Origin of the sequence: Saccharopolyspora dendranthemae, assembly GCF_007829955.1 — a bacterium.
Lineage (GTDB): Bacteria > Actinomycetota > Actinomycetes > Mycobacteriales > Pseudonocardiaceae > Saccharopolyspora > Saccharopolyspora dendranthemae.
Genome location: NZ_VIWX01000001.1, coordinates 797,475 through 1,720,220 on the forward strand (window position 1 = coordinate 797,475; position 922,746 = coordinate 1,720,220).

At 69.9% G+C, this 922,746-nt stretch carries 841 protein-coding genes, 4 tRNA genes, 4 pseudogenes and 5 riboswitches (2 of these 854 running past the window's edge); of the genes and pseudogenes, 302 read left to right on the top strand and 547 right to left on the bottom strand.

Annotated features, from left to right (window positions below; translation table 11 throughout):
- The 5 genes from FHU35_RS03590 to FHU35_RS03610 all read left to right on the top strand — a co-directional run.
- On the top strand, positions 1-40 hold the final stretch of the coding sequence (locus FHU35_RS03590) for a sugar ABC transporter substrate-binding protein (protein WP_145736677.1). The gene continues 962 nt to the left of window position 1, outside the view; 40 of the gene's 1,002 nt are visible here — the last part of the coding sequence; its start codon lies beyond the left edge, outside the window; the stop codon is at positions 38-40.
- Positions 41-42: 2 nt separating this feature from the next.
- Complete coding sequence (locus FHU35_RS03595) at positions 43-1,044, top strand: ABC transporter permease (RefSeq protein ID WP_145736679.1); 1,002 nt, start codon at positions 43-45, stop codon at positions 1,042-1,044.
- 3 nt (positions 1,045-1,047) lie between these two features.
- A complete protein-coding gene (locus FHU35_RS03600; protein ID WP_145736681.1) occupies positions 1,048-1,809 on the top strand; it encodes an ATP-binding cassette domain-containing protein in 762 nt (253 codons plus the stop codon).
- Positions 1,810-1,898: 89 nt separating this feature from the next.
- Positions 1,899-2,699, top strand: a complete 801-nt coding sequence (locus FHU35_RS03605) for an SDR family oxidoreductase (protein WP_246110051.1) — start codon at positions 1,899-1,901, stop codon at positions 2,697-2,699.
- A 236-nt stretch (positions 2,700-2,935) separates the two neighbouring features.
- Positions 2,936-4,426: a flavin-containing monooxygenase gene (locus tag FHU35_RS03610; protein WP_145736682.1), complete on the top strand. Its 1,491-nt coding sequence runs from the start codon at positions 2,936-2,938 to the stop codon at positions 4,424-4,426.
- On the opposite strand, the gene FHU35_RS03615 is transcribed toward FHU35_RS03610, so the two are convergent.
- On the bottom strand, positions 4,378-5,304 hold the full coding sequence (locus FHU35_RS03615; RefSeq protein ID WP_145736683.1) for an excalibur calcium-binding domain-containing protein: 927 nt from the start codon (positions 5,302-5,304) through the stop codon (positions 4,378-4,380). The genes FHU35_RS03610 and FHU35_RS03615 overlap by 49 nt on opposite strands.
- Before the next feature lie 221 nt (positions 5,305-5,525).
- Between FHU35_RS03615 and FHU35_RS03620 the strand changes: the two genes are divergently transcribed.
- Positions 5,526-6,518, top strand: coding sequence for a LacI family DNA-binding transcriptional regulator (locus FHU35_RS03620; protein WP_246110052.1), 993 nt, complete (start codon positions 5,526-5,528; stop codon positions 6,516-6,518).
- Here FHU35_RS03620 and FHU35_RS03625 read toward each other — a convergent pair whose 3' ends face one another.
- The 6 genes from FHU35_RS03625 to FHU35_RS03650 form a co-directional block, all read right to left on the bottom strand.
- Positions 6,519-7,163 (bottom strand): VC0807 family protein, encoded by a 645-nt coding sequence (locus tag FHU35_RS03625; protein WP_222429268.1) that lies wholly within the window; start codon positions 7,161-7,163, stop codon positions 6,519-6,521.
- The gene (locus tag FHU35_RS03630) at positions 7,160-7,765 is read right to left on the bottom strand and encodes a TetR/AcrR family transcriptional regulator (protein WP_145736687.1); all 606 of its coding nucleotides are present in this window, start codon (positions 7,763-7,765) and stop codon (positions 7,160-7,162) included. The genes FHU35_RS03625 and FHU35_RS03630 overlap by 4 nt, the downstream gene beginning before the upstream one ends.
- A 72-nt stretch (positions 7,766-7,837) precedes the next feature.
- Positions 7,838-8,563, bottom strand: a complete 726-nt coding sequence (locus FHU35_RS03635) for an HpcH/HpaI aldolase family protein (protein ID WP_145736689.1) — start codon at positions 8,561-8,563, stop codon at positions 7,838-7,840.
- Complete coding sequence (locus FHU35_RS03640) at positions 8,560-9,318, bottom strand: SDR family NAD(P)-dependent oxidoreductase (protein WP_145736691.1); 759 nt, start codon at positions 9,316-9,318, stop codon at positions 8,560-8,562. Before FHU35_RS03640 ends, FHU35_RS03635 begins: the two co-directional genes overlap by 4 nt.
- The gene (locus FHU35_RS03645) at positions 9,315-9,983 is read right to left on the bottom strand and encodes an alpha/beta fold hydrolase (RefSeq protein WP_246110053.1); all 669 of its coding nucleotides are present in this window, start codon (positions 9,981-9,983) and stop codon (positions 9,315-9,317) included. The genes FHU35_RS03640 and FHU35_RS03645 overlap by 4 nt, the downstream gene beginning before the upstream one ends.
- On the bottom strand, positions 9,980-11,116 hold the full coding sequence (locus FHU35_RS03650) for a cupin domain-containing protein (protein WP_145736694.1): 1,137 nt from the start codon (positions 11,114-11,116) through the stop codon (positions 9,980-9,982). Before FHU35_RS03650 ends, FHU35_RS03645 begins: the two co-directional genes overlap by 4 nt.
- Positions 11,117-11,217: 101 nt before the next feature.
- On the opposite strand from FHU35_RS03650, the gene FHU35_RS03655 reads away from it, so the two are divergent.
- Entirely contained in the window at positions 11,218-12,132 is a 915-nt protein-coding gene (locus tag FHU35_RS03655; protein ID WP_145736696.1) for a LysR family transcriptional regulator, read from the top strand.
- A gap of 135 nt (positions 12,133-12,267) precedes the next feature.
- Here the strand turns inward: FHU35_RS03655 and FHU35_RS03660 are convergent, their stop codons facing one another.
- Positions 12,268-13,545, bottom strand: a complete 1,278-nt coding sequence (locus tag FHU35_RS03660; protein WP_145736697.1) for an MFS transporter — start codon at positions 13,543-13,545, stop codon at positions 12,268-12,270.
- A 324-nt stretch (positions 13,546-13,869) separates the two neighbouring features.
- Here FHU35_RS03660 and hisD (FHU35_RS03665) point away from each other — a divergent pair, with 324 nt between their 5' ends.
- The 6 genes from hisD (FHU35_RS03665) to FHU35_RS03690 all read left to right on the top strand — a co-directional run bounded on the left by hisD (FHU35_RS03665) (position 13,870) and on the right by FHU35_RS03690 (position 19,854).
- Positions 13,870-15,201 carry a histidinol dehydrogenase gene (gene hisD, locus FHU35_RS03665; RefSeq protein ID WP_145736700.1) on the top strand — a complete coding sequence of 444 codons (1,332 nt, stop codon included), beginning with the start codon at positions 13,870-13,872 and terminating at the stop codon, positions 15,199-15,201.
- Positions 15,198-16,358: an ester cyclase gene (locus FHU35_RS03670; protein ID WP_145736702.1), complete on the top strand. Its 1,161-nt coding sequence runs from the start codon at positions 15,198-15,200 to the stop codon at positions 16,356-16,358. The genes hisD (FHU35_RS03665) and FHU35_RS03670 overlap by 4 nt, the downstream gene beginning before the upstream one ends.
- 154 nt (positions 16,359-16,512) lie before the next feature.
- Positions 16,513-16,920 (top strand): hypothetical protein, encoded by a 408-nt coding sequence (locus FHU35_RS03675; protein WP_246110054.1) that lies wholly within the window; start codon positions 16,513-16,515, stop codon positions 16,918-16,920.
- Between the two features lie 52 nt (positions 16,921-16,972).
- Entirely contained in the window at positions 16,973-18,373 is a 1,401-nt protein-coding gene (gene gad / locus FHU35_RS03680; RefSeq protein ID WP_145736705.1) for a glutamate decarboxylase, read from the top strand.
- A gap of 105 nt (positions 18,374-18,478) precedes the next feature.
- Positions 18,479-19,030 carry a sigma-70 family RNA polymerase sigma factor gene (locus tag FHU35_RS03685; RefSeq protein ID WP_145736707.1) on the top strand — a complete coding sequence of 184 codons (552 nt, stop codon included), beginning with the start codon at positions 18,479-18,481 and terminating at the stop codon, positions 19,028-19,030.
- Positions 19,031-19,167: 137 nt separating this feature from the next.
- Positions 19,168-19,854 carry a zf-HC2 domain-containing protein gene (locus FHU35_RS03690; RefSeq protein ID WP_145736709.1) on the top strand — a complete coding sequence of 229 codons (687 nt, stop codon included), beginning with the start codon at positions 19,168-19,170 and terminating at the stop codon, positions 19,852-19,854.
- A gap of 16 nt (positions 19,855-19,870) precedes the next feature.
- Here FHU35_RS03690 and FHU35_RS03695 read toward each other — a convergent pair whose 3' ends face one another.
- The 3 genes from FHU35_RS03695 to FHU35_RS03705 are packed head-to-tail and all read right to left on the bottom strand — an operon-like array spanning position 19,871 to position 21,950.
- Entirely contained in the window at positions 19,871-20,713 is an 843-nt protein-coding gene (locus FHU35_RS03695; RefSeq protein ID WP_145736712.1) for an SAM-dependent methyltransferase, read from the bottom strand.
- Between the two features lie 16 nt (positions 20,714-20,729).
- Positions 20,730-21,644: a helix-turn-helix domain-containing protein gene (locus FHU35_RS03700; protein ID WP_145736715.1), complete on the bottom strand. Its 915-nt coding sequence runs from the start codon at positions 21,642-21,644 to the stop codon at positions 20,730-20,732.
- A gap of 54 nt (positions 21,645-21,698) precedes the next feature.
- Positions 21,699-21,950 (bottom strand): DUF397 domain-containing protein, encoded by a 252-nt coding sequence (locus FHU35_RS03705; protein WP_145736717.1) that lies wholly within the window; start codon positions 21,948-21,950, stop codon positions 21,699-21,701.
- A gap of 263 nt (positions 21,951-22,213) precedes the next feature.
- Between FHU35_RS03705 and FHU35_RS03710 the strand changes: the two genes are divergently transcribed.
- On the top strand, positions 22,214-22,903 hold the full coding sequence (locus tag FHU35_RS03710) for a GGDEF domain-containing protein (protein ID WP_145736719.1): 690 nt from the start codon (positions 22,214-22,216) through the stop codon (positions 22,901-22,903).
- A gap of 33 nt (positions 22,904-22,936) precedes the next feature.
- Here FHU35_RS03710 and FHU35_RS03715 read toward each other — a convergent pair whose 3' ends face one another.
- The gene (locus FHU35_RS03715; protein WP_145736721.1) at positions 22,937-23,167 is read right to left on the bottom strand and encodes an HC3 family zinc finger protein; all 231 of its coding nucleotides are present in this window, start codon (positions 23,165-23,167) and stop codon (positions 22,937-22,939) included.
- A gap of 452 nt (positions 23,168-23,619) precedes the next feature.
- On the opposite strand from FHU35_RS03715, the gene FHU35_RS03720 reads away from it, so the two are divergent.
- Together FHU35_RS03720 and FHU35_RS03725 are read left to right on the top strand one after the other, a co-directional pair.
- Positions 23,620-23,853 carry a DUF397 domain-containing protein gene (locus FHU35_RS03720; RefSeq protein WP_186459242.1) on the top strand — a complete coding sequence of 78 codons (234 nt, stop codon included), beginning with the start codon at positions 23,620-23,622 and terminating at the stop codon, positions 23,851-23,853.
- Between the two features lie 170 nt (positions 23,854-24,023).
- Positions 24,024-24,884 carry a helix-turn-helix domain-containing protein gene (locus tag FHU35_RS03725; RefSeq protein ID WP_145736725.1) on the top strand — a complete coding sequence of 287 codons (861 nt, stop codon included), beginning with the start codon at positions 24,024-24,026 and terminating at the stop codon, positions 24,882-24,884.
- Positions 24,885-24,910: 26 nt separating this feature from the next.
- Here FHU35_RS03725 and cysC read toward each other — a convergent pair whose 3' ends face one another.
- Entirely contained in the window at positions 24,911-26,728 is a 1,818-nt protein-coding gene (gene cysC, locus FHU35_RS03730) for an adenylyl-sulfate kinase (RefSeq protein ID WP_145736727.1), read from the bottom strand.
- 76 nt (positions 26,729-26,804) lie between these two features.
- Positions 26,805-27,713 (bottom strand): sulfate adenylyltransferase subunit CysD, encoded by a 909-nt coding sequence (cysD, locus tag FHU35_RS03735; RefSeq protein WP_145736730.1) that lies wholly within the window; start codon positions 27,711-27,713, stop codon positions 26,805-26,807.
- A gap of 136 nt (positions 27,714-27,849) precedes the next feature.
- Here cysD and FHU35_RS03740 point away from each other — a divergent pair, with 136 nt between their 5' ends.
- The 6 genes from FHU35_RS03740 to FHU35_RS03765 all read left to right on the top strand — a co-directional run bounded on the left by FHU35_RS03740 (position 27,850) and on the right by FHU35_RS03765 (position 34,048).
- Positions 27,850-28,317, top strand: a complete 468-nt coding sequence (locus FHU35_RS03740) for a nuclear transport factor 2 family protein (RefSeq protein WP_145737936.1) — start codon at positions 27,850-27,852, stop codon at positions 28,315-28,317.
- A gap of 294 nt (positions 28,318-28,611) precedes the next feature.
- Positions 28,612-29,775 carry a hypothetical protein gene (locus FHU35_RS03745; protein ID WP_145736732.1) on the top strand — a complete coding sequence of 388 codons (1,164 nt, stop codon included), beginning with the start codon at positions 28,612-28,614 and terminating at the stop codon, positions 29,773-29,775.
- 5 nt (positions 29,776-29,780) lie between these two features.
- On the top strand, positions 29,781-30,566 hold the full coding sequence (locus FHU35_RS03750; protein WP_145736735.1) for an SDR family oxidoreductase: 786 nt from the start codon (positions 29,781-29,783) through the stop codon (positions 30,564-30,566).
- 115 nt (positions 30,567-30,681) lie between these two features.
- Positions 30,682-31,836, top strand: coding sequence for a sulfotransferase family protein (locus FHU35_RS03755; protein ID WP_145736738.1), 1,155 nt, complete (start codon positions 30,682-30,684; stop codon positions 31,834-31,836).
- Between the two features lie 33 nt (positions 31,837-31,869).
- On the top strand, positions 31,870-33,030 hold the full coding sequence (locus tag FHU35_RS03760; RefSeq protein ID WP_145736741.1) for a lactate 2-monooxygenase: 1,161 nt from the start codon (positions 31,870-31,872) through the stop codon (positions 33,028-33,030).
- A 187-nt stretch (positions 33,031-33,217) separates the two neighbouring features.
- The gene (locus FHU35_RS03765; RefSeq protein ID WP_145736745.1) at positions 33,218-34,048 is read left to right on the top strand and encodes an SAM-dependent methyltransferase; all 831 of its coding nucleotides are present in this window, start codon (positions 33,218-33,220) and stop codon (positions 34,046-34,048) included.
- Here FHU35_RS03765 and FHU35_RS03770 read toward each other — a convergent pair.
- Positions 34,036-34,407, bottom strand: a complete 372-nt coding sequence (locus FHU35_RS03770) for a BlaI/MecI/CopY family transcriptional regulator (RefSeq protein WP_145736748.1) — start codon at positions 34,405-34,407, stop codon at positions 34,036-34,038. The genes FHU35_RS03765 and FHU35_RS03770 overlap by 13 nt on opposite strands.
- Positions 34,408-35,104: 697 nt before the next feature.
- Between FHU35_RS03770 and FHU35_RS03775 the strand changes: the two genes are divergently transcribed.
- Complete coding sequence (locus FHU35_RS03775; protein ID WP_145736750.1) at positions 35,105-35,458, top strand: hypothetical protein; 354 nt, start codon at positions 35,105-35,107, stop codon at positions 35,456-35,458.
- Positions 35,459-35,532: 74 nt separating this feature from the next.
- On the opposite strand, the gene FHU35_RS03780 is transcribed toward FHU35_RS03775, so the two are convergent.
- Positions 35,533-38,481, bottom strand: coding sequence for a glycoside hydrolase family 2 TIM barrel-domain containing protein (locus FHU35_RS03780; protein ID WP_222429269.1), 2,949 nt, complete (start codon positions 38,479-38,481; stop codon positions 35,533-35,535).
- 210 nt (positions 38,482-38,691) lie between these two features.
- On the opposite strand from FHU35_RS03780, the gene FHU35_RS03785 reads away from it, so the two are divergent.
- Entirely contained in the window at positions 38,692-39,366 is a 675-nt protein-coding gene (locus FHU35_RS03785) for a class I SAM-dependent DNA methyltransferase (RefSeq protein ID WP_425474111.1), read from the top strand.
- 84 nt (positions 39,367-39,450) lie between these two features.
- Complete coding sequence (locus tag FHU35_RS03790; protein ID WP_145736756.1) at positions 39,451-40,047, top strand: hypothetical protein; 597 nt, start codon at positions 39,451-39,453, stop codon at positions 40,045-40,047.
- Here the strand turns inward: FHU35_RS03790 and FHU35_RS03795 are convergent.
- Positions 40,040-40,393, bottom strand: a complete 354-nt coding sequence (locus tag FHU35_RS03795) for an ArsR/SmtB family transcription factor (protein WP_145736760.1) — start codon at positions 40,391-40,393, stop codon at positions 40,040-40,042. The genes FHU35_RS03790 and FHU35_RS03795 overlap by 8 nt on opposite strands.
- 159 nt (positions 40,394-40,552) lie before the next feature.
- On the opposite strand from FHU35_RS03795, the gene FHU35_RS03800 reads away from it, so the two are divergent.
- Positions 40,553-42,370: a heavy metal translocating P-type ATPase gene (locus FHU35_RS03800; RefSeq protein WP_145737938.1), complete on the top strand. Its 1,818-nt coding sequence runs from the start codon at positions 40,553-40,555 to the stop codon at positions 42,368-42,370.
- A 74-nt stretch (positions 42,371-42,444) separates the two neighbouring features.
- Here FHU35_RS03800 and FHU35_RS03805 read toward each other — a convergent pair whose 3' ends face one another.
- From FHU35_RS03805 to mftA, 16 genes are all read right to left on the bottom strand, one after another.
- The gene (locus FHU35_RS03805; protein WP_145736765.1) at positions 42,445-43,338 is read right to left on the bottom strand and encodes a PDR/VanB family oxidoreductase; all 894 of its coding nucleotides are present in this window, start codon (positions 43,336-43,338) and stop codon (positions 42,445-42,447) included.
- A complete protein-coding gene (locus tag FHU35_RS03810; protein ID WP_145736769.1) occupies positions 43,335-44,288 on the bottom strand; it encodes a heme-dependent oxidative N-demethylase family protein in 954 nt (317 codons plus the stop codon). Before FHU35_RS03810 ends, FHU35_RS03805 begins: the two co-directional genes overlap by 4 nt.
- A complete protein-coding gene (locus FHU35_RS03815; protein WP_145736773.1) occupies positions 44,285-44,776 on the bottom strand; it encodes a dimethylamine monooxygenase subunit DmmA family protein in 492 nt (163 codons plus the stop codon). Before FHU35_RS03815 ends, FHU35_RS03810 begins: the two co-directional genes overlap by 4 nt.
- Positions 44,777-44,862: 86 nt before the next feature.
- Positions 44,863-46,971, bottom strand: coding sequence for a hypothetical protein (locus FHU35_RS03820; RefSeq protein ID WP_145736776.1), 2,109 nt, complete (start codon positions 46,969-46,971; stop codon positions 44,863-44,865).
- A 215-nt stretch (positions 46,972-47,186) separates the two neighbouring features.
- Complete coding sequence (gene mftE, locus FHU35_RS03825; RefSeq protein WP_145736778.1) at positions 47,187-47,846, bottom strand: mycofactocin biosynthesis peptidyl-dipeptidase MftE; 660 nt, start codon at positions 47,844-47,846, stop codon at positions 47,187-47,189.
- Positions 47,843-49,186, bottom strand: coding sequence for a mycofactocin biosynthesis glycosyltransferase MftF (gene mftF, locus FHU35_RS03830; protein ID WP_145736781.1), 1,344 nt, complete (start codon positions 49,184-49,186; stop codon positions 47,843-47,845). Before mftF ends, mftE begins: the two co-directional genes overlap by 4 nt.
- Positions 49,183-49,965, bottom strand: coding sequence for a mycofactocin-coupled SDR family oxidoreductase (locus FHU35_RS03835; protein ID WP_145736785.1), 783 nt, complete (start codon positions 49,963-49,965; stop codon positions 49,183-49,185). The genes mftF and FHU35_RS03835 overlap by 4 nt, the downstream gene beginning before the upstream one ends.
- On the bottom strand, positions 49,962-50,798 hold the full coding sequence (locus tag FHU35_RS03840) for a mycofactocin-associated electron transfer flavoprotein beta subunit (protein ID WP_145736788.1): 837 nt from the start codon (positions 50,796-50,798) through the stop codon (positions 49,962-49,964). Before FHU35_RS03840 ends, FHU35_RS03835 begins: the two co-directional genes overlap by 4 nt.
- Before the next feature lie 4 nt (positions 50,799-50,802).
- Positions 50,803-51,090 carry a ferredoxin family protein gene (locus FHU35_RS03845; RefSeq protein WP_145736791.1) on the bottom strand — a complete coding sequence of 96 codons (288 nt, stop codon included), beginning with the start codon at positions 51,088-51,090 and terminating at the stop codon, positions 50,803-50,805.
- Between the two features lie 13 nt (positions 51,091-51,103).
- Positions 51,104-52,390 carry an FAD-dependent oxidoreductase gene (locus tag FHU35_RS03850; protein ID WP_145736794.1) on the bottom strand — a complete coding sequence of 429 codons (1,287 nt, stop codon included), beginning with the start codon at positions 52,388-52,390 and terminating at the stop codon, positions 51,104-51,106.
- On the bottom strand, positions 52,383-53,309 hold the full coding sequence (locus FHU35_RS03855; RefSeq protein WP_145736796.1) for a mycofactocin-associated electron transfer flavoprotein alpha subunit: 927 nt from the start codon (positions 53,307-53,309) through the stop codon (positions 52,383-52,385). The genes FHU35_RS03850 and FHU35_RS03855 overlap by 8 nt, the downstream gene beginning before the upstream one ends.
- Complete coding sequence (locus FHU35_RS03860; protein ID WP_145736800.1) at positions 53,306-55,249, bottom strand: mycofactocin system FadH/OYE family oxidoreductase 2; 1,944 nt, start codon at positions 55,247-55,249, stop codon at positions 53,306-53,308. Before FHU35_RS03860 ends, FHU35_RS03855 begins: the two co-directional genes overlap by 4 nt.
- Complete coding sequence (locus tag FHU35_RS03865) at positions 55,246-57,123, bottom strand: mycofactocin system FadH/OYE family oxidoreductase 1 (RefSeq protein ID WP_145736805.1); 1,878 nt, start codon at positions 57,121-57,123, stop codon at positions 55,246-55,248. Before FHU35_RS03865 ends, FHU35_RS03860 begins: the two co-directional genes overlap by 4 nt.
- A 2-nt stretch (positions 57,124-57,125) precedes the next feature.
- Positions 57,126-58,307 carry a mycofactocin radical SAM maturase gene (mftC, locus tag FHU35_RS03870; protein WP_145736811.1) on the bottom strand — a complete coding sequence of 394 codons (1,182 nt, stop codon included), beginning with the start codon at positions 58,305-58,307 and terminating at the stop codon, positions 57,126-57,128.
- A 152-nt stretch (positions 58,308-58,459) separates the two neighbouring features.
- On the bottom strand, positions 58,460-58,735 hold the full coding sequence (gene mftB / locus FHU35_RS03875) for a mycofactocin biosynthesis chaperone MftB (RefSeq protein WP_145736817.1): 276 nt from the start codon (positions 58,733-58,735) through the stop codon (positions 58,460-58,462).
- Positions 58,736-58,737: 2 nt separating this feature from the next.
- Positions 58,738-58,842, bottom strand: coding sequence for a mycofactocin precursor MftA (gene mftA, locus FHU35_RS03880; protein WP_145736820.1), 105 nt, complete (start codon positions 58,840-58,842; stop codon positions 58,738-58,740).
- Positions 58,843-58,924: 82 nt separating this feature from the next.
- Between mftA and mftR the strand changes: the two genes are divergently transcribed.
- Positions 58,925-59,530, top strand: a complete 606-nt coding sequence (gene mftR, locus FHU35_RS03885) for a mycofactocin system transcriptional regulator (RefSeq protein ID WP_246110056.1) — start codon at positions 58,925-58,927, stop codon at positions 59,528-59,530.
- On the opposite strand, the gene FHU35_RS03890 is transcribed toward mftR, so the two are convergent.
- From FHU35_RS03890 to FHU35_RS03910, 5 genes are all read right to left on the bottom strand, one after another.
- Positions 59,524-60,648, bottom strand: coding sequence for an NDMA-dependent alcohol dehydrogenase (locus tag FHU35_RS03890; RefSeq protein ID WP_145736825.1), 1,125 nt, complete (start codon positions 60,646-60,648; stop codon positions 59,524-59,526). The genes mftR and FHU35_RS03890 overlap by 7 nt on opposite strands.
- A gap of 65 nt (positions 60,649-60,713) precedes the next feature.
- Positions 60,714-61,553, bottom strand: a complete 840-nt coding sequence (locus FHU35_RS03895) for a universal stress protein (protein ID WP_145736828.1) — start codon at positions 61,551-61,553, stop codon at positions 60,714-60,716.
- A 60-nt stretch (positions 61,554-61,613) separates the two neighbouring features.
- Complete coding sequence (locus FHU35_RS03900) at positions 61,614-63,293, bottom strand: TIGR03767 family metallophosphoesterase (RefSeq protein ID WP_145736831.1); 1,680 nt, start codon at positions 63,291-63,293, stop codon at positions 61,614-61,616.
- A 108-nt stretch (positions 63,294-63,401) separates the two neighbouring features.
- A complete protein-coding gene (locus tag FHU35_RS03905; protein WP_145736834.1) occupies positions 63,402-64,319 on the bottom strand; it encodes an acetamidase/formamidase family protein in 918 nt (305 codons plus the stop codon).
- Positions 64,320-64,392: 73 nt separating this feature from the next.
- Positions 64,393-66,684: a transketolase-like TK C-terminal-containing protein gene (locus FHU35_RS03910; protein ID WP_145736837.1), complete on the bottom strand. Its 2,292-nt coding sequence runs from the start codon at positions 66,682-66,684 to the stop codon at positions 64,393-64,395.
- Between the two features lie 129 nt (positions 66,685-66,813).
- Here FHU35_RS03910 and FHU35_RS03915 point away from each other — a divergent pair, with 129 nt between their 5' ends.
- Positions 66,814-67,296: an Lrp/AsnC family transcriptional regulator gene (locus tag FHU35_RS03915; RefSeq protein ID WP_145736840.1), complete on the top strand. Its 483-nt coding sequence runs from the start codon at positions 66,814-66,816 to the stop codon at positions 67,294-67,296.
- On the opposite strand, the gene FHU35_RS03920 is transcribed toward FHU35_RS03915, so the two are convergent.
- Positions 67,261-68,298: a DNA polymerase IV gene (locus FHU35_RS03920; protein WP_145736845.1), complete on the bottom strand. Its 1,038-nt coding sequence runs from the start codon at positions 68,296-68,298 to the stop codon at positions 67,261-67,263. The two genes, FHU35_RS03915 and FHU35_RS03920, sit on opposite strands and share 36 nt — an antisense overlap.
- Before the next feature lie 54 nt (positions 68,299-68,352).
- Here FHU35_RS03920 and FHU35_RS03925 point away from each other — a divergent pair, with 54 nt between their 5' ends.
- Together FHU35_RS03925 and FHU35_RS03930 are read left to right on the top strand one after the other, a co-directional pair.
- Positions 68,353-68,823 carry an NUDIX hydrolase gene (locus tag FHU35_RS03925; RefSeq protein WP_145736849.1) on the top strand — a complete coding sequence of 157 codons (471 nt, stop codon included), beginning with the start codon at positions 68,353-68,355 and terminating at the stop codon, positions 68,821-68,823.
- A 64-nt stretch (positions 68,824-68,887) separates the two neighbouring features.
- Complete coding sequence (locus tag FHU35_RS03930; protein ID WP_145736852.1) at positions 68,888-69,382, top strand: DinB family protein; 495 nt, start codon at positions 68,888-68,890, stop codon at positions 69,380-69,382.
- Positions 69,383-69,434: 52 nt separating this feature from the next.
- Here FHU35_RS03930 and FHU35_RS03935 read toward each other — a convergent pair whose 3' ends face one another.
- The 3 genes from FHU35_RS03935 to FHU35_RS03945 form a co-directional block, all read right to left on the bottom strand.
- Positions 69,435-70,766 (bottom strand): MFS transporter, encoded by a 1,332-nt coding sequence (locus FHU35_RS03935; protein WP_186459243.1) that lies wholly within the window; start codon positions 70,764-70,766, stop codon positions 69,435-69,437.
- Positions 70,767-70,858: 92 nt separating this feature from the next.
- Positions 70,859-71,677 (bottom strand): alpha/beta fold hydrolase, encoded by an 819-nt coding sequence (locus FHU35_RS03940; RefSeq protein WP_145736856.1) that lies wholly within the window; start codon positions 71,675-71,677, stop codon positions 70,859-70,861.
- Positions 71,678-71,822: 145 nt separating this feature from the next.
- Positions 71,823-74,183, bottom strand: a complete 2,361-nt coding sequence (locus FHU35_RS03945) for a xanthine dehydrogenase family protein molybdopterin-binding subunit (RefSeq protein ID WP_145736860.1) — start codon at positions 74,181-74,183, stop codon at positions 71,823-71,825.
- 218 nt (positions 74,184-74,401) lie between these two features.
- Between FHU35_RS03945 and FHU35_RS03950 the strand changes: the two genes are divergently transcribed.
- The 3 genes from FHU35_RS03950 (at position 74,402) to FHU35_RS03960 (ending at position 78,648) form a co-directional block, all read left to right on the top strand.
- On the top strand, positions 74,402-75,805 hold the full coding sequence (locus FHU35_RS03950; protein WP_145736864.1) for an Nramp family divalent metal transporter: 1,404 nt from the start codon (positions 74,402-74,404) through the stop codon (positions 75,803-75,805).
- Between the two features lie 89 nt (positions 75,806-75,894).
- Positions 75,895-77,553, top strand: a complete 1,659-nt coding sequence (locus FHU35_RS30295; protein WP_145736866.1) for an aminotransferase class I/II-fold pyridoxal phosphate-dependent enzyme — start codon at positions 75,895-75,897, stop codon at positions 77,551-77,553.
- A gap of 234 nt (positions 77,554-77,787) precedes the next feature.
- The gene (locus tag FHU35_RS03960) at positions 77,788-78,648 is read left to right on the top strand and encodes an SGNH/GDSL hydrolase family protein (RefSeq protein ID WP_246110057.1); all 861 of its coding nucleotides are present in this window, start codon (positions 77,788-77,790) and stop codon (positions 78,646-78,648) included.
- On the opposite strand, the gene FHU35_RS03965 is transcribed toward FHU35_RS03960, so the two are convergent.
- From FHU35_RS03965 to FHU35_RS03990, 6 genes are all read right to left on the bottom strand, one after another.
- Complete coding sequence (locus FHU35_RS03965; protein ID WP_145736870.1) at positions 78,614-81,244, bottom strand: family 78 glycoside hydrolase catalytic domain; 2,631 nt, start codon at positions 81,242-81,244, stop codon at positions 78,614-78,616. The two genes, FHU35_RS03960 and FHU35_RS03965, sit on opposite strands and share 35 nt — an antisense overlap.
- Positions 81,245-81,265: 21 nt before the next feature.
- Positions 81,266-82,510, bottom strand: coding sequence for an MFS transporter (locus FHU35_RS03970; protein WP_145736876.1), 1,245 nt, complete (start codon positions 82,508-82,510; stop codon positions 81,266-81,268).
- Between the two features lie 407 nt (positions 82,511-82,917).
- The gene (locus FHU35_RS03975) at positions 82,918-84,435 is read right to left on the bottom strand and encodes an acyl-CoA synthetase (protein WP_342788488.1); all 1,518 of its coding nucleotides are present in this window, start codon (positions 84,433-84,435) and stop codon (positions 82,918-82,920) included.
- A 145-nt stretch (positions 84,436-84,580) separates the two neighbouring features.
- Positions 84,581-86,998 carry an ATP-dependent helicase HrpB gene (gene hrpB, locus FHU35_RS03980; protein ID WP_145736881.1) on the bottom strand — a complete coding sequence of 806 codons (2,418 nt, stop codon included), beginning with the start codon at positions 86,996-86,998 and terminating at the stop codon, positions 84,581-84,583.
- 14 nt (positions 86,999-87,012) lie between these two features.
- Positions 87,013-88,632, bottom strand: coding sequence for an amidohydrolase (locus tag FHU35_RS03985; RefSeq protein ID WP_145736884.1), 1,620 nt, complete (start codon positions 88,630-88,632; stop codon positions 87,013-87,015).
- Positions 88,633-88,855: 223 nt separating this feature from the next.
- The gene (locus FHU35_RS03990) at positions 88,856-89,407 is read right to left on the bottom strand and encodes an FxsA family protein (protein ID WP_145736888.1); all 552 of its coding nucleotides are present in this window, start codon (positions 89,405-89,407) and stop codon (positions 88,856-88,858) included.
- A gap of 302 nt (positions 89,408-89,709) precedes the next feature.
- Between FHU35_RS03990 and FHU35_RS03995 the strand changes: the two genes are divergently transcribed.
- Positions 89,710-90,777: a GDSL-type esterase/lipase family protein gene (locus FHU35_RS03995; protein ID WP_145736893.1), complete on the top strand. Its 1,068-nt coding sequence runs from the start codon at positions 89,710-89,712 to the stop codon at positions 90,775-90,777.
- A gap of 64 nt (positions 90,778-90,841) precedes the next feature.
- Here FHU35_RS03995 and FHU35_RS04000 read toward each other — a convergent pair whose 3' ends face one another.
- Complete coding sequence (locus FHU35_RS04000) at positions 90,842-91,312, bottom strand: Lrp/AsnC family transcriptional regulator (RefSeq protein WP_425474095.1); 471 nt, start codon at positions 91,310-91,312, stop codon at positions 90,842-90,844.
- Complete coding sequence (locus FHU35_RS04005) at positions 91,309-92,442, bottom strand: M24 family metallopeptidase (RefSeq protein WP_145736895.1); 1,134 nt, start codon at positions 92,440-92,442, stop codon at positions 91,309-91,311. Before FHU35_RS04005 ends, FHU35_RS04000 begins: the two co-directional genes overlap by 4 nt.
- A 271-nt stretch (positions 92,443-92,713) precedes the next feature.
- On the opposite strand from FHU35_RS04005, the gene FHU35_RS04010 reads away from it, so the two are divergent.
- A complete protein-coding gene (locus FHU35_RS04010) occupies positions 92,714-93,628 on the top strand; it encodes a 5'-3' exonuclease (RefSeq protein WP_145737943.1) in 915 nt (304 codons plus the stop codon).
- 33 nt (positions 93,629-93,661) lie between these two features.
- On the opposite strand, the gene FHU35_RS04015 is transcribed toward FHU35_RS04010, so the two are convergent.
- The 9 genes from FHU35_RS04015 to FHU35_RS04055 form a co-directional block, all read right to left on the bottom strand.
- Positions 93,662-94,852, bottom strand: a complete 1,191-nt coding sequence (locus tag FHU35_RS04015; protein WP_145736897.1) for a GNAT family N-acetyltransferase — start codon at positions 94,850-94,852, stop codon at positions 93,662-93,664.
- Positions 94,853-94,894: 42 nt separating this feature from the next.
- Complete coding sequence (locus FHU35_RS04020; RefSeq protein WP_145736900.1) at positions 94,895-95,509, bottom strand: DUF4333 domain-containing protein; 615 nt, start codon at positions 95,507-95,509, stop codon at positions 94,895-94,897.
- 61 nt (positions 95,510-95,570) lie between these two features.
- Positions 95,571-98,378 carry a DEAD/DEAH box helicase gene (locus FHU35_RS04025; protein ID WP_145736903.1) on the bottom strand — a complete coding sequence of 936 codons (2,808 nt, stop codon included), beginning with the start codon at positions 98,376-98,378 and terminating at the stop codon, positions 95,571-95,573.
- A gap of 49 nt (positions 98,379-98,427) precedes the next feature.
- Positions 98,428-99,327 (bottom strand): diacylglycerol/lipid kinase family protein, encoded by a 900-nt coding sequence (locus FHU35_RS04030; protein WP_186459244.1) that lies wholly within the window; start codon positions 99,325-99,327, stop codon positions 98,428-98,430.
- A 54-nt stretch (positions 99,328-99,381) separates the two neighbouring features.
- Positions 99,382-100,251, bottom strand: a complete 870-nt coding sequence (tatC, locus tag FHU35_RS04035; RefSeq protein ID WP_145736905.1) for a twin-arginine translocase subunit TatC — start codon at positions 100,249-100,251, stop codon at positions 99,382-99,384.
- A 104-nt stretch (positions 100,252-100,355) separates the two neighbouring features.
- Positions 100,356-100,628 (bottom strand): Sec-independent protein translocase subunit TatA, encoded by a 273-nt coding sequence (gene tatA, locus FHU35_RS04040; RefSeq protein WP_145736909.1) that lies wholly within the window; start codon positions 100,626-100,628, stop codon positions 100,356-100,358.
- An 84-nt stretch (positions 100,629-100,712) separates the two neighbouring features.
- Positions 100,713-100,913, bottom strand: coding sequence for a bacteriophage holin (locus FHU35_RS04045; protein WP_145736913.1), 201 nt, complete (start codon positions 100,911-100,913; stop codon positions 100,713-100,715).
- 19 nt (positions 100,914-100,932) lie between these two features.
- A complete protein-coding gene (locus FHU35_RS04050; protein WP_145736918.1) occupies positions 100,933-101,901 on the bottom strand; it encodes a helix-turn-helix transcriptional regulator in 969 nt (322 codons plus the stop codon).
- Positions 101,898-102,875: a helix-turn-helix transcriptional regulator gene (locus tag FHU35_RS04055; protein ID WP_145736921.1), complete on the bottom strand. Its 978-nt coding sequence runs from the start codon at positions 102,873-102,875 to the stop codon at positions 101,898-101,900. Before FHU35_RS04055 ends, FHU35_RS04050 begins: the two co-directional genes overlap by 4 nt.
- Before the next feature lie 157 nt (positions 102,876-103,032).
- On the opposite strand from FHU35_RS04055, the gene FHU35_RS04060 reads away from it, so the two are divergent.
- Positions 103,033-103,728, top strand: coding sequence for an SDR family oxidoreductase (locus tag FHU35_RS04060; RefSeq protein ID WP_145736925.1), 696 nt, complete (start codon positions 103,033-103,035; stop codon positions 103,726-103,728).
- Between the two features lie 353 nt (positions 103,729-104,081).
- On the opposite strand, the gene pafA is transcribed toward FHU35_RS04060, so the two are convergent.
- The 5 genes from pafA to dop all read right to left on the bottom strand — a co-directional run bounded on the left by pafA (position 104,082) and on the right by dop (position 109,323).
- The gene (gene pafA / locus FHU35_RS04065) at positions 104,082-105,440 is read right to left on the bottom strand and encodes a Pup--protein ligase (RefSeq protein WP_145736928.1); all 1,359 of its coding nucleotides are present in this window, start codon (positions 105,438-105,440) and stop codon (positions 104,082-104,084) included.
- A 238-nt stretch (positions 105,441-105,678) separates the two neighbouring features.
- Positions 105,679-106,419: a proteasome subunit alpha gene (gene prcA / locus FHU35_RS04070; protein WP_145736931.1), complete on the bottom strand. Its 741-nt coding sequence runs from the start codon at positions 106,417-106,419 to the stop codon at positions 105,679-105,681.
- A 58-nt stretch (positions 106,420-106,477) separates the two neighbouring features.
- Positions 106,478-107,323 carry a proteasome subunit beta gene (gene prcB, locus FHU35_RS04075; RefSeq protein WP_145736934.1) on the bottom strand — a complete coding sequence of 282 codons (846 nt, stop codon included), beginning with the start codon at positions 107,321-107,323 and terminating at the stop codon, positions 106,478-106,480.
- Positions 107,324-107,476: 153 nt separating this feature from the next.
- Positions 107,477-107,668: a ubiquitin-like protein Pup gene (locus tag FHU35_RS04080; RefSeq protein WP_145736936.1), complete on the bottom strand. Its 192-nt coding sequence runs from the start codon at positions 107,666-107,668 to the stop codon at positions 107,477-107,479.
- Positions 107,669-107,823: 155 nt separating this feature from the next.
- Complete coding sequence (gene dop, locus FHU35_RS04085) at positions 107,824-109,323, bottom strand: depupylase/deamidase Dop (RefSeq protein WP_145736939.1); 1,500 nt, start codon at positions 109,321-109,323, stop codon at positions 107,824-107,826.
- Positions 109,324-109,428: 105 nt separating this feature from the next.
- Between dop and FHU35_RS04090 the strand changes: the two genes are divergently transcribed.
- Complete coding sequence (locus tag FHU35_RS04090; protein ID WP_246110058.1) at positions 109,429-109,968, top strand: NUDIX hydrolase; 540 nt, start codon at positions 109,429-109,431, stop codon at positions 109,966-109,968.
- Between the two features lie 50 nt (positions 109,969-110,018).
- Here FHU35_RS04090 and FHU35_RS04095 read toward each other — a convergent pair whose 3' ends face one another.
- Complete coding sequence (locus FHU35_RS04095; protein ID WP_145736942.1) at positions 110,019-110,969, bottom strand: aldo/keto reductase; 951 nt, start codon at positions 110,967-110,969, stop codon at positions 110,019-110,021.
- 99 nt (positions 110,970-111,068) lie between these two features.
- A complete protein-coding gene (gene arc, locus FHU35_RS04100) occupies positions 111,069-112,859 on the bottom strand; it encodes a proteasome ATPase (RefSeq protein ID WP_145736945.1) in 1,791 nt (596 codons plus the stop codon).
- A 523-nt stretch (positions 112,860-113,382) separates the two neighbouring features.
- Between arc and FHU35_RS04105 the strand changes: the two genes are divergently transcribed.
- Positions 113,383-114,081 (top strand): Rv0361 family membrane protein, encoded by a 699-nt coding sequence (locus tag FHU35_RS04105; protein ID WP_145736948.1) that lies wholly within the window; start codon positions 113,383-113,385, stop codon positions 114,079-114,081.
- Positions 114,082-114,129: 48 nt separating this feature from the next.
- Complete coding sequence (locus FHU35_RS04110) at positions 114,130-114,873, top strand: Rv0361 family membrane protein (RefSeq protein ID WP_145736955.1); 744 nt, start codon at positions 114,130-114,132, stop codon at positions 114,871-114,873.
- 66 nt (positions 114,874-114,939) lie between these two features.
- On the opposite strand, the gene FHU35_RS04115 is transcribed toward FHU35_RS04110, so the two are convergent.
- Both FHU35_RS04115 and FHU35_RS04120 read right to left on the bottom strand, forming a co-directional pair.
- Positions 114,940-115,773 (bottom strand): tRNA (adenine-N1)-methyltransferase, encoded by an 834-nt coding sequence (locus FHU35_RS04115; RefSeq protein WP_186459245.1) that lies wholly within the window; start codon positions 115,771-115,773, stop codon positions 114,940-114,942.
- Positions 115,774-115,847: 74 nt separating this feature from the next.
- Positions 115,848-116,987 carry a site-2 protease family protein gene (locus FHU35_RS04120; protein WP_145736969.1) on the bottom strand — a complete coding sequence of 380 codons (1,140 nt, stop codon included), beginning with the start codon at positions 116,985-116,987 and terminating at the stop codon, positions 115,848-115,850.
- Between the two features lie 134 nt (positions 116,988-117,121).
- Between FHU35_RS04120 and FHU35_RS04125 the strand changes: the two genes are divergently transcribed.
- Positions 117,122-118,012: a RecB family exonuclease gene (locus FHU35_RS04125; RefSeq protein ID WP_145736977.1), complete on the top strand. Its 891-nt coding sequence runs from the start codon at positions 117,122-117,124 to the stop codon at positions 118,010-118,012.
- Positions 118,013-118,386: 374 nt separating this feature from the next.
- On the opposite strand, the gene FHU35_RS04130 is transcribed toward FHU35_RS04125, so the two are convergent.
- The 6 genes from FHU35_RS04130 to FHU35_RS04155 form a co-directional block, all read right to left on the bottom strand.
- Positions 118,387-119,232, bottom strand: coding sequence for a VOC family protein (locus tag FHU35_RS04130; protein ID WP_145736982.1), 846 nt, complete (start codon positions 119,230-119,232; stop codon positions 118,387-118,389).
- Positions 119,233-119,526: 294 nt separating this feature from the next.
- Positions 119,527-120,375, bottom strand: a complete 849-nt coding sequence (gene hisG, locus FHU35_RS04135) for an ATP phosphoribosyltransferase (RefSeq protein ID WP_145736985.1) — start codon at positions 120,373-120,375, stop codon at positions 119,527-119,529.
- A gap of 162 nt (positions 120,376-120,537) precedes the next feature.
- The gene (locus tag FHU35_RS04140; RefSeq protein ID WP_145736988.1) at positions 120,538-120,801 is read right to left on the bottom strand and encodes a phosphoribosyl-ATP diphosphatase; all 264 of its coding nucleotides are present in this window, start codon (positions 120,799-120,801) and stop codon (positions 120,538-120,540) included.
- Between the two features lie 73 nt (positions 120,802-120,874).
- A complete protein-coding gene (locus tag FHU35_RS04145; RefSeq protein ID WP_145736990.1) occupies positions 120,875-121,819 on the bottom strand; it encodes a homoserine dehydrogenase in 945 nt (314 codons plus the stop codon).
- The gene (locus tag FHU35_RS04150) at positions 121,816-122,487 is read right to left on the bottom strand and encodes an HAD family hydrolase (protein WP_281290209.1); all 672 of its coding nucleotides are present in this window, start codon (positions 122,485-122,487) and stop codon (positions 121,816-121,818) included. The genes FHU35_RS04145 and FHU35_RS04150 overlap by 4 nt, the downstream gene beginning before the upstream one ends.
- Before the next feature lie 90 nt (positions 122,488-122,577).
- Complete coding sequence (locus tag FHU35_RS04155) at positions 122,578-124,839, bottom strand: lysylphosphatidylglycerol synthase transmembrane domain-containing protein (RefSeq protein ID WP_186459246.1); 2,262 nt, start codon at positions 124,837-124,839, stop codon at positions 122,578-122,580.
- Positions 124,840-125,150: 311 nt separating this feature from the next.
- Here FHU35_RS04155 and FHU35_RS04160 point away from each other — a divergent pair, with 311 nt between their 5' ends.
- Positions 125,151-126,050 (top strand): PAC2 family protein, encoded by a 900-nt coding sequence (locus FHU35_RS04160; RefSeq protein ID WP_145736997.1) that lies wholly within the window; start codon positions 125,151-125,153, stop codon positions 126,048-126,050.
- A 58-nt stretch (positions 126,051-126,108) separates the two neighbouring features.
- Here FHU35_RS04160 and FHU35_RS04165 read toward each other — a convergent pair whose 3' ends face one another.
- Together FHU35_RS04165 and mshC are read right to left on the bottom strand one after the other, a co-directional pair.
- Entirely contained in the window at positions 126,109-127,341 is a 1,233-nt protein-coding gene (locus tag FHU35_RS04165) for a styrene monooxygenase/indole monooxygenase family protein (protein ID WP_145737001.1), read from the bottom strand.
- Between the two features lie 252 nt (positions 127,342-127,593).
- Positions 127,594-128,832 carry a cysteine--1-D-myo-inosityl 2-amino-2-deoxy-alpha-D-glucopyranoside ligase gene (mshC, locus tag FHU35_RS04170; RefSeq protein WP_145737003.1) on the bottom strand — a complete coding sequence of 413 codons (1,239 nt, stop codon included), beginning with the start codon at positions 128,830-128,832 and terminating at the stop codon, positions 127,594-127,596.
- Between the two features lie 435 nt (positions 128,833-129,267).
- Here mshC and FHU35_RS04175 point away from each other — a divergent pair, with 435 nt between their 5' ends.
- The 4 genes from FHU35_RS04175 (at position 129,268) to FHU35_RS04190 (ending at position 133,343) form a co-directional block, all read left to right on the top strand.
- Positions 129,268-130,197, top strand: a complete 930-nt coding sequence (locus tag FHU35_RS04175; RefSeq protein WP_186459247.1) for a quaternary amine ABC transporter ATP-binding protein — start codon at positions 129,268-129,270, stop codon at positions 130,195-130,197.
- Positions 130,190-131,077 (top strand): ABC transporter permease, encoded by an 888-nt coding sequence (locus tag FHU35_RS04180; protein WP_145737005.1) that lies wholly within the window; start codon positions 130,190-130,192, stop codon positions 131,075-131,077. The genes FHU35_RS04175 and FHU35_RS04180 overlap by 8 nt, the downstream gene beginning before the upstream one ends.
- A gap of 23 nt (positions 131,078-131,100) precedes the next feature.
- Positions 131,101-132,000 (top strand): glycine betaine ABC transporter substrate-binding protein, encoded by a 900-nt coding sequence (locus tag FHU35_RS04185; RefSeq protein WP_145737007.1) that lies wholly within the window; start codon positions 131,101-131,103, stop codon positions 131,998-132,000.
- An 80-nt stretch (positions 132,001-132,080) separates the two neighbouring features.
- A complete protein-coding gene (locus FHU35_RS04190; protein ID WP_145737010.1) occupies positions 132,081-133,343 on the top strand; it encodes a VanZ family protein in 1,263 nt (420 codons plus the stop codon).
- Between the two features lie 323 nt (positions 133,344-133,666).
- Here FHU35_RS04190 and FHU35_RS04195 read toward each other — a convergent pair whose 3' ends face one another.
- Positions 133,667-135,619, bottom strand: a complete 1,953-nt coding sequence (locus FHU35_RS04195) for a vWA domain-containing protein (protein ID WP_145737012.1) — start codon at positions 135,617-135,619, stop codon at positions 133,667-133,669.
- The gene (locus FHU35_RS04200; RefSeq protein WP_186459248.1) at positions 135,619-137,019 is read right to left on the bottom strand and encodes an ATP-binding protein; all 1,401 of its coding nucleotides are present in this window, start codon (positions 137,017-137,019) and stop codon (positions 135,619-135,621) included. The genes FHU35_RS04195 and FHU35_RS04200 overlap by 1 nt, the downstream gene beginning before the upstream one ends.
- A 120-nt stretch (positions 137,020-137,139) precedes the next feature.
- Here FHU35_RS04200 and FHU35_RS04205 point away from each other — a divergent pair, with 120 nt between their 5' ends.
- A complete protein-coding gene (locus FHU35_RS04205; protein ID WP_145737013.1) occupies positions 137,140-138,381 on the top strand; it encodes a serine hydrolase domain-containing protein in 1,242 nt (413 codons plus the stop codon).
- A gap of 13 nt (positions 138,382-138,394) precedes the next feature.
- Here the strand turns inward: FHU35_RS04205 and FHU35_RS04210 are convergent, their stop codons facing one another.
- Entirely contained in the window at positions 138,395-139,195 is an 801-nt protein-coding gene (locus tag FHU35_RS04210) for an SCO1664 family protein (protein ID WP_145737014.1), read from the bottom strand.
- A 5-nt stretch (positions 139,196-139,200) separates the two neighbouring features.
- Positions 139,201-139,767: a DUF3090 domain-containing protein gene (locus tag FHU35_RS04215; RefSeq protein ID WP_145737015.1), complete on the bottom strand. Its 567-nt coding sequence runs from the start codon at positions 139,765-139,767 to the stop codon at positions 139,201-139,203.
- Between the two features lie 220 nt (positions 139,768-139,987).
- Here FHU35_RS04215 and FHU35_RS04220 point away from each other — a divergent pair, with 220 nt between their 5' ends.
- Together FHU35_RS04220 and FHU35_RS04225 are read left to right on the top strand one after the other, a co-directional pair.
- Complete coding sequence (locus FHU35_RS04220) at positions 139,988-140,920, top strand: S66 peptidase family protein (RefSeq protein WP_145737016.1); 933 nt, start codon at positions 139,988-139,990, stop codon at positions 140,918-140,920.
- A gap of 75 nt (positions 140,921-140,995) precedes the next feature.
- On the top strand, positions 140,996-141,625 hold the full coding sequence (locus FHU35_RS04225) for a nucleoside/nucleotide kinase family protein (RefSeq protein WP_145737017.1): 630 nt from the start codon (positions 140,996-140,998) through the stop codon (positions 141,623-141,625).
- Between the two features lie 22 nt (positions 141,626-141,647).
- Here FHU35_RS04225 and nikE read toward each other — a convergent pair whose 3' ends face one another.
- The 11 genes from nikE to FHU35_RS04280 form a co-directional block, all read right to left on the bottom strand.
- Positions 141,648-143,228: a nickel ABC transporter ATP-binding protein NikE gene (gene nikE / locus FHU35_RS04230; RefSeq protein WP_145737018.1), complete on the bottom strand. Its 1,581-nt coding sequence runs from the start codon at positions 143,226-143,228 to the stop codon at positions 141,648-141,650.
- Positions 143,225-144,124, bottom strand: coding sequence for an ABC transporter permease (locus FHU35_RS04235; protein WP_145737019.1), 900 nt, complete (start codon positions 144,122-144,124; stop codon positions 143,225-143,227). The genes nikE and FHU35_RS04235 overlap by 4 nt, the downstream gene beginning before the upstream one ends.
- The gene (locus FHU35_RS04240) at positions 144,121-145,158 is read right to left on the bottom strand and encodes an ABC transporter permease (protein WP_145737021.1); all 1,038 of its coding nucleotides are present in this window, start codon (positions 145,156-145,158) and stop codon (positions 144,121-144,123) included. Before FHU35_RS04240 ends, FHU35_RS04235 begins: the two co-directional genes overlap by 4 nt.
- 4 nt (positions 145,159-145,162) lie before the next feature.
- A complete protein-coding gene (locus FHU35_RS04245) occupies positions 145,163-146,956 on the bottom strand; it encodes an ABC transporter substrate-binding protein (protein ID WP_145737025.1) in 1,794 nt (597 codons plus the stop codon).
- 135 nt (positions 146,957-147,091) lie between these two features.
- Entirely contained in the window at positions 147,092-147,814 is a 723-nt protein-coding gene (locus tag FHU35_RS04250; protein ID WP_145737030.1) for an Imm1 family immunity protein, read from the bottom strand.
- Between the two features lie 125 nt (positions 147,815-147,939).
- Positions 147,940-148,566 carry a TetR/AcrR family transcriptional regulator gene (locus tag FHU35_RS04255; protein WP_145737032.1) on the bottom strand — a complete coding sequence of 209 codons (627 nt, stop codon included), beginning with the start codon at positions 148,564-148,566 and terminating at the stop codon, positions 147,940-147,942.
- A gap of 115 nt (positions 148,567-148,681) precedes the next feature.
- Positions 148,682-149,494 carry an enoyl-CoA hydratase/isomerase family protein gene (locus tag FHU35_RS04260; RefSeq protein ID WP_145737038.1) on the bottom strand — a complete coding sequence of 271 codons (813 nt, stop codon included), beginning with the start codon at positions 149,492-149,494 and terminating at the stop codon, positions 148,682-148,684.
- 49 nt (positions 149,495-149,543) lie between these two features.
- Positions 149,544-149,753, bottom strand: a complete 210-nt coding sequence (locus tag FHU35_RS04265) for a helix-turn-helix domain-containing protein (protein ID WP_093260265.1) — start codon at positions 149,751-149,753, stop codon at positions 149,544-149,546.
- Positions 149,754-149,941: 188 nt separating this feature from the next.
- On the bottom strand, positions 149,942-151,570 hold the full coding sequence (locus FHU35_RS04270) for an ABC-F family ATP-binding cassette domain-containing protein (RefSeq protein ID WP_145737042.1): 1,629 nt from the start codon (positions 151,568-151,570) through the stop codon (positions 149,942-149,944).
- Positions 151,571-151,754: 184 nt separating this feature from the next.
- Positions 151,755-152,429 carry an acVLRF1 family peptidyl-tRNA hydrolase gene (locus FHU35_RS04275; protein ID WP_145737045.1) on the bottom strand — a complete coding sequence of 225 codons (675 nt, stop codon included), beginning with the start codon at positions 152,427-152,429 and terminating at the stop codon, positions 151,755-151,757.
- Between the two features lie 87 nt (positions 152,430-152,516).
- Positions 152,517-154,028 carry a deoxyguanosinetriphosphate triphosphohydrolase family protein gene (locus tag FHU35_RS04280; protein WP_145737047.1) on the bottom strand — a complete coding sequence of 504 codons (1,512 nt, stop codon included), beginning with the start codon at positions 154,026-154,028 and terminating at the stop codon, positions 152,517-152,519.
- 60 nt (positions 154,029-154,088) lie between these two features.
- Here FHU35_RS04280 and FHU35_RS04285 point away from each other — a divergent pair, with 60 nt between their 5' ends.
- Positions 154,089-155,285 carry a lycopene cyclase family protein gene (locus FHU35_RS04285; RefSeq protein ID WP_145737053.1) on the top strand — a complete coding sequence of 399 codons (1,197 nt, stop codon included), beginning with the start codon at positions 154,089-154,091 and terminating at the stop codon, positions 155,283-155,285.
- A gap of 333 nt (positions 155,286-155,618) precedes the next feature.
- Positions 155,619-157,445 carry a GGDEF domain-containing protein gene (locus tag FHU35_RS04290; protein ID WP_145737057.1) on the top strand — a complete coding sequence of 609 codons (1,827 nt, stop codon included), beginning with the start codon at positions 155,619-155,621 and terminating at the stop codon, positions 157,443-157,445.
- Positions 157,446-157,535: 90 nt separating this feature from the next.
- Here FHU35_RS04290 and FHU35_RS04295 read toward each other — a convergent pair whose 3' ends face one another.
- From FHU35_RS04295 to FHU35_RS04325, 7 genes are all read right to left on the bottom strand, one after another.
- Positions 157,536-157,940 carry a metal-sulfur cluster assembly factor gene (locus tag FHU35_RS04295; protein WP_145737058.1) on the bottom strand — a complete coding sequence of 135 codons (405 nt, stop codon included), beginning with the start codon at positions 157,938-157,940 and terminating at the stop codon, positions 157,536-157,538.
- Positions 157,941-158,084: 144 nt separating this feature from the next.
- Positions 158,085-158,531: a Fe-S cluster assembly sulfur transfer protein SufU gene (gene sufU / locus FHU35_RS04300; RefSeq protein WP_145737059.1), complete on the bottom strand. Its 447-nt coding sequence runs from the start codon at positions 158,529-158,531 to the stop codon at positions 158,085-158,087.
- 54 nt (positions 158,532-158,585) lie between these two features.
- Positions 158,586-159,902, bottom strand: coding sequence for a cysteine desulfurase (locus FHU35_RS04305; protein ID WP_145737060.1), 1,317 nt, complete (start codon positions 159,900-159,902; stop codon positions 158,586-158,588).
- On the bottom strand, positions 159,899-160,672 hold the full coding sequence (sufC, locus tag FHU35_RS04310; RefSeq protein WP_145737061.1) for a Fe-S cluster assembly ATPase SufC: 774 nt from the start codon (positions 160,670-160,672) through the stop codon (positions 159,899-159,901). The genes FHU35_RS04305 and sufC overlap by 4 nt, the downstream gene beginning before the upstream one ends.
- Before the next feature lie 57 nt (positions 160,673-160,729).
- Complete coding sequence (gene sufD / locus FHU35_RS04315) at positions 160,730-161,911, bottom strand: Fe-S cluster assembly protein SufD (protein ID WP_145737062.1); 1,182 nt, start codon at positions 161,909-161,911, stop codon at positions 160,730-160,732.
- 2 nt (positions 161,912-161,913) lie between these two features.
- Entirely contained in the window at positions 161,914-163,371 is a 1,458-nt protein-coding gene (sufB, locus tag FHU35_RS04320) for a Fe-S cluster assembly protein SufB (RefSeq protein WP_145737063.1), read from the bottom strand.
- Positions 163,368-164,186, bottom strand: a complete 819-nt coding sequence (locus FHU35_RS04325; protein WP_145737064.1) for a helix-turn-helix transcriptional regulator — start codon at positions 164,184-164,186, stop codon at positions 163,368-163,370. The genes sufB and FHU35_RS04325 overlap by 4 nt, the downstream gene beginning before the upstream one ends.
- 85 nt (positions 164,187-164,271) lie before the next feature.
- Between FHU35_RS04325 and mptB the strand changes: the two genes are divergently transcribed.
- From mptB to FHU35_RS04350, 5 genes are all read left to right on the top strand, one after another.
- Positions 164,272-165,849 (top strand): polyprenol phosphomannose-dependent alpha 1,6 mannosyltransferase MptB, encoded by a 1,578-nt coding sequence (mptB, locus tag FHU35_RS04330; RefSeq protein ID WP_246110059.1) that lies wholly within the window; start codon positions 164,272-164,274, stop codon positions 165,847-165,849.
- Positions 165,850-165,860: 11 nt separating this feature from the next.
- Positions 165,861-166,793 (top strand): ABC transporter ATP-binding protein, encoded by a 933-nt coding sequence (locus FHU35_RS04335; RefSeq protein ID WP_145737065.1) that lies wholly within the window; start codon positions 165,861-165,863, stop codon positions 166,791-166,793.
- Positions 166,790-167,581, top strand: coding sequence for an ABC transporter permease (locus FHU35_RS04340; protein WP_425474096.1), 792 nt, complete (start codon positions 166,790-166,792; stop codon positions 167,579-167,581). The genes FHU35_RS04335 and FHU35_RS04340 overlap by 4 nt, the downstream gene beginning before the upstream one ends.
- A 56-nt stretch (positions 167,582-167,637) precedes the next feature.
- Complete coding sequence (locus FHU35_RS04345; RefSeq protein ID WP_145737066.1) at positions 167,638-168,483, top strand: SCO6745 family protein; 846 nt, start codon at positions 167,638-167,640, stop codon at positions 168,481-168,483.
- A 62-nt stretch (positions 168,484-168,545) separates the two neighbouring features.
- Positions 168,546-169,496 (top strand): COX15/CtaA family protein, encoded by a 951-nt coding sequence (locus FHU35_RS04350; protein ID WP_186459249.1) that lies wholly within the window; start codon positions 168,546-168,548, stop codon positions 169,494-169,496.
- A 235-nt stretch (positions 169,497-169,731) separates the two neighbouring features.
- On the opposite strand, the gene FHU35_RS04355 is transcribed toward FHU35_RS04350, so the two are convergent.
- Together FHU35_RS04355 and FHU35_RS04360 are read right to left on the bottom strand one after the other, a co-directional pair.
- Positions 169,732-170,235 (bottom strand): GbsR/MarR family transcriptional regulator, encoded by a 504-nt coding sequence (locus FHU35_RS04355; RefSeq protein WP_246110060.1) that lies wholly within the window; start codon positions 170,233-170,235, stop codon positions 169,732-169,734.
- 99 nt (positions 170,236-170,334) lie between these two features.
- Positions 170,335-170,652, bottom strand: a complete 318-nt coding sequence (locus tag FHU35_RS04360; protein ID WP_145737067.1) for a hypothetical protein — start codon at positions 170,650-170,652, stop codon at positions 170,335-170,337.
- Positions 170,653-170,858: 206 nt separating this feature from the next.
- On the opposite strand from FHU35_RS04360, the gene FHU35_RS04365 reads away from it, so the two are divergent.
- A complete protein-coding gene (locus tag FHU35_RS04365; protein WP_145737068.1) occupies positions 170,859-171,827 on the top strand; it encodes a quinone oxidoreductase family protein in 969 nt (322 codons plus the stop codon).
- A gap of 86 nt (positions 171,828-171,913) precedes the next feature.
- Here FHU35_RS04365 and FHU35_RS04370 read toward each other — a convergent pair whose 3' ends face one another.
- Positions 171,914-172,846 (bottom strand): heme o synthase, encoded by a 933-nt coding sequence (locus FHU35_RS04370; protein WP_246110061.1) that lies wholly within the window; start codon positions 172,844-172,846, stop codon positions 171,914-171,916.
- A 457-nt stretch (positions 172,847-173,303) separates the two neighbouring features.
- On the opposite strand from FHU35_RS04370, the gene tkt reads away from it, so the two are divergent.
- The 7 genes from tkt to FHU35_RS04405 all read left to right on the top strand — a co-directional run bounded on the left by tkt (position 173,304) and on the right by FHU35_RS04405 (position 182,821).
- Positions 173,304-175,400, top strand: coding sequence for a transketolase (gene tkt, locus FHU35_RS04375; RefSeq protein WP_222429271.1), 2,097 nt, complete (start codon positions 173,304-173,306; stop codon positions 175,398-175,400).
- A 14-nt stretch (positions 175,401-175,414) separates the two neighbouring features.
- Positions 175,415-176,521 carry a transaldolase gene (gene tal, locus FHU35_RS04380; RefSeq protein WP_145737070.1) on the top strand — a complete coding sequence of 369 codons (1,107 nt, stop codon included), beginning with the start codon at positions 175,415-175,417 and terminating at the stop codon, positions 176,519-176,521.
- 113 nt (positions 176,522-176,634) lie between these two features.
- Positions 176,635-178,266 (top strand): glucose-6-phosphate isomerase, encoded by a 1,632-nt coding sequence (locus FHU35_RS04385; RefSeq protein ID WP_145737071.1) that lies wholly within the window; start codon positions 176,635-176,637, stop codon positions 178,264-178,266.
- Positions 178,263-179,795, top strand: a complete 1,533-nt coding sequence (gene zwf / locus FHU35_RS04390) for a glucose-6-phosphate dehydrogenase (RefSeq protein ID WP_145737072.1) — start codon at positions 178,263-178,265, stop codon at positions 179,793-179,795. The genes FHU35_RS04385 and zwf overlap by 4 nt, the downstream gene beginning before the upstream one ends.
- The gene (opcA, locus tag FHU35_RS04395) at positions 179,792-180,754 is read left to right on the top strand and encodes a glucose-6-phosphate dehydrogenase assembly protein OpcA (protein ID WP_145737073.1); all 963 of its coding nucleotides are present in this window, start codon (positions 179,792-179,794) and stop codon (positions 180,752-180,754) included. Before zwf ends, opcA begins: the two co-directional genes overlap by 4 nt.
- A complete protein-coding gene (pgl, locus tag FHU35_RS04400) occupies positions 180,751-181,500 on the top strand; it encodes a 6-phosphogluconolactonase (protein WP_145737074.1) in 750 nt (249 codons plus the stop codon). Before opcA ends, pgl begins: the two co-directional genes overlap by 4 nt.
- A 136-nt stretch (positions 181,501-181,636) precedes the next feature.
- Complete coding sequence (locus tag FHU35_RS04405) at positions 181,637-182,821, top strand: glycoside hydrolase family 10-like protein (RefSeq protein WP_145737075.1); 1,185 nt, start codon at positions 181,637-181,639, stop codon at positions 182,819-182,821.
- Between the two features lie 167 nt (positions 182,822-182,988).
- Here the strand turns inward: FHU35_RS04405 and FHU35_RS04410 are convergent, their stop codons facing one another.
- The 14 genes from FHU35_RS04410 to uvrC form a co-directional block, all read right to left on the bottom strand.
- Positions 182,989-183,630 (bottom strand): GntR family transcriptional regulator, encoded by a 642-nt coding sequence (locus FHU35_RS04410; RefSeq protein ID WP_222429272.1) that lies wholly within the window; start codon positions 183,628-183,630, stop codon positions 182,989-182,991.
- 30 nt (positions 183,631-183,660) lie between these two features.
- Entirely contained in the window at positions 183,661-185,115 is a 1,455-nt protein-coding gene (tcuA, locus tag FHU35_RS04415) for an FAD-dependent tricarballylate dehydrogenase TcuA (protein ID WP_246110062.1), read from the bottom strand.
- Positions 185,116-185,193: 78 nt separating this feature from the next.
- Entirely contained in the window at positions 185,194-185,859 is a 666-nt protein-coding gene (locus FHU35_RS04420; RefSeq protein WP_246110063.1) for a potassium channel family protein, read from the bottom strand.
- Entirely contained in the window at positions 185,852-187,204 is a 1,353-nt protein-coding gene (locus FHU35_RS04425) for a TrkH family potassium uptake protein (protein WP_281290224.1), read from the bottom strand. The genes FHU35_RS04420 and FHU35_RS04425 overlap by 8 nt, the downstream gene beginning before the upstream one ends.
- A gap of 35 nt (positions 187,205-187,239) precedes the next feature.
- Positions 187,240-187,713, bottom strand: a complete 474-nt coding sequence (rraA, locus tag FHU35_RS04430; RefSeq protein WP_145737077.1) for a ribonuclease E activity regulator RraA — start codon at positions 187,711-187,713, stop codon at positions 187,240-187,242.
- Positions 187,714-188,103: 390 nt separating this feature from the next.
- Complete coding sequence (locus FHU35_RS04435; protein ID WP_145737078.1) at positions 188,104-188,448, bottom strand: RNA polymerase-binding protein RbpA; 345 nt, start codon at positions 188,446-188,448, stop codon at positions 188,104-188,106.
- A 55-nt stretch (positions 188,449-188,503) separates the two neighbouring features.
- A complete protein-coding gene (secG, locus tag FHU35_RS04440) occupies positions 188,504-188,737 on the bottom strand; it encodes a preprotein translocase subunit SecG (RefSeq protein WP_145737079.1) in 234 nt (77 codons plus the stop codon).
- 213 nt (positions 188,738-188,950) lie between these two features.
- Positions 188,951-189,736 (bottom strand): triose-phosphate isomerase, encoded by a 786-nt coding sequence (gene tpiA, locus FHU35_RS04445; protein ID WP_145737080.1) that lies wholly within the window; start codon positions 189,734-189,736, stop codon positions 188,951-188,953.
- Complete coding sequence (locus tag FHU35_RS04450; protein ID WP_186459250.1) at positions 189,736-190,938, bottom strand: phosphoglycerate kinase; 1,203 nt, start codon at positions 190,936-190,938, stop codon at positions 189,736-189,738. The genes tpiA and FHU35_RS04450 overlap by 1 nt, the downstream gene beginning before the upstream one ends.
- 170 nt (positions 190,939-191,108) lie before the next feature.
- Positions 191,109-192,119 (bottom strand): type I glyceraldehyde-3-phosphate dehydrogenase, encoded by a 1,011-nt coding sequence (gap, locus tag FHU35_RS04455; protein ID WP_145737082.1) that lies wholly within the window; start codon positions 192,117-192,119, stop codon positions 191,109-191,111.
- A gap of 292 nt (positions 192,120-192,411) precedes the next feature.
- Complete coding sequence (whiA, locus tag FHU35_RS04460) at positions 192,412-193,398, bottom strand: DNA-binding protein WhiA (RefSeq protein ID WP_145737083.1); 987 nt, start codon at positions 193,396-193,398, stop codon at positions 192,412-192,414.
- Complete coding sequence (locus FHU35_RS04465) at positions 193,389-194,372, bottom strand: gluconeogenesis factor YvcK family protein (RefSeq protein ID WP_246110064.1); 984 nt, start codon at positions 194,370-194,372, stop codon at positions 193,389-193,391. Before FHU35_RS04465 ends, whiA begins: the two co-directional genes overlap by 10 nt.
- Entirely contained in the window at positions 194,369-195,247 is an 879-nt protein-coding gene (gene rapZ, locus FHU35_RS04470; protein WP_132622503.1) for an RNase adapter RapZ, read from the bottom strand. The genes FHU35_RS04465 and rapZ overlap by 4 nt, the downstream gene beginning before the upstream one ends.
- Positions 195,240-197,237 carry an excinuclease ABC subunit UvrC gene (uvrC, locus tag FHU35_RS04475; protein WP_145737085.1) on the bottom strand — a complete coding sequence of 666 codons (1,998 nt, stop codon included), beginning with the start codon at positions 197,235-197,237 and terminating at the stop codon, positions 195,240-195,242. Before uvrC ends, rapZ begins: the two co-directional genes overlap by 8 nt.
- A gap of 118 nt (positions 197,238-197,355) precedes the next feature.
- On the opposite strand from uvrC, the gene FHU35_RS04480 reads away from it, so the two are divergent.
- Entirely contained in the window at positions 197,356-198,321 is a 966-nt protein-coding gene (locus FHU35_RS04480) for an MBL fold metallo-hydrolase (RefSeq protein ID WP_145737086.1), read from the top strand.
- A 169-nt stretch (positions 198,322-198,490) separates the two neighbouring features.
- On the opposite strand, the gene FHU35_RS04485 is transcribed toward FHU35_RS04480, so the two are convergent.
- Both FHU35_RS04485 and FHU35_RS04490 read right to left on the bottom strand, forming a co-directional pair.
- Positions 198,491-199,570 (bottom strand): glycoside hydrolase family 172 protein, encoded by a 1,080-nt coding sequence (locus FHU35_RS04485; protein WP_145737087.1) that lies wholly within the window; start codon positions 199,568-199,570, stop codon positions 198,491-198,493.
- A gap of 105 nt (positions 199,571-199,675) precedes the next feature.
- Entirely contained in the window at positions 199,676-200,698 is a 1,023-nt protein-coding gene (locus FHU35_RS04490) for a beta/alpha barrel domain-containing protein (protein WP_246110065.1), read from the bottom strand.
- A 135-nt stretch (positions 200,699-200,833) separates the two neighbouring features.
- Here FHU35_RS04490 and FHU35_RS04495 point away from each other — a divergent pair, with 135 nt between their 5' ends.
- Positions 200,834-201,994, top strand: coding sequence for an MFS transporter (locus FHU35_RS04495; protein WP_145737088.1), 1,161 nt, complete (start codon positions 200,834-200,836; stop codon positions 201,992-201,994).
- Positions 201,995-202,088: 94 nt separating this feature from the next.
- Positions 202,089-202,463 carry an FKBP-type peptidyl-prolyl cis-trans isomerase gene (locus tag FHU35_RS04500; protein ID WP_145737089.1) on the top strand — a complete coding sequence of 125 codons (375 nt, stop codon included), beginning with the start codon at positions 202,089-202,091 and terminating at the stop codon, positions 202,461-202,463.
- Between the two features lie 72 nt (positions 202,464-202,535).
- On the opposite strand, the gene FHU35_RS04505 is transcribed toward FHU35_RS04500, so the two are convergent.
- From FHU35_RS04505 to FHU35_RS04535, 7 genes are all read right to left on the bottom strand, one after another.
- The gene (locus FHU35_RS04505) at positions 202,536-202,973 is read right to left on the bottom strand and encodes a PH domain-containing protein (protein ID WP_145737090.1); all 438 of its coding nucleotides are present in this window, start codon (positions 202,971-202,973) and stop codon (positions 202,536-202,538) included.
- Positions 202,970-203,470, bottom strand: a complete 501-nt coding sequence (ribH, locus tag FHU35_RS04510) for a 6,7-dimethyl-8-ribityllumazine synthase (RefSeq protein WP_145737091.1) — start codon at positions 203,468-203,470, stop codon at positions 202,970-202,972. Before ribH ends, FHU35_RS04505 begins: the two co-directional genes overlap by 4 nt.
- Positions 203,471-203,595: 125 nt before the next feature.
- Entirely contained in the window at positions 203,596-204,894 is a 1,299-nt protein-coding gene (locus FHU35_RS04515) for a bifunctional 3,4-dihydroxy-2-butanone-4-phosphate synthase/GTP cyclohydrolase II (RefSeq protein ID WP_145737092.1), read from the bottom strand.
- Complete coding sequence (locus FHU35_RS04520) at positions 204,891-205,550, bottom strand: riboflavin synthase (protein ID WP_145737093.1); 660 nt, start codon at positions 205,548-205,550, stop codon at positions 204,891-204,893. Before FHU35_RS04520 ends, FHU35_RS04515 begins: the two co-directional genes overlap by 4 nt.
- A 49-nt stretch (positions 205,551-205,599) precedes the next feature.
- Complete coding sequence (ribD, locus tag FHU35_RS04525) at positions 205,600-206,619, bottom strand: bifunctional diaminohydroxyphosphoribosylaminopyrimidine deaminase/5-amino-6-(5-phosphoribosylamino)uracil reductase RibD (RefSeq protein ID WP_145737094.1); 1,020 nt, start codon at positions 206,617-206,619, stop codon at positions 205,600-205,602.
- Between the two features lie 34 nt (positions 206,620-206,653).
- Entirely contained in the window at positions 206,654-207,334 is a 681-nt protein-coding gene (gene rpe / locus FHU35_RS04530; RefSeq protein WP_145737957.1) for a ribulose-phosphate 3-epimerase, read from the bottom strand.
- An 81-nt stretch (positions 207,335-207,415) separates the two neighbouring features.
- Positions 207,416-208,834 (bottom strand): amino acid permease, encoded by a 1,419-nt coding sequence (locus FHU35_RS04535; protein ID WP_145737095.1) that lies wholly within the window; start codon positions 208,832-208,834, stop codon positions 207,416-207,418.
- A 229-nt stretch (positions 208,835-209,063) separates the two neighbouring features.
- On the opposite strand from FHU35_RS04535, the pseudogene FHU35_RS04540 reads away from it, so the two are divergent.
- Positions 209,064-210,280, top strand: a pseudogene (locus FHU35_RS04540) (IS3 family transposase).
- Between the two features lie 84 nt (positions 210,281-210,364).
- Here the strand turns inward: FHU35_RS04540 and FHU35_RS04545 are convergent.
- The 6 genes from FHU35_RS04545 to ggt form a co-directional block, all read right to left on the bottom strand.
- Positions 210,365-210,772, bottom strand: a complete 408-nt coding sequence (locus tag FHU35_RS04545; protein WP_145737096.1) for an OsmC family protein — start codon at positions 210,770-210,772, stop codon at positions 210,365-210,367.
- Positions 210,773-210,877: 105 nt separating this feature from the next.
- Positions 210,878-211,330 (bottom strand): nucleoside deaminase, encoded by a 453-nt coding sequence (locus FHU35_RS04550; RefSeq protein ID WP_145737097.1) that lies wholly within the window; start codon positions 211,328-211,330, stop codon positions 210,878-210,880.
- 7 nt (positions 211,331-211,337) lie between these two features.
- Entirely contained in the window at positions 211,338-212,747 is a 1,410-nt protein-coding gene (locus FHU35_RS04555; protein WP_145737098.1) for an RsmB/NOP family class I SAM-dependent RNA methyltransferase, read from the bottom strand.
- On the bottom strand, positions 212,744-213,667 hold the full coding sequence (gene fmt / locus FHU35_RS04560) for a methionyl-tRNA formyltransferase (protein ID WP_145737099.1): 924 nt from the start codon (positions 213,665-213,667) through the stop codon (positions 212,744-212,746). Before fmt ends, FHU35_RS04555 begins: the two co-directional genes overlap by 4 nt.
- A 2-nt stretch (positions 213,668-213,669) precedes the next feature.
- Positions 213,670-214,215: a peptide deformylase gene (gene def, locus FHU35_RS04565; protein WP_145737100.1), complete on the bottom strand. Its 546-nt coding sequence runs from the start codon at positions 214,213-214,215 to the stop codon at positions 213,670-213,672.
- Between the two features lie 169 nt (positions 214,216-214,384).
- The gene (ggt, locus tag FHU35_RS04570) at positions 214,385-216,163 is read right to left on the bottom strand and encodes a gamma-glutamyltransferase (RefSeq protein ID WP_145737101.1); all 1,779 of its coding nucleotides are present in this window, start codon (positions 216,161-216,163) and stop codon (positions 214,385-214,387) included.
- 327 nt (positions 216,164-216,490) lie between these two features.
- Between ggt and FHU35_RS04575 the strand changes: the two genes are divergently transcribed.
- On the top strand, positions 216,491-217,717 hold the full coding sequence (locus tag FHU35_RS04575; protein ID WP_145737102.1) for a cytochrome P450 family protein: 1,227 nt from the start codon (positions 216,491-216,493) through the stop codon (positions 217,715-217,717).
- A 48-nt stretch (positions 217,718-217,765) separates the two neighbouring features.
- Here FHU35_RS04575 and FHU35_RS04580 read toward each other — a convergent pair whose 3' ends face one another.
- A complete protein-coding gene (locus FHU35_RS04580; protein WP_246110066.1) occupies positions 217,766-219,211 on the bottom strand; it encodes a putative glycoside hydrolase in 1,446 nt (481 codons plus the stop codon).
- A gap of 315 nt (positions 219,212-219,526) precedes the next feature.
- Between FHU35_RS04580 and FHU35_RS04585 the strand changes: the two genes are divergently transcribed.
- From FHU35_RS04585 to FHU35_RS04610, 6 genes are all read left to right on the top strand, one after another.
- A complete protein-coding gene (locus tag FHU35_RS04585) occupies positions 219,527-220,546 on the top strand; it encodes a polysaccharide deacetylase family protein (RefSeq protein WP_145737104.1) in 1,020 nt (339 codons plus the stop codon).
- A 445-nt stretch (positions 220,547-220,991) separates the two neighbouring features.
- Positions 220,992-223,175, top strand: coding sequence for a sensor histidine kinase (locus tag FHU35_RS04590; RefSeq protein ID WP_145737105.1), 2,184 nt, complete (start codon positions 220,992-220,994; stop codon positions 223,173-223,175).
- Complete coding sequence (locus tag FHU35_RS04595; RefSeq protein WP_186459251.1) at positions 223,172-223,552, top strand: roadblock/LC7 domain-containing protein; 381 nt, start codon at positions 223,172-223,174, stop codon at positions 223,550-223,552. Before FHU35_RS04590 ends, FHU35_RS04595 begins: the two co-directional genes overlap by 4 nt.
- A 4-nt stretch (positions 223,553-223,556) precedes the next feature.
- On the top strand, positions 223,557-223,907 hold the full coding sequence (locus tag FHU35_RS04600; RefSeq protein ID WP_145737107.1) for a DUF742 domain-containing protein: 351 nt from the start codon (positions 223,557-223,559) through the stop codon (positions 223,905-223,907).
- Positions 223,891-224,487, top strand: a complete 597-nt coding sequence (locus FHU35_RS04605) for a GTP-binding protein (protein ID WP_145737108.1) — start codon at positions 223,891-223,893, stop codon at positions 224,485-224,487. Before FHU35_RS04600 ends, FHU35_RS04605 begins: the two co-directional genes overlap by 17 nt.
- A 304-nt stretch (positions 224,488-224,791) precedes the next feature.
- Positions 224,792-225,361 (top strand): hypothetical protein, encoded by a 570-nt coding sequence (locus FHU35_RS04610; RefSeq protein ID WP_145737109.1) that lies wholly within the window; start codon positions 224,792-224,794, stop codon positions 225,359-225,361.
- A 2-nt stretch (positions 225,362-225,363) separates the two neighbouring features.
- Here the strand turns inward: FHU35_RS04610 and FHU35_RS04615 are convergent, their stop codons facing one another.
- Together FHU35_RS04615 and FHU35_RS04620 are read right to left on the bottom strand one after the other, a co-directional pair.
- Positions 225,364-225,930: a GNAT family N-acetyltransferase gene (locus tag FHU35_RS04615; RefSeq protein ID WP_425474097.1), complete on the bottom strand. Its 567-nt coding sequence runs from the start codon at positions 225,928-225,930 to the stop codon at positions 225,364-225,366.
- Positions 225,930-227,954, bottom strand: a complete 2,025-nt coding sequence (locus tag FHU35_RS04620) for a primosomal protein N' (RefSeq protein WP_145737110.1) — start codon at positions 227,952-227,954, stop codon at positions 225,930-225,932. Before FHU35_RS04620 ends, FHU35_RS04615 begins: the two co-directional genes overlap by 1 nt.
- A 92-nt stretch (positions 227,955-228,046) precedes the next feature.
- On the opposite strand from FHU35_RS04620, the gene FHU35_RS04625 reads away from it, so the two are divergent.
- Entirely contained in the window at positions 228,047-228,502 is a 456-nt protein-coding gene (locus tag FHU35_RS04625) for a tRNA (cytidine(34)-2'-O)-methyltransferase (protein WP_145737111.1), read from the top strand.
- On the opposite strand, the gene FHU35_RS04630 is transcribed toward FHU35_RS04625, so the two are convergent.
- The 17 genes from FHU35_RS04630 to FHU35_RS04705 form a co-directional block, all read right to left on the bottom strand.
- On the bottom strand, positions 228,489-229,172 hold the full coding sequence (locus tag FHU35_RS04630; RefSeq protein WP_246110067.1) for a YwaF family protein: 684 nt from the start codon (positions 229,170-229,172) through the stop codon (positions 228,489-228,491). The genes FHU35_RS04625 and FHU35_RS04630 overlap by 14 nt on opposite strands.
- Positions 229,173-229,591: 419 nt before the next feature.
- Entirely contained in the window at positions 229,592-230,788 is a 1,197-nt protein-coding gene (metK, locus tag FHU35_RS04635) for a methionine adenosyltransferase (RefSeq protein ID WP_246110068.1), read from the bottom strand.
- A gap of 39 nt (positions 230,789-230,827) precedes the next feature.
- Entirely contained in the window at positions 230,828-232,078 is a 1,251-nt protein-coding gene (coaBC, locus tag FHU35_RS04640; protein ID WP_145737113.1) for a bifunctional phosphopantothenoylcysteine decarboxylase/phosphopantothenate--cysteine ligase CoaBC, read from the bottom strand.
- Complete coding sequence (gene rpoZ / locus FHU35_RS04645; RefSeq protein ID WP_145737114.1) at positions 232,075-232,368, bottom strand: DNA-directed RNA polymerase subunit omega; 294 nt, start codon at positions 232,366-232,368, stop codon at positions 232,075-232,077. The genes coaBC and rpoZ overlap by 4 nt, the downstream gene beginning before the upstream one ends.
- A gap of 85 nt (positions 232,369-232,453) precedes the next feature.
- The gene (gmk, locus tag FHU35_RS04650) at positions 232,454-233,056 is read right to left on the bottom strand and encodes a guanylate kinase (protein ID WP_145737115.1); all 603 of its coding nucleotides are present in this window, start codon (positions 233,054-233,056) and stop codon (positions 232,454-232,456) included.
- Entirely contained in the window at positions 233,053-233,370 is a 318-nt protein-coding gene (mihF, locus tag FHU35_RS04655) for an integration host factor, actinobacterial type (protein WP_093154362.1), read from the bottom strand. The genes gmk and mihF overlap by 4 nt, the downstream gene beginning before the upstream one ends.
- Positions 233,371-233,830: 460 nt before the next feature.
- Positions 233,831-235,084, bottom strand: coding sequence for a WXG100 family type VII secretion target (locus FHU35_RS04660; RefSeq protein ID WP_484336721.1), 1,254 nt, complete (start codon positions 235,082-235,084; stop codon positions 233,831-233,833).
- 5 nt (positions 235,085-235,089) lie between these two features.
- A complete protein-coding gene (locus tag FHU35_RS04665; RefSeq protein ID WP_145737117.1) occupies positions 235,090-235,395 on the bottom strand; it encodes a type VII secretion target in 306 nt (101 codons plus the stop codon).
- A 14-nt stretch (positions 235,396-235,409) separates the two neighbouring features.
- On the bottom strand, positions 235,410-235,829 hold the full coding sequence (locus tag FHU35_RS29155; protein ID WP_186459253.1) for a YbaB/EbfC family nucleoid-associated protein: 420 nt from the start codon (positions 235,827-235,829) through the stop codon (positions 235,410-235,412).
- Positions 235,830-235,852: 23 nt separating this feature from the next.
- Positions 235,853-236,758, bottom strand: coding sequence for a DUF6346 domain-containing protein (locus FHU35_RS29160; RefSeq protein ID WP_186459254.1), 906 nt, complete (start codon positions 236,756-236,758; stop codon positions 235,853-235,855).
- Positions 236,759-236,809: 51 nt separating this feature from the next.
- A complete protein-coding gene (locus tag FHU35_RS04675) occupies positions 236,810-237,001 on the bottom strand; it encodes a hypothetical protein (RefSeq protein WP_145737119.1) in 192 nt (63 codons plus the stop codon).
- A gap of 127 nt (positions 237,002-237,128) precedes the next feature.
- Positions 237,129-237,902: an ESX secretion-associated protein EspG gene (locus tag FHU35_RS04680; RefSeq protein WP_145737120.1), complete on the bottom strand. Its 774-nt coding sequence runs from the start codon at positions 237,900-237,902 to the stop codon at positions 237,129-237,131.
- Positions 237,903-238,120: 218 nt separating this feature from the next.
- A complete protein-coding gene (locus FHU35_RS04685) occupies positions 238,121-239,221 on the bottom strand; it encodes a hypothetical protein (protein WP_246110069.1) in 1,101 nt (366 codons plus the stop codon).
- A gap of 149 nt (positions 239,222-239,370) precedes the next feature.
- Positions 239,371-239,904: a DUF3558 domain-containing protein gene (locus tag FHU35_RS30375; protein WP_425474112.1), complete on the bottom strand. Its 534-nt coding sequence runs from the start codon at positions 239,902-239,904 to the stop codon at positions 239,371-239,373.
- A gap of 35 nt (positions 239,905-239,939) precedes the next feature.
- Positions 239,940-240,335, bottom strand: coding sequence for a PE domain-containing protein (locus tag FHU35_RS04695; RefSeq protein ID WP_145737123.1), 396 nt, complete (start codon positions 240,333-240,335; stop codon positions 239,940-239,942).
- Between the two features lie 227 nt (positions 240,336-240,562).
- Positions 240,563-240,796 carry a DUF397 domain-containing protein gene (locus FHU35_RS04700; RefSeq protein ID WP_145737124.1) on the bottom strand — a complete coding sequence of 78 codons (234 nt, stop codon included), beginning with the start codon at positions 240,794-240,796 and terminating at the stop codon, positions 240,563-240,565.
- Positions 240,797-240,814: 18 nt separating this feature from the next.
- Positions 240,815-241,666, bottom strand: coding sequence for a helix-turn-helix domain-containing protein (locus tag FHU35_RS04705; RefSeq protein ID WP_145737125.1), 852 nt, complete (start codon positions 241,664-241,666; stop codon positions 240,815-240,817).
- Between the two features lie 192 nt (positions 241,667-241,858).
- Between FHU35_RS04705 and FHU35_RS04710 the strand changes: the two genes are divergently transcribed.
- Entirely contained in the window at positions 241,859-243,232 is a 1,374-nt protein-coding gene (locus FHU35_RS04710) for a hypothetical protein (protein ID WP_145737126.1), read from the top strand.
- A gap of 83 nt (positions 243,233-243,315) precedes the next feature.
- Here the strand turns inward: FHU35_RS04710 and FHU35_RS04715 are convergent, their stop codons facing one another.
- The 5 genes from FHU35_RS04715 to FHU35_RS04735 form a co-directional block, all read right to left on the bottom strand.
- Entirely contained in the window at positions 243,316-243,849 is a 534-nt protein-coding gene (locus FHU35_RS04715; protein WP_145737127.1) for a hypothetical protein, read from the bottom strand.
- Positions 243,833-244,183 (bottom strand): hypothetical protein, encoded by a 351-nt coding sequence (locus FHU35_RS04720; RefSeq protein WP_145737128.1) that lies wholly within the window; start codon positions 244,181-244,183, stop codon positions 243,833-243,835. Before FHU35_RS04720 ends, FHU35_RS04715 begins: the two co-directional genes overlap by 17 nt.
- Before the next feature lie 327 nt (positions 244,184-244,510).
- Positions 244,511-245,170: a hypothetical protein gene (locus FHU35_RS04725; RefSeq protein WP_145737129.1), complete on the bottom strand. Its 660-nt coding sequence runs from the start codon at positions 245,168-245,170 to the stop codon at positions 244,511-244,513.
- An 11-nt stretch (positions 245,171-245,181) separates the two neighbouring features.
- On the bottom strand, positions 245,182-246,417 hold the full coding sequence (locus FHU35_RS04730; RefSeq protein ID WP_145737130.1) for a putative T7SS-secreted protein: 1,236 nt from the start codon (positions 246,415-246,417) through the stop codon (positions 245,182-245,184).
- Positions 246,414-246,752, bottom strand: a complete 339-nt coding sequence (locus tag FHU35_RS04735) for a WXG100 family type VII secretion target (RefSeq protein WP_186459256.1) — start codon at positions 246,750-246,752, stop codon at positions 246,414-246,416. Before FHU35_RS04735 ends, FHU35_RS04730 begins: the two co-directional genes overlap by 4 nt.
- A 266-nt stretch (positions 246,753-247,018) precedes the next feature.
- On the opposite strand from FHU35_RS04735, the gene FHU35_RS29165 reads away from it, so the two are divergent.
- Entirely contained in the window at positions 247,019-247,195 is a 177-nt protein-coding gene (locus FHU35_RS29165; RefSeq protein WP_186459257.1) for a hypothetical protein, read from the top strand.
- A 243-nt stretch (positions 247,196-247,438) separates the two neighbouring features.
- Here the strand turns inward: FHU35_RS29165 and FHU35_RS04740 are convergent, their stop codons facing one another.
- Positions 247,439-247,753 carry a hypothetical protein gene (locus FHU35_RS04740; RefSeq protein ID WP_145737132.1) on the bottom strand — a complete coding sequence of 105 codons (315 nt, stop codon included), beginning with the start codon at positions 247,751-247,753 and terminating at the stop codon, positions 247,439-247,441.
- 349 nt (positions 247,754-248,102) lie between these two features.
- Positions 248,103-248,609 carry a DUF3558 family protein gene (locus FHU35_RS04745; RefSeq protein ID WP_281290211.1) on the bottom strand — a complete coding sequence of 169 codons (507 nt, stop codon included), beginning with the start codon at positions 248,607-248,609 and terminating at the stop codon, positions 248,103-248,105.
- A 300-nt stretch (positions 248,610-248,909) separates the two neighbouring features.
- On the opposite strand from FHU35_RS04745, the gene FHU35_RS04750 reads away from it, so the two are divergent.
- The 4 genes from FHU35_RS04750 (at position 248,910) to FHU35_RS04765 (ending at position 251,879) form a co-directional block, all read left to right on the top strand.
- Entirely contained in the window at positions 248,910-249,275 is a 366-nt protein-coding gene (locus FHU35_RS04750) for a hypothetical protein (RefSeq protein ID WP_145737134.1), read from the top strand.
- A gap of 101 nt (positions 249,276-249,376) precedes the next feature.
- Complete coding sequence (locus FHU35_RS04755) at positions 249,377-250,672, top strand: putative T7SS-secreted protein (RefSeq protein WP_342788499.1); 1,296 nt, start codon at positions 249,377-249,379, stop codon at positions 250,670-250,672.
- 6 nt (positions 250,673-250,678) lie between these two features.
- Positions 250,679-251,305 (top strand): hypothetical protein, encoded by a 627-nt coding sequence (locus FHU35_RS04760; protein WP_145737136.1) that lies wholly within the window; start codon positions 250,679-250,681, stop codon positions 251,303-251,305.
- A 208-nt stretch (positions 251,306-251,513) separates the two neighbouring features.
- Positions 251,514-251,879 carry a hypothetical protein gene (locus FHU35_RS04765; protein ID WP_145737137.1) on the top strand — a complete coding sequence of 122 codons (366 nt, stop codon included), beginning with the start codon at positions 251,514-251,516 and terminating at the stop codon, positions 251,877-251,879.
- Between the two features lie 132 nt (positions 251,880-252,011).
- Here the strand turns inward: FHU35_RS04765 and FHU35_RS04770 are convergent, their stop codons facing one another.
- Positions 252,012-252,653 carry a GNAT family N-acetyltransferase gene (locus FHU35_RS04770; RefSeq protein ID WP_145737138.1) on the bottom strand — a complete coding sequence of 214 codons (642 nt, stop codon included), beginning with the start codon at positions 252,651-252,653 and terminating at the stop codon, positions 252,012-252,014.
- 364 nt (positions 252,654-253,017) lie between these two features.
- Here FHU35_RS04770 and FHU35_RS04775 point away from each other — a divergent pair, with 364 nt between their 5' ends.
- Both FHU35_RS04775 and FHU35_RS04780 read left to right on the top strand, forming a co-directional pair.
- Positions 253,018-253,524 carry a hypothetical protein gene (locus FHU35_RS04775; protein ID WP_145737139.1) on the top strand — a complete coding sequence of 169 codons (507 nt, stop codon included), beginning with the start codon at positions 253,018-253,020 and terminating at the stop codon, positions 253,522-253,524.
- 125 nt (positions 253,525-253,649) lie between these two features.
- Entirely contained in the window at positions 253,650-254,276 is a 627-nt protein-coding gene (locus FHU35_RS04780; RefSeq protein ID WP_145737140.1) for a hypothetical protein, read from the top strand.
- 139 nt (positions 254,277-254,415) lie between these two features.
- Here FHU35_RS04780 and FHU35_RS04785 read toward each other — a convergent pair whose 3' ends face one another.
- A complete protein-coding gene (locus tag FHU35_RS04785) occupies positions 254,416-255,090 on the bottom strand; it encodes a hypothetical protein (protein ID WP_145737141.1) in 675 nt (224 codons plus the stop codon).
- A 136-nt stretch (positions 255,091-255,226) separates the two neighbouring features.
- Here FHU35_RS04785 and FHU35_RS04790 point away from each other — a divergent pair, with 136 nt between their 5' ends.
- A complete protein-coding gene (locus FHU35_RS04790) occupies positions 255,227-255,589 on the top strand; it encodes a hypothetical protein (RefSeq protein WP_246110071.1) in 363 nt (120 codons plus the stop codon).
- 122 nt (positions 255,590-255,711) lie between these two features.
- Positions 255,712-256,500: a phytanoyl-CoA dioxygenase family protein gene (locus tag FHU35_RS04795; protein WP_145737142.1), complete on the top strand. Its 789-nt coding sequence runs from the start codon at positions 255,712-255,714 to the stop codon at positions 256,498-256,500.
- 211 nt (positions 256,501-256,711) lie between these two features.
- Here the strand turns inward: FHU35_RS04795 and FHU35_RS04800 are convergent, their stop codons facing one another.
- Positions 256,712-257,572 (bottom strand): helix-turn-helix domain-containing protein, encoded by an 861-nt coding sequence (locus tag FHU35_RS04800; protein WP_145737143.1) that lies wholly within the window; start codon positions 257,570-257,572, stop codon positions 256,712-256,714.
- Between the two features lie 123 nt (positions 257,573-257,695).
- Between FHU35_RS04800 and FHU35_RS04805 the strand changes: the two genes are divergently transcribed.
- From FHU35_RS04805 to FHU35_RS04820, 4 genes are all read left to right on the top strand, one after another.
- Positions 257,696-258,406 (top strand): alpha/beta hydrolase, encoded by a 711-nt coding sequence (locus FHU35_RS04805; protein WP_145737144.1) that lies wholly within the window; start codon positions 257,696-257,698, stop codon positions 258,404-258,406.
- A gap of 111 nt (positions 258,407-258,517) precedes the next feature.
- On the top strand, positions 258,518-259,099 hold the full coding sequence (locus tag FHU35_RS04810; RefSeq protein WP_145737145.1) for a hypothetical protein: 582 nt from the start codon (positions 258,518-258,520) through the stop codon (positions 259,097-259,099).
- 330 nt (positions 259,100-259,429) lie between these two features.
- Complete coding sequence (locus FHU35_RS04815; protein ID WP_145737146.1) at positions 259,430-261,037, top strand: alpha/beta hydrolase; 1,608 nt, start codon at positions 259,430-259,432, stop codon at positions 261,035-261,037.
- A 138-nt stretch (positions 261,038-261,175) separates the two neighbouring features.
- Positions 261,176-261,829 carry a maleylpyruvate isomerase family mycothiol-dependent enzyme gene (locus FHU35_RS04820; protein WP_145737147.1) on the top strand — a complete coding sequence of 218 codons (654 nt, stop codon included), beginning with the start codon at positions 261,176-261,178 and terminating at the stop codon, positions 261,827-261,829.
- Positions 261,830-261,883: 54 nt separating this feature from the next.
- On the opposite strand, the gene FHU35_RS04825 is transcribed toward FHU35_RS04820, so the two are convergent.
- A complete protein-coding gene (locus tag FHU35_RS04825) occupies positions 261,884-263,392 on the bottom strand; it encodes an ArnT family glycosyltransferase (protein WP_145737148.1) in 1,509 nt (502 codons plus the stop codon).
- Between the two features lie 191 nt (positions 263,393-263,583).
- Between FHU35_RS04825 and FHU35_RS04830 the strand changes: the two genes are divergently transcribed.
- The gene (locus tag FHU35_RS04830; protein ID WP_222429274.1) at positions 263,584-264,366 is read left to right on the top strand and encodes an FkbM family methyltransferase; all 783 of its coding nucleotides are present in this window, start codon (positions 263,584-263,586) and stop codon (positions 264,364-264,366) included.
- Here the strand turns inward: FHU35_RS04830 and FHU35_RS04835 are convergent.
- The 10 genes from FHU35_RS04835 to helR form a co-directional block, all read right to left on the bottom strand.
- Positions 264,347-266,128 (bottom strand): ATP-binding cassette domain-containing protein, encoded by a 1,782-nt coding sequence (locus FHU35_RS04835; protein WP_145737149.1) that lies wholly within the window; start codon positions 266,126-266,128, stop codon positions 264,347-264,349. The genes FHU35_RS04830 and FHU35_RS04835 overlap by 20 nt on opposite strands.
- Positions 266,125-267,903 carry an ABC transporter ATP-binding protein gene (locus FHU35_RS04840; RefSeq protein WP_186459259.1) on the bottom strand — a complete coding sequence of 593 codons (1,779 nt, stop codon included), beginning with the start codon at positions 267,901-267,903 and terminating at the stop codon, positions 266,125-266,127. The genes FHU35_RS04835 and FHU35_RS04840 overlap by 4 nt, the downstream gene beginning before the upstream one ends.
- 146 nt (positions 267,904-268,049) lie before the next feature.
- Entirely contained in the window at positions 268,050-268,166 is a 117-nt protein-coding gene (locus tag FHU35_RS29170; RefSeq protein ID WP_186459260.1) for a lasso RiPP family leader peptide-containing protein, read from the bottom strand.
- A 336-nt stretch (positions 268,167-268,502) separates the two neighbouring features.
- On the bottom strand, positions 268,503-268,931 hold the full coding sequence (locus tag FHU35_RS04850; RefSeq protein ID WP_145737152.1) for a lasso peptide biosynthesis B2 protein: 429 nt from the start codon (positions 268,929-268,931) through the stop codon (positions 268,503-268,505).
- Entirely contained in the window at positions 268,928-269,179 is a 252-nt protein-coding gene (locus FHU35_RS04855) for a lasso peptide biosynthesis PqqD family chaperone (RefSeq protein WP_145737153.1), read from the bottom strand. The genes FHU35_RS04850 and FHU35_RS04855 overlap by 4 nt, the downstream gene beginning before the upstream one ends.
- A gap of 29 nt (positions 269,180-269,208) precedes the next feature.
- Positions 269,209-271,023 (bottom strand): asparagine synthase-related protein, encoded by a 1,815-nt coding sequence (locus FHU35_RS04860; RefSeq protein ID WP_145737154.1) that lies wholly within the window; start codon positions 271,021-271,023, stop codon positions 269,209-269,211.
- Positions 271,024-271,194: 171 nt separating this feature from the next.
- Complete coding sequence (locus FHU35_RS04865) at positions 271,195-271,986, bottom strand: AfsR/SARP family transcriptional regulator (protein ID WP_145737155.1); 792 nt, start codon at positions 271,984-271,986, stop codon at positions 271,195-271,197.
- A 124-nt stretch (positions 271,987-272,110) separates the two neighbouring features.
- On the bottom strand, positions 272,111-272,749 hold the full coding sequence (locus FHU35_RS04870; RefSeq protein ID WP_145737156.1) for a DNA-binding response regulator: 639 nt from the start codon (positions 272,747-272,749) through the stop codon (positions 272,111-272,113).
- Complete coding sequence (locus FHU35_RS04875; RefSeq protein WP_145737157.1) at positions 272,746-275,016, bottom strand: sensor histidine kinase; 2,271 nt, start codon at positions 275,014-275,016, stop codon at positions 272,746-272,748. The genes FHU35_RS04870 and FHU35_RS04875 overlap by 4 nt, the downstream gene beginning before the upstream one ends.
- 120 nt (positions 275,017-275,136) lie before the next feature.
- Complete coding sequence (helR, locus tag FHU35_RS04880; RefSeq protein WP_246110072.1) at positions 275,137-277,293, bottom strand: RNA polymerase recycling motor ATPase HelR; 2,157 nt, start codon at positions 277,291-277,293, stop codon at positions 275,137-275,139.
- Positions 277,294-277,653: 360 nt separating this feature from the next.
- Here helR and FHU35_RS04885 point away from each other — a divergent pair, with 360 nt between their 5' ends.
- Together FHU35_RS04885 and FHU35_RS04890 are read left to right on the top strand one after the other, a co-directional pair.
- Positions 277,654-277,863 (top strand): hypothetical protein, encoded by a 210-nt coding sequence (locus FHU35_RS04885; RefSeq protein ID WP_145737158.1) that lies wholly within the window; start codon positions 277,654-277,656, stop codon positions 277,861-277,863.
- On the top strand, positions 277,854-278,660 hold the full coding sequence (locus FHU35_RS04890) for a hypothetical protein (RefSeq protein ID WP_145737159.1): 807 nt from the start codon (positions 277,854-277,856) through the stop codon (positions 278,658-278,660). Before FHU35_RS04885 ends, FHU35_RS04890 begins: the two co-directional genes overlap by 10 nt.
- Here the strand turns inward: FHU35_RS04890 and FHU35_RS04895 are convergent, their stop codons facing one another.
- The 15 genes from FHU35_RS04895 to pyrR all read right to left on the bottom strand — a co-directional run bounded on the left by FHU35_RS04895 (position 278,661) and on the right by pyrR (position 293,291).
- Entirely contained in the window at positions 278,661-279,026 is a 366-nt protein-coding gene (locus FHU35_RS04895; protein WP_145737160.1) for a hypothetical protein, read from the bottom strand.
- Complete coding sequence (locus tag FHU35_RS04900) at positions 279,023-280,105, bottom strand: serine/threonine-protein kinase (protein ID WP_145737161.1); 1,083 nt, start codon at positions 280,103-280,105, stop codon at positions 279,023-279,025. Before FHU35_RS04900 ends, FHU35_RS04895 begins: the two co-directional genes overlap by 4 nt.
- 274 nt (positions 280,106-280,379) lie before the next feature.
- Complete coding sequence (locus FHU35_RS04905; RefSeq protein ID WP_145737162.1) at positions 280,380-280,649, bottom strand: hypothetical protein; 270 nt, start codon at positions 280,647-280,649, stop codon at positions 280,380-280,382.
- A 157-nt stretch (positions 280,650-280,806) separates the two neighbouring features.
- On the bottom strand, positions 280,807-281,448 hold the full coding sequence (locus FHU35_RS04910; protein ID WP_145737163.1) for a hypothetical protein: 642 nt from the start codon (positions 281,446-281,448) through the stop codon (positions 280,807-280,809).
- Positions 281,449-281,450: 2 nt separating this feature from the next.
- On the bottom strand, positions 281,451-282,158 hold the full coding sequence (locus FHU35_RS04915) for a hypothetical protein (protein WP_145737164.1): 708 nt from the start codon (positions 282,156-282,158) through the stop codon (positions 281,451-281,453).
- The gene (locus FHU35_RS04920; protein ID WP_145737165.1) at positions 282,155-283,318 is read right to left on the bottom strand and encodes a WXG100 family type VII secretion target; all 1,164 of its coding nucleotides are present in this window, start codon (positions 283,316-283,318) and stop codon (positions 282,155-282,157) included. The genes FHU35_RS04915 and FHU35_RS04920 overlap by 4 nt, the downstream gene beginning before the upstream one ends.
- A complete protein-coding gene (locus FHU35_RS04925; RefSeq protein ID WP_246110073.1) occupies positions 283,315-283,629 on the bottom strand; it encodes a hypothetical protein in 315 nt (104 codons plus the stop codon). The genes FHU35_RS04920 and FHU35_RS04925 overlap by 4 nt, the downstream gene beginning before the upstream one ends.
- Positions 283,630-283,642: 13 nt before the next feature.
- Positions 283,643-284,074, bottom strand: coding sequence for a YbaB/EbfC family nucleoid-associated protein (locus FHU35_RS04930; RefSeq protein WP_145737166.1), 432 nt, complete (start codon positions 284,072-284,074; stop codon positions 283,643-283,645).
- Between the two features lie 377 nt (positions 284,075-284,451).
- Entirely contained in the window at positions 284,452-285,303 is an 852-nt protein-coding gene (pyrF, locus tag FHU35_RS04935; protein ID WP_145737167.1) for an orotidine-5'-phosphate decarboxylase, read from the bottom strand.
- Positions 285,304-285,305: 2 nt separating this feature from the next.
- A complete protein-coding gene (carB, locus tag FHU35_RS04940) occupies positions 285,306-288,635 on the bottom strand; it encodes a carbamoyl-phosphate synthase large subunit (protein ID WP_145737168.1) in 3,330 nt (1,109 codons plus the stop codon).
- Positions 288,636-288,768: 133 nt separating this feature from the next.
- Positions 288,769-289,896, bottom strand: a complete 1,128-nt coding sequence (carA, locus tag FHU35_RS04945) for a glutamine-hydrolyzing carbamoyl-phosphate synthase small subunit (RefSeq protein ID WP_145737169.1) — start codon at positions 289,894-289,896, stop codon at positions 288,769-288,771.
- 53 nt (positions 289,897-289,949) lie between these two features.
- The gene (locus FHU35_RS04950; protein WP_145737170.1) at positions 289,950-290,468 is read right to left on the bottom strand and encodes a PH-like domain-containing protein; all 519 of its coding nucleotides are present in this window, start codon (positions 290,466-290,468) and stop codon (positions 289,950-289,952) included.
- Positions 290,468-291,766 carry a dihydroorotase gene (locus FHU35_RS04955; protein WP_145737171.1) on the bottom strand — a complete coding sequence of 433 codons (1,299 nt, stop codon included), beginning with the start codon at positions 291,764-291,766 and terminating at the stop codon, positions 290,468-290,470. Before FHU35_RS04955 ends, FHU35_RS04950 begins: the two co-directional genes overlap by 1 nt.
- Positions 291,763-292,695 (bottom strand): aspartate carbamoyltransferase catalytic subunit, encoded by a 933-nt coding sequence (locus FHU35_RS04960; RefSeq protein ID WP_145737172.1) that lies wholly within the window; start codon positions 292,693-292,695, stop codon positions 291,763-291,765. The genes FHU35_RS04955 and FHU35_RS04960 overlap by 4 nt, the downstream gene beginning before the upstream one ends.
- Complete coding sequence (pyrR, locus tag FHU35_RS04965) at positions 292,695-293,291, bottom strand: bifunctional pyr operon transcriptional regulator/uracil phosphoribosyltransferase PyrR (RefSeq protein ID WP_145737173.1); 597 nt, start codon at positions 293,289-293,291, stop codon at positions 292,695-292,697. The genes FHU35_RS04960 and pyrR overlap by 1 nt, the downstream gene beginning before the upstream one ends.
- 288 nt (positions 293,292-293,579) lie before the next feature.
- Here pyrR and bldD point away from each other — a divergent pair, with 288 nt between their 5' ends.
- Positions 293,580-294,068: a transcriptional regulator BldD gene (bldD, locus tag FHU35_RS04970; protein ID WP_010311046.1), complete on the top strand. Its 489-nt coding sequence runs from the start codon at positions 293,580-293,582 to the stop codon at positions 294,066-294,068.
- Between the two features lie 253 nt (positions 294,069-294,321).
- Here bldD and nusB read toward each other — a convergent pair whose 3' ends face one another.
- The 3 genes from nusB to FHU35_RS04985 form a co-directional block, all read right to left on the bottom strand.
- Positions 294,322-294,774, bottom strand: coding sequence for a transcription antitermination factor NusB (gene nusB, locus FHU35_RS04975; RefSeq protein ID WP_145737174.1), 453 nt, complete (start codon positions 294,772-294,774; stop codon positions 294,322-294,324).
- Positions 294,771-295,337 (bottom strand): elongation factor P, encoded by a 567-nt coding sequence (gene efp, locus FHU35_RS04980; RefSeq protein ID WP_145737175.1) that lies wholly within the window; start codon positions 295,335-295,337, stop codon positions 294,771-294,773. The genes nusB and efp overlap by 4 nt, the downstream gene beginning before the upstream one ends.
- Positions 295,338-295,420: 83 nt before the next feature.
- Positions 295,421-296,530, bottom strand: a complete 1,110-nt coding sequence (locus FHU35_RS04985; protein WP_145737176.1) for a M24 family metallopeptidase — start codon at positions 296,528-296,530, stop codon at positions 295,421-295,423.
- 180 nt (positions 296,531-296,710) lie between these two features.
- Between FHU35_RS04985 and FHU35_RS04990 the strand changes: the two genes are divergently transcribed.
- Positions 296,711-297,229 (top strand): methylated-DNA--[protein]-cysteine S-methyltransferase, encoded by a 519-nt coding sequence (locus FHU35_RS04990; RefSeq protein WP_145737177.1) that lies wholly within the window; start codon positions 296,711-296,713, stop codon positions 297,227-297,229.
- On the opposite strand, the gene FHU35_RS04995 is transcribed toward FHU35_RS04990, so the two are convergent.
- The gene (locus FHU35_RS04995) at positions 297,173-297,868 is read right to left on the bottom strand and encodes a spermidine synthase (protein ID WP_145737178.1); all 696 of its coding nucleotides are present in this window, start codon (positions 297,866-297,868) and stop codon (positions 297,173-297,175) included. The two genes, FHU35_RS04990 and FHU35_RS04995, sit on opposite strands and share 57 nt — an antisense overlap.
- A 208-nt stretch (positions 297,869-298,076) precedes the next feature.
- Positions 298,077-299,375 (bottom strand): MFS transporter, encoded by a 1,299-nt coding sequence (locus tag FHU35_RS05000; RefSeq protein ID WP_186459261.1) that lies wholly within the window; start codon positions 299,373-299,375, stop codon positions 298,077-298,079.
- A 71-nt stretch (positions 299,376-299,446) separates the two neighbouring features.
- Between FHU35_RS05000 and FHU35_RS05005 the strand changes: the two genes are divergently transcribed.
- Positions 299,447-300,394: a GlxA family transcriptional regulator gene (locus tag FHU35_RS05005; RefSeq protein ID WP_145737179.1), complete on the top strand. Its 948-nt coding sequence runs from the start codon at positions 299,447-299,449 to the stop codon at positions 300,392-300,394.
- A gap of 84 nt (positions 300,395-300,478) precedes the next feature.
- Positions 300,479-301,156: a DUF4232 domain-containing protein gene (locus FHU35_RS05010; protein WP_145737180.1), complete on the top strand. Its 678-nt coding sequence runs from the start codon at positions 300,479-300,481 to the stop codon at positions 301,154-301,156.
- Positions 301,157-301,273: 117 nt separating this feature from the next.
- Here the strand turns inward: FHU35_RS05010 and FHU35_RS05015 are convergent, their stop codons facing one another.
- From FHU35_RS05015 to FHU35_RS05055, 9 genes are all read right to left on the bottom strand, one after another.
- A complete protein-coding gene (locus FHU35_RS05015) occupies positions 301,274-302,737 on the bottom strand; it encodes a beta-xylosidase (RefSeq protein ID WP_145737181.1) in 1,464 nt (487 codons plus the stop codon).
- Complete coding sequence (gene aroQ / locus FHU35_RS05020; RefSeq protein WP_145737182.1) at positions 302,737-303,171, bottom strand: type II 3-dehydroquinate dehydratase; 435 nt, start codon at positions 303,169-303,171, stop codon at positions 302,737-302,739. Before aroQ ends, FHU35_RS05015 begins: the two co-directional genes overlap by 1 nt.
- On the bottom strand, positions 303,168-304,277 hold the full coding sequence (gene aroB, locus FHU35_RS05025; protein ID WP_145737183.1) for a 3-dehydroquinate synthase: 1,110 nt from the start codon (positions 304,275-304,277) through the stop codon (positions 303,168-303,170). The genes aroQ and aroB overlap by 4 nt, the downstream gene beginning before the upstream one ends.
- Positions 304,278-304,417: 140 nt before the next feature.
- The gene (locus FHU35_RS05030; RefSeq protein WP_246110074.1) at positions 304,418-304,936 is read right to left on the bottom strand and encodes a shikimate kinase; all 519 of its coding nucleotides are present in this window, start codon (positions 304,934-304,936) and stop codon (positions 304,418-304,420) included.
- Positions 304,936-306,141: a chorismate synthase gene (gene aroC / locus FHU35_RS05035; RefSeq protein ID WP_145737185.1), complete on the bottom strand. Its 1,206-nt coding sequence runs from the start codon at positions 306,139-306,141 to the stop codon at positions 304,936-304,938. Before aroC ends, FHU35_RS05030 begins: the two co-directional genes overlap by 1 nt.
- A 49-nt stretch (positions 306,142-306,190) precedes the next feature.
- Positions 306,191-306,778 (bottom strand): prepilin peptidase, encoded by a 588-nt coding sequence (locus FHU35_RS05040; protein WP_145737186.1) that lies wholly within the window; start codon positions 306,776-306,778, stop codon positions 306,191-306,193.
- Positions 306,779-306,920: 142 nt separating this feature from the next.
- Complete coding sequence (locus tag FHU35_RS05045; RefSeq protein WP_145737187.1) at positions 306,921-307,919, bottom strand: IS481 family transposase; 999 nt, start codon at positions 307,917-307,919, stop codon at positions 306,921-306,923.
- A gap of 168 nt (positions 307,920-308,087) precedes the next feature.
- Complete coding sequence (locus FHU35_RS05050) at positions 308,088-308,543, bottom strand: PTS sugar transporter subunit IIA (protein ID WP_145737188.1); 456 nt, start codon at positions 308,541-308,543, stop codon at positions 308,088-308,090.
- Positions 308,540-308,899: a PTS sugar transporter subunit IIB gene (locus FHU35_RS05055; RefSeq protein WP_145737189.1), complete on the bottom strand. Its 360-nt coding sequence runs from the start codon at positions 308,897-308,899 to the stop codon at positions 308,540-308,542. The genes FHU35_RS05050 and FHU35_RS05055 overlap by 4 nt, the downstream gene beginning before the upstream one ends.
- A 132-nt stretch (positions 308,900-309,031) precedes the next feature.
- Between FHU35_RS05055 and FHU35_RS05060 the strand changes: the two genes are divergently transcribed.
- The 3 genes from FHU35_RS05060 (at position 309,032) to FHU35_RS05070 (ending at position 311,449) form a co-directional block, all read left to right on the top strand.
- Positions 309,032-309,799 (top strand): GntR family transcriptional regulator, encoded by a 768-nt coding sequence (locus FHU35_RS05060; RefSeq protein WP_145737190.1) that lies wholly within the window; start codon positions 309,032-309,034, stop codon positions 309,797-309,799.
- Between the two features lie 88 nt (positions 309,800-309,887).
- Positions 309,888-311,144, top strand: a complete 1,257-nt coding sequence (locus tag FHU35_RS05065) for a PTS transporter subunit EIIC (RefSeq protein ID WP_145737191.1) — start codon at positions 309,888-309,890, stop codon at positions 311,142-311,144.
- A 41-nt stretch (positions 311,145-311,185) separates the two neighbouring features.
- Positions 311,186-311,449, top strand: coding sequence for an HPr family phosphocarrier protein (locus FHU35_RS05070; protein WP_145737192.1), 264 nt, complete (start codon positions 311,186-311,188; stop codon positions 311,447-311,449).
- A gap of 194 nt (positions 311,450-311,643) precedes the next feature.
- Here the strand turns inward: FHU35_RS05070 and FHU35_RS05075 are convergent, their stop codons facing one another.
- The 14 genes from FHU35_RS05075 to aspS all read right to left on the bottom strand — a co-directional run bounded on the left by FHU35_RS05075 (position 311,644) and on the right by aspS (position 327,412).
- Complete coding sequence (locus FHU35_RS05075; RefSeq protein ID WP_145737193.1) at positions 311,644-312,492, bottom strand: shikimate dehydrogenase; 849 nt, start codon at positions 312,490-312,492, stop codon at positions 311,644-311,646.
- A complete protein-coding gene (locus FHU35_RS05080) occupies positions 312,479-313,681 on the bottom strand; it encodes an endolytic transglycosylase MltG (protein WP_186459262.1) in 1,203 nt (400 codons plus the stop codon). Before FHU35_RS05080 ends, FHU35_RS05075 begins: the two co-directional genes overlap by 14 nt.
- Positions 313,678-314,151: a Holliday junction resolvase RuvX gene (ruvX, locus tag FHU35_RS05085; RefSeq protein ID WP_145737194.1), complete on the bottom strand. Its 474-nt coding sequence runs from the start codon at positions 314,149-314,151 to the stop codon at positions 313,678-313,680. Before ruvX ends, FHU35_RS05080 begins: the two co-directional genes overlap by 4 nt.
- Complete coding sequence (gene alaS, locus FHU35_RS05090) at positions 314,148-316,820, bottom strand: alanine--tRNA ligase (protein WP_145737195.1); 2,673 nt, start codon at positions 316,818-316,820, stop codon at positions 314,148-314,150. The genes ruvX and alaS overlap by 4 nt, the downstream gene beginning before the upstream one ends.
- Before the next feature lie 84 nt (positions 316,821-316,904).
- Positions 316,905-317,189 carry a hypothetical protein gene (locus FHU35_RS05095; RefSeq protein WP_145737196.1) on the bottom strand — a complete coding sequence of 95 codons (285 nt, stop codon included), beginning with the start codon at positions 317,187-317,189 and terminating at the stop codon, positions 316,905-316,907.
- Positions 317,186-317,593: a DUF948 domain-containing protein gene (locus FHU35_RS05100; RefSeq protein ID WP_145737197.1), complete on the bottom strand. Its 408-nt coding sequence runs from the start codon at positions 317,591-317,593 to the stop codon at positions 317,186-317,188. The genes FHU35_RS05095 and FHU35_RS05100 overlap by 4 nt, the downstream gene beginning before the upstream one ends.
- Before the next feature lie 194 nt (positions 317,594-317,787).
- A complete protein-coding gene (locus tag FHU35_RS05105) occupies positions 317,788-318,780 on the bottom strand; it encodes a 2-hydroxyacid dehydrogenase (protein ID WP_246110075.1) in 993 nt (330 codons plus the stop codon).
- A 133-nt stretch (positions 318,781-318,913) separates the two neighbouring features.
- Positions 318,914-320,269, bottom strand: a complete 1,356-nt coding sequence (locus tag FHU35_RS05110) for a replication-associated recombination protein A (RefSeq protein ID WP_145737198.1) — start codon at positions 320,267-320,269, stop codon at positions 318,914-318,916.
- Positions 320,270-320,446: 177 nt separating this feature from the next.
- Complete coding sequence (locus FHU35_RS05115; protein ID WP_145737199.1) at positions 320,447-321,985, bottom strand: SulP family inorganic anion transporter; 1,539 nt, start codon at positions 321,983-321,985, stop codon at positions 320,447-320,449.
- A gap of 60 nt (positions 321,986-322,045) precedes the next feature.
- Positions 322,046-322,642, bottom strand: a complete 597-nt coding sequence (locus FHU35_RS05120) for a carbonic anhydrase (protein ID WP_145737200.1) — start codon at positions 322,640-322,642, stop codon at positions 322,046-322,048.
- 50 nt (positions 322,643-322,692) lie between these two features.
- Entirely contained in the window at positions 322,693-323,076 is a 384-nt protein-coding gene (locus FHU35_RS05125; RefSeq protein WP_145737201.1) for a hypothetical protein, read from the bottom strand.
- Between the two features lie 336 nt (positions 323,077-323,412).
- The gene (locus FHU35_RS05130) at positions 323,413-324,135 is read right to left on the bottom strand and encodes a GNAT family N-acetyltransferase (RefSeq protein ID WP_145737202.1); all 723 of its coding nucleotides are present in this window, start codon (positions 324,133-324,135) and stop codon (positions 323,413-323,415) included.
- On the bottom strand, positions 324,132-325,346 hold the full coding sequence (locus FHU35_RS05135) for a phosphotransferase (protein WP_145737203.1): 1,215 nt from the start codon (positions 325,344-325,346) through the stop codon (positions 324,132-324,134). Before FHU35_RS05135 ends, FHU35_RS05130 begins: the two co-directional genes overlap by 4 nt.
- A gap of 248 nt (positions 325,347-325,594) precedes the next feature.
- Positions 325,595-327,412, bottom strand: a complete 1,818-nt coding sequence (gene aspS / locus FHU35_RS05140; protein WP_145737204.1) for an aspartate--tRNA ligase — start codon at positions 327,410-327,412, stop codon at positions 325,595-325,597.
- A 432-nt stretch (positions 327,413-327,844) separates the two neighbouring features.
- Here aspS and FHU35_RS05145 point away from each other — a divergent pair, with 432 nt between their 5' ends.
- Positions 327,845-328,939 carry a hypothetical protein gene (locus tag FHU35_RS05145; RefSeq protein WP_145737205.1) on the top strand — a complete coding sequence of 365 codons (1,095 nt, stop codon included), beginning with the start codon at positions 327,845-327,847 and terminating at the stop codon, positions 328,937-328,939.
- A 359-nt stretch (positions 328,940-329,298) separates the two neighbouring features.
- Complete coding sequence (locus FHU35_RS05150) at positions 329,299-330,408, top strand: zinc-binding dehydrogenase (protein ID WP_145737206.1); 1,110 nt, start codon at positions 329,299-329,301, stop codon at positions 330,406-330,408.
- Here FHU35_RS05150 and FHU35_RS05155 read toward each other — a convergent pair.
- Positions 330,371-331,162: a GntR family transcriptional regulator gene (locus FHU35_RS05155; RefSeq protein ID WP_222429275.1), complete on the bottom strand. Its 792-nt coding sequence runs from the start codon at positions 331,160-331,162 to the stop codon at positions 330,371-330,373. The two genes, FHU35_RS05150 and FHU35_RS05155, sit on opposite strands and share 38 nt — an antisense overlap.
- Before the next feature lie 115 nt (positions 331,163-331,277).
- On the opposite strand from FHU35_RS05155, the gene FHU35_RS05160 reads away from it, so the two are divergent.
- From FHU35_RS05160 to FHU35_RS05185, 6 genes are all read left to right on the top strand, one after another.
- Complete coding sequence (locus FHU35_RS05160) at positions 331,278-332,405, top strand: TIGR03364 family FAD-dependent oxidoreductase (protein ID WP_246110076.1); 1,128 nt, start codon at positions 331,278-331,280, stop codon at positions 332,403-332,405.
- An 18-nt stretch (positions 332,406-332,423) separates the two neighbouring features.
- A complete protein-coding gene (locus tag FHU35_RS05165) occupies positions 332,424-333,341 on the top strand; it encodes a phosphate/phosphite/phosphonate ABC transporter substrate-binding protein (RefSeq protein WP_145737207.1) in 918 nt (305 codons plus the stop codon).
- Positions 333,341-334,051 carry a phosphonate ABC transporter ATP-binding protein gene (locus FHU35_RS05170; RefSeq protein WP_145737208.1) on the top strand — a complete coding sequence of 237 codons (711 nt, stop codon included), beginning with the start codon at positions 333,341-333,343 and terminating at the stop codon, positions 334,049-334,051. The genes FHU35_RS05165 and FHU35_RS05170 overlap by 1 nt, the downstream gene beginning before the upstream one ends.
- Positions 334,048-334,875, top strand: coding sequence for a phosphonate ABC transporter, permease protein PhnE (gene phnE, locus FHU35_RS05175; protein ID WP_145737209.1), 828 nt, complete (start codon positions 334,048-334,050; stop codon positions 334,873-334,875). The genes FHU35_RS05170 and phnE overlap by 4 nt, the downstream gene beginning before the upstream one ends.
- Positions 334,872-335,531 (top strand): phosphonatase-like hydrolase, encoded by a 660-nt coding sequence (locus FHU35_RS05180; protein ID WP_145737210.1) that lies wholly within the window; start codon positions 334,872-334,874, stop codon positions 335,529-335,531. Before phnE ends, FHU35_RS05180 begins: the two co-directional genes overlap by 4 nt.
- A gap of 222 nt (positions 335,532-335,753) precedes the next feature.
- The gene (locus tag FHU35_RS05185) at positions 335,754-336,329 is read left to right on the top strand and encodes a TetR/AcrR family transcriptional regulator (RefSeq protein WP_145737211.1); all 576 of its coding nucleotides are present in this window, start codon (positions 335,754-335,756) and stop codon (positions 336,327-336,329) included.
- A 13-nt stretch (positions 336,330-336,342) separates the two neighbouring features.
- Here FHU35_RS05185 and FHU35_RS05190 read toward each other — a convergent pair whose 3' ends face one another.
- Positions 336,343-337,449, bottom strand: a complete 1,107-nt coding sequence (locus FHU35_RS05190) for an alpha/beta hydrolase (protein WP_145737212.1) — start codon at positions 337,447-337,449, stop codon at positions 336,343-336,345.
- Between the two features lie 538 nt (positions 337,450-337,987).
- Here FHU35_RS05190 and FHU35_RS05195 point away from each other — a divergent pair.
- The 3 genes from FHU35_RS05195 to FHU35_RS05205 are packed head-to-tail and all read left to right on the top strand — an operon-like array spanning position 337,988 to position 341,326.
- Positions 337,988-339,304 carry a uracil-xanthine permease family protein gene (locus FHU35_RS05195; RefSeq protein ID WP_145737213.1) on the top strand — a complete coding sequence of 439 codons (1,317 nt, stop codon included), beginning with the start codon at positions 337,988-337,990 and terminating at the stop codon, positions 339,302-339,304.
- Positions 339,294-340,619, top strand: coding sequence for an amidohydrolase family protein (locus tag FHU35_RS05200; protein WP_246110077.1), 1,326 nt, complete (start codon positions 339,294-339,296; stop codon positions 340,617-340,619). The genes FHU35_RS05195 and FHU35_RS05200 overlap by 11 nt, the downstream gene beginning before the upstream one ends.
- Positions 340,616-341,326, top strand: a complete 711-nt coding sequence (locus FHU35_RS05205; protein WP_145737214.1) for a sulfite exporter TauE/SafE family protein — start codon at positions 340,616-340,618, stop codon at positions 341,324-341,326. Before FHU35_RS05200 ends, FHU35_RS05205 begins: the two co-directional genes overlap by 4 nt.
- Positions 341,327-341,330: 4 nt before the next feature.
- Here FHU35_RS05205 and FHU35_RS05210 read toward each other — a convergent pair whose 3' ends face one another.
- From FHU35_RS05210 to FHU35_RS05220, 3 genes are all read right to left on the bottom strand, one after another.
- Positions 341,331-342,335 carry a LacI family DNA-binding transcriptional regulator gene (locus FHU35_RS05210; protein WP_145737215.1) on the bottom strand — a complete coding sequence of 335 codons (1,005 nt, stop codon included), beginning with the start codon at positions 342,333-342,335 and terminating at the stop codon, positions 341,331-341,333.
- 268 nt (positions 342,336-342,603) lie between these two features.
- Entirely contained in the window at positions 342,604-342,861 is a 258-nt protein-coding gene (locus tag FHU35_RS05215; RefSeq protein WP_145737216.1) for a hypothetical protein, read from the bottom strand.
- 66 nt (positions 342,862-342,927) lie between these two features.
- Positions 342,928-343,977, bottom strand: a complete 1,050-nt coding sequence (locus tag FHU35_RS05220) for an Rv2578c family radical SAM protein (RefSeq protein WP_145737217.1) — start codon at positions 343,975-343,977, stop codon at positions 342,928-342,930.
- A gap of 255 nt (positions 343,978-344,232) precedes the next feature.
- Between FHU35_RS05220 and FHU35_RS05225 the strand changes: the two genes are divergently transcribed.
- Positions 344,233-344,586 carry a nuclear transport factor 2 family protein gene (locus FHU35_RS05225; protein WP_145737218.1) on the top strand — a complete coding sequence of 118 codons (354 nt, stop codon included), beginning with the start codon at positions 344,233-344,235 and terminating at the stop codon, positions 344,584-344,586.
- Positions 344,587-344,627: 41 nt separating this feature from the next.
- On the opposite strand, the gene FHU35_RS05230 is transcribed toward FHU35_RS05225, so the two are convergent.
- From FHU35_RS05230 to FHU35_RS05240, 3 genes are all read right to left on the bottom strand, one after another.
- On the bottom strand, positions 344,628-345,785 hold the full coding sequence (locus FHU35_RS05230; RefSeq protein WP_145737219.1) for a beta-ketoacyl synthase N-terminal-like domain-containing protein: 1,158 nt from the start codon (positions 345,783-345,785) through the stop codon (positions 344,628-344,630).
- 243 nt (positions 345,786-346,028) lie between these two features.
- Positions 346,029-347,261: an oxygenase MpaB family protein gene (locus FHU35_RS05235; RefSeq protein WP_145737220.1), complete on the bottom strand. Its 1,233-nt coding sequence runs from the start codon at positions 347,259-347,261 to the stop codon at positions 346,029-346,031.
- A gap of 42 nt (positions 347,262-347,303) precedes the next feature.
- Positions 347,304-348,527 carry an oxygenase MpaB family protein gene (locus tag FHU35_RS05240; RefSeq protein ID WP_145737221.1) on the bottom strand — a complete coding sequence of 408 codons (1,224 nt, stop codon included), beginning with the start codon at positions 348,525-348,527 and terminating at the stop codon, positions 347,304-347,306.
- 128 nt (positions 348,528-348,655) lie between these two features.
- Between FHU35_RS05240 and FHU35_RS05245 the strand changes: the two genes are divergently transcribed.
- Together FHU35_RS05245 and FHU35_RS05250 are read left to right on the top strand one after the other, a co-directional pair.
- The gene (locus tag FHU35_RS05245) at positions 348,656-349,339 is read left to right on the top strand and encodes a TetR/AcrR family transcriptional regulator (RefSeq protein WP_246110078.1); all 684 of its coding nucleotides are present in this window, start codon (positions 348,656-348,658) and stop codon (positions 349,337-349,339) included.
- A gap of 32 nt (positions 349,340-349,371) precedes the next feature.
- Positions 349,372-349,911, top strand: a complete 540-nt coding sequence (locus FHU35_RS05250; protein ID WP_145737223.1) for a dihydrofolate reductase family protein — start codon at positions 349,372-349,374, stop codon at positions 349,909-349,911.
- 154 nt (positions 349,912-350,065) lie between these two features.
- On the opposite strand, the gene FHU35_RS05255 is transcribed toward FHU35_RS05250, so the two are convergent.
- Positions 350,066-351,457: a carotenoid oxygenase family protein gene (locus FHU35_RS05255; protein WP_145737224.1), complete on the bottom strand. Its 1,392-nt coding sequence runs from the start codon at positions 351,455-351,457 to the stop codon at positions 350,066-350,068.
- 73 nt (positions 351,458-351,530) lie between these two features.
- On the opposite strand from FHU35_RS05255, the gene FHU35_RS05260 reads away from it, so the two are divergent.
- Together FHU35_RS05260 and FHU35_RS05265 are read left to right on the top strand one after the other, a co-directional pair.
- Positions 351,531-352,046: a PadR family transcriptional regulator gene (locus tag FHU35_RS05260; RefSeq protein WP_186459263.1), complete on the top strand. Its 516-nt coding sequence runs from the start codon at positions 351,531-351,533 to the stop codon at positions 352,044-352,046.
- Between the two features lie 133 nt (positions 352,047-352,179).
- On the top strand, positions 352,180-353,004 hold the full coding sequence (locus tag FHU35_RS05265; RefSeq protein ID WP_145737226.1) for an SDR family oxidoreductase: 825 nt from the start codon (positions 352,180-352,182) through the stop codon (positions 353,002-353,004).
- Positions 353,005-353,160: 156 nt separating this feature from the next.
- On the opposite strand, the gene FHU35_RS05270 is transcribed toward FHU35_RS05265, so the two are convergent.
- Positions 353,161-353,865: a MerR family transcriptional regulator gene (locus tag FHU35_RS05270; protein ID WP_222429276.1), complete on the bottom strand. Its 705-nt coding sequence runs from the start codon at positions 353,863-353,865 to the stop codon at positions 353,161-353,163.
- A gap of 32 nt (positions 353,866-353,897) precedes the next feature.
- On the opposite strand from FHU35_RS05270, the gene FHU35_RS30380 reads away from it, so the two are divergent.
- The 4 genes and pseudogenes from FHU35_RS30380 to FHU35_RS05285 all read left to right on the top strand — a co-directional run bounded on the left by FHU35_RS30380 (position 353,898) and on the right by FHU35_RS05285 (position 357,548).
- A complete protein-coding gene (locus tag FHU35_RS30380) occupies positions 353,898-354,080 on the top strand; it encodes a DUF6194 family protein (RefSeq protein ID WP_222429277.1) in 183 nt (60 codons plus the stop codon).
- Positions 354,081-354,234: 154 nt separating this feature from the next.
- A pseudogene (locus tag FHU35_RS05275) lies at positions 354,235-355,451 on the top strand (IS3 family transposase).
- A 108-nt stretch (positions 355,452-355,559) separates the two neighbouring features.
- A complete protein-coding gene (locus FHU35_RS05280) occupies positions 355,560-357,119 on the top strand; it encodes a YibE/F family protein (protein ID WP_186459264.1) in 1,560 nt (519 codons plus the stop codon).
- Between the two features lie 39 nt (positions 357,120-357,158).
- On the top strand, positions 357,159-357,548 hold the full coding sequence (locus FHU35_RS05285) for a hypothetical protein (protein WP_145737227.1): 390 nt from the start codon (positions 357,159-357,161) through the stop codon (positions 357,546-357,548).
- Positions 357,549-357,607: 59 nt separating this feature from the next.
- On the opposite strand, the gene FHU35_RS05290 is transcribed toward FHU35_RS05285, so the two are convergent.
- The 3 genes from FHU35_RS05290 to FHU35_RS05300 are packed head-to-tail and all read right to left on the bottom strand — an operon-like array spanning position 357,608 to position 360,207.
- Entirely contained in the window at positions 357,608-358,240 is a 633-nt protein-coding gene (locus tag FHU35_RS05290; RefSeq protein ID WP_145737228.1) for a hypothetical protein, read from the bottom strand.
- Entirely contained in the window at positions 358,237-359,505 is a 1,269-nt protein-coding gene (hisS, locus tag FHU35_RS05295) for a histidine--tRNA ligase (protein ID WP_145737229.1), read from the bottom strand. The genes FHU35_RS05290 and hisS overlap by 4 nt, the downstream gene beginning before the upstream one ends.
- A gap of 21 nt (positions 359,506-359,526) precedes the next feature.
- Complete coding sequence (locus tag FHU35_RS05300) at positions 359,527-360,207, bottom strand: MBL fold metallo-hydrolase (protein ID WP_145737230.1); 681 nt, start codon at positions 360,205-360,207, stop codon at positions 359,527-359,529.
- Between the two features lie 157 nt (positions 360,208-360,364).
- Here FHU35_RS05300 and FHU35_RS05305 point away from each other — a divergent pair, with 157 nt between their 5' ends.
- Positions 360,365-361,198 carry a peptidylprolyl isomerase gene (locus FHU35_RS05305; RefSeq protein ID WP_145737231.1) on the top strand — a complete coding sequence of 278 codons (834 nt, stop codon included), beginning with the start codon at positions 360,365-360,367 and terminating at the stop codon, positions 361,196-361,198.
- A 70-nt stretch (positions 361,199-361,268) separates the two neighbouring features.
- Here the strand turns inward: FHU35_RS05305 and FHU35_RS05310 are convergent, their stop codons facing one another.
- From FHU35_RS05310 to pdxS, 12 genes are all read right to left on the bottom strand, one after another.
- Positions 361,269-363,584, bottom strand: a complete 2,316-nt coding sequence (locus FHU35_RS05310) for a RelA/SpoT family protein (RefSeq protein ID WP_145737232.1) — start codon at positions 363,582-363,584, stop codon at positions 361,269-361,271.
- 217 nt (positions 363,585-363,801) lie between these two features.
- Positions 363,802-364,359: an adenine phosphoribosyltransferase gene (locus tag FHU35_RS05315; protein ID WP_145737233.1), complete on the bottom strand. Its 558-nt coding sequence runs from the start codon at positions 364,357-364,359 to the stop codon at positions 363,802-363,804.
- Entirely contained in the window at positions 364,359-365,534 is a 1,176-nt protein-coding gene (gene secF / locus FHU35_RS05320) for a protein translocase subunit SecF (protein WP_145737234.1), read from the bottom strand. Before secF ends, FHU35_RS05315 begins: the two co-directional genes overlap by 1 nt.
- Complete coding sequence (gene secD / locus FHU35_RS05325; protein ID WP_145737235.1) at positions 365,531-367,081, bottom strand: protein translocase subunit SecD; 1,551 nt, start codon at positions 367,079-367,081, stop codon at positions 365,531-365,533. The genes secF and secD overlap by 4 nt, the downstream gene beginning before the upstream one ends.
- Before the next feature lie 335 nt (positions 367,082-367,416).
- A complete protein-coding gene (gene yajC / locus FHU35_RS05330) occupies positions 367,417-367,797 on the bottom strand; it encodes a preprotein translocase subunit YajC (RefSeq protein ID WP_145737236.1) in 381 nt (126 codons plus the stop codon).
- A gap of 163 nt (positions 367,798-367,960) precedes the next feature.
- Positions 367,961-369,028, bottom strand: coding sequence for a Holliday junction branch migration DNA helicase RuvB (gene ruvB, locus FHU35_RS05335; protein ID WP_145737237.1), 1,068 nt, complete (start codon positions 369,026-369,028; stop codon positions 367,961-367,963).
- Between the two features lie 8 nt (positions 369,029-369,036).
- Complete coding sequence (gene ruvA / locus FHU35_RS05340; RefSeq protein WP_145737238.1) at positions 369,037-369,636, bottom strand: Holliday junction branch migration protein RuvA; 600 nt, start codon at positions 369,634-369,636, stop codon at positions 369,037-369,039.
- Complete coding sequence (gene ruvC / locus FHU35_RS05345) at positions 369,633-370,241, bottom strand: crossover junction endodeoxyribonuclease RuvC (RefSeq protein WP_145737239.1); 609 nt, start codon at positions 370,239-370,241, stop codon at positions 369,633-369,635. Before ruvC ends, ruvA begins: the two co-directional genes overlap by 4 nt.
- A 167-nt stretch (positions 370,242-370,408) precedes the next feature.
- Positions 370,409-370,876, bottom strand: a complete 468-nt coding sequence (locus tag FHU35_RS05350; RefSeq protein WP_145737972.1) for a DUF4262 domain-containing protein — start codon at positions 370,874-370,876, stop codon at positions 370,409-370,411.
- A gap of 169 nt (positions 370,877-371,045) precedes the next feature.
- The gene (locus tag FHU35_RS05355; protein WP_145737240.1) at positions 371,046-371,798 is read right to left on the bottom strand and encodes a YebC/PmpR family DNA-binding transcriptional regulator; all 753 of its coding nucleotides are present in this window, start codon (positions 371,796-371,798) and stop codon (positions 371,046-371,048) included.
- Between the two features lie 34 nt (positions 371,799-371,832).
- The gene (pdxT, locus tag FHU35_RS05360) at positions 371,833-372,477 is read right to left on the bottom strand and encodes a pyridoxal 5'-phosphate synthase glutaminase subunit PdxT (RefSeq protein ID WP_145737241.1); all 645 of its coding nucleotides are present in this window, start codon (positions 372,475-372,477) and stop codon (positions 371,833-371,835) included.
- Positions 372,478-372,546: 69 nt separating this feature from the next.
- Positions 372,547-373,449, bottom strand: coding sequence for a pyridoxal 5'-phosphate synthase lyase subunit PdxS (gene pdxS / locus FHU35_RS05365; protein WP_145737242.1), 903 nt, complete (start codon positions 373,447-373,449; stop codon positions 372,547-372,549).
- A gap of 201 nt (positions 373,450-373,650) precedes the next feature.
- Here pdxS and FHU35_RS05370 point away from each other — a divergent pair, with 201 nt between their 5' ends.
- On the top strand, positions 373,651-375,759 hold the full coding sequence (locus FHU35_RS05370) for an elongation factor G-like protein EF-G2 (protein ID WP_145737243.1): 2,109 nt from the start codon (positions 373,651-373,653) through the stop codon (positions 375,757-375,759).
- Between the two features lie 184 nt (positions 375,760-375,943).
- Here FHU35_RS05370 and pgsA (FHU35_RS05375) read toward each other — a convergent pair whose 3' ends face one another.
- The gene (pgsA, locus tag FHU35_RS05375) at positions 375,944-376,546 is read right to left on the bottom strand and encodes a phosphatidylinositol phosphate synthase (RefSeq protein ID WP_145737244.1); all 603 of its coding nucleotides are present in this window, start codon (positions 376,544-376,546) and stop codon (positions 375,944-375,946) included.
- A gap of 212 nt (positions 376,547-376,758) precedes the next feature.
- Here pgsA (FHU35_RS05375) and FHU35_RS05380 point away from each other — a divergent pair, with 212 nt between their 5' ends.
- A complete protein-coding gene (locus FHU35_RS05380) occupies positions 376,759-377,283 on the top strand; it encodes a YceI family protein (RefSeq protein WP_145737245.1) in 525 nt (174 codons plus the stop codon).
- A gap of 287 nt (positions 377,284-377,570) precedes the next feature.
- Here the strand turns inward: FHU35_RS05380 and FHU35_RS05385 are convergent, their stop codons facing one another.
- The 5 genes from FHU35_RS05385 to FHU35_RS05405 form a co-directional block, all read right to left on the bottom strand.
- Positions 377,571-378,128 carry an HIT family protein gene (locus tag FHU35_RS05385; protein ID WP_246110079.1) on the bottom strand — a complete coding sequence of 186 codons (558 nt, stop codon included), beginning with the start codon at positions 378,126-378,128 and terminating at the stop codon, positions 377,571-377,573.
- Positions 378,125-380,161: a threonine--tRNA ligase gene (thrS, locus tag FHU35_RS05390; protein ID WP_425474098.1), complete on the bottom strand. Its 2,037-nt coding sequence runs from the start codon at positions 380,159-380,161 to the stop codon at positions 378,125-378,127. Before thrS ends, FHU35_RS05385 begins: the two co-directional genes overlap by 4 nt.
- Before the next feature lie 197 nt (positions 380,162-380,358).
- A complete protein-coding gene (locus FHU35_RS05395) occupies positions 380,359-382,473 on the bottom strand; it encodes a putative bifunctional diguanylate cyclase/phosphodiesterase (RefSeq protein ID WP_145737246.1) in 2,115 nt (704 codons plus the stop codon).
- Positions 382,474-382,587: 114 nt separating this feature from the next.
- The gene (locus tag FHU35_RS05400; RefSeq protein WP_145737247.1) at positions 382,588-383,397 is read right to left on the bottom strand and encodes an SAM-dependent methyltransferase; all 810 of its coding nucleotides are present in this window, start codon (positions 383,395-383,397) and stop codon (positions 382,588-382,590) included.
- Between the two features lie 186 nt (positions 383,398-383,583).
- A complete protein-coding gene (locus tag FHU35_RS05405) occupies positions 383,584-385,635 on the bottom strand; it encodes a putative bifunctional diguanylate cyclase/phosphodiesterase (protein WP_246110080.1) in 2,052 nt (683 codons plus the stop codon).
- Between the two features lie 420 nt (positions 385,636-386,055).
- Between FHU35_RS05405 and FHU35_RS05410 the strand changes: the two genes are divergently transcribed.
- Complete coding sequence (locus FHU35_RS05410) at positions 386,056-387,405, top strand: FAD-dependent oxidoreductase (protein WP_145737249.1); 1,350 nt, start codon at positions 386,056-386,058, stop codon at positions 387,403-387,405.
- Between the two features lie 100 nt (positions 387,406-387,505).
- Here FHU35_RS05410 and FHU35_RS05415 read toward each other — a convergent pair whose 3' ends face one another.
- The 4 genes from FHU35_RS05415 to ureA all read right to left on the bottom strand — a co-directional run bounded on the left by FHU35_RS05415 (position 387,506) and on the right by ureA (position 392,781).
- A complete protein-coding gene (locus tag FHU35_RS05415) occupies positions 387,506-388,795 on the bottom strand; it encodes an MFS transporter (RefSeq protein WP_145737250.1) in 1,290 nt (429 codons plus the stop codon).
- Positions 388,796-388,816: 21 nt separating this feature from the next.
- The gene (locus FHU35_RS05420; RefSeq protein ID WP_145737251.1) at positions 388,817-390,445 is read right to left on the bottom strand and encodes an amidohydrolase; all 1,629 of its coding nucleotides are present in this window, start codon (positions 390,443-390,445) and stop codon (positions 388,817-388,819) included.
- A 90-nt stretch (positions 390,446-390,535) separates the two neighbouring features.
- Positions 390,536-392,209 carry an urease subunit alpha gene (locus FHU35_RS05425; protein ID WP_145737252.1) on the bottom strand — a complete coding sequence of 558 codons (1,674 nt, stop codon included), beginning with the start codon at positions 392,207-392,209 and terminating at the stop codon, positions 390,536-390,538.
- Complete coding sequence (gene ureA, locus FHU35_RS05430) at positions 392,206-392,781, bottom strand: urease subunit gamma (RefSeq protein ID WP_145737253.1); 576 nt, start codon at positions 392,779-392,781, stop codon at positions 392,206-392,208. Before ureA ends, FHU35_RS05425 begins: the two co-directional genes overlap by 4 nt.
- A gap of 74 nt (positions 392,782-392,855) precedes the next feature.
- Here ureA and FHU35_RS05435 point away from each other — a divergent pair, with 74 nt between their 5' ends.
- Both FHU35_RS05435 and FHU35_RS05440 read left to right on the top strand, forming a co-directional pair.
- The gene (locus tag FHU35_RS05435; protein WP_145737254.1) at positions 392,856-394,019 is read left to right on the top strand and encodes an RsbRD N-terminal domain-containing protein; all 1,164 of its coding nucleotides are present in this window, start codon (positions 392,856-392,858) and stop codon (positions 394,017-394,019) included.
- A gap of 330 nt (positions 394,020-394,349) precedes the next feature.
- The gene (locus tag FHU35_RS05440; protein ID WP_186459265.1) at positions 394,350-395,828 is read left to right on the top strand and encodes an aldehyde dehydrogenase (NADP(+)); all 1,479 of its coding nucleotides are present in this window, start codon (positions 394,350-394,352) and stop codon (positions 395,826-395,828) included.
- 97 nt (positions 395,829-395,925) lie between these two features.
- Here FHU35_RS05440 and FHU35_RS05445 read toward each other — a convergent pair whose 3' ends face one another.
- Entirely contained in the window at positions 395,926-396,741 is an 816-nt protein-coding gene (locus FHU35_RS05445; protein WP_145737256.1) for a putative RNA methyltransferase, read from the bottom strand.
- 82 nt (positions 396,742-396,823) lie between these two features.
- On the opposite strand from FHU35_RS05445, the gene FHU35_RS05450 reads away from it, so the two are divergent.
- A complete protein-coding gene (locus FHU35_RS05450; protein WP_145737257.1) occupies positions 396,824-398,224 on the top strand; it encodes a lipase maturation factor family protein in 1,401 nt (466 codons plus the stop codon).
- Between the two features lie 8 nt (positions 398,225-398,232).
- Here FHU35_RS05450 and FHU35_RS05455 read toward each other — a convergent pair whose 3' ends face one another.
- From FHU35_RS05455 to FHU35_RS05475, 5 genes are all read right to left on the bottom strand, one after another.
- A complete protein-coding gene (locus tag FHU35_RS05455; protein WP_145737258.1) occupies positions 398,233-398,715 on the bottom strand; it encodes a VOC family protein in 483 nt (160 codons plus the stop codon).
- A 71-nt stretch (positions 398,716-398,786) separates the two neighbouring features.
- Complete coding sequence (locus tag FHU35_RS05460) at positions 398,787-400,016, bottom strand: SAM-dependent methyltransferase (RefSeq protein ID WP_145737259.1); 1,230 nt, start codon at positions 400,014-400,016, stop codon at positions 398,787-398,789.
- Positions 400,017-400,060: 44 nt separating this feature from the next.
- Complete coding sequence (locus FHU35_RS05465) at positions 400,061-401,440, bottom strand: FAD-binding oxidoreductase (protein WP_145737260.1); 1,380 nt, start codon at positions 401,438-401,440, stop codon at positions 400,061-400,063.
- A 275-nt stretch (positions 401,441-401,715) separates the two neighbouring features.
- On the bottom strand, positions 401,716-402,681 hold the full coding sequence (locus tag FHU35_RS05470) for an adenylate/guanylate cyclase domain-containing protein (protein WP_145737261.1): 966 nt from the start codon (positions 402,679-402,681) through the stop codon (positions 401,716-401,718).
- Positions 402,662-403,114: a universal stress protein gene (locus FHU35_RS05475; RefSeq protein WP_145737262.1), complete on the bottom strand. Its 453-nt coding sequence runs from the start codon at positions 403,112-403,114 to the stop codon at positions 402,662-402,664. The genes FHU35_RS05470 and FHU35_RS05475 overlap by 20 nt, the downstream gene beginning before the upstream one ends.
- Before the next feature lie 246 nt (positions 403,115-403,360).
- Between FHU35_RS05475 and FHU35_RS05480 the strand changes: the two genes are divergently transcribed.
- Together FHU35_RS05480 and coaA are read left to right on the top strand one after the other, a co-directional pair.
- Positions 403,361-404,788, top strand: a complete 1,428-nt coding sequence (locus tag FHU35_RS05480; protein ID WP_186459266.1) for an amino acid permease — start codon at positions 403,361-403,363, stop codon at positions 404,786-404,788.
- A 190-nt stretch (positions 404,789-404,978) separates the two neighbouring features.
- On the top strand, positions 404,979-405,911 hold the full coding sequence (coaA, locus tag FHU35_RS05485; RefSeq protein ID WP_145737264.1) for a type I pantothenate kinase: 933 nt from the start codon (positions 404,979-404,981) through the stop codon (positions 405,909-405,911).
- A 94-nt stretch (positions 405,912-406,005) separates the two neighbouring features.
- On the opposite strand, the gene FHU35_RS05490 is transcribed toward coaA, so the two are convergent.
- A complete protein-coding gene (locus tag FHU35_RS05490) occupies positions 406,006-407,628 on the bottom strand; it encodes a PucR family transcriptional regulator (RefSeq protein ID WP_145737975.1) in 1,623 nt (540 codons plus the stop codon).
- Positions 407,629-407,776: 148 nt separating this feature from the next.
- On the opposite strand from FHU35_RS05490, the gene pruA reads away from it, so the two are divergent.
- Positions 407,777-409,405: an L-glutamate gamma-semialdehyde dehydrogenase gene (gene pruA / locus FHU35_RS05495; RefSeq protein ID WP_145737265.1), complete on the top strand. Its 1,629-nt coding sequence runs from the start codon at positions 407,777-407,779 to the stop codon at positions 409,403-409,405.
- 67 nt (positions 409,406-409,472) lie between these two features.
- Positions 409,473-410,402, top strand: a complete 930-nt coding sequence (locus tag FHU35_RS05500) for a proline dehydrogenase family protein (protein ID WP_145737266.1) — start codon at positions 409,473-409,475, stop codon at positions 410,400-410,402.
- Between the two features lie 74 nt (positions 410,403-410,476).
- On the opposite strand, the gene FHU35_RS05505 is transcribed toward FHU35_RS05500, so the two are convergent.
- The gene (locus tag FHU35_RS05505; RefSeq protein ID WP_145737267.1) at positions 410,477-412,168 is read right to left on the bottom strand and encodes a bifunctional metallophosphatase/5'-nucleotidase; all 1,692 of its coding nucleotides are present in this window, start codon (positions 412,166-412,168) and stop codon (positions 410,477-410,479) included.
- A gap of 269 nt (positions 412,169-412,437) precedes the next feature.
- On the opposite strand from FHU35_RS05505, the gene FHU35_RS05510 reads away from it, so the two are divergent.
- Positions 412,438-413,754 carry an FAD-binding protein gene (locus FHU35_RS05510; protein WP_186459267.1) on the top strand — a complete coding sequence of 439 codons (1,317 nt, stop codon included), beginning with the start codon at positions 412,438-412,440 and terminating at the stop codon, positions 413,752-413,754.
- Here the strand turns inward: FHU35_RS05510 and FHU35_RS05515 are convergent.
- Entirely contained in the window at positions 413,747-414,580 is an 834-nt protein-coding gene (locus tag FHU35_RS05515; protein ID WP_145737269.1) for a helix-turn-helix domain-containing protein, read from the bottom strand. The genes FHU35_RS05510 and FHU35_RS05515 overlap by 8 nt on opposite strands.
- Positions 414,581-414,682: 102 nt before the next feature.
- Between FHU35_RS05515 and FHU35_RS05520 the strand changes: the two genes are divergently transcribed.
- On the top strand, positions 414,683-415,375 hold the full coding sequence (locus FHU35_RS05520; protein WP_145737270.1) for an SDR family NAD(P)-dependent oxidoreductase: 693 nt from the start codon (positions 414,683-414,685) through the stop codon (positions 415,373-415,375).
- A complete protein-coding gene (locus FHU35_RS05525) occupies positions 415,372-415,959 on the top strand; it encodes a DsbA family oxidoreductase (protein ID WP_246110081.1) in 588 nt (195 codons plus the stop codon). Before FHU35_RS05520 ends, FHU35_RS05525 begins: the two co-directional genes overlap by 4 nt.
- Before the next feature lie 9 nt (positions 415,960-415,968).
- Here the strand turns inward: FHU35_RS05525 and FHU35_RS05530 are convergent, their stop codons facing one another.
- Positions 415,969-416,820 (bottom strand): helix-turn-helix domain-containing protein, encoded by an 852-nt coding sequence (locus FHU35_RS05530; protein ID WP_222429279.1) that lies wholly within the window; start codon positions 416,818-416,820, stop codon positions 415,969-415,971.
- Between the two features lie 109 nt (positions 416,821-416,929).
- Between FHU35_RS05530 and FHU35_RS05535 the strand changes: the two genes are divergently transcribed.
- The 3 genes from FHU35_RS05535 to FHU35_RS05545 are packed head-to-tail and all read left to right on the top strand — an operon-like array spanning position 416,930 to position 419,223.
- Positions 416,930-417,514, top strand: a complete 585-nt coding sequence (locus FHU35_RS05535; RefSeq protein WP_145737271.1) for a non-oxidative hydroxyarylic acid decarboxylases subunit B — start codon at positions 416,930-416,932, stop codon at positions 417,512-417,514.
- Positions 417,511-418,959 (top strand): non-oxidative hydroxyarylic acid decarboxylases subunit C, encoded by a 1,449-nt coding sequence (locus FHU35_RS05540; protein ID WP_281290212.1) that lies wholly within the window; start codon positions 417,511-417,513, stop codon positions 418,957-418,959. The genes FHU35_RS05535 and FHU35_RS05540 overlap by 4 nt, the downstream gene beginning before the upstream one ends.
- Positions 418,960-418,986: 27 nt before the next feature.
- Positions 418,987-419,223 (top strand): non-oxidative hydroxyarylic acid decarboxylases subunit D, encoded by a 237-nt coding sequence (locus FHU35_RS05545; protein WP_145737272.1) that lies wholly within the window; start codon positions 418,987-418,989, stop codon positions 419,221-419,223.
- On the opposite strand, the gene FHU35_RS05550 is transcribed toward FHU35_RS05545, so the two are convergent.
- Positions 419,220-419,846: a maleylpyruvate isomerase family mycothiol-dependent enzyme gene (locus FHU35_RS05550; RefSeq protein WP_222429280.1), complete on the bottom strand. Its 627-nt coding sequence runs from the start codon at positions 419,844-419,846 to the stop codon at positions 419,220-419,222. The genes FHU35_RS05545 and FHU35_RS05550 overlap by 4 nt on opposite strands.
- 81 nt (positions 419,847-419,927) lie before the next feature.
- Positions 419,928-421,325 carry an alpha/beta hydrolase gene (locus FHU35_RS05555; RefSeq protein ID WP_145737273.1) on the bottom strand — a complete coding sequence of 466 codons (1,398 nt, stop codon included), beginning with the start codon at positions 421,323-421,325 and terminating at the stop codon, positions 419,928-419,930.
- A gap of 94 nt (positions 421,326-421,419) precedes the next feature.
- Here FHU35_RS05555 and FHU35_RS05560 point away from each other — a divergent pair, with 94 nt between their 5' ends.
- The 11 genes from FHU35_RS05560 (at position 421,420) to FHU35_RS05605 (ending at position 432,988) form a co-directional block, all read left to right on the top strand.
- On the top strand, positions 421,420-422,679 hold the full coding sequence (locus tag FHU35_RS05560) for an ATP-grasp domain-containing protein (protein WP_145737274.1): 1,260 nt from the start codon (positions 421,420-421,422) through the stop codon (positions 422,677-422,679).
- Entirely contained in the window at positions 422,676-423,458 is a 783-nt protein-coding gene (locus FHU35_RS05565) for a Rossmann-like domain-containing protein (protein WP_246110082.1), read from the top strand. Before FHU35_RS05560 ends, FHU35_RS05565 begins: the two co-directional genes overlap by 4 nt.
- Entirely contained in the window at positions 423,455-424,516 is a 1,062-nt protein-coding gene (locus tag FHU35_RS05570; protein ID WP_145737275.1) for a PLP-dependent cysteine synthase family protein, read from the top strand. Before FHU35_RS05565 ends, FHU35_RS05570 begins: the two co-directional genes overlap by 4 nt.
- Complete coding sequence (locus FHU35_RS05575; protein WP_246110083.1) at positions 424,513-425,520, top strand: dipeptide epimerase; 1,008 nt, start codon at positions 424,513-424,515, stop codon at positions 425,518-425,520. Before FHU35_RS05570 ends, FHU35_RS05575 begins: the two co-directional genes overlap by 4 nt.
- Positions 425,517-426,782 carry an MFS transporter gene (locus FHU35_RS05580; RefSeq protein WP_145737276.1) on the top strand — a complete coding sequence of 422 codons (1,266 nt, stop codon included), beginning with the start codon at positions 425,517-425,519 and terminating at the stop codon, positions 426,780-426,782. The genes FHU35_RS05575 and FHU35_RS05580 overlap by 4 nt, the downstream gene beginning before the upstream one ends.
- Positions 426,767-427,555 carry a class I SAM-dependent methyltransferase gene (locus FHU35_RS05585; protein ID WP_145737277.1) on the top strand — a complete coding sequence of 263 codons (789 nt, stop codon included), beginning with the start codon at positions 426,767-426,769 and terminating at the stop codon, positions 427,553-427,555. Before FHU35_RS05580 ends, FHU35_RS05585 begins: the two co-directional genes overlap by 16 nt.
- A 122-nt stretch (positions 427,556-427,677) precedes the next feature.
- Positions 427,678-429,204 carry an ABC transporter substrate-binding protein gene (locus FHU35_RS29815; RefSeq protein WP_246110084.1) on the top strand — a complete coding sequence of 509 codons (1,527 nt, stop codon included), beginning with the start codon at positions 427,678-427,680 and terminating at the stop codon, positions 429,202-429,204.
- Entirely contained in the window at positions 429,201-430,139 is a 939-nt protein-coding gene (locus FHU35_RS29820; protein WP_246110085.1) for an ABC transporter permease, read from the top strand. The genes FHU35_RS29815 and FHU35_RS29820 overlap by 4 nt, the downstream gene beginning before the upstream one ends.
- Positions 430,136-430,933, top strand: coding sequence for an ABC transporter permease (locus tag FHU35_RS05595; RefSeq protein ID WP_222429281.1), 798 nt, complete (start codon positions 430,136-430,138; stop codon positions 430,931-430,933). Before FHU35_RS29820 ends, FHU35_RS05595 begins: the two co-directional genes overlap by 4 nt.
- Positions 430,930-432,375 (top strand): ABC transporter ATP-binding protein, encoded by a 1,446-nt coding sequence (locus tag FHU35_RS05600; RefSeq protein WP_246110086.1) that lies wholly within the window; start codon positions 430,930-430,932, stop codon positions 432,373-432,375. The genes FHU35_RS05595 and FHU35_RS05600 overlap by 4 nt, the downstream gene beginning before the upstream one ends.
- Positions 432,376-432,433: 58 nt before the next feature.
- A complete protein-coding gene (locus tag FHU35_RS05605) occupies positions 432,434-432,988 on the top strand; it encodes a GNAT family N-acetyltransferase (protein WP_246110087.1) in 555 nt (184 codons plus the stop codon).
- A gap of 200 nt (positions 432,989-433,188) precedes the next feature.
- On the opposite strand, the gene FHU35_RS05610 is transcribed toward FHU35_RS05605, so the two are convergent.
- From FHU35_RS05610 to eccD, 13 genes are all read right to left on the bottom strand, one after another.
- On the bottom strand, positions 433,189-434,061 hold the full coding sequence (locus tag FHU35_RS05610) for a macrolide 2'-phosphotransferase (protein WP_186459268.1): 873 nt from the start codon (positions 434,059-434,061) through the stop codon (positions 433,189-433,191).
- A 62-nt stretch (positions 434,062-434,123) separates the two neighbouring features.
- The gene (locus FHU35_RS05615) at positions 434,124-437,522 is read right to left on the bottom strand and encodes a right-handed parallel beta-helix repeat-containing protein (RefSeq protein ID WP_145737280.1); all 3,399 of its coding nucleotides are present in this window, start codon (positions 437,520-437,522) and stop codon (positions 434,124-434,126) included.
- A complete protein-coding gene (locus FHU35_RS05620) occupies positions 437,519-438,484 on the bottom strand; it encodes a hypothetical protein (protein ID WP_145737281.1) in 966 nt (321 codons plus the stop codon). Before FHU35_RS05620 ends, FHU35_RS05615 begins: the two co-directional genes overlap by 4 nt.
- Positions 438,481-442,005: a hypothetical protein gene (locus FHU35_RS29175; protein ID WP_186459269.1), complete on the bottom strand. Its 3,525-nt coding sequence runs from the start codon at positions 442,003-442,005 to the stop codon at positions 438,481-438,483. The genes FHU35_RS05620 and FHU35_RS29175 overlap by 4 nt, the downstream gene beginning before the upstream one ends.
- Before the next feature lie 93 nt (positions 442,006-442,098).
- The gene (locus FHU35_RS05630; RefSeq protein ID WP_145737282.1) at positions 442,099-458,238 is read right to left on the bottom strand and encodes a WXG100-like domain-containing protein; all 16,140 of its coding nucleotides are present in this window, start codon (positions 458,236-458,238) and stop codon (positions 442,099-442,101) included.
- A gap of 59 nt (positions 458,239-458,297) precedes the next feature.
- Positions 458,298-458,630: a hypothetical protein gene (locus FHU35_RS05635; RefSeq protein ID WP_145737283.1), complete on the bottom strand. Its 333-nt coding sequence runs from the start codon at positions 458,628-458,630 to the stop codon at positions 458,298-458,300.
- The gene (locus FHU35_RS05640) at positions 458,620-459,057 is read right to left on the bottom strand and encodes a YbaB/EbfC family nucleoid-associated protein (protein WP_145737284.1); all 438 of its coding nucleotides are present in this window, start codon (positions 459,055-459,057) and stop codon (positions 458,620-458,622) included. The genes FHU35_RS05635 and FHU35_RS05640 overlap by 11 nt, the downstream gene beginning before the upstream one ends.
- Positions 459,058-459,190: 133 nt before the next feature.
- The gene (locus tag FHU35_RS30130; protein ID WP_145737285.1) at positions 459,191-461,938 is read right to left on the bottom strand and encodes a hypothetical protein; all 2,748 of its coding nucleotides are present in this window, start codon (positions 461,936-461,938) and stop codon (positions 459,191-459,193) included.
- 95 nt (positions 461,939-462,033) lie between these two features.
- Complete coding sequence (locus FHU35_RS05650; RefSeq protein WP_145737286.1) at positions 462,034-462,414, bottom strand: hypothetical protein; 381 nt, start codon at positions 462,412-462,414, stop codon at positions 462,034-462,036.
- A 204-nt stretch (positions 462,415-462,618) separates the two neighbouring features.
- Entirely contained in the window at positions 462,619-462,906 is a 288-nt protein-coding gene (locus FHU35_RS05655; protein ID WP_145737287.1) for a WXG100 family type VII secretion target, read from the bottom strand.
- 249 nt (positions 462,907-463,155) lie between these two features.
- Complete coding sequence (locus FHU35_RS05660) at positions 463,156-463,467, bottom strand: hypothetical protein (RefSeq protein ID WP_145737288.1); 312 nt, start codon at positions 463,465-463,467, stop codon at positions 463,156-463,158.
- 66 nt (positions 463,468-463,533) lie between these two features.
- On the bottom strand, positions 463,534-464,958 hold the full coding sequence (eccB, locus tag FHU35_RS05665; RefSeq protein WP_145737289.1) for a type VII secretion protein EccB: 1,425 nt from the start codon (positions 464,956-464,958) through the stop codon (positions 463,534-463,536).
- Between the two features lie 69 nt (positions 464,959-465,027).
- The gene (gene eccD / locus FHU35_RS05670; protein ID WP_145737290.1) at positions 465,028-466,449 is read right to left on the bottom strand and encodes a type VII secretion integral membrane protein EccD; all 1,422 of its coding nucleotides are present in this window, start codon (positions 466,447-466,449) and stop codon (positions 465,028-465,030) included.
- A 319-nt stretch (positions 466,450-466,768) separates the two neighbouring features.
- On the opposite strand from eccD, the gene eccCa reads away from it, so the two are divergent.
- The 4 genes from eccCa (at position 466,769) to FHU35_RS05690 (ending at position 475,832) form a co-directional block, all read left to right on the top strand.
- Positions 466,769-470,692, top strand: coding sequence for a type VII secretion protein EccCa (gene eccCa / locus FHU35_RS05675; protein ID WP_145737291.1), 3,924 nt, complete (start codon positions 466,769-466,771; stop codon positions 470,690-470,692).
- Positions 470,689-471,849, top strand: a complete 1,161-nt coding sequence (locus FHU35_RS05680) for a S8 family serine peptidase (RefSeq protein ID WP_186459270.1) — start codon at positions 470,689-470,691, stop codon at positions 471,847-471,849. The genes eccCa and FHU35_RS05680 overlap by 4 nt, the downstream gene beginning before the upstream one ends.
- 152 nt (positions 471,850-472,001) lie before the next feature.
- Positions 472,002-474,845 carry a LuxR family transcriptional regulator gene (locus FHU35_RS05685; RefSeq protein ID WP_145737293.1) on the top strand — a complete coding sequence of 948 codons (2,844 nt, stop codon included), beginning with the start codon at positions 472,002-472,004 and terminating at the stop codon, positions 474,843-474,845.
- A gap of 435 nt (positions 474,846-475,280) precedes the next feature.
- On the top strand, positions 475,281-475,832 hold the full coding sequence (locus FHU35_RS05690) for a sigma-70 family RNA polymerase sigma factor (protein ID WP_246110088.1): 552 nt from the start codon (positions 475,281-475,283) through the stop codon (positions 475,830-475,832).
- Positions 475,833-475,934: 102 nt separating this feature from the next.
- Here FHU35_RS05690 and FHU35_RS05695 read toward each other — a convergent pair whose 3' ends face one another.
- Positions 475,935-476,930, bottom strand: a complete 996-nt coding sequence (locus FHU35_RS05695) for a LacI family DNA-binding transcriptional regulator (RefSeq protein WP_145737295.1) — start codon at positions 476,928-476,930, stop codon at positions 475,935-475,937.
- Positions 476,931-477,097: 167 nt separating this feature from the next.
- Between FHU35_RS05695 and FHU35_RS05700 the strand changes: the two genes are divergently transcribed.
- The 6 genes from FHU35_RS05700 (at position 477,098) to FHU35_RS05725 (ending at position 485,615) form a co-directional block, all read left to right on the top strand.
- Positions 477,098-478,474, top strand: coding sequence for a sugar porter family MFS transporter (locus FHU35_RS05700; protein WP_145737296.1), 1,377 nt, complete (start codon positions 477,098-477,100; stop codon positions 478,472-478,474).
- A complete protein-coding gene (locus tag FHU35_RS05705; protein WP_186459271.1) occupies positions 478,471-479,100 on the top strand; it encodes a nucleoside/nucleotide kinase family protein in 630 nt (209 codons plus the stop codon). The genes FHU35_RS05700 and FHU35_RS05705 overlap by 4 nt, the downstream gene beginning before the upstream one ends.
- A 145-nt stretch (positions 479,101-479,245) precedes the next feature.
- A complete protein-coding gene (locus FHU35_RS05710; RefSeq protein WP_145737297.1) occupies positions 479,246-479,935 on the top strand; it encodes a type 1 glutamine amidotransferase domain-containing protein in 690 nt (229 codons plus the stop codon).
- Between the two features lie 612 nt (positions 479,936-480,547).
- Positions 480,548-482,071 carry a PucR family transcriptional regulator gene (locus FHU35_RS05715; protein ID WP_145737298.1) on the top strand — a complete coding sequence of 508 codons (1,524 nt, stop codon included), beginning with the start codon at positions 480,548-480,550 and terminating at the stop codon, positions 482,069-482,071.
- A gap of 283 nt (positions 482,072-482,354) precedes the next feature.
- Entirely contained in the window at positions 482,355-484,193 is a 1,839-nt protein-coding gene (locus FHU35_RS05720) for a hypothetical protein (protein WP_145737299.1), read from the top strand.
- 246 nt (positions 484,194-484,439) lie between these two features.
- Positions 484,440-485,615 (top strand): MFS transporter, encoded by a 1,176-nt coding sequence (locus tag FHU35_RS05725; protein WP_186459272.1) that lies wholly within the window; start codon positions 484,440-484,442, stop codon positions 485,613-485,615.
- A gap of 101 nt (positions 485,616-485,716) precedes the next feature.
- Here the strand turns inward: FHU35_RS05725 and FHU35_RS05730 are convergent, their stop codons facing one another.
- A complete protein-coding gene (locus tag FHU35_RS05730) occupies positions 485,717-486,721 on the bottom strand; it encodes a LacI family DNA-binding transcriptional regulator (RefSeq protein ID WP_145737301.1) in 1,005 nt (334 codons plus the stop codon).
- A 271-nt stretch (positions 486,722-486,992) separates the two neighbouring features.
- Between FHU35_RS05730 and FHU35_RS05735 the strand changes: the two genes are divergently transcribed.
- Positions 486,993-487,961 (top strand): glycoside hydrolase family 64 protein, encoded by a 969-nt coding sequence (locus FHU35_RS05735; RefSeq protein WP_145737302.1) that lies wholly within the window; start codon positions 486,993-486,995, stop codon positions 487,959-487,961.
- Positions 487,962-488,169: 208 nt separating this feature from the next.
- Here the strand turns inward: FHU35_RS05735 and FHU35_RS05740 are convergent, their stop codons facing one another.
- From FHU35_RS05740 to FHU35_RS05750, 3 genes are read right to left on the bottom strand one after another with little or no spacing between them, the layout of a single operon-like run.
- A complete protein-coding gene (locus FHU35_RS05740; RefSeq protein ID WP_145737303.1) occupies positions 488,170-489,132 on the bottom strand; it encodes an alpha/beta hydrolase in 963 nt (320 codons plus the stop codon).
- 15 nt (positions 489,133-489,147) lie between these two features.
- On the bottom strand, positions 489,148-490,752 hold the full coding sequence (locus tag FHU35_RS05745) for an MDR family MFS transporter (protein ID WP_145737304.1): 1,605 nt from the start codon (positions 490,750-490,752) through the stop codon (positions 489,148-489,150).
- Positions 490,749-491,384: a TetR/AcrR family transcriptional regulator gene (locus FHU35_RS05750; RefSeq protein WP_246110089.1), complete on the bottom strand. Its 636-nt coding sequence runs from the start codon at positions 491,382-491,384 to the stop codon at positions 490,749-490,751. The genes FHU35_RS05745 and FHU35_RS05750 overlap by 4 nt, the downstream gene beginning before the upstream one ends.
- 157 nt (positions 491,385-491,541) lie before the next feature.
- Here FHU35_RS05750 and FHU35_RS05755 point away from each other — a divergent pair, with 157 nt between their 5' ends.
- Complete coding sequence (locus FHU35_RS05755; protein ID WP_145737306.1) at positions 491,542-491,976, top strand: MarR family winged helix-turn-helix transcriptional regulator; 435 nt, start codon at positions 491,542-491,544, stop codon at positions 491,974-491,976.
- A gap of 41 nt (positions 491,977-492,017) precedes the next feature.
- Positions 492,018-492,812, top strand: a complete 795-nt coding sequence (locus FHU35_RS05760) for an arylamine N-acetyltransferase family protein (protein ID WP_145737307.1) — start codon at positions 492,018-492,020, stop codon at positions 492,810-492,812.
- A 16-nt stretch (positions 492,813-492,828) separates the two neighbouring features.
- Here the strand turns inward: FHU35_RS05760 and FHU35_RS05765 are convergent, their stop codons facing one another.
- Both FHU35_RS05765 and FHU35_RS05770 read right to left on the bottom strand, forming a co-directional pair.
- Positions 492,829-494,010, bottom strand: a complete 1,182-nt coding sequence (locus tag FHU35_RS05765; RefSeq protein WP_145737308.1) for a glycosyltransferase — start codon at positions 494,008-494,010, stop codon at positions 492,829-492,831.
- Between the two features lie 74 nt (positions 494,011-494,084).
- Positions 494,085-494,858 carry an adenylate/guanylate cyclase domain-containing protein gene (locus FHU35_RS05770; RefSeq protein ID WP_145737309.1) on the bottom strand — a complete coding sequence of 258 codons (774 nt, stop codon included), beginning with the start codon at positions 494,856-494,858 and terminating at the stop codon, positions 494,085-494,087.
- A gap of 190 nt (positions 494,859-495,048) precedes the next feature.
- On the opposite strand from FHU35_RS05770, the gene FHU35_RS05775 reads away from it, so the two are divergent.
- Both FHU35_RS05775 and FHU35_RS05780 read left to right on the top strand, forming a co-directional pair.
- Positions 495,049-495,333, top strand: coding sequence for an ArsR/SmtB family transcription factor (locus tag FHU35_RS05775; RefSeq protein ID WP_145737310.1), 285 nt, complete (start codon positions 495,049-495,051; stop codon positions 495,331-495,333).
- A complete protein-coding gene (locus FHU35_RS05780) occupies positions 495,330-495,716 on the top strand; it encodes a VOC family protein (protein WP_145737311.1) in 387 nt (128 codons plus the stop codon). The genes FHU35_RS05775 and FHU35_RS05780 overlap by 4 nt, the downstream gene beginning before the upstream one ends.
- 39 nt (positions 495,717-495,755) lie before the next feature.
- Here the strand turns inward: FHU35_RS05780 and FHU35_RS05785 are convergent, their stop codons facing one another.
- Positions 495,756-496,904, bottom strand: a complete 1,149-nt coding sequence (locus FHU35_RS05785) for a trans-sulfuration enzyme family protein (RefSeq protein WP_222429283.1) — start codon at positions 496,902-496,904, stop codon at positions 495,756-495,758.
- 128 nt (positions 496,905-497,032) lie between these two features.
- Positions 497,033-497,515: an Lrp/AsnC family transcriptional regulator gene (locus FHU35_RS05790; protein WP_145737312.1), complete on the bottom strand. Its 483-nt coding sequence runs from the start codon at positions 497,513-497,515 to the stop codon at positions 497,033-497,035.
- Positions 497,516-497,671: 156 nt separating this feature from the next.
- On the opposite strand from FHU35_RS05790, the gene FHU35_RS05795 reads away from it, so the two are divergent.
- Positions 497,672-500,104 (top strand): PEP/pyruvate-binding domain-containing protein, encoded by a 2,433-nt coding sequence (locus tag FHU35_RS05795; RefSeq protein WP_145737313.1) that lies wholly within the window; start codon positions 497,672-497,674, stop codon positions 500,102-500,104.
- A 49-nt stretch (positions 500,105-500,153) separates the two neighbouring features.
- A pseudogene (locus FHU35_RS05800) lies at positions 500,154-500,630 on the top strand (N-acetyltransferase family protein); the annotation flags it as partial.
- Here the strand turns inward: FHU35_RS05800 and FHU35_RS05805 are convergent.
- Positions 500,631-500,972 (bottom strand): bifunctional 3-phenylpropionate/cinnamic acid dioxygenase ferredoxin subunit, encoded by a 342-nt coding sequence (locus tag FHU35_RS05805; RefSeq protein ID WP_145737315.1) that lies wholly within the window; start codon positions 500,970-500,972, stop codon positions 500,631-500,633. It lies immediately after the preceding pseudogene.
- Between the two features lie 267 nt (positions 500,973-501,239).
- Between FHU35_RS05805 and FHU35_RS05810 the strand changes: the two genes are divergently transcribed.
- Positions 501,240-502,358 (top strand): aromatic ring-hydroxylating oxygenase subunit alpha, encoded by a 1,119-nt coding sequence (locus FHU35_RS05810; protein WP_145737316.1) that lies wholly within the window; start codon positions 501,240-501,242, stop codon positions 502,356-502,358.
- Here the strand turns inward: FHU35_RS05810 and FHU35_RS05815 are convergent, their stop codons facing one another.
- Positions 502,359-502,628, bottom strand: coding sequence for a DUF3040 domain-containing protein (locus FHU35_RS05815; protein WP_145737317.1), 270 nt, complete (start codon positions 502,626-502,628; stop codon positions 502,359-502,361).
- 304 nt (positions 502,629-502,932) lie between these two features.
- Between FHU35_RS05815 and FHU35_RS05820 the strand changes: the two genes are divergently transcribed.
- Together FHU35_RS05820 and FHU35_RS05825 are read left to right on the top strand one after the other, a co-directional pair.
- Positions 502,933-504,411 (top strand): SulP family inorganic anion transporter, encoded by a 1,479-nt coding sequence (locus FHU35_RS05820; protein WP_222429284.1) that lies wholly within the window; start codon positions 502,933-502,935, stop codon positions 504,409-504,411.
- A 75-nt stretch (positions 504,412-504,486) separates the two neighbouring features.
- Entirely contained in the window at positions 504,487-505,311 is an 825-nt protein-coding gene (locus FHU35_RS05825; protein WP_145737318.1) for an SAM-dependent methyltransferase, read from the top strand.
- Positions 505,312-505,477: 166 nt separating this feature from the next.
- Here FHU35_RS05825 and FHU35_RS05830 read toward each other — a convergent pair whose 3' ends face one another.
- Positions 505,478-506,065 (bottom strand): TetR/AcrR family transcriptional regulator, encoded by a 588-nt coding sequence (locus tag FHU35_RS05830; RefSeq protein ID WP_186459273.1) that lies wholly within the window; start codon positions 506,063-506,065, stop codon positions 505,478-505,480.
- A 187-nt stretch (positions 506,066-506,252) separates the two neighbouring features.
- On the opposite strand from FHU35_RS05830, the gene FHU35_RS05835 reads away from it, so the two are divergent.
- Entirely contained in the window at positions 506,253-507,140 is an 888-nt protein-coding gene (locus FHU35_RS05835) for a poly(ethylene terephthalate) hydrolase family protein (protein WP_145737320.1), read from the top strand.
- Positions 507,141-507,209: 69 nt separating this feature from the next.
- Here the strand turns inward: FHU35_RS05835 and FHU35_RS05840 are convergent, their stop codons facing one another.
- A complete protein-coding gene (locus tag FHU35_RS05840) occupies positions 507,210-507,770 on the bottom strand; it encodes an AAA family ATPase (protein WP_246110090.1) in 561 nt (186 codons plus the stop codon).
- Positions 507,771-507,891: 121 nt separating this feature from the next.
- Between FHU35_RS05840 and FHU35_RS05845 the strand changes: the two genes are divergently transcribed.
- Together FHU35_RS05845 and FHU35_RS05850 are read left to right on the top strand one after the other, a co-directional pair.
- A complete protein-coding gene (locus tag FHU35_RS05845; RefSeq protein WP_145737321.1) occupies positions 507,892-508,425 on the top strand; it encodes a thiamine pyrophosphate-binding protein in 534 nt (177 codons plus the stop codon).
- Positions 508,425-509,039 carry a thiamine pyrophosphate-dependent enzyme gene (locus FHU35_RS05850; RefSeq protein ID WP_145737322.1) on the top strand — a complete coding sequence of 205 codons (615 nt, stop codon included), beginning with the start codon at positions 508,425-508,427 and terminating at the stop codon, positions 509,037-509,039. The genes FHU35_RS05845 and FHU35_RS05850 overlap by 1 nt, the downstream gene beginning before the upstream one ends.
- A gap of 72 nt (positions 509,040-509,111) precedes the next feature.
- Here FHU35_RS05850 and FHU35_RS05855 read toward each other — a convergent pair whose 3' ends face one another.
- The 5 genes from FHU35_RS05855 to FHU35_RS05875 all read right to left on the bottom strand — a co-directional run bounded on the left by FHU35_RS05855 (position 509,112) and on the right by FHU35_RS05875 (position 514,385).
- Positions 509,112-510,467 (bottom strand): MFS transporter, encoded by a 1,356-nt coding sequence (locus tag FHU35_RS05855; protein ID WP_145737323.1) that lies wholly within the window; start codon positions 510,465-510,467, stop codon positions 509,112-509,114.
- 43 nt (positions 510,468-510,510) lie between these two features.
- Positions 510,511-511,425 carry an amidohydrolase family protein gene (locus FHU35_RS05860; protein WP_145737324.1) on the bottom strand — a complete coding sequence of 305 codons (915 nt, stop codon included), beginning with the start codon at positions 511,423-511,425 and terminating at the stop codon, positions 510,511-510,513.
- Positions 511,415-512,098 (bottom strand): 4-carboxy-4-hydroxy-2-oxoadipate aldolase/oxaloacetate decarboxylase, encoded by a 684-nt coding sequence (gene ligK / locus FHU35_RS05865; RefSeq protein WP_145737325.1) that lies wholly within the window; start codon positions 512,096-512,098, stop codon positions 511,415-511,417. The genes FHU35_RS05860 and ligK overlap by 11 nt, the downstream gene beginning before the upstream one ends.
- Positions 512,099-512,205: 107 nt before the next feature.
- Positions 512,206-513,228, bottom strand: a complete 1,023-nt coding sequence (locus FHU35_RS05870; protein WP_145737326.1) for an amidohydrolase family protein — start codon at positions 513,226-513,228, stop codon at positions 512,206-512,208.
- The gene (locus tag FHU35_RS05875; protein WP_145737327.1) at positions 513,225-514,385 is read right to left on the bottom strand and encodes a 4-oxalomesaconate tautomerase; all 1,161 of its coding nucleotides are present in this window, start codon (positions 514,383-514,385) and stop codon (positions 513,225-513,227) included. Before FHU35_RS05875 ends, FHU35_RS05870 begins: the two co-directional genes overlap by 4 nt.
- Positions 514,386-514,564: 179 nt before the next feature.
- Between FHU35_RS05875 and FHU35_RS05880 the strand changes: the two genes are divergently transcribed.
- Positions 514,565-515,512: a sensor histidine kinase gene (locus tag FHU35_RS05880; protein WP_145737328.1), complete on the top strand. Its 948-nt coding sequence runs from the start codon at positions 514,565-514,567 to the stop codon at positions 515,510-515,512.
- 249 nt (positions 515,513-515,761) lie between these two features.
- Here FHU35_RS05880 and FHU35_RS05885 read toward each other — a convergent pair whose 3' ends face one another.
- The 3 genes from FHU35_RS05885 to FHU35_RS05895 all read right to left on the bottom strand — a co-directional run bounded on the left by FHU35_RS05885 (position 515,762) and on the right by FHU35_RS05895 (position 518,894).
- Complete coding sequence (locus tag FHU35_RS05885) at positions 515,762-517,570, bottom strand: hypothetical protein (RefSeq protein WP_145737329.1); 1,809 nt, start codon at positions 517,568-517,570, stop codon at positions 515,762-515,764.
- A gap of 116 nt (positions 517,571-517,686) precedes the next feature.
- A complete protein-coding gene (locus FHU35_RS05890; protein WP_145737330.1) occupies positions 517,687-518,352 on the bottom strand; it encodes a response regulator transcription factor in 666 nt (221 codons plus the stop codon).
- Positions 518,343-518,894 carry a hypothetical protein gene (locus FHU35_RS05895; RefSeq protein ID WP_145737331.1) on the bottom strand — a complete coding sequence of 184 codons (552 nt, stop codon included), beginning with the start codon at positions 518,892-518,894 and terminating at the stop codon, positions 518,343-518,345. Before FHU35_RS05895 ends, FHU35_RS05890 begins: the two co-directional genes overlap by 10 nt.
- A 147-nt stretch (positions 518,895-519,041) precedes the next feature.
- Here FHU35_RS05895 and FHU35_RS05900 point away from each other — a divergent pair, with 147 nt between their 5' ends.
- Complete coding sequence (locus FHU35_RS05900; protein WP_246110091.1) at positions 519,042-520,865, top strand: Hsp70 family protein; 1,824 nt, start codon at positions 519,042-519,044, stop codon at positions 520,863-520,865.
- Here the strand turns inward: FHU35_RS05900 and FHU35_RS05905 are convergent, their stop codons facing one another.
- From FHU35_RS05905 to FHU35_RS05915, 3 genes are all read right to left on the bottom strand, one after another.
- Complete coding sequence (locus FHU35_RS05905) at positions 520,866-521,402, bottom strand: sigma-70 family RNA polymerase sigma factor (RefSeq protein WP_145737332.1); 537 nt, start codon at positions 521,400-521,402, stop codon at positions 520,866-520,868.
- A gap of 160 nt (positions 521,403-521,562) precedes the next feature.
- Positions 521,563-522,324, bottom strand: a complete 762-nt coding sequence (locus FHU35_RS05910; RefSeq protein ID WP_145737333.1) for an IclR family transcriptional regulator — start codon at positions 522,322-522,324, stop codon at positions 521,563-521,565.
- 31 nt (positions 522,325-522,355) lie between these two features.
- Complete coding sequence (locus tag FHU35_RS05915; RefSeq protein WP_145737334.1) at positions 522,356-522,832, bottom strand: cupin domain-containing protein; 477 nt, start codon at positions 522,830-522,832, stop codon at positions 522,356-522,358.
- A gap of 112 nt (positions 522,833-522,944) precedes the next feature.
- Here FHU35_RS05915 and FHU35_RS05920 point away from each other — a divergent pair, with 112 nt between their 5' ends.
- The 4 genes from FHU35_RS05920 to FHU35_RS05935 all read left to right on the top strand — a co-directional run bounded on the left by FHU35_RS05920 (position 522,945) and on the right by FHU35_RS05935 (position 526,593).
- Positions 522,945-524,045, top strand: coding sequence for an LLM class flavin-dependent oxidoreductase (locus FHU35_RS05920; protein ID WP_145737335.1), 1,101 nt, complete (start codon positions 522,945-522,947; stop codon positions 524,043-524,045).
- A gap of 15 nt (positions 524,046-524,060) precedes the next feature.
- Positions 524,061-525,029 carry an ABC transporter substrate-binding protein gene (locus FHU35_RS05925; protein WP_222429286.1) on the top strand — a complete coding sequence of 323 codons (969 nt, stop codon included), beginning with the start codon at positions 524,061-524,063 and terminating at the stop codon, positions 525,027-525,029.
- A 59-nt stretch (positions 525,030-525,088) separates the two neighbouring features.
- Positions 525,089-525,517, top strand: a complete 429-nt coding sequence (locus FHU35_RS05930; RefSeq protein ID WP_145737337.1) for an HIT family protein — start codon at positions 525,089-525,091, stop codon at positions 525,515-525,517.
- Positions 525,518-525,612: 95 nt separating this feature from the next.
- Positions 525,613-526,593, top strand: a complete 981-nt coding sequence (locus FHU35_RS05935) for a hypothetical protein (RefSeq protein WP_145737338.1) — start codon at positions 525,613-525,615, stop codon at positions 526,591-526,593.
- Here FHU35_RS05935 and FHU35_RS05940 read toward each other — a convergent pair.
- A complete protein-coding gene (locus FHU35_RS05940; protein ID WP_145737339.1) occupies positions 526,551-527,108 on the bottom strand; it encodes a PadR family transcriptional regulator in 558 nt (185 codons plus the stop codon). The two genes, FHU35_RS05935 and FHU35_RS05940, sit on opposite strands and share 43 nt — an antisense overlap.
- A 228-nt stretch (positions 527,109-527,336) precedes the next feature.
- Between FHU35_RS05940 and FHU35_RS05945 the strand changes: the two genes are divergently transcribed.
- Positions 527,337-527,612 carry a YggT family protein gene (locus FHU35_RS05945; RefSeq protein ID WP_145737340.1) on the top strand — a complete coding sequence of 92 codons (276 nt, stop codon included), beginning with the start codon at positions 527,337-527,339 and terminating at the stop codon, positions 527,610-527,612.
- 29 nt (positions 527,613-527,641) lie between these two features.
- Here the strand turns inward: FHU35_RS05945 and FHU35_RS05950 are convergent, their stop codons facing one another.
- The 3 genes from FHU35_RS05950 to FHU35_RS05960 are packed head-to-tail and all read right to left on the bottom strand — an operon-like array spanning position 527,642 to position 530,137.
- Positions 527,642-528,016, bottom strand: a complete 375-nt coding sequence (locus FHU35_RS05950; RefSeq protein ID WP_145737341.1) for an MmcQ/YjbR family DNA-binding protein — start codon at positions 528,014-528,016, stop codon at positions 527,642-527,644.
- 40 nt (positions 528,017-528,056) lie between these two features.
- Positions 528,057-529,565 carry a glycerol-3-phosphate dehydrogenase/oxidase gene (locus FHU35_RS05955; protein WP_145737342.1) on the bottom strand — a complete coding sequence of 503 codons (1,509 nt, stop codon included), beginning with the start codon at positions 529,563-529,565 and terminating at the stop codon, positions 528,057-528,059.
- 5 nt (positions 529,566-529,570) lie between these two features.
- Complete coding sequence (locus FHU35_RS05960; RefSeq protein ID WP_145737343.1) at positions 529,571-530,137, bottom strand: TetR/AcrR family transcriptional regulator; 567 nt, start codon at positions 530,135-530,137, stop codon at positions 529,571-529,573.
- Between the two features lie 17 nt (positions 530,138-530,154).
- On the opposite strand from FHU35_RS05960, the gene FHU35_RS29525 reads away from it, so the two are divergent.
- From FHU35_RS29525 to FHU35_RS05995, 7 genes are all read left to right on the top strand, one after another.
- Entirely contained in the window at positions 530,155-531,756 is a 1,602-nt protein-coding gene (locus FHU35_RS29525) for an FAD-binding oxidoreductase (protein WP_145737344.1), read from the top strand.
- Positions 531,753-532,631: a diacylglycerol kinase gene (locus FHU35_RS29530; RefSeq protein ID WP_222429287.1), complete on the top strand. Its 879-nt coding sequence runs from the start codon at positions 531,753-531,755 to the stop codon at positions 532,629-532,631. The genes FHU35_RS29525 and FHU35_RS29530 overlap by 4 nt, the downstream gene beginning before the upstream one ends.
- A 247-nt stretch (positions 532,632-532,878) precedes the next feature.
- Positions 532,879-533,358 carry a hypothetical protein gene (locus tag FHU35_RS05975; protein ID WP_145737345.1) on the top strand — a complete coding sequence of 160 codons (480 nt, stop codon included), beginning with the start codon at positions 532,879-532,881 and terminating at the stop codon, positions 533,356-533,358.
- Positions 533,359-533,619: 261 nt separating this feature from the next.
- The gene (gene sbnA, locus FHU35_RS05980) at positions 533,620-534,582 is read left to right on the top strand and encodes a 2,3-diaminopropionate biosynthesis protein SbnA (RefSeq protein WP_281290225.1); all 963 of its coding nucleotides are present in this window, start codon (positions 533,620-533,622) and stop codon (positions 534,580-534,582) included.
- On the top strand, positions 534,579-537,047 hold the full coding sequence (locus FHU35_RS05985; protein WP_145737347.1) for an MFS transporter: 2,469 nt from the start codon (positions 534,579-534,581) through the stop codon (positions 537,045-537,047). Before sbnA ends, FHU35_RS05985 begins: the two co-directional genes overlap by 4 nt.
- A gap of 245 nt (positions 537,048-537,292) precedes the next feature.
- On the top strand, positions 537,293-538,363 hold the full coding sequence (locus tag FHU35_RS05990) for a TIR domain-containing protein (RefSeq protein WP_145737348.1): 1,071 nt from the start codon (positions 537,293-537,295) through the stop codon (positions 538,361-538,363).
- Between the two features lie 258 nt (positions 538,364-538,621).
- Complete coding sequence (locus FHU35_RS05995; RefSeq protein WP_145737349.1) at positions 538,622-539,302, top strand: haloacid dehalogenase type II; 681 nt, start codon at positions 538,622-538,624, stop codon at positions 539,300-539,302.
- A gap of 45 nt (positions 539,303-539,347) precedes the next feature.
- Here FHU35_RS05995 and FHU35_RS06000 read toward each other — a convergent pair whose 3' ends face one another.
- Positions 539,348-540,190 (bottom strand): ABC transporter permease, encoded by an 843-nt coding sequence (locus FHU35_RS06000; protein ID WP_145737350.1) that lies wholly within the window; start codon positions 540,188-540,190, stop codon positions 539,348-539,350.
- A 645-nt stretch (positions 540,191-540,835) separates the two neighbouring features.
- Here FHU35_RS06000 and FHU35_RS06005 point away from each other — a divergent pair.
- From FHU35_RS06005 to FHU35_RS06015, 3 genes are all read left to right on the top strand, one after another.
- Entirely contained in the window at positions 540,836-541,657 is an 822-nt protein-coding gene (locus FHU35_RS06005; RefSeq protein ID WP_145737351.1) for an IniB N-terminal domain-containing protein, read from the top strand.
- Positions 541,658-541,917: 260 nt separating this feature from the next.
- Entirely contained in the window at positions 541,918-542,481 is a 564-nt protein-coding gene (locus FHU35_RS06010) for a sigma-70 family RNA polymerase sigma factor (RefSeq protein ID WP_145737352.1), read from the top strand.
- 147 nt (positions 542,482-542,628) lie between these two features.
- Positions 542,629-543,609 carry a ferritin-like domain-containing protein gene (locus tag FHU35_RS06015; protein ID WP_145737353.1) on the top strand — a complete coding sequence of 327 codons (981 nt, stop codon included), beginning with the start codon at positions 542,629-542,631 and terminating at the stop codon, positions 543,607-543,609.
- A 163-nt stretch (positions 543,610-543,772) separates the two neighbouring features.
- On the opposite strand, the gene FHU35_RS06020 is transcribed toward FHU35_RS06015, so the two are convergent.
- Entirely contained in the window at positions 543,773-545,059 is a 1,287-nt protein-coding gene (locus FHU35_RS06020; protein WP_342788489.1) for a glycoside hydrolase family 5 protein, read from the bottom strand.
- Positions 545,060-545,656: 597 nt separating this feature from the next.
- Here FHU35_RS06020 and FHU35_RS06025 point away from each other — a divergent pair.
- Together FHU35_RS06025 and FHU35_RS06030 are read left to right on the top strand one after the other, a co-directional pair.
- Positions 545,657-546,454 (top strand): transposase family protein, encoded by a 798-nt coding sequence (locus FHU35_RS06025; RefSeq protein WP_145737355.1) that lies wholly within the window; start codon positions 545,657-545,659, stop codon positions 546,452-546,454.
- Positions 546,455-547,877: 1,423 nt separating this feature from the next.
- The gene (locus tag FHU35_RS06030) at positions 547,878-549,089 is read left to right on the top strand and encodes an IS256 family transposase (protein ID WP_246110163.1); all 1,212 of its coding nucleotides are present in this window, start codon (positions 547,878-547,880) and stop codon (positions 549,087-549,089) included.
- Between the two features lie 144 nt (positions 549,090-549,233).
- On the opposite strand, the gene FHU35_RS06035 is transcribed toward FHU35_RS06030, so the two are convergent.
- The 4 genes from FHU35_RS06035 to FHU35_RS06050 all read right to left on the bottom strand — a co-directional run bounded on the left by FHU35_RS06035 (position 549,234) and on the right by FHU35_RS06050 (position 550,065).
- A tRNA-Val gene (locus FHU35_RS06035) sits at positions 549,234-549,308 on the bottom strand.
- Between the two features lies 1 nt (position 549,309).
- Positions 549,310-549,381, bottom strand: a tRNA-Cys gene (locus FHU35_RS06040).
- Positions 549,382-549,427: 46 nt separating this feature from the next.
- Positions 549,428-549,500, bottom strand: a tRNA-Gly gene (locus FHU35_RS06045).
- Positions 549,501-549,639: 139 nt separating this feature from the next.
- Positions 549,640-550,065: an SsgA family sporulation/cell division regulator gene (locus FHU35_RS06050; protein WP_093412952.1), complete on the bottom strand. Its 426-nt coding sequence runs from the start codon at positions 550,063-550,065 to the stop codon at positions 549,640-549,642.
- Between the two features lie 821 nt (positions 550,066-550,886).
- On the opposite strand from FHU35_RS06050, the gene FHU35_RS06055 reads away from it, so the two are divergent.
- From FHU35_RS06055 to FHU35_RS06065, 3 genes are all read left to right on the top strand, one after another.
- The gene (locus FHU35_RS06055; protein ID WP_246110092.1) at positions 550,887-551,411 is read left to right on the top strand and encodes a TIGR02611 family protein; all 525 of its coding nucleotides are present in this window, start codon (positions 550,887-550,889) and stop codon (positions 551,409-551,411) included.
- Between the two features lie 58 nt (positions 551,412-551,469).
- A tRNA-Val gene (locus FHU35_RS06060) sits at positions 551,470-551,541 on the top strand.
- Positions 551,542-551,803: 262 nt separating this feature from the next.
- Positions 551,804-552,343, top strand: a complete 540-nt coding sequence (locus tag FHU35_RS06065; RefSeq protein WP_145737356.1) for a pyridoxamine 5'-phosphate oxidase family protein — start codon at positions 551,804-551,806, stop codon at positions 552,341-552,343.
- Positions 552,344-552,438: 95 nt separating this feature from the next.
- Here the strand turns inward: FHU35_RS06065 and FHU35_RS06070 are convergent, their stop codons facing one another.
- From FHU35_RS06070 to FHU35_RS06080, 3 genes are all read right to left on the bottom strand, one after another.
- On the bottom strand, positions 552,439-552,888 hold the full coding sequence (locus tag FHU35_RS06070) for a hypothetical protein (protein WP_145737357.1): 450 nt from the start codon (positions 552,886-552,888) through the stop codon (positions 552,439-552,441).
- A gap of 157 nt (positions 552,889-553,045) precedes the next feature.
- Positions 553,046-553,792: a MerR family transcriptional regulator gene (locus FHU35_RS06075; protein WP_145737358.1), complete on the bottom strand. Its 747-nt coding sequence runs from the start codon at positions 553,790-553,792 to the stop codon at positions 553,046-553,048.
- Positions 553,793-554,073: 281 nt separating this feature from the next.
- Complete coding sequence (locus FHU35_RS06080; RefSeq protein ID WP_342788490.1) at positions 554,074-554,553, bottom strand: VOC family protein; 480 nt, start codon at positions 554,551-554,553, stop codon at positions 554,074-554,076.
- Between the two features lie 104 nt (positions 554,554-554,657).
- On the opposite strand from FHU35_RS06080, the gene FHU35_RS06085 reads away from it, so the two are divergent.
- Positions 554,658-555,029, top strand: a complete 372-nt coding sequence (locus FHU35_RS06085; protein ID WP_145737359.1) for an iron chaperone — start codon at positions 554,658-554,660, stop codon at positions 555,027-555,029.
- On the opposite strand, the gene pip is transcribed toward FHU35_RS06085, so the two are convergent.
- From pip to FHU35_RS06105, 4 genes are all read right to left on the bottom strand, one after another.
- Positions 555,030-555,986, bottom strand: coding sequence for a prolyl aminopeptidase (gene pip, locus FHU35_RS06090; protein WP_145737360.1), 957 nt, complete (start codon positions 555,984-555,986; stop codon positions 555,030-555,032).
- A 123-nt stretch (positions 555,987-556,109) separates the two neighbouring features.
- Positions 556,110-556,481: a DUF742 domain-containing protein gene (locus FHU35_RS06095; RefSeq protein WP_145737361.1), complete on the bottom strand. Its 372-nt coding sequence runs from the start codon at positions 556,479-556,481 to the stop codon at positions 556,110-556,112.
- A gap of 10 nt (positions 556,482-556,491) precedes the next feature.
- Positions 556,492-556,917: a roadblock/LC7 domain-containing protein gene (locus FHU35_RS06100; RefSeq protein WP_145737362.1), complete on the bottom strand. Its 426-nt coding sequence runs from the start codon at positions 556,915-556,917 to the stop codon at positions 556,492-556,494.
- A gap of 27 nt (positions 556,918-556,944) precedes the next feature.
- A complete protein-coding gene (locus tag FHU35_RS06105; protein ID WP_246110093.1) occupies positions 556,945-559,221 on the bottom strand; it encodes a sensor histidine kinase in 2,277 nt (758 codons plus the stop codon).
- Between the two features lie 334 nt (positions 559,222-559,555).
- Between FHU35_RS06105 and lhgO the strand changes: the two genes are divergently transcribed.
- Positions 559,556-560,749, top strand: a complete 1,194-nt coding sequence (gene lhgO, locus FHU35_RS06110) for an L-2-hydroxyglutarate oxidase (protein WP_145737363.1) — start codon at positions 559,556-559,558, stop codon at positions 560,747-560,749.
- A 26-nt stretch (positions 560,750-560,775) separates the two neighbouring features.
- On the opposite strand, the gene FHU35_RS06115 is transcribed toward lhgO, so the two are convergent.
- Genes FHU35_RS06115 through FHU35_RS06125 form a run of 3 tightly spaced genes read right to left on the bottom strand, consistent with a single transcriptional unit; the run spans position 560,776 to position 562,878 of the window.
- Complete coding sequence (locus FHU35_RS06115; RefSeq protein WP_145737364.1) at positions 560,776-561,477, bottom strand: ESX secretion-associated protein EspG; 702 nt, start codon at positions 561,475-561,477, stop codon at positions 560,776-560,778.
- Positions 561,478-561,481: 4 nt separating this feature from the next.
- Positions 561,482-561,868, bottom strand: coding sequence for a phage holin family protein (locus FHU35_RS06120; protein WP_145737365.1), 387 nt, complete (start codon positions 561,866-561,868; stop codon positions 561,482-561,484).
- Positions 561,869-561,921: 53 nt separating this feature from the next.
- A complete protein-coding gene (locus tag FHU35_RS06125; protein ID WP_145737366.1) occupies positions 561,922-562,878 on the bottom strand; it encodes a Ppx/GppA phosphatase family protein in 957 nt (318 codons plus the stop codon).
- Positions 562,879-563,095: 217 nt separating this feature from the next.
- On the opposite strand from FHU35_RS06125, the gene FHU35_RS06130 reads away from it, so the two are divergent.
- Positions 563,096-564,142, top strand: coding sequence for an LLM class F420-dependent oxidoreductase (locus FHU35_RS06130; RefSeq protein ID WP_145737367.1), 1,047 nt, complete (start codon positions 563,096-563,098; stop codon positions 564,140-564,142).
- Positions 564,143-564,223: 81 nt separating this feature from the next.
- Here FHU35_RS06130 and FHU35_RS06135 read toward each other — a convergent pair whose 3' ends face one another.
- The gene (locus FHU35_RS06135; RefSeq protein WP_145737368.1) at positions 564,224-565,537 is read right to left on the bottom strand and encodes an MFS transporter; all 1,314 of its coding nucleotides are present in this window, start codon (positions 565,535-565,537) and stop codon (positions 564,224-564,226) included.
- Positions 565,538-565,628: 91 nt separating this feature from the next.
- Entirely contained in the window at positions 565,629-566,576 is a 948-nt protein-coding gene (locus tag FHU35_RS06140) for a D-2-hydroxyacid dehydrogenase family protein (RefSeq protein WP_145737369.1), read from the bottom strand.
- A gap of 88 nt (positions 566,577-566,664) precedes the next feature.
- Here FHU35_RS06140 and FHU35_RS06145 point away from each other — a divergent pair, with 88 nt between their 5' ends.
- A complete protein-coding gene (locus FHU35_RS06145) occupies positions 566,665-567,444 on the top strand; it encodes a cupin domain-containing protein (protein WP_145737370.1) in 780 nt (259 codons plus the stop codon).
- Here FHU35_RS06145 and FHU35_RS06150 read toward each other — a convergent pair.
- Positions 567,392-567,763 carry a hypothetical protein gene (locus FHU35_RS06150; protein WP_145737371.1) on the bottom strand — a complete coding sequence of 124 codons (372 nt, stop codon included), beginning with the start codon at positions 567,761-567,763 and terminating at the stop codon, positions 567,392-567,394. The genes FHU35_RS06145 and FHU35_RS06150 overlap by 53 nt on opposite strands.
- Positions 567,764-568,152: 389 nt before the next feature.
- On the opposite strand from FHU35_RS06150, the gene FHU35_RS06155 reads away from it, so the two are divergent.
- Positions 568,153-568,536 carry a hypothetical protein gene (locus tag FHU35_RS06155; RefSeq protein WP_145737372.1) on the top strand — a complete coding sequence of 128 codons (384 nt, stop codon included), beginning with the start codon at positions 568,153-568,155 and terminating at the stop codon, positions 568,534-568,536.
- A gap of 66 nt (positions 568,537-568,602) precedes the next feature.
- On the opposite strand, the gene FHU35_RS06160 is transcribed toward FHU35_RS06155, so the two are convergent.
- On the bottom strand, positions 568,603-568,875 hold the full coding sequence (locus tag FHU35_RS06160; protein ID WP_145737373.1) for a UBP-type zinc finger domain-containing protein: 273 nt from the start codon (positions 568,873-568,875) through the stop codon (positions 568,603-568,605).
- Between the two features lie 53 nt (positions 568,876-568,928).
- Here FHU35_RS06160 and FHU35_RS06165 point away from each other — a divergent pair, with 53 nt between their 5' ends.
- On the top strand, positions 568,929-570,494 hold the full coding sequence (locus FHU35_RS06165; RefSeq protein ID WP_145737374.1) for a Na+/H+ antiporter: 1,566 nt from the start codon (positions 568,929-568,931) through the stop codon (positions 570,492-570,494).
- On the opposite strand, the gene FHU35_RS06170 is transcribed toward FHU35_RS06165, so the two are convergent.
- Positions 570,477-571,235 carry an IclR family transcriptional regulator gene (locus FHU35_RS06170; RefSeq protein ID WP_145737375.1) on the bottom strand — a complete coding sequence of 253 codons (759 nt, stop codon included), beginning with the start codon at positions 571,233-571,235 and terminating at the stop codon, positions 570,477-570,479. The two genes, FHU35_RS06165 and FHU35_RS06170, sit on opposite strands and share 18 nt — an antisense overlap.
- A gap of 113 nt (positions 571,236-571,348) precedes the next feature.
- Positions 571,349-571,885, bottom strand: coding sequence for a sarcosine oxidase subunit gamma (locus FHU35_RS06175; protein WP_186459275.1), 537 nt, complete (start codon positions 571,883-571,885; stop codon positions 571,349-571,351).
- Positions 571,886-572,096: 211 nt separating this feature from the next.
- Between FHU35_RS06175 and FHU35_RS06180 the strand changes: the two genes are divergently transcribed.
- The 6 genes from FHU35_RS06180 to FHU35_RS06205 all read left to right on the top strand — a co-directional run bounded on the left by FHU35_RS06180 (position 572,097) and on the right by FHU35_RS06205 (position 579,526).
- The gene (locus tag FHU35_RS06180) at positions 572,097-574,541 is read left to right on the top strand and encodes a GcvT family protein (RefSeq protein WP_145737377.1); all 2,445 of its coding nucleotides are present in this window, start codon (positions 572,097-572,099) and stop codon (positions 574,539-574,541) included.
- A 135-nt stretch (positions 574,542-574,676) separates the two neighbouring features.
- Positions 574,677-575,870 (top strand): glycine cleavage T C-terminal barrel domain-containing protein, encoded by a 1,194-nt coding sequence (locus tag FHU35_RS06185; protein ID WP_145737378.1) that lies wholly within the window; start codon positions 574,677-574,679, stop codon positions 575,868-575,870.
- A gap of 10 nt (positions 575,871-575,880) precedes the next feature.
- Positions 575,881-576,717, top strand: coding sequence for a methylenetetrahydrofolate reductase (locus FHU35_RS06190; protein ID WP_145737379.1), 837 nt, complete (start codon positions 575,881-575,883; stop codon positions 576,715-576,717).
- Positions 576,718-576,743: 26 nt separating this feature from the next.
- Positions 576,744-578,441: a formate--tetrahydrofolate ligase gene (locus FHU35_RS06195; RefSeq protein WP_145737380.1), complete on the top strand. Its 1,698-nt coding sequence runs from the start codon at positions 576,744-576,746 to the stop codon at positions 578,439-578,441.
- Between the two features lies 1 nt (position 578,442).
- Positions 578,443-579,153, top strand: a complete 711-nt coding sequence (locus FHU35_RS06200) for a copper homeostasis protein CutC (protein WP_145737381.1) — start codon at positions 578,443-578,445, stop codon at positions 579,151-579,153.
- A 37-nt stretch (positions 579,154-579,190) separates the two neighbouring features.
- Complete coding sequence (locus FHU35_RS06205) at positions 579,191-579,526, top strand: YnfA family protein (protein ID WP_145737382.1); 336 nt, start codon at positions 579,191-579,193, stop codon at positions 579,524-579,526.
- A gap of 1 nt (position 579,527) precedes the next feature.
- Here the strand turns inward: FHU35_RS06205 and FHU35_RS06210 are convergent, their stop codons facing one another.
- The 5 genes from FHU35_RS06210 to FHU35_RS06230 all read right to left on the bottom strand — a co-directional run bounded on the left by FHU35_RS06210 (position 579,528) and on the right by FHU35_RS06230 (position 585,205).
- Positions 579,528-580,703, bottom strand: coding sequence for an FAD-dependent monooxygenase (locus tag FHU35_RS06210; RefSeq protein ID WP_145737383.1), 1,176 nt, complete (start codon positions 580,701-580,703; stop codon positions 579,528-579,530).
- A gap of 2 nt (positions 580,704-580,705) precedes the next feature.
- Positions 580,706-581,275 carry a TetR/AcrR family transcriptional regulator gene (locus tag FHU35_RS06215; RefSeq protein ID WP_145737384.1) on the bottom strand — a complete coding sequence of 190 codons (570 nt, stop codon included), beginning with the start codon at positions 581,273-581,275 and terminating at the stop codon, positions 580,706-580,708.
- A gap of 122 nt (positions 581,276-581,397) precedes the next feature.
- On the bottom strand, positions 581,398-581,982 hold the full coding sequence (locus tag FHU35_RS06220; RefSeq protein ID WP_145737385.1) for a DUF1349 domain-containing protein: 585 nt from the start codon (positions 581,980-581,982) through the stop codon (positions 581,398-581,400).
- Positions 581,983-582,121: 139 nt separating this feature from the next.
- A complete protein-coding gene (locus FHU35_RS06225) occupies positions 582,122-582,535 on the bottom strand; it encodes a universal stress protein (protein WP_145737386.1) in 414 nt (137 codons plus the stop codon).
- 159 nt (positions 582,536-582,694) lie between these two features.
- Positions 582,695-585,205, bottom strand: a complete 2,511-nt coding sequence (locus tag FHU35_RS06230) for a DEAD/DEAH box helicase (RefSeq protein ID WP_145737387.1) — start codon at positions 585,203-585,205, stop codon at positions 582,695-582,697.
- Between the two features lie 153 nt (positions 585,206-585,358).
- On the opposite strand from FHU35_RS06230, the gene FHU35_RS06235 reads away from it, so the two are divergent.
- From FHU35_RS06235 to FHU35_RS06255, 5 genes are all read left to right on the top strand, one after another.
- The gene (locus FHU35_RS06235; protein ID WP_145737388.1) at positions 585,359-585,556 is read left to right on the top strand and encodes a hypothetical protein; all 198 of its coding nucleotides are present in this window, start codon (positions 585,359-585,361) and stop codon (positions 585,554-585,556) included.
- A gap of 452 nt (positions 585,557-586,008) precedes the next feature.
- Positions 586,009-587,877, top strand: coding sequence for a methylmalonyl-CoA mutase family protein (locus FHU35_RS06240; RefSeq protein ID WP_145737389.1), 1,869 nt, complete (start codon positions 586,009-586,011; stop codon positions 587,875-587,877).
- On the top strand, positions 587,874-590,078 hold the full coding sequence (gene scpA, locus FHU35_RS06245; protein ID WP_145737390.1) for a methylmalonyl-CoA mutase: 2,205 nt from the start codon (positions 587,874-587,876) through the stop codon (positions 590,076-590,078). The genes FHU35_RS06240 and scpA overlap by 4 nt, the downstream gene beginning before the upstream one ends.
- Positions 590,078-591,067 carry a methylmalonyl Co-A mutase-associated GTPase MeaB gene (gene meaB / locus FHU35_RS06250; protein ID WP_145737391.1) on the top strand — a complete coding sequence of 330 codons (990 nt, stop codon included), beginning with the start codon at positions 590,078-590,080 and terminating at the stop codon, positions 591,065-591,067. The genes scpA and meaB overlap by 1 nt, the downstream gene beginning before the upstream one ends.
- Before the next feature lie 127 nt (positions 591,068-591,194).
- A complete protein-coding gene (locus tag FHU35_RS06255) occupies positions 591,195-591,551 on the top strand; it encodes a GntR family transcriptional regulator (protein ID WP_145737392.1) in 357 nt (118 codons plus the stop codon).
- 25 nt (positions 591,552-591,576) lie between these two features.
- Here FHU35_RS06255 and FHU35_RS06260 read toward each other — a convergent pair whose 3' ends face one another.
- Positions 591,577-592,197, bottom strand: a complete 621-nt coding sequence (locus FHU35_RS06260) for a DUF305 domain-containing protein (protein ID WP_145737393.1) — start codon at positions 592,195-592,197, stop codon at positions 591,577-591,579.
- 216 nt (positions 592,198-592,413) lie between these two features.
- On the opposite strand from FHU35_RS06260, the gene FHU35_RS06270 reads away from it, so the two are divergent.
- Positions 592,414-593,802, top strand: a complete 1,389-nt coding sequence (locus tag FHU35_RS06270; protein ID WP_145737395.1) for an LVIVD repeat-containing protein — start codon at positions 592,414-592,416, stop codon at positions 593,800-593,802.
- 92 nt (positions 593,803-593,894) lie between these two features.
- Here FHU35_RS06270 and FHU35_RS06275 read toward each other — a convergent pair whose 3' ends face one another.
- From FHU35_RS06275 to FHU35_RS06295, 5 genes are all read right to left on the bottom strand, one after another.
- A complete protein-coding gene (locus FHU35_RS06275; protein ID WP_145737396.1) occupies positions 593,895-596,003 on the bottom strand; it encodes a putative bifunctional diguanylate cyclase/phosphodiesterase in 2,109 nt (702 codons plus the stop codon).
- Between the two features lie 142 nt (positions 596,004-596,145).
- On the bottom strand, positions 596,146-597,048 hold the full coding sequence (locus tag FHU35_RS06280) for an oxidoreductase (RefSeq protein ID WP_145737397.1): 903 nt from the start codon (positions 597,046-597,048) through the stop codon (positions 596,146-596,148).
- A gap of 71 nt (positions 597,049-597,119) precedes the next feature.
- Positions 597,120-597,827 (bottom strand): M50 family metallopeptidase, encoded by a 708-nt coding sequence (locus FHU35_RS06285; protein ID WP_145737398.1) that lies wholly within the window; start codon positions 597,825-597,827, stop codon positions 597,120-597,122.
- A gap of 122 nt (positions 597,828-597,949) precedes the next feature.
- Complete coding sequence (locus FHU35_RS06290) at positions 597,950-599,263, bottom strand: M20 family metallopeptidase (protein ID WP_145737399.1); 1,314 nt, start codon at positions 599,261-599,263, stop codon at positions 597,950-597,952.
- A gap of 35 nt (positions 599,264-599,298) precedes the next feature.
- On the bottom strand, positions 599,299-600,057 hold the full coding sequence (locus tag FHU35_RS06295) for an EI24 domain-containing protein (RefSeq protein WP_145737400.1): 759 nt from the start codon (positions 600,055-600,057) through the stop codon (positions 599,299-599,301).
- Positions 600,058-600,219: 162 nt separating this feature from the next.
- On the opposite strand from FHU35_RS06295, the gene FHU35_RS06300 reads away from it, so the two are divergent.
- Entirely contained in the window at positions 600,220-601,224 is a 1,005-nt protein-coding gene (locus FHU35_RS06300; RefSeq protein ID WP_145737401.1) for an iron-siderophore ABC transporter substrate-binding protein, read from the top strand.
- A gap of 50 nt (positions 601,225-601,274) precedes the next feature.
- Here the strand turns inward: FHU35_RS06300 and FHU35_RS29535 are convergent, their stop codons facing one another.
- The 9 genes from FHU35_RS29535 to FHU35_RS06345 form a co-directional block, all read right to left on the bottom strand.
- A complete protein-coding gene (locus FHU35_RS29535; protein WP_222429289.1) occupies positions 601,275-603,482 on the bottom strand; it encodes a DUF8189 domain-containing protein in 2,208 nt (735 codons plus the stop codon).
- Between the two features lie 34 nt (positions 603,483-603,516).
- Positions 603,517-604,197 carry a DUF4232 domain-containing protein gene (locus FHU35_RS06310; protein ID WP_145737402.1) on the bottom strand — a complete coding sequence of 227 codons (681 nt, stop codon included), beginning with the start codon at positions 604,195-604,197 and terminating at the stop codon, positions 603,517-603,519.
- Positions 604,198-604,203: 6 nt separating this feature from the next.
- A complete protein-coding gene (locus FHU35_RS06315; protein ID WP_145737403.1) occupies positions 604,204-604,881 on the bottom strand; it encodes a DUF4232 domain-containing protein in 678 nt (225 codons plus the stop codon).
- Between the two features lie 36 nt (positions 604,882-604,917).
- Positions 604,918-605,586 carry a DUF4232 domain-containing protein gene (locus FHU35_RS06320; RefSeq protein WP_186459276.1) on the bottom strand — a complete coding sequence of 223 codons (669 nt, stop codon included), beginning with the start codon at positions 605,584-605,586 and terminating at the stop codon, positions 604,918-604,920.
- A 420-nt stretch (positions 605,587-606,006) separates the two neighbouring features.
- Positions 606,007-607,278, bottom strand: a complete 1,272-nt coding sequence (locus FHU35_RS06325) for a pyruvate dehydrogenase complex dihydrolipoamide acetyltransferase (RefSeq protein WP_186459277.1) — start codon at positions 607,276-607,278, stop codon at positions 606,007-606,009.
- Between the two features lie 25 nt (positions 607,279-607,303).
- Entirely contained in the window at positions 607,304-608,299 is a 996-nt protein-coding gene (locus FHU35_RS06330; protein WP_145737405.1) for an alpha-ketoacid dehydrogenase subunit beta, read from the bottom strand.
- A 142-nt stretch (positions 608,300-608,441) separates the two neighbouring features.
- Complete coding sequence (gene pdhA / locus FHU35_RS06335) at positions 608,442-609,557, bottom strand: pyruvate dehydrogenase (acetyl-transferring) E1 component subunit alpha (protein WP_145737406.1); 1,116 nt, start codon at positions 609,555-609,557, stop codon at positions 608,442-608,444.
- A gap of 24 nt (positions 609,558-609,581) precedes the next feature.
- Entirely contained in the window at positions 609,582-611,042 is a 1,461-nt protein-coding gene (gene lpdA, locus FHU35_RS06340; RefSeq protein ID WP_145737407.1) for a dihydrolipoyl dehydrogenase, read from the bottom strand.
- 496 nt (positions 611,043-611,538) lie between these two features.
- A complete protein-coding gene (locus FHU35_RS06345) occupies positions 611,539-612,747 on the bottom strand; it encodes a PucR family transcriptional regulator (RefSeq protein WP_145737408.1) in 1,209 nt (402 codons plus the stop codon).
- 299 nt (positions 612,748-613,046) lie between these two features.
- Here FHU35_RS06345 and FHU35_RS29180 point away from each other — a divergent pair, with 299 nt between their 5' ends.
- A complete protein-coding gene (locus tag FHU35_RS29180) occupies positions 613,047-613,199 on the top strand; it encodes a hypothetical protein (RefSeq protein ID WP_186459278.1) in 153 nt (50 codons plus the stop codon).
- Here the strand turns inward: FHU35_RS29180 and ligD are convergent.
- Positions 613,196-614,194 (bottom strand): non-homologous end-joining DNA ligase, encoded by a 999-nt coding sequence (ligD, locus tag FHU35_RS06350; protein ID WP_145737409.1) that lies wholly within the window; start codon positions 614,192-614,194, stop codon positions 613,196-613,198. The two genes, FHU35_RS29180 and ligD, sit on opposite strands and share 4 nt — an antisense overlap.
- A gap of 154 nt (positions 614,195-614,348) precedes the next feature.
- Between ligD and FHU35_RS06355 the strand changes: the two genes are divergently transcribed.
- The 5 genes from FHU35_RS06355 (at position 614,349) to FHU35_RS29185 (ending at position 617,290) form a co-directional block, all read left to right on the top strand.
- Complete coding sequence (locus FHU35_RS06355; protein ID WP_145737410.1) at positions 614,349-615,086, top strand: DsbA family protein; 738 nt, start codon at positions 614,349-614,351, stop codon at positions 615,084-615,086.
- Positions 615,083-615,709: a vitamin K epoxide reductase family protein gene (locus FHU35_RS06360; RefSeq protein ID WP_145737411.1), complete on the top strand. Its 627-nt coding sequence runs from the start codon at positions 615,083-615,085 to the stop codon at positions 615,707-615,709. The genes FHU35_RS06355 and FHU35_RS06360 overlap by 4 nt, the downstream gene beginning before the upstream one ends.
- A gap of 99 nt (positions 615,710-615,808) precedes the next feature.
- Positions 615,809-616,249, top strand: coding sequence for an ATP-binding protein (locus FHU35_RS06365; RefSeq protein WP_145737412.1), 441 nt, complete (start codon positions 615,809-615,811; stop codon positions 616,247-616,249).
- Positions 616,246-617,055 carry a SigB/SigF/SigG family RNA polymerase sigma factor gene (locus FHU35_RS06370; RefSeq protein WP_145737413.1) on the top strand — a complete coding sequence of 270 codons (810 nt, stop codon included), beginning with the start codon at positions 616,246-616,248 and terminating at the stop codon, positions 617,053-617,055. Before FHU35_RS06365 ends, FHU35_RS06370 begins: the two co-directional genes overlap by 4 nt.
- An 85-nt stretch (positions 617,056-617,140) precedes the next feature.
- Positions 617,141-617,290, top strand: a complete 150-nt coding sequence (locus FHU35_RS29185) for a hypothetical protein (RefSeq protein ID WP_186459279.1) — start codon at positions 617,141-617,143, stop codon at positions 617,288-617,290.
- 93 nt (positions 617,291-617,383) lie between these two features.
- On the opposite strand, the gene FHU35_RS06375 is transcribed toward FHU35_RS29185, so the two are convergent.
- A complete protein-coding gene (locus FHU35_RS06375; RefSeq protein WP_145737414.1) occupies positions 617,384-618,166 on the bottom strand; it encodes a M23 family metallopeptidase in 783 nt (260 codons plus the stop codon).
- 742 nt (positions 618,167-618,908) lie between these two features.
- On the opposite strand from FHU35_RS06375, the gene FHU35_RS06380 reads away from it, so the two are divergent.
- A complete protein-coding gene (locus tag FHU35_RS06380) occupies positions 618,909-619,814 on the top strand; it encodes a sulfite exporter TauE/SafE family protein (RefSeq protein ID WP_145737415.1) in 906 nt (301 codons plus the stop codon).
- Positions 619,815-620,077: 263 nt separating this feature from the next.
- On the opposite strand, the gene FHU35_RS06385 is transcribed toward FHU35_RS06380, so the two are convergent.
- The gene (locus tag FHU35_RS06385) at positions 620,078-621,247 is read right to left on the bottom strand and encodes an NAD-dependent epimerase/dehydratase family protein (RefSeq protein WP_145737416.1); all 1,170 of its coding nucleotides are present in this window, start codon (positions 621,245-621,247) and stop codon (positions 620,078-620,080) included.
- 142 nt (positions 621,248-621,389) lie between these two features.
- On the opposite strand from FHU35_RS06385, the gene FHU35_RS06390 reads away from it, so the two are divergent.
- Positions 621,390-621,848, top strand: a complete 459-nt coding sequence (locus FHU35_RS06390; protein ID WP_246110094.1) for a GtrA family protein — start codon at positions 621,390-621,392, stop codon at positions 621,846-621,848.
- On the opposite strand, the gene FHU35_RS06395 is transcribed toward FHU35_RS06390, so the two are convergent.
- From FHU35_RS06395 to FHU35_RS06420, 7 genes are all read right to left on the bottom strand, one after another.
- Positions 621,817-624,096, bottom strand: a complete 2,280-nt coding sequence (locus FHU35_RS06395; RefSeq protein ID WP_145737418.1) for a glycosyltransferase family 2 protein — start codon at positions 624,094-624,096, stop codon at positions 621,817-621,819. The two genes, FHU35_RS06390 and FHU35_RS06395, sit on opposite strands and share 32 nt — an antisense overlap.
- On the bottom strand, positions 624,093-625,043 hold the full coding sequence (locus tag FHU35_RS06400) for an NAD-dependent epimerase/dehydratase family protein (protein WP_246110095.1): 951 nt from the start codon (positions 625,041-625,043) through the stop codon (positions 624,093-624,095). The genes FHU35_RS06395 and FHU35_RS06400 overlap by 4 nt, the downstream gene beginning before the upstream one ends.
- Before the next feature lie 403 nt (positions 625,044-625,446).
- Entirely contained in the window at positions 625,447-625,881 is a 435-nt protein-coding gene (locus FHU35_RS06405) for an SRPBCC family protein (protein WP_145737419.1), read from the bottom strand.
- A 34-nt stretch (positions 625,882-625,915) separates the two neighbouring features.
- Positions 625,916-626,746, bottom strand: coding sequence for a phosphoenolpyruvate hydrolase family protein (locus FHU35_RS06410; protein ID WP_145737420.1), 831 nt, complete (start codon positions 626,744-626,746; stop codon positions 625,916-625,918).
- 30 nt (positions 626,747-626,776) lie between these two features.
- Positions 626,777-627,988, bottom strand: coding sequence for a Tm-1-like ATP-binding domain-containing protein (locus FHU35_RS06415; RefSeq protein WP_145737421.1), 1,212 nt, complete (start codon positions 627,986-627,988; stop codon positions 626,777-626,779).
- A 124-nt stretch (positions 627,989-628,112) separates the two neighbouring features.
- Positions 628,113-628,289 (bottom strand): hypothetical protein, encoded by a 177-nt coding sequence (locus tag FHU35_RS29190; protein ID WP_186459280.1) that lies wholly within the window; start codon positions 628,287-628,289, stop codon positions 628,113-628,115.
- A 154-nt stretch (positions 628,290-628,443) separates the two neighbouring features.
- Positions 628,444-629,622, bottom strand: a complete 1,179-nt coding sequence (locus tag FHU35_RS06420) for an acyl-CoA dehydrogenase family protein (RefSeq protein WP_145737422.1) — start codon at positions 629,620-629,622, stop codon at positions 628,444-628,446.
- Positions 629,623-629,727: 105 nt separating this feature from the next.
- Between FHU35_RS06420 and FHU35_RS06425 the strand changes: the two genes are divergently transcribed.
- The 6 genes from FHU35_RS06425 to FHU35_RS06450 all read left to right on the top strand — a co-directional run bounded on the left by FHU35_RS06425 (position 629,728) and on the right by FHU35_RS06450 (position 635,418).
- Positions 629,728-630,360 (top strand): TetR/AcrR family transcriptional regulator, encoded by a 633-nt coding sequence (locus FHU35_RS06425; RefSeq protein WP_145737423.1) that lies wholly within the window; start codon positions 629,728-629,730, stop codon positions 630,358-630,360.
- 70 nt (positions 630,361-630,430) lie between these two features.
- Positions 630,431-630,664, top strand: a complete 234-nt coding sequence (locus FHU35_RS06430) for a hypothetical protein (protein WP_145737424.1) — start codon at positions 630,431-630,433, stop codon at positions 630,662-630,664.
- A 10-nt stretch (positions 630,665-630,674) separates the two neighbouring features.
- Positions 630,675-630,980, top strand: a complete 306-nt coding sequence (locus FHU35_RS06435) for a type II toxin-antitoxin system PemK/MazF family toxin (RefSeq protein ID WP_246110096.1) — start codon at positions 630,675-630,677, stop codon at positions 630,978-630,980.
- A gap of 119 nt (positions 630,981-631,099) precedes the next feature.
- A riboswitch (glycine riboswitch) is annotated at positions 631,100-631,196 on the top strand.
- A gap of 1 nt (position 631,197) precedes the next feature.
- Positions 631,198-631,297: riboswitch (glycine riboswitch) on the top strand.
- Between the two features lie 119 nt (positions 631,298-631,416).
- Positions 631,417-632,520 carry a glycine cleavage system aminomethyltransferase GcvT gene (gcvT, locus tag FHU35_RS06440; protein WP_145737426.1) on the top strand — a complete coding sequence of 368 codons (1,104 nt, stop codon included), beginning with the start codon at positions 631,417-631,419 and terminating at the stop codon, positions 632,518-632,520.
- A 30-nt stretch (positions 632,521-632,550) separates the two neighbouring features.
- A complete protein-coding gene (gene glyA / locus FHU35_RS06445; RefSeq protein ID WP_145737427.1) occupies positions 632,551-633,831 on the top strand; it encodes a serine hydroxymethyltransferase in 1,281 nt (426 codons plus the stop codon).
- Between the two features lie 219 nt (positions 633,832-634,050).
- A complete protein-coding gene (locus tag FHU35_RS06450; RefSeq protein ID WP_145737428.1) occupies positions 634,051-635,418 on the top strand; it encodes an amino acid permease in 1,368 nt (455 codons plus the stop codon).
- 42 nt (positions 635,419-635,460) lie between these two features.
- Here FHU35_RS06450 and FHU35_RS06455 read toward each other — a convergent pair whose 3' ends face one another.
- From FHU35_RS06455 to FHU35_RS06475, 5 genes are all read right to left on the bottom strand, one after another.
- Entirely contained in the window at positions 635,461-635,871 is a 411-nt protein-coding gene (locus FHU35_RS06455) for a hypothetical protein (RefSeq protein ID WP_145737429.1), read from the bottom strand.
- Between the two features lie 79 nt (positions 635,872-635,950).
- Entirely contained in the window at positions 635,951-636,340 is a 390-nt protein-coding gene (locus FHU35_RS06460) for a helix-turn-helix domain-containing protein (protein ID WP_145737430.1), read from the bottom strand.
- Positions 636,341-636,558: 218 nt separating this feature from the next.
- On the bottom strand, positions 636,559-637,221 hold the full coding sequence (locus FHU35_RS06465) for a DedA family protein (RefSeq protein ID WP_145737431.1): 663 nt from the start codon (positions 637,219-637,221) through the stop codon (positions 636,559-636,561).
- Positions 637,222-637,543: 322 nt separating this feature from the next.
- Positions 637,544-639,115, bottom strand: coding sequence for a D-alanyl-D-alanine carboxypeptidase/D-alanyl-D-alanine endopeptidase (gene dacB, locus FHU35_RS06470; RefSeq protein ID WP_145737432.1), 1,572 nt, complete (start codon positions 639,113-639,115; stop codon positions 637,544-637,546).
- A gap of 91 nt (positions 639,116-639,206) precedes the next feature.
- Positions 639,207-639,815: a LysE family translocator gene (locus FHU35_RS06475; RefSeq protein ID WP_145737433.1), complete on the bottom strand. Its 609-nt coding sequence runs from the start codon at positions 639,813-639,815 to the stop codon at positions 639,207-639,209.
- Between the two features lie 94 nt (positions 639,816-639,909).
- On the opposite strand from FHU35_RS06475, the gene FHU35_RS06480 reads away from it, so the two are divergent.
- Positions 639,910-640,413, top strand: a complete 504-nt coding sequence (locus tag FHU35_RS06480; protein WP_145737434.1) for an Lrp/AsnC family transcriptional regulator — start codon at positions 639,910-639,912, stop codon at positions 640,411-640,413.
- Positions 640,414-640,481: 68 nt separating this feature from the next.
- Here the strand turns inward: FHU35_RS06480 and FHU35_RS06485 are convergent, their stop codons facing one another.
- Entirely contained in the window at positions 640,482-641,423 is a 942-nt protein-coding gene (locus FHU35_RS06485) for an acyl-CoA thioesterase (protein ID WP_145737435.1), read from the bottom strand.
- Between the two features lie 67 nt (positions 641,424-641,490).
- On the bottom strand, positions 641,491-642,912 hold the full coding sequence (gene pyk, locus FHU35_RS06490; RefSeq protein WP_145737436.1) for a pyruvate kinase: 1,422 nt from the start codon (positions 642,910-642,912) through the stop codon (positions 641,491-641,493).
- A gap of 116 nt (positions 642,913-643,028) precedes the next feature.
- On the opposite strand from pyk, the gene FHU35_RS06495 reads away from it, so the two are divergent.
- Positions 643,029-643,346, top strand: a complete 318-nt coding sequence (locus FHU35_RS06495; protein WP_186459281.1) for a VanZ family protein — start codon at positions 643,029-643,031, stop codon at positions 643,344-643,346.
- Between the two features lie 89 nt (positions 643,347-643,435).
- Here the strand turns inward: FHU35_RS06495 and FHU35_RS06500 are convergent, their stop codons facing one another.
- On the bottom strand, positions 643,436-644,101 hold the full coding sequence (locus FHU35_RS06500; protein WP_145737437.1) for a DUF2461 domain-containing protein: 666 nt from the start codon (positions 644,099-644,101) through the stop codon (positions 643,436-643,438).
- Positions 644,102-644,341: 240 nt separating this feature from the next.
- Between FHU35_RS06500 and FHU35_RS06505 the strand changes: the two genes are divergently transcribed.
- On the top strand, positions 644,342-646,708 hold the full coding sequence (locus tag FHU35_RS06505) for a LuxR C-terminal-related transcriptional regulator (protein WP_145737438.1): 2,367 nt from the start codon (positions 644,342-644,344) through the stop codon (positions 646,706-646,708).
- A gap of 129 nt (positions 646,709-646,837) precedes the next feature.
- Positions 646,838-647,659 carry a transglycosylase SLT domain-containing protein gene (locus FHU35_RS06510; protein WP_246110097.1) on the top strand — a complete coding sequence of 274 codons (822 nt, stop codon included), beginning with the start codon at positions 646,838-646,840 and terminating at the stop codon, positions 647,657-647,659.
- Between the two features lie 410 nt (positions 647,660-648,069).
- On the opposite strand, the gene FHU35_RS06515 is transcribed toward FHU35_RS06510, so the two are convergent.
- Complete coding sequence (locus FHU35_RS06515; RefSeq protein WP_145737439.1) at positions 648,070-648,762, bottom strand: FadR/GntR family transcriptional regulator; 693 nt, start codon at positions 648,760-648,762, stop codon at positions 648,070-648,072.
- A gap of 167 nt (positions 648,763-648,929) precedes the next feature.
- Between FHU35_RS06515 and FHU35_RS06520 the strand changes: the two genes are divergently transcribed.
- Positions 648,930-650,318 carry a GntT/GntP/DsdX family permease gene (locus FHU35_RS06520; RefSeq protein WP_145737440.1) on the top strand — a complete coding sequence of 463 codons (1,389 nt, stop codon included), beginning with the start codon at positions 648,930-648,932 and terminating at the stop codon, positions 650,316-650,318.
- 231 nt (positions 650,319-650,549) lie between these two features.
- A complete protein-coding gene (locus tag FHU35_RS06530; RefSeq protein ID WP_145737441.1) occupies positions 650,550-652,844 on the top strand; it encodes a HelD family protein in 2,295 nt (764 codons plus the stop codon).
- 3 nt (positions 652,845-652,847) lie between these two features.
- Here FHU35_RS06530 and FHU35_RS06535 read toward each other — a convergent pair whose 3' ends face one another.
- From FHU35_RS06535 to gltB, 3 genes are all read right to left on the bottom strand, one after another.
- Positions 652,848-653,351, bottom strand: coding sequence for a hypothetical protein (locus tag FHU35_RS06535; protein ID WP_145737442.1), 504 nt, complete (start codon positions 653,349-653,351; stop codon positions 652,848-652,850).
- A gap of 211 nt (positions 653,352-653,562) precedes the next feature.
- Entirely contained in the window at positions 653,563-655,065 is a 1,503-nt protein-coding gene (locus FHU35_RS06540; protein WP_145737443.1) for a glutamate synthase subunit beta, read from the bottom strand.
- Positions 655,058-659,608: a glutamate synthase large subunit gene (gene gltB / locus FHU35_RS06545; RefSeq protein WP_145737444.1), complete on the bottom strand. Its 4,551-nt coding sequence runs from the start codon at positions 659,606-659,608 to the stop codon at positions 655,058-655,060. Before gltB ends, FHU35_RS06540 begins: the two co-directional genes overlap by 8 nt.
- Positions 659,609-660,160: 552 nt before the next feature.
- Between gltB and FHU35_RS06550 the strand changes: the two genes are divergently transcribed.
- From FHU35_RS06550 to FHU35_RS06560, 3 genes are read left to right on the top strand one after another with little or no spacing between them, the layout of a single operon-like run.
- A complete protein-coding gene (locus FHU35_RS06550) occupies positions 660,161-661,102 on the top strand; it encodes an ABC transporter substrate-binding protein (RefSeq protein WP_145737445.1) in 942 nt (313 codons plus the stop codon).
- Complete coding sequence (locus FHU35_RS06555; RefSeq protein ID WP_145737446.1) at positions 661,099-662,112, top strand: FecCD family ABC transporter permease; 1,014 nt, start codon at positions 661,099-661,101, stop codon at positions 662,110-662,112. The genes FHU35_RS06550 and FHU35_RS06555 overlap by 4 nt, the downstream gene beginning before the upstream one ends.
- A complete protein-coding gene (locus tag FHU35_RS06560) occupies positions 662,109-662,900 on the top strand; it encodes an ABC transporter ATP-binding protein (RefSeq protein WP_145737447.1) in 792 nt (263 codons plus the stop codon). The genes FHU35_RS06555 and FHU35_RS06560 overlap by 4 nt, the downstream gene beginning before the upstream one ends.
- Before the next feature lie 297 nt (positions 662,901-663,197).
- Here the strand turns inward: FHU35_RS06560 and lgt are convergent, their stop codons facing one another.
- The 6 genes from lgt to FHU35_RS06590 form a co-directional block, all read right to left on the bottom strand.
- Entirely contained in the window at positions 663,198-664,430 is a 1,233-nt protein-coding gene (gene lgt / locus FHU35_RS06565; protein WP_145737448.1) for a prolipoprotein diacylglyceryl transferase, read from the bottom strand.
- A 104-nt stretch (positions 664,431-664,534) separates the two neighbouring features.
- The gene (trpA, locus tag FHU35_RS06570; protein WP_145737449.1) at positions 664,535-665,323 is read right to left on the bottom strand and encodes a tryptophan synthase subunit alpha; all 789 of its coding nucleotides are present in this window, start codon (positions 665,321-665,323) and stop codon (positions 664,535-664,537) included.
- Positions 665,323-666,585 carry a tryptophan synthase subunit beta gene (trpB, locus tag FHU35_RS06575; RefSeq protein WP_145737450.1) on the bottom strand — a complete coding sequence of 421 codons (1,263 nt, stop codon included), beginning with the start codon at positions 666,583-666,585 and terminating at the stop codon, positions 665,323-665,325. Before trpB ends, trpA begins: the two co-directional genes overlap by 1 nt.
- A gap of 34 nt (positions 666,586-666,619) precedes the next feature.
- On the bottom strand, positions 666,620-667,432 hold the full coding sequence (gene trpC / locus FHU35_RS06580; RefSeq protein ID WP_145737451.1) for an indole-3-glycerol phosphate synthase TrpC: 813 nt from the start codon (positions 667,430-667,432) through the stop codon (positions 666,620-666,622).
- A gap of 266 nt (positions 667,433-667,698) precedes the next feature.
- Complete coding sequence (locus FHU35_RS06585; RefSeq protein WP_145737452.1) at positions 667,699-668,304, bottom strand: Trp biosynthesis-associated membrane protein; 606 nt, start codon at positions 668,302-668,304, stop codon at positions 667,699-667,701.
- On the bottom strand, positions 668,288-669,853 hold the full coding sequence (locus FHU35_RS06590; RefSeq protein ID WP_145737453.1) for an anthranilate synthase component I: 1,566 nt from the start codon (positions 669,851-669,853) through the stop codon (positions 668,288-668,290). The genes FHU35_RS06585 and FHU35_RS06590 overlap by 17 nt, the downstream gene beginning before the upstream one ends.
- Before the next feature lie 86 nt (positions 669,854-669,939).
- Here FHU35_RS06590 and FHU35_RS06595 point away from each other — a divergent pair, with 86 nt between their 5' ends.
- Positions 669,940-670,554 (top strand): TetR/AcrR family transcriptional regulator, encoded by a 615-nt coding sequence (locus tag FHU35_RS06595; RefSeq protein ID WP_145737454.1) that lies wholly within the window; start codon positions 669,940-669,942, stop codon positions 670,552-670,554.
- 204 nt (positions 670,555-670,758) lie between these two features.
- Here FHU35_RS06595 and hisI read toward each other — a convergent pair whose 3' ends face one another.
- From hisI to FHU35_RS06635, 8 genes are all read right to left on the bottom strand, one after another.
- Entirely contained in the window at positions 670,759-671,109 is a 351-nt protein-coding gene (gene hisI, locus FHU35_RS06600; protein WP_145737455.1) for a phosphoribosyl-AMP cyclohydrolase, read from the bottom strand.
- Positions 671,106-671,879 carry an imidazole glycerol phosphate synthase subunit HisF gene (hisF, locus tag FHU35_RS06605; RefSeq protein WP_145737456.1) on the bottom strand — a complete coding sequence of 258 codons (774 nt, stop codon included), beginning with the start codon at positions 671,877-671,879 and terminating at the stop codon, positions 671,106-671,108. The genes hisI and hisF overlap by 4 nt, the downstream gene beginning before the upstream one ends.
- A gap of 53 nt (positions 671,880-671,932) precedes the next feature.
- On the bottom strand, positions 671,933-673,381 hold the full coding sequence (locus FHU35_RS06610) for an alpha/beta hydrolase (protein WP_145737457.1): 1,449 nt from the start codon (positions 673,379-673,381) through the stop codon (positions 671,933-671,935).
- Between the two features lie 107 nt (positions 673,382-673,488).
- Positions 673,489-674,220 (bottom strand): bifunctional 1-(5-phosphoribosyl)-5-((5-phosphoribosylamino)methylideneamino)imidazole-4-carboxamide isomerase/phosphoribosylanthranilate isomerase PriA, encoded by a 732-nt coding sequence (gene priA, locus FHU35_RS06615; RefSeq protein ID WP_145737458.1) that lies wholly within the window; start codon positions 674,218-674,220, stop codon positions 673,489-673,491.
- Positions 674,221-674,378: 158 nt separating this feature from the next.
- Positions 674,379-674,579: a hypothetical protein gene (locus FHU35_RS06620; protein ID WP_145737459.1), complete on the bottom strand. Its 201-nt coding sequence runs from the start codon at positions 674,577-674,579 to the stop codon at positions 674,379-674,381.
- Entirely contained in the window at positions 674,576-675,205 is a 630-nt protein-coding gene (gene hisH / locus FHU35_RS06625) for an imidazole glycerol phosphate synthase subunit HisH (RefSeq protein ID WP_145737460.1), read from the bottom strand. Before hisH ends, FHU35_RS06620 begins: the two co-directional genes overlap by 4 nt.
- Positions 675,206-675,223: 18 nt before the next feature.
- The gene (locus FHU35_RS06630) at positions 675,224-676,135 is read right to left on the bottom strand and encodes a transketolase family protein (protein ID WP_145737461.1); all 912 of its coding nucleotides are present in this window, start codon (positions 676,133-676,135) and stop codon (positions 675,224-675,226) included.
- Entirely contained in the window at positions 676,132-676,833 is a 702-nt protein-coding gene (locus FHU35_RS06635; RefSeq protein WP_145737462.1) for a thiamine pyrophosphate-dependent enzyme, read from the bottom strand. Before FHU35_RS06635 ends, FHU35_RS06630 begins: the two co-directional genes overlap by 4 nt.
- 86 nt (positions 676,834-676,919) lie before the next feature.
- Here FHU35_RS06635 and soxR point away from each other — a divergent pair, with 86 nt between their 5' ends.
- The gene (soxR, locus tag FHU35_RS06640) at positions 676,920-677,393 is read left to right on the top strand and encodes a redox-sensitive transcriptional activator SoxR (RefSeq protein WP_145737463.1); all 474 of its coding nucleotides are present in this window, start codon (positions 676,920-676,922) and stop codon (positions 677,391-677,393) included.
- 135 nt (positions 677,394-677,528) lie between these two features.
- Here the strand turns inward: soxR and FHU35_RS06645 are convergent, their stop codons facing one another.
- Together FHU35_RS06645 and FHU35_RS06650 are read right to left on the bottom strand one after the other, a co-directional pair.
- Positions 677,529-678,209, bottom strand: a complete 681-nt coding sequence (locus FHU35_RS06645) for a response regulator (RefSeq protein ID WP_145737464.1) — start codon at positions 678,207-678,209, stop codon at positions 677,529-677,531.
- On the bottom strand, positions 678,206-679,783 hold the full coding sequence (locus tag FHU35_RS06650) for a sensor histidine kinase (RefSeq protein ID WP_145737465.1): 1,578 nt from the start codon (positions 679,781-679,783) through the stop codon (positions 678,206-678,208). Before FHU35_RS06650 ends, FHU35_RS06645 begins: the two co-directional genes overlap by 4 nt.
- Before the next feature lie 157 nt (positions 679,784-679,940).
- Between FHU35_RS06650 and FHU35_RS06655 the strand changes: the two genes are divergently transcribed.
- Positions 679,941-681,287 (top strand): cation:dicarboxylate symporter family transporter, encoded by a 1,347-nt coding sequence (locus tag FHU35_RS06655; protein ID WP_145737466.1) that lies wholly within the window; start codon positions 679,941-679,943, stop codon positions 681,285-681,287.
- 64 nt (positions 681,288-681,351) lie between these two features.
- Here FHU35_RS06655 and FHU35_RS06660 read toward each other — a convergent pair whose 3' ends face one another.
- The 4 genes from FHU35_RS06660 to hisD (FHU35_RS06675) all read right to left on the bottom strand — a co-directional run bounded on the left by FHU35_RS06660 (position 681,352) and on the right by hisD (FHU35_RS06675) (position 686,376).
- The gene (locus FHU35_RS06660; RefSeq protein ID WP_145737467.1) at positions 681,352-682,482 is read right to left on the bottom strand and encodes a CBS domain-containing anti-phage protein; all 1,131 of its coding nucleotides are present in this window, start codon (positions 682,480-682,482) and stop codon (positions 681,352-681,354) included.
- Positions 682,483-683,239: 757 nt separating this feature from the next.
- Complete coding sequence (gene hisB / locus FHU35_RS06665; protein WP_145737468.1) at positions 683,240-683,857, bottom strand: imidazoleglycerol-phosphate dehydratase HisB; 618 nt, start codon at positions 683,855-683,857, stop codon at positions 683,240-683,242.
- Positions 683,854-684,972 (bottom strand): histidinol-phosphate transaminase, encoded by a 1,119-nt coding sequence (locus tag FHU35_RS06670; protein WP_145737469.1) that lies wholly within the window; start codon positions 684,970-684,972, stop codon positions 683,854-683,856. The genes hisB and FHU35_RS06670 overlap by 4 nt, the downstream gene beginning before the upstream one ends.
- A gap of 93 nt (positions 684,973-685,065) precedes the next feature.
- A complete protein-coding gene (hisD, locus tag FHU35_RS06675; RefSeq protein ID WP_145737470.1) occupies positions 685,066-686,376 on the bottom strand; it encodes a histidinol dehydrogenase in 1,311 nt (436 codons plus the stop codon).
- Positions 686,377-686,934: 558 nt separating this feature from the next.
- Between hisD (FHU35_RS06675) and FHU35_RS06680 the strand changes: the two genes are divergently transcribed.
- Positions 686,935-688,200: a M14 family metallopeptidase gene (locus tag FHU35_RS06680; RefSeq protein ID WP_145737471.1), complete on the top strand. Its 1,266-nt coding sequence runs from the start codon at positions 686,935-686,937 to the stop codon at positions 688,198-688,200.
- A 74-nt stretch (positions 688,201-688,274) separates the two neighbouring features.
- Positions 688,275-688,952 carry a YqeB family protein gene (locus FHU35_RS06685; RefSeq protein WP_145737472.1) on the top strand — a complete coding sequence of 226 codons (678 nt, stop codon included), beginning with the start codon at positions 688,275-688,277 and terminating at the stop codon, positions 688,950-688,952.
- Positions 688,953-689,299: 347 nt separating this feature from the next.
- On the opposite strand, the gene FHU35_RS29195 is transcribed toward FHU35_RS06685, so the two are convergent.
- The 7 genes from FHU35_RS29195 to FHU35_RS06715 form a co-directional block, all read right to left on the bottom strand.
- Positions 689,300-689,458: a hypothetical protein gene (locus FHU35_RS29195; protein ID WP_186459282.1), complete on the bottom strand. Its 159-nt coding sequence runs from the start codon at positions 689,456-689,458 to the stop codon at positions 689,300-689,302.
- Positions 689,459-689,525: 67 nt separating this feature from the next.
- Positions 689,526-690,188, bottom strand: coding sequence for an ABC transporter ATP-binding protein (locus tag FHU35_RS06690; RefSeq protein WP_246110099.1), 663 nt, complete (start codon positions 690,186-690,188; stop codon positions 689,526-689,528).
- The gene (locus FHU35_RS06695) at positions 690,161-691,126 is read right to left on the bottom strand and encodes an ABC transporter ATP-binding protein (RefSeq protein WP_246110100.1); all 966 of its coding nucleotides are present in this window, start codon (positions 691,124-691,126) and stop codon (positions 690,161-690,163) included. The genes FHU35_RS06690 and FHU35_RS06695 overlap by 28 nt, the downstream gene beginning before the upstream one ends.
- On the bottom strand, positions 691,123-691,989 hold the full coding sequence (locus FHU35_RS06700) for an ABC transporter permease (RefSeq protein WP_145737473.1): 867 nt from the start codon (positions 691,987-691,989) through the stop codon (positions 691,123-691,125). The genes FHU35_RS06695 and FHU35_RS06700 overlap by 4 nt, the downstream gene beginning before the upstream one ends.
- Positions 691,982-692,989, bottom strand: a complete 1,008-nt coding sequence (locus FHU35_RS06705) for an ABC transporter permease (protein ID WP_246110101.1) — start codon at positions 692,987-692,989, stop codon at positions 691,982-691,984. Before FHU35_RS06705 ends, FHU35_RS06700 begins: the two co-directional genes overlap by 8 nt.
- On the bottom strand, positions 692,953-694,437 hold the full coding sequence (locus FHU35_RS06710; RefSeq protein WP_246110102.1) for an ABC transporter substrate-binding protein: 1,485 nt from the start codon (positions 694,435-694,437) through the stop codon (positions 692,953-692,955). The genes FHU35_RS06705 and FHU35_RS06710 overlap by 37 nt, the downstream gene beginning before the upstream one ends.
- 434 nt (positions 694,438-694,871) lie before the next feature.
- The gene (locus FHU35_RS06715; RefSeq protein ID WP_145737475.1) at positions 694,872-695,540 is read right to left on the bottom strand and encodes a DUF2848 domain-containing protein; all 669 of its coding nucleotides are present in this window, start codon (positions 695,538-695,540) and stop codon (positions 694,872-694,874) included.
- Between the two features lie 79 nt (positions 695,541-695,619).
- Here FHU35_RS06715 and FHU35_RS06720 point away from each other — a divergent pair, with 79 nt between their 5' ends.
- Positions 695,620-696,921, top strand: a complete 1,302-nt coding sequence (locus FHU35_RS06720) for an MFS transporter (protein ID WP_186459284.1) — start codon at positions 695,620-695,622, stop codon at positions 696,919-696,921.
- Here FHU35_RS06720 and FHU35_RS06725 read toward each other — a convergent pair.
- Positions 696,887-697,510: a GntR family transcriptional regulator gene (locus tag FHU35_RS06725; RefSeq protein ID WP_145737476.1), complete on the bottom strand. Its 624-nt coding sequence runs from the start codon at positions 697,508-697,510 to the stop codon at positions 696,887-696,889. The two genes, FHU35_RS06720 and FHU35_RS06725, sit on opposite strands and share 35 nt — an antisense overlap.
- Before the next feature lie 186 nt (positions 697,511-697,696).
- Here FHU35_RS06725 and FHU35_RS06730 point away from each other — a divergent pair, with 186 nt between their 5' ends.
- Complete coding sequence (locus tag FHU35_RS06730; protein ID WP_145737477.1) at positions 697,697-698,488, top strand: carbon-nitrogen hydrolase family protein; 792 nt, start codon at positions 697,697-697,699, stop codon at positions 698,486-698,488.
- Here the strand turns inward: FHU35_RS06730 and FHU35_RS06735 are convergent.
- The 4 genes from FHU35_RS06735 to nadA all read right to left on the bottom strand — a co-directional run bounded on the left by FHU35_RS06735 (position 698,452) and on the right by nadA (position 702,905).
- On the bottom strand, positions 698,452-699,354 hold the full coding sequence (locus FHU35_RS06735; RefSeq protein WP_246110103.1) for a CPBP family intramembrane glutamic endopeptidase: 903 nt from the start codon (positions 699,352-699,354) through the stop codon (positions 698,452-698,454). The genes FHU35_RS06730 and FHU35_RS06735 overlap by 37 nt on opposite strands.
- Positions 699,355-699,451: 97 nt before the next feature.
- Complete coding sequence (gene nadC, locus FHU35_RS06740) at positions 699,452-700,300, bottom strand: carboxylating nicotinate-nucleotide diphosphorylase (RefSeq protein ID WP_145737479.1); 849 nt, start codon at positions 700,298-700,300, stop codon at positions 699,452-699,454.
- Positions 700,297-701,895: an L-aspartate oxidase gene (locus FHU35_RS06745; RefSeq protein WP_145737480.1), complete on the bottom strand. Its 1,599-nt coding sequence runs from the start codon at positions 701,893-701,895 to the stop codon at positions 700,297-700,299. The genes nadC and FHU35_RS06745 overlap by 4 nt, the downstream gene beginning before the upstream one ends.
- Positions 701,892-702,905 carry a quinolinate synthase NadA gene (gene nadA, locus FHU35_RS06750; protein WP_145737481.1) on the bottom strand — a complete coding sequence of 338 codons (1,014 nt, stop codon included), beginning with the start codon at positions 702,903-702,905 and terminating at the stop codon, positions 701,892-701,894. Before nadA ends, FHU35_RS06745 begins: the two co-directional genes overlap by 4 nt.
- Positions 702,906-703,023: 118 nt before the next feature.
- On the opposite strand from nadA, the gene FHU35_RS06755 reads away from it, so the two are divergent.
- The 3 genes from FHU35_RS06755 (at position 703,024) to FHU35_RS06765 (ending at position 705,349) form a co-directional block, all read left to right on the top strand.
- Entirely contained in the window at positions 703,024-703,707 is a 684-nt protein-coding gene (locus FHU35_RS06755) for an NUDIX hydrolase (protein ID WP_145738002.1), read from the top strand.
- Between the two features lie 132 nt (positions 703,708-703,839).
- Positions 703,840-704,520, top strand: a complete 681-nt coding sequence (locus tag FHU35_RS06760) for an LON peptidase substrate-binding domain-containing protein (protein ID WP_342788493.1) — start codon at positions 703,840-703,842, stop codon at positions 704,518-704,520.
- Between the two features lie 40 nt (positions 704,521-704,560).
- Positions 704,561-705,349, top strand: a complete 789-nt coding sequence (locus FHU35_RS06765; protein ID WP_145737482.1) for a DUF8017 domain-containing protein — start codon at positions 704,561-704,563, stop codon at positions 705,347-705,349.
- A 9-nt stretch (positions 705,350-705,358) separates the two neighbouring features.
- Here the strand turns inward: FHU35_RS06765 and FHU35_RS06770 are convergent, their stop codons facing one another.
- Positions 705,359-705,970: a DUF2567 domain-containing protein gene (locus tag FHU35_RS06770; protein WP_246110104.1), complete on the bottom strand. Its 612-nt coding sequence runs from the start codon at positions 705,968-705,970 to the stop codon at positions 705,359-705,361.
- A 194-nt stretch (positions 705,971-706,164) separates the two neighbouring features.
- Here FHU35_RS06770 and FHU35_RS06775 point away from each other — a divergent pair, with 194 nt between their 5' ends.
- Entirely contained in the window at positions 706,165-708,135 is a 1,971-nt protein-coding gene (locus tag FHU35_RS06775) for an arabinofuranosyltransferase (RefSeq protein WP_222429290.1), read from the top strand.
- Between the two features lie 32 nt (positions 708,136-708,167).
- On the opposite strand, the gene FHU35_RS06780 is transcribed toward FHU35_RS06775, so the two are convergent.
- The 6 genes from FHU35_RS06780 to dnaE all read right to left on the bottom strand — a co-directional run bounded on the left by FHU35_RS06780 (position 708,168) and on the right by dnaE (position 717,402).
- Positions 708,168-709,145: a hypothetical protein gene (locus tag FHU35_RS06780; protein ID WP_145737485.1), complete on the bottom strand. Its 978-nt coding sequence runs from the start codon at positions 709,143-709,145 to the stop codon at positions 708,168-708,170.
- Between the two features lie 105 nt (positions 709,146-709,250).
- Entirely contained in the window at positions 709,251-709,895 is a 645-nt protein-coding gene (locus FHU35_RS06785; protein ID WP_145737486.1) for a response regulator transcription factor, read from the bottom strand.
- Positions 709,892-711,073, bottom strand: coding sequence for a sensor histidine kinase (locus FHU35_RS06790; protein ID WP_145737487.1), 1,182 nt, complete (start codon positions 711,071-711,073; stop codon positions 709,892-709,894). Before FHU35_RS06790 ends, FHU35_RS06785 begins: the two co-directional genes overlap by 4 nt.
- A gap of 41 nt (positions 711,074-711,114) precedes the next feature.
- Complete coding sequence (locus FHU35_RS06795; RefSeq protein ID WP_145737488.1) at positions 711,115-712,347, bottom strand: cytochrome P450 family protein; 1,233 nt, start codon at positions 712,345-712,347, stop codon at positions 711,115-711,117.
- 157 nt (positions 712,348-712,504) lie between these two features.
- Positions 712,505-713,710: a cytochrome P450 family protein gene (locus FHU35_RS06800; RefSeq protein ID WP_145737489.1), complete on the bottom strand. Its 1,206-nt coding sequence runs from the start codon at positions 713,708-713,710 to the stop codon at positions 712,505-712,507.
- Positions 713,711-713,817: 107 nt separating this feature from the next.
- Positions 713,818-717,402, bottom strand: a complete 3,585-nt coding sequence (gene dnaE / locus FHU35_RS06805) for a DNA polymerase III subunit alpha (RefSeq protein ID WP_145737490.1) — start codon at positions 717,400-717,402, stop codon at positions 713,818-713,820.
- A gap of 240 nt (positions 717,403-717,642) precedes the next feature.
- Between dnaE and FHU35_RS06810 the strand changes: the two genes are divergently transcribed.
- A complete protein-coding gene (locus tag FHU35_RS06810) occupies positions 717,643-718,599 on the top strand; it encodes an AsnC family protein (RefSeq protein WP_186459285.1) in 957 nt (318 codons plus the stop codon).
- 15 nt (positions 718,600-718,614) lie between these two features.
- Here the strand turns inward: FHU35_RS06810 and FHU35_RS06815 are convergent, their stop codons facing one another.
- The 12 genes from FHU35_RS06815 to ftsZ all read right to left on the bottom strand — a co-directional run bounded on the left by FHU35_RS06815 (position 718,615) and on the right by ftsZ (position 731,348).
- Positions 718,615-718,902: a hypothetical protein gene (locus FHU35_RS06815; RefSeq protein ID WP_145737491.1), complete on the bottom strand. Its 288-nt coding sequence runs from the start codon at positions 718,900-718,902 to the stop codon at positions 718,615-718,617.
- A 247-nt stretch (positions 718,903-719,149) separates the two neighbouring features.
- Positions 719,150-720,034: an RluA family pseudouridine synthase gene (locus tag FHU35_RS06820; protein ID WP_145738005.1), complete on the bottom strand. Its 885-nt coding sequence runs from the start codon at positions 720,032-720,034 to the stop codon at positions 719,150-719,152.
- 41 nt (positions 720,035-720,075) lie between these two features.
- On the bottom strand, positions 720,076-720,684 hold the full coding sequence (gene lspA, locus FHU35_RS06825) for a signal peptidase II (protein ID WP_186459286.1): 609 nt from the start codon (positions 720,682-720,684) through the stop codon (positions 720,076-720,078).
- 158 nt (positions 720,685-720,842) lie between these two features.
- Entirely contained in the window at positions 720,843-722,165 is a 1,323-nt protein-coding gene (locus tag FHU35_RS06830; protein ID WP_145737493.1) for an aminotransferase class V-fold PLP-dependent enzyme, read from the bottom strand.
- Positions 722,166-722,199: 34 nt separating this feature from the next.
- Positions 722,200-722,315: riboswitch (SAM riboswitch) on the bottom strand.
- 191 nt (positions 722,316-722,506) lie between these two features.
- The gene (gene ileS, locus FHU35_RS06835; protein WP_145737494.1) at positions 722,507-725,659 is read right to left on the bottom strand and encodes an isoleucine--tRNA ligase; all 3,153 of its coding nucleotides are present in this window, start codon (positions 725,657-725,659) and stop codon (positions 722,507-722,509) included.
- A 255-nt stretch (positions 725,660-725,914) separates the two neighbouring features.
- Positions 725,915-726,334, bottom strand: a complete 420-nt coding sequence (locus FHU35_RS06840; RefSeq protein WP_145737495.1) for a hypothetical protein — start codon at positions 726,332-726,334, stop codon at positions 725,915-725,917.
- Between the two features lie 93 nt (positions 726,335-726,427).
- Positions 726,428-727,279: a DivIVA-like cell division protein Wag31 gene (wag31, locus tag FHU35_RS06845; protein ID WP_145737496.1), complete on the bottom strand. Its 852-nt coding sequence runs from the start codon at positions 727,277-727,279 to the stop codon at positions 726,428-726,430.
- A 51-nt stretch (positions 727,280-727,330) separates the two neighbouring features.
- The gene (locus tag FHU35_RS06850; protein ID WP_093413156.1) at positions 727,331-727,618 is read right to left on the bottom strand and encodes a YggT family protein; all 288 of its coding nucleotides are present in this window, start codon (positions 727,616-727,618) and stop codon (positions 727,331-727,333) included.
- A 20-nt stretch (positions 727,619-727,638) separates the two neighbouring features.
- Entirely contained in the window at positions 727,639-728,295 is a 657-nt protein-coding gene (locus FHU35_RS06855; protein WP_145737497.1) for a cell division protein SepF, read from the bottom strand.
- A 71-nt stretch (positions 728,296-728,366) separates the two neighbouring features.
- Positions 728,367-729,101, bottom strand: coding sequence for a YggS family pyridoxal phosphate-dependent enzyme (locus tag FHU35_RS06860; RefSeq protein WP_145737498.1), 735 nt, complete (start codon positions 729,099-729,101; stop codon positions 728,367-728,369).
- Positions 729,098-729,808 carry a peptidoglycan editing factor PgeF gene (pgeF, locus tag FHU35_RS06865; RefSeq protein ID WP_145737499.1) on the bottom strand — a complete coding sequence of 237 codons (711 nt, stop codon included), beginning with the start codon at positions 729,806-729,808 and terminating at the stop codon, positions 729,098-729,100. Before pgeF ends, FHU35_RS06860 begins: the two co-directional genes overlap by 4 nt.
- A gap of 73 nt (positions 729,809-729,881) precedes the next feature.
- Positions 729,882-731,348, bottom strand: a complete 1,467-nt coding sequence (ftsZ, locus tag FHU35_RS06870) for a cell division protein FtsZ (RefSeq protein WP_145737500.1) — start codon at positions 731,346-731,348, stop codon at positions 729,882-729,884.
- A gap of 487 nt (positions 731,349-731,835) precedes the next feature.
- Between ftsZ and FHU35_RS06875 the strand changes: the two genes are divergently transcribed.
- A complete protein-coding gene (locus FHU35_RS06875) occupies positions 731,836-732,753 on the top strand; it encodes an SDR family oxidoreductase (protein ID WP_145737501.1) in 918 nt (305 codons plus the stop codon).
- Here FHU35_RS06875 and FHU35_RS06880 read toward each other — a convergent pair.
- From FHU35_RS06880 to FHU35_RS06940, 13 genes are all read right to left on the bottom strand, one after another.
- A complete protein-coding gene (locus FHU35_RS06880; protein ID WP_145737502.1) occupies positions 732,744-733,706 on the bottom strand; it encodes a helix-turn-helix transcriptional regulator in 963 nt (320 codons plus the stop codon). The genes FHU35_RS06875 and FHU35_RS06880 overlap by 10 nt on opposite strands.
- Before the next feature lie 31 nt (positions 733,707-733,737).
- Positions 733,738-734,532 (bottom strand): carbohydrate ABC transporter permease, encoded by a 795-nt coding sequence (locus FHU35_RS06885; RefSeq protein ID WP_145737503.1) that lies wholly within the window; start codon positions 734,530-734,532, stop codon positions 733,738-733,740.
- Positions 734,525-735,394: a carbohydrate ABC transporter permease gene (locus tag FHU35_RS06890; protein WP_246110106.1), complete on the bottom strand. Its 870-nt coding sequence runs from the start codon at positions 735,392-735,394 to the stop codon at positions 734,525-734,527. Before FHU35_RS06890 ends, FHU35_RS06885 begins: the two co-directional genes overlap by 8 nt.
- A gap of 5 nt (positions 735,395-735,399) precedes the next feature.
- Positions 735,400-736,719: an ABC transporter substrate-binding protein gene (locus FHU35_RS06895; protein ID WP_246110107.1), complete on the bottom strand. Its 1,320-nt coding sequence runs from the start codon at positions 736,717-736,719 to the stop codon at positions 735,400-735,402.
- Positions 736,720-737,004: 285 nt separating this feature from the next.
- Complete coding sequence (locus FHU35_RS06900) at positions 737,005-738,243, bottom strand: nitric oxide synthase oxygenase (RefSeq protein ID WP_145737505.1); 1,239 nt, start codon at positions 738,241-738,243, stop codon at positions 737,005-737,007.
- 58 nt (positions 738,244-738,301) lie between these two features.
- Positions 738,302-739,027: a cell division protein FtsQ/DivIB gene (locus FHU35_RS06905; RefSeq protein WP_246110108.1), complete on the bottom strand. Its 726-nt coding sequence runs from the start codon at positions 739,025-739,027 to the stop codon at positions 738,302-738,304.
- Positions 739,024-740,481, bottom strand: a complete 1,458-nt coding sequence (murC, locus tag FHU35_RS06910; RefSeq protein WP_145737506.1) for a UDP-N-acetylmuramate--L-alanine ligase — start codon at positions 740,479-740,481, stop codon at positions 739,024-739,026. The genes FHU35_RS06905 and murC overlap by 4 nt, the downstream gene beginning before the upstream one ends.
- Positions 740,478-741,569 carry an undecaprenyldiphospho-muramoylpentapeptide beta-N-acetylglucosaminyltransferase gene (gene murG / locus FHU35_RS06915; RefSeq protein WP_145738008.1) on the bottom strand — a complete coding sequence of 364 codons (1,092 nt, stop codon included), beginning with the start codon at positions 741,567-741,569 and terminating at the stop codon, positions 740,478-740,480. Before murG ends, murC begins: the two co-directional genes overlap by 4 nt.
- 53 nt (positions 741,570-741,622) lie before the next feature.
- A complete protein-coding gene (ftsW, locus tag FHU35_RS06920) occupies positions 741,623-743,041 on the bottom strand; it encodes a putative lipid II flippase FtsW (protein WP_145737507.1) in 1,419 nt (472 codons plus the stop codon).
- A 4-nt stretch (positions 743,042-743,045) separates the two neighbouring features.
- Positions 743,046-744,449, bottom strand: a complete 1,404-nt coding sequence (gene murD / locus FHU35_RS06925) for a UDP-N-acetylmuramoyl-L-alanine--D-glutamate ligase (protein WP_145737508.1) — start codon at positions 744,447-744,449, stop codon at positions 743,046-743,048.
- A 159-nt stretch (positions 744,450-744,608) separates the two neighbouring features.
- On the bottom strand, positions 744,609-745,676 hold the full coding sequence (gene mraY, locus FHU35_RS06930) for a phospho-N-acetylmuramoyl-pentapeptide-transferase (protein ID WP_145737509.1): 1,068 nt from the start codon (positions 745,674-745,676) through the stop codon (positions 744,609-744,611).
- Positions 745,673-747,145 carry a UDP-N-acetylmuramoyl-tripeptide--D-alanyl-D-alanine ligase gene (locus FHU35_RS06935; protein WP_145737510.1) on the bottom strand — a complete coding sequence of 491 codons (1,473 nt, stop codon included), beginning with the start codon at positions 747,143-747,145 and terminating at the stop codon, positions 745,673-745,675. Before FHU35_RS06935 ends, mraY begins: the two co-directional genes overlap by 4 nt.
- Before the next feature lie 93 nt (positions 747,146-747,238).
- Positions 747,239-748,885 (bottom strand): UDP-N-acetylmuramoyl-L-alanyl-D-glutamate--2,6-diaminopimelate ligase, encoded by a 1,647-nt coding sequence (locus tag FHU35_RS06940; protein WP_145738009.1) that lies wholly within the window; start codon positions 748,883-748,885, stop codon positions 747,239-747,241.
- Positions 748,886-749,144: 259 nt separating this feature from the next.
- Here FHU35_RS06940 and FHU35_RS06945 point away from each other — a divergent pair, with 259 nt between their 5' ends.
- The gene (locus FHU35_RS06945) at positions 749,145-749,654 is read left to right on the top strand and encodes a CHAP domain-containing protein (RefSeq protein WP_145737511.1); all 510 of its coding nucleotides are present in this window, start codon (positions 749,145-749,147) and stop codon (positions 749,652-749,654) included.
- 107 nt (positions 749,655-749,761) lie between these two features.
- Here FHU35_RS06945 and FHU35_RS06950 read toward each other — a convergent pair whose 3' ends face one another.
- Positions 749,762-751,480: an IlvD/Edd family dehydratase gene (locus tag FHU35_RS06950; RefSeq protein ID WP_145737512.1), complete on the bottom strand. Its 1,719-nt coding sequence runs from the start codon at positions 751,478-751,480 to the stop codon at positions 749,762-749,764.
- Positions 751,481-751,680: 200 nt separating this feature from the next.
- On the opposite strand from FHU35_RS06950, the gene FHU35_RS06955 reads away from it, so the two are divergent.
- Complete coding sequence (locus tag FHU35_RS06955; protein ID WP_246110109.1) at positions 751,681-753,054, top strand: MFS transporter; 1,374 nt, start codon at positions 751,681-751,683, stop codon at positions 753,052-753,054.
- 156 nt (positions 753,055-753,210) lie between these two features.
- Here FHU35_RS06955 and FHU35_RS06960 read toward each other — a convergent pair whose 3' ends face one another.
- From FHU35_RS06960 to mraZ, 4 genes are all read right to left on the bottom strand, one after another.
- Complete coding sequence (locus FHU35_RS06960; RefSeq protein WP_145737513.1) at positions 753,211-755,052, bottom strand: peptidoglycan D,D-transpeptidase FtsI family protein; 1,842 nt, start codon at positions 755,050-755,052, stop codon at positions 753,211-753,213.
- Positions 755,052-755,789 carry a cell division protein FtsL gene (ftsL, locus tag FHU35_RS06965; RefSeq protein WP_145737514.1) on the bottom strand — a complete coding sequence of 246 codons (738 nt, stop codon included), beginning with the start codon at positions 755,787-755,789 and terminating at the stop codon, positions 755,052-755,054. The genes FHU35_RS06960 and ftsL overlap by 1 nt, the downstream gene beginning before the upstream one ends.
- Entirely contained in the window at positions 755,786-756,784 is a 999-nt protein-coding gene (rsmH, locus tag FHU35_RS06970) for a 16S rRNA (cytosine(1402)-N(4))-methyltransferase RsmH (RefSeq protein WP_246110110.1), read from the bottom strand. Before rsmH ends, ftsL begins: the two co-directional genes overlap by 4 nt.
- Positions 756,785-756,993: 209 nt before the next feature.
- Complete coding sequence (gene mraZ, locus FHU35_RS06975; protein WP_145737516.1) at positions 756,994-757,425, bottom strand: division/cell wall cluster transcriptional repressor MraZ; 432 nt, start codon at positions 757,423-757,425, stop codon at positions 756,994-756,996.
- 510 nt (positions 757,426-757,935) lie between these two features.
- On the opposite strand from mraZ, the gene FHU35_RS06980 reads away from it, so the two are divergent.
- Genes FHU35_RS06980 through FHU35_RS06990 form a run of 3 tightly spaced genes read left to right on the top strand, consistent with a single transcriptional unit; the run spans position 757,936 to position 762,465 of the window.
- Positions 757,936-758,967, top strand: coding sequence for an AAA family ATPase (locus FHU35_RS06980; protein ID WP_145737517.1), 1,032 nt, complete (start codon positions 757,936-757,938; stop codon positions 758,965-758,967).
- A gap of 1 nt (position 758,968) precedes the next feature.
- Complete coding sequence (locus FHU35_RS06985; RefSeq protein WP_145737518.1) at positions 758,969-760,216, top strand: DUF58 domain-containing protein; 1,248 nt, start codon at positions 758,969-758,971, stop codon at positions 760,214-760,216.
- Complete coding sequence (locus FHU35_RS06990) at positions 760,213-762,465, top strand: transglutaminase TgpA family protein (protein WP_246110111.1); 2,253 nt, start codon at positions 760,213-760,215, stop codon at positions 762,463-762,465. The genes FHU35_RS06985 and FHU35_RS06990 overlap by 4 nt, the downstream gene beginning before the upstream one ends.
- 111 nt (positions 762,466-762,576) lie before the next feature.
- Here FHU35_RS06990 and FHU35_RS06995 read toward each other — a convergent pair whose 3' ends face one another.
- Positions 762,577-762,990, bottom strand: coding sequence for a DUF3040 domain-containing protein (locus FHU35_RS06995; protein WP_145737519.1), 414 nt, complete (start codon positions 762,988-762,990; stop codon positions 762,577-762,579).
- Between the two features lie 292 nt (positions 762,991-763,282).
- Positions 763,283-764,011, bottom strand: a complete 729-nt coding sequence (locus tag FHU35_RS07000; RefSeq protein WP_145737520.1) for a class I SAM-dependent methyltransferase — start codon at positions 764,009-764,011, stop codon at positions 763,283-763,285.
- A 116-nt stretch (positions 764,012-764,127) separates the two neighbouring features.
- Here FHU35_RS07000 and FHU35_RS07005 point away from each other — a divergent pair, with 116 nt between their 5' ends.
- Together FHU35_RS07005 and FHU35_RS07010 are read left to right on the top strand one after the other, a co-directional pair.
- The gene (locus FHU35_RS07005) at positions 764,128-764,967 is read left to right on the top strand and encodes a ParA family protein (protein ID WP_145737521.1); all 840 of its coding nucleotides are present in this window, start codon (positions 764,128-764,130) and stop codon (positions 764,965-764,967) included.
- A gap of 4 nt (positions 764,968-764,971) precedes the next feature.
- The gene (locus FHU35_RS07010; RefSeq protein ID WP_145737522.1) at positions 764,972-765,751 is read left to right on the top strand and encodes a DNA-formamidopyrimidine glycosylase family protein; all 780 of its coding nucleotides are present in this window, start codon (positions 764,972-764,974) and stop codon (positions 765,749-765,751) included.
- 106 nt (positions 765,752-765,857) lie between these two features.
- On the opposite strand, the gene FHU35_RS07015 is transcribed toward FHU35_RS07010, so the two are convergent.
- From FHU35_RS07015 to rimO, 7 genes are all read right to left on the bottom strand, one after another.
- Entirely contained in the window at positions 765,858-767,135 is a 1,278-nt protein-coding gene (locus FHU35_RS07015; protein WP_145737523.1) for a uracil-xanthine permease family protein, read from the bottom strand.
- Positions 767,136-767,295: 160 nt separating this feature from the next.
- Positions 767,296-768,108: a phage shock envelope stress response protein PspM gene (pspM, locus tag FHU35_RS07020; RefSeq protein ID WP_145737524.1), complete on the bottom strand. Its 813-nt coding sequence runs from the start codon at positions 768,106-768,108 to the stop codon at positions 767,296-767,298.
- 20 nt (positions 768,109-768,128) lie between these two features.
- Positions 768,129-768,956: a PspA/IM30 family protein gene (locus FHU35_RS07025; RefSeq protein WP_145737525.1), complete on the bottom strand. Its 828-nt coding sequence runs from the start codon at positions 768,954-768,956 to the stop codon at positions 768,129-768,131.
- 312 nt (positions 768,957-769,268) lie between these two features.
- Entirely contained in the window at positions 769,269-769,694 is a 426-nt protein-coding gene (locus FHU35_RS07030) for a helix-turn-helix domain-containing protein (RefSeq protein WP_145737526.1), read from the bottom strand.
- A 205-nt stretch (positions 769,695-769,899) separates the two neighbouring features.
- Positions 769,900-770,391, bottom strand: coding sequence for a CinA family protein (locus FHU35_RS07035; protein WP_145737527.1), 492 nt, complete (start codon positions 770,389-770,391; stop codon positions 769,900-769,902).
- Entirely contained in the window at positions 770,388-770,978 is a 591-nt protein-coding gene (gene pgsA, locus FHU35_RS07040) for a CDP-diacylglycerol--glycerol-3-phosphate 3-phosphatidyltransferase (protein WP_145737528.1), read from the bottom strand. Before pgsA (FHU35_RS07040) ends, FHU35_RS07035 begins: the two co-directional genes overlap by 4 nt.
- Entirely contained in the window at positions 770,975-772,393 is a 1,419-nt protein-coding gene (gene rimO / locus FHU35_RS07045) for a 30S ribosomal protein S12 methylthiotransferase RimO (RefSeq protein WP_145737529.1), read from the bottom strand. Before rimO ends, pgsA (FHU35_RS07040) begins: the two co-directional genes overlap by 4 nt.
- Before the next feature lie 132 nt (positions 772,394-772,525).
- Here rimO and FHU35_RS07050 point away from each other — a divergent pair, with 132 nt between their 5' ends.
- The 3 genes from FHU35_RS07050 to FHU35_RS07060 all read left to right on the top strand — a co-directional run bounded on the left by FHU35_RS07050 (position 772,526) and on the right by FHU35_RS07060 (position 774,260).
- On the top strand, positions 772,526-773,026 hold the full coding sequence (locus FHU35_RS07050) for an amino-acid N-acetyltransferase (RefSeq protein WP_145737530.1): 501 nt from the start codon (positions 772,526-772,528) through the stop codon (positions 773,024-773,026).
- 43 nt (positions 773,027-773,069) lie between these two features.
- A complete protein-coding gene (locus FHU35_RS07055; protein ID WP_145737531.1) occupies positions 773,070-773,588 on the top strand; it encodes an amino-acid N-acetyltransferase in 519 nt (172 codons plus the stop codon).
- A 165-nt stretch (positions 773,589-773,753) separates the two neighbouring features.
- On the top strand, positions 773,754-774,260 hold the full coding sequence (locus FHU35_RS07060; RefSeq protein WP_145737532.1) for a phospholipase: 507 nt from the start codon (positions 773,754-773,756) through the stop codon (positions 774,258-774,260).
- A gap of 119 nt (positions 774,261-774,379) precedes the next feature.
- Here the strand turns inward: FHU35_RS07060 and FHU35_RS07065 are convergent, their stop codons facing one another.
- Together FHU35_RS07065 and FHU35_RS07070 are read right to left on the bottom strand one after the other, a co-directional pair.
- Positions 774,380-775,645, bottom strand: a complete 1,266-nt coding sequence (locus FHU35_RS07065) for a sialidase family protein (protein ID WP_246110172.1) — start codon at positions 775,643-775,645, stop codon at positions 774,380-774,382.
- Positions 775,646-775,896: 251 nt separating this feature from the next.
- On the bottom strand, positions 775,897-778,428 hold the full coding sequence (locus FHU35_RS07070; protein ID WP_186459287.1) for an FtsK/SpoIIIE family DNA translocase: 2,532 nt from the start codon (positions 778,426-778,428) through the stop codon (positions 775,897-775,899).
- A gap of 183 nt (positions 778,429-778,611) precedes the next feature.
- Here FHU35_RS07070 and FHU35_RS07075 point away from each other — a divergent pair, with 183 nt between their 5' ends.
- Together FHU35_RS07075 and FHU35_RS07080 are read left to right on the top strand one after the other, a co-directional pair.
- Entirely contained in the window at positions 778,612-779,358 is a 747-nt protein-coding gene (locus tag FHU35_RS07075; protein WP_145738013.1) for a lysophospholipid acyltransferase family protein, read from the top strand.
- A 121-nt stretch (positions 779,359-779,479) separates the two neighbouring features.
- Entirely contained in the window at positions 779,480-781,054 is a 1,575-nt protein-coding gene (locus tag FHU35_RS07080; protein ID WP_186459288.1) for an alpha/beta hydrolase, read from the top strand.
- Between the two features lie 187 nt (positions 781,055-781,241).
- Here FHU35_RS07080 and FHU35_RS30135 read toward each other — a convergent pair.
- Positions 781,242-781,442 (bottom strand): annotated as a pseudogene (locus FHU35_RS30135) (LysR substrate-binding domain-containing protein); the annotation flags it as partial.
- A gap of 179 nt (positions 781,443-781,621) precedes the next feature.
- On the opposite strand from FHU35_RS30135, the gene FHU35_RS07090 reads away from it, so the two are divergent.
- Positions 781,622-782,377, top strand: a complete 756-nt coding sequence (locus tag FHU35_RS07090) for a CAAX protease (RefSeq protein WP_145737534.1) — start codon at positions 781,622-781,624, stop codon at positions 782,375-782,377.
- Between the two features lie 62 nt (positions 782,378-782,439).
- Here the strand turns inward: FHU35_RS07090 and FHU35_RS07095 are convergent, their stop codons facing one another.
- A complete protein-coding gene (locus tag FHU35_RS07095) occupies positions 782,440-783,072 on the bottom strand; it encodes a TetR/AcrR family transcriptional regulator (protein ID WP_145737535.1) in 633 nt (210 codons plus the stop codon).
- A gap of 189 nt (positions 783,073-783,261) precedes the next feature.
- Between FHU35_RS07095 and FHU35_RS07100 the strand changes: the two genes are divergently transcribed.
- The 3 genes from FHU35_RS07100 to FHU35_RS07110 are packed head-to-tail and all read left to right on the top strand — an operon-like array spanning position 783,262 to position 786,817.
- Complete coding sequence (locus FHU35_RS07100; RefSeq protein ID WP_145737536.1) at positions 783,262-784,065, top strand: SDR family NAD(P)-dependent oxidoreductase; 804 nt, start codon at positions 783,262-783,264, stop codon at positions 784,063-784,065.
- Between the two features lie 30 nt (positions 784,066-784,095).
- Positions 784,096-785,223, top strand: coding sequence for a DUF5938 domain-containing protein (locus tag FHU35_RS07105; RefSeq protein ID WP_145737537.1), 1,128 nt, complete (start codon positions 784,096-784,098; stop codon positions 785,221-785,223).
- A 58-nt stretch (positions 785,224-785,281) separates the two neighbouring features.
- Entirely contained in the window at positions 785,282-786,817 is a 1,536-nt protein-coding gene (locus tag FHU35_RS07110; protein ID WP_145737538.1) for an acyl-CoA synthetase, read from the top strand.
- Between the two features lie 106 nt (positions 786,818-786,923).
- Here the strand turns inward: FHU35_RS07110 and FHU35_RS07115 are convergent, their stop codons facing one another.
- The gene (locus FHU35_RS07115; protein ID WP_246110112.1) at positions 786,924-787,154 is read right to left on the bottom strand and encodes a hypothetical protein; all 231 of its coding nucleotides are present in this window, start codon (positions 787,152-787,154) and stop codon (positions 786,924-786,926) included.
- Positions 787,155-787,299: 145 nt separating this feature from the next.
- Here FHU35_RS07115 and FHU35_RS07120 point away from each other — a divergent pair, with 145 nt between their 5' ends.
- The 6 genes from FHU35_RS07120 to FHU35_RS07145 all read left to right on the top strand — a co-directional run bounded on the left by FHU35_RS07120 (position 787,300) and on the right by FHU35_RS07145 (position 791,588).
- Positions 787,300-788,160 (top strand): helix-turn-helix domain-containing protein, encoded by an 861-nt coding sequence (locus tag FHU35_RS07120; RefSeq protein WP_145737539.1) that lies wholly within the window; start codon positions 787,300-787,302, stop codon positions 788,158-788,160.
- Between the two features lie 15 nt (positions 788,161-788,175).
- A complete protein-coding gene (locus tag FHU35_RS07125; protein WP_145737540.1) occupies positions 788,176-788,376 on the top strand; it encodes a DUF397 domain-containing protein in 201 nt (66 codons plus the stop codon).
- A 226-nt stretch (positions 788,377-788,602) separates the two neighbouring features.
- On the top strand, positions 788,603-788,935 hold the full coding sequence (locus FHU35_RS07130; RefSeq protein ID WP_145737541.1) for a hypothetical protein: 333 nt from the start codon (positions 788,603-788,605) through the stop codon (positions 788,933-788,935).
- A gap of 17 nt (positions 788,936-788,952) precedes the next feature.
- Positions 788,953-789,525: a DUF3558 family protein gene (locus FHU35_RS07135; RefSeq protein WP_145737542.1), complete on the top strand. Its 573-nt coding sequence runs from the start codon at positions 788,953-788,955 to the stop codon at positions 789,523-789,525.
- A 68-nt stretch (positions 789,526-789,593) separates the two neighbouring features.
- Positions 789,594-790,760, top strand: a complete 1,167-nt coding sequence (locus tag FHU35_RS07140) for a hypothetical protein (protein WP_145737543.1) — start codon at positions 789,594-789,596, stop codon at positions 790,758-790,760.
- Positions 790,761-790,763: 3 nt separating this feature from the next.
- Entirely contained in the window at positions 790,764-791,588 is an 825-nt protein-coding gene (locus FHU35_RS07145; RefSeq protein WP_145737544.1) for an ESX secretion-associated protein EspG, read from the top strand.
- Between the two features lie 63 nt (positions 791,589-791,651).
- Here the strand turns inward: FHU35_RS07145 and FHU35_RS07150 are convergent, their stop codons facing one another.
- The 5 genes from FHU35_RS07150 to thyX all read right to left on the bottom strand — a co-directional run bounded on the left by FHU35_RS07150 (position 791,652) and on the right by thyX (position 796,540).
- A complete protein-coding gene (locus tag FHU35_RS07150) occupies positions 791,652-791,840 on the bottom strand; it encodes a hypothetical protein (RefSeq protein ID WP_145737545.1) in 189 nt (62 codons plus the stop codon).
- A gap of 381 nt (positions 791,841-792,221) precedes the next feature.
- Entirely contained in the window at positions 792,222-793,910 is a 1,689-nt protein-coding gene (locus FHU35_RS07155; RefSeq protein WP_145738016.1) for a ribonuclease J, read from the bottom strand.
- 43 nt (positions 793,911-793,953) lie between these two features.
- The gene (gene dapA / locus FHU35_RS07160; protein WP_145737546.1) at positions 793,954-794,886 is read right to left on the bottom strand and encodes a 4-hydroxy-tetrahydrodipicolinate synthase; all 933 of its coding nucleotides are present in this window, start codon (positions 794,884-794,886) and stop codon (positions 793,954-793,956) included.
- Positions 794,887-795,022: 136 nt separating this feature from the next.
- Complete coding sequence (locus tag FHU35_RS07165) at positions 795,023-795,649, bottom strand: TIGR03085 family metal-binding protein (RefSeq protein WP_145737547.1); 627 nt, start codon at positions 795,647-795,649, stop codon at positions 795,023-795,025.
- A gap of 138 nt (positions 795,650-795,787) precedes the next feature.
- Positions 795,788-796,540, bottom strand: a complete 753-nt coding sequence (thyX, locus tag FHU35_RS07170) for an FAD-dependent thymidylate synthase (RefSeq protein WP_145737548.1) — start codon at positions 796,538-796,540, stop codon at positions 795,788-795,790.
- A gap of 143 nt (positions 796,541-796,683) precedes the next feature.
- Between thyX and FHU35_RS07175 the strand changes: the two genes are divergently transcribed.
- Positions 796,684-797,304 (top strand): toxin-antitoxin system HicB family antitoxin, encoded by a 621-nt coding sequence (locus tag FHU35_RS07175; protein ID WP_145737549.1) that lies wholly within the window; start codon positions 796,684-796,686, stop codon positions 797,302-797,304.
- Between the two features lie 30 nt (positions 797,305-797,334).
- Positions 797,335-798,309 carry a DUF4097 family beta strand repeat-containing protein gene (locus FHU35_RS07180; protein ID WP_145737550.1) on the top strand — a complete coding sequence of 325 codons (975 nt, stop codon included), beginning with the start codon at positions 797,335-797,337 and terminating at the stop codon, positions 798,307-798,309.
- Between the two features lie 4 nt (positions 798,310-798,313).
- On the opposite strand, the gene FHU35_RS07185 is transcribed toward FHU35_RS07180, so the two are convergent.
- Entirely contained in the window at positions 798,314-799,543 is a 1,230-nt protein-coding gene (locus FHU35_RS07185; RefSeq protein WP_145737551.1) for a winged helix-turn-helix domain-containing protein, read from the bottom strand.
- A 100-nt stretch (positions 799,544-799,643) separates the two neighbouring features.
- On the opposite strand from FHU35_RS07185, the gene FHU35_RS07190 reads away from it, so the two are divergent.
- Together FHU35_RS07190 and FHU35_RS07195 are read left to right on the top strand one after the other, a co-directional pair.
- Entirely contained in the window at positions 799,644-800,207 is a 564-nt protein-coding gene (locus FHU35_RS07190; protein WP_145737552.1) for a GNAT family N-acetyltransferase, read from the top strand.
- 23 nt (positions 800,208-800,230) lie between these two features.
- On the top strand, positions 800,231-800,725 hold the full coding sequence (locus FHU35_RS07195) for a YqaA family protein (RefSeq protein ID WP_246110113.1): 495 nt from the start codon (positions 800,231-800,233) through the stop codon (positions 800,723-800,725).
- 78 nt (positions 800,726-800,803) lie between these two features.
- On the opposite strand, the gene FHU35_RS07200 is transcribed toward FHU35_RS07195, so the two are convergent.
- The 16 genes from FHU35_RS07200 to FHU35_RS07280 all read right to left on the bottom strand — a co-directional run bounded on the left by FHU35_RS07200 (position 800,804) and on the right by FHU35_RS07280 (position 817,785).
- Positions 800,804-801,076: a hypothetical protein gene (locus FHU35_RS07200; RefSeq protein ID WP_145737553.1), complete on the bottom strand. Its 273-nt coding sequence runs from the start codon at positions 801,074-801,076 to the stop codon at positions 800,804-800,806.
- 65 nt (positions 801,077-801,141) lie between these two features.
- Positions 801,142-801,336, bottom strand: a complete 195-nt coding sequence (locus tag FHU35_RS07205; protein WP_145737554.1) for a hypothetical protein — start codon at positions 801,334-801,336, stop codon at positions 801,142-801,144.
- Between the two features lie 47 nt (positions 801,337-801,383).
- A complete protein-coding gene (locus tag FHU35_RS07210) occupies positions 801,384-802,622 on the bottom strand; it encodes a YeeE/YedE family protein (RefSeq protein WP_145737555.1) in 1,239 nt (412 codons plus the stop codon).
- A gap of 9 nt (positions 802,623-802,631) precedes the next feature.
- Entirely contained in the window at positions 802,632-804,272 is a 1,641-nt protein-coding gene (locus FHU35_RS07215; protein ID WP_145737556.1) for a hypothetical protein, read from the bottom strand.
- A gap of 96 nt (positions 804,273-804,368) precedes the next feature.
- On the bottom strand, positions 804,369-806,189 hold the full coding sequence (locus FHU35_RS07220) for a hypothetical protein (RefSeq protein WP_246110114.1): 1,821 nt from the start codon (positions 806,187-806,189) through the stop codon (positions 804,369-804,371).
- A 385-nt stretch (positions 806,190-806,574) separates the two neighbouring features.
- Complete coding sequence (locus tag FHU35_RS07230; RefSeq protein ID WP_186459338.1) at positions 806,575-807,024, bottom strand: hypothetical protein; 450 nt, start codon at positions 807,022-807,024, stop codon at positions 806,575-806,577.
- 16 nt (positions 807,025-807,040) lie between these two features.
- On the bottom strand, positions 807,041-807,784 hold the full coding sequence (gene dapB, locus FHU35_RS07235) for a 4-hydroxy-tetrahydrodipicolinate reductase (protein WP_281290216.1): 744 nt from the start codon (positions 807,782-807,784) through the stop codon (positions 807,041-807,043).
- A gap of 126 nt (positions 807,785-807,910) precedes the next feature.
- Positions 807,911-808,729, bottom strand: a complete 819-nt coding sequence (locus tag FHU35_RS07240) for an IS5 family transposase (RefSeq protein ID WP_145737558.1) — start codon at positions 808,727-808,729, stop codon at positions 807,911-807,913.
- Between the two features lie 147 nt (positions 808,730-808,876).
- The gene (locus FHU35_RS07245; RefSeq protein WP_145737559.1) at positions 808,877-810,217 is read right to left on the bottom strand and encodes a M16 family metallopeptidase; all 1,341 of its coding nucleotides are present in this window, start codon (positions 810,215-810,217) and stop codon (positions 808,877-808,879) included.
- A gap of 98 nt (positions 810,218-810,315) precedes the next feature.
- Positions 810,316-812,562, bottom strand: coding sequence for a polyribonucleotide nucleotidyltransferase (locus tag FHU35_RS07250; RefSeq protein ID WP_145737560.1), 2,247 nt, complete (start codon positions 812,560-812,562; stop codon positions 810,316-810,318).
- Positions 812,563-812,817: 255 nt separating this feature from the next.
- A complete protein-coding gene (gene rpsO / locus FHU35_RS07255) occupies positions 812,818-813,087 on the bottom strand; it encodes a 30S ribosomal protein S15 (protein ID WP_145737561.1) in 270 nt (89 codons plus the stop codon).
- Between the two features lie 151 nt (positions 813,088-813,238).
- On the bottom strand, positions 813,239-813,799 hold the full coding sequence (locus FHU35_RS07260) for a 2'-5' RNA ligase family protein (RefSeq protein ID WP_145737562.1): 561 nt from the start codon (positions 813,797-813,799) through the stop codon (positions 813,239-813,241).
- An 18-nt stretch (positions 813,800-813,817) separates the two neighbouring features.
- Entirely contained in the window at positions 813,818-814,300 is a 483-nt protein-coding gene (locus FHU35_RS07265) for a helix-turn-helix domain-containing protein (RefSeq protein WP_145737563.1), read from the bottom strand.
- Positions 814,301-814,422: 122 nt separating this feature from the next.
- A complete protein-coding gene (locus FHU35_RS07270) occupies positions 814,423-815,409 on the bottom strand; it encodes a bifunctional riboflavin kinase/FAD synthetase (protein WP_145737564.1) in 987 nt (328 codons plus the stop codon).
- An 83-nt stretch (positions 815,410-815,492) separates the two neighbouring features.
- The gene (gene truB, locus FHU35_RS07275) at positions 815,493-816,401 is read right to left on the bottom strand and encodes a tRNA pseudouridine(55) synthase TruB (protein ID WP_145737565.1); all 909 of its coding nucleotides are present in this window, start codon (positions 816,399-816,401) and stop codon (positions 815,493-815,495) included.
- Between the two features lie 55 nt (positions 816,402-816,456).
- The gene (locus tag FHU35_RS07280; RefSeq protein WP_145737566.1) at positions 816,457-817,785 is read right to left on the bottom strand and encodes an MATE family efflux transporter; all 1,329 of its coding nucleotides are present in this window, start codon (positions 817,783-817,785) and stop codon (positions 816,457-816,459) included.
- A gap of 66 nt (positions 817,786-817,851) precedes the next feature.
- Between FHU35_RS07280 and FHU35_RS07285 the strand changes: the two genes are divergently transcribed.
- Positions 817,852-818,391: a CGNR zinc finger domain-containing protein gene (locus tag FHU35_RS07285; protein ID WP_145737567.1), complete on the top strand. Its 540-nt coding sequence runs from the start codon at positions 817,852-817,854 to the stop codon at positions 818,389-818,391.
- A 22-nt stretch (positions 818,392-818,413) separates the two neighbouring features.
- On the opposite strand, the gene FHU35_RS07290 is transcribed toward FHU35_RS07285, so the two are convergent.
- The 7 genes from FHU35_RS07290 to rimP form a co-directional block, all read right to left on the bottom strand.
- Positions 818,414-819,436 carry a DHH family phosphoesterase gene (locus tag FHU35_RS07290; RefSeq protein WP_186459289.1) on the bottom strand — a complete coding sequence of 341 codons (1,023 nt, stop codon included), beginning with the start codon at positions 819,434-819,436 and terminating at the stop codon, positions 818,414-818,416.
- 72 nt (positions 819,437-819,508) lie between these two features.
- On the bottom strand, positions 819,509-820,009 hold the full coding sequence (rbfA, locus tag FHU35_RS07295; RefSeq protein ID WP_145737568.1) for a 30S ribosome-binding factor RbfA: 501 nt from the start codon (positions 820,007-820,009) through the stop codon (positions 819,509-819,511).
- Between the two features lie 126 nt (positions 820,010-820,135).
- A complete protein-coding gene (locus FHU35_RS07300; RefSeq protein ID WP_145737569.1) occupies positions 820,136-820,429 on the bottom strand; it encodes a DUF503 domain-containing protein in 294 nt (97 codons plus the stop codon).
- A gap of 64 nt (positions 820,430-820,493) precedes the next feature.
- Positions 820,494-823,484: a translation initiation factor IF-2 gene (gene infB, locus FHU35_RS07305; RefSeq protein ID WP_145737570.1), complete on the bottom strand. Its 2,991-nt coding sequence runs from the start codon at positions 823,482-823,484 to the stop codon at positions 820,494-820,496.
- A 92-nt stretch (positions 823,485-823,576) separates the two neighbouring features.
- Positions 823,577-823,900 carry a YlxR family protein gene (locus tag FHU35_RS07310; RefSeq protein WP_281290217.1) on the bottom strand — a complete coding sequence of 108 codons (324 nt, stop codon included), beginning with the start codon at positions 823,898-823,900 and terminating at the stop codon, positions 823,577-823,579.
- Positions 823,901-824,005: 105 nt separating this feature from the next.
- Complete coding sequence (nusA, locus tag FHU35_RS07315) at positions 824,006-825,076, bottom strand: transcription termination factor NusA (protein WP_145737571.1); 1,071 nt, start codon at positions 825,074-825,076, stop codon at positions 824,006-824,008.
- The gene (gene rimP, locus FHU35_RS07320; protein WP_145737572.1) at positions 825,073-825,630 is read right to left on the bottom strand and encodes a ribosome maturation factor RimP; all 558 of its coding nucleotides are present in this window, start codon (positions 825,628-825,630) and stop codon (positions 825,073-825,075) included. The genes nusA and rimP overlap by 4 nt, the downstream gene beginning before the upstream one ends.
- Before the next feature lie 336 nt (positions 825,631-825,966).
- Between rimP and FHU35_RS07325 the strand changes: the two genes are divergently transcribed.
- Both FHU35_RS07325 and FHU35_RS07330 read left to right on the top strand, forming a co-directional pair.
- Positions 825,967-826,455: a hypothetical protein gene (locus tag FHU35_RS07325; protein WP_145737573.1), complete on the top strand. Its 489-nt coding sequence runs from the start codon at positions 825,967-825,969 to the stop codon at positions 826,453-826,455.
- Positions 826,452-826,898, top strand: coding sequence for a ferritin-like domain-containing protein (locus FHU35_RS07330; RefSeq protein WP_145737574.1), 447 nt, complete (start codon positions 826,452-826,454; stop codon positions 826,896-826,898). The genes FHU35_RS07325 and FHU35_RS07330 overlap by 4 nt, the downstream gene beginning before the upstream one ends.
- Here the strand turns inward: FHU35_RS07330 and FHU35_RS07335 are convergent, their stop codons facing one another.
- Both FHU35_RS07335 and FHU35_RS07340 read right to left on the bottom strand, forming a co-directional pair.
- A complete protein-coding gene (locus FHU35_RS07335; RefSeq protein ID WP_246110116.1) occupies positions 826,899-827,738 on the bottom strand; it encodes a hypothetical protein in 840 nt (279 codons plus the stop codon).
- A gap of 61 nt (positions 827,739-827,799) precedes the next feature.
- Positions 827,800-828,825 (bottom strand): aminotransferase class V-fold PLP-dependent enzyme, encoded by a 1,026-nt coding sequence (locus FHU35_RS07340; RefSeq protein ID WP_145737575.1) that lies wholly within the window; start codon positions 828,823-828,825, stop codon positions 827,800-827,802.
- A 57-nt stretch (positions 828,826-828,882) separates the two neighbouring features.
- Here FHU35_RS07340 and FHU35_RS07345 point away from each other — a divergent pair, with 57 nt between their 5' ends.
- Entirely contained in the window at positions 828,883-829,293 is a 411-nt protein-coding gene (locus tag FHU35_RS07345; RefSeq protein WP_145737576.1) for a YjbQ family protein, read from the top strand.
- 102 nt (positions 829,294-829,395) lie between these two features.
- Here the strand turns inward: FHU35_RS07345 and FHU35_RS07350 are convergent, their stop codons facing one another.
- The 3 genes from FHU35_RS07350 to FHU35_RS07360 all read right to left on the bottom strand — a co-directional run bounded on the left by FHU35_RS07350 (position 829,396) and on the right by FHU35_RS07360 (position 833,369).
- Entirely contained in the window at positions 829,396-830,223 is an 828-nt protein-coding gene (locus tag FHU35_RS07350) for a phosphatidylinositol-specific phospholipase C/glycerophosphodiester phosphodiesterase family protein (protein ID WP_145737577.1), read from the bottom strand.
- 82 nt (positions 830,224-830,305) lie between these two features.
- Positions 830,306-832,051: a proline--tRNA ligase gene (locus FHU35_RS07355; protein WP_145737578.1), complete on the bottom strand. Its 1,746-nt coding sequence runs from the start codon at positions 832,049-832,051 to the stop codon at positions 830,306-830,308.
- 376 nt (positions 832,052-832,427) lie between these two features.
- Entirely contained in the window at positions 832,428-833,369 is a 942-nt protein-coding gene (locus FHU35_RS07360; RefSeq protein WP_145737579.1) for a hypothetical protein, read from the bottom strand.
- A gap of 173 nt (positions 833,370-833,542) precedes the next feature.
- Between FHU35_RS07360 and yaaA the strand changes: the two genes are divergently transcribed.
- From yaaA to FHU35_RS07375, 3 genes are all read left to right on the top strand, one after another.
- Positions 833,543-834,283: a peroxide stress protein YaaA gene (gene yaaA, locus FHU35_RS07365; RefSeq protein ID WP_145737580.1), complete on the top strand. Its 741-nt coding sequence runs from the start codon at positions 833,543-833,545 to the stop codon at positions 834,281-834,283.
- Between the two features lie 248 nt (positions 834,284-834,531).
- Positions 834,532-835,461 carry a serine protein kinase RIO gene (locus tag FHU35_RS07370; RefSeq protein ID WP_186459340.1) on the top strand — a complete coding sequence of 310 codons (930 nt, stop codon included), beginning with the start codon at positions 834,532-834,534 and terminating at the stop codon, positions 835,459-835,461.
- Positions 835,462-835,679: 218 nt separating this feature from the next.
- Positions 835,680-837,164 (top strand): DEAD/DEAH box helicase, encoded by a 1,485-nt coding sequence (locus FHU35_RS07375; RefSeq protein ID WP_246110117.1) that lies wholly within the window; start codon positions 835,680-835,682, stop codon positions 837,162-837,164.
- Positions 837,165-837,328: 164 nt separating this feature from the next.
- Here the strand turns inward: FHU35_RS07375 and cobA are convergent, their stop codons facing one another.
- Positions 837,329-838,540 carry a uroporphyrinogen-III C-methyltransferase gene (cobA, locus tag FHU35_RS07380; RefSeq protein ID WP_145737582.1) on the bottom strand — a complete coding sequence of 404 codons (1,212 nt, stop codon included), beginning with the start codon at positions 838,538-838,540 and terminating at the stop codon, positions 837,329-837,331.
- Between the two features lie 455 nt (positions 838,541-838,995).
- Positions 838,996-840,051 (bottom strand): HoxN/HupN/NixA family nickel/cobalt transporter, encoded by a 1,056-nt coding sequence (locus FHU35_RS07385; RefSeq protein ID WP_145737583.1) that lies wholly within the window; start codon positions 840,049-840,051, stop codon positions 838,996-838,998.
- 79 nt (positions 840,052-840,130) lie between these two features.
- Positions 840,131-840,254: riboswitch (cobalamin riboswitch) on the bottom strand.
- A 182-nt stretch (positions 840,255-840,436) separates the two neighbouring features.
- Between FHU35_RS07385 and FHU35_RS07390 the strand changes: the two genes are divergently transcribed.
- The gene (locus FHU35_RS07390) at positions 840,437-840,706 is read left to right on the top strand and encodes a DUF1876 domain-containing protein (protein ID WP_145737584.1); all 270 of its coding nucleotides are present in this window, start codon (positions 840,437-840,439) and stop codon (positions 840,704-840,706) included.
- Positions 840,707-840,753: 47 nt separating this feature from the next.
- On the opposite strand, the gene FHU35_RS07395 is transcribed toward FHU35_RS07390, so the two are convergent.
- The 3 genes from FHU35_RS07395 to FHU35_RS07405 all read right to left on the bottom strand — a co-directional run bounded on the left by FHU35_RS07395 (position 840,754) and on the right by FHU35_RS07405 (position 844,299).
- Positions 840,754-841,392 (bottom strand): LuxR C-terminal-related transcriptional regulator, encoded by a 639-nt coding sequence (locus tag FHU35_RS07395; RefSeq protein WP_145737585.1) that lies wholly within the window; start codon positions 841,390-841,392, stop codon positions 840,754-840,756.
- Positions 841,377-843,167 (bottom strand): sensor histidine kinase, encoded by a 1,791-nt coding sequence (locus FHU35_RS07400; protein WP_145737586.1) that lies wholly within the window; start codon positions 843,165-843,167, stop codon positions 841,377-841,379. The genes FHU35_RS07395 and FHU35_RS07400 overlap by 16 nt, the downstream gene beginning before the upstream one ends.
- Before the next feature lie 277 nt (positions 843,168-843,444).
- Entirely contained in the window at positions 843,445-844,299 is an 855-nt protein-coding gene (locus FHU35_RS07405; protein ID WP_145737587.1) for a LysR substrate-binding domain-containing protein, read from the bottom strand.
- A 92-nt stretch (positions 844,300-844,391) separates the two neighbouring features.
- Here FHU35_RS07405 and FHU35_RS07410 point away from each other — a divergent pair, with 92 nt between their 5' ends.
- Positions 844,392-845,288 (top strand): DMT family transporter, encoded by an 897-nt coding sequence (locus FHU35_RS07410; protein WP_145737588.1) that lies wholly within the window; start codon positions 844,392-844,394, stop codon positions 845,286-845,288.
- A gap of 105 nt (positions 845,289-845,393) precedes the next feature.
- Here FHU35_RS07410 and FHU35_RS07415 read toward each other — a convergent pair whose 3' ends face one another.
- The 6 genes from FHU35_RS07415 to cobO all read right to left on the bottom strand — a co-directional run bounded on the left by FHU35_RS07415 (position 845,394) and on the right by cobO (position 853,674).
- The gene (locus FHU35_RS07415) at positions 845,394-846,827 is read right to left on the bottom strand and encodes a pyridoxal-dependent decarboxylase (protein ID WP_145738025.1); all 1,434 of its coding nucleotides are present in this window, start codon (positions 846,825-846,827) and stop codon (positions 845,394-845,396) included.
- Positions 846,828-846,877: 50 nt separating this feature from the next.
- Positions 846,878-848,635: a precorrin-3B C(17)-methyltransferase gene (cobJ, locus tag FHU35_RS07420; RefSeq protein ID WP_145737589.1), complete on the bottom strand. Its 1,758-nt coding sequence runs from the start codon at positions 848,633-848,635 to the stop codon at positions 846,878-846,880.
- Between the two features lie 113 nt (positions 848,636-848,748).
- Positions 848,749-849,948, bottom strand: coding sequence for a precorrin-6y C5,15-methyltransferase (decarboxylating) subunit CbiE (gene cbiE, locus FHU35_RS07425; protein ID WP_145737590.1), 1,200 nt, complete (start codon positions 849,946-849,948; stop codon positions 848,749-848,751).
- 209 nt (positions 849,949-850,157) lie between these two features.
- Entirely contained in the window at positions 850,158-851,444 is a 1,287-nt protein-coding gene (cobM, locus tag FHU35_RS07430) for a precorrin-4 C(11)-methyltransferase (protein WP_222429292.1), read from the bottom strand.
- Between the two features lie 263 nt (positions 851,445-851,707).
- Positions 851,708-853,066 carry a cobyrinic acid a,c-diamide synthase CobB gene (locus FHU35_RS07435; protein WP_145737591.1) on the bottom strand — a complete coding sequence of 453 codons (1,359 nt, stop codon included), beginning with the start codon at positions 853,064-853,066 and terminating at the stop codon, positions 851,708-851,710.
- Positions 853,060-853,674: a cob(I)yrinic acid a,c-diamide adenosyltransferase gene (gene cobO, locus FHU35_RS07440; RefSeq protein ID WP_145737592.1), complete on the bottom strand. Its 615-nt coding sequence runs from the start codon at positions 853,672-853,674 to the stop codon at positions 853,060-853,062. The genes FHU35_RS07435 and cobO overlap by 7 nt, the downstream gene beginning before the upstream one ends.
- 122 nt (positions 853,675-853,796) lie before the next feature.
- On the opposite strand from cobO, the gene FHU35_RS07445 reads away from it, so the two are divergent.
- Positions 853,797-854,957 (top strand): MFS transporter, encoded by a 1,161-nt coding sequence (locus FHU35_RS07445; RefSeq protein ID WP_145737593.1) that lies wholly within the window; start codon positions 853,797-853,799, stop codon positions 854,955-854,957.
- Positions 854,958-855,322: 365 nt separating this feature from the next.
- Here the strand turns inward: FHU35_RS07445 and FHU35_RS07450 are convergent, their stop codons facing one another.
- From FHU35_RS07450 to FHU35_RS07460, 3 genes are all read right to left on the bottom strand, one after another.
- Positions 855,323-857,350 carry a putative cobaltochelatase gene (locus tag FHU35_RS07450; protein WP_145737594.1) on the bottom strand — a complete coding sequence of 676 codons (2,028 nt, stop codon included), beginning with the start codon at positions 857,348-857,350 and terminating at the stop codon, positions 855,323-855,325.
- Positions 857,351-857,385: 35 nt separating this feature from the next.
- Positions 857,386-857,557: riboswitch (cobalamin riboswitch) on the bottom strand.
- Between the two features lie 56 nt (positions 857,558-857,613).
- Positions 857,614-858,096: a GNAT family N-acetyltransferase gene (locus FHU35_RS07455; protein WP_145737595.1), complete on the bottom strand. Its 483-nt coding sequence runs from the start codon at positions 858,094-858,096 to the stop codon at positions 857,614-857,616.
- 80 nt (positions 858,097-858,176) lie between these two features.
- The gene (locus FHU35_RS07460; protein ID WP_186459290.1) at positions 858,177-858,992 is read right to left on the bottom strand and encodes a S1 family peptidase; all 816 of its coding nucleotides are present in this window, start codon (positions 858,990-858,992) and stop codon (positions 858,177-858,179) included.
- Between the two features lie 298 nt (positions 858,993-859,290).
- On the opposite strand from FHU35_RS07460, the gene FHU35_RS07465 reads away from it, so the two are divergent.
- Entirely contained in the window at positions 859,291-859,917 is a 627-nt protein-coding gene (locus FHU35_RS07465; RefSeq protein ID WP_145737597.1) for a LysE family translocator, read from the top strand.
- Here the strand turns inward: FHU35_RS07465 and FHU35_RS07470 are convergent.
- Positions 859,831-861,042, bottom strand: a complete 1,212-nt coding sequence (locus FHU35_RS07470; protein WP_246110118.1) for an MFS transporter — start codon at positions 861,040-861,042, stop codon at positions 859,831-859,833. The two genes, FHU35_RS07465 and FHU35_RS07470, sit on opposite strands and share 87 nt — an antisense overlap.
- 182 nt (positions 861,043-861,224) lie before the next feature.
- Here FHU35_RS07470 and FHU35_RS07475 point away from each other — a divergent pair, with 182 nt between their 5' ends.
- Positions 861,225-862,136, top strand: a complete 912-nt coding sequence (locus FHU35_RS07475; RefSeq protein ID WP_145737598.1) for a LysR family transcriptional regulator — start codon at positions 861,225-861,227, stop codon at positions 862,134-862,136.
- Between the two features lie 14 nt (positions 862,137-862,150).
- On the opposite strand, the gene FHU35_RS07480 is transcribed toward FHU35_RS07475, so the two are convergent.
- From FHU35_RS07480 to FHU35_RS07495, 4 genes are all read right to left on the bottom strand, one after another.
- Positions 862,151-862,951, bottom strand: coding sequence for a S1 family peptidase (locus tag FHU35_RS07480; RefSeq protein WP_145737599.1), 801 nt, complete (start codon positions 862,949-862,951; stop codon positions 862,151-862,153).
- Positions 862,952-863,211: 260 nt separating this feature from the next.
- A complete protein-coding gene (locus FHU35_RS07485) occupies positions 863,212-864,123 on the bottom strand; it encodes a D-isomer specific 2-hydroxyacid dehydrogenase family protein (protein WP_145737600.1) in 912 nt (303 codons plus the stop codon).
- A 37-nt stretch (positions 864,124-864,160) separates the two neighbouring features.
- A complete protein-coding gene (locus tag FHU35_RS07490; protein ID WP_145737601.1) occupies positions 864,161-864,763 on the bottom strand; it encodes a bifunctional 4-hydroxy-2-oxoglutarate aldolase/2-dehydro-3-deoxy-phosphogluconate aldolase in 603 nt (200 codons plus the stop codon).
- The gene (locus FHU35_RS07495) at positions 864,756-865,727 is read right to left on the bottom strand and encodes a sugar kinase (RefSeq protein ID WP_246110119.1); all 972 of its coding nucleotides are present in this window, start codon (positions 865,725-865,727) and stop codon (positions 864,756-864,758) included. The genes FHU35_RS07490 and FHU35_RS07495 overlap by 8 nt, the downstream gene beginning before the upstream one ends.
- A 190-nt stretch (positions 865,728-865,917) precedes the next feature.
- Here FHU35_RS07495 and FHU35_RS07500 point away from each other — a divergent pair, with 190 nt between their 5' ends.
- The 3 genes from FHU35_RS07500 (at position 865,918) to FHU35_RS07510 (ending at position 868,984) form a co-directional block, all read left to right on the top strand.
- Positions 865,918-866,463, top strand: a complete 546-nt coding sequence (locus tag FHU35_RS07500; RefSeq protein ID WP_145737602.1) for a YbhB/YbcL family Raf kinase inhibitor-like protein — start codon at positions 865,918-865,920, stop codon at positions 866,461-866,463.
- Between the two features lie 119 nt (positions 866,464-866,582).
- Positions 866,583-867,572, top strand: a complete 990-nt coding sequence (locus tag FHU35_RS07505; RefSeq protein ID WP_145737603.1) for a VanZ family protein — start codon at positions 866,583-866,585, stop codon at positions 867,570-867,572.
- Positions 867,573-867,586: 14 nt separating this feature from the next.
- Positions 867,587-868,984, top strand: a complete 1,398-nt coding sequence (locus FHU35_RS07510) for a mycothione reductase (RefSeq protein WP_145737604.1) — start codon at positions 867,587-867,589, stop codon at positions 868,982-868,984.
- Here the strand turns inward: FHU35_RS07510 and FHU35_RS07515 are convergent.
- The 3 genes from FHU35_RS07515 to FHU35_RS07525 form a co-directional block, all read right to left on the bottom strand.
- Entirely contained in the window at positions 868,977-869,708 is a 732-nt protein-coding gene (locus FHU35_RS07515; protein WP_145737605.1) for a Type 1 glutamine amidotransferase-like domain-containing protein, read from the bottom strand. The genes FHU35_RS07510 and FHU35_RS07515 overlap by 8 nt on opposite strands.
- Before the next feature lie 45 nt (positions 869,709-869,753).
- The gene (locus tag FHU35_RS07520) at positions 869,754-870,014 is read right to left on the bottom strand and encodes a type II toxin-antitoxin system Phd/YefM family antitoxin (protein ID WP_145737606.1); all 261 of its coding nucleotides are present in this window, start codon (positions 870,012-870,014) and stop codon (positions 869,754-869,756) included.
- 112 nt (positions 870,015-870,126) lie between these two features.
- Positions 870,127-871,647 (bottom strand): cobyric acid synthase, encoded by a 1,521-nt coding sequence (locus FHU35_RS07525; protein ID WP_145737607.1) that lies wholly within the window; start codon positions 871,645-871,647, stop codon positions 870,127-870,129.
- 114 nt (positions 871,648-871,761) lie between these two features.
- On the opposite strand from FHU35_RS07525, the gene FHU35_RS07530 reads away from it, so the two are divergent.
- Genes FHU35_RS07530 through FHU35_RS07545 form a run of 4 tightly spaced genes read left to right on the top strand, consistent with a single transcriptional unit; the run spans position 871,762 to position 874,248 of the window.
- Positions 871,762-872,205, top strand: coding sequence for a YbaB/EbfC family nucleoid-associated protein (locus FHU35_RS07530; protein ID WP_145737608.1), 444 nt, complete (start codon positions 871,762-871,764; stop codon positions 872,203-872,205).
- A complete protein-coding gene (locus tag FHU35_RS07535; RefSeq protein WP_145737609.1) occupies positions 872,202-872,516 on the top strand; it encodes a type VII secretion target in 315 nt (104 codons plus the stop codon). Before FHU35_RS07530 ends, FHU35_RS07535 begins: the two co-directional genes overlap by 4 nt.
- Positions 872,517-872,520: 4 nt before the next feature.
- Entirely contained in the window at positions 872,521-873,591 is a 1,071-nt protein-coding gene (locus FHU35_RS07540) for a WXG100 family type VII secretion target (RefSeq protein WP_246110120.1), read from the top strand.
- A gap of 3 nt (positions 873,592-873,594) precedes the next feature.
- Positions 873,595-874,248, top strand: a complete 654-nt coding sequence (locus FHU35_RS07545) for a DUF6346 domain-containing protein (protein ID WP_145737611.1) — start codon at positions 873,595-873,597, stop codon at positions 874,246-874,248.
- 33 nt (positions 874,249-874,281) lie between these two features.
- Here the strand turns inward: FHU35_RS07545 and FHU35_RS07550 are convergent, their stop codons facing one another.
- Positions 874,282-874,842 (bottom strand): hypothetical protein, encoded by a 561-nt coding sequence (locus FHU35_RS07550; RefSeq protein WP_145737612.1) that lies wholly within the window; start codon positions 874,840-874,842, stop codon positions 874,282-874,284.
- A gap of 84 nt (positions 874,843-874,926) precedes the next feature.
- Positions 874,927-875,844, bottom strand: coding sequence for a GntR family transcriptional regulator (locus tag FHU35_RS07555; RefSeq protein WP_145737613.1), 918 nt, complete (start codon positions 875,842-875,844; stop codon positions 874,927-874,929).
- Between the two features lie 102 nt (positions 875,845-875,946).
- Here FHU35_RS07555 and FHU35_RS07560 point away from each other — a divergent pair, with 102 nt between their 5' ends.
- Positions 875,947-876,600 carry a DUF2306 domain-containing protein gene (locus FHU35_RS07560; RefSeq protein ID WP_145737614.1) on the top strand — a complete coding sequence of 218 codons (654 nt, stop codon included), beginning with the start codon at positions 875,947-875,949 and terminating at the stop codon, positions 876,598-876,600.
- Here the strand turns inward: FHU35_RS07560 and map are convergent.
- From map to dxr, 7 genes are all read right to left on the bottom strand, one after another.
- The gene (map, locus tag FHU35_RS07565) at positions 876,587-877,444 is read right to left on the bottom strand and encodes a type I methionyl aminopeptidase (RefSeq protein WP_145737615.1); all 858 of its coding nucleotides are present in this window, start codon (positions 877,442-877,444) and stop codon (positions 876,587-876,589) included. The two genes, FHU35_RS07560 and map, sit on opposite strands and share 14 nt — an antisense overlap.
- A 103-nt stretch (positions 877,445-877,547) precedes the next feature.
- Positions 877,548-877,937 (bottom strand): type II toxin-antitoxin system VapC family toxin, encoded by a 390-nt coding sequence (locus FHU35_RS07570; RefSeq protein ID WP_145737616.1) that lies wholly within the window; start codon positions 877,935-877,937, stop codon positions 877,548-877,550.
- 330 nt (positions 877,938-878,267) lie between these two features.
- Positions 878,268-880,052, bottom strand: a complete 1,785-nt coding sequence (locus FHU35_RS07575; protein WP_186459291.1) for a penicillin-binding transpeptidase domain-containing protein — start codon at positions 880,050-880,052, stop codon at positions 878,268-878,270.
- 76 nt (positions 880,053-880,128) lie between these two features.
- A complete protein-coding gene (locus tag FHU35_RS07580; RefSeq protein WP_145737617.1) occupies positions 880,129-880,965 on the bottom strand; it encodes a GNAT family N-acetyltransferase in 837 nt (278 codons plus the stop codon).
- Positions 880,966-881,123: 158 nt separating this feature from the next.
- The gene (gene ispG / locus FHU35_RS07585; RefSeq protein WP_145737618.1) at positions 881,124-882,278 is read right to left on the bottom strand and encodes a flavodoxin-dependent (E)-4-hydroxy-3-methylbut-2-enyl-diphosphate synthase; all 1,155 of its coding nucleotides are present in this window, start codon (positions 882,276-882,278) and stop codon (positions 881,124-881,126) included.
- Between the two features lie 501 nt (positions 882,279-882,779).
- Positions 882,780-884,063 (bottom strand): M50 family metallopeptidase, encoded by a 1,284-nt coding sequence (locus FHU35_RS07590; RefSeq protein ID WP_145737619.1) that lies wholly within the window; start codon positions 884,061-884,063, stop codon positions 882,780-882,782.
- The gene (gene dxr / locus FHU35_RS07595) at positions 884,063-885,307 is read right to left on the bottom strand and encodes a 1-deoxy-D-xylulose-5-phosphate reductoisomerase (RefSeq protein WP_145737620.1); all 1,245 of its coding nucleotides are present in this window, start codon (positions 885,305-885,307) and stop codon (positions 884,063-884,065) included. The genes FHU35_RS07590 and dxr overlap by 1 nt, the downstream gene beginning before the upstream one ends.
- A 103-nt stretch (positions 885,308-885,410) precedes the next feature.
- Between dxr and FHU35_RS07600 the strand changes: the two genes are divergently transcribed.
- Positions 885,411-885,692: a GlsB/YeaQ/YmgE family stress response membrane protein gene (locus FHU35_RS07600; protein WP_145737621.1), complete on the top strand. Its 282-nt coding sequence runs from the start codon at positions 885,411-885,413 to the stop codon at positions 885,690-885,692.
- A 204-nt stretch (positions 885,693-885,896) separates the two neighbouring features.
- Entirely contained in the window at positions 885,897-886,175 is a 279-nt protein-coding gene (locus tag FHU35_RS07605; protein ID WP_145737622.1) for a DUF2631 domain-containing protein, read from the top strand.
- A 162-nt stretch (positions 886,176-886,337) separates the two neighbouring features.
- Here FHU35_RS07605 and FHU35_RS07610 read toward each other — a convergent pair whose 3' ends face one another.
- The 3 genes from FHU35_RS07610 to rlmN all read right to left on the bottom strand — a co-directional run bounded on the left by FHU35_RS07610 (position 886,338) and on the right by rlmN (position 889,878).
- Positions 886,338-887,270 (bottom strand): CE1 family esterase, encoded by a 933-nt coding sequence (locus tag FHU35_RS07610; protein WP_222429293.1) that lies wholly within the window; start codon positions 887,268-887,270, stop codon positions 886,338-886,340.
- 88 nt (positions 887,271-887,358) lie between these two features.
- On the bottom strand, positions 887,359-888,612 hold the full coding sequence (locus FHU35_RS07615; protein WP_222429294.1) for an ATP-binding protein: 1,254 nt from the start codon (positions 888,610-888,612) through the stop codon (positions 887,359-887,361).
- A gap of 153 nt (positions 888,613-888,765) precedes the next feature.
- Entirely contained in the window at positions 888,766-889,878 is a 1,113-nt protein-coding gene (gene rlmN / locus FHU35_RS07620; protein WP_145737623.1) for a dual-specificity RNA methyltransferase RlmN, read from the bottom strand.
- Between the two features lie 98 nt (positions 889,879-889,976).
- Here rlmN and FHU35_RS07625 point away from each other — a divergent pair, with 98 nt between their 5' ends.
- From FHU35_RS07625 to FHU35_RS07640, 4 genes are read left to right on the top strand one after another with little or no spacing between them, the layout of a single operon-like run.
- Complete coding sequence (locus FHU35_RS07625) at positions 889,977-890,903, top strand: metal ABC transporter substrate-binding protein (RefSeq protein ID WP_484336720.1); 927 nt, start codon at positions 889,977-889,979, stop codon at positions 890,901-890,903.
- The gene (locus FHU35_RS07630; RefSeq protein WP_145737625.1) at positions 890,900-891,619 is read left to right on the top strand and encodes a metal ABC transporter ATP-binding protein; all 720 of its coding nucleotides are present in this window, start codon (positions 890,900-890,902) and stop codon (positions 891,617-891,619) included. The genes FHU35_RS07625 and FHU35_RS07630 overlap by 4 nt, the downstream gene beginning before the upstream one ends.
- The gene (locus tag FHU35_RS07635; protein ID WP_145737626.1) at positions 891,616-892,503 is read left to right on the top strand and encodes a metal ABC transporter permease; all 888 of its coding nucleotides are present in this window, start codon (positions 891,616-891,618) and stop codon (positions 892,501-892,503) included. Before FHU35_RS07630 ends, FHU35_RS07635 begins: the two co-directional genes overlap by 4 nt.
- 5 nt (positions 892,504-892,508) lie before the next feature.
- The gene (locus tag FHU35_RS07640; RefSeq protein ID WP_145737627.1) at positions 892,509-893,195 is read left to right on the top strand and encodes a metal-dependent transcriptional regulator; all 687 of its coding nucleotides are present in this window, start codon (positions 892,509-892,511) and stop codon (positions 893,193-893,195) included.
- Here FHU35_RS07640 and FHU35_RS07645 read toward each other — a convergent pair.
- Positions 893,179-893,658 (bottom strand): hypothetical protein, encoded by a 480-nt coding sequence (locus FHU35_RS07645; protein WP_145737628.1) that lies wholly within the window; start codon positions 893,656-893,658, stop codon positions 893,179-893,181. The two genes, FHU35_RS07640 and FHU35_RS07645, sit on opposite strands and share 17 nt — an antisense overlap.
- 189 nt (positions 893,659-893,847) lie before the next feature.
- Between FHU35_RS07645 and FHU35_RS07650 the strand changes: the two genes are divergently transcribed.
- Complete coding sequence (locus FHU35_RS07650; protein WP_145737629.1) at positions 893,848-894,615, top strand: VOC family protein; 768 nt, start codon at positions 893,848-893,850, stop codon at positions 894,613-894,615.
- Here FHU35_RS07650 and FHU35_RS07655 read toward each other — a convergent pair whose 3' ends face one another.
- Complete coding sequence (locus tag FHU35_RS07655) at positions 894,616-895,500, bottom strand: sigma-70 family RNA polymerase sigma factor (RefSeq protein ID WP_145737630.1); 885 nt, start codon at positions 895,498-895,500, stop codon at positions 894,616-894,618.
- 75 nt (positions 895,501-895,575) lie between these two features.
- On the opposite strand from FHU35_RS07655, the gene FHU35_RS07660 reads away from it, so the two are divergent.
- Entirely contained in the window at positions 895,576-896,031 is a 456-nt protein-coding gene (locus FHU35_RS07660) for a carboxymuconolactone decarboxylase family protein (protein ID WP_145737631.1), read from the top strand.
- Positions 896,032-896,138: 107 nt separating this feature from the next.
- Here the strand turns inward: FHU35_RS07660 and FHU35_RS07665 are convergent, their stop codons facing one another.
- From FHU35_RS07665 to rpsB, 6 genes are all read right to left on the bottom strand, one after another.
- Positions 896,139-896,861, bottom strand: coding sequence for a class I SAM-dependent methyltransferase (locus FHU35_RS07665; RefSeq protein ID WP_145737632.1), 723 nt, complete (start codon positions 896,859-896,861; stop codon positions 896,139-896,141).
- Entirely contained in the window at positions 896,861-897,706 is an 846-nt protein-coding gene (locus FHU35_RS07670) for a phosphatidate cytidylyltransferase (RefSeq protein WP_145737633.1), read from the bottom strand. The genes FHU35_RS07665 and FHU35_RS07670 overlap by 1 nt, the downstream gene beginning before the upstream one ends.
- Positions 897,707-897,742: 36 nt before the next feature.
- Positions 897,743-898,300, bottom strand: coding sequence for a ribosome recycling factor (gene frr, locus FHU35_RS07675; RefSeq protein WP_145737634.1), 558 nt, complete (start codon positions 898,298-898,300; stop codon positions 897,743-897,745).
- A 101-nt stretch (positions 898,301-898,401) separates the two neighbouring features.
- Entirely contained in the window at positions 898,402-899,151 is a 750-nt protein-coding gene (gene pyrH, locus FHU35_RS07680; protein ID WP_145737635.1) for a UMP kinase, read from the bottom strand.
- A 245-nt stretch (positions 899,152-899,396) separates the two neighbouring features.
- Complete coding sequence (tsf, locus tag FHU35_RS07685) at positions 899,397-900,212, bottom strand: translation elongation factor Ts (protein WP_145737636.1); 816 nt, start codon at positions 900,210-900,212, stop codon at positions 899,397-899,399.
- A gap of 191 nt (positions 900,213-900,403) precedes the next feature.
- Positions 900,404-901,234, bottom strand: a complete 831-nt coding sequence (gene rpsB / locus FHU35_RS07690; protein ID WP_145737637.1) for a 30S ribosomal protein S2 — start codon at positions 901,232-901,234, stop codon at positions 900,404-900,406.
- A 370-nt stretch (positions 901,235-901,604) separates the two neighbouring features.
- Between rpsB and FHU35_RS07695 the strand changes: the two genes are divergently transcribed.
- The gene (locus FHU35_RS07695) at positions 901,605-902,111 is read left to right on the top strand and encodes a M23 family metallopeptidase (protein WP_222429295.1); all 507 of its coding nucleotides are present in this window, start codon (positions 901,605-901,607) and stop codon (positions 902,109-902,111) included.
- Between the two features lie 10 nt (positions 902,112-902,121).
- On the opposite strand, the gene FHU35_RS07700 is transcribed toward FHU35_RS07695, so the two are convergent.
- The 22 genes from FHU35_RS07700 to FHU35_RS07805 all read right to left on the bottom strand — a co-directional run.
- Positions 902,122-903,072: a FliA/WhiG family RNA polymerase sigma factor gene (locus tag FHU35_RS07700; RefSeq protein ID WP_145737638.1), complete on the bottom strand. Its 951-nt coding sequence runs from the start codon at positions 903,070-903,072 to the stop codon at positions 902,122-902,124.
- The gene (locus tag FHU35_RS07705; RefSeq protein WP_145738032.1) at positions 903,047-904,021 is read right to left on the bottom strand and encodes a tyrosine recombinase XerC; all 975 of its coding nucleotides are present in this window, start codon (positions 904,019-904,021) and stop codon (positions 903,047-903,049) included. Before FHU35_RS07705 ends, FHU35_RS07700 begins: the two co-directional genes overlap by 26 nt.
- 211 nt (positions 904,022-904,232) lie before the next feature.
- On the bottom strand, positions 904,233-905,393 hold the full coding sequence (gene dprA / locus FHU35_RS07710) for a DNA-processing protein DprA (protein WP_145737639.1): 1,161 nt from the start codon (positions 905,391-905,393) through the stop codon (positions 904,233-904,235).
- Complete coding sequence (locus FHU35_RS07715) at positions 905,393-906,904, bottom strand: YifB family Mg chelatase-like AAA ATPase (RefSeq protein ID WP_145737640.1); 1,512 nt, start codon at positions 906,902-906,904, stop codon at positions 905,393-905,395. Before FHU35_RS07715 ends, dprA begins: the two co-directional genes overlap by 1 nt.
- Complete coding sequence (locus FHU35_RS07720) at positions 906,905-907,306, bottom strand: YraN family protein (RefSeq protein ID WP_281290219.1); 402 nt, start codon at positions 907,304-907,306, stop codon at positions 906,905-906,907.
- A gap of 302 nt (positions 907,307-907,608) precedes the next feature.
- Positions 907,609-907,932: a DUF2469 domain-containing protein gene (locus FHU35_RS07725; RefSeq protein ID WP_093413373.1), complete on the bottom strand. Its 324-nt coding sequence runs from the start codon at positions 907,930-907,932 to the stop codon at positions 907,609-907,611.
- Between the two features lie 33 nt (positions 907,933-907,965).
- Positions 907,966-908,718 carry a ribonuclease HII gene (locus FHU35_RS07730; protein WP_145737641.1) on the bottom strand — a complete coding sequence of 251 codons (753 nt, stop codon included), beginning with the start codon at positions 908,716-908,718 and terminating at the stop codon, positions 907,966-907,968.
- Between the two features lie 7 nt (positions 908,719-908,725).
- Positions 908,726-909,622 carry a signal peptidase I gene (lepB, locus tag FHU35_RS07735; protein ID WP_186459343.1) on the bottom strand — a complete coding sequence of 299 codons (897 nt, stop codon included), beginning with the start codon at positions 909,620-909,622 and terminating at the stop codon, positions 908,726-908,728.
- A 238-nt stretch (positions 909,623-909,860) separates the two neighbouring features.
- Entirely contained in the window at positions 909,861-910,217 is a 357-nt protein-coding gene (gene rplS, locus FHU35_RS07740; RefSeq protein ID WP_093413378.1) for a 50S ribosomal protein L19, read from the bottom strand.
- A 193-nt stretch (positions 910,218-910,410) separates the two neighbouring features.
- The gene (trmD, locus tag FHU35_RS07745; protein WP_145738034.1) at positions 910,411-911,202 is read right to left on the bottom strand and encodes a tRNA (guanosine(37)-N1)-methyltransferase TrmD; all 792 of its coding nucleotides are present in this window, start codon (positions 911,200-911,202) and stop codon (positions 910,411-910,413) included.
- Between the two features lie 153 nt (positions 911,203-911,355).
- Positions 911,356-911,922, bottom strand: coding sequence for a ribosome maturation factor RimM (gene rimM, locus FHU35_RS07750; protein ID WP_145737643.1), 567 nt, complete (start codon positions 911,920-911,922; stop codon positions 911,356-911,358).
- Positions 911,923-911,927: 5 nt separating this feature from the next.
- Entirely contained in the window at positions 911,928-912,167 is a 240-nt protein-coding gene (locus tag FHU35_RS07755; protein ID WP_145737644.1) for an RNA-binding protein, read from the bottom strand.
- Complete coding sequence (gene rpsP, locus FHU35_RS07760; protein WP_145737645.1) at positions 912,164-912,640, bottom strand: 30S ribosomal protein S16; 477 nt, start codon at positions 912,638-912,640, stop codon at positions 912,164-912,166. The genes FHU35_RS07755 and rpsP overlap by 4 nt, the downstream gene beginning before the upstream one ends.
- A 212-nt stretch (positions 912,641-912,852) precedes the next feature.
- Positions 912,853-913,665, bottom strand: coding sequence for a CPBP family intramembrane glutamic endopeptidase (locus tag FHU35_RS07765; RefSeq protein ID WP_246110121.1), 813 nt, complete (start codon positions 913,663-913,665; stop codon positions 912,853-912,855).
- Between the two features lie 67 nt (positions 913,666-913,732).
- On the bottom strand, positions 913,733-914,491 hold the full coding sequence (locus FHU35_RS07770) for a CPBP family intramembrane glutamic endopeptidase (protein ID WP_145737646.1): 759 nt from the start codon (positions 914,489-914,491) through the stop codon (positions 913,733-913,735).
- A gap of 203 nt (positions 914,492-914,694) precedes the next feature.
- Positions 914,695-915,765, bottom strand: coding sequence for a metal-dependent hydrolase family protein (locus FHU35_RS07775; RefSeq protein WP_145737647.1), 1,071 nt, complete (start codon positions 915,763-915,765; stop codon positions 914,695-914,697).
- The gene (gene ffh, locus FHU35_RS07780) at positions 915,762-917,321 is read right to left on the bottom strand and encodes a signal recognition particle protein (protein ID WP_145737648.1); all 1,560 of its coding nucleotides are present in this window, start codon (positions 917,319-917,321) and stop codon (positions 915,762-915,764) included. The genes FHU35_RS07775 and ffh overlap by 4 nt, the downstream gene beginning before the upstream one ends.
- Positions 917,322-917,596: 275 nt before the next feature.
- Positions 917,597-919,342 (bottom strand): DEAD/DEAH box helicase, encoded by a 1,746-nt coding sequence (locus tag FHU35_RS07785; protein ID WP_145737649.1) that lies wholly within the window; start codon positions 919,340-919,342, stop codon positions 917,597-917,599.
- Positions 919,343-919,640: 298 nt separating this feature from the next.
- On the bottom strand, positions 919,641-920,222 hold the full coding sequence (locus tag FHU35_RS07790) for an AAA family ATPase (protein WP_145737650.1): 582 nt from the start codon (positions 920,220-920,222) through the stop codon (positions 919,641-919,643).
- Between the two features lie 421 nt (positions 920,223-920,643).
- Positions 920,644-920,982 carry a P-II family nitrogen regulator gene (locus FHU35_RS07795; RefSeq protein ID WP_145737651.1) on the bottom strand — a complete coding sequence of 113 codons (339 nt, stop codon included), beginning with the start codon at positions 920,980-920,982 and terminating at the stop codon, positions 920,644-920,646.
- Entirely contained in the window at positions 920,979-922,319 is a 1,341-nt protein-coding gene (locus FHU35_RS07800; RefSeq protein WP_145737652.1) for an ammonium transporter, read from the bottom strand. The genes FHU35_RS07795 and FHU35_RS07800 overlap by 4 nt, the downstream gene beginning before the upstream one ends.
- Before the next feature lie 121 nt (positions 922,320-922,440).
- A protein-coding gene (locus FHU35_RS07805; RefSeq protein ID WP_246110122.1) for a CynX/NimT family MFS transporter crosses the window boundary here: on the bottom strand, positions 922,441-922,746 show its final stretch. 915 nt of this gene lie beyond the right edge of the window; only the last 306 of its 1,221 coding nucleotides appear in the window; its start codon lies off the right edge, out of view; its stop codon occupies positions 922,441-922,443.

Sequence of the window (922,746 nt, forward strand, 5' to 3'; positions counted from 1 at the left end):
GGACGTGGTCGGCGAGTACGCACGACGCGGAACGAGGTAGGCATGACGACTCCGTGGGCTCGGCTGCTCACCCGGCCGGAGCTGGGCGCGGTGATCGGCGCGCTCGGTGTGTTCACGTTCTTCTCGCTGGTCACCGACGAGTTCCTGTCCCCGCTGGGCACCGCGACCTGGCTGGACGATTCGGCGACGCTGGGCATCATGGCCGTCGGCGTGGCGCTGCTGATGATCGGCGGCGAGTTCGACCTCTCCGCAGGCGTGATGACCGCCTCGACCGCGCTGGTCACGGCCATGGTGGCCACCGAGCTGGGGTGGAACGTCTGGGCCGGGCTCGCGCTGTCGCTGGTGTTCGCGCTGGCGGTCGGCGCGTTCAACGGCTTGCTGGTGATGCGCACCGGCTTGCCCAGCTTCATCGTCACGCTCGGGACGTTCTTCGCGTTGCAGGGCCTCAACCTCGGCGTGACGCGGCTGGTCACCGGGACCGTGCAGGTCTCGGGGATCCGGTCGGCGCCGGGGTACGAATCCGCGGGCTTCGTCTTCGCCTCCACTGTGGACGTCGGTGGGACGTCGTTCCAGATCTCCATCGCGTGGTGGATCGGTGCCGCGCTGGTGGCGTCGTTCCTGCTGCTGCGCACGCGGTTCGGAAACTGGATCTTCGCGGTCGGCGGATCGTCCGCGAGCGCCCGCGCCGTCGGCGTCCCGGTGCTGAGCACCAAGGTCGGGCTGTTCATGACCACCGCGCTGTGCGGGTGGCTGGTCGGCTCGATCAACATCCTGCGGTTCACCACCGTGCAGGCGAACCAGGGCGTGGGGCTGGAGTTCCAGTTCATCATCGCCGCGGTGATCGGCGGATGCCTGCTCACCGGTGGTTTCGGCTCGGCGATCGGTGCCGCGGTCGGCGCGCTGATCTTCGGCATGGTCCGGCAGGGAATCGTGTTCGCGCGCTGGGACAACGACTGGTTCTTCCTGTTCCTCGGCGTGCTGCTGCTCGGTGCCGTGCTGGTCAACAACTCCTTCCGCCGCCGCGCGGAACGGCAACGGAGGTAGGCGATGACTCCGCTCCTGCAAGCGCGCGGCATCGGCAAGAACTACGGGAGCGTCTCCGCGCTGGAGGACGTCTCGACCGTGGTCCACCGCGGTGAGGTCACCTGCGTGCTGGGCGACAACGGCGCCGGAAAGTCGACGCTGATCAAGGTCCTGGCGGGCGCGCACCAGCACGACGCGGGTGAGCTGCTGCTGGAGGGCTCGCCGGTGCGGTTCGGTTCCCCGCGCGAGGCGCTGGATCGGGGCATCGCCACGGTGTTCCAGGACCTGGCGGTGGTTCCGCTGATGAGCGTGTGGCGGAACTTCTTCCTCGGCTCCGAGCCCGGCAGATGGGGGTTGATCGACCGCAAGCGGGCGCGCGCGACGACCCGCGAGGCGCTCGCCGAGATGGGCATCGAGCTGCGCGACGTCGAGCAGCCGGTGGGCACGCTCTCGGGTGGTGAGCGGCAGTGCGTGGCGATCGCCCGCGCGATGCACTTCGGGGCGAAGGTCCTCATCCTCGACGAGCCGACCGCCGCGCTGGGCGTCAAGCAGGCCGGGCTCGTGCTCAAGCACGTCGCCCGGGCCCGCGACCGCGGCCTCGGGGTCGTGCTGATCACCCACAACCCGCACCACGCCTACCCGGTGGGCGACCGGTTCCTGCTCCTCAAACGAGGTCGCAGCCTCGGAAGCCACGAGAAGGCGGACATCACCCTCGACCACCTCACGCACCAGATGGCGGGCGGCGCCGAGCTCGAAACCCTCACCCACGAGCTCGAATCCGACTGACCCTGGTCATCTCCGGAGCGACCGGATAGCCTACCAAGCACTTGCTTGTGGCATGAGCTGCGGCTGCTCGACGAGGTGAGGAGACGGGGTTGGCGACGCTGCCGATGTTCCGGCTTGAGGGCCGGGTCGCGATGGTTTCCGGTGCTGGGCGCGGGATCGGGGCCGCGACGGCGCTGGCGCTGGCGGAGGCCGGCGCGGACGTGGCCGTGCTCTCGCGCACGCCCGATCAGATCGAGGCGGTGGCCCAGCAGATCCGCGACCTGGGCCGGCGCGCGGTGGCGATCCCCACCGACGCCGGGGACGCCGAGGCGGTGTCCGCCGCGGTCACCCGGGCCGCCGACGAGCTCGGGCGCATCGACGTCGTGGTGAGCGTGACCGGCGGCTCGATGCCCCGGCCGTTCACCCACACACACGACGAAGCGCTGCGGAAGTCCTTCGAGAACAACGTGGTGCACGGGGTCCGGCTGGTGCGCGAAGCGGTCCCGCACCTGGCGAAGTCGGACGCGGCGAGCGTCGTGATGGTCTCCAGCAGCACCGGGCACCTCGTCGGCCGCGGCTACCTCGCCTACGGTGCCGCCAAGGCCTCGCTCGATCACGCGGTGCGCATGATGGCCGCGGACCTCAACCCGCGCATCCGGGTCAACGCGGTCGCTCCCGGCGCGATCCTCACCGAGGCGCTGGAGGTCGTGGCCGCCGACCCGCAGATGAAGGCGACCCTGGAGGAGCACACCCCGCTGCGGCGCATCGGCACCCCGGAGGACATCGCCGCGGCGATCCTCTACCTCTCCTCCCCCGCGTCCTCCTACGTCACCGGCCAGGTCCTCGCGGTGGACGGCGGCCTGGTCACCCCCAACATGCCCCTCCCCATCCCCGACGTGGACGCGGAGTAACTCCGGTTCGAGAAGTCGGCCGGCTTGCTCGGCGACCTGGGCACTTCCCAGTTTTAGTCATAACTGAGCCGACATTTCGGACATGATCATGGCTCGGTTTGGACTAAAACTGGGAACTGCCTCCCCGAGCAGCACGACGGCGGACGGCGAAGGCCACCCGGCATGCGGTATCCGGTCGAGTGGCGCGGCGGTAGCTTCGGGCTCGGACAGCGTCGTGCCCGCGGGGAGGAGCCGCCGTGCGTGATGACCTGGACGTGCTGATCGTCGGAGCCGGGCTGGCCGGGATCGGGGCCGCGCACCAGCTGCAATCGGCGTTCCCCGGCCTCGACTACGCGATCCTCGAATCACGGGATTCGCTGGGCGGGACCTGGGACCTGTTCCGCTACCCCGGAGTCCGCTCGGACTCGGACATGTTCACGATGGCCTACCGCTTCCGGCCCTGGCCCGGCGCGCAGTCCTTCGCCGGCGGCGAATCGATCCTCGACTACGTGCGCTCCACCGCCACCGACAGCGGCGTCGACCGGCGGATCCGCTACCGGCACCGGGTGGTCAGCGCCTCCTGGTCCAGCGACGACGCCCGCTGGACCGTGCTCGCCGAGCACGACGGGGAGCAGGTCCGGCTGACCGCGAAGTTCCTGCACCTGTGCCCCGGCTATTACCACTACGAGCAGCCCCACTCGCCGGAGTTCGAGGGCGTCGAGCGCTTCACCGGAACCGTCGTGCACCCGCAGCACTGGCCCGAAGACCTCGACCACGCGGGCAAGCGGGTCGTGGTGATCGGCAGCGGAGCCACGGCGATCACGCTGGTCCCCGCGATGGCGGAGACCGCCGCGCACGTCACGATGCTGCAGCGCTCACCCAGCTACGTGGTGGCGACGCCGGGGCAGGACCCGCTGCTCGCCGGACTGGGCGGCAAGCTCGGCAAACGCGCCACCTACGCGCTGGTGCGGTGGAAGAACATCGTGCTCGGTTCGAGCATGTACCGGTTCAGCAGGCTCTTCCCGACGTGGATGCGCAACTCCATCCGCAAGTCCACCGCCGAGCGGCTACCGGCGGGCTACGACGTGGACACTCACTTCAACCCGCGCTACGACCCGTGGGACCAGCGGATGTGCCTGGCCCCGGACGGCGACATCTTCGACGCGCTGAGCAGCGGGAAGGCCTCGGTCGTCACCGACCACGTCGAGGAGTTCACCGAGACCGGGCTGCGCTTGCGCTCCGGAGCGCAGCTGGACGCGGACATCGTCATCACAGCCACGGGATTGCGGCTGCACGCCTTCGGCGGCATCACCTTCACCGTCGACGGCCGGGACGTCGCACCGAGCGAGACGACCGTCTACAAGGGAGCGATGCTGTCCGGGATCCCCAACCTCACGTTCACCTTCGGCTACACCAACCACAGCTGGACGCTCAAGGCCGACCTGGTGGGCGAGTTCGTGATCCGGCTGCTGCGCGCGATGCGCCGCAGCTGTCACGACCTGTGCGTTCCGGTCGCGGCAGGCCGGGGGACCCTGCCGATGATCGAGAACTTCACCTCGGGCTACGTCCAGCGCGGCATCGACGCCTTCCCGCGCTCGGGCTCGAAGGCACCGTGGCAGGTCAAGATGGCCTACTTCCACGACCTGCTGGTGCTGCGCCACCTCCCGATCAACGATCACCACCTGCGCTTCGCCCGCGCTCATTCGCAGGCGAGACCGTCGCCGTCGCTGTCCATCTCGGACGAATAGCCGGTGTCTCCCCTGCGCAGCGGCGCCGCGCCGGCGGCTTCGGCCTGACGGCAATCGGCGTAGTCAGCGGGCCGTGCCTCGGCCCTCGGCGTCTCCGGCGGCGCCCCGGCACCGCACTGCGGCCCCCACAGGCCGAGGCCGGCGGACTTCGCCGTGGCTTCGGCCTGGCCCAGTTCCGACGCGAGCCCCTCCCCGAGGAAGGCCTGCGGGTAGAGCCGGGCCGCGCCGTGCTGCAGGGCCAGCGAGGAGTAGCCCGCCCCGCCGGGCAGCGTCAGCGCGACCTCGGGGTCGGCACTGCGCCCGCTGCTCCAGCCGACGCCGAAGGTGACCTGCACGGTCGTCCCGCCGAGGGCGCGCTCGGCGAACGCGCGCGACTCCGAGCTCCAGCACTCCCCCTCGGCCGGCGCCTGCACGCCGGCGATGCGCACCACCTGCGGATCCGCGCCCGGGATCTGGATCCGCACCCGGTCGTCGTCGAGAATGCCGTGCACCAGTGCCTTCTCGTGCAGCGGGGGCGGTGCGACCACCGGCTCCGGCGTGATCACCGACGGCGGCGGCGAGCTCGGCTGCCGCAGCAGCTGCGGACCGGACGGCTGAGCGCGCTGCGCAGGTTCCGCGAGTCCGCCGACCACCAGCAGCACCACCACGGCACCCAGGGCGCAGCCTCCCGCGACCAGCGGAGCCCTCTTCGAGTCGCCCTTCCGCCGCCAGTACGCGGCGACGGCGAGGCAGAGCGTCACCGGCCACAGCGCGGCCGCGACGAGACCGGCCATCAGCCACGGCCACGCGCGCCCCTGCCTGGCCCGCTGCTGCCAGAGCAACGCGCTCATCACCACCGTCGCCACCGCTCCGATCAGGTGGACGATCCCGATGACCATCGAACTCCTCGCTGCGCTCGCGTTGAGCGCCCGATCATTCCTCACTCGATCGAGTGACTGCCCGCAGGTTGGGCGCAATACCACCCCACTGGAGCAACCGGAGCGCGGAAGCGGATCGGCGCGCGCGCACCGACGAGACGTCGATCTCCCCGCCGATCCCGACCAAGAGCCCAGGGCGTGGGAGTAGCATTCGTATGCAGCACACCGAGGGGAGGACGACCTTGATCACCAGTCGCGATGTGGCACGTCTGGCGGGTGTTTCGCAGCCGACGGTGTCGCGGGCGCTGCGCGGTGATCAGCGCGTGTCGGAGGCCACTCGCGAGCGGGTCCAGCGCGCGGCCGATGCACTCAGCTACGTGCCGAGCGAGACCGGGCGCAGCCTGTCGACGCGGACGACCAAGCGCATCGGCGTCGTGGTCACCGACCTGACCAACCCGTTCTACCCGCACCTGATCGGCCCGCTGCACGACGAGCTGGAGCAGCACGGCTACCGGATGATGCTGTTCACCGAGCGCTCCGAGACCGCCGTGGCCAGCCAACGGCTTCTGGACCGATCCATCGACGGCGTCGTGCTGGCGACGGCGACCATCGGATCCCGGCTGCCCACCGACCTGCAGCAGCGGGAGCTGCCGTTCGTCTTCCTCAACCGGGAGTCCGGCGGGCAACCGGCCGACGCCGCCGTGGTCGACAACGAGCTGGGCGGGCGGCTGGTCGCCCGCGAGCTGACCGAGCTCGGCCACCGCGACATCGCCCACATCGGTGGTCCGCAGGACACCACCACCGGGCGCGATCGCGAAATGGGTTTCCGCGTCGGGCTTTCCGAGGCCGGCATCGGACTCGCCGAGGACGCCGTGCGGCGCGGACCCTTCGACTTCGACACCGGCTACCGAGGACTCACCGAGCTCCTCACCGGACCGACGCGCCCCACGGCGGTGTTCTGCGGCAACGACGTCATCGCCATCGGCGCCTTCAACGCCGCCCGCGCCCAGGGCGTGCGCATTCCCGAAGACCTGACGCTCATCGGGTTCGACGACATCCCGATGGCGGCGTGGGAGGCGTTCGGGCTCACCACCGTCCACTACGACCTGGGCGAGCTCGCCCAGGAAGCCGCACGGCTGTTGGTGCAGCGCATCGATGCCGAGGGCGAGCAGGAACCCCGCCGGACGCTGTTCACCCCGGAACTGGTGCTGCGCAGCACCCACGCAGCACGCTGATCAGGCCAGCCGCGTGATGGTCGCGCCCTGCAGGCGCAGCCCGGCGTTGCGCAGCATCCGGCGGCCGACGACGCGCTGGAACACCAGCAGCGAGATCACCACGACGCCCAGCAGCACGTCGTCGAGCAGCGGGACGACGTCGATCGGCAACGTCAGCGCCATCACGACCCGGCCGGCGGCGTCGAGCAGGAACATCACGCCCCAGAACGCTGTGCAGGTCCACAGAACTCGGCGGAACGCCGGGTAGCGATCCCAGTTCTCGGCCCACTCACTCCTGCGGTCGGTGTCGAAGAGCTGGTTCGCCGCGCTGAACAGCAGCGGCTTGCGCGTGAGCAGCGTTGCCAGCAGCAGCGTTCCGAGCGCCGCCGTGCCCCAGGCCGCCCGCACCAGCAGCAGCCGCGGATCGCCCGTCACCAGCGACATCACGACGCTGAGCCCGACCCCGCCGAGCATGAACAGGGTCAGCCCGCTGACCCGCCCCTCGGTGACCAGGCCGCGCACGGCGCGCACGACGGGGACCGCTGCGGCCAGCAGCAGCGACGCGGTCTGACCCGCACCGGCGATGCGCGCGAGGTAGAAGACCGCGACCGGTCCGAGGAGGTCCGGGCCGAGCCTGCGCAGCAGCGGCGTGAGATCGCGGTTCACGCCTGGTCCGCCTCGCGGACGGCGAGATCGATCGCGGTGACGACCTCGGCGGTGTAGGTGTCGAGGTCGACATCGGAACCGTCTCGGACGCGCTGCGCGGCGGCGTCAACGCTCGCGCGGATCAGCACGGCCATGGAACGCGTGTCGAAGTCGCGGAACTCGCCGGTGCGCTGCCCGTCGGCGAGGATCTCGGCCAGCCCGGAGGCGCTGTGGTCCTGGCTGCCGGTGCTGGTGTACGCCTCTCCGTCGTCGCCGCGCAGGTGCGGGCCGATCTCGGTCAGCGCGGTGATCTCCAGGGGGTGATCGCGCAGGAACCGCAGGTTGGTCTCCAGGTAGGCGCGCAGCTTGCCGGCCATCGTCGGCTCGGCGTCGATGACCGGCGTCATGCGCTCGGTGGCCATTCCGAAGACCTCGATGACGATCTGCCGCAGGAGGTCGTTCTTGTCGGCGAAGTGGTAGGAGATCATGCGCGGGCTGCTCAGCCCCGCGCGCTCGGTGATCCGGGCGAAACTGGCCTTCTCGTAACCGACGTCGGCGATCGTCTCGATCGCCGCACGAACGATCTGACTCCGCCGAGCCGTCGTGGTGAACGTGCGCTCCACAGCCGTTCCCTCCCGTGAGGTTTATCTGCTTGAATAAATCCTACATCAAGCAGATAAACCTTCGAGGGCCGGTCAGGAGGCGAGCGTTCTCAGCAGCTGCATGAGGATGTGGGTGAGGTTGTAGAGCACCATTCCCGGCGGGGCCTGGGCACCCTGCTCGGTCGAGCCCACGATCGTCATCAGCGGTTTCCCGTCCGCCGCCTCGACGACCTGGGCGAGGCGGGCGGCGACGTCCGGGTCCGCCGGGCCGCTGCGCCCCATCGCCACCGAGAGGTCGGCAGGCCCCACCAGCACCGAGTCGACTCCCGGGACGGCGAGGACGTCCGCCGCCGCGTCGCAGGCCTGCGGGGTCTCCAGCATCGGGATGACCATCGTGCTGCGCTCAGCCTGCGCCAGGTGCTCGGCGATGGTGTTGGTGCCGAACCGGCCCGCACGGCTGTAGGTGGCGAACCCGCGCTCGCCCAGCGGCGGGTAGTGCGCGGCGGACACCACTTCCCGCGCCTGCTCCGGGGTGTCGACGTGCGGGACGATGACCCCCTGCGCGCCGAGGTCCAGCACGCGCAGCACCAGGGCCGGTTCGTGCTCCCCCACCCGCACCAGCACCGGGAGGTCGTGAGCAGCGGCGATCTGCAGGTGCTGCTCCAGGCTCAGCAGGTCGGCGGGACCGTGCTCGCAGTCGATGACCGCGTAGTCGAGCCCGGCCACAGCGGCCATCTCCAGCAGGTTCTCCGACGGCAGCCGCAGCAGGCCGCCGTGCAGCCGTTCGCCTGCCAGCACTCGTTGCTTCAGAGTCGTCATCGCGCCACCATTCCCGCCGACAGGTCGATGTCGGCTCCGCACATCCCGCGCATCTGCAGCATCGCCACCAGCGCCTGCCCCACCTCGTGCTCGGTCACCATGCGCTGCAGCAGGGCGCGCGAGACGAACTCCTGCTCGGCGGCGTCCTCGGTGATACCGCTGCGTTCGGCTTCGAGCCGGAAGTTGCGGGCCATGCGCGGGCCTTCGACGGGCCCCGGCGACAGCGAGTTCACCGTCACCCCGTGCGGCCCGACCTCGCCCGCCAGCGTCGTGGTCAGCCCGATCACGGCGGTCTTCGAGGCGCAGTACGGGGTTCGGCGCAGCAGCGGCCGCTTTCCGGACACCGAAGCGACGTTGACGACGTCGCCGCTGCCCCTCTCGATCATCTGCGGCAGGAACGCGCGGCACATCAGGTAGACGCCGCGCACGTTGATGTCGAAGACCTCGTCCCACTCGGCGGGTTCGATCTCCAGCAGCGGTTTGACGGGCCCCGCGACCCCGGCGTTGTTGACCAGGATCGAGATCTCCTCCCCCGCCAGTTCCCCGGCGAGCGCCGCCACCGAGTCGGGGTCGGAGACGTCGCAGGTCGCGGCACGTCCGTCGAGACCGTCGAGGGCCTCCTCCAGGGTGCCGCGCTTGCGGCCCACGGCGACGACCCGGGCCCCGGCGGCCGACAACGCCCGGGACATCGCACGCCCCAGCCCGTTGCCGCCGCCGGTGACCAGGGCCGTTCGCCCGGCGAGCGGTGTGGTCATCGTTCTCCTCGTTCCAGTAGTTTCCCGATCAGCACGCCCACGACGGCGGGTCGTTCCAGCGGCAGCAGATGCCCCGCTCCGGAGAGCACGTGCAGCCGTCCTCGTCGCGCCCGCTTGACGATCTCCTCGTGGAATCCGGTGGGGCACAGAGCATCCCTGTCGCCGCACAGCACGCGCACAGGCCCGTCGTAACCTTCGATGGCGTCGAACGCCTCGGTCCGGGTGGCCTGGGCGGCGAGCTGCGCGTGGAAGGTCTCGGGCCCGATCCGCTCGGCCATGCCCAGGAACCGCTCCCGGAGGGGGCTCCGAGGTTCGGCGAACATCGCGGGCAGGATCTCCTCGACGACCTCGCCGAAGTCCGCCTCGGCCTGCCGCTCCCAGGCCCCGCGCTGGTCCGGCCGAGGTGCTCCGGCGTTGGTCGACAGGGCACCGAACGCGCTCACCCGCTCCGGCGCCCGCCGCAGCACCTCGAACCCGACGATCGCGCCGAGACTCAGTCCCACCAAGGAGAACTCACCGTCCACAGAGGACAGGACCTGTTCGGCCATGCCGCCGATGCTGGGTTCGGTGATCTCCGCGTGGACCACCTCGCCCGGCAGCTCCGGCAGCTCCGACCACAGGTCGGCGTCGCAGAGCATGCCGGGCACCAGGACGATCGGGCTCACTTGCCCACCGGTCGCGGGATGAGGTGGAACGGGGCCAGGTAGCCGTTGTGGTCGACGCCGACACCCGCGTCCGCGGCGGCCTTGACGACCTCGTCGTCCCACTCCAGCCGGACCCGGCCGTCACCGCTGTTGATGACGAGCATGCTGGCGGTCTCCCCGGAGACGTTGCGGACGCTGCGCCACGCGCCGGCAGGCACCGAGACCATGTCCCACGGGCCCAGCCGCACGGAGACCTCCTCGTCCCGGTTCAGCGTCACGTCCCACTCGCCGTCGAAGACCATCAGCACCTGCGTGCCCGGGTGCCGGTGGGTGAGCATGCCCTCGCCCGGGGCCGCGCGCAGCCAGGAAATGTTGTGCCCGTGCGGGTTGTAGATGCGCGGTTCCTGCACCCGGTCCTCGGTCATGCCGAAGCCGATCACCTGCGCCAACTCGGCCACCCCGCCCGGCAGCGCTGACCCGAGGAGTCCCCGTGCCGACCACTCCAGGTCGTCGGCGGTGGCGACCCGCCGGCGCATCTTCTCCACCGGGTAGGAGTGCAGGCCGCTGATGTCCTCCGCGCTCATCGGCCGCTTGAGCTCGACGTCCTCGGGCTTCTCGTCCCCGGCGACCGTGTCGACGAGCCGGTTGTCCTCGGTCAGGAACAGCCCGTGCCCCTCGGCCTCCCGCAGCACGCTCGGGCCCCAGATGATGCCGCCGGTGTCGTCGTGCCCGAGGCAGGTGAACAGCCAGCCGTCGTCGGGACCGATGTTGGTGAAGCCCCGGTAGATCCAGGTCGGGATGGAGGCGATGTCGCCCTCCCGCAGGACGAGCTCGCCCTCCTGCCCATCGGCGCCCCAGCGCAGCAGGAACTCGCCGCGGAAGCAGATGAACACCTCGGCGGTGAAGTGCAGGTGCAGGTTGTTCACGATGCCGTGGGGCATCGCCGCGGCACCGATGTTGTAGCCGTGGGCCTCGCGCAGGTTGACCACCTGGTTCGCGCTCTGGGTCACCCCCGGCCCGATCATCGAGTAGTTCTCCTTGCGGTCGGAGCCCGGCGTCCGGCAGTCGATGAACGCCTGGTTGCACGAGACGAAGTCCGATCGCCGGATCGTCCGCCGCTCCAGTTCCTGCCGGGTCACCTCGACCTGAGACATCAGCACCTCCGTGTGAATACGTATGTATCGATAAGAACCCTTGCAACCAGCCATGTCAAGAGGAGCCCGGAAACCGTCTACCGGTGACGTAGGGTTCGCCCGTGACCCTCAACCAGCTGCGCGCGTTCCTGCTGGCCCACCGACTCGGCACGTTCACCGCGGTGGCCGGGGAGCTCGACATGGCCCAGCCGTCGGTGTCCGAGCTCGTCCGGCGGCTCGAAGAGGAGCTGGGCGCCGCGCTGTTCGTGCGCGGCAGCCGCAAGCTGACGCTGTCGGAGGCCGGGCGCGAACTGCTCCCCTTCGCCGAGCAGGCGCTGACGGCGGTCGACCAGGGCGGCTCGGCGGTGCGGGCGCTGAACTCGCTCAGCGGGGGCACCGCCACGTTCGGACTGCTGCGCAACGCCGACTACTACCTGCTGTCGGACCTGGTGCAGCAGTTCCTCGACCGCTACCCGGACGTGAAAGTCCGCCTGGTGGGGCAGAACTCGGCCGAAACGGCGGCTGCGGTCCGCGACGGCGACCTGGAGGCCGGGCTCGTCGTTCTGCCGATCGACGACGAGGCGCTGTCGGTCACCCCGCTGGCACGCGACGAAGTCCTCTACGTCAGCCCTTCCGCCGAGCGCACCCGGCAGCCGGTCACCGTGGAAGACCTCACCACCGCGCCGCTGATCCTCTACGACGCGCGCTACGGCTGGGCCGATCCGACCCGCCGCCAGCTGGCCGACCGCGCCCAGCTGGCCGGGGTGGCGCTGGACGCCGGGATCGAGGTCGAGCACGTGGAATCCGCGCTGCGGCTGGCAGCCCAGGGCATCGGCGACACCATCGCCTCCCGCGCCGTCGTCAGCAGCCGCCGCTTCCCGGCCGAGCTGCACACCGCGCCCTTCACCGAACCGCTCTACGACACGATCGCCCTCATCCACCGCCGCAACCGCACGCTCTCCCCCGCCACCGGCGAACTCGCGCGCCTCGCCCAGGAAGCCCTCCTCGAAGGAGGAGCCTCCTGGGCGGACGCGTGAACTCGAGAACGCACGCGAGCGGCGCAGCCGCGAGCCGTGAGCCGTGAGCCGTGAGAACCACCCTCGCAACCTGCACCGCCGCGCGTCTCAGGTTCCGCTACCCGCACCGCTGAGCAGAACGAGCGTGGAACCCGGTCATTCCATCGGCTTCCCCGTGGTCAGGTCGAGCCGGTAGCTCTCCTGCATCCACTTGACGACGACGACCAGGGAGATCACCGCGGCGACCGCGAGGTAGCCCCAGACGGCGTAGATCGTGCCGAAGGTGCTCACCAGCAGCGCCGAAACGAACGGTGTGATGCCGGAGAACACGGCGAACGAGCAATTGTACGCGACTCCACCGGCGCTGAACCGGGTCTTGGTCGCGAACAGCTCGGCCACGCACACCGTCACGATGCCGGTCAGGAAGAACTCCGGGATCACGTAGATCAGCTGCGCGATCACGGCTGTGGTGAACGTGCCCATCTGCGCGAACGCGAAGGCCACCGGGATCAGCACGAGCGCCGAGAGGTACCCGGCGATGAGCATCGGCCGTCGACCGATGCGGTCCGAGAGCACACCGGCCAGCGGCAGCAGCGGGATGATCACCGCGACCGAGATGGCGTTGGAGCCCAGCGCTTCCGCCCGCGACAGGCCGACGTTGGACGACAGGAACTCCGGCAGGTACGTGACCCAGGTGTAGGACACGATCGCCAGGGTGATCGACGAGCCGCAGAACACCAGCATCTCGCGCCACTGCGACTTGAACGCCTGGGTGAGCGGCGCCTTGACGACCTCCGCACCGTCGGCGGTGGCCTTGACGAACTCCGGCGTCTCGCCGACGCGCTTGCGCACCCAGAGCCCGACGAGGCTCAGCGGCAGCGCGAGCAGGAACGGGATGCGCCAGCCGTAGCTCTGCAGCGCGGCCTCGTCGAAGATGACGGCGGTGAGCGCGGAAACGCCTGCGCCGCCGAGGATTCCGACGAACACGCTGATCGAGACGAACGAGGTGTAGTAGGCGCGTCGTTTCGGTTCGGCCCATTCCACGACGAACGCGATGGCGCCCACGTACTCGCCGCCGGAGATCAGGGCCTGCACCATCCTCATCGCCAGCAGCAGCAGTGGCGCGAACATGCCGACCTGCGCGTAGGTGGGCAGCACACCGATCAGCGCGGTGCACAGACCCATCAGCGCGATCGTCCACAGCAGAACGCTCCGGCGACCGAAGCGGTCACCCCAGCGTCCGAGGATCATGCCGCCGAGGGGGCGGATGATCGTGCCGATGGCCAGGATCGCGTAGGTGCTCAGCACGGCCACGACGGGATCCTGGGAGGGGAAGAACACCGGCGCCATGACCGGTGCGAGATAGCCGTAGATGCCGAAATCGAATTGCTCGACGAAATTGCCGATGACGCCGGCCGTGACGGCTCTGCGCATCGGCGTCTTGGACTGTGCCTGTTTTTCGGGCACGGGAGTGGAAGTCGACAAACCTAGCTCCGAGATCCGGGGCGGGCCTCTTCGCCCGCGCATGCCTGTTGCTCGCTTGGACGAGTCGGCGGATTCGCAAGAGAGTTGCAGCGCCTGAATCGTGTGTCAAGCCCCACATGCATACGGATGAATTCACGATGCGGGAGGATCAGGCCAGGTCGACACCGGCTGTGCATACGGATTAGCGGATCGTGACCGCATAGGGTTCTCCTATGATTCGCACAAGACACTCCTCCCTTGTCCTGTGGCCCGGCCCCGCTTAGCGTTCGCTCCATGCGATTCAGCTCACGACGGCTCGGCGACCTGGCCGGGCGGTTCGAACACCTCAAAGCGCCCGCCACGGACGCACCCGCGGCGCAGCAGGATCCGGCCGTGGCGCAACGCGTCTCGGAGATGCTCGGCGAGATCGAGCGGGACGGCTTCGACGCGGTGCTGCGCTACGCGCGCGACCTCGACGGCTGGACCAAGCCCGACGTCGAGCTGACCCCGGACGCCGTCCGAGCGGCGGGCGACGCGCTCGCGCCCGAGCACCGCGCCGCGCTGGAGCTCGGCGCCGAGCGGACGCGCCGCTTCGCCGAACTGCAGCGCTCCGGGCTCTCCGACGCCGAGGTCGAACTCGCTCCGGGCCTGACCACCGGATATCGCTACGTACCGGTGCAGAGCGTCGGTGCCTACCTGCCCGCGGGGCGCTTCCCGCTGACGGCGGGCGCGTTCATGACCGTGGGCGTGGCCAAGGCCGCAGGGGTGCCGACCGTGGTGGCGTGCCTGCCACCGGGGAAGAACGGCCAGGCGGACCCGGCGGTGGTGCACGCCGCGCACCTGTCGGGCGTGGATCGGGTGTTCGTGCTGGGCGGCGTGCAAGCGCTGGCGGCGATGTCGTTCGGGCTGCTCGGCGAGGAACCGGTGGACATGATCGTCGGCGCGGGCAACGCGTTCGTCGCCGAGGCCAAGCGACAGCTGTTCGGCCGAGTGGCCATCGACCTGCTGGCAGGCCCGTCGGAGGTCGCCGTGATCGCAGACGAGACCGCCGACCCCGAGCTGGTCGCGGCGGACCTGCTCGGCCAGGCGGAGCACGGCGTCAACTCGCCGGCCGCGCTGGTGACGACGTCCCGGGAGCTGGGCGCGGCGGTCGTCGAGGAGGCGGACAAGCAGCTGTCCACGCTGTCCACCGCTGAGATCGCGGGCCCGGCCTGGCGGGACTTCGGCTCGGTCACCTTCGCTCAGGACCGCGAGACGGCCGTGGCCCTGATGGACGACCTGGCTCCCGAGCACCTGGAGATCCAGACGGCCGACGACGACTTCTACCACGACTCGCTGCGCAACTACGGCTCGATCTTCCTGGGCACGTGGAGCACGGTCGCCTACTCCGACAAGGGAATGGCGGGTACCAACCACGTGCTGCCCACTGCGGGCGGCGCCCGGCACAGCGCGGGTCTGTCGGTGTCGCGGTTCCTGAAACCGCTAACCTACCAACGAGTTTCACGCGGGGCCACTCCGCTGCTGGCGGAGGCGGTGGAGACGATTTCCGAGTACGAGGGCATGGCGGCGCACCAGGCCACAGCAACGCTGCGGCTGGAGCGCCTCCGGGGAGGCGATGACCGATGACCGAGATTTCCGAGCAGCCCGCGGGTTCGCCCGGCGGCACCATGGAGTCCGGCAAGCGCACGATGCCGAGCGACTTCAGCATCGCGGTGCGGCCCGGCGCGGGCGCCACGCTGGGCACGGCGAACTACGGCGGCGAGCGCCGCCAGTCGATGGAGGGGTTCGAGGACGCCTACACCGACATCGTCGACTACATCGTCCGGATCACCCACCGCATCTGGGAAGACCAGGACATCGGCTACATCTACGACACCTACGCCCCGGGCTGCCGGCTCTACGACGACAGCGGCGTGAAGTACGGGGTGGAGCGCCTGATCGACGGCACGACCCAGAGCATCAACGCCTTCCCTGACTGCCGCCACTACGCCGACGACGTGATCTGGGCAGGCAGCGACACCGAGGGCTTCGTGACCTCGCACCGGGCCATCAACCTCGGCAACCACACCGGCCCGTGGCGCTGGGGGCCGCCGACCGGCCGCAGGCTGGAGACCTGGGTGATGGCCAACTGCGTGGTGTGGCAGAACGAGATCTACGAGGAGTGGGTCCTCTACAACACCGCGGCCAAGCTGCAGCAGCTCGGCATCAACGTGGCCGAGGCGGCACGCACCTACGCCCGCGAAGGCGGTCTGACCCCGGTCACGGAGCGCCCTTCCGCGGAGGCGCTGCGGCTGGTCGGCGGCCGCAAGCCGATCGCGCTCCCGGAACCGGGCAACCAGGCCGGTTTCGACGTGGAGGGCTCGGTGCGGGCGTTGTGGCACAACGTCTTCAACCGGCGCGACCTGAGCGCGATCGACCGGTTCTACGCCGAGAACGTCCGCTGGCACGGCACCACCAACCGCTCCGGGTACGGACGTTCCGACGTGCGCGCGATGGCCCGCGGTCTGCTGGCGACCTTCCCGGATCTGGGCGTCCAGATCGACGAGGTCTACTGGATGGGCAACGACACCGACGGCTACAGCATCTCGGCGCGCTGGTCGGGCGTCGGAACGCACCGGGGCTTCGGCCTCTACGGCAAGCCCACCGGCAAGCAGGCGCATCTCTGGGGCATGTCGCAGCTCTACGTGATGAACGGCCGCATCGTGGAAGAGTGGTCGCTGTTCAACGAGTTCGACGTGATCGCTCAGCTGGTCGCGGAGGACGGCGGGCCCGAACTGGGCTGACCTGGCACGGCTCGGGTGTCCGCGGCCGCGGGCACCCGAGCACGGGGCCCACGTCCTGGCGAACTCCGGTGCTGGCAGACTCGACGAGCTAGACATTACCAACAGGTAATGGCACATTCGAGGTTGCACGCACGGCCGCGAGGAGGCAGTGGACGTGAGCGGTTCCGAGGTCGACGCCCTGCTCGACGAGCTCCGCCGGCACGGTTGGGAGACCTACGTGTTCGGCCGGCGCGACAACCCGCACGCGGTGGGCATGGCCTACCGCTGGGAGGCCTGCGCCGACGTCCTGGTGCTGCACGCGGAGGACGACGCCACCGCCTACCGGATGCCGCTGCTGCCCGACGCCGACCTGTTCGCCCCGGCGACCGTGTCCTGGCACTACCACGCCCCGGCCGCGTGGACGATCCGCGCTGTGCTCTCCCTCCCCCGCCCCGGTTCCCCGGGCGCACCGCTGGCGATGCTGACCCCGCCGCCGGATTGCGGCGTCCCCGCGCAGCTGCGGCGCACGATGACCATCCGGCCGAACCCGCGGGACGGCCGGCAGCGCCACGCCACCACCTGATCGGGTCACCTCCGGCACTGCCGCATCCCGCGCCCGGGGGCAACCTGGGCTGGTGCCGCTGACGCATCCGGACAACACGCCGCGCCCGAGCCGCAGCGAGATCGCGGTCAACCCGATCTTCGCGCGCGAGCCCGCGCACGTGCCCGCCTTCGACTTCCCCAGCACCGGAACAGATCCCGAGGTCGCCTACCAGGTCGTGCACGACGAGCTGATGCTCGACGGCAACGCCCGGCTGAACCTCGCGACCTTCGTGTCGACCTGGATGGAACCGCAGGCCGCCCGGCTGATGGCGGAGTGCTTCGACAAGAACATGATCGACAAGGACGAGTACCCGCGCACCGCTGCTCTGGAGGACAGGTGCGTGCGGATGCTCGCCGGGCTCTGGCACGCGCCCGATCCGCACGACGTCATCGGCTGCTCCACCACCGGCTCCTCCGAGGCGTGCATGCTCGCGGGCCTGGCGCTCAAGCGCCGCTGGAGCGGAACGGGCAAGCCCAACATCGTGCTCGGCGCCAACGTGCAGATCTGCTGGGAGAAGTTCGCGAACTTCTTCGAGGTCGAACCGCGCTACGTGCCGATGGAGGGCGACCGCTACACGTTGTCGGCGGACGAAGCGCTCCAGCGGGTCGACGAGAACACCATCGGCGTCGTGACGATCATGGGATCGACCTTCGACGGCTCCTACGAACCCGTGGCCGAGGTGTGCCGCGCGCTCGACGACCTCGCCGCGCGCGGTGGCCCGGACGTGCCGGTGCACGTCGACGGGGCGTCCGGAGCGATGATCGCGCCGTTCCTGGATCCGGAGCGCGTGTGGGACTTCCGGCTGCCCCGGGTGGCCTCGATCAACACCTCCGGGCACAAGTACGGGCTGGTCTACCCGGGAGTCGGCTGGGTCGTGTGGCGCGCCTCCGACGCGCTGCCCGAGGACCTGGTGTTCCGGGTGAACTACCTCGGCGGGGAGATGCCGACCTTCGCGCTGAACTTCTCCCGCCCGGGTGCGCAGGTGGTCGCGCAGTTCTTCACCTTCCTGCGGCTGGGGTTCGAGGGGTTCCGCCGGGTTGCGCAGGAGTGCCGCGACGTGGCGACGCGGCTGGCAGGCGAGATCGCCGCGCTCGGACCGTTCGAGCTGATCAGCGACGGCGGACACATCCCCGCGTTCGCGTTCGCGCTGCGCGAGGACGTGGGCGGGTATTCCGTTTTCGACGTGTCGGAGGCGTTGCGCGCCTGCGGCTGGCAGGTGCCCGCCTACACGTTCCCGGCCAACCGTACAGATCTGGCGGTGCTGCGGATCGTGGTGCGCAACGGGTTCAGCCACGACCTGGCGGACCTGCTGCTCGACGACCTGCGCAGGGCCCTGCCCCGGCTCAGCGCCCAGACCGCGCCGGCCCGCGGCCGCGAATCCGCCGGCTTCGCCCACGGAGCCCGTTCCCGCACCACCGACCGCGACCGGTGAAAATTCCCGGACACCGGGAAAGCGCAGCACCGAGCGGGTGCGAGCGGTCACGCTCAGCCGATCAGCTGATCAGCTGCCTCACCGGGCGGACTAACCTGCCGGGTTATGAGTCGTTCCGAGGACGCCAACGCGCGGCTGACCGAGCTGGCGCTGCACGCGCGTCGCGGTGACCCGCACGCGATGGAGTCCTTCATCCGGGAGAGCCAGCACGACGTCTGGCGCTTCGTCGCGCACCTCTCCGGGCCGCACCTCGCCGATGACCTCACCCAGGAGACGTTCCTCCGCGCTTTCCGCAGCGTCCGCCGTTTCAACGCCCGTTCCTCGGCACGCACCTGGCTGCTGACCATCGCCCGTCGCGTGGTGGTCGACCAGATCCGCTACGAGCGCTCCCGGCCGCGGACGGCGCACGCCACCCCGGCCAACGAGCCGACCTCCAGGGACACGGGGTTCGAGAACGTCGTCGAGCTCAACCTGCTGCTGCAGGACCTCGACCCGGAGCGCAGGGAAGCGCTGATCCTCACCCAGGTCCTCGGACTCCCCTACGCCGAAGCCGCCCACGTCACGGGCTGCCCGGTGGGCACCATCCGCTCCCGGGTGGCCAGGGCCCGAGACCAACTCCTCACCACCCGCTCCCACACGGACGAAGAGACGGGCTGACCCCTCACCTCGGCATTTCCCAGTTTTAGTCCAAACTGAGCCGACATTTCGGACATGATCATGGCTCGGTTTGGACTAAAACTGGGATCGGGTGACCCGGTGGGAACTTCCGGACACCTCGGCGCGACAGTAGTGACGTGGAGTGTTCTGCTTGTCGGGAGTCCTTGTCGGCCCGGCTGGACGGGGAAGAACCGCCGGCGACCGAGGCCGAGGTGCAGCAGCACCTCGCCGGGTGCGGCGCCTGCGCGGACTGGGAGCGTCGCGCCGTCGCCCTGAGCCGCGAGATGCGCGTGCGCGCCGTCCCGGCCACACCCGATCTCAGTGCTGCGGTGATGCGGGCGTTGCCGGCTCCCGCTGTCCGGCGATGGCCGCGAGTGCTGCTCGGCGTGGTCGCCGCCCTGCAGATCGGCTTGGGCGTGCTGCAGCTGCTGGGCACCGGCGGTCACGAGGCGATGGCCGGGCACCTCTTCCACGAGAGCACCGCCTGGAACCTGGCGCTGGGAGCGGGCTTCGGCTGGGCCGCCTGGCGGGTGCGGGCCGGCGCCGGGATGCTGCCGGTGCTGAGCGCGTTCCTCGCCGTGCTGACCGTCATCAGCGTCCACGACCTGATCTCGGGCGTGGTCTCGGCCGGTCGGCTCGCCTCGCACCTGCCGCTGGTGGCGGCGCTGGTGCTGCTGCTGGTCGTGCGGCACGACCACCGCGACAGCGAGCCCGGTCCGGGGCACGGCGTCCGGCCGGACGAGGACGCCGTCATCACCGACGAGCCCGACGAGCCCGCACCGCCGCGCGAACTCGGTCCCACCGCCTACCGCGAGGCGAGCTAGTGGCGCCGGGTCGTTCCTAGCCCTTGCGGCCCATCGCAGCCCAGTAGTAGGCGCTGCGCGGGTCGACCTCGTGCTCCGGGTGGAGCCTGGTGACCTCGGCGGGCTCCGGGTCCGGTCGCCACGCCAGCACCGGCGTCACTCCCGGCTCGACCAGTTCCAGGCCGTCGAAGAGCGCCGCGACCTCGTCCCGGCCGCGCGGCTGGAACGGGATGCCGGACTGCTCGGCCGAGGCGACCACACCGGCCATCGCCTCGGGATCGAAATCGGCGGTGGGATGGGTGATCGTGAGGTAGCTCCCGTCGGGAACGGCCTTCATCAGCTCGTCGAGCACCTGCCGCACCTCGCTGGTCTCCCGGAAGTACATCAGCACGGCCACCAGCATCACCGCGGTCGGCTGCGTCAGGTCCAGGGTTTCGGCCAGCGCCGGGTCGGACAGGATCGAGTGCGGGTCGTGCAGGTCGGCGAAGACGAACCGGGTCGCGCCCTCCTCGGTGCTGGTCATCAGCGCGCGGGCGTGCGCGAGGACGATCGGGTCGTTGTCGACGTAGACCACGCGACTGCCCGGTTCGGCGCGCTGGGCGACCTCGTGCACGTTGCCGCTGGTGGGGATTCCGGTGCCGATGTCCAGGAACTGCCGGATGCCGCACTCCCGCACCAGGTACCGCACGGCGCGGCCGACGAACGCCCGGTTCGCGCGCGCCATGGTCTTGATGGTCGGGATGTGCTCGGCGATGGCGTCGCCCAGCGCCCGGTCGGCCTCGAAGTTGTCCTTGCCGCCCAACCAGTAGTCGTAGACCCGCGCCTCGTGCGCGACGGTGGTGTCGATCTCGACCGGAAGCCGGCCGGCCTGCTCGTTCATCCGCGTCCTCTTCGGCTCAGTACTCCTGCATCAGCGCGCGCAGCAGCTGCGGGGTTTCCTCGGGGGTTGCCGCCTGCACGCTGAGCATGTTCATCACGGCCTGGTACTGGTCCAGGTCGTTGCGCTTGTCCAGGTACAGCGCGCTGGTCAGCTGCTCCAGGTAGACCACATCGGGCAGGTCCGACTCCGGGAAGCGCACGATGGTGAACGGCCCACCGGCGGCGGCGTGCCCGCCGACGCTGTAGGGCAGCAGCTGCACCGTCACGTTGGGCAGTTCGGCGATCCGGATGAGGTGCTCGATCTGCCCGCGCATGATCCGCTCACCGCCGATCGGGCGCCGTAACGCCGCCTCGTCGATGACCGCCCACAACGTCGGTGGTTCCTGGCGGGTGAGGATGTCCTGGCGGCGCGTGCGCAGCGCGACGCGGCGATCGACTTCGCTGCCCGGCTCCTGGCCGTGCCCGAGCAGGATGACCGCGCGCGCGTAGTCGGGCGTCTGCAGCAGGCCGGGCACGAACTGCGCCTCGTAGGTGCGGATGATCTCGGCCGCCTGCTCCAGACCCAAGTAGGTCTCGAACCACGCGGGCAGCAGGTCGCCGTACTGGTGCCACCAGCCGGGCTCGTTGGCCTGCTTGGCCAACGACAGGAACGCCGCGCGCTCCTCGGGGCTGTCCACTCCGTAGAGGGTCAGCAGGTCGTTGAGATCCCGTTCCCGGAAGCTGACCCGCCCCAGCTCGAGCCTGCTGATCTTCGCGTGGGACCCGCGGATGGCGTCACCGGCGGCCTCGCGGCTGATCCCGCGCTCTTCCCGCAGGCGGCGGAGCTGACCGCCGAGCGCGATCCGCAGCACGGTGGGGCCGGCGGTGGACCCGCCCTGCTGCCCACCGCGCTGAGAGCTGGGTCTGCCTTGTCTCTCCGGCTCGATGCTCATCGTGTCGATACCCCCATCGGGAGCAATGCGGCGTCCGATCGCCGCCAAAGCCAGTCAGCAGATTAGATCATCGAAGTCGCCTTCTTTAACCCCTTCGAGAAAAGCGGCAATTTCCTCACGTGTGTAGACCAGCACCGGTCCTTCGATGAAGCGGGAGTTGCGCACGGCGATCCGGCCGCGCTCCAGCTCGGCGACCTCGACGCAGTTCCCGCTCGGATTGCTGTGCGCGCTCTTCCGCCAACGCAGGTCAGACCGCCAGCTCAGGTCAGCCCACCGCGGACCTCCCGGCACCACGGAGTCCGGCATGGATGCCTCCAACATTCGGGCGAAATCGCGTCCGTGCTTGCAAGTGTTCTTGCAAACGTTCTTGCATCTGCAAGGCCCGTCCGGGACAGTAACAGCAGCAGGTCGATCGTCGATCTTGATCCGTCAGCGGGAATCCGGTGTCCGGCAAACGGACTCCGGAACGCGCGGGAGGAGGCCGAGGGCATGATCCGCTCGTCGCGGCGACGCAACGCTCGCCGCGCGCATCCGACTCGCCCGGCTTCGACCCAGGTTCGGGTTGCGCGATGAGCGGGCTGGTCGCGGTCTGCGCGTTATTCGCCTGCGCGGTTCTCGCCGCGGGGCTGCTGGATTCCCGCATCAAGCGCCGAAAGCTGGAGCAGCAGCTCGCCGTCGCCGATCGCGCGGCGCACACCGATCCGCTCACCGGCCTGTCCAACCGCGCGGGATTGAATCGGGCGCTCGACCACCAGCGAGCCACCGCTCGGCCCGGCGATCACGTCGCGATGATCCTGCTCGACCTCGACGGGCTCAAGCAGACCAACGACATGTACGGCCACGAGTTCGGCGACAGCGTTCTGGTCGCGGTGGCGCTGCGGATCCACGAAAAAGCCGGGCGCGCGGCGTGCGCGGCCCGGCTCGGTGGGGATGAGTTCGTGGTTCTGCTCGGCGCCGAGGGCTACAGCACCGGGGACGCCGAGTCGCTGGCCGACGATCTGTGCGCCGACATCGCCTCCGCCGAGGTCATGGCCGAGATGCCGATCCGGTGCACGGCCAGCGCTGGGGTCGCGGTGCTGCCCGCGCACCGGATGCACCAGCTGATCACCGCCGCGGACAAGGCCATGTACCGCGCCAAGTCCTCTCGCGCGGGAACTCTCAGGCACCGGTCCATGGCGGACGTTTCGGACCGGATCCCGCGCAACCGCGCGGCGCTCGTGGCCTTGGAGGGCGGGGCTGCGAAGGAAGCCCAGGGCTGACGGGCTCGCACCTCAGGACGAGCCGGCTCCTTCTCAGACCGGCGTTGCTTGCCGGACGCCGCTGACGCCGCCGACCATGCGGTGCGCTTCGGAGTTGCAGGCCGGGCACGTGGTCCAGAGCCAGGCCATCTCTCCCACCTCGGCGTGCATGTCCTGCTCGCAGAGCGTCGTGATCGTGCTGCCTGCCGGGTAGCCCCCGGACGGCCGGGGATCGGTGCTCGCGTGACGCTCCCCGAGGGCCGGAACCCAGTGGAACGGATGCATCCGCACTCTCCTTCGCTGCCGTTGTCCCGCTAGCGCTGTCTCACGTCTTGCCTGATCAGGGCCCGGATCGCTGGTCCGGGCGCAATCCGGATAATCAGGCGGTCAGATGGATTCCAGTCCCACGATGTTGGCCGTCGCCGCCAGGCACTGACCGCAGGGCGAAGCCCCGTCGGATGGAATATTCCTAATCATCTCATGCCGGAGGACGAGTCCGCACGCGGCACGGGTGGTGTCGGCCTGTCGGCCCTGCCGCGAAACGGCGTGCGCCTGCTGGAGCGTCACCCATGAGGCGGTATGCAAGACCCAGACCTGCTCCAGGTCGGAGTGCTCCACCGTCCCCCTCGGGGTGTGCCCCGCCAAGCTGAGTGGCATGATCCCTCCCGTGATCGTCTACGATTAATCGTAAGCATATTCGAGCGATGGAGTCGAGAGCTCCGGAAGGGATCACAGCGATGCGTCACCCGGAACCGAACGAGAACCCGGTCTTCAGCGCCACCGGCTGGGGTTCGGCGTCCGCCTGCGGGCCCAACGGGGGGAACTGCGTCGAGGTGAACTTAACCGCCCCAGGACGTGTCGCCGTGCGTGACAGCAAGCGGCTCACCGGTGACGTCCTGCTCGATTTCGACACGGCGAGCTGGAGCCGATTTCTGACCGGGATGCGCTCCGGGATCTTCGACGTCGGCTAGATCGCCGCAGCTCACGAGGCCTATGTGGATTAATCGGACCCACGCCGGATCACCGCCCGTGACCCGTTTGCCACGCCACCACGTCCGAGTGCATTACAGTGTTGTTCTTGACAGACGCGTTTGCGCTCGTCAGACGTGGTGACGGCAAGAGCACACGAAGCGGAGATCTGGTGCCGAGCACGGTAACCTCGCGGCGCAGGCAACTCGGGAACGAGATTCGCCGCGCGCGGCAGGCCGCGGGCATGACCCAGCAGGACGTCGCCGAGCTGCTCGGATGCAGCCAGGGCAAGATCAACAAGGTCGAGTCGGGCACGGTCGCGGTCAAGAAGGCCGAGCTGCAGAAGATGCTGGAGTCGTTCAACTCCGGCAAAGCGGAGGCCGAGCTGATGCTCGAGCTGGCGCAGTCCAGCTCCGGGCAGCGCGGCCAGTGGGCCGGCTACCGCTCCGCCGTCCCGCAGTGGTTCCGCACGTTCACCGACCTCGAACCCGCCGCGACGGAGATCCTCAGCTGGCACGGCGAGCGAATCCCGGGGCCGCTGCAGTCCGAGCACTACATGCTCACCCAGTTCTCCGAGGACCGCGCCACCGACGTGACCGCGCTCGTGCGCAACAGGCTGGACCGCAGGCGGGTCTTCGACCTCCCGCGCCCGCCCTACTACCGGTTCGTGCTCAGCGAAGCCGCTTTCCACCGGATGCCGGGCGGACCGAACCCGTCGGTCGCGCTGGACCAGGTGGAGCACCTGCTGGACCTGCAGACCCGGTACCCCAAGGCCTACGTGCACATCCTGCCGTTCGACGTGCGGCTGCCCTACGTGCCCAACGACTTCACCATCATGCGCTTCGCCGACGGCACCAAGGACTTCGTGTTCGTCGAGCACGTCGCGGGCGGGCTGTACCTGGACGACGAGGACGACTTCAACCTGTTCAACGACGCCTGGGACCGGCTGCGCGGAGCCGCTCTGGAGCGTCACGACACCGTGGCCCACCTGCAGGAGCTGGCCAAGAAGTACAAGTCCCAGATCGACTTCTGATTAATCGTGAAAGCACACGATCGGGTTCAATCCAGCATGTCGACGATCATCGAGGCCATCACGCCCGGATCGCCGGTCTCCGGCCGCAGCACCAGGTCCGGGTCCTCCGGGGTCTCGTAGGCGTCGTCCACGCCGGTGAAGCCGGTGATCTCGCCCGCTCGCGCCCGTGCGTAGAGACCCTTGGGGTCTCGTGCCTCGCACACCTCGATCGGGGTGTCGACGAAGATCTCCACGAAGGTGAGCCCGGCTTCCTCGTGCGCCCGCCGCGCTCGTTCGCGGTCGACGCGGTACGGGCTGATCAGCGACACGATCGACACCACTCCGGAGTCGGCGAACAACCGCGCGACCTCGCCCACCCGGCGCACGTTCTCGGTGCGGTCCTGCGCGCTGAAGCCCAGGTCGGCGTTGAGCCCGTGGCGCAGGTTGTCGCCGTCGAGCAGGTATGCGGGCTTGCCCGCGGCGACCAGCCGTCGTTCCAGCTCGACGGCCACGCTCGACTTGCCCGAGCCGGACAGCCCGGTGAGCCAGATCGTGGCGCCGCGGGTGCGGCGCTGCTCGCGGCGAACCGCGGTGGAGACCCAGGTGACGTTCGACTCGGCGACGTCGGGGCCGGTGATCATGCCTGCGGCGACGGTGTTGTTGGTGTTCTCGTCGACGAGGATGAAGCTGCCGGTGGTCCGGTTGCGCCGGTAGGCGTCGAACAGCAGCGGCTGCTGGGCGCGCAACCGGATCCGGCCGATCTCGTTGAGCGACAACGACTTCGCGCCCGTGTCGCGGTGCAGGGTGTTGACGTCGAGCCGGTAGTCCAGCTGCCGCACCCGGGCGCGCGTGCCGCGCGAGGTGTGCTGGAGGGCGTAGCGCCCGCCGAGTTCCAGCGCGGACTGCTCGGTGAGCCAGCAGACGATCGCGTCAACGTCCTGACCGGTGTGCGGTCGGTTCTGCGGACGGCAGATCATGTCGCCGCGCGAGACGTCGAGGTCATCGGTGAGCCGCACGGTCACCGCCTGCGGGGTGAAGGCCTCCTCGACCGGTTCCCCGCCCGGCCCCCAGATCTCCTGGATACCGCTGGTGAAGCCGGAGGGCAGCACCACGACGTCGTCGCCGGGCTTGAGCACGCCGCCCGCGACGGTCCCCGCGTATCCCCGGAAATCGCCGTCCCGGATGACGTACTGCACGGGCAGCCGCACGTCGATGAGGTTGCGGTCCGACGCCACGTGGACCTCTTCGAGGTGGTGCAGCAGCGAAGTCCCCTCGTACCAGGGCATGTTCTCGCTGCGGTGCACGATGTTGTCGCCGCGCAGCGCCGAGACGGGGATGAAGGTCAGGTCGGGCGCGTCGAGCTTCATCGCGAAGGAGGCGAACTCCGCGCGGATCTCCTCGAACCGCTCCTGCGAGTAGTCCACCAAGTCCATCTTGTTGACGCACAGCACCAGGTGCGGAATGCCCAGCAGGCTGGCCAGGAAGGCGTGCCTGCGGGACTGCTCCAGCACGCCCTTGCGCGCGTCGATGAGCACCAGCGCGAGGTCCGCGGTGGAGGCGCCGGTGACCATGTTGCGGGTGTACTGGATGTGCCCGGGGGTGTCGGCGATGATGAACTTCCGCCGGGGCGTGGCGAAGTAGCGGTGCGCGACGTCGATGGTGATCCCCTGCTCGCGCTCGGCCCGCAGGCCGTCGGTGAGCAGAGCCAGGTCCGGCCCGGTCTCACCCCGATCACCGCCGGCCCGCTCCAAGGCCTCCAGCTGATCGCTGAGGATCGTCTTGGAGTCGTAGAGCAGCCGCCCGATCAGCGTGGACTTGCCGTCGTCGACGCTGCCCGCAGTGGCCACCCGCAGAAGCTGCCCCATCGAAGCTCCTTGGAAGAGAAGTGGTTTCAAGAGGAGTACGGCACCAGCCGCCGTTCAGGCACGGGACACCGGAGGATCAGAAGTAGCCTTCCTTCTTCCGGTCCTCCATGCCCGCTTCCGAGACCCGGTCATCAGCTCGGGTGGCACCGCGTTCGGTGACGCGTGCCGCCGCGACCTCGGCGACGACGTCCTCGGCGCAACGCGCCGCGGAGGGCACGCAACCGGTGCACGTGGTGTCCCCGACGGTCCGGAACCGGACGGTCGCCTGGTAGGGCTCCTCGTCCTCCCCCGGCGTCAGGTGGGGGTTGGTGGCCAGCAGCATCCCGTCGCGCTCGAAGACGGTGCGCTGGTGCGCGTAGTAGAGGGAGGGGAGCTCGATGCTCTCGTCGAGGATGTACTGCCAGATGTCGAGCTCGGTCCAGTCCGAGAGCGGGAAGACGCGGATGTGCTCGCCCTTGCGGTGCCTGCCGTTGTAGAGGTGCCACAGCTCGGGCCGCTGGTGGCGCGGGTCCCACTGGCCGAACTCGTCGCGGAAGCTGAACACCCGCTCCTTGGCGCGCGCCTTCTCCTCGTCGCGGCGAGCTCCGCCGAAGACCGCGTCGAAGCGGTGCTCACCGATGCTGCGCAGCAGGGTCGTGGTCTGCAGCCGGTTGCGGCCTGCTCCGGGCTGCTCGACGGACCGGCCCGCGTCGATGTCGTCCTGCACGCTGCCGACCAGCAGTCGCAGGCCCAGCCGCCGCACGGTGCGGTCGCGGAAGTCGATGACCTCGTCGAAGTTGTGCCCGGTGTCGATGTGCAGGACCGGGAACGGCAGCGGGGCCGGCCAGAACGCCTTGACCGCGATGTGCAGCATCACGGCGGAGTCCTTGCCGCCGGAGAACAGCAGCGCCGGCCGTTCGAAGGAGGCGGCGACCTCGCGGAACACGTGCACCGTCTCGGCTTCCAGGCCGCGCAGATGGGTCAGTTCGTAGGTCGCGGTCACCATCGACCCGCCCTTTCATCGAAACCTGACTAGAACTAGTTTCACAGAAAAGTAGAACAAGTTCTTGCGCTTGGTCAAGCTGGGCGGAAAGCTGGGCCTCACTCTCGAAGCCAACCTGCGGAAGACACTAGGAGGCGTCATGGACCTGGTCGCGCTGGAGGAGATCAAACGCCTGAAGTACCGCTACCTGCGCGCAGTGGACCTCAAGCTGTGGCACGTCCTGGCGGAGACGCTCACCGAGGACGCGATCGCCCAGTACGGCACCGAGGCCATGGGCTCCAAGCTGGATCTGACCGGTCGCGAGGAGATCCTGAAGTTCATGCGGGAGAACCTCGGCCCGACCATCATCACCACGCACTCCGCGGGCCAGCCCGAGATCGACATCGACGGCGACACGGCCAAGGGCATCTGGAGCTTCGAGGACACCGTGGTGGCCACGGAGTTCAAGACGGTCATCAAGGGCGCGGCCTTCTACGAGGACGCCTACCGCCGCGAACCCGACGGCCAGTGGCGCATCACCAACACCGGCTACACCCGAACCTACGAGTTCATGCACACCTTCGACGACCTCCCCAACTTCACACTAACGGGAAACCGCTGGGCGTAAGGAAAGCAGAGGCCGAGGGAACGAGAACCCAGCCCACGTCAGGCAAGCGACGCAGGCGCTTTCTCCCTACCCCACCTGAGCAACCGGCACCGCCGCGGGTTCTCAGACGCCTTCTGGGGAGGACAGCCGACGTGTCGTGTATTGGCATACATAAGCCTCGGATCCCGGAGCCAGAAGGCGTCTGAGGTTCCGCATCCGGCACCGGCTCGCAGCAAGACCACAGAGCAGTGGCAGTAAACCCGCACCGCCGAGCAGAAGACCAAATCTGTAGAACGCGTTCTAAAGAGGACGACAATGCTGACTCAGCCATTCGCCGATGCCATCGCCGAGGCGGAGAAGGTCATCACAGGCGCCAAGCACATCCAGGACGAGCAGGACCTGATCGAGGGGTACGACTACCTGGCGGGCAGCATCCAAGCCTCCCTGATGCTGGCCTGGGCCTACGAGCGGGACTTCCCGTACTTCGTCCAGTCCACCGGCCCGTACACGAAGATGGGCTTGGACAACCCGGATGCGCTGTACTTCCACTCCTACATCCGCGATGACGCCGAGTACGTGGTGACGGGCAAGCGCGGCAGCACCACGGACTTGAGCTTCCAGGTGCTCAACGGCGATTACTCGCCGGTGGACGTGCCGGACAGCCTCGCGGCGTTCGACGACCGGCGGATCGACATCGACTCCCACGGCGAGTTCGAGGTGCGGTTCGGTCCTGGCCCGGCGGGTCCGAACTACTTCACGCTGGCGCCGGGTTCGGCGATGCTGGTGGTGCGCGAGGTCTACAGCGACTGGGACTCGGAGCGGCGCGGGCGGATCCGGATCCGGCGGGAGGACACGACCGGCACCGCTCCCCCGCCGCGCACGATGGACACGCTGACCAAGCGCTACGGCGTCGCGGGCAAGATCCTGCTCAGCCGGCTGCGGACGTTCCTGGCGTTCCCGGAGTGGTTCTACTTGAACCAGCCGGTGAACACGATGAACGAGCCCCGGTCGACGCCGGGCGGGCTGGCCACGCAGTTCTCCTCGGCGGGTCACTTCGAGCTGGCGGAGGACCGGGCGATGATCATCACGGTTCCCCGGTCCGAAGCTCCTTATCAGGGGATTCAGCTGGGCAGCGGGTGGTACATCTCCACCGACTACATCAACCACCAGACGAGCCTGACCGCCGAGCAGGCCCGCACGGATCCGGACGGCAAGATCCGGTTCGTGCTCGCCGAGCGGGATCCGGGGCTGGCGAACTGGCTGGAGCTGACCGGCCACGCGCGCGGGTACGTCCAGATTCGCTGGCAGCGGCTCTCCCGCGATCTCGGTCCCGAGGACGGGCCGCAGGTCGAGGTCGTCGGGTTCGACGAGCTGCCGAAACGACTTCCGCACTACGAGCGTTCGCGGGTCACTCAGCAGGAGTGGCGCGAGCGCATCGCCGCGCGGCAGGCCGCCGTGCACGACCGGATGCTGGGGTGACGCTGATGCTGGACGGGATGTTGCGCGACAAGGTGGTCGTGGTCTCCGGAGTGGGGCCGGGTCTGGGCCGGTCGCTGGCCCAGCGCTGCGCGATGGCCGGTGCCGACGTGGTGCTGGCGTCGCGGACCGAGTCGCGGTTGAAGCAGGCCGCCGAGGAGGTCACCGATCTCGGCAGGCGCGCGCTGGTGGTGCCCACCGACATCACCGACGAGGACGCGGCCGGCGAGCTGGTGACGCGGTCGGTGGAGACCTTCGGACGGGTCGACGCGCTGATCAACAACGCGTTCGCGATCCCGCCCCTGTCCGACCTGGCCGACACCGACCTGGACGCGATCCGGCAGGGCTTCGAGACCAACGTGCTGGCCGCGTTGCGCCTGACCAGGTTGTTCTCCCCGGCTCTCGCCGACGCGCGTGGTGCCGTGCTCATGGTGAATTCCGCCGTCCTGCGGCACTCCCGGCGCAACTACGGCGCTTACAAGATGGCCAAGTCGAGCCTGCTGTCGCTGGCTCAGAGCCTGGCGACCGAGCTCGGGCCGAAGGGCGTGCGGGTCAACTCGATCGCGCCCGGCTACATCTGGGCGGATTCGCTGAAGTGGTACCTCGGCTACCTCGCCGAGCAGCGCGGCATCACCCGCGACGAGGTCTACGAGGAGACCGCGGCCACGACGGACTTGCGCAAGCTGCCGGAGCCGGAGGAGATCGCGGACGCGGCGCTCTTCCTGATCTCCGACCTGTCCCGGATCATCACGGGCCAGTGCCTGGACGTCAACGCGGGCGAATTCCACCACTGATCCGCTTGCGCGCGGGCCGTTCCGGGCGGCGGGAACCGAATTCGCCGGTGCCGCTTCCGAGATGACGGCGTCGCGGCCGCGCGCACTGCACGAACGAGGACGGAGGAGTGAGTCCATGAGCATCGGCCGCGAGAACGTGGGCACGGTCGAGGACCTGCACGCATCGGCGACCCGCTTGATCGGCTTGGACGACTTCGGCACCGACGACTACACCGACGGTCTGGGGGTGCTGCTGGAGTCCTACGAGCGGGACGCCGGGCTGACGCCGCTGGGCAACAAGGTCAAGCGGGCGTTCCTGCGGGGTGCGCTGACGGCCCGGCTGTTCAGCGAGGCGGCGTGGCGGAAGCACCCGCAGCACGCCGAGGTCGCCGTCGAACGCCCGATCTTCGTCACCGGGCTGCCGCGCACGGGTACGACCGCGCTGCACCGGCTGCTGACCGCCGACCCCGGGAACCAGGGCCCGGAGGTGTGGCTGACGGAGGTGCCGCAGCCGCGCCCGCCGCGCGAGACCTGGGCGGACGACCCGGTCTTCCAGGGCATCCAGCAGGGCTACACCCAGCACCACGTGGAGCACCCGGAGTTCATGGGCGTGCACTACATGTCGGCCGAGCAGGTCGAGGAGTGCTGGCAGCTGCTGCGCCAGTCGATGCGCTCGATCTCCTACGAGTGCCTGGCGCACCTGCCGACGTACTCGCGCTGGTTGGCCGGTCAGGACTGGACCTCGGCCTACGCGCGGCACAAGCGCAACCTGCAGCTGATCGGGCTGCCCGAGCAGAACCGGCGCTGGGTGCTGAAGAACCCGAGCCACTTGTTCGCGCTGGACGCGCTGTTCGAGGTCTATCCCGACGCGCTGGTGATCCAGACGCACCGGGAGCCGCGCACCGCCATCGCCTCGGTGTGCAGCCTGGCCGCGCACGCGACCGACGAGTGGTCGGAGACCTTCCGCGGCGAGACGATCGGCCGCGACCAGCTGGACCTGTGGTCGCGCGGTCTGGCGGAGTTCAACGCCGCGCGGGCGCGGCACGACCCCGCGCGGTTCTTCGACGTGCGCTACGAGGACTTCGTGTCCGATCCGCTCGGCGTGGTGGAGCGGATCTACGACCACTTCGACCTGCCGCTGAGCGAGGGCGCGGCGCGGTCGATGCGGACCCTGCACTCCGAGAGCACCGCCGGTCACGCGAAGCCGAGCCACCGGTATTCGCTGGCCGACTTCGGGTTGCGGCCGGAGGAGGTGGACGAGCGCTTCGCCGGATGGGCACCCGTCGGTTAGATTCCCGTCGGATCCGACACCGGAGGGATGCGCATGGCTCACGGCGATTACCAGCTCGAGATCTACCTCAACGGCCTCAGCGGGGTGGTGCCCGATCTGCCGATGGAGTTCGAGGAGCTGGCGGAACGCGCGAAAGCGGCGATGTCGCCTTCGGTGTGGTCCTACGTCCACGGCGGCGCGGGCTCGGAGCGCACGCAGCGGGCGAACGTCTCGGCGTTCGACCGCTGGGGGCTCGTCCCGCGCATGTTCGTGGGCGCCGCCGAGCGCGACCTCGAGGTGGACCTGTTCGGCCTGAAGCTGTCCTCGCCGGTGTTCATGGCTCCGATCGGAGTCCTGGGGATCTGCGGTCAGGACGGGCACGGCGACCTGGCCACCGCCCGCGCGGCGGCGCTCAGCGGCGTCCCGATGGTGGCCTCCACGCTGTCCTCGGATCCGCTGGAGGACGTGGCCGGGGAATTCGGCGATACGCCGGGTTTCTTCCAGCTCTACACGCCGAAGGACCGGGAACTGGCGGAAAGTCTGGTCCACCGCGCCGAGAAGGCCGGTTACCAGGGCATCGTCGTCACGCTGGACACCTGGATCCCCGGCTGGCGACCGCGCGACCTGGCCACCTCGAACTTCCCGCAGCTGCGCGGGCACTGCCTGAGCAACTACTTCAGCGATCCGGTCTTCCGCGCCGGCCTGGACAAGAGCCCCGAGGAGGATCCCGGTTCCGCGGTGCTGCGCTGGGTCTCCACCTTCGGCAATCCGCTGACGTGGGACGACCTGGCGTGGCTGCGGTCGCTCACCGACCTCCCGCTGATCGTCAAGGGCATCTGCCACCCCGATGACGCCCGCCGCGCCAAGGACGGCGGTGTGGACGGCATCTACTGCTCCAACCACGGCGGGCGCCAGGCCGACGGCGGTCTTCCGGCGCTGGAGGTGCTGCCCGAGGTCGTCGACGCCGCGGACGGGCTGCCGGTCCTGTTCGACTCCGGCGTACGCAACGGTGCCGACGTCGTCAAGGCCCTCGCGCTGGGCGCCACGGCCGTCGGGATCGGCCGCCCCTACGCCTACGGCCTCGCGCTCGGTGGCACTCCCGGCGTGGTGCACGTCCTGCGCAGCCTGCTGGCCGAGGCGGACCTCCTGATGGCCGTGGACGGCTACCCCGCTCTCGGCGACCTGACGCGGGACGCGTTGCGCCGTCTCGCCTGACGTCCCGAACAGGTCGCGATTTCGCATCGTCGTCGTTGCCGGATAACCGTTTTCGGCACGCCGACCGGCCATGTCCGCGGTGCCCGGCCGAAAACGCCCGGCACCGCGGTGAACCGGCCCCCGCTCCCGGTCGATCCCCGCTACACTGCCCGCCAAAGGTGATCAACCCCACTGGAGCTCTGGACCGATGGGATTCGAAGGCGGGGCCGCTGGAGTCGGGCCGGACACCAGCAAGGCCAGCATCGCCCGCGTCTACGACATGTTCCTGGGCGGCAAGGACAACTTCGCCGTCGACCGCGAGGTCTACGAGGCGATCCAGGCCGTCTCACCGCACGGCGACGACGTCGCGAAGTCGATCCGCCGCTGGCTGATCCGAGTCGTGCGGCACCTCGCGGGCTTCGAGGTCGGGATCGGTCAGTTCCTCGACATCGGTTCCGGCCTGCCGACCGTGGACAACACCCACGAGGTCGCGCAGCGCCACAACCCGGACGCGACCGTCGTCTACGTCGACAACGACGCGACAGTGGCCGCCTACGGCCGCGCGCTGATGGAGGAGAACGACCACACCCACTTCGCCACCTCCGACCTGCGGGACCCGGCGGCCCTGCTGGCGACTCCCCAGGTCGCGAAGCTCGACTTCTCCCAGCCGATGGTGCTGATCCAGTGCGCGACGCTGCACCACGTCGACGACGACGCGGACCCCGCCGCGTTCATGCGGCGCTACGCGGACGCGCTGCCTTCGGGCTCGTACCTGGCGATCTCGCACTGGTGGGATCCTCGCGAGGAACTGCCCGAAGGCCACCGGATGGCCCGGGAACTGGAGCAGCGCTGGCGCGAATCCTCGATGGCCACGGGTCGCTACCGCACCCGCGAGGAGATCACCGAGCTCTTCGGCGGGCTGGAGCTGGTCGAGCCGGGCCTGGTCGAGCTCAACGACTGGTGGCCGGACGGGCCCGGGATGCGCGAGCCCTCGCTGGTGGAGCGACTGATCCTCGGCGGCGTCGCCTACAAGCCCTGATCAGCCCGCAGCCGCTCCACGAGAGCCGCCTGGAGCGCCTCCGCCTGCTCGTCGCTGATCGAGGCGGCGAAGTGCGCGAGGACCGCGTCCGGGCTGCCCGAGCCCGCGAGCACCTGGTGCAAGGTCCGCGCGGCCGCTTCTTCTCGGGTGCGCCGCGCCTCGTACCGGTAGGCGCGGCCGTCCATCTCCCGCTCGACCCAGCCCTTCCGGTGGAGGTTGTCGAGCACCGTCAGCACGGTCGTGTAAGCAAGCGAACGACCGGTGTCGAGCCGTTCCAAGACCTCTCGCACCTTGATCGGCTCAGACGATTCCCACAACACCCGCATCACCGCGGCTTCGAGCTCACCCAGACAACGCATCGGCCATCCTCCCCGGCCACATCGTACGTCTGGAAGCGCACGTCGCGCGCGCTATGTGAACGGCGTTCGGGTTTTCCTGACGATCGCGATCCATTTTGGACCGACCGCGAATCGCAACCCCGTTGACCCACAAGCAGATTCACATCTACTATGATCATTAGTAGCGGCGCCCCCAATCCCCCGACGCCGCTACCACGCGAGGCAACCGGTACTCCCCCTTACCGGACCTCGCCCAATGCTGGGCGGGTCCCATTCCCCCAGGGATCCCGCCCAGCCCCTCCGGAACAACGCGTTCAAACGGAATTCCCAATTCCACTTCGCGCGATTCGGGAATTTCGCGGACAACACCCGATCGACCTTCCCCCACGGACTTTCACTTCCGCAACGCGGAGCTCGCGACTTCGGCCGGCGGAAAGCCGTTCCCGGTGGACCCCGAAACCGCGATCCGTTCGTCCCACCAGCGCAATTGCGACTTCCCCCGAGGAACGAGGTTACCCGCGCGTGATTGGCGCGTTTTCGGATCGTGTTCGACGGTGTGAATTCGATCCTATTTCGCGCCCGCGGGCTCTGCGATGCTAGCTCGCCGTTCCCCGGACGACAGCCGATCCAGTGCACCGCAGAAGAATTCGGATGGCTCCATGACACCCACCACACCGCAATCACGGATCGTCGGCGCCGCGCACCTGCGGGGCGACCGATGACCGCGCAGGGCGACCTCGGCGAAGTGGAGCAGCTGCTGCGCACCTTCGAAGCGGCGCTGGCCGAGACGGACCTGCTCGGCAGGCACGCCGATCCCGACGAGGAGTCCGCGGAGCTGCGCGCACTGCGCCACCGGGTGGTGCAGCAGGTGCAGGCGATGCCCGCGGCCGAGCTGCCGCGCGAGCAGTGCCGCAACTGCGACGGTCAGCGGGAGGTCTCGGCGATGCACGTGCGGCGGGACGAGGAGACCTCCCCGCCGGAGGTCACCACCACGCAGCGGCTGTGCCCCAACTGCTGGGGAACCGGGCTCTCGCTCCGGCACACCGACCAGCCGCCGGACCTGCACGAGTAGGCACTGTTGATGCATTGCTTCGCGTGGCGGTGCGGGCTGAGTCCCACACCTGGATCAGCGGCTTCGCCGCAATCCTAAACGGCTCCTAGGTCGCTCACGCCCAGGAATCCTTCCCCTGAAACGGGTTTCGCGCTGATCAGCGCGATCTTGAGCCGGTCGGTGGTGACGGGTTCGAAGGTGATCCGGGTGACCGGCGCAGGCTCACCGCGCTGCTCGCGGACCGGAGCGAAGCGGGTGCCGTCCCAATAGCTCACCGTTAGCGAGGCGGGCACCGCGTGCGCCGGGTCGACGGTGAAGGTCAGCTCGACCGCCTCGACGCGCCGGGCCTCCGGCCAGCTGATCGACACCCACTCCCGCGCGTGCGCCGCGCTCACGGCGTGCAGCAGTCCGGTGGCCTCCTTGACGTAGTGGTTCGACCAGTGCGTGGCGGGATCGCCGTCGAGCATGTTCGCGGGCCCGGTCCCTGCCGAACCGGAGTAGCTCGCGTCCGCGACCGGTTCGGACGGTCGCGCGGGCTCGGACCTCGTGACGCGCACGTCGGATCCGGCGGGCGCGATGGCCAACGCCCTGCCGCCGAACGCCTTCCGGGTCGCCGAGCGGTAGTTGGCGGCGCTGTCCTGCTCGCCGCTGTCGGTTCCCAGCAGGCTGCCGCCCTCGACGGTGAAGGTCAGCTCGTCGTCGGCCGAGGGGACCACGACGCCCGCCGAATCCACGACCTCAGCGGTGACGAACGACAGCGCACCGATGTCCTCGCGGCTGAGCCGCACCTCGGCCGCCGGCCCCGCCGAGCGCAGCACGTCCCGGGCGACCTCGTTCCCGTCCTGCTTGGCCACGGCGACCAGCTCGCCCGGCTCGAACGGGACTTCCCAGGTCAGGTGCAGCTTCCCCGCGCTGCCGTTCGGGCTCGTGTAGCTGCCGGGGAACGGGCCTCCGGTGACGGTCTTGTCGTCGCCGGTCGGCTCGGTGGTCTCCAGGTACTCGCGGCCGTCGGTGGCGGTCTTGCGGTCGAAGCTGCGCTCCCCCAGCGAACGGCCGTTGAGCAGCAGCTCCACCGTCCGCGCTGTGCTGTGGACCCACACCACCACCGTCTCGCCGGGCTCGTGGTCGGTCCAGTTCATCGGCACCAGGTGCACCGTCGGCTCGCTGGTCCACTGGCTGCGGAACAGGTGGTACTGGTCCTTGGCGAACCCCGCGGTGTCCACCGCGCCGAAGAACGACGCCTTGACCGGGAAGACGTCCGAGTACGGCGTGGGTTCACCGATGTAGTCGATGCCCGACCACAGGAACTGACCCGCGAAGAACACCCGGTCCCGGTCCTTCTTCAGCCCGTACTCGCCGCTGTAGGTCCACGACGAGAGGTTGTTGTCGTAGGAGGACGTCCCGTGCTTGCCGGGCGTGTGGTTCTCGCCGGTGTTGAGCTGGTGCGGGCTGTCGTAGACGCCGCGCGTGGAGGTCTCCGACGACGACTCGGACTCGAAGAGGAACACCTGCGGGTACTTCGCGTGCAGCGCGTCGACCGAGGAGGCGTTGTTGTAGTTGAGCCCGACGCCGTCGAGCATCCGCAGGATCTCGTCCTGCGGCGAGCCGTCGGCCGGGACCTCCCGGTGCTTGTCCGAGCCGATGACCACCGGGCGCGTCGGATCCAGCGCCCGCACCCGATCGACCAGGCGGCGTGCGATGGGGACGCCGGCCGGAAGCGTCGAATCGGGGATCTCGTTGCCGATCGACCACATGATCACGGCCGGCGAGTTCTTGGCCGCCTCGACCATCTCGGTGAGGTCCGCATCGCTGTGCTCGTCGAAGAACCGGTGGTAGTCGTGGTCGGTCTTGCCGGTCCGCCAGCAGTCGAAAGCCTCCACCTGCAGCAGCACGCCCTCCCGCTCGGCCGCGCGCAGCAGCTGCGGCGACGGCGGGTTGTGCGAGGTGCGGACGGCGTTGACGCCCATGCTCCGCATGATCCGCAACTGCCGGACGATCGCGTCGTAGCTGGTGGCGGCACCGAGCGCGCCCAGGTCGTGGTGCAGATTGACGCCCTGCAGCTTCATCGGCTCACCGTTGAGCGAGAACCCGCGCGCGGGGTCGAAGGCGAACCAGCGGATGCCGAAGGGGGTTTCGGCGGTGTCGAGCACCTTCCCGCCTGCGGTCACCGAGACCTCGGCGGTGTGCAGTCGCGGGGAATCCAGCGACCAGGTCCGCGGATCGTCCACGCGGAGGTCGAGTCCGACGGTGCGCGGCTCGGGCGCGAGGTCGACGGGGGCGCTCGCGCGGGCGACCTCCTCCCCGCCAGGGTCGCGCAGGACGACGGTCAGTTCCGCCCGCGTCGCACCGGTTTCGGCGACGGCGGTGGCGGCGACTCGCACGATCGCGTGTCCGGGCAGGGTGTCGGCGAGACCCGGTGTGGTGACGGCGATGCCGTGCCGGACCACGTGCACCGCGTCGGTGATCACCAGGTGCACGTCGCGGTAGATCCCGCTGCCGGAGTACCAGCGGCTGCTGGGGATCTCGTTGCGCGCCTTGACCAGCAGCTCGTTCTCCCCGCCGTCGGTGCGGGCCAGCGGGGTGAGGTCGACCGCGAAGCCCGTGTAGCCGTAGGGATGCGCGGCGACGCGGTGACCGTTGAACAGGACTTCGGAGTCCATGTAGACGCCGTCGAACTCGACGGAGATCTTCTTGCCCGCGGTGTCCGGTGGCAGTGCGAAGGTCTTGCGGTACCAACCGAGCCCGCCGGGCAGGAACCCGGTGCCTCCCGTGGTGCGCTCGTCGTCCACCGGGTCGAGCTCGATGCTCCAGTCGTGCGGCAGGTCCAAGGACCGCCAGGAGGGATCGTCCGGTGCGGGCGCGGGGGCGTCCTCACCCGTGGTGTTGAGCAGGCAGAACCGCCAGCCACCACCGAAGTCGGTGCTGCGCTGCGCACCCGGTACCGCGAACGCGCGCGGTGCGCCGCCGAGCACGGCGGGCGCGGTGGCCGCGGCAGCGGCGAGCGCGATCATCCGCCGCCGGGTGAGCACGAAGTCGCACACCATCGAACACCCCTCATGGTGATTCCACGCCCGGTTCAACACGACCGAACAGGATGTTTCGCGACCGCCGAGATGATGTCAACGCGGCCGATCGGGTGCTCGGGGCCGAAAAATCGGTGGCGCGGCCCGGACTTCGGTGCCATCGTTCGACACGTGGTTGTGGACCATTTCGGCGAGACCGTCGCGGCGGAGTACGACTCCGACGAGGCGGAGATGTTCGCCCCCGCGGTTCTCGGGCCCGCGGTGGAGTTCCTCGCCGGGCTCGCCGGTTCCGGTGCCGCGCTGGAGCTCGGCATCGGAACCGGACGAGTGGCGCTGCCGCTGCGCGAGCGCGGTGTGCCCGTGCACGGCATCGACCTGTCCGAGGCGATGCTGTCTCGGCTGCGCGCGAAGCCGGGCGGCGAGCGGATCAGCGTCACCGCAGGAGATTTCGCCCGCACCGGGGTTCCCGGCGAGTTCGGGCTGGTGTACCTGGTGTTCAACACGATCAACAACCTCACCACGCAGGACGAGCAGGTCGACTGCTTCCGCAACGCCGCCCGGCACTTGGTTCCGGGCGGGCACTTCGCGATCGAGGTCGGCGTGCCGGACCTGCAGAAGCTGCCGTTCGGCGAATCCCACGTGCCGTTCGACTTCCGCGCCGACCACGTCGGCGTCGACGAGTACGACGTGGCGCACCAAGGCCTGATCTCGCACCACTTCTGGAAGCGCGACGGCCGGTGGCACCTCGATTCGACGCCCTTCCGCTACGTCTGGCCCGCCGAGCTCGACCTCATGGCCCGGATCGCGGGCATGCGCCTGGTGGAGCGCTGGGCGGACTGGGACCGCAGCCCGTTCACCAGCACCAGCACCAAGCACATCTCGGTGTGGCGCAAGTCCGCTGGGTGAAAGTTCCCCCTCAAGGGTCGATCCGGTTCGATTGGTCCACAGTGGATGATCGACGTTCCGGGCCGGCTCTGGTAGGAAGCGCGCATGCGCTTCTACGCCGAACGCCCGGTCCGCCTCGCCGGACAGCTGTTGTCCGATCTCGTCGCGATCACCTGGATCGCCGCGTTCTGCTGGCTGGCCGGTGAGGCGAAGTCGGCCGTGCTGCAGCTGCAGGCACCCGGACACCGCATGATCGAGGCAGGTGGCGGACTCCGCAGCACCTTCGCCGACGCCGCCTCCACCGCCTCGGGTGTCCCGTTCGTCGGCGAGGACCTGGCCGGAGCGCTGGGTCGCGGCGGTTCGGCCGGGGACGTGCTCGTCGATGCGGGCGCGCGCCTGCTGGAGGCGATCGGGCTGGCCGCCACGAGCGTCGCGGTGGTCATCGTGGCGGCCTCGCTGATCCCGGTGCTCGCGTTGTGGTTACCGCGCCGGATCCGCTACGCGCGCGCCGCCGGGCAGGCCGTGGCGATGCGCGCGGAGGGCGCGGATCTGCTGGCGCTGCGCGCGCTGACCGAGCTGCCCCACCGACGGCTCCAGCGGATCGGCACCGAGCCGGCCGCGGCCTGGCGCGCGGGCGATCCCGAGGCCATCGAGCGGCTGGCCGGGATGCGGCTGGCCGCGCTGGGGTTGCGCGTCAGCTGATCGCGCCGGAGCGGTCGACGAGCCCCAGGCGCAGGTGTTCGCTGTGGTAGACGGCCTCGTCGAGCAGCTGGGCGACGTGGTTGTCGTAGAGGCTGTAGACGATGCTGCGCCCCGAGCGGGCGCCCACGACCAGACCGAGGTTGCGCAGCAGCCGCAGCTGGTGGGACACGGCGGACTGCTCCATGCCGACCGCCTCGGCGAGCTCCGTGACCGGGCGCGACCCCTGTCGCAGCTCGGCGAGGATGAGCAGCCGGCTCGGGGTGGCCAGCGCCTGCAGCGTGTTCGCCACGTGCGCGGCCGACTCCGCGTCGAGCCTGGTCGCCTCCCGGTCCACTCCGTGTCCCATGAGTCGCAGTCTAAACCGCAGTTTGCATGAAAACCTCTTCATGTGATCCCCTGAGCGAGTCAGCTCGGCTCTGCGGAGGTTCCACCCGTGGTCACGTCCACCGCCACTCCCCCACGTCTCGCTCCACCGGCGCGCACCCGGCTGTTCGGGCTGCCCGAGATGCGCTGGGCCGCCACCGCGCTCGGGCTGTTCCTGGCCGGGCTGTGCCTGCAGCTGGCCGGCGCTCCGGAGTGGTCCTGGTGGGCGCTCTACCTCGCCTGCTACGCGACCGGCGGCTGGGAACCGGCGCTGGCCGGGCTGCAGGCGCTGCGGGAGAAGACCCTCGACGTCGACCTGCTGATGGTGCTGGCCGCGATCGGCGCGGCGTCCATCGGCGAGATCACCGACGGGGCGCTGCTCATCGTCATCTTCGCCACCTCGGGCGCGCTGGAGGCGCTGGCCACCGCGCGGACCGAGGACTCCGTGCGCGGGCTGCTGAACCTGGCCCCGGACACCGCGACCGTCGTGACCGCCGCCGGTGCGGAGCAGGTCCGCCCGGCCTCCGAGCTGGAGGTCGGCGACGAGGTGCTGATCAGGCCCGGTGAGCGCGTTCCGGCCGACGGCGCTGTGCTGTCCGGCGCCAGCGCCGTCGACCAGGCCACGATCACCGGCGAGCCGATCCCCGCGGACGTCTCGGCCGGCTCCGAGGTCTTCGCAGGCACCCTCAACGGCACCGGATCGCTGCGCGTGTGGGTGAGCCGCCGCGCGGAGGACTCCGTGGTCGCGCGGATCGCCGCCCTGGTCGAGCAGGCCGGCCGGACCAAGGCCCGCACCCAGCTGTTCATCGAGAAGGTCGAGCAGCGCTACTCCCTCGGCATGGTCGCGGCGACCGTCGCGCTGTTCGCGATCCCGCTGCTGTTCGGCTCTGAACTGCGGGAATCCCTGCTCCGGGCGATGACCTTCATGATCGTCGCCTCGCCGTGCGCGGTGGTGCTGGCCACGATGCCGCCGCTGCTGGCCGCGATCGCCAACGCGGGCCGCCACGGCGTGCTGGTGAAGTCCGCGGTGGTGATGGAGCAGCTGGGCACGACCACCAAGGTCGCCTTCGACAAGACCGGCACGCTCACCCGGGGAACTCCGGAGGTCGCCGAGGTGCGGGCGCTCGACGCGGGGTGGAGCCGGGACGAGCTGCTGCGGATCGCCGCCGCGGCCGAGAAGCCCAGCGAGCACCCGCTGGCCACCGCCGTCGTGCGCGCCGCCGAACTAGCGGAGCTCTCGCTGCCCCCGGCCGTGGACTTCGCCGCCCTGCCGGGCCGCGGGGTCACCGCCCGGGTCGACGGTCGACTCGTCGAGATCGGTGCTGCCCCAGCGGAGTTCGAGGTCGAGGCGGGCTGCACCGCGGTGCTGGTACGCCGCGACGGCGAGCCGATCGGGCTGCTGTCGATCAGCGACGAACCCCGTCCGGAAGCCCCCGCCGCGGTGGCCGCGACCCGCGAGCTCACCAGCGATCCGGTGCTGCTGACCGGCGACACCGCCGCCGGGGCGAGCCGGCTGGCCGAGCACGTCGGCATCACCGACGTCCGCGCGGGCCTGCTCCCGGACCAGAAGCTCGGCGAGGTGGACCAGCTGCGCTCGGACGGCCACCGAGTGGCGTTCGTCGGCGACGGCATCAACGACGCACCCGCCATGGCCGGCGCCCACGCGGGCATCGCGATGGGCGGTGCGGGCTCCGACCTGACCCTCCAGGCCGCGGACGCGATCATCGTCCGCGACGACCTCACCGCGATCCCCGCCGTCGTCGAGCTCTCCCGCAGGGCGCACCGCGTCGTCACCGCGAACCTCGTGATCGCGGGAACATTCATCGCCGTCCTGGTGACCTGGGACCTCGTGGGCCACCTGCCGCTCCCCCTCGGAGTCGCCGGCCACGAGGGATCCACGATCCTCGTGGCTCTCAACGGACTCCGCCTCCTCCGCCGGACGGCCTGGAAATCCGCCTGACCCGCGCGCCGCTTCACGCGGGGGGCTCGGTGCGCGCAGTCGTCACTCGGTCCTCGGACCCCGGAAGAAGGTCGTCAGAGGTCGAGTTCGAGAGTGCCCCTGGCCCGGGAGACGCACGGCGCGATGCTGGTGCGGCGCTCGTCGTCGGTGAGGTGGAGGTCCTGGTGAACGGGGTCTCCCGAGAGGACGGGCGTGACGCATTCACCGCACACCCCCTTGCGGCACCTGCTGGGGACGTCCGAGCCGGCTGCTTCCAGCGCGTCCAGGAGGGTTTCGTCCTCCCCGACGCGCACGACCGCGCCCGTCCCGCTCAGCCGGACCGAGAACGCGTCGCCGGTCGCGGGAACAGCACCGAAGCGCTCGGTGTGGACGCGGGTGGGTGGCCAGCCCGCCCGGCCCGCCAGGTCGACGACCTCGTCCATGAACGACGCCGGGCCGCAGACGTAGAGGTGGGTGCCCAGCGGCTGATCCGTGAGGTCCAGGCCGTTCCAGAACTCGGCTCGGGAGCCGGTGATGTGCGCACGGTGCTCCCGGAGATCGTCCGCGTGAGCGCCGTTGCGCGATATGTAGTGGATTTCGGCCGACCGCTGCCACCTCCGGGCCGCCCGCGCGTGCGAGAGGATCGGGGTGACACCGATGCCCGCGGCCACCAGGAGGTGGTGACGCGCGATCTGCACGGGCGCGAAACCGCTTCGAGGACCGTCGGATTCGACGACGTCACCGGGTCGCAGCGCGTGCATCCAACGCGAGCCGCCGGTACCGAGGCGCACCGAGATCTCGTGCTCCGACGGCCGGAAGCCGTCACCGGTCAGCGAGTAGGAGTTGCGACGCGGCCGCCCCTGCTCGTCGACGCCGCACAGCACGTCGATGTGGCTGCCGGGCGGGTGGGAGGTGATCTCACCGCCCAGGCGGATCCGCCGGACGCCGTCGGCGATGAGGCTCGTCTCGGTCACGGTGAGGCGTTTCATCGGCGCAACCACTCCAGCAGCGCGGGCCGGATCTCGCCGTAACCCTTGTAGTCGGCCATCTCGTCGGGCAGCTCGGCGAGCACGGTCGCCAACTGCTCGCGCCAGGACCGGACGAGCGCGAGTTCGCGCATCGGCAGCAGGTAGGTGCGGATCAGGAACATGATCGAGCCCGTCATCGGCAGCCGGACCAGGTGCTGGACCTCCACCCGCAGGTGCAAGGACTCCCCGATGTCCACCTCCCGAGCGCGTTCGGCGCCCCACTGGTCGTAGGTCTCCAGCGAGGCGTCCAGCCGGTGCCCGATGGTGGAGCTCCAGTTCTGCCGCCGGTAGCACTCCCCGGGTTGCAATCCGAGCAGGAAGCGCTCGGCCCTCGGGATCGCACCGTCGGCGAAGTCGCGGGGGACCGGACCGTGCAGTTCGGTGAAGGACATGCCGAGCACGAACCGGATCGACCAGTTCGACGCGAAGGTCACCACCCCCGCATCGGCGAACAGCCGCCCTTCCCGCTCGTCGAGCAGCACGACGTCGTCGGGCACCTGAGAGGCGGCGAAACGCAGCGGCGGCTCGCCGAGCGAGTCCTCGTCGCCGAACCGGAACCGCCGCGACATCCCGAGTCTCGCGTTCTCCCAGCGGAATTCGCGATCCCCGCAGCGCGTCAGCGTCATCGCCGGATCGGTGTCAGCGGCTTCGGACAGCAGGTGCAGCAGGGCGTCCCACGACGCGGCGCGCATGTGCCCGAGCTCCACGTGCCTGCCCGGGTCGCGGTCGAGGATCGCCGCGCGCTCGGCGAGCTCGCTCTCGTAGGCCGCGTCGAAGTCCAGGACGGTGCCGCCCCACTCCCCCGCGGCCGTGCGGTGCTCTCGCGGCGCCGGTTCGACGTTGACGCCGTAGCGGTAGCGGTCGCCCTCCAGCGGCCACGGGAACCGCCGGACCCGCTCGGGCAGGCTCACCGGAATGCCTCCACGTCAGCGCGAAAACCCAGGTACGAGCCGCGGAACCGGGACACGTGGGAGTAGATGTGCAGCGGCTGCCCGCATCCGCCGCACCGGGCCTCCGCTCCTGGCGAGGCCGTCGTCTCGGTGTCCGCGGCGCAGTGCGCGCAGTGCACGACCAGCCGCTCCCGCGAGGTGACCTGGCAGCGGATCTCCTCGTCCACGGCACCGGCGGTGATCGCCCGCGAGCGCAGCGCCAGCACGTCGGCCTCCGGCCCGGCCAGCATCAGCCGCCATCCGACCCGAGCCGCGCGCAGCTGCGCGTCCAGCGCCCCGGTCACCTCCTCGGCGCGATCCCCGTGCACCGCCCGGGAAGCGCCCGGCGCCGAGCGGGCCCAGCGCCGGGTGATCTCCCGGGCGCCTGGGCCGATGCCGATGATCGCGAACCGCCGGCCGGTCGGATCGACCCCGACCGGCTCGTGCCACTCGGGCAGGCTGGTGCGCACCGGCCGCCATCCGCTCGTCGCTCATCGCACCCGAGTACACGAAAGGCCGGGGCGGGTGTCAACCGCGCCAGGCCGAGGTCACCGGGTCACTGGACCGCCCAGTAGCCGAAGGACTTGTAGTCCGGGGACGGGCCGAACGAGGTCATCGCGGCCATCCGGACGGTCAGCTCGGTGCCCGTCACGTGCTCCGCCGGGATCCTGATCACGGTCTCCGACCAGCCCTTGGTCTCCGGCTTGAGCCAGTGCTTGCCCAGGTCCGCGCCGTCGGCGAACACCCGCACGTCGCGAGCACCGGTGTACAGGCCGGGTTTCGGTCCGGTCGAGTCGTGCCGCGCGATGAGCCGGACCTCGCGTCCCGGAACGAGACCGTGCAGGGTGAACTCCTCCTCGCCGATGACGTGCCGGGCGCTGTCGACGACCTCGCGCCCGCCGACCTCCAGCGTGCGCGCCTCGGTGAGCGGCTGGAAACCGGCGCGCGCGGTGCTCACCACGTGGTCGTGATCGGCTTCCGAGTCCCGGGAACCGACGTTGACGTGATCGCGGATGACGCCGCTGATCGGCCTGATCGGCACGTCACCGGTGTCGATCAGGCTCCAGTCCGCCTTGTAGACCGTCATCACCGGCAGCGAGAGCACCGGCGCTCCGAGGACACCGGCGTCGGCGAGGTGCTCCAGCTGCACTCCGCTGGGCATCCGGTCGTAGATGGCGATGTAGTCGGGGCGGTCGTCGGGCGACATCGCGCGCAGTTCCTCGTAGAGCGCACCCATCCCGTGCAGAGCGGGCTCGGCCAAGCCGTTGGTCGTCAGACCCACGAGGTCGACCGTGGGATGTCCGCCCAGGTAGGCGGCGGCTCCGACGTCGTGCACGCCCAGCCGCGCCCCCTCCGGCAGGTTCCCCTTGGTCCAGGCGGCCAGGGCCACGACTCGTTCGCGGATTCCCCCGGAGTCCTGAACGGTGTTGTGCACCCAGGTCGGCACCGACAGGGCCGTGAACAACCCGGCCACCGCCAGCAGCACCACCGGGGTCTTCTCGCCCAGGCGCAGCCGCTTGCCGACCTCGACCAGGCCGATGACGGCGGCGAGCACGAACAGCGGCAGGAACGGCTGCAGGTACCGGACCTGCTGCCACAGCGCGGTTCCCATCGTGGAGATCGCGCCGAGGGCCAGCACCGTCCCGATGCCGATGACCCAGCCGACCCAGCTCCGCGTTCCGCCGTCGCGCACCAGCACCGCGACGCCGAGCGCCGCCAGCAGCAGCGCACCGGGGAAGGCGAAGTCCTGCCGGTTGAGCCCCGCCAAGATCTCCATGAACGCCGAGAAGTTGTCGGCGGTCTTGCCCGCCAGTTCGCCCAGGCTCAGGTTCGGCATGCTCAGGTGCGACTTGGCCTGCGAACCGTTCGGCGAGGAGTGCCCCGTCGCGATCAGGTAGAACACCAGCTGTGCGCCGACCACGGCGAAAGGCAGCGCGCACCAGGCGGTCCCCGCGATTCGGGTGCCGAGGTCGCGCCCGCGGCGCGCGCTCACCGACATCATCAGCGCCGGCACCAGCACCAGGAACACCAGCGCTTCCATCCGGCACAGCGCCGCGAGAGCCACCAGCACCGGCGTGAACCTGAAGACCCCGCTCGGTGCTTCGCGGACCAGCAGCACCAGCGTCGCCACCAGGAGCAGCGCGGTCGCGGAGACCTCCATGCCGCTGGTCGCGCCCCACAGCAGCGGGCCGCTGAGGGCGACCAGGCCGCCCGCCCAGGCCCCCGCGACCGGACCGGCCACGCGGCGGCCGAGCAGCACCACTCCACCGGCGGTCAGCGCGTGGCAGACGACGCCGAGGAGCACCGCAGCGGGCAGCAGCGCCGAACCGTGCAGACCGACGAAGTGCAACGCGCCCAGGACCAGGACGTACAGCAGGCTGCTAGCACCGGTGCTGATCGGGTCCCCGTCGTTGTACTGCAGGAACTGGCCCTGCCCGATCTGCTTCGCGTACTGGAGGTGGATGTAGGTGTCGTCCAGCGGCGGGATGTAGAAGCCGCCGTTGTAGTGGACGTTCACCAGCACGAACCCCAGTCCCGCGACCGCGGCCAGCAGCGGCACCGCCCACAGCGCGATCCGGTCCGAGCGGCGCCGGGGCGCGGGAACCTCCCCTCGTCGCGTCGGCTCGGATAACTCGTGTTCGACGAGGTCGTTCGTCACGCTCACCCCTGCGGGTCCTTCCAGGCGAAGGTTCTTAGGTCGCTGCGCACCACCGGGGTGCCGACATGATCGGCTATAGATGGGCGTTTTCGCCGTTTTCCCCGGGACGTCCGGTTCGCGGTCGCAGGTCTCCGATCGCACCCGCTCGGCGACGAGGCGTCTTCAGCCCAGCCGTGGTCCACACGCGACGGAAGCGGGTCGCGTTGCCCGCGATGCGGAGATCAGGCCCAGGTGTCGACGGCGTCCAGGAGGCTTTCCGCCCAGGCCTTCAGGATTCGTCGTCCTTCGGCGCCGCTGGCGCCGCGCGGGTCACCGAGCACCCCGTTGTCGCTGACCGCGGCGGTCCCGCCGGCGCGCAGCCGGTCGAGGAGCGCGGGCAGCGGTTCGGTGTTGCCGGCCTCGGCGCGTTCCAGGCGGACGGCGTGCGGCCGGAGGGCGAGCATGGCGGAGGTCTCGGTCCGCCCGGCGTGGCTGTCGTCGGCGGGACCGCTGGGTGACCAGGCGAGCACCTTGCGGCCTTCGTCCCGCAGGAGGCGCACGGCTCGACGCACGGGTCCGGCGTTGCCGCCGTGGCAGGACACCAGCACGACGCCCGCGAAGGCGTCGGCCGACCTGCCGAGCTCGACGAGCAGGAGCTCGGTGGCGCGTTGGCCGAGGGACAGGGTGCCGGGGAACGCGGCGTGCTCGCCGCTGGAGCCGTAGGCCACGGCGGGCGCCACCACGACGTCCCGCTGCTCGGCCAGCCTCTCGCACAGCGCGATCGCGATGTCGGTGTCCACGGTGCAGGGCAGGTGCGGTCCGTGCTGCTCGGTGGCGCCGACCGGGACCGCGAGCAACCGCGGCTCGCCGAGCTCGGGCCACGCGGTGTCGCCGAGGTTCACGCCGCGCCTCCGCCCACCGGAACGCTGCTGCGCCCGCCCCTGTCGGTGAGCACGGGCCGCAGCGCGGTGGTGCTGCGTTCGCGCAGCGCCCCGCTCAGCACCCCGCACCCGTAGGCGGCGTCGTCGGCGAGGCGGGCGAGGCAGTGGCGCACCGGATCGAGCTCGCCCTCCTCCGCGAGGTGACGGGCGGCGACGAGCACGAGAACCCGACGTCCGCGCTTGCTCAGCAGCAGCGGCGGGATCGCCAGCGGCGCCCAGGATCGGCCGATCGCGTCTGCGAGAAGCCGTGCCGCCCCGAGGTTCCCGTGGAGCGCGAGCTTGACCGACTCCGACGCGGGAACGCCCAGAGCGCCGAGCTTCCGGGTGAGCAGTGCAGCGGCCGCGCCGGTGACGACCAGCGCGAGCCGGGGACGCCCGATCGCGATCAGCACCCAGGTCAGCACGCTCCACAGCGAGATCCGCACGGGGGCCACGTGTTCGCCGTGACGTCGCCCGAGAGGACCGGCGGAGCAGCCGTACCCGTAGCGCTGCCGCAGCAGCGCGGCCCAGCTGCGGCGCGGGGTGTGCTCGACGATCGCGGCCGGTTCGTACCGGGCTCGGTGGCGTGCGCTCAGCCGCCAGACGAGGTCGACGTCCTCGCCGAAGCGCATGGTCTCGTCGAACCCGTCGAGTTCGGCCAGGGCGTCGGTTCGGATCAGCAGGGCGGCCGTGGGCACGTAGCTGATGCGACTGCCCGGCAGCACGGGCCCGGGGCGGGGGCCGAGGTCCAGCGGGGAGCGGGTCCGCTCGTAGCGCTCCAGCGCCGAACGTCCCCGCGTGCTGCGCACTCTCGGCGCCGCGGCGGCGACGTCGGGTGCCTCGAAGTGCCGCAGCAGCGGCTCCAGCCAGCCCGGTTCCGGGAGCGTGTCGGCGTCGAGGAACGCCACCAGCGGTGTCGTGGCCAGGCGCCACCCGGCGTTGCGGGCGGCGGCGGGCCCGCGCGCGGTGTCGTGCCGCACGGCCGCACCGGGGATCGGTGCCGGGGATCCGTCGTCCACGACGATGACCCGCAGGCCCGCCAGCGCGGCCAGCAGCGCGGTCGGGTTCTGGCCGTGGACCGGGACGACGACGGTGACGTCGTCCGGTCCCAGACCGGCGGTGTCGTGCTCCGGGTGCACCATCCCGGTGCCGATGAGCCGCTCGGCGAGCGAACTCCCCGCGGTGACGGGATTTCCGGCGAGCCAGTCGTCGAGGAGCGCGCTGCCGCGCGCGGTCAGCCGCAGGATGCGGTAGGGCGAGCCGCCCGCGACGGTGCGCCCCTCCTCCCAGCGCTGCAGGCTGGGATCGGCCACCAGCCTCACGCCGTGAACCCCCCGTCCGCGTGGACCACCGTCCCGGTGACCGCGGAGGCGCGTTCGTCGCACAACCAGCGCACGGCCGCGGCGACCTCCTCGGGCTCCAGCAGGCGTTCGACGACCTGGTGCCCCGCGAACTCCTCGACGTCGTCGAGGTCGTAGTACGCGGCGGTCGCGGTGAGCATGGCTGTGCGGGTGGATCCCGGCGAGACCGCGGTGGCGTTGATGCCGGTTCCGCGCAGGTCGGTGGCCAAGCCGCGGATCAGCCCGACCACCGCGTGCTTCGCCGCGTTGTACCCGGCCAGGTGGTAGAGCCCCCGGTGCGCTGCCGCCGAGGCCAGCGCGACGAAGCGTCCTGCTCGCGGTTCGGGTCGCCGCAGCATCGCGGGCACGGCGGCGCGCGCCAGGTTGGACACGCCTCGGACACCGATGTCGAAGAGCAGGTCGAGCTCGGTGTCGCTGGTCTCCCACAGGGGTGATCCCCCGGCCATCACGGCCGCGGCGCCGACGGCCGCGTCGAGCCCGCCGAACTCGACCTCCGCCACCCGGACCGCTTCGGCCAGCGCCTCGGAATCCCGGACGTCGGCGACCACGTCGCGCACCGCACCCGGGTGCTCCTCGGCGAGTTGCCGCAGCTCCTCCCGGGTGCCGAGCGGGTAGGGCACGCCGGGCAGGTCGGCGCACAGGTCGAGCGCGACCACGCTCCAGCCGTCCTCGGCGAGCTGCCGCACCACGGCCGCGCCGACTCCCCTGGCTGCTCCGGTGACGATCGCGACCCTGCTCATGACCGCACCTCGAACCCGTGGCGTTGCAGGTACGACAGCAGCTCGTCAGCGGCGTCCCCGGCGCTCAGCGGACCGATGACCGTCGGCGGGGTCCGCTCGACCAGCGCACCGGTCAGCTCCAGCACCCGGTCATGAGCCGTGTCGCCGCTCGGGGCGGGGTGTTCCCGAGCGCGGGGACGGCGGGGGCCGGAGCTCACGACGTCGGTGCGGGACCGGTTCCCGGGTGGGGCTACGACGTCGATCTGCGCGTCCTGCGCCGCCAGCACGGCGGGCAGGGACGCCCGGCGCAGCCGCAGGCCGCCCTCGACCGAGACCACGGCGGGGCTGGGCAGGCGCAGGACCTCGCGGGCTCCGCCGTCCAGGCGGCGGTGGGCCAGCAACCGGTCGCCGTCGAGCTCCAGGTGGACCGCACCGAGCGCTTGGGCCGCGCCCAGGTGCGCGGCGAGGAACGCCGGTGTGGCACCGGTTCCTCCGTCCGCCGACCGGTCGCCGCACAGCACCAGGTCCGGCGTCTCGGGCATCGCGGCCACCAGCGCACCGGCGGTGGACGTGCTGCGCGCCAACGCGTCCGGGGTCAGCGGGGTGTCGACGTCGATGCGGGTGGCGCGGTGCGCTCCGGCGGCCAGCGCTTCCCGCAGCCCCTCCTCGGCTTCCACCGGGCCGGCGGTGAGGGCGTGCACCTGGCCACCGGTCCGCTCGGCGAGCCGCAGCGCGTGCTCCAGAGCGGCGTGCTCGGCCGGGCTCTCGCCGCGATGCCCGCCGCTCATCGCCCCGGTGAGCGGATCGACCTCGACCCGCTGCCAGGACCGGCTCAGTGCCACCGCGATGCGCATCTCCTCAGCCCCTCCGGAACACGACGCCGTGACCGCCGTCGGGGTAGGTCCAGCTGATGGCGCCCTCGTTGTTGCAGATCTGGTAGCAGGTCCCGCATTCGAAGCACTGCTCGTAGTTGAACAGGATGCCGCCGTCCCCGGTCGGCACGAACAACTTCGCCGGGCACGCCGACACGCAGGCCTTGGTGGTGCAGGACCGGCAGACCTCGGTGTCGACGGTGATGTGCGCTCGCTCGCCGACGTCGAAGTCGACCGTGTCCATCCGGTCCTCGAACGAGATGTCTCGGTACATCGGTTGCCTCTCCTCAGCCGAAGGTGCGCAGTCCGGTCCAGGCGTCCGCGGCGAGCTTCCGCAGGCGGACGCCGTGACGAGCGGCGGTGTCGCGGAAGAGCTTGCCCATGCCCGGTTTCGGCGCGGGGTTGCCGACGGTGAACACGCCCTGGGCGAAGTCGCACAGCAGCTTGGGGTACTGCTGCTGCACCCGCTCGGACAGCACCAGACCGGGTGCGCGTTGCAGCCGCTTGTGGTCGGCGAGCACGAAGTTGCCCTCCAGGCGCTCCTTGTAGCCGTCGAGCGAACCGCCGTTCTCGACCGCCTCGGCGGCGGTGCGTCCGGCGGCGAGTCCGGAGCCGAGGGCGAAGTTGACGCCCTCCAGCCAGATCCCGGCGGCCAGGCACATCGCCGCCGCGTCACCGGCGATCAGCATGCCGGGTGTGGACAGCGGCGGCATGCTGCGGTATCCGCCTTCCGGGATGAGGTGCGCCGAGTACTCCTTCAACTCGGAACCTCGCAGGTAGGGCGCGATCGCCGGGTGCGCCTTGAGGTCGGCGAGCACGTCCTCCGGCCGCCTGCCCGACTTGCCCAGACCGGTGAGCGAGAGCACGACTCCGACGCTGACGGTCTCGCGGTTGGTGTAGAGGAATCCGCCGCCGGGGATCTCCCCGGTGCAGCCGAGGATCTCGAAGTCCGCGCCCTGATCACCACCGAGCTGGAAGCGCTCCTCGATCGTGGCGCGCGGGAGTGCCAGCGTTTCCTTGACCCCGAGCGTCTGGTGCTCCGGGTCCTTCTCGGGCAGCAGCCCGGCCTGCTTGGCCAGGAAGGAGTTGACCCCGTCCGCTGCGATGACCACGCGGGCCCGGATGTCGCCGTCGGGCCGGTCGGTGCGCACGCCGACGATCCGGCCGTTCTCCCGCAGCAACCCGGTGGCCACCGTCGAGTTCACCAGCCGCGCTCCGGCCGCGACCGCCTTGTCGGCCAGCCACGAGTCGAAGTCCGCGCGGTAGGTGGTCATCCCGTTGTAGGGCGCGCTCCCCCAGTCCTCGCTGCGGAAGTCGACGGTCAGCGCCTGGTTCTCGGTGAGCATCATGGTGCTGCGCCGGGTCACCCAGCGCTGCACCGGCACCTCGCGCCACCACTCGGGCAGCACCTCGTCGAGCACCCGGCCGTAAACGACTCCGCCGTAGACGTTCTTGGCACCGGGGAACGGTCCCCGTTCGAGCAGGATGACGCTGCGCCCGGCGCGAGCGAGCTCCAGCGCGGCGGCCGATCCCGCAGGACCGGCGCCGACGACGACGGCATCGACTTCAGGCATCTCGTCTCCGGCGGTCGAGTTCGCGCAGGACTTCGGGGGCGTCGGCGATGATGCCGAGGTCCGCCATCGCGGTCATCGGGCACGACGGGTCGGTGTTGATGCTGACCACGTGCTCGGGTCGGCCCAGGCCGCCGGTGTGCTGGGTGGCGCCGGAGATGCCGAAGGCGACGTAGAGCTTCGGGTCGACGACGACTCCGGTGGTGCCGATCTGCCGGTCGTGCCCGGCCCAGCCCGCGTCCGTGACCACCCGGGTCGCGCCCGCTGAGGCTCCCAGCCACGCCGCGACCTCGGTCAACGTCCGCATCGTCGCGGTCCCGTCCTCGCCCGGTCCGACCAGGCCGGCGCCTCCGCCGAAGATGCGGGCGGCTTCGGTCAGCTCGACGGTCTCGGGTTCGGGATCGCGGACCTCGACGACCTCGGCGTCGAGCACCTCCACCGGATCGACGGCCAGCGCGACCGGTTCCGGCGGCGAGAGCGGGTGACCGACGCCGCGCACTCCGGGCGTCAGCGTGACCACGACCGGCCCGGTGAAGCGGACCACGACTTCCAGCGCGTCGTCCGCTCTGGACAGTGCAGCGGTGTCCGCGTCGCAGCGGATCGCGCCCGCGTGCAGCGGTCGCCCGGTCTCGAACGCCAGTCGTGGTGCGAGGTCTCGTCCGTCAGGCGAGGCGGGCAGCAGCACCACCCGCACCCCGCGCAGCGAGGCCGCCAGGGTCGCGGCCAGCGATCCGGGTGCGACCCCGGCCGTGTCGACGGTCCAGGTGCTGCGCGCGGTCCGGAGCTCCTTCGCCGCGCGTCCCGTCCCCGAACCGGCGAGCAGGACGGCGCCTCCGGCCTCGGCGACCGCCTCGTCCGCTCCGCCGGGCAGTGCGCCGTCGCGGACGACGACCACCGCGAGGACTTCCGGGAGCGCGTTCACAGTTCCACCGCCGCTCGATGTCCCTCGACCACGGCCGCGTGCGCGCGGCGCGGTGCGAGGCAATCGCCCACCCGGTGGACCGGGAAGGGGGCGTCGCGCAGCTCCTGCCACAGCTCGTCGACCGGGCTCTGGTGCACGGCGCACACGACCCAGTCGAAGGTGTCCTCGGTCATCTCGCCGGTGGTGTGCTTGAGGATCTGCAGCGACACCCGCTCCCCGTCGTCCGCAGCGCCCATCACGACCTCATCGGTGCGCTGCCCGATTCCCTTGGCGTGGGCGCGGATGGCGAAGGTCTCCATGTCCAGCGTGACGCCGAGGTCCTGGCAGACGACCATCCCCGGGGTGCTGATCCGCACCCGGCAGCCGCGGTCGGCCAGCAGTTCGGCGACCGAGGACGCCTGGTGGAAGCCGAGTTCGTCGACGATCAGCACCTCGCCCTCCGGTGCGGCGTCACCGGCGAGCACGTCGCGGACGTCGACCACCCGCGCCAGATCGCCCGCCCACCAAGGCGATTGCGGGCGAGCTCCGGTGGCCAGCACGACCGCGTCCGGGTGCTCCTCGCGGAGCAGCCGCGCGGTGGCCTCGGTCCCGGTCTTCACGTCCACGCCGTGGCGCTGGCACTCGGCGCGGAGGTTGCGCACCACGTCCAGGAATTCCGCCCGTCCCGGCACGCTCGCCGCCTGCGCGACCTGCCCACCGGTCGCGGACTCCCGCTCGAACAGCGTCACGTGGTGGCCGCGCTCGGCGGCGGTGGCCGCGGCCTGCAAACCGGCCGGGCCGCCCCCGACCACCAGCACCCGGCTGCGCCTGCGCGGCATCGGCAGGGCGATCGATTCCTTGCCGGTGCGCGGGTTCTCGATGCAACCGAGCCACCGGTTGAGGCCCATCCGCCCCACGCACTCCTGGTTGCAGGACAGGCAGGTGCGGATCTCGGTGGCGTGCCCCGACCTGGCCTTGGCCGCGAAGTCGGCGTCGGCGATCTGGCCGCGGACCACACCGACCAGGTCGCAGTGCCCCTCCTCCAGCGCGCGCTCGGCCTGCAGCGGGTCCTTGATGCGGCCGACGCCGACGACCGGCAGATCCACCGCTTTGCGGATCGCGTTGGAGATGAACAGCGCGTAGCCCGGGGGGATCGCCATGGACGCCTCGATCATGTACAGCGTCGAGGTGGCCACGCCGATCGAGGTGTTGATGTAGTCGACCTGACCGGTGGCCTCCACCATCCTGGCGACCTCGACCGCCTCGTCGATGGTGGTGCCGCCCTCGATCAGCTCGTCCCCGCAGATCCGCACGCCCAGCGCCCGATCCGGCCCGATGGACTCGCGGACCGCGGCGACGATCTCCAGCAGGAGCCTGGCCCGGCGGGCCAGCGAACCGCCGTAGGCGTCGGTGCGCCGGTTGGTGGCGGGCGAGAGGAACCCGCGCACGATCGACGAGTGCGAGCACTGCAGCTCCACCCCGTCGAACCCGCCCTCGGCGCAGTGCGCGGCCACGGTCGCGTAACCACCGACGATCTCGGCGATCTCGCTGATGTCCACGGCTTTGGGCACTTCGCGGAACATCGGGTCCGGCACTGCGGACGGTGCCCACACCGGGAGCCGCGAGTACATCGACGACGCCTGCCCGCCGTTGTGGTTGAGCTGGGCGAAGATCGGCGTGCCGTGGGCGTGCACGGCCTCGGTGATCCGGCGGTACCCGGAGATCACCGACGGGTCGAAACCGTGGATGAGCTTCTCGTACGGCCAGTCGGTGGGGTGGGTCGAGTGCTCCTCGGTGATCACCAGCCCGGCACCGCCCTCGGCCCGGGCCGCGTAGTACGCGGCGTGCTGCTCGGTCGGATGGCCGTCGCGGGCGTAGTTGGTCAGGTGCGCGGAGAACACGATGCGGTTGCGCACCGTCACCGGTCCGAGCCGCAGCGGGGAGAACAGGTAGCGCGTCATCGCAGACCTCCCGCGATCCGGCGGCCTTCCAGGACCGCCTCGTGGATCGTGCGGGGCGCGACGCAGTCCCCGATCGGCCGTCCCTCCAGCTGCTGATCGGGCAACCGGTGTCCGCAGTGGACGACGGCCGAGGCGGGGCGCTCCCGGGTTTCGGCGGTGTGGACGTCCTCCAGGACCACGTGGTCGGCGCGCACCTCGCGCAGCAGGGAGCGCTTCTCCAGCGCGACACCGGCTCGTTGCAGCCGGGCGTTGGCGTCGGCGAGGTCGCCGGTCAGCGCGAGCTGCGTGCCCACGACCTGGTCCTGCGTCACGATCGCGGTCTCCACTCCCCGGGCCGCCAGCAGTTCGGCCACGCCGACGCCGACGAAGTCCCCGACGGGATCGTGCACGACGACCGGGCCCTCCGGCGTCTCCCCGCGCAGCGCCTCGACCACGTCCAGCACGACACCTCCGTCGACCTTGAACCCCCACGGCCCGGGCGCGGAACCGGTGGCCACCACGACCTCGCGGCCGGCCAGATCCTCGGGCGCGGCCTCCACCCCGAGACGCACGGCGACACCGAGGCGCCGGACCTCGGACTCCCACCACCCGATCAGGTCGAGCAGGCGCCCGCGGCCCGCCACTTCGGCCGCAGTCGGCACCATCCCGCCGAGGCGCTCGGCGCGCTCGACGACTTCCACGCTCCGTCCCCGCAGCGCCAGCACCCGGGCGGCCTCCAACCCGGCGGGTCCGCCCCCCACCACCACGACCGGTTCCCGGCCGGGGGATCTGATCTCCACCGGCACCGGGTCCGACTCGGTCTCGTGGCCCGCGGTCGGGTTGCCGATGCAGGTGACCAACGGGTTGCGGTTGTCCCGGACGCTGCACTTCTGGTTGCACAGGACGCACGGCCGGACCGGGGTGCCCGCGCGGGTCTTGACGACGAGGTCGGGGTCGGCGATCTGAGCTCGGGTCATCTCGACCAGGTCCGCGACGCCGTCGTCGAGCGCCTGCTGAGCCCGCCCCGGATCCACGACGCTGCCCTGGAGGACCACCGGCGTGCCTCCTGCGGACTCGCGGATCGTCCGGCAGAGCTCCGCGTTGAAGCCCGGCTCGGTGTGCAGGTCCGGGCGGGTCGCGGAGGTGCCCATCGCAGAGCCGCGCACGACCGCGATGTAGTCGGCCTGATCGCGGATCGCTTCGACGATCCCGACCGCCTCGTCCGGCGTGATCCCCGCCCACGGGGCGAGCTCGTCGCACGACAACCGCACGCCGATCACGCCGTCACCGACCACGTCCCGCACCGCGGCCAGGACCTCGCGCAGCAGGCGGGTGCGATCGGTCCCGTAGTCGTCGCCGCGCTGGTTGGTCAGCCCGGACAGGAACTGCCGCAGCAGCGAGAACTGACCGGCGTTGAGCTCCACGCCGTGCAGGCCGCAGCGCAGCACCTCACCGGCGGCGCGCGCGAAACCTCCTACCAGCGCGTCGATCTCGGGTTGTTCGAGCTCCATCGGCATCTCGCGGCTGGCCACGTCGGCCACCCGGGAGGGTGCCCACAGCACTCGCTGCGAGAACGCCGAGGAGCCCTGCGAACCGGAGTGCCCCAGCCCGGCCAGCACCACCGTTCCGTGCGGGCGGCAGGCCTCGGCCACCGCCGCCCAGCCCGGACCGCAGTCCGAGGCCAGCGGGGCGCGTTCGTAGGGCCAGTCCGAGTCGTGCACGCTCGCGGTCTCGGTGACCAGCACGCCGGCACCACCGGCGGCGCGTGCCGCGTAGTAGGCGACGTGCCGGTCCGAGATGCCGCGATCACGGCCGAGGTTCGTCTCGTGCGGCCCGAACAGGACGCGCGACGGAGCGGAGCACCGGCCGAGCCGAACCGGTTGGGCGAGGCTCACGGCTAGCTCACCAGCGGCGAGGAGTCGCACGGCTTCGCGGGCATGGCGGGCATCCCGAGCCCGACCTTGCGCCGCGAAGAGCGCGAGTGGTCCTGGGTGGCCTTGGGCAGCTCGTCCTTGTCCACGATGGACAGAGCGGACTGACCGTACCCCTGCACGCACTCCGGGTCCGGACCGTCGAGCGGGAGCCCGGTGAAGAACTTCGCCGCCATGCAGCCGCCCTGGCAGGCGTCGAAGTGCGCGCACGAGGCGCACGCACCGGCCGACTGCGGCTGGCGGAGGTCGTTGAACAGCTCCGATTCCCGCCACACCTTGGCGAAACCGCCTTCTTCGCGGACGTTTCCGCCCTTGAAGACGTCGTGGATGGCGAACGGGCACGCGTAGACGTCACCGACCGGGTCGATCAGGCACACCACCCGTCCCGCGCCGCACAGGTTCAGCCCGGGCAGCGGGGTCGATCCCAGCGCGTTGAGGTGGAAGAACGAGTCGCCGGTGAGCACCTGGTCGCCGCGGGCGACCAGCCAGTCGTAGATCTGCCGCTGCTGCGCGTCGGTGGGGTGCAGCTCGTCCCACACGTCGGCACCGCGCCCGGAAGGCCGCAGCCGGGTGATGCGCAGCTGCGCCCCGAAGCGGTCGGCGATGACCTTGAAGTCGTCCAGCTGATCGACGTTCTGGCTGGTCATCACCACCGAGATCTTGAAATCACGCATGCCCGCGTCGGAGAGGTTCTGCAGCGCACCCATCGCCATGTCGAACGACCCGGGACCGCGCACCGCGTCGTTGACCTCGCGGGTCGCGCCGTCGAGGGAGATCTGGACGTCGACGTAGTCGGTGGCGGCCAGCCGGCGCGCGCGTTCGGCGTCGATGCGCAGGCCGTTGGTGGAGAACTTCACGCCCACCTGGTGATCGATGGCGTAGTCGAGCAGTTCCCAGAAGTCGGGCCGGACGGTCGGTTCACCGCCGCCGACGTTGACGTAGAAGACCTGCATCCGCTGCAGCTCGTCGATGACCGCCTTCATCTCGTCGGTCGAGAGCTCGTCCGGGTCGCGCCTGCCGGAGGAGGACAGGCAGTGCTCGCAGGCCAGGTTGCAGGCGTAGGTCCATTCCCAGGTCAGGCAGATGGGCGCGTCGAGCCCGCCCTTGAACTGCTCGACGAGCGAGGGAACCGGTGCTGTGGTGGTCATTTCGGCTCACTTCCAACGGGACTTCGTCGTCTGCATTGGATCCGGGCGTGCTCCGCGCGCCCCAGGCGCGGTTCATGGGGGTGGTGGGGGTTCGCGTGCGAGGGGCGGGGGAAGTTCTCATGAAAACTTCCCTCACCCACGACCACCCACCCCTAGTCGCTCTGCGGACGAATCATGTCCGAGGCCGCGAGGGAGGCCAGGGCGTCGCGGAACTGCGGCCGGCGCTGCTCGGGGACGCTCGCCAGCGCATCTTCGACGCTGGCGTGGTCACCGAGGTGGCGCACGAGTTCCACCAGTTCGGGCACTTTCAGGAACGACAGCTTCCGGTTGCCGAAGTGGTACGCCAGCGCCCCGAACGGCTCGGGGCGCAGCGCGACCTGCGGGTTCAACCGGTAGCCGCGGTCGATGTCGAACTCCGCGGCGGCCATGGTCAGTAGACCCCGCACATCCCGTCGATGGAGACTTCCTCGACCAGGAGCTCTTCCTCGACGACGGGCTCGGTTCCGGTGCTCTGTTCGATCTGCTGGTCAGACATGCGATGCTCCTCACAGTGTCGAGCTACCATCGACACGGTATTTGCACCGAGTGCACATTCACAAGACGTGGAGCGGAATTCGTTGCGGCCTGACACATCTGGAGTACAGCGGCCCGGTGGACGGCGAAAGGTCACCACTGCGGCGGAACTTGAGCAGGTCGCCTTCGACCTGTTCGACGAACAGGGCTTCGAACGCACCACGGTCGCCGACATCGCCGCTGCCGCGGGCATCGCGCGGCGCACGTTCTTCCACTACTTCCCGTCGAAGAACGACATCCCGTGGGGCGACTTCGAGGCGGGTCTGGAGCGGATGCGCGCCGAGTTCCGCGCGCTGCCGGAGGACGTCCCGCTGATGGAGGCGGTGCGGCACTGCCTGGTGGAGTTCAACCGGGTGCCGGACTACCAGGTCCCCGCTCATCGCAGGCGGATGCGCCTGATCATGGGAGTGCCCGCGCTGCAAGCGCATTCGACGCTGCGCTTCGAATCCTGGCGCGAGGTGGTGGCCGAATGCGTCGGCCACCGCCTCGCCCAGTCGTCAACCGCGCTGATCCCGCAGACCATCGCCCACGCCGCGCTCGGCGTGGCGCTGGCCGCCTATCAGCACTGGCTGGACCATCCCGGGAGCGAGATCGCGGATCTGCTCGACACGGCGATGCGCGAACTCGCCCGGGCTCACACCGATCAGTAGTCGGCGTCGGTGTAGCGGATCAGACCGCGGAGGTTCTTGCCCGCCATCATGTCGGCGTACCCGGTGTTGATGTCCTCCAGCTTGTACTCCGTGGTGACCAGCTCGTCGAGCTTGAGGGTGCCGTTGCGGTAGTGCTCCAGCAGGCGCGGGATCTGGGTCCGCGGGCTGACGCCGCCGAAGATCGCTCCCTGCAAGCGCTTCTGCAGCAGGGTCAGCTCGAAGAGGCTCACCTGGGCGTCGATCTGGTCCGCCCGGCCCATGCCGGTGACCACGACCTGACCGCCCTTCTTGGTCGTCGACAGGGCGGGCTGCAGGTGCTCGCCGGTGGTCTCGCCGATGCAGATCAGCACGCTGTCGGCCATCTGGCCCCAGGTCAGCTCCCCGACCGCCGCTTGCGCCTCCTCCATCGTGGCGAAGGAGTGCGTGGCCCCGAGCTCCTCGGCCTTGGTCCGCTTGAAGTCCACCGGGTCCACCGCCACGACGTAGCGGGCTCCCGCGGCGGCCGCGCCCTGCACGGCGTTGATGCCGACACCACCGCATCCCACGACGACCACGGTGTCACCGGTGCGCGTCTCGCCGATCTCCGTCGCGGTGCCCCACCCGGTGGACACGCCGCACCCGAGCAGCGCCGCCTTGTCGAGCGGGATGTCCTTCTCGATGGTCAGCACCGAGGCCTGGTTGACCGTCACGTACGGCGCGAAGGTTCCCAGCAGGCACATCGGCGCCGCCGGTTTGCCCTGGTAGGTGATCCGGTGACCACCCGAGATCGCCTCACCCGACAGCAGGCCCGCACCGGCGTCGCAGAGGTTCTGCATCCCCTTGGCGCACGCCCGGCACCTGCCGCAGCCGGGGATGAAGGTCAGCACCACGTGGTCGCCCTCGTTGATGCCGGCGACACCGGCGCCCACCTTCGTGACGACACCGGCTCCTTCATGACCGCCGACAGCGGGGTAGATCGCCATCGGGGTGGCACCGGTTCGCAGGTGCTCGTCGGAGTGGCACAGGCCCGAGGCCGCGAGCCTCACCTGCACTTCGCCCTCGATCGGATCGCCCAGCTCGATCTCGTCGATTTCCCAGTCCTTGCCCGGCTCGTGCAGGATCGCGGCCTTCGTCTTCATGTCCACTCCTCGTCGAGTGCGGAAGAACGTTCGGAAAAGAGAATGAGAAACCGATCAGAGGTAAGTCAAGGCCGCGAACGAACGATCAACAGCGGTGACGGTGTGTGGTGAATCAGCTTGTGGCTCGTGGATCCCAGGTGAGCGCCTGCGACACCACCCCGTCCGCGCGCGCCGACGACCACCAGTTGCGCCTCGGTCGAGTGATTGATCAGCGCCGCCACCGGCGAACCGCGGCCGACGATTCGCTCGACCGCGACGCCGGGGAAGCGCTCCTGCCACCCGGCCATGGCCTCGGCCAGGAACCGCTGCTCGGTCTCCGCGATCTCCTCGGTGGGCAACCTGCTGCGCAACCACTTCAGGTCGATGCCGACGATCTCCCAGGTGTGCACGACGTGCAGCGGTTCACCGAGCGAGTCGGCCACCCGGAACGCCTGCGCGAGCACCGGAGCGGAGGACTCGACGTCGTCCACACCGGCCACCACCGGCCCGGCGGACGGGAAGGTGGGCGGGTCGCCGACGTCCGGCACGACCGCCACCGAGCCGAGCGCGTGCGCGGCGACCTTGACCGCCACGGCACCGGCCAGCAGACCGGTGAAGCCGCCGAAGCCGCGGTCGCCCACCACGAGCAGCTCAGCCGCGGCGGACTCGGCGACGAGCACCCGCTCCGGCGGCCCGGGCAGGGCCGTGCTGGTCACGTGGAGGTCGGGCTGCTCGGCGGAGGCGTGTCCGGCGGCGTCGGACAGCGCGCGGGCGACAGGCTCGCGGAAGTGCTCCTCTCCGGGATGAGCGGTCGGATCCGCGTAGACGATCCGCAGCCCGCACCCGCGACGCACCGCCTCGCGCGCCGCCCACGCGGCCGCGTTGCGCGCGACCGCTGAGCCGTCGACTCCCACCACGACGTTCATCGTGCCCTCCCCGGTCGATCCCTCCAGGGTCCTCGACCGGGGCTCCGTTCGCCTTCCGGATCAGTGCGGCAGGCGGCCCGGGAGGAGCAGCTCGGTGTTGCGGTCGGTGTGGTCGCCGAGCTGCGACAGGTCGGTGTGCGGATCGTTGAACGACAGCTCCCGGTACAGCGCGGCCAGCGCTGCGGGCGAGCGGTCGTCGTAATCCGCCTGGTAGGGGCTGTCGGCCTCGATCAGCGTGGTGAACAGCGAGACCGTGCCGTCGTGGTTGTCGGCGATCTCGATGACCCTGGCCAGCTGCGGGAAGTCGACGTGGGAGGCGGTGTTGATCTCCCAGAAGCCGCGTTCGGGCTCGTCGGCGCCGTGCGGGGTGATGGTGTTGCGGTGGGTGTGCCCGTTGACCCAGGCCAGCACGTTCGGGAACCGCTGGAGCAGCCGCACCACGCCGGCACCGCTCACGCGGGCCTCGCCGGGCGAGCGGAAGTCGGGCCACAGCGCGGTCATCGTGTCCGAGGTGTGGTGGCTGAACAGCACGAACATCTCGTCGGTGACGTGCTGGACCTGCTTGCGCCCCGCCTCGTCGTAGTAGCCGGAGCTGCCGCGGGTCAGCACCTCCTCCAGCCACCGGTACTGGCTGAGCCCGAGCGATCCCTCGGCGAGACCTGCGGTGTTGGTGCTGTCCATGGCGATGCCGGTGACGCCCGGCGCGATCCGGAAGGTGTAGTGCGGCGCGGGGTCGTCGGCGTCGAAGCCGTGTCCGACCGGACCGGGACCGGTGTTGGCCTCGTCGAGGTGGGCTGCGATGAACTGCTCGGTGGTGAACGGGTGGCGCCGCTCGTCGGGAGTCACGGTGCGCACGATCGTGTTGCCGTCGAGCACCATCCGCCCGGAGGCCTCCCGCGTTCCGCGCATCATCTCGGTGATCTCCCGGGCTTCCCGCTCGTCCCGGCCGATGATCTTGCGGTCACCCGTGTACCACTCGTTGACGCGCGGGATGGCCTGGTCGGCGAGCGTTCCCATGACGCTGTTGTCGTGGTTGCCGAACACCGCGTACCAGGGGATGTCCAGCCCCGGGCTCGCGAAAGGCCGCAGCGCATCGGTGAGCAGTCCCGGCAGCACCGGGAAGCCCAGCTCCCGGAAGCGGTCCTCGATCCCGCCCTCGGGGTGCCAGTACAGCGGGTCGCCGGAGTCCTGGACGCCTTCGTAGTGCGCGGCCCCGGTGTTCTGCGCGATCCGCCCGCCGTTGAGGACGGCGAAGTACCAGTCGAGCTCGGCGAATTCGTGGTTGTCGGTGCTGTCGCCGGTGGTGATCATGAAGTCCATGGGTCGGCCGGTGACCGGTCCGGTGCGCAGCTCGTTGACCCGCTGCACCAGGTGGGCGGCCGACAGCGCGCCCAACGTCTCCTGCGGGCGGAACGCCCCGCCGGCCAGCGGGTGCAGGTATTCGAAGCGGGCCGGGCTCTGCGCGTCGGTCACGTGCAGGTCCGTGAACTGGGTGAACGCGGTGACCGGAGTCCGGCGGTCCAGCCGCCCGGGATCGGCGGGGGCGAGTTCGGTGCGCACCACCTGCGGCCAGCCCGGTCCGGCGATCAGGCGCCGGTACCCCTCACCCGCCGCGGGCTGCGCTGCCCCCTCCAGCGTCGTTCGCGCAGGTCGAGCACTCGCCGATGCGGAACCGAAGCCGAGTGCCATGCCCGTGATCCCCGCGGCCAGCATGAAGCCGCGCCTGCTCACATCCGCCATGTCCAGTCCTCTGATCGCCCCGTGGAACTGATCAGAAAATCTTTCATGTTTTTGGTTTTCGACACACCCCGGTTCAGGTGAAAACGGGGGGAACACCGCCCGAACGGCTCAATCGAGCACTCCGGCCGGCAGCACGGCGTGCACACCCCAGGTGCCGTTGGCGATCTGGGTGATGCGCAGGTCCACCGTCGCGCTCGCCAGCGCCAGCGCGGAACCGCGGTCCAGGGCCTGCTCGATCTGCAGCCAGTCGATCATCGCGCTCAGCGCCGTGGCGGTCGCCTCGTTGAGATCGGCGTCGAACCCGAAGGTGACCAGACCACCGGGGGTGTCCGCGTGCACTCCGGGGACCGGACGGTCCACGACCAGTTCGAGGCGCACCCGCGTGGTCATCCCGCACTCGATCGCGGTGCCGCCGACTTCGCCGTCGCCCTGCCTGGCGTGGCCATCGCCCAGCAGCAGCATCGCGCCGGGGACCGTGACCGGCAGGTACAGGGTCGATCCGGCGACCAGCTCGCGGCAGTCGATGTTGCCGCCTCCCTCGGCGCGCGGCGGGATCGTCGAGTGCTCACCCGGCTCGTCCGGCGGCATGCCGACCACGCCGAGGAACGGCGCGACCCGCACGGTATGCCCGTGCTGGTTCGTCGCGGTCTCCCCGCACAGCTCCCACAGCAGCCAAGCCCTCTCGACGTCGGCCACTCGCAGCCTGCGCAGCAGCCACTCGTCCTTGCCCGCGGCCGCCGTCCAGCCCCACTCGGCCGGCGTCAGCTGCTCGAAGTGCACGGCCAGCACCATCCCCGGCTTGGCACCGCGCACGGCGATCGGGCCGGTCAGGCAGTGACCCCGGCGTTCGGTGAACATCCGGGGCCGCTGCTCCCCCGGCACCGCCTGCCGCTCCAGGTGGCCGCTGGAGTCCAGCGACTCCACGGTCACCACGTCACCGGAGTCGACCTCCAGGACGGGCGCGGCATCCCGGCTGAACACGTCGGCGACGCTGCCGGGCTCTGCCCTGACCTCGAACGAACCCACCACGACCTCCGCCCCTCGAACCTCCCACACCCAACCAGGGCGGACGTGCCGAGGCCAAGAGAAGGAGCCCAGGTCAGCTGTGGGTCACGTCGAGGGCGGCGCGGATGACGCTGTCGGTGTCGAGACCGTGGTGCCGGTAGACGTCGTCGAGCGAACCGGACTGGCCGAAGCCGGTGACGCCCAGGTGCGCGCCGCGAACCCCGTTGACACCGGCCAGGAACGCCAGCGCGTGCGGGTGCCCGTCCAGGACGGTGACCATCGGTCGCGCCCGCTCCGCGGGCAGGACCTGGTCCAGCACACCCCGGTCCGCATCTCCCCGGTGAGCCCGGAACAGCAGGTCAGCACTGGTCACGCAGACGACGTCGGCGCCGATCCCCTGATCCGCCAGCCGGCCGGCCGCGTCGAGGGTCTCGGTCATCAGCGCGCCCATGCCCACCAGCGTCACCTGCGGGTCGGGGTCGCGCCGCAGCAGGTAGCCGCCACCGACGACCTGCCTGCGGCGACGCTCGCGGGCCGCAGGATCAGCAGGCACCGAGGCCAGCGACTGGTCCACCGGGCGCGTCGAGAGCCGCAGGTAGGACGAGGACCCGCCGGGTTTGCCCAGCTGCGACATGGCCTCCAGCAGGCACCACTCGGTGTCCACGGCGAAAGCGGGCTCGTAGCTGGTCACCCCGGGTTGCTCCAGCCCGATCGACGGCGTGCCGACCGACTGGTGCGCCCCGCCCTCGGGCGCCAGGCTCACCCCGGAGGGCGTGCCGACCAGGATCGACTGCCCGCCCGCGTACACGCCGAAGGACCACGGTTCCAGCGCGCGCCCCAGGAAGCAGTCGTAGACCACCCCGATCGGCAGCAGCGGCTGGCCCCACCGGCTCCAGGTCGACCCGAGCTCGCCGAGCAGGCCCACCAGGTTGGTCTCGGCGATGCCCAGCTCGATGTGCTGACCTGCGGGCCGTTCCCGCCAGTGCAGGATCGTTTCGGCGTCGTCGGCGAACCAGTCGACGCGTTCCGCCGGCGACCACACCCCGACCTTGTTCAGCCAGCCGCCGAGGTTGGTGGTGGAGCTGACGTCCGGCGCGAGCGTCACGATCCGCTCGGCCGCCTCCGGCGCTTCGCGGGTCAGGTCCAGCAGCGTCCGGCCCAGCGCCGCCTGGGTCGTGGTGGTCCCGCTGGGGGTGCGTCCGATGTCGGCGGGCAGCTGCGGGGGTTTCACGCGGGCGCGTTCGCGGCGACGCAGCCGGGACGCGGTCTCCGCGCAGCGCCGGCCCGCCGGACTGCTCTCCGGGAAGCGGTGCCACGGGTCGTCGAGGTCGGCGCCGACCTGCGTCCCCAGCTGCCGCATCTGGTCCTCGCCGAGCAGCGAACCGTGGTTCTGCGGGTGACCTTCGGTGGCGAGGCCGTACCCCTTGATGGTGTAGGCGAAGATGACCGTGGGCCGGGTGTCGTCGATGGCCTTGAACGCGGAATCGAGAGCGTCGAGGTCGTGGCCGCCGAGGTTGCGGATCGCCGTCGCGAGGGTGTCGTCGTCCACATCGGACAGCAGCGTCCCGATCGCGGTGTCACCGGCCGGAATCCGATCCCGGAGCTGTTCCGGCGTGCAGCGCAGCAGGCGCTGGTACTCGGGGTTGCTCATCCCGTCGATGCGCTCGCGCAGCGCCGCACCTCCCGGGCGGGTGAACAGCTCCTCCAGCACCTGCCCGTACTTGAGGGTGATCACCTGCCAGCCCGCGGCGGTGAACATGCCCTGCAACCGGTGGGCGGCGATGTTGGGCACGACGCGGTCCAGCGACTGCCGGTTGAGGTCGACGATCCAGACCACTTCGCCGAGATCGGCGACGGTCGGGTCGAGGATCGCCTCCCAGCAGGCACCTTCGTCCAGTTCGGCATCGCCGAGCAGCGAGTACTGGCGCCCGGTGCCGGATCCGCCGCCGTGGGTGTCGACGTAGCGGCGGGCGACGGCACCCCAGATCGGCGCGGTGGCACCGATGCCGACCGAACCCGTCGAGTAGTCCGCCGGGTCGGGGTCTTTCGTGCGGCTCGGGTAGCTCTGGATGCCGCCGTACTCGCGCAGGGTTCCCAGGTGCTTCTCGTCGAGCGAGCCGAGCAGGTAGTTGATCGCGTGCAGCACCGGCGAGGCGTGCGGTTTCACCGAGACGCGGTCGGCGGCGGTCAGGTGCTCGAAGTACAGCGCGGTCATGATCGACACCATCGAGGCGCAGGACGCCTGGTGCCCGCCGACCTTGAGCCCGGAGTTGTTGGTCCGCACCCGGTTGGCGTGGTCGATCATCGCGGTCGCCAGCCACAGCACCCGCTGCTCGACCTCGCGCAGGCCCTCCGTCTCGGTGCGGGCCGGTACCACGCTCGTCATGACGCCTCCTCGCGTTGCCACATTGCGCTCAGAAGAACACCAAGATGAGAATCACTGCACAAGCCCTGGCCGGCGAATCGAGCAATCTGCTCACCCCGCCGGGCCGGAACGACCGACGAGGTGAACAGATTGCCCACCGCCGAGCCGCTCGACGACATCGACATCCGGCTGCTGCTGGCCCTGCGCGAGGAACCGCGGGCGACCGTGGTCGCACTCGCCGATCGAGTCGGGCTGTCCCGCAACACCGTTCAGGCGAGGCTGGGGAAGCTGGAACCGAAGCTCGGTTCGTTCGAACGCCGCATCGACCCGGCGACCCTCGGCTACCCGCTGACCGCGTTCATCACCGTCCAGGTCACCCAGCAGCACCTCGACCGGCTGGCCGACGCGCTGGCCGACATCCCGGAGGTGGTGGAGGTTTTCGGCCTCACCGGCGACTCCGACCTGCTGGTGCGCGTGGTCGCCACCGACGCCGACCAGCTCTACCGCATCGCAGGGCGCGTCCTCGACACCCCGGGCGTGGAGCGCACCAGCTTCTCGCTGGCCATGCGCACTCTCGTCGACTTCCGCGTCACGCCGCTACTCGCGGACAAGCTCCGCCCGGACGCCCAGTAGCCGGACCGGGCGGTCCAGCGGGAATCCGTCCAGAGCCTGCTGCGCCGCGACCTCGAGGGGTTCGAAGGCCCTGGTGGGTTCGGCGAGGGTGACGCCGTGGGTGTGGGTGCCGAAGCGGGAGTCGCGGACCTTGACCACCACCCGCCTGGCCAGGGTGGCGTCGCCCGCCAGGTCCTCGGAGACCTGGCGGGCGAGCCGGGTGATCTCGGCGCGCATCGGTTCGACCTCCCGCAGGTCCCGCTGGAAGGTGACCTCGCGGCCGTGCGAGCGGGCGCGGAACGGTTCGTCGCTGACCGGGCTGGAGTCGTAGCCGTGCGCGACCGCCACCAGCCACGGACCGATGTTCGGCCCGAACTCCCCCGCCAGGTCCGCCATCGAGGTGCCGGCCAGGTCGGCGACGGTGGCGATGCCCCTGGCCGCGAGCTTCTTGGCGGTCTTGCCGCCGACGCCCTGCAGCGCGTCGGTGGGCTTGCCCGCCATCACCTCCACCCAGTTGGACATGTCCAGCCGGAACACTCCCGCGGGTTTTCCCATGCCGGAGGCCAGTTTCGCCCGGAGCTTGTTGTCGCCGATGCCGATCGAGCAGTTCAGCGCGGTGCGCTCGCGCACGTAGCTCTGGACGTAGCGGGCGGTGTCGGCGGCGTCTTCGGTGTCGACCAGCATGAACGCCTCGTCCCAGCCGATGACCTCCAGGATCCCGCCCAGCTCGCCGAGCGCGGTCATCACGTCGGCGGAAGCGGCCAGGTAGGTCTCCCGGTCGGCGGGCAGGAACACCGCCTCCGGGCAGCGCGCGGCCGCGGTGCGCAGCGGCGTCCCCGACGTCACGCCCCGGGCGCGGGCCTCGTAGGAGGCTCCGGCGACCACACCGCGTTCGGTCGGATCGCCCGATCCGCCGACGAGCACCGGCTCGCCGACCAGATCAGGATGCCGGAGCAGTTCCACCGCGACGATGAACTGGTCGAGATCGATGTGCAGCACCACCCGTTCCACGACGGTCAGCATCGTCGGAAACGCCCGGTCGCGCCAGGCCCCGCGCCGATGCGCGAGACTGAAGCGGTGAGCAAGCGAAGCGCCGGGATCCTGCTGTACCGACTCGACGGGCCGAGCGTGCTGGTGGTGCACCCGGGCGGACCGTTCTTCAAGAACAAGGACGCCGGGTCCTGGACCCTGCCCAAGGGCGAGCACGAACCGGACGAGGAACCCCGGGCGGCGGCGCTGCGCGAGTTCGCCGAGGAGACCGGCATGTCGTTGCAGGACCGCGAGCTGCTGCCGCTCGGCGAAGTCCGGATGCGCAGCGGCAAGACCATCACCGCCTGGGCCGTCGAAGGCGAGTTCGACGTGGATTCCTTGCGCAGCAACACCTTCGAGATCGAGTGGCCGCCCCGGTCCGGACGCAGGCAGACCTTCCCCGAGGTCGACCGCGCCCTGTGGTGCGACCCGGAGACCGCCCGCGAGAAGCTCAACCCCACCCAGGCCGCCTTCGTCGACCGCCTCCTCGAACAGCTCCAGGCCCCCGGGGAGTCGTGACGCGTCGCGAGGCGATTTCCGGCGATCTCGAAAAACGGGTGCGCGGGTGCCGGATACTGCTGCGATGGACCGTATCGAACCGCCGCTGATCGGCGGCGAACGCGAGACCCTCGTCGGTTTCCTCGACTACCACCGCGCCACCTTCGCCGGGAAGTGCGCGGGACTCACCGATAACCAGCTGCAGAAGCCCTCGGCACCCCCGTCGGACCTGACGTTGCTCGGCTTGGTCAGGCACATGGCCGACGTGGAGCGCGCCTGGTTCCGGCGGTGCGTCAACGGCGAGCACGACCTGCCCCGGGTGTGGGGTGATTTCCAGGACGCCTTCGCGGTGGCCGAGGCGGATTCCGCCGAGGCGTTCAGCGCCTGGGAGACCGAGGTCGAGCGGGCCCGCGAGATCGAGCCTGCGGTGGGATCGCTCGACTCGGCGTTCCCCCGGCCCGGGTGGGACGACGACTTCTCGCTGCGGTTCGTGCTGGTCCACATGATCGAGGAGTACGCCCGCCACAACGGTCACGCCGACCTGCTGCGCGAGGCCATCGACGGCAGCACCGGCGAATGACGCGATCAGGCCCCGCCCGGCGTCGCCGGACGGGGCCTGGCCCGCAAGATCCTCACGCCTCCAGGGAGGTGTCCCGGGTTTCGCGGCTGGCCAGCAGCGCGCCCAGGGTGATCGCGCCGGCGACCGCCAGGTAGACGCCGACCCAGCCCAGTCCGTAGGAACCCGCCAGCCAGGTGGCGATGTAGGGGGCGACCGAGGCGCCCAGCAGGCTCGCCAGGTTGTAGGACACCGAGGCGCCCGTGTAGCGCACCGCGGTCGGGAACAGCTCGGGCAGCAGCGCCCCCATCGGGCCGAAGGTCATGCCCATCAGCCCCAGGCCGACCACCAGGAACAGCACGGTCGCCGTGGTCGAGTGGGCACCGAACCACGGTCCCATGAGCAGGCCGAACACGATGATCGCGCTCGTGGTCACCACCAGCGTGGAACGCCGCCCGTAGCGGTCGGCGAGCAGTCCGGCCACCGGCACGGTCAGCCCGAAGAACACGACGCCGACCAGCAGCATCACCAGGAACGTCGAGCGCTCGTAGCCCAGACCGGACTCGGAGGTGCCGTAGGACAGCGAGAACACCGTCATCAGGTAGAACAGCACGTAGGTGGCGAGCATGATCAGCGTGCCCAGCACCAGCGCCTTGAGGTCGGTGCGGAAGACCTGCACGAACGGCACCTTCGCGCGCTCGTTGTTCTCCAGCACCTTCGCGAACGCCGGGGTCTCGTTCAGGCTCAGCCGCACCCACAGCCCGACGATCACCAGCACCGCCGAGACCAGGAACGGGATCCGCCAGCCCCACGAGGCGAACGCCGCGTCGGACATGATGCCGGAGAGGATCAGGAACAGGCCGTTCGCGAAGAAGAACCCGATCGGCGCTCCCAGCTGCGGGAACGTGCCGAACAGCGCTCGCTTGCGCGGCGGCGCGTTCTCGGTGGCCAGCAGGGCGGCTCCGCCCCACTCGCCACCCAGGCCCAGCCCCTGGCCGAACCGGCACAGCGCCAGCAGCAGCGGCGCCACGATGCCGATCTGGGCGTAACCGGGCAGCAGGCCGATCAGCACCGTCGAGATGCCCATGGTCAGCAGCGACGCCACCAGCGTCGCCTTGCGCCCGATGCGGTCGCCAAAGTGGCCGAACAGCGCCGAGCCGACCGGCCGGGCGACGAAGGCGATGCCGAAGGTCGCCAGCGAGTTCAGCGTCGCCGCCGTCTCATCGCCCGCCGGGAAGAAGAGCTTCGGGAAGATCAGCACCGCGGCGGTGGCGTAGACGTAGAAGTCGTAGAACTCGATCGAGGTGCCCACGAGGCTGGCGAGCACGACCTGTCGGGTCGAGTTGCGTGGGGTCTTCGACCCCGGATCCCCGGAACCTCGCACCGGCGAGGTGTGGCCGACAGCCATGCGCCGAACCTCCTGATTAACACGAACGGACGAACGACACTCTAAACGTTCGGCGACCACGTCCCGAGACGGGGTTCCCGCATGCTGGACGCTCAGGAGGCGAGGAACTCCGTGATCAGCGCGGTCACCCGTGCCGGGTTGTCCTCCTGGACGAGATGTCCGGCCCGTGGGATCCACTCCAACCGGGCCTGCGGTATGCGTCGCGCCAACTCCCGCCCGCGGTCCGCGGGCAACCAGGAGTCCTCCTCTCCCCAGCCGATGAGCACCGGGCAGTCCAGGTCGCCGTAGCGGTCCTCGATCTCCCCCGTGTAGCGCTCGTCGGCCTGGGCGATCTGCCGGTAGAAGGCGGGCTGGCCCTCCTCGCCGAGCCACGGCTCGACCATCCGGTCCAGCACGTCCGGCCGCAGCTCGCGGTGCGCGGCGGTGGCCAGGTAACCGCGCACCAGCGACTCGTGCAGGTGCGGCGGCAGCGCGGCGAACACCGGCGCGTTGACGTTGACCAGGCGGAAGAAGTCCGATCCCCACGGCCGGACGCTCACCGCGTCCAGCAGCGCCAGCCGCCGGTACCGCACTCCGTCCAGCAGCGCGCTGCGCAGCGACACCGCACCGCCGAAGTCGTGCGCGATCACCGAGGGCTCGTTGACGCCGCAGTGCCGCAGCAGTCCGGTGAAGACCTCCTGCTGCGCGGCCAGCGACACGTCCTGCCCCTCGAACTTCTCCGAGGTCCCGTAGCCGGCCATGTCCCACAGGTGCACGCGGTAGCGGGCGCTGAGCGCGTTGGCCACGTCCCGCCACACGAACGAGGAGAACGGCGTGCCGTGCATGAGCACGACGTCCGGCCCCTCCCCGAAGCTGTCCCACCGCACCTTCCCGTGCGGCGACTCGTAGACCTCGGCGAGCTCCCAACCCATCAACGCCTCCGCAGCGATCGAGGAAACACCGTGTCGCGCCCGCCTTCCGCCCCGCAGGCGCCGTTCGCATCTCGCGCGAAGCTGGAGGACCGAAGTCCGGATTCGAATTTCGCGCGAAATTCGAATCCGGAACCCACCGCAGCGGTCACACGACGGCCTCTTCTTCGTCCGGGGTGTCGTCGGAGCGGGCCGGGAGGCTCGCGAAGGCCGCGGGCGGCTCCTGCCAGTACGTCGCCGAGGAACCCTCGCGAATGGCCCGCCACACCCGTTCCGGGGTGGTCGGCATGTCGACGTGGCGCACGCCCAGGTGCTTGAGGGCGTCGACCACGGCGTTCTGCACCGCCGGTGTCGACCCGACCGTCGCCGACTCACCGATCCCCTTGGCGCCCAACGGGTTCAGCGGCGTCAGCGTCTCGGTGTTGGACGCCTCGAAGAAGGGCAGCTCCGCCGCCGAGGGGATCGTGTAGTCGGCCAGGGTCGCCGTCTCCGGATTGCCGTCGGCGTCGAAGGTGACCTGCTCCCACAGCGCCTGCGCGATGCCCTGCGCCGCCCCGCCGTGCTGCTGGCCGCGCACCAGCATCGGGTTGAGCACCCGGCCGCAGTCGTCGACGGCGATGTGCCGCAGCGGCGTGACGTACCCGGTCTCGACGTCGACCTCCACGACCGAGACGTGCCCGCCGAACGGGAAGGTCGCACCGTCCGGGGCGAAGTCGACGTTCGCCGCCAGCCGCTCCCCCTGCCCTGCTGCGGCCTCGACCAGATCCGCCCACGCCACGGTCGCGCTCGGGACTCCGGCAACGCCGAGCTCACCGCCGTCGGTGACCTCGATGTCGTCGACGTTGGCCTCCAAGCGGGACGCCGCGATCTCCTTGGCCCGCTGGAGCACCTTCGCGCCCGCCTCGCGGACCGCGCTGCCGCCGATCTGCAGCGAGCGGGAACCACCGGTGCCACCACCGCGCGGCACCTCGGCGGTGTCGGACTGCACGAACTCGATGGATTCCAGGGGAATCCCGAGCGCGTCGTTGACGATCATCGCGAACGCCGTGGCGTGCCCCTGACCGTGCGCGGAGGTGCCGACCCGGATCCGGGCGCCCTCGGAGTGCACCTCGACCTCGGCGTACTCGCCCGCACCACCGCCGGTGATCTCGACGTAGGCGCTCACGCCGATGCCCAGCAGCCGCTGCTCACCGGCCGCGAGGCGGCGGGCCTGCTCGGCGCGCAGCTCCTCGTAGCCGGCCAGCCGCAGCGCCTCGTCGAAGGGCACCGAGTACTCGCCGCTGTCGTAGGTGGCTCCGGTCAGCGTCCGGTAGGGGAAGCTGTCGGGGACCAGGAAGTTCTTGCGCCGCAACGCGACCGGGTCCATCTCCAACTCGGCGGCGGCCAGGTCCATCATCCGCTCCACCATCGCCGCGGCCTCCGGGCGACCGGCACCGCGGAACGCTCCGACCGGCGTGGTGTTGGTCAGCGAGGCGATCCCGTCGTAGCTGATCTTCGGGATGTCGTAGACGGCTTGCGCCATGGTCCGCGTCGGCCCGAGCGCGAGCGACCCGCCGAAACCGGCGTAGGCACCGCAGTCCCCGACGACGCGGCAGCGCATCCCGACGATCTCGCCGTCGCGGCGCAACCCGAGCTCCGCGTACTGCACCTGACCACGGCCGTGCGGCATCCCCTGCATGTTCTCGGAGCGGCCCTCCACCCAGCGCACCGGCCGGCCCAGCTTCAGCGCCAGCCCGACGGCCACCACGTGCTCGGGGATCGCACCGGCCTTGCCGCCGAAACCACCGCCGACGTGCGGCGAGATCACCCGCACGCGGTCGGCGTCGAACCCGAACGCCTCGGCCAGACCGCCGCGCACGCCGTGCGGCATCTGGGTCGAGACGTGCACGGTGATGTCGTGGTCCTCGTCGGGCCCGCCGGGCTCGACCGCGACGGCGTTGCCCTCCAGCGGGACCACGGCGACGCGCTGGTTCTCGATGCGCGCCCGCACCACCACGTCCGCGCCGTCGAGCACCGAATCCCCGGCGCGGTCGCGGTACCCGGCGGCGATGTTCGAGCCGAGCTCCGGGAACTGGCGCTCGGCGTCGTCGTCCAGCGCGCGCTCCAGGTCGCTGACCACCGGCAGTTCCCGGTAGTCGACGTCGACGAGCTCGAGCGCGTCGGCCACCGCTGCGGCGGACTCGCCCACGATGACCGCCACCGGCTCACCGACGAACCGGACCCGGTCGGTAGCCAGGGGCGGGCGCGCGACCTGGGGGTTCACCTCGACGAACGGCGCGGGGACCGGCAGCCGCAGGTCGGCCGCGGAGTAGGCGCCGACGACGCCCGGTGCGCTCGCGGCGGCGGAGGTGTCGATCCCGGCGATCTCGGCGTGCGCGACGTGGGAGCGCACGAAACCGATGTGCAGCAGCCCTTCCACGCTCAGGTTGCCGATGTAGGTGCCGCGACCTCGCAGCAGATCCGGATCTTCGACGCGCTGAACCTCAGTCCCCAGCAGTGAACCCACCATGCGAAAAACCCTATCCCTCCGGACGAACACCGGCAGCGGCCGAAAAACCGCGTCGCGATGGGTGATCAACCAGGGTTGCGCGGCAAAAATTCCCGTCCCACCGGATCGATTGACCGGTCCTGTTCGCGTGGGTAGCTTTTCACAACCCAACAAAGCTTTCACAACTGTGAAACTTCTGGTCGTCTCTTGCAGAACCTCTAGGCACAAGGGAGTGCCCGATGGGAACCAAGGTCGCGAGCACCAACGACGATCCCTACCTCCTGACCGCCGACGGCATCAAGGAACCCCCCTCTGGCTGGGCAGGCAGCCTGCGCTATCTCGGCCCGGGACTGATCGTCAGCGCCTCGATCGTCGGCTCCGGCGAGCTCATCGCCACCACCGCCCTCGGCGCGAAGGTGGGGTTCGCCCTGCTGTGGATGGTGATCCTCTCGACGGCGGTGAAGGTGGCCGTGCAGGCCGAACTCGCCCGCTGGACCATCCTCACCGGCAAGCCGGCGCTGACCGGTTTCAACGAGGTGCCGCCCAAGATCGGCAAGCTCGGCTGGATCAACGTGCTGTGGATCCTCATGGCGATGTCGAAGTTCCTGCAGATCGGCGGGATCGTCGGCGGCACCGCGTCGGCCCTGAGCTTGCTGATCCCGGTCGGCGGGGAACCGCTCAGCGCCACCTCGCTGGGTGTGTGGACCCTCATCGTGGTGGCAGGCAGCATCGCGCTGCTGTACTCCAACAGCTACAACCTGATCGAGCGCGGCGCGTTCGCGCTGGTCGTGGTGTTCTCGATCGCCACCGTGGTGATCGCGCTGGGACTGCCGTTCACGCCTTTCTCCTACGGCGGCGAGGACGTGCTCGGCGGCCTGACCTTCACCATCCCCGCCGGGGCGATCGGCGCCGCGGTGGCGATGTTCGGCATCACCGGCGTCGGGGCCGACGAGATCACCTTCTACACCTACTGGTGCGTGGAGAAGGGCTACGCGCGCTGGGTCGGCCCGAACGACGGCAGCCAGGAGTGGAAGGACCGCGCGCAGGGCTGGATCCGCGTGATGTACAAGGACGTCTTCGTCTCGTGGATCATCTACACGGTCGGCACGCTGGCCTTCTTCATCATGGGCGCGGCGGTGCTCCACCCGCAGGGCCTGGTGCTCGAGGGCAACGAGATGATCACCACGCTCTCCCAGATGTACACCGACGTGATCGGCGAGTGGGCGGCCATCGGCTTCCTCATCGGTGCGATCGCGGTGCTCGGCTCCACCCTGTGGGCCTCGATCCCCAGCTGGTCGCGGATGTACACCAACGTGCTGGCCACCATGGGCGTGCTCGACTGGAACAACCCCGTGGCCCGGGAGAAGTGGGTCCGCGGCTTCATCGTGGTGCTGCCGATCCTGTGGGGCGCGACGTACCTGTCGATCTCCTCACCGGTGGTGATGGTCCAGATCGGCGGGATCGCCACCGGCATCTTCCTGCCCGCGGTGGTGATCGCGACCTGGTACCTGCGCAACACCCAGGTCGACCCGGAGCTGCACGGCGGGCGCTGGTTCAACGTCGTGCTCCTGATCAGCAGCATCGCCATCACGCTGCTCGGCATCTACACCCTCCTCAACGTCTTCGGCGTCGAGTTCGGCTGAGGAACGTCCGCCACCCGCTGCGCTCGGCGGTGCGGGTGGCGGAACCCCGAGCGGCGAAATCCGGTGGACGCGGTGGTGACAATCGTCGCGTGGACACCCAGTGGAAGGTCGTTCCCACCGCCGTCGACGGGCCGCTCGCGCTCGCCCTGCTGCGCGAGTACACCGACGAGATGGCAAGCCGATACCACGGTCGCCCGGCCACCGAGGCCGAGGTGGACGCGGCGATCGCCGAAGACCCGAACGACGGCCTGCACCCGCCGGAGGGGCTCTTCCTGGTCGCCTTCGACGGACCCGACGCGGTCGGCTGCGCGGGCGTCCGCGAGCTGGTGCCGGGTATCGCCGAGCTGAAGCGGATGTACGTCGTCCCCGGCGCCCGAGGGCGCGGGTGGGGTGGTGCGCTGCTCGACGAGATCGAGCAGCGCACCACCGCTCTCGGATACCGCGCGATCCGGTTGGACACGCGGTCCGATCTGGTCGAAGCCCGTGGTCTGTACGCCACGCGCGGTTACGTCGAAATCCCGGCTTACAACGACGCGCCCTACGCCTCACACTGGTTCGAGAAGACCCTGTGGAGAGGACGTGTGGTGAGCAACGCTTTCGACGCCGTGACCATCGAGGACCTTCGCGCGCGCGGCAGTCTCAAGTGGACGTTGCACGGCGACGACGCGATCGGCGCCTTCGTCGCGGAGATGGACTTCGGCACGGCCCCGCCCGTGCTGGAGGCCCTGCACGCGGGGGTCGACTCGCTGCACCTGGGTTACCAGCCGCCTCGCCTGTTCGCCGAGTTGTCGCGGGCGTGCGCCGACTACCAGCTCGCGCAGCACGACTGGCGGGTGCCCCCGGAGCGCGTCCACGCGATCCCGGACGTGATCCGCGCCCTGTCCCTGACCATCGAGCACTTCAGCGCGCCGGGCAGCAAGGTCATCCTGCCCACGCCGGCCTACATGCCGTTCCTGAAGGTCCCCGGCGGGATGGGCCGGGAGCTGATCACCGTTCCGATGGTCGTCGACCAGGACCGCTACGCGCTCGACCTGGACGCGCTGGACGCGGCGTTCAAGGCGGGCGGGAACCTGCTGGTCCTGTGCAACCCGCACAACCCGCTGGGCCGCGTGTTCACCCCCGACGAGCTCACCGCGGTCTGCGAGGTCGTCGACCGCAACGGCGGCCGGGTGTTCTCCGACGAGATCCACGCTCCGCTGGTCTACCCGGGTCACCGGCACGTGCCCTACGCGTCGTTGTCGGACACCGCCGCCGGTCACACGATCACCGCGACGTCCGCCTCGAAGGCCTGGAACCTCCCGGGCCTCAAGTGCGCGCAGCTGATCATCTCCGACGAAGCCGACGCCGCCACCTTGCGCTCGCTGGGCGAGCACGTCACCGAGGGAGCCTCCAACCTCGGCGTCATCGCCAACACCGCGGCCTACGTCTCGGGGCGGCCGTGGCTGGAGGAGGTGCTGGACTACCTCGACGGGAACCGCCGCGCCGTCCGGTCCTCGCTGGCCGAGCACCTGCCGGAGGTCGGCTACCGGGTTCCCGAGGGCACCTACCTGGCGTGGCTGGACTTCCGGGCGCTCGACCTCGGCGACCACCCGGGCGAGTTCTTCCACGAGCAGGCGGGCGTGGTGCTCACCGACGGTCCGGCGTGCGGCGAGGAGGGCAGGGGCCACGCGCGCCTCAACTTCGCCACCCCGCGCCCCATCCTCGAGCACATCATCTCCACCCTCGCCAAAGCCGTCCGCAACCGCTGATCACCCCAGCGAAGAACGTCACCTGGTCCCAGTTTTAGTCCAAATTGAGCCGACATTTCGGACATGATCATGGCTCGGTTATGACTAAAACTGGGACTTGCCCGGCTCCCGCCACGTGCGGACCCGCTGCTGGAACGAGTCCTCCGGGGAGTGGGGGAGAGTTTTCGCCGAAGGGTCGTTCTCGCTTCACCCTCGCCTTACCCCGCGAGGAACTCCCAACCGCACGATGATCTCGTGCAAGACGCGACGACAGCCGGGCGGCCCGGCTCGCGACGAGTGCGCAGCCTCGCGGTCCTCGGTGACTCCGTCGCCGCGGGCATGGGCGACCCGGTCGCGGGCGGCGGGTGGCGCGGCTTCGCCCCGCTGCTCGCCGAGGCCGTGGAACCCGCGCGCTTCACCAACCTCGCGAGCAGCGGCGCCCGTGTCGCCGACGTCCGGCGCGCCCAGCTGCCCGCTGCGCTGCGCGCGCGACCGGACGCGGCGGTGCTGATGATCGGCATGAACGACACGATGCGCTCGGACTTCGACGCCGCGCTGCTGCGGCAGCAGCTCGACCACGTGGTGTGCTCGCTGGTCGGAGCGGGCGCGGCCGTGGTGACCATCCGCTACCACGATCACGCGAGGGTGTTCCCGGTGCCGGGACCGCTGCGGAGGTTGCTGACCCGGCGCATCGAGGCGCTCAACCGCGTCCTCACCTCCGTCGCCGAGTCCCACGGCACCGCGATCGTGGACCTGGACCGCCTGCCGGGCGCCTACCACCCGGACGCGTGGAGCGTGGACCGGCTGCACCCCTCCGAGCTCGGGCACCGGATGCTCGCCGCGGCCTTCGCTGAAGGACTCGCCGGCCAGGGACTCGCCGTGCCCTCGCAGGTCGCGCTGACCTGCTCGGGCGGGGTTCCGGTGTCGCGGCTCGACCACGTGCGGTGGCTGCTGATCAAGGGCGTGCCGTGGCTGGCGGGCAGGGCCGGGGATCTGACGCGGTACTCGCTGATCTCGTTGCTGCGCGCGCTCTTCCGCAGGCGTCGGCACCCGTCGATCGCTCCAGCCCACGTGTGCCCGGCTAGCGACTCGCCCCAGGTGTGGCCGGCCGGTTGAGGCCGTGCCGCCCACCCGGCAACCGGGTCGGCGGCTGTCCGGGCAAGCGCAGGGTGGCGACGCTGCCCGGCGGGACCTCCACCTCGAACTCCCAGGTGTCGTCGCGCCGTCGCCAGGCCACCCCGGCGTGCCCCTCGGGAGTCGAGTGGCGGACGTCCGCCCAGTTCACGCGCTCGTCCAGCACCGGTGCGACGTCGAAGGTCCGCCAACCGGGGCTGGTGGCCCGCAGTCCGCCGACGCGCTGCTGGATCCACGCGGAGGCGGCGCCGAGAAAGTAGTGGTTGTGGGAGCGGGCGGTCTCGTCCCACGACTCCATCAGGGTTTCCATCCCCAGCCGGTGCCAGACCCCCCACCCCGGCCGGTCCGGTTGGGTCGCCACGGTCACGGCCAGATCGGCGCGCCCCACGTCGGCCAGCACGGCGAGCAGGTGCTTGGCGGCCACCGCCCCGCAGTCGAGATGCCCGTGGGTGCGCTCCTCGATGTCGTCGACGAGGCCGGCGCCCACCGCCCCGGCGACGTAAGCCGGAACGGCGCCGAAGGCCAGCGGCAGCACGTTCATCGACTGCCGGTAACCGGCTTCCGCCGACCGGTAGGTCCCGCTGGGCTCGTGGAAGTACTTCGCGTGGTAAGCGGCGGCGATGGTGCGCGCGGCGTCGCGGTAACTCTCCGCCTCACCCGTCATGCCGAGCGCGTGGCAGATGTCGGCGGTGCGGCTGGTGACGCGGTGGAGCATCATCGTCGCGGTCGGCTCGGGGCCTTCGGGCGCGTGCCAGTGCCCGGGGGAAAGCCAGTCGCCCCAGCTGTCTCCGTGCCACAGGCCGTCATCGGAGAGCTCCAGCAACCGGTCGGTGTAGGTGCGGACCGGGTCCTGGTAGCGCGCCAGCAGGGCCGGGTCGCCGTACTCCCAGTAGAGGTTCCACGGGATGAGCACCATGGAGGCGCTCCACGCAGGATCGGGTTCTCGCCCCCATCCGGGAGTGGGCACGATCATCGGGACCATCCCGGTCGCATCACGCGCGTCGACGTGGTCGTCGAGCCACTTGACCAGGAAGGACCGCAGGTCGAAGTGGTGCAGCACGGCTTCGGTACCGAGGTGCGCGTCGGCGGTCCAGCCGTTCTTCTCGTACACCGGCGTGTCGGTCGGCACCCCGTGGAGGTTGTTCATGAAGGTGCGCGCGGTGGCCGCGTCGATCCAGCTCAGCGTCGAGTCCTCACAGCTGAACGATCCGTTCGCCGACACCTCTGCGCCCAGCCGCACGGCCCGCACCTCGCTCACCGAGGCCTCACCGCGGACCTGCACGCTCAGGTAGCGGAAACCCTTGTAGCTGAACCGCGGTTCCCACCGGACGGGTTCGGAACCCACCACGTACCGGTCGACCTGCGACTCACCAGCGGCGAGCACGTTGTCACAGCGCACGGAGCCGTCCTCGGCGAGCTGCTCCGCGTAGCGCACGACGACCTCGGCTCCCGGAACACCGCTGATCGTGCACCGCACCCGGCCCGCGAGGATCGTGCCGAAGTCGTGGACCACGACGTCGCCGACGCGCGTTTCCCGCTGCGCCGTCCGGACTTCGGTGCGCCGGACGGGTGGTGCGGTCGCCTCCCGAAGCCGTCCGCCCGGAGGCGGTACGACGATCGCGCGCTCCCAGCGGGTTTCGGTGGACGCGTCGACGGTTTCCCCGGTGTAGAGCACGTCCTCGGTGGTCGTCCCGGCCGCGGCTTCCCAGTCCGGCCCCGACGCGACGACGTGCCGGGCGCCCTCGTCGTCGACGTGCTCCAGGTGCGCGAGCAGCACCGGTTCCCGGTGCCACGGCGCCAGGTTCCAGCCCCACGTGTTGGCTCCCCGCGCCGCGTAGAAGCCGCGCCCGAGTTCGGCGGTGAGCGTGTTGCGACCGGGTTCCAGGAATTCCGCGACCTGGTAGGTGCGGTGCAGGATCGTCTTGTCGTAGGCGGTCTGGGCGGGTTCGAGGACGTCCTCGGTCACCTCCCGCCCGTTGATCCGGAACACTCCGTAGCCGAGCCCCACCGCGGTCAGCCGAGCGTCGCGCGCTCCGCCGGGCACCTCGAAGGTGGTGCGGAACACCGGGTTCGGCGCGGGCACCGACTCCACCGCGATCGCACGGAGACCGGTCTCCTCGACCCCGTCGCGCGTCGCGACGCCCTCGATCGGCAGCGGCGAGACGCCGTCGTCGTCACCTGCGGGAGCGGGCGAGGAGCAGGTGCGCCAGCCGACCTCCCCGCTCTCCAGGGTGAGCCGGACCTCGTAGTCCCCGGGGCCAGCGGGTTCGGGCAGCTCGAGGTAGTGCGCGAACCGGTCCCACCGGAACCCGCCGATCTCCACAGCGGCGCTCACGAGCACGGCACCTCCGGAGTCGCGCAGCTCGAGCCGTCCGCGCGGTTCTCCTCCGCAGACCAGGTCGACGCAGACCGCGGTGAACCTCCCCGGTGCGGTGAAGGTCTGCCCCAACCGCTCCCCCGGTCTCGTCCAGGCGATCTCGTCGGAGTCGATCGAGCGCCGGATCCGGTGAGCCGGGTCGGTCCACCTGCCGATCCAGCACGCCGAGTTCTCGATTCCTCCTGAGGACTGCGGTTCCACGAGATCCTTTCGCCGTGCGTTTCAGTGATCGACCACGGCGAGCTGCCGCGCGCCGGGAAGCCGCGGTATCCAGAGCACGCCGATGCCACCGGCCAGGACGGCCAGGACCGCGACCCCGGCGAAGGTCAGCGCGGGACTCGCCGAAGCCAGTGCCGGAGTCCCGAAGCCGACCAGGGCGGCCACGACGCGGCCGAACGCGATCGTGGTTCCCTGCGCCGTTCCGCGCAGCAGGGTCGGGAACGACTCCTGCGACCACACCTTGTAGATGGTCTCGCCGGCGAAGGAGTTGCCCAGTCCGGACAGCAGCAGCGTCACCAGCAGCGAGAACTCGCTGAAGCCCACCAGCAGCGGGAAGATCCACGCCAGCACGATGAGCACCGAGCCGGCGACGAACATGTGCGGGCGCGCAGCGGTGTCGACGAACCGCATGAACACGAATCCGGCCAGCAGGCCCACCCCGAGCCCGATGGTGCTCACCAGCGAGTACGTCGCGACTTCACCACCACCGACGTTGACGTAGAGGAACGAGCCGAACTGACCCATGGTGTTCGCGCCGACGTTCCACATCGCGTAGTACAGCCCCGTCGCCACCACGCCCACCAGCAGTGGTGGCCGGATCAGCTGAGCCAGGTCGCGGAACCGGACCGACTCGCCGCCCTCGACGGCGCGGCGCGCGGCCTGCCACTCGGCGGATTCCCGCATCGTCAGCCGCAATCCCAGGACGATCAGCGCGACCACGACCAGATAGCCGAACAGCACTCGTCCACCGGCAGCGCCGAAGCCCGACAGCACCGCGCTGATCAGCATCGTCACCGCGATGCCGATGTTCCACAGGACCGAGGAGAACACGACGAGAGTGGCCTTCTTCCCCTCCGGCGCCTGTTCGTTGATCATCGCCAGCGACACGGGCAGGTCCGCCCCGATCGCCAGTCCGATGACCACCGCACCGGCGAGCAGCGGCGCCGGTCCACCGGCGACGGCCAGCAGCGCGGCGCCGAGCGCGTAGACCACCATCGACCAGGTGAACACGCGGCGACGCCCGAACCTGTCGCCGAGCCGGCCCCCGAACAGCGCGCCCAACGCGAAGGCCATCGTCTGCGAACCGAGGACGAGCCCGATCTGCGCTTCCGAGAGCCCCATGTCCTCGGCGTAGAGCGTGCCGACGACGATCCCGGCCGACACCAGCGCACTGGAGTCGAGGAACGAGGCCATCCCGGCGAGAAGCGCGGTGCGCCAGGGGCGCACCGGTGTCGGGGTGCTGTCCATCGAGCTCTCCACGGTCGATGTTCCACCGATCTCTCGCAGCGTGAGCGGATCACGAAGCAAGTCCCGCGGGTCTCATGCTAACGATCGACGGCCGCCTCCGGTTCGGAAGATCGGGTGACTGTCGACGTCTGGGAAAAGCGGCATCGGAATCCGTGATCACCTGTGGATTCGTCCATCGTGGTCGCTCAATGGTGTTGTGTTTAGGTCAGTTTCGCAGAGTGACCGAACATCTCACCGGATCGTGCGTCCGTTTTCCGTCGCCATTCCGTTCGACCGTGCGGCACAATGGGAATACCAGTTCGAATGGACTTGCTCTTTGACAACTCAACAGTGGGAAACCAGCATCCCGGACCGCTCCGGGGACGAGCGAGGACGACCGTCCTACCGCTCGTCAAACCCGTTCACGCTCAACGAGAGGAGCGCAGCCGTGCTTTCTGCACCTTCCCCGAACCCGTCTTCGGCAACCCGTCCACGACGTGGAGCTCCCGCGGGATCTTGTACTTCGCCAGCCGCGAGGCCAGGAATTCCCGCAGCGCGTCCAACGTCGGCCGCTCACCCGATCCGCACACCACGTACGCGCACCCGACCTCGCCCCACGTGGGGTCGGGCACTCCGATCACCGCCACCTCGAGCACCGAGGGGTGGGCGAAGATCGCGTTCTCCACCTCTGCGGGGTACACGTTCTCGCCCCCGGAGATGAACATGTCCTTGACCCTGTCCACGACGTAGAGGTGTCCCTCGTCGTCCAGCTTCGCCACGTCCCCGGAGCGGAACCACCCGTCGTCGGTGCGCGACGCCGCCGTGGCCTCGGCGTCCCGCCAGTACCCCGGGCTCACGTTCGGTCCCTTGACCAGCACCTCGCCCGGCTCGCCCGGCGCTGCACCGCCACCATCGCCCCGCACCACGCGGACGCTGGTGAACATGGTCGGCACGCCCGCCGACCCGACCTTGCGCGCGCTCTCGTTCCCCTCGAGAAAGGTTGCTCCCGGCGCTGTTTCGGTCATCCCGTAGCCCTGGCAGAACACGAGCCCGCGGTCCTGGAAGGTGCGGATGAGCGATTCCGGCACGGTGGAACCACCGGTCATCACCGTGCGCACCGACGACAGGTCCGCCGACGCCCACCGGGGAGATCCCGCCAGTCCCGCGAACATCGTGGTGACACCGAACAGCATCGTGATGCGCTCGCGCTCGATCAGGTCGTAGGCCAGGTCCACGTCCCAGCCCGGCAGGATCACCGCGCACCCGCCCTTGAGCAGCGTCGGCAGCAGGCACTGGTTCAGCGCGGCCACGTGGAACAGCGGCGAGCTGATCAGCGTGCGCTCCTGACTGGTGATGTCCACGCCCACCAGCAGGTTGTAGGTGTTCCACACCAGGTTGGCGTGGCTGAGCATCGCGCCCTTGGGCCGCCCGGTCGTACCGGAGGTGTAGAGGATCAGCGCGATGTCCTCGCCGCGCACCGCCGCGTCCGCGGTCACCGGGTCGTTCTCGCCCTCGTGCAACCACGTCTCGTAGTCGAGCTGGCCGTCGTCTGGCTCCTCCACCGCCACCACCGCACCCGGCAGGTCGTCGAGCGCGCGGACCACGTCCCGCGATCCCGGCCCGTAGATCAGCACCTCCGGCTCCGAATCCCCCAGCACGTAGGCGATCTCAGGAGCCGCCAGCCGGAAGTTCAGCGGCACGAAGATCGCGCCGAGCCGGTGTGCGGCGAACATCGCCTCGACGAACGACGGGTGGTTGGTACCGAGATAGGCGACCCTGCTGCCCGGCTTCACACCGGCAGCGCGGAGCCGGTCGGCCAGTCGCGCGACCCGATCGGCCAGCTCCGCGTAGGTCAACGACCGCTCGCCGAAGACCACGGCCGTGCGGCCCGGCGTCATCGCGGCCCGGCGGGGGATCCAGGCGCCCACGCCTTCGTGCTCGGTCACGTCGCCTCCCGCGGTGGTTCCGGCGTCGGCCCGCAACGCGATCAGCGGTCGACGACCGGGAAAACGCCTCAGCGCGAAGAACATAAGACGGCGCACGAGATCGGTCAAAGGGCCGTTCTCATTCCCCGGAAGGAAGCCGGCCCGATCACCGGCGGCGGTTCGTGCCGCGCGTCGGCACCGCGTCGGTCGGGTCCTCGGGCCACGGGTGCTTCGGGTAGCGGCCGCGGAGTTCAGCCCGGACCTGCGGGTACCCGTTCCGCCAGAACGATTCGAGATCCCCGGTGACGGCCGCGGGGCGACCGGCAGGAGACAGCAGATGCAACACCACCGGAACCCGGCCTTCGGCGATGCGCGGCGCCTGCCGCCAGCCGAAGACCTCCTGCAGCTTGACGGGCAGGGCGGGCTGTTCCGCTCCGTAGTCGACCCGGATGTGCGAACCGGTGGGCACCTCGATGCGGTCCGGCGCCAGCTCGTCCAAGCGCCCCGCCTGCGACCACGGGATCAACCTCCGCAACGCCTCCCCCGCGGACAGGCGCAGGTCCGCACGACGTCGCGCTCGCGACAGCTCCGGTTCCAGCCAGTGCTCCGCCGCCGCGAGCAGGGACTCGTCGTCGGTGGCCGGCCAGGGCTCGCCGATCGCCCCGCACAGGAACCCGAGGCGTTGCCGCAACCGGCGGGCGTCATCGTTCCACCGGAGGAGGCCGAGCGATTCCGTCCGCAACCCCTCCAGCAGCGCCTCGCGGACGCGGTGCGGTTCGGGATCGCGCAGCGCCCGCGTGGCCAGCGCGATCGCGCCCAACCGCTCCACCCGGACGGCCCGCACGTCCCCGTCGGCCCAGCCGATCTCGTCCTCGCGGCTCACCAGTGCAGGGGCGGCGCGGAGAGCGAGTGCTTCGTCCGCGGTCGCGGCGAGCCGGACGACCCCGGTGGAACGGCCTGGCGAACGATCCGCGACCGCCACGGCGAGCCATTCCGACCCGCGCAGCGCGGATCCGCCGGGGAGCTCGACCGCCGTGCCCGAGGCCATCAGGTACGTGGCGGAGTCCTCGTCACGCCTGCGCGCCAGTCGCTCCGGCTGCGCCAGCGCCACCACCAGCGCCGCGTCCCCGCCCCGGCCAGGCGCGTCCGGCACCTGCGAGGCGAGCCTGCGGGCCTCGTCCCGCCACCGCTTGGCACCGGGCCCGCCGCGACGCAGCCGGGACAGCGCACTGGACACATCGGTTTCGCTGGTCAGGTTGTCGTTGTCGAGCAGCGCGACGACCTCGGCCGCGAGATCGCTGCCCGCGCTGTCCGCGCCGTCGAGCAGGGCCCGCGCGAGTCGCGGGTGCAGGCCGAGCCCGGCCATCCGCCTCCCCCGCTCGGTGACGGCACCCGATTCGTCGAGCGCGCCGAGACCTCGAAGGACCTCGCGACCCGCGGCCAGCGCTCCGCTCGGCGGGGCGTCCCACCACGACAGCGCCGAACCGTCGGGAGTGCCCCAGCAGGCCAGTTCCAGTGCGAGCCGGGTGAGTTCAGCGGTGCGGATCTCCGGCTCCGGGTAGGCGGGCAGCGTCGAGTGCTCGTGCTCCGGCCAGCATCGGTACACCGACCCCGGCCCCTGCCTGCCGGCACGGCCTGCTCGCTGCTCGGCGACCGCGGCGGACACCCGCACGGTCGCCAGCCCGGACAAACCCCGCCGGGTGTCGACCCGGGACACCCGGGCGAGCCCGGAATCGACCACGGCCCGCACTCCGGGCACGGTCAGGCTGGACTCCGCGATCGCGGTGGCCAGCACGACCCGCCTACGGTCGCCCTCGCGCAACGCGCTGTCCTGCTGCGCGTGCGCCTGACGCCCGTGCAGCGGCACGACGTCCACATCGGACAGATCGGCGAGCTGCTCGGCGACGCGACGGATCTCGCCTGCTCCCGGCAGGAACACGAGCACATCACCGTCCTGTTCGGACAGTGATCGGCAAGTCGCGCGGGAGACCACCGATTCCGTCCGCTCACCGCGCTGCGGCGCCACGTGCGCCACCCGAACCGGGTACGTGCGAGCTTCGGCGTGCAGCACCGGGGCACCTGCGAGCAGTTCGGACACGCGCTCGGCCGCCACCGTCGCCGAGGTCGCCAGCACCTTCAGATCAGGACGCAGCCCCTCCCTCGCGTCCAGCAGCAGCGAGAGCAGCAGATCGGCGTCGAGATGACGTTCGTGGCATTCGTCGAGCACGACCACGTCCACGCCCGCCAGCTCCGGGTCGGCCTGCAGCCGGCGCACCAGCAGACCCGAGGTCACCACCTCGACGACGGTGTCCCGCCCTCGCCTGCGCTCACCTCGCACCGAGTAGCCGACCCGGTGCCCGACCTGCTCCCCCAGCAGCTCGGCCATGCGCCCGGCGGCCGCTCGGGTCGCCAGCCGTCGCGGTTCGGCGACCACGACCCGGAGCCCGGCCTCCGCCAGCGCCAAGGGCACGAGGGTGGTCTTGCCGGTACCCGGCGGAGCGACGAGAACGGCCGTGCCGTGCGCGGTCAACGCCGAGGTGACCTCACCCAGGACCGGGCGGACCGGGAGATCGGGGAACTCCATCGACGGCGCCGGACTCAGACGAGTTCGTCGTCTTCGGGGTCGTGCTTGAAGATCGTCTGACCGCGCAGGACCGTGCGCAAGCAGCGCGGCATGGCTGCCTCCGCCGAGAGATCCGGGAGCGGCGGCACACCGGAACGCGGATCGGTCGACCAGCGCTGCACGCGCGAATCGGTGCCGGCCACCACGAGCTCCCCGGCCTCCCAGATCGCGTAGGTCGCGGGCGCGCCCGGCACCAGCGTGCCGGTCACTCCGTCGTCGACACCCGCAGCACGCCAACCGCCACGGGTGTGCGCGGTGAACGCGGCGCGCGGCGAGATGCCGAAACCGTCGGTGCGGTGGTTGACCGCGGCCTGCACCGAACGCCACGGATCCACCGGCGTCACCGGCGCGTCCGAGCCCAGCGCCAGCAGCACGCCGTTGGCGGCCAGCTGCGAGAACCGGTTCAACTGCGTGCCGCGCGGAAGTCCGAGGCGACGCGCGTACATGTCACCGGTGCCGCCCCACGAGGCGTCGAAACCCGGCTGCACGGAGGCGACCACGCCGAACGTGCCGAGCTCCGCGGCCTGCTTCTCGTCGATCATCTCCAGGTGTTCCAGCCGGTGCCGCATGCTGGCCAGCGCGGGAGCCCCGAGCAGCTCGGCCGCCTTCCGGAACCCCGCGGTCACCTCGGCGACGCCCGCGTCGCCTATGACGTGGAAACCGGCTTGCAGACCGGCCTTCGTGCAGGTCACCAGGTGCTCGGCAACGGCATCCGCATCGAGGTAGAGCACACCTGCGGTGCTCGGGTCGTCGGTGTAGGGCTCGCGCAGGGCGGCCGTGCGGGAACCGACGGCGCCGTCCACGAACAGATCACCCGCCAAACCCCGAGCACCGAGTTCGCGAGCGCGTTCGACGGCACCGAGCTCACCCCAGTACCCGACGACCTCCGGCACACCGCCCTGCTGCGACAGGGCCAGCAGCTCGACCAGGTCGTCGGCACCGGAGATGTCCGGTCCGGCGCACTCGTGGACGCAGGCCACGCCCCGGGCAGCGGCCTGCTGGAGGAACGCCAGCTGCGCCTCCTTGCGCTGCCCGGATCCCAGCGCATCGCGGGCGGCGCGACGCACGTGGTGGTGCGCGACGCGTGTCAGCGGACCGTCGTCGCACCAGCCCTCGGCGCTGCGCGCCAGCGGGGCGAGGTCGACCAGAGCCGAGGACACCAGCGCGGAATGGACGTCGATGCGCGAGAGATAGACAGGAGCTCCGCTGGAAGCGGTGTCGATCTCCTCGCGTGTCGGAGGGCGACGCTCCGGCCACCAGGTCTCGTCCCACCCGTGACCCCACACCAGCGCGCCCGGGTACTCGGCCACGTGGTCGCGCAAGGCGTGCAGGAACTCGGTGAGCGAAGCGCAGCCGGTCAGGTCCAGGCCGCGTAGCAGAAGTCCGGTGGAGGTGGCGTGCACGTGGGCATCGACGAAGGCAGGCGCGACGAACGCACCTTCGAGGTCGACGACCTCGGCATCGGGGTGCAGCGCACGGCCGACCTCGTCGGCGCCGAGCCACGAGATGACGCCATCGGTGACGGCCATCGCGGTGGCGGCGGCGTCGGCGGGCGAGTGGATTCGGCCGCCGAGCAACAACGTGGTCTCGGGCATGTCCTTCGTGCTTTCCGCGTTCCGGGGTTCAACTGCGCAGTTCGCTCTTGTCCGGGCGACTCAAAGGCGCCCGATCCCGTGATCGAACTCAGCCCCCGATCCGCCCCGGCAACGATCGTTCTGACGAGCTTACCCGCACTAAACACCCAAGCTTGAACGTGTCGTGCTTAGCGCGAACGCAAAGCTCAGGCACCCCGCCCGCGATCAAACCGGTCTGAGCACGTCAGCGCTGCGGGGGCTCGTCGAGGCGTTCCGCGCGCACCGACTGCGGAGGGAGGATGATCGGCGTGCCGCGGTGCGCCGCGGACGTCTCGTCGCCCTCGGTCTCGTCCACGACCTCGCCGTCGAGGTAGTCACCCTGCCGACCGCCGGCTCGGTTGAACCGCTGCTGATGCAGCCACACCTGGTCCTGCATCTGCTTGGCCCGCTTCTCCGCGGCGCTCATCATCCGCTTGCGCACCAACGCCCTGGATGGCGGCAGGAGCAGCAGCAGACCCGCGACGTCGCTGAGGAAACCGGGCAGCACGATCAACAGACCACCCGCTGCGATGAGCATGCCGTCGGAGATCTCGCGGTCGGCCGGCCTGCGCATCCGGGCGGCCTCGCGAACCTCGCCGAGGGTGCGGCGCCCCTCGCGGCGCAGCAGCCAGCTGCCCACGACCGCGGACAGCACCAGCAGTCCGATGGTGGGCAGCAACCCGATCGCCTGCCCCAACGCGATCAGCACCGCGAGTTCAGCGACTCCGGCGATGAGCAGCAGCACGAGAATCGGCACCCAGGACCTCCAGTGATAAAGCCTTCTACCGCCTCAACGAACGAGGCACCCGAAATTCTCCCAAACCACATCGCCGCATTTCGGGCGAACCTCTCGACAACGGCAACCCACCAGGTGCCAGCAGCCACAACGCCGCGTAGTCGACGTCCCCACCCCGCCCTCGGCCCTCGTTCAGCGACGCGGCTTCCCCCGTGCGCGGACATGTCGGCGCTCACAGCTCCGCGCAATAGGAGCGTGAATGCGAACCCGCAACACGGCGGTGCTGCCGTGCCTCCGGCGAGAAGTTCGTAGACTGCCTGGTGATGCGGGCGTACAAGTCGAAATCGCTCATCCTCGTGCTCGTGGGCTGCCTGCTCGCGCTCGCGGTGCTGATCAGCGATCGGAACCTCCCTGGTCTGCCGCTGCAGCCCAAACCATTGCCGGCCGCCGTGGTGACGGTCGGTGACTCGACGCTGTCCGGAGAAGGCGGGGGCAACTACGTCGCCGGCACGAACGGGGAGGGCGACAACTGGTGTCACCGCTCCCCCGCCGCGCCGGTGCACCAGCTACCGCTCCCGCCTGACGTGACGCGGATCAACCTGGCCTGTTCCGGGGCCCGCACCGAATCGCTGCGGGCGGGCCCGGAGCACGTAGGTGTGGAGGAGTCTCAGTCGACGCAGCTGGCGGAGCTCGCCCAGCGCTACCGGATCACCGATGTGATCGTGCAGATCGGGGCGAACGACGACCCCGGGTTCTCCGAGGTGGTCAACCAGTGCGTGGAAGCTTGGGCGCGGCGGTCGCCGGTCGGCTGCTCGGCGCAGCTGGAAGGCCCGTGGCAGGAGCGCATCGCCCGGATGCAGCCGAAGGCGCTGGCAGCGGTGCGCGACATCCGCGCGGCGATGGACGGCGCCGGTTACACCCGCGATAGCTACCAGCTGATCATGCAGTCCTACGCCTCGCCGGTGGGTCCGGAGGTGCGGCCGGAGCTGCAGGGCCTGTCCGGTTGCCCGTTCCGGCCCGAGGACCTGGCGTGGATCCGTGACGTCGGCGTGCCGCAGCTCTCAGCGGGACTCCACGAGGTGGCCCGCGAAGCCGATGCCCGGTTCCTGGACCTCTCCCGTGCGGGCGTGGGCCACGAGGCGTGCACCGGCGACCCGAAGACCGCGCAGGGCGAGTGGTTCACCCGGCTCACCGTGGACTGGGAAGCGTTGAAGGACGAGAAGCGCGCGCCGCACGCGATGCAGGAGTCCTTCCACTCCAACGCGACCGGCCACGCCCAGTTCGCCCGCTGCCTCGGCGAGTTCATGGCCACCACCGATCCGGGCGCCTCGTGCGTGCCGGACGAACGCGGCAACCTCACGGCCGTCGCGCTGTCGGACGCGCACCGCTAGCGGCCCGGAACCGGGTGAGAAGCGAACTTCTCACCACGGCCCGCGCCGCTGGGTGGGAGGCGCTCTAGATCGCGGGCGGGCGGTTCTCGAACGGCGTCGAGAGCACGACCGTGGTCCGGGTGGAGACCTTGGCGGCCTCGCGGATCTGGCGCAGCAGCTCCTCCAAGCCGAGCGGGGATGCCACCCGGACCTGGAGGATGTAGGACTCATCACCTGCGACCGAGTAGCAGGACTCGATCTCCGGCAGGTGCTGCAGCCGCTGCGGGTAGTCGTCGGGCGCGGCCGGATCGATCGGCGTCAGCGAGATGAACGCGGTCAAGGGCAGGCCGATCTGCTCACCGTCCACCTTGGCCGTGTAGCCCTGCAGCGCCCCGCGCTGCTCCAGGCGCCGCACGCGCTGGTGCACGGCGGACACGCTCAACCCGACGCGTTCGGCCAGGTCGGTGAAGCTGCACCTGCCGTCCCGGGCGAGCTCGCGCAAGATCGCCCGGTCGGTGTTCTCCAGCGGCCCCGGTCCGCCTGTCCGTTCGCTCACGCCGGCAGCACCACCAGCTCGTGCGGCTGGTTGTTCACGCTCTCGACGCCGTCCTCGGTGACGATCACGATGTCCTCGATCCGCGCACCCCAGTGACCCTGCTGGTAGATGCCCGGTTCGACGCTGAAGGTCATACCGGGTTCGAGCACCAGCTCGTTGCCGCCCACGATGTAGGGCTCCTCGTGCACGTCGAGCCCGATGCCGTGACCGGTGCGGTGCACGAAGTTCTCGCCGAAGCCGGCAGCGGCGATCGGCTCGCGGGCGGCGGCGTCGATCGACTCCGCCGTGGCACCGGGCCGGACGGCGTCCACCGCAGCCCGCTGAGCCGCCTGCAGCACCGCGTAGGTCTCGCGCACGTCCGCCCGGGCCGGCTCGCCGACCGAGTAGGTGCGGGTGCAGTCGGAGTTGTAGCCGTTGGCGATCGGCCCGCCGATGTCGATGACGACCACGTCACCGCGCTCGATGACCCGATCGGACACCGAGTGGTGCGGGCTCGCGCCGTGGGGGCCGGATCCGACGATGATGAAGGCGGCTTCGGTGTGCCCCTCGGCGATGATGGCCTCGCCGATGTCGGCACCGACCTCGGCCTCGGTCCTGCCGGGCTTGAGGAACTCGGCCATCCGGGCGTGCACCCGGTCGATCGCGGCACCGGCGTCGCGCAGCGCCTGCAGCTCGGTGGCGTCCTTGCGCATCCGCAGCTCGCGCAGCACCGGCGAGGCCAGCACCTGCTCGGCGCCCGGCAGCTTGGCGCGCAGCGGGAGGGTGTGCAGGGCGGGCATCGCGTCGGCCAGCGCGACCCGCGAGGGGGCGCCCAGCCGGTCGACCACCAGGCCATGCGAGTCCTGGCCGTCGACCCAGGTCACGACCTCGATTCCGAGCTCGGCCAGCGGGAGGTCGTCGTACCCGGGCGCTTCGAGCTTGGGCACCACCAGCGCGGGTGTGCCCTGCGCTGGCAGCACCAGGCAGGTCAGCCGCTCGTGCGACTCACCTCCGGCGCCCAGCAGGTACTGCAGGTCGGATCCAGGCGTGATCAGCAGCGCGTCCAGGTCGGACGCCGCTGCGGTCTGCGCGGCACGGGTCAGGCGGGCCGCGAGCACTGCGGGATCCTGCTTCAGCGAGACAGTGGCCATGTTGCAAGCCTAATCCCGCAGCGCGCCGACGCGGTTCACGCGGTCCGGACGTGCTGCGGGAGGTTCGGGGGCCCGCTGCGGGCCGAGGAATGCCGGGACGGCACCGGTGCGCTGCGGAGCTTCCCGGAAGTACCGCGGTGGTGCGCGCTCTCGACGCCGAGCCGGACCGGAGCACCGCTACCCGCTCGCGGTCGGCGAGCGCGCGGACCGGCAGGTCGGACGCGTGGACCGGCCCGAGCGTGACAAGCTGGGGCACGTGACCGGACCTCTCATGCTCGTCGATTCGGCCGGGTTGTGGTTTCGCTCGTTCTACGCGCTGCCTGACTCGTTGACCGCTCCTGATGGCACACCGGTGAACTCGGTGCGCGGCTTCTGCGACATGCTGGCGAAGCTGATCACCGATCGCCGCCCGTCCCGGCTGGTGGCGTGCCTCGACAACGACTGGCGTCCGCAATTCCGGGTCGACGCGCTGCCGTCGTACAAGACCCACCGGGTGGCCGAGGAGGACCCCGACGTCGAGGACGTTCCCGACACCCTGTCCCCGCAGGTTCCGGTCATCCTCCAGGTCCTCGACGCGGCAGGTATCGCCACCGCCGAGGCGGAGGGCTTCGAGGCCGACGACGTCATCGGGGCGCTGGCCGACCGGGAGCGCACCGACCCGGTGGAGGTCGTCACCGGTGACCGCGACCTGTTCCAGCTGGTGCGCGCCGAGCCGCAGGTCCGGGTGATCTACATCGGCGCTGGTCTGGCCAAGGCGCAGGACTTCGGCCCCGAGGAGCTCGCCGAGAAGTACGCGCTGTCACCGCAGCGCGCGGGGGCCGACTACGCGGAGATGGCGGTGCTGCGCGGCGACCCCTCCGACGGCCTGCCCGGCGTGCCCGGCATCGGCGAGAAGACCGCGGCGAAGCTGATCACCCAGTTCGGGTCGCTCGACGCGCTGCTGCGAGCAGCCGCCGACGGCGACGCCCGCCTGACGTCGAGGGTCCGCACCAAGCTCGCCGAGTCCGCGGGATACCTGGCAGCGGCCCCGGCCGTGGTCAACGTGGTCAGGGACGCCCCGGTCGTGATGGACCGCGAGTCCGACGCCGTGCCAGCCGCCCCCGACCTCGACCGGCTGCGCGAACTCCAGTCCAGCTGGGGTCTCGGTGCCAGCGTCGACCGCCTCATCGCCGCCCTCGAAGGCTGAGTCACCCGTCGCGGCACCGCACGTGAGACCACCTCAGAAGCCGGTGCCGCACCACGGCGCGCGCCGCGTCTGGAACAGCTCGTCGGCCACCGCGAGCGCCCCCGGCTCGTGAACCTGGACGAGTCCTGCCGCGGCGAGCGCCGACGCCGATTGGTCGCCCAGGTAGAGAGCGGCCAGGGCCGCGGCGTCCAGGGTCAGCTGCGGACTCTCGTCCGCGGTCGAAACGCCGTCCGGGCCGATCAGGTAGCGGCCCGCGTTGGCGGGCAAGAACCCGTCGGTGACCTCCAGGACCAGCGGCGCCCCGTGCGCGTAGCCGCGGGCCCGCAGAGCCGCCGGGACGTCGACGAGACGAACCCACAGGTCGTCATCGACTCCGGTGGTGCGGCACGCTCGGCGGTCGGCCAGCCACCACTCCACGGGTTCGTCGACCGGGCGACCCAGACCGGCCACGGTGTTCACGAGGTCGATTCCCAGCAGGAATCGCCACAGCTCGCTCGCCGCGATCTCGTTGGCCGCCACCAGGTCCCACACGTCCACAGTGGTCGATTCACCGCGCGACTGGTACACGGCGAACCCGTCGTCCACACCGGAATCGTCGGCGTGCACGGCGATCACGTGATTCTTCTTCATCACGCCTGCCCGGCCCGGCCACCAGCCCTCGGGGCGGTACATCCGGCCTGCCCGGTCCGCCGCGCAGTTCCGGTGCAGCTCGGGCAGCAGGTCCCTGGCCCGTTCCTGGGTGACCAGGCGGACCCGCCCGCCACGCGGGACCGAATCGCGCAGTCGCGCTTGCGCGCGGTCGATCTCGACGTTGCGGGTGCGACAGGCCACTCCGTACCCGAACCGCTCGTAGATCCGTCCCTCGCTGGCGTGCAGCATCGCCACGACTTCGCCGCGCCGCGCCGCGTCGTCGAGCTGGTGCCGCATCATCCGGGTGAGCAGGCCCTGCCGGGTGGCGTCGGCTCGGACCGCCACCCCGGTCACCGCAGCGGCCGGCACCGCCGCTCCGCCGGGCACCGCCAGCGAGCTGGTCATCGACAGAGCCGTGCCCGCGAGCTCACCGTCGACGAACGTGCCGAGCACCCGGCCCGGTTCCATCATGGCCCGCGTGTGCGCCGACCACGTCTCCTCGTCGGTCGCAGGCAGGAGCAACGCCTGCCGGAACAGCTCGTTGGCCGTGAAGTACTCGGATTCGGACAGCACGCGCAGTTCGGGTTCGCCCACGTCCACGATCGTCGCCGACCTCGCGCGCCGCGTCCACCGACATTATTTCGGGTGCCCGACCTCGTAGACGCCTTGGTCGTTCTTCACGGTCACGGTGACGGTCTTGTCGGCGCCGTTGATCTGGACCCGGCAGTCGAAGCGGTGCCCGACCTCCACCGGCTCGCCGTCCGGACAGGTCACCGCCCCCACACCCGCGATGGTGTAGGAGCCCTTGAGCGTCTGCGTGACGCCCTTCTCCACGCTGGCCGCGTCGAACACCGAGCGCACGAAGAACCCGGGAGCCACGAATCCCAGGACCAGCACCACGGCGAGGACCACCAGCCCACCGGCTCCACCGATGATCCACGGCAACGCCGACCGCTTCTTCTTGGGCGGAACCGCCGGGAAGCCGAACCCGCCCGGCGACTGGTAGTAGGGCTGCGGCTGCCCGTACCCGTAGGGATGCGCGTACTGGGGCTGCTGGATCGGCTGCTGCTGCACCGGCTGCACCGGCTGCGCGGGCGGCGGGCCCGCATACCCGCCCTGCTGGGGGTAACCCTGCGGCGGGTACTCCTGCTGCGGGTAGCCCTGCGGCACCCCGCCCGGCTGCATCCCAGGCCCCTGGGGCGGCTGCCCCCACTGGGGGTAACCCCCTGGCGGGCCGTAGGGCGACGACATCTGCACCTCCGGACGACTTCAGCTGGCGCGGCCGACTGCCAGTGATCCAACCACAGCCGGGTCACACACCACCGGCGGCCACCACACCGCGGCGGATCGCCGTGACGGCCTTGGCCGCCGAGTCGCCGACCGGTTGCTTGGTGCCGACGACGTCGCGGATCTGGTCCAGCAGGTCGATCACCTGCCGGCACCAGCGCACGAAGTCACCTGCGGAGAGTTCGTGCCCGCTGGACTCGGCCGCGGTGAGCACCTTCTCCAGCGACTCGCCGCGCGCCCACCGGAAGACCGGCCAGGCGAAACCGGCGTCGGGTTCGCGGGTGCGGTCGAGCTTGTGCCGCCGCTCGTCGTCCTCGAGCTCCGCCCACAGCTGCCAGGTCGAGGTCAGCGCGTCGGTGATCGGGCCGGCCGGCACCTGCGGCGAAGGTCCTTCCCGCCGCGACTCGTAGACCAGGGAGGACACCACCGCAGCGAGCTCCGCCGGACCGAGGCCCTTCCAGGTCCCGACCCGCAGGCACTCGGCCGCCAGCAGATCGGACTCGCTGTAGAGGCGGGAGAGCCGCCGACCGTGCTCCGTGACCTGCCCGGCCTGGGTCTCAGGCCCGTCCTCGTCGCCGGGCTTGCCCTCCGGAGCGGGCAGGTAGTCGCGCTCGGTCAGCAGCGCGACGATCCGGTCGAACGAGCGGGCCAGCGAGTGCGTGGTGCTGCTGACCTTGCGACGCAGGTTCTCGTTCTCGCCGCGCAGCCGCTCGTAGCGCTCCGCCCAGCGGGCGTGCGCCTCCCGCTCGTCGCAGCCGTGGCACGGGTGCGCCTTCAACGCGCGCCGCAGGGTCGCCAGCTCCGCGTCGTCCCCCGCGCTCGAACGCTTCCTGCCACGTCCGTCCGAGGAGTTCAAGCCGGTGCTGCGCAGCGATGACGCCAGGTCCCGGCGCGACTTCGGCGAGCGGGTGTCCACGTGCTTGGGCAGCTTGAGCTTGCCCAGCGCCTCCACCGGCGAGGTGAAGTCGGCGACCGACAGACGACCTGACCAGCGGTCTTCGGTGACCACCAGCGGCCGCGGCTCGCTCATCGGCTCCAGCCCCGGGTCGATCACCACGGCCAGCCCGGACCTGCGTCCGGCGGGCACCGCGATGACGTCGCCCTTGCGCAGCTTCTCCAGCGACTTCGCCGCCTCAGCGCGCCGCGACTGCCGGTTCTGCCTGGCCAGGGCCTTCTCGCGCTCCGAGATCCGGCGGCGGAGGTCGAAGTACTCGGCGAAGTCACCCAGGTGGCACTCCATCGCCTCGGTGTAGCCGGTGAGGGCTTCAGCGTTGCGTTCCACCCGGCGCGAGAGCCCCACGACCGACCGGTCGGCCTGGAACTGGGCGAAGGACTGCTCGAGCAGATCGCGCGCCGAGTCCTGCCCGACGCGCTGCACCAGGTTGACCGCCATGTTGTAGCCGGGGCGGAACGACGAGCGCAGCGGATAGGTGCGGGTCGAGGCCAGACCGGCCACCTGCTTGGGGTCGACACCGGGCTGCCAGACCACCACCGCGTGGCCCTCGATGTCGATGCCTCGCCGCCCCGCACGGCCGGTCAGCTGCGTGTACTCACCCGGGGTGAGGTCGACGTGCGACTCGCCGTTGAACTTCACCAGCCGTTCCAGCACGACCGTGCGAGCGGGCATGTTGATGCCCAGGGCCAGCGTCTCGGTGGCGAACACGGCCTTGACCAGGCCGCGGACGAACAGCTCCTCGACCGTCTCCTTGAACGCGGGCAGCAGGCCGGCGTGGTGCGCGGCCACTCCGCGCTCCAGCGCTTCGCGCCACTCCCAGAAGCCCAGCACTCCGAGGTCGGAGTCGGGCAGGTTGACGGTCCGCTCGTCGATGACCTCGCGGATCTCCTCGACCTCGGATTCGCTGGTCAAGCGCAATCCCGCGCGCACGCACTGCGCGACCGCCTGATCGCAGCCGTTGCGGCTGAAGATGAACACGATCGCGGGCAACAGCCCGGCGGAGTCGAGGCTGGTCAGCATCTCCAGCCGGGACGGCGGCGAGAACCGCGGCGGGCGCGGGCCCTTCCGCTTGTGCGGGGGTCCCCCTCGGCGACCGCCCTGGGGCAGGTGAGTGCGGGCGAGCTGCTGGGTCTGCCGCAGCAGCTGCGGGTTCATCTTCAGCTCGTGGTCTTCGGCTTCCCCGCCGAACAGGTCGAACATCCTCGGGCCGACCTGCATGTGCTGCCACAACGGCACCGGCCGGTGCTCGTCCACCACGACGGTGGTCTCACCGCGAACCTCCTGCAGCCACTCGCCGAACTCCTCGGCGTTGCTCACCGTCGCGGACAGGCTCGCGACCTGCACGTAGTCCGGCAGGTGCAGGATCACTTCCTCCCACACCGCGCCCCGGAACCGGTCGGCCAGGTAGTGGACCTCGTCCATCACCACGTAGCCGAGCTGGTCGAGCCCGCGCGATCCGGCGTAGAGCATGTTGCGCAGCACCTCGGTGGTCATCACGACCACCTGCGCATCACCGTTGATCGAGGTGTCGCCGGTCAGCAGCCCGACCGCGTCGTTGCCGTAGCGCTCGCAGAGGTCGGCGAACTTCTGATTGGACAGCGCTTTGATCGGCGTGGTGTAGAAGCAGCGGCGCCCTTCCGACAACGCCAGGTGCACGGCGAACTCGCCCACCACGGTCTTTCCCGCGCCGGTGGGCGCGCACACCAGCACGCCTCTCCCGGCTTCCAGCGCCTGACATCCGGTGAGCTGGAAGGGGTCTAGTTCGAAGGACAGCTCCGCGATGAAGTCGGCCAGTTTCGGATGAGCGCTGCGGCGGGAGTGCGCCGCGAACGCGTCGGCCGGCGAGAGCTTGGTCGGGTTGGAACGGCTGGCAGCCACACCCCAAGGTTTTCACATCACCCCGACCGGTGTCTCAACCGAATCGGCCTCACCCGTGTGTTGGGACACAAGCCACGCTCAGTGCAGCGGGTGTGCAGCGGATGGTCAGCGGCAACCTGGCCTGGGGTTCGCCGTCGGCGTAAGCCAGCCACCCGTTGTCACCGCCCAGGCGCACGGTCTTGGCGCGCAGCGTGGTGACCGCCGGGTGGTCCACGTGGCGTCCGGTGCGCAACCTGGGCAGGATGCGCACGAGCTCGCGGCGGGCCACTTCGCCCACCACCGTCACGTCGAACAGACCGTCGTCCGCGACGGCGTCCGGGCAGATCGGGATGCCCCCGCCGTAGGAACCGGTGTTGCCGACCGCGATCAGCGTGGCTTCGACGTCGCGCACCCCGTGCTCGGTCTCCAACCGGACCGACCTGGCGCGCAGCCCCAGCAGCTCCCGGATCAGCGCGACGTCGTAGCGGCGTTGCCCGCGAGGCCAACGCATCCGGTTGGCGCGCGCGTTGACCTTGGCGTCGAACCCGGCGCACAGCACGGTCGCGAACCAGCCGGTGCCCGCGATCTTGCCGAGGTCGATGTGCTGCCTGGCCCCCGCGGAGATCGCCTTGGCCGCCGCGCGCGCGGCGGCGACCGGTTCGTGCGGGATGCCCAGGCTGCGGGCGAGATCGTTGCCGGTGCCCGCGGGGATGAGCGCCAGCGCGGTCGCCGACTCGGCGCACGCCTGCACGGCCAGGTGCGCGATCCCGTCCCCGCCGACCACGGCCAGCACGTCGGCGTCGTCCTCCACGGCGCGCCGCACCGCGGACTCCGTCCCGGCCTCATCGGTGGCGATGACGGTTCGGACCTCGCACACAGCACGAAGGTGGTCGGTGAGCTCACCGACCACCTTCGCGGAAAGGCCACCACCGGCCGCAGGGTTGATCACCAGGACGCAGCGCATGGGCATGCATCTAATCGCATGCGCGCCCCCGCTGGCCAGGGGTTCGACGGGATGTGACCGTCAGGTGACGTCGTCGTGCTTCGGCGGTGCTGAGGGAGTCGTGTCCAGTGTGGACGCGACCGGATCGATGTCGGACGCCTCGTCGAGGCCGACGCCGGTCAAGCCCTCGGCCGCCAGCTTCTTGGCCTTGCGCCGGTCGTGAGAGCGGCAGATCAACGCCGCGATCAAGAACAGCAGCGACAGGGCCGCCGACAGCGCCAGCATCGAGAACGGGTCCTGACCGGGCGTGGCGATCGCGGCGAACACGAACAACGCGAACACCAGCCCCCGCCACCACCTGCGGAGCTTCTCGTAGGTGACGACGCCAGCGCGGTTGAGCATCACCAGGATCAGCGGCAGCTCGAAGCTGACCCCGAAGATCACCAGCAGCAGCAACATGAAGTTGATGTACTTGCCACCGGTGAGCGCGGTGAAGAACGCTTCGCCGCCGAATCCCGCCATGAAGCTCAGCGCCTCGGGAACGATGTAGTACGCCAGCACCGCGCCCGCGACGAAGAGGATCGTCGCGAAGAACACGAAGGACCGGGCGAACTTGCGTTCCTTGAGGTAAAGACCAGGCGTGATGAACGCCCACAACTGATACAGCCACACCGGGCTGAACAGGATGGCACCGACCGACAGACCCACCTTCATGCGGAGCATGAAGATCTCGAACGGCTCGGTCTGCAGCAGCTGGCAGGTGCCGTTCGGGCTCAGCCGCTGCTCAACGGGCAGCGCGCAGTACGGTCCGAGCAACACGTCACCGAGCGTCGGCCAACCGAACGGCGCGGTGGAAAACCAAATGAACCCGAGAATGGCTCCGATGATCACTGCGGTCATCGCCACCCCGAGCCGGTAACGCAGCTCGAAGAGGTGGTCGATGATCGTCATTGTGCCGTCGGGGTTGTGCCTGCGTCCCCACCGACGGCGATCATTGCGGAACGGGTTCAAGCGACCCAGTGGACTGGCACCCACTTCGCTAGCCCCGTCCTCAGTCAGTTCTTCTGTTCGTTCTGCTGCTTGTCCTCTGTCGGCGACGTCGCCGGCGACGCGCTCGGCTCACCCGCCGTCAGCTCCGGCTTCTGCTCCTTCTCCGACGAGGTCTTCTTCGCAGCTTCCTCGTCGGCCTTCATGCCTCGCGCCTCAGCCTTGAACACCCGAGCGGACTGTCCCAGAGAACGGGCCATCTGCGGGAGCTTGGTGGCGCCGAAAAGCAGCACCAGAACCAAGACGATGAGGACCAGCTCCCAGCCACCTGGCAAACCCATCCGTACACAACCTTTCGTGATGTCCCTGCAGACGCCATGGTACGCGGGGCAGGGGTCGGCAAATAGGGCCGTTTCTGGTTCTCGTCAACTACCGCGGCGCTGCGAGACCGCCACCTTGAGACCGGCGATCCGCGCCTTGACCATGCCGCTCCGGCCAGCGAGGTCGCGGGTCGCCCCGCGCTGCACGCGCTGGAAGCGACGCACTCCAAGAAGCGTCCTGACCAGCAGGAACACCAGCAGGACGAGGCCTACGGCCAGCAGCACGAGAGTCCACACGAACGGCACGCTGTTCACCGTATCGGGCTCAGGTGGACGGTAGGTGACGGGTCCGCTTCAACGCGGCATGAGCTCGTTGACGCACGTCACCCCCGAGTTCAGCCGGGCTGATCACCGTCACCTGGCCTCCCAGGCCCAGGAGCAGCCGGGTCATCCACGCGTGGTCGGCGTAGCGCATCCGGACGCGGGTGCGACCACCGTCGAGCTCGGTGACCCCGTCGACCTGGTAGTACTCGGCGACCCACCGGGCATCCGGTTCCAGCTCGAGTTCGGCGACCCGCTGATCGGGCGCCGGCTGGAACAGACCTGCGGAAACGTCCGTCGGCTCGGCTTCCGACGGCGGTCTCGCCGGCTCGTCCAGCTGCCCGGCCTCGTCGATGCGATCCAGCCGGAACATCCGGACGCCGCGCGCGCTGCGGCACCACGCCTCCAGGTAGCTGCGTCCGTCGACCAGCAGCAACCGCATCGGGTCGACCGTCCGCTCGCTGATCTCGTCGCGCGACGCCGTGTAGTAACGGATCCGCAACGCTTTGCCACCGGTGACGGCGCTGTGGACCGTTCGGCGGACATCGGCGTCCACCGCTTCCTCGGCGCCGAACCCGACCACGACGCCCGAGGGCCGGGCTTGGCCGACCGCGTTCTCGACCTTCGCCAGCGTGCGCTGCACCGCGTCGGAGTCGGGAACGCCCGGGGTGTCGGCGAGCGCTCGCAGGGCGACCAGCAGCGAGGTCGCTTCGGAGGCGGTCAGCCGGAGCGGACGCCGCATCCCGGCGTCGTAGGTGACGGTGATCGAGTCGCTCTCGAAGGACAGGTCGATCAGGTCGCCCGGCCCGTAGCCGGGCAGCCCGCACATCCACAGCAGTTCCAGGTCCTTGCGCAGCTGCTGCGAGGTCACGCCGAAGTCGGCCGCCGCGTCGGCGATGGGAATGCCCGGACGGCTGAGCAGGTAGGGAACGAGAGTCAGCAGCCGGGGCAGTCGCTGCGTCGCGCTGGTCATCTCCGCTCCTCCCCCAGTGCGTCCAGGTGGATCTCGTTGACGGCTTTGCGCAGGGTGTCGGGCTGCAGGACGGCGACATCGGGCCCGTACCCGGCGAGCCAGCTCGCGGCGGACTCCGGGTACTTCACGTCCAGCTCCAGCACCTCACCGGGATCGCCGTCGAGCTCGGCGCGCTCCACGACCTTGCCGATGCGCCGCACGCCGTGCGCGCGTCCCTCGGCGACCCAGACCCGGGACGCGGTCGGTGGTGGCGGGTCGCGCTGCTCGCCGGCGACCATGCGCAGCAGGTCCACCTCCTGCGGTCGGTGCACGACACCGCTGCTCCCGACCGCCTCGACCTGACCCTGGATGCGGGAGAGCCGGAAGCAGCGCGGCGCCTGCCGGTCGCGGTCGTGACCGACGACGTACCAGCGACCGCGCCAGGACACCACGCCCCACGGTTCGACGACCCGGTGCAGAACCTCGGCGCTGCTGGGCCGCCGGTAGTCGAACTCCACGACCCGACCGGCCTGCACGGCCGAGTGCAGCGCGCCGAAGGAGGGTTCGCTGGTGCGCACCTTCGGTTCCACGGCCGCGGAGGCGTGCTCGTCCACGTCGACGCCTGCGGCGCGGAGCTTGAGCAGCGCGCCGTGGGCGGCGGAGGTGAATTCCGGGGAGTCCCACAGCCGGACGGCCAGCGCCACGGCGGCGGCTTCGTCCGGTTCGAGGTCGATGTCGCCGAGTTCGTAGTCGCGCCTGGCGATGCGGTATCCGTCAGCGCTGTCGAACGCCGAGTTGCGCCCGGTCTCCAGCGGGATGCCCAGGTCTCGCAGCTCGGCCTTGTCCCGCTCGAAGGTCCGGAAGAACGCCTCGTCGGAGGGCGCGTCGGCGTACCCCGCGACGATATGACGAATCCGCTCTGCGGTGAGGTACTGGCGGGTCGACAGCAGGCAGAGCACCAAGTTCACCAAGCGTTCAGCACGCGCAGTGGCCACCCGGAAACTCTAGCGCCGCCGTATTCGATCATGCGTTCGGGTGCGGGCGTGTCGCCGCCGGAGAACCCGTTCGACGGACGGTTGATCCCGATCAGCGCTGAAACCATCGTCGACGCGAAAGCCGTTCACGTCGCATTCGGGTTCCTACCCTGGTTCCATGCCCGTTCTGATGATCACCGGTGCCTCGCGGGGCATCGGCGCCGCAACCGCCCGACTCGCCGCCGCCGAGGGCTACCGGATCGCCCTGCTCGCCCGGGATTCCGACGCCCTGTCCGGTCTCGTCGAGGAGCTGGGCTCCGCGAGGACGGTGGCGTTGCCCTGCGACGTCACCGATCACGCGAGCCTGACCGAGGCCGTCGCCGCGACCGAGGAGCGCTTCGGCGGCGTGGACGCGGTGCTGGCCAACGCCGGCATGAGCGTGCCGACCTCGTTCCTGGGCAACGACGGTGCCGAACCCGAGCAGTGGCGCGAGATGGTGCTCACCAACGTCTACGGCGCGGCCATCACGGCTCGAGCGGCGCTGCCCGCGCTGGTCCGCAGCCAGGGGCACCTGGTGCTGACGGGTTCCAACGCCGGTCGGGGCATCCGCCCCGGCAACCTCTACTCCGCCACCAAGTGGGCGGTGACCGGCATGGCCCAGAACATCCGAGCCGAATGCGTGGGCACGGGCGTCCGGGTGACCCTGGTCCAACCAGGCATGGTCGAAACGGACATGACGGCCGACCGCCAAGACGTCCCCAAGCTCGCGGCCGACGACATAGCCCGAGGCATCCTCTACGCCCTGACCCAACCCAAGACGGTCGACGTCAACGAACTCACCATCCGCCCCACAGGCCAAGCCCCGCAGAGCTAGAAGAACCCAACCCACCTGATCAACCACGGTCAGGCAAGCGACGAAGTCGCTTTCTCACCACCCCATGCAAGCAACCGGCACCGCCGCGGGTTCTCAGACGCCTTCTGGGGAGGACAGCCGTAGCGCCGCGTATCCGTTCCATACTCAAGTCTCGGATCCCGGACCCAGAAGGCGTCTGAGGTTCCGCTACCCGCACCGCGAAGCAAAGAGACCACAGAGTAGTTGCAGTGAACCCGCGTCTGAGGTTCCGCTTCCGGCACCGCCCAGCAGAGGAATCACTGAGTGGTTGTCGGTAGACCGGCACCACCCAGCAACAGGAACCGCTGAGCAATATCAGTGAACCCGCCTGCGCCCTACAAGGAGCTGATCAACCGCTCGACCCGCTCATCCACAGCCCTGAACGGATCCTTGCAGAGCACGGTCCGCTGAGCTTGATCGTTGAGCTTGAGATGCACCCAATCCACGGTGAAGTCCCGCCCGGCCGCCTGAGCGGCGGCGATGAAGTCACCGCGCAGCTTGGCCCGGGTGCTCTGCGGCGGCGTGTCCTTGGCCGCCTCGATCTCGCCGTCCTCGGTGGCCCGGTCGACGAGGTCCTTGCGCTGCAGCATGTCGAACAATCCGCGTCCGCGCCGGATGTCGTGGTAGGCGAGGTCGAGCTGTGCGATGCGCGGGCTGGACAGTTCCAGGCCGTGCTTGCTGCGGTAGCGCTCGAGCAGCCGGAGCTTGATCGCCCAGTCGACCTCCCGGTCGATCAGCGAGTAGTCCTCCTGCTCGACGGCGTCGAGGGCACGGCCCCACAGGTCGAGGATGCGTTCGGACATCGGGTCCGATCCGCGTCGCGCGACGTGGTCGACGGCGCGGCTGTGGTACTCGCGCTGGATGTCGAGGGCGGATGCCTCGCGGCCGCCGGCCAGGCGCACGGTGCGGCGGCCGGTGAGGTCGTGGCTGATCTCGCGGATGGCGCGGATGGGGTTGTCGAGGCTGAAGTCCCTGAACTGCACGCCTTGCTCGACCATCTCCAGCACGAGGTTGGCCGCCCCGACCTTCAGCAGGGTGGTCACCTCCGACATGTTGGAGTCGCCCACGATGACGTGGAGTCGCCGGTAGCGCTCGGCGTCGGCGTGCGGTTCGTCGCGGGTGTTGATGATCGGGCGGGAGCGGGTGGTGGCGCTGGAGACGCCCTCCCAGATGTGCTCGGCGCGCTGCGACAGGCAGTAGACGGCGCCGCGCGGGGTTTGCAGGACCTTCCCGGCGCCGCAGATGAGCTGGCGCGTGACCAGGAACGGGAGCAGCACGTCGGCGATGCGGGAGAACTCGCCGGAGCGTCCGACCAGGTAGTTCTCGTGGCAGCCGTAGGAGTTGCCCGCCGAGTCCGTGTTGTTCTTGAACAGGAAGATGTCTCCGCCGATGCCCTCGTCGGAGAGCCGGCGTTCGGCGTCTATGAGCAGGTCTTCGAGGATTCTCTCGCCTGCCTTGTCATGCGTGACCAGCTGCGTGAGGTCGTCGCACTCGGCCGTGGCGTACTCGGGGTGGGAACCCACGTCGAGGTAGAGGCGGGCACCGTTGCGCAGGAAGACGTTCGACGACCTTCCCCACGACACGACCCGCCGGAACAGGTACCTGGCCACCTCGTCCGGGGACAGTCTGCGCTGCCCGTGGAACGTGCAGGTGACCCCGAACTCGGTTTCGATGCCGAAGATCCGCCGCTGCATGTCTCCACACTAGGCGCAAAACCGCCCTCGCGGCGGTCCGCCGTTCGGGCAAGTGTCAGATCGAGTTCGACGGATTTTGGTCGCAGGCCGTCACCCGGCCGTTCCGCACGCCCCCGCACGGAGCAGCCGAAATCGCCGTACATCCGTACGATTTCCCGGGATGTGGGCGCCTCGTGCCCACGACGAAAGCGCTCCCGCACCCTCGGCGGGTGCGGGAGCGGTCAGCTCGAGCGCCGGCTCACTTGCCGGAGGGGGTTTCCTCGTCCTCGGACTTGCCGGAGTCCTCAGTCGACTCGGGCAGCAGGGCGGTGAGGGCGGCGCCTTGGATCCGGCGGAACGTCCGGTTCGGACGGGCCCGGTCGAGCACCGCGACCTCCAGCGCCTTGGTGCCCAGTTCCCTGCCGGAGTCGCCGCTGGACGAAAGTCCCTTGACAGCAACCCGGATGGCGTCCTCCAGCTCCATGCCGTCGCTGAACGAGTCCTTGAGGGAGCTGGTGATCGTGTCGGCCTGGCCACCCATCACCACGTACTGCGGTTCGTCCACGATGGAACCGTCGTAGGTGAGCCGGTAGAGCTGGTCGGCTTCGGCGGTCGCCCCGACCTCGGCCACGCAGATCTCCACCTCGAACGGCTTGATCTGCTCGGTGAAGATCGCACCGAGGTGCTGAGCGTAGGTGTTGGCCAGCGACCGCCCGGTCACGTCGCGGCGGTCGTAGGAGTAACCGCGCACGTCGGCGATGCGCACTCCGGCGACCCGCAGCGCCTCGAACTCGCTGTAGCGGCCCACCGCGGCGAAACCGATGCGGTCGTAGATCTCGGACACCTTGTGCAAGGTCGGAGACGGGTTCTCGGCGACGAACAGCACCCCACCGGCGTACTTGAGCACCACCACGCTGCGGCCCCGGGCGATGCCCTTGCGGGCGAGCTCGGAACGCTCCCGCATCAACTGCTCGGGGGAGGTGTAGAACGGCATCGTCACGGCTTCTGCACTCCTGAATCTGCTCGCTGTGGCAGGCGGGATCGTGGGACGGCGCTGGTCAGCCGCCCGGGTTCTCCATGCGTCCGCTGACCACGGCTGTGGCGATCTCCGACGTCTGCTCCTCGGTCAGCCGCACCGCGCCGTCGGCGGCGGTGATGGTGATGACCGACGGGTAGATCCGCCTGCTCACGTCCGGGCCACCGGTGGCGCTGTCGTCGTCGGCCGCGTCGTAGAGCGCTTCCACCGCGGCGCGCGCGGCGGTGTCCCGGTCCGCGTCCGGGTCGAAGCGCTTCTTGAGCGCGGACTTGGCGAACTGCGAGCCGGAACCGACCGCGTGGTAGCCGCCTGCTTCGTTGTAGCGGCCGCCGACCACGTCGTAGGACACGATCCGCCCCGCGCGATCGGGGTCGTCGGCGTCGGTGTCGTAGCCGGCGAACAGCGGTACGACCGCCAGGCCCTGCATCGCGGCGGAGAGGTTCCCCCGCAGCATGGTGGCCAGCTTGTTCGACTTGCCGTCCAGGGACAGCGAGATTCCTTCGAGCTTCTCGTAGTGCTCCAGCTCAACCGCGTAGAGCTTGACGAGTTCCTGCGCGACACCGGCCGTTCCGGCGATGCCCACCGCCGAGTAGGCGTCGGTGACGAACAGCTTCTCCATGTCGCGCTGCGCGATGACGTTGCCCATCGTCGCCCGGCGGTCGCCGGCCAGCAGCACGCCGCCGCGGAAGGTGACCGCGACGATGGTGGTGCCGTGCGGCGCCTGCACGGTGCCTTCGGGTGCCTTGCGCCCGCCTGGCAGCAGTTCTGGCGTGGTTTCTCGGAGGAAGTCGGTGAATGACGAGGATCCGGGGGTCAAGTAGGCGGCGGGAAGCGCCTGCCCGGGGAACTGGGCCGAGCTCTGGTCCATCAGCGACATCGTCTCCGTTCTCACAGGACTCCTGCGACAGCACGCACTCTAGTCATGATCGAGTGCGCAACGAGAGTCACCGGGCCGGTGTTTCTCCGGCCCGGTGACCGGTTCTCGTAGGATCGCCGCCCGGTCGCACCGGCGGCAGGGGGCCTACTGGCCGCCCTTCTGCACGTAGGCGCGCACGAAGTCCTCGGCGTTCTCCTCCAGGACGTCGTCGATCTCGTCCAGGATGGCGTCGACGTCTTCGCCGAGCTTTTCGCGGCGTTCCTGACCGGCGGCCTCTGGACCGTCCTCTTCCTCGCCGTCGCCGCCGCCCTGCCGCTGAGCCTTCTCCTGAGACATCTCGCCTCCCGGTGTTGAAGTCCCGAACACCCCCGGAATCGGGGACGTCCTGCCTTGAACACTACCTAGCCGACCACTCGTTCGCCCACGCCCAGCTGGGCGTCTTTGACGATCTTTCCGACTACCTGACGTGCGCGAAGCGCAGTCCTAGCGGGTCATCCCTTCGTCAGCGAGTCGACCAGTTCCTCGGCGCTGTTGCTGGCCTCCAGCAACGCTCCGACGTGGGCCTTCGTGCCACGCAGGGGTTCCAACGTCGGGATCCGCACCAGCGATTCCCTGCCGAGGTCGAAGATGACCGAATCCCAGGACGCGGCGGCCACCTCCGACGGGTAGCGCTCCAGGCAGCGACCGCGGAAGTAGGCCCGGGTGTCCTCCGGAGGAGTGCCGACCGCTTCCTGCACCTCTTCCTCGCTGACCAGGCGTTTCATCGATCCCCTGGTCACCAGGCGGTTGTAGAGGCCCTTGTCCAGCCGCACGTCGGAGAACTGCAGGTCGATCATGTGCAGGCGGGGTGAGGCCCAGCCGAGGCTGTCGCGGCTGCGATAGCTCTCCATCAGCCGCAGCTTGGCCGGCCAGTCCAGCCTGTCGGAGCAGGACATGGGGTCGGTGCTGAGCATGTCGAGCACCTCGCCCCAGGTGTTGAGCACGTCGCGGGAGGCGCGTTCGGCGCCGTTGGCGTCGAGGAACTCCGAGGCCCGATCGTGGTAGGCGCGCTGGAGGTCCAGACCGGTGAACCGGCGGCCGTCAGCGAGCTCCACGGACTGCTTCAGGGTCGGGTCGTGGCTGATCAGGTGCACCGCCTGCACAGGGTCGGCCAGCTTGAGGTCGTCGAACCGCACCCCGTTCTCGATCATGTCCAGCACGAGGGCGGTGGTCCCCACCTTGAGGTACGTCGAGGTCTCGGCGAGGTTGGCATCGCCGATGATGACGTGCAGCCGCCGGTACTTGTCGGCGTCGGCGTGCGGTTCGTCGCGGGTGTTGATGATGCCGCGCTTGAGCGTGGTCTCCAGACCGACCTCGACCTCGATGTAGTCCGAGCGCTGGGACAGCTGGAAGCCCGGCTTCTCGCCTGCCTGACCGATGCCGACCCGGCCGGACCCGCACATCACCTGCCGGGAGGCGAAGAACGGCGTCAGGCCACCGATCACCGAGGTGAACGGGGTGTTGCGGGCCATCAGGTAGTTCTCGTGGGTGCCGTAGCTGGCGCCCTTGCCGTCGACGTTGTTCTTGTACAGCTGTATGGGCGCGGTGCCGGGCACGCTGGCCGCGCGCATCGCGGCCTCCTCCATCACGCGCTCACCGGCCTTGTCCCAGATGACCGCGTCGCGCGGATTGGTCACCTCGGGCGCGGAGTACTCCGGGTGCGCGTGGTCGACGTAGAGCCGCGCTCCGTTGGTGAGGATGACGTTGGCCGCGCCGAGGTCGTCGCCATCCGAACCGTTGGACTGCTGAGCCGCCGAGCTCAGGTCGAATCCGCGCGCATCGCGCAACGGCGACTCGACCTCGTAGTCCCACCGGGCCCGTCTCGCCCGGGGGATCTCGGCCGCCGCCGCGTACGCCAGCACGATGTGGGTGGAGGTCAGCACCGGATTGGCGCTGGAATCGCCCGGTACGACGATGCCGTACTCCACCTCGGTTCCCATGATCCGCCGCATACCTCGCAGAGTACGGGGTATCGGCGACCGAGCAGAGTGCTTGAAGCAACAGGTTCGCCGATCGTGCCGCGAGACGTTGCACCGACCGGGTGGCACGATCGTGGTGTGAGCGTGGATGAGGAGCAGGTCGCGCTGTACGACGCGGCCGGGCGTGTCGTGGGCCGGACTTCGAGGCGCGAGATGCGCGAGAAGGGCCTGTGGCACGCGGCCACGGCAGTCCTGCTGATCTCCGGCGACGGCGAGCGGATCTACGTGCACCGCCGCACCGACACCAAGGACGTCTACCCCGGCATGCACGACTGCGCCGCCGGCGGCGTGGTCGGCGCCGGCGAGGACCCGTTCGACGCCGCTCGCCGCGAACTGGCGGAGGAGCTCGGCGTCCGCACCGAGCCCGAGTTCCTGTTCCGCGAGGACTTCGTGCAGGGCACCGTCCGCTACCACGGTTTCCTGTTCCAGGCGCGCTGGGACGGCCCCGTGGTGCACCAGCCCGAGGAGGTCGCCGAGGGGTGGTGGATGCCGATCACCGAACTGCGGCGACGCCTCGACGACCCGGACTGGCCCTTCGTTCCCGACGGCCGCCAGTTCGCCCTCCGCTGGCTCGGGTCCCGCGAGGTTCCCGCTGACACCACCGGGTCAAGTCGATGACCTGCGCCCCGGCCGGAAAGCCGGCCTGGTCCCGCTAGCGGCAGCAGCTCCTAGTGCCACGGGAGCTCCGCCCGGTCACCCCAGTAGGTGGCCGCGTCCGAGGCCTGGGACTTCAGCACGGCCAGGTCCTGGTCGCCGAGCTCCACGCTCAGGGCGTCGAGGTTGGTCTCGAGCTGTTCGACGCTGGCGGGGCCGAGCAGCACCATGTCGGCCCACGGCTGGGCCAGCGCGTGGGCGACGGCGACGGCGTCCGTCCCGACGCCGTGGCGCGCGGCGATGCTGGCGACCTCGTCCGGCGGTTTCATCGCGAGCCGACCGTTGGCCAGGGTTTCCTTCAGCAGGACCTGCCACCCGCCGGTGTGCACCTCGTTGAGGACGCGCCCGACCGACGGTTCGAGGGTGTTCCAGGTGGACTGCACGGCGCTGAACAGCTGCCTGCCGCCGACTTCCAGCTCCCAGGCCCGCTCGATGCTCTCGCCCTGCGCGGCGCCGCTGGTGGAGAAACCGAGGCGCACTCCGGCGTCGCGGATGCGGGCCAGCTCGTGCTGGAGCTCCATGTCCTCGAACAGCGGGCTGGAGTTGGTCAGCGAGTGCACCTGGTAGAGGTCGATGCGATCGCCCAGCAGCGCGCGGGTCTCGGCCCACTGGCCGCGCAGCCGCTCCAGCGAGTGCTCCTTGATCTCGTGCACCTCGGTCTCGATGCGCCACTGCGCGACGTAGGCGTAGCCCCACTTGCTCGAGACGGTGACGTCCTCGTGGCCCCGCTCCCCCAGCCAGTCGGCCAGGAACTGCTCGGCACTGCCGTAGGAGCGGGCGGTGTCGACCCAGCGGAGGCCGCGCGCGTAGGCGGCGTCCAGGACGGCGCGAGTTCGTTCGCGCATGGCCTCGGCCGTGCGCTGCTCGGGGAGCACGTCGGCGCGCCCCACGTTGATGTAGGCGGGTCTGCCCAGCGCGGCCAGCCCGAGTCCCAGTCGCTGCACGGGCTTCTGCGCGGAGATCATGCCTAGCAACGTAGCCCGTCGCGAGGTGGCCCGCACGAGCTCGGGGCCGCCACCCCGAAGAGGGGTGACGGCCCCGACGCACGGACAGCCGCGCAGGTCCTACAGGTATTGACCCGTGTTGGTGGCGGTGTCGATCGCTCGGCCGGATTCCTGGTTCTTCCCGCTGACGAGGGTGCGGATGTAGACGATCCGCTCGCCCTTCTTGCCGGAGATGCGGGCCCAGTCGTCCGGGTTGGTGGTGTTGGGCAGGTCCTCGTTCTCGGCGAACTCGTCGATGATGGCGTCCTGCAGGTGCTGCACCCGCAGACCGGGCTGGTTGGTCTCCAGCACCGACTTGATCGCCGCCTTCTTGGCCCGGTCCACGATGTTCTGGATCATCGCGCCGGAGTTGAAGTCCTTGAAGTAGAGGACTTCCTTGTCACCGTTGGCGTAGGTGACCTCCAGGAACCGGTTCTCGTCGGTTTCGGCGTACATGCGCTCGACCGTGGCCTGGATCATCGCGTCCAAGCACGCCGAGTTGTCCCCGCCGAACTCCTTGAGGTCTTCCTCGTGGATCGGCAGTTCCGTGGTCAGGTACTTCGAGAAGATGTCCTTGGCCGATTCGGCGTCCGGACGCTCGATCTTGATCTTCACGTCGAGGCGGCCGGGCCGCAGGATCGCCGGGTCGATCATGTCTTCGCGGTTGGAGGCACCGATGACGATGACGTTCTCCAGCCCCTCCACACCGTCGATCTCGCTCAGCAGCTGCGGGACGATGGTGGTCTCCACGTCGGAGGACACACCGCTGCCGCGGGTCCGGAAGATCGAGTCCATCTCGTCGAAGAACACGATCACCGGTGTGCCCTCGGAGGCCTTCTCCCGAGCGCGCTGGAAGATCATCCGGATGTGGCGTTCGGTCTCACCGACGAACTTGTTCAGCAGCTCCGGGCCCTTGATGTTCAGGAAGTAGGACTTGGCCTGACCATCGTCGTCGCCTCGTGCCGCGGCCACCTTCTTGGCCAGCGAGTTGGCCACCGCCTTGGCGATGAGCGTCTTCCCGCAGCCCGGTGGCCCGTAGAGCAGGACGCCCTTGGGCGGGCGCAACTGGTACTGCACGTAGAGGTCGGAGTGCAGGAACGGCAGCTCCACGGCATCGCGGATCTGCTCGATCTGCCCGCCCAGGCCACCGATGTCGCGGTAGCCGACGTCCGGCACCTCCTCGAGCGTGAGGTCCTCGACCTCGGCCTTGGGCACGACGTCGTAGGCGTAGCCGGCCTTGCTGTCGACCAGCAGCGAATCGCCGGACTTGAGCCCGGAGTCGGCCAGGGGTTCGGTCAGCCACACGACGCGTTCCTCGTCGGTGTGCCCGGTCACGAGCGCGCGGGGGGCCTCGCCCTCGGCGTAGGACAGGATCTCCCGGAAGGAACACACCTCACCGGTCTGCTCGAACGCGCCCGCCTCGACCACCGTCAGGGCTTCGTTGAGGCGAACCGACTGCCCCAGCTTCAAGCCCTCGATCTCGACGTTAGGCGACACCGCCACCCGCATCTTGCGACCGGAAGTGAATACGTCGACCGTGCTGTCCTCGTAGCCGTGCAGGAACACGCCGTACCCGCTCGGGGGTTGGGCGAGGCGGTCGACCTCCTCGCGCAGGGCCGTCAGCTGGCCACGCGCTTCTTTCAGGGTCTCGGTGAGTTTGGCGTTCCGTTCGGTGAGCTGGCTCACTCTCTCGGATGCCTCGGCCAGCCGCTTTTCCAGCAGGCGCGCCTGTTGAGGAGACTCGTTGAGCCTGCGGCGAAGCAGTGCGACCTCGTCTTCGAGAAGACGGATCTGGCTGCGGAGCTCCGCGGAGCCCGCACCCTGCTCGCCGTCGCCCTCCTCAGGCCGGCTGCCGGGACGGTCGTGCTGCATATCGGCACCCTCCTCCCGTGCTCGTACCACCACGGTACCGGCGATCACCGACGACGGCGGCGTCGTGAGGTGTCCGCCGGATCGCCCAGCGTGCCACAGAAATCCCCGAATACCCATGACTTAAACAAGGTTGTTCCTCCCGCGTCACATCGTGGCTGGTCGGGGCGGATACGGTGGGTTGTCGATCATGGTCCGTTCGATACTCCCGGAGGGGCTGCCGACACCCCCTCGGAATCCCCGCGACCACGGGTTTTTCCGTTGCGCCACAGCGCTCGTGTGCGCTCTGCGATCAACCGGGTTAACCACTCCGGCATCCGGGTGGCATTTCGTCGGGAGCCGCGCGACTTCTCCCATCATTTGGAACAACTTGCGGCGTCCAGACATTCCGGACTCCCGATGAGGAGGTCGACTTAGGTTGTAATCCGGTTACTCCGCAACCGCGGGCCGAAAGCCTCTGGTCTACTTACCGCCGCTAGCGCACAACCCGGCGTCGAATGCCGCAAGAACACTCCTGGGAGGAGTCATGACCTATCCGCCGCAGCAGCCTGGACAGGGCGGGTGGGGGCAGCAACCCACGGGGAACGGATTCCCCCCTCAGCCTCCCGGGAACCCTCAGCAGCAGCCCCACTGGTACGGCAACCAGCACACCGGATGGGGACAGCAGGGCCCGGAGCAGGGACAACCCGGTCAGATGCACCCGGGACAGCCGCAACCAGCGCAGCCGCAGCAACCCGGCCAGCCGATGCCGCCGCAGTGGGGCAGCGAATTCGGGCCGGGCTCGTGGCTGAACGAGCCCGGTGGCTTCGGCGACGTCGAACCGCCGGAGCCGCAGAAGTCGAAGCTGCCCGTGGTCCTCGGGATCGTCGCCGCCGTGCTGGTGCTCGCCGGCGCGGGCGTCGGCCTCTTCTTCTGGCTCGGCAGCGGACCCGGCGAACCGCGCCCGGTCGCCCAGGAGGTCGTGTCCAAGGTGAACGCGGGCGACTTCGGCACCATCGGCGCGCTGTTCTGCGACTCCAACGAGAGCCAGCTGACCACCGCGGTCGGCCAGCTCAAGCAGTGGAAGTTCGACGTGCGCCTGGGCGAGGTCACCCGCAACGGTGACAAGGCCTCGGCTCGGCTCACCGGAACCTACGAAGCCGACGGAGCGTCCCAGCCGGTGGACCAGACCATGGGCTTGGTCGTCGAGAGCGGCGAGTGGAAGGTCTGCGACCTCGGCGGATAGCCGGGGCGCTTCAAGGGGCACAACAGAAGAGAATCAGGGGGATTCCACGTGACGTACCCACCGCAGCAGCCGCCCGGACAGGGCGGGTGGGGGCAGCAGCCCGGTGGCCAGTACCCGCAGCAACCCGGCGGGCAGTTCCCGCCCAGCGGCGGCCAGCAGCCGCAGCCGGGCGGCGCCTACCCGCCGAGCGGCGGTCAGCCGTACCCGCAGCAGCCCGGCGGCGCCTACCCGCCCGGCGGCCAGCAGTTCCAACAGGGCGGCTACCCGCAGCAACCGAACCAGTTCGGCGGCTACGGGCAGCCCCCGAAGAAGAAGTCCCCGCTGCCGTGGATCTTCGGCGGCCTCGGCGGCCTGGTCGTCATCGGCGTCATCATCGCCCTGGTCCTCGTCTTCACCGGCGGCCCCGGCGACCCCAAGGCCGTGGCGCAGGACGCCGTGGAGAGCATCAACGCGAAGGACTTCGCGGCGCTGCAGTCGGTCAGCTGCAAGAAGGAGCGAGCGGGGCTGCAGGAGGTCATCGACTCGATGGAGGGCAAGGGCGGTGACGTCGCCCAGCTCAAGGAGCTGGGGCTGACCGACGCCGACGTCAAGAAGTTCGTCGACGGCTTGTCCTTCCGCGCCACCCTCGGCGAGGTCGTCGACAACGGTGACGACACCGCCACGGCGAAGGTCACCGGCGAGATGCAGGCGACCGGCACGATCATGGGCAGGGACCTGAGCCAGATGCCCCCGTTCCCGCTGGACGAGGACTTCAAGATGGTCGTCGAAGGCGGCGAGTGGAAGATCTGCTGACGTCCGGCCCCGGATGTCGGAACGGCCCGCACCGAGCGTTCGGTGCGGGCCGTTCCGACGTCTGGGTCAGCCCTTGCTGGGGCGGCGCTGGACGCGCGGTGGGGTGACTCCGTCGGCGAGGCGGCGGGTGGTGAGCAGGAACGCCGTGTGGGCGACCATCCGGTGCTCGGGCCGGACGGCCATGCCGACGACGTGCCAGGGCCGCAGCAGCGTTTCCCACGCCTGCGGCTCGGTCCAGTTCTGCTGCTCGCGGATCGCTTCGGTGACCCGGGACAGCTGGGTCGTGGTCGCCACGTAGACGATCAGCACGCCGCCCGGGCGCAGCTTCTCCTTGACCAGCTCCAGCACGTCCCAGGGAGCCAGCATGTCGAGCACGATGCGGTCGACGGGCTCACCGTCGTACTCCAGCAAGTCGCCGAGCCGCAGGTCCCAGTTCTCCGGGATCTCACCGAAGAAGCGCTTCACGTTGCGCTCGGCGTGCTCGTGGTGGTCCTCGCGCACCTCGTAGGAGGTGACGCTGCCCTCCGCGCCGACCGCGCGCAGCAGCGAGCAGCTCAGCGCGCCGGAACCGGCACCGGCCTCCAGCACCTTCGCGCCCGGCCGGATGTCGCCCCACATCAGGATCTGGGCGGCGTCCTTGGGGTAGATGACCTGTGCCCCGCGCGGCATGGACAGCACGTAGTCGGCCAGCAGCGGGCGCAGCGCCAGGAACGAGGTGCCGCCGGCGGAGACCACCACCGAGCCCTCCGGCTGCCCGATGAGGTCGTCGTGCGCGAGCGCGCCGCGGTGGGTGTGGTACTCCCCTCCCTTTTCCAGCAGGACCGTGTACTTGCGCCCCTTGGGGTCGGTCAACTGGACCCGGTCGCCGGGCTGGAACTCACCGCTGACGGTGCTGCTCAACTGCTGCCTACCTTCTCCACGCTCGCCTCGCGTGCTCGATGCACGGCGGACCATCGTCGCAGACCGACCGGTCTTCACCCCCGCCGGGAGCGCAGCGCAGAGCGCAGGTCCTCGCGGCGGAGCACCCCGCTCGGGCGGCCTTCGGAGTCGATGACGAGGAACTGCCATGCCAGCACCGACTGAACCCTCTCCAGCACGGCGTCCGGGGACTCGCTGTCCAGCAGGATCGTGTCCGCCTCGACAGGTTCGGCGGCGCGTTCGGCGGGCTCGCTCGGGGCGTGCGTGGCCAACCGCTCGGCCGCGGTCTGGTCGAGCAGACCGACTGCGATGCCGTCGGCCCTGACCAGCACCACACCGCGCCCGGCGGCGGCCACCAGCGCGTCGGAGACCGGGCTCTCCGCGGGAAGCTGCAGCACCGGGCGCACGAGATCGGACAGCTCGAGCCCGCTGGGCCAGCGACGGCGCTGCTCGGCCTGGTGCTCAGCGCTCGCACCGGCCACGACGAACCAGGCCATCAGCACGCACACGCCGAGGCGGAGCCACTGGTCCTCGCTTCCGCTGAACAGTCCCACCAGCGCGTAGACCAGCAGTGCGATGGCGACCGCACCGGCGCCCACGACGCCGGCCGTGGTGCCGGCGACGCGGCGTCCGGTGACCTGCCACAGCAGCGCCCGCAGCATCCGCCCACCGTCGAGCGGGAGCCCGGGCAGCAGGTTGAACACGCCGACCGCGAGGTTGGCCACGCAGGTCTGGGCGACCAGCAGCCAGATCGCGCCGCCCGGTGTCATGGCGTACCAGGCGATGCCGGTCGCACCGGCCAGCACCAGCGACACCGCCGGACCCGCAGCGGCGATCAGGCCTTCCTGCGCCGGTTTGGGCGGCGTGCGGGAGATCTCGGAGAGACCGCCGAGCAGGAACAGCCGCACCCGTCGCACGGGCAGCCCCATCCGCAGCGCGACGATGCAGTGCCCGAGCTCGTGCAGCAGCACCGACGCCGCCAGCAGCACCGTGAACACGGCCGCCAGCACCGCGCTCGCCCACACACCGGCCCCGGGCAGGATGCGACCGACCATGGGCGTGTAGAGCAGCACGATGAGCGCGGCGCCGAGCCACCAGGAGGTGGACAGCAGCACCGGTACTCCGGCCACTCGGCACAGCAGCAGCCCGCCGTCGTCGAGCTTGGGCCGGACGGGCGAGGACGCGGTCGGCGGCATTGCCGAAGGGTAGTCCGTCGGAGGTGAGGAGACTGTGACGCCCGGTTGCCCCCGGCGCGAGTTCGCGAAGATTTCGATCGGGCGCCCCTCCCGCGCCGATGTCGTGTCAGGAGGTTTCGTTAGGGTCCGTGGTCATGGCCGAGACCGTGCAGCAGGAAACCGCCAAGCCCGCGGACGCGACCCGGCGGCGACCGGCGCTCTCGCCCTCGCGGGCCGGGGATTTCAAGCAGTGCCCGCTGCTCTACCGCTTCCGCGCGGTGGACCGGCTGCCGGAGAAGCCGACGCGCGCGCAGGCGCGCGGCACGGTCGTGCACTCGGTGCTGGAACGGCTCTACGGCCTGCCCACGGAGCAGCGCGACCGGCAGCAGGCGGGAGATCTGCTGGCACCGGCCTGGGAGGAGATCCGCGCCGAGCAGCCGGAGCTGGAGCACCTGTTCGAGGGCCCGGACGACCCGGAGCTGGCCCAGTGGTTGACGTCCGCGAGCGGCCTGCTCGACGCGTACTTCGAGATGGAGGACCCGCAGCGGCTGCAGCCCGAGGCCTGCGAGCTGCGGGTGGAGACGGAGCTTCCGTCGGGCCTGCTGCTGCGCGGTTTCATCGATCGGGTGGATGTCGCTCCCACCGGTGAGATCCGCCTGGTCGACTACAAGACCGGCAAGGCTCCGCGCGAGATCGGCGAAGCCAAGGCGATGTTCCAGATGAAGTTCTACGCCTTGGTCCTGTGGCGGTTGCGCGGTGAGATCCCCCGCCAGCTGCTGCTGATGTACCTGGCGAACAAGCAGAAACTCGCCTACTCCCCCGACGAGGACGAGTTGCGCCGCTTCGAGCGCACGCTCGAAGCGATCTGGCAGGCGATCCTGCGCGCGGGCAAAACCGGGGATTTCCGGCCGAATCCGAGCAAGCTCTGCGACTACTGCGATCACAAGGCCCTCTGCCCCGCCTTCGGCGGCACCCCGCCGCCCTACCCCGGCTGGCCGGAAGACCCCGCCACCAACGAAGAGTCCATCCTGGACCGAACGGACTGAACCACCGAAGGCGCTTCAACGACACCGGCCCACCTGACCAACCCACGTCAGGCAACCGGCGAAGCCGGTTTCTCAGTGCCCCACCCCAGCAACTTGCACCGCCGCGGGTTCTCAGACGCCTTCTGGGGAGGACAGCCGACGTGCCGTGTATTGGCATACATAAGCCTCGGATCCCGGAGCCAGAAGGCGTCTGAGGTTCCGCATCTTGCACCGCGAAGCAGAGGGACCACTGAGTAGTTGTCAGTAGACCCGCACCGCGAACCAACGGAACCACTGAGCGTCAGTGAACCCGCACCACCCAACAAGCAGAAGCATCCGAGCGGTCACACCCGAAAGCGCGCCCCACGGAACAGTTCCGGCACCGACGAGAACGATCAATCCTCGTACGGGTCGTAGTTCGCCGCAGTGCCGTACTCGCCGGCCTGCGTCTGGTCGATGACCGCGAACCGCGCCCCCGTCGGGTCCCGCAGCACGGCCATCCGGCCGATGCTCGAGTCGTAGGGATCCACCCGGACGCGGCCACCGTTGGCGATGGCCGTGCGCACCAGCTCGTCCGTGCCGATGTCCGGATCGGCTCCCAGGTACAGCAGCCAGTGCGGCTGGGTGGTTTCGGTGATGAAGTCGCGGATCATGCTGACCCGGGCCAGCACGGATTCCTCGCCGAGGTACCAGACCGAGTAGTCCGAGCGGTGCACGGTGCCGAACTGCTCCGCGCTGTAGCCGAACAACTCCTGGAAGAAGTTGTCGGCGGTCTGCGCCTTGATGGTGACCAGCTCGGCCCACATCAGGGTGCCTGGCAGTCCGACGTCGAACTGCCAGGACTCCTCCGGTTCCAGCAAACCGAATTCCGCGTCGGAGGGGCCCATCAGCACGGCCTTGCGGCCCACCCTGGGCACCGAGTTCAGCGGCACGGTCTGCACCGCGCCGTGCTCCTCCGCCTCGGCGACCTTCTCCGCGCAGTCGGCGGCGGCCAGGTAGAGCCGCCACATCGACTGGTCACCGGAGGCCGCGCGCAGGCTGGCGACCGGGAACCCGTCGCGCAGCGCGATGACGTGTTCCCCGGACACCGGGTCGGAGTAGGACTCGTACTCCCAGTCGAACAGGTTCGCGTAGAACTCACGGGCCTTCTCGAGATTCGTGGTGATCAGCTCGATCCAGCAGGGCATGCCTGCGTAGAGCTGCCACTGCGGCGGCGTCTTCCCCGGGACCACTACTGCCATGCCAACCCCCATCGGCGTCGTCCAAGATCGTCACGCTCGAAAATACGCCTCAGGTGTGACAACCGCGGACCCGCCGGACTAACTCGCACTCACCCGCCCAGCCTCCCTCGACGAGGCCCAGGTGAACACGATTGAGACACCTGTTCGCCCGAATGGCGCAACCTTGCCCAGTTTTAGTCCGAACTGAGCCGACAAAACGGACATGATCATGGCTCGGTTTGGACTAAAACTGGGCAAGGACACGGCGGTGTCGGCGCGTCGGGCGCACCGACACCGGAAACGCCGGGAGCGACCTCAGAGGCGGCAGGCGCGGATGTCGGAGGACAGGATCGCCTTGGCCCCCACTTCCACGAGCCGGTCCATGATCGCCGGGGCGTCCTTGCGGGAGACCATGGCGCGGACCGCGACCCAGCCCTCGTCGGCCAGCGGCGACATCGTCGGCGAGCCCAGACCCGGGGTCATCTTCGTGGCGTCGTCGATCAGTTCCTTCGGGCAGTTGTACTCCAGCATCACGTACTGCTGGGCGAACACCACGCCCTGAAGCCTCGCGATCAGCTGGTTCTTCACCTGCTCCTGGTCGGAGCCACGGCGTTCGAGGACCACCGCCTCGGACTTGCAGATCGGGTCGCCGAAGGCCACGAGCCCGTGCTGGCGCAGGGTGCGGCCCGAGCCGACCACGTCGGCGATCGCGTCGGCGACCCCGAGCTGGATGGAGATCTCGACCGCTCCGTCCAGCCGGATCACCTCGGCCGTCACCCCGTAGCGGGCCAGGTCGTCGGCCACCAGCCGCGGGTAGGAGGTCGCGATGCGCTTGCCCTGCAGATCGGCCACCGTCCACTCACCGGCCTCGGCGGGCGCCGCGTAGCGGAAGGTCGATCCGCCGAAGCCCAGCGCCAGGCGCTCGTCGACCGGTGCTCCGGAATCCAGCGCCAGGTCGCGTCCGGTCAGACCGAGGTCGAGCTCACCGGAGCCGACGTAGATCGCGATGTCCTTGGGCCGCAGGAAGAAGAACTCGACCTCGTTGGCGTTGTCGATCACCGTCAGGTCCCGCTGCTCATGGCGCTGCCGGTACCCGGCTTCCGCGAGCATCTCGGACGCGGGACCGGCAAGCGTGCCCTTGTTGGGCACTGCGACGCGCAGCATGGGGAACTCCTCCTGGGACAACACTCGGCTTGACGAGCGGTGCGGTTGGCGGGGATCCCGGGACGGGGAGCGCGGACGCCCACCGGCTCGAGATCTCCTGCTCACGTGCGCCACGGAGAGCGGCTCCGACGCGCGCGTGGCGACCTGAGCTGTGTTTGCGTACTACAGGTAGCGGTAGACGTCCTCCAAGGACAGTCCGCGACCCAGCATGATGACCTGCAGCCGGTAGAGCAGCTGCGAGATCTCCTCGGCGAGTTCCTCGTCGGACTCGTGCTCGGCGGCCAGCCAGACCTCTCCGGCCTCCTCCAGGACCTTCTTGCCCTGGGCGTGCACACCGGATTCGAGCGCGGCCACCGTCGAGGAACCCTTTGGGCGGGTCCGGGCACGTTCCTGCAGCTCGGCGAACAACTCGTCGAAGGTCTTCACGTTCTCGATCCTTGCATCCGTCCTGGGCGGGTTCACATCGGACCCGTCCGTTTGCGGGCTCGATCACGGCCGATCAGCGGAAGCCCGTGGTGGCTTCCAGGACCGCGCCGAGCGTGTCCTTGATCATCGCGAGCGCGGCTCCGCGCGGGCTGGAGCGCCCGCCGGAGACGGTGATCTCCCCGGCGTCGCCGCAGTCGTAGCGCACCGCCTTCTCCGGCCCGCGCAGCGCCCCCAGCGGGGAGGCCTCCGGCTCCGGTGACAGCACCACCCGCACCGAGCCGGGCTCGTCGCGCACCGCGCGCGCCACCTGCCGCAGGCGATGACCTGCTGGAACAGCGGGAAGCGGAGTCGCGATCGACTCGGCCTCCACGCGGGTCGTCGCGGGGTCCCAGCCCCACAGCAACGCGCTGATCAGCCGGAACTTGGTCGCGGCGTCGGCACCGGAGAGGTCGTTGCCCGGGTCGGCCTCGGCGATGCCGGCGCGCTGCGCATCGGCCACGGCCTCCTCCAGCGCAGCACCGTCGGCGAGGCGGTCGAGGACGAACGTGGCGGTCCCGTTGACGCAGCCGGACACCTCGGGCACGTCGAAGCCGCGCAGCACCGACCGGGCGAGGTCGCCCGCGGGCATCGCAGCACCGGTGGCACCTGAGATCCGCACGGACCGCCCGGCCGCGTCAGCCGCTGCGGCCAGCTCGCTCCAGTGCGTGAGCAGGTGCGACTTGGTCGCGGTGACCACGTGCGCGCCCGCGCGCAGGGCCTGCAGCGCTTCGCGCGCCGCACGCTCGCCGCCATCGGAGGGCACGGCCTGCGCGAACACCCGCGCGCCGGTGCGCTCCAGCAGCGCGGGCAGGTCGGTGAGCGGCTCCCACTCCCCCGATTCCCGCTGGCGATCCCGGCCGCGCACGGCGACCACCCGCAGGTCCAGGCCGTGCTGCCGACCGCGTTCGGTGACGAGGTCGGCGTAGGCCCGGCCGACCGGCCCGCACCCGGCGAGCACGATCGGCAGCGGGTCGGTCACGCCGCCGGGGCGAGCAGATCGCCCAGCGCGGCGAAGTCGACGTCGGTGAGCGAATGGCGCAGCGTCCGCCGGGGTCCGTCCTCCAACGGCACCTCGCACGGGATCGCCAGCACCGCGCAGCCGGCGGCTTCGGCGGAGGCGACGCCGGTGGGCGAGTCCTCGACGGCGACGCAGTCGGCCGGGTCCACGCCGAGCAGGCGCGCGGCCTTGAGGTACGGCTCGGGATCAGGCTTGTTCTTGCCGTCGACCTCGTCGCCGCAGACCGTGACGTCGAAGGAGTCGTGGCCGAGGGTGTCCAGCGCCATGTCGGTGAGCGGCCGGATCGTGGAGGTCACCAGCGCGGTCGGCAGTCCGAGCTCCTTGGTGCGCCGCAACGCCTCCTCGGCGCCCGGTCGCCAGGGCAGGCCCTCACCGAACAGGCGGGTCATGCGGCGCGCGACCCAGCTGGCGGCACCCGCGATCTCCGACGGTCCCTCGGGCAGTCCGAGGTCGACCAGCAGGAGGCGCATGCTGCGGGTCATGTTGGAACCGACCATGTCCTCGCGCACCTGCGGCGAGAGGCTGCCGCCCCGATGCGCCGCGTAGTCGTCGAGTGCGATGGTCCACAACTTCTCGGAATCGACGAGCGTGCCGTCCATGTCGAACAGCACGGCGGCGGGCTGGCCCACGCGCAACACTCCGTTCACAGCGGTAGAGGGGTCGCTACCAGTACACACGACTCTCTGTACCGATTCCTACCCAACGTGTCCCAAGACTCCTCAGATGACGCGGCGGTGTTGCAGGTAGCGGAACATGAGGATGCCCGGCAGGACCGGGATCCAGTAGGTGAGCAGCCGCGACAGCAGCACGGCCGCCACGGCTTCGGTCGGCGGCACGCCCATCGCGCCGAGCCCGGCGAGCAGGACGGCTTCGACGGCGCCGAGCCCGCCCGGCGAGGGCACCAGGTGGCCGAGGGTGTTGCCGACGACGAACACGATGGTCACCGCGGTCCAGGAGAAGTGCGGGTGCAACGCGGCCAGCGAGGTCGCCAGCCCCAGCCCGGAGACCACCAGATATCCCAGCGCTCCCCCGAACAGCTGCAGCGCCCGCACCGGGTGCCGCAGCGTGTCCACGAGTTCCCGGCTGACCTCCCGCACGGACGGCATCAACCGGCGACGGCCCGGCGGCGAGAGCAGCACCAGAACCGCGACCACCACCAGCGCCGCCACGGCGACGATCAGCTGCCAACCGGGTAGCGACAGGTTGCTGAAGGTGCCGGAGAGGCCGACGGCGAAGACTCCGACCACCGACACCACGAACGCCACGGCCCCGGTTCCCGCCTGGTTGAGCAGCGTCACCCCCACCGCGAGCGGCCTGCGCAGACCGAGCCGCTCCAGGTAGACGACGTTGATGCCGAAGAACCCGGCGCCGCCCGGCGTGGTGCGCCCGGTGAACCCGGCGGCGATCTGCACCTGCAGGGTCCGCCAGAACGGCAGCGGGATCCGGCTGGAGCCCTGCACCGAGATCGACGACAGCAGGATCGCGACGAACCCGGTCACGACCGCCACCGCCAGCCATCCCCAGTGGGCGTGCCGCAGCGCCCCGAGCACGTCGCGCGTGTCGGACAGCTCGGGGATCAGGAGGTACACGGCGGCGCCGACGAGCAGCAGGCTGATCACGGTGGTCGGCCGCACGGGCGAGCGGAATCCCGGGATCGGCAGGCCGAGCCGGTCGGCGAGGGTTTCGCGCAGCTCCGCCAGGAAGTACCGGCCGCGCTGGGCCTGCGCCCGGATCCGGCGTGGCAGCGAAAGCGGCACCAGGCTGCCCAGCGCGGCGGACAGCGACTCGACCGGCAACGCCGAGATCGCGCTGTTCACGGCTCGCTCCACGCCGACGAGCGCGGCAACCGACACCAGCGCTTCGGCCAGGTCCTGCGCGCATCGGGCGTCGTCGGCACCGGGGTGGCTGAAGGTGAACGACAGCAGCCAGGGCTGCCCCTGCTCGTCCACCAGCACGTTCTTGGCCCGCAGGTCGTGGTGGGCGATGCGCGCGCTCGCCAGCAGCGCGACCTGCTCCCAGACGCCCGCCAGCAGCTCCTCGTCGATCTCCTCCGGCGGCACTTCGGTCAGCCGCCGCCCGCTGACCTCCCGCACCACCAGCAGAGCGGGCGCGTAGGCGACATCGCAGGCCAGGACGACCTCGGGGGTCCGCACTCCGGCACGGGAGGCGAGCAGGGTCGCGTAGGCCTCGTGCTCGACCTCGTGGTGCGGGGTCGACAGGCTCGGCTCGTCCTGCACGTCGAGCAGCATCAGCAGGCGTTTGAACTTGTACCACCCACCGGCGCGGCGGCTGAGCCTGCGCACGACCTTCACCCGCAGCGGCGGCCCGTCCACCGTGTCCACCGCGAACTCGCGCGGTTGCAGCAGCCGGTGCCGGAGCGCGGTGATCGCCACCGGGGCGAGCCCCGCCTGTTCCAGCTCGTCGAAGATGAGCAGCTGCGAGACCTTCCGCCCGGGTGCGCCCCACGCGACGTGGCACAGCAGCCCGACGCCCCACCCCAGCAGCGCTCCTCCGACCGCGCCCAGCGGCAGGTGCAGGTCCAGGTGCACCACCGCGAAGCCGGTCAGCAGGACCACGCCCCACCCGAGGTAGCGGGCGACCCGGCCGACGTAGGGGGTGGCGACGACGGCCAGCACGGTCACCACCGCGACCTCCTCCGACGGGAAGGACCGGCCCAGCAGCTGGTGCATGAGCATCGCGATGCACCAGGTCAGCGCCCCGGATCCGCCGCACAGCAGCGCCACCCTGATCCAACCCAGGTAGGAGGTCACGACCACGACACCGACGATCCCGGCCCACGAACCGACCCAGGTCAACACCACCCAGAAGGGATCGGCGACGCGGGAGATCGCGATCAGCTGTTGGTGAACAGCGATCTCCACCGGGTTCGCCGGGATCAGCGCCAGCAACGCCCCCAGCACCAGCAGCCCCGCGACCAGGCCTAGTTTGCCCAGGTCACCGGGGTGCCGTCCGATCGACAACCGCAACCGCGAACGTGGGGAAACACCCGTTCCCCCACTCGGCGCTGAAGGACTCCGCTCCACAGGCACCTGCTCCGCACAGACTGTCATCCCAGCCTCGGACTCCGGGACAACGCCGTCAAACCGACCAGGCCGTCAGTCGGTCACCGAGGAGAAACCGCACCGCAACGGCGGTTCGAGGACCGCCGCGCGCGCTGCGCGGGACCGTGTGTGCGCGGGCCGCTGACGTGCCCGCGAGGGGCTCCGCCACGTGATCATGAATTACCCGAGGGAGTAGCGCTGGGGGATGGCTTAGGTCGTAGGCTTGCGCGGTGACCGATCGCGAACAGACACCCGAACCGAACGCCGACCTGCCGCGGTTGACGGACCCGATCGTGGTCTGCGCGTTCGAAGGATGGAATGACGCCGGGGACGCAGCCAGCTCCGCGATCGAGCACCTGCAGCTCATCTGGGACGCCGAGTCCCTCAGCGAGATCGACCCCGACCCGTACTACGACTTCCAGGTCACCCGTCCGACGGTCAAGCTCGTCGATGGCGTCACCCGGCAGGTCACTTGGCCGACCACCCGCTTGACCGTCTGCCGCCCGCCCGGTGCGGAGCACGACGTGGTCCTGGTGCACGGCATCGAGCCGAACATGCGCTGGCAGGCCTTCTCCAGCGAGCTGGTCGAGCGGATCGAGAAGCTCGGGGCGCGCACCGTGGTGACCTTGGGGGCCTTGCTGGCGGACGCTCCGCACACGCGCCCCGTTCCGGTCAGCGGGACGGCCTACGACGCCGATTCGGCGGAGACGTTCGGCCTGGAGCGCACCCGCTACGAGGGACCGACCGGGATAGTCGGGATCTTCCAGGACGCGTGCGTGCAGGCGGGCATCCCGGCGATCTCGTTCTGGGCAGCGGTTCCGCATTACGTCTCGCAGCCGCCCTCGCCGAAGGCGACGCTGGCGCTGCTGCACCGCGTCGAGGAGGCCTTGGACGTGGAGGTGCCGCTGGGCAACCTCCCCGACCAGGCCGAGGAGTGGGAGGAGACGGTCAGCGAGATGGCCGAGGAGGACGAGGACGTGCGCAACTACGTCCGCGCCCTCGAGGAGCGCGGCGACGCGGAGGTCCGGCTGACCGAGGCCAGCGGTGACGCGATCGCCGCCGAGTTCGAGCGCTACCTGCGCCGCCGCGGGCCGGGCGGCAAGGGCCCGCTGGGGCCCGGTCCCGGCTGAACACCTGGTTCCCGAGCGGCCGACCGCGATCCGCCTGATCGCGGTCGGCCGTTGCGTCTCAGGCTGCGCACTCCGCGATGAAGGCCCCTGCGGCGTCGGGGTCGAGGAACCACGACGTCATGTCGTCGGGGTTGGCGAAGCCGTCGGCGAACCGCTCGCCGACCGCGGGCAGCTTCCCTGCGGCGCCGAAGATCTCCAGCACGTGCGGGGGCGGCGGTTGCAGGGCCGCGTTCGCCCACCTCGTGATGTGCTGGGCGAAGTCCCAGTAGCGGTCGAAGGTGCGCTGCATCCAGTCCCAATCGAACGGACCGTCGGCGTGCTCGAGGACGCTCTCGAGGTAGATCTGGGCGCCCTGGCACGCGGCGTTGGAGCCCTGCCCGGTGATCGGGTCGTTGAGCACCACGCTGTCGCCCATGCCGAGCACCAGGCGTCCGGAGGGCATCTGCCCGATCGGCTTCTTCACGGTCGGGGTCACCGCGCCGGTCAGGGTCGCGCCCTCGTCGGTGAGCTCGGCCTCGGCGAACCGGTCGAACTCCCACGGGCAGTGCTCGCGCAGCAGGCCGAGCGTCCGCTCCCACTGCTGCTGCGGTGCGGGGCGGTCGTCGAAGGCGTCCAGCGGGCCGCCGGGAACACCTTCCAGCAGCAGGATCTCGCACTGGCCGTCGAGCGTCTGCGCGGGGAAGCTGATGACCTCTCCGATGCCGGCGAGCGCGTTGAAGCGAGCCGCGGACGGTTCGTCCGAGTCGGTTCCGCCCCGGGTGCCGCGAACGTAGGCGACCGCGAGCGCGCGCTGCGGTTCGGCGTAGGGCGAGCGCTGCGGGTCGCGCTCGAACAGCGCTCCGAGTTCTCCCCCGCCCGCGGCGACCACCACGAGGTCGAAGTCGCCGGCCATCTCGTCCAGTTCGGACACCGTCAGCGCGCGGTGGTCGATCTTGCCGCCTCGTTCGGCGAACAGCTCCAGCCAGGCGGCGAACTTCACGCGCTGGTCGACCGACAGCGCGTATCCCTTCAGCGGCGCCAGCCAGTCGACGGCCCGTTCCCCGTCGGGACCCGCGACCGACATGCGAAGCCCGGTGAGCCGCGGGGCCGTGTCGTCCCAGAGCTCGAGGCCGTGCCGCCGCTCGATCTCCAGCGCCCGGTAGTACATGGTCTGCGTCGACATGACGCGCCCACCGCGAATCTCCTCCGGCGTCCGCGCCGAGACCAACGTGACGTCGTAATCCTGCGCCTGCAACGTGAGAGCCAGCTGCAGGCCTGACTGCCCGGCCCCGACGATCAGGACACTCCGCATTTCCCCGTCCCCTCTCGACCATCCGCCGATTCGCAAAGCGGGGCGCGCGGCGGTCTTTCGGACGTGCGCCGTCGCTCCCCGTGACTACGCGATGATCAAACCAAACCCGTTCGGACGTGTCGATGGACGGCGGATCTCGTTTCAGCGGAGTCGAGATCAACCCGCAGTTGCCGTTTTTGCCAGAACCACTGGGAAAGAAGAGTGACCGGTGAGTCCACAGCGGACTCACCGGTCACCCTCGCAGTACCTCGTTCAGAGCTCGACGCCGAGCAGCGCGTCCGCCGCCGCGCGGACCTGAGCCGGCGCACCGCTGTCGTCTCCGCCGGAGACCAGCGCCGATTCGACCCAGGCGTCGACCGCGCGCAGCGCGCCCGAAGCGTCCAGGTCGTTGGACAGCGCCTCGCGGAGCCCGGCGATGGCCTCCGCGGCCGACGGGCCGGAGTTCAGCGCGACGGCCTCCCGCCACCGTGCCAACCGGGCGCTGCCCGCGGTGAGCGCATCGGCGGTCCAGGAGCGGTCCTGGCGGTAGTGCCCGTCCAGCAGCGCCAGCCGGATCGCCATCGGGTCCACCCGGTCGCCGCGCAACCGCGAGACGAACACGAGGTTCCCGCGCGACTTGGACATCTTCTCGCCGTCCAGCCCGATCATGCCGGAGTGCACGTAGTGCTTGGCGAACGGGAAATCACCCGAGAGCGCTTCGGCGTGCGCGGCGCTGAACTCGTGGTGCGGGAAGATCAGGTCCGAACCGCCACCCTGCACGTCGAACCCGAGTCCGAGCTTGTTCAGCGCGATCACCGAGCACTCCAGGTGCCATCCGGGGCGACCGGCGCCCAGCTCGGACTCCCAGGACGGCTCGCCGGGCCGGGCCATGCGCCACAGCAGGGCGTCCAGCGGGTGCTCCTTGCCCTGCCGGTCCGGGTCTCCCCCGCGCTCGGCGAAGAAGGTGTTCATGGTGGCTTCGTCGTAGTTGGACTCGGAGCCGAAGCGGCCGGTGGCCTGGTGCCGGAAGTAGACGTCGGGATACTCGCTGTCGTCGGCCCGGTAGGCGGCGCCGGAGGCCAGCAGCTTCTCCACCGCTTCGACGATCTCCGGGATGGACTCGACCGCGCCGATGAAGTCGCCGGGCGGCAGCACCCGCAGCGCCTCCATGTCCTCCCGGAACAACGCGGTCTCGCGCATCGCGAGGACCACCCAGTCCTCGTTGTCCCGCTCGGCCCGCTCCAGCAGCGGATCGTCGATGTCGGTGACGTTCTGCACGTAGTGGACCTGGTGACCGTTGTCCAACCACACCCGGTGGATCAGGTCGAAAGCGAGGTACGTCGCGGCGTGACCGAGGTGGGTGGCGTCGTACGGGGTGATGCCGCAGACGTACATCCGCGCCTCGGGCCCGGGTTCGGTGGGCCTGACCTCACCGGCGGCGGTGTCGAACAGCTGGAGTGGACGTGGGGTGCCTTCCACCTTGGGGACGGAAACCGATGACCAGGGTTGCATGCTTCCGACCTTAAACGTCCGGGCCGAGGTGCCGCCGCCATCGGGACCATCACCCGTGTCACATGCTGGGACGCCCGAGCGAGCAGATCTTTTCCGGAAATACCCCCATTTGGTTTCCTACTTTCCGGTTACGGAAATTCACGACGAACTGTAACGATTCTTCGGTTCCTTTTCGGACACGTTCCGCACGCCACGCAAGAATTGGGTCTATCTTTTCTTGAGGACGCCGTATTTCCAGGTCAACCGGGTAACACGAGCCACAGAAGGCACTTCGGAGAACAAACGCGACAAAGCGGGATCGACGATTTTCGCCGAGCTGCAACGGTGGAGGCGATCGGTGAGTTCGGTACGCGTGGAACGGTTGTACAAGATCTTCGGGCCACAACCGGCGGAGAAGGTTCGACTCCTCAAGGAGGGGCCGATCCGGCGGATCTCGTGGCAGGAGGGGCCACCGCCGCCGTCGTGGACGCCACCTTCACCGTCTCGGAGGGCGAGACGTTCGTGGTGATGGGGCTTTCCGGGTCCGGGAAGTCGACCCTCATCCGCATGCTCAACGGGTTGCTGACCCCCACCGACGGCCAGGTCTTCGTCGACGACGCCGACGTCACCGCGATGAGCGCCCGCGACCTCCGCACGATGCGGCAGCAGAAGATGAGCATGGTCTTCCAGCACTTCGCGCTGTTCCCGCACCGCACGGTGCTCGACAACGCCGGTTACGGGTTGCACGTCCGCGGCACCGGCGAAGGCGAGATCACCGAACGCGCGAGCGAGGCCCTGCGGCTGGTCGGCCTCGAAGGCTGGGAGCAGCGCTACCCGCAGCAGCTCTCCGGGGGGATGCGGCAGCGCGTCGGCCTTGCCCGCGCGCTGGCCGCGGGCACCGACGTCCTGCTGATGGACGAGGCGTTCAGCGCTCTGGACCCGCTGATCAAGCGCGAGATGCAGGACCAGCTGCTGGAGCTCAACGCGCAGCTGGGCAAGACCATCATCTTCATCACTCACGACCTCAACGAGGCGATGCGGCTCGGTGACCGGATCGCGGTCATGCGCGCGGGCAGGATCGTGCAGATCGGCACCGCCGAGGAGATCCTCCGGGACCCTGCGGACGACTACGTGGCCGAGTTCGTCCAGGACGTCGACCGCAGCCGGGTGCTCACCGCGGCGGCCATCGCCGACCCGCACGCCGAACCTGCCGACGGGGTCGCACCGGTGCCCGGCTCGACCCCGTTGAAGGACCTGTTCGCGCTGATGAGCGACCGCGCCGAACCGCGACCGGTGGTCGACGAGCAGAAGCGGGTGCTGGGAGTGATCACCCCCGCCGCGTTGTTCGCGGCGCTGAGCCACCGGGAGGAGACCTCCGATGCTTGATCCGGTTCTGCTCACCCAGCTGCCCCGGGTGCCGATCGGTGACGTGTTCCAGGCCGTCGTGGAGTGGCTGAACAACAGCATCGGCCCGGTGTTCGACTTCATCGAGCTCGTGGTCAGCGGCGCGGTCGCCGGTTTGACCGCCGCGCTGACCTGGCTCCCGGACCTGGTCATGGTGCTGGTGTTCACCGCGTTGGCCTGGTGGTTGCGCAGCTGGCGCTTCGCCCTGTTCAGCCTCATCGGCTTCGGGCTGATCGCCAGCATCGAGGAGTTCGGGCCGGCGATGGAGACCCTGGGGCTGGTGCTGGTCTCCAGCGTGCTCGCGGTGCTGATCGGCATCCCCCTGGGGGTGCTGGCCGCGCGCAACCAGCACGTGAGCCGCGTCGTGCGGCCGGTGCTGGACCTGATGCAGACCTTGCCGGCGTTCGTGTACCTGGTGCCGGTCATCGTCTTCTTCAACATCGGCGTCGTGCCGGGAGTGGTGGCGACGGTGATCTTCTCGCTGCCTCCGGGCGTGCGGCTCACCGAGCTCGGGATCCGCCAGGTCGACGGCGAGGTCGTCGAGGCCGGCGAGGCGTTCGGCGCGCGAACCGGGCAGATCCTCACCGGGATCCAGCTGCCGCTGGCGATGCCGTCGATCATGGCCGGCATCAACCAGGTGATCATGCTCTCGCTGTCGATGGTGGTCATCGCGGGCATGGTCGGCGCCCCGGGACTGGGCACCAACATCTACGAGGCGGTCACCCGGGTCCAGCTGGGCCAGGGGTTCGAGGCCGGCCTGTCAGTGGTGATCCTCGCCGTCTACCTGGACCGGATCACCGCAGTGCTGTCGGACCGCTCGCCGGTCGCGCGGGCGGAGCGCAAGGCGGCCAAGACCGGTTGACCCGGCCTTGACCAGGAGGGCAGATGAAGATGTCGCACAGCAGATCCACACGTCTCCTGGCGCTGTTGGCCGCTCTGGCGGCGACGCTGTCGATGGCTGCCGGCTGCGGCGGGAGAGAAGCTCAGACGGGTCAAGAAGCCAAGCAGATCAACATCGGGTACATCGCGTGGGACGAGGACATCGCGGTCACCTACCTGTACAAGGAACTCCTCGAGCGCCGGGGCTACGAGGTGAACGCGACCGAGCTCGAAGCGGGACCGATCTACGCCGGCCTGGCGCAGGGCAACCCCGATCTGTTCCTGGACGCCTGGCTGCCGGAGACCCACGCCGACTACTGGCAGCAGTACGGCCCGAAGCTGGAGGACCTGGGCGTCTGGTACGACCAGGCCACCCTGAACATCGCCGTGCCCCAGTACATGACCGACGTCAACACCATCGCCGATCTCAAGGGGCGCGGCGCCGAGCTCGGTGGGGTCATCACCGGTATCGACCCGGGCGCGGGCTTGAGCCGGACCACCAAGGACAAGGCGATCCCGGCGTACGGGTTGCAGAACGAGTTCCAGCTGCAGACCTCGTCGACCACCGCGATGCTCGCCGCGCTGCAGAAGGCCACCAGCGAGCAGAAGCCGATCGTGGTCACCCTGTGGCACCCGCACTGGGCCTACGCCCGGTTCCCCATCAAGGACCTGCAGGACCCGATGGGTGCGATGGGAGCGGCGGAGCAGGTCCACGCCGTCGGACGCCAGAACTTCAGCAAGGACTTCTCCGAGGTCACCGAGATGGTGAAGAAGTTCCGGCTGAACGACCAGCAGCTGGCCAGCTTGGAGAACGAGATCAACAACGCGCCCAAGGGCCAGGAGCAAGCGGCGGCCAAGAAGTGGGCCGACGCCAACCCGGAGGTCATCAAGTCCTTCGCCGGATGACCCGAAAGGGCGTGGTCGGTGGGAATTTCCCACCGACCACGCTCGGGTCCCGGCCGGTGGCGGCTCCGTAATCTGGACGCGTGCCCAGCACCTACCTGCTACCGGTCAAGTCGGCCGCGCTCGTGTTCCCGCTGCTCGCCCTGCTGCTCTACCTGCCCGCCGCGGTGATCACCTACCGCAGGCACGGGATCATGTCGAGCTGGCGAACGCTGTCCTTCTACAGCTTCCTGTTCTACGCGCTCACCGCGTTCTGCATGACCTTGGTGCCGCTGCCCGGACCGTCGGTGGACGTGTGCGCGGCGTACCCGAGCATGGCCGAACCGCAGCTGACGCTGGGGAACACCGTCGCCGACATCCGCAAGGAGGCCGGTGGCACAACGGGGTTCGGCGCGCTGGTGCTGCACAACTCCGCCGTGCGGGACGCGCTGCTGAACCTCCTGCTGCTGGTGCCGCTCGGCGTGTACCTCAGGTACCACTTCCGCCGCGGCCTCGCGTTCACCGCCGCGACTGGGCTGGCCGCATCGCTGTTCTTCGAGATCACGCAGGCGACCGGCGTTTTCGGGCTCTACGAGTGCCCGTACCGGCTGTTCGACGTGGACGACCTGGTCATCAACGCCTCGGGCGCGGTGGTCGGCTGGTTGCTCGCGGGCGGTATCACCCGGCGGCTGCCCGCGCTGGAGGCGCTCGACGACGCGGCGCTGGCGCGCCAGGGGGTTCCGCTGGGCAGGCGGCTCACCGCGCTGCTGGTGGACCTGCTGGTCCTCCCGTGGGTGGTGCTCGCGGTGATGCTCGGCTGCGTGGTGCTGCTCGGGCTGGGGCGAGAGGGCTGGTGGCTCGGGCCGCTCGGTGGAGCACTGGTCCAGTTCGTCGTGTTCCCGCTGCTCTTCCGCGCCACACCGGGGAAACGACTGCTCCTGCTGGAGCTGACCGGCCCTGGCGGCGAGCGCCCGTCGGCCGGTCGGCTGCTGGCGCGGGCGGTGCTGCTGATCGCGCCCGTCCTGCCGCTGGCGCTGATCGCGCTGTTCGCGGTGATGCTGGCCGTCGACTCCCCCTCGACCACCGCGTACCGGACGATCGCGATCCTGGAGTGGCTGCCGGAGGCGGCGAACCGCCCGGCCCGGCTGGTCGGAGCGCTGCGGGATTACCTCGCCCCGGCGCTGGTGGGCACCGTCCTCGTCGTCCTCGGGCTGAGCGCGACCGGCGCGTTCCTGTTCACCCTGTTGAGGCATCCGGAGCGCCTCGGTATGCACGAAAGGTCAACGGGCGTCCGCAACCGGACCCTGCCCCACCTGCGCGCCCGGGCCGAGCGGACCGATCGGGAGACCGCCGAAACCACCTCCTAGCTGGGTGTTCGACCGCCATCTCGCATGAAACACGGCTGTTCCGCCACTCTTTCACAGCGACCACTCGATCGTGCGATGGCTTTTCGCTCGCATTTTCGAATCGTTGGGTGCACCATTGACACATGAGTTCGAAAGCGATGACCAAGCCCCGGACCACCCGCACCACGATCCGGCGCCTCGCGCCCAGGCGAGGATGCCGCGAGCCCGCGCCATCCCGACCAGGACCAGTCCGCGCAGCCGATGACCTGGTGATCGGTCGACCCTTCATGCCCTTGTGGCGCTTGCTCTTTGACAACTCCAGAGTGGGAATACCAGCGGGCCGCTCAACGACGGCGCTTGGTGCGGAGGTAGTCACCGACCACCGCCGCACCGAGCCCGTCGGAATCCGGGGCGAGGACCCGGCCTCCGCCGCGCCTGGCGACGACGTCGACGAACGCGGCGAGGCTGGGGTCCTCCCCGAGCATGAACACGCTCAGCGTGGTACCCAACCGGCGCAGCGCGTCCACTTCGGACAGCGTGACGCTCAGCGCGTGCGAGCTCGGCGGGTACTGGAAGACGGCCTCCCCGTCTGGTTCCAGGTGAGCGGTGGGTTCGCCGTCGGTGATCACCAGCACGACCGGCTGCGCATCGGGATGACGGCGCAGGTGCCGCCCTGCCAGCAGCAGCGCGTGGTGCAGGTTCGTCCCCTGCTCCCACACGCCCTCCAGCGCGGCGAGCTCGCCGACGTCCACGGTGGAGGCGTACCGCCCGAAGGTGACCAGCTGCAGGGCGTCCGAGCGGAACCGCGTCGCGACCAGGTGGTGCAGCGCCAGCGCCGTGCGCTTCATCGGCACCCAACGCCCGTCCTGCACCATCGACCACGAGGTGTCCACGCACAGCACCACCGCTGAGCGCGAACGCTGCTCGGTCTCGGAGACCTCCAGGTCGGAGATGTCGAGCAGCGGCGAGTTCCCGCCCTCCGCAGCACGACGCAGCACCGAGTTCCGAACGGTGCGGACCGCGTCCCAGGGCTCGGCGTCCCCGTAGGTCCACGGCCTGCTCGTTCCGGTCAGCTCTCCTGCGGCTCCCGCGCGGTCGGCGTCACGCTCGCCCCTACGGGTCTTGAGCTGCGAGATGACCGACTGCAGCGCGTTCTCCCCCAGCCTGCGCATCGCCCGGGGGCTCAACCGGAGGCTGCCGTCCGGGGCGCGTTGCAGCAGTCCCTGATCGCGCAGCTGGCGTTCGATCTCGGACAGGCGCTGGGCGTCGACCACGGCCCGCGGACCGAGCTGGCGCTGCAACGCCTCCAGGTCGATGTCCTCCAGGCTCGCACCCGGGTAGGACTGGCCGAGCTGCTCGGCCAACCGGTCCATCTCGCCCAGCTCGGCCATCGCCGCGGTCGCCTCAGCCATGCCCATGGGCTGGTCGCCGCGGAAGCGAGCTCTGCCGTTCCAGTCCTCGCCGGGGCGCAGCCCCTGCAGCTGGCTGTCGATCTGCTGCAGGGCCTGAGCAAGGCGGGGGTCGCCGAACGCCTGCTGCGACAACGACATCAACTCGTGGCGCTGCTGCTCGCTCATCGAGTTGAGCATCCGTTGCGCGGCCGCCGACCGGGCGGCCAGAGCATCGACCAGTTCGTCCACGTCACGCGGGTTCTCCGGGAAGAACTCGCCGTGCCGGTCCATGAACTCGTCGAACCGCGACTGGACGTCGTCATCGCCTCTGGCGTGCGCGGCCAGCAGGTTCGAGAGGTCGTCGAGCATCTCCCGGACGCGGTCGACATCCTCCGACGAGACCTGCTGCATCGCTTCCTTGATGCCCTGGAAGCGCTGTTCGAGCACCTCGGTGCCCAGCATCTGCCGGATCTCCTCGAAGGTCTCGCGCGCATCAGCGGAGCGCCAGTCGTACTCGGAGAGCTCGTTGACCTGACCGGAGACGTCCGGCGGCAGGGCGCTCAACTGCAGTTCGCGGAACCGGGCGTCCTCGCCGCTGTCGGCCGACAGCGCCAGCCGCTCCTGCTCGAGGGCGCGATCCAGCAACCTGCGGACCTCGGAGAGGGTGCCGTCCAGTCGGTGCCTGCGCTGCATCTCGCTGCGTCGCTGCCACATCCGGCGGGTCAGCTCGTCCAGGCCCGCCGAATCACGGGTACCGGTGCGCAGCAGTTCCTCCAGCGCTGAGCGCGGTGAGGCGCCCTCCATCACGTCCCGGCCGATCTGGTCCAGCGCCTCGCGCAGGTCGACCGGTGGCTGCAGCGGGTCGGGCCCGCCGTGCCACGCGGAGTACCGGTACCGGGGACTCATCAGCTGTACACCGAGCGGTCGTCGTCGGAGTCCTTGCCCAGCCGCTTGGCGAGGTACAGGGATTCCAGCGCGAGCTCCACGGCGCTCGCGATGCGCCCCGGTGAGTCCTCCGCGCGCACTCCGGCGCGCTCGGCGACCTGGTGCAGCACGGGCAGTTCCGGCAGCGCGGTGAGCACGCTCTTGCCGGTGATCTGCTCACCGGTGGCCACCGGGTGCCCGTCCACGACGGCGTCGGCCAGCGACTGCAGGTCCAGCCCGGCGAACAGCCCCCGCGAGGTGTCGGCCACGGATCTGCGCAGCAGGTAGCCGAGCAGTTCGTCTTCGCGGCCCTCCTCGCCGGCCTCGAACTCGATCTTGCCGCGGAGCACGGCGGGAACGGCCGCGAGATCGACCGGACGCGCCACCGGCGGCTCCTCCCCGGTCAACGCGGACCGGTGCAGCGCTGCTGCCGCGACGGTTTCGGCTGCGGCGATGGCGAACCGGGCCGAGACACCCGAGCGCTGGTCCACGGCACTGGACTCGCGCAGGTGGTCCACGAAACGGGCCAGCACCTCCAGCAGGTGGTCACCGACCTCGGCGGGCAGGTCGGCCTCCTGCCGCATCAGGGAGACCTCGTCGTCGATCTCCTCCGGGTAGTGCGTGCGGATCTCGGCGCCGAAGCGGTCCTTGAGCGGGGTGATGATGCGCCCGCGGTTGGTGTAGTCCTCGGGGTTGGCGGTCGCGACCAGCAGCACGTCCAGCGGCAGCCGCAGGCTGTACCCGCGGATCTGGATGTCTCGCTCCTCCATGACGTTGAGCAGGGCGACCTGGATCCGCTCCGCGAGGTCGGGGAGCTCGTTGATCGTCACGATGCCTCGATGGGCGCGCGGGACGAGTCCATAGTGGATGGTCTCGGGGTCGCCCAGCGAACGCCCTTCGGCCACCTTGACCGGATCGACGTCGCCGACCAGATCACCGACCGACGTGTCCGGTGTGGCCAGCTTCTCGACGTAGCGCTCGCTGCGGTGCCGCCAGGCGACGGGCAGCTCATCGCCCAGTTCGGCGGCGCGGCGCAGCGACACCGGCGTGATCGGGTGCATGGGGTGCTCGCCGAGCTCGGAGCCCTCGATGACCGGGGTCCACTCGTCCAGCAACGAGTGCAGAGCGCGCAGCAAGCGGGTCTTTCCCTGACCGCGCTCGCCGAGCAGCACCACGTCGTGCCCCGCGATCAGGGCGCGTTCCAGCTGCGGCAGCACCGTCCGGTCGAAACCGACGATGCCGGGCCAGCGCGCCTGCCCGGAGCGCAGAGAGGTCAGGAGGTTCTCGCGCATCTCGACCTTGATGCTGCGCAGTTCGTGGCCGCTGCTCCGCAGCTCCCCCGCCGTGCGGGGCAGCCCAGGAGGTGGAGTCGGAATCGTCACGCGTACGACGCTACTCCCGCGCAAACGTGAACGCCGCCACTGCGTCGAGGATTTCGGATGCTGGATCGGAGGAGTAGAAAAAGCCTGGAAACATCCAGTCGCACGACGCAGTAGGAGGCCCTGGTGGCTCTGGAAATCGAGGTGGATCCCGGCGAGGTCGGCTTCGACCCGGCCCGGTTGCAGCGGATCGATCGACACTTCGAGGACTACGTCGCAACGGGCAAACTGCCCGGCTGGCTCGTTCTCGTCGCGCGCCAGGGCAAGATCGCGCACCTGTCCACGCACGGCATGCGAGACGTCGAAAGCGGCACTCCGGTGGAGACGGACACGCTGTTCCGGATCTACTCGATGACCAAGCCGATCACCTCGGTCGCGGCCATGATGCTCTACGAGGAAGGCGCGTTCGAGCTCACCGACCCGGTCAGCGACTTCATCCCGTCGTTCGGGGACCTGCGCGTCTACACCGGCGGTCCCGCGCGCAACGTCCAGTCCCGACCGGCAACGGAGCCGATGCGGATCTGGCACCTGCTCACCCACACCTCCGGACTCACCTACGCCTTCAACTACCTGCACCCGCTCGACGAGCTGCACCGCCGCGCGGGATTCGAGTTCGGCATGGCACCCGACCTCGACCTGGCGGCCTGCTGCGACGCCTGGGCCGAGATCCCGCTGCTGTTCGACCCCGGCACGCGCTGGAACTACTCGGTGGCCACCGATGTGCTGGGCCGCGTCGTCGAGGTCGCCTCCGGTCAGTCACTCGACGAGTTCTTCCGCACCCGGATCCTGGACCCGCTGGGCATGACCGACACCGGGTTCCAGGTCGCTGCCTCCGACGCCGACCGGCTGGCCTCGCTGTACTCGGCCGATGCGCAGGGCAGGGCCCGGCTGCACCCCAAGCACGAGCAGATGTACGAGACCGCGTTCGAGCCCCCGAAGGCACCGTCCGGCGGTGGCGGCCTGTTCTCCTCCGCCCACGACTACCACCGGTTCTCCCAGATGCTGCTGCGGCGCGGTGAGCTGGACGGGGTTCGCCTGCTCGGTGGGCGCACGGTCGACTTCATGACGCGCAACCACCTGCCCGGAGGCGCGGACCTGGAAACGCTGGCCATGGGGTCGTTCTCCGAGGTCGCCAACGCGGGCAAGGGCTTCGGCCTGGGCTTCTCGGTGGTCGACGACCCGCTCGCGGCCAAGGTGCTCAGCTCGACGGGCGAGTTCGCCTGGGGTGGTCTGGCCAGCACCGCGTTCTGGGTCGACCCCGCGGAAGACCTCACCGTCCTGTTCCTGACCCAGCTGATGCCCTCCAGCACCCACCCGATCAGGCCTTACCTGCACCAGCTCGTCTACCAGGCCCTGGTGGACTGAGCGGGAACGGCGATCAGAAGGCGGGCCAGGGAATCGCCGGCCAGTCGCCTGACGGCTCCGGGAACACCCCGGCTTCGAGAAGCCGGTCGATTCGGGCGCTGACCGCCTGGACCTCCTTGATGGTGAGGTGCTCGGACAGCTGTTCGGCGAGGTCCCCCTCCATGAGCGCGCGGACCTCGCCGAGGCTCGCCATCTCGGACTCCGGGACGGGCTGACCGACCCAGCCCCACAGCACCGTGCGCAGCTTGTCTTCGGTGTTGAGGCTGACGCCGTGGTCGATGCCGAAAACCCGGCCGTCGGGCGCTCGCAGGATGTGCCCGCCCTTGCGGTCAGCGTTGTTGATCACGATGTCCAGCACGGCGAGCCGCCGCAGCTGCTCGTGATCGGCGTGGGCCAGCACCACCGGGTCACCGTCGGGGTCCTGCGCGCGCAGCACCTGCCGCCAGCCGTCCCGCACCTCGCTGGGGTGCGTGATGTCGACCAGCTGCACGTCCTCCTCGACGACCTCGTCGATCCACAGCTGGACCATGCCCGGCCCGAAGGGCCCGTTGCGCAGCAAGGTCGGCGGGACCAAGCCCCAGCCGGCAGCTTCCGACAGCAGGTACGCCGAAACCTCCCGACCGGCGAGGGTGCCGTCGGGGAAGTCCCACAGAGGCCGCTCTCCCCGCACCGGCTTGTACACGCACTCACCGGTGACGCCGTCCAGTTCGACCGAGCAGAACAGCGTCGCGTTGGACGCCTCCACCAGCCGCCCCTGGATCTCCAAGCTCCCGTGCCGCAGCAGCTCGCAGGTCGCGGGCTCCTCGACGGACACGTTCCTCAGACCTCTTCCGAGCGGCGGTAACCGTTCTGGCGGGGGCAGATGTGCCCGGCCGGGTCCAGAGGTTCGTTGCACAGCGGGCAGGGCTTGCGACCGGCGCTGATCACCCGCTCAGCTCGCTCCGCGAAGGCGCGCGCGTGCACCGGGCTGAGGAACACCCGCAGGGCGTCAGGTCCCTCCTCGGTGTCGTCGAGCACCACCGATTCGTCGATCTCCTCCTCGGTGACCGCGAGCAGTTCGACGACGACGGCCTCGGACTCGGCGTCCCAGCCCAACCCCATGGTGCCGACGCGGAACTCCTCGTCGACCGGAACCGTGAGCGGTTCGGTGTCGACGAGGTCCTCGGGGGTGTGACCGGGCATGTCGGCGTCGAAACGCCGCTGCACCTCGTCCAGGAGCGCGCCGATTCGCTCAGCGAGAACCGAGACCTGTTGCTTTTCCAATTGCACGCTCACCGTGCGGACGTCCTCGGACGCCTGCAGGTAGAAGGTGCGCTCACCGGGTTCCCCGACCGTTCCAGCGACGAATCGGTCGGGTTGACGGAAGACGTGGATGACACGAGCCATGGCCCCTCCGACATTAGGCCACCGAGTGCACGTCCTGCGCGGCTGGCCCCCGTTTTGTACATCACCTTCTCCCGCAACGCGGTGACCTGCGGTGAACAGTCCCGGTGACACCACTTCCCGACCGTGTTCGCTGTGGGCGAACTGCGGCGCGCCGCGCTGACTGCCGATACCCTCGCGGCAAGATCAGGGCTGTTCGAACCGATCCGGATGGAGCACGCCGATGAGCACGCGCGAACTGACCCGCCCTCCGCGGCTGCGCCCGGGCGACACCGTGGCGCTGGTCGCCCCGGCCGGCCCGGTGCCCGAGGAGCTCCTGGAGGCCGGGATCGCCCAGCTGCGCGCTTGGGAGCTCGACGTGCGCGTCGGCAAGCACGTCCTGGACCGCCACCCCCGGCTGGACTACCTGGCGGGCACCGATGCGGACCGGGCCGCCGACCTCCAGGAGGCCTGGTGCGACCCGCAGGTCTCGGCGGTGCTGTGCGTCCGGGGCGGCTACGGCAGCCTCCGGATGATCGACCACCTGGACTTCGCCGAGCTGGCCAAGGCGGGCCCGAAGCTGCTGGTCGGCTCCAGCGACATCACCGCCCTGCACGAGGTGGTCGCCGCTGAGCTGGGACTGGTCACGATCTTCGCGCCCATGGTGGCGACCAAGGCGTTCGTCCACGACGAGAAGGCCCGCGACCACCTGCGCCGCACCCTGTTCGAGCCGCAGGGCGTGACCATCCTGACCGGCCGCAGCGCGCGGACGATGGTGCCCGGACGGGCCATGGGCATCACCTACGGCGGCAACCTGAGCCTGCTCGCGGGCTCGTTGGGCGCGGGGCTGGCCGCTCGCCCGCCGGAGCGCGGCATCGCGCTGCTGGAGGACGTCACCGAAGAGCCCTATCGGCTGGACCGCTTCCTGATCCAGCTGATCCGCGCGGGCTTCTTCAAGGGGGCCACCGGGATCGCCCTCGGCTCGTGGACCGACTGCGGCGAGGTGGACGCGGTCTACGCCATGCTGGAGAACCTGCTCGGCGACCTCGGGGTGCCGATCCTGTGGGAACTGGGCTTCGGCCACTGCGAGGCCCAGCGCACGGTCCCGCTTGGCGTCGCAGCGGAACTCGACGCGGACGCCCAGCGGCTGTCCATCCTCCAACCGGCGCTGCGCTAGGGACCGGTCCGAGAACCAGCCGCTCCCCGAACCGCTCCTGGCCCTGTTCGTAACCGCGGTTGGTAGTTTCGTGGTGTGCGTGCGCGGCCGATCTCCCCGGAATCCCTGGTGGCCGAGGTGGTGGAGCGCGTGGACGCCGTGCAGGGGCGCTGGGTGCGAGTCGCCGTCGACGGCGCACCGGCGGCAGGCACCGGTGATCTCGCCGAGCGCCTGGTCTCGCCGCTGCGGGAACGGGGCCGCGAGGCGGTGCGGGTGCGCGCGGAGGACTACCTCCGCCCCGCCTCGATCCGCCTGGAGCACGGCCACCACGACCCGGACTCCTACTACCTGTCCTGGTTCGACACCGCCGGCCTCGCTCGCGAAGTCCTGCAGCCGCTGGGGCCGAACGGCACCGGGCAGGTCCTGCCCGCGCTCTGGGACCCGGCTGCCGACCGCTCGCCTCGCATGAACCGCATCGCACTGCCGGACCGCGGCGTGGCCATCGTGGACGGTCCGCTGCTGCAGGGCGCCGGGCTGGACTTCGACCTCGTGGTCCACCTGTGGCTCTCAGAGGCGGCGCTGCACCGCAGCACACCGGAGGACCAGCGCTGGACCTTGCCCGCCTTCGAGCGCTACGCCGACGAGGTCGATCCCGCTTCGCTGGCGGACCTCGTCGTCCGCACCGACCACCCCGACCGCCCAGCCGTGATCGACAGCTTCCACTAGGCGCCGCGCGAAACCCCAGCGCCTAGGCCACGCGGCGCGTGGTGGTGGGCACCGCGGCGAGCAAGGTCTTGGTGTAGTCGTGCTGCGGATCGAGCAGGACCTGCTCGACCGTTCCGAGCTCGACGATCTCACCCCGGTACATGACCGCCACCCGGTCGGCGATGTTCCACGCCAGCCCGAGGTCGTGCGTGATGACCAGCGTGGACAGGCCCCGTTCCACGCGCAGCCGTAGCAGCAGCGAGAGGATCTCGCCGCGGACCGTGGCGTCCAGCGAGGCGACGGGTTCGTCGGCGATGAGGACCTCCGGTTCCAGCACCAGAGCACCCGCGATGACGACTCGCTGGCGCTGGCCGCCGGAGAGCTCCTGCGGGAAGCGGGAGAAGTGCTTCTCCGCCGGGCGCAGCTCCGCCGCTTCGAGAGCCGCGGCCACCCGCTCGGGCTCGCCATCGGTGACGCCGTGGATCCGCAGACCCTCGGCGACCGCTTCGTACACGGTGTGGCGGGGGTTGAGGGCGCCGGTCGGGTCCTGCAGGACGAGCTGCACCTTGCGGCGGTAGTCGCGCAGCCCCGCCGCCCCGGTGGGCAACCCGGCGCCGCCGAAGCGGACCGCGCCCTCGGTGGGGCGTTGCAACCCGAGAAGCGTGCGGGCCAGCGTGGTCTTGCCGGAACCGGACTGGCCGACCAGCGCCACGATCTCGTTGTGCCCGACGGTCAGGTCCACCCCGCGCACCGCGCGCACCGAGTGCCCGGCCCGGCTGCGGAAGGTCACCGCGACCCCCTCCGCGGACAGCAGCGGCTCACCACCGGAATCACCGCCGGTGAGGCGGAACCGCGGGTCGCCCACCGTCGGGAAGGCGTCGGCCAGCGCCCGGCTGTGCTCGTGCTTCGGATCGCCCATCACCTGCTCGGTCGGGCCGTGCTCGACGACCTCGCCGCGGTACATCACCGCGAGCCGCGAGCAGGTCGCCGACAGCACCGAGAGGTCGTGGCTGATCATCACCAGCGCGATGCCGCGTTCGGCCACCAGCCGCTTGAGCAGTTCCAGCACCTGCGACTGCACGACGACGTCCAGCGCGGTGGTGGGTTCGTCGGCGATGACCAGGCTGGGCTCGCAGGCCAGCGCCATCGCGATCATCACGCGCTGCTTCTGCCCACCGGAGAGCTCGTGCGGGTAGGCACCGGCCCGCTCGGCCGGGAGCTCGACCTGGCTCAGCAGTTCGGCGACGCGTTCGCTCAGATCGCCCTTGCCGCCGTGCAACCGGATCGGTTCGGCGATCTGCTCGCCGATGGTGCGCACCGGGTTCAGCGCGTGCATCGCTCCCTGGAACACCACGGACGCACCGGCCCAGCGAACCGCGCGCAACCGCCCGAAGCTCATGCCTCGGACGTCCTCCCCGTCGAGCAGCACCTCGCCGTCGACGCGGGCGGTGCGCGGCAGCAGCCGGAGCACCGACATCGCCAGGGTCGTCTTGCCGCAGCCCGATTCCCCCGCCAGACCGATGGTTTCGCCCGGTTCGAGACTCAGGTTCACACCGGAGACGGCCGGCTCGTCGGAGCCGCCGTAGGTGATCGACACGTCGTTCAGTTGCAGAATCGGACTCACCGTCGCCCCCGCAGCCTCGGGTTGAACACCGCTTCCAGCGCCCGGCCGCACAGCGTGAAACCGAGCACCACCAACACGATTCCCAATCCCGGTGGCAGCAGGTACCACCACGCTCCGCCGGTGACCGCGCCGGTGTCCATCGCCGACTTCAGCATGGTGCCCCAGGAGACCCGGCTCGGGTCGCCGAGACCGAGGAACGACAGGGTGGATTCGGAGATGATGGAGCTGGCCACCGACAACGTGGTGTTGGCGAACACCAGCGGCAGAACGGCGGGCAGCACGTGCTTGAAGATCACGTGCCCGTGACCGGCTCCGAGCGCGAGGGAGCGCTCGATGTAGGGGCGGGCCTCGATGGTGAGCGTCTGGGCGCGCACCACGCGGGCGGTGTGCGGCCACGAGGTGACGCCGATGGCCAGCACGATCGTCCACAGCCCGCGGTCGAGCACCGTGGACAGGGCGATCGCCAGCACGAGCGAGGGCAGCACCAGGAAGAAGTCGGTGAACCGCAGCAGGATTCGCGAGGTCCAGCCACCGAAGTGCGCTGCTGCCACCCCGACCAGCGCACCGATCAGCACCGACAGGATCGCCGCCGACAGCCCGACGACCAGTGAGACGCGAGCGCCCCACCAGGTCAGCAGGAGCACCGACCGCCCGGATTCATCCGTCCCCAGCGGGTTCTCGGCGCTGGGCGCCTGCAGTGCCGCCCCGGTAGCGCGGGTGACGTCCAGCCCACCGGAGTCGGTGAGCAGCGGAGCGAGCAGTGCGAGCCCCACGATCGCCGCCAGCAGGACCAATCCCACCAGCCCCGCGCGGTCGGCCCGGAAGATCCGCCAGCCCTCGGCGAAACGCGCCTTCCGCCGGGCGCGCACGACCTGAGCCGCGGTGGGCGCGGTCATGATTCACGCACCCGGGGGTCGATGACCCGGTAGAGCAGGTCGGCCAGCACGTTCATCACCACCACGCTCCCCGCCAGCACGATGAAGATGCCCTGCAGCAGCGGCAGGTCGGGCACCCGCAGGGCTTCGAAGGTCAGCAGTCCCAGACCGGGCCAGGAGAACACGGTTTCCACGGTGATCGCTCCCGCGACGACCAAGCCCAGCCGGAGGAAGATCAGCGTCACCGCGGGCAGCAGAGCGTTGGGCACCGCGTGCCTGCTGCGGACCAGGTCCTCCCGCAGCCCCTTGGCGCGGGCCGTTGTCAGGTAATCCTCGCCCATCTCCTCCAGCAGGGAGGACCGCATGACCATCAGGTACTCGGCGTAGATCACCGCGAGCATGGTCAGCACCGGCAGCACCATGTGGTGCGCGACGTCGAGGATCTGCGGCAGGAATTCCGGTGGCGTGTCCGGGTCGGAGATGCCGCCGACCGGGAACAGCCCGGGGATCGGGCCGACCCCGACGCCGAACGCCATCAGCACGATCAGTCCCAGCCAGAAGGTGGGCACCGACCACAGCGCGAGGGCCACCGAACTGGTGGTCTTGTCGAAGGCGCCGCCGTGCTTCCACGCCGCGCGCGAGCCCATCCACAACCCCAGCACGATCGCCAGAGCCGTTGCGGTGCCGACCAGCAGCACGGTGGGGCCGATGCGCTGCACGATCAGCTCTCCGACCGGACGGCTGTAGGTGTAGGAGGTGCCGAGGTCACCGCGCAGCAGGTTGCCCAGGAAGTCCAGGAACTGCTTCCACAGCGGTTGGTCGAGGCCGAGCCGTTCGCGGAGGTCGGCGATCTGCTGCGAGGTCATCGGGGCACCGCGGGTCATGGTGCGCACCGGATCGCCCGGCATCACCCGGAACAGGAAGAAGCCGAGCACGGCCACCAGCAGCAGGCTCACCAGCCCACCGCCGATCTTGCCGCCGACGAAGCGCAGGAGCCGACCCCCGTTCCCGGAGGCCGGTTCCCGTTCGTCCGCAGTGGTCAGCAGATCCGACACGCGCTCACTCCCGGTCGTCCGCGGTTGCCCGACGCCGCACGACGACCACCACGCCCACGAGCACGATCACCACCACAAGACCGCCCAGCACCCAGGCGATGGTCGCGTAGTTGGTGTTGTCAGAGCCGTTGATCGCCTGCTCGGTGGGCTCGGCGCCGTAGTAGCCCCAGTAGCCCTGTTGCCCGGTGATCACGCCTTCGGACGCCGGCTGCGTGGTGAAGCCGTGGTACCGGTCGGTGCGGTGAGCCTCCAGCGAGTTCGCGTAGAACAGCACCAGCCCGGTCGCCTGGTCGTAGAACCGCGCCTGAAGTTGCTTGACCAGGTCGATCCGCTTGGCCGGGTCGAACTCCGCGAGCTGCTTGTTGTACAGGTCGTCGTACACCGGATCGCACTGCAGCGTGTCCGGGGTGCCGTTGCCGTCGGGAGTCGGTCGCGCGCCGCAGGTCTGCAGCCGCAGCACGTAGTCCGGGTCGGGGTTGGCCGACCAGCCGCTGATGACCATGTCGAAGTCACCGGCGGTGGTGCGGTCGTTGAGCTGGTTGTCCGACACCGGCTGCAGCTCGACGTTGATGCCCAGGTCGGCGAGCCAGCGCTTGACGAACTCACCGACCTGCGAGTCCATCGACTCGTCGCCGTGCAGCACGAAGTCGAAGTTCAGCGGCTCGCCCTGCGGCGTGCGGCGGATGCCGTCGGGTCCCCGGGTGTAGCCGGCCTCGTCCAGCATCCGGTTGCCCTCGGCGGGGTCGAAGGTGCGCGGCTGCGGTGGGGTCCAGTGGTAGTCGCCGAAGATCGGGGGCAGATATCCCCCGCCGACCTGCCCGTACCCGCCGAGGACGCGGTCGACGAGCGCCTTCCGGTCGATGCCGTGCTCGATGGCCTGCCGGACCCGGGCGTCCTTGAGAGCCGGGTGACCGCTGCCGATCGGCTGGTTCTCGCTGTTGGTGGCGCCGGGGTTGAGGATCATCTCGTAGAACCGCCGGCCCTGGCCCTTGACCTGCTTGATGTCGGCCTCGCCCGCCAGCGCGTCGAACTGCGCGGGGGTGACCTTCTGGACCACGTCGACGTCGCCCTTGCGCAGCGCCTGCACCGCGGCGTCGCTGTTCTTGTACTGGACGAACTGCAGCTCCGACACCTTCGGCGCGCCCCGCCAGAACGTCGGGTTCGCGGTGAGCGTGACGTCCTGCTCCTGCCGGTAGCCGGTGAGCGAGTAGGGGCCGCTGCCGACGATCGGCATCTGGTCGTTGGCGAAGTTCGCGATGTCGGAGACCTTCGACCAGACGTGCTCGGGCACGATCGGCGCGTCGATCGCCAGCATCGTGGCCTGCGGCGTCTTGGTGCGGATCACCAGGGTCGAGTCGTCCGGCGCGGAGACGTTCTCGAAGTTCTCCACGAAGTTGCCGTTCGCGGTGGCCGCGGCCGGATCGGTCATCATCCGGTTGTAGGTGTAGGCGGCGTCGCGCGCGGTCACCGGTTGCCCGTCGGACCACGTGACCCCGGGCCGGATGTGGAAGGTCCAGGTGAGCTTGTCCGGAGTGGATTCCCACCGCTCCGCCAACTCCGGCTCGACCCCGAAGTCCTGGGCGCTGTAGGTGGTCAGCGTCGGGTAGATCGCCCGGAAGATGTCCGTTGCGGCCAGCGAGTAGCCCAGGAACGGGTTGAGCGAGTCGATCTGCTGCTGCAGCCCGATGCGCAGCGTGGCGCCCTCGGGACGATCCCCGTTCTCCTGTGCCGACGCCGGTGCGGGCAGCAGGAAGCCGACCAGCAACGCGGCCCCCAGCGCGACGAGTCGTCTACGCACGTGTGGCCCCCTTCGTCCTCGCGCGAATGGAAAGAAGGAACCACCTTTTCCTGCTGTTAGTCAATGCTTCACCACGGGTTGTCGCGAACCCGCGTCACTCTCGGACGCGAAACCGTTACCCAGGGGTCTGCTGACCTACACGTCGCCCCAGCGGGCCGGCTGCCACTGCACGCATTCCGGCCGAGCTCCGGTCCGGGTGAACTCGTCCAGGGCACCCCGGAGTTCGCGGAACGACAGCACGGCATCGCGCGGGAACTTGAGCGTGCTGCCCGCGTCGAAGGGCAACGCGGGGGCGTCCGCCGAGGGCTGACGGTTGCAGGTGTGCCAGGAGATCATCTCGCCCTCGGCGTCCTCTTCGGTGAAGTTGAGGACCCCGATCTCGTTCTCGGCGTCGGTGACGATCCTGATCTGCTCGTACGGCCCGGGAGCTTCGGGATCGGTGTGCGGCCGGTCCCAGACGTAGAGGTGACCGGCGCCGTCTCCCGTGGAGCGCAGCAGCTTGTCGACGAGCTCGGCCTTGTCGTCGCCGTTCTGGGCGTAGTGCCGTTCGCCCTCGATGACGGCGGTGGTGACGGTGACGCCGAGTTCGGTGTTGCGGGCGCCGACCGCTTCGGCCCGCAGGCCTTCCAGGCACTCCTTGGCCTCGGTCAGCGCCTTCATCGCCGAACCCTGGTGGTAGACGAGATCGCCCCAGTACGGGTGGCCGAGGACCTTGTTCAGGTCGTCGTAGACGGCGCGGGTGTCCTCGATCAGCTTGTCCATGGCGTCGACCGGAACATCGGTCAGCCGCGCGAAAACCACCGCGGGCGGTTCCAGCGGCGCGTGCGGGTCGGGCTCATCCTGTGCTGGATTCGACATGCCTTCCCTGCATCCACTCCGATCACGGGCACCAGCGCGGGCACCCCAGGCGCAGCTCGTTCACAGTGAGGCTACCGCGAGTCATCTCACGGTCCCGCAGCGCATCCGGTTGATCTTCGAGCCGATCAACCCGCCCAGTCGCGCAGCACTTCCAGGGCCGGTTCGTCGCAGGTCGCGCCGAGGGTCAGCAGCGCGCGGGTGATCCCGTCCGCGTCGTCGAACCCGAGTTCGTCGACCAGTTCGCCGGGCAGGCTGAGCGAGGAGAGCGCGACGCCGAGCATGCCCGCGTCGAGCAGTCCCGCACCACGCCTGCTGATCCCGCGCCCGACCGCGGCGTGCAGCTGGACGGCGGTGTCGACGCTGGCCCGGCTGATCGCGCCGAGCATCGCGCGCACCTCGGCGTTGCGGACGGCTTCCAGGTGCAGCTCGAACAGCGCGAGGAACTGGGAGCGGGCGTTGCCCGACATGCGGCGCAGCATCGCCGCGTACAGCGCGGTGACGTCGTCCGGGCAGACGTCGTCGGGGATGTGGGCGCAGAGCGCTTCGAGCGCGGCGACGTGCCGTTCGGCGAGGTGGTGCGCGATCGCCTCGAACAGGGCGTTGCGCGTCGGGTAGTAGTTCTTGGTCGTGCCTTCCGGAACCCGCGCCTCGCGGTCGATCGCACGATGCGTCAGCCCGCGGCCGCCGTCACGTGCGAGCACCTCCGTGGCGGCGTCGGCGAGCAGTTCCCGACGGTTTCCTCGCTGCGTCATGCATCCCCTAGATCTCGCTCACGTCGAGCAAGATCGTATCCCCGCCACCACAGAAGTGGTGCGAGGGCGCACGGGGTGTTGCGCAGCGCGGGACGCTATTACGAGCCGATGATCATCATCTGGCAGCGCCGAGCTGCTCGGCCAGCTCGGTGATGCGGCGGAGTTGCGCTGCGCGCTCGGCCGCGAGCTGCTGCTCCGGGTCGACCGCCTCGTCGGCGAGGGCGAGCAGCGACAACGTCTCGCGCACCGCGCCCTCCGGTGGCCCCGACACCGACTCGACCAGGGCGTCGACCGCCGCGTCGAGCGCGTCCGGTGCGACGACCTGGTTGGCCAGACCGATCCGCCACGCCTCGTCCGCGTCGACCTCACGTCCGGTCACGCAGATCTCCACGGCACGCGAATAGCCGACCGCGCGCACCAGCGGCAGCGTTCCACCGAGGTCCGGCACCAGCCCGAGCCCGGTCTCGGCCATCCGCAACCGCGCGTCGGTGGCCAGCACCCGCAGGTCGCAGGCGAGCGCCAGCTGGAACCCCGCCCCGATCGCATGACCTTGCACGGCGGCGATCGTGACCCGCTCCGGTTCGCGCAGCCAGCTGAACGCCTGCTGGTAACCGGCGATCTCGGCGTCGGACTGCTCGGTGGGGCGCTCGGCCAACGCCGCCAGACCCGGAGCACCGTCCACCCCGTCAGGGCTGAACATCCTCCGGTCCAGTCCGGCCGAGAACGCCCGGCCGGATCCGCGCAGCACGACGACCCGGATCTCCGCGCTCAGCGATCGGCCGATCTCCCGCAACGCCTGCCAGGTGTGCGGAGTTTGCGCGTTGAGCTTGTCCGGGCGGTCCAACGAGATGGTGGCACGCCGCCCGTGGATCGTGAGCCCCACACCGCCACGATCCAACAGGCCGGCGTCCACTACCGACTCCGCCAAGCGGACCTCCAGGCTTGACGGCGCGGCCGGGAGCGGCCGGCCGTCGGTATCACTTCTTCTTGGACCGCGTCGCGCCGCCACGACCACGCAGCTGCACGCCTGATTCGCTCAGGACCCGGTGCACGAAGCCGTAGGACCGCCCGGTCGACTCCGCCAGTGCGCGGATGCTCGCCCCCTTCTCGTACTTCTTTCTCAGATCACTGGCCAGCTTGTCGCGCGCGCTTCCCGTAATGCGCGCGCCCTTCTTCAGCTCAGCCACGGTGTCCCCGCCTTCCCTCTGAGCAGGTCGGGCCTCGCGACCCCTGTCAGCGCAATGATCGAACAGGAAAGGCCCGAACGCCAGGCGATCATGGAAAAAAGATCGGCCATCGGTCGAGATGTGCACGCGGCGATCACCGGAATGCACTAATCCATCCGTAGTAGCCCGGCGGCGGCGTATACGGAGCGCTACGCCAACTGGACCAGATCCAGGTATTCCGCCGACCAGTGGTCCTCTGTGCCATCCGGCAACAGGATGACCCTTTCGGGCTCGAGTGCTTCCACGGCACCGGGGTCGTGCGTGACCAGCACGACGGCGCCGGCGAAGTTGCGCAGCGCGTCCAGCACCTGCTCGCGGCTGGCGGGGTCGAGGTTGTTCGTCGGTTCGTCGAGCAGCAGCACGTTGGCCTGGCTGGAGACCAGTCCGGCCAGTGCGAGCCGGGTCTTCTCACCGCCGGAGAGGGTTCCGGCCGGTTGCTTCAGCTGCTCGCCCTGGAACAGGAACGTGCCCAGCAGGTTGCGCAGCTGCTGCTCGGGGGAGTCGGGCGCGGCGGCGCGCACGTTCTCCCAGACCGTGGCGTCGTGGTCGAGGGTTTCGTGCTCCTGCGCGAAGTAGCCGACCCGCAGGCCGTGACCTGGGACGACCCCACCGGAATCGGCGTCCTCCTGCCCGCCCAGGAGCCGGAGCAAGGTGGTCTTGCCCGCGCCGTTGAGGCCGAGCACCACGACCTTGGACCCGCGGTCCACGGCCAGGTCGACACCGCTGAAGATCTCCAGCGAGCCGTAGGACTTGGACAGGCCGTCGGCGGTCAGCGGGGTCTTGCCGCACGCCGCGGGCTCCGGGAAGCGGATCTTGGCGACCTTGTCCTTGGCCTGCTCCTGCTCGGCCGAGGCCAGCAACTTCTCAGCGCGCTTGGCCATGTTCTGCGCTGCGACCGCCTTGGTGGCCTTCGCGCGCATCTTGTCGGCCTGCGTCATCAGCGCGGAGGCCTTCTTCTCCGCGTTGGCGCGCTCGCGGCGGCGTCGCTTCTCGTCGGCGGCGCGCGCGTCCTGGTAGCGCGTCCAGTCCATGTTGTAGACGTCGGCCTCGCCCCGGACCGCGTCGAGGAACCAGACCTTGTTGACCACGGCCGAGAGCAGGTCGATGTCGTGGCTGATGACGACCAGACCACCGTCGTGGTTCTTCAGGAAGTCGCGCAGCCAGCTGATCGAGTCGGCGTCGAGGTGGTTGGTGGGCTCGTCGAGCAGCAGCGTGGTCGCCGAGCGACCCCCGGGACCGGCTTCGGAAGCGGCGAACAGGATGCGCGCCAGTTCGACGCGACGGCGCTGACCACCGGAGAGCGTGCTCAGCGGCTGGGTGAGCACCCGGCCCGGCAGACCCAGGTTGCTGCAGATGCGCCCGGCCTCGCTCTCGGCCGCGTACCCGCCTCGGGCGCCGAAGCGCTCCTCCAGCTTGCCGTAGCGGTTGATGGCCTTGTCCCGCTCCTTCTCGTCGACGAGCTCGGCCATCGCGGTCTGCGCCTTCTCCATGTCGCGCAGCATCTTGTCGAGGCCTCGTGCCGAGAGAACCCGGTCCTGGGCGGTCACCGACAGGTCGCCTTCGCGCGGATCCTGCGGCAGGTAACCGAGCTCGCCGCGCCGGGTGACATCACCGGCGTGCGGCTGGCCCTCCCCGGCCAGCACCTTCAGCGTCGTGGTCTTGCCCGCGCCGTTGCGGCCGACCAGGCCGACCCGGTCGCCGGGCTGGACGCGCAGCGTGGCGTCGGAGAGCAGGATGCGGGAACCGGCGCGCAGTTCCAGGCCAGTGGCTGAAATCAAGGAGAACTCCGGGTAATAGGTGGTCTGCGTGGCATGAGGGCGCCCACCGGCGAGAAGCGGGTGGGCGTGCGGGCGCGGAGCTAATCGACGCGCGGCGTGGCGCGGGAACGCACCAAGAATCGCTTGCTGACCACGTCGCCCAGTCTACCGGTCGGCATCCAGCCGTTTTTCCCTGCGGTGAACCTCACCGCGGGTCGCGCACCTCGATCTCCACCGCGACGGCACGCTTGGCGGCCTCGTCGAGCACGACCCGGCGCGGCTCCGGCACGTCGAGCACGCGCGCCTCCGCGCGGTCGAACAAGCTGGTCAGCCGGGTGTCCTCGTGCAGCGCTTGCAAGGCCTGCCGGTCGCCGCCGAGCACGACGGCGTCCAGTTCGCCGGCGACCGGCAGCAGCGCTCTGGCGACGGCGTCGGCCGCAGACGCCAGCGACCGCGCGGACTGCCCTTCGCGGCGCCGGGCGAAGCGCTGCTGCGACCAGCCGCCCGCCTTGTTCCGGCCGTGCACCAGGTGTCGATCGGTGGTCGAGGACTGCACGACGCCGTCCACCGCGACGCCGATGCTGTGCGCCCCGAGCCGCACCAGCACCAGTCCGATCCGGCGGGACCGCGCTACGTGCTCGACCAGCGACGACACGGCCAAACCGGGTTGCTGCCCGTGCGGCGGCGGGAGCGGTTCGAAGGGGACCGCCACGGTCGCGGTGGCGCCGTCCTCGGCGGTGACCAGCACCTTTCGCGGTTCCAGGGTCGTGCCGGCAGCACCACCGTGGGAGGCGGCGAAGCGCTCGAACCAGCCCGCCACCCGCTCCGGTGCCACCTCGACGGCTCGGCCACCGCCGGCCAGCTGACGAACCTTGCTCACATCCCGCTCCGCTCCGAACTCGATCCTGACCTGGTCGCGAGCGGCCGCACCCGGGGTCGGTCACCCGCAGAACGGCCGCGAACTCCCCTACAGGACGAAGGTGTCGTTCCACAGCTGCGTGGTGCGCCCCGACAGGGCCTCCAGCAGCGCGGCGGCCTGGTCGTCGGTGAGCGAGGCGATGAAGTCGATCACCGCGCGGCCCCGCGCCAGAGTCGTCAGATCGGCGTCGGCGGGCAGCACGTCCCGGGGCAGTTCGTCGAACTCCTCGCGAGCCAGGTCGAACAGGTCGCGCAACCGGTGCGGTGCGACCTCGAGATCATCGACCAGCCACTCGTCGAGGGCCTCCACGAGGTTGCTGATCAACCGGTCCTGGCCGCGCTGGTGCAGGGCGAGGTCCGGGCGCTGCAGCACGAAGTGCCGGTGCACGAACTTGAGCACCTGCACCTCGTGCCACTGCGCGGGGGCCAACGCCACGTGACCGGAGCGGGGCTGGACGGCCCGGTCGACGCGAATGCCCTCGACCAGCCGCCGCGTCCAGTCCCCGGAGAACCGCGCCACGGCCTGCTCCGCCTGCTGCGATCGGTCGAAGGGCACTTCGAGCAGGTCGATCGCGAGCTCGGTGCGCACCTTCTTCACCGCGTCGGTGAACGCCTCGTCGTCAGCGATCCAGGCGTCCTTGGCGTGGATGCGGCGGCGGAGCAGCTCCAGGGAGGCGCCGGGCCGCGAGTCGCCCGCGGCGACGTGCTCCTCGGCGGCGAACTCCACGCTGTGGCCGAGCCACTCCTGCAGCTCGTGGTGGACCGACGTGAACTGGAGGATGCCGACGCGGTGGAAGTCCTCCAGGTCGTGGATCGCGTAGGCGATGTCGTCGGCGGTGTCCATGATCGACGCCTCGACCGTCTGCTGCCACTCCGGCACCGCCTTCTCGAACGGGATCCGCGCGTCGAGCAGGTCGTCGAGCTCGGTGCTGTAGGCGGAGAACTTCGCCGCCCCGGTACCCGGCGCACCGGCGGGCTCCGACGCGCCGCGCGGCAGTTCGGCGGCCTGCCCGGGAACGGGCGACTGCCTGGTCCACGGGTACTTCAGCAGCGCCGCACGCACCGCTGCGGTCAGGTCGAGGCCCTTGCCCTCGACGCCGCGCACGTCGATGCGGGTGACCACGCGGTAGGTCTGGGCGTTGCCCTCGAAGCCGTCGGGCAGCGCGAAGCGCTCGCGCGCCAGCCGGTCCAGCACGCTCTCCCCCAGGTGCCCGAACGGTGGGTGCCCGAGGTCGTGGCCGAGCCCGGCGGCTTCGACGACGTCCAGGTCGCAGCCGCCGAGCTCGTCGAGCTTGGCGCTGGTGACCGGGTCGGCGAGCAGGCGTTCGGCGATCGCGCGGGCCACCTGGGCAACCTTGAGGCTGTGCGTGAGCCGGTTGTGCAGCAGCAGGCCGGAGCCGGAGGGGCTCACGACCTGGGTGACGCCGCCGAGCCGGGCGAAGAAGGCCGAGGCGGAGATCCGGTCGCGGTCGGCCCGGAACGGGCTCGCGGCCAGGTCACCGGGCATGGTGTGCCCGGTCCGGTCACTGCGGCGGGCGGCGCGTGCGTGCACTTCCTCCATGCGGTCAAGGTATCGGCGACCACCACGCGCGCCCCACGGCGGTCGTGATCTGATGATCGGGTGGCGGATGTCGTGGTGGTCGGGGGCGGACCCGCAGGTCGGGCCGCTGCTTCGGCCTGCAGCGATGCCGGTCTGGCGGTGGAGCTGGTCGATCCGGCGCCGCGCAGCGGCTGGGCGAGCACGTTCGGGTCCTGGGTCGACGAGCTGCCACCGGACGTCGCCGCGCTGTCGACGGTGATGGACCGCGTTCGCCTGCACGGCACGAGCGCGCACGTGTGGCAACGGCCCTACGCGGTGCTGGACAACACCGCGTTGTGGAAGCACCTGTGGCGGGCCGACGTCACCGAGGTGACCGGCCGCGCGGTGGCCGCCGAGCACGGGCCGACCGGTTCCACGGTGATCCTCAAGGACGGCAGGAGGTTGGCGGCCGGCGTGGTCGTCGACGCCACCGGACCTGCCAGGGTGCTGTCCGGCGGCCGCCCACCTCATCCTCCCGCGCAGCAGACCGCGATCGGCTGGGTCGTCGATTCCGCCACCGCCGGTGCCTTCTGCGGTCCCGGTGAGGGCGTGTTCATGGACTGGCGGTCGGCGCCGCGCACCCGCGGCGGCTGGCCGACGTTCCTCTACGCGGTCCGGCTGGGACCGGACCGGGTGCTGCTGGAGGAGACGTCGCTGGCCCGCCGTCCGGCGCTGCCCCTCGCCCTGCTGCGGCGCAGGCTCGCCGGACGCTTGTCCGACGCCGGGATCGACCCGCAGGCGCAGCTCGGCGAGGAGCGGGTGCGGTTCCCGGTCGATGATCCGCTGCCCCGCCCCGGCAGGGTCGTGCCGTTCGGCGCGGCGGCCGGGTTCGTGCACCCGGCCAGCGGGTTCAGCGTCGCGCGGGCGCTGCTCCGGGCGCCGTGGCTGGCAGCGGCGCTCAGCGGGGGCCTGACCACCGGACCTGCCACCGCCGCCAGGGCGGGTTGGCAGGTGCTGTGGCCTCCGGACGCCATCGCCGCCCACGTCCTCCGGCAGCGGTCGCTGCGCGCCCTGCTCTCCCTGCCGCCCGAGGCGGTGCCGGACTTCTTCGAGGCGTTCTTCTCGATGCCCGAACCCCACCGGATCGAGTTCCTCGCCGGTGAGGGCACCTCCGCGGGCACGGCCCGCGCCATGTCGGCGCTGTTCGCCCGGGTGCCGTGGAGCGTCCGCCGTAGCATCGTCTGGGGCGGGATGTCGCTCGGACGTCCACCGGCCAAGCACGGTCTCGGCGGAAGTTGATCTGAGTCAGATCTCGGGTGAATTTCCGGCGAAATGGCGTCCGCTTATTCTTCCGACGCAAGACGCACACATCACAAAACCATTTTCGAGCCGACCTATTCACGGAACGTTCACGGAGCGTGCAGGGCTTTACCCGATAGGCTTTGGGCATTGTCTACGCAGGGTGAGCAGGCAGACTCGGTATGACGTGCCCAGTGCCACACACCGTTCGTCCGGCTGATGCTAGGCGCTGGTCAAGCACGCTAAGTTGGTCGGCGGGAATGGCGGCGCTCCGCCGAAGTGGAGGAGCTGAGATGTCGGTGAACAGATCGTGAACACGGTCGCTGGAGAAACATGAGTCGAGGCAATATCGACTCCGTGCTCACGCTGGTGGACGAAGTGCGCTTCGCGTTCCAGCCATTGATCAACATCAAGACCGGTGCCATCGTCGCGATCGAGGCGTTGGCTCGGCCTGCGGGTGCGCACGTCCAAGACCTCTTCCAGGAGGCGGCGCGCGTCCGGCGGCTCACCGAGCTCGATGTGAACCTGGCGGTGAACGCGGTGCAGGCGGCTGCGGAGCACGAGTCGCTGCTCCCGCTGCACCTGAACCTCTTCGGCGGCACCGTGGTGCACGACCGCGACCGGATCCAGCTGCTGCGCGACAAGCTGCGCGAGGTCGGCAGGCGCGAGCAGGAGATCACCCTGGAGATCGGCCCGCCGTTCGCGCGGATCGACCCCGACCAGCTGCTGGAGGGGGTCGAGAAGCTGCGGTCCGACGGCTTCCAGATCGCCCTCGACGGCGTCGGTAAGGGCGACATCCCGCTGACCCTGATCGGCGACATCGGCCCGGCCACGATCAAGCTCGACCGAGGTGTGGTGCAGGGGCTCCCGGACGACCCGGCCCGCGTCGCCGTCGTCGAGTCGGTCCGCCACCTGTGCGAGGCCACCGAGAGCCAGCTGGTCGCCGAAGGGGTGGAGAGCGACCGCCAGCTCAACGCGCTGCGCCGCAACGGCGTACGCCTGGTGCAGGGCAACCTGCTCGCCCCGGCCGGCCGCAGGCCACCGACCACGAGCACGGTCCCGGGCGTGGCCGCCGAGGTCACCGACCCGCAGGCCCCTTCGGTCAACACCCTGGCCAGCGGGCCGCGCGTCACCGAGTTCCTGTCCCCCGCGACGGCCCTGTCCATCGACGTCACCGCCGACAAGGTGCGCGAGGTGCTGGCCGACCACACCGAGATCAGCGGTGTCGTGCTCGTGGACGAGCAGAACCGGCCGCGGTACACGATCGACCGGAACCGCTTCCTGCTGGCGGTCACCGGCCCGTACGGGCACGCGCTGCACGCCAAGCGCCCGGCCTCGCGCCTGGCGGACGAGCCGCGCGTGGTCACCACCGCCACCACGGCGATGGAAGCTCTGAGCATGGTCACCCGCTCCGACCAGTACCGGATGTACGACGACGCGATCGTGGTCGACGAGGCGGGGCGGTGCCTGGGCGCCGTCCGGGCAGGCGACCTGATCCGCGGCATGGCCGAGATGAAGGTCGAGGAGGCCGCTGCGCTCAACCCGCTGACCCGCCTGCCGGGCAGCGAGTCGATCGCCCGCGACGTGGCCCGCCGGATCGCCGCCGGGGAGATCTTCGCGGTGAGCTGGCTGGACATCGACGAGTTCAAGTCGGTCAACGACACCTCCGGCTTCTCCGCGGGCGACGACGTGATCCGCTCGATCGGCCGCACTCTCACCGACGCGGCGGCGGCGTTGACCTCGGTGCAGGTCGGCCACGTGGGAGGCGACGACTTCCTGCTGGTCGCAGACCTGGACGACCTGGTGACGCTGGCCGACTCGGTGCTCGGCCCGGCGCGCGCCGCGGGCGACGTGGAGATCACCGTGTCGCTGGCGACGCTGGTGTGCACGACGCAGACGGTCTCCGACTACGACCAGGCCTCCCGCAAGCTCGCCCCGCTCAAGCACTACGCCAAGCAGCTCACCGGCTCCAGCTGGGTCATGTCCCGGCCGGGCACGGACCGGATCGAGGTCCTCCGGGGCCAGACTCCCGGGACGCCCCCGGCGGAGACCCCGTTCAGCAGGACCCCGCCACCGGCGCCCCCTGCTCAGGGACCGCCGCCATCACCGCCCCTGGGATTCCCCACCCAGGACCCGGAGCAGATGCACCACGGGCGCTGAACGCGAAGCAGCCCCCGGCACGCGTGCCGGGGGCTGCTCACATCCGAGGTTCCCCCGCCCGCGGGCAGGGGCACACCGCCTCGGAGACGGTCAGACGGTGAAACCGAGGGCTCGGAGCTGCTCGCGCCCTTCCTCGGTGATCTTCTCGGGACCCCACGGGGGCATCCAGACCCAGTTGATCCGGAAGTCCGAGACGAGCCCGCCACCCGGGCCGCCGCACAGGGCTGCGCGGGCCTGGTCCTCGATGACGTCGGTCAGCGGGCAGGCCGCCGAGGTCAGCGTCATGTCCACCGTGGCGGAGTTGTCCTGCTCGACGCGCACGTCGTAGACCAGCCCGAGGTCGACGACGTTGATGCCCAGCTCGGGGTCGACCACGTCGCGGAGCGCCTCTTCGACGTCCTCCAGCTTGGCGACCTCCGCGGCCGGGGCGGCCTGCTCGGGCAGGGCGTCGGCATTGCGCGCCACGTCGTCCTGCACTTGGGTTTCGTCGCTCACGTTGCCTCCTGAAAGTCTCTGCTCACTCTGGCCCGGAGCCGTGCTGTCGAGCAAGCGGCGAAGCCGCTCCCCCGTCACCTCGCCTCAGCACCCGGCGCCGTCGCGGGTCCTGAGCGGCTTCGTGGTGAGGACGGCGAACCACGTTCATCCCTGGGATCGGGAGACGGCGTCCTTGAAGGCCATCCACCCGAGCAGGGCGCACTTGACCCGCATCGGGTACTTGGCCACACCGGCGAAGGCGATGCCGTCTTCCAGCACGTCCTCGTCCGGTTCGACCTTGCCGCGGCCGTGCATCAGCTCGCTGAAGGCTGCCTCGGTCTCCAGCGCGTCCTTCAACGGCCTGCCGACGACCAGATCGGTCAGAACGGACACCGCCGCCTGGCTGATCGAACAGCCCTGCCCCGCGTAGGAGACGTCTTCGACGACGGCGTTCTCGTTCTCGCCGGTCAACCGCACCCGCAGCGTCACCTCGTCCCCGCAGGTCGGGTTGACCTGGAAGGACTCGGCGTCGAACGGTTCCCGCAGCCCGTGCCGGTGCGGGTTGCGGTAGTGGTCCAGGATGATCTCCTGGTACATCTGCTCAAGCTGCATGTCGCGATCCTCGGCGGTATCGGACCGGCTAGCGGTCACGCCAGGTCTTCGGGATCAGACGACGCGGAAGAAGCGCTGCGCCTCGCGCACCGCGTCCACCAGCGCCTTGACCTCGTCCAGTTCGTTGTACAGGTAGAACGACGCGCGCACGGTCGCGGGAATTCCCATCCGCCGGTGCAGCGGCCACGCGCAGTGGTGGCCCACCCGGACCTCCACGCCCTGGTCGTCGAGCACCTGACCGGCGTCGTGCGGGTGCACCCCGTCGATCACGAAGGACACCGCACCACCGCGGTTCTCGGTGTCCTCGGGGCCGATGATCCGGACCCCGTCGATCGCTCCGAGCTCGCGCAGCGCCGCCTCGGTGAGCGCGTGCTCGTGCGCGGCGACCCGGTCCATGCCGACACCGGTGAGGTAGTCGACGGCCGCACCGAGCCCGACGACCTGCGAGGTCATCGGCACGCCCGCCTCGAACCGCTGCGGCGGCGGGGCGAACGTGGAGCGCTCCATGTGCACCAGCTCGATCATCGACCCACCGCTGATGAACGGCGGCATCCCGTCGAGCAGTTCGCGCCGTCCGTAGAGCACGCCGACCCCGGAGGGACCGAGCATCTTGTGCCCGGAGAACACCGCGAAGTCCACGCCCATGGCCTTGAAGTCCACGGGCGCGTGCGGCACCGACTGGCACGCGTCGAGCACGACCAGCGCGCCGACCTCGTGGGCGCGGCGGATGATCTCCTCGCCGGTGTTGACGGTGCCCAGCACGTTGGACTGGTGGGTGAAGGCCACGACCTTGGTCCGCTCGGAGATCACCCCCGAGACGTCGGAGGTGTCGAGCCGGCCCTCGTCGGTGACGCCGAACCAGCGCAGCGTGGCACCGGTGCGCTCGCACAGCTGCTGCCACGGCACGAGGTTGGCGTGGTGCTCCATCTCGGTCACCACGACCTCGTCCCCGGGGCCGAGGCGGAAGCGCTCGGCTTCCGCCCCGGCCGTCGCGGCGTTGCTCATGGCGTACGCGACGAGGTTCACGCCCTCGGTGGCGTTCTTGGTGAACACCACCTCGTCATCCCCGACGCCGATGAAGTGCGCGATGCGTTCCCGCGCGCCTTCATAGGCGTCCGTGGCCTCCTCGGCCAGCTGGTGCGCGCCGCGGTGCACGGCCGCGTTGGAGGTCTCCAGGAAGGAGCGCTCCGCGTCGAGCACCTGGCGCGGCCGCTGCGAGGTCGCCCCGGAGTCGAGGTAGACCATGCGTTTGCCGTCGCGGATGGTGCGCCCGAGGATCGGGAAGTCCGCGCGGATCTCCCGGACGTCCAGGGGCACAGCCGCGTCCGCTGCGGTACTCCCACCAGTGGTGCGAAGAGGCTGCTGGGTCATGACTGGCCGGCCGCCTCCTTCTTGCCGGTGAACCGCACGTAGCCGTTGGCCTCGAGCTCGTCGGCGAGCTCGGCACCACCGGACTCGACGACCTTGCCGTCGGAGAACACGTGCACGCGGTCCGGGGTGATGTGCTGGAGGATCCGGGTGTAGTGGGTGATCAGCAGAACACCCTTGTCGCCCTTGCCCTTGAAGCGGTTGACGCCGTCGGAGACGACGCGCAGCGCGTCGACGTCGAGGCCGGAGTCGGTCTCGTCGAGGATCGCGAACTTCGGGTTGAGCAGGTCGAGCTGCAGGATCTCGTGGCGCTTCTTCTCGCCGCCGGAGAAGCCCTCGTTGACGCTGCGCTCGGAGAACGACGTGTCGATGTCCAGGTCGGACATCGACTGCTTGACCTCCTTGACCCAGTGCCGGATCTGCGGGGCCTCACCGCGCACGGCGGTGGCGGCGGTGCGCAGGAAGTTCGACATCGACACGCCCGGAACCTCGACCGGGTACTGCATCGCGAGGAACAGGCCCGCGCGGGCGCGCTCGTCGATCGACATCTCGAGGACGTCCTCGCCGTCGAGCAGCACGGTGCCCGAGTCGATCTGGTACTTGGGGTGACCCGCCAGCGCGTAGGCGAGGGTCGACTTGCCGGAGCCGTTGGGGCCCATGATGGCGTGGATCTGACCGGAGTCGATGGTCAGGTTGACGCCCTTGAGGATCGGCTTCGCGCCTTCCTCGGTGAGGACCGAACCGTGCAGGTCCTTGATCTCCAGGGTGGCCATTTCTTCTCGTTCTCCTGGTGTGGTGGTACCGAAGGTCTGGAATCGATCGTGGTGCGCTCAGGCGCCGACGACTGCGAGCTCTTCCTCGATCTCGGCTTCGAGGCGCTCGCGCACCTCGGGAACGTTGATCTTCTGCAGCAGCTCGCCGAAGAAGCCGCGCACGACCAGGCGCCGGGCCTGATCCTGCGGGATGCCCCGGGCCTGCAGGTAGAACAGCTGCTCGTCGTCGAACCGGCCGGTGGCGCTGGCGTGGCCGGCGCCCTCGATCTCGCCGGTCTCGATCTCCAGGTTCGGCACCGAGTCGGCCCGCGCACCCTCGGTCAGCACCAGGTTGCGGTTGAGCTCGTAGGTGTCGGTGGCCTCAGCAGCGGCCTGGATGAGCACGTCGCCGATCCACACCGAGTGCGCCGAGTCGCCCTGCAGCGCGCCCTTGTAGAGCACGTTGCTGCGGCAGTTGGGCACGCTGTGGTCGACCAGCATGCGGTGCTCCAGGTGCTGGCCCGCGTCCGCGAAGTAGATGCCCAGCAGCTCGGCGTCGCCGCCCTTGTCGGCGTAGTTGACGGTGGTGTTGACCCGCACCAGGTCGCCGCCGAGGGTGACGGCGAAGTGGCGGAACACCGCGTCGCGGCCGAGCGTGGCGTGCTCGGAGCTGACCTGCGTGGCATCGGCGGCGAAGTCGTGGATGGACACGACCCGCAGCTGCGCGCCGTCGGCGACGACGAACTCGACGTTGTCGCCGATGGTGCCGGAGCCGCGGTAGTCGATGACGACCACGGCTTCGGCGAACTGCTCGGCGCGGATCTGCAGGTGGCCGAAGGCGACCTGGTCCGCACCGGGGCCGTCGACCGTGACGGTGATCGGCCCGGAGGCCTTGGTCTCCTTGGGCACGGTGACGACGGTGGCCTCGGTGAACGAGCTCCAGGCCTGCGCGGCGACGCGGTCGGCGGGCACTCCGCCGTTGCCGATGCGCGCGTCGTCGCGGCCCACGGTCTCGGCCGTGGCCTCACCGGTGACCTCGATCTTGAGGTTGCCGGTGGCGGTCGCGGATCCGTCGTGCAGGCCCTTGAGCCGCTTCAGCGGGGTGAACCGCCAGTTCTCCTCACGACCGCCGGGGACCTCGAAGGCCTCGACGTCGTAGGAGCGGAAGCGCTCGCCCCGGGAGGCCTGCGGGATCACAGGCCCCCCGTGGGAGTGCTCGGTCAAGCCGTGCTGAGCGGCGTCGGTCTCAGTGGTGCTCATCTTTAGCCGACGGCCCCTTCCATCTGCAGCTCGATCAGTCGGTTGAGTTCCAGCGCGTACTCCATCGGCAGCTCGCGCGCGATGGGCTCGACGAAGCCCCGGACGATCATGGCCATCGCCTCGTCCTCGGTCAGACCGCGCTGCATCAGGTAGAACAGCTGGTCATCGCTGACCTTGGAGACCGTCGCCTCGTGACCCATGGTCACGTCGTCCACGCGGACGTCGACGTACGGGTAGGTGTCCGAGCGGCTGATGGTGTCGACCAGCAGCGCGTCGCACTTCACGTTCGACGAGGAGTGGTGGGCGCGCTTGGCGACCTTGACCAGACCCCGGTACGAGGTGCGGCCACCACCACGGGCGATCGACTTGGAGACGATCGTCGAGGAGGTGTGCGGCGCCAGGTGCTCCATCTTCGCGCCGGCGTCCTGGTGCTGGCCCTCGCCGGCGAACGCGACGGACAGGACCTCGCCCTTGGCGTGCTCGCCCATCAGGAACACCGAGGGGTACTTCATGGTGACCTTGGAGCCGAGGTTGCCGTCGACCCACTCCATGGTCGCGCCCTCTTCAGCCTTGGCGCGCTTGGTCACCAGGTTGTAGACGTTGTTCGACCAGTTCTGGATCGTCGTGTAGCGGCAGCGGCCGCCCTTCTTGACGACGATCTCCACGACAGCCGAGTGCAGCGAGTCGCTGGAGTAGATCGGAGCGGTGCAGCCCTCGACGTAGTGCACGTAGGCACCCTCGTCGACGATGATCAGCGTCCGCTCGAACTGGCCCATGTTCTCGGTGTTGATCCGGAAGTAGGCCTGCAGCGGGATGTCGACGTGCACGCCCGGCGGCACGTAGATGAAGGAGCCACCCGACCACACGGCCGTGTTGAGCGCGGAGAACTTGTTGTCACCGGCCGGGATGACCGAGCCGAAGTACTCCTTGAAGATCTCCGGGTGCTCGCGCAGCGCCGTGTCGGTGTCCAGGAACAGGACGCCCTGCTCCTCCAGGTCCTCGCGGATCTGGTGGTAGACGACCTCGGACTCGTACTGCGCGGCGACACCCGCGACCAGCCGCTGCTTCTCCGCTTCCGGGATGCCCAGCTTGTCGTAGGTGTTCTTGATGTCCTCGGGCAGGTCTTCCCAAGTCTGGGCCTGCTGCTCGGTGGACCGCACGAAGTACTTGATGTTGTCGAAGTCGATGCCCGACAGGTCCGCGCCCCAGTTCGGCATGGGCTTGCGGTCGAACAGCTTCAGGGCCTTCATGCGCGTCTCGAGCATCCACTCGGGCTCGCTCTTCTTGTCCGAGATGTCGGTGACGACGTCCTCGGACAGACCTCGCTTGGCGGAAGCGCCCGCGACGTCCTCATCGGCCCAGCCGTATTCGTAGTTGCCCAGCGTCGCCAGGGTTTCTTCCTGGGTGAGCTGACCAGAACCGTCGGTGGTGGGATTGCGCTGCTCCGCAGCGGCAGTCATACGGACTCCCCTCCAGCAGGAATCGGGGCGGTCTTCTGCCGGTCCTTCGGGACCGAACCGGCAGAGGTCTGTTCGGCGTCCGGGCTCTGGCCCGGATCCGTCAACCGCGCGGTTGGTACGTGCGTGGTGCAGGCCGCATCACCGTTCGCGATCGTGGCCAGCCGCTGCACGTGGGTGCCGAGCACTTCGGCGAACGCCGCCGTCTCGGCTTCGCACAGCTGCGGGAAGTCCGCAGCTACGTGCGCCACCGGGCAGTGGTGTTGGCAGAGCTGCTCGCCGCTTCCGACGCTGCGCGCCGAGGCAGCGTAGCCCTCCCGGGTGAGCGCGTCGGCGAGTACCTCCGCGCGCTCGGCCGGGGTCCGGGCGTTGACGAGCGCGTCGCGGTGATGGGCCACGAGGGCTGCCATCCTCCGCTCGGCGAACTCGCGCACCGCCTGTTCCCCTTCGTTCTCGGCGATGAACCGCAGCGCGGCCACCGCCAGGTCGTCGTAGGCGTGCCCGAACCTGGCCCTGCCTGACTCGGTGAGCAGGTAGAGCTTCGCCGGCCGGCCACGGCCTCGACGACCGCGCGGAGAGGACTCCCGGGTGTAGGCCTCACCTTCGGCGACCAGCACGTCCAAGTGCCGGCGCACCGCGGTGGGGCTGACCCCGAGTTCTTCGGCCACCGCCGCAGCGGTGATCGGCCCCCGTTCCAGCAGCAACCGCGCAACCGTGTGACGGGTCCTGCCGTCGCCTTGCGCAGCCGCGCCGGGGTGGCCCGCAGGCCCCGTCTCGGTGGCGGCTGCGGTCGGCGTCGACGTCCCGACCTTTTTCACAACACGAATGTTACCTATTTCGATCGCACACACCAGGGCGCGGGGCGGGCACGTGATCTGACTCACGCGATTAGGCTGCGTCCTCGTGGCTGCAGGCGAAATGACGGACCAGGCGGAATTGCTCCCCGGATCGGACTCATCCGAACGGACGAGCACGTCGCCGATCGACCACGCCGAACGGAGGCAGCTCGACCACATCCGCCGCTTCGGCACCACCGGTTCTCTGATCCTGGCCGCCGGTGCGTTCGGCGCCGGTGCGAACCCGGTGATCAACCCGCTCTACGGCGCCCGCCTGCTCGGCCTGCTCACCCGGATGCCGACGGTCGCGATGGCGATCTGCTGGCTCGGGATGCTCATGATCGTCGCGGCCTGGCTGTGGCTGGGCCGGCTGTGCCTGCCCGGTCGCGAGCGGATCGTCGGCGTCGGGCAGCTCGCGCGCACCGCCGGGATGTGGGGCCTGCCGCTGGCGCTGTGCCCACCGCTGTTCAGCACCGACATGTACAGCTACCTCGCCCAGAGCGAGGTGGCCGCGCGCGGGCTCAACCCGTACCTGGTCAGCCCGCTCATCGGCCTGGGCGTGGACCACCCGTTCACCAGCAACGTGCCCAACATCTGGCGCGACACGCCCTCCCCCTACGGCCCGCTGTTCCTGATGTTCGGCGAGCAGATCTCGCGGATCATCGGCGACAACGTGATCTTCGGCGTGCTGATCTGGCGGGTCGTGATGCTGTGCGGTCTGGCGATGGCGGTGTGGGCGATCCCCCGCCTGGCCCGCCGCTGCGGGGTGCACCCGACCGCCGCGCTGTGGTTGAGCGTGGCCAACCCGATCGTGCTGTTCCACGTGATCAGCGGCATGCACAACGAGGCGCTGATGGTCGGCATCATGCTCACGGCCATCGAGCTGGGCCTGCGGTTCCAGTCGATCGCGGGCACCGCCGGCGCCGGCGCGCTGCTGACGATCGCGGGGGCGATCAAACCGCCGGGCTGGATCGCGCTCGGGTTCTTCGGCATCTGCCTGGTGCTGCTGCAGGGCGGTCGATGGCGCGACCTGTTCCGCGTCGGCGGTCTGCTGGGCGCGGTGTTCCTGGCCACCATGACGGTGATCACCGTGAGCAGCGGCTGGGGCCTGGGCTGGATCGACACCTTCGACGTGCCCAACCGGGTCAAGACCATCATGGCGCCGCTGACCGCGTTCGGCATGAGCGGCGGCGGGGCGTCCATGCTGCTGGGCCTCGGCAACCACACCGACGCGATGCTGGCCATCACCAAGATCATCGGCTACCTGATCGTGGCGGCCGTGTGCCTGTGGATGCTGTGGCTGTCCTTCCGCGGGCGCATCCAGCCGCTGGTGGCCATGGGCGCGACGTTCCTCACCCTGGCGCTGGCGGTGCCGGTGTTGTGGCCCTGGTACCTGCTGTGGTCGGTGGTGCCGCTGGCGCTGTCGACCAACAGCTCCCGGTTCCGGGTCACCGCGACGGTGATCTGCGCGGCCGTGTCCCTGGTGGTCCCGCCGACCGGCGCCGGATTCCTGCTGCGCGCCTACCAGGTTCCGCTCGCCGTGATCGCCGCGCTCGTCGCTTTCACGATCATCGTGCTGCTGGTGAGGAAGCGCATGCCCGTTCTCTGGCCCACCCTCGGCCGTCCCGGCTCCACCACGCAATAGGCTGTCAATCCGTGAGCAACGAGAGTCCGGCCGTCCGTCTGCGCGGGCTGGAGAAGCGCTTCGGGGACACCACCGCGGTCGCCGGGCTCGACCTGTGCCTGCCGCGCGGCAGCGTGCTCGCGCTGCTGGGCCCCAACGGCGCGGGCAAGACCACGACCGTCGAGATCTGCGAGGGCTTCCAGCGCCCGGACGGCGGAGAGGTCCGCGTCCTGGGCCTCGACCCGCGCACCGAGGGCGAGCAGCTGCGCCCGCGCATCGGCGTGATGCCGCAGGGCGGCGGCGCTTACCCGGGCGTGCGCGCTGAGGAGATGCTGCACCTCGTCGCCGCGTGCACCGCCACCCCGCTCGACCCGGCCTGGCTGCTGGAGGTGCTGGGCCTGGAGTCGGTGCGCCGGACCTCCTACAAGCGGCTCTCCGGGGGCCAGCAGCAGCGCTTGTCGCTGGCCTGCGCCCTGGTCGGCCGCCCGGAGCTGGTGTTCCTCGACGAACCGACCGCGGGTCTGGACCCGCAGGCTCGCCGCCTGGTGTGGGACCTGATCGCGGCGCTGCGCCGCGATGGCGTGAGCGTGCTGCTGACCACGCACCTGATGGACGAGGCCGAGGCTCTGGCCGATCGGGTCGTGATCGTCGATCACGGCCGCGCGGTCGCCGACGGCACCGCCGAGGAGCTCACCGCACCGGCCGACGGCAAGCAGGAGCTCCGGTTCCGCTCGCAGACCGGGCTGGACCTGGATCTGCTGCTCGCGGCGTTGCCCGAGGGGTACAAGGCCGAGGAGCTGCGGCCCGGCGACTACGTCGTGCGCGGCGAGATCAACCCGCAGGTGGTGTCCACCGTGACCGCGTGGTGCGCCCAGCACAGCGTGCTGGCGCACGAGCTGCGGGTCACCCGCCGCAGCCTGGAGGACGTCTTCCTGGACCTGACCGGACGGGAGCTTCGATCGTGACCGCCGAGCTCGGCGACCGGTTCCCCGGAGGAACCTTCAAGCCCGCCCCCGGCCGGGGCCGCCCGCTGCGGATGCTGGCCGCGCAGACCCGCATCGAGACGCTGCTGATCATCCGGCACGGCGAGCAGGCCCTGCTCACGCTGATCATCCCGATCGCGCTGCTCATCGGCATGAGCGTCATCCACATCGGCGACCTGCCCGAGCCACGGGTGAACTCGGTGATGCCGCGCATCCTGGCGCTGGCGGTGATGTCCACGGCGTTCACCGGCCAGGCCATCGCCCTGGGCTTCGACCGCCGCTACGGCGTGCTCAAGCGGCTCTCGGCGACCGCCCTGCCGCGCTGGACGCTCATCTCCGGCCGGGTGCTGGCGACCCTCCTCGTCGTGGCGTTGCAGGCCGTGGTGCTGGGCGTGACGGCACTGCTGCTGGGCTGGTCACCGGACCTGTCCGGGTTGCTGCCCGGCGTCGGCCTGCTGGTGCTGGGAACGCTGGCCTTCGGTGCCGCGGGAGTGCTGGTCGGCGGCTCGCTGCGCCCGGAGATCGTGCTGGCCCTGGCCAACGCGATCTGGTTCGTCCTGCTGCTGGCCGGAGGCCTGGCCCTGCCCGCCGACGACCTGCCCGGACCGCTCGCCGCGATCGCCGGGTTCCTGCCCTCGGGGGCGCTGGCCGAAGCCCTCGACGCCGTCCTGGTCCACGGCGCGCTGCCCGGCGTGCAGCCGATCGTCGTTCTCCTCGCCTGGGGAGTCGCCTGCGGGGCCACCGCGCTGCGCACCACCAAGCTGACCTGACGGCGTAACCGACCGCGGGAACACCACCTGGCGACGGGGGTCCCTACAGTGGCGGCATGACGAAGATCGCTCGCCATGCCAAGGCATCTCTCGAATTAATCCACGCGATGATCTACTTCGCACCGGAGGCCGAGGACCGGTTCACCGCCCTCGGTCTCAAGCCCGGCCGGATGGGCTACTACGCGGGCCGCTCGGCTGCGATGGGCCCGGTCGGCGCTGGTGTGGTCGCCGCGACCTTCTACAACTTCAACCCGGTGTCGGTCGCCAAGTCGATCCCGGCCGCCTGGGACATCGCCTCCCCCGCCGAGGTGCTGGACGCGCGGCTGGACGCCGTGGACGCCGCGCTTCACCGGCTGCTCGGTGACGAGGTGCTGGCCTCCGACGACGTCGTCGAGGCCGCGGAGCTGGCGCGGATCGCCTCCGGCGACTGCAGCCCGGAGGGCAAGCCCCTCTACGCCGGGCACGCCGACCTCGCCTGGCCGGAAACCCCGCACCTAAAGCTGTGGCACGCGATCACGCTGCTGCGCGAGTTCCGCGGCGACGGCCACATCGCGGCGCTGCAGCAGGCCGGCATCTCCGGCATCCAGTCGCTTGTGCTGCACAGCAGCGTGCCCGGCGGTTTCACCCCCGAGGCCGCGCGCACGCTGCGCGAGTGGTCCGAGCAGGAGTGGGCCGAGGCCACCGAGCAGCTGCGCGAGCGCGGCCTGGTCGACGCCGAGGCCGTGCTCACGGAGCAGGGCGAGCAGTTCCGCGAGGAGATCGAGGTCCGCACCGACGAGATGGCGCTGGCCCCGTGGAAGGCGCTCGGCGAGGAGCGCACCGCCACTCTCGTCGAGAAGGGCGGCAAGCTCAGCAAGGCCCTGGCCGGGGCGGGGGCGCTGCCGTCCGGCCTGTTCAAGTGACCGGGACTGCACTGGCGTGACCTGCGGGCGGGGAGATCCGAGCGGCGGAATACCATTCAGTTGTGGCGCTACCTACTTGGATCTCCCGCCCGTCACCGCGCACCGTGCGGATCCTCGCGATCGCCGTGCTGGTGACGCAGGCACTGATCTCGGTGACCGGTGTGACCGTCCGCGTGACGGGCTCGGGCCTGGGATGCCCGACCTGGCCGCAGTGCTTCCCGGGCAGCATGGTCCCGATGCCGCACGCGGAGGTCGCCGCCCTGCACCAGGCGATCGAGTTCGGCAACCGGCTGCTGACCGGGGTCGTCGGCTTCATCGCGCTTGCCTGCTTCCTGGCGGCGTGGCGCTGCCCGCCCCGCCGCACGCGCCTGGTCCGGCTGGCGCTGCTCATGCCGCTCGGCGTGGTCGCGCAGGCGATCCTCGGCGGGATGACCGTGCTGGTGGACCTGGCCTGGTGGAGCGTCTCCGTGCACTTCATGGCCTCGGCGATCCTGATCTGGCTGGCCGCGTTGCTGGTCAAGGCCACCACCGAGGGCGATCGCGAACCGCTGGGGATCGTGCCCAAGCCGATGCGACGCCTGCTGACCGCCCTGGTCGTGGTCACCGCGGCCGTTCTGGTGGCGGGCACGCTGGTGACCGCTGCCGGTCCGCACGCGGGCGACCCGGACACACCTCGCCTGGGCCTCGCGGTCACCACCGCGGTCCAGCTGCACGGCCTGCTGGTGATGGCCTACGTGCTCATGCTGGCGGTCTTCGGCGCCTGGCTGCGCTCGGCCCGCCCCACCAAGGCTCTGATCAAGGCCTACATCACCGCCTGCGCGATGGTCCTGGTGCAGGGCGCGATCGGTTCGGTCCAGTACTACCTGGGCGTCCCGGAGGCCATGGTCGTGCTGCACGTCGCCGCCGCCACGGGCGTGATCATCACGACGGCGGCCCTGTGGACGGAGTCCCGCAACCGGGGTCCGCTCCCCCACCCCGAGGTCGCCGAGGAGCAGGAGTCCGTGGCGGTCTGACCGCGACGAACCGCAGCCCTGGGGCTGTTATGCATGCGGCGGAGCCGCATCCTCTTCACCACCTGAGCAGCCGGCACCGCCGCGGGTTCTGACACGTCGTCTGGCGAGTACGCCGCGACGCCGATGTCCACCCCCTGGGTAAGCGGCATACATCAGGAGTGGCGCACGGAGTCCAGGCGGCGTGTCAGGTTCCGCCACCCGCACCGCCACGCAAACCGACCACTGAAACAACGCCTCAGAACCGGAGCTTGGGCTTGCCCTCTCGCTCCCAGCGCCGCCAGAGCTCCGGCATCTCACCGGAGAGCCACTTGTAGAACTCGTTGACCGTCCGCAACCGGCGGGCGCGTTCGCCCTGCCCGCTGAACATGCGCAGTCCCGTGGCCGTGAGCGCTTCGAGGTCGGTGACGCGTTCCATGCGCTGGCGCACCAGCGCGGGCCAGCGGTCCTCCTCCACCTGGTAGAGGGCGGCTTCGCGGCCTTGGCGGGTGGTCTTGGAGATGACCCCGAGGCGCATCAGGAGCCGGACGTTGGTGCTGATCGACCCGGTGCTGGCGGCCAGCGCGTGCGAGAGCTCGCTGGCGGTGCGCTCCGGCGGGTCGCAGATCAGCAGGAACGCGAGGATGCGGCCGGCGATCAGCGGCATCCCCTCGGTCGCTTCGAAGTGCGCGGCCATCTGCTCGATCCACTCGGACATGGCCGGTCGGTCGGTGCGCTGCAGGTAGTCGTCGGCCTCGGACACGCCGCCTCCCCTAGATCGAGTTCAGTATCCGCTGAAAACATAAACCACAACGAACGACTCGACCAGCCCGCAGCGGCGGCATGTCCGGGAAGCGCCAGGTCAGCGGGCTCGCGGACCGGCCATCTTGCGACGGTGCGCGGCGCCGATCTTCAGCGCGGCGGTGGTGTCGGCGTCCCACTCGCTGGAGGTCAGGCCGTCAACGGCCTCGACCAGCGCCTCGCCGACCGCGGGGCTGGTGACCATGACGTCGCCGAGGCGGCCGTCCTCACCGACCAGCACCACGCGGGCGCCGGCGCGGCCGATGTTCTCCACCACCGCGCGGGCCGATCCGCCGTGGTCGGCGACGAACGCCTTGGCCACGGCCAGGGCCTTGGGGGTCGGCGCGGTGCTCTGCTCGGTGTCCTTCTCGGCTGTCATGCCGGGATCCTAAACAGCTCCCGCGCCCGGGAAGAACCGGTCGTTGCGCACGACACTCGATCTCGGGCGTTTCCCGGGGCGCGAACCGCGCGCGACGAGCAGGAGCCGCCGAAGATGGGAGCGGGTGGTCGCGGGCGGGATGATCCACGGTGGCCGCCGCGTTGCTCCTGACGGAACAGAAGCGAGCCCTGCGAAGGAGAAGACACATGCGCGCGATCCGGGTGGCGACCAACGGTGGTCCGGAGGTCCTCGAACTCGGTGAGGTCGAGGTGCCCGAGCCGGGCCCGGGGCAGCTGCTCGTCGACGTCGCCGCGGCCGGGGTGAACTTCATCGATACCTACCAGCGCAGCGGCGTCTACTCGATGCAGCTGCCCTTCACCCCGGGTTCCGAGGGCGCGGGCGAGATCGTCGCCGTGGGGCCGGACGTCGACGGGTTCTCCGTCGGCGAGCGGGTGGCGTGGGCGATGGCGCCCGGCAGCTACGCCGAGAAGGCGCTGGTCCCGGCGAGCATCGCGGTCAAGGTTCCCGAGGGCGTCTCCGCCGACACCGCCGCCGCCGCGATGCTGCAGGGCATGACGGCGCACTACCTGGTGACCTCGACGCACCGGGTCGCCACCGGCGAGACGGCGCTGGTGCACGCGGCGGCCGGCGGCATGGGTCTGCTGCTGACCCAGCTGATCAAGGCCCGGGGCGCGAACGTCATCGGCACCGTGTCCACCGACGAGAAGGAGCGGCTGGCGCGCGAGGCCGGAGCGGACGAGATCATCCGCTACACCGACGCCGACGTGGCCGCCGAGGTCAGCGACCTCACCGACGGGCGCGGCGTGGACGTGGTCTACGACGGCGTCGGGAAGTCGACCTTCGAGGCGAGCCTGGCGAGCCTGCGGCCGCGCGGCACGCTGGCGCTCTTCGGGGCCTCCAGCGGCCCGGTCCCGCCCGTCGACCCGCAGCGGCTGAACTCCAGCGGCTCGCTGTTCCTGACCCGGCCGTCGCTGGCGCACCACATCCTCACCCGCGACGAGCTCGACTGGCGCGCCGGTGAGGTCTTCGACTGGATCGCCGAGGGCACGATCACCATCCGGGTCGGCGACACCTACCCGCTGGCCGACGCCCGCAAGGCTCATGAAGACCTCGAAGGCCGCCGGACCACCGGCAAGCTCCTCATCCGCCCCTGACGTTCGTGGGGTGGGGAAGTTTTCATGAAAACTTCCCCACCCCACGAACGGAACGGTCAGACCCGAGGAGCGGAACGGTCAGCGGCCTACCAGGGCCAACCGAGGACCGGGAGGCTCAGGGCCGAGTCCACCGCGAGCGCCACGAACACGATCATCAGGTACGTGTTGGACATGTGGAACAGGCGCATCGGCTTGGTCGGGACGCCGCGCTTGGTCGCCGCGTGCAGCCGGTGGGCGAGCACGATGAACCAGGCACCGGAGACCGCGGCGAAGGCCGCGTAGAGCCAGCCGGTGGCCGGGACCAGCAGCAGCGTCCACGCCACCATCAGCCAGGTGAACAGCACGATCTGCCGGGACACCGCCGTCGGCTGCGCCACCACCGGCAGCATCGGGACACCGGCGCGCTCGTAGTCGTCCTTGTACTTCATCGCCAACGACCAGGTGTGCGGCGGCGTCCAGAAGAACACCACGCCGAACATCACCAGCGCGGGCCAGTCGATGCGGCCGGTCACCCCGGCCCACCCGATCACCACGGGCATGCAGCCCGCCGCGCCGCCCCAGACGATGTTCTGCACGGTCCTGCGCTTGAGGACCATCGTGTAGATGAAGACGTAGAACAAGATCGTGACCACGGCCAGCACGCCCGCCAGCAGGTTCGTGGCGGCCCACAGGACCAGGAATGATCCGGCGCCCAGCGCGATGCCGAAGATCAGCGCGTGCCGATTGGAGACCGTGTGGCGCACCAGGGGCCGGGCCCGCGTGCGCTTCATCACCTGGTCGATGTCGGCGTCGACGACGCAGTTGAGCGCGTTGGCGCTGCCGGCGGCCATGGTTCCGCCGACGAGCGTGGCCAGCACCAGGAAGGGCGAGGGGATGCCGCGCACGGCCAGCAGCATGGCGGGGATCGTGGTGACCAGCAGCAGCTCGATGACCCGCGGCTTGACCAGGCCCAAATAGGCTTTGAGCAGGTCAGCGACCTTGCGGGCGGGCTGACGGGAGAGGTGCGCGGCGGTGGTCACGACGCTGCGCTCACCGCTGACATGGCACTCCCCGCACTTGCTGATCGCACTCCCGCTGGTCCCGGAGAAGAACGGAACCGAACCGTTAAGCAATAGTAGTCGCGCTACAGAACCCCGTCCCGCGCGGGTGCGAGTGTGCCTGTTCACACGGTAGTGGGGCTAAACTGGAACCGTTCGGCGATAGCCGCGTTTACGGCGGTTCACCAGCGCGAAGACCGGTTCTGGTGCACGCTGGTCGACGAATCGCCGGCTCCCCCACCGTGCGAAGGAACGGTTCTCGCAGGTCGAGGCTGGTTCAGCAGGGGGACGACACCGTTTCTCAAACGGGCCGCCGGGCGCCTGATCGGGAGCGACTAGGCTGCCCGACGGACGAGGGATAACTGCGGTTCGAATCGGTCCAGTGGACCGTTCGCCGCGTTGAGGGAAATACCGCCGAAGGAAAACTGGAGCTGCGTCCGTGTCCGTCACCGACGACCTTGCCCGCTTGACGACCAAGCGACTGCCCAACGACTGGACCGAGTTGGATCAGCGCGCTGTGGACACCGCACGCGTGCTCGCCGCCGACGCGGTGGAGAACTGCGGCAGCGGCCACCCGGGCACCGCGATGAGCCTCGCGCCCGCCGCCTACGCCCTGTTCCAGCGCGTCATGCGCCACGACCCCACCGACCCCGAATGGATCGGCCGCGACCGCTTCGTGCTCTCGGCCGGGCACTCCAGCCTGACCCTGTACGTGCAGCTGTTCCTGTCCGGCTACGGCCTGGAACTCAACGACCTCAAGCAGCTGCGCAAGTGGGGCTCGCTGACCCCCGGCCACCCCGAGTACGGCCACACCAAGGGCGTGGAGACCACCACCGGCCCGCTCGGACAGGGACTGTCGACCGCCGTCGGCATGGCCATGGCCGCCCGCCGCGAACGCGGCCTGTTCGACCCCGAGGCCGCCCCGGGTGAGAGCCCGTTCGACCACCACATCTACGTGATCGCCTCCGACGGCGACATCGAAGAGGGCGTCACCTCCGAGGCCTCCTCGCTGGCCGGCGTGCAGCAGCTGGGCAACCTCACCGTCCTCTACGACGCCAACGAGATCTCCATCGAGGACAACACCGGCATCGCCCTGACCGAGGACACCGCCAAGCGCTACGAGTCCTACGGCTGGCAGGTCCTCACCGTCCACGGCGGCGAAGACGTCCAGGGCCTCCTGGAGGCCATCGAGTCGGCCAAGGCCGAGACCACGCGCCCGACCCTGATCGTGCTGCGCACCGTCATCGGCTACCCCGCGCCCACCAAGATGAACAGCGGCAAGGCCCACGGCGCCGCCCTCGGCGGCGACGAGGTCGCCGAGGTCAAAAAGGCACTCGGCTTCGACCCCGAGCAGTCCTTCGAGGTCAGCGACGAGGTCCTCACCCACGCCCGCGACATCATCACCCGCGGCAAGCAGGCCCACGCCGAGTGGCAGGTCGCCTTCGACAAGTGGGCTTCGGCCAACCCGGAGCGCAAGGCGCTGCTCGACCGGCTGGCCACCCGCGAACTGCCGACCGGCTGGCAGGAGAAGCTGCCGAGCTGGGAGGCCGACGGCAAGGGCGTCGCCACCCGCAAGGCCTCCGGTGAGGTCCTCAACGCGCTGGCCGACGTGCTGCCCGAGCTCTGGGGCGGTTCCGCCGACCTCGCCGAGAGCAACAACACCAGCATGAAGGGCCAGCCCTCGTTCGGCCCGGAGACGATCTCCACCGACGCGTGGTCGGCCAACCCCTACGGCCGGACGCTGCACTTCGGCATCCGCGAGCACGCCATGGGCGCGATCGTCAACGGCATCGCGCTGCACGGCGGCACCCGCCCCTACGGCGGCACCTTCCTGGTGTTCAGCGACTACATGCGCCCGGCGGTCCGCCTGGCGGCACTGATGAAGGTCCCGTCGATCTTCGTGTGGACGCACGACTCCATCGGCCTGGGCGAGGACGGCCCCACGCACCAGCCGATCGAGCACGTCGCGTCGCTGCGCGCGATCCCCGGCTTCTCGGTGGTCCGCCCGGCGGACGCCAACGAGACCGCCGCCGCGTGGAAGACGGTCCTGGAGAACCCGACCGGACCGGCCGGCCTGGCGCTGACCCGCCAGGGCGTCCCGACGCTGGAGGGCGTGTCCGCCGAGGGTGTCGCCAAGGGCGGTTACGTCCTGGCCGACGCCGCCAACGGCAACCCGGAGCTGATCCTGATGGCCACCGGTTCCGAGGTCCAGCTGGCCGTCGAGGCCCGCACGGCCCTCGAGTCCGAGGGCGTGGCGACCCGCGTCGTCTCGTTCCCGTGCGTCGAGTGGTTCGACGCCCAGGACGAGGCCTACCGCGAGTCGGTGCTGCCGAGCTCGGTGAAGGCCCGCGTCTCCGTCGAGGCCGGCATCGCCATGCCGTGGTACCGGTTCGTCAAGGACGCCGGTGAGTCGGTCTCGCTGGAGCACTTCGGCGCTTCGGCCGACTACAAGACCCTTTACGAGCAGTTCGGCATCACCACCGAAGCCGTTGTCGCAGCTGCTCGACGCAGCCTGAGCAACGCCAAGAAGGCGTGAGCGGAGGAATCACTGTGACGACCAACGCGAACCTCAAGGCCCTCACCGAGGCCGGGGTATCGATCTGGCTGGACGACCTGTCCCGCCAGCGCATCAGCTCGGGCAACCTCGCCCAGCTGATCACCGAGCAGGCCGTCGTCGGGGTCACGAGCAACCCGACGATCTTCGCCAACGCGCTGTCCAACGCCGCCGACTACTCGGAGAAGGTCGCGGAGCTGGCGGCACGCGGCGCGAGCGTCGACGACACGATCCGCGAGATCACCACCAGCGACGTTCGGGACGCCGCGGACGTGTTCCGCAACGTCTACGAGCAGACCGGTGGTGTGGACGGCCGGGTGTCGTTGGAGGTCGACCCGCGCCTGGCCCACGACACCGACAAGACGGTGGCCGAGGCCATCGATCTGTGGAAGGCCGTGGACCGCCCGAACCTGATGGTCAAGATCCCGGCCACGCTGGCCGGTCTGCCGGCGATCACCAAGGTGATCGGCGAGGGCATCAGCGTGAACGTGACGCTGATCTTCTCGGTGGAGCGCTACGAGCAGGTCATGGACGCGTTCCTGGCGGGCTTGGAGCTGGCCAAGGCCAACGGCCACGACCTGGCGAGCATCGAGTCGGTGGCGTCGTTCTTCGTCTCCCGCGTGGACACCGAGATCGACAAGCGGCTGGACGCGATGCAGGAGGGCCACCCGCTGCGCGGCAAGGCCGCGATCGCCAACGCACGGCTGGCCTACGCCGCCTACGAGCGCGTGTTCGCCACCGACCGCTGGAACGCGCTGAAGGCCGAGGGCGCTCGGGCGCAGCGCCCGCTGTGGGCCTCGACCGGGGTGAAGGACAAGTCCTACTCCGACACCCGCTACGTCGACGAGCTCGCCGCGCCGAACACGGTCAACACCATGCCGGAATCGACGCTGCAGGCCACCGCCGACCACGCCGACGTGCGCGGCGACCTGGTCTCGGGCAAGGCCGCCGAGTCGCAGCAGGTCTTCGACGACCTCGCCGCGGCCGGCATCGACCTCGACGACGTCTTCAAGCACCTGGAGACCGACGGCGTCGACAAGTTCGAGAAGTCCTGGACCGAACTGCTCGACACCGTCGCCGAGCAGCTCGAGCAGGCCAAGTAAGCAACGCCACGCGCGTGCGTTGATCCGGGCCGGTGCGGCAGCATGTCGCACCGGCCCGGATCGGCGAGAATCACCTACGAACTCAACATTCTTTCGAGCCCTGAAGGATCTTCATGGCAACCGATGTTTCTGTCGAAATTGCCGACACGGCGCTGGCGGCCGAGGCTCGCCCCCTGGTCGAGCGGCTGACCGCCGACGCGGTTGCCGGCAAGCTCGCCGCCCAGGACGCCACGCTGTGGGGCACCGACGCCGAGCCCGAGGCCTCCATCCGCCTCTCCTGGACGACGCTCGCCGAGAGCTCCCGGCCGCTGCTCGCCGAGATCGACGCGCTGCGGGCCGAGCTGCACGCCGACGGGCTGGACCGCGTCGTGCTGGCGGGCATGGGCGGCTCCTCGCTCGCGCCCGAGGTGATCACCGGTACCGCCGGTGTCCCGCTGACCGTGCTCGACACCACCGACCCCAGCCAGGTCGCCGACGCGCTGGCCGGTGATCTGGACCGGACCGTGCTGGTCGTCTCCTCCAAGTCGGGCACCACCGTGGAGACCGACTCGCACCGCCGGATCTTCGAGAAGGCCTTCTCGCAAAACGGAATCGATCCTGTGACCCGCATCATCGTGGTCACCGACCCCGGTTCCCCGATGGAGACCTCGGCCCGCGAGGCCGGGTACCGCAAGGTCTTCACCGCTGACCCGAACGTGGGCGGCCGCTACTCGGCGCTGACCGCCTTCGGCCTCGTCCCGGCAGGCCTGGCGGGCGCGGACATCGCCGGGCTGCTCGACGACGCCTCGACCGCGTTCCAGGCGCTCGGCCAGGACTCCTCCTCGAACCCCGCGCTGCAGCTCGCCGCCGCGATCGGCGCGGCGCACGACGGCGGGGCCGAGAAGCTCGTCTTCGCCGACACCGGCTCCGGCATCGCCGGCTTCGGTGACTGGGTGGAGCAGCTGATCGCCGAGTCCACCGGCAAGAACAGCACCGGCGTGCTGCCGGTGGTCGTGGAGAGCCCCGACGCCCCGGGGTTCACCGACGCGGGCGCCGACGCCACCACCGTGGCCATCGGGCCCGGCATCGACACCGCCAAGATCAGCACCAGCGGCCCGCTGGGCGGGCAGATGCTGCTGTGGGAGTTCGCCACCGCGATCGCCGGGCGGGTGCTGGGCATCAACCCGTTCGACCAGCCCGACGTGGAGGCGGCGAAGAAGGCGACCCGCGCGCTGCTGGACGGCCCCGCAGGCGGCCCCGCGGTTACTCCGGCGGTCGTCGACGGCTCCGTCGAGGTGCACCCGTCAGGGGATTGGGCCTCCGCGGGCGTCGGCAACGTGACCGAGGCGCTGCGCGCGTTCCTGGCCACCGCTCCGGCCTCCGGGTACCTGGCGATCCAGGCCTACCTGGACCGCCTCGACGACGCCTCCGCGGCCGTGCTGCGCACCGAGCTGGCCCGGCGCACCGGGCTGCAGACCACCTTCGGCTGGGGTCCGCGGTTCCTGCACTCCACCGGCCAGTACCACAAGGGCGGCCACCAGAACGGCGTGTTCCTGCAGATCACCGGCGACTCCGAAGGTGACCTGGAGGTGCCGGAGCGGCCGTACACGCTGGCCGGTCTGCAGCGCGCCCAGGCGCTGGGCGACGGGCAGGTGCTGGCCGACCACGGTCGTCCGGTGCTCCGCCTGCACCTCACCGATCGCGCGGCCGGGCTCGTCGAGCTCGTCAAGGCCGTGCAGAACCTCCAACCGGGAGGACAAGCGTGAACAGCAGCGAATGGACCAACCCGCTGCGGGATCCCCGGGACAAGCGGCTCCCGCGGATCGCCGGGCCCTGCGGTCTGACGATCTTCGGCGTCACGGGTGACCTCTCCCGCAAGAAGCTGATGCCGGCGATCTACGACCTGGCCAACCGCGGTCTGCTGCCGCCGGGCTTCGCGCTGACCGGGTTCGCCCGCCGCGACTGGGCCGACCAGGACTTCATGCAGGTCGTCTACGAGGCGGTCAAGGAGAACGCGCGCACCCCGTTCCACCAGGTGGTCTGGGACCGGCTGGCGGAGGGCATCCGGTTCGTGCCGGGTTCCTTCGACGACGACGAGGCGTTCGACAAGCTCGCCGAGACCGTCAAGGAGCTCGACGCCGACCGGGGAACCGGCGGGAACCACGCGTTCTACCTCTCGGTGCCGCCGTCGGCGTTCCCCACGGTGCTCAAGCAGCTCTCGCGGTCCGGGTTGACCGACCCGACCGACGGCAGCTGGCGCCGGGTGGTCATCGAGAAGCCGTTCGGGCACGACTCGGAGAGCGCCAAGGAGCTCAACCGGATCGTCAACGACGTCTTCCCCGAGGAGTCGGTGTTCCGCATCGACCACTACCTCGGCAAGGAGACGGTGCAGAACATCCTGGCGCTGCGCTTCGCCAACCAGCTGTTCGAGCCGATCTGGAACGCGCACTACGTCGACCACGTGCAGATCACCATGGCCGAGGACATCGGCTTGGGCGGTCGTGCCGGGTACTACGACGGCATCGGCGCGGCCAGGGACGTCATCCAGAACCACCTGCTGCAGCTGATGGCGCTCACCGCGATGGAGGAGCCGGTCTCCTTCTCGCCGGACGACCTGCGCGCGGAGAAGATCAAGGTGCTCTCGGCGACCAAGCCGGTCGGGCCCTTCGACGAGACCACCGCGCGCGGTCAGTACACCGGCGGCTGGCAGGGCGGTTCGCTGGTGCCCGGTCTGCACGAGGAGGGCGGCTTCGCTTCCGACTCGATCACCGAGACCTACGCGGCGATCACCCTCGAGGTGGAGAGCCGCCGCTGGGCGGGCGTGCCGTTCTACCTGCGCTCGGGCAAGCGGCTGGGCCGCCGGGTCACCGAGATCGCGGTGGTCTTCAAGCGCGCCCCGCACCTGCCGTTCGACTCGACCATGACGGAGGAGCTGGGGCAGAACGCCCTGGTGATCCGGGTTCAGCCGGATGAAGGCGTGACGATGCGCTTCGGCGCGAAGGTACCGGGCACCTCGATGGAGGTCCGGGACGTCACGATGGACTTCGGCTACGGCCACGCCTTCACCGAGTCCTCCCCCGAGGCCTACGAGCGGCTGATCCTGGACGTGCTGCTGGGCGAGCCCTCGCTGTTCCCGGTGAACGAAGAGGTCGAGCTGTCCTGGAACATCCTCGACCCGGTGCTGGACCACTGGGAGTCGCACGGCAAGCCCGAGCAGTACAAGGCCGGGACCTGGGGTCCGTCCTCCGCGGACGAGATGCTGGCCCGCACCGGACGCGTCTGGAGGCGACCGTGATCATCGACCTTCCGTCGACAACCACCTCGCAGGTCAACAAGAAGCTGGTGGAGCTGCGCGAGTCCGGTGGCGCGGTGGCGCTCGGCCGGGTGCTCACGCTGGTGATCGCCACCGGCGACGGCACGGAGGTGGAGAAGGCGATCCAGGCCGCCAACGACGCGAGCCGGGAGCACCCGTGCCGCGTGATCGTGGTGGCCAGCGGTGCCCGCCAGGCGGCTCCGCGGCTGGACGCGCAGATCCGCGTCGGCGGCGACGCCGGTGCTTCCGAGGTCATCGTGCTGCGCCTCTACGGCCCGCTGGCCGACGAGGGCGCGGGTTCGGTCGTGCCGCTGCTGCTGCCGGACGCCCCGGTGGTGACGTGGTGGCCGACCGATGCGCCGGAGTTCCCCGCCAAGGACCCGCTGGGCGCGCTGTCGCACCGCCGCATCACCGACGCGGCGGCCGAGGCGGACCCGATCGAGGCGCTGCAGAAGCGGCTCAAGTCCTACGTGGAGGGTGACACCGACCTGGCCTGGACGCGTCTGACGTCCTGGCGGGCGATGCTGTCCGCGGCGATGGACCTGCCGCCGCACGAGCAGGTCACCTCCGCCACCGTCACCGGCGCCTCCGACTCGCCGTCGACCGACCTGCTCGCGGGCTGGCTGTCGGCGTACCTGGAGATCCCGGTGCGCCGGCTGGAGAGCTCGCGGGCCGGTTCCGGCATCTACTCCGCGCTGCTGGAACGCCCTTCCGGCAACGTCGAGATCGTCCGCCCGGACGGCAAGGTCGGCACGCTGACCCAGCCCGGGCAGCCCGACCGGCGGCTCTCGCTGCAGCGCCGCGAGGTTCAGGACTGCCTCAGCGAAGAGCTGCGCCGCCTCGACCCCGACGAGATCTACGAGATCACCCTGGGCGGTCTCAAGGGCATCGTGCGCGGCGAGGACGAGGAGTCCTCCGACGAGGCGGAGGCGGACGAGTGAGCCGTCCCGAGGCGCTGGTGCACTCCGGCGGCGACGTGCTCGCCGCCGCGGTGGCCGCCCGGTTGATCACCGCGATCACCGACGCCCAGGCCACTCGCGGTTCGGCGTCGGTGGTGCTCACCGGCGGCCGCACCGGCATCGGCGTGCTGGAGCAGGTTCGCCGCTCCCCCGCGCTGGACGCGGTGAACTGGTCCGCGGTCGACATCTTCTGGGGCGACGAGCGGTTCCTGCCCGACGACGACGGCGAGCGCAACGAGACGCAGGCCCGGCAGGCGCTGCTGGACCACGTCGACGTCGACCCGTCGCGGGTGCACCCGATGGCAGCCTCGAACGGCAGCTTCGGCGCCGACGCGGACGCGGCCGCGGTGCATTACGCGGAGCGGCTCGAATCCCTCGCCCCTGCGGGCTCGGTGGTTCCGGCCTTCGACGTGCTGATGCTGGGCGTCGGCGAGGAGGGGCACACCGCGTCGCTGTTCCCGGACACGCCGTACGTGCGGGAGGAGGCCCGGACCGTCGTGGGAGTGCACGACTGCCCGAAGCCGCCGCCCACGCGAATCTCGTTGACGCTGCCCGCGATCCGGGCTGCGTCCCAGGTCTGGCTGATGACGACCGGTGGGGCCAAGGCCGAGCCGGTCGCAGCGGCCCTCGGCGGTGCCGATCCGGTCGACATCCCCGCTGCGGGAGCCGTCGGCCGCGAACGCACGCTCTGGTTGCTCGACACCGGAGCAGCAGCGAATCTGAGCTGAACTTCCGCGAAACGCGCCCCTTCCTCACCTCGGAGGGGGCGCGTTCTCGTTCGCCCTGATCGGTGATGACCTGTGCACCGCGCGGAGTTGCCCCATACGCTGTGGCGCGATCGGTGATCGCGACGGAGGGGATCCGATGCGCAAGCTCGGCGTGCTCGGAACGGCAATGGGTGTGGCGGCGGTCCTGCTGGGACTGATGGGCACGACCGGGGTCGCCGCCCCGTCGAGCACCGAGATGCGCGGCGTGTGGATCGCCAGCGTTGCCAACACGGACTGGCCGAGTCGCCAGGGGTTGTCCGCGGAGCAGCAGCGCTCCGAGTACCGGGCGATGCTGGACCAGGCCGTGGCGAACCGGATGAACGCGGTGTTCGTGCAGGTCCGGCCCACGGCGGACGCGTTCTGGCCGTCGGCGATGGAACCGTGGTCGCACTGGCTGACCGGGCAGCAGGGCCGCGATCCCGGCTACGACCCGATGCGGTTCCTGATCGACGAAGCCCACCAGCGCGGCCTGGAGTTCCACGCCTGGTTCAACCCGTACCGGGTCAGCATGACCGACGACCCGAACTCGCTGGTGCCCTCGCACCCGGCCCGGGTCCACCCGGAGTGGACCTTCGCCTACGACGGCAAGCTGTACTACGACCCGGGCGTGCCGCAGGCCCGCGAGTTCTCCACCGCCGCGATCATGGACGCGGTGTCGCGCTACGACGTCGACGGCGTGCACCTCGACGACTACTTCTACCCCTACCCCGCCGACGGGCAGCCGATCCCGGACGAGCGGACTTTCGCCGCGCACGGCAAGGGGTTCGACAACATCGACGACTGGCGCCGCGACAACGTCAACGACTTGATCTCGGGGTTGCACGAGAAGGTGCACGCTGCCCGGCCCGACGCAGACTTCGGAGTCAGCCCGTTCGGCATCTGGCGGAACTCCAGCAGCGACCCGGCGGGTTCGGACACCAAGGGCATGGAGTCCTACTCGTCGATCTTCGCCGACACCCGCCGCTGGGTCCGCGAGGGCTGGGTCGACTACATCGCGCCGCAGGTCTACTGGCAGTTCGGCCACCCGGCGGCCGACTACGCGGCGGTGGTCCCGTGGTGGTCGCAGACCGTCGCGGGCACCGGTGTGAAGCTCTACATCGGACAGGCCGCCTACAAGGTCGGCCAGCCGAACTGGACCGACCCCGCCGAGCTCACCCGCCACCTCGCGTTCAACGCGGGCCAGCCGGGCGTGGCGGGCGACCTCTACTTCAGCGCTAAGTCCCTCACCACGGTCGCCAAGGACGCCATGGCCAGAGTCGTCCAGGACCACTACACGCCCTGACGGGACAACACCTCACAACAGCCACCCGCCCCCGCCACGATCTTCACCTTCCGCCGCCGACCCTCCCGGGCAGTTCCCAGTTTTAGTCCAAACCGAGCCATGATCATGTCCGAAATGTCGGCTCAGTTATGACTAAAACTGGGACCTGGTGCGGTGTGACTTCCGGGTCACTCGTCGCGGTAGATCTGGAGGCGCAGGTCTCGGGCCTTGGTCATGTGGGCGCGGGCGAGCTCGCCCGCGTGAGTGGAGTCCCGGGATTCGATGGCCTCGATCAGGGCGTGGTGCTCGGAGAGCGCTTCCTGCCAGCGGCCCGCCGATTCGAGCGTGGTGGCCGGGTAGCGGGTCAGGTGGTTGTTGAGCCTGCTCAGCAGGTCGACGACGGTGCCGTTGTGGCCGGCCGCCCAGATCGCTTCGTGGACCGCGCGGTTGGCCGCCATCATCGTCGTCGGGTCCTCGGGTGACACCGCGTCCATGGTGGACTGGGCCTTGCGGACGCGGATGAGGTCGAGGTCGGTGTGGCGGATCGCGGCGGCCGACGCCGCGGTGGCCTCCAGGGCGATGCGGACCTCGTAGATCTCCAGGATCTCCTCGGGACTGCGGGTGCGGACGCGCATCCCCCGGTCGCCGCGCTCGACGAGCCCGTCCTGCTCCAGCCTGCGCAGGGCTTCTCGGATGGGCGTGCGACTGGTGCCGTAGCGCTCGGCGAGCGCGAGCTCCACCAGGTTGGCGCCGGCGTCGAAGGTGCCCTCCACGATCTCGCCGCGCAGTCGCTCGTACACCTCGGACAGCTCCGCCATCTCCTTCTGCACTCGATCCACCTGGGTCGACGCCCACGATACTTAGGCGCCTGCGGCACCCGCTCCGGCGAGCCTGCCGAACACCGCGCCGGAGGTCAGCCCGGTGCCACCCGGGTAGTTCCCGGAGAACAGGCCGCCGACCATCTCGCCGCAGGCGTGCAGTCCCGGGATCGGCGAGCCCGCGGTGTCGAGGACGCGCGCAGCGGCGTCGACGTGCACTCCGCCGAAGGTGAACGTGATGCCGCAGCCGACGGCGAACCCGTAGTAGGGCGGGGTGTCCAGCGCGACGGCCCAGTGGGACTTGGGCGGATCGACCCGCGCGGCACGTCCGTCCTTGACCGCCGGGTCGAACTCGGCGTCCACGATGGACTCGTTGAACTCCCGCGCGGTGCGGGCCAATTGCTCGGGGTCGATCCCCAGCGCCTCGGCGAGCTCCGGGAGCGTGCCGGCCTGGGCGGCGGCGATCGGGTGCGAGTCGTACTCCTCCTTCCGCAGCAGCGGGCGGGTTTTCGCGTCGAAGAGCTGGAACGCGCGGCCGCCCGGCTGGCGCAGGATCTCCCGGCCGTACTTCGCGTAGGTGTAGTTGCGGAAGTCGGCGCCCTCGTCGACGAACCGCTCCCCGGCGGTGTTGACCACGATCCCGATCGGGTAGCTCTGCCGGGTGAGCTGATTGGTCAGCTCCCGGTCGCCGCCGTCGGGATCGGAGTCGGCGTCCCACGCGGTGCTGTGGCAGGTGCTCCAGTCGCCGTGCGGTGCCGCGCCGGCGGCCAGCGCGAGGTCGAGCACGTCGCCGGTGTTGGTCGGCGTGCCGCGCACATGGGCTCGGGCCCACTCGGGGCCGAGGTGGCGCGCGCGGCGCTGCGGCGAGGCTTCGAACCCGCCCGCTGCCAGCACGATCGCCCCGGCCGAAACCCGGTGCTCGGCTCCCCCGGCCCGGTAGGTGACGCCGCGGTCGTCGAGGTGCAGCTCGGTGACCTCCGCGCCGTAGCGGATCTCGACGCCCTCCTGCTGCGCGGCTGCGGTGTGCTGGGCGATCAGGCCCTTGCCGCCGTCGACGGTGCCCGCGCAGAGCCCTCCGGAGAACACCCACTTGCCGCCGGAGAGGTACGCCTGACGCTCGTACATCAGCCGCCAGGTCACGCCCTTGCCCGCCAGCCACCGCACGGTGTCGGCGGACCGCGAGACCAGCACCTCGGTGAGCACCGGGTCGCAGCGCCCGCCGGTCACCCGGTCCATGTCGGCGTGGAACGCGCTCGCCGGGTAGGCGGGCACGACCGCGTCGGCGTGCCGGTCATCGGGTTCGAGCAGGTCGGCGAGCTCGTCGAGGTCGTCGAAGGTGAACCGGAACGCTCCGGCCGTGTAGAAGGAGTTGCCTCCCGCCTCGGGTTCCGGGGCCTTCTCCAGCAGCAACACCCGGGCACCCCGCTCGGCGGCGGAGTGCGCCGCCGAGAACCCCGCGTTGCCCCCACCGACCACCACGACGTCGAAGTCCACCACGCACCTCCTGCACACGACTGTATACAGAAGCATACTGACTGGAGGGCCGTTGCGGAACGACCCGGGAGCGCTGGACGCTCAGGTGCGCTCGGCGAAGGCTTCGACCTGGGTGGCGGTCCCCGCGACGATCAGGATGTCCTGCTGCCCGACGGCGGTGTCGGCCGTGGCGTAGGTGAAGTCCTCCCCCGGCCGCTTGATGCCGACGACCGTGACGCCGTACTTGGACCGCAGCTTCAGCTCGCCCAGCGTGGTGCCGACGGCCTCGGCGGGCGCGTGGGTCTTGATCAGCGCGTAGTGCTCGGCGAGCTCGATGTAGTCGAGCATCCGGCCGTTGACCAGGTGCGCGACCCGCTCCCCCATCTCGTGCTCGGGCAACACCACGTGGTGCGCGCCGACGCGCTCCAGGATGCGGCCGTGCTGGCGGCTGGTGGCCTTGGCCCAGATGTGCGGGATGCCGAAGTCCGCCAGCAGCGACGTGGTGAGGATGCTGGCCTCCAGCTCGGTGCCGATGGCGACCACGGCCCGCTTGAACTGGTGCACGCCGAGCTGGCGCAGGCTCTCGGGGTCGGTGCTGTCGGCGACGGCGGTGTGGGTGAGCTCGTCGGCGTAGCGCTGCACCACGTTCGGCCGCGAGTCCAGCGCCAGCACCTCCGAGCCGCGCAGCACGAGCTCGGCGGCCAGCGAGCTGCCGAAACGGCCGAGACCGACGACCACGACCTGGTTGTTGTCGTCGTTCTTAGCCAACGATGGGCCTCTCCTCCGGTAGTTCGTAGCGGCGGACGCGTTCGCGGAGCGCGAGCGCGGACGCCAGGGTGATCGGGCCGAGCCTGCCGACGAACATCAGCAGCACCAGCAGCACCTGCCCGAAGGGCGGCAGCTGCGCGGTGATCCCGGCCGACAGGCCGACCGTCGCGAACGCCGACACGGCTTCGAAGAGGACCTGGTCCAGTCCGAACGGGGTGATCACCAGCAGGGTCAGCACGGTCAGCATCACGAACGCTACGCCGAGCAGCACGATCGTCAGCGCCTGGCGCTGCACCGCTGCCGGCAGCTGCCTGCCCATCACGTGCACGGTGGGCTCACCGCGGATCTCGGCGAGGATCACGTACGCGAGCAGCGCGAACGTGGTGACCTTGATGCCGCCGGCGGTGCCCGCGCTGCCGCCGCCGATGAACATCAGGATGTCCTGCAGCAGCAGCGTCCCGGGGTGCGCGGCCGAGATGTCGAGGACGTTGAACCCGGCGGTGCGGGGGAAGACGCCGCTGGCGAAGCCGGCGAGCAGCTTGCCGGGCCAGGACATCGGCCCGAGGGTGCCGGGGTTGGCCCACTCCGCGGCGGTGATCCCGACCGAGCCCACGACCAGCAACAACGCGGTCGCCAGCAGGGTGACCTTGGCGTGCATGGTCCAGCGGCGGGACACCCGCAGGTGCCGGAAGATCTCCACCCACACCGGGAAGCCGAGACCGCCGGCGATCACGGCGGTGCAGATCGGCAGGAGGAAGTACGGGTCGGTGGCGAAGGACATCAGGTTGTCGCTGCGCAGCGCGAACCCGGCGTTGTTGAACGCCGAGACGGAGTGGAAGACGCCCTCGTAGATCGCCCGCCCCAGCGGCACCTCGTAACCGACGATCAGCCGGGCGGTCAGCAACGCCGCCACGACCAGCTCGAACAGCAGGCTGAGGCCGATCACCCGGAAGACCGTGCGGCGCACGTCGCCGAGCCCGAGCGCCTTGGTCTCGGCCTGCGCGGTCAGCCGCATCCGCAGTCCGAACCGGCGGAACATCACCAGGCTGAGCAGCGAGGCCACGGTCATGATGCCCAGGCCGCCGAGCTGGATCAGCACGAGGATGATCATTTCTCCGGCGGTGGAGAAGTAGACGGGCGTGTCCACCACGATCAGCCCGGTCACGCAGACGGCGGAGGTGGCGGTGAACAGCGCGGCCAGCACGCCGGTGGACTCACCGCTCTCGCTCGCGAACGGCATCATCAGCAGGGCGGTGCCGACCGCGATCAGGGCTGCGAAGCCCAGCACGATCGGCACCGTCGGACGCCGCACGACCGCGGCGACCCCGCGTTCGACGGCAGGGATGGCGCTCACGGCAGCACCCTACGTCGAGGAGACGATCAGGGTTCGGTGACGACCACCACGCCGTCGCTGTCGGCGTAGACGTACTCGCCGGGCACGAACGTCACGCCGCCGAGCTCGACGACCTCGTCGAGGACGCCCTCACCGGTCTTGGTGGACTTGCGCGGGTTGGTGCCCAGCGCCTTGACGCCGAACTGCATGCCGCCGATGACCGCGGAGTCGCGGATCGCGCCGTTGACGATGATCCCGCTCCAGCCGTGGGAACGGCCGAGCTCGGCGATGAGGTCGCCGACCAGAGCGGTGTGGACCGAGCCCGACCCGTCGATGACCAGCACGGCTCCGTCACCGGGCTCGGAGAGCGTCTTCTTCAGCAGGGCGTTGTCCTGGAAGCAGGTGACCGTGCGGATGCGGCCCTCGAAGGCCAGGACCCCGCCGTAGTTGCGGAACTGGACGTCGCAGCTGCGCACCTCCGGGCCCTCCCGGTCCGCCAGATCAGCCGTCGCCAAACCCATGAATGCCTCCCAAGAAGAGCTCAAAGACCACAAGAACCCTACCCGCCAGTAACAACACGAGCCAAAACAACCCCAACCCAACCCAACCCCGAACAACCCAACCCAACCAACCAACGTCAGGCAAGCGACGAAGTCGCTTTCTCACCACCCCCACCAAGCAACCCGCACCGCCGCGGGTTCTCAGACGCCTTCTGGGGAGGACAGCCGACGTGTCGTGTATTGGCATACATAAGCCTCGGATACCGGACCCAGAAGGCGTCTGAGGTTCCGCTTCTGGCACCGCCAAGCAGAGGAACCACTGAGTAGTTGATTTTGCGAGAGCACCCGCACAAAACGAGGGCCGGGCTCGGGAACACAATCCCGAGCCCGGCCTTCAAATTCAACCTTGGACTACCGCCCCTTGCGCTCCCGGAGCTTCGCGAGCGCCTCGTCCAGGATCCGCATCCCGTCCTCGTCGCTGCGACGCTCCTTCACGTACGCGAGGTGGCTCTTGTACGGCTCGTTGCGCTTCGCCGCCGGAGGGTTCTGCTCGTCCCGGCCTGCGGGCAGGCCGCAGCGCGGGCAGTCCCACTGCTCCGGGACTTCGGCGTCGAGCGCGAACGACGGCCTGCTGTGGTGCGCGTTGGCGCACCAGTAGTCGATCCGCTTGCGCGGAGCGGCTTCCCCCCGCTCAGACTCGCCTACCGTGGGGCCCGAGCCCACACGAGTGCCCCGAATGGCATTACCGCCAGTCATGAATCCTCACCCACCAAGCGGCCCGGGGTTTCTCGACCGTCCGTCGGCCGGCCGATCAACCGATCTTGATCAACAGGCCGACGCCGATGATGGAGATGACCCACAGCGCCATGACGAACAACGTCATGCGGTCGAGGTTCTTCTCCGCCACGCTGGAGCCGGCCAGGTTTGACTGCATACCGCCGCCGAACAGCGAGGAGAGTCCGCCCCCCTTGGCCCGGTGCAGCAGGATGAGCAGCACCAGCAGGACACTCGTCACGATCAACATGATCTGCAGGAAAAGAGTCATATCGTCCTCGTTCGCACAGCGGTTCGCAACCTAGAGTACCGGCCCGCCAACCCCCAGTTGACCAGTCCACCCACTTCCGCACCGAGGATCCCACACGGCGACCTCGGATTCTTCGGCGGGCGACAACCGGACACCGGAAATCCTGAAGCGGAATTCACCCGAAACGATGAGAGGACGCCACCGGCGGAGACCGGCGACGCCCTCTCGCGCAGATCACGGGAGCGGGCCACCCGCGGCCATGGCTGAGAGCTTGGCGAACTCGTCGCCGTTGAGGCTGGCGCCGCCGACCAGCGCACCGTCGACGTCGGACTGACCGACCAGCTCGCCGATGTTGCTGGACTTCACCGAGCCCCCGTAGAGCACGCGGATCTCGTCGGAGATCTCCTTGCCGTACTTGTCGTTGAGCGCCTCGCGCAGCGCACCGCACACCTCCTGGGCGTCGGCGGCGGTGGCGACCTTGCCGGTGCCGATGGCCCACACCGGCTCGTAGGCCACCACGACCTGGCGGACCTGGTCGGCCTTGAGGCCCTTGAGCGCGTTGATCAGCTGCGCGGTGCAGTGCCCCACGTGGTCACCGGCCTCGCGCACGTCGAGGGCCTCGCCGACGCACAGGATCGGCGTCATCTCGTTCTTGAGGACCTGGCGGACCTTCTTGTTGATCAGCTCGTCGCTCTCGGCGTGGTACTCGCGGCGCTCGGAGTGGCCGACCACCACGTAGCTGCAGCCCAGCTTGGCGAGCATCGGAGCGGAGACGTCACCGGTGTAGGCACCGGACTCGTGCTCGGAGACGTCCTGCGCGCCGTGCTTGATGAGCAGCTTGTCGCCGTCGATCAGCGTCTGGACGCTGCGGATGTCGGTGAACGGCGGGATGACCGCCACCTCGACCTTGGCGAAGTACTTCTCCGGCAGCGCGAAGGCGAGCTTCTGCACCAGGGCGATGGCCTCGAGGTGGTTGAGGTTCATCTTCCAGTTGCCGGCGATGAGGGGCTGACGAGCCATCAGGCGTCACCTTCCAGGACCTGAACACCTGGGAGCTGCTTGCCCTCCAGGTACTCCAGCGACGCACCGCCGCCGGTGGAGATGTGCGAGAAGCCGTCCTCCGGGAGACCCAGGGTGCGCACTGCCGCGGCGGAGTCACCGCCGCCGACGACGCTGAAGGACTCGGAGTCGACGATGGACTGGGCGATGCCCCGGGTTCCCTCGGCGAAGGCCGGGAACTCGAACACGCCGGCCGGGCCGTTCCAGAACACGGTTCCCGCTCCGCGGAGCACCTCGGCGAACAGCTCGGTGCTGCGCGGGCCGATGTCCAGGCCCATCCAGCCGTCCTCGATGGCGTCGGCGTTGACGGTCTTGCTCTCGGCGTCGGCCGCGAAGCGGTCGGCGACCACGACGTCGACCGGCAGCACGATCTTGTCGGCGTTGTCGGCCAGCAGCGCCTTCGTGTTGGCGATCTGGTCTTCCTGCAGCAGCGAGGAGCCCACGCCGTGGCCCTGAGCGGCCAGGAACGTGTAGGCCATGCCGCCGCCGATGAGCAGCTTGTCGACCTTGGGCAGCAGCGCCTTGATCACGCCGAGCTTGTCGGAGACCTTGGAGCCGCCGAGCACCACGGCGTAGGGGCGCTTGGCGTCGCCGGTGAGGGTCCGCAGGACCTCCACCTCGGCGAGCACGAGACCGCCTGCGTAGGCGGGCAGCTTCTTGGCGACGTCGTAGACCGACGCCTGCTTGCGGTGCACGACGCCGAAGCCGTCGGAGACGAAGGCGGCGCCTTCACCGACGAGCGCGGCCAGGTCTGCGGCCAGCGACTCGCGCTCGGCGTCGTCCTTGCTGGTCTCGCGGCTGTCGAAGCGCACGTTCTCCAGCAGCGCCACGCCGCCGTCGATGAGCCCGTTGACCGTGGCCTTGGCGGACTCGCCGACCAGGTCGCCGGCCAGCGCGACCTCGGATCCCAGCAGTTCACCGAGGCGACGCGCGACGGGAGCCAGTGAGAACTGCGGGTCGGGCTCGCCCTTCGGACGGCCGAGGTGCGCGGTCAGCACGACCTGCGCACCGGCGGCGGTGAGCTTGGCGACGGTCGGCAGCGAGGCGCGCACCCGCCCGTCGTCGGTGATCGTGTCGCCGTCCAGCGGCACGTTGAGGTCGGCGCGCACCAGCACGCGACGACCGCGCACGCCCTCAGAAAGCAGATCGTCGAGGTTCTTCACGCTCAAACTCCTACGTGAGACGGGAAGACCCGCACGAGCCGAGCGAAAACGCTGCGGCTCATGCGGGTCTCTTCCTTCGGTCTTGGCTCTTCCCACCCTCGCAGCCGGCACCGCCGCGGGTCTGAGGTTCCGCTACCCGCGCCGCTGAGCAGGACGAGTGGGAATCAAGATCAAGAGAGCTTCGAGCCGACCAGGGCGGTGAGGTCGGCGAGGCGGTTGGAGTAGCCCCACTCGTTGTCGTACCAGCCGACGATCTTGACCTGGTTGCCGATGACCTTGGTCAGCGGCGCGTCGAAGATCGTCGAGTGCGGGTCGGTGACGATGTCGCTGGAGACGATCGGGTCCTCGTTGTACTTGAGGATGCCCTTGAAGCGGCCCTCGGCAGCGGCGGCCTTGAAGGCCTCGTTGACCGACTCGACGGTGGCGTCCTTCTGCACGGTGGCGGTCAGGTCGGTGACCGAACCGGTCGGCACCGGCACGCGCATCGCGTAGCCGTCGAGCTTGCCGTTGAGCTCCGGGATGACCAGGCCGATGGCCTTGGCCGCACCGGTGCCGGTCGGCACCACGTTGACGCCGGCGGCGCGGGCGCGGCGCAGGTCCGAGTGCGGGCCGTCCTGCAGGTTCTGGTCCGCGGTGTAGGCGTGCACCGTGGTCATCAGGCCCTGCTCGATGCCGAAGGTGTCGTTGAGGACCTTCACCATCGGCGCGAGGCAGTTGGTGGTGCAGGAGGCGTTGGAGATGACGGTCTGCGTGCCGTCGTACTTCTCGTCGTTGGCGCCCAGCACCACGGTCAGGTCCTCGCCCTTGGCCGGCGCGGAGACGATGACCTTCTTGGCGCCACCCTCGTCGACGTGCTTGCGCGCGTCCTCGGCCTTGGTGAAGAAGCCGGTGGACTCGACGACGACGTCCACGCCCAGGTCGCCCCACGGCAGCTTGCCCGGGTCGCGCTCGGCGAGGATCTTGATGAGCTTGCCGCCCACCTCGATGCCCTCACCGGTGACCTTCACCTCCTGGTCGAGACGACCGAGGATGGTGTCGTACTTGAGCAGGTGCGCCATGGTCGCGACGTCGCCCAGGTCGTTGGCGGCCACGATCTCGATGTCGTGATCGCTGGCGGCCGCCGCACGCCAGAAGTTCCGCCCGATCCGACCGAAGCCGTTGATGCCTACGCGAACGGTCACGCCGATCTCTCCTCGTGACTGACCCTGCCGATGACCTCGGCGGGTGAGTTGATGGTCTCGGGCTCACCCTATCTGCCTCGGGAGCCCCCGCACGTGGGCGGGCGCGAGCTCCCACCGCCTGTTCGGGTGAGCCACCCCGAGGATACCCGCCGAACGCCTAGTGGAGGGCATCTTTGCAGTTCAGAAGCCCCGAGGGAGCGCTGACGGAAAAGCGCCACCGGTGATCGGAATCTCTGCACCGGTTCGGCGGGAGCGGCAGGCCCGTTTCCCCGCAGCACGTCGGGGACGAGGATCAAGCCTCGGCTTCGAGCATTTCCGCTGTTACTGCTGATTCCGTGTCCGGCACGCCCAGATCGCGGGCGCGCTTGTCGGCCATGGCCAGCAACCGCCTTATACGACCGGCGACCGCGTCCTTGGTCATCGGCGGGTCGGCGAGCTGTCCGAGCTCTTCCAGCGACGCCTGGCGGTGGGCCAAGCGCAGCCTGCCCGCGACCGTGAGGTGGTCGGGGGCGTTCGGGCCGAGCAGGTCCAGCGCGCGTTCGACGCGCGCGGCCGAGGCGACGGCGGCGCGGGCCGACCGGCGCAGGTTCGCGTCGTCGAAGTTGGCCAGCCGGTTGGCGGTGGCGCGCACCTCGCGCCGCATCCGCCGCTCCTCCCAGGACAGCACGCTGGAGTGCGCGCCGAGCCGGGTCAGCAGGGCGCCGATGGCGTCGCCGTCGCGGACCACGACGCGGTCGGCGCCGCGCACCTCGCGCGACTTGGCCGACACGCCGATCCGCCGGGCGGAGCCGACGAGCGCGAGCGCTGCTTCCGGTCCGGGGCAGGTGACCTCCAGGGAGGAGGACCGGCCCGGTTCGGTCAGCGAGCCGTGCGCGAGGAAGGCACCGCGCCAGGCCGCTTCGGAGTCGCAGGAGCCGCCGGAGACCACGTGGGCGGGAAGGCCGCGCACGGGTCGGCCGCGCGGGTCGAGCAGCCCGGTCTGCCGGGCGAGCCCTTCACCGTCCTTGACCACGCGCACCACGTAGCGGGTGCCCTTGCGCAGTCCGCCGGAGGTGATCACGTGCACGTCGGAGTGGTGCCCGAACAGCTCGTGGATCTCCTTGCGGAGCCTGCGCGCGGTGGATCCGCTGTCGAGTTCGGCCTCGACCACCACCCGTCCGGCGACGATGTGCAGTCCGCCGGCGAAACGCAGCAACGACGAGACCTCCGCCCGTCGGCAGCACGTCTTGCTCACCGACAACCGGCTCAACTCGTCCTTGACCGCCGCGGTCATCGCCACTGGTCCGTCCTCCTCTCCAGTGCGGCCCGCAGGCTCGCCGCGAGCGCCTGCGGGTCGTGCCGTCCCGGCACGGCGGGCGCGGCGATCTTGTCCAGCAAGGTCCAGGCGCCCAGGTCCGAGGCCGCCGAGCGCAACCGGTCCGGGGTGGGCACGGAATCCGCATCGGCGAGCACGGCGTCGACCTTCAGCCGGGGCGCGTGTTGCGAGAGTACGTCGAGGTGTTGTTCGGGCGAGAAGCCCGCCGTCTCACCCGGCTGAGGGATGAGGTTGAGCACCACGAACCGGCGCGCCGAAGTGGTCACCAGAGCCTCGTGCAGCTCCGGGACCAGCAGATGTGGCAGAACGCTGGTGAACCAGGAGCCGGGTCCGAGCAGCACCAGATCGGCACCCGCGACCGCCTCAACGGCTTGCGGGCACGCCGTCGGCGAGTCGTCCCCGTTCGCGTGCAATCGCACTTGTTTCACCCGACCGGGTGTACTCGCTAGTGCTACCTGCCCTCGAATGGTGCGCACGGCCTCCGGATCGGAGTCGAGTCCGACGACGTCACCGATCATGTCCAGCGGTCGCGTCGACATCGGCAGCACCCGTCCGCGGATCCCGAGCAGCTCGCACGCGTGGTCGAGGACCTCGACCGGGTCCTCCAGGACTTCCAGCAGCCCGGCCAGCAGCAGGTTGCCGACCGCGTGCCCGGCCAGCGCGCCCGAACCGCCGAAGCGGTGCTGGAACACCTGCGCCCACAGCTGCTCCTGCTCGCCGTCGTCGGCCAGCGCCGCGAGCGCCTTGCGGAGGTCGCCGGGCGGCAGCAGGCCGAGTTCGCGGCGCAGCCGCCCCGAGGACCCGCCGTCGTCGGCGACCGTCACCACGGCCGTCACGTCGGAGGTGATCCGGCGCAGCGCCGCCAGCGATGCCTGCAGCCCGTGCCCACCGCCCAGGGCGACCGCGCGGAGCTGCCGGTCCTCCCGCTCGCCCGTCACTCGCGCCCCAGGTCCCGGTGGACCGTCTTGACCATCATCCCGTCGTCCTCGGCGAGCCTGCGCGCCAGTTCCTCGACCAGCGCGACGCTGCGGTGCTTGCCGCCCGTGCATCCCAGCGCCAGCGTCAGGTAGCGCTTGCCCTCGCGGTGGTAGCCGGCGCCGACCAGCCGCAGCAGCTGCTGGTAGCTGTCCATGAACTCCTCGGCGCCTTCCTGGCCGAGCACGTAGTTGCGGACCTCGTCGTCGAGGCCGTTGAACTCGCGCAGCTCGGGGATCCAGAAGGGGTTGGGCAGGAAACGGCAGTCCATCACCAGGTCGGCGTCCATCGGCAGCCCGTACTTGTAGCCGAAGGACAGCACGGTCACCCGCGTGCGGGTGCTGGCCTCGGTGCCGAAGGCGTCCTCGATCTTGCTGCGCAGCTGGTGCACGGACAGGCCGGTGGTGTCGAGCACCAGGTCGGCTTCCGAGCGCAGCCGGGACAGCAGCGAGCGCTCGGCGGCGATGCCGTCGGCCAGCCGTCCGTCCGCCTGCATCGGGTGGCCGCGCCGGACCTGCTCGAAGCGCCGGATCAGCACCTCGTCGGTGGCCTCCAGGAACAGCACCTTCGGCTTGTAGCCGCGGGCGTCGAGGTCCTTGATCACCGAGCCGAGGTCCTCGGTGAAGGCGCGGCTGCGCACGTCCATCACCACCGCGACGCGGGTGATCTGGCCGCTCGAGCGGGCCCCCAGCTCGACCATGGTGGCGATCAGCTCCGGCGGCAGGTTGTCCACCACGAACCAGCCGAGGTCCTCCAGGCACTTGGCCGCGGTGCTGCGGCCCGCTCCGGACAGGCCGCTGACGACCGCGACCTCGATGCCCGAATGCTCGTCACTCACTTTGCTCCCCTTGCTTTCCAGCTGTCCCGTCGGCCAACGCCGCGTGCACGGTCTCCGCGGTGCTGCGACCGATCCCAGGTACCGCCACGATGTCGTCGACGGTGGCCTGGCGAAGTTTCTTCACCGAGCCGAAGTGCTTGAGCAGCGCTGCGCGACGAGTCTCACCCAGACCCGGGATCGAGTCCAATGTGGATCCGGTCATCCGCTTGCTCCGCTTGGCCCGGTGGTAGCTGATGGCGAAGCGGTGCGCCTCGTCCCGCACCCGCTGCAGCAGGTAGAGCGCCTCGCTGGTGCGCGCCAAGATCACCGGATCGGGGTCGGCGGGCAGCCACACCTCTTCGAGGCGCTTGGCCAGGCCGATCACCGCGACGTCGGTGATGCCCATCTCGGTCAGCGCGTCGGCCGCGGCGTTGGCCTGCGGCCCGCCACCGTCGATGACCAGCAGGTTCGGCGGGTAGGCGAACCTCTTGGGACGCCCGGTGTCCGGGTCGATCGCGGGATCGGCTCCGGTGGCCTCGCCGTCCGGGGTCTCCTGCGGGACTTCCTTCGCGGTCTCGCTGAGGTAGCGGGCGAACCGGCGGCGCACGACCTCGTCGATCGAGCCGACGTCGCCTCCCTCGGCACCTTCCCGGACCTCGAAGCGGCGGTACTCGGACTTGCGCGGCACGCCGTCCTCGAAGACCACCAGCGAGGCCACCACGTCGCTGCCCTGCACGTGGCTGACGTCGATGCACTCGATGCGCAGCGGAGCGGTGTCCAGCGCGAGCGCTTCCTGCAGCTCCTGCAGCGCCGCCGAGCGCGCGGTGAGATCGCCGGCGCGGCGCAGCTTGTACTGCTGGAACGCCTCCTTGGCGTTCCGCTCCACGGTCTCCATCAGCGAACGCTTATCACCGCGCTGCGGAACGCGCAGGCTGACGCGGGTGCCGCGCAGCTCGCCGAGCCAGCCGGCGATGGTCTCGGAGTCCTCGGGCAGTTCGGGCACCAGCACCTCGCGGGGTACCGGGCTGCCGCCCGAGTCGGCCTGGTCGGCCAGGGCGGCCTGCTCCCCGTAGAACTGCGTGAGGAACTGGGAGGTCAGCTCCGAGGTGTCCTTGGTCTCGTCGCCCGAGGTCTCGACCTTGTCGATCACCCAGCCGCGCTGGCCGCGGACCCGGCCGCCGCGGATGTGGAAGACCTGCACGGCCGCGGCGAGTTCGTCCTGGGCGAAGGCCACGACGTCGGCATCCGTGCCGTCGCCGAGCACCACCGCCTGCTTCTCCATCGCGCGGCGCAGCGCTTCGAGGTCGTCGCGCAGCCGGGCGGCGCGTTCGAACTCCAGCTCCGCGGAGGCGGCCTGCATCTGCTTGTCGAGCCTGCGCATCAGCTGGTCGGTCTGACCTGCCAGGAAGTCGCAGAAGTCCTCGACGATGCCGCGGTGCTCGTCGGCGCTGACCCGGCCCACGCAGGGCGCCGAGCACTTGCCGATGTAGCCGAGCAGGCAGGGGCGGCCGATCTGCGAGTGCCGCTTGAACACCCCGGCCGAGCAGGTGCGCGCCGGGAACACCCGCAGCAGCATGTCCAGCGTCTCGCGGATGGCCCACGCGTGGGCGTAGGGACCGAAGTAGCGCACGCCGCGCTTGCGCGGACCGCGGTAGACGTGCAGCCGCGGGTACTCCTCGTGCAGCGTCACCGCCAGCACCGGGTAGGACTTGTCGTCGCGGTAGCGGACGTTGAACTTGGGGTCGTACTCCTTGATCCAGGAGTACTCCAGCTGCAGGGCTTCGACCTCGGTGCCCACCACGGTCCACTGCACGCCGGTGGCGGTGGTGACCATCTGCCGGGTGCGCGGATGCAGCCCGGCGAGGTCGGCGAAGTACGAGGAAAGCCTGCTGCGCAAGCTCTTCGCCTTGCCGACGTAGATCACGCGCCCGGTGGCGTCGTGGAAGCGGTACACGCCCGGGGCGTCCGGGATCGTGCCTGGTGCTGGTCGGTAGGTGGACGGGTCGGCCACGCCACCAGCCTACGTGCGATCCCCGACGGGACTCGTCGGCGGCCGGTCACCACACCGGGTTCGGATCAGGGCACACTGGGTGGTCCACGATCTTCGCACGCGCCGCCGGGAGGTCACCTTGAGCTACGCCAACACCAGTCCCGACCGAGCCCCCGACCGATCCGCCCCCGAGCGCGCCTCGCTCTGCGAGGTCGGACCAGGTGTGCACGCCTGGGTGCAGCCGGACGGTTCGTGGTGGATCAACAACGCGGGCGCGGTCTTCTCCGACGACGGGATCGTGCTGGTCGACACCTGCGCGACCGCGGTGCGCACCCGCCGCTTCCTGGACGCGGTGCGCGCGCAGGGCGGGGACGCGCCGATCCGCTTCGCGGTCAACACCCACCTGCACGGCGACCACACCTACGGCAACGCGCTGCTGCCGGATTCCACCGCGGTCGTGGGGCATTCCGCGACCCGCGACGGCATCCTCGCCGACACGATCCTGCACGAGACCCCGCCGGTCTGGGAACCCTCGCCGCAGTGGGAGATCACCGAGCACCGAGCACCGTCGGTGGTGCTGCGGGACTCGCTGACGCTGCACGTGGGCGACCGGGCCGTCGAGCTGCACCACCCGGGCTTCGCCGCCCACACACCGGGTGACGTGGTCGCGTGGGTGCCCGATTCGTCGGTGCTGTTCAGCGGGGATCTGCTGTTCCACGGCGTGACGCCGCTGGTGTTCATGGGATCGGTCGAGGGCGCGCTGAAGTCCTTGGAGTGGTTGGCGGGATTCCGCCCCACAGCGGTGGTTCCGGGCCACGGCTCGACGTTGCCGGGCACCGCGCTCCCCCGCGTCCTGGAGGACCACGCGCGCTACTACCGATTCGTCCTGGACACCGCCCGCAAGGGCCGCACCGACGACCTCAGCCCGCTGGAGGCCGCGAAGCGCTGCGACCTCGGCGAATTCGCGAACTGGCCGGACGCCGAGCGCATCGTGCTCAACCTCCACCGCGCCTACGCCGAGGCCGACGAACGCGACATGGACCTCGCCGAAGCGTTCGGCGACGCCGTCACCTACCACGGCGGCCCCCTGCCGACCCACGTGTGAGCCCCGCCGCGATGCCCGAAGAACGAGGGCCCTGGGCAGTTCTGGTCTGAATTGACCCGACATGTCGAACGTCGATCATGGACGGTTCGGACCACAACTGCCCAGCGACCGGACACCGGCCTCAGCCCCCGCACGGCTCCCGAACGAGGCGCACCTGGTCAGGAGCCGTTCACAGCGGGCGTGGGAGGCGTTCGTCCACCGGGGCCAAGGTCACCGGCAGGGCCGGGAGGGTCTGGTACCAGTAGGCCGTGGAGGACACGTCGTCGGAGCGCTTGTTGGCGTGACCGTGCTCGATGGTCGCCTTGATGGAGCGGTCGAAGACGATCGGGTCCTCGACGTGGAAGCGGTAGTAGGACACCTGCCCGCTCCAGTTCTCGCCACCCGCCATGGTGATCCCGTGGTACGGCGCGTGGTACTCCTGGTTCGGGCACCACGCGGTGTTGAAGTAGTCCTCGGTACCGGTGCCGTGCAACCGCGGCGGCCAGGGTTCTCCGTCGATGAAGAACATGTCGTCGCCCTCGCCGTACCAGTTCCAGGCGGTGGTCTCGCGCAGGTTGTGCACGTTGAGGACGGTTCCGACGTAATGCCCGCGCCCTTCGGCCTCCAGCATCACGAAGTTGCCCGCGCCGTCGGTGTTGTGGCCGCCGAAGAGGAACTCCTCGTTGGTCTGGTCGCCCTGCGGGACGCCGTCGGTGGGGTTCTGCCGCCGCCACTGCGCGTGGAAGTAGGCCAGTTCCGGATCGGGTTCGGGGTAGCTCTCGTAGTCGACGTAGAAGTAGAACGTCACGGGCTTGACGCTCATCTCGCTGATCAGCTCGACGCGGGCGCGTCCGGCGAAGGGCATCGCGAACCAGCAGTTGAAGCCCTTGCCGTCCTGCGGGCTCATCTGCAGCGGCGCGGAGCTGAAGTTCACGCTGCGGCCGTGCCCGACGCCGAAGAAGTCGCCGAGCGGCACCAGGACGGCCGCGTGCGGCTGGTCGTCCCAGGTGATGCGCAGGACGAGCCGGCGCAGGTAGTCGCCTTCGAGCTCGACGGCCTCACCGACGTGGTCGAGCGCGACCGTGCACCAGATGTGGGTGATCACCCCAGGTCCGGTGATGTCGGCCAGCATCCGGGTCTCCCCCGGCATGACGCGCACGTTGTCGGTGTTGCCCCCGGAGGTGTCCCAGCTCGACACGCGACCGCTGCGCGTGGCGCGCAGCCGCGGCAGATCCCTCAGACTGCTTCCGAAATCCCCATAACCGGCCATGGTGTTGCCTCCCCAGTCGGCAGACGGCAGTGTCCTTGATCACTGTCTACCATCTCGGGCGGTGTCACCGGACGCGAATCACCCAGCCCCCGGGGGGGTTGGTCGTCAGCGCGTCGGGGGCGTGTAGTTCTCGATGCGCTGCAACAGTTTCCGGATGCGGGCGCCGTAGATCGGCGAGAGGGCGTAGCCGGGGTAGCTGGCGAACCAGCTGGCGCTGCCGAGACTGACGGCGTCGGCACCGGCCCAGAAGTACTCGCGGCAGTCGTCGAAGCTGCGGATGCCGCCGGTGGCGATGATCGGCAGCGTCACGTCGGCGTCGCGCAGCTCCTTGATCACGCGCAGCCCGATCGGCTTGATCGCGCGTCCGGAGAGACCGCCGAAACCGTTCTTCAGCAGCGGTGTCCCGGTCTCGGGGTCCAGCCGCAGGCCCTTGACGGTGTTGATCGCGGTCAGCGCGGACACGCCGTGCTTCGCGGCGAGCCGGGCGTGCCCGATGTAGTCGTAGTCGGGCGAGAGCTTGAGGATCACCGGGTGGTTGCTGCGCGGCACGGCTTCGGCGAGCACCGATTCGATGATCTGGTTGAAGTCGAAGTTCACGTTGTGGCAGGAGACGTTGAACTCCAGCGCCGCGATGTCGCCGACCGGGACGGCGGCGTTGACCTTGTCGACGAGCGTCACGAACTCCTCGACGGAGAACCCGCCGACGGACATGATCGTGTTCTGCGCCCGGGTGCGCGGGTAGTAGTCGCGCAGGTAGGCGTCGATGCCGACGTTGCACCAGCCGAAGGCGTTGAGCCAGCCCCCGTCGACCTGGCGCAGCGCCTGCCCGTAGCGCTTGAGCAGACCGGGCAGCTCGCGCAGCTCCCAGTCGTCCTTGGTGGTGAAGTGGCCTTCGCGCGGCTCGACGGTGACCGTGCGGGTGGTGACGGCGCCGAAGCGCTCCAGCGGGACGAAGTTCGAGATGGGGCTCATGCCGTAGGCCATGACCTTGGCGTTGGCCACGCCGTAGCCCAACAGGCTCGACGAGGTGACCAGGCGGTTGCGAAGCCTGATGTCACCGAGGCGGACGCCGGGCTCGGCGCTCTCGTCTCGGACCAACCGAAGGTTGCGCTCCTGGGCCACGCTCACGATCTCCTCCTACCGACGACCACCCGCCATTGTCCCCCACGACGGGCACCGCGCCCATGCGGGCTCGCCCACACTCCTCGCCCGAATCGTTGCGTTTCGAACACCGAACCGCTTCCATGGGTGGTGTGAGCGCTCTTGTCTGAAACCACCGAAGCTCCAACGGTTTCCGCACGTCGCGCACGCTGGGGAGTGATCGGCTACTTCGTGGCCACCGGCGCGGCCTTGGGGACCTGGACCGCGCGGATCCCCGCGATCAAGCGAGATCTGGAGCTCGACGACGGCCAGATGACGGTCGCGCTGTTCGCGATCGCGGTGGGTTCGGTGCTGGCGATGCAGTTCGTCGGGCACCTCGCGGACCGCTTCGGCAGCGCCCGCGTGCTGGGGCCGGGCGGGCTGGTGATGGCAGCGGGACTGCTGCTGCCCGGTTACGCGGGTTCACTCCCGGTGCTGGTGGGGGGCCTGGTGCTGTTCGGCGCCGGGCACGGCGTCGTCGACGTGGCGATGAACGCCCACTCGATGCAGGTCCAGCGGCACTACTCGCGGCCCATCGTGATCACGTTCCACGCGCTGTTCAGCATCGGCGGCCTGTTGGGCTCCGGCGCCGGGGCGGTGGCCGCGCAGCTCGACGTGCCGGTGCCGGTCCACTTCACGCTCGCGGCCGTCGCGCTCGCGGTGCTGGTCGAGGCGTCCCGGCGGCGGTTGCTGCCCGCCGAGCCGCAGGAGGCGGCCGAGCAGAACCGGGGACGCGGCATCTCGCCCGCGATCCTGCTGCTGGGGGTGCTGGCGTTCAGCTGCTCGCTGGGTGAGGGCTCGATGGCCGACTGGTCCCCGCTGTACCTGCACGACGAGCTGCGCACGAGCCCGGCGGTCGCGGCGATCGGCTACGCGGTGTTCTCGACGATGATGGCCGTCTGCCGCTTCCTCGGCGACCGCCTGGTGGCCCGCTTCGGACCGGTCGCCCTGGTCCGCACCTGCGGCCTGATCGCCGGGATCGGCATGGGCGCCGGGCTGCTCGCGCACCACCCGGTGGCGGCGATCGTCGGCTTCGCGCTGTTCGGGATCGGCCTGTCCTGCATCATCCCGCAGGTGTTCAGCGCCGCGGGCACCCGCGACCCCGCCCGAGCGGGCCGCGACCTCGCTCAGGTGAGCACCCTCGGCTACGGCGGCCTCCTGGCCGGCCCGGTCCTCATCGGCGTGATCACCCACTGGACCGACCTCACCACGGCCCTCACGATCCCGGCCGCCCTCGCCCTGGTCGTGGCCCTCGCGGCGCCGGTGGTCCGCCCCCGCCCCTGACCTCGCGGCGCCGCGTTCCGGGGGTGGGGTGCGACCCGGGTCGGGTGTGACCACAATGGTCGGTGAGAAGTTTCCGAACTCTAGGAGCACTTTCGTGAGCAACGAGAAGCCCGTCGTCGAGGCCCCCACCGGTGAGCCGCCGGCCGACCTGGTGATCGAGGACATCGTCGTCGGCGACGGTGCCGAGGCGAAGGCCGGCGACAACGTGGCCGCGCACTACGTGGGCGTGTCGCACAGCACCGGCGAGGAGTTCGATTCGAGCTGGAACCGCGGTCAGCCGCTCCAGCTCCAGCTGGGCTCCGGCATGGTCATCGAGGGCTGGGACCGCGGCCTGCAGGGCATGAAGGTCGGCGGCCGCCGTCGCCTGTCCATCCCGCCGCACATGGGCTACGGCCCGCGCGGCGTGCCCGGCGTCATCGCCCCCAACGAGACCCTCGTCTTCGTCTGCGACCTCGTCTCCGCGGGCTGACCTCGCCGGACGTGTGCAGAGCCCCGGCGATCGCGTGCGCGATCACCGGGGCTCTCGTGGTCTCGGGGCGGGTCAGGCGTCGATCGAGCGGCGGAGTTCGCGCAGCTCGCGCATCGCGGTGACCGCGTGGTTCCCGTCGGTGGCCTGGACCGCCATGATCGGGACGTACTCGTCCTCGGGCAGCTCCACCCGCGCCCACGGCGCTCCGTCGGGGAACGTGACGCCCTGCACGAGCTGCCACGGGATGCGCTGGGTGCCGATGATGTTGCGGACCTCCAGGCCCTCGGCGTCGGCCCGCAGCCGCGGCCTGGTCAGCAGCATCACGCCGGAGGCCAGCAGCAAGCCCAGGAAACCCATCGCGATCTGGTCGGAGACGTTGAAGACCACGCCGGTCGGAGTGCTCCGCAGCAGCGTTCCGACCAGCGCGAACACACCCACCAGGAGGATCGCGAGCGGGATCGCGACCCGGCGCACCTTGCGCGGGCGCACGTCCACGGTCCCGGTGCTCACAGGAACCCCCGGTCGCCGTCGGCGCCGACGCGCAGGCCCCGCAGCACGAGCGCTGTCTCCAGCGCCGCCGCGGTCGCCTCGAAGCCCTTGTCCTCCACCGAGTCGACGAACCCGGCTCGTGCCTCGGCCTGCTCCAGGGTGTCGCAGGTCAGGACGCCGTTGCCGACCGCAGTGGACTCGTCCAGCGACACCCGGGTCAGGCCCTGGGTGACCGAGTCGCACACGTACTCGAAGTGCGGGGTTCCGCCGCGGATGACCACGCCGAGCGCGACGACCGCGTCGTGCGAGTGCGCCAGCTGCTGGCACACGACCGGCAGCTCCACCGAGCCCGGCACGCGGACGACGGTCGGCTCGGCGATGCCGGCTTCCTTGGCCGCTTCGACGGCGCGGTCGAGCATCTGATCGACCAGGTGCTCGTGCCACCGGATCGCCGCGATGCCCACCTTCAGGTCACCGGCCTCAGGCACGCTGACCCGCGGCCTGCCTTCCCCGCTCATGTCTTGTCCGCCTCTCCGCGCTTTTCAGTGGTGGTTGCGTCGCGGCCGGAGGTTTCTCGTGGCCGGGTCGCATCACGGTTCCCCTGAGGTGCTGTTCTCAAGAGCTCCTGCTGCTTCGACGAACCTCAGGCCGTCACGCCCGTGTCTCCGGAGATGGAGGAGTCTTCGCCGTCGTCCAGATTGTCCAGCACGTGGCCCATCCGGTCGCGCTTGGTCCGCAGGTAGCGGATGTTCTCCGGGTTGGGGCGGATCGGCAGCGGCACGCGATCGACGATCCGCAGGCCGTAGCCCTCCAGGCCGACGCGCTTGGCGGGGTTGTTGGTCAGCAGCCGCATCGACTTGATGCCCAGGTCGCAGAGGATCTGCGCGCCCTGGCCGTAGTCGCGGCTGTCCACCGGCAGGTCGAGCTCCAGGTTGGCGTCGACGGTGTCGGCCCCGTCGTCCTGCAGCTGGTAGGCCTGCAGCTTGTGGATCAGGCCGATGCCGCGGCCCTCGTGGCCTCGCATGTAGAGCACAACACCGCGTCCGGCCTCGGCGACCTGCTGCATCGCCGCGTCCAGCTGCGGGCCGCAGTCGCAGCGCAGCGAGCCGATGACGTCGCCGGTCAGGCACTCGGAGTGGACCCGGACCAGGATGTCCTCGCCGTCACCGATGTCGCCGTAGACCATCGCCAGGTGCTCGATGCCGTCGAGCGTGCTGTCGTAGCCGAAGGTCCGGAAGGTGCCGTGCACGGTCGGGATGCGGGCCTCGGCGACGCGCACCACCTGCTTCTCGAAGCGGCGGCGGTAGGTGATCAGGTCGGCGATGGTGATCAGCGCGAGGTCGTGCTCGTCGGCGAAGACCTCCAGCTCGTCGCGCCGGGCCATGTCGCCCTCGGCCTTCTGGCTGACGATCTCGCACAGCGCGCCCGCCGGCCGCAGCCCGGCCATCCGCGACAGGTCCACCGACGCCTCGGTGTGCCCGGGGCGCCGCAGCACGCCACCGTCGCGGGCGCGCAGCGGCACGACGTGGCCGGGGCGCGTCAGGTCCTTCGGCGTGGCCTCGGCGCCGGCGAGCACCCGCAGCGTCTGCGCGCGGTCGGCCGCGGAGATCCCGGTGGTCACGCCCTCCGCCGCGTCCACGGTGACCGCGTAGGCGGTGCCCTTGCGGTCCTGGTTGGAGTGGTACATCGGGGGCAGGTCGAGGCGGTCGCAGTCCTCGGCGGGCATGCCCACGCAGATGTAGCCCGAGGTGTAGCGGACCATGAAGGCCACCAGCTCAGGCGTCGCCTTCTCGGCGGCGAAGATCAGGTCGCCCTCGTTCTCGCGGTCCTCGTCGTCGACGACGATCACGGCCTTGCCGGCCGCGATGTCGGCCAACGCCCGCTCGATGGTGTCGAACTTCTTCGTGCTCACCGTTTCCGAAACCTCGTCCTCGGGGTTCATCGCGCCTCCCTGCTGCCGCCATTGTCCCCCGTCACCGCGGGTGCACCTGGGTTCTGCTGAGCCAGCTGAGCCGCGGAGAGCCTTTCCAGGTGCTTGGCCAGCACATCCACTTCGATGTTCACTTCGTCACCTGCGGCGCGTCGGCCGAAGGTGGTCAGCTCCTTGGTGGTGGGGATCAGCGCGACGGAGAACCGCGCGGGCTCGCCGTCGGCGACCTCGACGACGGTCAGGGACACGCCGTCGATCGTGATCGAACCCTTCTCCACCAGGTAGTGCGCGAGGCCGCTGGGAAGGTCGAAGGAGGTCAGCCCGGTGGCCTGGTCGGTGTCGCGCAGCACGGCGGTGCCGTCCACGTGCCCCTGCACGATGTGCCCGCCCAGGCGTTCCCCCAGCGCCATCGCGCGCTCCAGGTTGACCCGCTCACCTGCGTCGACGTGCTTGAGGGAGGAGCGGCGCAGCGTCTCGGAGACCACGTCGACGGTGAACGCGCCGCCCTCGGCGGTGACCACGGTCAGGCACACGCCGTTGACCGCGATCGAGTCGCCGTGCTTCGCGTCCTGGGTGACCACCGGACCGCGGATGGTCAGCCGCGAGCCGTCCTCAAGGGGCTCCACGGACTCGATGGTGCCGAGTTCCTCGACGATCCCGGTGAACACTGCTGCCTCCTGCCTGCCCTGCGGGCCTCGTTGCCCGCCGCTCAAGGACTCAGTCCTGCGGGACCGCGCTGATGCGCACGTCCGGGCCACTCATCGTCGTCTCTTCGATTCGCAACCGCCATGCTTGCGAGATGCTTCCCACCCCGGCATTTCCCAGGGCTGCGGGTCCCGATCCCAGCAGAGCCGGTGCGATGTAGGCCAGCACGCGGTCGACCAGTCCCACATTCCAGAAAGCGCCCGCCAGGGTCGGCCCGCCTTCCAGCAGCACGTCGACCGCGCCGCGCTCGGCGAGCTCGGCCAGCGCCGCGGCGGGGTCACCGCCGGGCAGGCGGAGCGTGTCGGCCGCGTCGTCGAGCACGCGGGCGCCCGGCGGGAGGTCGCGGTCGCCGATGACGACCCGCAGCGGTTGCCGCTCCAGCAGGGTGCCGTCCGGGTCGCGGGCGGTCAGCTGCGCGTCGTCGCCGAGGATCGTCCCGGTCCCGGCGATGATGGCGTCCATCGCGGCGCGCACCCGGTGCACCTCGGCTCGGGACTCCGCCGAGCTGATCCACTTGCTGGTGCCGTCCTCGGCCGCCGACCGTCCGTCCAACGTGGCCGCGTACTTCCACGTCACGTGCGGGCGTCCGGTGTGGACGAAGTGCAACCAGGCCCGCAGCGTCCCTTTCGCGACCTCGTCGGCGAGCAGACCACTGTGGACGTCGACTCCGGCGGCCCGCAGGATCGCGGCACCGCCCGAGGCCGACGGGTTCGGATCGGAGGCCGCGTGCACCACCCGCGCGATCCCGGCGGCGCGCAGCGCCTCGGCGCACGGCGGGGTGCGGCCGGTGTGCGCGCAGGGTTCGAGGGTGACCACGGCGGTCCCACCGTCGGCGCGGGAACCGGCTTCGCGCAGCGCGTTGACCTCGGCGTGCGGGCCTCCGGGCGGGCTGGTGGCGCCGACCCCGGCGACCTCGCCGCGCGCGTCGAGGATCACGCAGCCGACAGGCGGGTTCGGGCTGGTGGTGCCGCGAACCCGCTCCCCCGCTTCGATCGCGGCGCGCATCGCCCGTTGCTCGACCTCAGCGGTCATGGCGTGCTCCTCGGGCGATGCGCGGCGGTGGTGATCAGGCCCGGGCTTGGGTGAAGGCCGGGGTGGCGGTCCCGCGCAGCGCCTCGATGGCCTGCGCCGGGTCCTCGGCGTTGTAGACCGCCGAGCCCGCCACGAAGCAGTCGACACCGGCTTCGGCGGCCTGCTCGATGGTCTCGGCGTTGATGCCGCCGTCGATCTCGACGAGCAGCTTCAGGTGGCCGGTGTCGACGAGCTGACGGGCCTTGCGGGCCTTGTCCAGGACCTCGGCCATGAACTTCTGGCCGCCGAAGCCCGGCTCGACCGACATCACCAGCAGGGTGTCGTAGTGCTTGAGCAGCTCGACGTAGTCGTCGAAGTGGGTGCCCGGCTTGATCGCCAGGCCGGCCTTGGCGCCCGCGGCGTGCAGGTCCTTGGCGAGGTTGACCGGGTCGTGGGCGGCCTCGACGTGCACGGTGACGTTGTGCGCGCCCGCCTCTGCGTAACCCGGCGCCCAGCGGTCCGGGTTCTCGATCATGAGGTGGCAGTCGACCGGGATGTCCGTGGTCTTGAGGATCGACTCCACGACGGGCAGGCCGAGCGTGAGGTTCGGCACGAAGTGCGCGTCCATCACGTCGACGTGGAGCCAGTCGGCCCCCTTGCCGGGTTCTCCGCCCACGGCGGAGATCTCGTCGGCGAGCCGGGCGAAGTCTGCGGAGAGGATGGAGGGCGCGATCATCGGCTGGTTCGACACATGCGCGAGTTTAAATCCCCCGCGAGGGCGCCGACCTCACGCCCTCCTCCGATGGAGGCGGCCCCGTCACGAACGGTCGCCGGGGGCGCCTTTCTCGGTCAAGCCCGGCTTCGTGCGGTTGATCGCGTAGTAGGCGATGCACAGGACGATCAGGAACGGCACGCCGGCCTTCCACGCGGTGTTGAACTGCTCGGTGAACGGGGTCGTGAGCAGCACCGCCGCGACGAACAGCATCGCCAGCACGGTGGTCACCGGAGCGCCCGGCAACCGGACCGGCGAGGGGTCGAGCCCCTGGGCCGCGCGGCGACGCCGGAAGACCAGGTGCGAGGCGAAGATCATCAGCCACACCACCAGCGCCGCGAACAGCGCCAGGCCGATGAGCAGCGGGAACGCGCTCTCCTCGGCGAACACCGCCAGCGCTGCGGCCAGCGCCAGGCCCACCGCCGAGAGCACCAGCGCGCGGCGCGGGACCCCGTTGCGGCTGACTCCGGCGAACCACCGGGGGGCGTACCCGTCGAGCGCGAGCGAGTGGGTCATGCGGGCGGTCAGGTAGAGGTTGGTGTTCATCGCCGAGAGGGCCGCAGTGAGCACCACGAAGTTCATGATCCCTGCCGCGGCGGGGATGCCGACCATGCTGAACAGCCGCACGAAGGGGCTCTGCGTGACGTCCTCGGACGAGGAGATCTGGTCCCACGGCAGGATCGAGACGACCACGAGCATGCCCATCACGTAGAACAGCGCGAGCCGCAGCACGGTGCTCCGGGCGGCGCGCGGCACGTCGCGGGCGGGGTCGCGGGATTCGGCGGCGGTCATCGACACCGCTTCGGTGCCCAGGTAGGAGAAGGTGACCACGGTCAGCGCGAGCCACACCGCGCCGAGACCGTTGGGCAGGAACCCGCCGTGGTCGGTCAGCGCCCCGACACCGGCGGGCGCGTGACCGGGCAGGCCGAAGACGATGTAGACGATGCCGAGGGCCACGAACACCACGATGGTGATGACCTTGATCATGGCGAACCAGTACTCGAACTCGCCGAAGAAGCGCACGGCGGCGAGGTTGACCGCCAGCATCAGCGCGGAGAAGCCCACGACCGGAACCCACAGCGGCAGCGCCGGGTACCAGAACTGCAGGTAGAGGCCGGCGGCGATGACCTCGCTGCCGATGTTGACCACTTGGGCGGCCCAGTAGATCCAGCGCGAGATGAAACCGGGCAGGCCGCCGAGGTATTCGCGGATCACCGCGCCGAAGCCGCCGGCTTCGGGGTGCACGACGACCATCTCGGCGAGGGCGTAGGCGAGCGCGAGGGCGGCGAAGGCCGCGACCGCGTAGGCGATGATCACCGCGGGCCCGGCGATGGAGATCGCCAGGCCGGATCCGAGGAACAGCCCCGTCCCGATGGCGCCGCCGATGGCGATCATGCCGACCTGGCGCCCGGAGAGCGCCCGGCGCAACCCGGACGGCTGTGCCGGTGCGGTGTCCTCTACCACCTGTGCTGCCTCCTGCTCGTCGCCCGACCGTTTCGGACGTCCGAGCACCCTACGACGCGCACTCGATCACGAGCCCCGAGGTTGTCGAAGCGTTGTCAACGCCCGCGAGCACTCCTCCGGGAGCATCCCAGTTTTAGTCCAAACTGAGCCGACATTTCGGACTGGGGTTCCCCCGTGGGTCTGGACACCCTGATTCTGGGCCTGCGGGTCTGGGGAGGAGTGTCTTTTGGTGACGCGGAGGAAGTCGAAGTTTCGGGAGGAGTTCAAGCGGGACGCGGTGGCGTTGGTGGCTGATTCGGGGCGCAGTGTGAATCACGTGGCCCGGGAGCTGGGACTCAACGCCGAGACGTTGCGGGTGTGGGTTAGAAAGGCCCGCATGGACACCGAGGAGCCCGATACGGGCCAGGAGCCGGGCGTGGTGCAACCCAGCGAGGCAGCGAAGGATGTGGAGCTCGCTGAGCTGCGGAAACGGGTGGCCGAGCTGGAAGAGGAACGCGAGATTCTGCGCACGGCAGCCGCGTATTTCGCCAAGGAGATGGGTCGATGACCCTCCGCTACCGGTTCATCTCCGCCCATTCCGGCCGGTGGGCCATCCAGCGGATCTGCACTGTCCTGGGACTCTGGCGGTCGGGCTATTATGCCTGGTTGAAGGCTGAATCGGCCCGGCAATCCAAGGTCGGTGAGGATGAGGCCTTGGTGGCGGAGATCCGCGAGATCCACCACCAACACCACGGCGCTTACGGGGCGCCGAGGATCACGATGGAACTGCGCTCGCGGGGCCGGCTGGTCAACCACAAACGGGTGGAACGGTTGATGGCCGAGCACGGCATCGTGGGCCGTCACCAGCGGAAATACCAGCGCACCACCCGGCCCGACGCTCAAGCGGCCCCGGCACCGGATTTGGTGGGCCGGGAATTCACCGCCACCCGGCTGGATGAGAAGTGGTGCGGCGACATCACTTACCTGCCGTTGGGGCGCGGGTATCTGTATTTGGCCACGGTGATCGACATGTCCTCGCGCAGGCTCGTGGGCTGGTCACTGGCCGATCACATGACCGCCGGGCTGGTCTGCGACGCACTCGAATCCGCCATCGCTACCCGAGGTGGGCGGGTCGACGGGGTGGTGTTCCACAGCGACCGCGGCCGGCAATACACCAGCGCCGAATTCGGACATCTCTGCGACCAACACGGCATCCAACGGTCGATGGGCAGGGTCGGATCCAGCTACGACAACGCCCTGGCCGAATCGTTCTTCGCGACCCTCAAACGCGAACTACTCGCCCCCGGCCGATCGTTCTGGCGCACCGAAACCCAAGCACGACAAGACATATTCCGGTGGATCGCCTACTACAACCACCACCGCAGACACTCCGCCCTCGGCCACCACAGCCCCATCCACCACGAACAACACACCACGACCACTACAGTCGATCTACACGCCGCATAAAAACCCGGTGTCCACCCCCACGGGGGAACCCCAGGACATGATCATGGCTCGGTTATGACTAAAACTGGGAACTGGTGAGGTCACTCAGCGCGGGAGGGTGAGGTCGATGGGGGTGGACTCCTCGACCGAGCGGCTGACGGTGCAGTACTTCTCGATGGCGCGCTGGACCGCGTTCATCAGCTTGTCGCGGTCTTCGACGCCCTCGAGGTCGGCTTCCAGCGAGACCTGGATCTCGGCGAACTTGTGCTCGTCCTCGGGAGTCTTGGTGCGGTCGGCGCGCGCGACGAGCTCGCCGTCCTCACCGATGCGCCGGACGAAGAGGTTCTCGCTGGTCACCGCCGAGCACGCGGCGACGGCGGCCAGCAGCAGCTCGCCGGGGGTGAACGCGCCGGGAGCTCCGTCGCGACCGACGGCGACCTCGGCACCGCGCGAGTTGGTCGCGGTGAACGTGTGCTCGCCGGTGCGGGTCACTTCGACCGGAGTGGAGGACATTCGAACCACCTGTCGTCGGATCTCTGGGCCGCCCAACCCTCATCGACCGGGCGCGCTGCGGTCAACCGGGCCGCACCCGGCGTTGTTCCACCTGAGACGACGGTCTCAGTCCTCGCCGATGTCCTCGTTCCACAGCCGCGGATGCGCGGCGATGAAATCGGCCATCATCCGGGTGCAGCCCGGATCGTCGAGCACGACCACGTCGACTCCGTGCTCGACGAGCCAGTCGTGCCCGCCGTGGAAGTTGCGGGCCTCACCGATGACGACCCGGCCGATGCCGAACTGCCTGATCAGGCCGCTGCAGTACCAGCAGGGCGAGAGCGTGGTGACCATCGTGGTGCCGCCGTAGGAGCGCTGCCTGCCCGCGTTGCGGAAGGCGGCGGTCTCGCCGTGCACCGACGGGTCGTCGTCCTGCACCCGCCGGTTGTGGCCGCGCCCCAGCACTTCCCCGCCGGGGCCGAGGAGCGCGGCACCGATGGGGATACCACCGGAAGCCAGGCCGGTCTCGGCCTCCTCGACGGCGACCTTCAACCACTCCCGGTAGTCCACTTCGGACATCCCTTCGTCAGACCCGGAACAGGGCGCAGAACATCGCGTCGGTGCCGTGCTTGTGCGGCCAGAGCTGGACGCCGGGACCGTCGCCGAGGTCGGGCACGTCCGGGAAGTGCTCGCGGGCGTCGAGCTGGGTGACGCCGGTGCGGCGCACGACGTCGGCCACCACGCCTTCGGTCTCGGGCAGGTGCGGCGAGCACACGACGTAGCCGACGATGCCGCCTGGCCGGGTGAGCCGGATCGCCGAGGTGAGCAGTTCGCGCTGCAGCTTGGTCAGCTCGCCGACATCGCCGGGCTGACGCCGCCAGCGCGCCTCCGGGCGGCGCCGCAGCGCGCCGAGCCCGGTGCACGGGGCGTCCACGAGCACGCGGTCGAAGCCGGGTTCCAGCCCGGGGTCGCGGCCGTCGCTGGTGTGCACGGCGACCGACAGGCCCTCGGTGGCCTTGCGCACGAGCTCGGCTCGGTGCTGGGCCGGTTCCACGGCGTCCAGCGTGCCGCCGTCGAGGGTGACCAGCGCTCCGAGCAGCCCGGCCTTCCCGCCGGGTCCGGCGCACAGGTCGAGCCAGCGCAGGTCCGAACCGTCGACCTCGGGTCGGGTGACCGCGAGGCTCACGAGCTGGCTGCCCTCGTCCTGGACGACGGCGAAGCCCTCCTGCACCGGTTCCAGGTCGCCCGGGTCGCCGGCGCCGGATTCGAGCCGCACCCCGTAGGGCGAGTAGGGCGCCGGGTCACCGCCGGTGATGGCGGCGAGCTCGTCGGAGCTGATCTCGCCGGGCCGAGCGGTCAGGTGCACCGCTGGGCGGGAGTCGTCGGCGGCCAGCGCTTCTTCGAGCTCGTCGAGCCCGAGGGCGTCGGCGAAGGCCTGCGCGATCCACTTCGGATGGGCGTGCTTGGTCGCCAGGTAGCCGATGGGGTCCTTGGAGCGGTCCGGCGCGAGCTTGTCGACCCACTCCTGCTCATCGAGCTCCACGGCACGCCGCAGCACGGCGTTGGCGAAACCGGAGAGCTTCGAACCGTTCTCGAACCGAACGATGTCCACAGTGGAGGCGACAGCGGCGTGCGCGGGAATCCGGGTGCGCAGGATCTGGTACACCCCGACGCGCAGCGCGTCCAGCAGCTTCGGGTCCATCTCGGACAGCGGGCGGCTGCTGCACTCGCCGATCACCGAGTCGAGCAGGCCCTTCGCCCGGCAGGCGCCGTAGGTGAGCTCGGTGGCCAGCGCCGCGTCGCGGCCGGACAAGCGGCGCTGCTTGAGCAGCGGCGGCAGCGCCAGGTTCGCGTAGGCGTCGCGCTCGCGGACCGCGCGCAGCGTCTCGACCGCCACCAGCCGCACAGGGTCGACGTCGACCGGTCGCGGGTTGGCCTTGCGCTGCGGCGGTCGGGCCTTCGACGGGCGGGAGGGCCGTCGGCGGCGTTCGTTCACTGGAGCTTTTCTCCTTGCTCGATGCGTGTTCCGCGGGCCCAGTCGGTGGCGGCCATGCGCTTCTTGCCCGCCGCCTGCACGTCGCTGAGCGCGACCGCGGTCGTGCCGGTGCCCACCAGCACCCGCCGCTTCTCGGCCCTGATCTCGCCGGGCGGCAGCTTCTCGTCGGTGAGGGTCACGGGGCCGAGCTTGAAGCGGTCCTCGCCCAGCAGCGCCCACGCCCCGGGCTCCGGGGTGACGGCGCGGACGAGCCGGTCGACCGCCGCGGCGGGTGCGGTGAAGTCGACCTTGGCGTCGTCGACGGTGACCTTCGGCGCGTAGCTGACGCCGTCGGTGGGCTGTTCCTCGGCGCGGACGCTGCCGTCCTCGATGCCGTCGAGCGTGGCCGCCAGCAGCCCGGCACCCGAGATCGAGAGCCGTTCCAGCAGCTCGCCGGAGGTGTCGGTGGAGCGGATCTGCTCGGTGACGACGCCGAAGACGGGACCGGCGTCGAGTTCGCGGACGATGCGGAAGGTGCTGGCACCGGTGATCTCGTCGCCGTGCCGGATCGCGGACTGCACGGGCGCGGCGCCGCGCCACGCGGGCAGCAGCGAGAAGTGCAGGTTGACCCAGCCGTGCTCGGGGATGGACAGCGCTTCCTCGCGCAGCAGCGCGCCGTAGGCGACGACCGGGCAGCAGTCGGGGCCGATCTCGCGCAGCCGCGCCAGGAACTCCGGTTCGGAGGCCTTGGCGGGCGTGAGCACCTCGATGCCGTGCTCGTCGGCGAGCGCGCCGACGGGTGAGCGCACGAGCTTGCGGCCGCGACCCGCGGGCGCGTCGGGGCGGGTGACGACGGCGGCGACCTCGTGCCGGTCGGAGTCGATCAGCGCTCGCAGAGCGGGGACCGCGGGCGCCGGGGTTCCGGCGAAGACCACGCGCATCGTCAGTGCCCTCCGAACAGCGGGTGCGGGTTCTGCTTCATGACCGGGACGGCGCCGTCGAACCAGGAGGCCTGGCGGATCTCCCGCATCGCGGCCTTGCGGGTCTCCTCGTCGAGCCGGTCGAGGAACAGCACGCCGTCGAGGTGGTCGCTCTCGTGCTGGACGCAGCGCGCCAGCAGGTCGGTGCCCTCGACCTCGACAGGTTCTCCGTGCAGGTTCCAGCCGCGGGCGACCACGTGCTTGTGGCGGAAGCAGTCCCAGGACATGCCGGGGATGGACAGGCAGCCCTCCTCGCCGAGCTGCCCCTCGTCGCCGACGGCGGTCCAGGTGGGGTTGATGAGGTGCCCGGCGAAGCCGTCGCAGTGGTAGGTGAACACGCGCAGGCTCACACCCAGCTGCGGCGCAGCGAGCCCTGCTCCGCCCTGGTCCTCCATCGTGTCCCAGAGGTCCTTGACGAGGGTGCGCAGCTCCTTGTCGAAGTCGACCACCTCGTCGGCCTTGGTGCGCAGGACGGGGTCGCCGAAGAGTCTGATCGGCTGGACGGTCACCTGGTCTCCCTGAAACGTCGACTACGACCCGACGAGTCTAGTCGTCGCACCCGGCATCCCGCCCCGACCCACCGCGCCGGCCTCGCCGCGGCGCGTCCCGTTCCGGATTTCGCGCGAGGTTCGGCCGCTCCCCGCGCTCGGCGCGTAGTGCCTGGTCGCGATGTTCCCGTCAGGGCGCGGGGACGACGACTCCGGCCGCACCGCCGCCTCGGCGCTGCGGTTCCGCCGCGGCGAGCCAGCGTCCGTCGGGCAGGAGCTCGACGCCGGTGGCGGCGCCGATCTCGTCGGTGGGCTCGAACCGGTGCCCGAGCGCTTCGAGCTTCGCCGCCTCGGGCTGAGCGAGAAAAGCCGGTTCGGCGTCGGTGGTGGCGCTGTTGCGCTGCGAGGCGCGAGGTTCGGCGATCGCGTCGACCAGCGACAGCCCCCGGTCCAGCCGCCCGGTGAGCGTCTGCAGCACGGTGGTGATGATCGTCGCCCCGCCGGGACTTCCCAGCGCGAGCACGGGCTTGCCGTCGCGCAGCACGATCGTCGGGCTCATGGAGCTGCGCGGCCGCTTGGACGGTCCGGGCAGGTTCGGGTCCGGCTCGCCGGGGGTGACCGGGGTGAAGTTGAAGTCGGTGAGCTCGTTGTTGAGCAGGAATCCGCGCCCCGGCACGACGATCCCGCTGCCGCCGGTCTGCTCGATGGTCAGCGTGTAGGAGACGACGTCGCCGCTGGCGTCGGCGACGGTCAGGTGCGTGGTGTTGGGGCCCTCGTAGGGCTCGCGGCCACCGCGTCCGCCCGCGCAGTCCTGCGGAGTCGTGGGGTCGCCGGCCTCGACCGGAGCGGGCAGTGCGGCGTCGTCGCTGATCAGGCACTCGCGGGAGGCTGCGAACTCGTCGCTGAGCAGTCCTTCGGTGGGCACGTCGGAGAACGCAGGGTCGCCCACCCACCGGTTGCGGTCGGCGAACCCGAGCTTGCTGGCTTCCAGGTACCGGTGCAGGTAGCCGGCCTCGTCGGCGGCGGCGAGATCACCGCGCTCGAGGATGTTGAGCGCTTCGCCGACGGTGGTGCCGCCGGAGCCGGAGGGCGCCATGCCGTAGACGTCGAGGCCCCGGTAGCCGGAGCGGGTCGGGTCCTGGTCGAGGGCCCGGTAGTCCTGCAGGTCCGATGCGGTCATGGCGCCGGGCCGGACGTGGCGCCCGGCGGCCGGGTCGACGGGCGGGTGGTTGACGGTGGAGACGACGTCGGCGCCGATGTCACCGGAGTACAGCGCTCGCACGCCGTCGGTGCCGAGCTGCCGGTAGGTCCGGGCGAGGTCCGGGTTGCGGTGGACTCTGCCGACCTCGGGCGGCTGCCCGCCGGGAAGGAAGAGGTCGCGGGTGGCGGGGAAGGCGCTGAAGCGGTCCTGGTTGTCGGCGGTCTGCGAGCGGAAGGTCTCGTCGACGACGAACCCGTCGCGCGCCAACTCCTCGGCCGGCCGCAGGACTTCACCGAGGTCCTCGCGACCCCATCGGTCCAGGGCGCGCTGCCAGGTCAGCGGCGTGCCGGGGACACCGACGCCGAGCCCGCTGGTCACGGCCTGGTCGAAGGGGATCGGCTGCCCGTTCTCCAGGAACAGGTCTTCGCGCGCGGAGGCGGGCGCGGTCTCGCGGCCGTCGATCGTCTCGACCTCGCCGGTCGCGGAGTCGTAGTGCACGAAGTACCCGCCACCACCGATGCCCGCGGAGTAGGGCTCGGTGACTCCCAGCGCCGCGGCGGTGGCCACGGCCGCGTCGGCGGCGGTGCCTCCGCGGCGCAGGACCTCAAGACCGGCCTCGGTGGCATCGGGGTCGACGCTGGAGACGGCGCCGCCGAAACCGACGGCCTCGGCCTGCTTGGGAGGTTTGGCAGGAGCCGCCTGCGCCACCGGTGCCACCAGCGCGCACACCCCGAGCACGCTCAACCCGACCCGAACGCTCGACCGCATCGTCTCCGAACCTCCTGCGTCTTCTGCTGTTGGAGCAGGCCGCTGAACCGCGCGCCGCCCATGCATGGGGATACATCACCGGCGGCCTCAAGATCCAGACCTCGGCGGCGATTCCAGTGCAGTTTCCAGCACGCGTGGCGAACGGACCGGTCGACTCCCCCGACGAGGCGAACGCCCCGCCGCGTTCTGGTCGCGCATCGGACGGGTCGGCGACCGACGCGTCTGAACGGAGCTTCATTCCGACACTGCTCACCGGACGAATTGCGATCGCTCCATGATGGTTTCGCGCCATCCCGGCGTGCTGAAACGACGTGACGGAGCCCAGCGATGGAACCTTCCACCTGCCCGTACCCGCTCGATCCCACCGGACGCGAATTGCACGCGGAGGCAGCGCGGCTCAGCGCGCGAGGCCCGACGACCCGGGTGTCGCTGCCCGGCGACGTCGAGGCGTGGTTGGTCACCGATCCGGTGGTGCTCCGCTCCCTGTTCGCCGACACCCGCGTGTCCAAGGATCCGCACCGGCACTGGCCCGGATATCGCGATCTGCCCGCGGACTGGCCGCTGCACACCTGGGTCTCGATGCGGAACATGTTCAACTCGCACGGTGCCGATCACCGCAGGCTCCGCGCGCTGATCGCGCCTGCGTTCACCGCCCGCCGCATCCGCGACCTGCGTCCGCACATCGAGTCGATCACCGCCGGCCTGCTCGACGAGGTCGCTTCCGCGCCACCAGGGGTCGCGGTCGACCTGCGCGCGCACTTCGCGAACCCGCTGCCCGTCGCGGTGATCAGCTCGCTGCTCGGCATCACCGGCCGCGACGCCCTAGACGAGATGCGCGGGCTCGTGGAGCTGTTCTTCAGCACCACCACGACCCCGGAGCAGATGGTGACCGGGATGGAGACGCTGTACCGGCTGTTCGGCGAGCACGTCGCGGCGCGGCGGCGGAATCCGGCCGATGACCTGACCAGCGATCTGCTGGCGATGCGGGACGAGGACGGCACGCGCCTGTCGGACGGCGAGCTGACCGACACCCTGATGCTGATGTTCTCGGCAGGTCACGAGACGACCGTGAACCTGATCGGGCACGCCATCGCCGAGCTGCTCACCGAGCCCAGGCACCTCGCCTCGCTCCGGGCTGGCGAGGTGAGCTGGGAGGACGTCGTGGAGGAGGCGTTGCGCTGGCAGGCGCCACTGGCGAACCTGCCACTGCGCTTCGCCGTCGAGGACATCGCGATCCCGGGCGGCGACACGATACGAGCGGGCGAGCCGATCGTGGCCGGCCTGCTCGCGGCCAACCGGCACCCCGCGCACTACCCCGACGGCGATCTCTTCGACCCGGCCCGCGCCGACACCGCGCACCTCAGCTTCGGCCACGGCGTGCACTTCTGCGTCGGCTCCCAGCTCGCCCGCCTGGAAGCCGGCATCGCGCTGTCCGCGCTGTTCGACCGCTTCCCCCGGCTGACCGCGGCGTTCGGCGAACTGCGGCAGCGACCGTCGTTCATCTCCAACGGCCACGTCGACCTGTTCGCGATCCCCACCCCGGCCGAGGCCTGAGAGCGGGACGGGCCGTCCGTCCACCAGGACGAACGGCCCGTCCCGCTCTCAGCCCGTCGGTGTCAGGGCCGCGTCGTGGTAGCGGCAGTTCGGCGCCCACAGCAGGAACGAGTTCATGCCGTTGCTGCGGGAGGCGTCGATCTGCGCGGCGACCTCGGCCGGACCGTAGGACGCTCCGAGGCTGAAGTCCTGCAGCCACGGGATGATCTGCACGTCCGTGCCCTCGACGACCTTCGCGAACTCGGCCAGCGACCGCTGCACGATGTCGAAGGGCTGGGTGTTGGGGTTGGCGACCCCGAACTCGCCCTCCGCCCAGTGCGACGGGTAGACCATCGGCGCGATGTAGTCGACGTACTGCGACATCTGCCGGATGTCCTGGGCGATCTCGGTCGGCCGGTCGACGGCGATGCCGAAGACCGAGGCACCCAGCAGGGCTCCGCGCGAACGCACCTCGGTCTGGGTCTGGCGCAGGAAGTCGGCGATGGCCGTCTCCGGAGTGCCGACCAGGTTCGGGATGCGCATCTGATCCATGTGACCGTCCGGCCGGCGCACGTAGTCGTAGAGCACGTCGTCGAACCCGAGCTGGGCGGCTTCGGCGGCGATGTCGACGTTGTACTGGCGCACGGCCGGGTCCGCGAAGTTGGTGAAGGCGAACTCCCCGTAACCGCTGGACCAGGGCGAACCACCGGAGGTCTGCACGACCCGCTCGGGGTGACCGCTGTTCCAGGAGGCCGCGCCGAGGATCGGGTCCTTGAACGCGACGAGCCTGCCAACGACCCGCACGCCCATGCCGTGCAACTGGTCGAGGGCCTCCCGGGCGTTGTAGTAGCCCTTGACCGCGCCGATCTGGTGCGCGGTCGGGACGGCCGAGTCGTAGACGACCTCGCCGCTCTCGTCCTTGAGGTCGAGCTCGACGGTGTCGATCTTGCCCTGCCGCGCCATCTCCAGGATCGGCTCGCGCAGCGAGTCGCTGGTCCAGGCCATGCCGGTGACGTGCACCGCCCGCATGCCCGGGTGCTTGATGTGGACGGTCATGACCCGTTCGGCCCTGTTGCCCGCGGCATCGGTGGCCACGACCTTGACGTCGCGGTCCGGCTTGTCGACCACGAGGCTGAAGGAACCCTGCGGGTCGGTCTTGACCTGCTTGCCGGCGACCTCGACGCGCTCGGCACCGTGGGCCTTGCCGTTGACGGTGACCGGGCGATTCGGCCCGTCCGGTCGCAGCGAGTCATCGACCTGGAGCTCCGGTGGCGTGTTGTCCACAGTGAACTCGTGACTCGTGGTGTCTGAACCGAGCCAGGAGATGCTGCGCGGTGCGTCGACGACCAACTCGTGCTTGCCCTCCGGAAGACCGGCGGATCCCACGGTCAAACCGCCTGGCACCTGCCGCGCGGCGACTTCCCTTCCGTCAACCGAGATCTTGGCGTTGTTCACGCCCTGAATACCCACCTCGGCATCGGTGTTCACCGGCTGAGCCAAACCAGTGATCTTCACGTCCTCAGTGGACAGTGCGCGTAACAGTAGGAAACCGAGGAGCAGGACCAGTGCGGTACCCACTCCGATTGCGACATATTTGGGCATTCCGCCGCTGATGGCCTTGATGCGGGCGCGCGCTGAAGCAGCATCCGACATCGGTTTCGCCTCCCCGACTTAGGCGAACTCGCGCGGTGCACGAATTTCCTTGCTGGACAATTGGGTTCCGGCCACTACCGCGCGGCCGGAAAACCACTGTCGCAGTCGGAACGGGCTAGATCAATTGGCCAGTTGGAGTATCCCGGTATCGGAACCGGATCTATACCGTTGGTTCCGATGTTGTCCTTGAGAACCACGGTTCGCACTGCGGCGCTCGCGACGTTGTTCGCAGTCGCCGCTTGCAGCGCACCCAACGCGACCACCCTTCCGCCGCCTGCTGCTCCAGCACCGCCACCCGCTCCCCCGCCGCCACCGGACCCGGCCGCGGTCGGGGCCAACGAGCTCGGGGACGTTCCGGTGCTGATGTACCACCGCATCACGCCCACTCCGAGCAGCGTTTACGACCGCACCCCTGGCGATTTCCGCGCCGAGCTGGAAAGGCTCGTCCACGAGGATTACGTTCCGGTGACGGCCACCGAGTACGCCTCGGGGAAGATCGACATCCCGGCGGGCAAGCACCCCGTCGTGCTGACCTTCGACGACGGATCCACGTCTCAGTTCACAGTGGACCCTGCGGGCAACCCGGCTCCGGAGTCCGCCGTCGGGATCCTGCTCTCCGTCGCGCAGGCCAACCCGGGCTTCCGGCCAGTGGCAACGATGTACGTGTTCAACCCGCCGTTCGAGGAGCCCACCGGACGGCGGAGTCTCACCTGGTTGCACGACAACGGTTTCGAGATCGGCAACCACACCGTGAACCACCCGAACCTCGGCAAGGTCTCCTCCGCGGAGGCGCAGCAGGAGATCGCCGGGATGCAGCGCGTGATCACCGATGCGGTGCCGGGACTGCGGGTCGACTCGATCGCGCTGCCGCTGGGCATGCATCCCGACGAGGAGCCGTTGGCCGCCGACGGTTCGGCGGACGGGGTCACCTACCACCACACGAGCGTGATGCTGGTGGGCTCGAACCCGGCTCCGTCGCCGTTCACCACCGACTTCGATCCGACGAACATCCCGCGCATCCGCTCGCAGGGACCGGCAGGCGAGGACGCCGGTTACGGCTCGACGGCGTGGCTGGACAAGCTGGCCGCCGCTCCGGAATCGCGCTACACCTCCGACGGCGACCCGGCGAAGACCTCCGCACCCAATTCCGTCACCACGCAGCCGTCCCCCAACGCACCCGCACTGCACCGCTACTGACCCCCGAGCAGGCCGTCGGGTGGTGTGGGTGGGGTGGGGAAGTTTTCATGAAAACTTCCCCACCCCACCCACACCACAAACCGAGAAGAAACAGAGGCGCGAAACCCCGCACGGACGCTCCGCACGGGGCGCCCGATGAGGCCGGTCCCAGTTTTAGTCCAAACTGAGCCGACATTTCGGGCATGATCATGGCTCGGTTTGGACTAAAACTGGGGCCGGGCGAGCACCACCCCTGACGGGCCTCTGCCTCAGTCGGCCGCGGAGGTTGCCCGTTAGTGGAGATTTTTGCGGTTCCGCATGCGGATCGTGACCACGACGTTGCCCGCGTTGGTATGAACGTGTCACATGTGTTGACACGGCCGCGAATACCCACCACGCAGGGTTGCTGAGCTGTTAGCGTCCGCGGGTCATCATCGCTGCTGAAACCGGAGGGGGGTTTCCGCTGGTGACGTCTCAGGACGCCGAAACTCATCACCGGACCATCAAGAGGCGGCTCTCGCGCGCGCTCACGCTGCCGATCGCGCTGCTGTCGGTGGTGCTGCTGTCGTCGACGGTCCCGCAAGGCGTCGAGTCCTTCGTCGTCTGGCGCATCGGGGTCGCGGCCCAGGAGGCCGGAACCTCGGCGATGCGGACCTTCGCGGCGCTGCAGAACGAACGCGACCTCTCGGTGCGCGACGGGGTCCCGCCCGCGCAGTTGGCCAACGCGCGCGCCACGACCGACCGCGACGTCGCCGAGCTCAACAGCACGCTGGAATCGCTGGTCGGCTACGCGCCCGGGCCGATCGCGGAGAAGACCGCGGATCTGCAGCGCCGGGTGGGGGAACTGCCGCAGCGTCGCTTGCTCGCGGACGGTCCGCTCAACCGCCGCGCCACCGTCGACTACTTCAACTCGGTCATCGACTCCGGCATCGAGCTCTTCGACACCCAGTCCCGGCTGGCCCACGACATCCAGGTCACCCAGGACGGGATCACCGCGACCGAGCTGCTGCGCGCCTCCGATCTGATGCGACGCGCGGCGATGATCGGCGGCTCCGCCGTGGACTCGGGCCGCTTCGAGGTCGGCGAGCACCACGCGTTCGCCGAGCGCGTGTTCACCTACCGCAGCCGGATTCGCACCGAGAGCGCGCACGCCGCCCCTCAGGTCCGCGCCCAGTACGACGAGCTGACCCGATCGGCGGCGTGGCAGCGGCTCACCACAGCCGAGGATCAGCTGATCGCGGCGGGCGCGCCCGGCGTGCAGGCGATGTCTCCGGAGCAGCAGCGCTCCTGGCGCGCCGACACCGAGGCCGTGGGCCGGGAGCTCAACGCGCTGTCGATGACCCAGTCCGATCACGCGATCACGCTGGGCATGACCAAGAGTTACTCGAAGTTCGTCTGGACGATCCTGGTCGTGCTGGTCGCGGTCGCCGTGGTGGGCGTCTGCTGGTGGTACTCGCGGCGCAACATCCGCCTCGCCGAGCAGGTCCTGCAACGCCTGGCCGGGCTGCGCGACGCGGTGCTGCACCGCACCAACGACCTGCTGCCGCCGATCCTGCAGCGGGCCAGGAACGGCAAGCGGGTCGACGCCGAGGCCGACCTCGGCAAGCTGGACTTCGGCCGCGACGAGATCGGCCAGGTCGCCGATGCGATGGAGGTCTCTCAGCGGGCGACCATCGACGCCACGATCAACGAGGCCGCGACGCACGCCGCGTTCCGCAGCGCCATCGCCGCGATCGCGAGCGGGCAGCAGACCCTCGTCCAGCAGGCGATGGTGCTGGTCGACGCCGCCGAGCACGACGAGCAGGACCCGGCGAAGCTGCGGCGGTTGCTCCAGGTCGACAGCACGGTGACCCGGTTGCGGCGCAAGATCGAGAACCTGCGGGTGCTGGCCGGCGACCGCCCGGGTCGCCGCTGGCGCGATCCGGTGCCGCTGAGCAAGGTCGTCCAGTCGGCGATCGGCGAGACCGAGCACTACACCAGGATCAACGTCCGCGCGGTGCCTCCGGTGGCGGTGAAGGGCCCGGCGGTCACCGACACGATCCGGGTGCTGGCGGAGCTGATGGACAACGCGACCCGGTTCTCCCCGCCGGACTCGTCGGTCCTGGTCCTGGTCGAGCCCACCGACGACGGCCGCGTGCGGGTGGACGTCGAGGATCGGGGCCTGGGCATGAAGGACGCCGACCGCGAGCGGATCAACGGAACTCTGTCCGCCCCACCGGATTTCACCGCGACCTCGGTGCAGGACGACGTCCGGCTCGGCCTCGTGGTGGTCAGCCGCCTCGCGCAGCGGCGCGGCATCGCCGTCAGCCTGCACCCCGGCGAGAGCTCGGGAACGCGCGCCTCGGTGGTGCTGCCGGGCGACATCATCTCCGGCCAGGTGTCCGCGAAGCGCGAGCGCAGCGGTGAGGCGACGATCCGGATGCACCGCAGGCCCCACAGCACGTCGTCGGCAGGCGAGCCAGATGTGGCCGGCGGCCTGCCGCAGCGCAAGCGCGGCACGACCCTCGCGCGGCTCAAGTCGGGACCGGAAACGCAGGCCGAATCCGGTTCCGGGACAACGACTTCCGACGAGGTCAAGCGCCGGTCGGGGGCGGTGTCGTTCATGAACGAGATCCAGCGAGCCCGTTCTCAACAGGAGGGACGTTCGTGACCCGCGACGATCTGAACTGGTTGCTCGACGATTTCCACCGCCAGGTCTCCGACGTCAGAGGCCTGGTCCTGTTCTCCTCCGACGGCCTGCCGACCGCGTTCTCGGGAATGCCGGAGAGCGAGGCCGACGCGCTGGCCGCGCTGGGCGCTTCGATCAACAGCATGGTGGCGAGCGCGAGCGCGCACACCGGTTCCGGGGCCGTGCGGAGCACGCTCATCGAGAGCGAGGACGCGTTCCTGATGCTCGGGCAGGCGGCGGAGCGCACCGGGCTGCTGGTCGTCGTCTCGGCGAACGCGGATCTGGAGCTGGTCGCCGCGGAGCTCGAGCAGCTGCTCGAGCGGGTCGGTTCGCACCTGGCCACCCCGGCACGGCGGTGATGGCATGACCGAGTGGAACGATGACGAACCCGGGCCGCTGGTGCGGCCTTACGTGCACACCGGCGGCCGCACCGATGTCACCAGCGACGACCTGGACGTCTCCGCCCTGCTGCAGGCGACTCCCCGCGACTTCGCACCGGAGGGGTCGCTGAGCGCCACCACCGTTCGGGAGCTGTGCTCGAAACCGGTGTCGCTGGCAGAGATCGCCGCGGTGCTGGAGAGCCCGATCTCGGTGGCCCGCGTCCTGGTCTGCGATCTGGTCGAGCGCGGTGTACTGCGGGTGACGGCACCTCGCACCGACCGGCCTGATGTTTCTTTCATGGAGAGGCTGCGCAACGATGTCCGGAACCTTTGATCCGAGCACCGCTTCGGCGAAGATCGTGATCGCCGGGGCTTTCGGGGTCGGCAAGACCACGATGATCACGAAGCTCACCGACCGGGAGCCGCTGCGGACCGAGGAGATCCTCACCGAGGCGGGCGTCGGCATCGACGACCTGGCGGGAGTGCAGGAGAAGAAGACGACCACGGTCGCCTTGGACTTCGGGCGCCTGGACCTGCCCAGCGGACCGAAGCTCTACCTGTTCGGAACTCCGGGCCAGGACCGGTTCTGGCCGATGTGGGACAGCATCGCGCTGGGCGCGTTGGGCGCGATCGTCATCGTCGACACCGAGCGGCTGAACCAGTGCTTCGCCATCCTCGACTTCTTCGAGGACCGCGGAATCCCGTTCGTGATCGCGGTGAACGAGTTCGACGGCGCCCCGCGCCACGAACCGGAGACGGTCGCCGCCGCCCTGGACCTCGACCCGGAGATCCCGGTCCTCCCCTTCGACGCCCGCGACAAGTCCTCCACCAAGGAGGTCCTCGTCACCGTCCTGGACCGGGCCATCGAATACCGCACGGCCCAACCGGACCAGGCCCACGCCACCAACCTCTGATCCCGGGCACCGGGGCAGTTTTGGTCCGAACCGTCCACCCTCGGTGTCCGGTTCGTCCGGTCAGTTCAGACCACAACTGCCCAGTGCCCAGAACCTGCCTCCTCGGGTGGCTGCTCTGACCGGATGATCGGTTCTCAAAACGCCGCGCCTCCTTCCGCACCTCCGGTTCACTGATCAACCGTCGGGTTCCGCACAACGGTGAGGAGGCAGGTTGCGGAAAATCAGCGTCCGCGAGTACTTCCGTCGCGACGGGACCAGGGTCAGGGGACATACACGGCGTGGACCGAGCCGAACCACCAGCGCGGTGGTCGCGATCGCCCTCGGGGGTTCGATAGCGGTCGGCGGTGGGGGCACCGCAGCCTTTGAAGGAATCACTGCCCCGAAGCCGAAACCGCGTACAACGCAGTCCGCGAAGAGCCCGCTCGAAGTGGAATTTCGCGCCGTGGCACGCTGGAGGAGCCGCGGCTACCAAGTTGAGGTCAAGGAGCGCAGTCAGTTCGGTGACTGCGATGGGACTGCATACGGCAACGTGAAACGCTTCTTCGCAGCCCACCCCTGCCGTACTCTGCACCGATTCTTCGCCGACCTCCGCAAGCCCCGCAATGGCAGCGTGGTCGTGGCCGTCTCGACGGTCGACATGCCCAGCGTCGATTCGGCCAAGGAATACAAGAAGCTTGTGGACAAGCACGGCACAGGCAATGTCCTCGAACTCCCCAAGGAATTCCGCAAGTACCGCGGGGTGGAGTTCACGGGCCACCGCTACGACTCGTGGCGGGAAGACAATCTCGTCACCAACATCCAGGTCGAGCCCGTGGCTGGGAGCAAGTTGGGGTTCTTCACGATCACCGAGATCTTGAGCCTGGCGAGTTCGTGAGGTCAGCTCTGTGCTCGCCATTGGGATTTGGTGATGGCGTATTCGACGTCTCCGTGTTCGGAGCCTTCGATCTCGCCTTCCGGCCACTCGGCTAGGAAGGTGCGGACGTGGTGGAGACCGGCTCTCTCCATGACCCGGCGGGATCCGGTGTTGACGGTCATGGTCTGGGCCCACGCCCGGCTCAGGCCGAGCTCGGTGAAGCCCGCGCGGATGAGGGCCACCGCCCCCTCGGTGGCCAGGCCGCGGCCCCACGCCGAGCGGTGCAGCCGGTAACCGAGCTCGAAGTCGTCCACCGCGTCGACCGCCTCCGGCCGGAAGTTGAACAGGCCCAGGAAGCACCCGGTTTCGCGACCGATGGCCGCCCAGTTCCCCTGGCCGCCGAAGCGCTCGTAGGTCTGGAGGTACTTCGGCATGATCCCGTCCCGGACCTCCTCGATGCTCATCGGGCGCCCGCCGTTGATGTAGCGCATGACCTCGGGATCGTTGTTCAGGCGGAAGACCTCACCGGCGTCGGCCTCGGTGAGCTCGCGCAGCACCATCCGCTCGGTCTCCAGGAAGATCCGGTTCACTACAACATCTCCAGCGGGTCCAGGCGCACCTGGAGTTCGGTGGCCTTGCGGGCGGCGCGGATCGCTTGGGCGGCGTGCAGCGAGTCGGCGAGGGCCCGGCCCTCGGTGCGCTCGACCCTGACGATGAGGCGTTCTCGCTCGGAGCTGCCGTCCTCGTCGACCTCGCCGAGCGGGACGGGACCGAGGACTTCCGCGCTGGCGGGCAGGTCCGCGGAGTCCAGCAGCGCTTCGATCGCGTCCGGCGTGCCGTCGACGGCAGCGACCCGGCGAGCGGGCGGGAAGCCGAGTTCGGCGCGCTCGGCGAGCTCCTGCGCGGCGTACCACGACGGGTCCCACCGGACGAGCGCCTGCACCGGCTGCAGGGACGATTCGGCCATCACCACGACACGTCCGCCTTCGGAGCCGGGCCGGACGAGTGCGGCCGCGGAGAACCAGAGCCGCAGCGCCGTTTCGGAGGCGCGCAGCTCCGGCCTGCCGAGCAGCGTGCGCCCGTCGAGCAGCAGCGCTGCGCCGTACCCGCCGTCGGCGACGGGTTCGGCACCAGGCGTGCACACGATCAGGGCGGGTTTGGCCGGCACGTCGGCGAGGATCTCACCGGCGCCGGAGGTGCGCACCGGGAAGCCCGGGAAGGCGCGGCCGAGCTCTTCGGCCGTGCGCCCGGCGCCGACGGCGATCGCGCGCAACCGTCGGGAGCCGCACTGGGGGCACTTGAACGCCGCCTCGGCCGCGCCGCACCAGTTGCACGCGGCGGGTTTCGGCATGCCGTCCTCGGTCCCGCCCGGCAGTGCGAGCGGTCCCGCGCAGCGGCGGCAGCGGGCGCGCTCCCGGCAGTCTCCGCAGGCCAGCGCGGGCACGTATCCGCGACGCGGAACCTGGACGAGCACCGGGGCACCGATCTTGAGCGCGGCGCGGGCGGCCTCGAAGCCGACCGAGGGCAGCCTGGCGGCGCGAGCGGCGGGGTCGCGAGCCAGCTGCGTGTCGTCCTCGCCGATGGAGGTGACGCGCGGGGCCGCCGCCCGGACGTCGTTGCGGTGCGCGACGAGCTCGTGCGTCCAGCCCGATTCGACCAGCAGCGCGGCCTCGGCGGTGCGGGCGAAGCCGCCGACGATGAGCGCCGCGCCCGCGGTGTGGGCGCGCTGGGTGAGCACGTCGCGGGTGTGCGGGTAGGGCACCTGCGGATAGCTGTGCAGGTCGTCGCCGTCGTCCCACACGACGGCAAGGCCGAGGTCGCGCACCGGCGCGAACATGGCCGCGCGGGTGCCGATGACGACTCTCGCGGCGCCGCGCAGGGCGGCGAGCCAGTGCTTGTAGCGCTCGGCCGGGCCGCTGTCGGCGGTCAGCGTCACCACGTCGTCGCCGAGCAGTGCCGAGCACGCCCGGTGCAGGCGTTTCAGGTCGCGGTGGTCGGGCACCACGATGAGCGCGCCGCGCCCGGCCGAGGCCGTGGTCGCGGCGGCTTCGGCGAGCCGGGCGGGCCAGTCCTCACCCGGCAGCGCCTGCCACACCGCGCGGGCGGGACGACCGGCGTGCAGCGCGTCCAAGTAGGACTGACCGTGCTGATATCGCTGCCACGCGGTCGTTTCCGGGCGTTCCGGAGCGGGGAGCGGTTCGCTGCGCGCGGACTTCTCGGCGGCGGCGCTGCGCGGCGGGATCGCCAGCCGCAGGACGTCGGCGAGCATCCCGCCGTAGCGGTGGGCGACGGCCTGGGCTTGGGAGAGCATCTCCGGTGTGAGCACCGGCTCGGGCGAGGACACCCGTTCCAGCCAGGCGAGGTTGCCCTTGAAGTCGGTGGTCTCGTTGCGTTCGAGCAGGTAGCCGTCGACGAGCTTGCCCCGGAAGCGCACCCGCACCCGGCAGCCGGGTTGGGCGTCGGCGTCGAGCCGGTCGGGGACGCGGTAGTCGAACGGACGATCCAGGTGCACCGGGAGCGGGACGTCGACCATCACGCGCGCGACCGGGTTGTTCGCCGCCGCTGTGCGCTCGGTCTCCTCCCCTTTCCGCTTCCGGGGCTGTGCACCTGCCATGTCTCTTCTCTACCAGACGCCCCCGTCGTGACCTGGGCCCGGAGTCGACCGGCGAGTTGGGGCCGAGGTGGGATATGTGACAGCATTTTCCGGTGATTCACGTCGTCTTCTTCCACCCCGAGATTCCCGGCAACGCGGGGAACGCGATCCGGATGGCCGCCGGTTCCGGTGCCGCGCTGCACCTGATCGAGCCGCTGGGGTTCTCCGTGGAGGACGCGAAGCTGCGCCGCGCCGGGCTGGACTACCACGACCGCGCCGCACTGCACGTGCACCCGAGCCTGGAGGCGTGCTGGGAGGCGTTGCGCCCGGAGCGCATCATCGCCTTCACCGCGCGCACCGAGACCTCCTACACCGACGTGGACTACCGGCCCGGGGACGTGCTGCTGTTCGGGCCGGAATCCGTCGGGCTCCCGGATGAGCTCATCGAGGAGGCATCGCTGCGGGTGCGGATCCCGATGCTTCCCGGGATCCGCTCGATGAACCTCGCGAACTCGGCCGCGGTCGCCGTGTACGAGGCGTGGCGGCAGCAGGGCTTCAAGGCGCCGTGACGGGCTCCCGCCGACGCGTCCACGGCCAGGTGAGCAGCGCCCAGCCGGCCATGCCGACGACGAGCTCCACGGCCAGGTAGGTGGGCCAGCCACCCATCAGGTCCAGCAGCGACGGGTTCTCGGGCTTGCTGCTGACGAAGCCGTAGTTGGTGCCGGCGACCTCGTTGAACACCAACATCGCCAGGACCCACGAGATGGTGACAGCGACCGAGATCCAGTACCCGCGCCAGCTCGGCCGCATGCCGATTCCCCAGGTCAGGAAGGCCGCCGTCCAGATCACCAGCAGGTGCTGGCCCCAGAACTCGATGAAGTTGATGTCCGGGAAGTCGGGCGCGTCCAGGGCCGGGGTGATGATCGCTTGCGGGGTCAGCGTCAGGCCCCAGAAGTAGAGCAGCACGTAGGGCGTCGACCGTCGCGTCCACAGCGCCCGGGCCGCCACCACCCACGCGAGGTCGCAGAGGTGCAGCGGCAGCGACTCGGCGACGTCCCACTCCCCCGGCATCAACCGGAACACCAGCAGCGGAACGTTGAACCCCAGCACGACCAGCGCGAACACCCGGCACCACCGGTCAGCGGAGGCCTCGGCCAGTCCCCGCCCGAGCACGACGAGCACCACCGACCCGGCCACGATGAGCGCCATCAACGCCCAGTGCGACGCGCCGTAAGCCACGAACCGATCCGCAACCGGCCCCACCCATCAAGCGTCATCTCGACCCCCACCCCAGTCAAATCCCACGCGACCCGAGCCAGCACCCCGATCCGAACTCCGCGCGCCATTCGAATCCCCACCACACTCGGGCGCGTCCGCACGGTGCGAGTCGTCCGCGTCGCGTAGGAGGTCCCAGTTTTAGTCCAAACTGAGCCGACATTTCGGACATGATCATGGCTCGGTTTGGACTAAAACTGGGAGCGCTGCAGGTAGGAGCGTCGCGAGGGGGCGTGAGGTGTGGCGGGGAGCCCCCTCGGGGTTGCTGAACGTCTCCGCGGGTCATCTTTAGGGGGAATTCCGAGCTTCCTGGGCTGGGCCGTGCGAGAGCACGAGAAGTGCCCCGGAGTTCGACGCTCCGGGGCACCCCGATGGTGTGGCCGTCAGGCGCCGGCTGCTGCTTTGAGGGCTTCTGCTCGGGAGGTGGATTCCCAGGGGAGGTCGACGTCGGTGCGGCCGAAGTGGCCGTAGGCGGCGGTGGCCGAGTAGAGGGGGTGCAGCAGGTCGAGGTCGCGGATGATGGCGGCCGGGCGGAGGTCGAAAACCTCGTTGATGGCCTGCTGGATGCGGTCCGGCTCGACGGTCTCGGTACCGAAGGTCTCGATGAACAGACCGACCGGTGCCGCCTTGCCGATGGCGTAGGCGACCTGGACCTCGATGCGCTTGGCGAGTCCGGCGGCGACGACGTTCTTGGCGACCCAGCGCGTCGCGTAGGCGGCGGAGCGGTCGACCTTGGACGGGTCCTTGCCGGAGAAGGCGCCGCCGCCGTGGCGGGCCATGCCGCCGTAGGTGTCGACGATGATCTTGCGCCCGGTCAGTCCGGCGTCGCCCATCGGGCCGCCGACGACGAACCGGCCGGTGGGGTTGACCAGCAGGCGCGTGTGCGAGGTGTCGAGGGAGAGCTCGTCGATCTCGGGCTGCACGACGTGCTTGGTGATGTCGCCGACGAGCTGGCCGTCGAGGTCGATGTCCTCGGCGTGCTGGGTGGAGAGCACGACGGTGTCGAGCCGCACGGCCTTCTCGCCGTCGTACTCGATAGTGACCTGGGTCTTGCCGTCGGGCCGCAGGTAGGACAGCACGCCGTCCTTGCGGACGCGGGTGAGCCTGCGCGAGAGGCGGTGGGCCAGCGCGATGGGCAGCGGCATGAGCTCGGGCGTGTCGTCGCAGGCGTAGCCGAACATGAGGCCCTGGTCGCCCGCGCCCTGCTGGGCGATCTCGTCGATGACGCCTTCGACGCGCGTCTCGTGCGCGGTGTCGACGCCCTGGGCGATGTCCGGCGACTGGGAGCCGATGGCGATGTTGACGCCGCAGGAGTTGCCGTCGAAGCCCTTGGCCGAGGAGTCGTAGCCGATCTCGAGGATCTTCTCCCGCACGATGGCCGGGATGTCGGCGTAGGCGTCGGTGGTGACTTCGCCGGCCACGTGCACCTGCCCGGTGGTCACCAGGGTCTCGACGGCGACGCGGGAGCGCGGGTCCTGGGCGAGCAGTGCGTCGAGCACCGAGTCGCTGATCGCGTCGCAGATCTTGTCGGGATGCCCTTCGGTCACCGACTCACTGGTGAACAACCGCTGCTGACTCAACAACTCTCCTCGGGTGCTTCCGGCATTGATGCCGAAACACTACTGGTCGGAGAGCCGCCGGGAGACCGCGTCCCACAATGTGGACGCCAGGAGGGACTTGGCTCCGAAGGCGATGCGCTCCTCGGTTCCGTCGTCGCCGAGCAGCCAGCCGGAGTTGTCCTCGACCTCGAAGGCCATGCCGTCACCGACGGCGTTGACCACGAGCATGTCGCAGCCCTTGCGGGCGAGCTTGGCCCGGCCGTGGTCGAGCACGGACGAGGTGGCGTCACCGGTTTCAGCGGCGAACCCGACGATCAGCGATGCGCCGAGCTTCCCGGCCGCACGGGCGTCGACGATCTCGGCGAGGATGTCGGGATTGCTGGCCAGCTCAACGGGATCCGGGTTCCGGTCGGTCTTCTTGATCTTGTGCTCGACCCGGTTCACCGGCTTGAAGTCGGCGACCGCGGCGGCCATCACGACCGCGTCGGCGCCCTCGGACTCGCTGAGCATCACCGACCGCATCTCCTCGGCGGTCCCGACCCTGATCAGCCGCACGCCGGCAGGTGTGACCAGGTCAGCGGTGTGCGCGGCGACCAGCGTCACGTCGGCTCCGCGGTGCGCGGCGATGCGCGCCAGCGCGTACCCCTGGCGCCCGGACGAGCGGTTGCCCAGGTAGCGGACGGGGTCGAGCGATTCCCGCGTGCCACCGGCCGAGATGACCACCCGGCGGCCTTCCAGGTCCCACGGCAGCGCGGTGGCCGAGGTGAGCAGCAGGCGCGCCAGGTCCACGATCTCGGCCGGGTCGGGCAGCCGCCCCTTGCCGGTGTCCTTGCCGGTGAGCCGGCCGCTGTCGGGCTCAGACACGATCACGCCGCGACTGCGCAGCAGCGCCACGTTGTGCTGGGTCGCCGGGTGCTCCCACATCTCGGTGTGCATCGCGGGGATCATCAGCACCGGGCAGCGCGCGGTCAGCAGCGTGTTGGTGAGCAGGTCGGGCGCTTGCCCGGAGGCCGCTCGGGCCAGCAGGTCAGCGGTGGCGGGGGCGACGACCACGAGGTCGGCTTCCTGCCCGAGCCGCACGTGCGGCACCTCGTGCACGTCGGAGAACACGCCGGTGGTCACCGGGTGCCCGGACAGCGCCTCGAAGGTGGCAGCGCCGACGAAGTTCAGCGCGGCCTCGGTCGGCACGACGCGGACGTCGTGACCCGACTCGGTCAGCCGCCGCAGGACCTCGCACGCCTTGTAGGCGGCGATGCCACCGCTGACGCCGAGGACCACCCGCGAGCGGTCCTCGGTCGCTTCAGACGTCACTCGCCTTCGGTGTGCTCGAGCACGCCGGCGTGGATCTCGCGCAGCGCGATCGACAGCGGCTTCTCCCGCGGGCCCGGCTCGACGAGCGGGCCGACGTACTCCAGCAGGCCCTCGCCCAGCTGGGCGTAGTAGTCGCTGATCTGCCGCGCGCGCTTGGCCGAGTAGATGACCAGCGCGTACTTCGAGCTCACCTGCTCCAGCAGGTCGTCGATCGGCGGGTAGGTGATGCCCTCGACGGTGTTGGTCGACGGGCTGCTGTTGAGGGCAGCCAGCGCGCTCGGGGTGCTCACAGGTGTGGCTCCTGCTCAGTAGTAGTTCGCTCGGGAGGACGGGAGGTGACGCGCGGCCGAGACCTCTGCGGTCAGGTCTGGCGGGTCACTTCTCGTGGCCGAGTATCAATCGTACCAATTCGCTGGTCGCGGACTGCACATCGGCGTTCACGACGGTCTCGTCGAACTCCGGTTCGGCGGCCAGCTCCTCGCGCGCTGCGGCCAGTCGCTTCTCCACGACGTCGGCCGGCTCGGTGCCGCGGCCGGTGAGCCGGTCGACCAGCTCGTCCCAGGAGGGCGGCAGCAGCATCACCAGCTGCGCGTCCGGCCAGGCGGTGCGGACCTGGCGCGCGCCCTGGAGTTCGATCTCCAGCACGGCGGGCTTGCCCGAGTCGATCGCGTCCTGGACGGGCTTGCGAGGGGTCCCGTAGAAGTTGCCCGCGTAGCGGGCGTGTTCGAGCATCTCACCGTCGGTGATCATCCGCTCGAACTCCGCGACGGAGACGAAGTGGTAGTGCACTCCGTCGATCTCACCGGGACGAGGAGCCCTGGTGGTCGCGGACACGCTGAAGTGGACCTCCGGCACGTGCCTCCGCACTTCGCTGAGCACGCTGGACTTGCCGACGCCAGAGGGCCCGGAAACGACGGTGAGCCGAGGCTCGCCCTGACGGACGATCCTCGGCTCAGCGCCGGTTTTAGCGTCGATCACTCGCCGCTGAACTCGGTGAGCAGCGCCTTGCGCTGCCGCTCGCCCAGCCCGCGCAGCCTACGGCTGTTGGCGATCTCCAGCCGCTCCATGATCTGCTGCGCACGGACCTTGCCAACGCCGGGCAGGGCCTCGAGCAGGGCGGAGACCTTCATCTTGCCCAAGACCTCGTCGTTGTCGGCGGTCTCGAGGACCTCCGCCAGCGTGGTTCCGCCTCGCTTGAGGCGCTCCTTGAGCTCAGCTCGGGCGCGACGGGCGGCAGCCGCCTTTTCCAGAGCTGCTGCCCGCTGCTCCTCAGTCAGCTGGGGAAGGGCCACCATGTCCTCCGTGATGTGGGGTTTCTCTTGATCGGTGCGGGCGACGGTACCGAGTCCCGAAAGGCGGTTGCCCACGGGGGTCCCGGTTTTGTGGAGAGGGTCAGTCCGCTCCACCGCCCTGGCCCTTGAAGTTCTACCCGTACAAGGCGTGCACGAGCACGGGGCCGCTGCAAGTCCTATCAACAAAGCCGCTGAAGTGCACTAATCTCGGCAAAACTTATCGGAATGTGTCCGATTTCCGCACAGTTGAGCCACGTGAGGGGTGTCTCCGCAGGTCACACCCGCGTGAAACGGTCCCCGAACGCACACCGTTCGAGAGCCTGTTCTATGATGGAAGTTGATCTTGAACTGATCAACGTTCTTTCGCTGAGCGGAAATGGCGGTCCCGTCGTGTCCCATCCGAACCCCCGGCGCCCCCACCGCTCCAGACCGGACGCGGCCGTGGCCTGATGTCGCCGGATCAGCCGGCCGAGCCATCGGGAGCACCGCTGCGGTCGTAGCCGTCGTAGTACTCGCCGGAGTCGGAGTCGTAGGTCTGCTCGTGGTACTGCTCGTGCCCCAGCCCACCTCGGAGGAGAGCGCTCTCGGGCTTGGTCACGTTCGCCGCGCGGTCCATGTCGTCGGCGTGGCGTCCGTTGTAGCCGGCGTTCTGCGCCCAGTCCTGGGCTCGTTTGCCGACGCCTTCGGTGACCGCCTGGCCGGCTTCGTCGGCGCCGTGGCTCCAGCGCAGGCCGGTTCCTGCCAGGTTCTCCGAACCGCGGCCGAGCGCGCCGGCGGCGTCGGACGTGCGGCTTGCGGCCGAGCCGAGGCCGTCGGAGGCGCGTGCCGTGCCGCTGGCGGCGGTGCCCAGGGCATCAGCGCTCGCCGAAGCACGGCTTCCGGCCGAGAGCAGATCACCTGCCGCTGCCGGCGCGGTCGAAGCCGCTTTGGTCCCGGCTGCGGTCAGGTCCGCGCCGACCTTGGCGCCGACCTGCGCCATGTCGTCGAGGACGCGCGCCAGCATGGCTCCGGCCTTGCCGAGCTTGGCCAGCAGCTGGCTGATCTTCGCGGTGATCTTGGCGATGGTCATGCCCACGCGCCCGGCGGCGTAGGCGAGGTAGCCGGCGACCGTGGCGCCGAAGCTGACCACCGATCCGGCCAGGGCCGCCAGAGCACCTTTGACCAGCTCGGCGACGATCGCGGCGATGATGTCGCGGACGATGGCCCGGCAGGTCGCGACCATGGTTCCCGCGGTGGCGATCGTCGCCGAGGCGCTGCCCGCGCTCATCGCCATGCTCTGCAGTCCCTCGGTGTACTGCTGGACCTGCTGGGAGTAGGCGTCCTTGGCCTGACCCGACCAGCTGCTGGTCTGCTGCTCGGCCTGGCCGGGGAATTCGGCGGCGAGCCCTTCCAGGTCGGCCTTGATCTCCAGCCAGGTGTCGGCCCCCGCCTTGATGGCGTTCGGGTCACCGGCGAGGAAGTCGAGCAGTTCGCGCAGCGGCGCGAGGTGTTCCATGAGCCAGCCGACGCCCGCGGCCAGCGCGGTGCCGACCGGATCGATCGCGGTCACCAGGCCGTCGAGCGCGAGAACCCCTGCGCTGGCGGCGAAATCACCCCAGTCGCCCTGGCTGATGGCGTTGGCCGTGGCTCGGGCGGAGTCCACCGGTCCCGCACCTGCGCTCCAGGCGCTCGATCCCAGCGACGGGGACTCGGTGTCGACGAACATCGAAGACATCTGGCTCACCACTCGATCTTGCCCAGGCAGGAGGCCTGGTCGTCGTCATCGGCCGTGTAGGACGTGGCGCACTCGCCGACGGCCTGACCGAGCTTGTCGGTGCGCTCGGAGAAGGTGTTGAGCTGGTCGACGGCCTGTTGCGAGGTCGTGCGCGCCTGCGTGGCGAACGCCTGCCCCACGAGTCCGAAGGACTCCGGGCCGAAGTCGACCGCGTCGCCCTTGCTGGCGGCCTGGGAGATCTTGCCCGCGAGCTCGGAGAGGTAACTCGCGTGGGAGGTCAGCGCCTGCGGCTGAACCCTCATCTGCGTCATGCCGGGCCTCCTGGTCAGCGCAGGAACGTCTGCGGGGGTTCGTCGTCGAGGTCGTCGTTCGCGGGCCGCGGCGGGCTCTGCTCGGCAGCGTCCGGGTCGGCGGGAAGCTGGGTGCGCAGGAAGTCGAGCCCGGTGCTGCCGGCCACGGGTTCCACGGTGTCCACGACGCGCCCGGCGACCTTGGCCTGCGCTTGCCCCGCGAGCTGCAGGATCGCGTCCTTCAGCCGGTCAGGGCCGCGCTGCAGGGCCCGCTTGTCGATGTGCAGGTCGGTGAGCGCCCCGTTGGCGCTTACCGTCACTGTGACGGCACCGTCCGGCTCGGACGCGGTCTCGCTCATCTCCTGCAGGCTCTGCTGGATCTCCTGCGACTGCCGGACCATCTCGTCGGCGCGCGCCTGCATCGATGCCAGCCATTGCTCTGGCGACTGTTCCACCACAACCCCTTTCACGTTCAGCGCTAGGACGTGGCGGGAGCGCGTCCAGTTCCATCGGATTGTCCGCGATGTCGGGGTGCGACCAGCAGCAGCCGCTGGCCGAGGGCGACGAGGGCCAGCGGGATCGCCGCGGCGCCGAGGACGCCGAGCCAGTTGCCGAATCCCATGACGAGGACGAACAGGGCCCCGACGGCCCCGATCCAGCGCAGCGCGCTCCCCGCGCGCTCGCATCGCGCCCGGCGCTCGGGGGAGATCAGGGGCGGTTGTTCGAAGCCGTGACGTCGCCGGTTGATTCCGAGGACGACCGCGGTCGCGAGCACGAGGTGACCGAGCAGGAGCGTGATCACCGCCGAGCCCGGGAGCACGGCGGGCGCGGCCGTGGCCAGGCCGCCCGCGATCAGCAGCGCCCAGCCGGCCGGGAGGACCAGCGGCTGCCACAGCTGCAGGCGGGCCGTCTTGCGTCGCCCGGTCCACTGGTCGGCGAGCGGCGAGGCCGGCCGTGGCAGCTCGACGCCCATGATGGCGACTCCGAGCAGCGGAACCAGCAGCCCCCAACCCGTTCCGGCGAAGGGCTTCGGGAGCTCGGCGGTGACCATGTGGCCGGAGTTGTCGACCTCGCGCCACGCGACCGGCACCGGCTCGGTCCGGTTGCGCGGGGTCAGCTCGGAGTGCTTGAAGGAGGACGTCTCGCGGCTGCCGTCGTCCCAGGTGATCGCGGCGTCGCACCGCCAGTACCAGCCGAGCCCGGACAACCCCACGGGGCCGACGTGTTCGCAGCGCGTGGCCAGTGCCGTTCCCCGCTGGGTGACGACGCCGTCGGAGGCCAGCGCTCCCGATGCGGCGAAGACCGTGTAGCACAGCGCGAGCGCCACGAGCCGCACGCCGACCTGCCACGCGACGTACGCGGCCCGTTCGATCCTCGACGACACCGCTCCCCCGCCGCGCCGCATCAGCCGGCTCCGGGTGCCCGAAAGCGCTGCTCAGTCACGCCGCTTGGCGGTGGCGAAGCGCCACACGAGGAAGACGACCCCGACCGCGATCGCGATGTGGGGCCCGTAATCGGGGACGTTGATGAAGACCACTGCCAGCAGGAGCAGCAGGGCGATGCCGACCAGCCCGGTTCGCCAATCGCGATATCCGGGCCGGTTCCTGCGCTCGTCCCCATCGGCCACGGATCCGGCCCTCCCCAACGATGTTCCAGAGTGCGGCCCGAACCTAGCAGGCCGATGACGAGCTCTTCCCGGACGCGAAGCCGGGTGCGACGCAGCCCCGGGCGTGGTGCCCGGGGCTGCGGGCGAACTACAGCGTCTTGGTCAGGTCTTGGACGCGTCCGGCCATCCGCTGGCGGTCGATGGGCGCGATGGTGGTCCACGCTTCGCCGCTGCGGTGGCTGTTCTCGATCATGTACCAGCCCTTGGCGTTGGCGAAGAAGTTGGTGACCATCGGCGCCCGGTGCCGCTTGCCGGCTCCGTCCATGACCGCGTAGCCGATCTGCGCGTAGGCGTTGCGCGCCCCACCGGCCATCTCCACGAGGGTTTTCGCCTCGTCGCGCCGAACGCCTTGTCGCGCAAGCCCTTCGGCCATCTCGCGGTCGTTGCTCGCGGACTTCGAGGCTGCTTCCATCGCCGAGCTGCGCAGCGACACACCGCGCCCGGGACCGGCCTTGACGTCGTCGGGCAGCACGCTCAGCAGCGCCCGCACCATGGAGTCGGCGGGCAGCGTCTGGACGGTCACGGAGTCCTCGGTGAGCACCGCGAGCGTGGCGTGACCTCGGGTGCAGGCGACCATGCCTGCGACGATGCGCTGTCCGCCGTCGGGCTTGCGCTCCCGGAAGTTGATGTCGAAGGCGCGCTCGTAGCGGGTGAGCGGCAGCAGGGCGCCCTGGATGTCCTCTTCCCGCATCTCGTTGCCGAAGCCGAGTCCGTTGAGCTCTCCACGAGCGCGGGCCTCGACCTGGCGGCGCTCGGATTCGAGGATGCCGTCGGGCAGGACGTTGAGCACGAGCGGCTTGGTGCCGAGGTTGAAGTGCTTCCACGCCTCGTGGAAGCCTTGCTTCGACAGCTCGATCTTCACCGGTTCTCCCCAGCCAGTAAGTGTGGACGGCACAGCCCCTAGTTCGTCCACGAATTGATCCGAGTTGTTCACTGCACGATCCAGTCCTCAGCCGTTCGGAAGCCCTTGACGCACGGCCGTCCCCCACAGTTCGAGCACTGATCGTCCGTGATGTTGCAAGAGCTAGTGGGCGGCACCGAAGCGGTGCCGCCCACTAGCCGTTCTGCGCTTTCGAGCACTTACCGCTGGTTGTCCCAGTCGCCGAAGACCGGCGGGGCCACCCTAGGCAGGTCCTCGTCGAAGACGCCCTGGTCGCCGACGAGGTAGTCGGGGGTCTCGTGCTCGAGGTCGTCTTCGCCTTCCTGACCTCGGCCGCGCGCCCCCGCGCCCGCACCGGCACCAGCACCGCCGCGGCCACCGGCACCGCCGGCGCCGGCGCCACCAGCACCGGAGGCTCCACCGAGACCGCCCATGCCCGAGCGGCCACCAGCGCCCATACCGGGACCACCGGCACCGGCACGACCACCGGCACCGACGCCACCGCGACCACCGGCACCCGCACCGGCACCACCGCGACCGCCACCAGCACCGCCGGCACCACCGCGACCAGCACCAGCACCAGTACCGGGTCCACTGACGCCAAGACCGCCACCGGGCATGCCCGGAGTCCCAGGTCCGCCAGGAACGCGACCAGCGCCACCGGGGTTCTGGTTCGTACCGCCACCGCCAGGCGTGTTCGCCCAAGCAGTACCGGTCGTGTTGCCCTGGTAGTTGCCGAGCGTCGGACCGTTACCGCCACCGGCCGGACCAGCAGTGGAGCCGGTACCACCGGTACCGCCAGCCCACGCGCTGGAAGTCGAAGACGGAGACGGCGAACCAGCACCACCAACACTGGGGCCGGGGTTGCTGCTCACGCCACCGTCCGGCTGAGCGACCGCAGGCGGCGCTTCGAACTGCGCGCTACCGGAGACGTTGCTCTGGGTCGAGTCCTGGTAGGTGCTGAACGCCTGAACAGCATCCTGGCGCAGCTTCTCGTTGTGAGCCTTGGCGTCCTCGGCATCCGTGGAGCCGGTCGTCAGGGAGTCCCAGGTTTCTTCGATCCACATGTCATCCGGAACGTCCTGCTCTTCGCCCTTGGCCGGGATCGAAGTCTGGACCTTCTTGAACGCCTCGCCCTGAGCCGTCATCTGCTCGGACTGGAGCTTCGCGCTGTCCGCGGTGATCTCGGTCCACAGAACGACCGGCGTGGCCTGGTCCTTCATGGCCTCACCGGACTCGGCCTGCATGAACGCACCAACGGACTTCAGCTTGTCCTCAAGCCGAGTCCTCAAGTCACGCATGTACTCATCTTCAGAGTTCCACAACGTGGACTGCTCGTATAGCGCCTCAGCACCTGAGCCGCCCTGGACCCAGTTGCGCATCTGCGTCAGCTGCGCGCCCTCAAAGCTCGCAGGTTCCAGATGTCTGTTGTCGGTCACCGCCTACCCCCTTAGGCATTCGGAAGATTCTGAACGACGGCTTCGGCGACCTTCTGCATGACGTCGCAGCCGTTGACCCCTTGGTCCCTTGACAAGCCGTACGCCATGACAGAGCCCTGGTCTGAGACGTCGACGACGACTGAACAGTTCCGACCACTTACCTCGGCTTTCGCTGCCGGGTAGCCAGCGACAGTGATCGGCTGCGTGCCGGGCTTGGACTGCACAAACTGCTGCAGAGTCTGCTTGGTGTTAACCGCAACGAAGGCGTTCCACCCCGACTGCGTACCCGAATCGCCAGAAACGAACGAACAGCCCGGCATGCCATTCGACTCCCTCGCCTCGGGAGGCTGATTCGCTCCCAACGCCTGCTGCTGTTCCGGAGTCAACACGCCGCACGCGTCAGCGACCTGCAACGACTTGGCCGGGGCAGTACGGGAAGAGCTCGGCGGTGCCGGGGCCTCAGTCGGAGCGTCGCTCGGAGGCCCAGGAGTGGCACCGCCACCCGAGCACCCCGCGAGCACGACGCTCGCGAAGACCGCACCCACGGTGAGCCCTTTACGCAAGATTCCTCCTAGAACACTCAAGACTTGAAGCTGAGAGAAGCTGTGTCGTCGTCTGTCCGCACCTGCTGTGCACTTTGACGCAACGCATTGGCCGCATCCTTGAAGACAACAGCAAGCTTCGCGTAGTTCTCCATGTAGGCGTTCGGCGCACCCGCGCCGACCTGCCCAAAGGTCGTGGCCGCACCTGTGCTGACCGGGTCGGTTCCAGCCGCCGGAACTTCTGCGAGCAGCGTGATGTCAGCTTCTCGCTTTTCCAGCCTGTCCGCCTCGTCTTCGAAGAAGCGGGCGAGCTCGTCGACCTTGTCTGGCTGGATCCGCATAGACCCGCCAGCGGCCTGCGCCGCGGCGTATGCCTGCTTGTCTGCGATGCGGCCGATGGTCTCGCCGATCTGGCCCCACACGTTCGGAAACATCAGGCTGCGCCTCCCTCGCTACTCACGCTGAACTCCCCTTGTCCACGTGCCGTCGCGATGAGGGCGACGGACATCCACTTGCCAGCGTGGCAAACGGTAGCGCACAGGTCCACGCGCGTGTAGCGAAGTTGGTCAAAACAGGAACCGGCAACCGAGTGAAATGGATCTCAGATCGCCTACCAGGACTTCCCAAATACTTGATCTTGTGCCGAAGCCCCTAAGGACCCCTATCGAACCCTCAGCAGCGAGGGGCCTCCCCCGGTACCGAAGTGGTCATCCCGGAGACCTTGCACGAAGGCCGACCAAGCCCGTTGACCGAACCTGAGGTGCTGACCAGTGGGATCCTTCGAGTCACGCGTGTGCACATCGCCGCACGAGAAGGCGACCTCCACGCAGTTCACATCGTTGGCGCTCCAAGAGCTCTTGCGCCACTGAAGCGGTTTAGATTCTGTCGCAGCCACCGATTCACCCCTCGCCGTTCAAACGAGCCCGTCCGCGATATCCGTCATCAGGGCTATCGAATCCTCCTCAGGCAACGCGACCTCGTGCAACCGCCGAAGGGCTTCTCGCGCCACTGCTACGTACTGGGGTTCCTCCAGGAACGCACTGCTACCCCGGTTCTCCATGCAGACGAGGCTGGGATGGCTGTCGAAGTCGAAAACCACGAATGGCCCGGCCAAACCAGGGTGTGCTCCGAGCCCGGTAGGAACGACGCGAACTGTGATGTTGTCCTGCCGAGCTGCGGAAACGAGGTGCCGTATCTGCTGGTACATCACTGCCGTGTCGCCAATCGGGCGTTCAAGTGTCGCCTGCTCGATCAATGCCTCGAACCGCGGAGCGTTCGCCCTGTTCAAGACCGTTTGTCGACTCAATCGCGACGACACCAACGTCTCAACCTCAGCGATGTTCAGGTCTGGATCAATCCCGCTCACCAACGCGGCGGCGTACCTGGCGGTTTGCAACAAGCCGGGGACCAACACTGTCTCGTAGTTGAAGATGGCGACTGCTTCTCGCTCAAAGCGAATCGCTTCTTCCCACAACGCGGGTAGCCGTCCTTCCTGCACTTGCCACCAGTTGGGCATCGCAGCGTTGCGAACAAGCTCCAACAGCTCTTCCCGCCGCTGCGCTGGAACGCGGTAGAGCCCGAGCAGCGCCGACACGTCGTCGGCCTGCAGCCCGCGCTGTCCGGACTCCATCCGCGACAGCTTGCTCATGGACATCCCCAGAGCCCCGGCAACCTCCTCAGCCCCAAGGCCGCTGCGCAGCCGAAGCTCCCGCAGCTCACTCGAAACGCGCCGCACCCGCACCGGCACACCCACGCGACCGCTCATCCGTCCTCCCGCTCTGTCGGCAACGCGATCACGATCGGCACTTGCCAAACGGGCACGTAAGAGGAACGGGATTGATTCAGCCAGCAGGTACAACGAGGCGAACCCAACAGTTTCAGCAATCACTCCTGGTGACGACCACGGCTTCCTTACGATGCTGCCGATACCGGGGGCGAATGCGAGGGGGAGACTTCCGTGCCGAATCAGCCGGGCTGGAACCAGCACTGGGGCCAGGGCCAGCAGCAACCACAGAGCTGGCAAGGCCAACAGCAGGGTTGGCCGGGACAACAGCAGCAGGGCTGGCAGGGGCCTCCGCAGCAGCACTGGGGACCGCAGCCCCAGCCACCGAAGCGGAAGAAGAAGTGGCCCCGCGTCGTCCTCGCCGTCGTCGGCGTGCTGCTCGTCGCCTTCTTGACCCGGTTCGCCTTCGTCGCCGTCGAGATCGAGAACAAGAAGGAAGCCGAGGACACCAGCGCACCGGAAGTCGAGCAGCGCGACCACGAAGTCGCTCTTGCCCAGGTACCAGGCACGGGAACGCCTGGCAGCTACGGCGGCACGCCGATGTTCGACGCGTGCGAGTTCGTTCCGCTGGATGCGATGGACAATCTGGGCTTGACCCCGACGCCGGAAATGGCGGTGCTGCACAACTACTTCGACGGAGACGTCCCACCGGACCGGACCGTCGAAGAGGACACGCTCGCACCGGGCGTGTGCGGCTACGTGTTCCCCAACCAGTCCGGGGTGACCATCGAGGTGTACCAGCCCCCGTACTCCGCTCCTGACCGGATGGTCCGAGCACAGCCCAGCCCCGAGGACGGGCCGATCACGCAGGACCGCGGCTTCAACGTGCAGAACTACTACGACGAGACGAACAACTGGTGGGACGTGCGAGTCGCCCGCCCAGACCTGGTCGTCCGGGCAACGGTGGAGGGCCCGCGCGACAACAACGGCGCGCGCAGCAAATCCGGGCTGGAGGGCAAGCCCATCGCAGACGCCCTCATCCAACCGATGCTGGCGAAGGCCGCCGCAGGCCCGACACCCCACCGGCAGTACGAGTTCACCGGCCGCTACGCCGGCCAGAAGGACGCCTGCGAGGTCTTCTCCGCACCAGCCGTCGAGTCCGTCCTGCACAAACCGGTCAAGCCCCAAGCCTTCGCCAACTACTTCGCCGGTGACTCCGTCATGAACGAGTTCGACCAGTCGGTGTCCTATCGAGTGCAGACCAAGTGCAGCCGCAAAACCCTCACCGAAGGCGGCATGATCGGCGAAGGCAAGGGCCAAGCCAAGATCACCCTCAGCACTTGGCAGGACGAAAAGGGCGCGAGCACCCGCCAAACCGCCCTATGCCGCGACACGATCATGGGCGTGAAGCCAGTTCCGGTGCCACTCCAAATCGGCGACGGCCCGGTCTGCGCCACGCAACACGGCCCGAACGCAATTCTCCTGAACTTCAAGGTCGGCAGGGCGACAGCCGAGATCTCCGTCAGCGACGCTCTCCCCGACCCGCTCCAAGAAGCCCAACGCCTCGAACCCCTCGCCCAAGAAGTAGCAGCACAACTCGCGAAGTGACCAACCGCGGGCAGGTTCCCGAGGCGATCGACAGACGAATGGCCTGCGGAAACCTGCCCGCGTTGGTGACGCCTCACCAGTCGCTAGCGCTCCAGGAGGTGGCCGATTTCGTCCCAGCGCTTCCTGCGCGCATCGATGGCCTTGAACACCGCTACCGCGAACAGCAGCAGCACGATCACCGCGATGGCAAGCGCAATGGGTTTACCACGACTTCCCGGCTCGTCGAACGAGTTCAGCGCCACGGCGAACGCGAAGAAACCCACGAATCCGTGGAGGAACGCCAACCCGAACTGCCGGTTGAACTTCTTGGACCACACCTTGTGCCGTTCACGAGCCCAGTTGAGCTCTTGGTGCGACAAACCCGCTTTCGGCACGAACGGCCCATCACTGGCAGACAGAGTCGTCGTCCGGGGGTAAGCCAGAACTAGCATGCGCCCCGCGGAGTTCGGGATGTTGCTGACGACGTTGTACCCGGCAGCCTTGACCGCTGTCCCGACGTCCGACAACGACAGAGCCGCGTATTGGGACGTGTCGAGGTTGTAGGTGCCCTGGACGTCCAGCTCGACCGCCCCGAGCTCGGCCTCAAGCCGACGAAGCGAATCAGCCCTGTCCAGCACTCTCCCGGCTCCCCACCGAGCTCAAGTCGAAGCGCAGCACCCACGCCGCGTCCCCGAGATCTTCGTCCCGATACGCCCAGCCGTACTTGCGAAGCAGAGCGATGATCTCCGGCTTCGGGATCTCCCGGTAATCCAACCAGTCGATCTCCAGAACCTCCGACCTCGTCCGGGATTCACTCGCCTCACGATCAAGCCGCGAAACTTGCTTGTCACGGCGCTTGGCACGGACGCCACGCGGGGTCCCCAAGGCAGTCGAAACAGAAACCACGACGAGAAGAATCAGGGACGGGATGAAGACTGACAGTCCGATCGTCTTGGCCAGTTCCGGCGACATTTCAGTGCGCCCCCTTCGTTCTCGGCCGGGCGAACCGCAACACACGACTGCCGTTCGTGCTCGTCTCAAGGACGAACCGGTACCCCTTCGACAAGGCGATTTCCTTGATCATGTGGTCTGTCAACGGATGCGCCCGCCACACGGTGACGTCCACGGTGCCATCACCGGGGCCACGACCAGCCAACTCACGCCTAACAGATTCAGCGCCACGTCCCGCACGTTGAAAACGCGAGAGCACTCGCTCAGAAGCCACCCACAGCAACACCGCCGCGAACAGCAACAGGCCAATTAGAGTGCCCAAGTTCATTCCTCCTGGTCTTCCGTCCGCTACAAGCCAGCGAGCAGGTCACCGATCGTGGGTTCCGCCGGGTCTGTGAACGCGACACTACGTGCGATCCCGTCCAAGATTTTGACGTAGTGGTGCCAGTCTTCCACTGCTTCGCTCGATACCCCCACGATGACCAGTCGCTCGTTATCCGGGTGAGCGAACATCACCTGGGCCTGACGAACCCGATGCGTGTTCTCGTCGAGTTCACCGGTCAGCGTTGCGGGTAGCGTGACCGCGACCTCTTCACCGACCACCAGCGCTTCTCCGGCAGGGTACTCAGCAAAACCGACTTCCCGGCGTTTCCCTGGCTGCTTGAGAGCGCCCGCCAACGCATGCAAGGGACGGCTTGCCGAAAGATTCGCCTCTTGAACCAAGATGCTGAACTGAGCCGAGGTCAGCCGACTCGGATCAGCCTCCGAACGCGCGAGACAATGGCCGATGAAGACAGCCCCACTGCTCAGGAGCTGCGTCAGCATCTCTTCTTGCAGGTAGACGACGTGAACCCGTTCAGCAGGCGATGAGCCGCGCATCACGGTGGACACGTTCGCGTACGAACGCCGGACTCGATCTTCAGCAGGTTCGGCGAGATCCACCTCGTGAAGCTGCTCGGGAATCTTGAACCAAAGCGGAACTGGAGTCGTGGATGCAGCATCCAACATGCTAGTCATCCTCATTTCACCGCAATTCCGCTGAGGATCCCACTAGCGAAGCCACTGGCGTTCTTAGCGTCGGTCGTATTCTGATCATTCGCGAAGAGACCTGCACCGGAAGGCACCTGCAAACCGACCGTTGTTCCACCTTGCAGTGCGCCTGCCACTGACCTCTGCATTCCTTCTGATGCCGTAGGCCCCAACGCCTTCTCTGCGACCCAGTTGAACGCCATTGCTGGCTTCTGCGCATCATGAAACACCTCTTGCGCGACCGTGCGTCCTCCCTTCAGCGCTGCTTCACTCGCCGATTCGGCCATGCCGGCAACACCGGTTGCTCGAGTCACATCGACCATGCGATCCGCGCCCGCGACAACGTCGCCTGCCACGTCGAACCCCTTGCTGACCGCGCCAACTCCAGGCAGCAGGCCCAAGACGTCCCCACTGACCGAAACCCAAGCATTCTCATCATCGAACTTCTCGTTCACGACCATGTCGGCACCATGAGCGGCCAGCGCCACACCACCCGCGATCAGAGCGATCGGGCCGGCGAACGGCGCGAGCACTGGAATGAACGCCAACGCACCAGCGACCGCAGATACGATCCCCGCGATATCACCGATGTCCCCCAAGTGGTCCTTGAACCACTTCCCGGTGTCGCTCCACATCTCGGAGAACGAATCAGCGAACGCCTTGTTCGGGGCCTTCTGCGCAGCTTCGTTGAGCTTGTCGGCGCAGGCTCGGGCGTCGTCCTCCCACGTGTCTTGGAGATCGCCCGCCTTGCGGCGGATGGACTCGACCTCGTCCCAAGCATCGTTCGCCGCGTTGATCTTCTGGACCGCCGCGTCGTGCAACTCGGGATCGTCCGCCTGCTGCTGAGCCGCGCTGCGCGCGCCTTCAGCGGCCTTGGTCTTCGCCTCGTAGTCCTGCAAGGCTCGGCGGGCTTGATCTTCCAGTCGTGCCGCTTCGCGCTGGTGATCTTGGAGGCGATCGCCCCAGGCCGTAAGGGCTTTGCTCGCGATCTTCAGGGACTCCTGCGCATCGTCGAGATACTTGGGCAATTCGCCGAGGCTGTCCGCGAACGCCTTGGCGGCTTCTCCCTGCCACACGTCCTTCTGGTTCTTCACCGACACCAGAACTTCGTGGGCTTCTCGCGAGTAGGTCGCGGTATCTCCGAGCTGCCTGGAAACCGACCGCACCTCGGCCACGTTTCCGCGCGCGGGATCAAACCCGAGCGACGGGTACTTCCCCTCGGTCATCGAGTACCCCCACTCGCGCTGTTCCCTTCGCCGGCGCTTTCGCCGCCCGACATCTTCTGCAGGCTTTCAGCGATCTTGCTGTCGAGCTCCGCGTACGTCTGCCTGGAGGCGTCCAGCGCGCCCTTGACCTGATCTACGGCTTCACGAAGCTTGTCCAGCCCCTCTTCCCAGTCAGCACGGAAGTCAGCACATGCCTCGTCGAGTTCTGCCGGCCCGAGCGAGCCGGTGCCCAGGTCCTTGATCCGCTTGGTCGCGCCTTCGATGTTCTCGGTGGTGCGGTCCAGGTTCTTGCTCAACGCATCCAGACCACCGACGTCGACCGTGAAGTCAGGCACTCCTCGTCCCCCAGCGACAGCATTCGTCAGCAAGCCGCCGAGCAACCTACCTGGGATGGAGAGCAACGTGGGGTTTTCCATCGGGAGGCGACGGAAGTCACCCCGAACCACCGGAAGCGCGCTGCACCCCCTCGCCCCTCTCAGAGCGGGGCAACGTTCACCTGAATGCTCGGCCCAGATTTGATAGAGACAACGCCATGACTGCCCCACAATCGCGATACCCCAGCTGTGCGCTCTGCGGAGGTACTTTCGTCGGCGGTATGCGCATGACCAGCCAGTACAAGACCGGAGTGCACCCGTACCGAAAGCGGTTGTGGGCCAATCCGCTCTCCACCCTCAGTGCCGTCGTGTGCCTGGGATGCGGACACACGAAACTGTTCGCCGACGAACTCAACCGACTCCGCTTCGAAGCAGAGCAGCATCCCGAGCACTTCGACTGGTAACGACGTCCAAGCCCGCGAAGCCTCACGACATCGACAGATCCGGACGGCGTCCTCCACCAGTTCCAGGGCCTGGGGCCTGGGGCCTGGGGCCTGGACACGCCCTGACCTGGACGTCACCGAGGCGGGAGGATCCCTGGTGCGCTCAGGGCCAAGCGGTGGTTGATCTACCCGAGCCCGCGCAACTGAGGATTCCCCGTCTCCAGCACAAACCCAGCAAGAGCAACGGACCCCCGATGGCTTACCTCAGCACGAGAAGGCCACCGTAGACGCACGTGGTTCGTCCACACTCGGTGCTTCCCCTGCGAGCCACAAGCCCTTGAAATAGCCAAGAGTCGTCCAGACACCCGCGAATAGAACGAAGCTCCCCGGCTCAGGCTTGTTCGCATCACACCAAGCCAGCGCCTCCCGCACATCGCAATCACGCAACAGCCGAGAGCTCATCACGGCCCTCGTCGCGCCGCCGCTGGAGTCCAACGACCAGGACCACAGCTCCACCATGAACGTGGGGGCATCCAGCCGCTCACACACATCGCGGTCGTCGAAACCGAGTACGTCCATCGCTCAATGATGGACCACACTGAAGCTCAGCTTCGGACGAAGTAAGCGAGGCGGTGATCCGAAGCTGCAAATTCGGACCCGTCGTGACAAATGTGCAGCATCACCCGATTGGACTAAACCTCCTGCTCGCAATCGGACCTCTCCCGTCGTGTACGGAAACCTAGCTCTGCACCACCCGAACGACCTCCGTCAAAGCCGCCCACATGATCCAGGCACTGGCATGGTCCGCGCCGCTGGGGAAACTTGCGTGCTGACGAGCTCCACAAGGCGGCTGAGGCGACTCGCTGAGCGGCCGCGCAGGCCAAGGGAGCGAAGTGGAGCAGCGATGCCGACGCGTGCGATCGAGCCGCTACCCCGCAGCCGGCTCGTCGGGGAGGTTCAGCACGGCCATCCCGCCGAGCTGCTCCGCGATCACGCAGGGGTCGGGGCCGCGATCCCCGGGCGTTACCTTCGTGCCGTTGGCCACCAGGAACCCTCGATCTGAGATGTCCGCGATCAGCGTGCAGTCCATGCCGTTCCGGAAGGTCTTGCCCGGATAGCCCTTGAGATCGGAGGAACCGGTCGGTTCGGCGCGTCGATTGAGCTCAGCTTTGTAGCTGACGTGGCCGTTCAGAGCGACGGCGGCGGACCACACCTGATCATCGTCCGAGGTCCCCTGGTACTCGCAGCCCCACATCCCGCTGACGTCGCGTTCACGCGGTGGTTGATCGACCCCGAACCCGCGCAACTCCTGCTCGTCGAGGACGGCGCACTTCTCAGCCACCTCCGTCACCTTCGCCGGACCGGCTCTCGACACGGATGCCGGCGATTCGCTCACCTGCGGCCGTGGTTGCACCTCAGACCCTCCGCACGCCACAGCGAGAAGGCCGAGAACTGCTAGAAGAACTGCGAAAACCGTGCGCTTCAACTCCTACCCTCATCAGAACCACCAGTCGGCAACATCGCGGGTGCACCGCGTCTCCCCACCAGGGTCATCACCTCGGAAGGGAGACAAAGACTAGCCGCGTCCACCCCATCCCCGTGCCGAATCCATCAAAGAGGCACCCCTCGGCCAACGTGCGTGTCTCATGCCACGGATCGCTCGCTTCAGCCTTCGACGATCGACCTGGTTGTTACTCTCCAGCCGCCTACGACCGCATTGATTGGGTGAGCAGACGTGGCAGACGGCTATCGGGTCAACATGGAGAAGCTGACTCGGCTGGTGAATGATCTCGATCGAGCCGCCGACGACATCACCGATGCCAACAACAAGTTCGGCAACGCGAGCGGACGCGACCTGGGCAGCCCCGGTATCGACAACGCTGCCGAGGACTTCCGAAACCGCTGGCAGGACGGGATCACGAAGATCGCCGAGGGTGCCAAGAAGACCAGCGACGCCCTGGACGGGGCGCGATCGACCTACGCCAAGATCGAGAACGAGGCTGCGTCTCTCGTCGCCGAGGCAGCAGAGGAGCCTCCACCGCAGCAGGCAGCCAGCGCCTCCGCTCAGCCATCCCGCATCGAGCAGCGCCTCAACGGCTAGACCGCGTACAGCCCACCGGCACGAAGCATGCACGTTAGGACCCGCACGTGACAGGACCGTCTGCCTACCCGGTGCTCGGATTCGACCCGGCTCCGGGCACCGTGGCCACCGTCGAGTCGGTGGCCACCGACTACCAGCACATCTCGACCAAGATGGGCGAAGCTCACGAGGCGCTGACCAAGATCGGCCGCCAAGACGGGATGTGGCAGGGCCAAGCTGCCGAGGCCTTCGCCGGTACCATCGGCGAGCTGCCCAAGTACCTGGAGCAGGCTCACCGCTCCCTCGGTGACGCGGCCAGAACGCTTTCCGGCTGGTCAGGGCAGCTGACCTCGCTCCAGCAAAGAGCCCGGGACTACGAAGCTCAGGCCTCCTCCGCACAGCAACGCGTCCGAGAGGCCGAGTCCAACCCGAACTTCGCACTGATCGGCCAGAACTTCCCCGATCAGGCTTCTCTGCAACAGGCGCAGAGCAAAATCGACACCGCCCAGTCCCAGCTCAGCCAGGCCAACGCAGACCTGGAAACCATCCGGGAGCAAGCCCAACGGCTCCTGCACCAGCACGACGACCTCGCCAAAGCAGTCGAAGACGCGCTTCGACGTGCTGCGGAAGAAGCACCCGACGCCCCCAGCCTTCTCGATCGCCTGACTTCCATGCTGGAAGACCTGGGTCAGGGGATCAGCGACGCTGCGGGCAAGGCCTGGCAATGGATCCAGGACAACGCCGACACGATCAACAAGGTCGGCGACGTGCTCAGCACCGCCGGTACCGTGCTGAGCGTCGTAGCCGCAGCCACGTGCTGGATCCCCGGCGTCAACGCGGTCACCACGGCCGCAGCAGTTGGCGTCAGCGCGGCAGCCGTCGGCACACACGCACTGGCCAAGGCAGCAGGCGCGAAGGTCTCCTGGTCGACCATGGCCTTCGACGCCATCGGCGTGATCCCGGGCGCAGGCGCCGCGAAGGGCGCGCTCGGCGCGGCCAAGGTATTGCCGAAGGCAGCCAAAGCCGGTTCAACCGCGGCGAAGTTCGCCGAGAGCGGGAAGCTCGCAGCAGGCGCTGAGGCGGCAGGAAAGACCTTCAACCGCGCAGGGTCTCAGGCGATCGGCAAAGGCGCGACCCTCGCCGAGAAAGGAATCAAGCTGTTCGATCGCGAGGCAGGTCTCGCGATCAACTCCTGGAAGACCGGAGAAACAAACTTTCGTGGCGCAGAGAAGGTTCTGCACACCGCACAAGACGGCACCGCGATCGCGGCTGGTGCCGGTGTGCTCACAGCGAGGCAGGGCGCATTCATGGTCGGTAAATGGGAAGCGCAGCCATACGTCGAGCAGGGCGAGAATGCCGTAAAAAACGCCGCCGGCAATGCTGCGAACGGCTTCCACAGCGCGCTTGCCGGGCGGTGACCGCTGATGACCTCGCACGCAGACCCGTCGCCATCTCGTGGATTTCACATCAGTTTGCCTGATGCGTTCACAGCACTTCCACTCGACGACGTCGAGGCTTCAACTGATGGTGGAGAGCTAACCAGCAGCATTGCCAAACAATTTGGTATGACACCTGATGACGACAATGCGGTAGCGGCAGCCAGCGCTTTCGCTCAGCTCGGATCGCTCATCGGCGACGGCGGAATCGACTACGCTGCGATGGCCTTCTACAAGTCTCCCGACGACCCGCTACGCCCCATCATGGTCACGCTCGCAGGGATCTCGATGCCGTCGAACCACCACACCGCGCGCGAGGCGATCAATAACCTCGTCGAGCTCCACAGCTCGTCTGGGGCGGATGCTGTCGAGGAGTTGCGACTCCCCTCCGGCCCGGCCGTGGCGACGGTTCTCGAGGAGCACAATGCTCTGATCGTGAATGGCGAACCAAACCACATCCTCACTCGCCAGCTCTCTGCGTGGGTTCCGGACCGAGATGGGACGACGATCGGGGTAGTCTCGGTGATCACCAACTCGTTCCAGGACTGGGAGCGGGTCTGCGTCCTTGGCCTCGAAATCTTCGACACCTTCGGATGGGAGCCGCTCAGCGGTTGACATGGCACGAGAAGCTGAGAACACGACTTCCACTGAACACGCACGCGAGTTGGTGCGCCAGAAGGCGGGGAATCTCACTCGCGAGCCCACTTCCGCGGTCCAACTCCTCGTTCGCAAGGTCGTCTACGACGTACCAGGCCGTAGACGCAATGGGACGCCTCAGGCCACAGGGGCAAGACGAGTACTGCGCACGATCCTGATGACACCGGTGCTCATCGTCTACATTCCGATCGCCTTGGTGGTCAGCTACCTCGCTGACGCCGGAATCCAGCTTCACTCGCGTCAAACCGGTCGCGTCTTCCTACGCGGACAGCGCGACTGCTCGGGGCTGCTGTTCGCTGATGCGATCCGCGAAGCGGGCGGTAATGTGTGGCTGGCTTGGTCGAAATCCCAGGTCACACTCCTGACGATCGGCGAGCACGAGCCCCAGGTGTTGTGGCGTTCACCCGCCCAACAGCGACCTGCGCTGAAGGTCGCCAAGACCAACCTCCGCTGGCCGGACGGCTCGTCCGTCGAGTTCTCCCTCAGCTCCGAGGAGAGAACTCGCGTCGTCGAGCGCAACGGCACGCCTTGAACCACGACTCGCATCGGAGCCCTGGCCTGTCAAGGCACGCCCACGACTCGATGAGAACTGGCGGGCTCTCTCGCGTCGATCGCGGCGAACGTTGGGCATCGTTAGAACGCCGTCCACATCGCCGAGATTCGTTCAGCGTGGCGCGTCCCAGACCATCACTTGCTGGTGGACGCGCGCTCCCCGGAATCGAGAACCGGGGATGAGCGGGGTCGGGCCGTGCTTGGTGAAGCCCGACTTCTCGAAGAAGCGGATGGCCCTGGCGTTCTCGGCCTGGGTGCCGAGGTAGCAGCCCGGCTTCCCGGCTTCGGTCACCTTCGCCTGCCACTGCCGCATGAGCTCCTGAGCGGCACCGGTACCGCGGGCTCGCGGTTCGACGTTGATGTGCAGGTGAGCGGGCCAGCGCGGATCGACGAAGGGCTTCGACGTCGGCACGCGGCGAATCCGAGCCCCGACCACGTCGAGCGTGCTGCGGGCGAAGAACGCCAACGGGCCTGGACGCAGCAGCAAGCGGTGCTCGCGGATCGTGCGGGAGATCAGCTCGTCAGTGCCGGGGAACTCGGTCTCGTCGAGACATCCGGCCAGATACCCGGCCGGCGTCCCGTCCTGGAAAGCCACCAGCAGGACGCCCTGATCCAGATAAGGATCCAGGTAGATCGCGGCCTCGGACGGCGAATGCCCCCACAGCGACTCGCTCGGAGCACCCTCCCCCGCACGCGCGAAGAGCTCCCGAAGCGCCTCCCGCTCCTCCACCCGCGCAACCCGAACCTCGGCCACAACGCCACCTCCACCGGAGACGGTACTAAGGCCATGCCGGGTCTGGAGGACGAATGCAGAGGCATCCTGCGCTCACCTGCCATCGTGGAGCACGATGAGGGAAGCCAGACCAAAAAACGCGGCTACCTGACATGACCCAAGATTTCAACGGCGGCGGAACTCAGATGCGAGTGACTTGCGCATCACCGTCCCCATCGAACAGTCGAGGGTTTCAACAGGGCGACTTGTGCGCTTTCGCCCTCACGAAACTCCGTCACCTTAAACTACCTAGGCACCGACCGTGGCTCCGTCCGTCTTCGGCGAGCAGGACGATCGGCATTTGTTGAAGTCTTCTTCGGCCAGTTGGCCGCGACCAGGTGGAGAGATGGGACTTTTCGACGGGCTCCGTGGCATCAAGCGCCCCACCGAAGGCGTACGACCCCGCCCGGCATCCGACGTGCGAACCGCGCTGCTTGCGCTCAACAGCGATGACACCCCGGTCCTCGTGCGTGATGGTGTTCGGGAAGGCGTTGACCTAGTGGCGGAGTGGAAGATCGCGCTACCACAGTGGCATGGCTTCTTCGGCTCGGTGACCACCACCAACCGGACGCTAATGCGCTTCGACGGCGAACACAACGAGCTTCGTTCCGTTGACGAGCAGTTTCGCGTGACATGGGCAGGCGGAAAGCCCCATATCGTTCTCGCGAAACAGGCGCAGCGCGGGCAGATCAACAAAGTGGAGACCAAGTCCGCCCTGGTCCGCAACGATGCGGGCAAACTCGTTCTTCAACGGGAACGGACCTTCTCCTCGAAAGAGCTCAAGGAACCTCTGCAGGCCACTGCGGTCGGCATGGGCTGGGTGTGGCGCGGAGTTTCATTCGGGAAGCTTTGAGCGACATCCGCTGTTGCTCTCGGAATTTCGGAGATTTCGCAACGTGCCTGATGGCATCAACGTCAATGCGGAGGAATTGAGCAGAACGGCCACGCTCCCAGGGTTCACCACCAGCATCACCATCGATGGGCATGGACACAACACCACTCATTGCGAACGACTCGATCGAGCAGCCCACCCAGAGCCCCTTAGGCCAATTGAGCGTTTCTGATGGATATCGGGATAGAACGGCCCAAAGCCCCGGCAAGGTCTGCTCGTGGAGCCACCACTCGGCTCCGGCCGGCCGCGTGAAAATCCTGGGAGGCGCGCTGGCCCTGAAGGATCACGAAATCTGGGGAGATGACGCTATGAAGACGCGACAGCGATGCCTGACAGCAGCCGGAGCGGCCACGTTCGGACTGTTGCTCACGACCGTTCCAGCCCTGGCAGCATCGAGTTCAACCGGCACCGAGCAGGGCGCACGTGCTCAAACCTGCATCGGGAGCGGTCCTTCGGGAGCGATCGCCTGTTTCGAGCCGTACGGGGATCACTTCTACGTCCGGGACACGAAATCGGACGGCATTCAGCCCGGAGTTCTGTGGTCGACCGACTACCAGCGCATCGGCAGCTGTTGGTTCAACAGTCAGGACAATCCTACCGACTGCAACTACAACATGAAGGAAGGTCACACTATCGAATTCTCAGTGGTGATGCGCGACTCCCAGAGCGGCGAGATTCTCACGGAGTCGCCGAAGCGCGAAGCAACCATCTGAGTTCGCCGTGGCCAAACGTCGAAACTGCGAGGCGTCGCCTTCCGCTCGGTCCACACGCGCCTAGCACCGCGCTCGCGTGAATCGAGGCGCACCTGCCGGGGCCACGCAAACGCTGTCGGCCACGCGCAGGTGCGCCGAGTCAGGACGACACGACGTCGATGAAGCGGTTGTGCTGCAGCCGCAGGGCGCGGTCCACGCCGGAGAGCAGCGCTGCGACGATGAGCGTGACGTTCGCCCAGGTCGGCAGGTGGATCGGTGAGACGAACGTGCCGACGCGCTCGGCGATGGCCGGGCTGTGGGTGACGACCTCCGCCACGTGCAGGACATTGACCACCAGCGCTGCCAGCAGGATCACCAACGCGACCGTTCCGATCACCGCGCTCGTGCGGGGGAACCGGTCGCCGAACCTCGCGCGCAGGCCCTCCTGCGAACGGGGGTGCGGGCGCAGCACTCGTTCGCCGCCGAGGTCGGGGACGAAGTGCATGCGCTTCAACCCGAATGCGCTGATCGCGACCTCGATCACGCCACCGGGCACCGGGAACGCCGTCGGGAGGTTGGAGCGGGCGACCTGCACGCCGTCGCGGTACAGGGCCGCAGGAGGCCTGCCTTCCGCGTTGTCGTGCTGCTTCCTCGTCTTCGCGTCGGTGAGGTGCCTGACGTCGACCGCGTAGGAGCGGTTCCCCTCCGGTGAGGCGAGGTCGAGGAAGAACAACGAGCGCGAGAAGACCTGCCAGAAGCGGTAATCGCGCAGCGCGCTGCCGTCGCCGGAGCGGACCTTCGCCAGCTGCCAGCGCCGCTTGAGGATGTTGACCATGCGGGTTCCCTCTCCCCGGGGTGTGACCGAGCGTCTCCTGAGCAGTCAAAGCCATGCCCTTGGGGCAGGGTCAAGCTCAGCCACTCGTCGATCTCCCGAGTTGTTGACCGCGGAGATCGAGACCACAATCCGCTGCATGAGCTACCGGCCCCACGACCCCTACGACCGGTACGACGACGACCCGTACCGGCACGAACGCGACCACCGGCCCCGCCGGCGTCCCGGGCAGGTCGGCGACACCGTTGCTCGGATCGTGCGGATCGTCGTGTCGATCGTGCTGCTCGTGTTCGCCCTGCACGTGCTGTTCGTGGTGCTCGACGCCAACCAGGGCAACGGCTTCGTGTCGTTCATCTACACCCTCGCCCAGACCTTCGTGCTCGGCCTCGGCGACGTCTTCACCCCCGACGACGCGATGCTCGGCGTCATCCTCAACTACGCGCTCGCCGCGTTGATCTGGTGGATCGTCGGCGAGTTCATCATCAAGATCATCCGCCGCTGACGACGACCTCGGGCACGACCGCACCCAACAGCCCGCGTGGTGAAGTCGATGATCATCGCACCCGACAGAATCGGTGCAGCAACGGTCGGGTGGACGTGGCCGGTGCGTCGCACGATGGGGACATGGACGACACGACCCTGGTGACCCGCTTCCTCCGCGACGGATTCGTCAAGCTGGAGGGAGCGGTTGCGCCCCGCGTGGCAGCGGACTGCGCGCGGCTGCTGTGGCAGGAGACCGGGTGCGACCCGGACGATCCGACGACGTGGACGGAACCCGTGCATTGGGTGGGAAGCATGGCGCAGGGCCCGTTCGCCGCCGCGCCCAACTCACCAGCCCTGCACCACGCGTACGACCTGCTGACCGGCGCGGGGAGCTGGGAACCGAGGTACTCGCTCGGCACCTTCCCGCTGCGCTTCCCGCACGAGCAGGAGCACGACGACGCCGGCTGGCACATCGAGGGCAGCTACGCGGTGGAAGGCGAGACCTGGCCCTTCACCAATCTCCGCTCGCACGGCCGGGCGCTGCTCATGCTGTTCCTGTTCAGCGAAGTCGGGGAACACGACGCGCCGACCCGGATTCGGGTCGGTTCACACCTCGACGTGCCGACGGTGCTGGAACCGCACGGGGAACAGGGCGCGAGCGGACTCGCCATTGCACCGGAGCTCGTCTCGGCGTCCGACCACCGGCCACTCGCCCTCGCCACGGGGTCGCCGGGCGACGTCTTCCTGTGCCATCCGTTCCTGGTGCACGCGGCTCAGCCGCACCGAGGAACCCGGCCGCGATTCATGGCCCAGCCGCCGCTCCTGCCGAGCGCGCCGTACGAACTGGAACGAGCCGACGGCGCTCACTCACCGGTGGAGATCGCCATCCGCCGCGGCCTGGGACGGGAAACCCCCGGCCCCGTCCGCTAGAGGTGGTCCCGCAGGGGCTCGTGCGTCACCAGATCCCAGTTTTAGTCCAAACTGAGCGGACATTTCGGACATGATCATGGCTCGGTTTGGACTAAAACTGGGACTTGGCGAGCAACTTCCTCACCTGACCCGCCCTTTCCCGTGCCGTGCGGCGTCGCGGGGGTGGGCCGTTGGTGGGGCTGGATTTCAGCGATCCTGTTAGGGATGGATTTCAGCGATCCGCTGGGTTGTGGGCTTCTCGCCTGGTGGGCGGGATGCTTCCGGCTGCGCTGGAGGCGAGCAGCGTCAGCTTCTCGGCGCTGTCGGAGCCCGGGTCCGGGTGGAGGATGACCAGCGCTTGGCCCGGGCTTCCCTCGACGCCGAGGCGTTCGCGGTTGAGCACCAGGTCACCGACCTGCGGGTGGTCCACGCGCATCGGAGCCGCCGCGCACACCAGCACGTCGTGGCGGGCCCAGATGCGGCTGAAGCGGGAGCTCGCGAGGCTCAGCTCGCCGACGATCTCGATGTAGCGGGGATCATCGGTGTCGGTGCCGACGGACTTGCGGAAACCCGCGACCGCGCTCACCGAATCCCTCTCCCAGTCCGGGTAGAGAGCCTGCTCGGCGGGGTCCAGGAACATGTCGCGCAGCCGGTTGGTGCCCGGCGCGAGCCGCGGTGACAGCGCGACCGCCAGCGAGTTGGCGGCCAGCACATCGAGGTAGCGGCTCTCCACGAATGCCGGAAGGCCAAGGGATTCCAAAAGTTTCGCGGTGCTCGGGCGGACCTTCTCGCGCCCCGGCGTGCGGGTGCGCTTGGGCTTCGCCGCCGCGAGGCGCAGCAGGTACTCCGTCGCCGCGTCGTCGAGCAGCAGCACGCGCGCCAGCGACTCCAGCACCTGCACAGACGGGTTGCGGTCGCGGCCCTGCTCCAAGCGCAGGTAGTAGTCGGCGCTGATGCCCGCGAGCATCGCGACCTCCTCCCGGCGCAGTCCCGGCACGCGCCGCACACCGCTCACCGGGATCCCGGCCAGCTCCGGCGTGACGAGCTCACGACGAGCGCGCACGAACTCGCCCAGCAGGTTCTCCTCACCCATTCCTCCAGCGTAGGCGGCCGTGCGGGGGTGTGCCTGGTCCTGTCAGCCCCAGGGTCGCGGGGGCTCTGGTTGTGCCCGCCGACCGGCGGCACCGTGGCCCTCACATCGACACGAGGAGCATCCATGACCACGTTCCTGCTGGTGCACGGCGCATGGCACACCGGTCAAGCCTGGGACCGCGTGGTCCCCCTGCTGGACGGACACCGGGTTCTCACCCCGACCCTGACCGGGTACGGCGAGACCGCGCACCTGCTCGGCCCCGAGGTGGGCATGCACACCCACGCCGACGACGTCGTCCGGCTGATCCTCGCCGAGGACCTGCACGACGTCGTGCTCGTCGGCCACAGCTACGCCGGCCTGGTCATCTCGCACGCGGCCAACCAGGTCCCCGACAGGATCGCTCAGCTCGTCTACCTCGACGCCATGGTCCCGGAGGACGACGAGACCGCAGCCGACGTCATGCCCCAGGCGAAGAAGGGCATCGACCTCGCCCTGCGCTCCGAGAGCGGGTTCCGGGTACCACCGCCGCCCGAGACCGCGGAAGGGCGGTTCGGCGTCACCGACCCCGAGGACCTCGCCTGGCTGCGGCAGATGCTCTCCGACCAGCCCGTCGGAGCACTCCAGCAACGCGTCCGCCTGGACGACCCGGTGGCGCGCGCGATCCCCCGAGTGCACATCCACTGCACCGACGTCCCCGCGGGCTTCTCCCGACGCCCCGTCCCCACCCACCAGCGCAACGGCGACCCGGAGGTCGTCTGGGACCTGCCCACCGGCCACGACTGCATGATCACCACGCCGAAAGCATTGGCGGAACTGCTCCTCCGCCTGGCTTGAACAGGCCGCGCACCGCTCCATTCCGCTGAACCCCGGTCGAACCACAGAACCTGGGGTGATTGGCAGGACTAGGGTCGCTCACGACGTTCCCCGCAGGCGTTGGGAGATGAGATGCCCGCAAAGTGGTGGTCGCCGGTGGTGAACAACCTGGCGCTGCTGCAGGGCGCCAACACCCATGTCGGCCTCCTGGTCACGAGCATCGACCTGGGGCGGCGCCCGACGGCGGTAACGGTTTCCTGGGCCGACGGATCAGCGGCGACGCTGCGGATCGACGCGGACGCGGACTGCGCTGCGATCCGGCAGCGACTCGCCCAGATCGGTCCCGGACTTCCCCGGCCCGAGCTCGACAACCGCGTCTTCTGGGTTCCGGACGACGAATCGGCATCCCCGTACCTCGTCCACGCCTGGGTGCTGCAAGAACTGGGCCGTTCCGCCGAGTACCAATCGGTCGCGGACATGTGGGGTGAACGGCTCGAACTCCTGTATGTCAGCGGAGATTCGACGCAGGTGGAGGCTGTCCTCCATCTGACTTCAAGTGGATACGCCGTGCGCGTTCCCATCGAGATCAGCCCACCCGGCGCGAAGTACATCGACATGGCCTACGCACTGGCCAAGACAGCCTGCACCGCAGACGACCTTCCTGTCGGTGAGCCGCACGAAGGAATCCCGACCTTCCTCGGGCCGGCCTACTGAGCGGGTCCGCCGGATTCTGCCGCGGATGTCGGGCATTCGTTCTACGATGAAAGCTGCTGTCTCGGAGTTCTTCCGCGTCGCCCCCGCGGAGGGTTTTCACCTGTCTTCTGGCGACACGTGCAGCGCATGAAGGTCACCGCGGCCCGCGTCCGAGCACTTCGCTAGGCTTTCCGGCCGAATACAGCAGGCCAAATGCCGTGCGACAAGCCCGGAATCCGCTGATTCCCCGGAGGGGTCGCCTGTTTCTCCCGTCATTCGACCGCTTTCGGTGCCTGTGGCCTGTTCTTCTTCGCTAGCGTCGCGTGAAAGTCATCGGGGATTGGTTGGGGAATGTCATCACGCATCGCCTTGGCCCGCGGCACGGCCGCTCTCGCCGTCGTGCTCGTGGCGGGCTCGCTCGCACCGACTGCCATCGCCGGTCCGCCCGTCGCGGCTCCCGCGACTCCTCCGCTGCGCACCAACGGGGCAGCCGTCCCCGCGCTGGACTGGACACCGTGCGAGGCAGCGCCCGACTACGAATGCGCGACCGCCGAAGTACCGCTGTCCTACCGTGATCCCGCAGGCCAGCAGATCCGGCTCGCCGTCGACAAACTGCCGGCCGCCGATCAGGAGCACAAGCTCGGCACGATCTTCTTCAACCCGGGCGGACCCGGCAACAGCGGCAAGCGCGCACCCGAATTGACCCCGCAACTGCACCAGCGGTTCGACATCGTCGGCTTCGACCCGCGCGGCATCGGCGAGAGCACCGGCCTGAGCTGCTTCTCCGAGCCCGGCGATGGCTTTCACCACTGGGGCACCTTCCCCGTGAGCCCGGAGCAGGAACGGGTTCAGGTGGAGGACACCATGCGCGGAGTCGAGCAGTGCGAGCGGAACGCGGGACCGCTGTTGCAGCACACGTCGACCGCGAACGTGGCCCGTGACCTGGATCTGCTTCGCGAGGCGGTGGGTGAGGACCAGCTCGACTACTACGGCCTCTCCTACGGCAGCCATCTCGGCACCGTGTACGCGAACCTGTTCCCGGAACGGGTCGGCTCGGTGGCGATCGACGCCGTGATCGACCCGATCGCATGGACCACCGGATACCGTCCGGACGAAGCGTTCGACCCCTTCAGCTTCAGGTTGGGCAGCTACGGCGGTTCCCAGCAGGCGCTGCGCACCTTCCTCGACGCGTGCGCCGCCGATGAGCGCTGCGCCTTTCGCGAGCCGGGCACCGACCTGTTCGGCAAGTACAACGCCCTTCTGGACCGGCTGCTGGTCCACCCCGTCACGGTCACCCAGCCCGACGGGACTCCGATGGAGATCACCTATCAGACGGCCGCGATCAGAACGCTCGCGGACCTCTACGGCACCACCGCGTCGTCGCGACTCGGTGAGTTCCTGCAGCGGCTGCACGAACTCTCGCTACCCGGTGCCGCCACCGAACCCGCACCGGTGGTCTCCGTACCGCCGGAACCGCAAGGCTGGGCGGGTGAGGCGAAACAGGAGCAGGGGCTCAGCGTGATGTGCAACGACACCAGCAACCCCGGCAACCCCTGGGCGTGGTCCGACTACGCGCGACGGGCCGACGAGGTCGGGCGCGGCTTCGGCTCGTACTGGACGTACTGGTCGTTGGGCTGCGCGAACTGGCCCGGCGGCTCCGACCCGGACCGCTACACCGGCCCGTGGGACCGGGAGACCGCCGCTCCGCTGCTGGTCATCGCCAACCGGCAAGGGGATCCGGCAACGCCCTACGAGGGCGCGCGCAGAACGTCCGAACTGCTCTCCCGCGCCCGGCTGCTCACGCTCGACTCGTTCGGACACGGCGCTCGTGGTGAAAGCGCGTGCATCGACAGGGCGTTGAACGCGTACTTCACCGAGGGCGCACTGCCCGCCGAGGGCACGATCTGCGAGCCGGACCGAGCACCGTTCGACCCGGCACCCGCACCGGCCCGGAGATGAGGCAACGGCCCTACCGAGAACGGACGCACCGCAGTACCGATCACTCCGCTGATCCCGAGCACTGCGTCAAAGATCTGCAAGTAGGACTTTCCGCCGAATTCGGCCGTGGATGTCGGGGGTTCGTTCTACCGTTGGCGTGTGAAAGCTGATGTCGAGGAGATCTTCCGGGTTGCTGAAGGCAACCGTCGGCTCGCTGCCGACATGTTCGCGGGCCTGACGCCGGAGCAGTGGACGACGCCGAGCCTGTGCGACGGGTGGAGCGTGCGCGAGGTCGCTGCGCACATGCTCGCGCCGCTGGAGACGAAGTTCAGCTGGCCCGGGACGCTGCGGACCATCATCCGCTACCGGGGTGATCTCGACCGGTACGTCGACGAGCAGACCCGCGAGTGGTCCCGGCTGCCCACCGACGAGATCGCGGCGCGGCTGCTTCGGCTGGCCGATCGCCGGCTGGACGTGCCGTTCGTCGGTCCGTTCGGGCCGATGACCGACACCTGCATCCACCTCCGCGACGCGGCCCGGCCACTCGGCCTCGACGTCAACCCACCTCCCGCTTCCTGGCGGCCCGCCCTGGACTTCCTGGTGTCGAAGGTGGGCGCACGCGCCTTCTACCCGCAGAAGCGCATCGCCGGGCTGCGGCTCGTCGCGACCGACCAGGAGTGGTCGTGGGGCGAAGGCGACGAGGTGCGCGGCCCGAGCGAAGCCATCACCCTCGCCGTCACCGGCAGGCCCGTCGCCCTCCCCGACCTCGAAGGCCCCGGCGTCGACACCCTCGGAAGCCGGATCACGAGCTGAGATCGAGGCTCTCGCCCGGTATGTCCACTGAGGACGGTGCCCGGCGGAGCCGGCTCAATCGTGCAGTCCCATGTGCTGCATCCGCGGCCACAGCTGCGACCAAGGTTGCTTCGGCCCGTCGACGACCCACACGACCTTGCCGTCGAATTGCGTCTCCACGGGCATCCCGGTGTCGACGACGCCCCACGGACGCACGCGCTCGAAGAAGCGCTCCAGCTCCGCACGATCGGACCCCAGGTAGAGCGCCCGCTCAGTGCCCTCCGGCGGGTGGCCGAAGTACCAGAAACCACGACCCGGGCTGTAGGTCTGCCGAACACCGGGGGTCTTCCCGAAGTGCCGCAGCGCGCTGGCCGTCCAGTAGTCGTGCGTCACCACCGCCGTTCCCGGGGGTTGCGCCCGGTGGGCCTCGGCCACGGTCGCCGTCACCTGCGGCCAGCCGAGGCTGCCGGTGCTGATGATGTCCGCCTGCGGGATCGCCGAAACAGGCAGCACCGGCAGCGATGCCGCAGCGACCGCTCCGGAAACCGCGTACCACGGCCAGCAACGGCGGCCGGGCGAACCCGCGTCCCTCCGCTGCTGCAGGGCAACGGCTCCGACCGCGAACAGCAGCCCGAAGAACCCGGCCACGTAGTAGGGCCTGCCGTTGCTGACCACGAACACCGCGGTGACTCCCAGGAAGGTCCAGCCCAGGAAGCGGTAGGGCGTCCACACCGGGTCGGCCAGCAGCTTCCAGGTCCCGAAGCAGACCAGCCCGGCACCGACCACTCCCGCGCACAGCGCCGCGACCGGGAGGTAGAACGGGCCCCACCAGTTCTCGGAGGCCACCACGTCGTGCATGGCCCACTGCGGCCATCCGCGCTCCGCCTGCCAGCGCAGGGTCGGCACCGCGGAGACGACGGTCACGAGCGCGCCGACCCACAGCAGGGGCCTGCGCAACAAGTCCCTCGGCCCCTGCAGCAGCACCACCGCGACCAGCACGCCCCACAACGCGGGGACGAGGAGCTTGACCTGGACCGCGACCGCGGTCAGCACCCCGCACCACAGCAGCAGGTGGTCCCGGTTGATCCCGCTCTCCCGCAGCCGAACCCAGCGCACCAGCAGCCAGAGGATCGCCGTCCACAGCACCGGGTCGATGGAGGCCGTGGCGAGCATGTGACCCATGCCCGCGAAGTTGCTCGACACCGCCCACGCACCTGCGGCGATGGTCTGCGCCCTCCGGTCTCCGCCCAACTCCCGCGCGATACCGGCGGTCAGCAGCACGCCCGAGCCGATCGCGATGATCGCCGGCAGGCGCAACGCGACCAGCGAACCGGGCACCAACTCATCCATCACGAGCGCGATCAGCGGAACCAGCGGGGTCTGGTCCGCATAACCCCAGGACAGCTCATGCCCTGCCGCGACGAAGTACAGCTCGTCGGCGAAATAGCCGTACCGCCCGCTGGTGAGGAGCAATGCCGTGACCAAGCCGAGGGTGATCAGGACGACCGGGCGGAGGGCGAAGGGCCGCAGACGTCGCTGGACTTCGACTGCTGCTCCGCGGGCGGAGAGCTCGGCATCAGGCATGATGACCACCGTAAGGCCAGGACGGACGCGAAGACCGTCGATCGGTAGAGGACGCACCGGCCCTTAAGGGCAAAATCAGGGCCTGTCCCGCATGTCGGCGCGCACCCCGATCGATAGACTTCGACCAGCTGAACAAACTGGGAAACGACAATCTCAGCGCAGATCCCAGCGACCACCGAAGGATGAGCATCGTGAACTCCAACAACGCATCCACCAGCCCGTCCCCAGCGAGTTCACCGCGCAATCGGCTGTCGGCAATTGCGGGAACGCTGCGCGCTGCGGCGTCGGTTTCGCTGGCGGAACCGGAATTGCGGGGGCTGTCGCAGCTGGTGCGCTCGGGTGACGTGTGCTTCGACATCGGTGCCGCGTACGGGATGTACAGCTTCAGCCTGGCGCATCTGGTCGGACCGTCCGGTGCGGTGTACTCGTTCGAACCCCAGCCGAAACCTCGGCGAATTCTGCGGACCGGCGTCCGCGCTTCGAGCCTCGAGAACGTGCACGTCATCGATGCTGCGGTGGGTGAACGATCGGGTGAACTGGAGATGTCCATCCCGGTGAAATTCGGTTTCGCACCGATCCACGGACATGCGCACGTCAACGACGGAGTGCACCAGAGCCGACCGAATTCCGCATTCACCCGAACCCGCAGCTGGTCCACCCCGATTCGGTCGGTCGACGAGTTCTGCGCGGAGAACTCGATCTCGCGCGTCGACTTCATGAAGATCGACGTGGAAGGCTTCGAACCGACCGTCATCTCCGGCGCGCGTGAGATCATCGAGGCGAACCGGCCCACCTTGCTGCTGGAGATCGAAGACCGCCACCTCTCCCGGTATTCCACCACCGCCGCCGAATTCACCACCACCCTGCGGGAACTGGGATATCGAATGCACGTGTGGAATCGGCGGGAATGGGTTCCGGTCGAAACCGTCACCTCGGATCGGCGCAACTACCTGTTCACCTCCGAGTCCTCCTGACCGAGTTGGCCGCCGGGGTGATGCCGGAGGACGGCCGGCCCCGGTGCTGCCGATTCCACGCGCCGACGAGGTTGGCGTAGGTGCTCGACCGCCGCAGCAACGTTCCGTGCGTCCCGCTCTGGAGACCGTTCTCGTCGAGCATCAGCACCCGCTGCGATCGCTGCGCGGAGCTGATCCGGTGCGCGATCACGATCAACGTTCCCGGACGCCGCGCGAAGGCGCGCTCCGCGCGTGCCTCCGCGTAGGCGTCCAGATGACAGGTCGCCTCGTCCAGGACGACGATCCGAGCGGGTGAGAGGTGAACGCGGGCCAAGGCCACCAGTTGCCTCTCGCCTTCGGACAGCGCGCCGGACGTCAGCTCCCCGTCGAGTCCACCGTGGACGGACACCAACTCGTCCAGCCCCAACGCCAGCACGGTCTGCGCGAGCTCGTCATCGGTGGCATCGGGTGCGAGGTAGCACAGGTTCTCCCGCACCGTCCCCGCGAAGACGTAGGTCTGCTGCGGGATCAGCGCCACCGTCGAGCGCAGCCACGGTTCGCGCAGGCTGGTCAGCGGCAGCCCGCCGAGCCGCACCTCCCCCGACTCGACCGGCTCCAACCCGGTCAGCACGCTCACCAGCGTGGACTTCCCGATTCCGCTGGGCCCCACGATGACGACGTGCTCACCGTGCTCGATGCGCAGATCCGCCCGGTTCAGCACGGGCCGGGAGTGCGGCCCGTACCGGAAGGTCACCTGCGCCAGCTCCAGCTCGAAGCGGTCGAGCGCCATGCTCCCGCCGGGCGATCGATCCGGGATCGCGCCGTACCTGGCGAGCCTGCCCAGAACGGTGCCCAGCTCCAGCCCCATGTTCCCGACGGTCTGCACGAGCGTCCGCAGCGCCGGTTCCAGACCCGACACCAAGTAGGTCGCCGCGCCCAGCAGTTCGCCCGGTGTCAACTGCCCGGAGGACACCAGCCACGGCGCCAGCACCAGGAGCAGCACCAGCGGGGCCCGCGCGCCGAGACCGACCACGCCGGCCCGGAGACCGCCGACATCGCCCACTGCGGCCGAAGCGCGCGCGTCGGCCCGGCTCACCCGCTCGACCCCCTCGAAAGCACGCTCTCGGGCGTCGCAGGCGAGGACGTCGCGCAGACCGTTGAGCACCTCGTCGGCGCAGGCACCGAGCTCCTCCTCGGCGGCGAGCGAGCGTTCGTAGCGGCGCTTCCACACCCGCGACAGGCCCGCGACCGCCAAGCCGGCCGCGGCCAGGACCGGAACCATCAGCAACCCCACCACCGGCGCCAAGGTGAGCACCCCGATCAGCGCGGCAACCAGCGTGAACCCGACGGAGCTCGCCGACAGCAGCAGGCCGGAGAGGATCTGCCGGACCTTCTCCACCTGCGTGGTGATCCGCGAGACCGCACCGGTCGAGGAGTCCTGACCGGACCGGACGACGCCGTGCAGTCCGCCGCGGACGCTCCACCGCAACAGGTGATCGCGCAACGGCTCGACGATCGCCGCCATGTGCGATACCGCCTGCCGGTTCGCCAGCGTCCCGAGGACCATGGCCAGGCCGTAACCGATCAACGCGCCCAGGCCGATGGCACCGCTGCCCGCGAGGAAACCCCGGTCCATGGCGAAGGCGATCAGCCGCCCGGACAGCAGGACCGGCGTGACGCCCAGCAACGACCACATGAGCAGGAGCCCGAGCGCGCGGCGCTCCGCGCGCAGCACGGGCAGGACCAGCCCGACTCCCGACGGCTGCGGTTCCTCCGCGGTCATCGCGCCCTCCCCGATCGCACGTCGGAGTGCGAGCGCTCGACCGGCAGCGGCGCCATCTCCATCGTGAGCTCAGGATCGCGCGCCCGTTCCACCGCGCTGTCCCGTCCGAGGCTGGGCCGTCTGGGCTGGAACACCGCGCGGTACTCCGGGTGCTCCATGAGCTCGTCGTGGTGCGCGAACGCCCGCACCACGCCACCGTGCAGCCACACCACCGCGTCGGCGCGCTCCGCAGCGGACATCCGGTGGGCGACGATCAGGCGCGTGGTCCCGCGCAGCGCGCGCTCCAGCGCGGCCCCGATCTGCACCTCGGTTGCCGTGTCCACGCTGGAGGTGACGTCGTCGAGGACCACCACCCGCGCGCGGCGCGCCACGGCGCGGGCGAGACCGAGGCGCTGCCTCTCCCCACCCGACAGGCGCAGGTCGCGCAGCGGAGTCCGTTCCCCCTCGGGCAACCTGCGCACGAATCCTTCCGCGGCGCTGGACCGCAGCGCCTCGCCGACCCTGCGCGGCGAAGGCGTTCTGTCGGAGTACGCGAGCGCATCGGCGAGCGTTTCGCCCAGCAGGTGCGGGCATTCGAAGGCGAAGGCGAAGGCGCTGCGGAGCTCACGCGGATCCACCTCGGACAGCGGAACTCCGTCCAGCAGCACACGTCCCTCGTCCGGCGTGAGCAGTCCCCCGGCGACCTCGGTGAGCGTGGACTTGCCCGCGCCCGAGGCACCGACGATCGCGATCGACCGGCCCGGCGGGAGATCCAGGTTGACACCGTCGAGCACCCAGCGCTCGCCGTAGCGAACCCGGACACCGCGCAGGCTCAGCCGGCCGGGGCCCGAAGGCAGGTGCCGAAGTCCGCTCGCGGGGACCGGAACGTCGAGGAGCTCCCGCAACCGCTGTGCGGAGCCGCGCGCGACGGCCAGTCGCGCCAGCAGCGCGGTCTGCTTCAGCAACCCCTGCGCGTAGGTCAAGTAGCCTTGCGCGGCCAGCAGTTCCCCCGGCGAGATGCGTCCGGCCAGCGCCGCGAACCCGCCCACCGCCAGCACGCCGATCTGCAGCACCGGCGCCAGCAGGCCCGCCTGCCACATCGCCTTGCGCTGCGTCTCCCAGAAGGCTCCGCCCGCTGCTTCCAGTTCTGGCAGCGGCGCGAGAATCCGGTCCACCTCGCGATCAACCGTCCCGTGCGCCCGGATGCTCCGAGCACCGCGCACGGCATCGACGAAGCGGGACGCGAGCTCGCCGCTCAGCCGCTGGTAGGTGGTGGTCATCGCACCGACCCGGCGGATCAACCAGCGCGTCAGCATCCACATCGCCGGGGCTCCGACGAGGAACAGCGCGCCCAGCCACACGTCGATCCAGAACAGCGCGACCAGCCCGCCGAGCGAGGTGCACACCGACGTCAGCACGATGACCATCGCCGAGATCCCGGTCGCCGTGGTGCGTGCCGACTCCAGCAACCGGCTGAGCACGTCGCCGACGGCGAAGTGCCGACGCCCGTCACCGCCGAGCGACAGCAGGTGCCGCAGCACCCTGCTGCGGAGCCATCGGGTCCCGGTGACCTCCGCGCGAACCTCCCAGGACTCGCGCGCGATCTCGGTGAGCGTGCCGACCGCCAGGACCACCAGCAGCAGCACCAGGCTCGTGGACATCGGCCGCCCGGCGATCGCGGTGTCGACCGACGAACCCAGCAGCCCGGGCAGCGCGAGTCTGGTGACCGGTTCGACGAGCGCCAGCAGGACCAGCCCGGCGCCCGCCGGCCCGGCGGCGCGGGCGGTGTTGAGCACCAAACGATCCTCCGCACGCATGGAAAACCCTCCGGTTCGAGCGGCCGCACATCGGTGTCAGGAACGACGCGAGTGCGGTGGGCGCCGGGGAGAGCCCACCGCACTCGCTGTGCGGGTCCGGTCCGGACCCGCGGTTGGGAGCCGGGTCAGTTCCAGTCCTCGAACTGCCAGTAGGTCTCCTCCAACCCCCAGAACGGGCCCATGCCCGTCTGCTCGCCGAAGGAACCCAGCTCCACGATCTCCGGAGCCTCGTAGTTCGCCATGATGAATCGTCTTCCTTCCGCACCTGTTCGGACGAAATCCGTTCGCGCGAAGCGACATGCGGTGGGCGCCGGTCGCATCCGGCGCCCACCGCACTGAAGATCAGAGCTCATCCGGACTCACCGAGTCCGGACCAGATCAGCTCCAGGTGTCGAAGTGCCAGTTGATCTCTTCGGCGTTGCGGATGCCGTAGAGACCGGTCTCCTCGCCGAAGGAACCCAGCTCCATGATCTCCGGGGTCTCGTAGTTCTCCATGTCGAGTCCCCTCCTCTCTGCGTTGGTTGTTTCCTCTTTCTCGACCGGTGATCCGGCCAAGTCTTTTTCCCGCGACCGCCGGGTCAGCCAGATTCCTGCGGCGGAACGGAGAAGAACTTCCGGTAGAACTCGCTGTCGACCGGTTCGTCGACCATCACGCCGTCGGCCTCCACCCACGCGTGCGCCATGAACGGCGGCGCCGCGATGACTCCCACGCACCACGTCGGCCAGTGGCTGCGCGCCCGGCACAGCAGCGCGACCGCGATCGACCGGGGCAGGCAGGCCTCGGAACCGCAGCACCTGGTGCTCACCGTCAGCACCGAATCCCGGGCGTGCTTGACCTGCTCGTACGTCGCGGCCGGGGCGTTGCCCCGAACACGGCTGAGCACGGCGCGAATTCGCTTGGGCGGCCGATTCGCGAGCCGGTAGCCGGCGGCGACCGCGAGCCGCGCCAGCAGCCTCTCCCGCATCGACATCACGACGGGCGCCTCGGGCAGGACCGGGAGACTCATGCCTGCACCACCCCGAGCTCGCCGAACCTCGTCACCAGCGCCCGGACGTCCCGGTGAGCGCGCTGTTCGTCCACCGCGAACCGGTTGGTGAGCTCCGCGACCGCGTCCGCTTCGGTGCCGCCGTCGCGCAGCGCGTCGAGCACGATTCCTGCTGTGGCGCTGAGCTTCCAGTAACGTCCGCGGGTCTCGTCCAGCAGCACCACCCCGTACTCGGTGTGCACCGCGGACATGTCGTCGCGCACTCGCATCGTTTCCGCCCCTCCCTCGTTCGTTCCGCTCAGCGGAGCCGAGCCCGTGCCGGAGCCTGCTGCCGGAGGAAGGCAGCGCAGTTCAGGGTCGATTCGAAGTTGAAGTCCGGCCGCTTGCCCGGCTCCGGCTGGACGTGTTCGCGCAGCAACCCCGGGTCGATGACGCCCAGTTCGGCCAGCGGCGAGCTCGCGCACATCTCCAGCAGCTCCGAGTGGTGCGCGGCGAAACCTCGCACTGCCTGCGTCGTTCCACCGGTCTTCGTGGTGCGGCGCAGGAAGTCGTCCGGCAGGAGCCCTCGCATGGCCTCCTTGATCAGGGGTTTGAACTCCTTGGGCGAGGTCCGCTCCTCCCGCCGCACCGACAGGCACGCCTCCACCACCCGGTCGTCGAAGAAGGGTGCTTCGAAGGACAGCCCTTCGGTCTCGCCGAGCTGCCGGGTGCCGCGGACCAGGCGCGCGCCGTCGCGGATCATCGCCAGTTCCGCGTGCGCTGCCCGGTTCTCGCCCAGGGGGCGCACCGACCTGCTGATCACGTGGATCCGCTCGCGCACGGCGCTCACCACCTCCGGCGCGAGCCATCGCGGCCAGCTGGTGAACCCGAGATCCCAGTTGAACCCGACGTGGGCGCCGTCCATCCGCTCGCTGCGGGCCGAATCGGCCAGGTCCTGCAGCCAACTGCCGTAGGAACGCCGGTCGACCAGTCCGCGCAGCGTGCTGCCGGCCGAAACACCGCGCAGCATCTGGTGCTGCCGCGTCCGCTGCCAGGCCAAGGCCGGTCTGCGGCGGAACAGCGAGTGCTCCCACACCGGCAAGCCGCAGAGCAGGTGGTCGCCACCGAGCCCGTTCATGTAGGTGCGCACACCTCGTTCCCGCGCCCGGCGCATGTTCACCTGCATCCGGGGAGCGGCCAGGTAGGCGCCCGTCGGCTCGTCCAGCCTGGCCTGAAGATCGGCCAGACCTTCGTAGAACTGCGGCATCTCGTCGAGGGAGTGCGAGCTGTGCCGCACCCCGGGCATCGCGCGGACTGCCAGTTCGGCCCACCTCAGGTCTTCCCGGCCACCGGGATCATCGTTGTAGCCGGTCGTCGCGATCACCTCGGAGGAAGACTCCGCGGCGAAGAAGCACACCGGGGTGGAGTCCATCCCGCCGGACAGATCGCAGTGCACCGGTCCGCCCGAGCGGGTGCGCACCGCTACCGCCTCTCGCAAGGCCTCGCGCAGCAGTTCACCGCCCTCGGCCCGGCTGAGCACCGGGTCCGGACGACGCCACCACTGCCGCAGCTCACAACGCCTGCTGCCGGGGCGGACGTGGGCGCAGGATTCCGGTGGAACGGGGCGAACGCCTCGCCAGATCTGCTCGTCGGCGAGCGGATGCGGGAGTTGACGGAGCGTGCGAATGGCCAGCGCCGTCTCGTCGAGTTCGAATTCACCCAACTCGGCGAGCACGTCGGCGCGGTCGGCCAGCACCGCGACATCGTCGATCGAGGCGTGATAGATCCGGCACATCCCCGAAGCGCTACCCTGCGCCCGCAGTCCTCGGCCGTCATGAGCGACGGTGAGGAAGCTCCCGGCCAGCGCGTGCGTCAGACCGTCGATCCGGTGATCGTCTCCGGCCGCCGCCTGCAAGCCCGCGGACGTCGCCGAGGACGGCCCCAGCACGGCCACCCGGCCTTCGCCATTGCCGTCGACGACGACCAGGTCCTCGGGATAGGTGTGGATCAGCCAAGGGCGACCGGACCGGTAGCGCAGGACATGACGGTCGGCGCCCTGGAGTCGTTCGGCAATCGCCTCCGCCCGCTCGTCGTCCGGCAGCGCCACGAAGTGCCGACCACAGTCCGTTGCCACGGCCTTCCCCTCCGCTTCTCCTGGGCTCGGTGAGCTCTCGCTCGCCCTGACGAAGAAGAGATTTCCAGTCCGGTGTGGCTGTTGCGTTGTTCCCGCGTTGTCCCGAATTTCCCCGCCGCAGAAGCACGATGGCCCGGCTCGCCGAGCGAGCCGGGCCACCACCGTCCACTTCTAACCGACACGCGCCGGTTGTCGAATCCGATTCGTGCGCGGGGATTCCATCTCGCCGAGGAGGATTCCCCTGTGCAACTCCTGCAGTTCCGCACCCGGGTCCACGCCCAGTTCGTCGACCAGCACTTCCCGGCAGGTGTGGAATTCCCGCAACGCCTCGGCGGACCGGCCGGCGCGGTGCAGCGCCACCATGAGTTGTCCCCAGAACCGTTCGCGCAACGGGTGTTCGATCACCAGACCGCGCAGCTCGGCGATGACGATCTCGAGGCTGTCACGCGCTTCGATGCGGATGTCGAGCCGTCGTTGCACGGCCAGAAGTCGTTGCTCCTCCAGCGCCGGCCGCACCGACCGGTGCAGCGCCTCGCAGTTCACGCCTTCGAGCACCTCACCCCTCCAGCAGCCCAGCGCCTGCTCCAGGCACGCCAGCTCGTTCGGCTTCCCGTGCTCGGCACGGGCTCGGTCCAGCAACCCGGTGAACCGGTGCACGTCGACGTCGCTGCTGGCCACCTTCAGCCGGTAACCGCCCGCATCGGTACCGATCACCGAATCCGCCCCACCACCGTCCAACGCGAGGCGCAAGCGCCGGACGTACCCCCGAACCGTCGTCTGCGCTCCGATCGGCGGCTCGCCATCCCACAGCTTCTGCGTGATCGCGGCGATGTCCAGCGCTCGTCCGGCCCGCAGCGCCAGCGTCGCCAGCACGGCGCGCTGCTGCCCGGCCGAGATCGGCACCACCGCCCCATCGCGAAGAACTTCGAACTCTCCGAGCAGTCTTACTCGGATCTCACTCATCGGTCCCCCATGTCCAGTCTCGTCGCGTCGAGGTCCGCACACGTCACCCCGACGCGGGCGACACTATTGCGGGAGCGGGGGCACCGGTGCCGGTCAGATGACCGACAAAGTCGTTTCCACGACTTCACAGTTCATCGACGTCGATGAGCCCGTCCTGGATGGCACGCGCCACGAGAGATGCTTTCGTCCCCGCCTCGCGCCCGACGTTGGCGTACTTGATCCGCACCCGGTCCAGGTAGGTGTTCACGGTGCGCACCGACAGGGCCATCTTCTCGGCCACCAACACCTTGGACTCGGACTGGAACCACTCGACGAGCACTTCGCGCTCCCGCACCGACAGCTGCGGACGGCTGGACAAGGTGTTGGAGCTTATGGCACCGGCGAGCGCCGGTGGGGTGAAAGGCCGGTGCGCCGCCGCGGCGAGCACGGCGTCGACCAGGTGCTCCTTGCCCTCTCGTTTGGTCACGAAGGTCGCAGCTCCGATGTCGAGGCATTGCAACATGGTCTGGTCGTCGTCGCGCATGGTGTACACCACGACCTGCTTCCCCGCGTCGACGAACCTCGCCAGGTCCGCGAACGCCGCACCCTGATCTTGCAGCTGGAGGTCCAGCACCACCACGTCGGCGTCGCTGCCGGGCGGCATCCACGCGACGCTCACGTCCGGTCCCGCGGTCAGGACCTCGATCGGCGGGTCAGCGGTGGAGCACCAGTGCCTTATCCCGTCCAGCACCGCAGGATGGTCGTCGATCAGCACCGCTGTCACCCGACGGTCGCCTTCGTTGCCGCGGTCACCCACAACTTCTCCCCGTTCACCAGTTTCGACACCTCGACGTGGCGTGATGCGGAGTGGATCGCCTCGGTGTCCGAGGCGTCTCCGAGCACGCTCACCCTCACCTGCTCGTCGGTGCGCAGCACCGTGACCCGGGCCTGCCGTCGCACCTGGGACAGCACGACGAGCAGCGGCTCGATCATCGCCCGGCGCACCTCGCGATCCAGCGGAATCGGACGTCCGCGCACCGCCAGCTCAACAGGTACACCGTTCCTCTCCACGAGGTCCACGCACGAGGAGAGCTCGTGCAGCAGCGGATCACCGTGGTCGCCGCCCTCCGCGAGCAGCCGTCGCACGCGTGTGGCTTCCAGCGCGCACCGCTCCCGGACGCACTCATCGGACGGATCGAGGTCACCGTCGGCGAGCCCCGCGAGCAGCGGCACGGTCGTGGCCTGCAACGCGGAGTAGCGCTCGCGGTGGTCGTGATGCGTGCGTTCGGCGATCACCTGATCGGTCCGCAGCTTCTCCGCCTCGTCGGCGGCGCGCTCCACCGTCGTGGCGACCGCCTGCAACCGCTGCCCGAGCAGTCCCACCGCGAGCTGGTAGCCGTACACCGAGATGCTGAGCGTGATCATCATCGCTACGGCCGCCCTGGACGGCGTGCCGTGCACGAACGGCACGATCGAGGTCAGCGCGACGCAACCCGCGAAGAACCACACCAAGTCCTTGACCGGCCGGTCGAACAGCAGCAGGACCCCGTACCAGCCGATGAGCCCGAACGACCAGTGCGCGGTGCGGAACAGGTCCTCCGGCGGGACGACAATGGTGCCCAGCACCGCGGCCAGCCCGACCACGCCGAGCGCGGTCCACCGCCACCACTCGGGCCAGGTCCGCCCGCTGATGACCGACCAGGCCTCCGCCCCGCCGGTGATCAGGAGCAGACCGAACGCGAGCACTTCCGGCCACAGCGCGTAGTAGACATCGGAATACCCGGTGAGCTGCGCGAGGCAGAAGGCGAACTGCACGCCCAGGGCCACCACCAGCAGCGCGATGCGCAGGCCCAGCAGCAGGCGGGCCCGGATCTGACGTCCGCTGGAGGTGCGCCGAGCGACGTCACGCTCCTCGACCTCGGGTGCCGGCGCCCAATGCCACCGCACCTGCGTCCCGGCGCCGGCTTCGGACCGCACCGAGGCCGAGCCACCGACCTCGCGCATGCGGCCCACGATCGATCCCGACACCCCGAAAGCGCCGTCCGGGACCGATCCCGCGTCGAACCCCCGCCCCCGGTCGGTCAGAACCACGGTGACAGCGCCGTGCTGGTCCCGTTCGACGGACAACTCCGCGTGGTCCACCTCGGCATGCCTGACCACATTGGACAGCGCCTCCCGGAGTCCGCCCACGATCGCCAGCACCACGCCGCCTGGCAGCTCCACCCTGTCGGGAAGCGTCGCCTCGACCGGAAGGGCGTGGTCCAGCACCGAGCGCACCATCTGAACCAGGTCCATCCGCCCTTCGCTGATCTCCGGTGCCGAGCGGAGCACCTGCAGGTCGTCGCGCGCCCGGCCCGAGACCCAGTCGAGGCGTCGCCCACCGCTCGTCGCGATCATCAGGAGGGTCGCGCTCGCGGTGTCGTGCAAGGTCGCCAAGTGGTCGAGTTCCGCGCGCCGCCGCGCCCGCGCCACGCCGGTCTCACGACGCCGCAACGTCCGCTGCTCGATGAACCGGTCGGCGATCCGCGCGTAGGAGCGCATCAGCCAGTAGGAGCAGCGCGCCAGGACTCCTTCGACGAACAGGCGCATCCCGAACAGCAAGGCCAGAACCACGCCGTTGCCCAGCAGGACGTTCCCGCTCACATAGGCGGCAGCGGCCACGGCTGCCAGCCCGAGCCCGTGGGCAGGGCCCACCGACATCGAGTACTGCGAGGCGATCACGGTCAGCACCGTCACCGCCAGCACCCAGCCGATCTCATCGGTCAGTCCTGCCCAGACCGGGCTGAAGCACACGAGCACGGTCATGCCGATATCGGCTGCGAGAGCGATCAGTCCCGCTCGCGCCTTCCGCGCCCGGATGAACAGCGCGACGGACCAGGCGACCAGCAACGATGCAACACCCACCGCGAGCCAGAACTGCTCGCTCCGCGTGGAGATGACGATGAGAACGGCGTACGACACGAGAAGACCCGCGCGCACCGTGAGCGCGAACCGGTGCAGGACGCGGTTCAACTCGTGTTCTACCGAACTCGCGGGATCCGAATGGGTCACGCGTTCAGTCTGCCGATCTTCGCGGCTCCTCGCGGCGCAAGAGCAACAGTGGACTCGGATTCACCCGTTATCAGCAAGCGCACCGGACTCTCGCCCGCTTCGAACGCGGACGTGGCCGGGTCACGAGCTCAGCAGCGACAGCACCTCCGGTAGCGGTTCGGCGTGCACGACCCCCAGCCGCTGCGTCGCCCGGGTGAGGGCCACGTAGAGCTCCGCGACGCCTCGGTCGCCCTCGGCGAGGATTCGGGCAGGTTCGACCACGAGAACCGCGTCGAACTCCAGGCCCTTGGTCTCCGCGGGGAGGACCGCTCCCGGGACACCTCGCGGCCCGATGACCACGCTGGTCCCCTCGCGCGCCGCCTCCTGCCGGTCGAACTCCTCGATGGCTGAGGCCATTCCGCACTCGGAGACCTCGCGGTGCCAGGGCTGGACGCCGCAGGAGCGAACCGAGTCCGGGGGCGTCACCTCGGGGGCGAAGTCGGCCAGCAGGGCGGCCGCGACCTCCATGATCTCCGCAGGGGTGCGGTAGTTGACCGTCAGCTCGCGGTAGGCCCAGCGGCCGGGGACGTAGCGGTCCAGCATCCCGGCCCAGGTGTGGGCGCCCGCGGCCGAACGACGTTGCGCGAGGTCGCCGACGACGGTGAACGACCGGGTCGGGCACCGCCGCATCAGCACCCGCCAGTCCATTTCGGACAGTTCTTGGGCTTCGTCGACGACGACGTGCCGGTAGGTCCAATCCCGGTCAGCGGCAGCGCGTTCGGCGACATCGCGGGTGTCGTGCTCGACGAAGCGCTCCGCCAGGTCCTCTGAGCGGACCAGGTCCTGGGCCAGCAGGTGGTCCTCGTCGTCCATGAGGTCGTGGCGCTCGGTCTGCAGGATCTCCATGACCCCGGCCGCGTACTCGGCCTCGGCGGCCTGCTCGGCATCCGTCGCCGTGCCGGTCGTCTTCACCTCGCCGAGCAGGTCGACGAGCTCGTCGAGCAGCGGCACGTCGGACACCGTCCACGCCGCGCCCTCAGCGCGGTGCAGCGACTCCTCGCCGACGGCCCGCAACCGCTCCGGCGACGAGTACAGATCGGCCAGCAGCTGCTGCGGGGTGAGGACCGGCCACAGGTCGTCGAGGACCTCGGTGAACCCGGTGTGCTCGGCGAGCTCGGCGAGCAGGTCGGCCCGCAGGTTCTCCCACACCTCCTTGTTCTCCCTGGTCAGCCAGCCCTTCCCGATGCGGCCGATGGCGCGTTCGGTGAGCACGTAGGTGACGATCTCGGTGAACACCGCGCGGGCCTCGTTGTGCGGCAGGCCGCTGTCGCGGGCCTCCTGGCGCGCCCACTCGGCGGTCGCCGCATCGATGCGCACCGTCACGTCCTCCAGCTCGACGTGCCGGGGCTCCTCGGGCACTCCCTGGCGCTCGGCGACCGCTGCGCGGAGCACGTCGAGCGCCTTGCGCGAGCCCTTCAGCCGGGCGACCTCCGGAACGTCCTCGGCCGTGACGTGCAAGCCGGGCACCAGGTCACCGGTGGTGGCGAACACGACGTCGGACTCCCCCAGGGACGGCAGGACGCGGCCGATGTGGTTCAGGAACGCCGGGTTCGGTCCGACGACCAGCACGCCGCTGCGCTCCATCCGCTCCCGCTGCGTGTAGAGCAGGTAGGCGACGCGGTGCAGCGCCACGACGGTCTTGCCGGTGCCCGGCCCACCCTCGATGACCAGCACGCCCTGGTGGTCGAGCCGGATGATGCGGTCCTGCTCGGCCTGGATGGTGGCGACGATGTCCCGCATGCCCTCCCCGCGCGGTGCGTTGACCGCCGCGAGCAACGCCGCATCACCGTCGGACTCGCCGTCCGGACGACCCAGGACCTCGTCGGTGAAGCCGGTGACCTGACGGCCGCGGGTGTGGAGCTGGCGGCGCCGGCGCATGTCCTCCGGGCTGGCTGCGGTAGCGGTGTAGAACGGGCGTGCCGCCGGGGCACGCCAGTCCAGCAGCATCGGCCGGTAGTCGTCGTCCTCGTCGAACAGACCGATTCGCCCGATGTAGCGGGCCTCACCGTCGACCGAGTCGAGGCGGCCGAAGCACAGGCCGTGGTCGGCCACGCCCAGCCGCTTGAGCTCCCGGTGCTGCGCCCGGACCTCCACATCGCGTTCCATCGCGGACGCGCCGGTCCCCCGCAGCGCCTCCGAGTAGCGGGATTCGACGCGACCGCGCTCCGCGTCGAGTCGCTCGTAGAGGCCGGCCACGTAGGCGCGCTCGCACTCCAGTTCTTGTTCGTGCTGGGACACGTGTTCCTCACAGTTGATCGACTCCCCCAGCCGCGCACCGCGTTTCCGCTGGTCTCGGCACAGGTCGAGAATTGTGCGGCATCCCCGGGGCCTTGCCGCAAGTCCCCCTTCCCCCTGTAAAATGAGCACGGGAAGAGGAGAGGAATTCCTTTCCGCCCTCCATTCGGCGATCAATTCTGGCAAGTTCTTCGCCTCGTTTGCCGATCATCCGGAATCCTCCGGCCGTTCCCGCTGATCACCACTCCCGCGGCTTGCCCGACGGGCACATCGCACCGGTCCCCGAAACGGGGCGTTGCGTGCCCGTCGGGCACGCGCGGACATTCGCTCTCGTCGCTGTATCCAACGTGGAGGGACGAGAACATGTGTGCCAGCTGGCGAATTCCGGCGTGCGAACGTCGCGGCGAGGTCGTCGTGACGCTGATGGTGCGGGACGAGATCTCCATCGCCCAGGACGGCGTGGAGGTGGTGGTCGCGCGGAGCCAGCTCACCGACGTCGCCGACAAGCTCTACTTCCTCGACCAGGCCTTCCGCGCCGAAGCCCGGGACGTGGTGGAAGCGCTGTGCGAGTGATGACCTGCCTGATGCTGTGGGCGCTGCTGGCCGGGTGCGCGGCCGAGGCACCGGAGCGCCCCGAGGACCTGTTCTGGGAGATGTACCTGCGGCAGGCCACCCAGCCCGTCGTGCACACCCGCCGCGAGCGGTTCGAGAACCCCGAGGCCGCTGCCGCGCGCACCATGGTGCGGGTCAGCGACGAGATCTTCGACTACCGGACGGGACGGCACGTCGGCACCAGCATCGAGCACTGGCGGGGTCGGAGCGTCGTGCGCACCCGCTGCGTCGACGGCGTCCGCCACGGATACCTTCCCTCGCGCGAGGCGTGGGACGAACCCGAGGCGAGCTCGTTGTGCCGGACGGGCTCGCGACCGCTGCTCGGTGACGGGATCATCCCCGGCGGTCTGCTCCAGGCGCAGGCCGAAGCGGTGGTCGAGTCGCTGCGCGGTGAGCACCGGTTCCTGACGCCGCTGCCACCGACCCCGGTGGACATCGGCGGCAAGCGCTACCTCCGGATCCCGGTGCGGGCCCGGCCCGCCGAGCGCGACGGCGAGCGGTGGGACATGCAGCACCTGCTGTTCGCGCTGCACGACGCCGGGGTGGATCCGCGCAGCTACCCGTTCCAGCCGGCCGACAACACCGGAGCGGGCGCCGACCTGACGTACTTCGCCGATCCGGTGACGCTGCTGCCCGCGTTCGTCGAACGGCGGATGCTGCCTTCGCCGGGCGCGGTGGTGCGGGTGGAATACGTGCGGCCCGCGGAGATTCCCGAGGACCCGCTGGCGGAGGTGACGCCGTGGGCGTTGCGGTGGTGATCAGCCGTCGTGCTTGCCGCCGCCCCGGGACTTCTTGTCCTCGGCGCGGGGTTCCGGCGGGACCACCGTCACGATCACCGGGCCGGACCCCGGAGCCGGGATGGTGCGCACGTCCTCGGCCACCCGGTCGGCGGCGGCCATGATGGACCCGGCGCTCGCGGAGTCGAGCGTGCCCTCGGCGACCGCCTCGGCGATGTCGCGGTGCAGCGCCGCCAGCGCGGTCTCGGCGTCGAGCCGGTCGTAGGCCAGGGCCGCGGCTTTGACCTCGGCGACGCGGGCGCCCAGCCGCGCGCGCACCTGCGGGTCTTCGCCGCACCCGGCCAGCGCGACACCGACCAGCACCAGGGCGGGCAGCAGCCGGTTCACCCGCGCACCAGCCTCTCCAGGTTCTCCAGGTCCGCGGGCAACCGCTCCACGCCGGGCGCTCCGGAAACCGGTGGCAGCACGTCGATCTCGTTGCTCTCGGGCCAGAAGGCCACGGCGAGCGCAGCGACTGCCGCCACCGCCAGAGCACCGGCCGCGACGGGCGCCACCGGTGAGCGCGACGGGGGCTGCTGGATCGGCATCGACGTCGTCGGCGGGCGCTGAACCCGCTGCTGCGGGATGCGCGGCGGCGGTACCGGCATCGGCGCCGGAACGGGGGCCATGACCTCGGTCGTGCGCCCGCTGAGCACGTCACCGGCCTGCTCTGCGCTGATCCGGCGCGCGGGATCGGCGCAGAGCATCGCCATCAGACCGCGTCGCAAGCGCCCCGGGATGCCCTGCGGGATCTGCGGCGGACGCACGAGTCGCGCCACCGCCGCGTCCGGTCCGCCCGGGTACTCCACGCGGCCGGTGACGCACTCCAGCAGCACCAGGCCCAGCGAGTACACATCGGCCGGAAACCCGACGTCACCGGCGGAAACCTGCTCCGGAGCCATGTAGGTGGTGGTGCCCACGACCATGCCGGAGTCGGTCAACCGGCCCGCCGCGTCGGCCAGGCGCGAGACGCCGAAGTCGGCCAGGTACGCGCGGCCGTCGTTGCCGACGAGCACGTTGGTGGGTTTGACGTCGCGGTGCACGATGTCGTTGTCGTGCACGTAGGCCAGGACGTCGGCGAGCTTGCCACCGATGTCGGCGACGTCCTCCGGGGGCATCGGGCCCCACTCGGCGACGTCGGCCAGCGTGCCGCCCTCGATCAACTCCATGATCAGGAAGAGCTCGTCCGCGTCGGCGCTGAAGTCGTGGACCGTCACCAGGCCCGGGTGACTCAGCCCCGCCAGGATCCGCGCCTCTTCCGCGAATCGCTTGCGCCCCAGCTCATCCGTGGCCGAGCGGAAGACCTTGGCCGCGACGAGCCGCTGCAGGCGGGTGTCCATAGCCCGGTGCACATCGGCCATCGCGCCGCCGCCCACGCGAGACCCCAGGCGGTACCGCTCACCCAGCAGCGGAGCATCGTCGGTCATCGAGCTAGTCCTCCGAACCCCTCAACACAGCGACCCTAACGGGTGAACCCCACTCCAAGATCGCCAGCTCCCCTCCCCAACGAGAGAGGGGGCTCCGAGGTGTTCGGCCAGCTCCGATCAGCTCCGGACCAGCGACGATCCCGCCGAACCGGACGCCGCCGCACGGCTGACGACGTCCGATCCCGCTGCCCGGGGCCGGGTGGATGACGCCGAAACGTTCCTCACCCGAGACCGAATGATGTTCCCCACCGAGACGCCCCGCCGGGGAGCTCGACTACGAGGCGAAGACGGTCGACAGGACCCAGGAGAGGACGAACAGAGCCGCGAGCACCCCGAGGACGTACTGGGCGACGCGGAACAACCAGACGACCGCGGGCAGCTTCACGGTCGCCCGGCCGTCGTAGTCGGAGTAGCGCCCCCAGTGGCCGAACACGAACACCAGCGTCGCACCGGTCACCGCGACCCCGAGCCACCCCAGCGCCTCACCCTCCTGGTGCGCGTACATCAGAGCGCACCCACCGACCAGCAACAGCAGCGGAACCATGCACGCCGCAACCCGCCCACCAGTCCACTGCCACACCTGTGCCACCAACGCACGTCCCTCCCAGAAATCGCTCGACGGCCACACGCTAGCCACCACGACCCCACCCCCGCGGCAACTCCACGAAGATCACCTCAGCCGGCAGATCGGCCCGCCACCGTCAGATGCGCTGTCCGGCGATCTTCACCAGTTCCGCCGCGTCCTTGAGCCGGAACTCGACCGCCGACCCGTCGGTGAAGTTGATCCGGAAGAACTCGATCGGCTCGACTCCCCTGCCCAGAGCAGCCGAGGTGAACTCGGCGATGCCGCTGATCCGCAGCTGCCACCAGGTTTCGATCGGTTCGACCCTGCCGCTGTTCGCTTTGCCCTTGCCCAGCCACCCGCCGAGGAGACCTGGACGTTCGCCGGAGCTCTCCGCCTCGGAGAGCGCATCCGTTTCGACGACCACGGCGAGTCGCTGGTCGGTGCACACCAGCCAGGAGAGATGCCCGCCGCCGTTCAGGGCCGCGACGCTCCGCGGAGCCGACTGCTCCGGGTCGTCAGCGTGCGCCCAACCGAACACGGCAGGGTCGTGCACCCATTCGTCCGCGAGGAACTCACCGGCTGCGACCAGCGGATTGACCTGCGGCCACGGGGGATGGACCCGGTCATCGCCGGCCATGTGCGGGACATGGCACGCGTTTCCGAGAGTCGTACCGAACCAACCGGACTTCTGCGGACCTCCGATGATGAAGGCCAGGTTCTCGCCAGGTCCGCACCAGCGCTCGGTGAGCAGGCGGACGATTTCACGTTGATCCCGCATCGTCAGATCTTTCCGTGGGACATGTCGAGAACGCGCTGAACTCGTTCCTGCTCGTGGGACCTGCACACGTCCACGCCGGAACCATCTGTCAACTTCACCCGCAGATACCAGGGCTTGTACTTGTACCCGCGCCCGAGATCGCGGCGCTGGACGCTGACCTCGGTGATCGCCGCGCGCTCGATCTCCAGACGAGAAGTGACCTGCGAAACCGGAACGGGCACTCCGGGTTCGTGCTCGGTCTTGGTCGTGGCGAGTTCCTGGGCGAGCTTCACCGCTCCCCTGCCGAACCTCAACGCGCCACCGAGCAGTCCCTGCGACTGGTCTTCCTCGTCAGGATCCGCGTCGAAGGTCAGCCAGGCAAGGCGCTGCGGTGTGAGAACCCAGCACCCGACGCGGGCGTGCGCGGGAACTCGGGCCAGCTCCTGGATCGCCATGCAGTCAGGAGCACCACCGAAGACCACGTTCGCGGGCGGATCCGCGAAATCCGAACCACCACTGGCCCCGGCCGCGGCCTCCGCGATCCCGGCCACAGCGCCCACGGCCTTGTCCCCGGACCCGAGCATCGCGCGAACCCCGAGGCCCTTCTTCGGCTTGCCTCGCGGGTCCAGACCCTCCACGTCGAAACCACAGCTGAGCTGCGTGGCGTGACACCACAGGATCGCCTCACCCCGCCTGCACCACTGCTGGCGAACCGCAAGAACCTCGATCACTGAAAACCCTTCTCCTGAGCAGAGTCGCGCTCCTGCTCACCCAACTCACCGGTGGCCTGATCTTCACCAACTCCGTAGGCGGCATTGGCCCCCTGCTCGACCGCCGCGTCCGTTGCAGTCGACACACCCGCGTCGAACAGCGCCCCGCTGATGCGCGTTTGCCCACCAAAAGTACTGGTCATGAAGCGTTTTGCGAGGTTGCCCGCCAAAGCACCAGCACCGGTCTCCTGGGAAAACCGACTGCTCGCAGTCGTGGCCAAGGATGTGGGATCTGCTTTCGTCAGCGTGTTGAACGCGGCATTCGAGTCGATGCGCCTCGCGGCGAACTGCTGAACCATCCCGCCGTTGCGCATCCCGTCCATCCTCGTGATGACCTGGCGCAGTTTGGCTGTTTCGCGGAGTTTTTGGAGGAGCTGTTCGAGCTTCTGGAACAGCTGGTACAGCTTGCGCTGGACTTGGGCCACTCGGGTCGCGACGCGGCCGCCCTGGATGCCCACCTGGGCTGCCGTGCCCGCGCTCGCGGCTCCCACCGAGGCGCCGGCGGTGATCCACGAAGCCGCCAGAGCCGCAAGCCACTGGATGATCAGGCCGATGATCAGTTCCGTGACGACCTGGATGAAGAATTCCATGAACATGTCGAAGATGTCCGCGGCCATGTCCAGCGTGCTCTTGAGATCGCGGATGTCAGCGGCCAGAGCCTTGACGCCGTCACCGAACTCGGTCATCTGGTTGCGGAAGGCATCGCCGTCCTTCCCGACCCAGGTCTCCGCGGTGGACTGGGCTCGCTGGGGTTCCTGCTCCGCCACCTGATCGAGCCATTTCGCCACGTTCTCCCAGCCTTCGCCGGTCGCGCGCATCTGCTCCGGATCGCCGTACACCTCCTCGGCGAGCTCGATCAGCGGTGTCAGCACGATCGAAACCAGGAATCCGAGGCCGTTGTCGGCGAGCGCTTGACCGGGACTGGCCATGGTCTGCAACGCTTCGGCACGAGCGGAGACCGAAGCGACGCCCCATTCGGGCGGCGATGAGGCATCGGCCAGGTCTTGGGAGGCACCAGCCCACGACGAGCCGTAACCCGCTGACTGCTCGAACCAGTTCTTGGCCTTCCCCTCGCCCTTGTTCAGGGTGTGGAGATCACCAGGACCTTGAGGGGCGCTCATGCCATGCCCTCCCCCGCCTCGTTGAGGGATTCGATGACCCGCTGCTCGGTCTCGGCGTAGTCCTTGACCGTTTCGTCCAGCTGCTCCTTGGTGTGCACCAGGAATTCCTGGGCCTTCGTCGCCAGGTCTTGGCACTCGCGAAGGCCGGAGGAGTAGGAGCTGAACAAGAACTCACCGAGCGGCCCGAAGCACTGATCACCGACCTCGGCCTGGTGCAGCAGATCGGCGAGCTGACCGAACTTGTCTGCGAGCGATTCGCAGCCCGCGCCGTGGCCGGTGAGGGTCGGCGGGGTCATCCGGAGATCCGTCATGGTGCTCCCCTCCTCAGCGCAGGAACGAGTCGGAGCCGAAGTCCTCGTCTTCGTCCGGCCCGCTCTTGGGCGGTCGAGACGACCCGTCCTCCCGGGGTTTCATCACCGAGGTCTGCGCGTTGAACGCTTCCTCGAACTCCGAGAACCGATCCCCCAGGATGGGAGCGACCGTCTCGTTCATCTGCTCCGCGGCGTTGGTCGTCGCCCGCCGGATCGCGTCCATGATCTGCTGCTGCAGCTCGTGGGCCTGCTTGCGCACCGCGTTCGGAGCGAGCTGGAGGTCGAGGACTGCTCCTGATGGCGCCACGGAGACCGTGATGGAGCGGTCATCGCTGGTGGCGGTTCCCCGCATGTCCTGGACCGCGGACTGGAGCTGGGTGGCCTTCGCCGCCTGCTCTTCGAAGGTGCGCAGCATCTCCTGAATGCGCTCGGCCGCGCCGGTCATTCGATCCTCCCCTGATCGACTTCGCTCCGGCGACGGTATCCGAGGTGTCGGTGAGGTGGGTGGGATTTCGGCGAAGGCGTTATCAGGAGGTGGGATCTGCTTTCGTCAGCGTGTTGAACGCGGCATTCGAGTCGATGCGCCTCGCGACGAACTGCTGAACCATCACCATCCCGCTGTTGCGCATCCCGTCCACCCTCGTGATGACCTCATCCGACGAACGGTGGCGCTGAGCGTTGGCATGTCCCAGTTTTAGTCCAAACCGAGGACCCTTCGCGCCCGAAATGTCCGCTCAGTTAGGACTAAAACTGGGAGATGCCGAGCCCGGAGAGCAACGGAGCCCCGCACGAGGGGATCGTGCGGGGCTGCCGTTCTGAGCGTCAGAGGCCCAGTTCCTGGTTGATGTCCGTTGCCAGGCGGCTGTGGGTGTCCCTCAGGGACTTGATCTCCGGGCCGTGGCGGAGGACGTCCCTGGACGTGGTCGGCAGGACGTGGGGCAGGGCTCTGCCGAAGACCGCCTTGAGGTCCTGGACCGTGGCGCCCTGGGCGCCGAGGCCGGGGGCGAGGATGGGTCCGTTGAGGTCGGAGAAGTCCAGCTCTCCCGGCGGGATGGTGGCTCCCGCCACCACACCCACGTGACCCATCGGCTCCTTGCCCAGGTTGGATTCGGCCGCGGCGTCCACGATGTACTGCGCGACCGCGTCACCGCTGCCGTGCACCGACTGCTGCAGGCCGATGCCCTCCGGGTTCGAGGTGCGGGCCAGCACGAACACGCCCCTCCCGTTCTGCTCGGCCAGGCCGATGGCCGGGGCCAGCGAGCCGTAGCCGAGGTACGGCGAGAGCGTGATCGCGTCGGCCGCCAGCGGGGCCCGCTCGTCGAGGTAGGCCATCGCGTAGGCCGCCATCGTCGACCCGATGTCGCCGCGCTTGACGTCCAGCAGGACCAGCGCCCCGGCCTGCTGCGACTCGGCGATCACCTTCTCCAGCACCGCGACACCGGCCGAACCGTAGGCCTCGAAGAACGCCGACTGCGGCTTGAGCAGCGCCACCCGATCGGCCAGCGCCTCCACCACCGTCAACGCGAACCGCTCCAGGGCCTGGGGGCTCTCCCCCAGGTCCCAGGCGTGCAGCAGCGACGGGTGCGGATCGATGCCCACGCACAGCGGTCCTCGCCGGCTCACCGCGTCGGCCAGCCGGGCGCCGAAGCCCGCGCGCAGCTGGTCGTCAGCCATCGTCATTCACCGCCCTGCCGCAGCGCGGCCTGCAGGTCCTGCAGCGGGCGGACGCCGATGTTGCCCTGAATCGCCGCCTCGATGCCCTGCACGGCCGCCGCCGCGCCCTGCACCGTGGTGATGCACGGGACGTCGCGGGACACCGCAGCCGTGCGGATCTCGTAGCCGTCGACCCGCGGACCCGGGTTCCCGTACGGGGTGTTGATGATCATGTCGACCTCGCCGGCCTTGATCAGGTCGACGACGTCGCGCTCGCCCTCGACCGACTCGGTGTGCTTGGCGACCACGGTGGAGGGGATGCCGTTGCGCCGCAACACCTCGGCCGTGCCCTCCGTCGCCATGATCTCGAACCCGAGGTCGGCGAGCCGCTTGACCGGGAACACCAGCGAGCGCTTGTCCCGGTTGGCGACCGAGACGAACACCGTGCCCGAGGTCGGCAGCGAACCGTAGGACCCGGCCTGCGACTTGGCGAACGCCTGACCGAAGGAGGTGTCGATGCCCATCACCTCGCCGGTCGACTTCATCTCCGGCCCGAGCAGCGAATCCACCCCGACGCCCTCGCGGGTCCGGAAGCGGTGGAAGGGCAGGACGGCTTCCTTCACCGCCACCGGCGCGTCCACCGGCAGGTCCGCGCCGTCGCCTTCGGCGGGCAGCATGCCCTCCGAACGCAGCTCGGAGATCTTGGCGCCCAGCATGATCCGCGCAGCGGCCTTGGCCAGCGGAGCGGCCGTGGCCTTGGAGACGAACGGAACCGTCCGGGACGCGCGCGGGTTGGCCTCCAGCACGTAGAGCACGTCGTCCTTGAGCGCGTACTGCACGTTGAGCAGACCGTGCACGCCCACGCCGCGGGCGATCGCCTCGGTGGAACGGCGGACCATCTCGATGTCCTGACGCCCCAAGGTGATCGGCGGCAGCGCGCACGCCGAGTCGCCGGAGTGGATGCCGGCCTCCTCGATGTGCTCCATCACGCCGCCCAGGTAGATCTCGTTGCCGTCGCACAGCGCGTCGACATCGATCTCGATCGCGTCGTCGAGGAACTTGTCCACCAGCACCGGGTGCTCCGGGGTGACCTCGGTGGCGCGGGCGATGTAGTTGGCCAGCGACGCCTCGTCGTAGACGATCTCCATGCCCCGGCCGCCCAGCACGTAGGACGGCCGCACCAGCACCGGGTACCCGATGTCGTCGGCGATCCGCTTGGCACCGTCGAACGACGTCGCCGTGCCGTACTGGGGAGCGGGCAGGCCCGCCGCGACCAGCACGTCACCGAAGGCACCGCGCTCCTCGGCGAGGTGGATGGCCTCCGGCGGGGTGCCCACGACGGGCACGCCCGCGTCGGCCAGGCGCTGCGCCAGGCCCAGCGGGGTCTGGCCGCCCAGCTGCACGATGACGCCCGCGACCGTGCCCGACTGCTGCTCCGAGTGCACGACCTCCAGCACGTCCTCGAAGGTCAGCGGCTCGAAGTACAGGCGGTCGGAGGTGTCGTAGTCGGTGGAGACCGTCTCCGGGTTGCAGTTGACCATCACCGTCTCGTACCCGGCGTCGCTCAGCGACGTGGCCGCGTGCACGCAGGAGTAGTCGAACTCGATGCCCTGGCCGATGCGGTTCGGGCCCGAACCGAGGATGATCACCTTCGGCTTGTCGCGCTGCGGAGCGACCTCCGACTCCGCCGCCGGGTCGGACTCGTAAGCCGAGTAGTGGTACGGCGTCTTCGCCGCGAACTCGGCGGCGCAGGTGTCGACGGTCTTGTAGACCGGCCGCACGCCCAACCGGTGGCGCAGCGCGCGAACGCCGTCCTCCCCGGCCAGTTCCGGGCGCAGCGCGGCGATCTGGCGGTCCGACAGACCCGCGCGCTTGGCGACCCGCAGCAGCGCGGCGTCCAGCACCGGGGCGTCGACGAGCTCGCGACGCAGCTCCACCCACGCGGCGATCTGGTCGACGAACCACGGGTCGATGCCCGAGGCCTCGTGCACCTGCTCGACGGTCGCGCCGAAGCGCAGCGCGCGCTCGACGGTGTAGATCCGGCCGTCGTGCGCGGTGCGCAGATCGTCCAGAGTGGACTGGAGCGTGGCGGGCTTCCCGTCGTCGCCCACGGGATCGGGCTTGGTCCAGAAGCCGACGGACTTGGTCTCCATCGACCGCAGCGCCTTGCCCAAGGCCTCGGAGAAGCTGCGGCCCACGGACATCGCCTCGCCGACGCTCTTCATGGTCGTGGTCAGCTCGGTGTCGGCGCCCGGGAACTTCTCGAAGGCGAACCGCGGCACCTTCACGACCACGTAGTCCAGCGTGGGCTCGAACGACGCCGGCGTCTCACCGGTGATGTCGTTCTGGATCTCGTCGAGGGAGTAGCCGACGGCGAGCTTCGCGGCGATCTTGGCGATCGGGAACCCGGTCGCCTTCGACGCCAGCGCCGACGAGCGCGACACCCGCGGGTTCATCTCGATGACGACCATGCGGCCGGTCTGCGGGTGCACCGCGAACTGGATGTTGCAGCCGCCGGTCTCCACGCCGACCTCGCGCAGCACGTCGATGCCCACGTTGCGCATGTGCTGGTACTCGCGGTCGGTCAGCGTCATCGACGGGGCCACGGTCACCGAGTCACCGGTGTGCACGCCCATCGGGTCGACGTTCTCGATGGAGCAGATGATCACCACGTTGTCGGCGTGGTCGCGCATCAGCTCCAGCTCGTACTCCTTCCAGCCGAGCACCGACTCCTCGATGAGCACCTCGTGCACCGGGGACTCGGACAGGCCGAAGGAGGCCATCCGCTCCAGGTCCTCCTCGGTGTGGGCCATGCCCGAGCCCAGACCACCCATGGTGAAGCTGGGCCGGATGACCACCGGCAGACCCGAACCGGCGACGAACGAGCGGACGTCGTCCATCGACTTGCAGACCTTGGACTCCGGAACCTCGCCGCCGATCGAGCGCACGATGTCCTTGAACATCTGCCGGTCCTCGCCGCGCTGGATCGCCTCGACGTCGGCACCGATGAGCTCCACGCCGTACTTGTCGAGCACACCGCGCTCGTGCAGCGCGATCGCCGTGTTCAGCGCCGTCTGCCCGCCCAGGGTCGCGAGGATCGCGTCCGGGCGCTCCGCGTCGATGACCTTCTCGACGAACTCCGGGGTGATCGGCTCGATGTAGGTGGCATCGGCGAACTCCGGGTCGGTCATGATCGTCGCCGGGTTGGAGTTCACCAGCGAGACGCGGATGCCCTCCTCCCGCAGCACCCGGCACGCCTGGGTGCCGGAGTAGTCGAACTCGCACGCCTGCCCGATGACGATCGGCCCGGAACCGATCACCAGAACGTGCTTGATGTCAGTACGCTTTGGCACTAGTCCGCCTCTCCGCGATTTTCAGTGGTGGTGACGTGGCGCAGCAGCTCGCGTCCCGACGTCTCCGCTGATCGCTGTGCTTCACGTTCCCCTGAGGTCCAGCTGCGTACGACTCGGCTTCGCATCACGGCGTTCATGACTTGCTCGATTCCGACATGAGATCAACGAAACGGTCGAACAGGGGCGCCGCGTCGTGCGGACCGGCCGCCGCCTCGGGGTGGTACTGGACGGAGAAGGCCGGCCCGTTCAGCAGCCGCAGGCCTTCGACGGCACCGTCGTTGGCGCAGTGGTGGGACACGATCGCGCGGCCGAAGTCGGTGTCGAATTCCTCGCCCGGCTCGCCTTCCACGGCGAAACCGTGGTTCTGCGCGGTGATCGCGACCTTGCCGGTCTCCTGGTCGATGACCGGGATGTTGATGCCCCGGTGCCCGTACTGCAGCTTGTAGGTGCCGCGGCCCAGCGCGCGACCGAGCACCTGGTTGCCGAAGCAGATGCCGAACAGCGGCAGCTTCCGGTCCAGGGCTTGGCGGGTCAGCTCGACCTGCGCGTCGGTGGTCGCCGGGTCACCGGGACCGTTGGACAGGAACAGCCCGTCCGGGGCCACCTGCAGGATCTCGTCCATCGTGGACGCCAGCGGCATCACGTGGATCTCGATGCCCCGCTGGGCCATCATCCGCGGCGTGTTCGCCTTGATGCCCATGTCCAGCGCGACGACCGTGAACCGCTTGCCGCCCTCGGCCGGCACCACGTAGGGCTTCTGGGTGGTGACGTCCCCGGCCAGCGACGCGCCGACCATCTGCGAGGAATCCTTCACCGCGGCCACCATCTGCTCGTCCGAGAGCAGCTCGGGACCCGAGAAGATGCCGCCGCGCATCGCGCCCAGCTCGCGCACGTGGCGGGTCAGGGTGCGGGTGTCGATCCCGGAGATGCCGACGACGCCCTGGCCGGTCAGCTCGTCGTCCAGGCTGCGCGTGGAGCGCCAGTTCGACGGGCGGCGGGCGGGGTCGCGCACGGCGTACCCGGCGACCCAGATCTTGTCCGACTCGTCGTCCTCGTCGTTCCAGCCCGTGTTGCCGATCTGCGGCGCCGTCTGCACGACGATCTGCCGGTGGTACGACGGGTCGGTCAGCGTCTCCTGGTAGCCGGTCATGCCGGTGGTGAACACGACCTCCCCGAGGGAGCGGCCCACCTTGCCGTAGGCCTCCCCGCGGAAGATCCGGCCGTCCTCCAGCACCAACGCGGCCGGTGTGTGCGCGGTCATTTCTCCTCCTGTGCTGGTGCGGTGCCCCGCACCACGGTCGGACGGATCGTGGTTCATCCGTCCTCCGACGTGTTCGAAGTCTGGGCGGGCAGCGAGCGGATCGCCTCCACCCACTCGGTCTGCGCGTCCTTGTCGTCGCCGCGGAACCCGGTGTCCAGCAGCGCATCGCCGAGGCGCCAGGTCACCACCACCAGTCCGGCGCCGGGCACGACCTTGTTGGCCAGCTTGTGGTCCAACCGGGCGTCCACGACGGACTCGGCGGGGACCCACACCGCCGACGCGCCGTCCCGCTCGATCAGCAGGCCGCGGGCGTGCAGGTGCGCGGTCCCGTTGGCGCGGTGCCCGATGTCGCCGACCGCGATGCGGTCCTGCCAGTCGTCGGCCTTGGTCGTGCCGATGTACATGCCGGTGGCGGCGGGCAGCTCCTCGGCGCCGGGATCGGCCGGCCGCTCCGGGAACGGAGGCAGCTCGGCCGCCTGTCGTCGGGCTCGGGCCAGCCAGCCGCGTCGCATCCCGAAGAACACCAGCGCCGCCAGCGCGGCGAGCGCGAGCACCCACAACAAGCGTTCCATCAGCGCCTCACCTTGCCCTCGTGCGCGGTCAGCGTGCCGCGCAACAGCGTTGCGACGATCCGGCCGGGCAGCCGCATCCCCTCGAAGGGCGAGTTCTGCCCCAAGCTGGCGAGCTCGGCCCCGCGCACCGTCCACTCCGCGTCGGCGTCCACCAGCGCGAGGTTCGCAGGTTCGCCGACCGCGATCGGTCGTCCCTGGCCGGACAGCCCGGCGATCTCGGCGGGACGCTCGGAGAGCACCCGCGCCACACCGCGCCAGTCCAGCAGGCCCGAGCGCACCATCGTCTGCGTCACGATGCCCAGCGCCGTCTGAAGGCCCAGCATTCCCGGCTTGGCGGCCGACCACTCGCAGTCCTTGTCCTGAGCGGCGTGCGGGGCGTGGTCGGTGGCCACGCAGTCGACGGTCCCGTCGGCCAACGCACGGCGCAGGGCGATCGCGTCGGCGTCGGTGCGCAGCGGCGGGTTGACCTTGTTGACCGGGTCGTAGGTCTCCAGCCTCTCGTCGGTGAGCAGCAGGTGGTGCGGCGTCACCTCCGCCGAGACCGATCCGCCCGTCTCGCGCCCCTTGAAGAACCTCAGCAGCTCCGCGGTGCCCTCGGTGGACACGTGGCAGACGTGCAGCGTTCCGCCGGTGTGCGCGGCCAGCAGGCAGTCGCGGGCCACGATGGACTCCTCCGCCGGAGCCGGCCAGCCCGACAGGCCCAGCCGGGCGGCGTTGGGGCCCTCGTGCGCCTGCGCGCCGACGGTCAACCGCGGCTCCTCGGCGTGCTGGGCCACGAGCCCGCCGAACGAGCGCGTGTACTCCAGCGCGCGGCGCATCAGCAGCGGGTCGTGCACGCACTTGCCGTCGTCGGAGAAGACCCGCACCTCGGCCGCCGAGTGCCGCATGGTGCCCAGCTCGGCGAGCTTCTCGCCCGCGAGCCCGACGGTCACGGCGCCGACCGGGTGCACGTCGACCAGGCCGACCTCGCGGCCCCGGCGCCACACGTGCTCGACGATCACCGCGTTGTCGGCGACCGGATCGGTGTTGGCCATCGCGAACACGGCGGTGTAGCCGCCCAGAGCGGCGGCCATCGAGCCGGTCTCGACCGTCTCGGCGTCCTCCCGGCCCGGTTCGCGCAGGTGGGTGTGCAGGTCCACGAAGCCCGGCAGCACCACCGCGCCACCGCCCTGCACGATCTCGTCGGCGTCGACGTCCAGACTCGCACCGATCTCGGCGATCGTGGTGCCCTCGACCAGCACGTCGACCGGATCACCCTCGCCGTAGGGGCGGACGTCCTTGAGCAGTACGCGACTCATGAGGTGAGTTCCTCTCCGGCGAGCAGGTGGTAGAGCACGGCCATCCGGACGTGCACGCCGTTGCCGACCTGCTGGGTGATGGCGGCCCGGGGTGAATCGGCCACCGACGGCGCGATCTCCATGCCGCGCAGCATCGGGCCCGGGTGCAGCACGACGGCGTGCTCGGGCAGCTTCGCCAGCCGCTTCTCGTTGAGCCCGTAGGCGATCGAGTACTCGCGCGCCGACGGGAAGAAGCCGCCGTGCATCCGCTCCGCCTGCACGCGCAGCAGCATCACCGCGTCCAGCTTGGGCAGCTCGGGGTCGAGCTCGTGGCGGACCTCGGCGCCCCAGTGCTCGATGCCTGCGGGCACCAGCGTCGGCGGCGCGATGAGCGTCACCTCCGCCCCCAGCGTCCGCAGCAGGTGCACGTTGGACCGCGCGACCCGGCTGTGCAGCAGGTCGCCCACGATGCCGATGCGACGCCCGGAGACGTCGCCCAGCCGCTCCCGCAGCGTCGCCGCGTCCAGCAGGGCCTGCGTCGGGTGCTCGTGCATCCCGTCGCCGGCGTTGACGATCTTGGTGCCGTCCTGCTCCAGCCAGCCCGCGAGCCGGTGGGCGGCTCCGGAGGCCGGGTGCCGGATGATCACGCAGTCCGCTCCGGCCGCGGCCAGCGTCAGCGCGGTGTCCCGGAGGGATTCGCCCTTGCCGACCGACGAACTGCTGGCCGAGACGTTGATCACGTCGGCGCTCATCCACTTCCCGGCGACCTCGAAGGACACCCGGGTCCGGGTGGAGTTCTCGTAGAACAGCGTCACCACGGTGCGCCCGCGCAACGTGGGCAGCTTCTTCACCTCGCGCCCCAGCAGCGTCTGCTTGAGCGTGTCGGCGGTGTCGAGGACGGCCGTCGCGTCGGCGGCGGGGAGGCCCTCGGTGGACAGCAGGTGGCGCATCACACGTCCTCCCGCGACTCATGCTTGTTGATCACGACGCGGTCCTCGCCGTCGGTCTCCGCGAGCTGCACGGCGACGTCCTCGTTGCGGGAGGTCGGGATGTTCTTGCCCACGTAGTCCGCGCGGATCGGCAGCTCCCGGTGCCCGCGGTCGACCAGCACGGCCAGCTGGACCGAGCGAGGACGGCCCTGGTCGCGCAGGGCGTCGAGAGCGGCGCGCACGGTGCGGCCGGAGAAGAGCACGTCGTCGACGAGCACGACCAGCGCTCCGTCGAGCCCGCCGGGCGGCAGGTTGGTGGGCTCCAGCGGCCGGTTCGGCTGCGTGCGCAGGTCGTCGCGGAAGAGCGTGATGTCCAGGGTGCCGACCGGAACCGTCGTCCCGCTGAACTCGCTGATCTTGTCCGCCAGCCGCCTGGCCAGCGGCGTTCCCCTGGTGGGGACGCCCAGCAGCACCACGGAACCGTCGCCGGTGTCCAGCGCGGTCTTCTCGATGATCTGGTGCGCGATGCGGGCTATCGTGCGCGCAACGTCACCGGCGGAAAGCAGCTCTCGCTGCCCTGCCGGTTCCGCCGCGCTCGCCTGATGGCGAGACGCCACGGTGCGACCTCCTTCTCCGCCTCACAGGACGGGTCCTTAAAGGATGGTGTGTGAGCTGCCCCGCAATCCGGGTTCGCGATGAACCTGCGCATCAGGGGGCTGACCAGTACGCTATCAGCGACAACGGGTCAATCGACCGGGTGGTGTGTTGGCGCTCGCCACATCGGCACCGAAGACCAACTTGACCTGGTGACGCTCGCGAGCGAACATTACTCTCCGTATCGATCTGAGCTTTGCTCCCCGGTCGCCGTTATCGGCTGACGGGGCGAACGAACGGAGAAACGCCACATGGGCGACTACGCCAAGGCGCTGGGCAGCAAACTCCGCGCCATCCGCCAGCAGCAGGGTTTGTCGCTGCACGGCGTCGAGCAGAAGTCTGGCGGACGGTGGAAGGCCGTGGTCGTCGGGTCCTACGAGCGAGGCGACCGCGCGGTGACCGTGCAGAAGCTCGCTGAACTCGCCGATTTCTACGGCGTACCGGTCGCGGAGCTGCTGCCCGAGGGTCGCGTGCCTTCCGGTGCCGAACCGGCCACGAAGGTCGTGATCAACCTCGAGCGCCTGCAGCAACTGCCTGCCGAGAAGGTGGGTCCGCTGGCCCGTTACGCGGCCACGATCCAGAGCCAGCGCGGTGACTACAACGGCAAGGTGCTGTCCATCCGCACCGAAGACCTGCGGTCCCTGGCGATCATCTACGACATGACGCCGGGCGAGCTCACCGAGCAGCTCATCGACTGGGGTGTGCTTCCCCCGGAGGCGCGCCCTGCCCGCGAGGAGTGACACAACACCGACATAGCGGACCGGGGCACCCTGCGGCGACGCCGCAACGGGTGCCCCTGGGCGTTTCAGGCCCCTCACCCGTTCGGCTGCCGGAGAGGCGCGCTGTGCTCGCTCAGGGCGACGCAGGCGGGCTCCGTTCGAGTGAGGGGTCCTCGCACGCGAAGAAGGGCACCTGCCGCCTGGCAGGTGCCCTTCTTCGCGTCTCGTGAATGCGGCGACAGCCGTTGCTCCAGAAAGACCGCAGATCGACCACTCAGTCGACCGGGGTCTCCTCCTTGGGGAGGGTCTTGCGGAGCCGGTCTCGGATGCCCGCCAGGCGGCCCAGGACGCCGTTGACGAAGCGCGGCGAGTCATCGGTGGACAGAGCCCTGGCCAGCTCCACCGCCTCGTCCACGGCCACCACGGGCGGCACGTCGCCCTTCGGGCACCACAGCAGCTCGTAGAGGCCCAGCCGCAGCACCGCGCGGTCCACGACCGGCATCCGCGAGAGCGTCCAGCCCTCGATGTGCTGGGTGAGCAGCTCGTCGATCCGCTCGCGGTTCTCGTTCACGCCCTCGACCAGGATGATCGTGTAGTCGGGCACGGCGGCCGTGTCGGGCGCACCGATCCGGTCGGACATGAGCGTGACCACATCGGTCTCGCGCAGGTCGGCCTCGTAGAGGAAATCGACCGCACGCTTTCGAGCCTTGCTGCGCGAGCCGCTCATTTGGAGTTGACGCGGCTGAGGTACCGGCCGTCGCGCGGGTCGACCTTGACCTTGTCGCCGGTGTTCAGGAACAGCGGGACCTGGACCTCGGCTCCCGTCTCCAGCGTCGCCGGCTTGGTGCCGCCGGTCGAGCGGTCGCCCTGCACGCCCGGGTCGGTGTGCTCGACGACGAGCTCCACGGAGGCGGGCAGCTCGACGTACAGCGGCGCGTCCTCGTGCCGGGCCACGACCACCTGGCTGTTCTCCAGCATGTAGTTCGCGGCGTCACCGACGACATCGCTGGTCACGGTGACCTGGTCGAAGGTCTCGGGCTCCATGAAGACGTAGTCGTTGCCGTCGTAGTACAGGTAGGTCATCTCGCGACGGTCGACGTTCGCGGTGTCCACCTTCACGCCGGCGTTGAAGGTCTTGTCGACGACCTTGCCGGAGAGCACGTTCTTGAGGGTGGTGCGGACGAAGGCGCCGCCCTTGCCAGGCTTGACGTGCTGGAAGTTGACGACGGACCACAGCTGGCCGTCGAGGTTGAGCACCAGTCCGTTCTTCAGGTCGTTCGTGGAAGCCACGTGGGTGTTCTCCTGTGGTGATGGCTTGGCGTTGCGCCGGGCCGCAACGGGCTGCCGGCGAAATTCCGCGCACTCGTCGTGCGTCAGACTTCGACGAGCTCTTTGGTCGTCAGGGTGAGGAGCTCCGGTGTGCCGGGACGCACGACCAGTGTGTCCTCGATACGGACCCCGCCCTGCCCGGCCAGATAGACGCCAGGCTCGACGGTGACCGCCATCCTTTCGGCAATTCTACCGTCCCCTCGCTGGGACAACGTGGGTGCCTCGTGGATCTCGAGCCCCACGCCGTGTCCCAAGCCGTGCAGGAACTGCTCGCCGTACCCGGCATCGGCGATCACGTCGCGGGCCGCGGTGTCGACGTCGCGGACCTCCGCGTCGATCTTCACCGCCGCTCGCCCGGCGCTCTGCGAGGCCCGGACCAGCTCGTAGATCTCCCGCTGCCAGTCGGCCGCCTTGCCCAGCACCACGGTGCGGGTCATGTCCGAGTGGTAGCCGTCGACCAGCGCGCCGAAGTCCATCTTGACGAAGTCCCCGGCGGCCAGGACCGCGTCGGTGGGCCGGTGGTGCGGGACCGCGGAATGCGCGCCCGCGGCGACGATCGTCTCGAACGACGGGCCCGCGGCGCCGTTGTCCAGCATCCGGGCCTCCAGGTCGCGGGCGACCTCCAGCTCGGTGCGCCCCGGGCGCAGCCCGCCGTGCTCGATGAGCTCGGTCAGCGCGCGGTCGGCGGCGGCGCAGGCCATCCGCAGGGCCTCGATCTCGGCTGCGTCCTTGATCAGCCTCAGCTGCTCGACCGTGCCCGGTGCCCGGACCAGCTCGGACTTGCCCGCCGCGTCGTCGAGCACGTCCCGGTTGTCGACGGTGACGTGCTGGGATTCGAAACCGACCCGCCGGTACACGGCGGCTTCCTCGCCGAGCCGCTGCGCGATGGTCAGGTCGCTCGCCCGGTCGATGACGCGTTCCAGATCGCCGACCTGCTCCTCGGCCTGCGTCAGGTAGCGACCGTCGGTGCAGAACACCGTGCGGCTCTCGCCGCCGGGATCATCGGCGGCGTGCACCACCAGCGCGGCGTTGGACCCGGTGAAGCCCGTCAGGTAGCGGATGTTGAGCAGGTCGGTCACCAGCATGGCGTCCAGGTCCCGCTCCCGCAGCCGGCTGCGGAGTGCGTCTCGTCGGTGGGCGTGCGATTCGGACATGTTTCGGACCCTAACTCGCAGGACAGCGGATTGACCTGCCTCGGACGGGCGATTGCGGAAAACCGCCAGGACATTGCTGGACGGACCCGTCACGTGCAACTCGGGGGCGCGGAAAGCCGCAGGTGAGCGGATCTTCCGCGGACCGGGAGGAGTGTCGGCCGGGGCCGGTATGGTTGCCGCGTGGAGTTGCGCTGGAGCACCCTGTCGGGCCCGGTCGGGGAGATCACCGCGGTGACCTCCGAGAGCGGTGTGCGGCACGTGGCCTTCGCCGGCCCGGACGTCGCGCTGAGCGAGTTCCCCTCGGCCGAGCGCGGCGGTCCGGCCGATGAGGTGGTGCGCCAGCTCGACGAGTACTTCTCCGGCCACCGCAAGGAGTTCCAGCTCGCGATCGACTGGACCGGTCTCGACGGGCTGCGCGCGCACGTGCTGCGGACGCTGCAGGAGCTGGTGCCCTTCGGCGACACCGTCAGCTACAAGGGCCTCGCCGAGCTCTCCGGCAGGCCGGAGGCGTCCCGCGCGGTGGGCACGATCATGGGCTCCAACCCGGTGCCGCTGATCGTGCCGTGCCACCGGGTGCTGGCCTCCGGCGGCGGGCTCGGCGGGTTCGGACCCGGCCTGGACGCCAAGCGAAAGCTGCTGGTGCTAGAGGGAATCCTGGAGCCCAGCCTGCTCGAACTCGACCTGGTGCGAGACGAATAGGTGGTAGGTCGTCTCGCGCTGCCCGAGGGTGACCGGGATCGCCAGCTCGACGCACTCGCCGAAGACGTCGCGCATCGCTCCCAGCAGGTCCGGTGAGGTGTCGGCCGACCACACCGCGAGCGTGCCGCCGGGAGCGAGCTTGTCCTCGCAGCGGCGGAGGAAGGGCGACTCGTAGAGGGCCGAGTTCGCCTCGTAGACCAGGAAGTCCGGACCGTTGTCGACGTCGAGCAGCAGCACGTCGCAGCCGCCGTCCGGCTGGTCCTCCAGGACCTCCGCGACGTCGCCGACGCTGATGCGCACCCGCTCGTCGGCCAGCGCGGCCGCGGTGTCGGGGATCAGGCCGTCGCGGTGCCAGGCGACCAGATCGGCTTCGATCTCGACCACGTGCGCCTCGCGCACGCGCTCGTCGGCCAGCACCTCGCGCAGCGTGAACCCGAGCCCGAGCCCGCCGATCAGCACCCGCAGCCCGTCGGTGCGGGTGAGGTGCTCCAGCGTGGCGGTGGCCAGCATGCGCTCGGTCGCGGTGTGCGCGGTGTCCATCACGAACACGCCGTTGACCCGCAGTTCCAGCGCGTCGTCGCGGCGCATCAGCACGAGCTCACCGCGCTCGGCGACCGCGCGGGCGAGAACCTCAGACATGGCCGTTGAGACTACCCGGCCGTTCCCACCGGCTCGCACGAACTGGCAATTTCGCAGGTCAGCGAATCTGAACCGATTCGCCCCGGCGGAGCCGGCGAACTCGCTGGTCAGGCGGCCGGCTGAGCCATCCGGACGAGCTCCGGCTGCGCGGAACGGCCGCTTTGCCGATCTTGGGAGCGCTCTCAGAATGAGCCGTGGCGAACGCCCCTCAGGCGCCCGTCCGGGCGGGATCCGCGCCCCGGTCCGCGGCGGGCTCCTCGGGGGCGTTCCGCCGGATCGACACCGAGAAGGCCGTCGCCAGCAGGCAGAGCAACCCGGCTCCGTACCAGGCGAGCGCGTAGTCGCCGAAGTGGTCGCGGATCAGCCCGGCTCCACCGGCGATGAACGCGGCGCCGATCTGGTGCGAGGCGAACACCCAGCCGAACACCACCGAGGCCTTCGACCCGAAGTGCTCCCGGCACAGCGCCATCGTCGGCGGCACCGTGGCGACCCAGTCCAGGCCGTAGAACACCACGAACAGCACCATCTCGATGCCCGGCGCCGGAGCGAACAGGTGCGGCAGCACGAACAGCGAGATCCCGCGCAGCGTGTAGTAGATCGCGAGCAGCACCCGCGGGTTGATCTTGTCGGTGAGGTATCCCGACGCCACCGTGCCCAGCACGTCGAAGATGCCGATGACCGCGAGCAGGCCCGCGGCCATCGTGGTGGGCATCCCGTGGTCGTGCGCGGCGGGCACGAAGTGGGTGTTGACCAGACCGTTCGTGCTCGCACCGCAGATCGCGAAACCACCTGCCAGCAACCAGAAGGTGCGCGTCCGCGCGGCCTCCGCCAGCGCCTTGACCGCCAGGACCGCGGGATTTCCGCGCTCGCGCACCGGTTCCGGCTCGTCACCGTTGGCGCCGTAGGCGGACATCCCGAGATCGCTGGGATGTTCGCGCATGACCAGCCGGACGATCACCGCCACCAGCAGGGCCGAGGCGGTGATGACCAACGAGGCCACCCGCCAGCCCCAGTTCTCCACCAGCACCGCCTCCACCGGCAGGAAGACCAGCTGGCCGGTCGCGCTGCCCGCCGTGAGCACCCCGCTCACCAGACCTCGCCTGGCCACGAACCAGCGATCCACCACAGTGGACACGAACGCCAGCGCCATCGAGCCGGTCCCCAAGCCCACCAGCAGCCCCCAGCACAGGATCAGCTGCCACGGCTCGGTCATGAAGACCGTCAGCCCGCTGCCGACGCCCACCAGCACCAGCGCCGCGGTGGTGACGCGCCGGATCCCGAACCGGATCATCAGCGCCGCCGCGAACGGCGCGGTGAGGCCGTACAGCAGCAGGTTGAGCGACACCGCCGCCGAGATCAGCCCGTGCGGCCAGCCGAACTCCTGGTGCAGCGGGTCCATCAGGACTCCGGGCGCCGACCGGAAGGCCGCGGCCCCCACCAGGGCGATGAACGCGACGACGGCGATCGACCAAGCGGGGTGGACCCGCGCAGGCAGCACTCGAACCATGCTGACCAGCATCATCCAGCGCTGGTGACCGAACCAGTGGCCGGAAGGACAATCTGTGGGAAGATTCGGCCATGAGGCCGCATCGCATCGCCGTGCTGGGCGTGGACACCGTCGTCGGGTTCGACCTGTCGATCGCGCCGCAGGTCTTCCCCTGCGCCTCCAGCTCGGACGACCCGCTGTACGAGGTCCACGTCTGCAGCATCGACGGCGGCCCCCTCCGCACGACCAGAGGGTTCTCGATCATGCCGGAGTCCGGGACGGACGCGCTGGGCGAACCGGACACCGTGATCGTCCCCGGCGTCGAGACCGACGACTTCGCCGAGGACCCCAAGGTCACCGCGTACCTGCGGAACCTGCCCGCGGGCACGCGGATCATGTCGATCTGCACCGGCGCCTTCGTGCTCGCCGCCGCGGGCCTGCTCGACGGACGGCCCGCGACCACGCACTGGGCGCACGTCGAGCAGTTCCGCGAGATGTTCCCGAAGGTCGACCTGCGTCCCGACGTGCTGTTCGTCGACGACGGCGACGTGCTGTCCTCGGCCGGTGTGGCAGCCGGGATCGACCTGTGCCTGCACGTCCTCCGCAACGACCACGGCAGCGACGTCGCCAACCGGGCCGCGCGGCGCAACATCGTCCCGCCCTGGCGCGACGGAGGGCAGTCGCAGTTCATCGAGCGCCCGATGCCCTCCCCCGGCATCACCGGCACCGCGCCCACCCGTGAATGGTTGATGCACCGGCTCGCCGAACCGCTGACGCTGGAGGCGATCGCCGCGCACGCTGGCATGAGCGTGCGGACCTTCACCCGGCGCTTCCGCGAGGAGACCGGGACATCACCGCTGGACTGGCTGCTGCGGCAGCGCATCGAGCACGCGCGGCACCTGCTGGAGCACACCGACCTCCCGATCGAGGAGGTCGCGCTGAACTCGGGGCTGAGCACGGCGACGTCGTTGCGCAAGCACCTGCGGGCCCGGATGGGCATCGGCCCGGCCGCCTACCGGCGGACCTTCCACCAGCAGTAGCCGCGCCCGCTCACGACCCGAGCAACCTTCCCGGCCGATGCGCGTCTTCTCAGTTGAGCGATCGGCACGGAGGAGGCGCGGAACATGACTCGGGCGAGGATCATCCTGGCGGCGACCGCCGCACTGCTGACCGCAGGCCTCAGCGCCTGCAACGAAGAAGGCGACAACGCGTCGTCCGGCGGCGTGGTCATCGAAGACCCCACGACCGGAGCCTCCGCGGGGTCCCAGGTCACCGAGGGGCCTGCGCCGAGCGAGGCGGAACCGCCGGAGACCCAGGGCAGCGGCGAGCCTTCCGAGACGGCGACGGAGGAGAGCGAGCAGCCGGCCGTGCAGCTGTGCGAGGTCGGGGACCTGACCGTGACGGTGAAGTACGTCGACGCCGGGGCCGGAACCGTGCACCGCGCGCTGCAGTTCACCAACTCCGGCAGCCGCACGTGCGAGATCCAGGGATTCGCCGGTGTGTCGTTCGTCGGCGGCGAGGACGGCCATCAGATCGGCAAGCCCGCCGATCGCGTCGGCGACAAGGGACCGGCCATCACGCTGCGAGCCGGTTCCCAGGCGTGGGCCCCGCTCGCGTCCCCGCACGCGGAGAACTACGACCCGGAGACCTGCCGGCCGGAGGAGGCCCGGGGACTGCGCATCTACCCGCCCCAGGAGTACGACTCGCTGTTCGTCCCCCTGGCCGAAACCGCCTGCGGCAACCCGAACCTCCCAGGCGAACAGCTCAAGGTCGAAACCCTCCACCAAGGCTCCCCGTCCTGACCGGCTCCGTCTGGACCTGGTCGGGTGAAATCCCAGTTTTAGTCCAAACTGAGCGGACATTTCGGGCGTCGAGGGTCCTCGGTTTGGACTAAAACTGCGCGATGTCAACGTTCGTTGTCAACGTGCGCCCGAGCGGAGGTCGCCCTGAACGGGGTGGGCTCGCCACTGCGCCTCGGTCACGTCCGCGATCGCGGAGGCGTTCGCCTTCGCCGCCTCCTCCGTGACCAGCCACGAACGACCCTTCGCGTCGAGGAGACCGATCTCGCCCGACGGGGACCGCAGCGCCGGGGCGCCGGAGGCGATCTCGGCGACCACCGGCAAGCCGTCCACCGCGTCCGGCCGGTCGTCGAGCATCCCGGTCGCCAGGGTTTCGGCCACCGATCGGCGTTCGAGGCGAACCTTCCCGCCGTCGTGGACGAGGTCGACCGTCCGAATCGGCGAGGGAACCGCGAAGCCCTCCAACGCCCGGGCCGCCCGCGGAGCGGTGTCGCAGCCGTCCGCGTCGGTGACGTCGATGCCGAAGTGCCGGATGTCGGTGGGAGCCGGAGCCAGCCCGGTGGCGCGCAGGACGTCGAGCGGCACCGTCCCGCACGGGTCCGATGTGGACGGACTAATCCACCCCTCCCCGTCGCGGATCAACCCCGGACCCTCCTGCCACGGACCGGGAATCGTCACCGGCGCGTAGGGATGGCGGGTGAATTCCCTGTCCCAGAAGGTGATCCGGGTTCCGCCGGTGGTCTGGTGCGCGATGGCGAAGGCGTCCAGCGTCGGCGAGTAGGCCAAGTCCGCGCTGAACGCGTCGGCCACCGATCGCTCGCGCTCCCCGCCCGCCGGACGGAACCCGCGCTCGGTCAGCGCCTGAACGTCCTTGCCGAACAGCGGATCTCGCGATCGCAGCACGAACTGACCGGCACCGTTCCAGCCGGCGCCCTTCGCCGTGGTGTCGGTGAACATCAGGTAGAACCAGCCGTCCACGAACACCGCGGACGGCTGCCCGGCTCCGTAGACGTTGGCGCGCTGCACCTCGCCCGCTGCTGAGGCGATCGGCGCGGGACGGCGGGTCCAGGCCCGGCCGTCCGCGCTGCCGGCGACGCCGATGGCGTTGCCGTGCGCGTGATCCCCTGCCGCACCCGTGTAGTAGAGGTAGTACCGGCCGCCCACCCGCAGCACCGAGGGATCGCAGGTGTGCATGCCGTCGAAACGCCCCGGCTCACCGGAGAAGACGGGGACCGCGGGCGCACCGCCCTCGGCGAACGGGCCGTCCGGCGATGCCGACGAGGCGTGCAGGATGTCGTCGCCCGCAGGCCCCACGCCCGGCAGCTGGCTGCACCACCACGCCCGGTACCGGCCGTCCTCGGCCAGCACCGTCGGCCCGTAGTTGTAGGGCGCGGGCTGCCCGCCCGCCGCCACGACGCCCGGACTCCCCCGCTCGGCGCCCGTGGTCAGCTCCACCGGCTGCGGCACCGGAGCCGGGCGCCGCTGCTGCGCGACCGGGGCGACGGGAGTGCCGGAGACGTGCGTGCACCCGGCCAGCAGCGCGACGGCGACCAGGCATAACGGCAGCCGGCCGGAGCCGCGCACTACTCCCCCGCGTTCTCGGCCAGCCAGCGGATCGCCAGCGGATATCCGGCCACGCCCAGCCCCGCCATCACCGCGGTCGCGATGTCGGACAGGTAGCTGGTGTGCCGGAACGGCTCTCGCTTGTGCACGTTGGAGATGTGCAGCTCGACCAGGTCGGCGGTCAGCTGGGAGGCGGCATCGCGCACCGCCACCGAGTAGTGCGTCCACGCGCCCGCGTTGAGCACCACCGGCCAGGAGGCGTCGGCGGCCTCGTGCAGCCAGCCGACCATCTCCCCCTCGTGATCGGTCTGCCGCACCTCGACCTCGACCCCGAGATCCGCGCCCGCACGCTCGCACATCGACACGAGGTCGGCGTAGGTGGTGCTGCCGTAGACCGACGGCTCGCGCTTGCCGAGCCGCCCCAGGTTGGGCCCGTTGAGGACGAGGACCTTCACAGCAGCACCTCCGTGCTGGACTTGCTCTCACCACCGGTGATGGCCGAGTAGGCGGCGGCGATCAGCGACGGGTCCGGGCCTTCCAGCCGTTCCGGCTTGGCCAGGCCGTCGAGCACCACGAACCGCAGCACGCCGGAGCGGTTCTTCTTGTCCGCCTTCATGCCCTCCATCAGCGAGCCCAGCGCGTCCGGGTCGTAGGTGGTGGGAAGCCCCAGCTGGTCGAGGATGCGCTTGTGCCGGTCGGCGGTGTCGTCGTCGAGACGCCCTGCCAGCCGGGCGAGTTCCGCCGCGAAGACCAGTCCGACGCTGACCGCAGCCCCGTGGCGCCAGCGGTAGCGCTCGCGCCGCTCGATGGAGTGGGCGAGCGTGTGCCCGTAGTTGAGCACCTCGCGCAGGTGCGACTCCTTGAGGTCCGAGGACACGACGTCGGCCTTGACCTGGATGGAGCGGCGGACCAGATCGGCCAGCACCTCACCGGCCGGGTCCGTGGCGACCTCCGCGTCTGCCTCGATGAGCCGCAGGATCTCGGGGTCGGCGATGAATCCGGCCTTGACGACCTCCGCCATGCCGGCGAGAAGTTCGTTGCGCGGCAAGCCTTCCAGCGTCGCCAGGTCGCACAGCACCAGGCTCGGCTCGTGGAACAGGCCCACCAGGTTCTTGCCCGCGTCGGTGTTGATGCCGGCCTTGCCGCCGACCGCCGCGTCGACCATCCCCAGCAGCGTGGTGGGCACGTGCACGGCCTTCACGCCGCGCATCCAGGTGCCCGCGACGAACCCGCCGAGGTCGGTGACCGCACCCCCGCCGAAGGAGACCACGACACCGTCGCGGTCCATGCCGATCTTGCCCAGCACCTCCCAGCAGAACCCGGCGACCTGCAGGTTCTTGCCGTCCTCGGCGTCGGGGATCTCGACGCGGTGGGCGTCGATGCCGGCCTCGGTCAGCTCTTCGCGGACCGCCTCGATGGTGGCGGTGATCGTGGGCTGGTGCACCAGAGCGACGCTCGACGCGTCGCTGAGGTATTCCACCAGCTCACCGAGCAGACCCCGGCCGACGACCACGTCGTAGGGCTGCTGGCCGTTCACGCTGATCCGAACCGGCTCGGTCATCGTCGTCCCTTCGGCAATCGAGGTGTTCTGGGATTCTGGAAAGGATACCGAGGTTGTTGTGCGTAGCGGGGCGAGTGGGAGAACCCGAGGAGCTCCGGCGCACTCACCGAAGGAGAAAGTGGCTCCGCCACCTCGAACCCCTAACGAGACGTCAACGCGGCCAGATCATCGACGACCCGGTCGACGACCTGCGCGGGTTCGAGCTCGTCTGTAGCGACCTCCACGGCGGCCACCGAGCGGTAGATCGGCAGGCGCGCGTCCAGCAGCGCCTTGAACGTGGCGCGCGGGTTGACCCCGGCCAGCAGCGGGCGGGCCGCGGAGAGCCCCGCGCGGCGGGCGCCTTCGGCGAGGCCCACCGACAGGAAGACCACCGGGTGCCCGACCAGCCGTTCGCGGGTCAGCTCGGAGAGCACCGCTCCGCCGCCCAGCGCGAGGACGCCGTCGTGCTCCCGCAGCGCGGTGTCCACGGCCTGCTCCTCCAGCTCGCGGAACGCAGGCTCGCCATCGTTGGCGAAGATGTCGGAGATCTCGCGGCCGGTGCGCTGCACGACGTCGGCGTCGGTGTCGCGGAACCGCGCGTCGAGGCGCTCGGCCAGCAACCTGCCGATGGTGGTCTTGCCCGCTCCGGGCGGGCCGATCACGATCGCGCGCGGCGGCATCACCGCACCTGCCGCTTCTCCGCGCGCTCGCGCAGCGAGGCGAGGTAGCCCTCCACGTTGCGGCGGGTCTCCGGCAACGAGTCGCCGCCGAACTTCTCCAGCGCGGCCTCGGCCAGCACCAGGGCCACCATCGTCTCGGCGACCACGGCGGCGCGCGGCACGGCGGTGATGTCGGAGCGCTGGTGCATCGCCTGCGCGGGCTCACCGGTCACCATGTCCACAGTGGCCAGTGCGCGCGGGAGGCTGGAGATGGGCTTCTTGGCTGCGCGCACGATCAGCGGCTCGCCGTTGGTGATGCCGCCTTCCAGACCACCGGCGCGGTTGCTGTCGCGGCGGACCCAGTTGACGCCCTGGTCGGGGTAGATCTCGTCGTGCGCGGCGCTGCCCCGGCGGTGGGCGTTGGCGAAGCCCTCGCCGATCTCCACACCCTTGATCGCCTGGACGCTCATCAGCGCACCGGCCAGGCGCGCGTCCAGCTTGCGGTCCCAGTGCACGTGCGAGCCGATGCCCGGGGGCAGGTTGTAGGCGATGACCTCGACGACACCGCCGAGCGTGTCGCCGTCCTTCTTCGCCGCGTCCACCTCGGCCATCATCCGCTCGGTGGCGGTGTCGCCGAAGGCGCGCACCGGGTTCTCGTCGATCGCGGCGAGGTCGTCGGGGCCCGGCAGCACCTCACCCGAGGCGTCGACGCCGCCGAGGCTGACGACGTGGCTGACGATCTCCACGCCGAACAGCTGGCGGAGGAACTGCCGCGCGACGGTGCCCGCGGCGACGCGGGCGGCGGTCTCGCGGGCGCTCGCCCGCTCCAGGACCGGGCGGGCCTCGTCGAAGCCGTACTTCTGCATGCCGGCGATGTCGGCGTGGCCGGGTCGCGGGCGGGTCAGCGGCTCGTTGCGGGCCAGGTCGGCCAGCACGTCCTCGTCGACCGGGTCGGCGGCCATGACCTGTTCCCACTTGGGCCACTCGGTGTTGCCGATGCGCACCGCGATCGGGCCACCCTGGGTGCGGCCGTGCCGGACGCCGCCGATGATCTCCAGCGCGTCGGACTCGAAGTTCATCCGCGGGCTGCGCCCGAAACCGAGCTTGCGACGCTCCAACTGGGTCGCGATCTCGGTCGAGGTCACCTCGACCCCGGCCACCATGCCTTCCAGCACCGCCACGAGGGCGGGGCCGTGCGATTCTCCAGCGGTCATCCAGCGCAACACACCTGTAGATCCTGCCACGCTCTACCCAGGAGGAACGCGCCCGGGTGGGTCAGGGCCAGAACAGCGTCACCAGCCAGGACGGAACGACCATCGCCGGACCGTGCGCGACGGCTCCCGCCGGCCGCGACAGGGCCCCGAGGAGCGTGAGCGCGGCCGCCGCGGCGACGACACCGACGACGGCCGGCACCGACACCGCACCCACGGCAGCACCCAGGACACCGGCGAGCTTGACGTCCCCGCCACCCATCGCGCTCGGCGCTACGAGCCTGACCAGCAGATACGTCCCGCCGAACAGCGCGAGTCCGGCCACCGAGCCGACCGCGACCTCCGGCCGGTGCCACGCGGCGAGCACCAGCAGCGCTGCGGTCACCGGGTAGGCCGGCAGCGTCAGGGCATCAGGAAGCCGGTGAACCCGCAGGTCGCAGACCCCGAGCAGAACTCCGCCCCACGCCAGCAGGAGCGGTACCGCGATCCACCACCACGGCATCCCGCGCAGGGCGATCACACCCCACGCCACCGAGACGCCGACCTCGCACCAACCGGCGGGCACCACAGCTCCCCGCCGCAACCCGCCGAGCAACCGGCGCCCCGCCCAACCGGCGAGAACCCCGGCCACCACCATGATCAACACGCTCATCAGCGCAACATCGCCGATGTCCGGATCCCCGCCGGGGACCTACCCAGCGAAAGGCCGCGTGTCGGGACGCCCGCCCGGGTGATTTCCCAGTTTTAGTCCAAACCGAGGACAGTTGATGCCCGAAATGTCCGCTCAGTTTGGACTAAATGTGGTGTCTGGGGAGGTTGGTCAGTCGGGTGATGGGTGGTTGGCCTCCGGTGGCGGAGTGGGGGCGGTGGTGATTGTAGAAGTGGAGCCAGTTGGGGAGGGCGGTGTTGCGTTGGTGGGTGGAGTTGTAGAAGCGGGCGTAGGCCCAGCCGTCGGCGAGGGTGCGGTGGAATCGTTCGATTTTGCCGTTGGTTTGTGGCCGGTAGGGGCGGGTGCGTTTGTGGGTGATGCCGAGTTGGTGGCAGGTGTCGCGCCAGTGGTGTGAGCGGTAGCAGGCGCCGTTGTCGGACAGGACGCGTTCGATGGTGACGCCGTGGTCGGCGAACCAGGCCACGGCGCGGTGCAGGACCTGGGTGGCGGTGGTGGCTTTTTCGTCGGCGTGGATTTCGGCGTAGGCGAGGCGTGAGTGGTCGTCGATGACGGTGTGGACGTGGGCGGTGCCCAGTCGGGGGCCTTGGTGGCGGTCGCGGAGGCCGGTGCGGCGTGCGGTGGCGGCCCGGTTGCGTTTGGCCTGGGGGTGGTCGAGGTAGCGCCAGCCGCCGCCGTCGGGGATGTTGCCGAATTTGGTGACGTCGACGTGGATCAGTGATCCGGGGTGGTCGTGTTCGTAGCGGCGTAGGGGTTCGCCGGTGACCCGGTCGATGCGGGAGAGCCGGTTGATCCGGCAGCGCACCAGGACCGCGTGCACGGTCGAGGCCGCCAGGCCCACGCGCCCGCCGATCTGGACCGGACCCAGCCGGTGACGCCACCGCCACCCCACGATCCGCCGCACCAGCTGGTCAGGGGTTTTGTTCGGGCTGTGGTGCGGCCGGCTACTGCGATCCCGCATGCCCGCGACACCCTCCTCGCGGTATCGCCGGGCCCACTTGCTCGCGGTTTTCGGCGCCACCATGAACATCTTCGCCACATGAGTGGCCGTGCAGCCGTCCTCGACGATGAAACGAGCCAGTCGCAGCCGGGTACGCGGGGTCAGCGTCGCGTTAGGGTGGGACACGAAGGCCTCCGGTTGATGAAGCGGTTTCTAGGCAACTCCACTTCACAACCAGAGGCCTTCACCTGTCTACGGAACAGACCAACCCACCGGGACAACCTCCCCGGACATCACAACTAAAACTGGGAGCCGGCGAGGCGCGAACCACGAAGCAACCCTTGAAAAGTCGCCTCAGGCGTCGATGGTGAACAGGTGGTCGCCCGGGACGACCTGGGTGTCCTCGCGGAGGTCCGCGAGGGACTCGGCCTGAGCTTCCAGCGCCACCACCGGGCAGATCGAGGCGTAGCCGTGCGCCTCCACCTCGGTCGGATTCCAGGTGACGATCTTCTGCCCGGCCTCCACCGAGTCGCCCTTCGCCACGTGCAGCGTGAAACCCTCGCCCTTGAGCTTGACCGTGTCGATGCCCAGGTGCACCAGCACCGCACCACCGGTCGAGGCGACGATGACGAACGCGTGCGGGTGCAGCGTCGCGACCTGGCCCGCGACCGGGGCGACCGCGTCGGCCTCCCCGCCGGAGGGCTTGATCGCGAGACCGGGACCCACCATGGCCTGCGAGAACACCGGGTCCGGAACGTCGCTGAGCGCCGTGGTGAGACCCGCTACCGGGCTGCCGACCTCGGTGCTCACATCAAGTCCTCGATGTCGCCGGCCAGCGTGTCCGCCTCCGGCCCGACCACGACCTGCACGACCGTGCCCTGCAGCATCACGCCGTGCGCCCCCGCGGCCTTGAGGCCCGCCTCGTCGATCTTCGAGCCGTCCTCGACCTCGCAGCGCAGCCGCGTGATGCACGGCTCGATCTCGACGATGTTGTCCCCGCCGCCCAGCGCGGACAGGATCGCCTCGGCCTTGTCCTGAGCCACCACGTGCTCCCTTCGTGCTCCCGCCGCGGATCGAACACCGCGACGCGACGATCTTGCGCCACGTGATGTCGATGCGGCAACGAAAACGGTGCCTTGTTGACACCTGATCGCATGACGGCGCATTCTTCGCAACCAACTGGTTTAGACCGGACAGTACCAACGAACGGTCACGTTTCTCATCCGAACCAGCGGCGAGTTCGAGACAGCGGATTCGCGACAGGGGCTCCAGCCCAGGGTGGCACGGCAGGAGGAGGCATGGGCGAAGGACGAGGTTCCGTCCAGCGCGCTCGCTCCAGCGGCCTGCCCGACGGGCCGATGCCGAAACACGCGCAGCTGCGGGAAATCCTGCGCGAACTCGCCGGCGGCGAGCTCCCCTCGGGAGCGGCGGTCCCGTCGGAGCGCGAACTGGCGTTGCGCTACGGGGTCTCCCGGCTGACGGTGCGCGAGGCGGTCGGCCAGCTGTGCTCCGAGGGCGTCCTGGAGCGGGTGCGCGGCAAGGGCACCTTCACCACGCGCCCGCGCATAGACTGGCAGGTCCACCTGGCCTCGTTCACCGAGGACATGCGCCGCCGCGGGATGCACCCGGAGACCGCGCTCCTCGACGCCCGCGAAGCGATCCCCCCACCGGCCACCGCGCAGGCACTGGGCCTGGCACCGCAGGAGACCGCGTTCTGGCTGTTCCGGCTGCGCAAGGCCGACGGGATGCCGATGGCCGTCGAACGCGGCTGGTACCACCAGGAGGCCGTCCCCGGGCTCCTCGACGAAGACCTCACGGCGTCGCTGTACACGCTGCTGTCGCAGCGGTACCGGCTCCAGCTGGAGTCGGGCACGCAGACGGTGCTGGCCGATGACGCCGACGCCGAGACCGCGGGCCTGCTCGGCATCCGCCCCGGCTGCTCGCTGCTGGTGTTCAGACGGGTCTCCACCGCTCGCGGAAAGCCGGTGGAGGACATGACCTCCTGGTACCGCGGCGATCGATATCAGGTGACCATGCAGCTCGACCGCGACCCGGCCGAGCTGTGAGGCGAGAACCGGACAACTCGAACCAGCGCACCACCGACATCGTTTGCAATGATCACCCAACCCCGGTGAACCAAGCAGGAGGTATCCGATGAGTTCCACCGCCGCCAAGGCGAAGGGGAGCAACAGAGGGCTCGCGCAGCTGCAGCGCATCGGCCGCAGCCTGATGCTGCCGATCGCGGTGCTGCCGGCCGCGGCCCTGTTGCAGCGGCTCGGCCAGGACGACCTGCTCGGCGCCGAAGGGCTCGGCGCGTCGATGGCGTGGCTGCAGCCGGTCGCCGGGGTCATCGGTGCCGCCGGTGGCGCGCTGTTCGACTACCTCCCGCTGCTGTTCGCCATCGGTGTCGCGATCGGTTTCGCGAAGAAGGCCGACGGTTCGACGGCGCTGTCCGGTGCCGTCGGGTACCTGGTGCTGCACGGCGTGCTGACCCAGATCGCCGGCACCGAGGAGGGGACCTCGTTCAACAAGAGCCCCTACGGCGTGCTCGGCGGCATCGTCGCCGGCCTCGTGGCCGCCTGGCTGTGGCAGCGCTACCACCGCATCAAGCTGCCCGCCTACCTGGGCTTCTTCGGCGGCAGGCGCTTCGTGCCGATCGTGACCGCGGTGTCCATGCTGATCATCGGCGTGGTGATGGGCCTGCTCTTCCCGCTGTTCGACGCCGCGCTGACCGCGTTCTCCGACGCCGTCACCGCGCAAGCCGTCATCGGCGGCGGCCTCTACGGCCTGATCAACCGCCTGCTGCTGCCCTTCGGCCTGCACCACATCCCGAACAACGTCGTCTGGTTCCTCTTCGGCGACTACAACGGCGAGAAGGGCGACATCGCCCGCTTCTTCGCGGGCGACCAGACCGCGGGCACGTTCATGACCGGCTTCTTCCCGATCTTCATGTTCGCCCTGCCCGCGGCGGCGCTGGCGATCTGGCAGTCGGCCAAGCCGGAGCAGCGCAAGGTCGTCGGCGGCGTGATGATCTCGGTCGCGCTGACCTCGTTCCTGACCGGTGTGACCGAGCCGCTGGAGTTCTCGTTCATCTTCGTCGCGTGGCCGCTGCTGCTGATCCACGCGGTGCTGACCGGCACCTCGCTGGCGCTGGTCAACGCGCTGGACATCCACTCCGGCTTCGGGTTCTCCGCCGGTGCGATCGACTACCTGCTCAACTTCGGCATCTCCCAGGGCTCGATCTGGCTGATCCCGATCGGCCTGGGCTACGCGGTCATCTACTACGTGGTGTTCCGGTTCGTGATCGCCAAGTGGAACCTGCGCACTCCGGGGCGCGAGGAGGACGACAGCGCCTCGGCCGTTGCGGATAATGCCGGTGGGGACGCCGCGCCGGCCCCCGAGAAGAAGTAGAGGCGGCGCGGGTCGGTTCCCGCCCCCGACGAAGGAGAGACATGTCTGAACGACGGGTCACCGTAGCGAGCAAGGTCGGGATCCACGCGCGGCCCGCGGCACTGCTGGCCAAGACCGCCGCGGCCCAGCCCGTGGTGATCACCATCCGCAAGGAGGGCAACGAGCCCGTCGAGGCGGGCAGCATCCTCGGTCTGATGACGCTCGGCGCCTCGCACGGCGACGAGGTCATCCTGGCCGCCGATGGCGAGGGCGCGGAAGCGGCCCTCGACGAGGTCGCCAAGCTCGTGGCCACCGACATGGACTGAGACCCACCCGAAGAACGGCGCCCTCCTCACCGGGGGGCGCCGTTCTTCGTCTGCGGCTGCGGTGTCGAGCGCCGCGGCAGGTCCCAGTTTTAGTCCAAACTGAGCCGACATTTCGGACATGATCATGGCTCGGTTTGGACTAAAACTGGGAAGTGCCCAGGTCGCCGCACTGCCGGATGCCGCTGGGAGCCGGGTCAGAGAGGGAGGGAGTGCCCGGTGGCCTGGGCCAGGGCGTCGCGCATGGCGGTGCGGGGGGCCGGGCTCCCGGTGAAGTGCTCGACCTGGCCGAACGCCTGGTGCAGCAGCATGTCCAGCCCGGTCGCCAACCGGCCTCCGACGGCCTCGACCGCTTCGGCCAGCGGCGTGGGCCACGGGTGGTAGACCACGTCCAGCACGCAGGCCGACTTCGCGAGATCCGCCGCGTGCGGATCCACCGCTCCCGCCGGGAGCGTCGAGACGACCACGTCGTGGCTGGTGGCGGCATCGGCGAGGCTGATCGCGCCGAGGCGCTCGACCCGCACGCGCAGGCCGATCCGCTCGGCCGCCTCCAGCGCCTCGGCCGCCCTGGCCGGTTCGCGCACCGCGAGCGTGGCCTCCGCCAGTCCGAGGTCGGCGAACGCGGCGAGCGCCGCCACGGCGGTGCCGCCCGCACCGAGGATCAACCCCGAGCGACCGCCGGTGAAACCACCCGCGACGCGCAGGGCACCGGAGACTCCGTCCACATCGGTGCAGTCGGCGAACCAGCTCCCGTCCGCGCGGTGGACCAGCGTGTTCGCCGCTCCCACCGCGTCAGCCCGCTCGGCGACCTCATCGGCCACCCGCAGAGCGGCCCGCTTGCCGGGCATCGTCACCGACAGACCGGCCCACTCCGGGCCCAGTTCGGCGACGAGCTCGACCAGCCGCTCGGCGTCCGCCTCGACGCGCTCGTAGGTCCAGGGCAGACCCAGCGCGTCGTAGGCGGCGCCGTGCAGGACCGGCGACAGCGAGTGCTCGACAGGTTTGCCGAGCACCGCCGCGCGCCGCCCGTGATCAGAACGCGCCACGTGCCTGCGCTTCCTTGATGTAGGCGTCGTGCTGCTCCTGGTTCTCGGCGAAGCAGGAGGTGCCGTCGGGGTAGCACTTCACGAAGTAGCGCCACTCCCCCTGAGCGGGACGTTCGGCCGCCTGCAACGCCTCCTTGCTGAACGCCGAGATCGGCGTCGGCGGCAGCCCGTAGTTCATGTAGGTGTTGTACGGGCCCGGGCGCTGCCGGTCGGAGCTGTTGGTCAGCAACGTCGGCTTGTCCAGCGGGTAGTTGATCGTCGAGTCCAGCCCCAGCCTCATCGCGGGCTGGCCCAGCCGGTTCTCGATCACCCTGGCGACCCGCGGGAAGTCCTTGGCCAAGCCCTCGCTCTGCGTCAGCGAGGCGATGATCATCACCTCGTACGGGGAGTGACCGCTGTTCTCGGCGAGCTTGGGAAGGCCGGCGACCTCCAGCTGCGCCGCCGACTTGGTGACCACGTCGCGCAGCACGTTCTCCGCCGACTCACCGGGCTTGACGTCGTAGACGCCCGGCATGATCAGGCCCTCCAGCCGGCGCCGGGGCTCGGCCTTCGACGCATCGGCGAGCGCCCAGTCCGGCACGCCCATCGCCGCCAGGTCCCCGGTCTCGGCCGCCTTGTGCATCTGCTCGGAGGTGGTGCAGGCCTCGTTCTTGTTCGCGCAGGTCGCCTCGGCGAGCCTGGTCAGGATTCCCGGCGTGGTGCCCCCGTTGGGCGCCGCCTGGTCCTCCAGCCGCATGCCGCCGCGGATGTCGACCCGGCCGACCTTCGCGTCGTCGGACAGGATGTGGCTGACCGCCGCCTTGCCGGACATCTGATTGCGCATCAGGTAGTAGCCGGGCTGGATCGAGTTGATCCGCTTGTTCTCGGCGGCCGCGGCGGTGAACGCCTTCGTGCTGGCCACCACGTCCTTCTCCGAGAGCGACTTGCCGATGTCGCCCACGGTGTCGCCGGAGGCGACCTCGACGACGACGTTGCCGTTGCCCTCGCCGTCGTAATCGTCGTAGGAGCCGATCCGCATGATCTGCAGCGCTCCGTAGCCCACGCCGCCACCGACCAGCACCAGGACGAACAGGCCCGCCAGCGCGGTCACCCAGCGACGCCTCTTGCGGCGGCGGAATCGTTCCGGATCGGGGCGTCGTCGGCGGTGTTCGCCGGGCTCATCGGCGAACAGTCCGAGATCGTCGGTCACGGGAGTTCCTCTCGTGTTTTCTGCCCCCGGCCGTCCAGGTACGCCTGCAGGATCTCCACCGCTGCCGCTTGATCAACGACGGCACGCTGCTTCTTCCCCCGCACGCCGCGCTTCGACAGCTTCCGGCTGGCCGTCACAGTGGTCAACCGCTCGTCGTGAAACCGCACCGGGACCGGTGCGACCTTCTCGATCAGCGCCGCCCCGTAGGCCTGCGCGATCTCCGCAGCGGAACCGTGCCTGCCCGCCAACGTCTTGGGCAAGCCGATCACGATCTCCACCACGTCGTGCTCCGAGACGAAGTCGGCGATCTTCGCGAGATCGGTGCCGCCTTCCTCGTCCCGTCGCAGCGTCTCCAACGGGGTCGCCAGCATCGGAGCGGGGTCGCTCAGAGCGACTCCGACCCGGACCGCCCCGACATCGACACCGAGCCGACGTCCCGGACCGGGATCCGCCTGCTGGTGCTCGTTCACCCGCCAGCCACCACCCGGTCGACGCCGGTGCGCAGCGCACCGATGGCGGCCGTGATGCCCTCGGGGTTCGAACCGCCGCCCTGCGCCATGTCCGGCTTGCCGCCACCGCGCCCGCCGACCTCGGCGGCGAAGCTGGGAACCAGCTTGCCCGCGGCGATGCCCTTGTCGCGGGCCGCGTCGTTGACGCCGACCACGAAGCTGACCTTGCCCTCGTCAGCGGCGAACAGCGCGACGACCGACGGGCGCGAACCCAGCCGGCCGCGGATCTCGCCCGCCAGGGCGCGCAGCGCGTTGCCGTCCACGCCGTCCGGGACCTGCTCGGCCACCAGCGTCACGCCGTGCACGTCGGTGCCCTTGCCCGCGAGCTCACCGGCGGAGTTGAGCACCTGGGAGATGCGCAGCTGCGCGAGCTCCTTCTCGGCGCTGCGCAGCTTGCCGACCACGCCCTGGATGCGCTCGGGCAGCTCCTCGGCGGGAACCTTGAACTGCTCGGCGAGCTGGGTGACCAGCAGGTGCTCCTTGCTGATGTGACGCATCGCGTCCATGCCGACCAGCGCCTCGACGCGGTGCACACCGGAACCGACCGAGGAGTCCGACACCAGCTTGACCACGCCCAGGTGGCCGATGCGCGGCACGTGCGTGCCACCGCAGAGCTCGCGGGAGTAGTCGCCCATGTCGACCACGCGGACCTGGTCGCCGTACTTCTCGCCGAACAGCGCCATCGCACCGAGCTCCATCGCCCGGTCCATGCTGGTCGTGTAGGAGTTCACCTCGACGTCGGTCTGCAGGTAGTCGTTGACCTCCTCCTCGACCCCGGCCAGCACGTCCGCCGACACCGCCGAGGGGGCGGTGAAGTCGAAGCGCATCCGGCCCGGCGAGTTCAGCGAACCGGCCTGCGCGGCGCGCTTGCCATAGGCACTGCGCACGGCCGCGTGCACCAGGTGCGTGGCGGAGTGCGAACGCTCGATCGCCTGGCGGCGGCGGGCGTCGACGGAGGTCTCCAGCGTGGTGTCCACGCCCAGCTCGCCCTCCAGGACCCTCGCGCGGTGCACGAAGAGACCGGGGACGCTGCGCTGCACGTCGTAGACCTCGACCGCGACTCCCGGGCCGACCAGCTTGCCGGTGTCGGCGATCTGACCGCCGCCTTCGGCGTAGAACGGGGTCCGGTCCAGGACCAGCTCGACCTCGCTGCCCGCGGAAGCACGGGACGCGGGCTGCCCGTCGATCAGCAGGCCCAGCACCCGGCTCTGCGACTCCAGATCGGTGTAGCCGATGAACTCGGTCTTGCCGTGCTGGTCGAGCAGCGTGCGGTAGGTCGACAGGTCGCCGTGGCCGGACTTGCGGGCCTTGGCGTCGGCCTTGGCGCGATTGCGCTGCTCGGCCATCAGGTCCCGGAAGCCCTGCTCGTCCACCGAAAGACCTTGCTCGGACGCCATTTCCAGGGTCAGGTCGATCGGGAAGCCGTAGGTGTCGTGGAGCTGGAAGGCCTTGTCGCCCGCGAGGGTCGCGCCGCCGCTCTTGCGCAGGTCGGTGACCGCCATGTCGAAGATCTTCGACCCGGCGGTCAGCGTCGACAGGAAGGCGTCTTCCTCGTTTCGCATGACCGAGTCGATGCGGTCGAACTGGGTGACCAGCTCGGGGTAGCTCGGCGACATCGCGTCGCGCACGATCTGCGCGAACTCGCCCAGCACCGGCTCCTGCACGCCGAGCAGGCGGGTGGAGCGGATGATCCGGCGCAGCAGGCGGCGCAGCACGTAGCCGCGGGCCTCGTTGCCGGGGGTCACGCCGTCGCCGATTAGCATCACGCCGGAGCGGGCGTGGTCGGCGATGACGCGGAACCGCACGTCGTCCTCTTCGGTCGCGCCGTAGCGGCGGCCGGAGAGCTCCTCGGCCTTGGCGATCACCGGGCGGACCAGGTCCGTCTCGTAGACGTTCTCCACGCCCTGCAGCAGGCAGGCCACGCGCTCGACGCCCATGCCGGTGTCGATGTTCTTGGTGGGCAGCTCACCGATCGGCGGGTGACCGTCCTTGGGCGGCAACTCGCCCCTGATGTCCTGCATGAACACCAGGTTCCAGATCTCGATGTAGCGGTCCTCGTCGACGACCGGACCGCCTTCCTTGCCGTAGGCGGGACCGCGGTCGTAGTAGATCTCCGAGCAGGGCCCGCCCGGGCCGGGCACGCCCATGTCCCAGTAGTTGTCCTTGGCGTCGCGGGTCTGGATCCGCTCGGCCGGAATGCCGCAGACCTTCTGCCAGAGCCCGGCGGCCTCCTCGTCCTTCTCGAAGACCGTCACCCACAGGCGGGCCGGGTCGATGCCGTAACCGCCGTCCGCCACCGACTTGGTGAGCAGCTCCCAGGCGTTCTCCATGGCGCCTTCTTTGAAGTAATCGCCGAAGGAGAAGTTGCCGGCCATCTGGAAGAACGTGTTGTGCCGGGTGGTCTTGCCGACCTCGTCGATGTCACCGGTGCGCACGCACTTCTGGATGCTCGTCGCCCGCGGGTACGGGGCCGGGGCCTCGCCCAGGAAGTAGGGCTTGAACTGGACCATGCCCGCGTTGACGAACAGCAGCGTCGGGTCGTCGAGGATCAGCGACGCGCTGGGCACGACCGTGTGGCCGCGGCCCTTGAAGTGCTCGGTGAACCGGTGGTTGATGTCGTGGGTCTGCACTGGGAGTCCTTGGGAATTTTGGTCAGGTCACGGACACGGCTGCGGGTGTCGGCGAGCGGCCGGGCGGCGCGGGAAGCACCGGTGTCAGCGGCCCGCCCGACGAGCTCGCCGCTCGGCGTCGTGCTCGGCGGCCACCCGCCGGACCTGGTCGGCGTTCACGACCACATCCTGCAGCTGGTCTTCCCGTTCCTGCATCCCGGACCGCACGTCGGCACCGAACGAGCCGACCGCTCCGGCGATTTCGCGCATGGCGCCGCCGACCTGCTCGGCCATCCCCGTGGGGGTCGCCTTCCGAGCGGTCTCGTTGACCTTGCGGGTCAGCGCGACGCCTGCTGCGATGCCCGCGCCGAACCAGAAAAGGCGCCTCACTTGCGCACCCCTTTGTTCTTGCGGCGGTAGTGCCGTCCGGTCGGTTCCTGCTTCCGCTTGCGGCGGGCCTTCAGCGCCTTGCTCACGCCGTAGGAGAACGCCGCCGTCTTCACCAGCGGGCCACCCAGTGTAGCCGTGAACAGCGACGACAACGCCGAAACGTTGCCGCTGATGGTCTTGGCGTTGGACGTGATGCCGTCGACCCGATCCAGTTGCGTGTTGACGTGCGTGAGCGTCGTGTTCGCGCCGGTGAAGATCGGGTCGCTGTTCTCCTGCGCCTTCTTGATCGCGGTGCTCGCCTCGTCCAAGGTCTTGCCGAGCTTGATCAGCGGCACCGCCAGCAGCAGGACCAGCAGCACGAACGCTCCGGCGACGATCAGCGCGGCGATCTGCGTGGGCGTCACGTGCCCTCCCGTTTGTCCACGTCATGTCCCTGTCGAACCGGCGACCTGCGCCGGTTCGTTGATCGTGCGCCAGGTTACCGGTGTATCCGCCAGCTACAAGCACCCGGGCCGTCGGGTCGAACCCCTGGTCCGCGCTACTTCGAGACCCGCCTCACGGGGTCACGGCTGGAGGTATCGATGCGGTGACCGGTTGATCACGCGGTGACGGGGGTGAGCGGCGGCTGCCCGGTCAGCACGGCGGCGACGTTGCGCGCGGCCAGTTCGGCCATCGCGGTCCGGGTCTCGGTCGTGGCCGACCCCAGGTGCGGGGCGATCGCGACGTTGTCCAACTCCAGCAGGCCGGGCTCGACCTCGGGCTCGTTCTCGAAGACGTCCAGCGCGGCCCCGGCGACGCGACCGTCCTTCAAGGCCTCGGCCAGGGCCTTCTCGTCGATGACCGGGCCGCGGCTGGTGTTGACCACGATCGCGGTGGGCTTCATCCGCGCCAGCGCGGCACCGTCGATGAGGTGGTGGGTGTGCTCGTTGAGCGGGCAGTGCAGCGAGAGGACGTCGGCGGTGCGCAGCAGCTCGTCCTGCGAGAGGTGGCGCGCGTCGAGCTCGGCCTCGACCTCCTGCGCCGCGCGACGGCGTCCCGAGTAGGCGATGTGCATGCCGAAGGCGCGGGCGCGGCGGGCCACCGCCTGGCCGATGCCGCCGAGCCCGACGATGCCCAGCGTCTTGCCCTGCAGACCGGTGCCGAGCATGAAGCCGAGGTGGAAGTTCCACGGCGTGCGCGAGCGCAGCAGCCGCTCGCCCTCCCCCAGCCGGCGGGTGACCGACAGCAGCAGACCGAAGGCCAGGTCCGCGGTGGCGTCGGTGAGCACGCCGGGCGTGTTGGTGATCGCCACGCCGCGCTCGGTGACCGCGGGGACGTCGATGTTGTCGTAGCCGACGGCCACGTTGGCCACGACTTTGAGCTGCGGTCCCACGGCCTCGACGAACTCGCCGTCGATACGGTCGTGCAGCATCGTCACGACGCCGTCGGCTCCCCGGACTGCGGCGCGGAGCTCCTCGGGGGTCAGCGGCCGGTCCTGGTCGCAGACGCGCACGTCGGCGACGTCGCGGAGCGCGGCCAGCGCCGCCTCCGGCACCGTCCTGGTGACCACGACCTCGCTCACATCGACCTCCACGCTCGTTCGGCCCGGCACGCCCGCCACGCTACCGGGCCGGACGGCCGCCCAGTTTTAGTCCAAACTGAGCCGACATTTCGGACATGATCATGGCTCGGTTTGGACTAAAACTGGGAAATGCCCAGCATGTCGGTTCGGACCCGAGCTGCCCTCAGTCCTCTTCGCGGATGATGTTGCGGAGCTTCGGGACCCGGTCGTGCAGCGCGCGCTCGGCGCCGCGCGGAGTGGGCTCGTAGTAGTCGCGTCCCAGCAGCGACTCCGGCGCGTACTGCTGGGCGAGGACGCCCTCCGGCTTGTCGTGCGGGTATCGGTAGCCCTTGGCGTTGCCGAGCTTCTCCGCTCCCGCGTAGTGCCCGTCGCGCAGGTGCGGCGGGACCGGGCCGCCCTTGCCCGCGCGGACGTCGCTCATCGCCGCGTTGATCGCCGCGATCACCGCGTTGGACTTCGGCGCCGTGGCGAGGTGGATGGTGGCCTGCGCCAACGCCAACCGCCCTTCCGGCATGCCGATGAACTGCACGGCCTGACTGGCGGCGACGGCGGTCTGCAGCGCGGTCGGATCGGCCATGCCGATGTCCTCGCTGGCGTGCACGACCAGCCGGCGCGCGATGAACCTCGGGTCCTCCCCCGCCTCGACCATCCGGGCCAGGTAGTGCAGCGCGGCGTCGACGTCGGAGCCCCGGATCGACTTGATGAAGGCGCTGGTGATGTCGTAGTGCTGGTCGCCGCCCCGGTCGTAGAGCACGGCCGCGCGGTCCACCGTGGATTCGACGGTGGCCAGGTCGATCTCGGCGGCACCGTTGGACGCCGCCGACTCGGCTGCCGCCTCCAGCGCCGTCAGCGCCCGCCGCGCGTCGCCCTCGGCGAGCGCCACCAGGTGCTCCTCGGCGTCCTCGGCCAGCCCGACGGACCCGCCCAGACCCCGCTCCTCGGAGACCGCGCGACGCAGCAGAGAGCGGATGTCGTCGTCGTCGAGACTGCGCAGCTGCAGCACCAGCGACCGCGACAGCAGCGGGGCGACGACGGAGAAGTACGGGTTCTCGGTGGTCGCGGCCACCAGCAGCACGGTCCGGTCCTCGACAGCGCCCAGCAGGGCGTCCTGCTGGGTCTTGGAGAAGCGGTGGACCTCGTCGATGAACAGCACGGTCGCCTCGCCGGAACGCCCGAGGCGGCGGCGCGCCTCCTCGATGACGGCGCGGACCTCCTTCACCCCCGACGAGAGCGCCGACAGCGCGGCGAACCGGCGCCCGGTCGCCTTCGAGACGAGGTTGGCGAGCGTCGTCTTCCCCGTGCCCGGAGGCCCGTAGAGCAGCACCGACGCGGGCGCGGCCCCTTCGACGAGCCGCCGCAGCGGAGCCCCCGCGATCAGGAGGTGCTGCTGCCCGACGACCTCCTCCAGGGATCGGGGCCGCATCCGCACCGCCAGCGGCGCGTTCTCGGCCAGCTTCTCGCCGGCCTTCTGCTCGGTCTCAGCCCCGAACAACCCCTCGTCGAACAACCCCTCGCTCACGCCCCGAACGCTACCCGTCACCCCCGACTCCACCACCAGCCGCTCCGCACCGGACCTCGCACGCGAAAGCCCCGGTGATCGCGTGCGCGGGAGCTGCGGTCGCCGCGTGCGGGACAACCGCGGCTCCCGGCGGTGCGATCACCGGGGCTTTCGCCGCCGGAAGAGCGTTGACGCAGGTCAGCCGACCTTCGCGGGCATGGCGACCTCGACGCTGCCGTTGTTGCGCCGGTGTTCGGCGACCCAGTTGTCCACGGCCTGGTGGCAGGCGCGGTCCAGGTGCCGGACCGTGCTCAGGTCCAGGTGCACGTGCTTGTGCTGCGGGAGGTTCTCGAGGTGGTCGAGCAGTCGCGGCAGCCGGAGGAAGGTGGCGTTCCCACCGAGCTCGACGTGCACGTGGTCATCGGCGTGCTTGGCGTTCACCGACAGCCGGGACACCTCGATCGCCATCTTGATCACCGCGGCGGCCAGGCCCGTCAGGGTCCCGATGAGCAGGTCGGTGGCCACGATGGTCACCGCCGTCAGCACCAGCACGAATCCCTCGGACCGGTGCTCGCGCACCAGCTTCGCGACGGCCTTGAGCTCCAGGAGCTTCCACCCGGCCTGGATCAGCAGCGCGGCCAGCACGGCGGTCGGGATGAACGCCAGCAGGCCGGGCAGCAGGACCACGAACAGCAGCAGCCAGAAGCCGTGCAGGATGCGCGACAGCTTCGTCTTCGCTCCCGCCTGCACGTTGGCCGAGCTGCGCACGATCACCGCGGTCATCGGCAGCGCGCCGAAGACACCGCAGACGGCGTTGCCCGCGCCCTGCGCGACGAGCTCCTTGTTGTACCGCGTCTTCGGACCGTCGTGCATCCGGTCGACGGCGGCGGCGCTGAACAGGCTCTCCGCCGAGGCGATCAGCGCGAAGGTGAGGATCGAGCCGAGGATGGCCGCGTTGACCGCGCCGAAGTCGGTCAGCGCCGGCGGGTTCAGCGACGACAGCAGCGAGCCGACCTCGATCTTCTGCACCGGCAGCGCCACCAGCGCTGCCAGCGCGCTGGTGAGCACCACGGCGATCAGCGGGCCCGGCACCAGGTTCAGCGGCGCGGGAGCGAACTTCTTCCACCCGGTCATGATCAGCAGTGCTGCCACGCCGAGCCCGAGGCCGGCGAGGCCCTGCGGCGTGGTCACCATCGCGGTGGCCAGCTCTCCCAACCCGCCGAACTTCTCCGCGGTGGTGTCGGGCTGGGCGAGCCCGCCGACCGGGTAGATCTGGCCGAGGATCAGCACCAGTCCGATGCCGGCGAGCATGCCCTGCACGACCGAGGGCGAGATGGCGCGGAACCAGGTGCCCAGCCTGCTCACGCCGAGAAGGATCTGCACGACGCCGGCGCCGAGCACGATGACGCCGAGCATGCCGAGTCCGTGCTGGCTGACGGCCGAGGCCACCAGCACCGTCAGTCCGGCGGCGGGTCCGGAGACCTGCAGGCTGCTGCCGGGCAGCAGCCCGACGACCAGGCCACCGACGATGCCGGTGATGATGCCCAGTTCGACCGGGACGCCGGATGCTGCGGCCACTCCCACGCACAGCGGGACGGCGACCAGGAACACGACCAGCGAGGCCGCGAGATCCGCGCCGAAGTGCGGCGCCTTGGGCAATCGCCCGGTTCGTCGTTGCGACTTGTCTTCGAGTTGCGTGGTCACGATGCCCTCCAGGGCGAAAGCGGTGCGAGGCATCGGCCCCGGGCACCCTGCGCGGTGGGTGCCCGGCGGCGATGCCGTGAACGCGGGATCTCTCTACAGCGGGAGGAAGTCCTGCTCCTCCGCGGACTGCGGCGCGACGTAGACGAGGCCGGTGTCGATCTCGTAGAACCAGCCGTGCAGGCGCAGCCGCCCGGATTCGATCCGGTCCCGGATGAACGGGTATTCGCGCAGCGTGTCCAGCTGCGCGCGCAGGTGCCGCTTGCTCTCGGTGCGGACGGCGCTGTCCTCGGGCTCGGTGGCGGCCTGGGCGTCGGTGCCCAGCCAGGTGCACAGCGCGGGCAGCTCGTCGAGCCCGCGGCCGGCGATGGTCAACGCGGTGACCGCACCGCAGTGCGAGTGACCGCAGACGATGATGTCGGGGATCCCCAGCTGCAGAACCGCGTACTCGATCGTGCCCATCTCGCTGGAACCGGAATCCGGCGCGTATTTCGGCACGACGTTTCCGGCAGTTCGCAGTTCGAACAAGGTACCCGACTCCGCTCCGGTGATATGCGACGGAGTCACGCGGGAATCTGAACATCCGATGAACAGTGCGGAGGGAGACTGGCCCTGGGCCAGCTGCTTGCGTTGGTCCGCGGAGAGCAGGTGGGAGTGACGACGTGCGTGCCGCACGAAGTTGTCGAAGCTCATTGTGAATCTCCGGGTCGAATCGGCTCGGAAGAAGTTGAGATCCGACCCGATCAGTGCCGCATGACCTGCAGCGCCGCCGGAGAATGTCTCAGCCGACTGCGCGCGTCACCCGCATCCGTTTCGACATTCGGGACGTACCCGCTGCGGACGAGAACTTCGAAATCGGCCGCGACCCAGCGCGCTTCGCCGCGGAGGCAGTCGCGGTCGTGCTGGTGGCGCAGTTGGGTGCGCCGGTGCGTGGTCAGGCCCGGCAAGCGCTCGCGGAGCTTCTCACCGTCCCGCTGCTGCTCCTTCGTGTCCGGCTTGTGCTCGCTGATCGCTGGGCAGCTGACCTGGTTGGCCAGCGCCGCGTCGGTCGGTCCCAGCGCGGCGAGCACGACCGCGAAGAGCAGGAAGAGTCCTGCTCTCGTGATCTGCCATGCCCTGCCGCGCAACGAATGCCTCCCGAAAAAGAGCAGCGGATCCCTTCCGGCGACGCCGACGGCTGCGGGATGAAGGAGCGGAAACGCTCCCGCCCACAATATCGGAAAACCCGCCCCGGCACGCAAGTCATGAGCGACACGAACCAACCGCGAAACAAATGAAGATTCCTTAATGAGAAGAAGTGGTCCGGCCAGATTCACCCGGTCGCCGGGTGGACGCCACACGCGTGACCGCATTCCCCGACATCCGCCATCACGGTGCGCACTGGGAATGTGATCGGACTAACCGCATCGAGCGATGGGCCGACACCTTCTATTCACCTGGGAAACCTCGAAGAAACGTGAGAACTAGCGAACGCGGTAATGATATGCGTGCGCGCTGATGAATCCGAGCGTCGCATAACGACTGCGCGCGACCGCGTTGTCGGACTCGACTTGCAGGAAGACCTGCTCCGCGGACGACCACCCGACCCCCGCGCGCATCAGCGCGGCGGCCACACCCCGTCGCCGCCAGCGGTCGTCGGTGCGCATCCCGTAGACGCCGCACCAGCCGTCCGCGACGGCGAACATGCCCACTCCGACCGGCGTCCCGCGACTCACCGCGGTGGCGAAGGCGGCCGGTGCGGGCACCCGGTCGAGGCTCGGCTCCGGCGTGCCCCCGACGGCGGCGACCGCGTCCAGCCAGCGCGGTGCGGGCGACTCGTCCAGCAACACCTCGAAGTCCTGCGCCGGGCACGCCTGCAGCAGCGCGTCCCGCGAGGTCCGCATGACCGCGGTGGGCGCGCCCGCCCGGTAGCCGCGCGCGGCCAGCAGCTCGTCCAGCACCGAGTGCTCGTCGAGCGGGCTGACCTGCACGGTCGCCGGGCTGGAGCGCTCCGCGTAGAAGCGCTCAACGGTCTCGATCGCCGATTCCGGATCGTCCAGCGGGCCGATCGGCAGAGCCGAGTTCGAGCGGCGGCGCCGGAGCAGGTCGCAGTGCCGCAGCAACCACCCGTCGCGCAGCACCGCCGTGGTGGTGGGCCAGGTGGCGACCGCCGCGCGTTCGATGTCGCGCGTGACCGGGTGGCTCACTCGGTGCGGAAGGCCGGGTAGGGCTGCAGGTGCAGCGCACCTGCCCCGAAGCGCTCCACCAGCGCGTCGATCACCGTGTCCGCGAACTCCGCCACGTCCGTCAGCTGCGCGTCCTGCGCGTCGGAGCGCAGGTGCCGCCAGCGGTCGACCAGCGCGGTGCTGCGGCGCGGCGAGGGCTGGTGCAGGTCGATCGGCCGGTCGGTCTCACCGGTGCGCGGCAGGAACCACCACGTCGAGACCCACACCCACAGCAGCTGGGCGTTGAACAACCTGGGCAGCAGCACCTCGTCGGAGTCCAGCTCCGGCCACACCTCGGCGATCTCCGAGCGCCAGGTCGCGAGCATGCTCTGCGCCAGGTTCTCGGGTAAGGCGTAGGAGCACCACGAGGACGGGAACGGGTACTGCAGGTAGGCGGCGTCCATCGCGACGTCGCGCACGCAACCCCACTCGAAGTCCAGGAACCGGACCCCGCTGGACCCGGTGACCAGGCTGTTCTCCGGGCAGATGTCGGAGGGGCTGAACGACTGGTAGCGGCTCGAACCCAGCTGCTCGGAGGCGGCGGTGAGCCGCTCGACCAGCTCCGGCGGGGTGTCCACGCCGAGGATCTGGCTGAGCAGCTCGGGCAGCTCGCCGACCGAGGTGACGATGTCGTCGGAGACAGGGTCGGTCCACGACTTAGCACCGAGCCTGCGCATCAGCGCGTCGAAGTCGGCGGCGCAGCCGGCGGTGGTGCTGTGCAGGCGGCCCAGCGCACGCGCCCACGCGAGCAGCGCCCGCTCGGCGGCCCGCGGGTCCTCGGCGAAGAGCACGTCGGCGAGCGTGGAACCGCGGCCGAGGTCTTCGAGCACCAGCAGGCGCTCGTTGACGTCGTGCGCGATGAGCTCCGGGCTGACCCGCGCTTCCGGTGGCAGCGCCGTGGTCAGCTGGCAACTTGCCGCCTCGTGCGCGAACGGGTCCGAGCGCGCCTCGGGCGGGCACTCTCCGTAGTGCTTCACGACCACGGTGCGCGGCAGTTCGAACGGCGACTCGGCGATCCGCACCCGCAGCACGACCGAGCGGTCACTACCGCCCAGGTCCTCCGCGTCGGCAAGCCGCACCGGAGCTCCGGTCCTCTTGCCCAGCACCGCTTCTGCGGTGGCGACCGTGTCGGTCGCCTCGGTGCTGGCCGGGACCCGGACCTCCGGGGGGCCGGTGGTGATCTCCACGCTCATCGTCTCCAGACACTACCCCCAGAACCTGCATCACCAGGGCCATGACCGGTCAAGTGACACCTGACCGGACCGCCGTCGTGCGCACTGCGTGTTCACCTGGAACTCCAGCGCACACGACCCCCGTAGACGTTGACGGAACGGAGCCCCGGCGACGTTGCACGGGTGCCGAACGAACTCCGGGACCCCTCCGGACGGACGAGCCCGGCCGAGCGCGCGGCTCGGCCGGGCAACGCTCGGCAGCAGCGATGTCAGCTCTGCGGCTCGGCCTTGTCCGCCTCGGCCTTGGACGCCTCGGCCTTGGACGGCTTCGGCTTCGCGTCGATGCCGGCCTCCTTGCGCTGGCCGTCCGTGATCGGCGCCGGCGCCGCGGTCAGCGGATCGAACCCGCCGCCGCTCTTCGGGAAGGCGATGACGTCGCGCAGCGACTCGGCCCCCGCCAGCAGCATGCAGATCCGGTCCCAGCCGAAGGCGATGCCGCCGTGCGGCGGAGCGCCGTACTTGAACGCCTCGAGCAGGAAGCCGAACTTCTCCTGCGCCTGGTCCTCGGTGATCCCCAGCAGCTCGAACACCCGCTCCTGCAGGTCCGGCCGGTGGATACGAATGGAGCCGCCGCCGATCTCGTTGCCGTTGCAGACGATGTCGTAGGCCCAGGCCAGCGCGTTCTCCGGGTCCTTCTCGAAGTTGTCGATCCAGTCGGCGTTGGGCGAGGTGAACGGGTGGTGCACTGCGGTCCACTTGCCGCTGCCGACGGCGACGTCGCCGGACTCCATGTCCTCGACGGGCTCGAACATCGGTGCGTCGACGACCCACACGAACGACCACGCGTCGTGGTCGATGAGGCCGCAGCGCTCGCCGATCTCCAGACGGGCCGCGCCGAGCAGCCCGCGAGCCGAGGCGCGGCCGCCCGCGCCGAAGAAGACGCAGTCGCCGGGGTTCGCGCCGACGGCCTTGGCCAGGCCCTCGCGCTCGGACTCCGAGAGGTTCTTGGCGACCGGCCCGGACAGCTCGCCGTCCTGGCCGACGAGCACGTAGGCCAGACCCTTGGCGCCGCGCTGCTTGGCCCAGTCCTGCCAGGCGTCGAGCTGGCGGCGAGGCTGGTCGGCGCCACCGGGCATGACCACGGCACCCACGTAGGGCGCCTGGAACACGCGGAACGGCGTGTTCGCGAAGTACTCGGTCATCTCGGTGAGTTCGAGACCGAAGCGCAGGTCGGGCTTGTCGGTGCCGTAGCGGGCCATCGCGTCGGCGTAGGTGATCCGCGGGATCGGGCGCGGGATCTCGTGGTCGACCAGCTTCCACAGGCCGGCCAGGACCTCCTCGCCGAGCTCGATGACGTCGTCCTGCTCGACGAAGCTCATCTCGACGTCGAGCTGGGTGAACTCCGGCTGCCGGTCGGCGCGGAAGTCCTCGTCCCGGTAGCAGCGGGCGATCTGGAAGTAGCGCTCCATGCCGCCGACCATCAGCAGCTGCTTGAACAGCTGCGGCGACTGCGGCAGCGCGTACCAGCTGCCGGGCTGCAGGCGGGCCGGGATCAGGAAGTCACGGGCGCCCTCCGGGGTGGAGCGCGTCATCGTCGGCGTCTCGATCTCGACGAAGTCGCGGCCGTGCAGCGTCTCGCGCGCGATGCGGTTGACGTCGCTGCGCATCCGCATGATCCGCGCGGGCTCGGCGCGGCGCAGGTCCAGGTAGCGGTGCTTGAGGCGGATCTCCTCGCCGACCTCGAGGTGCTCGTCGAGCGGGAACGGCAGCGGCGCCGCCTCGCTGAGCACGTCCAGGTCGGTGACGGTGACCTCGATGGAACCGGTGGGAATCTCCGGGTTCTCGTTGCCCTCCGGGCGAACGACGACCTCACCGGTGATCTTGATGCAGAACTCGGCGCGCAGCCGGTGGGCGCGCTCCGCCATCTCGCCCTCGCGGAAGACCACCTGGGAGACGCCCGAAGCGTCGCGCAGATCGATGAAGATGACCCCGCCGTGATCGCGACGGCGCGCCACCCACCCGGCGAGGGTGACGGTCTGCCCGGCATGACCGGCGCGGAGCGATCCGGCCTCGTGCGTGCGCATCACGGGTACTGATCTCCTTCTTCCGCTTCTCGAGCGTTCGACATCGTTGGTCGGTCCCCACGCGCGTGAGCAGGCGGGACGCGAGGTTCAAGGCTAGCCAACCTGCCCCGGCCGATCGCGGGCAGGGCAGCGGCCCGCCCCGGGTCGCGAGCCGGGCAGATCGGAGCCTCGACCTCGCCCCATCAGGGTGTCAGGGTGGTGCAAACCATTTTCGCTGATGGAGATCGACAATTCCCGATTTTCTCGGACTCGATCCCGTCCGAGTGAACAACGTGGGACGTTGCATACGTGTGGAAGAGAGGAACAACAAAACACAGGCATCGCCCGAGGTGGGCTACTCCTAAAGTGGGAGCCGCCTACCGGAACTCGGTCGTTGCGCAACAGTGACCCACTGATTAGCGTAAGTTCGGAATTCGCCGGACACGAGGAGTAACGATGACCGGCCCGAAAACCGAGGCCCGCCCGACCGCCCGGCCAGCCGTCCGCGGCATGCAGCAGGGCGCCCCGCAGGCCCACCCGACCCAGCAGCCACCTCCCCAGGCCACGAAGCCGCAACCGACGCAGCAGGCCGGCGCGATCTCGGCCGAGCTGGCGGAACTGCTCCGAACGGGCCCGTTCGAAGCCGCTCTGCGCACCGCGATCCGATCAAGCCGCCTGAGCCTGGAGCGCATCCAGCACCGCCTGCGCGCCCGGGGAACGCCGGTCAGCATCACGGCGCTGAGCTACTGGCAGTCCGGGCGACGTCGTCCCGAGCGCCCCGATTCGCTGCTCGCGCTGGCCCAGCTGGAGCAGGTGCTGGGCGTTCCGGAGAGCTCCCTCTCCGCGCTGCTCGGCCCGCCGCGCCCGCGCGGCCGCACCCGCCAGGCATCGACCGAGGCGCCGCCGCTGAGCGCGCTGTGGTCGGAGCACGAGTCGGCCGCCGAACTGCTCACCAAGATCGACACCAACCACGACAGCAAGCTCACCCGCCTGTCGCACCACGACGTGGTGCACATCGATCAGAGCGGTGACCTGCGAAAGATCCGCACCCGCAAGCTCGTTCGCGCCGAAGCCAACAACGCGGACCGCTGGGTGATCATGTTCGACGGCGCGTCCTCGGTGGCCACGCCGCCGATCATCCGCCCGATCCGCTCGTGCCGGCTGGGCCAGGTGCTCACCGACCACGCCCGCGATCTGGTGGTCGCCGAGCTGCTGTTCGACCACGCCCTGGCGCGCGGCGAAACGCTGCTGCTGGAGTACGAGATCATCGACCCGCCGACCGGACCGAACGAGGCCGATCACAGCTTCTGCCGGCTCTTCCGGCTGCCCGTGCGGCAGTACGTGGTGGAGATGCAGTTCGATCCGGCGCACCCGCCCGCGGGGTGCGAGAGCTACGTCGGCGATTCGTCGATGCAGGAGGCCGAGCAGCCCAAGGCCCTCCAGGTGGATCGGTTCGGGCGCGCGCACGCGGTCGCGCTGGACTTCGGCATGGGAGTCTTCGGCGTCCGCTGGGAGCCCGAGGTGCAGGTCGACCCGGAGATCGCGGAGTAATCCGGTTCAGCGACCTGCCGTCACCCACCCCTCTGCACGCGCCGTAACGAACTCGAACAATTCAAGAAAAGACGAAACCCCGGATCGCGCTCGTCTTCACATTCGGGAAACAATGGCCGGACGCGCGCACAACGACTAAACAATTCCGGATTGCGACCGCTCGAACCGAGAGCACCGAGGGTTTCCGGAAATCGCCAAGAGGCCGAGCCGCAGCAACCTCCCACGGAGGTCGGCGCAGGCTCGGCCTCGCTGTCGTTCCAGCCCCTCGCCAGGCGAGACGCCGACAGGACATGACCTGCCGGTGAACACTCCCCAACTTGTCTATACAGGATGTCGGATCTGCGGGCAGGGTGGCGAGCATGAGTTCTGCTGCAACCGTCCTCGAATCCGCTCGCTCGGCCAGGTGGGAGGGCGTCGGCGGGCCGTTCCGCGTCATCGAGACGCCCTTGCCGCAGGTGCTGGCGGACGGTGAGGTGCTCGTCGAGGTCGAGCTGGCGACGGTCTGCGGCAGCGACCTGCACACCGTCACCGGCGATCGGCCGGGCCCGGCTCCCGGCGTGCTCGGGCACGAGCAGGTGGGGCGCGTCGTGGCCGTCGGCCCCGGTGCACCCCGGTGCCTCGACTCCACTCCGGTGACGCCCGGGCTGCGCGTCGTCTGGTCGGTGGCCGCCTCCTGCCTGCGCTGCGCGCGCTGCTCGGCGGGGATGCCGCAGAAGTGCCTGCACCTGCGCAAGTACGGGCACGAGGCGTGGGACGAGAAGAGCCCGCTGCGCGGTGGTTTCGCCACGCATTGCCTGCTGCTGCCGGGGACCGCGATCGCCACGGTCGACGAGTCCCTGCCCGGCGAGGTCGCGGCACCGGTGTCCTGCGCGACGGCGACGGTCGCGGCCGTGGTGGGCGCTGCGGGCCCCGTCGGGCCGGAGACCCGGGCGCTGGTCAACGGCGCCGGGATGCTCGGGCTGACGGCGGTGGCGATGCTCTCGGCGGCCGGTGCCCGCGTGGTGGCGGTCGACCCGCACCCCGAGCGCCGGGCTCAGGCCCTGCGGTTCGGGGCGAGCGAGGCGCAGCCGGTCGGAGCACCGATCGGCGAGTGCGATGTCGCGCTGGAGCTCTCCGGAGCCCTCGAGGCGGTGCAGTCCTGCCTCGACTCGCTGTCGGTGGGCGGGGTCGCCGTGCTCGCCGGCTCCGTCTCGCCGGGCCCGGCCGTCCGCCTCGACCCGGAGAGCCTGGTGCGCGGGCTGCACCGGATCGTCGGCGTGCACAACTACCACCCCCGCGACCTGCAGGTGGCGGTCGACTTCATCACCGAGCACCACCGGAACCGCCCGTTCGCCGAGCTGGTCGCCGGTCGTCACCGGCTCGACGAGCTCGATGCGGCCTTCGCCGCCGCGCGGCGGGGCGAAGCGCCCCGGCAGGCGATCGTTCCTCGAGTCAGGACCGGGCGACCTCTGCCGCGGCCGACGGCGTGAACTCGCCCGCCCACGCCGGGCCGGAGCGGGTCACGTCGGCCCGCCGGCTGCGGGTGTTGGTCACCGTCACCGAGGCGACGTCCGGCCGGTAGCGGTCCTCGGAGCACTCCAGAGGCGTGCCCGCGGAATCCGTGGTGACCCGGCGTTCGCGGAGCAGCGGCGCACCTTCACCCACCTCCAGCAGTCCCGCGTCGGTCGGGTCGGCGGCCACCGCGTCGAAGGTGTGCCGCGCCGCGTTGAGATCGACCCCCCGCTCGGTGAGGTAGGCGTAGATCGAGCCGGCGTCGAGATCGGCGTCGAGCAGCGGGCGACCGATCTGCTCGCGGTAGGTCATCCGCTCCAGCATCGCGGGCCTGCCGTCGAGCAGTCGCAGGCGCAGCAGCTGAACGGCCAGGGCGCCGGGTTCGAGCTGCAGCGCGGCGGCGATCGCCGGTTCCGGCCTGCGCAGCGCGATCTCCTGCAGCTGCTGGCCCGGGACGTGCCCGGTGATCTCCGCGCGCCGGGTGAACGACAGGAACGATTCGAACGGCTGGCTCGGCACGGCGTCGAGGACCACCGGCCGCTTGCCCTTGCCGCCCCCGATCAGCCCCTCGTCGCGCAGCGCGGCCAGGGCTTGGCGGATGGGGCCGCGCGAGACCGAGAACTCCTGGCACAGCTGGGATTCCGAGGGCAGGGAATCGCCCACCGCGATGTCCCCCGACCGGATGCGCTGCCGCAGTTCTCCCGCCAGTGCGCGGTGCAGTGGAGTCGTCACGAACTGGACTATACAAGCTCAGGCCGCGAGGAGATGGACGACCGGAAATCCCTGGTTGAACAGCAGATTACTTGTACATACAAGTCATTGACCTGCTGCGTTGAACGCTGACACGGTGACCGCCGTGAGCATGTCGAGCAGTTCTTCCGACCTCGTGGTCGTCGGTGCCGGGATCGTCGGTCTCGCGCACGCCGTGGACGCCGTGGAACGCGGCATGTCGGTCACGGTCGTCGAGCGGGACGAACGCGCGGTCGGCGCCTCGGTCCGCAACTTCGGGCACGCCTGCATCACCGCCCAGGAGGGCGAGGCGCTGCGCTTCGCCGAGCAGGCCCGCGCCACCTGGCTGCGGCTGGGCGAGCAGGCGGGTTTCGAGGTCGCCGAGTGCGGCACGGTGGTGGTCGCCCGGTCGGCCGAGGAGACCGCCGCGCTGGAGGAGCTCGCCACCAACCGAGGGACGGACCAGGTCCGGTTGCTCACCGCAGCTGAAACCGCCTCCGCCGCACCGGTATCAACCACGGGACTCGAAGGTGGCGCGCTGCTCGCCCGCGACCTGCGCGTCGACCAGCGGCGCGCCGCCGCGGCGATCGCCGACTGGCTCGCCGCTCAGCCCGGAGTTCGATTCCTGTGGTCCACCCCGGTTCTGGGTGTCGACGACGGCCTGGTGCGCACCGGCCGAGGTCCGGTGCGCGGTGACCGCGTCGTGGTGTGCGCAGGACACGACCTCGACCGGATCTTCCCGGAGACCGCGGAATCCGCCGGGATGCGCCGGTGCGTCCTGCAGATGCTGCAGGTCCGGGCACCCGGCCTGCGCCTGGACCCGGCACTGCTGACCGGCACCTCGATGCTGCGCTACCCGGCGCTGGCCGCGACCGGAGGCGCCCGCGCGCTGCGCACCCGGTTGAGCCACCAGCGCCCGGAACTGCTGGAGGCGTCGGTCAACCACATGCTCACCCAGCTGTCCGGCGGCGACCTCGTCGTCGGCGACACCCACACCTACGCCCGCACACCCGAGCCCTGGTCGTCGGAGGAGTTCGACCGGCTCCTGCTCGCCGAGACCCGCGCGCTCCTCGGCCGCGACGACCTCGACGTGGTGCGCCGCTGGCAGGGCGTCTACGCCTCGGCCGAGGGCGAGTTCCTCCGCGCCCGCCTCTCCCCCGGCGTCACCGCCGTCGCCGTGACCTCCGGAATCGGTATGACCACCGCTTTCGGGCTCGCTCCGTCCGTTCTCGACTCCCTCGCCTGAACCCTCCCTGGAGCCCTGATGTCCTTGCGCCGCTCGTTCCCGCGCCAGATCGCGCTCGCCCTCGTGACCGGCACGGTCCTGGCACTGACCGCCTGCGGTGGTGGCGACACCGCCGCCGAGTCGCCGACCTGCCCGGACGGCAAGATCCGCTTCGGCGTCGAACCCTTCGAAGACCCCGCCAGACTCACCCCCGCCGCGCAGAAGCTCGGGGACGCGCTGTCGAAGTCACTGCGCTGCCCGGTGGAGGTCCAGGTGACCCAGCAATACTCCGCCGAGGTCCTGGCCATGCAGAACGGCAAGCTCGACATCGCGATCTTCGGCCCGCTGGGCTACGTGTTCGCCAGCCAGCGCGCCGACGCCGAAGCGGTGGCGTCCTTCGCCGACGCGAACCGAGCGCTGTCCACCTACACCGCGGGCATCTGGGTTCCCGCGAACTCCGACATCACCTCGGTCCAGCAGCTGCGCGGCCGATCCCTCGCGCTGGGCTCCACCGGCTCCACCTCGGGAGACGCCCTGCCGCGCAAGGCGTTGGCCGACGCGCGGATCCCGGAGAAGGACGTGAAGATCGACTACGCCGGTGGCCACCCCGAGGCGCTGCTTGCGCTGACCAACGGAGCCGTGGACGCCGCCGAGATCAACTCGCAGCAGCTGGCCAGCGCCACCGCGGCCGGCACCTTCGATCCCGCCGCGCACCGCCAGATCTGGAGCTCGCCGCCGATCCCGAACGACCCGATCACCGTGCGCGGCGACATGGACCCGGCGTTCAAGCAGGCCGTCCGGGACGCGCTGCTGAACCTGGACCCGGCCACGGTGGGCGAGATCGGTGCGCTGCTGGACGTGTCGCCGCCCGGACCGCTGGTGCCCGTCGACCGCTCCACCTACCAGCCGCTGTTCGACCTGGCCGCTGCCCTCCACCTCACCGAAGGCGACGCCTGATGCTCACCGCCACCGGACTGACCGTCCACTACGGACCCCGCGAGGTCCTGCACCAGGTCGACGTGACCGTGGAATCGGGTGAACTGCTGGCCGTGCTCGGCGCCAACGGGTCCGGCAAGTCCACGATGCTGCGCGCGGCGGCCGGGCTCGTCGCATCGGACGGCACCGTCACCGTCGACGGACGACGCCGAGGGCCGCTGGACATCGCCCTGGTGTTCCAGCGGATCCACCTCGTGGGCAGGCGCACCGCGCTGGACAACGTCTGCGCCGGCGCGCTGGGCAGGCTCCCGCTGCACCGCTCGCTCGCGCCCCGCCTGTTCCCCCGCGAGGTGCGGGAGGAGGCGATGGCCTGCCTGGACCGGGTCGGGCTCGCCGATCGCGCGCACGACCGCGCCGCGGGGCTGTCCGGCGGGCAGCAGCAGCGCGTCGCCATCGCCCGCGCGCTGTGCCAGCGAGCACCGGTGGTGCTGGCCGACGAACCGGTGTCCGCGCTGGACCCGGCCGCCGCCGAGCAGGTGCTGGAACTGCTGGCCGAACTCGCCCACACCGAGCGGTTGGCGGTGCTCGCCGTCCTGCACCAGCCGGACCTCGCCCGCCGCTACGCCGACCGCGTCGTCGGACTGCGCGACGGCTCCGTCGTCCTCGACGGCGACCCCGCTCAGCCCGTCGATTCCCTGTACCCGCACGCCCTGCTGGAGATCCCGTCGTGACCACCGCCGTGCAAGAACCCGCACGTCGCGCAGTGCCGCCGAAACCGCCGCGCATCCGGCTCCGGATCGTCGGCTGGATCGTCGCGGCGCTGGTGCTCGCCGCCCACGTGGCCGCCTGGAACGCCACCGAGATCTCGGTGTCCGCGCTCGTCGAGGGCGCCACCGGCATGGGCGAGTTCCTGTCGGAGGCCATCCCTCCCGAGCTGAGCTCGGACGTCCTCGGCGAGAGCGTGTCGGCCGCCGTCGTCACGCTCTGGATCGGCCTGCTGGGCACCACGTTGTCCATCCCCGGTTCGCTGGTGCTGGCGCTGCTGGCGACTCGCGGGAGCGCACCCGGCTGGATCTACCAGGCCGCCAGGGGACTGCTGTCGTTCCTGCGCGCGGTCCCGGACGTGGTGTTCGCGCTGATCTTCGTCACCGCCGTCGGGCTCGGCCCGTTCCCCGGCGTGCTGGCGCTGGTGTTCCACAACATCGGCGTCATGGGCAAGCTGTGGGCGGAGACGCTGGAGGAGGCCGATCCCGGTCCTGCGCAAGCGCTTCGCTCGGCCGGTGCGGGTCGCGTCCAGGTCGCCCTGCACGCGCTGCTGCCGGTGGTGACACCGCAGATGGTCGGGTTGCTGCTGTACCGGTTCGACGTCAACGTGCGGTCCTCGCTGGTGCTGGGACTGGTCGGCGCGGGCGGCATCGGTTTCCTGATCAACCAGGCGATCCAGCTCTTCCAGTTCGACGAGATGCTCACGCACATCCTGGTGGTGCTGGTGCTGATCGTCGTCGTGGACCAGCTCTCCGCCCTCATCCGCCGACTGCTCGGGAGCACATCGTGATCGCTCTGGTCGCACTGGACATCGCAGGTACCACCATCGACGAGGGAGGTGCGGTCTACCGGGTGCTCGCCGAGGTCGTCGCCGAGCACGGCACCCCTCCCCCGGACGCCGAGGTGCGCCGCTGGATGGGTGCGGACAAGCGCGCAGCGCTGGCCGCGCTCACCGGCGACCCCGACGCGGTGGAGCAGCTGCACGACCGCTTCGTCACCCGCCTCAGGGAGGCCTACGCCGGCACCCCGCCGAAGCCGTTCCCGGGAGTGCCGGAAACCCTTGCAGCGCTACGCGAATCGGGAGTTCGAGTCGCGCTGACCACCGGGTTCGACCGGCGCATCACCGACACCATCCTGTCCGAAGTGGACTGGAAGGTCGGCGAGCAGCTGGACGCGGTGGTCTGCGCGAGCGAGGTCCGAGAGGGGCGCCCGGCCCCGGACATGATCCACCGCGCCATGGAGCTGACCGGGATCACCGACCCCGCCCAGGTCCTCACCGCAGGCGACACCGTCCTCGACGTCCAGGCGGGCCACGCCGCCCGCGCGGGCCACGTGATCGGCGTCCTCACCGGAGGCCAGACCCGGGCCGAGCTGGAGCAGCACGCCCCCACCCGGATCCTGCCCGGAGCAGCGGACCTGCGCGAAATCCTGGACACCACGCGCTAGTGCTCTGTCCACGGACGTTGACCGGTGGGGCGAGACGCCGGTCAGCGTTCATGGTCGGTGGGCGGGATGCGTCCAGGCCGGTCGGAGGGCAGATCCAGCCCTGGGGCACCGAAGGACGACCTCGCCACCCGCGTCCGGTGCGCCGTGCCGGGTCGAGACCGTCGTTGCGCCGCGTCCCCTTAGAGTGGGGGTTCCAGCGTGACCGATCTGGCCAGGTGATGGATGCCGCGTAACCGACGCCCGCAGGACCGGGAGGAGAAGCGTGGCGAGATCGTCGCCGCGGCCACGCGGTTGTTCGTGGAAGAAGGCTACGACCCCACGACGATGGCGCGGATCGGGCGTGAGGCGGGGGTCACCTCCAACACCGTCTACTGGTACTTCAAGGACAAGGACGAGGTCCTGGTCGCCGTTCTGGACGCGCTGTTCGCGCATTTCCTGGACGGCGTGACGGCACGCTCGGCTGAACCGCCGGTCGACCAGTTGTTGTGGGCGGTCACCGAGCTGCGGCGGGTCGATCGGCTGATCACGACGGTGCACGCCAGGGTCGCGGCTTCGGAGTCGTTGCGGGTGTGGCACGACGGCTTCCACGAGCAGGTGGAGACGATCCTGCGGTGGCATCTGGCCGCGTTGGGCGTGCCGGAGACCGAGCAGACCGAGATGACCCGGATCGGGGTGTTCGTCGTCGAAGGGATGCTGACGCACGCAGGCGATGCCGCGAGCGATCGCGCCGTCGTCGAGACGTTGGTGCGCAGTGCCCGCGGCATCGCCGCAGTGCCGAGCTCCCCCGACGTCAGGTGATGCGGCGGGTCGGCTACCTGCCCGCCGCGGCCGTGAACCGGGCGGCGAGGAACCGAACCTGGTCTGCGACGGCGCGCTCGAACAGATCACCGACGTAGACGTCGAAGTGGTCGCCGTCGTAGTGGTTGACCTGGACGTGGTCCTGCCCGGCCGCGAGGCGGGCCGTGGTGCGCGCAGGGGCGGCGCGGTCGTCGTCGCACACGCACAAGAGGGTCGCCGCGGCGACCTTGCGAATGTCCTTGCCCGGCCGGTACAGCGGCAACCGCAACGCGAGCCGGGCCGCGATCGCGTTGGCGCTGTCACCGCCACCGGCCGAGCCCCTCATGACACCCCAGATCGTGTCGCGGCCCACAGCGGTGTCGCCGGGGCGGAACGGCTGCCCACCCGTCTCGACGGTCGGAGACAGCCCCTTGCCCAGGGCGGGGAACCGGGCGAGGGCCCCGGCTGTGCGAGGTGAGAGCCGCGACCCCGCCGGCATCAGCCTGGACGCCTCGGCGATCGTGGTCGGCGACACCAGGAAGGCGGGCATCCACCACACCCCGACCACCGGAGCCAGCACTGGCTTCGCCCCGAACACCGAACCGACGACATCGAGCACGGCGGCGATGATGAGCCCGACCGTGCTCACCGGGCTGGCCCGGAACCGGGAGAACAACGACGCCGGGCCGTCGGTGAACGGGCACTGGGCCACGACCGCGGCCACGCCGTGGTCCTCGCTCGCGACCCTCAGCACGTGCCCGCCGCCGAACGAAGTCCCCCACAACGCGATTCGGTCGGGGTCGACCTCCGGCAGGGACCGGCCGTAGGCCACTGCCGCGCGCCAGTCGTCGAGCTGGTCGCCGATGTCGAGCAGCTGCCGAGGAGATCCTTCGCTGGCACCCAGGTACCGGTAGTCGAACACCAGCACCATCCACCCCTGCGCGGCGAACCGCTCCGCGAACGCGTCCAACCTCCACTCCCGCACGGCACCCAACCCGTGCGCCATGACCACCAACGGCCGAGGCCCGCCTTCGGCTGCCGGCACGTACAGCCAGGCCGCGCACCGCACGCCCCCTGACTCGAACCACACGTCCCGCCGCACGGACCCGGTGCGGCCGTCCTTCTCCGCCGAAGTTCCCATCGCCTACCTTATTCAGCTCACCCGTCGCTCTTGACTTGCAATCAAGAGCCAGTCGGCGCGAACGTTAGAACCCTCTTGATTGGAAGTCAAGAAACGATGCCCGGCGCTGCACGGCGAAGGCGCTCGCCCCGCAGTCGCCGAAAGAAGTGCCGCTCCGACCACGGGATCAGATCGGCGCATCACCCCGACGCCCTCGATCGCGGGCGATCGAAACCTACCCTTGCCCAAGGGTTTCCGACTACCACACCACGTGCCGCACGGGGTGAAGCGTGCCGCTGCAGGCGCAGACCCCGCTTCCCCGAAGTCGTTGCGCGGCCTCGGCTGATGGCCGGCGCGCACATCCCGTCGCAGCCCTGACTTCGGCGCGATCTGCGGGGTTGACACGGCTCGGGGTGGGCTGAATACTTCCGGCCAAATCGATTTGGCCCTGGTGATCCGGCGAACCACGCGCGTGTCGGCAGGGCGTCATCCGGCACCCCGCGGGCCGGCAGCACCGCCCCATCCCGTTCGCCCGACCTCCCGGGAACGGAGGATCGAAGTGCCAAGACATCCGGTCGACGAATTCCGCCCGCTGTCCCGTCTCGTCCCCTTCGGCCTGCAGCACGTGCTGGTCATGGCCGCTGCACCGATCTCCAGCGTCTTCCTGGTCGCCAAGACCCTCGACCTGGCTCCGGACCTCACCGTCCGGTTGCTCTCGGCGACGTTCGTGCTGGCCGGAATCGGCACGCTCGTGCAGTCTTTCGGCCCGTGGCGCATCGGCGCCCGGCTGCCGTTCGTGATGCTGCCCGGCGGCGCCCCGGTGATCCTGTTCCTGGCGATCGCGCAGGAGCACGGCGTCCGGACCGCCGTCGGGGCGGTGATCCTCACCGGCGCCTTCTACTTCCTGGCGCTTCCGCTGTTCAGCCGACTGCTGCGGTTCTTCCCCGGCATCGTGATCGGGACGATGATCGTCCTGGTCGGCGTCACGCTGATCAAGTCCGGTGCCCAGCTCATCACCGGAAAGCCCAGCAGTCCCGGCTTCGGCGATCCCCGGCACCTGCTGCTCGGCCTGGCGACCATCGCGTTCACGGTGCTGCTGCACCGGTTCCTGCGCGGCATGGCGCGGCAGCTCGCGGTCGTGCTCGGGCTCGTCGCGGGCACCGCGCTGGCAGCCGCGCTCGGCGAGCTGCGCTTCGACGGGTTCGGTTCCGAGCTCGTGACCCTGCCGACGCCGTTCCCGTTCGGGCCTCCGGAGTTCGACGTCCTCGCCGCGATCCCGCTGCTCATCTTCGCGCTCGCGTCGATGGCCGAGGCCACCGGTCAGACCGTGCTCAACGCCGAGGTCGTCGGCAAGGAGATCGACGTGCGGCGCGACGCCCCGCGCACCATCCGCGGCGACGGCCTGATCTCCCTGATCGGCGGGTTCTTCGGCACCTCGCTCATGGTCACCAGCGGCGAGAACATCGGCATCGTCCGGATGACAGGCGTGCGCAGCCGATACGTCACGGTCGTCGCCGGGGTGGTGCTCGTCGTCATCGGGCTGTTCGCACCCTTCGCGCGCGTGATCGACGCCATCCCGCCCTCGGTGGTCGGCGGCACGGCGGTCGTCGTGTTCGGCGTGATCGCCGTGATGGGCGTGCAGATGCTGCGGGACTACGACCTGTCCGACCACCGGAACCTGCTGGTCGTCGCGGTGCCTCTCGGCCTCGGGCTGATGCCCGTTCTGGTGCCCGGCATCTACGACCAGCTGCCGCCCACCGCGAGCATCGTGCTCGAGAGCGGTGTCGCTGTCGGCGCGGCGAGCGCCGCGGTGCTCAACGCGCTGTTCCACCACCTCCGCAAGACCGAACGAAGTGAGGACACCGTTGCGGCCTGACGCCTTCGACGACGACGAGTTCCTGCTGCTCCCCGAGGTCGTGCTGCTGCCCGGCGGGCCGGTGCGCGGCTGGGCCGCCGTCGTCTCCCACGGCGAGTTCGCGATGGTCGGCGAGGCCGACGCCGTGGCCGCCGCCCACCCCGGACTGCGTCCCGTGCACCTGGACCGGCACCTGCTCATGCCCGGTTTCGTGGACGCGCACCACCACCTCACCCAGACCTTCGGCAAGGCGCTCGCCTTCGGGGAGCCCTCGGAGATCTTCCGGCGGATCTGGGTGCCGCTCGAACAGCAGCTCACCGAGGAATCCGCCCACGTGGCGGCGAAGCTGGCCGCGTTCGAGTCCCTCCGCGGGGGCTTCACCACGGTCGCGGAGGCGGGAACCCGGGCACCGGTCGACCTCGCGAGCGTCGCGCAGGGGGTCGACGAGGCCGGGCTGCGGTGCGTTCTCGGCGCCGTGTGCGAGGATCCGGAGTCGGCCGAGCGGCACCTGAACCGCTGGGACTCGCCGCTGCTCCACCCCTCCCTGGCGATCCCGACCCCGGGGCACGTACCGGATGACGTGCTGAGAGAACTCGCGCAGCTGTGCCGAGATTCGGCCGCGGTTCTGCAGATCCACGTCAACGAACACCTCGCTTCAGTGGAGAGATCGTTGGAACAGCACGGACTCCGGCCGCTGGAACACCTCGACGAGATCGGCGCGCTGGGACCGCAGACCCTCGGCGCGCACGCGACCCTGCTGACCCCGGGTGAGATCCGGTTGCTGGCCGAGACCGGGGCGGCGATCAGCTACAACCCGGTCGCCAGCGCCTGGAAGGGGAATGCGGTGGCGCCCGCGACGTTGCTCTCCGCGCTCGGCGTCCGCTTCGGGATCGGCACCGACGGCACGCGCGGCGACGGGTTCCGGCTGGTGGACGCGGCAGAGTTCGCGCAGCGGATCGCTTCGGGACTGGCCACCGGGGATTCCTCGTGCGGCGGCGGCTGGACCTGGTTGCAGCGCGCGATCTCCGGTGACGCCGTCGGGCTCGACCGGATCGGCAGGATCGAAACCGGTTGCCTGGCCGACTTCCTGCTCGTCGACCTGGACGTCCCCGAGCTGCGCCCGTCGTGGGACCTGCCGTGGGAGCTGGTCCGGTTGGCCAACCGCGACCAGATCACGGCGGTCTTCGTCGGCGGACGCCTCCGGCTCTGGCGCGGCTGGCCGGTCGACTGGGACGGTCGAGAGCTCCTCGAGCGCGGCGAGGAGCTGGCCCGCGAGGTGGTGGCGGCCGCGCCGTTGCACCGCGTGCACCCCCGATCCACGGAGGTGCGCGCGTGAGCCCCGTCCTGCTGGCCGTCACCGCCCTGGTCGTGGCCGTCGCGGCGTTCGTGCAGGGCAGCACGGGGGTCGGGTTCGCGCTGATCGTCGCACCGGTGGTGGGGCTCGTGGAACCCGCGCTGCTGCCGGTCTTCCTGCTGGCGCTGATGATCCCGCTCAACCTCTACGTCGCCGGCCGCGAGCGCGGGAAGCTCGACTGGCACGGTGCCAAGTGGATCACCGCGGGCCGGTTCGCCGGCACCTTCGGCGGGCTCTGGGTGCTCGTCGCCGTGCCGCTGGCGCAGCTCAACCTCGTGGTCGGCGCGTCGACGGTGCTGGCGGCCGTGGTCACGCTGCTCGCGCCGTCGTTCCAGCCGGGTCGCGGTGCGTTCGTGGCCGCTGGCGCGTTCACGGGCGTGACCGAGACGGCGACCGGCGTCGGCGGGCCCCCTCTCGCGCTGGTCTACCAGCACCACCCGGCCGCGGTCCTGCGCTCGACCGTCGCGGTCTGCTTCATCGCCGGTGAGGTGATCTCGCTGGTGGTCCTCCTGATCACGGGCAAGATCACGCTGCACGCGCTAGGAATGGCGGCGGTACTGCTCCCGGCCGTGGCACTGGGCGGGCTGCTGAGCCGCTTCGTCCACCACCGACTCAACGACCGCGTGATGCGCCTGCTCGTGCAGCTCTTCGCGATCGTGTCCGGCGTGGTCCTGCTGATCGCGGGCTGACCCATCAGCGCAGCGACGACCTGCGGGGGACGAGAACCGGTGCCGGGACGGCGGCTTCGGTCTTCTCGGTGTCGCTGCGGAGGCCGGCGATGAGCAGTTCGACGGCCTGGGCAGCGGCATCACCGAGGTGGAGGTCGACCGCGGTGAGCGGTGGGTCGCAGGTGCGGGCCCGCAGGCCGTCGTAGCGGGTCGCGACGAGCACGTCGTCGGGGACGCGGCGTCCGCGATCGGTCAACGCGCGCACGGCTCCGACCGCGAACGCGTCCACCATCGCGCAGATGGCGTCGACGTCCGGCTCCTGCTCCAAGACCTCCAGGCAGGACTTGTATCCGGCGTCCTCCCCACCGGATTCGTCCGCCGTGACGACCAGCGGCCGAATCCCCCGCTCCGCCGTGAAGTCCCGGTAGGTCTGCTCCACGTCCACGTAGGAGTGGCGGCGGCCGGAGCCGATCATCAGCGCGATCCGCTCCGCGCCCTGCTCCCGCAAGTGGTCCAGGAGCAGGCGCCCGACCGCTGCGGCGTGCAGGTCGACGTGCGGCACGTCGACCCCGGGGTGGCGCCCCAGCGCGACGATCGGAAGACCGCGCGCTCGCAGCTGATTCGTCGTCACGTCGGCCTCGCCCGGCTCCACGACGATCACACCGTCGACGTCCAGCGTGTTCAGCGGCGGATCCGCCTCCACGGGAGGGACCAGCACCAGCGCGAACCCGTGCAGCAGCGCCGTTTCGGCCGCCGCCGCGGCGGCCTCCATGAAGAAGCCGAGCCGGGACGGTCCACCGGCGACCGCGACGGGCATCGACGACACCAGCCCGATCGTCCGCGACTCACCACGCCGAAGCCGTTGCGCCCGCAGGCTGGGCCGGTAGCCGAGCTCGGCGGCGACCTGCGCGACCCGTTCCCGCGTGCGGGGATCGACCTTGCCCACGCCGTTGAGCGCGTGCGACACCGTCGTCCGGGACACCCCGGCGGCGCGCGCCACGTCCGCGATGGTGGGACGCGTCCCCTCCATGGCCACCTCCTCGCGCCCACCCTATGCGCACACCGGAGACGACCGCCGTGCCCACGCGGAGCGGACGCGGCGCGAATCAGCGCACCCCCACCCAGCAGGGCACCAGGCGCGGACGCCGAGTCACGTTGCGGGATGCGCACCAACTCCCAGTTTTAGTCCAAACTGAGCCGACATTTCGGACATGATCATGGCTCGGTTTGGACTAAAACTGGGACTACGACTACGTCGCTAGCCTCGCCGTCGCTGCGGAAACGCAGCCCACGGCGTGTTAGCCCTCGACGGGCCAGCGGAGCAGGAACTTGCCCAGTGCGTCGTCGATGAGGCGTCCGCGGTCGGTCGGTTCCCCGTCGGCATCGCGGTGTTCGCTGAAGGCGTCGGACAGGATCTCTTCCACGGCCTCGCGTTCGTCCTGACTGGGTTCGCTACTTGTGCGCAGCGACTTCAGCAGGCCGCTGTCGTACTCGCGGAGTACTGCGATGAAGACGCCCTGGAGCTCGGGCGGCAAGCTGTCGATCACGTTGTTCATGGATGCCTCCCCCCGTTCGAATTTGGCGCCCGCGTGGTGAGCACGCGGTTGCGGCCATCCCCGAGATCACAGCAGGGTGAGCTGGCGAATGCGGTCCGGGGTGGCATCGGACTGCGGGTCGAGCCGGTGCTCCGACCGCTGCGGACGCACCAGACCGTGCCGTTCCTTGGCCTGTTCGACCAGATCGACGACCTGGCGCTGGTAGGACTTCGGCGTGTAGGCGCCGTTGCGGTAGAGGCGTTCGTAGAGCGGGAGCAGGTCTGGACGCCGGGCGCTCAGCCACTCGTGGAACCACTCGCGCGCGCCCGAGCGCAGGTGCAGCACGATCGGCGTCACGCTCACCGCGCCCGCCTCGGCGATCGCGCCCACCGTGGCGTCGATCTGCTCCGGTGAGTCGCTGAGCCCCGGCAGGATCGGCGCCATCAGCACCGAACAGCCGGTGCCCGCCTCGGCGAGCCGGCGCACCACGTCGAGGCGGCGCAGCGGTGAGGGAGTTCCGGGCTCCACCTCCCGCCACAACGCCTCGTCCACCGACCCGATCGACGTCGCGACCGACACCCTGGTCCGCTGCGCGGCCTGAGCGATCAGGTCCAGGTCCCGCAGGATCAGCGTGCCCTTGGTCAGGATCGAGAACGGATTCGCTCGATCCCGCAAAGCGGCGATGATCTCCGGCATCAACCGGTAGCGCCCCTCCGCGCGCTGGTACGGATCGGTGTTGGTGCCCATCGCGACCGGCTCACCGTCCCAGCGCGGACTCGCCAACTCCTTGCGCAGCAACGCCGGCGCGTTCACCTTCACCACGATCTTGCTGTCGAAATCACGCCCGGAGTCCAGGTCCAGGTACGTGTGCGTGCGACGCGCGAAGCAGTAGACGCAGGCGTGGGTGCAGCCCCGGTACGGGTTCACCGTCCACCGGAACGGCACCTGCGACTCGCCCGGCACCCGGTTGATGATCGACTTCGCCTGGATCTCGATCGCGAAGGCGCCGTCGGTCCCGGCCTCGATCGGCTTCGGCTCGGGCAACGCCAACCCGGCTCGGCCGCTCCCGCGCTCAGGCTCCGGCAACCCGAGCGGCAGCTCGAACCGCCCGTCGACTCGCTGCTCTTCCCATCGCATGCACCCATTCGAACACAGATTCGATTCCCTGTCGACTCCAGTCCGCCTCTCTCACCCGATCAAGCGGCTCAGCGATCAACACGACCCCCGAGGCGCGCGATGCCTAGAATTCCGGAGAGAGCATCAAGCGCACCGACACGCCCTTGACGATGTGATCGATGAGCTCGAGATCGACTCGACGACTTGAGCGCAGGCGTCCGGAACGCGAACTCCCCCAGTCGATCTCACACCAACCCGGGTTTTGATGGGCAGGTCATGGACGACGAAACCGAAGCGGTCATCGCCGCAGAGCTGCGCCTGCTGGAACCGGAGACGCGACGCAACGGCGACGCGGTGCGGGAGTTGCTGCATCCCGACTTCCGCGAGTTCGGCCAATCCGGCCGGACCTGGGACCGGGACTCCGTGGTCGACGCGATCAGCGACAGCACCGAACCCATCCGGGCCGAGGGAATCCGGTCCACCCGACTCGGGCCCGACACCATCCTCCTCACCTACACCGCTCATCGCTCCGGCTCCGCGTCGCTGCGCACCTCGATCTGGGTGCGCAGCGACCAGACCTGGCTCATGCTGCACTCGCACGGCACGACGACCGCGCCGAGCCACGACTGAGCACCTCCGGCAGGCCGGTCGCTGGAAAACCGTCCCCCGGCTCAGGCGGCGCCGAGCAGGACCACCGAGTTGTGGCCTCCCATGCCGAGGGAGGACTTGACCGTGATGCCGCCGCGCATCGGGGTCGGCCCGTCGATCAGGCGCGGGTGCCCTGGCGCGACTCGCGGTGCGGCCGGCAGGACGCCCCGGTCGTAGGCGAGGGCGGAGGCCGCGAGCTCCACCGCGGAGGCCGCGCCCTGGCAGTGGCCGACCAGCGGCTTGACCGAGAACAGCTCGGCCTCGGCCGGGAAGAGGTCGTCGAACACCGAGGACTCCGCGCGATCGCACTGCCGGGTGCCCGGCCCGTGCGCGTTGAGGTAGCGCAGCTGCGACGCGTCGACACCGGCGTTGTCGAAGGCCTCCTCGAAGCAGCGCGTGATGTCGGTCAGGCTCGGGTCGATCGAGGTGACGTGGTGCGCGTCGTGCGACATCGCACCGCCGAGCAGGTGGGCGTAGGAATCGCCGCCGCCCTGACGGGACAGGACCATCGCGACCGACGCCTCGCCCATCGAGAAGCCCCGGCTGCCTTCCTGGAACGGCCTGCAGACCTCGGTGGGTTCGGCGTCGCTGAACGCGACTCCGAGCCGCTCGAAGTGCAGCACGTTCTCCGCGGTCGCGGACACGTCGGTGGCCACGAAGACCACGTCGTCGACGATTCCCGCGTCCAGCCACGCCTTCGCGGTCAGCAGTCCCGCGTTGCCCGAGGAGCACATCGCCGAGACGTTCATCGCCGGACCGTGGAACCCGAACTCCTGCATCAGCAACGACATCGGCGTCGACGGCATCAGCCGCAGGTACTCGCGCTTGGAGACGTCGCCTCCGTTTTCGCGGTAGAAGTCCCGCCACAGCTCCACTTCGCCGAGCACGACCGCGTGCAGCAGACCGACCCGGCGTCCTTCGCGCCACCCGCGCGCTCGGGCGTCGCTCACCGCCTCGCGGGCCGCACCTCGCATCGCGCGGCCGAACCTGCTCGGCCCGTCGGATTCCTCGCCGCCGTGGGGCACCTGGGCCACCCACGCGTGCTGGTCCGCTCCCTCTCCGTAGCCGTCGACCAGTGAAGCCGCGTGCTTTCCGCTGAGCAGCCCGTCCCAGAACGGCTCGACTCCCCAGCCGTAGCCGGTCACGACTCCCAGACCCCGCACGCCTAAGTGGGACTCCATTTCGATCACCTCGAACGCACCATCAGCCCTGTTCAGGGCACGAATCCTGTCGCCGGTGGGATCGCGGTGATCAGGCGGTGCGCTACACGTACGCCGCCCGGCGGGGAGCCGAATCACAGGTGCGTTCACCCGTGCGGCGGCACACGTGACGGACTGTCGCAGAACGGTTTCGGTGCGTGCGGAGAGGTCGGACGTGCGCGGCCGGAGCCTTCAGCCGCCGCCTGCCCATGGCGTCCGGCACGGTCACTCCGGGCGGTTGTGGACGGGAATCTCGATCTTCGTCTGCCGACCCTTGGTGAGGTAGAACAAGATGTACTGCCGCACGGCCTCGTCGACCGCCCACGCGGCCTCGGGAACCGCGGGCAGCGGGATCAGCCCCTCGCGGAACTTCACCAGCAGCGGCCAGACCTCGGGAATCAGCTCGTCCCACACGGGTTCCCGCGGGATCCCGTCCCACTCGGCCACCTGCTCGCCGACCAGGTAGCGCGCGAGCGCGTTGCACAGCGGACGGCTGATGCTCGCCGGGCTGGTCTGCTCGGCGAGCTGGCCGAGCAGGACGTCCGTGAGCTTCACGCCCTCCGGCGTCGGACCCGTGTTGCGCGCCATGACCTGGTCCGACTGCGCGTGGGCGCTCTCCCAGGAGGCCGGGATGTACTCGTCGGCGATGCCGAGCACGTGCGCGGTGACCTGCCAGAGGTGCAGGTACGCCTCGGCTTCGTCGTCGGTGATCGGCACCTCCCACTCGCGCATCGTGCGCATCGCGAAGGTCGGCAGCGTGTGCCAGGTGACCAGCATGTCCTCCTGGCTGATCGGGATCTCCTCGTCGGTGGCGGCCTGCCAGTGCGGCGACTGCGGGAGGAGGTGCCGCACCGCGGCGTGCACCAGCCGGGTCTTGACGCACTCGACGACGCACGAACCGTCGGGCCGGTAGGCGTTGAGCGAGCCGACCGCGAAGCCGAACGCGCTCGTCTTGGCGACCCGGTCCTCCATGTCGGCGCCGCCCGCCGAGTAGTAGACCGACTGGGCTTCCTTCGGGATGGCGGTGGCCAGGATCCCGCCGCCCGGACCGTTGCACAGGTTCAGGTAGATCCCGCGGCTCTTGTTGAACTCCGCGGCGAGTTCGAGCTTGTCGGGATCGGCCCACGACGGCATCTGCCGCGCCTGCTCCATGAAATCGCGCAGGTCCGGGGGAAGCCCGTCGGGCAGCGGCTGATCGTTGCGCTCCCAGTCCCACAGCAGCTCGTTGACCTGCGGGATCACTCCGCGCTCGAAGAGCGAGGCGAGCAGCCGATCGGCCTGCTCGTCCCACACCCAGTTCGGGTCGGCACCGGCGCCGCTGCCGGCCACCGACCCGCTCGGCGACCAGGTCCACCCGATCAACGACCGCGCCTGCGCCGGGGACGCCGCGACGAGCGCGCCGAGCGCACCCAGGGCACCGCCCGAGATGAGCGCCCGACGCCTGCTCATTCCCACCATTTCGGTGTTCTCCTCTCGAAGATCGCTGTGTCCGTGGCGGACTCAGGACGGACGGTTGATGATCGGGATCTCGATGCTGATCGGCTGCCCGTCGTTCAGGTAGATCAGCACGACCTTGCGCAGGAACTCGTCGAACAGGAAGTAGGTCTCCTGCGATCCGGGGAAGTGGAGCCCGGTTTCGCGCGCGATGATGAACGGCCGCCACAGGGTTTCCAGCAGCGGACTCCAGACCGGTTCCCTGGGGATCGAGAGCCATTCGGCGATCTCGTCGCCGAGCGTGTACCGGGTGAACGCGCCGAGGACGGGCTTGCTCAACAGCGCGCCGTCGATCTCGGCACCGAGGTTGAGCAGGATGTCCGCGAGGTCCACGCCCTCGGGCGTGGGGGCCAGCGCGGGGGTCAGCACCTGCGCGGCCTGGCTGTTGGCCTCGTCCCAGGAAGCCGGGATGTACTCGTCGCTGACGCCGAGCATGTGCCCGGTCACCTGCCAGGAGTGCAGGTAGGCATCCGAATCCTCCTGTGCCACCGGCACTTCCCACTCGGTGAGCTTCTGCCGAACGGTCGTGGCGAGGCTGTGCCAGGTGACCATGATGTCGGCCTGGCTGATCGGGATGTCCTCCGGCGCGGCCTCGTCCCAGTGCGGCGACTGAGGCAGCAGGTGTCGCACTGCGGCGTGCACCAGGCGGGTTTTCACGCAGGTGACGCCCATCTCGCCGTGGGGGTCGTAGGCGTTGCGGGTGCCGATGTCGTAGCCGAGCTTGGCGGTCTTGGCGATGCGGTCCTTCATGTCCGCGCCGCCGTAGGAGTGGTAGACCGCCCGTGCCTCCTTGGGGATGACCGTGCTCATCATGCCGCTGGCCATGCCGTAGAGGACGCCGAGGTAGAGGCCGCGTCGTTCGTTGAAGTCGTAGGCCTGGCCGAGCTTGTCGAAGTCCGTCCACGCGGGGACCTGGCGGGCGCGCTCGATGAAGTCGCGCAGGTCCTTGGGAAGACCGTCGGGCAGCTGCTGGCCGTTCTTGGTCCAGCTGCGCAGCAATTCGTTGACGCGGGGCACCTCGCCCCGCTCGAAGAGGCCCTTCACCACGGGGTCGGCTTCTTCATCCCACAACCAGCGCGGGTCGACACCCGCGCCGCTGCCGGCCACCGAACCCTGCGGCGACCAGGTCCACACCCTGTGCGCGTGGGCCGGTCCCGCGAATCCCAGAGCGCCCAGCGCGCTCAGTGTTCCGCCGGAGAGCAACGCTTTTCGCCTGCTGAGTTCGTCCATGCTTCGCACTCCTCCTTGAGCTACGAGCAACCTGATTGATACTCTGATACGCGATGTGCTTCCTCGTATCAGGACAGCACAGCGCGAGGCGAAACACCAGCCCCTCCCGCACCGAGAAGAGGCGATCCGTGGATCCCGCACTGCCCGACCTGATCGCGCGCGACGAGAACTCGAAAACGTTGCTGGAGCGTGCTTTCTCCGATGCCGTGGAGTCCGTCGACGACAACGACGGGACCACCGCGCGCGTGCTCGACGCGGCCTACGAGCAGTTCTGCCGCATGGGCATCCGGCGGTCGACGATGGAGGACGTCGCCAAGCGAGCGGGGGTCTCGCGGATCACGGTCTACCGCCGGTTCGCGAACAAGGACACCCTCGTCGAGCACGTGGTCCGGCGCGAGTTCCGCCGCTACTTCGACCAGTTCCTCCTCGACATCAGGAAGGCGAAAACCCTCGCCGAGCGGCTGGAACTGGGATTCGCCAGCTCACTGCGCACGATTCGGCGGAACCCGCTGATCGGCGGCCTGATGGACACCGAGCCCGACGTCGTGGTCCCGTCGATGATCAGCGACGGCGGCCGCACCATGGCCACGGTCAGCCGGTTCCTCGCCGAGCGGCTGCGGATCGAACAACGCGCCGGCCACGTCTCGAAGGACGTCGACGTGCACCTGGTCGCCGAGATGATGGTCCGGGTCTCCACGTCGTTCCTGCTCACCCCGAGCGACCTCGTCGACCTCGATGACGAGCAGCAGATCCGGCACATCGCCCGCCGGTTCCTGCTACCGATGCTCGACCCGTCCAGCCCGTCGGGCTGAGAGAACCCGGTGACCGACGTACGCTCCAGGGCGTGCTGGTGTACACGATGAACGTGTCCGCGGACGGCTTCATCGCCGATCGCGAGGGAGCCTTCGCGTGGAGCGAGCCCAGCGAGGAGCAGTTCCGGCGCCACCTCGCGGAGACGCGCGAGCTCGGCGGATTCCTCTGCGGCCGCAAGCTTTACGAAACCATGCTGGTGTGGGAGACCGATCCCGCGATGCGCTCCGACGAGCTCGGCGCCGCGTTCGCCGATGCCTGGGGCGCGCTGACGAAGGTCGTCTTCAGCCGCACCCTCGACGCCGTTCAAGGCAACGCCCGCCTGGCGGAGGGAACGCTGCAGGGGGAGGTTGCCACGACCGCCGGCTCGACCGTCGCGATCGGCGGCGCCGGGCTGGCCGCAGCAGCGATCGAACTCGACCTCGTCGACGAGTTCCACCTCTTCCGGCACCCGATCTTCGTCGGCGGCGGCACCCCGTACCTGCCCCCGGTCACCGAGGACAGGCACCTGCGTCTGCTCGAGACCACCACCTTCCAAGGCGTGATCTACGAGAGCTACGCACGAGCCCGCTGACCCCCTGACGGGCGGGAAATCGTCGGCTCAGCGGCCTACATTCGTCGCATGCCCGTGCACACGACCACCTCTGTCGTTCTCCGGTGATCAACACTTCGGCGAGGGACGGCCCCGCGACTGTTCACCACCCGCTGGGGCCACCCCTTCTGCCGATCTACGTCCTGCTGAACTGGCCGTGGAAGTGGTGCGGGATGTGGTGCGGTACGGCTGCGCGGGCGAGCGGCCGCAGCGTCTCGGCGTCGAGGATCAGCAGGGTGGAGTGCCCGCCTCGGGTGTCGAGCGCGACGGACAGCAGGACCCCGTCGTCCTCCCGAGTGGCCTCCGGGTTGCTGACGAAGACCGGTTCGCCCGGGTACTGGCCCGGTTCGTGCCAGGTGCGTGATGACCCGTCCGCGGTGTCGAGCCGGACGATCTCGTCGATCCAGCCGTGGCGGGTGCCGGTTCCCCAGACGTAGCGATGGGGCTGTCGAGCGCGCCGACCGTTGATACGTGGCAGCTCGATCGTGGCGTCACCGATCTGCTCGGAACTGGCACCGTTCTCGGTCAGCCGCAGGCGTTTCAGGTACGAGCGCTGGAGGTGCCGCGCGTCGTCGCGCATGGCCTCGTGGATCCGGTCGAGGTAGAGGTCCTGGATGATCCGCGCGTCCGGGTAGGCGCACAGGTCCACCACGACGTCGGAGCCGTCCTCGTAGGCGTTGACGTGGTGGAACGCGAAGAACGGTTCGAGCGAGTAGCGCGCTCCGACCTCACCGCTCCGCCGGTCGACCAGGGTGACCCGGGTGCCGCGCTCCGGTTCCCAGCGGTAGTTCTCGATGAACGGCTTGCCGGAGAGCACCATCGCCGAAGGTTCCACGACGAGCGGGAATTCGACGAGCACGAACCAGTTCTCGGTCATCCCGAACGAGTGCATGTACGACGGATGCCGGACCGGAATCGAGGAGAGGACCTCGATTCCGGATTCATCGACGCGGTAGAAGCGGTACGAGCTGCGCGGCCCGAGCTTTGCCGCGTAGTTGAGCATCGCGCCGGACTCGTAGTGCGGATGCGCGGTGGTGATCTGCCCCGGCGCGCGGTACGGGACGCCTGCGGTGTCCAGCGTGCGCTGGTCGAACTCGACCGGGATGGAACTCTCCGTCAGCGCGACGAATCGCTCGCCGAGTTGGGCGATGTTGACGTTGGCGTTGTCGGTGGAGGCGCCCGAGAAGACGGACTGGATGCGCTGGAAGATCGACCGGCACGGGTCGGTGGCGAACTGGCCGTAGGCGAGCTTCCCGGCCTTCGTGGCGGAGCGGTAGGTCTGGCTGTCGAGGTACTTGTTCGCGTAGGAGACCGTGCCGTCCGCGACGGTGAAGCTGTGCAGCATCGCCAGCCCGTCGAACCAGTGGCGCAGAGCCGTGCTGCCCACGTCCCACGTAGCAGGCCCTGTGCGCAGCAGGTTTCCGGAGAGCCACGAGGGGATCTCACCCTCGATGGGCAGTTCGTCAACGGTGATCTCGTCGTCGAGCGCGGTGAGTCCGAGCTCGGCAGTGGTATGAGCGGTAACCATGTCGTTCACCTCGAATGATTCGAGTCGAATGGTTCGTTCCGTACGATTCGGAAGGTACGGTAGGGTCTTCGGCATGTCAACGGTTCGCCTCACGAACGCGTCGTACGTGGTGCTGGGATTGATCGAGGCGTTCCAACCCGCCACCGCCTACGACCTCAAGCGGGCGGCCGGGCAGAGCGTCGTCAACTTCTGGGCGCTGCCGCACACGCAGCTCTACAGCGAAACCTCACGCCTGGCCGAAGCAGGACTCCTGCACGAGGACCGAGAGGAATCGGGACGCCGCCGACGCAGCTACACGCTCAGCGACGAGGGGAAGGCCGAGCTGAACCGCTGGCGGGCCGAACCGGTGACGAGCCTCTACGAGGTCCACGACCAGGCCACGCTCAAGCTGTTCTTCGGCGCCGACCCCGAGACCCTGGCGGCCGACCAGATCGCGCTGCACGAGGAGAAGCTGCGCGAGTACGAGGAAACCCGCGCGAGCCTGGACGCGGACACCCCGCGCGGCATCATCCTGGCTCTGGAAATGGGCATGGGTCTCGAACGCCACTTCCTCGACTTCTGGCGCACAACGGTGAAGCAGACGAAGTGACCCCGATGCTGGCGGGCCCAGCCACTCACCGGCCGGGTTCCCGCTCGGCGAGGATCTGGTGGCGGAGCTGTTCTTCGAAGCCGATGACCTGCTCGACCCGAAAACCGTTCGTCAAGAAGTGAAGGAGGCGCGCATGAGTCCCGGCGTGGTGGTCGTCATCGGTGTCGGCGGGATGGGGCAGAGCATCGCCCGGAGGCAGGGCGCGGGCCGGAAGGTGGTGCTCGCCGACTTCGACGAGGACCTGCTGTCCACTGCGGCGGAAGCGCTGCGCGGCGAGGGGTACGACGTCGCCCCGCACCACGTCGACGTCTCCTCGCGCACGTCGGTGACAGCTCTCGCCGAAGCCGCGGCGAGCCTCGGCCCCGTCGCCGAGATCGTCCACACCGCGGGTCTCTCCCCCGTTCAAGCACCGCCTGCCGCGATCCTGGCAGTGGATCTGGTGGGCGTCGCCCTCGTCCTGGAGGTGTTCGGCGGAGTCGTCGCACCCGGTGGGGCGGGTGTGGTCATCGCCAGCATGGCCGGCCACGGCCTGGCTCCGCTGGACCCCGAGCAGGAGCGAGCCCTGGCCCTCACCCCCGCTGACGAACTGCTCGACCTCGCCTTCCTCGACCGGTACCCCGGCCCGGGGAGCTACGGACTCGCCAAGCGCGGCAACCAGCTGCGCGTCCAGGCCGCCAGCGCGGAGTGGGGCGACCGCGGAGCCCGGATCAACTCCCTCAGCCCCGGCATCATCTCCACCCCGATGGGACAGCAGGAGCTGGCCGGCGAATCCGGCGCCGGCATGCGCGCGATGATCGACGCTTCCGCGGTCAAGCGGCTGGGCACACCGGCCGACATCGCCGACGCGGTGGCCTTCCTGCTCGGCCCCGCTGCTTCCTTCATCAGCGGAACGGACCTGCTGGTCGACGGTGGCGTCATCGCGGCCGCGCGGTCCGGCCGCGTGAACCCGACCCGCTGACCACGACGAACGCGCCCGCCGGCACGGGAACGCCATGCCGTGAGCAGGCCGCGCGGTTGGTGTCCGGACTCGCGCGATGGTCGGAGGCGCACGTGACAGGCGTGCTGGCGTCGCGGGAGGAGTACGACAACCGAACCTGAGGCGACGCCGGCTCTTTCACGTCTCGATGAGTTCCGCCAGCAGCGCTCCGGCGCGCAGCAGGGCGAGCCCGCGCTGCCCGATCGCGAGCAGCCGCGCGTCCAGGGCGGCGAGCGAACCGCTCACGTCGCGCAGCTCGCGGATCGCCCCGATCGCCTCGCGCACCTCCGGGACCCGGTAGCCGCCGGCCCGCAGCGCCGCGGTGATCCGCGCTTCCCTGATCGCGACCAGGCCGTAGCGCCGGGCGGTTCCGACTCGGGTGGCGACCCGGTCCGGCGCGACCAGGGCTTCGCCCTCCCAGAAGCGCAGGGCGGAGGACTTGACCCCCAACGCCTGCGAGAGCTCCGTGATCGTCATCGAGTCCGCTTCGACGGGCTCGGCGTCAACCCGTTCCTCGGCCTCGATGGCTTCCAGAGCCCGACGAGCGGCCATCGCCTGTCCGCGTTCCTGGTTGAGACCGGCGTGCAACGAGGAGATCAGCGCGACCCCGATCTCCGGTGCGCAGCGGCGGATCTCGCGCATCGCGCGCCGGGCTTCGACCGGCCCCACCGCGTGGGCGAGGTCGCGGTAGGCGCGAAGGGCGCGCACGTGGGCCTCGGAGAACCGGCGGTACCCGTTGTCCGCCCGGTCGGCCTCCGGTATGACGCCTCGTCCTTCGAGGTCGCGCACCTGCTGGAGGGAGTAGCAGGACGCGGCTGCGACCGCTGCGGTACTCAGCGCCACGAACCCTCGGAGGTGGGGGTGGGGAAGTTTTCATGAAAACTTCCCCACCCCCACGCACGGAAACCGACGTCGTCTTCGGCCACCCCACCTACCGCGCGCTCGGCTGGGTGTCGATCACCAACCCGGGCCCGACCACGCACGACCTGGCACTCCGGCTCCTCCGCCAAGCCCACCAGAACGCCATCCGCCGCTCACAACGCAGACCCCCCCGCTGAACCCCAACCCCTCGATCGCTGCCGCGGCCCGGACCCTCCACCTCGCCAATTCCCAGTTTTAGTCCAAACCGAGGGCCCTTCGTGCCCTGGGGTTCCCCCGTGGGTCTGGACACCCTGATTCTGGGCCTGCGGGTCTGGGGAGGAGTGTCTTTTGGTGACGCGGAGGAAGTCGAAGTTTCGGGAGGAGTTCAAGCGGGACGCGGTGGCGTTGGTGGCTGATTCGGGGCGCAGTGTGAATCACGTGGCCCGGGAGCTGGGACTCAACGCCGAGACGTTGCGGGTGTGGGTTAGAAAGGCCCGCATGGACACCGAGGAGCCCGATACGGGCCAGGAGCCGGGCGTGGTGCAACCCAGCGAGGCAGCGAAGGATGTGGAGCTCGCTGAGCTGCGGAAACGGGTGGCCGAGCTGGAAGAGGAACGCGAGATTCTGCGCACGGCAGCCGCGTATTTCGCCAAGGAGATGGGTCGATGACCCTCCGCTACCGGTTCATCTCCGCCCATTCCGGCCGGTGGGCCATCCAGCGGATCTGCACTGTCCTGGGACTCTGGCGGTCGGGCTATTATGCCTGGTTGAAGGCTGAATCGGCCCGGCAATCCAAGGTCGGTGAGGATGAGGCCTTGGTGGCGGAGATCCGCGAGATCCACCACCAACACCACGGCGCTTACGGGGCGCCGAGGATCACGATGGAACTGCGCTCGCGGGGCCGGCTGGTCAACCACAAACGGGTGGAACGGTTGATGGCCGAGCACGGCATCGTGGGCCGTCACCAGCGGAAATACCAGCGCACCACCCGGCCCGACGCTCAAGCGGCCCCGGCACCGGATTTGGTGGGCCGGGAATTCACCGCCACCCGGCTGGATGAGAAGTGGTGCGGCGACATCACTTACCTGCCGTTGGGGCGCGGGTATCTGTATTTGGCCACGGTGATCGACATGTCCTCGCGCAGGCTCGTGGGCTGGTCACTGGCCGATCACATGACCGCCGGGCTGGTCTGCGACGCACTCGAATCCGCCATCGCTACCCGAGGTGGGCGGGTCGACGGGGTGGTGTTCCACAGCGACCGCGGCCGGCAATACACCAGCGCCGAATTCGGACATCTCTGCGACCAACACGGCATCCAACGGTCGATGGGCAGGGTCGGATCCAGCTACGACAACGCCCTGGCCGAATCGTTCTTCGCGACCCTCAAACGCGAACTACTCGCCCCCGGCCGATCGTTCTGGCGCACCGAAACCCAAGCACGACAAGACATATTCCGGTGGATCGCCTACTACAACCACCACCGCAGACACTCCGCCCTCGGCCACCACAGCCCCATCCACCACGAACAACACACCACGACCACTACAGTCGATCTACACGCCGCATAAAAACCCGGTGTCCACCCCCACGGGGGAACCCCAGCCCGAAATGTCCACTCAGTTTGGACTAAAACTGGGGGTGGCCGAGGGCGTTGGGGCGACCCGCATAATTGCCGGGTGACCGAGCCACCCGAGACTCCCGGACGTCGGCCTCGACATCAGCAGCCGGGACAGCGCGCGTGGCAGCCGCCGCCTCCGCAGCAGCCCGTCAACAGGCCACCCCAGCCGCCCCAGAACCAGCCGGGCAGCGACGACCAGCCCGCCCAGGGCGGTCGGCCGCCCCGGCAGGCGCCGCCGCAGCGGCCGGACCCGCAGCGCACCCGACCGCCGCGTCCGCATCCCCCTCGCCCGCAGGACGCTCCCCCGCAGGCGGAGAACGTCCCCCCGAGGCCGGAGGAGCCGACTTCCCACCGGCGCCGACGCCGCGACGAACCCGCAGGTCACGGCCACGGCCACGGGCACGGCCCGGCCGCCCCGGCGTCGCAGCCGGTCAAGCGGCTGCTGGCGTTCCTGCTGATCCCGTTCGCGGTGGCCGCGGTCGTCGGGATCCTCGTGCTCTACCCGTGGGGCCACGACCAGAAGAGCGGCGCCGACCTCGGTTTCGGGCAATCCCCGGTCAACGGCGAGGTCATCTCGGCCGGCGCCACCTCGTGCAGCGAGGGCGAGGCCGGGCAGGGTTGCGTCAAGCTCGCCGTGAAGATGCAGGACGGCCCGCGGCCGAACCAGACCATCGAGCAGGTCGTGCCCACCGATCCGGGCAGCCCGCGCTTCGCCGTCGGCGACCGGGTGGTGCTCTCCTACGCCGGTGAGTACCCGGACGAGCCCACGTCCTTCCAGGTCGTGGACTTCCAGCGCGGCACGCCGCTGATCGTGCTGGCGCTGGTGTTCGCCGCCGCCGTGCTCGTGCTCGGACGCTGGCAGGGCCTGGCCGCGCTGGTCGGCCTCGGGTTGAGCCTGGTGATGCTGGTCGGGTTCGTGCTGCCCGCCATCCTCGCCGGCGAGGACCCGCTGCTGGTGGCGGTGGTCGGCGCCGGACTGATCATGTTCGTCGTGCTGTACCTGACCCACGGGTTCTCGGCGCGAACCTCGACGGCCGTGCTCGGCACGCTGCTGAGCCTCGCGCTCATCGGTGGGCTCAGCGCGGCCTTCTCCGCCGCGACGAACCTGACCGGGCTGGACGAGAACACCTCCAGCCTGATCGGGGCGCTGGGCACACCCATCGACGCGCGCGGACTCCTGCTGGCCGGGATCGTCATCGGGGCGCTCGGCGTCCTCGACGACGTCACCGTCACCCAGACCAGCGCCGTGTGGGAGCTGCGCGCGGCCAACCCGGCGCTGTCCTGGCGACAGCTCTACGGTGCCGGGCTGCGCATCGGTCGCGACCACGTGTCGTCGGCGGTCAACACCCTGGTGCTCGCCTACGCGGGCGCGGCGTTGCCGATGCTGCTGGCCTACACCCTCTCCGGCCGGACCTTCGGCGAGATCATCAGCTCGGAAGCCGTCGCGCAGGAGGTCGTGCGCACCCTCGTCGGCAGCGTCGGCCTGGTGGCGGCAGTGCCGATCACCACGGCCATCGCGGCGCTGGTGGCGGTTCGGGAACCCGCCGATCGGGCGGACGAGCAGGGTGCCGAACGGGCGAAGAAGCAGCGACGACCGGGTAAACCAGGCCTGGGTTAGGGCTGCGCGGCGAGGCCGACCTGCCGCAGACTGACGGACATGCCCACGCCGTTATCGGATTTCGGCAGCGTCCTGACCGTCCCAGGTCGTCTGCTCGGCGGTCTGACGTCGCTCGGCGGAGCAGCGCTCCGCGAGGCGGCGGCCGTGCTCGCCGCGATCCACGCCCTGCCGCGCCTGGTGGTCGCGCTGGAGCAGCTCGGCCCGCTGGCCGACACCCTCGGCGACACGCGCGACGCGCTGCAGGAGCTCGCCGAGGGCAAGGACCAGCTCGGCCCGGCTTCCGACCAGCTGCGAGTCCTGCACGAACAGGTCGTTCAGCTCGCCTGCGACCTCCGCGTCCTGGAACCGGACGTCGAAGCCCTCACCAAGACCACGGCCCAGCTCGACCAAACGGCCCGCCTGCTCATCGAGGCCCTCAACCGAGCCTGAACGTCACCTCACCGAGCGGGGCGGATTCGAACTTCGCGCGAAACTCGAATCCTCCAGGCTCAGAGGGTCGCGACGAACTTCGCGACGGCTTCGGACTGGAGGCGTTGCGCCATGCGGCCCTGCGGGGCCAGGGACGCGAGCTGGTAGAGCGGGCGGTTGGGCGGCGCTTCGCCGCGAGCCTCCGCGCGCAGCTGCGCCACGACGAGCTGGGAGAGCACCAGGGCGCGGGTGTCGGAGTTGCCCGCCAGCGCGTCGGCCAGCCGGCGCAGGGCGTAGACGTCGAGCTCGCGACCACCGGTCCCGGCGTACATGGCCAGCGACACGCTGATCGCCTTGCCCTTGGGCGCACCACCGACGAGGACGTTGATGGTGCGGGCACCGCGCAGGTCGGTGACGAACAGCTCGAGCTTCGTCGCCTCGTGCACGTCGACCGCGCGGCTGCCCAGCGCACGGGCCACGATCTCGTGCCCGCGGAGCGTGATGGTCTTGCGCGACTCGGTCCAGGCCAGCAGCAGCAGCGGCACCGCGACGATCACCAGCGTGGTCACGAACCCGACCGGCCCGGCGAACAGGCTGACGACACCGCCGAACGCGGCGGCCACGATGACCGCCGCGATCGCCACGTTGCGGGCCCTGACCCGCACGGTGCGCCGATCCAGCAGATCGAGCTGCACCGCCTCAACCTCGCTCATCTGTCCTCCGCGACCGCCGCGCGCACCTCGTCGACCAGCGAGTCCAGCGGCACCGCGCGCTGCTCACCGGTGGTCAGGTCCTTGAGCTGCGCGCTCCCGGACTCCAGGTCGCGCTCGCCCAGCACCACCGCGAAGCGCGCGCCCGAGCGGTCGGCGGACTTCATCGCGCCCTTGAGACCCTTGCCGCCGTAGGCGAGGTCGACCCGGACGCCGTGCCCGCGCAGCCTGCCCGCGGCCGCCACCAGCTTGCCCTTGGCGATCTCCCCCATCGGCACGAAGTACACGTCGCAGCGCGCCTGGTCACCGACTGCCAGGCCCTCGGCCTGGCACGCCAGCAGAGTGCGGTCGACGCCGAGGCCGAAGCCGATGCCCGACAGCTCCTGGCCGCCCAGCTCGGCCATCAGGCCGTCGTAGCGGCCACCGCCGCCGATGCCGGACTGCGCGCCGAGCCCGTCGTGCACGAACTCGAAGGTCGTCTTGGTGTAGTAGTCGAGGCCGCGCACCAGGCGCGGGTTCTCCACGAACTCCACGCCCAGGTCCACCAGGTGCGCCTTGACGGCCTCGTAGTGCTCCTTGGCCTCGGCCGAGAGGTGGTCGACCATCAGCGGCGCGTCGGCGACCAGCTCGCGGACCTCCGGGCGCTTGTCGTCGAGCACCCGCAGCGGGTTGAGCTCGGCGCGGCGCTGAGTGTCCTCGTCGAGCGGGAGCCCGCGCAGGAACTCCTGCAGCTTGGCGCGGTAGGCCGGACGGCAGGTCTCGTCGCCGAGCGAGGTCAGCTCGATGCGGTGCCCGGTCAGTCCGAGGCGCCGGTAGCCCTCGTCGGCGATCGCGATGACCTCGGCGTCCAGCGCCGGGTCGTCCACCCCGATGGCTTCCACCCCGACCTGCTGCAGCTGCCGGTAGCGGCCGGCCTGCGGGCGCTCGTAGCGGAAGAACGGGCCGTTGTAGTACAGCTTCACCGGCAGCTGGCCGCGGTCGAGGCTGTTCTCGATGACCGACCGGATGACGCCTGCCGTCCCCTCCGGGCGCAGCGTCACCGACCGTCCGCCGCGATCGGCGAAGGTGTACATCTCCTTGCTGACCACGTCGGTCGACTCGCCCACACCGCGGGCGAACAGCGACGTGTCCTCGAACAGCGGCAGCTCGATGTAGCCGTAACCGGCCCGGCGAGCCGCATCGGCCAAGGTCTCGCGGACGGCGAGGAAGCCCGCCGACTCCGGCGGGAAGTACTCCGGGATGCCCTTGGGGGCGTTGAACGTGCTCATCTGATGTGGGTTCAGTCCTCGTCAGTGGGCGTCGGAAGCGGGCAGTTCCTGCAGGAACGGGTTGCCCGCGCGCTCGCGCCCGATGGTGGTGGTGGGTCCGTGGCCCGGCAGCACGACGGTCTCGTCGTCCAGCGGCAGCACCTTGGTGCTCAGCGACTCGAGCATCTCGCCGTGGTCTCCGCCGGGCAGGTCGGTGCGCCCGATGGCGCCGGCGAAGAGGGTGTCGCCGGACAGCAGCAGCCGTCCGCCCTCCTCGGTGCCGACGCCGAACAGCACCGACCCGCCGGTATGGCCAGGGCTGTGCGTGACGTCGAAGCGCAGACCCGCCAGTTCCAGCACGTCGCCGTCGGCGATCTCGCGGACCTCGGCCGGCTCCTCGGCGCTCATCCCGTCGCCGAACAGCTGGCGGCCCGCAGGCCCCAGCGCCGCGCCCGGGTCGGCGAGCATGAACCGGTCGGTCGGGTGGACGTGGGCGGCGACGTCGTGCTCGGCGCAGATCGGCGCGGCCGAGAGCACGTGGTCGAAGTGCCCGTGCGTCAGGAGCACCGCCGCGGGCGTGAGCCGGTGCTTGGTCAGCTGCTCGGCCAGCGGCTCGACGGCGTCCTGACCCGGGTCGACGATCACGCAGGCGTCGTCTTCACCACGAGCGAGCACGTAGCAGTTCGCCTGCAGCGGTCCTACCGGGAACCCGAGGACAAGCACGTCAGAAGGGCCTTTCGTCGAGGATTGACCACCCCAGGTTATCGTCCGCCGCCGACCCGCCCGCGCACACCGGCGCGGGCTCTCAGGAAGCGGTCCCGAGGCACCTCATAAACTCCGCTGCACAACATCAGATCATGAAGTGCGGGGAGGGGAGCAAGTGCCCAGCAACGAGCAGCGTCGTCAGACGGCCAAACGGAAGCTCGAACGTCAGATGCATCGCCGTGAGGAGCAGGCCAAGCGACGCCGGGTGATCACCATCGGCGCGACGATCGTCGTGGTCATCGCGATCGTGGTCGGGGTCTTCTACTTCAGCCGGAGCGGCAGCGCGCCCGCGGCCCAGGAGCAGCAGCCACCTCAGCCGCAGGTCAACATCCCGACCGAGATGGCACCGCCGCCGGCCCGTCCCACCCCGCTGGCCGACCCCGTCTCGTGCGAATACCGGCCGGACGGCCAGGCGAGCAAGCCGGTGGACCCGCCCGCCAACGGCGAGGTGTCGTCGAAGGGCACCGTGCAGGCCACCATCGAGACCAACCAGGGCCCCATCCCGCTGACCCTGGACCGCTCGCTGGCCCCCTGCACCGTGAACAGCTTCGTCAACCTGGCGCAGAAGTCGTTCTACGAGGGCACGAACTGCCACCGGATCAGCACCGAGGGCCTGCAGATGCTGCAGTGCGGTGACCCGACCGGGAAGGGCTCCGGCGGTCCCGGCTACGCCTTCGACGACGAGACGTTCCCGGAGCTCAAGTACGGCCGCGGCTACCTGGCGATGGCGAACTCGGGCCCGAACACCAACGGGAGCCAGTTCTTCATGGTCTTCGGCGACGCGCAGCTCTCGCCGGACTACACCGTCTTCGGCACGATCTCGCCGGAGGGCCTGAAGGTCATCGACGACGTGGCCCGCGCGGGCCACGACGGCGCCTTCGACTCCTCCGCCGGTGGCGGCCACCCGCACAAGCAGGTCACCTTCAACAAGATCAACGTCCAGGCCTGACCTGCCGCAGCACCAACAGAAGGGCACCGTTCCGCCCGGAACGGTGCCCTTCTCACGTCCTCACCCAGGATCAGGTGGCCGAGGTGACCCGGTAGACGTCGTAGACGCCCTCGATGTTGCGGACCGCCTTGAGCACGTGGCCGAGGTGCTTGGGGTCGCCCATCTCGAAGGAGAAGCGGCTGACCGCGACCCGGTCCTTCGACGTCGTCACCGATGCGGAGAGGATGTTGACCCGCTCGTCGGCGAGGACCTTGGTGACGTCGGAGAGCAGGCGGTGCCGGTCCAGCGCCTCGACCTGGATGGCGACCAGGAACACCGAGGACGAGGACGGCGCCCAGTGCACCTCCACCAGGCGCTCCGGCGTCTTGCGGAGGTCGTCGGCGTTGGTGCAGTCCGTGCGGTGCACGCTGACCCAGCCGCCGCGGGTGACGAAGCCCAGGATCTCGTCGCCGGGAACCGGGGTGCAGCAGCGGGCGAGCTTCGCCCACACGTCGCCCGCGTCCTTGACGACCACGCCGGAATCACCGCTGCTGCGCCGCTTTCCGCCACCCTCCAAGGTGGACGGCGTGGAGCGCTCGGCGATCTGGTCGGCGGCCTGCTCGGGCCCGCCGATGTGCTGCACCAGCTGCTGAACGAGGTGCTGCGCGGAGAGCTGCTTCTCCCCCACCGCGGCGTAGAGCGCGGTGACGTCGACGTAGTGCAGCTCGCGGGCGACGTTACCCAGCGCTTCGGCCGAGACCAGCCGCTGCACCGGAAGACCGAGCCGCCGGATCTCCTTGGTGATCAGCTCCTTGCCGGTCTCGATGGCCTCTTCGCGGCGCTCCTTGGCGAACCACTGCTTGATCTTGGCCTTCGCGCGCGGCGAGGCGACGAACGACAACCAGTCGCGGCTCGGCCCGGACCCCTCCGCCTTGGAGGTGAAGATCTCGACGACCTCGCCGTTCTCCAGCTTGCGCTCCAGCGCCACCAGCCTGCCGTTGACCCGGGAGCCGATGCAGCGGTGCCCGACCTCGGTGTGCACCGCGTAGGCGAAGTCCACCGGCGTCGAACCCGACGGCAGCGTGATCACGTCACCCTTGGGCGTGAACACGAAGATCTCGCGGGTGGCCAGGTCGTAGCGCAGCGACTCCAGGAACTCACCCGGGTCCGCGGCTTCGCGCTGCCAGTCCAGCAGCTGCCGCATCCAGGCCATCTCGTCGACCTCGACGCCGCCGCCGCTGTTGCGCCCCTTGGTCTCCTTGTAGCGCCAGTGCGCGGCGATGCCGTACTCGGCGGTGCGGTGCATCTCCTGGGTGCGGATCTGCACCTCGAGGGGCTTGCCCTCGGGACCGATGACCGTGGTGTGCAGCGACTGGTAGACGCCGAAGCGGGGCTGGGCGATGTAGTCCTTGAAACGGCCCGGCATCGGCTGCCACAGCGCGTGCACCACGCCCATCGCCGCGTAGCAGTCGCGGATCTCGTCGACCAGGATCCGCACGCCGACCAGGTCGTGGATGTCGTCGAAGTCGCGGCCCCGGACGATCATCTTCTGGTGGATCGAGTAGTAGTGCTTCGGCCGTCCCTCGACCTTCGCGCCCAGCCGCGCGGCGTCCAGCTGCGTGGACAGCTCGTCGGTCACGGTGCGCAGGTAGGTGTCGCGCGAAGGCGCGCGGTTGGCGACCAGGCGCACGATCTCGTCGTACTTCTTGGGCTGCAGGATGGCGAAGGCCAGGTCCTCCAGCTCCCACTTGATCGTGGCCATCCCGAGCCGGTGGGCCAGCGGCGCGAGGACCTCGAGGGTCTCGCGAGCCTTGCGGGCCTGCTTCTCCGGCGGCAGGAAGCGCATGGTGCGCATGTTGTGCAGCCGGTCCGACAGCTTGATCACCAGCACCCGGGGGTCCCGGGCCATCGCGATGATCATCTTGCGGATCGTCTCGGCCTCCGCCGCGGCACCGAGCTTGACCTTGTCCAGCTTGGTGACGCCGTCGACCAGGTGCGCGACCTCGTCACCGAAGTCCGCGCCCAGCCGCTCCAGCGAGTAGTCGGTGTCCTCGACGGTGTCGTGCAGCAGCCCGGCGACCAGCGTCGTGGTGTCCATGCCGAGCTCGGCCAGGATCGTGGCCACGGCCAGCGGGTGGGTGATGTAGGGATCGCCCGACTTCCGCTTCTGGCTGCGGTGCTTCTCCTCGGCGACGTCGTAGGCGCGTTGCAGCAGCGTCAGATCGGCCTGCGGATGCAGCTCGCGGTGGACCACGGCCAACGGTTCCAGGACCTGTTTGACCTGGGCTGCGCGTTGCGCCGTGATCCTCCTGGCCAGTCTGGCGCGGACTCGGCGCGTGGCCGAGGTCGCACGCGGCTCGGCAACCGGATCGGTTGCCGAGGCAGGAGAATCAACGTGGTGGCTCACCGCACGCTCCCGGGCTCAGGCGTTGCTTAGTCCCAGGTCCGGGGGACCCGGACACTGAGAATAACGCCGACGGGTCAACGACCCATCCCTGGTGTGGTGGTTGATACGTCCAACGGTCACCTTCTGCAGCCGAGACGACCTCGGGAGTTCGGCCGAACCGATCACCGACGGTTGTCACGCTGCCGACCGTGACGGTCCCGAGTGCCACTCCCGCCGCTCACGAGCGCAGCAGAGCGCGGACGTGCTCGTCGACGATCTTGTCCCGGCCACCCAGGGCGACCAGCTCCATCACCACGGTCGCCGCGGTCACCTCGGCACCCGCTTGGCGGATCAGCCGGCACGCGGCCCCCAAGGTGCCGCCCGTGGCGAGCACGTCGTCGACCACCAGCACCCGCTGCCCGGTGCTCAGCGTGTCATCGGGCAGCTCCAGGGTCGCGCGGCCGTACTCCAGGTCGTAGGAGATGCGGTCGGCCACCTCCGGCAGCTTGCCGGGCTTGCGCAGACCGATGACGCCGGTCCCGAAGGCATGGGCGACGGCGGCGCCGAGCAGGAAGCCGCGAGCCTCCACCCCGGCGACGACGTCGAACTCCAGTCCCCTGCCCAGTGCGTCGGTGATCGCGCGCAGCGCGGCCGGATCGGCCAGCATCGGGCTGATGTCGCGGAAGAGCACGCCCGGCTCCGGGAAGTCGGGGACCTCCCGGATCAGCCGGATCGCGCTCTTGAGGGCGACGTCGTCGCCGTCCACCACTTCAACGGCGGTGACTTCCTCGGGCATCAGCGACGACGCTTCCCGCTCGGACGCGACGACTTGCCCGCCGGGCGCGCGGCGGACTGCTGCCGACCGTTCGAACCGGCCGCGACCGGCTTCTTCGGCTCCTCCGGGACCTCCTCGCCCGCCTCGCGGGCGGCGGTCTTGGCCCGGCGCTGCTCGACCTTCTTGGCGTGCGAGCGGTACTTCGACTCGCGCATCTTGAAGTCCACCAGCAGCGGTGTGGCCAGGAAGATCGAGGACAGGACGCCGGCGATCATGCCGACCAGCTGCACCAGCGCCAGGTCGCGCAGCACGCCGACGCCGAGCAGCCCGGCACCGACCACGAGCAGGCCGATCACCGGCAGCAGTGCCACGATCGAGGTGTTGATCGAGCGCATCAGCGTCTGGTTGACCGCGAGGTTCGCCGCCTCCGGATAGGTGCGGCGGGTCATGCTCAGCAGGCCCCGGGTGTTCTCCTTGACCTTGTCGAAGACCACCACGGTGTCGTACAGCGAGAACCCGAGGATCGTCAGCAGACCGATCACGGTGCTGGGCGTGACCTCGAAGCCCACCAGCGAGTAGATGCCCGCGGTGATCACGACGTCGTGCAGCAGCGCGATCAGCGCCGCCACCGCCATCCACTTCTCGAAGTAGAACGCCAGGAAGATCGTCACCAGCACCAGGAACACGCCCAGCGCGAGCAGCGCCTGGCTGGTGATCTCCCCGCCCCAGGTGCCGGAGACCGCGCTGTCGCTGATCACCTGCTGGCTGGGCTGACCGCCCGCGCCGAGCGGCTGGGTGCCTTCGAAGATCTTCTGCTTGACCTCGATGACCTGATCCACCGTCAGCGACGAGGACCGGACCTGGATGCTCTGGTTCGCACCGGCGCCGACGACCTGAACGGTCTCGGCCGGGTGCCCCATCGCCTCGCTGAACGCGGACTGCACCTGATCGGTCTGGATCGGGCCCTGGGCGCCGACCGCGGGCATGGAGATCTTGGTGCCGCCCTCGAAGTCGATGCCGAGGTTGAAGCCCTTGAACCCCATCGCGCCGATGCACACCAGAAGCAGCAGGCCGAACGCGATGTACCAGCGGGTGCGCTTGCCGACGATGTCGAAAGCACCGGTACCGGTGTAGAGCCGGTGGAAGACGCTCTCGCGCTCCTGGGCCCCTTCGGTGGCGGGAGTCGTCACCTTCACGCCTCCTTGGAGGTGGTCGCGGCGGCCTTGCGCGCGGCGCGGTTCCGGTTGCCGAGGCGCTGCACGGCGCCCAGCCCGGAGACCGACGGCTTGGACAGGAACTTGTTCTTCGAGGCCAGCGCCACCAGCGGGTGGGTGACCAGGAAGACCACCACGAGGTCGAGCACCGTGGACATGCCGAGGGTGAACGCGAAGCCCTTCACCTGGCCGACGGCCAGCACGTAGAGCACCGCGGCGGCGAGGAAGCTGACCGCGTCGGCGGACAGGATCGTGCGCCGCGCCCGGACCCACGCCCGGGGCACCGACGACCGGAAGGTCCGGCCCTCCCGGATCTCGTCCTTGAGTCTCTCGAAGAACACGATGAACGAGTCAGCGGTGATGCCGATGGCCACGATGAACCCGGCAACACCGGCCAGGTCCAGGGTGAAGCCGATCCACCTCCCGAGCAGCACCAGCACCCCGTAGACCACGCCACCGGAGAGGATCAGCGACAGCACGGTCAGGATGCCCAGCAGCCGGTAGTAGGCCAGGCAGTACACGGCCACCAGCAGCAGGCCGATGCCACCGGCGATCAGGCCCGCTTCCAGCGAGGCGATGCCGAGCGTCGCCGACACCGTCTCGGCCTCGGACTGGTCGAAGGCCAGCGGCAGCGAGCCGTACTTGAGGATGTTGGCCAGGTCCGTGGCGGACTGCTGGTTGAACTGACCGGTGATCCGAGCGTTGCCACCGGGCAGCGGCTGATTGATCGACGGCGCGGAGACGACCTCGCTGTCGAGCACGAACGCGGCCTGCTGGCCGACGTTGGCGGAGGTGAAGGCCGACCAGACCTTGGCGCCCTCGGACTTGAAGTTGAGGTTGACCGCCCAGCCCGAACCGCTTTGCTGGTCCGGCGGCTGGGCCATGGAGTCGGAGATCTCCTTGCCCTCCAGGAACACCGGCTCGAGGAGGTACTTCGCCGTGCCCTCCCGGTCGCAGGCGACCAGCGGGAGCGTCGGGTCGTCGTTGCCGCGCAGCGGGTCCTCGGCCTTGCAGTCCAGCGCCTGGGCGGCCTGCATCTGCACGTTCGGGTCCGTGCTCTGGCGGGTCGCCTTCGCGGCCTCGATCGCCTGCTGCGAATCGCCCGGCGGCTGCGCCTGCTGCGGGGTCGTCGGAGCCGGCGGCTGCGTGGCCGGGAGCTGCTGGACGACCTTGCGGAAGCTCAGCTCCGCGGTCTGGCCCAGCTGCTTCGCCTCTTCACCGCCCTCACCGGGGACCGTGATGACCAGGTTCGACCCGTCGAGGGCGACCTCGGAGCCACCGATGCCCATGCCGTTGACGCGGGTCTCGATGATCTGGCGCGCCTGGTTCAGCGATTCCTTGCTGGGAGGCTGCCCGTCCGGAGTTCGCGCGGTGAGGGTGACCCGCGTTCCTCCCTGCAGGTCGATGCCCAGTTTGGGATTGGGCTTGCCATCACCGGTGAGGAACACCAGTGCGTACAGCGCCATCACGATCAGCGCGAAGATCGCGAGATAACGCCCTGGGCGCAGCTGCCCGGCCGGAGGTGCCACGGTGCGTCGGTCTCCTGTTCAGGGTCTGTTCGGACGCGCGACCCGGCCGGAGCCGAGGACGCGAGCGACGAGCGGTTTCGCCCTCGACAACGTACCGCCGGTTGTACCGCGTTCCGCCGATCGATGCGATCTTGTGGCGATGTTCGCCACCTCCGCGCGCCACGTACGAATTTCCAGTCTCGCAGGCCCGGTGCCGACCACGACTACATGGGGTGGCCGAAACGCAGCGACGCGGGACCGGAGCGGCTCGGCTCCGGTGCCCGCGTCGCTGTGACGGCGTGTTATCCCCGGGCGGGTCGCCACCGCGCGGCGCCCGTCGGGGTCGACCAGGTGCGTCAGCTGGTCTTCTGCTTCTCGATCGGCTCGGCGACCTCGGCCTCGGTCTTGGTCTCCTCGGCCTGGGGCTCCTCGGCGGCCGAGGACTCGTCCTCGGTGGCCTCGGCCGTCTCGGCCTCGGTGTCGACCTTCTCGCGGACCGCCTGGCGCACCCAGGTGGTGGTCATGCCCGGGGCGATCTCGATGTCGATCGTGTCATCGCTGGTCGACACCACGGTGCCGAAGACACCCGAGGTGGTCATGACCCGGTCACCCGCGGCGATCGAGTTCTGCAGCTTCTGCTGCTCGGCCATCGCGCGCTTCTGCTTGCGGGCCTGCAGGAACAGCGGGACCGCCAGCAGGACGATCAGCAGCGGCAGGATCAAGGATTGGAGTTGCATCATGCTCCGTTCAGCGGGCGCACGACAGGACCAACCACGCAGTCCGCGCCCGGTTTGTTCGGATGTTCTAGCCCCCAGTCTGCCAGGTCAACGAAAGTGCCAGGTTGACGCGTGGCAGCCGGCTGGTCCGCCGCCACCGTAACGGCGGATTGTCACCATTCGGTCACTCCGCGAACAGCGAGGGCTGACCATCGCCCGGAGCGTTCTCCGGAGGCGTCATGCCCAGGTGGAACCACGCCGCGGCGGTGGCGACCCGGCCGCGCGGCGTGCGGGCCAGCATTCCGGCTCTGACCAGGTACGGCTCGCACACCTCCTCCACCGTGGTGGGCTCCTCGCCCACCGCCACGGCCAGCGTGGAGATGCCCACAGGACCGCCGTGGAACGATTTGATCAGCGCGCGCAGGACCGCCCTGTCGAGGCGGTCGAGGCCCATCTCGTCGACGTCGTAGACCTCCAGCGCGGCCCTGGCGACCTCGCGGGTCACCGCTCCGTCGGCGCGGACCTCGGCGTAGTCGCGGACCCGGCGCAGCAGCCGGTTGGCGATGCGCGGCGTCCCCCGGGAGCGGGCCGCGATCTCGGCAGCGCCGTCGTCGCGCAGGTCCACGCCCAGGATTCCGGCCGAGCGGCGCACCACCTGATCGAGTTCGTGCGCCGCGTAGAACTCCATGTGCGCGGTGAAGCCGAACCGGTCGCGCAGCGGGCCGGTCAGCGCACCGGACCTCGTGGTGGCCCCGACCAGCGTGAACGGCGCGATTTCGAGCGGGATGCTGGTCGCGCCCGGACCCTTGCCGACGACGATGTCGACGCGGAAGTCCTCCATCGCCAGGTAGAGCATCTCCTCGGCCGGGCGGGCGATCCGGTGGATCTCGTCGATGAACAGCACGTCGCCCTCGGTGAGGTTGGACAGCATCGCGGCGAGATCGCCCGGCTTCTCCAGCGCCGGGCCGGAGGTGACGCGGATGGCCGAGCCCAGCTCGGCGGCGATGATCATCGACAGGCTCGTCTTGCCCAGCCCTGGAGGGCCGGAGAACAGCACGTGGTCGGGCTGATCACCACGCCGCAGGGCGCCGTGCAGCACCAGTTCGAGCTGCTCGCGCACGCGCGCCTGACCGACGAACTCGCTGAGCTTGCGCGGGCGCAGCGACGTCTCGACGTCGCTCTCGCCCTGGTCCTCCTGCGGGGCGAGCGAGACCGCCTCAGCCGGGATCGACCAGTCCTCTTCCTCGTGCATCGGTCACCTCACTTGGGCCCGAGAGTGGCCAGCGCCTTGCGCAGCACCGCCGAGGTGTCCAGGTCGCCGCCACCGTTGGCGAGCACGGCCTCCACGGTCTGGTCGGCCTGCTTGGTCGAGAACCCGAGCCCCACCAGCGCTTCGGAGACCTCGCTGCGGATCCGGCCGCGATCGACCGTGGCGGTCGGCTCGACGGTCGTACCCGCGACGACGCCGACCTTGTCGCGCAGTTCCAGGATCAGCCGCTCGGCGCTCTTCTTGCCGATGCCCGGGACCTGCGTCAGCACGGTGAGGTTGCCGTCGGCGAGCGCGGAGCACAGCTGGTCCGGCGAGAGCACCGCGAGGGTCGCCAGGGCGAGCCGCGGTCCGACGCCGGAGGCGGTCTGCAGCAGTCCGAACAGGTCGCGCGCCTCGGCGTCGGCGAAGCCGTAGAGGGTCAGCGAGTCCTCGCGCACGATCAGCGAGGTCCACAGCCGGGACTCCTCGCCGCGCCGCAGGCCGGCCAGGGTGGCCGGGGTGGCGTGCACCGCCATGCCGACGCCGCCGACCTCGACCACGGCGTGGTCCAGGCCGATCGACAGCACCGGTCCGCGCACCGTGGAGATCATCGGGTCCTGCCTCCTGTTCCCGGCGCGGCATTCGTGTCCGCGCCCTGCTTGCGCTGCGCCTCTTTGAGCTTCGCGCGGTGGTTGCGCGCGAGTTCGGCGGCCCGCGCCTCGGCCTGGGCGAGCCGGTCCATCATCGGCGCCCGCCACAGGTGGCAGACGGCCAGGGCCAGCGCGTCGGCGGCGTCGGCCGGTTTCGGCGCCTCGGTCAGCCCGAGGATCTTGGTGATCATCGCCGTGACCTGCTTCTTGTCGGCCCGGCCGGAACCGCTGATGGCCGCCTTGACCTCGCTGGGCGTGTGGAACGCGACCGTCAGACCGCGCCGCGCGGCCGCGAGCGCCACGACGCCGGAGACCTGGGCGGTGCCCATGACCGTGCGCACGTTGTGCTGGCTGAACACCCGCTCGATCGCCACGACCTGCGGCCGGTGGACGTCCATCCACCGCTCGACCTCGGTGGAGACCGTCAGCAGCCGCGAGGCGAGCTCGTCCTCCTGCGGACTCCGCGCCACCCCGACGGCCACGCTCGTGACCGAGCGCCCCTTGCCGCCGTCGACCACGCCGAGCCCGCAGCGGGTCAACCCCGGGTCGACTCCCAACACGCGCACGACGCCACCCACCAAGCCGAAGCCGCCAAGAACACTCGTTCGAACCCTAACGAATCAAGGCCCACGCACCACACCCGACACGCCTTCCCCATCACCCGGCCGAGTGGGGATTCGCATTTCGCGGGAAATTCGAATCCCCGCGCGCCCAGCCGGGGAGGTGAGATGCGTCAGGGACCGTCGACGCCCGGGGTCCAGGATTCGGGGAGGCCAGAGTCGGTCAGGACAGGCTGGTACTCGCGGAAACCGCCGGGAGCGTCGGGCTGCCAGGGGAACTTGGCGTCGTCCGGGCTGGAGGCGATGAGCTGCACGGCCGGGAAGTCCGGGCCGTTGTAGACCAGGAAGGCCGAACCCAGGTACTCCGGGTAGTGCTGCAGCGCGACCTTCTCGAACGTCACCGGGCAGCCCTGCAGGAACCCCTCGTAGAGCCGGCCGGGCTGGAGCCGCTCGCCCTGCCCGACGCGCTGCACGTAGGTGTTGACCACCGAGTGCGCGACCTCCTGCGGAAGTCCGATGACCACGACCTCGGGCTTGCCGAACCGGCGCCAGGCCCCCACCGAGAAGGCGTAGGCCGGACCGTTGTCGTCCCCGGCGACGTGCATGACCGCGGCGCCGTGCTGCTCCGCGGTGTTGACCATCCACTTGCGCAGTGCTTCATCGGTGTCGACCACGGCGTCATTCTGCACGTCCAAGCAAGAACCGCTCCCCCCGACGCCCGAAAGCCGGACGCCCGGAGGAGCGGCACTTGATCGGCGTTGCGCGCGAGGCGGTACCGGGAAGCCGGCACCGCCGCGGAACACCGGAGGATCAGGCGTTGACCTCGGCCATCACCTCGTCGCTGATGTCGAAGGCCCCGTAGACGTTCTGCACGTCGTCGCAGTCCTCCAGCACGTCGATCAGCTTGAAGATCTTGCGCGCACCCTCGGCGTCGAGCTCGACGTTGACGGCGGCCAGGAAGTTGGTCTCCGCCGAGTCGTACTCGATGCCCTCGGCCTGCAGCGCCTTGCGCACGTCGACGACGTCCGAGGGATCGGACAGGATCTCGTAGCTCTCACCGAGGTCGCTGATCTCCTCGGCGCCCGCCTCCAGCACGGCGGCGAGGACGTCGTCCTCGCTGAGGCCGTTCTTCGGCAGCAGCACCACGCCGCGGCGGGTGAACAGGTACGAGACCGAGCCCGCGTCGGCCATCGAACCGCCGTTGCGGGTCATGGCCGTGCGGACCTCGCCCGCAGCCCGGTTCCGGTTGTCGGTGAGGCACTCCACCAGCACGGCGACGCCGTTGGGGCCGTAGCCCTCGTACATGATCGTCTGCCACTCGGCGCCGCCGGCCTCTTCGCCAGCTCCGCGCTTGCGAGCGCGCTCGACGTTGTCCATCGGGACCGAGTTCTTCTTGGCCTTCTGGATCGCGTCGTAGAGGGTCGGGTTGCCCTCCGGGTCACCACCGCCGGTGCGGGCGGCGACCTCGATGTTCTTGATCAGCTTCGCGAAGAGCTTGCCGCGCTTGGCATCGACGGCGGCCTTCTTGTGCTTGGTGGTGGCCCACTTGGAGTGGCCGCTCATCTCTCCTCCGTCTTTCCACGCCCGCTGCGGTGTGTCACCACCCGCGGACGATCTGTACGAAATAGCGGTGCACCCGCTCGTCCCCCTCGACCAGTTCCGGGTGGAAGGCCGTGGCGAGCACCGCTCCCTGCTGAATTGCGACGATCCTACCGGCGAACCCCTCCCCCTCGACCGCATCGGGGGTCGTGGCGCCTTCGGACCTGTGAGGAACCGTGGCCAGCACGGACACCTCGTCGCCGATTTTCTCGACCCAGGGCGCGCGGATGAACACCGCGTGGACCGGGTCCTCGATCCCCTGGAAGTCGAGGTCGGTCTCGAAGGAGTCGACCTGCCTGCCGAAGGCGTTCCGGCGCACGACCACGTCCAGCGCCCCCAGCGGGCGGACCGCCGCGGCCCTGTCGTCGTCAACGCCGGAGGCCAGCATGATCATTCCTGCGCAGGACCCGTAGGCGGGCAGACCGTCGGCCAACCGGGCGCGCAGCGGTTCGTAGAGCTCGAAGGTGTCCAGCAGCCGGGTCATGGTGGTCGACTCACCGCCGGGCAGCACGATCCCGTCCACCTGGTCGAGCTCCTCGACCCGCCGAACCGGCACCGCCCGAGCACCGCACCGCTCCAGGGCCGCCAGGTGCTCGGCGACCCCGCCCTGCAACGCCAGCACGCCGATGACGGGCTCGTCCATCGTCTTTCCTCCTACCCGTGATGAAGCCGGGCGGTGCGCCACCACGCACCCACCCGGCCGCGAAAGAGATCACCAACCGCGAGTGGCGAGGCGGTCCCCGTCCGGGATGTCGTTGATGTTGATGCCGACCATGGCCTCGCCGAGGCCGCGGGAGACCTTGGTGACGACGTCCGGGTCGTCGTAGAACGTGGTGGCCTTGACGATCGCCTCGGCGCGCTTGGCCGGGTCGCCGGACTTGAAGATGCCGGAGCCGACGAAGACGCCCTCGGCACCGAGCTGCCGCATCATCGCCGCGTCGGCGGGGGTGGCGATGCCGCCGGCCGTGAACAGCACGACCGGGAGCTCGGAGGTGCGCGCGACCTCGCGGACCAGGTCGACCGGGGCGCGCAGCTCCTTGGCGGCGACGTAGAGCTCGTCGGCCTCCAGGGTGGAGAGCCTGCGCATGTCGGTGCGGATCTGGCGCATGTGCCGGGTGGCCTCGACGACGTTGCCGGTGCCTGCCTCGCCCTTCGAGCGGATCATCGAGGCACCCTCGGCGATCCGGCGCAGCGCCTCGCCGAGGTTGGTCGCACCGCAGACGAACGGGACGGTGAAGGCCCACTTGTTGATGTGGTTGGCCTCGTCGGCGGGCGTGAGGACCTCGGACTCGTCGATGTAGTCGACGCCGAGCGACTGCAGCACCTGGGCCTCGGCGAAGTGGCCGATGCGGGCCTTGGCCATCACCGGGATGGACACCGAGTTGACGATGCCCTCGATCATGTCCGGATCGGACATCCGCACCACACCGCCCTGCGCGCGGATGTCGGCGGGGACCCGTTCGAGCGCCATGACCGCGACCGCGCCGGCCTGCTCGGCGATCTTGGCCTGCTCGGGTGTGACCACGTCCATGATCACACCGCCCTTGAGCATTTCGGCCATGCCCCGCTTCACGCCGTCGGTGCCGGTGGGTGCGCTGTCCGCTGCGGTAGTCACCTTTGATCTTCCTTCGCATTCCGGTGGTGTTCCTGCGACCAACCTAGACGCGAACTGGACCACCGACACAATCCACTGAACCTCGATTTCAGTAGTCCACTTCGCGCCCGCGTCCCTCGGGCGCGGCCTTGCACGAGCACAACTCCGGGTGTGTGATCGGAGACACACCTCTTCCTCGCCTGGGTAGTGCAGGAGCTCGCCATGGGAAGCAAACAAGCCGGAGCGGTAAGCGGGCCGGGCGTCCCGGCCCCCTCAGATCCCGCTCAGATCCGCAACGTCGTCCTGGTCGGCCCGTCCTCAGCCGGCAAGACCACGCTCGTCGAGGCGCTGCTGGAGGCCACCTCGGTCATCCCCCGCCCGGGCGCGGTCGCCGAAGGCACCACGGTGTGCGACCACGAGCCGGCCTCGATCGAGCAGCAGCGCTCCATCGCGCTGTCGATCGCTCCCGCCCAGCACGGCGACACCAAGATCAACCTGATCGACACCCCCGGCTACGCGGATTTCGTCGGCGAACTGCGCGCGGGCCTGCGCGCGGCCGACGCCGCGCTGTTCGTGGTGGCCGCGACCGAAGGAGTCGACGCCTCGACCCGCGCGATCTGGCACGAGTGCGCGGCGGTGGGGATGCCGCGCGCGGTGGTGATCTCGCGGTTGGACCAGCCGCGAGCCGACTTCGACACCGCACTGTTGACCTGCCAGGACGCCTTCGGAGAGGGCGTCCTTCCGCTGTACCTGCCGCACGTCGAGGGCGGTGAGCCCACCGGGCTGATCGGACTGGTCACCGAGAGCATCTACCGCGACGGCGAGATCCGGCCCGCCGACGACGCCCTGCGCGCCGGGTTCGAGCAGCCCCGAGGTGAGCTGATCGAGGCGATCATCGCCGAGAGCGAGGACGAGTCGCTGATGGACCGCTACCTCGCGGGCGAGCGGATCGACGAGGACACGCTGATCGGCGACCTGGAGACGGCGGTCGCCAGGGGCGGCCTGCACCCGGTGCTGCCGGTGGCGGCGCTGACCGGCCTGGGCGTGCCCGAGGTGCTCGACGGCATCCGGCGCGGCTTCCCGTCCCCACTGGAGCACGAGCTGCCCGAGTTCACCGACCCGGAAGGCGGCAACGCCCGCCTGCTCACGCCCGATCCGGACGGCCCGCTGGCCGCCGAGGTCGTGCACACCTCGGTCGACTCCTACGTCGGGCGCGTCTCGCTGGCCAGGGTCTTCTCCGGCACGATGCGCCCCGAGCGACCGGTGCACGTCTCCGGGCACGGGATGGCCGAGCGCGGTCACCCGGACCACGACGAGGACGAACGCGTCGCGCACCTGTACTCACCGCTCGGAGCGCACCTGCGGGAGGTGTCGCACTGCGTGGCAGGCGACCTGTGCGCGCTGACCAAGATCGGCTCGGCGGAAACCGGCGACACGCTCTCCGACCCCTCCGACCCGATGCTGCTCACCCCGTGGCCGATGCCAGAACCGCTGCTGCCGATCGCGGTCATCGCCCACAACCGCAGCGACGAGGACGCGTTGGCCCGCAACCTCAACAGGCTCATCGCCGCGGACCCGAGCCTGCGCCTGGATCGCGACAGCGAGACCCACCAGCTGGTCCTGTGGTGCATGGGCGAGGCGCACGCCGACGTCGTCCTGCAGCGCCTGCGCGAAGGCGGCGCCGAGGTGGACACGGTGCCGGTGCGGGTCGCGCTGCGGCAGACCTTCGCCAAGCCCGCCAAGGGGCACGGGCGGCACGTCAAGCAGTCCGGCGGGCACGGGCAGTACGCGGTCTGCGACCTGGAGATCGAGCCGCTGCCCGCGGGGTCCGGGGTCGAGTTCGCCGAGAAGGTCGTCGGCGGTGCCGTGCCGCGCCAGTTCATCCCCAGCGTCGAGAAGGGCGTGCGCGCTCAGCTGGAGAAGGGCATCACCGAGGGCTGCCCCATCGTCGACGTCCGGGTCACGCTGGTGGACGGCAAGGCGCACAGCGTCGACTCCTCGGACGCGGCGTTCCAGGCGGCCGGGGCACTGGGCGTGAAGGCCGCTGCGGAGCAAGGGGGGCTGACCACGCTCGAACCGGTCGACGCGGTCGCCGTGCACATCCCGGACGAGCACCTGGGCGCGGTCCTCGGCGACCTCTCGTCCCGGAGGGGCAAGGTCGTGGGCACCGAGCCCGAGGACGGCGGCTGGACGGTCGTCCGAGCGCACGTGCCCGCAAGCGAGCTGACCCGCTACACGGTCAACGTCCGCTCCCTCACCTCGGGCAGCGCGACCTACACCCGCCACTTCGAGACCTACGAACCCATGCCCGAGGGCCTGCTCCCCAAGTGAGCCCAACCGGCCTCAGAACGACCCGATCGCTGGAAGCCGCTCCGGGATCGGTCCGCTGGGGCGTGCGGGCAGCGGCAACTCCCAGTTTTAGTCCTAATTGAGCCGACATTTCGGACATGATCATGGCTCGGTTTGGACTAAAACTGCGCGTTGCCAACGAACGATGTCAACGTCGCCACCCGGGTCAGCGGTGAGCCGAGGCGTGGACCGCGTGGAGGCGTTGGGCGATGGTGGCCAGGGTCAGGGCCGCCAGGAGCCAGATGGCGACGTCGAGGACGTGCGGCACGCCGAGCCCGTGCAGGCCCGTGCCGGTGAGGATGATCAGGAACCGCTCCGCCCGTTCGGCGAGCCCGCCGTCGGCCTGGAGGCCGTTGGCCTCGGCGCGAGCCTTCACGTAGGAGATCACCTGAGCACCGGCCAGGCAGATCAGCAGGCCCAGACCGCGACCCTGGTCGACGTCGACGACCAGCGCCCACCAGACCAGGGATCCGAACAGGACGCCGTCGACGATCCGGTCGCAGCTCGCGTCGAGCACTCCCCCGAAGCGCGTGACGCGGCCGCCGACGCGGGCCATCGCACCGTCGAGGATGTCGAAGAGCAGGAAGATCGCCGTCACCACCGTGCCCACGAACAGCGATCCGCGCGGGAAGAACCACAGCGCCGACGCGACCGAGGCGACGGTTCCGACGACCGTCACCACGTTCGGCGTCAGGCCAATGCGGACCAGGCCGCGGCCGATCGGATTGGTCAGCCGGGACACGGACGTCCGCGCGAAGATGTTGAGCATGTGCCTTCAGGTGCCAGCGGTGGGGTGTGCAGTGGTCTCCGCACATGGGGCGGCTCGGTGCAGATTAGCCGGATCTCGATCGACCTCGGTCGCTGGTGCTCCCGCCTCCGCGACTCCGGGTGACCTACGGCACACCTGGAATGATTGAAGCTTCAACATAGTTGGTCCATGGTGAGAGCAACACCAACAACCCCTTCAGGAGGTACGCGACCATGACGGCCACCGCGCAGATCCCCGGCTACACGACCGGCACCTGGGACATCGACCCGGTGCACTCGGACGTCACCTTCTCCGTGCGCCACATGGGCGTCGGCAAGTCCCGGGGCCGCTTCGGTGCCTTCTCGGCCGAGATCGTCACCGCCGAGGACCTGCTGCAGTCGTCGGTGCACGCGACGATCGACGTCTCGTCGATCGACACCCGCAACGCCGACCGCGATGCCCACGTGCGCAGCGCCGACTTCTTCGACGCCGAGCAGTTCCCCACCGCGATCTTCCGCTCCACCGGAATCCGGCAGAACGGCGAGGACTACCTGATCGACGGTGAGTTCACCCTCAAGGGCGTCACCAAGCCGGTCACGCTGACCGCCGAGCTCAACGGTTTCTCCGACAACCTGCTCGGCATCTCGGCGACCACGACGATCAACCGCAGCGACTTCGGCGTCGGCCCGGCCGGCGGTGCGGTCGTCGGCGAGAAGATCGCCATCACCCTCGACATCGAGGCCCAGCTCCGCAGCTGAACCCCGAGACGAAAGAGGCAGGACCAGCACACGCCGGTCCTGCCTTTTTCATGTCCTGCTCCGCGCACCGCGGCGCCGGGCGACTAGAGGCTGTTTGTGAATGCGGCAGAGCCGCATCCTCTTGCACCACCTGAGCAACCTGCACCGCCGCGGGTTCTGAGCGCCTTCGTGGCGAGTACGCCGGGACGCCTCGTAATTGGCATACTCAAGGAGCGGCGCACGGAGACCACGGAGGCGCTCAGGTTCCGCTACCCGCACCGCCACGCAAAGCAACTCCCCGACAGTCCTCAGGACCAGGCTTCGGAGAGGAGTTTCCATGTGTCTCCCAGCAGCTGCGGAAGCACCTTCGTGTGGCCGATGACCGGCATGAAGTTGGAGTCGCCGCCCCAGCGCGGCACGATGTGCTGGTGCAGGTGCGCGGCGATGCCCGCACCGGCCACGGGTCCCTGGTTGAGGCCGATGTTGAAGCCGTGCGGCGACGAGATCGTGCGGATCACCCGCATCGCGCGTTGGGTGTACTCGGCGACCGCGACCGTCTCCGCCGAGGTGAGCTCGGTGTAGTCCGCGACGTGCCGGTACGGCAGCACCATCAGGTGCCCCGGGTTGTACGGGTACAGGTTCAGGATCGCGAACACGAGCTCGCCGCGGGCCACGATCAGCGAATCCGAGTCCGGCTGACCGGATTCCAGCAACCGGCAGAACGGGCAGCCGTCGCTGTCGTCGCCTTCCGGCTTGTTCTCGCCCTGGATGTAGGCCATCCGGTGCGGGGTCCAGAGCCGTTGGAGGGCGTCGTCGATCCCGGTACCTTCCTGCCGCGTCAGCTCGACGCCCTCGGAATCGCTCACTCCTGACCTGCCTGGAAGTTCTCCGCGGTCGGCGAGGTGTTCTCGCGCCGCTGCACCCAGTCCACGAGCGCGTTGACCGCGTCGTCGACCCCGACCCCGTTGATCTGGGAGCCGTCGCGGAACCGGAACGACACCGCGTCGCCTTCCACGTCCTTGCCGCCGGCCAGCAGCATGAACGGGACCTTCTGGGTGGTGTGGTTGCGGATCTTCTTCTGCATCCGGTCGCCGCTGGTGTCGATGTCGACCCGGATCCCCTTGGTGCGCAACGCCTTGCGCACCTTCTCCAGGTGCTCGACGTGCTCGTCGGCGATCGGGATGCCCACGACCTGCACCGGCGCCAGCCACGCCGGGAACGCGCCCGCGTAGTGCTCGGTGAGCACGCCGAAGAACCGCTCGATCGAGCCGAACTTCGCCGAGTGGATCATGATCGGGCGTTTCCGCTCACCGTCGGCCGCCTGGTACTCCAACTCGAAGCCCTCAGGCTGGTTGAAGTCGTACTGCACGGTGCCCATCTGCCAGGTGCGGCCGATCGCGTCCTTGGCCTGCACCGAGATCTTCGGCCCGTAGAACGCGGCACCGCCCGGATCGGCCACCAGCTCCAGGCCGCTGTCGTGCGCGACCTGTTCGAGGACGGCGGTCGCTTCTGCCCAGTCCTCGTCCGAACCGGCGAACTTGTCGGGCTTGGAATCGTCGCGAGTGGACATCTCCAGGTAGAAGTCGTCCATCCCGAAGTCGCGCAGCACCGACAGCATGAAGTTCAGCAGGTGCTTGACCTCGTCGGGCGCCTGCTCCTTGGTGCAGTAGCTGTGCGAGTCGTCCTGCGCGAACCCGCGCACGCGGGTCAGGCCCTGGATGACGCCCGACTTCTCGTACCGGTACACGTGGCCGAACTCGAACAGCCGCAGCGGCAGCTCGCGGTACGAGCGCCCGCGCGAGCGGAAGATGAGGTTGTGCATCGGGCAGTTCATCGCCTTGAGGCGGTACTGGTACCCGTCGAACTCCATCGGCGGGAACATCGTGTCCGCGTAGTACGGCAGGTGACCCGAGGTGTGGAACAGCTGCTCGTGCGAGATGTGCGGGGTGCCGACGTACTCGAAGCCCTCTTCGATGTGGCGCTCGCGGACGTAGTCCTCCATCTCGCGCTTGATGATCCCGCCCTTGGGGTGGAACACCGGCAGACCCGACCCGATCTCGTCCGGGAACGAGAACAGGTCCAGCTCGGCGCCCAGCTTGCGGTGATCGCGCCGCTCGGCCTCGGCCAGCCGCTCGACGTGCTCCTCCAGCTTCTCCTTGGACTCCCAGGCGGTGCCGTAGACGCGCTGGAGCTGCTGGTTGGCCTGGTCACCGCGCCAGTAGGCGGCGGCGACGCGGGTCAGCTTGAAGGCCGGGATGAACCGGGTGTGCGGCACGTGCGGGCCGCGGCACAGGTCGCCCCAGACGCGCTCACCGTGCCGGTCGATGTTGTCGTAGACGGTCAGGTCGCCGCCGCCGACCTCCATGACCTCGGAGGTGTCCACCGAATCGTCGCCGGACTTGAGGTCGACGAGTTCGAGCTTGTACGGCTCATTCGCCAGCTCCTCCTTCGCGGCCTCGACCGAGTCCAGGCGGCGGCGGGAGAACTTCTGACCGGACTTGAGGATCTGCTTCATGCGCTTCTCCAGCGCCTGCAGGTCCTCCGGGGTGAACGGCTTGTCGACGTCGAAGTCGTAGTAGAAGCCGTCGCGGACCGGCGGGCCGATGCCCAGCTTCGCGTCCGGGAACAGGTCCTGCACCGCCTGCGCGAGCACGTGCGCGGCGGAGTGGCGGATGACGCTGCGGCCCTCTTCGGACTCAGCGGCCACGGCCTCGACCTCGGCGTCCGCTTCGGGCGCCCAGTCCAGGTCGCGCAGGGCGCCCTCGGCGTCGCGGACGACCACGACGGCCTCCGCACCCTTGGACGGCAGCCCCGCCTCGGCGACGGCCGCGCCCGCGGTAGTGCCCGCCGGAACCTTCACCCGAGGTGCTTGCTGGGCGCGGGAAGGCTGTACGGACACGATCACTCCTAGACTGGGCCGGTTCACCGGCGCGGATACGCTTCGCAACCCGATGCTATCGGTGGGCACCAAGCGGTTAACGCCCAGCCCACGACCTTGCTGAGGGTTCCAGTGGTCGCCTTGCTCGGCGGTGCGGGTAGCGGAACCGCGGCGGTGCGAGCTGCGCAGGCGGTCGCAGCGGCTGCGCCGCTCACCCCTCAGTCCGACTCCGCGATGAGCTCCTCCAGCTCCAGCGCGGACACCCGCTCACCTGCGAACGGTCCGATCGCCGCGCACACGCCCAGCGCCCGCAGCCGCTCGGCCTGCAGCTCGTCGCGGACACCGCCGGCGACCACCGGCAGCTCCATCAGGTCGGCCGCGCCGGTCGCGGCGCCGAGCAGGTACTCGTCCAGCGGATCGGGCCCGTCGGGATCGGCGAACCTGGCCAGGTGCGGGCCGCCGATGTGCACTCCGAACAGCGGCAGCCCGCGCAGCCGCGCGACCCGCGCGTAGTCGTCCCCGAACTGGTAGACGACCAGCCGGATGCCCATCTCGGCGAAGATCTCCACGGTGTCCACGGTGTCGCCCTGGTGATCGAACAGAGCGGACTCGGGCATGCCCAGCGCCAGCAACCGCGCGGGCAGGCCGGTCTCGCGCAGGATCCGCTGCACGTCTTTGACCAGCTCGGGGTCCCGGCAGTGCCGGTGCGAGAGGTTCATCGCCACGATCGGTCCCCGCTCGCCGAAGCGCTCCGTCCAGTGCGCGGCGTGCCTGCAGACCTCTCCGAGCGCCCAGCTGCCGAGGCGGGTGATCAGCCCGGTCTCCTCGGCCAGGTCCAGGAACGAGCCCTGCCCCAGCTCGCCGAACTCGGGGTGGTCCCAGCGGATGTCCGCGGCCGCGGCGAACAGCGAGCGGTCGCCGAGCAACCGCATCGGCTCGTACTCGACGAACAGCTCGCCCTGGTCCAGCGCGGCGGGCAGGGCCGCGGAGAGCTTGAAGCGGTCGCGGGCCTCGGCGTTGAGCGCGGCGTCGAACAGCACCCACTGCGCCCGTCCGTCCTGCTTGGCCCGGTAGAGGGTGATGTCGGCATCCCGCAGCAGCGATTCGGCGTCGGTGCCGGCCACCGGCCGTTCGACGATGCCGACGCTGGCCGAGGCCGCGAGCTCGTGGGCGCCGATGCGCGCGGGCCGGGTGACCTCGGCGAGCATCTTCTCCACCTGCCCCACCAGTCCTGCCGCACCCTCGGTGTCGGGCACTAGGACCACGAACTCGTCGCCGCCCATCCGCGCCGCCAGCGCGCCGAACTCGGAGGTCAGGGCCTGCAGGCGCTGGGCGACGGCCCGCAGCAGCTGGTCTCCGACGGGATGTCCGAGGCTGTCGTTGACGGCCTTGAAGCCGTCCAGGTCGAAGAAGCACAGACCGACCCGGCGATCGGGGTGCGTGCGTTCCAGCGCGCGTTCCATGCTGGTCTGCAGCTGGGTCCGGTTGGGCAGCCCGGTCAGCGGGTCGTGCACGGCCTGGCGTCGGAACTGCTCCTGGAGCATGTGCCGATCGGTGATGTCCTCGTAGAGCATCACCAGGTAGTCGGGCGCGCCGTCGGCGGCGCGCACCAGCGACGCCGACAGCTGCGTCCAGATGTGCGAGCCGTGCTGCTCGGTGAAGCGGGTCTCCAGCTGGAAGCGGTCCACCTCACCCCGCACCAGGTCCGCGTTGGCCGCCGTCAGCTCGCCGATCCACGACGTGTCGGCGAGGTCGAAGATCGTCCGGCCCACCAGCGATTCCTCGCCGAGGCGGAAGATCCTGGTCATCGACTCGTTGATCTCGTCGATCACGCCGTCGAGGGTGACGACCGCGATGCCCAGGGCGGAGGAGGTGAACACGGCCCGCGACCGCGCCTCCGACGCCCGCAACGCCTCCTCGGCGGCGTCCCGGGCGTCGAGCACGGACTGCTTGATGATCTCCTGCTCGTCGAGCGTCTGCTCGCGCAGCGCACCGGCGAATCCCGACCCGACCGCGCCGAGCACGTCGACCAGCCTGGCCGGGTCCACCTCGCGGTGGTCCGGGAGCGCGGAGGCCAGGTGGTTGAGCGTTCTGTGCACGACGACGGGGTTGGTGAAGTGCACTCCGACCAAGCGCTCACCGGTCCGCCGCGCGGGTTCCAGCGGCCCGTCGCACGCGGCGAGCACGTCGTCGAAGCACTTCTCCAGGAACGCCTCGATCTCGGGACGGCCCATCGCCACGTAGCTGGTGTGGATGATCTCGCGCGTCCACTGCGCAACCACGTGCCGACGTTCGGCCGCCCCGGTGTCGGGGCTTCCGTCGGTTTCAGGCATCGCTCACACCTTCTGCCCGGCGTTGCCGGTCGCATCGCGCACCGGCCGGGGACCGGCCGGTGCGAAGTCGGTGATCAGTCTGGCCACACCGTCGCGAGCTCGCACGACGACGCGTCAGACCTTGCGCCCGACCAGTCCGTAGACGATGGACTCCTCGGGTCGTTCACCGACGTCCTCGGGCGAGTCGGGGTGCCACTCCGGGACGTAGACCACCCTCGGCTCGACGAGCTCGAAATCGGAGACCAACTCGGCGACCTCGGCGCGGGTCCGCAGGGTGACCGGGTTGGAGCTGTTCTCGTAGAGCTTGACCAGGCCCTGCACGCCTTCCGGGAAGTCCTCGCCGGTGACGTGCGAGAAGCCCAGGTAGCTGCCGGGAGCCATCTTGTCGTAGTACTGGCCGATGATCTCGCGCGGCTTGGCGCTGTCGGGGACGAAGTGCAGCAGCGCCACCATCATCACCGCGACCGGCTGCGAGAAGTCCAGCAACCGCTGGGTTTCCGCGGATTCCAGCACCGCGGGCACGTCCAGCAGATCGGCTTGCACGATCGTGGCGTTCTCGTTGCCCTCGAGGATCGAGCGGCTGTGCGCCACGGCGACCGGCTCGTTGTCGACGTAGACCACGCGCGCCTGCGGGTCCACCGCGTGCACGATCTCGTGCACGTTGCCCGCCGTCGGGATTCCCGAACCGATGTCGAGGAATTGGCGGATCCCCTGGTCGAGGCAGTAGCGCACCGCGCGGCGCAGGAAGGCGCGGTTGTTGAGCGCGACCTCCTTGACGTTGGGCACGACGCCCAGGACCTGGTTGCCCAGTTCGCGGTCCACGGCGAAGTTGTGCGCGCCACCTAAGTAGAAGTCGTAACAGCGGGCGGCGCTGGGCTTGTCCAGGTCGACTCCCTCGGCCAGCCAGTCGGGTCGCTGCTCCATAGAATCCAGCCTCCTGCACGTGGTTTTCAGTTCGACACCCGGGAAAAGGTGATCAAGAAGGCCATCGTACTGTCACGCACAGCGCCCGGTCATGCACCGTCAGTGGTGCGACCAATGCGCTCGGGCGTTGGTCCCTCTCCAGGAATCCTGCTTCTCCTTCGGGGTTTTCGAGCCACTTGAGATCAACTACGCGCCGCCCACGAGATCGACGACCTCCATCGCCGACACCCGATCGCTGACGTGCGGCCCCTGGATCAGGCCGACCCCGATCTCCGACAACCGGTTCGCCTGCTCCGCACTCGTCACACCGGTGGCCAGCACCGGGAGGTCCATCAGTCGCGCCGCGCCGACCGCGCTGCGCACCAGGTATTCGCTGATCGGTTCCGGCCCACCGGGGTCCGCCAGACCATCGATGTGCGGTCCGTCGATGAGAACCCCCGCCAGCGGCAGATCTTTGAGCCGGTCCACGCGGGAGTAGCCCGAGCCGAACTCCTGCACGAACAGCTGGATCCCCATCTCGGCGAAGATCTCCACGGTGTCCACCGGTTCCCCTTGGTGGTCGAACAACGCGGATTCCGGCAGGCACAGCACCAGCGACGCCGCGGGAAGCCCGGTGGTCTCCAGCGATTCGCGCAGATCGCGGACCAGCTCGGGGTCGCGGCAGTGGCGGGCCGAGAGCGTCACCGCCAGCAGCGGCGCGTGCTCACCGAGCTCGCGCGCCCAGCGGGCCGCGTGGTTGCCCGCCTGCTCCAGGGTCCAGCCGCCCAGCCTGGTGATCAGGCCGGTTTCCTCGGCGAGGCCGAAGAACCGGCTCGCCCCCAGTTCGCCGAACTCGTCGTGGTCCCAGCGCACGTTGGCCATCACGGCCATGATGCTGCCGGTCTCGACGTCGGCGACGGGGTCGTACTCCACGAACAGCTCGTTCTTCTCCAGCGCCGAGGGCAGCGCCGCCGACAGCCGGAAGTTCTCGTGCGCCACCGCGTTTCGCTCGGGGTCGAAGAGAACCCACAGCGCGCGCCCGTCGCGCTTGGCGCGGAACAGCGTGATGTCGGCGTCGCGCAGCAGAGAACCGGTGTCGGTGCCGATCACCTCGCGCTCGACGATGCCGACGCTGGCGGAGGCGGTCAGCTCGTGGGCACCGATCCACATCGGCTTGGTGATCTCCCGGAGCAGCAGGTCGACCAGGTCGACCACCCGGGCGGCGTCGTAGGAGTCGGGGATGACCACGGCGAACTCGTCGCCGCCGGTGCGCGAGACCACCGCGCTCTCCTGCGCGGCCAGCGCTTGCAACCTGCGCGCCACCTCGCGCAGCATCCGGTCGCCGATGCCGTGACCGAGGCTGTCGTTGACGGCCTTGAACCCGTCCAGGTCGAACAGGCACAGACCCACGCGGCGACCGGGGTAGACGGGCGTGAGCGCGGCGTCGATGCAGGATTCGAGCTGGGCGCGGTTGGCCAGCCCGGTCAGCGGGTCCTGAACGGCCTGCTTGCGGAACTGCTCCTGGAGCAGGTGCCGGTCGGTGATGTCCTCGCAGAGCACCACGAGGTGATCGGGCCTGCCGAGGTCGTCGCGGACCAGAAGCGCCGTCATCCGCACCCACACCTGCGCGTCGTCGGCAGCGGTGAAGCGGGCGTCGAGGTTCACCCGCTCTCCCGCTCCGTCAGCGAGGTCGGCGAGCGCTCCCGTGAGCTCCGGGCGCCACCGGTCGTCGACGAGCCGCAGCACCGAGGCGCCGAGCAGCTCGGCCTCGGAGAGCCGGAACATGCGGCGCAGCGCCGCGTTGGCCTCCTCGATCACGCCGGTGGTGCTGACCGCCGCCACGCCCGTGCTGGGGGTGTTGAACAGCACCTCCGACCGTCCGCGGTGGTTGCGGGCCGGGCGCTGCACGACCGCCTCGCCCGCGCGCAACTCCTCGGCGAAGCCGGCGGCGAGGTTGCCGAGGGCGGTCACGATCCGGGCCGGCGGGACGTCGGGCAGCACTCCGGGCAGTTCGGCGGCGAGGAGCTTGAGCGTGCTGGGGAGGACGGCGGGGTCGCGTCGGTGCAGCGCCACCAGTGCCGCGCCCGCGGCCTGGGCCGCGCCCTCGCGATCCGGGCAGGAGAGCTCGCCGAGCAGGTGCTCCAAGCAGCCGCCCAGCAGCTCTTCGGCTTCACCGCGGCGCAGCGGCACGGAGCCGCTGTGCGCGATCTCGCGCTTCCACCGCTGGAGGAACTCCTCGCGAACCACCTCGGTGATCACGGTTGCGCTCCGGCGGTACTCCGGTGTGGCGTTCGACGCACGCGCCCACCCTGTCCTCGACATCGTCAACACCGCGTGTAATCGGTTCTGCACGTTGAGTACCGACGCGGTTGATCAATGCCTGATCCTACTGTCACTCACCGCGTCCGGTCACGTACTCAGCGGTGAAGAAATGCGCCTGGTCCGCCCTCTCGCGTAGACCGGACGGTGGAAATGATCTTCAGCCGTCCGGTTCCGCGAGGTAGTGGCCGAGATCCGTTATGAGCATTGTCACCAGCCCGCATGGCGGGATCGGGGGTAAGGCAGACCTAAGCTGGGGGTTGATTCCGCGCATGGCCCAAGGCCCGGTCCATTTCGGGTCCGCTGTCGCGCGGCTTCGCAGTCGAGCGCGCCGAGCCAGGCGCACCTGGAGGAGAGTGCATGACCCGCCCGTTGCGAGTCGCGATCGTCGGGGCCGGCCCGGCCGGCGTGTACGCCGCCGACATCCTGACCAAGTCCGAGACCCCGGTCGAGATCGACCTGCTGGACCGGATGCCGGCACCCTACGGCCTGATCCGCTACGGCGTGGCCCCCGACCACCCGCGCATCAAGGGCATCATCAACGCGCTGCAGCGCGTCATGGAGAAGCCGGAGATCCGCTTCCTCGGCCACGTCGAGTACGGCGTGGACGTCAAGCTCGAAGACCTGCAGCGCTACTACGACTCGGTGATCTTCTCGACCGGCGCCGACCAGGACCGCCCGCTGGACATCCCGGGCATCGACCTGCCGCACAGCTACGGCGCCGCCGAGTTCGTCTACTGGTACGACGGCTACCCCGAGTCGCCGCGCGACTGGACCCTCGACGGTGAGCACGTCGCCGTGATCGGCGCGGGCAACGTCGCGCTGGACGTGGCCCGAGTGCTGGCCAAGCAGGCCGACGACATGCTCAGCACCGAGATCCCGGACAACGTCTACCGGGGCTTGTGCGACTCCACGGTCACCGACGTGCACCTGTTCGCGCGTCGCGGGCCTGCGCAGGCCAAGTTCACGCCGCTGGAGCTGCGCGAGCTCGACCACCAGGACGAGGTCGAGATCATCGTGCACCCGGAGGGCTTCGAGCTCGACGAGGCCAGCGAGCAGGAGATCACCAACAACAACCAGGTCAAGTCCATCGTCAAGACCCTGCAGGACTGGGCGCTGCGCGACCCCAAGCACAACACCAAGCGCCGCCTGCACCTGCACTTCCTGCGCGGCCCGGTGGAGGTCACCGGCACCGACCGCGTGGAGAGCTTCAAGGTCGAGGTCATGGAGCTCACCGGCGACGGCAACGTGCGCGGCACCGGCGAGTACGAGACCTACCCGGTCCAGCAGGTCTACCGGGCCGTCGGCTACCTCAGCTCGCCGATCGCCGACCTGCCCTTCGACACCAAGAAGGGCACGGTGCCCAACGACGGCGGCCGCGTCCTGGACCTCGACGGCGAGCACATCCCCGGCGTCTACACGACCGGCTGGATCAAGCGCGGTCCCGTCGGCCTGATCGGGCACACCAAGGGCGACGCCCTGGAGACGATCAACCACCTGCTGGAAGACCTCGACCAGCTCCCCGAGCCCGAGCAGCCCGACTCCGACAGCATCATCAACGTGCTGGAGGAGCGCGGCATCGAGTACACGACCTGGGAGGGCTGGGCCCGCCTGGACACCCACGAGAAGTCCCTCGGCGAGCCCCACGGCCGCGAGCGCATCAAGGTCGTCGCCCGAGACGAGATGGTCAAGATCTCCCGAGGCGAGTGACGACCGCGTCACCCGCGCGGAGAAGACCGAGGGCCCGGCCCCCACGACCGAGAACCGCAGGAATCGTCAGCACGATTCCTGCGGTTCTGTCGTGGGGCGGTCAGGCCGGGTGGGTTGTCCTGTGGGCGAGGAGGCCTCCTGCTGCGGTGATGAGGGCGAGGACGAGCAGCAGGGCTGCTGTGGACCAGGACCGCTCGTCGCTGGCGATCAGCAGGGCGCTGGCGATCAGCGGGACGAAGCCGCTGATCAGCCCGCTGAAGTTGGACGAGATCGCGACGCCGCTGTAGCGCAGGTGGACCGGGAACAGCCCGGCCAGCAGCGAACCCGACACGGCGTAGGGGATCGACAGGCAGTTGATGCCCAGCGTCACCGCGATGATCACCAGCGCCGGGTTGCGCGTGTCGATCATCCAGAACACCGGGAACGCCACCGCGGCCGAGAGCACACCGCCCCACAGGCAGACCCGTCCCGGGCTGTAGCGGTCGGCCAGCCTGCCGCCGAAGATCAGCGTCACCACCTGGACCGCCGCCGCGATCAGCGTCGCGCCCAGCATCAGCGACTTCGGCAACTCCAGCTGACCCGCGCCGTAGCTGATCACGAACGTCGTCAGCAGGTAGAAGCCGCCGATGCCGATCAGCGACGCCGCGATGCCGATCAGCACCTGCCGCCAAGCCGTGCGGAACAGCTCCAGCGCGGGAACCGAAGCGCGGTCGTGCTCGGCGAGCATCCGCTCGAACAGCGGCGACTCCCCCACCCTGCGCCGCAGGTACAGCGCGACGCCCAGCAGCGGGAAGGCCGCCAGGAACGGCAGTCGCCAGCCCCACGAGTCGAAGGACTCGTCGGGCAGCATCGCCACCAGGTAGAACCCGCCCGAGGACAGCAGGGTTCCGATCGGTGAACCGATCTGCGGCAGGGCCGCGAACCGGCCGCGCTGCTCCGGCGGCGCGTGCTCCACCGCGAGCGTGACCGCACCACCCCACTCGCCGCCGACCGCAATGCCCTGCAGCACGCGCAACGCGGTCAGCAGCAGCGGTGCCGCCAGACCGATGGCCACGAAGTCGGGCAGCAGGCCGATGAGCCCGGTCACCACGCTGATCAGCGTGACCGTGATGAGCAGGCAGCGCCTGCGCCCGATGCGGTCTCCGAGGTGGCCGAACACCACCGCGCCGAGCGGCCTCGCGAGGAAGCCCACCGCGAACGAGGCGAACGCGGCCAGCGTCGCCACCGCCGGGTCCTCGGTCGCGAAGTACAGCCGGTCGAACACGATCGACGCCGCCGTGCCGTAGAGGAAGTAGTCGTACCACTCCAGCGCGGTACCGACGAACGCGGCGAACGCGACCTTGCGCGACTCGGCGGGATCGATGCGTGGCGTGCTCGCTGTTTCGGTCACGGGGCCTCCCGTTGTGCCGGATCAGGTGGGAACTTCTGCGAACTCCTCAGCGCCGTGCACCGGACGTCCGGCGACGAACGTGGCGCGCACGCCGATGTCGCCGATCGCCGAGGTGGACACGGTGGTCGGATCGGCGTCGAGCAGCACGAAGTCGGCGAACATGCCCGCGGCGATCTGGCCCCGCTGATGCTCCTGGCCGGCCGCCCACGCGGCGTGGGTGGTGTAGGCGCGCAGCGCCTCCACCGCGTCGACCCGCTCGTCGGGGCTGAGCACGCGCCCGGCCTTGGTGGTGCGGTCGACCATCGAGCGCATCCCGAGCAGCGGCGCGCCGTTGGACACGCACGGCCGGTCCGAGCTGCCCGGCACCACCAGCCCGGCCTCCACGAAGGAGCGCTGCCGGTACAGCCACGGCTCCCGCTCGTCGCCGACCGCCCCGATCATGGTGTCGCCGATCTCGTAGAGGAAGCGCGACTGCGGCACCGGGATCACGCCGAGCGCCGCCATCCGCGAGAGCTGGTCGGGGCGCACCATCGCCGAGTGCTCGATGCGGTGGCGCGCGTCGGGACGCGGAAGTTCCTGCTGCGCCTGCTCGAACGCCTCCAGAGTCAGGTCGATGGCGCGGTCGCCGATGGCGTGCGCGGCGACCCGCCAGCCACCCCGGTGCGCGGCGCGGATCCGCTCGCGCAGCACCTCCGGGTCGTCGCCGAGGACGCCGTTGCCGCCGTGCCCGTGGAACGGTTCGGTGACCGCTGCGGTGCGGCTCGACAGCGCGCCGTCGGTGAAGATCTTCATCGGCCCGATGCGCAGGAAGTCGTCGCCGAACCCGGTGCGCAGCCCCAGATCCAGCCCGAAGGCGTCCGGCCCGACCTGGTGCAGCACCTCGGACGCCGGCATCAGCTCGACGCGCAGCGGCAGCTCGCCGCGCTGGCGCGCGAGCTGGTAGGCGGCGGCCTCGGCCGGGCTGTGCCCGATCCACCCACCGCCGACGCCCGCTTCGGTGACGTGCGTGAGCCCCTCGGCCGCGTAGCGCTGGGCCGCGCGGCCGATCGCGGCCGTCAGCTCCTCGACCGGGTAGGGCTTGACCAGGGCGTCGACCAGCTGCTGCGCCTGCTCGGCGAGCAGCCCGGTCGGTGCGCCGTCCGCGTCGCGCTCGACGACGCCACCCTCCGGGACGCGGGCCGATCCGTCCAGAACGCCTGCCTTGGCGAGGATTTCGGTGCTGGCCACGCACATGTGCGCCGAGCGGTGCTTGAGCCACACCGGCCTGCCGCCACCCGCCCGGTCGAGCTTGGCCCGGTCCGGGTGCCCGCCGATCACGAAGTCGTCGTAGCCGGAGCCGATCACCCAGCCGTCCGAGGGCAGCGCGGCGGCCTGCTCGGCGACCAGGTCGTAGAGCTCCTCGGCCGATCCGCACCGGGACAGGTCCAGCTCGGCCAGCGAAAGCCCGTACCAGACCATGTGGTTGTGCGAGTCGGCGAAACCGGGCGTCACGACCGCACCGCCGCCGTCGATCACCTGGCGAGCGGGGAGGTCGGCCACCTCGTCGTCCACTCCGACGATGCGTCCGCCGAGCACGCCGATGGCGTGCGCGGTGGGGTGTTGCGGGTTCATGGTCAGGACGCGGACGTCGCGCAGCAGCAGGTCCAGCACTTCGTTCCCTTCCTCGGGGCCGTTGGAGCGTGTCGGGGCGGCTACCGGAACCGGGCCGCTCCGCTCCCCACCGTTCACCGAAAACGTTCTTCACGCCAAGTGGTGCAACCGGGTCAGCGGCAGATTTCCCGCTCGGTGCACGTCGACCTGCACGCCGTCGACCGACACCGGACCCGGGTCGCGCGGGACTTCCACTCGCGGAGTCGCGGTGTTGCGCACCATGTCCGCCCTGGTCAAGCCCCTGCTGTCGCGCACGGGGGCGTAGTTCGGGCCGCGAGGCAGGCGCGCGCGGTCGGCGGCGTCGGCGACGAACACCGTGGAGAGCCTGCGCGGCGCGGCCCCCAGCCCGCCGAAGAACGGCCGCATGACCCTCGGTTGGGTGAGCCGGGTGGAGCCGGAACCCGATCCGCTCGCGCCCCAGGCGACGAACCCGGACTTGATCACCAGATCGGGTTCCGCGCCGAACCAGGAGGGTTGCCACAGCACGACGTCGGCCAGCCTGCCCGGTTGCAGCGAGCCGACCTCGTGGGCCATGCCGTGCGCGATCGCCGGGTTCAGAGTGATCTTGGCGAGGTAGCGCAGGATCCGCTCGTTGTCCGCGTGCTCCGGTCCGGCCTCACCGGCGAGGTGCGCCTGCACGTGCGCGAGCTGCCAAGTGCGCCGGGCGGTTTCGGCGATGCGCCCCATGCCCATCGAGTCGGAGTTGACGATGCTGATCGCCCCGGAGTCGTGCAGCGCGTTCTCCGCCGCGATGCCGTGCTCGCGGACGCGGCTGCCCGCGATGCCCCGGTCGCTGTCCAGCGACGCGTGTCCCCTGTGGACGGTCATGGTCATGGGCAGCAGCTCGGCGACCGTCGCCGGGGTCAGCGGCAGCGTCGGGGTGGTCGAGGAGGTCAGCACGTGCGGGCTGCCCACGACCTCCAGCAGGTCGGGATGCCCGCCACCGCCTTCCACGTGGTACGCGTGCACCGTGCGACCTCTGGTCGCTTCCAGGGTGTCGGCCAGGAATCCGGACTCGTTGAGCGTGTCGGTGTGCAGCGCGACCGGCAGGTCCGCCTGATCGGCCACGCCGAGGCAGGTGTCCACGATGTGCGGGGTCGCGCCCCAGTCCTCGTGGATCTTGAACCCGCCCGCGCCGGAGAGCACGGCCCGTTCCAGCAGGTCGTTCGACGAGGACGAGCCGCGCGCCAGGAACGCGACGTTGATCGGCACGTCCCGCCACGCCTCGATCATCGAGTGCAGGTTGGTGGCCGGGTTCGCGCCGACGTCCCACACGCCGCCCATCCCCATGCCCACCAGCGAGGTCACCCCGGCCGCGAGCGCCGAGGGCACCACCTCGGGACTGGACAGGTGCACGTGCGAGTCGACCACGCCCGGAGTCGCGATCAGACCTTCCCCGGTGATCATCGCCGTGTGCGAGTCGACGACCAGCTCGACGTCGTCCATCGCCTCCGGGTTGCCCGCGCGGCCGACGCCGACGATGCGACCGTCGGAGATGCCGATGTTGGTCTTGCGCACGCCGAGAACCGGATCCAGCAGCAGGACGCCGAGGATCACCATGTCCAGCGCGCTGTCCCGGCCGGCCTTCGGCGCGACGAGCAGCCCGTCGCGGGCGGTCTTGGCGCAGCCGCCCAGCAGCTCCTCGCCCGGTTCGGAGTCGTCGCCCTCGACCCGCACCCACAGGTCGGTGTCCGCCAGCCGCACCAGGTCACCCGTGGTCGGCCCGTACAGCGAGGCGTACCGCTCGCGGGACACGCTGGTCATCGTCGGCCTCCCATCGCCACGACGGTGAGCTCCCTGCGCTCACCGGCCTCCAAGCGCACCGCCGTGCCCGCGGGGATCGCGAGCCGGAAACCCGCGAGCTCGACATCGCTGCGCACCGCGGGGTTGAGCTGGTCCAGCGGGAAGTGCGAGGAGATCCACACCGGGCGCTCGCCGGCGTTGTGCAGCCGCGCGGTCCGGCGCTCCCGGCCGGGCGCGAGCTCGATCTCGCCGTCGGCGGCCCGCACCGCTCCCGGCGCGTCCGGACCGGGCGGGCCGAACGGCTGCGGCACGTGCACCAGGGAACTGCCGTGCGGGAACAGCGCTTCGACCTGGATCGACGGCACCGCGGCGGGAACGCCCGGCTGCACCTGGTCAGCGGTGAGCAGCTCGCCTGCCAGCCGCACGATCTCGTCGATCTCGACGCCGTCCCAGGCCAGTTCGCAGACCTCGTCGCACACGTAGGCCACCGCGTCCGGGGCGCCGAGCAGGGCTCCCCGCTCCAGCCTGCGGCGGGCCAGCTCCGCAGCGGTGAACAGGTTCAGCCGCTCCTGCTCGCGGGGCGTCAAGTGCATGAGAGCACAGTCCTCTGGTCACCGGCCCAGCACAATGTCGGATCCACTCCATCTGCACGCCTTAGATTGGGCAGATGCACACATCGCTTCCCGTGCCGGTGACTCCCGAAGGCCCGCTGCGCGGGCTGGTGCGCTCCTGCCTGGAGGACCTCGACGAGCTGGTAGCGGTGTTCCTGGCCGAGCTCCGCTCGATGGAGCCCTACGCCAGCGACGCGGTGCCGTGGCCGGAGCTGCGCGAGCACGCCGAGGGCAGCATGGAGCTGCTGCTGCGCCTGGTCGGCGGACTGGCGGTACCCGACCGGCTGGCCGACCTGTGCGAGCGGATCGGTCGCAGCCGCGCGCAAGCCGGCGTTCCGCTGGAGGTGCTGCTGCACGCCGTGCGCTTCGACTTCCGGGTCCTGTGGGAGGCCTTCACCCGCCGGGCGTCCGAGGACGAGCTCCCCTCGCTGGTGCACGGCGCCTCGCGGGTCTGGGACGCGGTCGACCACCACACCACCCGGATCCACCTCGCCTACCTCGCCGAGGCCGCGGTGGTGGCCCGCGAGCAGGAGCACGAGCGCGCCCAGCTGGTGGCGCGGCTGCTGAGCACCGGCGCTCGCGATCCGCAGGTGGTCGCGCAGGTGGCGACGGCGCTCGACGTCGGCGCCGACGCGGACTTCGCGGTGGCCGCTGCTCCGCTTCCGGACACCCGTCCGCTGCGGGACGCGGCCGACGACCTGGCGACCAGGGGCATCGCGGTGCACCTGCAGGACGTCGACCGGCGGCCGGTGCTCATCGCGCAGCTCCCGGCCGGGACCGCCGCCGTTCCGCACCGCTGGCTGCAGGACGTCCCGTGCGGGCTCGCACCCGTCGCCCGCACGCTCGCGGGCGTGCCGCGCGCCGTGCGCATCGCCGCCGAGCTGGCCGGGACCTCCGCGGCCGAGAGCGGACCGCGCGCGCTGACCGACGTCTGGTCCTCGGTGGCCGCCGCGAGGCTGGGCGAACTGGGGGACGCGCTGGCCGCAGAGGTCTTCGGCCCGATGCGCGGCATCGGCGCGGGTGAGCGCTCGCGGTTGCTGGAGACCGCGGCGGCCTACCTGCGCACCGGTTCGGCGGGCGCGGTGGCCGGCGAGCTGTACTGCCACCGCAACACCGTGCTCAACCGGATGCGCCGCATCGCCGACCTCACCGGCTGCGACCTCACCCGCCCCGACCAGGCGGCGCTGTTCACCATCGCGAGGGCCTGCGGCCGCACCTGAACCAGCCCCACACCACGATCGCGCCCTCCACCCACTCACCCCGAACCCGACAGGACCACACCACTTCGCAGAACCCGGGAACCCACCCCGAACGCCAAACCCCACGAACTGGGCATTTCCCAGTTTTAGTCCAAACTGAGCCGACATTTCGGGCACGAGAGCCCCTCGGTTCGGACTAAAACTGGGACATGCCTCGCCGCACCCCAAGACGCATCCGAAAGAACCGCACGGTTGGGGTGGGGGTTTGGGTGCGTGATGTCGAACGGCGTGCGGTGCGCCGGTTGTTCGGCGTACTACGGTGGACGTGGACCTCTCTCGATCGCGCAAAGGATGGGGACGTTGACCGCGACGCAGATCCCGGACACCACCCGAGCCGAACTCGACGCCGCGCTGCAGCGCTCGGCCGAGGCCGCCGAGCCGTTCGGGGAGCAGGCCCCGGCCGAGCGCGCCCGCCAGCTGCGGGCCGTCGCCGACGCGCTGGACGCCGCTGCCGGCGAGCTGATCCCGCTGGCCATCGACGAATCGCACCTGTCCGAGGGCCGGTTGACCGGCGAGCTCAAGCGAACCACCTACCAGCTGCGCCTGTTCGCCGAGACCGTCGAGCCCGGCGAGCACCTGCGGGTCACCTTCGACCGCGCGGATCCGGACTTCGCCCTCGGGCCGAAGCCGGACCTGCGGCGGATGCTGCTGCCGGTGGGTCCCGTGCTGGTGTTCGCGGCGAGCAACTTCCCGTTCGCGTTCTCCGTCGCGGGCGGTGACACAGCGGCGGCCCTGGCCTCGGGCTGTCCGGTGGTGCTCAAGGGCCACCCCGGTCATCCCGAGCTGTCGCTGCGCACCGGCGAGATCGTCGCCGAGGCGCTGCGCTCCGCCGGTGCCCCGGAGGGGACCTTCAGCGTCGTCCTGGGATTCGACATCGGGACGGAGGCGCTGCGCGACGAGCGGATCAAGGCGGCGGCCTTCACGGGTTCGGTTCCGGCCGGGCGCGCGCTGTTCGACATCGCCAACGCGCGCCCGAAGCCGATCCCGTTCTTCGGCGAGCTGGGAAGCCTCAACCCGGTTTTCGTCGCTCCCGGCGCCGTCGGCGCGCGCGGTGCCGACATCGCCCAGGGCTACGTGACCTCGTACTCGGGCAACGCGGGGCAGCTGTGCACCAAGCCCGGCCTGCTGTTCCTGCCCGCCGACCACGGGTTGGAGGACGCGCTGGTCTCCGCGTCGGCGGCGGTCTCGGCGCACCCGATGCTCAACGACCGGCTGCACGAGGGCTACTGCGGCCGTCGCGCGGTGGTCACCGACGTCCCGGGCGTGCGCCTGCTGGCAGGCGGTGCGAACGAGCTCGCCGAGGACGGAGCCGCTCCCACGCTGCTGGCCACCGACGTGGACACCTTGCTGAACAACCGGGAAGCGCTGCTGGAGGAGGTCTTCGGCCCGCTGTCCATCGTGGTCACCTACTCCTCGGAGGACGAGGCCCGGCGCGCGGCCGAGGCGTTCGAGGGCAACCTCACCGCGACGGTCCACGCCGAGGACGCCGACACGGACTTCGTGGCCACGCTCCTGCCGCGCCTGCGGGAACGCGCCGGGCGTCTGCTGTTCAACGGCTGGCCGACGGGCGTCGCCGTGTCCCCCGCCATGCAGCACGGCGGCCCCTACCCCGCCGCCACGGACGCTCGCTTCACCTCGGTGGGAACGGCGGCCATCGACCGGTTCCTCCGCCCGGTGACCTACCAGAACGTCCCCGCGGCCCTGCTGCCGGCGGCTCTGCAGGACGAGAACCCGTGGGACGTCCCGCAATCCGTCCACACCCCCCACTGACCTCAGAACCCTTCCCCACCAGTGCTCTTCGGGTTCCGTGCGAAGTTTTCATGCACACTTCCCCGGAAACCCGAAGAGCGCTGACGGGTGGTGAGGGTCAGGTCGTGCGGCGGTAGCGGGCGAGGGTGACCGAGGCCGTGGCGGACACCGGCGACGGCAGGGCGGCGATCTTGGCGTCGAGGGCTTCGGGCGTGGTGTGCCAGGCGCTGGGCCCCATGGCCACGGCTTCCCGGGCCTCGGCGTGCGTCAGGTCCAGCGGGAACTCGACCGTGCGCCGGTCCAGCGCGTCGAAGTGGCCGGCGAGCTGGTCGGCGAGGCGGGTCTGCTTGGCGTCGTCCACGTTGAGCAGGCCGAGGTGGTCGACCAGTCCGGTCAGGTGGCCGGAGTTGGGGATCACGACGACGAGCTCCCCGCCGGGACGCAGGATCCGGCGCATCTCGGGGGCGTTGCGGGGCGCGAAGACGTTGAGGACGGTGCCCGCGACACCCGTGCGGACCGGGAGCGGCTGCCAGGCGTCGGCGACCGCGGCGCCCATCCGCGGGTGGGCCTTGGCCGCCCGGCGACAGGCGTACTTGGAGACGTCCAGTGCCACTCCGAGCCGATCACCCAGGGCACGAGCGAGGTAGAAGCCCGTTCCGGCACCGATGTCGACCACGGGACCACCGGCGGTGACCGCTTCCGCGACCGCGTCGGCGATCGGGTCGTAGTGCCCGGCCTCCAGGAAACCCGCGCGGGCGGCGACCATCTCCGCGGTGTCACCGACGACCTTGCTGCGACCGGAGAGCAGGCTGACGTAGCCCTGCCGGGCGAAGTCGAACACGTGGTTCGACGAACACCTCAGCGAGTTCCCGCTGCGCCCCAGGTCGAGACCGCAGTGCGGGCAGGCCAGCACCTCCACCACTTCGTCCAGCACAGCCCAGCCTCCACACGCTTCGCAGATGCGCGATTCTAGTCGGCGGCGGTCCCCGGGAAGCGGCGTGGAAGGAGGAGCGGCGATGTGGCACTGGATGGGCGCCCCCGAGTACCAGGCGGCGAGGTTCGCCGTGACCCACCTGCTCGCGCTGACCTACCTGATCGGGTTCGTCTGCTTCCTGCGCCAGTTCCGCGGCCTGCTCGGCGAGCGAGGGCTCACGCCGGTCGCCCGCTTCGTCGACCGCGTGCCGTTCGGGCGAGCGCCTAGCCTGTTCCACTTCCGCTGCTCGGACCGCTGGCTCGCCGGTGCCGCCTGGACGGGCGTGGCGGCGAGCCTGCTCGCCCAGGTCGCCGACCTCGCGCCGGTGTGGGCGTGGGTGGCGCTGTGGGCACTGCTGTGGCTGCTGTACTCCTCGATCGTCAACGTCGGCCAGATCTGGTACGGCTTCGGCTGGGAGTCGTTGCTGCTCGAAGCCGGTTTCCTGGCGATGTTCCTGGGGCCCACGCACATCAGCCCACCCGCTCCGATCCTGTGGTTGCTGTGCTGGCTGCTGTTCCGCGTCGAGTTCGGCGCCGGTCTGATCAAGCTGCGCGGCGATTCCTGCTGGCGCGACCTCACCGCGCTGCACTACCACCACGAGACCCAGCCGATGCCCGGACCGCTGAGCCGCGCCTTCCACCGGCTGCCGCCCTCGTTGCACAAGGTGGAGGTGCTGGCCAACCACGGCACGCAGCTGGTCGTGCCGTTCCTGCTGTTCGCCCCGCAACCGGTGGCGACCGCGCCGGCGGTGATCATCGTCGTCACGCAGCTGTGGCTGATGCTCAGCGGCAACTTCGCGTGGCTGAACTTCCTGACCATCACCCTGGCGTTCGCGGCCGTGGGCGGGCCGGCGGGTCCGCCGTCCGACCCGCCGGGCTGGTTCGCGGTGCTCGTGCTGGCGGTGACGGCGTTGTTCGTGGTGCTGGCCTACTGGCCGGTGCGCAACATGGTGGGCCGCGGGCAGGTGATGAACCGCAGCTTCAACCGGCTGCACCTGGGCAACACCTACGGCGCGTTCGGCAGCATCACGCGGGTCCGCTACGAGGTCGTCGTGCTGGGCGCGGCCACCCCCGACGGACCGTGGCGCGAGTACGGGTTCAAGGGCAAACCAGGTGATCCCGCGCGCAGACCGCCGCAGGTCGCGCCGTACCACCTGCGGCTGGACTGGTTGCTGTGGTTCGTGGCGATCAGCCCGTCCTACGGCCGCGGCTGGCTACCGCGGTTCCTGCGCACGCTGCTGCTCGGCGAGCGGCCCGTGCTCGACCTGCTCGGCCACAACCCGTTCCCGGACCACCCGCCTGCGGTGGTCCGGGCCGACCTCTACCGCTACCGCTTCAGCTCCGCCGAAGAGCGCCGCGCCACCGGGCACCACTGGACCAGGAGCCGGGCGTCGGACCTGATCCCCCCGCTGACCCTCGACGACGTCGAGGACGCCTTCGGCTGATGCCGGCGCTACCCCTCGGCCGCGGCCTCGAGCTCGGCGATGTCGATCTTGCCCATGGCGAGCATCGCCTTGGCGACCCGGTCGGCGACCGCCTGATCCGGTGAGGTCATCAGCTCCAGCAGCCGGCGGGGCGTGACCTGCCAGGACAGGCCGTAGCGGTCCTTGAGCCACCCGCAGGGACCGTGCTGGCCGCCCTCGCCCAGCTGCTCCCAGAGCCGGTCGATCTCCTCCTGCGACTCGCAACTGACCTCCAGCGACACGGCCTCGCTGAAGGTGAACTGCGGCCCGCCGTTGAGGCCTACGAACTTCTGCCCGAACAGCTCGAACTGGACCACCAGCACCGTGCCCGGTTCGCCCGTCCCGGCCTCGCCGTTGTGCGTGACGTGCACGATGCGCGAGTCCGGGAAGATCGAGCAGTAGTGCTTCGCGGCGTCCTCGGCCTCGGTGTCGAACCACAGGTTCGGCGTGATCTTCTGGGAGAACTCGAACATGGGTCTATCCCTTCGTCCCCGAATTTCCAGGTCGAAGGAACAGACCCGTCCGCGCCGCAGAACTCATCGCTCTAGAACGCGGGTCGCAACGGCATCCGAGCGTTCGCGTCGTCGAGCTTGACGCCCAGCACCTGGTGCAGCTGGATGTTGTTGCGCTCGAAGCCCAACTGGCAGGCCGCCATGTACAGCCGCCACACGCGCGCCCGCGCGTGGCCCGCCTCGGCGACCGCGTCCGACCAGTTCCGTTCGAGGTTGCCGCACCAATCGGCCAGCGTCAGCGCGTAGTGCTCCCGGAGGTTCTCCTCGTGCCGGACTTCGAAGCCGTTGTCGTTCATCGCCGACACCAGCGTGCCCACCGGCTCGAGCTCCCCGTCGGGGAACACGTAGCGGCTGATGAACTTGCCCGGCCGGGCGCTCTGGTGGCCGTGCGGCCGGGTGATGCAGTGGTTGAGCATCCTCCCGCCGGGCAGCAGCTTGTCGTGCAGGAACGAGAAGTAGTGCGGCAGCTGCTTGACGCCGATGTGCTCGGTGAGCCCGATGGAGCTGACCGCGTCGAACCCGGTCTCCTGCACGTCCCGGTAGTCCATGTACCGGACCTCGGCGAGGTCGGCGAGACCGCGCTCCGCGATGGCCTTCTGCGCCCACTGCGCCTGCTGCCGCGACAGCGTCACGCCCAGCGCGCGGACCCCGTAGTGCTCGGCGGCGTGCATGACCATGCCGCCCCAGCCGCACCCGACGTCGAGCAGCCGCTGCCCCTCCGCGAGACCGAGCTTGCGGGCCACCAGGTCGTGCTTGGTGAACTGGGCCTGCTCCAGGGTGGAGTCCTGCTCGGGGTACACCGCGCAGGTGTAGGCCATCGACGGGCCGAGGACGTACTCGTAGAAGCGGTTCGAGACGTCGTAGTGGTACGAGATCGACTGGCTGTCGCGGTGCTTGGAGTGCCGCCAGCCGCGCGAGCGGTGCTCGACCTCGGGAACCCGCACCGGCCACCAGAACCGGTACCCGGCGAGCTTGAACAGCAGTTCGCGGCGCAGCTCCGGTGGCACGTCCTCGAGCGTCACCGACGGGAACGCGGCCAGCGCCCGGTACATGCCGCCGCGCACTTCGAGCGCGCCGCTGACGTACGCGCGTGCGAGCCCCAGTTCGCCCGGCGCGTTGGCCAGGTGCGAGAGCGCCAGCGGCGAACGGACTTCCACGCACACGTCGGCCCCGGCGGTCCCGGCTCGGCTGCCGTCGAAGGCCCGGATCTCCACCGACAGGTCGCCGCCGAGAATCCGCTCGAACACCCCTGCCCATCCCATCAGAGCGTCTCCTTTCCAGTTTGGTGTGCTCGTCCCGCCGCGAGTCAGCCCTCGCGCACGCACTTCTCGTACAGTCCCGGCAAGCGGCCCTTCGGGTCGTAGGTGTCCTTCAGGTGCTGGTAGGCCGGGCGGTTGTAGAGCCGCCAGAACTCGTCCTCCTCGAAGTAGGAGTTGGAGTACAGCGACTTGTGCCCGTCGAGTTCGGTGACCTTCCGCTCGATCGCGCGGTTGTGCCTGCCCGGCGCTTCGCCGGGACGCAGCGGCACGGTCGCCCAGAAGCCGACGTTGACGTAGAGCGTGTCCGCGTTCATCGGGTACAGCGGCCAGCCCCGCTGGTCGCGCAGCCGCACCGGGCACAGCCAGATCGGTGAGATGCCGATGTCGCGGTGGAAGAACTCCAGGAACTCCGGCAGCCGCTGCACCGGGATCTCCACGTCCTGGATCACGGGCTCGTTGAGCCCCTTGCCCTGCAGCACCGCGATCCGGTCGGTCACCGAGTGCCGCCGGTCCCAGGCGACGATCCGCCGGTACACGTCGGAGCGCTTGTACTTCGCCGGCCAGAACCGGCGGATCAGCGGGTGCTGCACGCCGATCGCCCGCGAGCACCAGAACCAGTCGGTGTCCCAGCGCCAGATGTAGTCGCGCACCGCCAGGTGATCGGTGGAGCGCTGCTGCAGGGACCGGTAGAAGATCTTCTCACCGGTGTAGTCGCTGGTGTGCGGCGCCGAGTCCACGTAGGACCCGAGCGTGAGGTAGTGCTCGGTCCGGCTGAACACGGTGCCGTCGACGAAATCGACCGCCTCGTCGTCGAATTCGCCGTCCGCGCAGATCCGGGTGATCGCCTCGGCGCACTCGGCCGCGGTCGCGAACCGGACGTGGCGGAGCTTGACGAAGGGCTTGACCTCCTCCAGCTCGATCTCCAGCCGCAGCGCGTAGCCCAGCGTGCCGTAGGAGTTGGGGAAGCCCCGGAAGAGCTCGGCGTGCTCGTTGTCCGGCCGCGCCACCACCACCGATCCGTCGCCGGTGAGGATCTCCATCTCACGCACCGATTCGTGCGGGAGCCCGTTGCGGAAGGAGGTCGACTCGATGCCGAGCCCGGCCACCGCACCACCGAGCGTGATGGTCTTGAGCTGTGGCACCACCTTCGGGATGTGCCCGGTGGGCAGCAGCGCGTCCACGATCTGCTCGTAGGTCGCCATCCCCTGGACCTGCGCGGTTCCCGCTTCGGGGTCGATGTCGAAGACCTTGGTGAACCGGCCGACGTCCAGGCCCGGTGATTCGGGGGGTGCGCGGAACCGGAAGAGGTTCGAGGTGGGTTTGGCGAGCCTGACCGGTGCTCCGGCCGGCAGTTGTGCGTACTGCGCGACCAGTTCGGCCACGTCGTCGGAATGCTCGCCGAAAATCGGCGTTACCCGATCCGCCATACCTCGACCGTAATGCCGGATCCGGTCGCAAGCACCCCCTTTAACCAGCACCCGGAGGGCTCCCGCAAGCCGACGAACAGCCCAAAACTCAGCGTCGGAGGGGTGCCGCGTGATCTTCGAAGATCACAAAAGCGCTGGTTGGGACCACTTTGGGGCAGTCAGTGCCACTATGTGCGTGATACATGCAAATGTAGCGATATTTCAGTCACATTTGCTGTGTTCGGAGTAGTGGGAACGGCGGTGCCGGGCCGGTGCGGCCCCCGCGGACGGGCTTCTCAGCGCCGCTGCAGCGCCCACGCCCGCAAGCCGCGGAAGCTCTGCACCTTGGTCGGTCCGACCGAGATCAGCCGGTAGCTCTCGTGGCCGCGCAGCGAACCGGCCAGCTCCCGGTCGATGAGCACCGAGGCGGGCCGCGCCACCGACGTCAGGCGGCTAGCGATGTTCACCGTCGAGCCGTAGACGTCACCGAATCGAGCCAGGACCGGCCCCTGCGCCAGACCGATCCGCAGCGGCGGCAGCAGGTCGTTCTTCGCGATCTCCTCGTTGAGGGTCAGCGCGATCTCCGCGCCCTCCTCCGGGCTGTCGGCCACGAACAGCACCTCGTCACCGACGGTCTTGATGACCCGACCGCGGTTCTGCGCGACCACACCGCCTGCCAGCGACTCGAAACCATCGATCAGCCGGGTCAGCTCCAGCTCGGTGAAATCGCGGATCAGCCGGGTGTAACCGACCAGATCGGCGAACCCGACCACCTGCACGCGCTCGTCGATGCCGGGATCGCGCTCGTCGAGCTCGCGGGACACGGTGGCGGCCAGGTGCCGCCGCCACACGTAGTCCTGCATCTTCTCCATGACCGGCACGATCGCGGCCGCCACCTCGGCGGTGGTCTCCACGTCGGTGGCGAAGCTCTTGCCCAGCAGCGACTTGAACAGCCCGGTCTGCCACTCCGCCAGCCTGGACATGGTCTGCGCCAGCGAGCGGGCCACCGCGGATTCGAGCTCATCGGGGATGACGTCCGCCGACACCAGGGACACCAGCGCGCGCACGGCGGCGACATCGGCGTCGGTGAAGATCACCTCGTCCGAGTCGACGTGCGCGAATCCCATCGCCTGCCACAGCTGCTCCGCGCGTTCGAGCGACACACCTGCGGCCTCGGCGATCTCGCCCTTGGTGTAGCGGGGCGGCGAACCGAGGAGGATCTCCTCGACCCGCCGGATCCGGTCATCGCGATGTTCGGACAACGAGCACGTCGCAATCAGCTCGGCGGGACACTTCGGAAGGCACCGAACCGAGGATGCGCCCCTTCAGGGTGTTGAGCCCGCGGCTACCCACGACCAGCAGGTCGGCGCTGTGCTTCTCCGCCGATCCCAGCAGGACCGAGACTGGCTCGCCGACCGAGACGACGGTCTCGAGGTCGGTCGCACCGGCCTCGCGTGCGGTGTCCGATGCGGACTGCACCGTGTCCTGCGCCGGAGCCGATCCCATGACCTGGAAGGCCTCGTCGCCGAGCTGATCGGCGGCGCGCTCCAGCTCCTTGGGGTCGGTCGGGTAGTAGGCGCAGACGATCACCAGCCGCGCCGACGAGGCACCTGCGACCTCGGCGGCCCGGCCAACCGCGCGCAGCGAAGGCGCGGAACCGTCCGTTCCCACAACGACGGTGCGATAACTGGACATCGCTCTCCCACTTCCTTTGGGGCCGACATTTCGACGCTCCGGGTGAGAACACTAACGATCGGACGCGCTCGCAGTCACGGCCCGTGCGCAGACGCGCGGGTGCGTGCCCCGCGCCACGGCGATCGACCAGGCCCGTTGTGCCATCCCACAACCGCGATGGCGAACTGTCGTCCAACCGCACAGCACGGCCCTCGATCCCGGGGCGTAGCTTTCGCCGCATCCTGTGATTCGAACAATGGAGTCGATGTGTCAGCACCTAGCCTTCAACCGGGGCGGGGAATATTTCGCCGCAAGCCCATCGAGGCGATCTCCTCGGATTCCGAGGACACCGGCCTGAGCAAGTCGCTCGGCCTGTGGCAGCTCACCGCCATCGGTGTCGGCGGCATCATCGGCGCAGGGATCTTCTCGCTGGCCGGGGCGGTCGCCAACGAGAAGGCCGGCCCCGCCGTGCTGATCTCGTTCCTGATCGCCGGCATCGCCAGCGCCGCCGCCGCGTTCTCCTACGCCGAGTTCGCCGGCATGATCCCCAAGGCCGGTTCGGCCTACACCTACGGCTACGTCGTGCTCGGCGAGATCGTCGGCTGGCTGATCGGCTGGGACCTGCTGCTGGAGTACACCGCGATCGTGGCGGTGGTGGCCATCAGCATCTCCGGGTACTTCAACGAAGTCGTCGGTTACCTCGGGATCGACCTGCCGGTGTGGATGCTCGGAGCTCCCGGCACCGAGGAGGCCGGTGTCGCGCCCGGCAGCTACAAGGTGAACCTGTTCGCCGTGGTGCTGTGCCTGTTCATCGCCTTCATGCTGAACCTGGGCATGAAGAGCGCCGCCCGGTTCGAGAGCTTCCTGGTGTACCTGAAGGTCGCCGTGGTGCTGCTGGTCATCGGCGTCGGCGCGTTCTACATCAACACCGGCAACTACACGCCGTTCTTTCCCTTCGGCGCCAGCGGTGCGATCACCGGCGCCGCGACCGTGTTCTTCGCGGTGTTCGGCTACGACGCCATGAGCACCGCCGCCGAGGAGTCCAAAGAAGCGCAGAAGCACATGCCCAAGGCGATCCTCTACTCGCTGGGCATCTCGATGGTGCTGTACGTGCTGGCCTGCTTGGTGCTGACCGGCATGATCCCGTTCCAGCAGATCAAGAGCGAGAGCGCGTTCGCCTCCGCCTTCACCGACGTGGGTCTGCCGATGCTCGGCGCGATCATCGGCGTCGGCGCCATCCTGGGCATCCTAACCGTGATGTTCACCTTCATGCTCGGCGTGACGCGCGTGGGCTACTCGATGAGCCGCGACGGCCTGCTCCCCGCCTGGTTCGGCAAGACGCACCCGGTGCGCAAGGTGCCCACCCGCTTCACCTGGCTGATCGGCATCGCCTCGGCCGTCTTCGCCGGGCTGCTGCCCATCGGCGAGGCCGCGGAGCTGACCAACATCGGCATCCTGCTGGCGTTCGTGATCGTGTGCGCCGCGGTGATCGTTCTCCGCTACAAGCGACCCGACCTGCCCCGCGAGTTCAAGACGCCGGGCATGCCGGTGGTGCCGATCATCGGCATCGCGTTCTCGATCTGGCTGGTCACCTTCCTCGAACCGACGACCTGGGCGCGGTTCGGCATCTGGTTCCTCATCGGCCTGATCGTCTACTTCGCCTACGGCTACCGGAAGTCGAAGATGAACTCCTGATCGTCAACACCGGACCGGCGCCCCGCTGCGCCGGTCCGGTGTTGATCGGTTGAGGACGTGTCTGCTGCGTCTCAGCGTGCACTGGATCACAGCGTTACCCGCTCTCGTATGCCTAGGGTTTTCCGAGGCGCCACCGGGGCTTTCCGGTGCCGCCTGGAGTACGACCGGGCCTCGATGCTGAGGGGTGCTTGTGACGCGCGTTCGCGAACTGAGCCCGTACGTGGAACTGCACCGCGCGCAATGGCGGGAGCTGCGTGATTCGCTCCCGCTCCCGCTGAGCGAAGACGAACTGGTCGCCCTGCGCGGCCTCGGTGAACCGGTCGACCTCGACGAGGTCGCCGACGTGTACCTGCCGCTGTCGCGGCTGATCAGCCTCCAGGTCGCAGCCCGTCAGCGGCTGCACGAGAGCACCACCACGTTCCTCGGCGAGGAGGCCCACGGCACCAAGGTCCCCTTCGTCATCGGCCTCGCGGGCAGCGTCGCGGTCGGGAAGTCCACCACCGCCCGCATCCTGCGCACGCTGCTGGCCCGCTGGCCCGACCACCCGAGCGTGGACCTGGTGACCACCGACGGGTTCCTGCACTCGAAGGCCGAGCTGATGCGGCGCGGCCTGATGCACCGCAAGGGCTTCCCCGAGAGCTACGACCGGCGCGCGCTGCTGCGCTTCGTCACCGAGGTCAAGTCGGGGGCTCCCGAGGTCTCCGCTCCGGTGTACTCGCACGTCGCCTACGACATCCTGCCCGACGAGCGGCAGGTGGTGCGCCAGCCCGACATCCTCATCGTCGAGGGCCTCAACGTCCTGCAGCCCGGCCCCAGCCTGACCGTCTCGGACCTGTTCGACTTCTCGGTCTACGTCGACGCGCGAACCGAGCACATCGCCCGCTGGTACACCGACCGGTTCCTGGCACTGCGCGGAACCGCGTTCGCCAACCCGGACTCGCACTTCCACCACTTCGCCGAGCTCGCCGACGAGGAGGCCCGCGCCGAGGCCGGCCACCTCTGGCGCACCATCAACGAGCCCAACCTGGTGGACAACATCCTGCCCACCCGCCCCCGCGCGACCCTCGTCCTGCGCAAGGACATCGACCACTCCATCAACAGGGTCCGCCTCCGCAAGCTCTGACCCCGAGTCGCCTCCTGCGTGGGGTGGGTGGGGGAAGTTCTCATGAGAACTTCCCCCACCCACCCCCAGCACGCGAGACCACGCTGACCCCTTGTCAGCGGTGGCGGGTGCGCTTGGTGAGCAGGAGCTGGAGGTGGGTGTTGAGGCGTTCGGTCGAGTCGGCCAGGTCGATGCCCGTGAGGTCCGTGGCGCGCCGGACGCGGTAGCGCAGCGTGTTGGGGTGGACGTGCAGGGCTGAGCTCGCGGCCTTGACGTCCCCGAAGTGGTCCAGGTAGGCCAGCAGGCTCCGCGCCAGCTCCGTCGCGTGCTCCGCGTCGTGCGCGTGCAACGCCGCGAGCCTGGCGTCGCGGTAGCGCTCGTTGCCCTGCAGGACCGTGAGGATCTCGCTGATCACCACCTGCGCGCGGACGTCGGAGATCGTGGCGACCTCGGCGTCGATGTCGTGCACCAGGGCGTCGAGCACACGGTCGGCCTCCGCCCGCGACTCGGCGACCTCGTCCAACGTCAGCACGGCCGAACCGACGCCCGCCTGGACGCGCGAGCTCAGGTGCTGCTTGGCGGCGGCGACGATCTCGCTCATCAGCGACAGCGCCGACTGCCCGGCGGAGCGCTCCGGCAACTCCGGCAGCAGCACGTACACCCGGGAGCCGATCGTGGTGACCAGGGCGCTGCGCCGGTAGGCGGAGGCGTGCACCGAGATCAGCCCGGTCATCTCCGACCGCTGCAGCTCCAGCTCGGACCGGTCCACGGCACCGGCCGGGCGGAGGGTGAACACCGCGACCACGGCGGGACGATCGGCGTCCGCGCCGATGTTGTCGGCCACCGAGCGCGCGTCGACGCGGCCCTCCAGCAGCCCGGCCAGCAGGTTCTCCCGCAGTCGTGGCCCGGCGGTGGCCTCCGACCGCTGCCGGATCAGCTGCAGCGCCGCCAGCCTCGCGGCACCGAGCAGCGCGCGCTCGGACCGCTCCGAGAGCGGCCTGCGGCCCTCCTGCACCCAGATCGAGCCGAGCGGCTGGCTGCCCGCGTGGATGCCCACCGCCATCCGCCGCCGGATCCCCAGATCCGGCCGGTCCTCGATGCGCACCACGTCCTCCCCCGCGCGAAGCCGCTGGTAGACGCCCCACTCGCGCAGCATCGCCAGGTACTGCTCGGGGCCCTGCCTGCCCAGGATGGACAGCCGTCGCAGCTCGTCGACCTCGTCGTCGGATCGTGAGTAGGCGAGCACGCGGCTCGCGGTGTCCTCGATGCTCACGATGCCGTCGGTCATCGCCGCGACCGTCTGGGCCAGCGAGAACAGGTCGCCCAGCGCCTCGCCGACGTCGGCGTCGCTGGTCAGCCGGGCGTTGTCGATCGCGTTGTGCGCGTAGGCCTCCAGCCGCTCCCAGCGGACTTCCGGTCGCACGCCGAGCAGCGCGACGCCGCCGGCGATCGCGGTGTCCCGCAGCGCTCGCGCCTCCGGCTCGGAGCCGACCTTGACGGCCACGGCCGGGGCCCCCGCCCGCGCGGCCGCCCGCACCAGCGGCGCCGCAGCGCGGCCACGCGCGCCGATGACCAGCACGAAATCGCCGTCGCGAGTGCTGCCGGACTCCTCCTCGGGGTCGACAATGACCACGTCGCGCACCTCGACGTCCAAGCCGCGCGGCGCGGCGAGCACATCCACCAGCGGGTCTCCGACCGCGGTCAGCAACTGCCGCAGCGGCACTCCCACCTCGGCCATCCCGACCGAATCGACCTCACGCACCACGTTGTCCGATCCCACAAACCGACACCTTCAACGGTAGCCAACTCAACAATCTCCCGACGTGAGCCAGACCCTAACCTCCAATCAACACACTCACTCAGCGTCTCGAGGAGGCGGAACAGGCATGGACGCGATCACCTCGGTGCCGGTGCCCTACAACGAGCCGGTGAAGGGCTACGCGCCCGGATCGCCGGAGCGCGAGTCGCTGCAGAAGCGCGTCGCCGAGCTGGAGTCCGAGCGCATCGAGCTCACCCAGACCATCGGCGGGAAGCAGCGCATGGCCGGCGGCGACCGCTTCGACGTGGTGCAGCCGCACGACCACGCCCACGTGCTCGGCACCGCCGGGCAGGCCACCGGTGACGACGTCGCCGCCGCGGTCGCCGCCGCGAAGGACGCCGCCGCCGGCTGGGCCGCGACCTCCTTCGACGAGCGGGCCGCGGTCATCCTGCGCGCCGCCGACCTGCTGGCCGGGCCGTGGCGCGACACCATCAACGGCGCCACCATCCTCGGCCAGTCGAAGTCGGTGCAGCAGGCCGAGATCGACGCCGCCTGCGAGTTCATCGACTTCCTGCGGTTCAACGTGCACTACGCGCGGCAGATCATCGCCGAGCAGCCCCGCTCGGTCCCGGGTGAGTGGAACCGGATGGACTACCGGCCGCTGGACGGGTTCGTCACCGCGATCACCCCGTTCAACTTCACCGCCATCGCCGGCAACCTGCCGACCGCGCCCGCGCTGATGGGCAACACCGTCGTCTGGAAGCCGACCCCGTCGCAGCAGCTCGCCGCGCACTTCACGATGCGGCTGTTCGAGGCCGCCGGGATGCCCCCGGGCGTGATCAACCTGGTCACCGGCGACGGCCAGGCCGTCAGCGACGTCGCCCTGACCGACCCCGGCTTCGCGGGCCTGCACTTCACCGGCTCCACCGCCACGTTCAAGAAGCTGTGGCGCACGATCGGGGAGAACCTCGACTCCTACCGCAGCTACCCGCGGATCGTGGGTGAGACCGGCGGCAAGGACTTCATCGTCGTGCACCCCTCGGCCGACCCGGCTCCGCTGGCCACCGCGTTCGCCCGCGGCGCCTTCGAGTTCCAGGGCCAGAAGTGCTCGGCCGCGTCCCGCGCCTACGTCCCGCGTTCCATTTGGGAGGGCGGACTCCGCGAGGAGCTCGCGGACCTGACGCGCACCATCCGCTTCGGGGACGTCACCGACTTCTCCTACTTCGGCGGTGCCGTCATCGACGCGCGCGCCTTCGCCAAGCACAAGGCGGCGCTGGACCGCGCCCGGAGCACCGACACCATCGAGGTCCTGGCCGGTGGTGGCTACGACGACTCCGTCGGCTACTTCGTGGAGCCCACGGTGCTGGTCTGCACGGACCCGTCCGACGAGGTGTTCACCACCGAGTACTTCGGGCCGATCCTGGCCGTGCACGTCTACGAGGACGCCCAGTACTCCTCGATCCTCGACGTCGTGGACGCCTCCAGCCCGTACGCCCTGACCGGCGCGGTGTTCTCCACCGACCGCTCCGCGATCGACGAGGCGCATCGCAAGCTGCGCGGTGCGGCGGGCAACTTCTACGTCAACGACAAGCCGACCGGCTCCATCGTGTCCCGCCAGCCCTTCGGCGGCAGTCGGGCCTCCGGCACCAACGACAAGGCCGGTTCGCTGCTCAACATCCAGCGGTGGACCAGCCCGCGTGCCATCAAGGAGACCTGGGACGCACCGACCGGTCACACCTACCCCCACATGGGATGAGCGTGATGGGCGCCCCGGCGATCCGGGGCGCCCGGTGGTCTTCTGGAACGAGTGTGGGGAGATTTCGGTGTTGCGCAGTGCTCTGCTGACCGCGGGTCGATCGCATTCGGTGCGGCGGCTCGTCGAGGCCAATCCGCTGACCAGGCCCGTGGTGCGGCGCTTCGTGCCCGGCACCTCACCCGAGGACGCCGTGCGGGCGACCCGGGAGCTGAGCGCGAACGGGCTGTTCGTGACGCTCGACCGGCTCGGCGAGGACACCCTCGACGCGAGCCAGGCCGACACCACCGTCCGGGACTACCGGCAGATGCTGGGGATCCTGTCCGACCAGGGGCTCGCCGATCGCGCCGAGGTGTCGGTGAAGCTGTCGGCGGTGGGCCAGTTCCTGCCGTCCGACGGCGAGAAGATCGCGCTGGACAACGCGCGACTGATCTGCGAAGCGGCGTCCGCCGCGGGAACCACGGTCACCCTGGACATGGAGGACCACACCACGACGGACTCCACCTTGGGGATCCTGCGCGATCTGCGCGTGGACTTCCCGTGGGTGGGCGCGGTGCTGCAGGCCTACCTGCGGCGCACCGAGCAGGACTGCCGCGACCTGGCCACGCCGGGCTCGCGGGTCCGGTTGTGCAAGGGCGCCTACGCGGAGCCGGAATCGGTTGCCTTCCAAGGGAAGTCCGAAGTGGACGGCGCTTACGTGCGCTGCCTGAAGGTCCTGATGCGGGGCGAGGGCTACCCGATGGTCGCCTCGCACGACCCCCGCATGGTCGCCATCGCCGGCGAGCTCGCGGCCCGCAACGGCCGCGCGGCGGCGGACTTCGAGTACCAGATGCTCTACGGCATCCGGCCGGAGGAGCAGCGCCGCATCGCCGCCGAGGGCGGGAAGTTGCGGGTCTACACCGCCTACGGCGACGAGTGGTACGGGTACTTCATGCGCCGCTTGGCGGAACGCCCCGCCAACCTCGCCTTCTTCCTCCGCTCGCTGGCCACCCAAGCCTGACCCGGCATGGACGGTTCGGACCAGAACTGCCCACCCGAGGTCTCCACCCCCGGAGACCTCGGGTGGGTGGCGCGTCAGGGCAGGGCCGTGATGCGGTCTGCCGGGGGCGGGACCAGGCCGGGATGGGCGTTCAGGTAGCCGAGGAAGGCGTCGAGGTCGACCGGACCTCCGACGATGTCGGTTCCCTTGGTGAGCTCGGTGAACCCGTCGCCGCCGCCGGCGAGGAAGTTGTTCACCGACACCCGGTACGGCGTGTTGGGGTCGACCGGCTGACCGTTGATGCTGATCTCGGTGACCTTCGAGCCGATCGGAGCGCCCGCCGAGTAGCTGTAGCGCAGGCCCGCGGACACCTGCAGGACGTTGGTCTCCTCAGGGGTCCACTGCTGTTCCAGGACCGCCTTGAGCTGGGCGCCCGTGAGCGTCATGGTCTGCATGATGTTGCCGAAGGGCTGGACGGCGAACGCTTCGCCGTAGGTGACCACGCCGTCCCCCTCACCGGCTGGTGAGCCCGGGAAGAGGAGGTCCTCGCGGATGCCGCCGGGGTTGGTGATGGCGATCTGCGGCGAGTTGGCGGCGGTGGCCTCGAACTGCGCGTCGGCGATGACGTCGCCCAGCGGAGCTTCCCCGGACGGAGCCGCGGCGCGCGGCAGGTCACCGGCGATGCTGCCGACCGGCCGGTTGGCGATCGGCGCCGCCTTGGTCGCCGCTTCGTCGATCAGGGCCTGGGCAGCCGGGTCGGCGGGTACGTCCCGGGTGACGATCTCGTTGTGCGCCTTGGTTTCCGATCGCACGACGTCCTGGCTCACGCGGTCGATCGCCAGGTCCGCGACCGACAGCAGCCGCCCGTAGGACGCGCCCTGCAGCACCTGGCGCGGCTGGCCGGCGGGGTCGGCGATCGTGCAGTTGTACTGCGCGTGGCTGTGACCGGTGAAGATCAGGTCGACGTTCGGCGAAGCCCCCTTGGCGATCTCGCTCGCCGGTCCGGGAGCCAGATCGCAGTCGTCGGGACCGCCGCCTTCGGTGCTGTCGCCCTGGTGCAGCAGCACGACCTGCGCCTTGACCCCGAGGGCGTCGAGCGCCTGCGAGGTGCGGTTGATGGCCTCGACCTCGTCGCCGAACTCCAGACCGTCGATCGCACCGGGCGCGACCACAGACGGGAGCTCTTCCAGCGTCGCGCCGATGATGCCGACGCGCGTGCCGTTGACGTTCTGGACGTCGAAGGGCTTGAGCGCCGGACGCCCGTCGCTGAACGTGACGTTGGCGCCGAGCTGCTCGAAGTTCGCGCCGGGGAACGGATCCCGGAACTGGCACCCGTCGACGGGGTGGCACCCGCCGTCGGACATCCGCTGCAGCTCCTCGAATCCCTCGTCGAACTCGTGGTTCCCGACGACCGACGCGGACACGCCGAGCTGGTTGAGGAACTCGACGGTGGGTTCGTCGTGGAAGAGGGCGCTGTTGACCGGCGAGGCCCCGACGTTGTCGCCCGCGGAGAGCACCAGGGAGTCGGGCACCTCACCGCGCAGCCGCGCCACGTGGCTCGCCAGGTACTGCGCGCCGCCCGCTTCAACGGAACTGCCGTTGGGGAGGGTGACGCTGCCGGAGGATCCGGCCGGGGGTTCGAGGTTGCCGTGCAGGTCGTTGAACGTGATCAGCCGGACCTGCGTGGTGTGCGGGGCGGCCGAGGAGGCCGGGCCGGCCGTCACCGCCGCCGCGGCCAGCACGGCGATCCCCAGCGCCGCGAGACGGCCGAACCGAGCTGTCTTCACATCGATTTCCTTCCGCTGATTGCCCTCCGACTCCACGTCCCCGACGCGCCGGAAGGTCGCCAGCGGAATACTCCCCCGCCCGCATGTCCAAGACCAGCACCTTCAGGTGAATGTCTGGAAGCAGTCACGCCCGGCGCGGAAGCCGGTCGAACGGTCCGAGAGGAGCTCTGACCAGGCGAGAAAGAACGAGGAAAGCCCGGTTCCTCAGGATGGACTCCGATTTGGACCGGCCACCGGCAGGCTTCGTTCACCTGGGGGGAGTGATCGGGATGCACTCGGGCACCGCGGATCTGTCCACCTTCCCCGTTTTGCCCGGTGGCGGAGTCCTGGTCACCGACGGGGACGACCTGCACGCCTCCGACCTCGGCAACATCGTCGATCGCAGGCCCGCGGCGATCCTGCGCCCCCGCTCCACCGCCGACGTCGCCGTCGCCGTCTCCTGGTGCCGCGACAACGGAGTCCCGCTGCGCGCCCACGGCACCCTGCACACCACCGGTGGCCAGGCGCTGTGCCCGTCGGGCGGGGTGCAGATCGACATGCGCAGCCTCGACCTCATCCATGCGGTGACCGACGACCACGCGGACGTCGAGGCGGGGGTGCTGCTGCGCGACGTCGTGTGGCACGCCTCGTTGCGCGGACGTCGGCTGACCTCCGGCCCCACCGGCTACCTGCAGCTGAGCACGGGTGGTGTGCTCAGCGTCGGCGGGATCTCCAGCCTGCACCGCGAGGGGGCCATCATCGACCGGGTGCTGGCCGTGGAGGTGGTCGTCCCGACCGGTGCCGTGCTGTGGTGCACCGCGTCGCAGAACCGCGAGCTGTTCGACGCCGTGCTCGGCGGACTCGGTTCCGCGGGGATCATCACCCGCGCGCGGCTGGCGCTGACCCCGGTCCCGCCGCGTGCCAGGGTCTACGACGTGGCCTTCTCGAGGTTGCAGGACGCGGTCGTCGCAGCCCGGGTGCTGGTCGGGCGAGGCGAGGTCGACGACGTGCTGATCCGCTGGTTCGCACCGCAGCGACACCGCTACCAGCTCCGCTTCACCCAGTACCACCACCTGGATCGGCGCCCGGACGACGCGCACCTGATGCGGGGTCTCACGCTGTTCCCGCAGGTCTGGGACACCTCCTACTGGGAGTTCGCGACCAGCACCGACACCCGGTACGAGCCGTTCGTGACGGCCGGCTGGGACCGGGTGCACAAGGTATGGGCCGACTACTTCCTGCCGGATTCGGCGCTGGACGCGTTCCTGGCCGACACGACGCCGGAGATCACCGACCGCGATCTCAGCGAGACCAGCATCGGCCTGCTGTTCCCGCACCGCCGCTCGTCGTTCACCCGCCCCGGCCTGCGGGTCCCGGACGGCGAACTGGTGTGGCTGTTCGACGTGCTCTCCGACGCGGCGGGTCAGACCGACCCGTTCTGGCTGCCCGACCGCCTCCGCCGCAACCAGCGCTGGCACCAGCGCGCGGAGGCGCTCGGCGGCACCCTCTACCCGATCGGGACGGACCTCGACCCGGGCTCCCACGGGCTCGTGCTCTCCCATCCCGAGCAGATGGTGAGCGCCCCGGGCGGCCGATTCCTCAGCTGAGCGTTCCCGCGCCCACCGCCTCCAGCAGCCGCAACCGCTCCGCGACGTCGTCGTCCGGTGTGGTGTAGGCGACCAGGCGCAGGTCGCTGGCGGGCACCTCCAGGACGTCGCAGTCCACCTGGACCGGCCCGATCTCGGGGTGGTCCACGATCTTGGAGTGCGCGACGTGCTCCCCGACCCTCCGGGCGTCCCACACCTCGGCGAAGCGCGGGAATCCGCGCAGTTCGTCGAGCAGCGTCCGCAGCTGCACGTCGGCGGGGAAGCGGGCTGCGGCCGAACGCAGGCCCGCCGCCGTCACCTCCTCGAACATCGCGGTCAGCGCGGGGTCCGACCGCACCCGCGTCGGTAGACCCGCGTAGTGCGCCCACACGACGTTGCGCTCCCGGTCCGAGAGGGAGGCGGGGTCGCCGAACAGCGCTGCGTACAGCCGGTTCCAGGTGGTGAGCGTCCATCCCGCGTCGAACACGCCGACGGGGACGCCGCGCAGCTGATCGAGCAGGCGCTGCAGGCTCGGCGTCAGCCGGGCAGCGCTGCGCCCGCTGGTGGGGCGCCCGAGTCCGGCGAGCGCGAAGAGGTGGTCGCGCTCGGCCCCGGTCAGCCGCAACGCCGCGGCCAGTGCGCCGACGACCTGCTGAGACGGGTTGGCGCGCCCCTGCTCCAGGCGGACGACGTAGTCGACCGAGATGCCCGCCAGCAGAGCGAGTTCCTCCCTGCGCAGGCCTTTCGCACGACGCAGCGAGCCTGGCGGGAATCCCACATCGCCCGGGGCCAGCCGACCGCGCCACTCGCGCAGCGCGGTGCCGAGCTCCCCGAGTCGTTGAGTCATCCGTCCAGTATCTCCCGCCGCTCGCCCGTGCGGGTGGTACCGCGAGTCCCAGGAAGAGCGCTGCAACGGGTCCCGGCCGCGCGGCGTCGCAGACTGGGCGCCATGACGACCACGCTCATCACCGGAGCCAACCGAGGCCTGGGCCTGGAGACCGCCCGGCGGCTGATCGAACTCGAGCACACCGTGCTGCTCGGGGCACGCGACCCGCGACGTGGCGCGGAGGCGGCGGCCGAGATCGGAGCGGTTCCGCTGACCATCGACGTGACCAGCGAGGAATCCGTCCGCGCCGCAGCCGATGCCGTGGAAGAACTGGACGTCCTGGTCAACAACGCGGGGGTTCCCGGTTCAGCGAGGCCGCCCGGCGAAGCCTCCGCCGCAGATCTGCTCGCCGCCTGCGAGATCAACCTCTTCGGCCCGGTCAGGGTCCTCAACGCATTCCTGCCGCTGCTGAAATCGAGCTCGAACCCGGTCGTGGTCAACGTCAGCAGTCGCCTCGGTTCCACCACCGCGGCGGCGGAACCGGATCCCACCGCGCACGATCCGCATTGGATCCCGGTTCCGGCCTACGCCTCGGCGAAGGCCGCGCTGAACATGATCACCGCGCAGTACGCCCGAGCGTTCCCGGCGATGCGCGTCAACGCGGTCTGCCCCGGGTTCACCGCCACCGATTTCAACGGCCATCGAGGAGTCCAGACCGTCGCCGAGGGCGCGGAGATCATCGTCCGGATGGCCACCGTCGGGCCGGACGGCCCGACGGGCGGCTTCTCCTCCCACCGCGGCGAGGTGGCGTGGTGAGCGTGGAGGTCGTGCTGGATTTCGTGTGCGTGCACTGCTACGTGGGGTTCACGCGCTTCCGGCGGGCGGTCGAGGCGCACCGGCGAGCCGGTGGCGAGGTGGAGGTGCGGTTCGCTCCGTTCCAGCTGCGCCCTGATGCTTCTCCCGCAGGCGAGCCGCTGTTCGAGGTGCACGCCCGGGAACGGGGCGAAGCCGTCGCCCGCGAGATCGCGACGTCGTCGATCGGTGAGCAGGACGGCCTGCGATTGGACTTCCGGCGCGCCCTGTTCACCAACACCTTCGACGCTCACCGCCTGCTGGCTTCGGCCTCCGAACAGGACTGCGGTGAGGCCATGACCGAGCGTCTCTTCCGCGCCTACTTCACCGACGGCGTCAACATCGCCGATCCGGTCACCCTCACCGCCCTGGCCGACGAAGTCGGCGTCGCGATGCCGGCGGGCGGGGAGGATTCCCTGCGCGCCGAGCTCGACCGCGTCCGCGCTCTCGGCATCGACGTGCCACCGGTCTTCCGCTTCCCGCGCGGCACGATCACCGGGAGCGGGGATCTCGACCGGTTCCGCCGAGCGTTGCGCGAGCCCACCTGACCGCCGAGATCAGCCCACACCGCGAGCTTGGGCGCGGAAGGTCAGCGGGGTTCGGCCGTCGTGCTTGCGGAAGAACTTGCTGAAGTCTCCCGGGGTGGTGAAGCCGAGGTGACGGGCGATGTCCGCTGACGCGCGGTCGGTGTGGACCAGCAGGCGCTTGGCCTCCAGGACGATGCGGGCGTCCAGGTAGGACTTCGCCGAGCGGCCCGTCGCGGACAGCGTTGCGCGGGTGAGGGTTCGAGCGCTATAGCCGAGCTCGGCGGCGTAGTCGGCGACGCGGTGGGTGCGGGTGAAGTCGCGCTCCACCGCGTGCTGGAACCGCTCGAACGGGCTGTCGGCCGGACCGGAGGGCGGCGGTGCCGCACCCGCGTGGGCCAATCGCAGGAGCAGCACCGCCAGCAGCATCCGCAGCGACCTGTTGTGCGCCTCCAGGCTCATCGAGCCGAGGTCCGCGTAGTCGGCGAGCAGGTGCCGCAGCGCGAGATCGATCGCGTCGCGGGCCGAACCTCCTGGCAGCACAGGGGTTTCCGGCGGCGGTGGGTCGACTGTGATGAAACCGGGGCGCCAGATGACGATCGTGCCGTGCGAACGCGTCAGCGCACCGTACTGGTGCACCTGGCCGGGGCGCACCCACAGCCAGCCGCCGGGCGGGACTACGTGCTCGGTGAAGTCGACGGTGTGCGCCAGCGGCTCCGCGTCGGGGTCGACGTGGATCAGGTGGTGGAAGTCCGGCCGCTGCGGACCGGCGAGGGCGATCCCGCGGCGCTCGGCGCGCGAGCGCAGCTCGGTGAAGTCGATGACGTCCATGCCGATCGGCGCGTTCAGTCCCGGCCGGTAGCCGACGTCGGTGATCTCAGCCATCCGCGTCCTGTCCGATTCTCCCCATCCCCTGTCGCGAGAATACCTGCTCCTCTTCGTGATCGGCGCTTAGCGTGGAGACATCAGCACGAGATGACCGAAAAGGAGAAGCGTGCGACTCGTCGTGGGGATGACCGGAGCGACCGGGGCGCCGCTCGGTGTGCGACTGCTGGAGCAGCTGGGTGAACTGCCCGAGGTGGAGACCCAGCTGGTGCTCAGCCGGTGGGCACGGGCAACGGTGGAGCTGGAGACCGGTCTGAGCGTCAGGGAGATCGGCGCGCTCGCCGACGTCGTCCACAACCCGGACGACCTGGGCGCGAGCATCTCGTCGGGTTCCTACCGCACCGACGGCATGGTGATCGTGCCGTGCTCGATGAAGACCCTCGCCGGCATCCGCTCCGGTTACGCCGACGGCCTGGTCGCGCGCGCGGCGGACGTGACCATCAAGGAACGCCGCCCCCTGGTGATCGTCCCGCGCGAGACCCCGCTGAGCGAGATCCACCTGGAGAACATGCTCGCGCTCTCGCGGATGGGCGCGCGGATCGTGCCCCCGATGCCCGCCTTCTACAACAGCCCGGCCTCGCTCGACGACGTCGTCGAGCACATCACCGCGCGCGTGCTCGACCAGCTCGACCTGCCCGCCCCTGCGGCGCAGCGCTGGGAAGGGCTGCGCGCGACCAAGCTCAAGGTTTCGTGAGCAACAGCGAGGAGAATCCGATGGCCTACGACGACCTCCGGTCGTTCCTGGACGCCCTCGACCAGGAGGGGCAGCTGCTGCGGATCAGCGAGGAGGTGGCCCCGGAACCGGACCTGGCCGCCGCCGCGAACGCCGCGGGCCGCATCGGCGAGGGAGCCCCGGCTCTGTGGTTCGACAACGTCTCGGGGTTCACCGATGCGCGGATCGCGCTGAACGTGCACGGTTCCTGGCGCAACCACGCGATGGCGCTGGGGCTGCCGAAGGAGACCTCCACCCGCGATCAGGTGGAGGAGTTCGCCCGCCGCTGGGACGACTTCCCCGTCACCCCGGTCGGCCGGGAGGACGCGCCGTGGCGCGAGAACAGCGTCTCGGGCGACGAGGTGAACCTCTTCGACGTGCTCCCGCTGTTCCGCCTCAACGACGGTGACGGCGGGTTCTACCTGGACAAGGCGGCCGTGGTCTCCCGCGACCCGGACGCGCCGGAGGACTTCGACAAGCAGAACCTCGGGATCTACCGGATCGAGGTGCTCGGCGCCGACCGCCTCGCGCTGCAGCCGGTGCCGATGCACGACATCGCCCAGCACCTGCGCAAGGCGGAGGAACGCGGCGAGGACCTGCCGGTCGCGATCACCCTCGGCAACGACCCCGTGGTGCCGATCGTGGCGGGCATGCCGATGGCCTACGACCAGTCCGAGTACGAGATGGCCGGAGCGCTGCGCGGCGAGCCGATGCCGATCACGACCGCGCCGCTGACCGGCTTCGACGTGCCGTGGGGCTCCGAGGTCGTGATCGAGGGGTACCTCGAGTCGCGGGTGCGGCAGATCGAGGGGCCGTTCGGCGAGTTCACCGGGCACTACTCGGGCGGCAGGCGGATGCCGGTGGTGCGCGTCGAGCGGATCTCCTACCGCACCAACCCGATCTTCGAGTCGCTGTACCTGGGCATGCCCTGGACCGAATGCGACTACCTGGTCGGCCCGAACACCTGCGTTCCGCTGCTCAAGCAGCTGCGCGCGGAGTTCCCCGAGGTCAAGGCCGTCAATGCGATGTACACGCACGGCCTGCTCGTGATCATCTCGACGGCCAAGCGCTACGGCGGTTTCGCCAAGGCGGTGGGCATGCGCGCGATGACCACGCCGCACGGACTCGGTTACGTCAGCCAGGTGATCCTGGTCGACGAGGACGTGGACCCGTTCGACCTCCCGCAGGTCCTGTGGGCGCAGTCGGCGAAGGTCAACCCGTCCGAGGACGTGGTGGTCATCCCGAACCTCTCGGTCGTGGGGCTGGCTCCGGCCTCGCAGCCCGCGGGCATCACCAGCAAGATGATCATCGACGCGACCACTCCGGTGAAGCCCGACGTGCGCGGCAACTTCGGCACCCCGACCAAGGACCTGCCCGAGACCGCGGAGTGGGCCGACCACTTGCGCTCCATGCTCGCCCGCCGCTGAAACACCCTGCGCAGGAAGGACCTTGCGATGCAGACGATCTGCCCCCGCTGCGCCGATCCGGAGATCAGGACCGTGGCGAGCTCACCGGTGCCCGGAGTCTGGGAGGTGCGGCAGTGCCCGCGCTGCCTGTACATGTGGCGCACCACCGAACCGGCCCGCCGCGCCACGCGCGAGCACTACCCCGAGCAGTTCCGCCTGACTCCGGAAGCCATCGCCACCGCCTCGGAGGTGCCGGCCATCCCGCCGCTGAGAGCCGAGAGCTAGAGCCTGGCGGCGAGGACGGCCTTGCCCTCTCCGGAGAGCTCGGTGAAGGCGACCGCCCTCCCGGCGAGGGTCATCAGCAGCGCTTCGCCCGGTCCCCGGACTTCAGGGCCGTCGCCGCGCGTCCAGTCGAGGTCCGCGGCCACCAGCCGGAGGCCGGCACCCCGCTTCTTGGCCCCGACGGGTGGAGCTCTGAACGCCAGGTCCAGAACGGTGCGCAACCGATGCGGCGGGATCTCGCGCGGGTGGCCGAGCGGCCGGCGGATGTCCTGGTGGTGGATCAGCGCGTCCACCAGCGGGATCATGCCGCCCAGGGCCGTGATCGGGCCGGTGGGCCGGAGGTGGGCGCGCAGCCGGTCGAGCAGTTCGCCGGTGCTGCGGGCGCGGGTCTCGGCGACGCCGAGAGCGTTGACGGTGTTCGGCGCGAAACCCGCCCGGGCGGCGCGCTTGAGCACGTCGGGCCAGCTGAGGTCGTCGTAGCTGATCGCGTGCGCGACCACGTCGCGCACGCGCCAGCCCGCGCACAGGCTCGGCGCTTCCCACTGGTCGAGGGTGAGCGTGCCGAGGTACTCCGCGAGATCGGTGCGTTCGGCGACGGCCATCTCCATCGTGTCGGCTCGACGCATGGACCACCTCCAGCTCCCGGTGCGCTACGCCGCGGCCGAGCCTGTCACGGCCGAGGCCAGCGTGGGTCCGGTTCGGAGGGTTCACGGTAGACCCGGCCCCTGACAGCGGAGGTCGTCGGCCGGAAGCGCGCCGGTGAGCAGGTAGTGCGCGGCCGCGTCGTCGACGCAGGGGTTGCGCTGACTGGCGAAGACGCCGTGCGAGTAGGAGTCGTGGAGGGTCACCATGCGCGCGCCGGGAAGCCTGGCCTGCATCCGCCGGGCGCCGTCGAGCGGCGTTGTCGGGTCGTGGTCGGCCTGGGTGAGCAGCACCGGCGGCATGTCCGGGTGCCCGAACCGGGCGGGCTCGACGGGTTCCGGCCAGTAGGCGCAGGTGGCGGCTTCGAACCCGGTGACGATCGGTTCGGGGTCGGCCGCGCGCAGCGCCCGGAGGGAGCCGATGACCTCGTCCTCGGTGGGACGCCTGCTGTCGGCGCACTTGACGGTGCGCAGCGCCGCCTCGTAGTTGCGGGATTCCGGGTCGTCCTCGGGCAGCGCGGGGCTCAGCGGCGCGCCCTGGTGCACGTGGGCGCTGAGGTCGCGGGCGAAGGGCTCCCAGCGCTCGGTGCGCGAGAGGGTCTTGTAGACGAGGTTGTCGAACTCCGCGGGGCCGAAGCTCCCGGTCAGCCTGGCCCGAGTCGTCGAATACGTCTCGCGGACCTGCTGCTTCGTCTCGCCGAGGCCGAATTCCGGTTGTGCGGCGATCCATTCGAAGAGGGTGTCGCGCTGGTCGAGCATCGCGAAGGCCTGCCGCGCGTCGAAGTCGTGCCAGCGGTCCGGGCTCACCACGCTGTCGAGGACCATGCGTCCGACGCGGTCGGGGAACTGCGCGGCGTAGGCGGCACCGAGGTAGCTGCCGTAGGAGACGCCGAGGAAGTTCAGCTTCTCGGAGCCGAGCGCGGCCCGGACGCGGTCCACGTCGCGCGCGGTGCTGGTGGTGCTCATCCACGCCGCGTCGGGGTTGTTCCGCAGGCAGTCGTCGGCCATCGCGCGTAATCGGTGCAGGTGCTGGGTTTCGGCCCGCTCACCGACGGGAACGGGTTCGGGCGCGGGGTGTTGGAACAGCCCGCCCAGCTCACCGCAGTCCAGCGGCGCGCTCCGCCCCACGCCGCGCGGGTCGAAGCCGATGATGTCGTAGCTCCGGCGCACCTGCTCCGGCAGCTTCTCCCCCTTGCTGACCGCGTATTCCAGCCCTGAACCGCCAGGTCCGCCGGGGTTCACCAGCAGCGCACCGCGGTATTCGCCCGGTGTTCCGGTCGCGGGCACTCGCGAGATCGCGATCGAGATCGACCGGTTCCCCTCGCCGAGCGGCACCGGCAGGTTCGCGCACTCGGCGCCCTCGAAGGGGCAGGGGCCGAACTCCAGCGGTTCGGCCGCGGCCGGCGCGGCGGTGAGCGTGGGGGCGAGCAGCGCCAGTGCGACGACTGGGCGAAGCGCTCTCATCACTTCGGGTTCACATCCCTCAAGCGAGTTGTCAGGTTTGTTGAAAACGATTATCATCGCCGATCGTCATGCGCAATCATCGTGAGGAGTCGGTGTGAGTCACCTGTTGTTGGTGGAGAGCTGGGTCGGGGCGATGAGCACGCTGCTGCCCAGAGCGATCCACGAGGAGGGCCACCGGTTCAGCTTCGCCACCAGGGACCTGCAGCACTACCTGCGCTCAGCGCCCGGCCCCGGCCCGCACCCGCTGCTGGGCGCGGACAACGTGCTGACCTGCGAGACCAACGAGCCCGACGTGCTGCTGCCGCACCTGGAACGGCTGCAGTCGGTGCTCGGCTTCGACGGGGTGGCGACCTCGTGCGACTACTACCTGCCCGCCGCCGCGAAGATCGCGCAGCGGCTGGGACTTCCAGGTCCCGCACCGGAAGCGGTCGAGCGCGCCTGCGCCAAGGACCAGACCCGGCGCGCGCTGCGCGACGCAGGCGTGCCGGGCCCGGCGTTCGCGCTGTCCGAGTCGCTGCGCGGCCTGGAGGAGGCAGCGGTGGCGATGGGATTCCCGCTGGTGCTCAAACCGGTCGACCTGTGCGCGGGGATGTTCGTGCGGCGGGTCGACGACGTCGAGCAGCTGCGAGCGGCTTTCGCCGAGCTGCGAGGATTTCCGGTCAACGCTCGTGGCCAGCAGCGCAGTCCCGTGGTGTTGCTGGAGGAGTTGCTGACCGGTGCCGAGGTGAGCGTGGAGACGGTCACCTCCGGCGGGCGGACCACGGTCGTCGGCGTGACCGACAAGAGCGTCGCCGGCGCACCGTGGTTCGTCGAAACCGGCCACATGTTCCCGGCCGCGCTCGACGACGACACCCGCGACCGCGTCACCTCGACCGCCGTGGCCGCGATCGAAGCACTGGGCCTGGACCAGACCGTCTGCCACACCGAGATCAAGCTGACCGCCGACGGGCCGCGGATCGTCGAGGTCAACCCGCGTCCGGCGGGCAACCGGATCACCGAGCTGATCCGCCGCGTCACGGGAATCGACCTCGCCGGGGTGTGCGCGCAGCTCGCCCTCGGCGAGGAGCCGGACCTGACCCCGGTGGACACCGGCGCGGCCAGCGCCGCGATCTCGTTCCTGCTGCCCCCGCGCACCGGGTCGATCGCCGAGATCCGAGGCGCTGACGCCCTGCGCGATCCGGCGGTGGCCGAGTGGCAGCTCAAGCCCTCCGGACACCGCGCCGGGGCCGCTACCAGCAACAACAACTACCTGGGCCACGTGATGGTGACCAGCGACCGGCCGGGCTCGGCGCGCCCGCACGCCGAGCTGCTGATCTCCGGCCTGGACGTGCACTACGCGGAGGACGCCGCGTGACCGCGCTGGACGAGCTGATCGAGTCGGCGCTTCCCGAGGCGGATCCCGAGGTCAGCGTGGGTTTCCTGACCCAGCAAGGAGTTCGGCACGCCTCCCGGCAGCGCTCCTACCGCAACCACGTGCTCAGCCTGAGGGTCGGTGCCTCCGTCGGGTCCTGCGCGGTGGAACCCGGTGAGGTCGGCGAGGACGTGGTGCTCGACTGCGTGGGCGAACCCGTCCGGAAGCTCCTGCGCCACCCGCTGCCCGCGGTCCGGATCGCCGCGCTCGACGCGCACCTGCAGGAACTCCGGCCGCACCACGAGAACGCCGAGGCCGTGCACCTGCGACGCGGTGACTCGCTGCGCAAATCCCTGCACCGCTCGCAGCACGTCGTCGACCTCCTCCCGCCCGGGGTGCGCCGGGTGCTGGTGATCGGCGTCGTGAACTCGCTGCTGCAGCGGTTGCGCGAGCGCGGGATCGACTACGTGGCGTGCGACCGCAAGGGCGGCAGCACCGAGTGGGACGAGCAGGTGATCACCGACGCCGAACCCGCGCTGGAGGGCTGCGACGCGGTGCTGGCCTCCGGGATGGTGCTCGGCAGCAGCACCTTCCAGACCGTGCTCGACCACGCGCGCACGACCGCGACACCGCTGGTGTTCTTCGCCCAGACGGGGAGCGGGATCCTGCCGCGGTTCCTCGGCGACGGCGTCACCGCGGTGTCCGCCGAGCCCTACCCGTTCTTCTGGCTCGACGGCGGCCCGAGCGTGCTCTACCGCTACTCGGAGGTGGCCGCGTCGTGAACGTCTCCCCGAATCCGAATCTCCTCGACCTGGTGCGGGAAACGCCCCTCGCTCGCGTGTCGGCACCGCTGCCCCGGCCGCATCCGGGTTTCTGGGCCAAGCTGGAATGCCTGAGCGCGGGCGGGATGAAGGCCCGCGCCGCGCTGTCGATGCTGCGCGGTGCCCGATGTCGCGGCGAGCTGCTGCCCGGCGCGCCCGTCGTGGAGTCCACCAGCGGAACCCTCGGCGTGGGGCTGGCTTTCGCAGGCAACGCGCTGGGACATCCGATCGTGCTGGTCGTCGACAGCGAGCTCGAACCCGGCATGCGCGCGCTGCTGCGGGCCCACGGAGCGCGGCTCGATGTCGTCGACCGCCCGCATCCGGTGGGCGGCTGGCAGCAGGCGCGGCTGGAGCAGGTGCAGCGGATCTGCCGCGATCTGCCGGGCGCCTACTGGCCTGATCAGTACAACAACCCCGACAACCCGGCAGGCTACGACGAGATGGGCGCCGAGATCGCGCACCGGCTGGACCGGGTCGACGTGCTGGTGTGCAGCGTCGGCTCCGGCGGCCACAGCTCCGGCGCGATCCGCGCGGTGCGCACGAGGTGGCCGCGCGCACGGTTGATCGGCGTGGACACCGTCGGGTCGACGATCTTCGGCCAGCCGGCGCGCCCGCGCGTGATGCGCGGCCTCGGCAGCAGCATCCACCCGCGCAACGTCTCCTACGAGGACTTCGACGAGGTGCACTGGATCGGCCCCGCCGAGGCGGTGGCCGCCTGCCGCACGCTGGCCCGCGATTCCTTCGTCACCGGCGGCTGGAGCACCGGCGCGGTGTCGCTGGTCGCGGCGTGGGCGTCCCGGGTGGAACCCGGCGCCAACGTGGTGACGGTGTTCCCCGACGGCCCGCAGCGCTACCTGGGCACCGTCTTCGACGACGACTTCTGCCGCGCTCGGGGACTTCTCGACGGCCACACCGCCACTCGCCCGGTGGAGGTCGCCGACCCGGAGGTCGAGGCCACCGGGTGGACCCGGTGCCGAGTCGTCAGCGACCCGCTGCTGAAGCAGGAGGTGCTCGCGTGAAGCTGAGCTGGCAGGTGGGCGGTCTCGCGTTGCGCGAGCCGCTGCGGATCTCGCGTTCGGTGATGGCCGAGCGGGGCGCGGTCACCGTCACCGTGGAGCACGACGGCATCACCGGTCACGGGGAAGCCGTGACCAGCGTCTACTACGAGCTCGACGTGGCGCGGATCGAGCGGGAGCTGGCGACGGCGCAGCAGGAGCTCGCCGGGTGCGACCCCACGACCGCACTGGTCTCCGGAGTCTCGGGAGCACCCGGGGTGCGCTCAGCGGTGGACGCCGCGCTGCACGACCTGGTGGCCCGTTCCCGGGGCGTCGCGGTCTACGACCTCGTCGGATCGGCACCTCGCTGGCCGGTGCCCACCGCGAGGACCATCGGGATCGCTCCGGCGCACCGCTCGGTCGCGGCCGCGTGCGAACTGGCCTCGCAGGGGTTCCGGCTGCTCAAGGTGAAGATCGGCGCCGGGCCCGAAGAGCTGGAGCGGGTCGAGATCCTCCGCGACGCGGTTCCGGGCACCCGGCTGCTGCTGGATCCCAACGGCGCCTGGACACCCGACCAGGCAGTCGAGATGCTGCGCGCTGCGGCGGATCTCGGAGTCGACGCGGTGGAACAGCCGATCGCGCCGGGGAATCCCGAGGTTCTGGCGCAGGTCGCAGCGGACTCGCCGGTCCCGGTGATCGCCGACGAGGACGCCCGGACCGTCTCCGACGTGCGCGCGCTGGGATCGCGAGTGCACGGCATCAACATCAAGCTCCCCGAGTGCGGGGGCATCCGCGCTGCGCGGGAGATCATCGACGCGGCGCGCGGTTTCGGCGTCGACGTGATGCTCGGCTGCCAGGTCGCCAGCTCGCTGGGCATCGCCCCTGCCGTGCACCTGACGGGGCTGGCCCGCTGGGTCGACCTCGACGGCCACCTGCTGCTGGCGCGCGATCCGTGGACGGGCCTCGGCGGCGAGGACGGGACGCTGCGGGTCGAGGGCGCCACGGGGCTGGGGGTTCGACCAGCGTGAGCACGTTACGCCTCATCCGCAGCTACCCGCTGGCCGTGCAGGTGCTGCTGGTCAACCAGCTCGGCGTGAACACCGGTTTCTACCTGCTCATCCCCTACCTCGCCGGCTACCTCGGGCACGACCTGGGGCTATCGGCGGCCGTGGTCGGGGTGATCCTCGGGGTCCGCAACCTGAGCCAGCAGGGACTGTTCCTCGTCGGCGGCACGGCCGCCGACCGGCTCGGCGCGCGTCACGTGATCATCGCCGGATGCGCGCTGCGCGCAGCGGGTTTCGGGCTCTTCGCCTTCGGCTCCTCGGTTCCGGTGCTGCTGGGCGCCTCGGTGCTCAGCGGACTGGCCGGCGCGCTGTTCAACCCGGCGGTGCGCGCCTATCTCGCGCAGGAGGCCGGTGACCGGCGCGCGGAGGCGTTCTCGCTGTTCAACGTGTTCGCCAACACCGGAATGCTGCTCGGCCCGCTGCTGGGCAGCGCCCTGCTGCTGGTGAACTTCCGGCTCTCGGCGGTGGTCGCCGCGGTGATCTTCGCGCTGCTGACTGTCGCGCAGGTGCTCGTGCTGCCCCCGCACCGGGTGGAGCGCTCCGAGAACTCGGTGCTGACCGACTGGCGCGGGGTGCTCTCCGACCGCCGGTTCCTCGCCTTCACCGCGGCGCTGACCGGCATGTTCGCCCTCCAGAACCAGCTGTACCTGGTGCTTCCCGTGCACGCCGAGCGGTTCACCGGATCACCCGCGGCCGTCTCCGCGATCTTCCTGGTGTCGACGGCGGCGAGCCTGCTGCTGCAGGTGCGCATCACCGCCCGGTTCGCCGAGCGCTGGAGCCGGGGCCGCTCGATCGCGACCGGCCTGGCGCTGATGGGCGGCTCGTTCACCGTCACCTCCGTCGCCGCGAGTGTGGTGCCCGGCACTGCCCCCACCTCCGCAGGAGAAGCCCTGCTGCGGCTGACCCCGGTCCTGGTCACGGCGTTCGGGCTGTCGGTCGGCGTGATGCTGGCGCAGCCGTTCGTCTACGAGCTCATCCCCGCCTTCGGCGGAACCGCCCTGTCGGGAACCTACTTCGGCGTCTTCTACCTGGCGTCCGGTCTCACCGCCGCGGCCGGGAACGCCCTCATCGGGTGGGCGACCGACCTCGCCGCCCCGGGCCTGCCCTGGCTCCCGTCCGCCCTGTGCGTCCTCATCGGACTCACCTCGGCCCTGGCCGTCCTGACCGTCCACCGCCGCACCGGAATCGGCCCGCGACCGGAGGAATCCGCATGCGCAACTTCCTGACCGACAACCCCGCGATCTACGAGGCGTGGTTCCCCGACCCCGACCACGCCGCAGCCACCTTCGTCCACGACGTCATCACCAGGTTCTCCTCGCAGCAATCCGAGACCGCGAAGCGGGACCTGCTCGACGTGGGGTCCGGGACCGGGCGGGACTCCCGGTGGTGGGCGTCCCAGGGGTACCGGGTGACCGGGCTCGACAACTCCGCCGAGATGGTCGCCCACGCCCAGGAGCACTGCCGGGAGGCGGAGTTCGTCGTCGCCGACATGCGCGAGTTCTCGCTGGGCCGCGAGTTCGACGTGGTCACCTGCCTGGACAGCGCGCTGCTGTACTGCCACCGCAACGAGGAGCTCGTCTCGTTCCTCACGCGGTGCCACGACCACCTCCGCCCCGGCGGACTGCTGGTCGCCGAAGCTCGCAACGGCGCGTTCTTCCTCGGCAACACCGAGCTCCTCGACGGGATCGCCGAGCGGGAGCTCAGCTACGACGGGGTGACCTACCGGTCCCGCACCCAGCTGTGGATCGACCACGCCGAACAGCTGCTCCGGCGCGAACGCACCTGGATCCACGACGGCGACGAGCTCGTCCAACGCTCCGCCTGGCGGCTGCTGTTCCCCCAGGAACTCCGCCACTTCGCCACGACCTGCGGATTCGAAGTCCTGGCCCTGTTCGACGAACCCGGCCCCCGCACCGACACCCCCTGGCAGGCCGACGCGGACCTCTCCGAGCGGATGTCCGGAGACCGCCTCCACCTGGTAGCCCGCCGACGCAGATGAAGTGTTCCAGGGCTGGTTCGCGTGGCGGTGCGGGTAGCGGAACCTGACGCGTCGTGCCGGCTGAGTCCCACACCTGAAACAGCGGCTACCGCCGCAATCCAAGAGTGTGAAGAGGAGAACCCATGCAGAACCTGAACCGTCGCGGCTTCCTCGGCCTGACCGCCGGTGCCGTGCTGCTCACCGGATGCGCTCCGGGAGCGGGCAGCAGCGCTGGACCGCCACGACCTGGCGGCCGGTTACGCGCCGCCTTCTCCGGTGGCGGTGCGGCCGAGGTGCTGGACCCGCACGAGACGGACCTCTACATCGAGATCGCCCGCGCCAAAGCCCTCTTCGACAAGCTCGCCGACTACGGCTCCGACATGACCCCGCAGCCGCGCCTGGCCGAACGCTGGGATCCCTCCCCCGACCTGATGACCTGGCGGATCACGCTGCGGCAGGCGACCTTCCACGACGGACGCCCGGTTCGCGCAGCGGACGTGCTGGCCAGCTACGCGCGCATCACCGAACCCGGGAGCAGCCGACGGGCCAAGTCCAGCTTGTCGGTGATCGACCTGCCGAACAGCCGCGCGATCGACGACCGCACCGTCGAGTTCCGCCTGAAGCGGCCCTACGCCGAGTTCCCCAACGCGCTGGCGACGCTGGGCGCCTACATCATCCCCGAGGGCACCACCGACTTCAGCCGCCCGGTCGGTTCCGGGCCGTTCGAGCTGGTCTCCTTCGAGCCGGGACGCTCGTTCCTCGCCGCCCGCAACCCCGACTACTTCGACGGGGCGCCGCTGGTCGACGAGTTGCAGATCGTCGTCACCAACGACGAATCGGCCAGGGTGAACGCGCTGCTGGGCAAGCAGATCGACTACGCCCACGACCTCACGATCACCAGTGCCCGCACCTACGAGGCGAGCGGTCAGATCCAGGTGCACCGGCTCCCGCTGGGCAACTTCCACGGGCTGGCCATGAAGGTCGACCGCCCACCCTTCGACCGCCCCGAGCTGCGCCAAGCGCTCTTCCACCTGATCGACCGCGAGGAGCTGCTGCGTTCGGTGCTGCAGGGCTCCGGCCAGGTCGGCAACGACGTCTACGGCAAGGGCTACCGCTACTACGCCGATCTGCCGCAGCGGCGGCAGGACCTCCAGCGGGCGCGTTCGCTGGTGAAGCAGGCGGGGGCCGAGGGCATGACCATCGACTTCGACACCTCCGACGCCTCCACCGGGCTGAAGGAGGCGGCGATGGCGATCAGCGACCAGGCCCGTCAGGTGGGGCTGAACCTCAACGTCCGGCTCGGCAACAAGGACACCTACTGGTCCGACATCGCCAAGAGCGGCGTGCTCGCCAGCTACCGCTCGGGGGGCATGCCGCTGGAATCGCACTTCTCGCAGCGCTTGCTCTCGGGCTCCACGACCAACAACACCGCGTGGCGGCGACCCGATTTCGACGCGCTCTACGACGCGGCGCAGTCCACTCAGGACGAGAACCGCCGCACCGAGATCTACCGCCGCATGCAGGAGCAGCTGTTCCACGAGGGCGGTTTCGTCTGGTGGGGCGTGTCCGACTGGATCGTCGCCTCGGCCGGCAACGTCGGCGGGGTCGACGACCGCGCGCCGGCCAACACCCTGGACTGGGCGCGCTTCGACAAGGTGTGGTTGGCGTGACCCACTACCTGCTGCGGCGCGTCCTGCTCGGCGTCGTCCAGGTGTTCCTCGTCGTGGTGGGCGTCTTCCTCCTGACCCAAGCCCTCCCGGGGGACGCCGCGGTGACGATCGCCGGGGACAACCCGGACCCGGCGGTCATCGCCGCGCTGCGCGATCAGCTCGGCCTGGACAGGCCGATGTGGCAGCGGTTCGGGGACTGGCTCGCCGCCGCCGCTCACGGCGACCTCGGCACCTCGCTGACCGGGCCGCGCAGCGTCGCCGAGGTGATCGGGTCGGCGGCCGGTCCCACTCTGCTGCTGGCCTCTCTGGCACTGGTGCTGCTGGTGCCGCTGTCGACCGGTGTCGGCGTGCTGGCCGCGCGCCGGGAGGGCGGCCGGCTCGACCGGCTCATCACCAGCACGACGCTGGGGCTCTACGCAGCACCGGAATTCGCGATGGCCATCCTGCTGGTGACGGTCTTCGCCGTGCAGCTGGGCTGGTTCCCGCCCACTGCCGTGGGTGGTTCGCTGGCGCAGGAACCCGGCCTGCTGGTGCTGCCTGTCGTGGTGCTGCTGCTGCGGCCGATCTGCTCGCTGAGCCGACTGGTGCGCGCCGGGATGATCGAGGCGCAGCGCTCCCCCTACGTCCTGCACGCGCGTCGGCTCGGCCTGTCCCCGGCCCGGATCACCTTCGCGCACGCGCTGCCCAACGCCGCGGCTCCCGCGGTGCAGCAGCTCGCCCGGACGGCCGACTGGCTGATCGGCGGCGTGATCGTGGTGGAGGCGATCTTCGTGGTCCCCGGTCTGGGAACCACGCTGCTGGAGGCGGTCTCGGCACGCGACCTGCCGGTGCTGCAAGGCCTGGCGCTGATCTTCGCGAGCACGACCGTGCTGGTCAACCTCGGTGCCGACGTCGCCGCCCGCGTCCTGTCCCCCGCTGCGGAGGCCCACCGATGACCAAGTACTCGATCCCCGCCGCGCTCGTGGCGGTCCCCGTGCTGGTGGCCCTGCTGGGGCCGCTGTTCGCCGCGGACGACCCGGCCAAGGACGTGGCGTTCCTGCTCGGCGGCGGGCACGTGTTCGGCACCGATTTCGTCGGCCGCGACGTGCTCGACGAGGTGCTGCTCGGTGGTCGTTCGCTGGTGCTGATCGCGGTGGTCGCCACCACCTGCACCTACCTGCTGGCCGTCCCGCTCGGCCTGCTCGCCGGCATGACGCGCAACCGGCTGGCCGACGAGACCGTGATGCGCCCGCTGGACCTGCTGCTGGCGGTGCCGTCGATGTTGATGTTGCTGCTGCTGGCGGCGTTGTCGCCTGGCGATCCGCGGGTGCTGGTGGCGGTGGTGGCGCTGATCAACCTGCCGGACGTCGTGCGCATCACCCGCGCCGCCGCCCTGTCGATCTCGGCGCGACCCGCGGTGGAGGCGATGCGCCTGCAGGGAGAACGTCTGCCCCGCATCGCGGTCGGCTACGTGGCCCGCGCGATGCGTCGCACGCTGGCCGCCGACCTGGGGACCCGGTTCACCGGAGCGATCTACCTGGTGGCCTCGGCGAGCTTCCTCGGCGTGGGAGTCTCGCCGCAGGCCGCTGATTGGGCGGCGATGGTGGACCGCAACCGCACCGGCCTGTTCCTGCAGCCCTGGGCGGTCGTGCTCCCGGCGCTGCTGATCATCGCGCTGTCGGTCGGGGTGAACCTGCTGTTCGACCGGCGGTTGCGGCAATCCGACGCGAACTTCCTGGAGGCACGGTGACCGCCATCGACGTGCGGGACCTGACCGTCACCATCGGCGACCGCGAGCTGGTCTCCCGCGCTTCGTTCCACCTGGCTGCGGGTGAGATCGCGGCACTGGTCGGCGAGTCCGGCAGCGGCAAAACGACCACCGCGCTCGCGCTGCTCGGCGAGAAGCCACCCGGCGCAGTGCTCTCGGGCTCCGTCGAGATCGACGGCCAGGTGGGGTTCATCCCGCAGCAGCCGTCCGCGGCGCTGAACCCGGTGCGCCGGGTCGGTTCTGCGCTCGCCGAGATCGCACGGCTGCACGTGCCGAAGGACCAGGTCCGGGACCGCGTTCTGGACGCGCTCCGGCGAGCGCGGATGCCCGACGGTGAGCGCTTCCTGCGCCGCTACCCGCACCAGCTCTCCGGCGGGCAGCAGCAGCGGATCGTGCTGGCCCAGGCCCTGATCGGTGACCCGAAGCTGCTCATCGCCGATGAACCGACGACCGGCCAGGACCCCGTCGTGCGGACCGAGCTGGCCGCGGAGCTGCGCGCGGTGTCCCGGCAAGGGGTCGCGATCCTGCTGCTCACCCACGACCTCGACCTGGTCCGAGACCTCGCGCACCAGGTCCTCCTGGTGGAGGCCGGACGCATCCGCACGTCCGATGTGGACGAGGTGGCCGCGACCGCGCCGGTGGTGACGGCACCTCCGCAGAGCACCGATCCGGTGCTGTCGGTGCGGGAGCTCACCGCCGGGCATCGCGACACCGACACGCTCCACGGGGTGTCGTTGCAGGTCGCCGCCGGGGAAAGGCTCGCGGTGCTGGGACGTTCCGGCAGCGGGAAGACCACGCTGGCCCGGTGCATCTCGGGGTTGCACCGGCATCGCAGCGGTGAGGTCGTGCTGAACGACCGGCCGCTGTCCCCGGTGCTGCGCCGCCGCTCGCGGGACCAGCTCGCCCGCGTGCAGCACGTCTTCCAGGACTCGCGCGCCTCGTTCAGCGAGTTCACCCCGGTCTTGGACCAGGTCGCGCGGACCGCCGAGCGGTTGCGGGCGGTTCCGCGCGAGCGGGCTCGCGCGCGGGCCGCGGACGAGCTGGCGCAGCTGGGGATCCCCGAGTCGACGGCGTCGCGACCCCCGTCGGGCCTGTCGGGCGGGGAGCTGCAGCGGGCCGCGCTGGTCCGGGCTGTGCTGGCCGAGCCGGACGTGCTGATCTGCGACGAGATCACCTCGGGCCTGGACCCGAAGCGGCGAGCCGATCTGCTGGACGTGCTGGCCAAGTTGCAGCACAACACCGGCTGCGCCCTGCTGATCATCACCCACGACCTCTCCGGTGTCGCCGGCCTCGCGCACCGGGTGCTGGTCCTCGACGAGGGCTGGGTGGTCGAGCAGGGCTCCGCCGCCGACGTCCTCACCTCTCCTCAGCACGCGGTCACCCGCGCCCTTGTCACGGCTGAAGCAGCAGGTCGGGACGCATAGCCAAGCGTTTATTGAATATGATTTTCACAAGACGTCTTCGGTTGGGGAGGTAGGGCGAGTGGTTCAGCTCGGACAACGACAGGTCGGCCGCTACGTGGTCCGCGAGGCCACCCGGGACGACGCGAGGGGCGCCAGGTCGGTCATGCTCGACACCTTCTACCGGGAGTTCGGCCACGGCTACACCCCGCGCTGGCACGACGACGTCGTCGACATGGACGCCGCGTACTTCCACGATCCACGGCAGACGTTGCTGGTCGCCGCGCTCGACGACGAGGTCGTGGCCACCACGGCGGTCCGCGCCGACGGCCCGCAGAGCCCGCCGCACGCCCCGTGGCTCGCGGAGCGCTACCCCTCCGGCGTCACCGCGCAGATCTTCCGCGTCTACGTCCGCCGCGAGCACCGCAGGCACGGGCTGGCCCGGCACCTGGTCGACATGGCCTGCCGGTTCGTCGCGCTGACGCCCGGGTACGAGTCGATCTACCTGCACACCAACGCCGCGATCGACGGAGCGGAGCCGTTCTGGCGCAGCGTCGCCAAGGAGATCCACGACGGACGCACCGACCCCGACCACAGCCCGGCGGTGCACTTCGAGATCCCCATCCCGGTCGTGTGATCACTCCAAAGTGGATCTCGCGAGCCTTTTTCCGCCCAATCGGCCTCGGAGCGTGATCACATGCGCCACCCCATCCAGCGATGGGCATTCGCTGGCCTTTTCGAGGCCGCGAGCGCACACTGGGAACATCAGTTCGAAGAGCGCGAGATCGCTCTCCGGCTTGCTGTTTGAGAACTCAAGAGTGGGAAAGCACAAGGCGCTCAACCGAGAAGGCGCCGCTGCGCGATGTCCAGGAACCCGCCCTGTCCCGTCTCCACCGCGTGAACGCCCAACGACACCGAGAACCGAAGCTCGGAGAGGAGCCGAACATGGTCCACGAAACCCGATCGCACCGTCCCGCCGGCACTGACGTAAGCCGACAGCAGCCGAGACAGTCCCCGCTCACCGAAGGCGTTGTGCGCCGCCACGAAATCGAGCGCGGGGTCATCGACCGCGGCATCCGTCCAGTCCAGAACCCCTGCAAGACGGCAGGATTGGTCCACCAGCGCATGACCGGGGTGCAGATCCGCGTGAACCAGGCGCAGATCCGCGGGCCCTGACCAGTACCCGTCGTCGTCAATCCAGGACCGCCAGCGCGCGACCTTCTTCTCGGGAACCTCCATCATCCGCTCGGCCAGCACCAGGTGATCGCGAACCTCCTCGCGGAGATCGCGATGGCCGGAGACCGCCACGCCCAGCCGGGCGACCTCGTCGACCCGGGTGCGGTGCAGTTCCGCGATCACCGCACCCAGGTCGGCGAAGAACACCTCGGTGGGCTCTCGCCACCACTGGTATTCGAGCGTCTTCGGGTCCTCCGGGCCGAGCGGCCTGCCCGCGAGCCTGCGGTAGGCGATGAGCTCCGGCGTGCAGATCTCCCAGTCGGGCACGGCCACGGGCAGGCGCGGGCGCAGGTGCTCCAGCAACCGGCGTTCGACCTCGACGAGTTCACCGACCTCGCGCCGCCGAGGTACGCGCAGCACCCAGCGGGTTCCGTCGGCATCCACCGCGTGGCCGACCTGGAAGTCCCAGCCGGTCTCGTCGATCTCCACGACCTGAACCTTCAGGCCGTGGCGTTGCGCGAGTTCCGTCAGCACCCTGCCGACGGTAGTCGACGTGGCCACCCGCTCTTCGGATCGCCGACCGGCCGGGCCCGGGCTCAGCCGCTGGCCACCTCGCCCGCGGCGGGCACGTCGTCGGGCAGCAGCAGGCAGAGGTCTTCCAGCGTCGGAGAAGCGGTGAGCCGCAGGCGCTTCGCGTGCCGGGTGACGGCCGCATCCATGACCTGCCGGGCATAACGACCGTTGCCGAACGACGGGCCTCGCGGGGTCGACACGAAGTGCGCTCGCAACGCGGCGACCGTCGGACCCGTGCACTCGTACCCGGCCGCCGCGGCGTGCTGGGTGACGATGGTGACCAGCTCGTCGTTGCTGTAGTCGGCGAAGCGAACACGCTGCGAGAAGCGCGAGGACAGGCCCGGGTTCGCGGCCAGGAACTCCTCCATCTGCCCCTCGTAGCCGGCGGCCACCACCACGACCTCGTCGCGGTGGTCCTCCATCAGCTTGACCAGCGTGTCGATGGCCTCCTGGCCGAAGTCCGAGCTGGAACCTCGCTGGGAGGACAGCGTGTAGGCCTCGTCGATGAACAGCACGCCACCGCGCGCCCGGTCGAACGCCTCCGTCGTGCGGTGCGCGGTGTGCCCGACGTACTCGCCGACCAGGTCCCCGCGCCCGACCTCGACGACCTGCCCGCGCTGGAGGATGCCCAGCGCCGCGAGGATCTCGCCGTAGAGGCGGGCGATCGTCGTCTTGCCGGTGCCGGGCGGCCCGCCGAAGATCAGGTGCCTGCTCAGCGACGGGACCGGCAGTCCGGCGGCCTGGCGCTGCTTGGCCGAGGCCAGCAGGTCGACCATGTTGCCGACCTCCGACTTGACGTCCGCGAGGCCGACCATGTGGTGCAGCTTGTCGAGCAGGCTCTCCACCATCGCCGTGTCAGCGTTGGCCGCACCGGCACCGACGCCGCTGCCGGGCAGAGCTCCGATGTCCTCCGGCAGCAGCCTGGTCATGGCAACGGGGTTCAGCTCGGGGTCGTCGGCGAGGCGGTAGGCCTGGCGGCCGATCATCTCCTCGAAGACCTTCCGGGCCGTGCGGCCGTTGCCGAACGCCTCGTCCCGCGGGTACTTCTGGAAGAACCCCAGCACCGCCTCGCGGGTCTCGAACTCCAGCCGGTAGTCGTTGGCCCTGCACATGCCTTCGACGATGGTGACCAGTTCGTCGTTGCTGTAGTCGGCGAACTCGATGGTCCGCGAGAACCGGGAGCCCAGGCCGGGGTTGGTGGCCAGGAACTTCCGCATCTCCATGGTGTAGCCGGCGACGATGACGACGACGTCCTCGCGGTGATCCTCCATGAGCTTGACCAGGGTGTCCACCGCTTCCTGGCCGAAGTCGGCACCACCGCCACCTCCACCGGACAGCGTGTAGGCCTCGTCGATGAACAGCACGCCGCCGAGCGCCTTCTCGAAGCACTCGGTCGTCTTCAACGCCGTCCCGCCGACGACGCTGGCGACCAGATCGGCGCGTCCCACCTCGACGAGCTGGCCCATGCGCAGCACCCCGAGTTCCTTGAGGATCTGCCCGTAGAGCCGGGCGACCGTGGTCTTACCGGTACCGGGCGATCCCGCGTACACGAGGTGCCTGCTCATCGGCGGCATCGGCAGACCGACCGCAGCCCTCTTCTCCGCCATCTGCTCCAGGCGGGTCAGGACCTCCACCTCGCGCTTGACGTCGGTGAGCCCCACCAGCGCGTCCAGATCGCCGAGCAGCTCCCCCAGCCGTCCCTCGGAACCGCGCTTGGCCCGCGTCGGCACCCGGGGCTCGTGGCCGGTCTCGCTCGGCGGAACGGAGTCCGCGGTGCGAGAGCTCCCGAACCGCGTCGTGTCGTCGGATTCGGGTGCGGCCTCGCCGGAATCGCTCTCCGGGTCGGCGTTCTGGGCGCTGGTGATGCCGCTGAGCCGCACGTTGTCGCGGCGGACCTGCAACCGCACGCCCGCGCCGCCGTTGTCCTTGGAGATGGTGTCGCGCACGCTGATCGACTCGGTGGAACCGACGACGATGCCGTCCGCAGCGTTCCCGGAGATCTCGCAGCGGTCCAGCACGCCCGACGACCCCGCGGCCCACTCCAGGCCGTTGCCCTCGCAGCCCCGGATGCGCGTCTGCTCCAGGGCCACGGACGAGGTCCCGGACGCCTTCACCCCGTGCTCCCCGGCATCGGAGAGGTCGCAGCCGCGCAGCACGGACTGACCGTCGGAGACCAGCACCGCGGTGCCACCGCTGCCCGCCACGGTGACGCCGCGCAGGTCTGCGGAGCTGTGCTCGGTGATGCGGACGCCGACCGCGCCCGAACCGGAGATGGCGACGTCCTCGACCTCGATCTCGGCCTTCTCCGCGAGCAGCACCGCATCCCCGGCCGCGTCGGCGATCGCACCACCGGAGACGGTCACCTTCGAGGCGCGCACGTCGATCCCTGGTCCGGCCGGGCGGCGCAGCGTCAGCTCCCGGAACGTGCCCGCGCCGTTCTCGGCCACGACCACGCCGGGTCCACCGGCGCCCGTCACGTCCAGCCCGGAGAACGACGGCGACGCCCCGGCGATCCACACCCCCGCGTCCCGGGAGTCCGCGATGGTGCACTCGGTGAACTCGCCCCGGGAGCCTTCGAGCACGTGGAGCCCGTACCCGGCCGGCTCGTCGACGCGCAGCCGGTGGACCTCGGGCTCGCCCTGCTGCACGAGCACAACGCCCTGGGCCCCCGGCGAGGTGATGGTGCAGTCCTCGATGACGGGCGTCGACCGGGAGGCGATCAGCAGCCCCACACCGGAGGGCTCGGTGATGGCGGTGCCGCTCATCCGGAACGAGCTGCTGCCCTCGACCACGACGGCGGGATTTCCCGCCCGCACGATCCGGGAGTCGCGCATCGCTCCCCTGGCGCGCTCGGCGGCCAGCACGGCGCTGCCGGCCGCATCGCTGATCGTGCAGTCGACGAACTGCGGGTCCGCATCGGTGCGGATCACGACGGCGGCGGCCTTGACGTCGCTGATCGTGCAGTTGCCGAAGTGCCCGCCCGCACCGTCGATGGCGATCACACCCGCCCCGGAGGGGTTGGTGAACTCCGTTCCGCTGGCGCTCGCTTCGGCCTGACCGTGCACGTAGAGCGCTGCCGCCGACGCCGCTTCGACGCGGCATTCCTCCAGCCGCAGCCGGCCGGTGGAGACGTCGATGGCGGAGGTCTCGGATCCGCTGTGGACGAGGACCAGGCCCGAGAGGACGGCGGTCTCGGCCGCCATCACGACAGCCGGGTCACCGGTGGACTCGATGCGGACGCCGCCCGCCGCACCCGCTGCCGACAGCGTGACCTCGCGGCTGAGCACCACCGACTCGGTGTAGGTGCCGGGCTGGATGGAGATGACGTCGCCGGTGGTCGCCGAGGCGATCGCGTCGCCGATGGTGCGGAACGAGTCGGGCGCGGTCGCGGAGACCGACAACATCGAACGTGTGTTGGTCATTCTCGCCCCAGTTTTTCTTCTCGCGCTTGCGGTGTCGACGATTCGGTGAGCACGGCGATCGCCCGGTGCAGGTCGAGACGACCCAGCGCGTCGAGGCCCGCCTTCGCGGCGACCACGTGCGAGACCAGCTCGGGATCCGGTGCCAGGTGATACCTGTCGAGGTAGTGGTGGACCGCGTCGTTCCAGACCCAGGTCCCGTCCGAGCGGAAGTTCAGCGGCACGGTGCGGTTCGGGTCGATCACGTCCGGCATGACCTGATCCGTGGACATCGCGATCGGCGCCGAGCGCAGGTAGCTCAACAGGCGTTGCCGTTCGGCGGCCTCGGCCCGGCGGTGATCGGGCCGGAAGAACGGCGTGCCCAGGGTGTCGGCGCCGTCGAAGACGCGAGCCAGCCGCACGGGCGGTTCGGGGTCCCAGATCAGTTCAGACGTCGACAGCGCGTTCTCGTGGTAAGCCGTCGGGGCTTCACCGGCGGCGAAGACCTCGACTCGCGGCTCGGCACCGGCTTCGGTGAGACCGTGCTGGATCTCGGCGGTCAGCTCGATGAGATCGGCGTCCCCGTCCGCTTCCACGAGGTACACCGGCTCGGTCGTCTCCGCCGAGATGCGACCGCTGCGCCACAACGCCCGCACACCGCCGATGCGTTCGGACGCGCGCACCGCGGCCGCATCGGCGTCGTCAGCGGAGTGCGCGGTGAACCGCCACGGCGGTGGCTCGGCGCAGCGAGGAGCTTCCACGAGCCCCTCGGGATCGACGTCGTTGGCCCGCGCCAGCGCCGTGAGCAGGTCGATCTCGGCATCGGTGAGCGCCAGCCCCAGACCGACCGCTGCGACCAGCGATTCGGCGATCTCGTCGAGCTCGTCGTCGGCGAGGCAGGTGCGCAGGACCGCGAGCTCACCGTCGGGCATCCGGCCCGCCAGCTGCAGCAGCAACTGGTGCACCTCGGGGGATCGCGGGCTCACCGATCGACCCCCGCGGGCTTGGCGAACGGGCTCGCCGGCTCGCCCAGCAGCACCGAGTACCGCTCGTGATCGGGCGCGCTCACCTCGGAACCGGCGCGCTCGTCGCGGCTCTTGGCCGCTTCGGTCAGGCGTTCCAGCACGCGGGCGTCGTGCCGCTTGCGAGCTTCTTCGGACCGCTGCTTCTTGCCGACCTCGGTGAGCAGCACGCGGCCGGAATCGGCTTCCACGGCCAGAACCCGGTAGGAGGTGGCGGGCGGGAACACCACGTCGGCGGAGTTCTCGTCATCGGCGAGGCCGCCGAGCCTCCGCGCGGTCACCGACCAGATCAGCAGCTCCACCGAACCGGGCACATCAGCCGACTCGTCCGAGACCCCGAGCATCGGCGCGGGTTCCACGAGCTCGCTGCCGACGACGTAGTCCTCGACCGTCTCGGCCTCGCCAGGTCCACCGCGCACGACCAGGCCCTGCAACGACGGAAGCCGACGCAGGCCTCCTGCCAGGCAGGAGATGAACGGGTACTGCGAGGCAGCGTCTCCCGAGCGGATCGCGTCGACGAACTGGCGCTGGTCGGAGGTGGCGAACACGTGCACGGCGGCGAGTTCGGTGAGCATCGCGTCGTCCACCGGCATGCCACCGCGCAGGCCGGGGCGCTCGGCGAGCAGGCGGGTCACCGAGCGCGTGGCCGCGTCGTACTTCCAGCCCAGCGACTTCTTGAACTGCTGGCGGTCTTCCTCGGTGCTGGAGTGGTCCACCAGGAGCAGCGGTTTCAACACCGCTGCAGCGACGTGCTCATCGGTCTCGGCCTGTCCGGTCTCGGCCTGCCCGGTGTCGGCGGCCTCCTCCGCCTCGGCTCCTTCCGCGCTCACGGCCGCGACGTCGGTGACCGAAACCCGCTCCACCGCGTCGACTTCCTGCTCCTTCGCGGAATCCGCGGCCGGCGGCGCCGCTTCGACGGCGGTCTCGACCTCGGCCAGGTCGAGCGTGGTCGTCTGGCCTGCGGCGGACCGGGCATCGGCTGCGTCAACCCGGGGCGCCTGACCGTCCGCGACACCGGAGGTCCTCAGCCCAGCTGGAGCGGAAACCGCTTGCGCCACCACCGGGTCGGGCGGTGTGACCGCAGTCGGCATCTGTGCGGTCGCCACCTGTGCGGCCGCGACCGTCGAGCCCGGCGCGGGACGCTGCTGCACCCCTGCGGCCGATGACGACTGGACCGGTGCCGGTGCGTGAGCGGGTGGGACGACCGGGCCCGGAAGCGCTGGTGCAGCGGCCGCAACGGGCGCGGGCATCCGGTGGGTCGCGGCAGCCGAGGCAGGGGCCGGCGCAGCGATGGCCGAGGCAGGCGCAGGCCGTGCGGGAGGCACCGATCGAGCCGCGGGCGGCGGGGCCGGAGGACGCGGTCCCGGGCCCGGTCCTGTCGTCGGTGCTGCAGGTGGTGGGTTGACGGGCACCGGAGGGGCATCGGGCGGCGAGTCCTCCGGCGTCGGTGCGGCCGGTTCCGGCGCGGGCTCACGCGTTGCGGGCGTCATCGACGGCAGCGGCGTGCTGGAAGCGACCACCGGGATCGGCACGGACGTCACCGCGGTCGGGATCGCGCTCGCCGCGACAGGCGTCGGCGCGCCGGACGGATTGCCCGGTGCCGCAGTGGTTTCCGCCGCCGCAGGAGCGTCCGGTTCAACGGTCGCCGCGGGCACCGGCGTTGCCTGCTCGGTCGGATCCGCCTTCGACGGAGGCGTCACCTCGATGACCGTCTCCTCCGGGGAGCTCTCCGAGGGCTGCGGTTCGGGCGCTTGCGGGAGCGGCGTGCTCGCGGAGCCCAAGGATGCGGGCACCAGCGGAACGTCGGCGACCTCGGCCGCCTGAGTCGCCGCACCGTGTTCCCCCCGGCGCCACCCGTCGCCCGTGGGACGCATCCTGCCTTCGGCGTCGACGACCACCGGCGACACGATGCGCACGGGCTCGGTCGGCTGGTGCCGGATCGGTCCGTCCGCCATCGGCTGGGTTGCCGACACCGCTGCCACCGGCGGGTTTTCCCCTGCCCCGGGCTCACCGGCGGCAGGGGGCGTGGGGGCCTGCCGCGCAGCTGAGGGCATCGGCGCGACGGACTCGGCTGCGGGAACTCCTCCCAGCGGAGCCGGAACCCAGGCGACCGGCCGGCCGCCGATGCCCGCGGGCACCGCACCGGTCGACGCCTCCCACGGGTGCGCTCCCCAGGGCGCCTTCGTGGCGACCTCGACGGCAGGGCCCGGCCCTGCCGCACCGAGCACGTGCACTGCGACGTTGAGCGATGCTGCGAGGCGGCCCAGGTAGTCGGGCCCGACGTGCGGCGTCGCGATCAGCCGCAGGCGCTCGCGCGCCTCGGCGGGCAGATCGGTGACGAAGCGTTCCACCGCCGTCAGGACCCGCTCGGGCGGTGCTCCGCCCGCGGAGCTGACGACCAGGTTGACCGCGTCGGGCGAGACGGGGAGCCGTGACGCGACGGGGTCGACGGGCACGCGGACAGGACGCACGAGCAGGCCTGCGGGCAGCACGTCGACCAGCCAGCCGTCCTGCAGCCAGAACGTTCCGGTCCCGGCCCCGGTGAGTCCGGGAACCGGTGGCAGCCAGTTGCGCGGTGTCGGCGGAACCCCCGGCTGGTGGGTGCTCTCCAGGACGAACGGGAGCCAGCTGGGTTGGCCCGAATCATCGGGCACGACCCACGTCTGACCGCCTTCGGGCAGGTACTGGGGCACGGCGTGGCACCCGTGCACGGGCTGACCGATGAGCTCGGCGAGCTGCTGGGCCAGCGGCCGGACGCTCACCGGCTCGGGGCCGTAGCCGATCAGGCCGAACGTGTCGCGCTGCGGAGCGGGAAGCCCGCCGACGAACGCTGCGAGGGCTTCGGGCGCCGGGAGCGGCTCACCGGGTGCGCCGACGACGATGGCCAGCCGGTTGCGGGACAGTGGCACCTGGTAGCCGGTGTCGCCGTGGGGCCGGGGCGGCTGACCCGCGGCCCGCACCCAGATCCCGGCGGGGATGGGGGTGACGCTGATGCGCGGGTCGACGGGCCGGGTGCGCAGGCTCGTCGAGAGCCCGTCCTGCCAGTCCGGGATCGGGTAGCGGGGCCCGTCGTGCCACTTCGACCGGCCGGGCCGGAAACCGACCCAGCCCGTCTGCTCACCCGCGGAGAAGAGCTCGCCGCCCGGCAGCATCAGCAGTTCTCCGTCGGGCGCCACCACCTCGGTGCCGAGCGCTTCGGACAGCCTCAGCGCCAACGGACGGGAACCGCCACGAGCGGCGAGACCCGCCCGGGAGGAGAGCAGTCTGATCGCGGGGAGACCGACGCCCTCGGGGCGCAGTTCGTTGCGCAAGCTGGTGAGCACCTCGGGTTCGAGCCGCTCGAAGACGGGCAGCGCGGTCTCGTCCACGTAGACCTGCGTGCGCCCGTCCGACAGGGTGAACGGTGGCGGCGGCACGGGCGCACGCGCGTCCTCCGCACGCACGACCACGCCTGCGCCCATTCGCTCGACGACCAACGCGCCCATGTGGTGCCTGCCTCCTCCTTTTGGCCCCGCTACTTTCACGGATGGCGGAGGCGGGGAGGTTCAACCTGTTCACCGTCCGGGCGCGAGTGGCCGCTACCGCCTGCGGTGGGACGAGGACGGGTAATCGTAGTAGCGGTCGTCGTACTCCTCGGATGGCGAGCGACGCCGACGAGGCGGAACGCCCAAGCCGAGATCCGTCTCGCGCGTGAACCCGCTACCCGAGTCGGCGTGCGGGTCGTAACCCCGGTAGCCGTCGACGAACCCGTCGTTGTCGACGTTGTTCAACCGCGGAGTCGTCCCAGGAAGGATCGTGCGCCGTCCATCAGGACCCTGGTGGAAGTGACCGCTCACGGTCATCGCGGAATGGATGTTGCGGCGATCCACGTGCCGGACCGAGTCCCACTCGGTCTGGTACTGCATCCGGTCCAGCAGATCCTGCGGCAGGTTCTGCGACGCCATGTGAATCATGTTGCCGGAGGACTGGATCTGGTAGATCTGACCGGACATCGGCACGTACCAACGGCCGTTGTGCCGGATCGGTTCTCCGCCGTCGGGAACCACGAACTGGTGCGCCGCCACCGCGCTCGGCGTCACCGACACGTAGCCCGAGTCACGCGCGTGCTCACCCCCGTGCACGTGCGACACCAGGTCGTAATCCCGACCCCACGACGTCATGCCATCCCGGAAGATCACTTCCGGCGCACGCGTATCACCCCGGTACATCCACTGCGGCCGCTGCGGGTTCGCCCGCAACTGCGGGTTGTCCAGCGTCACCGGACCGCTGGATGGGGACGGCGCCGTCGTGTAGGTGCCGTAGGCCGGCCGGCTCGCCGAGGACGAGTGGTGCGACCGCAAGGAGTGGTGGGATCGCGACGAGTGGTGGGACCTCGTCGAGTGGTGCGAGCGCGAGGACTCGTGCGAGTGGCGCGACCGCGACGAGTGCCGGGAGTCGTCCGAGGGCGGCAGGCCGGGCGAGAGGTCGGCTTGATCGGTGCTCGGCGCGTGTTCCTGGCGTGGCCGGATCTCGGCGTTGCCGAAGAAGCGGGCGACGTCCTGGATGGCGCGGGCGTCGACGTCGCCGGTCTCCAGCACCACCCTGCGGTCCTCGTCGAACCCGGGGTGCAACCGCACGTGGTTGGCGAAATCGCGCACCGTGCGATCCTCGCCGTCCCAGAGGGTCAGGTGCTCGCCGTCCTGGCTGGCGGTGACCCGGACGACCTGCTCGTCCGCGTTCGGACTGGTGTCGCGGCCGTGCTGGACCAGCGCCGAGACGTCCTCGCCCGGGCTCGGGTAGTGCAGTCCGTCGCGGGTCGGCACAGCCAGCGTCTGGAAGTCGTCGGTGGCTCCGCTGCGGCGCCAGGGTTCGGTTGCCGCGAAGAGCTCCACGATCTGCTGTTCGGCCGCCTTGCTCAGCGGCAACACCTCCAAGAGGTCCAGCAGGTCGTTGATCTGGGCTTCGTCGGAGCGGTCGCCGGTCTCGTCGCCCAACAGCCTCGGGTTCTCGAGCAGCGAGTCGATGCGGTCGTGGGTCGCGGGGTCCTGCGCTGCGGCGACCATCGCCGACGCGAGCTCCACCCGGGCCTGCCACTCCCCCTTGTCGGTGCTGCTGGGGAACATCCGGAACTCCCAGCGGTCGTTCGCACCGCCCTGGACGTGCTCGAAGTTCAGCCCTTCGTTGCGGCTGGAGTTCAGCGTGCGGACGTCCTCGGGCGTGCGGGCGGTGTCGGCGCGCGGCGGAACCGGCATCGGGCCGACCGCGCGGAGTTCTCGCTGCGGCCCGCCCATCGTCGAGTTCGCCATCCGGTACAGCGACTGCTCGCGGGCCTTGGCCAGACCCGCGAGGGCGACGCTCGCACCCGGGGTGAAGGCGGCTCCCTCGTGGCTGACGTTGACGTGCCCGCCACCCTCGTCGACCGAACCGCCGTACTTCTCCACGACAGAACGGATGGTGTCGACTGCGGTTTCGAAGCGCTGCCAGGAGCGCGCGTCGCCGGCGAGCTTCTCCGACACCGCCTCGATCCCGCTCTCGAGCGTGTCCTCGTCGACCAGGCGCCAGCGGTCAGGCGCCTTCTTCACCAAGCCGGAGGCCAGTTCCTGGCCATCGCGCCAGTCCCCCAGCCCGGCGTCGCGGAAAGCGGCGCCGAGTTCCTGCACGGCGACGTCGAAGTGCTCCTCCGGAACGGTGAACTCGATCTCGGTGCCGAACCGGGCCCCGGGCCGGCTGCTCGCGCCGCCGGGAACACCGCTCGCGTAGTACTGCACGGGACGGACGCCGGCAGCAGCGGCCGAACGCGCGGCCCGGTACGCGTCGAGCACCGCGGCGAAGCGCTGCTCGCGAGGCACCGAGGAGGCGGGGGCGGAGTCGTCGGAGCGGACCTGCCCGCCGTCGCTGACCGTGCCGCCCTGGCTCGGAGGAAGCCCGGGACGCCGATCGTAGTAGTAATACGAGTTGCTCGACGGCGGGTAGTACGAGGAGGACGAGCTGGTCGTCGGGTAGCTGGACGTCGGGATCGAGCGGCTGGATTCCCGCGAGGAACGACTCGGGCGCGGCGGCTCACCCAGACCCAGATCGGTGCGACGCGTGAACCCGCTGCTCGCGTGAGCATGCGGGTCATAACCCCGATACCCCTCCTCGTAATAGCGATTCTCGACGTTCGTCAGCTCCGGCGTCGTCCCCGGCAGGATCGTCCGGCGACCATCGGGACCCTGGTGGAAGTAGCCGCGAACCGTCATCGCGGAATGGATGTTGCGGCGGTCGACATGGCGGACCGAGTCCCATTCGGTCTGGTACTGCATCCGATCCAGCAGATCCCGCGGCAGGTTCTGCGAGGCCATGTGAATCATGTTGCCCGAGGACTCGATCTGGTAGATCTGACCGGACATCGGCACGTACCACCGACCGTCGCGCCGGATCGGCTCGCCACCATCAGGAACCACGAACTGATGCGCCGCAACAGAACTCGGCGTCACCGACACGTACCCCGAATTCCGCGCATGCTCACCCCCGTGCACGTGCGACACCAGGTTGTAGTCCCGGCCCCACGACGTCATCCCCTCGCGGAACACCACCTCCGGCGCACGCGTATCACCGCGATACATCCACCGAGGACGCGGCGGATTCGCCCGCAACTGCGGGTTGTCCAGCGTCACCGGACCCGCCGGAGGGTATGACGAGCCGGTCTGCGGGGTGGACGAGGGCACCGGCGGATAGCCGGAGTAGGACGGCCTGCGCGACGACGAGTGGTGCGACCTCGACGAATGATGCGAGCGGGACGAGTGGTGCGACCGCGACGACTCGTGCGAACGACGCGGCCGCGAGGGCTCGTGGGAGTAGCGGTACCGGTCGTCCGGCGAGACACCGGGCGAGACATCGGCAGGGTTGCTCTCGCGCGGCGCGGAGGACGCGGCGCGCGAGACCTCCGGGATGACGCCGTCGCTGGCCAACGATCCCGGCAGATGAGGCGAGGCCACATCCATGATCTGCTGCATGTGCCGATCGAGAACCCGATAATCCGCGCCCTCATGCCGCACATCCATCAGATCACCCGGCACCGGACTATCCGCAGTGTCCAACAACTGCCGAGGATGCGGATACGCATCCCGCACCCCGAAGAAATGCAGCACCTCGTGCGTCAACTCCGACGCAGACGCGCCAGCAGCCCACCGATGCTGATCCATCGGATTGCTCACATCATCCGGACGACCCGGAACCACCTCCACCACACCATCCGCACCACCCGGATCATCGACGAACACCACGTGGGCGTGGGCTTCGACCTCCGGCCCGGGAAGCACGTTCTCCGGCTGGTTGAGCAACCTCTCGATGCCCGCGGCCGTGTTGGTGCGCACGGCATCGAGATCCGCCGCAGACACCCCCTCAGCCGGCCGCAGGTACAGCTTCGTCTCCAAGTTCCAGCGCCCCGACTCCGGCGTCAGGCTGTAGCTCACCTGCTGCCGGATACCACTGCCCTCGCCCCGCCGCACCGTCGGACGCCCGCCCTCACCACCGAACACGAACGCGTTGTCCAACGCCTTCCACCGCTCCGCCTCCACCCGGAACACCGGCCCCGGCTGACCGGGAAGCTGCGACTCCTGCTGCTGAGCGATATCGGGCGGGCTGCTGCTGTCCGCTGCGGCCTCCGTCGACGAGTCGTCGCGCACCACGCGCGGCCTGGACCCGTCCGGTTGGAAGCTGCGCCACTGGAGCTTGCCGCGACCGTTGTCGACCAGCGCCACGACTTCCTTGCCGAGGTCCACGGCGACCCGCGTGCCGCTGTCGGCGAAGTCGACACCTCGGGATTCCGCATCGGGGACCAGCACCACGCGCTCGGCGCTGGCATCGACGTGCGCAGCCAGGGTCTCCGCGCTGATCGGCCCGGCCGGGGCCTGAATCCTGGGACTGCCGGCGAGGGAGCTCGGAACGCGGGCGGAACCGGAGTGGCGAGTTCCCTCCTGGCTCCGGTCCTCCCCCGAAGTGCGCGGGGGCAGCCCTGGCAGACCAGGCGAGATGTCCGGATCGTAGTACCGGGTGTCATCACGGAGCCCGAGGTCGGTGTCGCGGGTGAAGCCGCTGCGGGGATCCGCGTGCGGGTCGTAGCCGCGGTATCCCGGGACGTAGTTCCGGTTCTCCACGTTGGACAGTTGCGGCGTCGTGCCGGGCAGGATCGTGCGCCGGCCGTCCGGACCCTGGTGGAAGCGGCCGCTCACGGTCATCGCGGAATGGATGTTGCGGCGATCCACGTGCCGGACCGAGTCCCATTCGGTTTGGTACTGCATCCGGTCCAGCAGATCCTGCGGCAGGTTCTGCGAGGCCATGTGGACCATGTTGCCCGAGGACTCGATCTGGTAGATCTGCCCGGACATCGGCACGTACCAGCGACCTTCGTAGTACACGGGATCGCCACCATTCGGCACGACGAACTGGTGCGCCGCTACCGCGCTCGGCGTCACCGACACGTAGCCGGAATTGCGCGCGTGCTCACCCCCGTGCACGTGCGACACCAGGTTGTAGTCCCGGCCCCACGACGTCATCCCGTCACGGAAGATCACCTCCGGCGCACGCGTGTCACCTCGGTACATCCACACCGGACGCGGCGGATTCGCCCGCAACTGCGGGTTGTCCAACCGCACCGGACCCGCAGCGGGGTGCGACGAGCCGGCCTGCGCGGCGGACGAGGACACCGCCGGATAACCCGAGTACGACGGCCTGCTCGACGACGAGTGGTGCGACCTCGACGAATGATGCGAGCGGGACGAGTGGTGCGACCGCGACGACTCGTGCGAACGACGCGACCGCGACGAGTGCCGGGAACCGTCCGAGGGAGGCAGACCCGGGGAGATGTCGGCGGATTCGGCGGACCGCTCAGCGAGGCCGAGGTCGCTGTCCCGGGTGAAGCCGCTGTCGGAGTCCGAGTGCGGGTCGTATCCCGGGTGCTGCGGAACGAAGTTCTCGTTCTCGACGTTCGTCAGCGTCGGCGCCGTACCGGGGAGGATGGTGCGCTTGCCGTCGGGCCCCTGGTGGAAGTACCCCTCGACGGTCATCGCTGAGTGGATGTTCTCGGCATCGACGTGCCGGACGGCGTCCCATTCGGTTTGGAACTGCATCCGGTCGAGCAAGGCCTGCGGCAGGTTCTGCGAGGCCATGTGGATCATGTTGCCCGAGGACTCGATCTGGTAGATCTGACCGGACATCGGGAAGTACCACTTGCCGTCGCGCTGGACGGGCGGGCCACCGTCGGGCACCACGAACTGGTGCGCCGCGACGGCGCTGGGCGTCACCGACACGTACCCGGAGTTCATGGCCTGGTCGCCGCCGTGCACGTGCGCGACGAGGTCGTAGTCCCGGCCCCACGAGGTCATCCCGTCGCGGAAGATCTCCGCCGGGGGACGCGTGTCCCCTCGGAACATCCACCGCGGCCGTGGCGGGTTCGCCCGCAGCTGCGGGTTGTCGAGCGTGACCTCGCGGCCCGGCTGCTGGGCGCCGCCCGCGGGTTGGCTGACGGTCGCGCCGGTGCTGGCGCTCTCCGCGCTGGGCGGCAGTCCCGGGCCTCGGTCGTAGTAGTTGTCGTAGGAGCTCGACTGCCTCGGGTAGTAGGAGGACGAGCTGGTGCTGCCCGGGTAGGCGTCGTCGGAGGGAGAGCGGCGCCGTCGGGACGAACCACCCAACCCGAGATCCGTCTCCCGCGTGAACCCGCTCCCCGCGTCCGCGTGCGGGTCGTAACCCCGGTATCCGCTGACGTAGCCTTCGTTGTCCACATTGGTCAGTTGCGGTGTCGTGCCGGGAAGGATCGTGCGCCGCCCATCAGGACCCTGGTGGAAGTGACCGCTCACCGTCATCGCGGAATGAATGTTGCGACGGTCGACATGGCGGACCGAGTCCCATTCGGTCTGGTACTGCATCCGATCCAGCAGATCCTGCGGCAGGTTCTGCGACGCCATGTGAATCATGTTGCCCGACGACTCGATCTGATAGATCTGCCCCGACATCGGCACATACCAACGGCCGTCGTACCGAATCGGTTCTCCGCCATCGGGCACCACGAACTGATGCGCCGCCACCGCGCTCGGCGTCACCGACACGTACCCGGAATTGCGCGCGTGCTCACCACCGTGCACGTGCGACACCAAGTTGTAGTCCCGGCCCCACGACGTCATGCCATCCCGGAAGATCACCTCGGTCGGACGTGTATCACCCCGGTACATCCACACCGGACGCGACGGATTCGCCCGCAACTGCGGGTTGTCCAGCCTCACCGGAACGCTGGGCTGGGGCGGCGCCTGCGACGAGCGGTGCGACCGGGGCTCGTGCGAGGAGCGGGAGGATCGCGACGAGCCGGCGTAGGGGTCGTGGTGACTGCCGTGATGCCGTCGCGGCCGGTCGCTCGGGGGAACGGCTGGTGAGACGTCGGACGGGTTCGCCTCGCGCTGCGACGAGATCTCGGTCCCGGACGAGGACGGGATGACGCCGTCGGTGGCCAACGATCCCGGCAGGTGAGGCGAGGCCACGTCCATGATCTGCTGCATGTGCCGATCGAGAACCCGATAATCCGCGCCCTCATGCCGCACATCCATCAGGTCACCCGGCACCGGACTATCGGCGGTGTCCAACAACTGCCGAGGATGCGGATACGCGTCCCGAACCCCGAAGAAGTGCAGCACCTCGTGCGTGAACTCCGACGCGGACGCGCCAGCAGCCCACCGATGCTGATCCATCGGGTTGCTCACATCATCCGGACGCCCCGGAACCACCTCCACCACACCATCGGCGGCACCCGGGTCATCGACGAACACGACGTGGGCGTGGGCTTCGACCTCCGGCCCGGGCAAGGTGTGCGACTGCTGGTTGACGAGCTTCTCGATGCCCTCCGCCGTGTTCGCCCGCACGGCCGCGAGATCCGCAGACGTCACCCCCTCGGCCGGCCGCAGGTACAGCTTCGTCTCGAAGTTCCAGCGCCCCGGCTCCGGCGTCAGGCTGTAGCTCACCTGCTGCCGGATACCGCTGCCCTCGCCCCGCCGCACCGTCGGACGCCCGCCTTCACCACCGAACACGAACGCGTTGTCCAACGCCTTCCACCGCTCCGCCTCCACCCGGAACACCGGCACCGCCTCGTCGACGTCCACGGGAGCCTCGGCCACGGGTGGCTGGGCGGGCGCGGTGTGCGATGGCGCGGCCGGAAGCCGGTCCCGGACGGACTCGGCGATCTGCGCGCTGGAGGGGTCGGCGAAGAACTCCTCGGCGTGCCGCGAACCGAAGTCCTCGATCCCCGACGCGTAGGCCACCGCGGCGAGGATCTCGCGGCCGGTGTTGCGCTGCGTCACGCCGAGATCGCGGAGGTCGATCTCGACGCTGCGCCCGATCTCCCGGGTGTCCCCGGCGGGTGGGCGCGGGTTCCCGTCGCGTTCCAGGCCGGTGGGAACGAAGTGCGCATCGGACTTGGCGTTGCCCGCGCCCGGGTTCGAGTGCGCGACCTCGCCGTGGTCGCTGAGCCGGTAGGCGCCGTGCAGGTCCTCGCCGATCTGGTTGGCCAGCGTCCCGCCGATGAAGTCGCCGTCGGCCGCGAAGTGCTGCTGCGCGTGGCCGCCCGGGAGCGACGGGAATCCGGCCATGTGGTGGGGCCGGCCGGTGTAGGGGTTGGTCTCGGGACGGATGCCGAGCACCATCGTGTTGTCGTCCAACCAGGGCAGCGCGAAGTACTTCTGCTTGCGCCACTGGCCGTCCTGCCCCTGCTGGAGCAGGTTCCCGGAGCGGTCGAAGTGCCTGCCGTCGCTGTCGGTCCTGCTCTCGTCGGGACGGAGTCCGGTGTCCTGCGTGCCGCGGGGAGGCGCTCCGGGGGCGAGGTCGCCGGCCTCTCGCCGGAGGTCGTCAAGCGCGAGCTCGTTCTCCGCGATCTGCCGCCCCACCTGGTCGAGACGCTGCACGTCGGGCTCGGTGACCTCGATCGCCGCGCGGTGGATGATCTCGACCTGGCGCGGGTCCGGCCTGGGCCCGCCGTCGAGGTGCGGCTCGGCCATGGCCTGCACGGCATCGGCGAGCCGGCTGATCCTGCTGGTCAACCGGTCGTACTGCGAGTGCAGCTCGGCGAGCTGGCCCTCGATCGCCTGGACCTCGCGCTGCGCCTGCTCCGGTGTCCGGGACGTCCCCGCCGTGACGTTCACGTCCTGCTGCGCGGTGTCGGGTGCGGTCTGCGGCGGAGCGTCGAACGGGGTGTGCTCGCCCTCGCGGACGTCGAATTCCACCGGTGTGCCGGTGAACCCGCGCGAACCTTCCCTCCGGTGCTCGGACCAGCTCGGCGCGAAGTGCGGCTTCGAGCGGATGATGAGGTCGTAGTGCGGGATGGCGCTGTAGCGCCGCCAGTCCTGCCCGCGGGTCCGCGAGGTGTTGCTCTGCTCCAGCGCCGCGGCCGCGGTCTCGGAGTCCGTCACTCCGCGCGAGGCGGCGTTCTCGGCGTTGCTCCAGTTCGTGTTGTGGATGGCCATCATCCCGAAACCGGCGTCCGCGCCGCGTGATCGGGAGTCGCCGGACGCCTGGCTCGCTTCCGCGCCCTGCTTCGACGAGTGCTGCGCCTCGGTCCAGGAGTGCATGAACTGCGGGTCGGTGAGCCTCGGTGTGACCTGCACCTCGTAGTCCACCGACAGGAAGCGGTCGTGGACCTTGAACGACGTCGTGTACCCGTCGTCGCTGAGCAGCCTCCGGTCGTGGCCGATGTTGGGCACGATCACGTCCGGTGAGAACAGCGCGTCTAGCTTGCCGCGGTTCGGCGTTCCCTCGCCGAACCAGCGGTGGACCAGGTCCTCGTGCCCTCGTGCGTCGACGATGGCGTCCACGGCCTGCTGGGTGAGCTGCGGGTCCCGGGTTCCCTTGGCCAGCTGGAAGGACGGCGACTGCTTCGCCGCGTCGGTGATGTCGCGACCGGTCCCGCCCGGCGCGTGGTCGGTGGGCTGGTTCAGCAGGAACTCGGGCAGGTTCAGGTCGACCTGACCGCGCGTCTGCGACAGCTGCGGGGGCAGCGTCACCTCGCGTCGTTCCGGGTGCCGGTAGGCGCTGGAGCCGACCGCGCCTTCGGTGAAGGTGGACAGCAGCAGCGGCGGGACGCGGAACTTGTGCACGGTGAAGTTGATCCGCACCGGTGCTCGGACGCCGACGTGGCCGTCGGTGTCCGAACGGTCCTGGCCGAACGTGCCCACCTCGTTGGCCTGCTCCGCTCCGCTCTCGGCGGACACACCGACGGCCGGCATCGGCGCGAGCGAACCGCCTCCGGGAGTCGTCGGGATGATCGGCCACGCGGTCAGCGAGGCCGAGACTGCGGCGCTGCGCGACGAGTCCTCGCCCTGCCCCCGGACGCCCTGCGTCTCGGCGTAACCACCGGTGGGCACCTCGCCGCGGTCGATGATCTCGGCGCCGGGCTGCTGCTCGGCCGTCGCGGTGAAGGTGTAGTAGTGCGAGCCGAACCAGCGCGAGCGGAACAGGGTTCGCTGCCAACCGCCGTTGAGCATCTCGCGGACGTCGGCCGGGTTGTCCAGCGCGCGCAGCGCGTTGGTGGCGTCGAACAGCGGTGCCGGGCGGCCCGAATCGGGGGTCCAGCCCGGGAAGAGCTCGGGCGCGGCGTGCCAGAGCGCGCGAATCGCGTCGTCGGACAGCCGGTCCTGACCGCTCTGCGCCTGGTCGTCCTGAGCGTCCTGGTCCTGCTCGGCCCGGTTCCCGCCGTTCTCCTCCGGCCGGTCCGTCCGCCCGTCCTGCGTCTGCCCGGTCGGTTCCGGCGCGTCTCGCGTGAAGCCGGAGACGACGACCGACCGGTCCAGCCCGGCGCCGAGATCGCGCAGCAGCGGCAGGTCTTCGGTGAGGCGGGTGTCCGGGTGGGTGGTCACCGGGTTCTGCGGTGTGACGTAGAGCAGCCCGTCGGGGACGAGGATCTCGACGGTGTCGCTCTGCGCCCCGGTCGGGTACGGGCTGATCGCGTCCCACCGGTGGTTGGGCTGCCCGAACAGCTGCTGCCACGCGTCGGCCCGGACCGACAGCACCAGGTCACCGGTGTAGAGCTGCATCGGCGTCGTGATCTGCGAGGCGGCCTTGGTCGAGCCGCCGAGCGAGTCGCCGGTCCCGCGGCCGGTCGACAGGGACACGCCCGCGCCCGCGTCGGCCATGGCACCCCAGAAGTTGACCCCGATCTCGCCGTCGGTGCCCCGGTTGTGGCCGCTGGAGACCGACACGCTGGTCTTGTTGGTGGTCTCCCAGGTCGAGTTGCCGGGCACCGGCCCGAGCGGCCGCTCGTTGTGCACCCGAATCTCGAAGGCTCCGCGCTGCATGCGGTCGAAGAACAGCCCGGCGTGAGCACCTCCGTCGCGCACCTGGGGGCCGTGGAACATCCCGGCGAGCCGCGTCTGCCACCACTGCGGGTCGACGTCGAGGAGGTGCTTCGGGTCGCTGTGCCGGGGATCGGTGCTGCCGCCGTGCGCGATCCAGCGGCGGAACCGCTCGAACCTGCCCTCCTTGGCGCTGCGCGCGGCGTCGCGCTGCATCTCGTGGAACGCCTCGTTGGCCTTGCCGTAGAGGTCCACGACCGAGACCACCGCGGTGTTGCCGTTCATGTCGACCCGGTTGCCGTCGTGGAGGTCGTGCCCGGTCGCGGGTACCGGGTCGCCCGGGTTCCAGCCCGCGTCCGCGTCGATCAGGAAACCGGCCACCCGGTAGTCCGCGCTCCCGGGCACCTGCACCTCGGTGGCCGGGGCCTTGCGGCCGAACGGGTTCCGCGCGGAGGTGTCGGTGGCCTGGAGGTTCCAGGTCACGTCGCGGGTGATCCGGTCCGCCTTGCCCTCGTACTTGATGCGCTGCTCGGATTCGAGGCTGTCGCCGTGACCGCTGGACTTGCCGCGAGTCCAGCTCCCGCCGAGACCCGCGATGCCGCCGACGTAGTTGCTCGACCCGTACCCGGAGGGCCGGATCGTGGTCCGGGCCATGGCGGCCAGCAGCGCGCCCACGCCGAAGCTCGTCTTGAACCCGGTGTTCCAGCCGCTGCCGTGCTTGCGCGTCGCGCTGAACCGGACGTCGTTGTCGAGGGTGCGCCGCCCGGTCACGTCGCCCAGATCGCCGGTGAGCTCGAAGCGGAACTTGCGCCCGCCCGCGGTGACGTCGACGGTCAGCGGCTTCCCATCACCGCTGAGGTCGTCGAACTTCGTCATGACCTGGTAGGGGCCGAAGCCGCTCAGGTCGCGGTTGACCTGGTTCCAGTCGACCGAGTCGGTGTCCACGCCCAGCCCGGTGAGCCGTTGCCGGATGTGCTGGCGGGCCTGGTCGCGCAGCTCGCCGGTGCCACCGACGCGGACCACGTTCTTGAACATGCCCTCGCCGTCGAGGACGGTCTGGATCCGCTCCCGCTGCTCGGCGTTCGGAGCGGTGGTCTGCTGCGCGGCCGAGGGCGTGCCGCCGGGGTTGAGCACGTCGCCCAGGACCTTCTCGAACTCGGGAACGTCCTCGTTGCGCACCCACACGTAGGTGGCGCCGTCGGTGGCCTGCACCGGGATCGGGGCGGATTCGGCCTTCCCGCCGGGGCGGGAGGTGATCTCGGCGGCCAGGGACAGGTCGATCCGGTAGCGCTGCGCTCCGCCGCTCTCCAGCGACTTGTCCTTGTTGGTCCCCGATTCCCTGCCGGTCTGGGACTCCTTGCGGGTGGAGTTCAGCGACAGCACGCCGATCGGGCCGACCTGCAGCGGGCTGGTGTTCCCGTCGATCTTCGCCTCGCCCGAGGTGAACAGCCCCCGGACTCGGAATCCGCCCACCGCGCGGGATCCGATGCTGCTGGAGGTGCTGGTGTCCTTGGTGTTGCGCAGGATCTCGCCGGTGCGGATCTGCTGCGGTGCACCGACCTTCTCGAAACCGCGGACCCGCGGCTCGACCTTCACCTTGACCTCGGGGTGCTTCGACCAGTTCTTCCCCGGCATCCGCAACCACCGGGGGTAGGTGGTGCGCTGGCTGATGTCGATGCCGTTGACCAGGCCCTCGGAGGTCTCCTCCACGAACTGCGAGCTGTCGACCTTGGTGGCCACGCCGTCGCTGAGCGTGGGGTCGTCGCGCACCCAGTCCGGCAGGGTGGACATGACGTTGCGGTGGAGCTCGCCGACGCCCGCGTAGCTGTCGAGGTTGGCGATGAGCTGCTGCACGTCGGCGGGCATCGGCACCGGTGCGCGCGGGGCGGGGGTGTCGTTCCGGTCGCCGGCCTGCTGGTCGTTCCGGGTGTCCTGGACGTTCGGGGCGGTGGTCGCCGGAGTCGTGCCGTCCGGGGTGGGAGCCGGTCGCGGCTTCTCCAGGACCGTCTCCGGGTAGGCCAGGCGGACCGTCGGATCGAACCGGGAGTTGCCGCGGTTCCCGTCGGAATCCCACTGGACCTGGAACCCGACGTCGAAGGCCTTGTGGTGGGCGCCGAGCTTCGCGGTGCGCTCGCGGGTGTTGCCGGTCTTGTCCGACACGGTGTTGCTGCGGCTCTCGCCCCACCCCAGGAACGGCAGCAGGCGCAGGTTCAGCGAGGTGGCGGCGACCTCGATCGCCGAATCCACCCAGCCGGCCACGACGTTCTGCCGGAGCTTGCGGGAGACCGCGTGGCTGGAAATGGACCGGCTGGCACCTTCGTGCTTGCTGCTCTGCGACGGCGCGTTGTGCACGTCGGTGTCGGAGGCCACGACCGGAGCCACGGTGTCGGGGTCCATCCGCACGAACACGTTCCGCGTGCCGTCCCGGCCGGGGACCTGGAAGTTCCGCCCGCTGGAGAGGATCTGGAGCAGCCCGAGCTCACCCCGGGTGTCGACCAGCTGCTGGAACCGCTGCTGCAGCCCGGCCCGCACCGCCGGATCGACGTCGATCTTGGAGGCGACGTTCGCGGCCAGCGGTGCCTTCCCGTCCGGCGACCAGACGCCGTCGCTGGGCAGCAACCGGGAGTGGCCGGAGATCACGCCGTCGCGCGTGAGCTCCGCGGGGCGCGGAGTCTCGTCGACGTGCGCGGTCATGTCGGCGGCGAAGGAGTCCGCGGCGCGCGCCGTCTCCGGCAGCACCGGCGCGGGCGTGACCTGCGACGGGTCGGTCAGGGCCAGGTCCAGCCGCGGGTCCTGGTCGAGCGCGGCGAAGAGGTCGTCGTTCGTGGCGGTGCCGCTGTCCTGCGTGGTGCCCGAGTCCTGCTGGGTTACGTCCTGCTGGGTTCCGTCCTGCTGCGTGCTCTGGTCGCCGCGGGAGTCCTGGGCGGTCCGGTCCTGGGTGGGTTCGGAGTCCTGAGCCGGGTCCTGGGGTCGCTGGTCGTCAGCCGGTGCGTGCGAGGTCTCCTGGTCCTGCGAGGTCTCGACCACGGTGCCGCTGGAGTCGACCGCGACCTCCGAGGTCTCGGTGCTCGGGGTGCCGGAGAACTCCGGGAGCGCGGTCTGCGAGGTGGCCGCCACGTCGACGACCGACGGCGAGGACGTGCTGCTCTGGCCACCGTTCGTGGTGCTCCCGCGCGTGGTGGACGACTGGTTCCCGGACTGCGACTGGGTCGGCGACTGCTGCGCGCTCGTGGACGCGGTCGAGTTCGCGGTGCTCGTGCTCGTCGAGGAGGGCTGGGTCTGGCCGGTGCCGGAGGTGGTGCTGACCGGCTGCTGCCCGGTGACGGCGCCGTCGGTGCGCTGGGCCCGGTCGGTGCCCGAGGTCTGGCCGTTCTCCTGCGTTCGTCCCGGCGCCTCGGTCGTGGTCGTGCTGTCGCTCGGCACGTCCTGCTGGCCGGGTCGGCCCTGCTGGGGCTGGGCGGAGTCGGTGCGTGACTGCTGCGAGTCCTGCTGGGGCTGGGCGGAGTCCGTGCTCCGCGAGTCCTGCTGGACCTGGGTGGACTGGTCTACCTGCGAGGTGGAATCCGTGCCGGTGGCGACCGGGGTGGGCGTCGGGCGCGTCCCGGATTCGCCCTGCGCGGCCTGCTGCGGGTCGCTCCCGGTGGAGCCGGTGTTCGACCCGTCCTGCTGGGTCGTGCCGGGCTGCGGAGCGGGCTGGGCGGGGTTCGTGCTCGGCGCCTGCGGAGAGGTCGAATCGCCTTCCTGCACAGCGGTGTCCGAGGAATTCCCCTCCGATACCTGCGACGGGTTCTGCGAGTCGCGCTGCGCGGGAACCTGACCGGATTCCGATGTGGACGGATCGGTGATCGACGTGCCGTCGGCGTTCGACTGCTGCCCCGCTGGCGGCAATCCGGGCGAGAGGTCGGCGTCGGACGAATCCGTCTGCTGCGACTGGGAGTTCTCGGCGGGGACCACGTTCCCGTCCGAGCCGACGGTGACCGCCTCCGGTGACTTCGGCGTTCCGGTGCTCCCGGATCCGGGCTGGTGCGGGACCTGGGTCTGCGGCTCGGTGATCGAGTCGTGGGTCGACTGGCCGTCCGAGGCCGGGTCGACCGGGTCGCTCTGCACGTCCGGCCCGGCGGTCGCGCCCTCGCCCTGCTGGGTCGAGGGCCCCGGGACCTGCGTACCCGACTGGCCGAGCCCGCCGACTCCGCCGAGGCCACCGCCGGTGGACGTGCTCGCGGAATCGCCGTCGGTGCTGGAGGTGTCCAGGTCCCCGTCGCCGTCCAGCAGCGGCGAGGTCTCGGAGTCCCCGCCGTCGTTTTCGCGCTGCGCTGCGAGGAAGGGGTTCTCGCCACTGCCCGGGGTGAGATTGCCGTAGATCCCGGCGCCGATGACGCTGCCCAGGTTCTCCGACAGACCGGCGGACATGCCCGCGGTGAACGAGTACGGGTTGGCCTGGAATCCCTGGCCGGTCATCGCGCCGTAGAGGCCTTCGGTGAAGAACTCGTGCAGGCCCTCCTCGACCGCGTCGGCGAGGCCGCGGCCGAACTTCTCGGCCCACATGCCCTTGAGCGACATGCCCGCGTAGTTGCCCGGGGTGTGAGCGCCGATGTCGCGGGCGATGTGGGTGTTCATGTGGTCGGAGACCTGGGTGGCGAACTTGGCCAGCGACGGGGCCTTCGGGAAGTCGTCCGCGAAGTTCTTGGACGCGGCTTCCGCAGCGGCCTTGAGAACGTCGTTGTCGATCTTGTCGCCGACGCCCTTGACCAGGCCCTTGGCGAGCATGTTGCCCATCGCGCCGCCGAGCGCGGCGAACGGCAGGGCCAGCGCACCACCGAGCGCGCCGACGGCGGCGGCCTGCTTCGTGGCGTCCTCGTCCCAGTCGTCGCGGGTGCCCTTGGCCATCTGGATGCCCTGGGCGGCAGCATCGATGGCCACTTGGAAGGCGATGCCGAAGATCTGCGCCTGGATGACGCGCATCAGCAGCCTGCCCCAGATGTTCTTGAGCAGGAAGCGGACGATGGCGTAGCGGCCGGCGAGCCAGGTCATGCTGGCGCCGAAGGTGGGGCCGGCCATCGCGATGGCCCAGGCGATTTCGGCGAGCAGCTCGATCAGCGACAGCAGGCTGACGAGCTTGACGTACTCGGTCTGCACCGAGAGCTGCTTGAGGAACCCGGCGATCTGCTCGTAGCCGGTCGCGGCGGTCTCGATGTAGCCGTTGCTCTCGACGTACGGCGCCATCCGGTCGGCGAACCGCATCGCCGCCTTGCCGTAGAACTCCGAGCGGATGAGCTTGATGGCCTCGGCGAGCTCGGGGGTGAGCTCGCTGCGCAGCCTGGTGGAGGTGTTGCGCCACGACTCCGACAGCCGCCGAAGTTGATCTTCATTGATCTGCGGCCACTTCTCGCCGGTCAGGACCATGAAGAGGTTTCCGACCTCTTCCGGAACCATGATCGCCATCGTGCGCCCTCACGTCCCCCTCGTCCGTGCGCGATCGAACCCGCGCTCGGTCAGGCCTTCTTTCCGCCCTTGCTCACCTCGCTGTTCGCGGTCTCGTTCATGTCGTCGAAGGTCTTGCCGACGTCGACGACCTTCTCGCCGTCGGTGCCGATGTTGATGCCGAGCATGCGGAGGAATTCCAGCCCGTCCTTCTCCCCGGGCTCGTACTTCGTCCGCAGCGTCTTGGCGATGTCGTCATCGCCCTCGATGGCGAAGGAGTTGCAGTCGTGGGCGAGGTCGGCGTAGATGGAGTTCGCGGTCTCGGCGATGCGGGTCAGGTCGACACCACCCCGCTTGAGCGCCTCGATGTCCGCTGCGACCAGGTCGTTCTCGTCACTTGCCACGATCGGCCTCTTCCCCCTCGTCGGCGGCGTCGCTCATGCTCTCCGCCTCGCGCACCGCCTCGTCGAACATCCTGTCCAGGTCGAACTCGCCGTTGACCATCTCGGTCAGCGCCGAGCCGAAACCGGCGGGCGCCATCGCGCTGTAGACCGCGACGGACTTCTGGTTGGCCTCGTCCTGCGCCTGCCGGACCAGCTCGACGATCTTGTTGGCCAGTTCGGCGGGCGCCATCGTGCGGTAGCGGGTGCCGGAGAACTTCAGACCGGTGAGCCGTTGCCGGTGGTCCACCGTCGCGGATACCGAGCGGTCCTTGGTGGAGACGGTCGTGGTCTCCTTCTCGGCCCGCCCCTGCGCTTCGCGGATGCGCTCCTGCTGCTCGCGGAGGTCTGCCAGCGCGTTTTCCATCTGGTTGAACAGGGGAGATGACATCGCGGGTCATTCCCTCCTTCCCGCTACGTGCCTGATCGACTGGCTGCCAGATCGACTTGCTGATGGGCGTTCCCGGAGTGCGGCGGCCGCCGTCGCGGGTGCGCGGTTCAGCTCGCGCACCCGCGACAACTCCTCAGCCCTGCCCGGACGCCGTTGCCTGGGCGGTCTGCTCCTGCTCCGCGGGCGCCGGCTGCTGCGGCTGGCGCGGCGGTCGCACCGGCCCTGCGGCGACCTGCTCGTCGACGTCGAAGTCCGCTTCGTCGGGGAGTCCGATGACGCCCATGCCCGCGTCCGCGTTGGTGCCCCAGACGTCTTCGTCCTCGGACAGCCAGGTCTGCCGCTCGCGCTCGTTCTTGTCGCCCTGCTGGCCCATGCCCCCCATGCCGCCCATCATCGGCGGCATGAACGGCATTCCCCCCATGCCCTGCTGGGTGGAGGGCCCGTTGAGCTGGCTCATGCCCGGGGACGGCGTCGGGGCCTGCGAACCACCGAGGCCGGAGCCCGCACCGGACCCCATGCCGAAGCCGGTCGTGCCGCCGCCCGCACCGCCGCGCTGCTGCTCGGACCCGGTGCCCGAGCCGCCCGAGCCGTCGGGTGCGCCGAAACCGTCGGAGACGTTGTCGAAGCCGTAGCCCTCCGCGGGATCGGAGACGCCGTCGAAACCACCGGAGCCGAGGCCGCCCGCGCCGTCGCCGAAGCCCCCGGCACCGCCGTTGGCAGCGTCACCGAGTCCGGCACCCGCGCCGGAGCCGAGGCCGCCGGGATCGAAGCCGCCCAAGCCGCCGTTGGCCGCATCGCCCGTGCCGGAGCCGAGCCCGCCCGGGTCGAAACCGCCCTGACCGCCCGGCAGATCGCCGAAACCACCGGCACCGCCGTTGGCCGGGTCACCGAGACCGGCGCCCAGACCACCGTCAGCGCCACCGGGCAGATCGCCGAAGCCGCCCGCACCACCGTTGGCCGGATCTCCCAGGCCCGCGCCCAATCCGGAGTCGGCACCACCGGGCAGACCGGTGTCGCCGAAGCCTCCGGCACCACCGTTGGCCGGGTCGCCCAGACCTCCACCGGCTCCGGGAATCGGGTTGCCGTTGGAGTCCAGCGGCAACCCGCCCATGCCGGGGCGGTCCTGGTCCTGCTGACCGGGCACGTCGCCGAAGCCGCCCGCACCGCCGTTGGCGGGGTCGAAGGAGCTCTCGGTCAGGCCGCTGTCGACCAGGCCGGGCTGCTGGGGTCCGCCGCCGAGGCCACCGGCACCGCCGTTGGCGGGGTCGTTCTGGCCGAAGTCGCCGAAACCACCCGCGCCACCGTTGGCCGGGTCGCCGTTGGGGCTGGTGCCGGGCTTGGTGCCCGCGCCTCCCCCGGCACCGCCACCCAGTCCGAGTCCGCCGGGTCCGACCACGGGCGGGGTCGCGCCACCGTTGGCGCCGTTGTCGCCGGTCCCGAGGCCGGAGTCCCCACCGAGACCGTCGGGACCGCCGAGCCCGCCGCCGAGGCCACCGTTGGCGGGATCACCGGGACCGCCCAGTCCGCTCTCACCGCCGAGACCGCCGACGCCGCCGTTGGCGGGGTCTCCGCCACCGGGTCCGCCGAGCCCTTCGGGACCGCCGCCGAAACCGCCCGCGCCACCGTTGGCCGGATCACCACCACCGGGTCCGCCGAGGCCTTCCGGGCCGCCCCCGCCGGTGCCGAGCCCATCGGCCCCGCCGGGCGGCGGCACGTTGGTGTCCCCGCCGGGAGGCGGCACGTTCGTGTCCCCACCGGGCGGCGGCACGTTGGTGTCACCGCCAGGCGGCGGGGGGATGTTGGTGTCGCCACCGGGAGGCGGCGGGATGTTCGTGTCCCCACCGGGCGGGGTGGTCGGCGGCGTGTTCGGGGCGCTGACCTCCGGCTCGGTGAGCTCCTTGATCGCCGACTGCGTGTACTTCAGCTCTTCCTCGAGCGGCTTGAGCGCCGCAGCAGCCGCGGTGTCCAGCGTCGTGAGCTCGGTGAGCGCGGCGTTGGTGATCTCGGTGTTCATCTTGTCCCACGGACCCGCGGTGACCAGGTTGCCTTCCTTGAAGCTGGCCAGCGAGGTGTTGATGTAGGACTGGGCCTCTTCGGTGCTCTTGCCGTCGAGCTGGTAGTTCGGGGCGCCCTTGACCAGGCCGACGCCGTTGGTCAGGAACTCGTAGAGCTGGTTCTCGTAGTCGACCCGCTTGTTGTTGGGCAGGTACAGCGCCCGGTTGCGGAAGTCGTAGAAGGCCTCGGCGAGTCCCTTGACCGCCGCTTCGATCTTGTCGCCGAGGTTCTTCATCGCCACCGAGACCGCGACGCCGCGGTCGAGAGTGAGCTGCTCGTGCAGGCCTTCGAGCTTGTCGGCGTTCTGGTCCATCCGCCCCTGGATGACCGAGGCCGCCTTGCCGCTGAACCCGGAATCATCTGAGTCCAGCGACTTGGCCCAGGTCCGGAACTCCTTGCCGGAGGTCTCCAGCCACTTCTCGTACTTGCCGACCAGGTCCTGAGCTTGGCGCAGGGTCGGCAGGTCGAGCGTGCCGCTCTTGCCCGAGGACATCTCACCGACGATGGTCCCGGCGTCGTTGATGGCCTGCGTCCAGGCGTCGGCCGCCGCGGTGTTGCGGTTGACCCGGTAGTAGACGCGGTCGAACGCGGTGTAGGTGAGGTCTTCGGTGGGGGCGACCCGGTTGCTCAGGTTCTCCTTGAGGCTGTCCCCGGTGAAGTCGGCGTCCTTGCCGCCGGCGCCACCGTCACCGCCGCCTGCGACCTCGAACCACTTGACGCCTTCGGCCTTGGACTTCAGGTCCGGCCCTTTTCCGGTCAACGCGCTGAGCGCCTGGAAGAACGTCCAGTCGCTGCTCGGGCCTGACAGGTCCGCGTTCTCGGGCATGGGCTTTCTCCTGCTCCTGGGCTGATGCCGTCAGCTGAGGTCGTTCGACGTGCGGGTCGGGGGTTCAGGGGGCTTTCGGGAACAGCTCCTCAACCTCAGCCGGCGGGAGCCTGCTGACCGAGGTCCGGGTAGTCCTGGACGAACTCGGTCGCCGAGTAGCTGGCGAGGTCGTCGGTGTCCTCGAAGACGCGCTTGGCGTCGTTGAGGGCTTCGGTGAACTTGCGCCAGTCCTTGCTCGTCTTCTCGTTCATGGTCTCGGCGGATTTGCCCAGGACGCCCAGGGATTCGTTGAGCGACTGGATGGCCGGCCATTCGGGGTTGCCCGCGTGGACCCGCTCGCCGAGGTCCGCCGCGAGGCGAATTCCGCTGCTGGCTCCCAGGAACTGCTTGCGCAGCTCGTCTTCGTGGGTGTCGACGTTCTTGATCATCTTCTCGTACTGACCGCTGTCGAACTTCGTCTTCGTCTCGTCAGCCACGAGACTCTCCTTTGCACGGGGAGGAAGGGGGATCGGGTGCGGGCCGCTGCGCGTGGCGACCCGCACCCGAAACTTCAACCCGGTGGCGCCCTCTCCGGGCGGCGCGATCCGCTGCCCCAGGTGAGGGGAACGGTGTGCGCCGCACCGGTTCTCAGGCGTGATCCACCGGCACCGCTGAGCGGAGCGCGCTCAGGCGGAACCGACTCACGCCATGATCTGGGCGCTGCGGTTGTCACCGTCCTGGAACGCCTGCGCGGCGTTGTTGGACGAGGTGAAACCGCTGTTGAGGCGGGTGTTCATCTCGGTGTAGGCCTGGTTCCACTTCTGCTGCTTCTCGGCCCACAGCGGCGCGGCCTTGCCCTGCGTGGCCTCGCCCATGTTCTTCAGGAAGCCGTTGAGCTCGTCGAGGATGGTGCCCATCTGACGAACGGCCTGCTGCAGCCCCATGTTGACCTCTTCGTAGGCCCCGTGCTGCACGCTGAACTGAGTCATACCAATCTCCGTTCTAGGTAGGAAGTCTCACAAGAAGGTGTTCGGGTCAGGAAACCGGTCACGCAAGCACCGAAGGTGCTTTCTCTCTGCCCCACCTGAGCAACCGGCACCGCCGCGGGTTCTGAGCGCTTCCGTGGCGAGGACGCCGCGACGCCGTGTATTGGCATACATCAGGAGTGGCGCCCGGAGTCCACGGAAGCGCTCAGGTTCCGCTACCCGCACCGCTAAGCAAATAGAGCAGCGAAAGGATCAGAGATCCGCGCCGGAGGCGTTGTCTGCTGCTTGCTGGGCTGCTTGCAGCGAGGCGTTGCGAACGTCCATCACGCGCTGGTTGAGCTGGTTGAGCTCGCTCTCGATGCGCGAGAAGTCGCCGGCCCACACGCCGAACTTGTCGACCAGCATGCGACCGGAGTCGGACACGTTGGCCTGGCCCAGCGAGGCCGCCTGGGTCTGGACCTGGTTGTTGAGCTGGCGCATCTGGGACAGCGACTGGTTGGTCGCCTCGATGATCTGCTGCAGCTGCGAGTCGTTGAGTCCGTACTGGGCACCTGGTGCGGTCATCGGGTTCTCCTTGCACTGTGCGGGATTCGGATTGCTTGTCGCCTGCCGGCCACGACGGCCGGTGGCTCAGGGTGCTGTTTGCACACCACCGCCTGCGGCTCGCTCCGGTGCGAGCACCGGCCCGGTCGGCAGCAGCGAGAGCAGGTGCGCTGGAACCGGAACCGCTTCGGCCAGCCGATAACCGAGGGCTTCGGCTGCGCTCTGGCCGGGCACCGGGTATTTGGCGCCCGAGTCTGTGACCAGGTAGAGGCCGGCGCCTGGTACGCCGGGTGCGGGGAGCGTGCGGGCGAGCACGCCTGCGCCGGGTTGGACGTCGATCCGGTCGGCGGTGAACTCGTCTCGTTCGATGCCGGGTCCGTCGACGACCACGCCGCCGTCGGGCCACCCGCTGACCAATGTGGACTTGACTCCGCGCGGGCCGGGTTCGACCTGGATGCAGGGCGTTCCGGCGTCGGGGTCGCCGGTCTGGCCGGCGGTGTCCAGCAGCGACGGGGGCTGGTCGGGCAGCTGCGCCATGAGCGGCGAGGAGGGCACCTGTCCGACCGAGGCCATCGCGGCGGGTGACAGGGCGCGTGGGCTCGCCTGCCCACCTCCTGCCGGGTCGCCCATCGCCAGCGCGGCGGTGGTGCCGTTGACCGGCATGAGGCCGCTGGTGGTGAGCATGTGGAGCGTTCGCGGGCGTCCGACGACCTCGACGGAGAAGATCTGCCCGATGCGGGTCGGTTGTCCGCCGAGCGTCGGGCCGGGCTGGCCGGCGCCGGGGATCTGGAGCGGCCCGAGGTCTGGTCCGGAGGGCGTGCTGTTGAGGAACGCGTCGCGCACCGGCAGCGCGGTGGAGGGGTCGTAGCCCAGCACGGCGGCCACCCACGGGGCGCTGAGCTTCATCCGCTTGTCCCGCCACACCAGGTAGTGGTCACCGGCGCTGGAGCGCACGAGGACGGCTTCGTCCTGCTGCGCGGGTTCCACGTCGGACGTGTCGCCGACGTGCAGGGAGACGGTGGCGTGCGGGGCCCCGGCGGCGTCGCGGGTGGTGGTCGCGCACACCAGCCACGCCTGGCCCGCACTGCCCGCGGCGCCGGCCGGGATCCCGTCCGGAGCGCCGACGATGCCGACGGGAGTGCCGCGGGGAACCTCGCTCAGCGTCGAGTCGGACACCTCCGCGACTTCGCTCGCTCCGAGGAGCCGCGCCGACGCGTAGTTGAGCACCGGTCGCAGCGTGCCGTCGGAAGCCAGCACGTACTGGCTCCCGGTCTCCTTCTCCACGATGAGCTTGCCGGGCTCGGACCAGTCGGTCGCTCCGCCGAAGCCGAGGACTCCGGCGACGGCGAAGCCGGCGACGATGAGCATCGACAGCATCAGGCCGATCACGTAGCCCAGCGGGGTCCGCCGCAGGGGCGGGTCGGGTGCGTCGGGTTCGCCCTGCACGAGTGCGGAGACGACTCGCGCCGACATGAAGGAGTGCGCCTGCACCTGGTCACTGCGCGAGTGCACGACGACCTCCCCGGAACCGGGACTGCCGGAGGGCCGCTGCCCGCGCGGCTGAGCGGTGGAGCACGTCTGTCACGACCACGACGCCCTCACCACCGCGTAGAGGTTCAGGGCCGCGAAGGTCATCGGGATGATCGCGATGGCGAGGGTGGTGTGCGCCCAGTCGCCGGCCCGGCCCCAGTGCGGCAGCATGCGCCGGCCGGGCAGCCTGCGGGCACCGGCGAGCAGCAGTCCGGCGATGACGATCAGGCCGCCGATGATGGCGATCCGCCACGGGCCGGGGATCAGCAGGCACATCGCGGTGATCACCGCGGCGAGCCCGAGGAATCCGGGCACCATGACCGCGATCCGCTGGCGGGAGCTGACGAACTCGCGGGAGTGCAGCAGGAGCAGCAGCGAGGCGATCGCGGCGAGCGTCGGTGACGCCCATCCGGGGGTGAAGGCGAGGATGCCGAGGCAGCCGGCGATGACGACGCCGAGTCCGCAGCACAGCGCGGTGAGGTTGGAGTCGGCGGCGGCCGTGCGGTCCATCAGCTCTCGGCCCGGTTCGGGGTCGATGCCTTCTTGGAACTGCTCGGCGGAGGTCGGCAGCGGCGGCACCTTGAGTCCGGCCATCCACGCGGAGATGCGCGGGACGCGGGTTCCCACCAGCAGCGTCACGGCCAGCACGACGGCGGCGGCACCACCGGCGGAGAGCATGTCGAAGGTGTTGAGCAGCCCGACGAGCGCGGTCAGCCCGGTCGTCAGCATCGCGGCGACGTACCCGGCGCCGAAGCCGCCTCCGACCAGGAACCGGCCGAGCACGATGGCGCTGGTGCACACCGCGGCAGCGGTCAGGCAGGGCGCGACGAGCTGGGCGTTCATCGCGATCACGGGCCTGCCGATCATCGGCAGCGCCCACCCGGCGGCGGCACCGAAGACGGCGCTGCCGGAGAACAGCAGTTCCGATGCGGCCCGGTCGCCGAGGGCGCGCGAGGACAGGGCGGCGGCACCGAGCAGCAGCAGCGCGATGCTTCCCGCGGTGATCGCGACCCACTGCCCGGCTCCGATGGTGGGCAGCAGGATCAGTCCGAGCACCAGCGAGGCGCCCAGCAGCGCGAGCAACGTGCGTCGGGTGTTCTCCGGTCGCCACAAGTCCTTGCGGTGGTGGCGGATTCCGGCCGCCACGCCGTCGGCGAGGTCGTCGAAGTCGGCGGGCGGCAACTGGTCGTTGCGCGGCCGGAGGTGGAGGATGTCGCCGTCGTAGAGGCCCAGCGCGGCGGTGCCGAGATCTTCTTGCAGCGCGGGCTCACCGAGCCGCTGCAGGACCCAACCGTCGTGTTCCAGACCCGCGTTCCCGAGCCCACCTCCGAGGTGGTCGAGGAAGGTGGGCAACAGATCCGCGAGCGGAATGTGCGCGGGCACCGCCAGCTCGACGCGCGAGCCGGGTCCCTGGATCGTCAGTCGACACACCTCGCCCGCAGCGACCGCGGGCTGAGCCGTCGTTCCCGTCATATCCACAACACGGTCCCCGGCACTCGAACAGTTCAACCGTTCTGATCAATCGCGTCCTCCGCTCGCACACCGCCCACCTGCGTCGCGGGAGCCATGCACCGCTGATCGGCCGAATCGTCCGAACCCGCACAAGAACCAACGGGGTTCCGGACGTTGATCGGTATTTCGGGTGATGCTTTCGTGCTCCGGATTTCCGCCGCTGCTGTGACCCGTTCGGAGTCCTTCAACCGTGTAGAGGGATGAGGGCAAGCAGTGAGAGGATCTGATCGCATTGAGTGTGACGCCGTTCCGGCGACCGGCCAGGCAGAAGCCCCCCGTGATGCCCGACGGGGAACTGTCCTTGCAGGAGCCGCCCGTCATACCCGAGCAGGTCAGCGGTGGTTTCGGCGGGCTGTTGATGTACCTGCCGATGGCACTGGGTTCCGGCGCCATGATGCTGATGTTCATGGGCCGCGGTGGATCCGGCGGTTTCGGCGGCATCGGTCTCATCGTGGTGGCGTTGATGGCGGTGTCCATGCTGGCCATGGGTTTCGGTCAGATGGGCCGCAGCATCGGTGAGCGCAAGCGCCGCCTCAAGGGCGAGCGTCGCGACTACCTCCGCTACCTGGGCCAGATGCGCAAGCAGGTCCGCCAGGTCGCGATGGATCAGCGAAAAGCCCTGTCGTGGCGGCATCCCGATCCGGCCGGCCTGTGGTCGGTGGCGATGAGCGGACGGCTGTGGGAGCGCCGGCTCTCGCACGCCGACTTCGCCGAGGTGCGCATCGGCCGGTCCGCTCAGCGGCTGGCGATGAAGATGACGCCGGTGCAGTCCAAACCGGTCGAAGACCTGGAGCCGCTGTCCGCCCGCGCGCTGCGGCGGTTCATCAAGGCTTACACCACTGTGGACGATCTGCCGACGGCCCTGTTCCTGCGCGGCTTCTCGCAGGTGCAGATGCGCGGCGACACCGAGGCGGCCCGCGGTCTGCTGCGCGCGGTCCTCGCGCAGCTGGTGACCTTCCACTCCCCCGACGACCTCAAGATCGCGGTGTGCGCGAGCCCGGACCGAGCGCCGGAGTGGGACTGGGTGAAGTGGCTGCCGCACGCCCAGCACACCAGCCAGCAGGACGGTGCTGGTCACGTGCGGATGCTGACCGAGACGCTGGCCGAGCTGGAGGCGATGATCGGCCCGGAGCTGGGCGACCGCGGCCGGTTCGAGGCGGGCGCGAGCCCGACCCGCGACGAGCCCTACGTGGTGGTCGTCCTCGACGGTGTCGACACCCCGGCGGAGTCGCGGCTGGCGGGCGCGGGCTACCGCAACGCGACGGTGCTCAACCTGGACATGTCCGGTCCCGCGCAGCGCACCACGCTCCGGCTGGAGCTGTCCGGCCAGAAGATCGACATGATCCGGCTCAACCGCTCGGGCGCCGAGGTGCGCACCGAGCTGGGCGTTCCGGACTCGAAGGGGCTCTCGCAGGTCACCTCGCTGGCGCGCACGCTCGCGCCGTTCCGGCTCAGCGCCACCACCGACATCGTCGAGCCCATGGTCACCGACTTCGACCTGGCCGCGCTGCTGGAAGTCGGCGAGATGGACAAGCTCGACGCCGCCCGCACGTGGGCGCGGACCTCGCAGCAGGACCGGCTCCGGGTGCCGATCGGCATCGCCGAGAACGGCACCAAGATCGAGCTGGACATCAAGGAGTCGGCACAGGGCGGCATGGGCCCGCACGGCCTGCTGATCGGCGCGACCGGTTCGGGCAAGTCGGAGCTGCTGCGGACCCTGGTGGTCGCGATGGCGGTCACGCACTCCTCCGAGGTCCTCAACTTCGTGCTGGTGGACTTCAAGGGCGGCGCGACGTTCCTCGGACTCGACGAGCTCCCGCACACCTCCGCGGTGATCACCAACCTCGCCGACGAGGCCCCGCTGGTCACCCGCATGCAGGACGCGCTGCAGGGCGAGATGGTGCGCCGCCAGGAGCTGCTGCGCTCCGCGGGCAATTACAGCTCGCTGCTGGAGTACGAGAAGGCCCGCGCGGCAGGCGCTCCGCTGGCACCGATGCCGAGCCTGTTCCTAGTGGTCGACGAGTTCAGCGAACTGCTCGCCTCGCACCCGGACTTCTCGGAGCTGTTCGTGATGATCGGCCGACTGGGCCGGTCGCTGGGCGTGCACCTGCTGCTGGCCTCGCAGCGGATCGACGACGGCCGGATGCACAAGCTGGAGAGCCACCTGTCCTACCGGATCGGTCTGCGCACCTTCTCGGCGATGGAAAGCCGTTCCGTGATCGGTGTTCCCGACGCCTACCAGCTGCCCAGCGCGCCGGGCAACGGTTACCTGCGCTCGGACGTGGCGACGCTGTCGCGGTTCAAGGCCGCCTACGTCTCGGCGCCGTTCAAGCGGCGCACCGCCGAGCAGCGCAAGGCGGAGATCAGCCGTCAGGTGGTGGCCTTCAGCGCGGCCCGGCTTCCCGACTCGCCCACCGAGCACGCCCCGGAACCCGAGCCCGAGACCGAGGAGGAAATGACCGAGACGCTGCTGCAGGTCGCGGTCAGCCGTCTCAAGGGCCAGGGCCCTCCCGCGCACCAGGTGTGGCTCCCTCCGCTGGACGAGCCTCCGCCGCTCGACGAGCTGCTGCCGCCGCTGGTCCCCGACGCCGACCACGGCCTGACCCCGATCAGCTGGCCGGGTCGGGGCAAGCTGCAGGTCCCGGTGGGCGTCATCGACAAGCCCTTCGACCAGGCCCGCGAGCTGTACATGGTGGACCTGTCCGGGGTCGGCGGGCACGTCGGCATCGCCGGTGGCCCGCAGGCGGGCAAGTCCACGATGCTGCGAACGCTCATCGCCGGTCTGGCGCTGACCCACACGCCCGACGAGGTGCAGTTCTACTGCCTGGACTTCGGCGGCGGCACCCTGCAGACCCTCGGCGAGCTGCCGCACATCGGCGGCATCGCGGGCCGCATGGACTCCGAGCGGGTCAGCCGGACCGTCGCCGAGGTGCAGGGCGTGCTCGCCCAGCGCGAGGAGATCTTCGCCGCGCACGGCGTGGAGAACATGGCCGAGTACCGGGAACGGCGCCGCAAGGGCACGATCCCGGAGGACTCCTTCGGCGACGTGTTCCTGGTCGTGGACAACTGGGGCACGCTGCGCAGCGACTTCGAGCAGCACGACCAGACGATCCGGTCGCTGGCCTCGCGCGGCCTGACCTACGGGATCCACCTGATGCTGACCACCAGCCGGTGGGCCGACATCCACAGCCAGCTGCGCGACCAGCTGGGCACCCGGCTGGAGCTGCGGCTGGGCGACTCGATCGACTCGGTCATCGACATGCGCGCGGCGGCGGGCGTTCCGCGCCAGCCGGGTCGCGGCCTGACGATGGAGAAGCTGCACTTCATGTCCGCGATCCCGCGCCTGGACGGCCTGCGCCGGGTCGACGACCTGGCCAAGGGCGCGCGGATGCTGGCGGAGGCGGTGGCCGACAACTGGGACGGCGAGCAAGCCGCCGGCGTCCGGATGCTGCCGTCGGTGCTGCCCGCCGAGCAGCTGCCCGACCCGCAGGGCAAGCTGCGGCTCGCGCTGGGCTGGGGCGAGGCCGACCTTCAGCCGGTGTGGCACGACTTCTCGTCTCAACCGCACCTGACGGTCCTCGGCGACACCGGCAGCGGCAAGACCGCGCTGCTGCGGCTCGTCGCCGACGCGATCCCGAAGACCTACGCGCCGGGCGAAGCGGAGCTGATCCTCGTCGACTCGCGTCGCGTGCTGCTCGACGCCGTCCCCGACGCCTACCGGCGAGGTTTCGCGTTCTCGGCGACCGCCGCCAAGGAGATCGTCGGCACCGCGGCCACCGAGCTGCGGGAGCGGCTGCCCGGAGCGGACGTCACGCCGCAGCAGCTGCAGCGGCGCGACTGGTGGTCGGGTCCCGAGGTGTTCATCCTCGTCGACGACTACGACCTGCTGGCCAGCACGATGGGCGGCCCGCTGGACTCGCTGCTGGACCTGTTGCCGCAGGCCGCCGACATCGGGTTGCACGTGATCCTCACCCGCAGCGCCGCCGGTTCCTCCCGGCTGTCGATGGACTCGGTGGTCCGGCGGATGCAGGAGTCCAACACGCCGGACCTGGCGTTCTCCTGCCCGCCCACGGAGATGCCGCTGCTCAACGGCATGCGCGCGAAGGTGCTGCCGGCGGGCCGCGCGCACCTGGTGACCCGGCGCAGCGCGACCCTCATGCAGGCGGGCTGGCTGGCACCGCGTCCCGCCGGGGATCGCGCGTGAGGGCGGCGCTGCTCACGGTGGCGCTGGTGGGCGGGACCGCGCTCGCCGCCGCACCGGTTCCAGCCGAAGCCCAGCAGAAGTGCGCGGAACCGGCGAACACCGCCGTGCCGCAGGAGGGGTGGGCTCTCGAGCGACTCGACCCGAGCCGGTCGTGGAACCTCACCAGCGGCGAATCGGTGACGGTGGCCGTGATCGGCACCGGCGTGAGCGCAGCGGCTCCGTCGCTCAACGGCGCTGTGCTGCCCGGGCAGAGCCTCATCGGCGGCGCGGGCGACGACGACTGCGCGGGCCGGGACACGTTCATGGCAGGGGTGATCGCTGCGCGTCCGTCGGCGGGGACCGGGTTCACCGGCATCGCACCGGGCGCGCAGATCCTGCCGCTGCGCATCACCAACGACCCGAAGGAAGTCGACGCGGGCAAGCTCGCCTCGGCGATCCGGTCGGCCGCCGACCGCGGCGCGACGGTGATCGCGGTGTCGGTGGGCACCGCGTCGGCCGACGGCGGCCTGCGCGCTGCGGTGTCCTACGCGCTGAGCAAGGACGCGCTGGTCATCGCACCGTCCGATGTGGACGTGGGCGACGACGCGATCCCGTACCCCGCCGCCTTCCCGGAAGCGCTGCCGGTCACCGGCATCACCGGGGGCGGCGAACCGATCCAGCACGCGGCCGCTCCGCCCGCGCTGGTCGCGCCGGGCGACGACGTGGTGGGTATCGCACCGCGCGGCAACGGCCAGCTGGTGGCCTCCGGCGGCGGCATCGGGGTCGCCTTCGTCGCGGGCACGGCCGCCCTGGTGCGCGCTTACCACCCGGATCTCTCGGCCGCCCAGGTCCGAGAACGGCTGCAGGACACCGCCGATCACCCGCCGGCAGACCTGCCGGACCCGCAGCGGGGCTACGGCGTGGTCAACCCCCACGCGGCGGTCACCTCGGTCCTCCCGGCGGAGTCCGGCGAACGCCCGAACGTCGCGGCTGCGCAACCGGTTCAGCTGCCACCGAGGCCGTTCGTCGATCCCCTCCCGCAACTGGTCGCGCTGCTGGTGACGGGTGCCGTCGGGCTGCTGGCGGCGCTCGGCGCCGCCGGTGCCGTGCTGCTTCCGCGAGCGCGCGAACGCGGGTGGCGGTCGGCGTGGCACGGACCCGGGAAGAACGGGGGCTAGGCTGCGTGCGCGAACAGAACTCGATCAAGCCCTCCGAGGCGGAGTCGGCACCCGCAGGTCGCGAACAGCCAACGGCCCCACCGAAAAGCTCGAACGCGCGCGCCACCGCCGACCACTCCGACACCGGTCCGGGATCAGGCAGGGGCGCGTTGATGACGTCGGGCGGAAGACCGGAGGTCTTCGGACGGGACGTGGAGCTCGCGCAACTGCGCGGGCACGTCGGCGAGGCGGCCGCCGGGCGCGGCAACGTCCTCTGGCTGGAAGGCGAGCCGGGCATCGGCAAGACGGCGCTGCTGCGCGCCCTGGTCACCGAGGCCGAGCGACTCGGCTGCGCCGTGCACCACGCCACGGCCGACCAGCTCTCCCAGCGCTTCCCGCTGCGGGTCCTGCTGGACTGCCTCTCGGTGCACCCCCAGTCCGACGACGCCGAAGTCCTCGGGATCCACGAGCGCCTGCGCTCGGCCGCCGACGATCCGGTCCCGGCGCTCGCCGAGCAGCTCATCGCGCTGGTCGAGAAGTACTGCGCGACGGGGCCTCTGGTGCTCGCCATCGACGACGTGCAGTGGGCCGACGAGGCCAGCCTGCTGGTCTGGCACCGGCTGAGCCGCCTCGCCGAGCACCTGCCGCTGCTGCTCGTGGCCGCGATCCGCCCCTCAGGGGGCCGCACCGAGCTCGGCGTGGTCCGGGGCGAAGACCGCGCGGCGATCCGCATCGCCGTGCCACCGCTGGACGCGATCGCCGCTGCGGCTCTCGCCGCGAACCTCACCGGCACCACCGAGATCGGCCCCGCGCTGCTGACGATGCTGGACCGCGCCGCCGGGAACCCGCGCTACGTGCGGGAGATGGTGCTGGCGCTCGGCCGCGAGAACCACCTCGACATCACCGGTGCCCACGCCGAGATCACCCAGGACGCCACCGGCCACGCGCTGCCGCGGTCGCTGGCCGAGGCGATCGCCTCCCGGCTGGGATTCGTCGGCAGCGACACCATCGGCCTGCTGCGGATGGCGGCGCTGCTGGGGCCGACGTTCTCGGTGACGGACCTCCGCACGGTCTCCGAACGCCCGGTCGTGGCGCTGGTGGGCTGCGTCGAGGAAGCTCTCACCGCCGGGCTGCTGGTGGAATCGGGTTCGCGGCTGACGTTCCAGCACGGGCTGATCCGGCAAGCCCTGCACGAGACCACGCCGACCGCCTTGCGGTTGGCGCTGCACCACCAGGCCGCCCGGGCGCTGGCGTCCTCCGGAGCCCCGGTGGAGCGCACGGGCGAGCAGCTGCTCGCGTCGATCGCCGTCGACGACGCCGAGATCGACGACTGGGGCTTGGACTGGCTCGTCGACAACGGGCGGATGCTGGCCCACCGCGCGCCCGAGTGCGCCGGAGAACTGCTCGGCAGAGCGATCCCGCCGCTGTCCACGCGCGATCCGCGACGTGATTCCCTGCGCACCGCCCGAGTTCTGGCGATGGTGCAGCTGGGACGCCCGGCCCAAGCCCGCGAGCTGAGCGAACGCGCCCTCGCCGACACCCACGACCTGTCCTGCACCGCGGAGCTCAGCTGGTACCTGGCGTGGTCGCTGGCCGTACTGGGACTCGACGATCTGGCCACCGAGGTCGTCGAGAATGCCTTGCGGACACCGGGAATCGACCGGCCGTGGCTCGCCCGGATGCACGCGGTCCTGGGCCAGGTGATGCTCGCCCGCGGTCACTTCGACGCCGCCGACGCGGCGGTGGAGCGCGCGCTGGCCGAGGCGCGCCCTGCCCGTGACGGTTTCGCGCTCGGCCTGGCCCTGCACGTGCGCGGCGCCGCGCTGGCGCGCCGGTGCGACCTCGCCGAAGCGGTGATCTGCTACGAGCAGGCCGGCGCCGCGCTGGGCGACGCTCCGGAGAACACCGATCTGCGGCTGACGGTGCTGGGCAACCGGATGATGCTGCTGTTCGGGCTCGGCCAGGCGGGCGAAGCCGATGGCGCGCTGCACGAGATGCTCGCGATCGCCGAGCGCTCCGCCACCCCGTCACGGTTGGCCGCGGTGCGGCTCTCGGCGGCCAACCACTACTACACGATCGGCCGCTGGGAGGACGCCACCGCTGAGCTGGGGGCCGTCACCGAGCTCGCCGACCGGCTCGACGATCCGGGACGCCGCTGGTTGCACGGTCTTTCGGCGTTGCTGGCCGGTCATCGCGACGACCGCTCCACGCTGCGCCGCAGCCTGCAGGCGGCCGGCTCCGAGGAGGACCTGTCGACCCGCTCGTCGGCGGAGTTCCTGCTGCTGGCCGCAGCGATGCGCGCCGAGGCGGAATCGGAACCGGGCAGCGCGGTGCGGCTGCTGTCGGACGCGCTCACCGAGGGCAAGCGCTTCGGCACCCGCTACCTGTGGCTGCCCCAGCTGGTGCGGCTGGCGATCGAGACCGGTGCGACCGAGATCGCGGGCCGGGCCACCGATGCGTGCGCCGAGGACGCCGCGGTCGGCGCGGTGCCCAACATCGTCGCGGCGTCGCAGCACTGCCGCGGCCTGCTGGAACGCGATCCCACGGCGCTGCGGGCCGCGATCGAGCTCTACAGCAAGACCAACCAGCCTCCCCGCTACGCCCGGGCCCTGGAGGACATGGCGGTGGTGCTGGCCGAGCGCGGCGAGTCGGCGTCGGCTCGAACCGCGTACGGAAGGGCCGTGAAGATCTACCAGAAGCTCGGTGCGACCTGGGACCTGCGGCGCGCCGACTCCCGGATGCGCCCGCACGGCGTGCGGCAGGCGCGGGGACGGCGTCACCGGGCCACCAACGGCTGGGAGTCGTTGACGCCGACGGAGCGGCAGATCGCCCGGCTGGTGGCCGACGGGCTGCCCAACCCGGACATCGCGACGGCCTTGTTCTCCTCCCGTCGCACGGTCGAGGTCCACGTCTCGCACATCCTGGCCAAGCTCGGTGCCCGGTCCCGGGTGGAGATCGCGGTGGAGGCCACGCGGCACGACGGCGAAGAGGCGCGCAGCGGCCCCAGATCCGCCTGAGGGACCCTGCCGCTCCGCCCTTTCCGTGACACGTCGTGCCGATCCGTCACGGCACGCACCGCAACGCGACGGGCAGGGATCATCACGCCCAGTAACCCATCACGGGGCCGTCATCCCGGGTTCACAACAGCTTTATATTTCCGACCGACTGGTTGGTCCGGCACATGGGTATGAAAACGGACAACTCGCCCACTCGAACGCTCATCTGAGCGACCTCCGGCCCACACGTAGAAAATCTAAGTGAGCTCCCTCATTTCCCCCGTTCGAGCTAACGGGCAAGCTCATCGCTGCCATCCGGAGACCCCGATTCCGGTCGTTCTCGCAAGCTCTGTGAACGATTGACCAACGGGGCAGACAACCGAATGAAGAATCCACATGACGCTTCTCGGAGATCCGCGATCAGCGATCGCATTCGAACGGGCTCACGCCTCCTCGGTGAACGGAGTCGGCGAACGAACGGTTCGCAACACCGACACGACCTTGAAGTCGCTCTACGACGACTACTACGCGAGGCTGCTGTCTTACGTGAACAGAATCCTCTCCGATCCGCACCTGGCGGAGGACGTCGTGCAGGAGACGATGCTCCGGGCCTGGCAGCACGCTGACACGCTGACGCCGGAACGCGGGTCGGTCTGGGGCTGGCTGACCAGGGTCGCCCACAACATCGCCATCGACCGCATCCGCGCTCGCCGCGCACGCCCCACGGAGGTCGACGAAACCGCAGGCAGTTCCTCTGCCGACTACGACGCCGACCACGCCGACGCCGTCGTGAACCGGGTCGTGGTGGCGACCATGGTCAGCAAGCTGGTCCCCGCGCACCGCTCGGTGCTCTACGAGGTCTACTTCGCCGACCACACCGCGGCCAGCGCCGCGAGCACGCTGGGCATCCCGCCGGGAACGGTGAAATCCCGCCTGCACCACGCGCTGCGGAACCTCAAAACGACCATGGACCCGCGCTCGCGAGATCCCTTCCGCTCCCGATCCTGAGAGCGCTCCCACGCGAAGAGTTCATCATCGAATCGCGATGTGACAACCAGTCGTCGAACGTACCACCGGAGTTTTCGGCGGCGATCAATTGTTTGAACCGTTTCAAAGGCAGCCGCACGAATTCCTGTGGATGAGACTCGACTCCAATCTATGTGTTAGCGGTGAGGAATCGGGATCGGCTATTCGGCGCAACAACAACCGGGCGGCGGTGGTGCCGATTTCCGCGCTCGGTTGAGCGATCACGGTCAACCGCGGCGAGAACCAATCCGCCCACGGGAAGTCGTCGAAACCCACCAGCGCCACGTCGTCCGGGACCCGCAGACCCGACTCGCTGATCGCCTGCATGGCGCCGATGGTCATGCTGTTGTTGGCCGCGATGACCGCGGTCGGCGGATCGCGCCGCGCGAGCACCCCCGCGGTCACCCGGGCGGCGCGGTCGCTCTCCGACGCGCCCTCCAGCAGCAGCTCGTCGTCGAGGTCGATCCCGTTGCGCGCCAACCCGTCCCGGTAGCCGCGCAGCCGCTCCTCCGTGGTGGTGAGCCCGCCCAGCCCGGAGACCATCGCGATCCGGGTGTGCCCGAGCTCGGCGAGGTGGTCGACCAGCAGCGCCGTCGGTTCGGCGTTGTCCGGCCCCACCTGGTCGTAGCGCTCGTCGGCGAGCCGGTCGGCCAGCACCACCGGAACCCGTTGCGAGTCGAGGTATTCCAGCGCCCGCGCCGGATCCGCTGACGGCGCGAGGATCACCCCGTCGACGCGGCGCTCGCGCATGCTGCGCGCCACGGTGAGCTCGTGCTCGGGGTCGTCGCGCGGGTCGGCCAGCAGCAGCGTGTAGCCCTGCCGCACCGCCTCCGACTCGACGCCCTGCAGCACCTGGCCGAAGTAGGGGTTGGAGATCGCCGACATCACCACGGCGATCGACCGGGAACCGCCGGTGGCCAGCGAGCGGGCGAGGGTGTTCGGGCTGTACCCGGTCTCGGCGATGGCGGCCTCGACGACCTCCCGGGTCTCCTCGCGCACCGTGCGGGTGCCGTTGATGACGTGCGAGACGGTCGCGGTGGAAACCCCCGCGACGCGCGCGACATCGGCCATGGTCGCCATTGACAAGCACTCCTCCGGGCTCGATCAGGTGACGCGAAGCATACCCGGCAAACGCTTGCGCAAGCGCTTAACTTGGACCTACAGTGCCGATCACTCAAAGCGGAGTCCGCGCCGCGGCGCGCACATCGACCCGCATCGCAGCGGGTCGGGGAGGGGCAACAGCACCCATGACCACATCAACGGTCGCGGACAGGTCCGCGTCGCCCGCTCGACGCGGTGCCGTGCTCGGCGCGTCGACCATCGCCGCGCTCGGCGGCCTGCTCTTCGGCTACGACACCGGCGTCATCTCCGCCGCTCTGCTCTACATCGCCCCCGAGTTCGCGCTCTCCGACGGGATGAAGCAGTTCGTGGTCGCGTCGCTGCTGCTCGGCGCCATCGTCGGCTCGATCGGCGCGGGCCCGGTGGTCGACCGCATCGGCCGCAAGGTCACGCTGATCGCGCTCTCGGCGGTGTTCACCGCGGGCGCGCTGCTGTCCGCCCTCGCACCGGGCACGGCGGTCCTGGTCGTGGCGCGAGTCCTGCTGGGCCTGGCGATCGGCGGCTCATCGCTGGTGGTGCCGACCTACATCGCCGAGATCGCCCCGCCGAGGCTGCGCGGCCGCCTGGTGTCGATGAACCAGCTGATGATCACCATCGGCATCTTCGCGTCCTACCTGGTCGGCTACGCCTTCGCCGACAGCCACGGCTGGCGCTGGATGGTCGGCCTGGCCGTCGTGCCGTCGCTGATCATGCTCGTGGGCCTGTTCACCCTCGCCGAGAGCCCGCGCTGGCTGCTCGCCCGCGGCCGCACCGACGACGCCCGCCAGGCGCTGCTGCGCACCCACTCCGCGGCAGACGCCGACGCCGCGCTCGCCGAGATGTCCGAGGCGATGCGCGAGGAGAGCCGCTTCACCTACCGGGACCTGCTCAGCCCGAAGCTGCGCCCCGCGGTGATGCTGGGCTTCGCCGTGGCCGCCACCAACCAGCTGGTCGGCGTCAACGCGGTCATCTACTACGCGCCCACGATCCTCAAGCAGGCCGGACTCGGTGACTCCGCGGCGATCCTGTCCTCGGTGGGCATCGGCGCCGCCAACATGATCTTCACGATGATCGCGCTGCTGTTCATCGACAAGGTGGGCAGGCGACCGCTGCTGCTGGGAGGCACCAGCGTGGTCATCGTCGTGCTGTTCGCGCTCGGCGCGCTGTACCTGCTGCCCAGCGTGCACGGACTGGGCACGCTGCTCACCGCCGGCCTGATGCTCTACGAAGCGGCGTTCGCGGCGAGTCTCGGGCTGGCGATCTGGCTGATCAACAGCGAGGTGTTCCCGACCGCGGTGCGCGGCAAGGCGGCCGGCGTCGGCACGGTGACGCACTGGGGACTGGACTTCCTGATCTCCATCTCGGTCCTGACGCTGATCAACGCGCTCACCCCGACCGGCCTGTTCTGGATCTACGGCCTGCTGGGCGTCCTCGGACTCGCCTACCTGTGGCGGAACCTGCCCGAGACCAAGAACCGCACGCTGGAGGACATCGAGAGCTCGCTGCGCAAGGGGAAGGCGGCGTGATCCCCCGGCACCACGACGGGTTGCCCGGCCTGTTCGACCGCGCCCGCGCGCTGGCCTCGACCGGCACCCGCCGCGTCCTCGGCATCGCGGGCGGCCCCGGTTCCGGCAAGGGCACGCTGGCCGAGAAGCTGCTCGGTGAACTGGGTTCGGCGGCCGTCGTGGTGCCGATGGACGGTTTCCACCTGGCCGAGGAAGAACTGCGCCGCCTCGGCCGCCGGGACCGCAAGGGCGCCCCCGACACCTTCGACGCCGAGGGCTACCTCGCCCTGCTCCGCCGGATCCGCGAAGGCACCGGCACGGTCTACGCGCCGCGCTTCCACCGCGAGGTCGAGGAGTCCTACGCGGGCGCGATCCCGGTCGATCCCGACGTCCCGCTGGTGATCACCGAAGGCAACTACCTGCTGCTCGACGACGGCCCCTGGGCCGGAGTCCGCTCGCTGCTCGACGAAGCGTGGTTCCTGGATCAGGCGCAGGACGAGCTCGTCTCCCGCCTGATCGAACGCCACGTGCACCACGGCAGGACGCGGGCGCACGCGAGCGAGTGGGTCCACCGCAGCGACATGCGCAACGCCGAGATCATCACGCCCACCCGGGAACGCGCGGACCTCCTGGTCACGGACTTCTAGATTCACAACTCCGCGCAAGGGTTTCCCCGTTCGCGGCCACCTGAACCGTGATCAGCGACATGGCGTCATCGATTGGCACGGGCGCCCGAGGCGCGCCTACGGTCGGGGGCGGAACCCCGACCGCCGAACCTGGGAGCGAAAACCCATGGCGAAGATCCTGTTCGTGCTCACCGGCGCGGACCACTGGACGTTGAAGGACGGCACCCAGCACCCGACCGGCTTCTGGGCCGAGGAGTTCGCGGCGCCCTACGTCGCGTTCACCGAGGCCGGGCACGAGGTCGTGGTGGCCTCGCCCGGTGCCGTGACGCCCGCGGTGGACCGGGGCAGCCTGAGCGCCGACGCCAACGGCGGGCAGGACGCGGCCGACCGCATCACCGCGGTCCTCGACGGAGCCACCGAGCTGAAGAACCCGGTCGACCTGGCGAGCGTCGACGTCGACGCCTACGACGCGGTGTTCTACCCGGGCGGGCACGGACCGATGGAAGACCTGGCGGTCAGCGCCGATTCCGCCCGCGTCCTCACCGAGACGCTCGGTTCGGGAAAGCCCCTCGCGATCGTCTGCCACGGACCGGCCGCGCTGCTGGCGACCGAGGAGGCGGGCGACTCGCCGTTCCGCGGATACCGGCTCACGGCCTTCACCAACGACGAGGAGACCCAGGCGGGCCTCGCCGACAAGGCCCCGTGGCTCCTCCAGGACCGCCTCGCCGACCTCGGCGTCACCTTCGACGAGGGCCCGCCCTGGGCGCCGAACGTCGTGGTCGACCGCAACCTCCACACGGGACAGAACCCGGCCTCCTCGGCCCCGCTGGCCCAACGAGTCCTCGAAGCCCTCTGACGACCGACGTCCCCGGCACCTCCCAGTTTTAGTCCAAACCGAGCCATGATCATGTCCGAAATGTCGGCTCAGTTTGGACTAAAACTGGGATTCGGTGGGTGCCGTTGCTTCAGGTGTGGGACTCAGCTGGCACCGCGGTGCCTTCCCCTGTGGGGATTTCTCACACGCTGTCTGGCGAGTACGCCGCGACGCCGATGTCCACCCCGGGGTAAGCGGAAGACATCAGGAGTGGCGCACGGAGTCCAGGCGGCGTGTGAGGTTCCGCTACCCGCACCGCCAAGCAAAGTGATGCTGCAATGACCCCTAAAACTGGGACCTGGTGCGGAAGAGCGCTGAGGCGAGGAGGCTTCCCTCTCCTCCCCGCCTCAGCATGGTGTTGCCTGCTCGCGAACACCAACCCCCAGGGTGACGTGGCGCGGCCTCAACCAGTCGCCGGCAGCGGGCGTCGGACTGACTCCCGTGCGCGACATCCGCGCGCCGTTCGCCCAGCTCCGCGGCAACTCCCTCAGGCTAGAGCCGTCGATCATGAGCGTTCCAGTTGTTCCTCGCACAGTCAGCCCCGGTATTCAGGATCGGGTTGCTGCGCCTGGTGCCGACTCCCCCGTAGGATTGGTGGCCGTTCAAGGCGAGACCTGGGGGGATGTGCCGTTGTTGCCCGGCTACGACCACGACGGCGCGGAGCGGCTTCGCGACCTGCAGCGCGACGCCGCTGAGCCCGACGGCGCGGGGCGGCTGCTCGCGCGCTTCGCCGACGAGGTCGAAGGACGGGCGATCCTGTTCGATCCCGCGGGCGACGCGATCGCGGGCTCGCCCGACGGCCCCGTTCCCGACGCGATCGCCGAGATCGCGCGCCGCGTGCGGCTCGGCCTGTCCCGCTCGGCGGTCGAACGCGACGGCCACGAGCAGCTCGCGGCGTTCGCGATCAACGGCGAACCGGACGCGCCGACGCTGGTGATCGCCGGATCGGCGATCGACCGCTTCACCGCGGAGCCGCGGCGCACCGACGCCTTGCGCGTGCTGTCGTTGTCCTGGCAGGCCCAGCACGCGCAGGAGCGGTCGCGGCGCGTCGGCAAGGCCGGCGACCAGATCCGCGAAGCCGTCCTGCACCTGCTGATGGAAGGCCGCCTTCCCACCGCGCACCGCGCCGCGGAGGCGCTCCACGACCCGCTGCCGGACCCGATGCGGGTGTGGGTCGTCGAGGTCGGTTCCCTCGACGAGGGCGAGCGCGACGCGGTCGCCGATGAGCTGGCCCGCATCACCGGCGACCGGGCCTGGATGATCAAGTGCCCGGTCTACAGCGGGCATCTCATCCCGGCGGTCGCCCCGGCGGGGCACGAGCACGAGCAGGCGTGCCTTCGGGAACTGGTGACGAGCGCGAACGCGGGGACCGGCCGGATCAGCGTGGGCATCAGCACGGTGCTGCCGTTGCGCGATTTCGGCACCGGCTACCAGCAGGCGTTCCACGCGCTGGCGCACGCACGGGGCAACGCCGAGGGCTTTGCGAGCTTCCGGCGCAGCCACGACCTCGCGGCCGAGCTCGCCGGCGTCGGCCGGGCATGGGCGCGCGGGGTGCTGTTACCGCTGGAGGAGTTCGAGCCCACGCGCCCCCAGGACCCCACTGGCGACGACCTGCAGGACACGCTCGTGTCGTGGCTGGCGTTCCACCAGCAGGCCACCCGTCACCTGAAGATCCACCGCAACACCCTCAGCGCCCGGTTGCAGAAGATCGGTTCGCTGCTGGGACGCGACCTGCACCGGCTGCCCGACCAGGCCCAGCTGGACCTCGCGCTGCGGCTGCGCGGCGGCCCCGAGGCGCCGCACTCGCCGCGCGACCTCGACGAACTGCTGCGCGGCGAGGAGGTCCGCCGTTGGGCGGAGGTGCTGCTCGCGCCGATGCGGGACTCACCGCGACTGGTCGAGACCGTGCGGGCCTGGCTGCTCGCCGATGCCAAGCCCGGCCTCGCCGCCGAGGCGCTGGGAATCTCCGCCGCGGCGACCCGCAAACGACTGGTCAACGCCGAACAGCTGCTGGAGCGGTCGCTGCTGCACTCGCCCTCGCTGAGCTACGACCTGCACTTCGCGTTCCGCGCGCTCGAGGCGAACCGAGAGCCGGGGGACGAGAAAGTCGTGACCTGAAAAGTGAACCGTAGTAGGCTCGAATACGTTCTCCCGCTTCTTTCCGCTCTGCGGACGGAAATCGAAAAAGGGGAAACGCAAACGAATCCGTGAATGCGCCACTCCGATGGGCGCTCTACCCACGGCGGACACCTCAGCTGGGAAAACGGGAACCCTCTGGCGCGCTGGCGGTTTCACGACGGCCGACTTCCGGAAATGCTCTTGATCGGTCTAGGGTCCAGATCTGAGAGCGCTCTCATGCAGTGCGTTCGACGCATTGGCCATTTCCGGAGGTGCTTGAAACATGACTCCCGTCTCACAACGGCGTGGGCGACGCCGATTCCCGTTCTTCGCGGGATTAGCCGCCGTCGCCGCCGTTTCCGCCGTCGCGCCCAGCGCGGCGGCGATGCCCGGCGCCCAGGAGCAGCCCGCGAAGCCCGCGGCTCCGGCACCCGGCCCCCAGGCTTGCGCGGGGACCGACACCCCGGACTTCGGTCCGAACATGCGGATCTTCGACCCCTCGATGTCGCCGGAGAGCATCCAGAAGCAGCTCGACGACGACTTCAACAACCTCAAGGACACCCTGGGCGACCAGATGTCCGAGGACCGGGTCGCGCACATGTTCAAGCCGGGCGAGTACGCCGTGAACGACAACGTCGGCTACTACACCTCGGTGGCGGGCCTGGGCAAGAACCCGGGTGACGTCACCATCAACGGCAACATCACGGTCGACGCCTTCAACGAGTCCGACGAGGGCAACGCGACGCAGAACTTCTGGCGCTCGGCGGAGAACATGACCGTCAAGCCCAACGGCGCCAATCGCTGGGGCGTGTCGCAGGCCGCGCCGATGCGGCGGATGGACATCCAGGGCGACCTGGACCTGTACCCGGAGAGCTACGGCTGGGCCAGCGGTGGCTACCTCGCCGACACCAAGGTCTCCGGCACCACGGAGTCCTCCTCGCAGCAGCAGTGGTACACCCGCGACTCGCAGCTGGGCGCCTGGGACGGCGGCGTCTGGAACATGACGTTCTCCGGTGTCGCCGGTGCTCCTCCCACCGCGTTCCCGGAGCCGCCGCACACCACGCTGGAGAAGACCCCGGTGTCGGCCGACGTGCCGTACCTGTACGTCGACGACGCGGGCAAGTTCCAGGTGTTCCGCCCGGACGTGCGCACCGATGCCTCCGGTCCGAGCTGGGCGAACGGTGAGACCCCCGGCACGTCGGTGCCGATGAGCCAGTTCTACGTCGCCAAGCCGACCGACACCGCCGCGGACATTAACGCCGCCGTGGAGTCGGGCTGCAACCTCTTCTTCACTCCTGGCGTGTACCACCTGGACGACACGATCCGGATCACCAACCCGGACACGATCGTGCTGGGCGTCGGCTACCCGACCCTGATGCCCGACACCGGCAAGACCGCGATGGAGGTCGCCGACGTCGACGGCGTGCGCATCAAGGGCGTGCTGTTCGACGCGGGCACCCAGAACTCGCCGAGCCTGCTGACCGTGGGCGAGGAGGGCGCTTCGGCGGACCACTCGCAGAACCCCACGATCATGCAGGACGTGTTCTTCCGTCTGGGAGGCACGGTCGCGGGCAAGGCCACCAACAGCCTGATCGTCAACAGCAAGAACGCGGTCATGGACCACATCTGGGCGTGGCGCGCCGACCACGGCAACGAGGGCTCGTTCGGCTGGGACGTCAACCCCGGTGACACGGGCGTGGTGGTCAACGGTGACGACGTGACGGCCACCGGCCTGTTCGTCGAGCACTACAACAAGTACCAGGTCATCTGGAACGGCAACAACGGCAAGACCATCTTCTTCCAGAACGAGATGCCCTACGACGTTCCGGACCAGGCGTCCTACATGAACGACAACGGCTTGGAGGGCTGGGCCGCCTACAAGGTGGGCGACCAGGTCACCAACCACGAGGCGTGGGGGTTGGGCAGCTACTGCTTCTTCAACACCAACCCCGAGGTGAAGAACCACCACGCCTTCGAGGTTCCGGCCGCGGAGGGCGTGAAGTTCCACAGCATGGCGACGGTCTCGCTCAACGAGAAGGGCTCGATCACCCACGTCATCAACGACACGGGCGACGTGACCCCGCCGGAGACGACCCCGTCGAACCTGGCGAACTTCCCGTGATCTGATCCACGGCGATCGAAGTCCGGGCGAGGCCACCACGGCTCGCCCGGACTTCTCTTTGTGCCACCCCGGTCCCCCCATCAGGTGATGTCACGGGCGCTCGCGGTGTTCGCGCCGCCGATTGCTGGGATCTTCGTCCCCACGCCCTGGCACGGAGGCGTCGTCCACCGGAAATCGGTGGACTCCCCGCCCGGGTTGGTGGTCCACTCCCGGTGGTCCAGGACGGACGTTGTCGTGGGGAGAAGGATGTGCCGTTCCGCTCAGGCGCCGGTGCTGCTGGGGATCGGCGCCTTCGTCGTCGGGACCTGCGAGCTCGTTCTGGCCGGCTTGCTGCCCGAGCTCGCGCGGTCGCTGGGAATCGCGGTCGCCACCGCAGGGCAAGTCGTGACGATCTTCGGAGTCACCGCCGCGATCGCGGGACCGGCGCTAGCGGCGGCGACCGTCCGGCGAGGCCCGCAGAGGGTGCTTCTCCTGGCTTTGATCTTCTACCTCCTCGGGACCGCCCTGAGCAGCGCGGCAGGCTCGTTCGTCCTGCTGCTGGGAGCGCAAGTGCTGGCGGCTTGCGGAGCAGGTCTGTTCCTGCCCACGGCGACCGTTGTCGCTGCGGAACTCGTGGAACAGGAACGCCGAGGGCGAGCGGTGGCAACCGTGACGACAGGCATGACCGTGGCCATCGCGATCGGCGCTCCGCTCGGCACCGCGCTCGCGGCGGTGACGGACTGGCGAGTCACGATGGCGACGTTGTCCGCACTCGCTCTCCTGGTGGGTGTCGCGGTTCTCAGGTGGGTTCCGCAGGTGCGGACGAGCGACCACGACGCGATGGGGCTGCGGCAGAGGTGGGCACCACTCGTCGATCGCCGCGTGCTCGCACTGCTGGTGACCACTCTCGTCTCGTTCACGGCCATCTACATCCCCTACACCTACATCTCCGTCGTTCTGGCGGACTCCACGAGAGGAAACGGCTTGTGGCTGGCGGCGGTCATGAGCGTGCTCGGCATCTCCGGGATCGCCGGAAATTTCCTCGCCGGCAGACTCGCGGACCGGTTCGGAGGCCGCCCGGTCGTCGCAGGCGCGTTGCTCGGGCTCATCGCCGTGTTCGTCCTGATTCCCCTCTGGAGCACGACGATCGCGACTTCACTTCTCGCCGCGGCCGCGTACGGGCTGATCGGATTCGGCGTGACCGCCCCGCAGACCTATCGCATCCTGGCGCTCGGAGGACGGACTTCGCTGACGGTAGCGCTCAACGGCGCTGCTCTCTACGTCGCGATCGCGCTCTCCGGCGTGCTCGGCGGTGTCGCCGTCACCGTCCTCGGGCCGAACTCACTCGGACCACTGGCCACTGCGGGCCTCGTCCTCGCCCTGGGCACGTCCGAGCTCGCACACCACCTCACCAGCAACTCCCAAGCGACCGCCCGCACCTGACGAGCCCCTGGAGCGCCCAGTTTTAGTCATAACTGAGCGGACATTTCGGGCGCGGAGGGTCCTCGGTTTGGACTAAAACTGGGATTTGGCCGGTTTTTGGGTCAGGTGGAGTCGCGGATGATGAGCTCTGTGGTGAGGGTGATCGCCGGTTCGACGGGTTCTGCGGCGATGAGGCTTAGGAGTTGGGAGGCGAGGTGGCGGCCGATGCCGTCGACGGGTTGGCGCACCGTGGTCAGCGGCGGATCGGTGTGGGCGGCGCGGGTGATGTCGTCGAAGCCGACCAGCGCCACGTCCTCCGGGACGCGGAATCCGTTCTGCCGCAGCACGTGCAGCGCTCCCTCGGCCATCAGGTCGGAGGCCGCGAACACCCCGTCGACACCGGAGTGCTCCGCGAGCAACCGCGTCATCGCCGCCTCACCGGAGGCGCGGGTGAAGTCGCCGGACGCCACGACGGGTTCCTGCGCACCCTCGATCGCCTCCAGGTACCCGTCGAGGCGGTCCATGCCGGCGATCATGTCCGAAGGCCCGGTGATCGTGGCGATCCGCCGCCGCCCGGTCGCGATCAGGTGCTCCACCGCCGCTCTCGCGCCGCCCCGGTTGTCGACGCCGATGCTGGGCACCTCGACCGGCCCGAGGACGCGCTCGTTGCTGACCACCGGGACCCCGGACTTCGCCAGCGCCCCGGACAGCGGGTCGGTGCCGTGCAGCGAGGCGAGCATGACGCCGTCGACGCGCCCGGCCACGGCGGAGCGCTCGATCCGCTCGCGGCTGGTGGCGGATCCGGCCAGCATCAGCACCAGCTGCTCGTCGGCCGTCTCCAGCTCCTGGCTGACGCCCTGGATGAGACGGGGGAAGAACTGGTCGTCGGAGAACACGCGGGTGGAGGACTCGGGCAGCACCAGCGCGATCAGGCCGGTCCGGTGGGTGACGAGGCTGCGCGCGGCCTGGTTGGGCACGTAGCCGACCTCCGCGATCGCCCGCTCCACCGCCCGCCTGCTGGGCGGGGCGACGGGCTGGTCGTTGATCACCCGCGACGCGGTCGCGCGGGAGACCCCGGCGAGGGCCGCGACCGTCTCCAAGGTCGGCCGCCGATCCCCTCTGCTCATGACCGTTGCCCCCTCGGTGGGTCCGCGCGCTGACGGTGAACGGTACCCAGTCCTGCCGCGCGCGGTCAGCGAACTCGGCGAATCATCCGACGTACCCGTACAGCGGAGGGCGAAAAGCCGCAGAACAGGCGATCTCCGCGAACTTCCGGCGCGCCCCTGGCGAGAAGCGGACAGCCGTCATCCGGAACGTTGACTTCCGCTCGGGATCGAGAAAGCCTGAATCCCGAGAGCGCTCTCGGATCTTCATTCCTCCTAGTTCGGAGAGTGAAACATGACCAGAACCGCAGTGACGCGGCAGTGGCGCCGCGGCGCTCTGGGCCTGCTGACAGCGGGCGCGCTGGCTTCGGCCACCGTCGCAGCCTCGCTCCCGGCGCAGGCCGCCGAGCCGCACCCGGCCGACGTCACCCGGGCCGGAACGCCTCCGCCCGAGGAGTTCTGGGGCGATGTGGCGAGCATTCCCCCGGCGCAGAACGAACTCATGGTCAAGGTCATCAACCAGACCAACGGCCAGTACCCGGACGACCAGGTCTACTGGACGTTCGACGGCGAGACGCACTCCATCGCCGAGCAGCCCTACCTGGACATGCCCGCGAACTCGGCCGGTCGCATGGAGTTCCACGTCGGCGCACCGGACAGCCCGCTGACCGACTTCATCGAGTTCACCGTGGGCGAGAACGTCTTCAACGGCAACACCACGCGCGTGGACGCCTTCGGGTTGAAGCTGGCGATGCGGCTGCACGCCGACGACGGTTTCGACGCGGCGTTCGGCGAGGACTACGAGACGTTCCAGGAGAGCCGCGAGGCGACCTTCCAGAAGTTCCGCGATGAGGTCCCGGAGGAGTTCAAGCACCTCGCCGACGATCCCAACCGGATCATCGCACCGGGCAGCTCGCCGGAGTTCCAGGACGGCGGCGCGCAGGCGGGCTACTTCACCGACTACGCGAACTCGGTCGGCGTGAACGAGACGACGCAGAACATCTTCGGGTGCGCCGGGACGCTGGGCGGCGACGCCAACAAGTGCGCTGCGCTCAACCGGCACGTCGCCGACCTGCCCGAGGACCAGCAGCACGACCCGTCGAAGTTCTACCCGACCGGTCCGGCGAACTACTACGCCCAGTTCTGGCACGACCACAACATCGACGGCAAGGCCTACGGGTTCCCGTACGACGACGTGGCGGAACAGGCCTCCTACGTCTCCCACGAGGGGCCGCAATGGCTGGTCGTGGCCGTGGGTTCCTGACCTCCTAGCTGGAATTCCCAGCAGGAGAACGAGACTCGGGGCGCGTCCGCACCTCCCGCGCGGGCGCGCCCCGGACCTGCTTTAGGCACTGTTCGTGGTCGGTGTCCTGTGGGGGGTGGGGGAAGTTTTCATGAAAACTTCCCCCACCCCCCACAGGACCCGAAACGAGTCCCCACACCTATCAGTCGGTGGCGCGGGTCCACGCTTCTCAGTCCGTGGCTCGGGGCCGTACCAGGGCCGTTGAGAACTCGGCGCAGAGCTCGCCCAGCGCTTGCGGCGCGCTGCGGCAGAGGTTCGGGAAGGCCAGGAAGCCGTGCGGCATGCCGACGTAGGTGGTGGTGCGAACCGGGACCCCGGCGGCCCGCAACGCCTCCCCGTAGCGCAGCCCGTCGTCGCGGATCGGGTCGTGCTCGGCGACCTGGATCAGCGCGGGCGGCAGCCCCTCGTGCGCCGCTTTCAGCGGTGAGGCCAGCGGGTTCGCCGGGTCCTGACCACCGAGGTAGGTGTCCTTCATCTTCGTGGCCTCGGCCGTGGTGATCACCGGCGCGTGGGCCTTCTCCTGCAGCGACGGGCTGCCGAGGGTGAGATCGGTGGCCGGGTAGATCAGGCCCTGGAAGGCGATCTCCGGGCCGGAGCGGTCCCGCGCCAGCAGGCACATCACGGCGGCCAGGTTGCCGCCCGCGCTGTCGCCCATGACCGCGATGCGCTCCGGGTCCGCGCCGAGGTCAGCGGCGCGCGCGGCCACGTCGACCAGCGCCGCGTAGCAGTCCTCCACCGCCGCCGGGAACCGGTGGGCGGGGGCGAGCCGGTAGTCCACCGACACCACGACCGCCCCGACCTCCTGGGCGATGCGGCCGCAGGACCAGTCCCCCATGTCGAGGTTGCCGCCGATGAAACCACCGCCGTGGATGTTGAAGACCAGCGGAAGCGGCTCGGTGGCGTGCATCGGCCGGTACACCCGGATCCCGATCCGGCCCTCGGCGCCGGCGGCGGTGAGGTCGGTGGTGATGATGCCCGGCGGGCGCGCGCCCAGCAGGTAGTCGACGACCTTGTTGCGCGGCAAGGTCTTCCGCTGCCGAGCGAGCAGCTGCTCGTCGGTCATGTCCGTCACGCTGGGTGCCAGGCCGGTCAGCTTCCCGAGCAGCCTGACCCGCAGGTCCATCTCAGCCATGCGAGTTCCTCACGATCAATGGGTCTTGGCGGTGGCGCGCTGCTGCGCTTCGAGGGCTTCGGCCTCGTCACCACCGATGGCTTCCCCGCGCGCGACCAGTCCGGCCACCTCCGACAGCGGGATCTGCTTGAGCAGCAACGACAGCAGGAACGCGAGGACCATGAACGGGATCAGGTACCAGAACACCGGCGCCAGCGCGTCGGCGTAGGCGGCGACGATCGCATCCCGGACGGGTTCGGGCAGCTGCTGCAGCACGTCCGGCGACAGCGACACGGCCGACTGCTCCGCCTGCTGCGCGGAAGCACCGGCACCGGCGAAGATCCCGGTGAGGTTCTCGGTCAGGCGCGTGGAGAAGATCGTGCCGAACACCGCGACGCCGAGCGCGCTGCCGACCTCCCGGAAGTAGTTGTTGGTGCTGGTCGCCGTGCCGAGCATCGCCGGATCGACCGAGTTCTGCACCACCAGCACCACGACCTGCATGATCAGGCCCAGGCCGGCGCCGAAGACGAACAGGAACACGCACAGCAGCCACACCGGGGTGTCGGCCGACAGCGTGGTCATCGCGAGCATCCCACCGCCGGTGATCAGCGTGCCCAGGATCGGATACACCTTGTAGCGACCGGTTTTGGTGATCAGCGCACCGGAGGTGATCGAGGTCAGCATCAGCCCGGCCATCATCGGCAGCATCGCCATGCCCGACACCGCCGCCGAGGTCCCGGTGGACATCTGCAGGAACGTGGGCAGGAAGCCCAGCGCCGCGAACATGCCCAGGCCGAGCACGAGCCCGATGCTGGTGGCGTTGACGAAGATGGGGTTGCGGAACAGCGACAGCGGGATGACCGGGTCGCTCGCCCTGGACTCGACCAGCACGAACAGCGCCGTGGCGACGACCATGCCTGCTGCCCAGAGCCACGTCTCCGGAGCGCTCCAGCCGTGCGCAGCGTCGCCGCCGAAGTCGGTGAAGAAGATCAGGCTCGTGGTGGCCAGCGCCAGCAGCACGACGCCGGGGACGTCCAGCGGCTTGGTGGCCTTCTTGCTGGGCAGCGTCAGCGCGAAGTAGGTGATGGCGAACGCCGCGATGCCGATCGGGATGTTGATGTAGAAGGCCCAGTGCCAGGACATGTGGTCGACGAAGAACCCGCCGAGCAGCGGTCCCCCGACCGCGGCCAGGCCGAAGATGCCGCCGAGCGGTCCGAGGTACTTGCCGCGCTCGCTCGCGGGCACGATGTCGGCGATGATCGCCTGCGAGAGGATCATCAGACCGCCGCCGCCGAGGCCCTGCGCGGCGCGGAAGATCACGAAGGTCCAGAAGTCGCCGGCCACGGCGCAGCCGATCGAGGCCAGCGTGAACAGCGCGATGGCGATCAGGAACAGCTTGCGCCTGCCGAGCACGTCGCCGAACTTGCCGTAGATCGGCATGACGATGGTGGTGGCCAGCAGGTAGGCGGTGGTGATCCACGCCTGGTGCGCGACGCCGCCGAGGTCGCCGACGATCGTGGGCATGGCGGTGGACACGATGGTCTGATCGAGGCTGGCCAGCAGCATGCCCGCGATCAGCGCGCTGAAGATGATCCAGATCCGCCGTTGGGTGAGGAGTAACTTCGGTTCGGTGTCGGTCATCGGGTCCCTCCGGTGAGCGTGGCGGCGAAGACCTCGCGAGCTGCCACCAAGCGGCGTTGCATGATCGTGTTCAGCGGATCGGGGTTGTCCGGTTCGAGGAACTGCCCCATGCAGGCGCCCGCGAGCGCGCTCACCAGCTGGACGACGACGGCCGCCCGGAGATCACCTTCCGGAAGGCCTTCTCGCGCCCGCACCAGGTCGATGTCGGCACGCTCGCGGGTGCGGACGTGCTCGAACAGCCGTGAGAGCAGCCGGGGTTCCCGGTCCGTCGCGGTGACCAGGTCGGCGACGTGCTCGGGGGTGAGCCCGACCTCGGTCCAGCGATCGACCTGGAGCGCGGCGTAGTCGTCGAGCAGGCTCGCCGACACCCCGGGCTCCTCGGGTTCGCCGCCCGAGATGAACCGTTCCTCGATCTCGTGCTGGTCCCACAACGTTGTGAACCCCAGTACCGCGTCCTCCTTGGACGCGAAGTAGTTGAAGAAGGTGCGTCTGGAGATCCCGGCCTCGTCGCAGATCTCGTCCACGGTGAAGCCGGACAGCCCGTCGTCGGCCGTGCGGCGGCGCGCGGCGGCGGTCAGCGAGTGGGCCGTGTGGACCCGACGCTTCGAAGCAGGAGTTGCACCATCAGACACGGAGTGCATTATTGCACTATCGGCTCCAGCGTGCAGAACCGGTTGGCCTGATGCGCCGTTGCGGAGTGCGGCGGTAGCGGTTGTTGCAGATGCGGGACTCGGTCCGCACCGCCGAGCAACGCGATCCTGGAACAGCTTCTGAGGTAGAACTGTGCGCATGGTGGACGCCATCGGCACCGGCCTGGGCAGTCTCGGGTACCGGTTCAACATGATCGCCAGGCAGGCGCGCGCGAACTTCGAGCAGCGGCTCGGCGAGGCCGGGGCGAGCTTCACGACCTGGACGATCCTGGAAGCCCTCACCGTGCACGGGCCGCTGATCCAACGCGATCTCGCCGGATCGCTGCACGTCAGCGGGCAGACGCTGGCCCGCCAGGTGGATCGGCTGGTCGACAGCGGCTGGCTGGTGCGCGGGGAGGCGGAGGGCGACCGCCGCGCCGTGCGCCTGCACCTCACCGGCGAGGGCCGCGCCGCCCACCACCGCCTGCAACGGGCCTCCCGCAAGGCGAACGAACAGCTGGTCACCGGCCTGTCCGCCGAGGAGATCGACGTCCTCGACGACCTGCTGGCCCGCCTCGCCCGGAACTTCGGCTGAGGCGTTGACTTCGACCGCGCTCGAGGTGTGAAGCCGGTGCCATGACCGGTTCCTGGGGTGTGGAAGCACTCGACCTCGACGCGTACCTCGCTCGCGTGGAGCAGCCCGCGGCACCGCCGACCGCCGAGGCGCTCGCCGCCCTGCACGAGGCGCACGTGCGCACGATCCCGTTCGAGAACGTCGACCCCGCTCGCGGGCTCAGGCCGAGCCTCGACCTGGAGGCGATCGCGGCGAAACTGGTCGGCAGGCGACGCGGCGGCTACTGCTTCGAGCACGGCCTGCTGTTCGCCGCCGCGCTGGAACGCCTCGGCTACGACGTCTCCCGCCGGGCCGCACGCGTCCAGCCGCACCACAACGGCCCTCGGACGCACATGAACCTCGTCGTCACCGTCGACGGCACCGAGCACCTCGCCGACGTCGGGTTCGGCGCCGGTGTGCTGCGGCCGATGCCCCTGGAGGACGGCACGGTCGTCGACCAGGCGGGCTGGGAGCACCGCCTGGTCCGCGACGGGCGCACCTGGACGCTGGAGAAAGCGACCTCCGACGGCTGGGAACCGCTGCACGCCTTCGACGATCAGCCGCAGCGCCTCATCGACTACGAGGTCTACAACCACTACACGGCCACGCATCCCGACTCGCCGTTCACCGGCAAGCTCGTCGTGATGCGCCTCGATCACGGCCTCAGCCGCAAGCTCATCGGCACCACGCTCGTCGTCGAACGCCCGGACGGCTCGCAGGAGGCGACGCCGGTCGCCGACGTCGCGGAAGCGCTCCGCTCCCTGGACGTCGACCTCACCGAGGACGAACTCGCGGACCTCCAGGCCCCATCACCGTGATGGCAATGGGGTCGGCTCAGACGAGCTGCTCCAGGTCTTCGACGATCTTCGACAGCGGCGGCAGGGCCAGGGTGCGGCGCTGGACACCGCGAGCGGCGCTGCGGAACGACGGTTCTTCCAGCACCTTCGACACCGCCTCGTGGAGAGCCGGCACGGTGGCGTCCTCGATGTTGAGCGCCAGACCCGCGCCGAGTTCGACGACGCGCGCGGCGTTGTCGGGCTGTTCGGCGAACATCGGCAGGCCCACCAGCGGGACACCGGCGTAGAGGGATTCGCGGGTGCTGTTGAACCCGCAGTGGCTGATGAACGCGTCGCAGGCGGGGAGCAGCGTCTGCTGCTGGACGAACGAAGTCAGGTGCACGTTCTCCGCCCGCACCCCGGACCAGTCCCGCGGATCGCGGTGGGCGCCCAGCGCGACCACACCGGTGACCGGGAGCTTCCCGAGGACCTCGATGATCGTCTCCAGCAGCGCGGGACGTTCGCCCAGCATCGCCGGGGCGTTGGAGCCGAGGCTCGCCAGCACCAGCGGCCGGTCCGGCAGGTCGGCGATCTCCGGGTCCAGCTGCTGCTCGTCGCCGCTCGGGACCCGGTAGTGCCGCGCGGAGTCCAGGCGCGCGCCCTGCGGGTAGTAGACGTCCGGGATCACGCCCGCGCGGAAGGTGTGCATCGGCTGCCACGGGTCCTCGATCGGCGCGAGCCCGAAGCGCTCACGACCGGCGTTGACCTCGTCCAGGATCTCGCCGTAGGGCGCCATCGGCCCGATGTCGAGGACGGCGCTGGGCACGCCCCACTTCTCGGCCGCGAAGTAGCCGCCGAACTCGGTCGCTTCGCGGATCACCAGGTCCGGCCGATCGGCGGACTCCAGAAGCCGTTCCCCGAAACGGGTTCCGAGCAGGTTGACGAAGTTGCGGCCGAAGACGTCCGGCGTCACGCCGATCGTCTCCACGCCGCGCTTGGCGGCGTTCTCGGGCGTGAATCCCGTTGCGCCGTACCGATCCGGGTCCGCGGCGAGGTCGTGCATGCTCAGCAGGTCGGGCAGCGGCAGCGGTGTGAGGCCGGCGCTCTCGATGGTGCCGGCCATCGCCTCGCTGGTGGCGACGACGACCTCGTGCCCGGCGTCGCGCAGCTGCCTGCCGACCGGCAGCATGAGCGGCACGAGGTGCGAGTACGCGGGCATGGCTGTCAGGAGGATGCGCAAGGTCAATCCCATTCGGCCGGGTTCGCAGGCAAACTAGACAGCATGCTGTCTAGTTGCGACGGTACACCCGCCGCTCAGCGCTCGTGACGCGGAACCACGGCGTAGACCGCGAGATCCTTCGGCGTCCCCTTCGCCCGGAACCGGCGGCTGCGCGTGACGTAGCGGCCGCGGTCGACGGCCTCCAGCACCTGCTGGGTGACCAGCACTTCCCCACCGCCTGCGGCGTCGGCGACCCGAGCGGCGATGTTGACGTCCACGCCGATGTAGTCCTGGTCGACCTTGCGCGGCTGCCCCCGGTGCAGCCCCACCCGAAGCGAGGGGCGATATCCGTCGTGGTTGAGCGCGCTGACCGCCGACCCCAGCGCCGCCGCGGCCTCGATCGCCGCGTCAGCGCTGGAGAACGCGACCATGACACCGTCACCGAGCGACTTGACCACGGTTCCGCCGTAGCCGGTCACCACGTCCTCGCTGACGTCGAAGAACTCCCGGAGCAGCCGGAGGACCTGCTCGTCACCGGCCCGCAGCGCCCAGGTCGAGAAACCGACCAGATCGGTGAACATGATCGTCACCGGACCGTCGGCGTCCTTCTTCGTCAGCGCCTGCCAGGCCTGGAGGGTCACGAGCCCCAGCTCGCGCACGGCGCTGGGCCGATCCCCGGCGGCCTGCAGCATCAGCCGAGCCACCCGATCGGAAGGCCTCCCGGAAGCCGGGTAGGCGGGCTCGCCGGATCCCGGCAGCATCCGCCGGACCCCGCGCAGCGTTCCCACCACGCGCCGGCTCTCGTTGACCTGCCGCGCTCGATCCCCGGCACGACCCCAGAAGCCCGCAAGCCGCGACCCATCGACCATCACGCGAACCCCTCACACCCGACCACTCGCCGCCCACACCCTACTGTTAAGTAGGTTGCGTGCGGCCACACCTCCTCTCCGGGTGAAGTGTTCGATCTCCACGGAAGTCCCGACTCCCAGTCGGGACGCCACCGGCGGGGGTGACGCGGTGGATTGACATGCAAGTCGTTGCTTGCCTATCGTCGCCGGTGTGGATGACGCCGTGTTCAAGGCTCTGGCTGATCCGACGCGGCGCACGATCCTCGACGAGCTGACCGAACAGAACGGGCAGACACTGTTCGAGATCTGCGCGCGCCTGGCAACCAAGCACGGGCTCGCCTCCTCGCGGCAAGCGATCTCGCAGCACCTCGACGCCCTCGAGGCCGCGGGCCTGGTCAGGACGCGCCGGGACGGCCGCTACAAGTTCCACCACATCGACACCGCACCGCTCGAACCGATCGTCGAGCGGTGGCTCAGGGAAAGGCCGGGCACATGAGGATCAACCTGCACAGCATGATGGTCGACGACCAGGAGAAGGCCCTGCGCTTCTACGCCGACGTCCTCGGCTTCCAGGTCAAGCACGACATCCCGATGGGCGAGTTCCGCTGGATCACGCTCGTCTCGCCCGAGGAGCCGAACGGCACCGAACTCGTCCTCGAACCCGACCAGCACCCGGCGGCCAAGCCCTTCAAGGAAGCCCTGGTAGCCGACGGGATCCCGTTCACCTCCTTCGCGGTCGAGGACGTCCAGGCCGAGTACGACCGCCTCACCGCCCTGGGCGTCCGCTTCACCCAGCCGCCCACCGACATGGGGCCGGTCACCACCGCGGTCCTCGACGACACCTGCGGCAACCTCCTCCAGATCGCCCACGAGAAGTGAGCGCCTGACCAGGACGCGTTCGAACAGGGCCTGACCGGCTCAGGTGGTTCGGTTGAGGGCTCGGTCGAGGTCGCGCCAGAGGTCTTCCGGGGATTCGAGACCGACCGACAGGCGGAGCAGCGCGTCCGGGATGCCGCCTGCCGCGCGGTCCTGCGGGGCGACGATGTGGTGTGACAGCGATGCCGGGTGCTGCAGCAGCGTGTCGGTGCTGCCGAGGCTGACCGCCGGGGTGATCAGGCGGACCGCCGAAATCACCTCGTGCGGCGGGGTTTCCGCTTCGAACGACAGCATCGCACCGCCGGCGGCGAGCTGGCCGAGCTTGCTCGGGTCCGGGTAGTGCACGGCGCTGACCTTCGGGTGCGCGAGCAGGCGTTCCGCGAGAACCGCTGCGGTGGCCGACGATCGCTCCATGCGGACCGGCAGCGTGGCCAAGCCGCGCTGCAGGAGGTACGCCGCCGAGGGGTGCAGCACTCCGCCCGTGGCGATGCGGACCTGGCGCAGGCGCCGGGCGAATTCCTCCGCGCAGGTCACCACACCACCCATGGCGTCCCCGTGCCCGCCGAGGAACTTCGTCGCGCTGTGCAGGACCACGGCGGCGCCGAAGTCGGTGGGGCGCTGCAGAGCCGGTGTGGCGAAGGTGTTGTCGACGAGCACCGGAACGCCACCTGCGGCGTCCGCGACAGCGCGGATGTCGATCTCCGCGAGCGTCGGGTTGGCCGGGCTCTCGACGATGACCAGGCCGGTCTCCGGCCGGATGGCGGCACCGACGTCCGCCGGGTCCGCCCAGGTGATCTGGTTGCCCAGCAGTCCGGACGCGATGAGGTGGTCGCTGGTGCCGTAGAGCGGCCTCGCCGCCACGACGTGCGGACGACCGGCTGCGACGGTGGCGAGCAGGCACGCCGACAGCGCCGCCATGCCCGAGGCGAAGGCGACACCGGACTCGCAGCCTTCGAGCTCGGCGATGGCTCCCTCGAACCGGGCGACCGTCGGGTTGCCCAGCCGGGCGTAGATCGGCGTGCCCGTCACCTGGGCTCCTGTGGTCATCACGTCGAGGCGCTCGGCCTCGTCCCTGCTGTCCCGGCTGGGATAGGTCGTCGAGAGGTCCAGCGGAACGGCGTGCAGGCCCTGATCGGTGAGGTCGTCGCGGCCGGCGTGCACGGCACGGGTCCAAAACGTCTGTTCGGTCACCGCACGAGGATCAGCGGTCCTCCGGCGCCGCGGTCGGATCTCCGGATGAACGTCGGCCGAGGGCGGTGTTGATCCGCGTTGGTCCGGCCGCACCGGTCTGAGAGCGCGTTCATCCGGCGATCGTCCGGTCAGCCCTCGGCGCCGGGCGGCAGCAGCGGGCCACCGCGCCACTGGTGGAAGATCAAGTGGGTGTGCACCATGACGACCTCGTCGCGCGCGGTGAGCTCGTCCAGCACCAGCCTCTGCAGGTCGGCGGCGTCGACGACGGTCACGTGGATGAGGAAGTCGTCCGGTCCGGTCAGGTGGTACAGGTGCCGCGTCTCGGGCTGGGCGAGGACGTGCTGCACGAACGGGTCCACGAGCGGACGCCGGTGCGGGTGAACGCGCACCGCCAGCATCGCCTCCAGCGGGCGGCCGACCGCGCTCGGTTCGATCCGCACCGCCGATCCGCGCATCACCCCCGCGTCCCGGAGACGCGCCAACCGGTCCGAGCAGGTCGAGGTCGCGATGCCCGTTCTCGCCGCCAGCTCGCGGTTGGTCATCCGGGCGTCCTCCTGCAACGCCCGCAGCAAGCGCATGTCCACGACGTCCAGTTCCACCTGTGCAGCCACGGGCCGCAGCGTACGGGGGCGCCAGGATTTTGACGGATTCTTGACGGCTGATCGCCGGTCGCGGGCCTAGCATCTGGGCATCGGCCCTTCGGTCGTGGTGTGCCGGGAAGTCTGGTCGGCGTTGTAATGGTGTTCGCCGTTCGGACTGGAGTGGTGATGGTGACCGGCAACGACTCGCAGGTTCTCGAACTCGCGCAGGTCGACGCGAGGATGCTCGGACTGGTCGGCGGCAAGGCCGCCGGGCTCGGTGAGCTGATCGGAGCAGGGTTCCGCGTGCCCGACGGGTTCTGCCTGACGACCCGGGCGCACGCGACCGGCGAGATCCCCGAGCGGGAAGTCCTCGACGCCTACCGGCGGCTGGGCGGCGGAGCGGTGGCGGTGCGGTCCAGCGCGACCGCCGAAGACCTGGCCGACGCGAGCTTCGCCGGGCAGCAGGACACGTTCCTCAACGTCAGCGGCGAGCAGGAGCTGCTGTCGGCGATCCGCCGCTGCTGGGACTCGCTGCACTCGGAGCGGGCCGTCGCCTACCGCGAGGCCAACGAGATCGGTACCGACGTGCTGATGGCCGTCGTCGTGCAGCGGATGGTCGACGCGAAGACCGCGGGCGTGCTGTTCACCGCCAACCCGCTGACCGGCACGCGCTCCGAGATGGTCGTCGACGCAGCGCCCGGCCTGGGCGACGTGGTCGTCGACGGGTCGGTCATCGCCGACCACTACGTCCTCGACGGAACACCGCAGCGCACCGACGGATGTCTGGACGCAGCGCAGCTCGACGCGCTGCGGGACGCGGGGTCCCGCGTGCAGGAGAGCTTCGGCGCGCCGCAGGACATCGAGTGGGCCATCGACCAGGACGGGCAGCTGTGGCTGCTGCAGTCGCGCGCCATCACGACGCTGTTCCCGCTCCCGCCGCAGACCGGTGAGCTGCGGGCGTACTTCGAGATGGGGCACATGCAGGGCATGCTGCGGCCCTTCACCCCGGCCGGGATGTCCGCTATGACGCACGGCGCGAAGCTGTGGATGGACTCGGCCGGGCTCTCCGGTGGCGCGTTCGGCGACGCGATGGGCATCGTGCCCGTCGGCGACCGGCTGTTCATGGACTTCTCAAGCATGCTGCGCAACAAGCGGTTCCGCTCCCGGCTGCCGCAGATGATGGAGGTCTACGGCCCGCGCAACGTCGAGATCGTGCAGCGGCTGCTCACCGATCCCCGCTTCGCCCCGACCACCAGCCGGCTGCCGTTCCCGGTCGCTCCGCTGCTGAAGAAGAGCCTCACGGTCGTGCCCAAGGCGAAGTGGGAACTCCTCCGCACGCTGGTCGATCCGGACGCGACCCGGGAACGCGCCTTCCGCGCGACCGAGCAGCTCAAGCACCAGGCCAGGGCTCCGGAGTTCGCGAACTCGGAGCAGCGGTTGCGCTTCGCCGAGGAGGTGCAGCGCGGCTTCATGACCGCCACCGAGGTGATCTGGCCGCTGTTCTTCGGCATCCTCCTCGGCCAGATGCCGAAGTCGCTGCTCAAGGGCGTCGCCACGACCGCCGAGCTGGACACCGTCCTGGGCGGGCTGCCGCACAACGTCACCACCGAGATGGACCTGGCGCTGTGGCGGCTGACGGCCGCCCTCGACGAGGACGCCCGGGAGCTGCTGCGCAGCACACCGGCGGAAGAGCTCACCGAGCGCTACCGCGCGGGCGAACTGCCCGACCTCGGCGTGGACGACTTCCTCGCGCGCTACGGCCACCGCGCTCCGGCGGAGGTGGACGTCGGCGTGCCGCGCTGGTCGGAGGACCCGACGCAGATCTTCGCGACCATCGCCGGCTACCTGCGGATCAGCGACCCCGAGCAGGCGCCCGACCGCCGGTTCGAGCAGTCCGCGGCACGCGCCGAGGCCATGATCGACGAGCTCTTCGAGCGCGCCCGCCGGAAGCGCCCGGTCCGAGCCCACCTCGCCCGCTTCTGCATGCGCCGCTCGCGCAAGCTCACCGGGCTGCGCGAACTCGGCAAGTTCGCGTGGCTGTACTCGCTGCAGGCGGTGCGCGAGCAGTTGCTGGCCATCGGCGAGGACCTCAGCGGGCGGGGTCTGCTGGCGCGGCCCGGCGACGTGATGTTCCTGGAGCTCGACGAGATCCGCGCCGCCGTGCGCGGTTCCGACCAGCGGGAGCTGGCCGCGGAGCGGAAGTCCCGCTACGACAGGGAGGTCCGTCGTCGGGTCGTTCCGATCGCGGTGCTCTCCGACGGCACCGACCTGGAGGCCACCGCCCCCGCCACGCCCGCAGCGGACGGTGCGATGACCGGGGTCGGGGCGTCTCCGGGCAAGGTCACCGGGCCGGCCCGCGTCGTGCACGACCCCGCGAACGCGCGGATCGAACCCGGCGAGATCCTCGTGGCCACCACCACCGACCCCGGCTGGACACCGCTGTTCATGACGGCTGCCGGGCTGGTCACCGAGACCGGTTCGCCCATGGCGCACGGCCCGACGGTGGCGCGCGAGTACGGCATCCCGGCGGTGATCTGCGTCCGCCACGCCACCACGGACATCACCACCGGCCAGGTCATCACCGTCGACGCGGCCTCGGGGACGGTCACACCGCGATGAGCTTGCCCGCGCGGGCGCGGCGGCCCACGCTGGTGGCATGTCGCCACTGGTGATCCGGGAGCTCCGGGAGCACGACTGGGATTCGGTGCGCCGGATCTACGCCGAGGGGATCGCGACCGGGAACGCGACGTTCGAGACCGAGGTCCCGGCACGGGAAGTGCTGGACGCCAAGTGGATTCGAGGCCACCGCTGGGTCGCCGAGATCGACGGCGAGGTCGCCGGCTGGGGCGCTGCCACGCCGGTGTCGGCGCGCGAGTGCTACTCCGGGGTCGCCGAGACGTCGATCTACACCGGCGCCGGGTTCCGCGGCCGCGGAGTCGGGAAGGCGTTGCTGCGCCGGCAGGTCACCGCGGCCGACGCCGGGGGCCTCTGGACGTTGCAGACCTCGATCTTCCCGGAGAACGAGGTCAGCATCGCCCTGCATCGCGCCGCCGGGTTCCGCGTGGTCGGAACCCGGGAGCGCATCGCCGAGCACCACGGGGTCTGGCGCGACACCGTCCTGCTGGAACGCCGCCGCGCGGACTGATCAGGCCGCGCCTTCGGCCTCCAGGGGGAGCTCCACCTCGCGCGGAGCGAGCTGCACGTACACCGTGCCGCCCTCGACGAGGACCTGGTGGGTGCGCAGCGCCCGCTTGGCGGGCGGGCACGTCGGCTTGCCGTCGCGGAGGTCGAAGAACGCGGCGTGCAAGGGACATTCGACGAAGCAGCCTTCGACGAACCCCGCCGACAACGACGCGTCCTGGTGCGTGCAGGTGTCGTCGACGGCGTAGAACGCGCCGTCGGCGTTGAAGACGGCGATCGGGACGTCGGCGACGAACCGGGTCGACTCGCCCGGGGCGAGCTCGTCGGCACGGCAAACAGCGAACATCGAACCTCCTGTGTTGCGCATTAGAGAACGTATGACGCCATGCGCAACACAGTGAGGGAGCGCCAGGAGTTGCGTCAATACGTCGGAGGCGTCGAATTCCGCTTCGCCCCTTGGGGAAATCCCCAGATCCACCGACTACCTCGCGGTAACCGGGCCGGACGTCTTGACAGCGCCCGATGCGGAATCGCATCGTGTTGTCGATCAGGCAACACGACTCTCATCGCGCAACAACTCACCTCGTGCGGATCGAGCCGAAAGGCACCCGAGATGACCGCTGCGGAGTTGCCGCAGAGCCTGCGGGCCACTCTTCCGGGCCACCACTACACCGACCCGTCGATCTTCGCGCTGGAGCAGGCGCGGATCTTCGAAACCGGTTGGTTCTGCGCGGTGCGCAGCGCCGACCTCGCCGCTCCCGGCGCTTTCCAGACCGTGCAGGTCGGCAGGGAGAGCGTGCTCATCACCCGCGACCGCAAGGGCGCCCTCAACGCCTTCCTCAACGTGTGTCGGCACCGCGGCGCCCGGTTGTGCACCGCCGAGTCCGGCCAGGTGCAGCGCTCGCTGCAATGTCCCTACCACGCCTGGACCTACGGGCTGGACGGAAATCTGATCGCGGCGCCCAACCTCGCCGGGATGCCCGACGTCGATCGCGGCGACTACGGCCTCAACCGCGTCCACCTGCGCGAATGGCTCGGCTACGCCTGGGTGTGCCTGGCAGGCGAAGCCCCGTCCTTCGAGGACGCGGTGATCGCCGACGTCGCGGGTCGCCTCGGCGATGCGGGCGAGATCGACTCCTACGACGTCGCCGGGCTCGCACTCGGCGAGCGGATCCGCTACGACGTCAAGGCGAACTGGAAGCAGATCATCGAGAACTTCATGGAGTGCTACCACTGCGCCACCATCCACCCCGAGCTCACCGAGGTGCTGCCGGAGTTCGCCGACGGTTTCGCCGCGCAGTACTACGTCGGCCACGGCGCCGAGTTCGGTGACGAGGTCAGCGGTTTCACCGTCGACGGGAGCAGCGGGGTCCAGCAGCTGCCCGGAGTCGGCGAGCACCAGGACCGCCGGTACTACGCGATCACCGTGCGCCCGCAGGTGTTCATCAACCTCGTACCCGACCACGTGATCATCCACCGGATGTTCCCGCTGGCCCCGGACCGGACGCTGGTGGACTGCGACTGGTTGTACCTGCCGGAGGTCGTCGCTTCGGGACAGGACCTGTCGCAGTCGGTGGAGCTGTTCCACCGGGTCAACCAGCAGGACTTCGACGCGTGCGAGCGCTGCCAGCTGGCCATGGACTCCCGCTCCTACGCCTCCGGCGGCGTGCTGGTCCCCAGCGAGCACCACATCGCCGAGTTCCACGACTGGGTCCGAGCCCACATCACCTGATCATCGCCCGGTGTTGAGCAGGAGGTAGCGCACGGCCAGGGCGCCCACGCCGAGGCTGATGCCGAGGAACACCACGACGGGACTGATCATCACCAGCCCGGCGAGGAGGACCAGACCGCCGACCACGGCGACAACGATCGCCGCCGTTCGCCGCCGGCGGGTGGCGGGGTCCGGCGGCGGTCGCTTGACCGACTCCGCGAACCGCGGCTCGTTCTCCTCGAACCACCGCTCGATCTCGTGGAGCCTCCGCCGCTCATCCCGGTTCAACATCGCAGCCTCCCCGGTCGGAGAACGATCCGGAGTTCCGGCGCATCGCCCCACCAGCGGTCGGCGCGGGACGTCCGATCGGCGCTGCGGCTCGTCACCGGCCGGAGGCGATGCCCATCAACATAAACCCGCTGCGCACCGCCGGGAAGGGCCCGTCCCCACCCAGCGGATGCCGCTTCCCGCTCGTCTACCGTGTGGGCAGAGCTGCCGGGCAACGTCGCCCCACTCCCCCGTTCGTCGTGTCCCGCCGTGAGCGGCGGTGACGTCTCGCGCCGTGACGCGGTGCCCGAACAGTCTGGTCTTCCACGTGCCGAAACAGTTCCTGACCCGCCCTGCCTGGGCGTCCCCGAAGGTCGCCCGCACCGAGGTCCTCGGGGGCCTGGTCGTCGCCTTGGCGTTGATCCCGGAGGCGATCTCGTTCTCCATCATCGCCGGGGTCGACCCGAGCGTGGGCCTGTTCGCCTCGTTCACGATGGCGGTGGTCATCGCGATCGTCGGCGGCAGGCCCGCGATGATCTCGGCCGCCACCGGCGCGATCGCGCTGGTCGTGGCGCCGCTGGCGCGCGAGCACGGGATGGGCGTGCTGGTCGCCACCGTGATCCTGGGCGGGGTGTTCCAGGTGGCGCTGGGCGCGCTGGGCGTGGCGAAGCTGATGCGGTTCGTGCCGCGCAGCGTCATGGTCGGGTTCGTCAACTCGCTGGCCATCATGATCTTCATGGCACAGGTCCCGGAGCTCATCGGCGTGCCGTGGATGGTCTACCCGCTGTTCGCGGCCGGGCTGATCATCCTGGTGCTGTTCCCGAAGCTCACCAAGGTCGTCCCGGCACCGCTGGTGTCGATCGTGGCGCTGACCGCCGTGACGGTCGCCGCGGGCATCGCCGTGCCGACCGTCGGCGACAAGGGGGCGCTGCCGTCCTCGCTGCCGATCCCGGGCATCCCGGACGTGCCGCTCACGCTGGACACGCTCACGCTCATCGCTCCCTACGCGCTGGCGTTCGCGCTGGTCGGGCTGATGGAGTCGCTGATGACCGCGAAGCTCGTCGACGACATCACCGACACCCGCTCGAACAAGACCCGCGAGTCCATCGGGCAGGGCATCGCCAACATCGTCACCGGCTTCTTCGGCGGCATGGGCGGCTGCGCGATGATCGGCCAGACGATGATCAACGTGAGGACGGCCGGGTCCCGCACGCGGTTGTCGACGTTCCTGGCGGGCGCCTTCCTAATGGTCCTGTGCATCGCCTTCGGGCCGCTCGTCTCGCAGATCCCGATGGCCGCGCTGGTCGCGGTGATGGTGCTGGTCTCCGTCGGCACCTTCGACTGGCACAGCATCGCGCCGAAGACCCTGCAGCGGATGCCCGCGGGCGAGATCATCGTGATGGTGGTGACGGTGGCCTGCGTGGTCGCCACCGACAACCTGGCGATCGGCGTGGTCGTCGGATCGATCACCGCGATGGTCATCTTCGCCCGCCGGGTCGCGCACCTCGTCGAGGTCACCTCGGTCACCGACCCGGACGGCACGCAGATCGTCCACCACGTCACCGGCGAGCTGTTCTTCGCCTCCAGCAACGACCTCGTCCACCGGTTCGACTACGGCGCCGAGCCCGGCCACGTGGTCATCGATCTCACCGACGCGCACATCTGGGACGCCTCCACCGTCGCCGCGCTCGACGACATCACCACCCGGTACGAGGCGCGCGGCAAGCGGGTCGAGATCGTGGGCCTCAACGAGGCCAGCGCGGCCATGCACGGCCGCCTGACCGGGGCGTTGTCCGGAAGCCATTGAGGTCAGCGGGAAATCGTTGAACAACTGATGCACCCGAGCGTCGACACGGGCACGGCGACGCGCGATCATGACCGCATGCACGACGAGCGGCCTGCCACCGACATCGACACCACCTCGCCCAGCGTCGCCCGAGGGTACGACCACTGGCTGGGCGGCAAGGACAACTTCGAGGTCGACCGCACGATCCTCGACGCCATCGAGGAGATCGTGCCGGAGGCCAGGCCGCTGGCCCAGGAGAACCGCTACTGGCTGATCCGCGCCGTGCGATTCCTGAGCTCGCCGCTGCACGCCGGGATCGACCAGTTCCTGGACCTGGGCTGCGGGCTCCCGACGATGCAGAACGTGCACCAGGTCGCCCAGGCCAACAACCCGGACGCCGTCGTCGTCTACGTCGACAACGACCCGACCGTCGCCGCCTACGGGCGCGCGATGCTCGCGGAGAACGAGAACACCCACTTCTCCATCAACGACCTGCGCCACCCCGACGACATCCTGAGCGACCCGGTCGTCACCCGGAACCTGGACTTCGAGCGCCCGATCGCGCTGATCCACTCCGGCACCATGCACCACGTCGCCGAGGAGTACCGCCCGCGCGAGGTCATGCAGCGCTACGTCCAGGCGCTGGCACCCGGTTCCTACGTGGCGATGTCGCACTTCAGCTGGCCCGAGGGCTCGGAGGAGCACCGCGAGCTGGCGGGCAAGATCGAGCGCACGCTCAACGAGATGGTCGCGTCCTGCTGGTGGCGCAGCAACGAGGAGATCCTGACCTTCATCGACGGGCTGGAGCTCATGCCGCCCGGACTGGTCCGCACGGTCGACTGGTGGCCCGAAGGTCCCTCGCTCACCCCGAAGTCCGAGATCACCAACCTCATCTTCGGAGCAGTGGCGACGAAGCCATGACGGGCCACCGGCGGTTCTGACCCGCATCACCCGCGATCGGACTCCCGCTCGCGGAAACGACCAGCACCGCGCGGAACACCCGCGCACAGGTTTCCACGTCTCCGCACGAGACCTCAGAAGAGGCCGAAGGGTTCACGCGCGCGAGCACGGGCGCGGAGCACGTGCTTCAGGCGAAGCCGCGGAGGACGCGCCGCTCCACCTCGGCCGCGAAGTCGTCGAAAGCGGCGGTGACGCGCTGTTCGTCACCGGTGGCGAACAGGTCGGACAGCAGCCCGCGGATGGTCGACACCAGCGAGGTCGCCACGGCTTGCGCTTCCGACTCCGGACAGCCGTAGCGGATCAGCCCTGCGGCGATCAGCTCGTTGCGCTGGCGCATCGAGTCCGCGACGGCCTTCGCCAGCGCGGGATCGCCGTACATGGCGTGACCGGTGATCGCGACGAACAACCGGACGTACCGCCGGGCCCGCCGGTCGGTGACCCGGCGCCAGATGGCGCGTATCGGATCGGGGTGGTCGCGGGGGAGATCCGGCAGCGACAACGTCACCGACAGCACCTGGTCGACGACCTCGGCGACGAGCCGGTCCTTGGAGCTGAAGTGGTGCACCAGGGTCGCGTGGCTGACCCCTGCCGATTGGGCGACCTTGCGCAGCGACAGGTCGTCGAGCCCCTTCTCCAGGGCGTGTTCCGTCGCGGCGGCGAGCACTTCGCCGCGACGGTGCTGGAAGCGCAACTTCCGGCCGTCGACCCGTTCCATGCGGTCAGAGTAGCGGGTCGGCCAGATTGATTGACCGATTGGTAGAGCTACTTTAAAGTCGATCGCGTTCCGGAACCCTGCTCCTGTGACGCGCGTGTTCCCCGGGCCGGCGCGAACCCGGGGAACTCCGCGAGGACTCATCCGGTGCGCCCTGCGGTGCCGGGCGCCTCTCGAAGAGGACGAATCCATGGAATTGAAGCGTTCCACCGGTCACCTCTCCCGATTACGCCGTTCTCTCGTCGTCTCCCTCGCCGTGCTCGGGCTGATCAGCGGCAGCGTGACGCTGGCGCAAGCGGCGGAAACCGCCGACGTGCACGGACCCGACCCGACGGAGGAGAGCATCACCGCCCCGCGCGGTCCGTTCGAGGTCGCCGAGGAATCCGTTCCCCGGTCGAGCGTCAGCGGTTTCGGCGGCGGCACGATCTACTACCCGACCGACACGACCGACGGCCTGTTCTCCGCCCTGGCCATCTCCCCCGGCTTCACGGGCCCGGAGGGATCCATCGCGTGGCTCGGACCGCGGCTCGCCTCACAGGGTTTCGTGGTGTTCACGATCGAGACGATCACCCTCACCGACCCGCCCGACTCCCGCGCGGCGCAGTTGCAGGCGTCGCTGGACTACCTGACCGACGACAGCAGCGTGCAGGACCGCGTCGATCCGGACCGGCTCGGCGTCATGGGCCACTCGATGGGCGGCGGCGGTTCGCTGAAAGCCGCGCTGGACAACCCCGCGCTCAAGGCCGTGGTCCCGCTGACCCCGTGGCACACCACCAAGGACTTCTCCGGGGTGACGGCGCCGACGCTGATCATCGGGGCGCAGAACGACACGATCGCCCCGGTTTCCGAGCACGCCGAGCCGTTCTACGAGAGCCTGCCCGACGATCCCGCCAAGGCGTACGTGGAGCTGGCCGGAGAGGGGCACCTCGCGCCCATCCTCGGCAACACCACGCTCGCGAAGTACAGCATCGCGTGGATCAAGCGGTTCCTCGACGAGGACACCCGCTACGACCAGTTCCTGTGCCCGCCACCGCAGGATCCGGCGCTATCGGATTACCGATCCACCTGTCCGCACTGAGCCACGAGCCGTGCGGACGGGAAATCCGCTGCGGCGCCGGTCTTCGAGGGGGGATCGGCGCCGCGGCGATCACCGCCGGAGGACCGACAGCAGCGTGTCGTAGGTGCTCTCGATCGCACCTTCCTCGCTGGTCAGCACCGTGACGGCCGGACGGGCGCGGATCACGTCGGCCAGCCGGTCGTGCATCTGGGCGAGGAACGCGGCGCCGCCCTCCCGCTCCACGATCGTCTTGACCTGCCGGTGCCATTCCCCGTCACCGTCCGCACCGCGCCGCGCGAAGCGCTCGACGGACCGCTGCTTGGTGTCCAGCAGCACGACCTCCCGGAACTCGGCACCGCTCTGGCGCGCCACGGCCTCGAAGCGCTCGATCTCGGTGATGTTGCCGAGGTACTGCGGCAGCACGACGTCCCGACCACCGCTGAGGTGCGCAGCGGCCGCGGCCAGCGCCAAAGGCCGCACGATCTCGCCGGTCTCGGCGAAACGATCGCGCCATCCGCCGATCATCCCGCGCAGCTGGTCGATGTCCAGGTCGAGCACCCCCGGGTGCTCGTCGGCGTAACGCCGGGCCAAGGTCGACTTCCCGATCCCGGGCGGACCGTTGAGATGCACCAGGCGAACCACAGGACTCACCCTACGAGCCCAGCGCGAACCTCCTCGGACATCACCGTCGGCGTGTTCGGCCAATTCCGCTGTACGCACCTGCGACCATCCGGTGAAGGCACGCTGAACGAGTCCGACGGAGGACGAGGTCATGAGGTACGCCGAGGCCGCTGCGGCGGGCATCTGGGAATCGGGGGCGGACCGGGTCGGCTACGTCCCGTCGGTGACGGTCGCGCCGGTCGTCTCCGCGCTGGTGACGACAGACGGAGGTGCCGACGGCGTCTCGCCGCGCGTCACCCCGCTCTCGCGCGAGGAGGAAGCCGTCGGGATCCTCGGAGCGCTGCCGCTGGCGGGTCAGTTCGGTGCGATCGTCATGCAGGACAACGGTTTCGGCAACGCGCTGACCGCGCTGACGACCTTCTCCCTCTCCTACCACCTACCGCTGCTGATCTTCGCCAACACGCGCGGCGGGCTCGGCGAGTACAACTCGATGATCCACTCGATCAGCCGGCACGTACCCGACCTGCTGCGCACCGCCGGGCTCCCCGTCTTCGAGCTGGACCGGCGCTCGTCCCCGCAGGACTGGCGGGACGCGACCGCCGAAGCCGGCGCGCACTCGCGGATGACCTACCGGCCCGTCGTCGTGCTCGCCTCGTTCTGGAACACCGACGGGAAGGTCGCCTGATGCGCCGCCTCGAAGCCCTGCGGCAGCTCACCGAACTCACCGAGGACCTCCCGGTGGTGGTGACCTGCGCGGCGACCAGCCGCGAGCTCGCCTCGGTGGCCGACCGGGACAACCACTTCTCCCTCCTGGACTCGATGGGCCTCGCCGGTTCGGTGGCGACCGGCCTGGCGATGGCCGTCGCGGGCTCGCCGGTGCAGAAGGTCATCGGCATCGAAGGCGACGGCTCGCTGCTGATGAACCCGAACGTCCTGCCCACGGGCGGGTACACCGCACCGCGCGCACTGCTGCTCGTGCTGCTCGACAACCGCTCCTACGGTTCCACCGCAGGTCTGCCCACCTACACCGACCGCATCGACCTGGGCGCCATGGCCGAGGCCACCGGCTGGACCGTCGCCCGGGCATCGGACCCGGAGTCGCTGCGCGAGGAGTTCACCCGTCTCCTCGGCATCCCGGGGCCGGCCCTGCTGCACGTCCGCATCGAACCCGGCAACGCCGCCGACATCCCGAAGCTGCTGGTGGACCCGGTCGTCCTGACCCACCGCTTCCAGAACTGGCTCCGCGCCAAGCTCACCGAGACCGGCGACACCGAACCGGGCGCGCAGCAGCGGACTTAGGGGTCATCGCAGAATGCGGACTCAGCTGGCACCGCCAAGCAACGCGATTCCGCAAGGAGCACTGTTTCAGCGTCAGGCCGCTTCGGCTGCCCGGGCGGCCTCCAGCCGGATCTTGCGGGTGGCGGGCCCGAACAGCGCCAGGGCCAGGGCGCCCACGATCCAGGTGCCGCCGATGAAGTAGAAGACGGTCATGTACCCGAATCCGCTGTAGAGCCCGGCGATGATCAGCGGCCCGGCGGCGTTGGACAGCCTGCCCACGCCGTAGGAGATCGACGTGCCCAGCGAGCGGCCGTCGGTGTCGTAGAGCTCCGGGGAGTAGGCGTAGGCCAGGGCCGTGTACCCGCGCTCGAACAGGTTCACCATGAACCCGAAGACCACGACCAGCACCGGCACGAAGGTCAACCCGTACAGCAGGCCCGAACCGGCGATGATCAGCCCGAACACTACGAGGCACCACTTGCGCTCGAACCGATCGGTGACCTGCGCCGCGAGGAACGAGCCCAGCGGTGCGCCGACGGTGGTCAGCGCGACGAAGAAGATGGAGTCCTCCACGCTGACCCCCTCCGCGGCCAGCAGCGTCGGAGCCCACGAGGAGAAGCCGAAGAAGCCGATGGTCTGGGTGATCCACAGCACCGACAGCAGGAGCGTCGGGAGCAGGAACTTCTTCTGCTTGAGCAGCCCCAGGCCCGGCTTGGCTGCGGGTTCGGCCGTCACGGGTTCCGCGGCGGCGGGCAGCTCGCCGTGCTCGGCCGCGGCTCGGGATTCCAGGGAGCGCAGGACCGCGTCGGCCTCCTCGTGACGACCGCGCGATTCCAGCCATTGCGGGGATTCGACGAGCTTGCGCAGGAACACCAGGAACAGCACGCCCATCGCGCCCCACAGGTAGACGAGCCGCCAGGTCTGCTCCCCCATCGGCACCACCAGCGAGGCGATGAGGTTGGTGGCGGGCGTGCCGCAGATGCCGATCATGATGACGTAGGCCTGGAACTTCCCGCGCTTGGCCCGCGGGAACACCTCGTTGAGGTAGACCACCGCGACCACGGTCATCGCCGACAGGCCCGCGCTGGTCAGGACGCGGAACACGCCCATCGACAGCATGTCCCACGCGAACGCGGTCGTCAGCGACCACACCGAGAACCACACCGTGGTCAGCGTCAGGGTGCGCTTGCGCCCCAGCCGGTCGGCCAGCCCGCCCGCCACGACCGAGCCGATGAACATGCCCACGAACGACAACGAGGTCACGTAGGCGATGTGGCTGACGTCGGAACCCCACTGCACGCGCACCTTGGGGGCGGTGATGGCGAAGGTGTTGATGTCGGCGAACTCGAAGAAGTACGCGAACGCCAAGGCGACGATGGTGGTCTTGTGGAACCGGGAGATCGGCAACCGGTCCAGCCGGTTGGCGGAGTTGGTGACGGAGTGCGGCACTGCGGTCTCCTAGTGGAAGTGGGCGTCGTTGCCCGGATGTCGCTCAGGCCTGCTCTTCGGGCCAGTACAGGCGCATCGGGTTGTCCACGAGCAGTGCCTGCTGCTGCTCGGCGGTGACGGCGATCTGCGGGACGTGGTCCAGCAGCAGGCCGTCGTCGGGCATGTGATCGGTGAGGTTGGGGTGCGGCCAGTCCGTTCCCCACAGCACGCGGTCCGGGAAGGCGTCAACGACCGCGCGGGCGAACGGGACGACGTCGCGATAGGCGTGCCGCTCGCCGTCCAGCGCGGCGGGCCCGGTCTTCGTCAGGCGCTCCGGGCAGGACACCTTGACCCACGCGCCGCTGCGCGCGACGAAGTCGAGGAACGCGGTGAACTCCGGGCCTTCGGGGGCCTCGGTGACGTCGGGGCGTCCCATGTGGTCGATCACCAGCGGAACCGGCAGCGACCGGAAGAACTCCTCGAGATCGGGCAGGTCCGGGGCCTCGAAGTAGAGGACGACGTGCCAGCCGAGCGGGGCGATCTTCGCGGCGATGGTCGTCAGCGCCTCGGTCGGCACGTCGTCGACCAGGCGCTTGACGAAGTTGAACCGAACGCCCCGAACGCCCGCCTCGTGCAGGCGTTCCAGCTCGTCCTCGGTGACCTCCGGGCCTACCGAAGCGACGCCGCGCGCCCGGCCGCCGGAGGCTCGCAGCGCGTCGACGAGGGCGCTGTTGTCGCTGCCGTGGCAGGTGGCCTGCACGATGACGTTGCGGGCCAGGCCGAGGTGGTCGCGCAGCGCGAACAGCTGCTCCTTGGCGGCGTCCACCGGCGTGTACTTGCGCTCCGGCGCGAACGGGAACTCCTCGGCCGGGCCGAAGACGTGGCAGTGCGCGTCGACGGCACCTTCAGGCGGGGTGAAGGCCGGTTCGCTCGGGTTCGGGTGCCAGGGCAGCCACCCGGGGGTCACCTCAGTCGACATAGGTCAGTCCCAGGTCCGCGAGCTTCGGTCGCATGTCGTAGAGGTCCAGGCCGAGCACGCCGTCCTGGAACCGCTCGCGCTTGTCCTCCTCGTTCGCTTCGCGCCGTGCCGCTGCCTCGGCGACCTCGGCAGCCCGGGCAGCGGGCACCACGACCACGCCGTCGGTGTCGGCGACGACGACATCACCCGGGTTGACCAGCGCGTTGGCCACCACGACCGGCACGTTGACCGAGCCGAGGGTGGCCTTGACGGTGCCCTTGGCGTTGACGGCCCGGGAGAAGACCGGGAAGTCCATCTCGCGCAGGTCATCGACGTCGCGGCAACCGCCGTCGATGATCAGCCCCCTGGCGCCCCGGGCGCGCAGCGACGTCGCCAGGAGCTCGCCGAAGAAGCCGTCCTCGCACTCGGTGGTGCAACCGGCCACGACGACATCGCCGTCCTGCACCTGCTCGGCGGCGACGTGCAGCATCCAGTTGTCGCCGGGTTGCAGCAGTGCGGTCACGGCGGTGCCGCAGAGCTTCGCTCCCCGGTAGACGGGCCGGACGTAGGGGCGCATCAGCCCGACCCTGCCCATGGCCTCGTGCACCGTGGCCACGCCGAACCGCGAGAGGGCCTCGACGGCCTCGCGATCGGCGCGCCGGACGGTGCGGTGGACTACTCCGAGTTCGTGCACGGTGGAGCTCTCCTTCGTCGGTGGCGGGGTCATGAGTGGTGCGGAGCCGCCCTGTGTGTGCCTGTGTCGGGGAAGTTTTCATGAAAACTTCCCCGACACAGCACCTTCTAGCGGCCTTGGGCGGCCAGGCGGGCGTCGAGGCGCGGGTAGGCGCGGCGGGCGTTGCCCTCTTCGATCGCTGCGAGGGATTCGGCGGTGAGACCGGCCTTCTCGACGTAGCGGCGGGTGTCGTCGAAGTGGTGGCCGGTGCGCGGGTCGACGCCGCGGACGGCGCCGATCATCTCGGAGGCGAACAGCACGCTGGAGTGCGGGATCACGTCCAGGAGCAGGTCGATCCCGGGCTGGTGGTAGACGCAGGTGTCGAAGAAGACGTTGCCCAGCAAGGATTCCTCGGGCTCAGGGCGGTCCAGCGCCTGCGCCAGACCGCGAAAACGACCCCAGTGGTAGGGAACCGCGCCACCGCCGTGCGGGATGACCAGTCGCAGCTCCGGGAACTCGCTGAACAGATCGCCTTGCAGCAGTTGCATGAACGCCGTGGTGTCGGCGTTGAGGTAGTGCGCACCCGTGGTGTGGAACGCCGGGTTGCAGCTGGTCGAGACGTGCACCATGGCGGGCACGTCGAGCTCGGAGAGCTTCTCCCACAACGGGTACCAGGAGCGGTCGGTCAGCGGCGGCGAGCTCCAGCGCCCACCGGAGGGGTCGGGGTTGATGTTCACCGCGACCGCGCCCAGGTCGACGACGCGTTCCAGCTCGTCGAGCACCGTCGCCGGATCGACCCCGGGCGACTGGGGCAGCATGGCGCCGAAGGCGAAGCGCTGCGGGTAGAGCTCCGCGACCCGGTGGCACAGGTCGTTGCAGATGCGCGACCACGTCGAGGAGGTCTCGAAGTCGCCGATGTGGTGCGCCATGAACGACGCGCGCGGCGAGAACACGGTGACGTCGATGCCGCGCTCGTCCATCTGCCGCAGCTGCTGGGTCTCCAGCGACTCGCGGATCTCGTCGTCGCTGATGACCGGGCCTGCCGGGTCGGGGCGCTTCGCCGGGTCTTGCAGCCCCGCGACCTGGGCGTCGCGCCAGCTGCCGAGCGGGCCCGGAGCGGTGGTGTAGTGACCGTGGACGTCGATGATCACGCGGATCGCTCCTTCGCGACGGGGTTCCAGAGGGAGGACGGGACGAGGACGTCGCCGGACATCAGCAGCCGCGCCGTGCGCAGCAGCGCCGAGCGCACGACCTTCTGCGGGTCGTCGGGATCGAGCCCGAGGGTGACGCTGAACTCGCCGGAGGGGTGCTCCACCGACACCGTCGGCTCCTCGCCCGCGACGCGCGCGGCGACCCCGTGGGCGACGCTGCCCTCCAGGACGCAGGCGGTGGCGGCGGTGACCGCGGCGAGCACGCCGATCGACCGGTGGGCGACGCGGGGGATCAGGCTGCGGGTGGACACGCTGCCGCCGTGGCGGGGCGGCGCCACCAGCGTCATCTTCGGGTAGTTCTCGTCCGCGACGTCGCCGAGTCCCATGCGGTGGCCGCAGACCAGGCGCAGCGCTTCCACCTTCGCCTTGAGCGCGTCGTCGGCGTCGATCTCGGCGGGCGACTCGTACCCGGTGGCCCCGAGACGCGCGGCCTCGACGACCACCAGCGGCTGGCCGTTGTCGATCAGCGTGACCTCGACCGTCCCGATCCCGTCGACCTCGACGGTGTCGCGCACGTTGCCGGTGGGCAGCAGCGAGCCCGCCACCGAGCCCGCGGTGTCGAGGAAGCCGATCTCGATGGGCGCGGCTCCCCCGGGAACACCGTCGATGTGCGCCTCACCTGCGTAATCGAGGTGCCGCCCGGACGGGCCGGCAGGCGTGCGGACGGTGATCTCGGCGATCATGCCGGTGTTGCGGGTGAGCACCCGGGCGGTGGTGCGATCACTCTCGGGCACGACCATCCCGGTCTCGATGGCGAACGGCAGCACCGCGGCCAGCATGTTCCCGCAGTTGGAGGTCACGTCGACGGCGTTTCCGCCGGGCTGCACCTGGCCGAAGGTCCACTCGACATCGATGCCCGGCCGCGCGTCCGGTGCGACGATGCCGACCTTGCTGGTCAGCGGGTGCGCTCCGCCGATGCCGTCGATCTGGCGCTCGTCGGGCGAGCCCAGGGCGGCGAGCAGCACGGCGTCGCGGGCAGCGGGGTCGCGGGGCAGCGTGCGCTCGTCGAAGAACGGTCCCCGCGAGGTGCCTCCTCGCATGAGCAGGCACGGGATCGCTGTCTGCGAACCGCGGTGGCGCGCGGTGTCGGCGGGCATGGCACTCCTCCATCGGGTCGCCGCGAGCGCGGCGCACTCCCCTCGGCTGCCAGGAACCTAAACTATGAACACGATTGTTCACAATCTTTCAGACAAAATCAGTCGCCATATTGCGCACCACTTCTGAGCAGCGGGACCGCGACGTCAGCGCTTCAGCGCACACCGCTACGGTTCGAGGGATGCGTGCTCAGGAGAAGCGAGCCGTCGAGGCGGTGGCCGACCACCTCGCCGGGCTCTGCCACGCCCCCGACGCGTTCTCCCTCGCGCAGGTCATCGGCACCGCGCTCGGAGCGACCGGCTGCGCGCTCACCATCTCCGGCGAGCGCCACCAGTGGGGACGCGGCGAAGACCGGTGGCTCAGCGAGCCCGTCGAGTACGACGGCCAGGTGCAGGCCGTGCTCGCCGTGGCGCCGGAAACCGCCGGACCGCTGGACTCGCTCGCAGCCGTCCTCGGACCACCGCTCGTAGCGCTGCGGCTGGCCGCCGAGACCGACCAGCTCCGCCGCGACGGCGACGCGGCCGCGCGCGAGCTCGTCGACGACCGGTGGCGCACCACCGTCGAGATGGAGCAAGAACGACGCGGCCTCGAACGCGACCTGCACGACGGAGCCCAGCACCACCTCGTCGCGCTCAAGATGTCGATGGCCCTCGTCGAGCACACCGGCGCCACCCAAGAACGGCTCGCCGAGCTGGAGTCCAAACTGGACGCCGCCGAAAAAGCGCTCACCGACACGGCCGCCGGGATCCTGCCGATCCCGCTGTCCACCGAAGGACTCGCGGGCGCGCTGCGCGCCGAACTCGACGCGCACCCCGACGTCGCGCTCGACACCACCGGATTCCGGCGCCGCTACCCGCCGCTGGTGGAATCCACCGTGTACTTCGCGTGCCTGGAAGCCGTGAACAACGCGCACAAGCACGCCCCCGGAGCGTCCATCCGCGTCGCTGTCCGCGACAACGCCGGCGGACTGGAATTCGTGGTCTCCGACAACGGACCCGGGTTCACCATCACCGGGCGCAACAAGGGACTGCCCAACCTCTCCGCCCGGATGGCCACCGTCGGCGGGACGATCGACGTGCGATCCGCCCCAGGACAAGGAACAACAATCACCGCCTTCGTTCCGGGTTAGGGGAACTCAACTGTTCCAGGCTCATCCTGCTTAGCGGTGCAAGTAGGGGAACCTGAGCGGCGCTGTGGACTCCGCGCGCCACTCCTGATGTATGTCCAATACACGGCGTCGCGGCGTGCTCGCCACAGCGCCGCTCAGAACCCCCGGCGGTGCGGGCTGCTCAGGTGGGGTACTGAGAAAGCACCTTCGGCGCTTGCCTGACGGGTTTTGGGTCGCGAGTTTTGGGTTTCTGTTTTTGGGGTCTTCTTGTCAGGTTTGGAGGAGGCCTTCTGCTGTGCGGACCAGGACGTCGCAGGCCGCGGCGTCCCGGCCTCCGGTGATCGGGCGGACCGCGTGCGCTCGCCAGCGGTCGGCTGCACGCTGAGCCGCGACGCGAACCTGCTCGTCGTTGGCCTCCGGTTCCAGGCCCAGGCGGGAACGCGGGTCGGCGCCGTCCGCGCCGAGCAGCCGCGCAGCGGGCTCGCTCGCCCCGCGCAGCAGGCGGGTGTCGCCGCGCACCAGCTCGTCGAGCAGGTCCAGCTCGGTGATCTCGTGGGCCTCCGTCGCGATCCGGTCCACCGACCAGCGCAGCGGGTGATCTGCGGACAGCCCCGGCAGCAGAGCTCGGGCCGAGACGATCGCGCGCCGCGCCGCGATCACCGGCGTCCAGGTCACCAGCCTGCGCGCCACCTCGTCCGCGCTGGCGGTCTCGCTGAACTCCACCCGGTGCCGCCCCCGGCGCAGCGTCGCGCAGAAGTCGGGCGTCGGCGGGACCCGGCACAGCACCGCGTCGACCGAACCGCGCGGGCCCTCGTCGGCCAGGACCTCCTCCGCCAGCTGCCGGTCCGCCGGTCCCCCGGCGAACACCACGGTCACCCCCAGCAGGGAGGCGCTGTCGACCTCCGCGGAGTCCGGCCCGGCGGCGTCGGAGACGATGGCCAGGCGCGGCGGCTGCACCAGCCGCGCCGCGATGGCGTCCCAGCCGGCCCTGCCGGGGCCCGCGCCCGCCGCTTCCTGCCCCTGCTTGACCAGGTCCGAGACGAGCTGGAACAACGCGCTCGCCTCGCCCTGCGACGTGGTGGTCGTCGTCGTCCGGTCCGCCAGCCGCACCGTCACCACCGCCACGCCCGCGGTCACGGCGCACTCCATCGCACCGCCCAGCACGGCGAGCCGTTCGGCGTCCTGGTGCAGCGCGGCGCGCAGGTCACCCGCCGACAGCTCACCGACCGAGGTCCGCAGCCGCGCGCCGAGCGCTTCGTCGCGCGCGAACTCCACCTCGACGGTGGGGTCGTCGCGGTTGATCCCGTCGCCCGCCAGCAAGTTCAGCACCGCCGCGACCGCGTGGTAGAAGCCGGACTCGATCTGCCAGCCCACGCGCCTGCCCAGATCCCCGGAGAACCGGACGCGGTGCGGCAGCGTGGCCGCCAGCTCCTCCAGCGCCGCCCGGGGTCCGCGGTCGGGCAGCATCGCCGGATACACGCCGCGCACCACGGTCCGGAAGTTGTCGAGCATGTCGTCCACGACCGTGCCGATCTCGGCGATCCGGGCCACCTCGCTGCCCGCGGCCAGCTGCTCGCCGAAACCGCGCAGACGCCGGCGCAAGTCGTCGAGGTCGCGCAGGGTTGAGGTCGTGATCGCGCGGACGAGCCTGCGCCGCTCCAGATCGCGCACGTGCGCCAAGCGCTCCCGGGCGGTGGTCACCTCGCCGCGCAACTCACGGAACCGCTCCGCCGCGCGCTCGTGGCCCTCGCGCAGCCCCTCGGCGTCCGCGGTGACCGCCAGCCAGCCCGCGGTCTCCCGCAGCGCCGCCTGCTCCTTGGCGCCCCAGCGCCGAGCGCTCCCGACCAGCAGCATCCCGCCACCGCGCACCGGTTCGCGGGCCGACTCCTCGCCGAGCCCGCTGTGACCGGCGTCCGGAGAGGCGGCGACGACGTCGAAGTCCTCGGGCCGTCCCGCAGCGGGCACGCAGTACGCGGCGCGCCCGCCGACGACGTCCGCCAGCTGGTCGACCAGGGCGCCGACCAACCTCTCCTGGGGCACGGATGCCACGACCTCGTGGGCGCGCCGGTTCTTGCGCATGCGGGCCTTTCAGTACGCGGCAGCCGCCGCGGTTCCAGGTGTCGGGTCGCACCGCCGAGGTGCGCCGGGTTCCGCCGCCCGCACCGCGGAGCGAATCGAGCGCCGGGACGAGGAACTCACCCCTCGATCCGGCTCGACCTCAGGTAGGCGAGCACCGCGAGCACCCGGCGGTGGTGGACCGCCTGATCGCGCGGGAGCCCGAGCTTGGTGAAGATCGACGCGGTGTGCTTCTCGACGACCTTGGCGGAGACGTAGAGCTCCTTGGCGATCGCGTTGTTGGCGTGCCCCTCGGCCATCAGCCGCAGCACGTCCTGCTCCCGGTCGGTGAGCGTCGAGATCGGACTGTCCGCCCGCCCGGCGGGGGCCTCGACCAGCCGCTTCGCGAGTGTCGGTTCGATCACGATCTCACCGGCGGTGATGCGGTCCAGCGTGTCGGCGAGCACCTGCACGCCCGCTACCCGCTCCTTGAGCCGGTAACCGATGCGCTCGGCACCGATCTCCAGCACGCGCATCAGGTAGTGCGTCTCGGCGTAGTGCGACAGCAGCAGCAGACCGATCTCCGGGTTGCGCGCGCGGATCTTCTCCGCGGTGGTCAGCCCGCCGTCGGGTTCCGGAGGCATGCGGATGTCGAGGACCGCCACGTCCACCTGCTCGGTGGCCACGATCCCCAGCAGCGAATCACCGTCGCCGACGCAGCCGACGACCTCGTGACCTGCGGCCTGCAGCAGCAGGACCAGTCCTTCCCGGAACAGCGCGCCGTCCTCGGCGATGGCTACCCGCACAGCAGCACCGCCCTCAGGTTCCGGCGCACCTGGGACCCAGGACGTTGTTCGGTGATGCGCACGCGCACGAACCTCCTGCCTCGCACTCGCACCCGCACGGTCGTACCGGGCTCCAGCGTAGCCAGGCGATCCGCGACGAGGAGACCGGTCCGGAGCCTGCCCTGCGAGCCGAGCTCGTGATCGGGCAGATCCAGGCCGAGCCGCAGGTCGTAGCGCTCGGCGACCGACAGGCACGTCGGTTCCAATCCCTCGGCGAGCACCGGCGGGTGGATCATGCCGCCGAGCTGGCGGACGTTCTCGATGAGTGAGAAGACCTTCTCCCGAAGGACCTCCACGTGGGAGGCCAGGCGCAGATCGGCGACGCCGGCCGAGAACAGGTCCAGCTCGACCGCGAGCGCCGACAGGCCGGCGGCGGGTCCGTCGTTGAGCGCCCGCTCCAGCTCGAAGCGGTACCGGGCGGTGCTGCGTCCGGGCACGCGCAGCCAACCGGGCAGCCACGTACCGCCGCCCCGCACGTTGTACCTGCGCGCAGTCCCGACCATCGTCCCAGCCTCGCGCGAGTGGCTGCCCGGCAAAAGGGTGCCAGCCCGTTGCGAAGGTAGGGCTATCCCCACCGTTTTCCTACGGGCATAGGGTTGACGCGGCTGGAGTTGTGATTATCTTTTGCTGACGCGAAGGGAGCACACAAGGTGCGTTACGGCGTTGGCATCGACCTCGGGACTTCGTTCACCTCCGCTGCGGTCAGCGGCCCGGGTGGTACCCACATGGTCTCGCTGTCGTCCGAAGTGGTCGTCCCCTCGGTCGCGCACCCCGCACCTGATGGTGCGCTGCTCACGGGAGAGTCCGCTCTGGGCGCGGTGTCCGACTCGGCCCAGGTGGCCAGGAACTTCAAGCGCAGGCTGGGCGACCCCACGCCGCTGGTGCTCGGCGGTTCGGCCTACTCGCCCGCCGCGCTGATGGCCGCGCAGCTGCGCGACGTGCTCGACACCGTGACGCGGGAGATGGGCGCGGCGCCGGAATCCGTCGCGCTGACCTACCCCGCGATCTGGGGCCCGTACCGGCAGGAGCACTTCACCGAGGTCCCGCGACTGGCAGGGGTGGAGGACTTCCGCCTGATCACCGAGCCGGAGGCGGCGGCCACCCACTACTCCACCGAGCGCAGGCTCGACGACGGGGAGGTCGTGGCGGTCTACGACCTCGGCGGCGGCACGTTCGACACGACCATCCTGCGGATGCGCGCAGGTCGCATGGAGATCCTGGGGACGCCGGAGGGCATCGAGCACCTCGGCGGCATCGACTTCGACGAGGCGCTGCTCGCGCACATCGACCAGCGCCTCGACGGCGCGATCAGCAGGCTCGACGTCACCGACCCCCGGTCCGCGTCCGCTCTCGCGACGATCCAGGCGATGTCGGTGCGCGCCAAGGAAGAGCTCTCCACCGAGCCGGACGTGAACCTGACCATCCCGCTCCCCTCCGGCCCGCGCGGCGTCACGATCACGCGGCTGGAGTTCAACGAGATGATCCGGCCGTCGGTCCAGCTCACGACCGAGGCGTTGCACCGGACCACGGCCTCGGCCGGGATTCGCGCCGAGGACCTCTCCGCGGTTCTGCTGGCCGGAGGCTCGTCCCGGGTACCGCTGGTGGCGCAGATGCTCTCCCAGGAGTTCAACAAGCCGGTCCGGGTCACCCTGCACCCGAAGTTCACCGTCGCCCTGGGAGCGGCGCGCACCGCGACGCAGCCCCGGCCCGCCCCCGCTCCTGACGTCTCCCCGGAAAGCGCTGCCTCGCAGTCGGTTCCCGAGCAGCCGGCGCGGAAGCGGAAGGGCTGGCTGGTGCCGGTCATCGCGGCGGCCACCGCGCTGGTCATCGGCGTGGGAGTGACCATCTTCGCCACCACCGGCGGCGGCGAGTCCGACGCCCCTGGAGGCGCGCTCGCCGAGAAGCCGGCCCCACCGGACGGTCCGGTCCGGGTCTTCGCGGGCAAGGCGCTCGAACCGTTCGCCGGGTACCTGGGTTCCGACGTCAACTGGGGCGGTTCCTACATCTTCGACGAGGTGACCGAGCAGGGAACGGTCATCAAGGCGGCGTCCGACCCGGCCAACAACGGGCTGCGGGTGTCCTGGATGGAGAACAAGCCGGCCCAGGTGTACCTGCAGACCGACAGCCCCCGCAATCCGCTCGACCTCACCGCCTACTCCGAGAACGGTGGCGCGCTGGTCTTCGACGCGATCGTGCACACCCCGCCGACCGGCGACACCACGAAGATCGGCATGCACTGCGAATTCCCCTGCCGCTCGGAGGTTCCCGCGGCCCAGCTGTTCCGGAACCTGCAGCCGGAGCACCGCGCGACGGTGAAGATCCCGCTGTCGTGCTTCGTGAGCGGAGGTCTCGATCCGCGCCGGGTCAACACGCCCTTCTTGGTGTGGTCCCAGCGGCGGATGGACATCACGTTCACCGACGTCCGCGTCGAGGCCCAGGTGCCCGACGCGACCCCGTGCGAGGCGGTGCGCTGATCAGGCCGCTTCCAGCATCGGGGCGGGGAACCGGTCGCGCAGCGAGCGGATCGCGTGGTGCAGGCGGCTTTTCACCGTTCCGACCGGGATGCCGAGCGCCGTGGCCGCGGACGCGGTGGTGCGGTCGGTGACGTAGACCTCGACCACCGCGCTGCGGTGGGCGGGCGAGAGGTGGTCGAGCAGCTCGTCGACGACCATCCGGCTCTCGACCTCGTCGCTGGGCGCCGACTGCATGGCCTTGTTCGCCAGGTCCTCGCTCTCGAAGGCCACCTCGGTGGGCCGGGCCTTGCGGCTGCGGTGCTGGTCGATCGCCACGTTGTGGGCGACGCGCAGCAGCCAGCCGCGCACCGATCCGTTGCCGTTGCTGAGGCGGTCGGAGTGCCGCCACGCGCGCAGCCAGGTCTCCTGCACGATGTCCTCGGCGAGGTACCGGTCGCCGGCCAAGCGCGTGGCGTAGGAGAGCAGCGCAGCGCCGTGCTCGCGAATGACACCGTCCATGTCGGTAGCTACGGGCCGAATGGTGCGTGTGGTGTCCATTTCGCTCTTCCTCTCGACGGGTGATCCGGGAAGCCCTGCCCGGCCGTGACTAAGAGGAATGCTTTCGCGTTTCGCGGCAGGAGTCGTCGGGTCTGTCCCTCCGTTCCCCGGTGCTGTCCCGCACTTTCGAGGGTGGCTGACCCGCCCATCGGAGGTAGGGCTATCCCCCACCTCCCGACGTCCGGTAGAGGGAGGAGAGCTCCCGCGCCGTGCCGGTGACCGCTTCCACCAGCTCGTTCATCCGGTCGTCACCGAAGCGGACGGTGGGGCCCTGCACGACGACCGCGGCGATGACGTGCCCGGTCTGGTCGTGCACCGGGGCGGCAACCGACCGCACGCCGACGAGACGCTCCTCGTTGTTCAACGCGTGACCGCGCGTGCGGATACGGCGGAGCTCGGCGTCGAGTTCGGCGTGCGTGGTGATCGTGCTCGGCGTGTGGCGCTCGAACGGCTCGGGCATGGTCGCCGGCTCCGAGCCGAAGGCCAGCAGCGCCTTTCCCATCGCGCACACGTGGATCGGGTTGCGGGCACCGGGTTCCTGGTCGTAGCGCAACGGGTGCGTCGACGGGATCTGCACCAGCACCGCCACCTCGTCGCCGATGCGCGCGCCGAGGCTGACGGCCTCCCCGGTGCGGTCGCGCAGCGCGGTGAGGACCGGCTGCATGACCGTCGTTCCCATGCGCTCCAGCGCGAGCCTGCCGAGGATCGCGGTGGTGGGCCCGAGGAAGTACCGCTCGCCCCCGGGATCCTGCGCGAGCATGTCGGCCGCGTGCAGGGCGCCCATGATGCGGTGCGCGGTGCTCACGGTCAGTCCGAGCCGGGTCGCCACGGCGGTGGGCGTGAGCTGCTCCTCCTTCTCGAAGCAGCGCAGGACCGCCATCGCCCGGTCCACCGACTGGGTCCCGGAACGCGCGCCGGTCATCGCCACCCCTCGCGGGGGCCGGGACAGCCGCTCACCCGCGCTCCCCGGAGTTCCCGGCGCTCGGGTCGACCTGCGCCCACAGGCTCGGGAGGTTCACCACGATGCCCTCCTGGGTGCTGCGGGCGATCACCACCACGGCCTCCTCGTCGGAGGCCGGGTTCTCCTCGCGGTGCGGGACGTAGGGAGGGACGAAGATGTAGTCGCCCGGCTCGGTCTCGACGCGAACCTCCTCCTCGCCTTCGGCGAAGACGAACACCGGGTGCCCGGACACCACGTAGATCGCGGTCTCGGCCTCGCCGTGGTGGTGGTCGCCGGAGTTGGTGGACGGCCCGACGTGGGTGCGCCCCATCCACAGCTTCTCCGAGCCGACGGACTTGCCCGAGATGGCCTCGAACCGCCGCATCCCCGAGGTCTGGTTGGTGTCGGACGTGAGCCCGCCGCCCCTGATGTGCTCCAGCCGCTGGTGCCAGTCCGCGGTGCCGTCGGCGCGGTTGTCGTTGCCTGACAAGGACTTCTCCTCGCTTTTCCTACATGGTGGTCGCCCTTGATGACCACCCTGCCACGTTCATACCGTGTGGGACGTTCATATTGCAATGTGGGACGGCAGATCGGAGCCGCAGATGGCCGTCGAGTTCGTGGGAATGATCCGCACCGCCGACAGCTCGGAGATCCACCCGCCGAGCGGTCCGAGCGTCGACCGCGACTACCTGCGCCGATTCGCCCAGGCGCACGAGGAAGCCGGGTTCGACCGGGTCCTGATCGGCTACCACTCGTGGGACGCCGACGGCTTCTCGGTCGCCGGCTACGCCGCCGCGCACACCGAGCGGCTGGGCTTCCTGCTCGCGCACCGGCCCGGTTTCGTCGCGCCGACGCTGGCCGCGCGCAAGCTGGCCACGCTGGACCAGCTGATCGGCGGCCGGCTCGCGATGCACGTCATCAGCGGCGCCAGCGAGACCGAGCAGCGCCGCGACGGGGACTACTCGGACAAGCCGGCCCGGTACCGCCGCACCGACGAGTACCTGGACGTCGTGCGCCGGATCTGGGACTCCGGCGAACCGATCGACCACGAAGGCGAGTTCTACCGCTTCGCCGGTGCTCGCTCGGAGGTCAAGCCCGTCGGCGGGACGCTGCCGATCTACTTCGGCGGGTCCTCGTCGGACGCCTACCGCGTCGGCGGCAAGCACGCCGACGTGTTCGCGCTCTGGGGCGAGCCGCTGGCCGAGACCGCCGAGCAGATCGCCGCGGTCCGCCGGGCCGCGGCCGCGCAGGGCCGGGACCCCGGCGAGCTGGGCTTCTCGGTGTCGTTCCGGCCGATCATCGGCCGCACGGACGAGGAGGCGTGGGAACGCGCCCACGGCATCCTCAACACCATCACCTCCCGCAGCTCCGGATCGCCGGGCGCGATGCTGGCGTTCCCGTCGGCGGAGCGCGGCGTCGGTTCCCAGCGGCTGCTCGACGCAGCGGACAAGGGCGACCGCCACGACCGGGCGCTGTGGACGGCACCGGCCAAGGCGACCGGCGCGGCCGGGAACTCCACGGCGCTGGTGGGAAGCCCGGAAACGGTCGCCCGGGCGTTGCTGGACTACGTCGACATCGGCGTCACCACGCTGCTGATCCGCGGGTACGACCCGCTGGAGGACGTCGTGGACTGGGGACGCCACCTGCTCCCGCTGGTCCGCCAGGAACTGGCGCACCGCTCCCGTCCCGCCCACGCGGGCTGACCTGGAAGGACCGTGGTGTTCTCTCTCCCGCCGGCACGCCAGCTCCTCGCCGCTCTCGCCTCGCTGCTGGTCGCGGTCGCGACGGTGACCGCGTGCGGTTCCTCGGACGACCGGGTGGTGCTGCGCGTCGGCGACCAGACCGGTGAGACGCAGTCCCGGCTGCGCGAGGCCGGGCTCCTCGACGACCTGCCCTACGAGATCGAGTGGTCCCAGTTCCCCGCGGCGGTCAACCTGCACGAGGCGCTGCGCGCCGACGCGATCGACATCGGATCGGCGGCCGACTCGCCCACTGTGTCGGCGATCGCCGGAGGCTCGCAGATCAAGGCCGTCGCCGCGTGGAACAACGGCGGCAAGGGCACGTTCATCCTCGTCCCGGCCAACAGCCCGATCCGGGACCTGGCCGATCTCAAGGGGAAGCGGATCTCGCCGAGCACTCGCGGCAGCGTCGCGCACTACCTCGTCCTGGGCGCGCTGGACAAGGCCGGACTCCGCGAGTCCGACGCCACGCTCAACTACCTGGCCCCCACCGACGCCAGCTCCGCGTTCTCCACCGGGAGCATCGACGCGTGGGCCACGTGGGGCGTCTACGCGGCCCGCACCAGGGGCCAGTTGGGAGCGCGGGCGCTCACCGACGGCGCGGGCATCAACAGCGGTCTCAGCGTGCTCAGCGCGACGGACGACGCCGCGAAGGACCCGGCCAAGCGCAGGGCCATCGCGGACTTCAGCGATCGCGTGGACCGCAGCTACGAGTGGGCGAGGCAGAACCCGCAGGACTTCGACCGCTGGTACGCGAAGTTCGCCCGCCAGCCGCTCGAAGTCGCCACCCAGGTCCGCTCGGAGCAGATCGCCTACCGCCGCATCCCGGTCGACGACGCCTTCGCCGCCCAGCTGCAGAACACCTTCGACACCTGGACCCGAGCGGGAGTCCTCCGAGGACACCGCGACCTCCGCGACTACATCGACCCGACTCTGCACACCCCGTGACGCACGCGGTCGGGAAAACCCCCGGCGCTCGGGACTTTCCGGCGGCTAGGCTCAACAACATGAGTGATCAGTGCGTGTTCTGCGGGATCGTGGCCGGCGAGCTCCCGAGCGTGAAGGTGACCGAGGACGACACGACGTGCGCGTTCATGGACATCAACCCGGCTTCGGAGGGCCACCTGCTGGTCATCCCCAAGCGGCACAGCCAGGACCTCTTCGACATTCCGGCCGATGACCTCAGCGCCGTCACCCTGACCGCGCAGCGCGTCGCCAGGGCCGCGTCCCGGGAGTTCGGCGCGGACGGGGTGAACCTGCTCAACTGCTGCGGCGCCGACGCGTGGCAGTCGGTGTTCCACTTCCACCTGCACGTGATCCCGCGCTACACCGACAAGACCAAGGACGGTCTGACGCTGCCCTGGACGCCCGACGTGCCGGGCGACGCGAACGTGATCGCCGAGCTGGGCGGCCGACTCGCCGACGCCCTGAGCTGACCGCCCTGAGCTGACCGGGCGAGCGCGCCCGCTTTACGACCGCCTCGACCTCCTCTAGTCTCACTGTTACTAGAGTCGGCCCGGGAGGTGAGGCGGTGACGGCTGCGCAGCACGCACCGTTCGGAACCGTTGCCCGCGTGGGTGATCTGGTGCAGTGCCACCTGTGCGGGCGCTGGTTCCGGTCGGTCCTCGCGCACCTGCGCTCGCACGGCTGGGACCACCTGTCCTACCGGCGGACGTTCGGCCTGGAACGCGGAGAATCGCTGGAAGGCTCCGGCACCGGCCTCCGCCGGTCACGAGCGATGCGGACGCGCCGAGCCCTCGACCCGAACGTGCGCACCGGCAACCGACTCGGCCAGCAGTGGGCGCGCACGGGAGCCCTGGCCGACGCCGCCGCGCGGGCCGCGCGCGGCCGCAAGCAGCCCGAGCAGCGACGGCTCAAGACGCTGCGGGCGCTCGCGGGGATCTCACCGGCGGCACGGGCCGAAGGCACCCGGCGCCGCTACCGCCGACAGCTGCGGGAGACGGGGACCCATGCCGCCGCGCGGCTGGGTTTCTCCGACATCGGCGCCCTCGTCCGGGATCGCACGGCCGCCGGAGCGAGCCTGGCCGGCATCAGCCGGGAAGCCGGACTGCACAAGGACTGGCTCTCGCGTCACCTCGCCGCGGTCGATCCGGACGCGGCGCGGGCGGTCGCCGCCGATGCGGCGCGATGCCGCCACGACTCGCGCTGGCTCCCGGTGATCCGACCGCTGGGCTTCACCGGCGTGCGCGACTACCTCGCCGACCGGCACCTGGCGAAACACCGCTCGGTGCGCGCGATCTCGGTCGAAGTGGGCTTCAGCCGCAGCGCCGTCGAGACCGCCCTGGCCCGGCACGGCCTGGACAAGGCGGCTCACGCCACCACGAGGCGGTCCTGCGCCGAGCGCGCCTCGGCGGTGGCGGAGCGGTTCGGGTTCCCCGACCTCGACGCCTACCTCCGCGATCGGCGCTCGGCGGGGATGAGCTGGCGGGCGATCGCCGCCGAATGCGGTCAGTCGCCGTCCTGGGCGCGGCGGCGAGCCCGGCCGGCCTGAGAACCGGACTCCGCGATCAGGTCGTCGACGAACCGCAGCGCGGAGCCGGCGTTGGCGTGCCGCCACGCCAGCAGGACCGAGTCGAACCCCTCCTCCTGCTCGCGTTCGTCGCCGATGGCGGTCACGATCGGCTCCAGAACGTCCCGCTGAGCGCGCAGCAGGGCCGTCGCGTCGAGGCCGCGCCGGTCGAGCAGGGCCAGCTTCATCAGCAGGTCCGACCGCAGCTGCCGGACGTGCTCGCTCGGCCGCTCCAACCACGCGTCCACCGCATCACGGCCGCCGTCGGTCAGCGCGTACACCGTCCGCTGCGGGCCGGAGCCGGATTCCACCGCCAGCGGCTCGATCTGGCCCGCGGATTCCACCCGTCCCAGCGCGCGGTAGATCACCGGTCGAGGAATCCGCCACACCCTCCCCAGCGGACCGTCCGCACCGGTCAGCGCCGCGATCGCGAAACCGTGCCGCGACCGCTCGCGCAGCAGCGCCAGCACCGTCCACTCCGGCAAACCCCATTCCACAGCACCAGGGTAAGCACCCCACCGTCCGCGCAGCGGAGCGGCGGTCACCGGTCCGCCCGGTTGATGCGCTCGGTGATCTCGGGACGGTGATGACCGAGCGCACGCCGGCAAGGACCCGGGGGCGGGGGCATGCGCTCCACACGCGAAATCGGTGCGGTCGGCACTTCCGGTGGCCCGCCACCGTTGAGTGGGTGAAGGCCATTTCGATCGATGACGAAAGGTTTCGCCATGAGCCTCCTCGGCGCTCTGCTCGGCTACGCGTTGACGGCGTACCTGCTGCTGCTGATCGCTCGGCTGGTGCTGGATTGGGCCCATGTGGCCACCACGGGCCCACCGTGGGTGAGACGCGCCCGCGAGCTGTCCCACAAGACAACGGAACCCGTGATCGCCCCGGTGCGGCGGGTGCTGCAACCGGTGCGTCTCGGTGGGATCTCCCTCGACCTGGCGTTCACCGCGGTGTTCGTCCTCGTGCTGGTACTGCGCTCATTCGCCTTCGCCCTCTGACCCCGGCGCGCAACCGCTCGATCGAGCGCTCACTCCCGGCTGAGCCCGAGCCAGCCGAGCTTCTCCCGCTCGCGGCGGGGCAATCCGGCCACGACGAGGTCGTAGGAGTCCTCGATCATGTCCCGCACCAGCCGGTCCGCGACGACGTCGTTGACGACGACGGTGTTCCAGTGGCGCTTGTTCAGGTGGTAGCCGGGAAGGACGGCCGACGGGTACGTGGTCCGCAGGTACACCGCCAGATCGGGCTCGCACTTGAGGCTCACCCGCAAGGGCTCGGCGTCCAGCCTGCTGATCGCGAAGAGCTTGCCCGCCACCTTGAAGACGCTGTTGGCCTCGTCGAACGGGAATTCCTCCCGCGAGCCGGGCAGTGCCAGGCACGCGGACTTGAGCTCCTCGGGCGTCATGCCACCAGCGTAAGCGGCGCACCGACAAGAACACCGGTTCTCAGGTGACCGCGTTCAACGCCTCCTCGGCCGCCTTCGTCGCGCCGTCGCGGTCGGCCGCGACCAAGCCGAGCCGGGTGCGCCGGTCCAGCAGGTCGGAGACGTCGAGGGCGCCCTCGTGCCGCACCGCGAAGCGCAGTTCGGCCGGGGTGACGTCCGTGCCGTCGATGGGTTCCAGGAGCCGGTGGTCGCCGGCCGCCTCCGCGAGCACGGCCGCGGCCTCCGTCCCGTAGCGCGACACCAGTCGGCTCGGCGCGTCCACGAGGGACAGCTGGGTCGGCGACGCCGCCCCGACGAGCGGCAGATCACGCGTGCGGCACGGGCGCCCGGTCAGCGCAGCCGCGTCCACGGCGTCCTGCGCCATCTTCCGGTAGGTCGTCAGCTTCCCGCCCACGACGCTGATCACGCCGTTGTCGGCGGTGAGCACCGCGTGCTCGCGGGAGAGGTCCGAGCTCTGACCGTCGCCGCCGTCCAGCAGCGGGCGCAGACCGGAGTAGGTGCCGAGCACGTCCTGCTCGCGGATCGGCCGCGCCAGCACGGAGTTGACCGTGTTCAGCAGGAAGCCGACCTCGTCGGCCGAGGCCGTCGGCACGTCCGGGATCGGCCCGTCCTGCTCCTCGTCGGTGAGTCCGATGTAGACCCTGCCGTGCCCGGCGGGCAGCGCGAACACGAATCGGTTCGTGGTGCCGGGAACGGGCACCGTCAGCCCCGCGTCCAGCCCGCCGAAGACCTCGTCGGAGACGACCAGGTGGGTGCCGCGGCTCGGGCGCAGGCGCAGTCCGGGTGCCACCTCGCCCGCCCAGACCCCGGCGGCGTTGATCACCTTCCGGGCTCGGACGCTGACGGTCTCGCCGGTCAGCTGGTCGCGCAGCACGGCACCGTCGCCGGTGACCTCCTCGGCCGCGCAGCGCGTCAGGACCCGAGCACCGTGCGCCGCCGCGGTCCGCGCGATCCCGACGACGAGCCTCGCGTCGTCGACGAGCTGACCGTCCCAGGACAGCAGCCCACCGCGCAGCCGTTCCTGGCGGACCGTGGGAACCATCCGCCGGGTCTCCACGCCGTTGACCCAGCGCGGGGAGGCCAGGACCGATCCGGGCGTGCGGGAGCCGCGGCGCAGCAGATCACCCGCGACGAAGCCGGCGGCCACCAGCGCGGCCTGCTTCGCCCCGACCCCGGAGACCAGAGGCACGAGCTGCGGGAGGGGCCGGACCAGGTGCGGAGCGGTGCGCTGCATGAGGGTCCGGCGTTCGACGGCGCTCTCGTAGGCGATGCCGACCTTGCCGGAGGCCAGGTAGCGCAGGCCACCGTGCACCAGCTTGGAGCTCCACCTGCTGGTGCCGAACGCCAGGTCGTGCTTCTCGGCCAGCACCACGCTCAAGCCGCGCGACGCGGCGTCCAGGGCGACGCCCGCCCCGGTCACGCCACCTCCGACGACGAGCACGTCGACCTGCGCCCCCTCGGCGAGATCGGTCAGGTCCTTGGTGCGCTGGGCGGCGTTCAACGAGGTCATCGGGTTCACTCCTCGGGTCGGAGGTAGTTGTCGAGCACGGTGCGCAACTGCGCGTCGAGGCGTTCCGGCGGCAGCGAGTCGGACACGATGCGCGCGGACAGGACCGCGGACTGCACCAGCAGCAGGACCATCGCGGCGATCTCGTCGGGGTCGCCCGACCTGACCGAGCCGGTCGCCTGCCCGCCGCGGATCGCGACGCCGAGCACGTCCAGAACTCGCTGCTGGCTGGTGCCGAGCCGGTCGAACACGTAGGTGATCAGCAGTTCCGGATCGGTCTCGAGGATCTTGATGAACAGCGGGTGCTGCCGCATGGCCGAGGCGGTCCGCACGATCCCGTCGAGACCGTGGTCGAGGGAACCGTCGCCGACGCCCTCGGGGAGCAGGCCGACGAGTTCCCGGGTGAGCAGGTCCGCCGACAACGTCCGCACGTCAGCCCATCGCCGGTAGACCGTGGGACGACTGACCCCGGCGCGGCGCGCGACCTCGGCCAGCGTGGTGCGCCGAATCCCGACCGCGAGCACGCACTGCTTCGCCGCGTCCAGGATCGCGTCGTCATTACGACTTGACGTCATGTGTAAAACTGTAACGCATGACTGAGCTCGAACACCGCACCCCGGAGCAGGAGTGGAACGCCTGGGGCACCGCCGAGGGCGCGAGCCCCGTGGGCGAAGAGGTCCGCACCCTGCTGGAGCAGTTCCTCGGTGTGGTGCGCCGCGACACGCCCTCGGTGGACCGGCCGGACGTGCGCGTAGGAGCCTCGCAGCTCTCCGACGAGGTCCGCACCGCGCTGGCGGCGATCGTCGGCGAGGACGGCGTGCGCACCGACGACCACACCAGGCTGCTGCACGCCGGCGGCAAGAGCACGCCCGACCTGCTGCGCCGCCGTGCGGGCGAGGCGGAATCCGCGCCTGATGCCGTGGTGCTCCCCGCCTCTCACGCGCAGGTGGGCGCACTGCTGGCGCTGTGCGCCGAACGCCGCGTCGCGGTGGTCCCCTTTGGGGGTGGGACCAGCGTCGTCGGCGGCGTCGAACCCGAGCGCGGCGGTTTCGACTTGGTGATCGCGCTGGACCTGCGGCTGCTGGACGAGCTGGTGGAGGTCGACGCGGAGTCCCGGACCGCGACCTTGCAGGCCGGGCTGCGCGGCCCGGAGGCCGAGGAGCTGCTGGGCAAGCACGGCTTCACCCTGGGTCACTTCCCGCAGAGCTTCGAGCACGCCAGCATCGGCGGCTTCGCGGCCACGCGATCCTCCGGCCAGGCCTCGTCGGGGTACGGGCGGTTCGACGACATGGTGCAGCGCTTGCGCGTCGCGACCCCGAACGGGGAGCTCGACCTCGGCCGAGGCCCCGGGTCGGCGGCCGGGCCGGACCTGCGTCAGCTCTTCCTCGGCTCGGAGGGCGCGCTGGGGATCATCACCGAGGTGACCGTCCGCGTGCACCCGAAACCTCAGGAGGTGGAGTCCGAAGCGTGGTCGTTCCCGGACTTCGCCACGGGGGCGAAGGCGCTGCGCGCGCTGGCGCAGAACGAGGCGCTTCCCACGGTCGCCCGGCTCTCCGACGAGGCCGAGACGATGGTCAACCTCGCCTCCGCGCACTCCGTCGGTGCCGGGGAGCAGTCCGGCGGATGCTTGATGATCACGCGCTACGAGGGCAACCGGATCGCTGGTCACGCGCGGACGAGCGAGCTGCTGGCGGCATCCGGCGGCACGTCGCTCGGCGCCGAGGCCGCCGAGCAGTGGAGCCACGGCCGGTACCACGGGCCCTACCTGCGGGACGCGCTGCTCGACGTCAACGCCGTCGTGGAGACGCTGGAGACCGCGAGCACGTGGTCCAAGCTGACGGAGACCTGCGACGCCGTTCGGGGTGCGCTCACCGAATCGCTGGAGGCGCAAGGAACTCCGCCGCTGGTCATGTGCCACATCTCGCACGTCTACCCGACGGGGGCGTCGCTGTACTTCACCGTGGCCTTCGCGCGCGGCGAGGACCCGAGGGCGCAGTGGTGGCAGGCCAAGCGAGCGGTCGGCGACGCCATCGTGCGGTCCGGCGCCACCATCACCCACCACCACGCCGTGGGGACGGACCACCGCGCGTGGATGACCGACGAGATCGGCGACCTCGGCGTGGCGGTGCTGCGCGCCGTCAAGTCCACTGTGGACCCCTCCGGAGTGCTGAACCCCGGCAAGCTGATCCCGTGATCACCGATATCGCGCTGCTGGTCAACCCGAAGTCGGGGCAGGGGCGCACCGCGGCCGTCGCGGTGCGCGCCCTGCGGCACCTGCGGAAGTCCGGGGTGTCGACGACCGTGCTGGTGGGCAAGGACGAGGCCGATTCGCTCGCGCTCGCGCGCCGGGCCGTCGAATCGGGCACGGACGCGCTGGTGGCCTGCGGTGGCGACGGGATCGTCAACGTCGCGCTGCAAGCGGTCGCCGGAACCGCGACGCCGTTCGGCGTGATCCCGTCCGGAACGGGCAACGACCACGCCCGGATGCTGGGGATCCCGCGTCACGACCCGATTGCCGCTGCCCGAGTGCTGCTCAACGGAGCGGTGCGTCCGATCGACCTCGGACGCGTCGGCGACCGCTGGTTCGGCACGGTGTTCTCCGGCGGTTTCGACGCCCTGGTCAGCGAGCGCACCAACCAGCTGACGTGGCCGCACGGCAAGCTCCGCTACAACCTCGCGATGCTCGTCGAACTGGCCGCGCTGCGCCCGCTCGACTACGTCCTGGAACTCGACGACCAGAAGCTGGAGACGTCGGGCGTCCTGGTCGCGGTCGGCAACGGCCAGACCTACGGCGGCGGCATGAAGATCTGCCCGGAGGCGGTACCGGACGACGGCCTGCTCGACGTCACCGTCATCGGAGAGGCCAGGCGCGACCAGCTCGTGCGCCTCCTGCCCACGATCTACACGGGCAAGCACGTCGAACGCTCCCAGGTGACGACGTACCGGGCCCGCCGGGTCCACGTGTCCACGCCGGGCGTCGTCGGATACGCCGACGGCGAGCGCTTCGGGCCGCTGCCGGTGACCTGCGAATGCGTCCCGCTCGCCGCCCACGCCCTCGTGCCCGCCTAGGAGCCTTCCGGTCGCGGAGGTCGAGCACGCGCCCGGCCTCCGCGACGAACCGCCCTGCGGACTGCAGGGCCGCAGTCCACGCGGGACGAGCCGGCGACCTCAGCGGGTAGCACCGAATGATGCGCACGCTCTCCCACGCGACTTGCCAGAGCGAATTTCCCCGCAGGGACATCATCTTGGGAATCAGTGGTGTGAGAGAGGGCATACCGCTTCGCCGCTCTTCCACGCCGTCTCTAGTGTGGTGCCCGTGAGGGAGTCACTGACACGGCAACACGGCCTGGGGAAGCTGCTCGTGCTTCCCCTGCTCGTGCTGGGCTTTCTCCTCGTGCCGTTCGTGCTCCTCCCGGCGCACGCGCTTCCCGGGCACGCCGAGCTGATGTCCGCGTCGCATTCCACGACCGGGCACCACGGCGAAGCAGGCGAGCACGAACACACCGATGCCGCAGCGCCTGTCGCCGCAGCGGCCCCGAGCCATGACCACGGCCCCGAGCACGGGGCGCCGCACTGCGACGCCGGGCCGACCTTCAGCGCCGCCGTTCTCACGAGGCCCCCGAGCGGTTCAGTCGACCTGGACCTCGTCCTGCTCGCGCTGAGCTTCGCCGCATCGTCGGCGCTGCTGCTCACGCACGCGGCCTGGGCACCGCGGCTTCGGCACTGGCTGTCGAGACCACCGTGGAGACCATCCGGAACCGCTTTCCTCCACTTGGCGTGCATCGCGCGAACCTGATGTCCGCGAAGGGCACTCGTTCGCTCGATCGCGGCTGAACTCCTCCTGAACGCGGACTCATGCGTTCCTGAATTCGCCTCGCCGATCGCCGAAACCGGACGGGTACCTGTTCGCGCGACGACGACGCCATTCCCGATTACCGCCGATCTCCGGCGTTCGCGTCGTCGCACGCGCATCGGTTCACGCTTTCCGCTCTTTCATCGCGGTGGCGCACCGAAGTGCGCCCCGAAGACTCGGAGGTTCGCAGTGATCCACGATTCGGTGATCGGCTGTGTCGGTTCAACCCCGATGGTGCGACTCAGCCGGTGTTTCCCCGAACCTGAAGTGGAAGTGCTCGCCAAGCTGGAGATGCTCAACCCGGGTGGCAGCATGAAGGACCGCCCGGCGCGGTTCATCGTCGAGCAGGGCTTGGCCGACGGGACGTTGCGTCCCGGAATGCGGCTCGTGGAGAGCACGTCCGGCAACCTCGGCATCGCCCTGGCCATGGCGGCCGGATTGCACGGGTTGTCGTTCACCGCCGTGGTCGACCCCAAGACGTCTCCGATCAACCTGCGCCTGCTGGAGCTCTTCGGCGCCGACGTCGACATGGTCACCGAGCCGGACGACGCGGGCGGCTACCTGCACTCGCGCGTCAGCCGGGCTCAGGAGCTCGTGCGGTCGATTCCCCATGCGACGCAGATCAATCAGTACGCCAACGAGCTGAACTGGCGCAGCTACCACGAGACGGCCGGTGAGGAGATCCTCGACGCGGTCGAGGGCCCGATCGACTACCTGGTGGCAGCGGTGTCCACGACCGGGTCCATCCAGGGCATCGCCCGACGCCTGCGCGAGGAGCACCCGGATCTGAAGGTCGTCGCCGTCGACGCGGTCGGTTCGGTCATCTTCGGCGCCCCACCCGGCCCGAGGCAGATCCCCGGTTTCGGGGCCAGCCGAGTCCCGGAGATCTACGACCCGGGCGAGATCAACGACGTCCTGCACGTCGCCGACGCGGAGTCGGCAGCGGGGTGCCGGCGGCTGCTGGCCGCCGAGAAGGTCTTCGCCGGAGGCTCTTCGGGTGCGGTCATCGCCGGAGTCGAGCACCTCATCTCCAGGCTCACCGGCCCGGCGCGAATCGTGACGGTGCTGCCCGACCGCGGCGAGCGCTACCTGGACCTCGTGTACGACGACGAGTGGGTCGCGGACCTGCCCGACCCGTGGCAGGAGCCCGAGGCGGTGACACCGTGACCCGAGCACTGCGCACGCCGCCCACCCCGGCACCGCGGCCGGCCGATCCCGAGGACGGTCACGGCCGCAACCTCCTCCTGCTGTGGGCAGGGCAGTTCGTCAACACCGCCGGGCTGATGATGCTGGTGCCGATCATGCCGTTCTACCTGCGGCAGATCGGCACCAGCGGCGTCGCCGAAACCCAGACCTGGGCCGGGGTGGCCATCGCTGCCCCGGCCCTGGCGCTCACCGTCGCCACCCCGCTGTGGGGGCGGCTGGGAGACCGCATCGGCCGCAAGTGGATGGTGGTGCGCGCACTGCTGGGACTGGCGGTGGCCATGGTCGTCATGGCCACCGCCGGCTCCCCGCTGCTGCTCGTCGCCGGTCGCCTGCTGCAGGGCACGCTCGGCGGAGTCGTCGAGGCCGCCGCCGCGTTCGCCGGGTCCGCGGGCTCGGACGAGAAGCGCGGCTCGTCGCTGGGCAAATCGTTCAGCGCCACCGCAGCGGGAGCGTTGGCCGGTCCCATCGCGGGCGGCCTGTTCGTCGGCTCAGGCGGCCTGCCGCAGCTCATGCTCGTGATCGCCGGAGCCGCGACCGCGCTCGCTGCGGCCAGCGCGGTCGGTCTGCGCGAGCCCGCGCGCGAACCAGCCACCACGGGCGGTGGCGAGACCGCGGCACGGCCACGGCGTCGTCCCTCGGTGCGGGAAGTCCCAGGTGCCGCAGCGCTGGCCCTGGCCGCGATCGCGGCGTACTTCGGCGTCTACGGCCTGATCCCGGTCTACGCCGAGCACGTCGAAGGCATCGTCGCCGAGCGAGGCGGCGCGAGCCTGTGGGTCGGCGTCCTGCACTCGGTGATGTGGGGGGCGACCCTGCTCGGCTCGTTCTGGTGGGGCAAGCGCAACGACCTCACCGGACGGCCGGTGCGCACCTTCACGCTCAGCGCCGGCGGGTGCGCGGCCTCCATCGCGGTCGTCGCCTTGCCCCTGGACCCCTACGCGATGATCCCACTGCGCCTGGTGCAGGGCTTCTGCTTCGCAGCGCTGGCCCAATCGCTGTTCCTGCACTTCAGCAAGCACGCTCCCGCCGACCACAAGAGCGCGTTCGTCAGCACCGCCAACAGCTACCTGCTCATCGGCCAATCCGCGGGCCCGCTGCTGGCCGGCCCGCTGGTCGGGCTCATGCCCGTTCCCGGTGCGGTGCTCGTCATGGCCGGAGCCTGCGCGCTGGGATGCCTGCTGGCCCTGACACCCTCTGCGGGGGAGAAGCACTCCCGCGACGTGAACGCGGCCGAGGACGTCGACGAGCTGACCCGGCCGATCCCCGCCGTCGCGTCGTCGCGCAACGGAGTTGCCATCGCCCCGTTCCGCGGCTGGCGCAGCACCCAGCAGCACCTCCACGCGCTCGCAGGTCGACACGCGACTCCGTGGAACGAAACCCGCTCGGCTGGTGGAACTCTGGCTGAGTGGCAGCGCAGCGGCCGGATCATCCGGGATCGGCGTCCCGCGCTCTACGCCTACGAGCAGTTCGGGCCGCACGGGACCCTCCGCGGCGTGGTGGCCTCGGTGCACCTGGACAGCGGGCTGCTCCCGCACCAGGACGTCATCCCCGACCACGTCCAGCGGCTCACCGACGTCATGGAACACCATCGGGCCAACCTCGACCCCGCACTGCTCGGCTTCTCCGGCGACGGCCGCACCGCGGCCTGCGTTGACGACGCCGCTCAACGCCCGCCCGTCACCGAAGCACTGGCGCACGACGGCCAAACGCACCGCCTGTGGCCCATCACCGATCACCTGCAGCAGGATCAGATCATCGCCGAGCTGGACGATCGGGCCGCCTTCATCGCCGACGGCCACCACCGCCACGCCGCGGCGCGGCAGCACCGGCGCGCAGCCCACGCCGCCGGGCTGGGCCCGGGCCCGTGGGACCACTTCCCCGCCTTGCTGGTCGACGTCACCACGACCCCGATGAGCCTCGCCCCCGTGCACCGCGTGCTGCCCCACCTCGACCCGCGCCAGGCGCTGCACATGGCCTCCACCCGGTTCCGCGTCACCCGGATGCAAGGCGAGATCGCTGACTGGACCGCGATGCTGAAGCACCACGCGAAGCACGGGCCGGCCTACGTCCTGGCCACACCACGCGGTGGATTCCTGCTCACCGCACCACAACCGCGCTTCCTGGACGCAGCGCTGGAAGGCACGCCCGCAGCGCTGCGCACGATGGACGTCGCGATCCTGGACGCGGCGCTGCTCGACCACGTGTGGCAGATCCCGGACCGTCCCGGGCACATCGACTACGAGCCGAACCCGCACGCCGCCCTCCGCGTGGTCCGCGACAGCGGAGGCGTCGCCGTGCTCACCGCTCCCCCGACCCAGCAAGACCTCACAAGCGCTGCCACCTCAGGAATCCGCCTGCCTCCCCGGTCCACGTCGTTCGGGCCGAAACCACACCCGGGCTTGGTGTTCCGGACGTTCGACGACCGCTGAGAGACCAGCCCCCGCAGGAAACCTGCTTCCTGCGGGCGTTAGCCGGAAACCCGAGCCAAGACCGACTCGGCCGGTCCTCCATCCCGTCGCGAACTGGAAACGCGGGGCGTTGAGGCCACGCATTGCCGGTGCCGAGGTTCTTCTCCGATGTGCTGCCGGAGCCGGCCCGGTGTGCCTGGTTAACTTGATAATTCTGCACACCGAGGTGTGGGATGCTGGGTCGTGGTTGATCTCGGGAGTGGTCGATGTCGTCGTTCGAGGTGCCGCGATCAGGCATCTTCATCAGTTACCGCCGAAGCACCGATCCACACGCAGCAGCACGTCTGCGCGATGGAGCTGTGACTCGGTTTGGCAAGGATCGAGTGTTCTTCGACGTGGGGCTCGCTCCTGGGCTGGACTACGTCGACGCCATTGAGGAAGCGCTCAAGTCCTGCACGGTGCTGTTCGCCGTGATCGGCCCCAGGTGGGTGGACGCCACTGACGAGCACGGGAAGCGGCGGTTGGACGACCCCACCGACCTGGTGGTTCGCGAGATCGCAACGGCACTGCGCAACGACGTTCAGGTCGTCCCGGTCCTGCTTGACGGAACCGTGATGCCGACCAGCGGAGACTTGCCGACCAAGTTGAGACCGTTGGTTCGACGGAACGCAGCAACGGTCAAGCACGACACGTTTGAGAGCGATCTCGCCAAGCTGCTGACGCAACTCAAGCCCTTCTTGCGGGGTCGAGAACGCTCCGCGGCCCAATCACGAGGCGCGATGCAGGAGCATCCAGCCGAAACGAGCGTCCGGCAGGAAACTGAACTCGTGCCCGGCTCAGCAGCGTTCCGCTCGACCATCCCTGACGGTCCGCCTGCTCGACGTGAGCTGCTGCTGCGCCTCACCGGGTGGGCCGAACAGCTGGCACAGAACCAACTCGTCGCGCCCGCCACCTTCTATGGAAAGACGAGAACAACTCTGCTTCTCCGGATCGACGGAAAGAGCGGTCTGGTGACCGTCTACAACGACGCGAAGTCAGCCTATCTCCAGCTCAGCAGAAGCGTTTTCGAGCGGTTCGCGCCTGGCTCGATCTCAGTCGTGGAATCTCTCATCAAATCCCGGATCGGCCAAGGCACCACAACCCGAGACGTTTCACCTGAACTCCTTGACGCACTTACCCAGGCATACCGGGAAGCAGCGACCAAGAGGACACTTGATGTGGGGTTCACCGACCCACCCAAGGATGTGTGGCGAGGCGAGAAGGTGTCGGAGATCGCCGCTGAACCGGACCTGGTCGTTGACCATGAGCGGGACTTCTCGCCGCCCGACGCCAGGTGATCGACCAGCATTCCAGCCCACCCCTGGCCTGAACTCCGCCAGCAGAACCGTCTCGTGGGCTTCCACGATCAAACGAGCCGGCGAAGTCGGGTACGCGGGGTCAGCGTGGCGTTAGGGTGGCACACGAAGGCCTCCGGTTGATGAAGCGGTTTCTAGACAACTCCACTTCACAACCAGAGGCCTTCACCTGTCTGCACAACACACACCACCGGGACGCCGTCCCCGGACGCGACAACGAGCACCGAACAGGAGAACGCGATGCCCACCCGACCTCGCACGGTGGCGTTCGACGTCGTCGAAACGCTCCTGTCCCTGGAACCCCTGCGGCCCCGGTTCGCCGACGCGGGACTCGCCCCCGAACTGCTCGAGCGCTGGTTCGACCGGCTCCTGCGCGACGGCATGGCCTTGACCCTCGCCGGTGACTACGCGAATTTCCCCACCGTCGCCGCAGCGGCGCTGAAGACGCTCGCCCGCGGCGACCTCGACGACGACACCATCGCCCACGTCCTGGCGGGATTCCACGACCTCCCGGCGCATCCCGATGTCGAACCCGCCATGCGTGCGCTCTCCGAGGCGGGCATCTCCGCGGTCTGCCTGAGCAACGGCACCGCCGAGACCACGACCAGGTTCCTGGAGCACAACGAACTCGATCAGCACGTCGACCAGGTCATCAGCGTCGCCGACGTCCACAGCTGGAAGCCGCCCGTCCGCGTCTACGAGCACGCGCTCCACGAGATCGGCCGAGCCCCGCACGAGGTCGCCCTGGTCGCAGTGCACGCGTTCGACTGCCACGGTGCGAAACGAGCCGGGCTCACCACCGGTTGGGCCGACCGCCTCGAAGGCCACTACAGCGAAATTTTCACCCCGGCGGACATCGTCGGAGTCGATCTCGTCGACGTCGCCCGGCAGCTCGCAGCGCTGCCACCCGCAGCGGGCTGAGAGGCGCCGCGCGAGGACTCCGGCCCGGTTCACCGGATTCGCCCGCTACGACGGTCTCCCGCGCCGCACCGCGCGCATCGCGGCCAGCACGCGTGCGTGCGGGGCGACGCCGGTGGAGCGCCGGTGCGCCGGGTCAGGACCGGTCAGCCGTCCCCCGGCCACGACGTGCAGCGTGACCACGATCGCGACAGCCTCCACCGCGAGCAGGCCGATCAGCACGAACAGCTGCACGATCCCCGCGTCGACCGGGCTCGCGCCGCCCAGCAGCATGCCGACGAACGCTCCGGGCAACGTCACCGTGCCCACCGTCCGGGTCTGGTCCAACGCGGGGACCAGCGCGTTGCCGGCGACGGGTTGCGCGATCTCCAGCCTGGACCGGCTGTCGCTCAACCCCAGCGACAGCGCGGCCTCCACCTCTCCGCGACGCTGGTGCAACTCCTCCAGCAGCCTGCGCCCGGCGAGCGCGGTCGCGGTCAACGCACCACCGATGAGCTGACCCACCAGCGGAACCAGCACCAGCCCCCGCAACGGGACCGCGCCGGACCCCACCAAGATCGCCACGACGGGGCCCACGCCCACCGCGATCGGCACTCCCGCCCACCACCACGTGCGATCGGGGGTGATCCGCCGCCCAGCGGTGCGCGTCGCGATCACGAACATCAGGGCCAAGAACGCCACGACCAGCGCGACCGAGTTGACGATCGCAGCGATGACCGAGGACACGATCAGCAGCTGCAGCGCTCCCCGGACACCAGCTCCCAGGATCGACCACCACCGGGTCAGACCTCCCAAGGCGACGACCCCTGCCGTCGCCACGAGCAGCACGGCGATGACTCCGGCCAGAACGGGCGTGACCGGAATCCCGCCCGAGTGAGCAGCGAACGGCATGGACCGACCCTACTGATCGGACCCGATCCCGGGATCTCACGGCGCGCCGTGGCACGCACTGGTCGACCGTGACGGACGGCAGCCTCAACTGGGCTCACATTGCTACCAGTCGGTAGACAGGACAGGTGTCCAGCGGGGAGGATCACCTCCCGGACGATTTCTCGTTCGCTGCGCGTCCGGGATTGACTTCCCTCTCAATTTCTGGCATTTCTTTCGTAGCGGAACCGAATGAGGATTGGTCGGTTCAGCATTTTTCTCCAGGTTGTTATCGAGGTCGATTCGAGCCGACAGATCGACCAGTGTCGTGACTCACCCAGAAACACCACGAAGAAACAACAAGTGCATCCCTCTGCGCTCCTGACCAGCGCAGATAATGACATTCGGGCCCATTCCCCAACGCTTCCCCCAATAGACGACTCGCGGATTAGGGGGCTGTTCTCCCTTTGTGTTCTGCGGCCGTCGATCTAGTGTTCTCGAGGCGGAGGGGACATCGCGACGACATCGCAGCGCGAGTTCGGATGTGCGGGATGCACGCCGCTGAAGCTCGGTGCGTGAGCTTTCAGCGGGGATTCGTCGAGCAACGTCGAGATGTTTCCCTCCGTCTCCTCGGGACATTCGCGCCTGCTGGCCGGGAAGGGAACACCCATGCTCACGATGCATGAGTTCTTGTCCCGCCTCGTCAGCGACCCGGGAGCGCGATCGGCCTTCGAAGCCGATCCGCTCGGCTCGCTGAAGCAGGCCGATCTCGGGGAGATGAGCAGCACCGACGTGGTGCAGGCCGCGTCGCTGATGCTCGACCACGCACCGGTCGAGATCGTCGAGAAGCTGGTCCGGGCCACGCAGCCGGGCCTGGCTCGTCTCGGCGGCAACCAGCACGTGGCACTGACCTACCCTCTGCCGTCCTTCGTGGACGGTGACAACGAGATGGAGCACGAAAGCATGCCTACCCCCGACATCTTCTCGTCCCTGGGCGACGTCGACCGGATGATGCCCTCGTCCGAGACGAGCAACACCGACGAGAGCACCACCACCACCGAAACCTCCGAGGACACCAACGGCTCGAACAACCCGATCGGAGCGGGCAACGAGTTCCAGCTCGACGGCCTGATCGGCGACATCAACGCCGGAGACGTCTCGGGCATCACCAACAGCGGTGACATCAACGCGGGCAACGTGGTCGGCAACGGCGTGACCGACGTCGTCGGTGGCGTGACCGACACCGTGGGCGGCGTCGAAGGCGGCGACGTGATGGGCGGTCTCGGTGACATCGCTGGAGCCGGCGACATCACCGGTGGCCTGCAGGACCTCGGCGGTGTGATGCCCGAGGTCGGCGACGTCACCAACGCGCTGCCGGTCGAAGGCATGACCGACCTGGCCCCGCAGGGCTCGCTGATGGCGCCGGTTACCGGCGCCGACGGCCCCGTCGAGGGCACGGTCGGCGACCTGGCCGGAGGCCTGGACTTCTGATCCGCCCTCCCCTCGGTTGAGGGGTTCGCCGGTGGGAGGTACTGCCCCCGACAGCAGAACCTCCCACCGGTTCTTCTCCTCCGGAAGAACCCGTTCGTGTCCGAGACCAGTCCACCAGGGACTCGGCAACGAAATCCGTTCATGAGAAGCAGAACGGGCACCTACGACCCCACGCGGTCAGCTCCCTTCGGGGGCTGGCCCCGATGTCGGCGGTAACGCCACCAGCGGACCCGCCGAGCTGGCGCGGCGATCGACGAGCGATGGCGACGTGGGCTCGGGAGATCGACGGCACCGCCCTCCTCGGCAAGATCGCCGCAGGTGACGACGCTGCGATGAGGCAGCTGCACCGATTGCTCTGGGACTACGTGGTCGGGGTGATCGAGTGGACGGTCCAGGATCGGTCGCAGGCCGAAGAGGTCGCGCAGGAAGTGTTCATCGAGGTCTGGCGCACCGCCGCCCGGTACCGGCCTGAGCGGGGCAGCGTCGTGACCTGGGTTCTGACGCTGGCCAGGCGCCGCGCCATCGACCGGGTCCGTTCCACCGAAGCCTCCAGGCGGCGCGAAGCCCGCTACCTCAACGAGGTTTTCAGCAGGCCCTACGACAACGTGGTCGAGGAACTGCTCGCCGCATGGGAACACCAGCAGGTCCGCCTCCACCTCGACGGCCTGAGCGGCCTGCAGCAGCAGGCGGTCGAGCTCGTCTACTACCGCGGCCACACCTCCGGCGAGGCGGCGCAGCTGCTGGGCGTGCCGCGGGCGACGGTGAAGACGCGACTGCGCGATGCCTTGATCCGCCTCCGCCGCCAGCTCGCCGAGGACTCCTGACGAAGTACGCGGCTGCGGCTCGAACGGGTGGTGCGCAGCGGCGAGCAATCCTCGCGGTGTCCCGCTACGAACCCTCTGTGGAACGGCGTCGATCACCACGCGCGTCGAGATCCACCGAACGCATCCCGTGGTGCCAGGAGGACCTGCATGTTCGGAAAGAGCTACGTCACCAGAATCATCGACCACAGCACGAACACCTCGACCGACCGCCGGCGATTCCTGCGCAGCGCGGGAATCGGTGGCCTGGGCGTGCTCGGCGCTACCGCTCTCCCCGCGGCGGCAACGGGCACCGCGGCGGCGGAGACGACCGAATCCGGGGCGCCCAGCGACGGTGCTGTGCTCAACTTCGCGCTCAACCTCGAGTACCTAGAGGCCCAGTTCTACTCCTACGCAGTTCACGGCCGCGGTCTGCCGGAGTCGTTGACCAAGGGCACCGGCGATCCCGGCCCGGTCCACGGCGGCCGTGCGGTGCGCTTCGGCAGCAAGAAAGTCCGCCAGTACGCGCAGGAGATCGCCTCCGACGAACGGCAGCACGTCGAGTTCCTGCGCACCGCACTGGGTTCGGCGGCGGTCGGCCAGCCCGAGATCGACCTGCAGGACAGCTTCACCGCCGCCGCTCAGGCGGCCGGGCTCGTCAAACCCGGTAACACCTTCGATCCCTACGCCAACGAGGAGAACTTCCTGCTGGCGGCGTTCTTGTTCGAGGACGTCGGCGTCACCGCCTACAAGGGCGCCGCGCCCCTGATCCAGAACAAGACCTACCTGGAAGCCGCTGCGGGCATCCTGGCCGCCGAGGCGTACCACGCGGCGAACATCCGGACCGCCCTGTTCGAGAAGGAACCCGGGCTGCTGGGCACCGGCCTGCTCGGACGCGATCTCAAGGAAGCCACCGTCAAGCTGTCCGACGCCCGGGACAGCCTCGACGGCACCAGCGACGTGGACCAGGGCATCGTCAACGGTGACGGGGACGCCAACATCGTGCCCACCGACAAATTCGGCGTCACCTACAGCCGGAGCGCCGGGCAGGTCCTCAACGTGGTGTACCTGACCAACCAGCAGGCCACCTCCGGCGGGTTCTTCCCGCGCGGCGTCAACGGTGAGATCAACACCAGCGAGAACAACGCCTGACAGAGCGGCGCGGTGGCGGCCCCGTCGACCATCCCAGGGACGGGGCCGCACCACCGCGCCCTTCCCGATGCGGGCCATCTGGGCGGAAGGCGCCGGCTTCCCGCGTCGTAGAAGTCACGCTCTCCTCGGAGCTGCGCGGCACCGTCGGGCAGAGCGCTGTCGCTCACCAGGCCCCGGTCAGGCGGTGCCACGCGTCGGCGCGCCAGTCCCCGTCGACGGAAGTTCTGTTGCCCTCGCCGTCCCAGTGCACCAGTCCCCAGCCGTCGGGCTCGCCGTCCTCGTGCCAGCCGACCAACGGCCAGTAGGCGAAGTCCGTGTCGTTGTCGATCAGGAAGTCCACGAAGTTGTCGAACCAGGCTCGTGCCTTCGGGTCCTGCTCGTCGCCGGCCACGCCGAACTCGCTGATCCACAGCGGTGCGGTGTAGGGCTCGCCTTCCTCGGTGACGAAGAACGCCTGCCTGCGGAGCACGTCGTGCAGCTCCTCGCGAGTCAGGTCCTGGTAGCGAGGATCGTGGGTCTCGCCCGTGCCGGTCGCACCGCTGTGGTTGGGTCCCGTGTAACCGTAGAAGTGCGCTGAGTAGACGAGTTTTCCGGGCTCGGCCAACTGGTGCGACAAGGTTCGGACCGGCTCCAGGGTCGGCCGGCTGTGCGGGAACCCGTCCACCGGGAGCCCGACCCAGTTGATGCCTTCGATGATGATCAGCAGGTTCGGGTTGGCCTCGTTGAGGATGCGGTCACCGGCACGCTGCGAGGCCGCGAACCAGTCGTGCTCGTCTCCCAGCCCCCAGTTCGGGTCGTCGAGCACGTCGCGACGCACCTCGTTGTAGAGATCGGCACCGACCACGCGCGCGTTGTCCTTGTAGCGACCGGCCATGAAAAGCCAGTCCTCTTCCCATTCCTTGTCGCTCTGACTGCTGTTCCAGCGCTCGTTGCCATCCACTCCGCAGCACCAGCGCGTCGTGTTGGTGTGGTTGTTCAGGATCACGGCCAGGCCGCTGTCGGTGAGAGCCTGGACGGCGGCGTCGTAGACCTCCAACCTGGTCTTGCCGCTCAGCTCCGGATTCGCGGCGACGGCGGCGTCGGGCACGACCGCCTGGTCATCGATCATGTCGTTGGAGAAGGGCAGCCGGACGCTGTTGAGCCCGAGTTCCTGGAAGGAGCCGATGATGTCGCTCATCGAGGCCCTGTCCAGCCCGAGCGGGACGCCGTTGCTGTTCTCGCCGTCGTGGTGGTTGGCCGGATCATTGACGTCGCCGCTGCCGTTCCAGGTGCCGCTGGCACCGTGCCAGTTGCCGGCTTCCAGCTTGAACCGGTTGCCGTCGGCGTCGACGATGTGACGCCCTTCCGTGTGCAACGGACCTGACCAGGAGACTTCCCGCTCCACCGCGAGCGGTTGCACCGGCACCAGCATCGAGGCCGCGAGCACGGCGGCGAACACGTTGACGATCACGCGCACATCCCCACACATCGGTTCCCACGAGATCCGCCGATCCGCGCGCCGGCGTCCGGCTTCCAGTCTCGCAGCGATCAACGCACCGGAACGTGCGGGAAAATCCACACTTTCCCGCACGCCGCACGGGAGCAGGCGTCCCCGTCGCGACAACGCGGCGCACCTCGGCGCAGGGGGATCGTGTCGAGGATGTTGATGAATGACGACCGAAGGCCTACTCCGGTCGCGGGAACGCGGGTGTGTGAGTGGGGCGGGGAAGTTCTCATGAAAACTTCCCCATCCCAACGATCCGCTGGCACGCTGCCGGTCGCAGAACGAGCGCAACTTCTGCTGTGGACCCCGCAGCTTTTCGAGCCGGATCTGGACACCGATGAAGGCCATCCGCCATGTCATCGCCATTCGCAAAGAAAAACGGCCCCGCTCCCATGAGGAGCAAGGCCGCTGACCTGCATAAGAAATTGGTGCGCGATACTGAGCGTTTTCCACTTGGCTGAGTCGGGTGCCGGGTGCTGGTGAGGCCGGTGGCGGGACGTGAAGAAGCTCCTGGTAGGAGGAGTGATTGTCTAGATCAACTCTTCCAGTACCAGGAGCTTCAAGGTGCTTTCTTACCCGTCGTCGATGTCGGTGTCCAGTCGCGCGCTGAACATGCTGGCCGAAGCCTTACGGCATGAACGGCGCGCGCGCCGGACCCGTTGGAGGCGCCTCGAGGCGGGCGAGCAGGCTCTGTTGGTGTTGGCCTACTTGCGCAAAGGCGAGACCTACACCGATCTCGCCGGCGGGTTCGGGATCGGGCTGGCGACGGTGTTCCGCTATATCCGTGAAGCCCTCGACGTGCTCGCCGCGATGGCCATACCTCTGACCACGGCGGTCGAGCTCGCGCGCCGGAAGGCGTTCGTCACCCTCGACGGCACCCTGCTGCGGATCGACCGGGTGGGCATGACCGGTGGTCGCGATCGCCCGTTCTACTCCGGAAAACACAAGAGGCATGGGCTCAACGTGCAGGTTCTCGCTGACCCGGCCGGACGGCTGATCTGGACCTCACCAGCGTTGCCGGGTGCGCGGCACGACATGGGCGCGGCTCGGGAACACGGGATCATCGACGCGCTCAATGATGCTGGAGTGCGGGTGCTCGCTGACAGCGCCTACCGCGGCGCCGGCGCGAACGTCGAAGTCCCGCACCGCCGCCCACCGCGCGATCCGGAGACCGGCGAGCGTCGTCGGCGACTATCGGCCAACGAGAAAGCCGTCAACACAGCCCATGCCCGGCTACGCGGGCCCGGCGAGCGCGCGAACGCACAGCTCAAATCATGGAGGATCCTCCGCAAGATCCGCTCCAGCCCACGGCACATGACCCGGCTCGTTGACGCCATCCGCAGCCTCATCCACGCCGACTGAACCCAAGTGGAAAACGCTCACTGGGATTGAACCAGTGACCTCTACCGTGTCAAGGTAGACAGTCGCAGGCCCCTGACCTGCGAAAATCGAGAACCAGCAGGTCGCGACCATACCGTTCCCGCCACCTAGATGCGGTTGAGTGCAGTTCAAGGAACATCCATCCTCCCAAAATCCTCCCAAATCTTTGCTCCCAGAGATCAACAACGCTCACCGAAAGAGAGCCGATCAGCTGACAGTCCCAACCCGGATGAGCCGAGGTGTCTACGCCCGTCCGCAGCGGTGACACTGAAACGAGCGAGAAGCCCTGGTGCAGGTCAAGGCGTCAACCAAATCCTGGGCAGACCCATCGAGTAGCCGACGATGCGGTTGAAATAGCAGTCCTTGACCCCACACAGATACAGCTTGCCCTCCGAACAGGGGTTTCATACCCTAAAGTCACTAAGCGTTTCAGATTCAGCACCCCGGGCAGCGGACTCTGAGCTGCTTTCTCCGACGTTGCGGGAGGTCAGCGGGTCGTGGCGCGCCATCACCCAAAGCATTATCGGGCCTCCTCGGGACGCATTTGCGTGGGCTCACACAATTCATTGACTAGTATGCGCCCGTGAGCTTAGCGCGACGGACCAATGACTCCCGAAAAAAATAGAACCCCGATAGCAAGAAAAAAAATTCCACCTGCGACTGCGCCCCACCTATGCCAGAGGAACCACCTCGCCAACTTCTCATTTGACATTTTTGGCCAATAACTACTAGCGTTTTTTGTACTGACCCGAGCGAAGGGTTTGCTGAACGCCACAAAAAGGAATCCTGCAACGGTAAGGATTGCAACTAATAGTGATTCAAAATTCATCTCGACTTCAGCCTCGGAATTATTGATGAAAGCTCCCGGCAAACTTGATCAAACCCTGGCGCGATGAAACATCATCGCGCCAGGGTTTGATCATATTACCAGAACCACTGCCAGGTATACGTCGCGTATACGCTCAGTGGAGCCACGCCAACACTTCCTCCACCAGAGGGAACGCCTGCGCTGTACCCAACGGCCCCTTTACCCAGAAAGCCTCCTGAGAAGAAGAGCTGCAATCCGCTACCGATCCCCGACCCCACGGGCGTAGTTGTCGCGCTAATACTGGCGTCCGGAGTTCCAATTCCCAGACTGAAATTCAAACCGTAATTTCCACTGGTGTCTCCTGCGAACCCTATTCCTACGCAAAGCAGGAAGCACGCTTGGCCTCCGACGTTGCCAGCCGGAGCAAGGCCGCTGGAGGGACTGTCGGGGTAACGGTGTTTCCAGCCTGACGCGCCGGGCGTGGGTCCGGCGGGACGGGCACTGTGAGTGATGAGCTCTGACGCTGTGAGCGCAGACCGGAAGAAGATCGGCAAGTCGGATCGGACGTTGTCTCCTGAGCAGGCCGCTGTGGCCGAGATGGTGGCGATGGCCAAGGACAAGGGCCTGGATTTGACCGGTCCGGATGGGCTTTTGAAGCTGTTCACCAAGAATGTGTTGGAAACGGCGTTGAACGAGGAACTGACCGAGCACCTCGGGCATGAGAAAAACCGTGCCGACTCGGGCCGGGATTCAGCGAATGTGCGCAACGGTTCCCGTCCGAAGACCGTGATCTCCGATGCGGCCGGCGCGATCGAGATCACGGTTCCGCGGGATCGTGAAGGAACATTCGAGCCGCGGATCGTACGAAAGCGGCAGCGCCGTCTCGGCAGTGTGGACGAGGTGGTGTTGTCACTGTATGCGAAGGGATTGACCACCGGGGAAATTTCCGCGCATTTCGCGGAAATCTACGGGGCGTCGGTGTCCACGGACACGATCTCCCGTATCACCGACACGGTCGTACGGGAGATGGAGGATTGGCGCAACCGTCCGCTGGATTCGGTCTACGCCGCGATCTTCATTGACGCTGTCGTGGTCAAGGTCCGGGACGGTCAGGTGGCCAACCAGCCCGTCTACGCGGCGATCGGGGTCACTGTGGACGGCCGCAAGGACGTGCTGGGGCTGTGGATGGGCACCGGCGGCGAGGGCGCGAAGTTCTGGCTGTCGGTCCTGATGGATCTGAAAAATCGCGGCATCACCGATGTCTTCTTCTGCGTCTGTGATGGCTTGAAAGGACTCCCGGATTCCGTCGCCTCGGTGTGGCCGCACACCATCGTCCAGACCTGCATCGTCCATCTGATTCGCAACACTTTCCGGCTCGTTCCCCGGCAAAAATGGGATGAGGTCAAAAAGGACATCAAACCGATTTACACCGCACCGAACCCGGACGCGGCACTGGCCGCTCTTGACGATCTCGATGAGAAATGGGGCAAGCAGTACCGGGCCATGATCCGATTGTGGCGCAACGCCTGGGAAGAATTCACGCCGTTCCTCTCCTACGACGTCGAGATCCGGAAAGTGCTGTGCTCCACCAATGCAATCGAATCCCTCAACGCCCGCTACCGTCGAGCGGTCCGCGCACGAGGACATTTCCCCAACGAACAGGCAGCGCTGAAATGCCTGTATCTTGTGACCCGCAGCCTGGATCCCACCGGAGCCGGCCGCACCCGATGGACGATACGTTGGAAGCCAGTCCTCGACGCCTTCGCCATCACCTTCGGTGACCGCTGGCCGGACGCCGAAACCTACTGATCAACACGCTGGAAACACCGTTCCTGCGAAAGACCCGAACCTGGGCGCGCATCCCACGGTCATATCACGGTCAAACCTTTGCCCGAACAACAGAAAACCCTGTCGGCAACAACGCCGACAGGGCTTCTCACCTGCATAAAGAATTGGTGCGCGATACTGGGATTGAACCAGTGACCTCTACCGTGTCAAGGTAGCGCTCTCCCACTGAGCTAATCGCGCGAGGCGGAGGCGGGAATCGAACCCGCGTACAGGGCTTTGCAGGCCCTTGCCTAAGCCACTCGGCCACTCCGCCGGACTCCGCATCCATGCCAAAGCCGGCTGGAACGCCAGAGAACCAGAGCGGATGACGGGACTCGAACCCGCGACCCTCACCTTGGCAAGGTGATGCGCTACCAGCTGCGCTACATCCGCCTGCTGCGACCTCGTGGCCCGGTGTCCCCGGGCCCGTCCGCCGCGTTGCACAGTGAACTTTAGACCACGCCCAAGATCGGGATCAAAGGGGGGTCGGCACCTCGCCCGGCCGCAGCCGGGCACAGCGACTTCGGCCTGATCAGCCCATGTCGAAGGGGAGCAGACGGGTGAGCGCGTCGTCGACGTCGACCCACAGGTTCTCGTTCCCCGGGACCACCACGTCGTAGGTGCGGTCCAGGAAGTCGGCGAGCTCCTGCGCGGAAGCCTCGAAGACGGCGTGCCCGGACGGCGAGCTCAGCTCGATAGCGACGACCTCGGGGTCGTCGACTGCCGGGCGGATCGTCACGTCGCCCTCGCCGGCGTGCGCGATCAGACCGTCGGCCAGAAGGTCGCGCGCGAAGACCCACTCGACCCATCCGGCGCGGCCGGTGCGGAACGCGGCCACCACGGCGTAGGGATCCTGGGTGTCGTAACGGAGTTCGACCTGGACCGGCACTGCGGGCGCTTGCGGAGCCAGCAGATCGAACACGGCCGTAGAACGGAGTGTCACGTGATCATTACGCATTGTCCTCCCCTTCCTGCTCCCTCCCGGTCCGTTTATCGACCGAGCAACACAGTTGTGACGCCTCATCGGGCAGATTTACTCGCGACTCCCGCATAGATCACCCGGACGGGGCATGCCCGACTTCGTTGGGCGATCAAGCGAGTGCACTCCGTGGTCGAAACTCCGGGGTCGGAGTGGTCGCCGGTTCCGGCCGATCCTCTTCCGATCGGACGGGCCCGTCGCCCACGCCGGAGACTCGATCCGTCGCGAACTCTTCCCGATCAGAGCGGCCGGCCCCGAGGACCCGCCTCGCCCAGTGCCCCACCTTCGCTACTGTCCGTAACTAGGTGGACTGTGTCCGAGCCCGGTCTGCAGATCGGTCGCTCACGCCCGGTGAATCCTTCTTCTGCGTACCCGCTGACCTCTGGGTTCACGCTTCGCAGGGTTCGCCTGACGTGACTCAAGAATAAGCGACGAAGGCCCTTCGCATTTTCCCGAAAACGCCCTCGATGAGATGTCCACCACGAGATGTCACCGGTTCGGGCTAATGGTTCTCACCGCGTCGGTTACAGCGCACGCACGACACCGAACGCGCGGTCGAGAGTCGGCTCACAGTGTGACCAGGATCGAAGGCTCGCGGCAGAGTCCAAAGACCCGGCTCAGGACGAACCGGACGATGATCCCAGTCACAATTGAGTCACAGCTCCAGGCGTCGAGCACCCGTCTGTCCGCTTGACAGCAAACCCCTGTTTACCGGGCGAGGGCACAATGGTGCGCTGCCGACACACCGGTGCGTGTGACCCAGTGCACCGGTCGGCACCTACCGCGACCGTATCCTGAGCGTGCGAACCCGACGAACGGCCCCGAGGTGGACAGCCCTGAACGACAAAGCCGAGCCGGAAGCCCGAACCACCGGTGCGGATCCGGGCAACCACGAGCAACCCAAGCACCCGCGCCTGCACGCGCTGCGTGAGCGCCTGCACGGCTACCGCGAGCACGTCCGCCGCCGCCCAACCCTGAACCTCACCTACCGGATCGTTCTGGGCGTGCTGGGCGCGACGGTGCTGCTCGCAGGGATCCTGATGATCCCCTACCCCGGTCCGGGCTGGCTGGTGGTCTTCGCCGGCCTCGGCATCCTCGCCACCGAGTTCGACTGGGCGCACCGGGTCAACATGTTCGCCAAGCGCCACTACCAGCGCTGGGTGCAGTGGCTGGGCCGCCAGAACATGGCCACCAAACTCACGATCATGGCCGTCACCGGCCTCGTCGTCGTGGTGACTCTGTGGCTGCTGGGCATGTTCGGCACGATCGGAGGCTGGCTCGGCCTGCGCTGGACGTGGTTGGGCTCCCCCCTGTTCGGGCCCTAGAAACGATCGTGTATTGTTCCTTTCGTTCGCCTCGCACGGCGAATGAACAACAGAACAAGGGCGATTAGCTCAGGGGGAGAGCGCTTCGTTCACACCGAAGAGGTCACTGGTTCGATCCCAGTATCGCCCACAGAACGAAGACCCTGGTCAGAACTCCCATCGGAGAAAATGACCAGGGTCTTTTTCGTGCTTCCCGAGCCGAAAAGGGAGAATCCGTTCAGCGACGGCTCGGCGCCGGCATTCCACCGTCTTCGTCGCCGTCATCTCGAAGAGCGTCCAGAATTCCCTCTCCCCCGTCCGCTTCGCCGGCACCACCTGCCAGCGACTCGCACGCCCGGTCGGTGACCGCGCACTGAGCCGGCGCTGTCGGTGGGTGCTGATTACCTGGCCGGATGTTCGAAACGCCCGACGAACTCCACAGCCTCCAAACCCTGCTCGACACGTCGTGGGCCGGCTCCAGCGACCACCTCAAATCGATTGTCCGGCCCGGAGAAAGCACCTTGAACGCCGAGCAGGTCGTCCGCGTCTGCCAAGGCATGTGCACCCTGGCCATCGCCACGGTCACCCGGCGCGGTGAGCCACGCATCAGCGGCGCCGATGGGCACCTCCTGCACGGTCGTTGGATCGTCGGCACCCACCGCCAGGCCGCCAAGGCCCGTCACCTCGCGGCGCGGCCCGGCATCAGCGCGACCTTCATGCGCGGCGAGGAGCTCGGCATTTTCACGCATGGACAGGCCGTTCCGCTGAACCCCGAGGGGACGGCCAGCGACCCGACTTGGCCGGCCGTTCGCGACCACCTCGTCAACCACTACGACGGCGACAGCGACGAACCGTTCTGGGACGAGAGCGTGTGGTACCGCATCGACCCCAGCTGGATGGTCGCCTACAGCGCCGACCCCGTCGGGCTGCTCGACCAACAACCCCAAGCATGAAGGGCGCCGGTCGGCGACGAAAACGCCGTGAGATTCCGGCCGAACCGAGACCGCTCAGAGCGGAGACACTCACCTCGGGGCGGTTGCTGTCGAGGTCAGGCAGCGCGGCGCTGCGATCTCCACCCGTGCAGCGCCGCGGCGGGCGTGCCGATCATGAGGGGACCCGCCGTCCATGCCAGCAATCCGCTGTTCACACCGCCTGATCCCACGATCGCGAGAGCGAGGACAGCGCCACCGAGGACGGCGACGACCGCGGCCTCGATCCACACGAGATGCCGAGCTCCGGCCAACGCGGCGAAGCCGAACCCAGCACCGAAGACCGCTCCCAGGACGATCCCCGTCGGCACGGCGACCAGAGCAACCACCACCGCCAGTCCCGAGAACCCGGACGAGGTCGGTGCCGAACCCGCACTGCCCCAGAGCCCGACCACGATTCCGTGGACGGCCCCGGCTCCTGCGCCGATCAGGACTCCGTCGAGAATGCTCCGCAACAGCACCCTTCGCCGCGAGAACGCGGGTTCAGGTCGATCGAACGACGCGGTCACCTGTCCTCCTGACGTCGACGATCGCTGCCCGCCCAGCGGCGTGCCGACAGGCTATCGGCACCGACTCGAAGCCCTCAAGATCATGCGTCCAGCGGTGATCCGATTCTGGCGATTCCTCACCGAAAACTCCTATTCTCCAACGTCTTTCGATGCACGATCACTCCAGGTTCTCGTCGGCGTAGACGGTCATGGCGTCGCGGACCAGGCCGACGGTTCCCTCGTCGTGCTTGTCGTAGTTCTCACCGAAGCGGGGATCGTCCACGTACATCTGGCCGAGGTTCTTGAAGTACTCGCGGCTCGGCGGTCCGGCCGCGAGCGCCAGCCACTCGCAGTGCCTCGCCGTGATGGCCTGGACCTCAGCGCTGTCCGCGGCCAGGCCGTTGCGGTGCGCCTCGCCGTAGTCCGACGCAATCCGCTCCTGGACGCGCTGGAACTCGCGCTTGTCGTCTTCCGACAGCGAGCGCCACCAGCGGTCACCTTGCTCGTAGGCGTTGCGGCCCCACCGCTCGATCACCTCGTCGCGGTACTGGGTGTGGTCGAATCCGTCGAGGACGTCGTCGGGCATCAGGGGTTCCCCTCTCTCCAGCTTGCCGAGCGTCGTGCGGACCGACGCGATGCGGCGGGTGAGCTGCTGGTGCTCCTGCTCCAGCAGGCCGAGGTGGGTGTGCAGCGCGGAGACCGCGTCCTGCTCCCCTTCGAGGACTTCGGCGATGGCGCTCAAGCTGACGCCGAGCTCGCGCAGCAGCAAGATCCGCTGCAACCGCACGAGAGCGTTCTGGTCGTAGTAGCGGTGGCCGTTCGACGCCACCCGGCTGGGTGGCAGCACGCCGACGTCCCCGTAGTGACGCAGCGTTCGGCTGCTCACGCCCGCCGACCGGGCCACGTCCTGGATCGACCACTCCATCGCCTTCACCTCCTCGACCTCGTCGGACCAACGCTAGGAGTTGACGTCGCGTCAACGTCAACCCTCGCCTCCACCCCCTCTTCTGCAAGTCGGAGAACCCGGCCCGTGCTCGTGCCCGGAGAACGACGATCGGCACGAGCTCACCAGCAGAACGATCCCGCGATCCGATCAGGAGCGATGCGAAGCGCGACGGGCCTCAACGGCACGCGCGTCCACGAGAGACACCGCCATTCCAGCGAACGACCTCGTCCCACACCGAAACCGATTGTCCCGCTCGCATTTCAGGAACTGGGCCTTTCGCTTTCGGGGAGGTCGTCGAGCGACCTCTGGAGCAGGCAGAACTCGTTCCCCTCCGGGTCGGCGAGGACCACCCACGTGTCCTCCGGCGACTGGCCGACGTCCACGCGCCGCGCTCCGAGGGTTTCCAGGCGATGCAGTTCTTCAGCCGTGGAGCGATCTTCGGCCCTGAGGTCGAAGTGCAGGCGGTTCTTGACCGTCTTCGCCTCGGGCACCTTGAAGACGTCGATGCGCGGCCACGCCCCGCCTGCTGGGCCGATCGCGAGGCCGTCCTCCTCGCGGTCGACGATGCTCCAGCCCAGGACCTCGCACCAGAAGGCGGCAACCGCCTCGGGATCGTGGGCATCGATGACGACAACAGCAAGCCGGCTGGACATCAGCTGAGTATGACCGCCCGCACCGACAACCGCTTGCGATTTTCGCCGCGCCAGGTCCAATGCTGTTGGCATGGACGCGATCACCATCCGGCTCGCCACAGCGGACGATGTGTCCCTAATCGACGGCATGCTCGTCGAGGCCGCCACCATTCTCCAGCGCTGACCTGCTCCGGTCGTGTCAGACTCAGCGCATGGCCCGACCGACGACGATCGACGAGTACCTCGCCGGGTTCTCCGGTGAGAAGCGCGAGTTGCTGGCACGGCTGCGGCAGCTGGCGGGCGACGCGGTGCCCGACGCGACCGAGGCGATCAAGTGGGGCAATCCCGCGTGGGTGCACCCCTCGGGGACGATCCTGTTCGTGTTCAGCGGCCACGCCAAGCACGTGAACTTCGCCTTCACCCCCAGCACCCGCGAGGCCTTCGCCGCCGACCTCACCGACTTCGAGACCGGCAAGGGGACGGTGAAACTCCGCTACGGACAACCGGTCCCGGAGGCGCTGCTCCGCCGGATGATCGCCCACCGGGTCCGCGAGCACGAGGACGACGGCGTGCTGTGGATGTGATCAGCCCGCGTAGCGGTCCGTCGCCTCGATCAGGACGTCGAGGATTCCCGGCTCGTCGTAGGCGTGGCCCGCATCGGTGATGATCTTCAGATCCGCCTGCGGCCAGGTCTCCGCCAGGTCGAACGCGGTGAACGGCGGCGTGATGACGTCGTAGCGCCCTTGGGCGATGGTGCCCGGGATGCCGTGCAGGCGGTGGGCGTTGGCGAGGAGCTGACCTTCGGCGAGCCAGGCTCCGTGCACGAAGTAGTGGGTCTCGATGCGGGCGAAGGCCGCCGCGAACGCGGGATCACCGAAGTTCTCGACCACCTCGGGCCGGGGCCGCAGGCCGATCAGGCTCGCCTCCCAGCGGCTCCAGGCGATCGCGGCACGCCCCCGGACCTGCTCATCGGGGTCGTGCAGCATCCGGTGGTAGCTGCGCAGCACGTCGTCCCGCTCGGCGTCGGGCACCAGCGCCACGAGTTCCGCCCAGCGGTCCGGGAAGAGGTTCGCCGCTCCACCCGCGTAGAGCCAGTCCAGCTCGGATCGGCGGCAGGTGAACACGCCCCGCAGCACGAGTTCGGTGACGCGCTCGGGATGCGTCTCGGCGTAGGCCAGCGCCAGGGTGCTGCCCCACGATCCGCCCAGGACCAGCCAGGACTCGATGCCGAGGTGCTCGCGGATCCGCTCCATGTCGGCGACCAGGTGCCAGGTCGTGTTGGTGCTGAGGTCGGCGCCGAGCTCTCCCGCATCCGGGGTGCTGCGCCCGCATCCGCGCTGGTCGAACAGGACGATCCGGTAGACGTCGGGGTCGAACAGACCGCGGTGCACCGGCAGGCAGCCGGCGCCCGGCCCGCCGTGCAGGAACACCGCGGGCTTTCCGTCCGGGTTGCCGCTCTCCTCCCAGTGGACGAGGTTGCCGTCGCCGACGTCGAGCTGTCCTGAGGCGTGGGGTTCCCGCTGCGGGTGGAGATCGCGCATGGCGCCATCGTGCCGCAGCGAATCGCGGTCCGGGAGCGATTTTCGCGCCGGCGTCCCAGTTTTAGTCCAAACTGAGCGGACATTTCGGACATGATCATGGCTCGGTTTGGACTAAAACTGGGATCACAGGCGGCGGACGCCCTCCAGGACCGCTTCCAGGAGTTTGCGGTTGGGTCGTTGGGCTTGGCGGGAGGCCTTGTCGGTGACGAGGTCACCGCAGTCGATGAGGTCGGAGACCAGCACCTTGGCCACCACGATGGGCGTGTCCAGGTGCGCCGCGACCTCCGCGATGGACATCGGGCGCACGCACAGGCGCAGGATCTCCTCGTGCTCGACCGAGAAGCCGCTGCGATCCGCACCACCCCACGACGTCAGCAGCTGGGTGGCGACGTCGAGGTCCGACCGCGCCGGGCGGGTGCGGCCGTGCACCATCGCGTACGGCCGCACCAGCGGCCCGGACTCCTCGTCCAGCCAGAGCTGACCGTCTTCAGACATGGTGCGGCCTTCACTGCTGGCGCAGCTGCGCCGCGGCGTCCACCCTCGGGGCCGAACTCAGGTACTCGCCGACGCGGATCACCATCAGGTTCATCTCGTAGGCGATCATGCCGACGTCGGCGTTCTCGTCGCCGAGCAGCGCCATGCACGCACCCGCACCTGCCGCGGTGACGAACAGGAACGCGGTGTCCAGCTCCACGACGGTCTGCCGGACGCCGCCACCGCCGAAGTGCTTCCCGGTCTGCTTGGCGAGGCTCTGCAGCGCGGAGGCCATGGCCGCCAGGTGGTCGGCGTCCTCGGGCGTCAAGCCCTCCGACCTGGCCAGCAGCAGCCCGTCACCGGAGAGCACCACGCCGTCGCGGGCGCCCACGACCCGGTTGACCAGGTCGTCCAACAACCAGTTCAGGTCGTTGTCAGAACCGATCTGTTCGCTCATTCCTGCGCTGCTCCTCGAATCGTCGGGTCAAGCTCGGTCACGGCCGCCGGCCCGGCGGGCATCCAGGGTTCCGCGTTGGAACGCCGACATGGTGCCACGAGTCCGCTCCGGGTGGAGCGCCGCCGTGTCGCGCGCAACTCCCCCGTCGGTGTCGTCGCGCAACTGCGGCGCCAGGCTCTGCTGGCGGTCGCGGCGCGGCAGATCGGGCCGCTCCGCGTCGGGATCGTCCGACGGGAAGCGCGGTTCGAACTCGGCCACGGGCTCGTCGATCGCGCTCACCGGTTCGGTCCGGGCCTCGCGGACCACGGACTGCCCGGAGGCGCGTTCGAGTGCCTTCTCGGCGAGCTGCGACATGCTCGGTTTGTCGGCCTGCGCCGACTCCTCGGCGACGATGTGCGGGGGCAGCAGCACGAACGCCATCGTGCCCTGCTCCTCGGCTTCGCGGAGGTCCACCTCGATGCCTCGGCGAGCCGCCAGCCTGGCGACCACGAACAGGCCCAGCCGGGAGTCGCCGCGACGCGTGATGTCCTCGAACCGCGGCGTGGTGGCCATCAGCACGTTGGCCTCGTCCCGGTCGGCCGCGCGCATGCCCAGGCCCTCGTCCTCGATCTGGATCAGCACACCGCGCGGGGTGTCGCTGCTGTAGACCTGGACCTGCGAGCGGGGCGGCGAGTACGAGGTGGCGTTGTCCATCAGCTCGGCGAGCAGGTGGATCACGTCGCCCACGGCGGCTCCGACGAGCGAGAGCTCGGGCGCCGCGTGGACCCGGATCCGGTAGTAGTGCTCGGTTTCGGCGACCGCCGAGCGGATCACGTCGACCAGGCGCACCGGCTTGCGCCACTGCCTGCCCGGCTTCTCACCGGCGAGGATGATCAGGTTCTCGGCGTTGCGCCGGGACCGGGTGGCGAGGTGGTCGAGCTGGAACAGGCCCTCCAGCCGCTCCGGGTGCTCCTCGCTGCGCTCCATCTTGTCCAGGGTCTTGAGCTGGCGGTGCACCAGGCCCTGGTTGCGGTGCGCGATGCCGAGGAAGACCTTGTTGGCGCCTTCCTTGGCCTGGTTCTCCTTCACCGCTGCGACGACCGCGGTGTGGTGGGCGGTGTTGAACGCGTCGGCGACCTGGCCGATCTCGTCCGCGCCGTAGTTCAGCGGCGTCAGCTCCGCCTCGATGTCGAGGTCTTCGCCGTGTTCGAGCCGCTCCATCACGTTGGGCAAGCGCTCGGTGGCCAGCAGCAGGGTGTCGTCGCGCAGCCGCTCCAGCCGGCTGACGAGCACCCGGTTGACCAGCACTCGGGCGTTGCGGGCGGCGAGCAGGATGCCGATCAGCATCGCGGCGAGCGCGACCAGGCTGCCGACGATCATGCCGATGAGGTGTCCGCCGGCGTTGCTGACCGCCATCAGCGCGCCGGAGCGCACCTGCTCCACCGCGACGCTGGAGAGGTCCGCGGAGACCTGCGCCGTGCTCTGCCGCCAGGCGGACTCGTTGACGTCGAAGTTGCCGGGGCGCTGCGGGGGGTGCTCGATCAGCTGGTTCTCCAGCTGGCCGAGCTGCGTCCAGGCGGGTCCCTTCTGCAGCCGCTCGGCGATGTCGCCGGCGCGCGCCTCCGCTGCGGGGACTTCGGCGGCGAGGGTGTTGCGGTAGGAACCGACGAGCTGGGCGAATTCGAGGTGGTCGGTGGTGCTGAACTCGCCTGCCGCGAGCGCGGCGGTGCCGATCGAGGCGGCGCGCGACATCTGGTCGGCCGCGCGGAACAGCTCGGTGCCCACGTGCCCGGCGTGGCCGCTCTCGGTGTCGGCGATGGTGTCGGTGTAGGCCTCGAACACGTCGAGCCCGGCGTCGAGGACCTCGTTGTAGTAGCCCAGGGCCTCGTTCCGGCTGACCTGCCCGGATTCGACGCGCTGCCGCTGCTTGGGCAACTGGGCCAGCAGACCGTCCAAGGACTTGATCTTGCCCGCGATCTCCGGGGAGCTCGACTCGCCCGCGGTCCGCAGCGTGCGGCGCATCTCACCGACGGTGCGGTCGGTCTTGGGTCGCTGAGCGGCCAGCGCGGCCGGATCGGCACCGCTGGAGCTCAACCGGTCCACGACGAGCCGTCGCTCCTCCTGCAACGCCGCGAAGGCGTCGGCGGTCGGGATGGCGGCGTCGCGGATCTCCGTGGCGACCATCCGGGAGTAGAACCCCTGGTAGATCGGCACAGCGGAGAACGCCAGCCAGATCGCCAGCAGGATGATGCTGGGCACCAGCCCGACGCGCGTCAGGCGGGCCCGGATCGTCTTGTGCTCACTACCCGAACTGCTCCGCGTCACAGCGCCTCGTAACCGTCGAACCGGCCGCGGTTCGGCGCGTGCGCCAGAATCGCGACTCAACTCAGCAGGGCTCCGCGACCGGGGATGCGGCGCGGAATTCGGCATCAGCATGAGCCACGCGAGCCCGAGACTCACTGCTCGTAATCAAGCCGATACCACTGTCAGCAACGAACTTCGTTCGCCCGACAGGATGAACGAACCTTAGCACAGGGTGATCTTGAGGCCGGATGAACGCCGCCTTCCGACCCATCCCCGGGAAACGGGTGATCAGGACATTTCCCAGGACGACTCGACCCTCCTGGAATCCCCGCATCCGGGCGCGCAGGATGGCGGCATGACCAACGACGTGGCGATCATCGGTGGCGGGATCGTGGGGCTGGCCACGGCTCACGCGCTCAGCGAGCGGCACCCCGGCCACCGGATCACGGTGCTGGACAAGGAACGCCACTGGGGCGCGCACCAGACCGGGCACAACTCCGGCGTCATCCACAGTGGACTCTACTACGCGCCGGGCAGCGCGAAGTCGCGGTTCGCGCGGGCCGGCGGCGAAGCCATGTACCGCTTCTGCACCGATCACGGAATCCCGGTGCGGCGCACCGGGAAAGTGGTGGTCGCCACCTCGAACGATCAACTCCCCCGTCTCGCCGAGCTGCAACGGCGGGGTGAGGCCAACGGCGTGCAGGCCCACGAACTGGACCTGATCGGCCTGCGCGAGCGAGAACCCCACGTGCGCGGGGTGCGCGCGCTGCTCGTGCCCGACGCGGGCATCACCGACTTCGCGGCGGTCAGCGCGAAGCTCGCCGACCTGCTGGCCGAGCGCGGCGTCGACCTGCGTCCCGCGACCGAACTGCTCGGGGTCCGCCGCGACGGTGCCGAGCTGGTGCTGCGCACCAACCGGGGCGAGGTCCGCACCCGGCGCGCGGTCAACTGCGCGGGCCTGCACAGCGACGCCGTCGCCGAGCTCGCCGGAACGACCCCGCCCGCGCGGATCCTGCCGTTCCGCGGCGAGTACTACGAGACCACCTCGTTCACCCGCGACCTGGTCAACGCGCTGGTCTACCCGGTGCCGGATCCGGCGTTCCCGTTCCTGGGCGTGCACCTGACCCGCATGATCGACGGAAGCCTGCACGTGGGACCGAACGCGGTGCCCGCGCTCTCGCGCGAGGGGTACCGCTGGGGTGCGATCTCACCCCGTCACCTGCAGCGCCTGGTCACCGACCCGGGACTGCGCGTGCTGGCCAAGAAGCACTGGCGCGCCGGAGCGACCGAGATCGCGCGCTCCGCGCTCAAACCGCTGTTCCTGCGGGCCGCCCGCTCCTTGCTCCCCGACCTGCGCGGACACGACCTGCTGCCCGCCGAAGCGGGTGTGCGGGCCCAGGCCGTCGCGCCCGACGGAACCCTCGTCGACGACTTCCTGGTGGTTGAGGACGAGAACTGGGTGCACGTCCTCAACGCCCCCTCCCCCGCGGCCACGGCCTCCCTGCTGATCGGCAAGGACATCGCGAACCGCCTGGACTCCCGCGGCTGAGTTCGAACTTCGCGCGAGGTTCGAACTCACTCGCTCGACTGGGTGAGGTCTTCGAGGTACTCCTGCAGGGTCTTGCCGAGCAGGTAGGCATCGGCCGGGGCGACCATGGTGAAGGTGTCGTCCGGCGATTCCGGGATGACCGCCGACCGCCCGGTGGGCGAGTGCCGGACCTCGATGCCGTGACGCCACCGCTGGAACGCGCCGTCCTCGTCCCGGTAGGCGACCCGCAGCCAGGCCTCGGTGCCGTCGCCGCGGGCGAGCAGGTCGGCCACCGCGCGCGCGTCGTCGGTCGGGACCTCCCGCTGCTTGAGCTCGTAGGCGAGCCAGTCGGCGGCCTGGTCCCGCTCGGCCGATTCCACCCGGGCCTCGGAGAGCTCGCGGGTCGGGACCGTGACCTCGCAGCCATCCGCCGGCTCGGACTTGGGCAGGCACCCGACGAGCGCCGGCCAGGGGGCGTCGGGGCGCACGACGTCGGCGGTCACGTCCTCGCCGCGCGCTCGGACCCGGATCCCGCCGCCGTCGCCGACCGCGACGATCGCGCGCAGCTCCGGCTCGTCCGCGACGCGCACCTCGGCCAGGCCGAAGACCGAAGCGCGGGTGAGGACCCGCGCCACCTCCTGCCCCTGCTCCGACAGGTCACCGGGCGCGGGTGCGACGCCCAGGAATTCCGCGACCTCCGGCACCACGTCCACCAGCAGCGCACCGAGTTCGCGCTGTCCGAACTGCACCGCCTCAGTCCTCCTGCGGGTTCGCGACGCGGCGGACGATACCCGCCAGCGCGCTGCTGACGATGGTGACGATCAGCGCGCCCCAGAAGGCCGCCCAGAAGCCGTCGACGTGGAAGGGCAGGTCCAGCTGCCCGGCCAGGTAGCTGGTCAGCCAGAACAGCAGGCCGTTGACGACCAGGCCGAACAGCCCCAGCGTCAGCACGTAGAGCAGGCAGCCCAGGGTCTTGGCGATCGGCTTGAGCACCAGGCTCACCAGGCCGAAGATCACCGAGACGGCCAGCAGCGTCAGGATCTTCGCGGTGGTGTCCTGACCTGAGAGCTCGATGCCCGGCAGCGCGGTGGTGATCCACACCGCGGCCATCGTGATCAAGATGTGCAACACCAGTGCCACAGCGCCTCCCTAGTCGATCTACCCGAGACGCTACCGCCGAACGCGCTCGCCGGTCAGTCGAATAGCGTTCCGACGAGGTCCAGCGCGTCGGCGCGGGTGCGGGTGCGGGCTTCCAGGAACCGGTAGACGAGGCCCTGCCGCAAGCCCCACGGGCAGATCTCCAGCTCCGCGAGCCCGAGCGATTCCATGATCACCTCGGCCGCGATGGCCCCGGCCAGGATCCGCTTGCCCCTGCTGCGGGAGACGCCGGGCAGCTTCGCGCGCTTGCGGTGATCGAGCTCCGCCAGCCTGGGTATCCACTCCGCCAGGCCCTTCAGGCGCAGTCGGTGCGGGCGGCGGACCACGGCGTCCGGCGTGCTCTCGGTGAGCACCGCGAGCTGGCGCAGCACCTTCGACAGCGCCAGCGGGTGGCCGCTCTCGACCCGCCGCAGCGCGGGCGGGATCGTCTCGTGCAGTTCGCGGCGCAGCTCGGCCAGCTGCGCCGGGGTCGGCGGGTCGTCCGCGAGGAACTGCCTGGTCAGCCGCGCCGCGCCATGCGGGAGCGAGACGACGCGGCCCGGGTCGGTGCCCGTGCCGGTCGCGACGTCGATGGTGCCGCCGCCGATGTCGACCGTGGTCATCGGCCGGCCGCCACGACCGTGCCAGCGGCGCGCCGCGTGGTAGGCCACCGCGGCCTCGTCGCGCGGGGTCAGCACACCGATGCGCACACCGGCGGCCTCCCCGAGCCGCTTGCGCATCCGCGCGCCGTTGCTCGCATCGCGCACCGCGGAGGTCCCGTAGGCGATCAGCGCTTCCACCGGCTTGTCCGCCGAGGCGCGCACGCAGTGCCGCACCGCGCGTTCGGCGTCGGCGATGCCCTCCTCCGTCACCCGCCCGTCGGCGAGGGTGTGCTCGGCGAGGCGCGTGCGGGACTTGACGCTCCAGGTGGCGCGCGGCATCCGCGGACTGGCGAGGTCGACGATGTCGAGGCGGGCCGCCGCGGAACCGATGTCGAGCATGGCCAGCTTCACGACGCACTCACAGGCTCGATTGACGACATGCCAACAGCATGGCCGCGACGACCGTGGTTCGGGCAAATCGAGCGACCGCTTTTGGGACGTGGGTCACACGACGCGGCGGTACCGGCGCACTCCCCGCCGAACCGTACTCAGCGGTAACCTCGCTGGGAGAACTCGGCGGTGTCGCCGCGCGGCGCCGCCTCCGCTGGACCTCGGGAAGGAACGGCCGATGCGCATCGGGATGCCGCTGAACTACAGCGGAGGCTTCAAGGAGACCGTCGACGACCTGGCGACGTACGAGAAGGCCGGGCTGGACATCGTCTACGTCCCGGAGGCCTACTCGTTCGACGCGGTCAGCCAGATGGGCTTCATCGCCGCGAAGACCGAACGGCTGGAGATCGCCTCCGGCATCCTGCAGATCTACACCCGCACGCCCACCCTGACCGCGATGACCGCGGCCGGCATGGACTTCGTCTCCGACGGGCGGTTCACGCTCGGGATCGGCGCTTCGGGCCCGCAGGTCATCGAGGGCTTCCACGGCGTTCCGTACCACGCGCCGCTGGCCCGCACGCGGGAGATCGTCGACATCTGCCGCCAGGTGTGGCGCCGCGAGAAGGTCGAGCACAGCGGGAAGCACTACAACATCCCGCTGCCCGCCGAGCAGGGCACCGGCCTGGGCAAGCCGCTGAAGCTGATCAACCACCCGGTGCGCGAGCGGATCCCGATCCTGATCGCCGCGATCGGCCCGAAGAACGTCGAGATGGTCGCCGAGATCGCGGAGGGCTGGGAACCGATCTTCTTCCTGCCCGAGCGCGCCGGAGACGTGTGGGGCGAGCCGCTCGCCGCGGGCAAGGCCAAGCGCGATGCCTCGCTGCCGCCGCTGGACGTGGTCGCGCAGGCTCCGCTGGCCATCGGCGAGGGTCTGGAGGACCTGGTCGACTTCGTGCGCCCGATGGTCGCGCTCTACGTCGGCGGCATGGGCGCCAAGGGCAAGAACTTCTACAACAACCTCGCCCGCCGCTACGGCTACGAGGCCGAGGCCGAGGAGATCCAGAACCTCTACCTCGACGGCAAGAAGGACGAGGCCGCCGCGGCCGTGCCGCGCGACCTGCTGGAGAAGATCTCCCTCATCGGCACCGAGTCCCACGTCAAGGAGCGCTTGGCGGCGATGAAGGAAGCCGGCGTCACCACCCTCAACGTGACGCCCTTCGCCGGTGACGCCCCGGGCCGCGCCAAGCTCATCGAGCAGGTCAAGACCCTCGCGCAAGACGTCTGATCCCCGTCGTCACCGACGGGAACTGCAGTGATCATGTGCTCGATCGCCGCAGTTCCCGCCGGTGCGATGACCGCGAACGGGTCAGGCTTCGGCGGTGGTGCGGGTCGGAGCGGTTTCGGCCGTGCGGGTTTCACGCAGGAAGTAGGCCGCGCCGAAGGTGCACAGCGACATCGCCAGCAGGAACACCGAGACCGAGGCCGACGTGCCGGTGGCGGCCAGCAGCGCGGTCATGATGAACGGGGTTCCGCCGCTGACCAAGATCGCCGCCAGCTGGTAGGCCAGCGACGCCCCCGAGTAGCGGACCCTGGGGTGGAACAGTTCGCTGAGGTAGGCCGCCAGCGGACCGTAGGTCATGCTCTGGCCGACGCTGCCGATCACTCCGGCCAGGGCGATCAGCCAGATCGACGCGGTGTCGATCAACCAGAAGAACGGGAACGACCACAGCGCGAGGATCCCCGCCCCGAGCAGGATCATCGGGCGGCGACCGAGCCGGTCGGACCACGAGCCCGAGAAGAAGATCACGAAGATGCCGGCCAGCGAGGTCAGCAGCGTGACGCCGAGCAGCTGCTGGCGGGGAAGTCCGAGCTCCCGGGTGCCGTAGTCGAGTAGGCCGGAGATCCCGATGTAGAAGAACGTGTTCGTGGCGAACAGCAGTCCGGCTCCCAGCAGGACGCTGCGCTTGTGCTCGCGCAGGACCTCCACCAGCGGAGCCTTGACGACCTGCTTCTCCTGACGCTCCTGCAGCTCCTGGAACACCGGGGTGTCCTCGATCTTGAGCTGGATGTAGAGCACGACCGGCGCGAGCACCGCGCTGAACAGGAACGGCAGCCGCCATCCCCACGAGAGGAACTCCTCCGCGCTCATCAGGGCGCCCACGCCGAGGAACGCGAGGTTGCCGAAGATGACGCCGAACGGCACGCCCATCTGACCGAACGTGCCGGCCATGCCGCGCTTCCCGCTGGCGCTGTTCTCGGTGAGCAGCAGCACGATGCCGCCCCACTGCCCGCCGACCGCGATGCCCTGCAGGAACCGCAGCGTCACCAGCAGGATCGGTGCCGCCACGCCGATGGTTCCCGCGCCGGGCAGCACACCGATCAGGAACGTCGCGGAGCCCATCAGGATCAGGCAGGTCACCACCGCCGGTTTGCGGCCGATCTTGTCGCCGAGGTGACCGAAGACCAGACCGCCGATGGGGCGGGCGATGAACCCCGCCCAGAACGTCGCGAAGGACAGCAGCACACCGACCAGCGGTGAGGCGTTGGGGAAGAACAGCGTGCCGAACACGAGCGCGGCCGCGGTGGCGTAGATGAAGAAGTCGTACCACTCGATCGAACTCGCGATCAGCGCCGCGCCGCGCAGTCTCTTGGGGGTTCTGGGTGGCTCCTGAACAGTCATGGAGGGACTCCCTTGTCCGCAGGCAGACCGACTGGTTGGTATGACTGTGATGTCGGTCTCCCCAGGAGTCAAGGGGTGATTTTTCGGACGATCAGCCTCCGTTGAGCACCCGGATCGGGGACCCCTCCGCGAAGGCGCGGATGTTCTCGACGGTCTCGGTGAAGAAGGCCTCGTAGGTGTCGTCGGTGACGTAGCCGATGTGCGGTGTGAGGACCGTGCGCGGAGTGCTGCGCCACGGGTCGTCGACGGGCAGCGGCTCGGTGCCGTAGACGTCGATGCCCGCTCCCGCGATCCGGCCCTCGTGCAGCGCGGCGCGCAGCGCGGCCTCGTCCACGATCGGGCCGCGCGAGGTGTTGATCAGGAACGCGGTCGGCTTCATCATCGCCAGCTCATCGGCGCCCACCAAGCCGCGGGACCGCTCGCCGAGCACCAGGTGGACGCTCAGCACGTCGGACTCGGCGAACAGCTCGTCCTTGCCGACCAGCCGCGCACCGGCCTCCGCAGCGCGCTGCTCGGTCAGGTTGCTGCTCCAGGCGATGACGTTCATCCCGAACGCCCGTGCGACGTCGGCGACCTGCGAACCGAGCCGCCCGAGCCCGAGCAGGCCGAGGGTCTTGCCGCCGAGCTCGACCCCCACGCCGGTCTGCCAGCCGCCGGTCCGGACCTGCCGGTCCTGGCCGGGGATGTCGCGCAGCAGCGCGAAGATCAGCCCCCACGCCAGCTCGGACGTCGCGCCCCAGCCCCCGCCGCTGCCGGTCCCGGCGACGACCACGCCGTGGTCGCTCGCGGCCTCCACATCGATCGATGCGTTGCGCATACCCGTGGTGACCAGCAACTTCAGGTTCGGCAGGCGGGTGATCACCTCGCGCGGAAAGCGCGTGCGCTCGCGCATCGCGGCGATCACGTCGAACGGCTCCAACGCCGCCACCAGCTCATCGACGTCGGCGACGTGCTCGGTGAACACCTCGACGTCGAGGCCGTCCCAGTCGGCGTAGCTCCGGGCGACGTCCTGGTAGTCGTCGAGCACTGCGATGCGCATGGCGAACCTCCCGTTCGGCGATCACGAGACGGCGAAATCCTAACCGGGTGATCGCCTTCGGCCCCGATGGCGAGGGACACTGTGCCGCGTGACCGGATCGACCCTGCTGCACCTGCTGCCGTTGAGCACCTTCCACAGCGACCGCGACCAGCCCATCACCGCCGAGAGCCTGGCCTCTCAGGGATTCGTGCACTGCTCCCCCGACGTGCCCACCACCCTGGCCGTGGCCAACACGCTCTACAGCCACGTCGAGGAGCCGATGGTCGCCATCGAGCTGGACCCGGCGCGGCTGTCCTCGCCGGTGCGCTGGGAGGCGGCCGAGCCGGCCCCACCGCCGGGAGTGCCCGCCGACCAGCGGTTCCCGCACGTCTACGGCGCGCTGGAGCGCGAATCGGTGATCGGCATCCGCTACGCGCGCCGCGATGTCAAGGGCACCTTCCTATCGCTGGAGTCGCGCAGCCGCACCGCCGAGGAGTTCGATCTGATGCCGCACCCCGAGGGCGGTTGGTACCGGCGGACCTGGGCCAGTTCGGTGGAGGTCGAGCGCCCGAACGGCACGCGCCCCACGGCGACCACGATCTACTTCCTGCTCCCGCCCGGCCAGCGCTCGGCGTGGCACGTGGTGGCCTCCGACGAGGTCTGGCTGTGGCACCGCGGCGGACCCCTCGCGTTGCAGCTGGGCGGCACCGGGGCGCAGCCCTCGGAACACCCCGAGCAGGTGGTGCTGGGCGCGGGTGCGGGTCAGACGCCGCAGGCGGTGATCCCGGCCGGGACCTGGCAGTGCGCCTCGGCCGCGGCGACCGTCGAATCGCTGGTCACGTGCGTGGTGTCGCCTGGGTTCGACTTCGCCGACTTCGAGGTCCTGTAGGCCGGTCGAAGTAGGAGTGCCGCGCGCCCGGCCGGCGCATCGCGCCAGGACCTCCGGCGATGACGATGGCCGTGCGCGGGCGCCGCGCGGTTTCGACGGCGGCCACCACCGCGGGCAGGGAAGCTCCCCTGGCCAGCAGCGCGGCCCGGCGCCTCCGGTAGGCCGCGGCGAGGCCGCGGCGTTCGCGGTGCCTCCCGCGGCGAGTCGTGCCGGAGCCGAGCATGCCGCGTTCGACCCAGGACATCACGATCGAGAACACCAGAACCGTTCCGATGCCGACGCCCGCCGCCGCGGCGAACCCGGTCAAGGAATTCAGCACCGGCAACACCCCCGAAACTAGCCGGTTCTCACCCATCGGATACCCGCGCGACCTCTCCCCGAATCCCGGCCGATCGGCCGCCCGCACCCGGGTCATCAACTGCGCGGATCCACTGTGGCCTGTTGGTTTCAACGGTAGGGGCGGGTCGTCTTGAACGCTGCTCGCGTCCGGCCCCTATCGCCTCAACGGGTGAAAACGAACCCGTCTCGGATCGATTCGCCTGCTCCGAACGATCGTTGATCGAGCACATCTTCGGCCGCCGGGGCTAGCATCGGAGGCGGAGTCGCCGCGTTGCGAATCCGGCCCGGAGGCAACCGGCCGCGGTCGGCGCGCGTGCTGATTCGAGAGGGCCCGTTCTCACGCCGCGTTGCACCGGGGAGGTGTCGGCCGTGCGGGGTTATCCCGTCCACCTGCTCTTCCACCTGCTGGCTGTCGTCGCCGGCATCGCCTGCGGCGTCGGCGGCGCGCTGTGGTGGTTCAACAACGATCGCAACGCCCTCTACCTGGCCGTGACCGCGCTGATCGTCGGGATCATCGTGCTGCTGCTGCAGGGCTTCTACATCAGCGCCAGCCAGCCGCCGCGGCGTGCGCCGCGCAGGCCGATGCCGCCCGCTCCGCCCTCGCACCCGCGGTTCCAGCCGGTGGCCGAACGTCGCGAGCCGACGCGCCCGGACCTGGAGCCCGTCGCACCGCCCGAGGCTCACGCCGATTCGGCCGACCAGGAGACCAAGACCTCGGCGATCGACGCCCTCAACGAGCACACCAAGGGATGACGTCGCAGGTTCTCCGGCTCATGCCGATCACCGTTCCCAGCTGGTGATCCAGCAGCGGAACGCTCGTCACGCCGTGAGCTGCTCGTCGGGGTAGCACCACATCCAGTCCTCCCCCGGTTCGAACGAGCGAACCACGGGGTGCCGGGTGTGCTCGTGGTGGGCCGTGGCGTGCCGGTTGGGGCTGGAGTCGCAGCAGCCCACGTGCCCGCACTCGGTGCAGATCCGCAGGTGGGCCCACACCCGTTCGCCCTGGGCCAGGCAGTCCTCGCATCCCTCGACGCTGCTGGGGTTGGGCCGCTGGGTAGCGGCGCTGGAAAGATGTGCGCAACGATCCGACATCGTCCGGTCCCTTCTGATTCCTGCCTCCCCAGCATGTCCCGACGGGAGTGAGCATGCACGACCTGCCCGCGTTGATGGCACTGCTCGCCGGCGCGCTCGCCATCACGGCCCTGTCCCGCCGGCTCGGCGTGCCGTCCCCGCTGCTGCTGGTCGTGGTGGGACTGGCCGTGTCGGCGATCCCCGGCGTGCCGGACTACGCGATCAACCCCGAAGTCATCCTGCTGCTGATCCTCCCCCCGCTGCTGTACTCGGCGGCCCTGCACAGCTCGACGGTGGGGATCAAGGCGAACCTGCGCCCGATCGGTCTCCTGGCGATCGGGCTGGTGCTGTTCTCCACCGCGATCGCCGGGTTGGTGGCGTGGTGGCTGGTGCCCGGCCTGCCGCTCGGTGCGGCCCTGGTGCTGGGCGCCGTGATCGCTCCGCCTGACGCGGTGGCGGCGTCGGCGATCGGACGGCGCGCCGGGCTGCCGCGCAAGCTGATGACGGTGCTCAGCGGCGAGAGCCTGGTCAACGACGCGACGGCGCTGACCGCGTACCGGGTGGCGGTGGCCGCGGCGATCGGCACCGGCACCTCGCTGCTGACGGGGATCGGGATGTTCCTGCTCGCGGCGGTGGGCGGAACGCTGATCGGCTTCGTGATCGCCTGGGTCGTGCACCGGATCAAGCCGCTGCTGCGGGACGACGTGCTGGAGAGCGCCGTGGGGCTGATCGTGCCGTTCTTCGCCTACTTCGTCGCCGAGGAGGCGCACACCTCCGGAGTGCTGGCGGTGGTGGTCGCCGGGCTCTACCTCGGACACCAGTCCCCTGCGCGCAGCGCGGCGACGCGGGTGCAGGACAAGGCGGTCTGGGGTGCGGTGGACACGCTGCTCGAATCGGTCGTCTTCGCGCTGATCGGTCTGCAGATCAGCAGCGTGGTGGCCGGGGTGAAGACGGGTTTCGGGCCGCTGCTGCTGGCGGGCTGCGCGCTGACGGTCGCGGTGGTGCTCGCGCGCGTGGTGTGGGTGTTCGGCGTGATGTACGTACCGGAGTGGGTGCGCGGCAAGCGGCCGGACTGGCGGTACAAGCTGATCGTCTCGTGGGCCGGGATGCGCGGGGTGGTGTCGCTGGCGGCGGCCGCCGCGATCCCCACCGTCACGCTCTCCGGTGAACCGTTCCCGCACCGCGACGAGGTGCTGTTCCTGACCTTGTTCGTCACCCTCGTGACGCTGCTGCTGCACGGCACCACGCTGCGCAGGCTGATCGAGCGGCTGGGGGTGACCGGCGGCGAGGACTACACCGACGCCCTCGCCGAGGCCCAGGCCAGGCACGATGCCGCGCGCGCGTCGCAGCAGCGCCTCGACGAGCTGGCCGAGGAGGTCGAACCGCCGGGCGAGGTGGCCGAGCAGCTCCGGCAGGCCGCGCAGCAGCGCGCGAACCGCGCGTGGGAACGGCTGGGCCGCTCGGACGAGGAGCTGGGCGAGAGCCCGACCGCCGCCTACCAGCGGTTGCGCAGCGAGATGCTGGCCGCTGAGCGCGCGGTGTTCGTGCGGTTCCGCGACGCCCGGCGGATCGACGACGAGGTGCTGCGCCGGGTCATGCACCAGCTCGATCTGGAGGAGCTGTCACTCACCCGGGACTGAGGGCAGGAACCCCAGCTGCGCCGAGAGGTCCGCGGCGGCCTCCCGCATGAAGCCGACGGCCTCGCGGACCCGCTTGCGGGTGAACCGGTAGGTGGGGCCGGAGGCGCTCAGCGAGGCGACGACGTTGCCCTCGTGGTCGTAGACGGCGACGGCGGCGGCGTTGAGGCCGATCTCGAACTCCTCGTAGCTGGTGGCGTAGCCGTCTTGGACGATGAGGTCGAAGTCCTTGCGCTGCTGGCGAGCCCCGATGACGGTCTTCTCGGTGTACTGCTCGAGCTTGCGCGCCAGGATGCGGTCCTGGTCGTCGCGGGGCGCGTTGGCCAGCAGCACCTTGCCGCTGGAGGTGGCGTGCAGCGGCGTGCGCTGGCCGACCCAGTTGTGGGCGGTGACCGAGGCGGTGCCGCGCGCCTGGCTGATGTTGATCGCCACGTCGTAGTCGCGGATGGCGATGTTGACGGTCTCGCCGAGCTCGGTGGCCAGCGAATCGCAGTAGGACTGGCCGATCCGCGAGAGGTCCAACCGCTCGGTGGCCGCGCCCGCCAGGCGCACGATGCCGAAGCCGATGGCGTACTTGCCGCGCTCGCCCAGCTGCTCGACCAGACCTCGCGATTCCAGCACGCTGACCAGGCGGGAGGCGGTGGACTTGTGCACGCCCAGCTCGCCCGCGATCTCGGTGATGCCGACCTCGCCGTTGCGGGCCAGCAGTTCCAGCACGGTGACCGCCCGGTCCACCGATTGCACGAGGGCACCCGAGCTGCTTCCGCGAGATTCAGACGCACTAGCCACGGGCCAGACCCTATCGGCTCGCCGGAGGTGTTCCGCGATCATCCGGGATGGGCGGGCAGTTCTGTTCCTCATTGTGCAACACCCGGGGTCGCTTGGCGAGCGCCGAGCAACGCGGTGGCGACGTGACCTGCGTGGGAGCGGCCGACCAGCACCCGGTAATCGGTGTCGAGCCGCCAGAGGATCACCGGAACCCGGGCGAGCCGCGTTTGCGCGCAGCACCCCGGGACGAACACCCGGGGGTGCAGGTCGAGGGCGCAGAGGGACTGCAGCACGTGTCGGTCGCTGAGCCGCAGCGAGGTTCGAGCGGCTGAGACGTCGACCGCTCCGCGGTGACCGGGTTCGGCGCCGGCGACCCCGATCAGCAGGTACTCGTCCGGTCCCAGGCCGAGGGCGGCGCGGTGCTCATCCCCGACGACGAGAGTGGTGCGCGGAAGCTGGAAGCCCAGCGCGAATTCCGCGTCGGTGCGCAGGTCGAGCTGGTTCAGGAACGGTTCTTCGGTCAGGACCTCCGCGAGTTCGGCGGCGCGGTCCGCGAGCACGCCGCGCCGCGGTTCGCCGGCGCCCGGCTCACCGGCGGGCGGGTGCGGAAGCGGTGCCGCGACCACGGCCACCTCCCTGACGTTCGGATGTCAGCCCAGGCTAGGAGCGCTCCGGACGGCGGGCCAATCCACGAAAGTGGGACGCCGCTTTCCCTTGTCCCACACCAAGATCCACGTCGGAAATTCCCTCCCGATGACCTCTTGACGCATCCCTCCCGCCGAGCGCACTGTTGCGGCATGCGCGGGTAGTTGTCGTAGGCGCAACAAGGCGGAAGCCATGGATTCACGCGTCACAATCCTGTTGGTGGGGGCCGGCATCGTCGGGTGCAGCACGGCCTACCACCTGGCGCGCCTCGGGATCACCGATGTCCTCGTGATCGACCAGGGGCCGCTCCCCGCTACCGGCGGGTCGAGTTCGCACGCACCGGGTCTCGTCTTCCAGACCAACGCTTCCGAGACGATGAGCAGGCTCGCCCGTGACACCGCGAACCTGTACTCCTCGCTGGAGGTCGACGGGCGACCGTGCTTCCACCAGGTCGGCGGCATCGAGGTGGCCACCACCCCGGAGCGCTGGAACGACCTGCAGCGCAAGCTCGGCCTCGCCACCGCGTGGGGAATCGGTGGCGAGCTGCTCGACGCGGAGCAGGTGCGCCAACGCATTCCCGCGATCGACCCCGACCGGATCCACGGCGGACTTCACGTCCCCTCCGACGGGATCGCCAAACCCGTGCGCGCCGCGGAAGCGATGATCCGCGAGGCCCGTCGCCTCGGCGTGCGCTTCGAAGGCGGCACGGAGGTGACCGGTTTCGACCTCAGCGGCGACCGGATCACCAAGGTGCGCACCAGCTCTGGCGACTTCACAGCCGAGACCGTGGTGTGCTGCGCGGGGATCTGGGGCCCGGAGATCGGGCGCATGGCCGGGGTGACCGTTCCGGTGCAACCGCTCGCGCACCAGTACGCGGTGACCACACCGGTGCTGACCGGCGGCGAAACCGAAGTGGCTCAACCGATCCTGCGGCACCAGGACCGGTCGATGTACTTCCGGCAGGCCCACGACCGCTACGGCATCGGCTCCTACCGGCACCGGGTGATGCCGGTGCACACCGACGAGCTCTCCCCCACCGCCACGCCCGGGACCGAAGCCCCGTCCGAGGGCGGCGGGTGGAAGGGCATGGCCTCGGTGCACCCGTTCACCCCGGAGGACTTCGCCGAGCAGTGGGAAGCCGCCCGGCAGCTGCTTCCCGCACTGCGCGACGCCGAGATCGGCGAGGGCATGAACGGGCTGTTCCTGTTCACCTCCGACGGGATGCCGGTGCTCGGCCCCTCCGAGGTGGAGAACTTCTGGGTCGCCGAGGCCGTGTGGATCACCCACGCCGGCGGCGTCGGGCGGGCGATGGCGCAGTGGCTGGCCGGGAGCACGCCCGAGGTGGACCTGCGGCAAGCCGACCTGCGGCGGTTCGACGACTTCGCCCTCAGTCCGGCCTACCTCGCGCAGCGCAGCGCGCAGAGCTTCCGCGAGGTCTACGACATCATCCACCCGCAGCAACCCCCGGAGCGGCCGCGGCCGCTGCGCACCAGCCCGTTCCAGGACCGGCAGCGCGACCGCGGCGCGGTGTTCCTCGAAGCCTCCGGGTGGGAACGAGCGCACTGGTACGCGAGCAACGAAACCCTGCTCCGGGGAAGGGAGATCGCGCGCCCCGGCGAGTGGGCGGGCCGGTTCTGGTCGCCGATCGTCGGAGCCGAGCACCAGGCCGCGCGCGAGCGCGTCGCGATGTTCGACATGACCTCGCTGGCGCGCGCCGAGGTCACCGGTCCGGGCGCGGTGGCGTTGCTGGAACAGCTCACCACCAGCAGGATCGACCGCCTGCCGGGGTACGTGACCTACACGCTGATGCTCACGCCCGAAGGCGGCATCCGGTCGGACATCACGGTGGCGCGGCTGGATCGGGACCACTTCCAGGTCGGGTGCAACGGTCCCCGCGACATCGCGTGGCTGCGCGCCCACGCCGACGAGACCACGCAGGTCCGCGACATCACCGGCGGCACCTGCTGCATCGGGCTGTGGGGTCCGCGCGCCCGCGACGTGCTCGCCCCGCTGGCCGACGCCGACGTCTCGCACGAGGCGTTCGGGTTCTTCCGGGCTCGGCGACTGCACGTCGGCGAGGTCCCGGTGGTGGCGCTGCGACTGTCCTACGTCGGCGAACTCGGGTGGGAGCTCTACACCTCCGCCGACTTCGGGCGCCGGCTGTGGGACCTGCTGGCCGACTCCGGGCACGGGATCTTCCCGGCCGGTCGCGGGGCGTTCAACGGGATGCGGGTCGAGAAGGGCTACCGGGCGTGGGGAACCGACATGTGGAGCGAGCACACCCCCGCCGAAGCCGGCGTCGGTTTCGCGGTGAAGCCCGACAAGGGTCCCTTCGTCGGCCGGGAGTCAGTGCTGCAGCAGGCAGAACCCACCCGGCGGCTGTGCTGCCTGCGGGTCGACGACGGCACGGTCCTCATGGGCTCGGAACCGGTCCTGGACGGCGATCGGGCCGTCGGCTTCACCACCAGCGCCGCCTACGGCCACACCCTCGGAGCCAGCCTCGCCTACGCCTGGTTGCCCACCGGCCGATCCCACCCCGACACCCGGCTGGCGGTCACCTACTTCGACCAACCCCACCCCGTCACCGTCATCCCGGACCCCGCCTACGACCCCGAGATGACCCGAATGCGCCGATGACCCGGCCCCCGACCGCACCCGAGAACCGTCTGATCACAGCTCCGGTGGTCGCCTTCCCGAAATCCAGACCCGAAATCCCACCGACCTCGTGGGCATTTCGCTGACAACGCGTCGAACGAGACTTGGAGGAGCGTCATGGGCGTCAACTTGGATCCTGGGGTTCTGCTGTACCCGCGGCTCCGGAAATCACCGTTCTTCTACGCGTCGCGGCAGCACGGCGTGGGGATGTACAGCGTGTACAACCACACGTACCACCCGAGGCACTACGGGGATCCGGTCGGCGAGTACTGGGCGCTGCTGGAAGGCGTGACGCTGTGGGACGTCGGCGTCGAGCGCCAGGTGGAGATCACCGGGCCGGACGCGTTCGAGTTCACCAACATGCTCGTGCCCCGCGACCTCACCAAGTGCAAGGTCGGTCAGTGCAAGTACGTGTTCGTCACCGGGACCGACGGCGGGATCCTCAACGACCCGGTGCTGCTGCGCCTCGGCGAGAACCACTTCTGGCTCTCGCTGGCCGACAGCGACGTGCTCCTGTGGGCCAAGGCGCTCGCCCACGGCCTCGGCATGAACGTGGACGTCCGCGAGCCGGACGTCGGACCGGTGCAGGTCCAGGGCCCGAAGTCGGGCGAGGTGATGGCCGACCTGTTCGGCGAGTCCATCTTGGACATCCCCTATTACTACGCGGTGCAACGAGAGCTCGCGGGCATGCAGGTGATCGTCTCCCGCACCGGCTACACCGCGGAGCTCGGCTACGAGATCTACCTGCACCACGCCTCCCGCGACGGCGTGCGGCTGTGGGACGCGATCTGGGAGGCGGGCGAGCCGCACGGCCTCACCGTGATCGGCCCCTGCCACATCCGCCGGATCGAAGCCGGGATCCTGTCGTGGGGCTGCGACATCACGGCCGAGACCAACCCGTTCGAGGCCGGCTACGGCTTCGAGAAGACGTGGATGGTCGACCTCGACCAGGAAGCGGACTTCCTCGGCAAGGAGGCGCTGCGCCGCATCAAGCAGGAGGGCGTCGGCCGCAAGCTCGTGGGCGTGCGCATCGACGGGCCGAGCGTCGGGTCGTTCAACGACGGCGCGATGATCGACTTCTTCGACGTGCACGACCCGCACGGGCTGCGCATCGGCGAAGTCACCTCGGCGGCCCGTTCCCCGCGCTTGGACGCCAACATCGGTTACGCGATGGTGCCGATCGCCTACCAGGAGCCCGGCACCGAGCTCGTCGTGCACACCCAGCACGGCCCGCAGCAGGCCGTCGTGTCCGAGAAGCCCTTCCTGGACCCGACCAAGGACATCCCCAAGCGCTTGACGCGCAGCGCGTGAAGGGGGCGAGATGGCATCAGAGCTGCGGCGATCACTCGACCGGATGCGCTACGAGGTGCTCCCGGTCGGTGACGCCCACGTCGAGGAGCTCGAACCCGGCAGCACGGTGACGGTGACCGCCTCGCCCGCCAAGGGCATCGGGCCGACCCTCGACACCGCCGAGCGGCTGGCCGCGAGAGGTCTGCACGCGGTGCCGCACCTGGCCGCCCGGTCGATCCGCGATCGCGCGCACCTCGCGTGGGTGCTGGACCGGCTCGACGCGGCCGGGGTGAGCGAGGTGTTCACCATTGCCGGGGACTCCACCCGGCCGCTCGGCGAGTTCGCCGACTCCCTCTCCCTGCTGCGCGCGATGGAGCGGATGGGGCGACTGCCCTCCCGCATCGGCGTGGCGGGGTACCCGGAACGTCACGCGCTCATCACTGACGAATGCGCCATTCGGGCGTTGTCGGATAAATCGGTCTACGCCGACTACGTGGTTTCGCAAATCACGTTCGACCCTCGCACGATCGCCGACTGGGCCCGTGACGTGCGGCTTCGCGGAGTGCGAGCACCCGTGTACGTGGGAGCGCCCGGGGTGGTGGACGCACGCCGACTGTTGCGCATCGCGATGCGGATCGGGTTGGGTGAGTCGACGCGGTTCCTGCGAAAGCAGTACGACGCGGTCTCGAAGATGCTGGCACGCTACACGCCGGAGGACCTGTTCGACGAGCTGTCCACGCAGCTGACCGACCCCGACTCGCCGATCGCCGGCTGGCACCTGTTCACCTTCAACGAGGTCACCAAGACGGTGCGGTGGCGCGACGATCTGGCGGCCCGGCTGTCCGGCTACGCGGACCGCCCGGCGTGACCGACCACCTCGCAGGAGGTTCTGGCATGACCATCCCGTCCGATTTGGACATTTCCCGTGCGACGGAGCTGCGCCCGATGGACGACATCGCGGGGCAGCTGGGCATCGGGGAACACCTGCTGGAGCCCTACGGGCGCAACGTCGCGAAGATCTCGCTCGACGCGATCGACGAGCTCTCCGACCGCCCGCGCTCGCGCTACGTCGTGGTCTCGGCCATCACCCCCACTCCGCTGGGCGAGGGCAAGACGACCACGACCGTCGGCCTCGGGCAGGCGCTCAACCACATCGGCAAGCGCTCGACCGTCGCCGTCCGGCAGCCCTCGATGGGCCCGACCTTCGGCATCAAGGGCGGCGCGGCAGGCGGCGGGTACAGCCAGGTGGTGCCGATGGAGGCGCTGAACCTGCACCTCACCGGCGACATGCACGCGGTCACCGCGGCGCACAACCTGCTGTCGGCGATGGTCGACAACCACCTGCACAAGGGCAACGCGCTGGGCATCGATCCGCACCGGATCACCTGGCGCCGGGTGCTCGACGTCAACGACCGCGACCTGCGCAACATCGTCTCCGGGCTCGGCGGCAAGGTCGACGGCGGACCGCGGCAGACCGGTTTCGACATCACCGCCGCCAGCGAGGTGATGGCCGTGCTGGCGCTGTCGACGTCGCTGGCCGACCTGCGCAGGCGCCTCGGGCGCATCGTCGTCGGCTACACCCCCGACGGCGAGCCGATCACGGCCGAGCAGCTCAAGGCCGCGGGCGCGATGGCCGTGATCATGCGCGACGCGCTCAAGCCGAACCTCATGCAGACCACCGAGAACACGCCGGTGCTGGTGCACGCCGGGCCGTTCGGCAACATCGCGCACGGCAACTCCTCGATCGTCGCCGACCTGGTGGGCAGCCGCTGCACCGACTACCTCATCACCGAGGCCGGTTTCGGCGCCGACATGGGCGCCGAGCGCTTCTTCAACATCAAGTGCCGCACCTCCGGCCTGCAGCCGGACGCCGCCGTGCTGGTGGCGACGGTCCGCGCGCTCAAGGCTCACTCCGGGCGCTACAAGGTGGTCGCGGGCAAGCCGTTGCCGCCGGAGATGCTGGAGGAGAACCCGGAGGACGTGTTCGCCGGGGCCGACAACCTGCGCAAGCAGATCGACAACATCCGGCTGCACGGCGTCTCGCCCGTGGTGGCGATCAACGCCTTCCCGAGCGACTTCACCAGCGAGCACGAGGCGATCCGCCAGATCGCCGAAGCTGAGGGCGCGCACGTGGCGGTCAGCAACCACTTCACCGAGGGCGGCAAGGGCGGCACCGAGCTCGCCGAGGCCGTCGTCGCGGCGTGCGAGGAACCGGCCGGATTCCAGGTCCTCTACCCGGACGAGGCCGACCTGCGGACCAAGATCGAGACGATCGCGACCAAGGTCTACGGCGCGGAGGCCGTCAGCTACGCACCGGCGGCCGCCAAGTCCATCGACAGCTACGAGGCCAACGGTTACGGCGACCTGCCGGTCTGCATCGCCAAGACCCACCTCTCGCTGAGCTCCGACCCGTCGCTGCTGGGCGCGCCCACCGGCTGGACGTTGCCGGTGCGCGAGGTCCGGGCGTCGGTCGGTGCGGGCTTCGTCTACCCGATCTGCGGTGACATGCGGACGATGCCGGGACTCGGCTCGCACCCGCAGGCCGAATCCATCGACCTCGACGCCGAGGGCAACATCACCGGTCTGATGTGACGTGCGCGTCGAGATCAGCACCGACAGCGCGGACGGTGCGGTGGCCGCGGATCGCCTCGGGGCCGACCGGATCGAGCTGTGCTCGGCCGGGGCGCTGGGCGGTCTGACGCCCGGGCCGGGCCTGCTGTCCGAGGTGCTGCGGCGGTGCCGCGGCAGCGAGGTGCACGTGCTGATCCGGCCGCGGGAGGGCGGGTTCTGCTACTCGCCCGCCGAAGTGGCCGCGATGCGCGCCGACGTCCGGCACGCCGTGTCCGCGGGAGCGGCCGGCGTGGTCGTCGGCGCGCTCGACGCCCAGCACCGGCTCGACGTCGCCTGTCTCGGCGAGCTCATCGCCGAGGCGGGCGACGTCCCGGTCGCCCTGCACCGCGCCGTCGACGTCTGCCGGGACCCGGTCGCGGCGGTGCGCACCGCCGCGGAGCTGGGCGTCCGCCGGATCCTCACCTCCGGCGGCGCCGAGCGCGCGGAGGACGGCGTCCCCGTCCTGCGCAGGATGGCCGAGGCCGCAGGCGAGCACCTCGCGCTGACCGCCTGCGGCGGGATCCGCCCGCACAACGCGCGCACCATCGCCGAGGCCACCGGGATCGGTGAGATCCACGCGGCACCGCGGCTTTCCGTCCGCGGTCCCGGTGGCGCGGTCGACTTCGGCCCGCACACCGCGCTCGACGAGCGCACCACGCGCGAGCTCATCGCCGTGGCCCACCGGGATTCCTGAGAGCGAGGCCGCGCGAGGACCGCTTAGGGTTGCCCGCATGGGAATCGTCCGGTCCGTGGTGCTGTTCGTGCTGGCCGCCATCGCCGAGATCGGCGGGGCGTGGCTGGTGTGGCAAGGCGTGCGGGAGCAGCGCGGACTGCTGTGGATGGGCGCGGGCGTCCTCGCGCTCGGCATCTACGGCTTCGTCGCCACGCTGCAGCCGGACGCGCACTTCGGCCGGATCCTGGCCGCCTACGGCGGGGTGTTCGTGGCCGGCTCGTTGGTGTGGGCCGTGCTGCTCGACGGCTTCCGCCCGGATCGCTGGGACATCATCGGCGCGCTGATCTGCCTGGTGGGCGTCGGCGTGATCATGTACGCGCCGCGACCGCTCTGAGCTACACGCGGGCGTCGCGCCGCAGCTCGGTGATCAGAGCCGTCGACTTGCCCGCCAGCAGCGCCGCGACGTACCGGTCGAGCACCGGCAGGCCCGCCAGGCGCAACGTCGCTCGGCGCAGCCGGAGCTGCAGCGCCGAGGCGGGCAGGAACCAGCGGGCGGCTTTCCGGCCGGTCAGCTGCTTGTCCTCGACGACCGGGCGCCACATCCGCTCGTAGTCGGCCAGCGCCTCGGGGATCGAATCCGCCCGCGCCAGGCGGTCGGCGAGGACGTACGCCCCGGCGATCGCCAGCGACGCGCCCTGGCCGGCCAGCAGCGAGACCGCGTACCCGGCATCGCCGAGCAGCACGATGCGCCCGCTGCTCCACGAGGGCATTCGGACCTGCGCGACCTGGTCGTAGTAGATCCCCGATTCCGGGCACTTCGCCAGCGCCTCCGGCACCACCCACCCCATGCCGCCGTAGGTCTCGCGCACCGCCGATCGGAAGTCGTCCGGCAGCGCGGGATCCGGGGTGCGGTGAACGGCGAAGGCCGCGACCCGGTCGCCGGCGAGCCCGTAGAAGCCCATCTGCCTGCCCACGGTGTCGGTGAGGCAGAACCGGTCGGCCACCTCCCGGTGGATCTCCGGCGAGTCGAACGTGAACGCGGCGGTGTGAAAACCCATGTGGTGCGCGAACCGGGTCTCCTCGCCGAAGACCAGCCGCCGCACGCTGGAGTGGATGCCGTCGGCGCCCACCAGCAGGTCCGCGTCCACTTCCTGGCCGTCGGAGAGCTCGACGCGGACACCGCCGTCGTGCTCGTCGACTCCGATCACCCGCACCCCGTACCGCGGCTCGACCCCGGCCGGAAGCGCTTCGCGCAGCACGTCCTCCAGGTCCGGGCGCATGATGCTGCACAGCTCGCCGTCGGAGAACTGCGCGATGCCCAGCCCCGCGCGGCGCCGGCCGCGCTCGTCGACCAGGCTCATCTCGTCGACCTGGTAGGCGCGGCTGCGGATCGCGGGTAGCAGCCCCATCTCCCGCGCCGCGTCGTACCCCGGCCCGAAGAAGTCCATCATGTAGCCCTCGGGCCGAGGTCCCGGAGCCCGCTCCACGAGCACGACCTCGGCACCGGACTCGGCGACCTGCTTGGCCAGCGCGAGCCCGGCGATACCGGCCCCGCCGATCACGATCTTCATCGTCACTCCTCCCCGGGGACCAATCTCCCCAGCACGTCGGCCACGGCCCGGGTCTCCGGGCCTTCGGCGAGAGCCCGGTGCAGCAGCAGGCCGTCGATCGCGGCGGCCAGCACCGCCGCCGTCGCGTCGGGTTCGGGCACGTCGTGGGCCGCGAGCAGTGCACCGACGCCGTCCCGGAAGCGCCTCAGCTCGGCCCCGATCCGCTCGCGCAGCCCCGCATCACGGGTCGCGGCCAGGTACGCCTCGAGGAAGACCATCGAGGTCGGGTCGTCGCCGGAGTACTCGGCGACCGAGGCGACCATCGCCCTGACCGTCGAAGCCGGGTCACCGCCCTCGCCGACCTGCTCCTCGGACGCGGCGAGAACCTGCCGCATCAGCCCCAGAACGGCCTCGTTGAGCAGCTCCGCCATCGACGGGAAGTGGTAGTGCACGACGCTCGGCGTCACCCCCGCCCGCTCGGCGAGAACGCGCGTGCTCACCGCGGTCCAGCCGCGCTCGGGGATCAGCTCGACCGCTGCGGTCAGCAACCGCTGCCGGACCTCGCGCCCGCGCTCCGCCGCAGGTGAACTCATCCCGAACCCTCCAGGGCACTCGTCCTGTACGACTGCCCTAATCGTAGCGCGCGACGAAGCGCGGTTCCAGGGAATTCCGAGGACGACGGGAAGGAGCACCCGTCAGGAGGAGCGGGCGGAGGTCACTCCGAGAGGGTGAGCTCCGAGAAGCGGACCGGGAACCCCGCGCCGTCGGGCGAGGCGCACATGGGACCGGCCTGGGCCGGCACGTCCGGCGGGAAGTAGGCCATGCGGAGGTTGTTGACGGGCTCGCCGCCCTCGGCGGCGTAGCGGACGTGCACTGCGTCCTCGAAGCGCTCGATCTCGACGGTCACCGACTCGACCTCACCGCAGGCCGCGGTCAGCGGCAGCACGCTCCAGTCGGAGTGCTCGCGGGTGACCACCGCCGACAGGTACTGCTCGCCGTCGACGTACTCGATGCCGGTCTTGATCCAGTTGTCCGCGTCGACGCGCAGCATCAGCCCGGCCTGGTCGTGCTGCTCGCGGTAGTCGCCGAAGAACCTGGCGCGCATCCGGAACTGGGCGCCGACCGGCCGCAGCAGGGCGTGCCCGGTGTCGCGGGCGAACCCGTAGTGCGTCGTCTGCCAGAAGTCCGTGTCGGTGTCGCTGGTGACGGTCAGACCGGCGTAAGTCAGCCAGTTCGCCGGCTCGTTGATCCAACGCCACCCGCTGAGCTCGAACAGCGTGAGGTCTTCGGCTTGCTGCATCGCACACCGCTTTCGCTCGGTCCGCGCGCCGCAGCAGCGGCCCGCATCCCCCGACGCACACAGTCAGGCACCGAAGAGTACCGGGCGCGGATCAAGACCAGCGGGCACGCCTCGTGAACCCGCCATCACGGGGAGTCGCTCAGCGGACCACCGTGACCGGGCAGGCCACGTGGTGGACGATCTTCATCGCGACCGATCCGACCAGCATCCCGGCGAAGGCTCCGTGGCCCTTGTCGCCGACGACCATCAGATCGGCCTGCTTGGAGAGCTTCACGAACTCGTCGACGACCTGGCCCCGGATCAGCCTCGGCCTGATGTCGACGTTCGGGAACTCGGGCTTGACCTGCTCCACGGTCGAGTCCAGGGCCTGCTGGCCCTGCTTCTGCAGTTCGGTGTCGGGGGACGCCAGGCGGTAGCCGAACTGGACGGGCTGGTGCCAGACGGTGACCACGTGCAGGATGCCGCCCACCTGCCGCACGTGATCGGCGGCCCAGCGCAGTGCGCGCACCGATTCCTGAGATCCGTCCACTCCGACGACGACGGTCTGCGGCATGACGACGCTCCTTCGCACGAGTTGCGGGGATCTTGTCCGGATCGTATTGCGATGCCGGCTTCGGCGCAGCCCCCGAACCGCTGTCAGGACCGTTTCAGCTCGCGATGTCAGCGGCTGCCCGAGGGACCCGGGACTCGTTTCAGAACGGGTGGGAGCGCCTCACAGCTCGCCGACGTCGGTGATCCGCACGACCGCGCTGCCTGCCTCGTCCGAGGCCGCGAGGTCGACCTCGGCGCTGATGCCCCAGTCGTGGTCCTCGGCCGGGTCGGCGAAGATCTGCCGGATCAGCCAGCGGTCGGACTCCTCGGTGATCATGAGCATCTGCGGGCCGCGCGCGTCCGGGCCGATGCCGATCTCGTCGTGCTCGGCGAAGTAGTCGTCCAGCGCGTCGGCCCACGCGTCGGCGTCCCAGCCTTCCTCGGCGTCGAGTTCGCCGAGCTGGTCGTAGCGGCGCAGCGAGGCGAGCTCGACCCGGCGGAACAGCGCGTTGCGGACCTGCACCCGGAAGGCCCGCAGGTTGCGGGTGACCCGCTCCGGCTCGGGCGGTGCCGCCTGCACGGCATCGTCGCCCGGGTGGCGCAGCTTCTCCCACTCGTCGAGCAGGCTGGAGTCGACCTGCCGGACCAGCTCGCCGAGCCATTCGATGATGTCGGTGAGCTCTTCGGTCTTGGCGTCGTCGGGAACCGTGTGCCGCAGCGCCTTGTAGACGTCGGCGAGGTAGCGCAGGACGAGCCCTTCGGAGCGGGCGAGGCCGTAGTGGTTGACGAACTCGACGAAGTTCATCGCCCGCTCGTACATGTCGCGCGCGACGGACTTCGGCGACAGCTCGTGCTCGCCGACCCACGGGTGGCCCTTGCGGTAGGTCTCGTAGGCGGCTTCGAGGAGCTCTTCGAGCGGCTTGGGGTGGGTGATCTCCTCCAGCAGTTCCATGCGCTCGTCGTACTCGATGCCGTCGGCCTTCATCTGGGCGACGGCCTCACCGCGGGCCTTGAACTGCTGCTGCGCGAGCACCTGCCTGGGGTTGTCCAGTGTGGACTCGATGACGCTGAGCACGTCCAGCGAGTAGGTCGGCGATTCGGTGCCGAGCAGTTCGATCGCGGCCAGCGCGAACGGCGAGAGCGGCTGGTTGAGCGCGAAGTCGAACTGCAGGTCCACCGTCACCCGAACCCTGCGCCCCTGCTCGTCGGGGGTGTCGAGCTGTTCGACCACGTCGGCTGCCAGCAGCGCCCGGTAGATGGCGATCGCCCGCAGGATGTGCTTGCGCTGGGTGGGGCGGTCCTCGTGGTTGTCCTCCAGCAGCCGGCGCATCGCCGCGAAGGCGTCGCCAGGCCGGTTGATGACGTTGAGCAGCATCGAATGGCTGACGTTGAAGCTCGACCGCAGCGGCTCCGGCTCGGCCTCGACTAGCTTCTCGAAGGTCTTCTCGCTCCACGACACGAAGCCCTCGGGCGCCTTCTTGCGCACCACCTTGCGCTTCTTCTTCGGGTCGTCGCCCGCCTTCGCGATCGCCCGCTCGTTGTCGATCTCGTGCTCCGGCGCCTGCACCACCACGAACCCGGCGGTGTCGTAGCCGGCACGACCGGCGCGACCGGCGATCTGGTGGAACTCGCGCGCCTTGAGGTGCCGGGTGCGGATCCCGTCGTACTTGGTGAGCCCGGTGATGAGCACGGTGCGGATGGGCACGTTGATGCCGACGCCGAGCGTGTCGGTGCCGCAGATGACCTTGAGCAGTCCGGCCTGGGCGAGCTGCTCCACCAGCCGCCGGTACTTCGGCAGCATCCCCGCGTGGTGGACGCCGATGCCGTGCCTGACCAGGCGCGAGAGCGTCTTGCCGAAGCCCGCGGTGAACCGGAACTCGCCGATCGTCTCGGCGATGCGGTCGCGCTGCTCGCGAGAGGCGACCTTGACGCTCATCAGCGCCTGCGCCTGCTCCAGCGCGGAGGCCTGGTTGAAGTAGACGACGTAGATCGGTGCCTGCTGACCGGCCAGCAGCTCCTCGATCGTCTCGTGCAGCGGGGTCTTGGCGTAGCGGAAGTTCAGCGGGATGGGCCGCTCGGCCGAGGTGACGACCGCGGTGCTGCGACCGGTGCGGCGGGTGAGGTCCTCCTCGAACGAGCTGACGTCGCCGAGGGTGGCCGACATGAGCACGAACTGGGCGCGCGTCAGCTCCAGCAGCGGCACCTGCCAGGCCCACCCGCGATCGGGCTCGGCGTAGAAGTGGAACTCGTCCATCACGATCTGGTCCACGTCGGCGTCCACGCCGTCGCGCAAGGCGATGTTGGCCAGGATCTCCGCGGTGCAGCAGATGATGGGCGCTTCGGCGTTGACGCTGGAGTCGCCGGTCATCATGCCGACGTTCTCCGCGCCGAAGACCTCGACGAGGCTGAAGAACTTCTCCGAGACCAGGGCCTTGATCGGCGCGGTGTAGAAGCTGCGCTTCCCGGTGGCCAGGGCGGAGAAGTGCGCACCCGTGGCGACCATGCTCTTGCCGGATCCGGTGGGCGTGGACAGGATCACGTTCGCACCGGTCACGACCTCCATCAGCGCTTCTTCCTGCGCCGGGTAGAGCTCGATGCCCAACGAGATCGTCCATTCGACGAACGCCTCGAACTGAGCGTCGGGATCGGGATCGCCGGCGGTGAGCGCTGGGAGCTGGTCGGTGAGCTTCATCGTCGTTCCATCGTCCCTGGCCACCCCCGACGCGGGGCATCCGGGGTACGAGTCGGCCCCGCTTCCTCCACCCCGGTGTCCTCGCTGGTGGAAGACCCGGGTGATCAGCGACCATGGGAGCAGGCCCGGACATCAGGCGGAAGGAGAGGCGCCATGTCGACCCGCAACGTGCGCTTCGTGGGTGGTCCGCTGGACGGCAGAGTTCAGGACCTGCGCGACCACGAAGCGGTGGCAGGCCGCCTCCTCAAGCACATCCACCTGCACGACGGCCCCAAGATCGAAACCCAGTACGAACTCCACTACACCCCGGAAAACGGCTGGGTATACCACCTCTGCGGCACGCGGCCGTAAGCACACAAGACGCAGGAACGACCACCTGATCAACCCACGTCAGGCAAGCGACGAAGTCGCTTTCTCACTACCCCCAGCAAGCAACCGGCACCGCCGCGGGTTCTCAGACGCCTTCTGGGGAGGACAGCCGACGTGTCGTGTATCGGCATACATAAGCCTCGGCTCCCGGAGCCAGAAGGCGTCTGAGGTTCCGCATCTGGCACCGCCACGCAGAGGAACCACTGAGTAGTTGCAGTGAACCCACGCCCGAGGCTCCGCTACCCGCACCGCCCAGCAGAGGGACCACTGAGCAGTTGCAGCGAACCCACACCGCCCAGCAACAGAACGATTCAGCAAAAACCGACCCGCCCGAACCTGTCTCAAACAATCGAGTGAACCCCGTTTACCCCCGGAGACACGCGTCACAGGTTTGATCGGGTTCAGCAGGGTCCAACCGGCCTACCATCTGGGCCATGGTGGCGCACTCGACGACGAGCGGCGGCCGGCCGGAACTCCCGCTGGCCGCGGAGTTCCCCGAGCCGACTCACGAGCAGTGGCAGGTCCAGGTCCACAAGGTCCTGGAGCGATCCGGCGTGGTCGGCGAGGAGCCGCCGGCCGGCCCGGTCGAGGACGTGCTGAACTCGACGACGCACGACGGCGTCCGGGTGCGCCCGCTCTACACCTCCGCGCCGGTGGATCCGGGGCTGCCCGGTCTGGCGCCGTTCGTGCGCGGCAGCCGGCCGCAGGGCGGTGTCGCCGAGGGCTGGGACGTCCGCCAGCGCCACGAGCACCCCGACGTCGCCGAGACGAATCGCGAGGTGCTGGCCGATCTCTACAACGGCGTCTCGTCGCTGTGGCTGCGCCTGGGCTCCGGTGGCATCGCCGTCGAGGACCTGGCCGACGCGTTGAACGGCGTGCACCTGGACATGATCGGCGTGAGCCTCGACGCGGGCGCCGAGTTCGCGGCGGCGGCGAAGACGCTGCTGACCCTCGCCACCGAGCAGGGCGTGCCCGCCGGTGAGCTGCGCGGCAACCTCGGCGCCGACCCGCTGGCCGTGCAGGCCCGCACCGGCCGGGCCGGGGATCGCGATGCCGCTGTCACCCTCGCCCAGCGCTGCGCGTCCGAGTTCCCGCGGCTGCGAGCCCTGAGCGTGGACGCGCTGCCGTTCCACGACGCGGGCGGGTCGGATGCCGAGGAGCTGGGCTGCTCGCTGGCCGCCGGTGTCACCTACCTGCGATGGCTGACGGAGGCCGGTCTCGACGTCGACACCGCCGCCGGGCAGCTGGAGTTCCGCTACGCCGCCACCTCCGACCAGTTCCTCACGATCGCCAAGTTGCGCGCCGCCCGGCGCTTGTGGGAGCAGGTCACCCGCTCGTCCGGGGTCGGCGAGTCCGCTCGGGCGCAGGTGCAGCACGCGGTGACCTCGGAGGCGATGCTGACCCGCCGCGATCCGTGGGTGAACATGCTGCGCGGCACCATCGCCACCTTCGCGGCCGGTGTCGGCGGGGCGCAGTCGGTCACGACGCTGCCGTTCGACGCCGCGATCGGTCTGCCGGATGACTTCGCCCGCCGCATCGCCCGCAACACCCAGGCCCTGCTGCTGGAGGAATCTCACCTGGCGCAGGTCATCGACCCGGCGGGCGGTTCCTGGTACGTCGAATCCCTCACCGACGAGCTGGCCCGCAAGGCTTGGGCGTGGTTCCAGCGCATCGAGGCCGTCGGCGGGCTCCCCGAGGCCTTGGAGTCCGGGCTGGTCGGCGAGGAGATCGAGGACACCTGGCAGGAGCGCCGCGCGGCGGTCGCCCGCCGCAGCGACGCCATCACGGGTGTCAGCGAGTTCCCGAACCTGGACGAGAAGCTGTTGGAGCGCACGCCCGCCCCGGAGCGGCCGGGTGGCGGGCTTCCGGTGCACCGCTACGCGGAGGACTTCGAGGCGCTGCGCGACGCCGCCGACGCACGGTTGGCCGACACGGGCGAGCGCCCCGCGGTGTTCCTCGCGACGCTGGGGCCGCTGGCCGCGCACAACGCGCGGGCGTCGTTCGCCCGCAACCTGTTCGCCGCGGGCGGGCTGGACGCCACCGAGGCGGGCCCGACGGATTCGACCGATGAGGTGCTGGCCGCGTACTCGGGCGCACCGGTGGTGTGCCTGTGCTCCAGCGACAAGATCTACGCCGAGCGCGCCGCCGACACGGCGCTCGCGCTCAAGCAGGCCGGGGCGAAAACCGTTCTGCTGGCGGGTAAACCGAATGACGCCGACGGTGTCGACGGCCACATCCACGCCGGTTGTGATGCGCTGACCGTCCTCGACGCCGTGCACGCCGAGTGGGGAGTCCGACGATGACGCAGATCCCGAACTTCGCCGAGGTTCCGCTGGAGGACCCGTCCGGAGCGGACGAGGAGCGCTGGCGGTCCGAGGTGCTCGCGGCCACCGGCAAGGAGTCCGACGCGCTGTCGTGGGAGGCCCCGGAGGGCATCGACGTCAAGCCGCTCTACACCGAATCCGATGTGGACGGTCTGGACTTCCTGTCGACCTACCCGGGTCTGGCGCCGTTCCTGCGCGGGCCCTACCCGACGATGTACGTCAACCAGCCCTGGACCGTGCGCCAGTACGCGGGTTTCTCCACCGCGGAGGCCTCGAACGCCTTCTACCGGCGCAACCTCGCCGCCGGGCAGAAGGGCCTGTCGGTCGCGTTCGACCTGGCCACCCACCGCGGTTACGACTCCGATCACCCCCGGGTGGGCGGTGACGTCGGCATGGCCGGGGTCGCCATCGACTCGATCCTGGACATGCGACAGCTCTTCGACGGCATCCCGCTGGACAAGATGAGCGTGTCGATGACCATGAACGGCGCGGTGCTGCCGGTCATGGCGCTCTACATCGTGGCCGCCGAAGAACAAGGTGTTGCACCCGAGCAGCTGGCCGGGACCATTCAGAACGACATCCTCAAGGAGTTCATGGTCCGCAACACCTACATCTACCCGCCGCAGCCGTCCATGCGGATCATCTCCGACATCTTCGCCTACACCAGCCAGAAGATGCCGAAGTTCAACTCCATCTCCATCTCCGGCTACCACATCCAGGAGGCCGGAGCGACCGCCGACCTCGAACTCGCCTACACGCTCGCCGACGGCGTCGAATATCTCCGCGCGGGCAAGCAGGCCGGGCTCGACATCGACGCGTTCGCGCCCAGGCTGTCGTTCTTCTGGGGCATCGGCATGAACTTCGCGATGGAGGTCGCGAAACTCCGCGCCGCGCGGCTGCTCTGGTCCAAGCTCGTCAAGCAGTTCGAGCCGACCAATCCGAAATCGCTGTCGCTGCGCACCCATTCGCAGACCTCCGGCTGGTCGCTGACCGCTCAGGACGTCTACAACAACGTCGCCCGCACCTGCGTGGAGGCGATGGCCGCCACCCAGGGCCACACCCAGTCGCTGCACACCAACGCGCTCGACGAAGCCCTCGCGCTGCCCACCGACTTCTCCGCCCGCATCGCCCGCAACACCCAGCTGGTGCTGCAGCAGGAGTCCGGCACCACCCGGGTCATCGACCCCTGGGGCGGCAGCTACTACCTCGAAAGGCTCACCCAGGACCTCGCCGAACGCGCCTGGGCGCACATCAGCGAGGTCGAGGACGCCGGCGGCATGGCCCAGGCCATCGACGCCGGCATCCCGAAGCTGCGCATCGAGGAGGCCGCCGCCCGAACCCAGGCGCGCATCGACTCCGGTCGCCAGCCGCTCATCGGCGTCAACAAGTACCGCTACGACGGCGACGAGCAGATCGAGGTCCTCAAGGTCGACAACGCCGACGTCCGCGCCCAGCAGCTGGAGAAGCTGCGCCGGCTCCGCGAGGAGCGCGACACCGCGGCCTGCGACGACGCGCTGCGCAAGCTCACCGCCGCCGCCGAGGCGTCGCTGTCGGACGAACGGCCGGACGACCTCGCGCACAACCTGCTGGCGCTGGCGGTCGACGCCGCCCGCGCCAAGGCCACGGTCGGGGAGATCTCCGACGCGCTGGAGAAGGTCTTCGGCCGCCACTCCGGCCAGATCCGTACGATCTCCGGTGTGTACCGGGAAGAGTCCGGCCCGTCCGAGCAGCTGGAAACGGCCCGTCAGCAGGTCGAGGACTTCGCCGAGGCCGAGGGGCGCCGACCCCGCATCCTGGTCGCCAAGATGGGTCAGGACGGCCACGACCGCGGCCAGAAGGTCATCGCCACCGCCTTCGCCGACCTCGGCTTCGACGTCGACGTGGGCCCGCTGTTCCAGACCCCCACCGAAGTCGCGCGCCAGGCCGCCGAAGCCGACGTGCACATCGTGGGCGTCTCCAGCCTCGCCGCCGGGCACCTCACGCTCGTGCCCGCGCTGCGCGAAGAACTCGCGGCGGTCGACCGCGAGGACATCATGGTCGTCGTCGGCGGCGTCATCCCGCCCGCCGACTTCGACGCGCTGCGCCAGTCCGGGGCCTCGGCGATCTTCCCGCCCGGCACCGTCATCGCCGACGCAGCCACCGGGCTCCTCGACGAACTCCGAACCCGCCTCGAACACTGATGCCACGCACGATCGACATCCACGACTACGCCCAGGGCGTGCTCGACGGTTCGCGCACGAAGTTGGCGCAGGCCATCACGCTGGTGGAGTCCACCCGCGCCGATCACCGCGCGCTGACCCAGCAGCTGCTCACCGAGCTGCTCCCGCACAGCGGCGGCGCGCACCGGATCGGCATCACCGGTGTGCCCGGCGTGGGCAAGTCGACGTTCATCGAGGCGCTGGGTTCCACGCTCACCGAGCAGGGGCACCGGGTGGCAGTGCTGGCCGTGGACCCGTCGTCGACGCGCAGCGGCGGCAGCATCCTCGGCGACAAGACCCGCATGGGCCGGCTCGCCTCCGACCCGTCCGCGTTCGTGCGGCCGTCACCGTCGGCGGGCACGCTCGGCGGGGTGGCGCGCGCGACCCGCGAGACGATCCTTCTGATGGAGGCCGCGGGCTACGACGTCGTGCTGGTGGAGACCGTCGGCGTCGGGCAGTCGGAGGTGACGGTCGCCGGGATGGTCGACTGCTTCCTGCTGCTGTCGCTGGCCCGCACCGGTGACCAGCTGCAGGGCATCAAGAAGGGCGTGCTGGAACTCGCCGACATCATCGCCGTCAACAAGGCGGACGGCGAGCACGAGATGGAGGCGAAGAAGGCCGCCCGAGAACTCCGCAGCGCCCTGCGGCTGCTGACCCCGGTCAGCGCGTCCTGGACTCCCCCGGTCCTGACCTGCAGCGGACTGCGCTCGATGGGCCTGGACACCCTCTGGGAGCAGGTCGAGCAGCACCACAAGACGCTCTCGGACACCGGTGAGCTCGCCGCCAAGCGCAGTCGGCAGCAGCTGGAGTGGACCTGGGCGATGGTGCGCGAGCAGCTGATGTCGGAGTTCACCCACGACCCCGACGTCCGCGACGTCGTCGGCGAGGTGGAATCGCAGGTCCGAGCAGGCGAACTCACCGCGAGCCTCGCCACGGAACGCCTGCTCGACGCCTTCCGCCGGAGCTCCTGACCCACCCGGCCCCCACAACCACGAGCACGCCGCGCGAACCGGGCCCACCCGACGAGCCCCGGCCCACGGGAAGGGCAGATACTGGGTGGGTCATGACGTCGTTCGCGCGAGTCTGGACGGTGAACGCATGCGGATCAACGTCGATCCCGACTCCGACGTACCGCCCTTCGAGCAGGTGCGGTCACGCATCGCCGAGCAGATCAACTCCGGCGAGCTGGCGGTCGGCGCGAAACTCCCCACGGTGCGGGCGCTGGCGGCCGAGCTCGGCATCGCGGCCAACACCGCCGCGAAGGCGTACCGGGAGCTGGAGCAAGCGGGTCTCATCGAAACCCGCGGCAGAGCCGGGACTTTCGTCAGCGACGCGGGCGACCAGACGGCGGCGCGCGCGGCCGAGGCCGCCGCGACCTACGCGCAGATCACCCAGGCCCTCGGCATCCCGAAGTCCGAGGCGCTCGCGATCGTGCAGGCGGCGCTGAAGCTCTAGGAGAGCCGGCCAACGGAAAAAACTCCTACCCGACCTCGGACTGCAGGCCGCGCATCGTCGCGATCTCGTCCTGCTGGGTGACCAGGACGTCCTGGGCCATCTCGTGGACCTGCTCGTCGCGACCGGTGGTCAGCAGCTGCGTCGCCATCGTCACCGCCCCCTCGTGGTGGGCGATCATCAACACCAGGAACAACCGGTCGTAGTCGGCACCGCGCGACGCCGCGAGCTGAGCCAGCTGCTCCGGCGTGGCCATCCCCGGCATCATCGCGTGGTCGTGGCCCGCGTGGCCCGGGTGCTCGTGGGCGCCGCGGGTGTCGAGCCAGCCCTGCATCATCCCGATCTCCGGACCCTGGGCGCCGCTGATCCGGTCGGAGAGGGACCGCAGCTTCGGGTTCTGCGCGCGCCCGGCGGTCAGCGCCGTCATCTCCACGGCCTGCTGGTGGTGGGCGATCATGTTGCGCAGGTAGTCGACCTCGACCTGGCTCGCTCCGCCGCGGTCGGCGGGTGCGCTGGGCACGACTCTGGGCTGGTCACCGGGGGCGCCCGGTTGCACGACCGGCGGGCCGGGCGGCGCCGGCGGTTCCGCCGCGCACCCCGTCAGCACGCAGGCTGCCAGCAGGATTCCCGCCACCGAACTCCGCACCATGGCCGCCCTTTCTGGGAAAACCGTGAAAAAGCCGCTGAAACGGCCTATTTCGGGCTCAATCTGGGAACACGATACTGGTCAGATGCGGTGGGCCGAAACCGCTGTCGGCAGCTGCCCATGGGTGGCGGCGGCGACTTCGTCGAACCAGGGGGTAGATCGGCTGTGATCTCTCAGTCCACCGGTCGGAGGCGCGCGCTGGGCGCGGTGATCGGAGCGATGGTGCTGGGCTTGTCGCTCGCACCCGCGACGGCCGCGACGCCACCGAGTGACGGACCTGAGCAGTACTCCGCTGCGCAGGTCCCGGCGCCGAACCGCGAGATCGACAAGAGCGAGAACGTCGAGCACGTCGCGAACCTGCCCAAGCAGGCCCCCTTCGACACCCTGGAGGCCTACGGCACTGACATCGCGTTCAAGGAGAACATCGCCTACGTCGGCAACTACGACGGCTTCGTCGTCTACGACATCGCGAACCCGAAGAAGCCGCGCATCATCACCCAGGTGCAGTGCCCGGGCGGCCAGGGCGACATGTCCGTCTCGGGCAACCTGCTGTTCGTCTCGACGGACTACCCGCGCAGCAACAACACCTGCACCAGCGAGGAGACCGACTCCGCCGACCCCAACGGCTGGGAAGGCATGAAGGTCTTCGACATCAGCGATCCGGCCAAGCCGCGCTACGTCTCGGCGATCGCGACCGACTGCGGTTCGCACACCCACACCCTCGTGCCGGACAAGGCGGGAGAGGCCGTCTACCTCTACGTCTCGTCGTACGGCCCGAAGGCGGAGTTCCCGAACTGCCAGCCGCCGCACGACAAGATCTCCATCATCAAGGTGCCGCTGGCCAACCCGGCCGCCCCGGAGCTGATCAACGCGCCGGTGCTGTTCCCGGACGGCGGCAACCCCGGCGCGCCGGAAGGGATCAGCGCGACCACCGGGTGCCACGACATCACCGCGTTCCCGTCCAAGGACCTCGCGGCAGGCGCGTGCATGGGCGATGGCGTGCTGTTCGACATCTCCGACCGGGAGAACCCCCGCGTCATCAACCAGGTCCGCGATGACACGAACTTCGCCTTCTGGCACAGCGCCACGTTCAACAACGAGGGCACGAAGGTCGTGTTCACCGACGAGCTCGGCGGTGGCGGTGCCGCGACCTGCAACGAGGCCACCGGCCCGGTGCGCGGGGCCAACGGCATCTACGACATCACCGGCTCGGGCGCGGATTCGAAGCTGGCGTTCAAGAGCTACTACAAGATCCCGCGGCACCAGGCCGACACCGAGAACTGCGTGGCGCACAACGGATCGCTGATCCCGGTCGCCGGCGGGGACTTCATGGTCCAGGCCTGGTACCAGGGCGGGATCTCGGTGTTCGACTTCACCGACTCCACCAAGCCGCAGGAGATCGCCCACTTCGACCGCTCTCCGTTCAGCCCGAACGAGCTGCAGGTGGCGGGTTCGTGGTCGGCGTACTACTACAACGGCCACATCTACTCCAGCGGCATCCAGGAGGGATTGGACGTCCTCGACCTCCGCGACAAGCGGACGGACTCGGCCAAGAAGGTCCGCTACGAGGAGTTCAACCCCCAGACCCAGCCCGTCTACAGCAACTAGAGGGTGTTCGTGGGGGTGGGGAAGTTTTCATGAAAACTTCCCCACCCCCACGACATCACCGGCGTTCCGCGCGACTTCATCTCCGAGCCGGTTCAGGCGCCTGCCAGGTGGTCCGGGACGTCGAAGGACAGCATCGGTCCGCCGAGGTGCGGTCCTGCGACCACGGCGCAGCCGATGTCCTGCCAGAGGGCGACCTGCCGCTGCGACTCGACGTGATCGACGCACAGGCTGACGCCGTTCATCAGCGGGATCAGCGCGCGCAGCGCCTGGACCTCCGGCACGTCCGGCGTGTCGGACTCGTGCACGAGGCGGACGATCTCGGGTGAGAGCCGCACCGAGTCCACCGGCATCTCGCGCAGCAGGCGCAACTCGCCCGGCGAGCCGGTGAAGTCGTGCAGCGCGGTCCGGACGCCTCGGGAGTGGAGGTAGCGCAGGTTCTCCCGCGCCTCCTCGTTCTCGCTGATCGCGGCGATCGGCATGCACAGCCGCAGCCAGCTCGGATCGAGCTCGGACTCGTCGAGCACCTTGTGCACCAGGGCCGCCAGATCGGGATCGCAGCCCTGGTTCGGGCTCAGCGACACCGACAGCCGCACCTGGTGACCGTCGGCGTGCCACTCCGCCAGGTGCTGCCAGGCGCTCTGCAGCATCCAGTCGCGCATCGACAGCGTCACCCCGGAGCGCTCCGCCAGCCGCACGCACTCGCCGTGCTCGATGACTCCGAAATCGCCCGTGTCCCAGCGGAACTCGCACTCCAGGGCGCACAGGTCGTGGTCCGGGAGGCAGACCTGCGGGCGGTAGACGACGTCGAACTCGCCCATCTCCAGCCCGCCGGGCATGATCGCCGCGAGCTGGCTCTCCTCGTGCTCCTCCGGCGCCAGGTCCGGGTCGAACAGAGCCCACTGCCGCTTTCCGGCCGCCTCCGCGCGCCGCAGCGCGATGTCGGCGGACCACAGCAGGTTCGCCGCGTCGGCTTCCCCCACCCTCCGCTGCACCACGCCGACGCTGGCGAACGCGGCGATGCCTCGTCCGCCCACGTAGACGGGTTCGGCGAGCATCTCGTTGATCAGCTGGGTCATCACCGGCACCCCAGGGGTGTCGGCCTGCTCCCAGACCAGCAGCGCGAACTCGGTTCCGCCGAAGCGCGCGACCAGCGCCTCCTCGTCCTCGACGAGGCTCTCCAGACGGCGCGCCACGGTCCTGATCAGCTGGTCACCGACGGGGTACCCGAGGCCGTCGTTGATCAGCTCGAAGCCGTCCAGCCCCAGCTGGTAGAGCGCGAGCCGCGCATCGCGGGGCAGGTTGACCAGCGCGGCCTCCAGCCGGGTCTGGAAGAACCCGCGGTTGGGCAGCCCGGTCAGCGCGTCGTGCAGCGCCTGGTGCTGGAAGCGGTCCTGCAACAGGTGCAGCTCGGTGATGTCCTCGACCATGGTGACCACGCCGCTGGGCCCTCCGTCGGCGCCCTGGAGCACCGAAACGCCCAGGTAGCACCACGCGGCTTCGCCGTTGGCCCGGACCAGCCGCTTGCGGTCGCTGATCCGCTTGGAGCTCGCGCCCTCGATCAGCTCGCGGTAGGAGGCGCTGAGGTACTCGGCGTCCTCGGGGTGGAAGAGCCGGTCGATGGTCATCGGTTCCAGGTCGTCGGCGTGATACCCGAGCACCTGCTCGAACGCCGGGTTGACCTGCACGAACCGGCCTTCGAGGTCGCTGATGGCGACCCCGATCGGGGTGGAGGTGAACACCTCGCTGAACCGCGCTTCGCTGGCCTTGAGCTCGCGGTCGGTCTTCAGCTTGGCCTTCAGCAGCGCCTTGTTCAGCGTCTCCTGCTGGGCGAAGGTGCTCTCCCGGTCGGCCGCCGCGTACCCGGCGGCGATCTCGGTGAGCACCGTCAGCAGAGCATCGACCTTCGTGGCGTCCGAAAGCAGCGCGTCCTGAAGGAACTTCAGGCTCACCGACAGGCTTTCCTCGCCGGTCGCGCGAATTTCGACGAGCCGGGCACCCACGACGCGACCGGTCTCAGCGGCTCGGGAAGGATCGTCCAGCGACAGCGCGACGAGGTCGAGCAGGCCAGCTAGGGTCTCCTGCACCTCCCCGGGCGAGAAGGGGAGGTAGGCGGTGGTGCGCAGCTCCGCCGTCCAACGGCGCGCGACATCAGACCGCCACTCGGATTCCGGCGGCGGCCCGTCCGGATCACCCTCGCTCATCTCACCGTCCGTCAGCGTCAACCTGGCGAAGCGAATCGACCTGCACGTCCGCCTCCGGTGGCGCACGCACGCACAGGATACCGGGCGGGCGCCACCGGGATGGCAAGGCGGCCACATCGAGATCGATCAACCCGGAAGTTGATCAGTGCGCTTCTTCGAGGGTCTCCCCCTCCGCGACGAGCGCGTCGAGCCGCGCGACCTCGGAGTCGTCGAGGGCCAGCGTCCCGGCCGCGGTGTTCTCCTCCAGGTGCGCCACCGACGAGGTGCCCGGGATCAGCAGGACGTTGCTCGCGCGGCGCAGCAGCCACGCCAGCGAGACCTGCGCCTGGGTCGCGCCGTGCGCCTCGGCGATGGCCTTCAGGTCCTCGTCGCCGCGCGCCCGGCTGTCGGCGAAACCGGAACCCAGCGGGAAGAACGGCACGAACGCGGCGCCCGCCTCGGTCGTGGCGTCCAGCAGGGTCGCGGCGGTGCGGTTGACCACGTTGTAGAGGTTCTGCACCGAGGCGATCTCGGTGATCTCCCGCGCCTCGGCGTAGTGGCCGAGCTCCACGTTGGACAGACCGATGGTGCGGATCAGGCCCTGCTGCTTGAGGTCGTGCAGCGCACCGACCTGGTCGGCGAAGGTGATGCCCTCCTGCGGTCCCATGTCGCGCAGGTAGACCAGGTCGAGGACGTCGGTGCGCAGCCGACGCAGGTTGTCGTGCACCTGGGAGCGCAGCGCCGCGGGGTGGTTCAGCGGCAGCCAGTTCGCCTGGTCGTCGCGGTAAGCGCCGATCTTGGTCGCCACCACGAAGTTCGCCTCGTAGGGGTGCAGCGCCTCGGCGATCAGCTCGTTGACCACCCACGGGCCGTAGAAGTCGCTGGTGTCGATGTGATCGATGCCGAGCTCAACGGCGCGGCGCAGGACCGCGATCGCGGCCTCCCTGTCGGCAGGCGGACCGAACACGCCCGGACCCGCCAGCTGCATCGCGCCGAACCCGACGCGGTTGATCTCCAGGCCCGGACCCAGCGGAAACCTGCCACCCAAAGCATTCGCAGTCGTCACGAGTCGATGCTGCTGGAAATCCGGCTGATCAGCAAGATGTCGTGCCGAGGCACCACCTCGGGCGGGCCGATTCAGACCTGCGGCATCAGCAGCAGCCAGTACCCGCCGACGAGCAACGACGCGAGGCCGGTCAGGAACCACAGGAACATCCAGACTCCCCCGGCGACCCCGGTGAGCCGCGCCAGCTGGTCGGCGTCGGAGTCCCCGGCGCGACCGCGTCGGCGCTTGCGGCCGAGCTCGCTGATCGGGCGGATGCCTCCGATCAGCAGGAACCAGCACAGCAGCGCGGCGCACAGCGCCTGCCACGACGGGCTCGCCAGCCACGACACGGCACCGATGGCACCGCCGGTGAGCAGCACCGACACCACGCCGAATGCGTTGCGCACGGCCAGCAGCAGCAGCGCCAGCAGCACGATGCAGCCCCACAGCATCCACCGCTCCCGGTCGGCGGTGACCAGCCACGCACCGCCCAACCCCAGCAGCGACACCGCCGGGTAGCCCGCGAGCAGGGTGAACACCATGCCGGGCCCGTGCGCGCGCCCGGTCGAGACGGTCAGCCCGGAGGTGTCGGAGTGCAGCCGGATGCCGTTGAGCTTGCGGCCGCTGACCAGCGCCACCACGGCGTGCCCGCCCTCGTGAGCGATGGTCACCACGTTGCGCAGCGGCAACCAGGTCCCCCGGTTGAGCACCAGGACGAGCGCGACCAACCCGGCGATGAGCGCGGCGACGTTGCCGGAGTCGAGGAGCCGCGCCGTCGCGTTCTGCACTAATTCGTCCACAACACATCCGAACTACTAGGTCTTCTGGGAAGTGGTGGAGCCACCGCGTCTTCCTGGGGACCACCTGAGCACCCGGTCCCCACCCGCACCGAGGACCACGAACCGCCCTGCACCCTAGCCGGTCAGGTGAAGTAGTTCGGCACGTCCAGCGGCCCTCCGGCCGCGGCGAACTCGTCACTCACCGCGTCGCGCAGCTCACCGTCCGCCAGGTAGTCCACTGTGGTCAGAGCCAGGCCGATGGCTCCGTCGATCACCGCGGCGTCGCCGGCGGCGGAACCCGCTGCGGCGGCGAAACCTTCGGTGTGCAGCGCCAGGCCCGCGTCGTTCAGGCCGATCATCGGGTGGATGGCCGGTGTCCGGAAGCTGATGTTGCCCAGATCCGTCGAGCCGGTCAGGTAGTCCGGGACGACGCCGCGCGGCAGCGAGGTCCGGCCGCGCCGGGCCTGGTGGCGGGCCCACCTGGCGGCGAGCGCGTCGTTGTGCCGGATCGGCAGGTAGGCGGGGTTGTGGTCCCAGTTCAGCTCGACACCGCAGCCGGTCATCGACGCCGCGCCGTGCGCGATCGACTCCACCCTGCGCGCCAGGTCCTGCAGCGAACCCGGCTCCGCCGACCGCACGTAGAACAGCGCGGCGGCCCGGTCCGGGACCACGTTGGGACGCTTGCCGCCGTCGGTGATCACGCCGTGAACGCGGTCGGTGGAGGGCATGTGCTGGCGCATCGCCGCCACGCCCTGGTAGGTGGCCACGACGGCGTCCAGCGCGTTGCGGCCCATGAACGGCTGCGCGGACGCGTGCGCGGCCACGCCGTGGAAGACGACCTCGACCTGCCTGCGGCCGAGGAACGGGTGGGTGGCGATGTCGTGCGAGAACGGGTGCAGCATCACCACGGCGTCGACGTCGTCGAAGACACCGGCCCTGGCCAGGTGCTCCTTGCCGCCACCGCCCTCCTCGGCGGGGGTGCCGAACAGGCTCACCCGCCCACCGGTCCGCCCCACCGCGGTGGCCGCGGCGAGGAACCCGCCGACGCCCGCCGAGCAGATGATGTTGTGCCCGCAGCCGTGGCCGATGCCGGGCAGCGCGTCGTACTCGGCCAGCACCGCCACGTGCGGCCCGCCGTCACCGGCGCTCGCGCGCAGCGCGGTGTCCAGCCCGCCCACGCCGACCTCGACGTCGTGGCCGAAGCTCCGCAGCAGCTCAGCGGCCCGCGCCACCGACCGGTGCTCGGCGTAGCCCTCCTCCGGGTCCGCGTGCAGCTCGTGGCTGAGCCCGAGCAGGTCGTCGCCGTGCTCGGTCACCCACCGCTCGGTCTCCGCGAGCAGCGCCTCATCGGCTCCGGCATGCCCCGACCGCAGCGGTTCCGCGGAAGCCACGGCCCTCTCGGTCGCAGCGGCCACCGCGCGCAGGTAGGACTCATCGGGCTGAACGGGCTCTGTCACACCCAGACTCTAAGCCGCACCGGCGCCTGCCGACATCACCCCGGAGCGACGGCGCTGCGCTCGTCGAGGACGCGGTGGGCCAGCAGGGTGCCGCCCACCACGGCAGCGGGGATGACCAGGAGCTGCAGCACCGGCACCAGGCACAGCAGGTAGGCGGGCAGGCCGAAGCCCAGCGTCATCGCCTTGTGCTCGCGGAGCTTGCGGTGGCGCTCGCCGAAGGCCAGGCCGCGCCGCTGGAACACCAGGCCCACCATCTCCACGCTGATCACCCACGCGCCGAACAGCGCGCCCAGCACGGCGCCCGCGATCTGCCCGGCGACCGGGATGAACCCGATGACCAACAGCAGGATCGCCCCGATCAGCGCCACGCCGACGAGCTTGAGCGAGTCGCGCACTCCCCGGCCGAGCTGGCGGGCGAAGCCGGCGCCGTCGTCGGAGGTGTCCAGTCCGAGCTGCTTCTCGGCTTGCTCGGCGATGTGCTCGTAGAACGGTCCGCCGATGAGCAGGGTCAGCGCGATGAACGCGATCGACCCCAGCACGGCCGCCGCGCCCACCAGGGCGACTCCGAGCAGGAGGCGCAGGCCGCTGCGCGCGAAGTCGGCCCAGCCGTCGGCGAACGGGGTCATCCAGGTCGTCAGGTCACCGCTGAAGTAGATCAGCGTGCCCAGGCTCCCGAGCAGCAGAAGTGCGCTGATCAGGGCGGGGATGGCGCCGAGCAGCAGCAGCTTCGGGCTGCGCAGGATGATGCCCAGACCGGACCCGAGACTGCGGACTCCGGTGGCGAACGAACTCATGCGGCAACTCCCGTGATCGGCGATCTAGATCCACGGTAGCGCGTGCTCGGTGAGCAGATTCACCGATCGACCGCGGACCGACCGCAACGTAGGTTAGGTTAGCCTCTCTTGTGTCAGAACTTCGGGCGGTGAACCCGAAACCGGACGAACAAGGACTCGGTGATGACTCCTCCCCCCAGCGCGATCGGCCGTCGGGGCTTCCTGGCCGGCGCGACAGGACTCGTCGCGGCGGGCCTGGCCGCGTGCAGCGGCGGCGGCCCGAGCCCGAGCGGGAACGCACCGTCCGGTCCCGGTTTTCCGGTCCGCATCCCCAACCGCTACGGCGCGGCCGATCTCCAAGCGGCACCGCAGCGGGTGGTGACCCTGGGCATCACCGACCACGATGTTCTGCTGCCGCTGGGCGTGATCCCGGCGGGCCTGACGAAGTGGGGGCCGTGGGAGAGCGGTGTCGGCCCGTGGGTGGAGCCCATGCTGGGCGGCCGGCGACCGAAGGTCTTCGGCAGCGAGGTCGACGTCGAAGGCGTCATCGCCCAGACCCCCGATGCCACGATCGCGGTGCAGAGCGCTCTCACGCAGGAGCAGTACAACCGGCTGAGCACCTTCGCCCCGGTCGTCGCGCAGCCGCCGAACTCCATCGACTACGGCGTCAACTGGCGGGTGCAGGCCGAGACCATCGGCCAGGCCCTGGGAAAGCAGGCCGAGGTCGCCCGTCTCATCGAGCAGACGCAGTCGCGCATCGACGAAACCCGCAGGGCCAACCAGATCTTCGAGGGCAAGACGCACGTCACGGTCCGCACCGACGCCGCCGGGACCTACGCCGCCTACACCAAGCAGGACGCCCGCACGGCGCTGCTGGAGCAGCTCGGACTGCGCCTGTCCCCCGCGATCGAGGGGATGGACAGCGGCGGCAAGTTCAACGTCAAGGTCAGCAAGGAGCAGGTGTCGTTGCTGGACGCGGACGTCGTCATCGTGACCACGGCCAAGGCCACCGACGTCGAAGCAGTGCGCAAGGACCCGCTGCTGAACAACCTCCCGGCCGCCAAGCGCGGTTCGCTGGTCCTGCTCGACGACTACGACCTCACGATGGCCCTGGGCTCGGCGACGCTCTCCAGCATCCCCTACGCCCTGGACCACCTCACCCCCAAGCTCCTCGACGCCCTCTCCTGACGAGCCGCGGGGATTCGGACTTCGCGCGGAAGTCCGAATCCCCCGCCGCGCTACGCCTTGAGCGAGTCGACCAGGTCCGTCCAGGGCTCCCACGGGGAGTCCGGGTCGGGCTGACCGGCGGTGACCATGTCGCCGTCGTGGCCGACGCCGAACAGGCTGGAGGCGCCGTCCGGGCGGCTGATGGCGACCGGGTCGCCACCCAGCGAACCGCCGAGGTCGGTCCACGCGGACCAGCCGCCGTGGGCGGACTGCTGCTCAGCGGTGTGGATCGCACCCGAGGTGTCGCGGACGAACACCTCGACTCGCCCGCCGGGATTGACCCCGATCGCAGGCGTTCCGGTGAAGTCGCCGCCGAGATCGGACCAGTTGCCGCCTTCGCCGGGCCGCTCCACGCAGTAGAGCTGCTGGTCGTCGCCGACCGCGAGCAGCACCACCACGCCGTCGGGCAGGGTCACCACGACCGGGTCCCCGGCCATGCTGCCGCCCAGGCCCTTCCACTCCGACCAGCCCGCGCCCGCGGTGCCCTGGGTGGACATCACGACCTCGCGCTGGGAGTTGCGGGCGAACACCGACACGGCACCGTTCTGGCCGAGCGCGATCGCCGGACGGCCGATGAGGTCGCCGCCGTGGTCGTCCCAGTCGGTCCAGTGCCCACCACGACCGGCCTGCGCGGCGCTGTGCAGCTTGCCGTCCTCGCCCACGGCGAACAGCGCGATCGCACCGTCCGGCCGCAGCACGGCCACCGGGTCCTCGGCGATCTCACCCCGCAGACCGATCCACGGGCTCCACTTCGCCCCCAGCTGCGGGCAGGACGAGGTGATCACCTCACCGTTGCGGTCCCGCACGAAAACCACCGTCGCGCCTGAAGGTTCGCGCACGACGACCGGACGACCGGCGGGCTCGCCACCGATGCCCAGCCAACCGACCCAGTCACCACCCGGCGAGACCTGCCACGCCGTGACGACCTCACCGGACGTGGAGGTCGCGAAGGCCGACAGCGCGCCATCCGCACCGGGCAGGATCCACGACCCGAACACGGTCGGCACCACCGGCTGCGGCGGCGGAGGCGGAGCCGGAGCAGGCGCCGGAGGCTGCTGCGGCGGCTGCCCCTGCGGAGGCTGGCCCTGCGGCGGTTGGCCCTGCGGCGGCTGGCCTTGGTTCGGCGGCTGACCGTGCGGCGGAGGCGGATTCGGTCCGGGCGGCGCGGGATGAACGGAATGCGCCGTCTCGTCGATCAGTCGACGGGCCTCCGTCTCACGCTGGTCGTAGCGCTCCGGATGAGCGGAGTCCTGCACATCCTGAGAGAGTTGCCCCGCGCTGCGCCGATTGTTCTCGCGCTCCTTCTTCAACGCCTTCTCGAAGAACTTCGTCGCCGCGTACCGCACGTCCATCAGCTGCGGCGGGGTTCCCCACCACTCCGGGCGTTGCTGGAACACCCCGAGCGAAGTGCTGTGGCCCCAGTTGAGGTTCGACATCTGAGATTCGACAAGACCGGTCTCGAATGCCGCCAGCATCACGTAGTCAGACACGTTCATGTGCTTGCCGACCAGGTAGACGACGCGCATCACCGCCGGATCCGGCGGACCTGGATTTCCCCCTCGTGCGGGCGGGCTGTCAGGGATCGGCGGAAGGGACGGCGGCCCCTGCGGGGGCTGCGGCTGGGGTTGCGGCGCCGGTCCCGGTGGGCTCGGTTGCGGCGCGGGCGGATTCATCGCCGCTGCCACGTGGGCCCGGAACTGGTTGAGGTCTACGTTGCCCGGGTCGATCTTGCCGGTCACACTCGTCTCCTTGTGCCCACGCGTGTGCTCAGCAGGCACCCGAAGGTGGCGGAGAACCGCAGCGGTTGCGCGGACCGCAGCGTCGTACTGCTCGCGCGACGGGTGCTGTTCCACGCCGTGGTAGTCCCACTCGAAACCGATGTAGATGTCGTTGCCGCTCCCTGCGGCGGGCATCGGCCCAGACGCCTTGGCCTCACCAGCGTGGTTGGCCCGTCCCGCCGCGACCAGATGGATGGAGCCGTCCAACCCGATCAACGCCTGGCACAGCGGACCGTCCAGATCGGATCGCCCCTTGATGCACATGTCCAGCGTCGGCACCGGCTTCTGCGGTGTGGTGCGCGTGGCAGTGTGGTGCTGCAGCACACCAATGGGTGCGGGCGGGCGCCCCTCCGCACCACGATCCCGCCACCCCTCGGTCTCATGCACGTTGAGTCCGGCCGCGCGCAGCACGTCAAGCAACCAAACAAGTGGCTGTGGCATTCTTCCTCCCCTTCAATTCCCAGGTCGGCTGTGGTCAGCCGCCCCAAACGTTGCGGAACGCGGTGGCATCGACGAGCCCGCCGCGACAGACCGCGCCACGTCCCCAGACCGACTTGATGGCCTTGTCATCACCGGGCGGCGTGAACTGCAACGTCTCCGGCTCGACGCACGGCGACTGGTAGATGTCCCAGGTAAGGTCCAGTCCGGCGCTCTGGCTCTGCTCGATGGTGATCGTCGGCGGATTCGCCTGCAGACGGTTCAGCTCGGTGTCGACGGGCTTGCCGTTGAAGTCCACGAACTGCAATCCGCCATAACCGCGGATCTGGCACGGCCGACCACCGATGTTGGTGACCTTCAGAGTCATGTGCGAGCCGTCGGCCTGCGGGTAATTCGGATCCAGCTGCAGCTGCAGCTCCTCGGCAGCGCAGGCGAGACCATCTTCAGCTTCAGGCTCCTTCGACTTCGACGGCGCCTCCGAGGAATCCGAAGTGGACTCCGAGCTCTCCTCGGAACTGTTCGTCGCACTCTCCTGCGGCGCGGGTTGCGTCACCGTCACCGTCGCCGGTGGTTGCTGCGCCTGCGATCCCAGCTGACCGCACGCGCTGGAAACAGCCACCGCTGCGAGCGCAGCCCCGAACGCGCCAAGTCGCTTCGCGTTGATTTTCAATGCAGACCCGAATTTCATCGCTTTTCCGTTTCTTCCACGCAGTTTCACCGGGCATCAGTCCGAGCGGAGGTGAGTTCGCTCGACGCGACGGTCACCGCAGACCGTGCCGAAGTTCCAGTCCAACGTGATCGGCTCGGTGTTGTCCGGCGGATAGATGCGAACCTTGCGTGGATCGTCGACGCAATCGCCTGTCTCGTAGACCCAGTACAGCTCCTGAGCCACTCCCTCACGGGTGCCGATGCTCATCCACTCGGCAGGTGGCGTTCCCGCCTTGTCCACGAAGGTCGCCGGCATGACGGCGCCTGCATCGTCGAGGAACTCGACCCTCGCGTCGCCGTGGACTGTGCATTCCTTGGCCCCGACATTCGCGAGTCGCAGCTTGGTGCGTGATGCTCGAACGGGCTGCGTGGGATCCTTATGCTGCCCGACGAGCGTGTCCGGGTAGAACCGGGCTCGCAGCTGCGACGTCTGACAGGGCTTTTGGGTCGGGATCTCCTCCGGATGACTGACCTTCGTCTCCGAAGAACCCCCCTGCTCCGAGGTTTCCTCCGAGGAATCCTGCGATTCGGTGGTCTCCTGCGGCGCCGGCTGGGTCACCGTCACCACCGCCGGTGGCTGCTGCGCCTGCTGCGCTTGCTGGCCGCACGCGCTGGATGCAGCCACGGCTGCGAGAACAACCCCGAACGCACCCAGCCGCTTGCCGTTCATCTTCACTGCCGTCTTCAGCTTCATCGCTTTTCCGCTTCTTCCGCGCAATCTCACCTGGCGTCAGTCCGAATGGAGGTGTGTTGTCTGAAGCTGGAGGTCGCCACAAACCGAGCCGAACGACCATTCCACGGCGATCGGCTCATCGCTGCCGTCGGGGTAAATGTTGATCTTGGGCGGGCTGTATACGCAGTCGCCTGGCGCGGACTTCCACTGGATGTCCTGGGACACGCCCTCACGCGTCCCGATGCTCATTGCGCTGAACGGCGCCGCGCCCGCGACGACCTGAGTGGTGGCCGGTTTGACCCCGCCATTGGGATCGATGAATTCGAACCTCGGGTCGCCTTCGATCGTGCAAGCCTTGGCCCCCACGTTGGCCAGGCGCAGCTTCACCCGGTATCCGTCAGTCGGCTGACTCAGGTCATCGTTCAGCTGCAATATGCTCTCCGGGTAGAACCGGGCACGCAGCTCAGATGCCTTGCATGGCTTCTGCGTCGGGATCTCCTCCGGATCACTCGGATTTCCCTCTGGAAAACCGCTCTGCCCCGAGGTTTCCTCCGAGGATCCTTCCGAGCTCTCCTGCGCTTCGCTCGTCTGCTCCGGCGCCGGCTGGGTCACCGTCACCACCGCCGGTGGTTGCTGCGCCTGCGGCGCTTGCTGGCCGCAGGACACCGTCACCGCCGCGGTCGCGGCGATCAACGCCCCCAGGCGCTTCCCCCTGATTTCCAGCACTTCGCGGACCTGTCCTCCCCTGTTGCACACCGGCCGAGCCTTCGGCCGGAATCCGGGGCGGGAGTCTTCCAATCGAGATCGCACCCCAATGCCATTTCGATCAAAACGAAAGCTAGATCACTGAAAAAGCCCACAACCTGGCAAAGACCAGCCAGCAAGACAACCCGATCGGCGGTACATCCACTCCGAACCCGGTTGTTAAACGCGCACAAGAAATAGGTGTTTCTACTCAAATCCCGAACAATTCCGGAATGCGAAAAGGCCGCCGCCGGAACTCAATCCGACGACGGCCGCCACGCGTGAAGATCAATTGTTGGGCGCCGAGGAGCGCGCTCTTCGCATTCGCCCGGGAACGCGAAGAGCGGCCGCCGCCGACTCGGGGGATGTCGGCGGTGGCCGCTCTTCGTCCTCGCGAACGGATCAGGCGATGATCCGGAGCGGGTCCTCCAGGAGCGAGGTGAACTGCTGCAGGAACGCGGCACCGACCGCGCCGTCGACCGCTCGGTGATCGGCCGAGAGCGTCACGCGCAGGATCTTGCGGGCCACGAACTCGCCGTCGCGGACCTGGACCTCGTCGCGGGCCGCGCCGACCGCCAGGATCCCCGCCTCCGGCGGGTTGATCACCGCGCTGAACTGCTCGATGCCGAACATGCCCAGGTTGGAGATCGAGAAGGTGCCGCCGGACATCTCGTCCAGCTTCAGCTTGCCCTCGCGCGCCCGACCGGCCAGCTCGCGGCTCTCGGTGGCGATCTCCGACACGCTCTTGCGGTCCGCGTCCTTGACGACCGGCACCACCAGACCGCCCTCGATCGCGACCGCCACGCCGAGGTTGATGCGCTTGTGCTGCAGCATCTTGTCGCCGGCGAAGGAGACGTTGACGCCGGGGTTGGCGCGCAACGAGGTCGCGACCGCCTTGACGATCAGGTCGTTGACGCTGACCTTCGGGCCACCGGCGGCCTGCAGCCGCTCGTTGAGGTTCCCTCGGAACTCCATCAGCTCGGTGACGTCGATCGCGCTGGTCAGGTAGAAGTGCGGCGCGTTCTGCTTGCTCTCCGTCAGGCGCTTCGCGGTCACCTTCCGGATGTTGGACAGCGGGATCTCCTCGACGTCGTCGCCGGCGACCGCGGGAGCGGTCTGCGACGCGGGCGCCGGGGCAGACTCAGCGGGGGCCGGAGCCGCGGGGCTCGAGGACGCAGCGGCCTCGATGTCGGCGCGGATGATGCGCCCACCGGGACCGGAGCCCTGGACGGTGCCCAGGTCCACGCCCTTCTCCTTGGCGACGGCCTTGGCCAGCGGCGAGGCCTTCGGCTTCGGGCCACCCGCCGGGGTCTCGGCCGGTTCGGTGGCGGCCGGAGCCGCAGGTGCTGCGGGAGCGGCGGTGGCAGCCGGAGCTTCCGCCGGAGCGGCGGCAGCCGGAGCGGGGGCGGCAGCCGGAGCCGCCTCGGCGGCTGCGCCGGAACCGTCGCCCAGCACCGCGATCGGCTCACCGATCGGCACGGTGGTGCCGGCCTCGACCAGGATCTTCTCCAGCACCCCGTCGTCGTAGGCCTCGAGCTCCATGAGCGCCTTGTCGGTCTCGATCTCGGCCACCACTTCGCCGCGCGAGACCTTGTCGCCGACCTGCTTGTGCCAGTTGGCGATCACGCCCTCCTCCATGGTGTCGGAGAGCCTCGGCATCTGAATGTCAGTCATCGTCTTCCTCAGGTGAGCGCGGGACTCAGCGGCGGCTGCCCACCGCGTCCAGGGTCTGGTGAACGGCGGTGGTCAGCGACTCCGCGGACGGCAGGGCGGCACGCTCCAGCGGCTTGGCGTAGGGCAGCGGCACCTCGGCCGCCGCGACGCGCCGCACCGGGGCGTCGAGGTAGTCGAAGGCGCCGTCGGAGATCGAGGCCGCGATCTCCGCGCCGATGCCGTAGGTCAGCCAGTCGTCCTCCGCGACCACGGCGCACCCGGTCTTGCGCACCGACTCCACGACGGTGTCGCGGTCCAGCGGGCGAAGGCTGCGCAGGTCGATGACCTCGGCGTTGATGCCCTGCTCGTCGTGCAGCTTCTCGGCGACCTGCTGGGCGACCATCGCCATCCGCGAGTAGCCGATGATGGTGATGTCGGTGCCCTCGCGGGTCACCTTCGCCTTGCCGATCTCGGCGGGCTCCACCACGTCCGGGACCTCGCCCTTGGTGTTGTAGAGGGAGAGGTTCTCCAGGAACAGCACCGGGTCGTTGTCCCGGATCGAGGCCAGCAGCAGCGCCTTGGCGTCGGCGGGCGTGCTCGGCGCGACGACCTTCAGGCCCGGCACGAACGCGTAGTACAGCTCGATGTTCTGCGAGTGCGTGGCACCGAGCTGCTGCCCACCGCCACCGGGGGTGCGCAGCACCATCGGGACGCTGGTCTGACCGCCGAACATGCCGTAGATCTTGGCGGCGTGGTTGACGATCTGGTCCAGCGCGACCAGCGAGAAGTTGATCGTCATCAGCTCGACGACCGGGCGCAGGCCCAGCATCGCGGCGCCGACGGCCGCGCCGACGAAGCCCTCCTCCGCGATCGGGGTGTCGCGCACGCGCTTCTCGCCGAACTCCTCGAGCAGGCCGGCGGTGATCTTGTAGGAGCCTTCGAAGACTCCGATCTCTTCGCCGATGAGGAACACGTCCTCATCGCGCCGCATCTCCTCCTGGAGGGTGTCGTGCAGCGCTTGGCGATAGGTCATGAGTGCCAAGGGAATTTCTCCTGACAGCGGAAGAGCGGCCCGTGGTCTGGGGTGGGGAAGTTTTCATGAAAACTTCCCGCCCCAGACCACGGGGATGCGAAACGTGGCGGGGTGTCGCAAAAACCGCAAGGGGACTTGAGGATTCGACCTGTCAGCTGGTGACGAACAGCGGGTCGGCGGGCAGCCTGCGCGAGTCGTTGGCGACCGGCGTGGCGTAGGTGTAGTCGAACAGCGTCTCGACGTCCGGGTGCGGGCTGTCGTCGGCGAAGGCCACGGCGGCGTCTGCCTCGGCCTGCGCCTTGGTCTCGAGGTCGGCCGCGGCGGCCTCGTCGAGGATCCCGGCGTTGATCAGCTCCGCGCGGAAGCTCGCGACGGGGTCGGCCTGCTTGGCCTTCTCCAGCGACTCCTGGTCGCGGTACTTGCCCGGGTCGACCACCGAGTGGCCCTTCAGCCGCTCGCTGGTCAGCTCCAGCAGAGCCGGACGGCCAGTCTCGCGGGCCTGCTCGACCAGCCGGGACGACGCATCGCGAACGGCGAGGACGTCGGTGCCGTCCACGCGCTCGCCGTGCATCCGGTAGGCCGACGCGCGCTTGTAGAGCTCCGACTCAGCCGAGGACTTCTCCACGGTGGTGCCCATGCCGAGCTGGTTGTTGATCACCACGAAGATCACCGGGAGGTTCCACAGCGCGGCGATGTTCAACGCCTCGTGGAAGGCCCCGATGTTCGTGGTGCCGTCGCCCATCTGGCACATGACGACCTGGTCGCCGCTGCGGTAGTCGATGGCCAGCGCGGCACCGGTGGCCAGCGGGATCTGGCCGCCGACGATGCCGTAGCCGCCGAGCAGACCGGCTTCGACGTCGAACATGTGCATCGAACCGCCCCAGCCCTTCGAGGTGCCGGTGGAGCGGCCGTAGAGCTCGGCCATCACGCGGCCGGGCTCGATGCCCTTGGCGATCGCGTAGCCGTGCTCGCGGTAGTTGGTGAACAGCAGGTCGGTCTTGCGCAGCGAGCGCATCAGGCCGACGACCGTGGCCTCCTCACCGAGGTTGAGGTGGCAGTAGCCGCCGATCTTGGCCTGCGTGTAGCCCTGGGCCGCGCGCTCCTCGAAGCGGCGGATCAGCGTCATCTCGTAGAAGTAGTCGCGAAGCAGCTCCGGCGACTCGCCCGAGAAGCGACCTCGCTCAGCGGCCCGCGCCGAGGTGGAACGCCGCGTCTTGGTCGCGCCGGTGCGCGTGGACGGCTTGCTGCGGGTGGCGGTCTGTGCCATCGCGGATCCCCTTTTCTCTTACCTCTAGCGCTTCTTGGGCGGTGCTACGTGGACGGGCAGGCCGAGGGCGCTCATCGCGGCCTCCATGCCGACCTCGCCGAGGGTCGGGTGGGCGTGGATCGTCTCCGCGAGCTCGTCGAGGGTGGCCTCCAGGCCCATGGCCAGCGCGCCCTCGGTGATCAGGTCGCTGGCGGCGTGGCCGATGATGTGCACGCCCAGGACCTCGCCGTACTTCTTGCCGGCAACGATCTTCATGAAGCCCTCGGTGTCGCCGTAGCTCTGCGCGCGACCCAGCGCGGCGAAGGGGAACTTCGTGGCGACGACGTCGTGCCCGGCGTCCTTGGCCTGCGCCTCGGTGAGTCCGACGCTGGCGATCTCCGGGTGGGTGAAGGTGGCCGCCGGGATGACGTCGTAGTCGATCGCCGCGTGGTGACCGGCGATGGTCTCGGCGGCGACGACGCCCTGGTGCGAGGCGACGTGCGCGAGCAGCGCCTTGCCGGTCACGTCGCCGATGGCGTGGACGTGCTCGACGTTGGTGCGCAGCTTGTCGTCGACGGTGATGAAACCGCGCTGGTCGGTGGCGATTCCGGCCTTGTCGAGGTCGAGGCTCGCGGTGTTGGGCTTGCGGCCGACGCCCACCAGCACGAAGTCGGCGTCGATCTGCTGCGGCTTGGCACCGTCCACGGTGACCGCCAGGCCGCCGTCGGCCTGGTCGACGCGGGAGACGGTGGCCTCGGTGAGGACCTTGATGCCGCGCTTGCTGAACGAGCGGCCCAGCGCCTTGCCGACCTCGGCGTCCTCGGCCGGGACGAGGGTCTTCTGCATCTCGATGATGCTGACCTCGCTGCCCAGGGTGTTGAACAGCGTCGCCCACTCGGCGCCGACCGCGCTGCCGCCGATGATGGCGATGCGGTTCGGGACCTCGGTGAGGCCGAAGGCGCCGTCGGAGGTGATCACGCCGGGCAGGTCCGCACCGGGCAGCGGCAGCTGCACGGGGACCGAACCGGTGGCGATGATGACGTCGGTGGCCTTGACCGCCTCGATCGGCTTCGCGCCGGTCGGCTCGGCGGCGTAGCGGGGGCCGTCGGCGCCCAGCGGGGACTCACCGGTGGCGTAAACGTCCACGGTGGTCGGGCCGGTGAACCGGGCGTGGCCGTTGATGACGGTGACGCCGTTGCCCTTGAGCAGGCCCGCGACACCGTCGGTCAGACCCTTCACGACGCTGGCCTTGCGGCGGGTGATCGCGTCGTAGTCGACGCTGACGCCCTCGACGTTCACGCCGAAATCGGCCGCGTGCAGCACGGTTTCGTAGACCTCGGCGGATCGCAGCATGGCCTTCGTCGGGATGCAGCCCCAGTTCAGGCAAACACCCCCGGGCCGCTCCTTCTCCACCACGGCCACCGAGAGACCGCGCTGCGCGGCCCGGATCGCGGCGACGTAGCCACCGGGGCCGCCGCCCACCACCAGAAGGTCGAACTCCTGCACTTCGCTGTGCTCCTTTGAACGCACGCGCCGGTCAATCGACGGCCCGAGTCCAGCGCGGGCCATCCTCATCCAGAGTGTCGTGAGCACGACCACGTTCGCGCTATGCCCAGCCGCCCAGACTTTGAGACGGACGGCTGTGCACTCTGCACATCTCCTGCCGTGATGAGCACGACAAGTGGCCCCTCAGTTACACAAGGGAGCCGCGACCCCCGTCACATGCTGAACATCTCCAGGCACAAAACCCCAGCGCCTGCGGTTACGCCCACCACCAGCGAAAAGAACCCAAAATTTTCCAACTATGCCCACTGCACAATCACCACGCCCCAGGCCCGACACCGGAGGAGAGCTCCGGACAGCGCCCGCCGGGGAACCGCAGTGGTCGCCAAGTCCCAGTTTTAGTCCAAACCGAGCCATGATCATGTCCGAAATGTCGGCTCAGTTTGGACTAAAACTGGGAACTGGCGAGTCCGGGAAGCTTCGCCGGGCTGGAGGTGGGTCAGTCGGGGAGGCCCTTGGTGAGGTGCAGCGTCGAGAGGGCGAGGGAGAGGGAGACGTAGGCCGTGCGGCCGTGGAGGGGCTGCCCGATGAGCGTGGTGATGCGGTGGAGGCGGTTGAGGACCGTGTTGCGGTGGCAGTGGAGCCGGACGGCGGCGTTGGCCGTGGAGCAGTTCTCCTCCAGCCAGGCCCGGAGCGTGTCCAGCAGCATGTCGCGCTCCTTGACCGGCAGCGCGAGGACCGGGCCGAGCTGGGTCTCCAGGAGCCGTTGAGCCAGATCCGGCGACTGGACCAGCAACGCCTCCGGGAACCGCTCCTCCAGCGTCACCAGTTCCGCGGCACCGGGCGCCGACGTGCCCAAGGTGGTCAGGGCCAGCTGGTGCGCGAGCCCGATCTCCGAAAGGCCCTGCACCTTCGGCGACACCGCGACGCGGGCGCGGGCGAGCGGGCGCAGCGCGTCGAGGGCCAGCTCGGCGGGATGCTGTTCGAGGGCGATCAAGCCCACCAGCGAGTCCGCGCGGACCTGCCAGACCGAGCGGAAGTGCAGCGCGGCGAGCGCCTCGGAGTGGCCGCGCAGCGCGAAGGCCGCGTCGTCGGTCATCTCCGCGACGACCACCAGGTACGCGCCGCCGGTCGGCAGGTCGAGCTCCTTGGCCGCGCGCTGGGCGAAGGCGACGTCGCGGGCGCGGCCGGCCAGCAGGTCCTCCACCAGCGCGTGCCTGCGCTGGTCGTCGCGGCGAAGCCGCTCCAGCTCGGTGTTGCGGTAGAAGGTCGACAGCGTCGAGGACAAGCCGTCGATGACCCGCCATATCGAGGTGGCGACGCCCAGCACCGAGTCCGGGTCGGCGCCGTCGCGATGCGCCTGGTCGACCAGCGCCTCCCAGACGACGCGTCCGCCGAGCCGGAACGTCCGCAGCATGACCTCCAGGGGCACGCCCTGCTCGGCGCGGCGGCGGCCGATGGCGGCGGCGACGTCGTCGTCCCGATCGGAGATGTCGACCTCACCGCTGAGGATCTGCAGGATCCGCTCGAGGTACTGGCGGCAGCCCTCCCACAGGTCTTCCTTGGGCACCGGCCGGTAATCGGTCCACTCGGGGTTGTCGGTGAAGATCGCCGACATCAGGCGCTCGGTCAGCGCCGGGACGTCGTCGAGCCCGGCTTTGGCCAGCGCGTGAGTCACGTTCGGGAGATCGGCAGGATCGGCTACCACGCCCTTCGACGATACCGGTCAGCGCGACGCGGCGAGGCCGCGAGCGCGGATTCGCCACGCATCCGGCACAACCGGAGGGTAACTGATCCATCACCTAGCGCAGTGGAGTTTCGGCGCCGAGCAGGCCGAAACAGCCTCCCCAGCAGAATGTTCCGCGTCACACCGAAGATTTGTGACGACGCTGCTAACGCCGCTGCCGCCTGCGGCGACACCTACTGTGGGACGTGGGATTCGGCACTCGCCGAAGAGCCCCGCCCATCACCCACTTCGCAGGACACGTCTTCAGGGAGAGCAGCGCGATGCAGATCAACAGCCGCACGATCGTGTCGGTTGTCGGAACGGTTTCGATGGTCGTGCTGACCGTTCTCCTCGCGGTGTCCACTCCCCCGAACGATCCGGCGCACCAGATCCACCCGGCGGCGAACCAGTCGGCCATCGTCGCCGAGCGCTAAGCCTCGCGCCGGACGTCCCGAGCCGGTTTGTCGTTGCGCAGCCCCGAGAACTTCGGGTGCCGGAGCTTCCCGTCGCCGGTCCACTCGCTGAAACCGACCTCGGCGACCAGCTCCGGCTCGACCCAGTGCGTTCCCGGTTCCCCGATCGCGTCGAGGAACGGTGACTCCGGCCGGGCGAGGGCCGCCATCTTCGCGGACAGGTCGCGCAGCGTTCGCTCGTCGTAGCCGGTGCCGACCTTGCCCGCGTAGCGCAGCAGGCCCTCCTCGTCGTAGTAGCCGACCAGGAGCGCACCGAAACCGGACCGGGAGCCCCGGGGATCGGTGTAGCCGCCGATCACGAACTCCTGGCCGGAGACGCACTTGAACTTCAGCCAGTCCCGCCCGCGCCCGGACCGGTAGGGCCGGTCGGCGCGCTTGGCGATCAGTCCTTCCCAGCCGCGCGCGCACGCCTGCGCGAAGAACTCCTCGCCGTCGCCGCTGCGGTGCTGGCTCAACCGCAGCGGATCGGTGAACTCGAAGCACTCGCGCAGCAGGCGCTTGCGGGTGCGCAGTGCGAGCCCGGTCAGGTCCACGCCGCCGAAGGCGATCAGATCGAAGGCGTAGTAGTAGATCGCGACCCCGGTGCGCCTCGCGGCGGCCGCGCTGGTCAGGTTCATCCGCTTCTGCAGCCGCGCGAAGCTCGTCCTGTTGCCCTCGAAGGCGACCACTTCGCCGTCGAGCACGAAGCTCGGCGCGCCCTGGGCCGCGAGGGCGTCGACGATCTCCGGGTAGGAGGCGTCGACCCGCTTGCGGTTGCGCGACCACAGCTGCGGCTCACCACCGTCCGCTCCGGCGATCAGCCGGACCCCGTCGAGCTTGCGCTCGTAGATCCAGTTCTCGTCGGAGAACTCGTGGTGGGTGAGGGTGGCCAGCGCGGGCGGGTACCAGGTTCCGCCCTGCCACGCCCGCAGCGCGGAACGCGCGTCCTCGTCGAGCAGGCCGGCCAGATCGGTCATGCACTTCAGCATCACCCCAGGTCGGATCATCGACAAGCTGAGAGGTCGCTGTGAAGGTGCTGTGAGTCGACCCCCGCAGAATTTCCCGACCGGGTGAATGCGCGAGACTGTTTTGGTCGGTTCCCCTCACAACCGCCGAAGGTGAATGCGCACGATGCCGAAGAACCAGAACCTGGTGACCCAGAAGAGCGGGGTCTCCACCAACGTCATCCTCACCATCGTGGTGGTGGTCGTCGCAGTGCTGGTGATCGGTGGTGTGCTGCTGTTCAACCGCTCCGGCGACAGCGGTGGCGACGCCGGCGCGGGCCAGCCGCCGGTGCCTGCCGAGGTGCTGCGCAAGCCCGACAGCAACGTCCTCACCGAGGCACCTGACGGCAAGGTCACCGTCACCGAGTTCCTCGACTACCAGTGCTCGACCTGCCACTCGTACTACTCGCAGCTCATGAAGAAGGTGGAGAACGACTACGCGGGCCGGATCACCTTCGTCCCGCGTAACTTCCCGCTGCAGATGCACCCGCTGGGGCAGAACGCCGCGCGCGCCGCTGAGGCCGCCGCGCTGCAGGGCAAGTTCAAGGAGATGTACCACGCGCTGTTCGACGACTGGGCCGGCTGGGCGACCGTGAACGCGAGCGAGCTCAACAGCGACGAGGCCAAGGCCAACGCGAAGTTCGAGCAGTACGCGCAGCAGATCGGCTTGGACGTCAACCGCTTCAAGCAGGACATGGTCTCCCCCAAGGTCCAGGCCAAGATCGACCGCGACGTGGCCGACGGCGAAGCCGCCGGGGTCTCGGGCACACCGACGATCTTCATCAACGGTCACAAGTTCGAGCCCAGCAGCGGCAACGTCGAGCAGGCCTTCCGCCAGCAGCTGGACCAGGAGCTGGCGAAGTGACCACCGCCCACGCCGTCGAACAGGCCGCGCCCGACGCCCCTCGGTCCACCGCCGGCCCGCGGGGCCTGGCCTGGCTCTACGTCGTGGGCGGCGTGATCGGGCTCGGCGCCTCGTTCGCGCTGATCGTCGAAAAGCTCGCCAAGCTCTCGAATCCGGGCTACATCCCCTCGTGCAGCATCAACCCGATCGTCTCCTGCGGTTCGGTGATGGACAGCGCGCAGGCCGCGCTGCTGGGCTTCCCGAACCCGCTGATCGGTGTCGCCGCGTTCCCGGTGGTGGTCACCGCCGGGGTCGCGGCGCTGACGGGGTTCCGCCCGCCGCGATGGTTCTGGCTGGGCATGCAGGTCGGCACGACGCTCGCCGTGGTGTTCATCCACTGGCTGATCGTGCAGAGCCTGTACTCGATCGGGGCGCTGTGCCCGTACTGCATGGTCGTGTGGGCCGTGACGATCCCGCTGTTCTGGTACACGACGCTGCACAACCTGCGCGAGGGGCACTTCGGCGGCGGCCGCTCCCTCGGCGTGGCGCTGACGCGGTTCCACAGCGTGGTGGTCGTAGTGTGGTACGTCGTGATCGTGGCCCTGATCCTGCAGCGGTTCTGGGATTTCTGGACGAGCCTCTGACCGGGCGTCCGTTTGCACGACCGGGGTCACGGGTACCAGTTAGCCGCAAGAGCAGGTCACCACGAGTGAACGCCGCTCCGAGATGAGGTGGTCGGCGAGATGAGCGTGGAACGCGAGGTCGCGCAGGTGGCTCCTGAGACTTCCGCTCCGAACCAGGTCGAAGTCCGGGTTCCGGCCGAACCCGATCAGCTGTCGGTGATGCGGGCCGTCGTGGGTGACCTGGCGATGCGCGCCGATCACGACGTCGACTCGATCGCGGACCTGAGGTTGGCGGTCGACGAGGCGTGCTCGTCGCTGGTCCGGCTGGCCGCACGGGACGCTCCCCTGGTCTGCCGGTTCCGGCAAACCGGAGAGCAGTTGTCGATCACAGCAGAAGTACTCAGCAAGAACGATTCTGGGCCCCGCAAGGACACTTTCAGCTGGCGCGTGCTCAGCGCGCTGGCCGACGTTGTGTCAACCTCGGTCGAGTCGGATCCCACTGCCAACGGAAATCACCTGGTGCGGATCGAGTTGACCAAGGGACGGACGGCTCAGGTGTGAGACGAACGGATTCCACTCATTCGCGCAACGAGCGCTACGACAAGCTGGCGCCGCTCTTCGGTGAGCTCGCGAAGCTCGACGAGAAGGATCCACGACGCTCCGTTCTCCGCGACGAGCTGGTCACCGAACACCTGCCGGTAGCCGAGCACATCGCCCGCCGCTTCAGCCACCGCGGCGAGTCCCAGGAAGACCTGGCGCAGGTGGCGGTGCTGGGTCTGATCAACGCGGTCGACCGCTTCGACCCGGACCGCGGGGTCGACTTCCTGTCCTACGCGGTGCCGACGATCATGGGCGAGGTCCGCAGGCACTTCCGCGACACGGGCTGGGCCGTGCGGATGCCGCGCCGGCTGCAGGAGCTCCACCTGTCGGTCTCGGGTGCGATCGCCCGGCTCTCGCAGGAGCTGGGCCGTGCGCCCACCCCTTCCGAGCTGGCGAAGCACCTCGGCATCAGCACCGACGACGTCTACCACGGGCTCGAGGCGGGCAACGCCTACCGCAGCGCGTCGCTGGACGAGTTGCTCACCGACACCGACGAGATCCCGCTCGGTGACGCGATCGGATCCGACGACGCGGAGCTGGCCGAGGTGGAGAACCGCGAGATGGTCCGGCCGCTGCTGGAGGAGCTGCCCGAGCGGGAGCGCCGCATCCTGGTGATGCGCTTCTTCCGCGGCATGACGCAGACCCAGATCGCCGACCAGGTCGGCATCTCGCAGATGCACGTCTCGCGGTTGCTGTCGCGGACGCTGGTGTGGTTGCGCCAGCGCATCGACGACGATGCGCACGCTCCGCAACCGACCGAGCCGTGAGGAATGAGTAGAAGAGCGGATTTCCCGCTGCTCCCCGTCGGCTAGCGTTGTTCTTGATCGAAGCAGATCAGCCGAGGGAGGACACGTGGGTGCGCGCATCGACCTGGCGAAGCTCGCAGGCGACACCGACCACCAGGACCGGCCCGCCGACGAACCGGTGACGGCCCGGCGACCGCTCTCCCTGCCGCGCAGGCTGCGCCGCAGACCGGACCCGAGCAGGACCACCGCCCATTGAGCCTCGGCTCGGCGGCGGGCGCTGGGAGTGGTGAACCGCCCGGGGTCAGTCGGGGGAGGCGGACCCCGGGCGGTTGTTCCTGGTCGACGTCGCTCAGGTGACGTCGATGCCGCGCTCGCGGAGCCACGGCAGCGGGTTGATCTTGGTCCCGTCCTCGTGGACCTCGAAGTGCAGGTGAGGTCCGGTGGACTGGCCGCGGTTGCCGATGGTGGCGATCTGCTCGCCGGCACCGACCCGCTGCCCTTCCTCGGCCAGGATCGTGTTGACGTGCCCGTAGACGGTGACCGTCCCGTCGTCGTGCTCCACCCGGACCCACATGCCGAAACCGCTGGCCGGGCCCGCGTCGATGACCTCGCCGGGCGCGACCGAGTAGATCGGAGTGCCGATGCTGTTGGCGATGTCGATGCCCATGTGGCTGCTGCCCCAGCGCGAGCCGAACCCGGAGGTGTAGCGACCCTCGGCGGGGACGTGGAAGCCGGCGGCCTTGCGCGCCTTCTCCTCAGCCGCGCGCTTCGCCTCTTCGGCGGCCTCGGCCGCCTGCCGAGCGGCTTCTTCGCGGACGATGCGCTCGGCCTCGATGGCCTTGGCCTTGGCCAGCTCCTGCGCTTCGGACCGCGCCTCGGCCTGGGCCGGCAACTGGGTCTTCAGCAGCCGGACGGCCGCGGGGCTGTTCTGAGTGCCGGTGATTGCGGTGCTCAGGTTCTTGGCGCCTGCCAAGGGCTGAACGTCGCGCTGCTGACCGGCGCCCGCGTTCGCGGCGAGGGGTTGCCCCACCGCCGCGAACGCGCCGCCGGCCACCACCGCAGCCACAACCTTGTTGCGGAGCGGAAGACCGGCTGTCGGGGGGAGCCGGTCTTCCTTGCGATGCTTGCCCATCACTACCTTCCGTCGGGGGTCGGTCCGGCCACTCCCGCGTTTCGGGGGTGCGGGCAAGAGCTCCTCAGGGAAAGAGATCTTGTCGTGATCGAACCGTGACGTGCGGATCAGAACGTAGCTGACAGTCACAGGGGGCCGCAACCGATGGGTCACTCAGCAGATGGTTCACCCGACTGCGCCATACACATGGTGACTTTTAGTGACGCTCAGAGATCGCTGTTCGATAACGCGGGAGACCCCGCCTTCACGACGCGAGCGCGCCTTTCCACAACCGGCGGCCGCAGCTCGGGCAACCTTGATTCGAACAATCCACGCAGGTCACGAAGACGGCAGCCGCTAGATCGTCAAGGCGCGCAACAGCTACCGGAACCACTACCCGCAGGTAGGTTGTCCACAGTGGACATTCCTCGCCGAGAAGCCCTCCGGACGAGCGCAAGATCGAAACGGGTGAATGGTGGCTTTCAACACAACGCAGCCTCGACGGCCCTGGTGAGGCTTCCCGCATCCTGGGAGACGCTGCCACTCGAACGCGCGATCTGTTTGACTGTCCCCATGACGCCCGGTGATCAGTGGCGGCTGCTCGCGCAGCGCCTCCACGTAGACCTGCGCCGCGTCACCTCCGCACGGTGTCGGCGCTCGCGCTAGTCCCTAGTCGCGCCCACCTGTCCGCGCATCCTCACCAACCCGCCACGAGACCTCGCGCCGCGAGCTCGTCGCGTCCCGGATCCCGTACGGAGACATCGTGCAAGCATTCCTGATCTTCGCGATCGGCGGTTTCGTCGCGCAGCTGGTCGACGGCTCGCTCGGCATGGCATACGGCGTCACCTCGACGACCATCCTGCTGACCGCCGGCCTCACCCCGGCGCTGGCCTCGGCATCGGTGCACCTGGCAGAGATCGGCACCTCGGTCGCCTCCGGCATCTCGCACTGGAAGTTCGGCAACGTCGACTGGAAGATCGTGCTCACCCTCGGCGTGCCCGGCGCGGTCGGCGCGTTCCTCGGTGCGACCGCGCTGAGCAACGTCTCCACCGAGGCCGCGGAACCGTGGATGTCGGCCATCCTGCTCGCGCTGGGCCTCTACGTGCTGCTGCGGTTCGCGATCCGGCCGCTGCGCCGCCGCCAGCTCACCGGCGTCAGCTCCAAGCTGCTGGCCCCGCTCGGCCTGGTCGCCGGGTTCGTGGACGCCACCGGTGGCGGCGGCTGGGGCCCCGTCGCGACGCCGACCCTGCTGAGCACCGGCAAGGTCGAGCCCCGCAAGGTCGTCGGCTCGGTCGACACCAGCGAATTCCTGATCGCGATCGCGGCGAGCCTGGGCTTCCTGTTCTCGCTGGCCGACCAGAAGCTGTCCTGGACGACCGTGGGCGCGTTGCTGCTAGGCGGCGTGCTGGCGGCTCCGCTGGCCGCCTACCTGGTGCGGATCGTGCCGATGCGGCTGATCGGCGTCGGCGCCGGCGGTCTGATCGTGCTGACCAACGCGCGGACGCTGATCAAGGCGTTCGACTTCCCGGCACCCGCGCCCACGGTGATCTACGGAGCGATCGTGGTGGCCTGGATCGCGGCATTGGCCTACACCATTCGCGTGATCATCAGCGAGCGCCGCGAGATCGAGGGCCTCGAAGAGGACGCTCCGGCGACCGCGCAGAGCTGAGCAGGCACGGGACGGTTCCGCCCAGGGCCGACCGGACGTGAGCGCCGGTGCGCTTTGTGGCGGAATCGCCCTGTTTGACCGAGTCGGCAGAGGTGCGACGGCTGTTAACCGGCGTTCACAACGGGGTCCCAGATGTACCCGCGTGCCGTATCGCCGAGATCAACGGTGAAGAGCTAATGTTCGAACCTGCCGCGTGGAAGCCCCCCGACACGCGGTAAGGCGCCCCGGGCGGAAACACAGCCCGGGGCACTCTTCTGACTCCGCTACTTCTCGTCCCGCATCGGGTTGCTGGCCTTGCGCCAGTTCACCGTCGGCCGCATCGCGGCCAGGTCGACCCGGTGCTTGTGCTTGTCGGCCACCGCGAACAGCGACTCGATGAGCGTGTTCGACAGCAGGTGCGGATCCAGGCCCAGCTCCACCAGACCGGTGTGCTTGACGTTGTAGTAGTGCTCGCCCTGCTCGACGCGCGGGTTCTCGACGTGCTCGACCTCGACCTGACCGTCGAAGTTGTTCGCGATCGTCTTCGCGATCTCACCGACCGAGTAGCTCTCGGTGATCTGGTTGAACACCCGGAACTCGCCGCGGTCGGCCGGGTTCTCAGCCGCCAGCCGGATGCACTCCACGGTGTCCCGGACGTCGATCATGCCGCGGGTCTGACCGCCCGGCGAGTACACCGTCAGCGGGTGGCCCAGCACCGCCTGGATGACGAACCGGTTGAGCACGGTGCCGAAGATCGCGTCGTAGTCGAACCGGGTCGCCAGCCGCGGGTCCCGCGCGGTCTGCGGGGTCTCCTGCCCGTAGACCACGCCCTGGTTGAGGTCGGTGGCCCGCAAACCCCAGATGCGGCAGGCGAACTCGATGTTGTGGCTGTCGTGCACCTTGCTCAGGTGGTAGAAGGAGCCCGGCTTCTTCGGGTAGAGCATCCGGTCGGTCCGCCCGTTGTGGGTGACCTCCAGCCAGCCTTCCTCGATGTCGATGTTCGGCGTTCCGTACTCGCCCATCGTGCCCAGCTTGACCAGGTGGATCTCGGGATCGACCTCCTGGATCGCGAACAGCACGTTGAGGTTGCCGACCACGTTGTTCTGCTGGGTGTAGACGGCGTGCTTGCGATCGATCATCGAGTACGGCGCCGCACGCTGCTCGGCGAAGTGCACGATGGTGTCCGGCCGGAAGTCGGCGATCATCTCGGTGGTGAAGTCGCCGTCGACGAGGTCACCGTAGTAGTGCTTGATGGTCTTGCCCGAAACCTCGTGCCACGCGTTCAGGCGGACCTGCATCGACTCGATCGGCACGAGGCTCTCGACGCCCATTTCGTGGTCGTAGCCCCGACGGGCGTAGTTGTCCGCTACGGCAACATCGTGCCCGCAGTCGGACAGGTGAAGAGCGGTCGGCCAACCGAGGTAGCCGTCGCCTCCGAGGACGAGGATTCGCACGCCTGTCTCCCTCTTTCCCGCCAGTAGTGCAGCATGAACATCACGCATGCTCTCATCTCTTGAGCACTCCAAGAAGACCACGCACAGCGATCGGTATCGTGTGCGTCCATCACACGGGCGCATGAATTTTTCAGGAGGACTCGTGGCGCAGCAGTCGGTCACCGGCCGTGCTCGCTACTGGCGGTTGATCAGCAGGTTCGCAGCGGCCTCGGTGGTCGCGACCGGCATCAGCCAGGTCGTGTTCCTGCTGAGCTACTCGCTCGGAGCGACGCCGGTGGTCTCGACCGTGCTGGCGTGGCTGGCCGGGGCGATCCCGAACTTCACGCTCAACCGGCGCACCTGGGGCGGTGGCGGGCGCGAGGCGCTGCGCGGCGAACTCCTGCGCTACGGCGTCATCTCGGTCGGCACCGCGTTGCTGGCCGCGGGCGCCACGCATCTCGCCGAGATCGCGGCGACCTCGGCGTTCCCGCACACCCGGCCGGCGCAGGTGGCCGTGGTGTGGGGCGCCTTCATCGGGACCTACGTGGTGATGTTCGTGATCAAGTTCGTGCTGATCGACCGGCTCGTCTTCAGTCGGCCACAGCAGCGGGCCGCTCGCTGATCGTCTCCGCAGCCGGAACGGGGCCGGTGCTGCGGCGCTCCCGCCACCAGGTGCCGAGCACGACCTTGGCGTAGCGGTAGCCGTAGCTCAGGCTGGAGCCCTTCTTGCTCTCGCCGGCGGTGCGCTGCAGCATCCGCATCGGCTGCTCCAGCACCCGGTAGCCATGGCTGAGCAGTCCCACCAGCAGCTCGGAGGACTGGTACTGCGGCTGCTGCAGGGTCACCGAGTTCGGCACCTCCACCCGCATGCCGCGGAACCCGAACGAGGTGTCGGTGATCTTCTGCCTGGTCAAGCCGGTGACGACCCACGCGAAGACGTGGGTTCCGATGCGGCGGACCAGCGCCGGGCGCTCGTTGCTGCCCAGCCGCCGCGAGCCGCTGACGAAGTCGGCGCGGTCGTCGATCAGCGGCTGCAGCAGCTTCGGCAGCTCGGCGATGTCGTACTGGCCATCGGCGTCGGTGGTGATCACGTAGCGCGCGCCGCGCTGCGCGGCCAGCCGGTATCCCAGCCGCAGCGCCGCGCCCTGGCCCCGGTTGGTGGGTGCCACGCAGGTGCGGGCGCCGTGGTCCAGGGAGACCTCGGCGGTGCGGTCCTTGGCGCCGTCGACCACCACGAGGGTGTCGATGTCGAGGTCGCAGCTGCGGCCCGGGATGGCGTCGAGCACCTCGCCGATCGACTCCTCCTCGTTGTAGGCGGCGATCAGCACGACCACCGGCGCGAACCGGTGTTCGCCGTAGCGGGACGCGTACTCGTCGAGCGCGTCCCGGTCCACCTCGTCGGGGAAGGTCGTCAGCATCTGGCTCTCCTCGGAGGGCGTCGTTCGGGGTTGTCTGCGGGTGGCCTCGGGACGGCCGAAGATCGCGGTGGCGCCGAGCGCGCCGGCGAGCGGGATGAGCACCAGCCCGGGCAGCTGGTAGCGCCAGGAGAATTCCATGACCGACGCGGTCAGCAGCGAGGTGGTCACCATCCCCGCGGGCAGCAGGGTCACCGCGCGCAGTCCGCTGCGCCGCGCGCGGCCCGCGCCGAGCACGGCCGCGCCCGCCAGCAGCAGCGCACCGCCGAGCAGCAGACCGGGCGTGTAGCCGCCGCCGAGCTGGTAGCCGCGCAGGAAGGAGGCGAGGTCGCGATCGGCGTGCAGGCCGCCGCCGTCGTAGAGCTCGGCCCACTCGTGGACGTACCAGTCGGGCGCGAACATCGGGTAGTCGAGCTGGAACTGCCAGCGGTCCAGCGGCACGTCGCCGACCGCTTGGGTCCGGGTGGGCGCGAAGCCCTTGAAGAAGTCGCGGGCGACGCCGCCAGCGATGTCCAGCGGCTGGTTGAGCACGACCTTCCGGGCGAGCGAGCGCTGCGCGGCGGCGACATCGGTGCCCTCAGGCAGCAGGCTTTCGACGTTGGCGGTGACGTCCCACAGGTGCAGGTAGAAGTCGATGCCGAGTTGCTCGCGGACCTCGTGCGGCTCGTCGGGGCACAGCAGCTGCTCTTCGCGGGTCAGGTCCAGCTCGTCGCACTGGGCCACGACCGCCGCGCGCCCGAAGAGCACTCCCCCGCCGCCGGAACCGCCGACGCCGAACTTGCCCGCGACGACCGCGCCGTAGAGGGCGTAGACGAGCACGGCCGCGCCGAACCCGGCGACCAGGGCCCCGGTGGCGATCAGCCGCGGCCGCCAGCCCCCGCGCGGTCGCAGCCCGGTGGCCAGCAGCACGAACAGGGCTGCGGGCAGCACCAGCGTCAGGCCCACCGAGCGCACCATCACCGACAGCGCGAGCACGCCACCGGCCAGGGCGGCGACCTTCGGCGTCGGCGGGCCCCACCAGCACAGCAGGTACACGGCGATCAGCAGCAGCACCTGGAACAGCAGGTCGGACATGATCAGCTGCTCGATCTGCAGCTGGTAAGCGTCCAGGAGCACCGGCGCGGCGGCCAGCGCGGCCAGCCACTCGCGGACGCCGAAGCGGCGCAGCAGCACGTACACGCCGACGCCGATGCCGATGCCCAGCAGGTGCTGCACGACGGCGACGCCGGTGAGTCCGCCGATGCCCAGCAGCGGCCACAGGAACCACTCGTAGCCGACGGGGTTGATGCCGCCCGGGTGGAACACCCCGACGTCGTCGAGGTACCGGAACGAGTCGATGTAGAGCAGCGCCGGCCGGTAGGCGAGCTGCGTGACGATCCGCAGCGCGAGTCCGGCCAGCACCAGCAGCGCCAGCAGCCAGTGCCGGCGCAGCGCGCGCGTGAGCGCGGCCGTCACCGCGCTCCGCTGGTGAAGTCCACCCAGACGGTGCGCAGACCGTCGGTCAGTTCCATCGCCGGCTGGTAGCCGAGCTCGCGCTGAGCCTTGGAGACGTCGACGATCACCGCGGGCATCTCGCCGTTCTTGGCGGGCACGTGGTTGACGGGGATGTCGATGTCGGTGGCGGTGCGGACGGCGTCGATGAGCTGGAGGACGGTGATCGACTCGCCGGAGCCGATGCTGGCCGTGCCGGTGTACTGCTTGTCCCACGCGGCCAGCACGCCCTGCACCACGTCGTCGAGGTGCACGAAGTCGCGCTGCTGCGAGCCGTCGCCGAAGACCTCGACGCCCTCGCCTGCCAGCGCGGCCCGCATCAGGCGGGGCACGAAGCTGTCCTTGTGGCCCATGCCGGGCCCGTAGATGTTGGTGAACCGCAGCGCGCAGGTCGACATCCCGTAGGCGCCGGCGTACCCGGACAGCAGCATCTCGCAGGCGGCCTTGGTGGCGCCGTAGGGCGTGAGCGGTCGGACCGGCAGCGCTTCGGAGATGGTGCCGTGCCCGATGTCGCCGACCACCGCGTTGGTGGAGGCGAGGATGAACTGCCCGATCTCGCGTTCCCGCGCCAGCTCCAGGAGGTGCTGGGTGACCTCGACGTTGTTGGCGTAGGTCGCGGCGGGCTGCTCGACGGACTTGAGCACCGAGGTGATCGCGGCCAGGTGGACGATGCCGGCGCTGCCGGGCGCCACGGCCCGCTCGCGCACGTCGGCGTCGCGCAGGTCGCCTTCCACGAAGGTCACCAGCGGGTCCCGCAAGGACTCTGGCGGGGCCTCCAGGTCGACGATGGTGACGGGCGTGCCGCGCTCGATGAACGCGCGCACCACGGCACGGCCGACGAAGCCGGAGCCTCCGGTCACCACGACCCGATCGGAGTGGGCGATGTCTGCGGAAGTAGACCTGCTTGGCACGGCCCGACTCTAACCGGAACGTGTTACCGCACTCCCCCAGCCCTGAACTTTCCGCACCGAGCACCGAAGGTGCTGCGGCGCACCCACCAAGTCAACCCACGTCAGGCAACCGGCGAAGCCGGTTTCTCACCGCCAAGCAAGCACCAGCCACCGTCAGACAAGCACCGAAGGTGCTTTCTCAGTGCCCCACCTGAGCAACCCGCACCGCCGCGGGTTCTCAGACGCCTTCTGGGGAGGACAGCCGACATGTCGTGTATTGGCATACATAAGCCTCGGATCCCGGAGCCAGAAGGCGTCTGAGGTTCCGCTTCCGGCACCGCCACGCAGAGGAACCACTGAGTAGTTTCAGTGAACCCGGCCCAACGCGAGCAGCACGCGCAGCACGAAGGCGACCGAAGGACCCTCAACGGGAAAGATGCGCCGCGAGCCCCTTCAACCCGGTGGCATAGACACCCTGAGCAAACGTCCGATCCATCTCCGCCTCAACATCGGCATCGGCATCGAAGTCGGCGCACCACTCGACGAAACTGTGCCCGGATGCCGTGACAGGCAGGACGTGAATGGTCGACCGGTAGCTGCGGACCGGGAAGGGGCTGGTCACGAACTCGTAGGTGTAGCTGCGTGCCACGTCGTCGAGCGACACGAGCCGTTCCCGCACCTCCCCGCCGTCGGCGAGTTGGAGGCGCCGCACGCACCCCACGCTGGCGGCGGCGAGGCCGTCTTCGATCTCGCTGGAGGCGATGGCCGGGTGCCAGACGGGTAGCCCGTCGAAGTCGCGGACCGCTGCCCAGACGGTGTCGACGGGTGCTTCGATGACGGCGCTGGCGTAGCTGCGCATTGCTCCTCCTGGTGTCAGGTTCCGGTTCCCGGGTTCAGAACTTGAGGTTGGTGAAGGCCTTGGTCTGCTCGGTCAGGGCGGTCTCGACGGGGAGCCGCTCCATGCTGCTGGCGCCGTAGAAGCCGTGGCAGCGCTTGGTCTTCGACAGGACGTGGGCGGCGTCGGCGGGCATCGCGATCGGTCCGCCGTGGCAGAGCACGAGCACGTCCTCGCGGACTTCTGCCGCGGCCTCCGACCACTCGTCGATGAGCCGGACGCAGTCGTCGAGGGTCTTGGCGGTTTCGGCGCCGATGGAGCCGCCGGTGGTCAGGCCCATGTGGCAGACGATGATGTCGGCTCCGGCTTCGGTCATGAGCCGCGCGTCGTCGGCGGAGAACACGTACGGGGTGGTGAGCAGGTCGGCTTCGCGGGCGGCGGCGACGAGCTCGACCTCCAGCCCGTAGCCCATGCCGGTCTCCTCGAGGTTGGCCCGGAAGGTGCCGTCGATGAGTCCCACGGTCGGGAAGTTCTGGATGCCGGCGAATCCGAGGTCCCGGAGTTCGCGCAGGAAGTGCTCGCGCAGCATGAACGGGTCGGTGCCGTTGACCCCGGCGAGCACCGGGGTGCGCTGCACGACGGGCAGGACCTCCCGGGCCATCTCGACGACGATGTCGTTGGCGTTGCCGTAGGCCATCAGCCCGGCGAGCGAGCCGCGCCCGGCCATCCGGTAGCGGCCGGAGTTGTAGATGACGATCAGGTCGATGCCGCCGTCTTCTTCGCACTTGGCCGACAGCCCGGTTCCCGCGCCACCTCCGACGATCGGTTCGCCGCGCTGGGCCTTGGCGTGGAACTCGCGCAGCAGCTCCGCGCGGTCGAATCCGTTCATCGCTTCTCCAGTGTCGTGCCGGGATGCACCTCAGCGCTCCGGGTTTTTCCCTTGCGGATCCAGGATTTCACGGAATGCGGCCAGCAGCGCCGTGACGAACTCCTCGTCGTTGACGTTGTGGCCGACCCGCAGCACGCGCCGGTCCTCGGTCTGCTCGACCTGGCGCTCGATGGTGTCGAACAGCGCGGCGTCCGCTTCGGGGTCGTGGAAGGGCTGTCCGGGCGAGTCCAACATGGACACACCGCCGGTCGGGAGCAGGAAGCGGACCGGGCCTTGGCAGGCGTTGAGCTTGCGCGCGATGAACGCGCCGATCTCGCGGCATTCCTCCGGCGTGGTGCGCATGAGCGTGACCTGCGGGTTGTGCACGTAGAGGGTGCGGTCGCGGTATCGCTCCGGAACCGTCTCCAGCGCACCGAAGTTCACCATGTCCAGCGCTCCGCAGGAGCCGACGTAGGGAACTCGGGTGCGCGCGATGGCGTCGAGCCGCTGCTCTCCGGCGCTCATCACGCCGCCCGCGATGAGGTCGCAGATCTCGGTGGTGGTGATGTCCAGGACGGCGCGCACGAGGCCGTCGTCGACGAGCTTCTCCATCGCTCGTCCACCGGTCCCGGTCGAGTGGAACACCAGCGGGTCGTGGTCGGCCGCGAGCTGGTCGGCGGCCGAGGTGACGGCGGGCGTGGTGACGCCGAACATCGACAGCGCCACGGCGGGCTTGTCCTCGACCTGCGGCATCGGGTGGCTGATCGCGCCCAGGAGCGCGTGCGCGGCGTTGGCCAGGACGCGGCGGGAGATCCGGTTGAGCCCGGCGACGTCGGTGACCGACGGGAACATCGCGATGTCGGTGGCGTCGACGTAGCCGGACACATCACCGGATGCCACGGTCGACACCATCATCTTGGGCACGCCGACCGGGAGTGCCCGCATGGCGGGGGTGATGAGCGCGGTCCCGCCGGAGCCGCCGAGCCCGATGACGCCGTCGACGTCGCGTTCGGCCAGGAAGCGCGCGAACGCCTCGGCCATCGCGGTCACGGCCGTTCCGCGGTCGCCGGTGAACACCGCGTCGGCGCCGCCGGGGTGGTGCGCGGCGATCTCGGTGGCCGCGACGTCGGCGGTCGACGGGCGCTCAGCGCTGGTCGAGAGGTCGACGGTGGTGACCGGATGCCCTCGGGCGATGAGTTCGGCGACGTAGCCCAGTTCGGCGCCCTTGGTGTCGAAGGTGCCGGCGACGTAAGCGCTGCCCATCACGACCTCCGTGCTGCTCGCCTTCGAGAACGGCCCCGGACCGGACTCTACTGTTGATCGCTCTGGCGGCAACAAAAAACGGCTCCCGGCCGTGAAGCCGGGAGCCGTTCCTGGGAATTTCCGCTCAGTGGTGCCCGCCCTGGGAACCGGAGCCGGAGCCGCCCTTGCCCATGAACTTGTTCTTGACCTGGTCGATCTTTTCCTTGTTCTTGGGGTCGGACGCGTACTTCTTGGCCTGATCGACGACCTTCTTGCCCTGGGGGCTCTTGGCGAAGTCGGTGACCTTCTTGAACAGCGACATCATCACTCCCGATGTATCGAGGCCGTTGCCGCCCAGGGTACCGACAAATCACCCACGGCTGACAGGTCCTCTCGCCGAACGGAGCAACGACGTCCCCGACCTGGGCGGGGTGTCGCCGTCTCGGGTGCGGGACTCGGCTCGCACCCACCAGGACTCAGCCCAGGACGCCGCTGATGCTGGCGTGGCCCTTGAGCACGTTGCGGGCGATGGTGCGGCGCTGGATCTCGTCGGTGCCCTCGAAGATCCGGAGCAGTCGCAGGTCGCGGTACCAGCGTTCGACCGGGAGCTCCTTGGTGTAGCCCATGCCGCCGTGGATCTGCAGGATCCGGTCGACGATCTGGTTGGCGTGCGTGGCGCCGAAGAGCTTGGCGATGGACTGCGCGTGCCGGGAGTCCATGCCCTGGTCGACCTGCCACGCGGCCTGCAGGATGAGCCAGCGCAGTGCCTCGATCTCGACCGCGGAGTCGGCGATCATCCACTGGATGGCCTGCCGGTCGGCGATCGGCGCGCCGAAGGTCTCGCGGTTCTGCGCGTACTCGGAGCCCATCTCGACCAGACGCTCGCAGGCACCCAGCGCCCGCGCCGGGAGCAGGTAGCGACCGCGGCCGATCCACTGCATGGCCAGCCCGAACCCGTTTCCCACCTCGCCGAGCACGTTCTCGGCGGGCACCCGGACGTTGTCGAACACCAGCGCGGCCGGCTGGCGCTCGTCGGGTCCCATGATGTCGATGGGTTCGGACTTCCAGCCCTGCTCGCGGTCGACGAGGAAGCAGGTGACGCCGCCGTTGGCGCCCTTCTCCCGGTCGGTGACGGCGAAGACCATCACGAAGTCGGCGTCGATGCCGCCGGTGATGAAGGTCTTCTCGCCGTTGATGACCCAGTCGTCACCGTCGCGGACGGCCGTGGTGCGGAGGTTCTTGGCGTCCGATCCCGCGCCGGGTTCGGTGATGGCGAAGCAGGACTTGCGGGTGCCTTCGATGGTCGGCAGCAGGTAGCGCTGCTTCTGCTCCTCGTTGGCGTAGTAGAGGATGTTGTCGGCGTAGCCGCCGAAGCGGAACGGCACGTAGGTGCGGCCCAGCTCGACCTCGATCAGCGCCGTCATGACCGCCGAGAGATCCATGCCGCCGTACTCCTCGGGCGTCTGCACTCCCCAGAACCCGGCCTCCTTGGCCTTGTTCTGGAGTTCGAGCAGCTCGTCCTTGGTGAGCCCGCGCTGACCGGCCCGCTCCCTGCGCAGGACCTCCGGTTCCAGCGGCATGAGCTCCCGCTGGACGAAGTTGCGCACCCAGTCGCGGATGTCGCGCTCGGTGTCGGTGAGCGAGAAGTCGACCATCGCGTCGTTCCTTTCCGTGCAGGCCGGTAACTAACACCGTTAGTTTTGTGGCAGCCTAGAACCGTCCCGGCGCACGCCGCAAGGGTTCCGATGAGGAGACGAACGTTGCCCAGACCCAGCACACCGCTGCTCTCCCCGGAACGCATCCGGAAGGTCGGACTGGAGATCATCGACGCCGAGGGCCTGGAAGCGCTCTCGATGCGCAGGCTGGCCCAGCGCCTGGAGGTGCGCGCCGCGTCGCTGTACAACCACGTGGCCACCAAGGACGAGCTGCTGCACGAGATCGCCGACGAGGTGATGAGCGCGGTCGACGTCTCCGGCTTCGACCAAGACTGGGTCACCGGCCTGCGCACCTGGGCCCGCTCCTACCGCGCGGCCCTGGTCGGTCACCCGAACCTGGTTCCGTTCATCGCCTACGGCCCGGCGCGGCGCGATTCGGCCCTGCGCGCCGCCGACGCCGTCCACGGCGGCCTCACCAGCGCCGGCTGGCCGCAGCGCTACGCCACGATGATCGGCGCCTCGACGAAGTACCTGGTCGTCGGCTCGGCGATGGGCTCCTTCAGCGGCGGCTTCCCGGACGACGCCACCGTCTACACGAACCGCTACCCGCACCTCAGCAGAGCCCACCTGCTCCACCAGAAAGCAGCGGAGATCGACGCCGCCAGCTTCGAACTCGCCCTCACGGCCCTCATCGACGGTCTCAAAGCCCAACTCGGAGATCTCACCGGCGAAAGCTGAACCAAGCGGGACACCATCGAGCGAACCACTTTTGGTTCTCAGTCCGGTTCACGCAGCGTACCGTTGGGGCATGTCCACCAGCTTCACCGTCCGCCTCGACGACAGCGCCGAGCGGAAACTGGCTGCCCTCATGAGCGATGGCAGCTCACGCAACAGCGCCATCCGCTATGCGCTGGACGTGTCGTATCGACACCTCGTCAATGAACAGATGCGAGAGGAATCCGCCAGACTGCTTCAAGATCCAGAAGACCTCGCCGAGGTCAACGCAGCCCGCGAAGCGATGGGCGCGGGCGATGCGTGGTGACGTTTACCGCTTGAAGGACAACCCCAACGCACGAGGTCAGGAGCAGCGCGGTCCGCGCTTCGCCGTGATCTTGCAGTCGGACGCGCTCCTGACCTCGACCGTGATCGCCGCGCCGACGTCTACCAGCGCACGTCCTGCCGCACACCGCCCCGAGATTCGCATCGGAGATCAACGAACACGTGTCCTGGTGGAACAGATCCAGGCCGTCGATCCCCTGCAGCGGTTCGGCCAACAAGCAGGCACTTTGACGAGAGAGGAGATCGAAGAGGTCGACGAGGCGTTGCGGCGCGCACTGGGGCTTTTCGCCACTCGGTGAGAACGCGCCTCTCAAGTCAGAACCCGGTGCGCAAGGGCCGAGATCACTCGGTCTTCCTGTTGACCGGGGCAGCGCCGATTCGTAGCGTCAGTGAGCGGTACAACCGAATACCGCGCCGATGACGTCTCGCGGGAGAGACCTCGTCCTCGCCGGACGAGGCGCCGAAGGAGCAATACTCCCCAGTAAACTCTCAGGCACCATTACCGCAGGACACCAGGCGAATCACGGAGAAAAGCAGGAGCATCGCGCTTCTCGCCCACGGTGCAAACCGCCCCGCCGGGTGGTGAAACTCTCAGGCCAATGACTCCGGGGAGACCCCGCCCGACCAGCGCATACCGCGCCGGTCGGGGGTCGAGGCGCCCCGGATAAGGTTGGGCGCGTGAGCTGACCGGCCCTCGACTGCCGACCGGCACGCCCACCAGGAGGAGTTTCACCGATGTCGTCGCCCCGACAGACGCCGCTGCACGAGGTGCACGAAGCCCTCGGCGCCACCTTCACCGAGTTCGCGGGCTGGCAGATGCCGCTCCGCTACAGCGGCGACACCGCCGAGCACAACGCCGTCCGCACCAGCGCCGGCCTGTTCGACCTCACGCACATGGGCGAGATCCTGATCAGCGGCCCGCAGGCCGCCGAAGCGCTGGACTACGCGCTGGTCGCCAACGCCTCGGCCATCACGCCCGGCCGCGCCCGCTACACCATGATCTGCAACGACTCCGGCGGCGTGCTCGACGACCTGATCGTCTACCGGCTGGCCGACCAGGAGTTCATGGTCGTGGCCAACGCCGCCAACGCCGCCGTGGTCTCCGCCGAGCTCGCCGAGCGGGTCAGCGACTTCGACGCCACGCACACCGACGCCTCCGACGACTACGCGCTGATCGCCGTGCAGGGCCCGAACGCGGTGGCGATCCTGGCGCCGCTGACCGACACCGACCTGAGCACCGTGAAGTACTTCGCGGGCTACCCGGCGACCGTCGCGGGCAAGGACGTGCTGCTGGCCCGCACCGGCTACACCGGCGAGGACGGCTTCGAGCTGTTCACCGCGCCCGGCGACGCCGTGGCCGTGTGGCAGGCGCTGAGCACCTCCGGCGCCGAGCACGACCTGCAGCCGGCCGGCCTGTCCTGCCGCGACACGCTGCGCCTCGAATCCGCCATGCCGCTCTACGGCAACGAGCTGTCCGCCGAGCTGACGCCGTACCACGCGAACCTCGGTCGAGTGGTCAAGCTCGACAAGGAAGGCGACTTCGTCGGCAAGTCCGCGCTGGCCGCGGTTGCCGAGAAGCCCACCGAGCGCACCCTGGTGGGACTGACCGCCGAGGGCCGGCGGGCGCCGCGCCACGGCTACCGCGTCCTCGACGCCGATGGCGCCGAGGTCGGCGAGGTCACCAGCGGCGCACCGTCCCCCACCCTCGGGCATCCCATCGGGATGGCCTACGTCGACCGGGAGCACAGCGAGCCCGGCACGCCCCTGCAGGTCGACATCCGGGGCCGCAGCGTCGCGGCCGAGGTCGTCGAGCTGCCGTTCTACCGCCGCAACGCCTGACTGAAAGAAAGAAACAGGAGGCACACACTGATGTCTAACCCGGATCTGTTCAACGATGCCCTGGCAACGGTTGACCCGGAGGTGGCAGCGGCGGTCGGCGCCGAGCTGGGTCGCCAGCAGAACACCCTGGAGATGATCGCCTCGGAGAACTTCGCGCCGCAGGCCGTGCTGCAGGCGCAGGGCTCCGTGCTCACCAACAAGTACGCCGAGGGCTACCCCGGCAAGCGCTACTACGGCGGCTGCGAGCACGTCGACGTCGTCGAGCAGCTCGCGATCGACCGGATCAAGGACCTCTTCGGCGCCACCTACGCCAACGTGCAGCCGCACTCGGGTGCGCAGGCCAACGCGGCGGCGATGTTCGCGCTGCTCAAGCCGGGCGACACCATCATGGGCCTCGACCTCGCCCACGGTGGCCACCTCACCCACGGCATGCGGATCAACTTCTCCGGCAAGCTCTACAACGTCGTGCCGTACCACGTCACCGAGTCCGACCACCGGGTCGACATGGACGAGGTCGCTCGCCTGGCGCGGGAGAACAAGCCGCAGCTGATCGTCGCGGGCTGGTCGGCCTACCCGCGCCAGCTGGACTTCAAGCGGTTCCGCGAGATCGCCGACGAGGTCGGCGCGTACCTGATGGTCGACATGGCGCACTTCGCGGGCCTGGTGGCCGCCGGCGTGCACCCGTCGCCGGTGCCGCACGCGCACGTGGTCACCACGACCACGCACAAGACCCTGGGCGGCCCGCGCGGTGGTGTGATCCTGTCCAACGACGAGGAGTTCACCAAGAAGTTCAACTCCGCGGTCTTCCCCGGCCAGCAGGGCGGCCCGCTGGAGCACGTCATCGCGGGCAAGGCGGTGGCCTTCAAGATCGCCGCGGGCGAGGAGTTCAAGGACCGCCAGCGCCGCACGGTCGAGGGCGCCCGCATCCTGGCCGAGCGCCTGCTGGCCGCCGACTCCACCGAGGCCGGTGTCTCGCTGGTGTCCGGTGGCACCGACGTGCACCTGGTGCTGGTGGACCTGCGCAACTCCGAGCTGGACGGCAAGCAGGCCGAGGACCGTCTGCACGAGATCGGCATCACGGTGAACCGCAACGCGGTCCCGAACGACCCCCGGCCGCCGATGGTCACCTCGGGTCTGCGGATCGGCACCCCGGCCCTGGCCACCCGCGGCTTCGGCAAGGAGGAGTTCACCGAGGTCGCCGAGGTGATCGCGCAGGCCCTCAAGCCGAACTTCGACGAGTCGGTCAGCGCGGAGCTGCGCGCCCGGGTGGAAGCCCTGGCCGCCAAGCACCCGCTCTACCCGAACCTCTGATCGTCTGAGCGAAACGCCGCGTTCCGGTCCACTGTGTCCGGAATGCGGCGTTTTTTCTGCACCCTCCGATGTGGACCGATCGCGCCCGGCGACGTTGCGCTCCCGGAATCTCCCGTCCCCTTGCCGCAGTTCGGCATGGGGTGGATTATCTCGGCGAACCCACCGGTTGATCGCGCCGGAGAACCAGCGGTCCGAAGTCCATGAAGGAGATTCACTCCCATGAGCCAACCAGTGGCCGAGTACAAGAGAGATCTCAGCACTCGGCACATCAACATGATCGCCATCGGTGGCGCGATCGGTGTCGGGCTGTTCCTCGGCTCCGGCAAGGCGTTGCACCAGGTCGGCCCCGGCCTGATCCTGATCTACGCCATCGCCGGCGTGATGATCTTCTTCGTCATGCGCGCGCTCGGCGAACTGCTGATGTACCGGCCGGTCAGCGGCTCGTTCGCGGAGTACGCGGGCGAGTTCGTGGGCCCGTGGGCGCGGTTCGCGACCGGCTGGGGCTACTGGCTGGTGTGGATCGTGACCGGGATGGCCGAGATCACGGCGGTGGGCGAGTACTTCCAGTTCTGGTTCCCGGAGGTCCCGCAGTGGATCCCGGCGCTCGGAGCGCTGATCGTGCTCAGCGCGGTCAACTTGATCGCCGTGAAGCTCTTCGGTGAGTTCGAGTTCTGGTTCGCGCTGATCAAGGTGCTGGCGATCGTCGGGCTGATCGTGCTCACCGCGCTGATCCTGGTGTTCGGCTTCTCCAACGTCGGCGACACCGCGTCGCTGAGCAACATCTGGGGGCAGGGCGGCTGGTTCCCCAACGGCACCGCGTCCTCGCTGATGGCCTTCCAGATCGTGATGTTCGCGTTCGTGGGCGTGGAGATGGTCGGCCAGACCGCCAGCGAGAGCGCCAACCCGCAGAAGGTGCTGCCGCGCGCCATCAACTCGGTGATGCTGCGAATCCTGATCTTCTACGTGGGCGCGCTGGTCGCGCTGACCGCGCTGGTGCCGTGGCACCAGTTCCCCGCCAGCGGCAGCCCGTTCGTGCACGCCTTCACGCTGATCGGCATCCCGGCCGCCGCGGGTGTCATCAACTTCGTGGTCACCACGGCCGCGCTGTCGTCGTGCAACAGCGGCATCTACTCCACCGGCCGCATGCTGCGCACCTTGTCCGAGGACGGCCAGGCGCCGCGCAGGTTCGGGCAGCTCTCCGGCCGGGCGGTTCCCGCGCGGGCGATCGGCGTGACGTTCTGCGCGATGCTGATCGGCGTCGCGCTCAACTACCTCGCACCGGAGCAGGCGTTCACCTACATCACCAGCGCGAGCACCGTGGGAGCCATCTTCACCTGGGGGATGATCCTCATCTCGCACCTGGGCTACCGCCGCAAGGTCGCGCGCGGTGAGCTGACCCAGGGCCGGTTCCAGATGCCGCTGGCGCCGTACTCCAACTACGTGGTGCTGGCGTTCCTGGCGTTCGTCGTCGTGCTGCTGGCCTTCGACTCCGAGACCCGCATCGCCCTCTACATCACACCGGTGCTGGTGATCGCGCTGGTCGTCGGCTACCTGACGAGCCGCAAGAAGCAGACCGCCCAGGTCTGACCCGCTCGGTGGAGGCCCCGACCGGATCGGTCGGGGCCTTCGTCATGCGCCTTCGGCGACGTCGGCGAGGTCCTGCAGAGCGCGGGCCAGCTGCCTGGCCTCCGCGCCGCTGAGCTCGCTGGGCTCGTAACCGGCCTCGCACGCCGTGCGGCCGAGCCAGGTGACCAGGTAGGGCTCGCCGTCGTCGGCCTCGATCGCGAGGTTGAGCTGCTGGTCGGTGCGCGGGAGGGGGAACGAGACCTGCCCGTCCTCGACCTCGAGCAGGCGCAACACCGCTCTGGCCAGCTCGCGGGCCTCGTCCGGGGACAGCTCGCACGGCTCGCAGCCGCCGTCGCGGGCGCTGTCGATGAACGCGATCAGGTAGGTCTCGCCCGCCGAGGTCTCGACCGCCACGTGCAGTCGCTCTCCCGTTCGCGGAGCCGCGATGGCGGCCGCGCTGGACGGTGGGTTCACGGTGTCACCTCTCCTCCGCCGGTCGGCTGCGGACCGCGAACCGCTGCGAGAGCCAACCGCTTCCGATTCCCGGGCGAGCCTAGACCCCGGCTTCCGCGTGCCCCGACTCGGCGGAGCGCTCCAGCCGCTGCACGCGCGCGCTGACCTCGCGCAGCAGCACCTGCGTCGGCACCGAGTCGAGTTCGGGGATGATCCGCACTTCGGCTCCGGCCTCGGCGGGACTCAACCTCCCGGCCTTGACCAGCACTTCCAGCAGCGGGACGCCGAGGGAGCGGGCCATGATCCGGGCGTTGCCGATGTCGGGCCGGTAGCCCTTCCGCCAGCGGAAGACCACGCTGGGCTTCAGCCCGCTGTGCTCGCAGAAGTCGTGCACGGTCCAGCCGCGTTCCGCCAGATGACGTTCGAGGTATTCCACGAAGTCGCTGTCCTCTGAAGCTGCGGTCACGTCGCTCGCGCCAGCGTGTGCCATGCGTTCGAGTCTAGTCCCACCCGTGCGACCAAGCGCACTCCGCTCAACGGAGGCGGGGTCTGCCTACCAACGGCCGCCTGCCCCTTCACCATTGGATTCGCCTGAAAACATGCATTAGAGTCCAGAAACATGAATGAGACTCGCTGCTACGCCACCCCGCAGGAGCAGCAGGCGCTCACCCGAGGCGTCCGCATCTCGCTGAGCCGTCGAAAGACCCCTCAGGCGGCGGTTTCGACGTCCTCCGGCTGCTCCTCGGTCACCACGACCTGACCGCGCGACCTGCGCCGCTTCCACAGCCAGACGCCCACTCCGATCAGCACGATCACGATCGCGAGCACCCAGCTCGCCCGGCCGAACAGCGACTCGACGTACTTCGCCGAGGCTCCCGCGGCCCAGCCGATGCCGACGTGGGTCGCTGACCAGGCGATCGCACCGATCAGAGACGAGAAGAAGAACCGCAGGTAGGACATGCCGCTAGCGCCCGCGGCAGCGGGCAGCAACGTCCGCACCACCGGCAGGAACCGGCCCAGCAGCACCGCGCCGATCCCCCAGCGCCGCAGCAGCGTTCCCGCGCGGTCCCAGTGGTGCTGCCCGAGCTTGCGCACCACCTTCGTCTCACGCATCTTCAGCCGATACCGGCGACCCAGCCAGAAGCCGATGTTGTCGCCCAGCGCCGCGCACGCCGCGACCGTTCCGGCGAGCGTCAGGAAGAACCCGAGGTCGTTCACCGCTGCCGAGGCCACCAGCAACCCGGCCTCGCCCGGCACCAGGAACCCCAGGCCGATCGTGCACTCGCCGAGCACCAGGGCACCGGTGACCAGCACCAGGAGCGGCCGGGGAAGCCCGGCGATCATGGCCAGGGTGTCGCTGATGAACGTCACGGGAACGGGGCTCCTCGGCTGAGCGCGGCAACTGACGGCGGTCACGCTACCGGGGGACCGATGAGCTGTTCTCAGGTATGGCACGGATACGACAACGGAACTCGAAACCGTTGCCCCTAAGGGCTGTTGAGGAATGTGGCGGAGCCGCATCCTCTTCCAGCACCTGAGCAGCCGGCACCGCCGCGGGCTCGCCAGCGCCTTCGTGGCGAGAACGCTGGGACGTCGTGTGGTGGGTGGGGAAGTTTTCATGAAAACTTCCCCACCCACCACACGACGTGCAAAAGCAATTCCTCAACAACTCTTGGGATTTCGGGAGAACGGATCAGCAGGATTTGGTCCACGAGCACTCCAGGGCGCTCTCGTCGCGCGCGGTTCGCGGGTCGTCGGAGACAGTGCGCTGCTGCGGGACCCGGGTGCGCCCACGAGGCTGATCCTCGGCGCCCGTGTGCTCGGCGAGCCGGATCGCGATCGCGTCCTCCAGGTCCTGCGGAGCCTCGGAGAGGTGGTCGTTGAACATCACCGAGAACACCAATCGCCGGCCGTCGGCTGCGGTGACGTAGCCCGACAGCGAGGTGACCCCGGTCAGCGAACCGGTCTTGGCGTGCACGTTGCCGGCCGCCGCGGTGTCCGCCATCCGGTTGCGCAGCGTGCCGCCGACCAACTTGTCCGGCGCACCCGCCACCGGCAGGGCGTCGTGGAAGACCTGGGCCCACGGGCGCCCAGCGGCGTTGTCCAGCAGGACGGTGAGCTGGTCCGGAGTCACACCGTCCATCCGGGACAGCCCGGAGCCGTCCACCAGGCTCAGCACGTCGGGGTTCACGCCGAGCCCGCGCAGCTCCTCGGCGAGCACGCCGGTGCCGGCCTCCCAGCTCCCCTCGCCGGCCCGCTCCCGGCCCATGGCCTTGACCAGGACCTCGGCGTGACCGTTGTTGCTGAGCTTGAGGAACGGGACCAGCAGATCGCGCAACGGCATCGACTCGCGCGCGGCGAGTTCGCGCGCTCCCGGCGGAGCGGGGGCCTTCCCGGTGCCCGCGACGGTGATGCCGTGCGCGGCGAGCGCCCGGGCGAAGACGTCGGTGGCGTAGGCGGTCGCGTCGGGGACGGCGACCCATTCCTCCACCGGTTCGGCGCCTTCCGGGATGGTTCCGGTGACCGCCACCCGGCCGCTGCGGTGGTCGCGCTCGACGGCGACGTCCGGCTCGCCCCCGGCGACCGTGGTCGCCGCGTTGTCGATGGTCAGCGCATCGGTTGCCGGGTCGAGCGTGATCACCGGCGCCTGCCCGGGCGCTGCGGGCGCGACCCGCACGATCGCGCTCCCCGCGTCGTAGTCGGTGTCCGGTGCGGCGCTGAGCGCCGAGATCGGAGCGGAGTAGTAGTAGGGCTCGTCGTCCCACGCCCAGCCCGAGCCGAGCGGAACGTCGTCGAACCAGGTGTCGTCGGCCAGCAGCCTGCCCCGGACCTCCCGGACGCCCTGCTCGGCGAGCTGGGCGGCGAGCCGGTCGTAGTCGGCGGCCAGCACCGTCGGATCACCCGTCCCGCGCAGGTGGAGGTCGCCCGCCAACGTCGAGCCCTGCTGCGGCGCGGCGCTGAGCACCTGGGTCCGGAACCGGTAGTCCGGGCCGAGGGACTGCAGCGCCGCAGCAGCGGTGAACAGCTTCGCGTTGGACGCCGGGGTGGCGCGGTCGGTGGCCTGCCTGCTGTAGAGCACCTCGTCGGTGGCCGGATCGCGCACCACGACACCGGCCTGCGCTCCGTCGAGCCGCGGATCGGCGAGGATGTCGTCGAGATCGACCTTCAACGCGTCCACCCCGGTCGGCGCTGCGCCCGTCGAAGGCACCACCAGCAGCGGGAACGCCACCGCCAACCCGACCACGCACGCCCAGCCTCTCCGCATCCCCGCTCCTCTCCGAGATCACGGAGACTAGGCAGCCCGGATGTGGGAGGTCAACGAACTCAACCCGAAGGTCGCAAATCGAGAACCGGGATCAGCCCACGGCGATGGAGGTGGCCATCGCCAGCAGCGCTCCCCCGCAGCAGCGCTCGAAGACCGCGCGGCGCTTGGGGCTGGCCAGCAGGGCCGCGAGCCGGCCGACCGACGGGACCACGACCAGCCACCACGCGGCGAAGGCCAGCACCGCGACGGAGCTGAGCAGGGCGGCCTGCGGCATCGGTGCCGCGCTCGGGTCCATCGCCTGCGGCAGCAGCGTCAGGAACGTCAGCATCACCTTGGGGTTGAGCACGTCGGTGAGCAGCCCGCGCAGGAACACCGAGCGACCCGAGCGCGGCTGCTCCACGACGGTCTCGGGCTGCGGGGCACCGGCGTGGCGCAGCATCTGCAGCGCCATCCACCCGAGGTAGGCCACACCCAGCCCCTTGACCACGAACAGCGCCGCGGGAACCGCCGCGACCAGGGCCGACAGACCGAGGGTGGCGGCCGTGGCGTGCAGCAGGAGTCCGCAGTTCACGCCTGCGGCGGCGAGCCAGCCGTAGCGGCGGCCGGTGGCGGCGTTGCGGGTCACCAGGACGAAGTCAGGACCGGGGACCAGCACGATCACCAGCAGCGCCAGCAGGAACGACCCCCAGGCGATGTGCACGACGAACTCCTTCGAAGAATGTGTGGGAGGTGGATGCGCACATCCTCCGCCGTTAGTTCGTCAGTTATCCATCTCGTACGTAAGATGTTCGGTTATGAGTGAATCCGTAGAACTGGATTCGGTTGACTGGTGGATTCTGGAGGAGTTGCAGAACGACGCGACCCTGCCGAACCGCACCCTCGCCGAACGGATCGGGCTGGCGCCGTCCAGCTGCCTGCAACGAGTCCGCAGGCTGCGTGAACAGGGAGTCATCACCGGGTCGCACATCGACGTCGACCCGGCCGCGACGGGACTGGCGCTGGAGGCGGTGGTGGCGGTCAACGTCCGGCCGCACACGCGCCAGATCGTCGATCAGTTCCGCGAGTTCGTCATGGCGCAGCCGGAGACCCGCTCGCTGCTGCACGTGAGCGGTCAGGCCGACTTCCTGCTGCACGTCGCGGTGTCGGACACCAAGCACCTGCAGGAGTTCCTGGTCGACAAGCTCGCCTCCCGCACGGAGGTCCGGAACTTCACCAGCTCCATCGTGCTCGAACAACTCCGCACCCGAGCCCTCACAGCCCCCAAGCACCTGCGCCCCAAACGCCGCAAGCGCACCTGAAGACCGGTGTGGGTGTCAGGTTCCGCTACCGGCACCGCCACGCACGGCGACCACCGGGAAACGAGAGATCAGTCGTTGACGCGGAGGAGACCTTCTTGGACGACCGTCGCGACGAGCTGGCCGTCCTGGGAGAAGAAGCGGCCGGTGGCCAGGCCCCGGCCACCGGAGGCGCTCGGCGAGGCGCAGTCGTAGAGGAACCACTCGTCGGCGCGGAAGCGGCGGTGGAACCACATGGCGTGGTCCAGGCTCGCGCCGACCACGTCGTCCAGGCCCCAGTAGACGCCGTGGCGCGCGAGAGGGGCGTCGAGCAAGGTCATGTCGGAGGCGAACGCGGCGATGCAGACGTGCAGCAGGTCGTCGTCCGGCACGGCCAGCCGGCCGTCGGCGCGCATCCAGACCTGGTTGCGGGCCTCGCGCGGTCCGGTCTCCCGGCTCACCCACGGCGGTTCGGTGACGTAGCGGACGTCGATCGGCCGCGGCTGCGGCGGACCGAACTTCGACAGCTCGCCCAGGCGCTCGCCGAACGTCGGCAGCGACTCCGGATCGGGGACCTCGGGCATCGACTCGGCGTGGTCGATACCGCTCTCGTCGACCTGGAACGACGCCGAGAGCGAGAAGATCGTCTTGCCGCGCTGCAGCGCGACGACCCGACGGGTGGTGAACGAGCGACCGTCGCGAGTGCGGTCGACCTCGTAGACGATCGGGATGCTCGGGTCGCCGGGCCGGATGAAGTACGCGTGCAGCGAGTGCACCCGTCGCTCCTCCGGCACCGTGCGACCGGCTGCCACCAGCGCCTGCCCGGCGACCTGGCCGCCGAAGACGCGGATGGTCGACGAAGCGGGGCTCACACCGCGGAAGATGTTCTCCTCGATGCGCTCCAGATCCAGCAGCGCCACCAGGCTGTCCAGCACGGGCTGGCCGTGCGGCACGCCGTTGGCGTCGAGCGGAACGTCGCCCTGCAGGTGAGTTCCGGTCGGGTCGGCTGCTGCGGCCCTGGCCGCTTCCGTCACTGAGTGCTCCTAGGTTCGTGCGCCCGACCGGCCGGACGGGAGCTGATCGCCCCCGTCCGAAGGCCGATCAGACGTGGTCTTCCTCGCCCAGCCGGTGCACGCGGATGAGGTTGGTCGAACCGACCGTGCCCGGCGGCGAACCCGCGACCACGACGACCATGTCGCCGCGCTGCGACTTGCCCAGGGACAACATCGCCTGGTCGACCTGCCGCACCATCTGGTCCGTTGTGTCCACCTTAGGCACCAAGAACGTTTCCGTCCCCCAAGTGAGAGCGAGCTGACTCCGCACCGACTCCTCGGGGGTGAACGCCAGCAGCGGCAGGCGGGTGTGCAGCCGCGCGAGCCGGCGCACGGTGTCGCCGGACTGCGTGAAGGCCACCAGAGCCTTGGCGTTGAGGCGCTCACCGATGTCACGAGCCGCGTAGGAGATCACGCCGCGCTTGGTGCGCGGGACGTGGCTCAGCTGCGGCGGCGTGGGCGAACCGGATTCCACGGCTTCGACGATGCGGGCCATGGTCTGCACCGTCTCGATCGGGTAGCGGCCGACGCTCGTCTCACCGGAGAGCATCACCGCGTCGGCCCCGTCGAGGACGGCGTTGGCGACGTCGGAGGTCTCGGCCCTGGTCGGGCGCGAGTTCTGGATCATCGAGTCCAGCATCTGGGTGGCCACGATGACCGGCTTGGCGTTCTCCCGCGCGATGCGGATCGCCTTCTTCTGGACCAGCGGGACGTGTTCGAGCGGGAGCTCCACGCCGAGGTCACCACGAGCGACCATGACGCCGTCGAAGGCCAGCACGATGGCTTCGAGGTTGTCGACCGCTTCCGGCTTCTCCAGCTTCGCGATGACCGGTGCGCGGCGGCCGACGCGGTCCATCACCTGGTGGACCAGGTCGATGTCGGCGGGGCTGCGCACGAAGGACAGCGCGATGAAGTCCACGCCCAGTTCCAGGGCGAATTCCAGGTCCTCGATGTCCTTCTCGGACATCGCGGGAACTGAGACGTCCATGCCCGGCAGGGAGATCCCCTTGTTGTCGGAGACGGGACCGCCCTCGGTCACCTCGCACACGACGTCGTTGTCCTCGACGGAGGTCACGACCATCGCGACCTTGCCGTCGTCGACCAGCAGCCGGTCGCCCTTCTTGGCGTCCTCGGCCAGGCCCTTGTAGGTGGTGGACACCCGGTCGTGCGTGCCCTGCACGTCATCGACCGTGATGCGCACGACGTCGCCGGTTCGCCACTCGACCGGTCCGGCTGCGAACTTCCCGAGCCGGATCTTCGGTCCCTGCAGGTCTCCTAGGATGCCCACGGCGCGGCCGGATTCCTTCGCCGCGGCCCGGACCATGTCGTAGACCTGCTGGTGGTCGGCGTGGCTGCCGTGGCTGAAGTTCAGCCTGGCGACGTCCATTCCGCTGCTGACGAGCTCGGCCACCTTCTCCGGATTGGCGGTGGCGGGGCCCATGGTACAAACGATCTTGGCTCGTCGACTCACATCACGTCAGCGTAGTCTCTTGCCGCCCGGGTGCAGCACTCAGCCACGCCCCAAGAAGCTGATCGGTGATTTCGTTGCTGGATCATTACAGAAGCCAGTTCACACGACTTCCACTCATGATCGCGCTGCTGGTGAGCTGGGTCGTGCTGTTCACCCCGGAATCGGGCGTCCCGACAGCCCCGCCGGGAACCGACAAGGTGGTGCACCTCACCCTCTTCGCGGCGCTCGCGATCACCGGCCGGATCGCCGGGGCGCGCACCTCGTGGCTGCTCGCGAGCCTCACCGCGTACGCCGCGCTGTCGGAGGTGCTGCAGGGCGTGCTGCCGCTGGGCCGCAGCTGCGAACTCCTCGACGCCGTCGTGGACGTCGCCGGCGCCCTCCTCGGCTGGGCACTGCTCGCCATCCACTCCGCGACCCGCCGCGAGCGTCGGTAACCAGCTCCCAGTTTTAGTCCTAACTGAGCCGACATTTCGGACATGATCATGGCTCGGTTATGACTAAAACTGGGATGTTCACGAAGTGTTCAGCGGCGCTTCTTCTCGGTGACCCCAATGTGGTCGGCGCACCACCGGTTGAGGTCGCGCACGGCTTCCCACGACTCCCGCACCCGGGTCAGGCACTCGCGTTCGTGCAACGCGTCGTCGGGTTCCCAGGTACGCGTGGCGTAGAGCGACTTGTGCCTGAGCAGGTCGAGCCTCGGGTGGTCCGGGGCGAAGCCGCGCGGACGGGTCGCCAGCGCGGTCCCGGCGATCTCCCAGCCCCGCTCGCTCAGCGCGTCGAGGAGCCTCCGCAGCTCCTCACCGTGGATCTCGGTGTCCACGGCGCCCCGGAAACGCGCCAGCTGGTCGGATTCGGTGTGGTAGCAGCCGCCGGCCACCCGCATGCCCTCCGGACCGACCTCGACGTAGTACGCGCCGCCGCCTCTCCCCTGCTCGATGACGGCTCCGCAGTGGGTCTTGTACGGCGACTTGTCGTGGCTGAACCGCACATCGCGGAACGGCCGGAAGACCTTGCCCTTGCCGAAGCCGGGACCGAACTCGGGCTCCAGCTCGGCCAGCAGCGCCTCCATCGGCGCCCGCACGTGCTCGGCGTAGAGCTCCTTGTTGTCGGCCCAGTAGGCCTTCGAGTTGTCCGCCAGGAGCCCTTCGTAGAACTCCACCGCCCCGTCACCGAAACCCTCGAACCGCACCCCACGACCCTAGCCTCGCCCCGGGGCGAGGCTGGGACCTCCTCCGACGCGGACTCCCGAGATCCGGGGCCGGACTCCGAAGGCCCCAACACCCGGTTCCCGGGGCGCGAAACCCCCGGTCGAGTGGACCTGGCGACTACTTCCCGTCGGCTGATCTTCGAAGTCCACTCGACCGGGTGGCGGCTGCGGCCGGACCAAGATCCCAGGTCAGCGGGCGGTTCGCGAGCTAAGCTCGCATGCGTGGTCTCCACTGCCAAGGCCCGCGTGCGTGAATCGGCGGGCAACCTCCCGGCCGACGTGACGAGCTTCGTCGGCCGGCGTCGTGAGATCACCCTCACCAAGCGACTGTTCTCCGAGTCGCGCGTGGTCACCCTCACCGGGCCCGGCGGAGTGGGCAAGACCCGGCTGGCCGTGCGCGTGGCCTCCAACATGCGCCGCTCGTTCCGCGACAAGGCCTGGTTCGTGGAGCTGGAGAACCTCGACGACGGCGCGCTGGTGCTCGACGCCGTCATCGAGCAGCTCGGACTCGGCGGCCCGTCCGCCGCCGCGAGCCTGGAGACGATCGTCGACCAGCTCAAGAACCGCGAGATGCTGCTGGTCCTGGACAACTGCGAGCACGTGATCGAGGACGTCGCGCTGCTGGTCGACGCGATCATGCGCTGGTGCCCCGGCGTCCGCGTGCTGGCCACCAGCAGGCAGTCGCTGGGCGTGGCGGGCGAGTCCACCGTCGTCGTGCCGCCGATGCAGGTGCCCGATCTCGACCACCTGCCGCCCGCCGAGGCCTACGAGCAGTTCGCCTCGGTCCGGCTGTTCGTCGACCGCGCCAAGGCCGCCGTTCCGGAGTTCGAGGTCACCGCCGACAACGCCGAGGCGCTGATGCGGCTGTGCCACCACCTCGACGGGAACCCGCTGGCCATAGAGCTGGCGGCGGTGCGCCTGCGGTCGCTGTCGCTGCAGCAGCTGGAGGAGCGCCTCGCCGAGCGGTACGACCTGCTCACCGAGGGCCGTCGCGGCGCTCCCGCACGCCAGCAGACGCTGCGGGCGCTGATCGACTGGAGCTACGAGTTGCTCGACGAGCGCGACCGGCGGGCGTGGGCCCGGATGTCGGTGTTCTCCGGCAGCTTCGACCTCGCCGCCGCCGAGCACGTCGCGGGCGACGGCAAGGGCGTCGACATCCTCACCGCCGTGCACTCGCTGGTCGACAAGTCCGTGCTGATGCGCGAGGAGGACGGCGGCGAGGTCCGCTACCGGCTGACCCACACGCTGCGCGAGTACGGCATGGACAAGCTCGCCGCGTACGGCGAGGTCGACCTCGTGCGAGGCCGGCACTGCAGCTTCTTCGCGGAGCTCAGCGCGCGGTTCGCCGCCGAGTGGATCGGCCCCGACCAGCCCGCGTGGGTGCAGCGGTTGCGGCACGAGCAGGACAACCTGCGGATGGCCCTGAAACACGCCTCCGAGGGCACCGACACCGGGGGCACGGCGCTGCGGCTGGTCACCGACCTCTGGCAGTACTGGGGGATCCGCGGCCTGAACACCGAGGCCCGCCACTGGCTGGACGAGGCCCTGGAGAGCACCCCTCGCGACCTGCCCGAACGCGCCAAGGCGCTGCGGGTCAGCGCGTGGTTCGCGCTGCTGCAGGGCGATCTGGAGAAGGTGCAGCCCGCGCTGGAGCGCGCGACCGTCCTCGCCACCCAGCGCGGTGACGAGATCGAGCGCGCCTACCTGACGCTGCTGCACGGGCTGATCGCGTTCTTCCAGAACGACCAGCGGCGCGGTGCCGAACTGGCCGGCGGGGCGCTGGAGCAGTTCCGACGGCACGAGGAGCTGGCCGGTGAGCTGTGGTCGCTGCACGCGCTCGGCCTGATCAACGGCGTGGGCGCCGATCCCGACGCGGGGTTGCGGCTGCTCGCCGAGTGCATCCAGCTGTCCACCGAGCACGGCGAGCTGTACTGGCGCTCCTACGCGCAGTGGGCGACGGCGCAGGTGCAGATGCTGCGCGACCGCGCCGACCGGGCGGAGAACTCGGTGAAGGAGGCGCTGCGGCTGCAGCGCAGGCTCGACAACCGGCTGGGCAGCGCGTTCAGCCTGGACACGCTCGCCTGGATCGCGCACCGGCAGCAGCGGTTCGAGCGCGCTGCCCGGTTGCTGGGCACGTCCTCGGCGCTGTGGGACGCGGTGCGCTCGGCCCCCGGGTACTGGGCCCGGTTCGCCGGTGATCACGACCAGCACCTGATGCAGATCCGCACGGCGCTGGGGCCGGAGTCCTTCGACGAGCAGTACGAGCGCGGCCGGGAGATGTCCCTGACGCACGCGGTGGACTACGCGCTGGAGATCAAGCAGAGCGGCAAGCGCTCGTCCTCCGGTTCGGAGTCCGAGGACAACGTCCACCCGATGCCGCTGACCCGCCGCGAGCGCCAGATCGCCGATCTGGTCAGCCAGGGGCGCACCAACAAGGACATCGCCGAGAACCTGGTGATCGCTCAGCGGACCGTCGAAGGCCACGTGCAGAACATCCTGACCAAGCTCGACTTCACCTCCCGCGCGCAGATCGCGGGGTGGGTCGCGGGCCAGCGAACGGGTGACGGAGCCGACAGCGAAGCCCTGTAACGTTCTTGCCTACTATCACATTGGGTAGTTAAAAACGTTCTTCGAACTGCCCGAATAGCCCAATCTAGGTAGTCGACCCCGTAGAAACCACCATGCACGGTGACTCTCCGTTCCGGAGTCTGGGTTCTCGTGACCCCCGACGACACGAAGAACCCCGACCAGATCACCCCCGACACCCCGCAGGATCAGCAGACCGGCCGGCACCGTTGGGAGAGGACGGTGCCCTTCGGCAACCGACTGCGCGCGACCTTCCTCGGCGAGTCCGGCGACCGCTCGCACCGCGTCGCCCCCAAGATGCGCTCGCTGCAGATCGGCACCGCCGTGGCGGCCTTCGGCGTGCTCGGCGTGTTCACCGCCGGAGCCGGCGGCGAGGACGTCGCCACCCAGAGCGCGCCGGTCCACCAGGCCGCCGAGGTCGCCCCGCTGGCCGCAGCCCCCGCGGCGCAGCACCCCGTTCCCGCCCCCGCTCCGATCGTCCAGCCCCAGGCCGCGCCCGCCCCCGTCGCGCAGCCCGCACCGGTCGACCTGCCCGCACCGCTCGCCGAGTCCGTCCCGGCTCCCGCAGCCGTGCCGGCACCGGAGGAGAAGCCCAAGGACCAGGTCGACGCCTGGATCAAGGAAGCGATCAAGGTTCTGGAGCGCCACGGCGTCTCCCGCGACCAGATCGACTCCGAGGCCATCCGGACGATCATCATGAAGGAGTCCAACGGCAACCCGAGCGCCACGAACAACTGGGACTCCAACGCCGCGGCCGGCACCCCGTCGATCGGTCTGATGCAGACCATCGAGCCGACCTTCCAGTCGTTCGCCGTTCCGGGCCACCAGAACATCTACGACCCGGTCGACAACATCGTCGCCGCCACCCGCTACTCGATCGACCGCTACGGCTCCGTCGCCGACGTGCCGGGCGTCTCGGGCCTGCGTTCCGGAGGCAGCTACCAGGGCTACTGATCCCGGGGTTGCTGATCCCGACCCGGCGAATCCCCCGCGACCGCTCCCCCGAGGTCGCGGGGGATTCGTGCGTCCGGCACTCCCGCCGCCGCACCAGGTCCCAGTTTTAGTCCAAACTGAGCCATGATCATGCCCGAAATGTCGGCTCAGTTAGGACTAAAACTGGGACCTGCCTGGGCGGCAGCCGTTGCTTCAGGCGTGGGACTAAGCCCGCACCGCGGTGCCTTCCCCTGTGGGGATTTCTTACCCGCTGTCTGGCGAGTACGCCGCGACGCCGATGTCCACCCCCGGGGTAAGCGGAAGACATCAGGAGTGGCGCACGGAGTCCAGGCGGCGTGTGAGGTTCCGCTACCCGCACCGCCACGCAAAGTGATTCTGCAATGATCCCTAAAACTGGGAGTGGGTGACGCTCAGGGCTCCAGGCCCTCGAGGGTGCCTTCGAGTGCTTCGGCGACGAGTTCGCGCATGGCCCACTCGGCGCGAACCTTGTCGCCCGCGCGGATGCACTCGGCGATCTCGCAGTGCAGGCGGACCGCGACCGCACGCGGGTGGATCGGCATCAGGCCCTGCCCGGCGCGCCAGCGCAGCAGCTCCTCGACGACCTCGTGGAGCTGGGCGAACAGCTCGTTGCCGGAGGCGCTGAGGATCAACCGGTGGAACTCGACGTCGGCGTCCATGAACGCGTCGAGATCGCCCGCGCGCGAGGTGGCCACCATCCGCTCGGCGAGCGTGACCAGGCGGGCGGCGTGCTCGTCCGCCGCGCGGTCGGCGGCGGCCGCGGCGGCGACCGGCTCGACGGCGGTGCGCAGCTCGGCGAGGGTCTTGAGCTCGGCCGAGCGGTCGGCGGCCAGCCTCCAGCGGATCAGCATCGGGTCGAAGCTGTTCCACTCCTCGCGCGGGCGCACCACGATGCCGACCCGCTTGCGGCCCACGACCAGCCGGATGGAGCCGAGCGTGCGCACCACTTCGCGGGCGACGCTGCGCGAGATCCCGAACCGGTCCTCCAGCTGCTCGATGCGCAGCACGCTGCCGGGCGCGTGGGTGCCCGCGGCGATCTCCCGCCCGAGCACTTCCAGCACCTTGCCGTGCAGCCCGCCGCTCATCCGACACGCTCCTTCACCGGTGAAAACGCGTTCGACCAGTGCCCGAGAGTAGGCGGCGACCCCGGGTGACGGGCGTAACAGTCATACTTAATCGGTAAGGAAGAGCTAAAAGTCATACTTATTGCTTAGGCTGTGGCGCGCACCAGCTGCTCAACGAGGAGCCCCCCATGCTTTCCAGCCTTCCCGCCCCGCTCACCCAGGCAGCGGCCTGGACGGCGCACGACACCCGCCTGCTGAGCGCCGCGGTCGCCGGCATCGCGGTGATCGTGCTGCTGATCAGCTGGGCGAAGCTTCATCCCTTCCTCTCCCTCGCCATCGGCGCGACCACCCTCGGCGTGGTCGCGGGGATGCCCTTCGCCGACCTCGTGGACACCTTCACCAAGGGCCTGGGCGAGACCGTCGGCGACGTCGGACTGCTCGTCGCGCTGGGCGCGATGCTCGGCAAGCTGCTCACCGACACCGGCGGCGCCGACCGGGTGGTCGAGACGGTGATGCGCCGGACCACGAGCAAGACCTTGCCGTGGGCGATGGTGTTCATCGCCGCGCTGCTGGGTCTGCCGATGTTCTTCGAGGTCGGCGTCGTGCTGCTGGTCCCGGTGGTGGTCATGGTCGCCGCCCGGACCGAGCAGCCGATGCTGCGGATCGGCATCCCCGCGCTGGCCGGTCTGTCGATCCTGCACGGACTCGTCCCGCCGCACCCCGGCCCGCTGGCCGCCGTCGACGCGCTGCACGTCGACCTCGGGATCACGCTGGCGCTGGGCATCGTGGTGGCGATCCCGACCGCGATCGTGGCCGGCCCGCTGTTCGGCTCCTACATCTCCCGGCGCGTCGACCTGCCGCCCGCCACCCAGCTCCTGGGCAAGACCCCGGAGAAGGAGGAGCACCCGCACCGGCCGAGCTTCGTCGCCGCCGTGGCGATGCTGCTGCTGCCGGTCGTGCTGATGCTGTGCAAGTCGGTCGCCGACCTGACCCTGCCCGAGGACTCGCTCGGGTACACGGTCCTGGACACCATCGGCACGCCGGTCGTGGCGATGATGCTGACGGTCCTGATCGCGATCGTGGTGCTGGGCCGCGGCGCCCGGTTCTCCCGCAACCAGCTCTCCGACGTCGTCGGCGGCTCGCTGCCCGCCATCGCCGGGATCATCCTGATCGTCGGTGCCGGTGGCGGTTTCAAGGAGACGCTGGTCGAATCCGGCGTGAACAACACGATCACCGGTCTGGCTACCGGTGCCAGCCTCTCGCCGCTGGTGCTGGGCTGGCTGATCGCCGTCGGCATCCGCGTCGCGACGGGTTCGGCGACGGTGGCCACGATCTCGGCCGCCGGGATGGTCGCCCCGATGGTGATGGGTCTGCCACCCGCGCAGGGCGCGCTGGTCGCGCTGGCCATCGGCTCCGGCTCGCTGTTCCTCTCGCACGTCAACGACGCCGGGTTCTGGCTGGTCAAGGAGTACTTCGGGATGACCGTCGGCCAGACCCTCAAGACGTGGTCGGCGATGGAGACCCTCCTCTCGGTCGTCTCCTTCGTCGTGATCCTCGGAATCTCCGCAGTCGTCTGACGACTGCCACCCAGGTGAACCCCCTGCGGCCCCGTCCCCCGGGCCAGGGGGTTCACCGCTCTCCGCCCCCTGCACGGCACCCGCGCCCGGGTGTGCGATTCCCGCTGAAATCCGTGCGCCGTGCCGGCACCGGCGCGCGACTGGACGCCCGGGCTCCGGAGGCGCGGTATATTGGCAGGTCGGGCCATGAAGGCCCGGTTGTCTTGTCCGCGCCTGGTTTGAGGTGGCGAATTGTCCGACGCCCGAGTTGATCGGGAAACCGTCCGTGCCGAGGAGATCGCGGCCGAGCAGCGCTACCTGAACGTGCTGTACGGCAAGCTCGACGATCTGAGAGCGGAGACCACCCAGCGGCTCAAGGACACGCTGCGCGACAGCGGCGGCCCGCCGCAGGCCCGCACCGAGCGCGACATCTCCACCCGGATGTACACCGACAAGCTGACCCAGCTCAGCGCGGTGGAACACGGGATGTGCTTCGGTCGCCTGGATCTCGACGGCGGTGAGACCTTCCACGTCGGCAGGCTCGGCCTGTTCGACGAGGACAACGAGTACGAGCCGCTGCTGCTGGACTGGCGCGCACCGGCGGCTCGCCCGTTCTACCTGGCCACCGCCGCCGCTCGCGACGACGTGCAGCGGCGCAGGCACCTCAAGACCAGCTGGCGCAAGGTCCTCGACTACGAGGACGAGATCCTCGATCTCGACGCGGCCGAGCAGGGCAGCGATCTCGGCTTGGCGGGAGAGGCGACGCTGCTGGCGCGGCTCGACGCCCGGCGCACCGGTGAGATGCAGGACATCGTCTCCACGATCCAGGCCGAGCAGGACCGCATCATCCGCGCGGGCATGAACGGCGTGCTGGTAGTGCAGGGCGGACCGGGTACCGGCAAGACCGCCGTCGCGCTGCACCGCGCGGCCTACCTGCTCTACACGTTCCGCGAGCAGCTCTCCAAGCGCGGCGTCCTGGTGGTGGGGCCGAACCCGACGTTCCTGCGCTACATCGGCCAGGTGCTGCCGTCGCTGGGCGAGACCGGAGTATTGCTGTCCACTGTGGGCAGTCTCTACCCCGGGATCGTCGCGACCGGAACCGAATCCGCGCGCACCGCCGAGATCAAGGGGCGGCAGAGCATGACCGACGTGCTCACCGCCGCGGTCCGGGACCGGCAGCAGGTGCCGCGCGACGGCGTCGAGGTCACCTTCGACCGCGAGCCGCTCCACCTGCGCCGCAAGGACGCCACCGCCGCGCGCACCCGCGCCCGCCGGACCCGCCGCCCGCACAACCTGGCCCGCAGGGTCTTCCAGGACGAGATGTTCCGCGCGCTGACCCTGCAGGTCGCCGACCGGCTCGGCCGGGAGCTGCTGGACCGGCGCGATCTGGACGAGATCAACACCGAGCTGCGGGCCGAGCCCGCCGTGACCGCCGCTCTCGACGAGCTGTGGCCGGAGATGGGCCCGCAGGTGCTGCTCGACGAGCTGCTCAGCTCGCCGGACCGGCTGGCCACGGCCACGGCGAAGCCCCTCGACGACGACGAGCGCGACGCCCTGCTGCGCCCGGCGGGCACGCCGTGGACCCCGGCCGACGTGCCACTGCTGGACGAGCTGGCCGAGCTGCTCGGCGAGGACGACGCGCAGCAGCGGGCCGACCGCGAGCGCCAGGAGCGCGAAGAACTCGCCTACGCGCAGGGCGTTCTGCACATCATGGAGCAGGACGAGGAGATCGCCGACGAGGAGCGGCTCCGGGTCTCCGACGTGCTCGACGCCGAGCTGCTGGCCGAGCGGTTCCGCACCAGCAGCGATCTGACCGCCGCCGAACGCGCCGCCGAGGACCGGACCTGGACCTTCGGGCACGTCATCGTCGACGAGGCCCAGGAGCTCTCGGAGATGGCGTGGCGAGTGCTGATGCGCCGCTGCCCGAGCCGGTCGATGACGCTGGTCGGCGACGTGGCGCAAACGGGCGCGCCGGCCGGCGCGAGGTCGTGGGACGAGGTGCTCAGCCCGTACGTGCAGGACCGCTGGAACCTGGCGGAGCTGACGGTCAACTACCGGACCCCGACCGAGATCATGGACGTGGCCGCCGAGGTTCTGTCCGACATGGACACGGATCTGGAGCCGCCGCAGTCGGTCCGCAGCACCGGAAACCTGCCGTGGGCGCAGCAGATCTCGCGCGAGGACCTGGTCTCCGAGCTCCCGCACGCGGTTTCGGACGAGCTCGCCGAGGTTCCCGAGGGGCGGCTGGCGGTGCTGATGCCGCCCGACCTGCTCGCCGAGATCGGGCCGGGCCTGGCCGAGGCGCTGCCGGACGCGGTGATCGGCACGAGGTCCGACGACCTCGAATCCCCTGCGGTGCTGCTGACGATCGACGAGGCCAAGGGCCTGGAGTTCGACGCCGTGCTGCTGGTCCAGCCGGAGGAGGTGTTCGCGGCCTCCGACCGGGGCCTCAACGACCTCTACGTGGCCCTGACCCGGGCCACCCAGCGCCTCGGCATCGTCCACTCCGGCGACCTTCCCGCCACCCTGGCCCGCTCCTTCGAGTGAGCCTCAGCGCAGCACCGGCGCCGCGTAGTGCTGCAGCGCCTGCGTGACCTGCTCGGCGCTCTCGCGGAGGGCCCCGAGCGCGATCAGCCGGTACCCGGTCCACCCGTCGTTCTGGAACGCCCACTCCGGCGGCACGCCCGGGTTGAACCCGCCGTGGGTCCACACCACCAGGTAATCGGCGGTGCTGCGCGGATCCTTCGGCGTGGGCAGCTGCGTCACCGAGACGGCGGCGACGTACTGCCAGCCCAGCTCCACCTTCACCCGGTCCGCGGAGTGGTGGATCAGGATCCCGCGCTCGTCGATCCGCATCGTCAGCGACCGCAGCAGGTTCTTGACGAGCTTGACCAGCCCGACCACGACAGCGACCGGTGCCAGGACCAGGAAGTACGGGATGCGCACCCCCGTCTCCCCGGTCACCGCCTCGACGAACACGTAAATCCCGCCGCAGCCCAGCGCGATCCACACGAACGCACCCAGCAACCCGGTCAAGCTCTTCCGGAAGTCCACGCTCTCTCCCCATCCATTGTGGACACTCATCAGGGCTCTCGAAGCCCGACGGGGAATGCTAGAGATCAACGACCGCGCGCGAGGCCGCTTCACCGGAACAACCTCGTGAACTACCCCACTCGACCCCGAGCAACAGGACGAACACCCCACACCGGACGACGAAACCCCGGCAATCGCACGAGGATTGCCGGGGTTTCGCGTGATGGTCGCCTCAGACCGCGAGCGGGAGCGCGGTGGGGTGGACCGGGGACGGGAGCTCGGAGGTTCCCATCAGGTGGCTGTCCACCGCGTGCGCGACCGAGCGGCCCTCGGCGATGGCCCAGACGACCAGCGACGCGCCGCGGTGGGCGTCACCGCAGACGAACACGTCCGGGGCGGTGGTCTCCCAGTTCGAGCCCGAACCGATCGTGCCGCGCGGGGTGAGCTCGATGCCCAGGCCGTCCAGCAGCGGCATGTGCTCGACGCCCTCGAAACCGATGGCCAGGAGCGCCAGGTCGCAGGGCAGCTCCTCGACCTCGTCGGAGACCGGAACCACCTGGCGGCGGCCGTTCTCGTCGCGGCGGACCTCGACGTGGCGCAGCCGCACCGCGCGGACGTTGCCGTCCTCGTCGCCCGCGAAGGACTCGATGGACACGGCGAACTTCCGCTCACCGGCCTCCTCGTGCGCCGGGTAGGTGCGCAAGATGTACGGCCAGGTCGGCCACGGCGAGCGCTCGTCGTCGCGCTCAGTGGGCGGCTGCGGGTAGTTGTCCAGCTGCGTCACCGACAACGCGCCCTGACGGGTCGCGGTCCCGTAGCAGTCGGCACCGGTGTCACCACCACCGAGGATGATGACGTGCTTGCCCTCGGCGGAGATCGGCGACGGGCCGTCGCCCTCGACCTCCTTGTTGGCCGGGACCAGGTGCTCCATCGCCAGGTGCACACCGCCGAGCTCGCGGCCCGGGACGGTGGTGTCGTCGCGCCCGCGCAGCGCGCCGACCGCCAGCACCACGGCGTCGTAGCCGGCGCGCAGGTCCGCCACGGTCAGGTCCGCGCCGACCTCGCACCCGGTGATGAATCGCGTGCCCTCGTCGCGCATCTGCACGAGACGCCGGTCCAGGACTGACTTCTCCATCTTGAACTCGGGGATCCCGTAGCGCAGCAGCCCGCCGATGCGGTCGTCGCGCTCGTAGACGGTCACCTCGTGGCCCGCTCGGGTCAGCTGCTGCGCGGCGGCCAGGCCGGCCGGTCCGGAACCGACCACGGCGACCCGCTTGCCGGTGCGCTCCTCGGAGAGCTGCGGCGGGACGTTGCCGTTCTCCCAGCTGACCTCGGCGATGGTCTCCTCGACCCGCTTGATCGCCACCGCACCTCCGGCCTCCGGCGAGATCGCCAGCACGCAACCGGCTTCGCACGGCGCCGGGCACAACTTGCCGGTGAACTCCGGGAAGTTGTTGGTCGCGTGCAGGCGGTCCCCGGCCATCTCCCACTGGCCTCGGCGGACCATGTTGTTCCACTCCGGGATGAGGTTGCCCAGCGGGCAGCCCGCCGAACCCGAGTGACAGAAGGGGATTCCGCAGTCCATGCACCGCGCCGCCTGCGTGGCGACCTGCTCGTTGCGGTCCTCGGTGGACAGCGCGGCGTAGACCTCGCGCCAGTCGCCCAGCCGCTCGTCGGTCGGGCGCTTGGGAGCGTTGGTCCGCGCGTGCTTCAGAAAGCCCTTGGGGTCAGCCACGGGAAGCCTCCATGATCGCCTCGTTCACGTCCCTGCCCTCGACCTTGGCCATCCGCATGGCGTCCAGGACTCGCTGGAAGTCGCGCGGCATCACCTTGGTGAAGGCCGCCGAACGACGCCGCCAGTCACCCAGCAGCGACGCGGCCACGGCCGACCCCGTCAGCTCGTGGTGCCGGTGCACGACCTCGTGCAACCACTTGAGCTCCTTGGCGCTCAGCGGTTTGAGATCCACCATCGCGGTGTTCACCCGCACCGGGTCCAGGTCCAGCACGTAGGCGATGCCGCCGGACATGCCGGCCCCGACGTTGCGGCCCGTGCCGCCCAGCACGACCGCCCGGCCGCCGGTCATGTACTCGAAGGCGTGGTCGCCCACCCCCTCGCAGACCAGCTGCGCACCGGAGTTGCGGACGGCGAAGCGCTCACCGACCTGGCCGCGCAGGTAGATCTCACCGCCGGTCGCGCCGTAGCCGATGACGTTGCCGGCGATGACCTGGTCCTCGGCTCGGAACGCCGACCGCGGGTCGGGACGGACCACGATCCGCCCGCCGGAGAGGCCCTTGCCGACGTAGTCGTTGGCGTCGCCGACCATGTCCAGCGTGATGCCGGAAGGCAGGAAGGCGCCCAGCGACTGCCCGGCCGAGCCCTCCAGCTCGACGTGGATGGTGTCCTCCGGCAGCCCGTCACCGCCGAAGCGGCGGGACACCTCCGCGCCGAGCAGGGTTCCGACGGTGCGGTTGACGTTGCGCACCGGCAGCTGCAGACGCACCGGTCGCGCGTCCTCCAGCGCCGCCTCGGCGAGCTGGATCAGCGTGCGGTCCAGCGCCCGGTCGAGACCGTGGTCCTGCTCGCGGACCCGGCGGCGCACCGGCGAGTAGGGGGTCCGCGGTTCGGTGAACACCGGTTCCAGGTCCAGACCCCGGGACTTCCAGTGCTGCACGGCCTCGTCGCGGCGCAGCGCCGAGACCTGGCCGATGGCCTCGTCCAGCGTCCGGAAACCCAGCTGCGCCAGGTGTTCCCGCACCTCCTGGGCGATGAACTCGAAGAAGTTCACCACGTGCTCGACCTGACCGGTGAAACGCTTGCGCAGGTCCGGGTTCTGGGTCGCGACGCCGACCGGGCAGGTGTCGAGGTGGCAGACCCGCATCATGATGCAGCCCTCCACCACCAGCGGAGCGGTGGCGAAGCCGTACTCCTCGGCACCCAGCAGCGCGGCGACCACGACGTCGCGGCCGGTCTTGAAACCACCGTCACACTGCACCGTGATCCGGTCGCGCAGGCCGTTGAGCAGCAGCGTCTGCTGCGTTTCGGCGAGCCCGACCTCCCACGGCGTCCCCGCGTGCTTGAGCGAGGTCAGGGGCGCGGCACCGGTGCCGCCGTCGTGGCCGGAGATGAGCACGACGTCGGCGTGCGCTTTGGACACGCCCGCCGCGACCGTGCCGACGCCGACCTCGCTGACCAGCTTGACGTGCACGCGGGCCTGCTCGTTGGCGTTCTTGAGGTCGTGGATCAGCTGCGCCAGGTCCTCGATCGAGTAGATGTCGTGGTGCGGCGGCGGCGAGATCAGCCCGACGCCCGGCGTGGAGTGCCGCGTCTTGGCGATCCACGGGTACACCTTGTGCGCGGGCAGCTGACCGCCCTCACCGGGCTTGGCACCCTGGGCCATCTTGATCTGGATGTCGCTGGCGTTGACCAGGTATTCGCTGGTCACGCCGAAACGACCGGAGGCCACCTGCTTGACCGCCGAGCGCCGTTCCGGGTCGTGGAGCCGGTCGACGTCCTCGCCGCCCTCACCCGAGTTGGACTTGCCGCCGATGCGGTTCATCGCGATCGCCAAGACCTCGTGGGCCTCGGCGGAGATCGCGCCGTAGCTCATCGCACCGGTGGAGAACCGCTTCATGATCGCCGAAGCCGGTTCGACCTCGTCGACGTCGATCGGCTCGCGGCCGCTGTCGAACCCGAACAGCCCGCGCAGCGTCCCGCCCTCGGCGGCGAGCCGGTCGCATTCCGAGGTGTACTCGCGGAACTTGTCGTACTGACCGGTCTTCGTCGAGTGCTGCAGCAGGAACACGGTTTCCGGGGTGAACAGGTGGAGTTCGCCCTCACGGCGGTAGGAGTAGTCGCCGCCGATCTCCAGCTTCCGGTGCACCCGCTCGGTCGGGTTGTCCGGGTAGGCGCTGCGGTGCCGCTGCGCGACCTCCTCGGCCAGCTCGTCCAGGCCGACTCCGCCGAGCTTGGAGGTGGTGCCCAGGAAGTAGGACTCCACGATGTCCTTCGACAGGCCGACCGCCTCGAAGACCTGCGCGGCGGTGTAGGCGCCGACGGTGGAGATGCCCATCTTGGACATCACCTTCAGCACCCCCTTGACCAGGGCCTGCACGTAGTTCCGGACGGCGATCTTCGGTCGCACGCCGGAGATCTGGCCGGTCGCGACCATGTCCTCGATGGCCTCGAAGGCGAGGTACGGGTTGACCGCCGCCGCGCCGTAGCCCAGCAGCGCGGCGACGTGGTGCACCTCGCGGGCGTCGCCGGACTCCACCACGAGGGCGACGCGCAGCCGCTCCTTGGTCTGGATCAGGTACTGGTGCACGGCCGACACCAGCAGCAGCGACGGGATCGGCGCGAGCCGGTGATCGGAGTCGCGGTCGGAGAGCACCAGCACCCGCGCACCACCGGCGATGGCATCGGACGCCTCGGCCCGGACCCGCTCGATGGCCTCGGCGAGCGCCTGCCCACCACCGTCCACTTCGTACAGACCGGAGATCACCGACGTGGCGAACCCGGGCAGGTCGCCGTCGTCGTTGATGTGGATGAGCTTGGCCAGCTCGTCGTTGTCGATCACCGGGTTGGGCAGCACGACGTGCCTGCACGACGCCGCGGACGGGGTCAGCACGTTCTGCTCCGGCCCCATGATCCGCGCCACCGAGGTGACGATCTCCTCGCGGATGGCATCCAGCGGCGGGTTCGTGACCTGCGCGAACTGCTGCACGAAGTAGTCGTAGAGCATCCGCGAGCGCTGCGACAGCGGAGCCGGCGGGGTGTCCGCGCCCATCGACCCCAGCGGCTCGGCGCCGCCGGTGGCCATCGGGGCGAGCAGCAGGCTCAGCTCCTCCTCGGTGTAACCGAAGGACAGCTCGCGGCGCACCACCGACTCGTGGGTGCTGACCACGTGCTCGCGGTCGGCGAGCTCGTCGAGGTTGAGCAGCCCGGCGTGCAGCCACTCGTCGTAGGCGTGCTCGGAGGCCAGCTCGGTCTTGAACTCCTCGTCGTCGACGATGCGGCCCTGCTCGGTGTCGATCAGGAACATCCGGCCCGGCTGCAAGCGCCCCTTCGCCACCACGTCGGAGGGCTCCACGCCCAGGACGCCGGACTCGCTGGCCAGCACCACGCGGTCGTCGGAGGTCCGCCACCAGCGGGCCGGGCGCAGTCCGTTGCGGTCCAGCACCGCGCCGACCAGCGCGCCATCGGTGAAGGTGACGCACGCCGGGCCGTCCCACGGCTCCATCAGGCTGGCGTGGAACTGGTAGAACGCCTTGCGCTTGGGGTCCATCTCGGCGTGGTTCTCCCACGCCTCCGGGATCATCATCAGCACCGCGTGCGGGAGGGATCGGCCGCCGAGGTGCAGCAGCTCCAGGACCTCGTCGAAGGACGCCGAGTCGGACGCGTCGTCGGCGCAGATCGGGTACAGCCGCGACAGCTCCCCCGGGATGAGGTCGGAGTCCAGCAGCGCCTCGCGAGCCCGCATCCGGTTGCGGTTGCCGCGAATCGTGTTGATCTCGCCGTTGTGCGCCACGTAGCGGAACGGGTGCGCCAGCGGCCACGACGGGAAGGTGTTGGTGGAGAACCGGCTGTGCACCAGCGCGATGGCGCTGGCCAGCCGCTCGTCGGTGAGGTCGGGGAAGAACGCGGGCAGCTGCCCGGTGGTGAGCATGCCCTTGTAGACGAACGTGCGACCCGACAGCGACGGGAAGTACAGCTCCAGGTCCTCCGCCGCCGCGTCCCGCTCGGCGCGTTTGCGCAGGCAGAAGGCCAGCCGGTCCAGCGCCAGGCCCGACTCGCCGTCCTTCCCGGCCACCATCAGGGTCGCGAAGTGCGGCATGCACTCGCGTGCCGTGGTACCCACGTCCGCGCCGTCCGGCGTGGTGGGCACGTCCCGCCACCCCAGGACCTCCAGGGCCTCCTCCGCCGCGATCCGCTCGACCAGGGCCACCACGCGCTCGCGCTGCCCGGCGTCGGCGGGCAGGAACGCCATCCCGGCGGCGTAGCGGCTCGAACCATCGGCCGCGGGTTCGGGCAGGGCGACGCCCGCCGTGGCGCGCAGCAGCTCGTCGGGCAGCTGCAGCAGGATGCCGGCGCCGTCACCGCTGGTGGGCTCGGCGCCCGCGGCACCGCGGTGCTCCAGGTTCGCCAGGGCGGTCAGCGCATCGGCGACGATGCCGTGCGAACGCCGACCGCGGACGTCGGCGACCATGGCCACACCGCAGGAGTCCTGCTCGGCTGCAGGGTCGTACAAACCCCGTGCCGCTGGGATCGCAGAGAAGACCACTGCGCAGCCCTCCTCGTCATACTCGTGCGTGAAAGTCGGCGGTCGGCCGTTGACCTGACTTCTTCGACTTCTGGGCACGGGACGGCTTTGGCCCGCAGCTGAAAGATCCGGTTCTGCCGTGAAAATGAGGTCGGGCGCGCTCGCCCGTTCGCTGTAACCGGAGCGTTGAGCAAACTTTACAGCCGGGACACCCGGAAGCACCAACACGAAACGTGATGCCGACCATCTTGTTGTTGCGCCTGTCGCTGACTGCTCGTCGGCGAATTGGCTGCTCAGAGGCACCACCGAGACCACGGCGTCACGTCGCGGGCGGTGTGGCGGCCTGAACACATCACACGGCCCCGCACCGATCGGCGGGCTGCTCGCGAGGGCGAACCACTCGTCGTCGGACACGGCCCGTCATCGAATTTACCTGCTGCGTCGCCGCCTGTGCACCTCTCGCGCTGGTGTGACCTCCAGCAACGCCAAGGCCTGATCTTTGCTGATATCTTTCCAGCTCAGGGCACTCACCACGGTGAGCGCTCGTTCGCCAGCTCCGACCCGAGGGAAGACATGACCGGGTTCCGTCGTCTCGCCGCCCTGATGATGGCCGCGTTCGCCCTGTTCACCATGATCACGGCTTGCGCGACCCGCCAGCCCTCCCCGGTACCGGTGGTGCCCGACGATCCCGCCTCGGCCTTCCCCGCGAAGGTCTCGCTGCCGGGCGGCCAGCCGGTGACCCTGCTGCAGCAGCCCAAGCGGATCGTGTCGCTGTCGCCATCGGCCACCGAGACGCTCTACGCGCTCGGCGCCGGTGACCAGGTCGTCGCGGTCGACCAGGCCTCGAACTTCCCGGCGAACGCCCCGCGCACCGAGCTGTCCAGCTTCAACGCCGACGCGGCCGCCGTGGCGGGCAAGGACCCGGACCTGGTCATCGCGCCGGACAACGCCACCCAGCTCGCCGAAGGGCTCAAGACCGTCGACGTGCCGGTGCTGCTGACGCCGTCGGCCGCGAGCCTGGACGACGCCTACCAGCAGATCCAGGTGATCGGGCAGGCCACCGGGCACGGCAACCAGGCCGGAGCGCTCGTGCAGAAGATGCGCACCGAGATCGCCGACATCGTGGCCGCCACCCCCAAGCCGCCGCAGCCGATGACCTACTTCCACGAGGTCAGCCCCGATCTCTACACGGCGACCTCGCGGAGCTTCGTGGGCAACGTCTACTCGTTGTTCGGGATGGTCAACATCGCCGACTCGGCCCCCGGCCCGTTCCCGCAGCTGTCGCAGGAGCACGTCGTGCAGGCCAACCCGAACCTGATCTTCGCCGCCGACACCAAGTGCTGCGGCGTCAACGCCCCGGCGATCGCCGCGCGGCCCGGCTGGCAGAGCATCGACGCGGTCCGCCGCAACCACGTGGTGGAGCTCGACGACGACCTCGCGGGCCGTTGGGGACCGCGCGTCGTGGAGCTGGTGCGGGCCATCAGCGAGGCGGCGGGCAAGGCCCAGCAGGGTTGAGCGCACCCACTCGGCTCCGCCCCTGGCACCTCGCCGCCGGATCGGTGTTGCTACTGGGGAGCGTGCTGCTCTCGGTGCTGCTGGGAGCAGCCGAGCTCGGTGGGCAGCGCGTGCTGGCCGAGATCGTCGCTCAGCTGACCGGCGGCGTGTCCCCGCTGTCCGAGCGGGAAGCGGCGATCCTGTGGGAGCTGCGGGTCCCCCGGACCGTGCTCGGCGTGCTCGTCGGAGCGGCGCTGGCCGTGTCCGGCGCGGCCTTCCAGGGCGTGTTCCGCAACCCGCTCGCCGACCCCTACCTGCTGGGATCAGCGGCCGGCGCGGGCCTGGCCGTCACCCTGGTGATCACCGCGGCACCGGACACCGGGTTGTCGATCCCGGTGCAGGCCGCGGCCTTCGCCGGCGCCCTCGGCGGCGTCGGGCTCACCTGGCTCGTCGGACGATCGGCAGGTCGTGACACCGCGACCCTGGTGCTGGCCGGAGTGGCGGTGGGCGCTTTCCTCACCGCCGGGCAGACGTTCTTGCAGCAGCTCCGGGTGGACTCGCTGCAGCAGGTCTACCTGTGGATCCTCGGGCGGTTGAGCACCACCGGGTGGCACGAGGTGCTGATCGTGCTGCCGCAGCTCGCGATCTCGGCCGTGGTGCTGTGCCTGTGCGCGCGGCTGCTCGACGTGCTGGGAACCGGTGACGAGGAGGCCGCCTCGCTCGGCGTGCACCCCGGCCGGGTGCGCGCGCTGGTGCTGATCGCGGCCTCGCTGGCCACCGCCGCCGCGGTGTCGGTGGCGGGGCTGATCGGGTTCGTCGGGCTCGTCGTGCCGCACCTGGTGCGGCTGGCGCTGGGCGGCGGTTCCCGGATCGTAGTGCCGATGTCGCTGCTGGTCGGCGGGGTATTCCTGGTCTTCGCCGACATGCTGGCGCGCACGCTGCTGGCACCGGCGGAGATCCCGATCGGCGTGATCACCGCCTTCACCGGCGCCCCGTTCTTCGCCGTCCTGCTGCACCGGAGGCGTGCGTGAGCGGGCTGGAGGTCCGGGACCTCGCCGCCGGATACCGGCGCAGGACAGTGGTTTCCGGCGTGTCGACCACTGTGGACACCGGCGGCTGGCTGGGCATCATCGGGCCCAACGGAGCCGGGAAGTCGACGCTGCTCAAAGCCATCGCCGGACTGCTCGGCCACACCGGGGAGGTGCTGGTCGACGGCCGCGGGCTGTCGTCACTGCGCCGCCGGGAACGCGCCCGCACCATCGCCTACGCGCCGCAGATCCCGCAGCTGCCGGCCGGCCTGACCGTCACCGACTACATCCTGCTCGGGCGCACGCCCCACCTCGGCGCGCTCGGCCGCGAGGGGCAGAGCGACCTCGAAGTCGTCAACGAGCTCCTCACCCGGCTCGACCTCACCCACCTCGCCGGACGCTCGCTGCACACGCTCTCCGGCGGGGAGCGGCAGCGGACCGTGCTCGCCCGGTCGCTGGCCCAACGCGCGGGCGTCCTGCTGCTGGACGAACCCACCACCGGGCTCGACATCGGGCACGCCCAGTCCCTGCTCGACCTCGTCGACGAACTGCGCGCGGAGCTCGGGACCACGGTCGTGACGACCCTCCACGACCTCACCCTCGCGGCCCAGTACGCCGACGACCTGCTGCTGCTCTCCGACGGCGTCCCCGCGGCCCACGGCACCCCCGCCGAGGTCCTCACCCCGGAAGCGCTGCGCACGCACTACGCCGCCCGCGCCGCGGTCCTCCACACCCCCGACGGCACCCCCGTCATCACCCCCACCCGCGATTCCACGCCCGGCACCGGCTGATCCTCCCCACTACATCCCCAACCCCTAGCACTCAGAAACCTCAACGGGGTCGGGGCCCCGATCTCCGCGAACAGTCCTGCCGCCGTTGACCTCGGCATCTCCCAGTTTTAGTCCAAACCGAGGACCATTCGTGCCCGAAATGTCCGCTCAGTTTGGACTAAAACTGGGACCTGCCAGGCACCGCCCAGCGCGAGCCCCCGTGCCGAAGCGCGTTGAAACCCGGTGTTGGGGACGACAAGGCCGAGGCCGCGGCTCCTGGGTGGAGTCGCGGCCTCGGCCTGGGTGCTGGGGAGCGGGTCAGGACTGGGTCTTGGCGTCCTCGCCGTCCTTGCTGGACTTCGCGGGCTTGTCCTCGTCCTCGGCGGACTCGACGTCCGAGTCCGCCGTCGTGTCCTCCGAACCCGCCGACTTGGCGTCCTCGGTCGACGTCTTGGTGTCCGAGTCCGAGGTGTCGACGTCCGAATCCGCCGTCTTGGTGTCCGAGTCTGCCGGCTTGGTGTCGGAGTGCGGGGGCTTGGATTCGGGGTTCTCGTCGTCCGGCTTCGCCTCGGCGGTGGAGTCCCGGGCGTCGGAATCGGCTGCGCCATCGCGGGAATCGTCGCCCGACTTCGGTGCTGCCGTGGACGGGATGTCCTCCGGGTAGGGCTTGCCCGCGAGCCGGGCCGGGTCCTCGCGCTTGCCCCGGACCACCAGCAGGTAGATGACCGCGCCGATGAAGACCAGCAGCGAGGTGAAGACGTTGATGCGGATGCCCAGGATGTGGGTGGCCTCGTCGCTGCGCATCATCTCGATCCACACGCGACCAGCGGTGTAACCGGCGACGTAGAGCGCGAACACGCGGCCGTGGCCCATCCGGAACTTGCGGTCCGCCCACAGCACCAGCAGGAAGACTCCGACGTTCCACAGCAGCTCGTACAGGAACGTCGGGTGCACGACGGTGATCGGCGTCGGGTCGACCGCCACGCCCGCGATCGGGTCGGCGAGGCCGGTGCCCGGGTCGATGCGCCGGTAGATCTCCAGTCCCCACGGCATCGTGGTCTCGCCGCCGTAGAGCTCCTGGTTGAACCAGTTGCCGAGCCTGCCGACGGCCTGCGCCAGGACCAGGCCCGGCGCGACGGTGTCGGCGAACGCGGGCAGCGGAACGCCTCGCTGACGGCAGCCGATCCAGGCACCCACGGCGCCGAGCGCGACCGCGCCCCAGATGCCGAGACCGCCCTCCCAGACCTTCAGCGCGTCCAGCGGGTTCTTGTCCGGCCCGAAGTACTTGTACCAGTCGGTGGCCACGTGGTAGAGCCGCCCGCCGATGAGGCCGAACGGCACCGCCCACACGGCGACGTCGACGACGGTGCCCTCACGACCACCGCGCGCGATCCAGCGGCGGCTGCTGATCCACACCGCCAGCACGATGCCGGCGATGATGCACAGCGCATACGCCCGCAGCGGGATCGGACCGATGTACCAAACCCCCTGCGGAGGGCTGGGAATGTTGGTCAGCAGAGGACTCGCCGAAGCGACAACCGGGGCATTCACAGTGCTTACGGTATCGGGCGCCCGACCGCACGTGAGCACCCCCCACGCCGCGTCACAGCTGGACAACGAACCTGTGACCCGTTCGCGAAGAACGTGTTGAGGGCTCAGGCTTCGCGCACGCCCGCGGCGAGGTCCGCGGTCAACGCGCGGACGCCTGCGGGACCGTCCTGCTCCGCGCGGGTCACGAAGGCCGAGCCCACGATCACCCCGTCGGCGAAGCGCCCCACCTCGGCGGCCTGCTCGCGGGAGCGCACGCCCAGGCCGACGCCGATCGGCAGGTCGGTGTGCGCGCGGGTGCGGCCCACCAGGCCCGACGCGGCCGACCCGACGGAGTCGCGCGCACCGGTCACGCCCATCACCGACGTGGCGTAGATGAAGCCGCTGCTGGCCTTGGCGGTCAGCGCCAGCCGCTCCTCCGTGGAGGACGGCGCGACCAGGAAGATCCGGTCCAGCCCGTGCTCGTCGGTGGCGGCGATCCAGTCCTCGCCCTCGTCGGGGATGAGGTCCGGGGTGATCACGCCGAGCCCGCCGGCCGACTTGAGGTCGCGGGCGAAGGCGTCCACGCCGTAGCGGTGCACCGGGTTCCAATAGGTCATCACGACCGCCTTGCCACCGGCATCGGCGATGGCGGAGACGATGTCGAACACCTGGCGGACCCGGAAACCGGCCTTCAGCGCCGTTTCGCTGGCGGCCTGGATCGTCGGCCCGTCCATCACCGGGTCGGAGAACGGCAGCCCGACCTCGACGATGTCGCAACCCGGCCCGTCGCCCGGCAGCATCGCCTGGAACAGCTCCTTGCTGCCCTCGACGGTCGGATACCCGGCGGGCAGGTAGCCGATCAGCGCGGCCCGCGACTCATCGCGGCACGTCTGGAAGACCTCACGCAGGCTCATCACGCCTCCGACTCGTCGTCGACGAGACCGAAGTACTTCGCCGCGGTGTCCATGTCCTTGTCGCCCCTGCCCGAGAGGCTGACGATGATCAGCCCGTCCGGGCCCAGCTCCTGGCCGAGCCGGATCGCCCCGGCCAGGGCGTGCGCGGACTCGATCGCCGGGATGATGCCCTCCGTGCGCGAGAGCAGCTGGAAGGCCTGCATCGCCTCGTCGTCGGTCACCGAGCGGTACTCCGCCCGGCCGGTGTCCTTGAGGTAGGAGTGCTCAGGGCCGACGCCCGGGTAGTCCAGCCCGGCGGAGATCGAGTACGCCTCGGTGACCTGCCCGTCCTCGTCCTGCAGCAGGTAGGAGCGGGCGCCGTGCAGCGTGCCCGGGGTGCCCTCGCCGAGGGTCACGCCGTGCTCACCGGACTCGATGCCGTGACCGGCCGGTTCGTAGCCGACGAGCCGCACGTCGGCGTCGTCGATGAAGCCGTGGAAGATCCCGATCGCGTTCGAGCCGCCGCCGACGCAGGCGACGACCGCGTCGGGCAGCCTGCCGACCATCGCCAGCGCCTGCTCGCGGGCCTCGTCACCGATGATCCGGTGGAAGTTGCGCACCATCATCGGGAACGGGTGCGCTCCTGCCGCCGTGCCCAGCAGGTAGTGGGTGTGATCGACGTTGGCGACCCAGTCGCGCAGGGCCTCGTTGATGGCGTCCTTGAGCGTCGCCGAACCGTTGGCCACCGGGATGACCTCGGCGCCCAGCAACCGCATGCGGGCGACGTTGAGGGCCTGCCGCTGGGTGTCGACCTCGCCCATGTAGATCACGCACTCGAGGCCGAGCAGCGCGCAGGCCGTGGCCGTGGCGACGCCGTGCTGGCCGGCCCCGGTCTCGGCGATGACGCGGCTCTTGCCCATCCGCTTGACCAGCAGCGCCTGCCCGAGCACGTTGTTGATCTTGTGCGAGCCGGTGTGGTTGAGGTCCTCGCGCTTGAGCAGCACGCGCGCACCACCCGCGTGCTCGGCGAAGCGCTTGGCCTCGGTCAGCAACGACGGGCGACCGGCGTAGTTGCGCAGCAGCTCGTCGAGCTCCGCGAGGAACTCCGGGTCCTGCTGGGCCTTGGCGTACTCGGCGGCGAGCTCGTCCTGCGCCGCGATCAGCGCCTCCGGCATGAACCGGCCGCCGTACTCGCCGAAGTGCCCGCGCCCGTCCGGATCGTGCCCTTCGGGCACGGGCTCGCCCTGGCGGTGCGAGCGCGCGGAGTCAGCCCCGACGGTCATTGCCTTACCTCCTGTGCTCTCCGCGCCCCGAGCCTCAGCGGCTCGGACGCGGACATGCCGGATGTGATCCGGCGGTCACCAGCTGGTTCACGGCCGACTTGGGATTGTCACTGGTCACCAAGCCCTCACCGACCAGCACCGCATCGGCGCCGGAACCCGCGTAGGCCATCAGGTCGCTGGGGCCGCGCACGCCCGACTCGGCGACCTTGAGGATGTCCTGCGGCAGGCCCGGAGCGATCCGGCCGAACACGTCGCGGTCCACCTCGAGCGTATGCAGGTTGCGCGCGTTGATGCCAATGATTTTCGCCCCGGCCTCCAACGCTCGGTCGGACTCCTCGGCGGTGTGCACCTCCACCAGCGCCGCCATGCCCAGCGACTCCACCCGGTCGAGCAGCGCTTCCAGCACGTTCTGCTCCAGGGCGGCCGCGATCAGCAGCACCATGTCCGCGCCGTGCGCGCGGGCCTCGTGCACCTGGTACGGGCTGACCACGAAGTCCTTGCGCAGGATCGGCGTGGCCGGGACCCGCTTGCGCACCGCGTCGAGGTCGGCCAGCGAACCGCCGAAGCGGCGCTGCTCGGTGAGCACGCTGATCACGCGCGCCCCCGCGTCGGAGTAGTCGGCCGCGAGGTCCGCCGGTTCGGCGATCTCCGCCAGCTCGCCCTTGGAGGGGCTGCGCCGCTTGACCTCGGCGATGACGCCCACGCCCTGCGCCTTGAGGGCGCCGAGCACGTCGTGCGGCGGGACCGCCGCCGCTGACAGCTGCTTGATCTCGTCGAACGGGATCGCAGCCTCGCGCACCGCGAGATCCTCGCGGACGCCTTCGATGATGTCTTCCAGAACGGTCACGCGAACACCTCGCCGGCTGTGCCCCGAACACTCACCCGCAATGCCCAGACCCTGCTGAATGCGCGGTTGAACTCATTGCGCTCGATCACGACACTCCCCTTCCCGCCGTGCCGTCGCATTGCCGATGCTAAACCTCGCCGACCTGCCCCCTTACCAAGGGGTGGGCCGGGAGTCCCAGCGCAGCAAGGACCTTTGGCCCTGTTGTCCAGCGGAACGTCCGGCTCCCGACGACGTCGAGCAGCGGTTTTCGCCGCCTCGGAGATCCTTCAGCGATCGTCTTCCTGTGTGGGATCGCGTCCGGCGTCCAGTTCGTTCCACCACTGCCTGTCCGGATCCTGGGACTGCTGCTCCTTCGCGGCACCCGGCGCGGAGTAGCGCGCGCCCATCGCGGGCATCCGGCCGGCCCGCACCACGACCAGCACACCCGCGATCAGCAGCAGCACCGCTCCCAGCGCCATCAGCGCGGGCCCGGCGGGCTGGGTCGAGAGCTCGCCGATCGGCGTGCTGCCGGGCGGGACGTCACCGCCGGCGTGGGTGAACCAGCCACCGCTGATCTGCTGGTAGGCGCGCCACGCCAGCAGCGCACCGGCCAGCGCGATCAGCACGCCCACCAGCCGCCGCAGCAGCCCTCCGGTGGCCAGGACCGCGGCCACGGCGGCCAGGGCCGCCAGCGCCATCGGCACCAGCTCCGGGCGCAGCACCGCGCCGGTGGCTCCGCTGACCGTCTCGGTGCCGAACGGAGTGCGGTAGCGCTGGCCGACCCAGGTCAGGCCCGAAGCGCCCCACAGCGCCCCGGCACCGGCCAGCACCAGCAGCAGCACCGACCACAGCAACCTCTTCGACCGCGGCACCGGCTCAGACGCGCTGGTCAACGCGTGCCTCCTCCCGGTCGCTCGGGGCTGCCAGCGTCCCGGCCGTGGCGATCGCGTTGAGCACCGCGCGCGCCTTGTTCAGGCACTCCTGGTCCTCGGCCTCCGGATCCGAGTCGGCCACGATGCCGCCACCGGCCTGCACGTAGGCGCGTCCGTCGCGGACCAGCGCGGTGCGGATCGCGATCGCGGTGTCGGCGTCGCCCGCGAAGTCCAGGTAACCGACCACGCCGCCGTACTGCGCGCGCCGCGTCGGTTCCAGCTCCTCGATCAGCTCCAGCGCGCGCGGCTTCGGCGCCCCCGAGAGCGTGCCCGCCGGGAAGCAGGCGGTGATCGCGTCGAAGGCCGTCTTGTCGTCGGCGAGCTGCCCGGTGACCGTCGAGACGAGGTGCATGACGTGGCTGTAGCGCTCGATCCGGAAGAAGTCGACCACTCGCACCGAACCCGGCTTGCAGACCCGGCCGAGGTCGTTGCGGCCGAGGTCGACCAGCATCAGGTGCTCGGCGCGCTCCTTCTCGTCGGCCAGCAGGTCCTTCTCCAGCACCGCGTCCTCGTCCTCGTCGGCGCCGCGCCAGCGAGTACCGGCGATCGGGTGCGTGGTCGCCTGCCCGTCGTGCACGGTGACCAGGGACTCCGGGCTGGAGCCCACGATGTCGAAGGGGCTGCCGCCGTTCGGGTCGTCCAGCCGGAGCAGGTACATGTACGGGCTCGGGTTGGTGGTGCGCAGGACCCGGTAGATGTCCAGCGGATCGGCCTGGGTGTCCATCTCGAAGCGCTGCGAGACCACCACCTGGAAGGCTTCGCCCGCGCGGATCGCCTCCTTGGCCTTCTCCACCGCAGCGTGGTGCTCGGCGGGCCGGCGGCGCCGCTGGAAGTCCGCCTGCGGACGGGAGAACGTCGCCACCGTCGGCGCTGCCGGGGTCTGCAGCCGCTCGGTCATCTCGTCGAGCCTGCGCACCGCGTCGTCGTAGGCGGCGTCGACCCGCTCGGGGCTGTCGTCCCAGTTCACCGCGTTGGCGATCAGCGTGATCGTGCCCTCGTGGTGGTCCAGCGCCGCGAGGTCGGTGGCCAGCAGCATCACCATCTCGGGGATCTGCAGGTCGTCCTCGGTCAGCTCGGGCAGCCGCTCGATCCTGCGCACGGTGTCGTAACCCATGTACCCGACCATCCCGCCGGTCAGCGGGGGCAGGCCGGGGAGCGGGTCGGTGTGCAGCAACCGGACGGTCTCGCGCAGCGCCTGCAGCGGGTCGCCGCTGCTGGGCAGGCCGACCGGCGGGGTGCCGGTCCAGTACGCTTCGCCCTCGCGGACGGTCAGGGCGGCGGCGCTGCTGGCTCCGATGAACGACCATCGCGACCAGGATCGACCGTTCTCGGCGGACTCGAAGAGGAACGTGCCGGGGCGGTTCCCGGCGAGCTTGCGGTAGACCCCGAGCGGGGTCTCGTCGTCCGCGAGCAACCGCCGCACCACCGGGATCACCCGGCGGTCCGCCGCCAGCGCTCGGAACTCCTCGCGTCCTGGGCTGATACTGCCGATCTCACCATCGCCGACCATGCGTGTCATTGTGCCGCGCAGTCGAACGGGCCCGGTGCGGGACCTCCGCTTTGCCTCCTCACCGCCGGTGCGGCCAGGATGGGTGGGTGAGCACGACCGAACCGAAGCGCCGAGGCCGCAGGCCCAACGGCACCGACACCAAGGACGCGCTGCTGACAGCCGCGCGCGAGGTCTTCGCCGAGCAGGGCTACGAAGCCGCCACCGTGCGCGCCATCGCGGGCAGCGCAGGGGTGGATCCGGCGATGGTCAAGCACTGGTTCGGCGGCAAGGAGGGCCTGTTCACCGCTGCGGTGCAGATCCCGATCAACCCCGCCGAGATCCTCAAGCAGGTCCTCGCCGGACCCCGGGAGCAGATCGGCGAACGGATCATGCGCCGGTTCGTCTCCACCTGGGACACCGTGGGAGGCGGGCAGTTCGCAGCGCTGATGCGCAGCGTCGCGAGCAACGAGCAGGCCGTCACCATGCTCCGCGAGTTCGTGCAGAACGTGCTGTTCAACCGCCTGGTCAAGGTCCTGGACGTCGACAACCCGGAGCTGCGGGTGGCGCTGTGCGGCTCCCAGCTCGTCGGCCTCGGCATGGCCCGCTACGTGGTCCGCATCGAGCCCCTGGCCTCGGCCGACGCCGACACCGTCGCGGCCACCATCGGCCCCAACCTCCAGCGCTACCTCACCGGAGACCTGGGAACGACGAACTTCACCTGACGCCGCAGCTGGCTTTTGCGAACCCTTCGCAAGCGGCGCAGCCGCGAGCCGTGACAACCACCCTCGCAACCGGCACCGCCGCGGGTTCTGACACGTCTTCTGGTGAGGACAGCCGCAGCGCCGGGTATTCGACATACTCAAGTCGCGGATCCCGGAGCCAGAAGGCGTGTCAGGTTCCGCCACCCGCACCGCCACGCAGAACGCTCAGGATTCGACAGGCAGCAGGACGTCGGCGTCGAAGCAGGTGCGGTCGCCGGTGTGGCAGGCCGCGCCCTGCTGGTCCACGACCAGCAGGAGGGTGTCGCCGTCGCAGTCGAGGCGGACCTCGTGGACGTGCTGGGTGTGCCCGGACGTCTCGCCCTTGACCCAGTAGGTCCCGCGGCTGCGGGAGAAGTAGGTGGCGCGGCGGGTGGTGAGGGTGCGGTGCAGCGCCTCGTCGTCCATCCACGCCATCATCAGCACCTCGCCGGTTCCGCGCTGCTGCGCGATGGCGGCGACGAGCCCGTCGGCGGTGCGCTTGAGCTTCTCGGCGATCGTCGGGTCGAGCTCGCTCATCGGACCGTGATCCCTTCCGCGCGCATCGCGTCCTTGACCTCGCCGATGCGCAGCTGTCCGAAGTGGAAGACGCTGGCGGCGAGCACGGCGTCCGCGCCCGCGTGCACCGCTGGCGCGAAGTGCTCGATCGCGCCTGCGCCGCCACTGGCGATCAGCGGCACCTCGACGACCTCGCGCACCGCGCGGATCATCTCCAGGTCGAACCCGGCCTTGGTGCCGTCGGCGTCCATCGAGTTGAGCAGGATCTCGCCGACGCCCAGCTGCTGGCCCTTCGCCGCCCACTCCACGGCGCAGATGCCGGTGCCCCGGCGTCCACCGTGGGTGGTGACCTCGTAGCCGGACGGCGTGGGCTGCCCGCCCTCGGGAACCCGGCGGGCGTCGACAGACAGCACGACGCACTGGGCGCCGAACCGCTTCGAGGCCTCGTTGAGCAGTTCCGGGCGCGCGATCGCGGCGGTGTTCAGGCTGACCTTGTCGGCGCCCGCGCGCAGCAACCGGTTGATGTCGTCGGTGCTGCGCACCCCGCCTCCGACGGTCAGCGGGATGAACACCTGCTCCGCGGTGCGCCGGACGACGTCGAAGGTCGTCTCGCGGTCCGAGGAGGACGCGGTGACGTCGAGGAAGGTCAGCTCGTCGGCGCCTTCCGAGTCGTAGGCGTTGGCCAGTTCCACCGGATCACCGGCATCGCGGAGATCGGTGAAGTTGACTCCCTTGACGACCCGTCCCGCGTCCACGTCCAGGCACGGGATGACACGCACAGCGACACCCATGCGCACCAGGGTAGACGTCCCCACCCCGAGCGGAGCCGGGGTGGGGACGCAGGTCACCAGGGCATGTTCGGCCGGACCGAGGTCGGGGCCGGTCCTGGTTCGACCGCCGGGCAGTGCGCGCCCTCAGCGGGCATCGCGCCGTCGATCAAGTAGTCGTGCGTGACCTTCGCGGTGCACTCGCTGCGGGTGTAGACGCCGTGACCCCAGCCGTCGTAGGTGAGCATCGTGGCCCGCTCGATCTGGGAGTCCACGTTGGTCGCCCAGTTGTAGCCGGTGGCCGGGTCGTGCAGCGCGTTGAGGATGAGAACCGGTGCCTCGGTGCGGATGTCGGGCACGTGCTGCGGGTTCTGCACCGGTGCCTTCCAGTCGAGGCAGTACGGCGCGAGCGCACCGCCGACGCCACCGCGCAGGTGCGGGGCCGCCTGCTCCTGCTGCTCGAAGAGCCGGGCGTAGTCCTCGGGCGACTCGGCCTCGATGCGGTGGTCGTTGCAGAACGCCGCGGTCGGATTCGGAACCGGATTCTGCTGCTGCGCAACGGTTGTCGGCTGGTCGTTGCGCATCTCGTCGAGCTGGGTCGCCAGCGAGTGCCAGTCGGGACCGTAGAAGGCACCGATCACTCCCCGGGAGAGCTCGACCGGCGTCATCGGCTCCGTACCGCCCGGTTGCGGGAGTTCACCGGCCTCGGCGCGCTTGTAGAGCTCGTCGTAGACGGCGCCGACGTCCTCGCCGTGCAGCGCGCACGCCGCGTCCCGGTCGCACCACTTCGCGAACTCGTCGAACGAGTCCTCGGCCGCCTCAGCCTGGGTGACCATGAAGCCGGAGGTGTCCTGGCTGTGGTCGAAAACGCTGTCCAGCACCAGGGATCGAACCCTGCCGGGGAACTGCTCGGCGTACATCTGCCCGGTCAGCGTGCCGTAGGAGATTCCGTAGAGGCTGAGCTGCTGCTCGCCGAGCGCCGCGCGGAACGCGTCGATGTCGCGGGCGACGCTCGCGGTGTCCATGTGGTCGACGATCGCGCCGCTGCGCGCCCGGCAGTCGTCGGAGGCGCGGCGGTTGTAGTCCTTCAGCCCCTCGAACTGCTCGGGTCCGTCCGGGCGGACGTCCGGCATCTCCTCCATCAGCGCGGGATCGCACTGCAGCTGGTGACTTCCGCCGAATCCGCGCGGGTCGTAGCTGACGACGTCGAAGCGGGCGGCGATCTCGGGATCGAACGGGCTGCCGCCGACCAGCCAGCTGACCCCGGTACCACCAGGACCACCCGGCATGGCGACCAGCGTGCCGATCTTCCTGGCAGGATCGGTGGCGGGGCGCCGGGCCACCGCGATGTCGATCTGCTCGCCCTGCGGGTTGGCCCAGTCCAGCGGGACTTGCACGGTCGAGCACTCGACCTCGGCGTTCTGCTCGCAGGGTTGCCAGTCCAGCCCGGCCTCCGCCTGCGCCGGTGCGGCCGCCGCCCCGGCTAGCGCGCCGGCGGCCAGCAACACCCCCAGTGTTCGTCGCATGGAGTTCCTCCAGTGGTGGTCGGATCCGTGTTTCGGATCACGACCACCACGGTGCTGATCTCGCGATGCGACGTCGATCAGGGTTTCCCCGGAGAAGATCCGGGGAATCAGCGAACGGCGGCCAGGGCATCTTCCAGCGTGAAGTTCTGGGCGTAGAGGGCCTTGCCGACGATGGAGCCTTCGAGGCCCGCCGGCGCCAGCTGCGAGAGCGCGACCAGGTCGTCCACACTGGACACACCGCCGGAGGCGATGACCGGGGAGTCGGTGCGGGAGCAGACCTCGCGCAGCAGCTCGGTGTTCGGCCCCTGCAGCGTGCCGTCCTTGCTGACGTCGGTGACGACGTAGCGGCGGCAGCCGGCGGCGTCGAGACGGGCCAGCACCTCCCACAGGTCGCCGCCGTCCTTGGTCCAGCCGCGGGCGGCCAAGCGGTGCCCCTGCTCGGTGATGCGCACGTCCAGCCCGACGGCCACGCGGTCGCCGTACTCGGCCACGACGCGATCCGCCCACTCCGGGTTCTCCAGCGCGGCGGTGCCGAGGTTGACCCGGGCGCAGCCGGTGGCCAGCGCGGCCTCCAGCGAGGCGTCGTCGCGGATGCCGCCGGAGAGCTCGACCTGCACGTCCAGCTTCGCGGTCACCTCGGCCAGCAGCTCGCGGTTGCTGCCGCGGCCGAAGGCGGCGTCGAGGTCGACCAGGTGAACCCACTCCGCGCCCGCGCGCTGCCAGGTCAGCGCGGCCTCCAGCGGATCACCGTAGGAGGTCTCGGTACCGGCGGCGCCCTGGACGAGGCGGACGGCCTGCCCATCGGCAACATCAACAGCGGGAAGCAAAGTGAAACTCACAGCTCAACCCTAATGACGCCGCTCCGGGCCCGAGCACCCGGCCACCTCCCGCACCTGCCCCGATCAGGGGATGAGTGTCGAATTCCGCGCGGAGTTCGAATCCCCACCTCGGGAGTCGAATATCGCGCGAGATCCGAATTGCGCGGCGTTACCGCAGTTCAGCGGCGGGAACGTTCGCTGCGGAGGATGGCCACCAGCGGAACGCCGAGCACCAGCACCGTCAGCGCCAGCACACCCAGCAGGGGCACTCCGGCCTGGATCAGGTACGGGGCGCCGACGGCCGAGGCCATGCCGACCGCGAGCACCAGGGCGACCACGCGGACGGCGTTCGGGCCGAGCAACCCGTGACGGCGGGTCACAGGGTGCCCAGCCAGTTGCGCAGCAGGTGGGCCCCGGCGTCAGCGGACTTCTCCGGGTGGAACTGGGTTGCCATCAACGCTCCGTTCTCGACGGCGGCCACGAAGGGTTCTCCGTGCTCGGCCCAGGTCACCCTGGGCGGGGCGATCGAGTCGGAGCTCTCCAGCTCCCACTCGCGGACCGCGAAGGAGTGCACGAAGTAGAAGCGGGTCTCGTCGTCCAAGCCGTCGAACAGCACGCTGTCGGCGGGCTTCCGCACCGTGTTCCAGCCCATGTGCGGCAGCACGTCGGCCTGCAGCCGCTCGACGGTGCCGGGCCACTGCCCGCAACCGTCGGCCTGCACGCCGTGCTCCACGCCCTGGCCGAACAGCACCTGCATGCCCACGCAGATGCCCAGCACCGGACGATCGCCCGAGAGCCGCTGATCGATGATCTTGTCGCCGCCGACCTCCAGCAGCCCCTCCATGCAGGCCGCGAAAGCGCCGACGCCGGGAACGACGAGGCCGTCCGCCTCGACCGCGGCACGATGATCGGCGGTCACCTCGACGTCGGCGCCGGCGCGCTGCAGAGCGCGTTCGGCGGAGCGGAGGTTGCCTGATCCGTAGTCCAAGATGACGACTCGTGCCACGGGGCCAGGCTACCGGGCTCACGCCGCCCGATTCGTCACCCCGTGCAGGAAGTGAGCGACCTCGCCCGCGATGGCGGTCGGGCCGAGCCCGTGCGCGGCGTCGTGCTCCTCGACCGTGCCGTAGGCGCGCAGCTCCAGGTCCCGGCGCACGCCCAGCGACAGCACCCGGTGCGGGGTGTCCGACAGCGCCTCGGCGACCTCGCGCGTGGAGGTGCCGCGCAGGTAGGGCTCGACCAGCACCACGTCCGGGGCCGCCGCGCGCACGGCCGCGCGCAGCCCTGCGGCGTCGAACGGCCGGATCGTGGCGGTGTAGAGGACCGTGACGTCCATCGCGGCGGTGGCCGACAGCACCGGATCGAGCATCGGCCCGACGGCCAGCACCACGCCGTCGCGACCGTGCCGCACCTGGTGCCAGCCGGGCCCGGTGACCAGCGGCTCGGCGTTGAGGCGGTCGGAGAGCCGCAGGTAGACGAGCCCGTCGTGGTCGAACTCGCGGCTCAGCAGCGCATCGACCTCGTCCGGGTGGCCGGGCACGTGCGCGGTCCAGCCCGGCAGCGCGTCGATCAGCGCGACGTCTCCGGGAGCCATGTGGGTGCGCCCGGCCGTCGGGTAGTCGTAGGAGGCGCCGGTGCTGACCGCGATCGCCCCGACGCCCTGATGCCCGAGGTCGAGCTTGAGCTGCTCGAAGGGCCGTTCCACGAGGAACGGCGTGATCGAGTGCAGCACCGGCCGCATCCCCGCCAGCGCCAGTCCCCCGGCGACGCCGACCATCGCCTGCTCGCGGATGCCGACGTTGAACACGCGGTCGGCGTGCCGGTCGAGGGCGTCGGTGAAGCGGTCGGCGGAGATCTCGGCCAGCACGAGCGCGACCCTCGGGTCGGCGTCCATGGCCGCGGTGGTGGTGCGCACGAACTGCTCGCGCATGCTCATCGGGTTCCTCCTCGGGTTTCGACCTCGGCGACGACCGCGAGCGGGCGGTCGGTGACGGTGGCGCTCAACGCCTGGTGCAGCGCGGTGTGGTCGCGGCCGTCGACGACCCGGGCCGCCCAGCCCTCCCGCGCGAAGCGGTCGGCGATGCCGCCGGGCCAGCCGGTGCTGGACGACCGGTTGTCGATCACCAGGGCGGTCAGCCGGCCCAGCCCCCAGCGGCCGGCGACCTGGATCGCCTCGTGGTTGCTGCCCTCGTCGAGCTCGGCGTCGCCGACGAGCACGACCACGCGCGGCCGGTCGAGCCCCCGCGCCCGCAGGCCGAGCGCGACGCCGAGCGCGAGCGGGAGACCGTGGCCCAGCGACCCGCTGCCGATCTCCACCCCCGGCGCCAGCACCCGATCGGGGTGGAAGCCCAGCCGGGAGTCGAACTCGCCGAAGCGGTCCAGCTCGGCCGGGTCCAGGAATCCCTTGGCCGCGAGGACCGCGTAGTAGGCCATCGGCCCGTGCCCCTTGGACAGCAGGAAGCGGTCGCGCTGCGGGTCGTCGACGCGGTCCGGCGCCACCGAGAGGACCTCGTCGTAGAGCACCCAGAGCGCGTCGAGGGTGGAGGTGGCCGCGGAGTCGTGCTTCTCGTCGCCGGTCATCCGCGTCATCAGCGGGCGCAGATCGGCGTACCGGTAGTCCGTCTTGATCGCCATGCCAACCAGGATGGGACTTCGAGTTAAGTCGAAGTCAAGCGCCGATATAGCTCCACCAATGTGGAGGTTTGAGCTAGCCTGGCGGGGTGTCGAAACTACCCGCCTTGCTGACCATCGGAGAGGTCGCGCACCGCAGCGGAGTCGCGCAGACCGCGCTGCGCTTCTACGAGGACCGCGGCCTGATCACCTCCACCCGCACCTCCGGCAACCAGCGCCGCTACCGGCGGGCGGTGCTGCGCCGGCTGGCGTTCATCCGCGCCGCGCAGCGGGTCGGCCTCAGCCTGGAGCAGATCTCCGAAGCCCTCGCCACGCTCCCCGACGACCACGCGCCCACCAAGGCCGACTGGGCGCGGCTCTCCCGGCGCTGGCGCGACGAGCTCGACGCTCGCATCGACGGCCTGCAGCGCCTCCGCGACAACCTCACGGGCTGCATCGGCTGCGGCTGCCTGTCGCTGCGCACCTGCATCCTCAACAACCCCGACGACCGCCAAGCCGAGAACGGCCCGGGCGCCCCGGTCCTCCGCCCCACCGCGGACCCCACAACCCCCGCTCCCGCCTGAGACGCTCAACTCCGGACGCGGGGATCGGGTAGGACGGCACTCACCAAGCCCCAGTTTTAGTCCAAACTGAGCCGACATTTCGGACACCGAAGGTCCTCGGTTATGACTAAAACTGGGACCAGGCGACGGATCGGGTCAGGATTCACCCGTCCAGGTGTAGGTCATCTCCGGGCGTCCGACCGTGCCGTAGGTGGGGAGGCGTTCGACCACGCCCGTGCCGGCCAAGTACTCGAGGTAGCGGCGGGCCGTGACGCGGGAGACGCCCGCGGCCTCGCCGACGGCGCCCGCAGACCCGCCGGAGGGCATCGCGCGCAACGCCGTGACGACCGCGGCGAGGGTTTCCTCGCCCATCCCCTTGGGGAGGGCGGCGCGGTTCACACCGCGCAGGGACGAGAACGCGCGATCGATCTCGGCCTGCCCCTGGACCTCCCGGTCCTGGCCGAGCGTGGCGCGGAACCGCGCGTAGTGCTCCAGCTTCTCGCGCATCGCGGCGAAGGTGAACGGCTTGAGCAGGTACTGCACGACGCCGCTGGACACCGCCGCGCGCACGACCTTGAGGTCCCGAGCCGACGTGACCGCGATGACGTCGACCGGGAGTCCCGCCGTGCGCAGGGCGCGGGCCACCTGGAGCCCGTCCATGTCGGGCAGCCGCAGGTCGAGCAGCACCAGGTCGATGGTGGTGTGCTCGACGAACCGCAGCGCCGCCTGACCGGTGCGGACTCGCCCCGCCACCGCGAAGCCCTCGACCCGGTTGACGTAGGCCTCGTGCGCCTCGCCCGCCACCGGGTCGTCCTCGACCACCAGAACCGAGATCATCGCGACGCCCCCGGTAGCCGGACGGTGAACACCGCGCCCTCGTCGCCGCCGACGTCGATGACGCCGCCGTGCCGCCGCACGCACTGCCCGACCAGCGCCAGCCCGAGTCCGCGGTCGCCGGACTTCGTCGACCAGCCGCGCCGGAACAGCTCGGAGGTGTCGGCCGGGACGCCGGGACCGTTGTCGGCGACCCGGATCAGCACTCCGTCCGCTGTGGACCGGATGGTCACCTCGACGCGAGGCCCCGGCCGGTCCGCCACGGCCTCCACGGCGTTGTCGATCAGGTTCCCGAGGATGGTCACCAGGTCCCGGGAGTCGAGGTGCTCCAGGGCTGCGTCGTCGACCTCGGTGTCCTCGCTGAGCACCACCTCGACCCCCCGCTCCCCTGCCTCCGCGCTCTTGCCCAGCAGCAACGCGGCCAGCACCGGCTCACCGACGGAGCCCACGACCTGGTCGGTCAGGCGTTGCGCGAGGTCCAGCTCCGAGGTCGCGAACCCGACGGCCTCCTCGGTTCGGCCGAGTTCGATCAGCGAGACGACGGTGTGCAGCCGGTTCGCGGACTCGTGGGCCTGCGAGCGCAGCGATTCGGCGAAGCCGCGCATCGAGTCGAGCTCGCCGCTGAGCGCCTGCAGCTCCGTGTGGTCCCGCAGCGTGACGACGCTGCCGAGGTCGCGGCCGTCACTGCGGACCGAGGAGACGTTGACCAGCAGCACCCGGCGGTCGGTCAGGTGCACCTCGTCGCGGACCGACCCCCTGCCGAGGGTGTCCACAAGGGAGGGTGGAAGGTCCAGTGCGGACACCTTCTCACCTTCGACCGCGGCGGAATCCAGTGAAAGCAGCACAGCGGCACCATCGTTGCACAAGGTCACGCGTCCGTCCGGCGACACCAGCAGCAGCCCTTCGCGCACCGCGTGCAGGATCGCGTCGTGGTACTCGTACATCCGGGACAGCTCGGCCGGGCGCATGCCGTGCGTGTGGCGCCGGATCCGGGCGTTGACCAGGTACGTCAGCACGCCGCCGAGCAGCAGCGCCCCAGCGGCCACGAGCACCAGCACCGCGACCCGGCCGCGCAGCTCGTCGGTGATCACCCGCACGGTGATGCCGTCGGCCACGAGTCCCACCATCTGGGAGCCGCGGTGCACCGGCACGACCGCGCGCACCGACGGGCCGAGCGTGCCGGTGTAGGTCTCGACCAGCATCAGACGGGGGTCGATGTTGCCGCGGAACGGCCGGCCGATGCGGGACGGGTCGGGGTGGGTGAACCGGATCCCCTGCGGGGACATGATCGTGATGAAGTCGACCCCCGCTTCGGCACGCACGCGCTCGGCCAGCGGCTGCAGCGCCGCGGTGGGATCGGGGGAGGCCATCGCGTCGGCCACGGCGGGCTGGGCGGCCAGCGTCCGGGCCACCGCCACGACCTTCTCCCGCGCGGTGTCCTCGGTCCGCTGGTCGGCGTCGTAGGCGGCCAGCGCGGCTCCGGCGAGCACGACGACGGCCACGACGACGATCTGCAGCACGAACAACTGCCGCGCCAGGCTCCACCGCGGGCGGAGCCGGTACCGGTATCCGGACATCACTCACTCATGACGACGATGTGAACACAATGAACAGAAGCGAGACGGCGACGATACACAGCTCGCATAGTCTCGGACCGGATCTTCCGTGACCTGGGACACGCGCGGTGAGCCGCACGTGACCCGGAGACACCCCGGCCGCGCAAGGAGTTCAACAGTGGCTAGCAATGATGCTGCGCCGACGAAACGTCGGGACAGAACGCACTACCTCTACATCGCGGTGATCGTCGCCGTCCTGGCGGGCATCGCCGTCGGCTTCCTCGCCCCCGACGTCGGCAAGGCGCTCAAGCCGTTGGGCACCGGTTTCGTCGACCTCATCAAGATGATGATCTCGCCGATCATCTTCTGCACGATCGTCCTCGGCGTCGGCAGCGTCCGAAAGGCCGCCAAGGTCGGCAAGGTCGGCGGTCTCGCGCTCGGCTACTTCATGATCATGTCGCTGGTCGCGCTGGTCATCGGCCTGATGGTCGGCAACGTGCTGCACCCGGGCGAAGGCCTGCAGATCACCGACGAGCTGCGCGGTTCGGGCGCGGAGCAGGCCGGTGAAGAGGCCCAGACCACCACCGAGTTCCTGCTCGGGATCATCCCGCAGACCCTGGTCTCGGCCCTGACCGAGGGCGAGGTGCTGCAGACGCTGCTGGTCGCCCTGCTGGCCGGCTTCGCCCTGCAGAGCATGGGCGAGAAGGGTCAGCCGATCCTGCGCGGCATCGAGCACATCCAGCGCCTGGTGTTCAAGATCCTGGCGATGGTCATGTGGGTCGCACCGGTCGGCGCGTTCGGCGCGATCGCGGCCGTGGTCGGCGCCACCGGCGTGGACGCCCTCAAGGGCCTCGCGGTGATCATGGTCGGCTTCTACACGACCTGCGCGCTGTTCATCTTCGTCGTGCTGGGCGCCATCCTGTGGCTGTTCGCGCGGGTCAACATCTTCTCGCTGCTGCGCTACCTGGGCCGCGAGTTCCTGCTGATCGTGTCGACCTCCTCGTCGGAGGCCGCGCTGCCGCGGCTGATCGCGAAGATGGAGCACCTGGGCGTGAGCAAGCCGGTCGTGGGCATCACGGTGCCCACCGGCTACTCGTTCAACCTCGACGGCACGATGATCTACCTGACCATGTCGTCGCTGTTCATCGCCAGCGCGCTCGGCGACCCGCTGTCGATCGGCGAGCAGATCGGTCTGCTGCTGTTCATGATGATCGCGTCGAAGGGCGCGGCGGGCGTCAGCGGCGCCGGCCTGGCCACGCTGGCGGGCGGCCTGCAGTCGCACCGCCCGGACCTGCTCGACGGCGTCGGACTGATCGTGGGCATCGACCGCTTCATGTCGGAGGCCCGCGCCCTGACCAACTTCGCGGGCAACGCGGTCGCGACCGTGCTCATCGGCTCCTGGACCAAGGAGCTCGACCGCACCCAGATGCAGCAGGTCTTCACCGGCGAATCGCCGTTCAACGAGCAGACCTTCGTCGACGACGGCGGAGCGTCCACCGAGGAGAAGACCCCCGCCAAGGTCTGACCCCTCCGCCCCGAAGACCGGGCCTCCCCCGTCACCCGACGAGGGAGGCCCGGTCTTGTCGGTATCAACCCCGTGGATCAACAGTACGAAGCATCTGCACGAATCCAGCCAAGGTGTCCAGCTCAGCAGTCAACGGATCCAAAGTGAAGTGCATGATGTCGTTCCGAATCTTCCGAACCTCCTCAAGACAGGCCAAGAAGATCGTCTGATCCAACGGCCACGCAAGCTTGCGGAAGTTTTCTGGTTCTTTAAGCAGGAAACCGTACGAACCGAGCGTAAAATCAGCGGCCGAATGAACCTTTTTGGGGTTGCGTGCAACTTGCCGAAGTTCCTCGACCTCAAAGACTTCGTCAACCCGGCGTCGAAGTCTGCGTTCTGCCTCGTCGATCAACACGAATGGTCGAGTGAGTTCACCGAACTGACCGGTGAGATCAGCTGCTGTCACGATCCCGGTCGATGACTGATCAGCCCCACGAACGAAAAGGTAACCACGTCTGTAGATCTCATCTAGTTGACTCAGCAGGTCTTCACTGGGATGCACGACACGCGCAGGTACAAGCGCGTCCGAAACGGCCACGGTGTGGCCAGAAAGGCGAGCCTTTCCGATCGACTCCCAGCTAACAGCACCACAGAGGTTTCCCTGGCTGTCTATGACAGCGAGTTGCGAGTAATTCTCGATGAGCATCCGTGTCGTAGCCGTATCGAGGCCGTCCTCGGGCCGCACACTTGCAACATCCTTGTTTGCTGGGCCGAGCATTCCAACGCGCAACGTAATCGGCACAAATTCGGACGCCTCTTGCACATCTTCCGCGTCGCCTGCTTCAACACCACCTTCGCCGCCGGGCTCCTCACCGATCGGAACGATCTCCACCTTGGTGCCGATCCAGCCCTCGGTGAAGGGAGGCTTTGTAGTCAAACCATATTCACTGAGGTCAGTCTCGATCTGGGCGATGTTGGAAGACGTCCGGCGAACTACGCCCCAGCAATCAAGCAACTCCCGGATGGTTAGCTTGAAAGGACTACTAACATCAGCCTCAGCGGCCCTGGCAGCAAGTTCCGCAGGAGTACTTGCCATAGGCTGCGGGCGCTCGTCGGCGACATCCGGACCAGGATCAACGGAACCCGCCGCCAGATTCGCAATCCGTTCAGCAGCGCCAAATCTGTGCAACCCGCAGATCGTCAGCAAAGATCCCATGCTGTCCAAGAGATCTCGCTGTACATCGTCGCGTGGGACGTCCTTCCGAATCCAATCAACCGGGCGAAGGTGCTGGTACCCAGGCGCTGCATCGGCATCGAACCTGTACGGACCGCTCACACGCCCGATTGCGAGCTGACCAGGTCGCGTCTTAAGGGGGAGCACGACGTAATCATCGAGCTCCATCTCAGCTCGAAACCGCCAAAGCTGTCCCGTCCAGTTTGCGACCTTCGCCTTACTCGCGGTGGGATAACAGCTCGAAATCCTCTGCCGCAACGCACCTTTCGTCGGCAAAGCGCTAAGGTCGCCTACCTCATCCCAACCAGCGATCGCCAAGCCCCTACTTAGAGCCTGCTCTTCACGTTCACCATGCCTGCCGCCGCGCACGAGCCATGCCGCAGGTGCCATCCACCGCTCCCTAGAAGTCCTGCCCAACTCAACCGTGTATGGCAACCCGGAGAGCTACCTCACTCATAGTAGCGGCGTAACTACCGATGTCGGCACCGCACGTCACTGATCGCGATCGATACTCGCCGCTGGCGCTATCAACCGAAAGCTAGGCTGCAGCCTTCATTCGAGATCGTTCAGCCCGTGAGGTCTGCGGCGATGTTCTTCCCGTCAGGACACCAGGTCTCACGATGTCTCCAGTTGAACAGGACTCAAGAACCGCACACCGCACCATCTCACCTGGCTGCTTCACGCGAAAACCGCAGTTCTCGCGGCGGCGGGAACTGCGGTTTTCGCGGGAGATCCGGGCTTAGAGCGCGCCCTTGGTGGAGGGGACGACTCCCGCGAAGCGAGGGTCGGGTTCCACCGCGGCGCGCAGGGCGCGGGCGATGGCCTTGTACTCGGCCTCCGCGATGTGGTGCGGGTCGCGGCCGTGGATCACCCTGGTGTGCAGGTTGATCTGCGAGTGGAAGGCCAGCGACTCGAAGACGTGCCGGTTGAGCACGAACGGGTAGTTCCCGCCGATGGTGAAGGTGTTGTACTCCTCCGGCTCGCCCGACATCACGCAGTAGGAGCGGCCCGAGACGTCGACGGCCGCGTGCGCGAGGGTCTCGTCCATCGGGATCCAGGCGTCGCCGAAGCGGCGGATGCCCTTCTTGTCACCCAGCGCCTGGCGCAGCGCCTGGCCGAGGACGATCGCGGTGTCCTCGACGGTGTGGTGGGCGTCGATGTGGATGTCCCCGGTGGACTTGACCTTCAGGTCGAACGCGGCGTGCGTGCCCAGCGCGGTGAGCATGTGGTCGTAGAACGGGACCGTGGTGTCGACGTCGACCTGCCCGGTGCCGTCGAGGTCGAGCTCGACCAGCACCGACGACTCCTTGGTGGCGCGCTCGACGCGACCGACCCGCGTGCCTGGCTGAAAACTCACCGTTCGATCTCCTCCATGACTGCCTTGCTCGCCGCCAGGAACGCGTCGTTCTCGGCGGGCGTGCCGATGGTGACCCGCAGGTGGCCGGGGATGCCGACGTCCCGGATCAGCACGTCGGAGTCCAGGTAGCGCTGCCAGGCGCGGTGCGCGTCGGCGAACCGGCCGAACAGCACGAAGTTGGCGTCGCTGGGCGCGGGGGTGAATCCCAGCTCCCGCAGCGCGGCCAGGACCCGGTCGCGCTCGTCGCTCAGCGCGTGCACCGATCCCAGCGTGGCCTCGGCGTGCCGCAGCGCGGCGCGAGCGGCGGCCTGGGTCACCGACGAGAGGTGATACGGAAGCCTGACCAGCAGCAACGCCTCGATCATCGCCGGTGCCGCGGCCAGGTAACCCAGCCGGCCTCCCGCGAAGGCGAAGGCCTTGCTCATGGTGCGGCTGACGATCACCTTCGCCGGGTACCGCTCGATCAGCTCGACCGCGCTGGGCTGCGCGGAGAACTCGGCGTAGGCCTCGTCGACCACGACCACGCCCGGCGCGGCGTCGAGGACGGCGCGCAGGTCGTCCAGGGACACCGACTGGCCGGTGGGGTTGTTGGGGCTGGTCACGAACACGATGTCGGGCTGCTTCTCGGCCACCGCGCGGGCGGCCTCCGCGCCGTCGAGGCTGAAGTCGGCCCGGCGCGGCGCGGGCAGCCAGTCGGTGCGGGTACCGGCCGACAGGATCGGGTGCATCGAGTAGGAGGGCTCGAAGCCCAGCGCGGTGCGCCCGGGCCCGCCGAAGGCCTGCAGGATCTGCTGGAGGACCTCGTTGGATCCGTTGGCGGCCCAGACGTTGTCCATCGCCAGCCGGGCACCGGTCGCGCCGGACAGGTAGGCGGCCAGGTCGCTGCGCAGGTCGCGGGCGTCGCGGTCCGGGTACCGGTGCAGGTCGGCGGCCGCCTCGGCCACGGCGGAGGTCACGTCGGCGACCAGTTCCGGCGGCGGCGGGTAGGGGTTCTCGTTGGTGTTGAGCCGGACCGAGACGTCCAGCTGCGGTGCCCCGTAGGGGCTGCGCCCGCGCAGGTCGTCCCGCAGCGGCAGGTCGGCCAGCGTCGTGTCGGCACCGAGCACGTCACTCATGGAAGTCCTTCATCATCTTCTCGCCGCCTGAGCGACCGGCGCGGGTGAGAGCTTCCCACCTGCGCCGTCGCGGCGGCTGAACTGTTCATCGTCTCAGAAGCGGGCGGTCACGGCCTGGCCGTGGGCGGGCAGGTCCTCGGCATCGGCGAGCGCGACGACCTGGTCGGCGACCTCGCGCAGCGCCTGCTCGGTGTAGGAGACGACGTGGATGCCGCGCAGGAAGCTCTGCACGCTCAGGCCCGAGGAGTGCCGGGCGCACCCACCGGTGGGCAGCACGTGGTTCGAGCCCGCGCAGTAGTCGCCGAGCGAGACCGGCGCGTACGGGCCGACGAAGATCGCGCCCGCGTTGCGCACCCGCGCCGCGACCGCGTCGGCCTCGGCGGTCTGGATCTCCAGGTGCTCGGCGGCGTAGGCGTCGACCACCCGGATGCCGTCGTCGACGTCCGACACGAGGATGCAGCCGGACTGGCGCCCGGTCAGCGCGGTGCGGATGCGCTCGACGTGCTTGGTCAGGCCAACCTGGCGCTCCAGCTCGGCGTCGACGGCGTCGGCCAGCTCCGGTGAGGTCGTGACCAGCACGCTGGCCGCGAGGGTGTCGTGCTCCGCCTGGCTGATGAGGTCGGCGGCCACGTGCACCGCGTCGGCCGTGCCGTCGGCGAGCACCGCGATCTCGGTGGGCCCTGCCTCGGAGTCGATGCCGATGATGCTGCGCAGGTGGCGCTTGGCGGCGGTGACGTAGACGTTGCCGGGCCCGGTGACCATGTCGGCGGGCAGCAGCTCGGCACCGTCGGTGTCGGTGCCGCCGTAGGCGAGCAGCGCGACGGCCTGCGCTCCGCCGACCGCCCAGACCTCCTCGACGCCCAGCAGCTGGGCGGCGGCCAGGATCGTCGGGTGCGGCATGCCGCCGAAGTCGGCTTGCGGCGGGCTGCAGACCACCAGCGAGTCGACGCCGGCGGTCTGGGCCGGGACGACGTTCATGACGACGCTCGACGGGTACACGGCGAGGCCACCGGGCGCGTAGAGGCCGACTCGCTCCACCGGCACCCAGCGCTCGGTGACCGTGCCACCGGGCACGACCTGGGTGGTGCTGTCGGTGCGACGCTGGTCGGTGTGCACGCGACGGGCCCGCGCGATGGATTCCTCCAGCGCGGCCCGCACGGCCGGGTCGAGCTCGTCGAGCGCGCGGCGCAGCTCGTCGGCGGGCACCCGCACTCGCTCGGGACGGACCCCGTCGAACTTCTCGGTGTGGTCGAGCACGGCGTCGACGCCGCGGTCGCGGATGTCCTCGATCACCGGCCGGACCCGATGCAGCACGTGCTCAACGTCCATCTCGGCGCGCGGCAGCGTGGCACGCAGCGTGGCGGTGGACGGAACACGACCGCGCAGGTCGGTACGGGTGAGCATGGGCATCCTTCCAGGACAGGTGAACTACACCGACCAGGGTAATCGACCCCCACCCCCCAGTCCCCAAACCCAGCCCCGAGTCACACCACAAGAAGAAAGCAAGAGCACAAGAACAAGAGCAGGAACAAGAACACCGTCAGGCAAGCACCGAAGGTGCTTTCTCACTGCCCCACGCAAGCAACCCACGTCAGGCAAGCACCGAAGGTGCTTTCTCAGTGCCCCACGCAAGCAACCGGCACCGCCGCGGGTTCTCAGACGCCTTCTGGGGAGGACAGCCGACGTGTCGTGTATTGGCATACATAAGCCTCGGATCCCGGAGCCAGAAGGCGTCTGAGGTTCCGCTACCCGCACCGCCCAGCAAGGAGACCACTGAGTAGTTGCAGTGAACCCGCACCGCCGAGCAACAAGACCCGAATAACACAAGGCACGGCACGCCACCCCTACCGAAGAAAAAGGGGAAAATGTTCATGCTGGGGCCATAGTTCGCCAATGAGTTGCCAACACCACCCACCTCCTGGACTCTGCCAACATCACCTCCAGTGATCGATCGGAGACCCGATGTTCAGCTCTAGGCGCAAGGCAGCTCTGGTGGCCGCGGCCGCCGGCCTGGTACTGCTGGCACCGGTTCAGGCGGGCTTGGCCGCAGAACCGACCGGCGCATCCGCGCAGGACCGCGCGATCTACACGGTCCCCAACACCGACAGCGCATCCCGTACGGAGATCAACCGCAGCGGCGCGGAGGTCCTGGGTGTCACCAAGGACCGGGTCGCCAGCGTGGAGGCGACGGGCGCGGAGGCCGAGCAGCTGCGCGCTCGCGGCTTCCAGCTCACCGAGCAGTCGAAGGTCGCCGATGCGCTGCAGAAGCGCAACGGCGTGCAGCCGAAGGCCCCGGGCGATTTCCCGCCGGGTGACGAGGCGTACCACAACTACGACGAGATGGTCGCCGAGCTCGACAAGACGGTGGCCGATCACCCGGATCTCGCGGCGAAGGTCAGCGCGGGTAAGTCGTTCGAGGGCCGGGACATCCCGGTGCTCAAGGTGAGCGACAACGTGGCGACGGACGAGGACGAGCCGGAGGTCCTCTTCGACTGCAACCAGCACGCGCGCGAGCACCTGACGACCGAGATGTGCTTGCACGTGGCGCAGCGGTTCACCGACAACTACTCGGATCCGGCTGTGAAGGACATGGTCGACAACCGGGAGATCTGGATCATCCCGTCGGTCAACCCGGATGGGTCGTCCTACGACGTCGAGTCGGGCGAGTACCAGGGCTGGCGCAAGAACCGCCAGGACCAGGGCACCGACGTCAACCGCAACTGGGGCCACAAGTGGGGCTGCTGCGGTGGTTCCAGCGATGACCCGGCGGATGAGACCTACCGGGGCACCGAGGCCTGGTCCTCGCCGGAGGCGGCGGCGATGCGCGACTTCATCGACTCGCGCGTGGTGGGCGGTGCCCAGCAGATCAAGGCCGCGGTGGACTTCCACACCTATTCCGAGCTGGTCCTGTGGCCCTTCGGCCACACGTCTGACGACGTCACCGAGGGCATGACGCAGGAGGAGAACGACCGGTTCGTGAAGGTCGGCACCGAGATGGCGCAGACCAACGGCTACACGCCGCAGCAGTCGAGCGACCTGTACGTGACCGACGGCGACAGCCTCGACTGGATGTGGGGTCAGCACAAGATCCTGGCCTTCACCTTCGAGATGTACCCGTCGAGCAGCGGTGGTCTCGACGGCTTCTACCCGCCGGGCGACGTGATCGAGCGGGAGACCGCTCGCAACGACGCCGCAGTGGACATCCTGCTGCGCGAGGCGGGTGCCTGACCCGCTCAGGAGGGGGATCGGGAGGGCCCGGGGTGCGCGCACCCCGGGCCCTTTCTCTCGCGATAATGAGGGCCATGAGCACCGCGACGACGATCCGCCCGCCCGCGCTGGTCCGCAGGGGCTCGTGGATCTACTGCCCGCTGCTGGGAGCGGCGGCGGGGTTCCTGCTGAGGCTGGTCGCGGCGTGGGTGGCGGGTTTGCCGTGGGCGCCGTTCCAGGGCGTGTTCGAGCTCGCGGCCTCGGGCGCGGACCCGTGGGGCGCGGTGGTGGCGGTCGCGCTGGGCGCGATCATCGGTTTGGGTTTCGCGGGGTTGTTCGCGCAGGAGCGGCTGACCGCGACGATCGACCCGGAGCGGGTGGTGCTCGCGACGGGCCGCCGCGAGCACGAGATCCCCGGCAGCGAGGTGGACGCGGTGTTCACCGAGCGCGGGCATCTGGTGCTGCTCGACGCGTCCGGCTCCGAGCTGGCTCGCCGCAAGTCGGGGCTGGACCGGTTGGCGCTGCGCGACGCGTTCCGCGAGCACGGCTACCGCTGGCGCGACTCGGACCCGTACGCGGGCCGGTACGCGCTGTGGACGGGCGACACCGAGGAGTTGCCACTGCGGGTCAACGCCCTGATGACCGAGCGCGACCGGGCGTTGCGCAGGCGCGACCACAAGGAGGCCGCGCTCCTGCGAACTCAGTTGGCGGAGCTGGGAGTCGTCCTCAGGGACGGCCACCGAAAGCAGTTCTGGCGCAAGACAGAAGACTGAAACCCAAGCACCGAAGGCGCTTTCGCAGTACAAGCAGAGCACGTCAGGCAAGCACCGAAGGTGCTTTCGCACTACCACCAGAGCACGTCAGGCAAGCACCGAAGGTGCTTTCGCACTACCACCAGAGCACGTCAGGCAAGCACCGAAGGTGCTTTCGCACTACCCCACCTGAGCAACCGGCACCGCCGCGGGTTCTCAGACGCCTCCTGGGGAGGACAGCCGAAGCGCCGCGTATCCCCTAATACTCAAGTCTCGGATCCCGGACCCAGGAGGCGTCTGAGGTTCCGCTACCCGCACCGCGAAGCAGCAAGACCACGGAGCAGTTGCAGTGAACCCGGGGACGAAGATCAGGAAAGCATCAGGACGATCGTGCCGATGAGGATGCCGGCCACTACCACTGCCGCGGCCACCATCATCAGCAGGCGCATCTGCGGGCGGTCTCCGGACGCCTCGTTCTGCACGCGTTCCCGCCACTGGAGGAATGTGGTGCCTTCTTGCTCGCTCACGTCAGCTCCTGAGAGTCGTTCGTACTTCTTCGAAGCGGCTCCCCGAGTACCGCATTGCGCCACAATCTCATACCAACTCGGCTACGTGAACCGCACGGTCGGCCCACCGCTCCAGGAGTGCTTCGTCGTGGCTGATGGCCAGGACTCCGGTGTCGTCCTCCCTGGTCCGGCGGTCGACAACGCGCACGAGCGCGGCCGTGGTGGAGGCGTCGAGCATGGCGGTCATCTCGTCGCACACCAGGTAGCGGGGCCGTGGGGCGAGCGCTCGGGCCAGGCAGGCGCGTTGCAGCTGGCCGTCGCTGACCTCGTGGGGCCTGCGGGTGAGGAGTTCGTCGGTGAGGCCGACTTCGTCGGTGAGTGCGCCGATCTCGCCCGGTTCTCCGGCGGCGAGCAGCGGTTCCGAGATGATGTCGCGGAGCGTGAAGCGGGGATCGACCGCCGGGCGCGGGTGCTGGAAGACGATTCCGATCGCTTTTCGCGTTTCCGGGGGTGTGCGGTGCCGAAAACCGGTGATGTCACTGCCATCGAGCGACACCCGACCGGACCACGGCCGGTGCAGGAGGGCCAGCACGCGCCCCAGCGTCGACTTTCCTGAACCGCTGGGACCGGCCAGACCCAGCACTTCGCCTGCGGCGAGGTCGATGCTCGCGCCGTCGAGCACCGGCTCACCGCGCCGGTAGCCGACGACGACGTCCTTCGCGCTCAGCACGGCGCGTGCGCTGCGATCCACCGCTCGCCGCGGGCGAGCAGTGCGGGATCTCCCGTGCAGGGCGCGAACCCCGGCTGGTCCGGACGGCGTTGGCAGTACACGCAGCCCCACTCCTGTTCGATGCGGTCGAGCTCGGTCAACGACGGCGGGTGGCCGGGGATCGGCTCGAACCCGCCTTCGGGCAGCGCGGCCAGCAGCGCCGAGGTGTAGGGGTGCCAGGGATCGCCCAGCACCTGATCGGCCGGACCGGCTTCCACGACGCGGCTGGCGTACATCACCGCGACGTCGGTGGCCACGCGGCGGGCGGCGGCGAGGTCGTGGGTGATCAGCAGGACCGCGCGGTCGTCCGTCGCGGCATCGGCGAGCAGGTCGACGGTGCGGTGGACGAGCGGGCGGTCCAGGCCGGTGGTCGGTTCGTCGGCGAGGATGATCCGCGGGTCCCCGGCGAGTGCGAGGGCCAGCGCGACCCGCTGGGCCATGCCGCCGGAGAGCTCGTGCGGGTAGCGGTCCAGGTCAGCCGGGTCGAGTCCGACGTGACGCGCGAGCTCGTCGGGGCCGCTGGGTCCGCGCAACGCCTCGATGGCCTCCACCAGCTGGGCCCGGGCGGTGCGCACCGGGGTCAGGTGGGTGCTCGCCGACTGCGGCACGAGACCGATGCGGCGTCCGCGAACCTGCCCCGCCAGCACCGATTCCGGTGCCGCGAGCAAGTCGGTCCCGTCGTCGAGCAGGGCGCTGCCCCGCGTTTCGGCGTTGCCGGGCAGCAGTCCGAGCAGCGCGGAGGCCAGAACCGACTTGCCGCAACCGGATTCGCCGACCAGGGCCAGCACCCGCCCCGGCCTCAGCTGCAGCGCGGCGTCGCTCACGGCGCGCACCAGCACGCCGCGCGGCAGCCGGAACCGGACCGAGAGCTGGTGCAGCGTCAGCAGATCGGTCGTCTCGGGGGCCTGCACGTCGGTCACAGCGACAGCTCCGATCGTCGTCGCGGCACGATCCGGTCCCGCCAGGTCGCGGCCAGGCCGGAGACCGCCAGCGTGGTCACCACCAGCAGACCGGACGGGAACAGCACGATCCACCAGGCGCCGAGCAGCACGGCGTCGCGGCCGTCGCCGAGGATGTTGCCGATGCTGGCCAGGTGCGGCGGCAGGCCGAGACCGAGGAAGCTCAGCGCGGTTTCGTGCCACACGGCGTGGGGCACGAGCAGCACCGCCGACAGCGCGGCCTGCGGCACGATCGCGGGCAGCAGATGCCTGCGCAGGACCCGCGCCCGCGAGGAACCGCCGGCGATGGCGGCGTCCACGTAGGGCCGCTGCCGCAGCGAGAGGACCTCGGAGCGCACGATGCGCGCCACCGTGGTCCAGTGCGTGAGCGCGATCGAGCAGATCACCGCGAGCAGGCTTCCCCGGTACAGCGCGACGATGACCACGCCCAGCAGCAGGTGCGGCACCGAGTTGACGGTGTCGACCAGCCGCATCAGCACCCGGTCCGCCCAGCCGCCGAGTCCTCCGGCCACCACGCCGACCAGCGATCCGAGCACTGTGGACACCAGTGCGCTGAACGCGGCCACCAGCAGCGACACTCGCAGTCCGGCCATCGACTGCACGAACAGGTCGCGGCCGCTGGAGTCGGTGCCGAAGGGGTGCGCGAGACCGGGAGCGAGGCGGATGTCCTCGTAGTTCACGCTCTGCCCGCCCAGCAGCAGCGGCACGAGCGCCGCGCCGAGCACCAGCAGCACCAGGCCGGCGGCGGAGGCGCGCAGGCGGGTGCGCGGACGGGCGCGGGAGGTCCCCGCGCGCCCCGCGGGCTTCCAGGTCAGCTCAGCCATCGGCGGCCACCCTCGGGTCGAGCAGGATCGCGGCGACGTCGGCCAGCAGCGAACCCAGCAGCACCGCCGCGGTCGCCACCAGGGTCACCATCGCCAGCAGCGGGTAGTCCACGGCGGTGGCGGCGGTGACCACGGCTCCGGCCAGGCCCGGCCAGGAGAAGACCTCCTCGACCAGCACGGTTCCGGTGACCAGCTCCGGGATTCGGGCGCCGATGAGCGTCACGAAGGGCAGCAGCGCGGTGGGCAGGGCGTGCCGCAGCACCACGACCCGTTCGGCCAGGCCGCGCGCACGCGCACCGGTGACGTGGTCCTCGGCGAGCGAACCGAGCATCGACTGGCGGACGTGCAGCACCAGCCACGGGGTCTGGGACACGCCGAGCACCAGGGCGGGCAGCGCCAGGTGCTCGGCGACCTGCCCGAAGGAGACGTCCTGCCCGGCGTCGGTCAGGCCCGCCACCGGCAGCCAGCCGAGGCCGAGGGAGAACACCGCGATGGACAGCAGCGCCAGCACGAACGGCGGGACACCTTCCAGCGCGTGGCCGACGGCGGTGACCAGCCGGTCGACCGCCCCGCCCTGCCGCCAGGCCGCGATCGTGCCTCCGACCAGCGCGAAGACCACGGCGAGGGCGAGCCCGGTGACCGCGAGCAACGCGGTCCAGGGCAGTCGTTCGGCGACGACCTGCGCGACGGGCTGCCGCATCGAGCGGGAGGTCCCGAGGTCGCCGGTGAGCAGACCGCTGAACCACTGCCAGAACTGCGCCAGCACCGGCCGGTCCAGGCCGAGTTCGGCGCGCACCCGCGCCACGTCGGCGGCCGACGCGGTGAACAACCGGACGCCGAAGTACTGGTCGATCGGGTCGAACGGTGACGCGGCCGCGAGCAGGAACACCCCGAGCGCGACGATCACCAGCACCGGGACCGCGAAGGCCAGGCGCCGCAGCACCAGCCGCGAGATCGCCCGTCTCACGCCCGGGGCTTCCAGGTCTCGACGTTCCACCACGGACCCCAGGTGGTGCCGTGGGTGTGCGGTTCGACGGGCGGCTGGTAACCGGTGAACGAGCCGTCGCGCAGCACGTAGCTGTGGTCGATGAACGCCAGGTACACCATGCCGGGGTCGGCGACGTAGGCGCGCTGGACCTGGCGGTAGAACTCGGCGCGCTTGCCCGGGTCCAGCTCGCGGCGCGCGGAGTCGAGCGCTGCGTCGACCTCGGCGTTGCGGTACTGACCGGGGTTGTTGTAGGTGCCGGTGCCGATCGCGGAGGAGCTGAGGCTGGAGTATGCCTGCGGGTCCGGGTCCATCGGGTTGCCGCCGCCGAGCACGATGCCGTCGGTGGCCAGCCGTCCGGCGACCGCCGAGCGGTCCACCCCGGCGAGCTCGACCTCGATGCCGACCTTGCGGGCGTCGGAGGCGAAACCCGTTGCCAGGTCGCGGCGGAGGCTGTCGTCGGCGAAGTACATGACGGTGAACTTCGCGCGGGTGCCGTTGCGCTCGCGGATCCCGTCCTCGCCGACCCGCCAGCCCGCGTCGTCGAGCGTCCGGGCCGCGCGCTGCGGGTCGTGGGCGAAGGTCGCCGAGGGCTCGTGGTGGGCGCCCATCGACGGCGGGATCGGGGTGTGGGCGGGTTTTCCGTGCCCGCCGAGCAGCGCCTTGATCATGCCGTCCCGGTCCACCGCGAGGTTCAGCGCGGTGCGCACCGCCCGGTCACCCGCGACGGGATGGGTGTTGGGCAGCGCGATACTGCGGTAGTCGGCGGTGTCGTGGTGCACGACGCGGAATCCCTCGCGCGCGGCGCTTCCGGCGAGCACCGGAGGCAGCACGGTGCCGTCGAACTCACCCGCGGCCAGCCGCTGCGCGCGGGTGTTGTCGTCCTTGGCGAACACCACCGTGATGTCGTGCACGGCCGGTGCGCCGCCCCAGTAGTCGGGGTTGGCGGTCCAGGTCATCTGGTCGCCCTGGCGCCATTCGACGAGCTTGTAAGGGCCGGTGCCGACCGGGCGCGTGTTGAGCGGCGAGTTCTCCTGCGAGGCGGGAGTTCTCAGCGATTCGCTCGGGACGATCCCCAGGACCAGCTTCGACGGCCAGGCCGAGTAGGGGAATTTCAGGTCGAAGCGCACGGTGTGCGGGTCCACGGCCTGGACGTCGGCGAGCATGTCGTAGTCGGAGGAGACCGTGGACGCGTAGGCCGGGTCGATGGCCGCGCGGTAGGTGGCGGCCACGTCCTCCGCGTCGAAAGGCGTGCCGTCGTGGAACTTCACGCCGTCGCGGAGCCGCACGGTCCAGCTGGTCGCGTCGGCGTTGGCCTGCGGTTGCTCGACCGCCAGGGCGGGCCGCAGCTGCGCCCGGCCGTCGAAGGCGAGGAGTCCGTCGTAGAACTTCGCCGCCCCTTCGGCGCCGTAGCCGAGCAGCGGGTTCAGGCTCTCCGGCTCGTACCCGTCGGCGAGCAGCATCGACCCGGGATCCCCGGTGTCACCGGGCTGCGAAGGAGCTGAACAACCGGTTGCGACCACACCTGCGGCGAGCGATAACGCGACGACCAGATTCCGACGTTTGAGCACTCAAGCACCATAAGGGTTGTTGCAACTCCTTCTCAATAAGAAGAGATCTTCCTCCCCACCAGGTACGCCACTCCCGACCCACCCCCACACCACGAGACCCCGAACCCAATGCACGAACCCCCGACACCCACCGCACGAGAAACGCGGTTTGCGTGGTGGCCTGGACAGCGGCGACCTGGGCATTTCCCAGTTTTAGTCCAAACCGAGCCATGATCATGTCCGAAATGTCGGCTCAGTTTGGACTAAAACTGGGAAATGCCTCGCCGCGCCCCGACCGGAACGGACGTTCGGTGGTGGTCGGGGCCGCGGCTGTGGTGGGGGTGGGGTCAGGCGAGGGGTTCCGGCATGGGGGCGACCTGGTAGCGGCAGGTGATCGTGTCGCGGGACCGGGGGTCGGTGAGGTCGACCTGCCAGGTTTCGGCGAACTGGTCGACGCCGGAGGCCATCGGGATGGTGCCCGAGATCAGGACGGTGCCCGGCTCGGCGAGCCCGCGCGCTTCGAGCTCGTCGAGCCAGTAGCGCGGCGTGAGCAGCTCCGCGAGCGTGCCGTCCTGGATCTTCGCCTCGCCCGCCCAGGCGGTGAGCGTGAGCTCGTCGAGGTGGTCCTCGACGTCGGCCAGCCGCCAGGCCTTGCGGCCCAGGACGTCCGGACCGGCCTGCTTGCTCCAGGCCACGCCGTGGACCTCCAGCTCGCGGTCGGTGTGGTCGCAGGCGACGGTCAGCAGCACGTCGTCCTCGGTGATCACCAGCGCCCACTCGGCCTCGCCGGAGGTGCGGCCGTGCTGGACCGGGACGACGTCGGTCTGCAGCGCCAGGTAGGGAGCGACCGGGTAGATGCAGGGAGTGCGGGTCGGGGCGGGGACGCCGAGCTCGGCCAGCTCCGCGACGTGGGCGGCCACGTCCTCCTGGCTGCGGCCGGCGTACCCGGCGTTGAGCAGCGTGGTGACCCGAACCTCGACCGTCCGGCCGCCGACATCGAAATGAAGTGGAAACACAGGGCCCTCCCATTTGGCATACCTCTTGTATACAGTTCGTATCACACTCTGCCGGTGCACCTGGAAATCGAGGGAGCCCATGACCCACGCGCCCGTGACCGCCGCACGACCGGCCCGCAAAGACCTGATCAAGGCCTTCGTGGCGAGCCTCAGCGGAACCTCGCTGGAGTGGTACGACTTCGCCGCGTACTCGGTCGCCTCCGCGCTCGTGTTCGGCCAGCTCTTCTTCCCCAGCCACGACCCGCTGTCGGGAACCCTGCTGGCCTTCTCGACCTACGCCGTCGGCTACGTCTCGCGCCCGCTGGGCGGATTCGTCTTCGGCCGGCTCGGCGACGTGCTGGGACGCAAGCAGGTTCTGGTGATCACCCTGCTGATCACCGGCATCTCCACCGTCCTCATCGGACTGCTGCCCACCCACGCCCAAGTCGGCCCGCTCGGCGCCGTGCTGCTCGTGCTGCTGCGCTTCGCCCAAGGCGTCGGCATCGGCGGTGAGTGGGGCGGCGCGGTGCTGCTCTCCAGCGAGTACGGCAGCGCCGAGCACCGTGGCTTCTGGGCCTCCGCCGCCCAGATCGGCCCGCCCGCCGGAAACCTGCTCGCCAACGGCGTCCTCGCCGGACTCGCCGCCGGGCTCACCACCGAGCAGTTCATGTCGTGGGGCTGGCGCGTGGCCTTCCTGCTCTCCGCGGTGCTGGTCATCTTCGGCCTGTGGATCCGCGTGAAGCTCGAGGAGACCCCCGTCTTCCAAGAGCTCCAGCAGAAGGGCGAGCGAGCCGGAGCGCCGGTCCGCGAGGTCCTCACCCGGGAACCGCGCGCCCTGATCTCCGGGATCCTCGCCCGCGTCGGCCCGGACGTGCTCTACGCGCTGTTCACGGTCTTCGTGCTCACCTACGCCACCCAGCAGCTCGACATGCCCAAGACCTGGGCGGTCACCGGCGTCATGCTCGGCTCCTCGCTGCAGCTGTTCCTGATGCCGCTGGCAGGAGCGCTGTCGGACCGCTACGGCCGACGCCGGGTCTACGCGATCGGCGCCGTGGGCGGACTCGTGTGGCCCTTCGCCTTCTTCCCGCTCGTCGGCGGTGGCTCCGCGGGCCTGCTGATCCTCGGCGTCGTCGTGGGACTCGTCTGGCACGCGCTGATGTACGGGCCGCAAGCGGCGTTCGTCGCCGAGCAGTTCAGCCCCGCGCTGCGCGCCACCGGGTCCTCGCTCGCCTACACCCTCGCCGGGATCATCGGCGGAGCGCTCGCCCCGCTGCTGTTCACCTCGCTGTACGCCTACTTCGACACCTGGATCGCGCCCGCCTGCTACCTGGCGGCGACCTGCGTGGTCACCCTCGTCGGCCTGTGGCTCAGCCGGACTGCAGCACCTGCCGGGTCGCGCTGAGGTGCTCGGTGATCGCCGCGGCGGCGGCCTCCGGATCGCCCGCGGCGAGCGCCGAGAGGATCTCCTCGTGCTCGGACAGCACGGACTTGCGGCGCCCGTCGGACCGGAACAGCGCTTCGACGCCCGCCCGGATCTGACGGGCCCGCAACCCGTCGTAGGTCTTGGACAGCATCTCGTTGCCCACGGCCGCCACCAGCGCGGAGTGGAACCGGTGATCGTGGTCGATGAACTCGCGCGCCTGCTCCTCGCTCAGCCCGCGCTGGTCGTCGAGCTCCCGGCGCATCGCCTCCAGGGGCACCGCGGCCAGCTCGATCGCGCGGCGCGCCGCGTAGCACTCGATCATCGCGCGGATCTCGAAGAGCTCCCGGATCTCCTTACCGCTCACCGGCGCCACGTACGCGCCGCGCTTGGGCACCAGCTGGACCAGCTCCTCGGCGGCGAGCAGGAGCAGGGCCTCGCGGATCGGGGTGCGCGACACCCCGATCTCGTCGGCCAGGGCCTGCTCGTTGACGAACTGACCCTGCATCGCGGGGTCGCTCAGGACGGTGTCCTTGAGATGGGCGTAAGCGACTTCACGTCCGGACGGCAACGAGGACCCCTAGCTTGCATATAGTCGGTATACAAGGACTGTACCTCTGCGGTGCGCTCCGAACGGTCCTGCTCAGCGGTGCGAGTCGCTCGGGTGCAGTGGGAGTGGCCGCGCCACTCGTGGAAAGCGGAAGCAGAAGCGGCTGTGCCGCTCGGAGAACGACCTCGTCGAAGGGTGGACGCGAGAATGCGTGTTGGGTTGTGCCAGATCGTTTCCGGAGTTGAACCCGAGGCGAACCTGGAGCTGGTGGCCGACGGGATTCGGCGGGCCGCAGCGGAGGGCGCCGATATCGCGGTGTTCCCGGAGGCGACGATGGCCTGCTTCGGGGTGAAGCTCTCGCCGCTGGCCGAACCGCTGGACGGACCGTGGGCCACCGAAGTGCGACGCCTCGCCGACGAGGCAGGCATCGCCGTCGTCGCGGGCATGTTCACCCCCGCCGGCGACGGCCGGGTCACCAACACCCTGCTGGTCACCGGACGCGGCCTGGACGACTCCTACGACAAGATCCACCTCTTCGACGCCTTCGGCTTCGCCGAGTCCGACACCGTCGCCCCCGGCACCCGGCCCCTCGTGGTCGACCTCGACGGCGTCGGCATCGGGTTCACCACCTGCTACGACGTCCGCTTCCCCGGACTGTTCCAGAAGCTCGCCGACGAGGGAGCCTCGGTGATCGTCACGCCCGCCTCGTGGGGTGCCGGCGAGGGCAAGCGCGAGCAGTGGGAGCTGCTGGTGCGCGCCCGCGCGCTCGACTCCACCTCGTGGATCGTGGCCTGCGGCCAGGGCGACCCGCGCAGCATCGGCCGCGAACCCTCGGGCAAGGCGCCGACCGGCATCGGCCACAGCCTCGTCGCGACACCGCTCGGCCGGGTCCACGCGCAGCTGGAAACCGCACCCGCCATCGAGGTCGTCGACATCGACCCGAGCGCGGTCTCCAGCGCCCGTCAGGCAGTACCGGTGCTCACCAACCGGCGCTTCTGAAGCGCCCAGAACGCCACCGCCGCCGCCAGCACCAGGGCGGCGGTGGTGACGGCGCTGCCCTCGATCCCGAAGTCGCCGCCGGTCAGCGCGTCGGAAGCACCCCGCCCCGGGTCGAGGCTCAGCAGCGTGGCCCCGATGTCCATGCCGGACACCTCGCTGCCGACGACGTTGCCCTGCAGCCAGTTCCACACGACGTGGAACGCGCACACGCCCCAGAGCGACCCCTCGGCCACCGCCCACATCCCCAGCACCAGGCCGATCAGCGCGATGTTGATCAGCGGCAGCACGCCGACGTCGAAGTTCGCCCCGTGCAGCAGCGTGAAGACCACCGCCTGGAAGACGATCGCCGCCGTCAGCCCCCACTTGCGGTAGGTGACCTGCAGCAGGTAGCCGCGGGTCACGATCTCCTCGGTGCACGCCTGCACCGCGAAACCCGCCAAGGCCAGCATCACCGACCCGAGCAGCGCCGAGCGCACCGGACCGACCAGGTACTGCCCGCTGAAGTAGTTCACCCCCACGGGCACCGCCAGCAGCACCGCGGCCACCCCGACGCCCAGCAGCAGGTGGGCCCAGATCCGCGTAGCGGGCAGGAAGCCCAGCGTCTTGAGCGGGCGCCCCTCCTTGAGGAGCACCCACGCGGCGAGCAGGAGAGCAGCGCCGAGGAAGCTCAGCAGCAGCACCAGCTGCGTCGAGATCGGCATCGGCTCGCTGGCCATGACCAGCGCCGAGACGTCCATCAACGCCAGCAGGCCCAGCGTCGCCGCCGCAGGACCCACCAGCAGGCAGACGCCCACCACGATCAGTCCCAACACAGGACCGGTGGGCCGCCGCGCCGCGCGGGCGCCGTCCAACAATGCCGAAGCCACCACTCACTCCTCCCCGTCCCGCCCGATCATGCCGAACACCGGAGGTCGGCGCTGCCCGCGCGGCCGGGCGAGTCGCACTCGTTCAGGCGGCGTCGGCTCACATGTCCAGGCCGAGGTCCAGGGACGGCGAGGAATGGGTCAGCGCGCCCACCGCCAGGTAGTGCACCCCGGTCCGCGCGTAGGCCTCCGCCACCTCGAGGGTCAGGCCACCCGAGGCCTCCAGCTCGGTGCCCGGGGAGAGCTCCCGGGTGCGGGCCACCGCGTCGGCGCACCGCTGCGGCGTGAAGTTGTCCAGCAGGACCAGCGAGACCCCCTCGGCCAGGACCTCCTCCAACTCCTGCAGCGTTCCCACTTCCACCTCCATCGGCAGGTGCGGGGCGTGGTCGCGGCACGCGCGGACCGCCGCGGCCGGGGAACCGGCGGCGACGACGTGGTTGTCCTTGATCAGCAGGGCGTCGCCGAGCGCCATCCGGTGGTTGACGCCGCCACCGCAGCGCACCGCGTACTTCTGCAGGTCGCGCAGGCCCGGGAGGGTCTTGCGGCTGTCCCGGACGCGGCAGCCCGTGCCCGCGACCGCGTCCACCCACTCCGACGTCGCGGTGGCGATGCCCGAGAGGTGGCACAGCAGGTTCAGGGCCGTGCGCTCCGCGGTCAGCAATCCGCGGACCGGGGCCTTCACGCGCAGCGCGCAGTCGCCGGGGGCGAGCCGGTCGCCGTCGCTGCGCTCCTCGATCACCTGGTAGGCGTCGGCCCCCAGCACCTCGTCCAGCACGAGCCGCACCAGCGGAAGTCCCGCCAGCACCCCCGCCTCGCGGGTGTTGAAACCGGCCTCGGCGATCGCGTCGCCGGGGACCGTGGCCTCGGTGGTGGCGTCGGGGCCGTAGCGCAGGTCCTCGGCCAGGGCCGTGCGGACGACCTCGCGGGCGCCGTCGAAGTCGAAGGTCATGCCGCTGTCCTCGCAATCCCGTCCTCGGCGTGGATCAACCAGCCCGAGGCGTCCAGCCGGAACACCGAGCTCCGCCGCAGGCGCAGGTCGTCGGTGTCCGGGAAATCCTTGCGGCGGTGGCACCCTCGCGATTCCTCGCGCAGTCTCGCCGCGGCGAGCATCGCCTGAGCGGTGAGCGTCAGCGACGCGTCCTCGACCGCCTGCCGGGTCCGGAGTGGACGGACGACGGAACTGCGGTCCAGCACCGCGCTCGCCGCCGCCATGCCGTCCTCGCTGCGGCCGATGCCGACGTGCCTGCTCATGGTGCGCTGCAGCAGGTCCCGCTCGACGACCGCGAACGCCGGCGGGGTGATCTCGCCGACCGGTGTGCGGGTCAGCAGGCCGCAGCCGAGGTCCTTGGCCACCGTGGACGCGGCCCGCCCGCCGACGACGAGGCCTTCCAGCAGGCTGTTGGAGGCCAGCCGGTTCGCGCCGTGCAGACCGGTGCAGGCCACCTCGCCGGCCACGTACAGGCCGGTCACCGCGGTCCGCCCGTCCACATCGGACACGACACCGCCGCACGAGTAGTGCGCCGCGCTGGCCACCGGGATCGGCTCGGTGCGCGGGTCGATGCCCGCGGCCCGGCACGAGGCGTGCACGGTCGGGAACCGCTCGGCGAAGCCGGGGATCCCGGTGGCGTCGAGCAGGACGTGCTGGGCACCGGTCTCCGCAGCGCGGCGGGTGATCGCGGCCGACACCACGTCTCGCGGCGCCAGGTCGCCGAGCGGGTGCACCCCGTCCATCACCAGCTCGCCGCGCACGTCCAGCAGCACCGCGCCTTCACCGCGCACCGCCTCGGTCACCAGCGGCCGGCGTCCGCGCGCCTCCCCTTCGGCGTAGAGCACCGTCGGGTGGAACTGCACGAACTCCAGGTCGGCCACCCCTGCCCCGGCCCGCAGCGCCAGCGCCACACCGTCCGCGGTGGACACGTCGGGGTTGGTGGTCGCGGCGAAGAGCTGCCCGAGGCCGCCGGTGGCCAGCAGCACGGCGGGCGCGCGCAGCACGCCCGGACGGCTCTCGGAGTCCACCGCGAGCGCTCCGGAGATCGCGCCGCCCTCGCCGCGCAGCAGCTCGACGACGCAGTGCTGCTCCAGGACCGGGATCCCGCCTCCGCGCACGGCGGAGACCAGCGCGCGCTGCACCTCGGCGCCGGTGGCGTCCCCGCCCGCGTGGATGACGCGGAACGCCTGGTGACCGCCCTCGCGGGTGCGCGCGAGCGAGCCGCCGGCCGCGTCGAAGCGGGCACCGGCCGCGCGCAACCGGCCGATGGCCTCCGCACCGTCGGCGAGGATGTCGCGCACCGCCTGCGGCGAGCACAGCCCGACCCCCGCGGTCAGCGTGTCCTCGACGTGCTTGTGCAGGCTGTCGCCCGGGTCGAGCTCGTCGGGGCGGACCACGGCGATGCCGCCCTGCGCCCAGCCGGTGTTGCCCGCCGCGACGGAATCCTTGCTCACCACCAGCACCCGCAGTCCCGCCTCGCGGGCGCGCAGCGCTGCGGTCAGGCCTGCCACACCGGTGCCGACGACCAGCAGGTCGGCACCGGCTTCCCAGGTCACTCGCCACCGCCGGACTTGCCGATGGCGATCATCCGCTCCACCGACGCCCGGCCGCGATCGGCGATCTCGGCGGGCACGTGCACCTCGTCGGCGCCGTCGCGCAGGCAGCGCAGCAGGGCGGCCGGGGTGATCATCTTCATGTACCGGCAGGAAGCCCGGTCGTTGACCGCGCGGAAGTCGATCTCCGGCGCGGCCTGCCGCAGCTGGTGCAGCATCCCCACCTCGGTGGCCACCAGCACCGAGGTCGCGCCCGTCTCCTTCGCCGCGGTGAGCATGTCGCCGGTGGAGAGGATCTTGACCCGCTCCGGCTCCACGGTCCCCTCGCCCGCGAGGTAGAGCGCGGAGGTCGCGCACCCGCACTCGGGGTGGATGAACAGGTCCGCTTCCGGTGAGGCGGCGGCGCGCTCGGCCAGCTCCGGGCCGTTGATGCCCGCGTGCACGTGGCACTCGCCGGCCCAGACGTGCAGGTTCTCCCGGCCGGTCTCGCGCTTGACGTGCGCGCCCAGGAACTGGTCCGGGCAGAACAGCACCTCGCGGTCCTCCGGGATCGAGCGGACCACGTCGACGGCGTTGGACGAGGTGCAGCAGATGTCGGTCTCGGCCTTCACGTCCGCGGTGGTGTTGACGTAGGAGACGACGACCGCGCCCGGGTGCTCGGCCTTCCACTCCCGCAGCTGCTCGGCGGTGATGGAGTCGGCCAGCGAGCAGCCCGCTCGCTCGTCCGGGATCAGCACGGTCTTGTCCGGCCCGAGGATCTTGGCGGTCTCGGCCATGAAGTGCACACCGCAGAAGACGATCGTGCTCGCGTCGCTGTTCGCCGCGAGGCGGCTCAGCGCCAGCGAGTCGCCGGTGTGGTGGGCGACGTCCTGGATCTCCGGAAGCTGGTAGTTGTGCGCCAGGATCACCGCGTCGCGTTCCTCGGCCAACCGCCGGACCTCGTCGGCCCAGGCGGCATCGGCTTCGACTCCGGTGTAGCCGGCATCGGTCCGCTGCCACGTCGCAGTCGCCATCTCGTCCTCCTCGTCAGAGCCCTCCGGAACGCTCCGGAGAACCCCGCAATCCACCCCGGATGAACGGCTCCGAGGTTTTCGCCTTATAATCGAAAACGTGCCACATCGTAACACCGAGATGACAGCGGATGGCAGAGACGCAGGTCACGAAGTCCTCGCCGGAGTCCTGCAGATCCGCGACGAACGACTGCAGGTGATGCTGTGGCAACGCGCCAAGGAGCCGGCGCTGCACCGCTGGTCACTGCCCCGCGGCTGGCTGGCCTCCGACGAGGACGTCGAGGCCTCGATCCGGCGGCAGCTCGCCGAGAAGGTCGACGTGCACAAGCTCTCCCACGTCGAGCAGCTGTCGGTCTTCAGCGCGCCCGGCCGGGTACCGGATCGGCGGGTGATCGCCACCGCGTTCCTGTGCCTGGTACCCGCCGACGTCGATCCCGAGGTGCCCGCCGACACCCGCTGGTTCCCGGTCGACGACCTGCCCGTGACGGCCTTCGACCACGAGGAGATCGTGCTGGCCGCGCGAGACCGGCTGCGCGCCAAGCTCTCCTACACCAACATCGGGTTCGCGCTGGCCCCGCCCGAGTTCACCGTCTCCGAGCTGCGCGGGATCTACTCCGCCGCGCTCGGGTACCAGGTGGCGGCGACGAACCTGCAGCGCGTGCTGTCCCGGCGCGGCGTCCTGGACGCCACCGGTCGCACCATGCCCGCCGGGCGCTCCGGAGGCCGCCCGCCCGCGCTGTTCCGCTTCACCTCCCGCGACCTGCAGGTGACCGACCCGTTCGCGGTGTTCCGGCCGCCCGCCTGAACTCTCCCGCAGCCCCCGAGCCCTGCCCTGGCACCCGCGAACCCGGACCGCTACCTTCCCCGCGCGGGGTTACGGGCACCCGGACCGCCGCGTTGACGAGTCCGGAATCCATTTCTTCAGTAGTTTGGGGGCGTGTTGGACACGTTGCCGCTGTTCCCGTTGGGGTCCGTGCTGCTCCCCGGCGGGCGTCTTCCGCTGAACATCTTCGAGCCCCGCTACCGCGATCTCGTCCAGGACCTGCTCAACGAGGACCTCCCGGACCGCCGATTCGGCGTCGTCACCATCCGGCAGGGGTGGGAGGTCGGCGAGGACAACGTCGACTCGATGTACGACGTGGGCTGCACAGCGGTGCTCGACCAGGCCAAGCAGCTGCCCGGCGGCCGCTACGACGCCACCGCCTTCGGCGAGCGGCGGTTCCGGCTGCTGCAGATCGACCACGAATCCGCGTCGTACCTGCTGGCACGAGTGCAGTGGCTGCCGGACACCGAACCCGAGCAGGACGCGCCCGGCCGCCGCGAGCGGCTCACCGCCGCAGCGCGCGACGCGCACCAGCGCTACCACGCCTCGGGCCTGCGGGAAGGTCCCCGCGAGGTGCCCGGTGAGGACGCCGACTCCGCCGACCTGTCCTACTTGCTGGCCGATGACTGCGTGCTGACCACCGAGGACCGCCAGGACCTGCTGGAGGAGACCGATCCGCTGATCCGGCTCCGCAACGTCCGCAAGCTGCTGCTGCGCGAGGCCGAGTTCCTGCGCGAGCTGCGCGCGGTCCCGGCGCCGCTGGCCGAGTTCGCCCAGCAGCCCAGCCTGAACTAGCAGGGGCCGGTAGGGGGTCGGGTCGATCTAGGATCGGCGCATGTCCTCACCTGGTGGCCCCTGGGACCCGCGGCAGCAGCACCGAGGTTCCGGTTCGTTCCAGCAGGCCCGGCCCGAGCCCGCCCGCAGGACGAACCGCGGCTGGCTCGTCTTCGCGCTCGTCCTGGGCGCGCTCGTGCTGATCGGCGCGATGGCGGCGGTGCTGGTGATCGGCTTCCGGGGCCCGGAAGCGGCACCGCGACCGGCTCCTCCCGCACCCCCGCCCACCACCACGGCAGCACCCGCGGTGCCCGGCTGGCAGGTCGTCGCGGTGCCCAAGCGGCAGGCGGTCTACGACGTGCCGCAGGACTGGGAGATCGACCCCGCTCCGGAGAACGTGCACGCGGTCGGTCCGCCCTCCGACGCGGTCACGCTCACCGGTGTGTCGCACCAGCAGCTGGGTTTCTGCCCGGGGGACGACAACAGCTTCCGCGCGATGGCCGGCGTCAGCGCCCGGCTCGGGCCGGACAACGCGGCCGTCGCGGGCGACACCCTCGGCACGTTCGTCCGCCACGCCTTCACCCGCGACGCGGTCGCCCCGCTCGTCGAGGGATCACCGCCGGAGCAGCTGAAGCTCCGCGGCGGCCGCACCGCCATCCGGATCAACGCGCGCATCACGTTGCCGGCCCCGGCCGGCTGCGACTCCCGCGCCGTCGCCGTGTCGGTGGTGGCCACCAACAACGACGGCAGGAGCTCGGTGGTCTTCGTCGCCGCGGCCGACCAGGACGTCCCGGGCGCGGTCACCCCGGGAACGCTCGACGAGATCGGCGGGTCGTTGCGCCAGCGCTGACGGCCCGGACTACTTCAGGCGACGCCCCAGGTCGTCGAAGCCGTTCCAGGACGTCGCGATCCCGTAGCCGAGGGCGAGCGCCAGCGGCATGGCCGCCAGCACCGACACCGTGGTGATCTCCGGAGCGATCGTGATCATGTCGCCGAGCTTCGGGTTCTGCGGCGCGGGGTAGAGCCCCGCCGCGAGCGAGCCGCCCACCTGACGTCCGAGCCAGGACGCCACCAGGGCACCCAGCACGCCGCCGATCAGCAGCACCGGCCCGCGCCTGCCGCGCATCCGCCACAGCACGGCGGCGGTGAGCAGACCGGCCGCGAAGGCCAGCAGCGTGAAGATCGCGATGCCGTCGAACTCGTGGTAGCTCTCCACCAGCAGCGGAGTCACCGAACCGCCCCGGCCCAGCACGCTCTGCTGCGGTGGCGCCAGCCGCGACCACAGCCAGCCCATCGGCAACCCCAGCAGCGCGATCAGCGAGATCGCGCTGATCGCGGGCAGCAGGTCGGCCTTGACCACGACCTTCGGCCGCGGTGGCGCGAGGGCGGAGAGCAGGGCCACCTCCTCGGGCTCGACCCGCTCCGGGAGGGCACGCGTCGTGCCCGAGTCGTCCACTGGGCTGTCGGACACCCGCCGACCTCCTCCTCGCGTTCGCCGCCACCGGCCCGGCTTGCGAAATTTTCCGGTCACCATAGCGTTTCACCGCACCCGCCCCGGTCACCCGATGGACGGGCGTGGGACGCACATCAACTATTCTGCGCGAGCCCTCATGTCGGCTACGCCGAAGGACGAGTGAAGTGGTGGGAATCCTGCCGTCTCCGCAGTTGACCGGACCGAGCCCGATCGACGAGCCTCGGCAGACCTCGGCCGTCCGGCTCCCGCTGCGCACCACGGTAGCCGAACTGCTCGGCGGTTCTGCGGTCGCCGTTGTGGTGAGCCTGGTGCTGCAGTTCGCGGCCACGCGCTTGAGCATCAGCGAGCCCAGCTACGCGCCCGAAGCGCTGACGATGCTCAGCAGCACCCTGGTGCTCATCGCGTTGTTCGTCCCGCTGGCCTTCGGCTACCGGATCTCCCGGATCGGACGCTGGGGCAAGGTCGCCGCGACCTGGGTGGCGCTGAGCGCCTTCAGCACGCTGTCGCTGGCCCTCCCGCTGCAGTCGACGCGCTTCTACTACGGCGGGTCCTCCACGGACAACGGCTTCCGCATGCAGTTGATGACGCGCATGGCCTCCACCCTGGGCCTGGCGGACATGAACTACGCCGACACCGCGCCCTACTACCCGAGCGGCTGGTTCTGGCTCGGCGGCCGCTTCGCCAACCTCCTGGGCTGGGAGGGCTGGGCGGCCTACAAGCTCTACGCGTTGTGCTGGATCGCGGTGACGACGGTCGTGGCGTTCACGCTCTGGAGCGTGGTGCTGCGCCGCCGCCTCGCGTTGCTGGCGACCGTCGCGACCGCGCTGTCGGGCATGCTGCACGGCATCGTGGAGCCCTACGCCTGGCCGTCGGCCGCGTGGCTGCTGCCGGTGGCGGTGCTGGCCTGGCGCGCCATGCGGCAGAACGACGGCACACCGCGGTGGACGCTGATCTGCATCGGCGGCTTCATCGGGTTCGCCGCGATCACCTACACGCTGCACTTCGGCTTCGCCGTCGTCGTGATCGTGCTGATGGCGGTGGTCACCGGCTTCAACCAGGTCCGGCACGGCGACGGCGTGGGCGCCGTGGTCAAGCGGCAGTTCCTGCGACTGCTCCCGATCGGTCTGGTCAGCCTGGTCATCGCCCTCCTCGTGTGGCTCCCCTACCTGCTGTCGACGAAGTTCCTGCTGGACAACCCGCGCAGCGCCGCGCAGCACTACCTGCCCGACGACGGCGCCTTCCTGCCGGTGCCGATGACCGAGGCCTCGGCGTTCGGCGCGCTGTGCCTGGTGGGCTTCGCGTGGCTGCTGCTGCGCTTCCGCCACAGCGAGGTCGCCGCCGCGTTGCTGCTGGTCGTGGTCGCGATCTACGCCTGGTTCGGCCTGTCCACGCTGGCCCTGCTGGCCAAGACGACGCTGCTGGCCTTCCGGCTCAACGTCGTCCTCGACGCGCTCCTGCCGGTCGCCGGCGTGCTCGGCCTGCTGGAGCTGATCGGCTACCTGCGGACCAAGATCCCCTCGCAGCACGCGGTTCAGGTCGGGCTCCTCGCCTGCGCTCTGGGCCTGGTCGGCGCGGTGAGCGTCACCCAGGAAGCGCTCAGCGAGAAGCTCATCGGCTACACCGAGCAGGCCTACACCGACTACTACCCGACCGGTGACAACGCCAAGGGGCAGAAGGACCCGGACCAGGTCGGCTCCTGGTTCGACGACGAGATCCGCGCGGTGGCCGCGCTCACCAAGCGCGAGCCCGACGAGAACGTCCTGCTGAGCACCGACTACAAGCTCATGTCCTTCCAGCCGTACTGGGGTTTCCAGCAGGAGACCCCGCACTACGCCAACCCCCTGGCCGACTACTCCGACCGCGCCGCGGAGATCGAGCGCTGGTCCCGGGCCAAGAGCAGCGACGAGCTGCTGAGGGCGATCCGGAGCTCGAAGTTCAAGAGCCCCAACGTGTTCGTCCTCAACAACCCGCAGAGCCGCTACTCCACCGTGGAGCCCCCGCCCGAGCACGAGGGCGATCTCGCGTTGCAGCTCAAGGGAGACTCGTTCCCCCAGAACCCGAACGTGCGCGACTACTACGCCTACTTCGACCGCGAGCTCTTCGACTCGCCCGCCTTCGTCAAGCGCGAGGTGGGCCCGTACACGATCATCGCGCTGCGCTGACCCGGCACCCGGGCACGGCCTGGGGGTGGCGCTCATCGAGCGATCGCCACCTCTGCCCGCGCCCGGCGGAGCCGGTAGTGCATCGCGGCGGCGACCAGCGCGAACGACCACAGCGGCCAGAGCCAGATCGGCAACCACACCACCACGTTGTTGGGGATGCCGGGGTTGTCGGCGAGCATCTGCGACAGCAGCATCCTGCTGCCTGCCAGGACCAGGACGGCAGCGCACAGCGCGGGCACCACGGCCATCCGGACCGGCACCCGCTTGCCGGCCAGGCCGATCATCCAGCGCGGGAAGCGCTCTCCCCACGGGCGGATCAGCCCCCACGTCAGCACGGCGCCACCGGCCGCAGCGGCCCCGAGTCCAAGACCTGCTGCGCCGCTGCTGTTCTCCATCGACAGGTCGGGAATCCCGATCGCCATCAGCACGCGGCTCACCGTGTACACCAGGGGAACGGCGATGGCGATCCAGGTCCACCACAGCCCTCGGTTCGACGTCTCGCCCCGATCAGCGCGCACGGCCTGCTCGATCCACGACAACAGCAACGTCACCACGAGCGCTACGACCACCAGCTGGAGCACCAGCGCCGGCGACAGGTAGTTCCGCAGCGGCGCGACGTCTCCGGCCAGCGCCGAGACCAGCAGGAACGGTAAGTACCCCACCGCGGCGAGCACACCTGGGCCGAGCAGCACCAGCAGGCCACCGATCGAGGCCACCCGCAGCGGTGCCGGAGCGCTGCCCCGGCGCGCGGTCACGAGCCCGGTCGCCGTGGTCACCGCACCGATCAGCGCGAGCACCAGGTTGGCGGCGGCTTGCGGCAGCAGGGTCAACGACGAGGCGAAGAAATCGGACGGGTTGGCCATCGGGCTGAGCGCACCGGTGATCGCGCAGACCAACGCCACCAGCACCAGCACCCCACCGCCCACGGCGACGAAGCTGTGGGCGACGAAGCTGTGGGCGACGAAGCCTTGGGCGACAACGCCCTTCGCGAACTTCCCTTGTTCAGTCATGCCAGCAATGTTCGTGGTTTCGACCGTGATCGGCCTCCACCGCGACGGACAGACTTCCTCCTCCTCAGGGAGGAGATCCGCGCACCGCGCGAACGACCTGACCGCTCAGACCACACCGTTGTCGTAGGCCCAGATGACCGCGTGCAGCCGGTCGCGGACGCCGAGCTTGCGCAGCACCGCGGCGACGTGGGTCTTCACCGTCGTCTCCGCCAGGTGCAGCTCGGCACCGATCTCGGCGTTCGACGACCCGCGCGCCACGGCGGCCAGCACGTCCCGCTCCCGGCCGGTCAGCGCTTCCCAGAGCGGTGCCGGGCCGCGCGGTGCCGCCCGCTTGGCGACCTCCAGCAGGCTCCGGGTCGCGCGCGGCGACACGATCGAATGCCCCTTGTGGACTTCGCGCACGGCCGCCGCGACCTCCTCGCCGGGAGTGTCCTTGGTCAGGAAACCGCCCGCACCGGCCCGCAGGGCGGCGAAGAGGTTCTCGTCGAGGTCGAAGGTGGTCAGGATGAGCACCCTGATCTCCGGGTGCTCCGCCGTGATCAGCTCGGTCGCCGCGATGCCGTCGACGCCCGGCATCCGGATGTCCATCAGCACCACGTCGACCCGGTGCTTGCGGCAGGCCTCCACCGCAGCCGAACCCGAATCGACCTCGGCCACGACCTCGAGGTCGTCGTGCAGGCCGAGCATGATCCCCAGCGCGGAGCGGATCAGCTCCTGGTCGTCGGCGACGACCACGCGGATTCCGGTCACCGCTCCCCCAGCTCGAACTCAGCCCGCACGGTGGTGCCCGCACCGGGCTCGCTGCGCACCACGAATCCGCCCCCGATCTGCCGCATCCGCTCGGCCATCCCGACCAGGCCGTACCCACCGCGCTCGGTGAGGTCATCGGCGGTCCCGGGGCCGTCGTCCGTCACGGCAACGGTAAGCCGGTGCGGTTCCCAGTCCAGGGAGATCCGGCACGTCACCTGCGGACCGACGTGCTTGAGGGCGTTGGTGACCGATTCCTGGACCACCCGGTACACCGCGTGCCGATCAGCGGTCGAGAGATCGTGCCTGGTCCCGGAGCTGCGCAGCTCGACGTCCGCGCCGGCCTGGCGGAACGATCCGATCAACGAATCGAGATCCCGGTCCTCGTGCGAACTCACCGGGTCGTCACCCGAACGCAGGACACCGAGCATCCCGCGCATCTCCTGCATCGCGTCGCGGCCCACGTTCAGCGCCGTCGAGAGCATCTCCCTGGCGCGCTCGGGATCGCGGTCGAAGACCATCCGCGCGGTGTCGGCCTGCGCGAGCACGACCGCCAGCGAATGCGCTGCCACGTCGTGGATCTCGCGAGCGATCAACCGGCGCTCGGCCGCGATCGCGGCGCGCACCTGCTCCTGCCGCAGCTGCTCCGCGCGGTGCGCGCTCTCCTCCAAGGCGCGCACGTAGGACACCCGGATGCGCCGGTAGCGCCCGAGCGCCCAGGCCGACAGGACCGTGGCCACGGCCACCGCACCGAGCACCAACGCCGGCACCCAGCCGCCCGGGAAGCTCACCACCATCCGCGCCACCACCAGCGCCGATCCGAGCAGCCCGCAGGCCACCGGCAGCACCCAGCGGTCGGTGTAGGCGATCACCGAGTACAGCAGCACCGGGTAGATCGCGGTGAACGGCAGCAGCACCGGCGGCACACCGCCGGGCAGGTCCGGGAGCGCGACCAGCACCAGCATCAGGGCGCTGGCCGCCGACAGGGCCGGCAGCGGCCGGATCCGGCGCAGCGCCAGAACCCCGGCCAGGCCGATCAGGACGATGAGGGTGGTGATCCACAGCCAGGGGGCGGATCCCCGGAGCGCGCTCAGCGACGAGCCGAGGCCGAGGAAGAGGACGAGCGCCGCCGCGACGCCGTCGAGCGCCAGGCGGTGGTCGGGTCGCCAGGAGTTGAGCACGGGCTCACGGTAGGCGCGCGCGCCGGGGACCCACCTCCTCCTCACGAACGAGATGCCGGGCGGACCGGGAGCGCCTGCAGCCCGTGGATCAGGCTGGAGTTCCGCCGGACCAGGTTCTCCGGAGCCGTGGCCAGCGCCAGGTCCGGGAAGCGCGAGATCAGTCCCCGCAACGCGATCTGGGCCTCCATGCGGGCCAGCGGCGCACCGAGGCAGAAGTGGATCCCGTGCCCGAAGGCCAGGTGCCCCTGGGCGTCCCGGCCGACGTCGAAGGAGTCGGCGGCGTCGAAGCGCGCCGGGTCGCGGTTGACCGCGGCGAGCCCGATCCAGACGAATTCGCCTGCGGGGATCTCGGTTTCGCCGACCACGACCGGCTCGGTGGTGAAGCGGAACGTGGTGTGCATGAGCGGACCGTCGAACCGCAGCATCTCCTCGACCGCGCCGTCGACCAGGTCGGGGTTCGCGCGCAGCGCGGCGAACTGGTCGGGGTGGGTCAGCAGCGCCAGGACGCCGTTGCCGATCAGGTTCACCGTGGTCTCGTGCCCCGCCACCAGCAGGAGGAACACCATCGAGATCAGCTCGGTCTCGCTGAGCCGGTCCTCGTCCTCCGACACCTCGATCAACGCCGTCAGCAGATCGTCCGCGGGGTTCTCGCGCTTCGCGGCGAGCAGTTCGGTCAGGTACGCCGCCATCTCGCCCGCGGCCTGCCCTGAGGCCTCGGCGTCGATGTCGTCGAGCAACCGGTTGGTCCAGACGCGGAAGTCGTCGCGGCGGCTCTCGTCCACGCCCAGCAGCTCGCAGATCACCCGGATCGGCAGCGGGAACGCGAACGCGTCCAGCGCGTCCACCTCGGACTCCCCGGCCATCGCCGTCAGCAGCTCGTCGGTGATCTGCTCGATCCTCGGCCGCAGGGACTCGATCCGGCGCGCGGTGAACGCCTTGACCACCAGCTTCCGCAACCGGGTGTGGTCCGGCGGGTCCATGTTGAGCATGTGCATGTCGAACCCGGCGCCGGCGAACCGCCCGTCCTCGGTCTCCGGGGCGACGGCCGCGAAGCGGTCCATGACCAGCCTGAAGATGGTCTGCGCGTCCTTGCCCAGCCGTGGATCGGCCAACAGCGCCCGCGCGTCCTCGTACCGGGTCACCACCCAGATCGGCAGCCCGGTCTCGTTGACCAGGCGGTGCACCGGGCCTGCCTCGCGCAGCTGCGCGTAGCGCGCGTGCAGGTCCTGCACGAAGTCCGTGTCGAACGTGATCGGGTCGGTGTGCGCGGTCATGGAACCCCCATCCACGAGATGTGGTTCCAGTAAACCCCGCGCGCACGGACCTCTGCCGGGAAAATCGCAATCAGCGGCTGCGGATCTCACTTCGGCGCGCCCGGAGCAGGAGGGCCACCTCAGAACCCGCTACCCGCACCGCCACGCGAAGCGATCCCTACGCCAGGCGGACCGGCAACCGCTGCAGTCCGTGGATGAGCGTGGAGAACCGCCACTCGACGTCGTCCAGCTCGCCCGCCGCGCGCAGACCGGGGAAGCGCTCGGCGAGCTGCCGCAGCGCGATCTGCGCCTCCATGCGGGCCAGCTGCGCGCCCAGGCAGAAGTGGATGCCGTGGCCGAACGCCACGTGCCCGCGCGCGTCCCGGCTGATGTCGAACCGCTCGGGTTCCGGGAACTTCTCCGGGTCGTGGTTGGCGGAGGCCAGGCCCACCCACACGATCTCGTCGGCCGGGATCTCCACGCCGCCGAAGGTCACCGGCTCCCTGGTGTGCCGGAAGGTGCCGTGGATGACGGGCCCGTCGAAGCGCAGCGCTTCCTCCACCGCACCCGTCACCAGGCTCGGGTCGGCGACCAGCGCGTCCCACTGCTCCCGGTCGCGCAGCAGGGCCAGCACGCCGTTGCCGATCAGGTTCACCGTGGTCTCGTGCCCCGCCACCAGCAGCAGGAACACCATCGAGACCAGCTCGATCTCGCTAAGCCGGTCCTCGTCCTCCGACACCTCGATCAACGCCGTCAGCAGATCGTCGGCCGGGTGCTCCCGCTTGGTCGCGATCAGCTGGAAGAGGTACTCGGTCATCGCCTGGTTCGTCTTGGCCAGGGTCTCGTTGTCCGAGGCGTCGAGCATCGTGTTGGTCCACCGCCGGAAGTCGTCGTGGCGGCTCTCCTCCACGCCCAGCAGCTCCGAGATCACCTGGATGGGCAGCGGGAACGCGAAGGCGTCCAGCAGGTCCACCTCGGCCTTGCCCGCCATCTCGCCGAGCAACCCTGCGGTGATCTCCTCGACGCGCGGCCGCAGCGCCTCGATCCTGCGCGAGGTGAAGGCCTTGACCACCAGCTTCCGCATCCGCGTGTGGTCCGGCGGGTCCATGTTGAGCATCTGCTCGCTGATCGCCGAGTTGAACCGCCGCGTCCCGTCGTCGCCGATCTGGGACCTGATCACCTCGCCGCTGCGCCGGAAGTTCTTGCCCAGCCTCGGATCGGCCAGCGCCGCCTTCGCGTCCTCGTAGCGGGTGATCACCCACAGCTTCAAGCCGTGCGGGCTGATCATGCGCTGCACCGGGGTGTTCGAGCGGATCTCGCCGTAGCGGGAGTAGAGGTTCGCGACGAAATCGGCGTCGAAGACGGGAGCTTCAGTGGTGGACATGGACGATCCCTCGGGTAGGCGAGCTTCGGGCCCTCGACGTCAGTGAACCCCGTTCACCTCGGCTTGTCACACCGGACTGAGGGGCCTCTCAGCGCAAACCCGACGAATCACGCCACCTCGAAGCAGCCCGCCCCGAGCAAACCCTTCAGCTCGCCCTGCAACCCGTTCTCCGTCGAGACGAAGAAGTCGCTGGACAGCACCATCCGCGTCGTCCCGCTCCGGCTCTGCAGCTTCAGGTGCACCGGGGTCCTCCCGGAGTGCGCCTGAAGGGTCCGCTTGAGCTCCTTGACCAGCGACTGGTCCACCCGGCCGACCGGGACCTTGATCACGAACGCCGAGTCACCGCTCGGGTCGGCCTCCGCCGCGGAGATGTCGATCGGCACGGCGTCCGAGGCGAACACGCTGATGGCGCCCTCGCGCTCGTTGATGCGGCCCTTGACCGCCATCGCGGTGTCCTCGACGAGGCAGTCGGCGAACATCTCGTAGGACTGGGGGAAGAACAGCACCTCGACGGACGCGTCCAGGTCCTCCAGGGTCACGATCGCCCAGGGGTGGCCGTTCTTGTTGATGCGGCGCTGGATCCCCGAGATCATCCCGGCGATCTTGATCTGCTCCTTGTGCCCGGCGGATTCGCGCTCGCCGCCGACGAGCTCGGCGATCCCGGCGTCCTGGTAGGGCGCCAGCAGCCGCTGCGCGCCGTCGAGCGGGTGCGCCGAGACGTAGAGGCCCAGCATCTCGCGCTCGTAGGCCAGCAGCTGCTTGCGCGGCCACTCGTCGGCGGTGAACTGCAGGTGCGCCAGCGGCGATGCTTCCGCGCTGTCGTCGGAGTCGTCGGCGCCGAAGAGGTCGAACTGGCCCATCGCCTGCTGGCGCTTGAGCCCGATCACCGCGTCCACCGCGGCCTCGTGGTGCTGCGAGAGCGACATCCGGGTGTGCTGCAGCGAGTCGAACGCACCGGCCTTGATCAGCGACTCGATGACCCGCTTGTTGCACGCCAGGATCTCGGACTTGTCCAGGAAGTCGGTGAAGGAGGTGTAGCGGCCCTTCTCCTCGCGGCTCTTGACGATCGAGGCCACCACGTTCGAGCCGACGTTGCGGATCGCGCTCATGCCGAACCGGATGTTGCCGTCGACCGCGGCGAAGGTGTCCTGGGAGTCGTTGACGTCCGGCGACAGCACCTGCACGCCCATCCGGCGGCATTCCGCCAGGTAGACGGCCATCTTGTCCTTGTTGTCGCCGTTGGAGGTCAGCAGCCCGGCCATGTACTCGGCGGGGTGGTTCGCCTTCAGGTAGGCCGTCCAGTACGCCACCAGCGCGTACCCGGCCGCGTGGGACTTGTTGAACGCGTAACCGGCGAACGGCAGGACCGTCGCCCACAGCTTGTCGATCGCCTGATCGGAGAAGCCCTGGTCGCGCATCCCGGCCTGGAAGCCCTCGAACTCCTGGTCCAGGACCTCCTTCTTCTTCTTGCCCATCGCGCGGCGCAGGATGTCGGCTCGACCGAGGCTGTACCCGGCGACCTTCTGCGCGATCGCCATGATCTGCTCCTGGTAGACGATCAGGCCGTAGGTCTCGGCCAGGATGTCCTTCAGGGGCTCGTCCAGCTCCGGGTGGATCGGCTCGACCGGCTTCTTGCCGTTCTTCCGGTCGGCGTAGTCCAGGTGCGCGTTGACCTCCATCGGACCCGGCCGGTACAGCGCGTTCGCCGCCACCACGTCGCCGAACTCGGTGGGCTGCATGCGCTTGAGCAGTTCCCGCATGCCGCCGCCTTCGAGCTGGAACACGCCCAGGCTCTCCCCGCGCGCGAGCAGCTCGTAGGTCTTGGCGTCGTCCAGCGCGAGGCTGGAGAGGTCGATCTCCAGGCCGTGGTTGTCCTTCACCATCTCCAGCGAGTCACCGAGGATGGTGAGGTTGGACAGACCCAGGAAGTCCATCTTCAGCAGGCCGATGGCCTCGCAGGACGGGTAGTCCCAGCCGGTGATGATCGACCCGTCGTCGCGGGCCCACAGCGGGACCGCTCCCATCAGCGGCTGCGAGGAGAGGATCACCGCGCAGGCGTGCACACCCGCGTTGCGGATCAGGCCCTCCAGCCCGCGCGCGGTCTCGAAGATCTGCGACACCGACGGGTCGGTCTCGATGAGCGCGCGGACCTCGGCCGCCTCGGTGTAGCGCTCGTGCTGCGGGTCGACGATGCCCGAGAGCGGGATGTCCTTGGCCGCGATCGGCGGCGGCAGCGCCTTGGAGATCTTGTCGGCGATGGCGAAGCCCGGCTGTCCGTGGTGGACGCGAGCGGCGTCCTTGATCGCCGCCTTCGTCTTGATCTTGCCGAAGGTGATGACCTGGGCGACCTTGTCCCGGCCGTACTTGGTGATCGCGTACTGCAGCACCTCGTCACGACGCCGGTCGTCGAAGTCGAGGTCGATGTCGGGCGGGGAGTCGCGCTCCGGGTTCAGGAACCGCTCGAAGATCAGGCCGTGCTCCAGCGGATCCAGGTTCGTGATGTGCAGGATGTAGGCCAGCAACGACCCCGCTGCCGAGCCGCGGCCCGGTCCGACGTGGATGCCCTGCGACTTCGCCCACCGGGTCAGGTCGCCGACCACCAGGAAGTACGCGCAGTAGCCCTTGGCGTCCAGGACGTCCAGCTCGGTCTTGATCCGCTCCAGGCACTCCTGGCTCGCGCCGCCGGGGTAGCGGGTCGGCAGGTACTGCTCGATCTCTCCTTCGAGGAGTTCCCGCTCCGACAGGCCGCTGCCGTCCGAGATGCGCGGCATCCGGTCCTGGAAGGACCAGACGTCCTCGTAGGACTCCACCATCTCCGCGACCAGCAGCGTGTTGTCGGCCGCGCCCGGGACCTCGGAATCCCAGTACTCGCGCATCTCCTCGGCGGACTTCAGGTAGTAGCCGTCGCCGTCGAACTTGAACCGGCTGTCGTCGGAGAGCGTCTTGCCCGACTGCACGCACAGCAACGCCCCGTGTGACTCGGCCTGGTCCGCCGTCACGTAGTGGCTGTCGTTGGTGGCCAGCGGCGGAATGCCCAGCTTCTTCGAGATGTCCAGCAGTCCCTGGCGCACCGAGCGCTCGATCGGCAGGCCGTGGTCCATCAGCTCCAGGAAGAAGTTCTCCGCACCGAAGATCTCCTGGTACTCGGCGGCCGCGCGCAACGCCTCGTCGAACTGCCGCAACCGCAGGCGGGTCTGCACCTCACCGGACGGGCACCCAGTGGTCGCGATGATCCCCTCGGCGTGCTCGGCGATGAGTTCCTTGTCCATCCGCGGCTTGCGGTACATGCCCTCGAAGCCCGCGCGACTGGAGAGGGCGAACAGGTTCCGCAGGCCGGCGGCGTTGCGGGCGAACATCGTCATGTGCGTGTAGGCACCGGCCCCCGAGACGTCACCGCCCTCGCCGAACTCGTCGGTGCCCCGCTGCTTCGCCTCGCCCCAGAAGATCGGCTTCTTGCGGAAGCGGCTCTCGGGAGCGACGTAGGCCTCGATGCCGATGATCGGCTTGATGCCGGTCTTGCGCGCCTGCTGGTAGAACTCGTCCGCGCCGAACATGTTGCCGTGGTCGGTCATCGCGACCGCCGGCATCCCGAGCCGCTGCGCTTCGGAGAACAGCGCACCGACCTTCGCCGCACCGTCGAGCATCGAGTACTCGGTGTGCACGTGCAGGTGGACGAAGGGGTCGACGGACACGGAGAAGTCCTCCTTCGCGGCGGGATCGAAGACGCGCCAGCCTAACTCCGGCCACCGACCGAGCAGCCGATTCCCCCTGGCGTTGCGCGAGGTTCCACGCGGCCGGGATGCCGGAGAGCGTGTGCGGCGTGGGGGAGGTTTTCATGAGAACTTCCCCCACCCCCGCACTCGACATTCGCCCGTGTCGGGAACTCGTGCCTCGCACACAGGCGACCACCTGACCAGGTAGCGTGGGACGACGTGACTGGCCCTGATCCCGTGGACGTGCGACTGCTGAGCGCCGTGGCAGAGATGGGCCGAGCGGCGGTCCCGGACATCGCCGGTCGGCTCGGCATGGACGTGCGCGAGGTCGCCGCGCGACTCGCCACCCTCTCCACCACCGGCCTGCCGCTGATGGTCGGCGTCGAGTGCGATCAGCAAGGCATCCGCAACGCCGTCGCCGCAGCTCAGCAGTGGGCGGCCCAGAACGCCGCGAGCGGTCCGTACCCGATGGCGCCCGGGCAGTACAGCGGCCCGCACTCGATGTCGGGCCCCTACCCGGTGCCCGGCCCGCAGCAGATGTCGGGCCCGTACCCGGTGTCCGGGCCCTACCAGGTCTCCGGCCCGCACCAGATGTCCGGCCCGCAGCAGGTCTCGGGACAGCACCAGGTCGGCGGTCCGCAGATGGCCCACCCGCAGCAGCCGGTCGCCCCGGCGCCGCCGATGAACTCCTGGGGACCGCCCGGTTCAGCCGCGTGGGCGCGCGGTGACCAGCCCGCAGCTCCCGCTCCGGCACCGACCGGCAAGGTCGGTACCAAGCTGGAGGTCAACGGGATGTCCGGCGAGCGGATCAGCATCCAGCTCGTCGAGGTCGTCGACCCGGCCGATTTCCTCTACACCGCAGCCGGTTACGAGCTCCCGCCCGGCGAGCGCTCGGTCGTCGTGCACACCGAGCTGACCAACCACGGGCAGGTGCCGTTCGCGTCGCTGCCCGACATGTACTTGGAACTGGTCACCAAGGACGGTTCACCGGTGACCAAGGCTCCGGTGTCGATGTCATCCCGTCCACCGCACCGGATGGGCGTCCAGCCCGGCGAAACCGCCGGTGGCCACACGGTGTACGTGCTGAACGAGTCCACCGAGATCACCGCGGTCCGCTGGACCCCGCAGCCCGGTGATCAGCAGCGCACGCTGCTCTGGGACATCTCCGACCTCTGACGAGCCCGGGAGCGCTCAGGAATCGCGGCGGAAGAAGTCCAGCGGGTTGTTGCGCCTGGGCTTGTCCGCGCGATCCTTGCTGCGGTACTCCAGCGTCGGCCAATCGCCCGCGGCGTCCGGGGCGCGCTCGGGTTCCGGCTCGCCGATCACGGAAGGCGTGGCAGGGCCGACGTCCTGGGCGCTGATCACGTCGCCGAGGCTGTGAAGACCTTCCGGCGGCGTGTCGAGATCTGCCTGCGGATCCACCACCGGCATGCCGCGTGGCGGAGTCGGTGTGTCCGATCCGTGAAATTCCTGAGCCATCGGACCCCCTTCGTCGCGCCGATCCGATCACCACGATACCCGGTCCAAGAACTGTTGAGGACTTGCTGTGCGTAACGGTGCGGGTAGCGGAACCTGAGCGCCTCCGTGGTCTCCGTGCGCCGCTCCTTGAGTATGCCAATACGAGGCGTCCCGGCGTACTCGCCACGAAGGCGCTCAGAACCCGCGGCGGTGCAGGTTGCTCAGGTGGTGCAAGAGGATGCGGCTCCGCCGCATTCATCAACAGGTCCTAGCCGTCCTGATCGCGCAACTCGTCCAGAGCGTGCTGCAAGTCGTCCGGGTACTCGCTCTCGAACTGCACCCAGCCGCCCGAGGGGTGCTCGAAGGACAGGCTCCGCGCGTGCAGCCACTGCCTGGTGATCTGCAGCCGACGGGCCAGCACCGGGTCCGCCCCGTAGGTGATGTCGCCGACGCAGGGGTGCTTGATCGCCGAGAAGTGCACCCGGATCTGGTGGGTGCGGCCGGTTTCCAGCTTCACGTCGATCAGCGACGCGGCGCGGAACGCCTCCACCGTCTCGTAGTGGGTGATGCTCGGCTTCCCCCCGGTGACCACCGCGAACTTGTAGTCGTGCCGCGGGTGCCGGTCGATCGGCGCGTCGATGGTGCCCCGGCTCGGGTCGGGCAAGCCCTGAACCACCGCGTGGTACCGCTTCTCGACCGTCCGCTCCTTGAACGCGCGCTTGAGCACCGTGTAGGCGTGCTCGCTCTTGGCCACCACCATCACCCCGGTCGTGCCCGCGTCGAGGCGGTGCACCACGCCCTGGCGCTCGGCGGCACCCGAGGTCGAGATGCGCAGGCCGGCCGCGGCCAGGCCGCCGACCACGGTCGGCCCCTCCCAGCCGGGGCTCGGGTGGACGGCGACGCCGATCGGCTTGTCGATCACGACGATGTCGTCGTCCTGGTGCAGGATCTTCATGCCCTCGACCGGCACGGCCACCACCTGCGGCGGCTGTTCGGCGGCGGGCAGGCTGACCTCCAGCCAGGACCCGGCCATCAGCCGATCCGACTTGCCCGCGGGACTCCCGTCGACGAGGACGTCACCGGCCTCGGCGAGTCCGGCCACGGCGTTGCGGGAGAGCCCGAGCAGCTTGGACAGGCCCGCGTCGATCCGCATGCCGTCCAGCCCCTCGGGGACCGGGAGGGTTCGGAGTTCGCTCACGACTTGCGCGCCTTCTGCTTGCGGTGGACCGTCCCGTCGAAGTCGCGACCCATCAGCGACAGCAGCACCACGAGGATGCCGCCGCAGGTGATGCAGCTGTCGGCGACGTTGAACACCGGGAACACCTGACCGCCGGGTGCCAGGAACGACAGGAAGTCCACGACGTGGCCCTGCAGCGGCCCGGGCGCCCGGAACAGCCGGTCACCGAGGTTGCCGCACGCACCGCCGAGCACCAGGCCGAGGCCGACGGCCCACCCCGGCGAGCGGAGCTTCGGGGCCAGCCACACGATCACGCCGACCACCGCGATGGCCAGCAGCGCGAGCAACCACGTCAGGCCGGTGGCCATCGAGAACGCGGCACCGGGGTTGCGCAGGACGTCGAAGTAGAAGAGGCCACCGAGCACCTTCACGGGCGGGGTGCCCTCGATGGTGGCGACCACGGCGATCTTGGTCACCACGTCCAGGGCCAGGCCCACTGCCGCCACCCCGAACAGCAGCGCCAGCAGCTTCGCGGACCCGCCCTTCGGGGCGTCCGCGGCCGGGTTCGTCTCAGCGGACTCCGGTGTGGAGGCCGCCTGCTCAGAAGAGGGGTGCTCGGTGCTCACTCCCCCATTGTCCCCGACCCAGCGGAACGACGGCGCACCAGGACCGCGACACCCGGGCACCCAGTCCCAGTTTTAGTCCAAACTGAGCCGACAAAACGGACATGATCATGGCTCGGTTTGGACTAAAACTGGGACCTGCCGCGCACCGCCTCGCCGAATCAGAGAAGGAAGGGCGGCAGCGGGCGCTGGTCGTCGACCGGTTCCCAGCGGCCGTTGGACTGCTCGTAGCTCGCCGCAGGACCCTCGCTCACCAAGGACTTCAGGGCGGCGAGCAGGCGGTCGACGTGCTCCGCGGTGGTGCCGAGACCGAGGCTGACCCGCAGTGCGCGTTCGCTGTCCGAGCCTGCCTTGGACAGCAGGTTCTTGGTGCCCAGGTGGGCGCAGAACAGACCGTCGCGGACGCCGATGCCGTGCTCGGCCGACAGCGCGGCGGCGATCAGCCCCGGGTCCTGGCCGTCGAGGGTGAAGCTGACGACGCCAACCCGGTCGTGCTCCGGGCCGAACAGGCTGAGCTCGCGCAGGCCGGGGATCTCGGCCAGACCCGCGCGCAAGCGTCCGAGCAGCGCGGACTCGTGCTCGACGACGCCCTCCCAGCGGGTGGCGAAGGTGCGGCAGGCGGTGGCCAGCGCGTGCACGCCGACGGTGTTGGGCGAGCCCGCCTCGTGGCGCTCCGGGCCGGTGGTCCAGCTGACCGCGCGCTCGTTGACCACGCGGGTGGCGCCACCGCCGGCGAGGTGGGGTTCGGCGGCGTTGAGCCAGTCGGCGCGTCCGATCAGGGCCCCGGCTCCGAAGGGGGCGTAGAGCTTGTGGCCGGACAGCGCGAGGTAGTCGACGTCGAGCTGGGCGAGCCGGATCGGCCGGTGCGGCGCGAGCTGCGCGGCGTCCAGCACCGTCCGGGCGCCCCTGCTGCGGGCGACGCGGGCGAGCTCGGCGACCGGCCAGACCTCGCCGGTGACGTTGCACGCCCCGGTCAGGACCACCAGCCGGGGCCCCTCCGGGCACTCCGCCAGCGCCGCGTCCAGCGCGGCGACCGCGTCGGCCGGCGATTCGGGCGCTGCGATCCGGCGGACGTTGCGCCACGGCAGCAGAGCGGCGTGGTGCACGGTGTCGAAGACGACCACCGACGTGCCGCGCGGAACGGCCGAGGCCAGCAGGTTCAGCGCGTCGGTGGTGTTGCGGGTGAACACGACCTCGTCGCCCTGGCGGCCACCGGCGAAGTCGAGCAGCACCTGGCGCGCGTCTTCGTAGACGCGGGTGCACACCTGCGAGGCGAACCCGGCTCCGCGGTGCACGCTCGCGTAGTACGGCAGCAGCTCGTCCACGGCGTCGCGCACCGCGGACAGGCACGGTGCGCTGGCGGCGTGGTCGAGGTTGGCGTAACTCGTGGTTCCTCCGGTGACCAGGGGAACCCGCAGTCCGGCTCCGACCACGCCGGGAACGGCGACGGACTGGCTCGGAACATCGATGACGGCTGAAGACATCGCGACCCTCCCGGGGCCTCAAGGGCCCTTGGCGGGCCCGCGCTTGCCGGGCCGCACTGCGCGACCGGCCAGGTCTTCACCCGGGGCACCCCACCGCGGTAGGAGGGTTGCCGGCCAGCAAGCCGGGGCTTGACGCTGGCGCTCATGACCTTCGCGGCGAACAGTAGCGCCTCACCCCGCTCCGCGACAACGCCTTCCCACCTGGTGGGCGCGGGGCAGTTCTGGTCCGAACTGACCGGACGTTCCCCGACATCGATCATGGACGGTTCGGACCAGAACTGCCCCCGGACGAGATCGAGGCCCCGGGAGCGAACCCCGGGGCCTCGATGCGCGCGAGCGCGTCAGACGCGGGAGACCGCGACCTTGATCTCGATCCCGTCGCCGACCGCGCCGGTGGCGGCATCGGCCGCGTCACCGAGATCGACCGCGTCGGCCAGGGTCTCGCCCGCGATGAACTCGCGGTGCGCCTCGACCGCCTCGATCACCTCGGCCGGGGCCTCGACGGTGACCGTGATGCGGTCCGAGACCTCGAAACCGGCGTCCTTGCGGGCGTTCTGGACCACCCGCACGACGTCCCGCGCCAAGCCCTCGGCGGCGAGCTCCGGAGTGACGTCGGTGTCCAGCACGACCAGCCCGTCGCCGCCCGGCAACGCAGCGGCGGCGCCCGAGTCGGTGGAGACCAGCCGCTCGGTGAACTCACCCTCCTGCAGCTCGATGCCCGCGGCGACCACGGTGGACCCGCGGTGCGCCCAGTCACCGGCCTTGACGGCCTTGATCACGGTCTGCACGTCCTTGCCCAGCCGCGGACCGGCCGCGCGGGCGTTGACCGCGATCTCGAAGTGCCCGTGCGCGGCCACGTCGGTGCTCAGCTCCAGGCCCTTGACGTTGACCTCGTCGCTGATCAGATCCGCGAACGGGCGCAGCACCTCGGCCTCCGGAGTGGCCACCACCAGACCGCCCAGCGGCAGCCGGACGCGCAGCTTGTTGGCCTTGCGCAAGGCCAGCGCCGAGGAGCAGACCTGGCGGACCCGGTCCATCGCCGAGACCAGCGCCGGGTCGGCGGGCAGCTCGTCGACCAGCGGCCAATCGGCCATGTGCACCGAACGGCCACCGGTGAGCCCGCGCCACACCGCCTCGGCGGTCAGCGGCAGCAGCGGCGCCACCACCCGGCTGGTCACCTCCAGCACGGTGTGCAGGGTGTTGATCGCGTCCTTGTCGCCGGCCCAGAACCGGTCCCGGGAGCGGCGCACGTACCAGTTGGTCAGCACCTCCAGGAACTCCCGCACGTTCGCGGTCGCGGTCGCCAGGTCCAGCGCGTCCATCGAGGACTGCACGTCGCCGACCAGCTCGTGGGTCTTGGCCAGCACGTAGCGGTCGAGCACGTGCTCGCTGTCGGTGCGGAACTCCCCGCTGACGCCCTCCGCGTTGGCGTAGAGCGCGAGGAAGTACCAGGAGTTCCACAGCGGCAGCACCGCCTGGCGCACCGCGTCCCGGATCCCGCGCTCGGTGACGACCAGGTCGCCGCCGCGCAGGATCGGGCTCGACATCAGGAACCAGCGCATCGCGTCGGAACCGTCGCGGTCGAAGACCTCGTTGACGTCCGGGTAGTTCTTCTTGGACTTCGACATCTTCAGCCCGTCGTGGCCCAGCACGATGCCGTGCGCCACGACGTTGCTGAACGCCGGCCGGTCGAACAGCGCCGTGGCCAGCACGTGCAGCGTGTAGAACCAGCCGCGGGTCTGACCGTGGTACTCGACGATGAAGTCGCCCGGGAAGTGGTGCTCGAACCAGTCCGCGTTCTCCATCGGGTAGTGGACCTGCGCGAACGGCATCGAGCCCGACTCGAACCAGCAGTCCAGCACCTCGGGCACCCGGCGCATCGTGGACTTGCCGGTCGGGTCGTCCGGGTTGGGCCGGGTCAGCTCGTCGATCTCCGGGCGGTGCAGGTTCGTCGGCCGCACCCCGAAGTCTCGTTCGAGCTCGTCCAGCGAGCCGTAGACGTCGGTGCGCGGGTGCTCGGGATCGTCGGAGCACCACACAGGGATCGGCGAACCCCAGTACCGGTTGCGCGAGATGTTCCAGTCGCGGGCGTTCTCCAGCCACTTGCCGAACTGGCCGTCGCGGATGTGCGAGGGAACCCAGTTGATCTGCTTGTTGAGCTCGACCATCCGGTCCTTGAACTGGCTCACGGCCACGAACCAGGACGACAGCGCGCGCTGGATCAGCGCGTTGTCGCAGCGCCAGCAGTGCGGGTACTGGTGGTCGTAGGTCTCGTGCCGCAGCAGCAGACCGCGTTCCTTGAGGTCGCGGGTGATGTGCTTGTTGGCCTCGAAGACCTGCATCCCCTCGTACGGCGGCACCTCGGCGGTGAACCGGCCGCGAGCGTCGACCGGAACGACCGGCACGATGTCGGCCGCGTCGGTGACGACCTTGTCGTCCTCACCGAAAGCCGGTGCGATGTGCACGATTCCGGTGCCGTCGTCGGTCGTGACGTAGTCGGCGGCGAGCACCTGGTGCGCGTTGTCCCGGCCGGCGAAGAAGTCGAACGGCGGCTGGTAGCGGGTGCCGAGCAGATCGGATCCCTTGTACCGGGCCACCACTCGGTCCGCGACGTCCTCGCCGAGCTCGCGGGCGTAGGCGGGAACCCGGGCTTCGGCGATCAGGTAGCGCTCAGTGCTCTCGGCGGGCGCGACCAGCGCGTAGTCCACGTCGGGATGTACGGCGGCGGCCAGGTTCGACGGCAGCGTCCACGGGGTCGTCGTCCACACCAGCGCGAGCGCGCCGTCGAGGTCGCTGCCGGGAGCGGTCAGCCGCAGGCCCACCGTCACGGCCGGGTCCTGGCGCGGCCGGTAGCCGTCGTCCATGCGGGTTTCGGTGTTCGACAGCGGCGTCTCGCAACGCCAGCAGTACCAGAGGACCCGATATCCCTCGTAGACCAGACCCTTGTCCCACAGGGACTTGAAGGCCCACATGACGCTTTCCATGTAGTCCAGGTCGAGGGTCTTGTAGTCGTTCTCGAAGTCGACCCAGCGCGCCTGCCGGGTGACGTAGTCCTCCCACTCCGCGGTGTAGCGCAGCACGGAGGCCTTGCACGCCTCGTTGAAGGCGGCGACGCCCATGTCGTCGATCTCGGCCTTCGAGGTGATCCCGAGCTGCTTCTCCGCCTCGACCTCGGCGGGCAGCCCGTGGGTGTCCCAGCCGAAGCGGCGCTCGACCCGCTTGCCGCGCATCGTCTGGTAGCGCGGGACCGCGTCCTTGACGTAGCCGGTGAGCAGGTGACCGTAGTGCGGCAGGCCGTTGGCGAACGGCGGGCCGTCGTAGAAGACGTACTCGTTCGAGCCGTTGTGCCCTGCCTCGCGCGCCTCGACGGAAGCGCGGAAGGTCTTGTCGTCGGCCCAGAAGTCCAGCACCTGGCGTTCGATCGCCGGGAACGCGGGCTGGGCCGCCACGCCGCGTTCGTCGGACGCGCCGAAGGAAACCTTGGGGTATGCCATCGCGGAGCTGCTCCTCGCAATGTGTCGTTGCCGCCCTGGTGGACGGGGACGACGTCCCGGACGTGCCGGGCACCGCGGTACCACCCCGCTTGCCGACGGTCGGAGACCGACGGCCACTCGATTGCCGGCTGTGACGGGCCGGACCCGTCCGGTTCTACTGAGGCACGCGAGGTGCCCGTTCTTCCGGAAGCTCCCCGGTGATGGCCGGATCAACGCCTGGTGCTCACCAGAGTACCGGGCTTTCGCCAGTGATTTTCACCGGCTCTGGCGAGGCTCCGCCGCGATCGTCGCGTTGGGGGCGCACCTGGCGCAGGGCGTGAAGCCGAGTTCCCGGGCTTCACCGAGCTTCAGCGGCAGCGTCTTCGCCTCGCCGAGCCACTCGCAGGTCCGCACGTGATAGCGCGGGCGTTCGTCGACCACGACGACCTCGGCGTCCTGATCGGCCGACTTCGCGGCGTTGCTTCGTTCTTCACCTGGTTCCGCGCCGAGCGCCGGAGCCGGTGGGGTCTTGCTCTTCTTGCGACGGCGGGCCCTGATCCGGTCGAAGATCAGCAGCGCCACCCCGAGTCCGCTGGCCAGGACCGAGATCCAGGCGAATCCCGCTCCGCCGCCGAGAACGGCGACCGCCAACGTCGCGGCGGCCACCAGGACCAGCAGCAGTACGACCAGCAGCACTCGAATTCCCTCTCGCCGAACCCCTCTCGGCAGATACCGGCGGTGACGGGCCACGACCCATCACCGCCGGTATGCCAAGTCTTGAACGGGGAATCAGCCCGCTTCGGCCGTCCTGGCCCCGAAGCTGTAGCTGGTGGCCTGCTGACCCGAACGGCTCCCGCTGCTGCTGCTCTCCGCAGGTGCGGCAGAGCCTCGGTCCTGCAGCTCGCGCAGCTGAGACTCCAGGTAGGTCTGCAGTCGAGTGCGGTACTCCCGCTCGAACGTGCGGAGAGTCTCGATCTTCTTCTCGAGGGCGTTCTTCTCGTTGGTGATGTTGCCCATCACCTCCGCGTGCTTGCGCTGCGCATCGCGCTCCAGGCTCGCCGCCTTGTCGCGCGCCTGCCGCTCAAGCGTCTCCGCCCGCGTGCGGGCGTCGTTGAGCATCGTCTCGGCTCTGGTCCGGGACTCGTTGACCATGCTGTCGGACTTCGAACGAGCCTCCGACAGCAGCTGCTCGGACTTGGTCCGGGCCTCCGACAACATGCCGTCGGCCTCTGCCTTGGCCTCACCGGTCAGCCGGTCCGCCATCTCCTGCGCGAGGCCGAGAACCTTGGCGGCCTGCACGTGGTGATCGCCGCCCGGGGAAGTCTGCTCGGCAGCGGTCGGCGCCGGGACCGGGGTGAGCCGGCGCGGTTCCTCCGGTGGGGCGGCCGGGGTCGAAGCGGCAGCGGCCGACGCCGACGCAGCCTGGCTGCGGGCGTCGTCCAAGTCGACCTGGGCGGTCTGCAGCTGGGTCTCCACCTGCTCCACCTGCCCACGCAGGTCGTTGTTCTCCTCGACCAGCCGCGCAAGCTCGGCTTCAACCAGGTCGAGGAATGCATCCACCTCGTCCTCGTTGTAGCCCCGCTTGCCGATCGGGGGTTTGCTGAACGCGACGTTATGCACGTCGGCGGGGGTCAGGCCCACAAGATCACCTCACGCACTCCTTCGGCAGCTGCGGGTCGGTCGGGTTCCCCGTCACCCGGCCGGTTGCACCAGTCGCATCAGTATGAACACGACTAGCAGCAGCACCATAATCGATAGGTCCAGTCCGACGCCGCCGATCCGGACCGTCGGAATCACCCGACGCACCAGTTTCACGGGTGGGTCGGTCACTGTGTAGATGCTCTCCAACGCGATTGCAACCCCCCCAACGGGCCGCCAATCGCGAGCGAACACTCTAACGAGTTCCACCACGATACGCGCCGTGAGCAGGAGCCAGAAGAAGAACAGAACGTAGAACAAGACGATCTGTACCGGGTTCACGCCTTCAACTGTGCCACCACTCACCCGTAGTTGAAGAAGGCCCCCTCTGCTAGCCGTCGCTTGTCCTCAGCCGCGACGTCGACGTTCGGCGGTGAGAGCAAGAACACCCGGTTGGTGACCTTCTCGATCGAACCCCGCATCGCGAACGCCAGACCTGCGGCGAAGTCGACCAGACGCTTCGCGTCGGCCTCCTCCATCTCGGTCAGGTTCATGATCACCGGCGTGCCGTCTCGGTACTGCTCGCCGATGGTCCGCGCCTCGCTGTAGCTGCGCGGATGCAGAGTTGTGATCTTACTCAAGTTGAACTGAGTACCTGTGTCAGTCACCGCCCGCAGACGCGAAACACCCTCGCTTCGCGGCTGATCGTTGGGCAGAGTGCTGCGCGACGCCGTCTCCGGCGCCCACTGCCGCCGCGGACGCGGCGGCTCCCGGAACTCCTCGGCGTAGGACTCGGTCTCCGCGTCGGCCTGAAAACCGCCGCGAGTACCCGCCGACCTGCGCCGGGACGCGCCCCGGTCTTCGTCGTAAGCGCCCCGGTCCGCGTAGGCAGGACGGGAGTCGTACACAGGACGATCATCGTCGTACCGCTCGCGGTAGGCGATCTCGTCCTCGTACTCGTCCACCTCGTCGGCCGGGACCATGCCGAAGTAGGCCTTCAACTTGTGCAGAGCGCTCATCGGCATGCCCTTCCTCTGCGGCTCCCTGACACCGAGCACGAGGTGGCCGACCTTCGACCCCCTTCTGACGGCTACGGCGAGGTTAACCGCCGCCCACCGAGCAGCGCGGTTCCGACACGCACCCTGGTCGAGCCGTGGGCAACGGCACTTTCCAGGTCGCCGGACATCCCCGCCGACACGTCCACAGCTTCCGGGTGATCAACGCGCAAGCGCTCGGAGATCGACGAAAGTGTGCTGAAGGCCACATCCACGTCGCCACCCAGAGGAGCGACAGCCATCACTCCCCGCAGCCGAAGATCGCTCGTTCGCGTGATCGTCTCGGCGAGTTGTGGAACGTCCTCCGGGGCGCAGCCGCCCCTCCCGGTCGTGCCGTCCAGGCTGACCTGCACCAACACGTCCAGCGGGTGCTCCCGCTCGCCCGCGTCGAGCGCGCTGGCCGTTGCGCGGGCAAGAGCTTCGGCGAGCCGGTCGCTGTCGACGGATTCGACGACGTCGGCCCAGCGGGCCACCGCGCGCGCCTTGTTCCGCTGCAACTGGCCGACCATGTGCCAGCGCGACGCGGCCACCGGTCGCAGCTCGGCGAACTCGGCGACCTTGCCGCGCGCCTCCTGCTCCCGGTTTTCGGCGAAGGCCGACAGCCCGAGATCGGAGAGAAGAGCCACATCGGATGCGGGGAAGGTCTTGGTCACAGCGAGCAGCTCGACCTCGTCCGGAGACCGGCCGGCGGCCTGGCACGCCTTCGCGAGACGCTCGCGGACCGCCTCCAGCGACTCGGCGAGCTCGGCGCGGCGATCCTCCGGCGTCACTCGTCCTCCATCCAGATCACCGAGGCGAAGCGGCCGGTCCTGCCGTCGTCCCTGCGGTGGCTGTAGAGCTCGGGGGTTTCCATCGTGCAGCGCGGGTCGACGCCGATCTTGGCGATGCCGACCTGCGCGAGCTGCTCGAAGAGCCCGGCTCGCAGGTCGAGCCCGGCGGTCCCCTTCCTGGTCTTGCAGGCGCTGCCGGGCAGGTGCTTCTCCACGTCCGCCTGCATGTCGTGCGGCACCTCGTAGCAGGCTCCGCACGCGGCGGGCCCGATCAGCGCTTCCACCCGATCGAGTCGCGCACCCGCCTCGCGCATCGACTTCAGCGCCGCAGGCAGGACTCCCACGCGCGCGCCCACGCGGCCGGCGTGCACCGCGGAGATCACCCCGGCCTCGGGATCACCGAGCAGCACCGGCACGCAGTCGGCCGTCAGCGCGATCAGCGCGAGACCCGGCTGAGCGGTCACCAGCGCGTCGGAGGCTTCCACCGCCGCCTGCTGCGGTCCGTCCACGACGGTCGCCGTGCGGCCGTGGATCTGCTCCATCCAGACCAGGTGGTCCTCGGGCAGGCCGATGCCGTCCGCCAGCTTGCGCGTGTTGGCCGCGAGCGCCTCCGGCGCATCGCCGACCTTGCCGCCGAGGTTGAAGGAGTCGAACGGCGCACTGGAGCTGCCGCCCTCCCGCGTGGTCGTCACGCGCCGAATCCGCACTTGCCCAGCCTCCCGAAAAAGAAAAATCGACACCGGGAACCCGCGGTCCCCGGTGTCGATTCTCGCTTATGCGTCAGCGCCGCATGAACGGCGGAATGTCGACGTCGTCATCCGTGTCATCGCCCACCGGGACGGCCCGGTTCGGCAGCCCGCCGGGACGCGAAGCGCCGGTGGAGTGCGTCGGGTACCCGCCGGTGCGGCCGGGCACCGACACGCCCTGCTGACCGGTGGACGAACCGTCGCCGCCGTAGGTCCGCTGCTGCGGGCTCTGCGGCTGCTGCTGGTAACCGGTCTGCTGCGGCGCCTGGGTCTGCGGTGCCGGCGTCTGAGGTGCCGCGGGCTGCTCGGGCTGCGGGGCAGCGGGAGCCTCCGGAGCGGGCGCCGAGTCCTGAACCGGCTGAACCGGCTGAGCCGGGGCGGGCGCGGGAGCCGGAGCGCTCGGTGCGGCCGGAGCCTGAGCGCTCGGGGCCGCCGGGGCCTGCTGGGTCTCGGTTTCCGCTGGGGCAGCGGGCTTCTCGGCCTTGGGCGCCGATGTTTCGGCGTCCTCGGTGCGCCCGCCGACGCGGGTCGGCTCGAGCTTCTTGTGCGTCGGCGTGCCCGAGTCGAACCCTGCGGCGATCACCGTGACGCGAACCTCATCGCCGAGCGAGTCGTCGATGACGGTACCGAAGATGATGTTGGCCTCGGGGTGCGCCGACTCCTGGACCAGCGACGCCGACTCGTTGATCTCGAAGAGACCGAGGTCGGAACCGCCCGCTATGGCCAGCAGCACGCCGTGGGCGCCTTCCATCGAGGCCTCCAGCAGCGGCGAGTTGATCGCCTTCTGCGCGGCTTCGACGGCTCTGCCATCACCCCTCGCCGAGCCGATGCCCATCAAGGCGCTGCCCGCGCCGGACATGACGCTCTTGACGTCGGCGAAGTCGAGGTTGATCAGACCCGGCGTGGTGATCAGGTCGGTGATGCCCTGGACACCGGAGAGCAGCACCTCGTCGGCCGAGCGGAAGGCGTCCATCAGGCTCACGCCGATGTCGCCGAGCTGCAGCAGCCGGTCGTTCGGGATGACGATCAGGGTGTCGCAGCAGTCCCGGAGCTCCTTGATGCCCTGCTCCGCCTGGGACGCGCGGCGCTTGCCCTCGAAGGAGAACGGCCGAGTGACGACACCGATCGTCAGCGCACCGAGCTTGCGCGCGATGTTGGCGACCACCGGGGCGCCACCGGTTCCGGTGCCACCGCCTTCACCAGCGGTCACGAACACCATGTCGGCGCCCTTGAGGACCTCTTCGATCTCCTCGGCGTGATCCTCGGCGGCCTTGTAGCCGACCTCCGGTGCCGCGCCGGCACCGAGGCCACGAGTGAGCTCGCGGCCGATGTCGAGCTTGACGTCGGCATCGGACATCAGCAGGGCCTGCGCGTCGGTGTTCACCGCGATGAACTCAACGCCTTTGAGCCCGACCTCGATCATGCGGTTCACGGCGTTGACGCCGCCGCCACCGATGCCGACGACTTTGATCACCGCGAGATAGTTGTGCGGGGGCGTCATCGGATCCGCCTTCCTGATCGTGGCTGTGTGCTCTCTGCGTCGACCGCCGGGACGGCCGCTGAGCCGGTGCCGCGATGCGGCTCCCCCTGGTCGTCGGCGCGGAGTCGAGGTACACCCGATCCCGTGCCCGGTTCCGGACCGTAAGCGCGATCGCACCCTTGCGTCCAGCAGCCACGCCGGTTTCGGTAGCAGCAGTTTTGTGCTGTGCACCTCGGGGTTCGCACCCCGACGTCGTCCGTGTTGCTCAGCGGGTCCGCTCGTCGCCGCAGCGAGCCCAGTTCTTCGTTCCTCCCCGGTGCGATGACCCCGTCGCGGACGTGATCACCACATCGAACACCGTACCTGGCGACCCGATCACCTGGTTGAGGCAGTCGCGATTGGCGCAACGGCTTCGTCGCAGCGGACAGCGCCGGAAATCCGGACTGCGGGTGTCTGGTTTGGCTGCCAGCGTCTCCTCTCGTCAGCGTCGAGACGGAGGAAGTGCGCGATGGCAGCGGATTTGCGAGGCGAGGTCGCGATGGTCGCGGGCGCGACGAGGGGAGCCGGGCGGGGGATCGCCGTGGAGCTCGGGGCGGCGGGCGCGACGGTGTACTGCACCGGGCGCACGACCCGCACGCAGCGCTCGGACTACGACCGGCCGGAGACCATTGAGGACACCGCCGAGATGGTCACCCGCGCCGGGGGCGAGGGGATCGCGGTCCGGGTCGACCACACGGTCCCGGACGAGGTGCGAGAGGTGGTGCGGCGCGTCGAATCCGAGCAGGGGCGGCTGGACGTGCTGGTCAACGACCTCGGCGGCGAGCACCTGATGGACTGGAACAAGCCGATCTGGGAGCAGGACCTGACCAAGGGCCTGCAACGGCTGCGCACCGGCATCGAGGCGCACATGATCACCAGCCACTTCGCGCTGGCGCTGCTGAGCAGGCGTCCGGGCGGGTTGGTCGTGGAGCTCACCGACGGCACTGCCGAAGTGCACGAGAAGTTCTACCGCAACGAGTGCGGGGCGTTCTTCGACGTCGCCAAGACGGCGATGCACCGGCTGGCCCGCGCCCAGGGAGAGGAGCTGGCACCGCTGGGCGGCACCGCGGTGTCGCTGACGCCGGGGTGGTTGCGCTCGGAGATGATGCTGGAGCACTACGAGGTCACCGAGGACAACTGGCGCGAGTCCACGATCGCCCCAGCGGCTTTCGCGATCGCCGAATCACCGGCGTACGTGGGCCGCGCGGTGGTGGCGCTGGCGGCCGATCCGGACGTGGCCCGATGGAACACCCAGTCGCTGTCCAGCGGTTTCCTGGCCGGGGAGTACGGGTTCACCGACACCGACGGGTCGCAGCCGGACTGCTGGCGGTTCGCGCTGGAGGTCGAGTGGGTCGACGGCGAGGGCGACGTGGCGGACTACCGGTAGAGCGCGGCGAAGCGCTCCGCGGTGCGGGCGAGATCCTGGCGCAGCTCTTCCGGCGCCAGGACCTCGGCTTCCGGGCCGAGCGCGAGGATCTGCGCGAACGCGACCCGCATCGATTCGGTCCGGAACGTGGTGCGGACCCAGCCGCGCTCGTCCGGTTCACCGGCGACCGCCTCGGCTTCGGCGGCGGCGAGTCCTTCGGTGGTGGCGTGCAGGCGGCGGAGCCCGGTGGCGCTGATGCGGAGGTCGACGTCGAGGGTGAGCAGCGACCGGGAGAACTCCTCCGCGGTGCGGTCCCAGAACCCGGCGAGGTCGAAGTCCTCGTCGCGCTCGAACTCCTCCCCCGTGCTGACCTCGCGGAACCGGTCGACCCGGTAGGTGCGGAACCGCCCGTCGCAGCGCGCCGCGAGGTACCAGACGCCGGCCTTGAGCACGAGTCCGTGCGGTTCGAGCTCGCGGTGGACGAGCAGTTCGCCGCGCTCGTACTTGGCGCTGATCCTCAGGTCCGCCCACACGGCGCGGCCGATTTCCGGTAGCAGGGCGGATGTTTCGGCCTCGCGGAACCAGCGGGGAGCGTCGAGGTGGAAGCGCTGCCCCACCCGCTGGGGCGCGTCCTGGAACGGCGGGGCGAGCGCGGCGGTGGTCTTGCGGCGGGCGGCTTCGACGGCCTCGCCGAGCCCCATGTCGATCGCCGCCCCCGGCACTCCGGACAGGAACAGCGCTTCGGCCTCCTGCCGGTGCAGACCGTTGAGCTTGGACCGGTAGCCGCCGAGCAACCGGTACCCACCACCTCGCCCGCGCTCGGCGTAGACCGGAACCCCCGCCTCGGCGAGTGCCAGCACGTCGCGCGCCACGGTCCGCTCGGAGACCTCCAGCTCGCGCGAGAGCTCAGGTCCGGTCATCGACCCCCGGACCTGCAACAAGCACAACAGCGACACCAACCGAGCAGCCCGCACCCGCCCAACCTACGACCGACCACCGACGACCTCAGCGCAAGCCGGTCGTCTTCAGCGACTGGACGAGCCAGCGCTGGCCGAAGAGGAAGACCAGGACCGTGGGCAGGGCGGCAAGCATCCCGGCCGCGATGACGTAGTGCATCTTCGAGGAGAACTGCCCCTGCAGCGAGGCGATGCCGACCTGGACGACGCGCAGCGACTCGTCCTGGGCCACGGCCAGCGGCCACAGGAAGGAGTTCCAGTTGGCCAGGAAGAACAGCACGGCCAGCGCGGCGAGCATCGGCCTGCTCAGCGGCAGCACGACGTGCCAGTAGATGCGCCAGTGACCGCAGCCGTCCAGCTGCGCGGCGTCCTCCAGCTCGCTGGGGATGCCGAGGTAGAACTGGCGCAGCAGGAACACGCCGAAGGCGTTGAACAGGCCCGGCACGATGAGTCCCGCGTAGGTGTCCACCAGCCCCAGCGCGCGGACCACCATGAACAGCGGGACCAGGATCACCGGCAGCGAGATCAACAACGTCGCCACCACCGAGGCGAACGCGAAACCTCTCCCCCGGAAGGACAACCGGGCCAGCGCGTAGGCGGCCATCGAGTGCAAGAACAGTGCGATGACGGTGACCGTGACCGCCACGAACGCGCTGTTGCCCAGGTAGCGCAGGAACGGCACCTCGGTGAGCACGTAGATCACGTTCGCCAGCGTCAGCTCGCCCGGCCAGCCGAGGCTGTAGAGCTCCGACTCCGGGCGGAACGCGCTGAGCAGGAACCACAGCAGCGGCGCGACCGTGCCGAAGGCGATCAGGTACGCGGCGACGGCTCGGGGCCTAGGCATCGAACCGGCCTCCTCTCGTCAACGCGAACAGGGCACCGGTGATCGCGCCCAGCGCCACGACCAGCAGCGCGCAGATCGCCGAGGCGTAGCCGAAGCGGCCGAACAGGAAGGCCTGCTGGTAGGCGTAGTAGACGACCGTGGTGGTGGAGTTCGCCGGGCCGCCCGAGGTCAGCACGTAGACCAGGTCGAACGCCTGCAACCCGGTCACCGCGTTGATCAGCGAGGTCACCAGCACGAAGAAGCTCGTCGGGCGCAGCATCGGCCACGTGACGTGGCGGAACCGCTGCCACGGACCACCACCGTCCACGGTGGCCGCGTCGTAGTACTCGCGCGGGATGTCCTGCAAGCCTCCCAGGAAGATCAGCATCTGGTAGCCCATCAGGAACCACACGCTGATCAGCACGAGCGTGAGCAGCGCCAGCGTCGGATCACCCAGCCAGGAGACCTCGTCCAGCCCGGTCAGCTTCGCCACCGCGCCCGTCTTGTCGGTGAGCAGGAACTGCCACAGCAGGCCGATCACCACCAGGCTCACCGCGTTCGGCAGGAACAGCGCGGCGCGCACCACCGCCACACCCGGGAAGTGCTCCGACACCAGCAGCGCCAGGCCGAGCCCGGCGAAGAACGCCAGCGGCACGAACAGCGCGGCGTAGCCGAGGGTGATGCCGAAGCTCTTCCACAGCAGACCGTCCCCGGCCATCAGCCGGAAGTTCTCCAGCCCGGCCCACTCGACGTTGCCGAAGCCGTCGACCTCGAAGAAGCCCACCATCAGCGCCAGGAGCGCGGGCAAGGCGATGAACAGCAGGAGGCCGAGCGCGTCGGGCGCGAGGAACGCGGCAGCGGCGGAGGCGTCGGATCTCTTCACGCGGCTCAATTGATCTGCGCTCCGTCGTAGGTGGACAGGAACGTGTTGATCTGCTCGGCCGCGGCGCCGGCGGCCTCGGCCGGATCGCCACCGCCGAGGTGGCAGGACTGCAGCGCGTCGGAGACCGCGCGGTAGATCTCCGGCGGGTAGCGAGGTTCCGGCCGGGCCTCGGCCATCACTTCGTCGGCGAAGACCCGCATCGCGCCGTCGGCGAACGCTCCGCGTTGCTCGGCGACCTGCTGCACGGAGTAGCGCGGCGGCAGGTTGGTCTTGGCGACCGTGTTCCAGCGACGCATCCGCTCGATGCACTCGGGATCGGTCGACCCCAGCGCCCAGACGACGAATTCCGCTGCCGCGTCGGCGTTCTCGCTCTTGCCGTTGGCGACCATCGCCCAGCTCCCCAGAGCCGTGGTGTAAGCACCACCGGGCGGGGTCGGCAGGGGTATCACTCCGTAGCGGAAATCCGGTGCCTGCTCGGCGATCTCGGCGATCGCCCAGATCCCGGCGTGCTGCATGGCGCAGTAGCCGTCGGCGATGTTGGAGATCGTGTCGTTGCCGCCGGTGCCGCGGACCCGGCGCGGTGCGGCGCCGAGGTTCACGGTCTCCTGCCAGAAGCGCAGCGCCTGGTGCACCTGCGGGCTGTCGAAGGCGGCGCTGCGGTGATCCGGGCTGAAGACCTCGCCCCCCGCCATCCACATGGACTGGTAGAAGGTGAAGTTCTCGTAGTAACCGGGGTTGGTCTCCAGCAGCAGGCCGAAGCGGTCCCGGTTCGTGAGGCGCTGCGCCAGGGACAGGAGCTGGTCCCAGGTGCGCGGCAGGTCACCCTCGGCGAGGTGCTGCTGCTCGAAGATCTCCTCGCTGTAGTACAGGGCCAGCGGTTCGATCTCCATCGGCAGCCCGAAGACCCGGTCGTCGACCAGCCTGGTCTCCAGCACCTGCGGCAGGAAGTCCGCGCGCACGGCCGGATCCAGGTGCGGCGTGAGGTCGGCGAGCACTCCGCCGTTGTAGTAGCGCAGGAAGTCGCCCGGGCTCAGCAGGAAGACGTCCGGACCCGCTCCGGCGCTGAAGGACGTCTGCAGGGTGGGGCCGGACTTGTAGTCCTTGTTGGGGACGTAGCGGAGCCGGATCTTGATGTCGTGGGTGTCGTTCCACTCCTCGGCCAGCTGGACGAACCAGTCGCTCTGCGACTTCTGCTGCCCGCCGGGGCCGTAGAAGTTCCAGAGGCTCAGCTCCCGGGGCTTCGGCGCGCAGCCCACCAGCGCAGGTCCGGCGGCCAGCGCCCCCATCCCGCCGAGGAACGCTCGCCGCCCCACTGATCCGGTCACCCGACCACCCCCAGAGGCCCAGCAAACGATTACCAAGCACGCTAAGTGACCCCGATCACCCAGTCAATGGACCCACCAGGATCACTCCTTCCGGGCAAGTCCCAGTTTTAGTCATAACTGAGCCGACATTTCGGGCGCGGAGCGTCCTCGGTTTGGACTAAAACTGGGACCTGGCGAGGTTCACCGCCCACCGGTGACCCGCAGCGGTGACCCGCAGCGGTGACCCGCAGCGGTGACGCGGGTGCCCGGTGCGGAGGGCGGGTCCGGCGGAGCGGCAGTGGGTGGTCAGGTGAAGTGGGGTGGGCCTCCGGCGAGGGCGCGGTGGGTGGCCACTTCGTCGGCGTAGTAGTTGGGGCCCGACGCTTCGGTGTCGTAGTAGCGGTGGAAGACCGGGGTTTGCGAGCCCGACATCGGAGGGACGATCCAGGACCAGTCGACCGGGCACTTGCGGCCCGCAGCCTCCTCCTTCTCCAGATGCGTGAGGAACCGGTGGGATTCGGTGTGGTGATCGGTGATCGTCACCCCGGCCTGCTGGTAGGAGTGCAGCACCGCCCGGTTGAGCTCGACCATCGCGCGGTCCCGCCAGAGGGTGTCCTCGCGCGAGGTGTCGAGGCCCAGCCGCTCGGCGATCACCGGGACGAGGTCGTAGCGGTCGTGGTCGGCGAAGTTGCGGGCACCGATCTCGGTTCCCATGTACCAGCCGTTGAAAGGCGCTGCGGGGTACGAGATGCCCCCGATGGACAGGCGCATCCCGCTGATGACCGGAACCGCGTGCCAGCGCAGCCCGAGCTCGGCGAACCACGGCAGCTCGGGATGGGTCATCGGGACCTCCTGCACCGCGTCCGGGGGCAGCGCGAACATGTGCGCCCCCTCCTCGCGGGTCTCCACCACCAGCGGCAGCGGGTCGAAACCCGTGCGGCGGGCGGGAGCGCGCCAGCCGAAGCCGGTGACCGCCTCGGTGAAGCGGACGTAGCGCGGGTCGCCGAGGACCGAGCCGTCCGCGTTGCGGTACCCGGCGTAGCGGATGAGCTGCTCGTTCCAGATCCGCGGAGCGGGGCGCTGCGGGGTCTCGGGCGGGAACACGCTGATCACCGGACGCACCTTGCCGCCGTTGGTGGCCATCCGCAGGTGCTCGACGCAGTGCGCGGCCACGCCGGAAACCGTGTGCACGTCGCGCAGGTCGCGGACCTTCAGGCTGCGCCAGTACAACCGGCCGATGCAGCGAGCGCTGTTGCGCCAGGCGACCTTCGCGCCGTAGGCGAGCTCCTCGGCGGTGTGCCGGTAGGTGCCGATCGTCTCGACCTCGTAGCGCATCCGCGCCAGCCGGTGCTGGATCGGGGTGTCGACGGGGTTCTCGGCGTGGAACAGCCGCAGGAACTCCTCGGCTTCGGCGATGTCGACCGAGGGCGCCCGGAACACCGGCGCCGCAGGTGGGGGGACGGGACGTAAGCGGCGGGTCCGCTCCGCCGCACCGGCTCCTCCGGAGAAGACCGCTTCCGGCGCGTCACCACTCACCCTGAACACGGCACCACGTTAGCGCGCAGATGATGATCTTGAACCGGTGCCGCTCACCGGCGGCCGTTCAGGCGACCGTCGGCAGCGCAGGTGTCGTAACGTCGTAGACCTTGCCGGGACGGGTCAGCAACGACGGCAGGATCAGCGCTTTGCGCGGCGTGTCCTCGATCGTCCCCCAGTCGACGCTCCGGCCGCCGGTCAGCTCCAGCCGGATGTCGCTCGGGCTGCGCGCGAGCACCGCGGTCACCTCGGCCCGCACCGGGAGCGGCAGGGCCACCAGCACCGACAGCCCCGCGCGGGTCATCGGGTCCTCGGCGGAAGCCTTGGGCGCGCGCAGTTCCGGGACCCCGGCGGGCGGGGCGGAGACCGTTTGGAACGGCACCCCGTCCACGTCGAGCAGGCGAACCCCGTCGGTGGCGCGGAAGTACGCCGCCGGAGCGCGTTCGGTGACCTTGATGAGCACTGTGGACGGCCAGTCCAGCACCGCCTGCGCGTCGGCGACCTTGGGCAGCGCGTGCAGGTTCTCCCGGATCTGCTGGGGATCAACCCGCAGCATCGGGGTGCCTTCGGCCACCTCCGCGGCCTGGATCACCGCGTCGGGCGGCAGGGTTCCGTTGCCCTCCACCCGCACGGTGCGCACGCCCACCAGCGGCGAGAAGTAGACGACCAGGAAACCGATCGTCACCACCGCCAGCACGCCCGGCAGCAGGAAGCGCCGCCAAGCCGGAACGGGCGGCGCGCTCCGGCGCACCTGCCGGCGCCGCGCTCGCTCCGCCGCGCCCCGATCGGTCACCCCAGGTCCTCCCCGTCGCCGTTGCCGAGGGAACCCGCGGCGCGGTCGAGCTCGCCGAGGATCTCCGGGCCGAGCATGGTCACGTCACCGGCGCCCATCGTCAGCACCAGGTCGCCGGGCCGGACCAGGCCCGCGACGCGCGGTCCCGCATCGGTGAAGGACGGCTCGAAGTGCACGTTCTCAGCCGGCAGCGGGATGGCGTCGGAGATCAGCTTGCCGGTCACACCCGGCTGCGGGTCCTCGCGGGCGCCGTAGACGTCGAGCACGACGACCTCGTCGGCCAGGCCCAGCGCCTCCGCGAACTCCGCAGCGAAGGTCGCGGTCCGGGAGAACAGGTGCGGCTGGAAGACCACGACGACCCTGCCCGCACCGGCGACCGGGCGAGCCGCGCGCAGCTGCGCGGCGACCTCGGTCGGGTGGTGGGCGTAGTCGTCGTAGACGCGAATGCCGTTGACCCGCCCCTTGAACTCGAAGCGGCGCCGCACACCGCCGAAGGCGGCCAGGCCTTCCAGCATCCCCTCCAGCGGAGCACCGAGCTCCAGGCCGGCGAGCAGTGCGGCGACGGCGTTGGCGGCCATGTGCTCGCCGGGGACGGCGACCTGCACGTCGACCAACCCGGACGTCACGCCCACGAGCTCCACCGACACCACGCCCATGCCCTGCTCGGCGCGGTAGCCGGCGAGCCGGGCGTCACCCTCGGCGGTGGCGTTCGCGCCGTAGCGGCGCACGCGCAGCCCGGCCGATTCCGCCTGCGCCGCGAGGACTTCCGCGCCCGGATCGTCGGAGCAGACGATGAGCACGCCGCCGGGCTCGATGCGACCGACGAAGTCCTCGAAGACCTTGGTGTAGGCCTCCGCGGTCCCGTGGTGGTCCAGGTGGTCGGGCTCGACGTTGGTCACGACCGCCACCGAGGGCGCGAACGCCAGGAACGATCCGTCGCTCTCGTCGGCCTCGGCGACGAAGACGCCGCCGTCGCCGTGGTGCGCGTTGGCGCCGGACTCGTTGAGGTCGCCGCCGATGGCGAACGACGGGTCGACGCGGCAGTGCTGCAGCGCGACGGTGAGCATCGAGGTCGTCGAGGTCTTGCCGTGCGTTCCGGCGACGCAGGCCACGCGGTGATCGGACATCAGCCCGGCCAGCGCCTCGGCGCGTCGCAGCACGGCGATGCCGCGTTCCTGCGCGGCGACCAGCTCGGCGTTGTCCGGGCGGATCGCGGTGGAGACGACGACGGCCGTCGGCTCCTGGTCCAGCAGGTCGAGGTTCTCGGCGTGGTGCCCGATCCCGATGCTCGCGCCCTGCGCGCGCAGCGCCATGACGGTGCGCGAGTCGCGCGCGTCCGAGCCGGAGACCTGGTGTCCCCGGGCGAGGAGGATGCGGGCGATGCCGCTCATCCCGGCCCCGCCGATGCCCACCAGGTGGACCCGATCGAGCAGTCGCTCCATGTCGGCGGTCATTGACCCGCCACCTCCATCACGATGCGGGCGAGCACCTGGTCGGCCTCGCGGTGGCCGGTGCCCATGGTCGCCTGGCTCATCATCTGCAGCCGCTGCGCGTCCAGGGCCATCGGGACGATCTCGTCGATGACCCGCTGCGGCGTCAGCTCCTCGTCGGCGATCAGCCGGGCTCCCCCGGCGCTGACGACCGGCTGGGCGTTGAGCGCCTGCTCGCCGTTGCCGTGCGGCAGCGGCACGAACACGGCGGGCAGGCCGATGGCGGAGACCTCGGCGACGGTCATCGCGCCCGACCGGCACACGACCAGGTCGGCGGCGGCGTAGGCGAGGTCCATCTGCTCCAGGTACGGCACGGTCCGGTAGATCGGCGCACCCATGACCTGCTGGATCGCGACGCTGTTCTTGGGTCCGTGGGCGTGCAGCACGCCGATGCCCGCGCGGCCGATGGCCTGCGCGGCGCCGGAGAAGGCGGTGTTGAGCGTCTGCGCGCCCTGGGAACCGCCGAAGACCAGGACCGTCGGCGCGTGCGGGTGCAGCCCGAAGTGCTGACGGGCCTGCATCCGCAGCTTCCAGCGGTCCAGCCTGGTGATCGACTCCCGCAGCGGGATGCCGATCGTCTGCGCCCCGGGCAGTCCGCTGTCGGGGGTCGCCGACAGGACGCGGGAAGCGAGCTTGGCGCCGACCTTGTTGGCCAGCCCGGCGCGGGCGTTGGCCTCGTGCACCACGATCGGCACCCGGCCGCGGGCGGCGAGGTAGGCGGGCAGCGAGACGTAGCCGCCGAAGCCGACGACGACGTGGGCGCCGACCTTGTCGAGCACGTCGCGGGTCTGGTGAACGGACTCGCGCACTTTCAGCGGCAGCTTGAGCAGGTCGGTGTTGGGCTTGCGGGGCATGGGGACCGGCGGGATCAGCTCCAGCGGGTATCCGCGAGCCGGGACCAGCCGGTTCTCCAGCCCTCGTTCGGTGCCCAGCGCGGTGATCTGCGCGTCCGGGCGGACGCGTCGCACCGCGTCGGCCAGCGCCAGCGCCGGTTCGATGTGCCCCGCGGTGCCGCCTCCTGCGACCACCACCGAAAGACGACGCATGCCCATCCCGGCGCCCTGCGGTTCGCCCAGGCGCTGGATGCGGACCGTCTGGTCACCGCTCAACGGTGTCCTCCTCGTGTCTGAGCCCGTGAGCCGGGCCCGCTGCGCGCACCTCGTGCGCGGGGTTCTGCTCCGCTCCGGCGCTGTCCCGGCGCACCGGAGCTCTTGGCACCGGGCCTGGTCCGGGGAACGGGCCGGGAAGTCTTCCGCCTCGCCGGCGGGCGGTACGGCGCCGGGGTGGGCAGTCGGAGCAACCTGCCGACCCGCCCCGGTCCCAGAGACCGTAGCGCGGCGATGGCTTCGGGTTCGTGCCGGGCGAAGTTCGCGAGGAGGCCGAACACCAGCATGCTGGTGACCACTGAGGACCCGCCCGAGGAGATCAGCGGCAGCGGCAGACCCGTGGTCGGCAGCAGACCCACGACGTAGCCGATGTTGATCACCGCCTGACCGACCAGCCAGGTCGTCAGGGTCGCCGCGACCAACCGGATGAAGGGGTCGGTGTTGCGGAAGGCGATGCGCATGCCCACGTAGGCCGTGGTCGCGTAGAGCATCAGCACGACGGCGCAGCCGATGAAGCCCAGCTCCTCGCCGATGACCGCGAAGATGAAGTCGTTGTGCACGTTGGGCAGGTACTGCCACTTCGACCAGCCCTGGCCGAGACCGCGCCCGAGCAGGCCGCCGTCGGCGAGCGCGAACAGTCCCTGCATGGCCTGGTAACCGTTGCCCGACGGGTCCGACAGCGGGTCGAGGAAGGTGGTCAACCGCGCCATCCGGTACTCGGCGACCATCGCGAGCACGACGCCACCGGTGACCGCGCCCAGCGCCATCATCAGGAACAGCCGCAGCGGCGCACCGGCGAACCACAGCAGCGCCAGCAGCACGATGAACAGCGTGATCGTGGAACCCAGGTCGGGCTGCAGCATCACGAGCGCGAACATCAGCAGCGCACCCGGCACGACCGGGACGAGCAGGTGGCGGTACTGGGTCATCAGGCCGCGCTTGGTGACCAGCACGTGCGCGCCCCACAGGGCGAAGGCGACCTTGGCGAACTCGACGGGCTGGAACGACACGCCGGCCACCATGAACCAGCTGCGCGCGCCGTTGAGCTCGGTTCCCAGCGGGGTCAGCACCAGCACGAGCAGGCCGAGGCAGAGGGCCAGCAGGGGGAGGCTGTAGCGGCGCATCAGCCGGACCGGAACGCGCAGCGCGATGTAGAACAGCCCGAGCCCGCCCACGCAGTACATGACCTGCTTGACGAACACGCTGTAGGAGGTGCCCTCCCGGTTGAACGAATCGACGCTGGACGCCGAGAGCACCATCACCAGACCGAACACCGTGAGCAGGCCGAACACGGCCAGCAGCAGGTGGAACGAGGCCAGCGGGCGGGTCAGCCACGCCGTCAGCGTGGACAGCACGGTCGCCCCGGCGGTCTTGCGAGGGGGACGCCGGGGAGCGGTCTTCGTCGCAGCGGTGGTCACCGGATCACCCGCCGCGGGTCGTCGCCGCCGGGGTTTCGGACAGCACGTCGCGCACCGCGTCGGTGAAAGCCCGGCCGCGGTGGGCGTAGTCGGTGAACATGTCCATCGACGCGGCGGCCGGGGCGAGCAGCACCACCGAGCCGGGCCGCGCGCAGGCGTGTGCCAGGCGAACTGCTTCGAGCATGCCCGCATCGTCCCCTGCTGCGACCTCGTGCACGGGCACATCCGGGGCGTGTCGACCGAGCGCGGCGGTGAACTCGGCCCGGTCGCGACCGATCAGCACGGCGGTCGCCAGTCGCCCGGCGTTGGCGCGGACCAGGTCCTCGACGTCGGCGCCCTTGAGCAGCCCGCCCGCGATCCAGACGACGGAGTCGTGGGCGCGCAGCGCGGCGTCGGCGGCGTGCGGGTTGGTGGCCTTCGAGTCGTCGACGTAGGACACACCGTCGGCTTCGGCGACGACGACGGAGCGGTGCGCGCCGGGTTCGAAGCTGCGCAGCCCGTCGGCCACGGCGGTCGGTTCCACGCCGTGCGCGCGGGCCAGCGCTGCCGCGGCCAGCGCGTTCGCGACGTTGTGCGGCCCCGCGGGCCGGATCTCCGAGAGCGCCGCGAGCGCAACGCCGTCACCGAAAGCGCGGTCCACCAGGCGGTCTTCGGCAACCCCGAGCTGCCCGTCCTCGGGCGCTTCGAGGGTGAACGACACGCGCTTGGCGCCGGCGGCGTCGACGAGCCGGGAGGACCACTCGTCGTCGGCGTTGAACACCGCGACGTCGTTGCCCGCGAACACCTTCGCCTTCGCCTCGCCGTAGGACTCCAGCGAACCGTGCCAGTCGAGGTGGTCGTCGGCGAGGTTGAGCACCACGGCGGCCTCCGGGCGCAGCGCCTGCTGCCAGTGCAGCTGGAAGCTGGAGAGCTCCACGGCCAGCACCCGGTGGCCCGCGCGCACCGCGTCCACCACCGGCAGGCCCACGTTCCCGCAGGCCACCACGTCGACACCGGCTGCGCGCAGGATCGACTCCAGCATGCTCACGGTGGTCGTCTTGCCGTTGGTCCCGGTCACCGCGAGCCAGCTCGCGGGGCCTTCCGGCCGTTCCTGGTCCAGCCACCACGCGAGCTCGACCTCACCGATCACCTCGACACCGGCGGCGGCAGCGGCCGCGGGCAGCGGCGCGTCGGGACGCCAACCGGGGCTGGTGACCACCAGATCGGTGTCCTCCGGCGGGGTCTCCAGACCGGCGACCAGCCGGGCTCCCTGCGCCTCCAGCGAGGCGAGCGCGGCCAACCGGTCCGCGGAGCCGTCGGTCACCGTCACCTCAGCGCCCGCGGCCAGCAGCGCTTCCGCCGCCGACCGCCCGGACACCCCGGCACCGGCGACCAGCACCCGCAACCCTCGGTACCGGCTCGCAGCCACTGCGCCTCCTTCACTCGGTCTTCAACGGCGAAGCCGTTGGCCCGCCTGAGCAACCCGCACCGCTGCGGGTTCTGACACGTCGTCCGGCGAGGACGCCGCACCCATCAGGAACGGCGTCCGGAGCCAGGTTCCGCGCTGCGCAAGACGCTCGACACCTTTCTACCGGGCCAGCGCCAGCCAGTCCGCGTAGAAGAGGCCGACGCCGAACATGCAGCTGATCCCGGCCAGCACCCAGAACCGGATGATGACCGTCGTCTCGGCCCAGCCCGCCAGCTCGAAGTGGTGGTGGAACGGGGCCATCCGGAACAGCCGTCGCCGGGTCGTCCGGAACACCACGATCTGCAGCACCACCGACAGCGCCTCGACGACGAACACGCCACCGATGATGATCATCAGCAGTTCGGTGCGGGTCACCATCGACAGGCCGGCCAGCAGCCCGCCCAGCGCCAGCGATCCGGTGTCGCCCATGAAGATCTTCGCGGGCGCGGCGTTCCACCACAGGAACCCGACGCAGGCGGCCATCGCCGCCGCCGCGACCACCGCGATGTCCAGCGGGTCGCGCACGGTGTAGCAGCCCGGCGCCGGACCGGAGTTGAAGCAGTCGTTGCGCAGCTGCCAGAACGAGATCAGCACGTAGGTGGCCAGCACCATCGCCGCCGTGCCGCCGGCCAGGCCGTCCATGCCGTCGGTGAAGTTGACCGCGTTGGACCAGCCGCTGATCGCGATGTAGGCGAAGATCACGAAACCGACCGCGCCGAACGAGATCACCGTGATGTCCCGCAGGAACGACAGGTCCACCGACGCCGGCGTGACGTCGTTCTGGTTCGGGAACTGGATCGCGAGGATCGCGAACAGCACGGAGGCGACCAGCTGTCCGACCAGCTTCGCGGTCTTGTTCAGACCGAGGTTGCGCTGCTTGCGGATCTTGATGAAGTCGTCGAGGAACCCGACGATGCCCAGCGATGTGGTCAGCCCCAGCACCAGGAGGCCGGTGGCGGTGGGCTGATCACCCATCACCAGGTGGGTGACGAGGTAGCCGCACCACATCGCCACCAGGATGGCCATGCCGCCCATGGTCGGCGTGCCGCGCTTGGCGGCGTGCGTGCCCTGCACCTCCTCGCGGATCTCCTGACCGAATCCCTGCCGGGAGAACACCCGGATCAGGTAAGGCGTGAACAGGATCGAGATGACCAGCGCCACCGCGGCGGAAATCAGAATCGGCTTCACTGCTGCTGCTCTCCATTACCGCCATCGGCGAACAAGGCTTCCGCGACCCGCCACAACCCGGCCGAGTTGGACGCCTTGGTCAACACCACATCTCCGGGACGCAACTCGGCGCGCAGCAGCGCGACGGCCGCGTCGACGTCCGGAACCAGCACCGATTCCTCTCCCCACGACCCTTCCAGCGACGCCGCTTGGTGCATCGCCCGGGCCTGTTCGCCGACCACCACGAGCCGGTCGATGTTCAGCCGGACGGCCAGCCGCCCGATCTCGTCATGCGCCTCGACGTCGGCGTCGCCGAGCTCGGCCATCGGCCCGAGCACCGCCCACGCGCGCGCCGGACGACCCCGGGTCATCGAGACCAGCGTCTTCAGCGCGGCGCGCACCGACTCGGGGTTGGCGTTGTAGGCGTCGTTGACCACGGTCACGCCGCTCGGGGTCTCGGCGACCTCCATGCGTCGCGCGGAGACCCGCTGGACGGTGCCCAGCCGCTCGGCGACCTGGGGCAGCGTCGCGCCCAGCTCCAGAGCCACGGCCGCGGCCGACAGCGCGTTGCCGACGTGGTGCTCGCCGACCAGCGGCAGCGTCACCGTCTCCTTGCCGGACTCGGTGACCAGCGTGAACGTCGGCCTGGCGAACTCGTCGACCTCGAGGTCCTCGGCCCGCACGTGCGCGTTCGGGGACTCGCCGACCAGCACCACGCGAGCCCGGGTGCGCTCGGCCATCGCCGCGACCAGCGGGTCGTCGGCGTTGAGCACCGCCACGCCGTCCTCGGGCAGCGACTCGACCAGCTCGCCCTTGGCCTGCGCGACCGCCTCCTGCGAGCCGAACTCGCCGAGGTGCGCGTGGCCGACGTTGAGGACCACGCCGATGCTCGGCGGCGCGACCTCGCAGAGGCTCGCGATGTGCCCCACGCCGCGAGCCGACAGCTCCAGCACCAGGTGCCGGGTCTGCTCGTCGGCGCGCAGCACCGTCCACGGGTGCCCGAGCTCGTTGTTGAACGAGCCGGGCGGCGCCACCGTCGGGCCCATCGGGGTGAGCAGCTGCGCGATCAGGTCCTTGGTGGACGTCTTGCCGGACGAGCCGGTGACGCCCACGACCGCCAGGTTCGGCAGCTGGTCCACGACGTGGCGGGCCAGCTTCGCGAGCCCGCCCAGCACGGCCGCTCCGGTGCCGTCGGTGTCGCCTGCCAGCGCCATGGCGCTGGAGCGCTCCTCGACCGGCACCGTCGACACCAGCACTGCGGGGGCGTCCACCTCGCGCGCGGCGAGCACGCCCGTGGCGCCGTCGGTGATCGCCTGCGCGGCGAAGTCGTGCCCGTCGACGCGTTCACCCGGAACGGCCACGAACAGTCCGCCGTCGGTGATCTTGCGCGAGTCGAACTCGACCCCTGCGCCGACGATCTCCGAACCTTCCGCACGGTGAAGCCTGCCGCCCACCGCCGAAGCGATGTCAGCAAGGCTGAGCCGGATCAACCTGCCTCCTCGGTGTTCTTGCGGGACATCCGCTTCCGGCGGGCCGGGTTCGCACCCCGCCCACTGGTCCGCTCTCCGACAGACGCTCGACGCTCACGCGCCCGCTGTCGCGTCCCGCCCCCGACGATCTTGGGTTTCTTCGTTGCGGCCAAGCCTATGGCGCAGCGCGGCGGCCAGCTCCTCCCGGTCCGAGAAGGGGTGCACCACGCCCGCCACCTCCTGTCCTGTCTCGTGGCCCTTGCCCGCGACGACCACGATGTCGCCGGGCTTGGCACGTTCGACCGCGGCGGCGATGGCGTCTCGCCGGTCGCCGATCTCGATCACCTCACCACGCTCGCCGGTGGGCACCTCCTGGGCCCCCGCCAGCATCTCGGCCCGGATGTCGGCCGGTTCCTCGCTCCGCGGATTGTCATCGGTGACGATCAGCAGTTCGGACCGCCGCGCGGCGGCCTCGCCCATCAGCGGGCGCTTGGCGGTGTCCCGGTCGCCTCCGCAGCCGAGCACGACGATGACGTCACCGTCGACCTGCGCTCGCGCGGCGTCCAGCACGGCCGAAACCGCACCGGGTTTGTGCGAGTAGTCCACCACAGCCGTGAAGTCCTGCCCGAGCGCGACACGCTCCATGCGGCCGGGCACGTCGACCTCGGCCAGGCCCTTCTCGATCGCGGTCAGCGGCACGCCCGCGGCGTGCAGGGCGCCGATGGCCAGCAGCGCGTTCGCGACGTTGAACGGGCCGGGCAGGCGCAGCCGGATCGGCAGCTCGATGCCGTCGGGACCGTGCGCGGTGAAGGTCTGCTCGCCGGTCGGGTAGGTCGTCACGCCGGTGGCGGTCCAGCCGGCGTCGGCGCTCTCCGTCGAGACGGTCACCGCGTCGGAGGTGACGAGCCTGCGGCCCCAGTCGCCGTCCACGCAGACCACCTCGCGCTCGGCGCGGCCGTCGAACAGCAGCGCCTTGGCCTGGAAGTAGTCCTCCATGTCGCGGTGGAAGTCCAGGTGGTCCTGGGAGAGGTTGGTGAAGGCGCCCACGGAGAACCGGGTGCCCGACACGCGGCCCATCGCCAGCGCGTGGCTGGAGACCTCCATGGCGACCGTGGTCACGTCGTGCTCGACCATCACGGCCAGCAGCGCCTGCAGGTCGGGGGCCTCCGGGGTGGTGAACGCGCTGTCCAGGCGCTCACCGGCGATCCGGGTTTCCACGGTGCCGATCTGGCCGGTCGTGAACCCGGCCGCGTCGAGCGCGGATTCCAGCAGGTAGCTGGTGGTGGTCTTGCCGGAGGTGCCGGTGACCCCGAGGATCTTCAGCTTGCTCGACGGGTCGCCGTAGATCAGCGCGGAGGCCTTGCCGAGGACGCCGCGCGGGTCGTCGTGCTCCAGCAGCACCACGCGTCCCTCGCGCACCGCGGGATGCTCGGTGAGGCCCGCGCGCAGGATTCCGTCGGCGTCGGTGAGCACCGCGCGCGCACCGGCTTCGAGCGCCTGCTCGGCGAAGTCCGCGCCGTGCACGCGGACACCGGGAAGCGCGGCGAACAGGTCGCCCGGGCGAACGTGTTGAGCGCGCAACGTGGCACCGGTGACCGCTGCATCGGCAGCGGTGTGACCAGGTACGAGCACGAGGCGCGCGCCGATCTCATCGGCGAGCTTGTTGATCTCCACCGGCTCGACGTGGGTAGGTCGAGGCGGAGCAGTCGCAACCGCGGAAGGCACGTCGCGACAGGCTACCGGTACCACTGGCGGCCGCATCTTCATGGTCGCCCACCCGTTCGGCCGCTCCGCCGTTGCGCCGAACCGGGTAGTGCCGCACCGGACGTTGCGCGATTCGGGCCACCCGTTTCCACGCCCCGTGCCGGACCGCTCCGAAGCGTGACGGGCGGGGGCGTGATGTCCGGTTTCGGGGCACGCGGCGGACGTGGCGGGAATTGGACGCGCCTCTAGCCCAGGACATTCCGGACCTATAACGTTCCGTTGCCCGTTGGAGATTTTCTGGTCTCTGGAGGAATTCGTGAGAAACCATCGTCCCGGCCTGCTGGCCGCCGCAGGCCTCGCCACCGCACTGGTCCTCGCCCCGCTGACCGCCCACTCCGCCCTGGCCGCACCCGCTGCGGCCGCAGAACCCGCCGCCACCGCCCCGGCGACCATCGCCCCGCACGACGCCGGCGACGGGACCGCCGCGGGCGCCGTCGAGTGGTTCAAGGCCAAGCAGGGCGACAGCTCGTACGAGAACTACTGCGAGAAAGCCGTCGAGAACGCCTGGGGCGTCACCGGCGTCTGGCCCTCGGCCATCGACCACTGGAACGGCGCCGTCAACGCGGGCAAGGCCCACACCGACGGTTCCACGCCCCCGGCCGGCGCCTTCGTCTACTGGAACACCAACCAGTACGGGCACGTCGGCATCGCCGACGGCAACGGCGGCTTCTACAGCAGCAGCATCGACGGTGCCATCGGTCACGCCGACGACCCGTCCTACTTCGTCAACTACCTCGGCTGGAGCGACCCCCAGGTCCCCGCCTAGCTCCACCCCACTCGAATGTCGCGCGAAATTCGACGCCCGAAGTGCGGACTCGAATGTCGCGCGACATTCGAACGGAAAGCCGGGGGAAGGGGCGTGTCGCCGAGGAGTCAGTGGCCGTCCCGGGGGACGTAGCGGCCGGACTTGCCGACCAGGAAGTCGAGGTCGGCTCCGTCCGAGGCCTGCAGGACGTGGTCGTAGTAGAGGCGCTGCCAACCGCGGGAGTAGGGGTTGTCCGGCTCCTCCCACTCCGCCCGCCGGCGCTGGAGCTCCTCCTCCGGGATCTCCAGGTCGATCCTGCGGCCGGGGACGTCGAGGCTGACCGTGTCACCGGTGCGGACGAAGGCCAGCGGACCACCCGCGGCGGCCTCCGGCGTGACGTGCAGGACCACGGTTCCGTAGGCGGTACCGCTCATCCGGCCGTCGGAGATGCGCACGATGTCGTCGAAACCCGCGTCCTGCACCTTCTTCGGCACCGGCACGTTGGCGACCTCCGGCATCCCCGGGTACCCCTTCGGTCCCGCGTTGCGGACCACCAGCACGGTGTTCTCGTCGACGTCGAGATCGTCGTCGGCGCAGACCGCGTAGTACTCGTCGACGTCCTCGAACACCATCGCCGTGCCACGGTGCACCAGCAGCCGAGGCGATGCGGCGGACTGCTTGATCACCGCTCCGCCGGGCGCCAGCGATCCGCGCAGCACCGCGGTTCCGGTGCCGACCGCCTGGAACGGCTCGTCGAACGAGGTGATGACCTCGCGGTTGTGCACCTCGGCCCCGGCGATGTTCTCGCCCATCGACTTGCCGGTGACCGTGATCGCCTCGCGCTCGACCAGCCCGCCGAGCTCCGCCAGCACGGCGGGCAAGCCGCCCGCGTAGCAGAAGTCCTCCATCAGGAACTTGCCGCTGGGCTGCAGGTTCACCAGCGTCGGCACCTCTCGGGTGTCGATGTCGAAGTCGTCGACGGTGAGCTCCACACCGACGCGCTTGGCGATCGCGATCAGGTGCACCACGGCGTTGGTGGACCCGCCGATGGCGGCGTTGGCGCGGATGGCGTTGCGGAACGCCTCGCGGGTCAGTACGTCGGAGGGCTTGAGGTCCTCGCCGACCATCTCCACGATCCGCTGCCCGGTCTGCTGCGCGGTGGCGTAGCGGCGGGCGTCCACGGCGGGCCAGGACGCCGCGTAGGGCAGCTGCATGCCCAGCGCCTCCACGACGCAGGCCATGGTCGAGGCGGTCCCCATCGTCATGCAGTGCCCGTTGGAGCGGGACATGCAGCCCTCGATGAAGTAGCACTCCTCCTGGTCGATCTTGCCGGCGACCAGGTCCGCCTCGGCCTGCCACACGGCGGTTCCCGAGCCGATGTCGGTTCCCCGGTACTTGCCGTTGAGCATCGGACCGCCGGTGAGCATCACGGCGGGCAGGTCGACGCTGGAGGCGGCCATCAGCAGCCCGGGAGTCGTCTTGTCGCAGCCGGAGAGCAGCACCAGGCCGTCGAGCGGGTTGGCGCGGATGGTCTCCTCCGCCTGCATGGCCAGCAGGTTGCGGTAGAGCATCGTGGTCGGGCGCATCAGCGTCTCGCCGAGCGCCATGTTGGGGAACTCCAGCGGGAACCCGCCCGCCTGCCACACGCCGCGCTTGACGGACTCGGCGATGCGCTGCTGGTGGGCGTTGCAGGGGGCCAGCTCCGACCAGGTGGTCCCGATCCCGATGACGGGCCGCCCGTCGAACACCTCGTCGCTGTAGCCCTGGTTCTTCACCCAGGACCGGGCGGTCATGCCCGCTCGACCGTGGGCCCCGAACCAGCTGGCGCTGCGCCGCGGCGTGCTCATCGCGTCCTCCCGAGCTGTGATCTCCGACGGATGCTGGCGACGTAACCAGCTCGTGCGCGGGCGCGCAAGAGGCCATTCGCAATGCCGAACAGTGGTTGCCATTTCGAACGCGGGCGTTGACGCTGCTGAACGCCGCTCCTACGCTCGTGATCCAGATCACGAACGACGTCCGACATGCCGAACCTCGACGAGGAGGCACGGTGCGATCCGACACCCCGGCGCTGCGCGCAGCGGTACGGCGAGTGATGGTCCGGCTGATCCCGTTCCTGTTCCTGATGTACGTCATCGCGTTCCTGGACCGCGTGAACATCGGCTTCGCGAAGGAGGAGTTCCAGGCGCACGCCGGGATCTCCGAGGCCGCTTACGCCTTCGGCGCGGGCCTGTTCTTCATCGGCTACGCGCTGTTCGAAGTGCCCAGCAACCTGATCATGACGCGGGTCGGCGCCCGCTGGTGGATGTGCCGGATCATGGTCACCTGGGGACTCATCTCGGCGGCGATGTCGCTGGTCAACAGCGAGTCCCTGTTCTACCTCCTGCGCTTCCTGCTCGGCGTCGCCGAAGCCGGGTTCTTCCCCGGCGTGATCCTCTACATCACCTACTGGGTCCCGCACGCCTACCGGGCGCGCTGCAACGCGCTGTTCTACTTCGGCATCCCGCTGGCATCGGTGCTGGGCGCACCGCTGTCCGGCGCGCTGCTGGAGCTCGACGGCGCGGCGGGATTCCTGGGCTGGCAGTGGATGTTCGCCGTCGAGGGCCTGATCGCCTGCGTCGTGGGCGTGTGGGCGTTCTTCTACCTCGACAACTCCCCGGCGGATGCCCGGTGGCTCACCCAGGACCAGCGCACCGCCCTGCAGACGGCGCTCGACGCCGAAGCCGAGTCGAAGCGGGGCCCGCACCGGCTGCTCGCGTCCCTGGTGGACCGGCGGGTGCTGTACTTCTGCCTGATCTACTTCCTGATCCAGTGCAGCGTCTACGGCATGACCTTCTACCTGCCGACGCAGGTGTCCGAAGCCGTGGGCAGCGAGGTGGGACTGCTGGTCGGCCTGGTCACCGCGATCCCGTGGACGGTGGCGCTGGTGGTCAACATCGTGGTCAACACGGCGGCCGACCGGCTGGCACAGCCGAAGAAGCGCTTCGTCGCAGCGGCCTGCGTCGCGGCCGGCTCGGTGGGGATCGCGGCCTCCGCGGCCTTCAGCGACCCCCTCCTGGCGATCGCGGGCCTGTCGGTGGCGGCCGCGGGCTACATCGCGGTGCAGCCGGTCTTCTGGACCTTCCCCGCCGCCTACCTGACGGGAACCGCCGCGGCAGCGGGCATCGGCCTCATCAACTCGCTGGGCAACCTGGGCGGTTTCGTCGCCCCGGTCGCCAAGACGTGGGTGGAATCCACCTTCGACTCCGAGACCGCGGGCCTCTACCTCCTGGCCCTCTGCGGCTTCGCAGCCGCAGCCCTCTTCCTCACCCTCACCAAGACCAAGGACCCCACCACCCCAGCGAACGACCTGGATCCCACGAGGGAGAAGCCCCAGGCGGAAGACCCGAACCCCAGAACCCCACGAGACCTCAACCCGAACTGACCCCGAATCCCGGACCGGGCCCGGTGCGGGTTTCGGGTCGAGCGTCACCAAGTCCCAGTTTTAGTCCAAACTGAGCCGACATTTCGGACATGATCATGGCTCGGTTTGGACTAAAACTGGGAAATGGCGAGGTCGCCCCCACGACCGCCCGTCCGCTCAGTCGGTTTGGAGCATTTGGAGCGGGGATTGCTCCTTGGAGAGGGGAATCTGGTAGCGCTGGGTCAGGAAGCCCGCGATCGAGTGGAACAGCGGTGCGGCGGAGCTGGATTCGCGGGACCCGGACGGGGCGTCGAGCATCAGCCCGACCACGAAGCGCGGGTTGTCGGCCGGGACCATGCCCGCGAACGTGATCCAGTACTTGGACTGGCTGTAGCAGCGGCAGTCCGGGTCGATCTGCTGCGCCGTACCGGTCTTGCCCGACACCTGGTAACCGGGCAGCGCTGCCGCCGAACCGGTGCCGTCGTTCGCACTGCCAGGACCGTTCTGCACCACCGAGCGGAGCATGTCCTTCACGGTGTGCGCCGTCTGCGGGCTCACCACCCGCACCGGCTCCGGCCGCGGCCGCTCGGCCCGCGTCCCGTCCGGCAGCACCTCCGCCTCGATGATGCGCGGCGGAACGCGGAGACCGTCGTTGGCGATCGCCTGGTACATGCCCGCCATCTGCAGCACCGTCATCGAAAGGCCTTGCCCGATGGGCAGGTTCGCGAAGGTCGAACCGGACCAGTTCTCGCGCGCCGGAAGGCTGCCCCCGCTCTCGCCGGGAAGGCCGATGCCGGTCAGCTTGCCGAGCCCGAACAACCTGGCCATGTCGTACCAGCGCTGCTCGCCGAGCTGCTGGGCGACCATCAAGGTGCCCACGTTGGAGGACTTGCCGAGCACGCCGGTGAAGCTCAGCCCGATGGTGCCGTGCTCCCACGCGTCCCCGACCGTGCGGTCGGCGACCTCGATGCTGCCCGGGACCTGGAGCACCGTCTCGGGCTTGACCACGTTCTGCTCGATCGCACCCGCCGCGGTGATCACCTTGTTCACCGAGCCCGGTTCGAAGGGCGTCGTGACCGCGGGGTTGCCGAGGTTGCCGGACCACGGGCCGCGCGGGTCGAAGGTCTTGTCGTTGGCCAGCGCGTAGACCTCGCCGGTCTTGGCGTCGAGCACCACCGCGCTCGCCGACTTGGCGCCCGCGCGCACCGCGTAGTCGGAGACCTCGTGCTGCACCATGAACTGCAGGTCGGAGTCCAGCGTCAGCTGCACGTCCGAACCCGGGGTGGCTGGTTCGAGCTCCCGCTCGGTGCCCGGGATCACCAGGCTCGACCCCATCGCGGTGTCCGAGACCTTGGTGCCGTTGCGACCGCCGAGGACCTTGTTCATCGCCAGTTCCAGGCCGATCTGGCCCCGGACCTTGCGCTCGTCCATCCGCCAGTTCGCGGCTCCTATGACGTTGGCCGCCAGGTTGCCCGCCGGGTACTCGCGAGTGGCGCGGTACTCGGCTCCGATGTGCGGGTAGGTCTCGGTGATCAGGTTGGCCTGGCTGGGGTCGATCTCCGGGCCGAAGTAGGTGAACGCGGCATCCTTGAACAGCGCGTCCAGCACTTCCTTCTCGGTGATCTGACCCGGCAGCGCCTTGGCGATGAACCGTGCGATCTCCTGCTTGTGCTGCACCGCGGTCGGCTTGCTCGGGTCCTTCGCGTGCTGCTCGTCGAAGGCCTGCGTGAGCTGGCGCGGGTTGGCGTAGAGCTGACGCGCCTCGCTGGAGAAGGCGAGCACGGTGGAGTTCCGGTCCACGATGGACCCGCGCTCGGCGGGGATCGCGTCCTTGGTGATCCGCTGCTTCTCGGCCTGGCTTGACAGCGCACCGGCCTCAACGCCCTGCACCTGGACCAGCTTGACGCCGGTGACCAGCAACGCGATCACCATGAGCAACCGCCCGACCAACAACCGCCGATTGCTTCCGGCGACGTTGGTGCGGGCGGTGCGACCTCGAGCTTGGGGCCTGCGCGGCATCAGCGCTCCAACGCCTGCGCTTGGGCCTGGTCGTGCTGCGGCTGGGTCTGCGGGGCCGTCGGCGGCACCGGCTGGCCGGGCGCGACCGCCTGACCCGGAACGACGGGCGGTGCCGGCGGCGCGGGCGGGGGCGGCGGAGCGGTGGCCTTCTGCGGCTCACCCACGACCACGACCGAACCGTCGGGCTGCGGAACCAGGTGCGCCGGGGCGGGGGCCCTGACCATGCCCAGGTCCTGCTCCGCGCGGCGCTGTATCTCGGGCGTCGACCCCATCGTGCTGACGTCGCGCTGCAGCTGCTCCTTGCGCTCGTTGAGCGCGTTGACCCCGGCTTCGCCCTCCTGCAGCCGGTAGCTACCGCTGACCGCCGAGATCGACAGCCACAGCGTCGCGGCCAGACCGGTGGCCAGCACGACCATCACCACGACGACCAGCGGCAGCCGGGCGAGCGTCGACACGCGATCGTGCACCAGCTGCTTGGCGCGCGGCATGGCCTCGACCGGACGGCGGGTATCGACGCCCTGCCGGACCTGGCGCGGACGCCTGGCGGTCTGCTCGCGGCGCTCCTCGCGACGCGCGTAGGCACGCTCGGCGGCAGCAGAGCGAGTGCGGCGCTTGTCGGACTTCTTGGGTGGCGGCTTCAGCCCGGACGGCTGAGGCGCCGTGCGGGTCTTCTCGACGGTCTCGGCCTGGGCGCTGTCGGTTCGCGAAGCCGCGTTGGCACGTGCAGGTGCAGTCATGTCGCCTCCTCGCCGTTGCCCCCGCGGATCCGCTCGGCGGCGCGCAGCCGCACCGAAGCCGCCCTGGGGTTCGTTTCTCTCTCGTCCTCATCGGCCTGCTCGGAACCCCGTGTGAGGAGCCGGAACTCCGGCCCGTGCCCGGGGAGTTCGACCGGCAGGTCGACCGGGGTACGGGATTTCACGCGATCGGCGAGCTCCCGCTTGGTGATCTTGTCCTCCAGCGAGTGGTAGGACATGACCGCGATCCGGCCGCCCACGGCCAGCGACTCCAAGGCGGCGGGCAGCGCCCGCTCGAGCACGTCGAGCTCCGCGTTGACCTCGATGCGCAGCGCCTGGAAGGTGCGCTTGGCCGGGTGGCCGCCGGTGCGCCTGCTGGCGGCCGGAACCGCGTTGTAGAGCAGTTCCACCAGCCGGGCGCTGTTGCTGAAGGGCTCCTTGGCGCGTTCGCGCAGGACCGCCGAGGCGATCTTGCCCGCGAACTTCTCCTCGCCGTAGACCCGCAACACCCGCGCCAGGTCCTCGTGCGGGTAGGTGTTGAGGACGTCGGCCGCGGTGCGCGGCGCGCCCGGGTCCATCCGCATGTCCAGCGGAGCGTCCTGCGAGTAGGCGAAACCGCGGTCGGCCTCGTCCAGCTGCAGCGAGGACACGCCCAGGTCGAACAGCGCGGCATCCACTTCGGACAGACCGAGGTCGTCGAGCACCCGGTCCCACTCGTCGTAGACCGCGTGCACCAGGTGGATCCGGTCCGCGTGGGCCGCCAAGCGCTCACCCGCCAGCCGCAGCGCGTCCGGGTCGCGGTCGAGCCCGACCAGCGTCAGCCCCGGGTGCGCGGCCAGCATCGCCTCGGAGTGCCCGCCCATGCCCAGCGTCGCGTCGACGACGACCGCGCCGTCCTTCGACAGCGCGGGCTCGAGCAGCTCCAACGTTCGTTCCAGCAGAACCGGCACGTGCCTGTCGCGGGCGGAACCGCCCGTCTCATGCGCCTCGTCGGCCACTGCGGTCCCTCCCTCCCGCGTGCCGTTGTTGCTCATCACCACCGATCGGCGCGCACCTGGCGGTGCGCACCGACCGTCGTAGCGTGTTCCCCCTCGTGCGCCGGATCCCGTCAGGTCCCCGCCCGCCCGTCGCTTCCTGGTACCGGGGAAGATGCACCAGGAGGCGAAAGCCGAGCGGACCGAGGCCTCACGAAACCCGACCGTCGCGCCTAGAACACGCCGGGCAGCACCTCCTCGCGCGCCTGCGCGTAGCCCTCCTCGTGATCGTCGAGGTAGCTCTGCCACCTGTCCGCCTGCCAGATCTCCAGGCGGGTGATCGCGCCGATGACCACGCACTCCTTGTTCAGGTCCGCGTAGCGCCGCAGCTCCGTGGCGATGGAGATCCGTCCCTGACCGTCGGGGCGCTGCTCGTCGGTTCCGGCGAACAGGTACCGCTGGTAGGCGCGAACCGCCTCGTTGGTGAACGGAGCCTCGGCGACCTTGCGCGCCATCTGCTCGAACTCGTCGCGCGGGAAGACGTAGAGGCAGTGGTCCTGGCCTTTGGTGACCATCAACCCCCCCGCCAGTGCGTCCCGGAACTTCGCCGGCAGCGTCAAGCGCCCCTTGTCGTCGAGCTTGGGGTGATGGGTGCCGAGAAACATCCCGGTCCACCTCCCCCGGCCCGGATGGCCTTGGCCGACCACTGCTCACCGCGCCGTACCGACGCGGAGTCAACTGCCGACGAAGGCAGCAGGACCCCCTTTTGCCCCACCGCGCCCCACAGTACCCCACTTCGCTCCACCGTCAACACGAAACGCCCCCGTCACCCCAGCGGGTAAGCGGACGTTTCCGCAGGTAGCGCGCTGTGGGGGCGAAGTGGGGGAAAACGGGGGCGCCGCTTCGCCCCCACCCCACCACGCACCACCACCGGCCCACCAGCCACGATGAGCGGGCGTGTGGCGAAAACCGCCGGTCAGCACGCGTGTAGATCAACTGCGCGGGCGGGCGGTTATGCTCAGTCCGGTCGGTGTCCGGCAGCATCCGGGCTCCGGTGGTGGGGTGAAGTGGGGGCAGTGCGGCCTCCTCCCCCGCCGGCCCGGTCCGGGTGCCCCTCCCGGCACCCCCGGTCTGCGGGCCAGACATGACCGGGAGGGCGAGATCCAGGAGGTGGCGTGACGCCGAAAACCCAGCTGACCGGTGCCGCCGCGCCGGCGACCGACGGGGCCGCTCCGGCCGCTATCGGCATCGACCGCGTGCACGGGACGATTCAGCGCATCGCCGCCAACGTCGAGCAGGTCCTCGTCGGCAAACCAGAGGTGGTCCGCATCGCCCTGGTGACCATGCTGGCCGAGGGCCACTTGCTGGTGGAGGACGTGCCCGGGGTGGGCAAGACCTCGCTCGCCAAGGCGCTCGCGCGCTCCATCGACTGCACCGTCAGCCGCATCCAGTTCACCCCGGACCTGCTGCCCAGCGACATCACGGGCGTGTCCATCTACAACCGGCAGACCGAGGGCTTCGAGTTCCGGCCCGGCCCGGTGTTCGCCAACATCGTGGTGGGCGACGAGATCAACCGCGCCTCGCCCAAGACCCAGTCCTCGCTGCTGGAGTGCATGGAGGAGCAGCAGGTCACCGTCGACGGCGACACCTACGCGCTCAGCTCGCCGTTCATGGTCATCGCGACGCAGAACCCGGTTGAGATGGAGGGCACCTACGCCCTGCCGGAGGCCCAGCGCGATCGCTTCACCGCGCGGGTCTCCATCGGCTACCCGGACGCCAAGGCCGAGCTGGCGATGGTCGACGAGCACTCCGGCAACGACCCGCTGAGCCAGCTGCGCCCGGTCGCCGACGGCGCCGAGGTCCAGGAGCTGCTGCACGTCGTCTCGCAGGTGCACACCTCCACCGACATCCGCCGCTACGCCATCGCGCTGGTCACCGCGACCCGCGATCTCGCCGAGCTGCGGCTGGGCGCCTCCCCGCGCTCGACCCTGCAACTGCTGCGCGCGGCCAGGGCGCAGGCCGCGCTCGCCGGCCGCGACTTCGTGGTGCCCGATGACCTGCAGGCCGTGGCCGTCCCGGTGCTCGCGCACCGGCTGGTGCTCACCAGCGAGGCCCGCGCCGCCCGCCGCTCCGCGACAGACCTGGTGCGGCAGCTGCTGGAGCGCATCCCGGTGCCGCGCGGCGACACCCACGACGAACGAGGCTGACGTGCTGTCCGGGCTGACCATCCGCGGTCGCTGCCTGCTGGCCGCGGGCGTGGCGGCAGCGATCTGCGCGCTCGTCCTCGACGAGCGGGACCTGCTGCGGGTCTCGGCCTTCGTGATCGCCTTGCCGCTGCTGTCGCTGATGCTGTCCGGCAAGGTCCGGTTCGGGGTGGCTGCCCGGCGGGTGATCGACCCGCCGCGCACCCCCGTGGGTTCGCAGGCGGAGGTCCAGCTGCACATCAGCGGCGGCGGCGCGTTGCCCGCCGACGGGCTGGTGCTGGAGGACGGCACCCCGCACGCGCTCGGCAGCAGGCCGCGGTTCCGGCTGCCGATCGTGCCTCGCCGCGGCCGGCTGCTGACCTACGCGGTGACCCCGGCCCTGCGCGGGATCCACCACATCGGCCCGCTGCGCACCTGGGTCGGGGACCCGTTCGGGCTGGCCCAGTTCGAGCGCGAGCTGGCCGGGCGCTCCCGGCTCGTGGCCACGCCGCAGGTCGTCGAGCTCGCCGGTCTCCCGGCCGGTTCCGGTCTGGGCACCGGCGAGGACGGCACCGCACGACTGCGCGCGGGCCACGGCGAGGACGACGCGACGGTCCGCCAGTACCGCCAGGGCGACGACATCCGCCGGGTGCACTGGAAGTCCACCGCGCGACGCGACGAGCTGATGGTGCGGGTCGAGGAACGGCCCTGGCACGGCGGCGTCACGGTGCTGCTGGACCGGCGTCTGGCCGCGCACCGGGGAAACGGCGCGGGCAACAGCGTCGAGTGGGCGGTCTCCGCCGTCGCCAGCATCTGCCTGCACCTGGCCCGGCAGGGGCAGCAGGTCAGGCTGGTCACCGAGGACGGGGATCCGCTGACCCGCGACATCGGCGGCAGCAACGGCGGCCGGGACGAGGCCCTGCTGGACTCGCTGGCCGCAGTTCGCCCCTCCCCGCAGCGCGACCTGCAGTGCAGCCGCGACCCCGGCAACGGCCACGAGCTCATCGCGGTCCTCGGTGAGACCACCACCGCCGCGGTCGCCGAGCTGACCAAGCTGCGCCCGCAGGAGACCCGCAGCATCGCGGTGCTGCTCGCGGTCCGCTCGTGGAACGGCGAGGACGGCGGCAACGATGCCGGAGACGCCGCCCGCAGGCTGCGCGCGGCGGGCTGGACGGTCGTGGTGGTCGACGGACCCCGGACACCGATCGCCGACGTGTGGCGGGACCTGTGCGGGCAGACCAAGTCGGCCGAGAACGCAGGAATGATGCGGTGAGCACCGAGAACAACGGTTCCCTCGACACCTCGCTGGTCGCCGCCGCGGCGGGAGCGCTGGCCGCGATGTGCGCGTCGGCATCGTTCGCCGGTGTCCTCGGCGACCTCCGGTGGCTGTTTCCCGCCCTGATCACGGTCGTGGCCGTGGTCGGCGCCGGAGTGGTGGGCCGACGTCTGAACTGGCCGAACGTGGGCACGGTCGCCGCCCAGCTGGTCGTGCTGCTGGTGACGTTGACGGTGTTGTTCGCCGGATCCAGCGCCGTCCTCGGGGTCCTGCCGGGGCCGGCCGCGTTCGCCGAGCTCAGCCGGTTGCTGGGCGAGACGCGGGAGCTGATCCGCACGGGCGTGCCCCCGGTGGCGGCCGAGCCCCCGCTGCAAGCGCTCGTGAGCCTCGGGCTGGGCATCGTGGCGCTGCTGGTCGACCTGATCGCGGTGGGCCTGGGCACCCCGGCGGTGACCGGCCTCGTGCTGCTGTGCGTGTTCGCGATCCCGGCGTCGCTGTCGGAGCGGATGCTGCCGTGGTGGTCCTTCGCGCTGGGCGGCGCCGGTTACGCGCTACTGCTCGCCTCCGGCGGACATCACCGCAGGTGGCGACGTTACGAGGAGCCCGACCGGGTCGCTCGCACGCTGTTCAGCCGGACCACGGCGCTCGTCGCGGGAACCGCCGGGGTCATCGCGGTGCTGGCAGGCACCGTGTTCACCGGCGTGGGTACCGAGGGCAGGTTGCCGGGCTCGGTACCCGAGGAGTTCGGCGGCACCGACGGGATCGGCCTCCAGCCGTTCACCTCGCTGCGCGGCCAGCTCAACCGCGGCCAGGTGGTCGAGCTGTTCCGGGTGCGGGGCCTGCAGCAGGACCACTACCTGCGCGCGTTGACGCTGCGCAAGTTCGACCCGCGCTCCGGATGGCAGCTCGACGGCCTGACGCAGGGCGTCGATGCGACGGCGCCGCTGCCGCTGCCGGAGGGCACCAGCATCGGGCGCGGCAGGCCCGAGCGGATCGACGTCCAGCCGATCGGCTACCGCGATCCGTGGCTGCCGGTGTTCGGCACGCCGGTCGATCTCTCGGGCATGGGCAAGAACTGGCGCTACGACCCGGCCTCCGGGATCGCGTTCACCCAGACCAACCAGGAGACCCGCCCCTACTCGCAGCAGATCATCGTCCCCGACCCGTCTCCGGACGAGCTGCGCGCGGCGCGGGGGCCGATGCCGATCGACCCCGCCTACCTCGACGCCTCCGGGATCTCTCCCGAGGTCGCCGAGCTCGGGAAGCAGCTGACCGCGAACGCTCCCACCGAGTTCGACAAGGCGGTCGCGCTCAACCGGCACTTCACCGACCCCTCCAACGGGTTCCGGTACGACCTGACCACCGCTCCGTCCACCGGGCAGGACGCGCTGAGCGACTTCCTGTTCCGGGGCAAGCGCGGGTTCTGCGAGCAGTACGCCTCGTCGATGGCGGTGCTGCTGCGCTCGGTCGGGATCCCGTCGCGGGTCGCGGTCGGATTCACCGCCGGTTACCAGGACGGCAGCGAGCAGGTCATCACCACCGAGGACGCGCACGCCTGGGTGGAGGCGTACTTCCCCGGCTGGGGCTGGCAGACGTTCGACCCGACGCCGCTGAGCGACGGCCGCACCGCGCTGCCCCAGTTCCTCGACACGGCGCTCCACCCGCCGCAGGCCGCCGCACCGCTGCCCGGTCAGCCGTTGCCGCCGCCTGCTCCGGGGGCACCGGTTCCGCCTGCGCCCGGCGCGCAGCCCGACCAGCCCGACGCGCGCGACGTGCCCGAGCAGCGGCGCGAACCCGCGGACCGCGGCTGGTCGGTGACGGTCCTGGTGCTCCTCGTCCTGCTGCTCTGCGCGGGCGCGGCGGCGCCCTTGGCGGTCCGCGAGATCCGCCGCGGCCAGCGGCTGCAAGCGATCACCGAGGGCCGGGCGGGCGCGGCGAGCACGGCGTGGCGGGAGGTGCTGGACGAGTTCCTGGACCGCGGTTACCAGCCTCGCGACACCGACACGGCCCGGCAGCTCGCCGACCGGCTGGTCAAGGACCACGACCTCGACCCCACCGGGGCCGATGCTCTGAATCAGCTGGTCAAGGCCGTCGAACGGGAGTGGTACGCGCCGACGTCCGGGACGCAGAGCAGCCTCTCGGAGACGCTGGAGGCGATCACCACGAGCATCCGGCAGAACGCGCCGCTGGACCTGCGCTCCCGGTTGTTCCCCCGCTCCGCTCTCCCCCCGTGGCGCACCCCGTGAGCTGAGACGAGGGACGGGCTTCCGGCGTGAACGCCCGTCCCTCGTTCGTGCGAGCAGACGACGATCGCCGCCGGGTCGTGGAAGACCCGGCGGCGATCGCGTTTCAGCGTCCTACTGTTCGAAGCGCTTGCGGAAGCGCTCCTCCATGCGTTGAGCGAGCGAGCCTCGCGGGGAGGCGTTGCCCGAGCCCCGCTTCGGCTTCTCGCCGCCGCCGTTGTCCGTCGCCTCGGCGTCATCGCCGCCACCGCGCAACGCGAACAGAACGATCATTGCTCCGCCGAACATCACGAGGAAGCCGACCACGCTCAGCACCGGGATCTCCGCCGGACGCAGGGCGGGAATCACCGCGCCGACGACCAGCAGCGCAAGGCCCAGCACGAACACGGCGATGCCCTGCAAACGCCGACGTCGGGATGGGCGTTGTAGCCGTCCTCCGCGCACGGTGGAGGCGAACTTGGGGTCCTCGGCGTAGAGCGCGCGCTCGATCTGCTCGAGCTGTCGCTGCTCGTGCTCGGAGAGTGGCATGACTCCTCCTCCGGCACAGGTTCTCGGTGGCGCCGGGCTTGCCGACCGGCGAACGCTTGGGGGCGTCACCTTTGAGGATACGGTTCCGGCGACGCGACGACTACCCGGTCCGGCCACCGGAAACTGCGACGTTGCGGACAACGTCGGATCCGGGACGTGATCGTCTTCGCCGACGACGTCAACGACCAGCGGTAATCAGCCGTGGCACCGAGGGTAGTCGCAGTAGGTGATCATTTTGTCACCCCTACGGCCGATCGTCGAAATTTCTGAAACGGCTCGGTTCGCCCGGCTCTCAGCGGGGCTTGCGGGCGACCGCGTGCAACCGGGTGGCGATGTCGCGCAGCGGCGATCGGGTCGCGGCGACCTGCTCCAGCTCCGCGACGACGTCGGCGGTGCGCGGGTTGTCGTCGGTCACCGAGCCAGGCACGAGGTCGCTGAGCGCCCCCTGCCCCTGGATGAGCTCGACCGTGAACCCGCCCGCGTTCAGGACCCGCTCCAGGCCGCCGCTGTCGAACCGGCGCTGCAACGTCTCCGAGCCGGCGTCGAGGACGCCGTCGGCGTCCTCGAGCAGCCGCAGCGCCTCGCCTACCCGACCGGCCAGAGCTCGAGCCAGGACCGCCGCGTAGCGGTTGGCGACCAGCACCGACACCGCCCCGCCGGGAGCCGTTGAGGCGGCCAGCGCCGCGATGGCGGCGTCGAGGTCGTCGACGACCTCCAGCAGGCCGTGCGCGAGGACGAGGTCCGCACCACCGTCCGGGCTCAGCGCGGCCAGCGCCTCGGTGTCGCCCTGCAGCGGGGTGACCTGGTCGGCGACCCCGGCGTCCTCGGCGCGGCGCTGCAGGGTGGCCAGCGCGTTGGGACTGGGATCGATGACGGTCACCGCGCAGCCCGCCTCGGCGAGGGGCACCGCCCACACTCCGCTGCCGCCGCCGACGTCGAGCACGCGCGGTCGGCGGCCGAGCCGCTGCGCCGCATCGGCGATCTCGGTTTCCAGCACCTGGTGGACGGCGTCCGATCTCATGGCCAAGAGCGTAATGCCGGGTTGGGCGCTGTTCGCAGCGGCGTGCCGCGGAAATGCGCGCGGGCAAAAGACGGCCAGCACTGCTCATGCTCGTCCCGGTTCCGTAGGCTACGAGCGTGCAGACGGTTGCGGTGCTGAGTCTCAAGGGTGGCGTGGGCAAGACGACCGTGGTGCTCGGGCTCGCCTCAGCGGCCATGCGGCGCGGGGTTCGCACGCTGGTGGTCGATCTCGACCCGCAGTGCAACGCCACCGCCGCTCTCGAACCGGAGAAGACCGCGAAGGGCCTCACCGACGTGCTGGCCGATCCGAGCCCCGAGGTGCTGCGCGCCGCTGTGACGAGCAGCTCCTGGGGCGACGAGGTCGACGTGCTGGTCGGTTCCGAGGACGCGGAGGATCTCAACGGCCACCAGCCCGACGGAGGGCACCTGTCGCGCCTGCAGGACGCGCTGTCCGAATTGGACGAACTGATCGCCGAGGGCCAGCTCCCCTACCAGCTGGTGCTGCTGGACTGCCCGCCGTCGCTGGGACGGCTGACCCGGTCGGCGCTGGTGGCCGCGGACCGCGCGCTGCTGGTGACCGAGCCGACGATCTTCGCGGTGTCGGGTGTGCAGCGCGCTTTCGAAGCGGTCCAGGCCGAACGCGCCAACAACCCCGACCTGCAGCCGCTGGGAGTGGTGGTCAACCGGGTGCGGCCGAGGTCGCACGAGCACCAGTACCGCATCGACGAGCTCCGCGACATCTTCGGCCCGCTGGTGATGCCGGTCGCCCTGCCGGATCGGCTCGCGGTCCAGCAGGCCCAGGGAGCGTGCATGCCGATCCACCAGTGGGGAACGCCGGGCGCTCGCGAGGTCTCGCTGGCGTTCAACCTGATCCTCGCCCGCACCTTGCGCTCCGGCCGGATCCGCCGCCCCGAGCCCGAGGACGAGGAAGAGGACTTCGTCGAGGAAGCCGAGTGACCCGGTGCCCGAGGGCGACACGGTCTTCCTCGCCTGCCACCGGCTGAACGAAGCGCTCGCCGGGCGGGAGCTGATCCGCGGTGAGATCCGCCACCCCCGACTGTCCACTGTGGAGTTCGCCGGCCGGGTGGTGCGCGAAGTCGTCCCGGTGGGCAAGCACCTGCTGATCCGCTTCGAAGGCGGCCGCACGCTGCACAACCACCTGCGGATGGACGGCGCCTGGCACCTGTACCCGCCGGGCGGCCGGTGGCGGCGCCCCGGGCACCAGGCGCGCGCGGTCCTGGCGACGACCGATCAGGTCGCGGTCGGTTTCGCGCTGCACGACCTGCGCTGGCTGCCCACCTCGCGCGAGCCCGAGCTGATCGGCCATCTCGGCCCGGACCTGCTGTCGCCGGACTGGGGCCCGGAGCGGGAAGCCGAGGCGGTGCGGAGGCTCACCGCGGAGCCGGACCGCGAACTCGGCCAGGCCCTCATGGACCAGCGGATCGTGGCAGGCATCGGCAACCTCTACGCGACGGAGATCTGCTTCCTGCTCGGCCGCTCCCCCTCGGCCCCGGTGTCAGAGGTCGACGCCGGCCGGGCGATCCGGCTCGGGCACGACCTGCTGCACCGCAACGCCTGGCGGCCGGAGCAGATCACGACCAAGAGCCTCCGCCGCGGCGACCAGCACTGGGTGTACGGCAGGAGGGCCTGCTTGCGCTGCGGAAACCCGGTCCAGCGCGGGAGGCTGGGGACGCCGCCGGACGACCGGGTCAGCTACCGCTGCCCGCGCTGCCAGCCCTGAGCGCGGAGCGCCTCGACCTCACCCGTGGGCGGTTGTGGTCCGAACTGACCGGACGTAGTGGACATTGATCATGGACGGTTCGGACCAGAACCGCCCGGGGCCACCCTCACGCGACGTCGCGGACGTCGCGGACGTCGGCCAGGTTCCGCAGCAGCGGGTAGACGATGACGATCCCGATCGATCCCCAGACCAGGCCCGTGATCCGGAGGTCGCCGACGCTGAGCGTCAGGTCGCCGACCCCCGCGATGACGGCCGTGCCCAGCACGGCGAGGTTGACCGGGTCCGCGAAGTCGACGCGGGCGTCGAGCCAGATGCGAACTCCGACCAGGGCCAGCATCCCGAACAGCACCAGCGTGGCACCGCCGAGCACGCCCATCGGGACCGTGTTGATCAGCGCGGAGAGCTTCGGCGAGAACGACAGCACGATCGCCGCCACGGCAGCCACGAAGCAGGAGGCCGTGGAGTAGACGCGGGTCGCCGCCATGACACCGATGTTAGCCGCGTAGCTGCTCACCGCCGAGCCGCCGGCCGAACCCGACAGCATCGTGGCGAGCCCGCCACCGATGAGCGCGTCACCGACGTAGGGGTCGAGGTCGCGCCCGGACACGGCGGCGACCGCCTTGAGGTGCGCGACGTGCTCGGCGACCAGCACTATCGCCAGCGGCAGCACGAACGGGACCACCGAGACGTGCACCTGCGGTGTGATCAGCTGCGGGAACCCGATCCACGGCGCCTCGGCCAGCCTGGCGACCCGCTCGGGCACGAGCTGCCCCATCGTCGCCGCGTACACCCAGCCGACCAGGACGCCGATCAGCACTGCGGCGCGGCCCGCCATGCCCCTGCTGATCACCGTCAGCAGGACGACGGTTCCCAGCGTCAGGGCGGCCGGAACCCGCTGCTGATCGAAGGAGGAGACGGACTGCGGGGCGAGGCTCAGGCCGATCATGAGCACGATCGCGCCCGTGACCACCGGCGGCATCGCGGTCTCCAGCAACCGCACGCCCAGCGCCTTGACGGCCACGCCGAAGGCCAGCACCACGAGACCGACCACCATGATCCCGCCCAGCAGCGCGGCCGGGCCCGCGCCGACCTCGCTGACCGCGGCGCTCATCGGCACCACGAAGGCCACCGACGAGCCGAGGTAGCTGGGCACCCGGTTGCGGGTGATCACGAGGAACAGCAGGGTGCCGACGCCGGAGAGCAGCAGTGTGGTGGCGACCGGGAACCCGGTCAGCAGCGGGACCAGCGTGGTGGTGCCGAACATCGCGAACAGGTGCTGCACGCCGAAACCGATGGTGAGCGGCCAGCTCAGCCGTTCCTCGGAGGTGACGACGGAATCGCGCGGCAGGCGTCGACCGTTGCCGTGCACGGCCCACAACGCCACATTGGCCTCCCCGAGCCACCCGTTCGGGCGGACAAACTGTCACGGCATGTGATGACTGGGGAAAGATTACTATTCGGCATCACGCAATCAAGTCACCCGGCCCGTCGATAGTAAAAATATTGACTACCGCTAGTGATCTCGTTGCAGCGTGTGGTGAAAATCAGTGCTGAGCGGACCCGTCCGCTTCGCCGAAGACCTCGCGCATCCCGACGGCGAGACCGGCCAACCGGTCCGTCGCGTCCTGCAGCAGGTGCCGCTGCTCGCCCGCACCGCTCGACGCGACCGCCCGCCCTGCGGCCGCGACCACACCGCCGTAGCTCGACACGCCCTCGTCCAGCTCGGCCCGCAGCCGGTCGACGGCGGCCTTGAGCTCGCTCTGCTCCGCCGGGGGCGCGTAACGCATCGCCGACTCCACGGCGACCAAGCGCTGACCGCCCCGGCGCAGCTCCGCAGCAGCGGCGTCCGCCGTCGCGCGCGCCTCGGCGGCCGACGCACCCGCACCGGCCGAGGTGAGCTCGGCCAGCGCGGCGTTGAGCGTCTGCTCCGCTTCCCGCAGCCGCTGCATGGGCGGCCGTGCCACCGAACCGGGTGCGGGCAGCAGCTCGGAGGCGCTGGGCTCCGGTAGCGGCGTGTTCTTGAGCTTCCGGTACTTCAACCCGGCGCTCACCGCGCCGACGCCGCCGGCCACGGCGACGCCGCCCAGGCCGACCGCGGCGGTCTCCCCGGCCCACTGCCAGAAGAAGACCGAATCCACGATCGGCGTCATCCACGAGGTGACGGCACCGAGCCCGAAAACGCCCGCCGTGGTGGCGCTGGTGCCTGCGACCCGCTTGGCGGCCTTCCGGCGCCGGACCAACCGAGCGCGGGGATCGCGCCAGTCGGCCCACTTGCGGCGCACCTCGGTCGCGACAGGCCCGCGCAGCGTGTCCAGGGCGACCTCGCCCCACTGCGCGAGCTCGCGTTTCCGGGACATGGTGCTGCCTCCGCCTCGACTCAGGCCTGGTCCGCCTGCGGCTTCTCCTGCTTCTGGGTTTCCGCAGGGGTCTGCTCGCCGCTGGAGAGCTGCTGCTGCGATCCGCCGGTGACCTGCTTCTGGTCGCCGCCGCCCATGGAAGCGCGGAGCTGCGCGAGGCGGTTGGATCCGGCCGCGTCGACGGAGGCCTGCTCGACCTCCATCATCCGGCCCTGCACGCTGTTCTGCGCCAGCTCGGCCTCACCCAGTGCGGTGGTGTAGCGCTGCTCGATCTTGTCCCGGACCTCGTTCAGCGAAGGCGTGTTGCCCGGCGCGGCGACCTCGGTCATCGACTTCATCGACGCCGAGACCTGCTCCTGCATCTTGGCCTGCTCCAGCTGGCTGAGCAGCTTGGTGCGCTCGGCGATCTTCTGCTGCAGGACCTGCGCGTTGCGCTCGACGGCCTGCTTGGCCTGCTCGGCCTGGCCCAGCGACTGGTCGTGCAGCGTCTTGAGGTCCTCGACGCCCTGCTCCGCGCTGACCAGCTGGCTGGCCAGCTGCGTCGCGGTCTCCTCGTACTTCGCGGCCTTGGTCTCGTCGCCTTCGGAGCGGGCCTGGTCGGCCATGACCAGCGCCTGCTTGGCCGAGGACTGCAGCTTCTCGACCTCGCCGAGCTGCCGGTTCAGCTTCATCTCCAGCTGACGCTGGTTGCCGATCACCGAGGCAGCCTGCTGGGAGAGGGCCTGGTGCTGACGTTGTGCCTCTTCGATGGCCTGCTGGATCTGCACCTTAGGGTCTGCGTGCTCGTCGACCTTCGACGAGAAGGACGCCATCAGGTACTTCCAGGCCTTCACGAACGGGTTGGCCATCTCCTCCGCCTGCCTTCTTTCCGCTTGCCTGCCACGTGGCACTGCGAGCCGTCTGCCCCCAGCCGATCTCTACGCCGATACAACGCGTCAAGAGCCTCGGCTGGTTCCATCGTGTCAGGTAGTTGTGTCCGCTTCCACCAAACACGGCAGATCTCCGGGTATTTCCCGGACCACTGTTCATTGATCGAACCAGTCTCGCCCCCACGACGCCGCTCCGGGGGCATAACGGACACGGAACCGTGATCAACACGAACACCGACGCCCCGCGCGCCAGTGGGCACGCGGGGCGCTCGGAGGTGTCGTCTTAGTCGTTCAGGCGGCCACTACCTGCTTGCGCACCGGAGCGCTGATGCGCTGGCTGAGCACCGGCTGCAGCCCCGCGCGGGACGAGCCGTCGTCGGCGAACTGCTCGTCGGAGAGCTCGGCACCGAGAAGGCTCGGCACCAGCTGACCACCGTCGATGTCGGCCGTGGCGGGCTGCTCGACGACGGATGGCACGACCATCGTCCCGTCGAGGTCACCGGCAACGGTCACCAGCAGCTCAGGCAGCGGCAGGTCCAAGGCATCACAGATCGAGGACAGCAGCTCGCTGGACGCCTCCTTGCGGCCCCGTTCGACCTCGGACAGGTATCCGAGGCTCACTCGGGCAGCGCGCGAAACGTCCCGCAAGGTCCGAGACTGTGCGGTCCGGGCGCGGCGCAGCCGTTCACCGACCGCCTCCCGCAACAATACGGTCATCGCGCGCCTCCCTTCCTTCGTCGCCTTCCGCGTGCACTACGCGTGAACGCCCCCTACGTTACTCATCGATGGGCCCGAACGAGAACGATCGAGCCGAAGTCCGCCCAGGGCGAACGGTCCATGATCGATCGGACTAGTCCTCGATGGGCCATGTTCACGCAGCGCACAGCGCATGCGGACACATGACGACCCACTCCCACATTTTTCAACGAAGCAGCGTGGCGAAGTGTTCCAGGGCCACCCGAACAGCCGCCGCTCGGACCGCGTGACGATCACCGTCGAGCACCTCGGTCTGCACCTGCGCGCCTTGCGGGCCGGAGAAGCCCAGGTGAACGGTGCCGGGAGCGACTCCGTCCTGCGGATCCGGTCCCGCCACACCGGTGAGCCCGATGCCCCAGTCGGCCTCGCAGCGGCGCGACGCGCCGACGGCGAGTTGGGCCGCCACGTCCGGGTGCACCGCGCCGTGCTCGGCCAGCAACTCCGGATCGACCCCTGCGAGCCGCTCCTTGAGGTCGGTGGCGTAGACGACGAGCCCACCGCGCACCACCGCGCTGGCGCCCGGCACCTCGGTGAGCGCGGCCGCGACCAGGCCTGCGGTGAGCGATTCGGCGGTGGCGACCGATTCACCTCGCTCCCGCAGCGTCGTGATCAACCCGGCGACCTGCGGGAACGCCAGACCCAGGGGTTCGAGGATCACGCGTCGGCCTTCGCACCGCCCGCGGCGCGGAGCCGGAGCGCGCGGACCACGTAGTCCAGACCGGTCACGACCGTGGCGATCAGCGCCGCGCCGAGCACGATCCAGCGCGGGATGTCCGCCCAGGAACCCAGCGGCATCAGGTAGAGCCCGATCGCGATGGCCTGCAGCAGCGTCTTGATCTTGCCGCCGTGGCTGGCGGCGATGACGCCGTGCCGGATCACCCAGAACCGCAGCAACGTCACGCCCAGCTCGCGAGCGATGATCACCCAGGTCGCCCACCAGGGCAGGTCTCCCAGCAGGCTCAGACCGACCAGCGCAGCGCCGGTGAGCGCCTTGTCGGCGATCGGGTCGGCGATCTTGCCGAAGTCGGTGACCAGACCGCGCTTGCGAGCCACCTCGCCGTCGATGCGGTCGGTGATGGAGGCCAGGGCGAACACGCCGGTCGCGATCCAGCGCCACAGCGTGTCGTGCCCGCCGTCCCAGAACAGCGCGACCAGGAACACCGGCACCATGACCAGCCGGGACATGGTCAGCAGGTTGGCGATGTTGAGGACGGGCGGCGGGGGCGCCTGGCCTTCGGCCGTCATGGGTTCTCCCCTGGCTTCTCCAGCGGGCGCACCACGAGGTCCACTCCGTCGCTGTCGATGACCTCGCAGCGCACCACGTCGCCCACGGCCAGCTCGTCGGCCCCGTCGATCAGGCACTCGCCGTCGACCTCGGGTCCCTGGTGGTCGGCGCGGCCGACGACGTCGTCCTCGTCGAAGCGCTCCACCAGAACGGTGACCTCGGTGCCGATGCGGTCCTCGGCTCGCTGCGCGATCAGCTCGTCGGCCAGGGCGGTCAACTGCTCGACGCGCTTGGCGACCACGTCGGGGTCGAGCTTGTCGTCGAAGCCGGCGGCCTCGGTGCCGTCCTCGTCGGAGTAGCCGAACACGCCGACGGCGTCGAGCCGGGCCGTGGTCAAGAACTCCTGCAGCTCCGCGAAGTCCTCCTCGGTCTCACCGGGGAAGCCGACGATGAAGTTGCTGCGGATCCCGGCCTCCGGCGCGAGCGCCCGGATCTGCTCGATGAGCTGCAGGAACGACTCGGTCGAGCCGAACCGGCGCATCCGTCGCAGCACGGTCTCGCTGGAGTGCTGGAAGGAGAGGTCGAAGTAGGTCGCCACGCCCGGAGTCGTGGCGATGGTGCGCACCAGGCCGGGACGCGTCTCGGCGGGCTGCAGGTAGGACACCCGGACCCGCTCGACGCCGTCGAGCTCGGCCAGTTGCGGCAGCAGCACCTCCAGCGCGCGCTGGTCGGAGAGGTCCTTGCCGTAGGAGGTGGAGTTCTCGCTGACCAGGAACAGCTCCTTCGCCCCGTTCTTGGCCAGCCAGGCGCCCTCGCCGAGGACCTCCTCCGGCTGGCGGGACAGGAAGGAGCCGCGGAAGGACGGGATCGCGCAGAACGTGCAGCGACGATCGCAGCCGGAGGCGAGCTTGAGCGCGGCCACCGGCGAGTCGTCGAGCCGGCGGCGCGAGATCTCGCGCGCGGCGGGCACCCAGCCGTGACCGGGCACGGCCACGTCGGCGGCCGCGGCGGGCCGCGAGACCGGGCTGATCGGAAGCATCTTTCGCCGGTCCTGCGGCTGGTGGGACTCGAGGGCACGACCGGCGAGCACGTCGTCGAGCCGGTCGGCGAGGTTGTCGTAGTGGTCGAATCCCAGGACGGCGTCGGCCTCCGGCATCTGCTCGGCGAGCTCGGAGCCGTAGCGCTCGGCCATGCAGCCGACGGCGACGACCTTCGCGCCGGTGTCGGAGGCGGCCAGCAGCGTGTCCACGGAGTCCTTCTTGGCGGACTCGACGAAGCCGCAGGTGTTGACCACGACGACCTCGGCGTCGTCGGCGTCGACGAGGTCCCAGCCCCTGCCGTGGAGGTTGCCCGCCAGCTCTTCGGAGTCCACCTCGTTGCGGGCGCAACCGAGCGTGACCATGGCGACTCGGTGGTGTTTCTGCTCGGTTGACATGGGTCGAGCCTAACGTCCCTGCTGTCGACGCTCCGCAACGAGCCTGGCACCGCGGATTGCCTCCGAGTGGTGGCCAAGATTACGACCGTCCGGACGACCGCCGTCCTGTTGTGATGGTTAGGCTTACCTAACGTGAATGCCATCGAGGTGCGACCGGCCCGCGTCCGCGACGCGCGAGCGATCAAGTCGTTGATCGACCACTACGCGGGCAAGGTGGTCCTCGGCAAGGAGCTCGTCACGCTCTACGAGGACATCCAGGAGTTCCAGGTGGCCGAGGACGGCGGTCGGATCGTCGGCTGCGGCGCGCTGCACGTGCTCTGGGAGGACCTCGCCGAGATCCGCACCGTGGCCGTCGACCCGATGGAGAAGGGGCGCGGCGTCGGGCATCTCGTGGTGGACCGGCTGCTCGAGCACGCGGCCGACCTGGGCCTGTCCCGAATCTTCGTGCTCACCTTCGAGACGGAGTTCTTCGGCCGCCGCGGGTTCCGCCCCATCGCCGACACACCGGTCCCGCCCGAGATCTACGACGAGATCCGCCACTCGCCGGACGAAGGCGTCGCCCAGTTCCTGGATCTCGCGCACGTCAAGCCGAACACCTTGGGCAACACCCGGATGCTTCTGCAGCTGGCCTGATGTTCACGCGCTGCGCGAGGAGCGCGGCGTTACGATGAGGCGCATGAATGGTTATGCGCCGTCGGAGATAGTGATTCGACGGGCTCGGATCGCCGACGTCCCGACGATCAAGGCGCTGGTCGACACCTACGCGGGCGAGGTCCTCCTGGAGAAGGAACTCGTCACGCTCTACGAGGACATCCAGGAGTTCTGGGTGGCCGACGAGGACGGGCGCGCAGTGGGCTGCGGCGCGCTGCACGTGCTCTGGGAAGACCTCGCCGAGATCCGCACGGTGGCGATCGATCCAGTGGTCAAGGGCCGCGGCATCGGGCACCGGATCGTGCAGCGGCTCATCGAGCTGGCCACCGGACTGGGCCTGACCCGGGTGTTCGTGCTGACCTTCGAGACGGAGTTCTTCGGGCGGCACGGTTTTCGCACCATCGACGGCGCTCCGGTCAGCCCCGAGGTCTTCGAGGAGATGCGGCGCTCGGTCGACGCCGGCGTGGCGGAGTTCCTGGACCTGGCCAACGTCAAGCCCAACACCTTGGGCAACACCCGGATGCTGCTCGAACTGCCTTCCTGACCAGCGCGTCTCGGCGTCTCACCGAGACCGGCGACACCGCACCGCCGCGAGCGCACCAGTCGTTCATCCCCCGTTGGCGTTCGCAAGTGCGCAACTTTCCCACGAACCCCTCTGGCACCGGTTATAAACACCGGTGATCATTCGTTCCACCCAGAGGAGATCACCTTGGAACGCAATAGTCGCCGCGGCCTGATCACCATCGTGGCCGCCGCCGGAGCCCTGCTGCTGACCGGCGGAACCGCGGTCGCCGCCGATCTCACGCCGGAAGAGCTGCAGAAGACCACCGACAGCTACCTCTTCGAGTACTCGCTCGACGAGTTCACCCAGACCCGCTCCGAGCAGCCCCACGCCGACCAGCTCGACTGGTCCTCCGACGGCTGCTCGTACTCCCCCGACGCGCCGTTCGGCTACGAGTTCCTGGAGAGCTGCGACCGGCACGACTTCGGGTACCGCAACTACAAGCTCCAGGAGCGGTTCACCGACGACAACCGGCTGAAGATCGACGACAACTTCCACGACGACATGTACTCCGTGTGCGACGGGGAAGGCGCGTGCGAGGCGACCGCCGATCTCTACTACGAGGCCGTCCGCAAGTTCGGCGGCTCGGCGTCGTCGATCGCCGAGGCCGTCGAGATGGCCCAGCTCCCGGCGAAGGCCGAAGCCCGGGGCTGACCAGCGCGATTCGAATTTCGCGCGAAATTCGAAAAGCCCTCACCCGGCGGGAGGACCGCCTCGCCGGGTGAGGGCCGTTCTTCGCTACCGCGTCCGCGGCCGGATCGGTGTCCGCCGGGTCAGCGGCCGGGCCGGGTGTCCATCGGACGGGGTGCGGACTTCGCTGCTGCGGCGTCGTCACCGATCGGCCCCACGCCGTAGAAGGCCTCGCACGGCCCGCCGATGTAGTGCTCGAAATCCGTGGTCACGTGGATCATGGACTTGCCGTCGGAGGTCGGCAGCAGGCTCGGGCTGAAGTTCCGGCAGACGCTGCCCTGGTTGTAGCTGATCTGCACCGGCGCCGGAATCTCCTTCCACGGCCCGTCGAGGTCGTCCGGGTTCTCGTTGACCATGACCGTCTTGCCGTTGCCGGGGGCCCAGCCGCCGTTGTCGCCGCCGAGCATCTGGTAGGCCAGCAGCAGTCGCCCGTTGGACTTCGGTCCGGGAGCCAGCGCGATGGTCGGCGTCCCGAGAGGCTGTCCACCGGTGTCCGAGACGATCTCCGTGCCGAGGTCCTTCGGGTCGCCCCAGTCCCAGCCGTCGGAGGATTTGCGGATCCAGATCGTGCAGGTGTGCACCGGGTCGTAATTGCAGACCTCGTACACCATCACGTAAGTGCCGTCGGGGAGTTTGCGAACTCCCGACATTCCGGGACGCACCGTGAACTCGTCGTTCTTCAGCATCTCCTTCGCATCGGTCCAATTTCGACCGTCCGAAGAACGCACCTGCATGAGTTTCTGGTCGTGCTCCGGATCACCGTCGTCTGAATAGAACGCGACGAGGTCGCCCTGCTCGGAAACGGTGAACTCCGGCTCCCACACACCGGGCCCGACCGGGGCCTGCACCATGTCGGAGAGGTAGCTCCAGGTCTTGCCGTGATCATCGCTGCGCCACACGCGGATGCTGGCCTGGCGCTCCTCCTCGTCGGCGCCGATGCCGGCGGTACCTGCCCACAGCAGGGTTCCGGCCGGCATGTCACCGACCTGCTGCGGCAGCTCGTAGAGCGTGGAGCAGCACATCCCCTTGGTGTTCTCACCTGCGGGATCGTGGATCTCGGAGAGCGGCTGGAACGTCTTGCCGTCGTCCCGGCTCTCGGAGATCGCCGCGAACCCGGCGTTGTCCCGGTAGGTCGTCATGCTCGAGAGCACGCGGCCGTTGGCGTCGCCCGAGTTCTCCAGGCGCACGAGCCTCGGATAGCTGGACCCACCGACGCGCAGCAGCTCCCCCTCGTCCACGTCTTGGGTCCCGACGTCCCCGGGAGCGGGGGCGGGAGCAGGAGCGGGGGCTGGGGCGGATAACGCCATCTGCTGGAACCCGGCGGCCACCAATGCGACCGAGAACAGCACAACCAGCAAAGCGCGAACTTTTCGAACGACCATTCTCAATACCCTTCACACCGCAGGCGGTCCAACCGTCAGCGGCGGAGAGGTTATCGTAGAAATGTTCTGAATCGAGCCCTGTGAAAATGCCGTTCAGAGCAATCGAGCGGGCGCAAACGGAGCAGTGGAAACAATGCGAAACAAATGGGGATGAACAACCGTGAAAAGCGAGGAAAACGAAAGGGGCCCGCGGCTTGTCCTCAGCCGCGGGCCCGTGCTCATTCCTCGTCGTCGGGCGATGGCCCGCCGCGGATCGAGTAGAGCGCGTTCTCCAGCTCTTCCGGCTTGACCAGCACGTCGCGCGCCTTGGACCCCTCCGAAGGGCCGACGACGCCGCGCGATTCGAGCAGGTCCATCAGCCGGCCCGCCTTGGCGAACCCGACCCGCAGCTTGCGCTGCAGCATCGAGGTCGAACCGAACTGACTGGTCACGACGAGCTCGGTGGCCTGCAGCAGGACGTCGAGGTCGTCCCCGATGTCGGAGTCGATCTCCTTCTTGTCGCCGGACTTCGTGGCCGCGGTGACCCCGTCGGTGTAATCGGGTTCCGCCTGGTCCTTGGTGTAGGCGACGATGCGGTGGATCTCGTCGTCGGCGACGAACGAGCCCTGCACGCGCGCCGGACGCGAAGCGCCCATCGGCAGGTAGAGCGCGTCACCCATGCCGATCAGCTTCTCGGCACCGGGCTGGTCGAGGATGACCCGGGAGTCGGTCAGCGACGACGTGGCGAACGCCAGCCGCGACGGCACGTTGGTCTTGATCAGACCGGTGACCACGTCGACCGACGGCCGCTGCGTGGCCAGGACCAGGTGGATCCCGGCGGCGCGGGCCTTCTGGGTGATCCGCACGATCGCGTCCTCGACGTCGCGCGGCGCGGTCATCATCAGGTCGGCGAGCTCGTCGACGATCGCCAGGATGTACGGGTAGGGCTTGTACTCGCGCTCGCTGCCCAGCGGTGCGGTGATCTCGCCGGAGCGCACCTTGGCGTTGAAGTCGTCGATGTGCCGGACCCGGTTGGCCTGCATGTCCTGGTAGCGCTGCTCCATCTCCTCCACCAGCCAGGCCAGCGCTGCGGCGGCCTTCTTCGGCTGGGTGATGATGGGCGTGATCAGGTGCGGGATGCCCTCGTAGGGCGTCAGCTCCACCATCTTCGGGTCGATCAGGATCATCCTGACCTCCTGCGGGGTGGCCCGCGCCAGCAACGACACCAGCATCGAGTTGACGAAGCTCGACTTGCCCGAACCGGTCGAACCCGCGCACAGCAGGTGCGGCATCTTCGACAGGTTCGCGGTGACCATGTGGCCTTCGATGTCCTTGCCCAGCCCCATGACCAGCGGGTGCGAGTCCTTGGCGGCTTCGGAGGAGCGCAGCACGTCGCCGAGCCGCACCATCTCGCGGTCGCTGTTGGGGACCTCGATGCCGACCGCGGACTTGCCCGGGATCGGCGCCAGCAGCCGCACGTTGTCGGTGGCGGCGGCGTAGGCGATGTTCTTGGTCAGCGCGGTGATCTTCTCGACCTTCACGCCGGGCCCGAGCTCGACCTCGTAGCGCGTGACGGTCGGGCCCCGGGTGAACCCGGTGACCTGCGCGTCGATGTTGAACTGCTCCAGAACCGCGGTGATGGCCTCGATCATCGAGTCGTTGGCCTTGCTGCGGCTCTTCGGCGGTTCGCCGTCGGTGAGCACGTCCAGCGGCGGCAGGTGGTAGTCGCCCTCGACGTCGCGGCTGATCTGCGGCTTGTCGCTCTTCTTCGGCGGCTTCTCGGGCTTCTCCGGCTTGGCCGCGGGGACCTCGGCGGCCTTGGGCTTGGCCGGCTTGGCCGGTTCTTCCGGGACGTCGTCGAGCGAGAGCTGCTCGTCCTCGGCGGAGGACGTCGCCTGCCGGCGCCGGGACGGGCGGCGCAGCTTGACCGAGGACGGATCGCCTTCGAGATCGGCCTTGCTCGGCGCGGGCTCGAAGCCGTCCTCGTCGTCGTAGTGGTCGCCGCGCATCCGGGCGAGCACGTCGCGCACCGAGGATCCGGTGAGCACGAGCAACCCGAACAGACCGGCGAGGACCAGCACCGGGACGGCCACATAGCCGGTCAGGCCGTACGCGAGCGCGCCACCGGCGACGAATCCGAGCGCACCTCCCGCCGTGGGCCATGCTTCGGACTCCAGCGGGGCACCCGACAGGACGTGGATGGTTCCCAGAGTCGCGAACATCAGCAGCACCGAGCCGATGACCACGCGCGGCCGCGCTTCGGGGCTCGTCTCGGTGCGCATCAGGATCACCGAGGTGAGCAGCAGGACGAGGGGCAGCACGATCGCGCCGATGCCGATGACCGAGCGCAGCGCCCAGTCGAACCAGTGGCCGACCGGTCCGCCCGCCTGCCACCACACCCCTGCGGCCACGACCACGGCCAGCGCGAGGTAGATCAGCGCGACTCCGTCGCGGCGGTGGGCGGGGTCGAGTTCGCGGGTCCTGCCGAACGCACGGACCACACCGCCGAGTCCGCCGCCCTGGTTCCTGGTGCTCTTGGCGGGGCTGCGCTTCGCGGGCGCCCTGCGGGGCGCGTGCGTCGAGGAGGGGCGGGGCTTGCTCTGCCCCTTGGAGGCCCCGGCCTTGGACCCGGTGCTCTTCGACCCGGCCTTCGACCCAGTGCTCTTGGACGTGGTGCTGGAGCTGCCACGCTTGGCGGCGGTGCCGCTACGCTGCGTCGCCGCTTTGCCGCGCGACGAGCCCCGCCCCCCGTTAGTTGTCCGGCTCGCCATGCCCCACACGGTATCGGCACCCGCCTCTCCCGTCACAACAACCACAGGGGTTCGCGCTCTGTCTGCGCCCAGGCCATGAGATCCTTGCCCATCATGGTTGCCCTGCCGAGCGGCCCCGCGCCGACACACCGAAGCGACCGCGAGAAGCTGTTCCGCGCGACGCCGAGGCTGTGGCGCGCGCTCATGCGCGTGGACCGCGCGGTGATCGCGCTGACCGGGCGGCTGGTCATCACCGGTGACGTGCCGGACGAGCTGCGCGGACAGCCGTTGCTGATGGCGGCCAACCACATCGGCAACCTGGACCCGCTGGTGCTGATCGCGGCCTGCCGGGAGCGCCGGATCTCACCTCGCTTCGTGGCCACGGGAGGTCTGTTCGACGCTCCGGTGACCGGTTCGATCATGCGCGCCGGTCGGCACGTCCGCGCTGACCGCGGCAAGGCGAGCGCGGCCGAAGCGCTCGGCAAGGTCGTCAACGCCCTCACCGAGGACGCGAATCCGGTTCTGGTTTACCCGGAGGGACGGCTCACCTTGGAGCCGAACATGTGGCCCGAGCGGGGCAAGACCGGTGTTGCGCGCATGGCGCTGGCAGCGGGGACCCCGGTGGTCCCGATCAGCCAGTGGGGTGCGCACGAGGCCATGTGCTACGGCATGGTGCGCGTCGAAAGTGCCCGTGACCTGTGGATCCTGTTCTCGTCCTGGCTGCGGGCGATCGTGCGCCGACCGACGATGCGGGTCCACTTCGGCGCCCCCGTGGACCTCTCCGACCTGGCCGCCGATCGCGTCGGCGACGCTGCGCGCGCCCGCGACCGCATCATGCGCGCCATCACCGAGGGCCTGATCCCGCTGCGCATCGACGAGCCCGAAATGCCGCTGCACCAGGACCCGACGCGACCGGTCACCGACAAGCCCTCCCCCTGGTTGAGCCGGTGACCGAACGGCGGCTGCTTCGACCATTTTTCGCCAATCGCGATCTCTGAACCGATTCGATCTCGTTAACTGTCCACACTGCATCGCCGCCACCGGCGAGAACTCGGACAGACGAGGACGATCCGTGAAAAAAGTCGCCACCACCGCGCTGGCGCTCGGGCTGCTGATCGGCTTATCGCCGACGGTCGGCTCGGCATCCGCCGCGCCGGCACCCGAATTCACCCCGGCACCGATCCAGTGGGGTCCGTGCGAGAGCGAGTCCCTGCAGAAGGCCGGTGCCGAGTGCGGCATGGTCTCCGTTCCGCTGGACTACGCCGATCCCGCCGGTGAGCAGATCAAGCTCGCCGTCTCACGCGTCAAGCACACCGTCCCCGAGGACCAGTACCAGGGCGTCATGCTGGTCAACCCGGGTGGGCCGGGCGGGTCAGGGCTGAACCTGAGCGTGCTCGGTTCGTCCGTGCCGAAGAACGCCGGTGCCGCCTACGACTGGATCGGCTTCGACCCGCGCGGTGTGGGCAGCAGCGAGCCCGCCCTGTCCTGCGACCCGAACTACTTCGGTTACGACCGGCCGCACTACGTCCCCGACGCGCAGCTGGAGAAGACCTGGCTGGAGCGCTCGGAGGGCTACGCGAAGGCCTGCGGCAACGCGGGCAAGCTGCTCGACCACCTCAAGACCACCGATTCGGTCGAGGACATGGAGAGCATCCGCAAGGCGCTGGGCCAGGAGCAGATCAACTTCTACGGCTTCTCCTACGGCACCTACCTCGGCCAGGTCTTCAGCACGCTGCACCCGGACCGGATGCGGCGCCTGGTGATGGACGGCGTGGTCAACGTCGAGGACGTCTGGTACCAGGCGAACCTGAACCAGGACGTCGCCTTCGACCGCAACATCAAGATCTTCTTCGACTGGGTCGCCCGCAACGACGCGACCTACCACCTGGGCACCACCGCGGCCGATGTCGAGAAGCGCTATTACGAGCAGCTCGCAGCACTCGACCAGAAACCAGCCGGTGACGTCATCGGTTCAGCGGAGTGGACCGACCTGTTCCTGCAGGCCGGCTACTCGACCTCGGTGTGGCCGGAGCGCGCGCAGGCGTTCGCCGCGTGGGTCAACAACGGCGACTGGGCCCCGGCCAAGGCGCTCTACGACGACACCAACACCCCGGGCGACGACAACGGCTACGCGGTCTACACGGGCGTGCAGTGCACCGACGTCCAGTGGCCGACGAGCTGGGAGCAGTGGCGGAAGGACAACTGGGAGACCCACGCCAAGGCGCCGTTCGAGACCTGGGGCAACGCCTGGTACAACGCACCGTGCCTGACCTGGCCGGCCAAGGCGGGCAAGCCCGTCGAGGTCGACGGCAGCGGGGTCGAGAGCGCGCTGCTGATCAGCGAGGAGCTGGACGCGGCGACCCCGTTCCCGGGAGCCCTGGAAGCCCGCAAGCGCTTCCCGAACGCCAGCCTCATCAGCCTCCCCGGCGGCACGACCCACTCCAGCTCGCTGAGCGGGAACGCCTGCGAGGACGACCAGATCGCCGACTACCTGCTCACCGGCAAGCTTCCAGCCCGCCAGCCGGGCGACGGCCCGGACACCACGTGCGAGCCGCTGCCGCAACCCACGCCCGAGCAGGTGGGAACCCAGTCCACCCACGGCCAACCGGCGGTCCTGCAAGAAGCCCTGCAGTCCCACCACCGCTGACCAACCGCACGCACAACGGGCCGGTCTTCTGGGGTGTGGTGGGGAAGTTTTCATGAAAACTTCCCCACCCCCACGAAGACCGGCCCGTTGTCTGTCGCACAACCCCCGCGCCGCGGTGACCGGGGATGAAAACCGCGGGGTTGGGTTCGTCCGTCCGGTGGAAGGTGGAAGGTGGAAGGTGGAAGTCGACGGTGAGGTCCGGTTCGTCGAGCGGCCGGTAGACGACGTCCGGCACGGCGGCGAGGTCGACGCTCGCCGGGACCACCGCGACGCCCACACCGGCAGCCACCAGCCCGAGGGCACTCAGCGCGCTATCGGCGCGGTAGCGGGCGGAGGCCACTGCGAGGACCCGACCGAAGGGGCGAAGCACGCCAAACGGCGTCCGCACCCACCCGGTCTAGCCGTGCAGCGCCAGCCGCCGACCCAGTGTCAGTCTCGAGTCAGATCGGGCAGCGTGGGACCCGGTGCAAAAAAGAGGACCCCCGGCGCGTACCTGCTGGTACTAGCGGCCCGGGGGACTTCGAGACCGATGCTAGCAGAACTACACGCGGTTGGTAGAACATCGCCGTGAGTTACCACCGGGTGTCGCCGCCAAGCGAACTTCCGCCACTCCTCTCCGACGAGCGAATGGGCACCTATCACCGCCTCGCACCTGAGTGGGGATGCGATCCTTTCGAGCTCTACCTGCTCGGCATCGAACTCGCTTCGTCCTACATGGCCGACCTTCACATCGTGGAGATCGCCATGCGCAATGCCATGCACGATCGGCTCGCACGCAAATACGGGTCAGATTGGTGGGCCAACGCTGAACTCCTCGACGATCGCTCCCAAACGGCGGTCGCCAAGGCCCACGCCGACGCACGTTACGGCGATGGGCACCGACCAGGCAGACTCCTAGCCCAGCTGCCGCTCGGTTTCTGGGTCCATCTCCTCGAAGTCGGCGGACACGCGGGCAAGCCGCCCTACCGCGAACGACGTGCCTACGAAGCCCTGCTCTGGCGCCCTGCGTTGAGGCACGCATTTCCAAGCTCGACCCAACGACGGGCTGATGTTCACGCCGTAGCTGCGCGCGTGTACGCCCTCCGGAACCGCGTCGCACATCACGAGCCCGTAGTCACGGGCGTTCGCCTTCCGGGCGTACCTCACAACGCCCCCGGCGCGTACCGCAGCCCACATGACCTGCACAACGACATCATCGCGCTACTACGGATGATTTCGACCCCGGTTGGGGATTGGGTCGCCCACCACAGCCGCACTCCAGCACTGCTCAACCTCGGTGAAGCATCAGCCTCCCACTGCCCCGCAGGGGCCGACCACCACTGACTCACCGCACGAGAGCGAACCGGCCTTCTCCCGGAACCAACCAGTTCTTCTTGCCCTGGGACCTACTTCGCGACCAGGAGGTCCATCAGTCGGGCGAGTTCTTCGGCGAGGCCGGCGACCTGTTCGTCCGTTCCGGACAGCTGGTGGAGCAGGGCGAGCTGGAAGACGCCGTCGAGGGTGGCGTAGGCGGCCGCGCGCGAGGTGGCCGGTTCGGCACCGGAGAGCTCGGCGTAGCGGCTCAGGACGCGCCAGATCATCTCCCGCCTGCGGCCGTCGATGTCGAGCACGTCGGCGCGGAAGGACTCGTCGAACAGGCTCTGGTTGCGCAGGTCGTACCAGAGCCGGTGCAGGTGGGCGTCGGCCTTGAGAGTCCCGAAGAACATGTCGACGAAGCCGGTCCGGAGCTCCTCGGCCGTGCCCGCGTTCGCCACGACGTCGTCGTAGCGGGTCACGCAGACCTCTTCGTACTGGCGGACGGCCTGGGTGATCAGGTCCCGCTTGTCCGCGAAGTAGTAGTGCAGGACGCCGTGCGAGAACTCGGAGTTCTGCGCGATCTCCCGCAGGCTCGTGCGCGAGTACCCCAGGTCGGCGAGCGTCTGGAGCGTCGCGACGGCGAGCTCTCTGCGTCGCGTCTCGAACTTGTCGACCTGGCGGCGAGCGATCCGCTCCTGCTTGGTTTCAGCGACCTCGGTCACGGGTTCGTCCCTGTCGGCTGGCTGGTTCCGGCGTTGCGGCTACCCGTCCAGTCTATCTCCCGCAGATTTCTTTGACACCTGTCAAAGAAATTCTTGACGACTGTCAAAAGTCGCTTCTATGGTGTGACCCAACTCGCACCTCGAGTTCGAGGGCAACGCGCAGCAGTGATCTCAAGGAGGAGATTCCGCATGACCAGTTACGACCTGTCCGGAAGAAGAGCGCTGGTCACAGGGGGTGCGCGCGGTCTCGGAGCCGGAATGGCCGAGGCGCTGGCCGCCGCGGGCGCCGCCGTGGCCATCGGTGACGTGCTCGAAGACGACGGCAAGCAGACCGCCGAGTCGCTGCGCGCGAAGGGCTTCACGGCGGAATTCGTCAAGCTCGACATCACCGACGAGGACAGCTGGGCCGCAGCGGTCCCGGAGGTCATCTCCTCGCTCGGCGGCTTCGACCTGCTGGTCAACAACGCCGGTGTCGAGATCACCAGTCTCGTCGCCGATCTCGACCCCGCCGACGTCCGCAGGATGCTCGACGTCAACGTGCTCGGCACGGCGCTGGGCCTCAAGCACGCGTTCCGCGCCATGCGCCCGGACGGTCCGGCGGGCAACGGCGGCGCGGTGGTCAACATCGCGTCCGTGGCGGCCACCATCGCCTTCCCCGGGATCTCGATCTACTCCGCGACGAAGTCCGCGATCGACCGGCTGACCAGGGTCGCGGCCGCGGAGTCCGGGAAGCTCGGCTACGGCGTGCGCGTCAACTGCATCTACCCCGGCCTGACCCCGACCGCGATGGGCAACCAGCTCGCCGCCGACTGCGCCGAGATCGGGCTGTTCCCCTCCCCCGAGGAAGCCGCCAAGGCGGTGGTCGACCTGACGCCGCAGGGCCGCCTCGGGCAGGTCGACGACATGGCGGACGCGGTCGTGTTCCTGGCTTCGGGAGCCGCCAAGTACATCACCGGCGCCGGCCTCGCGGTCGACGGCGGCATGGGCAGCTGACCTGCATCTCCACTGAGAAAGGACGAGTTCGTGAGCACTGACAAGCCTGTCGTCGTCTACGGTGCCTCCGGCTACACCGGACGACTGATCTGCGAATACCTGCGCGAGTACAACATCCCGTTCCTGGCCGCCGGGCGCGATCACCAGCGCGTCAAGGAGACCGTCGACGCGGTTCCCGGTGTGGAGACCGTGCCGCACGAGATCGTGGAGGTGGAGCACGACGCGTCGTCGCTGGCGGAGCAGTTCCGCGGCGCGAAGGTCGTGCTCAACACCGTCGGTCCCTTCGCCCGCTACGGCCACGAGGTCGTGCAGGCCTGCCTGGACATCGGTGCGCACTACACCGACACCAACGGCGAGCAGAACTGGATGATCGACGTCGAGCAGCGCTACGGCGCCGACTTCGAGACCCGGAACCTGCTGCTGTCGCCCGGGATCGCGCAGATGTACACGATCGGCGAGATCGCGGCCAACATCTGCCTGGAGACGCCCGGGCTCGACACCCTCGACATCCAGGTGTTCTGGAAGGGCTACCCGACGGTCGCCTCCACCAACACGATCCTGACCAACGCCGCGTTCTCCGACGCCCACTACCTGGAGCAGAACGAGTACCAGACCTGGCCCGCCGACGGCGGCCTGCACGACGTGGTGGTCCCGGGTCAGCACGAGCTCGGCCTCGCGCTGCCGTGGGGCGGCACCTCGCATCCCGTGTGGTTCAAGAACGATCCGCGAGTGGCCAACGCCCGCGCGCTCGGCGGGGTGTTCAACCGGGAGCTGATGCAGGCGGTTCCGCAGATCGTCGCCGGCGCGCTCCAGCAGATGGAGGGCAAGTCGGAGCAGGAGAAGTACGCGATCATCGACGCGACCTCAGCGCAGGTCCGCAGCGAGATGCCGCCGAGGGAGAACCCGCGGATCAACACCTCGCTCGACTCGGTGCACGCGTCCGGGCCGCTGGGGCGGGTGCACTGCGTCATCCACGGCAACTGCAACTACAAGCAGACCGCGCTGCTCAACGTGCACGCAGCTGCGCACCTGCTGCAGGACAGGCCCAGGAGGGCGGGTTTCGCCTCGGGTTGCCAGGCGTTCGGGCACCGCGAACTCCTCGGCACGCTGCGCGCTTTCGGGCTCGTCCTCGACCCGATCGTGCAAGTCCACCAGTGATCCTCCGCGCCGGTCGCCGCTCGACGGCGACCGGCGCGCCCGACTCAGCGAGGTTGCCGTGCAGCTGGCCGAATACCTGGACAAAGGAGCCTCACTCGGAGGCGACCGGCCTTGTCTGACCACGAGGGGCGAATCCCTCTCCTACGCCGAGGTGCAGGAAGCCTCCTGGCGGACGGCTCAGGCCCTGATGGCCTCGGGGATCCGGCCCGGGGACCGCGTGGCGGTGCTGTCCGCGAACGATCCGACCGCGTTGACGAGCGTGTTCGGGATCTCCCGCGCGGGAGCGGTGTGGTGTCCGGTGAACCCGCGCAACGAGGCTTCGGAGAACCGGCAGCTGCTGTCGATGTTCGGCTGCCGGTGCCTGCTGTTCCAGGAGCGCTTCGCTCCGCTGGTGCAGCGCATCCGGGCGGAACTGCCGGAGCTGACCACGCTCGTCTGCCTCGACGGGGAGGTCGACGGCGCGCTGACCTTCGCCGACTGGATCGAGCTCGGCGACCCGGATCGCACTGCTCCGGCGGTGCGCGGCGACGAGCTGTGCATGCTCGCCGGAACCGGTGGCACCACCGGTGAGCCGAAGGGGGTGCGGCTGACCGGGACCAACATGGCCACGGCGACCGCGCTGACGCTGATGAGCTACCCGTTCGGCGACCGGCCGAGATACCTGGCGCTGGCCCCGCTCACCCATTCCGCGGGCGTGCTGACCTGGCCGATCATGTCGCTGGGCGGCGAGATCGTCATCATGCCGGAGCCGGATCTGGGCGAGTTCCTGCGGCTCGTCGAACGGCACCGGATCACCCACGCCTTCCTGCCGCCGACGGTGATCTACGGGTTGCTCGACCACCCCGATCTCGACTCGACGGACCTGAGCTCGCTGCGCTGCCTCTGGTACGGCGCCGCGCCGATGTCGCCGACCCGGCTGCAGGAAGCGCTGGAGCGGATCGGCCCGGTCCTGGGCCAGCTCTTCGGCCAGACCGAGGCACCGAACATGATCGCCACGATGGCCCCGGCGGACCACTTCCGCGCGGACGGTTCGGTGGCGGTGGAACGGCTTTCGTCCGCGGGCAGGCCGAGCCCGCTGACGCAGGTGGCGGTCATGGCCGAGTCCGGTGCGCTGCTGCCCGGCGGTGAGCGCGGCGAGATCGTGGTGCGCGGACCGCTGGTCATGGACGGCTATCACGAGAACCCCTCCGCCACGGCGGAGGTCAGCAGGCACGGGTGGCACCACACCGGCGACATCGGCTACCTCGACGAGGACGGCTTCCTGTTCATCGTCGACCGCGCCAAGGACATGATCATCACCGGCGGGTTCAACGTGTACTCCGCCGAGGTCGAGCAGGCCCTGCGCGAGCACGGCTCGGTGCAGGACTGCGCGGTGCTCGGCCTCCCGGACGAGAAGTGGGGCGAGCGCGTCACGGCCGTGGTCCAGCTCCGCACCGGACGTCAGGCCGAACCGGACGATCTCGCGGGGTTCGTCAAGCAGCGGCTGGGCAGCGTGAAAACGCCCAAGCAGTTGGAGATCTGGCCCGACCTCCCGCGCTCGAAGATCGGCAAGGTCCTCAAGCCGGAGATCCGGAAGCAGATCCTGGAGAACTGATCCGGTTCTTCATCGGGGCGGTCGGCCGACACGCGGGGAGGGGGACGTGTCGGCCGACCTTCGCGGTTTCAACGCCTGTCGGGGGAAGTCGGCGTCGAAACGGGCTTCAGGTGCGACCGTCGTGCTCCGATATGAGAGTCCGGTTGCACTCACCGCAGGTGGGCGCGGTGATCCAGTCGAGTTCGGTGGGCGTGGCCATCGCGACTTCGAGACCGCAGACGGTCGTGTCGGACGACTGGCGTTCCCAGCGACGCCCCCGGAACGCGTGGCGCGCGAAGGCGCCGGAATCCGGGTTCGGCGTCGGCAGCCAGAAATGCCGCGCTGGCTCGAAGTTCATCGGCGCACTCCGCTCTGTCCGATCGATGTGCTGATCAACTTAAATCTGCGATCGCGGATTGTGGAATTGCCGAATCGAGTGATGTTCCCGCGAACCGGAATCCGGAACACTGGCGAGTGAACAAGATCGGATTCGGAGGCGATCGATGGCGACACCCACCGTGCGGCGACTTCAGCTCGGGAACGAAATGCGCCACGTGCGCATCAAAGCCGGCCGCGAGCAGGCCGAAGCGGCCGACGCACTGGACGCCGGAATCGGCAAGATCAGCCGGTTGGAACTGGGCCAGGGCGGCATCTCCAAGGGAGACCTCAAGCTCCTGCTGGAGTTCTACGAGGTCGACCCCGACGAGATGCAGTGGATGTTCGAGCTCGCCAAGACCCGCAGCAGCCGAGGCCGCTGGGGCGAGTACCGCGCGGTCTTCCCCGAGTGGTTCCGCATGTACGTCGACCTCGAAACCGACGCCGAGGAGATCCGACAGGTCCAGGGGGAGATCATTCCGGGAATCCTCCAGACCGAGGGCTACATCCGCGCTATGGACACCGCTTCAGCGCGTCGGGAGAGCGAGGACATCGACTCCAACGTCGCCGCTCGCCAGGAGCGGCAGGCCATCCTCACCCGGGACCAGCCGCCGAGCCTCGCATGCGTGCTTTCCGAATCCTGCCTTCGCCGGAAGGTCGGCACAGCGGAGGTCATGCGCGACCAGATCGACCACCTCGCCGAAATGGGCTTGCAGCGAAACGTGAGTCTTCAGGTCTTGCCGTTTGATGTGGATGCCCCGCCAGGCGGAACCTCGTACGACTTCACCATGCTTCGCATCCCGTCGAACGGAATCGCGGCCCCGCTGGAATTCGTCTACGTCGAATGCCTCGACGACGCGCGCTACCTGGACGCCAAGGACGCGGTACTGACCTACGCCAGGCTGTGGGATCGGCTTCAGGCAGCTTCGCTCTCGCCGAAGGAATCTCTGAAAGTTCTACGATCGGTGCGCAACGAGTACTCGGAGTAGACGCGAGGTCGCACCATGATCGAACGACGTGTCCCCACGGATGCGACGTGGCGCAAGAGCAGCTACAGCGCGACGCAGAACGAGTGCGTCGAAGTCGCGATCACCAGCACCGCCATCGGCGTCCGGGACACCAAGGACCGAACCGGCGGAACCCTGGTCTTCGACAACACCACCTGGTCCACCTTCTTAACCCACCTCACGACCCCCAACAGCTGAAGATCACCACGTCCGATGGGGCGCCTCCGACCACCGAGGCGCCCCATCGCACGCCCTCACCGGCCGCGGATTGCGACATCCGAGTGATGCGGCCTCGGAACCCCCTCACTCGGTAGGGTGATCGCGTTCATAATGTGCGCCGGTCCAAAACGCTGTGATCATCACAGGTGATCGCCGAAGATGGGCCCAAGCCAGACGTGTCATTCGAAGTAGGGGGAACACCGCCGTGGCCGGGTACCTGGTCGATCCAGCTGGTCTGGAGAGCGCCATCAAGAAGCTCGAAGACATCCGGGACAACGCGCGCTCGATGGTCCAGAGCATCGCGCGCACCGGACCAGGTGCTTTCGCCGGTGAGCTGACGGCCAAGGACAACTACACCTCGTCGGCCTTCAAGGCCATCAACGAGCGCGCCATCGGCGACCAGGGATCCCTTCAGGTGATCGTGAAGGATCTGACCACCAAGCTCACCGAAAAGATCGAGGCGTACCAGGCGACTCTGGACGAGTACAGGCGCAACGACGACGCCGCAGCCTCCAGCGTGCGCCACACGGAACAGTGAAACTCGATCACGGCAAGATGGCGGAGATGAAGACTCTGAAGCGAAGCCTGGTAGCGGGCGCGACCATCGCGCTCACCATCACGATGAGCGCGTGCTCGGGTGGCTCGGGCAATGAGCCCGCGCCGCAGCCGCCGCCCCAGGGCCAGGCCGGCCCAGCGATCAGCGATCCCAAGGACGCGGCCGCTGTTGACCTCTGCCAGCTGCTCCCGGCTGACGCCGCCACATCGCTGGGGCTCAATCCAGCTGGTGAGGTCGAGACCAGTTCGGTGGACCCCGACATGCCACCGCAGTGCACCTGGAAGTCCGAGAACGGTGCCACGACTCTGTCGCTCGGACCGTCCAAGACCTCGGTCCAGTGGTACATCGACAACAAGTCCACGTTCGTCGACTTCCGCGAACTGAACATCGCCGGTCATCCGACAGTCCAGGGCAACAAGGCAGACCCGGCCCAGACCCAGAACTGCTGGATGTACCTGGGAACGATGGACAACCAGGTGCTGGGTGCGTTCGCGTTCGGCACTGCCGATCCGTGCTCGATGACGCAGAAAGCCCTTGAGGCGTCGGTGCCGACCCTTCCCGCCGCCAAATAAGGATCCACTGGGGAGACAACACGATGGACATGTGCTACGCCAGTAGTGCGAAGGAATACCGCAAGCAGATGGGTGGGACCCCAGACGCTGCGGCTGTACCAGCGCCTTCGGACGAGGGCGTGAAGCTCTGGGAGAACGTCGGGACGAAGTTCGACCAGATGGCGACCGACATCGCCGACGCGTTGCGCGCTGCGGAATCGGCCCACGAAGGACGTGCCGCCGAATCCGCCAACGCCTCGATCGCTGAGATCCAGCCGCTCGCTCGCTCGGCGGCCGAGACCTCGCGCGGGGTCAAGACAGCGCTGGAGGAGCAGAATTCCTACCAGCGGGAGGCTTTTCAGGCTCTTCCCGTCAAGGACGACCCGTTGCCGAGCGGGCAGGGCGCTCTTCTGGACCCGCCGGGCAAGGGGTGGGTCGAGGACTGGGGTCTCGACTCGAACCCGGTGACCGGGTGGATGTCGGACTACGAAGAGCGGCAGCAGGCCTACGTGGACACCAACCAGCAGGCCAACCAGGTCATGGAGCGCTACAGCCAGCAGACCGAGGGCGTGATCGCGCGGCTGCCCGAGTTCCAGCCGGTCGACCAGCCGCCGCCCGCGGCTCCGCCCGCGTCGTCCTACCCGACTTCGAGCACGTATTCCGCTGGTGACAGCGGTTCCTCGTACTCCGGCGGCGCGTACTCCGCACCGTCGAGCACGTCGTCGGCGTGGGCGTCGACTCCGAGCGCCGCACCTGCGGTGCACGCTCCGTCCGCTCCGCCTGCCGCGTCGAACCCGTCCTGGGCGACACCGGCACCGTCGGCTCCCGGGCTTCCGCCGGGCGTCGTGCGCGGTCCCGACGGGACCCTGTTCCGGCAGAACCCGCAGACCGGCGCGTGGGAACGGCAGAACCCCTACAACGGTCGCTGGGCCGCGTCCCCCAACGGCGGCCCCGGTGGTCGCCGCGGCGGCGAAGGCGCAGGCGCGCCCGTGGGCCGCGGCGCCGGAGGCCGTGCCGGGATGGGCGGTCTCGGTGGTGCCGGTGGCGCGAACGCCGCCGCCGGTGGTGCCGCGGGTCGTGGCGGCCAGGCCGGTGCGCCCGGAGCGGGCGCCGGTGCCGGACGCGGCAAGCAGGGCGAATCCGAGGAGCAGGAGCACGAGCGTCCCGGCTGGTTGGTCGAGCAGGACGACGTCTTCACCAACGACATGCAGCGCACCGCGCCTGCGGTCTTCGGTGATGCCGACCGAGGCCGGTGATTCGTGGCCAGGCGTGAGCTGAGCCTGCCTCCCGCTGCCGCGAACTACCTCTGCACCCGGTTCGACCTGCAACTCCACCCGCTGCTGCGGGTGGGCTGGCTCCCGCTGGACGCCACCGAGTCTCAACGCCGCGAGGCGGCTGAGCTCGGTCGGCGCCAGCTCGTCCAGCAGAGCCTGTTCGACGGCGACGAGCTGCACCCGTTCGTCGAGGAGGCCGTGCACCTGCTGGCCCGGCCGCCGCTGGCGATCGGACTCGCGGTCCACGCGCGGGAGGGCGAGAACTTCAACGCCGTGCTCGTCGAGTACGGCCGCAGCACCGTCCAGGCCTACCAGGCCGACGGCGACAGTCCCGACGACCTGCGGGAGATCCGCGTCAAGCGGCACGAGCACGGCGGTCTCGCGGGCAACGCCGTCAACCTGCTCGGCAAGGTCACCGCGGCCGACGGCTCGTCGGTGTCGGTCCCCTACGCGCACATCGAGCGGGTGAGCACGCGGATGGGCGGCTCGGCGCGGACCCTGTCCGCCGCGCTGGGATACGCGGGAATCCGCGGTGCGCAAGCGACGACGCTGACCCAGGCGTTCACCGCGAAGCGCAGCCTGGAAGGTCTCATCACCGTGCGCGCCTACGACCGGAAGGTGCGGCGGACGCGGTCGCTGCCGTTCAACGTGCAGTTCTTCGCCACCGAGGCCGGTTGCTACCTGGCCCAGCGCAAGCCGGGCCGGGACGGGCAGGAGTGGTACACGCTCGCGCCGGCCGACGCCCGGAAGCTCATCGGGACCGTCAACGAGATGATCCGGCTCCTCACGAGCCCGACCGCGCGGGTCTGAGACGCGAAGCGGGGCCGACCTCTCCACCGAGGCCGGCCCCGCTCCTGCGATTCTTGTGTCGGCTCAGCCGTCGGAGATCGGCGCGTTGACGCAGGCGCTGTCCTGCGGAGACGCGATCGGAGCCGTCAGCCCCAGGACCGCCGCGTTGTTGCCGCACAGCTGGACCGGCACCGCGCTCACGTTGTTGTCGTTGAGCAGGTTGACCCCGTCGTTGTCCGAGCTGTCAGCGAATGCCGGGCCCCCGATGGCCATGAGTGCAGTTGCAGCGGCGGCAGCGCCGAGAAGTCGAGCGGAAGTACGCACCTTCAGACCCCAATCTCTCCGAGTGGTTTTCCCGCGGAACGAAGAAAGCTCGAACCGGCGGGATTCACCCTGGCAGCGGATGGGGCACCCAGCTCGGTGGGTCACGCCAAGGTGCCACGCAGTCCACTCGTGAGGTGTTCGACAACACCCAGGGTGCACAGCGGATTCGGACATTCCTCAGAGGACATCTCGCACGACCGAGTAACGGGCGATCGGAACCGGGCACTGATCAGGACTGCCCCGCAGCGCAGCCGGTCACCCGGAGTGATGCGCGCGGACGAACGGGGTGGCCCGGAAGGATTTCCGAGCCACCCCGTTCGAGTCAGCAGGTCAGGAACCGACAGGAAGCACGTTCGGCACGATCATCGGGCGCCTGCGGTACTTCTCCGCCACCCAGCGGCCGACCACCCGGCGCACCGACTGCGCGATGCGGTGCGTGTCGGTGATGCCCTCGGCCTCGGTGCGCGCGAGCTCCATCTCCACCAGCGGCACCACTTCGTCCAAGGCCTTCGGGTCGTCGGAGAAGCCGCGGCCGGAGATCGTGGGCGGCGAGACCGCGCGCCCGTTCGTGACGTCCACCGCGACGGTGATCGCGATGAAACCGCCCTCGCCCAGCACCAACCGGTCCGACAACGTGGATTCACCGACGTCGCCCACCGACAGGCCGTCGACGTAGACGTGACCGACCTCGACGCGGCCCGCGATGCTCGCGATGCCGTCCACCAGGTCCACGACCACACCGTCCTCGGCGATGACCACCCGGTCGGCGGGGACGCCCGTCAGCCTGGCCAGTTCGGCGTTCGCGCGCAGGTGGCGCCATTCGCCGTGCACCGGCATGACGTTGCTCGGGCGCACCGCGTTGTAGAGGTACAGCAGCTCGCCGGCGGAGGCGTGACCGGACACGTGGACCTTCGCGTGGCCCTGGTGCACGACCTGGGCACCGAGCCGCACCAGTCCGTTGACCACGCCGAACACGGCCGTCTCGTTGCCCGGGATCATCGAGCTCGCCAGCACCACGGTGTCACCGGCGCGGATGCCGATCTGCTTGTGCTCGCCGCGCGCCATCCGCGACAGCGCCGACAAGGGCTCGCCCTGCGAACCGGTCGAGACGAACGCGACCTCGGACTCCGGCATCTCCAGCGCCTGGTCCAGGTCGACGAGCAGGCCCTCAGGCACGTTCAGCATGCCCAGGTCGGCGGCGATGCCCATGTTGCGCACCATCGACCGGCCCACGAAGCAGACCTTGCGACCGTGCTTCTCGGCGACCTCCAGCACCTGCTGCACGCGGTGCACGTGGCTGGCGAAGCAGGCCACGATGACCCGCTGCGTCGCCGAGCCGATCACCCGGTCCAGCACCGGTCCGATCTCGCGCTCCGGCGTGACGAAGCCCGGCACCTCGGCGTTGGTGGAGTCGACGAGGAACAGGTCCACGCCTTCGTCGCCCAGCCGGGAGAACCCGGCCAGGTCGGTCAGCCGGCTGTCCAGCGGCAGCTGGTCCAGCTTGATGTCACCGGTGTGCAGCACGACCCCTGCGGGCGTGCGGATGGCCACCGCCAGCGCGTCCGGGATCGAGTGGTTGACCGCGAAGAACTCCAGGCCGAAGGGGCCGTGGGGGCTGTGCTGCCCCTCGGCGACCTCGATCAGCTGCGGGCTCAGCCGGTGCTCGCGGCACTTGGCCGCCAGCAGCGCCAGGGTGAACTTGGAACCGACGACCGGCAGGTCGGGCCGCAGCCGCAGCAGGAACGGCACAGCGCCGATGTGGTCCTCGTGGCCGTGCGTGAGGACCAGGGCGTCGATGTCGTCCAGCCGGTCCTCGATGGCACCGAAGTCGGGCAGGATCAGGTCCACACCGGGCTGGTCGTCCTCCGGGAAGAGCACGCCGCAGTCGACGATGAGCAGTCGGCCCTCGTACTCGAAGACCGTCATGTTCCGGCCGACCTCGCCGATGCCACCGAGCGCAACGACCCTGAGACCACCTTCGGCCAACGGGCGTGGTGGTGCCGACGAAGTCGGCGTCACCGCGTGGTACTCGGTCGCTGTCGCCTGTGCGCTCAACGCTGTGTCACCTCTGTGCTGCATCCGGGTTGACCAATACCAGGCCAGCATCCCACAGGTCGCTGGTGATCAACCGCACCTGCTCCTCCGTGGCGGCCGGCAGCGGCAACCGCGGCAGGCCCGTCTCGTAGCCGCACAGCCGCAGAGCCGTCTTGGCGAAGATGACGCCGCCGACGAAGTTCATCGACCGGTAGACCGGAAGGAGTCCCTTGTGGACTTCCAGAGCGCTTGCGACGTCACCGGATTCGTAGGCGTCGAGCATCCGGCGGAGCCGGTCGCCGACGACGTGGCCGATCACGCTGACGAAGCCGACGGCGCCCACCGACAGCCACGGCAGGTTCAGCGGGTCCTCGCCCGAGTAGTAGGCCAGGCCCGCGTCGTTCATGGCCTCGCTGCCCGCCCACAGGTCGTGCTTGGAGTCCTTGACCGCGACGATCTGCGGGTGCTCGGCCAGCCGCTTGAGGGTGTCGACCTGGATCGGCACGACGCTGCGCGGCGGGATGTCGTAGAGCATCACCGGCAGCTCGGTGGCGTCGGCGACGGTCCAGAAGTGCTGGTAGACGCCTTCCTGCGGCGGCCTGGAGTAGTACGGGGTCACGACCAGGAGGCCGTGCGCACCGGCCTTCTCGGCGGAGCGCGCCAGCTCCACGGAGTGCTCGGTGTTGTTGGTGCCGGCACCGGCGACGACGGTCGCCCGGTCGCCCACGGCCTCGACCACCGCGCGCAGCAGCTGTTCCTTCTCACGGTCGGTGGTGGTGGGGCTCTCACCGGTGGTGCCGTTGACGACCAACCCGTCGTTGCCGACGTTGTCGACCAGGTAGGCGGCGAGCTCCTGCGCCACCTTCAGATCGACTTTCCCGTCTTCGTCGAACGGCGTGACCATGGCGGTCAGGACGCGGCCGAACGGGCGGCCCGGAATGGCGGTAGGGCAGTCGGTCATGGTCCCGACGCTACCTGGTCAGGGGCCTGCGGAAGACAGCCGACCGAGCTGAACCGAGCCCGCCGGAAAGCCGATTCCGACAGGCCCGATCAGGCGTGTTTCTTTCGGTTGATCACGCCCATGACGAGGAGTTTTTTCAGAACGAGCGGCGCAGGTCCTGCATCGCCATGATGTCCGCCTCGTTGCCCTCGAAGGTGATCTTCGCTTCACTCCGGCCGAAGGCGTACAGGAGGAGTTCAGCGGGCTCGCCGACGATGCGGACGGTGCGCGGACCGCGCTTGGCCTGGATCTCGGTGCCGTCGGGACGGCGCAGCACCACGCCCACCGGGCTGCGGCCGTAGAACATCCGCGCGACCCGGCTCAGCGACTTCCACAGCGCCTCGTCGCGAACCTCCTCGGACGGTCGCGGCTGCCAGCCCGGCTGCGCTCGGCGAACGTCCTCGTGGTGCACGAAGAACTCGGCGGCGTTGACGGTCTCGTCGACCCCACCGATGCTCATCGGGTTCCACTTGGGCGGCCCCTGCCGGACCTGGTCGACCAGCTCCGGCCAGGCGAGCTGGCGGAGCTCCTGCTCAGCGCGCTCACCGCGCTCGGCCAGCGCCTTGATCAGACGACCGGCCATGGCGTCCGGCCGTCGCTCGCGCACCACGAGGTGCACCGCGAGGTCCCTGGTCTTCCACCCCTCGCACAGCGTCGGCGCGTCCGGGCCGATCTGCTCGAACAGCTCGCACAACAGCTGGCGTTCATCGCTGGCCACACCCATGGCGCCCACTGTAAACGCCGATCTTCCGGAGCGTCGGACGTGGCGGCGATCGAAACGAAAACGGCACCCGGGGTTGTCCCGGGCGCCGTTTCAGCCCTGCGGCCGGCGAAGCAGAACGACCGCAGATCAGGACGATGATCAGCCTTCGGTGACGAAGGGGCTGGAGGCCACCTCGGTGCCGTCCTTGAGCGTGGTGATCTCGAAGTCGCTGAACACGTTCGGCACGGCCTTCTGGAGCTGCTTGAGGCACTCCACGGCCAGGCCGCGGATCTCCACGTCGGCGTGCTCGGACGCGCGCATCGCGATGAAGTGGCGCCACGCGCGGTAGTTGCCGGTGACCACGATGCGGGTCTCGGTGGCGTTGGGCAGCACCGAGCGCGCCGCCTGCCGCGCCTGCTTGCGGCGCAGCGTCATCGTCGGATCGTCGGCGAACTTCGCCTCCAGCGCCGCCAGCAGGTCGCCGTAGGCCTGCGCGCTCGCCTCGGCCGCCTGCAGGAACTTCTCGTGCAGCTCCGGGTCATCGGCGATGACGTCGGGCTCGACCACCGCGGCGTCGTGCTCCGGGACGTAGCGCTGCGAGAGCTGCGAGTAGGAGAAGTGCCGGTGCCGGATCAGCTCGTGGGTCAACGAGCGCGACATCCCGGTCAGGTAGAACGACACCGAACCGTGCTCCAGCACGGACAGGTGACCCACCTCGAGGATGTGCTTGAGGTATCCGGCGTTGGTGGCGGTCGCCGGGTTCGGCTTGTGCCACGACTGGTAGCACGCGCGACCGGCGAACTCGGCCAGCGCCTGCCCACCGTCGGCGTCGGTCGACCAGTCCACGTCTTCCGGCGGGAAGAACTCAGTCTTGCCGATCAGCTGCACCTTCGGCCGCACGATCTCGGTCACGACTGGCGTGCCCCTTTCCCTGCTCTCTCACGACTCCCCCTGTGCTGCCCGAAAGCCTAGCCGCCGGGGCTGACGAGCCCCCTGACGCCGGTTGACACCATCGAGCGGTTGCGTGACGTCATCCACGCCGCCATAGTGGTGTCATGGATTTGAACCCGTACATCGACCAGCTTCGCGAAGACCTCACCTCGGCCGCTGCCGCCGGCGACGACCAGACGCGGCAGACGGCGGCGGTGCTGTCCGGCGCGATCGAGCCGGCCGCCCGGCTGGCGATCATGAACGCGCTGTCCGACCTGGCAGCCGAGGTCACGACGAACCTCGACGGCCAGGTCGTGGACCTCCGGCTGGACGGCCGCGATCTCCGAGTCGTGGTCAGCGGTGGCGGCGGACCCGCCCCCGTCGACGACGAGGAGACCGAGCCACCACCTCCCCCGCCGCCCAGCGGCGACAACGGCGACATCAGCCGGATCACCCTCCGCCTGATGGAGGAGATCAAGTCCCAGGCCGAGCAGGCGGCGTCTACCCAGGGCGTCTCGCTGAACACCTTCGTCGCGCAGGCGGTGCAGGGCGCGCTGCACGGGCGCGAGCGCGGCGGGCCGTGGGACCGGCCGGGGCGCGGCAGGCCCCGGCACGGCGGTCGCGGGCACGGGCACGGACGTGGCCGCGGCGGACCGTGGGACGGCCCCGGTTTCGGCGGACCGCGCGGCGGGTGGCCCGGCGGCGAGGGCGGCGGTTCCCACGTCCGCGGCTGGGTGCAGGGCTGACCGGATCACGTGGCGGAAGGGCGACTTGAGATGAGCGACAAGAACAACGACGACGAGCCCGACCTCGACCGGGAGTGGTCCCAGGCCGAGGAAGAACTGACGGACCTGCTGCGCAGTCAGGACTTCGACTCCGACAGCCCGATCCGGATCGACATCGGGAACAACCGCGGTTCGGTCGTGGTGGAACTGGCCGAGACTCCGGTGACCCACGTCGAGATCCGGCACGACCTGGGATCGAGCGGCCAGGACTGGCAGAGCGGGCTGACGGGGTTGCTCAGCTGGGTCACCGAGCAGTTCGGCCAGACCGGCACGCGCGGCGGCTTCGACCCGAGCACCCTGTCGAAGGAGCCGATCGTCGAAGCGGTGCGCCGCACGCGGATCGACATGACCAGCGGTCGGCTGGTGGTGCGCGCTCCCTCCACCGCACCGCTGCGCGGTGTTCCGCTCGCGGTCCGGGTGACGGCACCGATCGGCTCCGAGGTCGGCGTGCAGAGCGGCTCGGCCGAGGTCGCGGTGACCGGTGCCGCCGGGAAGGTCAACGTGCAGGCCGGAACGGGCGCGGTGGCGGTCGCCGAGGCAGGCGACCGGGCGACCGTCCGCAGCGGCTCCGGGAACCTGCGGCTGGGCACCATGCGCGGAGGCGTGCACGCGCGCTCCGGGCGCGGTGACATCGAGGTCAGCGCCATCGGGGGATCGTCCTCCGTGGCCAACGGCTCCGGCACCATCTGGCTCGGCGAGGTGTCCGCCGACGTGCTGGTGCGCACCGGCAGCGGTGACATCACCCTGGCCGACGCGGTGGACGGGCAGGTCGAGCTGATCACCGGGTCCGGCGAGCTGCAGGTGTCGATCCACCGCGGGACGGCGGCCGAGGTCGATCTGACCTCGTCCACGGGCGCCGCTCGCAGCGATCTCGACGTCGCCGATCAGCCACCGGAGACCGAGCCCACGCTGCGGATCTTCGGACGCACCGGCAGCGGCGACGCCGTGCTGACCACCGCCAGCTGATCCGCTACCCGGTTCCGCGCGCGAGTTCGGCGTTGAGCGGGCGGATGAGGTCCCCTCGTTCACCCACCACGACGTCGTCGAGTCCGAGCCAGGTCGCCATCTCGTGCAGCGAGGCGGCCAGCTCGGGTGCGACGAGCGCGGCGTCGCGGTCCGGTTCGAGGAACGCTCCGGGGACCCGGAGCACGCCCGCAGCCCGGTCGGCCTTGAGGTCGACGCGTGCGACGAGCTCGCCGTTGAGGAGGAAGGGGAAGACGTAGTAGCCGTACTGCCGCTTCGGACCCGGGACGTAGATCTCGATGCGGTAGCGGAAGCCGAAAATCCGCTCGGCGCGCGAACGTTCCCAGATCAGCGGGTCGAACGGGCACAGCAGCGCACGACCGCTGACCTTGCGCGGGGTTCGCGCCTCGGCGTGGAGGTAGGCGGTCTGACGCCACCCGCGCACGTCGACCGGCTCCAGCACGCCTTCCTCGACGAGTTCGGCCACGGCCTGCTTCGACTGGTCCGGACCCAGCCGGTAGTAGTCGCGCAGGTCGGTCTCGGTGCCGATGCCCAGGGCCTGGGCGGAGCGCTCCACCAGCCCGCGGACCGCATCGGAGTCCTCGGGTTCGTGGGCGAGGACATCGGCGGGCAGCACCCGCTCCGGCAGGTCGTAGAGGCGCTCGAACCCGCGACGGGTACCGGTGGTCAGCTCCCCCATCGCGAACAGCAGCTCGCAGACCCGCTTGGTGTCGGTGCGGTTCCACCAGGGGCCGCGCCCCTGGCGCTCGCCGCCGCCGAGCTCGCGCTCCAGTTGGCCGGCACCGATCGGCCCGAGTTCCTTGACGGCCGTCAGCACGTCGTTGACCAGCTCGGGGTTCTGCTCCAGCAGCTCGCGGGAGCGCTTGCGCCACGCACCGCCGTACTCGCGCATGCGCCAGCGCAGCAACGGCCAGTCCTCGACGGGGATCAGCGACGCCTCGTGCGCCCAGTACTCGACGAGCATCCGGGGTTGTCGCGCGGTGTGCGACCACGCGGCGGTGTCGACCAGTTCCGCCGGGTAGGCACCGAGCCTGCTGAACAACGGCATGTAGTGGGCGCGCACCGCGACGTTCACCGAATCCAGCTGCAGCAGCTTGGTCCGGGACAACGCCCGCTGCAGGTGCCGCCGGGTCACCGCACCTCGTGGCCGCGGGTCCGCGAAGCCCTGCGCCGCCAGCGCCGTTCGGCGCGCCGTGTCGTTGCTGATGGTCTGCACACGGCGATCGTGCCAGCACGCCCCGACAGCACCTCCCCGGCGGGCGGGCGAGCCGGGACTGGTCGCCGAGGCCGAGACCGGACACGTTAGGTTGGCGCGCATGGCTGAAGCCGATGTGCGCGAGGCGGTGGCGTCCGACGCCGCCGAGATCGCACGCATTCAGGTCGAGACGTGGCAGACCGCCTACGCCGAGGTCCTCTCGCCCGCGGTGCTGGCCGGGTTGGACAGCGCCGAGGCCGAGCAGGAGTGGCGAGAAGCGGTCACCTCCGGCGCGGCCACCGTGCTGCTCGGGATCGAGGGTCGCTGGACCGTGGGTTTCTGCGCCGCAGGCCCCGCCCCGGAATCCGAAGTCGCCGCGGCCGACGGCGCGCTCCCCGCGGACGCGTCGACGACCGTGCTGGTCAGCGCACTGCTGGTGGAACCGCGTTGGGGCCGTCGCGGCCACGCCGGGCGCCTGCTCGGCACGATCGGCCGCCGGTTCGCCGAGCGCGGAGCGACGCGTGGCATCACCTGGGTCCCGGAGTCGGACTCGGCGTCGCTGTCGTTCTACCGCGCTGCGGGGTGGGCACCGGACGGTACGGTTCGCACGTTGGACGCGGGAGGGCGGCCGCTCCGCGAGATGCGCTTGACCGGGCCGCTGGAGTTCGAGTTCGAGCAGGACTGACGCCTGTCCTCCGGGAGCCTTGAGTGCTGACGATCATCGGGTTGCTGTCCACCACCTTCGGTGTGTCGGTGGCGTCCGCGCTGCTCCCGCTGATCAGCGTCGAGCTCTTCGCGATCGGCCTGGTGCTCAAGGAGCCCGGGATCCCCTGGTGGGTCCTCGCGCTCGTCATCGCCACCGGTCAGATCGGCGGCAAGCTGCTCCACTACTACGCGGCCCGCGGAACCATCCGGCTGCCGAAGTTCATGCGCCGGGAGAAGAAGGAGCGGCCGGAGTCGCGGGGCCGCTTGAAGACCTGGCTGGACTCGTTCCGCGAGAACTGCCGGACCCGCCCGGTCTGGGCGGGCACGGTCCTGCTGATCAGCGCCGCGGCCAGCCTTCCCCCGTTCGCGGCGGTGGCCATCATCGCCGGTTGGGCGAAGGTGCCGGTGTCGACGTTCCTGATCACCGGCTTCGTCGGCCGCTTCGCGCGCTTCGGCGCGCTGGCAGCGGCCCCGGCCGCGATGGCCGCCTGGTTCTGACCTCCGCCGCGCACGGGACGACGCCCCCTCGCAGTGGGGTGCGAGAGGGCGTCGGTCTTGCAGACGAGGAATGCCTCGTCAGAAGCTCGGCAAGCTGGGCAGAGCCGGAAGTCCGAGACGTCCGGGGATGCCCAGGACCGAGTCGATCACGCCGAAGACCGGGACACCGATCGGGGCGAAGGTCCACTTGTCGTTGAGGTCACCGGTGTCGGGCTCGTCGACGACGGCGGGCCCGTCCTCGGCGGTGACGGCCGAAGGAGCCGGCGCGGCGATGGCCGCGGGGGCGAGGGTGAACAGGGCGGCTCCGGCGAGGACCGAAGCGGTGATGGCGCGGGATGCGGTGTTGCTCATCAGTTTTCCTTTCGAACGGGATCGACCGGGCCTCGTGGTGCGCGCCACCAGGCCGGTCGGCGAGATCAGCTCAGCAGATCCACGACCGGGGCCAGCAACTTCGCGGGCAGGTCCACGGTCAGGCCGAGCACCGGGCCGAGATCGACACCCGGCACGAGCCAGATCGACGTGTCGTCGGCGTGGGCGACGCCACCGGTGAGCAGCACGGTGCTCAGGGCGATGGCCGCCGTGGCGGCGACGCGACGGACGGACTGGGACATGGTTCGTTCCTCCTCATTCCTCTCCACCGGTTTTAGCCGGTGGAAGATCAGCAGACGGCGTCCGACGGCTTGGGGTTGCCGAGCCCGAACAGCGGTCGCAGGGCGACACCGGCGTAGGTGCCGAAGATGGCCATCACGCCCCACAACCAGCCGTGCAGGCTGAACGAGGCGATGCCGGAGAAGTAGGCGCCGATGTTGCAGCCGCCCGCGAAGCGCGCGCCGATGCCCATCAGGATTCCGCCGATCACGGCGCCGACGGCCATCCGCCACGGGATCTTGCGGTGCAGGGTGAAGGCACCGGCCAGCGCGGCGGCGATCAGGGCGCCGGCCATGATTCCGAAGTCCATCACCGAGATCCGGTCGGTGAGCACCGACGCGGTGAGCTTCGCCGCGTTCTCCGGGTCCTGCCAGAACGGAGCGCTGGAGATGTCGATGCCGACCCAGCCCAGGATCTTCGCTCCCCACAGGCCGAACGCCGAGGTGATCCCCCACGAGTTGCCGGAGACGAACAAGGTGGCGGCGTTGAGCACGGCCAGCAGCACCGCGCCGACCCACAGCGGCCACGAACCGCGCAGGGCGCGCAGCACGCCCCGGGCGATCGGCGGCTGGTCGATCGGCGGAGGCGTGCGGCGCCGCTCGACCAGCCGCGACACCCCCACGACGACGCCGATGATGACCAGCGTGATCAGCACTCCGCCGGTGTAGCCCAGCCAGGTTTCGGCGAGCGAGACCTTCGGGCCGATGCTCTGCACGCTCTTGATGAACGGCGAGATGAACGCGGTGAACACGGACCCGGCGATGAATCCGCCGAGGGTGAAGATGATCGCGGTCTGGCCGCTGCCGACGGCGAAGAGCGTGCCGGAGGCGCAGGAGCCGCCGACCTGCATGCCGACGCCGAACAGGAACGCGCCGAACACCACGCCCAGCCCGGCGGTCTGGAGCTGCGGCTCGGGCGTGCCCGACAACGAGTACCCGCTGCCGAGGATGCCCGCGAACAGCACGGCCGCCACGCCCAGCATCAGCATGTGCGCGCGGATCGCGCGCCCCTGCCCGACGGTGATCAGCTGCCGCCACGCCGAGGTGAACCCGAACCGGGAGTGGAACAGCACCAGTCCCAGGCCCAGACCGACGGCGTAGAGCACGGTCATCTTCCAGCCGGCCGCGTTGGCGACGGCGAGCCCGAGCACCACCGCGATCGCGATGCCGATCGCCACCACTCCTCGTTGCGCGGGCGGCGCGGTGCGCACCGGCGGCGGAGCCGGTCTCTCAACGTCCACAACAGACATGTGTCACTCCTACTTCTGCGTTAGCGGGCCGGAGATGGCCACGATCGTTCCGTGCGGGATCCACTGCCCGTCGTTCCCGCCGTGCTGGTGGCCTGCCATCTGCATGATGTCGACCTGGGCCGTGGCGTACATGGCGACCTCGCCGCCGATGCTCTCGCCGCGCGCCGCGGCCCACTGCCGGTACCCGGACAGCGACGGCGGGTCACCGAACGCGGCGGCCTGGGTCATGCCGTAGGTGAGGGCGGCGCGGTCGCGCGGGTCGAAGCGCAGCGGGATCGAGGTGCCCGTGGACGCGGTCACCACCGGTCCGTGCAACAGCCACGGCGCGACGTGGATTCCGTAGAGGTAGCGCGCGTTTCCGAGCGTCTCCCCGGCCTTCTGCCAGCCGGAGACCTGCACCAGGGCGCCGTCCGGGTTGTCGGCGACCGGCAGGCCGCGTCGGGCGGCTTCGCCGAGGACCAGTTCGGTCGCCGCCCTCCCGCGCGGTGTGTCGTCGCCCACGACGGTGATGGCGGGAACCTTCATGTCGGCCAGGAAGCCCACGTTCTTGCGCAACGCGTCGGCGTCCTCGGGGAGCAGCTCGGTGTCCGGGCAGGTCACTGGCCTGGCCAGGCCTGCGACGGCGGCACCCAGCGCGGCGCTGGCGCACTCGGGTTCGGCCGATCCGGGGATCTCGGGCAGGCCGCCGGTGTCGACGTCGACGGTCCCGGTGCTCTCGCCGTTGCGGATCAGCAGATCGCTGGAACCGGCAGGCAGGTCGACCTCGGCCCAGGTCCCGGAGGTTCCCGGGCGGGAGACGGCGCGGGAGATCTGATCGCCCTGCTCCACCGTGATCCCCTGGCCGGCGGCCTCCGGGAAGTGCACGAGGTTGTGGCCGGCGCGGTTCGGGGTGACCAGGACCGGGGTTCCGGCGGCCTGGGCGAGCCGGGCTTGGCCGGGCACCGGCAGGTCGTGCGGGACCGGGATCCCGGGGAGCGTCGCCCAGGCCAGGACCGCGGCGAGCACGCCGATCGCCCCGAAGCGGTACACCCGCTCGGTCTCGCGCAGTGCCAGCGTCACCGCCAGCACCGCGACGGCGCCGATGACCAGCACCAGCACCGCGATGCCGTAGCCGGTGCTCCACAGCCTGCGGTCGAAGATCCCCGACAGGACCAGCTGCCCGATCCCGGCTCCCACCAGCGCGATCGCCGCGGTGAGCGCGATCGGGCGCGGACGCAGGCCGCCGTCGGCGTTCCAGGACTTCGCGAGCGCCAGGCCGAACCAGACCACGGCGACCGCGACGAAGATCGTGTCGATGAAGAAGGCCAGCGAGGTGTGGCCGAGTGCGGCCTCGGCGATCAGCAGCAGCGCCAGGCCGAACCCGAGGAAGGTGGCGACGCCGCGCCAGCGCAGCGCCAGCGGCACCGCCAGGGCCAGCACCGCGTGCGTGATCACGAAACCGATGTTGATGTGCAGGAACGCGGCCGAGAGCCCGGCCAGCGCCGCGGTGGTGCCACCGGCGATCCAGGCCGGCAGCGCTCGCATCTGCGCGCCCGCCCGCAGCAGGCCGATTCCCGCGACGAGCGCGGTGCTGGTCAGCAGCAGCACGCGCAGGGTCAGCGCCAGAAAGTCCACACTGGACACACCGGTGTGGGTGTGCATGTCTCCCATTTCCGATCTCATTCCTCCGGGCAGGGGTGGCCGCCGCGGGACGGCGGCCACCCCCGTTCGCCACTGCGCCCAGGTGTCTGGCCTCTGTCGTGCGGACTACTTCAGGTTGTCGTCCGACACCACGAACAACTGGGAGTGCGGCTTGGCGTTGCCGAACTCACCGTGCGGCCACGACCGCCGGTTGAAGTTGACGCCGACCTCGCCGGTCACCTCGTCGCGGAAGGTGTCGTCGACCGAAACCTTGCCGTCCGGGCCCAGGTTGACGATGTTGACCTTGTGGTCACCGTCGTTCCCGGTCCGAGCGACGAAGTAGTTCGACACGGCGAGCCGTCCGGGAACCTGGGTCTCGGAGTACTTGCCGTCCGCACCGAGCTTGAAGTTGTCGTAGGCGCCCCAGTGCGGGCCACCTGCGGCCTTGCCCGGGTTGATCGGAGTCGTGCCCGACAGCGTCGGGCAGTCGGACTCGGCACCACCGCTCCGCGATTCCTGGATGTCATCGATCTTGCACTGGAAACCGGTGCCCGCGTTCACCAGCCTCGAGATGTCCAGCGTGTACACGCCACCAGTCGTGCCCGGGTCGTCCTTGCCGAACGTGCCGGCCGCACGGCCCTGGATCGCCCGGTAGAGGAACCGGTCGTCCGGACTGGTCTGGAGCCAGCCACCGTTGGAGCTGCCACCGTTGGCGTCGTTGGCCTTGTCGAACCGCTCGGCCGCGGCGCCGTCGTCGAACACCTGGGTCCAGTGCGGCTCGGCGGCGGTGATGTCCGGCGTGTAGAACACCGCACCGCCCTGCATGGTCTGGGCGAAAGCGCCCTTGTGACCCGGCTGGTTGGTCACCGTGGTCTCCATCGCCGCACGAGACTCGCTGTGCAGCGGGTCCTTCGGGTCGGCCCGCGGGCCGTCCGGCAGGTAGGACACCGCCTTGAGCTTCGGGTGGTTGCGGTCGGAGATGTCCCAGGTGCGCACCGTCGGACGCCGCAGGTACGGCGACGTGGTCTTGACCGGGTCGAGGATGATGTTCCTCGGCTCGGCGTAGTCCGACGTGACCAGCGTGTTCAGGTCCTCGCGCGCCTGAACGCCGTGCGGGTTGGCGCAGGTCGGTTCCCCGAGCCGCGGCAGGTTGTCGCACAGCTTCTTGTTGTCCCCGCCCGGCGTCGCGGCCGGGGATTCGGAGAGCACCTTGCCGTTCGGGTCGAACCGCACGACCTCACCCGGGCTACCGGCGAAACCGTTGCCCACGTGCACCGAACCGTCCGAGTACTTGTACGGACCGGGCACGACCGGACCACCCATGTAGGTGCCGTAGGCGGTGCCGTCCTTGAGCGTCCAGTACGCGTCCGGCACCGAACCACCCAGCGTCTGGGTGGGCAGGCTGATGCCCTTGAGCTTCACGTTCGGCAGCGCACCGACGTCGAACGCGTAGGTCGCGGCACCGAAGAGCGCACCGGCGAAGATGGTGTCTCCCTTGTGCCACACGTACTGCATGTGGTGCGGCTCGTTCTCCACCAGCGGGCCCACGGTGATGGTGTTGACCACCTCGCCGTAACCGGGTGAGCCCTTCGTCGCGTCGATCACCGCCAGGAAGTCGGGACCGGGCAGCGCGTTGGCCGCCTTGCCCGTACCGCCCGCGAGCGAACCCGGCAGGTTGCGGACGTCGGGAACCACTGTGTCGGCGATGTTCTCGTCACCGGCCCAGACGACGAGCCATTCCTTCGGCTTTCCGTCCGAAGTGGACTTCGAGAGGGCCTTCTTGTCGATGTGGTTGGTGACCGTGTAGTCCTTGCCGTCCTGACCCTTGATGGACTGCGTGGACACATCGACGCCTGCGGAGGCGTCCGGCACCGGTAACGTGACCGCACTGACCGCCACCGCTAGGGCGGCCAGCCCGATGGGGAGCCTTCGAAGACTCTTTTTCATTGTTTACTCCGGTTATTCGTGGAGAATTCCAAAATCGGGCACGCAGAATCAGTCCATTTGGAATGCGCGGATTACCAAATGAACTCGACGTGCTCGGTCGGAGAGAGAAAGAACGCCTGCAGTGGCGGGAGAACGAGGTGCCTTATGGCTGACAGAGTGCGCTGGCCTGCTGCCGAAGATCGACATGCAGGCGAGCCACCAGACCGGCAAACCTGGACATGCCAGTAATAATCAAGAAGCGCCCATCAGGTGTCAATCTTCAACCACTCTCTGAGATTCAACCCGGTCAAATCCTGAGAATTGCCTGGTAAAACCGAGTGGTAGCCCGAACGGCGGTATGCGGACGATCATCCGCCGCTTTAGAGTGATCGGTTCCCGGTGCCACTCAGGGCTTCTCGTCGTGCTCCAGCTCGATCGCCTTGCGCATCGCCTTGCGCCCGCGGTTGCGGTCACCGGCGAGGTCGTAGGCCTGGGCGAGGGCGAACCAGCGGCGCCAATCCTGCGGCGACGCCTCCAGTTCGGACTGCTTGGCGTCGAACCACGCATCCGCTGCCTCCCGCTCGACCCGGCCCGAAGGCCGTCGCGGGAGGTGTGACACGTCCGGCAGCGCATCCTCGTCGTCGAGCCTGCGGGCGAGCCTCTCGGTGGACGCACCGAAGCGCAACTGGTCGACGACGAGAACCGCGCCCAGCACGGGCAATACCAGGATCGCCAAGCCGAGCGCGATGAAAACCGGCTCACCGCTGGAGATCATCGTGATCGCGCGACCGCTCATCAGCAGCAGGTAGGCCAGCAGCACGAGCGCGACCACGAACGCGGCGGTCCGCGCGGTCAACAGCCGAGCGGCCACGTCAGATGCCCATCAACGTGTCGAGCCCCACGGTCAGCCCCGGACGACCGGGAACCTCGCGGATGCCCAGCAGCACGCCCGGCATGAACGAGCGGCGGTCGTAGGAGTCGTGCCGGATGGTGAGCGTCTCGCCCTCAGTGCCGAACAGGACTTCCTGGTGCGCGACCAGACCGGTCATCCGCACCGCGTGCACGCGCACACCGTCGACCTCGGCACCGCGGGCACCGTCCGGGTCCTTGGTGGTCGCGTCGGGCATGGTGCCGAGCTGCGCCTGCTCGCGGGCCTGCGCGATGACGTGCGCGGTGCGCGCCGCGGTGCCCGAGGGCGCATCGGCCTTCTTCGGGTGGTGCAGCTCGACGATCTCGGCGGACTCGAAGTACCGGGCGGCCAGCTCCGCGAACCGCATCGACAGCACGGCGCCGATGGCGAAGTTCGGGGCCACGATCACGCCGACCTGCGGGTTGTCCGCCAGCCAGGTGCGGATGGAGTCCAGCTCGGCGGGGCCGAGACCGCTGGTGCCGACCACGACGTTGATGCCGTTCTCGACGCAGAACTTGATGTTGTTCAGCACCGAGTCGGGGTGGGTCAGGTCGACGGCGACCTGCGCGCCGGCCTCGACCAGCCGCTCGATCGGATCGTCCTGGTCGACCTCGGCGACCAGCTCGGTGTCGGCGGCCTCGCCGACGGCCCGCGCCGCCTCGGAACCCATCCGCCCGCGGGCGCCCAGCACACCAACCTTGATCACCGTGGAAACACCTCTCCGACCGACGCTGCTCACCCGAAGTCTAGGCACTCAGCCCGCACGCACCGGACGACCCACCCCACGCGGTGACGGAGACCATGTCACCCGGTCCCAGTTTTAGGGGTCGTTTCAGATTGCTTGGCGGAGTTTGCGGGCGAGGATGATGCAGTGGGCGAGGCCGAGGAAGGCTTCGTGCATGTGGTCGTAGCGTTCCCAGCGGATGCGGAGTTTGCGGAAGCCGTGGAACCAGGCGATGCAGGCTTCGACGACCCAGCGTTTGGTGCCGAGTCCGGAGCCGTGTCCTCGTCCGCGTCGCCGCAGGTAGGGCGTGATCCCGTGGCGGCGGAGCCAGGTGCGGTTGGCGTTGGCGTCGTAGGCGGTGTCGCCGTAGAGGCTGCGGAACCGCGGGGCTGGGCCGGGGAGTCCACCGATGGTCGGTAGCTCGGACATCAGGGGGATCAGCTGGGTGCTGTCATGAGTGTTCGCGCTGGTCAGGGTGGATTCGATGGGGATGCCGCCGGCGTCGGTGACGATGTGGTGTTTCGAGCCGGGCCGGGCGCGGTCAACCGGGCTCGGCCCGACTTTTGGGCTATCACGTCCTCGTTTGGCCGCGATGGTGGAGGAATCGATCGCCGCGCGGGAGAAGTCCAGCTCACCGGCCACACGCAGCTGCTCCAGCAGGATGTCCTGGACCTTGTCCCAGACCTCGGCCTCGTTCCACTCCTGAAGCCGCCGCCAGCACGTCGGACCCGAACCGAACCCCAGCTCCAGGGGCAGGTAGTTCCACTGGATCCCGGTGTAGAGCACAAACAGCACACCCTGCAGCGCTAACCGATCACTCCCACGCGGCCGCCCCGGATTGCGGAACCGGCGCTGCACCTTCGGCAACACCGGCTCGATCAACGCCCACAGCTCGTCATCAACTTCCCAGGGCTTCGGCTGCACCATCCCGTCTCCTAGCCACACACAAGATCAACTACGCGACCCATGGTGCCAGACCAAGATCATTATGAAAGGACCCCTTAGTCCAAACCGAGCCATGATCATGTCCGAAATGTCGGCTCAGTTAGGACTAAAACTGGGACGTGGTGACGCTCAGACGCCCTCGGGGAGGTCCTCGGGGGTTTTGTAGGGGCCTACGACTGCTGTGGTGAAGGGGCGGTTCAGGAGGTCTCGGGCCAGGTCGGCCACGTCCTCCGGAGTGACCGCCTCGATCTTCGCGAGGGTCTCCTCGACCGTGTAGTGGCGGCCGTAGTTGAGCTCGGTCTTGCCGATGCGGCTCATCCTCGCCGCGCTGTCCTCCAGCCCCAGGACGAGACCGCCGCGCAGCTGACCACGACCGCGCTCGACCTCCTCGGCCGACATCCCGTTCGCGGCGACGTCGGCGAGCACCGAGCGGATCACCGAGGCGACCTCGCCCAGCCGCTCCGGCGTGCAGCCGGCGTAGACCGAGAACGTGCCCGCGTCCGAGTACGCCGCGCTCGAGGAGTACACCGAGTACGCCAGTCCCCGGTTCTCGCGGATCTCCTGGAACAGCCGCGAGCTCATCCCCCCGCCGAGCGCTGCGTTGAGCACGCCGAGGGCGAAGCGCCGCCCGTCGTAGCGGTCCAGGCCGCGGCAGCCCACCAGCAGGTGGGTCTGCTCGGTGTCGTCGGGCTGCAGCACCAGCGACTCCTGCTTGGGCAGCCGGGCGCGGCCGCCGCGAGGCTCCTCCGGCCGGTCGTCGCCGGCGAGCCGATCGCCCAGCGCCTTGCGCAGCAACCTCACGACCTTCGCGTGCTCGACGTTGCCCGCGACCGCCACCACCATCGTCGGCATCCGGTACCGGCGCCGGTAGAAGCCGTGCACCCGGGTGCGGGTCATCTCGCTGATCGACTCCTCGGTGCCCAGCACCGAACGTCCCAGCGGGCCGTCGCCCAGCACGGCGGCGGTGAAGTTCTCGTGCAGCAGGTCCTCGGGGTCGTCGTCGCGCATCGCGATCTCCTCGAGGACCACGCTGCGCTCGACGTCGACGTCCGCCGCGTCGTTGACCGCGTCGAAGACCACGTCGCAGAGCATGTCGATGGCCAGCGGCAGGTCCTCGTCGAGGACGTGCGCGTAGTAGCAGGTGTGCTCCTTGGAGGTGAAGGCGTTGAGCTCACCCCCGACCGCGTCGATCTCCTGCGCGATGCCCACGGCGGTCCGCTTCGCGGTGCCCTTGAACAGCAGGTGTTCCAGGTAGTGCGCGGCACCCGCCTGGGCCCGGGTCTCGTCGCGCGATCCGACGCCCACCCAGATGCCCACCGACGCGGAACGAACACCGGGAACGGGTTCGGTGACCACGCGCAGCCCGCCCGGCAACACCGTCCGCCGCACCTCCGCGGCACCGTTGTGCCCGAGAACCCGGGTGGTCCCGGGACGTTGACGGTGTCCGGCTGTCTGCTTCTGCTGCTTCATATCCCTGTTCTCGTCGCCTCCGCGCGAACCCCGCGCACCCACGACAATACGGCCCGCCCCGGAAAACCGGGACGGGCCGTATCGGTGAGGTCAGAAGATCATTCGGAAGCCGCAGCGGACTCGGCCGGAGCCGGCTCGCCTTCCGCCTTCTCCTCGTCGTCGCCGACCAGCACCAGGCTGATCTTGCCGCGGTTGTCGATGTCGGCGATCTCCACGCGCAGCTTGTCGCCGACGTTGACCACGTCCTCGACCTTGCCGATGCGCTTGCCCTGGCCCAGCTTGGAGATGTGCACCAGGCCGTCCTTGCCCGGCAGCAGCGAGACGAACGCGCCGAAGGCCGCGGTCTTGACCACGGTGCCCAGGAAGCGCTCGCCGACCTTCGGCAGCTGCGGGTTCGCGATGGCGTTGATCTTGTCGATCGCCGCCTCCGCGGACGGGCCGTCGGCCGCACCCACGTAGATGGTGCCGTCGTCCTCGATGCTGATCTCGGCGCCGGTCTCCTCGGTGATCGAGTTGATCATCTTGCCCTTCGGCCCGATGACCTCGCCGATCTTGTCCACCGGGACGGTCACCGAGGTCACGCGCGGGGCGTGCGGGCTCATCTCGTCGGGCTTGCCGATCGCCTCGGCCATGACCTCCAAGATGGTGAACCGGGCGTCGCGCGCCTGGCCCAGCGCCTGCGCCAGCACCTCAGACGGGATGCCGTCCAGCTTGGTGTCCAGCTGCAGCGCGGTCACGAAGTCCTTCGTGCCCGCGACCTTGAAGTCCATGTCGCCGAAGGCGTCCTCGGCACCGAGGATGTCGGTCAGCGCCACGTAGTGGGTCTTGCCGTCAACCTCGTCGGAGACCAGGCCCATCGCGATGCCCGCGACCGGCGCCTTCAGCGGCACACCCGCGTTGAGCAGGGACAGCGTCGAGGCGCAGACCGAGCCCATCGAGGTCGAACCGTTGGAGCCCAGGGCCTCGGAGACCTGCCGCAGGGCGTAGGGGAACTCCTCGCGCGAGGGCAGCACCGGCATCAGCGCGCGCTCGGCCAGCGCACCGTGGCCGATCTCGCGCCGCTTCGGGCTGCCCACCCGGCCGGTCTCACCGGTCGAGTACGGCGGGAAGTTGTAGTGGTGCATGTACCGCTTCGTCGTCTCCGGGGAGAGCGAGTCGATGGTCTGCTCCAGCCGCAGCATGTTCAGCGTGGAGACGCCCAGGATCTGGGTCTCGCCGCGCTCGAACAGCGCCGAACCGTGGGTCCGCGGGATCACGCCGACCTCGGCGGACAGGCTGCGGATGTCGGTCAGGCTGCGGCCGTCGATGCGGACCTGGTCGCGGATGATCCGCTGGCGCACGAGCTTCTTGGTCAGCGAGCGGAACGCCGCGCCGATCTCCTTCTCGCGGCCCTCGAAGGACTCGCCCTCACCGGTGCCGACCTTCTCCAGCACCGACGCCTTGATCTCGTCGAGGCGGGTCTCGCGCTCCTGCTTGCCGGCGATCTTCAGCGCCTCGGCCAGCTCGGTGGAGGCGGACTGCTCGACGGCGGTGAACGCGTCGTCCTGGTAGGCCGGGAACACCGGGTAGTCCTGGGTGTCCTTGCCCACGGCCTGGGCCAGCTGCTGCTGGGCCACGCACAGGGTGCGGATGAACGGCTTGGCGGCCTCGAGTCCCGCCGCGACGATCTCCTCGGTCGGCGCCTGGGCGCCGCCGTCGACCAGCTCGACGGTCTTGTCGGTGGCCTCGGCCTCGACCATCATGATCGCGACGTCGTCACCGACGATGCGGCCCGCGACGACCATGTCGAACACGGCGCGCTCGAGCTGCTCGTGGCTCGGGAAGGCGACCCACTGGCCGTCGATCAGCGCCATGCGGGTGGCACCGATGGGGCCGGAGAACGGCAGGCCCGAGCCCTGGGTGGACGCGGACGCGGCGTTGATCGCCAGCACGTCGTAGAGGTCGCCCGGCTTCAGGCTCATGACCGTGACCACGACCTGGACCTCGTTGCGCAGGCCGTCGACGAACGACGGGCGCAGCGGGCGGTCGATCAGGCGGCAGGTCAGGATCGCGTCCGTGGACGGCCGGCCCTCGCGGCGGAAGAACGAGCCGGGGATGCGACCCGCGGCGTACATCCGCTCTTCGACGTCGACGGTCAGCGGGAAGAAGTCGAAGTGCTCCTTCGGCTGCTTGGAGGCCGTGGTGGCCGACAGCAGCATGGTTTCGTCGTCGAGGTAGGCGACGACGCTCCCGGCGGCCTGCTTGGCAAGCCGGCCGGTCTCGAAACGAACGGTACGGGTGCCGAACGCGCCGTTGTCCAGCACGGCGGTGGCCTCGTACACGCCCTCTTCGATCGCTTCAGTCAAGGTGACTCCCTATCGTCACAACGCCCACGGCAGGAGCATCCGGACCGGTGATCCGACAAGGCCGGCCATCGATCGAAGCTCCCGGGACCGTCTCGTGACGACATGCCCGGCAGCCACTACCGAGGACCGGCGGACGCCTGAACCCAGTGCTTGCCACCGTGAGCGCTCTATTGAGTTGCTGACGGCGCCTCCAAGGCACCGTCCGGGTTTTACGCACCGGGGGGAGCGGCCGCGGCCACTCCCCCCGGTGTCATGTCAACGACGCAGACCGAGTCGCTGGATCAGCGAACGGTAGCGTTCGATGTCCACCTTGGTCAGGTAGTTGAGCAGACGACGGCGGCGACCCACCATCAGCAGCAGACCACGACGCGAGTGGTGGTCGTGCTTGTGCTGCTTGAGGTGCTCGGTCAGGCCGGTGATCCGCTTGGTCAGCAGGGCCACCTGGGCCTCCGGCGAACCGGTGTCGCCGTCCTTCACCCCGTACTCGCCGAGGATCTGCTTCTTCTCGTCAGTGGACAGCGCCACGTGATACTCCTTCTGCATGTCCCGTGTCGGTGGGCGGCGAGCTGCCTTTGCGGCGCCACCGCCGTGAGGACTGGCTACCTCGGAAATCGGCCACCACGGACTGCAGCCGTTCCACAGCTCGAGGATAACAGGGAAGCCCTGCTCGCCCCGGTTACCCCGACCCTGCGCGCGTCAGCGCCACCTCGTGCACCGCGCGGTGCACCGGACCGCCTTCGCCCTGGTCACTGCGCATCACGACGAGTTCGCCCGGCGTCCACCAGGGACCGGTGTAGCCGGTGAGCAGCTCCGCCGGCGATCGGCGGCCGGCGCTCCCGGACGCCCACCTGGCAACGGTCAGGTGAGCCCGGAACCCGTGCGGGTCGCCGCCCGCGGCTCGCACCAGCTCGCCGAGGGTTTCCCGGTCCGCCTCGGCCGCCGGCTCGACCCCGATCCAGAGCACTCCCCGGAACGTCCCGGAACCCGCCAGGCGGAGATCGGGCGCTCGCGCTCCGACCTGGGCGATGCGCCGGTCCAGGCGGTCCGCGACCCGCTGCGGATCGGCATCGTCACCGTGGAAGCACAGCGTCAGGTGCCAGCGCTCAGCCGCGGTGAACCGGAACTTGCGCAGGCCCGACGTCACCGCGGTCACGTGGTCGCCGTCGAGATCCGCGATCGCACCGGCGAGGTGCTGCACCGCCTCCTCCGAGGGGCGCAGCGCCGTGAACAGCCGCATGGTTCGAGTGTGGCCCGCTCAGCCGCTGTCGGCGGCCCGGCGCAGCAGGCCGGCGAGACGCGGGTAGCGGCCTTCCAGCAGCGACGCCGCCGCTTCCAGCTCGGTGGGCTTGGCGGCGTCCAGCAGGACGGGCCAGGCGATCTGCTCGCCGTTGGTGGCCTGCTTGACCGGCAGGTTGTCCCGGCCGACCGAGGGCTGCGAACCGCGGACGTCCTCCAGCGCCTGCTTGATCGCGTCCGACTCACCGGCCGCGACGCCCGGGACGAGCACCTTGCGCTCCAGCATCACCAGGCGGGCCAGCACCTGCGGGTTGCCGATCTTGGCGCGGCGACCGCTCATCACCTGGCTGAGCATCGGCGCGCTGATGCCGAGCACGTCGGCCAGCTGCGCCTGCGAGATGCGGAAGGCCACGACCAGTCGGCGCACCCGGTCTCCCAGCGGTTCGCCGTACCACTGCCGCTGCAGAGCCAGATTTCGCTGGACGCTGCTGCTCTCCGACACCTTCACTCCCCCTGCGTGGCCGCCACCCCGGCGAACCCGAGGTGATCCAGACTCGAATCCTGCCAGCTCACCGGCCGCGCGGGGTCGAGAATCCGAAAACCTCTCCGTCCTCGGCGCGGAGGTCACTCCCGCACCCCGAGGATCCGGCGGGTCTCGGCGACGTCGGCGTTCATCTGGTCGATCAGCGCGTCCACGGAGTCGTAGCGCTCCATGGCCCGCAGCCGCTGCACGAAGTCGAGATCGACGTGCTCGCCGTAGAAGTCGGTGTCCACATCGAGCACGAAGGCCTCGACGGTGCGCTCGGTCCCGGAGAACGTCGGGTTGCTGCCCACCGACACGGCAGCGGGCATCGCCGGTCCGGGCTGCGGCGCACCGCGCCTGCGGTGGGTGAACCAGGCCGCGTAGACGCCGTCCGCCGGGATCGCCGTGTAGTCCGGAGTGGACAGGTTGGCGGTCGGGAAGCCCAGCTCCTTGCCTCCGCGACCGTCACCGCGCACCACGATGCCCTCGATCCGGTGCTCGCGCCCCAGAGCCGAGGCCGCGGCCAGCACGTCACCCGCGTCGATGCACGCGCGGATGTAGGTCGAGGAGAAGGTCACCGAGGTGGCGTCGGTGTCGTCGGAACGCTCGACCGGACCCGAGACCAGCGCGTCGGAAGCGACGTCGAAGCCGAAGCGCTCGCCGAGCTTGGTCAGCAGTTCGATGTTGCCCGCAGCCTTGTGGCCGAAGGTGAAGTTCTCGCCCACCACGACCTCGGCGGCGTGCAGCTTCTCGACGAGGATCTCGTGCGCGAAGCCCTCGGCGGGCACCCGGGACAGCTCGCGGGTGAAGGGCACCACGCAGAACACGTCGACACCCAGCTTCTCGGCCAGTTCCGCCCGCCGCCGCAGCGTGGTCAGCTGCGCCGGGTGGCTCCCCGGACGCACCACCTCGGCCGGATGCGGGTCGAAGGTCATCAGCACGCAGGGAATCCCGCGCCGCCGGGCCTGCTGCACCGCGTGGGCGATGAGTTTCTGATGACCGCGATGCACTCCGTCGAAGACCCCGATGGTGACGACGCAACGGCCCCAACCACCGGGAATCTGCTCCAAACCACGCCAACGCTGCACGGTCCAGCAGCCTACTTCCCCCGGACCGCAGCGCACTCAGCGGTGGATCCGAACCGGGCCTGAGCCCGACCTCGCAGCAGCGGTCAGTTGCCGGGGACGATGACCAGGACGGCCTTCGCCGTGCGGCCTCGGTCGCGGACCAGCGCCACTGCGCGACCGTCGGGCCCGAACATCCCGTACGTCCCCTCGACCCCGGCAGCGGTCACGACCTGCCCGTGCGACAGCGCCGTGGCCGTGGACGCGTCCACGTTGCGGCGGGGGAACGCCGTCTCGACGGCCTGGTCCAGGTCCATCGACAGCGCCGGCTCCTCCTCCAGCTGATCCAGCGTCCGCGCGGTGGCCAGGCCGAACGGTCCGACCCGGGTCCGCCGCAGCGCCGTGAGGTGCCCGCCGACGCCGAGCCCGGCACCGAGATCGCGGGCCAGCGCGCGCACGTAGGTGCCCGAGGAGCACTCCACCAGCACGTCCAGCTCGGTGGCGTCCTCGGTGCGCCGCAGCGCGAGCACGTCGAAGCGCGAGACGGTGACCGGCCGGGGGTCCAGCTCGACGGTCTCACCGCTGCGCGCGATGTCGTAGGCCCGGCGGCCGTTGACCTTGACCGCGCTGACCGCGCTCGGCACCTGCTGGAGATCGCCGGTCAGCGCCGCGACCCCGTCGCGGATCGCGGTCTCGTCCACTCCCGAACCGTCGGCGGCGGAGAGGATCTCGCCCTCGGCGTCGTCGGTGGTGGTCGAGGCTCCGAGCGTGATGGTCGCCAGGTAGGCCTTCGTGTCCAGCGCGAGGTGGCCGAGCAGCTTGGTCGCCCGCTCCAGGCCGAGCACGAGCACGCCGGTGGCCATCGGGTCCAGCGTCCCGGCATGTCCGACCCGGCGGGTGCCCATGATGCGTCGGACTCGGGACACCACGTCGTGCGAGGTCATCCCCGCCGGCTTGTCGACCACCAGCAGGCCTGGCGGAACGGCGGGACTCTGTTTGCGGGATTGCGCGGACACGGCGAGACATTTTTCCCGACCCCCCGGCGCACGCGCCCCCAGGGGTGCGGATCGGTCAGGCCGCCGCCGGGGCGTCCCGGGTCGCGCCGACCACGGCCCACTTGCCGGAGCGGGCCCGCAGCAGCAACGTCACCATCCGCAGCACCATGAACAGGCTCAGCCCGGTCCAGATGCCCACCAGTCCCCAGCCGAACGCCAGCGCCAGCCAGATCAGCGGCAGGTAGCCGATGACGGCGCTGAGGATCGTCGCCGTGCGCAAGTAGGCGGCGTCGCCCGCGCCGAGGAACACGCCGTCCAGCGCGAAGACCACGCCCGCCACCGGCTGCACCGCCACGAAGAACCACCAGGCGTGCGGCATCTCGGCGAGGACGGCGGCGTCGGTGGTGAACACCGAGGGCAGCACCCCGGACACGGCCGTGAAGAAGACCGCCAGCCCGCAGCCGAAGACCAGGCTGTACCAGGTCACCTGCTTGGCGACGGCCTTCGCCCGCGTCACCGAGCCGCTGCCCAGGGCCGCTCCGACCAGCGACTGGGCGGCGATGGCCAACGAGTCCAGCACCAGCGACTGGAACATCCACAGCTGCCAGACGACCTGGTGCGCGGCCGCCGTCTCGGCGCCCGTCCGGGCCGCCACCGAGGTCGCGGACAGGAAGCAGACCTGGAAGGCCATGGTGCGCAGCACGAGGTCTCGGCCGAGGCCGAGCTGGGCGCGCATCCTGACCCCGTCGGGGCGCAGCGGCGCCTTCTCCACCAGCAGCGCGCGGATGAACAGGGCGGCGGCGATGGTCTGGCCGATCAGGTTCGCGAACGCCGAGCCCTCCAGCCCGAACCCCATCGGGTAGACCAGGATCGGGCAGAGCACCGCGGACACGCCGTTGCCGATGAGCGTGTAGCGCAGCGGCCGGACGGTGTCCTGCACACCGCGCATCCAGCCGTTCCCGGCCATCGTGATCAGCACCAGCGGGGCGCCGCACAGCGCGATGCGCAACCAGGTCCCGGCGGCGTCGGCCACCGGCCCCGGGCCTGCCAGCAGCTCGGCGACGGGCGTGGCGACCAGCTGGGCGATCAGCGACAGCACCACGCCCACGGCGACGCCGAGCCAGGTGGCCTGCACGCCTTCGGCGACCGCCTCGGTGCGCCGACCGGCCCCGTGCAGCCGCGCGGTGCGCGCGGTGGTGCCGTAGGTGAGGAAGGTCAGCTGGCTGGAGATGAGCGTGAAGAGCGTTCCGCCGAGCGCGAGCCCGGCCAGCGGGATCGCCCCGAGGTGTCCGACCACGGCCGTGTCGACCAGCACGTACAGCGGTTCCGCCGCGAGCACGCCCAGAGCCGGGACGGCGAGCCCCAGCACCTTGCGCGGTGACACCCGTTCCCCGACCTCGGACACTTCATCTCCCGGTAAGCTACGACTGATGGGTTCGCCCCTGACGAAGGGTAGCGGTAAGGAGCGACAGTGGATAGCGCCGATTACACAGAGGTCGCGCTCCGGCTGGCCAACGCCGAGCTGACCGATGTCGAATCGGTTCGCGCCGCTTTGCACGACGAGCCCTGGTGGGCCGACCGGCTGCGCGAGTCCGACCTGCCGCTGCTGCGCGAGGTCGCGGGCGGTCTTCGCCGTGCGCTCGCCGCCATGGTCGCCGGCCCGGGGCACGCCCAGGACGAGACGGTGCGCTCCGAGATCAACGCCCTGCTGGGCACCCACCCCCCGCGACCGAGGCTCTCCGGCCACGGCGGTCACGACGACGTCCCGAACTGGCACGTGCACGTGGCCGGGCCGGACGCACCCGCCGTGGACGAGGTCGTGGCTGCGGCGGCGTGGGGGCTCGCGCAGGGCGTGGTCCACCACGGCACCCGGCGCTGGGGCCGCTGTCAGGCCGAAGGCTGCGGGACCTACTTCCTCGACACCTCCACCAACCAGGCCAAGCGCTTCTGCTCACCGCGCTGCGCCAATCGCGTGCACGTGGCCGCTTTCCGCGCCCGCAAGCGCTCCTGACGCCTCGCGGGAGCGGACCCGCTCACGAGGTGAGGAGAGGGGCGTCGTCCAGGGCCTTGCGGAGCGCCGAGAGGATCTCGTGCTCTTCACCGCGTGCGGTGAACCCGGACGCCAGGCGGTGGCCGCCGCCCCCGCAGGCGTTGGCCGCGTGGCTGACGTCGATGCGGCTGTCGGCGCGCAGCGACACCGACCACTGCCCGGCGCCGATCTCCTTGAGCACCGCGGCGACCTCCGCCTCGGAGGTGGTGCGGATGAGGTCGATGACGCTGTCGACGTCCTCCCCGCCCAGCCCGACCGCCTGGTCCTCGCGGACCGTGGCGTGCACGAGACCCAGGCCCTGGGCCGCGGCCGGTTCCAGCTGGGCTCGGGCCAGCACGTCCGCGAGCATCCCCATGAACGCGAACGGATGGGTGTCCAGCATCGGTTTGGTGGTGGCCTCCGGTTCGACGCCCGCCTCGATCAGGCGCGCGGCCACGCGGTGCACGTCGGCACCGGCGTGCCGGAAGGAGCGGGTGTCGGTGACCAGGCCCGCGTACAGGCAACGGGCGATCGGCTGGTCCAGCTCCACCCTCAGCTCGTCGAGGACCCGCTGCACGATCAGCACGGTGGCCTCGGCCGACTCGTCGATGACGTGCAGCGTTCCGTAGCGGGTGTTGGAGACGTGGTGGTCCAGGACGATCACCTCGCCACCGGCGGCGATGGTGGCCTCGACCCGGTCGGCGAGCTTGCCCAGCCGGTCGAGGCTGCCGGTGTCGCACACGACCAGCAGCGGAGGCGCGGCCGGCACCTCCGACGGGGGCACGATGAGGCCGTCGGCGTCGAGGCCGCGCAGCGATCGAGCGGGCTCGTCCGGATGCCCGAAGGACACCCGGACCGCGCTACCGCGCTTCTTCAGCGCTCGGCCCAGCGCGAGCGCGCTGCCGAGGGCGTCCGCATCGGGGTTGACGTGCCCGAACAGGGTCACGTCGGACGCCACCGCGAGCTCGCCCGCGGCCAGCGCGACGGCTTCCGCCAGGGACTCGCCCGAGTCGGGTTGCCCGCGCACACGTCACCTCCACGTCATCGGCGGCCTTCTGGCGGTCACCGATGACCAACGCACCCGATGCGGCGCCGCGACTCAACCACCTTGTGGGCCACGACGCACATCGGCGTCGGAAAAGTCCTCGTCATCGACACCGTCGGTGTCGTCGTCATCATCTTCGGTGCTCGACCGGTAGGGATCGGCTTCGCCTGCCGGGACCGCTCCCGAGGCCAGTCGCGCGACCTCGTCGTCGGCCTCCTTGGCCTTGGCCAGCAGCTCCTCCATCCGGCGGGCCTGGTCCGGAACGGTGTCCGCGACGAAGCTCAGCGTGGGGGTGAACCGCACACCGGTCTGGTCGCCGACGCGGGAGCGCAGCACGCCGGTGGCGCTGTTGAGCGCCGCCGCCGTCGAAGCGTAGTCGGCGTCATCGCCGAAGACCGTGTAGTAGACCGTTGCGTCCCGCAGGTCGGGGGTGACTCGCGCGTCGGTGATCGTCACCATCGCCAGTCGCGGGTCCTTGACCTCGTGTTCCAGCCCGGACGCGACGATCTGCGCGATGCGCTTGGCCAGCCTGCGGGCGCGCGCCGTATCAGCCACGACGCACCTCCTTCTTGCAAGAGAGCTTCATACACCCGCGGTGATCCGGCAGGTGGGTCTTCTTGTCGAGGATGGGGGAAGTGTTCATGAGAACTTCCCCAGAACAACCCCGACGCACTCCTCCTCCTAGTCCTCCGGCCCCAGCATGCGCTGCCGAGCGGAGAGGAGTTCGAGCTCCGGGCGAGCCGCCACCAGGCGCTCGCAGGACTCCAGGACCTCGCGCACGTGCGAGGCGTCGCCGGAGACGGCCGCGACTCCGAGCAGGGCGCGGCGGTGGAGATCTTGATCGCCGGCTTCGGAGACGGCGACCTCGAAGCGGCGGCGCAGTTCGGCCAGCACCGGCCGCACCACCGCGCGCTTCTGCTTCAGCGAGTGGACGTCGCCCAGCAGCACGTCCAGTTCGAGCGCACCGACGTACATGGGCGGAATCTACCTCCGAGCCCGCGCAGGGGGCCCGTTGCGGACCCCCTGCGCAGGTGCGATGTCAGTCGCGAGGCTTCTCGCGCATCTCGTACGGCTCGATGATGTCGCCGACCTTGAGGTCGTTGTACGACCCCAGGGTGAGACCGCACTCGAACCCGTCGCGGACCTCGGTGGCGTCGTCCTTGAACCTCTTCAGCGAGTTGACCGTGAGGTTCTCGGCGACGACCACGTTGTCCCGCAGCAGGCGTGCCTTCGCGTTCCGCTTGACGATGCCGTCGGTGACCATGCAACCGGCGATCGTGCCGACCTTCGAGGACTTGAAGACCTCGCGGATCTCGGCGCGGCCGAGCTCGACTTCCTCGTACTCGGGCTTGAGCATGCCCTTGAGGGCCTGCTCGATGTCCTCGATGGCGCGGTAGATCACCGAGTAGTACCGGATCTCGACGCCCTCGCGGTTGGCGACCTCGGCCGCCTTGCCCTCGGCCCGGACGTTGAAGCCCAGGACGATGGTGTTCTCCGCAGTGGCGAGGTTGATGTCCGACTCGTTGATGCCACCGACGCCGCGGTGGATCACCCGGAGCTCGACCTCTTCGCCGACCTCGATCTTCATCAGGGACTCTTCGAGCGCCTCGACGGTACCCGAGTTGTCACCCTTGATGATCAGGTTCAGCTGGTTGGTCTCCTTGAGCACCTTGTCCAGGTCCTCGAGGCTGACCCGCTTGCGCTTGGCGGCGTTCTGCGCCTCGCGGATGCGGGCTCCGCGGCGGTCGGCGATCTGCCGGGCGACCCGGTCCTCGTCGACCACCAGGAAGGAGTCACCGGCACCGGGCACCGACGTGAAGCCGATGACCTGGACCGGCCGCGACGGGGTCGCCGTCGAGACGTCCTCGTCGTTCTCGTTGATCATGCGGCGAACGCGGCCGTAGGCGTCACCGGCGACGACCGAGTCGCCGACGCGGAGAGTGCCTCGCTGCACCAGCACCGTGGCCACCGGGCCGCGACCGCGGTCCAGGTGCGCCTCGATCGCGACACCCTGCGCCGACATGCCCGGGTTGGCCCGGAGGTCCAGCGACGCGTCGGCGGTCAGCAGGATCGCGTCCAGCAGAGCCTCGATGTTGGTGCCCTGCTTGGCGGAGATCTCGACGAACATCGTCTCGCCGCCGTACTCCTCGGCCACCAGGTTGTACTCGGTCAGCTGCTGGCGGATCTTGTCCGGGTTCGCACCCTCGACGTCGATCTTGTTGACCGCGACCACGATCGGCACACCTGCGGCCTGGGCGTGGTTGATCGCCTCGACCGTCTGCGGCATGACGCCGTCGTCCGCGGCGACCACCAGCACGGCGATGTCCGTCGACTTCGCACCGCGGGCACGCATGGCGGTGAACGCCTCGTGACCAGGGGTGTCGATGAAGGTGACGGGCCGCTCGTTGCCCTCCAGCTCGGTGACGACCTGGTAGGCACCGATGTGCTGCGTGATGCCGCCGGCCTCGCCGGCCTGCACGTTCGCCTTCCGGATGGTGTCCAGCAGTCGCGTCTTACCGTGGTCGACGTGACCCATGACGGTCACGACCGGCGGACGGGCTGCCAGCTCCTCCTCGGAGGAGCCCGGGTCGCCGTAGCTGATGTCGAACGACTGCAGCAGCTCCCGGTCCTCGTCCTCGGGGGAGACCATCTCGACCTTGTAGTTCATCTCCTGGCCGAGGAGCTCGAGGATCTCGTCGGAGACGGACTGGGTCGCGGTGACCATCTCACCGAGGTGGAACATCGCCTGCACCAGCGAAGCCGGGTTGGCGTTGATCTTCTCGGCGAAGTCGGTCAGCGAAGCACCGCGGCGCAGGCGAAGGGTCTCGCCGTTACCGCGCGGGAGGCGGACGCCGCCGACGGACGGCGCCTGCATGTTCTCCATGTACTCCTGGCGCTTCTGCCGCTTCGACTTGCGACCGCGCTTCGCGGGACCGCCGGGACGACCGAAGGCGCCCGCCGTGCCGCCACGACCACCGGGACCGCCCGGACGGCCACCGCCGCCGGGACGACCGCGGAAGCCACCGCCGGCCGGAGCTCCACCCGGAGCGCCGCCGCCACCGCCGCCGGGGCGGAATCCACCGCCACCGCCACCGGGACGACCGCCGCCACCGGGACGACCGCCACCGCCGCCACCAGGGCCGCCGCCGGGACGACCGCCACCGCGACCGCCACCAGGGCCACCGCCGGGGCCGCCACGGGCCGGACGCGGAGGCATCATGCCGGGGTTCGGACGCGGAGGCATCATGCCCGGGTTCGGACGCGAACCGCCGCCGCCACCGCCGCCTTCGCCGCGCGGGGCGTTGTTGCCGCCACCGGCAGGAGCGGTACCGGCACCCTGACCGCCGCCGCGGCGCTGGTCGTCACGACCGCGACCGGGACCCTGCTGGCCACCGCGGTCCTGCCGCGGACCGGGGCCGGGACGGCCCGGACGCTGCTGCGGAGCACCCTGACCGACGCCGAACGGGTTGTTGCCGACGCGCGGGGGCTTCGGACCGGGCTTGGGAGCCTTGGGACGCGCACCGGCGTCGCCCTCCCCGCCCGGAGCCTTGGGACCCGGCTTCGGACCCGGCTTGGGGCCGGGCTTGGCGTCGCCCTGGGGCTTGTCGGCCTTGGGCTGCTCGAACTTCGGCTCTTCGACCTTGGGGGCCTCGGCCTGGGGCTCGGCGGCCGCGGCCGGAGCCGGAGTCGGTTCCGCCTGCGGCTCGGGCTCGGGCTTGGGGGTCGGTTTCGGACCCGGCTTGGGGCCGGGCTTGGGCGCCTCGGCACGCGGGCCGGGCTTGGGGCCGGGCTTGGGCGCCGACGATCCGGCGCTCGCCGCCTTGGGCTCGCTCTGAGCGGGCTTGCCGCTGTCGCCGCTCTTCTTCGACGACTTGGCGTACGCGTCACGGAGCCTGCGCGCCACCGGGGCTTCCACGGTGGAGGACGCAGACTTCACGTACTCGCCCTGCTCGGCGAGCTTGTTCAGAACTTCCTTGCTGGTTACACCGAGCTCTTTTGCGAGCTCATGCACGCGGGCCTTGCCTGCCACTGCTCTCCTCATCTGGGTGAGGCCGGGCGGCAGTCCCGCACGACCTCGTCCTATCGCCGATGCGCGTTCATGGCTTCAGCTTCACGGCTGATTCATGACGGGTCGACCTGCTTTCCTTCGGTTGCCTGGCGCGGGACGGATCCCGCGTCGGTCATGTCCTGAGCCGCCGCAGGCGGTTGCCCGGCACTCAAGTGGTGTTGCACGGCTGAGGTGTCGAGAGATCCCGGCACTCGAAGCGCCCGCGGAAAAGCCCGGCGCCGTTCGGCCAGACGAAGGCAAGCCGGATCAGGGTGCAGCCAGGCTCCCCGACCCGGTCGCCGATGCCGCGGATCGGGAACCGCGAAGGGACCCGAACCACCGACCTCAGCCACCACACGTAGCAGCTCAACGGCCGACGTCCGAGTACGACAACCCACACACGTGCGAACCGGTGCATGGCGTTCACCATTCCCGGATTGACTCGTGTGGATTGATCGCTCCCCTCGCGTCGAGCCTCGATTAACGATTCTAACCCGAGGGCGTCACTCGGCCGAACCCACGGTGGGCAGACCCTCAACAGCCGGGTCCGGCCCGGTCGGCTGCACGGGTGCCTGGCCGCTGGTGGTGGTCGGCGACGACGGGTCGGCATCGCTGCGGATGTCGATCCGCCAGCCGGTGAGCCGGGCCGCCAGCCGCGCGTTCTGACCTTCCTTGCCGATCGCCAGCGACAGCTGGAAGTCCGGCACGATCACCCGCGCGGTCTTGGTGCGCTCGTCGACCACCTCGACCGAGACGACCTTGGCCGGGGACAGCGCGTTGCCCACGAAGGTCGCCGGGTCCTCCGAGTGATCGATGATGTCGATCTTCTCGCCGCCCAGCTCGCTCATCACGTTGCGAACCCGGGCGCCCATCGGCCCGATGCAGGCACCCTTGGCGTTGACCCCGCTCACCGTCGAGCGCACCGCGATCTTCGAGCGGTGCCCGGCCTCGCGCGCCACCGCGGGGATCTCCACGGTGCCGTCGGCGATCTCCGGGACCTCCAGCGCGAACAGCCGGCGGACCAGGTTCGGGTGGGTGCGCGACAAGGAGATCTGCGGCCCCCTGGCGCTGCGCGCGACGCCGTAGACGTAGCACTTGATCCGGGTGCCGTGCTCGTAGTTCTCGCCCGGGACCTGCTCGGCCGCGGGAATGGCGCCCTCGCTGTCACCGATCTGGACGATCACCATGCCGCGCGAGTTGGCCCGCGCGTCGCGCTGGATCACGCCGCCGATGATCTCGCCCTCCTTGGCGGCGAACTCGCCGAAGGTCCGCTCGTGCTCCGCGTCGCGCAACCGCTGCAGGATGACCTGCCGCGCGGTCGTCGCCGCGATCCGCCCGAACCCCTCCGGGGTGTCGTCCCACTCCTCCGAAACGCTGCCGTCGGAGTCGAGGGAGTGCGCGATGACCCGCACGATGCCGGTCTTGCGGTCGACCTCCACCCGCGCGTGCGGCTGGTGCCCCTCGGTGTGACGGTATGCGGTGAGCAGGGCCGATTCGATCGCTTCAAGGACCGTCTCGAACGGGATGTCCTTGTCGCGCTCGATCGCCCGCAGCGCCGCGATGTCGACGTTCACCTCGACTCCTCCGTGTCTTCCCGGTCGTCCCCCTGCTGGGAAACGCCGCTCGCAGCCCGCTCCAGCTTGACCAGGTCTTCCGCCGGTGGCTGCTGGAACTCCACCTCGACCACCGCGCGCTCCACATCACGGTAGGCCACCTGGCGGATCTCAGCGCCTACCAGCACCTGCACGTTCTCATCATCCGCGTGGCCGACCCGCGCCACCAACTGCTCGCCGCCCACCAACCGGATCTTGACCAGCCGGTTCCGGGCGCGCTTCCAGTGTCGCTGCTTGGTCAGCGGCCGGTCCACGCCAGGAGAGGTGACCTCCAGCGTGTAGGAACCGGCCAGCACGTGCTCGTGCGCGTCCAGGACCTTGGCGACCGAGCGGCTCACCTCGGTGATGTCGTCGAGGCCGACACCGTCATCGGAGTCGATGACGACCTTGACCAGCCGGCGACGACCGGCCTGCTGCACGTCGAGCTCTTCGAGGTCGAAGCCCTCTTCGGCGACGGCCTCGGCGACGACGGGCTCCAGCTGCGCGGTGATCTCACCGCGCGGCGGGCTGGACACGTTGGCACTCCTAGGTTTCGGTTCGTGGCCTCGTTCAGGCCCCATGCGTCACGACCCGGACCGACCCGTGGGCGCGAACCGCCCACGTCCGGTCGTCCCCGGCCGCGGTCGCCCAGGGTATCGCGTCGGCCCGCACCCGAGCGCGACGCGGGACCCCAACGATCGGCGGATTGGCAGGGGCCCTGAATGGATCACCGATCGCGGAGCGGACACGGGGTTCTGCGCGCCGCTGCGCTGCCCCTCCCGCGTCGTGGTCTCCGCGGCAGCGACACAGGAGGCAGCACCCGGACGACCACTGGAACGCGATCCTCCGGGTGCCTGGCAGGATAGATCTCCGTGGAACTCCCCCGCGCATCCCTGCCGGTCCTCCCGCGTCGGCGCGTGCTGCGGTTGTTGGCCGCCGCGCCCGCCGCGGCCGCGCTCGCCGCGTGCGGCTCCGGGGACGAGGAACCCGATCAGCTGCTGGCGCTGGCGACCGCCGCGAAGGCCGATGCCGCGCTGGCGAACGCGATCGCCCGGGCGCACTCCGGGATCGCGCGTCCGGCGCGCGAGCTGGCGGCGGCGCGGACCGCGCACGCCACCGCGCTGCAGCGGGAGATCGACCGGGTGACGCCACGCGATCCGGACGAACCGCCGTCGGTCCCCGACCCCGCACCCGGGAAGCCCCCGTCGTCGGCCGGTGCCGCCGAGGACGCGCTGCGCTCCGCGATGCGCCAGGGGCAGGAGCAGTCGGCGAAGCTCGTCCCCTCACTGCCCTCCCACCGAGCCGGCCTGGTCGCTTCGGTGTCGGCCAGCTGCGCGAGCCTTCAGGAGGTTCTCGGATGAGCGAGCTCTCGGACCAGGCCGCCCAGGCGCTCGGCGACGCGCTGGGCGCGGAGCACGCGGCGCTGTGGGTCCACGGCCTGGCCAACGCCTTCGCCGGCGAGGCGCGGGTGCGCGGCGCGATCGAGGAGGCGACGGACCAGCACCTCCGGCTGCGCGACCAGGCCGAGCAGGCGATGCGCCAGGCGGGCCTGACCCCGACCCCGGCGCAACCCGCCTACGCCGTCGGCGACGTGGGCGACCAGAAGCAGGCGATCGAGCTGCTGATCACCGCCGAGAGCGACTGCCAGGTCGGTTGGCGCTCGGTGCTGGACAACGCCGAGGACCCCGGGCTGCGCCGCCTCGCGCTGGACGGCCTGACCACCTCGGCGACCAGGGCCACCCGCTGGCGGCTGACCGTCGGCAAGCAGCCCGCCGTCGAGAACTTCCCCGGCCAGCCCTCCTGATCAGCGCGGGGCCTGGTCCTGCGGCCAGCCGAGCTTCAGGGCCTCGTTGGTGACGTCGCTGAGCGTCGGGTCCTTCTTCGAGCTCTTGCCGAAGTAGGCGGAGTCGCCGATCACGACCAGCCGGTCCTGCCGCGCCGAGGCGTAGGCCGCGTCGTCGAGGTCCGGCATGTCCTTGGTGCCGTCGCGCTCGTCGTCCACCAGGTCCCGGATGTTGCCGGTGCCGTCCTTGGTGGTCAGCTCGTTGAGCTTGGAGGCGAACTGCGGTGTCGGCATCAGCACGGTGATCACCGAGGTCAGGACGCGGCGACCGTCGGGAAGCGTGGTCGTGTAGAGCGCGCGGGTGAGGTGGTCGCACTCCTGCTTGCCGAAGTAGCTCTGGATGTCGTCGTTCGAGACGCTCTTGCAGCCCTGGAAGGCCTCTTCCTTGCGGACGAGGGTGAAGTCGTAGCGCAGCTTGGGCGGCGTGGAGGCCGCCTGCTCGTCATCGGGCTTGATGGCGCTCCAGATGAGGCCGGACACGACCGCGACGAGCACCAGCACGAGTCCGCGCAGCGCCCAGCCCATCGGCGTGACGCCTCGCGGCGGCTGCTGCCGCGGCGGGGGCAACGGCGCGGCCTGTCTGCTGGTGCCCGGGTAGGACTGCGGAGGCGCCTGGTGAGGTGCCTGCTGCGGCGCCGGCGAATGCGTGATCACCGGCCTGGTCGCGTGGTCCGGGGTCGGTGCGGCCACCTGCCGGTCCTGCCTGATCTGGGAGTTGTCCCGCCGCAGCGGGGCGGTATCACGCTGCGTGTTGTCGCGTGCTCCCGTCATGCCCTCGGGCACACCCTGTCGGTCTGACACGAGTGCCTACGGTAGCGGTTCCGGATTACGGGACGGACAACCCGATGCCTTGTTGCGCTGATCAGAGCAGCGCACGGACCGCCCGTTCGACGTCGTCCGCGGTGTTGTAGAGGTGGAACGACACCCTCGCCCGGCCGCCCCGGCTGGCGCAGGCCACTCCGGCCGCGGTCAGCTTCTCCACGGCGTCGGGGCTGGTCACTGACACGATCGCGGAACCCGCGGCGGGCATCCCGAGCTCGGCCCGGAACCCGTCGGCGAGACCGCTGCAGTGCGCGGCGACCTCGGCGAGATTCAGACGGGCCAGCCACTCCATCGACGCGGCGGCGCCGACCTGCGCCAGCCACACCGGCGAGATGTCCAGCCTCCGAGCGCCCTCCGCCAGCCGAAGCGGCAGGCCGTAGGTGGCTTCCCACGGGTCCTCCGCGGCGTACCAGTTGGCGCTGTGCGGAACGGGCCGCGGCGCATCGGGGTGGACCGCCAGCCAGGCCGAACCGCGCGGGGCCATCAGCCACTTGTACCCGGCTCCCGCGACCCAGTCCGCCCAGTCCAGCCGCAGCGGCATCCAGCCCGCCGCCTGCGTGACGTCGAGCAGGACGCGGGTGCCGTGCTCCTGCCTGGCCAGTTCGAGGGCCTCGAAGTCGACGATGCGACCGTCCTTGGACTGCACGGCGCTGACCGCCACGAGGTCGAATTCCGCTGCGCGCTCGCCGATCTCGTCCAGATCGACCTCGGTGACGGTGATCCCGCGTCCGGACTGGGCTGCGAACGGGAACAGCACGCTGGTGAAATCGTCGGTCGCCACCAGCACCCGCGCGCCGTCGGGCAGGCTGGCCGCGACCAGGCCGACCACCTGGGAAGCGCTGGCGCCGATGGCGATCCGGTCGGCCGGGACGCCGATGAGGTGGGCGAAGGCCTCGCGTGCGGTGGCGACGTGGGAGTCGAAGTCACCGGGCCGGTCCAGTCCGCTGCCCCAGCGCCCCACGGCTTCGGAGACCTCCCGGACGGTCTCGGTCGGCGGGATGCCGATGCTGGCGGTGTTGAGGTAGCCGTCCGGAACGTCGAAAACCGCGTCGAAAGCCTTCCGCATGGTCACCATCCTCGCACCGATCGGGCCGCTGCGGCCCCGTCTGCATACGGTTGAGGCATGCACAGCGAAGAGATCGAGATCCGCACCGGCGGCAGCGAGGCGGTGCGCGATCTGCGCGACGAGTGCGATCGGTTCCTGAGCTCGGCCGGGGCGGCCGACGGGTTGCTCAACCTGTGGGTGCCGCACGCGACCGCCGGCCTGGCGATCATCGAGACCGGCGCGGGCAGCGACGAGGACCTGCTGATGGCGCTGCGGGACCTGCTGCCCGCCGACGATCGCTGGCGGCATCGCCACGGATCACCGGGTCACGGCCGTGATCACGTGCTGCCTGCCTTCGTGCCGCCCTACGCGACGGTCCCGGTGCTGGGCGGGCGGATGGCGCTGGGCACCTGGCAGTCGGTCTGCCTGGTCGACACCAACGTCGACAACCCGGTCCGGAAGGTGCGGCTGAGCTTCCTCAACGGCTGACCTCGGGTCTCCGGATCTCTCGTGGGGGTGGGGAGGTTTTCATGAAAACTTCCCCACCCCCACGAGAGGCGGAACATGTCGGCCTCTCAGGAACTCCTCGTGTCAGTTGCTGAGGAACTCCTGGAGTCCGGCGAGGTCGTCGGTGTTGATGTGGTCGACACCGACCTCCTCCAGCACCTTCCACACGGCCTCGCGCTCGGCGCCCGCGTCGTCGGGGGTGGCCCAGAAGCGCACCCGCTGCCCGGCGGCGTGCGCGTCGCCGACGATCCGCTCCAGCTCGTCGCGCTCGTCGGCGGGCATGTCGCCGGAGCCGTTCCAGCTGAACACCTGCGTCCAGTCGTCGGAGACCAGCGGGACGAGCGCGGGATCGGCGCCGATCGAACCTCCGACACCACCGTCGAGGAACGCGTAGCGGTCGGTCTGGCCCTCGATGAACTCGGTCGGCTTCTCACCGGAGATCACCACGGTGACGGGTCCTTCGGTGACGGTTCCGTTCTCGTAGTGGGTGAACAGGCCCGCGTACCGGGGATCGCGCATGATCTCGTCGAATCGCTTGTAACCGTCCTCGCCGAAGGTCTTGAAGTCGACCAGCAGCTGGAACTTCACGTCGTGCCCCGGGTAGAGGCCGTCCGCGTTGACCCGCTCCACCAGCGGGTCCAGGTACAGCGATTCGATGGTGCGATCGGGGCGGAGCTGGAACGGGTCGTGGCCGACCAGCAGCGAGTCGCCCAGCGGGTAGATGTCGGCTTCGACGCTGGTGAACCCGTGGTCCAGCGCGTCCAGCAGCGGACGGTCGTGCAGGTAGTCGTTGTGCGCGTGGGCCTGGGCCAACGGCTCGGCGTCGAGGGCCGGTGCGGCGCTGGCCGCGGCAGGCGCGATCAGGGTGAGCGCCGCCAGCGCGGGCAGGAGGAAACGTGAGAGGGACCGCATGACAAAGCCTCCGGTGATGATCAGTTGATCACCACCGGAGGCTAGTGCGATCGGCGCCGCTCAGCGGGCGCGCTGACGTGATTCAGCCACGCACGACGTCGACGAGCGCCGCCACCGCGTCGTCGGCGGCGACCTCGTTGCGCTCGCCGGAGATCCGGTCGCGGATCTCGACGACGCCGTTGGCCAGGCCCTTGCCGACCACCAGGATCGACGGGATGCCGACGAGCTCGGCGTCGGCGAACTTCACGCCGGGCGAGACCGTGCGGTCGTCGAGGATCACCTGCACGCCGGCCGCGTCGAGCTCGGCGGCCATCTCCTCGGCGCGCGCCCGGACCGTCTCGTCCTTGCCCGCGATGACCACGTGCACGTCGGCGGGGGCGATCTCGCGCGGCCAGGCCAGGCCCATGTCGTCGTGGGTCTGCTCGGCGATGGCCGCGACCAGGCGGGACACGCCGACGCCGTAGGAGCCCATCGTGATCCGCTTGGGCTTGCCGTCCTGGCCGAGCGCGTCGAGGCCGAACGCGTCGGCGTACTTGCGGCCCAGCTGGAAGATGTGCCCGATCTCGATGCCGCGGGCCGTCACCAGGGTCCCCTGGCCGTCGGGCGACGGGTCGCCTTCGCGCACCTCGGCGGCTTCGATGGTGCCGTCCGGGGTGAAGTCGCGGCCGCAGACGAGGTCGAGCACGTGGTGGTCGGCCTGGTCGGCGCCGGTGACCCAGGCCGTGCCCTCGACGACGCGCGGGTCGACGAGGTAGCGAACACCGTTGTCCTGCAGCGCCTTCGGTCCGATGTACCCCTTGACCAGGAACGGGTTGGCGGCGAAGTCGGGCTCCTCCAGCAGCGACACCTCTGCGGGCTCCACCGACGCTTCGAGGCGCTTCATGTCGACCTCGCGGTCGCCGGGAAGGCCGACCGCCAGCAGCTCCCACTCCTTCGCACCCGGCTGGCGGGTCTTGACCAGCACGTTCTTCAGGGTGTCCGCGGCGGTGAACTTGCGGTCGGTGTTGGCGTTGAGGAAGTCGACCAGCGAGTCGATCGTGGGCGTGCTCGGGGTGTGGTGCACCTCCGCGACCGGCTTGTCCTCGATGGACTCCGCGGCCGGGGCGGGGGTGACCACGGCTTCGACGTTGGCGGCGAATCCGGAGTCGGTGCTGCGGACGAAGGTGTCCTCACCGGTGGGGCTCTCGGCGAGGAACTCCTCCGAGGCCGAGCCGCCCATCGCGCCCGAGGTGGCCGCCACGATCACGTAGCGCAGGCCGACCCGGTCGAAGAGCTTGATGTAGGCGTCGCGGTGGCGCTGGTAGGACTGCGACAGGCCCTCGTCGTCGATGTCGAAGGAGTAGGAGTCCTTCATCACGAACTCGCGGCCGCGCAGGATGCCCGCGCGGGGGCGCTCCTCGTCCCGGTACTTGGTCTGGATTTGGTACAGCATGACCGGGTAGTCCTTGTAGGAGCTGTACTCGCCCTTCACGGTGAGGGTGAACAGCTCCTCGTGGGTGGGCCCGAGCAGGAGGTCGGCGTTCTTGCGGTCCTTGATCCGGAACAGGTTGGGCCCGTACTCGGTCCAGCGGTTGGACGCCTCGTAGGGCTCCTTGGGCAGCAGCGCGGGGAAGTGGATCTCCTGCGCGCCGATGGCGTCCATCTCCTGGCGCACGACCTCCTCGACCCGCCGCAGCACGCGCAGGCCCAGCGGCAGCCACGAGTAGATGCCGGGCGCGATGCGCCGCACGTAGCCGGCCCGCACGAGCAGCTTGTGGCTCGGCACCTCGGCGTCGGCCGGATCCTCGCGCAGGGTACGCAGGAACAACGTCGACATCCTCGTGATCACGGCTACTGGCTCCTAGTTCGGCCCGATGGGAATACAGGCAGGGTAGCGACCGCCCCGACCAGCACCGCTGCGCGGTCGAACCACCCCACCGCTCGATCCTCCCCAACCCCGAACAACCAGGTCAAACCATTTCCACCCCACCTCTTCGGACCCGTCGGCCATTCCCGGTCCCGATGAGATCACCTCGGTGGAAACGCGTCCTTCCACCCATCGGGTCGCAGCAGGTTCAACGCACCGGGTGGTCGATGGCGGTGTTCAGAACCGGCCCCTGAACACCGTCTGGCCCGCGATTGGGCTTGACCGCGCCGGGCCGCCGGTCAACCTCCCAGACCTTCGTGAACGTGACCTCTCGTGCGAGTGGTCGGGCGGTCCACCACTACCGATCGGACCGGGGATCTCGCGTCACTGCGTCGACCTGGGTGTGCATCAGGGCGAGGGTCTGGTCGAGGGTCAGCCCGGAGTTCATGGCGTGGTCGAGGTAGGTGAGGACGCGCTGCGCGTCCTCACCGAGGACCGCGTTGGTCGAGTCCGCGGTGGCGGCGTCGAGGGTGCCGAGGCTCGCGCGTTGCTGGGCGCCGCGCACGGCGCGCCGGAGAATGGTGGTCTCCTGCGCGTTCGGGCGCCGTCGCTCCTCGGTGAGGCGGGCGAGGATCCGTCGCACGGTCGGGTCGTTCTTGACCGTCGCGGTCCGCGCGGCGTACGCCGCCACCAACTGCGACCCGCGCCGGTCGTCCGGAGCGCTCGGGCCGTCCTCGGCGTGAGCGGGCGGCACGTCGACGTCGAGCGCGTCCATCGCCCGCTGCACGCGCGCGTCGCGGGCGCGAGCACGGGCGATCCTGTCCGGGCGCCCCTTTCCCGCGCGCTCCCGCACCTGCTCGCGGGCCTGCTGACCGGCGGCGGACAACGGCCGGGGCCGGGTGACGAGCCCGTCGTTGATCTGCTGCTGCCGCTTGAGCCGCAGGTGCATGTCCAGCGACTGCCCGGCCCGGGGCGGTGCCAACCGCGCGTTGCGCTCGAGGTCGTCGTCCGAGTCGCGGAACCACTTCCGCAAACGCCGGACCAGGAAGTCCTCCGGCGACTCCCGGTCGCCCCGTCGTGGCTGGAAGCCCTCCTGGCCCTCCGGGAGGTTGTCGAGCGCGACCTTGATCGCGTCCACGCACCAGCCCGCGTCGAACCAGCGGTTGAGGATCGCGACGGCTTCCGAGGTCACCGGGTGACCTCGGAAGAGCTCGCCGAACAACTTCCTCGTGGCCAGCTCGGCCTGCTCCCGGTCCGCCGGGATGACCCGGCCAGGCCAGGTCTGCGGGGTGAAGGCCATTCGGTTCCTCCAGGGGCTGGGTGTGCGCCACCAGTGTCCACCAACGGTTCCGCGGCGCGGTGAGAACGGCCGCGGACGACGAGCGGGAACTGGGCGACGCCTGCGAACGCGCCCGGCGGTCGCCGCGCTGATCGGGCATCGGAGGCGCGATGCGGCCTGAGTACCCTGATCCCGTGTTGGTTTTGCTGCCCCCTTCGGAGACGAAGGCCGCTGGTGGGGACGGGGCGCCGCTGTCGCTGGCGGGCCTGTCGCACCCGGAGTTGAACGAGACCCGGCGCGCGCTCGTCGACGCTCTGTCCACTGTGGCCGATGACGTTCCGCGAAGTCTCGAGGTTCTGGGACTTTCCGAGCGGCAGGTCGACGAGGTGCAGCGCAACGCCGAGCTGTGGACCTCGCCGACGGCTCCCGCGCTGGAGCGCTACACCGGGGTGCTCTACGACGCCCTGGACGTCGGATCGCTGGAGTCGGCCGAGCGCAAGCAGGCCGATGCGCGGCTGGCGGTGGCCTCGGCGCTGTTCGGCCTGGTGCGCGGCACGGACTCGATCCCCGCCTACCGGCTCTCCGGCGGCGGCTCGCTGCCCGAGCTGGGGACGTTGCGCGGCGTGTGGCGGCCGGTGCTGGAACCCGTGCTGGCCTCGGCCGACGACCTGGTGGTGGACCTGCGCTCGGGTGCCTACGCGGCGCTGGCGAAGGTCGGCGGAGCGGTCGAGGTGCGCGTGCTGTCCGAGGACGCCTCGGGCAAGCGCAAGGTGGTCAGCCACCACAACAAGTCCCACAAGGGCCGGTTGGCGCGGGCACTGGCCTGCGCTCCGGACGAACCCGCGAGCATCGAGGACGTGCTCGACGTGGCGAGCGAGGCCGGCCTGGACGTGGAGCGCGAGGCCGACCGCAAGCTCTGCGTCGTCGTGCGGTGAAAAATCGGTTGCGGGCGGCCACCGTGCCGCCCGACACTGGTCGTCAATGGGGAAGTTTTCATGAAAACTTCCCCACCCCCGAGGGAAGGAGGTTTGCCGTGGTGGCCGAAGTGACGGTTGTGCGCGCGATTTTCCCGCGCTGTGACACCCCAAACCACCTTCCTCCGCATCGCGTGCGCTGAAACCGGCTGCTCCGGCGGAGGAATCCGTTCGAGGAGCTCTCAGTCTTGTACGACGATCCGGATTTCATCCGCACCACCAAGCAGTTCAAGCAACGCAAGTCCGCCGCGGCCAAGCGTCGTCGCTTCGACGACGAACCGGTGCGGCGCGGCCGGCTGACCGAGGAGGAGCGCGGCCACCTCGCCGATCTCCGCGACGAGCCCGAACCACGTCCGCTGCCGGACGGCGCCGACCGCTGGTCCACCTGGGATTCCGGCGGACACGGACCCCAGCCGCATCCGGACTGGCTGGTCACCGAGCTGGCGGCGGTCGATCACGAGCTCGGCGTGCTCAAGACCGGCAAGGAAGCCGACGTGCACCTGCTGCGGCGCTCGGTCCCCGGCGGAGAGGCGTGCCTGCTCGCGGCCAAGCGTTACCGCGACGCCGACCACCGCCTGTTCCACCGCGATGGCGGCTATCTCGAAGGCAGGCGGATGCGCCGGTCTCGCGAGATGCGGGCGATCGAGAACCGCACCTCCTTCGGTCGCGGCATGATCGCCCAGCAGTGGGCCGTGGCCGAGTTCACGGTGCTCAGCGGCCTGTGGGAGGCGGGCGCACCGGTCCCCTACCCGGCGCAGCGGGTCGGAACCGAGGTGCTGATGCAGTTCATCGGCAGTCCGGACGGCACGGCCGCACCGCGACTCGCCGCGCTGCGCCCGTCCGGCGAGGAGCTCGACGAGCTCTGGACCCAGCTCGTCGACGCCCTCACCGCCCTCGCCCGTCACGGATTCACCCACGGCGACCTGTCGGCGTACAACGTGCTCGTGCACGAGGGCCGGTTGGTGCTGATCGACCTGCCTCAGGCCGTGGACGTGGTGACCAACCCGCAGGGCGTGGACTACTTGTGGCGTGACGTGCGCAACATCGCGGGCTGGTTCCGCTCCCGCAGCGGCGACGAGTCCCGTTTCGACCCCGACGAGCTGGCAGTTGTGCTTGCAGCGGAGGCGAATGCGCGTTGAGCGATGTGGCCCGGCTCTCGGATGCGGCGCACCGGAGCCGGGCCCTGTCGGATAGACTGCGGGGTGTCCGCGGCCGGAGCAGGCCGCAATGCGAGCGGCGTCCGCCGCGTTCGCCCACCCATCGGCGCGTGCCTCGCGCCGGGCTCGTCCTCGTGATCGCCCGCGGGAAGACCCGCGACGCCTCCCCGTGACGTGCCAACTTCCCGGGGAGTTCCTTCGTGCCTTCTTCTTCCACGCCCGCACGCCGAAACCAGCAGGGACGTCCGCGTCGACGTCGCCCGCAGGCCAAGGCGCAGCCGGTCAAGCGGAGTCTGTTCGACGAGGTCGGGGTGACGGCCGTCGACCCGGCGCCGTTCGCGGACCTCGGCCTGCCCAACCGCCTGGTGCGCGCGCTGCACGACAACGGGATGCAGGAAGCGTTCCCGATCCAGGCCGCCACCATCCCGGACGCGCTGACCGAGCGGGACGTTCTCGGCCGGGGTCAGACCGGCTCCGGCAAGACGCTGGCGTTCGGTCTTCCGCTGCTGGCGCTGCAGACCGAGAACGCGCGCCCGATGCGGCCGCGCGGCCTGGTTCTGGTGCCCACCCGCGAACTGGCCACCCAGGTCACCGATTCGCTCAAGCCGCTGGCCAAGGCTCTCGGCCTGTACGTCCGGGAGGTCGTCGGCGGCACCTCGTTCAACCGGCAGGTCGACACGCTGCGACGCGGTGTGGACGTCCTGGTCGCCACGCCGGGCCGGCTCGCCGACCACGTGCGGCAGGGCACCTGCGATCTGTCCGAAGTGGAGCGCACGGCGCTCGACGAGGCCGACCAGATGGCCGACATGGGTTTCCTGCCGCAGGTGCGGGAACTCCTCGACATGGTTCCCTCCGACGGTCAGCGCCTGCTGTTCTCGGCGACCCTCGACGGTGACGTGGACAAGCTCGTCGAGCGGTACACGACCGACCCGGTCGTGCACTCGCTGGCGCCGCCGTCGGCGAGCGTCGACAGCATGGAGCACCACCAGTTCCTGGTGTCGGCGACCGACAAGCAGTCGGTGCTGGCGCGCATCGCCGCCCGCGAGGGCCGCACCATCATGTTCGTGCGGACCAAGCACCACGCCGACCGGCTCGCCAAGAAGTTGCGCGCCGTGGGCGTGGAAGCCGGTGCGCTGCACGGCGGCAAGGCCCAGAACGCGCGAACCCGCATCCTCGACGAGTTCAAGAACGCCTCCACCAGCACGCTCGTGGCGACCAACGTGGCGGCGCGCGGGATCCACATCGACGACGTGAGCCTGGTGGTGCACGTCGAGCCGCCGGCGGACCCGAAGGACTACCTGCACCGGGCCGGGCGCACCGCGCGCGCGGGTTCCAGCGGAACCGTGGTCACGCTGGTGACCGAGGACCAGAAGCAGGCGTTCCGGGCCATGGCCGGTCAGGCCGGGGTCAAGGCGATCACCACCGAGGTCCGTCCGGAGGACGCCGAGCTCGCCCGCGTCACGGGTGCCCGGGAGCCGTCCGGCCAGCCGCTCGCCGCGCCGCAGCGGCAGCAGCAGCCGTCGAAGTCCCGCGGTGAGCACCGCCCGCAGCGCACGCCGCGAGGCACCGAGCCGAGCCGCCGAGGCGGCGGTTCCCACTCCAACCGCAACCGCCGGGGATCCACCACCGGCGGTGGCCGCGGGGGCGGCCAGCAGCGCCCGCGCCGCTCCAACTCCCCCCGCTGACCTCCAGCGACGGCTGCACGCACGACGGCGCGGCACCACTCGAATTCCGAGCGGTGCCGCGCCAGAACCGTCTCTGACCTCGTGAGACACACCGGGCCGTGCAGGTATCGCTCGAACTTCGCGCGAAATTCGAACGGGTGGGCCGGGTTCGCCGCGGGGGCGGGTCAGTCCTTGAGGCCTGCCACCGGGCCGATGACGATGACCGCCGGGGGCTTGATGTCCTGGTCCTGGATGTCCTGGGCGACCCGGGCGAGGGTCGTGCGGAGGTTGCGCTGCGTGCCCGTGGTCGCTTCCTGAACGACGGCGACCGGTGTGTCGGCCGGCCGGCCGTGCTTGATCAGGGTCTCGGCGAAGGCGTCGATGCGCTTGACCGCCATCAGCAGGACCAGCGTGCCGCGCAGCCGGGCCAGGGCCTCCCAGTCGACCAGTGAGCGCTCGTCGTCGGGGGCGACGTGGCCGGAGACCACGACTGCCTCGTGCGCCACACCGCGGTGGGTGACCGGCACCTCGGCCATCGCAGGAGCGGAGAACGCGCTGGTCACGCCGGGAACGATGGTCACGGGGACACCGGCTTCGTCGCAGGCCAGCAGCTCTTCGAAGCCGCGCCCGAACACGAACGGATCGCCGCCCTTGAGCCGCGCCACGAACTTGCCCGCGCGGACGCTCTCGATGAGCGTCTCGTTGATCACCGCTTGGCTGGCCGCGCGGCCGTACGGGATCTTCGAGGCGTCGATGACCTCGACGTCCGGCCCCAGCTCCTCCAGCAGCTCGCGGGGCGCCAGGTGGTCGGTGATGACCACGTCGGCCTTGGCCAGCAGCCGCCTCCCGCGCACGGTGATCAGGTCGGGTGCGCCGGGGCCACCGCCGATCAGCGCGACGCCGGGTGCGTGCGGCTCGGTGTGCTCGTCGATCACGCCCGACTGCACGGCTTCCAGCAGCGCGTCGCGCACTCCCGCGCTGCGGCGCGGTTTTCCGCCGGAGAGCACGCCGAACAGCAGTCCGTCGTGCTCGGCCACGGCGGGCGTGACCGCGCTGCCTCCCGCGCCGTGGTCGGCGCGGACGCAGAAGACGCGGCGGCGCTCGGCCTCCGCGACGACGGCGGCGTTGACCTCGTCCGACGCGGTCGCGGCGACCGCGTACCAGGCGCCGTCGAGGTCGCCGTCGAGGTACTCCCGGGGGCTCCAGGTGATCTCGCCCGAGTCCGCCAGCGCTTCCACCGCGGGCGTCGCCTGCGGGGCGATGACCTCGACGGCAGCGCCGGTGCTGATCAGCCGGGGAAGCCGTCGCTGGGCGACGGTTCCGGCACCGATCACCACGACGCGGCGGTCGTTGAGGTCGAGTCCCGCGAGGTAGTGGTTATCCGATGAAGTCGCCATGTCCGTGTCCGTGTGCGTGACCGTGACCGGTCGGTTCGTCCGGGTGGTGGTGCGGTGTCCGCGATGCGCCCAGTCTGTCCTCGAATCCCGGCGGCAGCACCCGGTGAGCGCGGGTGTCGCCGTTCGTCCGGACGTCGTGCGAGATCTCGTGGTGGGGCTCCACGACGAGGTCTACCGGGGCATCGCAGTCTCCCAGGTGGTCGGCGAGGTCGTTGCCGGAGCCCCGTTGCGTCCCGCTGACCCGCACGCGTGCGGGCTTGAGTCCACGAGCCCTGCCGAACCGGCCAGCGGTGCCCGGCGGTGCCTGAGAGATGAACGTTCTTTCAACAGTGTCGAAGCAGCAGGTCTCCTGCAAGAGGCCTGAGACCTTGCACACCTCGGAGTCGGGTGCGCGCGAGCCGGGTCCGGCAATCCGGTCACCTCCAGGTCGGGCCGACACGACCGCGCGCTGCGCATCACGCGACTTCCGCGCCCGTGCGGGAGGAGAACCGCCACCACATCGCCGCCCCACCCCAGACCAGCAGGAACAGCCCCAGGGTCAGGTACCCGAGCAGCTCGAACTCCTCCGAGATGGCGGCGACCCCGCTGAGGAAGTCCAGTCCGGACTCGGCCAGGACCCCGCAGAGCACGACGAAGGCGACCAGCGCGGCGAGCCCGACGGTGAGCGCGGTGGTGGTGACGTTGACCCACAACCGGCGCATCGGCCGGGCCAGCGACCAGGTGTAGGCGCGGGACATGAGGATTCCGTCCACGCTGTCCACAGTGCACATTCCGGCGGCGAACAGCAGCGGCAGGCTCAGCACTGCGATGGCCGAGAGGTTCCCGGCCGGGGAGACCATGGCCAGCACGGTGATCTCGGTGGCGGTCTGCATCCCGAGGCCGAACAGGAGACCGATGCCGAACAGGTGCCAGGACCGGGCCACGCCCTGCATCCGGCCGCGCAGCACGCGCGCCAGCAGGCCGCGCCGTCCGAGGACTACCTCGACCTCGGCCTCGTCGACGTCGCCGGAGCGGGCGCGCCGCAGCAGCCGCCAGGCGTCGCGCAGCACGAGCGCGTTGAGCACGGCGAGGGTGGACAGCACGGCGACCACGATCAGGTCGACCGCGGTGGCCATCTGCACCCCGGTCTGCTCGGCCCACTGCTGAGCGGCCGGGCCGGCGATGAAGGCCACCGCGCACGCCAGCACCATCACGACGCTGGCGTGGCCGAGGGCGAACCACATGCCGGTGGAGATCGGACGCCTGCCGCGCTGCATCAGCAGCCGCGTCGCGTCGTCGATGACGGCCACGTGGTCGGCGTCGAAACCGTGCCGCAGGCCGAGCAGGTAGGCGGTGGTGCCGGCGGCGGCGAGACCACCGGCGGCGCTGAAGGCCTGCTGGTGCAGCAGGTAGGCGCCCCATCCCGCGAGGTGCAGGGCTCCGATCGCGGCCAGCAGGAACGCGGCCTTGCGGCGCTCGCGCGCTCCCCAACCGGTGGTGGTGGTCCGGTTCGCTTCGGCATCCCGACTCATGGGATCTCCGACCTCCTGGGTTCTCCCGCCCGGGGCTCGGTGGACCCGCACCGCGGGTTCGCGGCACGAGGCCGGCGCGCAGTGTCCTGACTCCCGGATCGACGTGGCTCCCCCGCCTTCCAGCTGGTGACAGCCGTGGCGATGGTGGGGACCACTCCCCGGTCACAGTGGCGGGACCGTCCCGGATTCGCACCGGGTTCCTGCACTGTCGGCGACGGACATCCTTGCCTGATCAACGGTCCGAGGTCAAACCCGGTGAACTCGATCACTTTCCGTGATCTTCGAAGGGGAATCGGGCCGTCCGGTGCGCTTTCAACCGGCCCGATCCGGGTAGTCGGGCGGTGAGCCCGGCGCTCGGGCTCACCGCCGTCTCGAGGAGGCCACGATGAACGAGACGCACTCGATCACGCTGAACCTGCAGGTCGTGGAGGCAGGCGCGAAGACCACCGCCGACGTCGGTTTCACCACGCCCGGTGGCCAGGCGCTGCACGGTCACGGCACGGCGCGCAGGCACCCCGAGGACCCGGAGGTGCCGCAGATCGGCGACGAGATCGCCATCGCCCGCGCCCTGTTCGAACTCGCGCACAAGCTCCTGGACAACGCCTCCAGCGACATCGGCGACCGCCTGCACCGGCGAGTCCACCTCCCGGCCTGAGCGGACGCTCGGGGGAAGTTCCGCCTCGGAGCTTCCCCCGCACCCGGTCAGCGCCGGAGGTATTCGAGGACGGCCATCACCCGGCGGTTGGTGTCGTCGGTCGTGGGCAGGTCGAGCTTGGTGAAGATCCCGGCGATGTGCTTGCTCACCGCACCCTCGCTGAGGTGCAGGTGTGCCGCGATGGCGGCGTTGGAGCGGCCCTCCGCCATCAGCGAGAGCACCTCGTTCTCGCGGTCGGTCAGCCGCTGCAGCGGTGTCGATCGACGGGCGAGCAGCGCGGCGATGACCTCCGGGTCCATCGCGGTCCCGCCCGCCGCGACTCGGCGCACGGCGTCGACGAACTGCTCGGCGTTGAACACCCGGTCCTTGAGCAGGTAGCCGATACCACCGCTGCCGTCGGCGAGCAGTTCGCGCGCGTAGAGCTGCTCGACGTGCTGGGACAACACCAGCACCGGCAGTCCGGGGGACCGCTCGCGCGCGACCAGGGCGGCGCGCAGTCCCTCATCGGTCTGGGTGGGAGGCAGGCGCACGTCGACGACCGCGATGTCGGGCCGCAGGTCCAGCAGTGCCCGTTCCAGCTCGGGCCCCGTCTCGACGGCGGCGATGATCTCGAAGCCGTGCGCGGCCAGCAGGGTGCTCAGCCCGTCCCGCAGCAGGAACAGGTCTTCGGCTAGGACAACGCGCACGGGATCTCCACGATCGCTTCGGTAGGCCCGCCGGGTGGGCTGCTGAGCTGCAAGGTCCCGTCGAAGGTACCGAGCCGCGTGCGGATCCCCCGCAGGCCGCTCCCGCGATCGGGATCCGCGCCTCCCACACCGTCGTCGACGACGGCGATCCGCAACCGCCCTTCGTGCGCGATGCCGACCCGCACGGTGCCCGCGCGGGCGTGCTTGAGCGCGTTGGTGATCAGCTCGCGGGTGGTGAAGTAGGCGGCGGCCTCCACCGCCGACGGACAACGACCCGGCAGGTCGCCTTCGACGTCGACGGTCACGTCGAGGTCCAGGGCCAGGGCGCGGATCGCGTCCACCAGACCGCGCTCGGTGAGCACCGGCGGCCGGATTCCGCGCACCAGCGCGCGCAGTTCGGCGAGCGCGTGCCCGGAGTCGCTCTTGCTCTGGTCGAGCAGTTCCCGCGCGCGGTCGGGGTCGTGGGCGAGAAGCTGCTCGGCAGCGCCGAGCTTCATGCCCAGAGCCACCAGCCGGGCTTGGGTGCCGTCGTGCAGGTCGCGCTCGATGCGCCGCAGCTCGACGTCCTCGGCGGCGGTGGCGTCCGCCCGGGTGCGGGAGAGCTCGCCGACGCGCTGCGCGAGTTCGGCGCGCCTGGTCGGCGACAGCAACCAGTGGGTCCAGCGGCCGTGAGCGCGCAGCAGCCCGGGAGCCGCGGCCAGCACAGCGATGCCGCACGCGAGCCCGAGCGGAATACCGATGAGGGGTGTTTCCGCGAGCCACCGCGCCGGCCCGGACAGCTCCGCCCACGGCGCGCCCGTGCCCAGCAGCAGATCACCGAGGCGGACCCACACCGAGATCCACGCTCCCCAGCCGAAGACCCAGACCAGCAGGACGGCCGGGGCGAGCAGCAGGGCCGTGATCGGGGCGTCCCCGAGCAGCCACAGCAGGTCCCGCCAGGTCGCCGGATCGGTCGTGGCGCGCCGGTAGCGGGCGCGCCACAGCGCCGCCGTCGGCGTCCTCTTGAGCGAGCGGCCGACCCGGTAGAGCCCGTCGCTGGTGGGTTCGGGTTCGACCAGCGGCAGGTACGTCTGCGCCGTCGGCACGCCCGACCAGGAGCCGGCGAGCCCGCGCCCCAGGCCCGCCATCCGCGCGGCGAGCCCCGCAGCGAGCGGCCAGCCCTGCAGCACGAACAGCACGTGGCTGATCACGAACAGCGCGATCACCAGGACGGCGACCAGCAGGTTCAGCAGCGACAACGCGAACAGCACGGCGAGCCGCCACAGATCGCGGAGGCCGCGGACGGTCCACCGCTGCCAGCTTCGTTCGGTTCGCGGGCCGAGCCGGCTGCGCACCCAGCGGCCGTGCAGCTCCAGCGGCGCCCGCCCGAACAGCACGACCCCGAGCCCCAGCACCGGACCGATGATCGTGTTGAGCAGGAAGAAGTCGAGATCGCGTCCGGTCGCGGGATCTTCGCCGATCCACAGGACGCGCTGCAGGTAGCGGACCAGGGTCGGCCGCCGGTAGACGGTGTTGTCGTAGCGGTACCAGCCTTCGGCGTCGGGCTGGGGTTCCGGCGGTTCGGGCCGGTACGGGTCGTCGACCTGCACGCCGCTCCAGTCCCGGGCCAGCCGCCGGGAGAGGCCGGCGGCGGCGCGGCACCTGCCGATGAGCCGGCCCGACCCGGGCACACCGATCGAGATCGCGGTCAGTCCCGCGACGTAGCCGGCGAACAGCAGCGGTCCGGCGAGCCCCAGGAGCAGCAGGCTCGATCCGATCTTCAGTCGTCTTCTCACGATGTCGAGTCTTTCCGCCGGGGACGGCTCGCACACTGCTGCTGCGTCCCCGACAGGGGTGGAGCTAGCTCCACCCCGAGCGGGAGCCAACCGGATTCCGCCGGACCCGGGCGATTCCTAGCGTCGAGGACATGAGGTATCAGCGGAACTTCCGCAGAGCAAGGGCTTTCGCCACGGACCCGGTCGTGCTGCCGGGCGTTGCGGTGCTGCTCGTGCTGTTGCTGCTCGGTGCCGAGCCGGCCACCGTCGTGGCCACGGCGCTGGCGCTCCCCGCCGTTCACGCGACCTCCGCGAGGACGTCGCGGACCACGCACGCCGCGTGTTCGGCGATCTCCATCGGCAGCCCGGGCCGGACCCGGACCCGCAGCTGAGCGGGCTCCAGGCACGGCAGGTCGCGTCGTTCGACCAGACCGACGGGCCGGGACCTGGTGGAGGGCAACAAGGTCACGCCCAGTCCCGCGCGGGTCGCGGCGAGCACGCCGGAGAGGTCGGCGGCTTCGCAGACCAGGTCCGGTGCCCTGCCCAGCGCGTCCATCGCGTCGATCGCGTGCCTGCGCAGGACGCACGGCTGGTCGAACACCACCAGCGGCAGCGGCCGGTCCTCGTGCGGCGGCTGCCAGTCCGGGGCGGAGAACCACTCCAGCCGGAACCGACCCGCGTCGATGCTGCGCGCGCCGACGGTGTCATCGATGAGCAGCGCGATGTCGACGCTGCCGCCGTCGACCGAGTCCACGAGCCGGGCGGTGCGGTCGAGGCGGAAGCGGATCTCCCGGGCCGGGAACGCGGCACGCAGCCCGGAGGCCAGTTCGGGCAGGAAGCGGTCGGCGGCGTGCTCGGTGGAGCCGAACACCAGCGTCCCGCGTCCCTCGGCGCCGAGCCTGCGGATCGCGTCGTCGTGCACGTCGAGGATGCGGCGGGCCTCCGCCAGCAGCAGTTCGCCCTCGGCGGTGAACCGGGCCTGCCTGCCCTCGCGCACCACCAGCTTCCGGTCGGTCACGCGCTCCAGCTTGCGCAGGTGCTGGCTGATCGCCGACTGCGTCAGGTACAGCGCCGCGGCCGCCCGGTGGAACCCGCCGCAGTCGGCGACGGCCACCAGGCTGCGCAGCGCGACGACGTCGAGCACCGCACTCATACCCTTGAGTCTAGACCGATAAGCAACCACGATCGATCGCGATCTCTCATCGTCGTTGGACGCAGCGGCGCGCGGGCTGAACGCTCAGGGGCATGCACCAGTCGCGGTCGATCCCGCTCTCGCTCGCCGCTCCCATCGTCTTCTTCTGGGCCAGCGGATATCCGACCGGAGCGCTCGGAGTCGCCGCCGCACCACCGTTCCTGCTCACCGCGGTGCGCCTGGCGCTGGCGGCAGCGGTGCTCGCGGTGATCGCGCTGGCCGGCGGCGCGGTGTGGCCGACCGGCCGCGGGCTCGGGCACTGCGCCGCGGCCGGCCTGCTCACGCACGCGACGCAGTTCGGCGGCTGCTACGGCGGGATGGCCGCCGGGGTGCCCGCGTCGGTGACGGCGCTGGTGATCTCGATGAACCCGGTGCTCACGGCCGCTCTGGCGGCGGCGCTGCTGCGGGAGAGGCTGAGCAGGTGGCGCCTGCTCGGACTCGGGCTGGGCGTGCTGGCGGTGCTGGTGACCCTCGGCGGTCAGGTCGCGGCCGAAGGCGAGTGGAACCCGGCGATCCTGCTGACGCTGCTCGGCCTGCTCGGTTTCTCGGCAGGCGGCCTCTACCAGCAGCGCTACTGCGGCGGCATCGACATCCGCTCCGGCGCGGCCGCGCAGACCGCCGCTGCGGCCGTGGTGATCGGCGTGATCGCGCTGTTCGAGCACGGCCACGTCACGCACTGGGCGCAAGCCGGGGCCGCCGTGCTGTGGCTGGTCATCACCGGCTCGGTGCTGGGCGTGAGCTGCTACCTGCGAGCGGTGGCCGTCGGCGGAGCCGCGCGGGCGAGCGCCCTGTTCAGCGCCGTACCCCCGTTCACCGCAGTGCTCGCGTGGCCCCTGCTCGGCGAAACACCCTCACTCGCAGCGGTTCTCGGCATCGCCCTCGCCACCACCGCGTGCGTCCTGGGCACCCGCGCCGAGACCCGCCAACCCACCCTGGCCTCGACGCGCTGACGGAAGACGGCGATCCTCCCGCGCGGTGGACCCGTGGGCAGTTCCGGTCCGAACCGTCCATGATCGCCCGGTCAATTCGGACCAAAACCGGCCCGCAGCACCCGGTCAGCGCACCTGGACGGCCCTCCGGATCCGCTGCCACGCCGCCTCGACATGCCTGCGCTCGGTCGCCGGGGAGCCGATCGCCAACCGCAGGAGGGTCCGCCCGCCGATCTTGGTGTGGGTGAGGTAGAGGTCGCCGGAGTCGTTGAGGGCGTTCATCACCCGGTGCGTGCGCTCGTCGGCCTCGGACGCGGACAGCTCCGGGTAGCGCGGTCGGAAGCAGACCAGCGCGAACGGATGCGGTTCCAGCAGCTCGAAATCCGGGTCCTCGCGCACCCATCCGGCGAACTCCTGTGCCAGCGCGACGGTGCCGCGGATGTGCGCGCGCAGCCCCTCGGCGCCGTACCAGCGCAACACCGACCACAGCTTCAACGACCGGAACCGGCGGCCGAGCGGGACCTGCCAGTCCCGGTAGTCGATCACCTCGCCGGATTCGGTGGCCGAGTTGCGCAGGTACTCCGGCAGGATCGACAGGGCCTCGATCATCGGCGCCCGGTCGGCCAGCCACAGCGCGCTGCAGTCGAAGTTGGTCAACAGCCACTTGTGCGGGTTGGTGCAGTAGGAGTCGGCGAACTCGGCGACCCCGTCGTTGATCCAGCGCAGCTCAGGGCACACCGCCGCAACTCCCGCGTACGCGGCGTCGACGTGCAACCAGACGTCCCGCTCCCGGCACACCTCGCCGATCTCGCGCACCGGGTCGATCGCGGTGGTCGAGGTGGTGCCGATCGTCGCGCACACCAGGGTCGGCACGGCACCGGCTTCCACGTCCGCGGCGATGAGCTCGTCCAGCCGTCGCGGGTCCATGCCCAGCGTGTCCGGGTCGGTGCCGACCACCCGCACGTTGTCGGAGCCGATGCCGGCCAGCCGCGCGGCCCGCTCCAGCGAGGAATGGGTGTGCTCCGACGCGTAGAGGGTGTGCCTGCGGCGGATGCCCAGGCGGGCCACGTCCTCACCGGTCCGCTGCAGCGCCGCGAGGCACGCCACCAGCACCGCGCTGGAGGCCGAGTCCTGGATGACGCCACCACCGGCGGCGTCGGTGCGGAAGTGCGACGGAAGGCCGAGGAGTGCGACGAGCCAGTCCATCACGGTCGTTTCGAGCTCGGTGCACGCCGGGCTCGTCGCCCACACCATGCCCTGCACGCCGAGGCCGCTGGAGAGCAGATCGCCGAGGATCGACGGCCCGGTCGAGTTCGACGGGAAGTAGGCGAAGAACTCCGGGTGCTGCCAGTGCGTCACGCCCGGCAGCAGGATCTCGTCGAGGTCGCGGAGGACCTGCTCGAAGTCCTCTCCCCGCTCCGGCGGGTGCGCCGGGAGCTTCGCCCGCACCTCGCCCGGCTCCACCTGCGATCGCACCGGGAACGACTCGATCCCCGCTCGGTAGTCCGCGATCCAGTCCACGACCTGCTTGCCGACCCGCCGGAACTCCTCCGGCGACATGTCTCCGCTCACGCCGCCAGCCTGCCACCCCGGGCACGGCGAGCCCAGCGTCAGCCCGCGTCGTCGGCCATCCAGCGGTGACCGCTCGGGGTCACCATCCGACGTCCGACCACAGTGGACTGCGAGGAGCCGACGACGACCGTGGTGAGCATGTCCACGTCGGCCGGGTCGAACTCGGTGATCGGAGCGCACCAGACCGTCTGGTCCGCACGGCTCGCCTGGCGCACCGCGCCCACCGGGGTCGTCGCCGGGCGGTGCTCGGCGAGGACTTCCAGAGCGCGGCCCAGCTGCCAGTGGAGGTTGCGGGAGCGCGGGTTGTAGAAGCAGACCACCAGGTCGCTCTCGGCGGCCGCCCGGATCCGGCGCTCGATCACCTCCCACGGCGTGTGCAGGTCGGACAGGCTGATCAGGGCGTGGTCGTGGCCGAGCGGGGCACCCAGCAACGCCGAGGCCGAGAGCGCCGCCGTGACGCCCGGAACCCCGACGACCTCGATGTCCACGTCGGCCTTCTCCAGAGCGGGGCTGGCCATCGCGAACACGCCCGCGTCGCCCGAGCCGATCAGCACGACCGCACGCCCCCGCTCGGCCAGCTCCACCGCGTCGGCGGCGCGGGCGTCATCGGCCCCCAGCGGCGTGCCGCGCTCCTCGGTGCCGGGCCGCAGCAGGTGCCGGATCTGGTCGAGGTGCCGGTCGAGGCCGACGACCACCGATGCGCGGCGCAGCTCGGCGTCGGCGCGCGGCGTGCGCAGATCCGGAGCGCCGGGGCCGAGGCCGACGATGGCCAGCCTGCCGCGCGGCCGGATGCGCGCGGCGGCCACCGTGACGCCCTCGCCCTTGATCTTGTCCGCGACCAGCTCGACCGGAGCTCCGTAGGCGAGTTCGGCGGCGGCGTGCAGCGCGGACGCCTCGGCGACGCTGGGCGTCCCGGCCTCGCGGCGCACCACCTCGCTCGGGTTGGGCACGGCGACGCCCGCTAACACCTCGGCCGGGTAGGTCAGCAGCGACATCTCGTCGCCGCCGTCGCTGGAGTGCCAGAACCCCAGGTCCTGCACCGCGTCGAGGATGCCCGCCTCCTCCGCCTTGACGTCGGCGGTGGCGAACGCGCGGATGGCGCGCGGATCCAGCCCCCGCTCGCTGTCGAGCCTGGCGATGGTCTCGGTGACCGCGGTGCGCGAGACTCCGCGCGACGACCCGATCCCGACGACCAGCGTGCGCGGGATGAGGCGCAGCGTGCGCTCCTCCTGCTCGGTCGGGCGGCGGTCGTCGATCACCACCGTCCACAGCGGACCGACGACCTCGGTGCCGACGTTGGGCGGCAGCGCAGGCAGCGGGAATCCGTGCGGGTTGACCAGCCCGACCGGGGCGCCGTCGAGGATCGCCGCTCCGCAGGCCGGCAGGTCCCCGTCGACGGTGGCGTCGAGCTGGTCGACCAGCTCGTCCAGGGCGGTCGTGCCGGTGGTCTCCGGAGCCGTGGTGGTCACCGACGCGCAGTCGAGGACGTCGGCGACCTGCTCGGCCAGCGCGTTGGCGGCACCGTCGTGGCCACCGGTCAGCGCGATCGCGAAGCGCTGCGCCTCGTCGACGCTGACGATGCCCGGGTCGGTGCGCTCGTCCTGCAGCAGCGGAGCGACCAGGCGGATCGTCGCGCCGCTGGCCAGGAAGAAGACGGCCGCGTCGAGGTGGTCCCAGAGGCGCCGCACTGCCGGTCCGATCGGGCCGTCGGCGACCAGGGCCTCCGGCCCCAGCCGTCCGGCGAGTTCAGCGGCCGCCCGCCGTCCCGCCGCGGTCACCGCGAACAGACCGATCACTGCTTCTCCCCCCGCTCGTCGTCACCTGCCCGGTTCCGGTGACACCCTAGGGCACGTCCGAGCGAGCCGGTCCCGGCGCGCGATCGGCCCGGCCGACCTCGCACTGGGCGAGATCAGGGCTTCTTCTGCGCCGTGATCAGCACCACCGGGTTGGCCGCTTCCAGCTGCGTCGAGTTGTCCTCCAGCTCCGCCAGGCGGGACGCCGCCAGCTGAACGCCGTGGACCTCGTACCCGGCCGAGCGGAGGGTCTCGCGGGTCGGCGCGACCCGGTCCAGCGCGGCCAGCGCGACCACCACCCGCGACGCCCCGGCGTGGGCGCAAGCGGTGACGACCTCCTGGCCACCACCTCCCACGTAGATCGAGTCCGGCTTGGGCAGCTCGCGCAGCGCCTGCGGGGCCTTGCCCTCCTCGATCCGGACGTCCACGCCATGACCTGCGGCGTTGGTGACCAGTCGGACGACCTGCGCCTCGTCGGACTCGATCGCGATGGTGGCAGCGCCCATCCGGGCGCACTCCACGGCCACCGAACCGGAACCCGCTCCGACGTCCCAGACCAGCGCGCCGGGCCTCGGGGCGAGCCGGGCCAGCGCCACGGCGCGCACCTCGGCGCCGGTGATCATGCCGTCGCGGTGCGAGAACTCGTCCTCCGACAACGCCCAGCCGGTCGCGGGCGGAATCGGCTCGCCACCGGCCATCCAGCTGCGCGGCGGCACCTCATCGGCGTCCGCCAGGCACAGCACGACGTTGGGTTCGAACCAGCTGCGCTTGGCCGCATCGGCCGGGTCCACGGTCACCACGGACTCGTTCGGGCCGCCCAGGTCCTCGGCGACGATCATCGTCCGCCGCCACCCGGCGAGCCCGGAGGCGATCTGCGCCGGCCCCGACTTCGGGGCGGTCAGCACCGCCACCGCGGGGCGGGCGCGGCACACGTTGATCGCCGCGCCCAGATCGCTCCCGTGGGCGCTGACGACCACGACGTCGTCCCAGGAACGTCCCGCGCGCGCCATCAAGCGCTGAACGCTGGAGGTCGCGGGCAGCACCGTGCAGCGGATGCCGCGCTCCCGCAGGGCGCGCACCGCGCCGAAGAACCCGGGGTCGCCGGACGCGAGCACGACGCCCCGCTCGTCGCCGGACAGCGAGAACAGCGCGTTGAGCGCCGGTTCCAGCGGTCCGAGCTCAAGACGTTTCGCGTGGTCCGGGGCGTGCGCGTCGAGGTGCCGCTTGCCTCCCACGACCAGTCGCGCCTGCTCCATCGCCTCGGCACCACCCGGCGGCAGCGTTGCGCCGTCGACCCCGATCACCGTGACTGCCAAGTCACTCACCTCGCTTCGGTGGCCGCGACCCCGTGCTGCGCCTGGCCATCGACCACGACCCGAGCACGCGGCCCTCGACCGCACTCCTCGCTGAACGGCTCCAATACTGCGGCCACCGGGGCGCGCACGCGGTGCGCACACGCCGGGGAACGGCCACCGCGCTGCCACACCTCATACGGGCGGCGGGCGACGGCGGGTTCAGCGGCGGATCACTCCGACTGGTCGTCCGGCTTCGCCGGGGGCTTGCGCTTGGCGGTCTGCTTGGACTTGCCGGAATTCGGCTTGGCGGGAGCCTTGCGCTTGGCCGCGCTGGACTTCGCGGCGTTCGCCGGCTTGCGCGCGGTACCGGTCTTGGCCGTGGTCCGGGTCGCCGCAGCCCCCGACGACGGGGACGATTCCGGCTGCGGCGCAGCGGGTTCCGGATCCCCGGCCTCGTCGGCGCCGAACAGCTGCGACTGCGATTCGTCGGCTTCGCGGATCGAGATGGTGCGGTTCGCGCCGAACCGCGCCGCTCCCCGAGCGGACTCCTGCCAGTCGCGGACCGCCCACCACGCCGCGTCGGACTCCTTGAGCTTGCCGGAGTCGCTCTCCGCGGGCTTCGCGGACGGGGTGTCGACACGCTGGGACTCGCCGGACTTCTCCCGCGGAGCGTCGATGCCGGGCTTCTCCCGCGGGGCGTCGACGCGGCGGACGGAACGCTCGGCCCGCAGCGGGCGGCGGGCCTCCCTGTCGGGCTTGCGGTAGGAGTGGAACTGGCCCGAGTGGTACGAGTGCGAGCGGCCGCCGCCCGCGTTGAGGCCCTTGCCGATGATGAACAAGGTGTGCCGCCACAGCTTGTGCTTCTTGCAGTCGGCTTCGAGCTCGCCGAGCGTGCTGCGCACCAGCAGCTCGTCCGGCCAGGTCACCTTGTAGGCCACCAGCACCGGGGTGTCGTCCGGGTAACCGCCCGCCCGCAGCTCCTCGACCAGCTGGCTGGTGCGCGCGGCGGAGAGGAACAGCGCCATCGTGCTGCCGTGCTTGGCGAACTCGCGCACCGTCTCGCCGTCGGGCATCGCGGTCTTGGCGCCCTCCAGGCGGGTCAGCACCAGCGATTGGGTGACCTCCGGGACCGTCAGCTCGCGGCCGATCGCGGCCGCCGCGGCGGAGAAGGCGGGAACACCGGGCACGATCTCGACCTCGACGTTCATCCGGGCCGCGGCGTCGTGCTGCTCCTGAACCCCACCCCACAGCGAGGGGTCACCGGAGTGCACGCGGGCCACGTTGAGCTTGTCGCGCTCGGCCCGCCGGAAGATCTCCACCGCCTGCTCGTGGGTGAGCCGGGAGGAGTCGATGAGCTCTGCGTCGGACCGCGCGTGCTCCTGCACGCATTCCGGGGTGACCAGGCTCGCGGTCCACACCACGATGTCGGCTTCGGCGATCCGCTTGGCTCCGCGGAGCGTGATCAGGTCGGCCGCGCCGGGTCCGGCGCCGACGAACGAGATCCGACCAGTCACCATGGTTCTCCTCTTCCGCCTCTGGGTGGCAGCACTACCACTGTCGACAACTCAGGCGCTGCATCCACATCGGACGCTTCAGCGAGCGGCACCGGGTGTCCGGAGGCCCGGTGCAGGCCGATCGGGGCACCGCGCACCACCGCAGGCGTCGCCCGCCGCCGCAGGCGACGACCGTACCTCGCGGCACCGCGGGCTCCCGCAGCGCGTTGACCTTCCGCAGCGCGGACATCACCGCGGGTAGCCCCGGTGCCGGCGCCGAGGGCTCCTCACCGCAGGCATCTCGCGACGAATCGGGCCACCGCATCGGGGTTTCCGGCCGGGTGGGTGTGCAGGTAGGAGGCGTGCACGCCGCCGTGGACGAACCCCTCGCGCTGCGGACCGGAAGGACCGCGCCAGAACCACGCCGGGACCTCGCCGTGGCCCGGTTCTGTTGCGGTGCGGTGGAATTCGTGCCCGCTGACCCGGGACCCCTCGGCGAACAGCGGGGATTCGGTCGCGGCGACCGCGTCGCGATACCCCAGCGTCAGCTTCGACGTCATCGCCGCGCGCACCGGCAGCGCCCCGCACATCGGTTCGCCGTCGAGCTCTTCACCGAGGTAGAGCAGCCCGCCGCATTCGGCGTGCACCGGGGCACCGGTGCCGGCGAACCCGCGAATCTCGTTGCGCAGCGCGGTGTTCGCCGACAGAGCGGAGGCGTGCTGCTCGGGGAAGCCGCCGGGCAGCACCAGTCCGGCGGTCCCGCGCGGCAGCCGCTCGTCGCGCAGCGGATCGACCAGCGCGACCTCCGCACCTGCGGCTTCGAGGAGTTCGACGTACTCGGCGTAGCCGAAGCTGAACGCGTGACCGCCTGCGACGGCGACGACCGGACGCCCCTGCGGCCGCACTTCGGCAGCCGGATCCCAAGCGGGACCGGGCAGTTCACCGGCGGTGCGGGCGAGCGCGGCGACGGCGTCGAGGTCGACGGACCCCTCCACGACGTCGGTCATCGCCTCCACCGCGCGCAGCGCTTCGGCACCGTGCTCGACGGCCGTGACCAGCCCCAGGTGGCGTGAGGGCACTTCCAGGTCGACGGCGCGCGGGATCGCGCCCAGCACCGGCAGTCCCGCGCTCTCGGCGGCCGAGCGCAGCACCTCCTCGTGCCGGGCCGAGCCGACGCGGTTGAGCAGCACCCCGGCCACCCTGACCTGCGGCCGGTAGCTGCGGAAGCCGTGCAGCAGCGCGGCGAGGCTCTGGCTCTGGCCCCTGGCGTCGACGACGAGCACGACCGGCGCGTCGATCAGCTCGGCGACGTGGGCGGTGGAGCCGTACGGGAGATCCTCCTGCGCACCGATGCGGCCGTCGAACAGGCCCATCACGCCTTCCACCACCGCGATGTCGGCGCCGGCGGCCCCGTGGTGCAGCAACGGCGCGATGCGGTCGGCGCCCACCAGCACCGGGTCGAGGTTGCGGGCGGTCCGCCCGGCCGCGAGCCGGTGGTAGCCGGGGTCGATGTAGTCGGGCCCGACCTTGAAGGGCGCGACCCGATCGCCGCGCCTCTTCAGCGCGCCGAGCAGGCCGGTCACCGCGGTCGTCTTGCCCTCGCCCGACCCCGGAGCCGCGAAGACCACCCGATCGGGTTTCACCACTCGATGCCCTTCTGGCCCTTCTGGCCGGCGTCCATGGGGTGCTTGACCTTGCCGGTCTCCATCACGAGGTCGGCGGCGTCGATGAGCGCCTGCGGCGCGTAGCGGCCGGTGATGACGACGTGCTGGTGCCCTCCGCGCTCGTGGAGCTTGGCGACGACCTCGTCGACGTCGATCCAGCCCCAGTGCAGCGGGTAGGTGAACTCGTCGAGGACGTAGAGGCCGTGCGTCTGCTCGTCGAGGCGGCGGGCGATCTCCTGCCAGCCTTCGAGCGCGGCGGCGGCGTGGTCCTCCTCGCTGGTCTTCTTGCGGGTCCAGGACCAGCCTTCGCCCATCTTGTGCCACTCGACGGGACCGCCCTCGCCGGTCTCCTCGTGCAGCTTGCCGAGGGCGCGGAACGCCGACTCCTCACCGACCTTCCACTTGGCCGACTTGACGAACTGGAAGACACCGATCGACCAGCCCTGGTTCCAGCCGCGCAGCGCGAGTCCGAAGGCGGCGGTGGACTTCCCCTTCATCTCACCGGTGTGCACGACCACCAGTGGCCGGTTGCGGCGTTGACGCGTGGTGAGTCCATCGGCTGGCACGGAGGAAGGCTGTCCCTGAGGCATGCATCGACCCTAACCAAGAACATCCGCAGGGCACGGCCCCGCATGAGGTGGGCAACTTCACCGCTGCGACCGGCGTTCGACGCGTGAAGATGGACGAGCGTCCCAGAACTAGGAGCCGCCGCATGCCCACCAGACCGCCTCTGGTGTTGTCCGCAGCCTCGTTCATCAGCAGTTTCGACCGGTTCGCCGTGACCCCGACGCTGGTGCTGATCGCGCTGAGCATGCACGTCCCGATCGCCTCGGCGGTCACGGTCGCCAGCGGCTACTTCCTGGCCTACGGGCTCTCGCAACCGCTGTGGGGAATCCTCTCGGACCGCTACGGCCGGATCCCGATCATGCGCGCCACGCTGCTGGCGGCGGCCGCCACGGGCCTGATCTCGACGTTCGCGCCGTCGCTGCCGGTGCTGATCGCGGCGCGGGTGCTGGCGGGCGCGTTCATGGGCGCGGTGGTCCCGACGACGCTGACCTACGTCGGCGACACGGTCTCCCAGCAGAAGCGCCAGAGCGCGCTGTCGGACCTGATGGCGGCTCAAGCGGTGGGCACGGCCATGGCGACGGCGGTCGGTGGCGTGCTGGCCCACTGGCTGGACTGGCGCGTGGTCTTCGCGGTCCCGGCCCTGTGCGCGGCGGTCTGCGCGCTGCTGCTGCGCGGCCTCCCGGAACCCGACCGCGCGGCAGTGTCGGGCGGGGTGGGTTCCCACATCGGCGGAGTCCTGCGCAACCGCTGGGCGCTGCTGGTGTTCGGCCTGGTCTTCGTGGAGGGCGCGGTACTGCTGGGCACCATGACCTTCTTGGCGTCGGCGCTGGTCAACGAGGGCTTGGACGTCGCGGTGGCGGGCTTGGCCACGGGCGCCTACGGCGTGGGCGTGCTGGTGTTCTCCAGGGTCGTCAAGGCCATCCACTCCGCGGTCCCGGTCCCCCGCCTGATCGCCATCGGCGGCACGCAGATGATCGTCGGCTACGCCCTGGTCTCCGTGGACACGAACCTGGCCACTGTGATCATCACGGCCCTCCTGCTGGGCGGCGGCTGGTCCTTCATGCACTCCTCCCTGCAGGCCTGGGCCACCTCCGTGGCTCCAGAAGCGAGGGGAACGGCGGTGGCCCTCTTCGCCTGCGCCCTGTTCCTCGGCAGCGCAGCAGCCTCCGCAGCAGCAGGCCCCCTAGCGGACCGCGGCAACTACACGATCCTGTTCATCACAGCAGGAGCAGTGGCCATCCCCCTCGTAGCCACAGCCACCTACGCAAGACACCGCTACCACCAAAAACAACCCACCCCAGCCTGAACAGCAAAACAAGAACGTCAGGCAAGCGACGAAGTCGCTTCCTCCTTCACCACCTGAGCAACCGGCACCGCCGGGGGTTCTCAGACGCCTTCTGGGGAGGACAGCCGAAGCGCCGCGTATCCGTTCATACTCAAGTCTCGGATCCCGGACCCAGAAGGCGTCTGAGGTTCCGCCACTGGCACCGCCAAGCAGAACGACCACACCAAGAGACAAAAAGAGCCCCGCGCTCAACCGGCCTGGGGGTCGCTGGGAGCGCGGGGCACTTTGAAGGTCCACCCCTGGGGGTCAGGTGGACTGGTGGTCACCGTACCAATCCGACCGATGGGTCGGTACTCACAGGGCTGAATCTCGTAACCAAAAAGAGACTAAGCGGCCAACCCGCTGTCACCACTGACGGCGCGCACGACTCCGGCGACGTGTTCGGCGGAGAGTTCCTCGAGCCGCAGGCTGGGCCCGCCCAGGGCTGTGGCCACCTGGTTCGCCAGTCCGAGCTTGACGTAGCCGCTCTCGCAGTCGACGACGACGGAGGCCGTTCCGGTCCCCGCGACGACGCGCGCCGCGCGCAGGGCGTCGTCGAAGGCCTGGGCGGATCGGGTGCCCTGGACGCCGACGGTGGCCTTGCCGTCGGTGAGCAGCACGACGAGCGGCCTGCGCTGCGGGTCCCGGGTGCTCTCGGTGCGGATGACGTGCTCGGCGCGCAGGAGGCCGTCGGCGAGCGGGGTCCTGCCACCGGTGCGCATCCGGCGGAGCCGGGCTGCGGCGATGTCGACGGACGAGGTGGGCGGGAGCGCCACTTCGGCCTGGTCGCCGCGGAAGGTGATCACGCCGACCTTGTCGCGCCGCTGGTAGGCGTCGCGCAGCAGGGACAGCACGGCGCCGCTGACGGCGCTCATCCGGTCGCGGGCGGCCATCGATCCGGAGGCGTCGACGACGAAGAGCACGAGGTTGCCCTCGCGACCTTCGCGGAGGGATCGCCGCACGTCCTCGGAGCGCAGCACGAGTCCGGGACCGCTGCGCCCGCGCGCGGCCTGGTGGGGCGCGGCGGCGGCCAAGGTGGCGGTCACGTGCAGGCCGTGGCCGTCGACGGTGGTCGCGCGGGTGGTGCGTCCGCTGCGCGAGCGGGCGCGGGAGCGGCGGCCGGGGGCGCCTTCGCCGAGACCTTGCACTTCCAGGAGCCGGGCGCGGAAGGACGGCCCTGCTCCCGCCGGGGTGCGCTCGGAGTCACCGCTGCCGGACTGCTCCTGCTCCTCCTGCTCGCCGCCGCCACCGCCGGTGGGGCCGGTGGGCTCGTCCTGCGGCTCGCCACCGCCGGGGCCGCCGTCCGGGCCACCGCCGTCGGGGTCGTCGTCGGGATCCTCCGGCTGCTCGTCCTCGGCCTGGTCGGCGGCGTCGGAGAGCGCCTGCTGCAACTGGTCCTCGGCCATCCCGGGTTCGTCGAACGGGTCGCGGCGGCGCCGGTGCGGCAGAGCGAGCCGGGCCGCGGCTTCGACGTCCTCCTCGGCGACAGCGTCGGCGCCGCGCCAGGCGGCGTGGGCGACGGCGGTGCGCGCCAGCACCAGGTCGGCGCGCATGCCGTCGACGTCGAAGGCCGCGCACAGCGCGGAGATCCGCCGCAGCTCGGTGTCGGGCAGCGCGACCTTCTCCACGCGGGCGCGGGCGGCGCTGATGTGCTCGGCGAGCTCGGCGTCCGCGTCGGCCCACTGGGCGGCGAATCCGGCGGGGTCGGCTTCGAACGCGAGCCGGCGGCGGACGACTTCGGTCCGGGTCTCGACCTCGCGCGACGCGGCGACCTGCACGGTGAGGCCGAAGCGGTCGAGCAGCTGCGGCCGCAGCTCGCCCTCTTCCGGGTTCATGGTGCCGACGAGCAGGAACGACGACGCGTGCGAGACGGAGACGCCGTCGCGCTCGACGTGCGCCCGGCCCATGGCGGCGGCGTCGAGCAGCAGGTCCACGAGGTGGTCGTGCAGCAGGTTGACCTCGTCGACGTAGAGCACGCCGCGGTGCGCTCCGGCGAGCAGGCCGGGCTGGAAGGCGCGGACGCCTTCGGTGAGGGCGCGTTCGAGGTCGAGCGAGCCGATGAGCCGATCTTCGGTGGCGCCGACGGGCAGCTCGACGAGCTGCGCGGGCCGCCGGGTGGCGGTGTCGCCGTGCGGCGCGTCGGGGCACTGCGGGTCGGCGGCGGCCGGGTCGCAGCCGAAGCGGCAGCCGTCGACGACGTCCAGCGGCGGCAGCAGCGAAGCGAGGGCGCGCACCACGGTCGACTTGGCCGTGCCCTTCTCGCCGCGCACCAGCACACCGCCGATGCGCGGGTGCACCGCGTTGAGCAGCAGCGCGAGCCGCAGGTCGTCGTGGCCGACCACAGCGGAGAAGGGGAAGCGAGGGGCAGCGGACATGCCAGTGTGGTTCCTTCCTCGGGGTGCGGACGCCCCGCTGTCGGGAACAAGGGGCCGCAGTGTCCTGACTCCCGGATCGTCACGGCCTCCGGCCTTCCCAGGTCACCCCGGTGGCTCGCGCGGGAGGTCCGCTCCCCGGTCACAGTGGCGCCGACCGTGCCGGATTCGCACCGGCTTCCTGCCAACACCCCTTGCAAACGGATTCAGCGACATCGTTCCAGACGTCGATCAAGCGCCCAACCTCCTGGCGCCTCAACTCACATTCAGCGGCCGGCGGTGACGCCCGCGCGGCGGGGTTCGCGGCGCATGTCGATGTGCGGAATGCCGTCTTCGAGGTATTCCTCACCGGTCTCCACGAAGCCGAAGGAGGCGTAGAAGTCCTTGGCGTAGGTCTGCGCGGACAGCACGGCGGGCGAGTTCTGCACCTCGGCGACGGCGGCGCGCATCAGCTTGCGCCCGAGGCCGAGGCCGCGCGCGCTCTTGGCGGTGCAGACGCGGCCGATGCGGTAGGTGCCGTCGGGGTCTTCGAGCAGCCGCAGGTAGCCGAGCACGTAGTCATCGGCGGAGTCGACCCAGAAGTGCCGGGTCGAATCCTCCAGGTCCCGCCCGTCGAGCTCGGGGTAGGCGCACTCCTGTTCGACGACGAAGACGTCGACGCGCAACCGCAGCATCCGGTAGAAGTCGTAGGCGTCCAGGTCCGCGGTGTAGGCGCGTTGCACGGCGGTCGCGAGCGGCTGAAGGGTCACTCTTACCTGGATATCACAGGACTTCCCGGTTTCCCGAACTCGTCGGCGGCCGGAGTTGTGCAGACCACTCGCGCACGGGCTCACGGCGCGTAGTGGGACAGCCTCGTGTAGACGCCGGGAGTGCCGGGTCGACCGCATCCGGTTCCGTAGGACACCACGCCGATGAGCCGTCCGTCGGCGACGATCGGTCCGCCGGAGTCGCCGGCGCAGGCATCGCGCCCGCCTTCGGGATATCCGGCGCAGAACATGCTGCTCGGGTCGTAGTTCGGGTACGCGGAGCGGCAGCTCTCGTCGGGGGCCACCGGCACTTCCACGGACCGGAGGGTGTCGGAGGCCGGACCGTCTTCGCTGGTGCGGCCCCATCCGTAGACGCGAGCGGGGGCGCCGGGCCGGTAGGGCGACTCGTCGCCCGGCTCGACCACGGGCAGCGGGCGCTGCGGCAGGGGCGTGCTGAGCTTGAGCACCGCGAGGTCGTCGCCGGTGGTGAAGTCCTCGTACTGCGGGTGCACCCACACGCTGTCGACCTCGGCTTCGGTGCCTTCCGAGCTGCGCAGGTCGGTGCGTCCGGCGACCACCTTGAGGTCGCTGGGCGAGCGCTCCGCTCCGGTGAGCGGGTCGTGCGCGCAGTGGGCCGCGGTGACGACCTCACCAGCGCGGATCAGGGTGCCGCCGCAGAAGTGGTTGCCGTACCGATCGGTGAGCGCGACGGCCCAGGGGGCCTCCTGGGTGTCGGCGCCGGAGCCGCCGAGGATCCGGGACTGCGGCTGGTCGTCCCCGGTGATCGCCGGTTGGGCGTGAGCGGCGGGGCTCGTGCTCGCCAGCGCGGTGACCGCCCCGGCGATGGCGAGCGCGCGCAGCGCTCGGGTCTTGTCGGCGGATCCCTGTTCGCGGCCCAAAGCGGGTGCCTCCAGCTGTCGCGGTCATCGACGGAGCGGACACACCGTAATCACCCGCACACCGAAACATCACGAGGCGCAACTCACACGCCGACGGGAAAATCTTTCGATAAACTGGAACCGGAAAGCAAATTCTTTCGCGATCGTCGGCGTTGACGATCGCAACTCCACCTCAGGCCGCTGCGGATCCGGGTGCCTCCACCCCGGGCGTCCGCCGATTTCGCCTGACCGGATGACGAGAAGCACCTGATCAAGGGACGCAGCCGTGCGTGCTGCCCGGAAAAGAGAGGAACTCGCCGTGCTCCTGGACCCGACGCCGTTGCCCGCCTTCCTGCTGGCGAGCGCGGTCGTGATCATCACCCCGGGAGTGGACGTCTTCCTGCTGCTGCGCACATCGCTGAACCACGGGCGCAAGGCGGGCATGCTCGCGCTGGCCGGGATCCACAGCGCCAGCGCGCTGCAGGTCACCCTGGTCATCTCCGGACTGGGAGCCCTGATCACCAGCGCGCCGGGCGTGCTGGTGGCGCTGAAGTGGGTGGGCGCGGCCTACCTCCTCTTCCTCGCGGCGACCATCGTGCGCGGGTACTGGCTGACCAAGCGCGAATCCGGCTCGCTGGACGTTCCGCCGCCGGATGACGGCAACCCCTACCTGCGCGGCCTGCTCAGCAACCTGACCAACCCGAAGATGCTGCTGTTCAGCCTCGCGTTCCTGCCGCAGTTCGTCGGGGCGTCCGCGCAGCCTGCGCTCCAGCTCGTCGCGCTGGGCGTCGTCTTCCTGCTGCTGGCCGCGATCTGGGAGGCCGGCATCGTGCTGGCCGCAGCCGGGATCGCCGACCGGCTAAAGAACCCCCGAGTCTCGAAGTCGCTGGACGCGTTGAGCGCGACGGCTTTCGTGACCATCTCGATCGGACTCGTCGCGAGCTGACAGCAGGGTCAGCAGCGCGAGCCCGGCCAGCACCAGGAGCACGACGGGCACGGTGACCACGCCCGAGAGCAGGCTGACCACGAACGGCGTGCAGAAGCCCAGGTAGGCCAGCACCCACATGATCGCGGTCAGCCCGGCGAGCTCGGACGGCCCGGCGATGCGCCCGACCATGGTCAGGCAGTAGGTCGAGACGAAGCCGTAGCCGGTGCCCAGCGTCAGCGCGGCGACCAGCCCCAGCCAGGGCTGCACCTGCCACGCCGCGAACGCGGCCAGCACCAGCCCGGCCGCGATGGCCAGCAGGCCGAACACGGCCGTCGCGCGCAGCCCGCGCCGGGCGATCCGACGCGCCCACGGCTGCACGACCGCGCCGAAACCCGGTGCGCACAACGTCGACACCCCGGCGTAGAGCACCTCGTAGCCGGGCGCGTGGGCGGTGACCGCCGCGGGCAGCACCGCGAAACCGACCGTGGGGCACAGGAAGATCCACGGCGCCACCGGCGCCACCCGGCGCAGGAAGCGGGGATCGCGAGCCCCCTCGCCGCGCGGCGCCCCGGCGACCGGTTCGACGCGGGTCTCGGGGCAGCGCAACGCCAGCGGCAACGTCACCGCGCACAGCAGGAGGTGCGGGACGTAGGCGCTGACCAGCGGGAGCGGAACCCAGGTCGCCACCAGCGCGGAAACCAGGCCGCTGATGCTGAACCCGGCCGCCAGCAGTACGCCCGCCCTGCGGGCACCGGCGCCGTCCTCGGTCGCGGTGCCGAACGGCGGGTGCGACAGGTCGCGCACCCAGGCGCTCCCCGCGGCCAGCACGGCACCCGTGCTCACCCCGACGACCAGCCGCCCGACCACCAGCCACGGCACGACGTGCGCACCGAGCATCAACGCCACGGTGGCCAGCGCGCTGAGCACGATCGCCCAGATCACCACCGGTTTGCGGCCGCGCCGATCAGCCAGCGGACCGCCGAACAGCAGGCCGGGCACCAGCCCGAGCACGTACAGCGCGAGCAACCCGGTGGCGAACGCAGGGCTCAGCCCCAGCTCGCCTCGGTACGCCCCCAGCAGCGGGGAGAACTGGTTCGCGCCCCAGCCGGCGACCATCAGCAGCAGCGCGGCAGGCACCCACACGTTTCGCACACCTAACGTTCTACGTCCCCCACGCCACCGCAGGTACCGACCGTTCGGATTTCCCGAACGCCGACGGCATCAACGCGGTGAGTGCAGCAAGGCCGACGCCTGATGCTGGGCCGACGTCGCGAATCACCTCTCATTCGCTGGCCTCTCGATTCGCCCGGTTCTACGTTGCGGGGATGGACCTGCGGCGGTTGGAGACGTTGCTGGCGGTGGCCGATGAAGCGCACTTCGGCCGGGCCGCCGAGCGGTTGTTCCTGGCCAAGGCGACCGTCACCGAGCACGTCAAGCAGCTGGAGCAGGACTTCGGGACGCCGCTGCTGGATCGCAGCCCGGTGCGGCTGACGCCTGCGGGCCACCGGCTCGCGCGGCACGCTCGCGCACTGCTCGCCGCCGCCGAGGTCGCCCGCGCCGACGTCGCCGAGGCCGCCTCCAGCGAGCCCGGGACCTTGCGGGTGGGCGTCATGGGACACGGCTCGGCGGAGTTGACGCCGGCGACCGTGCAGGCCTTCCGGATGGCCCACCCGGAGATCGACCTCCGGGTGGTGCCGCTGGACTTCACCGAGCACGTGTCGGCCCTGCTGGAGCACCGCGTGGACGTCGCCTTCGTCCGGCCCGCGCCGGAGGACGAGCGCGTCGAGATCGACGTGCTGACCACCGAGCGGCGCATCGTCGTGGTCCCGGCCCGCTGGGAACTGGCCGACGCGCCCGAGGTGGAACTGGCCGACGTGCTCGACCTCCCGTTCATCCGGCTTCCCGAGCGCACGCCGCGCCAGTTCTCCGACTACCTGTACTTTACCGCGGCGCGGGGCGGTGAGGCCCCGCGCCGCGGCCGGGACGACGCGGTCACGCCGCACGAGGTGCTCGCCACCGCCGCCGCCGGACGCGGGGCGGGTTCGGCGCTGGAGTCCTTCGAGCGCTTCTACCCGTGGCCCGGCACCCGATGCGTCCCGGTGGCCGACGCCCCGTGGGAGCACAGCGTGCTGGTCAGCCGTTCCGGCGATCTCGGCCCGCAGGTGCGGGCCTTCCGGACCGTCGCGACCGGACTTGCCCGGGAGCTGGGCCCCGGGCTGCGGTTGTCCCCTGCGTGATCAGTGCTGCGTGATCAGTGCTGCGCGGTGAGCTGCGCCTGGACGTCGGCCTGGTAGGTCGCCACGCGGGTGTAGATGCCTGGGCTGCCCGGCCGGGCGCAGCCGTTGCCGGTGGAGACGATGCCGACCAGCTTGCCGTCGACGACCAGCGGACCGCCGGAGTCACCCTGGCAGCTGTCGATGCCGCCCTGCGGGAACCCGGCGCAGACCATCGCCTTGGGGTCGTACTGGTCGTAGGCGGCCTTGCAGTCGGCGTCCGAGGTCAGCGGGACCTCGGCCTTCTGCAGGGTCTCCGAGGCGTCGCCGCCTTCGGAGGTGGCGCCCCAGCCGAGCACGGTGGCCATCCGGCCCGCCTCGTAGGAGGCGGTGTCGGCGGGTGTGGCGACCGGCAACGGCGCCTGCGTGAGCTGCTGGTCGAGGGTCAGCACCGCCACGTCGGACCCGGTGTTGGCGTCCTGGTAGTCGGGGTGCACCCAGACGTCGGTGACCTTGGCCTCGGCGCCGTCGGCGGACGACTTGTTCTCCCGCCCGGCGACGACCCGGACCGAGGCGGGCTTCTCGCCCTTGACGCAGTGCGCGGCGGTGATGATCTTGTTGGCCGCGCCGATGCTGCCGCCGCAGAACTGGTTGCCCTGGTCGTCGGCCAGGTAGACCACCCACGGGTGATCGGCGATCCGAGCGGCTTGGCCACCGACGATCGGCGGCGCAGCCGCACCCTGCTCGGTGGCGTTCGCCGTGGTGGCCAGCAGTCCGCCGACCAGGCTCATCGCCGCCAGCGTCCCCGCCGCTGCCCGCACCCCGAACTTCTTCGACATGGTTCGTCTCCTCCCCCGGAGCCTCCCGGCGGCCGTCCGTCCGCCGCTCCGGCTCGTCCAAAGTGTCCACGAGTAAGAGGAAACGAACCCCCTGTCAGATACACCTCGGCCGGGAGCACAACACGAACGAGTGGAATTTTACGGCGTTCTCCACTCGGACGGCCCATCCTTTTCCTCCACAGTGGACGGACAAATCCGACGGCGAGAACAGGTTGCGACGTGATGTCCGCAGTGGACGGACGAACTGGGACGATGGCCGTTCAGTAGCCGGCGGCGACGTCCACCAGACCGAGCAGCGGCTGGCCCGCCATCTGGCGGCGGACGTTCTCCTCGACCCGGCGCGCCAGGGCGGGCATCTGCAGCGACGGCGGGTTGGCCGTGTGCGGCGAGATCAGCGCGCGCGGGTGGCTGAACAGGGGGTGCCCGTCACGGAGCGGCTCCGGGTCGGTCACGTCGAGCGCGGCCCCACCGATCCGGCCGGCGTCGAGCGCCTCGACGAGGGCTTCGGTGTCGACCAGCGACCCCCGGGCGATGTTGATCAACCACGCGTCGGACTTCATCGTCCGCAGCGCGGCGGCGTCGATGAGCTTCGAGGTCGCCGAGGTCGCCGGAGCCGCCACCACCACGAAGTCCGACTCGGCGAGCACCTCGTTCACGCCCTCGGCGTCCTCGGAACGGCAGGTCCGCTCGGCCCCCAGCACGGGCTTGCCCGAGCGGTTCACCGCGAGCACCCGGACCTGGAAGGGGCGCAGCATCTCGATCAGGGCCTTGCCGATCCCACCGGCGCCGATGATGCCGACCGTCGACCCGGCGAGGCTGCGCATCCCCTCCGGGCGCTGCCAGGCCGTCGCCCGCGCCATCGCGGGCAGCTGCCGCGCACCGGCGAGCATCAGGCCGAGCGTGTGCTCGGCGACCGTCTGCGCGAAGGTGCCCGCGGCCGAGGTGAAGGTCAGGTCCTCGCGCAGCACACCGGCGCTCACCCAGGACTCGATGCCCGCCGACGGCAGCTGCACCCACTCCAGGTCCGGCCGGTCGTAGTCGGCGAACCTGCTCGGCTCCCCGCCGAACCACACCAGCGCGTTCGCGTCCTCCGCGGCGCTCAGCTCGGCACCGGCCGCCAGCACGGCGGATTCCAGTTCCGGGTGGGCCGTCGGACCAACGTGGACCTTCACTTCTCCTCCAGATCTCACTGCTGCTGACAAGACGCCCTCAAGCGTCGACGAGCTGCGCCAAGGCGGGCAGCTGCGCCTCATCCTCCAGCGCTGAGCCGACCGCGACCACATCGGCTCCGGCCTGCAGGAACTCGGGCGCGTTGCGCGCGTTCATCCCGCCGGTCGCGACCACCCGCAGCCCCGGGAAGGGTCCTTTCATCGCGCGGAACCAGCCGCTGCCCAGTTCCGCGGCGGGGAACGCCTTCACCCACGACGACCCGAGCCGCAGGGCCTGCTGGACCTCGCTGGGCGTGGCCACTCCCGGCACGTGGGGGAGGTCGAGCTCGGCGCTCAACCGCACGATCTCCGCGTCGAGGCCGGGGGCGATGGTGAAGGCCGCCCCCAGATCGCGAGCGGTGCGCAGCCGGTCCGGTGTGGTGATCGTGCCCGCGCCGACCGGACGTCCGCGCTCGGCGCCCGCCCGCACGGCCGCGGCCAGGGACGGTTCTGCCTCCGGCGTCTCGATCGGGACCTCGACCGCGTCGATGCCCAGGTCCCAGGCTCGCCGGGCCAGCTCGACCGTCCGCTGCGGGTCCATGCCTCGCAGGATTGCCATCACCGGCCCGGCGAAAAGCTCGTCCAGCAGGGACATCTCACTCATCTCCGCCGAATCGCAGTGCGTTCCAACTCCGCTCGTCGAGCGCCATCCAGCGCGCCAGCGATTCGGCCTCGGGCGGCGCGGCGTGGTCCTCGGTGCTGCGCAGGCTGTGCGCGGCCAGCAGGTGCCCTCGCCGCAGGCAGCGCACGTCGTCCTCGCCCCGGAGTACGCCGGAGAGGAATCCGGCCGCGAACGCGTCTCCCGCGCCGACCGGTTCGACGACATCGACGGCCGGCGCGCGAACGACGGCGCTCGTCTCGCCCAGCGCATGAGCGGCCTCGGCGCCGTCCTTCACCACGACCGTGACCGGCGAGTCGAGCAGTTCTCGCACGTCCTCGGCGGTTTTCACGCCCCACAGGGCGGCGGCTTCGTCGAGCCCGACGAACACCACGTCGGCGAGCTGCGCGAGCTCGGCGAGCACCGGAGCGGCGTGCCGGGCCGGCCACAGCGCGGGCCGGTGGTTGACGTCGAAGGAGATCGGGGCGCGGCGCGGGCGGGTCAGCAACCGCCGGATCAGCCGGTCGCAGCTCTCCGAGAGCGCGGGGGTGATGCCGCTGATGTGCAGGACGCGCGCGGCGTCGATGACCTCGTCGGCGAGGAAGTCCAGGTCCATCGTCGAGGCCGCCGAGCCCGCGCGGTAGTAGTGCACGCGGGTGCCGTCCGGGCCGGGGTCCTTGAAGTAGACGCCGGTCGGCGCATCGGAACGCACCTCGACCAGACCGGTCTCGACACCGGATCGGTCGAGGGAGGCGACCAGTCGCCGTCCCAGCGGGTCGGCACCGACCCGGCTCGCCCACCGCACGCGGTGCCCGAGCGAGGCGAGGTGAACGGCCACGTTGGACTCGGCACCACCGGCGGAGAGGGTGAAGGAGGCGGATTCCTCCAAGGGGACCGGTGCGGACGGGGCGACCAACGACATGGTCTCGCCCAGGCACAACACCTCGGTCTCGTCGCCCGGCTGTGCCACGTTTCCTCCCGTCACCGCTGAATCGGGCGCCAGCTTAGCCACTCGTCGCTGCAGAATGCACACCCCTCATTGCGGAGAGCGCAACATTGCCGGGAGAACCGGCGAGCCGGAGGCGCGTGAGGTCTCCTAGGCTGTGCCCGGTGATCGCCGACGATCACCCCCTAGCCATCAGGAAAAGGAGGATGCTCGCATGAGTCTGGAGCGCTCGATCGATCCTGATCCGTACTCGTTCCTGCCTGCGGTCCCCGAGTTCACCGTCACCTCCACCGACGTGGCCGACGGCCGGGCGATGTCGAAGGCGCAGGCCTTCGACGGCATGGGCGCGAACGGGCAGAACGTGTCCCCGCAGCTGAGCTGGTCGGGCTTCCCGGAGACGACCAAGAGCTTCGTGGTCACCTGCTTCGACCCGGACGCACCGATCCCGGGCGGCTTCTGGCACTGGGTCCTGGTCGACGTGCCCGCCGACGTCACCGAGCTGGCCGCCGACGCGGGCAACCGCAACGGGCAGAACATCCCGGCGGGTTCGTTCCACGTCGCCAACGACATGGGCGAACGCGCGTTCGGCGGTGCCGCTCCGCCGCCGGGCGACCGGCCGCACCGGTACTACTTCGTGGTGCACGCGGTGGACACCGATCAGTTGGGCGCGGACGAGAACGCGTCCCCGGCGGTGGTCAGCTTCAATCTGGCCTTCCACACCGTCGGTCGCGCCGTCATCACCCCGACCTACCAGCACTGATGCTGTTGTCCGTCGCGCCCGTCCGGATCTCTCCGGGCGGGCGCGACGTCGTGATCACCCGATCGAGCTGTATCTGTTGAGGGTGTTCGCGCCTCTTTCTTCATGAGGAGGTGCGAGAGATGAGTCTGCTGCCGGGATCCGCCGCAGCGGTGATCGCGATCGGGGTCGCCGCGCTGCTGCTGCCGTCGTTCGTCGCCGGCCACTACCGCAGGCACGGCGAGCTGCGCGTCGGCACGGCCGCGCTGCGCTTCGCGGTGCTGCTCTACGCGATCGGGCTGGCCTGCTACGTCCTGCCGCCGGTCGGCACCTCCTGCTTCCCCGCGCAACTGCGCCCGCTGTCGGCGCTGACCAGCACCGCCGGGATCGAGCAGTTCGTCTGCAACATCGCGCTGTTCGTCCCGCTGGGCGCGCTGCTGAGACGGGCACCAGCGGTCACCGCCCTGACGGGGGCCGGCTTGTCGGTGTTCGTCGAGGCCACCCAGCTGACCGGCCTGTGGTTCCAGTTCCCCTGCTCCTACCGCGTTTTCGACGTCGACGACGTCATCGCCAACACCGCAGGGTCGCTGCTCGGGAGCTTCCTCGCACCGCTGCTGCGCGGCCTCCCGAGCGGCAGCAGCAGGTGCGCCGGCGAACCGCGGCCGGTCTCGGCCGAGCGGCGGCTGCTGGCGATGTGCTGCGACGTCCTGCTGCTGTGGTGGCTGGGTGTGACGTGCGTGCACCTGACCGGGTTCGCGTTGCGCTGGTCCGGCGTCCCGCCCTCGTCGGCGTTGCAGGCCGGCGCGGCGTGGCTGACCCCGTCCCTGGCCCTGCTGGGCGTGACCCGCCGCGGGGACGGCACGCCCGGACAGCGGCTCGTCCTGCTGCGAGCGCGCTCACCTGGTCGACTGGCCGTGGTGCTGCGGTGGGCGCTGGGCACGGGCGGACTGGCGCTGCTGCAAGGTGGCTGCGAGCTGCTGCGCGGCGCCCCCAGCGCGGTGCTCGGCCTGCTGTGGTGCTGCGCGCACGCGGTCGGTGTGATCTGCGACCGAGATCGGCGTGGAATCACCGGGCGGCTCGCCGGGTTGGAACTGAGCGACGTGCGCGGGCCGGAGACGGCCCGCACCGAGTGAGGCAGGATGGGACCGTGCGGCACTTCGATCTAGTCATCATCGGCTCCGGCTCCGGCAACTCGATCCTCGACGACCGGTTCGCCGACTGGAACGTGGCCATCGTCGAGAAGGGCATCGGCCCCAACGACGCCTACGGCGGCACCTGCCTGAACGTCGGGTGCATCCCGACCAAGATGTTCGTGCACACCGCGGACGTCGCGGGCGCGCCGAGCGCGGGCGCCGGGCTGGGCGTCGACCTGGACCTGCGGGGAGTGCGCTGGCCGGAGATCAGGGACCGCATCTTCGGGCGCATCGACCCGATCTCCGAAGGCGGCCGCCGCTACCGCGCAGAGGGCTCGCCCAACGTGACCCTCTACAGCGGCAACGCCGCGTTCACCGGCGTCAAGCAGCTGAGCGTCCAGACCGGGAGCGGCAGCGAGACCATCACCGCCGACCGGTTCGTGGTCGCCGCCGGTGGACGTCCGGTCATCCCCGACGTGCCGGGTCTGGACCAGATCGAGGTCCGCACCAGCGACGACGTGATGCGCCTGGAGGAGCTGCCGCGCCGGGTGATCATCATGGGCACCGGTTTCATCGGTGCCGAGTTCGCGCACGTGTTCAGCTCGCTCGGCGTCGAGGTCACCATGATCGGCCGGTCCAACCGGGTGCTGCGCGCCGAGGACACCGACGTGTCGACGCGGTTCACCGAGATCGCCACCGAGCGGTGGGACCTGCGGCTCAACCGCAAGGTCGTCTCCGCCGAGAAGGTGGGTGATCAGGTCCGGCTGAACCTGGAGGGCCCGGACGGCGAGGACACCGTCGAGGCCGACGAGCTGCTGATCGCGGTCGGACGCACCCCCAACACCGATCTGATCGACGCGGCGGCCGGCGGCATGGAGATCAACGACGCGGGCAAGATCGCGGTCGACGACACCCAGCGCACTTCCGTCGACGGCGTGTGGGCGCTCGGCGACATCAGCTCCGACCACGAGCTCAAGCACGTCGCCAACCACGAGACCCGCGTCGTGCAGCACAACCTCCTGCACCCCGAGGCCCCGATCGCCTCCGATCACCGCTTCGTGCCGCACGCGGTGTTCTCCGGTCCGCAGATCGCTTCGGTGGGCCTCACCGAGCAGGAAGCGCGGCAGCGAGGGGTCGAGTACGTGTCCTCCACCGAGGACTACGCGGGCATCGCCTACGGCTGGGCCATGGAGGACACCACGGGGTTCGCCAAGATCCTGGCCGACCCGAACACCGGGCTCCTGCTCGGCGCGCACATCATCGGCCCGCAGGCCCCGACGCTGCTGCAGCCGATCATCCAGGCCATGCACTTCGGCCTGGACGCGCGCAGCATGGCGCGCGGTCAGTACTGGATCCACCCGGCGATGCCGGAGCTGCTGGAGAACGCGCTGCTCAACCTGCCGCTCAACTGAGCCGGCGCACGTCCAAAGCCGTTTCGACCGCGGTCCCGTCCGGGCCGCGGTCGACTCGGTACGCCCCGGCCTCGCGCTTCTCGGCGAGCGCTTCGACGAGCTCGGTGTCCCGGTAGAGCAGGCCCACCCCGTCGTCGGTGGCGAAGCCCGGGGGCAGCGTCCCGTCGGCGATCAAGCGCTGGAACAGCGGGCGCCGCCCGGGTTCGCTGTCGTAGTGCACCCCGTTGGAGTGCGGGAGCAGGCCGAGCCCGTCGGTGATCGGCCGCAGGTCGGGACCGAACGAGTCCGTGGTGCCGCCCGCGTGCCAGCAGATCGATCCCGCTGAGACTCCGGTCAGCACGACACCCGCCTGCCACGCTTCGCGGAAGATCTCGTCGAGCCCGTGCAGCCGCCACATCGCCAGCAATCCGGCGACGCTGCCGCCGAAGACCCACACGACGTCCCTGGTGAGCAGGTGCTCGCGAACGTCCTCGATGTTCGGCATCGGGAACAGCGCCAGGTGGCTGGGCTGCCAGCCCTCGTTCACGGCGCTGCCGTAGAAGGTGTTGATCACTCTGGCGTCGTCGCCGACCGCCGTTGCCAAGAAGCAGACCCGCGGTGCCCGGCCGGTCGTCCCGGCGAGCTCGACGGCGTGCCGGGTCAGCGGGCCTGGCACCCAGGGCAGGCGTGGGGAGGCGCGGATACCGCCGCTGGTGGCGAGGATCGTCGGGGCGTCAGCAGGCACGCTCGAAGACTATCCAGCTCACGCCTCGACGAGCCAGTGCTGTGTTCACGCGCCGAGGGTGGCCCCGGGGTCTGCCCAGTAGTCGGTGCCCACGTCGAAGGTGCCGTCAACGGCCGGAACGGCCCACGACGCCGCCACCACTCCGGCGGTGAACCCCCGGCCGCGCTGCGCTGGAACCGGGCTCGGTTCGAGCGTCACCGCTGGTGCGCCGAATCGCGTGATCACGATGTGCTCGCCCGCTTCCGCTCGTTCGATCAGCTCGGTCAGCCGTTCGGCGGCTTCGTCCACGGAAAACTCAACAGCCATGCCGCCAAGTTACCCGCATCACATAGATCATGAGTCCGACTCGCGTAGTCGATTGGGCGATTCTGCCTACGGAAGTCGTCCTTTTCGTCACGTCCACCCGGAACGCGAGGTCTCAGCCGAGACCTGCGATCACCGGCGGCAGACCTGAGGGCGTTCCTCCGTCCAGGAGGCGGCGCAGCGCATCGGTGTCGAGGTGCTCGGCGACCAGATCGCCGAGCAGGTCGAGCTGCGCGTCACGGATGTCGGCGAAGACCGTGTTCTCGGCAGCCCGGAATCCCTCTCGCCCGGCCAACCCCGCGGCCCATCCCAGGAACTCGCGGCGGAACGCGTCGTTCTCGAACAGCCCGTGCCAGTGCGTGCCGAGCACCGGCCCCGAGACACCGCCCTCTCCCTCGCCGTCGGGTAGCGTGACCAGCGGCTCCAGGTCGCCTCGGCGGACGGCGGCGCCGTGGTGGATCTCGTAACCGCTGACTTCCGCGCCGAAGGCCTCACCGCGCGGCCGGGCGAGCGTCTTCTCCCGCGCGAAGTCGATCTCCAGGTCGAGAAGTCCGAGGCCGTCGACCGCACCTGATCCGGATTCGACCTCGTCGTGGATGCGCCTGGTAAGCATCTGGAACCCGCCGCAGATCCCGGCCACCGGCAGCCCGGCGCGCGCGTGCTGGCCGATGGCCTCGGCGAGGCCGCTCTCCCGCAGCCAGGCGAGATCGGCGACGGTGGACTTCGAGCCGGGCAGCACCACGAGATCGGCATCGGAGAGCCGGGAGGGTTCGGTCACGAACCGCACTGCCACACCGGGTTCGGCCGCCAGCGCCTCGACGTCGGTGGCGTTGGAGATCCTCGGCAGCCGGGGCACGGCGACCCGCAGCCACTGCCCGCCGCGCGGCGGAGCAGGGCGGCCGACGACGCCGTCGGCGACGTAGGACAGCGAGTCCTCGGCGTCGAGCCACAGGTCCTCGGCCCACGGCAGGACTCCGTGAACGGGCCTGCCGGTCAAGCCCTTCAGCTGGTCCAGGCCCGGGCGCAGCAGCTCGGGATCGCCGCGAAACTTGTTGATCACGAAGCCCGCCACGAGCGCCTGATCAGCCGGGTCCAGCAGCGACAGGGTGCCGAAGAGCTGCGCGAACACGCCGCCGCGGTCGATGTCGCCGACCACCACCACCGGCAGCCGAGCGGCCTGCGCGAGTCCCATGTTGGCGATGTCGCTGGCCCGCAGGTTGATCTCCGCGGGCGATCCGGCGCCCTCGCAGATCACGTAGTCGTGCTCCCGCCGCAGTTCCTCCAACGTGGACGCGACGGTGTCGAGCAAGGCCGCCTTCCGCTCGCGGTAGGACAGCGCGGTGACCTCGCCCGCGACCCGGCCCAGCACCACCACCTGCGAACTCCGGTCGCTGCCCGGCTTGAGCAGCACCGGGTTGAAGCGCACGGACGGCTCGATCCCGCACGCCGCGGCCTGCACCGCCTGCGCCCGCCCGATCTCCCCGCCGTCAGGGGTGACGACCGAGTTGTTGGACATGTTCTGCGCCTTGAACGGCGCGACCCGCGCACCCGACCGCGCCAGCCACCGGCAGATCCCCGCGGTCAGCACGCTCTTGCCCGCATCCGACGTCGTCCCGGCGACCAGCAGCGCATTCACACCTAGTTCCTACCCCATGCCCCTCCTGTGGGAACCGACACCCGAAACCCGGACACGGGAAGAACCTGCTCAACTACCCTGCCGACTGGCCTTCCCCTCGACCCACGGATTCCCATGACGACACCTGACGACTGGCTGAGCGACTACAACGCCAAGCTGCAGCAGATCAAGACCGACACCGACCGCGCGCAGGAAGAACTCACGCAGGTCGGCGCCTCCGCGACCTCCCCTGACGGGCAGATCACGGTCAAGGTCAACAGCAGCGGCGTGCTGGAGGACATCCGCTTCGGCAACGGGTTCCAGCACCCGAAACCGGATCAGGTCGCCACGGCGATCATGACCTGCGTGCGCGACGCCCAGCGCCAGGCCGCCGGCCAGATGGTCGAGGTCATGCAGCAGTTCGTCGGAGACGGAGCCGCCCTCGACTTCGTCAAGAACAGCCTCCCCCACGGCTACGCGGGCGACGGAACCGACGAGGACCAGCAGCAACCGCCCGCACGCCCCGCGTCACCTCCCGACGACGATGACGACAACTCGAACGGGAGCTTCCTGCGATGAGCGACGGCTTCCGGGCGGACGTCCCGGTCATCAAGCAGCACAGCAACCAGGTCCAAGGCTTCGCCGACCAAGTCAACACAGCCCACGGCGCAGCAGAAACAACCATGGACACGAACGCCTTCGGCATCTTCGGCCAGTTCCTGGCATCGCAGTGCATCGCGCAGTGCGAGGTCGTGAAGTCCGCAATCGAAAGCGGCGGCAAAGCACTGACCGAAATCCAAAGTGCCCTCGACGCGACAGCCGCCGACTACCTGGCAACCGATCAGGAGAGCGGCGCGATCCTAAAAGAGGTGAACGTTGACTTCGGCTGATGAAATGGTCGTCACGGACTCTGAGGCAGAAGCTGATGCGGTGGCGAAAAATACCAAGAACCCGATGGACGGAGCAGGCGGCGTAGAGAACGTCGTTTCCATCTACAAGGGCATCGAGAACGGTGATTGGGACACAGTCGGGCTCAGCGCCGTAGGAGTCGGCGTCGACGCTGTCTCGCTGGCCACCAACCCACTCGGAACGCTTGCGAGCTGGGGCGTCGGCTACATCATGGAGCACGTCGAGTTCATCAAAGAACCCTTCGACGCCCTCATGGGAAACCCGGACGCAATCTCCGGAATGGCTTCTACCTGGGGGAAGATCGGTGAAGAGCTGAAATCTGTTGGTCAGGAGTACGCCCAGACGGTTCGCAACACCACTGGTTGGGAAGGAAAAGCCGCGGAGGCATACCGGAATCTCGGTGATGGTGGCGCAAAAACGATCGATGCACTCGCCACAGCAAGCACAGGCTTGAAGGCGTCGGTCGATGGCGTTGGCGCCTTGGTATCCGCCGTGCGTGGAATCGTCCGCGACCTCATCGCTGGCGCGATCGGCGAGATCATTGCCGCGCTGGCCAAGTGGGGAATCGCGGCGGTGTGCACGGCTGGCGTCGCTATCGGCGGTGCTATCGCGGATGCCGTTCGAATCGCGTTGCAGTGGGCCGAGAAGATTTCAGGCTGGATGCAGAAGCTCGGCACAGCGATGAAGAACATGTGGAACAAGCTCGACGAACTCGGAACGGCGGCGACGTCCATCCGAAAGGGCGTCGATGAGTTCTTCAGCGGCCTTTCCACTCCCCCCGAGGGGAACCTTCTCAAGCTCCAGAACAAGGACACGCCTCTGACGGCCGGGAAGGTCGACGAACTCGCGGAAGGCGCAACGGGCAGTGGCAGCAAGTTGAAAGACGCTTGGGAAGGCACCAAGGCAGGCGGCTCTGGGTATCAGCCGTTCGCGAAGGGCGATGTCTGGCAGCCGAGCATGAGCATGGGTCCAGGAGCGGGATCCTACAAGGGCGCCTACGAGCTCGATAAGGAGAGCGCCAAGCTCGACGATGGCAATGAGCAGGAAGGCAAGTAGTCGATGAGCACATGGAACTCGAACAGCATCGGTGTGCGGTTGGCGAAACTGGTGCTCGGACTGCTGACGACTGCCTGCATTCTCATGCTCTGGCCGACAATTGTCTTCTCCTTCCCGGAGAAGGCCGAGAAGCAAAACGCCACTGCCCTCGTCGAGTCATGCAAGGATACCGGCCCGATCACTAGGCGCGGGTTCGGCCACAACTGGGACTGCGCTGTGCGGATTCGCGACGATGAGACCGGCAGGTCCTGGACGACCGCGATCGACATGAACTTCTTCTCCCCCGAAGACGTCGGCAAGGAGAAGCGACTCACGTGGGGCCACGGTGGTGGGCGCGCGAGCACAAACAACGAGACGTACATCTACACGCGAGCCGAGGGGTACCCAACGGGGGTTCGAACTCTAGTCGCGATTGTAACCGCGATCATCATCCTTCCCCCTGCCCTGTGGCTCTTGGCGAAGTCCATTGTGTGGAGCTTCTCGCGGGACGAGCAACGCAAGTTCTGGGAGAAGATCAATGGCACGCCAGAGGAAAGAGCCGAGAAAAAGCGCAAGAAGCAGGAAGAAGACGCGCAATGGCGCGAAACGCAGCGTCGCCGAGCCGAGCAGCACGAGGCGGCCAAGGCTGCACGCGACCGCGCAAAGGACCAGCGGTAGTGCAGTCGCTTCCGCCCAGGCCGGTGCCGCAGGTCACGGGATCAGGTCTGGGCGGGTTTCGCCGATTGCTCGGGTGAGGCGCTGCACGGCGGTCTTGTGCGGGAGCTTAAGGCGCGGGACTTCCGGGTTCTCCGGGTCGGCGAGCACTGGGTGGCGTGAAAGAAATCCGCTGTCGACGGGCTGAAACAGCAGTGCTGCGGCGACCGGGCTCGAATTCGGATCGTCCTTGGCCTTCGGTTGCGGCAGCCTGCCGTGCAGCGCGCGGATCTCGGTCCAGGCGATCAGGTCGAACTTCCCGTTGTCCCGCAACCAGATCCCGCGGTCGTCGAGGTGCACGCGCTCCGGCCTGGCGAGCATCACCAGGCCGACGAGGATCATCAGGACACCCGGGACGAAGACGAACAAGGTCATGGCCCAACCGATCACGGCAGCGACCGAGGCCGGACTTCTCACCGCTTCTTCCGGGTTGAGCGCGAGGTAGAGCGCGCAACTCCCGACCAGCGCCATGAACAAACCACCGCCCACGCACCCAACGCCCTCGCGGTACTTGACGACCTTCGCCGAATCGCTGGGCGCCCACATCTCGGTCTGCACGGGCACCCACCCTAGGAGATGGGTTCCGCACGCGGACGGGGAATCGGGCGTTCCAGTCCACTTGGGGTCGAGGCGACGCGGAGGCTAGCGCGCCAGGAAGGTTTCGAGGCCGTCCAAGTGGCGTTGCAGGCCGAAGGTGAAGACCTCGTCGAGGTCGAGGTGGGCGTCGAGGGATTCCACCGCCGGGTAGTGGCCCGTGGCCATCAGGTTGGTCAGCAGTGAGTGATCGAGGGCTTGCCGTTGCGCGCTGGTGAGGCCGGTGCCGTGCTGGGACTCGGTTTCCAGGGAGCGGGTGATGGCGATGCCGGCGACGTAACCGTTGAGCGACACCAGCGTCCACAGCTTGGTCCGGTCGTCCAGTTCGAGGCCGTCGAGGGCGCGGAGCTGCCAGTCGACCAGAGCGATTCCACTGGCGACGACCGGCGGGTCGGTCAGCGACGTCAGGAGCACCGGCGGCAGCCAGTGGTGTCGCCGGTAGATGCTCCACTGCAGGCGAGCGGCCAGTTCGAGCTTGGCGCGCCAGCCCGGCGGTCCGGGCTCGGGCAGCGGGTGGGCACCGAAGGCCGTGTCGGCCATCAACCGGACGAGCTCCTCCTTGTCCGGCACGTACCGGTACAGCGTCATCGCGCCGCTGCCCAGATCGGCGGCGACGCGCCGCATCGACACCGCCGCGAGGCCTTCGCGGTCGGCGAGGGTGATGGCGGCACGCACGATCCGTTCCCTGGTCATGGCGGCATCGGGACCGCTCGCGGGACGTCTTGATCGCAGTCCCGCGCTGACCACCGTGCCGCTGCCCGGCGCCGTGGTCACCCAGCCCTGCGTGCGCAGCGCGTTGAGCGCCTTGGTGGCGGTGGCCATCGCCACGCCCCACTCGGCGACCAGCCGACGCGTTGAGGGCACGGTGTCGCCCGGGCGCAGCTCGCCCTCGTCGATGCGTCGCCGGATGTCGGCCGCGATCCGCAGGTACGGCGGCAACGCACTAGGGCGCCGGGACTCGCTCATCTCCCCAGACTAGTGCGGTTTCCTCATGTTCGAAGAGGTTTTCCCCGTCCGGGCAGCCAGGTTCATAGAGTCGTACGTCGTACTCGACTCTAGGGGGAACGCATGATCCAACCGGCAACCGCTCGCCCACGAACCTCGTGGCGGGAACGTCCCTGGGTCGGCCCGTTCGCGCTGATCGCCGTGGTCTTCGTGGCCTACTCGCTGCCGCCGTACCTGAGCTTCAACCCGGCGGCCTCGCGCGTGCCGCCACCGGACCTGCCGGGCTACTTCCCGCTCCTGGTCACCCACGTGCTGTGCGGTTCGGTGGCGATCTTGACCTGCTGCTTGCAGGTGTGGCCCCGGTTCCGGACTCGGCATCCCGTCGCGCACCGCAGGATCGGGCGGGTCTACGTGTTCGCCGGCGTGCTCCCGGCCGGCCTGGTCGGCCTGGTCATCGGCGCGGCGACCCCGTTCGGCCCGGTCGCCGCAGCCAGCAACGTGTTGCTCTCCGCGCTCTGGCTGACCTGCACGGCGGCCGGCTGGCGCGCGGCGCGGGCCCGACGGTTCGGCGACCACCGCAGGTGGATGGTGCGCAGCTTCGCCCTGACCGCGTCGATCGTGACCAACCGTCTCTGGGCACCCGTCCTGGCCCTCGGGCTGGGTCCGTCGATGACCGCCGAAACCCTCGCGGGCATGACGACCTGGCTGGGCTGGACGATCCCGTTGCTGGTCGCTCAGTGGTGGCTCGACCGGAAGCGGCCGCTCACCGCTGGGTGAGGATCTCGTTGCCGTCTTGGGTGATGAGGATGGTGTGCTCGAACTGGGCCGTCCAGCTCTTGTCCTTCGTGGTGACCGTCCAGCCGTCTTCCCACATGTCGTACTCGTGGGTACCGAGGGTGATCATCGGCTCGATGGTGAAGGTCATGCCCGGTTCCAGGACGGTGTCGACCGACGGCTCGTCGTAGTGCAGGATCACCAGTCCGCTGTGGAACGAACGGCCGATGCCGTGGCCGGTGAAGTCGCGGACGACGCCGTAGCCGAAACGCTTGGCGTAGGACTCGATGACGCGTCCGATGACGTTGAGCTGACGCCCGGGCTTGGCGGCCTTGATGCCGCGCATCGTCGCCTCGTGGGTGCGCTCGACCAGCAAGCGCGCCTCCTCGGAGACGTCGCCGGCCAGGAACGTGGCGTTGGTGTCGCCGTGCACGCCACCGATGTAGCCGGTGACGTCGACGTTGACGATGTCACCGTCCTCGATGATCGTCGAGTCCGGGATGCCGTGGCAGATCACCTCGTTGATCGAGGTGCAGCAGGACTTCTGGAAGCCCCGGTAGCCCAGCGTCGACGGGTACGCACCGTGGTCGAGCAGGAACTCGTGCACCACGGCGTCGACGGAGTCGGTGGTGACGCCCGGCTGGATCGCCTTGCCCGCCTCGGCCAGCGCCTCCGCGGCGAGCTTGCCCGCAGCGCGCATCGCCTCGATGATCTCCGGCGGCTGCACGTCGGGGTCGGTGTTGCGCTGGGGAGCCGGCTTGTCCACGTACTCGGGACGCTCGATGTTCGCTGGGACTGGGCGGCGCGGCGTCGCAACGCCTGGCTTCAACGGGGCTCGAACCGGCATGTCCCCACTCTAACCACGCTCGCCGCCACGACTCCGGGCGGTAACCGCACGACGCGCTCGTTTCCGCGATGTGAAACGGTTACCGCCGGTCAGCAGGCGCTCCTCAGGCGGGGGACGCGGTCGCGAGGCCGGCCGCCTTCGCCGCCTCGATCAGCGCCGCGTCGTAGGAGACGTAGGTGACCTGCTGGTTGCGGATCCCGCAGGCCGAGGCGAGGTGGATCGCGTCCACCGGACCGAGGTCCGCGCGCAGCTCGCTGGCGGTGTCCAGGACCTCCTGCTGCACCGGCAACGTCTCCAGCTTCGACACCACGATGGAGGCCAGGTCCTCAGCCGCCGGGCCCTGCTCGCGGAAGTTGCGCAGCACGTCGACCTTGGACAGCGCGCTGGTCACCCGCGGCTGCTCCCAGCGGTCGCGGATCCACTGGCTCAACGCCTGGCTCTCCGGCTCCGGGGCGATCATCTTGATCAGCGCGGAAGAATCGAAGTAGATCAAAACCACTCCTGTTCACACCTGGGCGGCGCCGGCGGCCTTCGGGGGAGGCACTGCCGGCACGGGTCGTCGGGGATGCCCACCGACGTCGCGGAGGGCCGACCAGAGCCCGGGAGAACTCCCGGGCACCGGATCAGGTCGCCCGCCACAACGGCAACACGACGTGGCGACCAGGATCGCTCGTCGGTGGTGGCGCGCACCGGCGGCGAGCCATCGAGCGCAGCAACGCGACAGCGCTGTTGCGCTCGATGGGCTACAACCTAGCACCCAATTGACCCTAAGTGATCGCCCGATCACGTGAAGCGACTCCACGCGTTCTGTGATCATCCGGCCTCAGAGGCCACCCAGGAACCGCTTGGCCGCCTCGACCGAGGGACCCGATGCCCCCGCGTCGGTGATGAGGACGGCGAAGGCCACGTCGTCGCGGTAGCCGACGAACCAGCCGTGCGAGTGGGTGCCGTCGCCGAACTGCGCGGTGCCGGTCTTGCCCCGGACCTCACCCGAGCCCGCCAGGCCTCGGGCGGTACCGCCGGTGACGACCTCGCGCATCATCGAGCGCAGCTGGTCCAGCGAGGCCGGGTCGATCTTCTCCGGCGCACCATCGGCGGTGGTCTGCTGCCCACGCATCAGCGTCGGGGTGGGCATCTCGCCGTTGGCGACCGTCGCCGCGGCCAGCGCCATGCCGAACGGGCTGGCCAGCACCTTGCCCTGGCCGATGCCGTTGGCCGCGTGCTGAGTCACCGACTCGGCGTTGGAGACCTTGCCGGTGATCGTCGTGGACCCCGGCATGTCGAAGTCGACGCCGATGCCGAACTTCTTGGCCTCCTTCGGCAGCGCGTCGTCGGGCAGGTCGACCGACAGCTGCGCGAAGGTGGTGTTGCAGGACTGCGCGAACGCGGTGTGCAACGGAACCATCCCGAGGCCGAATTCCTTGTCGTTGGGCAGGGTCATGCCGTCGAAGACCTTCTTCGGCGGGCAGTCGACCGGGGTGTCGGCCCGGACCTTGCCCGACTCCAGCGCAGCGGCACCGGTGATCACCTTGAACGTTGAGCCGGGCGGGTACTGACCGGACAGCGCCATCGGCCCCTGCGCGTCAGCCGGGTCGTTCTGCGCGACCGCCAGCACCTCGCCGTTGGAGGGCTTCATCGCCACGATCATCGCGGCCTGCGGAACCGGGTCCAGCGCCTTCTCCGCGGCGCGCTGCGCGCTGTCCGACAGCGTCACCGAGGTCGGCGGAACCGGCTTCTCGGCGACGGTGTGCAGCTTGCTGATCTCGTTGCCCTTGGTGTCGGCGACCGCGACCTGCCAACCGGCGTTGGCCTTGACCTGCTCGTCGACCTTCTTGGACACACCCGCCAGCGCCTGCGAGGCGTAGCCGCGCTCGGAGGCGAGCAGCCGCATCTGCGCCGGGAACCGCACGCCGGGCAGGTCGTAGATGCTGGAGCGGATCTTGTCGTAGTCGGCCTGCCGCAGCGTGACGACCTGGTAGGGCTGCCCGGGCGGCGTCTTGCCGACACCGTCCACGATGGACTGCTGGGTGATCTGCGGGTCCACCTCGCGCAGCGCGTCGGCGAGCTTGCCCGCCACGCCCGGCACGTCGCCGGCCTCCTGGCCGTTGAGGCTGACCGTGACCACCGGCTCGGGGCCCATCAGCTGCTTGCCCTCGCCGCCCGTCACGGGCCCGGGGGCGGGCATGACCTCGCTGTAGGCGAGGGTCTGACCGGCCTTGAGCTTCGGGTGGACCACCGACGGCGCCCACAGGACCTTCCAGCCCTCGGGGCCCTCGGCGAGCTGCATCGTGCTCGGGTACCGCCAGACCTTGCCTTCGCCGAAGTCCCACGAGAGGTCGAACTTCGCGGCCGCACCCTGCTCGTTCTCGGTCACGTCACCGACGGCGGCGTGCGTGGCCGTCGGGGCGAGTGTCTTGCGCACCTGCTCCAGCGTGCGGCGCGCGGCATCGGGGTTGTCGGTCTGGGCCGCCGCGCCCGCCACATCACCTGCGGCGACGGCGTTGGCGAACGAGGTGGCCACGTCCTTCTCGGATGGTCCGGTGCTGCATCCGGCAACTGGGATCAACAGCGTTGCGGCCACACCGGCCATGATCCGCGAGGAAAGCATGCCCGCGAGTATGCCGAAGTCTTGCAGGACACCGAATCTGGGCCGGGGCAAACGGGGCGGAGCGGACGAAACCGCTCTACAGCAGCACGGTCGCGAAATCACCGACGTGCCGGAACCCGACCTTCTGGTAGGCGGCGCGGGCCGCGACGTTGAAGCCGTTGACGTACAGGCTGGCGGTGCGCCCCACGCCGCGCACGAGGCGATCGGCCACAGCTGCCGTGCCCGCCGTTCCCAGGCCCGTGCTCCGGCGGTCCGGATGCACCCAGACGCCCTGGATCTGCCCGACCGTCGACGACAGGGCACCGATCTCGGCCTTGAAGACGACCTCGCCGTCCTCGAAGCGGGCGAACGCGCGACCCCCGGCGATGAGATCGGCCACTCGCGCCCGGTATCCGGCGGCACCGCCGTCGGTGGACGGGTCGACGCCGACCTCCTCGGTGAACATGGCCACCGCGGCGGGCAGGTAGCGCTCCAGCTCGTCGGGACGCACCGGTCGCACCAGCGGGTCGGGCTCGACGTGCGGACGTTCGGAGAGCACCATCAGCGGCTGCTCGGCGCGGATCTCGCGCGCGGGCCCCCACTGCACTTCCACTTCGTCCCACAGCGCCAGCACCTGCTCGGCCGGGCCGACCAGCGAGGAGCACACCCGGCGGCGGCGCAGCGCGCGATCGGCGAAGGCGCGCATCTCGTCCGGGCCACCGCGCAGCGGGACGAGGTTCGCCCCGGAGAAGCACACACCGGTCAGCCTGCTGCCGTAGCCCCAGAGCTCACCGCCCAGCCGCAGCGGGTGCAGCCCGGCCTCCTCGACGCGCGCGGCGACCATGCAGGCGGCCACGGGCGCGGAGTCCAGCACCGACCGGACCAGATTCGCGTCCCGTTCCTCCAGCAAGCGGGCACCGGCAACCTTGAGCACCCGCCAAGACTGCCAGAAATACCACGCGAACGGCTGATCGGCGGAGATCAACCACATCGAGCAACACTGCCGTCACCCGTTCAGAGCAGCAACAACACCGAAAAAAGCCGATCGACCGCCCGGACGTGCCGGACGGCCGATTCGAGCGTGACGCCGGGTCAGCCGACGGTGACGGTCGGGCTCTCGCCCTCCTCGACTCCCTCGCCCATCTCCTCGGCGATGCGCATGGCCTCTTCGATCAGGGTCTCGACGATCTGGGCCTCGGGCACGGTCTTGATGACCTCGCCCTTGACGAAGATCTGGCCCTTGCCGTTGCCGGAGGCCACACCCAGGTCGGCCTCGCGGGCCTCACCGGGTCCGTTGACGACGCAGCCCATGACCGCGACGCGCAGCGGCACCTCCATGCCTTCCAGACCGGCGGTGACCTCGTCGGCCAGCTTGTAGACGTCGACCTGAGCGCGTCCGCAGGACGGGCAGGAGACGATCTCCAGCTTGCGCGGACGCAGGTTCAGCGACTGCAGGATCTGGGTGCCGACCTTGATCTCCTCCACCGGCGGGGCCGACAGCGAGACGCGGATCGTGTCGCCGATGCCCTGGCGCAGCAGGGCGCCGAAGGCGGTGGCCGACTTGATGGTGCCCTGGAAGGCCGGGCCGGCCTCGGTGACGCCGAGGTGCAGCGGGTAGTCGCACTGCTCGGCGAGGATCTCGTAGGCGCGCACCATGACCACCGGGTCGTTGTGCTTCACCGAGATCTTGATGTCGTGGAAGTCGTGCTCGGCGAACAGGCCCGCTTCCCACAGCGCCGACTCGGCCAGCGCCTCGGGAGTGGCCTTGCCGTGCTTCTCCATCAAGCGCGGGTCGAGGGAACCGGCGTTGACGCCGATCCGGATCGGCGTGCCGTGGTCCTTGGCGGCGTGCGCGATCTCCTTGACCTTGTCGTCGAACTTCTTGATGTTGCCGGGGTTCACCCGCACCGCGGCACAACCCGCCTCGATCGCCGCGAAGACGTACTTCGGCTGGAAGTGGATGTCGGCGATGACCGGGATCTGCGACTTCTTGGCGATGGCCGGCAGGGCTTCGGCGTCGTCGGCGCTCGGGCACGCGACCCGGACGATGTCGCAGCCCGCAGCGGTGAGCTCGGCGATCTGCTGCAGGGTGCTGTTGATGTCGGCGGTGACGGTCGTGGTCATGGTCTGCACGGAGATCGGGCTCTCGCTGCCGACTCCAACCGGTCCGACCTGCAACTGGCGAGTCTTACGCCGCTCGGCGAGCACCGGGGCGGCGCCCGCAGGCATGCCCAGATCGACGGTCATCGATACCTCTCCACCTCTGCTGGTGTGCTTCGGACGGTGTCCCGCCCGCGGTCCACGATACCGGCGCACCTTCATCCGGCTGGACGTCCGGGCGTCGGACGAATCACGTTGGGTGATCGACTTCTGTCGTTCACGTCCCGTTCGGCCCACGACTCCGAGGGCGCCTCACCCTATCGGTGATCTTGCGCTCACAATTTCACGCCATCGCCCTCGCCCAGCGCGACCCGTCCTCCCCACCTCTGAACCCGCTCCACCACAGCGGTGAAATCGGCAGAAGAGCTCTCGCATGCCCGGCCCGACATCAGATCCAGGCGGCCGCGGCGGCAGCCGCATCGTCAGGTGCGGGACTCAGCCCGCACCGCCGCGGGTTCTCAGCGGTTCTCTGGTGAGGACAGCCGCCGCGCCGTGTATTGGGCATACATCAGCGTCGGATCCCGGAGCCAGAGGGCCGCTGAGGTTCCGCCACCCGCACCGCCAAGCAAGGTGATTCTTTTCCGGAAACTAGTTCAAGGTCACCGGGTTGACGATGTCTGCTACTAGGACCAGCAGCGAGAACGCGATGAACACGAGGCTGACCGCGTAGGCCAGCGGCATCAACCGCGCGGTGTCGAAGGGTCCCGGATCCGGGCGCCGGACCAGCTTGGCGAACCCGCGCCGGATCCACTCCCAGGCAGCACCCGCGACGTGACCGCCGTCCAGCGGCAGCAGCGGCAGCATGTTGAACACGAACAACGACAGGTTCACGCCCGCGAGCAGGTTGAACATCAGGATGATGCGCTCGTCGACGCCGAACTGGTCGGTGGCCAGCACCTCGCCGCCCAAGCGGCTGGCACCGACGATGCCCACCGGTGAGTCCTTGTGCCGCTCGCCGCCGAAGATGGCGCTGACCAGGTCGGGGACGCGCTGCGGCAGCTGGATGATCTTCTGGGCGGTCAGGCCGACGAACTCGCCGATGGTGTCCGCCACACCGCCGATGTCCTGCTTGACCAGCATGGAGGTCGGCGACAGGCCGAGGAAGCCGACCGTCTCGTACTCGCTGCTGGAGTTGAGCTTGGGCCGCTCGGTCTGCAGCAGGTTCGCGTTGAGCGTCTCCCGGTGCCCCTCGCGCTCGACCACGATCGGGACCGCGCCCTTCGAGGTGCGGATCTCCTGCTGCAGGTCTTCCCAGGCGTGGAACGGCTTGCCGTTGAACTCCACGATCTGGTCGCCCGGCTTGAACCCGGCGGCAGCGGCGGGCGAGGGCTTGGCCCCGGGCGGGCACTTCTGCGTGTCGGGCGCGGTGGCGGGCAGGACGCACTCGCTGACCGAGGAGACCGTCAGGGTCGGCGTGTTGATGCCGTGCCCCATCAGGATCGCGGCGAAGATGCCGACCGCCAGGATCAGGTTCATCACCGGCCCGGCCAGCATCACGATGATCCGCTTCCACGGGGAGCGCTGGTAGAACTGCCGGTGCGAGTCCTCGGGCGTGACGTCCTCGGCCGACATCTCCCGCGCGTCGTCGATCATCGCGCGGAAGGGCGACGACGACGCGCTGCGGCCGTACTCCTCGTCCTTCTTCGGCGGGAACATGCCGATCATCCGGATGTAGCCGCCGAACGGGATGAGCTTGACCCCGTACTCGGTGTCGCCCTTCTTGCGCGACCAGATCGTGCGCCCGAAACCGACCATGTACTCGGTGACCTTGACACCGAACAGCTTGGCGGTAGCGAGGTGACCCAGCTCGTGCCACGCGATGGAGAACAGCAGCCCGAAGAAGAAGATCACAATGCCAACGACGACCAGCACTATTCCGCCTTCCGTCCGGCCAGCTCGCGTGCCCGGGTCCGCGCCCAGTCCTCGGCTGCGAAGATCTCGTCAAGTTCCGACGGCTCACCGCTCCACTGGTCAGCAGCGGCGAGCGTGTCACCCACAGTGTGCACGATCTCGTTGAACCGGAGCCGTCCGTCGACGAACCCGGCCAGCGCCTCCTCGTTGGCGGCGTTGTAGATCGCGGGCAGGCAGCCCCCGCCGGAACCGGCCGCGCGGGCCAGCTCGACGGCCGGGAACGTCTCGTCGTCCAGCGGCTCGAAGGTCCATTGCTGGGCGTCGGCGAAGTCGAGCCGAGGCGCCACGCCGGGTACGCGGCGCGGCCACTCCAGTCCCATCGCGATCGGGATCTTCATGTTCGGCGGGCTGGCCTGCGCGATCGTGGCGCCGTCGGTGTAGGTGACCATCGAGTGCACGATCGACTGCGGGTGCACCACCACGTCGATGCGCGGGTACTCGATGCCGAACAGCAGGTGCGCCTCGATGAGCTCGAGACCCTTGTTCACCAGGGTGGCCGAGTTGATCGTGACGACGTTGCCCATCGCCCAGGTCGGGTGCGCCAGCGCCTGCTGAACCGTGACCTCGGCCAGGTCCTCGCGCTTGCGCCCTCGGAACGGCCCGCCGGAGGCGGTCAGCACCAGGCGGTCGACGTCGGTGTTGTCGTTGCCGAGCAGGCACTGGGCCAGCGCGGAGTGCTCGGAGTCGACCGGAACGAGCTGCCCGGGAGCCGCCTTGCCCAGCACCAGCGCACCGCCTGCGACCAGCGATTCCTTGTTGGCCAGCGCGAGCTGGGCGCCCGTCTCCAGAGCGGCGAGCGTCAGCCGCAGGCCGCGGGAGCCGTCGACGCCGTTGAGCACCACGTCGGCCGGGCAGAGGTCGATGAGCTCCAGCGCGGACTCCGGCCCGGCGAGCAGGCGCGGGAGCTTGAACTCGCCCTCCGCGTAGCCGCGCTTCTGGGCCTCGGCGTAGAGCGCGAGCTGGACGTCCTCGGCGGCCGTGCCCTTGGCCACGGCCACGGCCGGGACCTGGAACTCCAGTGCCTGCGCGGCCAGCGCCTGCGGGTCGCTGCCGCCCGCGGCGAGCCCCACGACCTGGAACCGGTCGGGGTTGTCGCGCATCACGTCGAGTGCCTGGGTACCGATCGACCCGGTGGAGCCGAGCACCAGAACGGTGCGCGGGGAGGTGTCGCTCTGTGTGCTCGTATCGGCGTGCATCGCCGCCATTGTCCCTGAAGGAGGTGAGCAGGTGCCCCTCGCGGTGCACAAATCACCATCCGGCGTCACGATCGGCGTACCTGCCGCTGCCCGATGAACAAAGGAGGCCGTCATGGGCATCATCGGATGGATCGTCCTCGGCTTGATCGTGGGTGCCATCGCGAAGCTGATCATGCCGGGCAAGGACCCGGGCGGGATCATCATCACCATGCTGCTCGGGGTCGTCGGGGCATTCCTCGGTGGCTACATCGGCAAGTGGATCTTCGGGACGGGTCTCAACGAGTTCTGGTCGATCAGGACGTGGCTCCTGGCGATCGTGGGGTCGCTCATCGTGCTCGGCATCTACCGAGTCATCGTCGGCCGCAAGGCCAAGGGCGGGACCAAGGAGGCTTAGCGCCGACCGCAGTTCACCGGGTGCCGTGCGAGCCGAGCTCGTGCGGCACCTTTTTTCGCAGCTGATGCCCGACAGGTGGGCGCTGCGACGGCGATCGGGTGTGCGAAGATGAGCTCGATCGTGGACCGTCACCCGGCGGTGCGCGAAACCCAAGCAACAGGCTTTCCGGCCCCGCGTGTGGCCGGTGTGGCGCAGGAGGGGAACGTGGCGAGCACCGAGCTGGAGAAGAAGCCCAGCCAGGCCATCGACCCGGCCGAGGAACCGTCGGTCGAGTGGGGCTGGCACGGCGGTTTCCCGAAGGGCACCCAGATCGCCGGCTGGTTCTCGGTCGTCGCGGTCCTGCTCATGCTCATCGGCAACCACCAGGGCATCCTCAGTGGTGGCGGGCACTTCAAGATGGAGGACGTGTTCCTCATCGGCACTGCCGTGGTCCTGGCCCTCGGGCTGTTCTACGACCTGGCCAAGAACAAGCGCCGCCGCTGAATCCGAACTTCACCGAAGAGCCTCCCCTGAACCCGAGGGGAGGCTCTTCGCTTCTCCAGACCCGGGTGCCCGCCGCACCAGGTCCCAGTTTTAGTCCTAACTGAGCCGACATTTCGGACATGATCATGGCTCGGTTTGGACTAAAACTGGGACGAGTTGCACTCAGCGCAACGAGTGGTCGGCGAAGAAGTCCATGATCAGGGGCGTCGCGTCGATCGGCGCGGGCTGATCGGAGTCCGGGTTCGGGTGCGTGGCCGGCCAGTCGTGGGCGACCGAGTCCATCCGGTAGTGGGTGACCTCCGCTCCCGAATCGCAGGACCCGTAGTCGACGGTGTGCACGCCGTCGCCGAGGTCGCGGGTGACCGGAGTCGGGTCGCAGCCGTTGCGCTCACCCCAGCCCGCCAGCCAGCCGGGGATCGGTGGGAGCCCTCGGGCTTCGTCGCCGTCGTAGGGGATCGTCTCGTCCGCCGCGCCGTGGAAGTCGAGGATCGGAGCCGGGCGCGAGGGCTCGCAGTCGCCGCCCTGCGGGTAGAAGGCTCCGGAGACGGGCGCGAAGGCCGCGATCCGGTCGCTCATGCGGCAGGCGAGAACTCCGGTGAAACCGCCGCCGTTGGACTTGCCCGCGGCGTAGACGCGCGCCGGGTCCACGCAGAGATCGCGCTCCAGCTCGTCGAGCAGGTCGCCGGTGAACCGGACGTCGTCGACGTCGGCCGAGTACGGAGCGCCCTGCCAGGCGGTCTCGCCGTCGGTTCCGACGAGGCCCTGCGGGTACACCGCGATGGCGTCGGTGCCGGAGAACTCCGACAGCTCCTCCTGGTACGCGGAATCGCGGGTGTGCCCGTGGAAGGACAGCACCACCGGAGTCGGCCGCGCCGGCACGTAGTTCTCCGGCACGTGCAGCAGGTAGGTGCGGGTCACGCCGCCGGAGACGATCTCCTCGGTCAATGACTCCCCGGGCGCGACCGCGGTGTTCCCGCAGCCCGCGCTCGGCACCGGATGATCGGGCACCTCGGCGTGAGCAGGTGCGGCGAGCAGGACCAGCGCCCCCGCGACGATCGAATGAACCGCAATGCCACGAATTCTCAGGTCAGGCACCGTTGCCTCCCAGCTCGATCACTCAGACCTGAGGATCATCGGCCACCGGAGGCCGCAGCGGCCACTTCTGTTCATTGCGGTCACGAATTCACGGTCGCGCCCGCCACAACGCGTCCATCGGGACCGCTCGCACCTTGTCGCCGAACGGCAGCGTCTGCTGCCCGGTGTAGAGCACGTAACCCGCGACGAACCGCTCACCGACCTGCTTCTCCAGATGCCGCATTCCTGCCAGGTCCTCACCGCGCACCGTCGAGCCCGCTTTCACCTCAACCCCGATCACACGCCCGTCCGGGGTCTCGATGACCGCGTCCACCTCGACCTTGTCCTTGGTCCGGTAGTGGAACAGCTGCCCTCTCTCCTCGGACCAGGTCAGCTGCCTCGCGAGCTCCATGACCACGAAGTTCTCCAACACCGCTCCCGCCGAACCGCCCGGCTCCGCCAGCCGGTTCACGTCCTGGCCGAGGAGATGGCAGACCACGCCGGTGTCGGTGAACGCGAGTTTCGGCGTGCTCACCACGCGGTGCGTGTGCCCGGAAGACCAAGCGGGAATCCGCTTGATCAAGAACACCGATCCGAGCAGATCGAGGTAGCGCGTGAGCGTGGTGCGCGGGATGCCCGACTGGTTCGACAGCGCCGAAGGGACGAGCAGCCCTCCTGCACGCCCCGCGAGCAGCGCCAGCAACCGCATCAGCTCGCCGTGACGCTCAATGCTGGCCAGTTCCAGCACATCTCGCTCGATGAGCGTGGACAAGTAGGAGTTGAAGAACGCACTCCGCCTGCGCGGAGTCCGCCGAACCGCCTCGGGGAAACCGCCGATCGTGGCTCGCTCCAGGTAGTCCCGTCGCCGCAGCGTCGACGAATGATCGAGGTGCGGACCGTGCGCGAACGCGGCATCGATGAATGCGTCGGGCTCCCCGTCGATCTCCCCCTGGGAGAACGGCCACAGCTCGATGATCTCCATGCGCCCGGGAAGCGCATCGGGGAGCGCCCGCAAGGCGAGCACGCGCGACGAACCGGTCAGCAGGAACCTGCCTGGGCGCGGATCCTGATCAACGGTCAACTTGATGGAGCTGAGCAACTCCGGCGCCAACTGGATCTCGTCGATCACCATCAGGCCGTTGTGCTCGACGAAATCAGCGGGAGCACCACTCGCGGCTTCAGCGGTGGTCGGGTCGTCGAGGAAGCGCATCGTGGGATTGTCGGAACGCTCCGCCGTGAGCCGGGTGAGCGTGCTCTTGCCCGCCTGCCTCGCACCGTTCACCAGCACCACGCGAGTATCACCGAGAGCCTCAGCCACGAGAGCCTCGGCATGCCGCTCGACCAGCGAATTCTTGATGCTCACGCCCACCACTATAAATGATCAGTGGTCACTTGGCCGCCTGATCTGTGGGCAATTGGCCGCATGTTCCGTGGACACCTGGCCGCAGGGTTCGTGGGCACCTGGCCGCCGGGTTCGTGGACAGATGGCCGCCTGGGTCCGGGGTGGGCGGGTCGGTTACTCCTCGGCTGCGAGCTGGCCGCAGGCCGCTGCGATCTCCTGGCCGCGGGTGTCCCGGACCGTGCACGAGACGCCGGTCTCGCGGACGCGGCGGACGAACTCGCGCTCCACCGGCTTCGGGCTGGCGTCCCACTTGCTGCCCGGTGTCGGGTTCAGCGGGATCAGGTTGACGTGCGCGAACTGGCCGAGGTGCTTCTTGAGCAGCTTCCCGAGCAGGTCGGCGCGCCACGGCTGGTCGTTGATGTCGCGGATCAGCGCGTACTCGATCGACACCCGCCGGCCGGTGTGGTCGGCGTAGCCGCGGGCGGCGTCGAGGACCTCCGCGACGTTCCAGCGGTTGTTGACCGGCACCAGCGTGTCCCGCAGCTCGTCGTCCGGGGTGTGCAGCGACACCGCGAGCGTGACGTGCAGGTTCTCGGCCGTCATCTTCCGGATCGCCGGCACCAGGCCGACGGTGGAGACGGTGACCGAGCGCTGCGACAGTCCGAGGCCGTCCGGGGCGGGATCGCAGATGCGGTGCACGGCGTCGATCACCCGCCGGTAGTTGGCCAGCGGCTCGCCCATGCCCATGAACACCACGTTCGACAACCGGCCGGGCCCGCCGGGGACCTCACCGTCGCGCATCATCGCCGCAGCCGAGCGGACCTGGTCGACGATCTCCGCGGTCGAGAGGTTGCGCTGCAACCCGCCTTGCCCGGTGGCGCAGAACGGGCACGCCATGCCGCACCCCGCCTGGCTGGAGATGCACACCGTCGCGCGGTCCGGGTAGCGCATCAGGACGCTTTCCAGCAGCGTCCCGTCGTGCGCCTTCCACAGCGTTTTGCGCGTGGTGCCCTCGTCGGTGTCGAGGTTGCGCACCGTGCTCAGCAGCTGCGGCAGCAGGGCGGCACCCAGCGCCTCGCGGCTGCCCGCCGGGAGGTCGGTCATCGACTCGGCGTCGGCGTTGAGCCTGCCGAAGTAGTGGTTGGCGAGCTGCTTGGCGCGGAACGGCTTCTCCCCCAGCTCGGCGACGACCGCCTTCCGCTCCTCGGCGGAGAGGTCGGCGAGGTGGCGCGGCGGCTTGCCGCGGCGCGGGGCGTCGAAGACGAGCGGCAGGGATTTCGTAGACATAGCGCCCTACAGTCTCCCACGTCCGGTGACGACCTTGGTGGGCAGCCGGTTCGGCCGCCTGGTTGGACTACACGGCTTCCCGAGGTATGTTTTTCGCCGTGGCGAAACCTGGAGTGGCGACGAGCCGAAACATCGCCGTCCTGGCCGTGCTCGCGATGCTCGTGTCGGCCTGCGGGACGGGCCTGAGCAGGACCGATGACGGCCGCAAGCACGTCGTAACCACCTTCACCGTGCTCGCCGACATGGCGCGCAACGTCGCAGGCGACGCCCTCGTCGTCGAGTCGATCACCAAGCCCGGCTCCGAGATCCACGAGTACGAACCCACGCCCAGCGACATGCTCGAGGCTGCCAAAGCCGACGTGGTGCTCGACAACGGGCTCGGCCTGGAACGCTGGTTCGACCGGTTCGTGCAGCGCAGCGAGGCCCAGCACGTGACCCTGTCCGAGGGCGTCGACCCCATCCCGATCCGCAGCGGCGAGTACCAGGGCAAGGCCAACCCGCACGCGTGGATGTCTCCGCGCACGGCCGCGACCTACGTCACCAACATCAGGGACACCTTCATCCGGATCGACCCGGCGCACGAAGCGACCTTCCGCGCGAACGCCGACGCCTACCTCGCGCAGCTCGGCGAGATCGACCGGTACCTGCACGACCAGCTCGCCACCCTGCCCGAGTCGCACCGAGCGCTGGTCAGCTGCGAAGGGGCCTTCTCGTACCTCGCGCGCGACGCCGGCCTGCGCGAGGCGTACCTGTGGCCGGTCAACAGCGAGTCCGAGGGAACGCCGCAGCAGATCAAGGCCACCACCCAGTTCGTCCGCGCCAACGGCGTGCCGACGGTGTTCTGCGAGTCCACCGTCAACGACGGCCCGCAGCGGCAGGTCGCCGCCGAGACCGGGGCCGAGCTGGGCGAGAAGCTCTACGTCGACTCGCTCTCCGGGCCCGAGGGCCCGGTTCCGACCTACCTGGACCTGCTGCGCCACGACGCGCGCACCATCGTCGCCGGACTGCGCGGAGGGACCCCGTGACCGCCATCGCCGCCCACCACCTCACCGTCCGCTACGGCGAGGTGCTCGCCCTCGACGACGTGTCGGTGGACGTCCGCGAAGGCCGCATCTGCGGTCTGCTCGGGATGAACGGGTCGGGCAAGTCCACCCTGTTCAAATCACTGGTGGGCCTGATCCGGCCGGACGCGGGCGAGATCAGGATCATGGACCGCGGCCGCAAGCAGGCCCGGCGCGAAGGGCTCATCGCGTACGTGCCGCAATCCGAGGCCGTCGACTGGACCTTCCCCGTGACGGTCTCCGACGTGGTCCTGATGGGCCGCTACGGACACCTCGGCCCGACCCGGAGACCGCGCCGCGCCGACAAGGCCGCGATGCGCTCGGCGCTGACCCGCGTGGGCCTCACCGAGCTGGCCGACCGTCCCATCGGGGAGCTCTCCGGGGGCCAGCGCAAGCGGACCTTCGTCGCGCGCGGGATCGCCCAGGACGCGCGGCTGCTGTTCCTGGACGAACCCTTCGCCGGGGTGGACAAGAAGTCCGAGGCGATGATCAGCGACCTGCTGCGGGAACTCCGCGATGAGGGGCGCACCGTGGTCATCTCCACCCACGACCTCGCCAGCGTCCCCGAGCTGTGCGACGAGGCGATCCTGCTGCAGCAGCGGGTGATCGCCCACGGCGCGATCGACGAGGTCCTCGCGCCCGAGATGCTGGCCCGCACGTTCGGAGTGGAGGCACGATGATCGAGTGGCTGATCGAGCCCCTCCAGTTCGGGTTCATGCAGCGGGCCTTGCTGGTGAGCCTCGTCGCGGGGCTGGTGTGCGCGGTGCTGTCGTGCTGGGTGACGCTCATCGGCTGGTCGCTGCTGGGCGATGCCGTGTCGCACGCCGTGCTCCCGGGCGTCGTGCTCGCCTACGTGCTGGGGATGCCGTTCTCGGTGGGGGCGTTCCTGTTCGGCAGCCTCGCGGTCGGGCTGATCGCGGGAGTCCGCAACACGACTCGGCTGAAGGGCGACGCGGCCATCGGCGTGGTGTTCACCGGGCTGTTCGCGCTCGGCCTGGTGCTGGTCTCGCGGATCCCCAGCCAGGTGGACCTCAACCACATCCTGTTCGGAAACGTCCTGGGCGTCACCGACTTCGACATCGCCCAGGTACTGATCATCGCGGCCGTGGTCCTGTCGGTGGCGTTGCTCAAGCGGCGGGATCTCACGCTCTACGCCTTCGACCCCACCCACGCGCACGCGATCGGCATCTCCCCGCGGCGGATCAGCACGGTGCTGCTGGCGATGCTCGCGCTGACCGTGGTGGTCGCCCTGCAAGCGGTCGGCGTCGTGCTGGTGACGGCCATGCTGATCACCCCGGGAGCAACGGCCTTCCTGCTGACCAAGAGGTTCCCGCGGATGCTGGTCACGGCCGCGGGACTGTCGGTGCTGTGCGCGGTGACGGGCACCTACCTGAGCTTCCACATCGACACCTCCACCGGCGGGATGATCGTGGTCTGCCAGTCCGCGGTGTTCGCGCTGGCCTACCTGCTGTCGCCCGGGCAGGGCCTGATCCCCCGCGCGCTGCGGCGACGTTCGGCCGTCGGTGACCGAGCGACCGCGAGCGCGGCACCGCCCGTATCGTGAAAGTCATGCCGAGTGAAACCGAGCGCCCGTCGTCTTCGGTCGAGGACTACCTCCGGGCGATCTACGGGCTCAGCGAGCGAGGCGAGCCCGTCACCAACGCGACGCTCACCGCGCGCCTCGGCCTCAGCCCCTCCTCGGTCTCGGGAATGATCAACAAGCTGGACCAGCTCGGTCTGGTCACCCACGTCCGCTACCGCAGCGTCGAGCTCACCCCGGAAGGCCGCCGGCTCGCGCACTCGGTGCTGCGCAGGCACCGGCTGATCGAGTTGTTCCTGGTCGAGGAGCTGAACTACCGCTGGGACGAGGTGCACCGCGAAGCCGACGCGCTGGAGCACGCCGTCTCCGACGAACTCGTCGAGCACATCTCGGCGAAGCTGGGAAACCCCACCGTGGATCCGCACGGCGATCCCATCCCCACCGCCGACGGCACCCTCGCCGCGACCAGAGCCCTGCAGCTCGACCAGATCGAACCCGGCACGGTCGGGACCATCGCGCGCGTCTGGGACACCGACTCCGAACTCCTGCGCTACCTCACCGAGCACGGCATGACGCTGGGCTCGCGGATCGAGATCGTGGAGCGCAAGCCCTTCGGCGGGCCGCTGGTGGTGCGCGTGGGCGAACCCCCGCACGCCGAAACCCACTTCGTGGGCGACGAGATCGCGGCAGCGCTGTCGATCAGTGTGCAGAGCTAGGTTCGCCGGTCAGCCGCGAACCCAGCGCGTGGGAGGACACGACCTGCTGCGCCGGACGTTCCGGTAGCGGTTCGACCTGGGCGACCTCGTCGCCGTAGATCTGCTCGGTGATCAGCCTGCTGTGCAGCTCATCGGTGCGATGCGCGCCCAGGACCGCCATCAGCAGGTCGAACCGGCTGCTGGTCAGCGTCACGGCGACGTAGCAGAAACCGCCCATCCCGGCGAAGACCAGGCCGGCGACGATCCACGTGTCGAAGCCCTGCGCCAAGGTCACCACAGAAGCGCCCAGCACCATGGCGGATCCGAACGCGACGGCGCGCGCGATGATCGCCTGCCGGAGCATCGAGCGGAAGACGGGGTGCTGCTGGCCCAGCTGCCTGATGATGCGGGCACGCTCCCCGCCGTCCAGTTGAGCAAGCCGGCTGAGGCCCGCGGTGACCGGCTGCGCCGCGCGGAATGCCATGGCTGCTCCTGAAAAACCCGAGTACGTGCATACGACATCCACCAGTCGATCACGCGGTCGTGCGGCTATCAAGGCGTCATTCGGGCGCTTCGCATTGCGGGAGTACGACGAAGACGTGACGCTGCCTACACGAAGGGCCCGCTTGATCGGATCGAGGGGCCGCCGGTGCCGTTTTCGGGAGTGATCGTTGTGAGCATCGCACTGGGTGCGCCCGGATGGAGCGACCTGACGTCGCACGACGTCGAGGCCGCGCGCGAGTTCTACACCGGGCTGTTCGGCTGGCGCTGGGTCCAGCGCTGCGAGTACAACATCGCGTTCCGGGACGACACCCCGGTCGCGGGCTTGATGAAACCGGAATCCGACGACATCCCCACCGCGTGGACGCTGTACCTGGAGTGCGGGTCCACGCGCCGCGCGACCGAGCGGATCCGGGCCCTGGGCGGCAAGGTCATCATCCCGCCGACCGACACACCGGGGCACGAGATGTTCATGATCGCCGAGGACCCGGGTGGAGCGGTCGTGGGTCTGTGGGAAGCACCGGACAACGCCGTGTTCGGCTGGGGTCGCGCGGGCGCGCTGTGCTGGGCCGAACTGCACACCCGCGACGGCGCGGCCACTGACCCCTTCTACGCGGAGCTGCTGGCCTACAGGCAGGAGCAGATCGGCGAGAAGGGCGGCGCGTTCGACTACACCGTCTGGTACGTCGGCGATCAACCGACGCTGGGGCGGTTCGAGTCCGGTCTCTCGCTCCCGGAAGGAGTCCCGCCGCACTGGCAGCTGTACTTCCAGGTCAACCCCGACCACGACGCCGACGCCGCGGTCGCCAAGGCCCAGTCGCTGGGCGGTGAGGTGCTGCGGGAGCCCTCCGACTCGCCGCACGGCCGGACGGCGGTGCTGCGGGACGTCGTCGGTGCCACCTTCACCGTCATCGACACCGCACGGCGAACGGGCGAGTGATCAGTCCAGCAGCACCGGGTCGAGCTCGGCGATGTGGTCGCGGTCGGCGATCACCTCGATCTCGGAGATCCGGCCATCACGAGTGGCCACGATGAAGACCGAGTGCGCCTTGCCGCGAGGCGCGTAGGCGGCGCCGATGGAGTCGGCGACCAGCGCCACGCGCGCCAGCTTGGCGCCGTTCTGGAACGCCTTGGCGACGACGTCCGCGCCGCGCGACTCCGCTGTGAGCGCAGGGGCACCGGCCTTGCGGGCGCGGGCCGCCGTGTCCACCGCGCGCTGATCGGCGCGCAGCACGACATCGGGGTCGAGCACGGTCAGCAGGCCCTCGAAGTCGCCTTCGCGGGCTGCTCGCAGGAACGCCTCGACGACCTCCCGCTGCGCGACCAGGTCCGTGGCCGGTTCTCCGCTCCGCCGCACCCGACGACGGGCCCGGCTGGCGAGCTGCCGGGTGGCCGTCGAGCTGCGTCCCACGATCGGGGCGATGTCGTCGAAGGGCACCGCGAACATGTCGTGCAGGACGAACGCGAGCCGTTCGGCCGGTTCGAGCGTGTCGAGCACGACGAACAAGGCCAGTCCGACCGAGTCGGCCATCATCGCTTCCGCTTCCGGCGTCGGTCCTTCCGACGACTCCGGAAGGTCCTCGGCAGGCTGCTCGGGCCTGGAGCGGCGGGCGCGGAGCATGTCCAGGCAGACCCGGCCGACGATCGTGGTCAGCCAGCCGCCCAGGTTGGCGACGTCGTCGGCGCCCGCGCGGTCCACGCGCAGCCACGCCTCCTGCACCGCGTCCTCGGCCTCGGTGTGCGAACCGAGCATCCGCAGCGCGACCGCCTTCAACCGCCTGCGGTGCTGCTCGAACCGCCTCGCCAGGACATCGCTGTCGTCCATCGGTCACATTCCTCCGTCGCCGCCCGTCATGGGGGTAGACGAGCCGGGACCGGCTCTTGTGACAGGGAGGCACTCATGCAAGCACGGATGAACAACCCCGCGATGCTCCTGCCGGACGCTTTCAAGCAGATCCAGGCGTTGATGAAGACGATTCACTCGGTCGACATCCCGGCGGAGACCCTGGAGCTGGTGCACCTGCGCTCCAGCCAGATCAACGGGTGCAGCTTCTGCGCGCACTACAGCTCCAAGCAGCTCAAGGCGCTCGGGACCAGCGACGACAAGCTCTGGGCGGTAGCGGCTTGGCGGGAGGCTCCCTTCTTCGACGACGGCGAGCGCGCCGCGCTGGAGCTGGCCGAGGCCACGACCCGTCTCGCCGACAAGGGCGACGCCGTCGACGACGAGCTCTGGAAGCGGATCACCGAGCACTACGACGAGGAGCAGATCGCAGCCCTCACCCTGATGATCGGCGTGTCCAACCTGTTCAACCGCGTCAACGCCGTCACCAGGCAACCCGCAGGCGACACCTTCTGACCCGGGCACGAGCGGGGCGGCAATGGGCGGTTTTGGTCCGAATTGTCCGGGCAGAACGAACTTCGATCATGGACGGTTCGGACCGAAACCGCCCGAGGACCCCGGGCTCACGGGGTGAGGAGGCCCGTGGGCTTGGTCCTCGTCCTCAGGCGGTAGGTGACCGGGATGGTTCTCCCCGGGGTCTCCGCTGCTGCTCGGGCGGCCGTCCTGGCCGAGAACTCGATGCCCAGGACCGCCTCCAGCGTCCGTCGGTCCTCGAAGCGCCAGTGGGTGGGCACCGACCTGCTCGCGAAGTGGTGGCGGGCGAAGAACGACTCGATGCCGTCCGGATCGATCTGCGGAGCGTCCGCGCGCATCCAGGCGCCGTAGGGCTCCGTCGCGGTGTCCAGGTCGATGATCGCGATCGTGCCGCCCGGCCTCAGCACGCGCTCGGCCTCGGCCAGCCCCGGTTCGCACCCGGGGCCGAAGAAGTACGCGGTGCGGGCGTGGAGCAGGTCGGCGCTGCCATCGGCCAGCGGGAGCCGCTGAGCCGGAGCGACCTCGACATCCACGCCCGGGGTGCGGGCGCGGGCGCGCTCGGCGAGCGGCGCGTGCGGCTCGACACCGATCACCGATCGGGCGCTGCCGGCGAAGACGGGCAGGTGGAAGCCATCACCGCAGCCCACGTCCACCACGTCGAGCCCGGCCCAGTCGCGCTCGGCGCGCAGCGCCTCCCACACCGCTCCGGCCGGGTCCTGGGCGGTGTTCTCCGCCTCGTAGACCTCGGGCCAGTTCCAGATGTTCGGGCTCGGCGTGACCTCAGGGACGCGCCTCTCCCGCCAGGTCCGCATCAGCCGGGGATGAGCCAGAACAGCATCATCCACGCCAGCGGTGCCGACGGGAGCAGCGAATCCATCCGGTCCATCAGACCGCCGTGACCGGGCAGCAGGTTGCCCATGTCCTTGATCCCCAGATCGCGCTTGATCACCGACTCCATCAGGTCGCCGATCGTCGCGCTGCACACCAGAGCCGCGCCCACCAGCACGCCCATCCACCACTGGCCGTCGAGCAGCAGCCACACCGACAGCGCACCGGCCAGAACGCCGCCGACCAACGACCCGCCGAAGCCCTCCCAGGACTTCTTCGGGCTGATGACCGGTGCCATCGGGTGCTTGCCGAACAGCACGCCGAACGCATAACCGCCGGTGTCCGAGGCGACGACGCAGATCAGGAACACCATCGCCCGGAACGCGCCGTCCTCGGGACGCACCAGCATCGCGGCGAACGCGGTGAACAGCGGCACGTAGGCGGCGGTGAACACCGAAGCGGTGACATCGCGCAGGTAGCCGTCGACCCCGTTGCGGAACCGCCAGACCAGGCAGCCCAGCACCGTGATCGCGAACGAGATCAGGATCCCGCGCAGGCCGAACGGCCAGGACAGCCACATCATGGCCTGTCCGCCGACCAGCACCGGCACTAATGAGATCCGGATGCCCGCCGCGCGGCGCACGGCCTGGGCCAACTCGATGGTCGACACCAGGGCAGCCGCCGCGGCGATGCCGATGAACACGAACCGGACCATCAGCAGCGAGAGGATGACGGCCGCGCCCAGCACGATCCCCACGCCGATCGCGGCGCGGAGATCACGACCAGCCCGGGATGGACGCGCAGACGGGTCCGGAACGTCAGCCGACATTCCGGACTCATCTGCGCATTGGCCGGGCATCACCACTCAGACCTCGAGGAGTTCCGCTTCCTTGTGCTTGAGCAGCTCGTCGACCTGACCGGTGTAGCGGTGGGTCAGGTTCTCGAGTTCCTTCTCCGCACGGGCGCCCTCGTCCTCGCCGGCTTCGCCGTCCTTGACGATGCGCTCGATCTCTTCCTTGACCTTCCGGCGGATGCCGCGAATGGTGACCCGCCCGTCCTCGCCCTTGGACTTGGCGAGCTTGACCATCTCCTTGCGGCGCTCCTCGGTCATCTGCGGGATCGCGACGCGGATCAGCTGGCCATCGTTGGACGGGTTGACGCCGAGGTCGGAATCGCGGATCGCCTTCTCCATCGCCTGCATCTGGCTGGCGTCATAAGGCTTGATCACGACCAGCCGGGCTTCGGGCACGGAGACGCTCGCGAGCTGGTTCAACGGCGTCGGCGACCCGTAGTAGTCCACGACGATGCTGGAGAACATCGCGGGGTTCGCGCGACCGGTGCGGACGGAGGCCAGCCCATCCTTGGCCACCTCCACAGCCTTTTGCATCTTCTCCTCGCCTTCGAGAAGAGCTTCGTCGATCACGGCTGCTCCTTAAGTCTGCCGACCAGTGGATGTTGCAAGTGTGGCGTGTCGCTCAGCTCGCCCCCCGGGCGGCCCCACGACCAGATCAGGATCCAGCACCATCAAAGCTTCTCCGCGCCCGGGGTGCTGACCAGCGTGCCGATCTTCTCACCACCGACCGCGCGGGCGATGTTGCCTTCCTCCATGAGGTTGAAGACCAGGATCGGCATGTGGTTATCCATGCACAGGCTGAACGCCGTGGCGTCGGCGACCTTCAGGCCGCGCTCCAGCACCTCGCGGTGCGTGATGTGCTCGAACAGCTTGGCGTCCGGCGTCGTCTTCGGGTCGGCGGTGTACACGCCGTCGACGGCCTTGGCCATCAGCACGACCTCGCAACCGATCTCCAGCGCCCGCTGCGCGGCGGTGGTGTCGGTGGAGAAGTACGGCATGCCGGTACCGGAACCGAAGATGACCACGCGGCCCTTCTCCATGTGCCGCATCGCGCGCCGCGGGATGTAGGGCTCGGCGACCTGGCCCATGGTGATCGCGGTCATCACCCGCGTGTCGATCCCGTGCTCGCGTTCGAGGAAGTCCTGCAGCGCCAGGCAGTTCATCACGGTGCCCAGCATCGCCATGTAGTCGCCGCGCGCGCGGTCCATGCCGCGTTGCTGCAGTTCGGCGCCGCGGAAGAAGTTCCCGCCGCCGATCACGATGGCCACCTCGACCCCGTCGGCGACGATCTCGCCGATCTGGCGGGCGACGGTGGCGACCACTTCGGGATCGATTCCGACGCTGCCGCCGCCGAACATCTCGCCGCCGAGCTTGAGCAGCACGCGGCCGTAACCGCGCTGAGCCGGGCCGTCGTCGGTCACTGGGATCCTCCCGCGAGAACTTGAGTGTGCACTTCTTCAGCCGATGTGCGGGTCGAGAACCGGATACCCGGCTCCTGAGCGACCGGAACCCGGCGCGGCCCCCACGAGCCCGGGTCCGTCCTTACCTTGCAAAAGCGCCCCGCCTCGACAACGGAGGCGGGGCGCCGTGCCGTCTTCCACGGCCGCCGGGGCCGGTGCGCCGGCCGAGCCCGCAGGGCACGGCCGGCAGCCGCCGCGGCGTCGGATCAGGCCTGGCCGACCTCGAACCGGACGAAACCGGTCACGGTCACGCCGGACTCGTCCAGCAGGGCCTTGACGGTCTTCTTGCTGTCCTGCACGGACGCCTGGTCCAGGAGGCAGTTCTCCTTGAAGAAGCCGTTGAGGCGACCCTCGATGATCTTGGGAAGGGCCTTCTCCGGCTTGCCCTCCTCCTTCGCCGTCTCCTCGGCGATCCGGCGCTCGTTGGCCTGGAGCTCCTCGGGGACGTCGTCGCGGGAGAGGTAGGTCGGGCGGAGCGCGGCGACCTGCATCGCGGCGCCGCGAGCGGCCTCCGCGTCGTCACCGGTGTACTCGACCAGGACACCCACGGCCGGGGGCAGGTCAGCCGAACGACGGTGCAGGTAGGTGGCCACCTGACCGTCGAACTTCTTGACCCGGCGCAGCTCCAGCTTCTCACCGATCTTGGCGGAGAGCTCCTGGACCGCGTCGCCGACGGTCTTGTCGTCCAGCTTGGCAGCCAGCGCGGAGTCGACGTCGGTCGCACCCGCGGCAGCCGCAGCGGCGACGACCTTGTTGGCCAGCTCGATGAACTCGTCGTTCTTGGCGACGAAGTCCGTCTCGCTGTTGATCTCGATCAGCACGCCGCCCTCGGCGGCGACCAGGCCCTCGGCAGTGGCGCGCTCGGCGCGCTTGCCCACGTCCTTGGCACCCTTGATGCGCAGGCTCTCGACGGCCTTGTCGAAGTCGCCGTCGTTCTGCTCAAGAGCCTTCTTGCAGTCCATCATGCCGGCGCCGGTCAGCTCGCGAAGACGCTTGACGTCGGCCGCACTGAAGTTCGCCATCGTGCGTAGTCCGTCCCTGTTGATACGGAAGTGGAAGATCTTTCCGGAATTTCGAACCCGGCACCACGCGGAGCGCCGCGGTCAGCGGCCGTGCTCTCGCGCCCGATGCGGGCCGGTTGCCAGTGTGACTGGCGGACAGCCTGATCGCGCTGCGCACCCGCCGGAGTTCAGCGGGTGCGCAGCGCGAGAGATCAGGACTGCGCGGGCTGCTGCTCGCCGCCCTCGGCAGCCTGGCCGGAGTCGGAACCGGCCAGCAGCTCCTTCTCCCACTCGGCCAGCGGCTCGCCGCCGGCCGGCTTCTCCTCGCTGCCTTCCGAGGCACCGTTGCTGCGGCCGCTGCGGGCCATCAGGCCCTCGGCCACACCGTCGGCGACCACGCGGGTCAGCAGCGCGGCGGAGCGGATCGCGTCGTCGTTGCCCGGGATCGGGTAGTCGACCTCGTCGGGGTCGCAGTTGGTGTCCAGGATCGCGACGACCGGGATGTTCAGCTTGCGAGCCTCGCCGACGGCGATGTGCTCCTTCTTGGTGTCCACGATCCACACGGCGCTGGGCACCTTGGACATGTCGCGGATACCGCCGAGCGTCTTCTCCAGCTTGTCCTTCTCACGGGTCAGCATCAAGATTTCCTTCTTGGTGCGACCCTCGAAGCCACCGGTCTGCTCCATCGTCTCGAGTTCCTTGAGACGCTGCAGGCGGCGGTGAACGGTCTGGAAGTTGGTGAGCATGCCGCCCAGCCAGCGCTGGTTCACGTAGGGCATGCCGACCCGCAGGGCCTGCTCGGCGATCGCTTCCTGCGCCTGCTTCTTGGTGCCGACGAACAGGATCGTGCCGCCGTGGGCGACGGTCTGCTTGATGAAGTCGAACGCACCATCGATGTAGGTCAGCGTCTGCTGCAGGTCGATGATGTAGATGCCGTTGCGCTCGGTGAAGATGTAGCGCTTCATCTTCGGGTTCCAGCGACGAGTCTGGTGCCCGAAGTGCACGCCGCTGTCGAGCAGCTGCTTCATGGTGACGACGGCCATGGCCTGTGTTCACCTCTTGTGTCGGGCGCGCCCGCTCCGGGGCGCGCGTTTGGTTTGCCGCGACGAGCCGGTTGACTCGTCGCCCTGGTGCCCGGCCCGGCTCCCCCACCCGCTCCCTGGACGGGAACGGGACCGCGAAGGACCCGGTGGCCTGCCTGCAAGGGACCGGACTCAGCCGGAACGCTGCGCGGCGGCGTACGCGCGGGCACGCGTAGTCGGCTCGTGCTGACACGAAACCGCGTGAACAGTGTACTGGACGCGCAACCCGTCACCCGATCGCGGACCACGAGTTGTCCACAGCGGCCCGGTTCGTCCACAGATCGTCCGTCGGTCCTGGTCATGGCGGCAGCGAGCGGGACATGGTGGAGACGTGCGCAACGTGATCGCGATCCTGCTCGGAGCCGCCCTCGCCTGCTGCTGCGCGCTCACCGCAGCAGCCGCTCCGACACCCCTTCTCCCCGCGTCCTCACCGGCGAGGTTCAGCTGGCCGCTCGTGCCCGCGCCGGAAGTGCTCCGGCCGTTCGAAGCACCGGGCTCGGCCTTCGGCCCGGGGCACCGCGGCGTCGACCTGGCCGGGGAACCGGGGCAGCCGGTGCTGGCCGCGACCGACGGCGTCGTGGTGCACGCCGGCTGGCTGGTGGACCGCAACGTGGTGTCGGTCGAGCACGCCGGCGGGCTGCGCACCAGCTACGAGCCGACCTCTCCCGAGGTCAGCGCGGGCGACCAGGTCACGCAGGGCCAGGTGATCGGACACCTGGAACCCGGGCATCCCGAGTGCGCGACCGCCTGCTTGCACTGGGGCTTGCGCGAGGGAGGTGAGTACCGGGACCCGCTGGAGCTGGTCCGAGGCACTCGGGTGCGGCTGCTGCCCTGGTGAAGGCGGAAGGTCAGCTCGGCTCGGTGAGCTTGGTGCGCAGCCGCAGGACGGCGCGGGTGTGCAGCTGGCAGACGCGGGATTCGGTGACGCCCAGGACGCGGCCGATCTCGGCGAGCGTGAGGTTCTCGAAGTAGTAGAGCGTGACCACCACGCGGTCCCGCTCGCTGAGCCGCTCAACGGCCTCGGCGAGCTGACGGCGGCTGTCGCGATCGACCAAGGCGGCGACCGGGTCCTCGGCGCGGTCGTCGGGCAGCGTCTCCGCCAGCGACGCCTGCGCGTGGCCGGCACCGATCAGGTCGTCCAGCGCCACGACGCTGGTCATCTGCAACTGCGCGAACAGCTCGCGCAGGTCCTCGGTGGACAGTTCCAGCTCGTCGGCCAGCTCCGAGTCGGTCGCGGTCCGCTGCAGCTTGGCCTCCAGCCGCTCCAGCGCCCGCTCCACGTCGCGCGCCCGGCTGCGGACCGAGCGCGGAACCCAGTCCTGCGCGCGCAGATCGTCGAGGATCGCGCCGCGGATGCGCTGCATCGCGTAGGTCTCGAACTTCAGGCCGCGTTCGGGCTCGAACTTCTCGATCGCGTCGACGAGACCGAATATCCCGGACTGGATCAGGTCGGAGATCTCCACGTGCGACGGCAGACCCGTACCCACCCGGCCTGCGACGTACTTGACCAGCGGCGCGTAGTGCAGGACCAGCCTGTCGCGCAGCTCTTGGGAGGGCCGCTCGCCGAACGACTGCCACAGCGCGACGATGCCGGCCTCGACCTCGTCACCGCTGCGCTGGCCGTGGGTGCCCCACGCCGACTCGACGGCGGCGAGCGCGAGCGCACCCGGCGGCTTCGGTCGCTGGCCGTTGGCCACGCCGCCGTGATCGCGTGCGTTCCCCGGCGCCGAGCTCGATCGCGCGGCCACCGTGTTGGAGCCGCCCCCGGCGTGGTCAGGAACGGGGGTGGGTTCGGTCATGGATCGCCTTCAGCCGTTCAACGGTCACGTGGGTGTAAAGCTGGGTCGTTGCGAGCGTAGCGTGACCAAGCAACTCCTGAACGCTACGGAGGTCTGCGCCACCTTCCAACAAATGGGTCGCAGCCGAGTGCCGAAGTCCGTGCGGCCCGAGATCCGGTGCTCCGCCGACCGCGCCGACGGCATCGTGAACGGTCCGCCTCGCTGTTCTGGGATCAAGGCGTCCACCGCGGACTCCCAGGAACAACGCGGTGCTCGACGGGTCGCGCAGCAGTGTAGGCCGTCCGCTTCGGAGCCATAGATCGAGTGCCGCATCGGCGGGTAGGCCGAACGGCACGACCCGCTCCTTGTCGCCTTTACCGATCACGCGCAGCACACGACGTTCACGGTCCACATCAGCGATGTCCAGACCGCACAACTCGGCGACGCGAACACCGGTGGCGTACAGCACTTCCACGACAGCGTGATCACGGAGAGCAACCGGATCGCCTTGCTCCGCTCCGGACGCCGACGCGCTCATGGCCGCACCGGCCTGGTCGGCGCGCAAGACCGACGGCAGCGTGCGCTGGCGCGAGGGCACGGCCAGCCTCGGCCCGGGATCGCTGGGCAGCAGCCCGGCTTTGAACGCCCACGCGGTGAAGGCGCGGGCGGAGGCCGTCTTCCGAGCGAGGGTCGAACGGCTGGCGCCTGCACCGTGCTGCGCGGACAGCCATTCGCGCAGCACGGACAGATCGAGCCCGCGCAGCCCCGCATCACCCGCGATCCCGGCTAAGTGCGCCAGGACCGAGACCACATCGGTGACGTATCCGCGCACCGTGTGGGCGGAGAGCCCGCGTTCGACCGCGAGGTGCCGCTCGAAGGAGTCCGCGGCGGAGCCCAGACCTTCGGGCAGCCCGGCCCGCACCTCGCGGAGGTCGGGCCGGCTCGCTCGTGGGGGGCGTCCACCGGTCATGCCCCGACGCTCGTCGCAATCGATTCGCCGGTCAAGCATCGCCACGCGAATTCCACTGTTTCCGTAGTCACGTTGCGAAATCATGCCATTACATGTTGTCAACGAAGACCACTGGGTACAGCTTCCTCACGGATTGAACCCGCAGATCGGAGTCAGTTCCCCCTTCCATTCTCCGGAATCTCTTTCACGAATCTTTCACGCTTCTTTCTTTTCACCTCGTGATCGCGCTCCACCCGCATTCCGTGCGTTTCACGAAACCGCCGAGTTCCAGTTCAGGAAGCACGGCACGGACCCGGGCGAGCGGCAGCCCGCAGTCGCGGGCCAGTTCCTCGTACCCCGCGGAGTCCACTGCGGTCAGCGCGTCGTGGAGGCGTCGCGCGTCCTGGTGCAGCCGATCGGTGGCCCGCGAGCCTGCTGCCACCTCCTGCGCCGGGCTCACACCCAGCGGGGTGAGCAGCTCGACGACCTCCTCGGTGCGGGTGACCAGCACCGCCTGCCCCGAGCGCACCATCGCGTGGCAGCCGACCGAGTTCTGCGAGGTGACCGGTCCCGGCACCGCCAGCACCGGACGCCCCAGCAGGTCCGCGGTGTTCGCGGTGTTGGCCGCACCGCTGCGCGCGCCCGCCTCCACGACCACCGTGGCCCTGCCCATCGCGGCGATCAGCCGGTTGCGCACCAGGAAGCGGTGCTTGCGCGGTGGTGTCCCCGGTGGGTACTCGCTGATCACCGCGCCCTGGTCGGCGATGGCGCGCAGCAACCTCCCGTGCCCGGCCGGGTAGTCCACGTCCGCGCCGCAGGCCAGGAACGCCACGGTGCGCCCACCCGCTGACAGCGCTCCCCGGTGCGCCGCGCCGTCGATCCCGTAGGCCGCACCCGAGACCACCCCGAACCCGGCCTCGGACAAGCCGTTCCCGAGCTCCGCGGCCACGTGCTCGCCGTAGCCCGACGCAGCGCGGGCGCCCACCACCGCGACCGCCCGCTCGGTGAACTCCGCGAGCCCGCCCTGACCGCGCACCCACAGCGCGAGCGGCTCGGCCATGTCCGGCAACCCCACCTCGCGCGCTCCGGCGAGCTCGGCGAACGCCTCGTCCGGCCATTCCGGCTGCTCGGGCACGAGCAGCCGGAGTCCGGCCTCCTCGCCCGCTCTCAGCACCCTTTCACCGGAGACGTCGGCGCACCGCGCCTCCACCTCCGCGAGCACCGGGGCAGCAGCCCGCCCCCTCAGGATCGCGTCCACGGCGCCCCTGGCGCCGCGCTCGGCGACGAACCTCGCCAGCGCCTGCGCCGGAGGCTCCGCCACGGCGGAGAGGAAGGCCCTGGCCTGCAGCAGTTCCCGCCGGGTCTTCTCGCTGAGCGTTGCCCACTTGCCCATCACACGGCCCTCCTGTCCCGGAACTCCAGCGCGGCGGCCACGTGATCGGCCGTCGGACGCGGACTCCCGTCGAGATCTGCGAGCGTCCAAGCCACCCGCAGGCAGCGATCGGCTCCCCGGGCGGTGATCGCGCCCGCCTCCAGCCCGCGTTCGAGCAGCGCCGTGGTCGCGTCCGGCAGTGCGAACTCCCTGCGCAGCACGGCCCCCGGGACTTCGGTGTTGGTCCGCCAGCCATGACCGGCCCACCTCTCCCGCGCCACCGACCGCGCCCGCACGACCCGATCGCGCACCACCGCCGTGCTCTCCGGCTCGGCACCCGTTGCGGATCTCATCGCCGAGACCGGGCGAGTGCGCACTCTCAGGTCGACCCGGTCCAGCAGCGGTCCGGACAGCTTGCCCAGGTAGCGCCGCCGCGCCTGCGGAGCGCACTGGCAGTCCAGCTCTCTGGCCGGTGCGCACGGGCACGGGTTCGTAGCGAGCACGAGCTGAAATCGGGCCGGGTAGCGCAGCGTGCCGTCGCGGCGGGCGAGCCTGATCTCCCCTTCTTCCAGTGCAGTGCGCAACGCCTCCAACCTCTTCGGCCCGAGCTCGCAGGCCTCGTCGAGCAGCAAGATCCCCCGGTGCGCTCTGCTGACGGCTCCGGGCCTGGCGAGCCCGGTGCCGCCGCCGATCAGCGCGGGAATCGACAGCGACGGGTGCGGAGCGACGAACGGAGGGCTGCGCACCAACGACCCCGCGGACTCCTCGCCCAGCGAGCGCAACGCCGTGACCTCGAGAGATTCGGATCTGGAGAGCTCGGGGAGGAGTCCGCAGAGCCGCTTCGCCAGCATCGTCTTGCCCGTTCCCGGCGGCCCCACCATGAGCAAGTGGTGACCGCCGGCGGCGGCGACCTCCAGCGCCCAGCGGGCTTCCGGCTGGCCGAGCACGTCGGACAGGTCGGGCTCCTCGTCACGCTCGGGTTCGGTCACCTGCGGCGGATCCTGGCGCAACTCGGCCAGTTCGCGCAGCCAGGCGACCACCTCCCGCAGGTGCTCCGCGCCGAGGATCTCGATGCCGTCCACCAGGTGCGCCTCGGCCAGGCCGTCGACCGGCACCACCGCGCGTCGCACTCCCGAGCGGCGCGCGGCCAGCAGGGCGGGCAGCAGACCGCGCACCCGCCGCACCCTCCCGTCCAAGGCCAGCTCACCGAGCAGCACGGTGCCCGCCAGCCGATGCGGCGGCACCTGCTCGCTCGCGGCGAGCACCGCGCAGGCCAACGCCAGGTCGTAGGACGTGCCGCCCTTGGGCAGCGCGGCCGGCGACAGGGCCAGCGTGATCACCCGGTCGACGGGCCACTCCTCCCGGCAGTTCTGGATGGCCGCGCACACCCGGTTCTTCGCCTCCTTCAAAGCGCTGTCGGGCAGGCCGATGAGCTGCACGGACGGCAGCCCGGAACGCACGTCGGCCTCGATCTCCACCAGGACGCCGTCCACTCCGAACAGCGCGACCGCCCACGTCTTGCGCAACGCCATTCAGAACACCCCCGGCAGGTGCTCGACGCGCGCCTTCTCGCCCGGTGGCCACAGCACCGAGATGACGTCGAAGCGCACCCGGCAACCGACCAGGTCGCGCTCGCTGAGCCAGGCTCGGGCGACACCGCGGACCCGGGCGATCTTGTCCGGACCGACGGCATGCAGCGGACCGCCGTAATCAACCCCGGAACGTGCCTTGACCTCGCAGAACACGACGAGCTCGCCATCGGTGGCGACGATGTCCAGCTCGCCGCGCGGGCACCGCCAGTTGCGGTCCAGGACGGTCAGCCCGTCCCGCTCCAGCAGTTCGGCGGCCATCCGCTCGCCGACCCTGCCCAATTCGTGCCTGCGCCCGCCGACGAGATGATCGGACAGCGGCGCGGTGATTCTGTCGGTGCGCACGGGAACCTCCCCGGGAAGTCGAGTCGACGGATCCCGTCCCGGAGAGGGCGAAAACTGCTCGGCACCAACGGTTCCGGAAACGGGATGAACTCCACGTTGCCCACCGCCGACCGAAATTCCAAACAGATTTCGCAATCTGTGGAGAAATTCGTCCCCTGTGGACAATCGATGCTCATACCTACGTGTAGCGGATTTCCCGCATCCGGGTATTGGTCATCGGAATTCCCTCGCGGTGCGCGCACGAAAAAACCCGGGCGACCGAAATCGGCCGCCCGGGCATCTGAGACTTGTTCGGGGTCCCCCTACGACCCGAACGGCCCGTTCTCCGGCAATCGGAGATCGGGCTTGTCCAGCTCCTCGACGTTGACGTCCTTGAAGGTGATCACCCGAACGTTCTTGACGAACCTCGCCGGGCGATACATGTCCCAGACCCAGGCATCGGACATCGACACCTCGAAGTAGACCTCCGAGTCGGAGTTGCGCACCTGGACGTCGACCACGTTGGCCAGGTAGAAGCGCCGTTCGGTCTCCACGACGTAGGTGAACTGACCGACGATGTCGCGATACTCCTTGTAGAGCTGCAGCTCCATCTCGGTCTCGTACTTTTCGAGATCCTCGGCGCTCATCGGTGTGCGAGCCCTTCTGCGTTTCCGTTCGGACTACAAGGCCTCATTGTCCACCACTTCCCCCTTCGAAGCATCGAACAAACCGGGCTTGCTGGTCACAGCGCGCGGCGAACGCATCCCGTGCTTCGTGGCAGCTGCCACAACGTTGGCGTAGGACCAGCGGTGCTGCACGCTCGGACCGTGCTCGGTCATCCGCTGGGAGTGCAGCGGGGTGCTGTAGCCCTTGTGCACGTCGAAGGCGTAGTCGGGAAACCGCTCGTGCAACTCACCGGCCATCAGCCGGTCCCGGGTCACCTTGGCCAGCACCGACGCGGCCGCCACGCACGCGGCCACCAGGTCCCCCTTGACCACGGCGACGCTCGGCGTGGCCAGGCCCTGCACCTTGAAGCCGTCCGTGAGGACGTAACCGGGGTGCTCGGTCAGCTGCGCCACCGCGCGGCGCATGCCCTCCAGGTTGGCCACGTGGATGCCCAGTGCGTCCACCTCCTCGGCCGGGATCACCACGGTCGAGCAGCTCAGCGCGCGGGCGGTGATGCGGTCGAAGAGCCGCTCCCGGTCGGCCTCGGACAGGACCTTCGAATCCGTCAGGCCGTCGAAGCGCTTCCCGTCGCCCGGCTTGAGCACGCACGCGGCGACCACCAGCGGACCGGCGCACGCGCCACGGCCGGCCTCGTCAACACCGGCGACCGGGCCCAGCCCCCGACGGTCCAAGGCGCTCTGCAGGGCCCAGTTGCCGCTGCTGCGCCGGATCACCGACCGGGGTGGCCGGAACTCCGTCACCGTCACTTCGATGTCACTCCGACTGCCGTCGTTTGCTCACTGACCCGACGAGCTTACGACCCATCCAGACCGCGGGGAACGCCGCGGCGAACCCGACGCCCAGCGGCAACCCGCCCTGCCAGGCCGGAGCCCCCAGCGCAGTCGACTGCGGGTTGGGCTCCGGAATGCTCTGCCAGCGGGTCGGCGGCAGCACGATGACCTGGGCCTTGCCGATGACGTTGTCGACGGGGACGGCACCGTTGACGCCGCCGCCGCCCTGAACCCGGGAGTCGGAGGAATCGTTGCGGTTGTCACCCATCACCCACAGGTGTCCCGGAGGCACGGTGACCGGCGCGAAGTCATCCTGGCCGACGCCGCGGCCCGGCTCCCAGTACACGTACGGCTCGTTGAGCGGTTTGCCGTCCACCATCACGTGGTTCTCGGAGTCGCAGCACTCCACGGTCTGCCCGCCGACGGCGATGATGCGCTTGACGAAGTCCTTCTCGTCAGGAGCGCCGAAGCCCAGCACCGAGGCCGCGCCCTGGAAGAAGCCCGCGACCGGGTTGGTGGACTCCTGGGTCTTGAACTCGTCCTGCGTCCACGGCTGCGGGCCGCGGAAGACCACGACGTCGCCGGGCTCCGGATCGGAGAAGCGGTAGGAGACCTTGTCGACCAGCACCCGGTCGTTGTTGCAACCCGTGCAGCCGTGCAGCGTCTGCTCCATCGACTGCGACGGGATCACGTACACCCGGGCCAGGAACGCCTGGATGAGCACGGTGAGCACCAGTGCGGTCACGATGAGGATGGGCAACTCCACCCAGAAGGAAGACTTCTTCTTCTCCTTCTTCTGCTTCGGGTTTCGAGCTGCCCCGCCGGGGGCACCTTCACGGTGCTCCGAGTCGTGGGGCTCTTCCGCTGATCCGCTGCGCATGACGTCGGCCACGCGGCCAGGCTACTTGAACCATGTCCGGGGCCGACGCGCTGCCCCGGCGCGGCGGCGCTGGATACCCCGCCGACCCCGCCCCGGTGACGTGCAATTATCCGGAACATCCGATTCAGCTGGAGGCCTCCGCAGCCGCTGGGCCTGCATTGATCACCCGAAGGTGGACAAGCGAAGGGCCCGGGCGCTGTCGCGGCCGGGCCCTTCGTACTGCAACGTCTCGCGTCGATCAGGACGCAGCGGTCTCCCGCTTCTCCTTGATCTTCGCAGCCTTGCCGCGCCGGTCGCGCAGGTAGTACAGCTTCGCCCGCCGGACATCGCCGCGCGAGACGACCTCGATCTGCGCGATGTTCGGGGTGTGCACCGGGAAAGTCCGCTCCACACCGACACCGAAGGAAACCTTGCGCACGGTGAAGGTCTCCCGGATGCCATCGCCCTGGCGGCGGATGACTGCGCCCTGGAAGACCTGAGTCCGCTCGCGCGAACCCTCGATGACGCGGACGTGAACCTTCAGCGTGTCACCGGGCCGGAAGGCCGGGATGTCGGAACGCAGCGACTGGGCGTCCAACGCGTCCAGGGTGTTCATCGGTGGTCCGTCCTCATCCGTGTCGAAGGCACCCGTGTTCTCACATGTCGATGACCCGACCTGAGGTGGGCACCGCCCGACACGGGGTGAACTTGCTCTTTGCGCATATCGAACCTGGTGGTCCGACTGCATCAACCTGTCCAGTGTGCCAGATCCGCATTTCGACGCCCGATCCGGCCCCTGCTCGAGGAGCTCAGCGCGACGCGTCCCCGGCCTCACTGGAATCGTCGGAAGCATCCGACGCACGTAGTTTATCGAGCTGTTTCCGGTCGGCCTTATCCAGGTCCCCCTCCGGCAACGCCGAGAGCAGTTCCGGCCTCCGGTGGTAGGTGCGCTCCAGGGCCTGATCGCGCCGCCAGCGGGCGATCGCGGCGTGGTTCCCGGAGCGGAGCACGTCCGGGACCGGCTGGTCTCGCCACACCTCGGGACGCGTGTAGCAAGGTCCTTCCAGCAGGCCGTCGGAGAACGAGTCCTGCTCGGCCGACATCGGGTTCCCCAGCACTCCCGGCAGCAATCGCACGACGGCCTCGATCATCGTCAGCGCGGCGACCTCACCGCCGACCAGCACGTAGTCGCCGATGGAGACCTCTTCGACCGGCATCCGCGCGGCAGCGTCGTCGATGACCCGCTGGTCGATGCCCTCGTAGCGACCGCAGGCGAACACCAACCACGGGTCCTGCGACCAGCGCACCGCCGTCTTCTGGTCGAACGGCCGGCCCGCCGGGGTCGGCACGACCAGACGCGGCGTCGCCTCCTGCGGGGCGCAGAACTCGTCCAGGGCCTCGCCCCAGACGTCGGGCTTCATCACCATGCCGGGACCGCCGCCGTAGGGGCTGTCGTCCACAGCCCGGTGCACGTCGTGGGTCCAGTCGCGGAGGTCGTGCACCCCGACGGAGATCCGCTCCCGCTCGATGGCCTTGCCCAGCAGCGCTTCCCGCAGCGGATTCAGGTAGTCGGGAAAGATCGTGATCACGTCGATGCGCATCATGGCCTCGCCTGGAGAACGTCCCGGAGGACGGATGAAATCGGTGGTTCCGCGAGCGGCGGAGCCGCATTCTCGTTCACCACCCGAGCAACGGGCACCGCCGCGGGTTCGGCGGGAAGGACGTCTCAGGTCCACCGAAATGGACGAGCCCGCTCAGTCCAGAAGACCCTCTGGTGGGTCGAGGAGCAACGTGCCGGTGGTGACGTCCACCTCGGGCACGATCGCGGCGACGAAGGGCACCAGCGCTTCCCGCTCGCCCTTCTCGGCTTCCGGGTCCGCGATGGCGATCACGAGGAGTTCGCCCGCGGGCGAGTGCAGCACGTCGCGCACCACGCCCACCTCGTCACCGGAGGCGAGGGCGGCGCGCAGCCCGATCAGCTCGGTGTCGTGGAACTCGTCGGGGTCCTCGGGAGATTCGGCCGCGTCGGCGGAGACCGTCAGCAGCGCACCGCGCAGTTCCTCCGCCGCGTCGCGGCCGTCCACGCCCTCAGCGCACACCAACAGCCGCCCGGCGTGCTGCCGGGCGGCTGTCACGGTGAAGCTCTGCGCGCTCTTGTCCTTGCTCGACCCGGCACCTCGGCGCCTCAGGCCGAGCACCGAACCGGGAACGAACCTCAGCTCCGGGCTGTCGGTGAGCACCTCGACGACGAGCTCGCCCCGCACGCCGTGCGGCCGCACCACGCGCCCCACTGCGAGGGACTCAGGCTGACGTTCGCTCATGCCGGTCAGCGGTCGGTGTCGACCACGTCGACCCGGATGCCACGACCACCGATGCCGGACATCACGGTCCGCAGGGCGGTGGCGGTGCGCCCGCCGCGGCCGATGACCTTGCCCAGGTCGTCCGGGTTGACGTGCACCTCGAGGGTGCGGCCTCGCCGGGTCGTCAGCAGCTGGACGCGGACATCGTCGGGGTTGTCGACGATGCCGCGCACCAGGTGCTCAAGCGCGTCCGAGAGGACCGTCACGCCTGACCGTCCTCGGACTTCTGCTCGTCGGCCTTGTCCTCGGCCTTCTCGTCGGCCTTGTCCTCAGCCTTGGCCTCGGACTTCTTGCCACCCTTCTTCTTCGGGGTGGTGGCCTCGACGGTCGGCTCCTCGCCGGCGGCAGCGAGAGCGGCCTCGAACAGCTCCTGCTTGCTCGTCTTCGGCTCGGCGACCTTGAGGGTGCCCTCGGCGCCCGGCAGGCCCTTGTGCTTCTGCCAGTCGCCGGTGATCTCCAGGATGTTGCGCACCGGCTCGGTCGGCTGCGCGCCGACACCCAGCCAGTACTGCGCCCGCTCCGAGTCGACGACGATGCCGCTCGGGTTCTCCTTCGGGTGGTACTGACCGATCGTCTCGATGACCCGGCCGTTGCGACGGGTGCGGGCGTCGGAGATGACGATGCGGTAGTGCGGCTCGCGGATCTTGCCGATCCGCGCGAGCTTGATCTTCACAGCCACGGGTGCTGGTGCTCCTCAGACTCTCATTGGTGCTCCGGAGAGCGATGCGCCAACCGCGTGGGGCAGCGATGCGCAAAGCTCGTAGGTCAAATCGCCTCCGAGAGGTGAGAGGGACCCCTCGCAGCGAACAGCAACCCATTCTGCCAGACGCCCTTCCTCCGTGGTGACCGGGGCTTCTGGCCTGGCAGCGCGGGCGGGGGACCGCCGCGGGCTCACGTCGGCATCAGGCCCAGGGAGACCAGGAGCAGGCCCAGCGCGGGCAGGAAGTTGTTGACCTGGTGAGCGATCACGCTGGCGGTGAGGCGACCGGTGACCATCCTGGCCAGACCGATCGGGATGGTGATCACCAGCAGGAGCCAGGTGCGCTCCGGCTCCAGGTGACCGATCGCGAACACCGCCGTGCTCAGCACGAACACGTTGAGCTGGCTCCAGCCCAACCGCTCCATCGCGCCCCACAGCAGGCCGCGGTAGAGCAGCTCCTCGCACAGCGGTGCGATGAGCCAGATGTGCAGGAACACCAGCACCGCCACCACCGGCGGGAACCGGACCCCGTCCAGGACGCTGCTGACCGTGGAGGTCTGCCCGGGATCGGCCCAGTGCGTCCACAGCGTCGTGGCGACCGTGGTGGTGACCAGCCCGACACCACCGATCGCGAGCCCCGTCCTGACGTCCGACCAGCGCCACTCCAACCCGAAGTCCTGCACCGGGCCGTTGCCGCGCAGCACCGTGATGAGCACCGCCAGCCCGCCCGCGAGCAGGGTCGGCAGCACCAGCATCAGCACGATGGACCAGACGCCGGGTGAGCCGAACGCGGCGGCCAGCACCACCGAGACCAGCACGAACACGATTTCGGCGAGGAAGAACGCCCCCAGCCCCCAGCGGTGCGTCCGGACCGGTGGATCGGCCACCCAGGTGCGCCCCGACGGCTGATCGCCGGTGACTCCGGATTCTTGTGTTGAGTGCACGAGCGCCTCCGTGATGCCGAACAGCGGGTCGACGACCCGCGTGACGATGTCGGCGGACACCGGCGGAAGTGGTCAGACTACTGCCGACCCGGGCCGCGTCACGATCACCACGTCTTCGAACTGCGTGTTATCCGGCGACTGCGAACAGCAGCAGCGCGGGGAGGAAGTTGTTGGTGGCGTGCGCGACCATGCTCGCGCCGACCCGCCCGGTGATCATCCGGGCGGCCCCGATGGCCAGCCCGCCCACGAGCAGCACCGGCGTGCGCCACGCCTCCTGGTGTATCAAGGCGAAGATCACCGAGGTCAGGATGAGGATCGCGAAGGGCGGCACCCGGTAGTGCTCCAGCGCGCCCCACAGCGCACCGCGCATCAGCAGCTCCTCGGTCAGCGGAGCGCCCAGGAAGGCGAACAGGGCGAACAGGAACAACCAGATGGTCCGGTCTCCCTGCATCAGCCTGGCCAGATCGGTCTCCGGCGGCGGTCCGGTGACCGCGATGATCACCAACGTCACCATCCACGACCCGAACAGCGCGCAGAGCCCGCAGATCAGGCCGATCTTGACGTCGTGACGCCGGGGCAGGATGCCGAAGTCCGCGCGCAGCCCGCGGCCCCGCCACCAGGAGAAGACCGCCGGGACGAGACCGAGCAGGATGTTCGGTGCGAACGCGAGCAGCAGCAGCGGGCCGGTGTTCGGCGGCTGGGAAGGGTTGAACCCGCCGTCGGGTTCGGGTCGCACGGCTCCGAGCACGACCACGGCCAGGTAGTACCCGCCGTATCCGATGAAGAACGCCGCGAATCCCCAGGCCAGCGAGCCACGCCTGGCTGCTTCCAGCTTCGCCTCCCAGGGCTTGGGGTACGGGTCGGCGGTGTCGTCCACCCGACGCATCGGCTGGAGGTAAGGATCTCGCTTCTCCCCCACAAGACGCTCCCCTCGACCCTTCAACCCTAAGCGCTCGCACACGGAGATGCCGTGTTCGCGTCAACCGCGGTGGGAACGATTGCGAGGACCGTTTTCAGAGTGTTCGAACCTTCGAAAGCCCGTGCTGGCTCACAGGTGTCGTCCGGTCGGCGAAACCGGATGCCTGCCGGTCAGAAGCTCTTGCCGCCCAGCAGGATTCGCTTCGGGTCCCGGAGGACGGCCAGATCCTTGCGGGGGTCCGCGTCGTAGCACACGAGGTCTGCCGGAGCGCCGTGCTCCAGTCCTGACCAGCCCAACCAGTCCCGGGCGCCCCAGGAGGCGGCGCTCAGCGCCTGCTCCGCGGACATGCCGACGCGGTGCAGCGCTGCCACTTCGTCGGCGAGCACGCCGTGCGGGATGCCGCCTCCGGCGTCGGTTCCCGCGTAGACCGGGATGCCCGCCTCGATGGCCTTGGCGACCGTGCTGTCCGCGCGCTCGTACAGGGCGTTCATGTGCGTGGCGTAGTCCGGGTACTTCGTCGCCGCGGCGGCGAATCCCGGGAAGTTCTCGACGTTGACCAGGGTCGGCACCAGCGCGGTGCCGCGCGCGGCCATCAGCTCGACGGTCTCGTCGGTCAGGCCGGTGCCGTGCTCGATGCAGTCGATGCCCGCGTTGATCAGCCCGGGCAGGGCGTCCTCGCCGAACACGTGCGCGGTGACCCGGGCACCGAGCCGGTGCGCGGTGTCGATGGCCTCGGCCAGCACCTCGTCGCTCCACAGCGGCGCGAGGTCGCCGACCGAGCGGTCGATCCAGTCGCCGACGAGCTTGATCCATCCGTCGCCGTAAGCGGCCTGCTCGGCGACCGCGGCGGGCAGGTCCTGCTCGTCGTCGAGGTCGTCGGACAGCTTCGGGATGTAGCGCTTGGGCCGCGCCAGGTGCTTTCCGGCCCGGATGATCCGCGGGAGGTCGTCGCGCTCCTGCAGCGGCCGGGTGTCGATGGGCGAACCGCAGTCGCGGATCAGCAGGGTGCCCGCGTCGCGGTCGGTCTCCGCCTGGCTGACGGCCTCGTCCAGCTCGACCGGGCCCTGGGTGCCGATGCCGACGTGGCAGTGCGCGTCGACGAGGCCGGGCAGCACGTATCCGCCGTCGAAGACGGTGTCGGCTCCGGCCACCGGTTCCAGTGAGATCCGGCCGTCGACGATCCACAGGTCCCGCTGCGCACCATCGGGCAGCACCGTGGCGCGCAGGTGCAGCGCCGTCACTGGTCCTTCTTGTCGAAGTTCAGCTTGGACGGGTCGAAACCGGGTGGCAGCTGGTTGGCCGACGGGTCCAGTTTGGACAGGTCCGGGCCACCGCCCATGCCGCCGGGCATGCCGCCCGGGGGCATACCGGGGAAGCCACCGGGCATGCCCTTCATGCCCTTCGGCGGGGTCGGGCCGCCCTTGCCCTTCTTGCCCTTCTTCCCCTTCTTGCCCTTGCGGTTCTTGCTACCGCCTCCGCCGCCGCCGAAGCCGCCGAACTGGCCGGCCATCCGCTGCATCATCTTGCGGGCCTCGAAGAACCGGCCGACCAGGTCGTTGATGTCGCTGACGGTCACGCCGGAGCCGCGCGCGATGCGCTGGCGGCGGGACGCGTTGATGATCTTCGGGTCGGACCGCTCGGCGGGGGTCATGCCGCGGATGATCGCCTGGATGCGGTCCAGCTGCTTCTCGTCGAAGTTGGCGAGCTGGTCCTTCATCTGACCCGCGCCGGGCAGCATGCCCAGGAGGTTCTGCAGCGGGCCCATCCGGCGCACCGCCTGCATCTGCTCCAGGAAGTCCTCCAGGGTCAGCTGGCCGGTTCCCAGCTTCTCCGCGGCCTTCTCCGCCTCCTCCTGGTCGAAGGCCTGCTCGGCCTGCTCGATCAGGGTGAGCATGTCGCCCATGCCCAGGATCCGGTTGGCCATCCGGTCCGGGTGGAAAACGTCGAAGTCCTCCAGCTTCTCGCCGCTGGAGGCGAACATGATCGGCTGGCCGGTGACCTCGCGGACCGACAGCGCGGCACCACCGCGGGCGTCACCGTCGAGCTTGGTCAGCACCACGCCGGAGAAGCCCACGCCGTCGCGGAACGCCTCGGCGGTGGCCACCGCGTCCTGACCGACCATCGCGTCCAGGACGAACAGGATCTCGTCCGGGGTGACCGCGTCCCGGATGTCGGCGGCCTGCTTCATCATCTCCTCGTCGACGCCCAGCCGGCCGGCGGTGTCGACGATGACCATGTCGTGCTGCGCGCGCTTGGCTTCCTCGATGCCGTCGCGGGAGACCTGCACCGGGTCGCCCACGCCGTTGCCCGGTTCGGGAGCGAACACCGGAACGCCGGCGCGCTCACCGACGACCTGCAGCTGGTTGACCGCGTTCGGCCGCTGCAGGTCGCAGGCCACCAGCATCGGGGTGTGCCCCTGCCCGGACAGCCACTTGGCGAGCTTGCCCGCTAGCGTCGTCTTACCCGCACCCTGCAGACCCGCGAGCATGATCACCGTCGGCGGGTTCTTGGCCAGCTCCAGGCGACGGGTCTCACCGCCGAGGATCGTGACCAGTTCCTCGTTGACGATCTTGACGACCTGCTGGGCCGGGTTCAGCGCCTGCGAGACCTCGGAACCCTTGGCCCGCTCCTTGACACCCTTGATGAACCCGCGCACGACGGGGAGCGCCACGTCCGCTTCGAGCAGGGCGATGCGGATCTCCCGCGCGGTGGCGTCGATGTCGGCTTCCGACAGCCGCCCCTTGCCGCGCAGGTTCGTCAGGACCGAGGTGAGCCGGTCGGAGAGAGTGTCGAACACGGGTTCACGGGCTCCAGAGTCGATGGATGTACCTGGGTACCTATGCGAGGGTAACCGACCGGTTTTGAGGACCTATTTCCTCGGTTTGCTTGGCGGTGCAGGTAGCGGAACCTGACACGCCTTCTGGCTCCGGGATCCGCGACTCATGCATGCCAATGCACGACGCTGCGGCTGTCCTCACCAGAAGACGTGTCAGAAGCGGCGGTGCGAGCTGCGAGGGTGGCCCTCACAGCTCGCACCTGCGCCGCTTGCACGCGAACGGAAAGAACCCGACCTCACGCCCCGGTGTGGCGGAGGTCCCGCTTGGGTCCGGTGCGGTGCTGCTGCGGGGAGCGCTGGCCGCCGGTGCCCTGGCCCTTGCGGTGCGGGCGCGGCTTGGTGTCGCGGTCCCGGTTCCCCGCGGGGCGACGCGGGCGGCGGTTGATGACCTCGCCGTCAGCGCGGGTGATCTTCAGGCCGCGGCCGGCGACCTGAGTGGCGCGCAACTTGGTCAGCAGCTCGTCGGGCAGGTCCGCGGGCAGCTCGATGAGCGTGTGCTCGTTGCGGATGTCGATGTGCCCGATGTGCTTGCTCGGCAGCCCGCCCTCGTTGGCCAGCGCACCGACGAGCGCGCGCGGCGTGACCCGGTTCCGGCGGCCGACCTCGACCCGGTAGGTCTCGGTGTCGGCGCTGTTGCTCTGGAAGGTCGGGCCGTCCCGGCGCGCGGGCTCCGGCTCGGCTTCCAGCAGCAGCGGCCGGTCGCCCTGGGCCATCGCGGCCAGCGCCGCGGCGATCTCCGACGCGGGCACGTCGTGGGTCCGCTCGTACTCGTTGACCAGCTCCTGGAAGACCTCCAGGCCGCCCTTGGCCAGCGTGTCGGTGATGCCCTGGGCGAACTTCGCCAGCCGGCGGTCGTTGACCGCGTCGATGCTCGGCAGCTCCATCTGCGTGATCTGCTGGCGGGTGGCCCGCTCGATGGCGCGCAGCAGGTGGCGCTCGCGCGGGGAGACGAAGAGGATCGCCTCGCCGCTGCGCCCGGCCCGACCCGTGCGGCCCACGCGGTGCACGTAGGACTCGGTGTCGTGCGGGATGTCGTAGTTGAGCACGTGCGAGATGCGCTCGACGTCGAGACCGCGCGCGGCCACGTCGGTGGCCACCAGGATGTCGATCTTGCCGTCGCGCAGGTGGCCGATGGTGCGCTCGCGCTGCGCCTGCGCGATGTCACCGTTGATGGCCGAGGCGCTGAACCCGCGCGCCTTCAGCTTCTCCGCGAGTTCCTCGGTGAGCTGCTTGGTGCGCACGAACACGATCATCGCGTCGAAGTCCTCGACCTCGAGGATGCGGGTCATCGCGTCCAGCTTGTTGGAGGCGCGCACCGGGACGTGCCGCTGGTTGATGTTGGTGGCGGTGGAGGTCTTGGTCTTGACCGAGATCTCCGCCGGGTCGTTCAGGTAGTTCTGCGTGATCTTGCGGATGCCCTGCGGCATCGTCGCCGAGAACAGCGCGACCTGGCGCTGGCTGGGAACCGACTGCAGGATCTTCTCGACGTCCTCGATGAAGCCCATGCGCAGCATCTCGTCGGCCTCGTCGAGCACCAGGTTCTTCAGCGCGCTGAGGTCCAGCGAGCCCTTCTCCAGGTGGTCGATGAGCCGGCCGGGGGTGCCCACCACGACGTGCGCGCCGCGGCGCAGGCCCGCCAGCTGAGGGCCGTAGCCGGTGCCGCCGTAGATCGGCAGCACGTGGAAGCCGGGGAGGTGCGAGGCGTAGCGCTGGAAGGCCTCGGAGACCTGGATGGCCAGCTCGCGGGTCGGGGCCAGCACCAGCGCCTGCGGCTTGGTGGTGGTCAGATCCATCTTGGAGAGGATCGGCAGCGCGAACGCGGCGGTCTTGCCGGTGCCGGTCTGCGCCAGGCCCAGCACGTCGCGGCCTTCCAGCAGCAGCGGGATCGTCTGCTCCTGGATCGGCGACGGGGCCTCGTACCCGATCTCGGCCAGCGTCTTCTGGACGCGCTCGTCGAGTTCGAGTTCAGAGAAAGTAGGCATGCGGAACGCGGGTCTCCCTAGGTGGGTCGGCGGGGGCTGATCGCGGATGAAAGGTCCGGCGCCACCCCGCGCGTGCTGACGGGGCGTTGCGTCCACTCGGTGGCGTGCGGCGAACCTGCTTGGACTCCGCTTGCGCTTGACGAACCGCGCGCTCCACCCGACGCACACCCTGTTGCCAGTGACTCGCAGCTCGAAAAATCTCAGCCTGGCGCAACGACATCTGGCCGCAGCACCGGAGGTCCAGGGTAGTCATCGCGATCAGTTGATGTCGGCCCGCCCCTGCCCAACGGGACGCAGGTCACGTCTCGACGTCCAACCGCAGGCCACCGGCCACCTGAGAACGGGTGAACAGGTGCACCCGCCGCCAGCCGCCGAGCCGCTCCCCCGCCAGCAGCCGCCGGTGCATCCGCTCGGCGCGCAGCACGTGCCTGCGGAAGGAACCCGACCGGATCAGCCTGCCTCGGGCGCGCTGCCCGTCCAGCGCGGAATCGGCGTCGGTGTGCAGCCAGAGCAGCACCGTCCGCCGCCCGCTGAGACGGGCGAGGACCAGCAGCATCAGCCGCGTGCTCGCGCGGGTCGCGGGCTCGTGCGCGACCACCGGCCCCGGGCAGGTCAGGCACGCCCACGCGATCCGCGAGCGGTGCAGCAGGTGCACCAGCGGCCGGTAGTAGCGGTACGGGACACCGGACGAGCGGCCGCGCAAGCGCGCGCGCACCTGCTCGGAGTCGAGCCGGACCACGTCGGCGTCCGCGCGCATCTTGGTCAGCACGGTGCTCTTGCCCGCGCCCGGAACGCCCGCGAGCACGACCAGGGAACGGCGGCCCACCCGCACCGAAGGCGTCGGGTCGGCTGCGAGCGGAGATGCGTCCGAAATGTCCACCAGGACTACAGATTACGCGCAGGCGGATCATGGAGGTCCGAGATGGTGATCACTCGCCGGGACGACGAGAAGGCGGCCCGCTCCCCCAAGCAGGCCGCCTCGCCGAAACACCCGGTGCGCCACGGGGTATCGCACCCGGTCCGACGTGGGAGGCCCTGTTGCCCCCGCCTCCCACGCACCCCCTCCGCGATCGCGCATCCCGCGAAGCCCGCCCGACCCCCAGTACGGGCGCGATCCCCGGTTCCTCCCTGATCACCGCGTCGCACCACGAAGTCTGCCCGCACCAGCACCGATCCGAGACCGTGAAGCTGCCCGAATGCGACTGCGTAGTTGTACGCATCCGCACCGGGGGAACCTGCCGACAACGCAAGAGCGTCCCCCGGCACCAGGGCCGGGGGACGCTCATCGGAGCTGCCGACGATCAGATGGCGGCCACGCCGGTCTCGCCGGTTCGGACGCGCACGACCGTCTCGACCGCCGTGACCCAGACCTTGCCGTCACCGACCTTGCCGGTGCGAGCGGCGCTGACGATCCCTTCCACCACCTCGTCCACGTCGGTCTCGTCGACGAGGACCTCCACGCGCGACTTGTCGATGAAGTCCACGGAGAACTCGGCCCCTCGGTAGACCTCGGTGTGGCCCTTCTGCCTGCCGTAGCCCTGGACGTCGCTCACGGTCATGCCCAGCACGCCAATCTTGCCCAGCGCGTCCTTGAGATCGTCGACCTTGTCCGGTTGAACGATCGCTGTCACCAGTTTCATGCTCGGCTGCCCTCCAGCTTGCGGTCGTCGATGCCGCCGGCCGTTGCTGCGGCGCGACGAGCGGAGCGGTCATCACCGAAGTGGTACGCGGTTTCCGCGTGCTCGGTCTCGTCGATGCCCGCGGCCTCGTCCTCCGGGCTCAACCGGAATCCGAGGGTCGCCTTCACGATCAGCGCGAGCACCAGGCTCAGCACGAACGAGTAGGCCAGCACCGCGAAGGCCCCCACCGCCTGCCGCCACAGCTGGTCCACACCGCCGCCGTAGAGCAGACCGGCCACACCCGCCGGGGCTTCCGCCGAGGCGAACAGCCCCACCAGGAGGGTTCCCATCAGACCGCCGACGAGGTGCACGCCGACGACGTCGAGGGAATCGTCGTAGCCGAACGTGAACTTCAAGCTCACCGCCAGCGCGCAGACCGCCCCCGTGATCGCACCGACCGCGATCGCGCCCAGCGGGGTCACCGAGGAGCAGGCGGGGGTGATCGCGACCAGACCGGCCACGATGCCCGACGCGGCGCCCAAGGTGGTGGCGTGGCCGTCGCGGATGCGCTCCACCAGCAGCCAGCCGAGCATCGCGGCGCTGGTCGCGACCAGCGTGTTGACCAGGGTGAAGGCCGCGGTGTTGTCGGCGGCCAGCGCCGAACCGGAGTTGAAGCCGAACCAGCCGAACCACAGCAGGCCCGCGCCGAGGACCACGAACGGCAGGTTGTGCGGTTTTCCGGCGCCCTTGGGCCAGTTCTTGCGCTTCCCCAGCACCAGCACCAGGGCCAGGGCGGCGGCGCCCGCGTTGATGTGGACCGCGGTACCGCCCGCGAAGTCGATGGCGGCCAAGCGGTTCGCGATCCAGCCGCCGACGGCCGTGACGTTGCCCGCGTCGTCGGTGTCGTCGAAGTCGAAGACCCAGTGCGCGACCGGGAAGTACACGACCACCGCCCACAGCGCGGTGAACAGCAGCCACGGCCCGAACCGCGCGCGGTCGGCGATGGCGCCGGAGATCAGCGCGACCGTCAGGATCGCGAACATGGCCTGGAAACCGACGAAGGCCAGCGACGGGATCGTGCCGGACAACGACCCCTCACCGAGAAGCCCTGACAGGCCGAAGTTCTCGAAGGGGTTCGCCAGCAGGCCCCAGCCGCCGACGTCGGTGGAGAAGGCCATCGAGTAGCCGAAGAGCACCCACAGCACGCCGACCACGCCGATCGAGCCGAGGCTCATCATCAGCATGTTCAGCACGCCCCGGGACCGGACCATGCCGCCGTAGAAGAACGCCAGCCCCGGGGTCATCAGCAGGACCAGAGCGGCGCTCACTAGCACCCATGCGGTGTCGCCTGAATTCACGTCGCCTCCCGTGCGAACCGAGTTGGCCGCATCATGGGAAATGGCTGTTTCAGGCGAACCGTCGCGCTGTTACGCAGGCATGAAATACCGCCCACCCTCGGTTACAACGGGCGCGCGATTGTCAATTCGGTGTTTCGCGGCCGATCACCGACGGGACCTGGACCGGCCGACCGGCGGAGAGCCCGAACGCCAACCACCCCGCTGAGCAGGCCAGGATCAGCACCAGCGGCAGGGTCCAGGCATCCGTGGCGTCGTGCAGCAGTCCGATGAGCAACGGGCCCGCGGCGGCGATGAGATATCCGCCTCCCTGGGCCATCCCGGACAGGGCCGTCGTGCTGTCGCTGTCCGGCGAGCGCAGTCCGAGCAGGGTCAGCGCGAGGCCGAACGCGGCGCCCTGGGCGAGCCCCAGCACGGCCACCGCGGGCCA

Coding starts and splice junctions, on each gene's coding strand:
- tpiA (WP_145737080.1), bottom strand. CDS start 189,736: ATGGCTCGTCAGCCCCTCATCGCCGGCAACTGGAAGATGAACCTCAAC.
- cobO (WP_145737592.1), bottom strand. CDS start 853,674: ATGCCTCAGGGACAGCCTTCCTCCGTGCCAGCCGATGGACTCACCACG.
- FHU35_RS05225 (WP_145737218.1), top strand. CDS start 344,233: ATGGACGACGAAACCGAAGCGGTCATCGCCGCAGAGCTGCGCCTGCTG.
- FHU35_RS06230 (WP_145737387.1), bottom strand. CDS start 585,205: ATGAAGCTCACCGACCAGCTCCCAGCGCTCACCGCCGGCGATCCCGAT.
- FHU35_RS06700 (WP_145737473.1), bottom strand. CDS start 691,989: ATGGCTGAGCTGACCTGGAAGCCCGCGGGGCGCGCGGGGACCTCCCGC.
- FHU35_RS04010 (WP_145737943.1), top strand. CDS start 92,714: ATGCTCGTCGATTCGGCCGGGTTGTGGTTTCGCTCGTTCTACGCGCTG.
- FHU35_RS05005 (WP_145737179.1), top strand. CDS start 299,447: ATGAGGCCGCATCGCATCGCCGTGCTGGGCGTGGACACCGTCGTCGGG.
- FHU35_RS03740 (WP_145737936.1), top strand. CDS start 27,850: ATGGACCTGGTCGCGCTGGAGGAGATCAAACGCCTGAAGTACCGCTAC.
- FHU35_RS03700 (WP_145736715.1), bottom strand. CDS start 21,644: ATGAGCATCGAGCCGGAGAGACAAGGCAGACCCAGCTCTCAGCGCGGT.
- FHU35_RS05545 (WP_145737272.1), top strand. CDS start 418,987: ATGCAGACGATCTGCCCCCGCTGCGCCGATCCGGAGATCAGGACCGTG.
- rpsB (WP_145737637.1), bottom strand. CDS start 901,234: ATGGCCGTCGTCACCATGAAGCAGCTGCTCGACAGCGGCGTGCACTTC.
- FHU35_RS04575 (WP_145737102.1), top strand. CDS start 216,491: ATGGAACCTTCCACCTGCCCGTACCCGCTCGATCCCACCGGACGCGAA.
- FHU35_RS06960 (WP_145737513.1), bottom strand. CDS start 755,052: ATGCCGCGCAGGCCCCAAGCTCGAGGTCGCACCGCCCGCACCAACGTC.
- FHU35_RS05835 (WP_145737320.1), top strand. CDS start 506,253: ATGGAATTGAAGCGTTCCACCGGTCACCTCTCCCGATTACGCCGTTCT.
- FHU35_RS07770 (WP_145737646.1), bottom strand. CDS start 914,491: ATGCGTCGGGTGGACGACACCGCCGACCCGTACCCCAAGCCCTGGGAG.
- hrpB (WP_145736881.1), bottom strand. CDS start 86,998: ATGGAGTTCCCCGATCTCCCGGTCCGCCCGGTCCTGGGTGAGGTCACC.
- FHU35_RS07240 (WP_145737558.1), bottom strand. CDS start 808,729: ATGGTGCAGCCGAAGCCCTGGGAAGTTGATGACGAGCTGTGGGCGTTG.
- nadA (WP_145737481.1), bottom strand. CDS start 702,905: ATGGCGACTGCGACGTGGCAGCGGACCGATGCCGGCTACACCGGAGTC.
- FHU35_RS06365 (WP_145737412.1), top strand. CDS start 615,809: ATGAGCGTGGAACGCGAGGTCGCGCAGGTGGCTCCTGAGACTTCCGCT.
- FHU35_RS05260 (WP_186459263.1), top strand. CDS start 351,531: ATGTCAACGGTTCGCCTCACGAACGCGTCGTACGTGGTGCTGGGATTG.
- FHU35_RS03920 (WP_145736845.1), bottom strand. CDS start 68,298: ATGCTGACCGTCGTGGAACGGGTGGTGCTGCACATCGATCTCGACCAG.
- FHU35_RS05000 (WP_186459261.1), bottom strand. CDS start 299,375: ATGGTTCGAGTGCTGCCTGCGCGGGTCCACCCCGCTTGGTCGATCGCC.
- FHU35_RS05255 (WP_145737224.1), bottom strand. CDS start 351,457: ATGGTTACCGCTCATACCACTGCCGAGCTCGGACTCACCGCGCTCGAC.
- FHU35_RS05885 (WP_145737329.1), bottom strand. CDS start 517,570: ATGCGCAAGAACCGGCGCGCCCACGAGGTCGTGGCATCCGTGCCCCAG.
- FHU35_RS04905 (WP_145737162.1), bottom strand. CDS start 280,649: ATGGTTCCGCTGCTGTTGCTGGTCGGTGGGTGCGCTCTGATGTACGCG.
- FHU35_RS06240 (WP_145737389.1), top strand. CDS start 586,009: ATGGTGGCGCACTCGACGACGAGCGGCGGCCGGCCGGAACTCCCGCTG.
- FHU35_RS07200 (WP_145737553.1), bottom strand. CDS start 801,076: ATGAGCAACACCGCATCCCGCGCCATCACCGCTTCGGTCCTCGCCGGA.
- FHU35_RS04685 (WP_246110069.1), bottom strand. CDS start 239,221: ATGCGTGACTTGAGGACTCGGCTTGAGGACAAGCTGAAGTCCGTTGGT.
- FHU35_RS03935 (WP_186459243.1), bottom strand. CDS start 70,766: ATGGCTGTCGGCCACACCTCGCCGGTGCGAGGTTCCGGGGATCCGGGG.
- FHU35_RS04950 (WP_145737170.1), bottom strand. CDS start 290,468: ATGGAACGCTTGTTGTGGGTGCTCGCGCTCGCCGCGCTGGCGGCGCTG.
- hisG (WP_145736985.1), bottom strand. CDS start 120,375: ATGCTGCGCGTCGCAGTGCCCAACAAGGGCACGCTTGCCGGTCCCGCG.
- FHU35_RS06820 (WP_145738005.1), bottom strand. CDS start 720,034: ATGCGGATCGACGCGGGCCTGTCCAAGCTGCTCGGGCTCTCCCGCAAC.
- FHU35_RS05230 (WP_145737219.1), bottom strand. CDS start 345,785: ATGGAGTCCCACTTAGGCGTGCGGGGTCTGGGAGTCGTGACCGGCTAC.
- FHU35_RS05555 (WP_145737273.1), bottom strand. CDS start 421,325: ATGAGAGCGCTTCGCCCAGTCGTCGCACTGGCGCTGCTCGCCCCCACG.
- FHU35_RS06450 (WP_145737428.1), top strand. CDS start 634,051: ATGAGCCAACCAGTGGCCGAGTACAAGAGAGATCTCAGCACTCGGCAC.
- FHU35_RS03845 (WP_145736791.1), bottom strand. CDS start 51,090: ATGTACCGAGACATCTCGTTCGAGGACCGGATGGACACGGTCGACTTC.
- FHU35_RS04125 (WP_145736977.1), top strand. CDS start 117,122: ATGGCCGAGACCGTGCAGCAGGAAACCGCCAAGCCCGCGGACGCGACC.
- FHU35_RS07520 (WP_145737606.1), bottom strand. CDS start 870,014: ATGGCTGTTGAGTTTTCCGTGGACGAAGCCGCCGAACGGCTGACCGAG.
- FHU35_RS06660 (WP_145737467.1), bottom strand. CDS start 682,482: ATGGGATCTTTGCTGACGATCTGCGGGTTGCACAGATTTGGCGCTGCT.
- FHU35_RS05630 (WP_145737282.1), bottom strand. CDS start 458,238: ATGGTTCCGGAAGAGGTCGGAAACCTCTTCATGGTCCTGACCGGCGAG.
- FHU35_RS04305 (WP_145737060.1), bottom strand. CDS start 159,902: ATGACCCAGCAGCCTCTTCGCACCACTGGTGGGAGTACCGCAGCGGAC.
- FHU35_RS07475 (WP_145737598.1), top strand. CDS start 861,225: ATGGACCTGCGGCGGTTGGAGACGTTGCTGGCGGTGGCCGATGAAGCG.
- FHU35_RS06325 (WP_186459277.1), bottom strand. CDS start 607,278: ATGACTGACATTCAGATGCCGAGGCTCTCCGACACCATGGAGGAGGGC.
- FHU35_RS05825 (WP_145737318.1), top strand. CDS start 504,487: ATGCACGACGAGCGGCCTGCCACCGACATCGACACCACCTCGCCCAGC.
- FHU35_RS05515 (WP_145737269.1), bottom strand. CDS start 414,580: ATGACTCAACGACTCGGGGAGCTCGGCACCGCGCTGCGCGAGTGGCGC.
- FHU35_RS06885 (WP_145737503.1), bottom strand. CDS start 734,532: ATGCCTAGGCCCCGAGCCGTCGCCGCGTACCTGATCGCCTTCGGCACG.
- FHU35_RS03805 (WP_145736765.1), bottom strand. CDS start 43,338: ATGAAACGCCTCACCGTGACCGAGACGAGCCTCATCGCCGACGGCGTC.
- FHU35_RS07645 (WP_145737628.1), bottom strand. CDS start 893,658: ATGGCATTCCGCGCGGCGCAGCCGGTCACCGCGGGCCTCAGCCGGCTT.
- FHU35_RS05120 (WP_145737200.1), bottom strand. CDS start 322,642: ATGAGCTTCGACAACTTCGTGCGGCACGCACGTCGTCACTCCCACCTG.
- FHU35_RS04850 (WP_145737152.1), bottom strand. CDS start 268,931: ATGAGTCTCCCGGTCCTGCCCGAGGCGCCCGTCGTGATGTCGATGCGG.
- FHU35_RS03985 (WP_145736884.1), bottom strand. CDS start 88,632: ATGCCCGAGACCACGTTGTTGCTCGGCGGCCGAATCCACTCGCCCGCC.
- FHU35_RS04855 (WP_145737153.1), bottom strand. CDS start 269,179: ATGCGAGTGCGCGACGACATGTCCGCGGTGCACACCGAGTACGGGGTG.
- FHU35_RS03770 (WP_145736748.1), bottom strand. CDS start 34,407: ATGCGTTGTCTGGGTGAGCTCGAAGCCGCGGTGATGCGGGTGTTGTGG.
- FHU35_RS04080 (WP_145736936.1), bottom strand. CDS start 107,668: ATGTCTCAGGAGAAGGCTCAGCGGCAGGGCGGCGGCGACGGCGAGGAA.
- FHU35_RS03695 (WP_145736712.1), bottom strand. CDS start 20,713: ATGAACGAGCAGGCCGGCCGGCTTCCGGTCGAGATCGACACCACCGTC.
- FHU35_RS05595 (WP_222429281.1), top strand. CDS start 430,136: ATGACCAAGTACTCGATCCCCGCCGCGCTCGTGGCGGTCCCCGTGCTG.
- FHU35_RS06795 (WP_145737488.1), bottom strand. CDS start 712,347: ATGACCGCGCACACCGACCCGATCACGTTCGACACGGACTTCGTGCAG.
- FHU35_RS03995 (WP_145736893.1), top strand. CDS start 89,710: ATGCGGGCGTACAAGTCGAAATCGCTCATCCTCGTGCTCGTGGGCTGC.
- FHU35_RS04545 (WP_145737096.1), bottom strand. CDS start 210,772: ATGTCCTCCACTCCGGTCGAAGTGACCCGCACCGGCGAGCACACGTTC.
- FHU35_RS04345 (WP_145737066.1), top strand. CDS start 167,638: ATGACGAAGATCGCTCGCCATGCCAAGGCATCTCTCGAATTAATCCAC.
- tatC (WP_145736905.1), bottom strand. CDS start 100,251: ATGACGATCATCGACCACCTCTTCGAGCTGCGTTACCGGCTCGGGGTG.
- FHU35_RS07025 (WP_145737525.1), bottom strand. CDS start 768,956: ATGGCCAACCCGTTCGTGAAGGCCTGGAAGTACCTGATGGCGTCCTTC.
- yajC (WP_145737236.1), bottom strand. CDS start 367,797: ATGCAACTCCAATCCTTGATCCTGCCGCTGCTGATCGTCCTGCTGGCG.
- FHU35_RS04920 (WP_145737165.1), bottom strand. CDS start 283,318: ATGAGCGCCCCTCAAGGTCCTGGTGATCTCCACACCCTGAACAAGGGC.
- map (WP_145737615.1), bottom strand. CDS start 877,444: ATGCCGGTTCGAGCCCCGTTGAAGCCAGGCGTTGCGACGCCGCGCCGC.
- FHU35_RS07030 (WP_145737526.1), bottom strand. CDS start 769,694: ATGACCGTATTGTTGCGGGAGGCGGTCGGTGAACGGCTGCGCCGCGCC.
- pgsA (WP_145737244.1), bottom strand. CDS start 376,546: ATGCTCAACATCTTCGCGCGGACGTCCGTGTCCCGGCTGACCAATCCG.
- sufD (WP_145737062.1), bottom strand. CDS start 161,911: ATGAGCACCACTGAGACCGACGCCGCTCAGCACGGCTTGACCGAGCAC.
- FHU35_RS06430 (WP_145737424.1), top strand. CDS start 630,431: ATGTCCACCAGCTTCACCGTCCGCCTCGACGACAGCGCCGAGCGGAAA.
- FHU35_RS04800 (WP_145737143.1), bottom strand. CDS start 257,572: ATGGGTGAGGAGAACCTGCTGGGCGAGTTCGTGCGCGCTCGTCGTGAG.
- FHU35_RS04825 (WP_145737148.1), bottom strand. CDS start 263,392: ATGCCTGATGCCGAGCTCTCCGCCCGCGGAGCAGCAGTCGAAGTCCAG.
- FHU35_RS04050 (WP_145736918.1), bottom strand. CDS start 101,901: ATGACCAGCGCGACGCAGCGACTGCCCCGGCTGCTGACTCTCGTTCCC.
- FHU35_RS05860 (WP_145737324.1), bottom strand. CDS start 511,425: ATGTCGACTGAGGTGACCCCCGGGTGGCTGCCCTGGCACCCGAACCCG.
- pdhA (WP_145737406.1), bottom strand. CDS start 609,557: ATGGCACAGACCGCCACCCGCAGCAAGCCGTCCACGCGCACCGGCGCG.
- FHU35_RS05655 (WP_145737287.1), bottom strand. CDS start 462,906: ATGACTCAGTTCAGCGTGCAGCACGGGGCCTACGAAGAGGTCAACATG.
- FHU35_RS03595 (WP_145736679.1), top strand. CDS start 43: ATGACGACTCCGTGGGCTCGGCTGCTCACCCGGCCGGAGCTGGGCGCG.
- FHU35_RS05290 (WP_145737228.1), bottom strand. CDS start 358,240: ATGAGCGAGGTTGAGGCGGTGCAGCTCGATCTGCTGGATCGGCGCACC.
- FHU35_RS05145 (WP_145737205.1), top strand. CDS start 327,845: ATGACCGGCCCGAAAACCGAGGCCCGCCCGACCGCCCGGCCAGCCGTC.
- FHU35_RS07120 (WP_145737539.1), top strand. CDS start 787,300: ATGGCGACACCCACCGTGCGGCGACTTCAGCTCGGGAACGAAATGCGC.
- FHU35_RS03745 (WP_145736732.1), top strand. CDS start 28,612: ATGCTGACTCAGCCATTCGCCGATGCCATCGCCGAGGCGGAGAAGGTC.
- FHU35_RS05850 (WP_145737322.1), top strand. CDS start 508,425: ATGCGCCGCCTCGAAGCCCTGCGGCAGCTCACCGAACTCACCGAGGAC.
- FHU35_RS05550 (WP_222429280.1), bottom strand. CDS start 419,846: ATGCGTCGAGCCGACACGATGGAGATGGCCGTCGCCGAACGCACCGAT.
- FHU35_RS06495 (WP_186459281.1), top strand. CDS start 643,029: ATGATCGCGCTGCTGGTGAGCTGGGTCGTGCTGTTCACCCCGGAATCG.
- FHU35_RS04280 (WP_145737047.1), bottom strand. CDS start 154,028: ATGGAGGAAGTGCACGCACGCGCCGCCCGCCGCAGTGACCGGACCGGG.
- cobM (WP_222429292.1), bottom strand. CDS start 851,444: ATGGTGACTGGTCGGATCTCGTTCGTCGGCGCCGGACCCGGCGCGGCC.
- rimO (WP_145737529.1), bottom strand. CDS start 772,393: ATGTCAACCGAGCAGAAACACCACCGAGTCGCCATGGTCACGCTCGGT.
- FHU35_RS03840 (WP_145736788.1), bottom strand. CDS start 50,798: ATGCGCATCGCGGTGGCACTGAGCCGGTCCTGGCAGCGGGTCGAGGTC.
- FHU35_RS05585 (WP_145737277.1), top strand. CDS start 426,767: ATGCGCAACTTCCTGACCGACAACCCCGCGATCTACGAGGCGTGGTTC.
- trmD (WP_145738034.1), bottom strand. CDS start 911,202: ATGCGCATCGACGTGATCACGATCTTTCCCGACTACCTGAATCCGCTG.
- dxr (WP_145737620.1), bottom strand. CDS start 885,307: ATGGCGGCGATGCACGCCGATACGAGCACACAGAGCGACACCTCCCCG.
- cysC (WP_145736727.1), bottom strand. CDS start 26,728: ATGGGGCAGCTTCTGCGGGTGGCCACTGCGGGCAGCGTCGACGACGGC.
- FHU35_RS05770 (WP_145737309.1), bottom strand. CDS start 494,858: ATGGTCGATGGGTCGCGGCTTGCGGGCTTCTGGGGTCGTGCCGGGGAT.
- murC (WP_145737506.1), bottom strand. CDS start 740,481: ATGACCGCCGACATGGAGCGACTGCTCGATCGGGTCCACCTGGTGGGC.
- FHU35_RS06355 (WP_145737410.1), top strand. CDS start 614,349: ATGCCGAAGAACCAGAACCTGGTGACCCAGAAGAGCGGGGTCTCCACC.
- FHU35_RS29815 (WP_246110084.1), top strand. CDS start 427,678: ATGCAGAACCTGAACCGTCGCGGCTTCCTCGGCCTGACCGCCGGTGCC.
- FHU35_RS06220 (WP_145737385.1), bottom strand. CDS start 581,982: ATGCAGCAAGCCGAAGACCTCACGCTGTTCGAGCTCAGCGGGTGGCGT.
- cysD (WP_145736730.1), bottom strand. CDS start 27,713: ATGGTGACCGCGACCTACGAACTGACCCATCTGCGCGGCCTGGAAGCC.
- FHU35_RS07260 (WP_145737562.1), bottom strand. CDS start 813,799: ATGCGGCTGTTCACGGCGCTGCGCCCCTCGGAGGAGGCGGTGCAGCAC.
- FHU35_RS05370 (WP_145737243.1), top strand. CDS start 373,651: ATGGGAAGCAAACAAGCCGGAGCGGTAAGCGGGCCGGGCGTCCCGGCC.
- FHU35_RS05640 (WP_145737284.1), bottom strand. CDS start 459,057: ATGTCATCTCCCCTGTTCAACCAGATGGAAAACGCGCTGGCAGACCTC.
- FHU35_RS05465 (WP_145737260.1), bottom strand. CDS start 401,440: ATGGCGGATCGGGTAACGCCGATTTTCGGCGAGCATTCCGACGACGTG.
- secG (WP_145737079.1), bottom strand. CDS start 188,737: ATGACTCTTTTCCTGCAGATCATGTTGATCGTGACGAGTGTCCTGCTG.
- FHU35_RS07600 (WP_145737621.1), top strand. CDS start 885,411: ATGGGCATCATCGGATGGATCGTCCTCGGCTTGATCGTGGGTGCCATC.
- FHU35_RS07415 (WP_145738025.1), bottom strand. CDS start 846,827: ATGTCGCCGGAGGAGTTCCGGCGGGTCGGCAAGCAGGTCGTGGACTGG.
- sufU (WP_145737059.1), bottom strand. CDS start 158,531: ATGCAGCTTGAGCAGATGTACCAGGAGATCATCCTGGACCACTACCGC.
- FHU35_RS05055 (WP_145737189.1), bottom strand. CDS start 308,899: ATGCGCCGTCATGCGATCAGGTGTCAACAAGGCACCGTTTTCGTTGCC.
- FHU35_RS04995 (WP_145737178.1), bottom strand. CDS start 297,868: ATGTCTGAGGTTCTCGCCCGCGCGGTCGCCGAGCGCGGTGAGCTCGTG.
- FHU35_RS07345 (WP_145737576.1), top strand. CDS start 828,883: ATGCACAGCGAAGAGATCGAGATCCGCACCGGCGGCAGCGAGGCGGTG.
- FHU35_RS05185 (WP_145737211.1), top strand. CDS start 335,754: ATGCCGCGTAACCGACGCCCGCAGGACCGGGAGGAGAAGCGTGGCGAG.
- FHU35_RS03615 (WP_145736683.1), bottom strand. CDS start 5,304: ATGGTCATCGGGATCGTCCACCTGATCGGAGCGGTGGCGACGGTGGTG.
- FHU35_RS04215 (WP_145737015.1), bottom strand. CDS start 139,767: ATGGCTCGTGTCATCCACGTCTTCCGTCAACCCGACCGATTCGTCGCT.
- FHU35_RS07450 (WP_145737594.1), bottom strand. CDS start 857,350: ATGTCCGCTGCCCCTCGCTTCCCCTTCTCCGCTGTGGTCGGCCACGAC.
- FHU35_RS07795 (WP_145737651.1), bottom strand. CDS start 920,982: ATGAAACTGGTGACAGCGATCGTTCAACCGGACAAGGTCGACGATCTC.
- FHU35_RS05810 (WP_145737316.1), top strand. CDS start 501,240: ATGACCGCTGCGGAGTTGCCGCAGAGCCTGCGGGCCACTCTTCCGGGC.
- FHU35_RS06140 (WP_145737369.1), bottom strand. CDS start 566,576: ATGCGCATCGCAGTGCTCGACGACTACCAGGACGTCGCCCGGAGCTAC.
- hisD (WP_145736700.1), top strand. CDS start 13,870: ATGCGATTCAGCTCACGACGGCTCGGCGACCTGGCCGGGCGGTTCGAA.
- sufB (WP_145737063.1), bottom strand. CDS start 163,371: ATGACTGCCGCTGCGGAGCAGCGCAATCCCACCACCGACGGTTCTGGT.
- FHU35_RS07505 (WP_145737603.1), top strand. CDS start 866,583: ATGAGTCTGCTGCCGGGATCCGCCGCAGCGGTGATCGCGATCGGGGTC.
- FHU35_RS03765 (WP_145736745.1), top strand. CDS start 33,218: ATGGGATTCGAAGGCGGGGCCGCTGGAGTCGGGCCGGACACCAGCAAG.
- FHU35_RS05440 (WP_186459265.1), top strand. CDS start 394,350: ATGGGGACGTTGACCGCGACGCAGATCCCGGACACCACCCGAGCCGAA.
- FHU35_RS04790 (WP_246110071.1), top strand. CDS start 255,227: ATGAGCTACCGGCCCCACGACCCCTACGACCGGTACGACGACGACCCG.
- FHU35_RS04725 (WP_145737129.1), bottom strand. CDS start 245,170: ATGTTGGATGCTGCATCCACGACTCCAGTTCCGCTTTGGTTCAAGATT.
- FHU35_RS04810 (WP_145737145.1), top strand. CDS start 258,518: ATGCCCGCAAAGTGGTGGTCGCCGGTGGTGAACAACCTGGCGCTGCTG.
- carA (WP_145737169.1), bottom strand. CDS start 289,896: ATGACCGCGCACACACCGGCCGCGTTGGTGCTGGAGGACGGCCGGATC.
- lhgO (WP_145737363.1), top strand. CDS start 559,556: ATGACCAACGACGTGGCGATCATCGGTGGCGGGATCGTGGGGCTGGCC.
- FHU35_RS04105 (WP_145736948.1), top strand. CDS start 113,383: ATGACCTATCCGCCGCAGCAGCCTGGACAGGGCGGGTGGGGGCAGCAA.
- FHU35_RS07135 (WP_145737542.1), top strand. CDS start 788,953: ATGGCGGAGATGAAGACTCTGAAGCGAAGCCTGGTAGCGGGCGCGACC.
- FHU35_RS05240 (WP_145737221.1), bottom strand. CDS start 348,527: ATGGACGAACTCAGCAGGCGAAAAGCGTTGCTCTCCGGCGGAACACTG.
- FHU35_RS04600 (WP_145737107.1), top strand. CDS start 223,557: ATGACCGAGTGGAACGATGACGAACCCGGGCCGCTGGTGCGGCCTTAC.
- FHU35_RS04515 (WP_145737092.1), bottom strand. CDS start 204,894: ATGAACCCCGAGGACGAGGTTTCGGAAACGGTGAGCACGAAGAAGTTC.
- FHU35_RS06255 (WP_145737392.1), top strand. CDS start 591,195: ATGCGGATCAACGTCGATCCCGACTCCGACGTACCGCCCTTCGAGCAG.
- FHU35_RS04405 (WP_145737075.1), top strand. CDS start 181,637: ATGCGCAAGCTCGGCGTGCTCGGAACGGCAATGGGTGTGGCGGCGGTC.
- FHU35_RS04960 (WP_145737172.1), bottom strand. CDS start 292,695: ATGCGCCACCTGCTGTCCACCGAGGGCCTCCCCGCCGCCGACGCGACG.
- FHU35_RS04180 (WP_145737005.1), top strand. CDS start 130,190: ATGCTTGATCCGGTTCTGCTCACCCAGCTGCCCCGGGTGCCGATCGGT.
- FHU35_RS05355 (WP_145737240.1), bottom strand. CDS start 371,798: ATGAGCGGCCACTCCAAGTGGGCCACCACCAAGCACAAGAAGGCCGCC.
- FHU35_RS05740 (WP_145737303.1), bottom strand. CDS start 489,132: ATGGCTGAGATGGACCTGCGGGTCAGGCTGCTCGGGAAGCTGACCGGC.
- FHU35_RS03970 (WP_145736876.1), bottom strand. CDS start 82,510: ATGGACAGCACCCCGACACCGGTGCGCCCCTGGCGCACCGCGCTTCTC.
- FHU35_RS05490 (WP_145737975.1), bottom strand. CDS start 407,628: ATGGCCGAGGTGGGAGTGCCGCTGCGGCAGTTGCTGACCGCGGTCGGA.
- FHU35_RS07330 (WP_145737574.1), top strand. CDS start 826,452: ATGAGCGAGCTCTCGGACCAGGCCGCCCAGGCGCTCGGCGACGCGCTG.
- FHU35_RS04775 (WP_145737139.1), top strand. CDS start 253,018: ATGGGACTTTTCGACGGGCTCCGTGGCATCAAGCGCCCCACCGAAGGC.
- FHU35_RS03800 (WP_145737938.1), top strand. CDS start 40,553: ATGCGCTGGGCCGCCACCGCGCTCGGGCTGTTCCTGGCCGGGCTGTGC.
- FHU35_RS07150 (WP_145737545.1), bottom strand. CDS start 791,840: ATGGCCATCGGGGGCCCGGCATTCGCTGACAGCTCGGACAACGACGGG.
- FHU35_RS03890 (WP_145736825.1), bottom strand. CDS start 60,648: ATGAAGACGAAGGCCGCGATCCTGCACGAGCCGGGCAAGGACTGGGAA.
- FHU35_RS03640 (WP_145736691.1), bottom strand. CDS start 9,318: ATGACCACACCGCTCGCCGGGCGAACGGCCCTGGTCACCGGCGGCGGC.
- glyA (WP_145737427.1), top strand. CDS start 632,551: ATGTCTAACCCGGATCTGTTCAACGATGCCCTGGCAACGGTTGACCCG.
- rpe (WP_145737957.1), bottom strand. CDS start 207,334: ATGATCGCGCCCTCCATCCTCTCCGCAGACTTCGCCCGGCTCGCCGAC.
- FHU35_RS07340 (WP_145737575.1), bottom strand. CDS start 828,825: ATGCGGAAGGCTTTCGACGCGGTTTTCGACGTTCCGGACGGCTACCTC.
- FHU35_RS05720 (WP_145737299.1), top strand. CDS start 482,355: ATGACTCCCGTCTCACAACGGCGTGGGCGACGCCGATTCCCGTTCTTC.
- dprA (WP_145737639.1), bottom strand. CDS start 905,393: ATGGGCAAGTGGGCAACGCTCAGCGAGAAGACCCGGCGGGAACTGCTG.
- FHU35_RS07390 (WP_145737584.1), top strand. CDS start 840,437: ATGAACGAGACGCACTCGATCACGCTGAACCTGCAGGTCGTGGAGGCA.
- FHU35_RS06005 (WP_145737351.1), top strand. CDS start 540,836: ATGCTCACGATGCATGAGTTCTTGTCCCGCCTCGTCAGCGACCCGGGA.
- FHU35_RS04360 (WP_145737067.1), bottom strand. CDS start 170,652: ATGACAGCCGAGAAGGACACCGAGCAGAGCACCGCGCCGACCCCCAAG.
- FHU35_RS03600 (WP_145736681.1), top strand. CDS start 1,048: ATGACTCCGCTCCTGCAAGCGCGCGGCATCGGCAAGAACTACGGGAGC.
- FHU35_RS03715 (WP_145736721.1), bottom strand. CDS start 23,167: ATGCATCCGTTCCACTGGGTTCCGGCCCTCGGGGAGCGTCACGCGAGC.
- FHU35_RS04485 (WP_145737087.1), bottom strand. CDS start 199,570: ATGGCCGGTTATGGGGATTTCGGAAGCAGTCTGAGGGATCTGCCGCGG.
- FHU35_RS06010 (WP_145737352.1), top strand. CDS start 541,918: ATGGCGACGTGGGCTCGGGAGATCGACGGCACCGCCCTCCTCGGCAAG.
- FHU35_RS06300 (WP_145737401.1), top strand. CDS start 600,220: ATGACTCCTCCCCCCAGCGCGATCGGCCGTCGGGGCTTCCTGGCCGGC.
- FHU35_RS03670 (WP_145736702.1), top strand. CDS start 15,198: ATGACCGAGATTTCCGAGCAGCCCGCGGGTTCGCCCGGCGGCACCATG.
- FHU35_RS29175 (WP_186459269.1), bottom strand. CDS start 442,005: ATGGGCGCGTTGGTCGTCGAGCGAATGGGCGCAGGCGTGGTCGTGCGT.
- murG (WP_145738008.1), bottom strand. CDS start 741,569: ATGGGCATGCGTCGTCTTTCGGTGGTGGTCGCAGGAGGCGGCACCGCG.
- FHU35_RS04435 (WP_145737078.1), bottom strand. CDS start 188,448: ATGACTGGCGGTAATGCCATTCGGGGCACTCGTGTGGGCTCGGGCCCC.
- FHU35_RS03895 (WP_145736828.1), bottom strand. CDS start 61,553: ATGAACGTCGTGGTGGGAGTCGACGGCTCAGCGGTCGCGCGCAACGCG.
- ftsZ (WP_145737500.1), bottom strand. CDS start 731,348: ATGACGCCCCCGCACAACTATCTCGCGGTGATCAAAGTCGTCGGCATC.
- ureA (WP_145737253.1), bottom strand. CDS start 392,781: ATGCACTTGACGCCCCGCGAGCAGGAGCGGCTGAACCTGTTCACCGCT.
- FHU35_RS06800 (WP_145737489.1), bottom strand. CDS start 713,710: ATGTCCACCACTGAAGCTCCCGTCTTCGACGCCGATTTCGTCGCGAAC.
- lepB (WP_186459343.1), bottom strand. CDS start 909,622: ATGCGCAGCGGATCAGCGGAAGAGCCCCACGACTCGGAGCACCGTGAA.
- FHU35_RS06235 (WP_145737388.1), top strand. CDS start 585,359: ATGTCGACCCGCAACGTGCGCTTCGTGGGTGGTCCGCTGGACGGCAGA.
- FHU35_RS04900 (WP_145737161.1), bottom strand. CDS start 280,105: ATGACCGACGATGCTCCGCTGCTGGGTGAGCGGTACCGCCTGGGGTCT.
- FHU35_RS07490 (WP_145737601.1), bottom strand. CDS start 864,763: ATGAGTGAGATGTCCCTGCTGGACGAGCTTTTCGCCGGGCCGGTGATG.
- FHU35_RS06180 (WP_145737377.1), top strand. CDS start 572,097: ATGGATTCACGCGTCACAATCCTGTTGGTGGGGGCCGGCATCGTCGGG.
- FHU35_RS06015 (WP_145737353.1), top strand. CDS start 542,629: ATGTTCGGAAAGAGCTACGTCACCAGAATCATCGACCACAGCACGAAC.
- trpA (WP_145737449.1), bottom strand. CDS start 665,323: ATGAGCCTGCGTGAGGTCTTCCAGACGTGCCGCGATGAGTCGCGGGCC.
- FHU35_RS06815 (WP_145737491.1), bottom strand. CDS start 718,902: ATGGCTCAGGAATTTCACGGATCGGACACACCGACTCCGCCACGCGGC.
- FHU35_RS03685 (WP_145736707.1), top strand. CDS start 18,479: ATGAGTCGTTCCGAGGACGCCAACGCGCGGCTGACCGAGCTGGCGCTG.
- FHU35_RS05435 (WP_145737254.1), top strand. CDS start 392,856: ATGCACACATCGCTTCCCGTGCCGGTGACTCCCGAAGGCCCGCTGCGC.
- FHU35_RS06065 (WP_145737356.1), top strand. CDS start 551,804: ATGTTCGAAACGCCCGACGAACTCCACAGCCTCCAAACCCTGCTCGAC.
- nusB (WP_145737174.1), bottom strand. CDS start 294,774: ATGAGCGGCTCGCGCAGCAAGGCTCGAAAGCGTGCGGTCGATTTCCTC.
- pruA (WP_145737265.1), top strand. CDS start 407,777: ATGGACGCGATCACCTCGGTGCCGGTGCCCTACAACGAGCCGGTGAAG.
- FHU35_RS03835 (WP_145736785.1), bottom strand. CDS start 49,965: ATGAGCAGGGTCGCGATCGTCACCGGAGCAGCCAGGGGAGTCGGCGCG.
- FHU35_RS06875 (WP_145737501.1), top strand. CDS start 731,836: ATGGCAGCGGATTTGCGAGGCGAGGTCGCGATGGTCGCGGGCGCGACG.
- FHU35_RS03780 (WP_222429269.1), bottom strand. CDS start 38,481: ATGGTGTGCGACTTCGTGCTCACCCGGCGGCGGATGATCGCGCTCGCC.
- bldD (WP_010311046.1), top strand. CDS start 293,580: ATGGGCGACTACGCCAAGGCGCTGGGCAGCAAACTCCGCGCCATCCGC.
- FHU35_RS04955 (WP_145737171.1), bottom strand. CDS start 291,766: ATGAGTCGCGTACTGCTCAAGGACGTCCGCCCCTACGGCGAGGGTGAT.
- FHU35_RS06030 (WP_246110163.1), top strand. CDS start 547,878: ATGGTGGCGATGGCCAAGGACAAGGGCCTGGATTTGACCGGTCCGGAT.
- ftsL (WP_145737514.1), bottom strand. CDS start 755,789: ATGACTGCACCTGCACGTGCCAACGCGGCTTCGCGAACCGACAGCGCC.
- FHU35_RS05265 (WP_145737226.1), top strand. CDS start 352,180: ATGAGTCCCGGCGTGGTGGTCGTCATCGGTGTCGGCGGGATGGGGCAG.
- FHU35_RS07165 (WP_145737547.1), bottom strand. CDS start 795,649: ATGGGTGTGGCCAGCGATGAACGCCAGCTGTTGTGCGAGCTGTTCGAG.
- FHU35_RS06610 (WP_145737457.1), bottom strand. CDS start 673,381: ATGCGACGAACACTGGGGGTGTTGCTGGCCGCCGGCGCGCTAGCCGGG.
- FHU35_RS06645 (WP_145737464.1), bottom strand. CDS start 678,209: ATGATCTCGGTTCTGGTGGTCGAGGACGACCCGGTGGCGGGCGAGGCG.
- FHU35_RS03705 (WP_145736717.1), bottom strand. CDS start 21,950: ATGCCGGACTCCGTGGTGCCGGGAGGTCCGCGGTGGGCTGACCTGAGC.
- pspM (WP_145737524.1), bottom strand. CDS start 768,108: ATGTCCCGGAAACGCGAGCTCGCGCAGTGGGGCGAGGTCGCCCTGGAC.
- FHU35_RS04705 (WP_145737125.1), bottom strand. CDS start 241,666: ATGAGCGGTCGCGTGGGTGTGCCGGTGCGGGTGCGGCGCGTTTCGAGT.
- FHU35_RS06205 (WP_145737382.1), top strand. CDS start 579,191: ATGGGAATCGTCCGGTCCGTGGTGCTGTTCGTGCTGGCCGCCATCGCC.
- FHU35_RS05410 (WP_145737249.1), top strand. CDS start 386,056: ATGACCCGCCCGTTGCGAGTCGCGATCGTCGGGGCCGGCCCGGCCGGC.
- FHU35_RS05880 (WP_145737328.1), top strand. CDS start 514,565: ATGCGTGCTCAGGAGAAGCGAGCCGTCGAGGCGGTGGCCGACCACCTC.
- FHU35_RS05760 (WP_145737307.1), top strand. CDS start 492,018: ATGACCGGTTCCTGGGGTGTGGAAGCACTCGACCTCGACGCGTACCTC.
- FHU35_RS07725 (WP_093413373.1), bottom strand. CDS start 907,932: ATGAGCGCCGAGGATCTCGAAAAGTACGAGACCGAGATGGAGCTGCAG.
- FHU35_RS05235 (WP_145737220.1), bottom strand. CDS start 347,261: ATGGTGGGAATGAGCAGGCGTCGGGCGCTCATCTCGGGCGGTGCCCTG.
- mftC (WP_145736811.1), bottom strand. CDS start 58,307: ATGACCACCACAGCACCGGTTCCCTCGCTCGTCGAGCAGTTCAAGGGC.
- FHU35_RS04385 (WP_145737071.1), top strand. CDS start 176,635: ATGGCAACCGATGTTTCTGTCGAAATTGCCGACACGGCGCTGGCGGCC.
- FHU35_RS07405 (WP_145737587.1), bottom strand. CDS start 844,299: ATGAGTGCGGTGCTCGACGTCGTCGCGCTGCGCAGCCTGGTGGCCGTC.
- FHU35_RS07540 (WP_246110120.1), top strand. CDS start 872,521: ATGGTCGTCACGGACTCTGAGGCAGAAGCTGATGCGGTGGCGAAAAAT.
- FHU35_RS06855 (WP_145737497.1), bottom strand. CDS start 728,295: ATGAGCGCTCTGCACAAGTTGAAGGCCTACTTCGGCATGGTCCCGGCC.
- FHU35_RS06095 (WP_145737361.1), bottom strand. CDS start 556,481: ATGTCTGAAGACGGTCAGCTCTGGCTGGACGAGGAGTCCGGGCCGCTG.
- FHU35_RS05845 (WP_145737321.1), top strand. CDS start 507,892: ATGAGGTACGCCGAGGCCGCTGCGGCGGGCATCTGGGAATCGGGGGCG.
- FHU35_RS05285 (WP_145737227.1), top strand. CDS start 357,159: ATGCCCACGCCGTTATCGGATTTCGGCAGCGTCCTGACCGTCCCAGGT.
- FHU35_RS06670 (WP_145737469.1), bottom strand. CDS start 684,972: ATGAGTGACGTGCTCGGTGCCGACACGACGCTGGCCGACCTGCCGCTG.
- aroB (WP_145737183.1), bottom strand. CDS start 304,277: ATGACCGAGCCGGTTCGGATCAGCGTGAACGGCCAGCAGCCCTACGAC.
- FHU35_RS07555 (WP_145737613.1), bottom strand. CDS start 875,844: ATGAGCGAGTCCCGGCGCCCTAGTGCGTTGCCGCCGTACCTGCGGATC.
- FHU35_RS05700 (WP_145737296.1), top strand. CDS start 477,098: ATGACCACATCAACGGTCGCGGACAGGTCCGCGTCGCCCGCTCGACGC.
- FHU35_RS06520 (WP_145737440.1), top strand. CDS start 648,930: ATGCTTTCCAGCCTTCCCGCCCCGCTCACCCAGGCAGCGGCCTGGACG.
- ruvB (WP_145737237.1), bottom strand. CDS start 369,028: ATGCACGAGGAAGAGGACTGGTCGATCCCGGCTGAGGCGGTCTCGCTC.
- FHU35_RS07635 (WP_145737626.1), top strand. CDS start 891,616: ATGATCGAGTGGCTGATCGAGCCCCTCCAGTTCGGGTTCATGCAGCGG.
- FHU35_RS06830 (WP_145737493.1), bottom strand. CDS start 722,165: ATGTCTTCAGCCGTCATCGATGTTCCGAGCCAGTCCGTCGCCGTTCCC.
- FHU35_RS03945 (WP_145736860.1), bottom strand. CDS start 74,183: ATGGTGGGTTCACTGCTGGGGACTGAGGTTCAGCGCGTCGAAGATCCG.
- FHU35_RS05010 (WP_145737180.1), top strand. CDS start 300,479: ATGACTCGGGCGAGGATCATCCTGGCGGCGACCGCCGCACTGCTGACC.
- FHU35_RS06410 (WP_145737420.1), bottom strand. CDS start 626,746: ATGAACGGATTCGACCGCGCGGAGCTGCTGCGCGAGTTCCACGCCAAG.
- FHU35_RS05660 (WP_145737288.1), bottom strand. CDS start 463,467: ATGACCGCACCAGGTGCCCAGTACGGACTCAACGACTCGCAGCTGCAG.
- mraZ (WP_145737516.1), bottom strand. CDS start 757,425: ATGTTTCTCGGCACCCATCACCCCAAGCTCGACGACAAGGGGCGCTTG.
- ribD (WP_145737094.1), bottom strand. CDS start 206,619: ATGACCGCTGAGGTCGAGCAACGGGCGATGCGCGCCGCGATCGAAGCG.
- FHU35_RS04165 (WP_145737001.1), bottom strand. CDS start 127,341: ATGCGGAGTGTCCTGATCGTCGGGGCCGGGCAGTCAGGCCTGCAGCTG.
- FHU35_RS06635 (WP_145737462.1), bottom strand. CDS start 676,833: ATGGCGATCAAGACGGACTACCGGTACGCCGATCTGCGCCCGCTGATG.
- FHU35_RS05725 (WP_186459272.1), top strand. CDS start 484,440: ATGTGCCGTTCCGCTCAGGCGCCGGTGCTGCTGGGGATCGGCGCCTTC.
- FHU35_RS07190 (WP_145737552.1), top strand. CDS start 799,644: ATGGCTGAAGCCGATGTGCGCGAGGCGGTGGCGTCCGACGCCGCCGAG.
- FHU35_RS05805 (WP_145737315.1), bottom strand. CDS start 500,972: ATGTTCGCTGTTTGCCGTGCCGACGAGCTCGCCCCGGGCGAGTCGACC.
- FHU35_RS05905 (WP_145737332.1), bottom strand. CDS start 521,402: ATGGACACCACACGCACCATTCGGCCCGTAGCTACCGACATGGACGGT.
- FHU35_RS04730 (WP_145737130.1), bottom strand. CDS start 246,417: ATGACCGAGGGGAAGTACCCGTCGCTCGGGTTTGATCCCGCGCGCGGA.
- FHU35_RS30380 (WP_222429277.1), top strand. CDS start 353,898: ATGAAAACTTCCCCACCCCCACGCACGGAAACCGACGTCGTCTTCGGC.
- pyrF (WP_145737167.1), bottom strand. CDS start 285,303: ATGGCTGACGACCAGCTGCGCGCGGGCTTCGGCGCCCGGCTGGCCGAC.
- FHU35_RS03850 (WP_145736794.1), bottom strand. CDS start 52,390: ATGCCTGAAGTCGATGCCGTCGTCGTCGGCGCCGGTCCTGCGGGATCG.
- hisD (WP_145737470.1), bottom strand. CDS start 686,376: ATGCTCACCCGTACCGACCTGCGCGGTCGTGTTCCGTCCACCGCCACG.
- FHU35_RS07640 (WP_145737627.1), top strand. CDS start 892,509: ATGCCGAGTGAAACCGAGCGCCCGTCGTCTTCGGTCGAGGACTACCTC.
- hisF (WP_145737456.1), bottom strand. CDS start 671,879: ATGGGTGTCGCTGTGCGTGTCATCCCGTGCCTGGACGTGGACGCGGGA.
- pafA (WP_145736928.1), bottom strand. CDS start 105,440: ATGCAGCGGCGGATCTTCGGCATCGAAACCGAGTTCGGGGTCACCTGC.
- FHU35_RS04665 (WP_145737117.1), bottom strand. CDS start 235,395: ATGACGCAGATGAGGGTTCAGCCGCAGGCGCTGACCTCCCACGCGAGT.
- FHU35_RS05065 (WP_145737191.1), top strand. CDS start 309,888: ATGAGTTCCACCGCCGCCAAGGCGAAGGGGAGCAACAGAGGGCTCGCG.
- FHU35_RS06415 (WP_145737421.1), bottom strand. CDS start 627,988: ATGGGCAGCGCTTACGTCGCCGGCACCTTCGACACCAAGGGCGCCGAA.
- FHU35_RS05710 (WP_145737297.1), top strand. CDS start 479,246: ATGGCGAAGATCCTGTTCGTGCTCACCGGCGCGGACCACTGGACGTTG.
- FHU35_RS06480 (WP_145737434.1), top strand. CDS start 639,910: ATGAGTGAATCCGTAGAACTGGATTCGGTTGACTGGTGGATTCTGGAG.
- arc (WP_145736945.1), bottom strand. CDS start 112,859: ATGCAGCACGACCGTCCCGGCAGCCGGCCTGAGGAGGGCGACGGCGAG.
- hisI (WP_145737455.1), bottom strand. CDS start 671,109: ATGAGCGAGCTCGACCCGACGATCGCCGAGAAGCTCAAGCGCACCGCC.
- FHU35_RS05520 (WP_145737270.1), top strand. CDS start 414,683: ATGACGACCACGCTCATCACCGGAGCCAACCGAGGCCTGGGCCTGGAG.
- dop (WP_145736939.1), bottom strand. CDS start 109,323: ATGCGGCGGATCATGGGAACCGAGGTGGAGTACGGCATCGTCGTACCG.
- FHU35_RS04255 (WP_145737032.1), bottom strand. CDS start 148,566: ATGACGCAGCGAGGAAACCGTCGGGAACTGCTCGCCGACGCCGCCACG.
- FHU35_RS04805 (WP_145737144.1), top strand. CDS start 257,696: ATGACCACGTTCCTGCTGGTGCACGGCGCATGGCACACCGGTCAAGCC.
- FHU35_RS05030 (WP_246110074.1), bottom strand. CDS start 304,936: ATGCCGCCGCGCGCGATCGTGATCGGCCCGCCCGGAGCGGGCAAGACC.
- FHU35_RS07705 (WP_145738032.1), bottom strand. CDS start 904,021: ATGACCGGTGGACGCCCCCCACGAGCGAGCCGGCCCGACCTCCGCGAG.
- FHU35_RS03755 (WP_145736738.1), top strand. CDS start 30,682: ATGAGCATCGGCCGCGAGAACGTGGGCACGGTCGAGGACCTGCACGCA.
- FHU35_RS05685 (WP_145737293.1), top strand. CDS start 472,002: ATGACGTCGGGCGGAAGACCGGAGGTCTTCGGACGGGACGTGGAGCTC.
- FHU35_RS04785 (WP_145737141.1), bottom strand. CDS start 255,090: ATGGTCAACATCCTCAAGCGGCGCTGGCAGCTGGCGAAGGTCCGCTCC.
- FHU35_RS04885 (WP_145737158.1), top strand. CDS start 277,654: ATGTGTGCCAGCTGGCGAATTCCGGCGTGCGAACGTCGCGGCGAGGTC.
- FHU35_RS07360 (WP_145737579.1), bottom strand. CDS start 833,369: ATGGCCTTCACCCCGCAGACCTGGCCTGGCCGGGTCATCCCGGCGGAC.
- FHU35_RS07535 (WP_145737609.1), top strand. CDS start 872,202: ATGAGCGACGGCTTCCGGGCGGACGTCCCGGTCATCAAGCAGCACAGC.
- FHU35_RS05190 (WP_145737212.1), bottom strand. CDS start 337,449: ATGGGAACTTCGGCGGAGAAGGACGGCCGCACCGGGTCCGTGCGGCGG.
- FHU35_RS04220 (WP_145737016.1), top strand. CDS start 139,988: ATGAGCACGCGCGAACTGACCCGCCCTCCGCGGCTGCGCCCGGGCGAC.
- FHU35_RS05475 (WP_145737262.1), bottom strand. CDS start 403,114: ATGTCCAGTTATCGCACCGTCGTTGTGGGAACGGACGGTTCCGCGCCT.
- FHU35_RS05455 (WP_145737258.1), bottom strand. CDS start 398,715: ATGTTCGAGTTCTCCCAGAAGATCACGCCGAACCTGTGGTTCGACACC.
- FHU35_RS07350 (WP_145737577.1), bottom strand. CDS start 830,223: ATGCGGTCCCTCTCACGTTTCCTCCTGCCCGCGCTGGCGGCGCTCACC.
- FHU35_RS07545 (WP_145737611.1), top strand. CDS start 873,595: ATGAGCACATGGAACTCGAACAGCATCGGTGTGCGGTTGGCGAAACTG.
- FHU35_RS05350 (WP_145737972.1), bottom strand. CDS start 370,876: ATGGTCAACACCGCGGAGCAGCACGGCGCCGCGGTCATGCACGTCGCC.
- FHU35_RS29535 (WP_222429289.1), bottom strand. CDS start 603,482: ATGCCACAGCCACTTGTTTGGTTGCTTGACGTGCTGCGCGCGGCCGGA.
- FHU35_RS05220 (WP_145737217.1), bottom strand. CDS start 343,977: ATGCGATGGGAAGAGCAGCGAGTCGACGGGCGGTTCGAGCTGCCGCTC.
- FHU35_RS03940 (WP_145736856.1), bottom strand. CDS start 71,677: ATGGGTTGGGAGCTCGCCGAGGTCTACGAGTCGCCGCACGGGAAGGTG.
- FHU35_RS05945 (WP_145737340.1), top strand. CDS start 527,337: ATGAGCCTCCTCGGCGCTCTGCTCGGCTACGCGTTGACGGCGTACCTG.
- FHU35_RS03795 (WP_145736760.1), bottom strand. CDS start 40,393: ATGGGACACGGAGTGGACCGGGAGGCGACCAGGCTCGACGCGGAGTCG.
- rlmN (WP_145737623.1), bottom strand. CDS start 889,878: ATGTCTACGAAATCCCTGCCGCTCGTCTTCGACGCCCCGCGCCGCGGC.
- FHU35_RS04865 (WP_145737155.1), bottom strand. CDS start 271,986: ATGAGTGAGATCCGAGTAAGACTGCTCGGAGAGTTCGAAGTTCTTCGC.
- ileS (WP_145737494.1), bottom strand. CDS start 725,659: ATGGCATACCCCAAGGTTTCCTTCGGCGCGTCCGACGAACGCGGCGTG.
- FHU35_RS07480 (WP_145737599.1), bottom strand. CDS start 862,951: ATGTCGAAGAAGTTCGGGGTGCGGGCAGCGGCGGGGACGCTGGCGGCG.
- FHU35_RS04695 (WP_145737123.1), bottom strand. CDS start 240,335: ATGTTTCCGAACGTGTGGGGCCAGATCGGCGAGACCATCGGCCGCATC.
- FHU35_RS04720 (WP_145737128.1), bottom strand. CDS start 244,183: ATGTCGCCGGAACTGGCCAAGACGATCGGACTGTCAGTCTTCATCCCG.
- pip (WP_145737360.1), bottom strand. CDS start 555,986: ATGCGCGATCTCCACCCGCAGCGGGAACCCCACGCCTCAGGACAGCTC.
- FHU35_RS06050 (WP_093412952.1), bottom strand. CDS start 550,065: ATGCGTAATGATCACGTGACACTCCGTTCTACGGCCGTGTTCGATCTG.
- FHU35_RS03900 (WP_145736831.1), bottom strand. CDS start 63,293: ATGGCGGATGTGAGCAGGCGCGGCTTCATGCTGGCCGCGGGGATCACG.
- FHU35_RS04030 (WP_186459244.1), bottom strand. CDS start 99,327: ATGCCCATGCGCTGCGTCCTGGTGATCAACCCTGCGGCCGGTGGTGGC.
- FHU35_RS06710 (WP_246110102.1), bottom strand. CDS start 694,437: ATGCTGCTCGCCGACGGGTACGAGCCGGAGAGCCTGAACCCGCTGCTC.
- FHU35_RS05425 (WP_145737252.1), bottom strand. CDS start 392,209: ATGACCAGCGTGTCCCGCGAGCGGTACGCCTCGCTGTACGGGCCGACC.
- FHU35_RS04120 (WP_145736969.1), bottom strand. CDS start 116,987: ATGCCGCCGACCGCGTCCTCGCCCGTCCGGCCCAAGCTCGACGACGGC.
- FHU35_RS06135 (WP_145737368.1), bottom strand. CDS start 565,537: ATGACTGTTCAGGAGCCACCCAGAACCCCCAAGAGACTGCGCGGCGCG.
- FHU35_RS06260 (WP_145737393.1), bottom strand. CDS start 592,197: ATGGTGCGGAGTTCGGTGGCGGGAATCCTGCTGGCAGCCTGCGTGCTG.
- FHU35_RS07410 (WP_145737588.1), top strand. CDS start 844,392: ATGCACCAGTCGCGGTCGATCCCGCTCTCGCTCGCCGCTCCCATCGTC.
- FHU35_RS06720 (WP_186459284.1), top strand. CDS start 695,620: ATGACCCACGCGCCCGTGACCGCCGCACGACCGGCCCGCAAAGACCTG.
- FHU35_RS03860 (WP_145736800.1), bottom strand. CDS start 55,249: ATGACGCGCTACCTGTTCTCCCCGCTGCGGCTCGGACCGGTGACGGTG.
- FHU35_RS05895 (WP_145737331.1), bottom strand. CDS start 518,894: ATGGTCGGGACTGCGCGCAGGTACAACGTGCGGGGCGGCGGTACGTGG.
- FHU35_RS06995 (WP_145737519.1), bottom strand. CDS start 762,990: ATGCCACTCTCCGAGCACGAGCAGCGACAGCTCGAGCAGATCGAGCGC.
- FHU35_RS05830 (WP_186459273.1), bottom strand. CDS start 506,065: ATGGAACGGGTCGACGGCCGGAAGTTGCGCTTCCAGCACCGTCGCGGC.
- pgsA (WP_145737528.1), bottom strand. CDS start 770,978: ATGACGGCCGAAGGCCAGGCGCCCCCGCCGCCCGTCCTCAACATCGCC.
- FHU35_RS04290 (WP_145737057.1), top strand. CDS start 155,619: ATGAGTCGAGGCAATATCGACTCCGTGCTCACGCTGGTGGACGAAGTG.
- tsf (WP_145737636.1), bottom strand. CDS start 900,212: ATGGCGAACTTCAGTGCGGCCGACGTCAAGCGTCTTCGCGAGCTGACC.
- FHU35_RS07665 (WP_145737632.1), bottom strand. CDS start 896,861: ATGCGGACCTGGCGGGAGAGGCGCGTCCCTGAGGTCACGCCGAGCCCG.
- rimM (WP_145737643.1), bottom strand. CDS start 911,922: ATGAGCGAACGTCAGCCTGAGTCCCTCGCAGTGGGGCGCGTGGTGCGG.
- hisS (WP_145737229.1), bottom strand. CDS start 359,505: ATGAGCACGTTCAACGCCCCCAAGGGCATCCCGGAGTACTTCCCGCCG.
- FHU35_RS04095 (WP_145736942.1), bottom strand. CDS start 110,969: ATGATCTCCGCGCAGAAGCCCGTGCAGCGACTGGGACTCGGGCTGGCC.
- FHU35_RS07205 (WP_145737554.1), bottom strand. CDS start 801,336: ATGTCCCAGTCCGTCCGTCGCGTCGCCGCCACGGCGGCCATCGCCCTG.
- fmt (WP_145737099.1), bottom strand. CDS start 213,667: ATGCGCGTGGTCTTCGCCGGAACCCCGGCGCCCGCGGTCCCCGCTCTG.
- FHU35_RS06215 (WP_145737384.1), bottom strand. CDS start 581,275: ATGAGTTCACCTGCGGCGGAGCGCGGGCGCGAGGTCCGGCAGCGGTTG.
- FHU35_RS29165 (WP_186459257.1), top strand. CDS start 247,019: ATGACCAGCCAGTACAAGACCGGAGTGCACCCGTACCGAAAGCGGTTG.
- FHU35_RS03910 (WP_145736837.1), bottom strand. CDS start 66,684: ATGACGAGCGTGGTACCGGCCCGCACCGAGACGGAGGGCCTGCGCGAG.
- FHU35_RS07700 (WP_145737638.1), bottom strand. CDS start 903,072: ATGACCGAACCCACCCCCGTTCCTGACCACGCCGGGGGCGGCTCCAAC.
- eccD (WP_145737290.1), bottom strand. CDS start 466,449: ATGACGGGAACGACGGCTCAGCCCGCGGTCGCTGCGGGCGAGGTGTGT.
- FHU35_RS06420 (WP_145737422.1), bottom strand. CDS start 629,622: ATGGTCGACTTCTCGCTCACCGACACCGAGCGCGACATCCGCGACTGG.
- ispG (WP_145737618.1), bottom strand. CDS start 882,278: ATGACCGTCGATCTGGGCATGCCTGCGGGCGCCGCCCCGGTGCTCGCC.
- FHU35_RS06765 (WP_145737482.1), top strand. CDS start 704,561: ATGTCCTCACCTGGTGGCCCCTGGGACCCGCGGCAGCAGCACCGAGGT.
- FHU35_RS06080 (WP_342788490.1), bottom strand. CDS start 554,553: ATGGTGATCGCGTCCATGCCAACAGCATTGGACCTGGCGCGGCGAAAA.
- FHU35_RS06085 (WP_145737359.1), top strand. CDS start 554,658: ATGGCCCGACCGACGACGATCGACGAGTACCTCGCCGGGTTCTCCGGT.
- FHU35_RS04365 (WP_145737068.1), top strand. CDS start 170,859: ATGCGCGCGATCCGGGTGGCGACCAACGGTGGTCCGGAGGTCCTCGAA.
- FHU35_RS06730 (WP_145737477.1), top strand. CDS start 697,697: ATGCGTGTTGGGTTGTGCCAGATCGTTTCCGGAGTTGAACCCGAGGCG.
- rplS (WP_093413378.1), bottom strand. CDS start 910,217: ATGAACACCCTGGACGCGTTGGACGCCCAGTCGCTGCGTTCCGACATC.
- FHU35_RS07385 (WP_145737583.1), bottom strand. CDS start 840,051: ATGAGTCGGGATGCCGAAGCGAACCGGACCACCACCACCGGTTGGGGA.
- FHU35_RS07245 (WP_145737559.1), bottom strand. CDS start 810,217: ATGAAGCAGCAGAAGCAGACAGCCGGACACCGTCAACGTCCCGGGACC.
- FHU35_RS07715 (WP_145737640.1), bottom strand. CDS start 906,904: ATGGCGTTGCGCAAGACGTGGGCGGTCGCGCTGTTCGGAGTGGACGGC.
- FHU35_RS06515 (WP_145737439.1), bottom strand. CDS start 648,762: ATGAGCGGCGGGCTGCACGGCAAGGTGCTGGAAGTGCTCGGGCGGGAG.
- FHU35_RS29190 (WP_186459280.1), bottom strand. CDS start 628,289: ATGTCGCTGTTCAAGAAGGTCACCGACTTCGCCAAGAGCCCCCAGGGC.
- FHU35_RS05210 (WP_145737215.1), bottom strand. CDS start 342,335: ATGGAGGGGACGCGTCCCACCATCGCGGACGTGGCGCGCGCCGCCGGG.
- FHU35_RS07575 (WP_186459291.1), bottom strand. CDS start 880,052: ATGCTTTCCTCGCGGATCATGGCCGGTGTGGCCGCAACGCTGTTGATC.
- FHU35_RS07500 (WP_145737602.1), top strand. CDS start 865,918: ATGAGTCTGGAGCGCTCGATCGATCCTGATCCGTACTCGTTCCTGCCT.
- FHU35_RS04815 (WP_145737146.1), top strand. CDS start 259,430: ATGTCATCACGCATCGCCTTGGCCCGCGGCACGGCCGCTCTCGCCGTC.
- FHU35_RS07530 (WP_145737608.1), top strand. CDS start 871,762: ATGACGACACCTGACGACTGGCTGAGCGACTACAACGCCAAGCTGCAG.
- FHU35_RS05875 (WP_145737327.1), bottom strand. CDS start 514,385: ATGCCCGCCGACACCGCGCGCCACCGCGGTTCGCAGACAGCGATCCCG.
- eccCa (WP_145737291.1), top strand. CDS start 466,769: ATGCCCGACGGGGAACTGTCCTTGCAGGAGCCGCCCGTCATACCCGAG.
- FHU35_RS06000 (WP_145737350.1), bottom strand. CDS start 540,190: ATGCCGTTCGCTGCTCACTCGGGCGGGATTCCGGTCACGCCCGTTCTG.
- ribH (WP_145737091.1), bottom strand. CDS start 203,470: ATGAGCGGGGAAGGCAGGCCGCGGGTCAGCGTGCCTGAGGCCGGTGAC.
- FHU35_RS06685 (WP_145737472.1), top strand. CDS start 688,275: ATGAGCACCGCGACGACGATCCGCCCGCCCGCGCTGGTCCGCAGGGGC.
- FHU35_RS04660 (WP_484336721.1), bottom strand. CDS start 235,084: ATGTCTTCGATGTTCGTCGACACCGAGTCCCCGTCGCTGGGATCGAGC.
- FHU35_RS05735 (WP_145737302.1), top strand. CDS start 486,993: ATGACCAGAACCGCAGTGACGCGGCAGTGGCGCCGCGGCGCTCTGGGC.
- scpA (WP_145737390.1), top strand. CDS start 587,874: ATGACGCAGATCCCGAACTTCGCCGAGGTTCCGCTGGAGGACCCGTCC.
- tatA (WP_145736909.1), bottom strand. CDS start 100,628: ATGGGTTTGCCAGGTGGCTGGGAGCTGGTCCTCATCGTCTTGGTTCTG.
- cobA (WP_145737582.1), bottom strand. CDS start 838,540: ATGGCGACTTCATCGGATAACCACTACCTCGCGGGACTCGACCTCAAC.
- FHU35_RS03775 (WP_145736750.1), top strand. CDS start 35,105: ATGACCGCGCAGGGCGACCTCGGCGAAGTGGAGCAGCTGCTGCGCACC.
- FHU35_RS06630 (WP_145737461.1), bottom strand. CDS start 676,135: ATGAGCATGCGCGAGCAGTTCGTGCGCACCACCACCGCGGCCATGGAC.
- FHU35_RS05530 (WP_222429279.1), bottom strand. CDS start 416,820: ATGGCTGAGATCACCGACGTCGGCTACCGGCCGGGACTGAACGCGCCG.
- FHU35_RS04925 (WP_246110073.1), bottom strand. CDS start 283,629: ATGACGGATCTCCGGATGACCCCGCCGACCCTCACCGGCCACGGCGCG.
- FHU35_RS05150 (WP_145737206.1), top strand. CDS start 329,299: ATGAGTTCTGCTGCAACCGTCCTCGAATCCGCTCGCTCGGCCAGGTGG.
- FHU35_RS05215 (WP_145737216.1), bottom strand. CDS start 342,861: ATGAACAACGTGATCGACAGCTTGCCGCCCGAGCTCCAGGGCGTCTTC.
- mftB (WP_145736817.1), bottom strand. CDS start 58,735: ATGGCCGCCGCGGAGTTCGACATCGACCGCGGCTACCGGTTGAACCCG.
- FHU35_RS04235 (WP_145737019.1), bottom strand. CDS start 144,124: ATGACCGCGCCCACCGCGGCTCAGGTCGTGCGCGCCCGGCGGAAGGCG.
- FHU35_RS04020 (WP_145736900.1), bottom strand. CDS start 95,509: ATGTCGTCGCCCTACGGCCCGCCAGGGGGTTACCCCCAGTGGGGGCAG.
- FHU35_RS07100 (WP_145737536.1), top strand. CDS start 783,262: ATGACCAGTTACGACCTGTCCGGAAGAAGAGCGCTGGTCACAGGGGGT.
- FHU35_RS06275 (WP_145737396.1), bottom strand. CDS start 596,003: ATGAGCGAGGGTGATCCGGACGGGCCGCCGCCGGAATCCGAGTGGCGG.
- FHU35_RS05460 (WP_145737259.1), bottom strand. CDS start 400,016: ATGGGATGGGCAGGGGTGTTCGAGCGGATTCTCGGCGGCGACCTGTCG.
- FHU35_RS06780 (WP_145737485.1), bottom strand. CDS start 709,145: ATGACTGAACAAGGGAAGTTCGCGAAGGGCGTTGTCGCCCAAGGCTTC.
- FHU35_RS06405 (WP_145737419.1), bottom strand. CDS start 625,881: ATGCGCAGCTACGCCAGCGCCGTCATCGAAGCACCCGTCGACACCGTC.
- FHU35_RS06375 (WP_145737414.1), bottom strand. CDS start 618,166: ATGGGCAAGCATCGCAAGGAAGACCGGCTCCCCCCGACAGCCGGTCTT.
- FHU35_RS04250 (WP_145737030.1), bottom strand. CDS start 147,814: ATGTCGAATCCAGCACAGGATGAGCCCGACCCGCACGCGCCGCTGGAA.
- FHU35_RS06075 (WP_145737358.1), bottom strand. CDS start 553,792: ATGGAGTGGTCGATCCAGGACGTGGCCCGGTCGGCGGGCGTGAGCAGC.
- FHU35_RS06460 (WP_145737430.1), bottom strand. CDS start 636,340: ATGGCACACGCTGGCGCGAGCGACGTGACCGCAGCTTCAGAGGACAGC.
- FHU35_RS30130 (WP_145737285.1), bottom strand. CDS start 461,938: ATGCCCGAGAACGCGGACCTGTCAGGCCCGAGCAGCGACTGGACGTTC.
- FHU35_RS05060 (WP_145737190.1), top strand. CDS start 309,032: ATGGGCGAAGGACGAGGTTCCGTCCAGCGCGCTCGCTCCAGCGGCCTG.
- FHU35_RS06270 (WP_145737395.1), top strand. CDS start 592,414: ATGGTGCTGGGCTTGTCGCTCGCACCCGCGACGGCCGCGACGCCACCG.
- FHU35_RS03660 (WP_145736697.1), bottom strand. CDS start 13,545: ATGCGCAGAGCCGTCACGGCCGGCGTCATCGGCAATTTCGTCGAGCAA.
- FHU35_RS05115 (WP_145737199.1), bottom strand. CDS start 321,985: ATGCCTCGCACCGCTTTCGCCCTGGAGGGCATCGTGACCACGCAACTC.
- FHU35_RS07445 (WP_145737593.1), top strand. CDS start 853,797: ATGCCCACCAGACCGCCTCTGGTGTTGTCCGCAGCCTCGTTCATCAGC.
- prcB (WP_145736934.1), bottom strand. CDS start 107,323: ATGGACCAGAGCTCGGCCCAGTTCCCCGGGCAGGCGCTTCCCGCCGCC.
- FHU35_RS06160 (WP_145737373.1), bottom strand. CDS start 568,875: ATGTCGGATCGTTGCGCACATCTTTCCAGCGCCGCTACCCAGCGGCCC.
- gcvT (WP_145737426.1), top strand. CDS start 631,417: ATGTCGTCGCCCCGACAGACGCCGCTGCACGAGGTGCACGAAGCCCTC.
- FHU35_RS05920 (WP_145737335.1), top strand. CDS start 522,945: ATGGCCGTCGAGTTCGTGGGAATGATCCGCACCGCCGACAGCTCGGAG.
- FHU35_RS05165 (WP_145737207.1), top strand. CDS start 332,424: ATGTCCTTGCGCCGCTCGTTCCCGCGCCAGATCGCGCTCGCCCTCGTG.
- FHU35_RS06950 (WP_145737512.1), bottom strand. CDS start 751,480: ATGAGCACGCCGCGGCGCAGCGCCAGCTGGTTCGGGGCCCACGGTCGA.
- FHU35_RS05950 (WP_145737341.1), bottom strand. CDS start 528,016: ATGACGCCCGAGGAGCTCAAGTCCGCGTGCCTGGCACTGCCCGGCTCG.
- FHU35_RS07115 (WP_246110112.1), bottom strand. CDS start 787,154: ATGAACTTCGAGCCAGCGCGGCATTTCTGGCTGCCGACGCCGAACCCG.
- rraA (WP_145737077.1), bottom strand. CDS start 187,713: ATGGGTTTGGCGACGGCTGATCTGGCGGACCGGGAGGGCCCGGAGGTG.
- FHU35_RS07785 (WP_145737649.1), bottom strand. CDS start 919,342: ATGCCTACTTTCTCTGAACTCGAACTCGACGAGCGCGTCCAGAAGACG.
- FHU35_RS04780 (WP_145737140.1), top strand. CDS start 253,650: ATGGGCATGGACACAACACCACTCATTGCGAACGACTCGATCGAGCAG.
- FHU35_RS05040 (WP_145737186.1), bottom strand. CDS start 306,778: ATGAGCGTGTTGATCATGGTGGTGGCCGGGGTTCTCGCCGGTTGGGCG.
- FHU35_RS03720 (WP_186459242.1), top strand. CDS start 23,620: ATGCGTCACCCGGAACCGAACGAGAACCCGGTCTTCAGCGCCACCGGC.
- FHU35_RS05755 (WP_145737306.1), top strand. CDS start 491,542: ATGGTGGACGCCATCGGCACCGGCCTGGGCAGTCTCGGGTACCGGTTC.
- FHU35_RS04985 (WP_145737176.1), bottom strand. CDS start 296,530: ATGTCCGAATCGCACGCCCACCGACGAGACGCACTCCGCAGCCGGCTG.
- FHU35_RS04060 (WP_145736925.1), top strand. CDS start 103,033: ATGCCCGTTCTGATGATCACCGGTGCCTCGCGGGGCATCGGCGCCGCA.
- FHU35_RS03930 (WP_145736852.1), top strand. CDS start 68,888: ATGGACCGTATCGAACCGCCGCTGATCGGCGGCGAACGCGAGACCCTC.
- FHU35_RS04620 (WP_145737110.1), bottom strand. CDS start 227,954: ATGGCAGGTGCACAGCCCCGGAAGCGGAAAGGGGAGGAGACCGAGCGC.
- FHU35_RS04930 (WP_145737166.1), bottom strand. CDS start 284,074: ATGACCGGCGCGGCCGAGCGCATTCAGGAGATGCTGCGCACCTTCGAA.
- FHU35_RS07560 (WP_145737614.1), top strand. CDS start 875,947: ATGATCCAACCGGCAACCGCTCGCCCACGAACCTCGTGGCGGGAACGT.
- meaB (WP_145737391.1), top strand. CDS start 590,078: ATGCCACGCACGATCGACATCCACGACTACGCCCAGGGCGTGCTCGAC.
- FHU35_RS04550 (WP_145737097.1), bottom strand. CDS start 211,330: ATGTCCGAAGTGGACTACCGGGAGTGGTTGAAGGTCGCCGTCGAGGAG.
- trpB (WP_145737450.1), bottom strand. CDS start 666,585: ATGACCGTCGGGGCTGACTCCGCGCGCTCGCACCGCCAGGGCGAGCCC.
- FHU35_RS06185 (WP_145737378.1), top strand. CDS start 574,677: ATGGGCGTCAACTTGGATCCTGGGGTTCTGCTGTACCCGCGGCTCCGG.
- FHU35_RS06755 (WP_145738002.1), top strand. CDS start 703,024: ATGACAGCGGATGGCAGAGACGCAGGTCACGAAGTCCTCGCCGGAGTC.
- FHU35_RS05615 (WP_145737280.1), bottom strand. CDS start 437,522: ATGACCAACACACGTTCGATGTTGTCGGTCTCCGCGACCGCGCCCGAC.
- FHU35_RS05450 (WP_145737257.1), top strand. CDS start 396,824: ATGTGGCACTGGATGGGCGCCCCCGAGTACCAGGCGGCGAGGTTCGCC.
- FHU35_RS03750 (WP_145736735.1), top strand. CDS start 29,781: ATGCTGGACGGGATGTTGCGCGACAAGGTGGTCGTGGTCTCCGGAGTG.
- ligD (WP_145737409.1), bottom strand. CDS start 614,194: ATGACCGATCTGGCCGGCCTGCTCGACGAGGACGCGCGTTCCGCGCTG.
- FHU35_RS29170 (WP_186459260.1), bottom strand. CDS start 268,166: ATGGCGAACTACGAGGCTCCGGAGATCGTGGAGCTGGGTTCCTTCGGC.
- FHU35_RS05170 (WP_145737208.1), top strand. CDS start 333,341: ATGCTCACCGCCACCGGACTGACCGTCCACTACGGACCCCGCGAGGTC.
- FHU35_RS07220 (WP_246110114.1), bottom strand. CDS start 806,189: ATGAAAAAGAGTCTTCGAAGGCTCCCCATCGGGCTGGCCGCCCTAGCG.
- FHU35_RS03790 (WP_145736756.1), top strand. CDS start 39,451: ATGCGCTTCTACGCCGAACGCCCGGTCCGCCTCGCCGGACAGCTGTTG.
- FHU35_RS05780 (WP_145737311.1), top strand. CDS start 495,330: ATGAGGATCAACCTGCACAGCATGATGGTCGACGACCAGGAGAAGGCC.
- FHU35_RS07140 (WP_145737543.1), top strand. CDS start 789,594: ATGGGTGGGACCCCAGACGCTGCGGCTGTACCAGCGCCTTCGGACGAG.
- FHU35_RS06165 (WP_145737374.1), top strand. CDS start 568,929: ATGCACGACCTGCCCGCGTTGATGGCACTGCTCGCCGGCGCGCTCGCC.
- FHU35_RS03650 (WP_145736694.1), bottom strand. CDS start 11,116: ATGTCTCAGGTCGAGGTGACCCGGCAGGAACTGGAGCGGCGGACGATC.
- FHU35_RS06190 (WP_145737379.1), top strand. CDS start 575,881: ATGGCATCAGAGCTGCGGCGATCACTCGACCGGATGCGCTACGAGGTG.
- ggt (WP_145737101.1), bottom strand. CDS start 216,163: ATGCGGTCGAGCGTTCGGGTCGGGTTGAGCGTGCTCGGGGTGTGCGCG.
- dacB (WP_145737432.1), bottom strand. CDS start 639,115: ATGCGGAGAGGCTGGGCGTGCGTGGTCGGGTTGGCGGTGGCGTTCCCG.
- FHU35_RS05315 (WP_145737233.1), bottom strand. CDS start 364,359: ATGCCCGAGGAAGTCACCGCCGTTGAAGTGGTGGACGGCGACGACGTC.
- FHU35_RS07075 (WP_145738013.1), top strand. CDS start 778,612: ATGCGCGTGGACCGCGCGGTGATCGCGCTGACCGGGCGGCTGGTCATC.
- FHU35_RS06295 (WP_145737400.1), bottom strand. CDS start 600,057: ATGAGTTCGTTCGCCACCGGAGTCCGCAGTCTCGGGTCCGGTCTGGGC.
- FHU35_RS05695 (WP_145737295.1), bottom strand. CDS start 476,930: ATGGCGACCATGGCCGATGTCGCGCGCGTCGCGGGGGTTTCCACCGCG.
- FHU35_RS04195 (WP_145737012.1), bottom strand. CDS start 135,619: ATGAGTCCCCGGTACCGGTACTCCGCGTGGCACGGCGGGCCCGACCCG.
- FHU35_RS05135 (WP_145737203.1), bottom strand. CDS start 325,346: ATGAGCGTGGAGATCACCACCGGCCCCCCGGAGGTCCGGGTCCCGGCC.
- FHU35_RS03710 (WP_145736719.1), top strand. CDS start 22,214: ATGAGCGGGCTGGTCGCGGTCTGCGCGTTATTCGCCTGCGCGGTTCTC.
- FHU35_RS04585 (WP_145737104.1), top strand. CDS start 219,527: ATGTTGTCCTTGAGAACCACGGTTCGCACTGCGGCGCTCGCGACGTTG.
- FHU35_RS07055 (WP_145737531.1), top strand. CDS start 773,070: ATGAATGGTTATGCGCCGTCGGAGATAGTGATTCGACGGGCTCGGATC.
- FHU35_RS07655 (WP_145737630.1), bottom strand. CDS start 895,500: ATGGACGACAGCGATGTCCTGGCGAGGCGGTTCGAGCAGCACCGCAGG.
- FHU35_RS03785 (WP_425474111.1), top strand. CDS start 38,692: ATGTTCGCCCCCGCGGTTCTCGGGCCCGCGGTGGAGTTCCTCGCCGGG.
- sufC (WP_145737061.1), bottom strand. CDS start 160,672: ATGGCCACCCTGGAGATCAAGGACCTGCACGGTTCGGTCCTCACCGAG.
- FHU35_RS05380 (WP_145737245.1), top strand. CDS start 376,759: ATGACGGCCACCGCGCAGATCCCCGGCTACACGACCGGCACCTGGGAC.
- FHU35_RS06130 (WP_145737367.1), top strand. CDS start 563,096: ATGCGCATCGGGATGCCGCTGAACTACAGCGGAGGCTTCAAGGAGACC.
- FHU35_RS05960 (WP_145737343.1), bottom strand. CDS start 530,137: ATGACGTCAAGTCGTAATGACGACGCGATCCTGGACGCGGCGAAGCAG.
- FHU35_RS05910 (WP_145737333.1), bottom strand. CDS start 522,324: ATGACCGGCGCGCGTTCCGGGACCCAGTCGGTGGACCGGGCGATGGCG.
- FHU35_RS05955 (WP_145737342.1), bottom strand. CDS start 529,565: ATGACCTCGTTGAACGCCGCCCAGCGCACCAAGGACCTGACCGATCTC.
- FHU35_RS04835 (WP_145737149.1), bottom strand. CDS start 266,128: ATGACCGCGGAGGAACCGCAGCCGTCGGGAGTCGGGCTGGTCCTGCCC.
- FHU35_RS07125 (WP_145737540.1), top strand. CDS start 788,176: ATGATCGAACGACGTGTCCCCACGGATGCGACGTGGCGCAAGAGCAGC.
- mshC (WP_145737003.1), bottom strand. CDS start 128,832: ATGCAACCCTGGTCATCGGTTTCCGTCCCCAAGGTGGAAGGCACCCCA.
- FHU35_RS05510 (WP_186459267.1), top strand. CDS start 412,438: ATGCACTCGGGCACCGCGGATCTGTCCACCTTCCCCGTTTTGCCCGGT.
- FHU35_RS07215 (WP_145737556.1), bottom strand. CDS start 804,272: ATGGGAGACATGCACACCCACACCGGTGTGTCCAGTGTGGACTTTCTG.
- FHU35_RS07210 (WP_145737555.1), bottom strand. CDS start 802,622: ATGTCTGTTGTGGACGTTGAGAGACCGGCTCCGCCGCCGGTGCGCACC.
- ruvA (WP_145737238.1), bottom strand. CDS start 369,636: ATGATCTCCACGGTGCGCGGACCGGTGCTGTCGATCGGCCTGGACCAC.
- FHU35_RS05995 (WP_145737349.1), top strand. CDS start 538,622: ATGCCCACCCGACCTCGCACGGTGGCGTTCGACGTCGTCGAAACGCTC.
- FHU35_RS05730 (WP_145737301.1), bottom strand. CDS start 486,721: ATGAGCAGAGGGGATCGGCGGCCGACCTTGGAGACGGTCGCGGCCCTC.
- FHU35_RS06100 (WP_145737362.1), bottom strand. CDS start 556,917: ATGAGCGAACAGATCGGTTCTGACAACGACCTGAACTGGTTGTTGGAC.
- FHU35_RS05400 (WP_145737247.1), bottom strand. CDS start 383,397: ATGGAGCAGCGACCCGACTGGCTGGCCGAGGGAGTCGACCTGGACAAG.
- FHU35_RS06315 (WP_145737403.1), bottom strand. CDS start 604,881: ATGAAGCTGAAGACGGCAGTGAAGATGAACGGCAAGCGGCTGGGTGCG.
- FHU35_RS06195 (WP_145737380.1), top strand. CDS start 576,744: ATGACCATCCCGTCCGATTTGGACATTTCCCGTGCGACGGAGCTGCGC.
- FHU35_RS03760 (WP_145736741.1), top strand. CDS start 31,870: ATGGCTCACGGCGATTACCAGCTCGAGATCTACCTCAACGGCCTCAGC.
- mftA (WP_145736820.1), bottom strand. CDS start 58,842: ATGTCTGACCAGCAGATCGAACAGAGCACCGGAACCGAGCCCGTCGTC.
- pdxT (WP_145737241.1), bottom strand. CDS start 372,477: ATGGACGAGCCCGTCATCGGCGTGCTGGCGTTGCAGGGCGGGGTCGCC.
- FHU35_RS07175 (WP_145737549.1), top strand. CDS start 796,684: ATGGATTTGAACCCGTACATCGACCAGCTTCGCGAAGACCTCACCTCG.
- FHU35_RS05070 (WP_145737192.1), top strand. CDS start 311,186: ATGTCTGAACGACGGGTCACCGTAGCGAGCAAGGTCGGGATCCACGCG.
- FHU35_RS03950 (WP_145736864.1), top strand. CDS start 74,402: ATGGGAACCAAGGTCGCGAGCACCAACGACGATCCCTACCTCCTGACC.
- FHU35_RS07070 (WP_186459287.1), bottom strand. CDS start 778,428: ATGGCGAGCCGGACAACTAACGGGGGGCGGGGCTCGTCGCGCGGCAAA.
- FHU35_RS07300 (WP_145737569.1), bottom strand. CDS start 820,429: ATGTACGTCGGTGCGCTCGAACTGGACGTGCTGCTGGGCGACGTCCAC.
- nadC (WP_145737479.1), bottom strand. CDS start 700,300: ATGACCTTCGACTTCGACGGCGCCCGCGAGGTCGTCCGCACGGCCCTG.
- FHU35_RS05745 (WP_145737304.1), bottom strand. CDS start 490,752: ATGACCGACACCGAACCGAAGTTACTCCTCACCCAACGGCGGATCTGG.
- FHU35_RS05395 (WP_145737246.1), bottom strand. CDS start 382,473: ATGCCTGAAACCGACGGAAGCCCCGACACCGGGGCGGCCGAACGTCGG.
- FHU35_RS07000 (WP_145737520.1), bottom strand. CDS start 764,011: ATGAGATCGGACGCCGTCCACCAGGTGCTGGAAACCGAGATCGCCGAT.
- FHU35_RS04605 (WP_145737108.1), top strand. CDS start 223,891: ATGTCCGGAACCTTTGATCCGAGCACCGCTTCGGCGAAGATCGTGATC.
- FHU35_RS04130 (WP_145736982.1), bottom strand. CDS start 119,232: ATGGCAGTAGTGGTCCCGGGGAAGACGCCGCCGCAGTGGCAGCTCTAC.
- FHU35_RS06940 (WP_145738009.1), bottom strand. CDS start 748,885: ATGCGGCCGCCAGTGGTACCGGTAGCCTGTCGCGACGTGCCTTCCGCG.
- FHU35_RS05990 (WP_145737348.1), top strand. CDS start 537,293: ATGTCGTCGTTCGAGGTGCCGCGATCAGGCATCTTCATCAGTTACCGC.
- FHU35_RS06650 (WP_145737465.1), bottom strand. CDS start 679,783: ATGTCCGGATACCGGTACCGGCTCCGCCCGCGGTGGAGCCTGGCGCGG.
- FHU35_RS05930 (WP_145737337.1), top strand. CDS start 525,089: ATGAGTGATCAGTGCGTGTTCTGCGGGATCGTGGCCGGCGAGCTCCCG.
- FHU35_RS07660 (WP_145737631.1), top strand. CDS start 895,576: ATGCAAGCACGGATGAACAACCCCGCGATGCTCCTGCCGGACGCTTTC.
- FHU35_RS07670 (WP_145737633.1), bottom strand. CDS start 897,706: ATGTCGGCTGACGTTCCGGACCCGTCTGCGCGTCCATCCCGGGCTGGT.
- FHU35_RS06590 (WP_145737453.1), bottom strand. CDS start 669,853: ATGGTCGGCGATGGTGAGATCGGCAGTATCAGCCCAGGACGCGAGGAG.
- FHU35_RS06210 (WP_145737383.1), bottom strand. CDS start 580,703: ATGAAGATCGTGATCGGCGGGGCCGGTATCGCCGGGCTCGCGCTGGCC.
- FHU35_RS05795 (WP_145737313.1), top strand. CDS start 497,672: ATGGTGACCGGCAACGACTCGCAGGTTCTCGAACTCGCGCAGGTCGAC.
- FHU35_RS06680 (WP_145737471.1), top strand. CDS start 686,935: ATGTTCAGCTCTAGGCGCAAGGCAGCTCTGGTGGCCGCGGCCGCCGGC.
- FHU35_RS04795 (WP_145737142.1), top strand. CDS start 255,712: ATGGACGACACGACCCTGGTGACCCGCTTCCTCCGCGACGGATTCGTC.
- FHU35_RS04185 (WP_145737007.1), top strand. CDS start 131,101: ATGAAGATGTCGCACAGCAGATCCACACGTCTCCTGGCGCTGTTGGCC.
- FHU35_RS04005 (WP_145736895.1), bottom strand. CDS start 92,442: ATGGCCACTGTCTCGCTGAAGCAGGATCCCGCAGTGCTCGCGGCCCGC.
- FHU35_RS05815 (WP_145737317.1), bottom strand. CDS start 502,628: ATGTTGAACCGGGATGAGCGGCGGAGGCTCCACGAGATCGAGCGGTGG.
- FHU35_RS29180 (WP_186459278.1), top strand. CDS start 613,047: ATGCAGATCAACAGCCGCACGATCGTGTCGGTTGTCGGAACGGTTTCG.
- FHU35_RS04760 (WP_145737136.1), top strand. CDS start 250,679: ATGACCTCGCACGCAGACCCGTCGCCATCTCGTGGATTTCACATCAGT.
- FHU35_RS06225 (WP_145737386.1), bottom strand. CDS start 582,535: ATGCCGCAGACCGTCGTCGTCGGAGTGGACGGATCTCAGGAATCGGTG.
- FHU35_RS07180 (WP_145737550.1), top strand. CDS start 797,335: ATGAGCGACAAGAACAACGACGACGAGCCCGACCTCGACCGGGAGTGG.
- FHU35_RS04740 (WP_145737132.1), bottom strand. CDS start 247,753: ATGGACGTACTCGGTTTCGACGACCGCGATGTGTGTGAGCGGCTGGAT.
- FHU35_RS04910 (WP_145737163.1), bottom strand. CDS start 281,448: ATGCGGGATCAACGTGAAATCGTCCGCCTGCTCACCGAGCGCTGGTGC.
- FHU35_RS29525 (WP_145737344.1), top strand. CDS start 530,155: ATGACTGAGCTCGAACACCGCACCCCGGAGCAGGAGTGGAACGCCTGG.
- FHU35_RS03635 (WP_145736689.1), bottom strand. CDS start 8,563: ATGACGACTCTGAAGCAACGAGTGCTGGCAGGCGAACGGCTGCACGGC.
- dapA (WP_145737546.1), bottom strand. CDS start 794,886: ATGACCGACTGCCCTACCGCCATTCCGGGCCGCCCGTTCGGCCGCGTC.
- FHU35_RS06550 (WP_145737445.1), top strand. CDS start 660,161: ATGACCGGGTTCCGTCGTCTCGCCGCCCTGATGATGGCCGCGTTCGCC.